A 922,746-nucleotide genomic window follows, 5' to 3' on the forward strand; every position below is an offset into this window, starting at 1 on the left:
CAGACCGACGATTTCATTGATCCGTTACAGGACAGCGTTGATCTGCTGATCCGAATCGGCGTGATGGCAGATTCCACCCTGCAGGCCCGCACGCTCGGACAGCAGAACTTCCGTCTCGCCGCCAGCCCTGCCTATCTTGCCCGTACAGGCACACCACAAACGCCGGAAGAGTTAGCCGCTCACAGCTGCCTGGTGTTTAAAGGATTTGCCGGTTCCCAACGCTGGTACTTCCGCCAGCCGGAACAGGAATGGCGTTCGTACAGCCTGCGCGGCGTCCTGACCAGTAACAATGCGGAAACCCTGACAAAGGCAGCCGTGGATGGCATGGGGCTGGTGGTATTCCCCACCTGGTTAATCGGCGACGCCCTGCGCGACGGGCGGCTGGTCAGCGTGCTGGAAGATCATCAGGTATCCACCTCGCCCGAGCCGCAGACCATATCCGCGCTGTACCCCAATGCACGAAAAGCCTCGATCAAAGTGCGGGCGGTGATTGATTTTCTGGTGGAGAAGTTTGGCAGCCCGGCATACTGGGAGTGAGGCGTTGCACTCGGGCTCTTTCGATGAGTCCGGGAATATTTCGGTTTCTCAGGTGCGGCGATCACTTAACTCACCGCGCCGAAACCGACCAGAGGGGAAAGGCTTTTCCCCTCTGAACTCCCCTCGCTTTTTTCAACACGCGCTCTGCCTGCTGGCTATGTTTCAGGTATCACCGCGACAGGCTGGAAATCTTGCCGCTGCGCGGTGCCTTCTCTCGGTCCTGAAGCCTTAGGTCTTCAGGCCGCTCCGTTCAGCAAGATTTCTGAATCGCCCGCAGGATCTTAAATTCAAGAACAAAATAGATTTATCTTTTAGAAAAAGTTGATTGGCGTGCTCAACATTCAGCTGAACAAAGCGGCTTCGGGACCTATGGCTTCAGGCCGCTCCGTTCAGCAAGATTTCTGAATCGCCCGCAGGATCTTAAATTTAAATTCAAAATCGCTCTGCTTTTCAGGGAAAATAAACAGCAAGGTTGTGCAGTATAAGCCTGCGGCCGCTTTCAAAAATCACGCCGGAGGAGAGGTGGAAAACCGCGCGTTTTTTTACGCGGGTTGTAACCCGAACGGAGGGCACCGCGCAGCGGCGGGATTTTGCGACTATCACTTCATCATCTGAAACATAGCCAGCGAGCGGAGCGCGCAGTTTAAGAGCCCGGAATTCTAAAGGTATCACCGCGACAGGCTGCAAATCTTGCCGCTGCGCGGTGCCTTCTCCCGGTCCTGAAGCCTGAGGTCTTCAGGCCACTCCTTTCAGCAAGATTTCTGAATCGCCCGCAAGATCTTAAATTCAAGAACAGAACAGATTTATCTTTTAGAAAAAGTTGATTGGCGTGCTCAAAATTCAGCTGAACGGAGCGGCTTCGAGACCTATGGCTCGAAGACCGAGAGAAGGCATTGCGAAGCACCTGAATTTACGCCACTCACTGATGCATCAGAACATGTCCATCGTCCCAGCGAAGCGCGCAGTAAAAAGAGCCCGGGATTCTTAAGGGTGGCGGCGATAAGCCACCCTTAAGGCCGGTGTGGGTGGCAACCCACGGTGTTGACCTTAAAGCTTAAAGCTTAATGCTAAAAGCTAAAAGCCCCCCAACACCATCCCCACATGCGCTATCCCATCTTCATCATAAATGTCGGTATTCGCCACAAACCCCAGCCGGCCGTAAAACCCTTGTAAATGCGCCTGTGCGGAAATCACCACGCGCGCACCCGGCCAGTGTTTATCGCAGGCTGCCAGTGCCTGTTCCATCAGCTGATACCCCAGCTTCAGGCCGCGGGCTGACGGGGCGACAATCACCCGCCCGATCGCCACGTCATCGGCATGGCGCAGGATCCGCGCGTAGGCGGCAGGTTTTCCTTCCAGCCAGGCGACGATATGCCGGTTTTCACCGGCCAGATCCTGCCCGTCGATATCCTGATAAACACAGTTTTGTTCCACGATAAAAACTTCCGTTCTCAGCGCCAGAATGGCGTAAAGCTGCGCTGCGTTCAGGTCGCTGTGATGATAATCCTGCCAGTGAAGCGATGATGAGTCGGTCATGAAGAAGTGCCCTGCCTGTTTCTGAAAGCCAAAAAAAAGAGATATTCCTGAGAATATCTCTTTTTAACACAGATTTTACAGCCAAATTATCAGGCGGTTTTTTTCATCGGCTCGGTGCGAACCGGTGTGTCGCCTGCGGTGTAATACTCCGCGGTGCTGCGCGGCAGGGACTGACGGCCACGGATTTTATCGGCAATTTTTTCGGCGATCATGATGGTTGTCGCGTTCAGGTTGCCGGTAATGATCTGCGGCATGATGGACGCATCCACCACGCGCAGGCTTTCGATGCCGTGAACGCGCCCTTCGCCGTCCACGACCGCCATCTCATCGCTGCCCATTTTACAGGTACACGACGGATGGAAGGCGGTTTCCGCATGTTCGCGGATAAACGCATCCAGTTCTTCGTCAGTCTGCACGTTCTCGCCCGGACTGATTTCCCGGCCACGGTATTTATCCAGCGCGGGCTGATTCATGATTTCACGGGTGATGCGGATGGCATCGCGGAACTCATGCCAGTCCTGCTCTGTCGACATGTAGTTGAACAGAATGCTCGGGTGCTGGCGCGGATCTTTTGATTTCACCTGCACGCGGCCACGGCTTGGTGAGCGCATGGAACCGACGTGTGCCTGGAAACCGTGCTCTTTCACCGCGTTGCTGCCGTTGTAATTGATCGCCACCGGCAGGAAATGATACTGAATATTCGGCCAGGTAAATTCTTCACGGCTGCGGATAAAACCGCCCGCTTCAAACTGATTGCTGGCCCCCACGCCGGTGCCTTTAAACAGCCACTCTGCCCCAATCGCGGGCTGGTTATGCATCTGCAATGCCGGGTACAAAGACACCGGCTGGGTGCAGCTGTATTGCAGGTACATCTCCAGGTGATCCTGGAGATTTTCGCCGACACCCGGCAGATCATGCACCAGCGGGATCTCCAGACGGTTCAGCAGTTCAGCCGCGCCGACGCCGGAACGTTGCAGGATTTGCGGTGACGCAATCGCACCGCTGCACAGCAGCACTTCGCGTTTCGCGTTTGCCGTTTTCGCGTTGTAATCGTCGCCTTTGAAATAGCTGACGCCCACGGCGCGCTTGCCGTCGAACAGAATTCTGTCGGTCAGCGCGTGCGTCACAATGGTCAGATTGGCACGCGGTTTGGCCTGATCCAGATAGCCACGGGCAGTGCTGGCGCGGCGGCCTTTTGGCGTCACGGTACGGTCCATCGGGCCGAAACCTTCCTGTTTGTAGCCGTTCAGATCGTCAGTGCGGGAATAGCCCGCCTGCGCACCGGCTTCGATCATCGCTGCAAACAACGGATTGTTGCCATTTTTTGGCGTCGCGACGCTGACCGGCCCTTCACCGCCGTGGAAATCGTTCGGGCCGATATCACGGGTTTCCGCTTTACGGAAATACGGCAGGCAGTCCAGATAACTCCAGTCTTCCAGACCCGGCGCTTTCGCCCAGTTGTCGAAATCCATCGCGTTACCGCGGATGTAGCACATGCCGTTAATCAGCGATGAGCCGCCCAGACCTTTACCGCGCCCGCATTCCATACGGCGGTTGTTCATGTGCGGTTCCGGGTCAGTTTCATACGCCCAGTTGTAACGACGCCCCTGCAGCGGGAACGCCAGCGCCGCAGGCATCTGCGTGCGGAAATCCAGACGGTAATCCGGGCCACCGGCTTCGAGTAACAGCACGCTCACGCTGCTGTCTTCGGTCAGGCGGGTGGCGAGTACGTTGCCAGCGGAACCGGCACCGATAATGATGTAATCGTAATCCATTAAAATCTCCTCTGTTGCGGCGGATTAAAAGACTGAGCTGAATTCGCCCAGTTCGACCTGCACGGATTTGATTTGGGTGTAATGCTCAAGCGTGGTGATGCCATTTTCGCGCCCGACGCCGGAATGTTTATAGCCACCCACCGGCATTTCTGCGGCGGATTCGCCCCAGGTGTTGATCCAGCAAATCCCGGCTTCGAGTTTGTGGATCACGCGGTGCGCGCGGTTGAGATCCTGCGTCACCAGTCCGGCCGCCAGACCGTATTCGGTATCATTGGCGCGGCGGATCACTTCTTCTTCGCTTTCATAGGTCAGGATGCTCATCACCGGCCCGAAGATCTCTTCACGGACGATCAGCATGTCATCGCGGCAGTCGGTAAAGACCGTCGGCGCAACGTAAGCGCCTTTGGCGTATTCCCCGCCGGTCATGCGCTCACCGCCGGTCAGCAGCGTCGCGCCTTCCTGTTTGCCGCTTTCGATGTAACGCAGCACGGATTCCATGTGCGCAAAGCTCACCAGCGGGCCGAAGTTGACGTTTTCGTCAGTCGGATCGCCCGCACGGATGCGTTTCACGCGCTCCAGTATTTTGGCTTCAAAGGCTTTATGTAACGTTTTTGGCACAAACACCCGGGTGCCGTTGGTGCACACCTGGCCTGAGCTGTAGAAGTTCGCCATCATCGCGATGTCAGCGGCTTTATCGAGATCCGCATCGTCAAAGATGATCAGCGGCGACTTGCCGCCCAGTTCCATGGTCACTTCTTTCAGCGTGGAAGCCGAGGCGCTGGCCATGACTTTTTTGCCGGTTTTGATGCCGCCGGTGAACGAGACTTTAGCGATATCCGGATGATCGGTTAACGCCTGCCCGACGCTGGCCGCACCTGTCACCACGCTGAACACGCCATCCGGCACGCCCGCTTCGCTGTAAATTTCGGCCAGTTTCAGGGCGGTCAGTGAGGTATTTTCGCTCGGTTTAAACACCATCGCGTTACCCGCTGCCAGCGCCGGAGCGGATTTCCACAGCGCTATCTGAATCGGGTAGTTCCAGGCACCGATCCCGGCGACCACGCCCAGCGGCTCGCGGCGGGTGTAGACGAAGGAAGAATCGCGCAGCGGAATTTGCTGGCCTTCAATCGCCGGGATCAGGCCTGCGTAATACTCAAGCACATCCGCGCCGGTCACGATATCGACGGCCAGCGTTTCAGACAGCGGTTTACCGGTGTCGGCGGTTTCGATGGCCGCCAGTTCGTCGTTACGCTCACGCAGAATGTCCACGGCGCGGCGCAAGATGCGCGAGCGGCTCATGGCGGTCATCGCTGCCCAGACTTTCTGGCCTTTCTGCGCGGATTTCACCGCCAGATCGACATCTTCCTGCGTGGCGGATGGCAGGGTCGCAATCACCTCGCCGTTGGCCGGGTTCACTGCATCAAAGGTTTCATCACCGGTGCTGTCCTGAAAACGCCCGTTGATATAAAGTTTTTGCTTGCCGTAGCGGGACATACATCTCTCCTCGGTCTGTGCGGTCTGAAAGTTTTCTGCTGTGCTCAGGTGAGCTGTGATTCAATGTGGCGGCGGGTGATTTGCATCGCCTCGGCGCGGTTGAACTCTTTACCGCTGAGTGCGCCGCGCAGCCACAGGCCATCAATCAGTGCGGCAGTGCTTTGCGCCGCAAGACGCGCCTCTTTTTTCGGCAGAAAACGTCTGAATTCAGAACATAAATTTGAATAGAGCCGGCGGCTGTTGACCTGTTGCAGCCGGTACAACTGCGGGTGATGCATACTGCTCGCCCAGAAGGCCAGCCAGGTTTTCATCGCCGCGCTGTTGGTCTGACTGTCGTCAAAATTGGCTTCTGCAATTGCATGCAGCCGCGCCGTCGGTGCGGTATCCGTCAGCTGCGATAACCGCAACTGCACCCCTTCCCCCAGATGACTGAGCAAATAACGCATGGTCGCTTCCAGCAGCCCATTCTTGTCACGAAAGTAGTGACTGATGATGCCGTTGGAGACGCCAGCCCGGCGGGCGATTTGCGAAATCGAGGCATCATGCATGCCGACTTCGTTCACCGCTGCCAGGGTTGCCTCAATCAATTGCTGCCGTCTTATGGGCTGCATTCCTACTTTGGGCATGGTTCCGGCTCCTGAAAATGAGCGGGTTGAAACGCGCTTAAAAAACCTTTTTTTTACGCTGTCGCTCAACCTTGTTAACGCTCTGACGTCACCTATTTAACTTTTTTTTGATTGAACGTTCAATTAAAAATGCATATATTTTATTACCAATACGTTAGTAATTTGTATGAATTTTGAGATGAAGTAGCGTCTATTTTATTGAAAATTAGAAAGTAATTAACACATCAGGGGAAAACATGGCGACTGCCGATACGACAGAAAAACATGCTGAGAAACCTCGGGACCAGCTGAACAAGGTGGTGTTCTTCACCTCCGCCGGTCTGATTTTAGCCTTCACATTAATGACCATTTTCTTCACCGATTTTTCCGGAAAATGGATAAGCCTGACCCTTAACTGGGTATCCGCCACCTTCGGCTGGTATTACATGCTGGCAGCGACGCTGTACATCGTGTTTGTAGTGTTCATTGCCTGCTCGCGCTTCGGCTCGATCAAACTCGGTCCTGAACAATCCAAACCCGAATTCAGCATGATGAGCTGGGCGGCCATGCTGTTTGCCGCCGGGATCGGTATCGACCTGATGTTCTTCTCGGTCGCCGAACCGGTGACGCAATACATGCTGCCGCCCGAAGGCAACGGGCAAACGCTGGAAGCCGCGCGGCAGGCAATGACCTGGACGCTGTTCCACTACGGCCTGACTGGCTGGGCGATGTACGCGCTGATGGGGATTGCGCTCGGCTATTTCAGCTACCGCTATAACCTGCCGCTGACCATCCGTTCGGCGCTGTACCCCATTTTCGGCAAACGCATTAACGGGCCTATCGGCCACAGCGTGGATATCGCTGCCGTGGTCGGCACCATTTTTGGTATCGCCACCACGCTCGGTATCGGCGTGGTTCAGCTGAATTACGGGCTGAAAGTGCTGTTCCAGATCCCGGAAAACCTGACCGTTCAGGCGGCACTGATCCTGCTTTCGGTGATTATGGCGACGGTGTCGGTGACCTCCGGTGTGAACAAAGGCATCCGTATTCTGTCGGAACTCAACGTGCTGCTGGCGCTGGGGCTGATTCTGTTCCTGCTGTTCTTCGGCAATACCGAATTCCTGCTTAATGCGCTGGTGCTCAATATCGGCGATTACATCAACCGCTTTATGGGCATGACGCTCAACACCTTTGCCTTTGACCGCCCGACCGAATGGATGAACAGCTGGACCTTGTTCTTCTGGGCCTGGTGGGTGGCCTGGTCGCCGTTTGTCGGCCTGTTCCTGGCGCGTATTTCGCGCGGGCGCACCATCCGTCAGTTCGTGCTCGGCACGTTGATCATACCGTTTGTCTTCACCCTGCTGTGGCTGTCGATTTTCGGTAACAGCGCGTTGTACCAGATCCTGCATGGCAATCTGGATTTCGCCAACGAAGTGATTGCACACCCTGAGCGCGGCGTTTACAGCCTGCTGGCGCAGTATCCGGGCTTTACCCTGAGTGCTTCTGTCGCCACCATCACCGGCCTGCTGTTTTATGTCACGTCGGCGGATTCCGGCTCGCTGGTGCTGGGGAATTTCACCTCAAAACTGGCTGACATTAACAACGATGCCCCTAACTGGCTGCGGATCTTCTGGTCGGTCACCATCGGCGTGCTGACGCTGGGCATGCTGATGACCGACGGGGTTTCGGCGCTGCAAAACACCACGGTGATCATGGGGCTGCCGTTCAGTTTTGTGATCTTCTTCATCATGGCCGGCTTGTATAAATCACTGCGTCTGGAGGATTACCGCCGCGCCAGCAGCCAGCAGACAATGGCTCCGCTGCCCGCAACCAGTGACGCCGCGCTGAACTGGAAACAGCGTCTGTCACGGGTGATGAATTATCCGGGCACGCGCCATACCCAGAAAATGATGGATAACGTGTGCCGCCCTGCGATGCAGGAAGTGGCGCAGGAACTGGAACTGCGCGGGGCAAAAGTGACCTTTAACGAGCACGAGCCTCAGGAAGACGAGAAAATCGGGCCGCTGGAATTGCAGGTCGCGCTGGGCGAAGAGCAAAACTTTGTCTATCAGATCTGGCCGGTGCGCTATGCGGTTCCCGCCTTTACCTATCGCGCACGCGCCGGTAAATCGCATTATTACCGTCTGGAAACCTTCCTGCTGGAAGGCACGCAGGGTAATGACCTGATGGACTTCACCAAACATCAGGTGATCAATGACATTCTTGATCAGTACGAACGTCATCTGAATTTCCTGCACATCAACCGTGAAGCGCCGGGTAACACCCTCACCTTCCCGGAACAACCGGTATAATCTGAGCTCACAAAAAACCCGCGCAATGCGGGTTTTTTTATACACGTCAGAACATCCGCCACGTCAGCGAAGAAACGGCAGCACTTTCTCCAGCAACAGTTGCGGTTGTTCTTCAGCAAGATAATGCCCGCACGGCAACGCCTCTCCCTGAACGTCTTCCGCCACCTTTGCCCATTCCTCCAGCGGCGCAAAACAGGTGCCGACAGTGCCTTTTTCGCCCCACAGGATCAACAGCGGACAACGCACTTTGCGGGATGCATTCCGGTCAATCTGATCGTGTTGCAGGTCTACCGCAGCAGAAGCCCGATAGTCCTCGCAAATTCCGCGCGCCGTCCCATCAAGTTGCAGACAACGCAAATAATCTGCGTAAGCTTCGTCGGTGAAAGGTTGCATACCGGCGCTGCGGCTGCCCATTACGCTGCGCAGGTAGAGATCAGGATCTGCCCGGATAAGGGTTTCCGGCAGCGGTGCCGGGCGGATCAGAAAGAACCAGTGCCAGTAAGCGCGCGCAAAGGCCTCGCTGGTTTGCTGATACATCGCAAGCGTCGGCGCGATGTCCATCAGCACCATCCGCTTCACTGCCTGCGGGTGGTCGAGCGCCAGCCGATGTGCGACCCGCGCTCCGCGGTCGTGGGCGATCACGCTGAACTGGCTGAAACCGAGCGCGGCCATCAGCTCGAGCTGATCCTGCGCCATTTCGCGATTGCTGTAGCGCAGATGCTCCGCGTCCGGTTCGGGTTTACCGCTGTCGCCGTAACCGCGTAAATCAGCCAGCACCACGGTGAACTGAGAAGTGAGGTGCGGCGCGACGCTATGCCAGATCGCCTGAGTTTGCGGGTGTCCGTGCAGCAATAACAGCGGCTCGCCCTGCCCGGCGATGCGGTAGGCAATCTCCGTTCCGCTGACCGCCATCCGGCCTTGGGTAAAATGTTCAAACATGGGTTTTCTCCTTTTTTACCCATCTTAGCCGCTGGCCGGTCAGCAACAAGGCCACAAATGAAGATCGCCGGTTTACGATCTGTGTTTTGACGCACCACACTCAGGCCGTTGCCCGATAACCGCGAAGTTGCGACGCTGGCATTATCCGTTACGTTTATCAGGGCAATAAAATGAAGCCAAAAACGCTGTATGAAAAACATATCGACAGCCACAGCGTCCGCGCGCTGGATGATAAAGGCCACGTGTTGCTTTACATCGACCGGCAGGTGATTAACGAATACACCAGCCCGCAGGCGTTCAGCGGTTTGCGCGAGGCGAACCGTCGCGTCTGGCGGCCTGAAACCTCGCTGGCGGTGGTCGATCACGTTAACCCGACGACGCCGTTACGCACCCGCCAGATGCCGGATGCCGGGGGGGCGCGTCAGGTGTCCTATCTGGCAGAAAACTGCGCCGAATTTGGCATCGAGCTGTTTGATATTCTCGATAAGCGTCAGGGCATCGAACATGTGGTGGCACCGGAACAGGGCTTTATTTTGCCCGGCATGGTGATTGCCGCCGGAGACAGCCACACCACTACCTACGGCGCGTTAGGCGCGTTTGGTTTTGGTATCGGCACGTCCGAAATTGAGCACCTGCTGGCCACGCAAACGCTGGTCTATAAACGCCTGAAAACGATGCGCGTCACCGTCAGCGGTGAACTGAAAACCGGCATCACCGCCAAAGACGTGGTGATGGCGCTGGTGGCAAAAATCGGCGCGGCGGGCGCGACCGGTTATGCCATCGAATTCTGCGGTCAGGGCATCGACATGCTGAGCGTGGAAGGCCGCATGACGATATGCAATATGGCCGTTGAAGCCGGGGCGCGCGGGGCGTTTATGGCTCCCGACGACAAAGTGTTTGATTACCTGAAAGACAAGCCGCGTGCGCCGAAAGGCCAGCAATGGACGGACGCCGTGAATGTCTGGCGTGAATTGCACAGCGATGCGGACGCCGTATTTGACCGCGAAGTTGAACTGAGCGCCGCAGAAATTGCGCCGATGGTCAGCTGGGGCACCAGCCCCGATCAGGCGCAGGCGATTCACGGCCAGGTACCGGACCCGCTGGCAGAATCAGATGCCTCACGCCGCAAGGATTTACAGCGTGCGTTGCAGTACATGGGGCTGCGCGCCGGTCAGGCGCTGAACAGTATTCGCATCAGCCATGCGTTTATCGGTTCCTGCACTAACGCGCGCATCGAGGATTTACGCGCTGCCGCCGAAGTGGTTCGCGGTAAAACCGTCGCACCGACCGTACGCGCAATGATCGTGCCCGGCTCCAGCCAGGTGCGCGCGCAGGCTGAGCAGGAAGGTCTGGCAGACATATTTATTCAGGCCGGTTTCGAATGGCGTCAATCAGGGTGCTCGATGTGTCTGGCGATGAACGACGACGTGCTCGCCCCCGGCGACCGCTGCGCATCCAGCACAAACCGTAATTTTGAAGGCCGCCAGGGCGCGGGCGCACGTACCCACCTGATGAGCCCGGCGATGGTGGCAGCGGCGGCCATTTGCGGCCATCTGACCGATGTCCGCGACCTGTAAGGAGAAATCATGGAAGCATTTAACGTACTGACCGGTATTGCCGCGCCGTTGCCTGCGGCGAACGTAGATACCGATGTGATCATGCCGAAACAGTTTCTCAAGGGCATCGACCGCAACGGGCTGGATCGCGGGGTGTTTTTCGATTTGCGTTTCCTGGCGGACGGCTCGCCCGATCCGGCGTTTATCCTCAATCAGCCTGAGTGGCAGAATGCCAAATTCTTACTGGTCGGGCCAAATTTTGGCTGCGGCTCCAGCCGTGAACATGCGGTATGGGGGCTGAAACAGCTCGGGATCCGGGCGCTGATCGGCACGACGTTTGCGGGGATTTTCTTCGATAACTGTCAGCGCAACGGCGTGCTGACGGTACAGCTGGATCCCAAGCAGTGGGCGCAGATTGCGCAGGAAGTGGTTCACGGCGACAAAAACAAAATTACCCTGGATCTGCCGGCGCAACGGATTGGCCTGCAAAACGGTGAAGTGATTGATTTTGCAATCGATGAGCTGAGTAAGGTTTCGCTGCTCAACGGGCTGGATGCTATCGGCACCACACTGCAATACGGCGATGAAATCCGTGAGTTTCAGCAAGGGCATTTGCAGCGCAATCCGTGGCTGGCGTAACGCTTGACCACGAAACCGGCGTCAGCCCAGTAACTGGCTGAAACGCTGATGCAGAAACTCAACGCACACCCGCAATTTTGCCGAGTCCGCCAGCCGCGTGGGATATACCGCCCAGACGCTGGCGGGCTGGGAGAATTGCGGTAACACCTGCACAAGCTCGCCCCGCGCAATGTAAGGCTGCACGTCCCACTGCGAGCGCAAAATGATGCCGTGGTGCCGGAGCGCCCACTGCAACACCACTTCGCCACTGTTAGACGACAGCGCCCCTTTCACCCTGACCCGGTGCTCCTCGCCTTCTGCGGTCAGCGACCAGAGTCCGAAAGGATTGTCGCGCTCTTTGAGCACCAGACACTGATGCTGTGCGAGCGCTTCCGGCGAATCCGGCTCGCCGTGGGCGGCCAGATACTCCGGGGATGCGCAGAGGATCCGCTGATGCTCTGCCAGTTTTTTACCGATGTGCTGCTCCGGAATGTCATCGCCCACCAGAATTTCCAGATCAATACCTTCTGCAACCAGATCGACCACGCGGTCAAACAGATCAAGGCGGAGATTCAGTTGCGGATAACGCTCGGCCAGCTCGGCCACTGCCGGCGCCACATGGCAGCGTCCGAAACCGAACGAGCTGCAGATATGCACGTTGCCGCGCGCTTCACTGCGCGAATCCGACAGGTCGCCGATGAAGTGATCAAACGTATCGAGGATTTGCAGTGCCCAGCGCTGCGTGCGTTCACCGTCTTCGGTCAGCCGTACGCCGCGGGTCGAACGGTGCAGCAAACGGCAATTCAGCGACTCTTCGAGGATCTGAATGCGTTTGCTGACATAGGCCGGAGACTGCCCGAGCTCCGTGGCGGCGGCGGCAAAACTCTGCTTATTCACGACCGCCAGAAAAACCCGTAAGTCTTCGGCCAGTGGCAAACGCGCACGTTCGCTGGTCATGATTACAGACCGAAGACCGGCTGGTTCAGTTTTTCCGCCCTGTGCACATCGCTGGTTTTCACACCCGCGATCTGCATTTTTTCCTCGGCTTCTTCAATGTCTTCATTATCGATTTCCAGTGATTCCTGATCCTGCCCTTCCTGGGGCGTCAGCGCCAGTTCGACCATGATGGGAAAGTGATCTGAGCCCATGAATCCGAGGCGTTGCAGGCTGATGAGCGTGAAATGTTTACTGTGGAAAACGTGATCCAGCGGCCAGCGCAGGAACGGATAACTGGCGTGGAAGGTGTTGTACATGCCACGGCCACGACGCGGGTCGAGCAGACCGCTGACTTTCATGAACAGGCGCGTGGTGCGTGACCATGCGACGTCGTTCAGGTCGCCGGTCACAATGGTCGGATAGGTCGCTTTGGCCGCGGTGTGCCCGACGGCGATAAGCTCACCGTCGCGGTCAGTGGATTCATCGGCTTCGGTCGGGCTTGGCGGCATCGGGTGCAGGCAGTGCAGCACGACCTGTTCCCCGGAGGCCAGTTCGGCGCGAAAATGCATCGACGGAATATCGTCGGCCACCAGATACTGAATCTGCGCGTCGTGAAGCGGCAGCCGCGAGTAAACGTGCATGCCGTAGAGATTATCCAGCGGGCAGCGCAGGCTGTGCGGATAATCTGGCTCAAGCGGTGCCATCTGATCTTCCCACCACTGATCCGTTTCCAGCAGCACCACGATATCGGGCTTATTTTGCTGGATAAGGCTCAGTAATTTACCGGCCTGACGGTTGGTGGTCAGGACGTTGCTGTTAATAATTTTGATGCGGGAATGCCCGTTCGGCGCGACTTTTTTGACCTGCACCGGATGCAGACGCGTATAGGGCAAAATCCACCAGCTCTGATAGAGCATGCAGGCCACCGTCAGCACGATGGTGATGGTCGAGAGCACGCCGCCAAACGGCAGAATGTACAGCTCAGTCAGCAGGAAAAGTAAGCATAAAGACGCCATTTGCAGGCGGGGGAAATCCCATACCCGCACCCACCAGTGTTGATTGCGGGAGAGGGGCAGCAGCGTCAGAAGGGTCATTATGACCGTCAGTACGCAAACTGTAATTCGAAGTGCTTCCATCGGTCATCAGCCCTGATAAAAAAATAGCAGAAGAGAATACTCTCAATACCTTGTTAAGCGATTGTGACTTAAAAAACGAGGAACGACCAGAAGGATGTCGCCACCTTTTCTGGTTGAAGAAAAAGATGGCGACGTCGGGCGAGGGTTATTTTGCCGGTGCGGCCTTATCGGCTACGTGGCACCAGTTATGCTGCTGGACAATCCCGCCGTCCGGAGACGTGTAGCCGATACAGCCGAGCAGGGTGTCATACAGTTTTTCATGGAAAGCAGGCTTCTTCTGCGCAGCCATTTTTTGCAGCTGTTCGAAACCGGCTCTGTTCTGATCGTTGGCGAGGAATTTGTCCGACGCCCAGACCATAATCGGCACGGTACGCTGCTCAGGTGGCGCGTGATCCCGCGGTGTGCCGTGGAAGTGCATACTTTTCGAAATCGACTCGCCGTGATCGGATGCGTAGAACACGATGGCGTTTTTATCGCGCAACTGGTCAAACACCTGCGACAGGAAATAATCGGTATACAGCAGTGAGTTGTCGTAGGCGTTGATCATCTCCTGGGTAGAACAGGAATCGTCAATGCCCATGCATTCCGGCTGATATTTGGCGAATGAACGCGGATAGCGGTCGGAATAGAGATAATGCGACCCTTTGGTGTGCAGGATGATCAGATGTTTACCGTTCGGATGGTTATTCAGCGAATCTTTCATTTCATCGATCAGCAACATGTCATCGACCGGCTTACCGGCGTTGCGCTTCTCAGAAGCAATGTTTTCACGCAGGGAATAATCGTCGGCGCGGGTTTTGTTGTAGAACCAGGCTTCACTTTGCATGGAATACAACTCCGAGCTCCAGCCTTTGCTTTTCAGCACGGAGAACACGTTGGCTTCCTTGAGCGTGCGCTGCGGCGCTTCAGACGCCCCGCCCTCGCGCACAAACATACAGCGCAGGGAAAGCTTGGTGGCGGTGTCGCAGGAATAGCCCTGCAAGGCCACAAGATTCTTCTCTTTATCGAGATTCGGCGTGTTATCACGATCGTAGCCATACAGCCCCATGTGATCGCGACGTGCACTTTCACCAATCACAAACACCACGTACATGTCTTTGGCATCTGCCGGTTCGTTATAGGTGAAATGTTTGGCCGGATCGAACAGGTTTTTGGTGTCTTCCGCCTGGCTGTAGCTGCTGTAGACATACAGCCCCAGCGCCGAAAGCCAGTTGGACGGCGAATAAGTACCCGCCACCACGCCGCCGTAGCTTGCCATCATGCGGTTATTCACCAGATCATGACGATCCTGCACTTTGCCCATCATTTGCAGCGGCAGGTAACAGAGCAAACCGGAGACGACCAGCAGAACGAGTTTCACTGCCAGTTTTTTCAGGGTGGTTTCTCTGAATGCCGCGCCGGGCATGGTGCTCAGCCACAACAGCAGTACCGGGATCAGGCTGACCAGCACCGTCCAGGCGATGAAATGGGTTCCGATGGATTCTTTCGATAAATCAATGGAATCTGACGCCAGTGCCGCCGCCAAAATACCGTAACCGATATCGACGTTGAACAGGATCATGTAGTAGCTGGCCGCGGCGGAAGAGATCACCACCACGCTCATCAGAATGCGGAAGACCGTTTTCCCGGTAAACGACAGCAGCACACACAGGAAATAGACCAGCGCAAAGGCGGCCAGCATTTCAACGGCGATCGACAACGCATTGTCATAGTGCAACTGGGAGTAACGTCGGAAGAAAATCGGAAGGTTAAGCAGGATCCCAAGATAAAGCGCAATGAACAGAAAAATGCTCTGTTGCGAAAGTAATCGTAATTTTTGCATTGGTAATAAATGGCTCTTTGGTGAGTCTGTTTACGTCATGTTGACCGCTCGTACCGGAGGATTGAAAACACTCCTTAGGACTATTCAGACTCCGGGCCGCGTATTTTCGTTCAAATTCATTCGTTTCTTCCAATGTGATAATGTAACAGGATTAACGAAACCTTTATCTTTCAGTGAGATAATGCTGATAATTTTCTTACACCTGCTGCCCGTTTCTTACGTTTATTGAGAAACTACTGAGAAAGCTTGTGCTCTTCGCGCGGGAAAGTGAGCGTGAAGCGGGTTTCCCCCTGCGCGGAACTCACCACCCGAACGCTGCCCTGATGCAGCGCCATAATGGCCTGCACGATGGACAACCCCAGCCCGCTGGAGCTGCCGCCTTCGCTGCGCGAAGCATCGGCGCGATAGAAACGGTCAAACAGTTTGCCGAGTTTTTCAGGCGGGATCGGGTCACCCTGGCTTATCACATGGATATCCATGCCTTTCCCATGAGACTCTGCGCGCACGCAGATTGCCGTTCCCTGATGCGCATAGCGCACGGCATTGGCGACAAGATTACTGAGCGCACGCTGGAACAAAATGGCATCGGCGTAAACAATCCCCTCCCCTGCGCTGTGCAACGTCATCTCGCGCTCTTCCGCCAGTCCTTCGAAATACTCCTGAATACGGGTCATTTCCGCCGACACATCAATACTGGTGAGGGTCAGCACCGAACGCGCATCGGTGGCGCGCGCCAGGAACAGGATGTTTTCCACCATGCGCGAAATACGCTCCAGTTCTTCCATGTTGTTCGCCAGCAGCGTTTCATATTCCTCGGTGCTGCGCGGCTGATACAGCGCCACCTGACAATGCCCCATCAGCGCGCCCACCGGCGTGCGGATCTCATGCGCCAGATCGGCGGAGAACTGCGTCAGACGCTGATAACCTTCCGCCAGCCTTTCCAGCATGTCGTTAAAGGAATAGATCAACTGCTGCAATTCCTGCGGCGCATTTTCACTGCTCAGACGGGTGGATAAACTGGCCGGATGAATTTTCGTTGCCTCCTGCGCCATCTGCCGCAGCGGGCGCAGCCCCCGGCGGATGACGCCATAGCCCAGCGCGGCAATCAGAAAATAGGCAAACAGCACTGCGCCGGTTATCTGCCAGCGGAACGTTGACAGCATCCGCGCTTCGCCGGTCATAAAGTGCGCCGCGGTGATCTCCACCGTGCTGCCATCCTGCATTCTGACGGCGGCACGGGCAAAGCGCACCGGCGTGCCGTCGGGCGCAGAGAGGCTATGCACGGTGCCAAGGGTTAACGGCTGGCCGTCCGGCACCGGTGCCACTGCCGGTAACTGTAAACGCGAGGGATTGACGTTAATCAGCGCAGGCTGCCCGCTGAGGCGGAAGGTCAGAATATCGCGCTCGTTGCCGAGCATATTTTCGAACAGGCCGGGGTTGTGGCTGAGCTGTGACAGCGGAAATTCGCTCGCCAGCAAATGACGGAAATACTGCACGCGGCCGCTGACCTGATAATCGGCGCGGCGCACCAGCTCTTTTTCCAGCGAATAATAGAGGTACACCCCGACGGCGCTCACCACCAGAGAGGCTAACAGTGCAAACAGCAGCGTGGCCCGCAGCGTCAGGGACATCGCGCGTTGTGGTGTTGATTTCGCAGCAAATTCAGTCATGGCGCACTTCGCAGACATAGCCGATGCCGCGCACGGTATGGATCAGTTTGACCTCAAAGGCGCGGTCGATTTTGGCGCGCAGGCGTTTGATGGCCACATCCACCACGTTGGTGTCGCTGTCAAAATTCATATCCCACACCTGAGACGCGATCATGGTGCGCGACAGCACTTCGCCTTCGCGGCGCATCAGCAAATGCAGCAGCATAAATTCTTTGTTGGTCAGCGCGATGGTCTGATCCTGACGGGTGACGCGACGGCGAAGCAGATCGAGATTGAGATCGGCGACGCTGTAGATATCCGGCTCACGGGCGGCGGGACGGCGCAGCAGCGTGCGAATACGCAGCACCAGTTCGGTGAAGGAGAAAGGTTTGATGAGGTAATCGTCTGCGCCCAACTCCAGACCGTGAATACGATCCTGCACTTCGTCGCGTGCGGTCAGGAACAGCACCGGCACGTCGCTTTTTTTACGCAGCACTTCCATCACCTGCCAGCCATCAAGCCCCGGCAGCATGACGTCAAGGATCACCGCGTCGTAACCGTCCTCGAGCGCCAGAAACAGCCCGTCTGCGCCGTTACGCGCCAGATCCACGCTGTAACCCGCTTCGGTCAGCCCTTTTTTCAGGTAATCGCCTGTGCTGACATCATCTTCTATCACCAGTATCCGCATTCAGGCCCTCAGCGCCGCATGACCATTCACCCAAAGAATGATTCCTGGGAAGTTTATCAGTTTCGTCAGACACCTTTGATGACAATTTTGTCATCAACTTGTCATCTGCCAATCCCGGTTTATCGTCCACTCTTAATGAAGTCATTCCTCACTGCCTCGTGCAGTGATACCTCTACCTGAATGAAAATACGTAAGAAACTGGAGAGTTAAACATGAACACACCAACACGTCTGGCCGGTCTGTTACTCGGTTCATTGCTGATGTGCAGCGGCATGACATCTGCCTTTGCTGCGGACAACGTCATCAAACCTACGCGCGGAACCATTGAATCCGTTAATGATTCCTCCATGCAGATCACCACCCGTCAGGGCGATAAGCTGGACGTTAAACTGACCGATCAGACCAAAATCAACGCGGTGACGAAAGGCCAGATCAGCGACATCAAAGCGGACAGCTTCATCGGTACCGCGGCCGTTCCACAGGCCAACGGCACCCTGAAAGCGCTGGAAGTGCACGTCTTCGCGCCAAGCCTGCGCGGCAGCGGCGAAGGGTTCAACCCGTTTGAATCCGCCGATGGCAAAATCAATACCATGACTAACGGTACCGTCGGCAAACTGGTGAACACCAATGGCCGCACGCTGACCGTGAAATATCATGACGCAGAAAAAACGGTTGTAGTGCCTGACGATGTGCCGGTGGTTCTGCTGGCGCCGGGCGACCGCAGCCTGCTGAAACCTGGGACTAAAATCGTACTGTTTGCGATGAAAGACGATAAAGGCGCACTGGTTGCCCGTGGTATCGCCGCCGGTAAAGATGGCGTCGCACCGCCGATGTAACCCTTTAGCACGCTGCTCCGGCGGGCCGTGTCTGTCAGCCGGAGTAAGTTGTTTTTGAAGAACTGCGCAGGGTGAATCCTCCCTCATTCATGTTGCGCAGTTTCTCATTACGCAGGAGTTTATCCGTGAAATCTCAACCCTCCCCGCTGCGTACCTCCTCTGCACAAAGTGCCTCCCCGCCGCCCTCTTTGCCGAAAAAAAAGCGTATTCATCCCTGGCCGGTTCGCCTGTGCCACTGGATTAATCTTTTCGCGATGATCGGCATGGTGATGAGCGGCTGGGGAATTTATAACGCCGACCCGATTTTTTCTTTTACCTTTCCGCAAAGCACCACCCTCGGCGGCTGGCTGGGTGGCAACATTGCCTGGCATCTGGCGGTGATGTGGCTGATGGCGGCCAACGCCCTGTTTTATGTGCTGTGGGGGCTGTTCACCGGCCATTTCAGGCGTGACTTTTTCCCGTTCAGCCCACGTTCTGTCTGGCGGGATACGGTCCGTGCCGTGACGTTCAGGCTGCCGCACAAACTCGGCCAGTACAACGCGGTGCAAAAGCTGATGTACGTCGGCGTGCTGCTGCTCGGCCTGCTGCTGGTGCTCTCAGGGTTGTCTATCTGGAAACCGGTTCAGTTCAGCGGCCTGGTGTGGCTGTTTGGCGGTTTTGATATCGCCCGTTATGTCCATTTCTTTGCCATGAGCGGCGTGATGCTGTTCGTGGTGGTTCACGTGGTGATGGTGTTGCTGGTGCCGAAAACGTTCGTTGCCATGATCACCGGTGGCAAAAAAATCAGTACGCAGGAGAACACGGATGAGTGAAAAATCAGACCGGCCAAAAATCATTGTTGAGCCCGACCAGCGCAAACAGCTGGTGAATATTCAGCGCCGTCTGTTGCTGCGTTCCGGCCTGACGCTGGGCGCGGTATCGATGCTGACCGGCTGTAATTTGCAGGACGGCGATCAGGTCGACAAAGTGCTGTGGGCGATGTCGCGCTGGAACGATCGGGTTCAGGGCTGGCTGTTCAGCGGTCAGAAACTGGCGCAAACCTACCGCGAAGATCAGATAACCACGCCGTTCCGCTTCAATGCTTTTTATCCGGAATACAACGTTCCGGAGATAGACATCCCCAATTACCGGCTGGAAGTCTCCGGACTGGTGCAGAAAAAAGCGCCGTGGACGCTGGAACAATTGCAGCGCCTGCCGCAGGAAAGCCAGATCACCCGTCTGATTTGCATTGAAGGCTGGAGCGCCATCGGCCAGTGGAAAGGCGTGCCGCTGAAAACCTTCCTGCAACATATCGGGGCGGATCTCACCGCCAAATATGTCGGGTTTAAATGCGATGACCGCTACTATTCCAGCATTGATATGGCGACGGCGCTGCATCCGCAGACCATTCTGGCTCTGGATTTTGGCGGTAAACCGCTGCCGCCGGATTTCGGTTACCCGTTACGCCTGCGCATGCCGACCAAACTGGGCTTTAAAAATGCCAAACACATCGGCGCGATTTTTGTCACCAATGAATATCCGGGCGGATACTGGGAAGATCAGGGCTACAACTGGTTTAGCGGGATTTAAGTCTCAATAAACGCCCTCACCCCGGCTGGAAAAAAGGCATAAAAAAACCGCTCAATGAGCGGTTTTTGTTTTCGCGGGAGGGTAACGGCAAAGCGTTACGCTGCGGCGAAGAATTAGAAGCTGTAACCTACGCCAGCGATCCAGGTGCCAACATCAACACTGCGGATACGGGACTGTTCGTAAGAAACGTCCAGAGCAACGTTCTGGATTGGGTTGAACTGCAGACCAGCGCCGTAAGATACGCCGTAGTCGCTGTTGTCAAATTTCTGACGGTTTGCAGTAGATGCTGCGTTGTCGTTCTGCTGGAATTTACCGTAGCCCACACCTACAACACCGTAGATGGAAACCCAGTCAGCCAGACGGTAAGCAGGACCCGCAGTCAGACCGTAGTATTGTGCTTTACGGTAGTCACCAGAAGACGGAGTGCTGTCGTCTTCAATGTAGGTGAAAGAACCGATAACGCCCAGTGGGTTGTTATCTTGTTCCCAACGGTATTTCAAGTTGAAGCCGTTTGCTTTGTTAGCAACGCCTTGCATATCACCCTGAGCGTAACCAGCGGTTACGGTGCTGGTGTCAGCGAATGCGCTTGTTGAAACGCCCAGTGCTACTACGCAAGCTAATGCGGAAAGACATGCAATTTTTTTCATAAACCACCTCAAAATGGGAAACCAAAGTAACCTTCACGTTTGAAAATATAACAAAAACCAGCGTGAAACTCTGCCTGAATATAGATGTCCAAAGGACTCTATCGTGTAACATAAAGTTTCCAACACGCTATATCTTATTAATTTTACTGTGATTTTCGTCACTAAAACTATAAGAAAAACTTATTGAACTTTTTAAGATTAGCAGATAATTCCTAAAGTTTTGGACGAAAAATCGACATTTTTTCGCAACATTTTCGGCTTTTTAAATTTTTTTTCGGAAAATCCGCTGCCGAAAAAAATTTTTTTCACTGATTTTTTCTTCCCTCATTTCCCTCTACACTGACGGTGCTTTACCTTTCTTTTCAAAACTATAAATCCCAAGATAATCGTTAAAACGGATCACCTCCTAAGGCGCTATGGATGACACAGTCAGGAAAAAAAATGCAGGCCGCCGTGCCCGCAGAAGAACACAACAACAGCCCGCCGGTGCCGGCATTACCTAAGAAAGCCTCACCTCTGGTCGCCATCCTGCTGCTGCTCATCGCCATGCTTTCCTTACAGGGCGGCGCGTCACTGGCGAAAACGCTGTTCCCGGTCGTCGGCCCGCAGGGCGTAACGGCGCTGCGTCTCGGGCTGGGTTCCATTCTGCTGCTGATCTATTTCCGACCGTGGCGCTTTAAAATGCGCGGCGGTAATTTTCGCGCACTGCTGATGTACGGGCTTGCGCTGGGTTGTATGAACTACAGCTTCTATCTGGCGCTGCGCACCGTGCCGCTCGGGATTGCCGTTGCGCTCGAGTTCACCGGGCCGCTGGCGGTGGCGATGTTCTCTTCCCGCCGCCCGGTGGATTTTGTCTGGGTGGCGCTGGCCGTGACCGGATTACTGTTTTTGCTGCCGCTCGGACAAAGTGCCGGTGGCGTTGATCTCAAAGGGGCGTGCTTTGCGCTGATCGCCGGTGCCTGCTGGGCTGTCTATATTCTTGCCGGGCAGCGTGCAGGCAGCAGCTACGGGCCGGGGACGGCCGCGATGGGCTCGGTTATCGCCGCCCTGATCTTCTTCCCGATTGGCATCGCGCAGGCGCACACCTCTATTTTCAGCTGGGAAATCTTGCCGCTCGGCTTGCTGATCGCCCTGCTCACCTCTGCCATCCCTTATTCGCTGGAAATGATGGCGCTGACCAAGCTGCCCGCCAAAACCTTCGGCACGCTGATGAGCATGGAACCGGCCATGGCCGCGCTTTCCGGGATTATCTTCCTGGGCGAGTTCCTGACGGCGTTACAGTGGCTGGGGCTGGCGGCGATTATCGCGGCTTCTGCCGGTTCAACGCTGACGATCCAGCGTAAAACCAAAATCGAAACGGTGGATGTGCCCGGAAATAATCCGTCGGGGAAATAATCTCTGCGTTATTCCAATAAAAAACCACGCCAATGTGCGTGGTTTTTTATTGATAATCAATGTGTTGAAAATAACGTTCATTTATTTCACTTTTTTTCATCTTTTCCTGCATCCAAAAGCGGGGTGTCGTTCGTATGTATAGATGTGAGGCAAGACCTTACCTACTCAACTTACGAAGGACTACATCATGAAAACATTAATCCGTACCGCTATCTGTGCTTCGCTGCTGCTGAGCACCGCGTCAATGGCTGCAATGATGTCTCAAAACACCACCATGGTGGGTGGCGCTGAAATGTATCCGTCCAAAAATATCGTAGAGAATGCCCTGAACTCCAAAGACCACACCACGCTGGTTGCCGCCGTGAAAGCTGCCGGCCTGGTGGATACGTTGCAGGGTAAAGGTCCGTTCACCGTGTTTGCCCCGACCAATGCCGCGTTTGCTAAATTGCCGGCGGGCACCGTCGAGAATCTGGTGAAACCTGAAAACAAAGCCACACTCACCAGCATCCTCACCTACCACGTGGTGGCCGGTAAATATGAAATGAAAGATCTGGAAAAACTGCTGAAAAAAGGGAACGGCACCGCGGAACTGAAAACCGTTAACGGCCAGCCACTGTGGATCCTCAACAACGGCCCGCACAATATTCAGCTGAAAGACGGCAAAGGGAATATCGCCAATATCAGTACCTATGACGTTCAACAGAAAAACGGTGTAATCGACGTGGTCGATACCGTACTGATGCCTAAATAATACCGGCTGCCCCTTCATACTTCGCGTTGCAGAGGCGTCCGCAGAACGCTGTGATCAGCTTCTGCCCAAGCGCTGCAACACGAATTATTTTGGGGACTATACTGAGAGCTGGATTTCCTTATGAAACAGTATCTCAGAAAGTCAGGATGGGCGAATGCATGACCCTTTATTGAAAAATACGACACCAGAGAAAGCGCTGGAAGTTCAGCGTGAACTGATGAGCGCCATGGCCAGTGGCGACCGTCAGGCATTCGAGCAACTCTACCGTCTGACTTCCCCGAGACTTTTTGCCGTGGCATTACGCATGTTGCGACGACACGCCTGGGCAGAGGAAGTTTTGCACGACAGCTACATCACCGCGTGGAACCGGGCGGCGTCTTATAACCCCGCCCTCAGTTCCCCGATGACCTGGCTCACCCACATTGTCCGCAACCGCGCCATCGACTGGATGCGTGGCAGCGATAACCAGACAGACGAACTGGACGACAGCGTGGCGGACCGTTACGTCGAAGAAAGTGATGAACCCCTGCAAAGATTGCAACAAGACAGCGATGCCAAAGTGCTGGCGAACTGTCTGGCGCACCTTCCCGCCGAACAACGACAAAGCCTGATCCTTGCCTATTATCAGGGTCTGTCTCACGGCGAGGTTTCATCTCATCTACAACAACCTCTGGGGACGATAAAAAGCTGGATCCGTCGCGCCCTGGATCACTTAAAGAGCTGCGTGGGACTATGAAAAGCAGAAGCCATTATCATGCTGCCCTCGCCGCTGAATATGCGCTCGGCACGTTGCGCGGCGCAGCAAAAATTCAATTCGAGCAAAAAATGCGGGAAGACCCTGAACTGGCGGCCGAAGTGGCGCGCTGGCAGGAAGCCTTCACACAACTGGATAACCAGATCATCCCGGTGATCCCACCCGCTTCGGTGTGGAAGCGCATTCAGCATAACCTTGCGCTGCAACCTGCAAAACGCACCGCTCCCGCCAAAACGCCGCTGCGCGGTTATCTTGGCTGGGCACTGGCCGCCGGGCTGGCGGCACTGCTGCTGATCCCGCGTCTGCTGGTACAACCGGGCGTGCCTATGCCGGTGGCGATCCTCGCCAGCAGTGAAGGCGCTCCCGGCGGGCAATGGGTGGTGAGCGCGGATGCCAGCACGCGCAGCCTGATGCTGACCCCGCTCAATGCGCAGCGCGTGGCGGATGACCGCAGCCTGGAACTCTGGGCCATCCCGCCGGGCGGCAAACCGCGTTCGCTGGGCTTACTCAATACCCGGCAACCCACTCAGCTGGCGCTGGCGGCAAAAATGCCGGATCCGGGTTACACGCTTGCGATCAGTGTTGAACCACGCGGCGGCTCTCCTACCGGGCAACCGACCGGTGCCGTGCTGTACAGCGGTGCGCTGACGCTGTGAAACGCGTATTCAGCAGGCAGTGAAACCTCTTAATAATCAACGGCGGGAAATATTTCCCCCGTTGATTATTCTCACCGGAAAATAGTGTTAAATTGGCAATCATTCTCAGGCGAGAATATTTATCATTCTCTGTTTTTGCTGTCATAAATATAGACACAACATGTCATGTTACATTCAGGAATAATTCAACATCCCGGTTGACCCACTATTTACGTGAATTCAGGAACATTCCTATCCACCTTAAAAATCAACATGATAAATTAATAAACATCGTCTGGCAGGCAATATATGGCACACGCTATCGGAACGATAGGAACGACTTTCCTGCAAAACTGAAATTTATTGCTATACTGGATCCAGTTACGAGATATATGCATTAACTAATAAGTAAATCTAACAAGGAGATATAAATATGAGTACCGCTAAACTGGTCAAAACGAAATCTTCTGAACTTATCTATACACGCAACGATTTAGATGAAAACGTTAAACTGAGCACCATCAAAGTGCTGAACCGCCTGGTGGCGGAATACATCGATCTGTCGCTGATCATCAAGCAGGCACACTGGAACATGCGTGGCGCAAACTTCATCGCCGTGCACGAAATGCTTGATGGATTCCGTACCGCAGTTATCGATCACCAGGACACCATCGCAGAACGTGTGGTGCAGTTAGGTGGCGTTGCGCTGGGTACCGTGCAAGTGGTTAACGATAAAACCCCACTGAAAAGCTACCCGACTAACATCCATACCGTGCAGGAACACCTGAAAGCGCTGGCAGATCGTTTTGCCGTTGTCGCCAACGACACGCGTAAAGCCATCGGCGAAGTGGAAGACGAAGACACCGCAGATATCTTTACCGCCGCATCACGCGATTTGGATAAATTCCTGTGGTTCATCGAATCTAATATCGAGTAATCAGGACTCGGTAACCGCAGCCTGATTAAGGCTGCGGCTAATCATCGGATCAATGCAAAAAATATGGCCAGTGGCGTAAGCGACTGGCCTTTTCTATTTTCATCCCCCTCCCCTCCCCTCCCGATACCTCGTTTTGCACTGAAATCCCTGACTCATAACGTTTTTTGTAAGAACTTTGAATAATAACTTATATGAATAGTTTCCACATAAACTAATTCAGAACTAATTAGTCCTGAAACCGGTACCAGTAGCCGACTGATAAATAAGAGTTTTATTAGATGTGTCAGAAAGCTCTTAGATCAATAGGTGTGATGAATGTTTAAAGCCAAATTAATAGACCAAAGCAATTTTACATGAATGCGATATGACCTGTAACTTGCTGAAATATTTAGTCGTAACCTTTACTTTTTTGTGAATTTAGGCATTGAAATAAAACACTGAAAGTTAAGAGAATTCTTACAATGGACGTTCACTCCGGCATGGCCCCTCCAATAGTAACTTATGGAAAAGTGACAGTCCTTCTGCGGCTACCTCACTGAGGTGAAATACAACGCCGTTTCCCACAATCTGACCCTGATTTCAGCACATTGGTAGCCATAAGCCAGGGGCGGTAGCGTGGAAAATCGAATAAAAACTGGACAAAACAGATGGCACGTAGTGGCTTGGAAGTACAAAAAGCGGCCGTTAAAGCGCTTTTTTTAAGAGAGATTAAGACCCGTTTTGGTAAGTACCGGTTGGGGTACCTGTGGGCAGCGCTGGAGACGGTAACTTGAAATGAATTCTTGAATATAAACCAGATATAGTTTTGCAAGATGTAATATTGAATAAAAAACCCGCAGAAGCATAATATTAATATAAGTTAATTTTTGATTTGTGTTAATGATTTTTATAGGATAATTATGGCAAGAAATGGTTTTGAAGTTCAAAAAGCTGCAATAAGTGCACTTTTCCTCCGCGAACTTAAAACAAGATTTGGCAAATATCAATTAGGTTACTTTTGGGCGTTTTTAGAACCAGCAGCGCATATGATAATAATGTTATCAATTTTTGGTTTTATAATGCATCGGACAATGCCTGGAATTTCATTTCCAGTGTTTTTGCTAAATGGCATCATTCCTTATTTCATTTTTTCAAACATATCTACTAGGTCGATTAATGCAATTGAAGCAAATCAAGGGTTATTTAATTACAGACCAGTAAAACCAATAGATACCATTATCGCAAGGGCCATCTTAGAAACAGCAATCTATACAGTCGTTTATATAATATTAATGGTAGTCATTGCACTTCTTGGTGAAGATTACACCGTTAGCAATATAATAAAATTATTTGCAACTTGGGTGTTATTAGTGGTTATGTCATGTGGAATGGGAATGATATTCATGGTAGTTGGAGATATGTTTCCAGAAACAGAGAAATTCCTTCCAATTTTCTTAAAGCCTTTATATTTTATATCTTGCATTATGTTCCCACTGCATTCAATTCCAAAAGATTATTGGCCTTACCTTCTTTGGAACCCGATTGTTCATATTGTTGAATTAAGCAGAGAGTCAGTTGTTGTGGGCTATGAAGCTGAAGGTGTAAGCATAACATATTTATTTATGAGTACCTTGGTTGTGCTTTTCACTGGGCTAATTTTATATAGAAGCAGAGAAAAAGCGATGCTTACATCATGATCAAAATTCAGAATTTGACAAAGTCTTATTCAACACCGAAAGGAAGACATTACGTTTTTAAAAATTTAAACGTTGATATTCCGAGTAATAAAAGTGTTGCTTTGCTTGGCCGTAATGGAGCGGGTAAATCGACCCTATTAAGGATGATTGGTGGTATTGATCGACCTGATAGTGGCAAAATCTCCACAGATAAGACTATATCATGGCCTGTGGGCTTATCCGGTGGCTTTCAAGGAAGTTTGACTGGCCGTGAAAATGTAAAATTCGTTGCCAGATTATATGCAAAAAGAAATGAGCTTCAGGAAAAAGTAGCCTACGTTGAAGAATTTTCTGAGCTTGGAAAATATTTTGACATGCCAATAAAAACATATTCTTCAGGTATGAAAGCTCGTTTGGGATTTGGTCTCAGCATGGCGTTCAAATTCGATTATTATATTGTGGATGAGGTTACAGCTGTTGGAGACGCAAGTTTTAAAAAAAAATGCTCGGATATCTTTAAACATCGACATCAAAACTCGAGTTTTATAATGGTTTCTCATAGTTTGAATTCTCTAAAAGAATTTTGTGATGTGGCAATATATTTATCTCATGATAATAATGCGTATTTTTTTAATTCCGTTTCTGATGCAATAAATTTATATACTGAAGAAGTAGAGTTAAAAAATAAAGTTTGAAAAATGTAATTAACAGATAAGCAAGGCTGTTCGAATAAAAACAACACAGCATAATCACAAGTGAGACAAGTATGAGCATAATAATCAACCATGTAATGTCGTCAGATATAGCTAGCGGTATATTTTCAGATTTATTAAATTATTATAAAAAATATTGTCATGAAGACATTAAAATAATTGAAACTTCGCAACCTATAGATAACGCTGATATATATCATTATCATCGCCCACACTTGGAAAAAAAATTAAAAGAAAACTCTGTAGTAACAGTCCACCACGATTTAAATGATGTTGATAAATGGCTCCACTACGACAAGTTTCATGAGCGCTATGTTGAATCAAAAACAGTTTTTTGTCTTAACACTACGCAACAAAGAATATTAAGTGACAATGGCATCAAGCATACTGAGTTAATTCCTCATGGATACAATACAGAGATATTTCATGACGTGGCAGAGCCGAAAATAATATCCGGCAAGATTAACATTGGTATACTGTCAAAGAGATATGGCCGCAAAGTTAAAGGAGAAGCTTATTTACTTGAATTATTTAAGAGGCTTGACTCTGATAGATATAAATTTACAGTAGTTGGAGAGGACAGAAGCATTACAGCCTATAAAGCGGCGGAGTTTGGATTCGAAACATTATGCTTTGAAAGATTGCCCTATTTTTGTTATGGAGACTTATATCGGCAACTTAATTTTCTCCTTGTAACCAGTTTATATGAAGGTGGTCCCGCTAATATCCCTGAAGCTATCTCGTCTGCTACACCTATAATTTCAAATCCTATTGGCATGTCGAATGATTATATAAAAAATGGCATTAACGGAATAATTCTTACAGGTGATGTTGATAGCGATGCAACCGCAATCGATTATTTTTCCACCAATGAAAATTATGGGATAATGTCTAAAAACGCGTGGGGGACTCGAAGAAATATTTTGTCATGGCAAGAAGTCATGAATAAAACATCTTATTTATATAAAAACTTAATTAAAGAATTATAAAATGAAAAATATTAGCATTTTGTTTCCCGACAGCATTCACTTCCATTCCAGAAATTTTAAAAGCTTATTTGATTTTATCGAAAGACATAAAATCGCTCATACATTTATAAAAGAGAGGAACGATTGGGTATCGGCATATGGTAACTATAGTAATTACACTGCTGAACTGTCAGTATATTATGAACAACTTAAAGAACTAACAAATAAGGAATTATTCGAATTTAGCATTAGAGGAATTAATTTATTTAGAATATGCCGTGATGAAGCATTATCATTCTTTTTGCCTAATGACGATTTCAGGAATGATTTAAAAGAATTCGTTCAAAATGACATATTAATATCTCTAATGAGGAACATTGACAACACTACTCTATTATTAAATATGGCTGCAGCTTGGTCATGGATAGAATTTTGGAATCATAAACTAGAAAATAATAAAAATCATACTTATGCTTGTGTATTTTCTGGCGCTCAAATATATAACAGAGCATTACTAGAAACTCTTAAAACCCACCCAACTACACCTCTTGTGCTTGAGCACTTCTTTACTGGAAATGAATATTATATAGAAGAGAAATACGAACCAATACCTAACAACTCAAATCTAAAAAATAAAAATGTTTATAAAAATATAATAATATCTGAAACTGGTTTTGATCTTAATAGAACTAAAACGAAAGCTATAAATAAAGTATTGCTAGCTAGAAATAAAAATGTCACTCAACCTAATGGTGGTAAGTTGATTGATACTCAAAATAAAAAAGTTTTTACTATTATAGGGCAAGTAGTAAATGACTTCTCAATTATCAGTACAGCGAAAAAATACTTATCTACCATTGATTTTTATATTGAACTAATAGATAAACTTTTAGTGGATACCAATAATTTTGTAGTTTTCAAGTCACATCCTTGGGAGCGGCATAAAAACAATGTGCATATTCCTTTAACTTTTGAAAAAATACAAAATTATATTAACACCCTCCCTGAAGAAAAGTCTTCGCGGATATATATTACAGAGGAATTCAACTTATCAGATCTGATAAGGCAGTCAGATCACATAATTACATTATGTTCACAATCCGCAATAGAGGCAGCGTTCTTGGGTATAAAACCCATTCAAATGGGAAATGCTTTTTATGGGGAAAAAGGATTTACTTACGATTATAGTTTAATTGATGATTTTATATCGGATTTAAATTCAAAAAAAATAAGAAAATACCTTACAATAAGTGAATATTCAAATCTAGAAATTTTCCTTATTAAAACATTAGAAAAAAGTTTAGTTTCAGTACATAAATCTGGCATTCTCGCTCTCGAGAGAAAATTGAAGTTACCTTCTTATATTTCGTTAGTTAAGCAAGTAAATGTTGTTAAGAAAAGCAATGTAAAAAAAGTGGCTGAGATTAAACTCAATGATAAGCCAGTTGAAGTTACGATTCATAATGAAGAACAAACTATTCCAGAAGTTATTGTTATCGAGCCGTCTATTTCAATAAAATCCGTCAGTCGTAAAAAATTTGTTAAATTCACAAAAAATCCTAAGCGATTTTTCCAAGATTCACGGCATAAAATTTTCAATTTTATTGGCAAATCATTTTTTAGATAGAGATATATCTTATGGAATTAAGCATGACTTATGAGTCAATCGACATTAGAAATTTTAGAGATGCTTATTTTGAAAATCTCAACTCCTACTTACTTGACGGTAAAAAGAAGATTTCATCTTCAAGAATCCCAAACTTCGGAATCGATGATGGAGAATATAATATTGAAGAATTATCCAAAATATTCACACCTACTTATGAAACGCATGAAGTCATAATCTGTAAGCTTCAAAATTGTTCGATTGGACCCAGACCCGAGGGCTTCCCAAGATATTGGCCAATATTGTTCAAAAACAGATACTTATGGAATTTCATTAACAACTCAGCTAAGGATGCTTTAGTAGACCAAGGTGTGATCACGCTCAACGACAACAAAATAGAGATAGTAGAGAATCAAAAATCCATAAAAATATGTGGTTCTTGTGTTTGGTTGCATTTATTTGAGAATTTAGATCATCTCTATAGAGAATCCCTTCCCGCTATTTCTGCAATTAAAGAAATATATGGTTCTTTAGACGGTTTTACTTTCGTCACTCCTTATATGTCTGAGGTCTACATTGAAATATTAGAACTAATTGGCATCAATAGAAAGGACATAGTCCAGACAGGAAATTGTTGGTTGGAATTTGAATCTTTGATAATCACAAGCTTCCCAAGTTTTGGACACCTTCATACACCTAGTATATATTATACGAAAATATGTGATGAACTAATTAAATCCGTTTCCTCGTCACCGGCAATTCAAAAACCAAAAAAAATATTTGTATCTAGAAAAAATGCCAAAGTTCGACGTTTGGAAAATGAAAGCTGTCTCTATGATTACTTAGCAGAAAACGAATATTTCATATGTGATCCAGGTGATTATACAATTGAACAACAAATATCTTTATTTTCTGAGGCGGAAATAGTTGTTGGTTCACATGGTATGGGTATAAACAATGTTGTCTTCTCTAAAAAAATAAAATATCTAATCGAAATAATGCCAACCACTTGGAATCGTGTGAGTTACTTTAGAACGACACAACTGAGGGACTCAAATTATGCTTGTTATTGGATAAAACCCAATGAAAATAATATGCTATGTATAAATAAAGAAAAATTCATTACCTTCCTTGAACAAACACTCTCATCGCCATCCCCTACTAAAATTTAATTTGAGTGGCCAAATCTCTCATATTTACAGATATGGTCACCGTTCTTCAGTTACTACTAGAATGAACATTCTTTCTAAAAAATATTATATTAACCTCTAACAATGGGTATGATAATTGATTCTGACACCAGATTTTAACCTTTTAACAGTTAATAATGATAACTGGGAGTAGATTATCTTTCAAAATGTAAGTAAAAAATAACATTACTCCCCTTAGAAATAACTTAAAATACAAGCTCCAGAACTATCATCGTCCAAGCGAACCTAGTATTAAATAATTTCTTTTCATCAAAAGATTATTCATTAGTATAGCCCACGCCTAATTCCATATTTTTTAAAAATGGAATTATAAGGCATACTATTATGCGCAACATGCTGGGGTTTGTTAGCACAATAAATTACTGCATTGATTTGAGTATTTATAAGTAAATATATTCTGAATTTATTAAAAAGTTTACTATCAGGTCTAAATTCAGAGGTCCAGAACTGGTTCAGATGTCCCTGATAGGTAATACCTTTGATGTCATACAGCGCCCTCCCCATCACTTTCAGCGGCTTATTATGAATAAGCGCAGATATCCCGGCAGTGCTGTTAATCGTGACCACGGCTTTCGAATGGGTCAGTAGTTCAGGCATCGGCAGGTCGTGGACGTAAATCACGCGGTTATTGATGCCGTATTTTTTACCGAGCTGGCGGATAAGCGGCCCGTATAAGCGGTGCCCCCTGTCCATCGGGTGGTGTTTAATCACCAGAAACTCGGTCGACGGCGCTTTCTTGGCGAAGGAATGCATCACTTCATTGATGTAATCGCGCACGTCGTTATACGGGCTGTGGTTGCGGATCTGGCTATCGTTGTAGACCTGCAAAATCGCCAGGAAGTAGCGCTGATCCAGGTCCGTCTGAAGTTGCTGCAACACATTGCGCTGACGGAAGGCATACACCTTTTTGCGCCAGGCAGCACGGGTCCAGCAGCGCGCCTCATACCACGGCGAGAAGGATTTGTGATGGCGGTATTTCGGGAAATCATGGCGAGCGCCCCAGCCGACCAGATAGTACGTTATCGCATGACGAACGCGCTGCCAGGCCGAAGGTTTGAGCTGCTCGATGTCCGGCATAGTCATTGGTGGCAGGTTGCGGTAAAACTCCGCCTCGCGCGGCACACTGGAATAGGCATTCACGCCGTTCTGTTCCAGCGTGATGTAGTGCGGGCGCAGATAGCCCTCCTCAAATGCGAGGAAGCGCACACCTTTGGCCTGTGCCCAACGCTTAGCTGCCTGATGCAACGGACGACAATCCCCGAAACACACAATGGTGTCGAAGTCGTAATCCTGCCACGTCTCTTTCAGCCAGGTCGGAAACTCTTTCGGGGTCTGCTGAAACAAGCGGTATTCACGTTTACGCGAATATCGCCTGTCGCCGCCGTTGAAAACGACGTTCACCGCTTCCCGCCCCAGAGACTCAAGCCACTGTGCCAGATCGCTGAAGAAAGGCCCCATCGGCCCCTGTAACAGCAGATATTTTTTTCCAGAAAGTAATGTAGTAAGCGCCTTACTGTCCATTTTCGTCCACGCTACAAACTTTGAGTGAATAACTGAATCTACGGGTTAAATATGACCCGGATCAGCATGAGCATTTTCTTGTAATAACGGGCTATATTGTCCGTTTTAGTTTTAATCATCTGCAATTCAGCCCTTTGCGTTGCAGCAAGAAGTTCAACCGCCTGCTCCGCTAAAATGGGCTCCCGACTGTGCGGGTGGATATACGACGGGTAGGCAATCAGCGCCTGATAAACCACATCGTCTAACGTGAGGCGGCGCGTACGGCGTGAACACCTGTATTCATCCTGCGTCAGCCCCCATCCGGCATAAAAAGGCATGCCGTAACACACCACTTTTTTCCCGTGCAATAAGGCTTCAAATCCCGACAACGAGGTCAGCGTATGCAGCTCGTCGGCGGCCTGAATGCATTGAATAATGTCGGCGTCTAATGCCTGACTGTCTGCCCAGCGGCTGACATCTTCGGCGGGGATCTGCCCCTGCCGGTTCCCCACCAGAACATCCGGGTGGGGTTTATAAATGATGTATGCATCCGGATGGCGTTCGCGCACAGCCCGTAACAGCCCGCCGTTGGTGCAAACCGACAGCGTGCCGGTCAGGATCGAGGCGTCATCTTCCACCTGCCCCGGAACCAGAATCACCGTCTTTCCGGCTGCGTCGGCGGGCAGCGTGAACGCTGCGCCGAGGTTATATTTACTGACTTTGCTGGCGACCAGCCGGTGACGCAGCGCGGCGGCGCGTTGCTGCTGATACGCCGTCAGGTGGCTGTGGCTGAGCAGATGTTCCAGATCGCTCGGGCGCGTGGCATCGTAGTAGATGCCCGTTTTATCCAGCACCAGCGAAAGCGGCGGATGCAGATCTGAGCCCAGCCCGGCGGATCGCAGAAAACCGTCTTCCATACGCCACTGCGGCAGCTGATGTTGCACGGCGGCACTTTGCCAGCGAGCCTCACCTTTGATGCCCCACACCACGCAGGCAGACTCACCGGCGAAGCGCTTACTGAAATTCACCTTGTTGCCGGTGGTGCGCAGAAACGGCGTCAAAATCGTGCGCTTCCACAGCGTCAGCCCCGGCGACCATAAACGTCCTGCGCGTTGCTGGTGATGCTGTCGTTGCATCAGCAGCCAGCTGAGGACGTCAAACAATGTGCCGCGTTTGCCGTCTGCCGGATTGATATACCGCGTGTAGCGCAGGCAGGCCGCGCTGAACAAATCTTCCAGAGTGGCACTGCCGCGTCGCACGCTGAGGGATGCCGACTGCGCGTGGCGGTCGTCGGTCAGCCCCCATCCTGCGTACCACGGCTGACCAAATACGCTGACCGGCTTACCGGCCATCAGCGCTTCAAAACCGTAATTCGACGTCACCACATAAACGCGGCTCACCCGGCGCAGCAGCGACTGCGGGCTGACATCCATCGCCAGCAGTCTGATGCGCGGGTTCTGCTTCGCCAGTTGCGCTATCTGGCTGAAATAGCCAGATTTCTTTCCCTGAAGCACGTCCGGATGAATTTTCACCCAAATCTCCGCTTCCGGGTTCTCCGCCATTGCGGCCTGTAACATGCTGTCGAACTGTTCCGCCCCGGCGTTGCCGTACACCACGGCCATATCACCAAAGGTCTGATCCACCACCAGCACCGCACCCTGCGGCGGTGACGTGAGCGTGCACGCCGGTGCCTGGTTGTATTTCGATAAATCACCGCTGACGATCATCTGCATCGCCTGGCGCGCATCGTCATGCAGTAACTGATTCTCTTCGTGCTGATGAATCAGCCCTTCAAGCGAACTGGGGCGCGAAGCGTCGTAATACATGCCTTCGCTGTCCAGCACCATGGAGAGCGGCGGCGATCCGGTCACCCCTAACCCCAGCGAGCGGATAAAACCGTCTTCGAGGCGCAGCACCGGCAGGCCTTTTTTCTCTGCCAGCGCCACCGCTTTGGTGCCGCTCGGGCGATAGCCCCAGACAGCAATCCGCGTGATGTCATCCGGCAGCGGCCGCACCAGCGACACCTTGCAGCAAGGCTCGCCGAGAAACGCCGTCAGATGCGGGATCCGGAAGATCCCGCCAGAAAAAATCCCCAGCATTACAGGGTCAGCACCACTTTCGCGGCCACGGCCAGCTGGTAAAGAATGGTCGAAATGCCACGGGTGACTTCGATGTTCTTCGACTCATACTTCGGCAGCACCATCAGCTCGTCGCCCGGTTGCAGTGTTTTGACGTCTTCTGCATTCACCGCTTCGCCGTTTTGTCTGATCAGGATGACTTTCGAATTGCCGGATTTTTGGGTAAAGCCACCGACTTTCTCGATGTAATCTTCCGGGCTGAGGCCTTTCTGCCAGCTCACCGCATTCGGGAACAGCACTTCGCCGTGGATCATGACCAGCGAGGTTTTCTCCGGAATATTGATGACGTCGCCATCTTCCAGGATCACCTGATTAAGGTTGTCTTCGCTGAGCACCACTTCGCCTTTCGGCACCACCTGACGCGCTTTATTGACAAAGCGGCTGACCAGCTGGGCTTCCTGAGTACGCAGACGGGCCTCTTCCTGAGTCGAAGACTGCGCGGAAAGTGAAGCTTCTTCGAGTTTCTGCAATGTCAGATCCAGCATCTCTTTCTGACGCAGGGCGACAGAACGGCGGTACAGCTGGATAGCGTTAATCTGCGACATGCTGTTAGTACGAATTTTTGGCAACAGCTGGCTCATGGTTGCGCCGTAAGGCAGCACCACCGCGTGCTCGCCGGAATGCGCACCTTCGATGCGAACCTGAATCGTACCGGCGTAGCGGTCCGAACTGATGATCAGCTTGTCGCCGTCCTGCAATGACCGGCCCGGTGCCGAGCTCAGGGGGTAATACTCGCTGCGCTTCATGCTGCCCTGCTGGCGGATAATGGTCATGTGCGTCGCGCCCGGTTTCGGACGAGCCCAGCTCAGGGCTTCGCTGACCGGGATCGTGCTGTCACGAAATTCAAAGTCATAGCTGTTGAAGACGTCGCCATCCACGCTGAAGGTATGCTGACGCGGCCCGACCACGATGGTGTCGCCATCAGAGAACTGCGAGAGGCGCAGATCGCCGTTGAGCAGGAAGTCATACAGGTTGATGCGTGAACGCACGCGATCGTTGTGCTTGACCACGATATCCACGTAGCTGCCGCGCTCGGTATCCACGCCACCGGCTTTGCTCAGGTACGAGAGCAGCGAGTCAGAGGCTACGCCGCCGTAAAGGCCAGGGTTGGTGACATAACCGGTCACAAACACTTTCACCGGCTGCGCCTGCAACAGCGAGGCGTACACATTCACGTTTGCCTGATAAACCTGTTTCACTTTGGTGGTGATCACGCTGTTCAGCTGGCTGTTCGAAATCCCTGCCACTTTCAGCGGGCCGACGTTAGGCAGGAAGATATTGCCTTTCGGATCGACGGTCAGCGCGCCATCAAAGTTGAACGCGCCCCACAGGCGGATCTGCACCTGATCGCCCAGCCCGATAATGTAGTTCGGGTTGAAACCGATGCTGGCTCCATTATCTGCAGCCGCTCCGGAAGTGAACAATTGTGCACCAAACATACGGCTCATAACGGCGGGTACCGATGGTGAAGTCGTATTATCGAAACCCGAATCAGAATTATTTTGTTGGGTTTGACCTGTCAAAAATGTAGGTAATGGTGCCGCCCCCGTCATCGCAGGATCCGCATTAATACCCAACGCATATGCCTGTGAGAACTGGCAGGCCAGCAAAATTAAAACGCTTTTAAATAGTTTCATAACGAGCTCAGTAAGCAGTCTCTAATGGCAGAAATGATAAATTCTGACGTCGCAATATTAGTCTTTATGATCATCGATAATTGCCAGCAATAATTTGGCGGTTCCGAATAACAAACAGCAAACCAACAGCCAACTGGCAATCAAATAAGGTATATTTGGGAACTTAGTTTCTTGTGGTAATTGCGGCGAACTGATTACCGACAGTACTTTGAGTTTTCGCGCCGCTTCGACGCGGGTCTTTTCGATCGAGGTTAGCGTAAGTTTGTACAGATCCGTATCGAACTGAACCTTTGCCTTAATTTCTTCAAAATCTGCAGCCATACTATTGAGTTTATGGCCATCCGGGGCGGTAATTTTACTTTTCTCAAGTGTTATCTGATTACCGAGAGATGAGATGGCATTCTTAGCACTTATTACTTGTGGAGCATCTTCACGTAAGTAAGTAAGAAGATTACGTAATTCAGCTTCCATTTGAATTTTCTGGCCTTCCATAGTATTAACCAGTGTCACCGCAGCCACAGCCTGTGCTTCAGGATCTAAAATATCGTTCTGATTTTGGTATGCAAGTAATTGGCTCTTACTTGTATTCAACCGTGCCCTTGCCTCGAGCATCTCATTTTCTGCAAACAGCTGTTGGTCACGCGCTATTTTGTGCGAGATTTCATTGATGAATCGTTCAGATTCTTTCAACACTGTTTTGTTAAATTTTTCAGCGAATTCTGGGGTAAAGCCTTGAGTTCCGATCGTTAACAAACCTGCTTTATCGTCATACGTGACCGAGATACGGTCTCGATAATAATTAAGAAACTTCTCGCTACTCGCATCTTCTGAAAGATGATAGAAAAAATCTAATCCGCTCTGTCCGAATACAGAGTGAAAATTCAGCTGCTTATCCAAAATAGACAACATATCAGGAGAATTAATGTACTCCTTCAGATACATGGCATCCTGAGCAGTATTTGGACTGGCTGCACCCAGAAGCAGACCGACATTTAAACTCGTTCCGCTGATGTCATTGGAGCTTTTAATAGCAACAGTAGATTCGCTTATATATCGCGGACGGCTGAATATCACTAAATAGATGATCAACAATGTCATCGGCAAACCGATGATGAGTTTGCCTAAGTTACGATTAATCGCAGCCATGCTTAACCATGGTGATCGACGAACCCGGGCAATGTGTTCGCCGGGCCATGCAGACTTCAGTTTTTCAATAAACATTTCTTATCATCATGACAAATCGCACGTTTTTAACATCGTGCTTTATTAAAAGTACCGTGATCCTGCGTGTCTTTCCCCTGCAACCAGATCACGGTGCGCAATGTTTTCAGTCGAAAATACGAACCAGACCCGCAACGTTGTTTTCTTTATCTGTCACCAGCAGCACGGAAACGCGGTGCTTTTGCATCAGCGTTTCGGCATCGGTGATCATCATGTCCGCCGGTAACGTCAGCGGCGAACGGGTCATCATGTCTGCAGCACAGGCACTCTCGAGCTGGGTGCTTTTTTCCATGTACCGGCGTAAATCCCCGTCAGTAATGATGCCCGTCAGTTGCTGTTGCTGATTGTTCACCGCCACCATGCCCTGACACCCGCAGGTGATGGCAGAAATCACCTGACGGAATCCGGTATCTTCACGCACGGTCGGCACAACCGGCAGCATCACATCTGACACGCGGGTGAGCAGACGGCGGCCGAGAGAACCTCCCGGATGGTAACGGGCGAAATCGGTAGGCAGGAATTTACGCTGACGGATCAACGCCACAGCCAGCGCGTCGCCAATTGCCATGGTCAGCGTGGTCGAGGTGGTCGGTGCCAGATTGTTCGGGCAGCTTTCGCTTTCCATCATCAGTTCCAGCGTGGCGTCGGCGTGTTTTGCCAGCGTCGACGCGTTGTGATTGGTGATCGCAATAATGCGATTACCGAACTGACGCAGTGACGGAATTAATTTCAGGATTTCATCCGTTTCCCCGCTGGCTGAAATGAGGATCAGCAAGTCGTACGGGGTGATCATGCCGAGATCGCCATGAAAGGCTTCGGCGGGATGAATAAAGAAGCTTGGTGTACCGGTGGAAGCCAGCGTCGCGGAGATCTTTCTGCCCACGTGGCCGGATTTGCCCATACCGGACAAAATGACGTGGCCCTGGCATTCAATGATAAGCCGGAGGGCTGTCTGATATTGCCCGCTGTCGAGATGCGAAGAAAGGTGATGCAGCGCATCAGCCTGTTCAGAAAGCGTACTGCGCACTGAGTCAATCAGACCGGGTTGTACAGACGCGCCCGTGGTGCCGCCAATTACCTGATTATCTGCCACATTAATGCCCTGATTGGGGTAAGACACACTCAGACGCCACGGCCAAAGTGGTTACTCATTATGGTTAGCCGATCAAGTAAAATGTGCCCTGAAGAAGTCCATTTCATGGTCTGGCCGGTCGCTACTGCGTCGCAGTATGAGAAATTGAATGAGGAGTGACCGGAAATCAGCGCCGGTAAAGTCAATTTTCAGCGGGCTGAAAAAGTTACACATTAGCGAAAAAATATACAAATTCACGCGAACTATAAACAATCGAAACACATTCATTCAATTGATGCATTTTTTAACATACAGCACGATATAACACAAACTGTATCGGAGTTTTCTTATCAAAATCCCGACTATACTCAGTGAAGGCTAAGACACATCATGTTTTCAATAGATTGTTATATAACAAATAGTTATTTGTATATGACAAAGACAGAGGCGGCGAAGAATCAATCAACATGGATTATTCTTAATCATAAAGACAGACATATTGTGAGGTTTTATGGCAAGCGGATGGGCGCAAGATGGCGCAGTACAAGATCAGATAGATTCCACGGTGAATGATGCCGTTGATCGCGCACGTCAGTCACTCGGCCAGGGTGAAAGTGCGGAGTTCTGCCACGAGTGTGGTGAACCTATTCCACTGGCACGCAGAAAGGCGCTTAAGGGCGTGCAATATTGTGTCACCTGCCAGGCCGCGCTGGATAAAAAACAGCAGGATCACGCCGGGTATAATCGTCGCGGCAGTAAAGACAGTCAGCTTCGTTAACGCCTCCTCCTCCCTCCTCTTTTATGCTTATGACCCATTGCACCATTATGGTTCAATAAAAGTCATTTCGCAGGTGAATATCCGGTTCCTCCTCTTTACATCTGCTTCAAAATTGAGCACAGGTTTTGTTTTCGTTCCGCAAAAGTTAGAGCGAGTTATCATTTGCGCGGCGTAGTTGTTAATTAATGATTGTTTAAAAGACAACATCTGGTTAATGATAAAGCGCTGCACCACGAGAGAACATTGCAAAGTGTAACAATGCACCATCACAGTGCGCCCCATGTTAAATTTTTTGCTTGAACGGTTCAGCACGCCGTTAAGCCATTGAATTTTAGCATGCATGAACTTTGGCATGAATATTGCAGTGAAGCGTCGTAACATAAGATCGTTCCCATAATATGTACAAAGGAAATTCACTGATGAAGTCACTCTTAAAAGTTTCCCTGGCCGCGTTGACTCTGGCCTTTGCCGTAAGCTCACACGCAGCAGACAAAAAACTGATCGTTGCTACTGACACAGCGTTTGTCCCGTTTGAATTCAAACAAGGTGACAAATACGTCGGCTTCGATATCGACCTGTGGGACGCGGTCGCCAAAGAGATGAAAGTCTCTTATGAACTGAAACCAATGGACTTCGGCGGCATCATCCCTGCCCTGCAAACACACAACATCGATCTGGCGCTGGCGGGTATCACCATCACGCCTGAGCGCAAGAAAGCCATCGACTTCTCTGACGGCTATTACAACAGCGGTCTGATGGTCATGGTCAAAAGCAACAATGACGCCATCAAAAGCGTGGCTGATCTGAAAGGCAAAACCGTGGCAGTGAAAAGCGGCACCAGCTCCGTGGATTACATGAAAGCCAACGTACAGACCAAAGATCTGCGTCAGTTCCCGAACATCGACAGCGCTTACATGGAACTGGGTACAGGCCGTGCGGATGCGGTAATGCATGACACCCCGAACATCCTGTACTTCATCAAAACGGCCGGTAAAGGTCAATTCAAAGCGGTTGGCGATTCACTGGCTGGCCAGCAATACGGTATCGCTTTCCCTCAGGGCAGCGAACTGCGTGAGAAAGCCAACGCCGCGCTGAAAACCATCAAAGAGAATGGTACCTACGCCGCCATCTATAAAAAATGGTTCGATACCGAACCTAAATAAGCGTTGTTCATTTAAGTCGTTCCCTTTTAGAGAAAGCTGACTTGATATTATGCGCCTGCCGGGATTTATTCCGCGCAGGCGCAGTAAGTTGTTTGACCAGGAGATAATCCATGCAGTTTGACTGGAGCGTAATTTGGCCCGCTCTGCCTATCCTGCTCGAAGGCGCCAAGATGACATTGTGGATCTCGGTCCTCGGTCTGGTTGGCGGTCTGATTATTGGTGTGATTGCGGGTTTTGCCCGCGCGTTTGGTGGCTGGATTAGCAGCAACGTCGCACTGGTATTTATCGAGCTCATTCGCGGTACGCCTATTGTCGTACAGGTAATGTTCATTTACTTCGCCCTGCCGATGATGGTTCCCGATCTGCGTATCGACCCGTTCAGCGCGGCGGTGGTGACCATCATCATTAACTCCGGTGCCTATATCGCTGAAATTACGCGTGGCGCGGTGTTGTCTATCCACAATGGTTTTCGCGAAGCCGGTCTGGCGCTGGGTCTGTCCCGTCGTGCGACCCTGCGTTACATCATCATGCCGCTGGCGCTGCGCCGCATGTTGCCACCGCTGGGTAACCAGTGGATCGTGAGTATCAAAGATACGTCACTGTTTATCGTCATCGGTGTCGCCGAGCTGACCCGTCAGGGCCAGGAAATCATCGCCGGTAACTTCCGCGCCATGGAAATCTGGAGTGCGGTTGCCGTTATCTATCTGATCATTACGCTGGCTCTGAGCTTTGTTCTGCGCCGCTTAGAACGCAAACTGAAAATTATATGATTGAATTCAAGAACGTCTCAAAACACTTTGGCAAAACCCAGGTGCTCCACGACATCGATCTGAACATTTCTCAGGGTGAAGTGGTGGTGATTATCGGGCCGTCCGGCTCCGGCAAATCTACCTTGCTGCGCTGCATCAATAAGCTGGAAGAGATCACCTCCGGCGATTTGATCGTTGATGGCCTGAAAGTGAATGACCCGAAAGTCGATGAACGCCTGATCCGTCAGGAAGCCGGCATGGTGTTCCAGCAGTTCTATCTGTTCCCGCACATGACCGCGCTGGAAAACGTGGCCTTCGGCCCGATCCGCGTACGTGGCGCGTCGAAAGAAGAAGCCAATAAACTGGCGAAAGAACTGCTGGCGAAAGTCGGTCTGTCCGAGCGCGCGCATCACTACCCTTCCGAGCTCTCCGGTGGTCAGCAACAGCGTGTGGCGATTGCCCGTGCGCTGGCGGTCAAACCTAAACTGATGCTGTTTGATGAGCCGACCTCTGCGCTCGATCCGGAACTGCGTCATGAAGTGCTGACCGTGATGAAGCAACTGGCTGACGAAGGCATGACGATGGTCATCGTGACTCACGAAGTCGGCTTCGCCGAAAAAGTGGCATCACGTCTGATCTTCATCGATAAAGGCCGTATTGCGGAAGACGGGAAACCCGCCGATCTGGTTAATAACCCGCCGAGCGAACGTCTGCGCGAGTTCCTGCAACACGTTTCCTGATGCCAAAGGCCGCGGCAAGCGCGGCTTTTAACGCTGACCGGAATGATGTCGGTTTCTCAGGTGCGCTGATCACTTAACGCGCTGCGCCAAACCGCCCGAAGGGGAAAAGCTTTTCCCCTTTTGGATTTTCCCTCGCTTTTTTACTCCGCGCTGTCGCTTGCTGGCTATGTCCCACTCAACCGCCTATGGCACGTCACCCCACAACGTTTTGCCACAAATTATCTACAATACGGTCACTCTTGTTTTACCCTTAGGGCTGCCACACCCCCATTAACCGCCATTTTGAGAGAGGAACAATGCCGCATAACGACAGGACTCCGTTGGCTCACCGCATCCAGACACATCTATTTTCGGTTTTGCTGTTTATCACCCTCGCCATGTTCAGCGCTTTCAGCCACGCGGCTGAGGAGAAACCCGCTGCGGCAGATCAGCAAAAAGCCTCATACGCCGCACTGGCCGATATTCTTCAGGATGATAAAGCCCGCGCCGAACTGATTACCCATCTGCGTGACGCTGCCCGCACAGCACCGCAGGCAGCTAAAACGGCCAGCGAAAATACGCCACCGCAGGCCGAACAGTTGTCGCTGATTGATCAACTGGTCGATACCACCCAGCAGACAGCATCCGGGATCATGAAGCGCGTTCAGACGCTGAAAGACACCATCAATTCAGGGCCGGAACGCCACTTTAATCCGGCCCGCTTCTTCCCGGCGGTGGGTTATTTTCTGCTGACCGTGGCAGTGACTTTTGCTTTCTTCCACCTGATCCGCCGGTTAATCGGGCCGCTCTATCTGCGCCTTGGCCGCTGGGGAAATCATGCGCGGATGCGGGAAACGCACTGGTACAAGTTGCCCGCCAGCATCCTGGGGGCGTTCGCCGTCGATCTGGGTATTTTGCTGCTGACTGTCGCTGCCGGTAATCTGTTTGCGCAATACGTCAACGGCGGCAGCCCGCTGATCGCCCGGTTGCAGGCACTATTTCTCAGCGCGTTCGCGGTAATAGAATTCTTTAAAGCGGTTTTGCGCCTGATTTTTTCCCCCGGTTTCAGCTACCTGCGCCCTTTCCCGCTGGCAGACGTGACCGCCCGTTACTGGAACACCCGTCTGGCGTGGGTCAGCGGTCTGATCGGCTATGCGCTGATGGTGGGCGTGCCGGTCGTCGCCACACAAATCAATTACACCACCGCCGCCGTGGTCAATTTTGTGGTAATGCTGGCGCTGACGGTTTACGCCAGCTGGCTGATCCTGCATAACCGCCGCACCATCCACCATGAATTTAACCAGCTGGCTGAACGGTCAATGGCGTTCTTCAGCGTCATCCTGCGCGCGCTCGGCCACGTCTGGCATTTGCTGGCCGTCAGTTATTTCGTCGTGCTGTTCTTCCTCTCACAGTTTGATTTTGCCGGCAGCCTGCGGTTTATGATGGCGGCGACCATCAAAAGTCTGGTGATCATCGGACTTGGCGCGCTGATCTCCGGCCTGCTCTCGCGCTGGATCAGCCGCCGGATCACCCTGCCTGATGACGTCAACCGCCGTTATCCGCTGCTGCAAAAGCGGATTAACTCTTACATTCCGGCAGGTCTGAAAATCATCCGCGTGCTGGTGGTTCTGAGCGTGACGCTCTCACTGCTTGATGCCTGGCAGATTTTCAATCTGAATAAATGGTTTATGACAGAAACCGGCGAGAAGGTGATAAGCGGGCTGGGCCACATGCTGTTTATTCTGTGCTTTGCCATTGTCGCCTGGACGCTGCTGGCGAGCGTGATTGAGCACCGGCTGGCGCAGGAACTCAGCAACGGTGCGCGTCCCAGCGCCCGTGAGCGCACGCTGCTGACGCTGTTTCGCAACGTGCTGGCTATCGTGATTTGTACTATCACCATTATGATCATGCTGTCGCAGGTCGGGCTGAACATCGCGCCGCTGCTGGCCGGTGCGGGTGCGCTCGGTCTGGCAGTCAGCTTTGGTGCCCAGACGCTGGTCAAAGATGTGATCACCGGTATTTTCATCCAGTTCGAAAACGGCATGAATACCGGGGAATACGTCACGGTGATGGGAATCAGTGGCACCGTCGAGCGCATGACGATCCGCTCGATTGGCCTGCGCGACATTTACGGCGTCTATCACATCGTGCCCTATTCTTCGATCACCACGCTTTCAAATTATGAACGCGAGTTTGGGGTGTATCGCGCCAGCTACAACGTCAGCCGCGAGGAAGATGTGGATGCGGCCAACGCCGTGCTGCGCAAAGCGGTCGAAGCCCTGCAACAGGATGAGGCCATCAAACCGCTGCTGCTCGGCGAGCCAACCTACCAGGGCGTGGTGGGACTAGGAGATCAGTTCTTCACCCTGCGGGTGCTGGTGCGCACCAAAGCGCTGGAACAATGGACGGTGCAGTACGCGCTTGACCGGCTGGTGAAGAATCACTTTGCTGAGGCGGGGATCGAAATGCCTAAGCAGGCAGTACAGATTTATAACGGCGACGTACCGCAGCCTGGGATCAATGCGGGTATCGCGCCATAGTGGCTTGAATAATGACCGGAAATATTTTGGGTTTGTAATTGCAGCGATCCCTGGCCTTTCGCGCCGAAACGGGACAAGGGATCGCTGTGACTCAGGAACCGGCATTTCCCAAAAATGGCAAAATCGGTCCGGCTCCCGGCTTTACTGTCTGGTCCGCTCCCCCGCGATCACCGAAAACTCCGCCATCATCCGCACCAGATCCTGCATCCCCAGATTAACCTGATTGATAACTTCGCCTGCGTTACGGCTGAGTGTGACGCCGCCGCCTGCGCGGTTGACGCAGTTACCCATGCCGTCAATGGCCGCCATGACGCCTTCGCGAATGTGTTGCGTCAGCTGGTCAATCTCAACCGCGGCTTTGCGGGACTGATCGGCAAGCGAGCGCACTTCACCGGCGACCACGGCAAATCCCCTGCCCTGTTCACCGGCGTGCGCGGCTTCGATGGTGGCGTTGATCGCCAGTAAATTGGTCTGGGAGGAGATACGGCGAATGGTATCGACCATTTCACCAATGCGTTCTGATGTCTGGCCGAGCTGGCCGATGATGTCTGAGGTCCGGCGCGCTAACGCCTCCACTTCCTGCATGTCTTTGACCGCCTGCTGGACGATAGTGACACCCTCGGCGGCGGTTTTATCGGTGGTCAGCGACAACGCGTGAACGTGCGTCATCATGCTTTCCTGCTGCCGCTGCTGGTCCATCTGGCAGGTAATGTCCTGAGCGATTTTAACCACTTTAAGCACTTTGCCGTCGTCATCCATCACCGGGTTGTAACTCGCTTCCAGCCAGATACTCTGCCCCCGGCCATTCATGCGCTCAAAACGCCCCAGAATAAATTCGCCGTTTTTCAGGCGCTGCCAGTGATTACGGTATTCATGGGAATCACGATAGTGTGGTAAACAAAACATACCGTGGGAATGGCCCTGAATCTGCTGAAGGGAATACCCCATGACTTTCAGAAAGTTATTGTTTGCAGAAATGACGTGACCGTCAGGGGTAAAGGTGATGAGCGCCATCGAACGTTCGAGCGCCTGATAAATACCGTGATGTTCGTGAGATTCATTCACCCGTTCAGAGACGTCACTGGCAATTTTAATTATTTCAGTGACTTTACCTTGTTTATTTCTCACCGGTACATAGGTCGCTTCAAGCCAGAGAATGCTGCCATTCTTATGCACCCGTTTAATATTCCCGCTGATGGATTTCCCTTGCCGTAAACCTTCCCAGTGCAAACGATAGGCATCGCTGACGACAAACTCCGGCGTACAAAACATCCGGTGTGGCTGGCCTACGACTTCCTGTCTGCTGTAGCCCATGCCCTTAAGAAACAGATCGTTCACCTCAAGCACCACGCCGTCTGGCGTGAAAGCTATCATCGGAACCGCCTGCTGGATCGCAGAGAATTTTTCACGCCATGCCGTACTAAACTGATGAGAAAATAATTGCATAGGACAGACACCCTGTGGCTGATAACGTGAATTAATGCGTGACCGCAATTAATTGAAATAAACACGTGCTACATCCCGCGGGTTATTAGCGTTAAAACCAATAAACAGCGAAACCGTAGTCTGACCCCTGGGTGGGTTGCAGGCAGGAAAACACAATCAACAATGCTGTGATAAACAAATAAGGCAAATAATGATTACAGTGAAAACGAATAAGCTTTTTTTATAGTGAATTAAGCATAATTTAATCCACTCAAAAAGAAAGGGGACGACCGGACTATTTTTCCAGCGTGCGCATCAACAGATGAACACGCTGGAATCATTCATTTCACGACGTGATCAGACTGACCAGCGTTTAATTGCCCAGCTTTTTTGCTGTGATGGCGTCAGGAAAGTCCAGGCCACGAAGCGGCTGATTTTGTTTCCGTGCACCATTTCGATGGTGCGAATGTCGGTTGCACCTTCTTCGTTTAACGCGTCATACAGCAGCGGCAAGGTGGTTTTTTTGGACACCAGCACGGTGTACCAGAAACAGTTCTGCGCTTTGCCCGCACTCTCTTCGGCCATGTGAACCACAAAGGCTTCTTCGCCGCCTTCGCACCACAGTTCGTTGTGCTGACCACCAAAGTTCAGTTCGGTCGTGCCACGGCGATCTAACCCCAGATTCTGGCGTTTACGCTGGCTGCCCGAGGCCGCATCGGCCGCTGACGCATGGAAAGGCGGATTACACAGCACGGCGTCATAGCGTTCGTCGTGGCGGATAATGGTATCGAGAATACGCTGCGGTTTGGCCTGCAGACGGAAACGCACCTGATTGGTCAGTTGCGGGTTGGTGGCAACGATTTTCTTAGCTGCCGCCATGGAAACCGGGTCGATCTCACTGGCAGTAAAACGCCAGCCGTATTCGCGCAGGCCGATAATCGGGTAAATACAGTTCGCGCCAACGCCGATATCCAGCACGGAAATGTCTTTACCCTGCGGAATGTTGCCGTTGTTGCTGCTGGCCAGCAAATCCGCCAGATGGTGCACGTAATCCGCACGGCCAGGGATCGGCGGGCAGAGATAATCTGCCGGAATATCCCAGTTAGCAATCTGATAGCAGTCATGCAGCAAGGCACGGTTCAGCGCTTTTACCGCCTGAGCATTGGCGAAATCTACCGACAAATCGCCCCACTTGTTTTCCGTAACGAACGGCGCCAGTTCGGGGTTATTGGCAATCAGGGCCGGGAAATCATAGCGGCTGCGATGACGATTTCGCGGGTGAAGACCGCTTTTTTCCTGAGGGAAGACTTTCTTTTTTTCCACCTGAGTGACTCTCCGAAAAGGTGTGCGCGACGCATACAACATGCGCGGGGACGCTGGATGTTCATGAATTGGCGCACAAGATACCACAAACCGTCGCCGCCTGCCGGATGCTCACTGGCCGGGGCACATAAAAACCGTCACTTCCCGCCTAAAATGGGTAATCTGGCATTCAAAATTGAAATCAATATGTTGACCAAGGAATATCATGAACGCTGATGATCGCTACTATTACGAACCCGCTGCTGGTCACGGCCTGCCGCACGACCCGCTGAATGCCATCGTCGGCCCGCGTCCGATTGGCTGGATTTCCTCACGCAATGCGGCGGGCCAGCGTAACCTCGCGCCCTACAGCTTCTTCAACTGTTTTAATTATCGTCCACCGATCATTGGTTTCGCCAGCAGCGGCTGGAAAGACAGCGTGGCAAACATTGTCGAAACTGGCGAATTTGTCTGGAACCTGACGACGCGCGCGCTGGCAGTGCAAATGAATGAAAGTTCGGCCTCGCTGGAACGCGGTAACGATGAGTTTACGTTTGCCGGTCTGACGCCGCAGCCGGGCAACATCGTCGCCGCCGATCGCGTGCTGGAAAGCCCGGTGAACTTTGAGTGCAAACTGACGCAATGCATCCAGCTGAAAACGGCCACCGGCGGGGATATTGATACCTGGCTGGTGCTCGGTGAAGTGGTGGCTGTGCATATCGCGAAACATTTACTGGTGGAGGGCGTTTACCAGACCGCCCTCGCCGAGCCGGTGTTACGTGCCGGGGGGCCTTCCGCCTATTACGGCATTTCTGAAGCGCTGCGTTTCGATTTAACCCGCCCCGACGCCCGCTGACCGACACAAAAAAACCGCCGCCGGAATTCTGCCCGGCGGCGGTTTTTTTTATGTCTGAAGCTGAACGGCCCGGATTATCTGACCGGGTAGTTCTGTTCCACGAAATCTGCAAAATCCTGACACATGGCATCATCACCGTCTGCGCTGTCAGCCAGAATGCGCTTGCCGTCGATCACCCGGATATGCACATTGAGATCGAAATCCGCTTCCGGCTGTTCGCGTGTTGAGGCCAGTTCAATGGTGTGTTGCGCATCCTGCCACGCCGCATCGATGGTCTGATTACACGCCTGCGCCAGATACGCCGGATTGAATCCCTCACCGGTCAGGCTGCGTAACGTATCGTCATGGCTGACGCTGTTGCCCGGCGTCCAGTAATGCTTCGCCAGATCCGGGCCGATGGCCGGGTTATCGGTGAGGTAGCCGTCGCGTTTAAGGAAGAACGCGCGCGTTTGCTCAACGGCCATCATCGCCAGCAGATATCCCTGATAAGAACAGGCTGATTCCATCGACAGCAGATGCGGGATAGCCAGCGTCGGACGCGGGCTGCCGGTCACGCCCAGAATGTGGGTTTCGATATCACGCGCCAGCGCGATCATCGCCTCCGGCGTGCGTTTTTCATCAGGCCACTGATAGAGCTGCCATTCGAAATACGGGACCAGCAGGATATGGCGCTCATTGAACGAGCGCATCGGCTGACGGGCTTCGATGGTGGCGCGGATCAGTTCGTCAGGAACCGATTCTCCGGCGGCGTTTTTCGCGTAGCGTTTCAGCCAGTCCGCGTCATCAAGCAGGCTGTCGCAAAACATTGACTGGGTTTCGGCATAGGCCATCGACGTCGGCGGGAATTCCTGCGAGAAGCACGGCGCATTCTGGCGGATATTGGCGAAATGCGCTGCGTGGCCGCCTTCGTGGAACAGCGTATTCAGGCCACCTGCCCCGCTGCCCACCTGATCGGGTTTCGCCAGACTGGTGAAGTTGATCACCGCAGGCACCCATTGACCGTTGTCGAAAAATGGCGGAACCGGGCCATGCATAAAACCGTTTTCGTATTTGCCTTCGCGCACCAGCAGATCCAGTTGCATATCCGCGCCGTTAAAACCGATATTCAGACGCTTAAAGCTGTCGATCCAGCGGCGCAGGGAATCGGCAAACGGGAAGTAAGGGTCGAGCTGGCGGGTGACATCACCGGCGCTGGCAAAACGGATATTCCATGGCAGCAGTGCGGCATCGCCTTCGCGCGCGACCAGCTCATTCAGGCTGCGCGTGTTGCTTTCACGGGTTTGTTCTTCGAAACGATCGAGGATGGCGAATAACTGTTCCGGCGTCATGCGCTCGGTTTTATTCACTTTATAATCGAAATAATTGCGGTAACCGAGCTGGCGGGCGAAGCGGTTGCGCAGGCCAATCAGCTCCGGCAGGCCGTTGTGCAGCAGCCACTCTTCCAGTTCCCGCAGCGCATTTTGCGAACTGCGGCGATAGGTTTCGTTTTCATTGTTCGCCTGATTGGTCAGCAGCTCACCCAGCGATGCACTGACGCGCTCGCCTTTGCTGTTGATGTGCGTCATCCGGTACTGCTTACGTTTACCAAACAGCACGGATTCAGCCTGAATGATTTCATCGAGCAGCGCCTGCGCTTTGGGATCTTCAATCACGTTGCAGTCGAAGAAACTCAGCCAGCCGCGCAGGCCGTGGAGCAGTGCTTCGCCGTCCTGATCGCGTTTTTGAGTATCGAGCTGTGCGATTAACTCGCGTAATTCTGCCGGGCGGGAAGGTTCGGCGATAAAACGTTTGTAGGCGGTTTCAGCGGCGGAGAAAGCCGCGGAGACATTGTCATCACCGATGCCCATATAGTTTTGCCAGAACAAATTTTCTTTGTCCTGATGCACTTTAAGGTAATCGCGGTTGAGGGCGTTAAAGTAGTCCTGAGCCTGTTTCATGCAATCTTCTCTGCTGAAAGTTAACGAGATTATGCATTGAGTGTATGTTCAGACAGCGGTTCTGTCGATATGGCAAAACCGCTCATCACTGCCAGGCAACCAGGGAGGGGATCAGTTTTTCTTCACGAACTCGGATTTGAGTTTCATCTGACCAAAACCGTCAATTTTGCAGTCGATGTTGTGGTCGCCTTCAACCAGACGGATGCCTTTCACTTTGGTGCCGATCTTCAGCATGGAAGAGCTGCCCTTCACTTTCAGGTCTTTGATCACCGTAACAGAATCACCGTCTGCCAGCAGATTGCCGTTGGCATCGATCACTTTCAGGACGTCATCTTCCCCGGCTGCATCAGCGCTCATGGACCACACATGTCCACATTCAGGGCAATTGAGCATTTCACCGTCCTGCCAGGTGAATTCAGAGTGACACGTCGGGCAAGCCGGTAAAGTTTCCATTGTTAAATCTCCATAAAAGTTTATAAAAAAACCAATAAAATCATGAAATAGATTTCGTAGTTCCTCTATTTTAGCCTTTAACCACACTATTGAACAGGGTAAGAGGGGTTTTGTGGCGCTGAGATGAATATAAACGCAGGATTTACAGCGTGATGCGGGGGTGTTTTTTTAATGCCTCCCCTGCGAAGAGGGAGGCCGGGACGGGGGATAAAAGACGAAATGAATGTTCAGGCAGGCTTTAACGCCTGATTTTGCGCTTAATCCCCCCCTTCACTGGGAAGGGCGTTAAAACACCTGTTCCACAATCATTCTGGCTTCGGGCATATCGGCACACACCCCTGCGGCCACCAGACAACATGCCATTTGGGTGAGGAGTGCCTGCGGGATAGCGCGTTCGCCCTTCAGACATTGCTGAATGTAGTTCACGGTAGTGTCGACGTCTTTGGACGCGGGCAGATCCGCGGCAAAAATCTCTTCTTTTTCTGCCAGAACACTCAGCTCACCCCCGGCGATAAAGTGGGTCTGCGGGAACCGCTGCGGATTGGCATAGACTTCGCCTTCCGTGCCCTGGGTCAGCAAGGCGCGCCCGTCGATCTGGCGGAAGAAGGAAGAGACGCGCTGGATATATTCCGGGTGTGAAACGCTCGATAAGCGCAACGCATCCTGCCCGTTGAAAGGCGTAATTAGCTTCGCCAGCGTGTGGCTGCTGTTACGCACGCCCATCTGCCAGCGCAGTGAAAGCTGTTTGTCGATGGGCGGGCACAGCACTGAAACCGGGATGAACACCGGAGCGGAACCGGCGTCGAGCTGCTGCTGTGCCTGCGCCTGGGTGTGTGCCGCCTCAATGCCCAGCGAACGGAAAATCTCAGCGCTGGTGATGCGGGTCGGATCTTCATCAACGCCGTGCACTACCACAGGCAAACCAAGACGGCTGAGTAACATCGCCAGCAACGGCGTGAGATTCGCCTGTTTGCGCGCGCCGTTATAGGTTGGGATCACCACCGGCAGAGGGCGATCAGCGGGCGCCTGAAGGCGCATCACGCGCTCTTCCATAGCCTGATAAAAGCCGAGCATCTCCTCTTCCGCTTCGCCTTTAATACGAAACGCAATCAGCAGCGCGCCGAGCTGTAAATCCGGCACATCACCGGCCAGGATCTCGCGGTAAAGCGCAAGCGACTGCTCACGGTCCAGATCGCGGGCGTGATTTTTTCCGCGCCCCACTTCTTTAATGAGTTTGGTGTAATCCATCGTAGCGTTACCTTCTCGGTGTAATGACTTTTCTTCAGGAATAATTATCGCCGGCGGGTGCGGCGGCGAACCGGATCTTTCTTTGCCGTTTTCAGAATATCAGGACGTTTCACTGATCCGGGCGCAGGCATTTCGCGGTGTTCAATCGGGAACACCGGCAACGCCGCCAGCAGGCGCGCACCGTAACTTTTGGTCAGCAAACGCTGGTCATAAATGACGATTTCGCCGGTGCATTCATGGCTGCGGATAAGCCGTCCAACCTGTTGGATCAGGTTAAACGACGCGCTCGGCAGGCTTTGCACTTCGAACGGATAGCGCTTAAGCGTTTTCAGCCATTCGCCTTCGGTGAGGATCACCGGGCTGTCGACCGGCGGAAACGCAATTTTATGGATATGCACCTGCGTCAGCAGCTCACCTTTCAGATCCAGCCCTTCGGCGAACGATTGCAGACCAATCAGCACGCTGGTGGTGCCCGCTGAAACACGTTTACGGTGCTCTTCCACCAGCCGGTAGCGCGGCTGATCGCCCTGCACCAGCAGCATCAGACGCAAATCCGGCAGCAGCGAGACAAACTGTTGCATCGCGCGGTTGCTGGCGAACAGCACCAGCTGGCCGGTGTGTTGCCCTTTCGCCAGTTCGCTGCGGAAAAAATCGGCCATCTCCTGCAAATGCGCCGCTTCGTTCGCCATCAGCGGCTCGAGGGTCATCTGCGGGATCACCAGTTTGCCCTGCGAAACGTGGTTAAACGGCGAATCCAGGCTGACAAAGCGGTCACCGGCTTTTTCGCTCAGGCCGCTCATCTCCTGCAAACGGGAGAAACTGTTCAGCGAACGCAGCGTGGCGGAGGTGATTACGACGTGCGGCACTTTGCGCCACAGCATTTTTTCCAGCTGATCGCTCACGCGGATCCCCGCGCAGTGGAACACCAGATGCGTCTGGTTATCGAAATACGTCCGCGTCACCCATTTGCTGATCGGCGCGTTCGAGGCTTTATCCAGCGCCGCCAGCCGCCACAGCTTGCTCATGGTTTCCAGATAACTTTGCATCCGGCTCATGTGCAGGATCGCGCGGTGCAGACGCATAATGTCGTGCTTGCCGGTCTTCTCACTGAGATCGTTGACCATGTATTCCGCCAGACTGCGAAGCCCGTCGGTCAGTTTAAACAGGCGACTGCACTGTTCGGTCAGTTCCGGCGGCAAGGCGCCGAGTTCAAAACGGTGCTCCGCTTCCGGGGTGTCCGGCGGCAGATACTGACTGACCGATTGTTCGATAAGTAGCAGCAGCTCGCGCATCTCGGCGCAGTGATTGTGCAGGCGCTCGGCGTTGGTCAGCGGCGGAGGATTTTTCGGCGTAAACAGCGACAGACATTGCTCAATCTGGCGCACAAAATTGTCCAGTTGCAGGCTGTTCCACATGGCCGTGATTTCAGCATCAACTTCCAGCGCATCGCGCGCCACTTCCGGCAGGTGATGCCCTTCATCGAGCACCAGCAGCAGATCTTTCGCCGGTGGCAGCACCGATTCCGACTCCAGCGCGGCCATCACTAAAGCGTGGTTGGTGACCACCACATCCGCACTTTCAATCTCTTTGCGCGCCACGAAATACGGGCATTCGCGAAAATAATGGCAGTTACGGCTCAGGCAGTTGGCTTTATCGGTGCTGATTTTGATCCACAAAGGATCGTCGATGGTTTTCTTGTAGTGGTCGCGCAGTCCGTCCCACTCATAGCGCGAGAGCGCGGTTTCCAGCGTTTTCGCCAGTTTCTGCTCTTCGCCGCTGGAGGGCGCCAGTTCGTCACCCAGAAATAACCCGAGATCGCCCTGCGCGTTTTCGTTGCTCATCGCCGCCAGATTGCGCGGGCACACATAACGCCCGCGGCCAAATGCGCCGGTAAATTTGAGGTCAGGAATAATTTTTTTCAGCAGCGGTAAATCTTTGCTGTAAATCTGATCCTGCAACGCGACGTTGGCCGTGCTGACAATCAGCGGTTTTTCTTCTTCGCGGCTGACGGCAATACCGGGGATGAGATAGGACAGCGTTTTCCCGACGCCGGTCGGCGCCTCAATGGCCAGATGCCGCGCTGAGTCACCCGAGAACGCCTTCGCCACCTCTGCAATCATCTGACGTTGCGGAGCGCGGGGAATGAAATCCGGGATTTGCTCTTGCAGGGCTTTGTACCACTGGCTGATCTGATTTTTTACTGCGGGGGAAAGCGCCATGCATCTCTTTTTGTTGGGGGTCAGGACCGAAGTGTGGCGGCTATTGTCCCACAGACCGGCTGATGGCGCAGCCCGAAATCAGGGTGACTGCACAAATTTACGTCAGTCATTTATTAAATAAAGTAAAAGTTCATTTTCAATTGTCATAAATTGATCACATATCTAAGGTAAAAAACCCTCGCTGAGAAAATTCCGAGCACACACGGAATGCATAGCAAAAATGATGAATAGCGTCTTTCCACAAGACTTCATATAAAGCTTTCCAACCAAAGCTTTTAATAAAGAATGCAGGGTAAAAATTCATGAAACGTAATATTCTGGCACTTTTAATTCCTGGTTTATTGATTGCATCAGGCGCGCACGCAGCAGAAGTTTATAATAAAGACGGCAACAAACTTGACCTGTACGGTAAAGTAAAAGGTCTGCATTATTTCTCTGATGCTCCCGGCAATGACGGCGACCAGAGTTATGTGCGTTTCGGTTTTAAAGGTCAGACACAAATTAACGATCTGATCACCGGTTACGGTCAGTGGGAATATAACGTTCAGGCTAACCACGCCGAATCCGACAGCAAATCCCCAAGCACCACCGGCACCAAAACCCGTCTGGGCTTTGCCGGTCTGAAATTTGGTCAGTACGGTTCATTCGACTACGGTCGTAACTACGGCGCACTGTACGACGTCGAAGCCTGGACCGATATGTTCCCTGAGTTCGGTGGCGATGGTTACACCAAAGCAGACCGCTTCATGACGGGCCGTACCAACGGCGTGGCGACCTACCGTAACCGCGGCTTCTTCGGTCTGGTGGATGGCCTGAACGTGGCGTTACAGTACCAGGGCAAAAACGAAAACGACGGTCGCAGCAGCAGCACAGCAAACGGCGACGGTTATGCACTTTCTACCACTTACGCACTGGGTGACACCGGCGTGAGCGTTGGCGGTGCCTACGCGTCTTCTGACCGCACCATCGGCCAGAGCACCTCCGCTTACGGCAAAGGTGATAAAGCTGACGCATGGACCGGCGGCATGAAATATGACGCTAACGGGGTTTATTTAGCAGCGATGTATGCTGAAACCCGTAATATGATTGCCATTACCGTTCCGGCAGGTATTGCAAGCGCACCGGCTGGCAGCGGCTTTGCCAATAAAACACAAACTGTTGAAGCGGTCGCGCAATATCAGTTCGACTTCGGCCTGCGCCCTTCTCTGGGTTATGTGCAGACCAAAGGGAAAGATATTGAAGGCATCGGCGACGTTGACCTGGTTAAATATTTCGACGTGGGCGCCACCTATTATTTCAACAAAAATATGTCAGCCTATGTTGATTATAAAATCAACCAGCTGGATGACGACAATAAACTGGGTCTGAATAACGACGACGTTACTGCCGTTGGCCTGGTTTATCAGTTCTGATTTAAGTCAAATACCACCTCATTGTTATTATTCTCTGTCTTGATTTTTTTCGGCCGGACTCACCCTCCGGCCTTTTTTGTTTTTGTCCTTTTTCGTGCCATCTCGCGTAATTTGCCTTTTCCTCTTTCGCAGCCCGCTGAATCTGCTAAAGTTTCAGGGAATTTTACGAATGAGAACTTCTCTTAACAAAAACAGGGATACCCAATGAATAAAGTTTCGCTTTGTACCACCAGTGCATTGATTATGCTGGCCCTGAGCGGCTGTGCGCAGCAAAAGAACGATGCCCAGCAAACGCTGAACGATCAGTCCGTGATGGCGCTGAACTGGTTCCAGCAATCCGGTGAATATCAGGCACTGACCTATCAGGCATTCAACGCGGCTAAAATGGCCTTTGATCAGGCGCAGCCGCTGGCGGGTCAGAAGAAAGCCGTGGTGGTGGATCTGGATGAAACCATGCTCGATAACAGCGCTTACAGCGCGTGGCAGGTCAAAGCGAACAAGCCATTCGACAGCAAAACCTGGTCACAGTGGACCGCCGCACGTCAGGCGACCGCCATTCCGGGCGCAGTGGAATTTGCTAATTACGTCAATTCGCACGGCGGCACGATGTTCTATGTCTCCAACCGTAAAACCAGCGAATACGCTGCCACGCTGGACAACATGAACCGTCTGGGCTTCTCCGGCGCGAATGATAAAACCATGTTGCTGAGCTCCGACACCTCAAACAAACAGGTGCGTTTCGATTCCATTAAAGCTGCGGGTTACCACATCGTCTTGTTCGTCGGTGACAACCTGAACGATTTCGGTGCCGCGACCTACCATAAAGGCAACGAACAGCGCCGCGCTTTTGTGAATCAGAACCATCAGCAGTTCGGCACCCAATACATCGTGCTGCCAAACCCGCTGTACGGCGACTGGGAAAGTGGTCTGGCGAAGGATTACAACAAGTTAACGCCGGAGCAGAAACTGTCCGTGCGTGATCAGAATTTGAAAGCGTGGAACGGTAAGTAACAGCGGGCAGAAAGCGGTGAAATTTTCAGCGACTCAATGGCTGTGATGTCGCGGCTTTCTGTACCCTGACCGGCACGAGAGGGAACCTCTTCCCTCTCGTGGCACTCTCCTGCATGTCGGCTGCGCGGGTCAGTCGCCCCGACTCACCCTCTCAGCACCGTCGGTCAGAAACTGTAGTCAACCGCCGCAAAATACCTTCTTCCGTCTTCGTTATAGCTGTAATCATCGCGGTTCAAATCTTTATCCCCGAGGTTCAGCACACCTGCGCGCAGTTTCACGGCTTTATTGACCTGATAGGAACCGCCGGTGTTCCAGACGGTATATCCGCCCGGCGTGGCGTTTCCGTCGGTGACGGTGCGGCTTTTGCCTTTATAGTTGGCGGAAATATAGAAGCTCCAGTCCTCCAGCGGTTTCCAGTCCAGCGTCGCATTCGACGTGTGGAACGGTAACTCGGACAACGGTTTGTTGCCGCCGTTGCTCAGATCACGGGCGTCGTTATAGGTGTAGTTCAGCTTCAGGTTCAGCACGTCAGTGACCGGTAGGCTAAGCTCCGTTTCCAGGCCACGGATGCGCGCTTTATTGACGTTGTAGTAGCGGAAAATCGGGTTACCGCTGGCGTCGAAGCCGACGAAGTTCTGATACGTCTGTGCCAGATTGCGGTTCGCGGTGCGGATAACCGTGATCATGTCGTCGATGTCGTTCTGGAACACCGTCGCGCTGGCATTCACATCTTCCAGCCACCCTTCTTCACCGGCGTAATACAGACCGAATTCGACGCTTTCGCTGGTTTCTGCTTTCAGATCTTTGCTGCCCACCACATTGCAGCTGCCACGGCAGGACGCACTTTGCCAATCCGGGCTGAGTTGCAGCAACGAAGGCGCTTTAAAGGCCGATGCCCAGCCGCCTTTCACCGTCACGGTGTCGGTGGCGTTGTAGACCAGATACGCACGCGGGCTCCAGTTGACGCCGTAGTTCTGGTGATCATCCATGCGCACGCCGCCGGTCAGCGCCAGGTTTTCAAAAATACGCCACTCGTCCTCGAGGAACAGCGCATATTGATTGGCCTGCGTGCTGCCGCCGTTTTGCATGTTCACGCCGTCTTCGAGTTTGTCGTTGCGATATTCACCGCCGAAAGTCAGCAACTGGTTGTAATCGCCCAGCGGGATCACGACTTTGCCGTCGAGAGAGTTGTTTTTCGAGGTAATGGTTTCGGCGTTTTTATTCTCAATGTTTTCGCCGTAGAAACGCAGTTCGGTATTCGCCAGCCCCCAGCGGCCATTGTGGCCGAGCGAGTAGTTTTCACGTTCGATGCGGTTCTTATCCAGCGTGTCGGAATCGCGATCCTGACGATCGAGGCCGTAACCGAAGGTGATGTCCTGATCTTTGTCCGGGGTCAGGGAGAACTCGACGTTGGCGTTGCGCGAGGTATAGCCCTCAATGCGCGGCTGGCCGGTGCTGCCGCTGGAGGAGCTGGCCTGATCTTTTTCACGTTTACCCAGCGCACCGTAAACTTTCACCCCTAGCAGGTCATCAACAAGCGGGCCGCTGGCGAAGAAGTTGCCGTTGCCGCTGTCGCCGCGATCGCGATGTTCCTGCACGGTGGTATCGGCGCTCAGCGTCCCGTGCCAGGCTTTGCCGACTTTACGGGTGATGATGTTGACCACGCCGCCCAGCGCGTCGGAGCCGTAAAGCGAGGACATCGGGCCACGCACCACTTCGATACGCTCGATGGATTCAGCGGGGATCCAGCTCAAATCGAAATCGTTATGACGGAAGACGGCGTTGCGGGAGTTCACGCGTTTGCCGTCCACCAGAATCAGGGTATAACCGCTGCTCAGACCACGGATGCTGACGCCCTGACGGTTGTCACTTTCGTTAGTGATCTGCACGCCCGGTACGTCTTTCAGCACGTCTTTGAGGTTTTGAACCGGTTTCTTTTGCAGGTCTTCGCGGGTGATCACGCTGATACTTGCGGGGGCGTCTTTGAGGTTTTGCTCGACGGCGGAGGCGGTCACCACCATCTGGTCTTCCCGTTCTTTTACGTCGGTCGTCTCTTCTGCCATCACCGGAAACGCGGCGGCAAACAGCTGTGCGAATAACCCGGCTTTCAGTGCCGGTGTAAATTTAACCTTAACCATTTCTTCTCTCCATGAGGATAAAACAACCCCGGCACTGCGGGACGTTGTATTTTTTTCCATCAAACCGTCAAAAAAAGTGCGAACGGAATCGCCCGGTTTATCAGGATTTTCTTTTATGTTTCAGGCTCACAATGTGAAAGGCGGACGCCGCTACGTTGGCTGCGTCCGTTTTTACTACGTCATGTATTTAAATCGAGGGGTCGCCAACCAGTCCGTCGATGAGGATTTGCGGCGTTCCCTGCGAGCAGCGTTCAATACGTCCGCGCACGCCGTAAACGCGCGCCAGACTGTCAGCGGTGATCACCGCTTCGGGTTCACCATCGGCGATCAGATGCCCGTCTTTGAGCATCAGCACACGATCGCCGTGGCGCAGCGCGATGTTGATGTCATGCACCACCACCACGGTCACAATATTGCGTTTTTGCGTTTCCTTACGCACCAGATCCATAACGTGGAACTGATAATTAAGGTCGAGCGCGCTGAGCGGTTCGTCGAGCAGTAACAAAGAGGGCTGACGAATCAGTGACTGCGCCAGACCCACCAGCTGTTTCTGACCACCGGAAAGCTGATCGAGATAGCTGAGCGCCAGATGTTCGATGCCCAGCTGACGCAGCAGCGTCATCACCTTATCAGTGCCATCGGTCACTTTGCTTTTGCCGCCGGACGCGCGCTGCGCCACGATAATCGACTCGAGCACATGCAGATGCACACCGGCAGGCAGGGTTTGCGGCAGATAGACCACCTGCTCGGCACGGCGCGCAAACGGCATCGGCATCAGATCGTGGCCGTCGAGCATCAGTTGCCCTTCCGCCCGGTTCAGCCCGGCCAGCGAGCGCAGCAGGGTGGATTTCCCGCTGCCGTTTGGCCCGAGCAACACGGTAATTTTCCCACGCGGCAGCATCGGCACGTTGAGATGGCGGATCACCGGGCGCTTCGGATACCCCGCGTTAAAATCGCGGATTTGCAGCCCCTGCGTGGCGGCATTGAGAAATTCTTCAGGACGCGTTTCCAGCATGGCAGACATCAGACGTTCCCCCGGTGACGAAGAATAATACTCAGGAAGAACGGCACGCCGACCAGCGAGGTCACGATACCCACAGGAATGATCACGCCCGGCACCAGATTTTTCGAGGCAACCGACGCCATCGACAGCACCAGCGCACCGATCAGCGCACTGGCCGGCAGGTAGAAGCGGTGATCTTCACCAAACATAAGACGGGCAATGTGCGGCGCAACCAGACCGATAAAGCCAATCGGGCCGACAAACGCCACCGCCAGCGCAGAAAGGATGCTGATACGCAGCAGGGTGCCGAGGCGCAGACGGCGCACGTCGATACCAAAACTGACCGCACGGTCTTCACCCAGACGCAGCGCCGTCAGCTTCCACGCACTCATCATTGACCACGGCAGCAGGATCAGAAACGCAAACATCATCACGCCGAGTTTCACCCAGGATGCCCGCGCCAGGCTGCCCATCGTCCAGAAAACCAGCCCCTGTAAGGTGTCTTCGGTCGCAATGAACTGCATCAGCGACACCAGTGCGTTAAAGGTAAAGACCAGCGCGATACCGAACAGCACCACGCCGGAGCTGGCGACGCGCGTCCAGCGGGTGATGCCGTCAAGCATCAGCGCAGCCAGCAGGGCAAAAATGAAAGCGTTGGCGGAGATAAACCACTGATCCGGCACCCCCGGAATACCGATGCCCAGCACAATCGCCAGCGCGGCACCGAAGGCCGCCGCAGACGACACGCCGAGCGTAAACGGGCTTGCCAGCGGGTTATTAAGGATGGTCTGCATTTCCGCCCCGGCAAGGCCAAGGGACATACCGACGGCGATCGCCATCAGCGCATACGGCAGGCGGATATCCCAGACGATCACCCGTGTACCGGGATCGGCCGCGGCCGCATCAAACAGCGTTTTCCACAGCGTGGAGAGTGACAACCCCGAAGGCCCCATAATGAAATCAATCACCAGTGAGACGAGGATCGCCAACACCAGGATCAGCATAATCAACAAACGGCGGCGTACAATATTTTGGTATTGCCCCATGACGCTGTGCCCGGCTGTGTTCTCTGCCGTCAGCGCGGGTTCGGTAGTTGCACTCATGTTTCGCTTCAATCTCATTAACGTAAAAACTTACAGCAGGATAACTTACTTCCCGCTTTCCGGTTTAACTGCATCCGTCCAGTAGGTCCCCGTTGGCTCAACGGCGAGGAACTGCTTATAAAGCTGATTCTGCGTCTGCTGCGGATCGAGATCCGCAAATTTCTGCGGGTAGAAGGCTTTGGCAAATACCTGTACCGCCAGCACGTTATACGGCGAATTGTAATAGTTGTGCCAGATGCCGAAACTGCGCCCTTCTTCCACGGCTTTCAGCGTGCTGATGCCTTTACGCTGCAACAGCGGTACCATGCTGGCGCGCGCCTGCTCCGGCGTGGTCTGCGCACCGAGCACCAGACCGGTCGGTGCCGGATCGCCTGCTTTGGCCGGTTTGCCGCCGCCGCTTATCAGATACACATCAGGCTGTGAGGCGATCACTTTTTCCAGATTCACCAGCCCCAGCGGCCCCGGCAGCAACGGTTTGGAAATGTTTACGCCACCCGCCTGATCGATAAAATCACCCATATTGCCCTTTCCGGCAGACCGGCAGCATTCATCGGCGGTAGACGCACGCAGTTCGATGAAGACTTTCGGTTTGTCCTGTTCAGGGATGTGTTGGGTGATGTCGGTAACGCGTTTGATGTTGTCCTGATAGAACCTGATGTAGTCCTGCGCCTGCTTTTCGCGGTTCAGCACTTTGCCCAGCAATTCCATGCTCGGCAGGGTATTTTTCAGCGGTGAGGTGCGAAAATCAACAAAGACCACCGGCACACCGGCTTTCTGTAACTGAGTGACCAGTGCGCTTTCTTTGCCCGGACCATGCCCCGACAAACCAAAGATCGCCACCTGCGGATTCAGCGTCAGCACTTTTTCCGGGCTGATGCTGTCGGCGCTGGTGTTACCAATCAGCGGGATGTTGTCGATTTGCGGGAATTTAGCCTGATAGGTGGCATAGGTTTGCGGATCCAGCTTACGGAAATCTCCCTGCCAGCCGACAATGCGGTCGAAAGGCTTCTGGCCTTCCAGCAGAGAAACGGCAAAGAACAACCGCCCTTCTCCGAGAACCACGCGCTGAACATCATCCGGCACGGTGACGGTTCGCCCGGCAATATCGGTCACGGTGACCGCCTGTGCGCCTGTGCTCATGACACCCATCGCCAGTGCAAAAAGACCGCCTGCAACGCGGGCACTCACCCATTTCTGCTGATAATTCATCTTCTTCCGATTCCTTTACGTTTCCCTGAAGAGGCGCTAACAATAAAAGAAATGATAACGATTATCAATGCAGTTTACACAACCTATCAAGCCTACCTATAGTTGCTGCGAAACGAAACAATGCTGAGGTAACAAAGCATTACGTGATGTGGCGAGGGGGGCGCGTTAAGCGGCATAAAAAAAGCGGAGCCTGAGCTCCGCTTCAATCACCGCAGGAAAGAGGTGAATATCACTTCGCGTCTTTGCGCGGTGGCTCGACGTATTTCGGGAATTCCATCTCGCTGTATTTCACCACTTTGGTGCCTTTAGTCAGCTTATAACCCAACCAGATGATGAGGAACAGCGGCAGCCCGATGTAGGTGGCGGCAACGCCGTACCAGTCGATGGTGTCTTTCAGGAATGCCTGATAGTTCTGGCCGAGAGTAATAATCAGACACAACACAAAGGCGAATACCGGTCCGAACGGGAAGAAGCCGGAGAGATACGGCAGATCTTTCAGATCACGTCCCTGCGACACATAACCCCGACGGAAACGATAATGGCTGATGGCGATACCCAGCCAGGCAATAAAGCCGGTCATCCCCGAGGTATTCAGCAGCCACAGGTAAACGGTCTGATTACCAAACATCGAGCTGAGGAAGCACAACGCGGCCACGATGGTGGTGGCATACAGCGCGTTGCGCGGCACGCCGCCTTTGGACAATTTAGCAAATATGCGCGGCGCTTTGCCTTCGCTGGCCAGCGTGAACAGCATACGGGTTGACGCATACATGCCTGAGTTACCGGCGGAGAGCACGGCGGTCAGGATCACGGCGTTCATCACCGCCGCTGCCGACAGCAGACCGGCATTACGGAATACCAGCGTGAACGGGCTGACGGAAATATCGCCCACTTCATTGCGCAGCAGATTCGGGTCGGTGTAAGGAATGATCAGGCTGATCACCAGAATCGCCAGAATATAGAACAGCAGAATGCGCCAGAAGACCTGACGAACCGCGCGTGGAATATTCTTGGCAGGATTTTCAGACTCGCCCGCCGCCACGCCGATAAGCTCAGTTCCCTGGAAGGAGAAACCGACGATCATCGCCACGCCTATCATCGAGGCAAATCCACCGGCAAACGGCGCATCGCCGATGGCCCAGTTGTGCCAGCCCGCCGTTTCGCCACCACGCATGATACCGGTGATCATCAACACGCCGACGGCGATAAAGATGATGACCGTGACCACTTTGATCAGCGAGAACCAGTATTCGGCTTCACCGAAACCGCGCACCGAGATGTAGTTCAGCAGGAAGATCAGGCTGAGGAACAAGGCGCTCCAGATCCAGCCCGGCGTGTCCGGGAACCAGTAGTTCATCACCAGCTGCGAGGCCACGAGGTCTACGGCGATGGTCACCGCCCAGTTGTACCAGTAGTTCCAGCCCAGTGCGAAACCGAACCCTTCTTCTACATAGCGGGAGCCGTAGGTGGAGAATGAGCCTGAGACGGGCATAAACGCCGCCAGCTCGCCGAGGCTGGTCATCAGGAAGTACACCATGATGCCGATTAACGCGTAGGAGAGCAGTGCGCCGCCCGGGCCTGCCTGCGAAACCGTCGCGCCGGAGGCAACGAATAACCCTGTACCAATCGAGCCGCCAATGGCGATCATCGTTAAGTGACGTGCCTTCAGCTCGCGACGCAGTGTAGGTGCTACCTGCGTAGTTTTTGTAGGTTGTTGAGCCATTTTTTCCCTATATCCGCTCGTCATTATAAAATTTAAGCGCGGATTGTAGCAAAACCTGCTGCTCTGAATAGCAGGAACGACCTGTTATAAGACACCTTCATAACAGGCCGCAGATCATTAGCGAAAGACCGTTATTGCGATTCCCGGCAATACGTTAAAAACCGCGATAACGCGCTGGAAATATGCTTCTGCCGGTGGTGGATCAGGTAAAGTTTGCGCACCAACGGCCCGACCGGCAGCGGAATTTCCACCAGCGTCCCGCTGCTGAGTTGCTCTGCAATCACCCGCCGCGAGAGGCAGCTGATGCCGATACCGTGGCGCACGGCATGTTTGATCGCTTCGGAATTGCCCAGTTCCATCACCAGATTAAAATCCGGCAGTTGCGGCAGCAGCAGGTGATCCAGCACTTCACGCGTACCGGAACCGCGTTCACGTAAAATCCACGGCTCACGCGCCAGCGCATCCAGCGTCACCGGATGCGTTGCCAGCGGATTCTCCGGCGCAACAAACACCACCAGTTCATCGTCCAGCCACGGCTGGGTGATCAGTTCCGGCATCTGGCACGGGCCTTCGATAAGCCCCAGATCGACACGGAAATCCGCCACGGCGTTGATCACATCATTGGTATTGCCGACGTTGAGTTCGAGCGGCGTCGCCGGGAAGTCCAGACGATATTCCGCCAGCATCGCCGGCAGCATGTAGTTACCGATGGTGCTGCTGGCCCCGATGCGCAATGACCCGTTGTCATGGTTGAACAGGCGCTCGATTTCGCCCGCCTGTTCCAGCAACGCCAGCGCCTTCGGATAGAGCAGGCGGCCATGTTCGTTAATCACCAGTCGCTTACCGACGCGGTCAAATAACTGTACGCCCAGCTGGTTTTCGATATCGGCCAGCGAGGCGCTGACGGCAGATTGTGAAAGTGAAAGCACAACCGATGCCTGTGTGGTCGAGCCGCTTTTCAGCACCTCGGCAAACACTTCAAGTTGTCGCAATGTAATGTGCATAAATGTCCCGCTCTTCTCACGCGCCTGACAACGCGCTTGCTTTATTCAGTATAGACCGTCGGTCAGCCCGCCCTGTTCGTCTGCCTTTCTTATACCAGTTTTAGCGATAGGTTATAAAGTTATAATCAATTTCATTTTTATATAAGGGCGGCGTAGCCTTGTCTCATCACGCCTCAACGAGGAAAGGACGATGAACAAAATCCAGACGCTTACCCCCCATTTCCCGAAGCCCGGCATTGAGAAACACACCCGGCTTAACCGCCTGTTACCCGGCCTGGCGCTGACCGGCGCTATCACCGCCCTGTCGGTCTGGCTGAGCGATTTCCCCGCCCTGAGCCATCTTGGCCTGAGCGCGCTGACCCTGGCGATTGTCATTGGCATGGTGATTGGCAATACGCTGTACCCGGCGGCGAAACCCTGGTGTGAAGAGGGGGTGACGCTGGCGAAACAGCGCCTGCTGCGCCTCGGCATCATCCTCTACGGCCTGCGGCTGACCTTCGCGCAAATCGCCGACGTCGGGGCGACCGGGATTGTGATCGACGCCCTGATGCTGTGCTCCACCTTTGCCCTCGCCTGCTGGCTGGGACAGCGGGTATTTAAATTAGACCGCGATACGTCGATGTTGATCGGCGCGGGCAGCAGTATTTGTGGTGCCGCCGCCGTGATGGCGACGGAGCCGGTGCTGAACGCCAAAGCGGAAAAAGTGACGGTCGCCGTCGCCACCGTGGTCATTTTCGGCACCGCGGCTATCTTTCTGTATCCGTGGTTGTGGCAGCTTAACGCGCACTATCACTGGCTGAATGTCACGGCATCGCAGTTCGGTATTTACACCGGTTCAACGGTGCATGAAGTGGCACAGGTGGTCGCCGCCGGTCAGGGCGTCAGCCCGGAAGCTGAAAACGCCGCCGTGATCGCCAAAATGATCCGCGTGATGATGCTGGCCCCTTTCCTGCTGCTGCTCTCCGGCTGGAAATCCCGCAGTGCGGTGCAACAAGGCGGCCAGAACCCTGGCATGCGTAACATCACCATTCCGTGGTTCGCGCTGCTGTTTATTCTGGTGGCGGCGTTTAACTCACTGGATATATTGCCGCACAGCTGGATCCCGGCACTGATTACGCTCGACACGGTTTTACTGGCCATGGCGATGGCGGCACTCGGTCTGACCACGCACCTGAGCGCACTGCGTCAGGCGGGGCTGAAACCGATGCTGCTGGCCGCGATACTGTTCATCTGGCTGATTGTTGGTGGCGCGGGCATTAACCAGCTGGTGCATCATCTTTTTGCGCAGATGTGACGGCTTTTACACTTCAGTGCTGCGCCTCCTTCGCCAAGGCGCTATCATCCTTTCATTAACGCGATGAATAACTGAGGAGCAAAAATGAAGTTTGTGGGAGCACACGTAAGTGCGGCGGGCGGTGTTGATCAGGCCGTACTGAGGGCGCACGAGCTGGAAGCCACGGCTTTTGCGCTTTTCACCAAGAATCAGCGTCAGTGGAAAGCCGCACCTTTGCCGGAAGACGTGATCGAAAAATTCAAAGCGGCCTGTCAGAAATACGGTTACCAGAGCAATCAGATTTTGCCGCACGACAGTTATCTGATTAATCTCGGCCATCCGGTGACCGACGCGCTGGAGAAATCCCGCGAGGCGTTCCTCGACGAACTGCAACGTTGTGAACAGCTGGGGCTGTCGCTGCTGAACTTCCATCCGGGCAGCCACCTGATGCAAATCGACGAAGACAAATGCCTCGAACGCATTTCCGAGTCGCTGAACATTGCGCTGTCGCAGACTGAGGGCGTCACGGCGGTCATCGAAAACACCGCCGGTCAGGGCAGCAATCTGGGCTTTCGCTTTGAGCATCTGGCAAAAATCATTGAAGGCGTGGAAGACAAAAACCGCGTTGGCGTCTGCATCGACACCTGCCACGCCTTCGCGGCGGGTTACGATCTGCGCACCGTGGAAGCGTGTGAAAACACCTTTAAACATTTCAGCGATGTGGTCGGATTTGAGTACCTGCGCGGCATGCACCTCAACGATGCCAAAAGTGAATTCAACAGCCGCGTTGACCGCCATCACAGCCTGGGCGAAGGCAACATCGGCAAAACGGTGTTCGGCTGGATCATGCGCGACCCGCGTTTCGACGGCATCCCGATGATCCTTGAAACGGTGGAACCGGAGATCTGGGGCGAGGAAATCGCCTGGCTGAAAGCGCAGGAAACCGCAGAGAGGGATGAGGCGGCGGCCTGATTCCGCTTTGGAAAGCGCTAAAACCAATTCAAGGTCGTGGGCATCGGGTTATGGTTCTTACGCTTAAAACCAATTCAAGGTCGTGGGCGTCGGCCCACACCGACCAGAGGGAGAATAAACCTTCTCCCTCTGGACTCCCGCGTTTTTTAAAACACGTGATCCGCGCGCTGGCTATGTTTCAGAAACTCCGGCTATTGCCGCAAACGCCGCCGCTGCGCGGTCCTCTCATTTCAGGTTCGGACCCGCTCGGAAAAACACCCTCGCGGTTTCTCACCGTTCATTCGACGTCGTTTTGAGCGCGGCCAAAGGCTATGTAAAACAAATGTTTTTCTCCTCCCACTGCAATGTGGAAGGAGGAAAGCAGAATCAAACACATCGTTTCGACTTTAAAAATGCCATTGGCCGCGCTCAAAAATCACGCCGAAGGGAGAGGTGGAAAACCGCGCGTATTTTTGCGCGGGTTGTAACCCGACCGGAGGGTACCGCACAGCGGCGGGATTTTGCGGCAATAGCCTGAGCCGCTGGAATATAGCCTGCCAGCGGTAGCGCGCAGTGAAAGAGCCTGGGATTCTTAAGGGGGGCGGCGATAAGCCCCCCTTAAGGCCCGTTTGGGCGGCGAGCCCAAGGTCTTGACCTTAAGGCCCGTTTGGGCGGCGAGCCCAAGGTTTTGACCTTAAAGCCGAAATGGGCACCAACCCACAATCCCATCTGTTTAGAACTTTTCTCTCTTACTTATCCCATTTAATCCCTTGCTTAATCCCCGCGATATGTTAAAAATTTGCAATCAAAAAGCATCTGGACGGCTAAACGTCTAAGCATCCTCCCGGACATCTGAAAAGGCACCCCTAGCGTGAGATCCTCTATTCTCGAGATGCGTAATATCTCGATTTCATTTGCGGGTTTCCCCGCCCTGCGCCAGGTCGATTTCACGCTGGAAGGCGGATCCGTCCATGCATTGGTCGGCGCAAACGGAGCGGGTAAATCGACACTGATGGCCGTGCTTTCCGGCACGCACGACCATTATTCCGGGCAGATCAGCATTGACGGTGAAGCCGTTAACCTGCGCCTGCCGCATCACGCCCGCGAGCACGGCATTCATCTGGTACAACAGGAAGTGGACGTCGCGCTGGTGCCGACGCTGAATGTCGCGGAAAACATCATGCTCGACCGCCTTTCCGAGCCGGGCCATCTGCACAACTGGCCGCAGCTTTACCGTCAGGCGCAGTTGCTGACTGAGCAGCTCGGGCTGAACATCAGCCTGCGCGCGCGTATCGAAAGCTGCACGCTGGCGGAGAAACAGCTGATTTTGCTGGCGCGGGCGTTATCGCATAAATGCCGCTTCCTGATCCTTGATGAACCCACCGCCCCGCTCGATCAGGCGGAAAGCGCGCGGCTGTTTGCGCTGGTGCGCAAGCTGAAAGCCGCCGGTATGGCGATTGTGTTTATTTCCCACCGCATCCATGAACTGCGCGATATCTGTGACCGCATGACAGTGCTGCGCGACGGGCGTCTGGTCAGTGATGACAGCATGGACGGCCTGAGCAATGAGCACATTATTGAGAAAATGATCGGCCATCAGCTCGACGATATTTATCCGCCGCGCCGCCCGCCGCACAGCGGTGAAACGCTGCTGCATATCCACGGCATGCACGATAAAGACAAACTGCGGGATATTTCGCTGCGCCTGCATCGTGGCGAAATTCTCGGGATCGCCGGGCTGGCCGGTGCCGGTAAAACCGAACTGTGCAAGGCGCTGTTTGGCGCGACGCCGAGTCAGGTGGAAAGCGGTGAACTGAACGGCAAACCCTGGAAACCGAAAGAACCGCATCTGTCCGTGGAACAGGGGCTGGCGCTGGTGCCGGAAGAACGGCGCAAGGAAGGCATTTTCATTGATGAAGATATTCCGATGAACCTGAGCGTCACCGCCGACGACAGCTTCTCACGCTGGAGTATTTTCAACCGGCAACACGCGTTGTCGTGGGCAAAAGACATTATCAGCCGCTTGGGCATTCGCGCTTCCGGGCCAATGCAAAAGCTGGCACGGCTTTCCGGTGGCAACCAGCAAAAGGTGGCGATCGGGAAATGGCTGCGCAGTGAGAGTCAGGTGTTGATCTTTGACGAACCGACCAAAGGCGTAGACATCAAGGCCAAAACGGACGTGTTCAGGCTGATCGACGGCCTGGCGCAACAGGGAAAAGGCATCATTTATGCTTCCGGTGAGTTCGCCGAACTGGTCGGTTTATGCGACCGCATTCTGGTGTTGTGGGACGGCCGCATTGTGGCCGAACTCGATGCCGCCAACGTCGACGAAGAAACCTTATTAACCTATTCAACCGGAGGAACACCCGCGTGAACAAAGCCGTGGTGAGTAAAGAAAACCTGCCCGACGCCCGCCAGCCGTGGCGTCATCAGCTGTTTGAATTTTTATATAAATGGGGCATGTTGCTGACCGTGGTTTTGCTGATCGCCGGTTTTGGCATCGCCTCGGACAACTTCCTCGAACCGTCCAACATCATTAATATTCTGCGCTCCATCGCCATCGTGACGGTGATTGCGATCGGCGTGTCGATTTCTCTGGCAGTCGGCGGTTTCGATTTGTCGGTCGGTTCAACCGCCTCCCTCGCCAATGCGCTGGTGATCTCGATGTTCGTCTGGCACGGTTTCGGCACCACCGAAGCCATTCTGATCACGCTGGCGCTGTGTACGCTGGTCGGCCTGTTCAACGCCTTCCTGATCGTCATCCTCAAAATCCCTGACATGCTCGCCACCCTCGCCAGCCTGTTTGTGATCCAGGGTGCTGCGATGACCTACAGCTACGGCGGTTCAATCACCGAAAACATGGTCCTGCCCAGCGGCGACATGGCCGAAGGCACGGTACCTGCTGTGTTCAGCCTGCTCGGCCAGGTGCCGGTGATTGTGATCGTGATGGCAGTGGTGACGGTGGCGGTACAACTGTTTATGTCGCTGACCAAACATGGGCGCCGCATGTACGCCATCGGCGGTAACCCGCTGGCCGCACGTCTGGCGGGGATCCGCACCGCGCGCTACCGCGTCATCGCTTATGTGATTTCCTCCGTGCTGGCGGGCGCTGGCGGGATCCTGCTGGCATCACGTATCGGCTCTTCGCAGGTCAACGCCGGGGGCGGCTACCTGATGGACGCCGTCGCCGCCGCCTACATCGGTTTCTCGCTGGCCGGTTCCGGCAAGCCGAATGCACTGGGCACCTTGCTGGGCGCGGTGATTTTAGGCGTGCTGTCGAACGGGCTGGTGATGCTGTCGGTGCCGTATTACGCGATGGATATCATCAAAGGTCTGGTTCTGGCCGTGGCGCTGGCGCTGACGTACATACAGAAGCGTTAAACGCTTTTGCACGTGCTCCACACCTTGAATTGATCAAGCCCGGCCAATGGCAGTTTATTCAGATCTGAAAAGATGAGGTTACGCTTTAAAAGCCTCTGGCCGCGCGGATCACCTGTTTTGAAAAACGCGGGCGCCCGGAGGGAGAAGGTTTATTCTCCCTCTGGTCGGTGTGGGCCGACGCCCGCGCCCTGCTCCTTACCTCTCCCTCAATGATTCCTTCACCTTATTCAATGGTTTAATCAGATAATCCAGCACGCTTTTCTGGCCGGTTTTGATGTCCACGTTCGCCACCATCCCCGGCACAATCGGGAACTGGCGGCCTGCTTTGTTGGTCAGGAAGGCTTTGTCGGTGCGGACATAGACGCGGTAATAATACTGATCGCGCTTCACTTCATCCTGCAAGGTGTCCGGCGAAACGCCTTCGACTTTGCCCTCCAGATCGCCATAAATCGACGAATCGTAGGCGGAAATTTTTACCGTTGCCGGTAAACCGGGGCGGATGTAGGCGATGTCACGCGGGTTGATGCGGGTTTCAATCAGCAACTGATCTTCAATCGGTACGATTTCCATCAGTTTGCCGCCAGGCTGTAACACGCCGCCAACGGTGGACACCTGAATATCTTTGACGATGCCGTGCACCGGCGAATACAGCTCGGAGCGGGTGACCTGATCTTCTTTACCGGCCATCACCTGCGTTTCGGCATCGAGATCGGCGTTGTTTTTCACCTGCTCTTCACGGGCACGCACCGCGTACTGATTTGTCGCATCGTCGATTTTCCCGCGCAGTTCGCTGGCCTGACGCTTGAGGCGGATCACTTCCACCTGCCCCGCCGCGCCTTTGGAAACCAACGGCTGGGTCATATTGATTTCGTCGTTCACCAGTTTCAGCGACTGCTGAAGGTTACTGACCGTCTCATCGCGGTTCTGTTTGCGAGATAAATACAGCTGCCGCTCACGGGCCACCAGCTCCGGTGATTTCATGGTTTCCGGGCTGAATTTCAGCGGCGCGCCGGTCAGTTCTGCGCTCAGGCGTTCAGATGAGGCGCGCAGTGTCCGCACGCGGGAGGCCGCCTCGCCAAAGTTTGACTGCGAACGGGTTGGGTCGAGCCGCGCCAGCAACTGCCCGCGGTTCACCACCGATCCTTCCTGCACCATCAGCTTCAAAATCACCCCGCCGTCGAGCGAATCAATTTGCTGCGCTTTGCTCGACGGCGTCACTTTGCCGGTGCCGACCGTCACTTCATCCAGCACCGCGAAGCGCGCCCAGACGATAAAAATCAGCAGGCTGGCAAGCGACGCCCAGATAATCCACGAGACTTTGCGACCTTCGGCTTCCAGTTCATCATGCAATGTTAAGTGTGCCATGCGGGATCCTCAGCAGCTCAGGCTGCGCCTTGTCGGTTATCGGTGGCTGCCGCAACGGCAGGTGCGGGGGTATTGCCGGCGGCGGTCGCCAGAATTTTATCGCGCGGCCCGTCGGCCACCACGCGCCCGTTGTCCATCACCACGATTCTGTCCACCAGCTTGAGCAGCGCCGGACGGTGCGTAACCACGATGAGCGTCCTTCCTACCAGCCAGGTGTGCAGCTGGCGGATCACGTACTCTTCCAGCTGTTCGTCCATGGAGGCGGTCGGTTCATCCATCAGCACCACCTGCGGATTGCGCAGGATCATCCGGCTCAGCATCACCATTTGCCGCTGGCCGCCGGACAGCCCGCGCCCGCCTTCATTAATGATTTTATCGAGGCTGGAGGCGTCGGCCTGCACCATCGACAACGCACCGCTGATGCGCAGCGCCTGCAACATCTCCTGATCGGTGGCATGCGGATACCCCAGCATCAGGTTCTGACGCAGCGTGCCGAAGAACAGCCGCGAGTCCTGCGACAGGTAGCCGAGCTGACGGCGGATATCTGCCGGTTCGACTTTGCTCATGTCTACGCCGTCGATGAGTATTTTGCCCTGCGACGGGCTGGCCTGGCCGGAGAGCAGCTTCAGCAGCGTGGATTTCCCCGCGCCGACTTTGCCGAGGATCGCCACCCGCTCGCCCGGCTTGATCTCCAGCTGGCCGATGCCGAGCACGTTCGGCGCATTTTCTTTGTCGTAGGTGTATTGCAGATTGCGCACGTTGAAGTGACCGCTGAGCGTCGGGCAGTGCGACAGCTCGGCATCCGCCGGGCGATCCACCGGTTTTTTCAGCAGTTCATCCAGCCCGTGCATGGCGCTTTTGGCGTGCTGCCAGCGGGAGAACACCATGGTCAGCTGCATCAGCGGTGCGATGGTGCGCGAGGACAACATGCTGCTCGCCACCAGCGTACCGGTCGTGATATCGCCGCTGAGCACCAGATACACGCCGAACACCAGCATGCCGCCGTAAGTCAGTTGCTGCACGGTGGAAGCCCAGCCGGTCAGCCGTGCGCCCCACACCCGTTGCTTCATGCCGACCGCCGCGCTCACTTCATGGGTCTGTTCCCACTGACGCTGAAAATAGGCTTCGGCCTGCAAGGCTTTGATGTCTTCGATGCCTTCGATGGTTTCCACCAGCACCGCGTTGCGCAGCGCACTTTCGCGCATGCCTTCTTTCGCCAGTTTCGCCATCGGCCACTGGATCAGAATGCCGGGAATGACAATCAGCGGGATCGCCAGCAGCGGGATGATCACCAGCGGGCCGCCGATGAAAAACATAATGCCGAGGAACAGCAGCACGAAGGGCATGTCTGCCGCCGCGCTGATGGTGGTGGAGGTCAGCAGTTCGCGTACCTGATCGATTTCGCGCAGCTGAGAGATAAAGGAACCGGTGGATTTTGGGCGGTCATCGTTTTTGATGTTCATCGCCCGCACAAAGAACAGCGAGGAGACTTTTAAATCGACCTTCTTGCCCATTAAATCAGACACCAGCGTACGCATCAGGCGGATGACATATTCCAGCCCCGCCGCCAGCACCACGCCGAAAAACAGTACCCACAGCGTCGGGTAAGATTGCGCCGGGATCACGCGGTCGTAGACCTGCATGGAGAACAAAATCCCGGCCAGCGCCAGCACGTTGCCGAGAATAGAAGCCAGCGAGATTTCGGCGATTTTGCGCCCCGAGCCACGGAAGTTGGCCCAGAACCAGTGTTTTTTGTGCGGCTGAACAAACTGGTCGATGCGCTGGTCGCGGCCACGCGGTGCCACGCCGACTAAAAATACCGGGCCGCTGCTTTGTTCCAGCATCGTCGCCAGTTCCGCCGAACGCAGTAAATCCCCGCCGTCGCTCAGCCAGTAATCGACCGTGCCGTCGTCATGCAGATTTTCCAGTACCGCGATACCGCCCTGCGCCAGCGTCACCACGGCGGGCAGCACTTCCTGGCGCCAGCGCACCTGATTCCAGCTGACCATGCCCACCTGCAACCCCATCAGGCCGCTGAGGCGGTCGAGCTGGCGGCGCAGGGGCTGATGTTCGAACCAGCGCATTTGCTGGCGAAGATAAAGCGGATCGGCTGGCTTACCGAATGATTCGGCCACGCGCCCCATGGCGCTTATCCAGACGTCGATCGACAAAGGTGTTGCTGCTTCATTGCTCATTTCAACCTCGGTATCGAATGCTTCTGGCTAACTCCCGACGGCCCCGGATGTCAGAGGGTCGGAATGGTGTCACCTGTTTGTTTCTGACGATCGATGCCCAGCATATCGACCAGATTGTCCACGGCGGCGGCGTAGCGCACGGTGGCGTCCCAGCCGTCGTAGAGCGCGCCAATGCGCGACGTATCCGCCTGAAACACGTCCTGTTCGACGCTGAGTAAATCGTTCAGGCTGCGTTTGCTGAGTTTGTATTCGTCCTGATACACGCTGCGGGTGTGCGTCGCGCTGGCAAACTGTTCCTCGCCCGCCACGTTGCGCTGCTGCCCGCCGATCATGTCGGCATAGGCCGTTGAGGCTTTCTGGTTGATGTCCAGCTTGGCTTTTTCCACTTCGGCCTGCGCCGCCTGCCGCTGGCCTTCCGCCGCCTGCACTTTGGCGCTGACCGCGCCGCCCTGATACACCGGCGCATCCACCGCCAGTTGCACCTGATCGTCCCAGTAAGACCCGCCGCCGCCGGTGTTTTCGTAGCGCGTGCGCCCTGCCTGAACTTTCAGCGTCGGCCAGTGCTGCGCCTCGGTCTGATTGACTTCTTCGATCGCCGCCTGCTGTTTGGCCTGCGCCGCGCGCACCAGCGTGCTGTTTTCGTAGGGGATTTTGTCGAGTGTGACTTTCTGATCGAGCAGGCTTTGAGGGAGATCCGGTAAGTTGTCGGCAACCACGCCGGTGAGCACCGTCAGCTGTGCCTGCGCGGAACGTTGCTGGGCGCGGTATTGTTCGACGGTCGCCCGCATGCCCGCAATGCGGGTTTCAGCCTGCAAAACGTCAGACTGCGAGCTCAGCCCGGCATCGGCGCGCAGTCTGGCGGTGTCCCGCACGCGCTCAAGAGAGGCGATGTTGTCACGGGCCGCGACGCTGAGCGCCTGATAACGTTTCACCGAGAGATAGGCCTGCATGGTGCTCAGCGCCACGTCGGTCATCGTGCTGTAAAGGGAATAGCGGTAGGCGTCAGACAGATGTTCCTGCTGACTGATGCTGCCGCCGGTGCGGCCAAAATCGTAGAGCAGCTGGCTGAGTTGCACGCCGGCTGACGCGTTGTTGCTCAGGCTGCCCGCCGAGTCAGTCTGATGCGACTTTCCCGCCGTGCCCTGTAATGAAATCTGCGGATACCAGGCGCTTTTCGCCTCATCCAGATTGCCTTTCCCCACGCGGATTTGCGCCGATGCTTCTGAAATCTGCGGGTTTCGCGCAAACGCCCGCAAGATAGCATCCCGTAATGTCATGCTGGCGCGCATCTCCTCGGTTGGCGCCGCTTTCCAGTTAAATTCCGGCTGTTTGTCTGCCGCGATGACCCCGTAATTCCCTGTTAAACCCGTCAGACACAAGGTGCCCAACATGACGGCGAGACGCCGTGTCACTGTTTTTTTCTTCATTACCGACACCACTTAATTACGCCGATTTATAATTTTGGGTACAGCTCCCTGTCCGCTGAAGGAGAGGGTTGGGGTGGGGAATTCATGGCACCGCAGTCGCCAGTAAAACCCCACTCCCGCCGCCCCCTTTGCCGGGGGCGGCGGACAGACATTAACTCTGTTGTACGTGCAGACCGTGTTGCACCAGAACGTCCCCCAGGGTGTTCGAGGCATCCATTGATGCGTTGTGGTAAACGTCGAACGTCAGGCCATCCACCGTGCGTTGCCCGGTTTCACTCCATGCGCCGTCCGTGCCCATTTGCAGATTCACCAGACTGCCCTCACCGCCTTTAATCACCACTTCATCGGACGGATTGTCTTTCACATTCAGCGCTTCATGCAGATTCAGCGAGATGCTGTTGGTGCCGGAATTACCCAGATCGAAGATGTCGATATGCTCGACTTTCAGCCCGAGCAGCGTCAGATCCAGATGCTGATTGGTGCCTGCCAGCAGCAAGGTATCGATACCGGTTCCGCCGTCGATCAGACCGAAGTCCAGCGTGTGAACCGAGATGGTGTCGTCACCCGCGCCGCCGATGGCCACGCCGTCAGTTGCCGTCAGGTCGATGGTCACGCCGCCAATGGAGAACACTGTGTCCGCGTGCGCGGTGGTGTCGGCCGTGGCGGTATCGTGCGTGGTCGTCGTTGAGGCACTGGTGTCCGTCGCTGCCAGCGGAGCAGTCAGCGTGCTGGTGGCGTGCGTAACTGAGGTATCCGTGGTGGTGCTGGTATCGGTGGTGTGAACCGCCGCCAGCGTATGGGTATCGTCCACTGCCTGCGACGTTGCCATCAGCGTTACAGGTTCAGCCGGCAATGTAGAACCGACCGTCAGCCCGACGTGCGCATCGAACCCGTTACCGGCCGCATCGACCGCTTTCAGATCAATCACCGCCCCGAGCAACGCGGCGAGCAACCCGGTCAGCCCGTAACTGCTCAGTAAGGCACTGCTGAACTTAACGGTCCACGAACCGTCCGCCTGCACGGTCCCCGCCAGCGTATTGCCCAGCAGCGTGACGCTGACCAGCCCCCCTTGCGCGATGTTGCGGCTGGTGCCGCTCAGGGTCAGACCCTGACCACCGAGAATGCCGCCCACCACACCGAGCGTCAGCCCGAGCAGTGGATTGAGCGCCACCAGCGGCAGTGCGTGTGTCAGCACGCTCAGCGGGTTAGAGATGATGGCGGTGTTGCCCACGGTATCTGCCACCGACACAGAAACCTGCGTCGAGCCATCCGCCAGCCCTTTCAGCTCTGCCGAGGTAAACGGCACACTCCACGCGCCGTTAGTGATGGTGCCGGTGTGCGTCACGCCACCAATACTGACCGACACCGTGCCGTTGAGCAGGTTGGAGGTCCCGGTAATGTTGGTGTTAGCGCCCGCTTCCGCGGCGTTCAGATAGCCGTCACCGCCAAACAGTGAGCCGAGCGACAGCGTTGGCAGAGTGTGAATGCCGACCGTTGCCGATGCGCTTCCGCTGGTGGAATGACCGGCGGCGTTGGTGATGGAAGCACCGACATTCAGCGTGCCGTCGAGCAGACTCGCCAGCGTCAGTTGCGGAACCGCGACGCTGAAGGTGCCATCCGCTTTCACCAGCGCCGTCAGGGTATTGCCGCCGACGTTCAGGGTCACGGTTGAGCCCTGCGCGTTGGTGGTGGTACCGCTGATGGTTTGCGTCAGCAGCGCATCCGCCGCGTTCAGCAGGCCATCGCCAAACAGCGGGTTAAGCGTAATGGTTGGCAGAGACTGCGATACCACGTTCAGCAGATTGGTGACCGACGCCGTATTACCGGAGCCATCCACCAGGCTGGCGATGACCGACTGTGAACCATTGAGAATGGCGCCCAGATCGGTCACCGGCACCGTCACGCTGAACACGCCGCCGACGCCCACATTGGCAAGGTAGTTTTTGCCGTTCAGGGAAATCTGCACCTGCGTACCCTGCGCAACGTTGGTCGCGATACCGCTGATGGTCTGGCCGGTCAGCAGGTCAACCACGTTCAGCACGCCATCGCCAAAGACCGGATTAAGAATAATCGAGGGCAGATTGTGGATACCGACGTTCAGCCCCAGGGTATTCGACGCCGTGTTGCCCACTTCATCGGTCACGGTGGTGACGATGGTCAGATTGCCGTCCAGCAATCCGGCCAGCTGAAGCGGTGTCAGTGCAGCAGAGAACTTGCCGTCACTGCCCACGGTGGCCGTCAGGTTAATCAGGCCGCCGCCGACGTTAATGTTGACCGTTTCGCCAACATGCCCGTTAGTGACCGTACCGCTGATGGTTTGCGTCAGCAGGGCTTCCGCCGCGTTCAGGATGCCATCTGCACCGAAAACAGGATCCAGCACAATTTTCGGTACGGCGTTGATGATGGAAGTGAGCGTACTGCTGCTGGTGCTGGTATTACCGCCGCTGTCAGTGACAGAAACCACCACAGGGAAGGTGCCGTCGCCCAGCGCTGTCAGATCACCCGGTTGCAGGGTGATGCTGAATGCGCCGGTACCGTCGGTCGCGCCGAGGAAGGTTTTCCCGCCCAGCGTGACCTGAACCTGCGTACCCGCAGTCACGCCGCTGACTGTCCCGCCAATCACCTGCGTGGTCAGCGCATCCGCTGCGTTCAGCAAGCCATCGCCCAGTACCGAGGTAAGGTTAATGACCGGTTTCACCAGATCCAGCACCGCATTGGCCACTGCAGAACCGACGTTACCCGCGGCATCCGCCACGGTGACGCTGACTGCCGCGGTCGTGCCACTGAGCAAGCCGAGCACGGACGGCGGAACGGTGACCAGGAAATGCCCCGTTGCATCCACTACGCCATCAATGGTTTGTGTACCGACCTGCACCGCGATGGCCGTACCCGCCGCCACATTCGAGACGGTACCGCTGATGGTCTGATTGACCAGCAGATCGGCGATATTCAGCACGCCGTCGCCAAACACGGTATTGAGCACCACTTCCGGCAGATTGTGGATGGCAATCCCCACCGGAATAGTGCTGGTCGACGTGTTGCCTGCCGGGTCTTTCAGGGTAATGCCCAGACTCAGGTTGCCATCCAGCAATGCCGCCAGATCGCCCGGCTGGATCTGAATATTCCAGGTCCCCGCCGTCACGGTAGTGTTGTAGGTTTTGCCGCCAAGCGTCACGGTCACCTGAGTACCGTCAACCGCTGTCGCGACGCCGCCGATGGTTTGCGCCAGCAGTGCTTCCGTGGCATTCAGCAGACCGTTGCCACCAAACAGAGGATCCAGCGTGCCCAGCACCGGCAGCGTTTTAATCACGTCCAGATTCAGCACGGATGCGGTCACGTTGCCTGCGGCATCGGTGAGGTTGAGGTTCAGCACCTGCTGACCGTCACCCAGCGCACCGAGCAATGCCGCCGGAATGTTCAGTGACCACACACCGTTCGCCCCGACAATTGCCGACAGCGGCGTGCCGTTGATGACAGTCGACACCACAGACCCCACGCCCGCACCAATCGCCGTGCCGCTGATGGTTTGCGCCACCTGCGATTCCGCCAGATTGAGGAAGCCATCCGTCAGCCCCAGACCGCTGGTGACGTTGAGCGCGAGCAGTTTGTTGAAGAAGATATCCAGACCGGTACTGACGCTGGTGGTGTTACCCGCCTGATCCGTTACCGTCGCCGCCAGCGTCAGGGTGCCGTCGTTAAGCAGCAGCAACTGCGCTGGCGTCAGGTTGAGCGACCATGCCCCGCCCGGCTGAATAACGGCCGTACCGATGGAGGCACCGCCCAGTGTGACGTTCACCGTCTGACCGTCTGCCCCGCTGGACGTGCCGCCCACCAGTACGTTGAGCAGCGATTCCGCCAGATTAATGACGTTATTCCCGGCCACCACATCCAGCGCCAGCAACGGCGCAGAAGTATCAACGGTGATCGGATGCGGTGCTGCACTACCCGTATTCCCCGCTGCATCTGTCAGCGTTGCGGTAATGACGTTAACTCCGCCTGTAGCCGTTTGTGGCAATGCCTGCAGATCGGCTGCCGGTACGCTGACTGACCAGATGCCGCCATCCTGCACGACTGCCGTGTAGTTTTTACCGTTGAGCGTGACAGTCACCACACTGCCCACGTCGTTATTGTTGTTGTCAACCACCGTACCTGAAATGGTTTGAGCCGATTTCGATTCGGTCGCGTTAAGTGTGTCATTGACGGCAAAGGCGCCGATCGTCAGCACTGGCGCGGTGAGATCTACCAGCACGTTGCTTGTCGCACTGGTCGGTGGAATTAAGGTAGTCGCGGTAATAACCGTGGTTCCGCCATCGGCAAAGTCACTGGCGGGTACTGCAACTGACCAGACACCGCCGGTCACAGTTGCAATATGCGGATCTCCCCCGACGGTAACGGTGACCAAAGTGTTATCCAGGACATTGAGCACCTTACCAGACACCGTAATAGTCGTCGGGCTGCCATCCGCTACGTTGAGAATATTATCACCGGTCACCGGATCGATGGTCAGCGTTGGGGTCACTGGCGGTGTCAGATCAACAGTAATCGCCTGAGGCGCCAGCAGATTTGCTGTGTTACCTGCCAGGTCATTTACCGTTGCGGTGATCGTGTCTGCGCTGTCCAGCGTTGCCAGTTCCGCAGGGGTAAAGGTGGCACTCCAGGTGCCATCGCCCTGTACGGTTGCCTGATGGCTGATGCCGCCGACTGAAACCGTTACCTGCTGTCCGGCCTGCACATTCACTGTCGAACCGGTGATGGTTTGCGGATTCTGACTTTCAGCGTAGGTCAGATCGAAACCGGCACCGGCGAATGACGTGACGGCCACGGCTGGAAGCAGCGTGACAGCAATGCCGACGTCAGCCGAGGCTGAACCGGTATTACCGCCACCGTCCGTCACCGTGACAGAGATTTGCTGTGCGCCCTGCGGCAGATCGGCGATTTCACCCGCCGTCACAGAAACTGTCCAGTTACCGTTCGCATCCACCGTCGCGCCCGGAATAGGGATCCCCCCGACAAGAACGACCACGCTTTGCCCGGTGCCCGTCACTCCCGTCGTCCCGCTAAGGACAATTGGCGTGGTGGCAGCCGCGGCGGCTTCGGCGGCACTCAGATAACCATCACCAAACGGCGTGTTGATGGTGACATCCGGTGCGGTGAGGTAGCTGGTAAACGGCAGCGTCGCTGGCGTGCTGTTGCCTGCGGCATCGGTCACTGTCACGTTAATATCATGCGCGCCACTGCCCAGAGAATTCAGGACGCCCGCAGGCAGACTGACCGTCCAGTCACCTGTGGTCGGATCGACGGTGGCGGTATAGGTGGTGCCGCCGACATCGATGGTTAATTTAACGTTCTGGTTGTCGCCGGTGATGCCGGTGTTACCGGTGATGACATTCACACCCGCGGCTTCGGCGATATTCAGACTACCGTCAAGGAAAGGCTCATTGATAACAGGTACCGGCCCGGACAGATGCGACGTAAAGCTGATGGTGGCTTCGTTATGGTTACCAACAGAATCGGTCGCCGTGACGGTAATATCATGCAGCGCGGTCGTCTCCCCCAGCGATGCCAGCTGAACTGGGGTGAGGTTCAGGGTCCAGTTTCCGGTATCCGGATCCACGATTGCCGTAAACGGACTGTCGGTCATGCCCGCGATCGCCACACTGACGGTTTGTCCTGTGCCCGTTACGCCGGTGGAACCGGTGAGCGTCTGGCCGCCAACAGCCGCAGATTCGGCAATGTTCAGCGTGCCGTCACCGAATGGCAGATCAATCGTCGGTTGCGGAATGTTATTGATCCGCACATCAACCGATGCCGTCAGAGGCGAGGTGTTGCCCGCACTGTCGGTCACGGTCACCACGACCGGCCATGTGCCATCCTGCAAGCCCAGCAACTGTGCTGGCGTCAGGGTAACCGTCCAGGTTCCGGCAGCAGAATCCACTACCACCGGCACTGCGTTACCGTTAATGACCACAGTGACGGTTTGACCCGGCGAGGTGATCCCGGTAGTACCGGTAATGATTTGTCCCGCCGGATTTGACGCTTCATCCAGATTCAGAATGCCGTCACCGAATGGCACGTTAATGCCAGCCACTGGCAGAACCTGCGTCACCGACGTGAAATCAAGGGTACCGGACGCACTGGTATTCCCCGCGCTGTCGGTGGCGGTCACGCTGATGGTGTGCGTGTCATCCGTCAGCCCCTGAAGCACGCCGGAAGGCACGGTCGCCGTCCAGGTGCCGTCATTGGCGACGGTGGCCAGCACCGGCGTGCCATCGACAGTGACCAGAACGGTCTGACCCGCACCGGTAATGCCGGTTGAACCGGTGATCAGCTGATTACCTGCCGCTTCGGCGGCGTTAAGAACGCCATCCACAAACGGCGTATTGATGGTCGGTAACGGCAGCGGAGACAGTTCGATATCCAGACTGGCGCTGGAAGACGCCGGGTTACCGGCAACATCCTGTGCCGTCACGGTCACCTGTACGATACCGGTGGTCAGCCCGTTGAGCAGCCCCGGCGCCACGATCGCCGTCCAGCCAAGTCCGTCAGGGTTCACCGTACCGGAAATCGGATCGGCCAGCCCCGGCACCGTCACCAGCACAGCCGTTCCCGGCGCCAGACCTGAGCTGCTTCCGCTCAGGTTGAAACCGTTGGCCGCTTCACTGATATTCAGGATCCCGTCACCGGCAATCACGCCAATCGTCAGCGTTGGTAACGCGTGCGAGGAGAGCGTGAAATCAGCCGACGTGGTGAGGTTATTCCCGGCCGCATCGGTCACGCTGACATCGATGGTTTTCGTGCCATCGGTGGTGATGGCCTGCACATCCACGCCCGGAATGGTCAGATTCCAGACACCCGTGCCGTCTGCGGTGGTGGTGTAGTCTTTGCCGTTAAGGGTGACAGTCACGGTCAGGTTTGGATCCGTGGTTCCGCTGACCGGAATGCCCAGCGCCGCTTCTGCCAGGTTGATGATGTCATCACCGCCGGTATCCACCGTCACGGTCAGGAGCGGTGCGACGGTATCAACCGCCACATCATGCGTTGCCGTGGCGACGTTTTGCGCCACGTCATTCGCGGTGGCAGTAAAGGTGTTATTGCCCGCCGGCATCGCCTGAACCTCAGCCGCCGTCATCGGGAAGCTCCAGGTGCCATTGGCCTGCACGGTGGCAGTAAACGTCGCCGTATAGGCTTCGCCGGTGATAACCACGGTGACCGTGCCGCCCACAGGGACGTGGGTGGAGGTACCGCTGACGGTCATCCCCTGATTGTGCTCAACGATATTGATGTAGTCATCGCCGGAAATCGCGTTGATGGTCAGCGTTGGCAGGTCGCCAGGCTGAGCGATCACCGTGGCGTTGTGAGTGGCAGACGCCGGGTTGCCGCTCACATCGGTACTTGTCGCCGTCACGGTCACCGGTCCGTCAGACAAGGTAGCCAGATCCGCAAACGGAACGGTAGCCGTCCAGGTGCCATCTGCACCCACGAGGGCGTTGTAGTCATTACCGTTAAAGGTCACGACCACCGTCTGCCCTTCTTCAAGATTCGTGGAGGTCCCGGTGATCGGAATATCCGCGCCTTTTTCTGCCGCGTTAATGTAATCATCGCCCGACACGGACGTGATGGTCAGCGTTGGCAAATCAGCCGCCGCCGCATCGACGCTGAAGCTGTGATTGCCTGTGGTGATGTTACCGGCCGCATCGGTGATAGACGCTGACAGCGTGTACGTGGTGTCGGCCAGCGCCTGCACCACCGAACTTGGCAGCGTGAAGCTCCAGGTGCCGTCCGGCTGGACGACGGCGGTGTAAGTCACATTGTTGAAATTGAGCACCACGGAAACGGTTTGTCCGGCATCCGGGATGTCAGATGTGCCGCTGATCACCACCGGCTGCAAGGTTTCGGCTGCATTAATGATGTTGTCGATCGCCACCGGATCGAAGTTCAGCACCGGCGGCGTGTAGTCCACGGTGATTGCACTGTTAACTGTGCCCTCATTACCCGCGCTGTCGGTGGCTGTCACCACGATGTTTTGCGGGCCTTCCGTTATCGCCTGCAAATCAGCCGCACTGATGTTTACCGTCCAGATCCCGGTCGCATCGACAGTCGCCGCATGATCCACACCGCCGATATTCACGACGACGGTCTGACCTGCGCCCGTCACGCCGGTGGTACCGGTGAGGGTCTGATCGGCGCCCGCTTCCAGCTGATTGAGGAAGGTATTGCCAAACGGCGTTTCGATGGTCGGCACCGGGACGTTCTGCGTCGCGAGCTCAATATTAACCGGCGGCAGCGTGGTGGTGTTGCCCGCGGCATCGGTCAGTTGAACCGTCAGCGGATAGCTGCCGTCAGCCGCACCGTCCAGCGTATTGGCAGGAATGGTGGTGCTCCAGCTCCCGTCCGGCTGTACTTCTGCAGTATAAGTCTGTCCGTTGAAGGTCAGGGTCACGGTCTGCCCGGCTTCCGCTGCATCCGTGTTTCCGCTCAGGGTGATCGGCGCGCCCGCTTCGGCGGCGTTGATCACGTTGTCCGTCGCGATCGCATTAATCGTCAGCGGAGGCGGTGTGAAATCGACATTCACAGAACCGGTAATGGAGCCCTGGTTACCTGCGGCGTCGGTGACGTTAACCACCACCGGCGTCGGGCCTTCCGTTACGCCCGTTAAAGTGCCTGCCGGAACGGTGACAGTCCAGGTGCCGTCTGTCGCAACGGTACCGGTCAGGGGGATGCCGTCAATGATCACGGTCACCGTCTGGCCGTCGCCGGTCAGCCCGGTAGAACCGGTCAGAGTCTGTGCGGCAGCCGCTTCATCAGTGCCTAACTGACCATCGCCGAACGGCGGGTTCAGGGTAGGTACCGGCGGTTGGGTGTAAATACCAATATCCTGCTGCGTGGTCACGGTACCCAGATCGGTAGACACCGTGGTCGCAATCACATGGCTGGTGCCATCGGCCAGACTGGTAAGGTCATTCGCCGGGATCGGCACGGTCCAGTTGCCCTGCGCGTCGGTCGTGGTGGTGTACGTTTTCCCACCCAGACTGACCGTGACGATCGTGCCCTGCGGCACATTGGACGTCGAACCGCTGATGTTCACACCCGCCGCGGCTTCCGTCACGTTGATATTGTTGTCACCGGCGATGGTATCAATGGAAATACCGCCGAGCGCTGAGTTGACGGTAAACGCATCGCTGCCCTGCGCCGGGTTTCCGGCCACATCCGTCACGGTGGCGTTGATCGTCGCCGGACCGTCGCCGAGTGTTTGCAAATCAACCGCCGGAACAGAAACGCTCCATGCGCCGCTGGCCTGCACGGTTGCGCTGTACTGAAGTGTGCCGATAGTGATGAGAACGGTTTGTCCCGCTTCCACATTCGTGGTGGTGCCGCTGAGGATTTGCGCTGTCTGCTGCTCCGCGCCATCAAGCGTGTTGTCGCCTGCAAACGTCGAGACAGTCAGGGTCGGCAGTAAAGCCGGATCCGCTTTTACGGTGACCGGTGCGGTCGCGGTGCCTGCGTTGCCCGCGGCATCAGTGACGGTGGCGGTCAGGGTGTACGTTCCGTTCGCCACATTCGCCAGTGCATCGGCCGGAATGTTAACGGTCCATGCGCCGCCTGCGCCCACGGTACCGCTGTAGGTATGCCCGCCAAGCTCGATGGTGACGGTATCGCCCGTCTCACCCGCGCCCGCCGTACCGCTGACCGGAATAATCGCCCCGGCTTCGGCGGCATTGATGGTGCCATCGCCTGCAACCGGGGTGGTGATGGTGACAACGGGCGCAATGGTATCAACCGATACCGGCACAGATATGTTGCTGGTGTTGCCTGCCGCATCCGTGACCGCAACCTGCACGGCGGTCGGGCCTTGTCCGACGGCAGTGAGTGCCGATGACGGCACAGACACCGAGAACGAACCGTCGGCGGCGACAACGGCGGCGTAATCCTGGCCGCCAAAGGTCACCACAGCGGTCTGGCCGCTGCCGGAAACGCCGGTATTCCCGGTCAGTGTCTGGCTGACACCCGCTTCGGCGCCATTGAGAATGCTGTCGCCAAATGGCGTGTCGAGTGTGGCGTTTGGCAGATTGTGAATGATGACATTCAGCACATCGCTGCCGGTGACCGGTTGCCCGACGGCATCGGTGGCACTGACAGTGATGGTGTGTTGACCGTCACTCAGGGTAGCGAGATCTGCCGCAGAAACCTGCGCGCTCCAGCCGCCGCCCACGCCGACCGTCGCGGTGTACGTTTTGCCGTTGAGGATAATCGTCACGATGCCGTTGACCGGCACGTTGACGGAGGTCCCGCTGATGGTGACGCCCGCTGCCGCTTCCTGAGCATTCAGCTGGTTATCGCCGGTGACCGGATTCACAGACAGACCGCTAAGCGTGTTATCCACGGTGAACGATTCACTGCCGGTGGCCGGATTTCCGGCCTTATCCAGCACCGCGACATCAATTTGTAATGTGCCGTTGGTCAGTGCGCCCAGCGCTGAAGACGGAATGCTGACGCTCCAGCTGCCATCCGCCTGCACGGTCGCGTTGTACACCACGTTATTCAGGGTGATATTGACGACCTGCCCGGCTTCAACATGCGTCGTCGTCCCGCTGAGGGTCTGAGCCGTTTGCTGCTCTGCACCATCAAGAATATTGTCGCCCGCAAAGGCGTTCAGGGTGATGGTCGGCGCTAAGGCCGGATCGGCTGCCAGCTGAACATTGGACGTAATGGTGGTGCTGTTACCGGCTGCGTCAGAAAGCTGTACGGTCACCGGATATTGTCCGTCCGTCACGCCTGCCAGAGCGCCTGCCGGAATGGTCACCGTCCACTGCCCGTTTACCGCCACGATGCCGGTGTAAGGCTGGCCGTTAATCGTTACGGTCACGGTGTTACCGGCTTCAGAAATCGACGCGGTGCCGGTTACGTTAATATCAGCCGCCGCTTCGGCGCTGTTGATGTAACCGTCGCCGGAAACCGGATTGAGGGTCAGGGTTGGCGCGGTGAAATCGACGGTGGCGGAACCGCTGAGCGTCGCGGTGTTGCCCGCGCTGTCAGTCACATTCACCACAATCGCATTATTGCCTGCCGGTAATGCCTGCAAATCAGCAGACGGCAGGCTGACCGACCAAACGCCGGCGCCATCCACCGTGGCGTTATAGGTATGCCCGCCAAGGGTGACGGTGACGGTCTGCCCGTCACCGGTTTTGCCGGTGGTGCCGCTCAGCGTTTCAGCCGTTGCCGCTTCGGTAATATTCAGATAACCGTCACCAAACGGCGTGTTAAGGGTGGGCACAGGAGCCTGATTATCCAGGCCAACAGAGATGCTGTTATTCAGCGTGGAGCCATCCAGCGCCTGCACGCTGGCAGAAAGTGGCAGGCCAGCAGGGTCAGCACCCAGTGATTGCAAATCAGCGGATGACAGCGCCAGTGACCATTTACCGTCTGGCTGAACCAGCGCAAGGCGGATCAGCGAACCGAAAGTCACCGTCACCAGCGCAAACGGCGCGACGCCAAGCGTGGTCCCGGTGATCAAAATACCGTCATTGGTTTCAGTGACGTTGATGACGTTATCGCCGGTCACCGGATCGATGGCGATACCGTTCTGCGAGGCATCCACGGTAAAGGTGTCAGTGCCCGGCGCGGCTTCGTTACCGGCTTTATCAGAAACAGTCGCGGTGATGGTTTGCGGACCGTCACCCAGCACAATCATATCTGCCGCCGGAACAATCACGCTCCAGTTGCCGCTGGCACCCACGGTCGCCGTATAGGTGTGGCCGTTCAGGGTGATGGTGACAATTTGTCCGGCTTCAACGCGCGTGGTGGTACCACTTAACGTTTGAGCGGTCTGGCGCTCAGCACCATCGACAATATTATCCGACGCGAAGGTATTCACCGTGATGAGCGGCGGGAGGGTCGGATCAGAAGCGACGTGAAGGGTGCTGGTATTGGTGATGGCGTTCCCCGCCGCATCCGTCAGTGTCGCGGTGACCACGACGTCCTGATTAAGATTGTTCAGCGAACCCGCCGGAATGTTTACGCTCCAGCTGCCATCCGGCTGAACAATGGCGCCCGTATAATCAACGCCGTTAATGGTGACGACCACCGGACGACCGGCTTCGGATACCGACGCCGTACCGGTCAGGGTCATTTGCGTGGCAGCTTCCGCCACGCTGATGTAACCGTCGCCTTCCAGCGGATTGACCGTCAGGGTTGGCGCGACGGTATCCACGCTCACCGGCGTGGTGAGGGTATTGTTGTTACCCGCCGGATCGGTCACGGTGACCACGATATTATTGCTGCCCTGCGGCAGGGTGCCGAGCAGGGATGGCGGAACCGTGACCGTGAAGGTGCCGTCAGAGGCGACGGTGCCGGTAATTTGCTGGCCGCCAATCGTCACCGTGACGGTCTGGCCCTCGCCTGTCAGACCGGTATTCCCGGTCAGTGTCTGGCTGGTGGCAGATTCAGCGCCATTAAGCGTGTTGTCACCGCCAAAAGCAGGATCCAATGTTGGCGGAACGCCGTGGATCGCCACAGTCAGATCCGTGGTCTGACTGATAGGGTTGCCCTGAGCATCAACCAGGCTGACGGTCACCGTGGTTGAACCGTCGGTCAGCCCCTGCAACTGGGCAGGAGAAATACTCAGGCTCCATCCGCCATCCGCGTTGGTGGTGGTGCGATATTCCTCACCACCCAGCGTCACGGTAATTTGCGTACCGGCAGGCACATTGGAGGTGGTGCCGGTGATCACCAGCGCACTCTGTGCTTCCGTCGCATTCAGCTGTCCGTCGCCCGAAATCGGGTTAACGGTCAATATACCGGCGTTGTCGTTTACCGAGAATTCAGCCGGAGTGGTGGTCTGGTTGCCCGCGGCATCCGTCAGGGAAGCGGTCAGCGTGTAATCGCCATTGGCCAGAGCAGAAACGGCATTGGCCGGAATGGTCACCGACCAGCTGCCGTCCGCGCCCACAATGGCGTTGTAATCGACGCCGCTGAGGGTGACGACCAGCGTGCGCCCGGCTTCAGACACTGAAGCGGTACCGGTGACCGTCAGCGGTTGCTGATGTTCCACGGCATCCAGAATGTTGTCATTGGCGATAGGGTCAAGCGATACCACCGGCGGCGTTCTGTCGACCACCACGGTGACGCCCTGAGTAACGGAATTGCCATCCGTGCCGGTGACGGTCACCGAAATCACATAGGTGCCATCCGCCAGATTTTGCAGATCGACCGACGGCAGGTTGATGTCCCATTTGCCGTCTGCGCCGACGGTACTGGTGTAGGATTTGCCATTGATGGTGAGGGTGATGGTCTGGCCAGCGGCCACGTTGCCTGTGGTACCGGAGAAAATTTGCGCGATGCGCGCTTCCGTCGCATTGAGGATGTTATCGCCCGTGAAGGCGCTCAGCGACAATGTGGCTGCCTGACCGGTGTTACCGCCGCCGTTGTTTCCACCCCCGGTATCGCCGCCACCTGTGTTTCCACCGCCGGTATTACTGCCACCGTCGCTGCCGCCGTTATTGCTGCTGCTACCCCCGCCGCCGCCACCACCGCCACCTGCGGCAATCGCGATACCGGCACCGAGCGCAACCACGCCCAGAATGGCGCCTAAAACAGCGGGGTCAAAGTTGGAAGAGTCGAGGACCAGGGCACCGACGTCAGGAATGGTTTCATAGGCAGGGACGATCGGGACCGCGCCTGCGGTCGCGCCGGTATCGACAAAGGCCGCGTGTTCGATAGGATGCACGCCATCATCGAAAATCAGCTCGCTGTGATGGCCCTTGCCATCGGTATCGAAGAAGCTGTGATAACGGACCGTGCGGCCATCTTTCATGTGGATGACAAGATCGTTCCCGACGCGCTCGTAGCTTGCGACCGCGTCACGCGTCGCATGCACGCGTACTATGCTGATTTGATTGAGGGTTACGTCCTGGCTGGCGTTTGAAACCTGGGAGATCACCGCACCATTTGTACGAGAAAGAACATCAATAACAACGCTACCGTTCTGAGCCATGTTGTACCCCTGTCTGCATCCAGTTGTTGCTCATATCCGCCACGAACCACCCCTCCCGTCACAGGGAAGAGCGATTGGCGAACATGAAGACCATTGAAGTAATGGATTAACTTCCAACTGGTGATGAGTGGTACACAGACTGCAAAACGTACAAATAATGATAATAGTGATGCTTTTTATGTGTTTCTGTTTGGTGATTCCGTCATTTTTATCCCGGAAACTCCATAAGTTATATGCATGATTTGAGTTAAGTGTATTAAAAAAATGTTATCGTAAAGATAAAAATTATTCATCAAATGGATATGAAATATAATTTTTGACGGATGTGAAAATCTGGCCTAGCGAGGGATTATTCTGTTAATTTATTGAATTAACATGATTTTATGGGAGATTTACAAAAAAGTAAGCGCGATCATTGTCAAGAAAATCAACCATAAAGAGATAAAAAAAACCATCAAAACGGCTTACCAGTTTTGTGGGAACACATCGTTTTTTTTGAGCTTAATGCATTGAGTACAAAAATAATTAAGACTACGTGCAATCACTGAAACTTATCGTTTCTGATAAACTGTGCGGTCTGTTTAATCTCAGGTGTTTTTTCATGAAGGAAAAGACTCATCATCATGTCAGGTAAATATTTATCGCTGACCTCAACCAATATCACGAGATTCTTTTGGTTGTTCATTTTGCTGCTGGCACTGGGGCTGGGTCTTTACGGGTATAACTACACCAATGCTTATCTGAATGACAAACTGCGCACGGTGCAAACCACCGCCGACCAGTTGCAAAAACGTATCGATAAGTATCGCTACATGACCTATCAGATTTACGACAATTTCACCGGCCAGCCGCTGCCGCCGGACGCCGTGTCTGCACAGGAAATTCGTCTGCGTCAGGACATGTTCTACGTGTCCAAACCGCGCAAGAAAACTGATGCCCTGATTTTCGGCACTCATGACAGCTCCACGCTGGATCTGACCCTGAAAATATCCGCCTTCCTGGATGAACAGTGGGGCGCGAAAACGCTGCCTTATTCGCTGTATTATCTGAACGGCCAGGATAACAGCATGGTGCTGATCACGACGGTGGCGCTCGAGGAACAGGATTCCCGTCTTAAAGAAAACTATTTCACCAGCACGCTGCAATCGCGACGCGCTGAAATGCTGCAACAGGCGAATACGCTGGACGAACGCGAAAGCTATTCCGGTCTGCGTAAATCCCGGCAGAGCAGCGACTACAGCTTCTCCCTGCGTACCACCTTCAATAACCCCGGCCATCTGGCTACGGTCATCGCGTTTGATATACCGATGAGCGATTTGATCCCGCTGAACATGGCGCGGGACAACTTCCAGCTCAATGGCAGCACGGCCGCCGTCAATGAAGGTGATCCGAGCGACGACAACGCCACCAGCAGCATCACCCTGCAGGGCTGGTCGCTGGTGTTTAACGTGCCGCTCAGCAACTCGCCGCTGTCGCTGACTTACCACGTGCCGCTGTTTAGCCTGGTGGTTGATCTGTCGAGAAACAACTTCTGGCTGATCCTCATCAATCTGTTCCTGATCGCACTGGCGATGACCAGCATTTACTTCATCCGCCATCAGTACATCCGCCCGAGTGAAAATATGGCGGCGCAGTTGCACATGCAGCAGGCGCTGAACCAGGAAATCATATCCGGGCTGCCGCTTGGCTTGCTGGTCTACAATTTCAGCAACCACAGCGTGATCCTCAGTAATAAGATTGCCGACCAGCTTCTGCCGCATCTCAGCCTGAATAAAATTGCCAATATGGCCGAGCAACACAACGGCTCGATTCAGGCCACCGTCAATAATGAGGTGTATGAGATCCGCATGATCCGCAGCCAGATTTCGCCGGAAACCTATCTGTTCCTGCTGCACGATCAGGACAAAGAAGTGATGGTGAACCGCACGCTGCAACAGGCTAAGCGTGAGTTCGAGAAGAACCTGCAGGCGCGCAAACTGATGTTGCACAATTTAGGCATCGAACTGAATCAGCCGTTGCAGGAACTGAACGGACTGGTCGAGTCGTTAGTGGCGGTTGAAGAACCGCGCGAGCGCCAGATGCTTGAGGGCAAATTGCAGGTCGAATCGCGCAATGCGCTGACGCTGGTGGACAACATCACCCTGCTGACGCGGCTGGAAACGCAGGACTGGCAGCCAGCCAGTCAGTCGTATGTGTTATCCGCGATGGTCGATGAACTGCTGCTCGAGGCCCTGCCCCGCTTAAGTCAGAAAGGGCTCGGGTTGCTGAATCATTTCCATATCGCGCCTGAAACCACCTTTGTCGGTGATATGCAGGCCGTGAAAAAAATCCTGTCGCTGCTGCTCGATTACGCCATCGTCACGACGTCCCTCGGCAAGGTCACGCTGACCAGCGAACAGGACGAAGATCGCCCGGATCAGCTGGTGTTTCACATAACTGACACCGGCAGCGGAATTTCGAAGGAAGAATTGAGCAATCTGAATTATCCTTTCCTGAGTCAGACGTTAGTTGATCGCTTTAATCACGGCTCCGGCCTGACGTTCTTCCTGTGTAATCAGCTGTGTAAGAAGCTCGGCGGTCAGCTGGAGATTCGCAGTAAGCTGAATATCGGCACACGTTATACCGTGCGCGTCAAACAGCGCCCGGAAGCGCAGGAAATTGAAGCGGAACACGAGAAACTGTTGACGGATGTGACGGCGCTGCTGGACATCACGTCTGACGAAGTGCGCGGGATCGTCACGCGGACCATGAACGCCTATGGCGCCGTGTGTATTGTGGCTGACGAACGCCAGCTGACGCGGGAATATGACGTGCTGCTGACGGATAACCCGCAAAACAGTGACAAATTTACGCTGCTGCTGACCGACGATGAGTCCGGTTTTCAGTCGCTTGAAAAGCATTATATTCGCGTCAATTACAACATCAGCAGTGCGCTGATCGACGCAACCCTACTGTTAATTGAGCAGCAATTTGCTGTGCCTGATGACAGTGTTTCATCCGAAGAAACCGGTGAAGACTCTCTCGACCATTATGAAAATCAGCTAAAATCAAGCGATTACTATCAGCTTTTTGTCGAGACAGTACCGGAAGATCTTGAGAAACTGTATAATGAAAACCAACGTCGTGATTTCACATCACTTTCCCAAACTGCACACCGCCTTAAGGGAGTGTTCGCTATGCTGAACCTGACCCCAGGCAAGCAATTGTGTGAAGAGTTAGAAAAGTACATCGCAGATGGCGATGCATTACAGATTACTGAAACCATCAATCTTATTGATTCTTTTGTCTCCAGACTGCTGCAGCAAGGTAGCTAATCACATGAATACTATGAACGTAATTATTGCTGATGATCATCCTATCGTCCTTTTTGGTATTCGTAAGTCACTTGAACAAATCGAATGGGTGAACGTCGTTGGCGAGTTTGAAGACTCGACTGCACTGGTAAACAGCTTAAGCAAACTTGATGCGCACGTGCTGATCACTGACCTTTCCATGCCGGGCGATAAATTCGGCGACGGCATCACGCTGATTAAGTACATCAAGCGTCACTATCCTCAGTTGTCGATCATTGTTCTGACCATGAACAACAACCCGGCAATCCTGAGCTCGGTGTTGGATCTGGACATTGAAGGGATTGTTCTTAAGCAAGGCGCGCCGACGGATCTGCCTAAAGCGCTGGCCGCACTGCAAAAAGGCAAGAAGTTTACGCCGGACAGCGTGGCAAAATTGCTGGAAAAAATCAGTGCCAACGGTTACGGCGACAAACGCCTGTCTCCGAAAGAAAGCGAAGTTCTGCGTCTGTTTGCAGAAGGCTTCCTGGTCACTGAAATTGCTAAGAAACTGAACCGCAGCATCAAAACCATCAGCAGCCAGAAGAAATCAGCGATGATGAAACTGGGTGTGGAAAACGATATTGCGCTGCTGAACTACCTGTCTTCAATCAGCTCCATGCCGATCGACAAAGACTAGTTTTCAGGCTTTCAGCGACAACACTGACAGCAAAAAAAAAGGCACCTTTCCGGTGCCTTTTCTTATGGTTTTTTTACGACTCAGCTTTCCTGTACAGGCCGCGCTTTGCGCACCCGATCGCTGTAATAACTGAGCGTATCGCGCAGCGTTTCCAGCGTCACCGGCTTCGACAGGCAGTTATCCATTCCCGCTTCCAGACACCGCTGACGCTGCTCAGCCAGCGCATTGGCCGTCACGCCGATGACCGGCAGCGTATGCCCCAGCTCGCGCAGTTTTTGCGTCAGGCCGTAACCATCGAGACGCGGCATGTTCACGTCGCTGAGCACGATATCAATCTCATGTGCCCGCATCGCATCCAGCGCATCGACCCCGTCGTTGGCGGTCACCACGATATAGCCCATGGTGCCCAGCTGATCGGCGAGCAGACGGCGGTTGATCGGATGGTCATCCACCACCAGCAGCCGGATGTCGCTGTAGTCCTGCGCCACGGCATTGTCAGCCGCCGGTGCCTGTAATCCGCCCTCTTCCCCGGCCGCCTCAATCTGATAAATCCGGTTAAGCAGCAAGGCGATTTCAAGCGGTGTCGAAGTGCCGTGTACCCAATACCCTGGCCGGGTTTCCACTGGCGGCCCGACATGGTCTATCGAGAATTCAATCTGCGCGCGCAAGGTGCCCATGTGAATAAACGGCGTATCGGTGATCAGCACGTCTTCCGCGCCGGTCTGCTGCTCAGGTTCGTAACGCTGAATGTTCGCGCCGTGATAGCGCAGCAATTGCATCAGGTAGCTTTCGAGGTAGGCGTTGCGCACATCCAGCAGGACGGTTTTATCCTGCCAGTGATCCAGCGGCGCTTCGGACGGGAATACCGCGCTGTACAGCGGGATTCTTACCGTGAAGGAGCTGCCCAGACCCGGCTCGGATTCGACATCAATATCGCCATCCATCAGGTTGATCAGTTTTTCACAAATCGCCAGCCCCAAACCGGTGCCCTGGAAATGACGCTGCACGCCGGTCCCCACCTGGAAGAAGGGATCGAACAGGCGGGTAATTTCCCGTTCCGGAATGCCGACGCCGGTGTCGCGCACCTGGAATTCAAGATAATTACCGCAGGTTCTGACGTTGAGAACAATGCAGCCGGTATCGGTGAATTTGATGGCGTTATTGAGGATGTTGGAGATGACCTGCTGCAAACGCACCGGATCGCCGTTAAACGACAGCGGCACGTTATGCTCGATAAAGCAGTACAGCCCGAGGCGCTTTTTCACCACCAGCGGCAGATAGTTACCGGCGATATGGGTGATCACTTCCCGGCAGGAGAACTCCTGAGGCTCGATTTTCAGCTGCTCGGACTCAATTTTGGAGAAGTCGAGAATGTCGCTGATGATTTTCAGCAACAGCGCCGAGGAGTTGTTCATCGCCGTCACCAGGCGGTCAACACCCTGCGGCAGCCCCTGCGTTTGCAATAAATCCAGGTTACCAATGATACCGTACAACGGCGTGCGCAATTCGTGGCTGACCGTCGCCAGGAACATGGATTTGGACTGGCTGGCCTGCTCGGCGGCGTTCGCCATTTCCTGCAACGACTCTTCCATTCTCACGCGCGCACTGACGTCAATCAGCACGCAGATCGCCACATCTTCGTTACGGTAGCGGGAATGGACAAAGCTCAGCTGGATATTGTTGTTGTTTTTAGTGATGACATCGACGAAGTTCACCTGCTGATCGCAGATGATGCGCGTAATGCGCTGTCGGTCTTCCTGCGTCAACATGCTGATGTAATTGTGCGCCAGCTCGTTACTCAGAATGTTCACGCCGTCGCTGATGCGCAGAATCGAAATCCCCACCGGCGCCGACGCGACAATTTTATGATTGAACTGCTCGTGCTCTTCCAGCCGGAACGCATTCTGTTCGGCGGGTAAAAACATCTTGCGCTCGAACACCCACGCCAGAATGAACAGCAACAGGCCAGAGAAGATATTCAGCAGCACGGCGTTGAATATCATGATCTTGAACCGTTCGATCACAATATTGAACGGCATGGAATACACCACGCTCAGTGAGGACGGCGACAGCGGCTTTTTGTAGATCAGGTCTTTGTAGCCGTTCATGTAGCCGAAGTAGGAGCTTTCCTGCGGGTAATTGCCCAGCGCGGCGGTATAGCGGTCACCTTCGGACAGGCTCAGCAGAGGCTGATCGTTCTCATCCAGCAGCGTCACGCCGGTATGTTGCGCGCTCGGCGTGACCAGATCTTCGAGACGCAGATTCTGCTGGATGCCCATCAGCGCTTCCAGCTTATTACCGACAAAAATCGGTGTCAGAACATACAGATAACCGGATTCTTTATTACTGGACTGCGACACCCAGTACAGACTGTTTTCTTTATCCTGATTCTTGCCGTTACGGTATTGCAGGATTTTTTCATGCAGGGATTTCAGCTGATCCTGACTTTCCCGTTCAAAAGGCTCGCTGCTGATACCGAAATCCACCAGACACAGATTCTCACCGCCGATAAAGAACACGCGGTTGAGATCGTAGGCATCGGAAAAGTTGTCTTTCCAGTAGTGGATCATATTGCCGAGCGACGCCAGCGAATTGCGGTAACTGCCATTGAGCTGTGAGCAGTCAGACTCAGGGAAAAGCGAAAGGTAGGACGGCGGCGTATTCTTGGTACTGATCATCCCGTTGATGATGTCGAGGCCGTTCATTGAATCGCTCAGTCGCTTTTCCGCCATGAACTTAATGCTGCGCATCACGTCATTGGAATTTTTGATATAGCTCTGCGCCAGATCGTAATTGAGGTTGTCCTCATCACGGATCTCCGACTCTTTGTTGTGGAAGATATTCAGCACATAAAAGGTGGTCAGCAGCACACCCAAAGTCCACAACATAAGCGCCAGCACCCGGAACAGGTAGCGGGAGATCCTCAGCGTTGTACGAAACGAAGCAAGATATTTCAAGGAGTAACCATCGGTGTAACGGCTCGGTGAGCGGAATGTGAATCAGAATACACTATTGGAGGACTTTCTAAAAAATCCGAAATAAATAAAAAAGGCATAACACGTTGCCATGTTATGCCTTTCTGACCACTGACTACGAAAACTTATTCTTCTTCGTCGTCAGCAGGCTGTTCGTCTTCACTTTCTGCTTCGTCTGGCAGATCGGCTGCTTGCGCCGCTTCCAGTTCGCCTGCTTCGGTGGCAACGCCATCCAGCTCTTCGTCTTCAACCGGTTCTGCAACACGTTGCAGGCCTACCACGTGCTCTTGTTCAGCGGTACGGATCAGCGTAACACCCTGGGTATTACGGCCAACGGTACTCACTTCAGAAACGCGTGTACGAACCAGCGTGCCGGCATCGGTGATCATCATGATCTGATCGGCTTCATCAACCTGGATCGCGCCGACAACCGGACCGTTACGCTCGCTCACTTTGATCGAGATAACGCCCTGTGTTGCACGGGATTTGGTTGGGTATTCAGCAGATTCAGTACGTTTACCGAAACCATTCTGCGTGACGGTCAGGATGCACCCTTCGCCGCGAGGAATGATAAGCGACACAACGCTGTCGCCTTCGCCCAGACGGATACCGCGAACACCGGTCGCCGTACGGCCCATCGAACGTACCGCTTCTTCAGAGAAGCGCACCACTTTACCGGCCGCAGAGAACAGCATGACTTCGTTTTTACCGTCGGTCAGGTCAACACCAATCAGCTCATCACCCTCGTTGAGGTTGATGGCGATGATGCCAGCGCTGCGCGGGCGGCTGAAATCGGTCAGTGCGGTTTTCTTCACGGTACCGCTGGCTGTTGCCATGAACACATGACGGCCTTCTTCGTACTCGCGTACTGGCAGAATGGCGGTGATACGTTCGTTCGGCTCGAGCGGTAACAGGTTGACGATAGGACGACCACGGGCACCGCGGCTGGCTTCCGGCAACTGATAGACTTTCATCCAGTACAGACGACCACGGCTTGAGAACATCAGAATGGTGTCATGGGTATTGGCGACCAGCAGACGGTCGATGAAGTCTTCTTCTTTAATACGGGCTGCTGATTTACCTTTACCGCCGCGACGCTGCGCTTCGTAATCGGTCAGTGGCTGATATTTCACATAACCCTGATGCGACAAGGTAACCACAACGTCTTCCTGGTTGATCAGGTCTTCGATGTTGATGTCAGATGAGTTCGCCGTAATTTCAGTGCGACGCGGATCATTGTACTGATCGCGGATCGCTTCCAGCTCTTCGCGAATGACTTCCATCAGACGGTCAGGGTTGGACAGGATGTACATCAGCTCGGCAATTTGCACCAGCAGCTCTTTGTATTCATCCAGCAGTTTTTCGTGCTCAAGACCGGTCAGTTTCTGCAGACGCAGATCCAGAATCGCTTGCGCCTGTTGTTCCGTCAGGAAGTATTTCCCCTCGTGAATACCAAACTCAGGCTCCAGCCACTCAGGACGGGCTGCGTCGTCACCGGCGCTGGCCAGCATCGCCGCCACGTTACCCAGATCCCATGAACGCGCAATCAGGCCCGCTTTCGCTTCAGCCGGAGATTGTGCAGCACGGATCAGTTCAATGATCGGATCGATGTTTGCCAGGGCGATAGCCAGTGCTTCAAGGATATGAGCACGGTCGCGGGCTTTACGCAGTTCAAAGATGGTACGGCGCGTCACCACTTCACGGCGGTGGCGAACAAACGCAGACAGAATCTCTTTCAGACCCAAAATTTTCGGCTGACCACGGTGTAATGCCACCATGTTGATACCGAAAGAGGTCTGCAACTGAGTCAGCGAGTAAAGGTTATTCAGAACCACTTCACCCACGGCGTCACGTTTGATTTCAATGACAATACGCATGCCGTCTTTATCAGACTCATCGCGCAGCGCACTGATGCCTTCAACACGTTTTTCTTTCACCAGCTCGGCGATCTTTTCGATCAGACGGGCTTTGTTCACCTGATACGGGATCTCGTGAACAATGATGGTTTCGCGACCGGTTTTGGCGTCCGCTTCCACTTCTGCGCGGGCACGGATGGAAATTTTGCCACGGCCGGTGCGGTAAGCTTCTTCAATGCCGCGACGGCCATTAATGATTGCCGCTGTTGGGAAATCTGGCCCGGGGATGTGTTCCATCAGCCCTTCAATGCTGATGTTTTCATCATCGATGAACGCCAGACAGCCGTTGATCACCTCGGTGAGGTTATGCGGCGGAATGTTGGTCGCCATACCGACTGCGATACCTGACGAGCCGTTCACCAGCAGGTTAGGAATACGGGTTGGCATGACCGCCGGGATCTGCTCGGTGCCATCGTAGTTTGGCACGAAATCGACGGTGTCTTTTTCTAAGTCAGCCAGCAATTCGTGAGCAATTTTCGACATGCGAATTTCGGTATAACGCATGGCAGCTGCGGAGTCGCCATCCACTGAACCGAAGTTACCCTGCCCGTCCACCAGCATGTAGCGAAGTGAGAAAGGCTGAGCCATACGAACGATGGTGTCATAAACTGCGGTATCACCGTGTGGGTGATATTTACCGATAACGTCACCGACCACACGGGCCGATTTTTTATACGCTTTATTCCAGTCGTTACCGAGGACGTTCATTGCGAAAAGTACGCGGCGGTGTACCGGTTTTAAACCATCACGCACATCTGGTAGCGCACGTCCGACAATAACGGACATCGCATAATCCAAATAAGAGTTTTTCAGCTCTTCTTCGATGTTAATCGGTGTGATTTCTCTGGCAAGGTCGCTCATGGAGCTGCTATCCCTCTACTGATTATTCATGGCCGCTGCCCACGTAGGCATATATAGCGCAAAGGTGTAAAACTATACCACAAACCAGCGAAACGTGGAAAACAACCGCCCCCTTTTGGCGAGTATTATCCAACGTCTTTCAAACCTTTGCGCAAAGCACCGCATTTCGTATAAAGATTCGCCAGAACCACAAAACTGAACCAAAGCAGACGAAATAGGTATAATCGGTTTTATCGAGATATAAGGAGTCCATCACGCTCATGACAAACACCGCATCCACACCCGCCTCTGCTGCCCCACAGAATATCGACCACGAAGAGATCGCCAAGTTTGAGGCGGTTGCCTCACGCTGGTGGGATCTGGAAGGCGAATTCAAACCGCTGCACCGTATCAATCCGCTGCGCCTGAATTACATTCTGGAGCGTGCCGACGGCCTGTTCGGGAAGAACGTGCTCGACGTCGGCTGCGGCGGCGGCATTCTGAGTGAAAGCATGGCCATCGCCGGCGCGAAAGTCACCGGTCTGGACATGGGCGGCGAACCGTTACAGGTCGCACGTTTGCATGCGCTGGAAAGCGGCGTGAAAGTCGATTACGTGCAGGAAACTGTCGAAGCCCACGCTGATGCACATCCTCAGCAATACGACGTGGTGACGTGCATGGAAATGCTGGAACACGTTCCCGATCCGGCTTCTGTGGTTGCCGCCTGCGCGCGTCTGGTGAAACCGGGCGGCCATGTGTTCTTCTCCACCATCAACCGCAATAACAAAGCCTGGCTGATGGCGATTTTTGGCGCAGAATATGTGCTGAAAATGGTGCCAAAGGGCACGCACGACATTAAAAAATTCATCAAGCCTTCTGAATTACTGGGCATGATCGATCGCACGTCGCTGTCCGAACGTCACATTATGGGTCTGCATTACAACCCGCTGACCGATCATTTCAAACTCGGGCCGAACGTTGATGTGAATTACATGATCCACACCCAGTCGGAAGAGAGCGCCAGCCTCTGACCTGCCGGAAATGACGCCGACGTCAAGCCCGGAAAATGTGTTCCGGGCGAGATTAAGTGCAATTCTGACCGCGCTTAGCGTGATGGGTTTTACTTAAACCTTAGTTTTTAGGGCGTTGGTGACGTCGGCGACGCAACATGATTTTTTAGAATAGTTATCCAGATCAATATAGCGTTTTTTTCTAACGTTTAATAAACCGGCAGTCGATCACTTTTCGCAAAAATATAAGAAAATCGTATCGAAGATATTGACAGGTTTGTCGCGCCAGCAATGACGGACTCCTCAGACGCAGACCAGAAATTTCTCCCCAAGTTATCCACAAATCTGACGATTTTGTTCACTTGCCAAAGGACGGTTCAGTCACTATCTTGTCATCAGAAAATAACAAACCCACAATATATTGTGTTTATATCCTGACCAGCACACTAGAATCGAGTCGTGCTGCCGCGCCGTTTCTGGCGGCCAGGTCGGACCCTTTATAAACCTTTGAGGTATCGTCCCGAATGAACCAAAGTCTGCTTGTAACTAAACGTGATGGCCGCACTGAACGCATCAATCTTGATAAAATCCACCGTGTCATTGACTGGGCTGCGGAAGGTCTTCAAAACGTATCAGTTTCTCAAGTAGAACTTCGTTCACACATCCAGTTCTATGACGGGATCAAAACCGCTGATATTCATGAAACCATTATCAAAGCGGCTGCGGATCTGATCTCCAAAGATGCCCCGGATTATCAATATCTGGCTGCGCGTCTGGCGATTTTCCATCTGCGTAAAAAAGCCTACGGTCAGTTTGAACCACCAAAACTGATCGACCAGGTGACCCGCATGGTTGAAATGGGTAAATACGACAAACATCTGCTGGAAGACTACACGGCTGAAGAGTTCGAGCAGATGGACAGTTTTATTGACCACTGGCGCGACATGAATTTCTCTTACGCTGCGGTTAAACAGCTGGAAGGGAAATATCTGGCGCAGAACCGCGTATCGGGCGATATCTACGAGAGCGCGCAGTTCCTCTACATTCTGGTCGCGGCCTGCCTGTTCTCCGGCTACCCGCGCGAAACCCGTCTGGATTACATCAAACGTTTCTACGACGCGATTTCGACCTTCAAAATTTCTCTGCCTACGCCGATCATGTCTGGCGTGCGCACCCCAACCCGTCAGTTCAGCTCATGCGTTCTGATCGAATGTGGCGACAGTCTGGACTCGATTAACGCGACTTCCAGCGCCATCGTGAAATACGTTTCTCAGCGTGCCGGTATCGGCATCAACGCCGGTCGCATCCGTGCGCTGGGCAGCCCGATCCGTGGCGGCGAAGCGTTCCACACCGGTTGTATCCCGTTCTATAAGCATTTCCAGACCGCGGTGAAATCCTGTTCTCAGGGCGGCGTTCGTGGCGGCGCAGCGACGCTGTTCTACCCGATGTGGCATCTGGAAGTGGAAAGCCTGCTGGTGCTGAAAAACAACCGTGGTGTTGAAGGCAACCGCGTCCGTCATATGGACTACGGCGTACAGATCAACAAACTGATGTATCAGCGTCTGGTGAAAGGCGGCGACATCACCCTGTTCAGCCCGTCTGACGTGCCTGGCCTCTACGATGCCTTCTTTGCCGATCAGGACGAGTTCGAGCGTCTGTATGAGAAATACGAGCAGGACGCCAGCATCCGTAAGCAGAAAGTAAAAGCGGTTGAGCTGTTCTCCCTGATGATGCAGGAACGTGCGTCTACCGGCCGTATCTACATCCAGCACGTTGACCACTGCAACACCCACAGCCCGTTTGACCCGGCAATCGCTCCGGTTCGCCAGTCCAACCTGTGTCTGGAAATCGCGCTGCCAACCAAACCGCTGGATGATGTGAACGACGAAAACGGCGAAATTGCGCTGTGTACGTTGTCTGCTTTCAACCTCGGCGCTATCGAAAGCCTCGACGATCTGGAAGAGCTGGCGGTGCTGGCGGTTCGTGCGCTCGACGCCCTGCTCGATTATCAGGATTACCCGATCAAAGCCGCAAAACGTGGCGCGATGGGCCGTCGTACCCTGGGTATTGGCGTGATTAACTACGCGTACTATCTGGCGAAAAACGGCGTGCGTTATTCTGACGGCAGTGCAAACAACCTGACGCACAGAACTTTCGAAGCCATTCAGTATTACCTGCTGAAAGCGTCCAATGAACTGGCGAAAGAGCAAGGTGCATGCCAGTGGTTCAACGAAACCACCTATTCTCAGGGCGTGATGCCCGTGGATACTTACAAGAAAGATCTGGACGCGATTTGCAGCGAACCTCTGCATCTGAACTGGGATAAACTGCGCGAAGACATCAAAACGCACGGCCTGCGTAACTCTACGCTGTCCGCGCTGATGCCTTCAGAAACGTCGTCGCAGATCTCCAACGCCACTAACGGCATCGAGCCACCGCGCGGCCACATCAGCATCAAAGCGTCGAAAGACGGGATCCTGCGTCAGGTTGTGCCGGAGTATGAGCGTCTGAAAGATCAGTACGAACTGCTGTGGGATATGCCAAACAATGACGGTTACCTACAACTGGTTGGCGTGATGCAAAAATTCATCGACCAGGCGATTTCGTCTAACACCAACTATGACCCGTCGCGCTTCCCGAACAGCAAAGTGCCGATGAAACAATTGTTGAAAGACTTGCTGACAGCCTACAAATTTGGCGTGAAAACTCTGTACTATCAGAACACCCGTGACGGTGCGGATGATGTGCAGGAAGACATGAAAGCCGAGGTAGCTGACGACTGCGAAAGCGGTGCCTGCAAAATCTAATCCTTTGTTTTAAATTACTATATTATTTGAAACCCCCGTCAGGGGGTTTTTGCCGAGAATGTCGAGGAAGTTATGGCCTACAGTACTTTTTCCCAGAATAAAAACGATCAGCTTCTTGAGCCAATGTTTTTTGGCCAGTCGGTTAACGTTGCCCGTTTCGACCAGCAGAAGCATGAAATCTTTGAAAAACTGATCGAAAAGCAGCTGTCCTTCTTCTGGCGTCCGGAAGAGATTGACGTGTCCCGCGACCGTATCGATTTTCAGGCACTCCCGGACCACGAAAAACACATCTTCCTCAGTAACCTGAAATACCAGACGCTGCTTGATTCCATCCAGGGCCGCAGCCCGAACGTGGCGTTGTTACCGCTGATCTCTATTCCGGAACTGGAAACCTGGGTCGAAACCTGGGCGTTTTCAGAAACGATTCACTCACGTTCTTACACGCACATCATCCGTAACATCGTCAACGATCCGGCGATTGTGTTTGACGACATCGTGACCAACGAAGAGATCCTCAAGCGTGCGAAAGACATTTCCGGTTATTACGACACGCTGATCGAAATGACCAGTTACTACCATCTGCTGGGTGAAGGTACGCATACCGTCAACGGCAAAACGGTGGTGGTGAATCTGCGCGAGCTGAAGAAAAAACTCTACATCTGCCTGATGAGCGTCAATGCGCTGGAAGCGGTGCGTTTCTATGTCAGCTTCGCCTGTTCCTTTGCGTTCGCTGAACGTGAACTGATGGAAGGCAACGCGAAAATCATCAAGATGATCGCCCGTGACGAAGCGCTGCATCTGACCGGCACTCAGCACGCGCTGAACCTGCTGCGCTCAGGCCAGGACGATCCTGAAATGGTTGAAATCGCCAAAGAATGTGAGCAGGAATGCCACGATCTGTTTGTACTGGCGGCACAGCAGGAAAAAGACTGGGCGGAATATCTGTTCAAAGACGGTTCAATGATCGGCCTGAACAAAGACATTCTGTGTCAGTACGTGGAATACATCACAAATATCCGCATGCAGGCCGTTGGCCTGACCGCACCGTTCAAAACCCGCTCGAACCCAATCCCGTGGATCAACGCCTGGCTGGTGTCTGATAACGTGCAGGTTGCGCCACAGGAAGTGGAAGTCAGCTCCTATCTGGTCGGCCAGATCGACTCTGAAGTGCATGCCGACGACCTGAGTGATTTCGAGCTGTAAATGACAGACAGAACCATCACACTTTCAGCCGGTGGCCCCCCGCTGGTGTGCGAAAGCCGCCATCGCAATCTGCTGGAAGTGTTTGAACACAACAACGTCGACGTCGAATACCAGTGCCGGGAAGGTTATTGCGGATCATGCCGGGTCAAACTGGTGAGCGGTGCGGTGGAATACAGTGAAAAACCCTTAGCGTTCATCTCTGACGGCGAGATTTTGCCGTGTTGCTGTATGCCGGTCGGGGATATTGAGATTGAGTTTTAGTGGGTTTCGGCCCACAGCCCGATGTTGCGAACTGCTTTAACAACCACTTCAAAATCAACTTCAACGTCAAGGTCGTGGGCGTCGGCCCACACCGACCAGAGGGAGAATAAACCTTCTCCCTCTGGACTCCCGCGTTTTTTAAAACACGTGATCCGCGCGCTGGCTATGTTTCAGGTATCACTGCGACAGGCTGGAAATCTTGCCGCTGCGCGGTGCCTTCATTTCGGGATTGCAGCCTTAGGTCTGCAACCTCTCATTCAGCAAGATTTCTGAATCGCCCGCACGATCTTAAATTCAACAGCAGAAAATTTTTCATCTTTTAAAAAGTCGATTGGCGTGATCAAAAATGGCACCGAATGAACGGTTCAAGACCTGAGGCTCGAAGCCTGAAATGAGGGTATCGCGTAGCGATGACATTTTGCGCCACTTATATTCAGCAAGATTTCTGAATCGCCCGCACGATCTTAGATTCAACAGCAGACAGTTTTTCATCTTTTAAAAAAGTCGATTGGCGTGATCAAAAATGGCACCGAATGCACGGTTCAAGACCTGAGGCTCGAAGCCTGAAATGAGGGTATCGCGTAGCGATGACATTTTGCGCCACTTATATTCAGCAAGATTTCTGAATCGCCCGCACGATCTTAGATTCAACAGCAGACAGTTTTTCATCTTTTAAAAAAGTCGATTGGCGTGATTAAAAATGGCACCGAATGAACGGTTAGAGACCTGAGGCTCGAAGCCTGAAATGAGGGTATCGCGCAGCGATGACATTTTGCGCCACTTATTGTAGCCACGAAACATGTCCGTCGTGCCTGCGACAGCGCGCAGTTAAAAGAGCCCGGGGGTCTTGGGGGCGGCGGCGACAGGCCGCCCCCAAGTCGGTGTGGGCCGACGCCCACGGTCTTGATCTTAAGGCCGGTTTGGGCGGCAGCCCAAGGTGTTGACCTTGAATGATAACTAGACTTTCTCGACTCGGTCGAGCCACGGATAATCCGCCACCGGCTCCCACCCGTTCAGGTAACGCCTGAGAAGATCCATCGCCACCATCGCCATCGTCTCCTGCCGTAATGCCAGACCGTGACGCGTTGCGGTATAGCGGATAGTCAGGCCACTGGTGCCCGACGGCGTATGCAATGCCAGACTGAGTTGGTCGCCCGACAGCGCGCCGACAGCCAATGCCAGTTGCGCGCCCGTGGTTTCGGCCAGGGTTTGCGCGCGCGCCAGCAGGCATTCAAGAGATTTATCCGGCGAAGCCTCGTTGCCCTGCGGCAATAACTCCCCGTTTGCCAGCGGCACGCCCGCGCTTTGCAGACGCCAGTTCAGCAGGCCACCGGTAAAACTTTCACTGACCGCAAGACGCAGATTTTGCGTCAGCAGACGTTCTGCCAGGCGATCCGGCAAACTGCCGAAACCTTCGAAAATCGTACTCTCCCCGGCAACTTCGCGTACCCGCTCGAAAATCTGATGCATCAAAGCTTCCTGCGAACGCGGTCCGGTGACTTTCAGTTCAATGATCGGCGACGACGAACGGTACCCCATCACCACGCCTTCCGGCATATCAATTTTATCCAGCTCGGTCGCCAGATCGCTTTCACCGCGGCCAAATGTCGTCAGGCGCAAACACAGCGGCGCTTCCAGCGCGGGGAATTGCTGATGTAAACGCGGAACGATTTGCTGTTCCACCATGACTTTGAATTCAGAAGGTACGCCCGGCGTGAAGAAAATCTGGCAGCGGTTGAGCTTAACGCGAAAACCGCAGGCGGTGCCGACCGGATTATCCAGCAGCTCGGCATTGGCAGGGATTTGCGCCTGTTTGCGGTTAGATTCCGCCATCGGGCGGCCACGTTCGTTGAAGAAAGCCTGCATGGTGGCGATCCACCCGGCATCTTCCACCAGCTCCACGCCACAGGCTTTAGCGGCGGCCAGCGCGCTCAGATCGTCCGTGGTCGGGCCTAACCCGCCGTTTACGATCAACACATCGGCGATATGGCTGCGCTCTTTCATCACGCTGACCAGTTCATCCAGGCTGTCGCCTACCGTCTCACGGCTGGTCATTGGCAGACCCTGATCAAACAGATAGCTGGCGAGCCACGCGGCGTTTGAATCCACGATCTGACCGTGAAGCACTTCCTCGCCGGTACTGAGCATTTCAACCCTAAGCATCACTTTCTCCTCTCGTTTTGTCCTTCCACTGTAGAAAGGCTGACGCAGAAACACAATCGCTCAGGCACAAAGTGATCGCGCAGACGAAAAAAAAAGCCTGCTAAGCAGGCTTTCTGATTCAGAACGGGATTTAGAAATTGACTGCGCCACCCACGTACGCGCCGTCGGCAACGATGTTATCGCGGTTGCCATCTTTACCATCCAGCGCCATGTAGCGGTAACCCACGCTCACGGTCACTAATGGAATCGCCGTCAGACGCACGCCCGCATTGGCTTCTTTGTAGTTACCAATGCCGCTGGACAGGGAGTCCGGAGAATAATAGTAGTCACCGTAAAGGGTGAACAGTTTCGCGATTGGCAACTGTAAACCGCCGCCCACAGCCGCTGCGTACCCTTCGTCGCCGTCTTTCGGATTGGTGTACAGACCTTTACCGCCAACGGTTGCCATGAACGGGCCCAGCGGAATGTTGTAACCCAGGCCAAGACCTGCCACATCACCATCATCATCGTTGTGGGTGTAATCGCCGCTCAGCGCCAGACCAGGCGACGTGGTGCCGAAACCGACGCCCAGATGGGTATAGTGCTCACCCACTTCGCCGTTCACGCTGATCGCACTGGCAGACGTTGCCGTCAGCAGCATGCCAAGGGCTGCGCCCGCTACAATAATTTTTTTCATCATCATTCCTGACATTCATATAACAGTGGGGAAATATTTAGTGCGCAGTCTAAATTAATTTGCCGAAAGGTGACATCTTTCAGAACGTTAAAAATCCCTTAGCGTGCAAATAAAATGTAAAGAAACGCATATATATTCGTTATTTATATTGCCCTAATCAGAATAATAAGCCTCACCTATTTGCCCATGATCAACGAATGGGTACACACTAGCCGTTAAGGTAAATTGTCCCAGGGACAGGGACCCACCTGCCTGGATGCACAGGATTTGCCGTTAAATGTGATCATTGATCATGCACGTCACACCCGATCTACGCGATACAAGGAAATTATGGTTATGGAAAAGAAAGGACTGACCACCGCTGCCGGAGCGCCCGTTGTCGATAATAACAATGTCATTACCGCAGGCCGTCGCGGCCCGTTACTGCTGCAGGATGTCTGGTTTTTGGAAAAGCTGGCGCATTTTGACCGCGAAGTGATCCCCGAGCGTCGCATGCACGCTAAAGGATCCGGCGCTTATGGCGTCTTCACCGTTACGCACGATATTACGAAGTACACCCGCGCCAGTCTGTTTTCAGAAATCGGCAAGCAAACCGAGATGTTTATCCGCTTCTCCACCGTTGCCGGTGAACGCGGCGCGGCGGATGCAGAACGTGATATCCGCGGCTTCTCGATGAAGTTTTACACCGAGCAAGGTAACTGGGATTTAGTCGGCAACAATACACCGATTTTTTACCTGCGCGACCCGCTGAAATTCCCCGATCTCAATCACGTGGTAAAACGCGATCCGCGCACTAACCTGCGCAATCCTGCTTACAAGTGGGACTTTTTCTCTCATCTTCCTGAATCGCTGCATCAGCTGACTATCGACGTCAGTGACCGTGGTCTGCCAACGTCATACCGTCATATCCACGGTTTCGGTAGCCATGCCTTCAGCTTTATCAATGCTGAAAATGAGCGCTTCTGGGTGAAATTCCACTTCCGCAGCCAGCAGGGCATTCAAAACCTGATGGATGACGAGGCTGAAAAACTGGTCGGAACCGATCGCGAAAGCGCACAGCGTGATCTGTATGAAGCAATTGAACGCGGTGATTTCCCACGCTGGAAGCTCTTCGTGCAAATCATGCCGGAAGCGGAAGCCTCACAACTGCCTTACAACCCGTTTGACCTGACCAAAGTCTGGTTGCACGGTGATTATCCGCTGATTGAAGTGGGTGAGTTCGAGCTGAACCGTAATCCTGAAAACTACTTTGCAGAAGTCGAACAAGTTGCCATGAGCCCGGCTAACGTCGTTCCCGGCATCGGTTTTTCTCCTGACCGCATGTTGCAGGGCCGTCTGTTCTCGTATGGCGACGCACACCGCTACCGCCTGGGTGTGAACCATCATCAGATCCCGGTGAACGCCCCGAAATGCCCGTTCCATAATTATCACCGCGACGGTGCCATGCGCGTGGACGGCAACAGCGGCAACGGCGTGACCTATGAGCCAAACAGCGCCGGTCTGTTCCAGGAGCAACCTGATTTCAGCGAACCGCCACTGAGCATTGAAGGTGCAGCCGATCACTGGAATCATCGTGAAGATGATGATTACTTCACTCAGCCGCGTTTGCTGTTCAACCTGCTGTCTGAAGCAGAGCACCAGCGTATGTTTGCGCGTATCGCGGGCGAACTGAAACATGCCTCGCAGGAAACACAGGCACGCCAGGTTGCACTGTTCTATAAAGTCGACCCGGCTTATGGAGCAGGGGTTGAGAAGGCACTGAAAGACTGATTTTTTGCCATCATCAATGACAAGGGCCGCAATGTGCGGCCCTTTTTGTTTATGCGCTCAGCGTTTCCAGCCATTGCCTGACGCTGGCACGTGAGATTTTTATCCCGCCCTGCGCGAGGGCTGCGGGGAGTGCGTGATACGCCACCGGCAGTTGAAAACGGGGCACCTGACGGCTCAGCCACAGATTGAGTTCGTCATACGGCAAACTGTCCTGTGCATCGAGGATCGCCACCGGACGATGACCAAATTGCGCATCTTCAACCGGCACCACAAACGCCTGGGACACCTGCGGGTGACTGACCAGCACTTTCTCGATATCTTCCGGCTGGATCCCTTCCCCGCCGCTGAAAAACAAATTATCCAGCCGTCCGGCGATATGCAGCTCATCCCCGCTCCACATGCCGCGGTCACGGGTATGAAACCAGCCGTCACTGCCGGTCAGCGGGGTTAACTGACCGTTTCTCCAGTAACCGCTGGCCAGACTGTCAGCGCGGATCAGCACTTCCTCACCGGCGATACTGACCTCTTTTCCGGCCAGCACTTGTCCGACGCCCGCTGAGCCTTCTGCGCGTTTGGCCGTCACGGTGGATGCGGTTTCCGTCATGCCATATCCGCACCAGCAACGAATGCCCAGACGTTCGGCCTGTTCGGTTAATTCCGGCGGAATTTGCGCGCCGCCGAGCAGGACATGTTGCAGTTTTGCGGGCACTGAAGGCTGTCTGAGTAAGCGCCAGAGCTGAGTCGGCACCAGCGAGGCGTGGCTGCATTCTGCCAGCGCAGCTTCCAGCGGTTGCCCTTCGGCCAGCACCAGCGTGGCCCCCGCCGTCAGCCAGCGCCAGATAATGCCTTGCCCGGAAACGTGAAACAGCGGCAGTGAAAGCAGCCAGCTGTCATTGCGGGTGAAAGGGATCAGGTTCAGTACGCCCGCCGCGCTGGCAAGATGCGCGGCTGCGGTGTGCGCGGCGGCCTTCGGCAAGCCGCTGGAACCGGATGTCAGCGTCAGTGTGGCGAGACGTTGTGGCTGCCACTGTGCAGCCTGGCCGCAATACGCGTTTTGCAGGGTCAGCGCCGCCATAGGCAGTGGCAACGGCGATTGCGCCAGATCCAGCACAAATCCGATATCGAGCTGCGGCAGTAATGCTTCGCATAACGCCTGCGGCAGTTGCGGATTAAGCGGCAACAGACGCGCGCCGGTTTGCAGCAACGCCAGATAACTGAGTACCGCATCCAGCGTATTTTTACTGCGCAGCACCACGCCGGTGCCCTCGCCGACGCCCTGCTGAATAAATCCGGCAGCCAGCGTATCCACGCGGTGCTGCAAATCACGCCAGCACCAGGTGATATCACCGGCTTTCAGCGCCACGGCAAAAGGCGACAGGTTTGCCCTTTCACGCCACGGCCAGTCTTTGATCATTTGCTCTGCCACACATTCTCCAGATCAGACACATCGGTCAGCGGTAATTCAGAGCCGGGCCAGCGGCGAACCAGTTGTGCCTGCATGAGATCCAGCGTATCCAGCCCCGGAATGGCGTCCGGCGTCAGCCACTGGGCAATACGCGCCAGTTGCGTCAGACCAAGACTTGATTCGATCGAGGAACTGATCACCGCCTCAAGCCCGACGGCATGCGCCTGAGCGATCAGCTGACGGCAGCGCATCAGGCTGCCGGTGAGCGTGGGTTTGATGATGATCGCGGCCAGCCCCGGCTCTGCCTGCACGGTAAAACCGGCTTCGCGCACGCTTTCATCCCAGGCAATGGCAATGCCGGTCGCCTGAGCAAATGCGCGGGATTGCTCCCTGGTCTGGCAGGGTTCTTCAATAAAAGTAATGCGTGACCGCAGTTCAGGTGCGACGTGACCGGCGAACCCTTCGGATTTGGCCTGCGTCCAGCTGCGGTTAGCATCGAGACGCAAATGCAGATCCGGCAGGGCTTCCAGCAGCATACTGACGTTCAGCCCGTCGCCGACCGACTCGTATAAACCGACTTTTACCTTCGCCACTTTCCGGCCATGAGCGTCACCGGGCAGCGCGCCGAGACGCGCATACAATTCATTCGGATCGCCGTGGCACAGTGGCGCACAGCGCGTACTCAGCACGGGCGGTAATTCGCCGCGAAGTTCGGCATCGGCGCAGCTCAGGCCGAAGGCAACAGAAGGCAAGGCGCTGAACGCCGAGGCAACCGCTGCCAGTGATGCACCCTGCATCCACTGACTCAGACCGTGCTGCACCGCCTCCTGCGCCTGCGACAAATCTTCCGCACTGAATCCCGGCAGCGGTGCGATTTCACCCCAGCCGGTTTTTTCGTCCTGCCACAATGACACCAGCAGCCCGTCGCGGGTTTTCAGTCGCTGATTGCGTAACACCACGCCCGCGTCCATAGGCAGGCTGTACCGGTACACCGTGGCGCGGCGCATTATGGATTCCGCTTAAATTTGCTGAAGTCCGGCTGGCGTTTTTCTACAAACGCGTTGCGACCTTCCTGACCTTCATCGGTCATGTAGAACAGCATGGTGGCGTTCCCCGCCAGTTCCTGCAAACCGGCCTGACCGTCGCAGTCGGCGTTGAGTGCGGCTTTCAGACAACGCAGCGCCATCGGGCTGTTTTCCAGCATTTCACGACACCAGCGCACGGTTTCTTTTTCCAGATCCGCCAGCGGCACAACGGTGTTGACCAGCCCCATATCCAGCGCCGCAGCCGCATCGTACTGACGGCACAGGAACCAGATTTCACGGGCTTTTTTCTGACCGACAATACGCGCCATATAGGACGCGCCCCAGCCGCCGTCAAACGAACCGACTTTCGGGCCGGTCTGGCCGAAGATGGCGTTATCCGCCGCAATGGTCAGATCGCACATCATATGCAGTACGTGACCACCGCCGATGGAATAGCCGGCCACCATCGCCACCACAGGTTTCGGACAGGTGCGGATCTGGCGCTGGAAATCCAGCACGTTCAGATGATGTACGCCGCTGGCATCCTGATAGCCGCCGTAGTCACCACGCACTTTCTGATCGCCGCCTGCGCAGAATGCTTTATCCCCTTCGCCGGTCAGCACGATCACGCCAATGCCTTCGTCATACCGGGCATCGTCCAGCGCGCGGATCATTTCTTTCACGGTCAGCGGGCGGAAAGCATTACGCACCTGAGGACGGTTTATGGTGATTTTGGCGATACCGTCGGTGGATTTGTGATAGCGGATATCTTCAAAATCACCGGTGCAATCACGCCATTCAACCGGCGCGTACAATTCTTTTTCATCAGGATAAATCATGCTCAACGTCCTTTAAGACAGGTGAAGTAATGAATGCCAGCGCCTGACGGGCAAATTCCGCCGGATTGTCACGATGGGCGTTATGCCCGGCATTGGCAACTGTGCGCAGTTCGAAACCCGACTGCTGCGCGAGAGTAATAAATTTGGTGTCCGCGCTGCCGCACAACCACGCCAGCGGCAGGGAAAGCTGATGCAGCTTCAAACGCAAATCGGGCTGCACCGCCAATGAGGTGGCGGCCAGCATGGCAGCGACGGCGTGAGGAGAGTTTGCTTCGCGCAGCAGGATCAGTTTCTGACGCTGCGCATCGGTCAGGCTGTCAAATACCGGCTGGCGATACCAGCCGGTGAGCGCCTGTTTCCAGGGCAACTGCACAAAACGCGTTGCCCATTGCTGATCGTGGTGACGGCGCTGCGCGCGCGCGGCCTGGCAGGTTAGCCCCGGGTGAGCGCCCTCAACCAGCACGCCTTGCAGCCCGCGGGCGTCGCCCTGACAGGCGTGATACAGGCTGATGCGCCCGCCGAGGGAATAGCCAATCAGCCAGTAGCGGGTAATACCCTGCCCGTGCAAGGTATCGGTTAACAGCTGGCTGACATCTGCAAATCCGGCGGCCGTTAACGACGCGGAACGCCCGTGCCCCGGCAAATCCACCAGCAGACAAGGCCAGCCGGAAAGCTCAGCGAACAAGGGTTGCCAGTCATCGGCACTGCCCAGCAGGCCGTGCAGAAAAACCAGCCAAGGCCGCCCTTTCACGTCGGCATTGAGGCGCGTACAGGCCAGCGTCATGACTGACTGACCTCGCTGACCAGCGCGCGCAGAGCGTGCGCGCCATCGGTGTCATTAACCTTCAGCTCCACCAGTTTTACACTGCCATGTTGCCAGCATTGCGTGACCGCGTCGTACAGTTCGGGCATGGAGGTCGGGCTGGCGTAATCGAGTCCAAACATCGCGGCAGCGTGGCGGAAATCGACGTTTTGCGGCATGCAGTAAAAGCGCTGGCGCTCCGCCTCTGGCGTAGGCAGCAGCGAGAAAATCTGCCCGCCGTTGTTGTTCACCACGATGATGACCGTTGGCGCAGAGCACTGACGCATCAGCGCAAGCGCATTCAAATCGTAAAGTGCGGAGATGTCGCCGAGCAGCACCAGCGTCGGTTTGCAGGTGGCGCGCTGCACCCCTGCGGCAGTGGAAAGCAGGCCATCGATGCCGCTGGCACCGCGATTCGCGAAAACAGGGTATCCGCAAGGGAGTTGTGCAAAAGCATCGACCAGCCGGACGATCAGGCTGTTACCGAGAAACAGCTGTCCGTGTTCCGGCAACAAAGACGGTAATTGCCAGGCGGCGACCGCTTCGCCGAAGGTGCCTGCGAGGCGCAGCTCGACGGCATGACGCGCGCGCGCGGCGCATTCGTCAAGCTCAGGCGCCCAGTCCGGCTGATGTTGCGCCGGATGCAGGGCGAGCCACGTCTCAATATTGGCCTGAATACGCCGGCCACGGTGTTGCGCGGGATCTTGCCGGCCAGGCAAAGGATCGACCAGCCAGTACTCTTCCGGCTGACACGCCGCCTGCCATTGCAACAAGCGTTTGCCGGTCAGGCCGCCACCAAACTGCACCACCAGTTGCGCGCGTCCCAGCAGTTTTTCCGCCTGCGCAGATGCCAGCCACAAATCGGCGCATGGCAAAGGGTTGCCGGTCGCGGCCTGTACATCGCTGAGCAACGGCCAGCCGAGCTGGTCGGCCCATTGCGCCAGCAGTTCACTTTCACAGGCAGAAAGGCGACTGGCGATGATCACGCCGCGTTTTTGCCGCCACGAGAACCAGTCAGGCTGCGCAGGAGCATACTGAACCGGCGCAAAACTCAGCCACGGCTGATGGCTCTGCCACCAGTCGCCAAGCTGTTGCATCCAGTCCTGATGTTCGCCGTTGTCCTCGCCGTACAGCGGTTCAGCAAACGGGCAGTTAATGTGAACCGCGCCATGCGTTTGCTGCGCCAGAGCGTTATCCAGCGCCGAAACCAGCCAGCGCGCGCTGATTTCCGGCGTCGGGCGCGGTAAATCCAGCGTCTGCACCGGGTGGCTGGCAAACATGCCGGTCTGGCGTATGGCCTGATTGGCTCCACAGTCGATAAGCTCAGGCGGGCGATCGGCCGTCAGCAAAATGAGTTTTTCGCCGGTCAGCCCGGCCTCGATCAGCGCCGGATAGAGATTCGCCACCGCCGTACCCGAGGTGACGATCACCGCAACCGGTTTTCCGCTGGCTTTCGCCAGCCCGAGTGCCAGATGGCCGAGGCCGCGTTCATCAAAATGGGTGTGACAGATCAGGTGCGGATGCGCGGCCGCCGCAAGTGTCAGCGGCGTGGAACGGGAGCCCGGCGCGATGCAGACGTGCTGCACCTGATGTCGGGTCACTGACTCAAGAATCAGCGTCGCCCAGCGGCGGTTAAAAACGGCAACAGACATGATCAGCTTACTCCGGCAAAGGATTATCCGGCCTGAACGGCAGGCGTGTAGTGTTCTTCCAGCAAAGTCCGCAATCCTGCGGCTTTGTTTTCGATCTCCTGCCACTCCTGTGCAGCATCTGAACCGGCGACAATACCTGCGCCAGCGTAGAGTTCCAGATGATGTCCTTTGACGGCTGCCGAGCGCAGCGCCACGGTAAACTCACTTTGTTCTGTGCTCAGATAACCGGCCGAACCGGCGTACCACTCCCGGTCAAAAGGTTCATGCCCGGCGATAAACTCCCGTGCAGCCTGGCGCGGTAATCCGGCGACGGCCGCGGTCGGTTGCAGACGTTGCAGACACCCCGCGTCATCTGCGCCGGTGAGTTCACCGTGAATGCTGCGACGTAAATGCTGCACTTTGCGCAGCCGCAGGATCTCCGCAGGCATCACATCCAGAGAGTGCGCCCCGCCCTGCAAACGCTGGCAGATATCATCAACCACCAGCAGGTTTTCGCGCTGATTTTTGCCATCGTTGAGCAGCCATTCGCCAAGTTCGCGGGCTTTCTGAAGATCAGGATGATTGGCGACCGTTCCGGCCAGCGCCTCGGTGAACAGCTCGGTGTGATCGCGCAGGAACAGGCGTTCGGGGCTTGAACCGAGAAATGCCTGCTGCGGCGTGAATGCCAGCATAAAGTGGTAACAGTGGTGATTCACCGCACGGCTGGCGGCGAGAAAGGCACAGGCATTGAGTGGCTGGCTGAGGGTTAAGGTGGTTTTGCGTGCCAGCACGACTTTGTCAAACTGCTGCTGCTCAATGCCTTTCAGCGCACGGTTAATGAGCTGGTTCCACTGTGGTTCGGCGGGCAGATGCTGATGCTGGACGACGCGGGACATAATGGGCGGTAAAGCATGGCTGGCGACCAGCGAACGCAGGAATAACCGCGTGCGACGCGCCTCTTCCAGCAACGATACAGCGCTGAACAGCGTGCAGCGCAGCCAGTACGTCGTGCCGCTGCGGCAAAGTTCGATGCGAGGTAAAAACAGCGCATTAGCTGCGCGCCCGCCTGCATCCGCGCCGTTGAAGGCATTCAGCCCCCAGATGTGCAGATCGGGAATATCACGGTGCTGGCGGATAAAGGCCTGCGCCTGTTGCATATCGCCAAAGGCATACGCATCGCCACACACGGCCGCTTCGTCATGACCGTCTCGCTGTTGCCAGTAGAATTTCGGGTAGCAGGGTTGCGCCGACAGCCATTCGAGCAGGCCGGTGTCAGGCTGTTTTTGCAGGGAATAACTGAACTGCCGGATACCCGCAGCGTCAGGCCATTCGCCTGCAAGCGTTGCATCAAGCTGGTCAATGATTGCTGATATCTGTTTCACCGCTACCTCGGGCCATACCGGATGTTTTGTGACGGGCAGAAATACCCTTCTGGATCAAAAAACGGGTTGGATCAATTACGGATGAATTATGAGGCGTTACGAAAAATGAAAATATGCGACAGATCAAGCTGTAGTGAGAGCTATAAGCTACGAAGGAGTATAGGAGGAGAAAAAAGGATTATCAAAGCGGCAGAACGCGCAAAAGCGGAGGAAATGAGGGCAGCCTGATGGCTGCCCTGCGGATTACCGGAGACTTAGCGGCGCAGCAACAGGCCGACAACTAAACCTACTGCAGCACCGACACCCACACCGTGCCACGGATTTTCGCGCACATAGCTGTCGGTTTGCTCGGCAACATCACGTGCTTTGCGACAGTAGGAACGGGCTTTCGGATCAAGGCGGTTTTTGATGTCCTTCAGCGCGTATTCTGCGCGGGACTTGATTTCAACGTACTTTTCGTCAGCTTTATCACCGGAAGACTTCAGCACTTCTTCCAGCGTTTCAGTCAGCATGCGTAAATCGTCATCTAACGAATTCTGCTGTGATTCAAATTGGTCAGCCATGGATATCTCCTTATGATGTGATCATTCACTTGTCATTAACCGTAGCGCAGATCGGGATGAAATGCCTGTGAGATTTCACATAAACTTCCGTAAAAACGGGGTTTTAAGAACCTTCCGACCCTTTGGTCTGAGTAAACGCGGGCGTTTTTCTCGCGGCCAGTTGCTGTTTCTCACGCTGTTTTGCCAGCCATAATCCGCTGTTTTTCATCGCGTAACCGAAAACCAGTCCAACAAGCAAAGAGACGACCACCAGACGCCAGTTCCCCTGAGCGGCAAAGGTCGCGCAGGCGCCGATAAAGGTGCCGGGCACAAACGCCAGCCACTGCTGACGCGCCTGAATACACATCAGGAAGGCCACAACGCCGGTCAGCATATAACCCAGAATGCTCCACTCAGGTCGCATGGCGCTGCCCGCCATGATAACCACCGCCCAGAAGACGCCACTCATACAGGTCAGCGTGCTGATAACCAGCCCGCGCAGGCCGCCTTGCGGGCAAGCGAAGTACGCCGTACAGCCGAGGAAACCCGCCCAGCCGATGAGTCCCAGACTGATGGCTACCCAGCCCCAGACACCGGAGAGGATGCCGGTGGTGATCGCGATCATCACTAAAACATTCATGGTCTAAAACCTGCGCAATGTTGAACAAGCGCGCAGTTTACTCATTGATGGCAAGAATGGAATGGGCAAGATCACATTTCCAATGTAATTTTATGTTGAACGTACATATAAATGTGACTCAGATCGCAAAATGAGCCACTTTTGCTCTTTACTCCTTCACTCCTGACCACGTCATGGCGCATCCGGGATAGATGTGATGGGAATATTTCGCCTGATAAAAGTCATGAAGATAATTAATCATGATTTTTACTTCTCTCTTTTTATTGATGATGGTTTTGTTAGGCATTGTTATTTCACCCGCACGACGTCCTGTTTATATAATTCATCCGGCTTCATATGAAAACACCCGTCAATTTTAATAAGCGGCATGTATAAAAGAATGCTGCTTATTACCTCTGAATTAATATACCGGAGTTGTAAAGATGACTATTATTACACGTGAGAAAACACTTTATACCTTGCAGGATCCTACCTGGCTGAAAAAAGCCGGCATCGATAAAGGTATTAACCACGACCGTCAGCATATTGACCTGATCCTCGCCGCTGGCGACACGCTGACGGTTCAGCAAACGAACCCCAAGTTCACCGCCCCTCTGACGCTCTGGTTACTAAACACTGACTCGGAGACAGAAAAATCCTTCTCCGTCACCAGCAAAGCTACCGATATCTCGTTCACGACCACTTCCGTCCCCTTCATCACCACGCCCTATACGTCTTCAGCAGAATTACCGGTGGTAAAATTCAGTTTCTCTTCAACCGCCAAACCTCTGCCTGTCTATAATTTAAATGATAACGAACGCGCCTTCTTCCAATTATGGGACGGACACGATGCAGAGTTTGCTTTAATTCATTCTCAATATATTCAGATCCTGGTTCCCAAGAGTGATAAAGCAAAAATGAAAAACACCGGGACAGCGGATAATTTGAATGGGATAATTAATAATTATACCCAAATCTTTGAATTCTATAATTCCCTTATGGGGATCAGCGTTGATGCAACCGTCGCCACGGATAAAAATATCCCTAACCGCTATTTTGCTAAAGCAGATCTGAACGGTCCCGGCGGGGCTTACTACGGTACAAACTGGACGGCGGAATCAAGTTCCAACATCGCAGGGTATTGGCTCGCCGCCATGATCGATAACTGGGGAGCATTACATGAAATCGGGCATGGGTATGAAGGCAAATTTGTCTCGGATCCCCAATTTTCTACCCACGAAGTCTGGAACAACATTTTTGCCGCCAGTTTCCAAAACCTGGTGTTAGGTGATCTGGTTTACAAGAAAGGCTGGTTATACAACTACGGTAAAGAGGCCGCCGTTCTCGCGACCATTCAAAAAAACCTCAAAGATAACAAATCTGTCGCAAGCTGGGATCTGCGTTCCAAACTGTTCTTCATGATGCAGTTGAAAGACCGTGGGGGTGACAACGCCTTCACCCATTTCTACAAAAATTACCGGGTCATCAGCAATCAAAGCGGCTTTGTGGCCTCTGACTATCTGGTGCTGGATTTATTGTCTGACAGTTACCTTCAAATTGGCGGAGTGGATGTCACCCCTTATATCTATCGTGCGGGTGCAACACTCTCGGATAAACAACGCGAAATCAATCTGTTTAATGACGGTGAACCGGCTTATCCCCTTTCAGAACTGGTCAGCAGCACTGACGCTGCTACCCTCAGAACCAGCCTGAATCTGCCTTCGGTATTGTCTCTGGTCACCGCGACAGAGCTTGCGTCCACGTCATTAAAAGGCGATCTGACCATTGTGTTGAACATTGAGGATTCAACCCAAATCAGCGGAGAAAGCGCATTTCTGCTGAGCGAAGATGCCAGCCAGCCGTTGCTGTCCATCCCGATTTCCGATGACAAGCTGACGCTGTCACAACTGCCGATAGGTGCCTACAAATTGCAGCTTCCTACTGGCAAAAGTAAGAAGTATTACGTCAATGGTCATTACGCCATCGTTAAAAATGGCAGCAATACCCAGACAGCAACTTATGAAACTAAGCTCGGTGCATTACTGGCAAACCAGTCTTTCAACTTCCTGGGGCTTTCGGATTCTTTGTTCTGCACCCTAAAAATCGATCATACCAGGCAAACCATCAGGGTGGATGTGAACAACACTTCCCCGCATTCTTACTTCGTTAATCAGGCCTATGCCAAAATTGAAATTTACGATCTGGCAGGCAACATTGTTTACAACCGCACCATCAATGGTGATAAGACGACCACATCGCACGATGTCATTGCGTTTGAACCGAACTATCGCATCAACATTTTCCACGCCGAAGTCACTAATCGTCTCAAGCTGAGCCCTTATATCGCGGGTGTGGTGAATACCAAATCGTCCAATAACAGTTTTATTGTCACACCGGCCGGTCTGGTCAACGTCGCGGTAGAGAACGATCCCTTTGTGTCTCTGGCTGCCAGTATCAGTAAGCAGGCTGAGATCATCAGAGCGACTCCTGCCATGCTGGCGGCGAAATTTGCCTCCGCGAAAGACGACATTTACATGGCGATTGCGCTGTTCCCAAGCCCGCAAAAAGAGCAATTGCTGGAAGACTACAAAGACGTTATTCCTTCAAATGACAGCGTTGTTCCCGAACCCGTGATTCAGCCGAATGGATTCACGCTCAATCTTCAGGGAAATGCGGAGGGTTCTGAGTTTACTTATGAAGCGACGGTGACGGCTAACGGCTGTGAAGCGGGGGCCAGCAAAACGCTGATTGCCGCCGATGGGAAAAACCCTTCATTGCAGGTGACCGTCTCTGATGAAAACGGCAAAGCACTGTTTAAATATGTTCATCAAAATCCTTAATCCCTTAGTCGTGCAATAAAAAAAGCCGCTCAGATGAGCGGCTTTGTTGTTCATAACAGTGTCGGTCAGAGCATAGGTTGCGCCATCTGTACCAGCGTAATCAGCGGTTGCGGATAGATACCCAGCAACAACACCAGAATCGCGGAAATCAGCACAACCACACCACCTGCCGTCAGCGCCCAGTTGTTCGGGGTATCACGCACCAGTGTTTCCGGTGCACTCAGATACAGGCTGACAGTGACGCGCAGATAGTAGTAAAGGCCAATCGCAGATCCCACCACCACGGCTCCGGTCAGCCACCACAGATGCGCGGTCACACCGGTCGCAATCACGTAGAACTTACCGATAAAGCCCAGCGTCATCGGAATACCGGCCAGTGACAGCATCATCACCGTCATTACCGCAGACAGAATCGGCTTATGCCAGAACAGACCACGGTAGGAGAACAGTGATTCTGCATCCGGGCCTTTGTACGGGCTGGACATCAGGCTGACCACACCGAACGCGCCGAGGCTGCTGAACAGGTACCCGGCCAGATAAACACCGACAGTTTCCATCGACAGCTGATGCGTTTGTACTGCAATCAGCGCCACCAGCAGATAACCGAGGTGGGCGATGGAGGAGTAGCCGAGCAGACGTTTAATGTTGCTCTGGCTGATGGCCATCACGTTACCGACCAGAATCGAGCAGAAGGCAATAATGCCCAGCACGATGCGGATCGCTTCGCTGTCAGCCACCGGCGCGTAGAGGAACAAACGCATCACGACTGCAAAGATAGCGATCTTGCTGGCGGTTGCCAGGAAGGTCGATACCGGTGCTGGCGCGCCCTGATACACATCCGGCGTCCACAGGTGGAAAGGCACCAGCGACAGCTTGAAGCCCAGGCCGACAATCATCATACCCAGACCAGCCAGCAACAGCGGCTGGTGTAGCATCACGCCGTCGCCCAGATTTTTGCCCAGTGACGCGAAGGACAAATCACCAGACTGTGCGTACAGCAGCGCCATACCAAACAGCAGGAAAGAGGACGCAGCCGCGGAGAGCAGCATGTATTTGATGGCCGCTTCGAGAGAGCGTTTCTGACGATAGGCGTAACCAATCAGGCCGAACAATGGCAGCGAGATCAGTTCGATTCCGAGGAACATTGACGCCAGATGGTTAGAGCACGCCAGCAGAATGCCGCCCATTGCCGCGATGAGAACTAAGAGATAGAACTCTTCGCGGTTGTCCGGATAGCCGGCCAGCCATGGGTAAGCAAAGGTGCTGGTTGCCAGACTCGCCAGCAACACCAGACCGATGTAGAACATCGAGTAGCCGTCAACGCGCAGCAGCGGCGTAACGTCCTGTGGCCCGACCTGCGCGACATAGTAGAGGGAAAGTAAGGCAACGTTCAGCCCGATGACTGTCAGTGTGGCATTGAGAAAATGGTCGCGTCGCCACGCAATGGACAGCATCACCACCACCACCGTCAATCCGACGATCATCAGCGGTAATAGTGCGATCAGATTTTGAAGTGTAAATGTCATGGCGAGTTACGGCCTTGTCGTTGAAATAGTGGAAACTGATGACCCATACCAGTGCTGAATGTTGGTCATCGCTGCACTTGAGGTATCCAGAATGGGCTGCGGGAAGAAGCCCAGCGCCACCAGCAATACCACCAGTAACAGAATGATCGACAGTTCGCGTGCGGTCATGCCCGGCAACGGCTGGTCAGACTTTCCTTTACCGTAGTAAGCGCGCTGCATCATCGCCAGAGAATACACTGAGGCAAACACCAGACCGAAGGTCGAGATGACAGTAATCACCGGCACAACCGGGAAGCTGCCAAACAGGATCATGATTTCACCCACGAAGTTACCGGTACCCGGCATCCCTAAGGTCGCCACTGCAAAGAACAGCGACAACGCTGGCAGGTATTTAATTCGGCCCCACAATCCGCCCATCTGGCGCATATCGCGGGTATGCAGACGTTCGTAAAGCTGACCACAGATGATGAACATACCGGCTGCGGACAGACCGTGTGCAATCATCTGAATCACTGCGCCCTGGTACGCCAGCTGGCTGCCGGTGTAGATAGCGATCAGTACGAAGCCCATGTGCGAAACAGAGGTATACGCAATCAGACGCTTAATGTCGGTCTGCGCGAATGCCATCCATGCGCCGTAGAAGATACCAATCACGCCCAGCCACATGGCGATCGGGGCAAACTCGTGTGATGCATTCGGGAACAATGGCAGACAGAAACGCAACATCCCGTAGGCAGCGGTTTTCAGCAAGATACCGGCTAAGTCAACGGAACCTGCAGTCGGCGCCTGACTGTGCGCATCCGGCAACCAGCCATGCAACGGCACTACTGGCATTTTCACCGCAAACGCGATAAAGAAGCCGAGCATCAGCAGATATTCAACACCGTTCGACATAGGTGTTTTCAGCAAGTCTGCGTAGTTGAATGTCCACACGCCGGTGGCGCTGTAATGCACAAACACCAGACCGAGGATGGCAATCAACATCACCAGACCGCTGGACTGCGTGTAGATGAAGAACTTGGTTGCTGCGCTGATACGCGTTTTACCGTCTGACGCTTTGTGACCCCACAGAGCAATCAGGAAGTACATCGGCACCAACATCATTTCCCAGAAGAAGAAGAACAGGAACAAGTCGATGGCGAGGAACACGCCGATTACGCCGCCGAGGATCCACAACAGGTTCAGGTGGAAGAAACCCTGATACTTCTGGATTTCACGCCACGAACAGAGGATCGCCAGTACGCCGAGCAAACCGGTCAGCACGACCATCAGCAAGGACAAACCGTCCAGCGCCAGATGGAAGCTGATACCAAAACGAGGGATCCACGGCACCGAGAATTCGGATTGCCACTGTGGAATACCCGCAGGTGATGTTAATGAGTATCCTCCCTGCAACCACAATTGCACGGAAAGAGCCAGCGTCAGCCCCATCGCAATCAACGCGATCCAGCGCGGTACTTTGCTCCCAAAGCGCTCAGTCTGCCAGCACAGCAGCCCGCCGATAAAGGGGATAAATATTAGCCAAGGTAATAGCATGGCGTGTCGTTCCCTTCTTTTATGCCCGTAGGCTATTTCACTTGCCGGCCGTCAGACAGACAAACCGGCATTGATAATCACACCCGTAAGACAGGCTTAAATCACCAGCAGCAGCGCAAGAACAACCACTGCACCCAGCCCCATTGACGCGACGTACCAGCGGACCATACCGTTCTCGCTCAGCGTCAGACCGCGATTCCCCAGACGGGTAAAGATCGCAGGCAGATTCATCATCGAGTTCAGCGGGTCACGTTGCAGGAGTTTCGCGATAGCCAGATACGGTTTCACGAAAATCATGTTGTACAGCCAGTCGAAGCCCCAGGCGTGGAACCACCAGGTCGTGAAGAAACGACCCGGTGCGCTTTTCGCGATGCTGTTTACCAGCGAGCGTTTACCCAGATACAGGGCCGCCGCCAGCAGAATACCGGCAATCGCAATCACGCCTGACGTGATTTCCAGGGTCAGCACGCTGCCATGCGCCAGCTCAGTGGTTTCCGGCAGAACGCCTTTCAGAGGCGGAACAATCATCGCGCCAATGAAGGTGGACAGAACCAGTAACACCAGCAGCGGCAGGTGATGAGTGATGCCTTTACCCGCATGGGCCTTAATTTTTTCTTCGCCATGGAAGACGATGAAGATCATGCGGAAGGTGTACAGCGAGGTCATAAACGCACCCACCAGACCCGCGACCATCAGATTGAGATGACCGTTAGCCAGCGCACCGGCAAGGATTTCATCTTTACTGAAGAAGCCCGCGGTAATGATTGGCAAGGCTGACAACGCCGCGCCGCCGACCAGGAAGCAGACATACACCAGCGGAATGGATTTACGCAATCCACCCATTTTGAAGATGTTCTGCTCGTGGTGGCAGGCCAAAATGACCGAACCGGAAGAAAGGAACAGGAGTGCTTTGAAGAACGCATGCGTCATCAGGTGGAAGATTGCTGCATCCCACGCCTGTACGCCCAGCGCCAGGAACATGTAACCAATCTGGCTCATGGTCGAGTAAGCAAGAACACGTTTGATGTCGGTTTGCACCAGTGCCGCAAAACCTGCCAGCACCAGCGTTACCGCACCAATAATGCCCACCAGATGCAGAACCTCAGGCGCCATCAGGAACAGGCCGTGGGTACGTGCAATCAGGTAAACACCGGCGGTAACCATGGTTGCGGCGTGGATAAGCGCGGAAACCGGTGTCGGACCGGCCATGGCGTCTGCCAGCCAGGTCTGAAGCGGAAGCTGTGCGGATTTACCCACTGCGCCACCCAGTAACATCAGGGTTGCCCAGGTGATTGCCGTGTCGCCTACCGCCAGTTTCTGCGGTGCCAGCACCATCAGTTCACGGATATTCAGCGTACCCAGCTCGCGGTACAAAATGAACAGCGCAAATGCCAGGAACACGTCGCCGACACGGGTCACAATGAACGCTTTCATCGCTGCCGCGCCGTTGGCCGGGTTGGTGTAGTAGAAACCGATCAACAGGTAGCTGCAAAGACCCACGCCTTCCCAGCCGAGGTACATCAGCAACAGGTTATCTGCCAGGACCAAAACGACCATGCTGGCGATAAACAGGTTGGTGTACGCGAAGAAGCGGGAGTAACCCTCTTCACCACGCATGTACCAGGACGCGAACATGTGGATGAAGAAGCCGACGCCGGTGACCACAGACAGCATGGTCATTGACAGGCCGTCGAGGATCAGCGTTGCGGAGATATTGAAATCGCCGACCTGCATCCAGTTCCACAGTGTCTGACTAAAGACGTCAACGCCTGCCGCTTTCTGGCTAAGGAAGTTGATGCCAACGTAGACAGTGGTCAGCGCTGCCAGACCAATCGACCCCACGCCAATGGTAGCAGACGTATTTTCAGACCAGCGACCGCGTGAGAAGGCCAGTAACAGGAAGCCAATCAGCGGGAACAGAATTGTTAAATATAATAAGTTCATCCGCGCATCTCACTGACAGTATCAATATTCAGAGTGTGGCGACGGCGATAGAGTTGCAGCAGCAACGCCAGACCAATACTGGCCTCCGCCGCAGCCAGGCTGATCGCCAGGATGTACATCACCTGTCCGTCTGCCTGACCCCAATAGCTTCCAGCCACAATGAACGCCAGCGCCGCTGCGTTGATCATCACTTCCAGACTGATCAGCATAAACAGCAGGTTACGACGGACAATCAGCCCGGTCAGCCCCAACACAAAGAGAATCGCGGCCAGGATCAGGCCATGTTGTAGAGGGATCATGCTCTCTCCTCCGTTTTTCGTTTCGCCATTTCCGTCGTGGCCGGTGCGTCACCAAAGACTTCACCCGCTTTATGTTCACGACCGATGTGGAACGCCACGACCAGACCGGCCAGCAGCAGCATTGACGCCAGTTCCACGGCCAGAACGTAAGGACCAAACAGCGCGATGCCGACGGCTTTCGCGTCAACCATCTCGCCTTTGATGCCGTGGTCGTGCAGACCAAGAATTGATGCGATCATCACGCCCAGCAGAACAACTGCCAGAATCGAAGGACCGATCCAGGTCGAAGGTTGCAACCATGCGCGTTCCTGCTCCTGGACGTTGCCAAGGTTCAGCATCATCACCACGAACACGAACAGCACCATGATGGCCCCGGCGTAAACAATGATCTCCAGCGCACCGGCGAAGTACGCGCCGAGCGAGAAGAACACCGCAGCAATCGCCAGCAAAGAGACGATCAGATACAGCAGTGCATGTACCGGGTTGGTATGCGTGATAACACGCAATGTCGCCAACACGGCCACCAGGGCTGCAATATAAAATGCAAATTCCATGCTTGCGGCTCCTTAGGGCAACAGACCTTTGACGTTGATCGGTTTGGCTTCGTTTTCCGCATCGCCTTTCGGCTTGCCGTCAACGGCCATACCGGACATCCGGTAGAAGTTATATTCCGGATATTTACCCGGTCCAGAGATCAACAAATCTTCTTTTTCGTACACCAGATCCTGGCGTTTGAATTCACCCATTTCGAAGTCCGGCGTCAGCTGGATAGCTGTTGTCGGGCACGCTTCTTCACACAGGCCGCAGAAAATGCAGCGTGAGAAGTTGATGCGGAAGAACTCCGGGTACCAGCGACCGTCTTTATGCTCTGCTTTTTGCAGAGAAATACAGCCTACCGGACAGGCTACCGCACACAGGTTACAGGCAACGCAGCGCTCTTCACCGTCGGGATCGCGCGTCAGCACGATACGACCACGGTAACGCGGAGGTGGATTGACCGGCACTTCCGGGTACATCTGGGTTTCGCGCTTGGCGAAGGCATGCATGCCTATCATCCACAAGCTGCGAACCTGGGTCCCGAACCCGACCACTATGTCTTTCAATGTCATGGTTTCATCACCCCTTATTGCGCGTTGTACAAGATGACCGCAGCGGTCGCCAGCAGATTAAGCAAGGTCAATGGCAGGCAAACTTTCCAGCCAAATGACATCACCTGGTCGTAGCGGGGACGCGGTAAAGCAGCACGGATCAAAATGAACATCACCATGAAGAACGCCGTTTTCAGTGCAAACCAGATCACCGGATACAGGAACGGACCCTGCCAGCCACCGAAGAACAAGGTCACGATCAGCGCAGAAACCGTCACGATACCGATATATTCCCCCACGAAGAACAGACCGAATTTCATACCGGAATATTCAATGTGGTAACCATCGGCCAGTTCTTGCTCGGCTTCCGGCTGGTCAAACGGGTGACGGTGACAGACAGCGACACCGGCGATGGCAAAGGTCACAAAACCGAAGAACTGCGGAATGATATTCCACATGTGCGACTGAGAAATGACGATGTCCTGCAGATTGAAGGAACCGGCCTGAGCCACAACGCCCATCAGTGATAAACCGAGGAACACTTCGTAGCTCAGTGTCTGGGCAGACGCACGCATCGCACCCAGCAGCGAGTATTTGTTGTTACTGGACCAGCCAGCGAACAACACGGCATAGACGGTCAGACCGGCCATCATCAGGAAGAACAAAATACCGATGTTCAGATCTGCGGCGAACCAAGTCGGACTGACCGGAACAATCGCAAAGGAGATCAGCAGGGACGTAAACGCAATCATCGGGGCCAGCGTAAAGATGGCTTTGTCGGTGAATTTAGGTACCCAGTCTTCCTTGAAGAACATCTTGATCATGTCAGCAACCAACTGCAGGGAACCGCCCCAGCCGACACGGTTTGGTCCGTAGCGGTTCTGGAACAGGCCGAGCAGGCGACGCTCGCCGAAGCTCATGAAAGCCCCGCAGGTCACGACGATCAGCAGGATCACGATAGCTTTCAGGACGGCGATCAGCGTGTCGATTACGACAGGTGTAAACCAGCTCATTGTGCAGCCTCCCGCAGATTTTCAACCGTAGCGCCAACCAGAATCGGCGGAATACCCGGCAAGCCCAGCGGTAAACCAAGCTGACCCTGATTCAGGGTTTCACTCAGGCGAACTGGCAATTTCAGTGTCTGACCGGCACAGGTGAATTCCACCTGAGAACCTGCATTCACGCCTAGCTGCGCGGCATCGGCCGGGTTAACCATCACATAAGGCGCTGGCATACGTTGCTGAATGACGGAAGAACGCTGGGTCATCTCTTCACTGCCGAACAGGTGGTAGTAAGGCGCGACACGCCAGTTACCCACTGTGGTGGTGAATGCAGCAGGGATAGTGGTGAAGTAGTCGAGACTCCCCTCCCCCGCTTCGATGAGACGCACACCCGGATCACCGTGGCGCAGACTGCCGCCAACTTCGCTCTGGAATTTGTTCCAGGCTTGCGGTGAGTTCCAGCCAGGTGCCCAGGCAAAAGGTACCTGATTGCGGTTGGCTGTCGGGCTGTTGTTCCCTTCCATCGAGAAGGCAAACATGGTGTCTTTATCTTGCGGCTGACGCGGTTCGTGCACGCTGATGTTCGCGCGCATTGCAGTACGTCCACTGGAGCGGTTCGGAGAACGCGCCAGTTTCTGACCACGAATGCGGAAGCTGGCATTTGGCGCAGCTTCAACCATACCTTTCAGCTGCGGCAATGCCTCGACGCAGGCTTCGATCACGTGATCGAGCTGAGTCCAGTCAACGTGGCGGCTGTTGACGGTTGAATGCAGCGAGTGCATCCAGCGCCAGCTTTCCAGCATGGAAACGGTGGTGTCGTAGTAAGCCGGATCGTAGACCTGGAAGAAGCGCTGAGCGCGGCCTTCCTGATTCACCAGCGTACCGTCGCTTTCGGCAAAACTCGCCGCAGGCAGGATCAGACTGGCTTTATCCATGATGCGCGTGCGCTGATGGTCAACAACCACCAGGTTTTGCACACTGGCAAGCGCCGCATCCACCTTCGCTTCAGGAGCCTGACGATAAAGGTCATTTTCCATCACAATGGCGCTGTCTGCGCCGCCGCTGGCCAGCAACTCAAGCGCATCATCCAGCGTACCGCCGCCAATCATGGACAGGCCGATGCTGTTTGCCGCAGAAGCCACGAAAGTGATACCGACATCACTGCCCGCCACTTTCAATGCTTTGGCGATGTTCGCTGCCGCTTCAATGATCGCATCAGAACCGGCGTTAGAACCGGTAATGATCAGAGGCTTACGGGCACCGGTCAGCGCCTGCACGATCACGTCGATTTTTTTGTTCAGACCATCAGCCAGATCGCTGACCGCTGGCGCTGAATTGTCCAGCGCATGGGCAATTGCAAAGCCGAAACGGGCCTGCTCATCGACCGGCGCACGGTAATTGTACGCTGCGATATCGTCGAGTTTGGTGTTGTCTACGTTGGTAATAAACAGCGGATGTTTGGCGTGCTGACCGATGTTTTGCACCGCCGCAATCTGCCAGTCAGCAACACGCTGAGCGGCGGCCATTGCACGGGCTTTACCTTTAACAGCCTGACGGACAGACAGAGCGATACGGGCACCGGTCTGAGTCAGATCTTCGCCCAGCACCAGCACGGCATCGTACTCTTCGATTTCACGCAATGCTGGCGTATGTACACCGCTGTTGCGCAGAACGTTGAGCATCAGTTGCAGACGACCCTGCTCTGCGGCGTTGATCCCGGTGTAGAAGTTTTCGGCTCCCACCAGTTCACGCAGGGCAAAGTTGCTTTCCAGGCTAGCGCGTGGAGAACCGATACCGATGGTTTTCTTCGCCTGACGGATGATGTCTGCCGCGCCCTGCATCGCCTGTTCAGCGTTCAGTTCGATCCAGTCGTTGCCACGCAGTTGTAATGGCTTCTTAGGACGATCTTTCAGGTTCACGTAGCCATAGCCGAAACGGCCACGGTCGCAGAGGAAGTAGTGGTTTACGGTACCGTTATAACGGTTTTCGATACGACGCAGTTCGCCATAACGCTCACCCGGGCTGGTGTTACAGCCAACAGAACATTGCTGACAGATGCTTGGCGCAAACTGCATGTCCCATTTACGGTTATAGCGTTCGGAGTGCGTTTTATCGGTGAATACGCCGGTCGGACACACTTCTACCAGGTTACCGGAGAACTCGCTTTCCAGCGGGCCATCTTCCGGACGACCGAAATAGACGTTGTCGTGCGCGCCATATACACCCAGATCTGTGCCGTCAGCGTAATCCTTGTAGTAACGGACACAGCGATAACAGGCGATACAGCGGTTCATTTCGTGAGAGATGAACGGGCCGAGATCCTGATTGTTATGGGTACGCTTGGTGAAACGGTAACGGCGCATACTGTGGCCGGTCATGACTGTCATATCCTGCAGGTGACAGTTACCGCCCTCCTCACACACCGGACAGTCGTGCGGATGGTTGGTCATCAACCATTCCACAACGCTCTCGCGAAACTCTTTCGCTTCGCCGTCGTCGATGGAAATGAAGGTGCCATCAGACGCTGGTGTCATACATGACATCACCAGACGACCGCGCGTGTCTTCCGCGTTTTGGTATTGCTTAACCGCACATTGGCGGCAAGCGCCGACGCTTCCCAGCGCCGGATGCCAGCAAAAATAAGGAATATCGAGGCCGAGAGAGAGGCAAGCCTGTAACAGGTTGTCCGCTCCGTCTACATCGTATTCTTTGCCGTCTACATGAATCGTAGCCATAGTCAGCATGCTTCCACGTGGCCCACCTGACGGCGGGCGTTAATCAAAAATTCTTGCCGGGTTGGCGTCTATCACTCGACAGCGCGTCCCTTGTATTGGGATTTCGCGCACAGCGGGCTCACGTCCGCTGCCTGTTGCCTTCACTACCAGCGCTGTTTCAGCAGATTGTTTGGCTGAATACCGCCAATCGCCCGCGCATTGCTGTAATGCTGTTTGGCGATACCCGCCTCAAACTCTTCCCGGAAATATTTAATCGCACTCTGTAATGGCTCCACGGCACCCGGCGCGTGTGCGCAGAAGGTTTTGCCCGGACCAAGCTGGCGGCAAAGCTGTTCGAGAGTTTCAATGTCTCCCGGCTGCCCTTCACCACGTTCCAGCGCGCGCAGGATCTTCACACTCCATGGCAAACCGTCGCGGCACGGCGTACACCAGCCACAAGATTCACGGGCGAAGAACTCTTCCAGATTTCGTACCAGCGGAACCATGCCAATTTCATGATCGACTGCCATCGCCAACGCAGTACCCAGACGGCTACCGGCTTTACCGATGCTGGCGAAATCCATAGGCAGATCCAGGTGATCGGCAGTCAGGAAGTCAGTCCCTGCGCCGCCCGGTTGCCAGGCTTTGAATTTCAGGCCATCACGCATACCACCGGCATAATCTTCAAGAATTTCACGTGCAGTCGTACCAAACGGCAGTTCCCAAACGCCCGGATTTTTCACCCGACCGGAGAAGCCCATCAGTTTGGTGCCTGCATCTTCGCTTTTGCCCGCAGACATCCCTTTGTACCAATCCACGCCGTGCTCAAGAATGGCAGGCACGTTACACAGGGTTTCGACGTTGTTCACACAGGTCGGTTTACCCCATGCACCGGCAGAGGCCGGGAACGGTGGTTTGGAACGCGGGTTAGCGCGGCGGCCTTCCAGCGAGTTAATCAGTGCTGTCTCTTCACCGCAGATGTAGCGGCCCGCACCGGTATGCACGATCAGTTCGAAATCAAAACCGGTACCGAGGATATTTTTACCCAGCAGACCCGCTTCAGTGGCTTCAGCAATCGCGCGACGCAGGTTCACGGCGGCTTCGATATATTCGCCACGCAGGAAGATGTAGCCACGGTAAGATTTCAGCGCAAACGCGGAAATCAGCATGCCTTCCACCAGCAGGTGTGGCATTTGTTCCATCAGCATGCGGTCTTTGTAAGTACCGGGTTCCATCTCATCAGCGTTACACAGCAGATAGCGGATGTTCATGCTTTCGTCTTTTGGCATCAGGCTCCACTTCAAACCGGTGGAGAAACCTGCCCCGCCGCGCCCTTTCAGGCCAGCGTCTTTTACCAGGTTGACGATCTCTTCCTGCGCCATGCTTTTGAGCGCCTTTTCTGCGCCGACGTAACCGTTTTTGCTGCGGTATTCGTCGATCCAGACCGGCTGCTCATCGTCACGCATACGCCATGTCAGCGGATGCATTTCCGGCGTGCGTTCAATATGTCTTGGCGTATAACCGTTGATTGTCATACATAGCGCTCCAGTAGCTGGCCGATGGCTTCTGGTGTCAGGCGGCTGTGCGTGTCCTCGTCGATCATCATCGACGGGCCTTTGTCACAGTTACCGAGACAACAGGTCGGCAGCAGAGTAAAGCGACCGTCTTGCGTCGTTTCACCCGGCTTGATGTGCAACTGTTGTTCCAGCGCAGCCTGGATCCCCTGATAACCGGTGATGTGGCACACCACGCTGTCACAGTAACGGATCACATGGCGGCCAACCGGCTGGCGGAAGATCTGGCTGTAAAACGTCGCCACACCTTCAACGTCACTGGCCGGAATGCCCAGAACATCGGAGATCGCGTAGATAGCGCCGTCTGGCACCCAGCCACGCGCTTTTTGCACGATCTTCAACGCTTCGATAGAAGCCGCGCGGGCATCTTCGTAGTGATGTTTCTCGTGTTCAATCGCTTCGCATTCAGCATCGCTCAGCTCAAACACCGGCGTGATCACCGGCTCGCTGACGTTGATGAACTGAACCTCTGAGTTTTTATTGATATCTGTCATCGTTAGCGGTCCACATCTGACATTACAAAATCGATACTGCCCAGATACACGATCAGGTCGGATACCAGGCTGCCACGGATTACGGACGGGATCTGCTGCAAATGCGGGAAACTTGGCGTACGGACTCGTGTGCGGTAGCTCATGGTGCTGCCGTCACTGGTCAGGTAGTAGCTGTTGATCCCTTTGGTGGCTTCCACCATCTGGAAAGATTCTTGCGCAGGCATGATCGGCCCCCACGACACTTGCAGGAAGTGCGTGATCAGGGTTTCGATATGTTGCAGGGTGCGCTCTTTCGGTGGCGGCGTGGTCAGCGGATGATCCGCCTTGAACGGGCCTTCAGGCATGTTTTTGTAGCACTGTTCCAGAATGCGCAGGCTTTGGCGAAGCTCTTCCACTTTCAGCATTACACGGGAATAGCAGTCGCTGACGCCGTCGCCGACCGGCACTTCAAAGTCAAAGTTTTCGTAACCGGAATACGGACGCCATTTACGCACGTCGAAGTCGATGCCGGTGGCACGCAGGCCAGCGCCGGTGGTGCCCCACGCCAGCGCGTCATCCGCGTTGTACGCAGCTACGCCTTTGGAACGGCCAATCAGAATCGTGTTTTTCAGCGCCGCTTTGACGTAGGAATCCAGTCGGGCTGGCATCCAGTCAAGGAATTCACGCAGCAGACGATCCCAGCCTTTCGGCAGATCATGCGCAACGCCACCGATACGGAACCAGGCCGGGTGCATACGGAAACCAGTGATCGCTTCCACCAGATCGTAGATTTTCTGACGATCAGTAAAGGCGAAGAACACTGGCGTCATCGCGCCCACGTCCTGAATAAACGTAGAGATGTACAGCAGGTGGCTGTTGATGCGGAACAGTTCAGACAACATCACGCGAATGGTGTTGACGCGATCCGGCGTGACGATACCGGCAAGTTTTTCAACGGCCAGCACGTAAGGCATTTCGTTAACGCAACCGCCGAGATATTCAATACGGTCAGTGTAAGGAATGTAGCTGTGCCATGACTGGCGCTCGCCCATTTTTTCAGCACCACGGTGGTGGTAACCGACATCCGGTACACAGTCGACAATCTCTTCGCCATCAAGCTGCAGGATGATGCGGAACGCACCGTGTGATGACGGGTGGTTTGGACCGAGGTTAAGGAACATAAAGTCCTCATTTTCGGTGCCACGCTTCATGCCCCAGTCTTCCGGCTTGAAGGTCAGCGCTTCCATCTCGAGCTCTTCTTTTTGCTTGGTCAGCTCATAAGGATCGAACTCGGTGGCACGCGCCGGATAATCTTTACGCAACGGATGTCCTTCCCAGGTCTGCGGCATCATGATGCGCGTCAGGTGCGGGTGGCCATCGAAGGTAATACCAAACATTTCCCAGGTTTCACGCTCGTACCAGTTGGCGTTCGGGAACACCTTGGTCAAGGTCGGAACATGGAGATCGTTTTCCGCTAACGCCACCTTGATCATGATGTCGCGGTTACGCTCGACGGAGATCAGGTGATAGAAAACGGAAAAATCCGCGGCCGGTAAACCGTCGCGGTGAGTACGTAAACGCTCATCAACGCCATGCAAGTCGAACAGCATGACATAAGGTTTTGGCTGTTTTCGTAGAAAGGTAATCGCTTCCAGTACCTGTTCACGCTTGAACCACACCACGGGAATTCCGGTACGGGTCGGCTGAACAGTAAAGGCCTCAGGCCCAAAACGGTTACGCAACTCGCCAATAACCGGATCATCAAGATGATCACGGGTATGCCATGCTGGCAGGGCGGTATTTTGCGTCGTCAAATCTGTCATAATTTTTTTCACCACACTAAATGGTCATTTATGCCGTAAGGGGGATATGCATACACCACCCCTCAGGGTTGACTCTCAGATCGCAGTGTTAAATCTCGTCCGGCGAACGCAGATTTGTCACGGCTATGCGTTCAGCACGTTTACGCTCTTTTTCAGACTGCATATTCGCGCGGTAAACACCCTGATCGCCGACGACCCATGACAATGGGCGGCGTTCTTTACCGATAGATTCCTGCAGCAGCAACAGCGCCTGCATGTAAGCCTCAGGACGCGGCGGGCACCCCGGGATATACACATCGACAGGCAGGAATTTATCCACACCCTGCACGACGGAATAAATATCGTACATACCGCCGGAGTTCGCACAGGCACCCATCGAAATCACCCATTTCGGCTCGAGCATCTGGTCATACAAACGTTGGATCACCGGGGCCATTTTGGTGAAGCAGGTGCCTGCCACGACCATGAAGTCGGCCTGACGCGGCGATGCACGCAGAACTTCTGCACCAAAACGCGCGACGTCATGCACCGCAGTGAATGACGTCACCATTTCGACGTAGCAGCAGGAAAGGCCGAAGTTGTACGGCCAGAGGGAGTTTTTGCGTCCCCAGTTCACCATGCCGTGCATTGATTCCTGAAGGTTTCCCATGAAAACGCTGCGTTTAACCTGCTCCTGGAGTGGATCGCCGACCACCTCCTGATTCTGCAGGGGGTAACGGTCGTTCTCACCGTCCGGGTCTACGCGGGTGAGCGTATAGTCCATCTTATTGCCTCGCTATGACTTACTACTGAGGGTGACTGTTGGTATTAATCGCCGGGCTTGGTTTAACAGGTCCTTTCGAACGTGTTGGCGTCCAGTCCAGCGCGCCAATCCGCACCAGATAAAACAAACCAGCCAGCAGTACCAAAATGAAAATGGTGGCTTCGACGAAACCGGTCCAACCGCTTTCACGGATAGAAGTTGACCATGCATACAGATACAAGGCTTCAACGTCGAAAATAACGAAAAACATCGCGACCAGATAGAATTTGGCGGAGAGACGCAGGCGGGCTGAGCCCACGGATGCGATACCAGACTCATAAGGGGTATTTTTGTAACGCGCTCTGGCTCTCCCGCCGAGGAACGCGGCGCCCAGTAACATCAGGCAGCAAAGCCCCATTGCGACGATAAGATAAACGGCGAACGCCCAGTGTTGAGCGATGACTTCAGTGGCTGTTGACATACTCATTGCTTACTCATCAAAAGTGGCGCTTTGGCATCTGCTCTATGGGTTCGGCAGTTTGCGCACCACATCGATTCAAGGGAAGGATTAATAACCACACAGTTCACGACTCAACAAAGGATTAAGCCAGTGATTTGTTGTGGGCTTTTTACCCTTTTCTATAACCTTTTGTCAACTTTGACAAAAGTATCTCCACATTAGTTTACATGCTTATCATTTAATTAACATTACATGCGACAACACTTAAGCTAAATCGTGTCAGTTAAAAAGGGTGATAAAGCATGAGCCTGTGACGGGAGTTATGACATCTTTGTTGCTTTGCTATTGTCGCAGGAATAGACAACGCTTCCACTCTCTTATTAGGGTTATTTTTTTGATCCAGGTCAGAGTTCTGTCAATTTCGACAGAAAAAAAGCCGCACTTTTAACAAGTTTTGTTGAATAACAGAAAACAACAAGTCAATGGCGAGAAAAAATCACTGATTTTCCCACGCGAAAAAAAAGCCTATTTTTGCGTGATTTAGTAGGGTGATAATGAAGACCAGAAACAGTCAGGACGGGGAACAAGCAGCATTAAGAGAGGAAAAAACAAGTTTGGCGTGAGATTTTAAATAAAACACCCAAAAAGAGAGGTTTTACTACCCGAAAGGAGTAGATGCCTTTACCCCCGCCCTGCTGTATCCGGGCGGGAGGTAAAAAGAGGCGATAATCTTAACTTTTTGAATCAGCCAGCAGTTCATGATCGTCATCCACTACAGGCCGGGGACCGTAAGCGCTGAGAGAATAAGGATCATTGCCCTGTTCAACCGCGTTGAAAATGGCCATCGCCAGTTCATTGTTACAGTTGGCATTTTTATACAGTACATATTGCGTGTCAGGCAGACGCGGCAGACCATCCTGTTCACCCAGAACGCGCAGTTCAGGGCTCATCATTTCAATAGGTCTTGCGGTCACGCCCAACCCGGCGCGAACGGCGGCGCGTATAGCCGACAATGTCGATGCCACGTAAGCGATACGCCACGGAATACCGGCCTGATTCAGGTATTCTGTCGCCATCTGGCGGTACGGGCTTGGCTCATCAAGTACCACGAGCGGCACACTGTCACCGGATGGATACGCGAAATCTGCCGCGCAGTACCAGAGCGTAGGTGACGTCCGCAGAATGATATGAGGATGTTCTGTGCCCGTCATCGTAGTGATGGCCAGATCGATCTCTTCACTTTCCAGCATCGATAACATAAACGGACTGCGTTTTACCCGTACATCGATTGACAGTTTCGGGTACACAGACGTCACGCGACTGAGCAGAAAAGGCAAAATGGTATCGGCGGTATCATCGGATGCACCGATGGTAATTCCGCCCTGAACATTGCTGTACATCAAAGAGGTGCAGGCTTCATCGTTAAAACGAAGAATTTTGCGTGCATACCCCAATAACTGAATGCCGTGTTCAGTTAATAATTTATTGCGTCCGTGCCTGGCAAACAGTTCTTTTCCAACGAGTTGTTCAAGACGTTGCATTTGTTGACTGACTGCCGACTGAGTACGACACACAGCAGCAGCTGCTGCAGCGAACGTATTCAAATCCGCAACAGCTACAAATGTCCTCAACAGGTCAAGATCGAGATTGAGGATTGGACGATTTGCATTTGTCATAGTTTTTCTTCGCTTTATAGAATCTAATAACAAGCTACCCTGATGCTGCGTCAAAGTATCAGCATCCGCAGAATACCAGATATGTCAGGTACTCACTCATTAGATAAGCAAAATTGAGAAATATTTGTGCCTGAAAAATTTCATAGAAGCAGTTTTCATCTCCTCAGATGCCGTGAAAAATCTCCACACAAAAGTTAAATGATTAGCCAGGCTTAATTAATAAGAATAAACCATTTTCGCCTGCTCCACTCACCTATTTTCTTTGCGCTTTTCCTGCCCACACCTGAGGTTGAAGCCTGTCAGCAAGCCGGATACATAAGTTAAATTTACCGTTCAGATAAGTTGTAAGACAATATAATTCAACAAATTCATTAGCTCACGCTGATATCAAACTGATGACTAAAAAATCAGTTTAGCGGCCATTAAGATATTTTCATAATCGCCCGTTATTATTTGTGCTGATTTTATTAAATATACGTAAAGGGTGCCCTTGTAAAACCCATGAAAATAGTGACCTCTCCAAAATTTTCTTATGATCATTCATCCAGCAGTTATTATTAATCATTAGATAAATAAAACTAATTCACCTTGCCCCCGTGCCGCCGCACGGAGAATTCCTGCTATTTTTTTTCAGATTTTGTCGAGGTTAGGTAAGTTTTAATGATGTTGTCTGCAAAACTGCGGAAACAAAAGGATGGCTTTAACACTGTCAGACAGTCAAAACAGGGAATTTTTAGATTAAAAAACCCGCATTGGTAAAATATAAAACTACACATTGCTCTTTATGCAAATTATTAAACCAACCAAAATCCACAACATGACCAGAAACCCCCACCCCCTGCGATTTTCCTGCTGTTTTACACCAAAAGGGCGCGCAGCCCTTCTCATGCACTCTTTGGGGGAGTAAATTGTCCGCTTCGCACTGTTCTACGGCGATTAACGCCAGGGAAGAACAGGCTTTACTGCAAAAGGCTCACATTTACATGTCCCCGATTGAAAAATCCCGCAAACTGGACAACGTCTGCTACGACATTCGCGGCCCGGTGCTCAAAGAAGCAAAACGTCTGGAAGAAGAAGGTAACAAAGTCCTCAAACTGAACATCGGCAACCCCGCGCCTTTCGGTTTTGATGCACCTGATGAAATTCTGCTCGACGTCATTCGCAACCTGCCTACAGCGCAAGGGTACTGTGACTCCAAAGGTCTGTTCTCAGCACGTAAAGCCATCATGCAGCACTATCAGGCGCGCGACATGCGTGACATGACAGTGGAAGACATTTATATCGGTAACGGCGTGTCGGAACTGATTGTTCAGTCGATGCAGGCGTTACTGAATACCGGTGATGAAATGCTTGTGCCTGCACCGGATTACCCGTTATGGACGGCGGCGGTGTCGCTTTCTGGCGGGAATGCGGTGCATTACATGTGTGATGAAGGCGCTGACTGGTTCCCGGATATCGCCGATATCCGCGACAAAATCACCCCGCGCACCCGCGGTATTGTGATCATCAACCCGAACAACCCGACAGGCGCGGTTTACAGCAGAGAGTTGCTGATGCAGATTGTGGATATCGCCCGCGAACACAATCTGATCATCTTTGCTGATGAGATTTACGACAAGATTTTGTATGACGAAGCCCAGCACATTTCTATTGCGTCGCTGGCGCCAGATCTGCTGACCGTGACGTTCAACGGGCTGTCTAAAACCTACCGTGTGGCCGGTTTCCGCCAGGGTTGGATGGTACTCAACGGACCGAAGAAACATGCCAAAGGCTACATTGAAGGGCTGGAAATGCTGGCCTCGATGCGTCTTTGTGCCAACGTGCCGATGCAGCATGCTATTCAGACGGCTCTCGGCGGTTACCAGAGCATTAATGAATTCATTCAACCGGGCGGCCGTCTGGTGCAGCAGCGCGACAGCGCGTGGGAACTGATTAATCAGATCCCCGGCGTATCATGCGTGAAACCGAAAGGTGCGCTGTATATGTTCCCGCGTATTGATGCCAAGCGTTTTAACATTCATGACGATCAGAAACTGGTACTGGATTTGCTGTTGCAGCAAAAAGTCCTGCTGGTTCAGGGGTCAGCATTCAACTGGCCGTACCCGGATCACGTCCGTATCGTGACGCTGCCACGCGTTGATGAGCTGGAAATGGCGATCAGCAAACTGGGCCGGTTCCTCGAAACTTACCGCCAGTAATTCGTGCGGGCGCAGATTTCTGCGCCCTGTTTTATCTTTCTGATCACACTTGCCGATTTCCGCCACACTCCGCACAATGGATACTCATTTGCCGTTATTAATGAGAGTGCCATGAATCAGAGCCATTTCTTCGCCCACCTTTCCCGCCTGAAACTGATTAGCCGCTGGCCGCTGATGCGCAACGTGCGTACCGAAAATGTGTCGGAACACAGTTTGCAGGTCGCCTTCGTGGCTCACGCGTTGGCCGTGATTAAAAACCGCAAATTTGATGGCAACCTGAATGTGGAACGCGTTGCCCTGCTCGCCATGTATCACGATGCCAGCGAAGTGCTGACCGGCGACATGCCTACGCCCATCAAGTATTACAATCCGCAAATCGCCCACGAGTACAAAAAAATCGAGAAAATCGCCCAGCAAAAACTGATTGAGATGCTGCCGGAAGATTTGCAGGAAGATTTTCGTCCGCTGATCGATGAACATTATTACAGCGAAGACGAAAAACTGACGGTCAAACAGGCAGATGCGTTATGCGCCTATCTGAAATGTCTCGAGGAGCTCTCGGCGGGCAATAACGAATTCACCCTGGCTAAAGCGCGTCTGGAAAAAACGCTGGCGAATCGGAAAAGCCCGGAGATGGACTACTTTATGGAAATCTTTGTGCCGAGCTTCAGCCTGTCACTGGATGAAATCAGCCTCGATTCGCCGCTCTGACCGCAACCAAATACAGCGCGGCCAGGGTCAGAACGGAAAGAGAACCGGCACCAGGAACACGCTGACGACCATCACCAGCAAGGTGAACGGCACGCCGATACGCAGAAAGTCGCCGAAGCGGTAATTCCCCGGCACCATCACCAGCGTATTCACCGGGGATGATACTGGCGTCATAAACGCTGCCGAGGCGGCTATCGCGATAATCATTGTGAAAGGGTACGGCGACACGCCCATCTGATGGGCCGCCGCGATGGCAATCGGTGCCATTAACACCGCTGTGGCGGTATTGGAAATAAACAGCCCGATACTCGCGCAGAGAACAAATAAACTCAGCAGCATCATGTACGGCCCATATCCCCCGCTGACTTTCATCAGGCCTTCGACGATCAACGCCACGCCGCCTGTTTTTTGCAGCGCCAGCGCAAACGGCATCATCCCGATAATCAGCAGCAAGCTCGGCCAGTGAATCGCTTTGTACGCACCGTCCATGGTGATGCAACGGAATTTACCCATCAGCAGACAGGCAATAATCGCCGCAATGGCGTTCGGCACATCGTCGGTCAGCATCAGTGCGACCATGAGCGCCAGGCAAAACAGCGCGTGCGGTGCCTGACTGAGCGCGGGGGCGACTTCATCCACCTCGGCGGGCAGACTGAGGACAATAAAATCGTGCATCTGCTGCTGAAGCTGTCGGATCAGCTTCCAGTCCCCTATCACCAGTAACATGTCGCCCAGCTGGAGTTCCTCATCCACCAGTTTACCCGGCAGCGCTTCCCCATGACGGCGGATCCCCACCACGTTCAGCCCGTAAGCAGAACGGAAAGCGACTTCGCGCAGGGTTTTACCCAATAATTCGGAATCAGGAATTAAAGAGACTTCTGCCATTCCGACGTCGCGGGACTGTTCAGAAAAATATTCACCGCGCAGCACCATCGGTTCAAGCATTTCATCGGCACACATTTGTCTGACTGAGATGTCAGGATCTGTCATGTCCAGCAGCAGTACGTCTCGCGCGCACAGCCCGGTGCTCCCCGTGGCGCTGACCATCACCCGGCGGAACTTACGCCAGCGCTCAATACCCACCACATTCGCACCGTAGCGGGAGCGCAGGTGGAGATCGTCCAGTGTCCGGCCAACCAGCGGTGAGCCGGGGCGGATCGTCATCCTGCGCGCACGACCGTTTAACTGATAATCGCGGATCAAGTCCCGGAAAGTCCGGCGCTTCCAGTGTTGTTTATCCTGCGAGGTGTCCTGCGCTGACAACCAGCGGCGGGCAATCAGCATGTACCCGACCCCCATGATCAGCACCACCAGCCCCACCGGCGTGACGCCGAAGAAGCCAAAACCGTCGAATCCTTCACGCAGCAACTCGCTGTTCACCACCATGTTCGGCGGCGTGGCAACCAGCGTCATCATGCCGCTGATAAGACCGGCAAAACTGAGGGGCATCATCAGCCGTGCCGGTGAGGTTTTCATGCGCGCGGAAACACTGATCACAACCGGAATGAAAATCGCCACCACGCCGGTCGAACTCATAAAAGCACCAAGACCAGCGACCGTCAGCATCAGTAAAATCAGCATCCGGGTTTCACTCTGACCGGCCACTTTCATCAGCCAGTCACCGACCTGATACGCCACGCCGGTCCTCACCAGACCGTGGCCCACCACAAACAAGGCAGCGATCAAAATCACGTTCGGATCGCTAAATCCGGCCAGAGCTTCATTGAGGGTGAGCGTACCGCTCATCACAAAAGCAATGATGACCAGCAAAGCGACAATGTCCATGCGCAGCGTATTGCGCGCAAACAACACCATCGCGGCCAGCAGCAGTACCACAACCCAGATTAATTCACCGGTCAAAACACACTCCCTTTGCGTTAAGATTGAGAGGCAGGAACGTGGTAAGAATGGCATAAAAAAACCCCGCCGGAGCGAGGTCTATATCAAGTAAAATGTCGAAACTGTGCTTTTTCAGGCTTAGCGCAAACTTACCGTCACGCCCTGCTCGTTGCTTTCCACCAGCAGAACTTCCAGCGTCGTCAGCTCAAAATCTACATTTTCGATCCCCGGCGTATCGTCCGGTGCATTCACAGCGATCACTTTACATCCGGCGGCAAGCCCTGCCATTACGCCTGCAGCGGCATCTTCCACCACAACACACTCTTCCGGCGCCAGACCTAAACGTTCTGCACCCAGCAAATAGGCATCCGGCTGCGGTTTGCCATGCTTAACCTGTTCCGCAGTGATGAACACTTCCGGCGCAGGCAAGTGTGCTGCTGCATGGCGCGCACTGGCGACAGGCATAGAACCGGAGGTCACAATGGCCCACGGAATATTTTGACGGTTGAGTTCGCTCAGCAGTAAATGTGCGCCCGGCAACGCCGAGACGCCTTCGGTGTCAGTGGCTTCGATTTTTTCCAGCTTCAGAAACTCTTGCTGAATCGTCTCTTCTGTTTCACCTTGCATAAAATGACGTAAAGAGGTGATCGCCTGTTTGCCATGAATAAAGGCCAGAACATCCTGCGGGCTGACTCCCCAACTGAGCGCCCAGTTAACCCATGCACGCTCAACTGCCGGTAATGAATCCACTAACGTTCCATCAAGGTCGAACAAGAAACCTTTACACTCCACAGGCAATTCCTCTTTAGTTAATTCCAGTCAGGCATTAATAATTTGCGCTATCTCTACAGCGCTCAGATGATACTGACGCGGGCATGATTGCCAGACCGCCAGCATACGCTGGTATTTATCCCACATTTTGGTCTGCGAGTTAAACCCGTGAGTCCCGGCGTCGAAGTCAGTGTACCGCCCTTCGGTGTTCACCATAAAGCGCACATAGCTTAAATAGCGGGATTCGGTGGCCGCATCGAAGCCGAGGAAATCTATACGACGGCGATCCAGCCCCTGAGTGTCTTTCAGATTGGTCCATGACACCTGCATCGCATGATGCATTTCCATAATGTTAATCACTGTGCGACAGGTTTCTTCCGGTAACTCACCGAAATCTCTGTCCAGCTCACGCATTTGCAAACCGAAACCGCGTTCGATCACCGTTTGCAAACGGCGGTAGCGTTCCGCGTTATCGGGATCAAGCATGGTCATCATTTTGTATTGATTCGACAAGATCAGGCGTTGCGCGTTAGTCATTTCCATCGTGAAAATCCTCATGTCTGCATAATGAGCAAAGCATGGCATAGCGCAAACTTCTGCGAAATCGCAAGCACACCATTCTTTGATTTGAATCCGGATCTCATGTGAAATAATCACCGGAGGAGAAGTTCCTCCGGTCAAAATGCGGTGCAGTGAAGCTTAGCAATAATGAAGATGATGCGAAAAGCGCTGGAAAAAGGCTTACAAATCGTCGAGGAAGGTTTTGTCGAGTTGTTTGAACGCACGCTTGAGGACATCGGCCAGCGCCTGATAGGTCGGCGTCCCTTCGACCGGCGCAAGCGCCTGTCCCGATTCAGCGAGTTTATTACGCACATCGTGGAACCAGCTCAGCAGCGTCGGCGGCAACGGCGTCAGTGAACGGCGGCCAAGCCACCACAACCCTTGCATAGGCAAGCTGCAGGCAAATATCGCCGTCGCAACGGCCGGCCCGAGTTGTCCGCCCAGCGCGATTTGCCAGGTCAGCGTGAAGATCGCCACCGGCGGCATGAAGCGGACAGCAAAACGGGTGGCGGTTGAAATCCGGTTCTCGGGGAACACAGGAGCCAGGCGCTTATCAGACGGCCATGTTTTCATATAATGCTGCCCACGCTGGAAAACCTGGAACCAGCTTACAGAGCCTGTTGGCTTACTCGTCATAATTGCACCTCAACTTCACGTGTAATAATTAAAAAATAGTTGTGAAACATAAACTGGAGTTTACCACGATAAAATATATTTTGTTTTTGCTGAAACGTGCCGGTATCCTGTCGCAGCATTTAAAGCCATATCACTAAGCATAGTGCCTCGGGCCGAGGTGTTTTGTAATTAGTAATTGCATTTTTTGTTAGTGTTTTCACTAATAGATAACATTCTAAAGACGCATAACAGAGACATTTTGTGTACTGCGCCCCCATTTTTTTGCTATTCGCGGGCACAGAAAAAACCAGCGTCCTGCGATTCTTTAGCTTTTTCATTATCATGCCTGTTTTGGCTCTCTGGCATGATGTTAATCATAATTGTCACCGCCATTATGCGCTACGCTTGATGTCAGACTGACGATTTATTAACCACGTGTATTGTTTTTTTCCTTAAACAGCACCAACAATAAATAGGTACTTCCATGTCGAGTAAGCTTGTACTGGTTCTTAACTGTGGTAGTTCTTCCCTTAAGTTCGCAATCATTGATGCTGTGAACGGCGAAGAGCACATTTCAGGTTTAGCCGAATGTTTCCACCTGCCGGAAGCGCGCATTAAGTGGAAAATGGACGGTGGCAAAGAAGAAGCCGCGTTGGGTGCGGGTGCCGCACACAGCGAAGCGCTGAAATTCATCGTGAACAACATCCTGAGCCAAAAACCTGAACTGTCTGCAGAGCTGGTTGCAATCGGCCACCGCATCGTTCATGGCGGCGAAAAGCTGACCAAGTCCATGCTGATCAACGATGCTGTTATCGAAGGTATCAAAGAATCTATCCCGTTTGCACCGCTGCATAACCCGGCTCACCTGATCGGTATCGACGAAGCGCTGAAATCCTTCCCTAAACTGGCTGACAAGAACGTGGCTGTTTTCGACACCGCCTTCCATCAGACCATGCCAGAAGAATCTTACCTTTACGCACTGCCGTACAGCCTGTACCGCGATCATCACGTACGTCGTTACGGCGCACACGGCACCAGCCACTTCTATGTGACTCAGGAAGCCGCGAAAATGCTGAACAAACCGGTGGAAGAAGTGAATCTGATCACTTGCCACCTGGGTAACGGCGGTTCCGTCAGCGCAATCCGTAACGGTAAATGCGTTGATACTTCCATGGGTCTGACCCCGCTGGAAGGTCTGGTAATGGGCACCCGCAGCGGTGACATCGACCCGGCAATCATCTTCCACCTGCACGATTCTCTGGGCATGAGCGTTGATCAAATCAACAAAATGCTGACCAAAGAATCTGGCCTGCTGGGTCTGACTGAAGTCACCAGCGACTGCCGTTATGTTGAAGATAACTACACCACTAAAGCGGATGCTAAACGTGCGATGGACGTATTCTGCCACCGTCTGGCGAAATACATCGGTAGCTACGCCTCACTGATGGAAGGCCGTCTGGACGCTGTCGTCTTCACCGGCGGTATCGGCGAAAACGCAGCAATGGTGCGTGAATTGTCTCTGGCTAAACTGGGCCTGCTGGGCTTTGAAGTTGACCACGAACGCAACCTCGCGGCTCGTTTCGGTAAATCCGGTGCCATCAACAAAGAAGGCACCCGTACCGCCCTGGTTATCCCAACCAATGAAGAGCTGGTTATTGCACAAGACGCTGCGCGTCTGACCGCATAATTCGATTCAACACTGCCAGCTTTCGCTGGCAGTGATTTTTCACTCAAAGGCAAACGCCGCCCGTTTGGACGCACCGCGCAGGATAATCATCGCGCTCATGCTGATCATTATCCCCTCTGCACAAACCTGCGACCGTCTCTGCCTGGCAACCGTTAAAGAGGTTTAGCCGTGTCCCGTACAATTATGTTGATCCCCACAGGTACCAGCGTTGGTCTGACCAGCGTCAGCCTCGGTGTGATCCGTGCCATGGAACAAAAAGGCGTCAGCCTGAGCATCTTCAAACCCATCGCGCAACCACGTGCCGGCGGTGATGCACCCGATCAAACCACCACCATCATTCGTGCCAACTCCTCCGTGACTGCAGCGGAACCGCTGAAGATGAGCCACGTTGAAGCGCTGCTGAGTTCAAACCAGCAGGACGTGCTGATGGAAGAAATCATCGCCCGTTATCACGAAAATACCAAAGATGCGGAAGTGGTGCTGGTTGAAGGTTTAGTCCCTACCCGTAAACACCAGTTTGCGAATGCGCTGAACTATGAAATCGCCAAAACCCTGAACGCAGAAATCGTCTTCGTTCTGGCACTGGGTAACGATTCTCCGGCGCAGTTAAAAGAACGTATCGAACTGGCCCGCTCCAGCTTCGGCGGCAGCAAAAACAAAAACATCACCGGCGTCATCATCAACAAACTGAATGCGCCGGTTGACGATCAGGGACGCACACGTCCTGACCTGTCTGAAATCTTCGATGACTCCAATAAAGCCAGCGTCGCTAATATCGATCCGACTCAGCTGTTCGCGAACAGCCCGCTGCCGGTGCTGGGCTGCATTCCATGGAGCTTCGAGCTGATTGCCACCCGCGCAATCGACATGGCTAAGCACCTGAACGCCCGCATCATCAACGAAGGCGACGTGCAAACCCGCCGCGTGAAATCCGTGACCTTCTGCGCACGCAGCATTCCTCACATGCTCGAGCACTTCCGCCCTGGTTCCCTGCTGGTTACCTCCGCAGACCGTCCGGACGTTCTGGTTTCAGCCTGTCTGGCGGCGATGAATGGCGTTGAAATCGGCGCAATCCTGCTGACCGGCGGTTACGAAATCGACGAGCGCATCAACAGCCTGTGCGCGCGTGCTTTCCAGACTGGCCTGCCTGTCTTCATGGTAGACACCAACACCTGGCAGACCTCCCTCAGCCTGCAAAGCTTCAATCTGGAAGTCCCTGCGGACGACCATCAGCGCGTTGAGAAACTGCAACAGTATGTCGCTTCTCACATCAACGCTGACTGGATTGAATCACTGAGCGCGCATTCTGAGCGTTCACGTCGTCTGTCTCCGCCAGCGTTCCGCTACCAGCTGACCGAACTGGCCCGTAAAGCCGGTAAACGTATCGTTCTGCCGGAAGGCGACGAGCCACGCACCGTTAAAGCGGCGGCACTGTGTGCTGAACGCGGTATCGCGGAATGTGTGCTGCTGGGTAACCCGGAAGAGATTAAGCGCGTTGCTGCGGCGCAGGGCGTGGTGCTGGGTAAAGGCATCGAGATTGTGGATCCGGTCGTTGTGCGTGAAGAATACGTCGCACGTCTGGTTGAGCTGCGTAAAAGCAAAGGCATGACAGAAGTGGTTGCGCGTGAACAACTGGAAGACAACGTGGTTCTGGGCACCCTGATGCTGGAACAAGGTAACGTTGACGGTCTGGTTTCCGGTGCTGTCCACACCACCGCAAACACTATCCGCCCACCGTTACAGTTGATCAAAACTGCACCGGGTAGCTCACTGGTTTCTTCTGTGTTCTTCATGCTGCTGCCTGACCAGGTTCTGGTTTACGGCGACTGTGCGATCAACCCGGACCCAACGGCTGAACAGCTGTCTGAAATCGCGATCCAGTCTGCGGATTCCGCTGCGGCGTTCGGTATCGAACCACGCGTTGCGATGATCTCTTACTCCACCGGTAACTCCGGTGCGGGTAGCGATGTTGAGAAAGTGCGTGAAGCGACCCGTCTGGCGCAGGAAAAACGCCCTGACCTGATCATCGATGGCCCGCTGCAGTACGATGCTGCCATCATGGCTGACGTTGCGCTGTCTAAAGCACCAAACTCGCCAGTAGCGGGTAAGGCGACCGTGTTCATCTTCCCTGACCTGAATACCGGTAACACCACGTACAAAGCGGTACAACGTTCTGCGGATCTGGTTTCTATCGGGCCGATGTTGCAGGGCATGCGTAAACCGGTCAACGATCTGTCCCGTGGCGCTCTGGTAGACGATATCGTCTACACCGTTGCTCTGACAGCGATTCAGTCTGCTCAGGCAGAAACTGCGGTTCCGGCTAAATAAGCCAACCCCTCTGAAGGCAAAACGCCGGGCTTTATGTCCGGCGTTTTTTTTGGCTCATTTTTGCGGGTCGCCAGCCGCTCAGAGCAATGTTTTAGCCGCTTCAAGTATATGCTCAGCGGTCAGGCCATATTCCTGCTGTAAAAACTCCTGCGTCCCCACCTGCCCGTAACGTTCTTTCACGCCCACACGCCGCATAGGTACCGGCTGATTTTCTACCAGCACTTCCGCCACCGCCGATCCCAGCCCGTTATGAATACTGTGATTTTCACAGGTGATGATTTTACCGGTTTTCGCGGCATATTTTATGATGACGTCTTTATCAATCGGCTTGAGGGTAAACATGTCGATCACCGCCGCACTGACACCTTCACGTTCCAGCATCTGCGCCGCTTTCAGCGCTTCGGCGACCATAATTCCGTTGGCGATAAGCGTGATGTCGCTTCCGTCCCGCAGCACGTTTGCTTTGCCGATGGTGAACGTTGAGCCTTCCTGATAAATCTGAGTCGCCTGTTTACGGATGGTGCGCACCCAGTAAAATCCCTTAAGATCCATCAGTTGCAGCAAAATATTGCGGAACATCACGGCGTCGGTGACCTCCATCACCACGGAATTTGCCAGCCCGCGCACAATGCCCATGTCTTCGAAGGACATGTGCGTGCCGCCGTTGTGACAGGCGCTGACACCGGCATCGGACGCAATGATTTTGACGTTATTCTTCTGATAATCCAGTGACATAAACAACTGATCAAAACAGCGGCGGCTGGCGAACGCGGTAAAAGTATGCACAAAGGGGACGCGCCCCGTCAGCGATAAACCCGCCGCCACGCCGATAACGTTGGCTTCCATGATGCCGCAGTTAATCACGTGTGACGGGTGATCTTTGTGCACGCCATCCATCGCCATAGAACTCATCAGATCCGCTTCCAGCGCAATGATCGGCGTATTTTCAACAATCTTTTCGCGCACGGTATTGGCGTAAACTTTACGCATTTCCACGGCGTCTTTTTGTAATTCCAGAGAGACTTCAAACATGGGCGGCCTCCAGCTCAGCGATTGCGTGTTCAATTTCCAGTTTCACCTCCGGCGTTAAACGCAGATGATGCGAGTTCGCCAGTTGCTCGAGATACTTCACGCCCTGCCCTTTAATGCTGTCGAGGATCACCACCAGCGGACGCTGCCCGCCCTCACGCACCGGCGTCACCGCATCGCGGATTGCCACAACGTCATCGCCTTTAATTGTCTGCATATCAAAACCAAAAGCACTGAATTTCCCGGCCAGATCGAAAGGTTTAATGACTTCGTCCAGCGTGCCGTCGAGCTGCTGTTTGTTGTAATCGATGAACAACGTGAGGTTATGCAGATTGTGGTGAGCAATAAACTGGAAGGCTTCCCAGCACTGACCTTCATTCAGCTCACCGTCGCCCAGAATGCAGAAGACACGGTTAGCCCGCCCCGCCAGCCTGTGCGAGAGCGCCATACCTGCGGCGATGGACACGCCCTGCCCGAGGGAACCGGTCGTGGCATCCACGCCGGTAGTGCGCAGACGGTCGGGGTGGCTCGGCAGGCGCGTACCGTTCTCATTCAAGGTTTTCAGCTGGCTGACCGGGAAATAGCCTTTCAGCGCCAGCGTGGCATACAACGCCGGGCCTGCATGCCCCTTGGAGAGCACGAAATAATCGCGATCCTGCCAGTCCGGTTTTTTCGGGTCGATGCGCATCACATCGCCGTACAATACTGCCAGCGTTTCCACCACTGACATGCTGCCGCCATAGTGTCCGAAGCCCAGACCGGTCAGCATTTTCAGCGTCTCGATGCGGATTTGGCGCGCCAGATCATGAACCTCATGGATATCTTTCATCTTGCAGGGTCCTTATTTTAGTGAGCACTTATCCAGACCTGTTATTTCTAACAGGCCTGAACCGTGATCCCCGGTGGGTGATAAGAGACTGAGTGTGTGGCTGAATTACTCTTCGCTGACCGCTTTCTCAGCCGCAGGTTTTTTGCCGAGATAGTTGTAAGCAACCAGAACCGCGAAGATGCCGACAATCAGCGCCATGATGCCTTCTTTAGACATGAAGCGAGCCAGATTGCCCAGCAGGATACCGATGACGCCAAAGTCGGCATCTGAGAAGGTGGCGTTTGCGAAGCCCAGCGCGCCGAGCACCGGCAGCAGCAGAACCGGCAGGAAGGTGATCAGCACGCCGTTAGCAAACGCGCCGACCATCGCACCGCGCCGACCGCCGGTCGCGTTGCCGAAGACACCCGCCGTCGCACCGGTGAAGAAGTGCGGCACCACGCCCGGCAGGATCAGCACCAGATGCATCTGGCCTAACAGGAACAAACCGACCAGACCGCCGAGGAAGCTGAACAGGAAGCCAATCAGCACGGCATTCGGTGCGTACGGGTAGACCACCGGGCAGTCCAGCGCGGGACGTGCGTTGGGCACCAGTTTCTCGGAGAAGCCAACGAATGCCGGTACGATTTCCGCCAGAATAAGACGCACACCTTGCAGGATGATGAACACGCCCGCCGCGAAAGTGATCGCCATGATGATGGCGTACACCAGATAGTTTTGGCCTGCGCTATAGGTGGCTTCGACAAACACCTGCCCGGCGAACACCGCCATAATCAGGTAAATAATGATCATGGTGAGTGAAATAGAAATGGAGCTGTCGCGCAGGAAGCTGAGGTTTTTCGGCAGATTCATTTCTTCGGTAGAGCGTGACCCTTTACCGACTTTGCTGCCGATCCAGCCAGACAGCACGTAACCGATGGTGCCGAAATGGCCGAAGGCCACATCGTCGCTGCCGGTGATCTTACGCATATAACGTTGTGCCAGCGCCGGGAAAAACGCCATGATCAGGCCGAGCGTCAGGGAGCCGGTGAACACCAGTGAAACGCCTTCAAAACCGGCAACGGTCAGGATGACGCTGATCATACAGGCCATATAGAACGTGTGATGTCCGGTCAGGAACACGTATTTCAGACGGGTAAAGCGCGCCACGATCAGGTTTGCCACCATACCGAACGCCATAATTAAGGCGGTCGGCGCACCGAATTTCTCCAGCGCGATGGAAACAATCGCTTCGTTATTAGGAATAATACCCTGGATATTAAAGGCGTGTTCGAACATACCGCCTAAAGGATTTAATGAGCCGACTAATACTGTTGCACCACCGCCTAAAACTAAAAAGCCCAGTATTGTTTTGACTGTACCTTTTACCACATCAGAAAAGTTTTTCTTTTGCGCCACCAAACCGATTAAGGCGATGAGCCCCACCAGAACAGATGGTACTTTTAATATATCAACCACAAACTTGAGCGTTTCCTGGATAAACATATCCACCTCGGATGTATATTGTTTTTTATTGTAGGGTCAGTCCGTGTCGGTCTGGCTCAGGACACCGGATGCTTTTCAAAATGTGCGACCAGCTTGGTTTCCAGCTCGTTGATATCCACAATATTCGTGATGACAACCAGCTGATTGTCCGGGATATTGGCGCTGGCGGCGATGTCTTTCGCCATCACGAACAGGTCTGCCTCGCCGGGAATGGCTGAAGATAAATCAGAGTGTTCAACATCCGCCTGAATATTTAATTTTTTCAGCACTTTTTTAATGTTCATTTCGACCATAAAGCTGCTGCCTAAACCGGAACCGCAAATCGCCATAATCTTCATGTTATTTACCTGTGTTTTAAAAGTTTGTAGGGTTACGCATCAGAATGATTTCTGATGTCAGTACACATTAATGCATCCGTTGTGCGTTAAGATTATTCCGTTATTTAATCGTAAAACGGTCAGAATTTCGCAATGACATCCTGAATTGTTTTTATATCTTTTGCCTGATGTATTTTCTGCATATCTTCGTCGCTGGAAAATAATTCAGCCAGTTCGGAGATTAATTCAATATGACTGTGCTTATCGGGTGCCGATAACATGACGACGGTATAAACAGGGTCATTGTCCTCAGAATTAAATGTCACTCCCTGAGGCAGCGTGAGCAGCGACAATCCTAACCCCTTCGCGCCCTCTTCCGGTCTGGCATGCGGCATCGCAATACCCGGTGCCAGAACAAAATACGGCCCTAACTTTTCCCGCTGGGCAAAAATCGCCGTCAGATATTCCGGGGTAATCGTGCCGTCTTTCAACAAAGGCTCAGCGCTGACTTGCACCGCCTGCCGCCAGTCCGTGATATCCGTTCTGATCTGAATCCTGTCAGAGGTCAGCCAATCATTCAGCATAGGTGTGGCTCCGGTTTTGATGTGTTAATGGCTGGTGTGCCTCTTTCCCCCAAACCACACCAACGCCCTGACTCTACGCACCGGTAGCGTTAACATCTGTGATACATCTCACAAAGATAGCGCTACCAAGCGTCTATCATTACGTTCTGTGATAGCGCTATCAAAAATAGTCCCCTGCCGGTACCACTGCGCCGCAGTTCACACAAATAACGGTATACTTTGTCCGGAAATGACCGATAATTTACCCAATTCCGCCGTGGATCCTTCGGGTATCGCCCTGCTGCGGCTTGCTTTTTTCGCTATATCTTCGGGTGCAGGAGTCAGGATTGTGCATGTCCATTAACAAGAAAAGGCGCAGTACAGGGAGAGTGACGCTGGCTGATGTGGCGCAGCTTGCAGGCGTGGGCAGCATGACCGTTTCCCGCGCACTGCGTACCCCGGAACAAGTCTCCGATAAGCTGCGTGAAAAGATCGAAGAGGCCGTCAGCCAGCTGGGTTATTTACCCAATCAGGCGGCCAGTTCACTGGCTTCTGCGTCATCAAATACTGTCGCCATGATTGTGCCAAGTCTGTCGGAACCGGGCTGCGCTGAGATGTTTGCCGGGCTTCAGAAAGTGCTGCAACCTGCCGGTTACCAGATCATGCTGGCCGAATCCCAGCACCGCATTGAGCGGGAAGAAAAATTGCTGGAAACACTGCTCTCTTACAATCTGGCGGCGGCCATATTGCTCTCTGTCGAGCATTCGGCCAACGTTCGCCAGTGGCTGGATAATCTGACCATCCCGGTGCTGGAAATCGGTGCGCTGACGGACTCTCCCATTGATATGAATATCGGGATTGATTACGTCGAGGCGATGTTTCAGCTCACTCAGACCGTGGTGGCGAAGGGATATCAAAACATCGGTATGCTGTGCGCCAATCAGGAACAGTGGATTTTCCAGCAACATTTGCAAGGCTGGCGAAAGGCCATGCTGAAAGCGCATATGTCGCCGCATCGGGTGATCAACGCGGCCGAGCCCGCCAGCTTTTCCACCGGCGCTCAGCAGTTGCCTGAGTTTCTGCTGGCCTGGCCGGAAATCGACGCGCTGGTGTGCGTCTCAGACGATCTGGCCTGCGGAGCGCTGTACGAATGCCAGCGCCGGCGTATCAAAGTGCCGGACGATCTGGCGGTCGTGGGATTTGGCAACTCGGACGTCAGTAAAGTCTGCCAGCCGCCGCTGACCACTATCGCCATTCCGCATAGGGAAATTGGTACGCGTGCGGCCCAGGCCTTGCTGGCGAGGATCCATGATGAAGAGTGGGAAGAGGTGACGATCGCCTCGTCATTGTGTAAGCGGGAGAGCTGCTAAATTCACGACAACAAAAAGCCGCAGGCGACATCAGTACGCGTGCGGCGGGTTTTCCAGGCTCAATGTTTAAGAGGCTGAGGCTTAGATCGGGGTGCTTTCGTTATCCGGCTCATCATCCGCTTTGGCAGATTCATCACTCAGCAAGTCACGGGTTAACGGCTTACCATGCTCTTTCTCGTTATTACGCGTCATCCAAAGTGACAGCGCTTTAAGCGAGTCCGGCGTAAATTCGTCGCATCGTGCGGTGATCTCTTCCGGCGTCATCCAGCGTACAGAATCAATTTCTTCTTCCTGCAAGGCGAACGGGCCGTGGGATACGCAACTAAACAACGCGCCCCACACGCGGCATTTGTTCTCTTCTTCGAAGTAGAACTGACCATGTTCGGCAAAGGGTACACCGGCGATCCCTAACTCTTCTTCCGCTTCACGGCGGGCTGAATCAAGAATATTTTCGCCACTCTGCACCACGCCACCTGCCGTTGCATCCAGCCACCCGGGATAAAAGTCTTTGGTTTCGGTACGACGCTGAACCAAAATATTGCCCATTCCGTCATGCACCACGATATAGCTGGCACGGTGGCGCAGGACCTGAGCACGCATTTGTTGTCGGCTGGCCTGGGCAATGACCTCGTTATCTTCGTTGACGATATCAACCCATTCTTCCGTACTGATGTTTTGCTCTTGTTCTGACATCCGCTGAAACCTTCTGTTTTAAGCGCTGGTCTGTGCGCAATGGGTCTGTGCGCAGTAATGGGTGCAACACGTCGATAATGTCCGGAGATTCTATCTGGGTCTGCCACATGGCTTCAATAGCAATGGATGCGTTGGTGACAGGTAAAAGTTATGTTACCCCACAAACTTCGCCATAAGACAACTCTGACAAAGGTCCGGCGCAGGCAAGTATTCACAACCATTATGATACCCTACCCAATCATTTTAAAAACTGTGATTATCAACCGCGCACTGGCGGATTTCATTAAGTGATTAACATAACGCAGGAGGCAATATGATTGATCTTTATTACGCGCCCACACCCAACGGTCATAAGATTTCTCTTTTTCTGGAGGAAGCCGGTCTGGCCTACCGTCTTCATCGCATTGATATCAGCGCAGGCGATCAGTTCAAACCCGAGTTTCTCGCCATTTCCCCCAACAATAAGATCCCGGCGATTGTCGACAGTCAGCCGGTAGACAGCGGCGCGCCCATCGGTGTGTTCGAGTCCGGGGCCATTTTGCAGTATCTGGCTGAGAAAACGGGAAAATTACTCAGTAAGGAATTGCGCGAACGCACTACGACGCTGGAGTGGCTGACCTGGCAGGTGGCCGGAATGGGCCCGATGCTCGGGCAAAATCATCACTTCACGCACTACGCCCCGCAGCCTGTACCTTACGCCATCGAACGCTATCAGCAGGAAACCAAACGTCTTTACGGCGTGCTGAATACCCAGCTGACTAAAAATGCCTATATCGCCGGGGATACCTACAGCATTGCTGATATCGCCGCTTATCCGTGGGTGGTAGCGCATGAGCGCCAGCGCATTGATTTGGCGGAGTATCCGGCGGTGCGAAACTGGTTTGAACGCGTTAAAGCCCGTCCTTCCACGCAAAAAGCCTACGCCCTCGCCGATCCCCTGCACATCAACCACCACTGACAGCGCTGTCCCCGGTGTCTGCCGGGGGTTCTGCTGAACACATTCCGCTGTAAATAATTTCCATTAACTGTGCTCCATATCGCGCGCTAAAGGCGGCGACTCAACTATGATTAATGACAGTTCATTCGCATATTCAGACAGTTAAGGAACCTGATATGAAAATCCTGATCACCGGCGCTACCGGGCTCATTGGCCGAAGGCTTACCGGGCGACTTGTTGAGCAATCTCATCAGATTACCGTACTTACCCGTGCGCCTGAACGCGCAGCGAAAGTGCTGGGCTCACAGGTTCAGCTGTGGGAAACGCTTGACGGCAAAACGTCACTGGATGGATTTGATGCGGTGATCAATCTTGCGGGAGAGCCGATTGCGGACAAACGCTGGACGAAAGATCACAAAGCGTTGCTGTGTGAAAGCCGCTGGCAGTTAACTGAGAAACTGGCGCAGCTGATTAACGCCAGCCAGACGCCGCCCCAGGTCTTTATTTCAGGTTCAGCAGTGGGTTATTACGGCGATCAGGGGCAGGCCCTGGTGCCGGAAGACGAGCCGCCAAACAAGCAATTTACCTGGCAGCTATGCGCACGCTGGGAAGCACTGGCGATGACGGCTGAAAGCCCGCGCACCCGCGTGTGCCTGTTGCGCACCGGCATTGTGCTGGCAGAAAAAGGCGGCGCGCTGGCAAAAATCGTATTGCCTTTCCGCGCCGGACTCGGCGGCCCTTTGGGTGACGGCCAGCAATACATGCCGTGGATCCATATCGACGATATGGTCGATGGCATCATTTTCCTGATGATGCACGAAACCCTCAGCGGACCGTTCAATATGGTGGCGCCTTATCCCGCACGCAACGAACAGTTCAGCGCTCTACTCGGTGAGGTTCTGCATCGCCCGGCGTTTATGCGGGCACCTGCCCCCGTCATACGTTTGCTGATGGGCGAGTCAGCCATACTGGTACTGGGCGGCCAGCGTGCCGTGCCCCGCAGGCTGGAAGCGGCCGGCTTTGAGTTTACACATCAGGAATTGAAGGAAGCGCTGGAGGATTTGCTTAAGTGAAGGGGCTTGCAGGCCCCTGCTCAGCCGGAGCGAGAATGTTTCGGTTGAGCAGCGGGACAATTGCGTTGTACTGACGCTTTTTAAAAACAGATCGAGAATGTTTCGGTTTCTCAACGACTGCGATCACTTCTCTTTCAGTGCCGAAACCGCCCAAAGGAGGAAAGTGCTTTTCCTCCTTTGGATTCCTCCTCGCTTTTTCAACAAGCGCTTCGCTTGCGGGCTTTGTTTCAGGTATCACCGCGACAGGCTGGACATCTTGCCGCTTCGCGGTGCCTTCTCTCGGTCCTGGAGCCTTTGGTCTCCAGGTCGCTCCGTTCAGCAAGATGTCTGAATCGCCCGCCCAATCTTAAATTCAAAAGCAGAGTGGTTTTCTCTTTAGGCAGTGTTCATTGGTGCCCTTTAAAGGGCACCAAGGCCCGGTATTGCCTTATTCCTTCACATCCACCTGATAAAACACATGTTTGCCAAAGGGATCAATCTCATAGCCACTCACTTCTTTGCGAACGGGCTCGAAGATGGTCGAGTGTGCAATCATCACTGCTGGCGCCTGGTCGTGCATCATTTGCTGCGCCTGCTCGTAAAGTGCGACACGTTTGGCATGATCTGTGGTTTCTTTGGCTTCGGTGATCAACTGGTCGAAAGGTGCATAACACCATTTCGCAGAGTTAGAACCGCCCTTCGCTGCGTTACAGGTAAATAACGGGCCAAAGAAGTTATCCGGATCGCCATTGGCTGTCGTCCAGCCCATCAGCGCGGCCATGTGTTCACCGTTACGGATACGGGTCTGGTATTCACCCCACTCAAAACTGACGATGTGTGCTTTCACGCCAATTTTTGCCCAGTCCGCCTGAATCATTTCTGCCATACGACGGGCATTCGGGTTATACGGGCGTTGTACCGGCATCGCCCACAGATCGATATCAAAACCGTTTGGCATACCTGCTTCGGCCAGTAATGCTTTGGCTTTCTCCGGCGAATAATCGTAATCCACTACCTTGTCGTTATATCCCCAGACACCGGTTGGCAGCAGCGTTTTCGCTGCGGTGCCGGTGCCACGGAATACCGCTTCAATGATTTGTGGCTTGTTGATCGCCATGCTCAGCGCCTGACGCACCTTCACATTGTCCAGCGGTGGCTTCTGCGTATTAAAAGACAGGAACCCGGTATTCAGACCCGATTTACTCATCAGATTGATGTCTTTGTTGGCGCGCATCCGGTCGAGATCTGCCGGGTTCGGGAACGGCATCACCTGACACTCATTTTTTTCCAGTTTTGCGAGACGCATCGAGGCATCCGGGGTGATGGTATACACCAGACGGTCAATTTTAGATTTACCCTGCCAGTATTCCGGGAAGGCTTTGTACAGCAAACGCGTGTCTTTCTGATACTGAACCAGCTCGAACGGCCCCGTACCGACCGGATTCAGATCGAGTTTCTCCGGAGTACCGGCTTTGAGCATCTGATCGGCATATTCTGCCGAGAGGATAGACGCGAAATACCAGGCCAGATCGGCAACAAATGGCGCTTCGGGGCGGGTCAGGTTGAAGCGAACGGTGTAATCATCCACTTTATCAATGCTGCCGATCAGATCGCCCAGCTTCAGGCTGTCGAAGTTCAGATAAGTGCCGCCGGACACCTTGTGATACGGGTTGTTTTCATCTTTCTGCCGCATGAACGAGAAGATGACGTCATCCGCGTTGAAATCACGGCTGGGTTTAAACAGTTTGCTGCTCTGGAATTTCACGCCTTTACGCAGGTGGAAAGTGTAGGTTTTACCGTCCGGGCTGACGTCCCAGCTTTCTGCCAGGCTCGGCACCAGTTCAGTGGTGCCGGTTTTGAAATCAACCAGACGGTTATAAATCGGCACAGCGCTGGCATCGACGGAAGTGCCCGATGTGTAAAGCTGCGGGTTAAATTGTTCCGGCGAACCTTCTGAACAATACACCAGCGTTTTTGCCGAAACGCCGCCCGTGATCGCTAACGCCAGTAACCCTGTGCTTATTTTTAAAATGTTGTGTTTCATTTTTTCCCTTTTTTCCCTGTCCGGAGAGTGTTTAAAACTTCTTCATCATGGAACCCAAAGCAAAAACAGATTAACATCTGAATAACAACTAGTAATACTTTGTTATATATGAAAATCTTATAACAAGTAAACCCATTGGCGATCATTCAGAGGTCAAGATGTCGACAACAATCGCAAAACAGCTTACCGAACGTTTCTACCGCTATCTCTCCGTGACGTCACAAAGTGACGCCAGCGTGAACACCTTACCGAGCACGCCGGGCCAGCATGACATGGCGCGGTTACTGGCTGAGGAGCTGCATCAGCTCGGTTTAGAAAACATTCAGATTGATGAATGTGCGACCGTCACCGCGGTCAAACCCGGCACTAAAACCGGCGGGCCGCGCATAGGTTTTATCACCCACATTGATACCGTCGATGTGGGCCTGAGCGCGGATATTCATCCGCAAACGCTGCGCTTCACCGGCGATGACCTGTGCCTGAACAAAGAAAAAGATATCTGGCTGCGCCCTGCTGAGCGCCCGGAAATCCTGGCGTATCAGGGTGAAGAAATCATCTTCAGCGACGGTACCAGCGTGCTGGGCGCAGATAATAAAGCCGCCGTGACGGTGGTCATGACCATGCTGGAGAATCTGAACGCGTCGCAGGAGTATGGCGATATCGTGGTGGCGTTTGTGCCGGATGAAGAAATCGGGCTGCGCGGTGCGAAAGCGCTGGATCTTGCCCGCTTTGACGTGGATTTTGCGTACACCATTGACTGCTGTGAACTGGGTGAAGTGGTGTATGAAAACTTCAACGCGGCAGCCGTGGAAATCGACTTTACCGGTGTGACGGCGCATCCGATGTCAGCCAAGGGTGTGCTGGTAAATCCGTTACTGATGGCGCAGGATTTCATCAGTCACTTTGACCGTGCAGAAACGCCGGAAAATACCGAAGGCCGCGAAGGCTACGTCTGGTTCAACGGCATGAGCGCTTCCCAGCAGGGTGCGCGGCTCCATGCTTCCATCCGTGATTTCGACAGCGCCAGTTTTGCGGCCCGTAAGCAGAAAATTCAGGATGTCGCGAAACAGATCGCAGCTCAGTATCCGACGGCAAAAGTCTCGGTGGATATCAGCGATACCTACAGCAATATCAGCAGCGCGATCGGCGAAGACCGCCGGGCGATCGATCTGATTTTTGCCGGGCTGAAAGAGATCGGCGTCGAGCCGAAAGTGATCCCGATGCGCGGCGGCACCGACGGCGCAGCGCTGTCAGCCAAAGGTTTGCTGACACCGAACTACTTCACCGGCGCACATAATTTCCATTCGAAGTTTGAGTTCCTGCCGGTGAATTCGTTTGTGAAATCCTACGAACTGACTGTACAGCTGTGCCTGCTGGCAGCGAAAGGTTAATCCTGTCATCCAGCGTTCCCCTCATGAGAGGGGAACGCTGCGTAACGATATTACTTCAGCGCACCTGACAGAAACTGTTGCAGACGGGCACTTTTCGGGCTGCCGAAGACGTCGGCAGGGTTGCCCTGTTCTTCAATCACGCCCTGATGCAGAAAAATCACATGGCTGGACACGTGGCGGGCAAACTCCATTTCATGCGTGACGACCACCATGGTTTTCCCCTCTTCCGCCAGTTTCTGCATGATGCGCAGCACTTCACCGACCAGCTCAGGGTCGAGCGCGGAAGTGGGCTCATCAAACAACAGCACTTCGGGTTCCATTGCCAGTGCACGGGCGATAGAGACACGCTGTTGCTGACCACCGGACAAGTTCACCGGGTATTTACCCTGCGCACGCGCATCGATGCCGACTTTATCGAGGTATTTCACCGCACGCTCGCGCGCTTCGGCTTTGCTCAGCCCCAGCACCTGTACCGGCGCCTCCATGACGTTTTCAAGCACCGTCATGTGGCTCCACAGATTGAAATGCTGAAACACCATCGTCAGTTTGGTACGCAGCAGTTGCAGCTGTTTTTTGTCGAACACTTTCAGTTGCCCGTCGGTGTCGCGCACCATGCGGATATCCTGATTGCTGACGCTGATTGACCCTTCGCTCGGCTTTTCCAGGAAGTTAATGCAGCGCAAAAATGTACTTTTCCCTGAACCTGATGAACCAATAATACTGATCACATCTCCCGCATTGGCGGAGAGCGACACGCCTTTGAGCACCTCATGGTCGCCGTAGCGTTTGTGGAGATCGAGAACGGCTAATTTGTTTTCTGACATAACGTTTCCCGCAATGGTGTCGATAGTTGGCTTTTTTAATGAGCAGACTGGGGCTTCACATGCGCCAGCCAGCGTTTTTCCGCCTTACGGAACAGACCAATCAGAACAAAAGAAACACAAAGATAAATCACCGCCGCGATCCCGAAGGCGTAAAACGGCTGATACGTCGCCGAATTAATATCGCGGGCAATTTTCAGCACATCCGGCACGGTGGCGGTAAACGCCAGGGCGGTGGAGTGCAGCATCAGAATGACTTCGTTACTGTAAGCCGGCAGCGCCGTGCGTAACGCCGAAGGCAAAATAATGCAGGTATAGAGTTTAAAACGCGAAAATCCGTAGGCGTTCGCGGCTTCGATTTCACCGTGAGGCACTGACCGGATGGCACCGGCAAATATCTCAGTGGTGTACGCACAGGTGTTGAGCGTCAGCGCCAGGATCGTGCAGTTCAGACCGCTGCGAAAGAACGCATTCAGGAAGTCCGTGCCGCGCACGATCTCCAGGCTGTACATGCCGGAGTAGAACACCAGCAGTTGCACATACAGCGGAGTGCCACGAAAAATGTAGGTGTATAACCAGATCGGATAGCGGATTAATTTATTAGACGACACGCGCCCGACGGCCATGGGCACCGCCAGCAATCCGCCGATCACCACGGAGCTGATCAGTAACCACAGGGTGATCGCCAGCCCGGTGAAACGGTAGCCATCGCTGTACAGCAGCGACCAGCCATATTGTTGGAGGATTTCGATCATAGCTCAGCCCTCTTCACACCCAGCGAATAACGGCGTTCAAGCCATAACAGCACGCCGTTCGACAGCGTGGTAAAGACCAAATACACCACACCCGCCACAATCGCAAAATAGAACGGCTGATAGGTGCCCTTTCCTGCCAGCTGCGTTGCTTTCACCACATCATTCAGGCCGAGCAGTGACACCAGCGCGGTGGCTTTTAAAATCACCTGCCAGTTGTTACCGATACCAGGCAACGCGAAACGCATCATGGCCGGGAAGAGGATACGGCGGAAAATTTGTGAGCCGGTGAAACCATAAGCGGTGGCCGCTTCAATCTGCCCGCGGGGAACGGCCATAAACGCGCCGCGAAATGTCTCGGTGAAATACGCACCATAGATAAAACCGAGTGTGATGATACCGGCGCTCATCGGGTCGATATCAATTTGCGTCATCCCGAGAGATTCGGTGACGCTGTTGAGTGCAATCTGCAAGCCGTAAAAAATCAATAACATCAACACCAGATCAGGTACGCCGCGGATAAGCGTGGTGTAACACCCAAAGAAACCAGAAATAACCCGGCTTTTTGACAGCTTCCCACCCGCCCCGATAAGCCCTATCACCAGCGCTAAAACAACTGACGAAATCGCCAGTTCCAGTGTCACCAACGTGCCCTGGATGATTACCTGGGAATACCCATACAGCATGGTTTTTTCCTGTCTGAAAGGATCCCGGCGCGGCCAGAAAACGGCGCGCGTCAGAACCTCAGGGAGCAGCGCACCGCCCCCTGTGGCACATCACACAGCGCGCAATTAGCCGCCGTATACGTCAAAGTCGAAGTATTTCTTCGCCAGCTTGTCGTAAGTACCGTCTTTACGCATGCTGTCAAACGCCTTGTTCAGCGCGGCTTTCAGATCCGTATCGGTCTTACGCAGACCCATGCCGGTACCCACGCCGAAGAATTTATCGTCTTTAACAGACGGACCCGCGAACGCGTATTCTTTACCTGCAGACTGTTTCAGGAAGCCTTCGCTGCCTGCCACTTCGTCCTGGAACGCGGCATCAAGACGGCCAGAAGCCAGATCCGCATAAATCAGATCCTGGTTCTGGTAGGCCACAACGTTGATGCCTTTTGGCTGCCACATGGCGTTGGCATAGGCTTCCTGGGTGGAACCCTGCAATACACCGACGTTTTTGCCTTTCAGCGCGTCCAGTTCAGGCAGAACTTTAGAGCCTTTAGGCGCGATCAGACGGGCGTTGGCGGCGTACAATTTCTCTGTGAAATCAATTTCCTGCTGGCGTTTTTCAGTGATGGACAATGAGGAAATGATCGCATCAATTTTTTTGGCTTTCAGGGAAGGGATCAGTGCGTCGAAATCACTTTCGACATACGTGCATTTAATTGCAGCGCGTTTACACATTTCGTTAGCGAGATCGATATCAAAACCTACCAGCTTGCCGCTGGAATCCTTTGATTCAAATGGGGCATACGTCGGATCAGTACCGATATTAATTGCTTTAGGTGCGGCAGCGAACGCACTACCTGCGCTGGCTAAGACCAAAACCAGCGGAAGAACCTTGAACAACTTTTTCATACATTAGCCTCAGTGATTATTCATCTGTTGTGGTTGCGTGTGCGTGAATGAACGTCTTTTTATAGTTTGCTGAACGATGCAAATGGCTTTTTTGCCAGATTCTCTCATGCACGTTTCGTGCCGTTTCTTAGCGAGGGCAAATTCCCCGTTAAGAGAGTGAAAACCGGTCAAAAAATCATCAGGAATATGAAAGTATTCAGAGGTCTGAGGAAAGGATAGCGTAAGCGCCCGTTAACAATGCACCAGAATGAATCAAATTGTGATCAGCGTTGGTGCATTGTTAGTGAAATGCTAGAAATAAGTGCGTACAGGGGGGAGAAAACTCAGTGGCTGCCCTGCCATCGAACAAACAGGTCTTCCGGCAACTCAATATCGAACTGATCGATGACGCGGTTAACGGTCTGATCGATGATATCTTCCACCGACGTCGGGCGATGATAGAACGCCGGAACCGGCGGCATGATGATGGCTCCGAGCTCAGCGGCCTGAGTCATCAGGCGCAGGTGGCCAAGATGCAGCGGCGTTTCGCGGACACAGAGCACCAGACGGCGGCTTTCTTTAAGCACCACGTCTGCTGCGCGGGTCAGTAATCCGTCGGTATAGCTGTTCACGATGCCGGACAAGGTTTTGATCGAACAGGGTAAAATCACCATTCCGGCGGTTTTAAAGGATCCGGAAGAAATACTGGCGGCGATATCGCGGGAATCATGAACCACATCGGCCATGGCCTGCACGTCGCGCAGCGTCAGATCGGTTTCCAGAGTCAGCGTCTGCCGTGCGGCATTACTCATCACCAGATGGGTTTCGACATCCGGTACGCTTTTTAACACCTGCAACAGCCGGACACCGTAAATTGCGCCGCTGGCGCCTGAAATACCGACAATAAGTCGTTTCATGAACACTGCCTTAGAAGAATGAACCCGGACGGTGCTAATACTGACATACATTCAGGCATAAAAAAACGCGCCCGACCTGTGTGTTCACAGGAGGGGCGCGCTTTATATCATGTCAGCAACGCGCTTATCAGCCTTCGTTGTGCATCTCGAGGTTTTCAGCTTCCTGCTGACCACGTAACGCCTGAGCGTCGTCGTTGCGCAGGGCTTCGAGGTATTCCAGGTAATTCTGGTCAACGTCTTTCGTGACGTAAATACCGTCGAATACTGAACACTCAAATTTCTCGATATCGCTGTTGTCTTCTTTCACTGCGGCGATCAAATCGCTCAGGTCCTGGAAGATCAACGCATCGGCACCGATGATTTGGTTGATTTCGCTGACTTCACGGCCATGCGCAATCAGTTCGTTGGCACTTGGCATATCGATGCCGTAGACGTTCGGGAAACGAATTTCCGGTGCCGCTGAAGCCAGATACACACGTCTTGCCCCCGCTTCACGCGCCATCTCAACGATTTGCTGAGACGTGGTGCCGCGCACGATGGAGTCATCCACCAGCAACACGTTCTTATCACGAAACTCAGCGCGGTTAGCATTAAGTTTGCGACGCACAGATTTACGACGTTCCTGCTGACCCGGCATGATAAATGTACGGCCAACATAACGGTTTTTCACAAAACCCTGACGGTACGGTTTATCCAGGATGCGCGCAATTTCCAGCGCGATATCACATGAGGTTTCCGGGATAGGGATCACCACGTCGATATCCAGATCTTCCCATTCACGGGCAATCTTCGCGCCCAGCTTTTCACCCATACGAACACGGGCGCTGTAGACGGAAATTTTGTCAATGAACGAATCAGGACGTGCGAAATACACGTACTCGAACAGGCACGGATTGTACTGCGGATTCTCAGCACACATGCGGGTAAACAGCTGGCCTTTTTCGGTGATGTACACCGCTTCGCCCGGCGCCACATCACGCAGGAACTCAAAGCCCAGTGTATCTAACGCCACGCTCTCAGACGCCACCATGTACTCATTGCGGCCATCTTCCAACGTACGTTTGCCGATCACCAGCGGGCGGATGCCATGCGGGTCACGGAAAGCTAACATGCCGTGACCGATGATCATCGCCACGCAGGCATAAGCACCACGGATTTTCAGGTTCACCGCCGACACGGCAGCGAAAATGTTGTCAGCTTCGAGCGGATAATGCTGGAAACGATCCAGCTCGCTGGCCAGGATATTCAGCAGGACTTCAGAATCAGAAGTCGTGTTGACATGGCGACGCTGGCCTTCGAACAGATTGCTTCTCAGTTCATGGGCATTGGTCAGGTTACCGTTATGGGCCAGGGTGATGCCGAACGGAGAGTTGACGTAAAAAGGTTGAGCTTCTGAAGCGCTGGAACTGCCAGCCGTTGGGTAGCGAACATGGCCGATGCCCATGTTGCCTTGCAAGCGTTGCATATGGCGGGCTTCGAAAACATCCTTCACCAGGCCATTCGCTTTCCGTAAACGGAAGTTATTATTGGCATCAATGGTGACGATGCCTGCGGCATCCTGCCCACGGTGTTGTAACACCGTTAACGCGTCATAAATCGACTGGTTTACCGGCATGAAACCGGCGATACCGACAATACCGCACATGTTGTCTTTTCCTCTTCAGCGCTGCCAAAACTAAAGATGTTTTGGCAAGAAACTCGACGTGCTCTGCAGGTAGTCAAAGAACCACCTGATGATATAACTGAACTGTGGGATCAACTGGGATTGCTTCCAGTCTTCACTTTGTGAGAAGCCGGTAAAAGTATCCAGGAAGAACAGCATCGCGGAGACAATCAACACCCCGCGCAGCGCGCCGAAGCACACACCTAACACCCTGTCTGTGCCGGACAATCCGGTTCTTTCCACCAGCGAACCAATCACATAGTTGACAATTGCACCTACGATCAACGTCGCGATGAACAAGATGGCAATTGCGATCCCGTTTCGAACTAACTCATCTTCGAAACGCGTGAAGTAGATGGCGAGGTAAGGGTAATAATGACTGGCAACGAAGAAGGCGCAAGCCCAGGTTACCAGTGATAAAGCCTCACGAACAAAGCCACGAATCAAACTGACTAATGCAGAAAATCCGATAACCGCAATGATGACGTAATCAATCCAGACCATTAACTATTCCAGTGTCTAATCCAGTCACGTCTACCCCGGCATCCAAATCGCTGCGAATTCTAACAGAAAAAGAAAACGTTTGCGTAGGGGAAATCTGCCGGTCAGACAAATTAATAATAGCGATTAAAAAAACCTCAATCGCAGCATAACCCTATAAAAACCCAACCTGAGGATCTTATAGAAAAAGGGCACAAATCGCTTGTGCCCTCCCTGGTATTTTTTATGTTTTATCAGTTCCCTCCCCGGCAAAGGGGAGGAGTAACGTCAGTGTGCAGAGTAAGCCCGAACCTGGCCGCCTAATCCGCTGAGCTGTTGCAACTGCGGCAACGAGGCTTCGAGCTTCTGCCTGGAGGCATCCGGCCCGACGTAGAGGCGCGTTATCTGCCCCTGTACCGGCGTTGACGGAACCGTGTAGGCACGGAAACCGGAGAGTCGCAGATTCGCCACGATCTCATTGGCTTTGGCGGCATTTTTCAACGCCCCCAGCTGCACAACATACGACTGCCCCGCCGGCGCTTTTTCTTCCTGCGCCGGCTTCGGCTGTTCTGCGGCTTTCGGTTGCTCTGCCGGTTTAGGCTGTTCAACCGGTTTCTGTTTGACGACAGGCGGTGCTTCGACCATCGGTTTAGGCTCGATCGTCTTAGGCTTCTGAACCACTGGCTTTTGCTCAACCGGTTTCTGCTTCGCAGGTTCGGTACGCGTTGGTTGCACCGTTTTTTTCTGCTCTGGCAGCGTCGTTGCAGGTGGCGTTTCTACCGTGGTATTCCCCGGTGCCACCGCGCCACGATTGGCCGCCGTGGTATTGGTCGCGGAATTGTCAGATTCCGGTGCGCCATGCATCGACTGATCTGCGCCTTCAGGCGCCTGAGCAGGCAGCGACTGCGTCACCGGCGGTACCGAATCCTGCTCCTCGACATCACCCGCTTTTGGCACCAATGGGATCGACGCAAATTCGTCTTCGTAATGTTTTTTCTTGCCGTCGAGTAATCCGGGCAAAATGATGACGCCCAGCGCCACCAGAATGACCGTACCGACCAGGCGATTTTGAAACTTACTTGCCACTGGTTTTCCCCGTATCTAAAGCATCCATTACGTGAGCGACGGTATGAAACGAACCGCAGACGATCACAATATCCTGAGGAGCCGCCTCCTGCATGGCCTGCTTCCAGGCTGACTCCACATCCGTAAACTGACGCGCCGCGGGCAGATGCGCCGTCAGTTCTTCAGCGCTGGCACCGCGCGGGCCTTCAAGCGGCGCGCAATACCATTCATCCACCTGCGGGGACAGACACGCCAGCGTACCGGCAATATCTTTATCTGACAACATGCCGACGACGGCCCGTACTTTCCCGCCATGGCGTGGCTGTTCAGCCAAACGCCCGGCCAGATAGGCAGCAGCGTGTGGGTTATGCGCCACGTCGAGGATCAGGCGCGGTGATTCGCTCACGGTCTGGAATCGCCCCGGCAGCGCCGCACGCGTCAGGCCACTGCGCAACGCCTCAGGCGGGATCTCCAGCGGCGAATAATGCAGGGCTGCCAGTGCCGTCGCCGCGTTGGCTAAGGGAACGTTTGGCAACGGCAGAGCCTCCAGAACGGTGGTTTCCGCCCCTTCCTGCAACGCCGCCCAGCGCCAGCTGTCAGAACCAGCGGTAAAATGCCACTGGCTGTCACGACGGAAGAGATCGGCATTTTTTTCCTGCGCCACATCCGCAATCGACTGCGGCATATCCGGCTCACCGACCACCGCCGGTTTGCCCGAACGGAAAATACCGGCCTTTTCGCGGCCAATGCTTTCGCGGTCTGACCCCAGCCAGTCCGTGTGATCCAGCGCGATGCTGGTCACCACGGCAACCGTGGCATCAACAATATTGGTGGCATCCAGACGACCGCCCAGCCCGACTTCGAGGATCACCACATCCAGCTTAGCCTGCTTAAACAGCTGCAAAGCAGATAAAGTGCCGTACTCGAAATAGGTCAGAGAGATATCGCCGCGCCCGGCTTCAAGCTGCGCGAAAGAGGCGCAGTGTGCCGCTTCGGGTAACTCGTCGCCCTGAATACGCACGCGCTCGGTGTATCGCACCAGATGAGGAGAACTGTAAACGCCGACACGGTAACCCGCCGCCATCAGAATCGATTCCAGCGTGGCGCAGGTGGTGCCTTTGCCATTGGTACCGGCCACGGTAAAGACCAGCGGCGCAGGTGTCAGTAAATCGAGTTGGGTGGCGACTGCGCTGACGCGGCTAAGGCCGAGTTCAATCGCCTGAGAATGGAGATGTTCGAGATAATAAAGCCACGTGGCCAAAGGCGACGTGGCTTGAGGGATAAGTTGATTTTGCATGAGCCCCGTTCAACCTGCATTAGGTTCACTTCGACACTACATCACCAGACTGTGACAGCAGGCAATGCCCTCTTTTTCAGATACTGCTGAAAGAGTAAAAGCACGGCCTGCCAGTCCTGAGCGATAACAGCTTGACGGCGACAGCTTGGGCGGCACAACGATGAGTGGCCGCCCTGAACAACTGACCGGCTTTTACTCTGATCGATCAGGCATCCTGATGATTGTCAGCGGCAGAGCCGTTGACCGCAGCCGGCACCTCAGCCACACGTGGCTCAGGTTGTCCGGTGAGCTTCGCCAGAACGCTGCCCAACTTGGCACGCAGATCCGGGCGACGGACGATCATATCGATCGCGCCTTTATCAATCAGGAATTCACTGCGCTGGAAACCAGCAGGCAGTTTTTCACGTACGGTCTGCTCGATAACGCGCGGGCCGGCAAAACCAATCAGGGCTTTTGGCTCAGCCACGTTGATATCACCCAGCATCGCCAGGCTGGCAGAAACGCCGCCCATGGTCGGGTCAGTCAGCACAGAAATGTACGGCAAGCCGCGTTCCTGCAATTTCGCCAACGCCGCACTGGTTTTCGCCATCTGCATCAGCGACATCAGCGCTTCCTGCATACGTGCGCCGCCACTGGCTGAGAAACACACCAGCGGGCAGTTATCTTCCATGGCCTGTTCAACGGCACGGACGAAACGAGCCCCGACCACTGACGCCATGGAACCGCCCATGAACGCAAACTCAAACGACGCCACTACGATCGGCATACCAAACAGCGTGCCTTTCATAACAACCATCGCGTCTTTTTCGTTGGTTTCTTTTTGTGCAGCAACCAGACGATCTTTGTATTTTTTGGAATCTTTAAACTTCAGAACATCTTTAGGCTCAAGCTCGCTACCTAATTCAACCTCACTGCCCTCGTCCATGAAAGTGGACAGACGCATACGCGCAGACATACGCATATGGTGGTCGCACTTAGGGCAAACCATGAGGTTGCGCTCGAGCTCGGCGCGGTAAAGTACCTGTCCGCAGCTGTCACATTTAGTCCAGACGCCCTCAGGAATGCTTGCCTTACGGGTTTGCGAGTCAGTGCTCTTACTAAGAATTCGTTCAATCCAGCTCATCGATAACCTTTCTGTTTGAACCCGGCCAAAGCCAGTCCGCTGTTCATGCAGTAACAAGTCCCCTGAAACCTACCCAAAAATGTCTGTGTCCGGCGTGATAAAAAACCTCACACGCCGCATCACAGAAGGGTTGTTCGCAGGAACAGACCATAAATTGTCGCTCATTAAACCATAACAGCCAGAGACTGTGGATAAAAAACTGGTGAGTCTGCGGGTTTAATGACCGTCAATATCCTGTTAATTGATAAAAATTGTCACGGGATCACCCCTGATGACGTTTCTCTTTCGCCGCTGCGCGTTTGTGCCGCCAGATTTCAATCACACCCGGCAGGATGGAAACCACAATGATGCCGACGATCAGTAATTTCAGATTTTCCTGAACGATCGGAAGATCGCCGAAAAGGTATCCAGCATAGGTAAACAGCAGCACCCAAACTAACGCACCAATCACGTTATACGCAGCGAAATGACGATAAGACATATGCCCCATGCCCGCGACAAACGGCGCAAATGTCCGGACGATCGGCACGAAGCGCGCCAGAATAATCGTTTTGCCGCCATGTTTCTCGTAAAACTTATGCGTCTTGTCCAAATAACTGCGACGGAAAATTTTCGAATCCGGGTTACTGAACAGCCGCTCACCGAACACCCGCCCGATCGTATAGTTCACCGCATCGCCCACAATGGCAGCAATCGCCATCAGGAACACCATCAGATGGACGTTAAGGTCATTGCCCGGCAACGCGGCAAGCGCGCCTGCGACAAACAGTAATGAATCGCCCGGCAGGAAAGGTGTCACCACCAGGCCGGTTTCACAGAACAGGATCAGGAACAAAATCCCGTACACCCAGGCGCCATACTGCGCGACCAGCTCCGCTAAATGCACATCAATATGTAGAATAAAATCGATCACAAACTGAATGAAACCCATTTGATTTCCGTCCTTTTTTACACCATCAATGGTTCTTAATCTTCTAAGAACAGCGGCCCCATATTGACCTGGGGTAATGCAAATTTCTCGGGGTAATCCACAGAAACCAGATACAAACCTTCGGCTTTTCCGGTCGCCGCGGCCAGATTGCGATCTTTCGCCGCCAGCAGCTCTGCCATCCAGCTCACCGGCTGATTCCCCGCACCAATTTCCACCAGACTGCCGACAATATTGCGCACCATATGATGCACAAACGCGTTCGCCTTGATGTCCACCACGACATAATTACCGTGGCGTGTGACATTCAGGTGCACCATGTAGCGCCACGGCGTACGCGACTGACACTGCGACGCGCGAAACGACGTGAAGTCGTTCTCACCCAGCAACGCCTGACCGGCGAACTGCATTTTTTCCACGTCGAGCGGCATGTGAACGTGCGTCACACCGGTATGCAAAATCGCCGAACGGTAGCGATGATTGTAGATAACATAACGATAACGGCGGGCGGTGGCGCTGAAACGGGCGTGAAAATCTTCCCCGACGTTGGCACACCAGCGTACCGCAATGTCTTTCGGCAGGTGCGTGTTCACGCCCATTGTCCAGGCTGCATCGTTACGCATCACCGGCGTATCGAAATGGACCACCTGACCGGTGGCGCTGACGCCCGCATCGGTACGCCCCGCGCAAAACACCACAATCGGCGAATCGGCCACACGGCTCAGCGATCTCTCCAGACATTCCTGAACGCTGGCGGCTCCCTGCTGACGCTGCCAGCCGAAATATGCGCTGCCGTTGTACTCAATACCTAACGCAATGCGCCCCACTACCGGGGCCGCACTGACGTCAGAAATAACCTCGTCGGACATAATCAGTACCAGTACTCATTGATCAGTTTTTCTGCGGTTTCCACCGCCATCAGGGCACCGCCGAAACGCACGTTATCCGCCACTGACCAGAATTGCAGTAATTCAGGCACGCCATAGTCATTACGCAGACAGCCAATGCTCAGATTGGCATTACCGGACGCATCACTGACCTGGGTCGGGAAATCGTTTTCATCGCTCAGGGAAATATCGTCGATACGTTCAAGTTCCGCGCGCGCTTCGTCTGCAGAGAGCGGGCGCAAACCTTCCAGATGCACTACCTGCGCGTGACCGTAAAACACCGGCGATTGCACGCAGCTGACAGAAATAGGCAAACCGTCGTCCTGCAAGACCTTACGCACCTGATCCACCAGACGACGTTCCTGTAACACGCTGCCTTCTGCATCACTCACCAGCGGCAACAGGTTAAACGCCAGTTGCTTACTGAAGATGCCTTCCTCTGCCGGAATACCGTTCAGCAGGCGCGCACTTTGCCCGGCTAAATCATCCACCGCCGCTTTACCCAGCGCAGACACGGAGAGCAGTGACGTCACATGCAGACGCGATAAACCGGCCTGTTCGGTCAGCGGTTTGATGGCGGTCAGCAACTGACTGGTCAGGCTGTCAGCCACGGCCACAATATTACGGTTGCGGTAATGGGACAGCGCGTCCGGGTTCACGCCCGGCACCACCAGAGGAATGTCGTTTTCCAGCGAGAACAGGCCGCTGCTGTCGATAACCAGACATCCCTGATTCGCCGCTTCTTCAGCGTACAGTGCCGAGGCTTCGCTGCCCGCGACAAAAAACGCCAGCTGAACCTGCGACCAGTCGAATTCAGACGCCAGCTGCACGCGCAGGCTTTTGCCATTGAAACGCACGGTCTGACCGGCGCTGCGCTCACTGGCCAGCGGGAAGAGCTCACCAACCGGGAACTGACGTTCAGCCAATAATTCCAGTAACGCATCACCGACTGCGCCCGTTGCGCCAAGCAGCGCAATATTCCAGCCATCAGACATGTTGGTTTTCTCCAGAAATAAAAGTGCAAAATACAAAGGGGCGATGAATGATCACCGCCCTGCTTTCGAAATCGTTATCAGATTACTGTATGTGAAAAAGCTTAAGGCCGCGTTAAGCCTCAGCCCGGCTGCGTGGTAAAGCCCAGCTTTTTCAGCATCTCCGCGGTGGCCGGATCGTCACATATCACCCGTAAAGATGACCACTCGCGACGCTCTTCATAGAACTTACGCAGTTTGTCGAATTCCCCCGCTTTTCCGGCGACACGGCGCAAAGGCCGGTCATCGCGGCGCACATCATACACTAAGTGAATAAGACGCAGCAGTTTGGCTTCACTCAGTGCACCGCGCAGCGTGACTTCAGCAAATTCTGGCGGCGGTAACAGCGAGGCCAGCGCCACGGTTTGCGGCTGACCGATAAACTGACTGAATGCCTCAAACACCTGCGTGGTGCCGCGCGCCTTGCCTTCCAGGCTATAGCCTGCAATATGTGCCGTGCCGATAGCCACTTTTTCAAGCAGCGCCAGCGATAAATCAGGCTCCGGCTCCCAGACGTCGAGCACGGCGGTCAGCTTTTTCGTGCCGTTCAGCGCATCGAGCAGCGCGGCGTTATCCACCACTTCGCCACGACAGGCGTTGATCAAAATACGGTCAGCCGGCAGGCGGGCCAGCAGATCGGCATCCACCAGATGATAGGTCGCGTAAGGGCCGGACGGGTTGAGCGGCGTGTGGAAGGTCAGAATGTCGGCGTCGGTGACCAGTTTTTCCAGAGGCCAGAATTCCCCTTCATCACCGCGATCGGCACGCGGGGGGTCGCATAACAGGGTGCGGACACCCAGCGCTTCCAGACGGGCATTAAGGCGTGAACCGACGTTACCCACGCCGATAATCCCGACGGTTTTATCGCGCAGCTGGAAACCATCGCGCTCTGCGAGGATCAGCAGTGAGGAGAACACGTATTCAACCACCGCAATGGCATTACAGCCCGGAGCGGCTGAGAAACCGATGCCCTGCGCAGCCAGCCAGGCATCATCAACGTGATCGGTCCCCGCGGTGGCTGTACCGACAAATTTCACCGGCTTGCCCGTCAGTAAACTTTCGTTCACCTTGGTCACCGAACGCACCATCAGCGCATCGGCATCGTTGAGCGCATCCTGCGGAACAGGACGGCCGGGAACAGCCTGCACAGTGCCCAGCCGGCTGAACAGCTCAACGGCATACGGCATATTTTCATCAACCAGGATTTTCACGTTTGACTCCGGCAACACGGCCTAAAGAAAGAATAGAAAATTAAGAAGACAGGGATTTTGCCACGTTCGTGGCGTTGATCCCAACTTTCAGGGCACAACTTTACCTGTCGTTACGAAAACGCTGCGGGGTGGTGCCGGAAATTTGCTGGAACATGGTGATGAACGCCGAAGACGAGCTGTATCCCACATCGTGAGCAACGTCCTGCACATTTTTTCCCTGCTCAAGTAACGAGATAGCGTGTAAAAAACGCAACCGCTGACGCCATTGGGCAAAACTCATCCCCAGTTCCTGCTGGCAGCGGCGCGACAGCGTCCGTTCGGTGGTGTAAATCTTTGCCGCCCATTGCGCCAGCGGCGTGCTGTCAGCCGGATTCTTTTCCAGTGCGCTCAACACCTGCGACAACAATTTGTCTTCCGACGTCGGCAGATAGGTGTTTTGCCGGGGTGCCAGGCTGATTTGATCCAGCAACACGCGGCACATACGCAGGTCTGTCTCCGTCTCCGGTTCCGTGAGTTTTCGCGAAAAACAGTCATCGGCAATTGCATTAAAAATCGCAGTGGGCGTTAACAGACAGGGGGCAGACGGCAGATTTTGGTCCAGTTCGGGAGCGATATCGATGGCGCAAAATCGCGTCGTTTTGCGGTTATAACTCGAGTGCTCGGTGCCCGCCGGTAACCAGATGGCAAATTCGCGCGGCGCCAGATAGCGCTGCCCGGCCACCAGCATGGCAAGCACACCGGATTTGACGCAGATAATCTGGCTCCACGGATGCGAATGGCGCACATACTCCGAGTTGCCTGCCACGACTTCGCCGCGAAACAGCAGCGTGGTCGGCATTTTCTCCGGCAACGGCGGATAGTAACGTGGAAGTGGTGATGTGCGCTGAGCCGTGCCGCGTGGTGATGCCATAAAAGCCTTTTGTCTGTGACGGAAATCGCGCGCCAGCAGGTTGTCTGAATTACGCGAAGGGTTGTCTGATTATCGTTATATATAACAAATAAGACAATCGTACACTGGCGCAACGATTTACATAGGGATGATTTGTCATGAATGTACTTTTTCCGCTGATGGCCGTGTTGATCTGGTCACTCAATGCCGTGGTCAGCAAGGCTTCCGCGACCGCCATTGATCCTGCTGCCATTTCTTTTTACCGCTGGTTGCTGGCGCTGCTGACACTGACACCTTTTGTCTTGCCCGGCCTGCTGCGTAACTTTCAGGCGGTGAAACAATACTGGTGGAAACTGCTGATCCTCGGCCTGCTGGGGATGGTGCTTTATCAAAGCCTGGCCTATTACGCCGCACACAGCGTCAGTGCGTTGTTCATGGGGATACTGAACTCGCTGATCCCGCTGCTGACCGTGGTGATCAGTCTGTTCCTGCTGAGCGTGGTGCCCACTGTCGGTATCGCGCTGGGCTGCATCATTTCTTTCGCCGGTCTGGTGTGGCTGGTCAGTGCGGGCGATCCGGCGCAACTGCTGCAACATGGGATTGGCAAAGGCGAGCTGATGATGTTTTGCGCCTCGGCGGCCTACGCACTGTATGGCGTGCTGACCAAACGCTGGGCGATCCCGCTGCCTAACTGGCAATCGCTGTATGCGCAGATTGTTTTTGGCGTGTTACTGCTGCTGCCCAACTTCCTGCTGGCAAACGACGTCAGCCTGACAGTGCACAACATTCCGCTGGTGCTTTTTGCGGGGATTCCGGCCTCAATCATGGCGCCCTTTTTGTGGATCCAGGGCGTTATCCGCCTCGGCGCCAACAAAGCGTCCATTTTCATGAACCTGTCGCCGATTTTCACTGCCATTATCGCGGTGCTGTTCCTGCATGAGCATTTGCAGAGTTACCACATTATCGGCGGCGGCATTACGCTGGCCGGGGTGGTGATCGCCCAGCGGCTGCGCAAACCGCTGTTTGGCGGCGCCTGCCCTCCCGCAGAGAAATAACGCCACTGAACGTCACTGCTCTACGCGAGAATCAGCAGAGCAGTGACTGATTTTTCGCTTTCGCGCCCCGCCAGACGTTTTTAACGCCCGTTTTGATAAATAATATTTCTAAGAATAGTCATCAGCCTGCCATTCACGGTGTCGATTAATAAACTTTGCAGGTATGATGAGGCGCTTCTGCGCTCTTGCGCCGCGCTTTTACTTTTCTTCCAGGTTCAGGCGACGTTTTAATTTCCAGCGAAGGACGGTGATATGCAACCTTTGAGCGGCCCGGGCATGCCGGTTGGCGACAACAGAACACAGCCTCAGGGTCAGACCGTTCCTGCTCAATCGGGTGGCGAACTGCCATTAACCCCGGCGCAGCGAACCACGCTGGAAAAGCTGATCGTAAAGCTGATGGCGCTGACGCCGATTAAATCTGCGGAGATCTGGGCCAACCTGCGCCACGACCTCGCTTTGCCGCACGACGCAGAGATCACCTCGTCGCAATTTCCTCAGGCGCAGACACTGCTGCAGGGAAAACTGACGCAGGCACAGGACAGCCACGCTTCGCGCCAGCTGATGCTGCAACTGACCGAGCTGCTGCCGCAGGGCAACAATCGTCAGGCAGTCAGCGATTTCATCCGTCAAAGTTTTGGCCACACCGTGCTCAGCCAGCTGACCCACCCGCAGTTGCAACAGGTGCTGGATCTCATTCAGACACGCCAGATGAATATTCCGCAGCCGCAGCAAACACCGGTCACCGATCGTCCCTTGCTGCCTGCCGAACACAATAACCTGCAGCAACTGGTCACCCGTCTCAGTGCGGCCACTGGTGAAGCGCCGGTGAAAGTGTGGCAGGAGCTGTTCAATCTGGTGGGCGTGAAAGTCGGCGATGCCATACCGGCGAAACACTTCCAGCTGCTGAGCCAGTTTATGCAGGTGAAAGCCTCACTGAGTCAGCAAACGACGCCACCGACGCTGACGACCCTGCTGAGCGTGCTTAAACAACCCGCCACAACGCAGGAAATTCGCCAGCTCACCGAATACGTGGAAAACCGCTTCAACGCGACGTTATCATCGCCCCTCACGCCGGTGCAGGTGAATGACCTGATTGGCGTACTGTTCAGCCAGCGCGTGGATCGCACGCCGCGCAGTGAAGAGATTGATGATCACTTCACTACCACGACGCGCACCGATCCCCAGCCGATCATGAATCCGCTGGTCGCGATGTTGCCGCCTTCCATGCAGGCGCTCGGCGGCAAGCCGCTGCTGTTTATCGCCTTTGTGGTGATTGTGCTTTTACTCTGGGCGCTGTTTTAAGCCCGCTTCGCTCCTGAACCTGCAAGGGTTCAGCACTCAGGCGCAGCCGCAATCTTGCGGGGCGACGTGACGGGAATAGTCTCCCCGCTCCTCGCCCATTGCCAGCGGATGCCGGTCGCGGATCCAGAAATCCAGCCCGCCAATCATCTCTTTTACCCGAAATCCGAGCTTAGCCAGCTTGTACGCGCCCTGTGTAGAACCGTTACAGCCAATCCCGTCACAATAAGTCACATACACCACCTCTTTACTGAGGGCAGCCGTGCTCTCAGCGGTCATCAGTTTATGTGGAAAACTCACCGCCCCCGGCACGTGCCCGCGTACATAATATTCAGCAGAACGGGTATCAATAACCACAATACCGGTGACGCCATTTTGCAAATCTGCGGCCACATCGGCTGCGTCGGTGTAAAAACTCAGTTTTGACAGCAAATATGCAGCGCTGACTTCCGGTGACGGTGGCTCAAAAGCCAGAACATACGATGAATGCGACATATCTTCTCCTGTGAGATTTTCTTTGTTAAAAGCCGTTCCATCATCACCAATTTTGGTCTTATTATTGATGCCAATTTCAGCCATATGATAAGACCCATTATGCCCAAAACGGATCGGCCTTCCGCCTTGATCACTTTGTTCGGAGATACCGCTGAGCGGGGTCATGCAGCGCCTGCCGGGCTGCGCGACCGCCTGTGTGCCGCACTGCGCAGCGCCATTCACAGCGGTGCGCTGATTGCCGGGGAGAGATTACCGTCATCCCGCCTGCTGGCCGCTGATCTGAACCTGTCCCGCATCACCGTGGAAGCGGCGTATGCCCAGACAGAAGCGGAAGGTTATCTGTATCGTCAAACGGGAAAAGGCACCTTTGTCAGCGCATCCCTTCCCCGCCCCGCAGCACCGCGCAAACAGGCCGTTATTGCCGTAAGCCCTCCGAGACTGTCTGCACGTGGACAAACCATTTTGGCCACCGGCGGGTGCCGCGATCCGCAATTCCCGCTGGCTTTTGCCGCCGGTTCGCCCGATCTGCGCGCATTCCCGCTCAAAACCTGGAAACAGCTGACCGCCAGGCAATTGCGCGTTCACGGCGAGCGTCTGCTGGGTTATGGCGATCCGCAGGGCTATTTACCCTTACGCGAAGCCATCGCCAGCTATCTGCAACAATCGCGCGGCGTGGTGTGTTCGGCAGAACAGATCCTGATAACCACCAGTTCGCAGCAGGCGCTGCAATTACTGGCGATGCTGCTTATCGACCCGGCCGATTGTGTCTGGCTGGAACAGCCCGGTTATCCCGGTGCACGCAACGCGTTTGCCAGTGCGGGCGCGGATATTTGTGCCGTTGCGGTTGACGGTGAAGGGATCGCGCCGGCGGCGAATTTACCCGTGCCGCGCCTGATGTATCTGACACCGTCACATCACTACCCGACCGGCGTCAGCCTCAGTTTGCCGCGCCGCCTGCATCTGCTTGACTACGCAAAGCGTCACGGCAGCTGGATCATTGAGGACGACTACAACAGCGAGCTGCATTACGACGGACGCCCTCTTCCGGCCATGCAGGGACTGGATAAACATCAGCAGGTCATTTATCTCGGCACGTTTTCAAAGGTTTTATTCCCTTCTTTGCGGCTGGCCTACGCCGTGCTGCCGCCAGCCCTCGTCGCGCCAATGGTCACGATGCGCACGGTGAATGACGGACACTCTTCACAGCTGATGCAGGCGGTGACCGCTGAATTCATGCAAACCGGGCATTTCGCCGCCCACCTGCGTTTTTCCCGCCAGCTGTACCACAGCCGTCGTGATCATCTGCTTGAACACATTAAGCAAAAAATCAGCTGGCTGACACCGCAGGTCGCCGCTGGCGGTTTACAGCTTGCTGCCCGCCTTCCTGCTGGTCAGGAGTCACACCTGAGCACGCTTGCTACACACGCAGGGGTGGAAACACCCCGCCTGTCGCCGTTATTTATGGATGTGCCAGGCTCTGCCGCCCGGCATCAGGATGGCTGGTTGCTGGGATTCTCCGCACTGACGCCTGCGGAAATCACGGCAGCCGTCAACCGGCTGGCGTCAATCAACGTTGCCGTTACTTCGCCAGCAGCGGCAGCAGCCACCACCCCGCCAGCCCGCTGAACAGCAGGAACGGGAAAGAGTAGTAATGAAACCTGAGCCAGATCTTTTTGTCATTCGCCATACGCAGGGCAATCAGATTGGCAAGCGAACCTATTGCCAGCCCGAAGCCTCCCGCGTTAACGGCGTAAGCCAGCAGCGGGCCGGACGGCAGATAGTTGATCATCAGGATCGTCGCAGGCACGTTGCTGATCACCTGTGAAAGCCCGATGCTCAGCAGATAATGTCCGTAATCGGGCAAACTGTGGATGTGAGTAAACGCGGGCTGCAAAGCATTCAGCCCGACCAGCAAACGCACATCAATAAACATCACGATAAACACCAGAATCAGCGGCCAGTCGATGCGCAGCAGAACGTTGCGTGCCAGCAACAGGAAGCACGCAATCACGGCCAGTAAACCGTAAAGTGCCAGCCCCAGATCCACACAGGCGATGAACACCACATACAGCACTGCGCAGCTGAAAAGCAGCCGTTTACGGAAAGGATATCCCTGATTACTTTCAAGCTTTTTCAGGCTGTGCGACGGAAAACAAAACCACGTCACCAGCAACAATGCAGCCAGCGTCACCAGCGCCAGCGGCGCCATCTGCCCGATAAAATGCAAAAATGACTGCCCGGACTTATTCCACAACAGGATGTTTTGCGGATTGCCGATAGGCGTGAGCAGGGATCCGGCATTCACCGCCAGCGCTTCGAAAATGATCAGCCGGGTCACCGGCAGCGATGTCAGTTTTTTTAGCGTAATCGTCAGCGGTATCACGATGAACAGCGCAACGTCATTGGTCATAAACGTTGAAAGCACCGCCGCCGCCATCACCAGAAACAGGGCCAGCCACCGCTCATTGTCGATGGCGTTAATCATCTTTCGGCCCACAAAATCAAAATAGCCGCTGACCTCCACGCCCTTGGTCAGCATCAGTAAACCGAGCAACGTGACGATGGTGTTCCAGTCAACAAACTGCGGAAACTGAGTGATTTTCTCCGGCTGGAACACGGTCAGAATGACGCCAAGCAGAATTAACAGATGCAAAAATCTGTCACGTAAAAAAGGTTTAACGACTGTGCCGAACGCTGCTATCAACATGGTTATTCTTCGCTGAACAAGATGCGCTGACGTTACCCGAAGAAATTCTCTCCTGCCAGCGCAAAAATGATTTCTCCGGGATGTCGCGCAAAAAAAACGAGGCTCATACAGAGCCTCGTCATCGGGTTGCGGCGTATCCCGCAATACTTTTATCTCATACCACTTTCCGCTTGCCGGTGAAAAAACAGACGCTACTCTTTCAGCACCCAGATGTGGTACTGGCCGTCTTTGAACTCTGCCCCTTCGAGTTCTTTTTCGAAGCCGGGGAATTTCTCGCCCCATTGCGCGATGCTGCGGATATAACTCAGCCACGGGTCGTTTTTGGCACCGAAACTTTCACCCGGCATGACGATAGGGATCCCCGGTGGATAAGGGATCACGCCGACCGCGGAGACGCGACCGGCCAGCTTGTCGAGGGTCAGATGCTCACAGCGCCCGGCCATATGGTCCTGAAACGCAGCGCGCGGCAGTTTGACCGGTGTCGGGATTTTGCCGAAAGCGTCGGATTGCAGTTTGTCCATCTGGCTGGTTTTCATGTAGGCGAACATCTCGTCGCAGAGATCTTTCAGCCCCATACCGGCATAGCGCGCGGCGTTGGAGGAGGCCAGATCCGGCAGGCACAGCGTCAGCGGGCTGTTGTCGTCGTAATGCTGTTTGAACTCCAGCAGAACGTTGATCAGTGTGCCCCACTTGCCTTTGGTCACGCCGACCGAAAACAGACACAGCACCATAAAATCGGTGGTGCGCGAAGGGACAATGCCGTGCTGAGAAAGGAATGCCGTCACCATCGCCGCAGGGATGCCGTTTTCCAGCATCTTGCCGTCGTCGCCCATACCCGGCGCCAGAATACCGGCTTTGATCGGGTCGAGCATGCACCAGTCGTCGTCGAGCTGATCAAAACCGTGCCAGCTTTCGCCCGGTCTGAGCACCCAGCAAGACGGGTCTGTCGTCAGTTGTTCTTTGGAGGCATTAATGAACGGAATTTTTTTACCGGTTTTCACATCCAGCACGTCCGGCGCATTCCACGGCGAGAAGAACCATTCGCCCTGAGCGGAGAACGCTGCATGAACTTTTGCCAGCGCCATGCGGAAATCGACCGCTTCGTTGATCACTTCCTGAGTCAGCGATTCGCCCTGCTTGCCGTCCATCATCGCCGCGCCCACTTCATTGGCGGCAATAATGGCGTACAACGGCGACGTGGTGGCCTGCAACATGTAGGACTCGTTGAAGCGCGAATGCTCTACCGGTTTTTTACCGTTACGGATGTGGATGTAAGAAGCCTGAGAAAGCGCGGCCAGCAGTTTGTGGGTGGAGTGCGTGGCGAAAACCGTCGGGCCTTCAGGGTCGTGATCGGCCGGATTACCGCGCATGGCGTAACGATCGCGGTAGAACGGATTAAAGCGCGCATAGGCATACCAGGCTTCATCGAAGTGAATATTATCGACGCTCTTCGCCAGTAAATCCTGCGCCTGTTTGGCGTTGTAGCACATGCCGTCGTAAGTACAGTTGGTGACGACGGCATAAACCGGTTTCGGATCTGAGGCGAGTTTTTTCAGCGGATGTTCATCCATTTTCTGCTGGATGGACTCGGCCATAAACTGCGATTTGGGGATCGGCCCGATGATGCCAAAGCGGTTGCGCGTCGGGATGAAAAAGACCGGTATACCGCCGGTCATTACCAGCCCCTGCTCGATCGACTTATGGCAGTTGCGGTCACACAGCGCGAACTGACCATCGCCTACCACCGCCGTCATGATCGCGCGGTTAGAGCCCGATGTGCCGTTAAGCACCGAGTAGCTCTGGTGCGAGCCGAAGACCCGTGCGGCGTAGGTTTCAGATTCTTTAATCGGACCGCTGTGATCGAGTAACGAACCCAGCGCACCGCGCTCGATACCGGTATCGGTGCGGAACAGGTTTTCACCAAAGAAATCGAGAAACTCGCGCCCTACCGCTGTTTTGGTAAAGGCGACACCGCCCTGATGACCGGGTGCCGCCCACGAATATTCCGGAGAATATTTGGTGTAGTGAAACAATGCTTTGGTGAACGGCGGCAACAGCTGGTCATAATATTTATCGATCAGGGCAACGGAGCGCGCCGCGATAAACTCTGCGGTGTCCTCGTGCATCCAGACAAATTCGTTGACCATTTTCATGGTATCGAGGGTCAGGGTGTCGATACAGGAGTGCTCCGCCATCAGCAGCACCGGCACGCCTTTGTTGCGGCGGCGGATCTCCTGCAGCAGCGCAAACGCCTGACTGTGCGAAACATCGTCGTTGCCGCCGGAGGTCCAGTCGACAAACACGCAGCAGATAGAGGCATCAGACGTGATGGTCGCGATGCCGTCTTCAAAAGTGACGGCGGGGATCACCGTCAGGTTGGTGTCTTCCAGCGCTTCGATAAGTTCGCGCACGGCGCGGCCGTTCGCGGTATTAACCTCGGAAATATTGCTGTCAACCACCAGCACTTTACGTTTTTTATGGCGACTTAAATCGATCATAACCTTTCCTTTCCTCTTGAATTTCAAAATGTCAGGGAGCTAAAAACGGTCAGTCCAGTTCAAGCGGTTTGCCCAACGGATACGGGTTTTTATGACGACGGTTATAGTTGAAGCTGTACAGCGCGGTAATCACCATCAGCGCGATGAATGACCACATCACCTCTTCCGCGCCGGAGCCGACCACGGCCCATACGCAATACACAAAGGCGATCAGCGTAATAAAGCTGTACATTCCGGTGCGGTTGCCCAGATGACCATGCCCGACCAGCATCAGCGCGGCGCAGGTATACAGATACGGCACTAACGTGAAAATGACGGAAACCGAGGAAACCAGGGCGAACTGTTCCGTGGCATCCGGAGAAATGGTCGATACCTGGAAGATAGTCATCAGGATACCGAGCACGATAAGACCTTTGACCGGTACCCCCTCTTTGTTGACCTTGGCAAATATCGGCGGGAACAATCCGTCATCGGCGGCGGCTTTTGCGGTCTGGCTGGCAAGTAACGTCCAGCCACCGAGTGAGCCCAGACACCCCGCAGCGGCGCAGAAGGTGACGATGGCCCCTGCCGTTTCGCCCATTGCCATCCTTGCGGCATCACCGAACGGCGACGTGGAGAGGCGCAGCGCCGCATTCGGGATCATGCCCATGATCGCGGTGGTCGAGAGCACGTAACAGACCGCAGCAATCAGCACGCCGCCGATGGTGGCAATCGGCACGTTGCGTTTCGGGTTTTTCACCACCGCCGCGGCGACCGAGGCGCTCTCTACGCCGATAAATGACCACAGCGTCACGCTCAGGGTGCTTTGAATCGCGCCAAAGGTGCTTTTTCCACTGACGTTCCAGGCCTCCATGTAAGTATCACTTTTGAACCAGAACCAGCCAAAAATGGCGATCGCCAGAATCGGGATCAGCGCCAGCACCGTCGCGACGGCCTGAACACGGGTGATCATCTTCGCACCGACAATGTTGAGAATGACGAACAACCACAGCACGGCAACGCAGGTGAAGGTCAGAACCAGCGGCTCTTTTAAAATAGGGAAGAAGTAGCTGAGATAACCAACGCCGATCACCACCATCGCGATGTTACCGACCCAGCACGCCAGCCAGTAAAGCAGGTTGGTTTGATAACCCAGATAGGGGCCAAATGCCCTGCGCGCATAGGCGTAGGAGCCCCCTGCACTGTCATCAAGCGATGACATTTTGGCGTACACCATCGACAGCGCCAGCGCGCCAATAATCGTCACCAGCCAGCCATATATCGCTACCCCGCCAGTGGACGCCAGGTTGGCCGGCAGGAGGAAAACTCCCGAGCCCATGATATTCCCGGACACCATCAGGGTGACCGGAATTAACCCCACTTTGTGATCATCTGATTCAATAGCCATGAACAAACCCCTACATAAAGTAATGCATTAATTTACAAAGGAAATATTGAATAAAACAAAGACATTCTTCGGACTTTTCTGATGCAAGAATAAGACTAGTAGAGTTTTTGGCGGGCGTAATAAATAGCGCGATAATTTAAATAAATGGTTAATTATCACAAATATAAAAATCAGTTTTATCAGAGTGATAAATGAAAATGAGAAAATAAAATTCAGAGGAAGGAGAGTAATGCCGGTGGTGCATCGCATCAGCACCACCGGAAAATTTAAGATTAGTTCAGGTTACGGGTGCGGTACACCCTGCGCTCAGAGGTTGCCCAGCGGGCGATATCAATCAGCAGGAAAATGACCAGGCTGACGCCCATCACCGGCAATGAAATCGCAAGCCCCAGGGTGATCAAAAAGAGTGGGCATTGCAGGCTGAAAGGCACCGATTTCCAGGTTTGCATCAGCGTGATCACCGGGTTTACCCCGCCGCTGCTCACGTTTCTGCGCAACCACCACAGGCGATATCCCCAGGCAATCATCACGCAAAGCCCGGTACCAAACACCGCCAGAATTACCTGATTCCACAGGCCAAACAGAATACCCATATGGGCGTCCACGCCCCAGCGGGTCAGTTTCGCCAGCAAAGGGAAATCGGCAAAACGGACGTGATCGACAATCCGCAGGGAGGTCGGATCGACAGAAACGGCATCCACCTGCGTCGGCCAGCTGCGATCGACTTCGGTCACCGTCCAGGCTTTACCGGGGGTATAGGCCGGGCGGATTTCAATTTTATTCGCCCCGATCCCTGACGCCCGCGCGGCCTGAACGACAGTATCAAAGGTATCGGGGGTGACCGGCACGGTTTCAGGTTTCTCGTGCATCACATGACCAGACATCTCCATGCCCGGCATATCCGCCATGGTGGCGTGATGCTCAGCGTGCTCGTCAGCAGGCGCGGCCGGCGCGTCAGCCTCTAAGGCCGTGTTCACCGCCGGCGTCAGCCAGCCCATGTGCGCGCGCAGCACGCCAATATTATCCCCCGCCCACTGCGACCAGGTCAGACCCGTGGCCGAGAAAAACAGCAAACCGGCCATCAGCGCCAGCCCCAGCGTGCTGTGCCAGCGACGGCTGCGCTCCTGCTTCGCCACTTTTTCGCTCAGTTTTCGGGGCGAGCGGCGCTTCGGGCGGCCTGTCAGCCACAGGATTATGCCGCCGATTGCCGCAACCCATAGCCAGGAAGCCGCAAGCTCACTGTAAAACCGTCCGGCATCGCCCAGCAGCAGGCCGCGATGTAAATCATCCAGCCAGGTGCGAAACGGTAAAATCCCGCTGGTGCCGTACACCGTCATATCGCCTTTTACCGCCAGGGTGGCGGGGTCGATAAAGATGGCGCGGCTTTTGGAAGCACCCAGTTGCGGATCGGAGAACATCACCCGCGTGGTATCGCCCTCATGAGGCGCAGGGCGGACGGCGTAAATTTTCGGATCCGGACCTGCCACCTTCACGGCAGCATCAATTTGTTGCGACAGCGGCTGCGCTTCCCCCTGAGAAGAGGTGAACAGCGCATCGGCGTAGAGGTAGTTTTCAAACTGCGGCGTGAGGACATACAGCGTACCGGTCAGAGCGGCGACAAAAATAAACGGGCCGACGAACAGGCCGATATAAAAGTGTATGCGCTTGAGCAGCGCAAGAGATGCGGCTTTGACCGTCATTTTTTGAGAAACAGCAGGCTGGCTCATCAATCAGATTTCCTGAATTTTCCATAGCAAACACACAACGGTTACGCGGGTTAAGCGCCGTTATGTCGATAATTTTCATGTGAAGAGAAAAAGCTAAAGAAAATGAGGAGGCGCGCGGGGCTGAGAATCAGTGAAGAACAGCGAAGGAAAGAGACGTTGTATTACTGAACGCGAAGGCGCGCGGCCGGAATAAGCCCGCGACCACAGCATCGGCATGGCCTGTAAGTCGAGCATCGGCAGATGCACCAGCAACACGCAATAACCGCAGGCGGCATCGCTCATGTCACCGAACATCATCCTTTTCGCGATATCTTTCGGCGCAGACTGACAGGATAGCTTCTGACAATGTTCCGGCGAGTCATGGTGGTCAGGCATCATCATGCCAGCCATCTCACCCTCTGGCATGTCCATGTCGGACATCACCATTCCTGGCATCATTGTGTGCTGCGCACCCTCAACCGCCTGTGATTTGGAAATCACCGGAGCAATAAACAACATCAGGATCGCCAGGATCCCAAGCCAGGCCGGGAAGCGCAGATGTCGATGATTGATGTGTCGGAGTGAGAGCATTATGTCAACAAAGTGAAAATAAGAAGCGGCGAAATTGTACCTGAATTGTTGAGGGATAACAGGAGGGATAAACAACAGACGTAAAAAAGCCCGTGTTAAACGGGCTTTTATTAGTGCTTAACGACAGGAATTATTTGTCGTTTTTCATCTTGCGCATAACCAGCGTGGCGTTAGTGCCGCCGAAACCGAAGCTGTTGGACATCACGGTCGTCAGCTCGCGCTGAGTTGGCTTAGTGATGATGTCCATGCCTTCCGCTTTCTCATCGAGGTCTTCGATGTTGATGCTTGGCGCGATGAAGCCGTGCTCGGCCATCAGCAGGGTGTAAATCGCTTCCTGAACGCCTGCGGCACCCAGAGAGTGACCGGTCATGGCTTTGGTGGAAGAAAGCGCTGGCGTTTTATCGCCGAACACTTCACGGATCGCACCCAGCTCTTTCACGTCGCCGACCGGAGTAGAAGTCCCGTGCACGTTAACGTAATCGATAGGCGTATCCACGCCGTTCATTGCCATTTTCATGCAACGCACAGCGCCTTCACCGGATGGAGCCACCATGTCTGCGCCGTCAGAGGTTGCGCCGTAGCCAACGATTTCTGCGTAGATGTGCGCGCCACGGGCCAGAGCGTGTTCCAACTCTTCCACGACAACCATACCGCCGCCGCCTGCGATAACAAAACCGTCACGGTTCTGATCGTAAGTACGGGAGGCTTTTTCAGGGGTTTCGTTGTAACGGGTAGACAGCGCGCCCATTGCATCGAATTCACAGGCCATTTCCCAGCACAGCTCTTCGCCGCCACCGGCAAAGACCACGTCCTGTTTGCCAAGCTGAATCATTTCTAACGCGTTACCAATGCAGTGAGCAGAGGTTGCGCAGGCAGAACTGATGGAGTAGTTCACGCCACGGATTTTGAACGGGGTCGCCAGACACGCTGAAACACCGGACGCCATCGCTTTGGTCACCATGTAAGGGCCAACGCCTTTCAGGCCTTTGGCACGCATACCGTCGGAACCCGCAACCTGGTTGCGCGGAGAGCCGCCGCCGGAACCGGCGATAAGGCCGGTGCGGTCGTTGGACACCATTTCAGGGGTCAGACCGGAATCTTCAATCGCCTGTTGCATGGAAAGATAAGCGTAGATCGAGGCATCACTCATGAAACGCACAATCTTACGATCGATAAGGCCTGCGGTGTCTAATTTGACATCACCCCAGACGTGACTACGCATGCCGGCATCTTTCAGCTCTTGCGAGAAGGTGATCCCAGAGCGACCCTCTTGCAGAGATGCAAGAACTTCCTGCTTGTTGTTACCGATGCTCGAGATGATACCCAGGCCAGTAATCACTGCACGTTTCATTTAATACCTCTTGTACTATTCACCATTCGGGATTTCGTCACGCACTCTAGCGTACAGTTGTACGCCGAACAAGTCCGATCAGCAATTCCTTGTGTAAATCGTGGTAAATTTGCGCGGGGTCAAACGCAGGCGTAAACTCCGGCATCGCCTTGAACTGAGAGAGTTTCACGTGAGCCATAACCCGATCACACCCGCTGAATTAAGCTGGAACGAACAGGGTACACCTGTTTCCCGACATTTTGATGACGTCTACTTTTCCAATCAGGACGGCTTACTGGAAACACGCCATGTCTTCCTGAATGGCAATCATTTTCCGGCACGTTTTGCCGATCACCCGCGCCCGCTTTGCATCATTGCGGAAACCGGATTCGGTACCGGACTGAATTTCCTGACGTTGTGGCAGACCTTCGAGGCGTTCCACTCTGAAAACCCTGAGGCCACCCTGCAACGGCTGCATTTCATCAGCTACGAAAAATTTCCGCTGTCCGCCCGCGACCTTATCGCTGCCCATGCACAATGGCCGGAACTGGCCGACTACTCCGCCGAACTCTGCGAACAATGGCCGATGCCCTTTGCCGGATGCCACCGTTTGCTGCTGGCCGGTGGGCGTATCACGCTCGACCTGTGGTTCGGTGACGTGACTACCCTGCTTCCGGCATGTGACACCAGTATGAATCAGCAGGTCGATGCCTGGTTCCTCGACGGCTTTGCGCCCTCAAAAAACCCGGACATGTGGACACCTGAGCTCTTCAACGCCATGGCAAAAATGACCCGTCCGCAAGGAACCTTTGCCACTTTCACCGTCGCGGGCATAGTCCGCCGTGGCCTGCAGGAAGCCGGTTTTGACATCAGTAAAGTGCCGGGCTTCGGTGAAAAGCGCCATATGTTATCCGGTGTTTTACCGGCAGAAATTGATGTTCCTCATCCTGCCCCGTGGTATTTACGTCCTGCGGCGAAAAATGCCACAGAGTTTGCAGTTTTAGGCGGCGGCGTTGCCAGCGCCGTGCTTTCACTGGCACTTTTGCGCCGTGGCTATGCGGTCACGCTGTACTGCGCCGATGAAAAACCGGCGCTCGGGGCCTCCGGCAACCGTCAGGGCGCGGTTTATCCGTTGCTTAATGGCCGTGGCGATACGCTGGAAAACTTTTTCGCCCAGGCCTTCACCTTTGCCCGTCGTCAGTACGCGCAGCTTGAAACGCTGGATGTGCCTTTCGACCACGGCTGGAGCGGCGTGACGCAGCTCGGTTATGACGAAAAAAGCCAGGGCAAAATTGACGGCATACTCAAAGGCGGCTGGCCGGAAGAACTGGCAAAAGGGCTGAGTGAAGAAGACGTGGAAGCGTTGTGCGGATTACCGTGCGGCAGCGGCGGCGTGACCTATCCGCTCGGCGCGTGGCTGTGCCCGGCTGAACTGACCGCGTCGCTGATTTCTCTTGCCGAAACCCAGGGCTTAACGGTGCATTATTGCCAGCGCGCGACCGCATTAGAATTTGACGCCGGTTCGCAATGGGCGCTGACCTTTGCTGACGGCCATGTCGCCCGACATCAGGGTGTTGTTCTTGCGAACGGCGCAGACATTACTGATTTCAGTCAGACAGAAAAACTGCCGGTGTATGCCGTCAGCGGCCAGGTGTCGCATATTCCGACCACACCGGCGCTGAGCAAACTGACGCAGGTGTTGTGTTATGACGGCTACATGACGCCGGTCAGCCCGCAGAATCAGCACCATTGCATTGGTGCAAGCTATCACCGCGCCGACAAATGCACGGATTACCGTGACGGCGATCAGCAGGAAAACCGCCAGCGTCTCATCAGGTGTCTGCCGGATCAGCAATGGCCGCATGACGTGGATGTCAGTGAAGGCGAAGCGCGAAACGGCGTGCGCTGCGCGACCCGTGACCATCTGCCGATGATCGGCTCGGTGGCTGATTATGATGCGCTGCTGGAGAGTTATCAGACGTTAGATCTCGACATTAAACGCCACCGCCCGGTAGCGCCTGCGCCGGTGTATGAAAATCTGTTTCTGTTTGGTGCGCTCGGTTCACGCGGGCTTAGTTCTGCGCCGCTCGGGGCAGAAATACTGGCGGCGCAGATTGCCGGTGAACCGCTGCCGCTCGACAGCGAAACGCTGGCGGCCCTCAATCCAAACCGCATGTGGGTCAGAAAATTACTGAAAGGCCGTCCGGTGGAATCACACTAAGCAGGTTTTCAGACCTGACTTTGGGTAAAAAAAAAGCGCAGCCGGTTCACCCTGGCTGCGCTTTTTTTACTGAAAGGGGATTATTGTGGCAAGGAAGCCTGATAGAGATTTTCCCACATGCCCTGAACCAGGGCCTGATCGCGCGGCGATAATTCACCGGCGCGGATAGCCTTGTCCAGTCCGTCCTGAACACGAATTTTCAGCGCTTCGGCGGTGTGTTCACCGTTCTCTTCCGCTTCTGCTACCGCGACCGTCAGATGGCCCCGCAGATAGCCACTGGCAAACAGTTCGTCGTCGCTGGCGCTTTCGACCATGTCGTCAATCAGCGTTAAAATCCGCGTTTCAAATTCTGCGATCATTACTCTTCCTCTCGTGTCCGGTATTGAGTCTTTTATTCGATCGGCTGCAACGCAGGGAAGTCTGCAGGCGTCAAAGGGGCGGTATTGTAAAACGATTGTAACGCTTTAATAAAGCGCGAAGGTCTTTCCGGAATGCCCTGCTCCAGCATACGCAGCACTTCTGCACGCACTTTATTCTGGAAACCGACGCGGTCAGGCTCGCAATCGCCGCTCAGGTTGTCGCAACTGACGTTAAACGCAAAACCCGCTGCCGCGCAGAACAACCATTCATAGGATTGCGGTTTGATTTCGACTTTTTCAAACTCGCTCTGCGTCTGGGCATCACGACCGTCCGGGCAGTACCAGTAACCGAAATCCACCAGTTTGTGGCGCTCAGCACCCGCGACGCACCAGTGAGAGATTTCATGCATTCCGCTGGCGTAATAACCGTGGGCAAAAACGATGCGGTTAAACGGCTCCTGCTCATCCGCAGGCAGATAGATCGGCTCGTCATCGCCTTTAATCAGGCGCACGTTAAATTCCTCAAAGAAGCAGGAATCAAAAATGTCGATCAATTGATGATAGTTATGTGTTGCAGTCGAATCAGACATAATTGCTGTGAAACTCGTTAAAGTAAGATCAGGGGCGACAATATACCCCTGATTGAATGGCGTATTTCATGACTTCGGGCAAGCATTCTGCTGCTGGTAAAATTATAAATGCAGACTTAGCCAGTGCATGATTTCGGTACCGTGATTGTCGTAAATCAGCTTGCAACTCATCACCACGGACACGGTCACTACCATCGGGCGGATCATCTTCTGCCCTTTGCTCAGCACCATCCGCGCACCAAGACGCGCACCGATAAACTGCCCGGCCATCATCACAAATCCCAGCACCCACACCACTTTGCCACCGAGTATGAAGAACAGCAGGCCGCCGAAGTTGGAGGTGAAATTCAGGACTTTTGCGTGTGCCGTGGCTTTAGCGAGGTTAAACCCACATAAAGTCACAAAACCCAGCGCGTAGAACGAGCCCGCACCGGGGCCGAAAAATCCATCATAAAAACCGACACAACCGCCGCCGACCAGCGCATACGGCAACGCATTCAGGCGTCTGGCGCGATCGCTTTCGCCCAGGCGGGGCGTCAGCAGGAAATACAACCCAATGCAGATAATCAGCAGAGGCAGAATCTGACGCAGCATGTCGGCGCGCAGATGCTGAATCAGGATCGCACCAATCACCGAACCGACAAAGGTGCAGGCGATATTGAGCTTTTGATCGTTGAGATCCACCACCCCGCGCCGCACAAAATAGAGGCTGGCGGAAAAAGATCCGCCAATGGATGACAGCTTGTTGGTGGCAATGGCCTGCGCGGGGGAAACCCCCGCCGCCAGCAGTGCGGGCAGGCTGATAAGCCCGCCGCCCCCGGCAATGGAATCAATGAAACCGGCAAACAGTGCAACGAAAAATAAGACGATTAATACCCACGGTGCAACGATCAGCCAGTCCATTCATTTCACTCAGCAAGATGAAGTCAAAATCGTACAGGCCAGTTAAAGCTGACCAACATGTTTATCCAGCAGCGCCTGACAGGTTGGCGGCAACGGAGGCGGCTCGCTTTTCACTGAAGTGCCACTTCCCGGTTTTGGCGGCAGGAACCAGCTTTGCAGCTCAGCGCCACAGCCATCTCCCGGAGGAGGTGGTGCCTGATTGTCGCATTCCAGGCTTCCGGCCGGGCAGCTCAGGCGCACATGCATATGCGCACGATGGCCGAACCACGGACGCACTTTGTGCAGCCATTCACGATCGGTTCCCGCATCGAGGCAAAGCTGTTGCTTGATCGCCGGGTTGACGAAAATGCGTACCACCTCTTTATCCTGCGCGGCCATCTTGATCAGCGTTTCGATCCGCGGCTGCCACTGGGCTGGCACAACGGATTTACCGTTAGCACTGACCAGATCGATAGGCTGCGGCTTGAGCAGCATCTGTTCGCTCCAGCGCTGACGCGGCAGTTGCAGCCAGATATCGACATCCAGCCCGGACTGATGGCTGGCGTGACCGCTGCTGAAACGTCCGCCCGCGGGCATCGCCATATCACCGACCAGCATGGTGCCCAGGCCTTTTTCACGCGCCTGAGTCCCCAGACGGGTGATAAACGCCAGCAAATCCGGCTGCCCGAAATAGCGGCGCTGATCGATTCGCATCACCTGATAATCCGGTGAATTGAGCGGCAGTGGCTGCGCACCAATCTGACATCCGTTGGCGTAGCTGCCTATGGCCTGAGGTGCGCCGGAAATCGGCTGGGTAATTTTCTGCCACGGCGTTGCCGCCAGAGCAGGCGCGCAAAGCGCGAGCACCAGAAGACTGGCGCAGGCGGCTTTCAACGCAGGAACAGGGCGTAAAAGTTTCATCGAAGGGTTACCAGCGTGGCACGGTGGAATGAACGTCGCCGTTCTGAGCGCGCTGACGCAGTAAGTGATCCATCAGCACAATCGCCATCATCGCTTCCGCAATGGGTACAGCACGGATGCCGACGCACGGATCATGACGCCCTTTGGTGATCATCTCGACCTGCTCGCCTTCACGGTTGATGGTGCGCCCCGGAACGGTGATGCTGGACGTAGGTTTCAGCGCCAGATGGGCAACCACCGGCTGGCCGCTGCTGATCCCGCCGAGAATACCGCCCGCATGATTGCTTTCGAAACCGGTCGGCGTAATTTCGTCACGGTTTTCGCTGCCGCGTTTGTTAACCACGGCAAACCCATCGCCAATTTCCACGCCTTTCACCGCGTTGATGCTCATCAGCGCATGCGCCAGATCCGCATCCAGACGGTCAAACACCGGCTCGCCCAGGCCGACCGGTACGTGATCTGCCACAACGGTAATTTTGGCACCGATGGAATCGCCTTCTTTTTTCAGCGCGCGCATCAGTTCGTCCAGTGCTTCGAGCTTACTTTCATCCGGGCAGAAGAACGGGTTGGTTTCGACCAGATCCCAGTCTTTCAGTTCGCAGGTGATATCGCCCATCTGGGACATATACCCGCGCACCTTCACGCCGAATTTTTCCAGCAGATACTTCTTCGCCACGGCACCTGCGGCCACGCGCATTGCGGTTTCGCGGGCAGAAGAACGGCCACCGCCACGATAATCGCGCACGCCGTATTTTTGTTCGTAGGTGTAATCCGCATGTCCCGGACGGAACACGTCCTTGATGGCGCTGTAATCCTGCGAGCGCTGATCGGTATTCTGGATGATCAGGCCGATGCTGGTGCCGGTGGTCACGCCTTCGAACACGCCGGATAAAATTTTCACTTCATCGGCTTCGCGGCGCTGCGTGGTGTAGCGCGAGGTGCCAGGGCGACGCCTGTCGAGATCGTGTTGCAGATCTGCTTCGGTCAGCGCAATACCAGGCGGCACGCCGTCAATAATACAGCCCAGTGCCACACCGTGGGATTCGCCAAACGTGGTGACGCGGAAAAACTGCCCAATACTGTTCCCTGCCATCACGGCTCCTTACCATTATGTTGATGTTTGATGCTGAAATGACCGGCGAAAGGCCGGTCATGAGAAGTCATTAGTCACGGTAGCCGGTGAAGTATTCGGCGCATTCAACGAGCTGCTGTTTGGTCAGCATAAAGACACCATCACCGCCGTTTTCAAACTCCAGCCAGGTGAACGGGATCTCAGGATATTGTTCCATCAGATGTACCATGCTGTTTCCTACTTCACAAATCAGCACGCCGTTGTCCGTCAGGTAATCCGGCGCACAGGCGAGAATACGACGGGTCAGTTTCAGGCCGTCAGTGCCGGAAGCCAGGCCGAGCACAGGTTCGTGGCGGTATTCCTGTGGCAAATCAGACATGTCTTCTTCATCCACATACGGCGGATTAGTGACGATCAGGTCGTATTGCAGCGGCGGTAATTCGCGGAACAGATCAGAACGGATCGGCGTGACCCAGTTCTCGATACCGTGCGTATCAATATTGCGTTCAGCCACGGCCAGCGCATCGGCAGAGATATCCACCGCATCCACTTCGGTTTCCGGAAACGCGTAGGCACAGGCGATAGCAATACAGCCGCTGCCGGTGCACATATCAAGAATATGCTCAGGTTTCTCGTGCAGAATGCCGGAGAAGCGGTGTGTAATCAGCTCACCAATCGGCGAGCGTGGCACCAGAACGCGCTCATCGACATAAAATTCCATGTCACAGAACCAGGCTTTGTTGGTCAGGTAAGCCACCGGCACACGTTCATTAACGCGGCGGATCACGCGCTCCACGATGCGGTGACGCTCACTGGAGGTCAGACGCGCAGTGTGCATATCTTCAGGGATATCCAGCGGCAAAAACACGCTCGGTAACACCAGTTGCACGGCTTCGTCCCACGGGTTATCGGTGCCGTGACCGTAATAGACATTGGCTGCGTTCAGGCGGCTGACGGTCCAGCGCAACATATCCTGAATGGTATGCAGTTCACTGACAGCTTCGTCGACGAAAATTTTGTCCAATTTTATTCTCCAGGCATGCACGGGTTTTTAACAGACGTTTAACCCATAATTTGCCGCATAGTTTGCCACGAAGCCCGCCACAAATCAGCAGCTAGTCAACGCACTTGCGCGATGTCTCGAAGAATTTAACCCTGAGTTTTCTTTAAACCACAGGTCGCCCGCAGGTACACTGTCGGTATTGTGCGAAAAAGACGACCCGAAAATGAAGAAAAAGCACCTGCTGAGCCCGGAAGAAGCCGCGATATTTCGCGAGGCCGTTCCCGGCGTCAAGCGCCTGAAAAATGACACGATTACCCATCCGCCGCGGCGAAAAAAAGTGACGCAAATGTCGCCTCAAAAGCTGCTGCAGGAGCAGGTGGACGCAAGCTATTATTTTTCTGATGAATTCCAGCCGATGTTGCAGGAAGAGGGTCCGGTACGTCATGTCCGGCCTGATGTCAGCCATTTTGAATTGAAAAAATTACGCCGCGGGGATTATTCCCCGGAACTGTTTCTCGATTTGCACGGGTTAACGCAAATGGAAGCCAAGCAGGAATTGGGCGCGCTGATTGCCGCCTGTCGCCGCGAACACGTCCATTGTGCCTGCGTGATGCACGGGCACGGCAAGCATATTCTCAAGCAGCAAACGCCGCTGTGGCTGGCGCAACATCCTGACGTCGAGGCATTTCATCAGGCGCCGAAAGAGTTCGGCGGCACCGCCTCGCTGCTGGTGCTGATTGAGCTGGATGACAAAATCAGCTAACCCCGGCTGGCGAAACACAGAAAGCAGAAAGGCACAGCGCGTTCACACGGCTGTGCCTTTCTTTTGTTTACTTTTCCATCCCGGAAAATTAAACCTTCGCCATCACCTGGCACGGACTAAATTGCCACTCGAAAGTGCCCTGCCCGGTTTCACCATTCAGTTCCACACTGGCCATCGCGGAAGTGGCAAACATTGGCGGGCACAGACCCGGACACAGTTCCGCGACCAGATAGCCCACCAGCGGCAAGTGAGACACTACCAGCACGGCATTCACACCGGTCAGCGCCAGATGTTGCAACTCGCTGGCCACCAGTGCGGGATCGCCGCCCGGCGTCAGTTCTTTCAGCGTATCGATTTCAACGTTGTCTGGCAGCGCCAGACTCAGCCGCACTTTTTCAAGCGTCTGCTGCGCACGCAGATACGGACTGACCAGAACGCGATCAATTTTGACGCCACGGCCATTGAGCCAGGCTGCCATATGTACTGATTCGTCACATCCGCATTCGCTTAACGGGCGAACCGAGTCGCTTGCAGCTTCAAGAACCGCATCACCGTGACGCATAATAACAACTTGCATATTGCACCGCTTTTGTTAACAAAAATAGCGCTATACAGAAACGCTTTGCGTGCTGTATCACCCATTGCCCAGCGTTTTTTCATCGTCGTTTCACAACAAAAAAGCTGAAAGGCAGTACATCCACTTAACCCGCCTGGCCACATGCTTTGCATGGTCAGCATCAGCGGTCGGGCATTTTGCCTGAAAGTTCACGTAAAGAAAACGCTGTTTTTTACACCAACCCTTACCGCATGTAAACTATTCAGGCTAATTTTTAACCACTCGGGTTGTAGATCAATCGTTTGGGTTTGTTCTTGTACAAAACCGACCTCCCCATAAAAAAGATCCCGCAGGCTTAAGTATGGCTGCAAGCAGGATCTGTTCCACACTCTCGCGAAATACATCGTCACACAGTGACGGAGGTCACACTGCGTCGGCAATTTCCTTCGCCTCGCCTTTCGGATAGAAAAGCCCGCCGTTCGCCGCGCGAAGCATCAGGCCTTCGCACGGCGTAAAGTGTTCACCGTAACGCTGCGCCAGTTGCTCCAGGGTTTTCACCACGTTTGCCGCCCCCAGCGTATCAATGTAGCGGAACGGCCCGCCGCGAAACGGTGGGAAACCGATGCCAAATACCGCGCCCAAATCGCCATCACGCGCGCTGCGGATCACCTTTTCATCCAGACACCGCACCGCCTCATTGAGCATCAGCATCACACAACGTTGGGCGATTTCCGTCTCCGGCTGCTGCACTTTCGGGGTGACGTTGAGCAGCCGATAGACGGCAGGATCGACCTGTTTTTTCTTAGCCATGCGCCCTTTCTGGGCATAAAGATAGAAGCCTTTGCCGTTTTTACGCCCTTTGCGATCGTCTTTGAGCACCGCATCAAAACCGGCGGGCGCAGCAAATCGTTCGCCAAACGCATCCACCAGAATCGGGCTGATTTTAGTGCCGACGTCGATCCCTACTTCATCAAGCAACTGCACCGGCCCGACCGGGAAACCAAAGCTGACCAGCGCTTTGTCGATGTGATCGATGGGTTCGCCAGCCAGAACACAGCGCGCCGCTTCGTTGATGTAAGGCGCCAAAATGCGGTTAACGTAGAACCCGGCACTGTCACCCACCACAATGGCTGTTTTTCCCTGTTTCTTCGCAAGCGATACCGTTGTGGAAATCGTCTGCGCACTGGTGCCGGCATGGGGGATCACTTCCACCAGCGGCATTTTATCCACCGGGCTGAAATAGTGCAGACCAATCACCTGTTCAGGTCTGTCCGCCTGAGCGGCTATCTGATGAATAGGTAAAGAAGAGGTGTTTGAAGCAAAAATAGTGTGCGGAGCGGCATTTTTCTCAATCTCGGCCACCATGCCCTGTTTCAGCGCCAGATCTTCGAAGACGGCTTCAACCACCAGATCTACCTGCGCAAAGCCGCTGTAATCGGTGGTGCCTGAAATCAGCATCATCTGGCGTTGCTGTTCATTGCGCGTCAGTCTGCGGCTGCGCACTTTTTTCTCCAGCAAATCCCAGCTGTATTTCAGCGCATGGCGGATACCCTCGACATTGATGTCTTTGATACGCACCGGCAGCCCGGCGCGGGTGGCCGTAACGTTAGCGATACCCCCGCCCATCAGCCCGCCGCCAAGAATGCCGACACGGCGAAGCGGCAGCGGTTGGGCGTCCGCACCTGTTTCTTTTTTCAGCGCCGTGGACGCAAAGAATAAGCTGCGCAGCGCAGCGGATTCAGGCGTCATCACCAGTTCGCCAAAGGCGTTTGCTTCCGCCTGATAACCGTTACCGCTGCCCTGATCCAGACCGGTTTTCACCACATCGATGATTTTTTCGGTGGCCGGATAATTGCCGTGAGTTTTGGCGCGCGTCTGTTTGCGCACAAAATGGAACAGCACACTTTTCCCCAGCGGTCCGCCCGCCAGTCTTGCCTGCCACGGCAGCACAGGGCGCGCCCTGCGGCCTTTGGCTACGCGTTCCAGCGCCGTTTGCAGCAAGATCGAATAGGGTACGGCGTCATCCACCAGCCCCAGTTTCAATGCCTGTTTCGCCCGCAGGCTTCGGCCGGTGAGCATCAGTTCCAGCGCTTTCGGCGCACCGATTAAACGCGGCAGGCGCTGCGTACCGCCGGAGCCTGGCAACAGGCCAAGTTGCACTTCCGGCAGGCCGAGCTGAGTTTTATCATCCAGCGAACAAATGCGGGCATGGCAGGCCAGCGCCAGTTCCAGACCGCCGCCGAGGCAGGCACCGTGAATGGCGGCCACTACCGGCACGGAGAATGAGGCAATCTGCGACATCACCGTCTGGCCTTTCAGCGCAAGCTGACTGGCCTCTGCGGCGGTTTTGCAGCCGGCAATCATGGTGATATCGGCACCGGCGATAAAAGAATCGGGTTTGCCGGAAATCAGCACCAGCCCCTTCAGATTCGGATACTGCTGCGCTTTATGCAGAATAGAGGAGATTTGCTCAGCAAATTCAGCCTTTAAGGTATTCACTTTTTCACCGGGAACATCAATGGTGATGATGCCGATATGTTCGTTGGTAAACATCAGTGAAAACGCGGAATCCGGCGCTGTGATTGAGTTTTCCATGCTGTCTTTCATTGTGCCGCCTCCAGGATCATCGCCGCGCCTAAACCCCCGGCGGCGCAGGCCGTCGTCAGGCCGTATTTTCCGCCACGGCGGCGTAATTCATGCAGTGTCTGGGTGATCATGCGCGCGCCGGTGGCGGCAAACGGATGCCCGTAAGCCAGCGAACCGCCAAGCACATTGAACTTATCCCAGTCGATTTCCCCCACCGCTTCGCTGCGTCCCAGTTTTTCACGGGCAAACTGCTCGCTGCCCAGCATTTTGATGTTCGCCAGCGTCTGTGCCGCAAAAGCTTCATGCATGTCGATCAGATCGAGATCGGCAAACGTCAGCCCCGCCCGGTCAAGGGCAATCGGCGTGGCGTACGCCGGGCCGAGGAGCATATCTTCCCAGACATCGATGGCGGCAAAGGCAAAACTTTTCAGATAGCCGAGCGGCTGCAGGCCAAGCTCACGGGCGCGGGACTCGCTCATCATCAGCACCGCGGCGGCGCCGTCCGTCAGCGGCGTGCTGGTGGCGGCGGTGACGGTGCCATGTTTGCGGTCAAACGCCGGACGCAGTTTGGCATATTGCCCGATCTCTGAATTGAGGCGGATATTGTTGTCTTTTTGCAGCACCTCGCGGTACGGCGGGATCTGCGCGGCCATCACCTGACTGTTCAGGTAGCCCTGTTCCCAGGCCAGCGCCGCCAGCGTGTGGGAACGGTGCGCCAGTTCGTCCTGCTGCTGACGAGTAATGCCGTGGCTTTTCGCCATCTGCTCGGCGGTGTCGCCCATGCGCAGGCCGGTCGAATACTCCGCAACCGCCGGAGGCACCGGCATAAGGTCACGCAGTTTGAGTTTACTGAACAGCGACAAACGCTGTGACAGTGTGCGGGCTTTGTTGACGTCAACCAGCGTGCGGGCGAGACGTTTACTGACGCCAATGGGCAGCACCGAGGAAGAATCCGCGCCCCCGGCGATGCCGACGCTGACCGTTCCGCTGAGAATGCTTTCAGCCACATTCGCCACCGCCTGAAAACTGGTGGCACAGGCGCGCGAGACGCTGTAAGCATCGGTCGAGACATTCATGCCGGTGCCGAGCACAATTTCGCGCGCAATGTTCGGCGCTTCCGGCATTTGTACCACCTGTCCGAACACCAGCTGATCGATAACTTTCGGGTCAATCCCACTTTTCGCCAGCAATGCGCTGACCACCATTTTGCCCAAATCCACGGCGGGGATGCCGTGGTAGGCGGTGGCCTGTTTCGCGAATGGCGTGCGTAAACCATCGACAATCGCAATGCGATCGCCTTCACGCGTTACCAGTGGAATGACCTTGTTCATACATGCTCCTGAGTAAATAGGGTCTAAGAGGTCTGACCTGATAACTCAGTTTTAACCATGTATTTACATTTGGCAAAGCGAAAGCGGCCGAAGTGCGAGCAACAGCAAATTTTTCTGAAATTAGAATGAGAAGGAAAGCAGGCGGGAAAGGATGACGGACAAAAAAATACCGCTGCGGGCGGGCAGCGGCATGTGAAATGCTCAGGTGGGATTATCTTAAAGCCAGCTGGAAGATCATGGTTTCAGCCTGGCAGCTAAAAGTGAAATCGATATTCAGCTCAACGCCACCGTCCACTTTTTCCATGCGGCTGGTGATCTCGCAGGGTTCAGATTCGACACCGCGCGCACGTTCGGTCAGGGATTGCAGCATCTCTTTGGCCTGGGCTTCGTTTTCGAAAACGTGGCTGTAAGAAGCGGTGCAATCGGTGTTGTCCATGATAGTGCCCACATCAACACAACAGCAGGCTGCCGTTTCTTCTGCGCCGTATTTGTTGATGGAGTGCAGAGGTTGGGTGGATTTAGAGGACATGGTTACGTCAGACATAATTTTCTCCCCGGCATCAACGGCAACGTCCACCGTCTGGCCTTTTGCGAATTTAAGATTTATTTTCCTTTCGTATTTTACGCCACCCTCTCCCGCTTCGACTAGCACTTACTTTTTATGTGTGTTTATCGTGCTTCAGATCACAAAATGGTGAAGAACAGATTAAATTTAAGTCAGGTTTCTCAGTTTAACGTTTCTGAATTGAACTTTTAATGTTGGTTTTTTGTTAAGTGGATCCGATTTCTTGCATCAAATAAGAAATATCAATGAAACATGATTGCAACTACACCACAGGTCAGACCTATACTTCGCTCACTGGTCTGATTTGTCAGACTGATAACGGACCCTACAATCCCGCGCTCATTGTTACTCGATGTAACATTGTTTGATAAAAAACATAAAATTGAGGTTTTGGTCATGAACCAGAAAAACCTGTTTAAAAGATCAGCTCTGGCAGCTGCAGTGGCAATTGTTTCTTCCAACGTTTATGCAGCAGGTTTTCAGCTCAACGAATATACCGCTGCGGGTTTAGGTCGTTCCTTCTCTGGTGAAGGCGCGATTGCAGACACCGCGGCGTCCGGTAGCCGCAACCCGGCGACCATGACGATGTTTGATCGTCCGGCATTTTCCATCGGTGCGGTTTACGTTGACCCGGATGTCAGCGTGACGGGCAAATCCCCGGTCACCGGTGCCAGCACCGATGCAGGTAACATTGCGCCGAACCAGTGGGTGCCGAATATTCACTTTATTATGCCGCTGAATGAACAGTGGGCAGTGGGTGCGTCGGCGACGTCTAACTACGGTCTGGCGACCGAGTTTAACGATAATTACCCGGCGGGCCCGATCGGTGGCGAAACCGATCTGATGACCATCAATAATAACTTAAGCGTCGCTTATCGTTTCAACGAGAACTTCAGCTTCGGCGTGGGCTTTGATGCCGTTTATGCGAAAGCAAAAATTCGTCGTACCGCCGGTGAACTCGCTCCGCTGGCGACCCGTGGTCTGATTTCTGAAGATACCGAAGCGGCCAAGCTGAAAGGCAACGAATGGGGCTACGGCTGGAACGCCGGTATTCTGTATGAAGTCGATGACAACAACCGCTACGCCTTCACTTACCGTTCAGAAGTGAAAATTGATTTCGACGGAGAATACCGTAACGGCATTCCACGCGCACTGGGCGGCACAGGTGGTCAAACCGTGCCTGGCTCCCTGACCCTGAACCTGCCGGAAATGTGGGAAGTGTCAGGTTATAACCGCGTTGCGCCAAAATGGGCCGTTCACTACAGCCTGGCTTACACCAGCTGGAGCCAGTTCCAGGAGCTGAAAGCCACCGGTTCTAACGGCCAGACCCTGTTCCAGAAAGACGAAGGCTATCACGATGCTTACCGCATCGCGCTGGGTACCACCTATTACTACGACGAAAACTGGACCTTCCGTACCGGTGTGGCATTCGATGACAGCCCGGTTCCGGCGGATAACCGCACCATTTCGATTCCGGATCAGGACCGCTTCTGGGTCTCTGCGGGGACCACGTACGCATTCACCAAAGATGCCTCAGTGGATGTCGGCGTTTCTTATATGCATGGCCAGACCGTCAACATCAGCGAGCAGGTGTCTGCCAACGCGCCTAAATATGAATTCCAGGCGAAAGGGACGGCCATGTTGTACGGCGCGAACTTTAACTACAGCTTCTGATGAGTTGAGTGTGATGCCTGAAATGAAAAAAGCGCCGAAAGGCGCTTTTTTTATGGCGACGAAACGGTTATTCCGAATCGATATCTTTCAGGTCACCCTGAATCAATGCCGCATTCGGGTTTTCCTGCGGCGTCAGCTGACCGCCTCTCGCCAGGAAGTCGTGACGCTGGAAGTAAGCTTCACGGATCATCAGGTAAGGATCAGAAGAGTTACGAATGATGCCATCAGAATCCAGCAATTCAGCACGGGTTTCGACGCCTTCCAGCACCCATTTACCGGCTGACATCCAGAACGTCAGATAGCTGAGCATCGGATAGAGATCATCGACTAAATCGCCCCCCTCGTCACGCAGGGTCGCGCTGCCATAACCTGGCAGGACGGCGTACGGGCCGTAACCGACACCATAATGTCCCAGCGTGCTGCCAAAGCCCTGCGCCTCTTCACGCGCCAGTTTCGGGTTCGCCATTCCTGCCACGTCAATCAGACCGCCCATCCCTAACAAGGTGTTCAGGAAGAAGCGGTTGAAGTGGATCGCCGCGCGGTACGGATCGCCTTTGAGCAAGGAGTTCACCATGCTGGCCGGTTCGTCGAGGTTGCTGAGGAAGTTACTGGTGCCGTTACGCGCCGGTTGCGGCACATAATCACGCCACGCCACGGCAACAGGCCGCACCAGATACGGATCCATATAGTTATAGTTGAAGTCGAACATGACCCGGTTGAAACCTTCCAGCGGATCAGAACGTCCCTGCTGTTCGCTGTCAGAGGATCCGGACGTGCCGGCACAACCGACCAGTAAAACGGTCGCAAACGCCAGCCCAGTCAGGCGTAAGTTCATGGATATCTCCCTGTTATTGATCTTCGGCTCTCTGATTACGGAACCTGCTGATTAATTTCAATGCTGACCTGACCGTTTCCGGCAAAATCTGTCAGCGGACTGTCGCCGTACCAGTCACCCGAAGCTGGCGTCGCCAGACCATTCTGTGAAATACGAACGCGTACTTTTAATTGATGCAGCGAAGAAAGCAAGCGTTCCGGCATCATCGCATTACTGTCGTCCACGGTGATCGCCAGCGGGAAGCGGCTCAGGGGCAGTTTTTTCACTGCCACCGGCACCGGGCTGCTGCCGTCGGTCACCGAAATAAAGACCGTGCCATCCTGCGGCAGTGTCTGCTGAGCCGCGGCAGAAAGGCTGACGCTGACGGCCAGTTTTGCCTGATCGGCACCAGACTTTTGTTTCGCCTGTTCGATACTGGCACGCACCATCTCAAGGCGCTTGTCACCGGCGGGCAGAATTTTCAGCATAACTTCCCACGCGCCAATCGCTTGCGGGTAGTGCCCCTGTTCAAATTCATTATAGGCCAGCAGGCTTAATACACGCAGGTCACCCTGAGATTTTTCCAGCATACCGCGCAGGAGATTTCCCCCGGTAAGGTTATCCTGCGGATCGGAAGAGCGGGTTAACACTTCGGCATACCCGAGTTTTACCGCCACATCATCCGGCGCAAGGGCATATGCATGGGCGTAAGCCTGCGTCGCCGTTGCGCCATTATTGAGCGCCATACCAACGCGGCCAAGCATCACCCAGTCCTGCACATTTTTCGGATCGTCCTGTAACTCAGTGCGCAAGCCTAATCCTAAATCCTGCACATCCATAATGGTCAGCGGTGTGCCGCGATCGTCTGCGATGCGGTGACGCAAATCTGGCATACGCTGCATCACCTGATTCCACGCACTCACCTGCCCAAGACCACCGGCGTAGAGATACACTCCCAGCGTGATGATCACCAGCAACAGTGCGCCCGGTACCAGCGTCCAGCGCGCGATCGGCTGCGACGCCGCCGGTGCCTGACCGGCCGGAATATCGGTCAGCAGATTTTCCTGTAATTCCTGAATATGCGCCGGACGTTCATCCACCACGCCCTGCGCTTCGTCTTCTTCCAGCTCACTTAAACGGTGATGATAAAACGCTTTGTTCAGCGCATCGCGCGTGGTGTGCTCGCGGCGGTCGCCGCGCAGAACCGGCACGATAAACAGCGCCAGCGCGATAACCAGCATCACCAAAATACACAGCCAAAAAATACTCATGATCCTTTCCTGTCGCTGTCTTTAAGTAACTGCGCCAGGCGCTGTCTCTCTTGTTCAGGCATCTGTTGTGCGGCGGTTCTGCTGCTCACCGGGCCACGGCGGGCGCGCATGAAAATCATTGCGCCGCCGATGAGCACCACCAGCACCGGTCCCAGCCACAAAATCAGGGTCGATGGCGTGACCGGCGGTTCGTACGTGACGAAATTGCCATAGCGCGCCACCATGTAGGCGACGATTTGCTGGCGATCTTGCCCCTCTTTCAGCAACTGAAAGACTTTGGTGCGCATGTCAGCGGCGATGATCGAATCTGACGCGGCGATGTTGGTGTTCTGGCATTTCGGGCAGCGCAGTTGTGCCGTGATGTCGCGATACGCCTGTTCCTGCTCCGGCGAGGCAAACTGGTAGGTGTCGATGGCGGCAAACGCGCTGACGCTCAGCATCAGGCCGAGCACTAACGCCGGCAGTGACGAAAGCATTTTCATGCGCCACCTCCGTACTTTTTGTACAGCGGCAAGACTTCGGCCTGCCAGACTTTCTCATTTAAGTCACCGGCATGGCGATAGCGGATGATGCCCTGACCGTCGATCAGGAAGGTTTCCGGTGCGCCGTAAACGCCGAGATCTAAGCCTAACATGCCGTCGCCGTCGTACAGGCTCAGCATGTAAGGATTGCCCAGCGTATTCAGCCAGTTTACCGCTTTCTGCCGGTTGTCTTTGTAATTGAGCCCGACCACACGCACGCCGGTGGCGGCAAGCCGGTTCAGATAATCATGTTCAGCCCGGCAGGTCGGGCACCAGGTCGCCCAGACGTTGAGCAGCATCGGTTTGCCGTCGCGCAGTACCGACTGATCGTAGGTTTTCCCGGCCTCGGCCAGCGATTCCAGCGTAAACACCGGCACAGGTTTGCCGATAAGCGCAGATTCCAGCAGGGTCGGGTCATCGCCGTTGGCATTGCGGGTCAGCTGCACCAGAAAAGCCGCCGCCAGCGCCAGGAACAAGAACAGCGGAATAAAGAGGAGTTTACGGTTCATGCGTCTTCAGCCTCCGCCAGACCTTGTTTTTTGAGTTTTTTACTCATGCGGTATCGCGGATCCAAAATACACATCACGCCACCGGCTGCCATAAACAGACCACCCAGCCATATCCAGCGGACAAAAGGTTTGTAGTACAAACGCACCGCCCACGAACCGTCGTCCATCTCTTCACCCAGCGCGGCGTAAAGGTCGCGCGCCAGATTGCCGTCAATGGCCGCTTCGGTCATCATGCTGCGCGCCACGCTGTAGAAGCGTTTTTCAGCATGCAGCGTGGTGATTTTTTTGCCGTTCTGCGTGACGTCAATATTCGCCTCACCGCCGGTATAGTTCGGACCGGTAATATCGCGAACGTCGCGGAAGATAAAGTGATAGTCATGAATATCCACGGTATCCCCGGCTTTCATGCGCACATCACGCTCAACGCTGTAATTCTGGCTGAACGCGATGCCGATCACTGTCACCGCCACGCCCAGATGGCCGAGCACCATGCCCCAGTGGCTGCGGGAAAGTTTGGTCAGGCCGCGCCAGAACGAGTGGCGATGCGTGGCGCGTTCGTGCAATTCCATCAGGGTAAGCACAATCACCCACACGGCCATCAGCATGCCGACCACGGTCATGCCGACGATCTTGTCCTGCAACAACCAAGGCAGAAGAATCGACAAGACCAGCGTGACCAACAGCGCCACGCCCAGACGACGCCACAGTTTGCTCGGCTCATCACGACGCCAGCGCACCAGCGGCCCGATGCCCAGCAGCAGCGCCAGCGGCGCCATCAGCCAGGTAAACATCGTATTGAAGAAGGGTTCGCCGATAGAAATACTGCCCATACCCAGTTGTTTATGGATAAGTGGCAACAGCGTGCCGAGCAGCACCACCAGCATCGCCGCCACCAGCAGGACGTTATTGCTGAGCAAATACGTTTCGCGCGAATGCAGTTCGTGACGGCTCGGCGCACGCACCGAATTACCTTTGATGGCGTACAGCAGCAGCGAACCGCCAATCACAATCACCAGATAAGCCAGAATAAACATGCCGCGCGCCGGATCTGAGGCGAACGAGTGAACCGACACCAGCACGCCGGAGCGCACCAGGAATGTCCCGAGCAGACACAGTGAGAAGGCGGTGATCGCCAGCAGCACGGTCCAGGCTTTGAACGTCCCGCGTTTTTCCGTGACGGCGAGCGAGTGGATCAGCGCCGTCCCTGCCAGCCACGGCATAAAGGAGGCGTTTTCAACCGGATCCCAGAACCACCAGCCGCCCCAGCCTAATTCGTAATACGCCCACGCCGATCCGAGCACGATACCGATCGTCAAAAATACCCATGCGGCCTGCGTCCACGGACGTGACCAGCGCGCCCACGCGGTATCCAGGCGCCCTGCCATCAGCGAAGCAATCGCGAAAGCAAATGCCACGGAGAAACCGACATATCCCATGTACAGCAACGGCGGATGGAAAATCAGGCCGATATCCTGCAACACCGGATTGAGGTCACTGCCGTCCACCGGGAAATTCGGCAATGAGCGGATAAACGGGTTAGACGTCAGCAGGATAAACAGCAGGAAGCCGCCGGTGATCATGCCCATCACGGCCAGCACGCGCGCGATGGCATCCTGCGGCATCTGACGGCTGAACAATGCCACCGCCAGCGTCCAGCAACTGAGCAACAACACCCACAACAGCAGGGAACCTTCGTGCGCGCCCCAGGTGGCCGCCACACGGTAATACACCGGAAGATGGGTGTTGGAATTGTTCGCGACATAGGCGACGGTGAAATCATTCACCACAAACGCATGGACCAGAATAATGAATGCCAGCGTGATGCAGGCAAACATCCCGTAAGCCAGCGGGCGAGCCATCGCCATCATGCGGCTGTCCTGGCGTGCCGCGCCCCACTGCGGATAAATACTCAGTAACACCGCCAGACCTAACGCCAGACAAAGTGCAAATGTTCCCAGTTCCGGCATCATGAGCGGTCGTTTCCTTTCTCGTTACCCACATAGGCCGAAGCAGGCCCTTTATGATTTTCTTTCATGGCGTCGGCGACTTCCGGCGGCACATAGTTTTCATCGTGTTTCGCCAGAACCTGAATGGCATTCACCACGTTTCCCGGTTCCATCACGCCCTGCGCCACCACGCCCTGCCCTTCACGGAACAGGTCGGGCAGAATACCGTTGTAAGTCACCGCAATCGCCCCGCGCGCATCATAAATTTTAAAACTTACCTGCAAACTTTTCGGGTCACGTTTTACCGAACCGGGCATCACCATGCCGCCGATGCGCAACCGCTGGCCGACTTCCGGCATTTCGTGGTTTTCCCCTTTGCCCTGCAAAATTTCACCCGGCGTATAGAACAAATCAATATTGGAGCGCAGCGCGTACATCACCAGCGTGATGCTCAGGCCAAGGCCGATCAGCACCAGCAGCGCCAGCGTCATGCGCTTTTTACGACGTGGATTCACAATAACTTCTCCGGGGAGGTGTCCGGTTCCAGCGCTGACGTCTGTGCGCCAGGCTGTTTTTTAGACTGAGACTGAATAATGCGTTTTTCGCGGGCCTGACGGCGGCGGACCTCATTGAGGATCTGGCGGTGCTGCACGAAAGTGTGCGCCACCAGCGCAATCAGGGAAATCAGCGTGGCGGCAACGGACAGCCAGACATAAAACGCATAGCCGCCCATCGCAAAGAAATCATGCCAGCTTGAGAATGCAGGGCTCATCCGCGACGCTCCTTATTCAGCAGGCCAGCCACCCACGGACGCAGACGCTCCTGAACCAGGATCAGGTTACGTAAACGCATCAGCGTCAGGGTAATAAAGAAGAACAGATAACCGAAGATCGCCCAGCGCAGCGGGTAGCGCATACTCGGGTCGATGGTTTGCTGCATATTGGTCGACCCCTGATGCAGGGTGTTCCACCATTGCACGGAATAATGAATGATCGGGATATTCACCACGCCGACCAGCACCAGAATACCGGCCGCACGCCCCGCCAGACGGCGATCGTCGAACGCGTTGTAGAGCGCAATCACGCCAAGATAGAGGAACAGTAACACCAGCTCGGACGTCAGACGCGCGTCCCATACCCACCAGGTGCCCCACATCGGTTTGCCCCAGGCAGAGCCGGTGACCAGTGCAATGAACGTGAAAACAGCTCCCACCGGTGCCATGGCAGCCACGGCCAGATCGGACATTTTCATCTGCCACACCAGCCCGATAAAGGCGGCGATAGCCATGCCGCTGTAAATTCCCATCGACCAGATGGCCGCCGGGACATGAATATACATAATCCGGTAACTGTTACCTTGCTGATAATCCGGCGGCGCGTAGCCAAAACCCCATACCCAGCCGATCAGCAGGCAGGCAATGCCAAGCAGCCCGAGCCACGGAATGAACCGGCCACAGACGTGGTAAAGCCGTTCAGGCCTTGCGAGTTGATGTAACCATTTCCACATTGTTATCGTTGCTCACTCTAAAATGTCACTGTGCGGGTTGCCGTGGAGCCTCATCGGGCTCTTGCGCGGTCAGACAGCGGTCTTCCGCACTTACTTAGCAATCTCTCTATTTTTGATCATAGAGAAATGTGATGTTAGTCAAAGGTTGCGTTTTTTCTTCTGTATTGTAACGACAGGTAAAATAATTCCACTTCACGCGGCGCGCAGACACAACTGTCAGTGGACGCTCACTCTCAGCGCTGCCGCCGTGGCGAAAGGCGCTAACGTCGCACTGCCCGCCAGCATCGCGCCGAGGATAGCCAGATAACCGTCGATCGGCATCGACATCGACGCCGCATCAATCGCGCCGGTGGAAAATATCAGTACCGGAATATACAGCGGCAGCACCAGCAGGCTGAGCAGCACGCCGCCTTTGCGCAGCCCGACGGTGAGCGCCACGCCAATCGCGCCGATAAAACTCAGCGTCGGCGTGCCCAGTAACAGGGTCAGCGCCACCGCTTTCCAGGTTTCAAAATCCAGCGAAAGCAGTAAAGCAATCAGCGGTGACAGGAGCAGTAAAGGCAGACCGGTCACCACCCAGTGAGCACATACTTTCCCTACAACCGTGAGCGCCAGCGGCGAAGGCAGTAACAGCAGTTGCTCGAGCGTGCCATCGAGATAGTCATCACGGAACAACCTTTCCAGCGCCAGAAGCGAAGACAACAGCGCCGCGACCCAGACAATACCGGGTGCTATCCGCGCCAGCAGCTTAGGCTCCGGGCCAATGCCTAGCGGAAACAGAGTGATCACAATCAGGAAAAACCACAGCGGGTTGATAATTTCGGCGCTTTTGCGAAAGGCAATTTTCAGTTCACGTCGCAGGACTTTAGTAAACATTCCGTCTCATTTCTCCAGGCGTCACGCCAGCTCTTCGCTGGTCAGACGGAGTTTTCGCACGTCACGGCTCACGCCCTGCAAATCCTGATGCGTGGTCAGCAGCACCATACCGCCCTGCTCTGCGTGTTGTTCAAACAGATTAATCAGCGTGGCAACGCCTTGTTTATCAATGGCGGTCAGCGGTTCATCAAGGATCCACAACGGCGCGGTGCTCAGCCATAAACGCGCCAGGGCAACACGGCGCTGCTGTCCGGCGGACATTTGCGCCACTGTCACATCCTCGTACCCCAGCAGCCCGACATTGTCTAATGCCTGATAAATCGCATCGGCATCGGCTTCAGCCTTTCCGGACGGGCAGTTAACAGACAGATAAAAGGCAAGGTTTTCAAACGCAGTAAGCACTGACTTTACGCCAGGCTGGTGGCCGAGATACAGCAGCTGCTGATGAAAAACGTCGCGCTGACGGCGGGTATTCACGCCCTGCCAGCGAACTTCACCGGCGTCCGCAGAGGAAAGCCCGGCAAGAATGCGCATTAAGCTGGTTTTACCGGCGCCGTTGCGCCCCTCAATCTGCACGATTTCACCCGGTTCGAGGGTGAAACTTAAGCCGCTGAACAAGGTTCGCTCATCGCGAACACAACTCAGATTAAGGGCTTCAAACATGAGGATATCTCTTATTTTTCACAAGTACGCATCATATCACAGGCGTCAGAGGCGACGCAGCGCAAGGTGCCACAGTTTACATGGCTGAAAACCCTGAAATCCAGCACACAATCCACAAATTGTCCCATAAGGTTCATGGGTTAATGCTTTGTAACTTTTATGTATATTTGCTCATAAACGCGTTGTCTCGCCTATGCTTATCCCTGAACACATTTTAAAGCCGCCTTGCGGCACACCGAAGGAATCACCATGCAACAAGAGCACAAAAAACAGGAAAGCAGTGACGTCGACAGCGACGAGCACGCACAGGGCAAAGAGATCGAAACCGGCGAGGACAATTTGCCGTCCAAAGCCGCAGCGGTACACGAAGTTATCCGCATGGAAGGTGAGAAAGAGCTGGAGCGCGACGGGCAGGCTTTATTGTGGTCAGCCATCGCCGCCGGGCTTTCCATCAGCGCGTCATTAATGGCGAAAGGCATTCTGCACGCACGCCTGCCGGATTCCCCGGAACGGTTCTTCATCGAGAACATCGGTTATACCGTCGGGTTCATTATTGTGATCATGGCGCGCCAGCAGCTGTTCACTGAAAACACCGTGACGGCGGTTTTACCGGTGATGCAAAAACTGACCGGCAAAAATATCCTGTTGCTGCTGCGGTTATGGGGCCTGGTGCTGGGCGGCAACATCCTCGGCGGCGGGATTGCGGCGCTGGCGTTCCATCTGGTGCCGTTCTTCGATACCACCACTGACGAAGCCTTCCGCACCATCAGTCTGGAGATCATGGAGAAAGGCCCGGAAGCCATGTTTGTCGGCGGAATGGTGTCCGGCTGGCTGATTGCCACGATGGTGTGGATGATCCCGTCAGCCGGTGCCGCCAAACTCTGGGTGATCATGCTGATGACTTACATGGTGGCGATAGGCGACCTGACGCACATCGTGGTCGGTTCGGTGGAGGTTCTCTACCTGGTGTTCTCCGGCGCGATCCCCTGGTATGAATTCATCTGGCCGTTCGCCCTGCCAACGCTCGCGGGGAACATCGCCGGTGGCACCTTTATCTTCGCACTGATAAGCCACGCGCAGATCCGTAACGACATGAGTAACCAGAAGAAAGCCAAAGCCAAAAAAGAGGAACAGGAAGCCGCGAAGAAAGAGGCCGCGAAGCCGTAAACGTCAGTAAAACCGCCGCAACTGGCGAGGAAACGACCAAACGGCAGGCTAACGCCTTATTATTGAGAGAAAAACGGGTATACTACGCAGGCGCTTTCCACAGGCGCCCGTGTCTCCTTAGTTAAACGGATATAACAAGCCCCTCCTAAGGGCTAGTTACAGGTTCGATTCCTGTAGGGGACACCATTTTTAGTTCTCGTACCATCCCATCGCATACAACCCTGGTATTTTCCCTGCCTGATAAAATTCATATGTCCCTTCTGGACGGCAAAATGAATCTACAAAAATCTTTGGTAGCTATCCAACTCAGGGTATAAAGAAAAACCGAGGTGATTAAGAATAATGAATTCGAAAATTGCTTAACTCAATAACCCCTTCAGATCATAAATAGTAAATCTATAAAACTATTAATCGGGTAATTAATCCCTCATTAAGAGAAAAGACAACGCACTAACCTTTCGACACGGCTCAGAAACGCGTTATTGTGAAACTGGCTCTCATCAAACTGAGACGAAGTTTTTAGCGCAACGGTGCTATAACGGCAAATATTGCTCATCACAAAAATGAGTATCAAGGCGTGATCATGCTTTTGAGGTGCTCACTTCTTATTACCTCCTCCCCCACTACCCCTGTTCTTGTACTGAATCCGCTTTACTTCAAAAAATCATGATAGAAACACGATCAAATTATTGATTTTTTCTGAATGAGTGGTGCATTCTGACTGCATGCTTTTGCATTAAAAAATGAGTATTTTTTAATAACCTCAAGACCTTTGCTGGCGGGCTATGAGCATGCATATGCATTAAAAGTGATGTAAAAGCGGGCTCGCGTGGCGGGGATAGCATTGCGCGCAAGCACGCTGAGTAATTAATTTTAGAAAAGCAAACCCTTACTTGTTGGCCTAGCAGTGCGCCAAGTGGCTCATTGATGATAGTAGTAATGAAGTTTTAAACCATTTTACAGGAGTTCAGTCTTATGCTTCAAAGACAACATTACATGGAAAAAATTACGAATAAACTCGCTATTCTTGCCCATGAAGTAGAGTTGAAGACATGTCTGAATCTTACTGATATCAATATCCATGCTGAATTTTTCTTTTGTGATTTACTCAATCTAATCTATGGATTCGAATTAATTAATGCCAATACAATCACGTCAAACGCCAAAGCAATTGACTTAGTGGATTTTAATAAAAGAATAGCAGTCCAAGTTACATCAACGTCGGACTTTCAAAAAATCAAACATACGATAGATGGTTTTGTTTTAAGTGAAAATGCAAATAAAATAGACCGTTTGAAAATCTTGATACTTACTAAAAAGAAAAAATACAAAGCATTAACTTATGGTGATAGTTTCAAGATCCAAATAAAAGATGACGTATGGGATTATACAGATTTAATTAAAACTATTTCCGCCCTTCCTCCAGAGAAGATTAAAAATATTTACGATTATTTAGAAAGCCAACTCCCTGAAATAAAAAACAATAAGGCACCAAAAGAAGTTTCGACTATTTTAGGTATGATTAAAATACTAAGCACTGAAGATCACCCAATGAGTGGCAATGGTTTCCTAGATGAGCCAGACCCGCACAAAAAAATAAATACCCGATTCTCAGCATATGCTGATTATCTACTTGGCATATACGTTTCATTAATTAGCACTTATGCTGGGATTTTAGCTGAAATTAGCTCTCAGAGTGACGCAGGAATATTAAACTTAAATAAAATAGCTGTTTACTTGAAAAGATTCAGTGACTCGACTCTAAATGAATGTGATGGTGATCCCGTAAAAGCTCTTAACAAAATGACCGATTATTACGCCGCAAAACTAATAGCTGACGGCATTGACTATGATGATTCGGCAATACAATATTATTTAATTGACAATATGATTAGATGTAATGTTTTCCCTAATAAGGCATCACTACCATGCTAAAAATATTCTCCAAAGATGAAGACATAGGGAAATCCGCGCCAATAGTAGGTGCGGAGATATTAAAAATATTACATAAACAGAATGTAATCAGTATATTTTCTTTAGCCAAGGAACTTAGGAAAAGAAAATTAATTGGCGTGCGCTCAATTTATTATGGTATGATATTCTTATATGTTCTAGACTTGATAGAATTTAACGAACCTTATTTGGCTTTAAAAAATGATAAAAATTAACAAGCTATATAGTGAACCATTCTCCTTTGAGCCGGTTGAGTTTAAATCTGGAATTAATCTTATTCTCGGAGAGAAGGATATTACATCCAACAAAACAAATGGTGTTGGGAAATCATTGTTAATAGAATTTATAAACTTCACTCTAATGAAAGATTTTAAGCGTAGCCGATTAGCAAAAATACCAACAAAAGACTTCTCTCATGAAATAAAAATATGCTTAGACTTCAATATTGATAATAATAATATAATTTGCAAGAGAAGTATTATTGAGGAGAGCAGCCCTACCCTTTATGTTAATGGTATCAAAAAAACATTCTCTTCAATTGAAGATGCAACGAAATTCCTTACATTATTAATGTTCAAAAATGATAAGATAAGCGTTCATCCTTCCTTCAGAAGTATGCTTGGCCCATTAATAAGAGATGAAAGATCTGAATTTAAATCCATCATTGATTGTTATGATACAAAATCAAGAGTTCCTGCTGACTACACACCACACTTATATCTTTTCGGAATAAACATAAATTTATACCGCGAAATAAAAGGGTTACAAAAAACCATTTTAGATTTATCTACCGCTAAAAAGAAATTAAAAGAAGATATTGAAAGCATTACTGGGAAAAAGCTTGCTAATGCAAGAGCTGAAGTAAATGACCTAGATTTTCAGTTAAAGAAGATTAAAAAAGAAATGGATATGCTTGAGGGTGATAAAACCTTTGACATGATCAGGGATGAGGTTTCCTCGTATGAAGACCAATTAGATGTGCTCCGTAATAAGAGAACCATCATCAAAGCTGAGATAAATAAAATAAACCTATTGGTCGGTGACAATTATATTGATGATAGAGAAGTTATCGAGCTTTATAATAACTTGAGAGCTGGCCTTGGTGATAATATTGGAAAAGAACTAAGTGAAGTTATTAGATTCAAAAGAAAAATAGATGATTTCCAAAGAACACTCATTGACTCCAGAAAAGAAACATTATCATTAGAAATAGAAGAGTTAGACTTATATATTTCAGAGATAGTAAAGAACTTACATTCAAAAACATCTATCCTCAAACAGTCTGGTCAACTTAGGAATATTAAGGTTTTATTTTTAGCCTATGAAAAAAAACTAGAAGAACTATCCCAACTTTCTATGTTTATAAAAAAATATGATGATTACGAATTAAAAAGCAAAGTTAGTAAAGCTGAGAAGTCTTCTAAAACGCTAGAGTTAGATCTATCAATTTCAAATCAAAAAAGTACCATATCAGAATTTCAAGAGACGATTTTTTCAATACATGAATATGTAATGGAAAATAGAAAGTGTTCTTTTGATATATCTGTAAGCGATAAAAAGGAAGTCCTAAATTTCGATTTAAGGATTTTTGATGATGGTAGCCATAGTAATGAAAGAGAAAAAGTATTCTTTTACGACATTGCGTTATTGTTAACACACGATACCTTTATTCGCCATCCTAAAATTTTAATTCACGATAATATTTTCGATGTAGATCATGATACTTTAATTAAAAGCCTGAATTATCTATCTGAGAAATCTAGCTGCTTAGAAGATGTGCAATATATTTTAACTTTAAATAGCGATAAAATAAGTGCGATTGATAAAGATGATTTAAAACTCGACATCGACTTACATAGACGTGCAACGTTAACTAAAAGCAACAGATTCTTAGGCAGATCTTACCAAGAGAAATAGTATGGACAGCAGTATATTTTTCCAAAAGTGCTTGTTTTACATTTACTAGATCATGGGCACAAAAATGGGTATAAAACACCAAGTAAAAAACATAAATCAATATAAAACAGTATGTTAATAAATAATTCAACTCCTGTAGGAACACCATCCATCCCTTCAAATCCTGTTCATCTTGCTCCAAAAAATATATCCCCCCTTCTCCTTATGCACGTTCTTTAGACGCTCAACTACTGTTCAAATATCAGCATTGTTTATGTGGTTTTCAGGTGTATTCTCGTCGCAAATAATTACAACCCATACAGCAACGACAGGGATGCAGTGCCATCATGCGCTTACTCGGATTTGTTCTTTTTGCGATCACGCTTTTATTCAATACTGCAACGGCAAAGCAGCATACGCAGTCTCCGCCTCAGGATAATGAACTTGTCGAGCAAGGGGATTACACCAACTCTGACGGGCAGGAAATTCACCGTCCGGCGCACACAAAATCGGGTAACGCGCCCGATGGCGCATCGGCTCAGTGCAGGGATGGCACCTACAGTTTCAGTACGCATAGACGGGGGACTTGTTCCAGACACGGGGGTGTCGCTGCCTGGCTTAACTGACAGCAATCTCCACAAATTCCCAGTTTTGAGATCTCACGCAAACTTTCCTGCAAAAAATTTGTTTTACTTACACATGTTAAAAAATGTTACGGAAATGAGTTCGTAATGAAATCTAAGATGTAAGTAAGGAAACTTTGATGAAGACTTTGACTACTTTTTGCCTCGCCAGCCTGTTTTCTGTCAATGCATTCGCCCTCACCGGCAACGATGCGACCACCAAACCAGACCTTTACTATCTGAAAAATGATCAGGCGATCAACAGCCTGACGCTTCTCCCGCCGCCACCTGCCGTTGGCAGCATCGCGTTTCTCAACGATCAGGCCATGTATGAACAAGGCCGGTTGCTGCGTTCAACCGAGCGCGGCAAACAGGCTGCTGAAGACGCTAACCTGAGCGGCGGCGGCGTGGCGAATGCCTTCTCCGGTGCGTTTGGCTCGCCGATCACAGCCAAAGATACGCCTGAATTGCACAAGCTTTTGACCAATATGATTGAAGATGCCGGCGATCTGGCGACCCGCTCAGCCAAAGAGAAGTACATGCGCATTCGTCCGTTTGCGTTCTACGGCGTGCCGACCTGTAACACCACCGAGCAAGATAAGCTGTCGAAGAACGGATCCTATCCTTCCGGCCACACCTCTATCGGCTGGGCGACCGCGCTGGTACTGACTGAAATCAACCCGCAACGTCAGGATCAAATCCTTCAGCGCGGTTATGATCTGGGCCAGAGCCGTGTGATCTGCGGATACCACTGGCAGAGCGATGTCGATGCCGCCCGCATCGTCGGCTCCGCGGTGGTCGCCACGCTTCACACCAACGACGCCTTCCAGCAGCAGTTGAAGAAAGCCAAAGAAGAGTTTGCGAAACAACATAAATAAAGCGGCATCATGATGTGACGCTTTGGTCAGACAGGCGCGGTTCAGCGCCTGCCTGACACCTCAACCGCCTGTCACCACCCCGGCACCGCGCCACCGTTAAAGATTTTCTCTGCCGCCTTCGCCACTTCTGGCGACTGGTAAGAATTCAGAAACTCCTTCACGTTCTGCGCCTCTTTATTGTCTTCCCGCGCGACCAGAATATTGACGTAGGGAGAGTTTTTATCTTCGATAAACACGCTGTCATGCACCGGCGAGAGTCCGGTTTGCTGAATGTAGGTGGTGCTGATGATCGCCACGTCAACTTTCGGGTCGTCCAGTACGCGCGGTAACTGCGCACCTTCCAGCTGCATAATGTTCAGGTGATGCGGGTTTGCAGTGATATCCAGCGCCGTCGGCAGCAGGCCGGTTCCCTCTTTGAGGGTGATCAGTTTTTCTTTTTGCAGCAGCAACAGCGCACGCCCGAGATTGGTCGGATCATTCGGGATCGCGACCGTCGCGCCTTCGCTGAGTTGATCAACGGTTTTAATTTTCTTTGAATAACCGGCCATCGGGAAAACGAAGGTATTACCGACGGCGACCAGATGATAGTTATGCGCTTTATTGTCCTGTTCAAGGAACGGGCGATGCTGGAAGACGTTCGCATCCAGATCGCCATGCTCGGTGGCATCGTTCGGCAGTAGCGAACCGCTGAAACCGACCAGCTCGACCTCCAGACCGTATTTCTCTTTGGCGACTTTTTTAGCCACTTCCGCCACATCCTGCTCGGCGCCGTTAATCACCCCCACCTTAATATGTTTCGCATCACTGCTTTTTTGGTCACAGCCTGCCAGCAGTAAACCCGCCAGCAAAACCAGGGCTCCGGCCCGAAAATGAGAGGTTGTCAGTTTCACTCTTTATCCTTAAAAAATAAGCGCTAATGTGCAAAGACACTGACTATAACAGGAGGACCGACGGTGATTAAAAAACCAAAAAAGTATCGATAAGAAGAAAAAAGTATAAACACAGAACAGCGGCCGGCAGGGGTATCCAGACGTTTTACTTATACCTGTCAAAAACAGTTTGCCTTCGGGCCCTGTTTACGCAAAAAGTAGTGATTTGGCACCCTCTGCGGAGCAGTAAGAATGGAAATTATTGAAGCGGATGAACAACATGTTCCCGCGATGCAAAAAATTTATGCCTGGCACGTCTTTCACGGAACGGCGTCGTTCGAGACTCAGCCGCCTGAGCAAAGTGAAATATCCGCCCGTCTGAAAAAAATCAAAGAGGCCGGTCTGCTGTGGCTGGTGGTGCTGCATGAAGGGGAAGTGAAAGGATTTTGCTATCTTGGCCGTTACCGCGAGCGTTTCGCTTACCGGTTCACGCTGGAAGATTCTATTTATATTGATCCCGGTTTTCAGAAACGGGGAGCGGGTAAAGCGCTGCTTCGCCGCGCCATCGACTGGGCGGAAACTCACGGCTTTCGTCAGTTGATTGGAAACGTCGGCGACAGCGACAATACCGCGTCGATCAACCTGCATCTCGCGGCCGGTTTTCAGATAAAAGGGACCCTGCACTCGGTGGGTTTCAAGCATGGCCGCTGGCTGGATACCGTATTTATGCAGCGCGCACTGGGAGACGGAAATCAGACCCTGCCCGCGCAGTAGCCGTGAGCGGGCAGCCGCGCTGCCCGCCTTTTCACGCTACCCCGTCACTTCACTGTGTAGCACTTTTCCCCTGGCCCCTGCGCCCCAGACTTCACTGTACTCATAGCCGGTCAGGTCTTTGATCACTTTCTGGCACTCCGGCGTGCAGTCTGCAAGATCGCCGCCCAGTTTCAGACGCGCCACCTCTTTGATCAGCGTTTTGTGGGTGTCACGTGTCAGTTTAAATTTGAATGTCATGTAAAAACTGACGGCCAGCAGTGCGGCGGTGGCGAATATCATCAGCCCGATAATCGCATGCAGCGCGCTGACCGGTTGCATACCCTGCCCTTTGACGAAACCGCTCTCCTGCAACACGATGCCGATCAGCATGATTGCCAGCGCCACGGTGCTTTTGCGGGTCAGTACCATCACACCGGCGAATATCCCTTCGCGACGTTTTTTGGTGACGATTTCATCCACGTCGGGAATAAAGCTGTAGATATTCCACGGAATGTAATACAGCCCGGCGCGGGCAAAACCGAACACCGCGAACACTGCCGAGAACAGCAAAACAGACACCGTCATTTCGGTGATATACACATAGAACAGGAATGCCAGCACGCAGAAAATAATGCCGTAAGCCAGCCGTAATGCGCCGGAAGGTGACATATTGATTTTTTCCAGCAGCATCATAAAAATAAAGGTGGAAGGCACGGAGGCTAATGCCGCAACGGTTAAATACCCCGATACCGCCGACGCACTCAGATGTAATCCGTACACCACGTAATAAGTAAAGACGGCACCAAATACATCCAGCGCGGTAAAAGAGAAAATATAGATAATAATATGCTGGCGGAACATACGTATTTTAAAGGAGGAAAGAAGATCCAGCGCCAGGCTTTTTAAATGGTGCAGCAATCCGCCGCTGTTTGCGCCCAGCGGTTCCGGCTCAAACTCTTCCCGCACGTCTTTGGCTTCCCAGGTACACATCCAGGTGGTAAACACCGCGACGCAGAAAATACAGGCGAAAATAATACCGGTATACGTGTACGTCATCGGATTATCTTTACCGGTGAATTGCATAATCACACCGGGGATCGACACCGCCAGCAGGCCACCGAGCTGGGAGCAGATCATACGTACGCCAGACAGGCGGGTGCGTTCGCTGAAGCGGTTGGTCATTTCAGAAGAGAGCGTCTCCCACGGCACCAGCACCATGGCCGAAAGCAACTCGATAGACAGATAGGTGCCGAGATAATACCAGTAGCTCATGTCGGTTACCCAGACCAGCGCATACAGGAACATCAGCGGGGAACTGATCAGCAGGAAAAACCGGCGGCGGCCAAACTTTTTCCCAAGCCAGGTGTTGGCGAAATTATCGGTGATGTAGCCCATAATCGGACTTAATATGGCGTCGATGACGCGGGCAATGGCGAATATTGACCCGGCCTCTAATACGGATAATCCACAATAGGTCGTATAAAAGAATAAAAGCCAGGTACCAATAACGGCGAATGCACCGCCACCAAATAAATCCGTCACGCCATAACCTATGGCCGTGCCGTAACCGACTCTGCGTTCAGTAGGCTTCATTTTTATTATCCTGTGAATGTAGGGTTATTATTAATATTATTTATTCAAGCGTGATCCATTGTCTTAATTGTGAGGAACGATAAATCGCCTCAACCATCTTGAGGGAAATATCGGCCTCATCCAGAGAGGTATAATTGTCATCTTCAAGGTTTCTGTTCTCGAAAGACCGGACAGAGTGCGTGAAATTATTAATGGCCTGACGATGGCTATCGCCCCAGTAACTTTTCCCCTGCCCTGCCGGGCTGTGATCGCTGACCAGCAGCGTTTTATTTTCTCCTGAGATCAGCCACAGCGCGTTGTGGTGCAGTTGCAGCAGCCCGTTTTCACAGTGGATTTCCAGCAGCAACGGGGAATCGGTGCTGTGACAGTTGCTGGCATAAAACAGCCCGCGTGCACCATTCGCCAGTATCAGGCTGGCCATGGCGGTGTCTTCGTTCTCGGTCACCTCTCCCAGAAAATGGCTGTCCACTACACCTTTTATCGCCCGAACGCCGCCGCCAAACCATTGCATCAGATCCAGTGTGTGGATCGCCTGATTGATCAGCAGACTGCCGCCTTCGGTCGCGAAATGCCCGCGCCACGGGCTCTGGCTGTAGTAGGTTCCGCCGCGTGACCAGGTCAGCACGGCTTTAATGCTCAGCATTTTGCCCAGCGCGCCGCTTGCCAGCAGCGCGTGGATTTTCTGGCTCGACGGGTTAAGCCGGTTCTGATAACACACCCCGAGCAGCCTTCCCGAGTCGGTCAGCGCTTTTTTAACCGCCTTGATTTCGCCGGGATTGAGTACCGCCGGTTTCTCGGTAAACACGTGTTTTCCCGCCGCCAGTGCGGCGAGAATGGCTTCCTGATGCAGATAATGCGGCAGGCAAATATGCACCACGTCAATGTGCGGATCGCGCAGCATTTCGGCGTAATCGGCGTAAAACGCACACTGATACTGCTGCGCCAGCGCCTGGCCTTTTTCAACATCGCATTCGGCAATGGCCTGTAAACGGCTGGCCGGATTTTGCAGGATCGCCCCGGCATGGCAGGTGTGAATGGCCCCGCAACCGATGATGGCCGCATTAATGGTTTTCATGACGCGCCTCCGGATTACACCGATTGTCCCGCCTGATTTGCCAGCATCTGCGCCCGCACGCACAACTCGGCGGCTTTAAACGCATGCTCCTGGGTCATGGCGTTTTCGGTGCGATTCAGGCAATCGAGAATCAGCTGGCCGAAGAACGGGAAGCCCACTTTTCCTGACACCGGATAGCGGAACTCGCCCTGCTGATTCACCAGATACACCACATCCTGCTCGCCGCGCGTGATATCGACATATTTGCGCATCTCGATGTAGCCTTCGGTACCCAGCAGCGTCAGACGCCCGTCGCCCCAGGTGCTCAGCCCGTCTGGCGTGAACCAGTCGCAGCGGAAATAACCGCGTGCGCCATTGTCGCCTTCCAGCATCGCGTCGCCGAAATCTTCAAAACGCGGGGATGCCGGATGGTTAAAATTCATCGCCTGCGCGGCGACCACGCGGGCGTTGCGGTTGCCGGTGTAAAACAGGAACTGTTCGATCTGATGGCTGCCGATATCACACAGAATGCCGCCGAATTTTTCCCGTTCGTAAAACCAGTCCGGTCGGCCCTCGCCTTCGCGGTGTGGCCCGGTGCCCAGCGTCTGGATAACCCGCCCGATCGCCCCTTCCTGCACCAGTTGTCCGGCGAAAACCGCACTCTCAACGTGCAGCCGCTCGCTGTAATAAACCGCATATTTTCGCCCGGTGGCGGCCACTTTGGCTTTCGCCGCGGCCAGTTGTTCCAGCGTGGTCAGCGGTGCTTTATCGGTGAAATAATCTTTACCGGCCTCCATCACTTTCAGCCCAAGGGCGCAGCGTTCAGAAGGCACGCCCGCGCCCGCCACCAGCTGAACTTCTCTGTCGGCGAGGATCGTTTCCAACGAATCTGCCACCGCCACCTGCGGATACTGGCTGACAAATTTTTGCACCTTTTCCGGATCCGGATCGTAAACCCATTTCAGGCTGGCACCGGCTTCAATCAGCCCGTTACACATGCCGTAAATATGCCCGTGATCCAGCGCCGCCGCCGCGATCACAAACTCGCCCGGCTTCACCACCGGCTGCGGTTTCCCGACCGGCGCATAGTTCATACCGTCTTGAATGCTCATCTTCAGGCTCCTTTATCCATGTTTTTGCCCAGAGGGATCGCCTCTTCATTGGCGAAGTTTTCCACCGAGGCGGATTTCTCATAAAAGTGCGGTGCCAGCGACACCAGTCCGCCGGTCTGATAGAAAGGATCCGACGGCAAAATCGGCAGCGTCACAATGCTGCGGGTAATGGCGGATTTATAAATCGCGGCAATCAGCTCCAGTGAGCGTTTGCCCTGCACGCCGTCGACCAGCGGTGCGGTTTCGGTTTCCAGCGCAGTGAGGAAATTGTCGATCTGACCGGTGTGCAGCGTGTACGTCAGCGCAGGAATGGACTGATAAATGTCATCAAGACGGTTTTCCCGCGCCGTATCACGTGCTTCGACAGGGAAACCGTTAGGTGCAGAAATGCTGGCGAAAGTGTCCCACGGCGCCGAGATCCGCGCGCGCTCGCCCTGGATCACCATCTTCTGATCTTCGCCGTGATGCACCACCGAGGCGGTCAGCTGGGTCAGCGCACCGGAGTCATATTTGAAAATCGCCGCCGAGAGATCTTCCACTTCGGCATTGTCGTGCGCGGCATTGGTGATCATCGAGACCACTTCCGACGGGAAACCCAGCATCCACTGAATCGCATCGATATGGTGAACAGCGTGATTGAGCGTGCAACCACCCGCCTCTTTTTCCCAGGTGCCGCGCCACCACAAATCGTAATACGAGTGGCCGCGCCACCAGAAAGAGTCCACCTGCGCATGGCAGACTTTGCCCGCTTCGCCGGAATCGATGACTTTTTTCAGCCGCCAGAACGCATCGGTAAAGCGGTTCTGGGCAATGATCGACAACGTTTTGCCGCTCGCCTGCGCAGCGCTTATCATCGCATCGCATTCCTGTAATGATGCCGCCATCGGCTTTTCACACAGCACATGCTTGCCCGCGGTCAGCGCATCAATTGAAATTTGCGCATGGACATACGGCGGCGTACAGATGTCAAAAACGTCAATGTCCGGGTCGCCGAGAATATCCTGATGGCTGGCATAGACTTTGGCCTCTGTCAGGCCGTAATGCCGTTTCTTCTCTTCGGCTTTCTCAGGATAAATATCCACCAGCGCGACAATCTGACAACGGTCAGCAAACTGCAAATATCCCTGAATATGGTTATGTGAAATATTACCGGTACCAACGATCGCTATTTTCAGCATTATTTTATTCCTGATTTCAGACTGATGGGCAGCCGTCACCTTGCTGATTTAATGACTGATTTTACGTGTTTCGTCATTTCATCTGGCGCGGATAAATACTTAAAATCTGCTGCAACACTTATTGCTGAGAGAATAGTAATGGCATTTTTTTCCAACAATCGGTATTTGTGACAGGAATTGCAGCGCGGCATTTCGGATTTGCTATGATGATGAATAGCTGATGAATTACAAACAGTTACACGTGGTAATAAGTCCATAAGCTAATGAGGCGTTGATCACAAAATGACAGGAAAATTAAAAATCAGGCAAATAGCCGAGTTAACAGGGCTTTCTCCCAGCACTGTTTCCCGGGTATTAGCTGGCAAAGCGAATGTCAGCCCGCAGGCAAAAGAAAAAGTATTTACCCATGCCAGAAATATGGGTATTTTGCGCGACATTCCCGCCAGCCGCCTGTTAATGAATACTCTGTTAATTTGCGCGCCACCGGCTGCATTCTCTCCCCATGAAGATCTCTATTATTATGAAGCCATTCAGGAAATAACGGCGGAGGTCAGCCGTTTCGACATTCACGTGCGAAAATGCGCGCTGACGGTGAATGATCCGGATATCGCCGGTTTCATGCAGGCGCTCAGCCAGTCGGATGTGGATGGCATTATTATTATCGGCATTGATGATGTGATGCTGTACCGGCTGGCGGCGGAATCCAATAAACCGGTGGTGATGATCAACGCGAAAGACAGCGAAATGCGCCTCGACTGTGTTTCCGCCGATCACTATTCCATCGGCTACAGTGCGGCACATTATTTATTCCAGAAGGGGCACAGGCCGGTATTGCTGTTCACCGATCTGCGACGGGAAACCATGATGCAGCGTCTGGACGGTTTCAAACGCGCCTGTCTTGAACATCACATTGCTTTTGATGAAGCCACTCATCTGCTGATCAATAAAGGTAACGGCAAGGAACAGGCGCGGGAAAGCATTGATAAATACCTGCGCGAACACAAACGGGAAACGCTGCCCTCGGCGATTGTCTGCGGCAGTACGCCGATTGCCCACGCCACGCTGGAAGCGCTGACCGCAATGGGCATCCGGGTTCCGGAAGATATTTCACTGATGAGCATGGATTTCGCCCATGAGATGAAAACCGCGACGCCGATGAATTTCACCTCGATGCTTCTGCCCTGCCGCGAGCTCGGCACGGAGGCGGTGTATATTCTGCAAAGCCGCTTAATGCGCGCCACCAGTGCCAAATTTAATCTGCTGTTGCAGGGAAAAATCCACAGCGGCCAGTCGGTAGCCGATGTGAAATGGAAGCGTAAAGGCTTGTATCCGCAGCCGGTTGGGTTATGAGAGATTGCGGTGTAACATGTCGCCATTACAGTGACTTAATCTCCCGGCGTCTTGTTGCCGCTGCCTCACCGGAAACTTCATGAACAAACTCACCGCTTCCGTTTCAGAATCCATTACCCGCGATTTAGCGCTGCGTATTATTCGTGGTGAGCTGGCCGTTGGCATGCCGATTGCGGGAGAAAATGAGCTGGCGCAGCAGTACGAGGCGTCGCGCACGTCGGTTCGCAACGCGCTTCAGGTGCTGGGGGCAAAAGGCATGTTACTGATCCAGGCCAAGCGCCGCAGTATCGTCACGCCGCGCGAGCAGTGGAGTTTTCTGGATGCCGACGTGCTCTCATGGCTGGAAGACGTCGGGATTGAATCCGAACTGGTTGAGCAACTGATGCTCACGCGCCTGATTTTCGAACCGGACGTCGCGGCCATGGCGGCGCTCAATGCCAACGGAAACGATCTCGCCGCCATCGAAAATGCGCTGCACGCCATGCAATCCGGGCAGCAAAAGGGTTCTGCCGCCCAGTTTGAACAGGGCGATCTGGCTTTCCATACGGCGGTGCTCAAAGCCTGCCATAACCCGTTCCTCTCTTCCGTCGGCAGCGCGCTGTCTGCGGCGATGCTGCTCTCTTTTAAGCAAACCCTCGAAGAGGATCTCACTCTGACGCAGGATGCCGTACAGCAGCACCGGGATCTGTTCGAAGCCATTCGCCTCAAGCAGGTCGACGAGGCGCGCCAGTGCATGCGTCACATCTTACTCAGCGCCGCGCACAAACATATCTGGCGTGAGATCCCCGAAAAGTATCAGCACTTCTTTTAACGCTTTTCCCGCCTGATTCGCTAACTTCCGATCTCCCTCACAGTAATAAGGTTATTTCTCACCCATCATTCTTGTCATACAAGATTTATATTGTTGTAACTCAAGAATGAGAGCGCCATGCACAAACACTGGATTGCCATTGACTGGGGAACCTCGAATTTTCGGGCGTTCCTGATGAAGGATTCCCTCTGTGTTGCCACGACTCACGCCCCCTGCGGCCTGCTTAACGTACCCGACCGGCAGTTTGCGGCGGCGTTGCAGCCTCTGATTCAGCCGTGGCTGGACAAGTACCCCACGCTGCCGCTGCTGATGGCGGGAATGGTCGGCTCACAGCAAGGCTGGCTGGAAGTGCCTTACGTCGCCCTGCCCGCCGGAGGTGAGCAGCTCGCCGCGCAGGTCGCCACGGTGAACACGCCATGGGGAAGCCCGTGCCAGATAATTGCGGGCGTCAGCGGCCCAAACGCGTTCGGCCTGCCCGACGTGATGCGCGGAGAGGAAGTCCAGCTGACCGGGCTGGCGGCACTGCATCCGCAGGCGCAGCACTGTGTGATTTTACCGGGTACGCACAGCAAACATGCCTTCCTGCTGAACGGCCAGATCCGGCATTTCAGCACCTTTATGACCGGCGAAATCTACGCCGTGATGCTCAACCATTCGCTGCTGGGCCGGGATTTGCCTGAGCCGTCAGACGATGCCAGCGCCTTTGCGCTTGGCGTCAGTCATGCACCCGCAGCGCCGTTTCTCAGCAATGCGCTGTTCTCGGCGCGCACCCTGCGGCTCGACGGCACGCTGCCTCCCGCAGACGTTGCCAGCTACCTCTCCGGTTTACTCATTGGCGCAGAGCTGCTGGCCCTGCCGGAAACGCAGGCGTGGATCGTCGGTTCCCCGGCGTTAACCGAACGCTACACCCGCGCTGCCAGCCAGATGGGCATCAGCCTGCAACCGGCTGACGGCAATGACTGTTTCATTGAAGGCATGGCCGCTATCTGCCGCAGCCTGAACGGAGAACGCACATGAATGCACTGAATTTTTCCACCCGCTGGCAGCAATGCCGGTTGCCGCTGATTGCCATTTTACGGGGTGTGACGCCCGCCGAAGCCGAAGGCGTGGCGCGTACCCTGCTGGAATGCGGATTTACCTGGCTGGAAGTGCCGCTTAACAGCCCGCAACCGCTGGTGTCGATCGCCATCATGGCGAAAACCGTCGGTGATAACGGTTTTGTCGGCGCGGGTACCGTGCTCAGCGAACGTCAGGTACATCAGGTGGCGGAAGCCGGGGGTCAGCTGATTATCTCCCCGAACCCCGATCTTTCAGTTATCCGCGCCACCTGTGCGCTCGGTTTAGTCAGCCTGCCGGGCGTCGCCACGCCGGGCGAAGCCTTTGCCGCGCTCAATGCCGGTGCCAGCGCCCTGAAGCTGTTTCCGGCGGAGATGATCACCCCGGCCATCACCAAAGCAATGCTGGTGGTATTGCCGGAAAAAACCCTGTGCCTGCCGGTCGGCGGGATCAGCGCCGATGCCGCACAAATGCACATGTATCTGCAATCTGGCGCACGCGGTTTCGGGCTGGGTGGTGGCCTCTATCAGCCGGGCATTTCCCTGACCGCACTGCGCGAACGCGCGCTGGCTTATCAGGCGGCGTGGCATCAGGCGCATGAAGCGCTGCTGAGCCGTAAAACCACCTGACCGCGGGCCACTCTGCTTTCCCTACACATCCCTGTAAAAACATAAAATGACCTCCGAGGTTTCGTATGACGACACATGCAATTCCACACTCTGTTCCCCGCACCAACCGGCAAACGTTGCTGGTGTGTTTTTTAGCCGCGCTGGCCGGTCTGCTGTTCGGGCTGGATATGGGCGTGATCGCGGGCGCGTTACCGTTTCTGGCACAGGAATTCGGGCTGAGCAGCCATCAGCAGGAAATGGTGGTCAGCGTCATGATGGTCGGCGCGGCGCTGGGCGCGCTGTGCAGCGGCCCGATGTGTACCCGTATCGGACGTAAAAAAACGCTGCTGATTGGCGCGGCGCTTTTTGTCGCAGGGTCGGTCGGTTGCGCCTTCGCCCCCGATTTGCAGACTCTGATCGTCTCGCGTTTCCTGCTCGGCGCGGCGGTCGGCGTCGCCTCGTTCGTCGCACCGCTGTATCTGTCTGAAATCGCGCCGGAACATATCCGTGGCAGCATGATTTCCATGTATCAGCTGATGATCACCATCGGGATCCTGGTGGCGTTTCTCTCCGACACGGCCTTCAGCCAAAGCGGCAACTGGCGCTGGATGCTGGGCATCATCACCTTTCCGGCGCTGGTGCTGTTTGCCGGGGTTCTCACCCTGCCGGAAAGCCCGCGCTGGCTGATGATGAAAAACAAACATGCGCTGGCGCAGAAAGTGTTGCTGCTGTTGCGCTCCAGCGAAAGGGAAGCGCACACCGAGCTGGACGCCATCCGCGAAAGCGTGAAGGTAAGCCAGCGCGGCTGGCAGCTGTTTCGTGCCAGCAGTCATTTTCGCCGCTCCACCTGCCTCGGCGTGTTATTGCAGTTCATGCAGCAGTTCACCGGCATGACCGTCATCATGTATTACGCACCGAAAATCTTTGCCATTGCCGGTTTTGCCTCCACCCAACAGCAGATGTGGGGCACGGTGATCGCCGGTTTAACCAACGTGCTGGCGACGTTCATTGCGATCGGTCTGGTGGACCGCTGGGGACGCAAGCCGATCCTCAAACTCGGTTTCAGCGTGATGGCGATTTGCATGGCGTTACTGGGTTACATGTTCTTCATCGGCATCACCAGCCCGGTGCAGCAATACACCGCCGTCATCCTGTTGCTGATTTTCATCACCGGTTTTGCCATGAGCGCCGGGCCGCTGATCTGGGTGTTGTGTTCAGAGATCCAGCCGCTGGCCGGGCGCGATTTCGGCGTGACCTGCTCCACCATGGCGAACTGGATCGCCAACACCATTATCGGCGCGACCTTCCTGACGCTTATCGACTCGGTGGGCAGCGCGGGCACCTTCTGGCTCTACGCCGTGCTGAACGTCCTGTGCATCATTCTCACCCTGCTTTTCGTGCCTGAAACCAAAAACATCTCGCTGGAAAATATCGAGAAAAACCTGATGTCCGGCCTGCCTCTGAGAAGTATCGGCAGCTCTCTTTACTAACCCCGTTTTCCCCTTCCTGACGGCGGGGGAAATGAAGAGATCAGAACCTATGGCGATTATTCATTCTGAAAACAGAGCTGACGCGGTGTACAGCAAAATCACCCGTCGCCTGATCCCGTTTTTAATTCTGTGCTACTTCTTCGCTTATCTGGATCGCGTCAATATCGGTTTTGCCAAACTGCATATGCAGGATGCGCTGAACTTCAGCGACACGGTGTACGGGCTGGGTGCCGGTATCTTTTTCATCGGCTATTTCCTGTTTGAACTGCCGAGCAACCTGATGATGCAACGCTACGGCCCGCGCTTCTGGATAGCGCGGATCATGATCAGCTGGGCGGTGCTGTCAGCGGCGATGATCTTTGTGACCACGCCGATGCAATTCTATGTGCTGCGCTTCCTGCTCGGCGTGGCCGAAGCCGGTTTCTTCCCCGGTATCGTCTTTTATCTCACGCTGTGGTTTCCGTCGTGGCGCTCGGCACGCACGCTCGGCCTGTTCATTTTGGTCACGCCGCTGTCCACCATCATTGGCAGCCCGCTGTCCGGTTTGATTTTGAAAACCTTTGAGGGCGTCGATGGCCTGCACAACTGGCAATGGCTGTTTGTGGTGGAAGCGATCCCCTCTTTCCTGCTGGCTTTTGTGGTACTGAAATATCTTGATAACGACGTCAACGCCGCCCGCTGGTTAAGTGCGCAAGAGAAACAGATTGTCGCTGAGGATCTGGAAACAGACCGTCAGCGCAGCCTGATAGCCAACGCCGGTAAACCGCCGCAAAGCCTGAAAATGATGTTTAAAAATGGCTACGTCTGGCTGCTGGCGCTGATTTTCTTCAGCTTTAACATCGGTTACTACGGCATTAATTTCTGGCTGCCGTCGATCATCAAAACCTCCGGCGTGACCGATGATTTTCACATCGGCCTGCTCGCCGCCCTGCCTTACGTGTCCGGCGCCGTGTTTATGGTGTGGAACAGCCGCCACTCAGATTTACGCCGTGAACGCCGCTGGCATATCGCCATTCCCGCCATTATCGGTGCGGTCGGCCTGAGCCTGAGCGCCTATTGCAGCGGCTCAACGGTATGGATGATGGCATGGATTTGCTTAGCCATGTCCGGCACGCTGGCGCTTATCCCCACCTACATCAGCCTGCCCGGCACGCTGCTTTCCGGCACCGCGGCGGCGGCCGGTATCGCGCTGGTCAACTCGGTCGGCAACCTGGCCGGATTCTTCGGCCCGACCGTTCTCGGCTGGCTGAAAGACAACACCGGCAGCACCAACATGGGCCTGTATATTCTCGCCGCCTTCCTGCTGCTGTGTGCGCCATTGATATTTTTGTTACCAGCACGGCTGGTTAATCCCCGTCGCAGCCCTGAACCAGCGGCTGAAAGCGGCGTTGAATCATCATTAAAAAGAGGCAGTGTATGAGCGGATGCAGTAACGGATGTGGAACCTGTGGTGACCACTTTAACCCGGTGTTAAGCGGAGACGACGGCGCACTGAAACGCGCGCTGTACAAGTCGATGGGGCATACCGATGAGCAACTGCGCCGTCCGGTGATCGCCGTGGTGAACAGCTACACCAACGCCACCGCCGGTCATGTGAACCTCAATGAGCTGACCGCCGAAGTCCTCAAAGGCATTGACGAAGCCGGTGGCGTCGGCATGGTATTTGGCACCATTGCGCCGTGCGACGGCATCGCCGAAGGCCATCTGGGCATGCGTTACATTCTGGCCGCCCGCGAAGTGATCGCAAGCTCCATCGAAGTGATGATGCGCGCCCACCGTTTCGACGGCATGGTGATGCTCGGCTCGTGCGACAAAATCGTGCCCGCCATGCTGATGGCGGCGGCACGTCTGGATATTCCGGCGATTCTGGTCAACGGCGGGCCGATGTATCCGGCGCGCTATCACGGCAAAGACTGGGACGGCAACATCGTGACCGAAGCCATCGGCTGGAAAAAGCGCGGTGAAATCGACGAGGCAGAATTCCGTCACATCGAAGATATCGCCGAGCCCGGCCCCGGCTCCTGCACCATGTACGGCACCGCCAATACCATGTGCTGCATCGCCGAAGTGATGGGCATGAGTTTACCCGGCAGCAGCACCCTGCCCGCCATTTCGCCACAGCGCCGGGAATGCGCCTTCCGCACCGGTCAGACGGCGGTAGATCTGGTGAAACGCGGCGTGAATGCGCGCCAGATCATCACGCCGGACGCTATCCGCAACGCCATGATTTACCTGCTGGCGACCGGCGGCTCCACCAACGCCATCCTGCATTTACAGGCCATTCATTACGAAGCCGAATACGGCCATCTGCCGCTGTCGGATTTCGACAAACTCAGCCATCACGTGCCGCTGGTCGCCGCGCTGTATCCGGCGTCAGAGCACGACATGATCGACTTCTGGGAAGCCGGTGGCGTGACGGCGGTCGAGAAAGAAATCAGCGCGCTGATGCATCTGGATGCACTGACCGTCAGCGGCCAGACCAAGCGCCAGTGGCTGGAAACGCAGCCTGAAACTTCGCGCCCGGAAGTCATTCATACGCTGGCGATCCCGGTGCGCAATGAAGCCGGTGTGGCGGTGCTGCATGGCAATCTCTCGCCGCTCGGCTGCGTGGTGAAACCGGCGGCCGTGCCGGAAGACCTGATGATCTTCAGCGGCCCGGCGGTGGTGTTTAACAGCGAACAGGAATCGGTGGACGCCATTCTTTCCGGCGACATCCCGCCGGGCAGTGCGCTGGTGCTGCGTTACGAAGGGCCGAAAGGCGGGCCGGGAATGCCGGAAATGTACAAGCCGATGAAATGCCTCGAAGGCATGGGGCTGTCTGACAGCTGCGCGCTGATCACCGACGGGCGCTTCTCCGGCTCCAACCGCGGGCTGTTTGTCGGCCATATTTCGCCGGAGGCCAGCGACGGCGGCGATCTGGCGCTGGTCGAAAACGGCGACATCATCACCATCAATATTCCGACCCGCGAGCTGACGCTTAACGTCAGCGCAGACGTACTGGCCGTGCGCCGCCAACACTGGGTGCCGGTCGAAAAACAGGTGCCACGCGGCTTCCTGCGTTTATACCGCCGCTGGGCATTACCGGCCGCACAGGGCGCGGTCTTAGCCGACCGTGACGAGGTGTAATGATGTATTCATCTTCACAGATTTGCGGCGTCAATCCGATTGCCGCGCTGCCTTTCACCGCGCAGGGCGAACCGGATTACGCGAGCGTTGACCGCCTGCTTGGCCACCTTGCCGACACCGGCATTCAGGGGCTGACGCTGTTTGGTATTGCCAGCGAATTCCCCAAACTCGAGGACAGCGAACGGCTGCGGCTCGCCGATCAGTTTATTTCCACGCTGAGCGGCAGCGGCATTTTCCGCGCCCTGTCCGTCACCGATCACAGCACCGAAGTGGCGGTGAAACGGGCGCGGGATTATCAGAAACGCGGTGCCGATGCCCTGATGCTGCTGCCGCCGTTTTTCCTGCAACCGGATAACGCCGCGATTTCGCACCACATTTTCTCGGTGTTGGAAGCCGTGGAGATCCCGGTCATGGTGCAGTACGCGCCAGGTGAAACCGGTTTGTCGATTACGCCGGAGAAGCTCAGCGAGGTGGCCAGACGCTACCCGCACGCGGTGTTTAAAATCGAATGCAATCCGCCGGTGGATTACACCCGTGAGTTTCTGCAACGCGCGCCGCAGGCCAGCGTGCTTAACGGTTACGCCGGTTTATACATGCCGGAGATGCTCAGCGCGGGCGGCAAAGGCGTGATGCCAGGCTGTTCGTTCAGCGAGATTTACGTGCAGATTTACCGTTTGTGGCAGGCAGGCGAACACGATCAGGCGCGGGCACTGCACGCCCGGCTTTTACCGTGGATCCGCCGCTGGATGACCCACTGTGAATACATCATTCAGGTGGAGAAAACTATTTTGCACAAACGCGGGATCATCGCCACCGACTACTGCCGCCATCCGGGCTGGACACTGACGGCAGAAGACCATCAGTCGATCGACACCTTCATCAGCACTTTTTCCCTTTAATGTTGCGGAGTTCTTATGACTACCACGCTTACATTCCCGCGCGTTGTGATCGTCACCGGTGCCAGTCAGGGCATCGGTCACGCCATCGCACGCACCTTCCTGCATCACGGTGACATCGTGATTGGTTGCGCATTTTCTTCTGCGGATAACGCCCCGCACGCCATGAAATTGCAGGCGCAGTTCCCGGAGCAATTCTTTTATTATTCCGTCGATATCACCAAAACGGACGCCATCGCGAATTTCATCAGAGAGGTAGAAACACGCTTTGGTCGGCTGGATGTGCTGGTGTCGAATGCCGGTAAAAACGTTTTCAAAGGCATCGACTGCGAACCGGAAGACTGGCATCACAATCTGGATCTCAACCTGCGTTCGCACTGGTATATCGCCAAATGCTGCCGCGCATTGCTGGAAAAATCCAAAGGCGTGATCCTGATCATGACCTCGAATCACGCGTTTTCCACCATGCCCGGCTGCGCGCCCTACAACATCACCAAACGCGCCCTGCTTTCGCTGGTGCAAAGCCTGACCATCGAATGGGGCCCGGCGATCCGCACGGTAGGGATCGCACCCGGTTTTATTGATACGGCGGGCAACCAGCTGTGGTTTGACGCCCATGAAGACGGCGAAGCCTCCCGCGAGGAAACCATCAGGAAACACCCGGTCGGGCGCATCGGTACGTCAGAAGAAGTGGGCGAATTGTGCCTGTATTTGGCCAGTCAGGCTGCCGGGTTTATCGCCGGTACCACCATCGTCATGGACGGCGGGCGCAGCGCATTAATGCAGGATTAAGCCTTGTGCGTGCCCTGCATCCGGCAGGGCACATTCTCAGCGTCGCGCTTTTTCATCTCCTGCTAGACTTCTCTGTCCTAACCTAAAAAAAGATGCGGAGATTTCAATGTCAGAACAGTATCAGCCACCGAAAGTCTGGACCTGGAATAAAGACGAAGTCAGTAAATTCTCGAACATCAACCGCCCGGTAGCGGGCCCGACTCATGAAAAAACATTGCCGGTCGGCAGGCATCCGTTGCAGCTCTATTCCCTCGGTACGCCGAACGGCCAGAAAGTGACTATTCTGCTGGAAGAGTTACTGGCGCTGGGCATCAGCGGCGCAGAGTACGATGCGTTTATCATCCGCATCAACGAAGGCGATCAGTTCTCCAGCGGCTTTGTAGACGTCAACCCGAACTCGAAAATCCCGGCGCTGCTGGATAACTCCACCACCCCGCCGATCCGCGTGTTTGAATCCGGCAACATCCTGCTGTATCTGGCAGAGAAGTTCGGCAAGTTCCTGCCAAAAGACCTCGCCGGACGCACCGAAACCCTGAACTGGTTGTTCTGGCTGCAAGGCTCCGCGCCGTATCTGGGCGGCGGTTTCGGCCACTTCTACCATTACGCACCGGTCAAAATCGAATACGCCATTAACCGCTTTACGATGGAAGCCAAACGCCAGCTCGACGTGTTAGACCGCCAGCTGGCGGAGCACCGTTTTATTGCCGGTGAAGAGTACACCATTGCCGATATCGCCATTTTCACCTGGTACGGCAGTCTGGCGCAGGGCGGGCTGTATGAGTCTGCTGAGTTCCTCGACATTCAGTCCTACAAGCACTTCCAGCGCTGGGCCGAAGAAGTCGCCAGCCGTCCGGCGGTGAAACGCGGGCGCATTGTCAACCGCACCTGGGGCGATGAGCAGCTGGAAGAACGTCATGATGCATCAGATTTCGACGGCGTTCTGAAATCCTGACCGGCGTCTGACACGTAAAAAAAGGGCGGGATTTTGCGATCCCGCCCTTTTCTTTTACGCACGTGCTGTCAGGCGCTTTCTTTCTGCGGATCAAGATACTTTTTAAACCAGGCCAGGGTTCTTTCCCACGCCAGATCCGCTGCCGCTTTGTCATAACGCGGCGTCGAATCATTATGGAACCCGTGATTTACGCCGGGATAGACATACCCTTCATAGACCTTGTTATTGGCTTTGAGCGCGGCTTCATACGCGGGCCAGCCTTCGGTGATCGGCTTATCCAGCTCGGCGTAATGCAGCAGCAACGGCGCTTTGATACGTGCCACGTCTTCTGCTTTCGGCTGACGCCCGTAAAAAGGCACCGCCGCCGCCAGTTCGGGATAGGCCACCGCCGAGGCATTCGCCACCCCGCCGCCGTAACAGAAACCGGTGATGCCGACTTTGCCGGTGGCCGTATCGTGGTGCATCAGAAATTCGATGGCGGCGAAGAAATCATTCATCAGCTTGGTCGGATCAACGCCTTTTTGCAGCTCGCGTCCCTTTTCATCGTTACCGGGATAACCGCCCACCGAGCTGAGGCCATCCGGTGCCAGCGCGATGTATCCGGCTTTCGCCACGCGGCGCGCCACGTCTTCGATGTAGGGATTCAGCCCGCGATTTTCATGCACCACCACCACGCCCGGCACCTTGCCGGTGGCTTTTGCCGGACGCACCAGATACCCGCGCACGCTGCCGTGCCCCTGCGGCGACGGATACTGAATATATTCCGCCACAATGTCCGGATCGGTGAATTCGACCTGCTCGGCATAGGCATAATTCGGTGTCATCAGCGTGGTGAGCGCCGCTGCCGATAATCCGCCGACCACAAATTTCGCCGAGAGATCGAGAAACTCCCGTTTGGTCATCTTGCCATGCACGTAGAAATCAAAGTATTCGAGGAGTTCAGGGGGAAAATCTTTGGCCGTCATTCGCGTCATCTTGAGGCTCCGTTCAGTGCAAAAGAAGCCTGAATAATGACCTGATTCTGGCGATTTTGTAAACCAATTGTGAAATACCAGGCGAATCCGGGCGCCTTACGCGCCCCCTTTGCGCACCGGAAATGGTAGACTGCGGGGTAAAAAAGGGGAGCGTAATGGGTAATCATCAAAGGAAAGCAGCCAACATACATTTCGTTGAGTGGAACTCAGAATACGAAAGGATGATGACGTCTGCCCTCAAAAAAGACTTTAACGTCAGTGAGATTTATCGCGTCAAACAGCATTTCAAGTCTGTGCAAAATCTCCTGCCTGGAAACACGCTCAGGCGCTGCCATGCCAGATGGCAAAGTGCGATAAAATTTCGGCATGTCGCTGATAACGATGTGATCATTTGCAATGGTTACAGCGCGTTCCTGTTGCTGGATCTGATTGCGCCGCTGCGTTGTAAAAAGATCCTCGTTTTGCGTGACGCCGTGTCGGCACTGACCTCTAAGCGCCGCCGCCTGAAATTGCTTTCCGACAATGAAAACTATCTGGACAGAGTGAAACCTGTTTTTGACGTTATCTACAGTTTCGACCCGGAAGATTGCCTGAAATATCAACTTGCCTATGTCGATCAGTTTTTACCCTTCACCCGCAACGACATCGCGGCGTGGCGGGCTGAACCGGCCAACGCCCCGTCTGCGCACTCATGCTTTTATGTCGGTGGCTATGATGATGACCGGGCCAACCTGATTAACCAACTGGCGCCGTTGTTGCAGGAAAATCAGTGCCAGCCGGATTTTTATCTGGTGGGCGGTGATGCGGAAAACCCCCATTATCCGGCCTTCTGCATCAATCAAAAACTCAGTTATCAGCAAAATATTGAAAAACTCAAAGGTTCCACCGTCGTGCTCGAAATCAATAAGCCCGGCCAACGCGGATTAACGCTGCGCGCGCTCGAAGCGATGGCATTCAACAAAAAGCTGATAACCAATAATGCCTCGATAAAAGATCATGCTTTTTATCATCCCGACAAAATCTTTATCTGGGGAGAAGACGACCACGACGCCATTGCCCGCTTTCTTTCCTCAGCGCATCAGGAAACCGATCTGGCATTGCTGGAGAAGTATTGCGCTGACGGCATGCTGAAAACCCTGGCCGGAACGGCAGCAGAATAAAGACAGTGCGGGACAACGTAACCATTCAGTTAAAGGAGACACCATGAACACATCACTCGCAGGGCTCAGTAAAGAAGAAATGGACAAAGTGAGTGCCGGGCTCGCGGCCGGAACTGTCGCGGTGCGCGAGCGTAATAATCTGCCGGTGAATGCCGATGAAGTGGAAATGGAGCAGCCGGAACATCTGCGCGCCTATTTTCGCGAGCGTCTGGAACATTACCGCCAGCAGCCAGCGAAAAAGTGATCCGCGCGGCTCAGCCCGCGTGCGCAAAGAAAGCGATAATCGCCTCTTTCAGGTGCCTCGCCGCCTCGCCGGGCAGCGTCTCGCTCTGATGGAGGCTGATGCCCACATCCCCCGCCGCAGGCAGTTCGCTCAGGCAATGTAACGACGCAGGCAGACCGAAACCGGTACGCAACGTCACCCCCAGCCCCGCCGAGGTTGCCGCCCAAATTCCGCTCAGACTGCGGCTGGTAAAGGCGATCCGCCAGGGAATTCCGGCGCGATCCAGCGCCGCGGTTGCCGCACTGCGCATCAGGCATGGCGCTTCAAACACCAGCAGCGGCAGCGGTTCACCGGAGGCCAACATTTCGCTGACGGGGAAATTCGCCGTGCCAATCCAGCGCAAAGGCACCCGCCCCAGCGACTGGCTCGACGGGAAAAGCAGCGTCTCTTCGGCCTGCCAGCACAGCGCCAGATCGAACTCATTGTGCCGGATCCCCTCAAGCAACTGCCGGTTACGGGTAATGCTGGCCGAAATCTGCACCTGCGGATGCGTGCGGGTAAATTGCCCGAGAATGGCCGGTAACAGGATTTCGCCGAAATCTTCCTGCATGCCCACGCTGAGGCTGCCACCCGGCACGCCCGCCCGCAGCGCCGCGCTGGCGTCGTCGTTCAGGCTGAGGATCCGTCGCGCATAGCTCAGCATCACTTCGCCGCGTTCGGTCAAAATCAGGTGTCGTCCGGATTTCTGCACCAGATCCGTCCCCGCCTGTTGCTCCAGCTTTTTCAGCTGCGCGCTGACGGCGGAGGTCGAACGCCCCAGCCGGTCGGCGGCCAGCACAAAACTTCCCAGCTCAATGCCGGTCACAAAACTGCGCAACGCCTCTGAATCAAAAGTCACTGGCCTTTTTGACACGCTAACCATCCCGTATTTATGAAGTAATGCTGCTGATATTTTCGATATTCAGGATAATCATAACGCCTTATGCTCCTTTTCACACCGACAAACACGGAGCCTGATATGAGCACAACGCCCCCTTCCCTGCGCCCGCCTGAAAACATGGCGCGCCTGACGCCAAAACTGGCAGAACTGACCGAACAGGTCCTGTTTGGCGATCTCTGGCACAGAGACGAACTTTCCCCGCGTGACCGCAGCCTGATCACCGTGGCCGCGCTGATTGCCCTGAACCGCAGTGAACAACTGCCCTTCCATCTGGATCTGGCCGTTAAAAACGGTGTCGGCCACGCCGAGCTGGCAGAAGTGATCACCCATCTGGCGTTTTATGCCGGATGGCCCGCCGCCGCGTCAGCCCTGACCCGCTTCGCCGCTCTCAACGATCAGTAACCGGAGGATCTGACAATGCCTTTCAGCCGAATTTCTTTACCCGCTCACCGTGCCGATGCCTGGCAGGACGCCATTTCTGCCATTTTACAGGAGACCCTGGTCGATCATTTCTCTGTCCCCAAAGAGGATTGTTTTCAGCTATTCGAACCCGCCAGCCGCGGCCAGCGGGTGATCAACCCGACCTATTTAGCCGGAGAAAATGACCGGCGCTCGGACGATTTTTTGCTGTTTCACATCACCGCAGGCAAACCGCGCAACGGTTATCAGAAACAGCAGCTGTTCCGTCATCTGGCCGATAAATTACATGCCGCGCTGGGCATTTCTGCGGCAGATGTGATGGTGGTGGTAACTTTTACCCAGCCGGAAGACTGGTCATTCAGCCACGGAGAGATGTTTCAGCTGGCAGGAAAATAACCGCAGCCACGCAGAAAAGGCTGCCCGAAGGCAGCCTGAGATACAGTCAGCGTAAAATTATGCCTGCAGAATCACATCAGCCATTGGCGGGATGTAACCGTAATCGTACTCACCGACCACAAACGTCTGTTCGCCTTTGAGCTTGATTTTCACGGTCGGCGCTTCCGTGCCGCCGATGCGGTAATCCAGACCGGTGGTGGCTTTGTCGACCGGGACACTGTCGATAAACGACGTGACCAGACCGTTAGGCATCACATAGTGGGAATAGGTCTGGTAAGGCTGTGAAGGCGGGTTACCCAGCACCAGGCCGGAGCCGTTCAGCGGCACATACGGGCCGAACAGTGCGTCACTGACAAAACCGTAAACCCCGTCCGGACCGGTCACCCCTTCGCCATAGGTGAATTTATGGCTGATGGTGAACAGGTAATATTTCCCGTCCTGGAACACAAAGTGCGGGCGTTCTGTCTGATCGTTTACCCCGACCGCCGTCAGCAACGGGGGCAGCAATGTCCAGCTGTCGCCGTTTTCATCTGCCGCTTGCGCGATACCGATGCACGCCGTCTGATAGCGTGAATTGCCCACGTCTTCATAGCCCGGCGGCACATCACCGATTTCATCCGGCCCGACCACGTGGGAACCGCGATCGCCCGCCACATTCCCTTCAAACAACATATACAGCTTGCCGCTTTTCGGGTCGCGGAACGGGAACGGGTCGCGAAAGCCCCAGTAAGGGTTTTGGGTTTCGGTCTGATAGATTTTCCCGTCGGCGTCAAACAGCGGTTTCACCGTAGTAAAATCTGCCACCTCAACACCCTGCTGAGTGGTGATCACGCGTCCGCGGACTTTTACAATCGTCGCACCCGGTGTGACCGCCGTATAATATAAATCCACTTCCCCTTTATTATTTAATAATACCGGTGAACCCGCCCATTCGCGCACTGTAGGAGAAACACCTTCAGCCATTACGCGGCCACCAAATACCCAGTCTTTTCCGGTTGCGGAATACCAGTAGCAGATTTTGGCGCGGCCATGTCGGTTATTCCAGTCGAGGGTAATATCATAATTGCCATTGGCATCAATATTTGCCGGATCATGGGGCTGACGGTCTGCCGTCAGGGTAAAGATGACTGACCAGCCATCGACCGACAGCACGTTACCGTCAATGTCACGCAGCGGCATGGTGTCCCAGATAAAGACCTCATCACTCATGACCGGGAAGTCACCGCTGACGCGTGGTTGCGTTGTGGTCGGGTCATTTTCATTCACTTTCAGGGCGTCGGCACGGGTCCAGATACTCGGTTTTTTCGCCGCCTGTTCCTGTAAGCCTTTTTCGATTACGTTACTCATAAACCACCTCATCATTATAAAATTCAAAAGATTCAAATTAATTAATTTGCCGGTTTCGCTGCGCTCGATAATATTTATTCACGAAGCGTTGCCGACAGAGTTAATACTGAACCCTGAGGATTTTCTGATAAAGCAGTTGGCGTCCGGTGGCGGCTCACAGGACGTACAAATAATTAACCCGTGGATTTAAAATAAAAAACCCTGAGGCGCAGTCAGGGTTTTTTATCGGTATTTACATGATTAGGATATTTATTATCTGGCGGCAATACCCAGTTTTTTCATCCGTGATAATAACGTGGTGCGCTTTAGCCCGAGGCGCTGTGCGGCACCACGCGGCCCGGCCACCACGCCATTGGTTTCTTTCAGCACGGCCAGGATACGTTCACGTTCATCCTGATCGCTGAGTTGCGCCACCGCGTCCGTCTTCACCTGTGGCGCGACCACGGGCAAGGTGGTCAGCGGGTAATTCAGCTCGGGAAGTTGCAGATCTAACACCGTGCCGCGCGTCAGCAGCACCGCGCGTTCAATGACATTTTCCAGCTCACGCACATTACCCGGCCACGGCATACGGCTCAGCAGGCGCAAGGTTTCCGCCGGAATACTGTCGATGGTGCGTTTCATGCGTTTAGCGATTTTATAAGTGAGGAATTTCACCAGTTGCGGAATATCTTCCGGGCGCTCGCGCAGCGGCGGAATAATGATCGGAAAAACGTTCAGCCGGTAAAACAGATCGCTGCGAAATTCTTTGTCAGCCACCATCTGCTGCAAATCCCGGTTGGTGGCGGCGATCATCCGCACGTTGACCGAAATCAGTTTGTTACCGCCTACCCGTTCAAACTCCTGTTCCTGGAGGATGCGCAAAAGTTTAGGTTGCAGCTCGAGAGGGATTTCTCCGACCTCATCCAGAAACAGCGTACCTTTATCCGCCAGTTCGAAGCGCCCCATCCGTTGTGCGGTCGCGCCGGTAAAAGAGCCTTTTTCATGGCCGAATAAATCACTTTCCATCAGCCCGGCGGGCATGGCCGCACAGTTCATTTTCACCATACGCTGATCACGGCGATCGCCGAGATTGTGAATCGCTCTGGCGATAAGCTCTTTACCGGTGCCGGTTTCACCGAGGATAAGCACCGAGCAGTCACTTTTCGCGACGATTTCCACCTGTTTCAGCACCGCTGACATACTCGAACTGCGCCCGACAATATCGCTGAAATCCGGGTTATTGCTGTTGATCTGCTCGGTGAGATACAGATTTTCGTGCTGCAGTTTTTCTTTCAGGCTTTTGATTTCCTGATAGGCCAGCGCGTTGTCTACCGCGATGGCGATACGTTCTGCTATTTGTTGCAGCAGACGCAGATTTGCAGAATTAAAATTGTCCGGCTGGCACTGCGCCAGTTTCAGTACGCCCAGCGTTTTATGGCCGAAACGCAGCGGCAGAATACACAGCGTTTTGGTCTGCTCCCGCCATAGCAAATGGAACAGCGTGCTTTCTTCGCTTTCCCGCTCTGCGTCTGGCCGCACGTTAGTCAGCAGCATCTCGCCGCTTTTCATCACCTGCTGTTCAAGGGTGCCCTCCAGCGCCATCCGTGATTGTTCACGTTCCGCCACGTGCGCCTGCACGTAATGCGTGGCATAGACGCTGGCCGGTTCCGTCTCTTTTTCGGCATCGCATAACACTATGCTGATGGCGTTGATGTGAAAGAAATGGTGGATGGTTTTGGCGATTTCGCCGGTCAGTTCATCGAGATCCAGCTTGGACAGCACCGCGTTGGTGATATCCACCAGAATGCGAAAATCGTCACGTTCATGACGCAGCAGGGAGTGCTGAAACTGTGCATTTTCACGCAACCGGATCTGTTCGACGGCGATGGCGGCCAGCATACAGAGTTCATGCAGACCCGCGTTGTCTTCCTCGCTGAACGGACGATCGTGCTGGCGGGTAAACTCGCAGCCGCCGAGCAGGCCGGTTGAGGCCAGCAGCGGCACCAGACAATAATCGGTAAACGGCGGATAGAGATTCAGCGCAGCCAGTTGCGGATAGCGCAGGTTCAGCGCTTCGCTGCGCCACACCTGCGTTTTAGGGTTGTTCAGCAGGCCGTGCACCGGCCCGGTGGCTAACAGGGTTTCATCTTCATAACTGACCGGCTGATGGTGCGGATCGATACCGTAAAAACTGACGCGATCGCTGTTGCTGTCAAACAGCACCAGCGTCACCGCTTCGGCGATACCGGCACTCTGAACCACCTGCGTCAGGGTTTCCAGCAGTGAGACCATGGTCTGTTGCAGCAACAGCGTGCGCGTCAGTTCCAGTAACCCTTTATGTTTTGTGATGCTCATTGTTGCACTCTGCATAGCGTTAGCTCTGGATACCTGTTCTTTCAGTTGCATAACTGGGTTGCAAAAATTTCTCCGAAGGGGCAGACCAAAAGTCTACCCCTTTCATGGCAGGCCACTCCCTGCCGAGATCAACAAATGCGGGGTAACGGCTCCGCATGGGGCAACATCAGCTGGCGGACGACGCCCAGCGCACCCCGTAAACAGACCTGCGGATGTTCCGTCACCTCGCCAATGCTCCGGGCATCGATGCCCAGAGGATGGCTGTGCAGGATCTCCAGCACCGCCTTTTCCACCTGCGGGGACACCACCAGCACCAGTTTGCCTTCGTTGGCAAAATTTAGCGGCTCCAGCCCCAGCAGCTCGCAAATACCGCGCACCGCCGGTTTCACCGGCAGGGCATCTTCGTCGATGCAGATCCCGAAACCGCTGGCCTCGCAAAACTCATGCAAAATGGCATTGACCCCGCCGCGGGTGGCATCCCGCAGTGCGTGGACACCGGCCAGCGCACGCAGCGGCGCAATCATCGGGGCCAGCACCGCGCAGTCACTTTCCACCCCGAGATCCATACCGAGCTGTTCCCGCAGATTCAGGATCGCCGCACCGTGATCGCCGAGCGTGCCGCTGACAATCACTTTGTCTCCGGCCTCGAGGGTTTTCGCCGCCCACTTCACTGAGGTGGGGATCACGCCAATCCCGGCGGTATTGATAAAGATTTTGTCCGCCGCGCCGCGCTGCACCACTTTGGTGTCGCCGGTCACGATGGCAATGCCCGCATCGCGGGCGGTCTTCGCCATTGCGCCGACGATTTTCTGCAAATCCGCAAGCGGCAACCCCTCTTCGAGAATGAATCCGCAGGAGAGATAAGCCGGTGTTGCGCCGCTGACGGCCAGATCGTTCGCCGTGCCGCACACCGCCAGCTTGCCAATGTTGCCGCCGGGAAAGAAAATCGGGTCGATAACGTAGCTGTCAGTGGTGAATGCCAGCCGGTCGCCCTGACGGGTGAGATCGGCCAGGTTCAGCCGCGCGCCGTCTTCACATTCGTTAAGCCAGGGGTTATCAAATGCGGCGCGAAACGTCCGTTCGATCATCTGCTGCATCGCCCGTCCGCCGCTGCCGTGCGCCATGGTCACCACGTCATTACGGTTACTCATCCTGCCACCTTCTGTCGTTGATGCGTCTGCACGCGTTGCGTTTCCTGATGCCGGTACTGATACCACGCGGCGCAGGCCCCTTCAGACGACACCATCAGCGCACCGAATGCGTTATGCGGCGTGCAACCGGTGCCAAACAGCGGGCACTGATGCGGCTTGCAGCGTCCGGTCAGCACTTCGCCGCAGCGTGCACGCGGATCGTCGGCGACCGACTGCGCCTGCGGGTTAAAGCGCCGCTCGGCATCGAATGCCGCGTAGCCTGCCGTCAGCGAAATACCGGAATTTTCTATCAGCCCCAGACCGCGCCATTCGCTGCTGCCCGACAGCACAAACACCTCGCGCATGGCGTCCTGTGCCAGCAGGTTACCCTCTTCCGGCACCACGCGGCGGTACTGGTTTTCAGTTTTACACGATGCCTCGCAAACTTGTTCCACCAGCATCAGAACGCTTTGCAGCATATCCAGCGGTTCAAATCCGCTGATCACCAGCGGTTTACCAAATTGCGTATTGATAAAGTGATACGGCGCCGTGCCGATCACCATGCTGACGTGGCCGGGCGCGAGGAACGCATCGATGCGCACGTCGTCTTGTTGCAGCAGGCTGCGCAAGGTGGGGATCAGGCTGATGTGCTGGCAGAACACGCTGAAGTTCATCAGACCTTCACGCCGCGCCTGTTGCAGCGTTACGGCGGTCACCGGCAGCGTGGTTTCAAAACCAAGGGCGAAAAACACCACCTGACGCGCCGGGTTTTCCCGCGCCAGTTTCAGGGCATCGAGCGGCGAATAGACCACGCGCACGTCTGCGCCGCGTTCGCGGGCCTGTAACAGCGAACCCTGTTTACCCGGCACGCGCAGCGCATCGCCGAAGGTGCAGAAAATAACTTCAGGGTGCGCGGCGATTTCACAGCAGGCGTCGATGCGCCCCATCGGCAATACGCAGACCGGACACCCCGGCCCGTGGATAAACTCAAGCTGCGGTGGCAGCAGTTTATCCAGCCCGAATTTGAAAATAGCGTGGGTGTGGCCGCCGCAGACTTCCATAATCTGCATCGGTTTTGCGGCGCTGTAAGGCAGTTGCGCCGCCCGCTGATGCAGCCGTTCGATCAGCGTTTTGGCAAGTTTAGGATCGCGGAATTCATCGACAAATCGCATTATCTGACCTCCTCTCTGCCGAGGAACAGCGCGACGTCGGCTTCCACTTCCTCCATGGCGTGCAGCGCCGCCAGCGTTTCCTGCGCCTCCTGTTCGTCGAGTTTGCTCAGCGCGAAACCGACGTGGATCAATACCCAGCAGCCGATCAGCGCCTGCCGGTTCTCACCGCCGACCAGCGCGATATTCACCTCGCGGCGCATTCCGCACACCTGCGCCCAGGCGTGGTCGGGTTGCTGATCGTGCAGGGCAACGATTTGCCCCGGAATGCCTATGCACATCGCTGTTGCTCCAGCCACGCCAGCCAACGCGCCATCCCCTCACCGGTGGTCGCGGAGAGCTGAATCACCTCAATGTCCGGGTTCACCTGGCGCGCATTGGCAATGCAAACCTCAACGTCAAACGTCACGTAAGGCAGCAGATCTATTTTATTGAGGATCATCAGCCGGGAAGCGGCAAACATATGCGGATATTTCAGCGGTTTGTCTTCGCCTTCGGTGACAGAAAGCACCGCCACTTTATGACGCTCGCCGAGATCGAAACTGGCGGGGCACACCAGATTCCCGACGTTTTCGATAAACAGCAGGCTGCCGTTTTCAGGTGCCAGCTGGTGTACCGCGTCGTGCACCATTTGCGCGTCGAGATGGCAGCCTTTACCGGTATTCACCTGAATCGCCGGCACCCCGGTGGCGCGAATGCGGTCAGCATCATTGGTGGTTTGCTGATCGCCTTCCACCACCGCGCAGCTCACCTGCGATGCCAGACGGGTCAGCGTGCTGGTCAGCAACGTCGTTTTGCCGGATCCGGGGCTGGACACCAGATTCAGCGCCAGGATCGACGCACTGGCAAAGTGCTCGCGGTTATGCGCCGCAATGTGATTATTCTTCGCCAGCACGTCCATTTCGATATCAATCAGGCGGCGCGGCGCAAACGGCATGCCGTGGGAATGATCATCATGAGAGTGGAAGTGTGGCGACGCGTCGTGAGGGTGCTGATGGGAATGTTGATGGAGATGTTCACTGCTGACGCCTTCAATCCGAAGTTCGCCACTGGCACAACCGCAGGTACTGCACATAATTTTCTCCCGGGGCAAAACGCGCCCGTTATTCGATTTCAATACGTTTTAATTTCATGCCGTCGTCAGCAACAACGCGGACATGACGGCCGCCGCACTGCGGGCAAAGCAGTACGCCGGGGCTGAGCAGGCGGATGTCGAGCTGACAATCGTGGCACCAGCACTCTGCTGCAGGCGTCGCGAGATGCAGCTCGCAGCCTTCGGCCAGCGTTTCGCGGCAGGCCAGTTCAAAACAGAATGTCAGCGCGTCAGGCTCGACGCAGGAAAATGCCCCCACTTCCATCCACACGGCGGTGATCCGGCGGGCATTATTTTGCCGGGCAAATTGCTGCATTAATTCGACGGCATTCTGGCACAGGGTTATTTCGTGCATCGCGTCCGCTCTTTTAAAAATGATGACAGTGCGCTGCAATATTAATGCCAGAGTGTATTCATGAGCTGATAAGGAAATATTTCCGCCGGTCTGTCAGGCAGCGGGCCGCCCCCGTCATATATGTCGAAATAAGGTGTCATCGACATGTCATTTATTTTCCCTTCCGCATCCCTGTTAATACGAAAAATATCCAACAACCTGAATTTAAAGCAGTTAAAAGAAAAATTCCGCAACTGGCACGCTTTATGCCAATACAGCCCTATGCGCCGTATTTTCGTCGTCATCTGACATTTCGAAATGGCACCCTTACAGAACTCAACAACGGGTAACCACCATGAGCACTCTCAGCGAACTGACCACTAAAGCGGATTACATTGCCAGCAAAAATAATCAGCTGAAATCACACTGGCACACCTATCAGAACAGCCTGATTCAGGCGATCACCACAACAAATAAGAAAATAAATCATGAGTTTACCTGTAGCGAAGAGCAGGACATTCGCTTCACGCTGTTTAACCATTTCTCGGTCAGCATTCATCTGAGCGATGACTTTTACAGTCAGGACGTGATTTACAGCCTGAACATGGCACCGGCCAGCGAAGAACCGGAATTTAAAGCGTTTGCCCACGCCAGACTGAGCGAAGACGGCCATCTCGACGATGTGGTGGATATCCGTGACAAACATGCGGTACAGGAACATTACCTGAATAAGATTTCCGCTATTTATCAGTGCCTGTTCGATTCCCTGCATAACAATCAGGCCGTTTTGCCGCAATTAGAAAAATTGCTGATTCAGGAAAAATAATCCTGCGGAATTCATTTTCACGGCATGGCGAAAATAAATACCCCCTCGCTGAACTGCCGTTTCTTTAATGGGATTAATTCCGACATAAGTGTCGAAATGTCATTTTTAGTGCCGATTTCGTCATCTTTGACGAAATAGAAAGGAGAGGTCATGAGCGTTAAAACGGCCATGAATCAATATGTGATAGCCGACCCGAAACGTTGTATCGGCTGCAATACCTGTATGGCCAGCTGCTCGCAGGAACATCAGCGCCACGGCTTACAGTCTGCTCCCCGTTTGCAGGTGATGCGTAACCGTCTGGATTCCGCGCCGGTCATGTGTCACCAGTGTGAAGATGCCCCCTGCGCGCAGGTGTGCCCGGTGAATGCCATCACCCGCGAAAATGACGCCATTCATCTGAATGAAAGTGTGTGCGTCAGCTGCAAACTGTGCGGTATCGCCTGTCCGTTTGGCGCGATCACCTTTTCCGGCAGTACGCCCGTGGACATTCCGCGCGACTGCAACACATGGAAAGCACAGCCCGCCCCGCGCGCACCCCGTGCGGTCAGCCCGTTTCTTGACTGCGTTCCCGGCATTCGTGCCGTGGCGGTGAAATGCGATTTGTGCAGCTTCAGCCCGCAAGGCCCGGCGTGCATCACCTCCTGCCCGACGCAGGCGATCACGCTGGTGACCGCCGGTCTGTCCGCCCGCGCCAGCCAGCAAAAACGCCTGAACGCCATGACCGTTTTCCCCGCCGATCTCCCGGTCGATTTAACCACCTTCACCGCACCTGACGCGGAGACAAAATCATGACGTCTTTATTGGCTTTGACTCCGGCGTCCCTGCTGGCGCTGGCGCTGATGCTCTGGTTACTGAGCGGTGTCCTGAGTTGGCTGGTGGCCATTTTTGCACGCCTGAGCAGCCTGATTTCCGGCCTCGGTGGCATGCTGGCCTCCCTCGCCGCCATGACGGCGGCGTTGCAGATAGTGCACGGCGGCCCTGCGCAGGCGATCACGCTGCCGCTGCTGCATTTCGCGGCGGAGTTCAGCGCGCTGAACGGCCTGCTGCTGCTGGCGATGTCCGTTCCGGCGCTGTTTTGCAGCCTGTATGCCTGCGCATGGCTCAACGCGGTGAATTCACGCACGCGCGCACGCACCGGGCTGTTATGCAATCTGCTGCTGGCCGCACTGGCCGCCGCGTCAGTGTCTGCCAATGCCGTTCAGCTGATTCTGATGATGGAGCTGGCGGCGCTGTGCGCCTATTTCCTGATCGTACAGAGCGACGATGTGAAAAGCCGTCGCGCCGGTCTGAATCAGTTTCTCTCGGGCCGCCTCGGCACGCTGTGCCTGATCCTGGCCTTTGCCCTGCTGCATCACACCAGCGGCAGCGTCAATTTTGAGGTGCTGCGCCAGGCAACGTTGACGCCGGGCATTAAATCGGCGGCGTTCCTGCTGGCGCTGGCGGGTTTCGGGCTGTACGCCGGGATTATCCCGCTGCACGCCTGGGTGCCGCAGTCACATTCCAGCGCGCCCGCTCACGCCGCCGCGCTGTTCTCCGCCGCGCTGATGAAAATCGGCATTATCGGCATCGTAAAAGTCGGTCTGGATCTGCTGGGCGCACCGCCACTCTGGTGGGGCCTGATGGTGTTGCTTCTGGCGATCCTGACCGCATTTATTGGCGGGCTGTACGCGCTGATGGAACATGATCTCCGCCGTCTGCTGGCTTATCACACGCTGGAAAACGTCGGGATTATCCTGCTCGGCGTGGGGGGCGCGATGGTGGGCGTGGCGCTGGATCTGCCGGTGCTGGCGTCGCTTGCGCTGCTGGCCGGGCTGTTCCATCTGTTCAATCACGGCCTGTTCAAAACCGCGCTGTTCCTCGGTGCCGGTGAAATCGAAATGCAGACCGGCATCAGGGATATGGAAAAACTCGGCGGTATTGCGCGGCTGATGCCGTGGACCGCCGTGGCCGTGCTGATTGCCCTGATGTCGATGGCGGCACTGCCGCCGCTCAACGGCTTTGCCAGCGAATGGCTGCTGTATCAGTCGCTGTTCCAGCTGAGCGCCAGCAAGGTGTTTATCGCGCGTCTGCTCGGGCCGCTGCTGGCGGTCGGTCTGGCGCTGACCGGGGCACTGGCGCTGATGTGTATTGCCAAAGTTTTCGGCGTCACCTTCCTTGGCGCACCGCGCAGTCAGGCGGCGGCGGATGCCACACCCGCCCCGCTGGCGATGACGCTCGGCAGTCTCTTACCGGCGCTGCTGTGCATTCTGTCTGGCGTCGCCTCCCCGTGGATCATTCCGCACTTTTCCGGCGTGGCCGCTTCCGTGCTGAATACGCCGCTCATGCCGTTTGCCCGAAACGGTGCGGCGGTGTCCGGCACCTCCGCCGTCTGTGCCCCGATGATTGCCCTGCTGCTTCTGGCGATGCCGTTACTGCCGTGGCTGATTGCCAGCCTGTTACGCGGAGCGCGTCTGCCGAACCGTGTGCGCGGCGACGCCTGGGCGTGCGGTTACGGGCATTCCGCTGAGATGGTGGTCACCGCCACCGGTTTTGCCCAGCCGCTGCGCGTGATGTTTGCGCCGTTGTATCGCCTGCGCCTGCGCGCCACGCCTGCCGCGCTGGTGGCTGCCCTGCACCGGGGCTGGCTCGGGGCGTTCTGCCGTCGCCTGGCTTTCATCGAACTGGCCGTGTTGCTGGTTGTGGCTTTTGCCTGAGGAACTGAAGATGAATTTTCCCGTTTTGTTAAACACCGCCCTGTGGCCGCTGGCGCTGATCCAGGCGGTGGCCCTGCTGGCTGTCGCGCCGCTGTTTGCCGGTTTCAGCCGCGTGATGCGCGCCCGGATGCACAACCGGCAAGGGCCGGGCGTGTTACAGGAATATCGCGATATCGCCAAATTACTGACACGCCAGAGCGTGGCACCGGCGGCATCGGGCGCGGCGTTTCGCAGTATGCCGTATCTGCTGACCGGCGGATTGCTGGTCATCGCCACCGCCCTGCCAGCGGTGACGCTGGCATCACCGCTGGGAGCGGCGGGCGATCTGATCACCGTCATTTATCTTTTCGCCATCGTGCGCTTCGTGTTCGCCATCGCCGGGCTGGATACCGGCAGCCCGTTCACCGGCATGGGTGCCAGCCGCGAGGCGGTACTCGGCGTGCTGGTCGAGCCGATTCTGCTGCTCGGCCTGTGGGTCGCGGCGCTGGTGGCCGGTTCCACGTCACTCGGCGCGATTGCTGCCCGCGTGCTGCACTGGCCGGTGTCGTCTTCGTTAACGCTGATTCTGGCCGCGCTGGCCTGCGCTTTTGCCACCTATATCGAAATGGGCAAGCTGCCGTTTGATATGGCCGAAGCCGAGCAGGAATTGCAGGAAGGCCCGCTCACCGAATACTCCGGCGCGGCGCTCGGCGTACTGAAACTGGGGATCAGTCTGAAGCAGCTGGTGGTGTTGCAACTGTTTCTCGGTCTGTTTTTCCCGTTCGGTCTGGCAGAACACCTCACGCCAGTGACGTTGCTGATGGCGGTGATCGTCTGCCTGCTGAAACTGCTGGTTGCCGTTTTTCTGGTGGCACTGATTGAAAACAGCGTCGCCCGTCTGCGCTTTCTTAAAACCTCCCGCACCACCTGGGCGGGCTTCGGGCTGGCGTTTCTGGCGCTGGTGTCCTGGCTGGTCGCAGGCTGACCTGACATTTTTCGTGTCCCGCTGCGGCGGGAAGAGGCTTTGTAATGAGTGATTTCAATACCGCGTTAAACCAAAATCCGGTGGGTAAGCATTATCTGGCGGCGCTGGCGAAGCAGTTTCCTTCGGCAATTTTAGGCAGCGAATGGCAGACCGATACGCAGGCCACCGTGACCATCAAACTCAATGCCCTGCCGGAAGTGGTCGAGTGGTTGTATTACCAGCAGGGCGGATGGCTTTCGGTTTTATTCGGCAATGACGAGCGCACGCTGTGCGGCAACTATGCGCTGTACTACGTGCTGTCGATGGAACAGGGCGTGAAATGCTGGATCACCGTGCGCGCCGAAGTGGATCCCGTCTCGCTGGAATTTCCTTCCGTAACGCCCCGCGTACCGGCAGCCGTCTGGGGCGAGCGCGAAGTGCGCGACATGTACGGCCTGCGTCCGGTGGGTTTGCCGGATGAGCGCCGCCTGGTGCTGCCCGATGACTGGCCTGACGATTTATATCCGCTGCGCAAAGACGCCATGGATTACCGCCAGCGGCCTGCGCCGACCACAGATGAAGAAACCTATCCGTTTATTTCTGAGGCCAAAGAAGGCAGCAAAATTGTGCCGATCGGCCCGCTGCACGTCACCTCTGACGAACCCGGACATTTTCGTCTGTTCGTCGATGGCGAAGACATTATCGATGCCGATTACCGCCTGTTTTACGTGCATCGCGGCATGGAAAAACTGGCCGAAACCCGCATGGGTTACAACGAAGTGACGTTCCTGTCAGACCGCGTTTGCGGCATTTGCGGCTTTACGCACAGCGTCGCCTACACCTCGTCGGTGGAAAATGCGATGGGGATCGTCGTGCCGGAACGGGCGCAGATGATCCGCTCGATTCTGCTGGAAGTGGAACGCCTGCACAGCCATCTGCTGAACCTCGGTCTGGCCTGTCATTTCGTCGGTTTTGACTCCGGCTTTATGCAGTTCTTCCGCGTGCGCGAGCAGTCCATGAAGATGGCGGAAATCCTCACCGGCGCACGGAAAACCTACGGCATGAACCTGATTGGCGGCATGCGTCGCGACATTTTAAAAGACGACATGATCGCTACCATTGCGCTGGCGGGCAGCATGCGCCGTGATCTCAACGAGCTGGTGGATATTCTGCTCAGCACGCCGAATACCGAACAGCGCAGCGTCGGCGTCGGCATTCTGGATCCGCAGGTGGCGCGTGATTTCAGCAACGTCGGCCCGATGGTGCGCGGCAGCGGCCATCGCCGCGATATGCGTCAGGATCACCCCTACGCCGGTTACGCCAAACTGCCGTTTGAGCTGTGCAGCGAAACCGGTAACGACGTCTATTCCCGCCTGAAAGTGCGCATCCACGAAGTTTTCAATTCCCTGAATATGATCGAGTTTGGCCTGCAAAGCCTGCCGGGCGGCCCGCTGGCCGTGGAAGGTTTTACCTATATTCCGCACCGCTTTGCGCTGGGTTTTGCCGAAGCACCGCGCGGCGACGACATTCACTGGAGCATGACCGGCGATAACCAGAAGCTGTTCCGCTGGCGCTGCCGGGCGGCCACTTACGCCAACTGGCCGACGCTGCGCTACATGCTGCGCGGCAATACGGTGTCCGATGCGCCGCTGATCATCGGCAGTCTCGATCCCTGCTATTCCTGCACTGACCGCATGACGGTGGTCGATGTGCGTAAGAAAACGACCATTGTCGTGCCTTACAAAGAGATCGAACGTTACGGCATCGAACGCAAAAATTCGCCGCTTTAAGGAGCCGCTCACTCATGCTGAAACTGATAAAAAAAGTGCTGAAAACCGGCACGGCGACGGTGGCCTATCCGTTTAAACCGCTGGATCTGGCACCGAACTTTCGGGGTAAACCGCAGTACACCGCGCAGCAGTGCATCGCCTGCGGCGCCTGCGCCAACGCCTGTCCGTCCAACGCGCTGACCATGACCACGGCAGAAGACGGCGAAACGATCCGCTGGCAGTTGTTTTTAGGGCGCTGCATTTTCTGCGCCCGCTGCGAGGAGGTCTGCCCGGCGGCGGCCATTACGCTCTCACAGGAATTTGAACTGGCGGTGTGGCGCAAAGAAGATCTGTTCGAAACGGCAGATTTCCCCGTCTGCCACTGCCGTGAATGTGGCAAAGCCTATGCCGTGCAAAAGGAAATCGACTTTGCACTCAGCCTGTTACAGGAAAACGGCGCGCTGAGCGAGCGGCAAATCGCCGACCGGCGCATCCAGTATGAAACCTGTCCGGAGTGCAAAAAAATGCACTGTCTTTCTTCCACCGACCGCATTGATATCGGCCGACATATGACCACGGAGGCGCAGTCATGAGCCAGACGCTGATCGGCCCGCGTGACGAACATGGCCTGCCGGTGCCCGTCACCCTTGATGAAAGCATCGCCAAACTGAAATCCACCCTGCTCACCAGTATCCGCCGCTCTGCCTACGTCTACCGCGTGGACTGCGGCGGCTGCAACGGCTGTGAAATCGAGATTTTCGCCGCGATCTCCCCGCTGTTTGATGCCGAACGTTTTGGGATCAAAGTGGTGCCCTCACCGCGTCATGCCGACATTTTACTGTTTACCGGTGCCGTCACCCGCGCCATGCGCGTGCCTGCGCTGCGTGCCTGGGATTCTGCCCCTGATCCTAAAATCAGTATTTCCTACGGGGCCTGCGGCAACAGCGGCGGCATTTTCCACGACCTTTATTGTGTCTGGGGCGGCACTGACAAGATCGTGCCGGTGGATGTGTACATTCCCGGCTGCCCGCCCACGCCTGCCGCCACCATTTATGGTTTTGCGATGGCGCTTGGCCTGCTGGATCAAAAAATCAAAGGCCAGCAACACGACGAGGCTGCCCGCGAACCGGCGGCATTATTGCATCCCGACCTGCCGCAACCGCTGCGCGTATTGCTCGATCGCGAAGCCCGCCGCATGGCCGGTTACCGCTATGGCCGCCAGATTGCCGATCGCTTTATGGAGCTGGTCGCCGCGCCCGGCCTGCAACCGGCAGAACAGCGCATCTCGGCCTACCTGGATGAACAAGGGGATATGCGGCTCAACGAAATCGTCGGCAACCTGCAACAGATTTACCAGCAGGTGCTGCGCGGGGAGGTACGCCTGTGATGACCTCCGCCAACGATAACCGTTATGCCCGGCATCAGACCCCGGCGGGCATCACGCCCGAAAAGAACAAAGTGATTTTCTATTCGCTGAGCAGCAAGTTCGTCGATGAGAAGCGCGCGCAGAAACGCAGCTCGCAAAAAGTGCAGGAAGTCATTTATTACAGTCTGGCGATCGGCCATCACCTTGGGGTCATCGACTGCCTGAAATCCCGCCTCGAATGCCCGCTTGATGATTATCGCCGGTGGATAGACCTTCTGCCGGAGAACGGCGAGGCGCACCGGAAACTGGCCGGAGTACAACGCTTCGGCGAGATCAATATCGACAGCACACACACGCACTGCCTGGCGCTGGCGCTGCGCGCGGCCCGCCAGCAGATGACCCCGCAGCAACAGGGCTGGAGCGATGCGCTGATCGCCCTGCTCCAGCAAATCGAAAACGACCCCGCCATGTACCTGATGGTCAGGAGATACGATGCCTGATTTACCTTCCCGCTACGCGCTGCTGTGCGTCGGCAACAGCATGATGGGTGACGATGGCGCAGGCCCGCGGCTGGCCGAACTGTGCGCAGAACGGCCACTGCCCGGCTGGACCGTCGTGGACGGCGGTGCCGCGCCGGAAAACGATATCGGTTTTTTACGCGAACTGCGCCCGCAGCATCTGGTGATTGTCGATGCCACCGACATGGGGCTGGCGCCCGGCGAAATGCGCATCATCAATGAAGAGGACATCGGTGAGATGTTCGTGATGACCACCCACAACCTGCCGCTGACGTTTCTGATTCAGCAACTGCGTGACGATATCCCGGACATCACGTTTGTTGGCATCCAGCCGGATGTGGTGGCGTTTTACTACCCGATGAGCGCGGTGGTGGAACAGGCGGTCAGGCATCTGCATCAGCGGCTGCCGGCACTGGAAACCGGCTTAGGTATCGCGCTTTATGCTGCCGGGGACGCCTGACATCGGCTATCGACACATCTGTCGAGGCGGTGACGAAGCGGGCATGACGTCAGCGCCCTGTTTCGTCACTGTCAACATTCACTTCGCTAACGCGTTGAATCAAAAGCGTAAAAATTAACCCTCTGAACTGGCACGGTTTATGTATAGCCAGAGCAGCAATGTCGTCAGGCCGGTGTCATCCGGCTTCATAAGAAAATCCGGAATCAGGAGAGTTGAAGATGAACCGGTTTATTATCGCCGACCCTAAAAAATGTATCGGCTGCCGTACCTGTGAAATTGCCTGCGTCATGGCTCACAGTGAATCGCAGGATATCTCGCTGCTTAACGCCGCCACCTTTGCGCCGCGTTTGCACGTGATCAAGGGCGTTAATCTGAGCACCGCCGTCATGTGCCGCCAGTGTGAAGACGCGCCCTGCGCCAATGTATGCCCGAACGGCGCTATCAGCCGCGTCGGCGACCGCGTTCAGGTGATGCAGGAGCGCTGCATCGGTTGTAAAACCTGTGTCGTTGCCTGTCCGTACGGCGCGATGGAAGTGGTCACCAAACCGATTTTCCGCCAGAACGGCGCGGCCATGACCGCCACCTCTGACAAAGCCGAAGCGCATAAATGCGATTTGTGCCACGCCCGTGCCGGTGGCCCGGCCTGTATGGAAATTTGCCCGACGAAGGCGCTGTACGCCATCGACCGCAATCACTTACAGGAAATGAACGCAGAAAAACGCCGCCGCGCTGCGCTCGATAGCACCTCCCCCCTGCTGTTTTAACCTCGGATAGAGGAAGGAAGATCATGAATAAAGTCACCACTGTCTGCCCATACTGTGGGGCGGGATGCAAAATGAATCTGGTTGTGGATAACGGTAAAATTATCCGCGCAGAAGCAGCCAATGGCGTGACCAATCAGGGCGAACTGTGCCTGAAAGGCTATTACGGCTGGGATTTTCTCAATGACACTAAACTGCTGACACCGCGCCTGACACAGCCGCTGATCCGCCGCCAGAAGGGCGGAAAATTCGAAGCGGTCAGCTGGGATGAAGCCATCCGTTACACCGCGCAGCGTCTGAAAGAGATCAAACAAAAACATGGCCCGCGTTCGATCATGCACACCGGTTCTTCCCGCGGAACCGGCAATGAAACCAACTATGTGATGCAGAAATTCGCCCGTGCGGTGATCGGCACGAACAACGTCGACTGCTGCGCCCGCGTGTGTCACGGCCCGTCGGTTGCCGGTTTACAGGCCACCCTCGGCAACGGCGCGATGAGCAATTCCATCGGCGATATTGAGAATTCCAAATGCCTGCTGGTGATCGGCTATAACTGTGCCGATTCACACCCGATCGTTGCCCGCAGGGTGATCAAAGCCAAAGAGAAAGGCGCGCAGATCATTGTGTGCGATCCGCGTCGTATCGAAACCGCGCGCATCGCCGATCAGCATCTGCAAATCAAAAACGGCTGCAACATGGCGCTGGTGAATGCGTTTGCCCATGTGCTGATCGAAGAAAATTTGTATGACCACGACTACGTCGCCAAATACACCGAAGGCTTCGAGGAGTACCGCAAAAACGTCGCGGATTATTCGCCGGAAAAAGTCGCCGAACAGACCGGCGTCAGTGCACAGCAAATCCGTCAGGCAATGCGCACGTACGCCGCCGCGCCGTCTGCCACCATCATGTGGGGCATGGGCGTCACGCAGTTTGGTCAGGCAGTGGATGTGGTGAAAGGGTTGGCCGGGCTGGCATTGCTGACCGGGAACCTTGGCCGGGCAAACGTCGGCGTCGGGCCGGTGCGCGGTCAGAATAATGTGCAGGGGGCCTGCGATATGGGCGTGCTGCCAAACGAATTCCCCGGCTATCAGTCAGTGACTGATGCCAAAGTCCGCGCAAAATTCGCCGATGCCTGGGGTATCGACGTGAATCAGATGGATGCACAAATCGGCCACCGCATCACCGAGATCCCCCATCTGGCGCTGGAAGGACAGGTAAAAGCCTATTACATCATGGGTGAAGATCCGTTGCAGACCGAAGCCGATTTAAGCCTGGTGCGTAAGGGCTTCGAAGCGCTGGAGTTTGTGGTCGTGCAGGACATCTTCATGACCAAAACCGCCGAGCAGGCCGATGTGATCCTGCCGGCCACCTCCTGGGGTGAGCACGGCGGCGTATTCTCCTGCGCCGACCGCGGTTTCCAGCGTTTCGAGAAAGCCATCGAACCGAAATACAACGTCAAGCGTGACTGGGAAATCATCAGCCTGCTGGCAACGGAACTGGGCTATCCGATGCATTACAACGATAACCAGGAAATCTGGGACGAAATGCGCGAGCTGTGCCCGCTGTTTTACGGCGCAACCTACGAAAAAATGGGCACGCTCGGGCATATCCAGTGGCCGTGCACCACGCTGGAAAGTCCGGGGACTCAGTACCTTTATCAGGACAATCATTTCGACACGCCAACCGGCAAAGGCCAGCTTTTCGCTGCACCGTGGCGCGCCCCGGCTGAAGTGCCGGACGGCGAGTATCCGCTGGTGTTGTGTACCGTGCGCGAAGTCGGCCACTACTCCTGCCGTTCGATGACCGGTAACTGCGCCGCCCTGCAAACGCTGGCCGACGAGCCGGGCTTTGTGCAGATGCATCCGCAGGATGCGCAGGCGCTGGGGATCCGCGATCAGCAACTGGTCTGGGTCGCCTCCCGCCGTGGCAAAGTCATTTCCCGCGCCAACTTTAACGAGCGTATCAATATTGGCGCGGTGTACATGACCTATCAGTGGTGGATCGGTGCCTGTAATGAGCTGACGCAGGAAAATCTGGATCCGATCTCAAAAACGCCGGAAACCAAATACTGTGCGGTCAACGTGGAAAACATCGCCGATCAGCGCTGGGCGGAAGACTATGCACAGCAAAGCTACAGCGACATGAAAGCACGTCTGCGCCGTGCCGTTGAAGATGTGATCCCGGTGGTTGAAGTTTAGGTTAATGGAGATCCGCACCTCAAAGTGTGAGGTGTCGTTTTGCTCTCTCCCCTGCAAAGGGGAGGGGTCGGGAGGGGGTATGAATGACAACGCGGGTTCCGCCGTGGCCATGAATCCCTCCTCCCCGCCATTTAAAAAGGGTTTTTATGTCTGGCTTACTCATTCGCATCAGTGGCAAAGTCCAGGGCGTCGGTTTCCGGCCTTTTATCTGGCAACTGGCTGACCGTTTACAACTTCGCGGTGAAGTCTGTAACGACAGCGCGGGAGTGGAAATCAGACTGCTGAAACCGGTCAATATCGACATTTTTGTCGAACAGTTACAACGCCACTGCCCGCCGCTGGCGCGCATTGACAGCATTACGCTGGGTCCTTTCGACTGGCAGGATCCGCCACACAGTTTCACGATCACCGGCAGTCGCAAAAGTCAGATGGACACTCAGGTGGTGCCGGATGCCGCGACCTGCCCGGCCTGTCTGAAGGATATTCAGCAGCCCGGCGATCGTCGCTTCGGCTATGCCTTCACCAACTGCACCCACTGCGGCCCGCGCTTTACGTTGATCCGTTCAATGCCCTACGACCGCCCTTCCACCAGCATGGCGGAATTTACGCTGTGCCCTGCGTGTTTACAGGAATATCACAACCCCGCCGACCGGCGATTTCATGCGCAACCGGTCGCCTGCCCTCACTGCGGGCCGGGGCTCAGCGCCACCGGACAAAATGGTGAGGTGCTGGCACAGGATCAGGCGGCCATCGCGCAAGCCGTGATTGCGCTGCGGGCCGGTAACATTGTCGCCATCAAAGGGCTGGGCGGTTTTCATCTGGCCTGTGACGCCACGCAGCAGGCCGCCGTGATGCGGCTGCGGGCACGAAAACATCGTCCGACAAAACCGCTGGCCGTCATGCTGCCGGACATCCGCTGGCTGGCGCGCTGCACGGATGACCCGGCGTCGCCCGCGCTGCGGGAAGTGTTGCAGTCCCCCGCCGCGCCCATCGTGCTGACGCAGAAAAAAAACCGTTCTGTGCTGTGTGAGGCCATCGCCCCCGATTTAGATGAGGTCGGTCTGATGCTGCCGTTTACGCCGCTGCATCATTTACTGATGCAGGCATACCCGACACCGCTGGTCATGACCTCGGGAAATGCGGCGGGTTGCGCACCGGCGTTATCCAACACCGACGCGCTGCGCCAGCTCGACGGCATTGCCGATTTGTGGCTGCTGCACAACCGTGAAATCGTCCAGCGTGCCGATGATTCACTGGTACGCCTGACCCCGCAGGGCACTGAAATACTGCGTCGTGCCAGGGGTTATGTACCGGACGCCCTGCCATTGCCGCCGGGTTTTCTGGTGCAACCGACGTTGCTTGCGCTCGGGGGCGATCTGAAAAATACGTTTTGTCTGGTCCGCGGCGGGCAGGCGATACTCAGCGCGCACTTTGGTTCGCTGGCGCACCGCGATATTGCCCTGCAACAGCAGCAGGCGATTGAACATTTCCAGCATCTTTATGCCTGTACGCCCGTGACCCTCGCCCGCGATGCGCATCCCGCTTATGTCAGCCATGTTCAGGCGGACAAGCCCGGCACGCGGGTGGTGGATGTATTGCATCATCATGCCCACATCGCCGCCTGTCTGGCGGAACACCGCTGGCCGCTGGAAGGCGGAAACGTCATCGGGCTGGTGCTGGATGGTCTGGGATACGGTCAGAAAGGCCAGCTGTGGGGCGGCGAATGCCTGCTGGTGAACTATCGCCGGTGCGAACACCTGGGCGGATTACCGCCGGTGGCTCTGCCGGGCGGCGACCGCGCCGCACGTGAACCCTGGCGAAATCTTCTGGCGCAGTGGATGGCGTTTGTGCCGGGCTGGCAGCACCTTCCTGAAGCGCAAACGTTGCTTACTCAGCCATGGCAGCCGCTGTCAAAAGCGATTGTGGCGGGCATCAATTCCCCGCTGGCCTCCTCCTGCGGGCGTTTATTCGATGCCGTGGCAGCCGCGACCGGCTGCGCGCCGGAAAGTCTGAGCTGGGAAGGTGAGGCCGCCTGCCGTCTGGAAGCGCTGGCACATCAGGCGTACGGCGTAAAACACCCTGTCACCCTGCCGCTCATTCACGCCGCTGACGGCACCTTTCTGGATTTGGCCGTTTTCTGGCAGCAATGGCTCGGCTGGCAGGCGACACCTGCCGAACGCGCGTTCGCTTTTCATGACGCACTGGCACAAGGTTTTGCTGCCCTTGCCCGCTATTACTGCGCGAAAAACGGCACCCGCACTGTCGCGCTGAGCGGCGGCGTGCTGCATAACCGGCTGCTGCGCCAGCTTTTACATCAGGCTTTATCGCCACTGCACGTTCTGTTGCCGCGGGAGTATCCGGCTGGTGACGGCGGGCTGGCTCTGGGTCAGGCGGTTGTCGCCTGCGCCCGTCTTCAGTCTGTTTCTGGTTTCAATCTGAATTAACAATAAGGATCCCCATGATTAACCGCGATTTTTTCCATACGCATCGCCGCGCCTTCTGGCTTTTTATCGGCCTGATTGCCGTCAATCTTCTGGCGTGGGGCTGGGCGCTGGCGGCGTTTCGTCACAATGCCGCGCTGATTGCAGCAGCGCTGCTGGCGTACGGTTACGGGTTGCGCCATGCGGTGGATGCTGACCATATCGCGGCCATCGATAACGTCACCCGCAAACTGATGCAGCAGGGTCAGCGGCCGGTGGCCGTCGGGGCTTTTTTCTCGCTGGGGCATTCGAGCATTGTGGTGCTGGCCTGCGTGGCGATTGCGGCCACCTCGCTGGTCTTTGGCAATAAAATCGGCTGGCTGCACGATTACGGCAGCACCCTCGGCACGCTGGTTTCTGCCCTGTTTTTACTGATGATGGCGCTGCTGAATGCGCTGATCCTGCGCGATGTTTACCGCCGTTTTCAGAAAGTAAAACGCGGTCAGACCTTCACCGGTAAAGAGGAACTGCATCAGGTTCAGGGCGGCGTGATGAGCCGGTTGTTCAGCTTCGCTTTCAATATGGTGAATAAAAGCTGGCAGATGTATCTGGTGGGATTTCTGTTCGGGCTGGGTTTCGACACCGCCACGGAGATCGGCCTGCTGGGCATCTCGGCGGCGGGTGCCTCTTCCGGGATGTCGGTGTGGAGCATTATGGTGTTTCCGGCGCTGTTCGCCAGCGGCATGGCGCTGATTGATTCACTGGATAATTTTGTGATGGTTGGCGCGTATGGCTGGGCGTTCGATAAGCCGGTTCGCAAGCTCTATTACAACATGACCATTACCGCCACGAGCGTCTTCATTGCGCTGTTTATCGGCGGGCTGGAAGCGCTGGGGCTGATGGCCGACAAGCTGAATCTGCACGGCGGATTGTGGCGGGTAGTGGAACATCTCAACGACAACATGGGCAGCGTCGGTTACGCCGCGGTAGCAATTTTCATCCTGTTCTGGGGCATTTCGGCGCTGAATTATCGCCGTAAAGGCTATGACTCCCTGACGGTCTGAAACCCCGGTTCCTGCGGTTACGCATCACCCGGCAAGGTTATCTGCTTTTCCAGACGCAGCGTACCGCCGTCTGTCACCGTGATCATGATTTGCGTTTTACTGCCCGGCTGCACGGCAAAGCGCATCTGCCCGAGCGGCTGCGGCTGATTGGCAGAAAGATTGACGTTGCTGCTCTGACGGCTGGTGCTGTTGCCCGCGCTGCCTTGTTGCGAAACGGACACCGCCACCTGGCAGGCGCAGGCTTTGGTGAGGCTGACCATCGGGGTGATGACGTAATTCTGCGCCTCATTATGCGTATCAAACCAAAGCTGATTGGACATGACGGCGGCGATCAGGAGTAAATGCATAGCCTTTATTCTCCGGGTTCAGTCGAAAAAAAACAGGGCTAGTGCCCTGTTCTGCTTTGCTCCTCCCCTTCGCAGGGGAGGAATGGTTAATCAGTTTTGACTGGCGTAGGCCAGGTTAGCTGTACCAAGCTGGGTGATGCTGGTCAGAGAACCGTTTGCGCCCTGTGAAGCCTGCGCGTAGTTGCCTGAACCGTTTTGAGAAACAAGCACTTTACTGCCGTTAGCGGATTGCGACACGTTAGCCGTGTTGTATTCGCCTTTCTGCGCCACACTGATCAGGCTGCCGTCGCCAGTCTGATTCGTGCCAGAGGTGTTTCTGAACCCGTCCTGATTTACCGCAGTCAGCGATTTCTGCGCACCGGTTTGAGTGGCATTCGCCAGGTTAGCAGTACCCTGCTGGTAAATCTGAATTTCAGAATTCCACTGGGTTGCCGTGAATGTCGGCACTGTTGATGGAGGTGTAGAAGGACCACCACCACCGCCGCCGCCACCATGATTTTGACCCGTTGCAAATGCACTGCCACTAACGACTAAAGCGGAGACTGCCACAATTTTCCAAAGTTTCATGATGCTACCCCATTGGTTTAATATCGGATGTCATAAGAACGTATGTTTTTTAATGCTGTGTCACTCTAATCGCCATTCCTGACGAGTTTTGCACGACGCCGCTACTCTGGTTCGTTCCATTCTGGCGTATCTCAGTCACACTCCGGCCTTTTTGCAGAATGTAAGCTGTGTTACCAAAATTCTGTTGCGTAATGGATGAATTCCCGCCACCGGTTTGCGATATATAGGCAAAGTTATCGCTGCCGCTTTGAGAAATATCCGCATTATTTCCATTACCTCTTTGTTTTATCAGCGCAGTATTTTCTGAGCCAGACTGCCGGATAACGCTCGTGCTGCCGTTACCTGTTTGATTGCTGTAGGCCATATTGCTACTGCCATTCTGATAAATCGCCGATGTATTCCCTGATGAATTTCCCGCACCTGCATAATAGATTTCAGCGCTGCCGGCACTTATCTCCGGAAAAGCCATATCATATTGTTGTGCGTTAACGACCCAGGATGCTGAAAGTAATGCCAGGGTCAGTAAAGTCTTTTTCATTTCGTCACCCTGTATTAAATCCGGAGAACAATTTCTTGCTGACCGGCTTTATTGCTGTTGACGAATTGATTATGGAGTTTAAGAAAAATAAGGAACTCACCCGCACGTCGTATTTTAATTTCCGGCTTCATCAAAAAGTATGAGTTGCCCCTTCTCATGCGGATTGACCAGTACATTCTGGTTAAAGGTCAATACGGCTAATCTGGTGCATGGCATTAATCCTAAAGTAACGGGAAAGAGTCATTTCATTAATCACACAAATGCAACTATTCTTAATGACTCGGGAACGTTCCCTTCGACAATAAAGCGATCTGCCGCACATTTCCGTTGCTTATAATTAGGCGAAAAACGCCGCCACACCGCCATTCCTGCCACTTCCTATACCTTTCCATAGGGTTCTGACCCCTGCCACCTAAGTTAAATCGATTATTAGAGCGGGTGGTATTTGAGTTATTAAAGCAGAATGATGAAGTGTATTGCAGAATTCGGAGAATATTTTCGGAGAGGGAATGATTAAAATCGCTGGGTTAACAACGGCAAACGTTAAGATTATGTAAACCCCGTTACTTTAATTTTATTGAACAGGATTTACATTGCGCATGGCAATACATTAGGAAAACTTTATACATTTTACGTTACATTTTGAAACACAAATAGGCCTTGCGTAAGAGAGGCCAAACGCTAAATTGAGTCAGTACCGCACATGAAACGACCTGAAAATATTATGTGCACCAGGTTGTGTTTATTTTCTCTTTTTAGATATACACAGCAAACATACAGCTATAGATTTAGCAAAATAAGTTAACGGCCTCATTATTGCCTTTCTTTAATCCGGCAACAGAAGGCCGTGGCTATAATAATCAAGGCAGGGTTTGATTATGCTTAATGAAGCGGCGATCAATAATAATATTCTTTTATTAGTGACGAAACCGTCATTACAGGCCAGTGCTTTATTGCAGCAATTAAAACAGCAACTTTGTGTCAGTACCCGACTCCATAACATTCATAAGTCCTTAGAGGATCAATATCTTCATCAGACATTAATTCTCTTCGACATGATGGAGGCAGATCGCCGCACCATTGAGCAGTGGCAATCCGCATTACACCATTATCACGACAGCGTGAAACTGTTGTTACTCAATACGCCTGACGAATACCATTTTCGTGAAATAGAAACCTGGCCGCGGATAAGCGCCGTGTTTTATCTCTCAGCCGATGAAAGCAATCTGGTGGAAGGGATCAAAAGCGTGATCCGTGGCGAATGCTATTTCTCGCAGGGCTTTGCCAGCTACCTGATCAATCAGTCGGGATCCTTTCGCCATCTTCACTCACAAGACACCGGACTGACCCATCGCGAGAAAGAGATCCTCAATAAATTACGTGTGGGGGCGTCGAACACGGAAATTGCGCGGCTGTTGTTTATCAGCGAAAACACCGTCAAGACGCATCTTTATAATTTATTTAGAAAAATCTCGGTAAAAAACCGTACTCAGGCGGCGTCCTGGGCCAACGATAATCTCAAGCGCTGACATCATGAGACTTTACAGCAAGACCTTGTGGCTGTGGCTGGCATTGCTTTGCGGCGCCTGCCTGCATGTTCATGCAGCGGAAATTAAAGATCCCGGCCTGGTCATCGATCACACGGTGACCTCCGTCGGCCATGATTTTTATCGCGGTTTTACCGATAAGTGGGACCGCAACTACCCGGAAACCATCACCATTTCAGAAAGGCCCAGCGCACGCTGGGGCAGCTGGATCAGCGTCAAAATAGGCCAGGACACGCTCTACCAGACGCTGTTGTTCCCAAATCGTCGCAATTTTAATAAGGACGTCGACACCGCCATAGATGGCGTCACCGAGGCGCTATCACGTCGCCAGTTAGACAAGGCGTTACTTGGCACCGGGGATCTTGCCCATGATGAATTTTAATGCACAGCCTCTTTTAAGGAGAGCATCGTGAATATTCCAGTCTCAGTCCCCCGCTCGGTGATGCTGCTGGCGTTACTGACGGCGTCCCCGCTTTCCTGGGGCGGCAGTATGGTCTTTCAGTTTGTTAACCCGAACTTCGGCGGCAACCCGAACAATGGCTCGTTTCTGCTCAATGAGGCGCAGGCGCAAAACTCGTATAAAGATCCGGACAGCTATGACTTTGGAACGTCCGGCACCTCGGCGCTGGATAACTTCACTGCCTCGATTCAGTCGCAACTGCTGGGCACCCTGATGGGCAACATCAATCAGGGTAAACCCGGCAGGCTGGTGACGCAGGACTTTATTGTGGATATCCAGAATACCGACGGGCAGCTGGTGATGAATGTCACCGACCGTCAGACCGGCAAAGTGTCCACCATTCAGGTTCAGGGTTTGTCAGCAACGACTAACTGATTCCGACGAACAAAATCCCCAAAAAATTCGATACGAAATCGAAATAAGAAGGGAAAAAACGGGAATGAGATCATGCGCAATTATTTATTACTCATCGCAGTTTTTGTGTTGAGCGGGTGCCTGACAGCAGCACCTAAAGAAGCCGCCAGACCGACATTATTACCGCGTGCGCCGAGCTACACCGACCTGACCCATCTGCCGCCTCCGCAGGGGCGGATATTTGTGTCGGTGTACAACATTCAGGATGAAACCGGTCAGTTCAAGCCGTACCCGGCCAGTAACTTCTCGACGGCGGTGCCGCAGAGCGCCACGGCGATGCTGGTGTCCGCGCTGAAAGATTCGAAATGGTTTATACCGCTGGAACGTCAGGGGCTGCAAAACCTGCTCAACGAACGCAAAATTATTCGCGCCGCGCAGGAAAATGGCAGCGTCGCCATCAACAACCAGCGGCCGCTCTCCTCGCTGGTGGCGGCGAATGTCCTGATTGAAGGCTCGATTATCGGCTATGAAAGCAATGTGAAATCAGGCGGGATCGGTGCGCGTTACTTCGGTATCGGCGCCAGCACGCAGTACCAGTTGGACCAGATAGCCGTGAACCTGCGTGCTGTCGACGTCAATACCGGGGAAGTTCTGTCGTCAGTGAATACCAGTAAGACGATATTGTCGTACGAAGTGCAGGCCGGGGTGTTCCGCTTTATCGACTATCAGCGTCTGCTGGAAGGCGAACTGGGCTATACCACCAACGAGCCCGTCATGCTGTGCCTGATGTCGGCCATTGAATCCGGGGTAATTTATCTGGTCAATGACGGTATCGACCGCAATCTGTGGCAGTTGCAGAATCCGTCGGATATCAATTCACCGATACTTCAACGCTACAAAAACACTATTGTCCCTGCCGAATCCTGATGAGAGGCAGTTGGCGAAGGGAAGTGGCGGGTTGAGGCCGCTTCCCTTCTTTTTTTAGGACCAACCTCAGGTTTTGTTCTCCTGAATTTTCACGCCTTGCTGGTAATTATTAACGCGCTTTTTATCTTCAAGATTAAAATCGGGATCAAGATAAATGCTCAGCCGTTTGATCAGCAACGCGTCAAATTCAAACACCGTACAAAAATGATGACGCCCCGCCTGAGACGTTGGCCAGCGGTCACCGTTTTGCATCACCCCGCGCATCTGCCCTTCCAGCACCAGGGTGTCGCCGTCGCACAGAAAGCGAAATGCGTCCTGAATGTGCTGGATTTTGTCGATCTCCAGCGCAAAACGTTTTCCCAGTTCTCCCAGTGAGGATTTGCCCTGCGCGGTGCCAAACTTAGGAAAGAACAGTTCGACGTCTTCCGTAAAAAGATCTAATAAGGAAGCATCGGCCTGATCCAGTTTGGCGTAAAAAGTCTTCACAACGTCAATGCGCTTTTCTTTCAATGGTTGTTCTGTCATTTTCCACCTCGAAATCACTCCCTCAGCCTCAAGCCTAGTGACTGTCGCTGAATTTGCCAGTTATGTGGCCGGGCTCACAAAAGCCAAACGCCGCCAGTTCAAAGAGATTTCTGCACTCTGCGGCGTAACCCATTACACTTGCAGGATTGTTTACGTTCATTTCCCCTTACATTTTGGAGAGTCACGGATGTCTCAGTTCACTCGCGCAGGCAGCGTTATGCCGCCTGTTCCGACTTCCGCCCGGGCGGTCATCATCGCCATTTGCGTGTTGCAGGGACTGCTGCTGTATTTCTTCCTCTCGCACCCTGCGTCTCCCGCGCTCGAATCCCTGAGCCATAATATTTACGGCCAGACTATGGCATTTACATTACCGGTCCTGATTTCGTTATCGGTCGTGCACCTGAATTCTCGCCGTTTCTGGGGCGGCATAGCCGTGCTGACGTTGCTGCTGGCGGGGATGGCGGCGTGGCTGAAAAGCAACATGACCGGCGCGCCCTCGGAGGCGGTGCTGTTTCCTTTCTGTCAGTCTTTGGTTCTGCTGGTTTACTTTGTGCTGCCGTGGTTGCAGGTGCAGTCTTTCCCGCCGGATACCCGTTACCGCTACGCAAATCTGGCGGCGTGCTATTCGCAAAATACGCTGTGCCTGATGCTCACCGTGCTGCTGATGTTGCTGACCCTGGGCGTGATGGCGCTGTGTGCGGCATTGTTCAGGCTGATTGGCATTGAGTATTTCCACACGCTGTTCTTCGATACGCCGCTGTTTATGTGGCTGGTTTACGGGCTGCTGCTGGGCATCAGTATCGTCACCTGCCGCACCCAGCCGTCGCTGATGAACACCACCAAAAACATTATTCGTTTTATTCTGAAAGGCTTACTGCCGCTGGTGGCGTTTGTGGCGCTGCTGTTCCTGTGCGCCCTGCCGTTCACCGGGCTGAAGGCGCTGTCCGATGCCTGGTCTGCGGCCAGCCTGCTGACCATCATGGCGATGAGTGTGCTGGTGCTGGTGAACGTGGTGCGCGAAGCGGATAACGCCTCGAAGCCGTATCCGCGTTTCATCCGTCTGCTGGTCAATGCGGCCATTCTGCTGCTGCCAGTGTATGCCGCGCTGGCGATGTACGCGACCGGTTTACGTATTGCGCAGTACGGCTGGACGCCGCAGCGTCTGTGGGCTGTGCTGACCATCGGGGTGACGCTGGTGGCCTCGTTGTGCTACAGCCTTTCGGTGATCGACAAACGTCCGGACTGGCTGCCGCGCATCACCCAGTTAAACAAACCGCTCTCGCTGCTGGTGGTTTTGCTGGTGATCGCCGTTAACAGCCCGCTGCTCGACCCGTACCGTATCAGCGTGAACAATCAGATTGCCCGTTTAGACCAGGGTAAAACGCAGGCGAAAGATCTCGATCTGCATATGCTGCGTTTCGATACCGGCCGCCGGGGCAACGACGCGCTGAAGGCGTTGCAGCAAAATCCGGCGTTCGTGGCCGATCCCCATCTGCTGGTGCTGTTGAAAAACACCCTTTCACAGACGTCGCGCTGGGGTTCTTATGACGTGGAAGATGCCGCGCAGGCAGCTAAAGACTACCGTGCAGAAAATGCGAAGAAGATGATCCAGCTGGCGAAGGGATCGGTTCAGCCTGAGGATGCCTGGTGGAACAGCCTGCCTGAGCTGGAAAAATACCGCAGTACGCTGCGCGATTGCCTCAGCCTGCAAGGCGTGTGCATCGTCAACACCCTTGAACTGAACAACGACAAACAGAAAGAAGTTTTCCTGTGTAATACCCTGGATCCGAAATCGGTTAATTGCCGGGTGTACGCCAGAAAGGCAGGGAAATGGACTGAAGCCGGTGAGCTGTATCTGTATGAGGAAAAAAACAGAGAAGAGATCATTCAGGCTTTGCGTAACGGGGAGGTCAAACCGGTAGCGCGCAGAGAGTCAGACGTGCAGATTAAGGGCAAACGGCGGGTGATTCATTACAACAATGATAGTGAGCAGTAAGTGTCACATCCTGAATGACGCGTCGTGAATAGCCCGCGTCTTTGTCCTTCACCGGCAGGCCACAGCGCCTGCCGGTTTAACATCATATCAACGCAACCTGTTACGGCGTGACGGTCGGATCCTGCTCCACGGGCGGTTCACCCGCTGTTTTCTTCGGCGGCAGCAAACCGTCGGCGCGGAACATCGCTTTGATCCCACGAACCGCCTGACGAATACGATCCTGATTTTCGATCAGCGCGAAACGCACGTGCGTATCACCGTAATCGCCAAAACCAATCCCCGGAGAGACGCAGACTTTAGCATCGGCCAGCAGACGTTTGGCGAACTCCAGCGAGCCTAAATGGGCGTAAGCCGGAGGAATTTTCGCCCAGACGTACATGGAAGCCTTCGGATTTTCCACCATCCAGCCCGCTTCATGCAGGCCGCGCACCAGAACGTTACGGCGCTGGCGGTATTGCTCGGCGATGTCTTTCACACATTGCTGATCGCCTTCGAGTGCCGCGATGGCTGCGACCTGCAACGGCGTGAAGGTGCCGTAATCGTGATAGCTTTTGATGCGCGCTAACGCGCTGACCAGTTCCGGGTTACCGACCATAAAGCCGATGCGCCAGCCCGCCATGTTGTAGCTTTTTGACAGCGTGAAGAATTCCACTGCGATGTCTTTTGCGCCCGGCACCTGCATGATTGACGGCGCTTTCCAGCCGTCATACACGATATCGGCATACGCCAGATCGTGGATCACCAGCACGTCATATTGTTTTGCCAGGGCCACCACGCGTTCGAAGAAATCCAGTTCCACGCACTGCGCCGTCGGATTGGACGGGAAGCCGAGGATCATCATTTTCGGGCGCGGAATGGTTTCGCGGATGGCTTTTTCCAGCTCAGCGAAGAAATCCACACCTTCGGTCAGCGGCACGGAACGCACCTGCGCACCGGCGATCACTGCGCCATAAATGTGGATGGGATAACTTGGGTTGGGCACCAGAACGGTGTCGCCGTGATCGAGCGTCGCCAGCATCAGATGCGCCAGCCCTTCTTTCGAGCCGATAGTGACGATAGCTTCACTTTCCGGATCAATCTCGACCTGATAGCGATCGGCATACCAGCGGGAAATCGCCCGGCGCAGACGCGGAATACCGCGTGACGTCGAATAGCCGTGGGTGTCTTCGCGCTGCGCCACCTGCACCAGTTTTTCAACGATGTGCGGCGGCGTCGGGCCGTCGGGGTTGCCCATACTGAAATCAATGATGTCTTCGCCGCGATGGCGCGCCGCCATTTTCAGCTCAGCGGTGATATTGAAAACATAAGGGGGAAGACGATCAATACGTGAAAAACGACGTGGTGAACTGGAATCAGCCATAATTTCCTCGAGGATACGTAAGCGCCCGGACCGTCCGAGCGACGCTGGCCGCATTGCGGCCTTCCACGAACATAACGCAGACTCAAAAAACTGTCGAGAGTGTGAACGCTCTTTTTTAGCGTTGCCCGGTTCTCAGCGTGGATCGTGCTTCAGCAACCCCAGCAGCCAGTCGTTCTTCCATTCATCGCCAATGCGATAACTGTCGCGCAACAGACCTTCCATCTGAAAACCACATTTCTCCAGTACGCGGCGTGAGGCGTCGTTGCCTTCGAGCACATTGGCTTGCAGCCGGTGAAAATCACAGTGGTCGAAAGCAAAATTCAGCACTTCACGCAGGGATTCCACCGCGTAGCCTTTGCCCTGATGCTCAGGTGCCAGAATAAATCCGACTTCCGCCTGCTGATAAGGCCGCCAGTCAGGGAAGAATCCGGTCAGCCCCACCGCTGCACCGGTCTGTTTTTCACGGATCAGCAGACACAACCAGAAATCGCTGTAACGATCCCAGTTACCGAGCCGTTGTTCAAAGCGACTGTGGATCTGAGCGGGGGTATCAAGGTTGCCAATAAAACGCATGACGTCAGGATCCTGATACAACCGCAGGAAAAAAGCCCAGTCATCGGCCTGGAGCGGTTGCATGTGAAGCCTTGCGGTCGAAAGCGAAATCATCATCCGAACTCCTTTGCTGTCAGCAAATTATCCCTGTTTTTATTGTGCCATGACAGGCTGAACGCCGTCTGTCTGGTGGTCAATTACGGGTGTTTTACATATAATAAACCACGATTTAATTTAGCGTGATTATACAATGTCGCGCAGAGAACCTGCCATGCAACACATGTTCGATATGCTGCTGGCGGTCTTTGACCGCGCGGCACTGATGCTGATCTGCCTGTTCTTCCTCACGCGTACCCCGCTGTTCCGCAAACTGCTGCACAAAGAAAATGAAAACCATACGGCACTGGAACTGACCGCCGTGACGGCGATTTTCTCGTTGTTTGCCATTTTCGGTACGCTTTCGGGGATCAACGTGGAAGGGTCGCTCATCAACGTGCGAACCATTGCCATCATGTCCGGCGGGATCCTTTTCGGCCCGTGGGTCGGCATTATCACTGGCGTGATCTCCGGCACTCACCGCTTTTTGATCGACATCCACGGCCCGACGTCCCTTCCCTGTCTGATCACCAGTATTACCGCCGGTTTTCTCTCGGGCTATATCAATAAAAAAGTCAAAAAAGCGCTGCACTGGAAAGTCGGCATTCTGGCGGGGATGCTGTGCGAAACCCTGACGATGGTGCTGATCCTGCTGATGGCGCGGCCTTTTTCGCTCGGGCTGGATATCGTGATGAATATCGCCGCACCGCTGATCCTCGGGGCCAGTTCTATCGGCCTGATTGTCTTGCTGGTGCAAAGCGTCGAGGATGAAAAAGAGGTGATTGCCGCCCGGCAGGCGCGGCTGGCACTGGATATTGCCAATAAAACGCTCCCCTATTTTCGAAATATTAATGCAGAATCCCTGGCCAGCATTTGCAGCATTATCCGTGATGATATCGATGCCGATGCGGTCGCCATCACCGATAACAAAAATATTCTGGCCTACGTCGGCGTGGGGGCAGAAGAATACAATATTGGCCATGAAACGCTCAGTGAGATGACCAAAGCCACGCTGGAAAGCGGTGAAATTACGGTGAAAAACAACGACGAAATGCACCGCACGCCGCAAATTCACTCGCTGATAATTATCCCGCTGTGGGAAAAGGGCGAAGTCACCGGCTCGCTGAAAATCTATTATTGCGATCCGCACCGCATCACCTATTCGCTGAAAGTGATGGCGATCGGCCTGTCGCAAATTATGTCTACCCAGATGGAAGTGTCGCGCACCGAGCAGCTGCGCGAAATGGCCAACAAAGCGGAAATGCGGGCATTGCAAAGCAAGATAAACCCGCACTTTCTGTTTAATGCCCTCAATGCCATTTCCTCTTCGATCCGCGCCCGCCCTGACGTGGCGCGCCAGCTGGTGATCAATCTCTCCCGTTATTTGCGCTACAACCTGGAACTGAACGACGAGCTGATCGATCTGCGCAAAGAGTTGCATCAGGTGCAGGATTATATCGCCATCGAACAGGCCCGCTTTGGCAGTAAACTGACGGTGATCTACGATATTGATGATGACATTTCGGTAAAAATCCCCAGCCTGCTCATTCAGCCGCTGGTGGAAAATGCCATCGTGCATGGGATCCAAAAGTGCAGCGGTAAAGGCGTGGTGGTGATTTCAGTGAAGCACCATGCCAACGGCGTGTGGGTTTCGGTGAAAGATACCGGCCACGGCATTAATCAGGAAACTATCGATCGTGTGGCACGCAATGAAATGCCCGGCAATAAAATCGGCCTGCTGAATGTGCATCATCGCGTGTCTTTACTGTATGGTCAGGGGCTGGTGATCCGCCGCCTTGAACCCGGCACAGATATTTCGTTTTTGATCACACAATCCCCGGCAAAAATCACGGCAGCCCCCGAGAGCACTATAGCCTGACCATGTTGAGGGAATTTCTCTGCTTTATTTCTGTCGCCCGCTTTTCGGGCGCTCGCACCGGGGGATAATTCCGTGAAAGCTATTATCGTCGAAGATGAAGTTCTGGCTCAGGAAGAGCTGAGTTATCTCATTAATACGCACAGCAGCATCAAAATTGAAGCCACATTTGATGACGGGCTGGACGTGCTTAAATATCTGCAAACCCATGAAGTGGATGCTATTTTTCTGGATATCAGCATCCCTTCGCTGGACGGCGTATTACTGGCGCAAAACATCAGTAAGTTCGCGCATAAGCCTTACATCGTGTTCATTACGGCCTATAAAGAACACGCCGCTGAAGCCTTTGAAATCGAGGCTTTTGATTACATTCTCAAGCCGTATCATGAGTCACGCATTGTCACCATGCTGCAAAAGCTGGAGTCGCACTTTACGAGGGATAAGCAAAGCGGCAGTAAACCTGAAGATGTCCATCCGGCGCAGGGCAGCGCTAACCGCGTCAGCCACAGCATTAATCTGATCAAAGATGAGCGGATTATCGTGACCGACATCAACGATATCTACTACGCCGCCGCGCAGGAAAAGGTGACGCAGGTGTATACCCGCAAAGAAGAGTTCACCATGCCGATGAACATCACCGAACTCTGCAACCGCCTGCCGGAAGAACATTTTTTCCGCTGCCATCGTTCGTATTGCGTGAACCTGTCAAAGATCCGTGAGATCGTGCCGTGGTTTAACAACACCTATATTTTGCGGTTGAGTGATTTGGATTTTGAAGTGCCGGTAAGCCGGAGCAAGGTGAAAGAATTCAGACAGTTAATGCGGTTTTAATGACTCCCCCTTTACAGGGGGAGCTGTTTTTAGATCGTCATACCCATCGACTGACGCAAATACGCGCCTGCGCCAAGCAATCCTGGCTGATCGTGTGTGATCAGGAATACCGGGATATCCATCAGGTAATCTTTAAAGCGGCCTTTATCTTCAAACGCGGCACGAAAACCTGACGCTTTGAAGAATTCCAGGAAGCGCGGAACGATGCCACCTGCAATATAGACCCCGCCAAATGTGCCCATGTTCAGCGCCAGATTCCCGCCGAACCGCCCCATGATCACGCAAAACAGCGACAGCGCGCGGCGGCAGTCTACGTTTTCATCCGATAACGCCAGCTCGGTGACGTCTTTCGGTTTGAAGCTCTCCGGCACGCGGTTATCAGATTTCACGATCGCGCGGTACAGATTGACCAGCCCCGGCCCCGAGAGAATGCGTTCGGCAGACACGTGACCCATTTCAGTACGCAACTGCTCAAGAATGATGTCTTCTTCTTCGCTGTTAGGTGCGAAATCCACATGTCCGCCTTCGCCCGGCAGGCTCAGCCACTGTTTGTTGGCATGGATCAGGTGAGCCACACCGAGGCCGGTGCCCGCACCGTAAATCACTGCCGGTTTACCATCCAGCGCTTTCTTACCGCCGAACTGCAACAGATCAGCCTCTTTGAGCATCGGGATCGCCATAGAAACGGCGGTGAAATCATTGATCACTTCCAGATGCTGCAGGCCGAGACTTTGTTTCATTTCGGCAATGGAGAACGCCCAGGTGTGGTTAGTCATCGCCACCCAGTCGCCGGTGATCGGGCAGGCGATCGCAATACAGGCATCTTCAACCTCCTGATGCTGCTGCGCGAGATACTCACGTACCGCGGCTTCGAGGCTGTCGTAATCCAGCCCGGAAAAGGTCTGAGACTGTGAAATCTCGCCGCTGTCTAAGGCGCACAGCGCCAGACGACAGTTGGTGCCCCCGACATCGCCCACCAGGGAGTATTTAGTCATGTTATTCTCCGCAAAAGTAAATTCGTTATACTGCGCATCCACGCCAGAAATGCTGTGCTCATGAGTACGCTGCCAGACACCCTGATGTAAGGGATGGTCATCAATAAAAGCGACTGGCGAATGCCTGCAATGGGGCAGAGCTGACAGATTCGTGTGGGCAAAATAGCGGTAATTGCTATACGCTGCAATGCAGTTTTGTACCAACGCACATTTATGCGGCATGTCACACAAAATAATGTCGGCCACCCGCAAACTGACCTTGCTGATATTCATCTAAGCTATCAGGGCAATCAAAATTATATAATAAGGAAATCATTGCATGTTTCATCCTCGCGCCAGAATCATGCTGGCTTTTGCCCTGCCCGCAATCGTTATTGGTGTCATGTCGAGCCTGATCCTGGTTTTGGTCATGATGATGTCAGGTGCGCTGCAAAACCTGCTGTGGCAGTACATTCCTGACGTTCTGCACGTCAATACCCAGTCAGCCACCTGGACACTGTTCATGCTGACGCTGACCGGGATTGGTGTCGGGGCGTTGATCAAGTATATGCCAGGCCACGCCGGGCCGGATCCGGCGACAGAATCGCTGATTGGCGCCCCGGTGGCGGTCAATGCGCTGCCGGGACTGGCACTGGCGCTGATGGTCGGGCTGGCGGGTGGCGTCAGCCTCGGGCCGGAACATCCGATCACGGTGATCAATATCGCGCTGGTCGTCGCGCTGGGTTCGCGTCTGTTGCCGAAAGTGCCGACCACCGACTGGGTTATTCTGGCCGCCGCTGGCACTATCGGCGCGCTGTTCGGCACGCCGGTGGCGGCGGCGCTGATTTTTTCGCAAACCCTCGGTACCAATAAAGATGTGCCTTTGTGGGATCGCCTGTTCGCACCTTTGCTCGCCGCCGGTGCGGGCGCGCTGACGACCGATCAGTTCTTCCAGCCAGATTTTTCACTCAGCATTCCGTCGTATGACAGCTCCCGCCTGATTGATATTTTTAGCGGTTCAGTGGTGGTGCTGATTGCCATTGCGCTGGGGATGATTGCCGTGTGGCTGTTCCCGCATCTGCACCGGATGTTTTACAGCATTCATGATCCGATTATCCGGCTTGGGGTTGGCGGGTTTGTTCTGGGATTGCTGGCGCTTATCGGCGGGGAAATCACGCTGTTCAAAGGGCTGGATGAAATGAAGGAGCTTGCCCACTCGAACCAGCTTTTTGAGATGGGGCCGCTGCTGGCGATCACCCTGACCAAACTCGCGGCGCTCGTGGTGGCGGCTGCCTGCGGTTTTCGCGGCGGGCGGATCTTCCCGGCGGTGTTCGTCGGCGTTTCGCTGGGGCTGATGCTGCACCAGTATGCGCCTGACGTACCGGCGGCGGTGACCGTATCCTGCGCCGTGATGGGAATGGTTCTGGTGGTCACGCGCGACGGCTGGCTCAGTTTGTTTATGGCCGCCGCCGTGGTGCCGGGGCTGAAATTGCTGCCGCTGCTGTGCATTGTGATGCTGCCAGCCTGGCTGATGCTGGCAGGAAAACCGCTGATGCAGGTGGCTAAACAGCGGCTGGGGCGTCAGGATCCGGAAAAAGATTAATCCTGCGTTAAGGCAAACTCCGCCGCCGCCAGCGCATGAATGGCGGTGGTGTCGAAGACCGCGACGCGCGCGTCTTCCGCGCCCACCAGCAGGGTGATTTCCGTGCAGCCCAAAATAATGCCTTCAACGCCCTGCTGTTCTAATTTGCCAATAATCCGGCGATATTCCTCGCGGGAATCATCCTTAATGATGCCCAGACACAGCTCGTCATAAATGATGCGATGAACGATCGCGCGGTCAGCGTCATCCGGCGTCACCACGTCAATCTGATGTTTTTCCTGCAAACGCCCGCGATAGAAATCCTGCTCCATGGTGAAACGTGTGCCGAGCAGCCCGATTTTACGCAGCCCCTGCCCTTTAATTTTTTCTGCGGTGGCGTCCGCGATATGCAGAAGCGGCAAACCGCCGATGCGTTCGATATCACCGGCCACTTTGTGCATGGTGTTGGTACAGACCACAATCACTTCCGCCCCTGCGCGCGCCAGAGAACGGGCGGCATTGCCGAGGATTTCCCCCGCCTGCTGCCAGTCGCCGGCCATTTGCAGTTTTTCGATCTCATAGAAATCGACGCTGTAAAGGAACAGTTTGGCCGAATGTAATCCGCCGAGCTGCTGTTTTACGTGTTCGTTGATCATGCGGTAGTACGGCACCGTGGATTCCCAGCTCATGCCACCAATCAGCCCTAACGTCTTCATTTTCGCCCCTGAGGTTACGTGTTGAGCAAAACCATAACTGACAAAAAGCCCGCAGACAAAGAAAATGTCTGCGGGCTTTTTCGGGCATTCAGCGAGGTGGAATCAGTGTTTAGCGGCGCAACGCTCTGCCGCCAGACGGCGGTTCATCCAGCGCTGACGCAGGGTGTCGTAAATCCAGTTGTAGGCGACGGTATACGGCAGGAAGAACAGGAAGAACCCGACTTCCAGCATGAAGGCATCCAGCAGTCCGATACCCAGCCACAGCGCGGCAATCGGCAGACCAATCATGATAAATCCACCTTCAAAGCCCAGCGCATGCGCCACGCGGATTTTAAATGTCCGCACCACACGGGATACAGGCCAGAACCGGTCAAAAATGCTGTTATAAACGATGTTCCATACCATCGCCGTGGTAGACAGCATAATGGCCAGTGCGCCCATTTCCCAGACCGGTTTGTTGAGTAGCCACGCCGCCGCAGGGGCTGAAATCAGCACCGCCAGCGTTTCAAAGCCAACCGCATGAAAAATGCGCTCGCCGAACGTTTTCTGAGAGATATTCCGTGTTTGCTTAGACATAAAAACCTGCCTGATTCCTGAAATTAAAAAGGGGTGACGGTTGTCACCAGGCAGGCATTATCATTATAAAATGAGATAGGTAAAAGATAGAAAGTATTGATAAAATCGATAGATCGCCGTTCAAAGAGACTCACGGAGCCCGACTATGCGTTATTCACCCGAAGCCCTGATGGCCTTTGTGGAGGCCGCCGACGCGGGGTCTTTTTCCGCTGCCGCCCGTAAACTGCGTAAAAGTCAGTCCACCGTCAGCACCGCCATTGCCAATCTGGAAGTGGATTTGGGCGTCACGCTGTTTGATCGCCAGAGCCGACATCCGGTGCTGACGCCTGCCGGGCAGCGCGTGCTGAGCCATGTTCAGGCCATTCTTGCGGCCAGTGAGCGTCTCGATGAACTGGCCGTCCGGTTATCCACTCAGGTGGAAACGCGGCTGACGTTTGTGCTTTCCGATACTTATCAGCCGACACACCACGAAGCGCTGCTGCGCCGGTTTGAGCGCCGCTATCCCGATATCGAATTTGAGTGTCAGATAGCGGAAGATCAGGACGTGATCGATCTGTTGCAGTCCGGCCGGGCGCATATCGGCATGGTGGAAGTGCAGGATCACTATCCGCCGGATATTGGTGTGGCGCGTCTTCCGGAGCAAACGGATATGTCGATTTTTTGCAGTAAAGCACATCCGCTGGCGAGTATTTCCTCTCTGCAACCCGAACAGTTACACACCTTCCGCCAGCTGTGTCTGCAACCTTACAGCCGCCGGGAAATGCCACGGGCGCAGGGGCAGATCTGGTCTGCGCCGAGTTACCTGATGCTGCTGGAAATGGCAGAGCAAGGGTTTGGCTGGGCCACACTTCCTCACTGGCTGGTGAAGCAGTTCGGGCATGACAAGCTGGTCAGCCTGCCGCTGCGGGGCTGGCCGAAGAGAATTTCGGTGGATGCGGTGTGGAGTAAAAATAATCAGCCCGGCCCGGCGGGAAGCTGGTTCATCGACCAGCTGATTGACCCGCCACCGCCGGACGCTGATTTACTCCCCTGAATTGCGTTTCGCCAGAGATCGGGTGACGGAATCGAGTAACGCGGGAATATCCATTTTAGGCAAAATCACTTCAATCCAGGCCATCCGCCGTTTGGCGCTGGCCTGTTCTATCGCCTCTTTCAACGCCTGCGGCGAATCCGCGCGCGCGCTGAACACTTCTTTGCCGCCAAACGCCGCCGGGAACTGCGTCCAGTTCCATTGCGCAATATCGTTATAGCGCTGAGTCTCACCGTGGATCGCCCTTTCCACGGTGTAACCCTGATTATTAATGACGAAAATCACCGGCGGCAAACCATAGCGGATCGCCGCACCCAGGCCCTGAAGGGTCAGCTGCGCAGAACCGTCGCCGATCAGCAAGACTACGCGGCGATCAGGTGCGGCGATCTGCACGCCAAATGCGGCGGGCAGCGTAAAGCCGATTGAGCCCCACAAAGGCTGGACCACGAACTGGCAATCCTGCGGCAAGTTCAGCGCCGCCGCGCCAAAACAGGCGGTGCCCTGTTCCGCCACCAGCACGTCGCCGGGTTGCAGAAAGGCCTGAATTTGTTGCCAGAAGGCATATTGATCCAGGCTGTCATCCGCAGGCTGCGGAAGTGTGGTGCGTTTAACCGGGTAAGGCGTCCATTGTTCGGCCAGTTCCGCCGTCAGGCGATGCAACACGCTGACGGTTTTTTCCAGCGGAAGCTGGTGGAATATCTGATTGCCGACGCGGGCGGAAAATGGCTGGAGATCGATACATTTTTCGGCAGGGAGTTGCTGGGTAAAACCGGCAGTGATGGTGTCGGTAAATTTCACGCCGATGCTAATCACCACGTCAGCGCCCTCAATGGCCTCTTTGGTCGAGGCGGCGCTGGCGGCACCGGAATACGTCCCGGCAAAATTCGGCTGCTGCTCGTTGAACAATCCTTTGCCCATCAGCAGCGTGGAGTGCGCCAGCGGCACTTCCTCCATCCATTGCTCCAGCGCCGCCTTCACGCCAAAGCGTTCCGCCAGAAAATCGGCCAGCAGGGAAACGCGTCCGGCGCTGCGCAGTCTGGCATCGGCTGCCGCCACAAAGGCTTCGAGAGACGAGGCGGAAAACGCCGGTTGCCGCGCAGGAATCGCATGGGCGCGGGTACTGACGGGCAAGGCGGCCACGTCACTCGGCAGTAAGAGGTAGCCGGGACGCGAGGAATAGATGACGTCTTCAATGACGCGGTCAATTTCGGCCAGCGCATTTTCCGGCGTCAGTGACGCCTGCGCCACACTCACCGGCTGCGACATGCGCATGAAATGGCTGAAATCGCCATCGCCCAGGGTGTGATGGAGTAATTCGCCTTTGCGCTGTGCTGAGAGGGGCGGAGCGCCGACGATATGGATAACCGGCACATATTCGGCATAACTGCCCGCAATACCGTTCAGCGCACTGAGTTCACCGACGCCAAAGGTGGTCAGCAGCGCGGCGATACCTTTGGTGCGCGCGTACCCATCAGCACCATAGGCGGCATTGAGTTCGTTGGTACAACCGATCCAGGTAATTTGCTGATGGCTGATGACGCTGTCGAGGAATTTCAGGTTGTAATCGCCCGGCACGCCAAACAGCTCCGAGATCCCGCTAAATGATAAGCGGTCTAAGAGATAGTCCCCTACGGTATAGATATTATCCATGACGATCCTCTGTTAAATAGAAAGTAAACAGTTAATCCCACTAGCGTAAGTATTACGCCAAACCGGGGAATAGGATATTTTTTATTCGAAAAAAGACGTGGCAACGCAGAGTTACAGTGCTGCACTGCAATCTCGCACGGGCAGCCCCTGAACAGTAAAAGTAATAGCGGGAGGGAATAGTCCTGTTTTTCAACGGTAACGCGCCGTAAGGATTGTTCTGGTTGTGATCGTGGTAGCTGGAATTGTTAGTGAAAGCGCATACACTAAAAGGGTTTTTATCTGATTCCTTACACGACACCTACCTCAAACAATAAAGGTTCCTATGCCGTATCTTGCTAGTTCAAACCGTTACGAAAAGATGGAATATCGTCGCTGCGGCCAAAGCGGCCTGAAACTGCCTGCCGTTTCTCTCGGCCTGTGGCATAACTTCGGCGATAACGCGCATTTTGAGAATGGCCGCAATCTTATCCGCCATGCTTTTGACCACGGGATCACCCACTTCGACCTCGCAAACAACTACGGGCCGCCTCCGGGCTCGGCAGAACAGCATTTTGGCCGTATTTTGCAGGAAGATTTGCTGCCTTATCGCGACGAACTGATTATCTCCTCCAAAGCCGGTTACACCATGTGGGACGGCCCGTACGGAGACTGGGGTTCGAAAAAATATCTGGTCGCCAGCCTGAACCAGAGCCTGAAACGCATGGGGCTGGACTACGTCGATGTCTTCTATCATCACCGCCCGGATCCTGATACGCCGCTGGAAGAAACCATGGCCGCGCTGGATTTGATCGTGCGCCAGGGTAAGGCGTTGTATGTCGGGTTATCGAATTATCCGGCTGACCGCGCCAAAGCGGCATTCGACATTCTCAAACAGCTGGGAACGCCGTGCCTGATCCATCAGCCGAAATATTCCATGTTCGAGCGCTGGGTTGTAGCCGATTTGCTCGATACGCTGGCAGATAACGGCGTCGGCTCCATCGCCTTCTCACCGCTCGCCGGTGGCGTGCTGACTGACCGCTATCTGGCAGGTATTCCGGAGGATTCCCGCGCCGCCAGCGGCAGTAAATTCCTCACCACCGATCAGCTGACCGAAGAAAAGCTGGCGAAAGTCCGTAAGCTGAATGACATCGCGCAGGCCCGTGGACAAAAACTGTCGCAGATGGCGCTGGCGTGGGTGTTGCGCGGCGACCGCGTGACGTCAGTGCTGATTGGCGCCAGTAAAACCAGCCAGATTGACGATGCGGTGGGCATGGTGGCAAACCGCCACTTTACTCAGGAAGAGCTGACTGCCATAGAAGCGATTTTAGTGTAAGCGTTTACCCTGACGGTGAAAAAACATCCCTTTATGGAGGCTGAGTAAGGATTCCGTTAAGGGTGGGTAAATCAATCAAAACAGGATTGCCCCCATAGAATAGCGGGTGCCTTCACCTTATAACTGTCAGCATAAATTATAAGGAATCTGGGGGCATCATGATTAAGCCTTTACTGTTCGGTACATTATTGTTCGCATTGCTTCCTGCCGCAGCGCCCGCTGTGCAGGCCAGCAGCTTTAGCCTGAGCACGCCTGGGCTTTCAATCAATATCGGTGACCGCGACCGTCGTGGTTATTACTGGGATGGGTATGACTGGCGTGATGCGGGCTGGTGGAACAATCACCGCGGGCGTTACTACGGTGAACGCAGCCATCGCGGCTATTACTGGGATGGCGGCCGCTGGCGGGACCGCGGCTGGTGGGATAACCGCTCTCATCATCGTCCGTCTCCGCCGCGCTATTACGGGCGTCCGCATTATGATCATCCTGGCCGCGGGCCAGATCGGGGTCATGGTCACGACAGAGGTCGCGGCCCGGACCGCGGACATGGTGACCACCGGGGTCATGGCGATCACCGCCACTAATCCGCGAAGATCACAGATAAAAAAAACGGGACAGTTTGCGCTGTCCCGTTTTTTTTGCGGCGATGCAGTGATTATTTCAGCATGCCGAACAGCAGATAGAGATTCAGGCTGACAACAATCAGGACGATCACCCGCCCTGCCCACTGCACGGTTTTGGTGTTGGTCATCTCACCCATCAGATGGCGGTTACCGGTAAATGCCAGCAGCGGCAACAGCGCCAGCGCAATCCCGAAACTCAGCAAGACCTGGCTCATTACCAGAATGCGCGTCGCATCCAGCCCCATCAGAATCACAATAAAGGAAGGCATCATGGTGACAACGCGACGCACCCAGATCGGAATGTAGAACTTCACGAAGCCCTGCATCACCACCTGCCCCGCCAGGGTACCCACTACCGTTGAAGACAAACCGGCAGCCACCAGGCTCAGGCCAAAAGTGGTAGCAGCGGCATGGCCGAGTAACGGTTGCAGTGTCAGATAAGCCTGATCCAGCTCGCTGATACCGCTGTGGCCGCTGAAGTGGAACGCGGCAGCGGCGGTCGCCATCATCGCCAGATTCACAAAACCGGCGATGGTCATGGCGATCCCGACATCCAGCTTAGTGGCAGAGTAACGCTGTTCTTTCGATGCCTTACCGGCCCGCTGGGTCAGTGAGGAGTGTAAATAGATGACGTGCGGCATGATGGTTGCGCCAAGCACACCGGCAGCCAGATAAACAGAATCACTGGTGGGCAGAGAAGGGATCAGCATCCCTTTGCCGAGCGCCAGCATGCTGGGCTGCGAGAAGAAGAGTTCGACGATATACGCCGCAGCCACAAACAGCAGCAAACCGGCAATCACCAGCTCAAGCGGTTTTTGTCCACGCTTTTGCAGACCGAGGATAATAAAGGTGGCAATGCCGGTAAGCACCGCGCCCTGCAACAGCGACACGCCGAGCAGTAATTTGAAACCGATCGCCGCACCGATGAATTCCGCCAGATCGGTCGCCATGGCGATAATTTCAGCCTGCACCCAGTAAGCCCAGACGGCCGGACGCGGAAAACGATCGCGGATATGTTCAGCCAGGTTTTTGCCAGTGGCGATACCCAGTTTGGCAGAAAGAAGCTGGATCAACATCGCCATGACGTTAGCCCAGACCACGACCCACAGCAGCTGGTAACCGTAAGAAGCCCCGGCCTGGATGTTTGTCGCAAAGTTACCCGGATCGATGTAACCGATGGCGGCAATAAAGGCCGGTCCCATCAGCGAAAATTTCATCTTTCTGGATGCGCGGCCTGAAGATTCGGTCCGGCTGTTAAACATAATGGATTAACCCCTACAATTATTACGCTTACACAAATATCGTCTAAATGATAATGATTATCAAGTGCATTTAGAAAAATTTGAGCGATGATTCTGATAGGCAGTAAGCGACGACGTGATAACTGTGTGGTTATTCGCCCGCCCGGCTTTCTCAATCCGGGCGCGCGCGCTTTCCTAAAACAGAGGCTGTTTGACCAGATTTAGAACGCATTACGGCACATGATAAAGCTAGCACAAGAAAGCAAATTGTGCCTATTTTTCTTAACATCTTGATTTTTTGTGTGGTGGAATGGGATTTGTTGCAATTCATGTCTGCAATTTCTATATTTGCAAGCGACTTCACGTTTTAAATGTACGCGTTACATAGAATGTCCGTCGAAATATAGCCTGCCTCTAATTTGGAGCACCCATGTCTAACATTTTGCACTTTGTATTAGCGTTGGCCGTTGTCGCAGTACTCGCTTTACTGGTGAGCCGTGATCGTAAAAGCATCCGTTTACGTTTCATCGTTCAGCTGTTAGTGATCGAAGTCCTTTTAGCCTATTTCTTCCTGAACTCATCTATTGGTTTAGGTTTTGTGAAAGGCTTCTCAGATATGTTTGAGAAATTATTAGGATTCGCTGCGGAAGGAACCGGCTTCGTATTTGGGGGCATGAGCGATAAGGGATTAGCGTTCTTCTTCTTGAAAGTCTTGTGTCCGATCGTGTTTATTTCCGCACTGATCGGTATTTTGCAACACATTCGCGTACTGCCTTTCGTCATCCGTATCATCGGTACGGTACTGTCGAAAATTAATGGCATGGGAAAACTGGAATCTTTCAACGCCATCAGTTCCCTGATTTTGGGTCAGTCAGAAAACTTTATCGCGTATAAAGATATTCTGGGCAAGATGTCTGAAAAACGTATGTACACCATGGCCGCTACGGCAATGTCGACTGTTTCTATGTCGATTGTGGGTGCATATATGACCATGCTGGAACCGCGTTTCGTCGTGGCTGCGCTGGTGCTCAACATGTTCAGTACCTTTATCGTACTGTCTCTTATCAACCCTTACAGAGTTGATTCGGAAGAAGACCTGCAGATCGGTAACACGCACCAGGGTCAGAGCTTCTTTGAAATGCTGGGTGAATATATCCTCGCCGGCTTCAAAGTGGCGATCATCGTTGCAGCCATGTTGATTGGTTTCATCGCACTGATTTCCTGCCTGAATGCGCTGTTCGACGTGGTATTCGGTATCACCTTCCAGGGCGTGCTGGGTTATGTCTTCTATCCGTTTGCATGGATGATGGGCGTTCCAAGCCATGAAGCCTTGCAGGTGGGCAGCATGATGGCAACCAAACTGGTTTCCAACGAGTTCGTGGCGATGCTGGATCTGCAGAAAGTGGCGGCTGAATTGTCACCACGCAGCGTCGGTATCCTGTCCGTGTTCCTGGTATCCTTCGCTAACTTCTCCTCGATTGGTATCGTGGCAGGGGCTATCAAAGGCCTGAACGAACATCAGGGCAACGTGGTTTCACGCTTCGGCCTGAAATTGCTGTACGGCTCAACGCTGGTCAGCGTGTTGTCTGCTTCTATCGCGGGTCTGGTACTGGCGTAAGTAAGCAAACGATTGAACGACAAAGAAACCCGCTTCGGCGGGTTTTTTTATGGCTGCAATTTGGTGCTGCAAAACAGGAAGGAAAAATGACAAAGTGCAGAAAGCAAAAAACCCGCCGAAGCGGGTTTCTTTAATATTTGGTGGAGATAAGCGGGATCGAACCGCTGACCTCTTGCATGCCATGCAAGCGCTCTCCCAGCTGAGCTATACCCCCACACGAGGTCGTACACATTTACTTTTGGTTTCCTCTGGAAGGAAACAGCCAACTTACTCTGGAAAGGAAGTTGGTGGAGATAAGCGGGATCGAACCGCTGACCTCTTGCATGCCATGCAAGCGCTCTCCCAGCTGAGCTATACCCCCAATTCAAACCAGTAAAAACCGGTGAACGGGGCGCATCATATGAAACCGTGTCTACCCTGTCAACGGCTAAATCGGTTTCTGCAATCAAGCGCTGAAAAAGCCGCCAAATACCCCATTTCGCAGGGAAATCCGCCCTGCCCTTAAACAAATTTTTAACAGGATGCGTTGTTTTACGATCGTCCCTCCAGCCCGCATTTTCACTAGCTTTATGATCGGCCAACACATTTTATTAACAAGCAGGTTTGAATGATTAATGAAATGTTAGCAGACTATTAAAATCGTCTTGTTTTGAGATAACTCTCAGAATAGACTGCTCGCGCAATAATCATAATCCATTACGACGAGCAATCTCATGTCCTTGTATTCACCTAAAGAAATCGCATCCATCGCTGTCTCGGCAGGCGTGACGAAAAGTCATTCCTCCGTGTTGAATTTGTTAATTTTGGGTTTCCTGGCGGGCGCATTCATCGCCACCGGCTTCCTGCTGGATCTGCATGTAATAGGGACGTTACCTGCATCCTGGGGCTCTTTCAGCAACTTACTGGGCGCCGCTGTATTCCCGGTAGGCATCATTCTGACTGTGTTAGCAGGGGGAGAACTGCTGACCGGTAACATGATGACCTTACCTATTGCCTGGTTCGCACGTCAGATCAGTCTGTTTGCCGTATTGCGTAACTGGTTCTGGGTCACGCTGGCCAACCTGTTAGGTAGCCTGGCGGTCGCGTACTTCTTCGGCCACGTGTTAGGGCTGACGGAAGGCGCATTCCTCAGCAAAACCGTCGCCACTGCCACCGCAAAAGTGAACGCTGACTTTATGCATGCCTTCATTTCAGGGATTGGCTGCAACTGGCTGGTGTGTCTGGCGATCTGGCTGGCATTCGCCAGTAAAGACGTCGGCGGCAAAGTGATCGGCATGTGGTTCCCGGTCATGGCATTCGTGGCAATCGGGTTCCAGCACGTGGTGGCGAACATGTTCATCGTGCCTGCGGCAATCTTTGCCGGCGCACTGAGCTGGTCCCAGTACTTCCCGAACTTCGTTGCCGTATTCCTCGGTAACGCCGTGGGCGGTGCAGGCTTTGTCGGTCTGATGTACTTCCTGGCTTATCGCCCGACGGTAGCGACACCGGCGACCGAACAACGTTAATTCAGGCGTTTTTCACGCGTCGGATTTATAAATAGAAAAAAGCCAGCCGGTTTCCCGCGCTGGCTTTTTTTATGACGAGCAGCTGTGATTACTGAGCTTGTGTTTCGCGCTCAGCAATAAAGGCTAACGCCATGTCGATACGTGCCAGCACACGGCTCTGGCCGATAGCGTGGACGGTTACGTCAACACCCGGTGACTGGCCTGCGCCTGTCACGGCGACACGCAGCGGCATACCGACTTTACCCATTCCGACTTCCAGCTCATCTGCCGTGCCCTGAATGGCATGGTGAATGTTTTCAGCCGTCCAGTCAGTGATGGCAGCCAGTTTCGCACGCACCACTTCCAGCGGCTGACGTGCCACCGGACGCAGGTGTTTCTTCGCTGCATCGGCATCAAACTCTGCAAAATCTTCGTAGAAGTAACGGCAAGATTCCGCCATCTCTTTCAGCGTCTTGCAGCGCTCACCCAGCAGGGTCACGATCTCAAACAGCTGCGGTCCGTTACGGGTTTCGATGCCAGCCTGCTCTACGTGCCACAGCAGATGGGTCGCCACGTACTGCGGATCCATCGCGTTGATGTAATGATGGTTTAGCCATTGCAGTTTTTCAGTGTTAAACGCGCTGGCAGATTTGCTGACGTTTTCCAGTGAGAACAGCGCTTTCATTTCGTCGCGGCTGAAGATTTCCTGATCACCGTGGGACCAGCCCAGACGCACCAGATAGTTCAGCAGCGCTTCAGGCAGATAACCATCGTCACGATACTGCATCACACCGACCGCACCGTGGCGTTTGGACAGTTTTTTACCGTCGTCACCCAGAATCATAGAAACGTGAGCATAAACCGGGACAGGCGCGCCCAGCGCTTTCAGGATGTTGATCTGACGCGGGGTGTTATTGATATGGTCTTCGCCACGGATAACGTGGGTGATTTCCATATCCCAGTCATCGACCACGACGCAGAAGTTATAAGTAGGAGAACCATCGGTACGGCGAATGATCAGATCATCGAGCTCATCATTGCTGAATTCGATCGGGCCACGGATCTGGTCATCAAAGATGACGGAACCTTCCTGAGGGTTACGAAAACGCACAACACACGGCTCATCAGCGGCGTGATGTTCATGGCTGTCACGGCAGCGGCCGTCATAACGCGGCTTTTCGTTATTCGCCATCTGGTGTTCACGCAGCGCTTCCAGACGCTCTTTAGAGCAATAGCATTTATACGCAGTACCGTTTTCCAGCATTTCGTCGATCACGCCGTTATAGCGGTCAAAACGTTTGGTCTGGAAATACGGGCCTTCATCCCAGTCCAGATTCAGCCAGTTCATGCCATCCATAATCGCGTCGATAGCTTCCTGAGTGGAACGCTCGAGATCGGTGTCTTCGATACGCAGCACAAACTCACCGCCAAGGTTGCGGGCAAAGAGCCAGGAATACAGTGCGGTACGGGCGCCGCCGACGTGCAGATAGCCGGTCGGGCTTGGGGCAAAACGGGTTTTGATTTTCATCCGGGTGCAACCTTAATCACGCAACGCCAAGAAACGCTGCTCTTAATTAACAAAAAGTGGCTGACATTCTACCACTCTGCCCTGATTCCTCAACGCTGATACAGGGTAAGGTCACCGGTTTAAGACCATGAATGCGTAAAGAATCGACTACGCGGGCGAGAAAGACGTCATGTTGTCTAAAAATAAGCCGAACGATCATTTTTGTTTTTAAAAAGCGTTGACGTAATTTCAAGTATCCCTATAATGCGACTCCATCACGACGGGGGCGATTAGCTCAGTTGGTAGAGCATCTCCTTTACACGGAGGGGGTCGGCGGTTCGAACCCGTCATCGCCCACCACTCTTAGAGTGGACGCGTTGTGATAGTAAGCAGGAATGAGAAATGGGCGATTAGCTCAGTTGGTAGAGCATCTCCTTTACACGGAGGGGGTCGGCGGTTCGAACCCGTCATCGCCCACCATTTCTCAGCAGTTTCTGACTTACGTTGTGGAGTACCCAGAAGTGGGCGATTAGCTCAGTTGGTAGAGCATCTCCTTTACACGGAGGGGGTCGGCGGTTCGAACCCGTCATCGCCCACCACTTCTGCGGGCCGTTAGCTCAGTTGGTAGAGCAGTTGACTTTTAATCAATTGGTCGCTGGTTCGAATCCAGCACGGCCCACCAATTCAGAGAAAAGCGCCTTTAGGCGCTTTTTTCGTTTCTGTACTCCGGAACTTAAACCGTGATGGAGGCGAACCAGCCGCTGGTTCGAGCCGAGCGCAGCGAGACGACAACGCGACAGCGTTGCCCGCAGGGTGAGGCCGGAGGCCGAATCAATCCAGCACGGCCCACCAATTCAGAGAAAAGCGCCTTCAGGCGCTTTTTTCGTTTCTGAACTCCGAAACTTAAACCGTGATGGAGGCGAACCAGCCGCTGGTTCTATTTTTTCCCTCCTCTACTCCAGCTTAAACATCGGCACGACTTTGTTGTGCAGCGCCGGGTTATCGCTCTCATCCTTCAGATTTACCCCCGACAATTTTCGCTGGAATGATTGTTCGAGCAGCCACGCCAGCTTAAAAGCTGCCTGCGGATAGTTCAGCCCTTCCGGACGCACGTTCGAAATACAATTTCTTTCTGATTCCAGCCTTTTGGTGTGCGGCCCCCAGGTCATGTAAATCCCCAGACTGTCCGGCGAGGATAAACCGGGGCGTTCACCAATCAGAATCGCCACCGCCTTCGCATTCATCGCCTGGGCAATATCATCGCCCAGCGCCACGCGCGACTGATGCGCCAGCACCACCGGTCCTAATGTCAGTTCCAGCGTGTTTAAATAAGGCAGCAATGCACGAATAAGCGGAACGGCCTGACGGTGCACCGCCTTTGAAGACAAACCGTCTGCCACAATCAGAACAACATCTGACGGCTTCACATTGAGGCTTTGCAGCGACTGACGGCTTTCTTCCGAAAGTTTACGCCCCAGATCGGGGCGGCACAGATAGGTGGCTCTGTCCGGTGCGGCGCTGGCGACGGTGAGCGTTTTCAGCCCGAGTTGCTGAAGTTCGGTTTCCAGCGATTCACTGTCAAAGGGTTGATGCACAGCGTCACGCGCCTGGGCGTGAGCTAAACCGAAACGCAGCAGTTCTTGTGTGGGTAAGCTTGAGCCGGTGCGCCCCAGTGCAATACGTGCGGCGGTAAACTGACGCAGCGTTTCCCACGGATTGTTGTGCACCAGCTGGATTTCCCCCGGTGCTTTCTCATTATGTGTCACAGGCTTCCCTCAGCTTAACTGCGGCAACTGACGCAGCAACGGATGCGACGCGCGGGCATCCTGCAAAATGCCCTGCGGATCGATGATGTTCATTTTCTCCAGCCAGACTGCAAATTCCGGCGCATGTTTCAGCCCCAGCAGTTCGCGGATATAGAGTGCATCGTGGAAAGAGGTGCTCTGATAATTGAGCATGATGTCGTCCGCGCCCGGTACGCCAATCAGGAATGTCAGCCCGGCGGTCCCCAGCAGCGTCAGCAGCGTGTCCATATCGTCCTGATCGGCTTCGGCGTGGTTGGTGTAACACACATCGCAGCCCAGCGGCACACCCAGCAGTTTTCCGCAAAAATGGTCCTCCAGCCCGGCACGAATGATTTGCTTGCCGTCATACAGATACTCCGGCCCGATAAAGCCGACCACCGTATTGATCAGCAGCGGTGAAAAACGCCGCGCGATGGCATAAGCCCGTGCCTCGCAGGTTTGCTGATCCATGCCGAAATGCGCATTGGCAGACAAACAGCTGCCCTGCCCGGTTTCGAAATACATCACGTTGTCGCCAAGCGTGCCGCGTTTCAGGCTGAGTGCCGCCTGTTGCGCTTCTTCCAGCAAAGCGAGATCGATACCAAAACCACTGTTAGCCGCTTGCGTACCCGCAATCGACTGAAACACCAGATCGACCGGCGCACCACGTTCCACCAGCTTGATGGTGTTGGTGACGTGTGTCAGCACGCAGGATTGCGTGGGAATCTCAAAGCGCGTGATGATGTCGTCGAGCATGTAATTGAGATTTTCCAGCAGCGGTAAACTGTCGCTGGCCGGATTGATGCCGATCACCGCATCGCCGGAACCGTACAGCAGGCCGTCGAGCATACTGGCGGCAATACCCTGTAAATTATCGGTCGGATGGTTCGGTTGCAGGCGCACGCTCATGTGTCCTGGCAGCCCGATGGTATTGCGAAACTGGGTGATCACGCGGCATTTTTTAGCGACCAGAATCAGATCCTGATTACGCATCAGTTTACTGACCGCCGCCGCCATTTCCGGGGTGATCCCCCAGGCGACCGCCGCCAGCACCGCGCTGTCGGTTTTTTCACTCAGCAGCCAGTCACGAAAATCGCCAACGGTGAGGTGTGAAATCGCGGCAAACGCCGCGACATCATGAGTATCAACAATCAGCCGCGTGACTTCGTCCTCTTCATAAGGCACCAGCAATTGTTGCAGGAAGGTTTTCAGCGGCACCTCGGCCAGTGCCATCTTCGCCGCCATGCGCTCTTCTGCGCTGGCCGCCGCCACTTCGGCAAGATAATCCCCCGATCGTGCGGGGGATGCTTTTGCCATCAGCTCGCGTAAATCTTTAAACCGGTAGCTGCGGTGGCTCAATGTGGTCTGAAACATAACGCTCCTTAGCGAACCGGGTTATTTGCCGATTTTGGCCGATGCCGGTCGCAATCCACGTAACTGCGGGTCTTCCGCTGCGTCACGGCGTGCCTGATGGGTGAGAAGGAACCAGGCGTAAGCCAGCAACATCATGGCGGCGAAGATTAAAAACAGCAGCGTGTTGTAATAGATCATAGCCCCCAGACAGACCACCGCCAGCACCAGTGCCAGCGCCGGAGCGAAAGGATAGAGCGGCGCACGAAACGGACGGATCAGGTTCGGCTCGCTGCGGCGAAGTTTAAACAGGGCTGCCATCGAAATGATATACATCACAATCGCCCCAAACACTGACATGGTGACGATATTTGCGGTCAAGGGCTGGCCGCCAATCACAATCAGAGAATCCGAGAAAATTGCCGCAATGCCCACCACGCCACCGGCAATAATGCCCAGATGCGGAGTCTGAAAACGGGCGTTCACCGTCGCCAGCCGTTTCGGTAAATACCCCGCGCGCGCCAGCGCAAAAATCTGGCGGGAATACCCCATAATGATGCCGTGGAATGACGCGATAAGCCCAAACAGCCCCAGCCACACCAGCATGTGCAGCCAGCCGCTGTCACTGCCGACAATCAGTTTCATCGCCTGCGGTAACGGGTCATTAATATTGGACAGCTTCGTCCAGTCGCCCACACCACCCGCAAACAGCATCACGCCGAGCGCCAGCACGGTGAGCGTCAGGATCCCGCCGATAAAGGCTTTCGGAATGGTTCGCTGCGGATCTTTCGCTTCTTCAGCGGCCATTGATGCGCCCTCAATGGCAAGAAAAAACCAGATCGCAAAAGGGATCGCTGCAAAAATACCGGAGAACGCCGCCGGGCTGAACGTATCGCTGCCCGCCCAGCCGCCGTGCATAAAGTTCGACATTTCAAAGCCAGGTGCCACCACGCCCATAAACACCAGCAATTCGAAAATCGCCAGCAGCGTGACCAGTAACTCGAAGGTTGCGGCAATGCTCACGCCAAGAATGTTGAGCACCATAAAGACGATATAGGCGCCAACCGCCACCCATTTGGGTTCGGTGGCAGGAAACTGTACGTTGAGATAGGCACCGATCGCCATCGCGATGGCGGGCGGCGCGAAGACGAACTCCACCAGCGTGGCGAATCCGGCGACAAATCCCCCGGTGGGGCCGAAGGCGCGGTAAGCGTAGGCAAAAGGCCCGCCGGCATGAGGAATGGAGGTGGTGAGTTCGGTAAAACTAAAGATAAAGGCGCAATACATCGCGGCAATCACCAGTGCGGTGATGAGAAAACCCAGAGTTCCTGCCTGAGCCCAGCCGTAACTCCAGCCAAAATACTCGCCGGAAATAACCAATCCGACGGCGATGCCCCAGAGTTTAAAACTGCCCAGCGTCCGCTTTAAAACGGGAGTGACTTTCGTGGTTTGCATGTGTGATCCCCTGCCCGGTGATAACTCAATTTTTGTTGGAAGCGAAAATGCCGCAGTGCTGCCCGGTCTTTCTGCCCACATCCGATCCTGCAAAGGCTGTACCACTTAAGCCATCCCGCGCCGAAGCGGCCTGACACCTTTCAGCCCGCCGTTTTGCTTCATTTTGGCGCGCCGGTGTGGCCGTAAAATCCGAAACGGTGCGTTGGAGTGCTGTCATGTAATCCGGCTACAATGGAGCGCCCCCTTCCGGAGACTGACGCGTGAAAGAGATGGAACAACGAATTATCACCTGGCTCGCAGAAGAGCCACTGCACCTGCGGGCGCTGACCGAGGTGCGTAAACTGGGGCTTAACGATGCCTGGCTGGCGGCTGGTTTTGTACGCAATCTGGTGTGGGATCGTCTGCACGGTTACGATCAGGCGACACCGCTCAACGACATCGATGTGGTGTATTTCAGTCCAGAGAATTGTTCGTCGCTGGAGGATCAACGCCTGGAACAGCGACTGCTACAGTCCTCACCCGACCTGCCCTGGTCTGTGAAGAATCAGGCGCGGATGCATCAGCGGCACGGGCACGCGCCATATACTTCCAGCGCACAGGCCATCAGTTACTGGGTTGAAGTGGAAACGGCGATTGGCGCACGGATGAACCCTGCCGGGCAGATCGAGCTCAATGCGCCACTCGGGCTTGAGGCCCTTTTTACGTTCACTATCACGCCCAATCCGCGTCATGCCATCCCTGCTGTCTTTGCCGAACGCATCAGCAGCAAAGGCTGGCTGACACGGTGGCCGGAACTTGTCGTGCAAGCGCCGCGCTGACACAGTAAGAAATCTGCGAAAACAATAAAGCCCTGCTCAGCGCCGCCGATAACGCTTAAGCACCCTTACGTGCAAAAAATTATCCACACTAAGCGAGGCTATTATGAGCACAATCAGTGCCACCGGCAGTTCGGTGAGTTCGTCCTCCAGCAGCGATGCGGGCAGCAGCAGCCAGATTGCGCAGCTGACAAAACAGATTCAGAAACTGACCGAGCAGGTCAAAAGTCTGAGCAGTTCAGGCGGCGATAAGGAACAGGTAAAACAACAGCAGGAACTGTTACAGCAACAAATCGAAATGCTGCAACAGCAAATTGCGGAGATCCAACAGCAGCAGGCCGATAAAGCTCTCGAGCAGGTACAAAAAGCCGAAGAAGCGTCTGAAATCAAAAAAGAAGAAGGCGTCAATAAGCCAACTGACACCAATGCCATTGATATCTACGTGTAACCGACGTTAGTCAGAAACAGCCAGCATGGTGTCAGGGTTTGAACATGCCCTGCTGGCTGCGTTTTTCACTCAGCAGTAAAGCCTGGTCTTTTACTACCTGCCAGATGGCCTGCGCGGCGGGAGACAGCGAGCGGTTTTTGCGTTTTGCCAGCATCAGCACGCGGTTAATTTCCGGCTCGAGCGGCCGGATAGCCAGCCTGCTCCCCTGTGGCACCGGCAGCGCCAGCGCCGGAAATACGCTGATGCCAATGCCTGCCTCCACCATCGGGAACAGCGTCGCGGTATGGCCGATCTCCTGAACGATTTCCGCCTTTACGCCCTGTGACTTCAGCGCTTTATCAATCAGCACGCGGCTGCCTGAAGCGTAATCCTGTAAGACCAGCTTGCAGCCGTTTAAGGCTTTCCACTTGATGGCGCTCTGGCTGGCAAACGGATGATCTTCAGGACACATCAACAAAAATGGCTCATTGAGTACCGGTTCGCAGTCGAGATCCGTACTGGCACCGGGGTCGATCACAATACCGAAATCCACTTCCGCATTACGTACGCTGTTGAGCACCAGTTGCTGCGCCTGATCGCGGAGTAAAATACGAATGTCGGGATAAAGCTGTTCGCCGCTGGCGATGCACTGAGGCATCAGTTGTGCGGAAATGGTCTGGCTGGATGCAATCCGCACGCGACCATTGTGCTGAGTGCCGAAACTTCGCGTATCAAGCAGCATCGCGTGCAACTCATCGAGCAGAGGCTCGGCACGGTTTGCGAGACGCCGCCCGGCATCGGTCAGCGCCACTTCCCGCGTGGTGCGATCCAGCAGCCGCACGCCCATCTCCCCTTCCAGCTCTTTCATGCTGTGACTGACTGCCGACTGGCTCAGGCCGATGGCTTCCCCTGCCCGGCTGAAGCTGCCATAGCGGGAAACGGCGACGAAAACGCGTAGCTGCCGGAGAGAATAATTCATGAATTTTCCGCATTAATGGATTAAATAAATCAATTTTTTAATTGTAACCCACAGGCTCAGAATAGCGGAACGATATGACCTCTTTCTGAGACACCACAATGCGTTTCTTACCCGACCGTTTCACCCTTACGTTGATCGCCACCGTGTTGCTAGCGACATTTCTCCCGGCAAGCGGCATGTTTGTCGCCTTTTTCAATAACCTGACGATTATCGCCATCGGCCTGCTGTTCTTTATGCACGGTGCCAAGCTGTCGCGTGAGGCGATATTTCAGGGCAGTAATAACTGGCGGCTGCATCTGTGGGTGATGTTCAGCACCTTTATCCTGTTCCCGGTGCTCGGTCTGCTGTTTCAGTGGTGGCATCCGGTAGACGTCAGCCCGCAGATTTACAGCGGTTTCGTTTATCTGTGCATTCTGCCTGCCACCGTGCAATCAGCGATCGCGTTCACCTCACTGGCTGGCGGTAACGTGGCAGCGGCGGTGTGCAGCGCCTCGGCATCAAGCCTGCTGGGGATTTTCGTTTCACCGTTGCTGGTGAGCCTGCTGATGCATGTGCAGGGCACCACCGGTAACGGGCTTGAGCAGGTCGGCCACATCGTGTTGCAACTGCTGGTACCCTTTATCGCCGGGCATTTGTTGCGCCCGCTGATTGGCGGGTTTGTTGAACGTCACCGTAAGATGATTGGCAAAACTGACCAGACCTCCATCCTGCTGGTGGTGTATACCGCCTTCAGTGAGGCGGTCACTCAGGGGATCTGGCATCAGGTCGGCATCGGTTCACTGCTGTTTATCGTGGTGTTCAGTGTGGTGCTGCTGGCCTTCATTCTGGTGATAAATACTTACATGGCACGCTGGATGGGATTCAGCAAACCGGATGAAATCACCATTGTGTTCTGCGGTTCGAAAAAAAGCCTGGCGAACGGGATCCCGATGGCCAACATTCTGTTCCCGGTCAGCGCGATTGGCATGATGGTGTTGCCTCTGATGATTTTCCATCAGGTTCAGCTGATGACCTGTGCGGTACTGGCGAAGAGATATCAGAAAAAACAGCAGGACATGGCGCAGAAGTCAGCGCAGATTACGGCATCGTAGAAACAACAAAGGCGCTGAAATCAGCGCCTTTGTTCATTTATTTCCTGACCTCAGTCGTCAGTTCCACCCAGACCCGGCCCGTTACGGCGCAGCGGGTTAATCAGACTTTGCAGCCCTTCGCTTTTGATTGTCAGCGTCAGTTGCATCAGCTCACCGAGTTTTCCCTGCGGAAATTCGTCTTTGCGGGCGAACCACAGCAAATATTCTTCCGGTAAGTCGATCAGCACCCGTCCGGCATATTTACCGAACGGCATCACCATATTGGCAATCTGGATCAGATCTTCTTTTTCCATCGCTTATTCACCCAGCAGGCGGATCATCTCCGCTTCATCGATAACCGCGATCCCAAGCTCCTGCGCTTTCGCAAGCTTGGATCCCGCCGCTTCACCGGCAATCACCAGATCGGTTTTCTTCGATACGCTGCCGGAGACTTTCGCGCCCAGCGCCGTCAGACGATCTTTGGCTTCATCACGGGAGAGGATCGAAAGCGATCCGGTCAGCACCACGGTTTTACCGGCGAAAGGACTGTCGATCTCTTCCGGTACGATCACCTGTACTTCCGGCCAGTGAATGTTGATTTCCGGGCTGAGCAGCTCGTCGATCACCTGCTGGTTATGCTCTTCCGACAGGAAATTCACCACGTGTTTCGCCACCACGTCACCGACATCCGGAACGGTTTTCAGGGATTCGATATCCGCCGCTTTCAGCGCTTCCACTGAGCCATAATGTGCAGCCAGATTGGACGCCGTCGCTTCGCCGACTTCGCGGATACCGAGCGCATACAGGAAACGCGCCAGCGTGGTTTCTTTGGCTTTCTCCAGCGCGCTGACCACATTCTGCGCGGATTTCGGCCCCATGCGATCCAGGCCGGTAAGTTTGCCCGCGGTCAGACGGAACAGATCCGCCGGATTTTTGACGTACTCTTTTTCCACCAGCTGATCGATAATTTTATCGCCCATGCCGTCAACGTCCAGCGCGCGGCGGGAAACGAAATGTTTCAGCGCCTCTTTGCGCTGTGCGCCACAGATAAGCCCGCCGGTACAACGGGCAACGGCTTCGCCTTCCACACGTTCAACGTCTGAATGACAGACCGGGCAGTGCGCCGGAAATACCACTTCGCGGGCATTTTCAGGGCGCTCTTCCATCACCACGCCAACAACCTGCGGGATGACATCACCGGCACGGCGAACGATAACTGTATCGCCAATGCGCAGGCCCAGACGCTCAATTTCATCGGCATTGTGCAGCGTCGCATTACTGACCATAACGCCCGCCACCAGCACCGGTTCCAGGCGCGCCACCGGCGTAATCGCACCGGTCCGGCCAACCTGGAATTCGACGTCTTTCACCAGCGTGATTTGCTCCTGCGCGGGGAATTTGAACGCCGTCGCCCAGCGCGGCGCACGCGCCACAAAGCCCAGCGTTTCCTGAATATCCAGTGAATCAATTTTGACAACGACGCCATCGATATCAAAGCCCAGCGCAGGGCGGTCAGCTTCGACCTGACGGTAAAACGCCACCACTTCGTCGCTGCCGGTGCAGACACGCACGCGATCGCTGACCGGCAGGCCCCAGGCTTTCAGCTGTTGCAGGCGTTCATAATGGCTGCGGGGTAATTCACCGCCGTCCAGCACACCTATGCCGTAGCAGAGAAACGTCAGAGGGCGTTTGGCCGTAATGCGCGGATCAAGCTGGCGCAGGGATCCCGCCGCCGCGTTACGCGGATTGGCGAACACCTTACCGCCGGTGCGACGCGCTTCTTCGTTCATCGCTTCAAAACCCGGTTGCGGCATAAACACTTCACCGCGCACTTCGAGACGCGCAGGAATATTGTCACCGTGCAGACGTAGCGGGATGGCGCGGATAGTGCGCACGTTGGCGGTGATGTTCTCGCCCGTGGTGCCGTCGCCGCGCGTGGCCGCCTGCACCAGTTCACCGTTCTCATACAACAGACTGACCGCCAGCCCGTCGAGTTTCAGTTCACAGCAGAAGGTCAGCGGTTCAGCCGTTTTCAGCCGATCCTGAACGCGCTTATAAAATGCCAGATAGCTCTCTTCATCGAAGACGTTATCCAGAGAAAGCATCGGTACCTGATGTTTAACCTGCCCGAATTCAGAAAGCGGCGCGGCACCGACGCGCTGCGTCGGTGAATCGGCGGTGACCAGATCAGGGTATGCCGTTTCCAGCTCGCGCAGTTCGCGCATCAGACGATCGTATTCGGCATCAGGCACTTCAGGGGCATCAAGAACGTGATACTGATATTCGTGATGGCGCAGCTGAGTGCGTAATTGGTGGATTTGTTCTTCGATAGTGGCCATGACTCACCGTGGAGATAAAAAACCCCCGCAAGCGGGGGTCAGGAGATAGGGGATGTCACAACCGCCTGAGTCAGGCAGTCGCCTCGAGGACCTCACGGATCCGCGCTTTATAGGTTTCGAGCTTCTGCGGCGTAATCATACGACGCTCATCGTCAAGCACCATCGCACCGACATCATCGGCAATGCGCTGGGCAGACTGCAACAGCAGTTTGAAGTTCTGATGCGCATCGCCAAAGCAAGGCACCATCATGAACAACGTAATTCCTGGTGTGGAGAAGTCGGACATATTGTCAGGGTCGAATGAACCCGGTTTGACCATATTTGCCAGACTGAACAACACCGGACCACTGCCCGCAGGGCTGACGTGACGATGGAAAATATTCATGGCACCAAACTGGAAGCCCGACTGAAGCACGCTGTTCAGCAACACTTCGCCGCCGATAACGCCGCCCTGATGTGCAGCAACGTGCAGCACCAGAACCGTCTCTTTCAGCTTCGCTTTTTCTGCCGGTGCATCTGGCTCAGCAGGCGCAAAAGCTGACGACTGAGGCTCTGCCTTCGCCGCAGGGGCTGCATCCGCATGAATCTCCTGCGGAGGAACCGGTGCCTGCGTTCTCACTGGTGCTGAAGGCGCAAAATCGACCGCAGGTTCGCGGCGGGATGCGACGTCAGGCTCAGCGGCAGAATAACCACTTAACAGCGGATCTTCCTGAACAGCAGTGTGTTGAGGCTGCGCGGGTTGCGGTTGACGAGCAGCAGGGGCTGGCGCTGGCTGCACAGGCTGAACCTGTGGCTGACGTGGCGGTGCAGCCTGTTCTGGCTCATCATACTGACCAAAAGTCGGTTCATCCTGAGGATAAGCAGGACGCACGCGCACTTCCCCCACTCCATCGACAAAATCGTCCGACGGAGACTGGTCCCGTTCTTTTTTCATTCGTTTAGCTGGACGATCACGAAACAGCGAAGAGCGTTCTTTACGGCTGGTCCACAAACCGTGCAATAACAACGCTATTATGGCGATCGCGCCAACAACGATTAATATCAGACGCAAATCCTGCATCATTGCTATCTCTGTTGTTCTAATTCATTGCCACCACGGCAAACATTCACATGTTTAACTCTATTTGCCCACGTAGATAAGTGCAAGTCTGGACTCTACTTTCTGCTAATAAACATGGTAGTCGCACCTTTTTTTGCTGTTTTTTCCGCCAATACGCGGCTAGCCAGTGGAAAATCATACCGATATGATAGTCCATGTCATTCAACTCAGAGAGAAAATTTCATCCATGACTTCATCACCAGGCGCCGGACAACACAATGGCGTGCATTATTTCAAACAGGGCTGGACGCTCATTTCCTTACCAGGGATCCGACGTTTTGTGATTTTGCCCCTCGCCGTCAACGTGATTTTGATGGGCGGAGCCTTCTGGTGGCTGTTCAGCAAACTGGGAGAATGGATCCCGGCGATGATGAGCCGCATTCCCGGCTGGCTCAGCTGGCTGGATTATCTGATCTGGCCGGTGGCGGTGATTTCCGTGGTGCTGGTGTTCAGCTATTTCTTCAGCACCCTGGCCAACCTGATTGCCGCGCCCTTCAGCGGCCTGCTTTCCGAACAACTTGAAGCGCGCCTGACCGGCAAAGCCCCACCGGATACCGGCATCTGGGACATCATGAAAGATCTGCCACGCATCATGAAACGCGAATGGCAGAAGCTGGCGTATTACCTGCCGCGTGCTTTGCTGCTTTTCGCACTGTATTTCATTCCGGTGATAGGTCAGACCGCGGCACCGGTGCTTTGGTTCCTGTTCAGCGCCTGGATGGTGGTGATCCAATACTGTGACTATCCTTTTGATAATCATAAAGTCAGTTTTGCCGATATGCGGCGGTCGCTCGGTAAAAACAAGATCGACAACATGCAGTTTGGCGCGCTGGTCAGCCTGTTTACCATGATACCGGTGCTGAATCTGGTGATCCTGCCGGTTGCCGTGTGCGGTGCGACGGCGATGTGGTGCGATCGTTACCGGGATCTGTATGTCCGAAACAACCGCGACGTCAATCCGACGCGTGGCTGAGCCGCGTCAGCACTTGTTTTAACAGCCTTTTATTTCAACAGCCGCCCTGCGCGGCTGTTCGCTTCACTTGACTTTTGCGCTTCAAACTTATTTCTTAATAACCTATCGATATACCAAATACCAAAAGCTTACTTCACTCGAAAAGCCGTTCGCGTATGCTTTTCTGATTCCCACTAATTTCAGAGTGTTGAAAGCTTCACACCGTGGATATTTCATACAGTTAAAGGACGGGTTATGAGCAAGATCTATGAAGACAATTCATTAACAATCGGCCATACGCCACTGGTTCGCCTGAACCGTATCGGTAATGGACGTATCCTGGCTAAGGTCGAGTCGCGTAACCCGAGCTTCAGTGTGAAGTGCCGTATCGGTGCCAACATGATTTGGGACGCCGAAAAACGCGGGATTTTGACCAAAGATATCGAACTGGTTGAACCTACCAGCGGCAACACGGGTATCGCTCTCGCATACGTCGCCGCCGCGCGCGGCTACAAACTGACGCTGACCATGCCTGAAACCATGAGCGTGGAACGCCGCAAGTTGCTCAAAGCCCTCGGTGCCAATCTGGTGCTGACCGAAGGCGCAAAAGGCATGAAAGGGGCGATCGCCAAAGCGGAAGAAATTCAGGCCAGCGATCCGCAGCGTTATCTGATCCTTCAGCAGTTCAGCAACCCGGCGAACCCGGCCATTCACGAACAAACCACCGGTCCTGAAATCTGGGAAGACACCGACGGCGACGTGGATGTACTGATTGCTGGCGTCGGCACTGGCGGTACCATCACCGGAACGGGCCGTTATCTGAAAAGCAAAAAAAGCAGCGTGACGCTGGTGGCCGTGGAGCCAACCGATTCCCCTGTTATCACCCAGACGCTTAACGGCGAAGAAGTGAAACCAGGCCCGCACAAAATCCAGGGCATTGGTGCAGGTTTTATTCCGGGAAATCTGGATTTAGAACTGCTGGACCGTGTGACGCTGATCACAAATGATGAATCCATTCAGATGGCACGCCGCCTGATGGAAGAAGAAGGGATTCTGGCCGGTATTTCTTCCGGTGCAGCCGTCGCCGCCGCAGTGAAATTATCTGAAGAAGCCGACTTTGCCGACAAAACTATCGTGGTGATTTTACCGTCTTCCGGTGAGCGCTATCTGAGTACCGCCTTATTTGCAGATTTGTTCACTGAAAAAGAATTGCAACAATAATGCCACATCCTTGAAATCGATTAAAAAAGCACCTTAACGGGTGCTTTTTTGTGGGCTGCGTCAAACTTTACACCACTCTGCCATTGATTTTACCCGCCAGGTTTAGTATTTAACCGGACAATTATTTCGGTGCGCGAAATTAATCGCTTCCACCCCGCCTCCCGCTGAATCGATTTACCGATTTGTTACAAGGGGGAAAAAGACGGCATAATGGGGTGATAACAGGAAAGCCTAGATCTAGGGCAAAGAGTTTTATCGCAGAGTGCGCTATTTTCTCTTTTCTGTTGCATCAGAACCTGCCCCTGAACCATAGTCAGGCGCGAATCTCTCAGGCCAAAGTGAAGCCAGTACGCTAAACTTTAGCTCCACAACATTACTTTAATAAGTTGGGGAAACAACAATGTTCCAGCAAGAAGTTACTATCACTGCACCTAATGGTCTGCACACTCGCCCGGCGGCACAATTCGTGAAAGAAGCGAAAGGTTTCACTTCTGACATCACCGTGACTTCAAACGGTAAAAGCGCCAGCGCTAAAAGTCTGTTTAAACTGCAAACTTTGGGCCTGACCCAAGGTACCGTTGTGACCCTCTCAGCTGAAGGTGAAGACGAGCAGAAAGCCGTTGAACACTTGGTAAAACTGATGGCAGAGCTCGAGTAACAACAGCCGCTCTTATATAGTTTAAACCAGTCAAGAGAAAGGTAGGGTTATGATTTCAGGCATTTTAGTATCTCCCGGTATCGCTTTCGGCAAAGCACTTCTGTTGAAAGAAGATGAAATTGTCATCAACCGGAAAAAAATCTCTCCCGATCACGTTGATCAGGAAGTTGAACGTTTCCTTACTGGCCGTGCGAAAGCATCTGCCCAGCTGGAAGTGATCAAGACCAAAGCCGGTGAGACCTTCGGTGAAGAGAAAGAAGCCATCTTCGAAGGCCACATCATGTTGTTGGAAGACGAAGAGCTTGAGCAGGAAATCATAGCCCTCATCAAAGACGAGCACGCTTCTGCTGACGCAGCGGCTTACTCGGTGATTGAAGGCCAGGCAAAAGCCCTGGAAGAGCTTGATGATGAATACCTGAAAGAACGTGCGGCTGACGTGCGTGACATCGGTAAACGTCTTCTGCGCAACATTCTGGACATGGCGATTGTCGATCTGAGCTCCATCCAGGACGAAGTGATTCTGGTTGCTACCGATCTGACGCCGTCAGAAACAGCACAGCTGAACCTGAACAAGGTGCTCGGCTTTATTACTGATTTAGGTGGCCGTACATCTCACACCTCTATCATGGCCCGCTCACTGGAACTGCCTGCTATCGTAGGCACCAGCGACGTGACCAAAAAAGTCAAAAACGATGACTATCTGATCCTTGATGCCGTGAACAATAAAATCTATGTCAACCCGACGGCGGATATTATTGACCAGCTGAAAGCGGTTCAGAACCAGTACATCTCTGAAAAAGACGAACTGACCAAGCTGAAAGATCTGCCTGCGATTACGCTGGACGGTCATCAGGTTGAAGTCTGTGCCAACATCGGTACCGTGCGCGACGTCGCCGGTGCAGAGCGCAATGGCGCTGAAGGTGTCGGCCTGTATCGTACCGAATTCCTGTTCATGGACCGTGACAGCCTGCCTACCGAAGAAGAGCAATTCCAGGCCTATAAAGCCGTTGCTGAAGCGATGGGTTCACAAGCTGTTATCGTACGTACCATGGACATCGGCGGTGATAAAGACCTGCCGTACATGAACCTGCCAAAAGAAGAAAACCCGTTCCTGGGCTGGCGTGCAATCCGTATCTGTCTGGACCGTAAAGAAATTCTTCACGACCAGCTGAAAGGTATTCTGCGTGCTTCTGCGTTCGGTAAACTGCGCATCATGTTCCCGATGATCATTTCTGTTGAAGAAGTGCGTGAACTGAAAGCAGAACTCGAAATGCTGAAAGTCCAGCTGCGCGAGAAAGGCCAGGCGTTCGATGAAACTATCGAAGTTGGCGTGATGGTAGAAACACCGGCCGCGGCCGTGATTGCTCACCATCTGGCAAAAGAAGTCGATTTCTTCAGTATTGGTACAAACGACCTCACCCAGTATACTTTGGCTGTGGATCGCGGTAACGAGCTGATCTCTCATCTTTACAACCCAATGTCTCCGTCTGTACTTGGCTTAATCAAGCAAGTTATTGACGCATCTCATGCTGCCGGTAAATGGACAGGGATGTGCGGCGAGCTAGCCGGTGACGAACGTGCTACACTTCTTCTATTGGGCATGGGGTTAGATGAGTTCAGCATGAGTGCTATCTCTATCCCACGCATCAAGAAAATTATTCGCAATACAAACTTCGAAGATGTGAAAGCGCTGGCAGATGAGGCTCTGGCTCAACCTACGGCGCAAGAGTTGATGAACCTGGTCAACAAGTTCATTGAAGAAAAAACACTCTGCTAATTGCGCGATGCTGTAAAGCTGCCCAAATTAATGCTTAGGAGAAGATCATGGGTTTGTTCGATAAACTGAAATCATTGGTTTCTGATGATAAAAAAGACGTTGGCACTATTGAAATCGTAGCGCCAATTTCTGGTGAAATTGTCAACATTGAAGATGTGCCAGACGTTGTTTTCGCTGAGAAAATCGTCGGCGACGGTATTGCTATCAAACCAACTGGCAACAAAATGGTTGCTCCGGTTGACGGCACTATCGGTAAAATCTTTGAAACTAACCATGCTTTTTCAATCGAATCCGACAGTGGCATCGAACTGTTTGTTCACTTCGGTATCGATACGGTGGAACTGAAAGGCGAAGGCTTCAAACGCATCGCTGAAGAAGGCCAACGTGTGAAGAAAGGTGATTTGATTATCGAGTTTGATCTGGCTCTTCTGGAAGAGAAAGCGAAGTCTACCCTGACTCCGGTTGTTATCTCTAACATGGACGAGATCAAAGAGCTGATTAAACTGACTGGTAGCGTGACAGTGGGCGAAACCCCAATTATCCGCATCAAGAAGTAAGTCGCTTAGCGATAAGAAAGAAAAACGGCGCTCAGGCGCCGTTTTTTTATGTCTGCAATACTGCAATGTAGCGGGACGTTCCCGCCAGCAAACCGCCGTTTCAGATCTTCCAGTGCGGCACCTGCAGGCTGATCACCAGCCCGTGAGGGTGCGCATTACGCGCATCAACCTTCCCTTCGTGGGCAACCATCACCTTGCGGGTGATCGCCAGCCCCAGCCCGTAGCCTTTGCCTGAAAGCGGCGACTTCACGCGCACGAACGGGTCAAAAATACTCGACAGCTTATCTTCTTCCACGCCCGGCCCCTGATCGGCCACTTCAATCTGCAAATACTCTTCGAGATGCGCCAGAGAAACCGTGATGGTTTGCCCCCGCGCCGAAAAACGAAGCGCGTTACGCACCACATTATCGACCGCGCGACGCATCAGCTCCGCATTTCCTTTGACCGTGTAATCCGCGCTGTCCGGCGTCTCAGGCGACATCACGATCTCCACGCCCGGCAGCTGCGCTTCATAACGCGCATCATTGACCACGGCCTCTACCAGCCCGTACAGGTCGAAATACTCTTCATCAGGGATTTCACTGCTTTCTGTGCGCGATAACGCCAGCAGTTCGCCGATCATCTTATCCAGGCGCCCTGCTTCGTGTTCGATACGGCTCAGCGATGTTTCTACGTTGGAAGGATTTTGCCGCGCCAGCCCGATCGCCAGTTGCAAACGCGCCAGCGGAGAACGCAGCTCGTGCGACACATCATGCAGCAGTTCTTCACGCGCTTTGACCAGCACCTGCAAACGTTCGGCCATGGCATCGAAATCACGCGCCACTTCGGAAAGCTCATCGTGGCGTTTTCCCATACTGGAGAACAGACGCACCGAGAGATCGCCCTGCGCCACCCGACCAAAGGCTTTACGCATTTGCAGCATCGGCCGCGTCAGGTTCCAGGCCAGCACGGCGCTGAACAGCAACCCGCCCAGACCGCCGAGCCACAACAGCGGCGGGGGCATATTCAGTAAATCCCGGTGGCGCTGCGGCCGGTATTCGTGCATCAATCCCTGCACATCATAACGCAGGCGATAGCCCTGCCCGTTCGGCCCCTGCACGAATTCCACCACTTCGTGAGGGATTTTCCCCGGCTCTAAATCCTCCACGGTGTCGCCCTGCGCAGGCAGCAGCGAAGGTGTCACCGAAAACAACTGGCGATCGCTCTCCGGCCAGTTCGCCATCATATTATTCAGTGCAGGCATTCCGCCGGTGTGCAGTGTGGAGACAGCCGAATTGATTTGCAGTTTGACAAAGCGCCGGGCGATACCACTTTCCGGCGGCTCATGCGGGTTATAAAAGGCGAAAACCACCCAAAGGCCCTGGGTGATGGCAACGAAGGTAAACCAAAATCCTAAAAGGATTTTCCAGAACAGCCTTCCGCGCATACGTTTATCGGATCCGGTAACCAATGCTGCGCACCGTCTCAATAGTCAAAATGTCGCCACCGTCCAGTGAACCGAGTTTCTGACGGATATTACTGATGTGCACGTCGATGCTGCGATCATAAGCTTCACGCGGGCGCCCCAGACCTTTTTCCGACAATTCATCTTTTGACACCACACGTTCCGGGGAACGTAACAGCAGTTCGAGAAGATTGAACTCAGAGGCCGTCAGGTCGAAAGACACGCCGCGCCATTCACTGCTGCGGGTGGCAGGGTTGAGCGTCAGATCACCGTAGTTGACCGAAGAGGAATCAGAGTGCGATTCCTGCTGTTCTTCCACACGACGCAACACCGCACGCAGACGGGCCACCAGTTCGCGCGGATAGCACGGTTTTGGCATGTAATCATCGGCGCCCATTTCCAGGCCGATCACGCGATCAATGTTATCGCCCTTGGCGGTCAGCATGATGATCGGCAGACGGCTGTTCTTGCGCACCTGACGCAGCACATCGATACCGCTCATGTCCGGTAACATGATGTCGAGGATCATCGCGGTGTATTCGCCAGACATTGCGCCTTCCACACCCGCTTTACCGGTCAGAACCAGAGAGGCATCAAAGCCTTCGGCAATCAGGTATTCACTGAGCATGGTGCCCAGTTCAAGATCGTCATCGACTAACAAAATTTTCATTATTTTTCCGCCTGACTAAAATTTTGGTCATTTTTACCACTAAGCCTGCAATTCGCAGCCGCTTTTACTCTAATTTTACATTCATCAGCTGAATATAGAATCAGACATCAAAAACGCCAGTAGATAAATACCGGTCGCCACGATCGCAGATGATGGCAACGACTACGCTGCCCGGCTGGCTTTTTGCCACGCGCAACGCGCCTGCCACGGCACCGCCGGAGCTGACGCCGCAGAAAAGCCCTTCTTCACGTGCCAGAGCCCGCATAGTCTCTTCTGCCTCTGTCTGGCCCATATCCATTACGTCATCAACCAGATCAGGTTTGAAAATGCCCGGCATATATTCAGCGGGCCAGCGGCGGATACCCGGAATGCTGCTGCCCTCGGACGGTTGCAGCCCGACAATCGTGACGGCGGCACTCTGGCTGCGCAGATAGCGGCTGACGCCGGTGATGGTGCCGGTGGTGCCCATGCTGGAAACAAAATGCGTCACACGCCCGTGAGTCTGCTGCCAGATTTCAGGGCCGGTGGTGGTGAAGTGCGCGAGGGGATTGTCGGGATTATTGAACTGATCCAGCACTTTCCCCTGCCCCTGCTTCTCCATCTCCAGGGCGAGGTCCCGTGCGCCTTCCATGCCCTGCGCCCGGCTGACCAGCAGCAACTCAGCGCCGTAAGCGCGCATAGAGGCCTGGCGCTCAAGACTCATGTTTTCCGGCATCAGCAATTTCAGTTTGTAGCCTTTAAGTGCGGAAATCATCGCCAGTGCAATACCGGTGTTGCCGCTGGTGGCTTCAATCAGCGTATCGCCGGGGCGGATTTCACCACGCTTTTCTGCCTGCTCAATCATAAACAGTGCTGCGCGGTCTTTGACTGAGCCGGCAGGATTATTGCCTTCCAGTTTGACCCAAATCTCGCTATCCAGCCCGGCAGTCAGCCGCTGTAATCTGACCAGAGGGGTATTACCGATATAGTGTTCGAGCGTGCTCACTGTGCTTGCCTTATCTTGCGGATATGAAAAAAGAGCGGTTATAAACCACTCTTTAAAATCTGTAATAGAAGGAAATTAACAGCAGGGAGAATGATTGGCAAACAGTTGTACGGCCAGATCAGCGATTTTGAAATGGCGTGTTAACTGGCGTTGAGAATTTTTTCCAGCGCATAACGCTTGCCGCGGCTGACTATTCTGAAGTTATTAAAAACTTTGTCACCGGGTTGAGCGAAGATCAGTTTATTGCCTTTTTTAACGCCAATTTTCATTCTGCCTGCTTTTCCTGAAACCAGCACAATTCTCGGCAGTGGCGGAGGCTGAATTTTGGCGGGAGCGGCTGGCTGGGTTTCATTCGCCGGGGCGACTGTAAAGCCTGATGAACCCGATTTTCCTGAGAATAACAGCGTTGCCGGGTTGATAAGCTTTCCGTTATAGCTTAATTCGAAATGCAGATGCGGGCCGGTCGTCCGCCCCGATGCGCCGGAAAGCGCAATAATATCGCCCTTCGACACTTTTTGCCGGGCATGCACCTTAATGCTGCTCAGATGCAAATACTTACTGACCCAGCCGTTTTTATGGGTAATCACCAGATATCGCCCGGAAATCGGATCGCCAGCCACCTGTGTCACGGTTCCATCCTGAACGGACGCCACTTTGCTGAACATCGGAGCCTGAAAATCCGTGCCGTGATGCTCAGCATAGCGCGCCGTGACCGGGTGGAAACGCCGCCCGAACCCGGAAGTCACCTGCATAGGGATCAGTAAAGGAGGGGCGAGTGAAATTTGTCTGCTGACATGCTGGGCTGAAGCCGGTTTAAGCTTATGCCCTTTCGGGCCCGCCACCGCCCACTGCGAACAAATCAACACGCCCCAAAGGCACCCTTTCCACAATGTCATCAGGGGACAATGCAGATATGGAAAAGGATCAAACCCGCCAGAGCAATCGCCGGGCCGAAGGGAATATACTTATTCTCCTGGGTAAACGGGCTGTCAGAAACATGCAGGATTTTCTCGTAATATCCCCATGCCGCCAGATAGAAAAATCCGCCGACGACAGAAGAAATTAAAATTAATTCCGGCAATAAATCTAATCCTAACCAGGCGGATACCGCCGCATAGAGTTTTACATCGCCGTTACCCAGCCCATCATGACCGCGGAATTTTTTATATAACGTCATCACACCGTACATCACCGCCCAGGCGGTAATAACGCCCAGCACAGACTGCTGCGGTTTCACCGGGATGATATCAAGCACGGAAGCCAGCACTCCGCCCCATAACAACATAAAGACCAGTGAGTCGGGCAGAAGCATACTTTTGAGATCTATCATCGCCAGCGTATATAAAATACAAAAGAAACCCATACAGAAGACGAACTCACTCACGCTGATACGCGGAACCAGGTGCAATGCCATTAATGTAAACCAGATACCCACAATCGCTTCCGATATCGGATACTGGACGGAAATACCGGTTCCGCAGAACCGGCATTTCCCTTTAAGCCATAGCCAGCTGAATACAGGAATATTATCGCGTTTCAATATTGGCTTATCACATTCCGGGCAATGGGAAGGGGGCCACCAGAGGTTAAATACGCCGGTGGTGGTCTCTTCCTCATAGTGTGCAAGAACCATCAGCGGCAGCCGATAAATCACCACATTGAGGAAACTCCCAATCACTAACCCCACGATCAAGGCAAATATCGGGTAACTTGAAAACAAAATAAATTCAGCCATACTATTTCCAGTGCTATAAGTTCTTATGATTAATTACAAGTAGTATTTTTCCCGGTAAAGTGGTGTTTTAAATATTTTATTTCAACATCAGTATTTTCAAAAACTTTATCTAATTTACCTAAATCGCTCCAATATACAGGATTAGTTTTATCCCATTTAGAAAAATCTGAGCCGCGGGAGGTTATAACGATCTCATCAACAGTGCGTAAATCTATAGTTGAAAAATCTGGGAAAGTTTTTAGGGGATGCCACGGGGTGCCCCCACCGGACTGTCCTTTACCCGGGTAACGATCAAAGATACCACCCGAAGTAGGCGTCAACGCAATGACCTCTCCAAGATAACCTTTCCCAACCCCAGGCTCAGGTGCCCAGAAGTCGAACGAGAAACTTAGTTGTGATGATCCAGGAACAGTGTCTTGTTGCTCGTCTAAATAATACGAGCTAGGGGTATTTAACACCGCAGCACCATAGGAGGGGTTTCCAGTAATATAGAGTCGTTTATAGCTTCTTAGAGGCATTCTCACCGTGACTTTACTTGAATTCCCGGTGATATCAGCCTTGCCATTAGGTAGATAAGCTGTCATTACTTTAGCTTCAGTCCCATAAATTCGCTTAAACATCTCACCAAATGATCCGAAGGCGTCCATCTTTGAATTTTCGCCAACTCTGACTGGCATAAATGCATTGTTATTTTGAGTTCTAAACCCGCCAATTGCACCCCAATCAACATAGTTTTTATTGCCATTTGCTGCCGCATACTCTGCATCAGGATATTTTTTATCCTCCCATGGGTAAACGTTCCGATCATTTTCTACACGGATATAATTTCCTCTATAAGGACGGCTATCATCTACCATATAAAAAATATTATAAGCCATTGCAAACCCATGACCGGGTTTATACTCTTCAGTCTCATTTATAAAGGTGATCGCAAAAGATTCATAAGGACTTGCGCATTCACTAATAGCCCCTCCTGCTGGCGTGATGTAGGTAAAACTTCCGCCTTTTTCAGTGGTTGCAGGATCTGTCTTTGCTGAGTACGCCATACCTGAAGTACTTATACCTATTAGCGCAGAGATAACAACTGCCAGCGTTTTTTTCTTACTAAGACGTCTGTTGATTTTCATAATAAATATCCTTATAAAATTATTAATATTGCGACATTTTAGAAATTGCGTCTGTCAGCGCATACAACGACAGAAACACCCAAATCACACAACCACCCAGAATTAATGTTGAAAGCGCTTTTAACAGCCCCGAAACCTTGACAATATACTCCTGAATTTTCACCCTCGACTTGTCAGATACCGCAGTCAATACATCATTAAAAGAAGGTAAGCTCGAATACAGTGTAATATTGAGTAGTTCTTCTGCACCGAACAGGCCGGTGTTTAATGAGTCACCGTAGTTTTCCCCCGAGGTCATTTTCAATAGCATGGTATCCACATGGGACTTTAACCAGCGGTTAGCGTTAAGTGCCAGTATGTTGAGGCTGTCATTAATCGGAATGTTATTTTTCAACATTCTGGCAAGGTTGTTCAGAAAAACAGATGCCGATATTTGCTTAAATGTTGAAAAGGGCATGATTTTATCGAGGTATCTGTTTCTCAAGTCACCGGTGAAATTAGCCATCATAAAGCGCATCAAAAAAAACACACCGACAAAACCCAAAATAATAAAAAGCCATAACCCGTGAAATAACGCCGTACCAAAATTAAACAACCGCTGCGTTATCACCGGCCAGTGCTCAATAGGCACGACATCGGCAAAAGCAGGAAACACCTTGAGCGCATAACCGGTAATTACGCCCAGCGCCAATACCATCATAATTATAGGAAAGGTCACGGCTGATATCAGTTTTTTCATTAACAAATCATTGTACTCAATAATATTCACCAACGTCATAAATCCGTCAGCTAACCCGCCACTGCGCTCGGAGGCATGAATAATACTCAGTTCATCGCGCGGTACAAGATCCTGAAACACCGAAGCAATCGAAATACCGCCCTTCATTTTCGAAATTAAAAACTGGAGTTTGATACCAAATGATTTCCCGAGTAACAACTGGCTTTCCACCTGAAGTTTTAACAGTGACTCATAAAGGGGCAAGTCCGCGTTAATCATATCAGAGCAGAACTGGTATAAATAAAGACGATGCTTTTTACTAAATTTTCTCAAGGATCACCTCCAGGCTTTCACTTTCAAGCTCACCGAACTCCATTTCAAACCAGGAAGCGCAGACTTTACCTGCAAGCACTTTCGCCATGACTTTTTCTTTAATTTCGAAACCTTCTGAAAGCGAAGCTTTTCTTTTACGCTTTTCACGCCAGATTGTATAAACTCTTAACCACTCCTGCTTCGCAATGGCTTCAAGTTCTTCATAGCCTGGGCGCATATATTCAAGAACCAGCTGACGCCCGGAAATACCGGTATGATTACATCGTACACACCCATCATTACTGCGCGAAAAAACATTAAAATGGCGATCAAGAAGAATCATCTCGCGGCTGACTTTACAGTGCTCACAGATTACCGGAACCAGTTTCTGACACTGCAAGCCTGCAACAAAACCTGGCGTCGAGAGCTTATCGCTGGTAATCCCTAACGCGGATAAACGTTGCAATAAGGAAACAATATTCCCTGCATGTACGGTGGTAAAACAGTAGTGTCCGCTTTCTACAGCACCGGCAAGTGCGTTAGCGGAAATGGTGTCGCGTATTTCCCCGACCATCAATACATCAGGGTCGCGACGCAATGCGGATTTTATCGCCAGATGAAAACCGCCGCCTTCAGCATTCAGCACTGAGCTTTGCTTGGCGCCATAAATCTGATACTCAACCGGATCCTCGACGGTAAGAAAACAACCACGGTCGTCATACCGGTTAATTTGCAGCCACTCCATTAAATTCTTCAGCGTGGTTGACTTACCTGAACCGGTCGTCCCTGCAATAATATAAGCACCGTAAGGATTGCTCAGAATTTTTTTGAGGTCAGTCAACTCCTCGTTATTAACACCTAATTTATCCAAGCTGGCGATGGCGCCCTTTTGTATACCCGAAGGGATAATACGTAATACCGCATGGTAACAACCCGCCGTTTCACCGAAAATGGGGAAATGAGCATAGCGGAAACGGTAGTTTTTATTCGCCAGTGTATACAAAATATTTGCGCTTTGCGGTATAGCCCGGTTCCAGGTGGTATCTTTGGTACTGGCCTCCACATTATATAAAACGAAGACCAGCTCATCGCATCTGTCAGATTTCATCTGGGTGAAGACGCTCAAAACGCCATTTATTCTGAATTCTACCTGAGCAATATTATCGTTACGGGTAATATGCAGGTCGCTTGCGCCTAAATTAACAGCGTTCAGTAACAACTTCTCCAGTGAGTTTTGAATATCACTGTTATCAATAAGTGTCAGCTTTCTACGGTTAACCGACGTTTGCTCAAGGACAATAAAGTAATCGTCCTCACTGATGATAGCGACGCCGCACACATCACATTCATAGAACGTTTTAAGCTGATAAAGATCACTATCAAGTGTGGCGAGTTTTTCAAGTAAAGTTGAACGCGTGAGTAAATATTCCCCATCCTGACTCTCAGCAGTAATGAGATCTTCTGCATACTCAGTAAAACGCCATTCACCATTGAGAATAGCGTCATTATCCAAATAAATAACACCTAAACTCACTTAGTGATTTCCCTCACAGTTGGCATCCCTCGTCCGGAATTGGAAACGATAAACTGATGCCCTTCCTGGGTAAATTTCTCGTTCAGCCTGACCATTTTAACGCCATCACCAGAGGACACAGCCACCCGTGACACGCCTGCAATTTCAGAAACCAGCACGACTTTTGGCAATGTCACAGCTTCTACAGTTTCAACAGGTTGAACATCGGGCTGAACGGACTCCGGAGCACGCACCGGCTCAACGGATATAGGTTCGTTATCCTCTTTCAACTTATTTATTTCGCTGCGTATTTTTTCGAGCTCAAGCTCATTCGATAATTCCCTCTTTTGTGCATCGAAGGTAATATCATTCTGCATCATCTGAATAATATGTTCCTGTACAGGCGTTGGGATACTTTCAGCCGTATTCGCAGGTTCTGCCGGATTCACCGAAGATTCAGCAGCAAAAATTTGAAATGAAACTGGGTTTAACACCAGCAGTAAAGAAAAGTTAACTTCCAGTTTTGCATACAAAGTCTCCTGAAATGCTGACAGTGCCCAATTTAATTTCGATATTTTTAACAAGAAAATCGTCACGGAATGCCTGACCGTCAAAAATGCTGATCAAATGAGAGATACTATTATCTTTAGTTTCCATCTTCCATGAACCAAAAAGTAAACCGTAATATTTCCCCCTGACACCAAGTTCTTTTTCAATTTCAATGACGCTTGATGCTGGAGGTGCTACAATTTCAAAAACCCCTGGAATTATTCCGGAAGAATTTAAAGAATAGATATAATTAAGCATTCTCCCACATTCAGCCACGTTGACATCTTCGTTAGCTTTATATTTATCGAGCAAAACATTACTGTTTAACTTGGAAGGTATATCTGAAAAACTAACTTCTTTTTCTGAAAAACTACCTGAAAAATCGCTTCCCCAAAACTCTTTATTTTGAAGACTAAAAACATGACCTTGATGAATGGCATAGTTGAATGTACAACCAGAAGTTGTACAATTCACAGAATTTTCGTCGTACCCAGATAGGCTGAGTTTCGTCCTGCTTTTATATATTTCAAAAAGCAAAAGATCAAGGCGTTCAATACTCCCTCCAGATAAATTACTATCATAGAAACTCGCAACTTGTAATATATTATCCTGAATAGCCTGTTCTTTTCTTTTGAGTTCTTCCTCATGCTGTTTATGAGGCGTATAAATCAGGTAATACCACCCGGCAGCGCCCCCTGATAAAACAAGAACGATGAGCGCGATGACAATCCCCATGGTTTTACTGGGTTTTCTGCTGTTCTTCCAAAAATACAGTCCGCTTTTCATAAAACCTTATTCCAGCAACATGTTAAGTATAAATATAACTGTAATGAGCAATAATGAACCCGCAAGACCGACACCGAGAGCAAAGAGTCGTTTCTTCTTTTGCGTATTAATTCTTTTCTGATGACATTTTTCCGCAACAGCGTCAATCCACTGCTGGCTCAGTTCGTTCACTTTCAGATGTGAATATTCACTTTCTTTCATCTGTTGAATAAGGGTGTCGAAGAAGCCCGTTTTTACCACCCGGTCACTACCACTCAGGATCCGGTCATCAGTAATAATAAGAAAGTAGATTTCATCATCCGCCAGTGGCCCGCGTATATAATAAACCCCATCACCGAATTCATTCTTTACATAAATAGCAAAAGGTTCAAGATCTGAGAACTTCTTATCTGAATAACCTTTAAGAAGACCGCCATTATTCGTGGTATAAACTAACTGACTCTGCGTTTTGCGAAGTTTACTCAACCACTGTTGATAACTTTTACTGTTTGTAACAGTATCAACCGGTTCCCAGATGAGACCGGTTAAAAGATTATTATCATGCAGATGCTTTATCATCATAACTCACTTAGCCGACGTCGGAGCCCGGTAATAATCAATGCCGACGACCGTCACCACGGTGACCGAGTCTTCAGAATTAGTGGCATCCGCCCCCAACATCACGTAGCTATGGCCATCATTCGATTCCTGGGCCTCATATTTCCCGACCATCAGCATCGTGCCTGCAGAAACCATCGTGGTGTTGAACATTTCTGTTGTTGTCGTATTAGGCAACTGAACTAAATCAAACGTATCGATGCCATTTAAATAGCGTTTGGTAAAACCGCTGGTGACTTCGATGCGGCCATCATTTTGAACACGTGGCGTAATAATGAAACTCGTCCCGGTGATGATCTCTGAGGTCTCAATGGAGGTATCTTCAGTCGAGGTCAAATCGTTAGTGGTCAGCGTTCTACCGGAGACATAATGCTGAGTTTGGGTCATATTCAACGGGATCGGAATACCATTGCGCGTGACAAATGACCCGCTCTGAATAACTTTATTACCCGTAATTTCATACAGCGCATTCATCTGGGCACTCACATTCAGGGTGTGATCAGAGCCAGCATAGAAGTTACGGCCAAACGACATACCACCATCCATATTCGTCAGAATCTTATTGCTGTCGATATTGAACGTCGTCCCGCCCTCTTTATATTTCATGGTGGCGCCGGCACTCAACTGCTTCATTTTTGTTTTGTCTAAGGTATAGATTTTATACGTTACAACGAATTGTTTATTATTATCAGATTGATATTTCTTCAATACTTCGTTCAATGTATTGTATTCCGAAGGACGCCCTGCAAATGTTAATATTGAAGCATCCTTAAATACTGTGTAAACACCGCTGGATACATATTTCTCAGCCATATCATCAATATCGTCCCAGTAGGATGACTCAAACTTTGTCTCACTTTTACCTTTCAAACCCCCACCTGATGTTGATGAGTTTCCTGAAAGATCGAGGCCGGATTCTGATATGGTGTCTTCACCATAAAAATCCATCTTGATAATATAAGAACCATAGAGGTCTAATTTAAGAACGTTATTATCATCAAGAACAGTATTTACATCATACAGTGCTGCGATGTAACGCATAAACTCTTCAAAACTGCCGGAGAAATTCACGCTGCGAGTATCTTTTTTCGGGTCGCTTGTCTCATCCGTTTTGGCTGTACCCGTACCTGGCACTGAATAATTCAGACGAAAACTGATCCCTGTTTGCTCTGCAACCGCATTCATCAGAGTATCCAGATCCATCTGTTCATAGGACTGGATACTTACGTGTTTAGCCAGTAACTCTTGAGTTTTAGGGTTGTAATTAACTTCTTTTCCCAGGAAAGCTGTATCAAACTTTTGATAAGGACGGGTCTTCACATCATCCGTAGTAGTGATTTTGTCGTCTTTATTCTCTGTTAATTTTGCCACATCATATTTATCATCAATATTTGTACAACCCTGAATCGAAAGCAGCAAGGTTAGAAAGATGAATTTATTCTTCACAAGATTATTTTGCATATTATTGCTCATCAACCAGGAGTACATTATTTTTTTGATAAAACTTGATTACCAAACCATAATTTTCAGAAGCGAAAAGCTTACCTAATTCACCCAGCACTTCATCCTGAGTTTTACCGGTAAACGAAATCGTACTGTAGATTATATAATCTTTGGCACTGTTCCAGAGCATTTTATAGCCTGAATCCTTTGCCCATTCATTCAGCCCCTGACTAAGAAGCATATTTTCATGAAGCACCAATACCCGTGCGGAAGCGGCTGCTGGTGTGCCCGAATTTAACGGCCCTGAGGCCATGGGCTGTACCGGAGTCACCAGCGTTTTGGGAGCCTGCTGTGGTGTTTTATTATCAAATTCAGACGACGTTAAAATAGATCCATAAACCCCGTTGTCACCATTACCTCCTGATCCGCTAAAGGGATTATGTTTTTGTGCATCAGAACTTCCTTCTGCAAATACACCGCCAGAGACAAACAGCAGCATCAGAAAACAACAAAAGTTCCGTTGTTTCTTTTTCAAGTTCCCTTTGTTCATAATTCCCTCTGAATATCTAATTTCTGATATTAATGGACATGGCTAAGTACCATTTATCATTTTCTATTGCGGTATGGTGCTGCACCATGAAGTCAGCACGACCGAAACCGAGGTCGAGTTAATCAGATTAACTCCCAATCCAGTCGCGTTATCGTAAACAGCTGACGTTGAACTTACCGTCCAGTCAGTATCTTTACTGTTTAAATTCACCTGTAAAGCTACCCCGGCTAAACGGCCAACCGCACCAAGATGTGTTCGGTTTTGCGCAACATTCGCAAAATCACTCTCTTGACTCTGATTATTGATGTCGAACCCGACATCCGCAGCCACAGAGGAAATAGCAGCCACCAGACGCGGATACATTTCTCTGCCTCCGGGAGCAACAGGGCATTTCTGGACATTGACCTTCATCGTGCCGGGTTCTGTGCTCACATTGCCGATGTAAGTGTTATCTTTTTTGCCATTAGTAAAATCGTTACCAAATGCCCGGTATTCGACAACAGGAATAGTCAGTAATTCAGGTTGGCCTTTGGCATCAAGGTTGCCGGTATTCTCGACGATAATATTGGCCATGAGTGTACCGGTAACTGTTTGATTATTTTTTTCCGTGGTTAAACGCATCACCTGATCATCCTTATTGACCCCTTGCCCGTCAGCCACAGAGAGACAAGGCAAACTTTTGCTGCTTTTTGAATCCCAGCACAGCCCTGGTGTATGCGACGTACTGCCGGTACCGCTGTAAATAGAGAGTTTGTCAGCGTCTTCTGCCGCAATACAGGGGCCGGTCATCTGTGAATTAATATTCCAGCACTGTTTATCTACGCCAACCGAACCGTCAGATTTAGTATTCTTGCCGATGCCCATTTCAAAGCTAAATCTGATCGCATACTCTTCATTTTTTGAATTCGTCAGATCGGCTGTATGGCTGACAACAGAGCCAAATTCAATCACACTGGTGGTATTATTTTGTTTAAGTAAAATCACCTGCCATGACTTGTTTGAACTGCCTGTTGAACGCCGTAATAATGCGGCTTGCTTATAACTAATTTTATAGTGTGAAAGCGCCTGATCAAATGCAGGTTTTAATTTTTCGAAATGCAGCTCTTCACCTTTTGCATCAGGGATATATCTTACAACGAAATCCACCCGGTTAATGGCCAGGGGTTCTGTTGTGCTCCCAACAAGGTCAATCCTGTCGAATTGCATTTTCCCTTTTAAGGCTATATCAGGTAATTTGCAGAGAATATAATCATCATCAAAATTTCTTTTTACCTGACCATTTGTGGGGTCATTACCGCTCCCATCACATTTTTTATTTGTAAAATATTGTCGTTTTGAATCTTTACCACTCCAGGAAAGATAATCATCCGTCTGCATCTGATCTAATAAATCGCTGTTTTTTACACGCTTATCAAAAACATCTGCATAAGCAGCTATCGCACCTTGCCCTCTAATATATAAAGGGTTTATTTCTGGCGTCGTGGAGTTGTCCAACGCTACCTCGTCTTCATTTACAAACTTGAGTAATCCGTACATCTCTTGTACAAGAGCATTTGCATTTATTTCATTCCTGAGTTCTTCTGCCTGTTTTTTCTTATAACTGGCTAACATCACTAACATCATTCCGATTAATGCTAAAACAATGATAACTTCCAAAAGTGAAAAACCTGAATTTCTCTTTTGCACGTGATCGCAGCCTTTTATTAAAAGCCCCCCCTGAATAGGAGAGGGCTAAAGTTAAATTATTTACTGCCTAAGACAACGGCGTTGCTGCTATTAGCAGCACAAGTCTGGGATGCAGCGTCTGCAGAGATCTGAACCATACCTGTGGCCGGATCAAGACTACGTAAAACACCTTGCGGTGCACCTTTTGTACCAGTAACTGTTACAGGTGCATCCAGAGCCGCAGGAACTGTTGGCAATGCACCTGCAGCGGCAATAGCCACCCCTACGTAGTCCCAAGAGTTACCAACCTGTAGCAGAAGACTACGACATTGTCCTTCGTCAAGCCCATTCACTGCCAAAATAAAGCCTTTAGTATCAGCAGCACCGGCAGCTGCAGTCAGTTTAGTACCCCGCATATAGAAATAATCGCCAGAGATGCCGTTCTTGATCTCAGGTTCGCTAACTTGACCGAGGTTTACTAAGACCGCAGCCATTGCACCAGTTGAACCTTTCTGGCCAGCAAGAGAAGATGGGACTAAACCGATGACTGTACCAGCAGCAGCTGGATACACACCTGCATCTTTATAAGCATTACCAGCAGCAACACGCACCGTGTTCGTATTATCCACCAAATCGGTAATGTCCTGGCTATCGAATGCACGCTGCGCAAGAATAACGACTGCAGCTGCCATTGTACCAATGATGCCCAGTACGATAATGACTTCCAGTAAGCTCATACCGCGTTGCTTTTTAAGCTCAGCGTAACGGTTAGCCTTTGTCTTTAATTTATTAACAAAATTATTCATCATATTTTCCATAATATAAGAGATTATTTCTTTTCTCAGATTCGCTGAGTGAATTCTTTTGTGTAAATTCACAGAGAATACTGAGTTCTTGGGTTTACAACTTACTACACTACATAACACATATCAGCACTGATATTTTATGTTATTCAACAGGACGTAGACCTATCCAAATAGAGTTCCACTGCGACACTGCCTTTGAATTAAACAAATAATTCTGACATGTGTGATAGCAGTGAAATATATAAATTATGTATATTTAAAGCATCATTGCGTTAAATACTGTTCAATTCAACCGAACGTTTTTGCATGCTATGAAATACGGAGTTTTTTACTCTTGCGCAGACGAGTTGTAACTTTGCATCCAGTTCCAGGCTCAGGATTTCTTTGGCGTCTTTATTGACATTGTTACCCTGTGATCTATACGTTGCATAGTTTTTATTAATTTCTGCAAACTGTTTTGCATATAAATCATAGCCAACTGGGTCAAGATCCCCCAAGGCTTCAAATTCTTTCAAGCATGCTTTATTACTTGGGCCAGTCTGTTGTTGCACCGGCAGCACTTTGTTAGTGCATCCTGTTACAACAACCATTAGCAGTAATAAAAAAGATGATTTCCATATTATTCGCATAGTAATCCCTAATAAAAAAATACCTACTCCGCATAATAAACATGCAAAAATAAAATATAAGAATGCGCTGATTTGCAAGTCAGGGCATTCTATTCAATAAGAATTATCACCGCAACAATATTTTTATATTCTTTTAAATGATCTAAAAGATCGCACACATATAAAAATTAGATTAATTGGATGATTTGTTTTTAAAAACACTTTTCTCAAAGGGACTTAATTAATAACAAGATAACCGGTCACTCAAAAAACTTATAACGTCATGAAAAAAAAGAGAAATAGTCCTACATAAAAAATGCGGCCAGGGTGTTGGGGGAGTTAAAGTATTTAAATTTACATGAAAAATAGAATTATCGACTCAAAGAGTTAAGTAAAAAACAAGGCAACCTGCAAAAATGGCATTCGAGAATTAAATAGAAAAATCATGAATCATCATTATTTACTATTTATTATTCCCTCGTTAATTACTGCTTATAAAGTAACCTGTTACATGAAAGATTAATGATTCTCTGTTGTTTTAAAAAGTCACCACCTCATTTCGCAATGCAATGATAAGGCGCCGGTGTGCGTTTACGTGGCTTTATTCGGGGAGACAGACGGATGAAAGGTGTTCACAAAAAAAGATATCGGGAACCTCAAAGCAGCCTGATGCTGCTTTGAGATGGGCTGTCGGGAATGTGTATTCAGGCAGATTTCGCCAGTGCCACGGCTTGCAGCGGCTGATCGCCAGCATACAGGCGGCCATTCAGCCCGCCGACGTAGAAGCGGTCGCCACGCTCAGGGGTGTGGCTGCCATGCGTTTCAGAAAGCACAACAGCAAGCGGTTCATCATGCCAGCCCTCGGCCTGAACGATGAGTTGCCAGAAATGACCGCGCGGGCTGACTTCCAGCACTTTTACCGGCAAAGGGCAACGCGCCGAACTTTGCGGCGTGATCTCCATTTCCCAGGGGCGCAGGAATAAATCCACCGCGCCCTGATGCAGTGGCGGGTTCTCCAGTGGCCAGTGATGTGCGCCGACATACAGCTGTGAGCCTCGAATTTCGCCGCCGATTTTATTCACTTCACCCATGAATTCCAGCACGAAGCGGGTCGCCGGTTCGCGCCAGATTTCCTGCGGTGCGCCCACCTGTTCGATATTCCCCTGGCTCATCACCACCACGCGGTCAGCGACTTCCATCGCTTCTTCCTGATCGTGCGTCACGAACACGCTGGTGAATTTCAGTTCTTCATGCAACTGACGCAGCCAGCGGCGCAGCTCTTTACGCACCTGCGCATCCAGCGCCCCAAAAGGTTCATCCAGTAGCAGAATTTGCGGTTCCACCGCCAGCGCACGGGCCAGTGCCACACGCTGTTTCTGACCACCGGAAAGCTGGGCCGGATAGCGGTTTGCCAGATGGCCTAACTGCACCATTTCCAGCAATTTGGTGACTTTCTGTTTGATTGCCTCAGCGTTCGGACGCTCGCGGCGTGGCAGCACCGTCAGGCCAAACGCAATGTTGTCGAACACCGTCATATGGCGGAACAGCGCGTAATGCTGGAACACGAAACCGACTTGTCGGTCGCGGGCGTGCAGCCGGGTTACGTCTTTACCGTGAAAGCTCATGTGCCCGGCGCTCTGGTTTTCCAGCCCGGCGATAATGCGCAGCAACGTGGTTTTACCTGAGCCGGAAGGCCCGAGCAGCGCGACCATCTCTCCGGAAGCAATATCGAGCGAGATATCATTGAGCACTTTCGTGCGGCCAAAATATTTGTTGATACCGTTAATTTCAATGCTCATGACTTTCCTCCCGCTCAAGACGGTCGTTGTGACGCTTCAGACGCCATTGCAGGCCGCTTTTCAGAAACAGTGTGACGATGGCCATCAGGGTTAACAGCGCAGCGGCAGTAAACGCGCCAGCGGTGTTGTAGTCCTGATGCAGTAATTCGACTTGTAAAGGCAGCGTGTAGGTTTCGCCACGTATAGAACCGGAAACGACAGAAACTGCCCCGAATTCCCCAATCGCGCGGGCGTTGGTCAGCACCACGCCGTACAGCAATGCCCAGCGGATATTCGGCAAGGTCACGCGGCGGAACATCTGCCAGCCGGAAGCCCCCAGCAGAACGGCCGCTTCATCTTCGTGGCTGCCCTGACTCAGCATCACCGGCACCAGCTCGCGAATCACAAACGGACAGGTGACGAACACTGTGACCATCACCATACCCGGCCAGGCGAACATAAATTGAATGTTGTGCGCATCCAGCCAGCCACCGAGCGGGCCGTTGGTGCCGTAGAACAGTAAATACAGCAGACCGGCAACCACCGGAGACACGGCGAACGGGATGTCAATCAGCGTCAGCAACAGCTGACGGCCTGGAAAATTAAAGCGCGCCACCAGCCACGCCAGCAGCGTGCCGAAAATCAGGTTCACCGGCACGGTAATCAGCGCCATCAGCACTGTCAGCCAGATGGAGTGCAACATGTCGGAATCCGACAGATTCTTCCACACAGCCGCGATACCGTCGGAAAACGCCAGCACAAAAATGCTGATCATCGGGATCACCAGCAGCAGGATACATATCAGCACCCCAGTGCCGATAAGCGCCCACTTCACCCAGTCGACGGGCTGGCGGGCAGCCCCTGCAAAATCCGGAACATCAGACATTATTGGCCTCCCAGACGACGGCCATAACGGCTCTGTAGGGTGTTAATGGCGAACAGCAACACCAGCGATGCCGCAAGGATAACCGACGCAATCGCGCTGGCTGCCGGATAGTCAAATTCCTGCAAGCGGATGAAAATCATCAGTGACGTCACTTCCGTTTTCCACGCAATGTTACCGGCGATGAAAATGACCGCGCCGAATTCACCGAGGCTGCGGGTGAAAGACAAGGCGGTCCCCGCCATCAGCGAAGGCATCACTTCGGGCAACACCACACGACGGAAACTCTGCCAGCGCGATGCGCCCAGCGTTTCGGCCGCTTCTTCATATTCCGGGCCTAACTCTTCCAGCACCGGCTGCACGGTTCGCACCACAAACGGGATGCTGGTGAAGGCCATCGCCACCGCAATCCCGATCCAGGTGTACGAGACTTTGATATCAAAATGCGCCAGCCACTGACCGTAAAAACCGGTGGTGGAAAACAGTCCTGCCAGCGTCAGCCCTGCCACCGCAGTCGGCAACGCAAAGGGTAAATCCATCAGGCCGTCGATCAGGCTTTTCCCTGGAAACTCATAACGGGTGAGGATCCACGCCATCAGCATGCCGAAAACGCAGTTGAAAAGGCTCGCCACGCCCGCGGCCAGCAGCGTGACTTTGTAGGCCGCCACGACCTGACCGTTGGTGATCACATCCCAGTATTGTGACAGCGTCATTTGTGACAACTGCATCACCAGCGCGCTCAGCGGCAGAAGCAGCACCAGACACACGAACAGCAAACTGCTGCCGAGGCTCAGGGTAAATCCGGGTAGTACGCGTTTGCTCGACAACAACATTACTTGTGACCTTGCTCTAACAGTTTATCCAGCTCACCGCCGGTACCAAAATGGGTGTCCATAACCTGTTTCCAGCTGCCAAATTGATCTTCAACGTTGAAGAGTTTGGTGTCCGGGAACTGATCTTTCGCCGCCGCCATGGCCGTTTTGTCATACACACGGTAGTTAAAACTGGTGATAATTTTCTGTGCCTGCGGGCTCCACAGATAATTCAGATAATCTTTGGCGGCTTTCTCCGTGCCATTTTTCTCGACGTTTTTATCGACCCAGGCCACCGGGAACTCTGCCAGTATGTCCACCGGCGGAACAATCACTTCGTACTGATCGTCGCCGTACTGTTTGCGGATATTGTTCACTTCAGATTCGAAGCTGATCAGCACATCACCCAAACCGCGCTCGACAAAAGTCGTGGTCGCGCCACGGCCTCCGGTATCAAAGACCTGCACGTTCTTCAGAAAGCTGGCCATTTTGGTGCGGGTCTGCGCGGTGTCTTTTTTATCTTCAAGATTGAACGCGCCCCACGCCGCCAGATAGGTATAACGGCCGTTGCCGGAGGTTTTCGGGTTCGGGAAAATCAGGCTCACACCCGGACGGGTTAAGTCGTCCCAGCTGTGAATATTCTTGGGATTGCCCTTGCGCACCAGAAACGCCATGGTGGAATAGAACGGCGAGCTGTTGTTCGGCAACCGGGTTTGCCAGTCGGCAGGGATCAGATTTCCGCGATCGTGCAGGATCTGCACATCGGTTACCTGGTTGTAAGTGACCACATCGGCTTTCAGCCCCTGCAAAATCGCCAGTGCCTGCTTTGATGAGCCGGCATGAGACTGTTTGATCTCGAGTTTGTCGCCATTATTTTGATCGGCCCACTGCTGCTGGAACGGCGGGTTCAGCGCTGCAAAAAGTTCACGGGAAACGTCATACGAGCTGTTGAGCAATTCGGTTGCGGATGCCGCCCCGCTGGCCAGCAACAATGCCGCCACAGATCCTTTCAGCACATTGCCTGTCAATCCGGTAGTTTTCATGCTTAGCCTTAGGTGAGTGAACCGATATGCGACGCTGATAAATGCCGCTCAATATCACACAGTGTATTTATAACTGAGGGTCAGGCTGTAACGGTTTTATATACCATTTGGTGATTTTCAAGCATGAAAAGCTATAAGGCATTAACAAACGCGGGGGAAATTGCAGGAGGGGGGAAACAGCGCGTCCAAAGCGGAGCGCGCCGGAAAAGCTTAAAGCGCTAAAAGACGGGTCAGGGACGGCGCGAAATAATAGCTGCCAGTGACCGGGCGGGTGAAGCGCAACATGGCGTCGCGTTTGCCGTCCAGATCGCCAAACATGCTCAGCAGTTGTTTCTCAATGTTCCACAAACGCGCGCAATAGCTGATGAAGTACAAGCCATGCTCGCCGCTGGCGGTGCCGTAAGGCAGGCTCTGACGCAAGATTTTCAGGCCCTTGCCCTCTTCTTTCAGATCAACACGGCTGACGTGTGAGGTTTCCGGACGGGTTTCTGAATCCAGCTCTTCATCCGTGTCTTTGGTGCGGCCAATCACCTCTTCCTGCTGCTGCACGGAGAAGCGCTCCCACTGCACCAGATTATGTTTCCAGCGCTGGACCATCACGTAGCTGCCACCGGCATCGACACTGCCTTCAGGAATAATCGCTACCTGGGCGCGGGCTTCGGCTTTCGGGTTTTCGGTGCCATCAACAAAACCGCTGAGATCGCGCTCTTCGATTCCACGGAAACCGTGCGTTTCTTCTTCCACCACGATGGATTGGCCAAAGGCTTTCAGAGCCGCCTGCGCAACGGCAAAATTCACGTCATGGCGCAAAGACTGAATGTGCAACAGCATATCGCGCTGCGTGGCCGGGGCCAGCCCTTTACCCAATGGCACGAACGCTTTCAGCTCGTCCGCACCCTGATTGCCCGACAGATCGCGCCAGACGTCGTGACCAAAAGCCACCACCGCGCCAAGATGTTCATGGGGGAACTCCTGCTGCATCTCTTCGAGTGCAGCGACAAATGTCCGGCAGCCCTGCCGGAGCGCATCCAGGTCGCCCTGAGCTTTCGCTTCAATATAAATGGCGAAACGGCAATGTTCGGGCAAAATGCCGCTCTGAACCTGAGTCATGATCTTATCCTCGTTAATTTGACCGGCGATATCATACCGGATGTCAACAAAAATGCCTTGCGCGAAGGCAAGGCATTACGTCGTTTTTAAACGAAGACAGAAGCGGTTTACGTGCTTACTGCGCGGCAGTTGCCTGAGCAGGATCCGCCCGCCAGATGATTTTGCTGACTTTCCAGTCTTTCAGCGAATCGTCCGATGGCATCAGTGAATCCGGACCGTGCCAGATCCCGCTGAACACGTAAGTCACGTGAGCACTTTGCGGGGCTTTGCACTCGATACTCTGCGCATCGTCACCTTCGCCTTTCACACAGACATCAAAGGCTTTGGTATACAGATCGCTAAAGGAAGTGCCTATTTTAACGCCCCATTCGCTTTCGACTTTGGCGTCTGTCACATCAACCCGCCGCACAGTGCCTTTCGGCTCGCCGCTGATCGACATTTTCACGTCTTTGCCATCCATCGCCTGGAAGAAACTGAGCATTTTACCGTTGCTCATCGACATACCACTGCGCAGCGTGTAATCCCCGTCCAGCGCCTCTTTGATCGCATCTTCAGTCAGCGGCGTGCTGGCGGTGATATCACCGACACCTTTTTCAGACACCGTCAGGCTGCTGCCGAACCAGTTCAGAGGATTCATGGATGACCAGGAAATGCCCGGCATCGACATATTCGATATCGACGAACAGCCCGTGAGGATCAAAGGAAGCGCCAGCAACATCGGGCGAACCCGTAAGCGAACAGTCATTCAGTGTACTCCTTGGCTCCCCGTTTCCGTTGGCCGGTGCGGCCTGACGGACAAACCGGCAGCATAATGAGGGATAATTAACTTTTATACAGCCTGCGGCTGCTTTTAGCGTTCAGCGCCAGTTCGAGTGCTTTCTTTCCGAAAAAGTTCAATGACGTCACGCCAGACGGCGCGCCGCATCAAAACAGGCTCGCAGACGACGGCTCAGCAGCCAGTAGGCCAGCGCGGCGGCGTCGAGCAACGCCAGCGCAATATCCACGCCGGAAATCAGATCGTTACTTTGCCAAAGCCCGAGCGCCTGCAAAGCAAACGTCACAAACATGCCCGCCAGCAACAGCCAGTAACCCGCCTGCCAGATGCGCGGCCATAAATGACGGCGACCGCTGAGCAGAAACACCAGCGCCGGGGGCAGCCCCAGCAACATACCGGACCAGAAACTCTGACGATCGGGATAAAAAAGGGACAGTAAATCATTGCCCTGCTGCCGCGATGCACCCGCCATGACAAACAACAGCCAGGTTCGCGCCTGTAACATCAAAATCGTCCAAAACCACAGCGGCAGGCGCAACATTCCGTGGTCGTTATAATCATCCGGGTTCATAAAAGAGGACAACGTTCCTGCGAATTAAGTGAAATTAAACAATAATCAGAGCATCTTAAGAAACCGTTAAGAACAGTCTGCTTTACTGTACCTCAACGCGGCAACACATCGCAAAGATGCCATAGTTGCTGACACACACCAGAAAAGTTAATTAAGGAAGACCTATTATGATGAAGAAAATCACTCTGGCAGCCCTCATCGCACTGAGTTCAGCGTCCGTTTATGCCCAGCAAACCGGCGGTTTTAACGGCCCTTCCGCTCAGGAAGCGCAAACCCAGCCAGCGGCACAGGGCGGCTTTACCGGCACCACCGCACTGAGCACCGTAAAAGATGCTCAAACCATGAAAGACGATCAATGGATTATGCTGGAAGGTTTTATCGATCAGCGTATCGACCATGATAAATACATTTTCCGCGACAACACCGGTACCCTCAATGTAGAAATTGACGGCAAACGCTGGCAGGGACAGAACGTGTCACCAAAAGACAAAATCCGCATTGAAGGTAAAGTCGATAAAGACTGGAACTCAGTGGAAGTGGACGTCAAAAGCGTAAAAGTGATCAAGTAATCACACCCGGCGTTTAAACGTAAAAAGCCCCGACGGCCATCGCCTGTCGGGGCTTTTTTAATTTATGCAGACCCGGCTTAATATTCCTGATCTTCGATAAGCCGTTTACCCAGCAGCAGCGTATCTGAAATCTCGTAGCCGAGTTTTTCATACATGCTGACCACCGCGTCATTTTCAGCACGCACCATTAAATTGATTTTTGGGCAGCCACGGGCAATCAGTTTCTTTTCCAGCCGGTTCACCAGCGCATTAGCAATCCCGCGCCCGCGATAATCCGGGTGTACGCCAAGATAGCCCACCGAACCACGATGGCCGTCATAGCCCCCCATCAGCGTGCCGACCACTTCCCCGCCGACTTCGGCCACCAGGAAAAACTCCGGGCTGTGGTTAATCTTGCGCTCAATATCCAGTTCCGGATCATTCCACGGACGCAGCAGATCACAGCGCTCCCACAAGGTCAGTACTTCTTCGAAATCTTCTTGCCGGTATACGCGAATTTCCATCACTGTCGCCACTGTTGTGTTAATAAGGGGAAAGAGGTTTCTATAATTATCGCGTGATCTGCTTGATACGCAACATCAAAATCAAAAATCGTGCATTTTATAAGCGTTTTTTCTCTGGCCGTTTGTGAGCACGTCAGTTCATGAATCATTAATTTGAGATATATTTGTCCGGCAATATATTAATTCGCGACACAAAATTCATAAACAGTAATAGTTCTCAGATCGAAACTATAAAAAAGATACTCTATAACATAGGGCATTCTGCTTTTTTTATGACGGTAATGGACTGATGTTAAACCCCCTGAACAAATTTCTGCATTTCCAGCCTCTGCCCGCTTCCGCTACCCGTCGCCAGCTCCTGTTATCCGGCCTGGGTTTAGCCATTGCCGCCTTTGGTTCCCGTTCTGCCAGCGCAGCGCAGCAGGAACACATCACCAAATCTGCTCCGGCGCCGAAACCGCCGGGTTCGAAAAAGCTGGTGATGATCGACCCTGGCCACGGCGGGATCGATTCCGGTGCCGTCGGCCATGAAGGATCGGAAGAGAAACATGTGGTGCTGGAGATTGCCAACTATGTGCGCGAAATCCTTGGCGCGCAGAGCCATATTGAGGTCAGGCTGACGCGAGATTCCGACCACTTTATCCCGCTGTATCAGCGTGTTGAGCTGGCGCATCAGCATCAGGCCGATCTGTTCGTTTCAATTCACGCCGATGGTTACACCAGCCCGAGCGCTTCCGGCGCGTCAGTGTTTGCACTTTCTAACCGGGGTGCCAGCAGCGCGATGGCGCGATACATGTCCAAAAAAGAGAACGACGCCGATTTGGTCGCCGGGGCGAAATATGCCAAAGAAGACAACAATTACCTGCAGCAGGTGCTGTTTGACCTGGTGCAAACCGACACCATCAAAAACAGCCTGACACTCGGCCACCATGTGCTCGACAGAATCCGCCCTATTCACCATTTACACAGTCAGCAGACGGAGCAGGCCGCTTTTGCCGTGCTGAAATCGCCGTCGATTCCCTCGATTTTGGTAGAAACGTCTTTCATCACCAACCATCAGGAAGAGCAACTGCTGAGCACCACCGCGTTTCGTAAAGAGATTGCACAGGCGATTTCGCAGGGGATCATCAACTTCTTCAGCTATTTCGATGCCAATGAGCGTAAACCACGATAATCTTCATTCTTCAGGCTGCACATGCCCTGGCGGCTCTGACTCCTGCGAATTACGGACAGTGCCGCCTTCCTGCAACTCGAATGATTTTGGGTATATAATAGCGTCCACTTTTCTCTCATTCAGCGCCCGCAAGGCGCTGAATGTCTTTTCAGTCAACGTCTGCGAGTTTGCCTGTGAGCCAATCGATTCCCGACATTCAGCAAGTTAAAACCTTCCTGCTTTCACTGCAGGAGCACATCACTCAGCAACTGGCTGCCGCCGACGGTCAGGGCCAGTTCGCCGAAGATCAGTGGGTGCGTGAAGAAGGCGGCGGCGGCCAGAGCCGGGTGTTAACGAATGGCGCAGTCTTCGAACAGGCTGGCGTTAATTTTTCCCACGTCTCCGGCGCCATGCTCCCCGCTTCCGCCACCGCGCACCGCCCCGAGCTCGCAGGGCGCAGCTTTCAGGCGATGGGCGTTTCTCTGGTGATTCATCCGCTGAATCCTTATGTCCCGACCAGCCACGCGAACGTGCGTTTCTTCATTGCCGAAAAAGCCGGTGAAGCCCCGGTATGGTGGTTCGGCGGCGGGTTTGACCTCACCCCTTATTACGGATTTGAAGAAGACGCCCGCCACTGGCATCTCACGGCGCAACAGCTGTGCCAGCCATTTGGTGACGACGTCTATCCGAAATACAAAAAATGGTGCGACGACTACTTCTTTATTAAACACCGCAATGAGGCGCGCGGCATCGGCGGCCTGTTCTTTGACGACCTCAATACCCCGGATTTCGCCACCAGCTTTGACTTTATGCAGGCTGTGGGCAACGGTTTCACCGACGCTTATCTGCCCATTGTTGAAAAGCGCAAATTGCTGCCGTGGGGCGAACGTGAGCGCCAGTTCCAGCTCTATCGCCGTGGCCGCTATGTCGAATTCAATCTGGTGTGGGATCGCGGAACGCTGTTTGGCCTGCAAACCGGTGGCCGTACGGAGTCGATTCTGATGTCAATGCCGCCGCTGGTCCGCTGGGAATACGGCTATCAGCCTGAAGCCGGCAGCCCGGAAGCGGCGCTGTACAGTGATTTCCTGCCGCCACGCGACTGGCTGAATCTGCACGCTGATCTTACGGGGAGCGACACTGATGCAAATCTGGGTTGATGCCGATGCCTGTCCGAATGTCATCAAGGACGTCCTGTTCCGTGCCGCCGAACGAACCGGCATGATGGTGACGTTAGTGGCTAACCAAATCATCCGCACGCCGCCGTCAAAATTCCTGCGCACCCTGCGCGTTGAGGCGGGCTTTGACGTGGCGGATAACGAAATTGTGAAGCGCACTGAGCCGGGAGATTTAGTGATCACCGCCGACATCCCGCTGGCCGCCGAAGTCATCGAGAAAGGCGGCGTGGCGCTCAACCCGCGCGGCGAGCGCTACACCACCGAAACCATTAAAGAGCGCCTGAATATGCGTGATTTTATGGACACCATGCGCGCCAGCGGCGTGCAAACCGGCGGACCGCCCGCGCTCAATCAGCGCGACCGCCAGCAATTCGCCAATGAACTGGATAAGTGGCTGCAACAAGCTAAAAAATAATCCGGTCAGGCAAAACGACGTATCCCTACACTTTAAAGGAATAAAACATGGTCAAAAAGATCATCCTGGATTGCGATCCGGGGCATGACGATGCCATTGCCATGCTGCTGGCACACGGTAATCCGGAAATCGAACTGCTGGCAGTCACCACCGTAGTCGGTAACCAGACGCTGGAAAAAGTCACCCGTAACGCCCTTGCCGTGGCGCGGGTGATTAACCTGACCGGCGTGCCCTTTGCCGCAGGTGCCACTCGTCCGCTGGTGCGTCAGGTGGAAATCGCCGACGAAATCCACGGCGATTCTGGTCTGGATGGCCCGGTATTGCCGGAAGCGGCCATCACGCTGGAACCCGTTCACGCCATCGATCTGATCATTGATTTGATCATGTCGCATCCGCCAAAAACCATCACGCTGGTGCCTACCGGCGGCCTGACCAACATCGCCATGGCGGTACGCAAAGAACCGCGCATTGCTGAACGCGTCAAAGAAGTCGTGCTGATGGGCGGCGGTTATCACGTCGGTAACTGGAGTGCCGTCGCGGAGTTCAACATCAAAATCGACCCGGAAGCCGCGCATATCGTCTTCAACGAGAAATGGCCGCTGACCATGGTCGGACTGGATCTCACTCATCAGGCGCTGGCAACGCCGGAAGTCGCGGCGCGTATCGCCGCCGTCGGCACGCAACCGGCAAAATTTGTGGGCGAGCTGCTCGATTTCTTCGGATTAAGTTACAAAGATCGTCAGGGGTTTGATTCCCCGCCGGTTCATGACCCCTGCGCCGTCGCTTACGTCATTGATCCGAACGTAATGACCGTACGCAAAGTGCCGGTGGATATTGAACTGACCGGCACATTGACGCTTGGCATGACAGTGGCTGATTTCCGCGCCCCGCCGCCGCCGGACTGCCATACACAAGTGGCGGTAAAATTGGATCATCAGCGTTTCTGGGATCTGATCGTCGATGCGCTCGAACGCATCGGCGAAGTCAAATACTGAGGCCGCGGGCAGACGTCACGGGCATCCTGCTGATGCCCGTTTTCGTCAGGATCCCCGCGTTATAAAGGTTCGGTTTGCGCCTCTACCACGGCCAGCGCCACCATATTCACAATACGGCGTACCGAGGCAATGGGCGTGAGAATGTGCACCGGTTTTGATACCCCCATCAGCACCGGCCCGACGGTCACCCCTTCCGAACTGGACACCCGCAACAGGTTGTAGCTGATGCGGGCTGATTCCATATTCGGCATGATCAAAATATTGGCCGCCCCTTTCAGCGGGCTGTCCGGCATGATGTCCTGACGAATGCTTTCCACCAGCGCAGCGTCACCGTGCATCTCACCATCGATTTCGAGATCCGGCTCGCGCGCGTTTACCAGCTCCAGCGTCCTGCGCATTTTAAGCGCCGCCGGGCTGTCCGACGTGCCGAAACTGGAATGGGATAACAGCGCCACTTTCGGCTCGATACCAAAACGCCGCACCGTTTCTGCCGCCATCAGGGTAATTTCCGCCAGCTGTTCTGCGGTCGGGTCATCATTGACATAGGTATCCGCAATAAAGGTATTGCCGCTCGGCAACAGCAAGGCATTCATTGCTCCGGCAACGTGGGTGCCTTCGCGAAAACCAAACACCTTTTCCACGATATCGTAATGTTCATGGTAGGTACCGACCGTGCCGCAAATCATCGCATCAGCTTCACCGCGCAGCAGCATAATCGCCGCAATAAGGGTCGGATTGCCGATCACCGCCCGCCGGGCCTGCTCCTGCGAGACGCCGCGTCGTTTCATGCGGTCATAGTATTCACGCCAATACTCGTTAAAACGCGGATCGGATTCGTTATTGACCACTTCGAAATCTTTGCCCGCTTCGAGTTGCAGACCGAGTTTCTTGATGCGCATTTCAATCACGCTCGGTCGCCCGACCAGAATCGGTTTCGCCAGCCCGAGAGTGATCAGTTCCTGCGTGGCCTGCAAAACGCGCTCCTCTTCACCTTCGGCCATGACCACCCGCTTCGCTTCTTTTTTGGCCTGCGAGAAAATCGGTTTCATAAACAAATTGGTTTTATAAACGAACTCCGAAAGCTTCTCGACGTAGGCATCGAAATCCAGAATGGGCCGCGTGGCGACACCAGAATCCATCGCCGCCTTAGCCACCGCCGGGGCAATTTTCACGATCAATCGCGGATCAAAAGGCTTAGGAATGATGTAGTCAGGGCCGAACGACAGCTCCTCTTCACCGTAGGCCGAAGCCACTACATCGCTTTGCTCGGCCATTGCCAGATCGGCGATCGCATGCACACAGGCCAGCTTCATTTCTTCATTGATGGTCGTTGCGCCAACGTCCAGCGCCCCGCGAAAAATAAACGGGAAACACAGAACATTGTTCACCTGATTAGGGTAGTCAGACCGGCCGGTGCAGATAATGGCATCAGGGCGGACGGCCTTTGCCAGCGGCGGCAAAATCTCCGGTTCCGGATTAGCGAGCGCCAGGATCAGCGGATCTTTTGCCATGGTTTTCACCATGTCCTGCGTCAGCACACCAGGCCCGGAACAACCGAGGAAAATATCCGCTTGCGGGATAGCGTCCGCCAGCGTGCGCTGGCCGTTGTCTTCGATGGCATACACCGCTTTGGTTTCAGCCATGTTCTCTTCACGGCCTTGATAAATCACGCCGCGGGAATCACAGGCCGTAATGTTGTGGCGCTTCAGCCCCAGCGCCACCAGTAAATTCAGACAGGCAATAGCCGATGCTCCTGCACCCGACACCACCAGCCGTACATCTGAAATATTTTTCCCGACCACGCGCAAACCATTCAGAACAGCGGCGGTACAGATGATCGCGGTGCCATGCTGATCGTCGTGGAACACCGGAATATTCATGCGCTCGCGCAGTTTCTTCTCGATGTAAAAACACTCCGGCGCTTTGATATCTTCAAGATTGATGCCGCCAAACGTTGGCTCCAGCGCGGCAATGACGTCGATTAACCGGTCGGGATCCAACTCATCCACTTCGATATCAAACACATCTATACCAGCGAATTTTTTAAATAATACGCCCTTGCCTTCCATCACAGGTTTACCCGCCAGCGCACCAATATTGCCGAGGCCAAGCACCGCCGTGCCGTTAGAAATCACGGCCACCAGATTTCCCTTAGCCGTGTATTTGTATGCCGCCAGCGGATCTTTTTGAATTTCGAGACAAGGCGCGGCCACGCCCGGCGAGTACGCCAGCGCCAGATCCCGCTGTGTGGCGAGCGGTTTTGTCGGGGAAACCTGAATCTTTCCGGGCACCGGGAATTCGTGGAAATCGAGCGCACTTTGCTTGAGTTGTTCGTCCATCGTAGGGTCCTTTTCTGTTTCTTATTTTTTTCAGGGGTACAGAGCAAGGGAAGCCGCAACATCCGGTTTTCCCGCACAACAGTATAGATAACCTGCCACGACACAGGCCGAAGCACGACCAAAAGTTGTGCGTTACATTGATTACTTTTCGTTCGCGGAAGACGTCTCGCAAAATTCAACTAAGCTTAAGGTTCCCCCTTGCGCAACTCAGGTTGAAAGCTCAGCCTTGCGTAGGCTTTTGCTTTTTCATTGCTCTGACCCATTACAACAATCAGAAAAAGCGTATTCATATTGTTAACAGAATGATGCAGGGTAGACCCCCTGTGAAAAAGAGTCGCACGACCTGTTGCTGTATCGTTTTTTAGCTAAGGAGATGTAGAGATGAACCAGTTAGACGCCCTCAAAAAGCTAACTACCGTGGTTGCCGACAGCGGTGACATTGAATCTATCCGTCATTTCGAACCGCAGGATGCCACCACCAATCCATCCTTAATCCTGAAAGCCGCCGACCTCCCGCAGTATCAGAATTTGATCAAAGACGCGGTGGACTACGCCCGCAAACAAGGTGGCAGCAAAGAAGATCAGGTGATCAACGCCACGGACAAACTGGCGGTCAATATCGGTGTCGAAATCCTCAAAAGCGTGCCCGGTCGCATCTCGACAGAAGTGGATGCGCGTATGTCTTTTGACAGCGAAAAATGCCTCGCGAAAGCCCGCAAACTCATCGGCTTATATCAGGAACAGGGGATCGATAAATCCCGTATTCTGATCAAACTGGCCTCTACGTGGGAAGGCATTAAGGCCGCCGAAGAACTGGAAAAAGAAGGCATCAACTGTAACCTGACGCTGTTGTTCTCCTTTGCTCAGGCACGCGCCTGCGCCGAAGCCGGTGTCTACCTGATTTCTCCGTTCGTTGGCCGCATTTATGACTGGTACAAAGCCAAAGATCCTGACGCCACCTATGACGTAGAAAAAGATCCGGGCGTGAAATCTGTCCGTGAGATCTACACATACTACAAATCACACGGCTACGAGACGGTGATCATGGGTGCCAGCTTCCGTAAAGTTGAACAAATTCTGGCACTGGCGGGCTGCGACCGCCTGACCATTTCACCGGCCCTGCTGGAAGAGCTGAAAGCCAGCGAGGCACCGGTGGAACGTAAGCTGCAAGCGTCATCGCAGGGCAGCAAACAGCCTGCACCGCTGACTCAGGCAGAATTCCTCTGGGAGCATCATCAGGACGCCATGGCCGTTGAGAAACTGGCTGAAGGTATCCGCCTGTTCGCCGTCGATCAGCAGAAACTCGAAGACATGCTTTCTGCTCAACTGTAATTCCACTCACTGTTATTTCAATGGCCGTTGACCTGTTCAGCGGCCATTCACCGGAGAAAAATATGCCTTCTCGTAGAGAACTCGCGAACGCTATCCGTGCGTTAAGCATGGATGCGGTGCAGAAAGCCAATTCCGGCCACCCAGGCGCTCCCATGGGGATGGCGGATATCGCCGAAGTGTTGTGGCGCGATTACATGAATCACAACCCGACCAACCCGCACTGGGCAGACCGCGATCGCTTCGTGCTGTCCAACGGTCACGGCTCCATGCTGATATACAGCCTGCTGCACCTCACCGGTTATGATCTGCCGATGAAAGAGCTGGAGAATTTCCGCCAGCTGCACTCCAAAACACCGGGCCACCCGGAATATGGCTATACGCCGGGCGTTGAAACGACCACCGGCCCGTTGGGTCAGGGCATCGCCAATGCCGTGGGTTTTGCGATTGCAGAACGCACGCTGGCCGCACAGTTCAACCGTGAAAACCACGACATTGTTAACCATCACACTTATGCCTTTATGGGCGACGGTTGCATGATGGAAGGGATTTCCCACGAAGCCTGCTCGCTGGCTGGCACCATGAAACTCGGTAAACTGACCGCGTTTTATGATGACAACGGCATTTCTATCGACGGCCATGTTGAAGGCTGGTTCACCGATGACACGGCCAAACGTTTCGAAGCCTACGGCTGGCACGTGATCCGCGGTGTCGATGGTCAGAATGCTGACGCCATCAAAGCAGCCATCGAAGAATCCCACAAAGTGACCGACAGACCTTCCCTGTTACTGTGCAAAACAGTCATCGGTTTTGGTTCACCTAATAAAGCCGGTACGCATGATGCGCACGGTGCTGCGCTGGGTGTGGATGAAGTGGCTGCCACCCGTAAAGCGCTGGGCTGGAACTACCCTGCCTTTGAAATTCCGCAGGATATTTATGCTGCCTGGGATGCCAAAGAAGCGGGTAAAGCGAAAGAAAAAGCCTGGGATGAAAAGTTCGCCGCCTATGCCAGTGCTTACCCTGATCTGGCGAAAGAATTCAAACGTCGCGTGAACGGTGAGCTGCCTGAAAACTGGGAAGCTGACGCACAGAAATTCATTGAAGGTTTGCAGGCCGCCCCGGCCAATATTGCCAGCCGTAAAGCTTCACAAAATACGCTGGAAGCATTCGGTAAAATCTTACCTGAATTCCTCGGCGGCTCCGCTGACCTTGCCCCAAGCAACCTGACCATGTGGTCCGGCTCGAAATCCCTGGGCGATGATCTGGCCGGTAACTACATTCACTACGGCGTACGTGAGTTCGGCATGACGGCAATCTCCAACGGCATCGCGCTGCACGGCGGTTTCCTGCCTTATTCAGCCACTTTCCTGATGTTCGTTGAGTACGCCCGTAATGCGGTACGAATGGCATCGCTGATGAAGATCCGCAACGTGTTCGTTTACACCCATGATTCCATCGGTCTGGGCGAAGACGGCCCGACGCACCAGCCGGTCGAGCAAATGGCCAGCCTGCGCGTCACCCCCAACATGAGTCTGTGGCGTCCGGCCGATCAGGTCGAGTCGGCGATTGCGTGGAAATATGCCATCGAGCGTAACGACGGCCCGGCTGCACTGATTTTCTCCCGTCAGAACTTGACCCAGCAACCGCGTACACAGGAGCAACTGGCTAACGTGGCGCGCGGCGGTTATGTGCTGAAAGATTGCCAGGGCACACCTGACGTCATCCTGATTGCCACCGGCTCTGAAGTGGGTATCACGGTTGAAGCCGCAGACAAGCTTGCCGCAGCAGGCACGAAAGTGCGCGTGGTTTCCATGCCGTCCACTGACGTGTATGACAAACAGGACACGGCATACCGCGAATCGGTGCTGCCAAATGAAGTCACGGCACGCCTGGCGGTTGAAGCAGGTATTGCGGATTACTGGTACAAATACGTCGGCCTTAATGGCGGCGTGGTTGGCATGACCAGCTTCGGCGAATCAGCCCCTGCTGAACAGTTGTTCAAAGAGTTCGGCTTTACGGTCGATAACGTTGTCGCGAAAGCACAGGCGTTACTGAAATAAAATCAGGCCGTTTTTATTCCCTCTCCGTGAAAAGAGAGGGAATAATTCATACTAAAAATCTCAAAACATGACCCCTTCCTGCTTGATGAAAGTCGCCCGCTCCGGTAAAGTCCCGCCCCTTCTTTGGCATGGGGAACAGTAATGTTTATTGGATTTGACTACGGTACAGCGAATTGCTCCGTTGCGGTGATGCGCGACAATAACGCCCACCTGCTGGCGTTAGAAAATAACGATCCTTATTTACCCTCCATGCTGTGTGCACCATCGCGTGAAGCGGTCAGCGAATGGCTGAACCGTCACGGACAGGTGCCGACAGGCAGTGATGAAAATCTGGCGCTGCTGCGCCGCAGTGTCAGTTTTAACCGTGAGGAAGATATTCCGGTTAACGCCAACAGCGTTCACTTTGGTTTGCAGGCGCTGGCAACGTATATGGAAGATCCGGAAGAGGTTTATTTTGTCCGCTCTCCGAAATCCTTCCTTGGCGCAAACGGCCTGAAACCACAGCAAATTGCACTGTTCGAAGATCTGGTCTGCGCCATGATGTTCCACATCAAGCGTCAGGCAGAATCTATCCTGCAAGAGACGATTCATCAGACCGTCATTGGCCGGCCAATTAACTTCCAGGGCATGGGCGGAGATGACGCAAACCGTCAGGCGCAGGGTATTTTGCAACGCGCCGCAGAACGTGCCGGTTTCCGTGATATCGCTTTCCAGTTTGAGCCGGTCGCTGCCGGTCTGGATTTTGAAGCCACGCTGACTGAAGAGAAAACGGTGCTGGTCGTCGATATCGGCGGCGGAACCACGGACTGCTCGGTGTTGCTGATGGGCCCGCAATGGCGTGATAAAGCAGAACGCCAGAACAGCCTGCTCGGCCACAGCGGTTGCCGCGTTGGCGGTAACGATCTGGATATTATGACGGCGTTCAAACAACTGACGCCTCAGTTCGGCATGGGCAGCGAAACCCAAAAAGGCACGGCGATCCCTGCGCTGCCTTACTGGAATGCGGTAGCGACAAATGATGTCCCGGCGCAGCTGGATTTTTACAGCGTCGCCAATGGCCGCATGTTGCGTGACTTGATCCGTGACGCCGCGCAGCCGGAGCTGATTAAGCGCCTGCTGAAAGTCCAGCAACAGCGCCTGAGCTATCGTCTGGTGCGTGCGGCGGAAGAGAGCAAGATAGCGCTTTCACAACGCGAGAACGTCACGGCCGCCATGGACTTCATCGAATCCGGTCTGGCAGAAACCATCAGCCAGCAGCAACTGAGCGAAGCCATTGCACAGCCGCTGGAGCGCATTCAGGAACAGGTCAATCTCGCGCTGGCAAGCAGCGAAATAAAACCGGACGTGATTTATCTGACCGGTGGCAGTGCGCGTTCTCCGCTTCTGCGCGCGGCATTGCAGGCGCAGTTGCCGGGTATTCCGCTGGTGGGTGGCAATGATTTCGGCTCGGTGACCGCCGGTCTGGCTCGCTGGGCACAAACGCTGTTCCGTTAATCGCTGAACGCCAGATGTAAAAAAACCGCCTGAGACATCCGGGCGGTTTTTTTTATTTCTGAGATGGCAAATTTACCAGGCGCTGGCGTCATTCAGCGTCTGAATATCTGCATCATCCAGTTTCAGCGTTGCGGCCTGCGCCAGTTCGTTCAGCTGCTGCAAGGATGTCGCGCTGACGATCGGGGAAGTGATGGAGGGGCGGGCAATCTGCCATGCCAGCGCGACCTGGCCAGGCTGCGCACCGTGCTTTTCAGCGACCTGATCCAGCCCCCGTAGCACCTTCAGACCGCGTTCATCGAGATAACGCGCGATCACACTTTCACCGCGCAGACTTTTACTGGCGTCAGCCTGAGTGCGGTATTTCCCGGTCAGGAAGCCAGCGGCCAGCCCGTAAAAGTTAATGACGCCCAGACCGTTGTCCGTCACGACCTTTTCCAGCGCTTCTTCATACACTTTGCGGTCATACAGGTTGTACAAGGGTTGCAGCGTTTCATACCGCGCCAGACCGTTCTCCTTGCTGACTTTCAGCGCCTCGGCCAGACGCGGCGCGCTGTAGTTCGACGCGCCAACGGCACGCACTTTGCCTTCTTTAATCAGCGCATCAAACGCGGCCATGGTTTCAGCCAGCGGCGTATCGGCATCATCATCATGCGACTGGTAGAGATCGATATAGTCCGTTTGCAGCCGTCTGAGCGAAGCTTCCACCGCGTCTTTAATGTAGCGGGGGGACAGGCCCACTTTGCCCTCTCCCATGGGTTTACCGACTTTAGTCGCCAGAACGATCTGATCGCGTTTACCGGTTTTCTTCAGCCAGTTGCCGATGATCGTTTCGGACTCGCCGCCCTGATTGCCCTCGACCCAGGCGGAATAGACGTCGGCGGTGTCGATAAAGTTCAGGTTGTGATCCAGCAAGGCATCGAGCAGGCTGAATGAGGCCGTCTGATCGACCGTCCAGCCAAACACGTTGCCACCAAAAGTCAGTACCGGTACCTGGATACCTGAACGGCCTAATTCTCTTTTACTCATCACTCACTCCTCTAAACGGTCAGGGTAGATTTTCTTCGCGTGCGAACGATTTGTGATTCAGGGTTTACCTTAGCATTCTGATATAAAATGGGTGGCTGAAAGTCCGACCTTTTTGTCATAAGTCATGTCCAAATCGTTGGGAGAAATGAGGGGGACTCTCCTTAATTCCTCCATTTTCTGCCGGAGCAATCTGGCTACACTGTAGGTCTGGCCTGATGACCCTCTGCAAGCCGCGACAATGATTGTGCTGATGCGATAACCCGATGAAATCTGAAAACACTGACACCGTACTGCCCTCCGCCCCCCTGCCGCCCTCTGTGCGCTGGCAGTTGTGGATCGTCGCCTTTGGCTTCTTCATGCAGGCACTCGATACCACCATTGTTAACACCGCGCTGCCGTCGATGGCCCACAGCCTGGGTGAAAACCCATTGCACATGCACTCGGTGGTGGTCGCGTATGTCCTGACCGTGGCCGTGATGCTGCCCGCCAGTGGCTGGCTGGCAGACAAAGTCGGCGTTAAGTGGGTTTTCTTTTCGGCCATCGTCCTGTTCACCTTAGGTTCGCTGCTGTGTGCGCAGTCCGACAGCCTGCGCGAACTGGTGATGTCCCGCGTGGTGCAGGGCGTTGGCGGCGCGATGATGGTGCCGGTGGGCAGACTGACGGTGCTAAAAATCGTGCCGCGCAGTGAATATATGGCGGCCATGACCATGGTGACGCTGCCGGGTCAGGTCGGCCCTCTGCTCGGCCCGGCGCTGGGCGGTTTTCTGGTGCAGTACGCCAGCTGGCACTGGATATTTTTGATTAACCTGCCGGTGGGCATCGCCGGATGTATCGCAACACTCATGATCATGCCGAACTACAAAATGCAGACCCGCCGCTTTGATATCAGCGGGTTTGTGATGCTCGCCGTGTGCATGGCCACCCTGACGCTGGCGCTCGACGGCAGCCGTGGCCTCGGGCTGACCCCGCCGGAACTGCTGCTGCTGACCGTCGTCGGCTTTGGCGCGCTGGGCATTTACTGGCTGCACGCCCGCGGTAATTTATCCGCCCTGTTTTCCCTGCGCCTTTTCCATACGCCGACCTTTAAAATCGGCCTGACCGGCAGTTTTCTTGGCCGCATCGGCAGCGGGATGCTGCCGTTTATGACCCCCGTTTTTCTGCAACTCGGCATGGGCTTCACGCCGTTTCATGCCGGGCTGATGATGATCCCGATGGTGCTCGGCAGTATGGGCATGAAACGGGTGGTCGTCCGGCTGGTGAATCAGCTCGGCTACCGTCATGCGCTGGTCATCGCCACCCTGCTGCTGGCGATGATTACGCTTATCTTCCCGCTCGTGGCGATTTACGGCGCGGTGTGGATGATTCCCGTGGTGCTGTTTTTCCAGGGAATGGTGAACTCACTGCGCTTCTCGTCGATGAACACGCTGACGCTGAAAGATCTGCCGCCGCGCCTTGCCAGCAGCGGTAACAGTTTGCTGTCTATGATCATGCAACTGTCAATGAGCCTCGGCGTCAGCGTCGCGGGGATACTCATCGGCCTGTTTGCTCATCAGCAGGTCAGCGTCGGCAGCAGCGCAATGCACACCGCATTTTTGTATTGCTACATGTCGATGGCGCTGGTGATTGCCCTGCCCGCCTGGGTCTTCTCACGCGTGCCGCTGGATGCGCAGAAAAATGCCCTTATTGACCGTCGTCGCGCTGCGGCCGGTTCTCCCGATCCAATGAGAAAATCATGAAACCAGGTATCACCGCAAAACTGTTCATGGCCATATTCTGCACCTGTGCGCTGGTGCTTATTACCATGAACTGGGGCGTGCGAATGAGCTTCGAGCGCGGCTTTATCGATTACATTCGTCAGAGCAACGAACAGCGCGTCGAGTTGCTGGCAGACACTTTACAGGAGCAGTACCGGCAGCACGGCAACTGGGAGTTTCTGGAAAAAAATGACCGGCTGATTTATCAGCTCATGCGTTCATTTGAACAAAACAGCAGCCCGAAAATGCCGCCACAGGGATGGCGCACTAAATTCTGGATCCTCGACAGTAACGATCGTCGCATCGGCGGTTACGATCAGCCGGTTCCGCATGATCTGCAGGGGCCGCGCCGCGTAATGACGGTCAACGGCGTGGTGATAGGTTCGGTGATTTCTACCCCGGCTGAACGCCTGACCCGTGATGCCGATATTAACTTCGAGCGCCAGCAAAGCCGCACCAGCTGGATGATTGTCGCCTTCACCGCCTTGCTGGCTGCTGCCGTGACCTGGCTTTTATCCCGTGGAATGCTCGCGCCGGTAAAACGGCTGGTCAACGGCACCCATCAGCTTGCGGCGGGGAATTTCAGCACGCGGGTGGAAGTTGACAGCGAGGATGAGCTGGGCAAACTGGCGCAGGATTTCAACCAGCTGGCGATGACGCTGGAAAAAAATGAACAGATGCGGCGGGCATTTATGGCTGATATCTCCCACGAACTGCGCACCCCGCTGGCGGTGCTGCGCGGCGAGCTGGAAGCCATGCAGGACGGCGTGCGTAAAATGACCCTCGGCTCGCTGGAGTCGCTGCAATCCGAGGTGTCGATCCTGACCAAACTGGTGGATGATTTGCATCAGCTTTCCCTTTCTGATGCCGGCGCACTGGCTTATCGCAAAGTCGATACCGATGTCGTGCATCTGGTCCAGCTGGCAGAGGCCGGTTCGCGCGATCGTTTCCACAGCAAACAGTTAACCCTGACCAGCACGCTGCCGGAGCGCGCCGAGGTGTTCGGCGATCCGCAGCGTCTTTCTCAGCTTTTCAATAATCTGATGGAAAACAGCCTGCGCTATACTGACCCCAATGGCGGGCTGGAAATCCTGGGTGAAATCCGTGAGAAATCGCTGTGTCTGACCTTTCAGGACAGCGCCCCCGGCATCAGTGATGAACAGCTGACGCGCATTTTTGAACGCTTTTACCGCACCGAAGGCTCGCGCAATCGCGCCAGCGGTGGCTCAGGTTTAGGCCTGGCGATCTGCCAGAATATCGTCGAAGCACACGGCGGGCAGATAAGCGCCAGCCACTCTCCCGCAGGCGGCGTGCGTGTCACGGTCGTCCTGCCGCTTTCTGTTCCACATGGACCGAGAAACTGATGAACGATTCTGTAATGTCCGGCCTTGCGCCGTTAAAAATTATGATCGTGGAAGATGAGCCGAAACTCGCTCAGTTGCTGATCGACTATCTCGAGGCCGCAGGTTACGCCACGCAGTGGCTGGCGGACGGCCACGATGTGATCGCCCAGGTCAAGGCCCATCCACCCGCGCTGATTTTGCTGGATCTGATGTTGCCGGGCAGCAGTGGTCTGTCTATCTGCCGCGATATTCGCCAGTTTTCTGACGTGCCCGTCATGATGGTCACGGCGAAAACCGAGGAAATTGACCGCCTGCTGGGGCTGGAAATTGGCGCAGATGATTATATCTGCAAGCCTTACAGCCCGCGTGAAGTGGTAGCGCGTGTAAAAGTGATCCTGCGACGCTGCGTGCGGCCTGAGGAAACGTTCACGAAAAGCCACGGGCTGCACATTGATGAGGCGCGTTTTCAGGCGTCATTCCAGGGGCATGAACTGGAGCTGACGCCGGCGGAGTTCCGGCTGCTGAAGACGCTTTCGGTGAAACCGGGCTACGTGTTTACCCGCGAAGTGCTGCTGAATAATCTCTACGATGATTATCGCGTGGTGACGGACCGCACCATCGACAGTCACATCAAAAATCTCCGCCGTAAGCTGGAATCCCTTGATGGGGAAAAAGCCTTTATCCGCGCGGTTTACGGCGTCGGTTATCGCTGGGAAGCGGAGCCCTGCCACCTCGCCTGATGCGCTCCGGGCCGGCATTTCAGTTTTGTAAAGTTACTGAAAGTCTGTCGGCCGGTTCACATTTCATGCCATAACTTCCTCTTATTGCCGCGAAACATTCTTCTTTAACTACACTTATCTCAGGAAAATCACCCCCCTCTTGCTGGAGATAACCTTTATGGCAACTGGTCACTATGATCTGAAAAAAGCGAAGAATGGACAGTTTCACTTTAACCTGAAGGCCGGGAACGGAGAGATTATTCTCACCAGTGAAATGTATGCCAGTAAAGCATCGGCGGAAAACGGCATCACCTCGGTACAAAACAATGCCCCGCATGAAGAGCAGTACGAAGTGAAACCGTCAAAAGACGGTCAGTTTTACTTCGTACTGAAAGCCAAAAACCATCAGGTAATTGGCGTGAGCGAAATGTACACGACCGAAAGTGCAGCAAAAAAAGGCGTGCAGTCGGTGGTTAAAAACGGGAGTACCACGGATATCCGTGATCTGACCCAGCAAACTGCCTGATCGCCCTTTTCCTGAGGTTGTCACGTTCCTGCGGCAACCTCAGTCGCCAAAAATTGATCTGACCCCGTAAAACCCCAAATACCCACACTAACCGGCTGCTTTTGATCAACTCAGACGTTACAATTCTGGCCTTTCGTCGCCCCACATACGGGACGGCCCTGACTTGTGATCAGACTGAGATTGACTATGTTGACCCCCGATTCTTTTGTTCCTGAACTGCTTTCCCCTGCCGGTTCCCTCAAAAACATGCGCTACGCTTTCGCCTATGGCGCAGATGCGGTCTATGCCGGACAGCCGCGCTACAGCCTGCGCGTGCGTAATAACGAATTTAACCATCAGAATCTGCAAACCGGCATCGACGAAGCCCATGCGCTGGGTAAAAAGTTCTACGTGGTGGTCAACATCGCCCCGCACAATGCCAAGCTGAAAACCTTTCTGCGTGACCTGCAACCGGTGATCGACATGGGGCCGGACGCGCTGATCATGTCCGATCCGGGGCTGATCATGATGGTGCGCGAAGCCTTCCCGCAGATGGATATTCATCTCTCGGTGCAGGCTAACGCGGTGAACTGGGCGACGGTGAAGTTCTGGAAGCAAATGGGGCTGACGCGGGTCATTTTATCGCGTGAACTGTCACTGGAAGAGATCGCTGAAATCCGCACCCAGGTGCCGGACATGGAAATCGAAATTTTCGTTCACGGCGCGCTGTGTATGGCGTATTCCGGCCGCTGCCTGCTTTCCGGTTACATCAACAAACGCGACCCGAATCAGGGAACCTGCACCAACGCCTGTCGCTGGGAATATAAGGTTCAGGAAGGCAAAGAGAACGATATCGGCAGTATCGTGCATCAGCATGAACCCATCCCGGTACAACAGGTGGATGCCGTAGAACCGACGCTGGGCGTCGGCCAGCCAACGGACAAAGTCTTCATGCTGGAAGAAGCGATGCGTCCTGGCGAATATATGAGTGCGTTCGAAGATGAACACGGCACCTACATTATGAACTCAAAAGATCTGCGCGCTATTCAGCACGTTGAAACCCTGACCCGGATGGGCGTGCACTCTCTGAAAATCGAAGGCCGCACCAAATCTTTCTATTATTGTGCCCGCACCGCGCAGGTTTACCGCCGCGCCATTGATGACGCCGTTGCCGGAAAACCCTTCGACCCGACGCTGCTCTCTACGCTGGAAGGCCTGGCGCATCGCGGCTATACCGAAGGTTTTCTGCGCCGCCATACGCACGACGCACAGCAAAACTATGAATACGGATTCTCGGTCAGCGACCGTCAGCAATTCGTCGGTGAATTCACCGGCAACCGCGTCGATGGCTGGGCGGAAATCGATGTGAAGAATAAATTCAGCGTCGGTGACAGCGTGGAAATGATGACGCCGCAGGGCAACATCCAGTTCAAACTGGAGGCCCTGCGCAACAAAAAAGGGCAGCCGACCAACGTGGCGCCAGGCAACGGGCACATTGTGTATGCAGCGCTGCCGGAGGATGTCAGCCTGGAATTCGCTATCTTGTTGCGCAATCTGGAAGAAACCGATACGCGCAATCCGCACGCGAAATAAGGCTTTTGTTGAAAACAAGAAACTGATCACATCTATTTCTTGCCGGGCTGGATAATATGCATTCGCAATTTACTTCGAATGCAAAATAAAGCACCGGACTACACTAGGAACCACCTCCTTGGCCAGCTCAATCTCCCTTGAGCTGGCTTTTCTTTTGGTAATCAATCCCCTCTGAATGTTCGCGCTCCTGTCTCATTATTTTTTCTTTCCTTTCTATTAATAAATAAAATTGACGCCTAAATAATAGTTTTAATAAATATATATAATTTCAACCATTTCATTTATGAATGAGGTTTTCGATCATTTATCTGATAGCCAAGTATGCGCTTAATCATTTATGGTAGTTATAGAAAGAAACGAGGAGCATACATGACCACAGCACTGTTGATTTTGAATGGAAAAGGCGCAGGCAATGAAGAGCTGCGTGAGGCCGTCGGTGCTCTGCGCAAAGAAGGGATCGAACTGTTTGTCCGCGTGACCTGGGAATACGGCGATGCCTTTCGTTACGTCGCAGAAGCTGTCGCCCTTGGGTGTGACACGGTGATCGCAGGTGGCGGCGATGGCACCATCAACGAAGTCGCCGGCGCACTGGCGCAACTTGAAGGCCCGCGTCCGATCCTGGGCATTGTGCCACTCGGCACTGCCAATGATTTTGCGACCGCTTGTAATATTCCGCTGGCGCCCGAACAGGCATTATTGCTGGCGATCAAAGGCCGTGCAGAAGCCATCGATCTGGCTCAGGTGAATGATAAACATTTCTTCATCAATATGGCGACGGGCGGTTTTGGTACGCGCATCACCACCGAAACGCCGGAAAAACTCAAAGCAGCACTCGGCGGCGTCTCGTACTTCATTCACGGACTTTTACGTCTGGATACGCTGAAGGCTGACCGCTGCGAGATCAAAGGCCCGGATTTCAGCTGGGAAGGCGACGCCCTGGTCATCGGCATTGGTAATGGCCGTCAGGCCGGTGGCGGGCAGCAGATTTGCCCGGAAGCGCTGATCAACGATGGCCTGCTGCAACTGCGTCTGCTGACGTCAGAAGAACTTCTGCCGTCTTTCCTTCGCAGCCTGCTCAACAACGAAGAAAACAAAAATATCGTCTCCGCCCATCTGCCGTGGCTGGAAATCACTGCCCCCCATGACATGACCTTCAATCTGGATGGCGAACCGCTGACCGGGAAACATTTTCGCATTGAAGTTCTGCCCGAAGTCATCGAGTGCCGGTTACCACCCCATTGCGAGTTGCTCGGCTAACCTCTCCCCTCCTGTCATTTGTTCATTCTCTGTACTGTGATCTGCCTTACAGTACAGAGGAAATCCGTCCCTGTTTTTGTGATCCCTCCTGTTAAATCCCGATAAATATACTTGTATGGTAGCTGTGCATTACCTAGGTTTACATTGCCTATGCCGCTGAAGGTCCACGGATGAAGTTCTGCGGGCATTATTATTCGTGTCTTTTCATGACTTTTATTTATCTCAATTTTATTGGATACAGAGGCATCATGATTAATCATCATAAAGAAAGACCGATATCGCTTAAAAATATGCTGGCGTACGGCGGAGGTGATTTCTTCGGCGGCGGATGTTTTGCGGTATTGGGTTTGTGGATAATGTTTTTCTATACCACTTATGCCGGATTAAGCCCCGCAGAGGCGGGAGCCGTTATTGCGACAGCACGTCTGCTGGACGCTTTTTTTGATCCACTGATGGGATATGTCACTGATAATTTCTACCGTAACCCGCTGGGTAAAAAATACGGACGCAGGGGATTCTTCTTCTTATTCGGCGCACCGTTAATTATGGTGACTTACATTATTATGTGGGTCAGCGGTATGGGGTTCTGGTATTACCTGGTCACGTATATTTTATTCTATGCTGCCTATACGCTGGCCATTGTGCCGTATGAAACGCTGGCAGCAGAAATGACCTCCAGCTTTAAAATGCGCACCAAACTCACGGGCGTCAGAATGTTCTTTTCTACCGGCGCGGCAATATTAGCGGCATGGTTACCGGGGCGGATTATTGCGTATCTCGGAGATGACTCTTCTTCTTCTTTTCTGATTATGGGTGCCATTTTTGGCGTGCTGTTTGCCGTGGTGATCCTGCTGTTGTACTTCTACACCTGGGAGCGCCCTATCCCTGTGGATGTTTCTGCGCCTAAGCTCTCTTTTCGACGGGACATGAAACACCTGTTTAAATCCCTGGTTTCCACCATGAAAGTGCGGACTTTCCGCCAGCATGTGGGCATGTATCTGGGGGGCTATGTCGCGCTCGACGTGCTCGGTGCGGTGCTCGCTTATTACATCATTTTTGTTCTCGGGCAGAATGCGGTATCAGCCTCCAACGCCATGACATTAATGACGCTGGTACAGTTTGTGTGTGTCGCGCTGTTTATTTTTCTCTGTATGAAATGGGGAAATGGTGCATCGTACAGAATTGCTCAACTGTTTATGTTAGCCAGTGTCGGCTTATTCATCGCCATTCATCTTCTGCAATTGCCTTATAATATGGCGCTGATTTATGTGTCCGTTATTCTCATGGGCGTCGGGCGTTCCGGCACCAGCTATGTTTGCTGGAATATCTACAGCTTTATTCCTGATGTGGATGAAATGCTCACGGGTAAACGTCGCGAAGGTATATTCGCCGGGGTAATGACCTTCGTGCGCAAGGCTGTTCAGGCAGTGGCGTTATTCAGCGTCGGGCTGTTATTACAGCATTATGGATTTACCCCAAAAAGCAGTACTCAACCTGCCGAAGCTGTTTATGGTATTACGCTGGTGTTCGGTGCCGGTTCAGTTATTTTCCTGCTGATCGGTTTATACAGTTCAATGAAATTCAAGCTTACCCGCCATAATCATGTCTTGCTGGTTAATGAAATCGAGCGCCTCAAAGCCGGTGGCAGTAAATATGACGTCACGCCTGAAACCCGTTTAATCGCCGAACAACTGACCGGCTGGCCTTACGAAAAATGCTGGGGTGATAATAATATTCTTAGTCAAACCGACATCATTTCTTCCCCGACTTCCCCTGAACTCTCAACCGGAGCCGACCATGCAAAGAATTGAATTCAGCCTGATGCAACAGACAATTCAGCGCGCCCTGCTTAATGCCGGGCTGGATGATGAAAGTGCGCGGGTTTGCGCCCGTATCCATACCGAATCCAGCTGCGATGGCATTGCCTCACACGGCCTGAACCGGGTGGCGCGCTTTGTGGATTATGTCAAAAAGGGCTGGATTGATATTCATGCCAAACCGGAACTTGAAAAATCACTGGGGGCCATCGCCATTTACAACGGACATCAGGGGATCGGCATCACCAATGCCCTGTTCGCCGTTGAAAAAGCCGCAGAGATGGCGAAGGAATATGGCGTCGGCATTGTGGCACTGAAAAACAGCACCCACTGGATGCGCGGCGGAAGTTATGGCTGGCACGCAGCCGAACATGGCATGGCCGCGATATGCTGGACGAATACTGAATCCTGCATGCCTGCCTGGGGCGGTAAAAATACCCGCGTCGGCAACAACCCGTTCGTGATGGCGGTGCCCCGCGCCAAAGGCCCGATCGTGCTGGATATGGCGATGTCACAGTATTCCTACGGCAAATTACAGGTTACCCGGCTGAAAAACGAAAAACTGCCTTTCCCCGGCGGCTACGATAAAGAGGGAAATCTTACCGACGATCCGGGCCCGATCGAAGCCTCAATGCGTATTTTGCCCACCGGTTACTGGAAAGGTTCCGGTCTGGCGATTGTGCTGGATGCCATGGCCGCACTGTTGTCAGCCGGATCCCCCACCAATGAGATCGACAAAATAGGCAAAGGCAGCTGCACCGGCGCCAGTCAGATCTTCATGGTGTTCGATCCGCAACAACTCGGTGGCGCTGAGTTCACCGAACGCATGGCCGACAGCGTGGCAGATTACGTGAATGGATCCGATCCCGCCGAAAACAGCCGCGATGTGCGGTATCCGGGGCAAACGGCGGCATCAAACCGCCGTGAAAACCTCAGCCAGGGGATCCCGGTGGATGATGCGGTATGGGAGGAAGTGATGCGGCTGGCGCAATAGAAGCACCCGAAGCCTCCCACCGCGGAGGCTTTTTTATTGGCACCCGCAGCCGGTTTCCCGCCTCTCGTCATATTCACTTTTCCGCAACAAAGTGTGATCCTCCCCGGCAAAAAACGATAAACATACTTGTATGGTAGTTGTCATATGGCGTATTTATAGCCAAAGAAAATGCATCTTACTTTACTGCAGAAGGTCATAACCGATGAAAATCGTGAATGCTGAAGTCTTTGTTACTTGTCCGGGGCGCAACTTTGTTACGTTGAAGATCACTACCGACAGCGGGCTGACCGGGATCGGTGATGCCACGCTGAATGGCCGCGAACTGCCGGTGGCGTCCTACCTGAAAGATCATGTTTGCCCGCAACTGATCGGGCGTGACGCGCATCAGATCGAAGATATCTGGCAGTTCTTCTACAAAGGCGCGTACTGGCGTCGTGGCCCGGTCACTATGTCGGCGATTTCTGCCGTGGACACCGCGCTGTGGGACATCAAGGCCAAAGCCGCCAATATGCCGCTGTATCAACTGCTCGGTGGCGCATCGCGCACCGGCGTCATGGTTTACTGCCACACCACCGGCCATTCGGTGGATGAAGTGCTTGATGACTACGCTAAACACAAAGAGCTGGGCTTCAAGGCGATCCGCGCGCAATGCGGCGTACCGGGCATGAAAACCACCTACGGCATGGCGAAAGGCAAAGGGCTGGCCTACGAACCGGCCACCAAAGGCAACTGGCCGGAGGAACAGCTGTGGTCAACGGAGAAATACCTCGATTTCACACCAAAACTGTTTGAAGCCGTGCGTAACAAATTCGGCTTCGACGAACACCTGCTGCACGACATGCACCACCGCCTGACGCCAATCGAAGCGGCGCGCTTTGGTAAAAGCATTGAAGACTATCGTCTGTTCTGGATGGAGGATCCGACCCCGGCGGAAAATCAGGAATGCTTCCGTTTGATCCGCCAGCATACGGTGACGCCAATCGCGGTAGGGGAAGTGTTCAACAGCATCTGGGATTGCAAACAGCTGATCGAAGAGCAACTGATCGACTATATCCGCACCACCATTACCCACGCGGGCGGCATCACCGGCATGCGCCGCATTGCTGATTTCGCCTCGCTGTATCAGGTGCGTACCGGCTCGCACGGCCCTTCCGACCTCTCACCCGTTTGTATGGCGGCGGCGCTGCACTTCGACCTGTGGGTGCCAAACTTTGGCGTGCAGGAATATATGGGTTACTCCGAGCAAATGCTGGAAGTCTTCCCGCATAACTGGACGTTCGATAACGGCTACATGCACCCTGGCGAAAAACCGGGTCTGGGCATCGAGTTCGACGAAAAGCTGGCAGCGAAATATCCGTATGAACCGGCCTATCTGCCGGTGGCCCGTCTGGAAGACGGTACGTTGTGGAACTGGTAAGGGAGCGAATAATGAACAGTGTCGTTATACAAGAACCAGGAAAACTGGTGATCGAGCAACGTGCCTTGCCGGTACCTGCCGCCGGTGAGGTACGAGTTCGGGTCAGTTACGCAGGGATTTGCGGTTCGGATGTGCACATTTATCACGGGCATAATCCGTTCGCAAAATACCCACGGGTGATCGGCCATGAGTTCTTCGGGCACATCGACAGCGTCGGAGAAGGCGTAGACACCTCGCGTATCGGCGAGCGCGTGGTTGTTGATCCGGTGGTCAGCTGCGGCCATTGTTATCCCTGCTCCATTGGCCGCCCGAACGTGTGCACCGAATTGCAGGTGATCGGCGTCCACCGTGACGGGGGTTTCAGTGATTATGCCTGCGCACCGGCGAAAAATGCCTACGTGGTGCCTGCGGCCATTCCGGACAAACTCGCCAGCATGGTCGAACCCTTTACTATCGCGGCCAATATCACCGCCTTTCTCAAACCGACACCGCAGGACACCGCGCTGGTGTACGGTGCCGGTCCGATGGGGCTGACGGTGATTCAGGTACTGAAAGGCGTCTACGGCGTGCAGAAAGTGATTGTCACCGATCGCATTGAAGAACGTCTTCAGATGGCACAGGAAAGCGGCGCGGACTGGACCATCAACAATGCAGAACGCAGCGTAGCCGACGTGCTCGCCGCAGAAGGTGTGCGCCCGACGCTTATCGTGGATGCCGCCTGCCATCCGGCGATCTTGCAGGAAGCCATTCTGCTGGCGTCTCCGGCAGCACGCATCGGCATGATGGGTTTCTCCGGCGAACCGAGTTCGGTGACGCAGCAAAGTATTACCAGCAAAGAGATTTCGTTGTTCTCTTCACGCCTGAACAGCCACCGGTTCCCGCAGGTGATTGAATGGATTGAGCAAGGGAAGATCGCCCCGGAAAAGCTGGTGACCCACTGGATGCCCGCCAGCGAAGTCGAAGCCGCGCTGACGCTGTTTGAGAAAGATCAGCGTTCGTGCTGCAAGGTTCTGCTGGCATTCTGATCACGGAGATATCTGACGATTTGGCTTTAACGGGAGGAGAATTCAATCCTCCCGTCTGTTGTACCTCATATTCTACTTATAAAAACGTAACACTATTAAAACAACACTACGTGGAGCATCTATGTTTAAGAATCTACGCTGGATAATCGTATTCCTGCTGTTTATGGTTTACATGATCAATTATCTCGACCGCGTTGCGCTGTCGATAACGGTCCCGATGATAGAAAAAGAACTGGCCATCAATCCTGAACAGTTCGGCATGATATTTGGCAGCTTCTTCTTTGGTTACGCGATATTTAACTTCCTTGGCGGTCTGGCTGTCGATAAATTTGGCCCGACCATCGTCATGGGGTTAGCCGTCGGGTTATGGTCACTGTTTTGTGGCATGACCGCTATCGCCACCGGCTTTTATTCCATGCTTATTCTGCGGGTATTATTTGGCATGGCCGAAGGCCCGATCTGTGCCTCGGCAAATAAGATGATCAACGGCTGGTTCCCGAAGAAAAAGGCGGCGACCGCCATGGGTCTGCTCAGCGCCGGTTCGCCCCTCGGCGGCGCTGTGGCCGGGCCTATTGTCGGGTATCTGGCAATCTCCTTTGGCTGGCGTCCGGCGTTTATGGTCATTGCCGCGATTGGTATTGTGTGGATGGTGATCTGGTTCTTTACGGTGGCCGATAATCCGCTGAAAAGTAAGCGCGTGTCCCAGGAAGAATTACGTTTAATTGATGCAATGAAGAATGAAAATATCAGCGAAGAGGAAGATCTGGCACAGGCTGCGCATGGGCTGGGGTATTATTTAAAACAACCGATTATTCTGGTCACTGCCTTCGCATTCTTCTGCTACAACTATATTTTGTTCTTCTTCCTCAGCTGGTTCCCGGCTTATCTGGTGCAGGCGCATGGCCTGAATATTAAAGAGATGAGCCTGACAACGGTTATTCCGTGGATTGTCGGCTTCGTCGGACTGGCACTGGGCGGTTATATTTCAGATAAGATCTTCAATATTACCGGCCGCTTATTGCTGTCGCGTAAAATTATATTGGTGGTCAGCCTGTTAGCCGCTGCCATTTGCGTCGCCCTCGCCGGTATCGTCACCAGCGTGGTGCCTGCGGTGGTGCTGATGTCAGTGTCTATTTTCTTCCTGTATACCACCGGGGCAATTTACTGGGCGATTATTCAGGACGTGGTACATAAATCCCGCGTCGGCGGCACCAGCGGATTCATTCATCTGGTCGGCAGCGTGTCCGGCATCATCGGGCCCGTGGTCACCGGATTTATTGTCCAGAATACCGGTCGTTTTGACAGCGCCTTTATTCTCGCAGGCGGCGTCGCCGCGCTGGGGGCAATTCTGGTGTTCTTCGTGATCAAACCGCCTAAACAGTCCGCCGAGACAACACTCTCTCACAGCTAAATCAGTGAAAGGATATTCAAAACCCGGCCACCTGCGCCGGGTTTATTTTTTGGAGGCGGGTTCAGCCTTTTCTACACTTCATCAATCCACACCCGCATCTCCCCTTCCCCACGGTTCGCCCAGGCAAAATACGGCACAAAGGTCATGGTTTGCGGCAAGGTTGCTTCCTCTGGCGGATTGTAGCGGTACAACGGCTGCTGCCCGGCCTGCACCGACGGGCGTCGCTCGCCCTGCGTTTGCAGCAATGTTTTACCCGCGAACAGTCCGCTGCCAGAAATCAGGCGGAACGGCGCATCGTGCGGCAAACGAATGTTATGCAGTTCACTGCCGTTATCCGCCTGTTCCAGGCAATACACCAGTGGCCCGCGCTGCACGGCGACTTTTCCGGCGACGTGGCGCAGCAGTGCGTTACCTTTCACGCGGGTGACCGGCATCGGTAAGGTCATTTCAATGCGATCGCCTTTCTGCCATTCCCTGGTCAGACGCAAATACCCGCGCTGCGTCAGGCTGGTCAGTTCAAGCGGATGACCATTGATGGCGACCTGCGGGCTGGCGCACCAGTCAGGTAAACGCAGCGCCAGCGTGGCTTCCAGCGGTTCACCGGTATCAACGTCAATCGTTACGTTTTCAGCCCACGGGTAGCCGCCGGACTGTTTCAGCCGTAGCGGTTTTCCGCCGATTTCCGCCTCCACATCGCTGCCGATATACAGATTGATATCCACACCGTCCGGGCGCCGGGTATAAATGTAATGGCCGAGTGACGCCAGCAGCCGCGCAATATTGGGCGGGCAGCAGGCGCAGCCGAACCAGCGCTGACGCACCGGTTTTACGTGATCATAAATATGGTTGAACGGGATGCTTTTCGGGTGCACTTCCAGCGGATTCACATAGAAGAAATGTTTACCGTCGAGCGCCATACCGGCCAGCACGGTGTTGTAAAGCGCACGTTCCATCACGTCGCTGTAACGGCTGTCGGCCTCCATCTGCAACATGCGGTTGGCAAACATCATCAGGCCAATCGAGGCGCAGGTTTCGGTATAGGCCGTGTCATTGGGTAAATCGTAATCCGAGGAAAACGCTTCTCCGCTGCTTTGCGAACCAATCGCACCGGTGATGTACATCTGCCTTTGCGTCATGTTTTCCCATAAGCGCTGGCAGGTTTCGCGTTTTTCCTGATCCTGACTCAGCCTCGCCAGGTGCGCGACACCGGCGTACAGATAAACGAACCGCACCGCATGGCCGACCGCCGTGGTCTGTAGTGCTATCGGCAGATGCGCCTGCGTGTAGGCTTTATCCTTAACCATCCACGCCGGGCCGTAGTTATTCCAGTGCGATGTTTTGCCGCGTTTTTCATATTCGATATCGTAAAAATGCGGCTGCGCCCCGCGCTGCTCAACGAAATACCTTGTCAGTTCGAGATAACGGGTTTCGGCGGTTTGCTCATACAAACGCATCAGCGCCAGTTCAATTTCAGGGTGGCCGGGATAGCCGTGTAATTGCTTTTCGCCCGGCCCGAAGACATCGGCAATGTGATCAGCCAGTTTGCAGACGATCTCCAGCAAACGGGTTTTGCCCGTAGCCTGCGCATAAGCCACACCCGCTTCGATCAGATGTCCGGCGCAGTAAAGCTCGTGACATTCCGCCAGATTGGTCCAGCGGTGTTGCGGCTCTTTGACGGTGAAATAGGTGTTGAGATACCCGTCGGGCTGCTGCACCGCGCCGACCAGTTCGATCACCTGATCGGCGGTTTCCTCCAGCGCCGGGTCCGGTGTTTTCGCCAGCAAATAACCCACCGCTTCCAGCCATTTGGCAACGTCGCTGTCCTGAAAAACCATGCCGTAAAACTCACCGTCACTTTGCCCGGCGGCAATGCGGAAGTTTTCTATCGCGTGGCTCGGTTCGGCATCGGCAACCTCATCATTGAGCGCCTTCCACTGATACGGCACCACCACATCTTTCACCAGACGCTGATACTCCCGCCAGAACGCGTCGGAGACATTCACCTTGTGCAAAGGCACTTCTAAAGATTCAACCGGAGAAAAAGACATACAACCTCCTGAACAGTTATCAACATTAAACGTTTGCCGCCAGCTCGCGGGACATGCGGGTCAGCAATGTGTTATTGAGCTTGCAGAACATCAGCGTCCCGGCCAGCAGTAAATGCATCGCCGCAGGCAACAGCGTTTCCAGCAGCGTGATCCCGCCAAGGGATGCCGCGGTCTGGTGCCCGGCACCGGCCTGATAAGACACCCAAATAAAGACCAGACTGATGATCCCGGCGCTGGAGGCCCAGGCCAGTTTGATAAAGAAAAGATTGAAGGCGAAGTTCATGCCGGAAGAGCGGATACCGTTTTTCCAGTGTCCGTAGTCATCGGCAAACGCCATGATGGAAAAGTGCAGCGGCAGCGTGAAGCCGAGGATCACACAATGTACGAAGATAATGCCAAGCCACAGCGTCTGGAATTGTTCACCCACCGGCACAAACCACAACAGCAGGGAAAACACCGCCAGCACCAGATTGGTGATCAGGTAGAGACGCACGCTGTCGATAAATTTGGTCAGCTGATTGACGATGATCGCGCCGAGAATTGACGCCAGCGTCACCATGCCGAAGAACATCGACGCGTACCCTGCGCCGCCTTTCAGCACGTAGGTGATGAAATACATATAGCCGCCACCGCGCAGGTTGAACACGTTGATCAGCAGGAATGACATGAGGAGAACCAGCAGCAACTGGTCGTTTTTCAGCATTCCGCGGATGTGCTCTTTAATGCTGAACTGCCCCAGCAGCGCCAGCGGCAGACGCTCGCGAACCGTGAAGAAGCACCACAGGAACATCACCACCGCCACCGAGCACAGCAAGCCGACGCCCTGCTGATACCCCCGCGCAGCATCACCTTTGCCGAAGAGTTGCACCAGCCACGGCAGCCCGACGGAAACCATAAATCCGGCCACACCGCACAAAACAAAGCGCCATGACTGGCAGGAAATCACCTCCCGGTGATCGGTGGTCATGGTGTTAATCAGCGCGCAATACGGCACGTTGATGGCCGTGTATGACACCGAAAGCAGGAAGTAAGTGAAGAAGGCGTACGCGATTTTGGCATCACCGCTCAGGCCGGGCACCGTGAAGGTGAGAAAACCGACTACGCCAATCGGCAACGCTATCCACAACTGCCATGGACGAAAGCGCCCCCAGCGGCTTTGGGTGCGGTCAGCCAGAATGCCCATCAGCGGATCGGAAATCGCATCAATCACCCGCAGGGAAATAAACAATGTGCCGACAATCGCCGGTGTCAGCCCGAAGACATCGGTATAAAAGAAGGTCAGAAAACTGGTGATCAGACAGGTTATTATCGTGCCACCGGCGTCACCTAATCCGTAACCGATTTTCTCACTGACGGAGAGTTTAGCGTTAACAGAAATTATTTTCCCCTCAACGCTTACCGGCGCAGAACCGGTATTAACTGAAACTGTTGGCATTATTTTTCCTCGCTTTTATATCGTTATTTATAAGCTGTAGGAACACAATGAATAAGGCTAATTTTTCGCATCAGCCCTGAGATGAAATAAGGTACGCCATAAATCTGGCATAGAGATTTCATGCCAACAAGAGGAGGATAAAGTAGTTAAACGGGACAATTCCGACTCACGAACAGAATCTGTGAAGCAGATCAAAACCTCTTAACGCCCGGCGGGTAGCGCGTGTTTCTTATGCTACTGTCAATCTACACCTGCCTGATGAGCGCCTGAAAATGCCTGAAATGCTTGCGTTTCCCGTTAATTACCCGGTAAAAGTGCAAAACGGCGGTCTGTTTATTTCACGGGGGATTGGCACACATCCGACCCGACGCCTGAGTTCGCACGAGTTAATTTATGTCGTGCGGGGTTCGCTGTCTTTGCAGGAAGAAAATAACCGTTTTGATTTACACGCAGGCGAAAGTTTATTGTTATTTCCAGGGCGTGAACATAAAGGGATCACAACATTCGATCCCGATTTAAAATTTTACTGGCTGCATTTCGATATTGTGAAAGATAGCGCAATAATGGAAATACAACCAAACAGTCCCTCTTTACAGCTGAATATTCCACAGCACTGTAAAGTCAGAGACAGCGAAACCCTGTTAACGCTGTTCAGATTATTTTTATATGAACAGGAACGCGGAGGTAACTCTCTCGAGCTGTTTCTGATATTGCTGTTACAGGAAGTCTCGCGTGCCTGGCCGGAGAATGTCGAACCGGGCGGCCCCGGCGTGGCACTGGCTTATAAAGCCCGCCAGCTCATCACGACACAGTTTCACATGCCGCTGGGGGCTTCGGAACTGGCGGAACGGCTGCACTGCAACGCGGATTATCTCGGACGGGTTTTCCGCCTGACTTTCCAGATGACGCTGACCGAAGCATTGCATAAACAACGTGTTGCCGCCGCCGAGAAACTGTTGCTGGCGAATACCGGCAATGTGGCGGATGTGGCCCGCCTCACCGGGTTTAATGACGTGGCGTATTTTCGACGAGTGTTTCGCAAACTGCTGGGGATCACGCCAGCGGCGTATAAAAAGCTCTATTGCCGTGAGCACATTAATTCGGATTAGCTTTGATGAAATAAGCCAAATATCTGTGAAAACCTTGCGCTAACAATCTCAAAATCCTGAGAAAACTCATGTTAGTATTATGGACTCCCGATTCTGAAGACAACTTTTGCCCATGACAGACGCCTTTGAATTTCTCAGCAATGTACCGGTTAATCAGCAGATTTACCGTACCTTGCGTCAGGACATCGTCACCTGCGCCATTGCGCCGGGGGCATTCCTGTCGGAGAAAGAGATTTCCACACGCTTTAACGTGTCCCGCCAGCCGGTGCGCGAAGCCTTTATCAAACTGGCGGAAGCCGGACTGGTGCAGGTACTGCCACAGCGCGGCACCTATGTGATGAAAATTTCCTCCAAGCGGGTAGCTGACGGCCGTTTCATTCGTGAAGCCGTCGAAACCGCCGTGGTGCGCCGTGCGGCGATGGTCGCCACCGGGAAAGATCTGGCATTGCTGGAACACAATCTTGAACGCCAGACGCTGGCCGCCAAAAGCCAGCAAACGCAGGAATTCCTGCTGCTTGACGATGATTTCCACCGCACCATCGCGCAAATCATTGACTGCCGTCTGGCGTGGGAAACCGTCGAACACATCAAAGCCACCATGGACCGCGTGCGGTTCCTGACGCTCAGTAAAGTCTCCCCGCCGGAGAATCTGATTGCACAGCATTATGCGATTTTCGATGGTCTGAAAGCACATGACCCGGATGCAGCGGAAAAAGCCATCCGCATTCATTTGCAGGAAATGATTTCCACTATCACGCCCATTGCCGAACAGAACAGTGACTGGTTTGATGCCGAGTGAGTTTGTCTTCCCGCGTGGTAAAACGATGCCAACGCGGGAGATAATTTTCACTTCAGGGCAATTTGTTCCAGTCTTTTGAAGGGCGGTAGCAGGCTTCTCGCGGGCCAAGCAGCACACCTCCCCCTTCAAAACCTTCAACATCTTTTTGACCTTCATATTTTTCATCGCAGGATCTTAAAAATCCGACAACGAGTTCCACAAGTTCTGTCTGCCGAGGCGTTAAATTAACCGGTTTTTCCTTGTCTCGCTTCATGTGCTGCTCCTGATAAGTCAGATAAAAATTCTCTGTCTGAAATGATGAATTCATTCTTCAAACGTTGATATTAAATAAATCCATATTTATATATTCACGTAATAAATAGTAAGTGGATTCGCACTCCATCTCTTGCGAAACTTGCGACAGGGGCGCTGCGGAGATATAAAAACGCATTACATCATCATTAACAACATCTTTAATTACAAATCTCACCCTTTCTTTCTTTAATATACCCAGCTCATTAAGAACCTCAGCGTAAATCACCATAAGACAAAGGCTGTAATACAGCATATTCCTTTTCAAAGGATGCCCTGCTGTCTTGCGATAAAAATTCTCCAGTGCATTGAGCTCCAGTTCTTCTGATAAGCACCGGCACGAGGTTAACAGGAACGCGGCCCGCTCCTGCTGCAGGTTATTGAGACAAAACACATAAGCGGCCTGCTCCATACCTGAATTCTGCGGCTTATTTTTCCGATACTCGTTAAACAGCCATTTCCAGTTAAGCTGGTGTTTTTCAGGTTGTCGTAAATTACGCCTCGCCCGACGCTGCTGCCAGATAATATCACTGCGACGAATACACTTTATAATAAGAGAGACATCTAACTTACTGAAGACGGCATTCATTATTGTGACCGTCTCATTAATCACCCTTTCATGTAACGTCATCCTTTCCATTTTATTCCCACAGGTTGCATGTTATTTCGCAAGAATAATCCTCAATCCGGGAATAACAATCATGATGCGTTTTTTTTACGAGACGTCTCGTAAAATTTCATCAGACCCTGGGTCTGTAAGGCGAAGGTTTTCTTTCCATCCCGCTGTCTGCGGCGTTCAATTTTTGCGGGTTAGCGCCAAAATCTGTATGACAACTTAGTGTAAGCTGTAAACCACATCAATATCGTGGATACCTTTATGCCAGCCGCAGCCCCCCTGAAAAAAAGCTATTACAGTGCCGAACAGTCACTCTCCCTCGCCCAACTGGATGAAGAAAAGATCAGCCAGATTGCACGCGATCTGGACGTGGCCGAAAGCGAGAAAGAGCATTATCTCACCGGCTGGATGGGCCAGAACAGTGTGGTGCTGGTAAGAAATTATCAGGATAAACGTGGCACCGCGAACGGCCTGGTGATGTCGCGGGGTAACCGTTACAAACTGACCGTGCAGGCCATCACTTTTCGCATTCCCAAAGTGCTGCTGTGGGTGACTTTCCGCCGCACGCCTCGCACCATGACCGTCATTGCCTATAACAAACTGGGCGAACAGGCGACCGGCCTGCAACAGTTTATGCATGTGCAGGATCCTGAGCTGAAAGAGCGCCTCGAAAACGACTGGCGCGAGCTGAATGATTATCTTGGTATGGCCTGCTGGCAGATGGACAATAACCGCCCGTTATGGCGTCAGCTGCATGAAGAGATCACCCCGCAGGCACTGTGGCTGCTGGCAGATTCATCGTGGTTCAGCGGCAAAAAACTGCAAAAAGATGGCGAACTGGAAGGCCTGTGGCTGCATGAGCAGTTTATTGGCCGACGCAGCGGCGAACACGCGGCGCTGGTTCTTTCATGGAAAGATGAAGAGAATCAGGACATCGCCAGTTATCTTTATGAGCGGATTTCTGTCAGCCAGATCCGGGTGATGCTGCGCCCGCGTAAAGACGAGAAATTCTACCCGCTGAATCCGTTTGATGCCGTGCATTTACAGCGGGCGCTGATGATGTTTCATCAGGCAGAACAGGCACTGGAAAAATCGCAGCGCAGCGCCTGACTGCCCTTCACTATCGCCTTACCACCAGCGATGGAAATGATGCACCGGCCCGATACCCTGCCCGACATCCAGCGAGTCGGCCTGTATCAGCGCCTGTTGCAGATAGGCTTTGGCTTCGCGCACAGTGTCTGCCCAGCCGCTGTGGCGCGGGCGCAGTGCCGCCAGGGCGGCTGACAACGTACAGCCGGTGCCATGAGTATGGCGGGTGTTCACCCTCGGCGCAGTGAAACGCTCACGCGTATCCCGCATAAACAACCAGTCCGGACTCTCTTCGTCGCTAAGATGCCCTCCCTTCATCAACACCGCGCCACACCCCATCGCCAGTAAAGCTTCGCCCTGCTCACGCATTTCCGCTTCACTGGTGGCGATGGCGCATTCAAGCAACGCTGCTGCTTCGGGCAGGTTTGGGGTGATGATCGAAACCTGAGGCAAAAGCAGCCGCCGCAACGCCTCGACCGCTTCCGGCTGCAATAAAGGATCGCCGCTTTTCGCCAGCATCACGGTATCGAGCACCACAAACGGCGGCTGATAATGGCCAAGCCGCTCCGCCACCGTTTCCACAATCTGACTGTTTGCCAGCATGCCAATTTTAGCGGTATCGATACGCACATCGCTGAGGACGGAATCAAGCTGCGCCGCCACAAACTCCGGTGAGATGTAACAGACCGACTGAACGCCACGGGTATTTTGCGCCACCAGCGCCGTGATCACGCTGGTGCCATAAGCGGCGAGGGCGGAGAAAGTTTTCAAATCCGCCTGAATGCCCGCGCCGCCGCTCGGGTCAGTGCCGGCAATGGTCAGCGCATTAATGCGTTTCATGACAGCCCTCCCCGTTCAGCCATGTTTCGTTCAATAAATACAGATTATCGAGGAACGCTGGCGTAAAGCTGCCCGGCCCGTAGGCTGTCGCACAAGCCCGCTCACCGGCACATGACATGACGCGACACGCCGCCGCGACGTTGTCCAGCCGGTCGCCCGGTAATGCCGAAAATGCCGCTACCACGGCAGATAATGCACAGCCGGTACCGACCACGCGGGTCATCATCGGATGCCCGCCCGGCACAGCCCAATGGCGTTTGCCGTCAGTGATGTAATCCGTTTCGCCGGTCACAGCCACTATCGCCCCGGTTTGCTGCGCCAGTTGCTGTGCGGCAGGCAGAGCAGAAAGCGAATCGTCGCCGCTGTCAACGCCGCGGCCTGACGCGCTCAGGCCACTGAGGGCACGGATTTCAGACGCATTGCCACGAATGGCGGCGGGTTTTAACGGCAGGATACCGAGGCAAAATTCGGTTCGCCAGCTCAGGCCACCGACCGCGACGGGATCTAACACCCAGGGTTTCCCGGCCTGATTTGCGGCATGAATCGCCGCCAGCATCGCGTTAGCGTGGGGATGTGTGAGCGTGCCGACGTTCACCAGTAAGGCATCGGCAATGGCGCTGAACTGCGCCGCTTCATCGGGATCGACCACCATCGCCGGAGAAGCACCCAGCGCCAGCAGGACATTGGCAGTAAAAGATTGCACCACATCGTTGGTCAGGCAATGGACCAGCGGTGAGGCATGGCGGAGTTGATGTAAAGAACCGGCGGCAGTAGCACCGGGAAATACGGAAGGTCGGACGTTCATAAGTCTCCCAACCGGCTTTCAGGAAGGCGGCATCGGGAGAGATACCTGACTTCCCTACGCTGGCATAATCCAGATCAGGTAATACGGGTAAAATCTCAGCCGTTCTTTTGCAAGCGCGGCACCCCGAGTCAAGGGAGCATTATTGGTGTGGACGGCGGGAAGATCAATCAGCAATTGATACAAAAAAGCCCTGTCCATTGACAGGGCTGATGAAACAATCGCGATTTACAGCGTAGCCGGTACGTCGCCAGTCATGCCTTCGCTGCGCGCCTGCCACAACGTTATCCAGCGCAGAACAGATGCCACCATAATCACCGCGCCGAGGGCGACCATGATGATTGAGATGGTGCCGTTGAACAGGTTGAAACCTTTGGCCGCAGAATTGAAATACACATGAGCGACCATCCAGTACGCCGCATAGTTGACCGTGACATAGAGATAGGCCAGCGGGATCAGGCAGGTCAGCATGTAGCGGCGTTTGTCCGCCAGACGCAAGATAATGGTCGCGCCGATCATCAGGCCAATCGAGGCCATCAGCTGGTTTGAAACGCCAAACAACGCCCAGACGGAGTTGATGTCGCCCGAGTTAAGAAGGTATCCCCACAGCAGGCAGGCGACGATGCTGCACGCCACTGCGCCCGGCCACCAGTCAGTACGTTTGAGCGGCGACCACAGATCGCCGAAGAAATCCTGTAACAGATAGCGCGCCACGCGGGTCCCGGAATCCACGGCCGTCAGGATAAATACCGCCTCGAACATCACCACAAACTGGAAGAAGTACGAAGACAAATGGCTGAACCACGGGATGCGGGTAAAGATATCCGCCATGCCGACTGCCAGCGTCACAGCCCCGCCGGTACGGCCACTGAGATCCAGACCAATTTCCTGGCTGAGTGTCGGCAGATTCACCACCTGCATCCCCAGACCGGCAAAAACCTCGGGCGCCGAGTTGATCGCAAAGTAATCCGCCGGATGCAGCGCGGTCGCGGCAATCAGCGCCATCACGCCGACCACGCATTCCGCTAACATCGCACCAAAACCGACCGGTAAGATGTCGCTCCATTTATCGATTTGCTTCGGCGTCGTGCCGGAACCGATAAATGCGTGGAAGCCGGAGATCGCGCCACAGGCGATAGTGATTGAGATAAACGGCCAGACCGGCCCGGCCAGCACAGGGCCGCCACCGTGGATAAACGGTGTGATCGCCGGAAACTGGATCTCGGGGTTAATGAACACCACCCCGACGATGAGCGCCCCGAACACGCCGATTTTCATGAAGCTGGAGAGATAACCGCGCGGTGTCAGCAACATCCACACCGGCAATGCGGTCGCGAAGAATGCGTAGACCGGCAACACCAGGCTGACCGTCGAAGCACGCAGGCTCAGCCATTCCCCAAACGCCGAGGCCTGAATGTACGGCCCGATCACCACGCAGGCCATGATGGCAATAATCCCCACCCATGAAGCGGCTTTCATACTACCGGTCAGACGTTCCCACAGGCCAACGCAAATCGCCACCGGGATGGTCATGAAGACGGCAAACGTCCCCCACGGATTACGCTCAAGAGCGTGGACAACCACCATCGATAAACCGGCCATGGTGATAGTGATGATAAATAACATCGCCAGCCCCGTGCACCAGCCTGCCACCGGGCCAAGCTCTCGCTTAGCGACCTCGGATAACGATTTCCCTCTGTGTTTCATGGAGGCAAACAGCACGACGGTATCATGCACCGCGCCGCCGACCACACAGCCGATCAGCAGCCATAACATGCCGGGCAGATAACCGTATTGCGCGGCCAGCACCGGGCCGACCAGTGGCCCCGCCGCCGCGATGGCCGCGAAGTGGCTGCCAAAGTTCACCCATTTTTTGGTCGGGACGTAGTCTTTCCCGTCTTCCAGTAAATGCGACGGAGTGACCTGAGCATCATCGGCTTTCAGCACTTTACGGACGAAAAACACCCCGTAAAGCCGGTAACAGATTGTCAGAATACACAAAGTCGCGATGACAAAAGTCAGTGCGTGTTGCATCTTGTTGTTCTCCGGATAAGGAATAATCCGGCGCAACGTAACAAAGTGCCGATGAAAGCGCTCCGGCTGTTGGCGTGAGCGGCGTAATAGCGATTTAAACGGTTAAAACGCCAGAGTGAACGGTGCGGGTTACAGGCCCAGCCGGGACTTCAGGGCTTTCAGGTAGCGACGACTGACCGGTACCCGTACCTCATTTTTCATCACCAGCTCTGCCTGCCCGCAGTCATCAAAACGGATTTCGCGCAGATGCTGCATATTAATCAAATACTGCCGGTGGCAACGCAGCAACGGCGTGCGACTTTCCAGCGTGCGCAGCGTCAGCTCTGTAAAGCATTCACTGCCGTCGGCGCGGTTCACGAATACGCCGCTGACCCGTGAGCAGACAAAAATCACCTCATCTGTGGAGAGCAGATAAATACGGTTCTGCCCGCAGCAGGGGATCAGGGACAGATCCGGTTCCCCCGCCATCAGCGCACTGACATTTTGCGCAGGAAGATGCTGTCGCAGGCGATGAAGGGTTTTCTCCAGCCGTGACGCCTGAACCGGTTTGAGCAGATAATCGAACGCATTCTCTTCGAACGCCTGCAGCGCATACTCATCGTATGCGGTGAGAAAGACGATATGAGGCATGCGCTCGGGGTCGATCATACCGACCAGTTCCAGACCGCTGATGCGCGGCATATGTATATCCAGAAACACCACGTCAGGTCGCAGCCGGTTGATCGCGCCAAGGGCTTCCACCGCATTTTCACATTCGCCGGCCACGATGACGTCAGCGACCGGCTGCAACAGCACGCACAGGTTTTCACGCGCCAGCGGCTCGTCATCAACAATCAATATTTTCAGCATGTCGGCTCCTGGCTGGCAAACGTAAAATGACGCGGGTGAACCGTTCCGGCTCGCATTCAACCTGTAACCCGAACTCGTCGCCGTAGCGCCCGCGCAGACGGCGATCGACCAGGCTCATCCCAAGCCCGTTACCGTTCGCCGACGGCGCATACAGCCCGGCGTTATCTTCCACGGTGAGCACCAGACACTCTCCCTGCCCGATGGCAGAAAGACGAAGCTGCCCGATACCGAGCAACTGCGATGTCCCGTGTTTGATGGCGTTTTCCACCAGCGGTTGCAGGGTAAAAGCAGGTAAACAGAGCTGTTGCAGTGCCTCGGGGAAATCAAAGGTGACATTCAGACGGTCACTGAACCGCGCTCGTTCGATATGCAGATAGGCTTGCACATGCTCGATTTCGTCGGCCAGCGTCACCACTTCCTGCGGGCGTTTGAGGTTTTTGCGAAAAAACGTAGAAAGATGCTGTACCAGTTCACTGGCCTGCTGGCTGTCGCGACGGATCACCGCCACCAGGGTATTCAGCGCGTTAAACAGAAAGTGAGGATTCACCTGCGCGTGCAGCAGTTTAATTTCCGACTGGATCAGTAACTGTTTGTGCCGTTCGTACTGTCCGGCAAGGATCTGCGCCGACAGCAGGCTGGCGATGCCTTCGCCCAGCGTACGGTTGATCGAGCTGAACAGCCGGTTGCGCGCTTCATACAGTTTGATCGTGCCGATCACTTCCTGATTTTCACCGCGCAGCGGGATCACCAGCGTCGAGCCAAGCTTACACGACGGGCTTTGCGTGCACTGATAGGCCACCTCATTACCGTCGGCATAAACCACCTCGTTATGTTCGATGGCGCGGTGCGAATGTTCGGACAATATCGGCGATCCCGGCAAATGGTGATCGTCGCCGATCCCGACAAACGCCAGCAGCTTCTCACGATCGGTAATCGCCACCGCGCCGATATCCAGCTCCTGATAAATGATCTGCGCCACCCGTGCGGTATTCTCCTGATTAAATCCCTGACGCAGCACGCCTTCGGTACACGCGGCGATATTAAGCGCGCGGGCGCTGAACGCCGTGGTGTAACGTTCAAACATCGCCCGCCGGTCGAGCAGAATGCGCATAAACATGGCCGCGCCGATGGTATTGGTCACCATCATCGGCGTGGCGATGCTTTTGACCAGCCGCAGCGCTTCGTCAAAAGGACGCGCAACCATCAAAATGATCGCCATTTGCAGCACTTCAGCAAACAGCGTGACGCCCGCGACGGTCAGCGGATTAAACAGCCGGTCAATACGTCCCCGCCGCATCAGCACACGATGCACTATGCCGCCGAGCAATCCCTCGATAACCGTCGAAATCATGCAACTCAGCGCTGTCATGCCCCCCAGCGAATACCGGTGTAACCCGCCCGTCAGACCGACCAGAACACCGACGACCGGCCCGCCGAGTAAACCGCCCAGCACCGCGCCGATAGCCCGGGTATTGGCGATAGAATCCTGAATATGCAGACCAAAATAAGTGCCCATAATGCAGAACATCGAGAACATGAAATAACACAGCAATTTGTGCGGAAGCCGCACGGTGACGTGCATCAGCGGGATAAACAGAGGAGTTTTGCTGAGTAAATACGCAATGACTAAATAGACGCACATTTGCTGCAACAGCAACAAAACCAAATTGAACTCATACATAGTCGCTGGCAGTATCGTTAAGTGAGTTGCGTACCATACGCACAAATAACCCCACAGTCTTTGAGGAGTCTCACTCTTTGGTATCACCACTTCACATCCGGGCTTACGAAGAAGCCGATCGTCCTTTTTTACGCACGCTGTATCTGGCCGCACGCAAAGATACCTGGACGTGGCTGACAGAGGTTGACTACAAGCTGGAAGATTTTGACCGTGCGGTGATCGGCGAGACGATACTTGTCGCGGAGCGCGATGGGCATTTACTCGGGTTTGCCTCGATTTTTACCCAGGAAAACTTTCTGCATAACCTGTTTATCGACCCGCAATTTCAGGGGACCGGCGCCGGCAGCGCCTTACTTCGCGCCGCTGAAAAAACCTTTACCCGCACCGGTTCGCTGAAATGTTTGGTAAAGAGTCAAAAATCGGTCGCATTTTATTTATCAAAAGGCTGGGACATCGTCGCCACGGGGGATAGCCCTAAAGGCGAGTACTATCTCTTTCATTCACCAAATAAATGAGACGAGCGTGATCAATCATGCGCCCCTCTCACAAATATCAATACTCTGTTCTTCATCAATTTTTCTTTGTTGTTAAGAGGTTAAATTCCCCAGCGGTGCTATACATACTTTGTCTTCCTTAAAAATTTCGAGGGTTCGAATGAAAAAAATAAAGCTGCTGCAGATTGCTCTTGTGACCGGTACGATGTTTTTAGCGGGCTGTACAAGCCATGTTACGCAGACTGAAAAATTCTCAGGCTTCCTGGGGGATTATTCGGGCCTCAAGGAAGTGAAAACCGCCTCAGGAAATCCGGTTCTGCGCTGGATCGATCCTTCGTTTAAGAAAGAGAATTACTCCTACCTTAAATACGAACCGATTAAATTCTATCCTGAGCCTCAGCCTACTGAGCAAATCAGTAAAGAGACACTTCAGGGTGCTCTGGATTATGCCAACAGCCGCATGAAAACTGCGCTGTCTGAGCGTCTGCCGCTGACCGATCACGCGGGGCCACGTACTTTGATCTTCAAAGGTGCCATTACCGGTGTGAATACTTCGGCAGAAGGTTTGCAGTTCTATGAAGTTATTCCGGTGGCGCTGGTGATTGCAGGTACCGAAACGGCCACCGGCCATCGTACCCGTGATACCGAAGTGTACTTTGAAGGCGAGCTGATCGATGCCAGCACCGGTAAAGCGGTGATAAAAGTTGTTCGTAAAGGATTCGGCAAACAGGTTTCCAACGATAAACAAAAAGTGACGGCAAACGATCTGAAAAGCGTCGTCGACAGCATGGCGAACGACACCCGGTTGTTCAACGAATAACGCCCACATGTGGCATGACAACAAGGCGGCCTGAGGGCTGCCTTTTTTGTTTTATTTTTTTCGACTTTCATTTTTGATATCAAATAGTGATATCATAAAAATTTGGCGGCAATCACTTTCGAAGGATCGATAAATTATGAAGATGCTAAATGCCGCACACCTGAAAACGTTACATCTTATTTTTGCCTTACCCACCCCCTCAATGCTCGAATGGCGAAAAATAGAGGTTTTATTTATCGCTTTAGGTGCCAAAGTCAGTGAAGGCAAAGGTTCGCGGGTACGCTTTGAAATTAATCAGGTTGTTGCTTCATTTCACCGGCCACACTCGGAAAAAGAAGCGAAAATTTATCAGGTACGGGATGCCAGAACATTCCTTGAAGCGACAGGAGTAAAACCATGAGTACCATGACCTATCAGGGATATGCAGCCAGGATAGAATATAGCGACGAGGATCAGTGTCTGATCGGGCACATCGCGGGTATTCAGGACGTAATAGGTTTCCATGCAGATAACGTCTCAGACCTCAGGGCTGTTTTTGAAGAAGCCGTTGACGACTATCTCAGTTATTGTGCTGAGCAAGGTCGCGCTCCTCAACGTCCCGCAAGCGGTAAAATCAGCCTGAGGATTCAGCCTGAAGTCCATGCTGCTATCAATATTGCAGCAGAGATCTCCGGTAAAAGTGTCAATCAATGGATTAACGATATGTTGATTCAGGCAGTTCACGGTTAGAAAAATGTACCCGGAATGAGGCAGCCCGTTGGTTGCCTCATTTCAAATTGATTGCGCGATAATTTTCCGCACACTCAATCTCCTCGCACCCATGCCGCAGTTCCGCCGTTATCCGCGCCTGACGCTCAACTCAGACACCGCGCCAGAGAAGAATGGGTTTGCGGCGCACAGAAAATAAAACTCTGAGAGGATTTCACCCATAAAAAAACGCCAGCGGATCTTGCGATCGCACTGGCGTTTTTACGGGTTTCAGGCTTCAGCTATTGCTAAAACTTATTCCCACTCAATCGTCGCTGGTGGTTTACCCGAGATGTCGTAAACAACGCGGGAAATGCCGTCAACTTCGTTGATGATGCGGTTGGAGCAGCGGCCGAGGAAATCGTACGGCAGGTGCGCCCAGTGCGCGGTCATGAAGTCGATGGTTTCCACTGCGCGCAGGGAAACGACCCAGTCGTATTTACGGCCATCGCCCATCACGCCAACGGAGCGGACTGGCAGGAAAACGGTGAAGGCCTGGCTGACTTTGTTGTACAGATCGGCTTTGTGCAGTTCTTCGATGAAGATAGCATCAGCACGACGCAACAGGTCGCAGTACTCTTTCTTCACTTCGCCCAGCACGCGAACGCCCAGACCTGGCCCCGGGAACGGGTGACGGAAAAGCATGTCGTATGGCAGGCCGAGTTCCAGACCGATTTTACGCACTTCGTCTTTGAACAGCTCTTTCAGCGGCTCAACCAGACCCAGTTTCATTTCTTTTGGCAGACCGCCCACGTTGTGGTGGGATTTGATCACGTGCGCTTTGCCGGTGGCAGAGGCCGCAGATTCGATCACGTCAGGGTAGATCGTGCCCTGCGCCAGCCATTTCACCGCATCCTGCTTGCAGGCTTCTTCATCGAACACTTCAACAAAGACGCGGCCAATGATTTTACGTTTGGCTTCAGGTTCATCAACGCCTGCCAGCGCAGACAGGAAACGCTCTTCGGCAGCGACGTGAACGATGTTCAGGCCGAAACGGTCACCGAACATTTCCAGAACCTGATCGGCTTCGTTAAGACGCAGCAGGCCGTTATCCACAAATACGCAGGTCAGACGGTCGCCAATCGCGCGGTGCAGCAGCATCGCGGTCACGGAGGAGTCAACGCCGCCAGACAGGCCGAGGATCACGTGATCGTCGCCAATCTGCACGCGCAGACGCTCAACCGCGTCTTCGATGATTTTCGCTGGCGTCCACAGGGCTTCGCACTCGCAGATGTCCATGATGAAACGTTCGAGCATACGCAGGCCCTGACGGGTGTGCGTCACCTCCGGGTGGAACTGCACACCGTAGAAGCGTTTTTCTTCGTTCGCCATAATGGCAAACGGGCAAGTCTCAGTGCTGGCAACGGTCACGAAACCGGACGGGATGGCCGTCACTTTGTCGCCGTGGCTCATCCAGACGTCGAGCAGCGGTTTGTTGTTCTCGCTCAGAGCGTCCTGAATGTCGCGGATTAACGCGCTTTCAGTCTGAACTTCAACCTGCGCGTAACCAAATTCGCGCTCGTTAGAGCCTTCAACATGGCCGCCTAACTGCATTGCCATGGTTTGCATGCCGTAGCAGACGCCCAGAACCGGCACACCGGCTTCGAAGACGTAATCAGGGGCGCGCGGGCTGTCATGCTCGGTGGTACTTTCCGGGCCGCCGGACAGGATGATCCCGTTCGGGTTGAATTCGCGGATTTGGGCTTCGGTTACGTCCCAGGCCCAGAGTTCGCAATAGACACCCAGTTCACGCACGCGGCGCGCAACAAGTTGGGTATACTGGGAGCCGAAATCGAGGATCAGGATACGGTGCTTGTGAATATTTTCGCTCATGAGGGGGCGTTTTCCAGAAAGCAATAAAAGCGTTAAAACAACAGGTTAAATTTTCTGACAATCTTAAAAGCAGACAGCGAGCCTTAAGCTCGCTGTCTTTCGGGTCAGGAACCCATGCGGTAGTTCGGTGACTCTTTGGTAATGGTCACGTCATGTACGTGGCTTTCCTGGATCCCTGCACCGCTGATGCGGACAAACTCAGCCTTGGTGCGCAGGTCGTCGATGGTAGCACAACCGGTCAGCCCCATACAGGAGCGCAGACCGCCCATTTGCTGGTGGATGATTTCTTTCAGACGGCCTTTATAGGCCACGCGACCTTCGATACCTTCCGGTACCAGTTTGTCAGCGGCGTTGTCCGTCTGGAAGTAACGGTCAGAAGAGCCTTTGGACATCGCGCCCAGAGAACCCATACCACGGTAAGACTTGTATGAACGGCCCTGATACAGCTCGATTTCGCCCGGCGATTCTTCAGTCCCTGCCAGCATCCCGCCAACCATCACGCAGCTTGCGCCAGCCGCGATAGCTTTAGCGATGTCGCCGGAGAAGCGGATACCGCCGTCAGCGATAACAGGAATGCCTGTGCCTTCCAGCGCTTCAACCGCGTCAGAAACGGCGGTGATTTGCGGAACACCCACGCCGGTCACGATACGGGTAGTACAGATGGAGCCAGGACCGATACCGACTTTCACCGCGCTCACGCCCGCTTTCGCCAGTGCCAGAGCACCTGCGCCAGTTGCGACGTTACCGCCAATGATTTGCAGATCAGGGTATTTAGTGCGGGTTGCGCGGATACGTTCCAGAACGCCTTCGGAGTGGCCGTGAGAGGAGTCAATCAGCAGAACGTCAACACCGGCCGCGACCAGCGCATCGATACGCTCTTCGTTGCCCGCACCGGCGCCAACCGCAGCACCGACGCGCAGGCTGCCCTGCTCATCTTTACAGGCGTTCGGTTTACGTTCGGCTTTCTGGAAGTCTTTTACGGTGATCATACCGAGCAGATGGAATTGCGCGTCAACCACCAGCGCTTTCTCTACGCGTTTTTCGTGCATTTTCTGCAGCACGACTTCGCGGGCTTCGCCTTCTTTGACGGTGACCAGACGCTCTTTCGGCGTCATGACTGCCGTCACAGGCTGTTCCAGATCGGTCACGAAGCGCACGTCACGACCGGTAATAATACCGACCAGTTCGTTTTCTTCCGTCACAACCGGATAACCGGCAAAACCGTTAATTTCAGTGAGTGCTTTAACCTGACGCAGAGTGGTCGAAGGTGTGACGGTTTTAGGGTCAGCAACAACGCCGCTTTCATGCTTCTTCACGCGACGGACTTCTTCCGCCTGACGCTCAATAGACATGTTCTTGTGGATGAATCCGAGGCCGCCTTCCTGCGCCAGAGCAATCGCCAGATTCGCTTCAGTCACGGTATCCATGGCTGCGGACAGCATAGGGATATTCAGACGGATTTTAGCGGTCAGTTGAGTACCGAGATCGGCAGTATTGGGCAGAACTGTGGAGTGGGCTGGAACAAGGAGAACGTCGTCGAACGTTAGTGCTTCTTTTGCGATACGTAGCATGGGCAATATCTCACCAAGGTGGATGCGGAAAAGATAAAATATTGCAGCGGGAGTATACAGGTGAGTAGGCATTCCGACCAGAACTATTTCAAAAACTTCTTGATTACCTTTTGCGGGCATGTAGTATCGTTCGATTAAGTCTCTGTTTTTGAATTTGATCTGGATCACATGTCACTACCTTCTTCGCCTCCTATTTTTACCGTAAGCCGCCTGAATCAGACGGTCCGACAGTTGCTGGAAAACGAAATGGGTCAGGTCTGGCTCTCCGGTGAGATTTCAAACTTCTCTCAGCCGTCCTCCGGCCACTGGTATTTCACGCTCAAAGATGACCGCGCTCAGGTCAAATGCGCGATGTTTCGCAACACCAATCGCCGCACGACGTTCCGCCCGCAAAACGGTCAGCAGGTTCTGGTCCGCGCGACCATAACCTTGTACGAACCGCGCGGCGATTATCAGCTGATTGCCGAAAGCATGCAGGAAGCCGGTGACGGTCTGTTGCAGCAGAAATTCGATCTGCTGAAACAGCAACTGGCCGCCGAAGGTCTGTTTGATGCGCAGTTTAAACAGCCGCTGCCCTCACCTGCCAAATGCGTCGGTGTGATCACGTCCGCCAGCGGTGCTGCGCTGCATGACGTCTTACATGTCTTAAAGCGTCGTGACCCGTCATTACCCGTTATTATCTATCCGACCTCCGTTCAGGGCGTGGATGCGCCGGGGCAAATCGTCCGTGCCATTCAGCTGGCGAATGCCCGTGAAGAAGTGGATATCCTGATTGTCGGGCGCGGCGGCGGTTCGCTGGAAGATTTGTGGAGCTTTAATGATGAGCGCGTGGCACGGGCGATTTTCGCCAGCCGCATTCCGATCGTCAGCGCAGTCGGCCACGAAACCGATGTCACCATTGCCGATTTTGTCGCTGATTTACGCGCGCCGACGCCGTCTGCCGCCGCCGAACTGATCAGCCGCAATCAGCTGGAATTGCTGCGACAGATCCAGTCACAGCAGCAGCGCCTTGAAATGGCGATGGATTATTATCTCGCGCAGCTCACTCAGCGTTTCACGCGTCTGAATCATCGTCTGCAACAACAGCATCCGCATTTACGTCTGGCGCGCCAGCAAACGGCACTGTTCAAACTGCGCCGCCGTCTTGATGAAGCCATGCAAAATCAGCTGCGCCAGATGCTGCGCCGCACCGACCGTTTACAGCAACGCCTGACGCAGCAGCAGCCGCAACCTCGTATTCACCGCGCCCAGCAACGGGTCCAGCAATTACAGTACCGCTTGCAGCAGGCGATGTCCGCGCAACTGGGCGAACATCGCGAGCGCTTCGGCAAGGCCTGTGCACAACTGGAGGGCGTCAGCCCGCTGGCAACGCTGGCACGCGGTTATAGCGTGACCACCACGCCACAAGGCGCGTTACTCAAGAAAACCACCCAGACCGCACCGGGCGATACGCTAAAAACACGTCTGGCCGATGGCTGGATTGAAAGTGAAGTGAAATCGATTGTGGTGGAGAAGAAGGCGCGGAAACGGGCGGTCAAATAAACGTGGGGTTTAAAACCTCCTCCCCTTTTCAGAGGAGGAGTTTGAAATACTTAAAGATTATAGCCAGTTGTCTTCACACCGTTCACCCACACCTCACGCGCTTCGCCTGCCGGCAGCACAATGTTGAGGGTTTTCCACGCCGGTTTGAATTCCCCGCGCTGAGTGATTGTGATATCGATGCGCTGCGTGTCACTGACAATATTCCAGTTCAGCCACAGCGCCTGATTTTGCTGCCAGCGGTGGCTCTCGCCATCATCTTCAAACAGCATTCCCGCTGAGGTCAGTTCACCCGGTGCCGGATAAACGTGCAACTTGCGCTCCAGGTCTTTATGGCTGTCAACGTGGGCCAGCCGTGCGGATTGCGGCAATGCGGCGCCAGCGCGGACCAGCAGCGGCAGGCGCTCAAGCGGTGCATCCAGGGTGATTGTCTGGCCGCCTGCAAACCATTCCCCGGTGTAAAAATCACACCAGCCGATGCCGTTATCCGGCAGATAAACCTGACGTTCACGCTGACCTTCATCCACCACGCTGGCGACCAGCAAATCCTGCCCCATCAGGAAATCATCGGTTTCCGCGAAGGTGTTTTTGTCGTGCTCGTGGTCGAGGAATGTCGGGCGCAGCATCGGCTCATCGTCGGCATGAGCCTGCCACAACAAGGTGTAGAAATACGGCAGCAGACGGTAGCGCAGACGTATCGCGTCGCGGATAAGCGGCGTCACCTGCGGGTACATCCACGGCTCATTCACCGTGTGATCGTCATTCCAGGAGTGAATGGTAAAACGCGGATGCATCACGCCGTTTTGCACCCAGCGTACAAACAGTTCGGCATCGGGCTTATCGCCAGAGAAGCCGCCGACGTCGTGGCCGACGTTGTACAAACCGGACAAACTCATGCCAATGCCCATGCGCGTGTTGTAACGCAGCGTCTGCCAGCTGGTGCGGTTGTCGCCGCTCCACGTCTGCACGTAACGTTGCATTCCCGCACAGCCAGAACGTGAAATCAGATACGGACGGGTTTCCGGCGCGAAACTTTGCTGCGCTTCAAACGACGCACGCATCATCAGCAGCGGCATTACCGGGCGGATATGTTTAATGGCGATGGACTTACCGAAACCGTGACAACGCGCATCGTTGTCCCAGACTTCGTATTCGTTGTTGTCGTTCCAGGTTGAGCCGATGCCTTTTTCCAGCAACTGCTGCGTCACCCCTTTTTGCCACCAGCGCACCGCGGCCGGGTGGGTGAAATCGAGATGCGATCCTTCGTCGTCCCAGAAAACAGAACGTTCCGGCACATTGCTCTCGCTGTCACGAATGAACAATCCCTGCTCCGCCACCTGCCCGTATTGCGGGTGATCCTGCAACAGACAAGGTTTGATGTTGGCCGCCAGACGAATACCCGCATCAAGAAATGCCTGCGACATCACTTCAGGCTGCGGCACTTTGTCGTAGTTCCAGTTGAAGACATAACGCTTGTTGCCAATCGAGGTATAACCCGATGAAAGCTGGAAGGAATCGCAGGGAATGTCATGTTGCTGACACAGCGTGATGAATTTCATCAGTTGCTGCTGGGCGTCCGGCGCGTCGGTGTAGTACATGGTCGAGCCACTGTAACCAAGGCTCCATTTCGGGCCAAAGGTGGTTTTACCGGTCAGCTTCACCAGTTTTTTGGTGACATCCAGCGCGGTCGGGCCGATAAACAGGTAGTAATCCAGATCCCCGGCCTCGGCGCTGAAACGGCGGTATGGCAGATGGTAGTTATCCAGCTCATTGCCAAGATCAAGCCAGACATTGCTAAGATTGTCGTAGAACAAGCCGAAACTGATGTCGTTACGACGGGTCATAGTAAACGGAATATGTTTGTATAACGGATCGGTGCTGGCGGCGTTGTAACCCATCGCATCCAGATTGCGCATTTCAAAACGACGCCCGCTGCGGTTAAGATCCCCGGCTTTTTCGCCCAGCCCGTACACGCCATCCTGTGCTTCACGCAACTGATAGTGCGCCGAGGCATCGCCTTTCACCGACAGCATATACGCGCCGGTTTTTCGATCGCTGACCAGCGGTAACCAGACGCCCGCCTCATTTTTATGTTCCCACTCCAGCCACAAAGACTGATGCACGGTGACACGTAACATTTCGGTGGTCAGCGTCAGGGTATTTTCGCCGTGCGTAAGTTGATAACCCGGCAACGTAAAACCTTCATTGCTCAGACGATCGCGCCCTTCCCAAGGCACATCATTTTGCGGCGCAATGCTCCAGGTGCGGTCCAGTGCCAGTTCGCCATTGCGCTGAATAAAGACACGGATTAACCCCTGCTCCAGCACCCTCAGACAAAACAGATGCTTACCTTCGACACGCAAATCCACGCCTGCGTCATGATGTCCGGCCAGCTCCCAGTGTTTCAACGTCTTCATACATGCTCCCTTTTTGCCGGATTGCGGCGTTCAGCGATCAGCGCAATCAGGAATATTGCCCCAATCAAATCAAAGAATCCCATTGCGATAAACAGCGGATTGAAACCAATCGTGTCGGCAACTGCGCCGATCAGCAGTGAAAACAGGAAGCTGGCGATCCACGCGGAGGAACCGCGCATGCCGTTGACGGTCGCTACCTGATTTTTGTCGAACGTCTCTACCACCACGGCGCTCAGCATGCAGGAGATCACCTGGTGCCCGAAGCCACCGATGGAGATCAGCGCAATCGCCGCGTAAGGACTTTGGGTGAGTGCAACCAGGGCCAGAGACAGCATCATGAAAGCGCCGGTCACGGAGCTGGCAACGATGGAGTTAATGCGCGTGCAGCCAAATACTTTGCGGTAGAGCGTGGTGAGATAACCGCTGGCGATACTGCCCAGATCGGCGGCCAGGAAGGGTAACCAGGCGAACATCACGATGTGTTTCAAATCCATCCCGCGTTCGTTGGCGAGATACAGCGGCACCCAGAAACTGAACACGGCCCATGCCGGTTCGGCCAGAAATGCCGGAATGGCGATCCCGTAGAACTTTTTGTTTTTGCAGACGATTTTCAGCGACTTAAGGAACGGCAAACGCGTTTGCTGCGGCTCGTTATCAGAGCGGATCAGCGCCAGTTCGTCTTTGCTCAGGTTCGGATGGGTTTCCGGTGAATGATAAAATTTCCACCACAGCAACACCCACAGCATTGAGAGCACACCGCAAAACAGAAACGCACCACGCCAGCCAAAAGACAGGTGCGCCACCAGAATAATGGGCGGCGCCAGCATCGCGCCTATCGAGAAGCCTACGCCAGCCCAGCCGGCAGCAACCGGCCGCTCTTTACGCGGGAACCAGTCGGAAATCGCTTTGGCGTTGGCCGGGGTGGCCGCCGCTTCGGCGCTGCCCATGAAGAAACGCAAAATCGCCAGCTGGATCCAGCTTCCTGCCCCGGCATGCAGCATACACACCACCGCCCAGACGGAAGCGCAGATCAGGAAGCCAAGCTTCAGACCGATCACGTCAATCAGCCAGCCGCACAGGGGCTGGAAAATGGTGTACGCCGCCTGAAACGCAGCGACGATGTAGGAATATTGTTCGGTGGTCATGTTCAGGCTGGTTTTAAGTTCCGCAGCCAGTAAACCCAGAGAGTTACGGGTGATGTAGTTGACGGTCACACCCAGCAGGAACAGCGCCAGCATCCACCAGCGCAAGGCTTTTATTTTTCGACGTCCGATAACGGCCGTATTTTCGGTGTTGATTTGAATTGTCATGTCCGTTCTCCCACCCGTCGGCCTGGCCGCAGATGATGTGTTATGTGAGGTACTTTTGCAGAGTAGGCAGGCGGATTTGTGAGTGGAACGTGATTTTTTGCAAAAGCTTTCACGCTATAACTGCGTAGCGAAATCAGAGCGGATAAAAGCTTATGGATGAGCGGGCTTCTCAGATGAAAAATTTTGCATGAGCGATTTTGAAGGAGATCACAGTTTGAAAGGAAAGTTAAATATCCAGCAAATTGCCGACCAGACAGGGCTCTCAATCAGCACCGTTTCACGGGTTCTGGCCGGAAAAAATAACACCAGCAGCAAAGCACGCGAACGCGTGCTCGAATGTGCGAAATCACAGGGCGTTTTTAACGGGCTTTCAACCGGTCGCCTGATGCTCAACAACATCATGATTTTCGCCCCGGCCCGTGCTTTCGATGTGCGCAGCGATATTTTTTATTACAAAGTGGTTCAGGGGATCCTGGCGGCGACGGCTCACCATGAAGTGCGGGTGCGCTATTGCGCGATGGAAGAAGAAAATGCCAACGCGGCGTTGTTTATCGCCAAAATGACCGACCCGCTGACCGAAGCGGCCTTGCTGGTCGGTATCGACGATCCGCATATTCATCTGCTGGCGGCGGAAATGGGTAAACCCTGCGTGCTGGTGAACTGTCATGACCGGCACATGCGCCATGACAGCGTCAGCCCTGATCATCAGAGCATGGGGGATTTTGCCTGTGACTACCTGTTTTCACAGGGCCATCAGCACATCGTCACGCTGCAATGCCTGCGCCGACATACCATGGAACTGCGTCTGAGCGGCATCAAACAGGCCTTCACCCGCCACCATCAGACCTTCAGCGACAACCATCATCTGATCAACACATCAGGTTTTGGCGCGCAGGAAAGCGAACAGGCGTTACTCGAATATCTGGACGCTTTACCCATCGGGCAACCCTTGCCGACAGCGATTCTGGCCGGGGGAGATTACATGGCGTCCGGCGTGGTGGCTGCGTTGAGTAAAAAAGGGATTTCGGTACCCGGTGATATCAGTGTGCTCAGCACCGACGGGTTTAATCTGGCGGAGATCCATGACGTTCTGCTCACTGCGGTGCACGTGCCGCGTGATGAACTGGGAACCGAGGCTATCGCGCTGTTACAGCGCCGTATGTTGCGCCCTGACGCGCCTTATACCAGCCAGCTGTTACAAGGGAAGCTGGTGGTGAGAGAATCGGTACGCAAGGCGTCTGGTCGCGCGGTCATTCCCCGTCCGCATCATCTTTATGATCAACCTGTTTTATGACCGGGATATTGTGTGACCCGCAGGCGGACAGATAAATCTCATCTTTCACGGGCAGGTTGTCGCGCGGTTCTATACTGAAAAGTGACGACTAAACATTAGCCGCTTTTCAGTATCAGACTGTCCGAACACCTTTCTTTCACCTCCGGGTGACCCTTGATAAGGAGATTCACCATGAATCACAGTTCCGCGAAACGTTACAACAGCGTCATCCCACCTTATATGCTCAACCGCATTATTGAACACGGCTCAGAACTTCAGCGCAGATGTGCAAAACAGACGCTGGTGCATGTTAATACCCTGATGGCCCAGCCTTACGCCAAACCGCAAAAGACGGTGACGGCCAAAGCGGGTCTGGTTGAGCGCGATATTTACGACGCCAAAAACACCACCCGCCTGCCGGGCGAATCCGTGCGAAAAGAAGGCCAGGCGAGTAACGGCGATGTCTCGGTGGATGAAGCCTATGATTATCTCGGCGTAACCTATGATTTCTTCTGGCAGGCGTATCAGCGAAACTCTCTCGACAATAAAGGACTGGCATTGCTCGGCACCGTTCATTACGACAAGGGCTATCAAAATGCCTTCTGGAACGGTCAGCAAATGGTATTTGGCGACGGTGACGGGGAAATATTTAACCGCTTCACCATTGCTATCGACGTGGTTGGCCATGAACTTTCCCACGGTGTGACTGAAACAGAAGCAGGCCTGGAATATAACGGGCAATCCGGCGCGCTGAACGAATCGATGTCGGATGTGTTTGGCTCGCTGGTGAAACAGTTCCATCTGAAGCAGACTGCCGATAAAGCCGACTGGATCATTGGTGAAGGATTACTGGCAAAAGGCATTCACGGCACGGGCCTGCGGTCGATGTCGCATCCCGGTACTGCGTATGATGATCCGCTGCTCGGCAAAGATCCGCAGCCTGCCGACATGAGCGGCTACGTTAACACCCGCGACGATAACGGCGGTGTGCACATCAATTCAGGTATCCCTAACCGCGCATTTTATCTGGCGGCGACGACACTTGGCGGTAACGCGTGGGAACGCGCCGGTTATGTCTGGTATGACACGATCTGCGATAAGTCCCTGCCCAAAGATGCAGACTTTGTGACTTTTGCCCAACTGACGGTTCAGCATGCGGAAAAACGGTTTGACGCTTCTGTCGCTCAGGCGGTTCGTGAGGCCTGGGAGCAGGTTGGAGTGATGTAAATGAAACCTTTAGATTCGCTGGAAAGTAATGCGGTGATTGAGATTTACCGCGAAGGTGGCATCGCGTTTATCCCCAAACTCAGCGGGCCGCGCAGGGTCGAGCTTGCAGGAATGAGCGATGACAAACGGCAGCAAATTTGCCAGCTCATCAACCAGGCCATGCCCTTCGCTCAGGAAAAAGAAAACGCCGGTCGCGGTGACCAGCGTTATTTCCGTATTGAGATTTACGTCGAATCGGCCGAGCATTCTGCCAGTCTGGTGGTGATTATTCCCGAAACCGAAGCCCCGGAAGCACTGGTGAATTTATGGAAACAGGCTCAGCCCGATGATCATCCCTCTGAATAAGGCGAATACGTAAGCAGCACCCGTTTTTTAGATACCATTCCGTGCCCGTTTTGGCAGAAATAGTCGACCGCGCCGCAGGCTTTCAGCTCCTGCAACGGTTGCTGACAATCCGGGCATAACGCCGTTTGATTATATTCTGTGCCGCAGGCGTCGCAGCGAAAGTGACCGCTCACCCAACTCATTGGCTGCTCACAAACCGGACAATATGCTTCCATCATGCCTCTCCTTTAAATGACCCCGAGCGTCCGTAATAAATACAGGCCCAGCGCGGTAGTAAAAAATGATCCCAACGTCGTGACCGCAATAATGTTCGCCGCCAGCGTGGCATTTCCGCCCATGGCGCGGGTCATTACGTAGCTGCCTGCGGCCGTGGGCGTGCAGGAAAAAAGAAAAATGACGCCAAGCGCCGCGCCGCGAAAACCAAAAGCCCATGCGCCCAGCGTCATCAGCGCAGGCACAAATACCACACGCGAGGCGGATGACCAGGCGGCCACATTCGAACTGCGAAACATCGCACGCCAGTCAAGGCTGGCACCGGCGCACAGCATCGCCAGCGGCAGCGCCATGCCGGAGATGAACGCGCCGGTACTGGCGAGCGTTGCCGGCATCGGCAGATGGCTGTGCTGGAATGCCAGCCCCAGCACCAGGCCAATAATCAGCGGATTGGTCAGGATACCGTGCAACACAGGCCGCATTCCGATGCGCTTACCCTGCCCGCCCTGCAAACTGCGGGTCAATGTAATCACCGACAGCACGTTGAACAAGATCACCGTCACTGCCAGATACATCGAGCCGAGCGCAATGCCTTCACTGCCAAAGGCCAGCGACGCATAGGCCAGCCCTGCGATGCCGGTATTCGCACGAAATCCACCCTGCACAAAAATGCCGCGCTCACGCGGATCTTTCACCAGCTTTAGCGCAACCAGCTCCAGCAGCAGGAAAGACACCACTGTCGCCACGCCACCATAAATCGCCAGCGGCAGGTTAGAACCCGAAGAATCATGCCCTTGCGCCACACTGAAAAAGAGCAGACAAGGTAACGCGATATTGAAAACAAGCCGGCTGGCTTTCTCATTAAAACTGTCGTCCATCAGGCCGGTACGGCGTAAAACCATGCCTAACAATAAAATCAGTAAATTTGGCACCGTCACGCCAAATGCAAAACTCCAGGTCTGCCAAAACATCCAGCCAGTTCCTTGCGAAAAGTGGGGCAAAAAAATGGGGTACATTTTCATGCACCCCATCAGTTTAGGATTTGTTTTTCAGATGCTGCAGAAGGCGTCGACGTTTACGCTGCTGGTGTGGTGACAGCGTGTTTTTCTTGCCTTCATACGGGTTCTCACCCTCTTTAAACTGGATGCGGATAGGCGTTCCCATCACTTTCAATGAACGGCGGAAATAGTTCATCAGATAGCGTTTGTAGGAGTCAGCCAGATCTTTCACCTGGTTACCGTGGATAACCACGATCGGCGGGTTATACCCCCCGGCGTGAGCATATTTCAACTTCACACGACGGCCATTAACCAGCGGTGGCTGATGATCGTCCGCCGCCATCTGCATGATACGGGTCAGCATGGAAGTGCTCACTCGCGTGGTCGCGCAGGTGTAGGCTTCGATCACTGACTCAAACAGATTGCCCACGCCGCTGCCGTGCAGGGCCGAGATGAAGTGGATTCGGGCGAAGTCGACAAAGCCAAGGCGCAGATCCAGCTGGTCTTTCACCTGTGCACGCGCATCTTCACTCATGCCATCCCATTTGTTCACCACAATCAGCAGTGAGCGCCCACTATTGAGGATGAACCCCAGCAGTGAAAGGTCCTGATCGGAAATGCCGTCGCGGGCATCAATCACCAGCATCACGACGTTCGCGTCTTCAATCGCTTTCAGGGTTTTGATGACGGAGAATTTCTCAACGGTTTCAGTAACTTTACCGCGCTTACGCACGCCGGCAGTATCGATCAGAACGTATTCACGCTCGTCACGCACCATCGGAATATAAATACTGTCACGGGTGGTCCCCGGCATGTCGTAAACCACGACACGCTCTTCCCCCAGAATACGGTTAGTCAGTGTGGACTTACCTACGTTAGGACGCCCGACAATAGCCAATTTGATTGGCAGGGACTGCGGATCAAAGTCGTCTTCTTCGTCTTCCGGGATTTCATCACCGGTCGCTTCTTGTTCTGCCCAGTAAGCGGCGTTAGCCTCTTCTTCCGTCAGTTCGACTTCTTCCGGCTTTTCACCGACAAACGGGATCAGCACGTGTTCAATCAGCTGCGCAACACCACGGCCATGAGAAGCCGCGATCGGGTAGACTTCGCCTAAACCCAGTGAGTAGAAATCGCCGACGGCGCTGTCCGGGTCAATACCGTCGGTTTTGTTCGCGACCAGGAAAGTGGATTTTTCACGGCTGCGAAGATGTTGGGCAATGCCCTGATCGGCAGGCATCAGGCCCGCGCGCGCATCGACCATGAAAAGCACGATGTCCGCTTCTTCGATTGCCAGCAATGACTGGCCAGCCATGCGGGTTTCAACGCCATCTTCGGTACCGTCGATACCGCCGGTATCCACGATGATGAATTCATTACCCTCAATCTCAGCACGACCATACTTGCGGTCACGCGTTAGCCCCGGGAAATCCGCAACCAGCGCGTCGCGCGTCTTGGTCAAACGGTTAAATAAAGTGGATTTACCCACATTCGGGCGCCCAACAAGCGCAACGACAGGTATCATTTTGAAGCCTCAGTGTTTTTATTTATAGCTAAACGCAAATAGTCTGCAGCCCTTCACTTCTGGACAAACAGCTATAATTCAATTTGTTACAGCGCAATTAGATCGAAAAATTGCACGGTTTTCAGAATACGAAACGGCCCCTGAGCAATTCAGGAGCCGTTTTTAAGCCCGCGATCAAACGATCTCAGGGCCAGACGCCGGGCGCGATATTAGCGGGTGAAGGAGTAAACTTCGCCACCTTTCGCCTGCACGACCAGCTTGTCACTTGCCACAATCGGCGCACTCAGGAAGCCATCGCTGTCGACTTTCTGCTGAGCAACGAAACGACCATCTGTGGTATTGATCCAGTGCAGGTAACCTTCGGAATCACCCACCACGATATACCCATTATACAGCACTGGCGCGGTGAGATTACGGTGCAACAGATCACTTTGACGCCACAGGCTAACGCCGCCTTGCGTATCAAGCGCCATTACACGGTCATCCTGATCGACCATGTAGATACGGCCGCTGTCGACGATGATGTCATTGACGGAACCCACATCACGTTTCCACATGACCTGACCTGAACGCAGATCCATAGCCACCAGATTACCGTTGTAAGCCAGCGCATAAACGACGCCATCAACGATAACCGGCGTAGTATCCACGTCACTCAGACGATCGATTTCAGTCGTCCCGGTGGTTTGTGAAATACGTTGCTGCCAGATCAACTGACCTTCTTTCATCAGCACTGCGCTGACACGGCCGTTATCACCGCCGACAATCGCTGCGCCAAACGCCACTGCCGGGGCTGACTCGCCGCGCAGGGACAGGGTTGGCATATCGAGGTTAGCAGTCCACTGCACGGTACCGTCAGATTCGCTCAGCCCCTGCAACATCCCGTTTCCGGTATGTACCAGCACTAAGCCATCGCTGACCACAGGCCGGGACAGTGCTTCGCCCGCCACTTTGGTCTGCCATGCCACTGTACCGTCTTCGGTATTCAGCGCATAAACAACCGCTTTTTCACTGCCGACATACACATGGCCGCCAGAAACAGTCAGACCGCCGGACAGTTGTGCTGAACGGTTGCTGGAGAAGAAACCTGTTTTTTCAGACAGGTTGACACTCCACTTTTCTTTACCGCTGTCAGCATCCAGTGCTTTCACGATGCCAAAACGATCGGCTGCGTAAATGGTGCTGTCCTGCCAGGCCGGACGCAGGTGGGAGTAGAAATCGCCTACGCCGTCGCCTACGGATTTGCTCCAGACCTGAGTCGGAGTAAATTGATTTTCAACTTTTGGCAGCGGGGACATTTTGACAACATCTTCTTCGCTGTTAAACAATGAACAGCCACTCAGCAGGGCAACAGAAACCCATCCTACCAAGAGTGTTTTACGCAATTGCATCGGGGTTCCCCTTAGCTGGCTAAGTTGTTCAATTTCATACGCAGCATCGTTTGCAGCGTTTGAGAGGGTTTAGATTCCAGACCTTTGCTGAAGGCTTCACGAGCCCCTTTCGCATCGCCTTTTGCGAGCAGAACATCACCGCGGATGCCTTGCTGCATTGCTGTCCAGCCTTCACCCTTCACGCCATCTAACGTTTTGAGTGCATCATCAAATTTGCCTTGCTGCATCTGGACACGTGCCAGACGTAAGTTCACCAGCGAGCGTAAATTGTCTTCTTTGGCCTGACTTTGCCCCTGAAGAAGCTGCTTCTCAGCATTCGCGAAATCTTTGATTTCGACAAAGTGATCGGCCAGTTGCAGAGCGGCAAACACACCGTAGTTATTGTCATTGCTCTGACCAAACTTTTCCAGCTCAGCCACGCCTTGCGGATTTTTGCTGGTCAGCGCCTGATTCGCTTTCTGGAAAGACGCAGAAGCTTCCGTCAAAGCGGAATCCTGATGGCTCTGCCAGACACGCCAGCCGCCCAGGGCGACAATACCCAGAACAACGCCGATGGCCAGCGCTTTACCGTTCTCGGCAAAGAAGCGACGTACAGCATCAACCTGTTCATTCTCAGTGGTATAGACTTCCACAGTGTCCTTCTCCTTAACCCAACATCGAGGCCAGACGCACAGCAACATCACTCTGCGTCAGCGTTTCTTGCGTTCCAGTCTGCAGGTTTTTGATCACAACCTGCTGGTTAGCGACTTCATCTTCGCCTAATACCAGGGCAACTCGCGCACCCCATTTATCTGCACGGGCGAATTGCTTCTTAAAGTTTCCGCCACCGTAGTTAGTCATCACTTTCAGCTCCGGCAGCGCATCACGCAGTGTCTCAGCCAGTTTAATGGCTGCACCTTGCGTTCCTGCTCCCGAAGAAATGACGTAAGCATCTACCGTCGCAGGGGCTTTGAAGTCCGGGTTTACGGCCTGAACCAGTAACACCAGACGCTCCAGACCCATCGCAAAACCGACAGCAGGGGTTGCTCGCCCGCCTAATTGTTCAACCAGCCCGTCGTAACGGCCACCGGCACAAACAGTACCTTGTGCGCCAAGGCTGCTGGTTACCCATTCGAACACGGTGCGGTTGTAATAATCCAGACCGCGCACAAGTCGCTGATTAACCGTATATGGGATACCAGACTGCTCTAAAAGTTCACACAGACCTGCAAAGTGTTCTCTTGATTCTTCATCAAGATAGTCACCCAGTTGCGGAGCATCATTCAATAATGCCTGGATATCCGGATTTTTGGAGTCCAGAACGCGCAGCGGGTTGCTGTACATGCGACGTTTGCAGTCTTCATCCAGCTTGTCTTTATGCTGCTCCAGGAAAGCCACCAGCGCATCGCGATAGCTGGCGCGGGCTTCCAGTGAACCGATTGAGTTCAGTTCAAGCGTCACGTGTTCAGAAATGCCCAGCGCACGCCACCAGCGCGCACTCAGCAGGATCAGCTCCGCGTCGATGTCCGGGCCCTGCAGGCCAAAGACTTCCACACCTAACTGATTAAACTGACGATAGCGGCCTTTTTGCGGGCGCTCGTAGCGGAACATCGGGCCGATGTACCACAGACGTTGTTCCTGATTGTACAGCAGACCATGTTCGATACCGGCGCGCACACAGCCCGCCGTACCTTCAGGGCGCAGCGTCAGGCTTTCACCGTTGCGATCCTCAAAGGTATACATTTCTTTTTCCACGACATCGGTCACTTCGCCGATCGCGCGTTTAAACAATGGGGTCTGCTCTACAATCGGCATACGGATTTCGCTGTAGCCGTAACCACTGAGTACCTGTTTCAAAGTACCTTCGATACGCTGCCACAGCGCAGTGTCTTCCGGCAGGTAGTCGTTCATGCCGCGAATGGCCTGGATATTCTTTGCCACGTCAGTTCTCTATCGTTTTATAAAAAATGAACCCGATTATAGGGGGTTTGTGTCCTGCGGTTCAACGCACAACGCCGTCACCCCTGTCGGGTTCAATATAATGCAGATGTACTCTGACACCCGCAACCGATGTTACTTTTCAAGATGATTGATAACGATACGTTTACTCTCATCCATAATCGCCGCTTTAGCACGGATCTTCGCTTCTAACTGGTCGATCATCTGTTCGTTGTCAAAACGATCTCTCTGACGTACGCCGTCTTCATAGAAGCCACTTTTATTATGGCCTCCGGTGACGCCGATCGTGGACACCAGCGCTTCGCCCGGTCCATTCACCACACAACCAATGATGGAAACATCCATCGGGGTGATCAGATCTTCCAGACGCTGCTCTAACGCGTTAACCGTGCCGATGACATCAAATTCCTGACGCGAGCAGGTCGGACAGGCAATAAAGTTGATGCCACGCGAGCGAATGCGAAGTGACTTCAGAATATCAAAGCCTACCTTCACTTCTTCGACAGGGTCGGCAGCCAGCGAGATGCGCAGCGTATCGCCAATGCCTTCGGACAGCAAAAGACCGAGGCCGATGGCCGATTTCACGGAACCGGCGCGTAAACCGCCCGCTTCAGTGATGCCAAGATGCAAAGGCTGATCGATACGCTTCGCCAGCAGACGATAAGACTCAACGGCAAGAAACACGTCTGAGGCTTTAACGCTCACTTTGAACTGATCAAAGTTGAGGCGATCGAGAATATCAACATGGCGCATCGCCGATTCCAGCAGCGCTTCCGGCGTAGGTTCGCCGAATTTTTCCTGGATATCTTTCTCCAGAGAGCCGCCATTCACGCCGATACGAATAGGAATATTGTAATGACGGGCGCAATCCACCACCGAGCGAATGCGGGATTCATTACCAATGTTACCTGGATTAATACGCAGGCAATCAACGCCGTATTCGGCTACTTTGAGCGCGATACGGTAATCAAAATGGATGTCAGCGACCAGCGGGACATTAACCTGCTGCTTGATGAGCTTGAACGCCTCAGCGGCATCCATGGTAGGCACGGAAACGCGAACAATATCGACACCGACACGTTCCAGCGATTTGATCTGCGCGACCGTCGCCGCGACATCTGTGGTGCGGGTGTTGGTCATCGATTGCACAGCAATCGGTGCTCCGTCACCTACAGGCACCTTGCCGACATAAATCCGGGTTGATTTGCGACGGGTAATGGGTGCTTGGTTATGCATTACTTCACTCTCCATCGTTGCAATCGTCCGACAAGCTGCCGATTACTCGGCAGCGATAGTCAGGCGCGCAACACGGCTTGATTTTACGAAACGACTTAAATCAACCGGCTTGCCCTGGAATTGAATATCCACTGCACCCGGTGCACCGATTTTCAGCTTATAAGGTGCAGTTCCCTTCACGCTCAGGGTTTCGCCGCCTTTTTTGATGCCGCTGAACAGGGTCTTACCTGACGCGTCATCGATCTGTAACCAGCAGTCAGCTTTGAATGTCAAAGCGACAGCTTGTGGATCCGCACCTGCCGCAGCAGTTTGTGCATCACCGGTTGGCAGACCATTCTCAGCCGTGGCTGGCTGGCTGGTGGATACTGCAGCAGGTGATTGTGCTGCAGGCGTTCCGGCGGTAGCCGGTGCGCTGTTATCCGTTGGCGTTGACGTGGTGTTCAACGGAATTGAGTTCTGTGCCTGTGGTGCCCCGGCCGCTGCGTCAGGCGCAGAAGAGGAGTCTTCTGTCGTCGGTGCAGAATTGGCGTTGTCACCACCGCCCAGAGGAATAGTTTGCCCCTGGCCGTTATCCTGATTCAGTTGAGCCGTTGACTGATCGGCCATTGTCGCGATTTCTTCCTGCTGCGCCTGATGGTTTTGCCACCACCATGCACCGGTCAGGCCAATCACAACAAACACGATCAACCAGGTAAAGCCCATCAGCCAGCCATCGCGTTTTTTACGAGACTTGCCGAGAGAAAAACCCTGCATTGAAGCGACTTTCGGCACTTTGATGGGGGCTTGCTTACCGATCAGATCTAACAGTTCTTCTTCCGGGATATGAACCAGTTTGGCGTAAGAACGAAGATAGCCACGCAGGAAAGTCGGAGCGAGATCGCCCGGCGTCGTTTCTTCTTCGATTTGGCGAATCGTTGAGACTTTCAGACACAGGCGTTCTGCAACGGCCTGATGGCTTAGCCCTAACTCTTCACGTGCCTGACACAGGCGTTGGCCTGCGGTCAGTTTAACTTTATTTTCTTGGGAGGCTTCAGTATTCATTAGCTAAGAACTGCTGGTACTGTTGGGATTGTGGATAACTACGCGCAAGCTGCTTACCGTAGCGTTGAACGCTGTCCGGATTGCCCGCTAACGCAGCGAATCGAATTTGTAACATAATGCTGTCAGCCGTGGCTGGCAGAACATGCTGGTATACATCCAGTAGAAGTTTTGCCTGAGCGCGATTCCCTTCTCCAAATTCTTTGGTTGCCTCTGTCAGCAAGGGTGCGCCTTTATCGGGATCGATTTTTAATGCCCGGCTCAGTAACACTCGCGCTTCCTCATTCTGATTTGCCTTCAGAAAACAGTAGCCTGCATTTTCGAGACTGTCAGCAACCTGACCGTAATCAGGCGCATTAGCTGCGGCGCTAAACTGCTGTTGTGCCGGTACATACTGCCCTAAACTACACAAAAACGCACCGTAATTATTAAACACGGTCCCATTTTGCGGCGCCAGCTTCAGCGCTTGCTGGTAGCGACTTTGCGCAGCTTTTTGATCGCCGGTTTTTTGCTCGTAAAGCGCCATGCCCAGCTGAGTGCGATAATCGTCAGGCGCGCTGTCCGCGGCTTTCTGCAAATTCTGTTTCGCCGCGTCCATATTTCCCTGGGAAAGATACGCCATTCCCAGTTCAAGACGCGTCTGTGAGGCACCGGTAGCTGACTGCGTCTCCTTCGGAGAGCTTGAGCACCCGGCGAGCAAAGAAGCGGCTAAACCCACCGCCATCAGCACCTTCACACTGCCTTGCATTGTCATGCTTAATTCCCTTTATTCCGCCACCGACAATAAACAAACGGGCTGTGAAATGGTATCTGCACAGCCCGAACGCACCTACACACAATTCTGACGACTAAACGGCTTTAACGGAAATCTGCTGCTCAGCTGCCATTTTTTTCTTCAACGTACGCTTGGTACGGTCGATCACATCACCGGCAAGCTGACCACAAGCGGCATCAATATCGTCGCCGCGGGTTTTACGCACGATGACGGTAAAACCGTATTCCATCAGCACTTTAGAGAAGCGATCAATCCGGCTGTTTGAGCTGCGGCCATACGGCGCGCCAGGGAACGGGTTCCACGGAATGAGGTTGATTTTGCACGGCGTATTTTTCAAACGCTCAGCCAGCTCATGCGCATGCTCAGTACCGTCGTTAATGTGGTCAAGCATCACGTATTCGATAGTTACACGGCCCTGGTTAGCATTGGATTTGCTGATGTAGCGTTCAACAGCGGCCAGGAACGTATCGATGTTGTACTTGCGGTTAATTGGCACGATCTCGTCGCGGATAGTGTCATTTGGCGCATGCAGGGAGATGGCCAGCGCAACGTCAATCATGTCGCCCAGCTTATCCAGCGCAGGAACCACACCGGACGTAGACAAGGTCACGCGGCGTTTAGACAGACCAAAACCGAAGTCATCCAGCATGATTTCCATGGCCGGCACCACGTTATTCAGATTCAGCAAGGGTTCGCCCATCCCCATCATCACTACGTTGGTGATAGGACGGGTACCGGTAACTTTCGCAGCACCGATGATTTTAGCCGCACGCCACACCTGACCGATGATTTCGGACACACGCAGGTTACGGTTGAAACCCTGCTGAGCGGTAGAACAGAAGGTACATTCCAGCGCGCAGCCAACCTGAGAGGAAACGCAGAGCGTCGCACGATCGCCATCCGGGATATACACAGTTTCGACCAGCTGGCCGCCTACCTGAATCGCCCATTTGATGGTGCCATCGGTAGAACGTTGTTCGGAAGCGACTTCCGGCGCACGGATTTCAGCCACACGCGCCAGTTTGTCACGCAGCGGTTTGTTGATATCGGTCATTTGCTCGAAATCATCGCTGCAATAGTGATACATCCACTTCATGACCTGATCAGCACGGAACGGTTTCTCGCCCATGTTGATAAAGAACTCACGCATTTGTTTGCGGTTGAGGTCAAGAAGGTTAATTTTTGCGGCAGCAGGAGCAACAGTTTTCACTTCCTCTGCAGAGATTGGGAAGGTTTCAGACACGTTTTGCTCGGGAGTTGTAGATTCTAACATAATGAAATATGGCCTCGTTGTTACACGTTATGGCGCCAGGGAAGTGCAGAGCCTGACCTTTTGCTGCCTGTCAGCGGCATTCAGGTGGCCTGCAATAAATTGCGCCCCGAAGAGGCTGGCTCATTCGGGGCGCAACATTGTACAAATTTTAGGGCAGAGTTGCCATGTTTGGAAGGTGACCAGGGCAAATTCTTGTGAATATGCGGCGCATCTTCCAATCAGGCTTCGCCCAAAATCTTAACGCGGGCAGATTTCGCTTTCGTCGAAGAAGTAAGCGATTTCGCGTTGTGCAGATTCTACAGCATCAGAACCGTGAACAGCGTTAGCGGTGAAGCTGTCCGCAAAGTCTGCACGCAGAGTACCGGCCAGTGCATTTTCCGGGTTAGTTGCACCCATGATGTCACGGTTACGCTGAACTGCGTTTTCGCCTTCCAGAACCTGAACCATGATCGGGCCAGAGGTCATGAACTCAACCAGACCGTCGAAGAACGGACGACCTTTGTGCTCAGCGTAAAAGCCTTCAGCCTGCTCTTTGGTCAGTTTCAGCATTTTAGAAGCAATGATGGTGAAACCTGCACGTTCGAAACGTGCGTAGATTGCGCCGATGTCATTGTTTGCAACGGAGTTTGGCTTGATGATGGAGAAAGTACGTTGGATAGTCATGAAAAACCTCTGGCTGACTTTTATAGGTAGGGCCGGTTAATTTAATGTTATACCTGCCGTAAAATGGCGGTGATTATAGGGAGCGAAGTTAAAATTGCCTACCCGAATCACAACATTTAATTAAAAAAATGCGGCATTGATTCACGATCAAGCACAAACACCCCATTTCCCTTAAACAAAGCAGGGGCAATAAAGGGTTTTGCGCCCCGTTTACCTTATCGTTTTATGCCTGCCCGGACGACGGGATGATGTTACGCAACCAGCTTCCCCATTTGCGCTGATAGAAAGGCTGGGTGTGGCTGATCAGATAATGGCTGATCCCGCGCTCTTTTTCGCAAACGATACAGAAATCAACCGGACGGTCATCGGGAGACGTTTCGGCAGCCACATTGCCGGCTTCACGGATCAGCGCATCGATTTCCTGTTCATCACCGTCAGCTTCTACACCGATCAGCAGGTTAGGTTGATCATCCACGGTTTTGTCATGGATAAGGGCCATAAACGCCCGGCGCACCGGTTTTTTCTGAGTAAACAGCGTGGTCAGCGCGTCGATCATCGCCGAGGGATACTCCTCCGGCTGGCCAATCAGCAGCTGGCTTTCTTTATCCAGCACCAGTTCTGAAGGCGCATTCAACCCGCCGTTGCTCAGCAGCAGCGTCACTTCGCTTGGGTAGAATTCTTTGCCGTATTCAGACTTCGGATTCAGAAATAATTCTTCCCCTTGTGTCATTTCAAACAACACGCGGGCAGGCAGCGCGACAAAAGCCTGCTCATCAGGGCTTTCGCCGGCACTGGCTTTTTCCAGAACGTCTACAGAGGAAAAGAAAGGAATGATTGAGCTGCCGTCCTGCTTTTCCCAGTGCAAAATATTCAGTTCACTGCCAGCGGTGATCGCCACACTGCCCTGCTTTTCAGCGTCATCCTGCCCTGCGTCACCCAGCACAAAAACCGTGGATTCCAGCAGCGTTTGATAGAACGCCGGGCGCCAGGCAGCCGCGGTGACAGACAGGCGGAGCAGGCGCTCGAGCTCGTTTTCACCGTCTGTTGCCGCTGCGCCGGCAGGGAGATGATCGTGTGGGACACTCATGATTCTTGACTCCGGTAATGGTATGAAACGGGGCGCCGTTAAGCGCCCCGTTGTGCTTCTTGCCATGCTGTCTTTATTTATTTGGCTTTTGCTAACAATAAGTTGGCAACGGTCCGCACACCCAGGCCGGTCGCGCCCGCAGACCACTGATCCGCCGCGCTTTTACGGTAAGTGGCGGAGCAGTCGATGTGCAGCCAGCCTTTCTTATATTCAGTGACGAAATGAGACAGGAAAGCTGCCGCCGTGCTTGCACCCGCGGTATGAGAAGGGCCCGCGATATTATTCAGTTCAGCAAAATTGGACGGCAAATGTGCGCGATGGAACTCTTCCAGCGGCAAACGCCAGAACGGTTCGTGTTCGGCTTTCGCGCTTTCCAGCAGTTCGGCAGCCAGCGCATCGTCAAAGCTGAACAGCGCATGATAATCATTGCCCAGCGCCGTTTTCGCAGCGCCGGTAAGCGTTGCCGCATCAATCAGCAGTTCAGGATTCTGAGCAGATGCGTCGATAAGCCCATCCGCCAGAACCAGACGGCCTTCGGCATCGGTGTTCATGACTTCAACGGTTTTGCCGTTGCGGTAGCGAATAATGTCGCCCAGTTTCAATGCGTTGCCGCTAACCATGTTGTCGGCGCAGCACAGGTACAGTTTCACACGTTTGTTCAGGCCATTGGCCGCGGCCAGTGCCAGAGCGCCGGTCAAGGTGGCTGCGCCGCCCATATCGGCTTTCATCGAGTCCATGGAAGCGCTTGGCTTGAGGCTGTAGCCGCCGGTGTCAAAGGTGATACCTTTGCCGACCAGACAGGCGTAAACCGGTGCTTCAGCATCGCCGCTCGGGTTGTAATCAAGTGCCAGCAATACCGGTGGACGATCAGAACCCCGGCCAACAATGTGCAGCCCCTGATAATTCTGCTGACGCAGATCGTCACCTTTGGTAATGCGGTAGCTGACTTTATCGTTGCCGAATTCGCACATCAGATCCACAGCGCGGGTCGCCAGTTGCTCAGGTGACAACTCTTCCGCCGGAGTATTGATGGTGTTACGTACCCAGTCGATGATTTTCAGGCGTTGTTTCAGTGTTGTGGCGTCATCTTCTGATAATTCAGCCCACTCAACGTTGCGCGCGCCTTTCGGGCCGCGGAAGCCTTGCCAGAACGCCCAGCTGTTTTCGAGATCCCAGCCTTCACCGGCCAGCTTAACGTTTTTAACGCCCTGACCATCGATACGGCGCGCTGCACGTGAGATTGCCGTCAGCGCGTCGCCGCCATTCAAATGAATGGTCATGCCCGCTGAATCGGTACTCAAAGTGGCTTTTTCGCCCCAGCGTGCATCGGCAGGCTGAGTGGAAAGGAAAACGTGCATGGCTTCATTGGTCGTTACTTCGGAACTCATAACAGCACTCCTGATTGTTTTTATCTTCAATGATGACAGGTAAATCGCCCTTTCACGGGGAGGCACTTCATTTCGTATAAACCGGGGGTAACTCACGCAGGAGGGTGACTGATTTCACCACCAGCGCGATGGCATAATCGATTTCTTCTTCGGTTGTCCAGCGTCCCAGCGAGAAGCGGATCGAACCGTGTGCCAGTTCTTCACTCAATCCTATGGCACGTAAAACGTAGGAAGGTTCAAGGCTTGCAGAGGTACAGGCTGAGCCAGATGAAACGGCAAGATCTTTCAGTGCCATGATCAGAGATTCACCTTCCACGTTGGCAAAACTGACGTTCAGGATATTGGGTGCCGCGTGCTGCCCTGAACCATTGAGGTGCACCTGCTCCAGTTTCTGAATACCTTTCCACAACCGGTCGCGAAGTACAGTCAGACGCGCCACTTCAGCGGGCATTTCTTCTTTGGCGATGCGATAGGCTTCGCCCATGCCGACAATCTGATGCACCGGTAACGTCCCGGAACGCATACCGCGTTCGTGACCGCCACCGTGGATTTGGGCTTCGATGCGGACTTTCGGTTTACGGCGTACATACAGCGCACCAATGCCTTTTGGCCCATAGATTTTATGCGCTGAAAACGACATCAGATCCACCGGCAACTCGCTGAGATCGATGGAGATTTTACCCACGCTCTGCGTCGCATCCACGTGAAACACAATACCCCGACTGCGGCACAGTTCGCCGATGGTCGCAATATCCTGAATCACACCGATTTCGTTGTTCACCTGCATCACCGACACCAGAATCGTATCCGGGCGCAGCGCGGCTTCAATGGCAGCGGCGGTGATAATACCGTCGCTGCGCGGTGCAAGAAAGGTGACCTCAAACCCTTCACTTTCCAGCTGAAGGCAGGTATCGAGCACGGCTTTGTGTTCAGTCTGGCTGGTAATGATGTGTTTGCCTTTTTCTCGCTGTGCGTGAGCCGCGCCTTTGATCGCAAGATTGTCTGATTCTGTCGCGCCTGACGTGAAGACAATCTCACGCGGGTCGGCGTTAATCAGCTCGGCAATCTGGTTACGCGCCACATCTACCGCCTCTTCCGCCTGCCAGCCAAAGCGGTGCGAGCGGGAAGCCGGATTGCCGAAAGTACCGTCCAGTGTCAGACACTGCATCATTTTCCCGGCCACGCGCGGATCGACCGGCGTCGTGGCTGAGTAATCGAGATAAATAGGTAATTTCATGGCAGGCAAGCTCCGGACTGCGCGTTCGACAGCAAACGAAAGAATTAAAAAACGACAACCAGTTTAAAACGGCTTCACGGATTCTTAAAAGGGAAATGACGTTTTGCGGGCACTTATCGGTAAGAATTGGCTTTTGAAAAGCAAAAGCCCGCGGGAATATGCATTTCCGCGGGCTTTTTAAAGCGGTTATCAATGTGGATTAAGCGATCAGGCTCTTAAATTGACATTGATGGTTTCCATCTGGCGGCCGTTAGGCTGACGACGAACTTCACCGTTCTGACGGTCGGCCACTTCCAGGATTTCCTGATTGTTGACCAGTTCAGCCAGCGTAATGTTGTTGAGGAAGCCGCTGATGCGCTCGCTCAGATCACGCCATAAGGTGTGCGTCAGGCAGCGTTCGCCATTCTGGCACCCTTCTTTACCCTGACAACGGGTAGCGTCAACCGATTCGTCGACGGCAGTAATCACTGCGCCCACGGCGATATCAGCTGAATCTTTACCTAACAGATAACCACCGCCGGGACCACGAACACTGGCAACCAGACCGTTTTTACGCAAACGTGAGAACAGCTGTTCCAGATACGAAAGAGAGATGCCCTGGCGCTCAGAAATGTCAGCCAGTGGTACCGGTCCTTCCTGTGAATGCAGCGCTACGTCAAGCATAGCGGTCACGGCATAACGGCCTTTGGATGTCAGTCTCATAGCATGATTACCTGTGTTGAAGAACTTAAAAAGTACAATGGGTCGCAATATGCAAACGAGTCTGCCATTCCCGAGTAAAACAGTCAACTATTTAACCTAGTAATTTACTCAAGTATTATAGAGCGGTCAGAGCGGAGGATAAGAGAAGGGATTAACAGGCTGATAAATAAACATAAAGTCGTCTTTATTATCAGCCTGAAGGGCTTATTCTTTGTCGTTCTTAGTCTTTTCAATCGACGTCAGGATGCCGCGCAGGATGTTTAATTCCTGAGATTCAGGGCGCGCACGGGTGAATAATCGACGTAATTTACTCATCACCTGCCCCGGATGTGCCTGGCGAATAAAGCCAGTTTCCAGCAGCGTATGTTCCAGATGCTGATAGAAACGTTCGAGGTCATCTACCAGCGGATACGGTGACTCTTCGTATTCCACCTGCGGTTTGGCAGCTTCCAGCAAGGCGAGGTGCGCGACGCGAACTTCATAGGCAATAATCTGCACGGCCATGGCCAGATTCAGCGAGCTGTATTCCGGATTCGCCGGGATGCAGACATGGTAATTACACTTTTGCAGTTCTTCGTTGGTCAGCCCCACGCGCTCACGGCCAAACACCAGTGCGACCGGTGCGGTTTGTGCCGCAGCCGCGCTGTGCTCGCCGCATTCACGCGGATCCAGCATCGGCCACGGCAGCGTACGCGAACGCGCACTGGTGCCGATCACCAGGCTGCAACCCGCCAGGGCTTCGTCCAGCGTATCAACGATCCTGGCGTTACCGATCACGTCACTGGCACCGGCAGACAACGAGATGGCCTGAGAGTCAGGTTTCACCAGCGGATTCACCAGATAAAGGCTGGATAATCCCATGGTTTTCATGGCACGGGCGGTAGAGCCCATATTGCCGGTGTGGGAGGTTTCAACTAATACAATACGGATATTGGGCAGCATACAAACTCTGAGCGTGGCGGAAAATCACAACAGCCTATCACAACGGTAGTTAATTTTCAGAACCCCTGCTATACTGCGCGCCGTTTCCCGTATTCCCGTTCTTTAACATCCTAGTTGGAAGATATCCATGCATCCGATGCTCACCATCGCCGTGCGCGCTGCGCGCAAGGCCGGTAACCTGATTGCCAAACATTACGAAACGCCAGATTCTGTAGAAGCGACTCAAAAAGGTACCAATGATTTTGTTACCAATGTAGACCGCGAAGCAGAACACATGATTATCGACGTCATTCGCAAATCCTATCCAAAACACACCATCATCAGTGAAGAGTGTGGCGAGCTGGAAGGCGAAGACAAAGATGTACAATGGATTATCGACCCGCTGGATGGCACCACCAACTTCGTTAAACGCTTCCCACATTTCGCTGTTTCTATCGCCGTGCGCATCAAAGGCCGCACTGAAGTTGCGGTAGTTTACGATCCAATGCGTAACGAACTGTTCACCGCGACCCGTGGTCAGGGCGCACAGCTGAACGGTTACCGTCTGCGCGGCACTAACGCGAAAGATCTCGACGGCACCATTCTGGCGACCGGCTTCCCGTTCAAAGCAAAACAACACGCAAACAGCTACATCAATGTGATTGGCAAACTGTTCACTGAGTGCGCAGATTTCCGTCGCACCGGTTCTGCTGCGCTGGATCTGGCGTATGTGGCCGCTGGCCGCGTTGACGGTTTCTTTGAAATTGCCCTGAAGCCTTGGGATTTCGCCGGTGGCGAACTGCTGGTGCGTGAATCAGGCGGCGTGGTCACTGACTTCGTTGGTGGTCACAACCATTACTCTTCTGGCAACATCGTTGCCGGTAACCCGCGCGTTGTTAAAGGTATTCTCAATACCATGCGTGAAGAACTGAGCGAAGCGCTGAAGCGTTAATTCCGCTGCCGGTCAGTTAAAAAAAACGGACGTCCCATCGGGCGTCCGTTTTTTTATGCCTGCCGTTTACCCCCTGAAGGGACCACCGGTTATCGGGGAGACATCACCGCCACCGGTGCTGTAGAGCAACATGCCCGCCACCAGCAGCACAATCCCGCCGGTCAGCGCCAGCAGCGACCAGGTGATCCGCTGCCAGGCCGCAGGCGTCCGGGTGGCGCTCAGTTTTACGGCCAGCGCACGGCTGTAAAACACCAGCACGCCGATAAGCGATACGGTCAGGGACGTTCCGACAGCCATGGTGATCGCCGAGATCACGCCCCAGCTGTAAACACCGATAACTTTCGCGAACAGCAACACCATGATCGCGCCGGAACAGGGCCGCAGTCCCATCGCCAGTACAATGGCCACCTGCGTGCGTAAATCTCCGCCCGCCTGAAGCTGCTGATCGCTGGGGACATGCTGATGTCCGCAACCGCAATGCTCATCATGAATGTGCGTTTCGTTTCCCAGCGGCGAAAGACGGCGGATGTGCATTGCCGGTGCCGGGCGCAAACTTTTGATCGTCTGCCACACGCGTTTTAGCGCGCGCCAGCAGAGCAAAAGCCCCAGCAGCATCACCAGAATAAAGCTCCCCCGCTCCATCCAGAAACTGCTCTGATGCAGCTGACGCGAAGAGAGTTGCAGCACGCCAAGCACTACGCTGACCAGCAAAATTGCCACCAGCCCCTGCACGATCGCCGACGCAAAAGTCAGTTTCAGGCTGCTTTTAAGCCGTGAGGAGTGCGTCGCCAGGTAAGTGGTGATGACGATTTTCCCGTGCCCCGGTCCGATGGCGTGGATCACCCCGTAAACAAGGCTGAAGCCTGCCAGCGTCATGCCCGACTGCATCGGATTTTCTTTCACCTGACGCAGCAGACCGGCCAGTTCCTGATGCAGTTCCCGCTGCCAGATAATGCTGCTCAGCAAAATGCGCGGCCAGTAGTGCATCAGCAGCACACCGCCGCCCGCCAGCAAAATGAGGAAAATGGCCAGCGGCCAGAGATCACGCCATAAGAGAGTTTTCGACGGCGTTGAGATTAATGACATTCCAGCGTGACCTTTTGTGCAAATTGCTGCCCGAGATCCATATCTTCCGGCGGGGCATCGGCCTTATCGAGAGACAGCGCGTAGTTTTGCAGTGAAGCATCCGGTTTCGGCGTAAACAGCGCCAGCGTGCAGCGCTTTTCAAGCGACGGAGGCAGATGCAGCGCAGCGTTGTCTTTATAGGTCATATCGACAAAGTACGAGGGATCGAACGTTGAAAACTCCATGGGTTTGCCCTCCAGCAGTTGCGGTTTTGCCAGCGGCAGAACGAATTCCAACACCGCCTGATCGCCCTTGCGGGAAAGCTGATATTCGCTGGGTAAATCCAGATATTTCACCGGTTTTCCTTCACGGTAGAAATTGGTGAAGTAGTGCTGGCTGAGCACCCGCGCCATCACTTCGGCGGCGAGTTTCTTCCAGATATCGGAACCCGGTTTGGCGTTCTGCGCGTCATACAGCAAATCTGCTGAGGTGATTTCATCCATCGTCCAGACCATTTTCAGCCCGGTCAGCGAGGTTTCATTCGCCACCAGCGTCGTCTGCATATCGATAAAACTGTGCGGGTGCGCCAGCACCGTTGCGGGCAGGCAGAACAGCGCAGTGCCCAGCCATTTGGCATAACGGGAGAAAGGCCGGTTCCGGGCCTGGTGTAACGTCATTTCCATATCAGGCGCCATTATATTGTTACTAAGTAACAGTATTTTGCTGTGCATTTAGGCGGTCGTCAAAAATATCTGTGATCTGAGTTGTAAGCCGGAGTAAAACCCGCCAGCCATGCCCTGCCGCGGGCAGGCGGTTTGCTATGCTTGACTAATAATTTCATGTGGCACCATTACAGAAGGTGATATGACTCTGGAAACACAACCCACTCCTGCGCTTTCCGCTTCGCAACGTCGCTGCCACGTGTTGCTGATGCTGTACGCGCCGCTGACGGCTGTGCAACTGGAAATCATCAGTGAAATCAACCGTGTTGACCTGCGCACCACCTGGGACGATCTGGCAGAAGTGACCTGCGAAATTCAGCGGATCCATCATCTGGATGTCATGCAATACAGTGAAAAAGAGTGCCGCATTGAAGGCGATACGCTTGCCCAGCGCTTATGTTTGTTTCACGGTTTGCGCCGCACATTACGTATTTCCCCCGATTTCGTGCCCCGCTATTTTCTTCCCTGGTTACACATTGCTTTCGAAAGTCAGCCCTGCCCGAAGGCGGCGCTGAGGACTGACATTCTGGGAATGATGATTGAAGACTGCTCCTCGCTGCTGCCAAAAGGGCTGAGCGAGCACGACGGCAAGCTGATGCGCATCTGCCTTCAATATTGTTTATGGCAGAACGGCGCATGGAAAAACGCCCCCTCCTCCGGGCTGCGTTTCACCGAACAACAGCGTCGCTGGTTGCGTGAGAAAGCCGAATACACGGCAGCGCGCGAGCTGTTTATGCAGCTGCAAACGCTGAGTAACGGTCTGCTGGATGACGGTGAGTGCGAATTTTTCACGCTAATGTTGCGGATGTTGAAAACCCACAGTTATCAGAGCTCAGGCTCTACCGAAGATCAGCGTTTACTGCTGCACATCGAAAGTCTGGTGGGACGTTTTCAGGAAGTCGCCGGAATGAAATTCAGCAGCTACGAAGGGCTGGTCGGTCAGCTGTTCGCGCATCTCGGGCCGGCGATCGAACGCTGTCATTTCGGCATTGGTATCGACAATTTAATGCAGGAAGAAGTGAACCGCATGTATCCGCGCCTGGTGCGGACAACGCGCGAAGCGCTGGAAGGCTTTGAGCACGAATATCTGATCCAGCTTTCCGAAGATGAAATCGGGCTGGTGGCAATCACGTTCGGCGCATGGCTGATGCAGGGAAATGCCTTGCAGGAAAAACAAATTCTGCTGCTGACCCACGACAATCCGCAGCTGGAAGAAGCGGTCGAGCAGCAAATCCGTGAAGCAACGCTGCTGCCGCTGAACATCAAATATCAGACGCTGACGGATTTCTACAAATTTGGTGCGCCGAGCGGCGTGGCGATGATTGTCACCCCCTACGCCACCCGCAGCACCGATGCCGATCCGCTGGTGATCCACACCCAACTGCCACTGGCGAAAGAGCAGCGAAAACGTATCCGCTCGCTGCTCGAGGCGCCTTAGCGCGTTGCCGGTGCTGACGGCGCGACCTGCGGACGCAGGAAAATCGCCGGTACCGCCAGCAGTGCCATCACCCAGAACAGGCCCGCGTGGAGATGTTCGAACAGGAAGCCGGACACCATGGTCATCACCGCCACGCCGCCCCCCATCGCCAGTGCGGAATACACCGATTGCAGGCGAATGACCTGATCACGCGGACGCGCCGCGATAAAGCGCATGCCCGCCAGATGACACACCGTGAAGGTGCCGCAGTGCAAGATCTGAACCACGATAAGCCACGGCAGCGCGGTGAACGCCCCCATCATTGCCCAGCGCACCACGCCACAGACGGCGGAAAGCAGCAGTAAATCACGCGCCGACCAGCGGCTGAACAGCTGTTTGCTGAAGGTGAAGACCAGCACTTCCGCCACCACACCCAGCGACCAGAGATAACCAATGGTCGTGGAAGAATACCCGACATCCTGCCAGTAAATGGCGCTGAAACCGTAGTACGCCGCATGTGCACCCTGCAACAGCGTGACGCACAGCAGGAAGCGCCACACCGGCTTTTCGCCCAGCAACGCTTTCCAGGAGATGGTCGGTGCACCGCTTTGACGCGGTTCGCCCACCGGTTTCACACTCGGACGCAGCAACATTCCCAGCAGCATGGCCGCCACACCTGCGGTCAGTGTGTAGAGGATCGCGTTATGCCCGTACACTTCAACCAGCTTGCCGGTCAGCGCTGAACCAATCACAAACGCAATGGAACCCCAGACGCGTACCTTGCCGTAATCCATATTGATCTGACGTTGCAGTGTGCCCGCCATCGCATCGGTCAGCGGTACCAGCGGGCCAAAGAACAGACTGAAACCGGCGATGTTGATCATCAGCCACGCCCAGCCATTGCCAAACCAGAAGCCAACCGCGAAGGCCAGCGTAAGCAGCGCCAGAATGCGCAGCCCGGTGACCAGATGAGAGGGATCTTTAATTGATGGGGAGATGATCAGCGTGCCAAGGAATCGCGCCACTAACCCGGCGCCGAGCAGCAGGCCAATATTTTCGGATGAAATGCCCTCGCCCTTGAGCCACAACCCCCAGAAGGGAAGAAAAATACCGTAACTGAAAAAATAGGTGAAATAACTGAGTGCCAGCCAGCGTGTGGAACGCAATTCCATAGATCCTCCGGTGTGAGGCCAATACTTTGACAGAGCTCACAATCGCTAGCAATCCGCAAACCTCTTCATCACAAAAGAATGTCTGCCAGCTCACAAATTCTGATTCATAGGTATAAAAAAACCCGCCGGAGCGGGTTTTAGCAGCTTTACGGCTTCACGAATATTACGCGTAAACCGGGAAGCGTGCGCAGATATCAAGGACTTTGTTTTTCACGCGTTCGATAGTGGCTTCGTCGTTCACGTTGTCCAGCACGTCACAGATCCAGCCAGCCAGTTCACGCGCTTCAGCTTCTTTAAAGCCGCGACGGGTAATAGCCGGAGTACCGATACGCACGCCAGAAGTCACAAACGGGCTCTTCGGATCGTTAGGTACGCTGTTTTTGTTCACGGTGATGTTAGCGCGACCCAGTGCAGCATCGGCTTCTTTACCGGTCAGGTTTTTCTCAACCAGATCCATCAGGAACAGGTGATTGTGCGTGCCGCCGGACACCACTTTATAGCCGCGTTCCAGAACCACAGCCACCATCGCCTGGGCATTTTTAGCCACTTGCTGCTGGTAAACTTTAAACTCAGGTTCCATCGCTTCTTTCAGTGCGACCGCTTTACCGGCAATCACGTGCATCAGCGGGCCGCCCTGGCCACCAGGGAATACCGCGGAGTTCAGTTTTTTGTAGAACTCTTCGTCGCCGCCTTTCGCCAGAATCAGACCGCCGCGTGGGCCAGCCAGCGTTTTGTGCGTGGTGGTGGTGACGATGTGCGCGTGTGGAACCGGGTTAGGGTAAACGCCCGCCGCAATCAGACCGGCAACGTGTGCCATATCAACGAAGAAGTATGCGCCCACGCTGTCTGCGATTTCACGCATTTTTGCCCAGTCAACGATACCGGAGAAAGCTGAGAAGCCGCCGATGATCATTTTTGGTTTGTGCAGTTCGGCCTGACGTTTTACGTCGTCATAGTCGATGTCGCCGCTTTCGTCGATGCCGTAAGGCACCACGTTGTACAGTTTGCCGGACAGGTTAACCGGTGAACCGTGAGTCAGGTGACCACCATGGCCGAGGTTCATCCCCAGAATGGTGTCGCCTGGTTGCAGCAGTGCGGTATACACCGCGAAGTTTGCCTGTGAGCCGGAATGTGGCTGAACGTTGGCGAAATCTGCACCGAACAATTCTTTTGCACGGTCGATAGCCAGTTGTTCAACGATGTCGACGTACTCACAACCACCGTAATAACGTTTGCCCGGGTAGCCTTCGGCATATTTGTTGGTCAGTTGCGAACCCTGAGCCTGCATGACACGCGGGCTGGTGTAGTTTTCTGACGCAATCAGCTCGATATGTTCTTCCTGACGAACAACTTCTTTTTCCATTGCTGCCCACAGCTCAGCATCATAATCGGCAATGTTCATTTCACGCTTTAACATCCGCATCTCCTGACTCAACAAACTAAAAATAAACGCCCCTCGGGGTTCTGCGCCACAGTGTAAATGTTTAAGCGGCCTTCGGATAGGGTCAGTTTAAGGTTTTTAGGCAAACGATTGGCTCCAGATACAGCAAGGCTTTGATCTAAGAACCCCTGCCCGGAATCAAGGGATAAATATTCATCTGAACATGTCTATATTTCAGCTTTGTGACCTGGGCACCTGACGTAAAGCCCTTACCCCTTTAGTGGGTGTTTACAAAAATTGTGGGTTTATATAAGATGCATTTAAAATGCATGTTTAATGAAATCGACGAAGACACGGAGTTCACTATGCTTGATTCAGCCACTATCGCGACCGTTAAATCCACTATTCCATTACTGGCGGCAACCGGCCCGAAACTGACCGCACACTTCTACGACCGCATGTTCGAACACAATCCCGAACTCAAAGACATCTTCAATATGAGCAACCAGCGCAACGGCGATCAGCGTCAGGCGCTGTTTGATGCCATCTGCGCTTACGCAGCCAATATCGAGAATCTGGCGGCGCTGCTGCCCGCGGTGGAACGCATCGCGCAAAAACACACCAGTTTCACCATTCAGCCTGAGCAATACAACATTGTCGGCGCACACCTGCTGGCAACGCTGGATGAAATGTTCAGTCCGGGTCAGGAAGTGCTGGATGCCTGGGGCAAAGCCTATGGCGTACTGGCGAACGTGTTTATCAACCGTGAAGCGGAGATTTATCAGGACAGCGCAGAAAAAACCGGTGGCTGGCGTGGCACGCGTGAATTCCGCATCGCCGAAAAACAGCCGCAGAGCGAACTGATCACGTCCTTCCTGCTCGAACCTGTCGATGGCAAACCGGTCGCTGACTTTCAGCCGGGGCAGTATCTGGCGGTGTATATCCGCGACGCGTCACTGGAAAATCAGGAAATCCGTCAGTATTCCCTGACGCAGGCACCGAACGGCAAAACCTACCGGATTGCGGTGAAACGCGAAGGGGAAGGCGCCGTGTCTAACTTCCTGCATAATTTTGCGCTGCCGGGCGACATCATCCATCTGGCGGCCCCGCACGGCGATTTCTTTATGGATATCAGCGATACCACGCCGGTTGCGCTGATTTCTGCCGGTGTCGGTCAGACGCCGATGTTAGGCATGCTCAACACGCTGGCAGCGCGCGGACATCACGCGCCGGTGCAGTGGCTGCACGCGGCTGAAAACGGTGCGGTACATGCGTTTGCCTCAGAGGTAAAAGGCGCACAGAAAAACCTGCCGCAGCTGGAAAGCCATGTCTGGTATAACCAGCCACAGGCGAATGATTTACCGGGTGAGGATTATCAGTATGAAGGGCTGATGAATCTGAGCAGCGTCAGTACACAGCTGAGCGCTCCGGCGATGCATTTCTACCTGTGCGGCCCGGTCGGTTTTATGCAGTTTGCGGCGAAACAGCTGCTGGCGATGAACATCCGTGAAGCCAACATTCATTACGAATGCTTCGGCCCGCATAAAGTGATTTAAAGCAGACAGACCAGAAATGCAAAAAGGCTGATGAGATATCAGCCTTTTCGTTTTTCGCCGCAACCGGGAATTAAATGGCTTCTTCGTCCTGCTCGCCGGTACGGATACGCACGACGCGCGCCACGTCGAACACAAAGATTTTACCGTCGCCGATTTTACCGGTCTGCGCAGTGGTCATGATGGTTTCCACGCAGGTATCCACGATGTCATCCGCCACGACAATTTCTATTTTTACTTTTGGCAGGAAATCGACCATGTATTCCGCACCACGGTACAGCTCGGTGTGACCTTTCTGACGGCCAAACCCTTTCACTTCGGTCACGGTCATCCCGGTAATCCCGACTTCTGCCAGCGCTTCACGGACGTCGTCGAGTTTGAATGGCTTGATAATCGCATCAATCTTTTTCATGGCGGACCCTTATAATCATTCGTTTGCTCTCCGCCTTCCTGAGCGGCAGCATGGTTCACAGTCTGGCTTCGGGTGCGCGCGGCACGCGAAGGCGCTAAAGGTATCATAGTTCAGCGGCAGGAATGTACCTCAAGCCTCTGAAAGTAAATTCCCGTTACTCTTTAAAATCGGTGGCTTCCAGCTCGTGGCGGGACAGCAACTTATAAAACTCGGTGCGGTTACGTCCGGCAATGCGTGCCGCCTGAGTGACGTTGCCTTTCGTGATTTGCAAAAGCTTACGCAGATAATTCAGTTCGAACTGGTTACGCGCATCCGCAAAGGTGGGCAGCGCGGTGTTTTCACCTTCCAGCGCCTGCCGGACCAGCGCTTCGCTGATCACCGGCGCCGAGGTCAGCGCCACGCATTGTTCGATCACGTTGACCAGCTGACGCACATTGCCCGGCCAGCTGGCCGCCATCAGGCCTTTCAGCGCATCGGTGGAAAAACTGCGCACAAAAGGTTTGTGCCGCAGTGCAGAAATGCGCAGCAAATGGTTGGCGAGCAGCGGGATATCCTCCGCCCTTTCACTCAGCGTCGGTAATTTCAACCCCACGACGTTCAGCCGGTAGAACAAGTCTTCGCGAAACTCGCCCTTCTCCATCGCTTTCGGCAAATCCCGGTGCGTGGCGGAAATGATCCGCACATCCACGTCAATATCGTGATTGCTGCCCAGCGGGCGCACCTTGCGTTCCTGCAACACGCGCAGCAATTTCACCTGCAATGACAACGGCATGTCGCCGATTTCATCGAGAAATAATGTCCCGCCGGTGGCGGCCTGGAATAACCCTTCACGGCTGCTCACCGCGCCGGTAAAGGCCCCTTTGGCATGACCAAACAGTTCTGATTCCAGCAACTGCTCCGGCAGTGCGCCACAGTTTATGGCAATAAAGGCTTTCTTACCGCGCGGGCTGGCCCCGTGGATAGCCTGCGCCAGCACTTCTTTACCGGTGCCGCTCTGGCCGTTGATCAGCACACTGACGTCAGACTGCGCGACCATATTGGCCTGCTCGAGCAGACGCAGCATGATCGGGCTGCGTGTGACGATTGCCTCACGCCAGCTTTCGTCAACCGACGGGCTGGACTGCGCCAGTGCTTCATCAATGGCTTTATACAACGCATCGCGGTCAACCGGCTTGGTCAGGAATCCAAAGACGCCCTGCTGGGTGGCGGCGACCGCATCGGGGATCGAGCCGTGCGCGGTGAGAATGATCACCGGCATGCCAGGCTGAAATTTTTGGATCTCGGCGAACAGCGCCATGCCGTCCATTTCATCCATGCGTAAATCGCTCAGCACCAGGTCAATACGTTCGCGGTGCAGGACGCGCAGCGCCTCAGCTCCGCTTTCCGCGGTGGTGACACGAAAACCTTCGCTGGTCAGGCGCATCCCCAGCAGTTTTAACAGGCTGGGATCGTCATCAACCAGCAATAAACTGGCGGCTTTGCGTAGCGTCATTTTGCGTTCAGCCCTTTTGGCGGCGTGTAGGTTTCAGCCGGTTTGACAGAGGAGTCAGCGTTAGATTTTGCCGGTGTGGCCGGATCGTTATCCGGTAAATCACCCTGAATTTGTTTGCGCGAGGAGAGCTGACGTTCGATATCGGTCAGGTTCTCCAGTTTACGGCGCGTATCCGCCAGGCTGTCTTCCAGCACCTGTTGCTGAGCGGTCATCGCCTGAAGTTTTTCCTGGCCGACCGCCTGCTGGCGAAGGTTGCGGGCTTTTTCATCCCCCAGCGTCACCTGCAGATTCTGGCGCTCACGCCACAACTGCACCAGCGGACGGATCGAGCCGGGCATCTGCCCGCGATACTGGCTGACTTTATTTAATAACGCGCGGCGCTGGGTTTGATCCGGATCGGCACCGGATAACAGAATGCTTTGTTTGAAGACCTGATCCCAGCGGGTGGCGGGGATCTGCTGCGCCTGAAAACGCGCCTGCGCATCATTCATGCGATCGGCACAATCCATCGCACGCAGCCAGTAAAGGGAATTGGTCAGCGCATCGTCATCGTCCAGCGCCCACAGGGTTTCACAGGGCGCAATACGAAAATCGGTGACTTTACTCTCCGGAACGATCTGATCGGAGACTTGCTGATAATAGCGGTTATCGGCGGTGTGCGGCACACAGCCCATCAGCACCAGCGGCGCGCCGAGTAAAAATATCCGGCGGCTCAGCACGCTGCGCACGCGCGCAGCGGCACATTTCAACAGTGAGGTTAATGCGCTCATAGGGCGCACCAGCCAGCAAATATCATCATTATTAATTCTTCTCAGCCGTCAGGGGCAATTCGATACGGAAACAAACGTCCGCATCCTCAACGGCAACCAGTTGCAGCTCTCCATGCATGCGGCGAATACAGTCCTGAGCAATGCTTAATCCCAGACCGCTGCCTTTTACAGCCCCTTTTCTCTGCTGGCTACCCTGATAAAAAGGTTCAAAAATCATCGCACGTTCGGCATCGGGGATCGGCGCGCCGGAGTTCGCCACTTCGATAATCACCCGCCCTTCTCCCGGCCTGCTGCGGACCCAAATAGTACCGGATTCAGCCCCGTAGTGCACCGCATTGGAGTAGAGATTATCCAGCACGCGACGCAGCAACGTCGGCTCAGCCAGACACTGTGGCGCATCGATGTGGACTTCGCTGCGAATTTTCTTCGCACGCGCAGGAAGAGAGTTCGCCGCGACCACGTCGGCCACCAGCGCATTAAGATCAACCGCCACGCTGAGCGTCGGTGCATCGGCCAGTTTACGGTTGTAATCGAGCAGTTGTTCGATCAGCGTTTGCAAATGGCGGCTGCTGTTATTGAGGATCGCCACCACTTCTTTTTGATCCGGCGTTAAAGGCCCGGCGACTTCATCGGCCAGCAGTTCGGTGCCTTCGCGCATACTGGCGAGGGGCGTTTTCAGCTCATGAGAAATATGGCGGAGGAATTCATGACGCTGCGATTCCAGCCAGGCCAGACGCTCGCTCAGCCAGACGATGCGTTGTACCAGTGACCGGATTTCCCGCGGGCCTTTGAAGCGTGTGACATCCCCCAGATTTCGCCCCTCGCCCAGCCGGTTGATCATGCGCTCAACGCCCTTAACCGGACCGATGATCATGCGGGTAAACAGCAGCACCAGCGCACCACTAAGCAGGAAAAGAACCAGCGCCTGCCAGCCGAAAAACTGGCCACGTTCGGCGATAGCTCGCTGCAACTGCTGGCCGCGTGAAAAGACCACTTCACGGGTGGCCTGAACCATTTCGGCATTCGTGCGGGAGAAGTTTTCCAGGCGTGCAGAAGAGTCAGCATCCGGGGCGTTATTGTGGCAGGTCAGCGTAGTGAGCTGGGTCAGTAACGTGCGCAGCGTCTGGTAATAACGTAAATCCGGCAGCACCGAAGCATGGGCATCCAGCATCTGGGAATATTGTTTATGTTGATTCTGATAAAGGCGGGAAAGAGTGGGATCGTCGAGGACGCAATACTGACGGTAACTGCGCTCCATCTCCAGCGCGATGCTGGACATCGCTTCGCTGCGGCGGGCGTCGCTCAGCGTGGTGCGGTTAATGCGCGCTGCCTGACGGCTGAGCTGATCGAGGCTGTCATAGGCCTGATAGGCCAGCACCAGTAAAGGCAGCAGCACCAGCAGGAAAGCCATCAATACCAGCTGACGTAACGAGCCGGGGAATAAACGTCCTCTTTTCAACGCATTCATCTCATTTTCAACAGATGACGTCATGCTAGCTGACAACGGTTTGAACAGCCAGTGCGACAGCAAAGCAACAGGGGTTTAGCGCGAAAGGGGTGAAACAGGACGTTTTCAGAGGGAGGTATTGCTGAACGCCTTTTGCAGGCGTTCAGCAAACCGGAAGAGGTGGTGCCTCACTCAACGTGTCGTTCGATGCTTGATAACGTGCTTGCGCAACGATTATCGGTCTGGTGAACGATAGGCACCGTTTCTTTGGCGTCATTCGGGCATTATGAGCATATCAACGCTTTCGCGTGAGCCAATCATAATCAGGTGAATGAGCAACTGACAGGATACTAGCACAATGCATGCCAACATTAAAATAACATTTTTATAGCATTGAATAGGCTACGTTTTATTTTTTCAGCACGTGATTTACGCGGGGCAAAGCCCGAATAAGCCGTTGAAAAAACAGTCACAGTGTCGCCATTGCCCAACAAAAACCTGCCTGATAATTAAATCACTTTAAAAACAGCAGTATAAATGTCGTTAAATGACGACAGGCCTTTACCGGTTTGTCGTCATTTTATGACACAGACGCATTAATGATTGAAAGCAGCCCGCTTGTTCAGTTGTTTATGGCTGTACATCGCCTGATCGGAGTCCGCCAGCAGGCTGTGAACGGAGTCATGTTTATGCGGGTTATATTCGATCTGCCCGACGCTGAATTTAATGTTGTATCCGCGCTGTTCCTGAAGATTCCATCCGACCACGGCTTCGTGCAGGCGCTGCATGATTTCAGTGGCTTCGAGATGGCTGACGTTGGTGAGCAGCGCGACAAACTCATCCCCGCCGAGCCGCCCCACCACGTCCGTTTCGCGCAATAATCCGCTGAGAATGCCGGCGAAAACGGTCAGCGCGCGGTCACCTTCGGCGTGCCCGAATTTATCGTTAATCTCTTTAAAATCATTCAAATCGAAGAAGAGCATCGTGGCGGGTAATCCCAAACGCTGACAGGCATTCAGCGTTTGCTGCGCTTGCACTTCGAAACCACGACGATTAGCCACCAGCGTCAGTTCATCCATGGTCGCCATTTGCAACGCCCCGATTTCCTGCTCGGCCATTCTGGCTAAATCGCGCAGCAACTGACGCTCATCGGCGTCCATATCGCGCGGCTTGACGTCAATCAGGCACAAGGTGCCGAGTGAACTGCCGTTTGGTACTACCAGCGGGCAAATGGGGTAAGAAATAACACGCAATATCCAATTAATGCTCACTAAAACCGAGCGAATTTGGAACCGGCACCGGCTGTTCGCAGTCTATCGGATTATCGGCTTTCGCCGGATCGCACTGGGTGGCCTGCTGCGGGATAAAGATATGATCCAGAATCGCACGCGCCGTCGGCCCGGCAATCACGCCATCGCCGCCGCCGTTTTCAAGGATCAGCGCCATCACCACGGACGGATGTTTGTACGGAGCAAAAGCGGTGTAGAAGATATGATCACGCAACCGTACCGGCGTCATTTTGGCGTTATAAGTCTGGTTCTCACGCAGGCTGAACACCTGAGATGTCCCGGATTTCGCCGCTATCTGATAAGGCGCCGTATGGAAAAGTTTGTAGCCGGTGCCGTTTGGCAGATTCGCCATGCCGAACATACCGTTTTTGACGATCCCCCAGATCGGAGATTTCGGATCGGCAATTTGCTGCGTCGGCGGCATCTTATACGGCGTAATCACTTTGCCACTTTTTGACGAGTACAGCAGATGCGGCGTCTCCAGCTTGCCGTTATTCACCAGCGCACTCAATGCACGCACCATCTGAATAGGCGTCGCCACCCAGTAGCCCTGCCCGATGCCCACAGAAACCGTATCGCCCTGATACCAGCCCTTCTTGTGCACCTTCAACTTCCATTCACGGCTTGGCAACACGCCGTTGTACTGCTCATCCAGATCGATGCCGGTGGATTTACCGTAACCGAATTTACTCAGCCAGGTATGAATGCGGTCGATGCCCATTTCAAACGCCACCTGATAGAAGAAGGTATCCGCAGATTCCTCGATAGCTTTGGTGACGTTGAGCATCCCGTGGCCGGTTTTCAGCCAGTCACGGTAATGGCGCTGGGTGCCCGGCAGCGTCCAGGTCGGCGCACCGAAGAAGGTGGTCTGCGGGGTGATCACGCCTTCAAACAACGCCGACGTCGCCATGAAAGGTTTTACCGTCGAGGCCGGTGGATAAAGCCCCTGGGTCACGCGGTTAATCAGCGGCAGATCCGGGTTTTTCAGCAGCGCACTGTATTGCTTGCTGGAGATGCCGTTCACGAACGGATTCGGATCGTAACTCGGGCTGGATACCATCGCCTTGATCCCGCCGTCACGGGGATCCATTACCACCACCGCCGCCCGCTGGCCTTTGAGCACTTTCTCGATGTATTGCTGCAAGCCGAGATCTAAGGTCAGGTAGATATTTTGCCCGGCCTGTGGCGGCACTTCTTTCAGCAAACGCACCACATGCCCGTGGTTATCCACTTCCACTTCCTGATAACCGGTACGGCCATGCAAAATATTTTCGTAATACTTTTCAACGCCCTGCTTACCAATATCATGATCTGCGGCGTAGTTTTCTGACAAGCCTTCAGCGTCGAGACGTTTTTCATCTTTATCATTAATTTTCGACACATACCCGACCACGTGTGCCAGTTCGGCGCCATACGGATAGCGGCGCTGCTGATAGGTACTGATCGAGACGCCGGGAAATTTGAACTGGTTGACGGAGAAGCGGGCGACTTCGATATCGGTCAGCGCCAGTTTTAGCGGGATTTGTGCAAAGCGACGTCCGTGGATCATCGCATCATGAAAGCTGTCGAGATCGTCCTGCGTTAGATCGACAATCGGCTTAAGCGCGTTCAGCGTGGCCTGTAAATCCGGGACTTTTCCGGGGATCATCTGCAACTGATATAACGTGATATTTTGCGCCAGGATGACGCCATTGCGATCCATGATAAGCCCGCGGCTTGGGGCGATCGGCAACATTTTAATGTCATTCTGATTCGATCGGGTCTGGTAAAAATCGTGCATCTCCACCTGTAAATGATACAGATTCAGCACCAGAACGGCGGACAACAGAAACACGACCATAAAAGCAATCACGGCGCGGCGGACGAAAAGGACGGACTCGGCGGTGTGGTCGCGAATTTCGTCGTTAAGTAAGGCCATAAGCGGGCAAATACCTTTATTGTCTGCTTCTTAAAGCGGGCGAAATAAAAAAGAGTGGGGTCTGGAAAAGTGCGCAAGGATAGCCCGTAGAGAAACAGGCGACTATAAGAAGTGTGCTAATGAAGTAGCAGGAGTGTTTCTATTTATTAACGAAAAGGATATTGCGCGATGATGGCCTGACGACTTCGAGTTAACACAAGGCAAGGGCTCGAAACAGGCCATCCGTCAGCGGGCGGTGTTAAGCTTACAATCGCCGTAAACGTAACCCTCGGTTTGTGTCGCCACCACAAAGCTGTCTTTTGTGTGGATATACATCAGGTTATCCTGAGCGCCCGCTTTCATCGGCTGATTATCCTTACCGATAATATCGGTCAGTTCCGGGCTGGTGATAAGCTTGCTGCCGTCCGGCGAAAAACTGAACGTATTGCCCGCATCATAAACTGCTGCATTTTTATTGACGACTTCCGACACATCGCTGCCATCTTCTGCCTGGGTATGATGCGTTAAAACACATTGATACTGCGTAACAGCCGATGCAGAAAATGACGCCAGCGCCAACATCACCGCTACACAACCTCCTAACCTGACCATCAGAAAAATCCCTAAAATGAGTAAGAGCGCCATGCTATCACTTGCCCGCCCGGTGGGAAGGGCTTGCCAAAAATACTCACAAGTCGAATGTATTAAGCCAAATTACTTCTTAAAAATAATGTCTGGAATGACAGCCCGTCCGATCACTCGTTTTTTATACAGTCATTGAGAAAAATCCTGCTTATAATCCGCAGATTGCACTTATGCCGTTAAGAAAGGATTGAGATGAAATCTTTCAAAGTACCCGGTGCGGACTTTTATCTGCGTTTCCACGAATTGTCAGGGCTGGGCGTGCCGCTGGTGTTTTTACACGGCCTGGGGTGTGCGGCTTCCTGCGACTTTCCCCGCGTGGCGACCGATGCCTCACTGCGACCACGCCGCTCTCTCCTGCTTGATTTTGCCGGTTCAGGCTACAGCGATAAACCTGATGATTTCAGTTACAGCCTGCAATCCCACGCTGATTGCGTCATTGCCTGGCTGGAAAGCCTTGGCGTACCGCAGGTGAATTTGATCGGCCACAGCATGGGCGGCAGCATTGCGATTATGGTGGCGGTGCAGCGGCCAGATCTTATTCAGCGGCTGATCGTCGCCGAACCCAATCTGGATGCGGGAGGCGGCGTGTTTAGCCGTTCGGTCGCTGAATATACGGAAGAAGAGTATCTGCGCAGCGGGCACGCGCGTCTGATTGACGTCGCGGTTCGCGGCAATAATCACATCTGGGCGGGCTGTATGGGGATTGCCTCACCCAGAGCGATTCACCGTCAGGCCGTCGGGCTGGTGGAAGGCGAAGCAGTGTCGTGGCGCGAACAGCTTTACCAGCTAAGCATGCCGGCAACCGTACTGTTTGGTGAGTTTTCACTCCCGGAGCCGGATGTCGCCGTGCTGCCGCAGCACGGCATTCATACCGCGATCGTCCCGCAGGCCGGTCATTCCATGATGTGGGAAAACCCGACCGGCGTGGCGGCTGCAATCAATGCCGCACTGAATGCCGAAGTGTTGTAGGTCAAAAGGAAAACGTGGTGATGTCTTCCTGGTGCTTAAGAAGGTGCGCAAACTGACTGACCTGTTGGGGCTCAGGAACAGAGCGCAATTGCAGTGCCAGATTAATGTTTTCCAGTATTGCCGCGTTTTCAACCATCGCATCGTCCGTTGTCAGCCGCCCTTGCCTCACCATCCAGTCCGCCACATCCTTCCAGCGCCAGAGTGGGGAATTACCTTTGAGCCGCTGGACAGGATTCGGGAAATTACGCGGCCCTCTTGCGCCATCTTTCAATAACGCGACCGATTGCCGGGTCAGACCGGCCAGCCCGGCAATATCGCTGAGTCCGACTAATGCCGAATCGACCGACTCAACGCGGGCATTCAGACCCGCTGATTCAATGTCACGGATCGCGGTCATGATTGCGCTGGCGAAAGAAGCACTGTCCCGGTCAAATTCCAGATATACCGAGGTGCCATAAAAAGCGATCAGAGCATCGTCGCAACCGCTCGCAAAAAGCGCATCTTCGAGATTTTCCGTATCCGACGTCACCCCGGAAAGTGTCAGCGTGAAGTTATAAAGTGGCAAAGAACCTCCTTATTCAGGTATGACAAAAAGGCGGTTTCCCGCCCTGGTGTTATGTCTCATCAATCAAGCAATGATCTACTTTCCTGATAATTTGTGCAGCATGGTTTTCCGGATTACGGGGAGTGGACCAGATGCTCATCATATGTTCACGATGAGCAGAAATTCCGCACCGGATCCGACCAAAGCAGTGAGAACTGCCGCCGCCAGCGACAAAATGCCAGCCTTTAGATATCGCATATTCAATGGCCGCGTGAATATGTTTATTAGGGTGTGCCTTCATTGGCCTCCTGTTGCTGTAGTATATCAATCCGTTGACACACGTCAACGACCACGTGCATACGTCCTCATGCACGCCGGAAGTGTAACCTCGCAACAGGGACTAAAACCTTGAAAAAATGACATCGTCAAAAATAAATGCGGCCGCCCGTTTTGCGCAGAAAAGAACCTTCCGTAATCATGCTGATCGCTCCCACGTCACAAAAAAGCCTTCGGGACAAAATGTGGCATCGTTCATGAAAAAACTAATCGCCGGATTAGTGATCCAGATCAACTAAAACCCGCGCCCCGCAAGGGCTGCAGAGGCGTTTTAAGTCCAATTTTGAGGCGTTTTTGGCCCGAAAATGGCGACTCATACCGCCAGCAATGCATTTCATTCCGCAACTCATGCATCTCACGCCGCAAATGAACCGCATATATACGCGAGGATTATCATAGCCACAGTTAATTGAATCTACTTCGCTCGGGAGAACCCATTATGAGTGACAAATCTGGCATGCCGAACTACAACCGTACCCGCTGGCTGACTCTGGCCGGTACCATTCTGACTCAACTTGCGCTGGGTTCTGTGTATACCTGGAGCCTGTTCAACGGTCAGCTTTCTGAAAAACTGGGCGAACCGGTCAGCCGCATCGCGCTGACCTTCGGGATCCTCAGCCTGTGTCTGGCGCTCTCCTCTTCCGTGGCCGGCAAACTTCAGGAGCGTTTCGGTGTGCGTAACGTCACCATCGCCGCAGGCGTGCTGATGGCAGCCGGGTTCTTCCTGACTGCTCATTCCGATAACGTGATCATGTTGTACATCAGCGCCGGTGTGCTGGTCGGTCTGGCGGATGGTGCGGGTTATTTGCTGACGCTGTCTAACTGCGTGAAATGGTTCCCTGAGCGTAAGGGGATGATTTCCGCCTGCGCTATCGGCGCCTACGGTCTGGGCAGCCTGCTGTTCAAATTTGTCTGCGGCCACCTGCTGGCGACGGAAGGTCTGCAAAACACCTTTATGATCTGGGGTGGCGTTGCGATGGTGATGGTGATTTCCGGTGCGCTGATGATGAAAGATGCGCCGAAACAAGAAACAGCCGACGTGACCCGCGAAGAAAACTCGCTTAACGATAACAGCAAGGACAGCCGTGAATTTACGCTGGCAGAAGCCGTTCGCGCACCGCAATACTGGATGCTGGCGCTGATGTTCCTGACGGCCTGCATGAGTGGTTTGTATGTGATTGGCGTAGCGAAAGATATCGGGCAGAGCCTGGTAAAACTGGATGCGCTGACTGCCGCGAATGCCGTCACCGTGATTGCGATTGCCAACCTGAGTGGCCGTCTGGTGCTGGGTGTGCTGTCTGACAAAATGCAGCGTATCCGCGTTATCTCCATCGCACAGGTCGTATCTCTGGCCGGTATGAGCATGATGCTGTTCACCCACATGAACGAAACCATGTTCTTTATCTCTGTGGCCTGCGTGGCCTTCAGCTTCGGCGGTACCATCACCGTGTATCCGTCACTGGTCAGCGACTTCTTCGGGCTGAACAACATGACCAAAAATTACGGTCTGCTTTATCTGGGCTTTGGTATCGGCAGCATCTTCGCTTCGCTGGTGGCTTCCCTGTTCGGCGGCTTCGCGGTGACCTTCAGCATCATCACCGCATTATTGATCGTATCATTGGTTCTTTCTGCCACGATTCGCTTACCGAATAAATCAGAAGCAGGTCATAATACGCTCCAGCACGTGTAAGGCAGCACTTGAGCGCAGAATAAATGATGAACGGGAGCGTAATTCGCTCCCGTTTCTTATGAGTAAAGCATATCCGTTCAGTGACTGACTCACACAAATCTTATGACCAAATGTGAATACACCGGACACCCGTAAATGAAACGCACTACCCTCGCTCTTTTCAGCCTGATGCTCAGCCTCACCGCATTTAATAGCTTTGCCGTCGCTTACCCTTCCAGCGCGCAGGAAGTTGCCGCCGAACTGAGCCGCAAAGCCAGCGAAAGCAGCACCCAGCCCGCAACATCTCTTGATGCCAGCGCCCACAGCAAACTGACCTCCGCAGGCGACTACCTGAATTAAGGCAGAAAAATCAGCGCACCAGCGTGGCGCGCTTGCCGTCGAACTTCCATCCCTGTATCAGATATTGCATGGCGATCGCATCATCGCGGTCTTTTTGCGTCAGGTTATTGTAGCGCTGATGGGCAATGCCGACGGCATCCATATCCAGCTCCACACCCAGCCCCGGCAGATCGTTCAGCGCCAGTTTTCCGTCTTTGATTTGCAGCGGATTTTTAGTCAGATGCTGTCCTTCCTGCCAGATCCAGTGCGTATCAAACGGCGTAATCTCCCCCGGCGCTGCCGCACCGAGATGCGCCAGCATCGCCAGCGATACGTCGAAATGATTATTCGAGTGACAACCGAGCGTCAGTCCCCACGCATTGCATAACGTCCCGATGGTATTTGCCCCGCGCATCGACCAGTAATGGGGATCGGCCAGCGGGATATCTATCGCGTTCAGTTGCAGCGCATGGCTCATCTGCCGCCAGTCATTGGCAATCATATTGGTGGCGACCGGCAAACCGGTAGCGCGCCTGAATTCCGCCAGCGTTTCCCGCCCGGAAAAACCCTGCTCCGCGCCGCACGGATCTTCAACGTAAGACAAAATTCCGTGCATGCCTTTGCACAGCGAAATCGCCTGATCCAGCGACCACGAGGCGTTCGGGTCAACGGTTATCCGCGCCTGCGGGAAGCGCTGTTTCAGCGCCCTGACCGTGTCGATTTCGATTTCTCCCGCCTGAACGCCGCCTTTGAGTTTGAAATCCCTGAAACCGTATTTGTCCTGCGCGGCCTCAGCCAGTTGCACAACTTTCTCGTGCGTCATGGCTTCCTGATGCCGCAGGTGATACCACGGGTGTTGCCCCGCCTGCGCTTTCCCTTCCAGATAGGCTAAATCTGTTTTCTGCCGATCGGCGATATAAAACAGATACCCCAGCACCGGCACTTCATCACGCTGTTTGCCGGGGCCGAGCAGCTGGGCCACGGGTTGGCCGAGATGTTGCCCCATCAGATCCAGCAGCGCCGTTTCCAGCACCGCCACGGCATTGTGATGCCGCTCGAGATCCCATGGCCGGAAGCCCGGCAGAACCGGGGCAGGCCGGGTGTGCTCGTCAAGATCGCGTTTGTGCAAATCACTGACCAGCTGATTCATTTTGCCAATTTCCTGGCCGACGATATGCGGGATCGCGTCGTTAAGGATTTTCAGCACCACTCCCGTCGCGGGCGATTCCCCCACACCGGTATGCCCGACGCTGTCTTTGAGCACCAGAAGAATACGGGTGAAATAGCAATGGTGGGCACCGGCGATGTTCAGCAGCATGCTGTCGTGACCGGCAACCGGGATGACCTGCATTTCGACAATTGTTGGCGTATCAGACATGGCGTTTTTGCTCCAGTCCCTGCGGGGCGTGATAGTCAGGTTGAGTTGGCGTGCGGTGAGTTTTGGTGAAGAACAGCGTGATAGCGGCAAACACGGAAATGCCGCTGAGGATATACAACCCCGACGTCGTGCTGCCGGTAGTTTGTTGCAGATAACCAAAGACCGCCGGTGCGAAGAATCCGCCCAGATTACCCAGCGAATTGATCAACGCTATGCCCGGCGCAACGATGGAAGACGGCAACTGACTTTGCGGGATAGGCCAGAACAATACCGCACTGGATTTGGTGCCGACACACACCACGCACAGCGCAAACAGACCAAACCACGGGCCACCGAGGGTACACAAACAGGTGCCGATGGCGGCAACAATCAGCGCCAGCGCCAGAATGGTTTCACGATTGCCGCGGAAACGGTCACTGACACGCCCGAGAATATTGATAGCGATAATGGCGCAAATCCACGGCACGGAGTTGAGCAAACCGATCTGTAACGGCGACAGGCCCGGGATCCGGCCAATAATTTCCGGCTGCCAGAACACCAGCGTGTAACCGGTCATGCACATCACGAAAAACAGAAAACAGAGGTAGGCCATTTTACCGTCAGTGATCAACTTCCAGCGTGACTGGCCCTGAGTGTTCACATCACGCGAACTGGCCTCTTCGGTCAGCGCGGTGCTCAGCGCCTCTTTCTCCGCGGCGGTCAGCCATTTGGCTTCTTCCGGTTTGGAAACCAGGAAGAATGCCGCCACGATCCCGACCAGCACCGACAGCGCACCTTCAATAAACAGCACCCACTGCCAGCCCGGCAATCCCATGAAATCATGCAGTTCCAGCAATCCGCCGGTCACAGGGCCGGATAACAAGTACGCCGCCGCCGATCCGGTCAGGATCAGCGCCGTGGCGCGTCCGCGGTACACGTTCGGTACCCATTTACGAAAATAGAACAGGATCCCAGGGAAGAAACCGGCTTCAGCCACGCCCAGTAAAAAGCGCAGCACGTAAAACTGCATCGGCGTCGTCACAAAGCCCATGGCAAAAACCACGGCGCCCCAGGTGATCATAATGCGGGTCAGCCAGACGCGTGCGCCGTACTTGTCCATCAGCATATTGCTGGGGATTTCGAACAGCGCGTAACCGACAAAGAACAAACCCGCGCCAAAACCGAAGGCGGCGGTGCTGATGCCGACGTCCGTTTCCAGACTGTGTTTGATGAATCCGACATTGGTGCGATCAATCTGGTTAATGATCAGCATCAGGATGAGCATCGGAATGGTGCGGACAAAGAATTTGCGGTTTGCACTTCTTACCGCTTTATTTTCATGACCGTTCATGAGGTTCCCTTAGCGTTGAAATAATGAGCAACTGCAACACTCATTAAAAAGCGAACGGGATGAATTGCCATTGTGCACTCGCCCAATGTTTGATCGTCAGCAAAGACAGCCGCGGTGGATTAATTCATATTATCAATGAATTGAGTGATGTGCATAAGCACAGTCAATTTTAAAAGAGGGAATGACCTTTTGGGAGGATTAGCGAGGAGCTTCACAATTTCCGGTTAAATTTCTTCCGATCAACGGCTTAAAATCAAAGTATGTCATTATTCCTATGATTTACAGGTTTGTTATAATCAGGCGTTGAAATCGATGACCGGGGCACGCCGTCCCGGCACAAGGAGCGTGAAATGAAAGCAACAGCTTTTTGGTTAATGATGGCAGGCGGTTCCGTAGCGATTGGCTACGTGATGGCGCTGATGATGGAGATTTTGTAACGCCCGTTGCAGAACACTATTTTTCGATGAGGACATACCTATGGCTTTTTACAGCCCCAAACGCATCATCCTCTACACCGCCGCAGCCATCGTGTTGCTGGTTATCATTGGTCTGGTGACTTATTTTGGCGTCGGGCACATGGCGCTGTAACGCTTTCTCCCCTGCCCTGAGAAAGGAAACGTGGTGATACATCAGGTATCGCCACATAATGCCTGCAACAAAACCCCGTATGAACATCACACTCACTGAGAGAAAAACATGACTTACAAGGGATTAATGGTTGTTGCAGTGGTCATTCTGCTGGCCAGCATAGGTTCAGAATCATTGATACAGAAGGGAATTGCGTTAGCGGATGCGAAAATCGACCAGGTCATTGGTTATTACGCAGACAAATAAGGCTTACATCTGCTGGAGTAACCTTACCCGGTGATGACAAAACCATACACAGCGTTTGGTATCTTAAATCCATCAAATGTTGTGTGATGTCCCTGTGTAATACCCCTGTAGAACCCTGTTATTTTGCCCGCCGCGTGCGGGCTTTTTTTTGCCCGAAGCATGACGAAAGGGATGTCACTGACGTCAATGATGGCGGCTAACGCAGAGCCAGCCAAAGGAGAAAGGGGATTTGCCGGTGCTTTCCCGGCCGTCATATTATGGCGTAAGCGTCCATCGTACACTCCAACATTACGCAGCCTGAGCATGGCCTGGTCACAACAGAAAAAACGACTGACATATTTATTTATCGTTGATTAACGCAAAATCCGATAAATAAAGAAAACCGGCTTTTCTGTTGTGGCTCCCGAAATAATTCTGGAAGCTTATAAATAATAAACCCCGGCCTTGGCCAGGGTTTATTTTTGTGGTTCAGCATGTCGATATTGAAACAATGATTCCTGTCTGCTCCGGGTTTACCCCATCTTCGCTATTGCAGGTGATTTGCCTTCAATATCAGGCGACATTACAGAACGACAACGTTACCCGCTGAAGGGCCTTTCTGGCCTTGTTCGATGGTGAACTCAACGTTCTGACCTTCGTCCAGGGTTTTGAAATCATTGCTCTGGATTGCAGAGAAGTGTACGAACACGTCTTTGCTGCCGTCTGCAGGAGAAATGAAACCGAAACCTTTACCAGCGTCAAACCATTTTACTAAACCAGTCATTTTATTAGACATAGGAAATACCTTCTTCGTTTTTATTTTATGATGCCATAGGGCAATATAGGTCTGTTTTTATTTGAAATACTTATGGATGCATCAGAGAAGGAAATTCGTCGGAGAAAGGATTTGCTATATCACTTGAACCAGGAACTGCTTTACTAAAATGTCTTACATAAATAGGTCTTAACCACAAACCGTTGACGCTATTTACACACAGCAGGATTTATTAAGCAAGCCTTTATTTCATCGCATTTCAATTGATGCGGATTATATTTCCGCGGCAAATAACCCGCAGGCCACGAAGGGCGGTGGCTGTAGCCCGAAAATAAAAGAATAAAACCTGCCGGTTAAAACAGGTTTTAAGACGATTCCTCAGGCTCACTTCGCGTTCTTCAGCGTGCAGATGCCCGGCGGACGCACTCGGCGCGGCGTCCGTCTACCCGTTTTGCAAACCACGCCGTGGTCAGCGTGCGGGTAATTTTTGGACTTTCCAGCGTAATCCCCGGCAGGATTTCGCGCGGCTGACGCTTGCCGGTGGTTTTATCTGCCAGCGCAAACACCTGCTTGTACAGCTTCGTGTCCTCAAACTCAGGCTGATCCCCCTTCTCCAGCGCCTTGCGGATGGCAGACTGGCTGAGATCCAGACGTTTGCTTAGCGTGCGCACCGCCAGCTCCGTGCTGCCCGGTTTATCGGTGCCGTAATTGATCAGATCCCCGTCCAGCGCCAGCGGAATGCCCGAGGCCTTACTGACCGCACTCTGGAACGCCGCATTGCGGCTGGCGTACCAGCCCGCATTGAAATCGGCAAAACGGTAAAGCGGCTGAGAATAATTCGCCGGGTAGCCCAGCAAATGCTTCACGCCGAAATAGACACCGCCGCGACGGCTGAACACCTCATTACGAATGGAGCCATCGACTTTATACGGATAGCCTTTGGCATTTTGCTCAGCAAACGCAATGCTGACCTGCATCGGCCCGCCGGTATGCACCGGATTCAGATTGCCAAACAACTTCTGCCCCATCGGCACCATATTGATAAAATCATCGAAAATCGCGCTGAGTTGTTTTTCGGTTTTCACCTTATCCAGCCGCTCGCTGTAAGACTTGCCGTCAGGAGATTTCAACAACAACGCGGTGTGCACCAGGAAATTCGGCACGTGAACCGCGTCAGCGCGGCGGTCGATTTCTTTCCACGCAATTTTTCCGAGCCCCGGCACCGGCGCGTCCGCGTTGAAATTGGATTCCTGCTGCGCCACGGCCAGCACGGAGCAAATATTGTCGGTCGTTGCCGGGATGCCCTGCGCTGAAAATGCCGCCGTGATGTCCGTTGCCCAGCCTTTCTTATCCGGGGCGCCGGAAGGCATAAGCCGAACGATATCCGCCCTGGTGTCCTGCGGGTTTTTCAGCGGCGCCTCTTCTTTCTTATTCGAGGTACACCCGGCGAGGATCATTATTGCCAGCAGGCCGAGCGTGCGGGGAACTAAAAATGGCTTATCGTTCAAAGTCATACATTTCCTGAAGAGGCAGTTATCCGTTAACTCAGGGACGTTAACCAAGATAAGCGCGGCTTTCTAGTTAAAATTTCATCTTTTTACGCTAAGGTTAATCTTCTGAATATGGAGCAAAAGGAGCAAGGAATCCATGCATTACGCCACCAAAACCTCTCACTTTCACCGCGCATTTCTGATGCCTTTTATGCTGCTGATGATGATTTTTGCCGTCAGCGGCTGCGGCGACAAAGAACCCGCACAGCGCAAAGCGTTTATGGATTTCCTCCAGTCGCGCATTCTGGATAAACAGGTGCTGGCCGTCCCGCAACTGACGGAAGAAGAGAAAAAACAGTTCGGTGAATACAGCAAAGATTACGCGATCATCACCGGCTTCCATCACCAGATGAATACCGAGCTGAACTCCTCACTGGTGCCGGTATTTGCCGGAATGAACAGCGTGAACAGCGTCAACGCGCTGGTCGAGCAACGCGATGATTTAAAGAAAATGGCCGACAGCAGCCTGAACTGGAAAGAAAAAATCATCACGCTGAGAACGCAGGCCGATACCCAGCACAGTGCGCTGAAACAGCCGGATGACCTGAAAAAGCTTTACGATCAGGCCTACGATAAAACCGTGGTGAAACCTTCTGAAATCACTGAACAGGTGTTTGATTTACTGCCGAAGGTGCTGAATCTCATCGTGGAAAAAGCCGACTTCATCAAAAGCCAGGGCAAAAACGTCACCATTACCGGTAACCGCCTGCAGTTTTCTACCCAAAAACAGCTCGATAAATACAACGCGATTCAGCAGCAGCTGGTGCCGCTCAATGCGCAACTGATGGAATACAGCCGCCAGATGCAGCAAATGGTACGCTAAACCCGCATTCGTGCACCCTGACCGCCGAAAGGCGGTTTTTTCATGGCGACGCTTTTGTTATGGTGTGCGGCAATTAACTAAGGAGACACCTATGAGTGACGAAATTCTTGCCAAACGTGTGGATCAGCTTGAACGCGTAAACCGTGAACTTCTGGTTCAAATTTCCGCCATGCGTCTGCTGTTCGGCAGCGTGGGTAACGTGCTGAACGCCAGCCAGGAAAATGCTTTCACCGTCGCCGTGAATCAGGCGCTGGAAGCCAACCGTGCAGACGTCGCCAATCAGACCGATCTGGATGAGGCCTCACGCAAATTCCGCGAAGACGTCTTCAAATGCACCGAATCTCTGTTGCCGGGAAGCCGTTAATTCCCCATGCACAGTCAGGGCTCAACGCAAACTTGGGCCTTTTGATTTTCCCCCACGCTTCTCCGCCCGCTTAGTTGGGACACATCAGCGCCAGTTCAGGGCTTTCCGGAAATACCCGTTCGCTGAGAAAATCGATTAACACCCGCAACTTTGGCGTCATATAGCCGCCCGATGGCCATAAAATGAAGAAGTCTGCACTGCGTTTAACGTACTGATCCAGCACCGTCACCAGCTGTCCACATGCCAATTCCTTACGGATGCTAAAATCCGGCAAACACGCAATACCCAACCCCTGCAAAGCAAAACACTGGCGCGTTTCGATGTTATTGCAAACCATCGATACCGGCAGCGTCAGATCCTGATGCGCAGGGAATGGCCACTGCTCGAGCTTTCCGCTGTTGGGAAACCGGAAATGCAGACAACGGTGATTCAGCAAGTCCTGCGGTTCGCCCGGCACGCCGTGCGCGGCAAAATAGGCCGGAGCGCCGACCAGCAGATGATGAAATGTGCCGAGTTTTCGCATCGAAAGCCGTGAATCGGCCATCTGCCCGGTACGCACCACGGCATCAAACCCTTCTTCCACCACATCAACGATACGATCGGTAAAATCTAAATCCAGTTCGATGTCAGGATAGCGGCGCATAAATTCCCCCAGCACCGGCAACAACAGCGTACTCACCTGCGGCAAACTCAGACGCAGCCTGCCACGAGGACTTTCTGACAACTGAGATAACTCACTTTCCGCCGCTTCAAGCTCGGCGACAATCCGGCGGCTGCGCTCAAGAAACAGCGCACCTTCCGCCGTGAGCGTGACGCTGCGCGTGCTGCGGTGAAACAGGCGGACGTTCAGCTTGGTTTCCATCCGGGCGATGCTTTTACCCACCGCCGACGCCGATACCCCTAATATCCTCCCGGCGGCCACGAAGCTTCGGGTTTCAGCAACGTGCACAAACACATTAAGGCTACTCAGACTTTCCACTGCCACCTCCGATTACGGACAACAGAGTCCGCATACACTGGAAATGTACCCTACTTTTTCCGCACTGAGGAATTCTCTATCGTGATTTCACCTTTTCCGTCACTGAGAGACTCCATGAATTCCACTGCACTGAAATCCCCCCTGCCGCTTTCGGCTTTACTGGCGATGGCGATGACCGGTTTCATCGGGATCATGACTGAAACCCTGCCCGCCGGTTTATTGCCCCAAATTTCTGCCGGCCTTGATATTTCGCAGGCGATGGCCGGGCAGCTGATCACGCTTTATGCCGCCGGATCTCTGATGGCGGTGATCCCGCTTGCGGCGATGACGCGCGGCTGGAACCGCCGCACCGCGTTACTGACCGCGATCCTCGGTTTTCTGGTGTTTAACACCATCACGACAATATCGACAAACTTCATGCTGACGCTGTTTGCCCGCTGGATGGCCGGTGCCGCGGCAGGTCTGGCGTGGGGATTACTGGCGGGCTATGCACGGCGTATGGTGCCGGTGCACCAGCAGGGACGAGCGCTATCGGTGGCCATGCTGGGCGCACCGGTGGCGCTGTCGATTGGCGTACCGCTGGGGACGTGGATGGGCACCCTGCTCGGCTGGCGGACGGCATTCGGGGTCATGTCCGCCCTCACGCTGCTGCTGGTGGTGTGGGTGATGCGTAAAGTGCCGGATTATCCGGGGCAGGCTGCCGGGGAACAGCAGTCGCTGCGCCATGTCATAATGATGCCCGGCGTGCGCAGCATACTGGCCGTGATCCTTCTGTGGATGCTGACGCACAACCTGCTTTACACCTATATCGTGCCGTTCCTGAAACTCTCCGGTCTGGCCGGACGGGCTGATCAGATCCTGCTGGTGTTCGGCATTGGCGCGCTGGCGGGAATTGGCATCACCGGCATGCTGGTGGATAAACGTCTCAGGCACACCCTGCTGACCAGCCTGGCGCTGTTCGCCCTGATTTCTGTAGGGCTGGCGCTGGACAGCCATTCCCCGTTCATGGTCACGCTGTGCGTTCTGGTCTGGGGGCTGACGTTCGGTGGCGCGGCAACGTTACTGCAAACCGCCATCGCGGATGCCACCGGAGAACAGGGCGATATCGCGCAATCGCTGGTGGTCGTGTCATGGAACCTGGCGATTGCCGGTGGCGGTTTATCGGGTGGCATTCTGCTCAACACAACCGGTATTGATGTTTTCCCGTGGGTAATGGTTCTGCTGCTGCTGGCCGGTCTGGGCATCGCGTGGCGCGCACGGCAACACGGCTTTAAACCGGGCAGCCGGCATGCACTCATTTGCGCGGATCCGCTCACGAAGGGATAGGATCAAAGTTTCACTTTGTCTGAAAGGGTATAATTTCCTAAACCCTTTCAGAACCAAATGCCTGAAAGTTCCTCAGACGCAGCTCTTTCTGATAGAGTAAAAAACAGGCAATGCAAAGACGATGAGACGATGGAAGCCCATAAAAAAGCCGCTATAATTTTGACTGTACTCACCCTGACAACCTTACTACTGGTGGCTTTTGAGTGGCTCGCCGACCAGTCAGTTCCCGAATTAAAGGAACACGTGGTCCACTACATTGACCGGCAAATCACCAGTTAACACGGGCTCAATACAGGGAGGCTCCGATGGTCACAAAAAGGATGATGAGTAAACACTGGAAGATGGTCGTCGTGCTGTTGTGCATTTGCGGCGGCCTGCTGTTACTCCGCTGGGCGGCCATGATTTGGGGTTGAGCTTTTATTGTTAGCGATACTATTTTGAGTTAAGTTGACGCCCATATGAAGACCCCCAAACCACGCCGCCCTCACGGGCGATGGACCTATTACATTATGTACGAAGACATTCTCTGGCCCTGCCCGGTTCGCTGGGAGTGGGAGAATGGCTATGGCGGCTGGCTGCCGTTTTACTATTCCCCGACGCTTGAGTTTGTTGCCGGTGACCCGCTGAAAGCGACCAAAGTGCCCGCTTCCAAAACGCGGGCAGCGGTCAAAACCCTCAAAACACCGCAATACGAATACTGATCACACCGTTTCGATCAATCCGCTGGCTCTCAGCACCCTGCGCTGTACCGCTTCCGGCAGCACCGCATTGACACCTCCGACACACCCCAGACTGAACCAGTGACGCGCACGGGTGATCCCGGTGTAAATCAGCTCCCGCGTGAGGATCGGGCTGAGATTCTCCGGCAACAGCAACGCGGTGTGGGTAAATTCAGAACCCTGCGATTTGTGCACCGTCATGGCGAATACGGTTTCCACCGCCTGTAACCGGCCAGGCATCACCCAGCGGATACTTTGCGTACCGTCTCCGGACAAAAATGCCACGCGCATCCCCCATACCGTCGTCCCCTCCGCCAGCGTTTGCGGGTAAGGCAACGTAATGCCGATGTCGCCGTTCATCAGCCGCTGGCCGTAATCGTTGCGCGTCACCAGCACCGGACGCCCCGGATACCAGCCCACCGACGCCGGGATCAGTTTCTCTTTATACAGTAATTCCGCAATGCGCAGATTCAACCCTTCAACGCCCCAGCGCCCGCCGCGTAAAGCACACAACAACTGAAACTGACTGTAGGCCAGCAACACTTTTGTGGCCCAGCGGTTGAAGGATTCCGGCGGTTCATCCACAGCCGGTCGCTCATTATTCACCACCGTCAGATAATGCCGATAACCGGCTGGCGGCGAAATGCCCTCGCGGCTTTCTGTCGCAGGAAACTGCCCCGCCGCACCGTTGATCACCCAGTCGCGCAACGCCGCATCATCGTCGGCACTCAATGTCAGCTGCGCCAGGTCAGCGTAGCCGTGCTTCCAGACCTGTTTAAGGGCTTTCACATCCCCGTCGTTTACCGCTTCCGCCAACTGACCGATACCGCTTTGCGCATCAAAACGGTAGCTGTGGCGCAGCATCACCACGGCCTGATCGATCGCCGTACCTTGCGGATCCACCAGCGCATCGGGGATCTGCTCGCCGGTCACGCTTTGCAGCCAGTCACGGGTTTGCGGCAGATAATGGCCACCCCTGGCGCGCTGACAGAGTTCACTGAGCAACGCGCCCGCTTCCACCGACGCCAGCTGATCTTTATCACCGAGCAGGATCAGGCGTGCGCTCTCCGGCAACGCCGCCAGCAGTGCCGCCATCATTTCCAGATCGACCATCGAGGCTTCATCCACCACCAGCACGTCCAGCATCAGCGGATTGCCCTGATGATGGCGGAAATGCCGCGTGTCCGGGCGGCTGCCCAGCAAGCGGTGCAACGTCACCACTTCCGTATTAATGCTTTCACGCACCGCCTCGCCGTTGCCGAGCCCGCCGAGTTCCAGCTTCGAAACCGCCCCCGCAATCGACTCATTCAGCCGTGCCGCCGCTTTACCGGTCGGGGCGGCCAGCCGGATACGCATCGGCTGGCCCCGGTCTTCCAGTGCCAGCGTTTGCAGCAACGCCAGAAGGCGGACGACGGTGGTGGTTTTGCCGGTGCCGGGGCCGCCGGTGATAATGCTGAATGCACTTCCCGCCGCCAGCGCACAGGCCAGTTTCTGCCAGTTAACGTGCCCGGCATTGCGCTTCGCCGGGAACAGCGCGTCCAGCGCAGTGCGCAGGGAGTCCACCGGCAACGCCTGCGGCTGACTGCGCGCCAGCCGTTGTTCAATCGCTCCGCGCACGTTCTGTTCGTACTGCCAGTAGCGGCGCAGATATAACCGGTGGCCGGCCAGCACCAGCGGCGTATTGCCCGCACCGTTGCCGACCAGTTGCGGCTGCACCAGCGCATCCATCCATTGACGGAGCGTGAGATTATCCAGCACCGCTGAGGGGCGGATCACCGCGCCGTCGGCGTGATCGCCATCCGGCGGCAGGGAAAGTGAAAAGGCGCTGTCCGCCAGCGTGGCCTGTAAATCCAGACAAACGTGGCCGCGTCCGAGCTGATAGCTGGTCAGCGCGGTGGCCAGCAATAACAGCGGATGCGCATCGGGCACCTGTTTCGCCAGAAACGTCACCAGCGCACGATCCAGCTCACGCAGCCAGCCGCATGCCACCCAGCTTGCCAGCAGGTGCGCGATATCTTCATGGCTGTTGATTTTCATGCGCTTTTCTCCTGATTGCCACTAAACAGCATGTCGAGTTCTTCCATTAACGCTTTATCCGGCCGCTGAACGCAGACCCCGTTGCCCGGCGCATGGCTGCCGCGCAGGAAGACATACACCGCACCGCCGATGTGCCGGTCGTAGTCGTAATCCGGCAGACGTGATTTCAGCAAACGATGCAGGGCGAAAAGGTACAGCGTGAATTGCAGATCGTAGCGGTGATCCCGCATCGACTGCGTCATGGCCGTCTGGTCATAGCCGCTGGCATCAGCGCCCAGCCAGTTTGATTTGTAATCCAGCACGTAATAACGCCCGTCGTGTTCGAACACCAGATCGATAAAGCCCTTCAGCATGCCGTTAAGATCTTCCGCCAGCAGTGGCGCGCGTTCTGCCCCGCCGAGCGTGTAGTGCTGAACCAGTTTGTCCAGGCGACGGGTCGGTACCTGCGTCAGGGAGAACCAGAACTCCATCTCCACCTGATACGGCGGCAAACCGGCCAGCGTAAACGCCCCACCATCGGGCAGCGGTAAAGGCTGCGTCAGCAGCGCGGTCAGCCAGCCGGTCAGCGCGGGGATCCATTTCTCCCAGCCGCGGCTCTGACAGCGACGGCCAATCTGATCGGCGATTTTCTCCGGTTCAGCCGCCAGCGCAGCAAAGCCTTCATCCCCCGCCCACTCCAGTAAACCATGCAGGAAATTACCCGGCGCCGGGCCGCGCGGAAACGCATACAAATCCGCGCCGGTCATCGGCTGCGATAATGCGTCTGTCAGTCGCAGATCGGCCAGCCCGAGGCTTTCGGAGATCTTATTTTCAAAATAGGTGTCCTGTGCGGCGCTTTCGGCCTGCGCCTGCGGCTCGTGTGTTACCCCGTCTGAGACGATATAGGTTCCGGCAGGTGCGATTTGCAGACCCGAGAAACTCGACACCCACCAGCGCGGTGCTTTCTGCGTCCGCAACGGCGGGCGCGGCCCCAGCGCAGGCAGCGCCTGCTGCGCACGAAACACGGCACCGTCAGGGACCGGCAGCGGCCATGCGCGCAGAGTGTCGGTTTCCAGCGCCTGCAAACGGCCCGGCAACGCGGCAGCATCGATCGCCTCGCCGCCGTTAAAAAGATAACCCGGCGCGCTCTTTTCAAACTCTTTCAGCGGTGCCATGCCCAGCCACAGCGCGTAACGCGAGCGGGTCAGCGCCACGTAAAACTTACGCAGATCTTCCCCCAGCCGTTCACGGTCAGCCAGCGCCAGCTCGTCTTCACTGGCGCTTAACGCCACTTCCAGTTCGCCTTCCGGCGTATGCCATTTGAGCGGTGAATCCTGTTTTTTCACCGCGCGGAATGCGCAGGCAAACGGCAGGAAGACCAGCGGATATTCCAGACCTTTGGATTTATGCACCGTCACCACTTTCACCAGTTCGGCATCACTTTCCAGACGCAATTTACGTGCGTCGCCGCCCTGATGTTCATCCTGACACTGCTCCGCCAGATAGCGGATCAGCGCATGTTCGCCGTCGAGCTGCACACTCGCCTGTTGCAGCAGTTCTGAAAGATGCAGCAAATCGGTCAGCGCCCGCTCATCACCGCGCCCGAGCAGGCGGCGCGGCACGTCGAACTCCCACATCAGGCGGCGCAGCATCGGTAAAATGCCCTGTTTGCGCCAGCAGGTACGGTACTCCTGAAACTGCCGGACATAGCGTTCCCACTCATTTTCATCCTGATTCAGACGATCCAGCGCTTCCCAACTGAGATTGAGCGAAGGCGTCCCCAGGGCGGCACGCAGCAGACGATCGTTTTCCGGCGCGGCACAGGCCGCCAGCCAGAACTGCAATTCGCCTGCCTGCGCGCTCTGGAAAATCGATTCTTTATCTGACAGATAGACGCTGCGCACGCCGCGTTTGGACAGCGCCATGCGGATCGCCGCGGCCTCACGGCCGGTATTCACCAGCACCGCGATATCGCCGGGCATGACCGGTTTCAGCGGTTCTCCGGGGTGGCCGAAACCGGCGGTGCCCTGTTGCCCGAGACGCAGTAAACGGACAATTTCTGTCGCACAGCCGTCAGACATCAGCTGAACGTACTGAAGTTTCGGCAACGCTTCCGCCTGATCTTCCGGATACCACAGCGTCATGGCAGCAGCTTCGGCGTCGTCAATCACCAGCGTATCGGCGCGTCCTTTGGCTTCCACAGACAGGAACGGCACCTGATTGTCATCACCACGACGGAACAGAAAAGCGCCCTCGCCGGATGCCCGGGATTCCGCCAGCTGGAACACTTCGTTCACGGCCGCGACCATGGCGCGGGTGGAACGGAAGTTGGTCGCCAGCGTGTAGTGACGTCCGCCGGTATCGCGGCGCGCCCGCAGATAGGTGTAAATATCGGCCCCGCGAAACGCATAAATCGCCTGTTTCGGATCGCCGATCAGGATCAGCCCCTGCTCCGGTACATTTTTTGCCACCCGGTAAACGGTATCGAAAATACGGTATTGCAGCGGATCAGTGTCCTGAAATTCGTCGATCATCGCCACCGGGAACTGGGTGCGAATGATCTCCGCCAGCCGTTCACCGTTATCGCTGTGCAGCGCGGCGTCGAGGCGGGTCAGTAAATCGTTGAAGCCCATCTGCGCACGCTTTTGCTGCTCGGCGTCAAAGCGGTTTTCTATCCAGCGGCAGGCGTGTTTCAGCAAACCGCTGCGCGCATCAGGCAAACTCTCGAGACGCGCTTTCAGGGTTTCCATCGCGGTCAGCGCCGGGTGCGCAGGTGGCTCGCCCTGTTTCCAGCACTCTGCCAGGCCTTCCGGCGTCAGGCGTTCCCAGCCGGTTTTCAGATCCGGCATCACTTCATCGGTGGTGGCCCAGGTATAAAGTTTTTCCAGCCACGGCGTGAAATAACGCGCCTGAATTTTACGGCCATCGACCACTTTCGCCGCCACCGCGCCCTCGAGGATCGTGCGCAGCTCCTGCGTCCATTGTGCCCAGCCCTGTTTCAGCGCCGCCAGCTCGTCGGCTTTCTGCTGACTGACCGTTTCGCACACCTGCGCAGGCGGTTCATCCGATCCCAGTTCGTCGGCATAGTCCAGCAGTGGCATCACGCTCTGGTGTAACGCTTCCGGCGTGCGCCACCAGCCGCGCAGGGTGCGGATGTCCGGCTCCGGCAGCGCGAAATAGAAGCTGCGCCAGTAGTCGCGCACCACGTCCATCAGCAATTCGCTCTGATCGGTTTCCAGTGTCTGCGTAAAAAGGCTGTCGCTGTCGAACGCGTGTTCGCCGAGCATCCGGTTACACCAGCCATGGATGGTGGAAACCGCCGATTCATCCATCCATTCGGCCGCCAGTTGCAATTTACGGGCACAGCCCGGCCATTGCTCCGGCGTATATTCCGCACGCAGTGTTAAGAGAAATTCGTCGCCCGATGACGGCTCATGCGGATCTTCCTGAAAGCACACCGCCGCTTTGGACAGACGTTCACGAATACGATCCCGCAGCTCTTTGGTGGCCGCATCGGTGAAGGTCACCACCAGAATGTCGGGCGGCGTCAGCGGGCGGCTGAAGGCGTTATCGCCACCGTGCCCGAGCACCAGCCGCACGTACAGCGCGGCGATGGTGAAGGTTTTCCCGGTACCGGCGCTGGCTTCAATCAGGCGGCTGCCGGTCAGCGGGAAATTCAGCACATTGAGGGCCGATGGCAGGGTGCGATCCGTCATTCCTTTCCTCCTTTCTTACTGCGAGAAAGATGATTTTTCAGCGGAGCCAGAAGGCGATCCGCAAGCACGGCGAATTCGCCGTCGGACCACAATGTGGCAAAATCAGGCCACGCGCGGGCCAGATAAGGGTTGCTGTCGCGCTCACCGAATTTTTTGTTAGCCGGATCGTGATTTTCATAGGCGTCACGGGCGGCAAACCAGGCATCGCTGTCCGGCGCGCTCTGTTCATTGCCGTCTTTTTTCAGCCAGACGAAGGCGGTTTTCACCGCCAGCGGCAGCGGACGTAACTGCCCCTGCTGCCATGTCTCCACCAGTGTTTGCCACAGCGCTTCGGCCTGTGAAATCTCCAGCGGCGGCAGTTCAGCGGTGCCGTTTTTGCTGACAATAATGCTGTGCATCGGCTGCCCGTCGAGGTGCCCGGCCAGATGAGCGATCCAGTACGGCAGCAGTTTGTCGAAGCGGTAGCTGCGCTCTTTGGTCATCAGGCCGCCACTTTCCAGCACCACGCGCGCCCGTTCACCGCCCTCACTGGCGCGCAGATCGCCCAGCCAGTCGGAGAAACTGACGCCGCCGGTATCAACGCTCAGCGATTCATTGCCGAGAGCCTGCGGCCACGCGTCGAGCACCTGCTGATAGCTGGCAAACAGCTGATCCATCGGCTCCGCCAGATCTTCACTCAGCACTCTGGCAAATTCGCCCGGTGCCAGCTCGCCGCGCCGTTCGATGCGTTCAAGCTGCTGCCGCAAAACATCCTGCCGCGAAACCCCGGCTTCCAGCGCCCATTTCTGCGCGCGGATCAGTTCATCCTGTAATCGCCAGTTTTCCAGCGCGTTCACATCGAAGGGTTCCTGATCTTCGCTGCCCGGATCTTCCTGCTCAAAATAGATATTCAGCCGCTGGCGGAAGAAGCTGCGCACCGGATCCGACAGAAAATCCGACAGCTGGCGCAGCGTCAGCGCCCCTTCCTGTTCAACAGGTTGCAGCGGTTGTGCAGCAACATCAGCGGCTTCCGCTTCCAGCCCGGCACGCCATTCGTGGGCATAACTGAACAGTGCGCTGTCTTTAACAAAATAGTCGCGGTTGAACGGCTGAAGACGATGTTCAACGGTCAGCGCAGGCAGCACCTCGTCGCCGCTGCTGAGCGTCCAGCCTGCCGCCAGATGGTCACGCAGTTGCGCCACCAGCACCGACGGCGGGCGCTCGGTGTTGTCATGAATGCTGCGCCCCACCCAGCTGATGTGTAAGCGTTCGCGGGCAGAAAGCAGCGCTTCGAGGAACAGGTAGCGGTCATCTTCCCGACGTGAACGGTCACCGGGGCGGTAATCGCGTCCCATCAGATCGAAATCCATCGGCACGCGGTTACGCGGATAATCGCCGTCGTTCATGCCGAGCAGGTAAACGTGGCGGAACGGAATGGCGCGCATCGGCATCAGCGTGGCAAAGGTCACCGCACCGCCGAAGAACGGCTGCGTCAGGCCGGACTGGTCAAACTGCGCCAGCCAGTGATCGCGCACCACAGAAAGCGGCAGTTCGGCCTGTAAATCAACGCTTTCACAGGCTTCCAGCCAGGTGTCCAGTTCGGTGTGCAGACGGACTAAAATGAAGCCGTCCTCTCCCTCGTCGTCCTGTGCAAAATACTGTGAAAGGATCGCGCGCAGACGCTCACCCCAGACCTGCGGCGCGGCGGGCTCACGCAGCTGACGCCAGGTTTCATCAAGGCAACTCAGCAGATGCGACAACGGCCCGATCAGCGCCGCGTCCAGCCCGCCGATTTCATCCAGCGGCTCGATATTCCCCCAGGCTTCGCCGCTGCCCACTGCGTAGCCCAGCAGCATCCGTTGCAGGCCAAAGAACCAGCTGTTTTGCTCCGGCGATAACGGCAGTTCGAGGCTCTGACGCTGTTCGGCGTGCAGCCCCCAGCGCACGTTGGCGGCGCGTATCCAGCGGTGCAACAGCGGCAGTTGTTCTTCTTCGATGGCAAAGCGCTGACGCACCGACGGCACATCGAGTAAATCCAGCAAATCACTGACGGCAAACCGCGACTGCGGCAAATTCAGCAGGCGCTCCAGCGCGCCGAGCAGAGAATTATTCTGGCGCGGCCCCTGATCGGCGACGGTGAACGGAATGTAGCGCGGGTCGCTGCGCGCGGTCAGGCCGAACACCGCCTGAATATGCGGCGCGTAGCCGTTGATGTCCGGCACCATCACAATAATATCGCGCGGTCTGAGCGTCGGATCTGCCGCCAGCGCGGCCAGCAGACGGTCATGCAGCACTTCCACTTCGCGCTGGGCGCTGTGGGTAATGTAGAAGCGCAGAGAGTCGTCCTGCGCATTCAGCGGCGGCCAGTATCCTTTGGTTTCAGCCAGCGGGCGCAGTTGCAAAATATCTTCCTGCAACTGGTGCAGCAACGTGTCGGTGCCGTTAGAGGTAAAGAGATCAATACGCGGGATCACCGGCGCCAGTTGCGAGGCATAGGATTCGTGGTTGTCATATTCATTGAGCAGGCCGATATAATCGCGCCCCTGCTTGCCCCACGCTGCCAGCAGCGGATGGGCATGCTGATGAAGCTCATCATCGTTCATTACCGGCGGCATACCCGGCTTGCGCTGCTGACGCATCCGTTCGGCGCGCAGCAGATCTTTATCGGCGATGATATCGCTCCAGTCGTGCTCGCACGGGTTATGCACGCACATAAAAATGTGCGTCCAGCGGCCAAGCACCGCCAGCACTTCGAGAGACTGCTGTGGCAGTGAAGAGATGCCGAAAACGACCAGGCGCGCAGGCAGACCGGCCGGGCGCTGATGTTCAGAAAGCGTTTGGGCGTGGTGCAGAAAACGCTGATGCAGCGCGGCGCGACTGGTATTACGCTGATTTTCAGGAACATCCGCCAGCAGTGCACGCCACAGTTGAGGCTGCCACAGCAGGTTTTCCGGTAAAGGATCGCTGCCCTTGCGGCTGGTACGCAGAACGTCCAGTCCGTTGCCCCAGTCCTCCAGCCAGTCGGCGCGATACACCTGATACTGATCGAACAAATCGGCCAGACGCTGTGCCAGCTGATGCAGTTTGCGCATGTCGCCGTCGTCTTTTAAGAAACGCGCCAGCGGTGCAAACACCGGTTCGGTGAGCAATTGCGGTAACAGCCGGATCAGCCGCCAGGTGAGCAATGGCCGGTCGAACGGTGAAGATTCCGGCACCTGCTCTTTGCCGAGCACGGCGCGGTACACCTGCCAGAAAAAACGCGCCGGAAGTTTGATGTCCAGCGCCGCCGCAATGCCGCAGCCGCCGTCATCCGCATCGCGCGCCAGCGCCAGTTTCAGCCACTGGTTGATGCCATTGCTCTGCACCAGAATCACTTCATTTTCCAGCGGCGAAAGCGGATGCGCCGCCATCCACGTGATCAGCACGTCCCTCAGGGCTTCTGAGTGATTGCCGTGTAACACCATCAAACCTGAATTCACGCCCGCATCCCTTATTATCGCTGGTTTAAGGGAGAGATTTTGCGTTGATTTGGAAAGGATTGAAAGGAAAAGAGGCCGGGATTGCAGGCACCGTCATCCTGTCAGAGGGAGACGTTAATGATGACTCCCCTGATAATTTCATTAGCCAATAAATTAGTTTTTAATTAAATTCATTTCAGTAACATTCAGCTATCTAATAATTTTCTGTTTATCAGCGGTAAAAATCTCATTTTTTAGAAGATTCAGAAAACAGCTTTTGTGTCGTGAAAAGTAAACTGTTATAAAGACGCGTTAGTTATTTACCGCATAACAAATACAAGTGAATCAGTTAATAAAAATATTTACAGTGAATATTAGAATTATCTATAGTGGTGTTTTCTTGTAAGCATTATTGGCTCTCGCCGCTATACCTGCTGAAAGGTGCGGAAAAACAAACAGTAAAAACAATTCTTTACACTTTAAAAACAGCAAGTGCATCATGAAAAAACGTAAAAAATCCAGACAATTTCTGTGCGGTCGCCAGAAATTACAGGGTCTGAAAGACATCTGTGATTTATTATTTACACTATCAATACCACTCAGCATGTATATTTGTATTTCAGCTGTCATGACAGGTAAGAAAAATATTTTATCGGAAAATGCCACGTCACTTTTAGAATTCCCCGGCAGGTGCAGTTCGAAATATCTTCCGTCGAATAACCGGGTTATTCCATTGTGAATTGAATCGCCAGAACGGCGTTTAGCATTATCTGATTTTCACGAGCAACACCCTGCATCTCAACCAGGGTGGGCAATTGCTGGCCGGCAGAAACTGGAGCTGACGGCCAGCCCCCACAGCATGGAAGAGGTGCTTAGCGCGCGACTTAACCGCGCGCCGCTTTAATCATCCCGTCCAGCCATTCCTGATGGCCGTTGATCATCGGATTCGGCCGCGTCACTGCGAGATCGCGTGCCGGTTTTCCATTCTGCGTTTCCTGGGTCAGGATGCGTACGCGGCCACCGGAAAGTTCTTCGATAAGCCACGCGTGATGCACGTCAAGACGGGTATCGGCGTCGCCTTCTGCCCAGCCGTGCCACGCCATGCGCGCGGGCTGGCCGTTGGCCGGCGGGACGTATTCATTCACCTGCGCTTCCACCGGAAAGCCGAAGGTGCTGAAGCGAAAACGAGCGCCGTCGCTCAGCCCCGGTCCGCTGCCGTCGTGAAACGCAATATCCGACGCGTTGCTGTAATACTCCGGCCAGGCGGCGGTGTTATCGAGTTGTGCCCAGAGTTGTTCAACAGTCAGGCCGGTGATGATCATTTCGTTAGACGCGAAGTTATCGGCTTCGCCGGGGAGGTAGCCTTGCGGCCAGTTGATCGCATTCATGTGTGATTCCTTTATGTCCGGGAAACAGCCCGCAGGCTGGTGTCCACAAAGAATACGCACCGCTGAGATATTACGGAAATCATGGCTTGTAATAGTCAGCATGGCTTATTTTTATATCTGGAAGGCAGATAAAAAAACAGGCAGAAGAAGACTTCTGCCTGCCGACAATGACGCTGATGTCAATCAGCGATCAGTTAATGCTGTAACGCTCAAGCCAGTGCGCGTAAGGCGCAGGCAACACCCATGACGGATTGTCTTCGCCCAGCTCTTTCGCCAGCGCATACGGATAATGCGGGTTGGCGAGCATCGCGCGGCCAATCATCACCAGATCCATATCTTCTTCGCTGATGCAGCGCTCGGCGATTTGCGCCGAAGCCACGCCCCATGAGCTGGCCACCGGCAATCCGGCTTCTGCACGCACGCGGCGCGACACCGGCGCGAGGAAACCGGCACCCCACGGGATTTGCGCTTCCCAGGTGGAGAAACCGACGCTGACGTTCAGCATATCCAGCCCTTTCTCACGCAGAATGCGGGTCAGTTCGATAGATTCCGCCAGGGTTTCTTCGTCGCGGCCATCGTATTCAATCACGCCGAAACGCGCGGTGATAGGCAGGTTTTTCGGCCAGACGGCGTTAACGGCGTCGAAAGTCTCAATCAGGAAACGGCTGCGACCGGCGAAATCACCGCCGTATTCGTCGGTGCGGGTGTTGGAATGCACGGAGAAGAAACTTTGCGCCAGATAGCCGTGGGCAAAATGCAGTTCCAGCCATTCAAAACCGGCATCGCGCGCACGTTTTGCCGCGGCCACAAAATCCGCCATCACGCGCTGGATATCGGCTTTGGTCATCTCTTTCGGCACTTTTGGCAGATGTTTGCCAAATGCAACGGCGGAAGGCGCAATCGTCGCCCAGCCGCGCGGATCGCCTTCGGCAATATGGTCGTCCCCTTCCCACGGCAGATTGGCGCTGGCTTTACGGCCTGCGTGACCGATCTGGATCCCCGGTACTGCGCCTGCGGCTTTGATGGATGTTGCGATTTTCGCCAGTTCAGCGGCCTGTTCATCGTTCCAGATCCCCAGGCACCCTGGGGTGATGCGGCCTTCAGGTGACACCGCCGTCGCTTCAACAATGACCAGGCTTGCGCCGCCGCGGGCGAGGGTCGCGTAATGCACCTGATGCCAGTCGTTCGGCACGCCATCAGTGGCGGAATACTGGCACATCGGCGGAACGGCGATACGGTTTTTTAAGGTGACGTCTTTCAATGTAAAAGGCGTGAAAAGTGCAGACATATATTTTCCTCGAAGGATGGGATCATTCAGCAACCAGCGTGCCGTCAAAGAGCTATAAGCAGAAGTCTGAAAATATTATAGTGCCTATCATATTTCGTTATAACTCAATCGGTGCCCTGCCCATGCGCAATCTGAAAAGTCTCGATCTGAATCTGCTAAAGACGTTCGATGCACTGCTCGACGAGCGCAGCGTGACCCGCGCCGCTGAGCGTCTTTCCCTGACGCAGCCTGCCGTGAGCAGCATGTTGACGCGTCTGCGCGAAAGCTTTGATGACCCTTTATTTGTCCGTGCGCGCTACGGCATTGTGCCGACCGAACGTGCGCTGGCGCTGGCAAAACCGGTGAAACGGGTGATGGCGGAAATTGACGCGCTGTTGCAGCCGGAAGCCTTTGTTCCCGCCGAATGCGAGATGACGTTTACGCTGGCCGCCACGGATTACGCGCTGAGCGTGATTATCGTGCCGTTCTTTTCTCTGTTGCGGCAACGGGCGCCGGGCATTCATCTGTCGGTTCAGCGGGCGGAGGCGTCGAACATTCAGGAGCGGCTGGAACGCGGTGAGGTCGATCTCGCTCTGCTGACACCGGAAACCACGCCGCCCGACCTGCATATCCGCCATTTGTACGATGAGCGTTATGTTTGCACGCTGCGCAAAGGCCACCCGGCGCTGGACAAGGGAACGATTTCCCTCGGGACGTTTTGTCATTACGACCATGCGCTGGTGTCGCTGAGCGGCGAAAATTTTGCCGGAGTGACGGATACCGCGCTCCGGGCGCTCGGCAAAAAACGCAATGTGGTGTTGTCGGTCAACAGTTTTCTGGTGCTGCCGCCGGTGTTGCAGACCACGGATCTGATCGCCGTGGTGCCGGAACGGCTGGTACGAGATGCCGCAGGGCTGGAAGTGATGCCGCCGCCACTGGACATTCCCGGCTTTACCAAAGTCGCCGCATGGCACGAACGCTCGCATCTCTCTCCCGCGCACCAGTGGCTGAGGCAGCAACTGGCGCAGGTCTGTAGCGGGCAGTAGGATCGTGCTATTTTCAGGGCGTTACCGGCTTTTAAACATTCTCTTAAAGGGTCTGAACCATGGAAAAATTACCTGCTATCACCATCACTTACTGTTCCCAGTGCAACTGGATGCTGCGCGCCGCGTGGATGGCGCAGGAACTGCTGAATTCGTTCAGCAGCGATCTGGCGTCGGTAACGCTGGTCCCCGGCACCGGCGGCATTTACGAGATCAAAGTCGATGACGAGATTATCTGGGAGCGTAAACGTGACGGCGGTTTCCCGGATGCGGCGCCGCTCAAGCAACGCGTGCGCGACATCTGCTTCCCGGAGCGTTCACTCGGGCATGTGGATAAGAAGAAAATTGAACAGGATGGCGAGGCGTAATTCATCGGGAAGGGAAAAGGCAGGAAATGTATCCTGCCCGTTAAGCACGACTCAGGCTTTGCGTGACACGTGTTCCGCCGCTGCACGGTTGGCTTTCGCGACAGCATCGGCCAGCGTATCCCCGTTCAGAAGTGAGGTGCACAACATGCCCATAAAGCAGTCACCCGCACCGTGGGTACTGACCAGCGTGATTTTTTCGGCGGGCAGCGACTGGCTGGGGTTGCCCGCTTCGCTCCAGGCAACGCCGTGTTCGCCCGCGGTGACCACCACGGCCGGATAGTGCTGACTGAGCCACTGCGCGGCTTCGCAGGCGCCGGCTAAATCATTCACCACGATGCCGCTCAGATCGCGGGCCTCAACGCCGTTGACCACCAGCAAATCCACCGCAGCCCGCATCCCGGCGCACAGTTCACGCGCCGGAGCAGCATTCAGGCAGACGCGCACGCCGCGCCGCTTCGCCTCTCTCGCCGCGTTCAGGTTGACCGCTTCCGGCACTTCATTTTGCAGCAGCAACATGTCCACCTGCTGCCACAGTACATCATGGCTGAACTGCGCCGGGTCGATCAGGTTGTTGGCGTTGGACACCACCACCGCGCCGTAATCGCCTTCGGCATCCATCAGCGCAACGCTCATGCCGGACGGGACGGCGTCCGTGACCGCGATACCCGCCGTATCAACGCCGTGCTCATGAAGTACGCCGCGCAGGAATTCTCCCTGCGTATCCGTACCAACCGCACCGGCAAAACTGACCTGTGCGCCCGCTTTCGCGGCAGAAACGGCCTGATTGCCGCCCTTACCGCCGAATTTGTACGAACAGCCGCTGCCGATCACCGTCTCGCCTTTTTCAGGGCGGTGATGCGCGTGGATCACGATGTCGTAATGGAGGCTGCCCGTGACTAAAATTTTACCCATTCTAGTATTCCCGAAGGTCCTGAACCGCCTGCTGGGTTTTCATCAGGTTCTTTTCCGCTGTCTTCAGATCCTTCTGTGCGATCGCCACGAATAAGGCATCCAGAATATTTAACTGGGCGATGCGCGACGCGGCGTTTTCCCCGAGCAAGTGCGATCCCTGAGAGGTTGAATTGAGAACCACATGCGCATTGCGCGCAATAGGCGACTCGGCATAATTGGTGATGGCGATAACTTTGGCACCGTTGCGCGCCGCCAGTTTGATCGGATCATTCACCGCGCGGGTCGCGCCGGAATGACTGATCGCCACCACCGCATCATCGTCCGATAAGACGGCGGCTGACATCAGCATAATATGAGCATCATCGTAGACCGTCGTTTTGATTCCTATTTTCAGGAGCTTGTGCGACAAATCTCGTGCCACGGCGGCAGAACCGCCAACGGCATATAAATCGATGTGCCTGGCTTTAAAAAGAATGTCAGCGGCACGGTTAAATTCAGAAATATCGACAATCGATAATGTTTCTTCGATGGCCTGAATAGAGGTTCTGAATACTTTTTCAAGTAATTGCTCCGACGAATCTCCCGGTTCAATTTCAGCATGTAAATTTGCCACTTCAGAATAGTTGTAATAAATTAAACTGCTTCTAAAATCTCTGAACCCTGAAAAGTTTAATTTTTTCGTCAGTTTTACAACCATCGCCTCAGACACATTATTTTCCAGCGCAATTTCTTTTAAAGACGTGTGCTCGGTAAAATCGGTTTTAGACGTAATTGATTCGACGACTTTTCTTTCCAGTGGTGTCAGATGTGGCAATTTCATACGAATTTGAGCACCAATAGCTCGCGGATCCTGATTCATTACTTGCCTCGTGTCGCCCGGTCAATCAACATCGCTATGATAATTATAAGGCCAGTAGCAAGCAATTGATAAAACGCCTGAATATTCAGAAGTGTCAGGCCATTACGTAATGAACCCAAAATAACCGCGCCAATCAGCGTACCGATCACACTGCCTTTGCCGCCCATCAGCGAAGCCCCGCCAATGGCCGCCGCGGCTATGGCGTCAAGCTCCCACAAATTCCCCATCGTCGGCTCGGCAGCGCCCAGCCGGCCAATCAGGATAAGCGAAGCCAGCGAGGCTAACACGCCGGAGATCACAAACACCGTCACCTTGGTTCTTTTGACCGGCACACCGGCCACGCGCGCCGCTTCTTCGTTACCGCCCACCGCCAGAATGTATTCGCCGAGCGGGGTTTTATTCATCACCACCCACAAAATAGCGGCGATGGCGATGACGATAACAATCGGTGCCGGAACGCCGAAGACCGTGCTGTTGATGACGGTGCGAAACTCCATCGGAATGCCGAAAATCGGGTTGCCGTTGGTGAAAATCAGCGCCAGGGCGCGGAATAACGACAGGCCGCCGAGGGTGACGATGAAAGGCTGCAAACCGGCGTAGGCCACTAACATCCCGCTGAACACGCCGCACAATGCGCCGACGCCGAGCGTCGCCATAATGGCCAGCGGAATGGGCACGCCGGACACCATCAGCGTCGCACCGAGCACCGCAGAAAGCGCCGCGGTTGGCCCGACGGAGAGATCGATACCGCCGGAAATAATCACCAGCGTCATTCCCAGCGCAATAATGCCGTTGATGGAAGACTGCTGCAAAATATTCAATAAATTAGGCACGGTAAAAAATACCGGCGATAAAAAAGAGAAGGTGATCACAATGATTAATAAACCAATCAGCGTTCCGGCATCGCGTACGTTGAATTTAAATAATGCCGAAGAAAAAACCTTGGGCTGAACATTACCTTGAGTCGTCATAATAATGGCCTTCAATAAATAGGGAGGTGACAGACTTTATCAACACTTAATTCAGATCGCTTATCGCATAACGGGCAATATTTTCTTCCGTGATCTCGTCGCCGTTAAGTTCTTTTGTGATTTTCCCTTCACGCATCACCAGGACTCTGTCCGAAATCCGCATAATTTCCGGCATTTCAGAGGAGACAACCACAATGGCTTTTCCCTGCTGCGCCAGTTTTTCGATCAAATTATAAATTTCAGACTTGGCACCAATATCAATTCCCCGTGTTGGCTCGTCAAAAAGAAACACTTTATTATCTGCGGCCACCCAACGTCCGATAATCACTTTTTGCTGATTACCGCCACTGAGCGTACCGATAGGTTTTTCAATATTCAGCGGACGCAGGCGCAGATCGGTCATGACCTCCAGCGCGGTCTGATCCAGCTGATGTCTTTTCAGCAATCCGAAACGGGTGAAACGCCCCATTGACGGCAATGCCATGTTCATTTTCACCGCGCGTTCTTTGATGATGCCTTCTTTTTTACGATCTTCCGGCACCAGTCCGATCCCGGCGCGTATCGCGGCGCTGACGCTGTGATTTTTAACGGCAACGCCTTCGACCTCAATACTGCCGCCGGTTTTCGCGTCGATCCCGGCGATCAGTTTGAGCAACTCGGTACGCCCTGACCCGACCAGCCCGGCGATACCCAGCACTTCCCCCGCCTTGACGCTGAAACTCGCCGACCGCACCGCGCTGTCGCGGCTGAGCCCCTCGACGCGCAGCACTTCACGTTGCGTCGCGTGCGAATGATGCTGCACTTTTTCGATTTTGCGCCCGACCATTTTGGTGACGATGGTTTCTTCCGTTTCATCGCAGATATTCACCACGCCGACCTGTTTGCCATCTCGTAAAATCGTCGCGCGGTCGCAGACTTTGAAGATTTCGTTCATTTTGTGGGAGACGTAAATCAGCGCCACGTTCATTGATTTCAGATCCGAAATCAGTTCAGCCAGTCGCTCGAATTCAGTGGGCGTCAGGCTGGAAGTCGGCTCGTCCATCGCAATGATTTTGGCTTCATCCAGCAGCGCGCGGCCAATTTCGACAATCTGCTGCTGCGACACTTTCAGGTTTTTGATCGGCTCATCCGGATCGATGCTCGGATCAAGACGGCGCAGGATCGACACCGCCCTTTTGTACTGCGCCTGCTTATCGACAAACAGCCCTTTGAACCGCGTTAATGGCCGCCCGAGGAACATATTCTGGGCCACGGAGAGTTCAGGAACGTGCTGCAACTCCTGATGGATCATCGCGATACCGGCATGGCGGGCGGAAAGCGGGTTCTTCATCTGAATCACCTGCCCGTCTACCAGGATCTCGCCGGAATCTGCCGCACGCACGCCTGACAGAATATTCAGCAACGTCGATTTCCCCGCACCGTTTTCACCGATCAGCGCGTGAACTTCACCCGGCCTGACCGAGAAATCGACATTCTGCACCGCCGCCACGCCGCTGTAGCTTTTGCTGATGCCACGCATCGTCAAACTGTACTGTTCCATAAACTCTCCCGACCCGTTTTCAGACGCCTGACTTATTTTTGCTGTGCCAGCAGCTGGCGCAGTTTGATGTTGTCTTTGGTAGAGAAGGCATCAACGTTGTCTTTGGTGATTAACGCCTGCGGCGTAGACACCACGCGGGAAATTTTCTGGCCGCTGATAAGGCGCAACACCACTTCCATCGCCACCTGACCGGTCAGCACCGGGAAGCTGTCCACGGTACCGGTCAGCTCGCCGCGTTTAATCGACGCATAGGCATCAGAAATCCCGTCGGTGCCAAATACCGCGACCTGTTTGGATTTTCCGGCAGCGGCCACCGCCTCGACCACCCCGAGCGCCATGCCGTCATTGTTGGCGTAGAAACCAATTAAATCAGGATGTTGTTGCAAAATGGTCGCGGCAGCGTTGTAGGCATTCTCGCGGCTCCAGTTGGCTGGCACGCTGGCCACCACGGTGAATTTTCCGCCGGGCTGAAGGGTTTCTTTAAAGCCGCGCGTACGCTGAGCGGCGGCGTATACGCCAGGCTGCCCTTCGATGACGGCCACTTTCCCGCCTTGCGGATGTTGTTTGATAAACCAGTTGGCGACGCGAACGCCGTTATCCTTTTGCACATTACCGACGTAATGTTCCGCATTAGGCATAACCGCATCGTTGACGTTAACCACCGCGATGCCTTTGCTTTTGGCGGATTCATACGCCGGTTGCAGGTTGGCATCGGTTTGCGGAGAAACCAGCAGGCCGTTGAAGCCCTGCGAGATCAGCGTTTCAGCGATAGACAGCTGACCGAGCTGATCGTCTTCGTTAGCGGCGGCCTGATATTCGACGGTAAACCCGTATTGCTTCGCCGCGTTTTTGTAGCCTTCGCCCAGCGAGCGCCAGTATTCGTTGGTCAGCGTTTTAGACACACCGCCAATTTTGAGGTTTTTATCTACCGCCGGCATCGGGCCGTATTTAACGCCGAGCTGCGTCCAGTCAGTGCGATCGGGCTCGGTGTCGGACTGTAACGGCGCTAAATCTGCGGCGTAAACGCTGGTGCAAAGCAGTGTAGAGGTGAGTACAGACAGTAAGAGTTTTTTCATTATCTGACCTTCGGTTGTTATTTTTATGGTTGTCACAGCGAAGCGCTGTGGCGGGTACTTTTGCTTTCCGGCTGGTTTTGATTCAATTAATCTTTTACTGCGCCAGCATCACGTCGTTGACGATCTGCTGTGAGGCAACGGCGTCCTGCCTGCTGATGGCGTCATTCAGCGCCGGATTGTTTTCGAGTTTTTCGCACAGTTTCAGTAAACGGATCACCGTGGCGATATTGGTTTCCGCTTCGCGTACCGGATCCAGACCGCTGGCGTCCGGGAAGGTATCGAAGTAATACGCGCCTTTATAACCGTCGCGTTTCATTTGCAGCAGAAACTCCAGCGTGGCGCGCGGGTTGACCGAGCCGACCATCAGGCCGTCGTCGCGTTTTCCCCAGCCGTCGTTGAGATCAAGCCCCAGCAGGCGTGAACGGCGTGCCACCATGGCGGCCGCAAATGCCGGAATTTCGTTGGCAAATAACACGTGTGCGAAATCCAGCGTAATGCCTAAGTTCTTGCAACCCGCCTCTTCAACGGCCAGCAGGCAGGTCGTGGCATTCGGGAAAATGCTGTAAGCCCGCGGTTCGTTGGGTTTGTACTCAATGCTGACGTCAATGTCCGGGGCATATTCCGCCACTTCGCGCACCGCGCCGACCGCGTCTTCCCACATTTTTTTGTAATCGGCCTGGAAGCAGTAATCAAAACCGTCCTGCCCCATCCACAACGTCATGATGCTGGCACCGAATTCGCGCCCGGCGTCGATGCCGCGTTTGGTGAGTTCAATCGCCTGACGGCGGATCTTAGGGTCCGGGTGGGTGAATGCGCCGATTTTGAATTGCGGAGCATCCCAGCGCATCTGCATCCCGTTAACCGCCAGCCCGACTTCCTCGATTTTCTGACGCATCGTCTTGATATCATCGGTCATATGCTGCGGATAGTTGAGGTCCAGATGCGTCAATCCTTTAACCGTAGCTGCACGTTCGATCATTTGCAGCACTGAAGGTTTGCCTTTCAGTTCCGGCCAGTAAAGATAAGCCCCCGAGGCAAACGAGTTCAGACGTGTGGCAAATTTAAGTTCTGACATGGGGTGTCCTTTAAAATCGATTCGTAATGTACTTTCCTGCTTCACATTATTTCGTAAAGTAGTGCATTACTATCATCAGGCGAAAAAAGCCGCAAGATCCCCTGCCGGATTTGTGATCAGTTTTGAGAGGTGATTCACGAAATAGATGAACAATATGGCTTCGGCATACGCGGACAGGGAATGACTCTGAATACGGCAGCTTTCCCCGCTGAAATAGCAGGAAGGTGATGCTGCGCCCTACAAACGCCCGTTTTTTGTGACCTGCTTCAAGTTTCTCCGTTTACTGTCGATACCCAGATCTTAAGATTCCTTTCAGGGAAATGCCCATGCTTAAGACCCTTCGTTCGCGCATCATCGTGGCCTGCATCTCGATTGTGATTTGCTCGCTGGCTATCAATACGTTCCTCAGTTACACCGTCGCCAATAAATACAACAGTCAGGCGACAGACAGCACGCTGAACGCGCTGACATCAAGCCATACGCAAGGGATCAGCGAATGGGTCAGCGCCAAAACGCAGATGATTGTTTCACTGCAACCCGTGGCGCTGACGGCGGATCCGATACCGGTAATGAAGCAGATCGCAACGGCGGGAAACTTCGCCAACGTTTACGTCGGCTATGCCAATAAAACCGCCAAATTCTCCGATCCGACCGGCGTACCCGCCGATTACGATCCGACAGGCCGCCCCTGGTACAAACAGGCCGAAAGCGCCGGACGTCCGGTGGTCACCCCGCCGTACATCGATGCGGGCACCGGCAATCTGGTGGTGACTTTCGCGGTGCCGGTGATGGAAAACGGCGCGCTGAAGGCGATTGTGGCGGGGGACGTTTCCATGGACAGCGTGGTCAATAACGTCAATACCATTCACCCGACGCCGGAAAGCTTCGGCATGCTGGTGGACAGTGCCGGCACGATCATCGCGCATCCCGATGCAAAACTGGCGCTGAAACCCTTCACTTCTCTGGCGGAAGGCGTGGACCTGCCACGGCTGTTTGCCGCCAGCGCGCCGTCGGATATTCTCATGCACAAGGCGGTAAAACGCGTCCGCGCCCTGCCGGTTGCAGGTACGGACTGGTTTACGCTGGTCATTGAAGACAAGAAAGAATCGACGGCGGGCATGCGATCCCTGCTGACCTCCTCGGTGATTGCGCTGATGGTGATTGTGCTGCTGTCGGCGGCGGTTATTGGCCTTATCATCACCAAAGCGTTTCGTCGCCTGTCTGCCGTGCGCGATACGCTCAACGCCATCAGCTCCGGCGAAGACGATCTGACGCAGCGCTTACCCACCGACGGGCATGACGAAGTCACGCAAATTGCTCATGCGTTTAATACCTTCGTCGATAAGCTCAGCAAGGTGATGGCTGAAATCCGCACCACCAGCGAATCGGTGAAAGTGGCGGCGGATGAAATTGCGGCCGGAAATAACGATCTGTCCGGCAGAACGGAATCCGCAGCGGCCAGCCTGCAACAGACGGCGGCGTCACTTGAGCAAATCACCGCGACCGTCTCACAGTCCGCCAGTTCGGCCAGACAGGCCAGCGAGACGGCGAAATCGGCATCGGAAGCGGCGTCACGCGGTGACATCGTGGTGAACAAAGTCATGACGACAATGGAGAGCATTGAAAGCGCATCATCGAAAATCGGTGACATCACCGGGGTTATCGACGGCATCGCTTTCCAGACCAATATTCTGGCGCTCAACGCGGCGGTGGAAGCCGCACGGGCAGGCGAACAGGGGCGCGGTTTTGCCGTGGTCGCCAGTGAAGTGCGCAGCCTGGCACAGCGCAGCGCGCAGGCAGCGAAAGAGATCAAAGGGCTGATCGAATCCACCGTCAGCAGCGTGGCGTCCGGTTCTGCGCAGGTTCGTCTGGCAAGCAGCAGCATGAGCGAGATTGTCAGCAACGTGTCTAACGTCAGCAGCGTGATGCTCGACATCACCCATGCCTCCGAAGAACAGATGCAAAGTATTCACGAGATTAATCGCGCCATCACACAGCTGGACGGCATGGTGCAGCAGAACGCCGCGATGGTTCAGGAATCTGCCGGTGCCGCCTCAGCCTTGCAGCAACAGGCAACCGGACTGGCGGTCGCGGTCGGGCATTTCAGGGTCTGATCATCCCGCCTGACTGAAACGTTCATCACCGCCCCCGGACCTCATCCTCCGGGGGCTTTCCTTCTGCGCACTCCTCAGGTTATTCCCGCCGGCCTCAGATTTGGGTTATGTCTGTTTTATGCTAGGATTATGTCAGGAATATATAAAAACAGCGTCTAACCTTTGAGGAATAAGGAATGAAGTACCCCATTGAGTTTCGATGGACTCAAAAACATGAGGATTATTGTTTACGACATAAGGTCCATCTTAAATTCCCGGAAATGGTGGAAGGGATATATAAAAAGAGAAATATATTCCTTTTTAAAAAAGGGGAGAAAATAAAATTTAACGCGGATGTTTGGGTCGAAGAATATGCCGCCATGCCGCGGAAAAGTTTCTGTTCGATGGGCGCCTATTCCTACGCGTGCAGTAAATTACCTAATAACCTCACCACCGGGCGATTTTGCAGCCTGGCGGCAGGCGTGCGGATTATGGGGCCACAACATCCCATACACCGGTTTACGACCAGTCCGCTGACGTACCATGATTTCTTCTCGAAGGTGGCGCAGGAGCAATTCGGGGAAACGCTGAACATTGCGGGGTTCGACTATATGCCGCCCGCGACGGTATTAGGTCATGATGTCTGGGTGGGTGAACACGCCGTATTAAAAGGCGGCATCACTATCGGTAATGGCGCCATCGTTGCGGCCAATGCAGTGGTCACCGGCGATGTACCGCCTTACGCCATCGTCGGCGGTATTCCGGCTAAGATTATTAAATACCGCTTTGCGCCAGACATCATCGAGCGCCTTCAGGCAATGGAATGGTGGGATTATAAAATTACCGATCTGCCGGATGTCACCCAGTCCGATGACATTCTTTATTTCATCCAACAGATGGAAGAAAAAATAGCCCGTGGTGAAATAAGTAAACATCAGTATAAAATCATGAATATCGCGCAGGAACTGGCGAGGCTATAAAAACAGCAAGACTTTCATTACTTCAGTTTCAGACCTGTCAACAAAGCCGGTGATTTTTAATCCCTCAATCCCGGCTTCTCAACATCATTTTGCGTACGTTAAAAGCCCGGCCAATAGCCTTACCGAAGGGGTTGCCCGTTCTCATTAACCGGCAACCGGCTTCAGGCTTTAAGTTCCCGTTCCACCAGAGTCGTCAGCACGCTGATGCCCAGAGGAATGATGTCATCGTTAAAATCATAACGCGGGCTGTGCAGCGAAGCGGAAGGCGTGTCGCCATCGGCGCCCAGCCAGAAGTAGGCGCCCGGACAGGCTTCGAGCAAATAAGCAAAATCTTCAGCGGCCATCGACGGGGCATTGTTGAAATGCACCTGAGTAATGCCCGGCGTGTTTTCAGCCGCATCACGTAAAATCACCGCCTGCGCCGGATGGTTTTGCGTGACAGGATAACCAAACTCCCAGCGCACCTCACCTTTCACCCCGTACGGCTGCGGCACGGCGTTGACGTATTCTTCGATCAACCGCCAGCAGGTTTCGCGCGTCGCGCGGCTCAGGCAGCGCAGCGTGCCGGACATGTGCAATGTTTCGGGAATGACGTTGATGGCTTCGCCCGCCTGAAGCTGCGTCAGGCTGATCACCGTCTGTTCCAGCGGCGACAGACGACGTGAAATCAGACTTTGCAGTGAGAGGATAAGCTGAGCGCCCGCCACCACCGGATCGGCCCCCAGTTCAGGCATCGCCGCGTGACAGCCTTTTCCGGTCAGCGTGATGTAGAAGTTATCCTGCGAGGCCATCATCGGTCCCTGACTGACCGCGACTTCCCCGACCGGCAATCCCGGCCAGTTGTGCAGCGCGTAAACCGCCTGCATCGGAAAACGTTCAAACAGCCCTTCTTTCACCATCATCTCACCGCCGCCGACGTTCTCTTCCGCGGGCTGAAAAATGAAATGTACGGTGCCGCGAAAATGCCGGTTTTCACTCAAATGGCGCGCCGCACCGAGCAAAATAGCGGTATGACCATCGTGGCCGCAGGCGTGCATCAGACCGGGGTTTTGCGAGATGTGTTCGAAATCGTTCAGTTCCTGAATCGGCAAGGCATCGATGTCAGCACGCAAACCAATGGACGGGCCGTCGCCGTTGCGCAGCGTCGCCACAATGCCGGTTTCGGCAATTCCGGTGTGCACATCAAGGCCGAACGACAGCAACAATTCGCTGATGATTTTCGACGTGCTGTACTCTTTCAGACCAAGCTCCGGGCGGGTATGGAAATCCCTGCGCCAGATTTTCGCCTGTTCAATAATTTCTGGGGAAATGACTGCCATAGATCCTCTGTACTGACCTGAATTCATGCCGTTGAGATTCGCTCATCAGCCATTTGCTGGTTCAAAGTATCACATTCGCGGGCGAACGCAGAAAGGTGAAATTCGGCCCTTCATAGAACTCGCGCCCTGAGAGAATTTTAGTGCATTAACCGCAGGATAAATGCCGGATTGGGGTAGACGTGTCAGCCGCAAACATAGACCATAAGCCATCAATAATGGTTACCGGGGCTCCAATGAACGACTCGCCGCACCCCGTGCGTAAGCACCCCATGAAACTCAGCACCTCCGTCAGCCTGATGTTAAGCGCCGTGATTATTTCCGTGCTGCTGGTCGTGCATCTGCTGTATTTCGTTCAGGTCAGCGACACCGCGCGCGATGGTGTGAAAGATAAGGCGCTGGCCGTGGCCCGCACGCTGGCGGATGTGCCCGAAATCAGGCACGCCCTCACCCTGCCGCCGGACAGCGGAATCATTCAGCCCATCGCCAGTGCGGTGCAAAAAAGAAACGACCTGCTGTTTGTGGTGGTCACCAATATGGACGGCATCCGTTATTCACACCCCAATCCGGACGTGATTAATCACCATTTTATCGGTAACGACATCGATCCGGCGTTGCTGGGCAAAGAGAATGTCTCCATCAATAAAGGCACGCTGGACAAAGCGTTGCGGATATTTACGCCCGTCTTTGATGATAATCATCACCAGATTGGCGTCGTGGCGATCGGTATCTCGCTGGTAAAAGTGACCGAGCAGGTTGATAAAAGTCGCTGGAGTATTCTGTGGACGGTGCTGTTCGGCATGATGGTCGGCGCACTGGGCACCTGGATTTTAGTGAAAATGCTCAAGCGTATTTTGTTCGGGCTTGAGCCTTACGAGATTTCGACGCTCTTTGAGCAGCGTCAGGCGATGTTGCAGTCGATCAAAGAAGGCGTGATCGCCATCGATGATCGTGCGCAGGTGACCCTGATCAATCAGGAAGCCCGGCAGATGTTTCTGGAAACCGGCACGGAGATCAACCCCCGCCCTGAGCACAATCAGCCGCCGCAACCGCTTATCGCCACGCTTTGCGATGTGATGCGAAGCGGGATTGCCCGCCGCGATGAAGAGATCAATTTTAAAGGCCGTTTTCTGCTGAGCAACACGGTTCCCGTGCGCAGCAATGACGTTATTATTGGCGCCATCTGTACTTTCAGGGATAAGACCGAGGTCAGCCAGTTGATGCAGCGCCTGAGCGGCATGGTAAACTACGCCGATTCGCTGCGTGAACGCTCACACGAATTCATGAATAAGCTGCATGTTATTCTCGGGCTGCTGCACATGAAAAGTTACACGCAACTTGAAGATTACATTCTCAAAACGGCCAATAACTATCAGGCGGAAATTGGCTCCTTACTGTTGAAAATCAAATCACCGGTGATTGCGGGTTTCCTGTTAAGTAAGATTAACCGCGCTTCGGATACGCGCCATCTGCTGACGCTGAGTGATGACAGCTTTTTACCCGATAACACCAATGAGAATCAGGTCGCGGCGCTTATCACCGTGCTGGGTAATTTGATTGAAAATGCGCTGGATGCCCTTGCCGGGCAGGCCGATGGCGAAGTCAGCGTGTTACTGCATTATCAGAATGGCTGGCTGGCCTGCGTGGTCAGCGACGATGGCCCCGGTATCCCGCCAGAAAAACTGGAGGCCATTTTTGAAAAAGGATTCTCGTCGAAAGGCGAAGAGCGCGGCGTCGGGTTATTCCTGGCAAAACAACAATTAGAAAACCTTGGCGGAACGATTGCCGTTGAGTCTGAACCCGACGTTTATACTCAATTTTTTGTTCAACTTCCGTGGGATGGTGAGAGGAAAACTGCATGATCAATGTGCTGGTAGTCGATGATGACGCAATGGTCGCAGAGCTCAATCGCTGCTACGTGGGCCAGATCGCCGGGTTTACGTGCTGCGGAACAGCCTCGACGTTACAGCAGGCCAAAGAGATGGTACTCAACAGCCAGTTGCCGATCGACCTGATCCTGCTGGATGTGTATATGCAGCAGGATAACGGGTTAGATCTGCTGCCGGAGCTGAGAAATGCCCGACGCCCGGTGGATGTGATTGTCATTTCTTCCGCCGCCGACGCGAAGACCATCAAGAAATCGCTGAACTACGGCGTGGTGGATTACCTGATTAAGCCGTTCCAGTTCTCCCGCTTTGAAGAGGCGCTGACCGGCTGGCAGCAGAAGAAAGCGCTGATGGATAATCAGCAATATTACGAGCAGTCGGACGTTGACCGGTTAATTCACGGCAACAACCCGGCGACGGCGGACACCAAAAAACTGCCAAAAGGTTTAACGCCGCAAACGCTGCGCACCCTGTGTCTGTGGATTGATGCCCATCCTGATACGGAATTCTCAACGGATGAGCTGGCGCACTCGGTGAACATTTCGCGCGTTTCCTGCCGTAAATATCTCATCTGGCTGGCGGACAGCCATATTTTGTTCACCAGCATTCACTACGGGGTGACAGGCCGGCCGGTGTACCGCTACCGGCTGCAGGCGGAACACTATTCGTTGTTAAAACAATACTGTCAGTAAAGGGTGCGGAAACTGTTATCCAGCAGCGTGAAGGTAAACTGACGCTGTGAAGAGAAAATCACCTGCTGATCTTTGGTGACAAAAATGGCCTCGATCTGCGGAATATTTTTCAGGCAGGCGAGGCTTTTTTCGACGCCCATGCCGTACAGCAGCGTGGTGTAGATGTCGCCGTCGATCGAATCATCCGAAATGACGGTCACACTGAGCAGTTCGTTATCCAGCGGATAGCCGGTTTTAGGATCGAGGATGTGATGGTAGCGCTGCCCCTCAGATTCAAAATAACGTTCGTAAATACCGGACGTCACCACTGATTTGCCCTTCACGTTAATCACACCAATCAGCGCATCAGGCGTTGAAAATGGCTTTTTTAGCCCTATCGCCCAGGCCCCTTCGGCACCCGCGCCCAGCGTCTGCACATTCCCCCCCAGATTGATCAGCGCATCCGTGACCTTTTCCTGACGCAGATAATCTCTCACGACGTCGGCGATATACCCCTTGGCAATCGCCCCGAGGTCAATTTCCATTCCGGCTTTCTGCAAAAAAACTGAGCGTGAGGGTTCATCGAGAATGACGTCATCCGGATCGGTCAGCGCAAGCAGCGCCTGCAGATCGCTGGCGTCAGGCACGCTGTGGCCGCTGAAGCCGATTTTCCAGCGTTTCACCAGCGGGCCGATGGTGAAGTTGAAACTGCTTTCCGGCAGCTGGCTGACCGCTTTGGCGCAACGGATCAAATCAAACACCGGCGCGCTGACCACCACCGCATGGCTGCCCGCCGCGTGGTTGATTGCCATGACGTCGGAATCGCGGCGGTTAACCGTGAAGATATTTTCCTGCTGTTTAATAAGGCGGAAAACGCGCGACGCCAGCCCCTCGTTATGATCAAACAGCTTGAGAAGAATGGGTGAGCCCATCAAAACAGCGGAATAAGCATAAATACGGGTGTCTGGCGTCATAGAAAATACCTGAACTGAAGGGGGAAACCTGCGCCGCAGCGAACGACGCAGGAGGATACCGTTACCGCATCGCATGTCTGGCGGCATTACGTCCCGCCAGAATACCGAAGATGATGATATCTGCAACGGCATTCCCGCCGATGCGGTTAGCACCGTGGATGCCGCCCGCCACTTCACCGGCCGCAAACGCGCCGCTGATCACCTGCTCCTGAGTATCCAGCACGCTGGTGTCGGTGTTGATCGTCACGCCGCCCATGGTGTGATGAACGCCCGGTGCGATGCGGATCGCGTAGAACGGCCCCTGATTGATCGGGTGGCGCAACGCGGTTTTACGACCAAATTCCACATCGTCTTGCTTATCAACGGCCACATTGTAGCTTTCCAGCGTGGCGAGCAACGCGTGATGATCCATCTCCAGTTTGGCTGCCAGCTCGCGCGGGTTTTCAGCGCTGATAACAAAACCGCGCGCGATGTATTCATCGGCCGCTTTATTGTTCAGGCGGATTTGCTCATCAAACACCACATAAGCGAATTTCTCCGGCAGGCCGATAATGTTGGCGGACACTTTGTCACGGGTTTCCATCTCATTGAAGAAACGCTTGCCCGCCTGGCTCACCAGAATCGCACCGCCGCCGCGGATCGCCTCAGAGATCAGATAAGAGGTGGTTTGCTCAACGGTCGGGTGGATCTGAATTTCGCCCATATCCACGGTACCCGCACCGATTTTCTGCAAAATCGCGATGCCGCTGCCGGTCGCGCCTTTGTGGTTAGTGGTCACGAAACCCTCCAGCTCAGGACGGTATTTCACCACCATTTCGCTGTTGGCACTGAAACCACCGGTCGCCACAATCACGCTTTTGGCATTAATGACCAGCACTTCATTGTCGTCGTTGAGCAGATCCACACCCTGCACCGCGCCGTCGTGGTAACGGATTTCAGTCACTGAAGTATCCAGCATCACGTCGATGTTGCGTTGGTTGAGGTTCTTCACCAGACCGCTGATCAGGAAGCCGCCGACGGCGCTGCGATCGGCCGGACGGTGCGTGCGGTCGATGCTCATGCCGCCGGTGATGGTGATATCGCTCAGCTCAATGTTGTGCTCTGCCAGCCAGTCGACCGCCTGCGGGGCGCGCTCGACGAACTCTTTCAGCAGCACGGTGTTGTTTCTGAACTGGCCGCCTTTGAGGGTTTCCTGATAGAACAATTCTTTGCTGTCTTCAATGCCTTTGAGTTTTTGATAGCGCGTGTCAGCGGCGTTCATACCCACCGACGCTTTAATGGTGTTGCCGCCGATAGTGGACATTTTTTCCACGATCAGAACCCTGGCACCTTCGTCACACGCCTGAATCGCCGCCGCCAGACCGGCACCGCCGCTGCCGACGACAACCACATCGTAACTTTGTGGTTCAGACAAGCTGCCGCCCTCTTCCAGCAGCTGTGCTTTGCAGGATTTGGCGATCGCTTTGGAGACCGCTTTTTTCACCGCTTCACTCTGTTCCGTCGCGCCGGTGACCGCATCAACGTGCGGGCTGTTGGCGTCGAGGATCCGGGTGCGGATGACGTCGAAGCTGGTGGTAAATTCTACGTCGATATCACCGGCGGCCTGCAGTTCGATATCGGCGATGCGATCCGTTTCCAGACTGACGTTAATCGCCAGTTCGTTAAGCGGATCTTGTACTTTTTCACTGAATACGCCGGCTTTGAATTTTTTAGACGTCATGCTCATGTCGCGGATCATCGCGTCAACCAGTGAGAAACGCCACAGCGGCTCAGGAATGGTCAGTGCTTCGCGTTGCGTGCTGTCGATGAACAGCTCGAGTTTCTGGTCAGCCGCAATCCGGTCAGTCCAGTCGGGATAGGCAATGCAGGCTTTGCCGATGGCGATCATATCGTAGCCATGTTCCATCGCCCGTTCAGCATCGGCTTTATTCACGATACCGCCCACACCCATTACCGGAATTTTCGCCAAACGGTCTGAACGCATCGCGACGTATTTGTCGATGAGCGGCGTCGGATCGGTGGTATCGACGATAGAAGGACGCAGTGAATAGCCCAGCGAGAAGTGCAGATAATCCAGCCCGCGTGCCGCCAGCTGTTCCAGCAAATACATCGTATCGGCAAAGCGGATGCCCGGCTCTTCAAGCTCTTCCGGCGAGAAACGGTAGCCGATGATGAAGGAAGAATCGGCGTGTTTTTTCGCCATACTGTGCGTGATATCGAGGATCGCCAGCGGGAAACGAGCGCGATTTTCACGGCTTCCGCCCCACTGATCGTCACGCTGGTTGGAGTTAGGTGAGAAGAACTGCTGGATCAGGTAAGTGTTAGCGCCGTGGATTTCCACACCGTCAAAACCGGCTTCAATCGCCCGGCGAACGCCTTCACCGAATTTGGTGATCATCGCGTCCACTTCAGCGGCGGTCAGCGCGACCGGCGTTGCTGCGCCGTCACGGGGCGCAGCCAGTGCGCTTGGCGCTACCGGTGTCTGGCCGCCAATCAGCTTCGGCTCGCTCATGCGGCCGCCGTGATAAATTTGCAGCACCGCTTTGGAACCCTGAGATTTTACGGCTGCGGCGATTTTTGCCAGACCATCGATTTTGCTGTCGTTGTCGATGCCAATCGCACCGGGGAATGCCAGGCCTTTGTCATCAATAAAGCAGCACTCGACGATCACTGTACCGATGCTGCCGGCGCGGGCGCGGTAATACTCCACCAGTTCGCTGGTGACGGTGCCGTCATAAAAGCCGGTACAGGTGGTCATGGGTGCCATCAGCACGCGGTTTTTCAGGACGGTGCCATTTGGCAGAGTGAACGGACTTAATAATTGCGAATTATGGCTCATAATATTCAGCTCCAAACTTTAAAATGTTTAATAATCTGTGAATTCGTTATCGGATTTATTTTATTAATTTTATTTACGCCCGATGTCATAGGAGTAATATAACGATATCTTTAGTTTCAAAAGGTGTAACGTTAGTTTATTAACTATTTACCCATGAATAGAATGCAGCCATTATTAAATTAATGTTAACCATGTTATTAAACGATCACATTAATTTAAATTACGAGCTCTTTTGCCTTTAATTAAAGGCGTAAACATTACATTTGCAGGGCGATATCAGGCTTCAACGTACGGCACGCCGGGACTGGGACTGATGGATTCGTGCTATCGGAAGGGGCAGGTAAAAGGCAAATTGACTACTCCTATTTTCACCCGGTGCAGAAGATCAAAATAACCCTGCTCAGCAGCAGAAATAAACGCCATAAAAATAACGCCAGCATCCATTCTCATTCTCTTTTCTTAAATTTACACAGCTCCGTACTTTCTTGATCGAGATCAACAGTAATAAATGGAGAAAACGCATTATATAAACATTTCCTCCCTCTTACGGGGAATAAGTAATACCTAACTCAAATAACAATAATGGAGCAGTTCGCATGCCACCATTAAATAACTAAAGAAACTTGAGTAACTAAAAAAAGCATAATCATCTTACCTATGTATCAGCAAACCTATTCTCAACTACTTGTAGACAAATAAAATGACAGATATTTCAAAAACTACGGTTACACCGCAGGCGAACAAAGCGGCGGGTGGCAAAAAAAACCGCCTGCTTCTGATGTTTTTGCCTGTGCTGGTTGCAGTGTTGTTGTTACTCACGCCAGTCCCTGACGGTTTAGAGCCCCATGCCTGGCATTTCTTTGCCATCTTTGTCGGCGTCATCGTCGGTCTGATCTTCGAACCTTTACCCGGTGCCGTAATCGGCCTCACCGGCGTGGTGGTTATCGCGTTGTTCAGCCAGTGGTTGCTGTTCAGCCCGGCGGAACTCGCCGATCCGAAATTCAAAATGGCGTCGCAGTCCTTTAAATGGGCCGTCAGCGGTTTCGGTAACTCAACGGTATGGTTAATCTTCGGCGCATTCATGTTTGCCGCAGGCTACGATAAAACCCAGTTTGGCCGCCGTCTGGCGCTGATTCTGGTGAAATATCTTGGCCGCCGCAGCCTGACGCTGGGCTACGCCATCACCTTTGCCGATCTTTTGCTGGCCCCTTTCACTCCGTCAAACACCGCACGAAGCGGCGGCACGATCTACCCGATCATCGCCAACCTGCCGCCGCTGTACGGTTCCAAACCGAATGATCCGAGCGCGCGTAAAATCGGCTCCTATCTGATGTGGGTGGCAATCACCGCAGCCTGTATCACCAGCTCCATGTTCCTGTCTGCACTGGCACCTAACCTGCTGGCGCTAGGTATTGTGAACAGCATCACCGGCATCAATATCTCCTGGGGAACGTGGTTCTTCGCCTTCCTGCCGGTGGGTTTGCTGCTGCTGCTGACCATGCCGCTGCTCGCTTACTGGTTCTATCCGCCGGAAGTGAAAATCAATGATGAAGTCCCGCGTTGGGCCACCGCAGAACTGGCGAAACTGGGCAGAATGTCTCGCCACGAGATCCTGCTGCTGGTCTTCGTATGCTGCGCATTAGCTATGTGGATTTTTGCCGCCAGCTTCATTGAACCGGCCATGGCGGCGCTGCTGGTCGTGGTGCTGATGTTGTGGACCGGCGTGCTGAACTGGAACGATATCACCAGCAATAAACCTGCCTGGAACACCTTCGCCTGGTTCGCCACGCTGGTGGCACTGGCTGATGGCTTGTCCCGCACCGGCTTCATCGCCTGGCTGGGTAAAGAAGGCGCGGCCACCATGGGCGGTATCTCTCCCGGAACCGCGACTATCGTGCTGCTGCTGGCGTTCTATCTGCTGCACTACCTGTTTGCCAGCACCACGGCACACACCACTGCCCTGTTGCCAGCCATGCTGACCATTGGTGCCGCCATTCCGGGCATCAACATGCAAGTGTTCTGTCTGCTGATGGTGACGTCTCTGGGTATCATGGGGATCATCACACCGTACGGCACCGGCCCGAGCCCGATTTACTACGGCAGCGGCTATCTGCCAACCAAAGATTACTGGCGTCTGGGCACCATCTTTGGTGCCATCTTCCTGGCGGCACTGCTGCTCATCGGCTATCCGTGGATGATGATGATGTTCTGACAGGGGCGATAACCCCTCTACAAAGCATTAACAGTACATTTACTGGAAGAAAACATATAAACCCCGTTGCCAGCCTGTGTATAAGGCTGGCAACATAGAGAAAGCATAAAAACGTCGCCCGAATTACCCCTGATTCACCCGAAACGAGAAGTCCTGCTAGTGGCGGCAATAACGGAAAAAGTGAGAAAACAATGTCGAACAAACCCTTCCATTATCAAGATCCCTTCCCCGTTACCAAAGACACAACCGAATATTACCTGCTGACCAAAGATCACGTTTCTGTGAGCAACTTTGACGGCGAAGAGATTTTAAAAGTGGAACCCGAAGCACTGACGTTGCTGGCGCAACACGCTTTCCATGATGCGTCATTCATGCTGCGCCCGGCGCACCAGAAACAGGTGGCCTCCATTCTTCATGATGCGGAATCCAGCGAAAACGACAAATACGTGGCGCTGCAATTCCTGAGAAACTCTGAGATCGCGGCGAAAGGCATTTTGCCTACCTGCCAGGATACCGGCACCGCGATCATCATGGGTAAAAAAGGTCAGCGCGTCTGGACCGGCGGCGGCGACGAAGCCAGCCTGTCAAAAGGCGTCTACAACACTTTCATCGAAGACAACCTGCGCTACTCGCAGAATGCCGCGCTGGATATGTATAAAGAAGTGAACACCGGGACCAATCTGCCTGCGCAAATCGACCTCTACAGCGTGGATGGCGATGAGTACAAGTTCCTGTGTATCGCCAAAGGCGGCGGTTCCGCCAACAAAACTTATCTGTATCAGGAAACCAAAGCGCTGATCACACCGGCGAAACTGAAAGGTTATCTGGTCGAAAAAATGCGTACGCTGGGGACAGCGGCCTGCCCGCCATACCATATCGCGTTTGTGATCGGCGGAACCTCCGCTGAAGCGACGCTGAAAACCGTGAAACTGGCCTCAACGCATTATTACGACGGCCTGCCAACCGAAGGTAACGAACACGGTCAGGCATTCCGCGACGTGAATCTGGAACAGGAACTGCTGGTCGAAGCCAACAATCTTGGCCTGGGCGCACAGTTCGGTGGCAAATACTTTGCGCACGACATCCGCGTGGTGCGTCTGCCACGTCACGGCGCGTCCTGCCCGGTCGGCATGGGCGTTTCCTGCTCCGCAGACCGTAACATCAAAGCCAAAATCAACCGTGACGGCATCTGGATCGAAAAACTGGAAGACAACCCAGGCCAGTACATCCCTGAAGCGTTGCGTCAGCAGGGCGAAGCGGGTGTGGTGAAGGTAGATCTGAACCGTCCGATGCCTGAAATCCTCGCGCAGCTTTCTGAGCATCCGGTGTCTACCCGCCTGTCACTGAGCGGCACGATTATCGTCGGGCGCGATATTGCTCACGCCAAACTGAAAGAGCGTCTGGATAACGGCGAAGGTTTGCCGCAGTACATCAAAGATCACCCGATTTATTACGCAGGCCCGGCAAAAACCCCGGAAGGTTATGCCTCCGGTTCCCTCGGCCCGACCACCGCTGGCCGTATGGATTCCTACGTCGATCTTCTGCAATCCAACGGCGGCAGCATGATCATGCTGGCGAAAGGCAACCGCAGCAAACAGGTGACCGACGCGTGTCAAAAACACGGCGGCTTCTATCTGGGCAGCATCGGCGGCCCGGCTGCGGTTCTGGCGCAGCAAAGCATTAAGAGCCTGGAATGCGTGGAATACCCTGAGTTAGGGATGGAAGCCATCTGGAAAATCGAAGTGGAAAACTTCCCGGCATTCATTCTGGTGGATGACAAAGGCAACGATTTCTTCGAACAAATTCACGCAAGTACCTGCGCGAAGTGTGTGAAGTAAAAATTCCGTCTTTGAAATAAACAAAAGGCCTGCCGGAAACGGCGGGCCTTTTTTATGCGATATATTCCGCTGACGCTACACATTGAAGACGCGAACCCAATGAAAAATTACTTATGATCCCGGCGATATAAATCCCACTCGTCGAGGCGTTCGCCGCCCGGCAATACGCAATCTGCACGCGCGCCCTGCGCCGTTTGTACGCTCACCGACGTCCCGCCTTTTTGCTGACAATACACTGCCGCAGGATTCGCCATACCGATAGTTGGACGTTTCACCGGTGCCGGGTGAGACACTGCGCAACCTGCCAGCAAAGATGCCATCAGCAGGACAAAGAGTTTGTTCATAAAGACCTTCCTGGAAACGTAATTAAAAACGCAGGGGCATTTTAATCGCTTTCCGGCAAGGGTGCATTCAGATCAGTCGCCGCAAAAGTTACCTCATCTCACAAACCGGCAGCCCGTTAATGGCTATGATGAGAGTGTCTTTACGGCATCATTAATGAGGGAGGGTGATATGGAAAGGTACCAAAATAGGGGAGGAAATTCAGGTATCGTCGCGTTCACCATAACGGAAGATTCAGTGACTCTGAAGTTTAAAGATGGCTGGCATTATATCTATAATTCCATCCGCCCCGGACAGGCAGACGTGGACGTGATGAAGGCGATGGCGAAAACGGGCAGCGGACTTCATGGCTTTATCAATCGCAAGATCCGCAATAATTATTTCCACAAGTACCATTGAGAAATGATAAAGACAGAAATCAGAGAAGCTAAATGAATGAAGCGTTTGATAATATGGGATTTTATAACAGAAATGGTGCCGACTACCGGAATCGAACTGGTGACCTACTGATTACAAGTCAGTTGCTCTACCTACTGAGCTAAGTCGGCATTTTGGAGTGTTACCGGGGAACTACGGGGTGCTAAATTAGTGAAATCTGATGCCGCCGTCAAGCCCCTGACAGTGCGTTTGCTGGTTTTCTCATCACTCTGCGCAATTTTATGAATTTGCACCGGTTTCATGAACAAAAATCCACCGGTGCAGCCGCTTTACGGACGCACTAAATCATCGCCGTAACCAATCCATTTGTAGGTCGTCAGGGCTTCTAACCCCATCGGGCCGCGGGCGTGCAGTTTTTGCGTACTGACCGCCACTTCTGCGCCTAAACCGAACTGCCCGCCGTCGGTGAAACGGGTGCTGGCGTTGACGTAAACCGCCGAGGAATCGACTTCTCGCACGAAACGATCTGCGCTGCTGATGGAACGGGTGAGGATCGCATCGGAATGCTCGGTGCCGTAGGTGCGGATATGCGCCACGGCGGCATCCAGATCGGCCACGATCGTTACGTTCAGATCCAGCGACAGCCATTCGTCCTGATAATCTTCTTCGGTCACCGCCAGCACTTTCGCCGGGCCATTTTGCAGATACGGCATCGCGGATTCACTGGCGTGCAGCGTAACCCCTGCGCGGTGCATTTTGTCGCTCAGTTCCGGCAGGAAACGGGCAGCAATCGCCTGATGCACCAGCACGGTTTCCAGGCTGTTACAGGCGCTCGGACGCTGCACTTTCGCACTTTCAATGACAGTCAGCGCTTTATCGAAATCAACGCTTTCATCCACAAACGTATGGCAGACACCAATGCCGCCGGTGATCACCGGAATGGTGGACTGCTCGCGGCACAGTTTATGCAGCGCCGCGCCACCGCGAGGGATCAACATGTCGACGTATTTATCCAGACGCAGCAGTTCCGCCACCAGCGCGCGATCCGGGCTTTCGATCGCCTGAACCGCGGCTTTCGGCAGCCCGCACTCTTCCAGCGCCTGCTGAATGACTTTTACCGTCGCCTGATTGGTGTGGTGCGTCTCTTTTCCGCCGCGCAGGATCACCGCATTACCGGTTTTCAGGCACAGGCTGGCGACGTCGATGGTGACGTTCGGGCGCGCTTCATAAATCACGCCAATCACGCCAAGCGGCACACGGCGTCGCTCAAGGCGCAAACCGCTGTCCTGCTGTGAACCATCCATCACCTGCCCCACCGGATCGCTCAGGCGGCAGACGTCACGCACATCGCTGGCGATTGCCGATAAGCGGGCAGGCGTCAGCAACAGGCGATCTAATAACGCTTCACTCATGCCGCTTTCGCGGGCAGAGGACATATCAAGTTCATTGGCAAGAATGATGCTCTGGCTGTTGGCCTCAAGCATGTCGGCCATCAGCATCAGTGCGCGGTTTTTCTGCACAGTGCTGAGGGTGGAAAGCTGCCAGGACGCGGCTTTGGCGGCCTTGCCCATCTCGTTAAGCATGGAAAACTCCTTAACTGACAATCATGTCGTCACGGTGCACGGCAACCGGGCCGTACTCGTAACCGAGAATATCGCTGATCTGCTGCGAGTGGTGACCGGCAATCATGCGCATCGCATCGCTGTTATAGCGGCTGACGCCGTGCGCCAGATCGCGCCCGTTCAGATTACGGATGCGGATCACTTCACCACGGGAGAAATCACCCTTCACTTCGCGGATGCCTTTAGGCAGCAACGAACTGCCGCGCTCCATCATGGCAGAAACCGCGCCGTCATCGATGGTGATTTCACCGGCGGGCGGTGCGCCAAAGATCCAGCGTTTACGGTTCTCCAGCGGCGTCTCCATGGCGTGGAAACGCGTGCCAACGGAAACGCCCTTGATCACATCGGCGATCACGCCCGGCAGATTACCGGCGGCAATAATGGTATCGACCCCCGCACGGCAGGCGACGTCAGCGGCCTGTAATTTGGTGGCCATACCGCCGGTGCCCAGGCCGGAAACGCTGTCACCGGCAATGCCGCGCAGCGCATCGTCAATGGTGGTGATTTCACGGATAAGTTCCGCTTCGGGATTGGTGCGCGGATCGGCGGTAAACAGGCCGCGCTGATCGGTCAGCAACAGCAGTTTATCGGCACCGGCCAGGATCGCCGCCAGCGCAGACAAATTATCGTTATCGCCGACTTTGATTTCCGCCGTCGCCACCGCATCGTTCTCATTAATAACCGGAACAATATGGTTATCGAGCAGCGCATTCATGGTGTCGCGGGCGTTGAGAAAACGCTCCCGGTCTTCCAGATCCGCACGGGTTAACAGCATCTGACCAATATGGATGCCGTAAATAGAAAACAATTGCTCCCAGAGCTGGATTAAACGGCTTTGCCCGACGGCAGCCAGCAGCTGTTTGGAAGCAATGGTGGCGGGGAGTTCGGGGTAGCCAAGGTGTTCGCGCCCGGCGGCAATGGCGCCCGACGTCACAATCACAATCCGATGCCCTGCCGCATGTTGCTGCGCGCACTGGCGAACAAGCTCAACAATGTGAGCCCGGTTGAGGCGGCGGGATCCGCCAGTGAGCACGCTTGTGCCCAGTTTTACAACCAGTGTTTGGCTGCCACTCATAGTCTTTCTGCCGTTATTGAAGTGAAAATAAGATTGAAGAAATCAGCTTTCTGATGTCTTTGTAACAGGAGAGAAGCGTTATGCCAACCGGCATAACGCTATAATAGCAGCATTCATGATGGGAATGGGTAGTACGCAAGGCTGTGAAAGGTCAGGCGGAAAGCTTCACCGGTTCTTCGCTGAAATCATCAGCAGGTTCCAGTTTGAGAGACATCTCTTCAATCATCTTATTGAGGTTTTTGTGGAACCCCTTAAGCGTTGTCTCAAGCTTCTCGCGAACTTCAGCATCCTTAATGTTTTGTGCTTTCCAGTTGCCGTCTTTGTCGAACAAACCGAACTGATAAACATAGGTAAAACGTTCGGCTTCAGCTTGTAACTCAATCCACCAGCCCCAGAATTCACGCTTCTCTGGCGCGGGTTTCACGTTCACACAGACAGCTAAGCAGTCAAAGAAAAAGCGGTCGTTTTCGCATTTCCCTTCTCTAATGTACGGCCCCAATGTACCGAAACGTTTCATTAGCCTGCTTTTAGGATGACCACTTGGTAACGTCATAGTACAACCTCCATATAAAGACGATCCTTTTTAGCAAAACGTTAAGAATTAGCAACCATTAAGTTATCGCATTCTCTTTTGCAACCACTCACAAATCTCATGTAATGCGCGATCAAAATGGGCATAAAGCGGCTCACTTTGGATCGCCAAAATCTTGCCATCGGCGGAAGAGTCCGCAATCAGCCTCGCTTCGCTCTTCGGACTGAACACATCATTCTCCCAATAAGCGGCCAGCATTGGCGTCGGCGTTCTGCGCCCCAGCAAGCCCTGCATTTTCAGAGAATAACGATTAAGTTCTGTTTTAAGCGCAGAGTCGGACGCGCTGGACATGCCAATGCGGCTGGCGAGCACGTCCATGTACATATCCGGCACCTGCTCCTGACATTTGGGATCACTGAGCAGCGAATGGACCAGCGCCCCCAAGGTGGCAACCGCGCGCACGCGGCGCGGCTCAAGATAAGCCAGCCGCACGGCAACGTTGGCACCAAAGCGATAACCCAGCAGGCTGACACGACCGGCATCGACCCAGGGCACATCTGACAGCTGCTGCAACACCTGCTGATGCAGGAAGCTGGTGTCCTGCGTCAGTTTCCACTTAGAGGAAAAACCGATCGACGGCATGTCGATGGTCAGCATCGCAATGCCCATCGGCGCAAGATACGTGCGGAACAGACGCTGATGGTCACTTTGCAACGTATCCAGACCGCCGCACACCATAACCGTCGGGAACGGTGCCTGCCCTTCGTTCGGCAGATGCAGAAAACCGGTGATCGGCGCCCCGCCGGGAATAGAAAAATCCAGCTCTTTTAACGTGTAAGGCGAATGTTCAGAAGATTTCTCGAAGGCTTTGTTGGCGAGCGCTTCAGCCTGTTCGGCCAGCGTATCGCCTTTCAGATGCGGATAACCGGCAATGCTGTAAAGGTTAGCGGCGTTCAGCCAGTATTCGCTGGCGAGATCAGGATCCTGCTCTTCAGCGGCTTTTTTCTGCCAGATCATCGCCTGATTCGACCATTCATAAATCCAGTTGCCATTGCGATAGCCAATAACGGTATCCAGCAACAACGGATCGCTGTGCTCGGCTGTAGACACCGCAATGCGCGACAGCACTTCCTCCACTTCGAGCGGATCCACGCCGCGCCACATCCACATCAGACGGTTGATTGTCCGGTACCAGCAATTGACCGTATCCCCTTCCAGCGCGGAATGCATTGGAGGGTGGGCATTATGGTGATGAACGCGATGAACCAGCGTCGACGTTTCCGGGTATTTGAAGGAAGGTTTAAACAGCTTTTCCGTGAGATTGACTGGCGCCATGATGCATGATCCTCCGTTAGCAAGCAGTTGGTCGCCCGCAAGCCACCATTTCAGAACGGGATTATAACGTGTTAAAGGTGCGACAAGACAGGAGTGAGGTCAAGCAAGAGGGATTTCAAGGCAACCAAAGCAAAACGCCCGGCAATGAGCCAGGCGTTTAAAGCGTACCCCACGCGCCGAAAGCGCGAAGGATGACGAGTGTTATTTTCCGACCAGAGGAGGAACGAACACCACGCCCATATCCCACGGCTGTTCGATCCAGGTGTTCTGCGGGATGTCTACCACGTAGTCATCAACCAGCGGTGCGCCAGCCGGTTTGGCGAAGATCGTGATGAAATGCGCTTTCGGGTACATTTCGCGGATCGCTTTCGCGGTGCCGCCGGTATCAACCAGATCGTCGATCACGATGAAGCCTTCACCGTCGCCTTCTGCGCGTTTCAGCACCTGCATTTCGCGCTGATTATCATGGTCGTAGCTGGAGATACACACGGTATCCACATGGCGGATGCACAGCTCGCGAGCCAGCAACGCTGCAGGAACCAGGCCACCACGGCTGACTGCAATAATGCCTTTCCATTGTTCTGCCGGCAGCAGGCGTTTCGCCATTGTGCGGGCGTGGATTTGCAGCATGTCCCAGGTTACAACGTATTTTTCGCTCATAAAGGTGTCCCAGCCAGTGAATTGACGGCTTCTGAAATTTATTGGGGGGGAAAAAGGTTGCGCGAGATTATAGTGAGTCCGGCTCACAAAAACCAGCGATTATCTGGTTGCATCCGTCGCAACGCCGCGGATTTTATCCCGGCGCACGCGCACAGCTTCGGATTAAGTGATATTCTGTCAGGCCACTCGCCACAACGTCTGGCGGGGATTATTTAACCCTAAACCTACAGCATCTCAATCAGTTCCCCTGCAAATGGAGCCTGACTGAGCTGACTGTCACAGGAGACTTATAGTGTCTGAACTGTCTCAGCTTTCGCCACAACCGTTGTGGGATATTTTTGCCAAAGTATGTTCGATTCCACACCCTTCTTATCATGAAGAAGCGCTGGCAAAACACATCGTTGAATGGGCACAGGAAAAAGGTATCCACGCTGAGCGTGATGAAGTGGGTAATATCTTGCTGCGCAAACCGGCCACTAAAGGCATGGAAAATCGCAAAGCGGTTGCCCTGCAGGCACACCTCGACATGGTGCCGCAGAAGAACAACGATACCGTTCACGATTTCACTAAAGATCCCATTCAGCCGTTCATTGAAGACGGTTGGGTAAAAGCACGCGGCACGACGCTGGGTGCGGACAACGGCATCGGTCTGGCGTCTGCGCTGGCGGTTCTGGCTGATGAAAGCGTCGAACACGGCCCGCTGGAAGTGTTGCTGACCATGACCGAAGAAACAGGCATGGCGGGTGCATTTGGCCTGCAACCGGGCTGGTTACAGTCTGAAATCCTGATCAACACCGATTCAGAAACCGAAGGCGAAATCTACATGGGTTGCGCAGGCGGGATTGATTTTACCGCCACACTGCCACTCAGCCGCGAAGCGGTACCTGCTGGTTTCACCACGCTGAAAGTGACGCTGAAAGGCCTGAAAGGCGGCCACTCCGGCGCTGATATCCATCTTGGCCTGGGCAATGCCAGCAAACTTCTGGCGCGTTTCCTGGCAGACAACGCCGACACACTGGGCCTGCGCCTGCTGGATTTCACCGGCGGTACGCTGCGCAACGCCATTCCGCGCGAAGCCATTGCAACGCTTTCCATTGCAACGGATAAAACCGATGCGCTGAAGGCGGCCGCAGAGGAATTCCTGGCGACGATTCAGTTTGAACTGTCCGCGGTTGAGAAGAAAATCGCACTGGTTGTTGAAGCGGCTGAAAGCAACGCGAAAGCACTGACTGCTGAAACTCAGGGCAAATTCCTCGCACTGCTGAATGCCACACCAAACGGTGTGATCCGCATGAGCGATGACGTGAAAGGCGTGGTTGAAACCTCCCTGAACGTCGGCGTTGTTACCATGAAAGACGATGAAGTGGCGATCAACAGCCTGATCCGTTCTCTTATCGACAGCGGTAAAGAGTACGTGGTCAGCATGCTGAACTCACTGAGCGCGCTGTCTGGCGCGAAAAGTCTGGCGAAAGGCAGCTACCCTGGCTGGAAACCCGAGCCAAGCTCGCCGGTGATGACGCTGGTGCGTGAAACCTACGAAACACTGTTCAGCAAAACGCCAAACATCATGGTGATCCACGCCGGTCTGGAATGCGGTCTGTTCAAAAAACCGTACCCGGACATGGACATGGTTTCCATCGGGCCTACCATCACCGGGCCACACTCGCCGGATGAGCAGGTTGAAATTGAAAGCGTTGAACTGTACTGGAAACTGCTGACCGCCCTGCTGAAAGCGATTCCTGAGCGCGGTTAATACCCGATCCCCGAAATCATCCGGGCTGTATCAGGGTGGCAACTGAGTAAATCCCCGGTCACCTGCACAAGCAGGTGACCGGCGTTTGCGAAGGCAGCCCACGCAGAGACAGCTTGAAGGATGACGGGGATCATTCCCAGGGAAGCAGAAGCTGACGCTCTATCTGCGGATCCTGCAACGTCACATGCAATCCCACCAGCCTGACGCCCCGTCCGCCTCGCCGTTGTTCCCAGGCTTCCCGTGCGACTTTCAGTAAATCGTCTTTATTGAGTACCGGCCAGACGTGTTCCTGCGTGGTCTGCTGGAAATCATGGAATTTAAGTTTCACGCCCTGTCGGGCGATGCGCAGACTCGGGCTGACTTTGCTCAGGCGCGTATGTAATTCCGGGTACAGCCGTTCGATCAGCGCCACGCACTCTTCCCAGCTGTGAATATCTTCGGCCAGCGTGCGCTCGACGCCGACGGATTTACGCAGCCGCTCGGGGGAAATCTCACGTTCGTCAATGCCCTGACTGCGCTCCCACAGCACGCGGCCAAACTTTCCGAAACCTTTAAGCAAGGCTGCCAGATCATACCGCTGCACGTCGCCACAGGTGTTCAGGCCGTGCTCCTGCAAACGCTGTGCGGTGACTTTGCCGACGCCAGGAATTTTACTCAGCGGTAAATTCTGCAAAAACGCATCGACTTTATCCGGCGTAATCACAAACTGTCCGTTGGGTTTATTCAGATCAGAGGCTATTTTTGCCAGAAACTTAATGGGCGCGATACCCGCCGAGGCGGTCAGATTGATTTCATCGGAGATCGCCTGGCGGATTTGTGCAGCAATCAGCGTGGCGGATCCGTTGCACTGCGTGGCGTCGGAGACGTCGAGATAAGCTTCGTCGAGTGACAGGGGTTCAATCAGCGGAGTGTAACGCGCAAAGATTTCACGGATATGGTTTGAGGCTTCTTTATAAGCCTCCATTCTGCCGGGGATCACTTTCAGATGCGGACAGAGTTTCAGCGCCATACCGGTGGGCATTGCGCTGTGCACACCGAATTTTCGCGCAGGATAATTGGCGGTGCTGATCACACCGCGGCGATCGCGGCTGCCGCCGATGGCGATAGGAATGTCGCGCAGGGAAGGATCATCGCGCATCTCGACGGCCGCGAAAAAGCAGTCCATATCCACGTGAATGATTTTACGCATAGCCCTCCCCTGATAACTGTATAAGTATACAGTGAGCCGATGCAATTTCAAACACAGAAAATGGCGGTAAATTTGGGTTAATTAATCACCAATAATGGCAAGCGCCAGTAATTAACAAACCGAAACTCATTATTCAATATTTGATGATTGCTAAAATATTAATCAGTATTAATATGGCAACGTTTCAGACAGGTTGTAGATAAGAAATCAATCAGTGGCGGTCTTAAAGATGGTTCCATCTTTAGACAAAACATCAGAATTATTACCAAGCAGGATTTAGAATGATCAGAATCGCGCTGTTCCTTGCGATGCTCCTCAGTTTGCCTTTATTTACAGCAAATTACGCCGTGGCCAGTGAACCTGTCCCGGTCAATGCTGCGCTTAAAAAGCAGTTGTTAGGCGCGCCAGTTTATATCCAGATTTTCAAACAAGAACGTAAACTCGAATTGTATGCTCAGCTCGACGGCGAATTTCGTCTGATCGGCAGCTATGGCATCTGCGATTTTTCCGGCGGTTTGGGGAATAAACGTCGTGAAGGCGATTTCAAAAGCCCGGAAGGTTTTTATAACGTGGATATCCACCACCTGAAACCAGACAGCCGCTTTTATCGTGCTATCAACATCGGCTTCCCGAATGCCTATGATATCTCACAGGGTTACTCAGGTAAGTACCTGATGATCCACGGTAACTGTAAATCCATTGGGTGTTATGCAATGACTGACGGTTACATGGATGAGATCTTCACCTATGTTCAGGCAGCGTTCCAGTTCGGGCAGCGTAATTTGCAAATCAGCATTTACCCGTTCCGTATGACCGATGCCAACATGACCGCGCACAAAAACTCAAGCTACATCAACTTCTGGCGTCAGCTTCAGCCTGGCTATGCGTACTTTGAGAAACACCATCAGGCGCCCAACGTGGTGGTGACTGACGGTAAATATGAAGTGCTCCAGCCGCTGTCTAATACCCCGCTCTCCTCACAGCTGGCGTTCACCCAGGTGAAATAACGCGAACTCGCCTGGGGCAATTTTGTTCCAGGTTTCGTTTGCGGTCAGCGGTTGCGTGGCAATCACGGTGACGACATCATCAGGTGTCGTCTGCTGCTGAAAATCAATTTCCACATCCTGATCCAACAACGTTGCCTTGCCAAACGGCGCGCGGCGCGTGATCCAGTGCAAATTTGTCGAACAATAGGCCATCACAAAATGCCCGTCCGACAGCAGCATATTAAACACCCCTTTTTCGCGTAACTCATTGGCCAGCGACGCAATGTAGCGGAACACTGGCGGCCAGCTTGCCGGGCGACGCGGATAACGTTGAGTGAGTTTGTGCAGCAGCCAGCAAAAAGCGTATTCGCTGTCAGTCTGGCCTATCGGGCGCAGTGTGCCGGTATCGAGCTGGCGGTAACCGCGCAGTTGACCGTTGTGCGCGTAGGTCCAGTTGCGTCCCCACAGTTCCCGGGTAAACGGATGGGTATTTTCCAGCGCCACTTCGCCACGGTTTGCCTGACGAATATGGGAAATCACCGCGCAGGATTTGATCGGGTATTCCTGAACCAGGCGGGCGATGGGCGAATTAAAACTCGGCAGCGGATCTTTAAAAGTACGGCAGCCATTCCCCTCATAGAAGGTAATGCCCCAGCCGTCTTTATGCGGGCCAGTCCCGCCACCGCGCTGCACCAGTCCACTGAAACTAAAACAAATATCAGTAGGAACGTTAGCGCTCATCCCGAGCAATTCACACATCACCAGCCTCCTTTACTGCAAAGGGCTTATGCCTTCGCCATCTCTTTTTCGATCAGAAGAATCAAAATGTGAATAACTTTAATGTGGATTTCCTGCACACGGTCAGCGAAGCCGAAGTGTGGAACGCGGATTTCCACGTCAGCAGATCCGTCCATCTTGCCGCCGTCTTTACCGGTCAGGGTAATGACTTTCATGCCTTTGGCACGCGCAGCTTCAATAGCTTTGATGACGTTTGCAGAATTCCCGGACGTGGAGATGCCCAGCAGAACGTCGCCCTTCTGACCAACCGCTTCCAGATAACGAGAGAAAATATACTCATACCCGAAATCGTTACCCACGCAGGAAATGTGGCTGACGTCAGAAATCGCAATCGCCGGGTAGCCCGGACGGTTCTCACGGTAGCGGCCGGTCAGTTCTTCCGCAAAATGCATGGCATCGCAGTGTGAACCGCCGTTGCCGCAGGAAATCACTTTCCCGCCCGCTTTGAATGAATCCGCCAGCAGCACTGCTGCACGTTGAATAGACTCAATATTTGCCGGATCGCTGATGAATTTATTCAGCGTTTCAGCAGCTTCGTTCAGTTCAGTACGGATAATATCCTGGTACATAGCAGCCTCTTTTATGTCCATTTGCAGCCGTTGAAACACAGCCGATAGCAATAAAACTTTCCGCTGTGCAGTGTAACGGATCGGCGGATCGGCGAGAAGCAATGAAGCGGTAATGATTCCGATAGTTTCCATTTTTGACGCTTCGTGCGGCCGGATTGTGAGCTGTGTTGTAATTAGTATGTAAACACATTGATAAAGAAATGAGCATGAACTAAAACCATTGTATCCCTACAACAGGTCAGACCTCCTACTACTCAGGAGCATTACTATGATGGTTCTCAGCATTGTTGCATTTGTCGTTATCCTTGGTGCGCTGTTTTATCACCGCGTCAACCTCACCCTTAGCAGCCTGATTTTACTGGCGTTCACCGCCGTGATGGGTGCGATCAATCTGTGGACGCTGTGGCTGTTAGTGCCACTGGCGATCCTGTTGCTGCCACTGAACATCCCGGCCCTGCGCCGTTCATTCTTCTCCGGCCCGGCCCTTCGCACCTTCCGCAAAGTCATGCCAGCCATGTCACGCACGGAAAAAGAAGCGATTGAAGCCGGTACCACCTGGTGGGAAGGCGACCTGTTTGGCGGCAAGCCGGACTGGAAAAAGCTGCAGGATTATCCTGAGCAGCGCCTGACCGAAGAAGAACAGCGCTTTATCGACGGCCCGGTGGAAGAAGCCTGCCGCATGGCGAATGATTTTGAGATCACTCACGAACTGGCTGATTTGCCGCCGGAGCTGTGGGCGTATCTGAAAGAGCACCGCTTCTTTGCGATGATCATTAAGAAAGAGTACGGCGGCCTCGAATTCTCGGCTTACGCTCAGGCTCGTGTTTTACAGAAACTGGCCGGTGTGTCAGGGATCCTGGCAATCACCGTCGGCGTACCAAACTCCCTCGGTCCGGGCGAATTGCTGCAACATTACGGAACCGAAGAGCAAAAAGATCACTATCTGCCGCGTCTGGCCGAAGGTCTGGAAATTCCGTGTTTCGCACTGACCAGCCCCGAAGCGGGTTCTGATGCCGGCGCAATCCCGGATTTCGGTATTGTGTGTAAAGGCCAGTGGCAGGGCAAAGAAGTGCTCGGTATGCGCCTGACCTGGAACAAGCGTTACATCACGCTGGCACCTATCGCCACCGTGCTCGGTCTGGCATTCAAACTGAAAGACCCCGATCATCTGCTCGGCAACGAAACTGATTTAGGCATCACCTGTGCGCTGATCCCAACGGATACCCAGGGTGTGGAAATCGGCCACCGTCACTTCCCGCTGAACGTGCCTTTCCAGAACGGTCCGACGCGGGGTAACGACATTTTTGTCCCGATCGACTACATCATTGGCGGCCCGAAAATGGCCGGTCAGGGCTGGCGTATGCTGGTGGAATGCTTGTCCGTGGGCCGTGGCATCACGCTGCCGTCAAACTCCACCGGCAGCCTGAAATCTCTGGCGATGGCGACCGGCGCTTATGCCTATATCCGCCGTCAGTTCAAACTGCCGATCGGTAAAATGGAAGGCATCGAAGAGCCGCTGGCACGCATCGCGGGGAACGCTTATGTCATGGACGCGGCGGCGACGCTTATCACCAACGGCATTATGCTGGGTGAAAAACCGGCGGTGCTGTCGGCGATTGTGAAATATCACTGTACGCACCGCGGTCAGCGCGCCGTAATGGATGCGATGGATATCACCGGCGGTAAAGGCATCATGCTCGGTAAAAGCAACTTTGTTGCCCGCACCTATCAGGGCGCGCCGATTGCCATCACCGTGGAAGGGGCCAACATCCTCACCCGCAGTATGATCATCTTTGGTCAGGGCGCGATCCGCTGCCATCCTTACGTGCTGCGTGAAATGGCGGCAGCGGAGAAAAATGATCTGGTCGATTTCGACCGGGCGCTGTTCGGCCATCTCGGCCACGTCGGCGGCAACACCGTGCGCAGTTTCTGGCTCGGCCTGACCGGCGGGCGCACCAGCGATACGCCGGTGAACGATGTCACCGCCCGCTACTATCAGCACATTAACCGCCTGAGTGCCAATCTGGCGCTGCTGGCCGATGTGTCAATGGGTGTTCTGGGCGGCAGCCTGAAACGTCGCGAACGCATTTCCGCCCGTCTCGGTGATATCCTCAGCCAGATGTATCTGGCGACAGCCACGCTGAAACGTTTTGATGAAGAAGGCTGTCACGAGGCCGATTTACCGCTGGTCCACTGGGGTGTTCAGGACTGTCTGCATCAGGCGGAAGTGGCGATTGACGATCTGCTGCGTAACTTCCCCAACCGTTTCATCGCAGGCGTCATGCGTCTGGTGGTGTTCCCGCTGGGTGGCGCTCACGCTGCACCGTCCGACCAGCTGGATCACGAACTGGCGCGGATTCTGCAAGTGCCTTCCGCCACCCGCAGCCGTATTGGTCGCGGTCAGTATCTGACGCCAAGCGAGCACAACCCGGTCGGTCTGCTGGAACAGGCGTTGCAGGATATTCTGGCCGCCGAACCGGTTCACAAACGTCTGTGTGAGGCGATGGGTAAAAAACTGCCGTTCACCCGCCTGGATATTCTGGCGCAAAAAGGTCTGGATGCCGGGCACCTGAGTGCTGACGATGCGCGCATTCTCAGCCGTGCGGAAGAAAGCCGTCTGCGTTCGATTAACGTTGATGAATTTGAACCGCACGAACTGGCCGCACATCAGCCAAAGGAAGAGGCAAAAACGCTAAAAAAGGATGAAGCGAAACCGCGTCATACTGAAGCCGCCTGATCCTCTTTTCTGACCAATAAAAAAGCCTGAGTGCAAAACACTCAGGCTTTTTCTTTTGTATTGCCGAAGTAAGACCGGAAATCAGAAGAAGTATTTGAAGCGCACGCGCCCGCCGTAACGTTGCTCGCTGTCGTCGTCATTGGAATAGGTTTTATCCCCATCCAGCATCGACATATACGCCCCGAGATAGACGTTAAAGTTCTGCATATTCATCACGTTCGGGATCAGGTAGCTGGCATGAATGGTATGAATATCATAGCTGCCCGGCTCATTGAACCAGTCGTCATCGTAGTCAGACGCACGCACGCCATCCATGCTGAAGTCTTCGATTTTGTTATGCGCGTAGATGTAGCCCAGTTCGAAACGTTTCCACAACGCATTCGCGCCGACCGTGAAATCTTTTTCGTCGCTGGCATCCATGTACGCCGTGCTGAGGTTTGCCACGATGCCATTTTCAGGGTCCGCTTTCTGGCCGTTCCAGGTCATGGTCATGCCGTAACCGTTACGTTTAGACTGATCGATGGTTTCGCCCTGATCATTCTTGTAACCGTACGCATTGTTCACCACGTTGGTTTCCGCCGCCGCCGCCACCGAGAACGCCTCCCCTTTCCAGGCAATCACAGGGCGCAGATACGCCACGTTTTTATCCTGTTCCAGTTTGTTACCGTGGTAGTTTTGCTCGGCGAACAGCGAGGTCCCGTCTTCGAGCAAGGTATTGAGCTCGAAATACCAGTTGCCGATATTTTTATTCAGCAGGATGTTACCGCCGCTGTCGCTGCGTCCGCGCCCTTCTTTCATCATATACACATAGCCGTAGCCATCGGCATACAGGTCGTTGGCCGTATTACCGGAGTACTCGATGAAGGTATCCTGATTAAGCGGGAACATATCGTAAGCTTCGAACCGGCCAATTTTGGCCATCCAGTCTTTCTCTTCACCGAAGAAGAACGCGGCATCATCAAGGGTCATTGACCCGTTGAGGTCGGCGGTCGGCTGAACAGAGAATCCGGAGAACTGGCCGTTATCATTTCGGCGATAACCATCAAGGCCGATCAGTAAACGCCCGTTCACATCCCAGCGCTCATTGGTGCCTGGCCGCCAGTTTTTATTATCACTGGTGCGTATTGATGTTAATTGTCCGCTGCGGCTGGCGCCGTCGACGTTAAATTCCACATCGCCGTATAATTTCAAATTATCGAAACCATTCAGTGTTAATAATTTGTCTTTCGATATTCCTTCGGTTTTCACTTCTACCGGATTGGCTTCTTTCACGCTGGCTATTTCCTGCCCGCGCTGCACATCCTGTTTTTTCAACTGTTGGATCTGTTTCTCTGCCGTATCTGCCCGTGCTTCAGCCTGCTGGAGACGCTGTTCAAGCAGTGCCATACGCGCTTCCAGACTGGAGGGAGCCCCCGAAGCAAACGCGGAACCCGACACCGCAAGACCCATCAAAAGAGCAATCGGCTTAATTTTTCTCATGTGTTGATGTCCTTTTCTTATACCCAGATTAACATTCAGCGTTGAATTAAATTCAGCTGTATTATTTTTTTAAAATATAAGCCAGTGGAGGTTTGGCGAGGACTGAAGATAATAGGCAGAGGAATGGACTGTCAAAAAACAAACCGGTGAAACGTGAAGTTGAACTGTAATAACGAAATTTCATTCCTGTAAAACCAATAAACGTAAAACGGGGCGCTTTTATTAAAAGCGCCCCGTTTAATATGTCATTTAAATAAATACATTTAATTTATTTATCAGCTGAATTCGTTAATGCTCAGCTTTTTTTAGGACGGACTCTGGCCGTCAGGCCTTTCAGAAAGTAACGCAACACCTGATCACCGCACGGGCGGTAGTTCTTGTGGCCTTCTTTGCGGAAGAATGCGCTCAGTTCGCCTTCGGAGACTTTAAAATCTGCCGCCGTCAGCACGGCGATCATGTCTTCGGTTTTCAGCTCAAACGCCACACGCAGTTTTTTCAGCATGATGTTATTGGTCAGGCGTTTTTCAACTTCCGGTGCCGGGAAGCGATCGTCTTTACCGCGTCTGAAGGTGATCAGGCCGTTAAGGAAGTTCGCCATCACTTCATCAGGCACTTCCATGTAACCTTCTTCATCTTCTTTTTTCAGATAACGGGACATCACTTCAGGGCTGACCGGCGTGCCGGTTGTCTTGAGGATCTCGATCAGCTGGCCTTCGCTCATATCCAGCATGTAGCGGACACTGCGTAAGACGTGGTTATGCATCATAATTCTGTATTCCTGTTAAAAGTAAACCGAGGAAATGCCACCGGGTTTACCCCTACGCACCTCGAAGGCGGGCATTATACAAGAAACTCACAGGATTAGCTGAACTGACGTATCCGTGCAATAAGTGACTCCACGTCGCTGATTTGGTGTGCAGTGAGGATCAGTTTTTGGCCGAGGCTCAGCGCATGGCGCTGACAATCGGCGCGCATCTCTGCATCTTTAATGGTATCGAGATCCGCCACGTGCGCCAGCCCGATGGTGCGGCGGATAAGCTCCGCGCCGCAATATCCCACGGCATCGTGCCAGACATCTTGCAGGTAGATTTCCGCATAACCCGGTTCCGCCAGCGTCGGATCCTGAGATTTTTCACGCGCCAGTTGCAGGAAGCGTTCGGAAAAACTCAGCCACAGCTCGCGCACATCTTTCAGGCGCTGTTCACGGCCATCCGCCGCTTCGCGCACGCCCAAAAGCCCCGGCAGACCGCAGTAATTGAGCAGTAAATTGCCGATAGCCGAACCCGGATCAAATCCCAGCGGGCCGTAATAACCAAATTCTGCATCGATGGCTTTGAGTTTACCTTCAGCCACGAAAATCGAACCACTGTGAATATCCCCGTGCAGCAGCGCTTCGGCTTTCGTCAGGAACCGGTGTTTCAGCGCGGCCACGGCCAGCCGCAACGGTTTATCAGCGCGCAGCGCGGTCACTTCTGGCAGCAGCAGCGGATCCACATTATTGCGTTCATGATCGACGTACGGATCGGTGAAAAACAGATCTTCGGTGATCTGACAGAGTTCAGGGTTAGTAAAGCGCGAGACTTCGGCTTTCTTGGTTTGCGCATTCTGGTAGAAATCGGAGGTGTGAAACAGCGTCTGTGCCAGATACTCGCCCAGCTGGCTGGCGGCCTGCGGGTAGTCGTTCCCCTGCACCAGTTCGCTGCGCCAGATCTGATGATCCGACAGATCTTCCTGCACCATCACCGCCAGTTCCGCGTCGTGATGCAGCACTTTGACCGTATGTTGCGGGCAATACTGACCGTGAATAATCAGGGTTTCGGCTTCGATGCGCGCGCGATCTAACGTCAGTGGCCAGGACTCGCCCACGCAGCGCACATAAGGCAGCGCCTGTTTGACAATCACCCGGCTTTTCCCCGTCGTATCACGGATCTTGAACACCAGGTTCAGGTTTCCGTCACCGATTTCATCGGCGGTGACCAGGGAGTGTGGATCCGCCACGCCGCCGAACTGGCGGGCATATTCAACGGCATCTGCGGCGGTAAACGTGTAGTAGCGCGACATCCTGACCTCTCGAATTCTTTTTTCAGCCTTAAAAGCGTTTAGACGTCTATACATCTATAAAACATGTTGGCAGAATAAGTAATCAGATGCAACTGGGCAACAAGGATTTAACCGACCATGCAAAGTCTCACAACCACCAGTTTACGAATTCGCGAAAATCAGCTGTGGATCCTCGATCAGCAGGCCCTGCCCCAGCGCGCTGACTGGCGTGAATGTCGCGACGTCAGCGAGCTGGTGGATCACATCCGCACCCTGCGCGTGCGCGGTGCGCCACTGATTGGCTTGTCCGCCAGCCTGCTGCTGGCCTTGCTGGCCGAAGAGGGAATGTCTCAGGATGCCCTCCATGATTCACTGGAAACTCTGCGCGCCTCGCGCCCGACGGCGGTTAACCTGATGAACAATCTCGACCGCATGAAAGCCGCATTGCATCAATCTGATTACGTGAAAGCGTTAGCGGAAGAAGCCCTGCGTCTGGTGGAAGAAGACCGGGCACTGTGCGACAGCATTGCGGATCACGGTGCCGCGCTGGTCAAGCCCGGCAGCCGCCTGCTGACGCATTGCAACACCGGCGGGCTGGCAACGGCGGGCGTCGGCACGGCGATTGGCGTTATCCGCCGCGCGCACGGGCTGGGCAATGTGCAACAGGTGTGGGTGGATGAAACCCGACCGCTGTTACAGGGCGGGCGCCTGACGGCCTGGGAGCTCGGCGAACTGGGCATTCCTTACCAGCTGATTTGCGATTCAATGGCCGCCAGCCTGATGGCACAAAAACGCGTGGATGCCATCTGGGTCGGTGCTGACCGTATTGCCGCCAACGGCGATGTCGCCAACAAAATTGGCACTTACAGTCTGGCAGTGCTGGCGAAATACCACGGCATTCCGTTCTATGTCGCCGCGCCGCACACCACCCACGATCCGCACTGCCCGAACGGTGCCGCGATCCCCATCGAGCAGCGCGCAGCGAGTGAAGTGACCGGCGTTTCCGGCAGTTTTGGTGCCGTGCAATGGGCACCGGATGACGCGCAGGTTTACAACCCGGCGTTTGATGTCACTCCGGCTGAACTGATCAGCGGATGGGTGCTGGATGTCGGTGTGGTGACGCCGGTTCAGGTGCGGGATGGGATATTGACTCAGGCGCTGAAGTAGCAAGTGCTTGCTTTGCTCTTCCCCCGTCCAGGGGAAGAGCATGAAAAAACCCGCAACCGCCTGTCGCCGTGAAGTGTTAAACCACCGCCATCCCCATTCTTTCCCGTGCTTCCTCATACGTCGGCATCGATGCCGCCGCGCCTGCCCGTTCCACACAAACAGACGCATAGGCAGAAGCAAATTGTGCCGCTTCGCGAAGGGTGACACCGGCGGCAAGCTGCGAAGCCAGCGCACCGTTAAAGGCGTCGCCTGCGCCGGTGGTATCAACCGGGGTGGCCGGACAGGCGTGGATAATCTGCGTGTCGCCGTTCACCGAAAGCAGCGCGCCCTGCGTGCCCAGGGTGATGATCAGCGCCTGTATGCCTTTGGCGTGCAGCGCGTGAGCGGCGCGTTCAGCGGAAGGAATATCGCAGACGTCGATGCCGGTGAGCAGCGTGCATTCCGTGGCGTTTGGCGTGAGTAAATCCACCTGCGCCAGCAGATGGTCGGACACCGGCTGGAACGGCGCGGGGTTGAGGATAATGTAGGTGCCGTTGTCTTTCGCGATGCCGATCAGTTTTTCAATCGCAGGCAGATTGTTTTCGAGCTGAGTCAGCAGGATATCGGCGGCAGCCACCGCCGGGCGGCACTGTTCCACTTCTTCGTCGGTGACCGTCAGGTTTGCGCCCGGATCGACGGCAATCATGTTTTCGGCATCAGCGCCGGCGACATAAATCAGCGCGTTGCCGGTCGGGCATTCGCTGGTGGAAAACAGCGTGACGGCGTCGAAACCGGCGCTGTCGAGGTGGCGGCGGGCAAACATGCCGAAATCATCGCGCCCCACTTTGCCGATGTAATGCACCCGCGCACCGGCGCGCAGCGCGGCGACCGCCTGGTTTGCGCCCTTGCCGCCCGCCCCCATCATGCTGTTGCGGGCAATCAGGGATTCGCCCGGTTTGGGGAAACGCGCCATGCCGGCGACGATATCGAGGTTGAAAGAACCAAATACGCATACCTTGCCTTTGTTCATGCCTCTCTCCTGAAGGAAAATGTTCCGGCAGCCAGAGCTGGCTGCGGCGGAAAAACGCGCTGTGCGGCTAAACACGCGCCACGGCAGCCCGTCTCGTCGGTCACGGCGCTGAAATGAATCGTGAGATCGTTGGCCGGATACGGACTGCGTAAATGGCTGCGTAACTGCCGTTCGAGTTCGGCCAGCGGGAAGTTCTCCATCGCCAGCACGCCGCCGCCCAGCACTAAATAACCGGGATCCAGAATGTTCATTTCGCTGGCGACAGTGCGCGCCAGCCGTGCCACAAATTCGGTTAAATCCACATGCCCGGCGTGACGCACAAACAGCTCGGCGAACGGCGTCTGTGGCGCGTGTTGCCGCGCCCAGCCGGTCAGCCAGTTACCGGAAGTGAGCGTCTCGACGCAGCCGGTTTTACCGCAGGGGCAGAGTAGCGGATTCCCCGCCAGCGGAATGTGCCCCAGCTCCCCGGCACCGCCGTGCGCGCCGTGGTAAAAATCCCCGTTGATCCACAAACTGTTGCCAAGACCCGTGCCGAGATACAGCCCGACGGCGACATCCGGCAGCGCGCCGTGCTGCGTTAAATCCCACCACATCAGATGGTTAACGTCTTTGTCCATCGCCACCGGCAGATGCAAACGTTGTGAGAGCAGCGCCGCCACCGGCTGGTTATCCAGCGCGGAAACAAACGGCAGCGACAACACGGTCTGGCGGTCGCGGGACAATACCCCCGGCAGCCCGAGCATCACCTGCGCCACCTGATGATGCGGATCCTGCTCCTGCAAATACGCCGTGATCAGGTTTTCCAGCCCCTGTAACGGGTCAGTCTGCCCCGCCCAGCGTTGGGTCGGGGTTTTGTGGTAGCCGCGAAAATTTTGCTGGCTGTCCATCAGCATTAAACGGGTATTGGTGCCCCCGACATCCACTCCAAGAAAGTGCGGCATACGGCTCTCCTGCCCTCAGGCTGCGTGACGCGCCTGACGCATCTGATCGAGCATTTTGTCCCAGGCAATATCCAGATCGCTGTCCAGCGTGAACAGGCCGGAACTGCCGACGATCAGCACTTCCGCCCCCGCGCTCATCAGATCCTGATAGGTGCGAAGATTGCAGGATCCGTCGATTTCGATCAGGTAGCGGTAACCTTTTTGCTGTTTGAGATCGCGAAGTTGCGCGATTTTCCCGAGCATTTCAGGGATGAACGGCTGACCGGCATAGCCCGGATCCACGGTCATCACGGTGATTTTATCCAGCAGATGAATGTAGTGCTGGATGTACTCCACCGGCGTCGCGGGGTTGAGCACCACGCCGACTTTTTTCCCCAGCGAGCGGATCTGATTGATGATGCGGAACGCGTCGCGATTAATGGTTTCGGCGTGCGGGCAGATAAAATCGGCACCGGCAAGGGCAATCGGCTCGATAAAGTCAGCCGGGTTTTCCACCATCATATGCACGTCCAGAACCAGCGGCGTGTGCGGGCGGATCTGCTCGATAAAGAACGGCGACAGCGTGATATTTTTGACGTAATGGCCGTCCATGATGTCGATGTGCAGCATGTCGGCGCGGCGGTTCAGCACTTCGAGTTGCTGTTTGATGTCGATCAGGCTCATGCACATCAGCGACGGAGAAATTTTGTATTCCATGATGTTTTCCTAAGTCAGAGGCAATGTTAAAAGAGTGTTTAAGGTTGAGCCGCCCGCGCTTTGGCAGCGCTCATTCGCCCCGCCCTTTTTTGCAGAAAACGGCTGCGGAAGAATTTCAGCGCCAGCACCACAATCAGTACCGCGCCCCACATCGCCAGGCTGAAATGCGGGCTGACGTTCATCAGGTTCAGGCCGGTGGAAATCACCTGCAGGACAATCAGCGAGAGCACCACGCCCGCCACTTTGCCGAATCCGCCGTTGGGATCTGTGCCGCCGAGAATGATGGCGAGCACCGTCAGCAACAGATAGGAATCGCCGTAGCCCATGCGCGCCGAGTTAAAGCGCGCCATCATGATCAGCCCGGCAATTACGCATAACATGCTGGAAATCACGTAGATGGCGATCAGCACGCGGTGGGTATTCACGCCGCTGAAATGGGTGGCGTTGATGTTGCTGCCGCTCATGTAGATGTATTTACCGAGGCGGGTGCGTTCTAAAAACACCGCGACGAAGGCCGCCGTCAGCAGGAAGATAATCAGCGGCACCGGCACGCCGAGCAGGGTTTCCGCGCCGATAAAGCGCACCATATCCGGCATGCCGCTAATCGCCGCGCCGCGTGAAAGGTAGATGCCGACGCCGTTCACCATGGTCATGGTCGCCAGCGTCACCAGAATCGGATGTGCGCCGACATAGGCCACCAGCGCGCCGGTCAGCATGCCAATCACCAGCGCCAGAATCATTGCGCCGACCAGCGCCAGTGTCAGCCACACCGCCTGCATCGCCATGCTGGCATCCGGCGGCAGCCAGGTGAGAAACACCCACGCCATCAGCAGGCTGGTCAGGTTCGCGGTGGCGATAATGCACAGGTTCAGGCCACCGCTGAGGATCGGGATAAACATCGCCAGCGTCAGTAAACCGAGTTCCGGTAACTGGAAGGCGACGCTCATAAAGGTGGCGTCACTGAAGAAGCGCCCCGGCATCGCCAGGCTGAAACCGATGATCACCACCAGCAATAACAGCGATAACCCGAGCGTAGTGTTGTCGACTTTCAGCTTGCCGATTTTCAGGCGAGGCCGCGCATCGGGCTTCGCTTTAAGACTCACATTTCTGCTTTTTGCGAACATAGCGGTTTTCCTCAGGCGAAGCCGACTTCGGTTTCTTTGCGTTTCTTATAATGGGTGACGGTGATGGCCGCGACGATCACCACGCCGATGACGATATTCATGAAGTAACTCGACACACCGATCAGGTTGAGGCCGTTTTTCAGCACGCCAATCAGGAACACGCCCATCAGGGTGCCGACCACGCTGCCTTTGCCGCCGTTGAGGCTGGCGCCGCCGAGTACCGCCGCGGCCAGCACATCCAGCTCGCCGCCGACCAGCGCATTCGGCACCACTTCACCGACGCGATACACCTGCACCAGCCCGCCAATCGCCGCCATCGCGCCGAGATAACCGTAAGCAAACAGATGCAGTAACCCGACGCGGATACCGATTCGGCGCGCAGATTCCTGATCACCGCCGACCGCAAACAGCTGGCGTCCGAGATGGGTTTTGTTGAGCAGGACCCAGCTCAGCCCGGCCACCGCCAGCATCACCAGTACCGGCAAACCAATCTGATAATGCTGCTCGCCGACGCTGAACGGCAGCACGCGGATCGGCGTGGTCAGCCAGTCCGGCAGTTCGTACAAGCTGGTGCCGTTGGTCAGCCACATCAGCATGCCAAACAGCAGCGACTGCATACTGATGGTGACGATGATCGACACGATGCGCAGGCAGTAGATCAGAATGGCGTTGATCATCCCGAGCACCGTGCCGATGGCGACCGCCAGTAAAATGCTGCCGGTCGGGCTGCTCAGGCCGTAGTGGATCGCAAGCGTAGCGATGGTGTACTGCACGACCGACGCCACGGCGGCGAACGAAATATCAATGCCGCCGGTGACCAGCACCACAAACAGGCCGAGGGCGAAAATGCCGCTGACGGCGTAGCTTTCGGTCAGGTCCAGCAGGTTCTGCAAGGTCAGAAACTGGTTGGTCAGTAAGGAAAAGGTGACAATAACCACCAGCAAAACCCAGGCTAAATAACCTTCGTTGCTGGACGGGCGTAACCGGCTGAGCTTAAGCATTGACCGCCTCCGCAAGTTGTTGCTGGGTGATCGCGCCCGGCAGATATTCACCAACCACCGTGCCTTCACTGAAATGCAGCACGCGGTCGCAGTTGAAATAGACTTCCGGCACTTCGTCGGAAATCAGCAGGATAGAAATCCCCTCTTCTGCCAGCTGGTGGATCAGCTGATAAATGCTGGCTTTTGCACCGACATCGACGCCGACCGTTGGCGAATCGAGGATCAGGATTTTCGGCTGCGTCAGCACCCATTTCGCGAGCACGATCTTTTGCTGATTGCCGCCGGAAAGCGTGGAGATCGCCTGATCAGGGTTAGCGACTTTGACGCCGAGTTTTTCGATCCACTGCTGGATGATCTTGTTTTTGCTGTATTCGTCGATCAGGTGAAAACGGCTGCGCAGCTGATCCATGATCGCCAGCACGGTGTTGTCGCCGACCGACTGTTGCTGGATCAGACCGAGCGTCAGGCGATCTTCCGAGACATAGCCGACGCCGGCTTTGATCGCGTCTTCATGGCTGCGAAAACGTACCGGTTTGCTGTCGAGGTAGATTTTGCCGCTGTCCGGTTTGGTCATGCCAAACAGGCTGAGCGCCAGTTCGGTGCGGCCCGAACCGAGCAGGCCGCACAGGCCGAGCACTTCTCCGGCGTGCAGTTTGAAACTGACGTCGTGGTACTGGCCCGCGCGGCTGAGTTTGTCGGCTTCCAGCATGATGCGTTCGTCATTCATGTTGGCGGCTTTCAGGCGGTAATCGAGTTTCAGGCCGGTCATCAGTTCGGTCAGGCGTTCGCTGCTGACTTCGGACGCGGGGAAGGTGCCGACTTTTTTGCCGTCACGGATCACCGTCACGCTGTCGGAAATCTCCAGCACTTCATCGAGGCGATGGCTGACAAACACCACGCTGATGCCTTTGCTTTTCAGGTAATGCACGGTGCGCAGCAGCTGATTCACTTCGGTGCGGGTCAGCGAGGCGGTCGGTTCATCCATAATCACTAAGCGCGCATCGGCCACCAGCGCGCGGCAAATCGCCACCTGCTGACGCTGGGCAATCGGCAGCGCCGAGACTTTGCTGTCGAGATCCAGCGTGTAGTTCAGCTCAGTCAGAATGCGCTGTGCGGTTTCCCGCAGACGGGAGGGACGGTACCAGCCCATCAGCCCTTGCAGGTTGTGGTCAAACGCGATGTTCTCGAACACGCTGAGATTGGGGAACAGCGACAGATCCTGATAAATCACCTGCACGCCAAACTGCCGTGCCTGATCCGGTGACAGTTTGCTGAAACGCTGGCTGCCCTGCGAGGCCGAGGTGAGCGTGATCTGGCAACCGTTGTCCGGCTGGTAAACCCCCGAGATCACTTTGATCAACGTACTTTTCCCGCAGCCGTTGGTGCCCGCCAGGCAGTGAACTTCGCCCTGCATCAGCCGCAGGGAAATGTCGTTGAGCGCACGCTGTCCGCCAAAGGTTACCGACAGATTTTGCACATCAATCAGCGGCGCGTGGTCTGTTTGAATGATCTCGGAGATAGCCATGATTACAGCCCCATTTTGACCAGTTTCGGCAGGTTGGCTTTGTCCAGGCTTTCGGTTTCGTTGCCCAGAATGGTGCGCGTTGCCTCGTCGACTTTCACTTTGCCCATGCCTTCAATGGTCATGCCGTCAGTGATTTTTTCGCCTTTTTCCAGCTTCTCGGCGATGCGCACGAAGACTTCACCGGCGACCATCGGGTTCCAGATAAAGCCGCCCTTGATCGCGCCGGCTTTCACCAGACTTGCGCCCTGACCCGGACTGAACGGCCCGAACACACAGATGTCGTCCGTTTTGCCACGGTTAAGCACCGCGCGGCCTGCGCCAATCGGGCCTTGTGAGCCGATCGCCAGAATGCCTTTCAGGTTGGCGTCTTTGGACATCAGATCGTTGGTGGTGCGGATGCTGTCATCGAGCGATTCACCGACGCCGAATTTGTCACCGACCAGATGCATATCCGGATAGTGTTCTTTCTGGTAATTGATGGCGGCATCGGCCCATTTCTGATGCAACGGCACGGTCAGACTGCCGACGTATACCGCGTAATCGCCCTTCTCTTTCATGCACTGCGCCAGCGCGACCATGTGAGTAATGCCGTGCTGCGTGGCATCGACCATTTCGAAATCCCAGTCGGCGTATTTCTGATCCGGCGATTCATGCACGATGACTTTGATCCCGGCGTCGTGGGCGCGTTTCAGCACCGGCTCCAGCACGCGGGCGTCGTTCGGCACCACGCCGATCACATCCACTTTCTGCGCGATCAGATCTTCAATCGCACGCACCTGCAATGCCGGATCCGCGCTGGTCGGCCCGACCTGCCACGCGTCGATCCCGCGTTTGGCCGCTTCGCTTTTGATCCCGGCTTCCATCGCGTTGAACCAGGCGTTACCGCCCACTTTCACGACCACGCCCATGCGGATTTTGTCGGCGGCGTGCGCAGACAGGGACAACATGGCTGTGGCGAACAGGCAGGCAAGAACGGATTTCTTGATCATGTTTACTCTCCTGGTAGGTCAGTTATGTGCCGCAGCTGACGCGCCGTTGCGGCTGTTTTAGTTTTTTTCTGTAGGGGTGACGGAGAAACTTCAATCACGTTAACGTTGCTCCAGGCCAGTTCCTGGCGGAATTCTTCATCCTCCAGATGGTCTGTTATCAGTGTGTCGATTTCCCGGTAGTGGCAGATCCGCGCAAAAGAGCGGCGGCCGAATTTGCTGGCGTCAGCCAGCAAAATTTTATGCTCGGAGGACAACAGCATTTGCTGTTTCAGCCGCGCGTGATGCTCGTTACTTTCACGGATCCCGCCTTCGTGGCTGATGCCGTGACAGGAGAAAAACAGCTTGTTGATGACGAACTCTTTCAGCATTTGTTCGGCCAGCACGCCGACGAAATCTTCATACTTCGCCGAATATTCGCCACCCAGCCCGATCACCCGCACATTGGCTTTCACCGCCAGCGTCTGAATGATGTGCACCGAGTTGGTCAGCACCACCAGCTGAATGTCGGGCAACTGGCGCGCCAGAAACCAGCTGCTGGAACTGCTGTCGAGCAGCAGACAATCGCCGGGATTGATCAGCTGTAACGCCCGTTTGGCGATGCGCGTTTTGCTGTCCGGTGACTGATTACTGCGGTCCCGAAAGGATTCGCCCTGCTCGATCTGCGAAGGCACATAGGTTTTTTCGCCCGCCGAATGCTCCATAAACACCGCGCCGCCGTGGCTGCGTAACAACACGCCGCGCTTTTCCAGCAGCGCCAGATCCCGCCGCGCCGTTTCCAGCGAGATGCGGCATAACTGCGCCACTTCCTGCACCAGAATGCGTCCGCGCTGGCTGAGAATTTCGGTGATATAACGATGTCGCTCTACTGGCAGCATGTGGTGATTCCTCTTTCCCGATGTCAAATAGGATACGCAGCCGGATGCTCACGGAATGCGCAGTGCCTCAAAGGCGACCGTGCGCATTTTTTGCCACAATCGTCTTGTGATAGTTGTCACGAAAAGGTGAGAAAAGATGAAATGTTAAAGTTTGGATCTGTGGCGGGAACGGCATTAAATCGTCATTTGCGTTGCAACAAGACAGCAACAGATTTGCAAACGGTCACAATTCCTCGCGCTTACCGCTGACCGTTAATGACCGTTTGTGTGGAGTTGACCGTTTCAGCGATCAGTGGATAAAAACGCTGGCGCTGCGCCGGAAATTCGCTGTTTCACAAGATCAACAAACGCGCCTTTAATAGACGCGCCGGGTGCGGCAAGGGAGGTGGGTTTACGCGGGTTTAAGCGGGGTAAAACAGATGAAAAACGGGGAGCGATCCCCGTTTTCTGTTATCTGCCGCCTGCCAGCTCGAGAAAGCTGCCGGTGACGTAGGAGGCTGAATCTGACAGCAGCCAGGAAATGGCCTGAGCGACTTCTTCCGGCTGGCCGCCGCGCTGCATCGGCAGATTGGCTTTCACCCGATCCACCCGCCCCGGCTCGCCGCCGCTGGCGTGCATGTCAGTGTAGATAAGCCCTGGCCGCACGCCGTTAACGCGAATACCGTACGCCGCCACTTCCAGCGCCAGACCGGTGGTCAGGGTATCCACCGCGCCTTTCGACGCGGCGTAATCCACATATTCGCCCGGCGCGCCCAGACGGGAAGCGGCGGAGGAGACATTGACAATCGCCCCGCCATTTCCGCCATGACGGTGCGACATGATTTTCACCGCCTCACGGCAGCACAGGAAATAACCGGTCACGTTGGTAGACAGCACTTTGTTGATACGTTCGGCGGAGAGATTTTCAAGGGTTGTCTGCTGGAACAAAATCCCGGCGTTATTCACCAGCGCGCTAACCGGCCCGAGTTCAGCGTTCAGACGTCTGAACATCGCCACAACCTGTTCTTCGTCGGCAATATCGGCTTTCAGGGCGATGGCTTTACCACCAGCCTGAAGGATGTCATCGACGACAGACTGCGCGGCGATGTCGTTATTAACGTAATTCACACCGACGGCGTAACCCTGCTGCGCAAGGAGAAGCGCCGTTGCGCGACCAATACCGCGGCTGGCACCGGTGACGAGGGCGATTTTCATAAGGAGGCTCCATCAGGGAAGTGAGGAAAGTGACGGCGCGGGCCGACGCCCACGCCCTTGCTACGGGCCTTAAACTTTCTTAAAGGCGAAAAAGCTTATTCCCCCAGCCGCGGATAGGCATCCGCAATCTTATCCCCGGTGAAGTGCGCCACCCAGCCTTCCTGATTATCGAATACACGGATCGCGGTGAAAGAAGGCGACCCGCCCATATCAAACCAGTGGCGGGTATTGGCCGGCACCGAAATCAGATCGTTTTTCTCGCACAGGATCTGAAAAATCTTCCCGTTCAGGTGCAGACAAAACAGCCCTGCGCCTTCCACGAAGAAACGCACTTCGTCTTCCCCGTGGGTATGCTCGGAGAGAAATTTGGTGCGCAGCACGTCGCGCTGTTCGTGGTCCGGGCGCATGCTGATCACGTCCCAGCTCTGATAGCCCTTCTCGGCCACCAGTTTGTCGATTTCATGCTGATACGCGGCAATCACGTCCTGCGGCTGCGGGTTCTCGCCCAAATCGCGATCGGCCTGCCAGCGTTCAAAACGCACATCAATTTTACTCAGTTCGGCGGCGATGGCCTCGCCGTCACGGCTTTCCCAGACGGGTGCCGAAGGATCCTGGTCACTAAAAATCGTCAATGCACTCATGGTCAACCCTCTTATAAGAATGTTTCTAAGGCTATCTGATCAAAACGATTTACTTGCAGGTGATCGCTGAGCTCGTCAGCGTCATCGCGGATCAGCTGACAGGTGTGCCAGCCCGCTAAGCGCGCGGCGTCCAGTTCCTGACGGATGTCCGATAAAAACAGCAGATCCTGCGGCGGCAATATCAGCTGTTCGGCGATGTTCTGATACGACTCCGTTTCACGCTTGGCACCCACGCGGGTATCGAAATATCCGCTGAACAGCGGCGTTAAATCCCCCGCATCGCTGTAGCCAAACAGTAATTTTTGCGCGTCCACCGAACCGGACGAATACACGCACAGTTGCAGGCCTTCGGCTTTCCACGCTTCCAGCTGCGGCGCGACGTCGTCATAAAGATGTCCGCGAAAATCACCGTTCTCATAACCGGTCCGCCAGATGATGCCCTGCAACACTTTCAGCGACGTCGATTTCACGTCGTTATCCATGTAAGTGAAAAGCTGCTCGATCAGCGCTTCGACGCTGGCCTGTGGCCGGTCGATTTCAGCGCGCAGGGCGTTCAGCGCGCCCGCGACGTCCGGCTGCTCATGCTCATGACGCAGGAATTCGGCGAGGCGCTGACGGGCATAAGGGAATAACACCTGATGCACAAAGCGGATATCCGTGGTGGTACCTTCAATATCAGTGACGATGGCGCGGATCATTTAGCCTCCAGCAGACGACGTTGCAGTTCACACTGGAATAAGAATTCCAGCCCTTCCAGGTGGCGGCGCGCTTCGGCCACATCTTTGCCCCAGCAGGTCAGCCCGTGGCCGCGCAGCAGAAAACCATACTGCAACGGCGCGTGCTCTGCCGACGCCATGATCTTCTGCGCCAGCGCAGGAATATCCTGGCTGTTGTCGAAGATCGGGATCACCACCTGATCAAGGTGCGAGGTCTGGCCGCTGAGCGATTTCTGCATCTCATAGCCTTCCAGCACCAGCGCGCCGCTGCGCTCAACCCGCGACAACACGGTCGAGTTCACCGAATGGGTATGCAGCACCGCACCTGTTTCAGGATAGCGGGAATACAGCATCGTGTGCAGACCGGTTTCCGCAGACGGACGGCGGCCGCCGGGTGCCAGCCCGCTTTCCAGTTCCACCAGCAGGAAATCCTCTGCGGTGAGCGATCCTTTGTCTTTTCCTGATTCGGTGATCAGGCAATGTGCATCGCCTTCACGGATCGACATATTGCCGCCCGTCGCCAGGCTCCAGCCCTTCTGACCAATCCAGTGACAGGCCGCCAGCAGCGCGCCCAGTTGCAAATTCTCTGTCATCGTATTCCTGAAAAGCTGTGCGTTGAGGGACGGAGTTCGGGATGAAAATGGCGATATCTATGATTTATAGCGATATACACAATGTGTTGCCGCTTAGACCAAATTGGCATTTAGCCATCTAAGCGTCTCGATTGCCAAATATTAACATCGTGTTATATTGTGAGCAACATCGCTATCTGCACCGGTCCAGGAGTATTGACCCGCCATGAGCACAGCCGCACTGATCCCCGAAAGTAAACTTCCTGCCCTGGGCACCACGATTTTCACCCAAATGAGTGCCCTGGCGCAGAAACACAATGCGATTAACCTGTCGCAGGGTTTTCCTGATTTCGATGGCCCGCAATATCTCAGAGATCGTCTGGCGTATCACGTCAGTCAGGGCGCGAACCAGTACGCGCCGATGACCGGCACCGCGCCGCTGCGCGAAGCGATTGCCGCGAAAACCGAACAGATTTACGGCTATGCCCCGGATGCCAACACCGACATCACCATCACGGCGGGCGCGACAGAGTCGCTGTATATCGCCATCACCGCGCTGGTGTCGAAAGGTGACGAAGTGATCGCCTTTGATCCGAGCTATGACTGTTATGCCCCGGCGGTAGAGCTGGCGGGCGGCGTGATGAAACGCATTCAGTTGCAGCCGCCGGAATTCAACGTGAACTGGGCGGAATTCGCCGATCAGATAACCGACCGCACCAAACTTGTGATCATCAATACGCCGCACAACCCGTCGGCCACCGTCTGGCGCCACAGCGACGTTGAGCAGCTCTGGCAGACCATTGCGGATAAACACATTTTTGTGCTGAGCGATGAAGTGTATGAGCACATCTGCTTTGCAGCGGAAGGCCACGCCAGCGTGCTGCGTCATCCCGAGTTACGTCAGCGCGCCATCGCGGTGTCGTCATTCGGCAAAACCTATCACATGACCGGCTGGCGCGTGGGCTATTGCATCGCACCGGCGGTCATCAGCGCGGAACTGCGCAAGGTTCACCAGTATCTGACCTTCTCCATCACCACGCCGGTGCAGCTGGCGCTGGCGGATATGCTGCGGGAAGCGCCGGAACACTGGCAGGAATTACCGGCCTTTTATCAGGCCAAACGCGACCGTCTGGCGCAGGGGCTGGCGAACAGCCGCCTGAAAGTGTTACCGGGCCAGGGCACCTATTTCCTGCTGGTCGATTACAGTGACGTGTCCGATTTAGACGACGTTGCCTTCTGCCACTGGCTGACTGAACATGCGGGCGTGGCGGCGATTCCGATGTCGGTATTCTGCGCCGCCCCTTTCCCACATAAACTGATCCGGCTGTGCTTTGCCAAACAGGAAGCCACGCTGGACGCTGCCGCGGAGCGCCTGTGTCAACTTTAAAACTGTCCGTACTGCAACAGCCGCTGGTGTGGCTGGACGGCGAGGCCAACCTCGCGCATTTCGATGGCCTGCTCGGTGCGCTGACCGGCCGCGACCTGATTGTTCTTCCTGAAATGTTCACCACCGGTTTCGCCATGCAGGCGCCGGGCAGCGCGTTGCCGCAGTCGCGTGTGGTGCAATGGCTGCAACAGTGGGCGCAACAACTGAACGCCATGATTGGCGGCAGCGTCGCGCTGAGTACAACAGAAGGTGCCGTCAACCGTTTCCTGCTGGTTGAACCTCAGGGGAAAGTGCATTTTTATGACAAGCGCCATCTGTTCCGCATGGCCGGTGAACACCATTATTATGTGCCGGGTAAACGCCGTGAAATCGTCGAATGGCGCGGCTGGCGGATCCTGCCGCAGGTTTGTTACGACCTGCGTTTCCCGGTCGCCTCGCGCAATAATCAGGATTATGACCTGGCGCTTTACGTCGCCAACTGGCCGGCACGCCGCAGCCACCACTGGCAGACGCTGCTTACCGCCCGCGCGATTGAAAATCAGGCTTACGTGGCCGGATGTAACCGCGTCGGTGATGACGATAACGGCCATCATTACAGCGGTGACAGCCTGATCATTTCTCCGCAGGGTGAAGAACTCGCGCGGGCCGAGCCGGGCTCCGCGATGATTATTGACGCCGAACTGTCGCTGGAAGCATTGCAGGATTACCGGGAAGCCTTCCCCGCCTGGCGCGATGCCGACACGTTTTTGCTGCACGAGTGATCGGCCAGAAACGCAGCCTTTCGTCAGGGAAAGCTCGCGTCAGTCACGCCGGGGCTGTTTGATAAAACGAAAAAACCGCCTGTGAAATGACCAGGCGGCCAACGATTGAGTGCGGCGGACAGACATTACACGGTCGGTAAACCGGCCTCCAGCGCGTCGATCAACCCCTGATCCACGACCTGTTGCGGGTGAACCTTGATTTCCGAGCTGTATAACGGCGGCAGTTTCTGACAATACGCATCCAGTTCGGTTTGCGCGATGGTCGGCACACCATACTGGAAGGAATTCGGATTCTCCTCAGGCAATGCACCTTCCATGGTTGAACCGTAGGCACCAAGTTCAATCAGGCTATGTGATGACTCGTCCGGACCATGCGAAAACACAAAAGTGCCGTATTTAGGATGGCCGAGGTAAGGCAATACTTTTTCGTCGCCGAGAGAATCCCGCAGGTTATAACGCAGTTGTGCATAATTGCGCGTCACCAGTAAAAACGCCGTCTGAATCAATGAAGCTTTTTCGTTACCGGACAAACACAACAGCAAATTACCGAAGTAATCGAGGAATGCGACCGAGTTGCCTTTACCGCCCTGAGCAATATCCGTATTCGCCGCTTCAATCAGGAAAGGAGCCAGCCCGGCATCCGGTGCGCCACGTGAGGGGGCGGTATATTGTAAAGCGTCAGGATAAATAGCCTGCAACGCCACAACGATCGGATCATCGGTCGGTAATTCTTTGATATCTTTCAACTGATCCGGCGGTAAATCTGAGTTGATGCTGGCTTTCACCTGCGTCAGGGTGGCGTCAAAAATAGACTCACACAGCGCCAGCGTCTGCACATCAATCACATCTTGCGTAAAGAACTCCGCCACCGGCGCAGAACTTGCCGGACGGGAAAAACAGTTATCCCCGTTCACGGCCGGATAACTGAATGTCTCCTGCGCCACCAGAGCCAGATCGTCAGAGAGCGAGGGGAAATCCGCCAGAGTGTCGTAATTGATACCGGAATAAGTATCGAACGCCGCAGAAATCACGTTAAAGCCGCCGGTAATAATCGAACCGGTACACATGCAGCAGGGATCCAGCGAGGTCACAATAGTAATCTCGGACGGAGGTGGCAGCTCAACCCCCTGGGCAATTTGCGCGTAATACCAGTCGATCAGTTGTCTTTCACCGTGAGCAGTAGGATCGTTGGTCTTATTATTCATGACGACGTTATTATGAATCGCATTCAGCACTTTTCCTGTGCCATCGAGCATTACACCGCCGACGCTGAAAGTATTCTGGCAATAGGCCAGCATGGCCTGATTTGCCGCAGCGGCGGCGGCCGCTTCGACAGAGACATACGTGACGTCTTTCACTACGCCCGCTTTTAATGCCGTTTTATTTGATGAATTACAATTGCAATTACACATAGTAAATCCTTCCATTAGATTAAGTGCATAAATTGAGGATCATTAATTCGCGAAACGTCATTGAATAAATACGCCGGAATTAAAGAGGCTTTATCGTGGCAAATTAATCTTTAATTAAATAATGGAAGCTGTTGTGCCAGCGGTGGCACCGGGGGTATTAAATAAAAAGGAGAGTATTTCAGAATTGTTTTATTTTAATCATAATCTTCATGAATATTGAAAATTTTATTTACGGACTGGATAAATAAATTACAGGGCGTAATAATATTGCGCGGTTCAGGTCATCAGCAACCGTTCTGACTTTCTATTTTTATGAGGCGTCTCAATACCAAAGAAGAAAGGCATATTCCGGCGCCTGCCCGCAGGGTAAACGCCGGAGTAAACCTATCTGTTATATCGCGCCGATAAAGTCTGCTTTACCGATATTCACGCCCAGGTGGCGCAGAATGTTGTAGGCGGTGGTGATGTGGAAATAGAAGTTCGGCACGGCAAACGCGGTGACGTAGCTGTGCGCGGTGAATTTCAGTTCGTGATTTTTGCCTTTCACCACGATCTCACGGGATTCATCGCCTTCCAGTTTTGCGACATCCACGCTTTCGATAAACCGCAGCGTTTTAGCAATACGCTCCTGTAACTGGGCAAACGTCACTTCGTTGTCTTCCATCGCAGGGGCGGCTGTGCCTGACAGGCGGGCGATCGCGCCTTTTGACATATCACTGGTGATTTGCACCTGACGCGCCAGCGGATACATGTCATCGGCCAGGCGGGTATTGAGCACCTCTTCTTCCGATTTTCCGTTTTCCTTTGCCCATGCCGCGCCCTTTTCCAGCAGGGCTGAAAGATTCTGTAAACCACGAACAAACTGTGCGGCCGTACTGCCATAAAGCGATGCTGACATGATGCTTCCTCTGTGAATGATGGGTTAGAACAACTGGCGCTACCTTAGCGCGTTACGGTCTGAACAACGCGACGTTTTATAGCAGTGGAGTGTGACGCAAATCCGGTTTACGGCATTCGCCGCTCTTTTTGTCAGCGCATGTAAACAGGCCCCTGTGTGGATCAATTCTTGCATTCACTACCCCCGCAAAAACATCTGACAGAGGACCACTGATGACCATCACCTTTATTGCACACACCACGCCCGAGCCTGCGTTGTACGGCGCGATGGCAGCGATACTTGCTGAATTGCGCGCGTTGCCGCTGTGTCACTTCCCCGTCAGTCATGATGCGCAACGTTACCCGAATGCCCGCCAGCACGTGACGGCGCAGGGGCATGCGCTGACCAGCGGGCTGGTATGGCTCGAGCGCCTGACCGGGCGCGGTGCGGGTGCCGAATCCAGCCTGGAATCACTGATTTATCGGGCACTTAAGGAAGATATCGTGGTGCCACTGCGTGAACCGTTATCCGCAGAACTGGCCGCGCAACTCGCTGAACAGGGCATTGAAATCGAATCATTAACCGTGGTGCGCCATCAGGATAAATTCCAGCTGGAAGACGTCACCACCGGCAAAATTCGCAGTAACGGCTGGGGGCGTGATGCCTTTGGCCGCTGGGCTTTAGGCTCCGTTTCACAACCGGTCATGCGGGCAGGAAAAACCTTGCGCGTGGCACTGGTGGGGGATATTGCCGGGCAGCGCGACAGCTATCCGGCGATGCTCGCTGCACTGGGAGACGCCGCCGATGCACTGGCAATGAACATCGACGTCGTCTGGGTGACGCCAACGCTGCTGGGCAGCCAGCTGGATTCCACGCTGTTTGATGTGGACGGTATTATTCTGCCGGGCATGACGCTGACCCACACTGACTGTCAGGCCGGGCAACTGGCGACCGCCACCTGGGCGCTGGAGAATCAGACGCCGGTGCTGGGCATCAATCAGGGGATGCATCAGATGGTGACCGCGCTCGGGCAGAAAGTGCTCGGACAGGAGCGCGTGGTGATGCACGGCCCCTCGCCGCTCGGCAGCCTGCAAACCGGCCTGCCGCTGGCTGAACATACGCAGCCGCGTCTGGGGAATCATCCGGTGTTCAGCCGCAGCGGCAGCCTGCTGGCGAATAAAATGGGCGAGGAGTTTACGCTGCGCTACAACCAGCGCCGCTACCTGAATCCGCAATTACTGGCGGAACTGGAAAGCGCGGGGCTGTGCGTTTCTGGTTATGACGAAAGCGGGGAACAGGCGCAGGCGGTTGAGCTGAGCAACCATGCCTGTTTTATCGGGATCCAGGGTCAGCCGGAGCTGATGTCACGCCGCGAGCGCCCGCATCCGCTGCTGATGACCTTCCTGCAACAGGTTCGCCAGAGCAACCGCCAGCACGACGTCAGCCACGATGCGCTGACCAAAAGCGTGCGCTTAAAACAACCGCACCTGCTGATGGGCTGATGGGCTGATGGAGCCTCGGGTCTAACTGCCGCGATAGGTCGAGTAAGAATACGGGCTGATCAACAGCGGCAGATGGTAATGATCCTGACTGCCGTCGAGCATCACATCAATAATGGCCGAGTGATACAGCGTCGCGCGGCCGGTCGCGGCGAAATACGCGCCGATATCCGCACACAGCCGGTAATGCCCGGAGGCGACAGGTTCCGGCGTTAATTTCGCGGCGCGGCCATCGGCATCGGTTTGGGTTTCGCTGATGAGCGTCACGTTGCGTCCGTCAACGCTTTCCAGCCAGACGCGCACGTTGGCCGCAGGCTGCCCTGAAGAGGTATCGAGAATGTGGGTGGTGACTTTCGTTTTAGAAACCGTGGTCATTATTGGAAAATCTCCTTTAAACGCAGCAGGGTAATTTCTTTGAGTTGTTGCGCCGTTTCCTGATCTTCAGCGTCCGGCGAATTTTCAAGACGGCGTTGCAGATTATGCAGAATGTCTTCAGAACTGCGCCCTTTGGCGCGGATCAGAAACACCCGTCCGAAACGTTGTTCATAACGCAGGTTCCCTTCGTGCAGCGCATCGATGACCGCCTGCTGGCTGATATTGAGCGTCGCCTGTTCGCCACGGGAAAGCTGCGCTTCCTTGCTGGCACCGCTGGCACGCTCGCCAATGCGCGGGTGCGCCGACAGTGCGCGGGCGATGTCATCCGGCTGCCAATGCTGACAGGCTGCTTCGGCGCATTGCATCAGGCGTTGCGTTGAAGAATAAGGCCGCGCGTCAGTGAGTTGCGTCGCCCAGGACGGAATATTCACCAGCGGGCGCAGCAGCGCAACGGCTTCGAATTCAGACAGCGCGTTAAACTCATCCAGCGTCATAAATGCCCTTCTTTAAAACTCAGCACGGTGTTGATATACGCCTGCACCGCATAAGCCACGTCGCCGGTGGTGACGGATTCATCGGGATGATGGCTGATACCGTCTTTACAGCGCACAAACAGCATGCCGACCGGCCAGCATTCGGCGATAGCAATGGCGTCATGCCCCGCACCGCTTGGCAGCGACATCGCCTGCCCCTGTAAGTGTAAAACACTTTGATTAAGACGATGCTGCAAACCGGCGTCGCAGGCGGTGGCGCGGATGCCGTAAAACTGTTCGGCAGCGAAGGTCAGCCCGCGGCGCGCCGCGATATCCCGGCCTTTCGCCAGCAACGTTTCCAGTAAAGCGGATAAATCCTCATCACGGGGGCCGCGCACATCCAGCGACAGTTTCACCTGCCCCGCAATGACGTTGACCGCGCCCGGCAGGCATTCCAGCGTACCGACGGTCGCCACCAGATTGCGGCCGGTGGCGGTGGTGATGCTTTCAATCGCCAGCGTCCATTCGGCGGCGGCAGTCAGAGCGTCCTGACGCTGCCCCATCGGCACGGTGCCGGCATGGCCGGCATGACCGGTAAATTCACAATTCAGACGACGCGCGCCGTTAATCGCCGTGACCACACCGAGCGGCACATTGGCCGTTTGCAGGCACGGGCCCTGCTCGATATGCAGTTCCAGATACGCGCAAAAATCGCTGACCGCACGCTGTGACGCGCCGATTTTCAGCGGATCCAGCCCGGCGTTGTGCATCGCCTGTGCCACCGTGATGCCCTGCGCATCCTCGCGTTCCAGCCACTGGGCGGGCCAGGTACCGGTCAGCCCGCGGCTGCCCAGCAGCGTGATGCCAAAACGCGTTCCTTCCTCATCGCAGAAGCCGACAATTTCCACCGCCATCGGCAAACGGATGGCGTTCTGATGCAAATGCGCCACCACTTCCAGCGCGGTCAGCACGCCGAGCGGGCCGTCGTAACGCCCCGCGTTGCGCACGCTGTCAAGATGTGAACCGAGCAGCAGAGCAGGTGCTGACGCATCAAGCCCTTCATAGCGCCCGCAAATATTGCCGACGCTGTCCTGCCAGACGCGCATACCGGCCAGCGCCATCCACTCCCCCACCAGACGGTTGGCCTGCAAATGTTCTGCCGAGAGATACACGCGGGTCAGTTGCCCCGGTGTTTCACTGATGGCGGCCAGTGCGTCGCAGCGCGCCATCACCCGTTCAGCGGCCAGTTTTGCGCTGCCGGAAACCGCAGCCAGCGTAAAGGCTTCTGCCATTACTGACCTCCTGCGTAGTGATCCCACGCAGCCTGCGCCCCTGCGCCGTATTTCGACGCAAAGCCCAGACGGTTAAGCACCGCTTCCAGCGCCACCAGCGTCTGCAACACGCAGTCTTTACGGGCGTTATAGCCCATGGTGCCGATACGCCAGATTTTCCCGGCCAGCGGGCCAAATGAGGTGCCGATTTCGATACTGAAATCGTTAAGCATCATCTGACGCACCTGTTCGCCATGCACGCCCTGCGGAATGACCACGCCGAGCACGTTGTTCATGCGGTTATTCAGGTCACCGAACACCTCCAGCCCCATGCCCTGAATACCGGCCAGCAGCGCGCCGCCGTGCAGTTTGTGACGGGCGATGCCGGTATCCAGCCCTTCTTCCAGAATGATGCGTGCGCATTCGCGCGAGGCGAACAGCATACTGGTGGCTTCGGTATGGTGGTTCAGACGCTCCGGCCCCCAGTAATCCATGATCATGCCCAGATCGAAATAGTTGGAGTAGATCATCTCTTCGTCGCCGTCGGCATGGTCAGCGGTACGGATACCTTCCTCCACGCATTTACGGCGGCGGATTTGTTCTTCAAAGCGCGGACTGATGGTCACCGGTGAGCTGCCGGACGGGCCGCCGAGGCATTTTTGCAAGCCGGCTGACACGGCGTCTAAACCCCAGGCGTCGGTTTCCAGCGGGTTGCCGCAGAATGACGCCGTGGCGTCTGAATAGAACAGCACGCCGTGGCGGCGGCAGATGTCGCCCAGCTGTTCCAGCGGCTGCAACATGGTGGTCGACGTATCGCCCTGCACGGTCAGCAGCCAGCGGGGTTTCACCGATTTAATCGCATCTTCGATTTGCTGCGGATCAAACACTTCACCCCACGGCACTTCGACGGTGTGCACGTCGGCACGGCAGCGGCGGGCAATTTCACACAGCAGATGTCCGAAACGGCCAAACACCGGCACCAGCACTTTGTCGCCCGGACGGATACCGGAAAGCAGCACGGCTTCGATACCGGCGCGCGAGGTGCCGTCGATCAGGAACGTCCACTGGTTTTCGGTTTTATACAGCGCACGGTACAGCGCCATGACTTCGTTCATGTAACCGGTCATCACCGGATCATATTGCCCGACCAGCTGGCTCGTCATCGCCCGCAACACGCGCGGATCGGCATTGATCGGCCCCGGCCCCATCAGCAGACGGGTCGGCGGGTTGATTTGTCCGGGAGAGATGAAATCTGACATAGTGGATCCTTTAATTTCTTTAAGAACTGATACCCAATAGATTTCAATGTGCAGCAAGGCGGCAATTGAACGAATCCCCGTTCACTTTGCTCACTCAGTGACCGGGGTGAGAGAAAGCAGCCAATGCCGCTTCATACTGAAAGAGGCAGCGTCTCTTCATTTAAGCCGCGTACGGAGGCGATAAACTGTTTCAGCTCGGGGGTTTGCGGATTGGCAAACAGCGCCCGGCTTTCGCCCTGTTCCCACACGGTGCCCTGATGCATAAACACCACGCGGTCGCCCACTTCACGGGCAAAATTCATTTCGTGCGTCACCAGCACCAGCGTCATGCCCTCTTTCGCCAGCTGCTCGAGCACTTTCAATACTTCGCCGACTAATTCCGGATCCAGCGCCGAAGTGATTTCATCACACAGCAGCACTTTCGGGTTCATCGCCAGCGCACGGGCAATCGCCACACGTTGCTGCTGGCCGCCGGACAGGTTCGACGGGTAATAATCCATGCGATCCGCCAGACCGACTTTCGCCAGCATCTGCGCCGCCAGTTCGCGGCATTCAGCGGCGGATTTTTTCAGCACGCGGCGCGGGGCCAGCATGACGTTTTCCAGCGCGGTCATGTGCGGGAAAAGATTGAAACTCTGGAACACCATGCCGACGGAACGGCTGATATCTCGCGCCTGCGAATCGCGGTCGGTGATGGTCATGCCGCCCAGCTTGATGCTGCCTTCCTGATAGCCTTCCAGCCCGTTTATGCAGCGCAACAGCGTGCTTTTCCCGGAGCCGCTGCGGCCAATGATGGAGATCACTTCACCGCTGTCGATATCCAGATCCACACCTTTCAGTACGTGGTTCTGGCCGTAAAATTTTTGAACCTGATTAATTGTGATCAACGGCATTACTGTTTATCTCCACGCAACGATTTCTCTAAATGCTGGCTGTAACGCGACAGCGGGTAGCACATCAGGAAGTAGCCGAGCGCCACGAGTCCGAACACTTTGAAGGGTTCGAAGGTGACGTTGTTGAGCATCGTGCCCGCTTTGGTCAGCTCGACAAAACCAATAATCGACGCCAGCGCCGTGCCTTTCACCACCTGAACGGAAAACCCGACGGTCGGTGCAATGGCAATCCGCAGCGCCTGCGGGGTGATCACCCGCCATAATGTCTGGCCGAAATTCAGGCCGAGGCAGCGCGACGCTTCCCACTGGCCTTTCGGTAACGCGGCAATGCTGCCACTCCAGATATCCACCAGATACGCGCTGGTGTAGAGGGTCAGCGCCAGCGCGGCGGCTGTCCACGGGCTGACGTTGATGCCAAACAGCCCGAGGCCAAAGAATGCCAGGAAGAGCTGCATCAGCAGCGGTGTGCCCTGGAAAAGCTCGGAATATAAGCGCACAAAACGCGACGGCCAGCGGCGTTTGGTCAGGCGCATCAGCAGCAGCGGTAACGTGACCAGCGTGCCGCCGACAAACGCGGTCAGCGACAGCAACAGCGTCCAGCGCGCCGCCAGCAACAGATTGCGCACAATGTCCCAGTCAGTGAAGGTCATCATCAGTTTTCACTCCCAAAGAAGCGGCGTCCGGCCAGCAGCAACAGCTGACGCATCGCGACCGACAGCATTAAATAGAACAGCGTGGTGACCAGATACACTTCGAAACTGAGGAAAGTACGCGACTGAATTAAGTTGGCCGCAAACGTCAGTTCTTCATAGGACACCTGCGATACCACGGACGATCCGAGCATCACGATAATGCACTGGCTGACCAGCGACGGATAAATACGTTTCAGCGACGGCGGCAGCACGATGCGCAGAAAAGTCTGGCTGCGCGTTAATCCGAGCACGCGCCCCGCTTCCCACTGGCCTTTCGGCGTCACCTGAATACCGGCGCGGATGATTTCCGTGCTGTACGCGCCAAGATTAATCAGCATCGCCAGCAGTGCCGCCTCACCGGCGGTCATTTTCAGACCGATGGCGGGCAGACCAAAGACAATGAAAAACAGCTGCACCACAAACGGCGTATTACGGATGGCTTCGACATACACGCCCCACACCGCCCGCAGGGTTTTATGGTTGCCGCAGCGAATGGCCGCGCCGCAGATACCGATCGCGACACCGCCAATCGTTGCCATCACCGTCAGCTCAATGGTGGTCCATAAGCCGGCCAACAGCTCCGGCATATAAGGCCACAGCGCGCTAAAGTTAAGCTGATAGGTCATGAAAGATCTCCGTGAAAACGTGGATTACGCGCCGATGGACGCCGGAAGCGGAGCCTTCATCCATTTTTCGGACAGCGCGTTGAGCGTCTTGTCTTTCACGCCTTCGGCAATCAGTTCATTCACTTTGTCTTTCAGCGCCGGTTCGTCTTTACGCAGGCCAACGAAGCACGGCGAATCTTTCAGCATCACTTTCGACTCTGGCGCTTTGGCCGGGTTCATACGCGCAATTGCCGCCACCACCAGGTTACCGGTAGCAATGTATTCCACCTGACCGGACAGGTACGCCGACAGCGTGGTGTTGTTATCTTCGTAGCGCTGAATTTTGGCGTCTTTCGGTGCCACATCGGTCAGCGCCAGATCTTCCACCGCGCCACGGGTCACGCCGATGGTTTTGCCGGACAGTGCTTTCAGATCCGCCAGTTTGTCGCCTTTGGCACCAAATACGCCGAGGAAGAACGGCGCGTAGGCGTTGCTGAAATCGATCACTTTTTCACGCTCGGCGTTTTTACCGAGGCTGGAAATCACCAGATCCACTTTATCGGTTTGCAGATAAGGCACGCGGTTGGCGCTGGTCACCGGCACCAGTTGCAACTTAAGTTTCATTTTATCGGCCAGGTATTGCGCCATATCGATGTCATAACCTTCAGGTTGCAGATCTTTTCCCACCGAACCAAACGGCGGGAAATCCTGAGGCACGGCCACGCGCAGCACGCCGCGTTTCTGAATATCCTGCAACTGATCGGCCATCGCGCCGGATGCCTGAAGCACCAGCATTGCAGCACCTGCCCACGCCAACAGCCGTTTGTTCATGTTCATAGATTATCTCCGGTGAAAGGTTTTTGGAACGATAGATTCTTATAAACATGACTCTGCAACGAATGTGCCAAAAACGTTTCAGCGGAAAAATTGTGCGCTAAGTCACGGTACGACAAGGGATCAGACGAATACGGAGGTATTCAGAAGCGTTTTTTTTGCCCTGTATCAGGGCAAAAAGAATGAAAAACGGAAAAGCAGGATGCACTGAAATTGTGCGAAAGCACCAGAAAAGCGCTCAGTGTGTTCTGTAAACGGGAATCAGCGCTGCTCCAGCTCATCCAGATCGGTATACAGATCGCTAATCTGATGAATGCGCTGACGGCCCGAGGCCAGGGTATCGTGCAGTAACGCATTGCTGAGAAGATTCGCCAGACTCATGGCGGAGGAATAGCTGTCAAACGCCGAGACGCTGTCGAGCGGTGCGGCCAGATGCCAGGCGGCCAGCGGGATAAGCGTCTGCGCCTGCGGCTCGCAAATCAGCAGCACCGGCACGCCCAGCGACTGCAACTGCGTGAGAATCGCTTTCGCCATACGCGGCCTGCGGCGGAAAGCGACAAAAATCACCACGTCCTGCGCGGTGAGATCCACCAGTTCTTCCGCCAGCGTTTGCCCTGGTTGCGGCATCATCATCACCCCTGCGCGCACCTGAATCAGCTGCTGGCGCAGGTGCAGCGCCACCGGATAGCTGTTGCGAAAGCCCAGCAGACGCACCTGCCGCGCCTGACTGAGGGCGGTGATCAGCGCGCCAAACTGAGCGCCGTCGATCTGGTTAATCCACTGGGTCAGATTGGCCATTTCCTGCTTATAGTGGCGCGATAACAGGGTGTTGCCCTGCACCGCGTCGCGGCTGTCGGTCAGCGGCATCCCGCTCTGGCGCAGGGTGCGCATTTCATCGCGCATATCGCGATAACTCGGGTAGCCGAGACGCTTAAACAGGCGGCTGACCGTGGCCTTCGACACGCCGCTAAGCCGCGCCAGCTCGGCGCTGTTGTAGCTCATCAGATCATCGATACTGGCAAATATAAAGTCGGCGACGCGCTGTTCCTGCGGCGTCAGCTCTGCGTAATGATCCCGCAGACGCTCATCAATTTGTTTCATCTCACCGCCTCTGTAACCAATGTTTCAGCACCTATCATGGCATGCACTATGCTTGCCAATGCAAGCGAAATTATGCAGGAAAGCGTGAGAAATCTGCCGATGTGGAACACCTCTTGCTTAACGTTATCCCTACGCGCCCAAAACCCTGCAAACACGGGCAGCATAAAAAAGCGTCTCAAAAAGGACATCGCATGATTAACAGTAACAGCGCACCGCTCGGTATGGCGGTGACGCCTCATCACCTGGCAAGCCAGAGTGCGCTTGCGGTATTACGTGAAGGCGGCAATGCCATTGAAGCCATGGTCGCCGCCGCTGCCACGATTGCCGTGGTGTATCCGCACATGAACGGGCTCGGCGGTGACGGTTTCTGGCTGATTGTGCCACCGCAGGGCAATCCGGTGGCCATCGACGCCAGCGGTGCCGCCGGATCGCTGGCATCGATCGGGTTCTACGCCGGTGAAACGCATATTCCGCATCGAGGCCCGAAATCTGCCCTGACCGTCGCGGGCACCGTCGGCGGCTGGCAGGAAGCGCTGAACATTTCCGCTGAATTTGGCGGCGAGCAAAAACCCCTGTCGCGCCTGCTGCGCGATGCCATTCGCTATGCGGCCGACGGCATACCGGTCACCGCCTCTCAGGAAGCCGCCACCCGCGCCAAACAACACGAACTGAAAGACATCCGCTCATTTACCGACGTCTTTCTGCCAAACGGCGAAGTGCCGCGCGCCGGCAACCGCTTTACCCAGCCGCAGCTGGCGCAGACGCTCTCCATGTTGTGCGAAGACGGACTGGGCAGTTTTTACCGTGGCGAACTGGCCGACAGCATGGCCGCCGACATGGAAAAACTGGGTATGCCGGTCACCCGTGCCGATCTCGCGGCGTATAAGCCACAGCGCCGCGTGCCGCTGCGCCTCAAACACAGCAAAGGCGAAATCTACAACCTGACACCGCCGACGCAGGGGCTGGTTTCACTGGCGATCCTCGGCCTGACTGACCGTCTGCCGCTGGAAGGCATGGACGAAAGCGCCACCATTCACAGCATCGTCGAGGCCACCAAACTGGCGTTCGGCCTGCGCGATCGTTTCATCACCGACCCGCGCATGATGACGCAGGACGCCCAGAGCCTGCTGGATCCGCAGTATCTCGATGCTCTCGCGACCCGCATCAAACCCCACAGCGCCGCCGACTGGGGCAAAGGTAAAGGCCCCGGCGATACCGTCTGGATGGGCGTGATGGACAGCAGCGGGCTGGCGGTGTCGTTTATCCAGAGCATCTATCACGAGTTTGGCAGCGGTGTCGTGCTGCCGGAAAGCGGCGTGCTGTGGCAAAACCGCGGCGCCTCTTTCAGCCTCGACCCCGATCATCTGCTGGCGCTGGCGCCGGGCAAACAACCGTTCCACACGCTGAACCCCGCCGCGGCACGTTTATACGATGGCCGCACGCTGGTGTATGGCTCGATGGGCGGCGACGGACAACCGCAAACGCAGGCGGCGGTGTTTATCCGCCACGTGGTGCAGGGGCAATCCTTACAACAGGCGATCAGCGGGCCGCGCTGGCTGCTGGGCCGGACCTGGGGCGAAAGTTCGGATTCCCTGAAACTGGAAGGCCGCTTCGACTATCAGACACAGGCCGGGCTGAGGCAGCGCGGTCACGACGTCGAATTATTACCGGATTTCAGCGAAGCCGTCGGCCATGCTGGGGCGATTGTGCGCCACACCAACGGCATGTTTGAAGGTGCCTCCGACCCGCGCAGCAACGGCAGCGCCGCCGGATTTTAATCAGAGTTCGCTCATAAGAATGGATAAGGAAGCAACATGAAAACGCCCCCCGCAGCGACCGACTGGGCCGCTTATGTCCGTCAGATGGAGTCCGTTCTGGCGCTGGATCTCGACGACGCGCGTCGTCAGGAATTGCTGATACAATTCAGCCGCATTGCGCAGATGGCGCAACCGCTGATGGATTTACCGCTCGATTCGCGTCTGGAAATCGCCGGGGTGTATCGCGCATGAAATCGTTCGATCATTTTACTATCAGCCAGCTGCACCAGGCCCTCGCGCGGGGCGAGCTTTCCGCCACGGAAATCGCCACCGCGACGCTCAGTGCCGTCGAACAGGCCAATCCTGTCATCAACGCGTATACGCATATCACCCGCGAACGCATGTTGAGTGAAGCCGCAAAAGTGGATAAAACCCGTGCCAGCGGCGCAACCTTATCGCCGCTGGCCGGCATTCCTTACGCGGTGAAAAACCTGCTGGACGTGGCCGGTGAGGTGACGCTGGCAGGTGCGAGCCTCAACAGCAGCAACGCCGCCGCACGTCATGATGCGTGGACAGTTTCACGCCTCGCCGCACAGGGCGCGATGCTTTCCGGCATGCTGAACATGGATGCGTACGCCTACGGTTTCACCACGGAAAACAGCCATTACGGCGCGACGCGCAACCCGCGCGATCTGACCCGTGTCGCGGGCGGATCGTCCGGCGGTTCTGCCGCCGCGGTGGCCGCCGGTCTGGTGCATTTCACGCTGGGCAGCGACACCAACGGCTCGATCCGCGTGCCCGCCTCCCTGAGCGGCATTCTCGGCCTGAAACCTACCTTCGGGCGGATCTCGCGCAGCGGCAGCCAGCCGTTTGTCGCCAGCCTCGATCATCTTGGCCCGATGGCGCGATGCAGCGAGGATTTATCACAGGTGTATGACGCCATTCAGGGCACCGATCCGCAGGATCATTTTCAGGCAGACAAACCCAACACCGAGACGTTCTCTCAGTTAAAACGCGGTCAGCAAGGTTTACGCACCGCGGTTCTCGGCGGCTATTTCTCCACCTGGTGCGACGGTCATGCCAAAGACGCGGTGCGTCAGATAGCCCGGGCGCTGGAGGCGCAGGAAGAAATTGATATGCCGCAGGCTGAACTGGCCCGTTCCGCCGCGTTCATCATCAGTGCCTCGGAAGGGGGCAATCAGTATTTGCCAAAACTGCGCAGCATTGCGCAGCAGTTTGAACCGCTTTCCCGCGAGCGTTTGCTGGCCGGGGCGATGATCCCGGCGGCCTGGTACGTGCAGGCGCAGCGTTTCCGTCATCAGTTTCAGCAACAGGTGTTGCCATTGTTTGACCATTGGGACATCTTGATTGCGCCAGCCACGCCGTGTCCGGCGACGTTAATCGGTCAGGAGACGATTCACATCAACGGTCAGGATCTGCCAACGCGCGCCAGCATGGGTATGCTGACACAGCCGGTTTCGTTCCTTGGTCTGCCGGTGGTGACCGTTCCCGTGACGACGGCAACAGGCCTGCCGATAGGATTACAACTGATTGCACCGCCGTGGCGGGAAGACCTGTGCCTGCGTGCTGCGTGGGCGCTGGAGCAACAGGGCATCGTGAACGTCAGCAGTTCTCCGGTGATGTATACCTGAATTAACAGGCCACCGTTTTCCAGGGTAAAGAGAGTAAACATGAAAACTGACAATATTGACCGCCCGGCGATCCTCGCCGAAATGAACGCGGCATTTTATCGTTATGAGCAGGCGCTGATCACCAATGACACTGCGGTTCTCGACGAGCTGTTCTGGCACGATCCGCGCACCGTGCGCTACGGCGCAGGGGAAAATCTTTACGGCATCGACTCCATCCGCGCGTTTCGCGCCGCCCGCCCGGCGCAGGGTCTGGATCGCGAACTGATCAACACCACCATCACCACCTTTGGCGATGACATGGCGGTCGCCAGCACCGAATTTCGCCGCGAAGGGACCGACCGTGTCGGGCGTCAGCAGCAAACCTGGGTGAAGATGGCGAGTGGATGGAAGATTGTGGCAGCCCATGTGAGTCTGATGGTTTGACCGAATCAATGGGCGGTTCAGCTTTGGAAAGCTGAGGAAACTGTTTCCGGTTTCACCGGGATCAAAAAGCGTTGTGAAAGTTTCGGTTTCTCAATTGCGGTGATCACTTGTCGCGCTGCGCCGAAACCGCCCAAAAGGGGCCAGGACGGGCCCCTCTTGGATCTCCCGCGTCTTTTTACTGCGCGCTCCGCGGGTACGACGGACATGTTCCGGTAGATCCGTGAGTGGCGCAAAATATTGCCGCTGCGCGGTTCCTTCTCTCGGTCTTCGAGCCTCTGGTCTCGAAGCCGCTCCGTTCAGCAAAATTTTTAATCGCGCCAATTCACTCTCTAAAAACAGAGAGATTTAAACTCCAATTTGAATTTGAATTTAAGATCGTGCGGGCGATTCAGAAATCTTGCCGAACGGAGCGGCCTGAAGACCTAAGGCTTCAGGACCGAGAGAGGGCACCGCGCAGCGGCAAGATTTCCAGCCTGTCGCTGCGGCAGCTGAAACATAGCCAGCGAGCGACAGCGCGCAGTGAAAGAGCCCGGGATTCTTAAGAGGTGCGGCGATAGGCGCCCCTTAAGGCCAGTTTAGGTGGCAACCCAAAGTTTTGAATTTGAAATTGAATGTCGAGATTAAACACCGAAATGTTTAACCCAGTGATCCGCTATTTCCTGCCGCTTACAAACCCAAACGCGTTCATGCGATTCCACGTAATCCAGAAACCGCTGCAAAGCCCTGAACCGCCCCGGTCGGCCAAGTATCCGGCAGTGCATCCCGATCGACATCATTTTGGGTGAGGTTTCACCCTCTTCATACAGCACGTCAAACGTGTCTTTCAGGTAGGTATAAAACTGTTCGCCGGTGTTGAAACCCTGCGGGGAGGCAAAGCGCATGTCATTGGTTTCCAGCGTGTACGGGATCACCAGATGCTGTTTTGTCTCACCATTTTCCAGTTTTACCGGCGTCCAGAACGGCAGGTCATCGCCATAGTAATCGCTGTCATACTGGAATCCGCCCGATTCGGCCACCAGCTGGCGGGTGTTCGGGCTGTCGCGGCCTGTGTACCAGCCGGACGGCGCTTTGCCGAATAAATCGCGCAGCACGGTGACGGCTTTTTGCATGTGCTGCGCCTCTTCGGCTTTGCTCATGTCCTGATAGTGGATCCAGCGCCAGCCGTGGCTGACGACATCGTAATCCGCCGCTTTGATGGCATTGACGATTTCCGGGTTACGCGCCAGCGCCATCGCCACGCCGAAAACGGTCAGCGGCAGGCCGCGTTTTTGAAACTCATTGTGGATGCGCCAGAAACCGGCGCGGGAGCCGTATTCGTACAGCGAATCCATCGACATATGCCGGGCAGGGAAACTGGCAGCACCGATGATATCAGACAGAAATTGCTCGGAACCGGCGTCGCCATGCAACACGTTGTTCTCTGCGCCCTCTTCATAATTAAGGACAAACTGCACAGCGATGCGGGCGTTGCCCGGCCAGTTGGCGTGCGGCGGGCGTCCGGCATAGCCGATCAGGTCACGCGGATACGCGTCGGTAAAACCGTGCTCAACATCAGACATAGTGATCTCTCAGATTCAGTCCGGCAAATCGACCAGACAGGGGTTTTTCCAGCGGATAATCCAGATCGCCGTGTTTACTGGTGGTCAGGCGCAATGCGGCCAGTGACTCCACCATTTTGACTGCCGCGCTGACGCCGTCGATCACCGGAATGTTCAGCTCCAGCGTCAGTTCCTGCGCCAGATCGGCCATGCCGCCGCAACCGAGCACGATCGCCCCGCTGCCGTCGGATTTTTTCGCCGCGATACACTGCTCACGCACTTTTTCCTGCGCCAGACCGCTGCCGTCTTCCAGCGATAACACCGGCAGATCGATGGCGTGCAGCGCCGCGCAGTGGCGTTCAAAACCGTACTGATGCAGCAAATGCCGGGCGATGGTCAGCGTGCGCGGCAGGGTCGTCACGATGGAAAACCGTGTCGCCAGCATGGTCGCCAGGTGCATCGCCGCCTCCGCAATACCCACCACCGGCCCGCGTGCCAGCTCGCGCGCGGCCAGTAATCCGGGGTCGCCAAAACAGGCAATAATGTGCCCGTCAGCACCGGCATCCCGCCCCGCCTTCACCTGTTGTAAAACGCCCAGCGTGGCAATCGCCTCATCAAAATGCCCTTCTATGGACGGTGCCCCCTCTTCAGGGCAGACGGCCAGAATCTGTGTCTCCGGCGCGGCCACCGAGCGGGCTGTTTGCGCCATCACTGCGGTCATCGCCTGGCTGGTGTTCGGGTTGATCAGTTGTATACAAAGCGCACGCGACATCAGCGTTTCTCCTCATTGTTGGCTGTCCGTTGCGAGGAAAAGATCTGCGCGAAATCCGGCATTAGCCCCTTGTTCTGCTCAAAACGCAGGCTGGAAACAATGCTGTCAAAATGCTGCGCCATGCTCGCGGTCAGCGCGGTGACATCGCGTTTTTTCAGCAAGTCGAGAAGATCGTCGTGATCGTGACAGCGGCATCCCTGCTGCCACGGCGCGCCCCAGGCGGCAATGGCGAGGGAAGACCGCAGCGTCAGCTGGGAGACAGATTCGGTCAGCACTTTATTGCCGGAAATAGCCTGCAGCTGGACATGAAAGGCGGCAGAAAGGCGGATTGCGGCCTCACCATTACGTTCTTCGTGGGCACGCTTTTCTTCCTGCACCAGCTTTTTCATGGCCACCAGATGGGTGGACTGACAGCGGGCGATCACCAGCGGCAGGTTGGCGCATTCGAGAATTTTCCGGGTGGCGAAAACATCGCGGGATTCTTCAGCGTCCGGCGTGGTGACGTGCGCACCACGCTTGGGCAATAACGTCACCAGTTGCACTGCGGCAAGGCGTTGCAACACACGGCGAATGCCGGTGCGGCTGACGGAAAACACGTCCGCCAGTGCTTCTTCCGGCAATTTACTGCCCGGTAACAGCTGATGTTCGACGATCGATTTCACCAGCGCGTTATAAATATGGTCGTCCTTATCCTCGGTAAAATAGGCCGTATTCAGCCCGTTCCAACTGGTCATTGCCGTTACTCCGTATACCGTTCGTGTATTAATCGTATACATGAAATAGATTTTTTGTATACAAAAAGTGAAATTTGGCCTGATTCATGCAGTGCTCCTGTGACTGCTTTCATCTTTTGGCAGCCGGAGATCCGGCTTCCGACTTTCACATGTTGTTTATGACAGGAGCACGATTTATGCCAAATCAGGAAATCACCTCCGCCACGGCGTCTTCTGAACAGAGCGCCGGGATCATCAAGCCTTATTACAGCCCGCGGCTGTGCAATGATGATTTAGCGCCAACGCGTCACCAAAACTGGAGCTGGTACAACATCTTTTCTTTCTGGATGTCCGATGTGCACAGCATGGGAGGCTATGTGGTGGCGGCGAGTTTCTTCACACTCGGGCTGACCAGCTGGCAGGTGCTGCTGTGTTTGTTATGCGGGATTTGTATTGTGCAGATTTGCGCCAATCTGGTGGCGAAACCGAGCCAGCAGGCCGGTGTGCCATACGCGGTGATTTGCCGTCAGGCGTTTGGCGTATTCGGGGCAAACATTCCGGCGGTGATCCGCGGGCTGATAGCCTTCGCCTGGTACGGCATTCAGACCTATCTGGCCGCCAGCGCGCTGATGCTGGTATTGCTGAAGTTTTTCCCGTCAATCACTCCGCTGACCGTGCCGCACTGGCTGGGGCTGTCGGCGCTGGGCTGGATCTGTTTTGGCATTATGTGGGTGTTACAGGCAATGGTGTTCTGGCACGGCATGAGCGCGATCAAACGCTTCATCGACGTGGCGGGCCCGGCAGTGTATGTCGTCATGCTGATGCTCGCGGGCTGGATTTTGTATAAAACCGGCCTGAGCAATATCTCTTTCACGCTGTCGACTAAAACGCTGACCGTCGGCCAGCAGGGCTGGGAAATGCTGACGGCCACCGCGCTGGTGGTGTCTTACTTCTCCGGCCCGCTGCTGAACTTCGGCGACTTCTCGCGTTATGGCAAAAGTATGAGCGAAATCCGTCGCGGTAACCGCTGGGGCCTGCCGTTTAACTTCCTGCTGTTCTCCATTGTGACCGTGGTTATCGTGTCAGGGACACAATCTCTGTTCGGCCAGATGATCACCGATCCTATCGAAACGGTCAGCCGCGTCGGTAACAGCGTGGCCGTAGCGCTCGGCCTGCTGACGATGATCATCGCTACCATCGGGATCAATATCGTTGCGAACTTTGTCTCGCCGGCTTTCGATTTCTCTAACTGCTCGCCGCAAAAAATCAGCTTCCGCACCGGCGGGATGATCGCGGCCGTCGGCTCTGTTCTGCTGACGCCGTGGAACCTGTTCCAGTCACCGGAACTGATTCACTACACGCTGGACGTGCTGGGCGCGTTTATCGGGCCACTGTTCGGGATTTTGCTGGTGGATTATTACCTGATCAAACGCGGCCAGATGGATGTCAATGCGCTGTTCAACGCCACACCTTCCGGACGTTACTGGTACCGCAACGGCTTTAACCCGAAAGCGATCGCGGCGCTGGTGCCTGCTGTGGTGATTGGTTTGGTCATCAGCTTTACACCGGGCCTGCATCAGGTGGCGAACTTTAGCTGGTTCATTGGCGCGCTGTTGTCCGGTGGCTGTTACCGGTTTATTGCACGTCACGATCGTGTAAGCAGCCATGAACTGGGCTATCTGAAAGCCGAAGCGGAATAAACAGAACAGAGAAGGAAGGAAAATGCCAGGACGGCAGAAACGACGAAGCCCTGAGTGATTTCTCACTCAGGGCTTCTGAATAGTGGCGGAACGGACGGGGCTCGAACCCGCGACCCCCTGCGTGACAGGCAGGTATTCTAACCAACTGAACTACCGCTCCGCGTTTTGTTCTGGTTAAGAACGGAGCGGATAGTAAGGAATCCCCGCGACGCCGTCAATGCTTTTCCTCTCGTTTTCAAACAACTGCACAGTTTTTCTGCATCCTGCATATTTTCAGTGCAACCGCCTGAAAAATTCGGCTCAGGAACGCCACAAACAACTGCCGCCTTTTTTCATTACCAGATCAAGACGCTCTTCATGCCACGCCAGCTCCTGCTCGCTGGCGTTGATCACTTTGAGGCCGGACGCCGGACGCGCGATCCGCTGGATCCCCTGCCCGTCCGCACCGGTGTTTTGCTCACCTTCGTGGGTAAACTTGATGCTGGTCTGGCCGCCGGTCATCATCAGATACACTTCGGCCAGGATTTCGGAGTCAAGCAGTGCGCCGTGCAGCGTACGTTTGCTGTTGTCGATCAGGTAGCGATCGCTCAGGGCATCGAGGTTATTACGTTTGCCGGGAAACAGCTTACGCGCCATCGCCAGACTGTCGGTGATTTTACAGAACGTCTCGGTTTTCGGCAGATTACGGCCCAGCATGTCGAACTCGTAATCCATAAAGCCGATATCGAACGTCGCGTTATGGATGACCAGTTCGCCGCCACGAATGTATTCGATAAAGTCGTCCGCGACCTCGGCAAACGTCGGTTTATCGGCGAGGAATTCATCGCTGATGCCGTGAACGCCAAAGGCTTCCGGGTCGATCAGGCGATCGGGCTTGAGATAAACGTGAAAATTGCGGCCGGTCAGGCGGCGGTTCACCACCTCAACGGCACCGATTTCAATAATCCGGTGCCCTTCGTAATGGACGCCGAGTTTGTTCATACCGGTGGTTTCGGTATCGAGAACAATCTGTCTGGTAGGAGAAGAAATCATATTGCAGTGCTCGCAGCGCTCGTTTATGTCAGACTTGGCTTTTACATTTGATGGAAGAGTCTACCAGAGATGACCAAACAGGTAGAAATTTTCACCGACGGCTCCTGCCTGGGTAATCCCGGCCCCGGCGGTTTCGGTGCGATTTTACGCTATAAGCAGCATGAAAAAGAGTTCAGCGCCGGTTTCCGGCTGACCACCAATAACCGCATGGAAATGATGGCGGCAATTGTGGCACTGGAAGCCTTGTCCACGCCGTGCGAAGTCACGCTGAGCACCGACAGCCAGTATGTGCGCCAGGGCATTACCACCTGGATCCATAACTGGAAAAAACGCGGCTGGAAAACAGCGGACAAAAAGCCGGTGAAAAACGTCGATTTGTGGAAGCGTCTCGACGCCGCCATTCAGACACATCAGCTGAACTGGATGTGGGTGAAAGGCCACGCCGGTCATCCGGAAAACGAACGCTGTGACGTGCTGGCAAAAGAAGCGGCGGGCAATCCGACGCTGGAAGATGTCGGTTATCAGGCCGAGAATTAACGCCGCAGGAACCACACCCTGTCCCCGCCGCCCCTCATCAGAGGGACGGTGTAGAACTTTAGTCCCGATGTTCTTCCCGGTAACTTTTCGTTGCCCCCACCGCCTGGGGTATTTTTTGTTTCTGCGCGGGCACTTTTTTCGCCATCGGCGTCAGCGGGAAAGTCCGCTTGCGCGCAATAATCAGCGTCATACAGCCCAGCGCGGGCAGATGCGTACTCAGCAGTTTCCCCCCGTTTTTCCTCCACGGCAGCACATGAAAACGCCGGTGAACCATCACTTCGTAATTCAGTAAAGACAGCCAGTCAAGTAACCGCATTTGGGTGAACAGGCGGCTGCTGTAGGGCTGACGTTTGCGAAAGAACGGCATCAGTTTGCCCAGCCCCAGCAGGCTCAGGGGATTGAAGCTGCTTAACACTATCCAGCCATCATCAATCAGCACGCGATCCACTTCACGCAATATGCGGTGCGGGTCCTCGGCGTAGGCCAGCGTATGGCTGAGCAGGCAGGCATCGACAGATTTTGCGGCGAACGGCAGAGAGTAAGGGTCGCCTCTGACGTGCATCCCTTCGCCCTGCGAGGCGAAATTGACCTGATGCGAAATAGGACAGGCTTCGGCATTGAGTTCGGCACTTAATGCGCCGATTTTCAGCAGGTGAAAACCGTACAGTTTTCCCCACCAGGGTTGCAGTTGTTGCTCAAGCGCGGCACGGTAGTAGTCGCCGCACGGGATTTCATCCCATGAAGCCGGAGCAACAATGTTCTTACGGGCGCGGGCGGGTCGCATATTTTATTATCTTCTTTCAAGCAGTTGCCAAAGAGAGGTTGCCATGAATCTTATCAGTATTCCTGCGTTACAGGACAATTACATTTGGTTGCTGGATGACCAGAAAGGGCATTGTCTGATCGTCGATCCGGGTGAAGCGGCGCCGGTATTGGCCGCGTTAAAATCGCACAATTTAACCCCTGATGCGATCCTTCTCACCCACCATCATCATGACCATGTGGGGGGAGTAAACGAGATTTGCAGCCATTTTCCTGCTCTGAAAGTGTACGGACCTCACGAAACTGAGAACAAATTTAGTCAGATTAGTCTTAAAAACGGTGACAAATTGGAAATTGGCGGTCTGGAATGGCAAATCTTTGCTACCCCCGGGCACACTCTTGGTCATATTTCATACTATAGCGCACCTTATCTATTCTGCGGAGACACGATGTTTTCAGCCGGATGCGGCCGTTTGTTCGAAGGGACCCCCGAACAAATGTACCAGTCGTTTCAACGGTTAGCCGCACTGCCTGACGAAACATTCGTCTGTGCCGCGCATGAATATACTCTCTCAAATCTTAAGTTTGCGCGGTCCATTTTGCCCGAGGATCATGATATTCATTCTCATGAGCACAAAGTGCAACAAATGCGCGAAAAGGGACAATCTTCCCTGCCTTCTACCCTCGGTCTTGAACGGAAAATTAACCTATTTTTACGATGTGATGATCTTGATTTACAAAACAAATTAAACCTTAACGATCCCTTAAAACCCGCCTGGCACGTTTTCGCCCATTTAAGGGCTCTCAAGGATAGCTTCTGAACCCAAAGGTTGTGTTTTTCTTCTTAGCAAAGTATTATCGCTCGTCTTTTAAGCAACTATGACACACACATGAAGGCATATGCGATCCTAATAATCGCCTCCATGTTGCTCACCGGTTGCCAGGCGTCCAGGCAGGGCGCGAAGGTACCCGAGCAACATGCACAGAGTTTGTCTTCAGCAAGTCAAAGTGAAGAAGCAGGACAGTTCACAGGTGATGGCCGAGCGGCCTCTGGGGGATGGTTGGATGGAAACGACGCCGCCTCTCAGCAAAACCTGTGGAACTTCATTGGCGACGAGCTGAAGATGAAGGTTCCGGATAACCCCCGGATCCGCGAGCAAAGAGTTAAATATTTAAAACATAAGAGCTATCTCCACGATGTAACATTACGGGCAGAGCCGTACATGTACTGGATCACCGAGCAGATTAAGAAACGTAAGATGCCGATGGAACTGGTACTGCTACCCATAGTGGAGAGCGCTTTTGACCCCAAAGCAACCTCATCAGCTAACGCTGCTGGGTTGTGGCAGATTGTGCCGCAGACGGGTCGCAACTATGGTCTGAAACAAAACCAGTGGTATGACGGACGCCGCGATGTTGTGGCTTCGACGACTGCTGCGCTTGATATGATGCAACGCCTGAACAAGATGTTTGGCGGCGACTGGTTACTGACCGTGGCTGCGTATAACAGTGGTGAAGGCCGCGTGATGCAAGCGGTGAAAGCGAATAAAGCAAAAGGTCGACCTACGGATTTCTGGTCTTTGGCACTGCCGCGTGAAACATCGATTTATGTTCCGAAGATGTTAGCGCTGAGTGACCTCTTAAAGAACAGCAAGAAGTATGGCATCAACCTGCCGAAACCGAGTGAAGACCGTGCTCTGGCGCGTGTTGAAGTCGGACAGCAAATGCAATTAACGCAGGCCGCTGAAATGTCAGGTATGTCACTGACCAAGCTGAAGTCGTTTAACACTGGCTACAAGAAGAATGTGACCGCGCCGAATGGCCCGCATTACATTGTTCTGCCGAAGGCGCATGCCGACCAGTTAAAGGATTCTCTGGCTGATGGCGATATCGCCGCAGTGCAGCAAACCCAACTGGCCAGCAACACTCCGTCAGGGGCAAAACAGTACAAGGTTCGCTCCGGCGATAGCTTGTCTGGTATTGCAGCCCGACTGAATGTGAAAACCCGTGATCTACAGCGTTGGAACAATTTGCGCTCAGCAGGCGCGTTAAAAGTTGGGCAAACACTGCAGGTGGCGGATAACAGCGTCAGCGATACCAGCGTAAATGGTGGCAGCATCACTTATCAGGTACGTAAAGGCGATTCGTTGTCGAGCATTGCCAGGCGTCACGGCGTGAACATCAAAGATGTCATGCGCTGGAACGCGTCAGCAGACAACCTTCAGCCAGGCAAAAAGCTAACGCTGTTTGTTAGCAACAAAATGAGCCCGGAAACCTGACAGGTTTGGACCATAAAAAAGCACCCTGAACATTCCGGGTGCTTTTTTTATCCAAAATTTGGGAAGGGCTTTTTTACTGCACCAGAGGTTTACCGGCCAAAAACTCTACGCGCAGCGGATTATGGTCAGACGCACGGGTTTCCATGACGGAAGCGTGAGTCACGCTCAGGTCGCGATAGAAGATGAAATCGAGCGGTCTGCCAAAGGCGCGTTTACGGTAATCCGCCGGGAAACGCACTTCTTCCAGATGAATATTTCCCGCAAAACCAAACAGCGCGTTGATACGCTGTTTGCTCCAGGCATTGAAATCCCCCGCCATGATCACCGGCCCTTTATGATTCGCAATCTGCTCACCAATCGGGTCAAGTTGCTTGCTGTAAACGTCGATCCCAATACTGAAATTGACCGCATGAATGTTTACAACCATCAGCAGACGGCCATCCAGTAACGGATAGACGGTGACTAATGCCGATTTTGCCAGCCTGAGCAGCGGCTCACGCTCACGCAGAGGGCAACAATAGACCGGGTGTGCCGCAGACAGTGTCATCACGCCAGAGGGGTGCTGAGGCAGCATAAACGCAGGCACCTGATCGGCAGCCAGATAGTTGGACGTGGCATAACGGATCAGTTCCGGCGTGGTTTGCGCTTCCTGAAGTAACACCAGTTGCGCATCTTTGCCGAAATCACGCAGGACTGACAACCAGTCAGCCCGCTGCTGTTTGAAGATATTCCACACCATGACGCGCAAAATATTCGAGTTAGGAAGTGCGGCACCCGGCGGCAAATCTGGCCCCAAATGTGCGAGGGCGCCTGGGAAAATTTGCTCAGCGGGCTGACCTGCCACATATCTCATTGCATATGTTTTTTTTCGCACGCTAATCGCCTGTTCACTCATTCAATGATGCTATGTGAGAGATCATCTCTCAACGAAAGTTCAGTATACGCCCGCAGGCGCTCAGGCCAAATCTGTTTACAAGGGTATACAACCCGCCTGTTCCCCTAAAGGCTAGCATAAAAAAAGCCCCGCCCATTACCGGACCTGATTCGATGGCGGCGTTGATCTGCTTGTGCTTAAATGACAGAAATAACCAAAATATCAGATGATTTATGCTGGAGTAACATCAATGCGAGCCAGTTCTGAAGAGTTGATGACCTTTGTGACCGTGGTGGAAAGTGGCAGTTTTAGCCGTGCGGCGGAACAGCTTGGGCAGGATAATTCAGTCGTCAGCCGGACGCTGAAACGGCTGGAGCAAAAGCTTGGGATCACCCTGCTCAACCGTACTACGCGCCAGATCAGCCTGACACATGAAGGCGAACGGTATTTTGTTCGCGTGCAGAAAATCCTGCATGACATGGCTGCCGCCGAAGACGACTTACTGGAAAACCGTGACGATCCGCAGGGGTTGCTGCGCGTAGATGCCGCCACGCCGGTGATCCTGCACGTCATTACCCCGCTGGTGGCTGAATTCACCGAACGCTTTCCGAAGATGTCGCTGGCGCTGTTTTCTTCCGAGAGCAACATCAATCTGATCGACCACAAAGTTGATGTGGCGATCCGCGTCGGTGAGCTTGAGGATTCAAGCCTGCGCGCCCGCAAACTGATGCTCAGCTACCGCAGCGTGCTGGCCTCGCCGGAATACCTGAAAAAATGGGGAACGCCGCAAAGCGTCGACGCGTTACTGAAGCACCGTTGTCTGGGGTTTAACGAAGTGGTCGCGCTGAACAAATGGCCGCTGCTGTGCGCCGATGGCCAGCAACTGACGATCACCCCGTTTATCAGTTCCGGCAGCGGCGAAACGCTGCGCAGGCTGTGTTTGCAGGGCAACGGTATCGCCTGTCTGTCGGATTTCATGACCGATGAAGATGTGCAGCGCGGGGATTTAGTCAAACTGCTGGTGCCGGATGTCATGCGCATCGCGATGCCACTGCACGCGGTGTATTACAGCGACCAGCGGGTCAGTACCCGGATTCGGAGTTTCATTGATTTTTTAAGCGAGAAGCTCGGGGATTCTGACAGGAAATAATTCGCGATGAGGTGATGCCGGTTTCGCGGAAATGTCGGTTCATCGGCTCCCGGCATCAAAGGATGTCCAGACGCGCTGACGCTGAGAAATAAGCATTCCGCTGGCGGGTTCAAACCGGTATTCCTCCGGCGCCCCGGCGCCTTGCGGAACGGCCACCGCGCTCATCACCGTGCCACGACTTGCACACCATAACCGGCTGCCGGTCGCTGGCTGCGAGGTAAAACGTCTTGCGGCGGGGTCGAGACGGAGGCGGTCCATTTGCCAGACGCTTGCGCCCTGCTGTTTCAGCCACGCCTCACGTAAACACCAGAGCTGCCAGAAGGCAGTCTGCGGATCGGTCTGCTCCACCATCCACCGGAATTCGCCAGCGCTGAAGGCCGCCTGCGCGATAGCCAGATAACGCGGGCGCGCGCGCATCTGCTCGACGTCGCATCCGGTTTGTCCGGCGTCGCACAGTACCAGTTGCAGACAGTTTTTACTGTGGCTGAGGGAAAAATGCGGCAGGGAGGGATCGACAAACGACGGTTTACCCGTGGCGGAAATCTGCATAGCGGGCAGCATTTCACAGCCTTTAAAAGCCCACAGCGCTTGCGCCAGCAGCGCCCTTCCCGCAAGCCATTGCTGCCTGCGGGCGGGGTTCATGCTTTCACTTCGCGCGAGAAGGTCTGCGGGCAAACGCGACAGCGGGAAGCGGTCGTTCAGCTGTGCCGTCACGAAATACGCAGACATCATCAGTTATGGCCAGCGACGGAAAACCAGCGACGTATTAATGCCGCCAAACGCGAAGTTATTCGACTGAATAAACTCGGTCTGAATATGACGCGATTCGCCCATGATGTAGTCCAGTTCGCCGCACAGCGGATCCGGCTGCGTCAGGTTGATGGTTGGAACAAAGCGGTCTTCGCGCATCATTTCCAGCGACATCCAGGCTTCCAGCGCGCCACAGGCGCCGAGCGTATGGCCGAAGTAACTTTTCAGCGACGAAATCGGCGTTCTGTCGCCAAAGACCGCCGCCGTCGCCTGACTTTCCGCGATATCCCCGCGATCGGTCGCCGTGCCATGCGCACTGATGTAGCCAATCTCCGCCGCAGAAATACCGGCGTTTTTCAGCGCTTTTTCAATGCAAATTTGCATGGTGGATTGCTGCGGCTGAGTGATGTGCGCAGCGTCACAGTTGGTGGCGAACCCGACGATCTCGGCATAAATTTTCGCACCCCGCGCGCTGGCGTGTTCGAGGGATTCAAGGATCAGCGCGCCAGCGCCTTCGCCAATCACCAGCCCGTCACGCTGCGCATCGAACGGACGAGGAGATAATTCAGGGCGATCGTTTTGCTGGCTGGTAGCGAACAACGTGTCAAAAACCGCGGCTTCCGACGGGCATAACTCTTCCGCGCCGCCCGCCACCATCACGGTCTGGTAGCCGTGTTTGATCGCTTCATACGCATAGCCGATGCCCTGGCTGCCCGATGTGCAGGCACTGGACGTCGGGATCACCCGCCCTTTCAGACCAAAGAACAGACCGGCATTCACTGCCGTGGTGTGCGGCATCATCTGCACGTACGTGGTGCCGGTGATGTTGTTGGTGTGCTTTTCCGTCAGCATGGTGGCGAATTCGCTGACCGGCCCGGTACTGCCGGTGGAAGACCCAAAGGCAATGCCAGTTTCGCCGTTGGTCAGGATCGGATCATCAAGTAAACCCGCCTGTTCCAGGGCCAGTTCCACCGCGCGGGTGGACAGCAGCGAGACGCGCCCCATTGAACGGATACGCTTGCGGGTGTAATGCGCCGGGATAACAAAGTCATCCACCGGCGCACCAAGATGCGTATTCAGCCCCTGATAAATCAGCCATTCGTCCATGTGGCGAACCGCGTTACGCCCCTGCTGCAGACGGGCGCTGACGTCGTGCCAGTGATTACCGAACGCCGTAATTCCTTTCATGCCGGTGACGACTACACGGTGTGTCATACCATGCCTCCGTTGATGGAAATCACCTGACGGGTAACATAGCCGGCGATATCTGACATCAGATAGCTCGCCAGGCCCGCCACTTCATCGGCGTTGCCCATACGTTTGAGCGGGATCATGCTCATCGCCGCGTCGAACGCCGGTTTTTCCATCTCCAGCATGCCTGTATCGATAAGCCCCGGCGCAATACAGTTCACGGTGATTTTGCGTTTTGCCAGCTCCAGCGACAGCGCCTTACAGGCACCGATAATGCCCGCTTTGGCCGCACTGTAATTGACCTGCCCGCGGTTACCGGTGATACCCGAAACAGAGGACAGCGCAATAATCCGCCCGCCCTGACGCAGCCCGATCATCGGCATAACGCAGGGATGTAACACGTTATAGAAACTGTCGAGATTGGTATGGATCACGCCATCCCAGTCTTCATCGGTGAGTGCCGGAAACGCCGCATCGCGGGTAATCCCGGCGTTATTAACCACGCCGTAATACGCGCCGTGCGCCTCAATATCACGCTCAATCGCCTCGCGGCACTGCGCACGGTGGCTGATATCAAATTGCACAATACGGCCACTGCCGCCGAATCCGGCGATCTGCTGCAAAGTATCTTCAGCCCCTGTTTTATCGCTGTGGTAGTGAATCGCTACCTCAAAACCGTCTTTCGCCAGCCGGATGGCAATGGCTTTACCGATCCCTTTACTGGCACCGGTGACTAATACTGAACGCGTCATGCCTGCATCCCCTGAGTTAATTTTATTATTTCGTCCTTGTCTGGCTGATAAGTATTCAGCCGTCCCTGTGCAACCTGTAGGTTGTCTTGTTCACCCTTAATACTGATAACACCTTCAAAACTCGCGATTTTTTCATCGCGTAATACCATCGATACTCTGATTAATAATTCACTGCCCGCCGCGAATTCCGGGACGGCGCATTTAAGACCACGTCCGCCCAGCAGCATGCCTAATTGTGGCGGCTCGCCAGATTGTGCGCCATGCCAGCCGCTCCACACGCCGATCGTCTGCGCAATCAGCTCGAGGGAATACCACGCAGGCAACGCACCGTCCGCATTAAGAAAGGGGGCCAGTACGCTGTCCTGGCTCACCACAACGCTGCACAACGCGGTGTCGCGGGTCACGTCAATCACGTTTTCCAGCAATACCATCGGCTCAGCGTGAGGTAAAAAATCCGCCGCATTTTGATAACTCATGACGGCCTCCCGATCAGAATGCTGGCATTGTTGCCGCCAAAGGCAAAAGAGTTAGACAGGATCACCGGTCTGGCGAGCGGTTGCCCGGTCGTGGCCAGCCAGATATCCGGCAGGCTGACATCGCGCGAAATCTGTGAAAAATCCTGATGCGGCAGATGAAGAGCCTGCGTCAGGATCAGCCAGCTGAGCGCGGCTTCCGTCGCGCCAGCGGCACCCAGCGTATGGCCGGTAAGATGCTTGGTCGAACTGCACGGCGTGCTGTTGCCAAACAGACGATGTATGACAGCGGCCTCCACCTGATCGTTGAGCGGCGTCGCCGTACCGTGAGCGTTGATGTAACCCACGTCGCTCGCGGTCAGCCCGGCCATTTTCAGCGCCATCGTGATCGCCCTTTCCGCCCCGAGCCCTTCCGGATGTGGCGCAGACATGTGCCACGCATCGGAAGATTCTCCGACGCCGAGCAGTGCGACCTCTGCCGGTTCGCGGGTCAGTAAAATCAGCGCGGAGGCTTCACCGATATTGATGCCGTCGCGCCCCTGTCCGAACGGGGCGCACCGCCCATGCGATAACGATTCCAGACTGTTAAAGCCGTTCACGGGCATGCGGCAAAGGCTGTCAGCACCGCCGACAATGGCCGCGTCCACCAGCCCGGCTTCGATCAGTCGCTTGCCGCTGATGATCGCCCGCGCACTGGAGGAACACGCGGTAGACAACGTGTACGCAGGGCCGCTCAGATCCAGCAATTCAGCCATAAACTGCGACGGATCGCCAAGCTCCTGCTGGCGGTAATCGAAGCCCGGCGGGAATTCACCGTGCTGATGTAAATAGCGCACGGCCTCTTCGCCCTCAGCAATGCCAGAGGTGCTGGTGCCCATGATCACCGCAACGCGATCTTTGCCGTACTGCGCGATCGCCGCGCTGACCTGAGATTCGATCGGCGCCAGCGCGGCCAGCAACAGCTGATTATTCCGGCTGCGGTGCGCCATCAGATCACCCGGGATCGCCGGCAGATCGCCCGTGACGGTGCCAAGCCAGACCGGACGGTTTTCCGTCAACCAGCCTTCCTGCAATGACATGCCAGGCGCAGTGCCCGCCGTGAGGTTTTGTGCGATCTGTACAAGATCGTTGCCCAGCGCGTTCACCATGCCCACGGCCGAAAAGTAAATCATGTTAGCCACCGACGTTCTGGATAGTTATCTGGTAATGAAAAGCCTGCTGGGTGATCGACACTGGCTGGCGGGTCGCGCCTTTCGGCAGATAGTCGATGCGGGTGATCGTCGCCCCGTGGTTATCCAGCAACGTGCGGCGAAGCGGTTGATCGTCCAGCCGCCAGCCCGCAGGAAGCAGCGGCTGCCAGCGTTCGACCGGCCAGTAGCTCAGCATGATATCGGCCAGAACCTGATTTGCAGGAGGTAAACCGTCAATTTTTATGGCCTGCTCGGTGTGGATCCCTTGTTGATCGTAGACCACTTTGAACAGACGGATCCCCAGCGGAGAGAGCCCGGCCAGTTGCAGCGATTTGCCATCGGCATTAAGTAAGACCAGCAGCGACTGCTGTTTGCCCTTCACGGTGGCCGTCAGCAACTGTTGCTGACTCACCGGCTTTTCCAGCAGCGGCGAGGGTAATTTCACCTGAACGCCGGGTTTCAGCCAGGCTTGCGGCAGCGTGCTGGCCGGAGGCTGCGTGGCACAACCGCCGAGGCTAAGCACCAGCCAGGCCAGAAGTGGCAACGTGAATCGACTCATTTTCTACGTCCTCGTTTTTTAACCGGCAGAGTCAGCGGTGAGAGCAGGAAGGCCGTCAGAATGCCAAAACTCAGCACGATGCCAAAACTGCTGATCGCCTGCGTGGCGCTGAATACCAGCATCCCGAAGGTCAGCAGCGTCGTCACCACCGCCATGAATACCGCAAACATCGAGGTGGTCGGTGTGCCGCGCGGATTGGTGAAAAACAGCGTGTAGTTAATGCCAATGCCCAGCACCAGGATCAACGCCAGCAAAGAAAACAGATTGAGATTATGCCCGCTGTAGCCGAGCGCCGCGATGCCCGTCGCCAGTGATAAAACAGTCGGCACCAGACAAATCAGCCCGTGCGGCAGGCGGAAACGCCAGAGATACATGACGGCAATCACTGCCACGGCCAGCGCCAGAAGGCCGGTCAGATAAACCCGGTATTGGGAAAAGAGATCGCTGAACTCGGTTTTACGGTCAATCCAGCCCGCGCCCGGCGAGGAATCCGCCAGCGCTGCCATCGCGGCGCTGTCGTGAACGCCACTGACAGGAATGAGTGTCGCGCTGCTCCCGTCCGGCAGGGACAACCATAATAACCGCCAGCCCTGACTGATGACGCTGTTAAGCCACATCGGAACATCGACCGTTTGCGGACGTAAATCGGGCACAGAAACGCGGATGCCCGCCTGCTCTAACTGAGCCACAATCTGCGGCGCACGCTGCCTGAGCAAGGTTAAATCGCGCTGCTGCTGTGCCTGGGAGGGCAACCCGAGCATCCGGTAGCCGTCAATCACGCCGCCCGTTTTTGCCTGCGCCAGCTTTGGCCGTAACGCTTCGAGGCGTTGCAGCGTTTGCTCGGCATTTTCGCCATACACCACCAGCCATTTCTGATCGTTAGTTTGCCCGGTCAGCGCGGCAATCTGCTGTTCCTGCTGCTGTAACGCGGCGGGCAGCGATTGTAAATCAGCAATATCATCATTGATTTTAAGCTGAGCTATTCCGCCCGCTGCCACCAGTAAAATCAGGACGGGTAAGCCGATGCGCACCGCTTTCTGGCTGCGCCACGCCAGCAACCAGCGGAAAATCAGGGCAAGCCCCGGTGTCGGCCCTACCGGCAGGCGTTTTGATAAATACGGATACCAGCACATCACCGTTATACAGGCGGCGCTCAGCCCGGCCGCGGCGAATACCGCCAGCTGTTGCAGGCCCGGAAAGGGCGCGATCAGCAGCATCAGATAGGCGGCCACCGTGGTCAGCAGGGCCATGGATAATGCCGGGAACAGTTTTTTCAGGCTGTCCAGCGGCGTGGTCGTGTCGCCGTGAACCCGCCGCTCGGTGAGGAAATAAAGGGTGTAGTCAGCGGAGATCCCGACAATGCTGGTACTCAGCACCAGCGTCATTATGTGAATTTCGCCAAATACCCATAAGGTAAAAACGGTGCCGGATAATGCGCCAATGGCGATAGAAAGCAGACTGAGCAACAACGGCAGCACCGAGCGGAACATCACTAAAATCAGTACGAATACGCCGATCACCGACGCCGCACCAATGGTGGAAAGATCGCGTTCAGCCTGCTGGCTGGCATAGTTGCTGTAGAAAATTGTGCCGCGCGCCAGCACTTTCGCCCCCGGCCAGCGGGTTTCAAAGGCCTGTTTCACCGCATTCAGGCTGGCGACCGTCTGCCTGCCGGTGGTGATGTCATACGAAGAGGCTTTCAGCTCAGCGTGCACTAAATACCAGCTACGCCCCTGCTTATCACGGGCCATCAGCCAGCCCTGATCGAGCGTCATGCCGCTGCTGTTTTGCTGCTGCGCCATCTGGGACGCGCGGACCAGCAACAGCGGGTCGTGAGTCAGTTCTTTTCCACTGACGCCGGCAAACGCCGAGTAGAGCTGACCGAGGATCCACTGGCTTTGCGCCTCCGCCCCGGTTGTCAGCCGCTGGCGGGTCGCATCATCAAGCAAAGCGTTACGGTGTTGAAAAAAGAACGTGCCCCACTCCTGCTGGCGTTGAGCATCCATCGGCCCTTCCACCTGACTCAGTTCAGGCAACGCCCGCAGCTGTTTCAGCCAGTCGTCAAGCGGCGCAATGCCTGCGCCCTGCGGCGGGCTGACCAGCCACATCAGCTGACGATCGAGGCGCTGCGTGAAACCTTTTACAAACACCTGCGGAACGGTGGTGTTCTGCTGTTGCGGCAGGAGCGCCAGCACGCTGCTGTTAATCTGACTGCGCGGCAGCAGCCAGAACAAGGCGGCGACCAGCAAGGCGATGATCAGCAGCCAGCCTAGTGCGAGGCGACGATGAAATTCAGGACGCAAAATGGCGTTTCTCGGCGTCAGTCAGCTGGGCTGGCGCCGTTTGCTGGTTGAAGAAGCGGATATGCGTGGCGTCGCCCTGCATGTCATTAATATCGATATTGTTCAGGTAAGTTTCGCCATGCAGCGTGATGCTGCGGAAAAGACGGTTAAGCGGTGAGACTTTCGGCGTCAGGACAAGCGTCCAGGCGCCCTTGCCCTGATCGGTGAAACCGAGCGTGAAATTCTGCTCCAGCACGCGGCGATCGGCATGAAACAAGGCGCTCAGCAGCGAGTTGAACTGAAACATCTGCGGGTTGCTTTGCGCGGTGACGACCTGCGGATCCTGCCCCGCCATGATCTGCACCATGCGATTTTCGGTCAGTAATAACGTCAGGCTGAACGGTTTCTCCTGCTGCCACCACAGCCCTTGCTGCTGGGCGATCACCAGATTTCCGCTGGAATTCAGCGGTTGCGCCATGCCGCTGATGGTCCGCTGCTGGGCAAACTCGGCTCTGAGTACCGGCACCTGACTAAAACGCTGCTGTAACTCTTCCAGCGTGACGGCCTGAGCTGCCACGCTGAACACCGCCAGCAGGATAAATAACAGTGATCTCACAGGCTGACTCCCGTTTTATCGAACAACACCTGTGGCGAGACAAAGCACATCTCTTTGGTGGTGGCATCCACCGCCACCTGCAAGGTGTAACCGGTGGTGGTGCGCTTACCGGTTTCGATGTCGAAAATCTGATAGCCGATCCGCAGACGGTTTTCGATCTCCTCCAGCTGTGCGCGCACTTCAATGCGTTGCTCGAAGACAACCGGCGCAATGTATTTCAGGCGGGTATCGACAATTGGCCAGACGTAGCCTGACGCCAGCATCTGACGGTAACCGTAATCAAACTGCTTCAGCAATTGCTCGCGCGCGACTTCCAGATAACGGAAATAGTTGCCATGCCACACCACGCCCATCGAATCAGCGTCGTGAAAAGGCACGGTGATTTCCACGCGGGTGGAAAATCGCGGATCGTTAAATTTTGGGTCAAGTTTGGACGTCATATCAGTCAGGTTTCCCTTCAGGGGCGTCATCCGCTGGATGCTGCCAGAAATCATAAAAATTGAACCAGTCATGAGGCGCCAGCAGGCTGTAATGCTCAAGACGAGCGGCGTAACGATCGACTGCGTCCTGCAACGCGGGCAGGCGCTGAGCGCGCGGCAGGATCAGCGGGTCGGCAAAATTTTCACAGTAAATGTGCAGCTGCCGTTGCTGCATGATGCCAAACATCAGCATCACCGGCGCACGCAGCGCTGCCGCCAGAATAAAAGGCCCCTGCGGAAACGCGGCCGGCTTGCCAAGAAAATCACTCCAGATCACGCGGGCGTGTTCACCGCGCTGATGGCTGCTGGCAGAGGTACGATCGCCGACGATCGCCACCCATTCTCCTGCATCGAGCTTTTCCTGCAACAGCATCGCCGTATCCGGCCCCATCTTGCTCACCTGAATCAGGTTCACCACCGCCTGCGGATTGATCTCTTTCATCACCTGATTAAAGCGCTCGGCATTATCGGTGAAAACCAGCGCATTGACGATGATCCGGTGGTTGAGCGCACCCAATGCGCGGCAGGATTCGATATCGCCCAGATGCGAGGCCAGAATAAGCGTTCCACGCCCCGACGCGATGTGTGCCTCGCAAACCTCAGGATTGACCAGCACGGCGTCGGTCAGGGTTTTATCGCCCTGCCAGCTCGCCAGCTTGCTCAGCAAGGATTCACCAAAACGCATGAAATGACGGAACGTGCCGGTGGGATAAGGCAGAGTCAGGTTTCGCTGCGCGGCGGTGTGGCGGATACGGTCAAGGTAACGGGCTGATGCCCTGCGCTGAGTCTGGCCGGTCAGCCAGAAATACGCGATTACCGGGTAAAGCAGCAGACGAAACGCGCGGTATCCCAGCAGGCGATACACCTTCATCATCAGGCGAATGCCCCACAGCCCCTGACGTTCAGGCGTGGCTGACCAGTGCTGACCGGCAGGCAGATTTTGTCGCTGGCGCAGTAAAAAGCCCACGCGCGGCAACATGCCAAAGAACAGCCGGGTGTGCATCCATGAAATCTTGATGTTGTCTTTTACGGCATCGAAATGCGAAAGGCCGTCAGCCGGATAGGTCACCTTCGTCGGCAGGAAGCGGCTGCGGGTGCCTTGCCAGTAAAGGCGCACCATAATCTCGGTGTCGAAATCCATCCGCTGCCCGAGGGCATGACTGTCCATCAGCGCCAGACAGGGTTTGAGAGGGTAAACACGAAAACCACACATGCTGTCTTTGAGAGAAAACGACAAGGTTTCGACCCACACCCAAAAATGCGTGATGTAACGGCCATACAATCGCGATTTAGGCACGCTGTCATCGTAAACCGGCTGACCGGAGATAAGACAATCCGGATGGCGGCGGGCTTCGTCCAGCATGGCGGGAACGTCTGACAGCTGATGCTGACCGTCGGCATCAACCTGAATGGCGTGAGTGAAACCTTTTTCGGCTGCCAGCCGCAACGCCTTCATGACCGCCATCCCTTTGCCCTGATTCGACGGCAAACGCGTCAGACTCATCCACGGCATCACGGCAGCCAGCCGTTGAAGCTCATCGGCAGTCGCCGCATCACTGCCGTCATCGACGACGAGGCAGGTCAAACCCAAAGGCCGGAGATTTTCCAGCACGCATGCCATCATTGCGCCGTGGTTGTAGCACGGAATAATCAGGCAGGGAGAAAAAGCCTCGTGCTGATTCATGGACATAAGCTGATTTTCCCGCTGCTGGCGACCACGTCGCCCAGACTGTATCGGAAAACCAGCCGGTGTTTTTCTTTCAGCCAGTCAATCTGCACCCTGACGGTTTCACCGGGCAACAGAGGCCGCTGGAATTTCACCACTTCCATACCGGAAAACCTGTTGTCCAGCCCGAAACCGGCACTGGCGTATTCCATCACCCAGTTTATCTGCGTGACGCCCGGCAAAATCGGCGAGGAGGGAAAATGACCTTTGAACCAGAATAAATCTGCCGGAAGCCGTAATTCGAGGATCAGGCTGCTGTCGCTGATTTGTTGCTGACTGAGCACTTCAGGCATCTTCATAAAAACATTTCCTGTAATTCAGCCGCAGCGCGCTTGCCTTGCTGGTTGAGAGGGATGGCCGGGACAATGCGCCAGTAACGCGGCAGAGACACCGGCGACAACCAGTCACGCAGCGCTTGCCGAAGTTGACCGATAAAAGGGTTGTGCCCCTGCGCCCTGTATTGTTGGTCACCCGCTGGGCTCAGAACCAGCACCGCCGCGATGCAAACTCTGCCCTGCTTTTCTATGGTCATGATACAGGCTTCGGACACCTCTTCCAGTGCGCACAGGCGTTGCTCTATTTCACTGAGCGAGATTCGCTGCTCGGCAATTTTCACAATCCGATCCTTGCGTCCCAGCAAATGGAAATGCCGCTGGTCTGGCAGAATGTCGACCTCATCACTGAGAATCATGCCTTCAGGTTGCGGGATTAGCGGGGACATCAGTGCAACGTGGCCATCCAGACGGTGTTCGAAAGCGATGTCGCTGAACAGCGTCCAGGGCTCATCAGACTGGCGATGGGCGATCACCCCCGTTTCTGTCGTCCCGTAAATCTCCAGCGGAAAGCAACCACAGGTTGTCGCAGTTAATTGCGCACCCTGACGGGACAGCGGACCTCCGGCAGAAAAGACGCTCCGCAGGCTGGCCGGTTCCAGCGCAGGGTCCAGTCGTTTAAGAAACGCCGGGCTGCTGGTCAGCACTAAAGTGCGGACGCGGGAAAGCGTCACCAACTGCTCATGGTATTCGACACTTTTCACATAAAAAGGCAGACCCAGCGTCAGGGGCAACATGAAGGCAAAAGTCAGCCCATACATATGATGCGGGGCAACGGTCGCCGCAAAATAACTTCCCCGGAGATCGTCACCCCAAAGCGCAGCAAGCCACCGGCTTTCACATTCGAGAGAGGAAACCAGTTTAATAATTTTTTGTGGTTTGCCGGTTGAGCCTGAGGTAAATAAAATCAGCGATGCATTTTCCGGCCATGCCGGTAATGATGAAAAGTAGGGGCTGGCATCACAGGGAAAAGTCAGTGTCGGGCAGCCGGGTGACAGCGGGCGATCGGTGATCAGCGCGTCGAACTCTTCCAGCTGCTCTGCAAGGACGGCCTGACGAAAATGGCCGGGCAACACCGGCATTCTTCCACTGTAAATCACCGCCAGCAAAGCAACGGCGAAGGCGTAATTGTCTTGCAGGCAAATCGCCCAGCGCTGATGTGGGGTGACGGTTATCTGACTGATGAGTGAGAGCACATCGTGGCGTAACTCATCCTGCCGCCATGACCGGGTTTCGCTCCAGGCAACCAGATGATCATCGGCTCTCTGTGCACTCAGCCACTGGCCCATTGGGAGCGTCATAACCGTTGCAGACGCTTTCTGACTATCCATTCAATACCCATCAATAAGCCGATTAGCAGATAACTTATCCCGCCGTTATACAGCGCCCAAAGAGCCACATCTCCTTTAAGGCAGGTATATAAAGCGAGAAAACCGTTACACACAAAAAAGAGGCACCAGACTTGCGTGACGCGCCGGGTATAAATGACACCTGCAGGGGATAAATCCGGTTCACTGAGTCTGGCCAGGCGCTCAACAACAGATTGCCGCGCGCGTAATGAACTGAAAAACAGAATAAACAGCAAAGTATTTACCGCAACCGGGTAATACAGCAGCAAGGATGTTTCACGTAACAGCGCACTGATCGCCACCAGAACAATGCCCGCCGCAGCAATCGCTTTTCCAAAGAAGGTAAGCTGGCTGAGCTTACCGCGAAAAGTCAGCAGGCGCAGAATAAAAACCAGCCCCAGTAACGGGGCAAGAATGCCGATCCCCCAGGTTTTTAAACCGCTCCATACCGCTACGGGATAGGCAACTATCGCCACGATCGTTACCCAGCGGATAATCGTGGCGACCCTGTTACGGGCTTCAGACACGGCGATTACTGCGCAGGCGTGTTAAGTAATTCATCAATGGCATCCACAACATCCTGAACGGTGCGCACCGATTTAAACATTTCAGGTTTAATCTTTCGTCCGGTGGTCTTCTGCAAATGAACAACCAAATCCACAGCATCAATGCTGTCTAATTCCAGATCTTCATATAATTTTGCATCTGGTTTGATATCACTTTCATCCACTTCAAACAGCTTGATTAATAACTCGCTAATTTGATTGTAAATTTCTTGCTTCTGCATAGGAATCTCTTTAACCACGCTGCACTGATATAAACCGGGCGAGGGTTTCAACAGAATAAAAATGCTCACGCATTTCCTGACTTTCTGCCGAAAGGGTCACGCCGTATTGCTTTTTGAAAGCCAAACCTAATTCAAGGGCATCAATAGAGTCTAGTCCTAAACCATCACCGAAAAGTGGCGCCTCAGTCTCTATCTCATCAGGCGTCATACCCTCAAGATTGAGGGTGGTGATGATAAGTTCTTTTATCTCGTGGCTTAATGGATCCATGACTTATTTCTCGTTATTTTGAATATTGCTGCGCATCAGCTCGGTGCGTAAATGCTGTGTCAGGCGTCTTGCTGCCAACGCTGGCGAAAGATCATGGTCATCCATAAAATCGATAACGTTAACTTTATCGGCAACCGTAATAATAAATTGAGGTTTGATCCGCGGAATTTGATACCACTTCCCCTGCTTGGTCAGCATCGGAGGCTGACAGGAGATATGGACAATCCGCACATCACAACCCGCCCTCACCGCAATATTTGCGGCCCCGCGTTGCAAGGTCATTTCCTGGCCTGGCAAAGAGCGCGTGCCTTCCGGGAAAATCAACAGGGTTCCACCGGCTTGCAAGCGGGCTTCACAGGCCAGCAGTAAAGTTTCCGAACCGGCATTCACCAGATACCCCGCCGCTTTGATCACGCCGCGCAAAAACGGGTTCTGTAATAAAGCCTGCTTGACGATGCAATCACAGCGCGGCATTCGCGACGCAAGGATCACATAGTCGAGAAGGCTTGGATGGTTAGCCACGACCAGACAGCCAGTATCCTGCTTAAACTTCTCATCACCGACGAAGCAAAAATCCATCACTCCAAATAGCCGTAATCCACCCAGAAAAAAACGGAAGCTGTTACGGATACTGTTTAGCGTCATACGGTGCAAAGTTTCAGGCTGACGAATGACGAGCCGCAACAGGTTAAACCATATGATTGAAAGCAGCAGTCCGCCGATTCCGAAAAGCGCAAAAAAGAGGCCTGTTACCCCCCATCGCCACACCCGGTTCACAAGACAAAACGCATCATAGGGCAACCCAGAGACTCTTCTCACAAATTATGCTTCCAGTGCCAGCGTCGGCCATTATTCATATCAACATAAAAGGAAGGAGACGAAGTGAGATAACCGCGCAAGAATTGCAGACTCTGAGGAACGTTCTGCACACAGTCATTGCCCGTGGAAAGTATGTCACTACATTGCCAGCCATCACCAGCGGCTAATAATATTCCTACAGCATAAGGTAAAAACTCAGAATTTACCGATTTGTCATAAATAGCAGGTATTTCACCGTCAAAGTCGATCAACATGACACGCTCTGCCCCGCCAGCCAGCATTGATTGCGCTTCGATTATTCCTTGCTGAAAACTATTGCCGCCTGCCGCTAATGACGTCACAGGCAGCGGGTTTTTACTGATAATGGTCAGCCAGCCAGCGGCAGTATTATGCACTGACATTGAGAATTCAGTCGGCGAGGTAGGGAGATCGTCGGCCAGGGCATTCAGAATTCGCCCTGAGCGCTCAAGCTCACCATGACGGCTGGTAAAAATAGCCGCATCGATATCATGCGCAGCGAGTAACGAAAGGCCCGTTTCAACGGCAAATCGACTTCCGATACTCATACGCCGTGCAGCCATCATCGGGATCTGCGTTGTCTTGGGATGTTCACCGGAAAAGTGAACAATATCAGACTGATTAGCCCACTGGATCCAATGTTCACAACTGTCTTTTCCCGGAGCGAGAGCCTGCCAGTGAAGTATATCCAGTGAGAATTTCATGGTGACTTATCTTAATAAATTTGCCGGGTTAAGATTCTATGACATTTGACTGAGGATGGCATCTGCAATCTATGAGATCGTCATCGCTAAATTTATTTCGCTTTATATTTTATAACGTACGGAATATTAGCATTTAATATCAGTTTTAATAAACTGAGCATGTTCATTAATATAGAAAATACCCACGGGTATTTCTCAAACAAAACATAAACGAGATTGGTTATTATTCTTTTAGTGTTTATTAGCCAAAACTGATATTAAATTTCACTTAACTCCCGCATCAGATAAATCGCAGAGGTTAACTTAATAAACGTTTAAGGTCAGTATTGGTTAAAAAGCGCATACGAGCTTAAAATTTCCGAGCAAAATGCGCACAACCTGCTGAAAGCAGACGCAAAAAAACCCTGAATCTTTCGATTCAGGGTCTATGCAATAAGTGGCGGAACGGACGGGGCTCGAACCCGCGACCCCCTGCGTGACAGGCAGGTATTCTAACCAACTGAACTACCGCTCCACCGGTTCTTTCACACCCATCAGAAATCGTCTGATGCGCGTTTGTTCCTGTTATTTTCCTTGTCAGGGGAAAAGGAACTAATTTGATGCCTGGCAGTTCCCTACTCTCGCATGGGGAGACCCCACACTACCATCGGCGCTACGGCGTTTCACTTCTGAGTTCGGCATGGGGTCAGGTGGGACCACCGCGCTAGTGCCGCCAGGCAAATTCTGTTTCATCCATAACGCGCACCTTAAGTCAGGCTTGCACTACGAACCAATCTCGGAACATTCAGCTGAAAATCTACTTCAGAGCCACTCTAAAACACCTTTGGTGTTGTAAGGTTAAGCCTCTCGGGTCATTAGTACTGGTTAGCTCAATGCATCGCTGCACTTACACACCCAGCCTATCAACGTCTTAGTCTTAAACGTCCCTTCAGGTGGCTTAAAGCCACAGGGAAGACTCATCTCGAGGCAAGTTTCGCGCTTAGATGCTTTCAGCGCTTATCTTTTCCGCATTTAGCTACCGGGCAATGCCATTGGCATGACAACCCGAACACCAGTGATGCGTCCACTCCGGTCCTCTCGTACTAGGAGCAGCCCCTCTCAATCTTCCAACGCCCACGGCAGATAGGGACCGAACTGTCTCACGACGTTCTAAACCCAGCTCGCGTACCACTTTAAACGGCGAACAGCCGTACCCTTGGGACCTACTTCAGCCCCAGGATGTGATGAGCCGACATCGAGGTGCCAAACACCGCCGTCGATATGAACTCTTGGGCGGTATCAGCCTGTTATCCCCGGAGTACCTTTTATCCGTTGAGCGATGGCCCTTCCATTCAGAACCACCGGATCACTATGACCTACTTTCGTACCTGCTCGAGCCGTCACTCTCGCAGTCAAGCTAGCTTATGCCATTGCACTAACCTCACGATGTCCGACCGTGATTAGCTAACCTTCGTGCTCCTCCGTTACTCTTTAGGAGGAGACCGCCCCAGTCAAACTACCCACCAGACACTGTCCTCACCCCAGATTATGGGGCCGAGTTAGAACATCAAACATTAAAGGGTGGTATTTCAAGGTTGGCTCCACGCAGACTGGCGTCCACGCTTCAAAGCCTCCCACCTATCCTACACATCAAGGCTCAATGTTCAGTGTCAAGCTATAGTAAAGGTTCACGGGGTCTTTCCGTCTTGCCGCGGGTACACTGCATCTTCACAGCGAGTTCAATTTCACTGAGTCTCGGGTGGAGACAGCCTGGCCATCATTACGCCATTCGTGCAGGTCGGAACTTACCCGACAAGGAATTTCGCTACCTTAGGACCGTTATAGTTACGGCCGCCGTTTACCGGGGCTTCGATCAAGAGCTTCGCATTGCTGCTAACCCCATCAATTAACCTTCCGGCACCGGGCAGGCGTCACACCGTATACGTCCACTTTCGTGTTTGCACAGTGCTGTGTTTTTATTAAACAGTTGCAGCCAGCTGGTATCTGCGACTGGCTTCAGCTCCGGGAGCAAGTCCCTTCACCTACGCGCCAGCGTGCCTTCTCCCGAAGTTACGGCACCATTTTGCCTAGTTCCTTCACCCGAGTTCTCTCAAGCGCCTGAGTATTCTCTACCTGACCACCTGTGTCGGTTTGGGGTACGATTTCGTGTTACCTGGAGCTTAGAGGCTTTTCCTGGAAGCATGGCATCAACTACTTCACCACCGTAGTGGCTCGTTATCACGCCTCAGGGTTAGTATGTAACCGGATTTACCAAGTCACACCCCCTACACGCTTGAACCGGGACAACCGTCGCCCGGCTAGCCTAGCCTTCTCCGTCCCCCCTTCGCAGTAACACCAAGTGCTGGAATATTAACCAGCTTCCCATCGACTACGCTTTTCAGCCTCGCCTTAGGGGTCGACTCACCCTGCCCCGATTAACGTTGGACAGGAACCCTTGGTCTTCCGGCGTGCGGGTTTTTCACCCGCATTATCGTTACTTATGTCAGCATTCGCACTTCTGATACCTCCAGCAACCCTCACAGGTCACCTTCGACGGCTTACAGAACGCTCCCCTACCCAACAACGCCTAAGCGTCGCTGCCGCAGCTTCGGTGCATGGTTTAGCCCCGTTACATCTTCCGCGCAGGCCGACTCGACCAGTGAGCTATTACGCTTTCTTTAAATGATGGCTGCTTCTAAGCCAACATCCTGGCTGTCTATGCCTTCCCACATCGTTTCCCACTTAACCATGACTTTGGGACCTTAGCTGGCGGTCTGGGTTGTTTCCCTCTTCACGACGGACGTTAGCACCCGCCGTGTGTCTCCCGTGATAACATTCTTCGGTATTCGTAGTTTGCATCGAGTTGGTAAGCCGGGATGGCCCCCTAGTCGAAACAGTGCTCTACCCCCGAAGATGAGTTCACGAGGCGCTACCTAAATAGCTTTCGGGGAGAACCAGCTATCTCCCGGTTTGATTGGCCTTTCACCCCCAGCCACAAGTCATCCGCTAATTTTTCAACATTAGTCGGTTCGGTCCTCCAGTTAGTGTTACCCAACCTTCAACCTGCCCATGGCTAGATCACCGGGTTTCGGGTCTATACCTTGCAACTTGACGCCCAGTTAAGACTCGGTTTCCCTACGGCTCCCCTATTCGGTTAACCTTGCTACAAAATATAAGTCGCTGACCCATTATACAAAAGGTACGCAGTCACCCAACAAAGTAGGCTCCCACTGCTTGTACGTACACGGTTTCAGGTTCTATTTCACTCCCCTCGCCGGGGTTCTTTTCGCCTTTCCCTCACGGTACTGGTTCACTATCGGTCAGTCAGGAGTATTTAGCCTTGGAGGATGGTCCCCCCATATTCAGACAGGATGTCACGTGTCCCGCCCTACTCATCGAACTCACAATGCATGCATTTTTGTGTACGGGACTATCACCCTATACTGTGCGACTTTCCAGACGCTTCCACTAACACATACGCTGATGTTGGTTCTGGGCTCTTCCCCGTTCGCTCGCCGCTACTGGGGGAATCTCGGTTGATTTCTTTTCCTCGGGGTACTTAGATGTTTCAGTTCCCCCGGTTCGCCTTGCATGGCTATGTATTCACCATGCAATAGTGTGTCGAAACACACTGGGTTTCCCCATTCGGGTATCGTCGGTTATAACGGTTCATATCACCTTACCGACGCTTTTCGCAGATTAGCACGCCCTTCATCGCCTCTGACTGCCTAGGCATCCACCGTGTACGCTTAGTCGCTTAACCTCACAACCCGAAGGTGTCTTAAAGACATCGTCGCGCTGCGATTATTTGAGAGACTCTGTTACAGACTAACCCACCACTCAGTACTTCTACGGAGAGTGATGTTCAGCTGTAAACTTTCAATTTTCAGCTTGTTCCAGATTGTTAAAGAGCAAAATACTTCGCAGCATACTGTTACCAATATACTCTGAAGTATTATTTAGGGGCTGTACGGTAATGGTGGAGCTAAGCGGGATCGAACCGCTGACCTCCTGCGTGCAAGGCAGGCGCTCTCCCAGCTGAGCTATAGCCCCATACAGTCACTTACAGATACCTTAATTACTCATCGTTCAGATGAGTCAGCCAATTACTTTCTCATCAAGGCGGAGTCATGCGAAGTTTGCTTGTGCAAACGAGACATGGCGACAACGAAGAGGAGGAAGGAATTGGTAGGCCTGAGTGGACTTGAACCACCGACCTCACCCTTATCAGGGGTGCGCTCTAACCACCTGAGCTACAAGCCTATTAAGGTATTTCTGCTCGTTACTTTCTATCAGACAATCTGTGTGGACACTGCACAATGCGTATCTTTAGGTAAGGAGGTGATCCAACCGCAGGTTCCCCTACGGTTACCTTGTTACGACTTCACCCCAGTCATGAATCACAAAGTGGTAAGCGCCCTCCCGAAGGTTAAGCTACCTACTTCTTTTGCAACCCACTCCCATGGTGTGACGGGCGGTGTGTACAAGGCCCGGGAACGTATTCACCGTAGCATTCTGATCTACGATTACTAGCGATTCCGACTTCATGGAGTCGAGTTGCAGACTCCAATCCGGACTACGACATACTTTATGAGGTCCGCTTGCTCTCGCGAGTTTGCTTCTCTTTGTATATGCCATTGTAGCACGTGTGTAGCCCTACTCGTAAGGGCCATGATGACTTGACGTCATCCCCACCTTCCTCCGGTTTATCACCGGCAGTCTCCTTTGAGTTCCCACCATTATGTGCTGGCAACAAAGGATAAGGGTTGCGCTCGTTGCGGGACTTAACCCAACATTTCACAACACGAGCTGACGACAGCCATGCAGCACCTGTCTCAGAGTTCCCGAAGGCACTAAGCTATCTCTAGCGAATTCTCTGGATGTCAAGAGTAGGTAAGGTTCTTCGCGTTGCATCGAATTAAACCACATGCTCCACCGCTTGTGCGGGCCCCCGTCAATTCATTTGAGTTTTAACCTTGCGGCCGTACTCCCCAGGCGGTCGACTTAACGCGTTAGCTCCGGAAGCCACGCCTCAAGGGCACAACCTCCAAGTCGACATCGTTTACAGCGTGGACTACCAGGGTATCTAATCCTGTTTGCTCCCCACGCTTTCGCACCTGAGCGTCAGTCTTTGTCCAGGGGGCCGCCTTCGCCACCGGTATTCCTCCAGATCTCTACGCATTTCACCGCTACACCTGGAATTCTACCCCCCTCTACAAGACTCTAGCTTGCCAGTTTCAAATGCAGTTCCCAAGTTAAGCTCGGGGATTTCACATCTGACTTAACAAACCGCCTGCGTGCGCTTTACGCCCAGTAATTCCGATTAACGCTTGCACCCTCCGTATTACCGCGGCTGCTGGCACGGAGTTAGCCGGTGCTTCTTCTGCGAGTAACGTCAATGTACAGTGCTATTAACACTGAACCCTTCCTCCTCGCTGAAAGTGCTTTACAACCCTAAGGCCTTCTTCACACACGCGGCATGGCTGCATCAGGCTTGCGCCCATTGTGCAATATTCCCCACTGCTGCCTCCCGTAGGAGTCTGGACCGTGTCTCAGTTCCAGTGTGGCTGGTCATCCTCTCAGACCAGCTAGGGATCGTCGCCTAGGTGAGCCATTACCCCACCTACTAGCTAATCCCATCTGGGCACATCCGATGGCGTGAGGCCCGAAGGTCCCCCACTTTGCTCTTGCGAGGTCATGCGGTATTAGCTACCGTTTCCAGTAGTTATCCCCCTCCATCAGGCAGTTTCCCAGACATTACTCACCCGTCCGCCGCTCGTCACCCAGAGAGCAAGCTCTCCCGTGCTACCGCTCGACTTGCATGTGTTAGGCCTGCCGCCAGCGTTCAATCTGAGCCATGATCAAACTCTTCAATTAAAAGTTCGATTTGCTTAAACAAGTTAAGCGGTGCTCAAAAATTAACTTTCGTAATAATTCAACTAAATGAATTACTGCTTGGTCACTCTTTAAGACTTGATATTTTTTGCCACCGAGGTGGCTGATATCGTCTTGTGAGTGCCCACACAGATTGTCTGATAAATTGTTAAAGAGCAGTGAGTTACGCGCTTTCGCTTGCTAACTCGAGGTGGCGTATATTACGCTTTCCTCATTCAGTGTCAACCGTTTATTTCATCCGGTCATCACTGCTTTTAATCTTTCCAACCCGGTTACTTCGTGATGTTGTTCACGTTGTTCCCTGTCGATGGAGCGGCATTATAGGGAGTTCGATTTGAATGGCAAGCGAATAAATACAGTTTTATTTCGTTTGCCGTTTTTTTATCCAAAGACCCTTATTTCTGCGCTTTTGCTATAAAGGAAGGCAATGCAGCAAGGCTTTCCAATACAGCGTCTGCTGCACTTTCACTTTCTGGTGTAACGGGCTTACCGGTACGAACCAAAATCTTAGTGCCCACGCCTGCAGCAGCGGCTGCCTGCATATCCTCAAGCTTGTCGCCGATCATATAAGAAGAAGCCATATCGATATTCAGCTCTTCCCGGGCAGTTAAGAACATCCCCGGTAATGGCTTACGGCAGTCGCAAACCTGCGTAAACTCTTTAACGGAACCTTCCGGGTGATGCGGGCAGAAATAGATCCCATCAAGGTCGACACCGCGGTCGGCCAGTGACCAGTCCATCCACTCCGTCAGTGTCATAAACTGTTCTTCAGTGAACTTGCCGCGTGCAATACCCGATTGATTAGTGACGAGTACGAGCAAGAAGCCCATTTCCTTAAGTTTAAGACACGCATCGATGACACCGTCGATAAACTGGAAGTCATCGATTTCATGAACATAGCCGTGATCGACATTCAACGTGCCATCACGGTCGAGAAAGATTGCTGAAACAGGTTGTGCCACGAATTTGCTCCTGATGGCTGATTAACGGCGCCAGTATCGCATGTTTTACGGGTCAGTGAGAATGTTAACCTGGTTGACTTAGACGTCTAGACGCCTTAGCATCCACGACATGCTACGGGCTTATCCCCGCAGAGTTAATTTCACCACGTCACGTCAAAAAGACAGAATAAAAAATAATATGATTAAACTTTCAAACATCACCAAGGTTTTCCAGCAGGGTTCGCGCCAAATCGTCGCGCTCTCTGACGTGAGTCTTCACGTCCCTGCAGGACAAATATACGGCGTGATCGGCTCATCTGGCGCGGGTAAAAGCACATTAATCCGTTGCGTCAATTTGCTGGAGCGTCCGACCGAAGGCAAGGTACTGGTCGATGGCCAGGATCTGATGTCCTTCTCAGAGAAAGCACTGACCCGTGCGCGCCGCCAGATTGGCATGATTTTTCAGCACTTTAATCTGTTGTCGTCACGTACCGTTTTTGGCAATGTTGCACTGCCACTGGAACTGGACAATTTGTCTTCAGCGGACATCAAAAAGCGCGTCTCTGAGCTGCTGAGTCTGGTGGGTCTGGAAGATAAGCATGACGCCTACCCGGCCAATCTTTCCGGTGGGCAAAAACAACGTGTCGCCATTGCCCGTGCGCTGGCCAGCAATCCCAAAGTGTTACTGTGTGATGAAGCAACAAGTGCTCTGGACCCGGCGACGACCCGCGCCATCCTGGAACTGCTGAAAGACATTAACCGCCGTCTGGGTTTAACCATCCTGCTGATTACCCATGAGATGGATGTCGTGAAACGCATTTGCGACCAGGTTGCAGTGATAAGCGATGGCAAACTGATCGAGCAGGACAAGGTGAGCGAAATGTTCTCCCACCCTAAAACTCCGCTGGCTCAACAATTCATTCAATCAACGCTCCATCTGGATATCCCGGAAGATTACGCGGTACGCATGGTGCCGGAACCTGAAGCTGATCGTGTCCCGCTGTTACGGCTGGAATTTACCGGCCAGTCGGTCGACGCACCGCTGCTTTCAGAAGCAGTTCGTCGCTTTGACATTAACAATAATATTATCAGTGCTCAGATGGATTATGCCGGCGGTGTGAAGTTCGGGATTATGCTGACAGAAATGCACGGTTCAGAAGAAAACACTCAGGCGGCGATTCAGTTCCTGCATGAGAATCAGGTGAAAGTAGAGGTACTCGGTTATGTCTGAGGCAATGATGTGGTTAATGGGGCGGGGTATCTGGGAAACGGTCATCATGACACTCACCTCCGGCTTCTTTGGGTTTGTACTCGGGCTACCATTTGGCGTGCTGCTGTATGTCACCCGTCCGGGACAAATTGCTGAGAATAAGAACGTCTATCGCGTGATGTCTGCACTGGTTAACATTTTCCGTTCTATTCCTTTTATTATCTTGCTGGTCTGGATGATTCCGTTCACTCGTATGATTGTCGGCACCTCGATCGGTTTACAGGCTGCCATTGTGCCGCTGACCGTGGGCGCCGCTCCCTTTATTGCCCGTATGGTTGAGAACGCATTGCTGGAAATTCCAAGCGGTCTGGTTGAAGCCTCCCGCGCGATGGGCGCCACACCGATGCAAATCATCCGTAAAATTCTGTTGCCGGAAGCCTTGCCGGGTCTGGTTAACGCGGCCACTATTACTCTGATCACCCTGGTTGGTTATTCTGCGATGGGCGGTGCTGTGGGTGCCGGTGGTCTGGGACAAATTGGTTATCAGTACGGTTATATCGGTTATGACGCCACTGTCATGAATACGGTATTGGTCCTGTTAGTGGTTTTGGTGTATTTAATTCAATTCTGTGGCGACCGCATCGTAAAAGCAGTCACGCATAAATAACGAAAAAACAGCTGTAAAACATAACCCTGTGTATATTTTTATCCGCTTATTGAGGAAAGGAAATGTCTAATAAATTCAAATCCATTGCCGTTGTTGGCGCGCTTCTGGGATCGCTGGCTTTGGTTGGCTGCGGGCCAAAAGAGCAGGATCCAAACCACATCAAAGTGGGTGTGATTGTCGGTTCTGAGCAGCAGGTTGCTGAAGTGGCACAAAAAGTTGCTAAAGAAAAATACGGTCTGGATGTTGAACTGGTGACATTCAACGATTACGTCCTGCCGAACGAAGCCCTGAGCAAAGGCGATATCGACGTTAATGCCTTCCAGCACAAACCTTACCTTGATCAGCAGATCAAAGACCGCGGCTACAAACTGGTTCCCGTCGGTAACAGCTTTGTCTACCCAATCGCGGGCTATTCCAAAAAAATCAAATCTGTTGATGAACTGAAAGAAGGCGATCAGGTTGCCCTGCCAAATGATCCGACCAACCTTGGCCGTTCATTACTGCTGCTGCAAAAACAAGGTCTGATTAAACTGAAAGACGGCGTTGGCCTGCTGCCGACCGTTCTTGATGTGACTGAGAACCCTAAAAACCTGAAACTGGTTGAACTGGAAGCACCACAGCTGCCACGTTCACTGGATGATGCAAAAATCGCACTGGCCGTTATCAACACGACTTACGCCAGCCAGATCGGTCTGACACCAGAAAAAGACGGCATCTTCGTAGAAGACAAAAACTCACCGTACGTAAACCTGATCGTTGCGCGTGAAGATAACAAAGACGCTGAAAACGTGAAGAAATTCGTTCAGGCTTACCAGTCTGATGAAGTGAACGCTGCGGCGAACAAAATCTTCAACGGCGGCGCCGTCAAAGGCTGGTAAATACCGGCAGTGATGAATGCCATATTTATCTGCCATTCATCATGTAAAGACTCTTTTCAGAAATAAGTACAAGGCGGGCATATGCCCGCCTTGTTATTTCCTCAATACCTTGCTTCAATAACGCCACATTCATTCCTGTAAACATATTAAAAAGCAGAGGATTTACCATGCGTGCTTTACCTCTCTGTTTGTCGGCACTTTTGCTGGCGGGTTGTTCCCTGACTCAACACACACAGCCAACACCCATTGCACCTGTTGTTAAAGAAGAGCCAAAACCCGTCAAACCAAAACCGGCTCCAGTTCGTCCGGCCCCTGTGAAACTGTATAAAGATGCAGAAGCACTGGTCGGCACACCGTTCCGCGATTTAGGCGAAGTCTCTGGAGAATCTTGCCAGGCGGACCAGAATGATTCGCCTCCGAGCCTGGCCACAGCACGTAAAAGAATGCTGACCCGCGCTTCGTACATGAAGGCGAACGCCGTGTTGTTACATCAGTGCCAAATTCTCGGTGGCGTTCCAGGTTGCTTCCAGCAAGCGATTTGTCAGGGCTCTGCGTTGAACGTCACCTTTAAATGACCTCATTTTCTTTTGAGCAAATAGGGACAATTCATTCACCCTACAAAGAGAAATTTGCAGTCCCACGCCAGCCTGGTTTGATCCAGGATGGCGGCGGTGAGTTACACCTTCACGCGCCGTATAACCAGCCTGAAGCGGTTCGCGGGCTGGAAGAGTTCAGCCATCTTTGGGTGATGTTTGTGTTTCATCAGACAATGGATGGCGGCTGGCGTCCGACGGTCCGCCCGCCTCGCCTTGGTGGCAATACGCGCACCGGCGTATTTGCGACACGTTCTACCTTTCGTCCGAATCCGCTGGGAATGTCGCTCGTTGAGCTCAAAGGGATCCACTGCCAGGGGCAACATGTCATTTTGCAACTTGGCAGTCTGGATTTGGTGGATGGCACCCCTGTTGTCGATATCAAGCCCTACCTGCCCTTTGCAGAAAGCCATCCAGAAGCCCGTGCGGGATTTGCTCAGCACGCGCCGCAAGCGGATATGCCGGTGGAATTTTCACCGCTGGCTGAAAAGCAGCTGGCAGATAATGTGCGTAAGTATCCCCATCTGCGTCGTTTCATCACTCAGGTTTTGGGCCAGGATCCTCGCCCGGCCTACCGCAAGGGTGAAGCAGCTGAACGGGATTACGCCGTTCGCCTGCTCGAGTTTAATGTCCGCTGGCGGGTTGTGGGCTCGGTGAATCAGGTATTGTCTCTCGGCAACGACTAAATTTCCTCTGCGTCTCTTTTGACAACAGCAACTCGCTGGTAAACTAAACCACTTTTTTACGTTTTGGCTGCCTGTGGCAGCCTGATTGCAATTTGCAGTGCTAACGGAATCAACACATCATGCGTACTACTCAATATCTGCTCTCTACTCTGAAAGAGACGCCAGCCGACGCGGAAGTCATCAGCCATCAGCTGATGCTGCGTGCGGGGATGATCCGCAAACTGGCTTCCGGCCTGTATACCTGGCTGCCAACCGGCCTGCGTGTTCTGCGTAAAGTTGAAAACATCGTGCGCGAAGAAATGAATAACGCGAACGCCATTGAGGTATCGATGCCGGTGGTTCAGCCCGCCGATTTGTGGCAGGAGAGCGGACGTTGGGAACAATACGGCCCGGAATTGTTGCGCTTTGTTGACCGTGGCGATCGTCCTTTTGTTCTGGGTCCAACCCACGAAGAAGTTATTACCGATCTGATCCGCAATGAAATCAGCTCATACAAACAGTTGCCGCTGAACTTCTTCCAGATCCAGACCAAATTCCGTGACGAAGTTCGTCCGCGCTTTGGCGTGATGCGCTCGCGTGAATTCCTGATGAAAGATGCCTACTCGTTCCATACAACGCAGGAATCTCTGCAGGAAACGTATGATGCGATGTACGCAGCCTACAGCAAGATCTTCAACCGTATGGGTCTGGATTTCCGCGCTGTTCTGGCAGATACCGGTTCTATCGGCGGCAGCGCATCTCATGAGTTCCAGGTACTGGCGCAAAGCGGCGAAGATGACGTGGTGTTCTCTGACTCCTCTGATTTTGCAGCCAATATTGAGTTCGCGGAAGCGCTGGCACCCGCAGCAGCACGCCAGGCGGCCACGGAAGAGATGCGTATTGTTGAAACGCCAAATGCCAAAACCATCGCTGAACTGACAGAACAGTTCCAGGTTCCGGTTGAGAAAACCGTGAAAACCCTGATGGTTCACGCAACAGCTGAGAGCGGGCACAAACTGATTGCCTTGCTGATCCGCGGCGATCACGAACTGAACGAAATCAAAGCCGAAAAACTGCCACAGGTTGCCACACCGCTGACTTTCGCTACCGAAGCTGAAATTCGCGAAATCGTTTCTGCCGGACCGGGTTCACTCGGCCCGGTTAACCTGCCAATGCCTGTGGTCGCAGACCGCACCGTTGCTGCGATGAGTGATTTCAGCGCAGGCGCAAATATCGATGGTAAACATTATTTCGGCATTAACTGGGATCGCGATACCGCGCTGCCAGAAGTGGCAGATCTGCGTAATGTGGTTGCAGGCGATCCAAGCCCGGATGGTCAGGGTACGCTGGTGATTAAACGCGGTATTGAAGTCGGCCATATTTTCCAGCTGGGCACCAAGTATTCAGAAGCGATGAATGCGACAGTTCAGGGCGAAGATGGACGTAATCAGGTGATGACCATGGGATGTTACGGTATCGGTGTGACCCGTGTGGTGGCAGCGGCTATCGAACAGAACCACGACGATCGCGGTATCATCTGGCCAGACGCCATCGCGCCATTCCAGGTTGCTATCCTGCCAATGAACATGCACAAATCTTTCCGTGTGAAAGATGCGGCAGAAGCGTTATACGCAGAGCTGCGCTCACACGGCATTGATGTGATCCTTGACGATCGTAAAGAGCGTCCGGGCGTCATGTTTGCTGATATGGAACTGATCGGTGTTCCGCATCAGGTGGTGATTGGCGATCGTAATCTGGACGCTGAAGAGCTGGAATACAAAAACCGTCGCACAGGCGAAAAACAAATGATCAAGCAAAGCGACATCGTTGCCTCTCTGCTGAGCCAAATCCCGCGTTAAGGATCTGACGCAGATCGTTCATGCATAAAAATGCCCGCATTGTGCGGGCATTTTCTTTTTCGGAGCAGACTCAAAGGCGGATGCTTAAGGGCAGGCCCTGGTCACATCAAACTTTACGTTTTTATCCGCCACGACCGCCTTGTGCATCTGCCCCTCTTCCATCGACGGTTCCGTCATGAAATGCCCGTCCATCGACACAAACACCAGCTGATTGGGTGACTGGCGTGCGGCAAGATACCCTTCTTCCAGCGATTTGTTGGCTGACATCGGGAACACTTTACCGGTCGCACAGTCTTTGAAGGAAGCCGCGTCAGCACTGTACTGCATCATGCCGGTCAGCGTCATTGGCGTCTTCGGTAAACTCTGCTGAGTCGGTTTCAGCGTGTAATTGAGCGAAGACACAATCGGCGCGCCACTCGTATCGAGCATTTCGAGATTTTCATCTTTCGGATGGAAATAGCGTTTTTCACCCTTCGCATCGGTCAGGACCAGTTTATCCGCGGTTCTCGCCCAGTTGCCGTAACTGGCAAATGTTTGATTGCCGTCTTTGGTGTCCTGATAAACTTCCTGCAAAATGTACGTACCATCTTGTTGCAGGAACAATGAAGTCTCCAGCCCGCCGCAATCAGCGCAAGGCAGAACACCGCTGTAACTTTGCTGCATTGCCTGCAACGGTTTTTCCTGATTATAGGCGGCGGTATGGCAGCCGAACAGTGATAACGCCCCGAGCGCAAGCACCGCTGTAATAATGATTTTTTTCACAGTCACTCCCCTACTGCTTTTTCTTCTTAGTACCGCGATAAAGATTGTCCTGCGGCACGATGTCGGGCTAAAGAACTTTGCCCCGTAATGCTTTGGTCGCCCCTTTGCGCACTTTACTCTCTACCCGACGAATTTTAGACCCGCGGGTCGGCTTGGTTGCACGACGCGGTTTTTCGACCACCATCGCCTGTGCAATCAGGGAACTCAGCCGGGCCACTGCCGCTTCACGGTTTTGTTCCTGGCTCCGGTATTCCTGCGCCTTAATAACAACCCAACCATCAGCCGTCACCGAGTGATGATTAAACGCCAGCAGCCGCTCTTTATAGTAGTCTGGCAAACTTGATGCCTTAATATCAAAGCGTAAATGTATTGCCGTTGACGTTTTATTGACGTTCTGACCACCGTTACCCTGAGCCCGGATCGCGGTTAATTCTATTTCACTGTCTGGAATTTCCAGTTTACCCGAAAGGATGAACACGCTGATTACCTTGCTTCTTTTACGACAGACTCTTTCCATTCCGAAAAATGAATTTCTAAATTACTCTGAGCATCGGAAAGCCAAATAGTTCCGTCCTGTAAAGTCGCCTGTAAATCCATGGTTCTGCTGCCGAAAGCCGTGAGCTGAGTCAGCATTTCATCGTCAATATAACGGATGCGAAGATTCTCAAAACCTCTGACTTTCCCTTCAATTTGTGACCACCAGACCCTTGCAGCCCGCTCACCATAAGCGTAAAGCACCACTTCACGCGACTGGTTGCACGCCCTTTTCAGACGCTTCTCATCCGGTAAACCTAATTCAACCCACAACTCGATTCCGTTGTGATCATTTTTACGCCAGATTTCTGGTTCATCTTCGGCGCTTAATCCGCGCGTAAAGGTCAGCCGCTCATCGGCATGGTAAATCCACGCGAGCAAACGCAGCATCATACGTTGTTCTGTTTCTGAGGGATGCTGGGCCAGTGTCAGGTTGGCGTCGTGAAAGAAATTGCGATCCATATCAGCGATATTGATCACTGCTTTATAAATAGTTGCTTTTAACGCCATGGGAAACCTCTTGATGATAGACGCACAGTGTACTTGAAAGCGTCACGTCGCGACCAGTTTAACCCCGCAGGTCATCCTGAATAACCGTTTCAGCGCAAACGATAAACCTTTATAGGTTGGCTAATAACTGAGACTCTCCTGTGCTATAGTCGATAAATACTGAGAGCTTATCTTTCTGCGCTTTCCTCAGAGGGATACGCTTTTAAGGGAGAACCTATGCAGCAATACTGTGAGTTGGTACGCCGTAAATATTCAGAGATTGCCAGTGGCGATCTGGGATATGTGCCCGATGCGTTGGGCTGTGTATTGAAAGCATTGGACGAAGTGGCAGCAAACGCTGACCTTCCGTCCTCCGTTAGGGACCAGGCGGCCTATGCCGCCGCTAACTTATTGGTGAGCGATTATGTCAATGAATGATGAGTACCAACCCATCAATTGCGATGACTACGATAATCTCGAGCTCGCCTGCCAGAGTCACCTGGTGTTGACACTGAAGCTGCGCAGCGGAGAAGTCGTTGAGGCGAAGGCCAATGACCTGTTGATGCGTAAGAAAGTTGAATATCTGGTGGCCGAGGTGAACGGCGAGCAGCGCGATCTGCGTCTGGATTACATCGAGAGCTTTAGCCATCCGGAAATTGGCACCGTGGTGGTCAGCGCAGAATAGCGCAACTTTCCATCGGCCAAACTAACGGGCAATCTCAGGATTGCCCGTTTGCATTTCTGATACCCGACTATTTCAGCGGCGTCAGGCTTGCATAGTAAGCTGCCAAATCATTGATGTCCTGATCCGAAAGTGATGCCGTAAAGGCCTGCATCACCCCCGCTTGCCCGCCGCTGCGTTCGCCTTTCTTATAAGCATGTAACGACAGGGCCAGATAATCCGCATTTTGCCCGGCCAGATTCGGGTAGACAGGATTAGCCGCTTTGCCTTTTGCGCCGTGGCAAGCCGCACAGCTTGCCGATTTAGCCTGCCCATCAGCACTGTTTCCCAGCGCGCTATTTTCGTTAGCGGCTACAGAAAAACTCACCAGCACCAGCGCCAAAACGCCCGCAACTACACGCATCACCACTCCCACGGGCAGAATTTCCGCCTAACTTGTTGATCTTAAATTTTATTTGGCAGCGGACCAGACGATCCGCCACTGCGCATCATGATTGCCGGCGACCGCCTGACGGGTGATAAACCAGCCCGGTGCGGCGATCAACTGCTCATTATAATAAATGAGGGGAATACGCTCGCGCTGCCAGGGCGGTACGCCTAACTCTGACCACAATTTTTTCGCCTGACGCGCACGGTCACGCCCGACTTTTTCTATATTGCCCTGCGCCTGAAATCTCACTGAGACACTCTCTCCTGCCCGCGGCTGGCGACACATGAACGTTTCACCCGCCCCGGCAACATCGGGATCGACCGCTAAAAACCCCAGACCGTCCGGCAGGGTTAATGTCTGCGCCGTGTCCCAGCTGAGTATAAGCTCTTTCAGCGGCTGGAATTCGGGCAATAAATAGAGGCGCTGGCGGAAACGGCGAACCGTCGAAATGCCCAACCTTAACTGCGCCTGCGCATCTTCGCGGCTCAGCGCCACTTCATCCCAAACTCTTTTCAGCTGTTCCCGTGAAGGCATTTTCGCGCCCTGTCCGGCCAGCCAGCGGCGCAATAAAGCAGAACGTCTTGCCTCTGAAAAGCCAAGCATTCCCTCAACGCAAAGGCTGCCCTGCGCATCTGTTAACGCTCTAAGGGACTCACTTAACAGTTCATCGAGCAAGGATTCCTGTTCGGCGCACAGTGCCGCGCTGCGTGCGGTGGCCTGTGCAAAGTGCGGCCATCGGTGGTACAGCAACGGAAGGACATCGAGACGCAGGAAGTTACGGTCAAAACGCGCATCCTGATTACTGTCATCCTCGATCCAGCTCAGCTGATTCTGCCGGGCATAATCTTCAAGTTGCTCACGGCTGAGTTCCAGCAGAGGCCTTAACAGCCGGTGCTGAGATACCATGCAGTCTGCACTCATCGCCGATAAACCGGCGGGGCCGCTGCCGCGCTTTAGCGCCAGCATCAAAGTTTCGCATTGATCGTTAAGATGCTGCGCCGTGAGCAGAACTTCATCTTCCGTCAGATTGTCTGAAAATGCCTGATAACGCGCCGTTCTCGCTGCGGCTTCAATACCGCCATCCTGTGCATTCACCTGCACGTAAATGACTGAAAACGCGATGTGATGCCGGGCGCAAACCGTCTGGCAATGGGCCACCCAGCTGTCGGCCAGCGGGCTTAAGCCATGATGAATATGCAATGCGCGCAGTTGAAGATCCGGCAGGTTTTCGCGCAGCTCTGCCAGTGCGGCCAGGAGCACTGTGGAATCAAGCCCGCCACTGAACGCGACACAAAGCTTTCGCGCACTGCCAATTTTATCCCGCAGATGCTCAGGCAGGGAAAACCTCGCCAGACGTGAATTCATAACGTTACCGGGATTCGTACAGTTCTAACGGCAAGCCGTCGGGGTCGGCGAAAAAGGTAAACTGCTTGCCTGTGTAAGGGTCAATACGTACCGGTTCACAGTTTACGCCAGCCTGAGTCAATGCAGCGATGGCCTGCGCGATATCATCAACGCTGAACGCCAGATGGCGCAACCCGCAGGCCTCCGGGTGGCTCGGACGCGCCGGCGGATGAGGAAAGCTAAACAGTTCGATGGTGTACTGGCCGTTAAGTGCCAGATCGGCTTTCCACGAGTCACGCTCTTCCCGATAAAACTCTTCTACCAGCGTGAAGCCCAGAATGTCGCAATAGAAGCTTTTGCTGGTCTGATAATCGGAACCAATGATCGCGATATGATGAATTTGTCGAAGGTTAAGCATGGATGATGTCCTGTAGATTCCTGGTGTGCACGTTACTCAGCGTATCCGGAGACGTCAATAAAAAGCCCTCATAATGAGGGCTGTCATTACTGCGCGTCGGGGAGCTTCAGCACTTTCACCAGATAGCGACCGTCTTCGGTGAGACGTGCGCCATGAATATCGGTTTCAAAGCCAGGGTAACGTTCCCCTATCGAGCAAAGCATGATCAGGAAATCGAGCACCGCGCGGCTTTCTTCCGTAATCATCTCACCGGGCATCACCACGGGCACTCCAGGCGGATAAGGCAGGATCATGTTAGCCGAGACTTTGCCGATCAGTTCGTCGAGGTCGCATTCCTCCACATGTCCGCGCACCTGATGTTGGAACATTTCATACGGCGTCATTTTCATTTCTGGCAGCGTATCAAATGCGTCCAGCATCAGGCGCGGCAGATCATGTCGGAGGATAAGCTTGTGGATCCCCTGCGCGAGATCCTGGATCCGCATATGACGGTAGAAATCCGGATCTTCCGCGTACAGATCGGGGAGCATATTTTTAACGCGAAGATTAAGATCATAACTGCGTTTGAAATCGGTCAGACCACGCATCACGCTCATGGATTTGGTCTTATCAATGCCAATGCTGAACAGGAAAAGTAAATTGTACGGACCGGTTTTTTCGACCACCACGCCGCGCTCATCAAGGAACTTGGCCACCAGCGCCGCCGGGATCCCTTCCTGTTCCAGTTTGCCCATTTCATCCATGCCGGGCGTAAGGATCGTGACCTTGATCGGATCCAGATACATATGATCGGTATCTGCGTTCGCAAAGCCATGCCAGTTATTATCTGGATTCAGCGGCCAGCATTCGGCTTCATCAATATGCTCCGGCTGCCAGATATCGAAGAACCAGCCATCGGTTTCCTCGCGCAGTCGTTGGATCTCTTTGCGAAAATGTAACGCACGCTCAACCGAGCGGTTGATCAGGCGGCGTCCGGGATTTCCGCGCAGCATCGCCGCTGCGGTTTCTGCCGAGGCAACGATGCCGTAGTTCGGTGATGTGGTGGTGTGCATCATGTAGGCTTCATTAAAGGTGCTTTCGTTATAATCGCCTTTAATGTGGATCATTGACGCCTGAGAGAAAGCGGCCAGTAACTTGTGCGTAGACTGAGTTTCATAGATGACTTTTCCGGGAATTCGCTCACCACTCATCCCGCTTTTCCCTGCGTAAATCGGATGGAAATTGGTATATGGCACCCAGGCAGAATCAAAATGAATCGACGGCACATCCAGCGTATTTTTGATGTAATCAGTGTTGTACAGCAGCCCATCATAGGTGGAGTTGGTAATGACCGCATGTACCGGCCAGGTCGCATTGTCCGTCCGGGCGATTTTCTCTTCGATACTTTCCCGGGTGAATTCACGCTTGGGAATGCCGCCGAGAATGCCGTAGGCATTACGGTGAGGACGCAAATAGATCGGCACGACATTGGTCATCATCATCAGATGTGCCAGCGATTTATGGCAGTTTCGGTCAATCAGCACCGTGCTGCCCGCTGGCGCGGCGTACATGCCGACAATTTTATTGGCCGTCGAAGTGCCGTTGGTCACGATATAACTTTGTTCGGAACCAAACGTGCGTGCGATATATTCTTCGGCCTCCAGATGCGGGCCGGTATGATCGAGCAACGATCCCAGTTCGGTCACCGAAATGGATACGTCTGCTTTCAGCGTTTTGGCACCAAAGAAATCATAAAATAGTGTCCCGACCGGGCTTTTCAGAAACGCCGTGCCCGCCATGTGTCCCGGCGTACAAAAGGTGTACTTCCCTTCTTCCACGTATTTAAACAGCGCTTTGGTCAGCGGTGGCGTGATCGTATCGATATATTCGTCCGTGTACTGGCGGATCCGTTTGGCAATATCCTCTGCGGCGGTCAGCGCGTACTCGAAGAAATACAGAACCATCCGCATCTCATTCACATCAACATCCAGCGTTGAGTGAGTATTGATGAAAGCGTACAAGGGCAGGTATTCGTTCAGTTCATTAATTTCTGTACACAACTCTTCGCTATGCTCGTCCCAGTCAAAAATCGCCCCGCAAATGCGGGCATTATTTTCGATGAGTTTCAGTAAGTCAGCGCGATCCCGCGGATAAATAACCTGGAACCCGAGAAGCGTCAGGGCGCTATCCAGTTCGCGGATTGGCTCTTCTTTATAGTAAGCCCCTTCCGGGCGCATGACAGCGATAATATTCATCTGACAAATCCTTCTTTTATTGGTATCTCATATATTTATAGAAACACGGTTAGCGCCAGGTGTGTACCCTTTCGCGACTATTTCTGACAGACGGAAGGAAAATTCAGAATCCCGGAACGATGTGGGAGGGATTTGCGGCAATAAAAAAGGCCATGCAGTTGCATGGCCTTTTCATAAGCGGTTGCTGGATCAGCAGTAGCCGTAAGTCATCAGACGCTGATAACGACGGTTACGCAATTCTTCAGTGCTCAGCACATCCAAATCACTCAGGTCAGCTTCCAGTTGGGCGCGCAATGAGGCCGCCATCGCTTCAACGTTACGATGAGCACCGCCCAGAGGTTCAGGGATCACCGAGTCGATAAGCTTCAGTTCTTTCAAACGTGGTGCAACGATACCCATCGCTTCTGCTGCCAGAGGTGCTTTATCCGCACTCTTCCACAGAATTGAGGCACAGCCTTCCGGTGAGATCACCGAATAGGTGCTGTATTGCAGCATGTTAACTTTATCACCCACGCCGATTGCCAGTGCGCCACCGGAACCACCTTCACCGATAACGGTACAGATAACCGGCACATTCAGACGTGACATCTCACGCAGGTTACGGGCGATCGCTTCAGACTGGCCGCGCTCTTCAGCACCCACGCCTGGGTATGCGCCCGGGGTGTCGATGAAGGTAATAATAGGCAGTTTGAAACGTTCTGCCATTTCCATCAGGCGTAACGCTTTGCGATATCCTTCCGGAGCAGGCATACCGAAGTTACGACGGACTTTCTCTTTTGTTTCACGGCCTTTCTGATGACCAATGATCATCACAGCACGTTCACCCAAACGAGCAATCCCGCCAACGATAGCTTTATCGTCAGCAAATGCACGATCACCAGCCAGTTCATCAAAATCAGTGAAGATATGTTTGATGTAATCCAGCGTATAAGGGCGACGAGGATGGCGTGCCAGTTGGGCAATCTGCCAGGCACCCAGATCAGAGAAAATCTTACGGGTCAGTTCAACGCTTTTCTCGCGCAAGCGTGCAACTTCTTCGTCCAGATTAATATCCAATTTTTCGTCTTGACGGCTGACTGCAGTCAGCGAGTCAATTTTCGCTTCGAGTTCCGCAATCGGCTGTTCAAAATCAAGAAAATTCAGACTCATAGCATTCCTATTTTAGTCAAATTCCAGTTCCACCTGCTCACTACCGACCAGGCCTCGCAAATCCAGCAACAGTTTGTCCGTTGGCGTAACACGCCATGACGCCCCGAATCGAAGCCGGGCTCTTGCGTTTTCTCGTTGGTAATACAGATGCACTGGTATCGTCCCCGATCGATGAGGTTCCAACGATTGGCGGAGACGGTTCAAAAGCTGGTCATCAATTTGCCTGTCAGTCAGCGAGATAGCAAGACCGCGAGCATATTTTTCCCGTGCTTCACTGATGTCCATAATATCGCGGGCCATCATTTTAAGCCCGCCGCTGAAGTCATCAAAGCTGACCTGTCCTGTGGCGATAAGGATACGGTCTTTTTCCAACAAATGCTGGAATTTTTCCAACGCTTCGGTGAACAACATGACTTCCAGACGACCAGAGCGGTCGTCTAACGTACAGATCCCAATGCGATTACCGCGTTTGGTGACCATTACCCGTGCAGCGAGAACCAGTCCCACTGCAACCGTCATTTTACCCCGATCCGTCGGGTGCATATCTTTCAAACGCTGGCCGCCGCCATAACGTTCGATTTCTTTCAGATACTGGGTGATCGGATGACCTGTAAGGTACAACCCCAGCGTTTCGCGTTCACCGTCCAGTACCGTTTGTTCCGGCCAGCGCATGACGTTGGCGTAGGATTTCTCCACCTGTTCCGGCGCTTCCGCCAGAACGCCGAACATATCTACCTGACCAATAGCTTCAGCCTTGGCGTGCTGATCGGCAGCTTTCAGGGCATCCGGCAAAGAGCTCATCAATGCGGCACGGTGCGGACCTAAACGGTCAAACGCACCGGACATGATCAGCTTTTCGAGAATACGTTTGTTGAGCTTTTTCACATCCGCGCGGGCGCACAGATCAAACAGCTCTTTGAAATAACCGCCCTCGTTACGTGCCTCAATGATGGCTTCAATCGGGCCTTCACCTACGCCTTTGATCGCGCCGATGCCGTAAACGATTTCACCTTCTTCATTGACGTGGAAATGATACTGACCGCTGTTGATATCCGGTGGCAGAATTTTCAGCCCCATACGCCAGCATTCATCCACCAGGCCAACCACTTTCTCGGTGTTATCCATATCGGCAGTCATCACCGCCGCCATAAATTCAGCAGGATAATGCGCTTTCAGCCACAGCGTCTGGTAAGACACCAGTGCATAAGCGGCGGAGTGGGACTTGTTAAACCCATAACCGGCGAATTTCTCTACCAGATCGAAGATTTTAATCGCCAGTTCGCCATCGATACCGCGTGCTTTGGCACCATCTTCAAAACCGCCGCGCTGTTTTGCCATCTCGACCGGGTTTTTCTTACCCATCGCACGACGCAGCATGTCCGCGCCGCCCAGCGAATAGCCCGCCAGAACCTGCGCAATCTGCATGACCTGTTCCTGATACAAGATGATGCCGTACGTCGGCTCCAGTACCGGTTTCAGAGATTCGTGCTGCCATTGGATATCCGGATAGGACAACTCTTCGCGACCGTGTTTACGGTCAATAAAGTTATCTACCATGCCGGACTGCAACGGCCCCGGACGGAACAATGCCACCAGCGCGATCATGTCTTCGAAGCTGTCGGGTTTCAGGCGTTTGATCAAATCTTTCATGCCGCGGGATTCAAGCTGGAAAACCGCTGTGGTTTCCGAGCGCTGCAGCATGTCGAAACTTTTCTTGTCATCCAGCGGGATCGCGGCGATATCCAGCGGCGGTTCGCCCGCTTTTGCACGACGGGCGTTAATCATGCCCAGCGCCCAGTCGATGATGGTGAGCGTACGCAATCCGAGGAAGTCGAACTTCACCAGACCGGCATATTCCACGTCGTTTTTGTCGAACTGCGTCACCGGGTGATTACCTTCAGCATCGCAATATAACGGCGCAAAATCGGTAATCTTGGTCGGCGCTATCACGACACCGCCGGCGTGTTTACCGGCGTTACGGGTGACGCCTTCAAGCTGGCGCGCCATGTCGATCAGAGACTTAACTTCTTCATCCGCTTCGTAAATTTCTGGTAATTGCGGTTCTGCGGCAAAGGCTTTTTCCAGCGTCATGCCGGGATCAGGCGGGACCAGTTTGGAAATACGATCAACAAATCCGTAAGGGTGGCCCAGTACGCGGCCTACGTCGCGAATAACGGCTTTGGCAGCCATGGTACCGAAAGTGATAATCTGAGAAACCGCTTCGCGGCCATACATTTCAGCCACATGGTCGATGACCTGATCACGCTTTTCCATGCAAAAATCGACGTCAAAGTCGGGCATGGAAACACGTTCAGGGTTAAGAAAACGTTCGAAAAGCAGATCGAATTCAAGCGGATCCAGATCGGTAATTTTGAGCGCATAGGCCACCAGTGAACCTGCACCGGAACCACGGCCAGGGCCTACCGGTACGTCGTTATCCTTGGACCACTGGATGAACTCCATTACGATCAGGAAGTAACCGGGAAAGCCCATCTGGTTGATAACTTTGAGCTCGATATCCAGACGTTCATCATATTCAGGGCGTCGTTGCGCGCGCACGTCGGGATCCGGAAACAGAAACTCAAGACGTTCTTCCAGCCCGATTTTAGATCTATCGACCAGAAAATCTTCAGTCGTCATCTCTCCGGTCGGAAACTGCGGCAGGAAGTATTCGCCAAGACGAATGGTGACGTTACAACGTTTGGCAATCTCAACGCTGTTTTGCAGAGCTTCCGGGATATCTTCAAACAACTCGCACATTTCATCTTCACTGCGCATGTATTGCTGAGCAGTGTAATTGCGCGGACGCTTGGGATCGTCGAGCGTAAAACCGTCGTGAATAGCCACGCGGATCTCATGGGCGTCAAAATCCGATGCCACCATGAAACGTACGTCGTTCGTTGCCACCACCGGTAAACCGCGTTCGGTTGCCAGCGCGACGGCAGCGTGCAGATAGTTTTCTTCTTCAGCCCGGCCGGTACGGATCAGTTCGAGGTAGTAGCGGTCGGGAAAATATTGCTGATAAAAATCCAGACAGAGCTCGACTTGTAAATCGTTACCTCGCATCAGGAATTTACCGACATCTCCCATTTTCGCGCCGGAGATTAGGATCAACCCCTCATTCAGTTCTGCCAGCCATTCGCGATCAACTATCGGCCCGGCCGCGCCATAGCCACGCTGATAGGCGCGGGAAATCAACAGCGTGAGGTTCTGATATCCCTGATTGTTCATTGCCAGAACGGTCAGTTGCGCCAGTTCGTCACCAAGGATCTCGCTTTGAATGTTCAGATCGGCACCGATGATCGGTTTCACGCCAGCACCGTGCGCGGCACCGTAGAATTTGACCAGGCCGCACAGGTTGGTGAAGTCAGTGATCCCCAGAGCAGGCATACCGAGTGACGCCGCGCATTTCACCAGCGGACCCACTTTCGCGAGGCCATCCACCATGGAATAGTCGCTATGTACACGCAGATGAATAAAACGAGGTTCGGCCATATCCAGAGTCCAGAAATGAGTGAGTGTAGAGTGTGTATTTCCCGCTAAGGCAGGAAAGGAACAAGATGACGCGTTACGCCAATCCGAGTGCGCGCTTCACCGGGGCGAAGCTGCGACGGTGATGCGCAGTCGCACCAAGCCGGGCAAGGCTTTCGAGATGCACCGGCGTCGGATAGCCTTTGTGTTTCGCAAAACCATATTCAGGGAACTGAAGATCCAGTTCAACCATTTCACGATCGCGGGTGACCTTTGCCAGGATGGATGCGGCACTGATTTCGGCCACTTTGCTGTCACCTTTCACCACGGCCTGAGAGGCCATCGGAAGAACCGGACAGCGGTTGCCATCAATCAATACCATGTCGGGCGTGATAGCCAACCCGGCAACGGCTCTTTGCATCGCCAGCATGGTGGCGTGCAGAATATTGATTTCATCGATTTCATGCGGTTCAGCGCGGCCAAGACTCCAGGCAAGCGCCTTTTCTTTAATTTCGATATACAGCGCTTCGCGCCGTTTTTCACTGAGTTTTTTTGAATCAGCCAGGCCCTTGATAGGGTTAGCCGGATCGAGAATAACCGCTGCAGTCACCACGGCGCCCACTAACGGGCCACGCCCGACTTCATCCACACCGGCGATACACACGGCCTGTGGATAGATAAAGATGTCACTCATCGGCGTGCCAGCTCCATCACAGCCTGAGCAGCCTGCTCATCGGCATTCCGGCGAATGCTTTCATGCAATTCCAGGAAGGTACTCTGCAATTCGTGACTTTTCTCACCACCGGCCAGCAACGGCAATAACGCAGCGGAAAGTTTGTCCGGAACGCATTCGGTTTGCAGCAACTCGGTGACGATTTCCCGTCTTGCAAGCAAGTTTGGCAAGGAAACGTACGGCGTTTTTACCAGGCGTTCAGCGAGCCAGAAGGTGAAAGGCTTCATGCGATAGCCGACAACCATCGGGCATTTCGCCAGCATACATTCCAGCGCAGCCGTTCCTGAAGCCAGCAATGCTGCATCGCTGGCAATCATGGCCTCGCGACCTTTGCCGTCCAGCAAATGCGCGGGAAGGTCTGGCGCAATCTCCGCTTTGATACGTTCAAACTGCTCGCGACGTTTTGCATTCACCAGCGGCACAACAATGTGGAGATCCGGGTAAGTCTGTCGCAATTGCAGCGCTGTTTTCAGGAAATCAGCACTGAGCATTTCAACTTCCGCATGACGACTTCCTGGCAGTAACGCCAGACAATGCACATCATCAGGGATCCCCAAAGACAGGCGCGCAGCCTGTTTGTCAGGATGCAGCGGCATGGCATCAGCCATCGTGTGACCGATGAAACGGCAGGGAACGTTGAATTTGTCATAAAACGCTTTTTCGAAAGGCAGAAACGCCAGGACTAAATCGGTGGCTTTTCCTATTTTGAAAACGCGTTTTTGTCGCCAGGCCCAGACAGACGGGCTGACATAATGGATCGTGCGGATACCGCGTTGTTTCAGACGCCCTTCAAGCGTGATGTTAAAATCAGGGGCATCAATGCCCACGAAGACATCCGGCTTAAGTTCGCTGAAACGTTGGGTCAAATCTTTGCGGATTTTCAACAGGCGTGGCAGACGCTCTAACACTTCCACCACGCCCATTACCGCCAGTTCTTCCATTTCGTACCAGGCTTCACACCCTTCCGCCTGCATCAGCGGACCTGCGACGCCGACAAAGCGGGCATCCGGATGGTGCTTTTTCAGGGCTCGAATCAGCCCGGCGCCAAGAATGTCACCGGACGTTTCACCGGCCACCAGGCCAATTGTAAGAACAGGCTTTTGCATTGTTTTCCGTAGGGCAGATCAGCGGATTATGCCGCGCGTTGAGCGGCTGAAGAAATCACTGAAAGGTTTGGCTTTCGGGAATTCAGCCGCAATCGCAGCGATTTCCGGCTGAGCTTCTTCCAGAGTTTTGCCACTGCGATACAGTAATTTATAGGCATTACGAATAGCGTGCAGGTCTGCTTTCTCAAAACCACGTCGCTTAAGCCCTTCGATATTAATACCAAAAGGTGTCGCGTGGTTACCCTGCGCAATCACGAACGGAGGCACATCCTGGGCTACGCCAGAGCATCCGCCAACCATGACGTGCGCACCGATGATGCAGAATTGATGCACTGCGGTCATACCGCCAATGATAGCGAAATCGTCGATCTCTACGTGACCGCCAAGCGTCGCATTATTCGCCAGAATACAGCGATTACCAATGACGCAATCGTGGGCAATATGCGCATTCACCATCAACAGGTTATCGCTACCCACTTTTGTCAGACTACCGCCCTGAACGGTTCCACGATGAATGGTCACGCTCTCACGAATATTGTTGCGATCGCCGACCTCAACGCGTGTTGGTTCACCTGCATATTTCAGATCCTGGTTAATTTCACCAATGGAAACGAACTGGAAAATGCGGTTATCGCGACCAATTTTGGTCACGCCATTAAGAACTACGTGTGATTTAAGCTCAGTACCTTCGCCGATCTCCACCTGGGAACCGACATAACAGAAAGGACCGATATGAACACCAGCACCGATAACGGCACCTTCTTCAACAATAGCGCTTGGATGTATAAAGGCGGTTTTGTCTATCATGTATTAAGACTCCCGGCGACGGGCGCACATCATTGATGCCTCGCAAGCAATCTCACCATCTACTTTCGCGACACCTTTAAAACGAGCAACACCACGACGCTCTTTAATGAATTCAACTTCCAGAATCATCTGGTCACCCGGCAACACCGGACGTTTGAAGCGTGCATCATCAATTGCTGCAAAATAATACAGTTCGCCCGGTTCCAGTTTTCCAACGCTTTTAAACGCAAGAATACCGGTAGCCTGTGCCATGGCTTCCAGAATCAGTACACCTGGAAAAATCGGCTTGCCTGGGAAGTGCCCCTGGAAAAACGGTTCATTAAAGGAAACGTTTTTCACTGCGCGCAAAAATTTCCCTTTTTCAAAATCCAACACGCGGTCAACCAACAAGAACGGGTAACGGTGTGGCAGTAAATCCAGTATCTCTTCAATACGCAGAGTATGAGTGTCAGTAGTCAAAATACTCTTCCTGTCTATAAAAACTGATGGCATCAAAAACACGGCCTGCCAGACCCCAAAAAAAGGTCATCAGGCAGGCCGCAAATAGGAACGAATGCCGCAGGTTCACTCACTGAGTGAACACAAAGCAGCACCGTAAATGGTAATTAGTCTTTTTCGATTTTACGCTCGACAGCTTTCAAGCGCTTATTCATCTCGTCAATATTCATTACCAGTGCAGCCGTCTTACGCCAAACTTTATTCGGTTGTAACGGAATACCGGAGGAGTATACCCCAGGTTCAGTGATTGGTCGCATTACCATTCCCATTCCTGTCACAACGGCCTGGTCACAAATCTCCATGTGACCATTGATAACACTGGCTCCGCCAATCTGGCAGTAACGACCAATTTTCAGACTACCGGCCATAATCACACCGCCGGCCACGGCCGTATTGTCTCCAATCACGACGTTGTGTGCAATCTGGCATTGGTTATCAATGATGACACCGTTGCTGATAATCGTGTCATCAAGCGCACCGCGGTCGATGGTGGTACAGGCACCAATCTCAACACGATCGCCGATAATCACGGTGCCAAGTTGTGGGATTTTAATCCAGTTGCCGCGTTCATTCGCGTAACCAAAACCGTCCGCACCGATGACAGTGCCAGACTGAATCAGGCACTGCTCACCAATTTCAACGCGGTGATAAATAGAAACATTGGCCCAGATCCGGGTTCCTGCGCCTATTTTAGCTTCTTTACCGATAAAGCAGCCCGCGCCGACGATAACGTTATCGCCCAACACTACGCCAGATTCGATGACTGCATTTGCGCCAACCGAGACATTCTTACCCAAAGAAGCACTGTCAGAAATTACCGCGCTCGCAGCAATATCCTGTGCCGGTGCCGGGGTGGTATCCAGCAGTTGCGCCATACGCGCATAGGTCAGGTAAGGGTTTTTAACCACTAATGCCGCTGTAGGGCAAAATGGCAGATCCGCTTCCGTCAACACTACGGCACCTGCTTTGCAGGAGGCCAACTGTTCACGGTAGCGGCTGTTTGATAAAAACGTGATTTGCTCAGAGTGTGCGGAATGCATTGAAGCAACGCCGGTGATGGCAATTTCGCCATCACCGTGCAATTGTGCATCCAACTGCTGTGCGAGATCAGCCAGTCGAATTGAAGACATGTTTATTTAACCTGTTTCAGCACATCAGCAGTAATATCTTTGTCATTGCTTGCATACGCGATTGCGTTTGCATCGATAACAACATCATAACCTTCTTTGCTTGCAACAGATTTCACAGCATCCTGGATACGGCTCAGGATTTTGTTACGCTCTTCGCCCTGACGACGACGGTTGTCTTGCTCGAACTGCTGCGCTTTAGCGGAGAACGCTTCACGCTGAGCCATCACGTCTTTTTCAAGTTTAGAACGATCGCTGGCTTTCATGGTCGAGCCATCGCGTTGCAGACGTTGCATTTTAGTTTGCAGATCACGTTCCTGAGATTGCAAATCAGTTGCACGGCTTTTGAACTCGTTTTCGAGTTGTTTGGCCACAGCTTCACGTGCTGGCATCTGTTGGAAAATGCTAGCGACGTTAACGATAGCAATTTTGTCAGCAGCCTGAACGCTAGCTGAAGAAGCCATAACTAAACCGAGGCCTGCGGCATATAACCACTTTTTCACTATAAACTCCTTCCATCACCCGTTTGTGCCATCTGGCACAGTAAATTACACAAAACACCTGACGCAATAACAATACACGGGCCGAAACCCGTGTATCAAATTCAGCATCAGGTCATTGCGATTCTGCTGAATAAGCGCTTTTCAGACAGAGAGTTACCAGGTTTTGCCGATATTAAACTGGAACTGCTCTGCTTTGTCGCCTTCGTATTTCTTAACAGGTTGTGCGTATGAGAAGACCAATGGCCCCAGAGGAGACATCCACTGCAACGCAAGACCGGAAGAAACACGAATATTGCCTGGTTTACTGTAATCAGGAACACCGGCAGCCATAGTCTGCGGCGTGTTTTCCCAACCTGTATCCCAGACAGTACCGCTATCCACGAACAGAGAAGTACGCAATGAGTTAGCGTATTTTTCGCTAACAAACGGAGTTGGAACAATCAGTTCGGCACTCAGTACTGCCATTGCATTACCACCCACCGCATCGTCCGAATTATCAATCGGACAACCGCTGTACGAGGTATTAGCTGTAGTACATTTGTAATAGGCTGCTTTTGGACCAATGGTGTTCGACTGGAAACCACGAACGCTGCTTGAGCCACCGGCATAGAAGTTGTCGTAGAACGGCACTTCTTTACCACCAAGACCATCGGCATAACCTGCGCGAGCACGGCCCATCAGCACCCAATCACGATCCTGATTCAGCGGCATGTAGCTGGTTGAATCGAAAGTGATTTTATAATATTCGTTATCGGAACCTGGAACGGTAACTTTGCCGTTCAGGCTGGCTTTTGTCCCTGAAGTCGGGAAGTAGCCACGGTCGAGGTTGTTATAACCCCAGCCAAGGTTCACGAAGAAGTCATCAGCACTGAAATCGGCATCAGCATTATCGCTGGTGGTGACCGCAGGTTTCAGGCCCACAGAGTTCAGATAACGGAACATGGCGATCTGTGGTTCCATATTGGACAGATCGTTGTGTACGTAATCCAGCCCCAGACGCAATGAGTTGTTCTCATTGATTGGGAAACCAAGGTTACCGCCAATACCATAACTTCTGTTGGTATAGTCAGACAGATCCGCGTTATCCGCTTTAAAGTCGTTATAGAAGATACGACCACCCAGACTCACACCATCGACGGTGAAGTAAGGGTCAGTGATCGTGAATTCTGCGTAAGTCTGATAATCATTTTTGGTACCGCTGATGCCTACGGAGTTACCCGTACCCAGCCAGTTGTCCTGCTGGACACCAACCTGGAAGCTGACACCACTTTCTGTACCGTAGCCCACACCAAAGTTGAAAGTACCGGTGTTACGTTCTTTCACTTTATAGACCACATCAACCTGATCCGGAGTACCAGGTACACGTTGCGTATCCACATCCACAGTTTCGAAGTAACCCAGACGGTTCAGACGTTCTTTACCTTTGTCGACCAGATCGTTGCCTAACCAGGCACCTTCCATCTGACGCATTTCACGGCGCAGTACGCTGTCTTTACTGGTGTCATTGCCTTCAAAACGGATATGACGCACATAGAAACGGTTACCTGCATCAACGTTGATATGCAGTTTAACGGTCTTATCGGCATCATTGATTTCTGGCTGTGTATTCACCCGTGGGTAGGCATAGCCGTAACGACCCAACATCTGCTTGATGTCGTTTTCCATCTTGGTGACTTTAGCGCCGTTATACAGCTCGCCTTTATCAATTTTAGTCAGGCTTTGCACTTCTGCTGAGTGACCGGCCATGCTGCCAGTCACTTCAACGCCAGAAAGTTTATATTGCTCGCCTTCTGTAATGTTCAGCGTGATGTAAATGCCTTTCTTGTCCGGCGTCAGGCTGACCTGAGTCGAATCAATGTTGAAACGGGCATAGCCGCGATCCAGATAGAAGCTGCGCAGGGTTTCAAGGTCACCCGCCAGTTTCTGTTTCTGATATTTACGATCGCCTACCACGTTCCACCATGGCACTTCATCGCGAAGCTGGAAGTGTGAAATCAGTTCATCAGTACTGAAGGCATGGTTACCTACGATGTTGATCTGCTGAATTTTGGCAGAAACACCTTCGGTAAAGACCAGTTTCAGATCGACACGGTTACGGGGCAAAGGGGTAACAACCGCTTTTACCGACGCACTGTATTTACCGACGCTGTAATAGAAGTCTTCCAGACCTTTCTCGATGCTGCTGATTGTTGTACGGTCAAGCGCTTCGCCAACACGGACGCCAGAGGCCTCCAGGTTTTGTTTCAGCATGTCATCTTTAACCGATTTGTTACCGGAGAAAGTGATGCTGGCAATAGTTGGACGTTCTTTAACCTGAACAATCAGAGAATCGCCATCGCGCAGGACGCGAACGTCCTCAAAGTTGCCAGTGGCAAACAATGCACGAATGGTATTACTGATGTCATCGTCAGTAACCGTATCACCGACGCGAACCGGCATATTGAGTAACGCCGCACCGACGGCAACTCGCTGCAGGCCTTCGAAATGAATATCTTTCACTACGAAACCGTCTGCACCGTATACGGTGGCGCTGCCAAACAGCAGCGACGCTATGAGCAACTTTTTGATCGCCATCGTTGTTATGCGTTCTTCCTAACCTAATCTCCAGCCTTAAAGACGGGAGAAATCATTGAAAAGTGCAAGCCCCATAACCAGGAACAGCAATACTGCACCGACCTGATAGCTGAAGTTTTGAACTCGCTCGGAAACTGGACCACCTTTTAGTTTCTCTATTGCCAGAAAAACCAAGTGTCCACCATCTAATATCGGTAATGGGAACAGGTTTACGATACCGAGATTGACGCTGATAAGCGCCAAAAACGTCAGGTACGACACTAAACCATACTCCGCTGACATCCCTGCGCCCTGTGCTATAGAGATTGGGCCGCTCAGATTGTTCAGCTTTACATCACCGGTAAACAACTTGCCCAGCATGTTTACCGTCAGCTTCATCAGTTGCCAGGTTTTTGCACCGGCCTCATAAAAAGCGACAAACGGACCATATTGGCGAACTGTTTTGTACTCTTCAGGTAACGGTATGACTTTGGGAACCACCCCAGCAAAACCTTGTACGATACCTTTACCTACTGTCCGACTTTCCGGTGTCAGGGTTAACTCAAGAGTCTCACCATTACGCTCAATGTTCAGCGCCATAGGCTTGCCCGGATTATCGCGCACCTGCAACGTAAAATTACGCCAGCCCGACAAAACCTGACCGTCAACTTTAACGATCCGATCGCCCGCTTGCAAACCTGCTTTTTGAGCAGCAGAACCCGCTTGTACTTCAGCTAAAACGGGCTCCACCTGTGGACCACGCGGAATGATACCCAACGCAACCACAGGATCTTGCGTTTCAGGATCAAATGTCCATTCACGCAAATCGACGACTTTTTCAATTACCGTTGATGAACCTAACTCGGCGACCCCGAGCGTCATTTGGCTACTGCCAATTTCACCCATCAACGACAAACGAATTGAATCCCAATCAGGCGTTTCGATACCGCCAATAGACTTTAGTTCCATACCGGGTAAAACTTTGGCTTGCGCAGCAATAGATTGCGGCGTGATTTCAGCCACAACCGGGCGTACCGAGGGTACGCCAATAACGAAGATGACCCAGTAGGCGAAAACAGCAAAAATAAAGTTGGCAATCGGGCCCGCGCTAATAATAGCAGCACGCTGCCACACCGTCTTGCTGTTGAAAGTAAGATGCTTAAGCTCAGGTGGAACCGTCTCCAGACGCTCATCGAGCATTTTGACGTATCCACCGAGGGGGATGATAGCAAGCACATATTCTGTTCCACGGCGATCGGTGCGGCGCCACAGTGCGCGCCCAAAACCGACAGAGAAGCGCTCAACACGCACCCCGCAGCGACGAGCAACCCAGAAATGGCCGAACTCGTGCACGGTGATAAGCACCCCCAATGCAACGATAAAGGCGGCCAGGCTCCAGAGTATGTTCATCATATGTCCAACTATTCCTTAGAAAACTTCACCATCTCAGCGACGGATTAATACACTAACAGCATCAGACAGGCAAATACAGGAACGGCGGCAGTCAGGCTGTCGATGCGATCCAATATTCCACCGTGCCCGGGAATCATATGACCACTGTCTTTGATTCCAGCTTCGCGTTTGAACATGCTCTCCGTCAGATCGCCGAGTACAGAAGCCAGCGCAGCGACTACGGAACAAATGAGTAATACAGACGGCTGAACACTCAACGGTGCATAACGACCAAACAACCAGGCAATCAGAGCACACGTCAGCAGCCCGCCGAAGAAACCTTCCCAGGTTTTTCCGGGAGAGACTTTAGGCGCCAGTTTGTGTTTACCGAACAACTTCCCAAACAGGTAAGCCCCGGAATCTGCGCCCCAGACGAGTAGCATCACATACAACAGCCACCAGGCGCCAGTGTGCGGATTCTCTGCATAGCCATACTGGCGCAGCGCAACCATGCCCCAGAAGAACGGCACAATCGTCAGAACACCGAACAAAACACGCAGCACGCGTGAATTACGCCAGAATGCGGCGGACGCAGGATAGCCCACGACTAACACCAGAGCGACACACCACCAGGCAAGCGCAGCCCATAACGATCCACTCACCTGCGGCAACTGCACGCTGTGATGATAGGCCGGAATGCTCAGTAGCATGACTGCCAGCAGAAAACCACACAGGATAGCCAGCCAGATCCGCTGATTACGCGTTCCCAGACCCGCTAATTGCCCCCACTCCCACGCCGCCAACATGCACACGACCAGCGTGACAATGGCAAAACCTACCGGTGGTAACAAAAAGAGTGCTGCAATAACAATCGGTATTAAAATCAGAGCTGTGATAATGCGATACTTCAGCAAATGTTCTCCCTAGGACGCATTGGCGCCGATAGGTGTAGTCCCTCCAAAGCGGCGCTCGCGTTGTGCAAAAGCATTGAGCGCATCTTCAAAGGTATTTTCATCAAAATCAGGCCAGAGGACATCCGTAAAGTAAAACTCCGCATAGGCAATTTGCCACAGCAAGAAGTTACTGATTCGATGTTCCCCACCGGTTCTGATCACCAAATCGACTGGTGCCAGTTCGCTCATACAGACGGCTGAATCCAGCATGTCTTCTGTTATTTGCTCTGCCCGCAGCGCACCGGCTTCAACCTGACCTGCCAGTGCCTTAACGCCCTGAATAATATCCCATCGTCCGCCATAGTTCGCAGCGATGTTTAGCGTAAGACCGTCGTTATTTTGTGTAAGTGTTTCTGAACGACGAATGCGTTCCTGCAGACGAGCACTAAAGCGACTGACATCGCCAATAATCCGCAACCTGACATTGTGTTTATGCAGGCTTTTAACTTCACTGTCGAGTGCACGAACAAACAGTTCCATTAACGCGGCGACTTCCTGAGCCGGGCGATTCCAGTTTTCACTACTAAAGGCATAAAGCGTAAGAGCATCTAAATGATGGTTGGCAGCAAAACTCACGGCTTTACGCACTGATTTTACGCCCGCTTTATGACCAAAGACCCTCATTTTACCCTGACGTTTTGCCCAACGACCGTTGCCGTCCATAATAATGGCAACATGGCGCGGCTGAGCGCAAGACGTATCAGACATCTGTTGATTTTCGAGGGACATAACGCGTACTCATTTCCTTTTATCAGAACACGACGGCTTTTTAGCTGGCGTTGTACATCAAACGCTGGCGCTGTAACACGCGCAAAAAAGCCGTGTCTCCCTTGCGGGCACGGCTACACTGACAGCTTACCGATTCCACTTACGGGATCCAGACACTAAAAACCTGAATCCACTGTCAGCGTGGCGCAGACTATACCATTTCAATGTGATGCTAACAAACTGCTGCATAAGCACTAAAATTAGCGTCAGACCGCAAATGTGCGAAGTTTCTGCCTGGCTAAAGCCCGCGATTGCCTGTCGATATCCAGAACTTCATCCACCGAGCCCGGCTCAGCACTTACCAGCTGTTCCATGACCTCCCGGTTAACCGATGCAATATCAGTGAAACGGATCTCGCCGTTTAGGAATGCAGCAACAGAAATTTCATTGGCGGCGTTCAACGCAGTTGTCGCTGCCTGCCCGGTATTACTGGCTTCGATAGCCAGTTGCAGACAAGGGTAGCGTGTATAATCCGGCTCAGAGAAGGTCAGTGCCCCCATCTTGCAGAAATCCAACGCTTCCACTCCTGCAGCAACCCGTCGAGGATAAGCCATCGCATGTGCGATTGGCGTGCGCATATCCGGAGAGCCCAGTTGTGCCAGCACACTGCCATCGCGATAACGCACCATTGAGTGGATGACCGATTGAGGATGGATGATCACTTCCATCTCCGCAGCCGACGCATTAAACAGCCAGCGGGCCTCGATGTACTCCAGCCCCTTATTCATCATGGTGGCGGAATCGACTGAAATTTTGCGCCCCATAGACCAGTTAGGATGCGCGCAGGCCTGATCCGGCGTCACATCATTAAATTGGTTCAAAGGTAGCTCACGGAACGGTCCACCTGACCCCGTCAGAATAATGCGGGAGATGCCGTTTTCTTCGAGTGAAGCATAGCCAAGTTGCTGTTGCACAGCTTCAGGCAAACTTTGGAAAATCGCGTTATGTTCACTGTCGATAGGAAGGAGTTGAGACTGGCTCTGCCGGACGGCATCCATGAAAATACGACCACAGGTGACCAGCGACTCTTTGTTCGCCAGAAGGACCTGCTTACCGGCACGCACTGCGGCGAGCGTCGGCAAAAGCCCTGCGGCTCCGACAATGGCTGACATGACCTGATCAACATCATCCAGCGCGGCCAGTTCGATTGCCGCCTTTTCGCCAGAAAGCACTTCTGTGGTGACGCCCTGTTCAGTCAGGATGTTGCGCAGTGCGCGGGCTGACGTTTCATCGGCCATTGACGCATAAGCTGGACGAAACTCCAGACATTGCTGCGCCATCACGTCCACATTACATCCTGCTACCAGGGCTTTCACCGCAAAGGCGTCGGGATTAGACCGGACAACGGAAAGCGTGCTGGTGCCGACAGAACCTGTCGAACCAAGAATAGTCATTTGTTTCATGAAAATGCCCGGGGTAACGCCATTAATTCAGAATAGTGCACAGTCTGAAACCTCTTATCCGGCTTGTCCATGAGATTGTGGAAACAGATAAAAGATCTGAGGCCTGTAAAAAATAAAGCGCCGCATTTGCGACGCTTTATCGGAGAAAACGAGCGAGTCTGATTAGAACTCCATCAACTCGGTTTCTTTCTCACTCAACGCAACGTCGATTTTCTTGATGAAGATATCAGTCAGTTTCTGGATATCGTCCTGGGAACGACGATCTTCATCCTCACTGATTTCTTTATCTTTCAGAAGCGCTTTGGTTTTGTCGTTAGCGTCACGGCGGACGTTACGCACAGAAACACGGCCCTGCTCTGCTTCACCACGCACGACTTTGATCAGGTCTTTACGACGCTCTTCGGTCAGTGCTGGCAATGGAACGCGAATAGTCGCGCCCGCAGAAGAAGGGTTCAGACCCAAATCAGATGTCATGATCGCCTTTTCAACAGCAGCGCTGATAGAACGGTCAAAGACGGAGATAGCAAGGGTACGGGAATCTTCAACCGTTACCTGAGCCAACTGGCGCAGTGGCGTTGCAGAACCGTAGTATTCGACCATGATGCCGTCAAGAATACCCGGAGAAGCGCGACCGGTACGAATTTTGCTGATATGGGTTTTGAATGCTTCTACGCATTTGTCCATACGAATTTCAGCGTCTTTTTTAATGTCGTTAATCACGATGTGAACCCTTGAGAGCTGGTTACCTGGCAGACCATACTCAGTATAGTCCGTGAATACTTATGCCAGCACAGGCTGGCTGAACACAATGTTCAATGGCGAAGGATCACTCAGCGTTAGAAATCAGCGTCCCTTCATTTTCACCCATCACCACGCGGCGCAGTGCGCCAGGTTTGTTCATGTTGAATACACGAATTGGCAGATTGTGATCGCGGGCTAACGTAAACGCCGCCAGATCCATCACTTTCAATTCCTGCTCCAGCACTTCCTGATAGGTCAATGTCTCATACAGCGTTGCTTCCGGGTTTTTGACCGGATCAGCAGAATATACGCCGTCGACTTTGGTGGCTTTTAATACCACATCGGCTTCGATTTCGATACCACGCAGGCACGCTGCAGAATCGGTGGTAAAGAATGGATTGCCTGTCCCCGCGGAGAAAATCACCACGCGGTTATGACGCAGCAGGCTGATGGCTTCAGCCCAGCTGTAATTATCACAAACACCGTTCAAAGGAATTGCAGACATCAGACGCGCGTTAACATAAGCACGGTGTAATGCATCACGCATTGCCAGGCCGTTCATGACAGTCGCCAGCATACCCATATGGTCGCCTACAACACGGTTCATGCCCGCCTGCGCCAGACCCGCGCCACGGAATAAGTTACCGCCGCCGATCACAACGCCTACCTGAATGCCGAGTTCGACCAGCTCTTTCACTTCCTGAGCCATACGATCTAATACACTCGCGTCGATACCAAAACCTTCACTGCCCTGCAGGGCTTCGCCACTGAGTTTGAGCAGGATACGCTGATAAACGGGTTTCGCATTGGTAGCCATGGTGTCTGTCCTAGAAGCAATGTGTCTTAATGAGAATTCAATCTTTACATCATAGCGTTGTTACCGGATGTTCTACAGTACATCGCACAATGTCATTGGAATTTGGGGCTGGATAAAACGGAACCGCCAACATGCAGCGGTTCCGTTTTATTGTGCATCAGGTACTGATTAAGACTGTTTGGTCATCGCTGCAACTTCAGCAGCAAAGTCAGTCTCAACTTTCTCAATGCCTTCACCCACTTCGAAGCGGATGAAGTTGATAACGTCGGCGTTATGCTCTTTCAGCATCTGACCAACAGTTTTGCTTGGGTCGATAACGAAAGGCTGGCCAGTCAGAGAAACTTCGCCGGTGAATTTCTTCATGCGGCCTTCAACCATTTTCTCTGCGATTTCTTTTGGCTTGCCAGACTGCATCGCGATGTCCAGCTGAACCTGGTACTCTTTTTCTACCACTTCAGCAGACACGTCTTCTGGCTTAACGAATTCTGGTTTGCTTGCTGCAACGTGCATAGCCAGCTGTTTAACCAGATCTTCGTCAGCGCCTTTAGCAGAAACCAGAACACCGATACGAGCACCGTGCAGGTAGCTACCCAGCACATCGCCTTCCAGAGAAGAAACGCGACGAATGTTGATGTTCTCACCGATTTTAGCAACCAGCTGAATACGCTCTTCTTCGAACTGTGTTTTCAACACTTCGACGTCAGTGATTTTGCCTGCAACAGCAGCATCCAACACTTTGTCAGCAAATGCCTGGAAACCGGCATCTTTAGCAACGAAGTCAGTCTGGCAGTTAACTTCCAGAATCACACCGTAGTTGCCTTCGATTTTGGTTTTGATCACGCCGTCAGCAGCTACGTTGCCTGCTTTTTTCGCCGCTTTGATCGCGCCAGATTTACGCATGTTTTCAATTGACAGCTCGATGTCGCCGTTAGCTTCAACCAGAGCTTTCTTACAATCCATCATGCCAGCGCCAGTACGTTCGCGCAGTTCTTTTACCAGGGCAGCGGTAATATCAGCCATTGTATTTTCCTCGATTATCTCAGTGCAAAAAGGCTTTTTGCGGTGAGATATTTCTCGCATTTAAGATAAGCAAAGGGGGCCAATAAAGGCCCCCTAACCAACATATTTCAATACCTGGTTAATAAGGGCTCTGCTGAGCTTGCCTTATTATTCAGCTTCTACGAAGCTTTCTTCTGCCTGAACAGCCAGATCTTGCGAACGGCCTTCACGGACAGTGGCAGCAACAGCGCTCAGGTACAGATTTACTGCACGGATTGCGTCATCGTTACCAGGGATAACAAAGTCAACGCCATCCGGATCGGAGTTGGTATCAACAATGGAGAATACCGGGATACCCAGGTTGTTAGCTTCTTTGATAGCGATGTGTTCGTGATCAGCGTCAACAACGAACAGTGCGTCAGGAAGACCACCCATATCCTTGATACCACCCAGGCTGTTTTCCAGCTTAGCCAGTTCGCGAGTACGCATCAGCGCCTCTTTCTTGGTCAGCTTCTCGAAAGTGCCGTCCTGAGACTGAATTTCCAGGTCTTTCAAACGTTTGATGGACTGACGAACAGTTTTCCAGTTAGTCAGCATGCCGCCCAACCAGCGATGGTTCACGAAGAACTGGTCGCAGTTGTGTGCAGCGTCTTTTACCGCTTCGCTTGCTGCGCGTTTAGTACCAACGAACAGGATCTTGCCTTTACGGGCAGAGATCTTCTGCAACTCAGCCAGAGCTTCGTTGAACATTGGAACAGTTTTCTCAAGGTTGATGATGTGAACCTTGTTACGAGCGCCGAAGATGAATGGCTTCATTTTCGGGTTCCAGTAACGGGTTTGGTGACCGAAGTGAACACCGGCCTTGAGCATGTCGCGCATGGAAACAGTTGCCATGATAAAACCTCTATTAAGTAGTCGGGGTTATGCCTCCACGTATCCCATACAACCGACCCTGCAGAACGAATTCTCAAGGCACCCCGGCGTATGTGTCGATACGTGTGTGTTATTACTTACGTTAATAAGTACACATATGAGTGAATTTGGCTTTAATCCCCCGGAGTCTGGGACCCAGAGCGGATTGCCGGCGCGTTTTATACCACAAATAACGGTCGGGCAGCAACTTTTGTTCAGCGGGTTCCGCACCGGGAAATGATAGTTTGGCAGCTAATATCAGGGCTGATACCATAAGCCACAGCTAATTATTGACGACAACGGTGTAGAAATACAGCACACCGGATGTACAAACCAGCAGGATGACTCATGGCCATTTCAATCAAAACCCCTGAAGATATCGAAAAAATGCGCGTCGCTGGCCGTCTGGCTGCCGAAGTGCTGGAAATCATCGAGCCTTACGTCATACCTGGCGTCAGCACCGGTGAATTGGATCGCATTTGCTCCGATCACATCGTAAACAAACAGCATGCCATTTCTGCCTGCCTCGACTATCACGGCTTCCCTAAGTCGGTGTGTATCTCGATTAACGAAGTCGTTTGTCACGGTATCCCAAGTGACGACAAAATCCTGAAAGACGGCGATATCGTCAACATCGACGTCACGGTGATTAAAGAGGGTTTCCACGGCGATACTTCGAAGATGTTCATCGTGGGGAAACCAACCATTCTCGGTGAGCGCCTTTGCCGCGTAACGCAGGAGAGCCTGTATCTGGCGCTGCGTCTGATCAAGCCGGGTATCCGTTTGCGGACGTTAGGCAAAGAGATTCAGAAATTCGTGGAAGCTGAAAAATTCTCCGTAGTCCGTGAATATTGTGGTCACGGTATTGGCGAAGGCTTCCACGAAGAACCTCAGGTTCTGCACTACGATGCCGACGACAGCGGCGTAGTGTTGCAAGCCGGTATGGCTTTTACCGTTGAGCCGATGGTTAACGCTGGTGATTTCCGTATCCGCACCATGAAAGATGGCTGGACTGTAAAAACTAAAGATCGCAGCTTGTCGGCTCAGTACGAGCATACTATTGTGGTGACTGATAACGGTTGTGAAATTATGACGCTGCGTAAGGATGACACCATCCCGGCTATCCTGACGCACGACTAACAGTGACCCGCTCGGCGCAGAGGGTATAAATCTGTCAATCAAACCGGCGAAAGCCGGTTTTTTTTATCTTAAACGTGTAGGAATGGGCTGCGCTTCTATGACTGAAAACTTCTCTGCTGAAAAGAGCCTGCAACCAGAATTAATGCAGAACCCCCCTTGCTCCTGCCCGCCACAGCCCGTTTCCCCCTCCGTTTATCCGGACGACGAGTTAAACCGTCAGAGCCTCAAACAACATATGGAACAGTTTCAGGGCTGGCTGGCGGACGCTTTTAATGCCGGGCTGCGCGCCGAGGAACTGGTGGATGCGCGAGCGCATTACATCGACCAGCTCCTGCAACGCCTGTGGACATTCTACGGTTTCGATAATATCCCGGAGACGGCGATGGTTGCCGTTGGCGGTTATGGCCGCGGAGAACTGCATCCGCTGTCCGATATCGACGTGCTGGTACTGAGCCAAAAGCGCCTCAACGATGAGCAGGCGCAGCGCATCGGAGAGCTGATTACCCTGTTGTGGGATCTGAAACTGGAAGTCGGTCACAGCGTCCGCACGCTGGAAGAATGCCTGCTGGAAGGGCTTGCAGACCTTACCGTCGCAACAAACCTGATTGAATCACGCCTCATTTGCGGGGATGTTGCGCTGTTTCTCAGTATGCAAAAACACATTTTCAGTGATGGTTTCTGGCCTTCCCCCAACTTCTTTCGTGCCAAAATTGAAGAACAAAACGAGCGCCATTTGCGCTATCACGGCACCAGCTACAATCTGGAACCGGATATCAAAAGCAGCCCAGGCGGCCTGCGCGATATCCATACCATTCTGTGGGTTGCACGCCGTCACTTCGGCGCAACGTCGCTGGATGAAATGGTCGCTTTTGGATTTCTGACGAAAGCCGAACGCAACGAGCTGCTGGAGTGCCAGAGTTTCCTGTGGCGTATCCGCTTTGCCCTGCACCTGGTGTTGCCGCGTTATGACAACCGCCTGCTTTTCGACAGACAGCTTAACGTCGCTCAGCTCCTGCAATATCAGGGCGAAGGCAATCAGCCTGTCGAACGGATGATGAAAGATTTCTATCGCATGACCCGCCGGGTGGGCGAGCTGAATCAAATGTTACTGCAGCTGTTCGATGAAGCGATTCTCGCGATAGGCCCGAACGAGAAACCGCGTCCGCTGGATGAGCATTTCCAGCTGCGAGGGGATCTGATCGATCTGCGCGACGACTCTTTGTTTGAACGTCAGCCGGAAACGCTCATCGGTATGTTCCATCTGATGGTCCGTCATCGCGAAATCAAAGGGATTTACTCCACCACCGTGCGCCTTTTGCGCCATGCACGCCGTCATCTGAAAGAACCGCTTTGTATGATCCCTCAGGCGCGGGAAATGTTTATGTCGATCCTTCGCCATCCGGGCGCTGTCTCGCGCGCACTGGTGCCGATGCACCGGCACAGCGTGTTGTGGGCGTACATGCCGCAATGGGGACAAATTGTCGGCCAGATGCAGTTCGATTTATTCCATGCCTACACGGTGGATGAACATACGATCCGCGTTCTGCAGAAAATCGAAAGCTTTGCGCATGAAGAAACTCGCCCTAAACATCCTTTGTGCGTGGAATTGTATCCGCGCCTTCCGCAGCCCGAATTGCTGCTGATGGCTGCGCTTTTCCACGATATCGCCAAAGGTCGCGGTGGCGATCACTCGATTCTTGGCGCGCAGGATGTGCTGGAATTCGCTGAGCTGCACGGGCTGAACTCGCGGGAAACGCAGCTGGTTTCGTGGCTGGTTCGCTGTCATTTACTGATGTCCGTCACGGCGCAGCGCCGTGATATTCAGGATCCCAACGAGATCCAGCAGTTCGCAGCAGAAATGCAAACCGAAGTCCGTCTCCGTTATCTGGTGAGCCTGACCGTTGCCGATATCTGCGCCACGAATGAAACGTTGTGGAACAGCTGGAAGCAGAGCCTGATACGCGAACTGTATTTCGCGACCGAAAAACAATTGCGGCGGGGAATGCAAAATACGCCGGATCTGCGGGAACGCGTACGCCATCACCGCCTGCAGGCGCTGGCCTTGTTGCGTATGGACAATATTGATGAAGAAGCTTTGCACCGGATCTGGAGTCGCTGTCGTGCGGATTACTTCCTGCGCCATTCTCCCAATCAGCTGGCGTGGCATGCCCGGCACCTGCTGGAACATGATTCCACTAAACCGCTGGTGCTGGTCAGCCGTCAGGCTACCCGCGGCGGAACAGAAATCTTTATCTGGAGCCCGGACCGTCCATATCTGTTCGCAACCGTTGCCGGAGAGCTGGATCGCCGCAATCTGAGCATTCATGACGCACAGATTTTCACCAACCGCGACGGCATGGCAATGGATACCTTTATTGTGCTCGAACCGGACGGCAGCCCGCTTGCGCAGGATCGTCACGAGGCGATCCGCTATGCGCTTGAACAGTCAATGACACAGGCATATCAGCCGCCGCGGGCAAGACGCCCGTCGCCAAAACTTCGCCATTTCAGTGTGCAGACCGACGTCAGTTTTCTGCCGACGCACACCGATCGCCGCACATATATGGAACTGGTGGCGCTGGATCAACCCGGCCTGCTGGCCCGTGTCGGCGAAGTTTTCTCTGATTTAGGTTTATCGCTGCACGGTGCAAGAATTTCGACCATCGGCGAACGGGTGGAAGACTTATTTATTTTGGCGAACTCAGAACGTCGTGCCCTTGATAAGCCGACGCGCAAGGAAATCACACGCCGATTAACCGAGGCACTCAACCCAGCCGACAAAATGTGATACAAGTACGGTTGTCTATTTAACATCACTTCAGGAAAGAGAACAGGATGCAGCAACTACAAACCGTTATTGAACAAGCCTTCGAGCGCCGTGCAGACATTACCCCGGCAAACGTAGACAGCGTAACGCGCGACGCCATCACTCAGGTCATTAACAAAATCGACAGCGGCGAACTGCGCGTGGCTGAAAAGATTAATGGCGAATGGGTAACGCATCAGTGGCTGAAGAAAGCGGTACTGCTCTCTTTCAGAATCAATGACAACCAGGTGATGGAAGGCGGTGAAAGCCGTTACTTCGACAAAGTCCCTATGAAATTCGCCGATTATGATGAAGCGCGTTTCCAGCGTGAAGGTTTCCGCGTAGTGCCACCAGCCGCAGTGCGCAAAGGCGCGTTCATCGCACGCAATACTGTGCTGATGCCGTCTTACGTCAACATTGGTGCTTATGTAGATGAAGGCACCATGGTAGATACCTGGGCGACCGTCGGTTCTTGTGCGCAAATCGGTAAAAATGTTCACCTTTCCGGCGGCGTCGGCATCGGTGGCGTTCTGGAGCCTCTGCAGGCTAACCCGACCATTATCGAAGATAACTGCTTTATCGGTGCCCGTTCAGAGATCGTTGAAGGCGTGATCGTTGAAGAAGGCTCCGTGATTTCGATGGGCGTTTACATCGGCCAGAGCACCAAAATTTACGACCGCGAAACCGGCGAAGTGCATTACGGCCGCGTGCCAGCGGGCTCTGTTGTCGTCTCCGGTAACCTGCCTTCTAAAGATGGCAGCTACAGCCTGTACTGCGCAGTCATCGTGAAGAAAGTCGATGCTAAAACGCTGGGCAAAACCGGTCTGAATGAGTTATTACGTAACATCGACTAAACTGAGAAATAGCGGGTTAAGTTTTGTGTTTACAACGATACCCGCTATTTTTTTATCTTCTTGATAGCAAATTGTGTCATTAATCAACGATTCGAACCGCCGTTCGGTTCATCATGATGTTTAAATATTCTCCTAACCGAAGGTAGCGCTATGTATGACAATCTGAAAAGCCTGGGCATTAATAATCCCGACGATATTGATCGTTACAGCCTGCGTCAGGAGGCTAATAACGACATCCTGAAGATTTATTTCCGCCGTGATAAAGGTGAATTCTTCGCTAAAAGCGTGAAATTTAAATATCCGCGCCAGCGTAAAACCATCGTTGCCGATAATGCAGGGCAGGGTTATAAAGAAATTCATGAAATCAGCCCGAATCTGCGTTATGTCATTGATGAGTTAGATCAAATCTGTCAGCGCGACCAGGTGGAAGTTGACCTGAAACGTAAAATTTTGGATGATTTACGTCATCTGGAATCCGTAGTGGCCAATAAAATTACCGAGATTGAATCCGATCTGGAAAAACTGACCAGCGGTCGTTAACGCGGTTAATGTCTGGCATTATTTCGCCATTCAGAAATGCAAAAGGTCAGGTGAATTACCTGACCTTTTTAATATATATGCAGAAGTGCGCCTTATTTAAGCAGCGACGCCCACTTCTCTACCCATGGAATAGCCACCGTTTCCGGCTCCGGATTTTCCATGGCATCAATTTCCAGCAAATCGCCAATACGCGCAGCGCCCTGCTCCTGCAATAAATCATCCAGCTTGTGCCCGCCGCCGCAAAAATGATCGTAACTGCTGTCACCCAGCGCAATCAGACCGTAACGCAGCTCAGGCTGGTATCCGACAGTATCCCGGATGGCCACATACAGCGGCGCAATGCTGTCAGGCAAATCGCCCTGCCCGGTCGTCGACGTCACAACCAGAACGAAATGATGACGATAGTACTGCCAGGCTTCCAGCGATCCTTCCTCGAACAGCTTTACCTCATGCCCCTGACTTTTGAGCACGGTTTCCGCTTCTTCCGCAACCAGTAACGAATTGCCGTACACCGTACCGACAAAAATTCCGACTTCTGCCATGGCTTCACTCCTGTGTCATTCGACGATTTCGTCCGTAGAACTTAAATTTGTTCACTATCCTGACCGCAAGCGGGGGTAACTTCAACCCTTTCAAGTTCAGGGATTTTTCCCTGCCAGCCGAACTGTTCGACCACACTTTGCCAGCGGTTATCCCAGCGAGCCTGTAAAGACAGCAGCTCACCCGTAACCGGATGCGGCAGCGTCATGTGGCTGGCGTGCAGCATCAAACCGGAACAACCGAAATGCTCCGTCATACCACGGTTTTGCTTCAAATCGCCATGCGCGCTGTCCCCGATAATAGGATGGCGCAGATGCGACATATGCCGACGCAACTGATGCTTACGGCCAGTCTCGGGTTTGAGCTCTACCAGGCTGTAGCGGGCAGTATCGTAACGGCCAATGGCGACCGGCATCTCAGCCTGTGCTACCACGCGATAATGGCTGACGGCTGACTGCGGCGCTTTATCGGGGTTAGCAAACTTATCGGCAATTTTGTCCAGCTCTTCGGTCAGTGCGTAATCGACCGTTCCGTCCTCGCTGACATAACCGCGAACCACCGCGTGATACACCTTATTCATCTGGTGATTCTCAAGCTGCTGGGACAGCAACCTTGCCACGTCGCTGGATAACGCCATCAGCAAAACGCCTGAAGTCGGTTTATCCAGCCGGTGAACGGTAAACACATGCTGACCAATCTGATCACGCAATGTCTGCATCACAAACACTGTTTCATGTTGGTCAAGCCAACTGCGATGAACCAGCATGCCCGCAGGTTTATTCACTGCGACCAGATGTTCGTCCTGATACAAAATTTCCAGCATGTCAGTCTTCTATATTCAGCAAGTCATCGAGACGCTGCAACTGACTCAACAACAGGGTTGCTTCAGGCATCGCCACTTCAAAATAAGGAGTGATAGCAAAGCGGGTAGGCATTGGCGATCCGGCAGCCAGTAACGCATACATACGGGGAACCAGCACCCATTGCAGCCACTGTTCAGCAGACATCGTATCGACCGAGAACGGTTCTTTACTCTCAAAAGCTTCCGCATCAGGAGGCGTGGCGTGCCAGAGTTTATCGTCACGCATTACCTGTTCAATATCTTCTAAAATCTGACGAACCTGTTTTTCTATATTCATGAGTCGCTCTCTTCATTCATGGCCCCGGCCAGCGTCCGTTCGGGGGCGCAAAGCATAACATTGAAGACCTTTTGCCCCAACTTTCTGCATCCGGCTGCGTTAATCCCTTCAACCATACGTTTTTCGTGGTAGCGAAAGATGCCCGATACGGGCAAACTACCGCCACTTTTTTCTCTCAAGATGTGTATCCATGTCTGCTCAACACACTCAAAAAACACACGCAACACCCGCAAAAGCCATGCTGGCCTCGGTAACAGGCTACGCCATGGACGGCTTTGATCTGCTCATCCTCGGCTTCATGCTCCCGGCAATTTCCAGCGAATTTGGCCTGACGGCCTCCCAAAGCGGTTCACTGGTGACCTGGACGCTGATTGGCGCCGTGCTCGGTGGCGTAATTTTCGGGCCGATCAGCGATCGTTTTGGCCGCATACGCGTCCTGACCTTTACGATACTGATGTTCTCAGTATTTACCGGTTTATGCGCCTTCGCACAGGGTTACTGGGATTTACTGATTTATCGCACATTGGCCGGTATCGGACTTGGCGGTGAGTTTGGAATTGGCATGGCGCTGATTGCCGAAGCTTGGCCGGCAGAAAAACGTAACCGGGCATCGGCCTACGTCGGTATGGGCTGGCAGCTCGGTGTACTGCTCGCGGCATTCCTCACTCCGCTGCTGCTCGGCATCATTGGCTGGCGCGGAATGTTTCTGGTCGGCCTGCTGCCAGCGTTGGCCTCCTTCCTTATCCGCCGCACCATGGGCGAACCTGAAGCCTTTGTCAAAAGTGCGTCAACTGATAACGACGGTTCATTGTTCAGCCGCATCAAATTGCTGTTTCGCGATAAAGCCACGACCAAAGCCAGCATCGGTATTTTCATTCTGTGCTCGGTGCAAAATTTTGGTTATTACGGCCTGATGATCTGGATGCCGAGTTATCTGTCCAAAAACTTTGGCTTCTCGCTGACTAAATCCGGTTTGTGGACGGCGGTAACCATTATCGGCATGACCTTCGGCATCTGGCTGTTTGGCGTATTGTCTGACCGCTTCCCGCGCTGGAAAATTTTCCTGATATATCAGGTGGGTGCCGTAATCATGGTCGTCTGTTACGCGCAGTTATCCGATCCAACACTGATGTTGTTTGCAGGCGCGCTTATGGGCATGTTCGTCAATGGCATGATTGGGGGGTACGGCGGATTAATTTCAGACCTCTATCCGGTTCGCGTCAGGGCGACGGCACAAAATCTGTTGTTCAACATGGGGCGCGGCGTGGGAGGTTTTGGTCCGCTGGTGATCGGTATGCTGGTCGCGCAAGTGTCCTTCACAGCCGCCATTACGTTACTGGCGGCTATCTACCTGCTGGATATCTTCGCAACGCTGTTCCTGCTGCCGAAAAAGCAGGGTCAGGATGATGTTCTGGGCGCGATTGGCTAGCCTTTGTCGCTAAGAGGCGCGCCGTGAACTTCGGGGCGCCGTTCAGTGTTTAGAAAAATCTCAGGGTTCAGACAAAAAGTTGGGGGCACTGTTTACACAGTGCCCCCGGTTCGTTTTATAGCAATCCAGCTACCTAAGTGCTCCCTGCTCAATCCCTGAAAACTTTTCCTGCGGTTATCCTAACCGGCTGTCCTTTGCATCGTCCAACTTTCATCCTGACGGTTTATCCTAAGTCATCCCGACTTGCATCCTGGTCATCTGTGACCCGCTCAGCTTCCTTTGTGAGCTCTCTTCTCCGTCCTGGAGGTGTCCCTGGTTTCTTCCTGAAACATCCTGGCATAATCCGATGCCGTCCTGACTCTTCCTGAGCCGTCCCCTGCTTTATGAATCAGCCATCATCCTGATGTTCCGATTCATGCTTCCTTTCTGCCCGACTAGAATCGTTGATTTTGCCCTCTCAGGCAATAAGGGCTGTAAGCCAAAAGAGAAACGGGTAAGCCATCTCACAGGCCTGAAAACACTTAAGTCATTCATTAAAAAGAAATTTAACAAGAATAACGGCGAGAGGATAAGTCAAATTAGCGAGATCTCTTACAGTCTTTGTGAGAGATCTCTCACACGCATGTGAGCCATTTAAGCTCTGCGGGAAAATGTTTTTCTGAATAACGGCATCAGGCGGGATAAACAGGGGTCAGCATTGTAAGGAATTCAGATAGCGATGGCGAGAGTATCGTTCTTTTTTTGCTGCCGAACTGCTCCAGAATAACATTCCCCGTCACATTACACAGCGATACGAGATCCAACTCAGAATCGGTCGTCGCCAGAAACACGCTCGGCGTCAGCTTAAGGCGCTTTTGCGTCACCAGATGGCCTATCAGATTTTCCTGCAAACGGGTGAAATCCTCCGGGCTCCAGACCTGTAACAGCGTCAGCGTATTACCCTGCCATTGCGCTGTCATATCACCAGCAAACTGCGTGGTATAAAACACGTGCGCTTCATGGCGTAGCTGTAACTCCATCGCCCGTTCAACGTTTTGCAACGTGTCATCAGGGCTGAAAATCTGAGTCAGCCAAAACACCTTGTCTTCATCGGTTTTCACGATACAAGGTGATTCCACACCCAATAATGCTTCACTTGATGGCGGCATCCCGGTTTCCCGCTGCCAGAGATCGACATAACGCTGAGTAAATTCACGCAATGCTACAGAAACTTCAGACTCCATAATTCTCTCATCTTCAGGTAAGGCTGGGTTAAACTAGTCACTATTCCCTATTGTACCGATCTCTTAGCAAGGTGACAGCATGTCCTCTTATCAGGATAACCCCGCACTGGCGCAACTGACGCTGGGCAAAAGCACGGCTTACGTCGATCACTACGACGCCTCCTTATTACAAGCCGTTCCCCGCAGTATGAACCGTGAACCCCTGGGTTTATTTCCGGATAATCTGCCTTTTCATGGCGCAGATATCTGGACGCTGTATGAACTGTCCTGGCTCAATGCAAAAGGATTACCTCAGGTCGCTGTGGGTGAAATCAGCCTGAAGGCCGACAGTCAAAATCTGATCGAATCCAAAAGCTTTAAACTTTACCTCAACAGCTTCAACCAGACCGTATTCCCGGACTGGCAGACAGTACAGGAAACGTTAACACATGATTTAAGCGCCTGCGCTGAAGGTGAGGTGACGGTAAGCGTCAGTCGCTTGTCAGAAATAGAAGGGTCGCCCGTCGGGCATTTCGCAGGCGATTGCATCGACGATCAGGATATTGAAATCGACAGCTACGAATTCAATGCCGGCTATCTTGCAGATGCTGCGGGCGAAGAGTTCGTCGAAGAGTCACTGGTCAGCCACCTGCTCAAATCAAACTGTCTGATCACCCATCAGCCCGACTGGGGTTCAGTGCAGATCCAATACCGTGGCCCGAAAATCGACCGCGAAGCCCTGCTGCGCTACCTGGTGTCATTCCGTCATCACAACGAATTTCACGAACAATGCGTGGAGCGAATTTTTAACGACATTCTGCATTTTTGTCAGCCAGAGAAGCTCGCGGTGTATGCCCGTTACACCCGCCGCGGTGGTCTGGACATCAATCCATGGCGATCTAACTTCCCGTTTGAACCGGTAACAGCAAGACTCGTCAGGCAATAATGCGAGGCATTGCTCAAGATTTGCGCTAACGCTCTGTGAGTATTGGTAAAAGCCTGGTGACAAGGTTACTGTTAAATCAGAAAGAGATTACGGGGCAAAACAGTACCGGTAATCCTTTCTGCTAACAGACAATTGTTTTTGTTTGCTCACGCTTTGCGACGCAAAAAACATGATCCGAAAAATCATGCATCGCGCCCGGCAGGCAGAAAGAATCACTGCACCCTTAGGTGTCAAGGAGCAACTTTGATTACTCACATCAGCCCGCTGGGCTCAATGGATTTGTTGTCGCAGTTGGAAGTCGACATGCTCAAGCGCACGGCGAGCAGCGACTTATATCGTCTTTTCAGAAATTGCTCACTGGCCGTACTCAACAGCGGCAGCCAGACCGACAGCAGCAAAGAACTCCTCGAACGTTACGAAAGTTTTGATATCAATGTGCTGCGCAGAGAGCGCGGCGTAAAACTTGAGCTGGTAAACCCGCCGGAAGATGCCTTTGTCGATGGCCGGATTATCCGCTCATTACAGGCCAACCTGTTCGCTGTTTTACGTGACATTCTGTTTGTGAATGCGCAAATCTCTAATAATCCGCGCTTTGAGAACTTCAACGACAACGATTCCGCACACCTGACCAATATGGTGTTCTCCATCTTACGTAATGCCCGCGCACTCCATCTGGATGAAGATCCGAACATGGTAGTGTGCTGGGGCGGGCACTCAATCAATGAGATTGAATACCAGTACGCCCGCAACGTCGGCAGCCAGCTTGGTTTACGTGAACTGAACATCTGCACCGGCTGCGGTCCGGGGGCAATGGAAGCGCCGATGAAAGGTGCGGCCGTCGGCCACGCGCAGCAACGTTACAAAGCCGGTCGTTTTATCGGAATGACCGAACCGTCGATCATTGCCGCAGAACCGCCTAATCCCCTGGTCAATGAACTGATCATCATGCCGGATATCGAAAAACGGCTGGAAGCTTTCGTGCGTATTGCCCACGGTATTATCATTTTCCCTGGCGGCGTCGGCACGGCGGAAGAACTGCTCTATTTACTGGGCATATTGATGGATCCGCAAAACAGCGATCAGGTGTTACCGCTGATTCTGACCGGCCCGAAAGAGAGTGCAGACTACTTCCACGTACTGGATGCGTTCATCAAAGAAACGCTGGGCGAAGAAGCATCTAAGTTCTATACCATCATTGTTGACGATCCGACCGAAGTGGCACGCCAGATGAAACGGGCTATGCCGCTGGTCAAGGAAAACCGTCGTAACAGCGGTGATGCTTACAGCTTTAACTGGTCGATTCGTATTGCACCCGACTTACAGCATCCGTTCGAACCAAGCCATGAAAATATGGCTAACCTGAATCTTTATCCAAACCAACCCCCACAGGAGCTGGCTGCTGCACTGCGCCGCGCCTTCTCCGGGATTGTGGCCGGTAACGTCAAAGAGTTTGGCATCCACGCCATTGAACAGTACGGACGCTTTAAGCTGCACGGTGATCCGGCACTGATGAAGAAAATGGACAGTTTGTTGCAAGGTTTTGTCGCTCAGCACCGCATGAAATTACCGGGCAGCGCGTACATTCCGTGCTACGAGATTTGTGCATAGAAATGGATACCCAAACACCTTCGGATGCCCGGCACATGTCCCGGTAAGTTTGAAGAATAAGGGTTTTTCAGGGCGACGCGATGTCGCCCTGATTATTATGGAGTTTGTCGATGGCAATACATCTGCTGATTATTGATGCCCTGAATCTTATCCGTCGCATTCATGCGGTTCAGGGTTCGCCCTGCCTGATTACCTGTCAGAATGCGATCGCGCAGCTGATTCAGCATACCCGGCCGACGCACGCGGTAGCCGTTTTCGATGAAGACGATCGCGCTGACAGCTGGCGCCATCAGTGTCTGCCAGATTACAAAGCAGGACGCTCACCGATGCCGGACAATTTGTTTGCAGAAATGCCCAGTCTGAAGGCCGGTTTTGAAGCTCACGGGATCGCCTGCTGGCATTCAGCCGGCAACGAAGCTGACGATCTCGCGGCGACGCTGACGGAAAAAGTCGCCTCCGGCGGTCATCAGGTCACCATCGTCTCAACGGATAAAGGGTATTGCCAGTTGCTGGCCGCTAACGTTCAGATCCGCGATTATTTCCAAAAACGCTGGCTTGATTTGCCGTTCGTGCAGGAAACATTCGGCGTATTACCGCACCAGCTTACAGACTACTGGGGGCTGGCGGGGATCAGCAGCAGTAAAATCCCTGGCGTACCCGGTATTGGTCCAAAAACGGCCGTGACTCTGCTGGCTCAGGCCGGTTCACTGGACGCGCTGTATGACAATCTGAGTGCGGTGCCGGAAAAGTGGCAGTCAAAATTGCGGGAGCATCGGGATCTGGCATACGCCTGCAAACGGGTGTCTGCGCTGCAAACTGATATCGCTCTCGACGGGAATTTACAGCAGTTGCGCTTGCCGTAAGTCTGCCAAAGAAAAAAGGCGCTTCCCGAAGAAAGCGCCTTTTCGCATCATATCAAACGCCATTCAGCGTAAATCAACGATCGCGTTCATCACGACGGCCACCGATGGCTGACCAGAAGCGACGAATATGCACCGTTACCTCTTCCCGGTCATGGTAGAGCTGTTTGGCGAAGATCTCCGCATTAATGCCATTTTCTTTCAGACGTTCATCAATTCGCGCGAGGATGTTAGACACTTCTTCGTAACGCTTTTTCATCGGCAATTTCAGGTTGAAAATCGTCTCGCGGCACCAGCCGTTAACCAGCCAGTCGCACATCAGCGCAGCCACTTTCGCCGGTTTTTCTACCATGTCACACACCAGCCAGTAGTTTTTGGTACTGGTGGACTTGTAGCGGAAGCCATCTTCACGCAAGTGAATAACCTGACCGGTTTCCATCAGGCTTGGCGCCATCGGGCCGTTATCAATGGCGGTAACCATCATGCTGCGTTGTACCAGCTGATAGGTCCAGCCGCCCGGGCAGGCACCCAAATCTACCGCATACATCCCGCTCGCCAGACGCTCTTCCCATTCATCAGCAGGAATGAACACATGGAATGCTTCTTCCAGCTTCAGCGTGGAACGGCTTGGTGCTTCTGACGGAAACTTAAGACGCGGGATCCCCATGTAATACGGGGAATTGTTATTACTGTAGGAATAGCCAACGTAGCAGCAACCTGATGCAATGAAGAAGACGTGCACGACAGGACGCAGCGGATTTTCACGTTTTCCCAGCACGCGGCGTTCGCGCATCGCGGTACGTAATGGCACTGTCAGTTTGCGACAGAACTTGGTGAGTTCTTTACTTTCATTGGTATCCGGCACTTCTACACGCAGTTCACCACCGTTGGTCACCACGTTTTGTACCATGCCCACGATCGGCGAAACGCGATCTTCCGGCGGCAGATCTTTCAGCAACTCGCCGACGACGATCAGCTGACGAGCAAAGATCAGTTCGCGGAATGGCAGCTCTTTCGCCAGACGATCAGCATCATCAGGCTGATAGCATTCAAACAACACATACCCGCTGTTTTCTTTTACGCGGGCAAAACCGAAGATTTCCATCTTCGCAGCTTTGTCTGTGATTTCTGCTGCGCATTCTTTTTCAAAACCCTGACGGCAGTAGAGGGCAACTTTATTCATGGCGTTCGGCCTTTTTCTTCAGACGCAATGCGCCTATCAACATCAAAATCCAACCGACCAGAAACAAGGTACCGCCAATCGGAGTCACAAAAGCAAATAAACGGAGGTGCGACAGCGCCAGACAGTAAAGGCTGCCACTGAATAACACGGTTCCCAGCGCCAGGAAGGCACTGCTCCAGTAGAACCACACATTACGCTGACGCTGCATGGCAACGCCTAAAATCATCACCGCCAGCGTGTGAATACTTTGGTAGGTCAGCCCGGTGTGGATCCAGGCCATTTCGGCCTCTCCCAGCGACTGGCTCAGCACGTGCGCGCCAAAAGCACCAAACGCCACGTAGATAAAACCGCTTATCGCGGCAAAAATCAGCATTGAACGACTGGTCATTATACGTTACCCGTTATCGTTTTTTAATGATGAAAACGTCTACTCATCCGTCTCATCAGTACGTTCATGGTCATCGGTTTCTGTATTTCAGGTTTCAGGCCTGATCAAACCGAAAGCGCAGTTTTTCCTGCTCACTGGCGGCACGCGCGAGGATCCACTGACGAAAGGCGGCTATTTTACCCAGTTCTGCCTGACTGTCATGACAAACCAGATAAAAAGCGTTTTTACTGACTAAAACTTCATTAAAAGGACACACCAGACGGCCAGCTTCAATCTCGGTTTGCGCCATCACGTTATTCACCAGTGCAATCCCCTGCCCGTGAACCGCGGCCTGAACAACCATCGCACTGTGGCTGAAAATCGGCCCCTGCTGAACATTCACCTGCTGCAGGCCAAGCTGCTTGGTGTAGGCCAGCCAGTCACGGCGCGAGGCATCATGCAGCAGCGTGTGGTGACCGAGATCTGCCGGTTCTTTCAGCAAATTATCGCCCATCAATAAGGAAGGAGAACAAACGGGAATTAAATACTCGGCGTATAAACGCTCTGCACGCAGCCCCGGCCAGTTACCTCGGCCATGGAAAATCGCCACGTCCACATCATCGGACAATTTGTCCTCTTCGCGGTCTACGGCCTGAATGCGTACATCGATACCCGGATAAGCTGAGTTAAAGCCAGACAATCTTGGCACCAGCCATTGAATCGCAAAGCTTGGCGGCAAACTGACGGTCAGTGCGCCTTTTGCACTGCGGGCCTGAAGTTTGCGTGTCGCTTCGTTAAGAGACGAGAATATCTCTTTAATATCGAGGTAATAGCTCTGCCCTTCTTCGGTCAGTAACAAAGAGCGATTTCGGCGACGAAACAGTTTTAGCCCCAAAAAGTCCTCAAGTGACTTGATCTGGTGGCTAACAGCAGCCTGTGTGACAAACAATTCCTCCGCCGCTTTAGTAAAACTAAGGTGACGCGCTGCGGCGTCAAACACGCGCAGTGAATTCAGAGGGGGTAAACGTTTTGACATAAATAAGAGACTTCTTATGTGGCGGTCAGCGGAACCCCTGTCAGGGGGTTCAGATATTAGTTTTTTTAATCCGAGACATTATAATTTGTCCGTTGAGGATGTACAGGCAAAAACCTATAGTGGCGCCACTTCCTGAGCCGGAACGAAAAGTAGATTGGTATGAGGATGCTGAAATACTTTTGGCTTGTGGTTGTGATGTTGTGTTTGCAATTGTCCGGCAATCCGGACACGTAGCTTGAATGCTACAAACTTTTCACTTCCTGTACATTACCCTGTCTGTCCAAAGTGATTTTTTAGCACCGCATTTTGCGGTGCTTTTTTTTGCCCGAATTTTGGGATGCCTGCCAATGAGCGCCCTTCATATGTGACAAAACCGGCTACGTCGCATACGTATCCGGTTTTGTCGTGAGGCGCAGTGAGGTTACCCGAAGGTGGTGTCACGCAAGGGATTATTTCCCTTCGGCCATTTCTTTCACTTCAGATTTATTGATCTGCTGCTTGTTGCCATACGCATCGGTATAACTGATCATACCGGTATCACTGTCAGTGCTTGGTTTGCCTTCAGCAACGATTGTACGGCCATCGTTGGTGTGCATCACGTAGTTGCTTGAACAGGCGGCAAGTGTTGTGGTCAGCAGTGCGGCTGAAATTACGGCGACGATCTTTTTCATTGTAGACTCCTTGCAGATTAAAATGCTTTCAATTCCCGGGAAGCCCCCAGGCTAATTTGTCTAGTGTTCGTAATTCAGCATAACAAACCTCTGATATATTTCCAGGTAACCATTCCTAAAATGAATAGGTGGTTTGCATTAGCTCAAAGTTTGTACTCTTTACCCTGAAGCCGAAGGATATAACCTCGCATGACCGACTTTAACGCCGCTGATTTCCGGCGACACTTCCCCGCCCTGTCGCAGGGGCAGTGCTACCTCGACAGTGCAGCCACGGCGCTCAAACCGCAGGCCGTGATTGACGCCACTGTGAATTTTTATTCACAGGAGGGCGCGACAGTCCACCGCAGTCAGCACCGTGCGGCACAAACGCTGACAGATGCCTACGAACAGGCACGCGTACAGGTGGCTGACTGGATCCATGCGCCGCGCGCAGAGAACATTGTCTGGACACGCGGCACCACCGAGTCAGTCAATCTTGTCGCGCAAAGTTATCTGCGCCCGCGGTTGCAGGCCGGAGATGAGATTATTGTCAGTCAGGCCGAGCATCACGCGAATCTGATCCCCTGGCTGATGCTGGCAGAACAGTGTCAGGCGCGGGTTATCACGTTGCCGGTAGACGAGCGCGGTATGGCAGATATCAGCCAGCTTCCCGCCCTGCTGAATACCCGCACGCGTCTGCTGGCGATCACACAAATGTCGAACGTCACCGGCGGTATGCCCGATCTTTCACTCGCCATTAAACTGGCACACGCCAACGGCACGCCGGTTCTGGTGGATGGCGCACAGGGCGTTGTACATTGCCCGCCGGACGTACAGCAACTTGATATCGACTTCTATGCTTTTTCCGGCCACAAGCTGTATGGCCCGACGGGGATTGGCGTGTTGTACGGTAAAACAGAATTGCTCGACAGCATGGCGCCCTGGCACGGCGGCGGAAAAATGCTGACCCACGCGACAATGACCGGCTTTACGCCGCAGACGGTGCCCCATCGCTTTGAAGCAGGTACCCCCAACATTGCCGGCGTGATCGGCATGGCCGCTGCGCTGACCTGGCTGAAAACCCGAGATGTGCAGGCTGGCGAGAAACATGCGCAAAACCTGGCGGCAATGGCGGAGAAACAGTTGTCACAGATTGAAGGTTTTCGCAGTTTCCGCACACAGGACGCTTCGCTGCTTGCATTTGATATTGCCGGCGTGCATCACAGCGACCTGGTCACCTTACTCGCGGAGCAAGGCATTGCGCTGCGCGCCGGGCAACACTGCGCGCAGCCACTGATGGACGCTCTGGGCGTAAAAGGAACCCTGCGCGCCTCATTCGCGCCCTATAATAATGAAGAAGATGTCGCACGCCTGGTCGGGGCGGTAAAATATGCGATGAGCCTGCTGGCTGATTAATCACATTTCTGAGACATACGCTTTTTAAGGATCACAATGCTCGCGCCACACCCTTTTGGACAGGAAATTACCGAAGCTTCGCTGACAGAAAAATTTGCTTCATTTCGTCAGTGGGAGGACCGCTATCGCCAGTTAATTCTGCTGGCGAAATCTCTGCCACCGCTGGAGGCATCATTGAAGGTACCGGAGAATGAGCTGTCGGGATGTGAAAATAGGGTCTGGCTGGGAGCGGAAAAATCAGAAAATGGAACAATGCATTTTTACGGGGACAGCGAGGGACGGATCGTCAAAGGTTTGCTGGCAGTGCTGCTGACCGCTGTAGAAGGCAAAACGCCAGACGAGATCCTGAGTCGGGATCCGCTGGCGTTATTCGATGTGCTGGGCCTGAGGGAGCAACTGAGCACCAGCCGCTCCAGCGGGCTGAATGCGCTGGCTGAAGGTGTTTTACATCTCGCCCGTCAGGCAGCCTGAGCCTGACGCTGCTGTTTTGCCATCATCTTCTTAAGAACATGAGAAACCGCGACAAAACCAAACGTGGCGGTGACCATCGTCGCCGCACCAAAACCTGAAGCGCAGTCCATACGTTTCGGGCCTTCTGCCGTCGCGCGCGATGCGCAGACTGAACCATCCGCCTGCGGGTACATCAGCGGTTCGCTGGAAAATACACAGTCAATCCCAAGCTTACCTTTACTGTTCTTCACCACGTTGAAATCGTTTTTCAGTCGCTCACGCAGTTTGGCTGCCAGCGGATCCTGTATGGTTTTCGCCAGATCCACGACGGCGATCTGCGTCGGATCGATTTGTCCGCCCGCCCCGCCGGTGGTCACGACCGGGATCTTAAAACGACGACAGTATGCCAGCAGCGCGGCTTTTGGCCGCACGCTGTCAATGGCATCAATCACGTAGCTAAATCCCATGTTGAGCATTTCAGCAACATTGTCCGGCGTAATAAAATCATCGATACAGGTCACTTTGCATTCCGGATTTATCGCCAGAATGCGCTGGGCCATTACTTCGGTTTTCGCCTGCCCGACATTTTCCCGCAGAGCGTGGATCTGCCTGTTGGTATTGGTCACGCACACATCATCCATATCAATGAGCGTAATGGCGCCAATTCCCGTACGGGCCAACGCTTCGGCAGCCCAGGAACCCACTCCGCCGATACCAATCACGCAGACATGTGCCTGCGAGAATAACGCCAGTGCCTGCTGACCATAAAGACGTGCAGTGCCGCCAAAGCGTTGCTGGTAGGCGTCGGAATATGTTGCTGTCATGACCTTCTGAACCTCAATACGTGTCGAAACTTAATTTGGCTGAGCATAGGCTGTGAACAGCGGTTTGCCATTTTGCGCTGATTTTAACACCCAGACGCGGCCATAGTGGTTATAAAATCCTGCTGAGTGTCCGGCATCGGTACCAATCCCCTGATACATATCGAAATGTTGCCCTTTAATGGCACCGCCGACGTCCAGCGCAACCATCAGACGCATATGGTATTTACCGGTAAACTTACCTTTATCATTCAGCTCCGGCACCTCCGCCAGCAGCGTGGTTCCTGCCGGGATCAGCGAGCGGTCAGACGCCACGGATGCTTTGGCAATCAGCGGCACACCGCTTGCGCCACGAACAGGGGCAAAAGGTTCAGGTTTAAAGAACACAAATGAGGGATTCTGCTCCAGCAACTCACGGACTTCAGCGGCACTGTGCGTATCCGCCCACTGGCGGATCGCCTGCATCGACATATTCTCACGCGCGACTTCGCCACGATCAATCAGCACCTTACCGATACTGCGATAAGCGTGACCATTTTTCCCGGCATAACCAAAGAACATGTACGGACGCCCGTCGCCGTAATCCACATAGCCGCTGCCCTGCACTTCCATCATGAAGTTATCCATCAGGGAGTTAGTCCAGGCCACTACGTAATTTTCACTCAGTGCACCTGAGTAAATCGAGGCGCGATCAGGCAGACGTCCACGTTTAGGCGGCATACGGTACAACGGATACTGGAATTCACCCTGACGCGTGTAACGCGCCTGTACCACCGGCGTATAATAGCCGGTCAGTTGCACGTTACCGAAGTTATCAGCCCCTTCCATCTGATAAGCGCTGATGCCGTACTGGCTCAGGTTACGGGTATCAGCACCTGAACGCAGCCATTGCTGGACGGCCTGGAAAGTGGGGTTATTTCTGCCATATAAGGAAGAAGAGGCAATTTGTACCGCGGCGACCTGATTGGAGTAATCCAGGGCATTGACGGGTTTGCCTGTCGCATTCGGCTCATTGACGTATTCAAGCGCGTTATCCAGCCGCCCGTCTTTATACTGCTGACCCCGGTCGGTCGGGCGCGAGGAACAACCTGCAAGCACCGCAACAACCAAACCACCCAGCAGAAATTTACTCCAACGTCCTTTCATTATTGCCGCGCTCTCTTACTTTCATGGGAATTGACTGGCGAAACGATAACAAACGGCCTATCAGAAAGGAATTGCAATAGCCGAAAAAAGTGCCCTCGGCCAAATTGGGAAGCAATAGAGGAATTTATGCCTAAAAAGTCAGCAACCAGGTGGTTTATTTGAATAAATCCAAATAAAGGGTTGCGCGAAATCTCATGGGGAGTATAGTTCGCCTCCATCGGACGCGGGGTGGAGCAGCCTGGTAGCTCGTCGGGCTCATAACCCGAAGGTCGTCGGTTCAAATCCGGCCCCCGCAACCAATTCGATTCGCAGGCAATAAAATGCCCGATTGAATTGAACGATGAAGTAAAGAAGTAAGAAGTGCTACGGACGCGGGGTGGAGCAGCCTGGTAGCTCGTCGGGCTCATAACCCGAAGGTCGTCGGTTCAAATCCGGCCCCCGCAACCAATTCGAGACTTATGCTTATTACGCTGAGTTCGAATAATGTGAAGAAGTAAATGCAGTATTAAGTAGTGACGGACGCGGGGTGGAGCAGCCTGGTAGCTCGTCGGGCTCATAACCCGAAGGTCGTCGGTTCAAATCCGGCCCCCGCAACCAACTACTAAAACAATCAGTCAGACGTAAACATCAGGCACCTTAACGGGTGTTTTTTTGTATCTGAAGATTGAGTTAACAGCGCACCAGCCCCGACATTTTTCCTCGCATTATCCTTAATATCCAATTCATTGCAGGCACTCAGCCATTGGCGAAATGCGCCTTAATCCCCTCCAGTATTGATTCTGCAACCTGCTGCTGAAAATGCGCGGTGCGCAGTTTTTTCTCTTCATTGATGTTACTGATAAACGCAGTTTCCACCAGAATCGATGGAATATCTGGCGCTTTCAGTACCGCAAAACCGGCCTGATCCACTTTGTTTTTATGCAGCGGGTTAATCTTGCCCATTCGTGTCAGTACTTCTTTGCCAAATTTCAGGCTGTCGTTGATTGTCGCGGTCTGCACCAAATCGAACATCGTATGGTCGAGATACTTATCGCCACTTTTACTGACACCCCCTATCTGATCGGATTCATTCTGAGTCTGCGCCAGAAAACGTGCTGCTGAGCTGGTCGCGCCCTTGGTCGACAGAGCAAAAACGGATGAACCTTTGGCGGCACGGCTGGTAAAAGCATCAGCATGGATGGAAATAAACAAATCAGCCCGCAACTTTCGCGCCTTGGCGACCCGCACTTTCAGCGGAATAAACACGTCTTCATTACGGGTCATGTAGGCTTTCATGTTCTTTTCACGGGCGATCAGTTTTTGTAAACGACGTGCGATCTGTAAGACAACGTCTTTTTCACGGGTCTTATACTTGCCGATTGCGCCGGGGTCTTCACCGCCATGACCGGGATCCAACATAATGACCAGAGGGCGGCTGTGCCCTGCCTGCCCGTCTTTCGCCGTTTCCGGCGGCAATGTTCTGGCCACGTCCCCGCGGTTGTAATCTTCCAGTAATGCCAGCAGCGGATCATCTTCAGCGCTGACCGCCCCCTCTTCAGGGTACAAATCAACCACCAGACGATTGTGGAACTCTGCGACCGGTTTGAGTGTAAACACATGGGGATTGATGGGGCGCCTGAGCTCAAGCACCATGCGTACCGTTTGGGCATCAAACTGCCCTACCCGCGCCTGGCGAATGTACGGGTCGGTTTGCTGAACTTTTTCGCCCAAACCTTTGAGCACACTATTCAGTTGTACACCTTCAATATCCACAACCACACGCGCAGGTGAACTCAGCAGAAACTGCTTATACTTCAGAGGAGTGCTGGATTCCAGAGTGATGCGGGTGTATGTCGAGGAAGGCCATATGCGCACGGCGATAACCTGTGAACTGGCGGCAAACCCCACTTTACTCACACTGAGCATCCAGGAAGCCGCTACGGTCTGAAGAAGTCGTCGTCTTCCGGGGTTGTGGTTATCGTCAGTCATGCAATCTCAAACAGGTTACAAAAATCAAAAGTGATGATAAAAAACTCAGTTTGGGAATTTTAACTAATCCTTCCCTGCATGTCATTCCTTAACATTATTTTGATAAATCAATTTGTTGAGTGTTTGTAATCGTTGTTAATAGAAAAACAGAGATTTCTTACTTGCCACACAGCCTCAAAAGAATAAAAATACAAAAATTACGAATAAAAATTCAAATGAGGTTTTGCCGTGAAGGAACGTAGCACTGAATTGGTCCAGGGATTTCGCCACTCCGTTCCCTACATAAATGCTCACCGTGGCAAAACATTCGTTGTCATGCTCGGTGGTGAAGCCATTGAACATGAGAACTTCAGCAACATCGTCAATGATATCGGGCTGTTACATAGCTTAGGTATCCGGCTGGTGGTGGTGTATGGTGCCCGTCCGCAAATCGATGAGAATCTGGCAGAGCATCACTGCGAGCCGATTTATCATAAAAATATTCGTGTTACCGATGCCCGTACACTCGAGCTGGTGAAGCAGGCTGCGGGGTTGTTACAGCTGGATATCACCGCCCGCCTGTCGATGAGCCTGAATAATACTCCGCTGCAGGGTGCGCACATCAATGTTGTTTCCGGTAACTTTATTATCGCGCAACCCCTGGGCGTAGATGACGGTATCGACTATTGCCACAGTGGCCGTATCCGTCGCATCGATGAAGAGGCCGTTCACCGCCAGCTCGACAGCAATGCCATCGTGCTGATGGGGCCGGTAGCCGTATCCGTTACCGGAGAAAGTTTTAACCTGACGTCTGAAGAAGTGGCGACGCAACTGGCCATCAAGCTGAAAGCCGAAAAGATGATCGGTTTCTGCTCGTCGCAGGGCGTGATTAATGAGGAAGGGAATATCATTTCTGAGTTGTTCCCGAACGATGCGCAGCAACGCATTGATAAGATGGAAGCCAGCGGCGATTACCTTTCGGGAACAGTGCGTTTCCTGCGTGGCGCGGTTAAAGCCTGCCGCAGCGGTGTGCGTCGCAGCCACCTGATCAGCTATCAGGAAGACGGTGCGCTGATTCAGGAACTGTTCTCGCGTGACGGTATCGGTACCCAAATTGTGATGGAGAGTGCGGAGCAGGTACGCCGTGCAACGATCAACGATATCGGCGGGATCCTCGAGCTTATCCGCCCGCTTGAACAACAAGGTATTTTGGTTCGTCGCTCCCGCGAGCAGCTAGAGATGGAAATCGATAAATTCACGATTATTGAAAGGGATAACCTGACCATTGCCTGTGCGGCGCTGTATCCGTTCCACGATGAAGGTATCGGGGAAATGGCCTGCGTGGCAGTTCATCCTGATTACCGCAGTTCGTCACGCGGTGAAATGTTGTTGCAGCGGGTGGCCAGTCAGGCAAAACAAATGGGGCTGAACCGCCTGTTCGTGCTGACGACCCGCAGCATTCACTGGTTCCAGGAACGCGGCTTCAAACCGGCTGAAGTTGATGTTCTGCCGATTCAAAAGCAGGAAATGTACAACTATCAGCGCCGGTCGAAGATCTTAATTTCCGAACTGTAAGCGCTCTGGTGCACATACTAAAAAGGGCGCAAATGCGCCCTTTTTAGTTTCCCCGCTCACTAATCTCACATTAATGTGAAGTCTGAGATTTCAGGGTTTGCTGCAGTGTCGAGGTGTCGGCATAGGTTTTGAACCCTTCCGGCGCCGCATACTGCGGCGTCTTACTGTCATTGCCGGAAACTTGCGACAACATCGCCAGTCCGTCCTGTTTAATCACTGCCTGATGGAAGTAGTCCGCCAGCTGCGTCTGCGTCAGCCCCGCAATGACTCGAATGACGTTGGTGCGCGTATCAAACTGCGCATTCCCACGGCTGAAATCATTGCCCAGGCGGTCTGACTCTTCATCCAGCGTTTGCGGACGCTGCTGCATTTCATTCACCAGACCCTGTTTGTACTGAACAAACTCGGCATCTTTCATTTCCCGCAAACGCTTCTCAGCCTGTGGGTAAAAGGCCAGGTACCGCTGATACAAATAGTCCGGTTGCTTACTGTTACTTTGCAGCAGGAAACCAATACCCCACTGTTTGCCAACAGGAATGGGGAAGGCGAACACCGCGTAACCCAGTTGCTCCTGGGTGCGCAGCTGGCTATAGAACCATGGCTGGATGATTTGCCCGAGCAATGCGCTGTAGCCCATGCTCTGAATTTCATCATAACCTGTTGGCACATACACGGCGGCCAGCGCCGAGTCAGAACTGCTGCCCGTCCGCTGAATATTGGCTTTCAACGGCTCCGTGACGACGGCCTGCGTTCCACGCCACCACTGTGTGCCGTGCGCCCCCAGCTTCTGCATAATCTGCAGGGACATGGCTTTCACCTGATCCCCGGTCATATTCCCCACCACCATGATCTCAACGGCGGCGTGGTGAATAAGTTGCTCACGGTAAGCGTTCACATCTTCCAGTGTGATACCCGCAACCAGTTTCTCCCGTTCTGAACGTTCGGTGTAAGGTACCCGCGACAATAACTGAACCGGCTGCAGCGCCAGTTCGAAAGCTTTACCTTTATCCGCCGATGCCAGACGTTCCAGATACCACGATTTCGCCTGATCCAGCTGTTCCTGCGTCGGTTTAAAATCAGGGTAACTCTCCACCAGCGTAGCCAGCAGATCTGGCAGACATTCGGTGAAACCGCTGGCGGTAAACTGCAGTCCATTATCCGGCGACGTCCCAAAACTCAGCCCGCCGATAGAAGCCTGATAACTCAGCTGATCAAATGCCACACCGGTCAGATAGTCAGTCAGGCCGTAAAGTACCTGGTTTTTCGCCGTACTTAACGCCTGCTCATTGCGAAAAGAAACCGTCACATTGGCTTTGGGCTCATCGGCAAAGTAGCGGCTTGGCATATAGAAAACGCGCAGGCCTTTATCTTCAATCAGAAGTTCAGGTTTGGTGGCCGTGGCGTTTTTAGTCACCAGCGCCAGCGAGTCGGGAATATAAGGGTTCAGCTCAGGCAGAGAAAGTCTGATGTCCTTCCCCAGCGCTTTCCATTGTTCATAGGTTTGCGGTGGGACTTTATCAACCTGATAAGGCGCATTCACAAAATAGGCAACTTTGTTGTGCGGCTCGTTGGGACTGATAATCCAGTAACGCGCATTCTGTGGGGTCATTTCATCCAGACGCGATTCAATCGCTTTAGGATCATATTGATCCGTCAGATAAGGCGAATCCAGAACGTGTTCAACCGGTACGCGCAGCATGGTATCCACCAGCCATTCAACGTAGTCCATATCACGCGTCAGCGCGGGATACCGGAAATCAAGCGCCATCACATGCGCGATTTCATCGAAATAGCTTTTGTTAATGCCCTGCCCGCGCATCTCCTGGAGATAACTGAAAATGGCGGCAATCACTCTGTCGCGCTCAGCCAGACCTTTGTCCGTCAGGGATACCGAAATGTTAAATACGCCCTGATTGCGGTTAACCATCGGGTCTGCCCCCGCACTGATACCGTCGGAGTAACCTTGCTTTTGTAACCAGTCAGATAATGTATTCAGACTGCGGTTTCCGATCAGATAGCTGATATAGGTATCTGTCTTACTGCGAAACGCTGCGCTGTTGTTATCAATGGCAAACTCTACGCGCAATTCTTTGCGGGGCTGTGCCGGAACAAAATGGATATATTCACCTTTTTGCTCGTCAGTTAATGTGGGAACGGTAATCGGTGGTACCGCAGCATGATGATTGGCAATACTCCCGAAGGTATTCCCGGCCAGCTCAGCCAGCTCCGGCAACGGCTTATTACTGTAAATCACACCGACCATCAGATTCGCCGAATAGTAACGGTGATAAAATTCCGTCAGTTTCTCGTGCAGATTGCTGCCTGGTTTGTCTTTCAGAGTATCCAGATTCCCGCCGGAATAACGGGAGCCGGGATGCGCGGGATTTAGGGTTTCAGCCCGCACCTGGGCCATACGCATTCCATCTCGCGAGCGCGCCATGGTCAGCTCAGCATTCACCGCGTTACGCTCGCGATCGCCGTTGGCAGGATCCAGTAAAGGTTCACCGATAGCATCGGCAAGGCGATCTACCGCTTCCGGCAGGGCATCATTTTCAACTTCCAGATAAAAGGCTGTGCGGTAGGAAGCCGTGCTGCCATTGTGGCTGCCGCCGTGTTTTTTGAGGAATTCAGAAAGGCTTTCAGGCTGAGGATATTTTTTTGAGCCCATCAGCAACATGTGTTCGGTGTAGTGAGCCAGACCTAACTGTGAATCCGGGTCTTCCAGCGAACCTACGGGGATAGCCAGAGCGGCAAGTGACTTGGGCGCTTCAGGATCAGAAACCAGCAAAACCGTCATATCATTGGCCAGCTTTATCGCCTGATACTGACGCGGGTCGTTCTGACTTTTATTGATAGCTTGTGCATAAGGCTGCCAACCGGCAGCGCTTGAAACAACAGGGGCCCAAAAGGTCAATAACAACAGTAACCCTGAAATTCGGGTAACCTGTTTTAACATTGCCACTCTCCCTCAATCAAATAAACATGCCACGTGGGCAAAAATAACGGTTCACCAACTGATGAACCTCAACCTGCTGTTTTATGCCGTTGAGTCTGATAAGACCCCGCGGATGCAGGATAGTTGTCACAATCTCAGTACCGTGATGTGCATTCTGGCGTAATGTCACAGTTTGCGACCTGTCGCGATATTACACGCCCGCTTAATTCCTCGGTCTTAAACCACTCTATGCAGTTGGGCTGCTATTGCAAGCGGCTTGGCGGTATTTTTCCCGCTTAGCCGGCGGGGTTCCCCGTGCCAGGCTCACAAAGTAAACGTTGTAAACGTGCCTGATAATGTGTGGGAGTCAGGATCACCACGTTAATCCGCTGGCAGTGTTGTCCCACGGGAAAGACCGACAACTGATACTCCCAGCCTTTAATTTGCGGTTCAGTCACGTTTCCGGTGGCCGAATAGGCTTCTAACTGTGAGTGAGCCTCCGACCACGCCTGCTGCACCTGCCACTGACGCATAAAGCCATGACTCAGTGACTGAAAATAATTAAGCAATCCCAGAACAGATACCGAAAGCAGCAGCGCGGCGATCAGCGCTTCCGGCAGGCTAAAACCCTGCTGATTCTTCTCAGCCTTATTCATTGCAAAACTGCTCATCAGCTTCCGGGCAGAAATCCAGCCAGCCTTGTCTGAGGGGTGAAAAAGCCAGTGAACCGTCCGCTTGTTTTTGCATGCTGACCTGTTGATAAAGCCTCACAGGTTCCCCACCTTGGGCCAATACACCTTCCCCGCGAACCACAAAAACGTCAATTCTCAGCGAAGGACGTACACATGCCCGCCCGGATCCGGTGCCAACAACGACTGCCGGGACATCCTGACATTGCCACTTAACATCACTGAACGCCTTCCAGGGCTGGCTGACTCCCCAGCTTAATGACGATGCGGCATTTTCCCAGGCGATCACATAACGGTGCTGGTTTGAGGTCAGCGCCAGTCCGGCAGAAAGCTGTTGCTGTAAAGCATTAAGGGCAATGATCCCCAACCCCATCATCACCATGATGCTTAAAATCATGGCACTGCCCTGCTGGCGATCAGGATGATTTTTCGCTGTGTTCTTTTCCAATGAGTTCACAGAGAATGCCCTGCAATCTGAGCGTCAACCTGCCGGTGAATAAGCGGGTTTTTACTCCAGTGGGCGTCAATTTGCAGAGAAAACAAGTTTCCTGAATGCAGACCAGAACTTTCAGTTACGACAAATTTCGTGACGGTGACTTCCGCCGGATCGAGTAATTTCTCCCACCCTGTACTGCCGCACGACTCTGTGCCACGCTGCATTTCAATCCCTCCCTGTCGCAGGCGATAACCAAAATACTCTGATTCCGCGGTGCCCGGCTTTTCCCAGCGCCCGTTGCGATTCAGGTCATAGATGACGATGATGCAGGAACCCGCGGGCTCACCGGACGCATTGCCGATGATGACTGTTTTGCCCTGACAGATACCATTACAAAACCCGGCGCGCCGCACATCTTTTTCGATGGTAAAAGCGGTCTGATGCAGTAACTCCTCAAGCTGATAATGTCTCCCCAGGCTTTGGCTGCGCTGGCGCATCAGCGGATAAATTTGCGCAGCACTGAGCATGAGCATACTGCCGACACCCATCGCCATCATCACTTCCGGCAGGGTGAATCCGTTGTCACGATGATGAATCACTGGCATACACCGATGCCCAGTACAGGCTGATTCTCGCTGCAGATACGCAGCCGCCCTCTGGCTGAGAGCACCACGCGCAAACTTCCGGCGGTATTTTTTAACGTCAGATGCCCTGCCAGGGCGGCATTACGCAGCCCGTAAAAGCCCATCGATTTATCAGTAAAATCGAGCAATTCTATATCCGCTTCGCCGACAGCAAATACTCTGCCACTGGCTGCATGGCAGTCGGCCGGGCGCAGCCCTGCACCCACGCAGCCGGCGGTTCCACCGATGGCCCACAACACGGCGGAGCGATTGTAACTGTTGGCTTCGGCCTGCAGGCCATAGAGATATAAACGTAACTGCTGAGCCTGTTGCTCAAGCTTTAACGCCTGCTGGTAACCTCGCCAGCTGTGCAATCCCCAAAGAGTGCACATTGCCACCAGCGCAACGACGACCATCATTTCTATCAGCGACATCCCCTGCTCCCCTGAACGTTCGTTTTTTTTCATGCGGTCAGGGTAAGCATTTAAATTTTCGGTGCCACAGGCAAAAAACCTTTCTCCGCGATGCCTTCAGAAGAAAATGTGCAACAAAGCACCCTAAACAAAAATGTTGAGGGACATCTCGCAGAAACAATAGTCAGGGAGAAATAGCGGTGGGAATCGTCAGAAAAAAGCGTAAAAAGTGGCGCAACAGGAAGGCGGTACGTCAGAGAGATCGCTGCCTGACGCGGGGCCAGGCAGCAGACGATCAGATAGCGACAGGTGCTTTGATTGCAGGATGCGGGTCGTATCCTTCGATTTCGAAATCGTCGAAGTTGTAATCAAACAGGGAGGCAGGTTTGCGTTTAATAATCAGTGTCGGCATTGCGCGAGGTTCACGGCTCAGTTGCAGATGCGTCTGTTCCATGTGGTTGTTGTAGAGATGGGTGTCACCACCGGTCCAGACAAAATCACCGACTTCAAGATCGCACTGTTGCGCCATCATATGTACCAGCAGCGCATAGCTGGCGATGTTAAACGGCAGGCCGAGGAAGATATCGCAAGAGCGCTGATACAGCTGGCAGGACAATTTACCGTTCGCCACGTAGAACTGGAAGAAGGCATGGCAAGGCGCCAGCGCCATCTGATCCAGCTCGCCCACATTCCACGCCGATACGATGATACGACGGGAATCAGGGTCGCTTTTCAGCTGATTGATAACATTCGTCAACTGGTCAATCTGCTTACCGTCGGCAGCGCCCCAGGCACGCCATTGCTTGCCATACACCGGGCCGAGATCGCCGTTTTCATCGGCCCATTCGTCCCAAATGCTGACGTTGTTTTCACGCAGATAGGCGATATTCGTTTCACCTTTCAGGAACCACAGGAGTTCATGAATGATCGAGCGCAAATGACAGCGTTTGGTGGTGACCAGCGGAAAACCTTCCTGCAAGTTGAAACGCATCTGATGACCGAAAATCGACAATGTGCCGGTACCCGTACGGTCGGCTTTAGGTGTGCCTTCATCGAGCACTTTCTGCATTAAATCCAGATACTGTTTCATGTTACCTCACGACAATTGTTTCTGCGGACGACGATATGCCCAGACCATCATAATCAAGCCGATGGCAACCATCGGGATGGACAGAACCTGACCCATGCTGATGACGCCGTCGAACAACCCAAGCTGCGCATCCGGCTGGCGGAAGTACTCAACGATAATGCGGAATAAGCCATAACCGATCAGGAATAAACCGGATACCGCACCTATCGGGCGTGATTTGCGGATAAAGACATTCAGGATGATAAACAGCACGACACCTTCGAGCAGCAATTCATACAGCTGAGAAGGATGACGCGGCAGCACACCGTACTGGTTCAGCAGCGGCTGCCATTTAGGATCCGCAGCGGCAATGGCGATATCTTCCTGACGGGAACCCGGGAAAAGCATTGCCCATGGCACATCGGTGGTCACACGCCCCCACAGCTCGCCGTTGATAAAGTTGCCAAGGCGACCGGCACCCAGACCAAACGGGATCAGTGGCGCAATGAAATCTGCAACCTGGAAGAAATTACGTTTAGTCCGGCGGGCGAAGACCAGCATCACAACGATCACACCAAGCAGACCGCCGTGGAAGGACATCCCGCCGTCCCACACTTTGAACAGATAGAGCGGATTGTCGAGGAACAGAGGCAAATTGTAGAAAAATACGTAGCCAATACGGCCGCCAAGAAATACGCCAAGGAAACCGGCATACAGCAGATTTTCAACTTCGTCTTTTGTCCAGCCACTGCCCGGTTTGTTCGCACGGCGCACGGCCAGCCACATTGCGAAGACAAACCCGACCAGATACATCAGTCCGTACCAGTGAAGGGATACCGGTCCGATAGAGAAAATCACCGGATCAAACTGGGGAAACGCCAGATAGCTGTTGCTCATCTATCACCACAAATTGTTTATTGTTTTAGCCCGGTTAGGGGTCAGCAGGAGGCGAATAGTAGCATAAGCCGGAGGTTTTCCGTGGCTACGCCGGGGGAAAAGTTCTGTAAAAAATCGTCTCAGTTTGCCCGGCCTGAGATGCGGGCTTAAACGACGCGACAGGAAATGCCGCGTCAGAAGGTTATTTACCGCCGCGAATCAGTCCGCCTAAACCGCGTCGTTCCATAAATGCCGCCGTCATGTGGCGTACATCCGTGGTGAAATGGGCCTGTAAAACCCGGCCAGCCAGTTCTTCGGCATCCGCTAAATCGATGCGGCGCAGCAAGTATTTCACGCGAGCGACACTGCGCCCGTTCATGCTGAGATTACGGTAGCCCATGCCGGTCAGCAGCAAGGCGCCCATCGGATCACCGGCCATTTCACCACACAGGCTGACGTCGAGCCCGATGGCTTCTGCACTGGTGATGATTTGTTTGAGCACGCGAAGCATCGCCGGATGCAGGCTGTCATAGAGCCCTGCAACGCGGGTGTTGTTGCGATCGACGGCCAGCAGGTATTGCGTTAAATCGTTGGTACCGACAGAGATGAACTCCACTCTTCCGGCCAGCGCAGGCAACATAAAGATCATCGAGGGCACTTCAATCATCACGCCGATACGCGTGCGTGGCAGTTCGTAGCCGAGTTGCTCCTGCACTTCACGACCGGCGCGATCGATAAGCCTGCGCGCTTCATCAATTTCTTCCAGGCTGGTGACCATGGGCAGCAAAATACCAAGATTACCGGTCGCCGCATTGGCTCGCAGCATCGCGCGAACCTGGATCAGGAAGATTTCAGGTTGATCGAGCGTAATGCGGATACCACGCCAGCCCAGACACGGATTTTCTTCGCTGATCGGCATATAGGGCAGCTGTTTATCAGAGCCGATATCCAGCGTTCGCAGCGTCACAGGCTTTTGCGGGAACAGCTGCAACATGCCCTGATACTGCGCCACCTGCTCCTCTTCAGAAGGGAAACCGCTTTGCAGCATGAAAGGAATTTCGGTGCGGTAAAGCCCGACGCCGTCAACGCGGCTGCCAAACAACTTTTCATGATCGGCGCTCAGACCGGCATTGAGCATCACATGCACTCTTTCGCCACTTTTCAGCGCCGCTGGCTGGTCAACGTCGTCTTCCGCACGCTGGCTCAGTTCCATTTCTTCGCTGATAAGCCGCTTATACTCTGCGACCAGTACCGGTTCAGGGTCGATCAGCAGTTCGCCGCGATAGCCATCGACAATCAGCTGACGCTGGCTAAGCAGCGCGGGCTGAATATCTGCGCCCATAATGGTCGGCACGCCCATTGCGCGCACCAGAATGGCGGCATGAGAGTTGGCCGCACCGTCGCGTACCACTACGCCAGCCAGCCGGTCCTGAGGGACTTCGGCTAACAGTGTGGCGGTCAGTTCGTCGGCCACCAGAATGAAGCGTTCAGGCCACTGAGTATTGCCCTGAATTGAATCGTCGAGATGGAAAACCAGACGCTGCCCGAGCGCACGTAAATCACTGCCGCGTTCACGCAGGTAGGTATCCTGCAGGCTGGCAAACTGCGCCGCAAACTCCTCAACCACCTTTTTTACTGCCCATTCGGCCACTGCGCCCTGATCGATCTGAGCAAACAGTTCACGTTTCAGGCGGGCATCATTGAGCAGGTGGGAGTAGAGATCGAAAATCGCGGCACTTTCTTTTTGTGCGCTGGCGGTAAAGCGTTTACTGAAACGGCGGAACTCGGCACCGGCATCTTCCAGCGCGCGGGTCAGCCGCTCACGTTCACGTACCGTATCCAGCGTGGATGCCATATAGACATGTTCGAGGGAAGGCTGCGAACTGTCCTGCCAGCCGATACCAATCGCCACACCCGGCGAAGCCGCCAGCGCACGAACGCGCGTCTGGCGAAAACGGCCATAAAGCACATTCAGCTGCGCCTGCGAAAGGATCGCCGCCAGCTGAGTTGCCAGTGTGACTAAAAATGACTCTTCACTTTCATCGAACTGGCGGTGTTCACGCTGTTGAATAACCAGCACGCCCAGCAGCTGTCGACGGTGAATGATCGGCACACCTAAAAAGGATCGGAAAAGATCTTCTTTTACGGCAGGAATATATTTAAAGCTTGGATGACTCTGTGCGTCGGCAAGGTTGATAGGTTCAGCCAGGCGGCCAACCAGACCCACGATCCCCTGATCAAACGCAAGCGTAACCGTGCGCCCGCGAGGTTTTTTCAAACCTCGCGTCGCCATCAGGTAATAACAACGCCGGTCATTATCTGCGAGATAAACAGAACACACTTCAGTGTCCATCGCCAGGCAGGTTTCATTGACCAGAACGTCCAGCGCATCATTCAGGCTGGCCGCCATTGCTACCTTTTCAACAATTTCTCGCAAACGCGTGAGCATCTCTTCGCGACTTAGCCTCTTTTACGACGATAAGCGGGCGATGTCTTGGGAAGGGAGATTTCCTGCATCGGCATAATGGTTGTCGAAAACTCTTTCATCACACGACGATAAACATCGCGTTTGAATGACACCACCTGACGAACCGGATACCAGAAACTCACCCAACGCCAGCCATCAAATTCAGGCGTGCTGCTGCGCTGCATATTGATATCAGCATCGTTACACATCAGTTGCAGCAAGAACCATTTTTGCTTTTGGCCGATACAAACCGGCTTTGTGTCCCAACGCACCAAACGTTTTGGCAATTTATATCGTAACCAGTTGCGGGTCGAAGCCAGAATACGCACATCTTTACGGCTCAGACCTACCTCTTCAAACAGCTCGCGGTACATTGCCTGCTCAGCGGTTTCACCGGGGTTAATACCTCCCTGAGGAAACTGCCAGGAGTGCTGACCGTATCGTCTGGCCCATAACACCTGACCCTGCTTGTCACAGATTACGATACCAACATTCGGGCGGTAGCCATCATCATCGATCACCGGACTACCTCAATAGCTTAAAATCATAGATGTTGTGATTGTTTCACACTACCAACAGGCGGTAAACCACTGGTTAGCGCTGATCCGCACGAATAAAAATGGGATAACTTTCACTTAACAGCAAAGTTATAAACAGATTCTGTTCGACGCCCGCGATTTTATTCACTTTTTCTGTGGATAGATGTGTGCAGAACTTAAGAGTAAGCAGGGTAAAACTCTCGTGAACTTATCCCCAGCCTCAAAATTAACATTTATAAAATCGTTAATAAGCATTGAGTTATAGCGTAAAAATGAGGTTATCACGGGACTAAAAAAGTGAGGCAAGTCACATTCGAACATGATCTGGCGAAAGATCCACCAATGACGTTTTTATCCACAGCGATCGTCTAAAAGTTGACGTTACCTGCTCTGAAATTGCATAAAACCCGGTCCGTCAAGCCTGTAAATCGAACCAGTGATCGAATTTACCCAGGGTTATCCAAGAAATCTGTGGATAAGTAGGGGGAAGATCCTGTTCATTGTCGCCTTCAACAGGTGGTCAACCTGAAAACGGCTTGTGATAAACCGGTCAGAAGGGTAAAAAAAATCAAATTAAATCATGCTATTATTCGGCCATCCCACGGGTATAACTTTTTATGCACTGCATTACGCAGGGTGAGTATAAAATTTAACCTAATTTCATGAGTGTTGTTTTTTATGTCTATTCCTTTACCTGCAACTGAACCGCCACGTCACGAAGATGCGTTGCTGCATCGCGCGCAGTCGCTCGCCGGGCATACGCTGGGTGAGCTGGCAACCCGTGCCGGATTGCCGATACCGGCAAACCTTAAGCGTGAAAAAGGCTGGGTGGGTATGCTGCTGGAAGTGTATCTCGGCGCGAGTGCCGGCAGTAAGCCGGAGCAGGATTTTGCTGATATCGGCATCGAGCTGAAAACGATCCCCATTGATTCTCAGGGAAAGCCGCTGGAAACCACGTTTGTCTGCGTTGCCCCTCTGACCGGCAACAGCGGTGTGACCTGGGAGAGCAGCCACGTCCGCCACAAACTGGCGCGGGTATTGTGGATCCCGGTGGAAGGGGAACGTCAGATCCCGCTGGCCGAACGCCACATCGGCGCGCCTCTGCTGTGGCAACCCACGCAGGAAGAGGATGAGCAACTGCGTCAGGACTGGGAAGAATTAATGGATTTGATCGTACTGGGCAAAGTCGAAAGCATCACGGCGCGCCACGGAGAATTCCTGCAACTGCGCCCGAAAGCGGCAAACAGCAAAGCGTTAACCGAGGCCATCGGTGAATTTGGCCAGCCCATTATGACCCTGCCACGCGGCTTTTATCTGAAGAAGCGTTTTACCGCAGCGCTGCTGGCGCATCATTTCCAGCTCTGAATCATCATTTTAAAAATACCGGCACCTTTTATGTCACTTTTAAAAGCCTTTGCTACGCTAGAATGTGATTCTGTCTGGAGTGTATAAAGTTCGGCTTTGTCACACTTCACGTTCACTACTACGTCGCGTACATAAAAGGAATGACAACAATGATGAAGAAAGCGTTGATGATGACCAGTGCTGCTCTGCTGGTATTCGGGCTTGCAGGCTGCGCCAGTGACTATGTAATTTCCACCAAGGACGGCAGCATGATCCTGACCGACGGCAAACCGGAGCTGGATAAATCCACCGGTCTGCTCAGTTATACCGATGAGCAAGGCAACGAACGTCAGATCAATAACGACAATGTCAGCCAGGTCATGAAGCGTTAAGCACATTCTGTTCCCCGCAACACAAAGAGCCAGTTTTTGCTGGCTCTTTTGCTGTCAGCCCCTTTCCGCCCGCGTTACCGGCACTCTCTGCTACTTCCCCCTTCTGCCAGCCTTGTATATAGTCAGTTAAGGCATTTTTTTCTCCGCCTGACATTCTCAGAAGAAAGGAAGACCGGCAATGCAATATCACCGTATACCCCACAGTTCTTTAGAAGTGAGCTTACTGGGTCTTGGCACCATGACTTTTGGTGAACAAAACAGCGAAGCCGACGCCCATCAGCAACTCGATTACGCCGTCGCCGCGGGCATCAATCTGATTGATACCGCAGAGATGTACCCTGTTCCGCCACGCCCGGAAACGCAGGGTCTGACGGAAAGCTATATCGGCAGCTGGCTGAAAGCCCGTGGTAACCGCGAAAAAATCATTCTGGCGAGCAAAGTCTCCGGCCCTTCCCGCGGCAGCGACAACGCGATCCGCCCGGCGCAGATGCTGGATCGTAAAAATATCCGCGCAGCGCTGGATGCCAGCCTGAAACGTCTGAACACTGATTACCTCGATCTCTACCAGTTGCACTGGCCACAACGTCAGGCCAATTTCTTCGGCAAACTGGGTTATCAGTACACCGAAGAGCAGTCTCCGGTCACGTTGCTGGAAACGCTCGAAGCGCTGAATGAACAGGTTCGCGCCGGTAAAATCCGCTACATCGGTGTTTCCAACGAAACGCCATGGGGTGTGATGCGTTATCTGCAACTGGCGGAAAAACACGATCTGCCGCGTATTGTTTCCATTCAAAACCCGTACAGCCTGCTGAACCGCAGTTTCGAAATCGGTCTGGCGGAAATCAGCCAGTACGAAGGGGTCGAGCTGCTGGCGTATTCCAGCCTGGCGTTCGGTACCCTGAGCGGAAAATACCTTAACGGCGCAAAACCGGCCAACGCGCGTAATACGTTGTTCAGCCGTTTCACCCGTTACTCTTCACCGCAGGCCGAAGGCGCGGTAGCGGAATACGTGGCACTGGCCAAAAAACACAATCTGGATCCTTCTCAGATGGCGCTGGCCTTTGTGCGTCAGCAACCTTTTGTTGCCAGCACCCTGCTGGGCGCAACCACGCTGGAACAGCTGAAGATCAATATCGACAGCCAGGAGTTAACGCTGGATGCTGACATCATGGGCGAACTGGAAAATATCCATAAGCGCTTCACGATCCCTGCACCTTAACGCCGGATCTCAGCCATTAAAAAAGGGCGCTCAGCGCCCTTTTGTTTTTTGAGATGACAAACAAGCCTCAGGCGTGACGTCGTTTTTGCATAATCTGCCAGATCCACAGCGCGGTGATCGCCAGCGCGAAGACCACACCGAAACCAATACCGATCGCCACCACCGGCGCTCCTGCCATCACCACCAGCGAATACAGGCCGAGCATCAGTAACATGGCGGTATTTTCGCCCAGATTTTGCACCGCAATGGCATTACCGGCACCGACGGAAGCCTTACCGCGATGCTGCAACAACGCATTCAATGGCACCACAAAGAAGCCACCGAGAACACCGACCACGATCAGCACGATGTAAGAACTCAGCATACTGGTTTGCAGTGCAAAGACGACCACGGCGACACCGATCGCCACGCCTGCAGGCAGACAGCGTTTCACCGTTTCCAGGCGAATCAATTTCGCGGCCGCACCGGCACCGAACACAATCCCGATCGCCACCATCGCGTTGAGCAGCGTCGGCGTTTTATTATCGGTAATGCCCAGCGCCACCGGCACCCACAGCACCAGCAGGAAGCGCAGCGTCACGCCCGCGCCCCAAAACAGACTGGTTCCCACCAGCGAGAAACGGGTTTCACCGTCGCGCCACAACGTGGTGCAGGCAGCGAAAAATGTCCGCGTCATTTTTACCGGATGCCAGGACTGCCCGGCGCGCGCCGGCGTCAGTTTCGGGATAAACCAGTTCGCCGCCACTGCCGCGCCATAGGCCAGCACACAGATCCCCAGCGCCGCCAGGATATTCCAGTCCGCCAGCGCACCGCCCGCCACAGAACCCAGCAAGATAGCGGCGATGGTAGACGCCTCCATCAGACCGTTGGCTTTTACCAGCTGTTCGCCACTGGCGATTTCACCCAGAATGCCGTACTTGGCCGGCGAATACGCGGCGGCCCCAATACCGACCAGCGTATAGCCGAGGAAAGGATTCAGACCGGCACAGATAACCGCCGCGCCGCCCAGTTTCAGCAGGTTAGCCACCATCATTACCCGCCCTTTGGAGAAGCTGTCGGCGAACTGCCCGACAAATGGCGCGAGAATGATGTAGGTGGCGACGAAGGCCATCTGTAAAACAGGCTGGCTCCAGTCGGGATAAAGCTGCTGTTTGATCAACGCCAGCGCGGCAAACAACAACGCGTTATCGCCGAAAGCAGAGAGGAACTGCGCCACGATCACCGCCGTCATGCTTTTGGACATCAGCGGCGAGGCCGCCGCTAAAGGTTTACTCATGCCTCAGTCTCCGGTTTTTCTGCCATTTCGCGCAGGGTGACAAAATCAGGTTTACCGCTGCCGAGTAACGGCAGGGCTTTTACCACACGAATATCACGCGGCACGGTAAGTTCCGGCAGCCCCAGTTCACGGGCAGCTTTACTCAGTGCATCACGACGTAATTGTGGGTCTGTGGTGAACAGCACCAGCGCCTCGCCTTTACTGCTGTCACTGCGCGACGTCGCGGCGTGTTGCGCATCCGCAGACGCCTTGATCGCCAGCTGTTCCACGCTTTCCAGTGAAACCATTTCGCCTGCCAGTTTGGCGAAGCGTTTTACGCGCCCACGAATGGCGCAGAAGCCTTTTTCATCCAGCGTGACGATATCACCGGTGTCATACCAGCCAGCCTGCATTTCACCTTCGGCATTTTCAGCCTGCGGGGTTTCCAGTACGCCCGGATTTTCAACGCGCAGATAGCCTTTCATGATGTTCGGGCCGCGCAGTTGCAGCCGTCCGCCCTCTTCAATGCCCGGCACGTTAATCAGGCGCGCGTCCATTCCCGGTAAAATCTTCCCGACAGTGTTCACTTTGGTCGCCATCGGCACGTTAATCGCCACCACCGGCGCACACTCGGTCACGCCGTAGCCTTCCAGAATGCGGATACCAAATTTGTCCTGCCAGATTTCCTTAGTGCTTTCCGCCAGTTTCTCCGCGCCCGCCACCACGTAACGCAGGCGTGCAAAATCATAAGGATGGGCAAAGCGGGCGTAGTTGCCGAGGAAGGTCGACGTACCAAACAGCACGGTGCAGTTCTGGTCGTAAACCAGTTCCGGCACGATGCGGTAATGCAGCGGGCTGGGATAGAGGAACACGCGGGCACCGGTCAGCAGCGGTGTTAACAGACCGACAGTCAGGCCAAATGCGTGGAACAACGGCAGCGACGACATAAAGCGGTCACGCGGCGTAAAGTCTGCCACGGTACGGATTTGCTCGACGTTCGCCAGCAGGCTGGCGTGTGAATGCACCACGCCTTTCGGGTTGCCTTCAGAGCCGGACGTGAACAACACCAGCGCGGCATCATCGGCTTTTTGCGGCAGCATGGCGCGGCGAGGGAAAATCAGATGGAACAGGATCCACAGCTTATCTTGCGTGGTGACCGTGTCTTTTAAATCTTCCAGATACACCCAGTTCGCTTCCGGCACATTCTCGGGAAGATGCGTCAGTTTGCCTTTTTCCAGAAACTGACGGGAAGTGACGATGGTTTTGATCTGCGCCGCTTTCATTGCGCTTTGCAGGCCTTTCGCCCCGGCGGTGTAGTTAAGCAGCGCCGGAATACGGTTGCGCATAGAGGCACCGAACAGCGCCGCCGCCATGATGGTGGCATTCGGCAGCAGCATGCCGACGTGTTCCCCTTCACGGGTGAAACGTTGCAGGATCCGGCTGACGCCGAGGGATTTTTTCAGCAGCCCCTGATAGGTATCTTCTTTAAACGCGATATCGGCGATGCAGGGTTTGCGGCGGCCATAACGGGTTTGCGCGGACAGCAGCGCTTCATACAGCGTTTCCGGTTCGCGGGTGGCCATGCGCGCCTGCATCATGATCTTATGCAATTGCTCTCCGGCCAGCACGCGGCGGTCGCGTGAACGCGGCGCATCCGGCATCGGGATAGTCTGCGGCGGTAACACGTTGATGGTGATTTTCGGGAACCAGCGAATCTTAAAGCTTCCGAACAGGCGACCAAACGGCGTGTATTCGGCGCCATCAATACGCACAGGGATCACCGTCGCCTGAGACTTCGCCGCCACAAAGGCCGCGCCGTCGTAAATTTTCATCAATGATCCGGTGACCGTAATACGCCCTTCCGGAAATACCACCACCGGACGCCCCTTCTCGACCTGGCGGATCAGATGCTTGATCGCCATCGGTTTGGTCGGGTCGAGCGGTATAAAGTCAACGTACGGCTTCAGCCAGCGCATATACCAGGTGTCGGTAATATTGGAATAGACGGCGAAAACCGGCTTCACCGGCAGGAAAAGCACCAGCAGCATGCCATCAATAAAAGAAACATGGTTGGGGGTGAGCAATAAACGCGGGTAATCAAATGAGGATGTGGCCGGCGTCACAGTGACCCGAAACGCGATGCGGAACAGCCATCTGAACGCAGCGAAAAGAAAGTTATACATGTGTGCCATCTCCTTATGTGTCATCCCTGATCCTGAAAGAAAAAGGTTGGGGAAACAGCATACTATAAGCCGCAGAATAATGACGACAGTCAGCAGTGAGTTTAGGAGGAGGATGAGTAAGTGGGGACCGGAGGCAAAAAAAAACCTACGCATCTGCGTAGGTTGGTGCAAATCTAATCGGTATCAACATGCAGAGCACGTTGATGATTCACCAATCAATACCTCTGGGACGTTCAATCTAGCTGGTTTGTGGTAATCACAGCCAGCGGGCAATCGAAACATAATTCCGCAAAGTGTAACGAGTGGTGAAAATGTCCCCGGTTTTAATCATTTAGTGCGCACTGCGTGACTTCCACCAGACAACTCATGGCATTCGGACCCTGCGTAAGACGTGAAGTGCCGATATCCAGCGTCAGCACATTCGGGTTACCCGCCTGCTCGGTCTCCTGCCATTTGCCGCCAAAGCCAGGGTTAAACCAGGCGCCCGTCGACATCAGCACCACACCGCGCGTTATGCCATCGTTAAACGTCACTCCGGCCAGACAACTGCCGCGGGCATTATGCACTTTTACGCGATCGCCCTCATTCAGCTGGCGGCTGACGGCATCCTCCGGGTGCATAAACAGCGTTTCTTTACCGGCCGTTTTATTGGACTGCGCCAGCGGAGACTGATCGAGCTGGCTGTGCAGACGATCTTTCGGCTGAATGGAAATCAGGTGCAGCGGCCACTCTTTGGCTGTTTCAGCGCCCAGCCATTCTACCGGCGGCTGCCATTCAGGGTGTGGCGCGAAATCTGCGTAACCGTAACCGGCGATCGTTTCCGAGAACAGTTCGATTTTTCCGCTGTGCGTGCCGAGGGGATTTGCACGCGGACTTTTGCGGAACTCCTCGAAGAACACAAAATCTTTTTCCGGCATCGGCAGTTCGACAAAACCGCGCTCCCAGAACGTTTCAAAGTCCGGCCATTCCACGCCGGTGCCTTTTTGCGCTTCGCCGCACTGACGGTAAATATGGCGCAGCCACTGATCTTCATTACGCCCCTGCGTAAACTGTTCGCGATAACCGAGTCGGTCAGCGATGTCTGCAAAAATATCAAAATCGTTACGCGCCTGATGCTGAGGCGCAATCGCCTGATGCATCGCCAGCACGAAGCGGTCCCTCGAAGAACCGCCGATATCGTTGCGCTCAAGCGACGTCGTGGCAGGCAGCACGATGTCCGCCATCTGCGCGGCAGGCGTCCAGACGTTATCCTGTACGATTATGGTGTCCGGTTTCTGCCAGCCTTCGACCAGCCGGTTAAGCTGCTGATGATGGTGGAACGGATTTCCGCCCGCCCAGTGCACCAGATGGATATCAGGATAATGCTGCGTTTCGCCCTGGAATTCATACGGTTGCCCCGGATTGAGCAACATGTCGCTGATACGGGCGACCGGGATCGACAGGCCGGACGGATTTGGCCCTGCGCTGACGGCTGGCCCCGGCGTGTCATAACGCGGATTCCCGACGCTGTTCATCGAACCGTGACCAAACGAGAAACCGCCGCCCGGTAAACCCACCTGGCCGAGCATCGCGGAAATAGCGATCATCATCCAGTAAGGTTGCTCACCGCGATGAGCACGCTGCACGGAATACGAACAGGTAATAAAGCTGCGCACACCAATCAACTCATCGGCCAGACGCGCAATGCGCTCCGCCGGAATACCGGTAATGTGGCTCGCCCAAGCAGGGTCTTTCGCGATGCCATCCGAATCGCCGCGCAGATAGGCGGCAAGTTGCGGATAACCGACGCAGTGACTGGCGAGAAACGCATCGTCCTGCGCCTCTTTGCGCTGAATTTCAAACGCGATCGCCATCATCAGCGCCGCATCGGTATTAGGGCGGATCGGGATCCACTCAGCATTGAGGAACGCCGGGCAATCGTCGCGCATCGGGCTGATATTAATGACGCGGGTGCCCTTCTTCGCCAGCTGCTCCAGCGCCGGTTTCAGCGTATGTTCTACTGCGCCGCCTGACGCCACCTGCGCATTTTTCAGCGCAAGGCCCCCGAAGGCCAGCAGGATTTCTGCGTGTTCAACCACGCTCGGCCATGAAGTCACCCGGCCGGTCAGCGGTGTAAAAGTGCCGATGACATAAGGCAGGAAAAACTGCGCCGAGCCCCAGCTGTAGTTGCCAAGCTGATCCACGCCACCGCCGCCGGTGAAATAAAAACGACGCACCAGCGATCGGGCATGATGCAAACGCCCGGCGGAGGACCAGCCGTAAGAGCCGTTGAAAATGCCGGAAGCGCCATAGCGGTCGCGCACACGCCGGTTTTCTTCCGCCACCAGATCCAGCGCCAGATCCCAGTCCACTTCGACAAAATCTTCCCGGCCACGCAGCGAGCGATCGCTGTTTTCGCGTTTTTGCAGCCACGAGCGACGCACAGCCGGTTTACGGATGCGCTTGTCGGAATAAACCAGCGGCACAATAGAATCCAGTAAAGGCGAGGGATCGGCATCCGCTTTATAAGGTTCACAGCGGATCAAGCGGCCATCTTCCACCACGGCGGTGTACGCGCCCCAGTGAGCCAGTTGCGGATAGCGTTTTATCGACATAATTTCTATTTTTCTCAGCGCAGATGAATGACCTTAAAAATACCATTCAGGACGCTGGCAGTTCAAAGAACAAATAATCTTAATAAAATGCATTTCCGCCCTATCGCACTGGGATTTCCGTTAATCACAACGATCTTTTTCTATTACATCGCCCTTACATCTAAAAGTTGCGATCAGCCTCCTTGCAGCGACCGGTCTTTTCCGCAAAACTGGTCAGTGTAAACGATTACCCTCACGGAATAGCGGAAGTGTTATGGCAACGATTAAGGATGTAGCAAAACTGGCAGGCGTATCGGTTGCGACCGTTTCACGCGTGATTAACCATTCTCCGAAAGCCAGCGAAAGCTCGCGGGATGCGGTTCAGAGCGCCATGCAACACCTGCAATATCATCCGAATGCCAATGCGCGCGCCCTGGCTCAACAGGCGACCGAAACATTGGGGCTTATCGTGGCAGACGTTTCTGACCCGTTCTTCGGCGCGATGGTCAAAGCGGTGGAACAGGTGGCCTACGCCACCGGCAATTTTCTGCTGATTGGTAACGGTTATCACAACGTCGAAAAAGAGCGTCAGGCCATTGAACAGTTGATCCGCCACCGCTGTGCCGCGTTAGTGGTGCACGCCAAAATGCTGCCCGAGGATGAACTGACCAGCCTGATGCAACAGATCCCCGGTATGGTGCTGATTAACCGTACGCTGCCGGGCTTCGAGCAGCGCTGTATTGCCCTTGATGACCGTTACGGTTCCTGGCTGGCAACCCGCCATCTGATTCAGGCCGGGCATAAACGCATCGCGATTTTGTGTTCTGACCACGGCATTTCCGACGCCAGCGATCGCCTGCAGGGGTATATCGACGCCCTGACGGAGAATAATATTCCGGTGGATGACAAGCTGATCGCCTACGCCGAACCCGATGAAATCGGCGGTGAAAAAGCCATGGCGGATTTACTCGGTTTGGGAAAAGGATTTACCGCGGTGACCTGCTATAACGATTCGATGGCCGCCGGTGCGTTATCGGTGTTAAGCGATAACAGCATTGATGTACCGGGAGAAATTTCACTGATTGGGTTTGATGATGTGCTGATTTCACGCTATCTGCGTCCGCGTCTGACTACCGTGCGTTATCCGGTGGTGGCGATGGCGAATCAGGCGGCGCAGCTGGCGTTAGCGCTGGCCAATGGCACGCCGTTACCGGAAACCACCCACATGTTCAGCCCGACGCTGGTGCGCCGACACTCGGTGAGCAACCCGGCAGGCAACTAAAGAAATTGGCGAAACAGATGCACCGGTTTATCAGGATAATCCAGCGCATCGCCAATATACTGCCAGCCAAAACGCTCGTAATAGCCGGTAAATTCAGCGTACAAGTACACTTCACGAAAGCCGCTGCGGCGGCTCTGTTCCAGAACGAATGCCTGCAACTGATGCCCCAGCCCCTGTGACCGGAACTCTTCATCGACGTACAGCGCCGCCAGCCACGGGGTCAGATCCTGGCGGCTGATCAGATCACAGCGCCACAGCCCCACCGTTGCCGCCAGCGTCTCGCCTGCCAGCGCAATATACGTTTGCGGCAGATCCGCGCCGCTCAGGCTGCTTTGCACTACGCTTGCAAAAAAATCCCGACTGTTCTCGCTGCCGAAAGCCTGCCATAACCAGTCCGTCACCTGTTCTTTGAATTCAGGCCGGTCGCTGAGGTTAATGATCTTCATGGCACTCAAACCATTTTACCCTGAAAAATCGGCACGGATTCAAACAGATAACCGTCAAACTCCGGCGCATCGACATCCGACAATTCCATCAGCGTATTTTTCACGTTTTCCATGTGCTGCCACATCGCCTGGTACGAGCCCATCACGTCGCGACGTCGCAGTGCCGCCAAAATATTCTGATGATCAGCCAGCCACTTCAGGCGATAACCGCGCGTGGCGATGTGGCTGTGTAACTGTTTCCACAACGGGCTGGAGTCACGGTGCATCCAGATGTTTTTGACCGAATCGAGCAACATCTGATTTTGCGTCGCCCCGGCAATCAGCAGGTGAAACAGCCGGTCATTGTCGCCGCTCTCATCGTTGGCAACGATAGCGGTTTGCTCCTGCTCCAGCGTACGGCGCAGATTTTCGATATCAGATTTGGTCGCCATTTTGGCGGCAAACGCGGCGATATTGCTTTCGAGCAACTGCCGCGCCTGCAGGATTTCAAAGGGGCCGATCTGCCCCTGATACATCAGTTCGTCTTCGCCTTCTTCCTGAGAAGGAATGCGGATCACGTACACGCCGGAACCCTGACGGATATCCACCGTGCCTTCCAGTTCCAGCATCAGTAAGGCTTCGCGCACAATCGTCCGGCTGACGCCGTAGGTTTCCGCCATGTTGCGTTCCGGCGGCAGGCGGGATCCCACAGCAAAATGCCCTTGCTTGATTTGCTCGCGCAGGTCATGCCCGATTTCCTGATACTGCTTTCTGTCCTGCGAAACCACACCCTTTTCCACACAATCACCCTGATGCATAAACCAAAAAAGACCGGATGTTACTGTATCAGAGATAACGCCTGATCCAGCACTTTTGCACCGTTTAACGTGCCGTAAGCCACCATGTCGATCACTGCAATCGGGATACCCTGTTCATCAGTCAGCTTCTTATTTTCCGCCAGTTTGAATCTCACCTGCGGCCCTAACAACACCACCTGAATATCCCGGCCATAGGCCTCCAGCTCATCTCGCAGGTTATTTTCCGGGATGGCGTAGATTTTAAATTCCAGGCCACGGGCCGCGGCTTCTTTTTCCATTTTGGTGACCACAAGCGAGGTAGACATGCCTGCTGAACACGCTAATACGATACGTTTCATAGTATTTCCTTAGGTTATTTATCTTCGTCATCCAGCGTCAAAGACAACACGCCATTGTCACTGAGGGATTTAAACCAGCGGGACGATTTTTTCTGATGGCGGTTACGGTTGTCATCAAGATCAATTTCAATCAACCCGTAGCGATTTTTAAACGCATTCATCGGCGAGACATTATCGGTAAATGCCCACAGCATATATCCCTGACAATTTGCGCCGTCTTCCCGCGCTTTTAACGTCCAGTAAAGATGCTCGGCGATAAATTCGATCCGATAATCGTCCTGAATTTCGCCGGAAATTGCGTCGCGGAACTGCCCTTCGTTTTCGATACCCATGCCGTTTTCAGCCACAAACCACGAAATATTGCCGTATTCGGTTTTAATGCGCATCGCCATGTCATACACCACGCGCGGATAAATTTCCCAGCCACGGGATTTATTCATCCTCCGGCCCGGCAATTCAAAATGCTCGTAATAATACGCCGGATGGAATGGCGTCTCTTTATTCCATTCGCGGGAGGGGGCTTTTACCCGGTGCGGGTAATACAAATTAATCCCCACTTCATCGACGGTGTTATTGCGAATTACCGTCAGCTCAGCCTGTGAATAATCAAAATGCACGCCGTGCTTTTCCAGTAATGCCAGCAGTTCCTGCGGGTATTCCCCTTTAATCATCGGATCTAAAAATACGCGGTTATAAAATAAATCGTATATGCGTGCCGCCTGCTGGTCGTGCGCCGCGGTTGAACGGGCGTAAGTCACTTCCGGATTTAAAATCACCCCGACGGTGCCTGAGGCGTTATAACCTTTGCGGTAAAACAGCTCGACCACTTTGGCGGTCGCCAGCACTTTGTGGTGGTTCCACTGCATCCATTTTGCGGTGTTTTGCTCGAACGGCCAGCGGATTGCATCCAGATACACGCGGGTCTGCACCACCACCGGTTCGTTAAACGTAAACCAGCGGCTGACTTTATGGGCGTAACGCTCAAACACCTTTTCCGCATACAACACAAACAGTTCGACAACTTTCTTTGAACTCCATCCGTCATATTTTTCAATCAGATACGCCGGAAGTTCGTAGTGTTCGAGGCAAAGCATGGGCTCGATACCGTTGCGTTTCATCTCATCGAGCAGGTCGTCGATGTAAGCGGCGTACGCTTCATCGACGGTGCCCAGCTCATAGTCGGTGAGAAAGCGCGACCAGTTGATCGAGGTGCGGTAGTGGCTCAGCCCGCTGGCTTTCATCAGCGCCACGTCTTCTTTATAACGGTTGATGAAATCCGTGGCTTTCGCCGGGCCGTAGCCGTTGTGCCAGACGTGACGGCTGTTTTTGTACCAGAGATCCAGATACGAATCCTGCCCGTCTTTCTTGCCGCTCCAGCCCTCGGTCTGCCACGCGGAAGCCGCGGCGCCGAGGATAAATCCTTCAGGAATGGCGATGGTAACCTTGCTCATAACAGTCCTCTTTGTCCGGATGAATTGACTCAGGCCGTCGCCGCCTGTTTTTGCTGCATCGCTTCAAGCTGTGCCTGTTCGGCGCGGCGGGAAGCCACTTTCACGAACGGCAGATAAATCAGCACCGACACCACAATGCAACCGGCCTGCGTGATCACAGCCCCCATCGAACCGGCGGTAGAAAGCCAGGCGTTGATGATAGGCGGCGTAGTCCACGGCACCATGACAACCGCGCGTCCGGCAAAACCGAGGCTGGTGGCAAAATAACCGATGGTCCCGGTGATGAGCGGCGTGATGATGAACGGGATCGCCAGAATCGGGTTAAGCATGATGGGCATACCGAAAATTACCGGTTCATTGATGTTAAAGACGCTTGGCCCGAGTGACAGCTTGGAGATTTCGCGCATCTCTTTACGACGCGTGGCGAGCATGACGGCCAGCAACAAACCGATGGTGCAACCGGAACCCCCGATGCTCATGTACACATCCCAGAACGGCATGGTGATGATGTTCGGCACTTCATGACCCTGCTCGAAGGCCGTCATGTTGACCATGATCGCGCCCAGCAACAGGGGTTCGCGGATAGGCTTGATCATCTGATTGCCGTGAATACCGATCACCCAGAACAGTTGCGCCACAAACATCAGCAGCAGAATGCCCGGCAGGCTTTGCATCACCGACTCCAGCGGACGCTGGATCACCTGATACACCGCATCGTACAAATACATGCCGGTGACCTGATGGAACACAAAACCGAAGGTGGCAATGATCACCACGGTAATAATGGCCGGAATTAATGCGGAGAATGACGCCGAGACATTCGGCGGCACGCTTTCCGGCATCTTAATTCGCAGGCCGCTGTAGCTTTCGAGCTTGGAATAAATTTCTACTGAGAGGATGGCAATAAACATGCCGAGGAACAGACTTTTCGTATCGGAGAATTGTTTGGCCAGTACATCTTTCACTTCCTGCATCTGACCATTGACCATCATATCGACAGTGGTCGGCGTCACGGCAATAAAACAAATGACCGCCAGCAGGCCGGGAAATAATGATCGCGAGCCGTTAATTCTTCCTAATTCAATACCGATCAGGAAGACGGCACCAATGGTCAGGAAACTCAGCGTGGCGTAGTTAATGCTGCTCATAATCGGTTTGAGCGTCGCCAGCCATGACAACATTTCAAAGTGAGCCAATCCGTTTTTCGGATCCATCACCATGTTAGAAATTAATACGGAGAATGCCCCTACAATAATAACGGGCATTAATGTGATAAAAGCAGCTTTGATAGCCATAATGTATCTGTAGCTATTAAAGGTATTGGCGAATCCCCCGAGAGAATCGATAAAACGGTCTTTAAATGACATGACACCACCTCTTTTAATTTTGTTTCACGCTTTGCAGGTGTTTGTTTCGCATTGACCTTTTATGCATCTGAAAGAAAAGGTGTCGCGCGAAGTAGAGCCAGATTCCGTTTCTGAGAGTGATCCTGTCGGCCACATGTCGGCGTTATTTCATCAATAATGCGAAATGTGGCATGCCAAAAAATAGCTGAATGAGAATTAATTTCTGTGACATTGTTCTCACATGTGAATATTGGAATTCCAATATGATGAATTCACCCTTTTCTGGTATACCAATTTGGAGTTTTCGATGGAATTCGATCTGGAACAAACGGTGATGGAGTTATTGATCAACGCCGGAGAAGCACGATCTAACGCGATGATGGCGATTCAGCACGCACGTAAAAAAGAGTGGGAACAGGCTGATGCCATGCTGAAAGCCTCAGACGATGCGGCGCGTATCGCGCACAAAGTGCAGACGCAGCTGATTGGTCTGGATGAAGGCGTGGGCAAAATTCCGGTGAACCTGATCATGGTGCATTCGCAGGATCACCTGATGACCGCCATGCTGTGCCGTGAACTGGCCGAAGAGATCGTGTTACTGCGAAAAGAGATGTTTGATAAGTAATGAGTTTATCACTCAGGAATTCCCCTGAATCCTTTGAGTGGCATCAGGGCGGCAACACAATGAAACCCCGGTCACATACACAAGTATGTGACCGGGGTTCGTGAAAGGCAGCCAACGCAGAGTCAGCGCGAAGGATGGCGGGGATTACAGTTCTAAGGCGATCAGCTCTTCTACCGTCTGACGACGACGAATCAACCGCGGTACGCCATGTTCAAACAACACTTCCGGCAGCAGCGGGCGGGTGTTGTAGTTGGATGACATGGATGCGCCGTACGCCCCGGTGTCATGGAACACCAGATAATCACCGATTTGCACCGGCGGCAGCGGGAAGGTTTCCACTCCGCCGCCTGCCTGCTGGGTGAACACGTCGCCGGATTCACACAACGGCCCGGCGATCACAGCATCAGTCAGCGGCTGTCCGCTCACATCGCGACCATCTGCCGGTAACAGCGAAATATGGTGATAGCTGCCGTACATTGCCGGGCGCATCAGGTCGTTAAAGCCTGCGTCGCACAGCACAAAGTGACGGCTGCCCATGTCTTTCACTGCGCGGATTTGCGCCACCAGCACGCCGGATTCCGCCACCAGGAAACGCCCCGGTTCGATTTCCAGTTTAACGTCATGCCCCAGATGCGCGGCGATTTGCTCACGCGCACGGTTCCACAGGCCATAGTAGTGGCCGGTATCAATGGATTCTTCTTCAAAATGATACGGGATCGACAGACCGCCACCGGCTGAAATCGCTTCAATATCTTGTCCGGTTTCAATCACCTGACTGACCATCGCATCGCACACCTGCTCCAGATGACCGTAATCCACACCGGAACCGATATGCATATGAATACCCACCAGTTTCAGGCCGTACCGGCTGATTTCTGCCATTGCCTGTGGCAAATCGGCATACCAGATCCCGTGTTTGCTGTTTTCGCCGCCGGTATTGGTTTTCTGGCTGTGACCGTGACCGAAGCCCGGATTCACGCGCAGCCACACCGGATGCCCGGCTTTGTGCTGACCAATCTGGCTGAGCATGTCGATGGAACCGGCGTTCACCGGAATATCCAGCGCCGTCACGCGCTCCAGCGTCGGCTGATCCAGCACGTCGGCGGTAAAGACTATCTCACTGTCTTCACGGCCCGGAATAAAACCGGCCACCAGCGCACGTTCAATTTCACCCAGTGAAACGGAATCGACTTTCACGCCCTGCTCGCGCATCAGACGCAAAATATGAATATTGGAACAGGCTTTTTGTGCAAAACGGATGACGTCGAACTGACGCAACTGCGCGATGCGCGCTTTGATGATCTCAGCGTCATACGCCCACACAGGGCAGCCAAATTGTTGCGGCAGAGCCAGTAAATTCGCGGCATTAAGCGCGGTAGACAGGTCGTTCAGGGCGCGTGGCATAAGATTTTCCGTCAGGTGAATTCAGTCATATTTCCCTCAGTATGCCGCGTGACTGACCGGCGATAAAATATCTATTTCAGGCCAGTCTATTCATTTATGATATGGGCTGTTCCTTCGCTCACCGGATAAACCCATGCCTGCGATTTCCCTGCGCCATATCGAAATTTTTCATGCGGTCATGACCACCGGCAATCTGACCGAAGCCGCCGCGTTGCTCAATACCTCGCAGCCGACGGTCAGCCGCGAGCTCGCGCGCTGCGAAAAGCTGCTGAATTTGCAATTGTTCGAGCGATTGCGCGGGCGTTTATACCCGACGGTGCAAGGGTTGCGGCTGTTTGAGGAAGTGCAGCGATCGTATTACGGGCTGGACAGAATCGTCAGCGCGGCGGAAGGCATCCGTCAGTTTGAGCAGGCGCAACTCTCTATCGCCTGCCTGCCGGTGTTCAGCCAGTCGCTGCTGCCTGCGGTGTGTAAGCCATTTCTCGACCGCTACCCCGACGTGAGTTTCAACATCGTGCCGCAGGAATCGCCGCTGCTGGAAGAGTGGCTGTCGGCGCAGCGTCATGATTTAGGACTGACGGAAAACATCCAGACGCCCGCCGGAACCGAGCGCCAGACGCTGCTCACGCTGAACGAGGTGTGCGTACTGCCGTCCGGGCATCCGCTGGCGGAAAAATCACGTCTTACACCCCAGGATTTCAGCGGCCTGAATTTTATCAGCCTGTCGGCCACCGACAGTTACCGCCATCTGCTCGACACTTTATTTACGGAACAACAGGTTTCGCGGCGGCTGGTGATGGAAACTCACAGCGCCGCGTCGGTGTGCAGCATGGTGCGTGAAGGCGCGGGCGTTTCCATCGTTAACCCGCTGACTGCGCTGGACTATTCTGCTAAAAACAGCGAAAACGGCGTCGTATTACGGGAGTTCAGCATCGCCGTGCCGTTCACCGTCAGCCTGATCCGCCCGCTGCACCGCCCCGCTTCCGCGCTGGTCACCACGTTTATTGAACACTGCCATCAGCAGGCACAACGTTTTGCCGGACACCTTGAGGCCGCGCTGATGCACTGACTTGTAAATGATAATCATTATCCATAACATGCGGACAGCATCCCGCTATGGAAAATGAGGATCACCATGAACAAGTTTTTACTTCTGGCCATTCTGGCTCTGACCGCCTGCTCCACCGCCCCGCGCCACACCGCCAAACCGCTGACGGCGCCGGGCGGCACCATCACTGATTTGCACACCGGCGCAACCCTTTCTCCGTCTGAGTTGCTCAGCAAACTGGCTGCTCAACCCCGCGTTATCGTCGGTGAAAAACACGACAATCCCTCACATCATCAGATTGAAAACTGGCTGGTACAGAGCCTGCCGGCTGTGCGTCCGCAAGGCAGCGTGCTGATGGAAATGCTGACACCGGATCAGCAGCCGAAAGTGGATCAGGTGAAAGCCTGGCTGCAAACCGGGCCGGACGCCCGCCCTGCGCATGTCGCAGAACTGATTAACTGGCAAAAAAGCTGGGACTGGTCGATGTACGGCGATGTGGTGATGAACGCCATGAAAGCGCCGTATCCGCTGCTTTCTGCCAATCTGGATCGCAGTGAAATCATGGCGTTCTATGAAAATCCGCAGTTCCCGGCCGGTGCCCGTTCGGCGGATCCGGCTGTACGAAACGCCATCAGCGACACTATCCGTACCTCTCATCAGCAAAATATCGGTGCAGAACAGCTGCACGCCATGCTGGCGATCCAGCAGCAGCGCGACCGTCGCATGGCCGAGCGTCTTCTGGCCGCGCCCGCCCCGGCTTTGCTGATCGCTGGCGGTTATCACGCAGGCAAAAGTATCGGCGTGCCGGTGCATGTGAAAGATCTCGATGCGACGGCGTCCGTCACTGTACTTCTTCTGGCGGAAACGGGCGTGACGGTCGATAAATCTCAGGCCGATTTCGTGTGGATAACCCCGGCAGCAGCCGCTAAACCCGCCGCGAAATGACCCTTAAGTTATTGTGCTCACTGAATTAAAAATGTGGAGACTGTGAAAGTTTCTTGTAAAGAGCCATTACAAATGATTACTATTATCAAATAATATTGAATCTCATTATCATTTTAATGGACTAAATGACCACTCACTTTCTTACCGGTACACCGGTCGCTGCGGCGTTTGTTTTGCGCCCTCAGCGCCGCATTATCGGGCTGATATTGTCCCTGACAGCACACGGCGCGCTGGCCGCCTGGTTATTGTGGTCAGCGCCCGTGCCGCCGCCGTACGAGCTGCCGCCACCCGCCGTGATGGTGACGCTTTCTGCCAGCGTCGAAAATAATCAAACCACCAAACCGCTGCCCGTCGGCCTTCAGCAGGCGGTGGATTCGGCTGCGTCCAGCAAGCAGGAAACAACGCCGCAGTTGCAGAAAAACATCACGCCGCCGGTAAATGAAAGCGCGGAAATCAAACTGGTTCAGCAACGTAAAAAACCGCAAGAACAGCCCAAACGCCGCAAACCGGTACAAAAAACGCAGGAACGCCAGCAGGATCCCACCCGCGCTTCCGCCGCCAGCGCGGCTGCCCCGCCGGTCACGGCGGCGGTTTCCGATAAAATTGCCGCACCGATGAACAGCGATTCCTCGCAGACCCGCGACGCCAAAGTGACCTGGGAAACACGGGTGAAAGTGCAGCTTAACCGCCTGAAAAAATATCCGCCGGACGCCATTTCGCGCCACCGCACCGGCGTCGCGCTGGTGGCTTTTGTCGTCGATCAACGCGGCGAAGTGATCAGCAGCCGGTTAGTGAAATCATCCGGCACGATGTCGATGGACGCCGAAGCGCTGGCGGTTCTACAACGCGCCAGCCCGCTGCCGCAACCGCCGGGCGAGATGCTGAAAGCCGGTCAGGTGCCGGTGACGATGCCACTGGAATTTACCCTGAGCGGCGCGAACAGCCGCAAGTCTTAACGGAATATTATGACTCTTTCACGATTGATGACGCTGCTGACGGCGGGAACGCTCTTTGTCTGTACCACCCCCTCAGCGCAGCCCGTGCCGCCGGTTGCCGAAAAGCATCCGCAAATTTTGCAGATGGCCGGTGAAAGCCGGACGGACGATTATTACTGGCTGCGCGATGACAGCCGTCAGAACCCGAAAGTCTTGAATTATCTGCGTGCCGAAAATCAGTACAGCGCCCGGATGATGTCCGGCTGGGCAGCATTAACGGAAACCTTGTATCAGGAAATGCGCGCCCGCCAGGGGGAGCACACCGAATCTGTGCCGTATGAACTGCACGGTTATCGTTATCAGCAGCGTTATCTGCCCGGCAAAGATTATGCGCAATATTTGCGTCAGCCGGTCAGCGGCAATGCGGTCTGGCAGACGCTGGTGGACGCCAGCCAGCGCGCCGCCGGTCACCGGTATTATCAGTTTGGCGGGCTGGAAATCAGCACCGACAATCAGCAGATGGCCGTCGCCGAAGACACCCAGGGACGCCGCCAGTACAGCATCAGTCTGCGCAATCTTAATACCGGCGTCTGGCAAAATGATGTGCTGCAAAACACCTCGGGAAATATGCAGTGGTCGGCGGACGGTCAGTATCTGTTTTATATCCGCAATCATCCGCAAACGCTGATGCCGTATCAGGTTTTCCGTCATAAGACGGGCACGCCGGTTTCTCAGGATGCGCTGGTGTATGAAGAAAAGGACGGCGGTTTTTACCTCGGCCTTTCGCGCACGGCCTCAGACGATTATCTGATGATCGTCAGCAGCGGTAATACGTCTTCCGACGTGCGGCTGATCCCGGCCGGTGAACCGCTGGCTGCGCCGCAGCTATTCGCAGCGCGTCGTCCGGGCGTGGAATATTATCTGGACCATTATCGCGGTCAGTTTTACATCCGCTCCAGTCTGCACAGTCCGCATTTTGGATTGTATGCAACGCCGTCAGCGGGTTCGCCCTGGCAGACACTGGTCGCGCCGGATGATCAGCGGGATCTGGAAAACTTTGCCCTGTTCCGCCATCAGCTGGTGCTGCAAGTCCGCAGTCAGGGGCGCGTTCGGCTGGAAATGATCGGCTGGAAAACCGGACAGACGCGCAACGTGACGTTTGACGAAGACAGTTACATGGCGTGGCTCGGTTCAAATCCCACGCCGGACACCGACAAATTGCGCTACGGCTATTCCTCCATGACCACCCCGACGCGGATTTATGAATGGGACATGTCCACTGGCACCCGCACGCTGTTGCAGCAGAAACCGGTGGAAGGCGTGGATCCGGCACATTACGCCAGCCAGCGGGTGATGATCACCGCGCGCGACGGCGTACAGGTGCCGGTTTCGCTGGTGTACCGAAAATCGCTGTTCCGCAAAGGCCAGAATCCGCTGCTGGCTTACGGCTATGGCGCGTACGGCATGAGTATGGATCCGGCGTTTGGCGCCAGCCGCATCAGCCTGTTAGACCGCGGATTTGTCTTTGCCCTGATCCACGTGCGCGGCGGCGGTGAACTGGGTCAGCAATGGTATCAGCAGGGAAAACTGGAGAATAAAGCCAATACTTTCAATGATTTTATTGATGCTACTCAGGCGCTGGCGCAACAAGGCTTCGGCCAGCCGGGACATTTATATGCCATGGGCGGCAGCGCGGGCGGCCTGCTGATGGGTGCGGTCATCAATCAGCAACCGGGCTTGTTTCACGCCGTGGTCGCGCAGGTGCCGTTTGTCGATGTGCTGACCACAATGTCAGATCCGACGCTGCCGCTGACCGAAGGCGAATATGAGGAATGGGGAAATCCGGCTGAGCCTGCCGCGTATCAGCGCATTAAATCTTACAGCCCGTATGACAACGTGCATGCGACGGCGTATCCCAACCTGCTGGTTACCGGCGGATTATTCGATTCGCAGGTGCCGTACTGGGAACCGGCCAAATGGGTCGCGCGTTTACGTACCCTGAATCAGGGATCGTCAGTGATTTTACTGACCACCGAGATGGCGGCCGGTCATGGCGGAAAATCAGGTCGCCTTAACCGGCTTAGAAATACCGCGCAGGAATACAGTTTCATTATTCAGATGGACCAAAATAATAATAACCGTAACACCCATTGGTAATTAATTAGAAAGCAACGCTGAGCAATAACAATTAGAAAATAAAGCCTCCTGAGGGAATATGAAAAATAACATTTTAACCGGCATGCTTAGTGCCGGTTTAGTGCTGGCTGCACCGCTTGCATTTGCTGACACCACAGAAACAGAAAGTAATAAAGAATCGGTCACTTTCAGTCCGCTGAAAGTCTCGGCGGATAAACTCAGCAGTGAACATGAAGCGATGGCGAAACCCGGCGCATTCAGCTCACGCGGGGAAAATACCAATCTGCAATCCACCGATTCTGTATTACGCAGTATGCCGGGCACGTTCACGCAAATTGACCCCAGCCAGGGCACGGTAGACGTCAATATTCGTGGCATGTCCGGCTTTGGTCGCGTCAACACCATGATCGACGGCGTGACGCAAAACTTCTACGGTTCTTCGGTGCCGGGCGGTATTTCGCATGGCTCCACCAGCAGCGCATCGGGCGCGTTAATCGACCCGAACTTCCTGGTGGGCATTGATGTCTCGCGCGGCACCAGCGCCGGTTCAGCGGGCGTCAACGCCCTGGCGGGCAGCGCTAACCTGCGCACTATTGGCGTGGATGACGTGATTTTTTCCGGCAATCCGTTTGGCATCCGCACCCGTTTCTCGGCGGGCAATAACGGCATTGGCGAAAGCGGCATGGTCGCCGTCGCCGGTAAAACCGATGCGTTCACCGACACCGGCAGTTTCGGGATTATGACGGCCATCAGCGGCAGCGCCATCGACGCCCAGTTTAAAAATGGCGACGGCCAGAGCAGCAGCGATTTCGGCTACGAAAAAAGTTATCGCCAGAATCCGAAATCCCAGTTAGTTAAAGTGGATATTAAGCCCGATGAATTTAACAGTGTCGAATTATCCGGCAGACATTACGGGAATAAATTTACCCAGCGTGATATCACCAGCGATGACTTCTATGTGAAATATCATTACGCGCCGTTCTCCGAGCTGATTGATTTTAATTTAATGCTCAGCACCAGCCGCGGAAATCAGAAATACAATAACAACACCTTGTATACGTTTTATAATACAGATGCCAGCAATCAGTCGGATGCTGTCGATATCAATAATACCTCGCGCTTTGCGTTTGCCGGAGTCGATACCGCCTGGAGTTACGGCAGTAAAATCATGCGCAATAAGTACGATAAAAATATCAACAGCAATGCCTGGTCTGAAGATAATCCCGACGCCGGTCAGCAGTCGATTGAGAACAATACCTTCCAGCCTTCCGGCAAACAGGACGTTTACAGCCTGTACACCGGGCTGGAGCTGAAAAAAGGCATCTGGAAAGGTAACGTTGATCTCAACTACAGCTATTACGATCTCAGCGGTTACAAACCCGCGTGCGATCCGCGCGTCACCTGCTTCCCGCAGGGCGGTCAGACTATCAGCCTGACCGAAGACGGCTTTAACCCGTCGGTGATGCTCTCGGCGGAAATCCGTCCGTGGTTCGAACCCTTCGTCAGTTACAGCAAATCCATGCGCGGCCCGAACGTGCAGGAAGTGTTTTTCTCTAACTCCGGCGGCGCCTCGATGAACCCGTTCCTCAAAGGCGAACGTGCGGAAACCTATCAGATCGGTTTTAACTCCACGGCGGGTAACCTGTTGTTTGAAGAGGATTCCTTCCGCCTGAAAGCCCTGTATTACACCAGTAAAATCAAGAATTACATCTACAGTGATTCCTTTATGGTGTGCCGCAACGGGCGTAAATGTAGCATCGGCGAGAACCTGCAAAACGACTGGGAAGATCAGAGCGAAGACTATGCCGACAACATGTACATTTACGTCAATTCCCTGTCACCGGTGCGCACGCACGGCGTGGAAATTGAGGCGGAATATGATACCGGTTGGGCCTTCACCCGGCTCTCTTTCAGCAAGGAACACACCAATCAGCCCACGTCGATTGCCACCGGTTCGTTTGGCGTCGGCAACATCAATGAATTGCCGGAGATGTTTTTCACCGTCGATACCGGCGTGCGCTTCCTTGATGAAAGCCTGACCGTCGGAACACTGGTGAAATACACCGGCAAAACCCGCCGCACCTCGCCGGATCAGAATTTCAATGAGACGACCGGTGCGCTGGAAAATGAAGAGATGCCCAACATTCCGACCATTATCGACCTCTACAGCACCTACGAATTTAACCGTAATCTGATGCTGAAATTCTCCGTGCAGAACCTGATGGATAAGGATTATTCAGAAGCACTGAATAAACTGAATTCGATGTATGGCCAGAACGATCCGGGCACGGCGGTAAATACGGCGCGCGGCAGAACTTATCTGGTGGGCGGCGAAGTCCGTTTCTGATAAGCCACTGACCGGTCAAAGCAGAAATAAAAAAGGCCACGCAGGCGTCATTGTGCGTGGCCTTTCCACTGGTCATTGGCTGATATTCGTTTGCTGAATTACGCCGCTGCTTTCACCGCTTTCTTCGCCGCACGACGGAAAGTAATGACGCACAGCACGAAGCCGATTGCGCCCAGTCCGCCCGCCGCCAGAGGCACAGAGCTCAGCCCCATTCCGCGTTCAATAACCGCACCGCCAACCCACGCCCCCAGCGCGTTCCCGACGTTAAACGCCGCAATGTTCAGCGTGGAAACCAGATTCGGCGCGTTTTTGCCGTAAGTCACCACGTTAACCTGCAACGCAGGCACCGCAGCAAAGTTCACCATCGCCCAGATAAACAGCGTAATTTCCGCCGCCACCAGATGAACGCTGGTGAAGCTGAACAGCACGGAAAACACCGCGATCAGCAGGAAAGTGGTGGTCAGCGAAACACCCAGACGCCAGTCCGCCAGGCGCCCGCCCACCACGTTACCGATGGTCAGACCGAGGCCGATCAACAGCAGCGTCCAGCTGACGCCGTGCTCAGAGACACCGGTAATTTCGGTGAGGATCGGCGCGATATAGGTAAACAGCGCGAACATTGCCGCCGCAAAGAAAATGGTGATCGACAGCGACAGCCATAACCCCAGGCTGCCCAGCGCACGGATTTCCTTACGCAGATCGGTCGGTTCTTCTTCTTTCTTATCCGGCAGATTTTTATACAGCGCAAACAGGGATGCCACGCCAATCACCGCGACGACCCAGAACGTTGAGCGCCAGCCGAACACTTGTCCGAGGGCGGTACCGAGCGGAACGCCCAGCACGTTAGCCAGCGTCAGGCCGGTGAACATCAGCGCAACGGCCGACGCACGGCGGTTCGGCGCGACCAGACTGGCTGCCACCACGGCACCAATCCCGAAGAATGCGCCATGACACAGCGCCGTGATCACACGCGCCAGCATCAGGAAACCGTAGCTGTAGGACAGCGCGCACATCACGTTGCCAATAATAAAGATGCTCATCAGCAGCAGCAGGGTGTTCTTACGCGGCAGTTTTGCCGTCAGCACGGCCATGATTGGCGCGCCTATGGCAACGCCCAGCGCATATCCACTGATCAGCCAACCGGCAGAAGGAATACTGACATGCAGATCACCCGCCACATTGGGGAGCAGCCCCATAATGACGAATTCAGTGGTACCGATGGCAAACGCGCTGAGCGCCAGTGCCAGGAGTGCGACAGGCATAAAAACTCCGGAAATTTTTTAGTGATGAGTAAAGGCGCCGGTATGACACCGGACTGGCTTAAATACCACGTTGATCACACTTTTGACCAGACGCAGTCTGTGCCCTTACTGCCTGAAAAATGGCCGGAACCCTGATTAATCTTTACATAACAATACATTGCGGATAATGCGCTGGCTGCGAAAAAGGAACCGATTCCAGTCTTTATCTTCCCCGGCTGGCTCCGTGTTTTTCATCGGTCAGCGACAGCCAGCGCGGATGGCCTTTAAACCACTCCACCAGAAAATCGAGCAGCGCACGCAACGCGGAGGGCATTTGCCTGCGTGAGGTGTAAATGGCATAAATCCCCATTTCCTGCGGCTGCCATTCCGGCAGCAGTAACACCAGCTGGCCCGCGGCGATAAGCGGTGCCGCCGAGTAATAAGGCTGCATCACGATGCCCGCCCCTTCCACCGCGCCGGTCAGCAGCACCAGCGATTCATTGGCGCTCAGATTGCCGCTGACCGGCACCGAGATTTTTTCCCCCTGATGCTCAAACTGCCACAGACTTTTGCCAAACCAGGTGTACGTCAGGCAATTGTGAACCGCCAGATCCTGCGGATGCTGCGGTGTGCCCTGCGCGGCCAGATACGCCGGAGACGCGCACACCACCGACGGACAGAGCGCCAGTGGCCGGGCGATCAGATTGGGATCGAGATCGTTGGTGATACGCAGTGCCAGATCGATCCGATCTTCGACCAGATTGATCGCCCGGCTTTCCAGCTGAAGATCGATGCTCACCTGCGGATGCCGGCGTAAAAATTCGCTGACCGCAATCACCACCGCGCCCTGCCCGAAAGACTGCGAGCAACTCAGGCGTAGCAAACCGCGCAGCGCTTCATTGCCGGTATCGGCCACGCTGCCCATTTCCGCCGCGACTGACAGCATCTTCCGGCAGCGCGCCAGCGTGTTTTCCCCTGCATCGGTCAGGCTGAGTTTTCGGGTGGAACGGTGCAGCAGGCGCGCCCCCGACCACTTCTCCATCTCCGAAAGATAGCGGGTCACCATCGCCCGCGACATATTCAGCGATTCGGCAGCACTGACCATGCTCCCGCGTTCAACGATGGCAACAAACACTTGTGCAGCGGTAATTCTGTCCATGATTCGTCCGGTTTATGCAACAAACAGTTGCACATTATCCGGTTTTTCCCGCGGATTATGCAACGTACAGTAGATACTTACTGAATGTGATTATTTATGTCTCTGAGGAAAACCCATGCAACTGAAACATCTGACGCTGATTGCCGCCCTTCTCGGCAGCTCCCTTTCCGCTCACGCCGCCAGCGCGCTGAAAATGGACGTGTACAACCCTGGTGAAAAAAGTATTTTCCCGGTGTCCTCTGAAATCATCACCGGCGAAAAAGACGCGGTGTTGATCGACGCCCAGTTCCAGCGCAATGACGCAGAGAAGCTGGTAGAGATGATCAAAGCCACCGGCAAAACACTGACCACCGTGTACATCAGCCAGTCCGATCCGGATTTCTACTTCGGGTTGGACGTGATCCATGCTGCGTTCCCGCAGGCCAAAATCATCGCCACGCAGGCGACCATCGATCAGATCAACGCCAGCAAAGACGGCAAAGTCGCTTTCTGGGGGCCGCAGCTTAAAGAAAACGCGCCAAAATCTGTCGTGGTTCCCGAGCCGCTGAAGGGCACTACGTTTGAACTGGAAGGCCATAAATTTGAAGTTCAGGGCGTGGACAAAGAACGGACGTTTGTCTGGATCCCTTCGCTGAAAGCAGTGGTTGGCGGCGTACTGGTGAATGGTGACAACATGCACATCTGGACGGCGGATACTCAGACGGCGAAATCCCGTAAGCAGTGGGTGGAAGCCCTCGATGAAATCGCCGCCCTGAAGCCGCAAATCGTCGTGCCGGGGCATTTCCTGCCAGGCGCAGCGCACACCGTGGAAGCCGTGAAATTTACCCGCGATTACCTGCTGACGCTGGAAAAAGAATTACCTAAAGCCAAAGATTCTGCCGCGCTTATCGCTGCGATGAAAAAACATTATCCACAGCTGAAAGATGATTCGTCATTACAGCTGAGTGCGAAAGTATTGAAAGGTGAAATGAAGTGGCCTTAATAAATGTAAACATTGAATAATTAATATCCCCTGTTCTTCAAAAGCGATCCTGAAGATAACCGCTTCGGTCCCTGTGTGGTGGACCCTCAGGCATAGCAAAGAGGCGATTTGCTCCTCCCCTGCAAAGGGGAGGCGTTAAAAAAGCGCCTCAGATCTGCCCGTACACCTTCTCAGATCTACGGCGTCACCCGCACAAACTCTCCTTCGGCCCGGACGTTGTGGCCGAAACCGCAATCCCCGGTGGTATGCAGTTTGACGTTTTCTTGCCCGAACGCCATATCGACATCGCAATTGCCGTCGCCGGCGGCCACATCGTCGGTTTCATGATAAACCGCGTGATTATCCTTAATGGCAGTGACCACGGAGAATTCACCGATATTCGGGCCGTAGTACAACGACATCTGCCCCATGTACTGGCCGGAGAAATCGATTCTGAACTGTGCTTCTTCCGCTTTTACGTCCACCAGATTCCAGCTGCCATAACCGGCATATTGCCAGTATTCGCCCGCCGCGCTTTCAGGTTGCGGCAGCGCATCCAGTTTGGGCTGAATCTGACTGAGGTTGTACTGTGATTTTTTGTCAGCGGGCGCCAGCATCAGCCAGGCTTTGGCTTTGCGATAATTCCCCTGCCGGATATAGGTCAGCGCAATATTGTTATACGCCGTCGCAATCTGATCCTGCGGCTTCTGGCAGAACTCGCTCCAGGCGACCTGATTGCGGAAAATGTCCCGCGCTTTCGCGAATTCACCCTGCTGATACGCGACTTTCCCGGCAGAGGCGTAAATCCCCGCCTTCACGCAATCAGCATTAATGTCCGGTTCATCAATCTGAGCAAGCGCCTGAACGCTGGTAAAACATCCTGCCACCAGCAGAAAATTCACTGCGACTTTCATCAAACATCCTTCTACTTTTGTGGTCTACAGAGCTTCGTGCTGGAAAAACATCCTTACAAGTGCTTTATTGCCCTATCGCGCTAAGGCACTCATTCTGGGATGATTAGGCTTCACAACATATCGAACACACATGGCAATTATGACTAAAAAACCTGGGAAATCGGCGCAATGGGGCGCCGTCTGGCAGTTGATTAAGCCGTACTGGCGCTCAGAAGAAAAGTGGCGTGCCTGGGGCATGTTAACCACTATCATCATTCTTTCACTTGCAGGCGTTTACATCAGCGTTCAGTTCAACGAATGGAACCGCGTGTTTTATGACGCCCTGCAAAACAGAAACTATCCGGTTTTCAAAGCCCAGCTGTTTAAATTCACCTGGCTTGCGTTACTCAGTATCGTCATTGCGGTCTACCGGATCTATCTGACGCAAGGCCTGCAAATGAACTGGCGGCGCTGGATGACCGAAGAGTATATGGATAAGTGGCTGGCCAATCACGCCTATTATTACACGGAGTACCAGCATCAGGTGGATAACCCCGATCAGCGTATTTCAGATGATCTGAATGCCCTGACCAGCGGCACCCTTTCTCTGGTCCTCGGGTTGTTGTCGAGCGTTGTGACGCTGTTCTCTTTCGTCTTTATTCTGTGGTCCATCAGTGGCCCGCTCCACTTTGCCATCGCCTCGCATGAATTCACCATTCCTGGCTACATGGTGTGGTTTGCGATTTTGTATGCAGCCGTCGGTTCCGCCCTCATCTGGTATGTGGGTAAACCTTTGGTGCGTTTAGGCTTTAATCAGGAATGGTTTGAGGCAAACTTCCGTTTCGGGCTGATCCGTATTCGCGAAAACAGTGACGCTATCGCGCTGTATCACGGCGAAAAAAATGAACACGATCAGCTCACCGGCAAATTTGATTCGATCAAAACCAACTGGTGGTCGATCATGCGCGTAACCCGCCGCCTGAACATTGCCTCCAATTTCTATGCCCAGTTTGCCAACATCTTCCCGATTCTGGTGGCATCGCCGCGCTATTTCTCCGGTGCGATCCAGATGGGTGCGCTGATGCAGATTGCCTCCGCGTTCGGCCAGGTTCAGGACGCCTTATCCTGGTTCATCAACGCCTTTGACAATTTGGCGAGCTGGAAAGCCACGGTGAACCGTCTTGCCGGTTTCAACGCAGCGATTGATCAGGTGAATGCCCAGCCGCGCGGGATCAAGGTCGGTGAAAGCACGCAACATGCGCTGCAGCTCGACAATCTGACGCTGAATCTGCCGGATGGCAATCCGCTGTTCTGCAACGTTTCTGCCGCAATGCAACCCGGTGAACGCGTGCTGATTGCCGGGCCGTCCGGCTGCGGTAAATCGACGCTGCTTCGCGCCATCGCCGGTATCTGGCCTTACGGTTCCGGCAATATTGCGCTGGCGCAGGGCAAGCGTTATCTGTTCCTGCCGCAGCGCAGCTACATTCCCATTGGGACGCTGAGGGATGCGCTGAGTTATCCGGATGCCAGCCGCGAATATTCGGATGAGCGTCTGCAACAGGTCCTCACGCAGTGCCGCCTGCCGCATCTGGCCACGGTCGATCATCTTGATGATTATGCTAACTGGAGCCAGCGCCTGTCGCCGGGTGAGCAACAGCGTCTTTCGTTTGCCCGCGCCCTGCTGATCAAACCGGATACGCTGTTCCTTGATGAAGCCACCAGCGCGATGGATGAAGAAACCGAACATCAGGTTTACGCCTTGCTGCTGAGCGAACTGCCGGAAACCTCGGTGGTCAGCGTCGCGCACCGCAATACGGTCGCGAAATATCATCAGCACTGCTGGCGGTTTAAAAAACAGGAAAACGGTCCGTGCGGATTCACGTCCAGCGCCCTGTTACCTGAATAATTGATCCGTCACGCCTGACGTTTCAAGGTATCTGAACGCATAAAGGTTGCTGATAACAGCAACCTTTTTTTGCTTTCATAACCCCGTTTAGCGCACAAAACCAGCAACGCGGTTTGTTCAAATGTATACCCCGCTATACAATTATTATTACCAACTTTTCTTACGTGTCCGGGGGTTTGATGAAAATTGATAAGAATTCGTTCACGCCGCTTTATTTGCAAATTGAGCAGCAACTGACCGAAAAAATCAGCGCAGGCGATATCAAACCTGGTGACCCGATCCCGACGGAAGCCGCGCTGTGTGAGATCTACGGCGTGTCGCGAATGACGGCGCGTAAAGCGGTGGATTATCTGGTGCGTCAGGGAAGAGTGGCGCGTTTTCGCGGGCGCGGCACCTTTGTGGTCGAGCCGCCACAACAGCAGAAAATCATTCTGCCCCTCGACCGGCATCTCACCGCCAGCGAAGTGGCGCAGGAAAATAACCAACAGATTGAAAATCAGGTGCTGGAATTTCGCCGCATTCCCGCAAGCGAAGAGGTGGCCCGCGAGCTGAACGTGCCTTCAGGCACCGACGTGTATTTCATGATCCGTCTGCGCCTGCTGGGGGACGAGCCCTTCGTGTATGAGCAGTGCTGGATGCTGTGCGACCGCTTCCCGGACATCACCCGTGCCGCCATGACCTCGTCGAAATATGCCTATATCCGCTCGAAAGGCTTTCAGCCCTCAGGCAGCACCAAGCATATTTCCGCCGAATTGCCCTCCAACGAGATCCGCCTCGCGCTGAACCTGTCACGGGATCAGCCCGTCCTGCACTCGCACGCGGTGGTGTCTTTCACCGACGGCTCACTGTTTGAAGTCTCCGACGTGTATTACAACCAGAAAAACTACAGCTTCAGCGTCCATGCCAAAGTCAAAATTTAAGCGATGCCGGACAGCTCGGCTTTCACCAGATTCGCAACCTGTTCGACCTGCGGCCCGTAAATCACATGTATGTCGGTATCGGTGATCCGCTTCACCCCTGCCGCACCGGTTTTCATCAATGTGCCATCCTGTACCTGCGACATATCCTTCACTTTCACCCGCAAACGGGTGAAACAGCAATCGACCGCGGTAATATTCCCTTCACCGCCCAGCCCGATAATAATGTTTTTGGTTTTTTCACCTGTGCCCTGAGCCGGTTTCGCCCGTTCCTCCGCGTCGTTTTCATCTTCACGCCCCGGCGTTTTTACCTGCATCCGTAAGATGACCCAACGGAAGCTGAAGTAATAAACCGGCGCGTAGATCATCCCGAGGATCAGCGGATACCACCAGTGCGTCCGGCTGCCGCCGAGCACGCCGAAGATCAGAAAATCGATCGCCCCGCCCTGTACGTTACCGATCATCACATGCAGCATTTGCATCAGCACGAATGACAGGCCGGTCAGCACCGCGTGCAGGACATACAGCACCGGCGAGACGAAAATAAAACAGAATTCCAGCGGTTCGGTGATGCCGGTGGTAAACGAGGCCAGTCCGCCTGCCAGCATCAGCGCTTTCACCCGGCCTTTATGTTCCGGGCGGGCACAGTGATACATCGCCAGCGCTGCTGCCGGTAACCCGAACATCATCACCGGAATTTTGCCCTGCGCCAGGAACCGCGTCGCCTGCTGCGTGACCGCGTCAGAAATCATCCCCGGATTTGCCAGCGCGGCGTTGAAGATATTCAGCGCACCGACGATGCTTTGATTATCCACCGTGGTCACCCCGCCGATCGGCGTAAAGCGCACGGTTTCGTTGATGATGTGATGGAGCCCGGTTGGGATCAGCAAGCGTTCAGAGGTGGCATAGATAAAGGTGCCGGCTTCGCCGGTACGCCCGATGAGCTCCCCAACCCACTGGATCCCTTGCGCTATCGTCGGCCAAATAAGCGACATCAGCACACCGACGATCGGCAGCACCAGAATAGTGACGATCGGCACAAAACGTCGTCCGCCGAAGAAGGCGATCGCCGTCGGCAACACGATGGTATAAAAGCGGTTATGCAGCCACATGGTGATTAAGCCGACCAGTACCCCGCCCAGCACGCTCATGTTGTAAGTAAAAATCCCCAGCGTGTTGGTGAATTCGGCGGCGTAGATCATCGCATCGGTTTCGGTCATTCCTCTGGCGGTCAGCTTCGCGATGCTGATTGTTTCCGGTGTGATATTTTGCGCCAGCAGACTGTAATTAACCCCCACGTGCAACCCGACAAAGCCGATCACTGCGGAAAAGGCCGCCGTGGCCTTCTCTGCATTGGCCAGTCCCATCGCGGTTGCGACGGCAAAGAACAGCGGCAGGTTTGCAAACAGCGCCCCCGATACCTGCCGGATAAACCCGATCACCAGCTGCAATGTTTTCATCTGGGTGAAGGTTTCACCGGTCACCGACGGGTTCTGCAACGCCGCGGCCAGCCCGAGAAAAATCCCGGCGGCGGCGATCACCGAGATAGGCGTCATCAGGGCTTTACCCAGATCGTGGATCTTGCTGCCAAGTTTCATCATCTGTATCCCCTCTGTTCACTGGCGAAAAAATGCGCTTTCATTGAGTTAAGTCATAGAATGTATAGTTGTATAGACATAGAGGCCAGCTTTATGAAAGGGATCACAGTTTTACGGGGAGACGACAACGGTTGTAAATCTGTTTGTTATTTAAGAAGGCTCGCCGGAGCTGCTCTTATGAGTCCCCCGTCTGCCTTTGTGCTCGTCAAAATCTCATCCTGATTATTTTGCGCCCGCCGTCACTCTTCGTAAGTCGCTCTTTATGTTAAAATTGTTAAAACATTGAGACATTTTTAAGCGCATGACCTTTGCCGCGCGGCTTCCGTGCGGGTTGATGAAGTACATTTTAAGGAAACAATATGGGTATCACTCGTCGTGATTTTTTAAACGGTGTGGCGATCACAGTCACTGCCGGAATGACTCCGTTTGAGGCGCTGAAGGCGTCGCCGCAAACGGCGGCTCAGACGTTGTATTACCCGCCTTCCCTGACCGGGTTACGCGGGAATCATCAGGGTTCTTACGAGGCGGCGCACATTCTCGGGCGCGAAGGCAAAAAGGTCGATCCGTCCAGTTTACCGGTGGAAGATGAATTCGATCTGGTCGTCGTCGGTGCCGGGATCAGCGGTCTGGCGGCCGCGTGTTTCTGGCAGGAAAAACACGGAAAGCAGCAGCGCATTTTGTTGCTGGATAACCATGATGATTTTGGCGGGCACGCCAAGCGTAATGAATTCCATGTCGAGGATAAAACCCTGCTCGGCTATGGCGGCAGTGAATCCTTCCAGTCGCCACGCACCAACTTCAGCCCGGTGGCGATGGGTCTGCTGAAAACGCTCAATGTCGATATTGAAACCATGGCGAAAGACTTCGACACCACGTTTTACCCGGATCTGCATCTCAGCCGTGGCGTGTACTTTGACCGCAAAAACTTCGGCGTCGATAAAATTGTCAGCGGTGATCCTGGCCGGGCGGTGGCCGATGACATTCCGCCAGATCGCCTCAACGGGCGCGATATCCGCGATTTCATCAGCGATTTCCCGCTGCCCGAATCCGACCGTGCGGCTCTAATCGCCCTGCATACCGAACCCAAAGATTATCTGCAGGGGATGAGTCAGGAAGAGAAAGTCGCGTGGGTGGACGGCCACAGCTACACGCAGTTCCTGCGCGAGAAAGTCGGGCTGAGCGAAATGGCGATCCGCTATTTTCAGCAGCGCACCAATGATTTTCAGGCGGTGGGCATTGATGCCACCTCGTGCAGTGATGCCCGCATCTGCGCCCTGCCGGGGCTGGAAAATATGGGATTGCCGCCGCTGGATGCCGAATCGCTGGAAGATCTCGATCAGCCGTACATTTTCCACTTCCCGGACGGTAACGCCGGGTTAGCGCGCCTGATGGTGCGTCACCTGATCCCACAGGTCGCGCCGGGCAATACCATGGAAGATATCGTGCTGGCGAAATTCGATTACAGCCAGCTGGATCGCGACGGGCAACCGGTGCGCCTGCGCCTGAACAGCACCGGTATGCACGTCGCCAACATTGAGCATGAAGGCAAACCGGCGGTGGACGTGACCTACATGACCGGCTCGCAGTTGCACCGCGTCCGTGCCGGTCAGGCGGTGATGGCCGGGTACAATATGATGATCCCGTATCTGGTCCCGGAAATTGCCGACGCGCAAAAAGCCGCGCTGAAAGAGAATGTTAAAGCGCCGCTGGTGTACACCAAAGTGGTGATCCGCAACTGGCAGCCGTTTATCAAACTGGGCGTCCACGAAATTTACTCCCCCGGCGCGCCATACAGCCGCGTGAAGCTCGATTACCCGGTGGACATGGGCGGTTATCAGCATCCGCGCGACCCTAATCAGCCCATTGGCCTGCACATGGTGTATGTGCCCACTCTGCCCGGCAGCGGCCTCAGCCCGCGCGAGCAGTCACGCAAAGGTCGTGCGCTGTTACTCGGCACCTCCTTCGACGCGCACGAAAAAATGATCCGCGATCAGCTACAGGGCATGTTGGGTGAAGCCGGTTTTGACCATCAGCGCGACATCATGGCGATCACCGTTAACCGCTGGTCGCACGGCTATTCCTACTTCCTCAGCGGAATGTTCGATGACGAAGAACAGTCGCAGAAAACCATCCAGCTCGCCCGTCAGCCGGTCGGGCGTATCACCATTGCCAACTCAGATTCCGACTGGAGCCCGTACGCCAACTCGGCGGTGGACCAGGCGTGGCGCGCAGTGAACGAACTGACGGCGATGAAAAAGGTGAATGCATGAAACAGCTGATGATTTTCGCCACACTGATGGCAACGGCGGGCTCTGCCATGGCGATGTCCGAGGGAGAATATGTCGCTAAATCAGCCGATTGTGCGGCCTGCCACACCTCGTCGCAGGGCGCGGATCTCGCCGGTGGCGTGCGTTTCGCGACGCCGCTGGGAGAGATTTACTCAACCAATATCACCCCGGATGTGAAAAATGGCATCGGCGGCTACAGCTTTGAAGCGTTCGACAAAGCGATGCGCGAGGGGATTGCCAAAGACGGTCATCCGCTGTACCCGGCAATGCCATACACCTCTTACGTCAAAATGAGCGACAAGGATATGCGCGCGCTGTATGACTACCTGATGAAAGAGGTGAAGCCGCAGGCGGTTGCCAATCGCGATAACGACATCAGCTGGCCGATGTCGATCCGCTGGCCGCTACACGTGTGGAACAGCATTTTTCTGGAAGAAGGCGAATATAAACCTCAGGCCGATCAGAGCGCGCAATGGAACCGGGGCGCCTATCTGGTACAGGGCGCCGGACACTGCGGAGCCTGTCACACGCCGCGCGGCTGGGCGCAGCAGGAAAAAGCCGTCGATCAGCAAAGCACCGCGTTTCTCAGCGGCGGCGAACTGGATGGCTGGTCCGCCCCTTCATTGCGCGGCCTGAAGATCAGCCAGCCGGAGCTGGTGACCTTGCTGAAAACCGGTCGCAACGCGCATGACGCCGTCAGCGGGCCGATGGGCGAGGTGATCACCAACAGCACACAGTTTATGACGGAGGAAGATCTCAACAGCATGGCGGTGTATTTGCTGAGCCTGAAGTCAGATGCACAGGGGAAAACGGGGAAACTGGCGGCAGTCACTTCCGGCGGGCAGCAGACGTTTATGCGTTATTGCTCGACCTGTCACGGCGTGAAGGGCGACGGGAATGCTTCTGCGATTCCGGCGCTGGCGGGCAATCTGACGGTAAACGCGGATAATCCGCAAACCCTGCTGCGTGTGATTTTGAACGGCGGCCAGACGCCGGTTACCGCCGCGCACATGTCCAACACCATGCCAGGCTACGGCTGGACGCTGACCGACCAGCAGACCGCAGAGTTAACCAACACCCTGCGCGCCAGCTGGGGAAATCAGGCCCGCGAAGTGACCGCCGGTGATGTGGCTAAGGCGCGTAAAGCAGGGAAGTAACTGGAAAAGCTCCTTCGGAAGGAAGGAGCTTTTTAGCGCATTCGTCTATCTGTTTTTCATCCACACAGGTTACGCTTATTCATTGTCCCGCCCACATCACCGTTTTCCGGTTCTTTAATAAGAGAACGTCTCTGCTCAGAAACCTGATAAATCAGCCTGTGATGCAGAGATCATTCAAATTCTCCTATTTCCCCACATCCCCGTTCCATCCACCGCCCAGGGCGGCGATCAGCTTCACGCTGGTGACCATCTGTGTGCTGACCAGTGATAAAACGCTTTGCTGCTGAGTCAGGCTGGTGTTTTCGGTGCTGGCGACGTCGAGATAATCGATCATCCCGGCTTCATACTGGTTGTAGGTGACGCGGGCGGATTCTTTGGCGGAATCGGCGGCGTTCTGGCGGGCAATCAGTTCGTTATCCAGCGTATGCAGTTCCACCAGATAATCTTCCACTTCCTGCATCGCGGTTAACACACTCTGGCGATAACCGGCCACGTCGGCGTCATACGCGGCTTCGGCCTGGGCAACTTTGCCACGGGTGGAACCGAAATCCAGCACGGTCTGGCTCAGTTCAGGGCCCAAAGACCAGACGCGGTTTGGCAGTGAGAACAGGTTGTGGAACGCGGAGCTGGCGAACCCGCCGCTGGCGCTTAACGTCAGATCCGGGTAATACGCGGCGGTGGCGACACCGACCGCGGCATTGGACGAGGCCATGGTGCGCTCGGCGGCAGCAATATCCGGGCGACGTTGCAACAGTTGCGAAGGCAGCGCATCAGGCACCTGCGGCAGCGTCAGTTTGACATCGCGCGCGGCGAGGCTGAACTGCGCAGGCGGTTTTCCGATCAGCACGGCGATGGCGTGTTCCAGCTGGGCACGTTGCCATTGCAGGTCGAGCGCCGAGGCTTTGGTGCTTTCCAGCTGCGTTTGCGCCTGTGCCAGCGTGGCCCGTGAGGTGTTGCCACCGGCATATTGATTCTGAATCACCGTCAGGTAACGCTGATAGGCGTCGATGCTACGCTGGTACAGCGCGATTTGCTGATCCATCACGCGCAGCTGGAAGTAATCCTGCGCCAGTTCGGACTGCGCGCTGAGCGTGGCATCGGCCAGATCGGCCTTGCTGGCCTGCGCGCTGGCATCCTGTTCTTCCGCTGAGCGGCGCAGCTTGCCCCACAAATCCAGTTCCCAGCTGGCGCTCAGTTCTGCCGACTGTTTTTTGGTGACGGACGAAGAGGTTCCGCTGCGGGTGCTGCCTGCGCTGGCGTCTACTGACGGATAGAGATCTGAACGCGCCTGGGTGACTAACGCCTGCGCCTGACGGTACTGCGCAGCGTACTGCGCCACGTTCTGGTTGGAAATCTGCACCTGACTCAGTAATGACGACAGCTCAGGATCCTGATAGACCGTCCACCAGTCGCCTTTGCTCTGGTTATCTTTCGGGATTGCCGCCGTCCAGCCTTTGGCTTCTTTAAACGCCGTGGGCATCGCAACGTCTGGCCGCTGGTAATCCGGCCCGACGGTACAGGCGCTGACAAGTATCGCCAGCGCCAGTGGAACAAGACGGAACGCCATAGAACGTGGTTTTTGCAGAGTCATCAGATTCGCTTCAGGGTTATTCGTTTTAACGTTAAGGGAGTGATGTTCAGTCATGTGAACGGGCCTCCGGCGGCGTTGTGTGCGGGCGCAGGCGAGCCCATAAACGGTGCGTGGCGCGACTGGCGCGATCCATATACAGATAGACCACCGGCGTGGTGAATAACGTCAGGATCTGGCTCAGTGCCAGCCCGCCCGCGATCGCCAGCCCCAGCGGGCTGCGCAGATCGGCATCACCGCCGCTGCCGAGCGCCAGTGGCAGCGCACCGAAGAACGCGGCCAGCGTGGTCATCAGGATCGGGCGAAAACGCATCAGACAGGCCTGAGTGATCGCCTGCTGCGGCGTGAGGCCGAGCCGTCGTTCGGCGTCGAGGGCAAAGTCGATCATCATGATCGCATTCTTCTTCACAATGCCGATCAACAGCAGGATCCCGATCAGGGCGATCACCGTCAGTTGCGTGCCGGTCATCAGCATCAGCAGCAGCGCCCCCAGCCCGGCAGACGGCAGCGTGGAGAGAATGGTCAGCGGGTGAATATAGCTTTCATACAGCACGCCGAGCACGATATACACGGCGGCCAGCGCGGCGAGGATCAGCCACGGCATCGATTTACTCAGGGCTTCAAATGCCTGCGCGGTACCGGCATAACTGCCCTGAATGGTGTCCGGTAAACCGATTTTCGCCATCGCGGTTTTCAGCGCGGCCTGTGCCTGTTCCAGCGCGTAACCATCGGCCAGATTGAAGGCGATGGTGGTGGTCGCCGTTTGCCCCTGATGCGCCACCGACAGCGGCGCGTTGGCACCGCTGAAAGAGGTAAACGCCGAAAGCGGGATCTGCTTACCGGCATCGGTCACCACATACAGCTGATTAAGCACATCGGGATTGCCGGTGTAATCCGAGGTCAGATTCATCACCACGTGATACTGGTTCAGCGTTTTGTAGATCGTCGCGATCTGCCGCTGGCTGAAGGCATTATTGAGCAGCGTGTCGATCATTTTAACGTTCACGCCGAGCTGCGTGGCGCGATCGCGATCGATGTTAAGCATCACTTCCTGCCCGCCGGTCTGCGAATCGGAATCCACGCCGGTCAGCTCCGGTAAAGCGGCCAGCGCGGCTTTCACTTTCGGCGCCCATTCGCGCAACAGGGAAAGATCGTCCGCCTGTAAGCTGTACTGATATTGGGCATTCGCGCTGCGCCCGCCGATATGCAAATCCTGTGCAGCCATCAGGAACAGCTGCGAGCCCGGCACTTTGGCCGTCGCCATCATCAGACGGTTGGCGACCTGATTGGCGTTGGCGGTGCGCTTGTCGAAATCCTTCAGGCGCACGAAGAAGGTCGCGGTATTACGCGATCCAAATCCGCCGCTGCCCGCCGAGCTCATCACCGCCTCGACCGCCGGATCATCCTGAATGATCTTGCTGTATTTCAGCACCTGCGGCTGGATCGACTGGAACGACGTGTTTTGATCCGCACGCAGCATCCCCATCAGCATGCCGGTGTCCTGATCCGGGAAGAAGCCCTTTTCCACCACGGTGTAGAGATAAAAGTTGAGCAACACCGTCAGGAACAGCCCGACCAGCGTGATCAGCTGATGGCGCATTATCCAGCCGAGCGCTGCCGAATAGGCAGCCAGCAAATTATTCAGCCCGCGTTCGATCATGCGGTAAATACGTGGCTGACGTTTTTCCACCGGCGGTTTACGTTTCAGGAAACGTGCGCACAGCATAGGCGTCAGGCTGAGTGACACCAGCATGGAGATAATCAGCGACACGCTGAGCGTCACCGCGAATTCGCGGAACAGACGCCCGACGATGCTGCCCATCAGCAGGATCGGAATAAAGACGGCGATAAGCGACAGCGTCATCGACAGCACGGTGAAACTGACTTCCTGCGCGCCTTTGATCGCCGCACGCACCGGCCCCATGCCTTCTTCGATGTGCCGCGTGATGTTTTCGAGTACCACAATGGCGTCATCGACCACAAAACCGGTGGCGATAATCAGCGCCATCAGCGAGAGGTTATCCAGACTGTAGCCGAGCAAATACATCACCGCGCAGGTGCCGATCAACGAAACCGGCAGCGCCAGCGCGGGGATCAGCACCGCACGCCAGTTACGCAGGAACACAAACACCACCGCGATCACCAGCAGCGTGGCTTCCAGCAGGGTCATTTCGGTATCGCGCAGGGAGGCCGACACGTTCGGCGAGCGGTCGAGCGCCAGGTTGAGCTGTACATCGCCCGGCAGACTTTCTTTCATCAGCGGCAGTGCCGCTTTAATCGCCTCGATGGTTTCCAGCATGTTGGCGCCAGCCTGACGGGTCACACCAATCATCACCGACGGCGTACTGTTGTAATAGCCGACGTTGTATTTGTCTTCCACCGAATCGTAAACGTTGGCCACGTCGCTGAGACGGATCGCCGCCCCGTTGATGTAGGTGATGATCAGCGTTTTATACTGCGCCGCGGTGCTTTGCTGGCCGTTGCCTTCAATCATCCACGACTGGTTCGAGCCTTGCAGTAAGCCTTTCGGCAGGTTACTGGTGCTGTTGGCGATCGCCGAACGGATGGTGTCGAGAGAAATGCCGTAGGAGGTGACGGCTTCCGGACGTAAATCAATGCGCACGCCCGGCAGTGCGGAGCCGACCAGGGAAACCTGCCCGACGCCGTTCACCTGCGCGATTTTCTGTTGCAGCTGGCTGGAAGCGATGTCGTAAAGTTCGCCTTTGCTGCGGGTAGCAGACGTCAGCGCCAGCATGATGATTGGCGCATCCGACGGGTTGGCTTTACGGTAGGTCGGCAGCGACGGCATGCTGCTCGGCAGCAGCGCACGGGACGCGTTGATCGCCGCCTGCACGTCGCGCGCCGCGCCGTTGATGTCGCGATCTAAATCGAATTGCAAAATAACGCTGGTGGAGCTTTGCGAGCTGCGCGAGGTCATTTCGCTCACCCCGGCGATTTGCCCGAGCGCCCTTTCCAGCGGCGTGGCGACGGTTGCCGCCATGGTTTCAGGGCTGGCCCCCGGCAGGCTGGCGCTGACCAGAATGGTCGGGAAATCCACCTGCGGCAGCGGTGCGACCGGCAGCAAACGGTAACCGAGCAAACCGAGCAGCAGGACAGCCAGCGTCAGAAGCAGGGTCGCCACCGGACGCAGAATGAAGAAGCGCGAGATGTTCATCAGTGCTCCGTCCGCTGCGCAGCCCGACGGTGGCGCGGATTAAAGCGGTGCGACAGATTATCGAACATCAGATAAATCACCGGCGTGGAGAACAGCGTCAGGATCTGGCTGAAGATCAACCCGCCGACGATCACCAGCCCCAGCGGCTGGCGCAGTTCAGCGCCGGATCCGCTCGCCAGCATCAGCGGCAATGCGCCAAGCAGCGCCGCCATGGTGGTCATCATGATCGGTCGAAAACGCAGTAAACAGGCCTGGTGGATCGCCTCACGCGGCGATAATCCCTGCTTGTTCTCCGCTTCCAGCGCAAAGTCGATCATCATAATGGCGTTCTTTTTCACGATGCCGATCAACAGGATCACCCCGATCAGTGCAATCAGGCTGAACTCCGTTCCGGCAAAGATCAGTGACAGCAGCGCGCCCACCGCCGCTGAAGGCAGCGTGGAGAGAATGGTCACAGGATGAATAAAACTCTCATACAGAATGCCGAGCACCACGTACATGGTCATCAGCGCGGCGAGGATCAGCCACAGCGTATTGCCGGTGGCGCTTTCGAACGAGGCCGCCGCCCCCTGATAGCGCAACGTAATACTGTCTGGCATGGCGATATCGGCAACGGTGGTTTTGATCGCCTGTTGCGCCTGCTCCAGCGAATAGCCGTCATTGAGGTTAAACGACACGGTCACCGCCGGGAACTGATTCAGGCGTGCCTGCAACAGCGCGCCGGTGCGCATGTGGATTTTGGCGATCGACGTCAGTTTGACCATGCCGTTGGTTGAACTGCTGGTGCTGGTGGAGGTAGTTGAACTGCCGGACGCCGTGGTCGTTGAGGACGCGGCGTTGCTGTTGGTGGTCGCCGTGCTTCCCGCCGAGGTGCTGACGTTGCTCGCCAGATAGATGTCATCAAACGAGGCCGGTGACTGCTGGAACTGTGGCGCCACTTCCAGTACCACGCGGTACTGGTTCGCCTGGGTAAAGATGGTAGACACCAGACGCTGGCCGAACGCGTTGTACAACGCGGTATCGACGTCCGACGCGGTGATGCCGTAACGGGCGGCGGCATCGCGATCCAGCTCGACGTAGGCGATCTGCCCCTGATTTTGCAGGTTGCTGACCGCGTCGCTGAACTCCGGCTGCTGACTGAGTTTTTCCAGCAGTTTCGGCGTCCATTCCACCAGATTTTCGCTGTCGGAATCATCCAGCGTGAACTGGTACTGGCTCGGCGTCACCTGATCGTCCACCGTCAGATCCTGCGAGGCTTGCAGATACAGATCGATGCCCGGCACACCGGCGGTTTCCTGTCGCAGACGCTCGATAATCGCGGGCGCACGTTCGCTGCGCTGGTCAAAAGATTTCAGGCTTATCTGCAAACGGCCACTGTTCAGGCTGGTGTTATTGCCATCCACGCCGATGGTGGATGCAACGCTTTCCACGTCCGGATCTTTCAAAATGGCGGCAGCGAGCAATTGCTGACGGCGCCCCATTTCACTGAAGGAAACATCCTGCGACGCCTGGGTGATGCCCTGGATCATCCCGGTGTCCTGCGACGGGAAGAAGCCTTTCGGCACAATCACATACAGCAGCGCGGTGAACACCAACGTGGCGGCGGCGACCAGTAATGTGATCCGCTGGTGATTGAGCACCACGATCAGCATCCGGTCATAACCGGCGATCATTTTGTCGAAGAACTCACCGCCTTTACGGTAGAACTTGCTCTGTTTTTCTTCCGGCGTGTGGCGCAGTAAATAGGCGCACAGCATCGGGGTGAGCGTCAGCGAAACGACCATCGACACCAATATCGACACCGCCAGGGTAATGGCAAACTCGCGGAATAAACGCCCGACCACGTCGCCCATAAACAGCAGCGGGATAAGCACCGCGATCAGCGAGAACGTCAGGGAAATAATGGTGAAACCGATTTGCTTCGAGCCTTTCAGCGCCGCCTGCATCGGGGTTTCCCCCTCTTCCAGCCGTCGCGAAATGTTTTCCACCACCACAATGGCGTCATCAATAACAAAGCCGGTGGCGATGGTCAGCGCCATCAGCGAAAGGTTGTTCAGACTGAAACCACACAGATACATCACGCCGAACGTGCCGATAAGCGACAGCGGCACCGCCACGCTTGGGATAAGCGTCGCCGCGACGTTGCGCAGGAACAGGAAAGTGACCATCACCACCAGCGCGATCGACAGCAGCAGCTCGAACTGCACGTCACTTATCGAGGCGCGAATGGTCTGGGTACGGTCTGAGAGAATACTGACTTTGACTGATTCCGGCAGCGCGGCCTGCAACTTCGGTAACTGAGCCTTGATGGCATCCACGACCTGGATCACGTTGGCACCCGGCTGGCGCTGAACGCTGATAATGATCGCCGGTTCTTTATTGGCCCACGCCGACAGGTACTGGTTTTCCGGGGCTTCGGACAGCGTGGCGATATCACGTAATCGCAGCGCTGCGCCGTTTTCGTAAGTGACAATCAGGTTGGCGTATTCCGCCGCCGTACGCAGCTGATCGTTGGCATCAATGGTGATCGAGTGATGCGGGCCGTCGAAACCGCCTTTCGATCCGTTGACGTTACTGTTGCCGATCAGCGTGTTAATGGTTTCGAGCGTCAGATTGTGTGCGGCCAGCTTGCGCGGATCGACCTGAACGCGGATCGCAGGCTGATGTCCGCCCGCCAGCGTCACCATGCCGACGCCGGAGATTTGCGACAATTTCAGCGCCACGCGGGTGTTCACCAGATCCTGCACTTTGGTCAGCGGCAGTGATTCGGAGGTCACGGCCAGCGTCAGCACGGCGGCATCCGCCGGGTTAACCTTTTTGTAGGTTGGCGGATTCGGTAAATCATTCGGCAGCAGGCTGTCGGCGGCGTTGATCGCGGCCTGCACTTCCTGCTCGGCGACGTCGAGCGAGAGATCCAGCGAGAATTTCAGCGTGATGATCGACGAGCCGCTGGCGCTGGTGGAATACATCTGGCTTAAGCCGGCCATCTGCCCGAGCTGACGCTCCAGCGGCGCGGTAATGCCGGACGCCATCACATCCGGGCTGGCACCCGGATAGAGGGTGGTGACCTGAATGGTCGGGTAATCAACCTGCGGCAGCGCGGAGGTCGAGAGCATGTTGTAGGCAAAAATGCCCGACAACAGCACGGCGACCATCAGCAGAATGGTGGCGACAGGCCGCTGGATAAAGAGGCGTGAAGGATTCATTTCGGCCCGCTGTCTTTACCGGTCGTGGCTTTATCAACGCCTGCGCCCTGTTCGCGCGCTTTCGACGAACCGGCGGCGGCGGCGTCTTCGGTATTGGCGGTCACAATTTGCACTTTCGCGCCGTTGGTCAGGCGGTCAATCCCGGTGGTGACCACCTGCTCGCCCGGCTTCACGCCGGATAAAATGGCAACCTGATTGTCACCAAAGTCCGGGCCGGATTTCACGGCGCGCCGTTCGATGGTGTTATCTGCTTTGATCACGTAAACGAAATCGCCGTCGCTGCTCAGTTGCACCGCCGCCGCAGGAACTACCGTGGCGTCTTTGAGCGTGGACACCTGCAGGCGGGCGTTCACAAACTGGTTCGGATACAGTTTTTCATCCGCATTGTTAAACAGCGCTTTCAGCTTAATGCTGCCGGTGCTGGAATCAATTTCGTTACTGATAAATTGCAGTTTGCCCTGATCCAGCACCTCGCTGCCGTCCTGATTGAAGGCCGTGGTCGGCAACTGATTGCCGCCGCGTAAGGCTTTGAGCAGGGTTTGCAGATTGCTCTGCGGCACGCTGAACGTGACGGCAATCGGCTGAGTCTGGGTGATCGTCACAATGCCGGTGGTGGAACTGCTGGTGACCATGTTGCCCGGATCGACCAGACGCAAGCCCACGTGGCCGCTGACCGGCGCGGTGATTTTGGCAAATTCGAGGTTCAGTTTGGCGGCGTCAATTTGCGCCTGATCGGCTTTCATCGCCCCGGCGTACTGCCCGGCGGTGGCAATCTGGCTTTCAAGATCCTGACGGGCTAAGGAGTCCTGCGCATAGAGTTTGCGGTAACGCGCCAGCGTCAGCTCGGCACTTCTCGACAGCGCCTGATTTTGCGCCAGCGAGCCCTGATACTGCTCGAGGGTCGCCTGATAGCTGCGCGGATCAATCTGCGCCAGCAACTGCCCCTGCTCCACTTTTTGCCCTTCGGTGAAATACACCTTCATCAGCTGACCATCGACCCGGCTGGTGACCGTCACCGTGGCGTTCGCCACCACCGTACCCAGCGCACGTAAATAGACCGGCACATCCGCCTGGGTGGCTTTTCCCGCCTGCACCGGCGTGTCCATGCCCATCATCATCTGGCCGCGCATGGCGCGCATACCGCCACGCCCCGCGCCTTTTTTCCCGGCCGGGTCAGAGGAGCCCTGATGGAAAGCAAAGAACCAGACCAGGATCGCCGCAACGATGATGGCAATGATAACCCACACAAATGTGCGTTTTTTGGAACGAGATGAGGCAGTCGGCAGCATAAATTTCTTGATTTCGCAGTATTGATGAGGAGAAAACAGCTGAAAAATGACCTTCAACCAGAGTTTTTTATTATTCGTCAAAAAGCCATTATCCCTGAAAAACGCGGTTGGCTGTTTTTAGGACAACGTAAAGATTTTGTGAGTAATTAAGAATGAGTATTTCAATCAACCGGATGAATTATACCTGCTAATTTATCCTTTTGAGGCAGGTAATGTTAAGGACTAAATGAGAATGAATGTTGAAGAAGACGACAGAAAATTATCAGGAACTGTCAGCGAAGGCCGGAATTTTGTCAGGAAAACGCCGGTTTGGCCCAAAAAACACCTGCGCATATCCCCCGAAGGGTTTAAAAAACCAGAGCTAAATCCTGAAAATTGCATCTATTGATAATTTATATTGTTTGAGCTACGCCCCCCTTGATATGGTTAATTTTCTGGTTGTTATTCATCTTCATACTCATGGCTGGAGCTCATGCATACTAAATTTCAATCCAGACCGGTTATCGGTGTCACACTCGACAGCGAGGAAGCCGGTGGTTACGCCGATTTCCCGTGGTACGCCCTGCGCCAGAACTACATGGAGAGTCTGGCAGCGCTGGGCGCAGTGCCGCTGGCCTTGCCACATCACGCCGATCTGGCGGATGAATATCTCGCGCTTTGCGACGGGATTGTCGTCACCGGCGGCGCGTTTGATGTTCCCCCTGAGCTGTTCAACGAACAGCAAAACAGCGATCAGGTGCGCCTGAAACCGGCCCGCACCCGGTTCGAACAAGCTATCGTGAAAGGCGCCATGCAGCGCAATCTGCCCCTTCTGGGCATCTGCGGCGGTCAGCAACTGCTGGCCGTATTAACCGGCGGCACGCTGCATCAGCACATTCCCGACGCACTCCCCGACGCCCTTGAACACAGCACCACCGTGGACACCGAAAATGCCGGTGGCAAAAAGCGCGCCCGTCATCCGGTGCAGATCGCCGAAGGGTCGCTGCTGAGCCGCTGTGTTGAAAGCACGCATTATGAGGTCAACAGCTCGCATCACCAGGCCGTGAAATCTGTCGGGCCAGGCTGCATCGTCAACGCGTACGCGCCGGACGGGGTGATCGAAGGCATTGAATGCGAAGGCTATGATTTCTGTCTCGGCGTGCAGTGGCACCCTGAATATCAGCAACATCAGCAGGATACACAATTGCTGAAGGCGCTGGTGTCGGCGGCCTCGCGCTATAAACACTCCATGCGCAGTTCTGCACGGGCAATGACCGACGCCATGACGCGCAAAGGTAAAGAAGAGGCATGAATCAGGCGGTGCTGAAAGCGCAGACTCTGCAGAGGCTGCGTGACCTGAATATTGACCCGCAGGTGATCGCGCACCGCACGCTGCCCTACTTCGAAGAGGTAAGTGAGCACTTACTGGTGGACGCAGAAATGAATGCGGACACCGGTAAGGTTTACCGCCTGATATCCCCCGCTGCTCAGGCATGGCGCGCCATGCAACAGCAGGCAGCCGCTGACGGCGTGGGCATTTATCTGGTCTCGGCGTACCGCAGCCTGGCGTATCAGGCAGAGCTTATCCGCGCCAAACAGCAAGCCGGCATTACCCCGCAAGATTTCTTCACGTCTCTGGCACCGCCCGGATGCAGCGAGCATCACACCGGCCGTGCCGTGGACATCAATACGCCCGGCTGCGACGAAGTGACCGGCGTGTTTGGCGAAACCGGCGCGTTTGTCTGGTTACAGGCCAATGCCGCCCGCTTCGGTTTTGTGATGTCCTTCCCGCTGAATAATCCGTGGGGATTCATCTGCGAACCCTGGCACTGGTGCTGGCACCCTTGATGGCGCTGTTTGACGTCGTCAGGTGATCTGCCTCTCACTTTCCGCCATGAAAATTGTCCCTCAAACATTTATCTGTTAGGCCAGTTTTCTGTTCCATTTTTAGAACAAATAAAACACACTATGCGTTCAAAAGGCTTCCTGTTGCAGAGAGCCTGGTCTTTACACCTTCTAATAAGTTATCAATTTCAATGCAATCAGATACCGTTTCGCGCAGGACAGCATGGCTTCGCGTTGTGATGCTGGCGATCGCCGCCTTTATCTTCAATACCACCGAATTTGTGCCGGTCGGATTACTTTCCGACATCGCCGCCAGTTTCAATATGAAGACGGCGCAGGTCGGCCTGATGCTCACCATCTACGCCTGGGTGGTGGCGCTGATGTCGCTGCCGCTGATGCTGCTGACCCGGCAGGTTGAGCGAAAACGCTTGCTGATCTTTATATTTAGCCTGTTTATCGTCAGCCACGTGTTATCGGTGGTGGCCTGGGATTTCTGGAGCCTCGTCGCCTCCCGCGTCGGTATCGCCCTTTCCCACGCGATTTTCTGGTCGATTACCGCCTCGCTGGCCATTCGCGTCGCCCCTCCGGGTAAAAAAACGCAGGCGCTCAGTATGTTAGCCACCGGTACGGCGCTGGCGATGGTGCTGGGCTTGCCGCTCGGGCGCATCATTGGTCAGTATCTCGGCTGGCGTACCACCTTTATGAGCATCGGCGTGGTTGCGCTGCTGACGCTGATTTGCCTGATCAAACTGCTGCCACCGCTGCCAAGCGAACATACCGGTTCACTGAAAAGTGTGCCGATGCTGTTCCGCCGCCCGGCGCTGGTCGGCATGTATGTTCTGACTGCATTGATAGTGACCGCTCACTACACGGCCTACAGCTACATCGAGCCGTTTATTCAGACCGTCGCCAATATGGGTGAAAACTTCACCACCTTCCTGCTGCTGATTTTTGGTGGCGCGGGTATCTTTGGCAGCATCATTTTCAGCATGTTCGGCAACCGCTTCCCGGCAGCGATGCTCAGCGGCCCGATCCTGATGGTGACGCTCAGTATGTTGCTGTTGTTTGTGGCGGTGATGAACCCGATCAGCATTTCTGTGTTGTGCGTGGTGTGGGGGCTGGCCATGATGATTATCGGCCTGGCCTTGCAGGTGCGCGTACTGGCGCTGGCGTCCGACGCCACCGACGTGTCGATGTCCCTGCTGTCGGGTATCTACAATATCGGCATCGGCGCGGGCGCGCTGTTAGGCAATCAGGTGAGTTTGCATCTGGAAATGAGCAACGTCGGTTACGCCGGTGGCGTGCTGGGATGTATCGCGTTTGTCTGGTGCCTGACGATTTTCCGGCGCTATCCGCAGTTAAAAACGACCAGCTGATCGCCCGCCGTTGAAGTAAAAATGCTCACTGTGCCGCCCTGGCGCAGTGAGCATCACAGTGATTACTCAGTGACAAAACGTGAAACGGAACCCGCCAGGCTTTGCGCCTGATCGCGTAAGGCATTGGCTGCGGCAGAAGACTCTTCCACCAGCGCGGCGTTTTGCTGAGTCACGTTGTCCATTTCGACAATCGCTTCCCCCACCTGCGAAATACCCCGGTTCTGTTCATCCGACGCCTGAGCAATTTCATTCAGGATTTCAGTGACATTGCCGACAGACGTCACGATGTCATGCATGGTGGCACCGGCCTGCTCGACCAGCTCAGACCCGGCGCTGATGCGCTCGACGGATTCGCCAATCAGTTCATCAATCTCTTTCGCCGCCTGTGCGCTGCGCTGCGCGAGGCTTCTCACTTCGCTGGCAACCACCGCAAAACCCCGCCCCTGTTCACCGGCACGCGCCGCTTCTACCGCAGCGTTCAGCGCCAGAATGTTGGTCTGGAAGGCAATGCTGTTGATAACCGTGGTGATCTCCGCAATCTTGCCGGAACTGGCGGTGATCTCATTCATGGTTTTCACCACATGATTAACCAGTTTGCCGCCCTTGTTCGCCGTTTCAGACGTGGCGCGCGCCAGCTGGCTGGAGTGATGAATATTGTCGACGTTCTGCTTCACCGTGGCGGTTAACTGCTCCATGCTGGCCGCCGTTTCTTCCAGCGCCGCAGCCTGCTCTTCGGTACGCGCAGACAAATCATTGTTTCCCGCCGCGATTTCGGCCGAAGCATGGCTGACCTGCGACACACCGCTGCGAATATCCCCGATAATGCGGCGAAGATCGTCGTTCATCTCGCCCACCGCCTGCATCAGCTCACCCAGTTCATCGCGGCGCGATGTATGCAGATCCGCTCTGAGATCGCCACGGGCAATCTGCTGGGCCACGCGTAATGTCGCGGACAACGGCGTGGTGATCTGACGGGTGATGATGAACGCGGTAGCCATGCTCAGCAAAATGGCAGCCACAGTGATCAGCGACATCCATAAAATTGCCTGATTGATATCTGAATGCGTGGCTTTCAGCTCTTCCTGAAACAGCGAACTGCTCGCCGTTGTCAGCACCGCGCCCGATTTCGCCAGCTCTTTAGTCGCCTGCTCTTCCGCAAGATAAGACGCCAGATACGCCTGCGCGCTTTCCTGTTTACCGGTCACTGAACGCTCAACCTCGGTCAGTGCATTCACATCTGCCGCGCTGAGTTGCGGTTTGATGGCGTCCATAAGTTGAATCGATTCAGCGATGAATCCGACTAATGCCTGCTGGGCCTCTTCGGTATTTTGCAACTCAAGCAGTTTAACGCGTACGGCCACCCCGGTGAGGTGTTTACTGATTTCATTCAGCGCATTGGCGGTGCCCACGGTGGCAGGATCCTGAGTGTAAGACTGCGCCAGACGCGTGACGTCAGCTTCTTCTCGGGTCAGCACCAGCGCCCCGACAATGCTTTCACGCTTGCGGGTTTCGCTGACCGTTTCCGCACGCTTTTCGCGATAACCCTGCATCGCGCCCGGCAACGTTTGCAGCATCTGCAACTGTTCGCCACGCCACGGGTAGGTCTGCAAACTGGCGATCTTTTCGTCTACCCGTTTTAAGCTCTCTTCATTGGCGGCGATAAACTTTTCGTCATGCGTTTTGACGTACTGCATCCGCGCATCTCTTGCCAGAGCAAACTGATCGGTAATGGCTTTCAGCTGGCTGATTTTCTCCGCACGAACGGAGATATCATTAAGGTTTTTAATGCCACACACCGCTACCGCGACGCTGAGCAACAAAACAAGCCCGAAACCCAGTGCGAGTTTCTTCCCTACCCTGACGTTTTCAAAACTATTTAGTAACCTTTTCATAACAAATGACTCTCCATTATTGTTTAAATATGCAGGTGTTACGCAATGCCTTTGCGTTATCGGCAGGAAAGGAGAATTAATTAATGATCGTTATAATGATTAGGAGAAATATCACCTTATGTAACTATATAAAGTGCAACAGGTGAGAAAGTGTCATGTAAAGGGCAGAGGATTTAGGTTAAAGAAGAATTTTTGATGTGACTGACCCGCGCGATAACGGGTCAACAGAGGGACGTGGTTTTCGCGGCGCGCCGTTTAGCGCAGCAGTTTCAGATTTCCGGTCAGGGATTTAATCCATTTTTCCGGCCCCACCAGCCCCAAACCGTCGATGATTTCATCATGCAAATCGCGCAGCGGGAAAAGGTTCTCGTAGTCGGCAAACGCATGCAGCGCCCTGGCAAAAGCCGGGAAGGCCACCACCCCGCGCTCGCCCTGCGCATCCAGCGCCTTAAACATCAGCGCTTTAATGTGATCCGGCGTTCCCTGCAATACCGGCACCGGGTATTTTGAGCTGACATCGATGGTCGCGCCCTTCGCATCCGTCAGGGCATTGCCCGCCAGCATCGGGAATTTCGCAGCCAGCCCTATACCGATTGCCCCCGCCGTGTTCGCCAGTAATCCCGGCGGAAGTTCAGGATTGAGGATAATCGCAAGCCGGATGGTGTCTGTCATTTTTGAGCCCTTTTCGTTTTCAGCGTTAACACCAAGCATAACGATCTGGCGCTGAAAGGTGCTTTCTTTTATCGGCAGAAAATGCCCTAATCTGGTTAACTTTTTCCCGAAAAACCGTATAACAGGCAGATTATGTCACCATCTGAAATTTTACCGGCAGACCTTCGCATTCTTAAGCAACTTCAGCAAAGCGGGAGGATGACCAATCAGGAGCTGGCAGAAAAAGTCGGCATGGCCGCGTCACCCTGCTGGCGACGCGTGAAGCAACTGGAAGAGAGCGGCGTGATCGCCGGTTATCAGGCAAAGATTGACCGTAAAGCCGTCGGCCTCGGGCTGCTGGCCTTTATCCGGGTAAAAATCGACAGTCACAGTGAGGAAGATGCGCAGCGGTTCGAGCAGCAGGTCGGCGCGCTGCCGTCGGTGATTGCCTGCTATGCGATTGCCGGAGATGCCGATTTTCTGTTGCAGGTGGCCGCAAAAGATCTCGACAGTTTTTCCACTTTCGCGATGGAAGTGGTGCGGCGCTTACCGGGGATTAAAGAAATGCAGACATCCTTCGTGTTAAGGGAAGTGAAACCGCTGGATGTCTTGCCGCTGTAAAAAATATCCCGCAATGGAAGCACGGCGCTTCCATTGCGGATAACGGACCTCTGGGGGCATTAACACGGCACATTGATAAATATGTAGCCATTATTATTCACAGGGTGAATATCTATTAATGCCATTCCATCGCCCGGTATTTTTAAACAGCCATAAACTGATAAATAATAATAATGTATTTAGCGGAAAGACTGACCATCGACCAGTGAATGCTGCCCCGCGGAATATCTTGATTCATTCCGCTCCTGATCTACCTGTAATTTCCCTATCCTGACCGTATTAAGAGAACAGCTGTCTCCGTGGTGACTGTAATATCCTTCACCACAAAGTCCCGCTAATCCCCTGGATGACCACTTTTCCATTTTTAATCGCCAGAGTTTGTCGAAATCCTCCAGCCGGCAGACAATTTTAGTCCAGGGGTCGCAGACCAGCGTATTTTCCAGTAACAGCCTGGAGTACCCTGCTGGCCGGGTACCGATCAGCACGAAGGCGTGATCGACTGGCGCGGGCAGGTAAACCCTCATGATTTGCACTTCCGTTTTGGCAGCGCTGTCCAGGCGCTGGGCCCTGTCTAACAGGTAATAATAAGCAAGAATGGCGTTTTCACCGCAGTTACCCGCATGGGGGATTCTGTTGATGTAATCATGCTCAAGCTTGTTCGCGGTTTCCCGTGGCGCTAATTTCAGCGCGCGCAAGGCACGAATATTCTTTGTTCTTATTTCATCCGCTTCTGCCGTATGCAAACTCCAGCGCTTAGGATCTTTAGGCATCATCTGGCTCACCATCCGTTTATCGGTGTAAATTTTATTGGTGGCCTTAAGGGGTAATCTTGAACGTGCATACTTCACAGCGGCTAATAAATGAGGCATTAACGCCTTTTCAAACTTCTTATCCATTTCAACTCAATCCTTTTACTATTAATAATCATCCGCTATAAGTTTCACCATAATGAAAGTTTATCTGCCGCGCCTGTTATTCACGCCTGTGAATAACAACAATACACTTGATGAATATATAATTTGATATTCATACAAATTAATTGGCACGTTGCGAAAGAAATGGCCTGAATTATATATAATAATCCTGACCACTCAATAACTCGTTATTCATTTAGACGATGATTATTTTTAATAATAAAAGAACGCGTTAATTTTCCGGCATTTATAACAGTGCCCGTGATAATTATCTGAAAAGGATAATGGACGTTATTTGTGCGTTTTGCGTGTTTTCGGTGTCTCCGGTTTCACCGGTGCCTCCGCCGGGGTTTTCACCGAGATGACCGGCAACGGCCCGTAATCCACTTCGGTTTGATCGAGGCGGGAAATGATGTCTGCCGTGATGTCCGCGTTATCATCCCGGGAGATCACCGTCTGGCTGTCGATCACCAGCCGCAGTTTTTTCTCCTGTCTGTAGGCATCGACCACCTTGGTTATGGCGTTCAGGCTGACCTGTCGTGCCGCATTCTTTTCAGCCCGCCACTGATTGTTCAGCGTATCGGCATCGGCATCCCGACTTTTTTGCTGCCCGGCAGCGGGAAGGCGCGCATATTTCGAACTGGCATCGTCATACACGTTAAGCAGCAATGCCTGCACCTGCTTATCATGTTCGGCCTCCTGTTTGCCTGCCTGAGAATCCCTCAGTACCTGCGCAATATTCACCACGGCAATATCGTTGGCAGGTGCCTCTTTTTGATCGCATCCCGCCAGGCTGCTGACCGCGAGGGTGGCGGCGATAATCAGTAACGTTTGTTGTTTCATTTTAGTATTCTCAGATTCACCCTTCGCTGAAATTGAAGGGCATACATTATTTAAAGTTTGCTTTAACACCGACGATGGCCCGCGTGTCGCTGTAGCCTTCGTCACCGATTTGCTGGGCGACATCCACCCACAGATTCACGGTGTCGTTCAGTTTTGCTTCCACACCGGTTTTGAGCTCCCCGACGTTACGCGCGCCCGCCTCTTTCACGTTCACGCCGTCAAGGCTTGCGCCAAAATCATGGGTGTTATGCAGCCAGTTCACTTCCACAAAAGGCTCGAAGACCCGATCCTTTCCGTCCTGACTTTTTGCATCCATGCTTTTGATAAAGGCACGCATACCCAGACGAAGCTGGAGATTACCGTCGCCGGTTGATTGCACGTGGGTGCCGTTGGCTTCCTGATGATCGTCTGCTTTCACTCCCATCCACGTCAGTTGTGCCTGCGGCTGTAAGTAGTAGCTTTCGTGCTCGTTCTTTTCACCGGTTTTCCAGGTGTAACCGCTCTCGACGGACGCCGTAACACCGCCGGAGCGGTAGCTTTCCGAACCGACGTCTTTCGTCGATACGCCATTATCAAACCGGTTGTACAACGCCCAGCTGTCGACATAGCCACCGGTCTTCTCGTCGTTGTTTTCAAACCAGGTGCCGTAGATGCCCGCGCTATAGCCGTGAACCGAGCCATCCGCGCTGTAACCGGTGCGATGGTTTCGGGTGTTACTGTGCTGGCTGGCATAGCCGCCCATCACCCCAAAGTGATAACGATCTTCGCCGCTGCGGCTCCACTGAGCGATATCCCCGCCCAGTTGCGCGACATAACGGTTTGCCTGGGTGTTGTTCTGGCCGCTGTCGTCATGAGATCGCTGATGCCCACCGATCTGGCGCAGCCACAGGCTGGTGACTTTTTCCTCTCCGGTGAAAGGATCGACGTAATGGGTTTCGCCAAGACGATCGTGCAGCGTCATGCTGAACATGTTGTTGGCGGCGGCCAGATTGCTGGCGTAGGCTTTGGCTTCCGGGCGGATATTCGCGGCCGGCTGAAGACTTGCTGCGTTATCCGCCGCGTCGCCTCCGCTGAACGGGGTATCGCCACCTGCGGCATTGTCAGCGTTATCCGGCACTTCCCCGTTGTTGGTCAGATACCAGTTACCGCCTTTTTTCACCAGATCGTAGTCGTAAGCGCCCGCCACAATGCGGCCCTGTTTGGTGAACTCGCCGTCAGAACTGCCGCCCACGGAGATGATTTCGATGCCGTTAATCGCAGAGGCCCCGTGGCCGCCCGCATTGCTCACTGACACCCTGGTGGTGCCGCGCGTGCTTCCCTCTATCACTATTTTGTCGGTCAGAGAGTCGTCATCGCCCAGCTGAGTGTTAAGGCGCAGCGTGCCGCCGTTGCCGGTGTAGTCGCCTTTCACCTGCAGGATATTGCCCGCAGTCGATGTGCCCGGCTGGCTGAGAGTGATGAAACCGCTGTTAGTCAGGTTGTTGCCGACCGTGAAGGTCTGAGGATCGCCTGTCAGCGGGGAAGAGAGATCGCCCAGGCTGAACGCGCCCGCGTTGTTCACATCCCCGGCGGTACCGCCGAAGCCACCGAAAGCGGCACCCTGCGCCACATTGACGGTATCCGAGGCGAGCAGGACGTTCGTCGCGCTGTCGCCCAGTTGCAGGCCGCCGCCGGTGATGTCCGTGTGGCCGGTGTACTGCGCAGAAGCCCTGGTCAGCGCCACCAGACCCGCGCCGTTTTTATGCAGATCGCCGCTGCCGGTGATGTTGTTAGCCATCACGCCCTGCGCACCGTTCAGCGACAGGAGGCCGCTGTTGAAGATATCTCCGCTGCCGATGCCGCTCGTCTCATTGATCGCCACTTCGGCACCCTGACGGAGGGTGGTCGACGCCGTCATGCCTGCATTGGCGGTGCTGACCGTCAGAATGCCGTTGTTTACGATCAGTTCACCGGCGCCGGTCAGCGCCCCGCTGACGGTGCCGCCATTGAGCGTCGTCAGGCTGCCGCCGTTGAAATCCGTGACCGCACCGGCGTCGGTATTGAGCCTGCCGGCAGTCTGCGAGTAACCGTTCAGATCCACCCTGGCGTCGCCAGCCTGACGCAGTTCGCTGGTGTTGCCGAGAATATTGTCGCTTTCCGCCCGCAACGTACCGCTGTGCACAAACGTCACGCCGGTATAATCATTGCGCATGTTGGAGAGCGAGACAGTGTGGCCGGATCCTGCGGCAATCGTCAGGTCACCGCCGCCGGTCACGCGGGCTGCGAGGTCAGCACTGGCACCGCTCGCGCCGTTAGCGTTGATCACCAGCGCATCCGCACCCGACGTCACCAGGTTCAGTTTTTTCAGACCGTAGTTGATATACAGACCGTCGTCGGACGCACCGGACGTCAGCCCAAAATCAAAGGTCGCGTTGGCGGCCACCTGCCCTTTTTGAATGACATCTGAATAGGTCGGATCGCTCATGGTGGTGCCGTCTGCTTTCAGCAGATCCAGATTAGAGCCGTAGCCGCTGACCGTGCCAAGGCTGCCGGCCAGTTTCAGGATCGGATTGGCGTCATCCTGCATCGTTAACGCCAGCGTGTCAGGTGGCAATGCCCGCGCGTTCATCACGTCATTGGTTAACACCTTCACCACGCCTCTTCCGCCGATATTCAAATCGTTGCTGGTCATCAGGAAAGCTTCCGACCGGCTGCGTCCCAGAGTATCGGTATCGACGTTCATCATGCCGCCATCAAAAGACAGGCTGCCGATCTGCTGCAACCCTTTCGAGACAACCGTTATGCTGGCGTTGCCCAGACCCAGGGTGGCATCGGACAGCGCCTGATTGTTTTGCGTGGTGGTGCCATCCAGAACAAACTGGCTGTGAGTCAATTCAACCTTTCCGGTAAAACGGTCTGTCGCATTGTTGGCGGTAAAGGCAAAGGCATTGGCATCACTGCCCAAATCCACGGTCACCAGACCGGTGCCGGCCAGATGGCTGGCAAAATTCATGGCCTTGTCGTCAGTGATGATGAGCTGGCTGGTGCTGTCAATATTCCAGGCGGAGCCGGCAGCCGTTAAATCGAGCGATGCATGGTCGAGAGTAAAGCGGGAACGGTCAGCCAGATACACATTCTCTATCCCCTTGATTTTTGATGAATCCGGGAGGGTATAGACCGAATGATTCAGGTTCAGCGCATCGTTGCCCTGCCCGCCATCCAGCACGTCGAACAAGGTGGCGTTTTCGTTCGCGGTAATGTCTTGCAGGTTGAACTGATCATCGCCGGTGCCGGTGGTAAAGACGGAGGCCGCCTGACTGCCATGCGCCAGCGTCACGGTATTGTTACCCTCCAGCAGGTTGACGGCGCCCGAGAGGCTGCCGCCCGCGGCGTTAGTAAAGTCTACCGCCTGCTTGTCAATGTTCATGACCACGCCGTTTGCCGCACGGGAGAGGATACTTCCGCTGTTGCTGAAGGCCGTGGTGTGGCCGTTATTGATATCCACCATCTGAGCCGCCGACGCGGAAATGATGTTCCCGGACTGCTCGACGCGCGGCGTGCCACCATTCACCACCAGCGCGGATCCTCCGGCGACATCGTTAACATGAATACTGACCCCGGATTTGATGTTGCCGGAGGTATTGGTGGTCATGCCGCTGCCGTCAGCGCTGTTGATATTGATCACCAGCCCCTGCGATTTGGACATGTCGTAATCTGCCGCCGACGCGGATCCATCGGCATTTTCCAGCAGAAGACCGGTGCCCGTCCCGTTGACGTTAATGGTGCCACTGTTGGTCTGTGCCAGAGAGGCGGCCGTGCGCACACCCGCGCCTCGTCCCACGTTGAGAGTGGTATTGAGCAGCTGAATGCCGCTGATTTCAGCTTTGTTTTCGATGCCGTTTCCGAAACCTGACGCCGCCATATTGATGGTGGCGCCGTTGACGATCAGACCAACCGCACCGGTATCGAGCAGAATACCGTGCGCCGTGCCTGCCGCGTTGGTCGAGCCGGAACCGCTGAGCGCCAGCGACGCGCCGTCAGACAACCGATATGCCGCCGTGCCGTTTATGGCGGTGGTCGCGCCGGTATTATTCACCACGGAATTCGCGCCGATGATATCGACCGCCGTGCCGCTCACCGTAATTTTGCTGTCGTTATTCATGCTGCCGCCGTTGATTTCAACGCCGACGCTGTCCGCCGCAGTGAGGGTCACGATACCGTGGTGATTAAGCGTACCGCCGGTCGCGACTTTATATCCCATTGCACCCGCGGCCACGCCGCCGGAGGTGCGCAGGGTGGCATAGCTGTCGAGCACCGAGGCGCCCGTCGTGTCCGTGTCGCCATAAATGGTGGTCGACGCGCCCTGAACGCTGCCGGCAAGGGAACCGACACCGGTCAGATCAATATCCGTTGTGGCGTCAATTTTGCCATAGGCACCGCCTTCGACCCTGACCGCCGTGGCATCCCGGCCGCTGGCAATCAGATTCATGCCGGTGGCGTCGATGCTGCTGTCTTTTCCTGTCGCCAGAAGGATAGTGCTGTTCTGGCCGCTGCCCGTTAAGGTTGCGCCGAGGGAGCCGTAACTCGCGCCACCGTCGATGCGGTAGAGCGTGGAATCCTGCGTCGAGACATCCTGAAAGGAGTTCTGCACGCTGACGGCAGAACCTTTACCGTAGATAAGGAAGCCGGTCTGTTTGACCCCGCTCATAAATCTCACGCCGTCGCCATCGACATCAACCGCGCCGCCGTCTTTGACATACACACCAATCGCGCCGTTACCGGTCAGTTTTACTGCCCCGGTCACCGTCGCCACCGCACCTTGCCCCTGAGACTGAATACCGTAGTTCGCCGTTTTGGTGGCGGCATCCACCCCTTCCGTCACAAAGATGGTGCCGCTGTTGGTCGCATGGCTGCCGGCCCGCACGTTGAGCCCGACGCCATTAATCCCCATCATATTGATGGTGCCGCTGTTGTTGACCTGGGTGGCACCGCCGGTCACATCCATCGCGATACTTTGCGCCACCGGTTTGCCACCGATAGCGTTATAGGAAAGGTTAATCATGCCCTTCTGATCGACCACAGCATCCGCGCCGCTCGCCAGAATGGCGGTTGCGCCCTGCGTTTTCCCTCCCAGATTGATCATGCCACCCACCGCATTCTCAAATGTGCCGTGATCACTCACCGACACGGCAATGGCGCCGGGATTGATGATGCTGGTGGCTTTGGCGGAGTCGGACAAGGAGGTTTGTGCGCTGCGCCCGACATAGATAAGGCCCGCATTGGTGAGCGTGCTGTTTCCGCCCACCATGGCACCGATATCCTCATAGCCACGCACCCCCACGGGTTGATCGATCGTCGCCAGATTAATATTGCCGTTATTGCGGGCGTTGCTGCTGCCATCGAGTATCAGACCGACACTTCGGCTATGCGACCCCTGCGGCGCGATATTGATGACCCCGTCATTGACGACCGACGCATCCACGGCGTAAATCCCCACCCCCGAACCGTACTGGGTGTTAGTCTCGCCGAGCACCGCACCGGCAGCCAGATCATCGTTAACATAGATGACGCCGCTGCTGGCATTGTGAACTGACGCACCGGAGGCGGCACTGATCACATTCGAACCAGGGTTGGAGAGATTACGCAGGGTGCTGAGCGTCCCGCTGTTGTCCAGTTTCGCCCCCTGCTCAACGTAGATCAGACTCGCATCGGATTCCGTCAGCTGCAGATTGGCATCATGGCTTAAATTGACCTGGGCAAAGCTTCCGGACGCTTTGATATAGGCCACGCTGGTAGCGCTGACACTGGCGTTCACCGGGTCTCCGGGCGTGGTCACATCAAGCTGGCGGATAGAGATCGTTGGTGTGACGCCTAACGCGATTTGACCATCATAATCATCAGGATCCAGACGCCCGTCTTCTACCGCTTCGATCAACGCGGTGTTATAGGCTTTGAAGCTATCGAGGGTGTTAATTGAGAAGTGACCAATTTTGCTGTTCACTTCTCCGGCGTAGGTGGAAATTAAGACATCACCGGTGACCGACGTATTGACGTTTTTATGATTGCCGAGACTGACAAGGGTTTTGGCGTTGTAATTCAGCGTTCCGCCGTTATCTACAGAAAATACCGCCGAGTTGACCTTGTTCGGATCACTGCTCTTCATGATCAGATTCACCCGATTGGCACTGTTTTTCATCCAGTTAGCATCGGAAGACCCGACATCCACATCCAGTTTTCCTCCCGAGGCCACGCTGTAAATCGCCTTATCGAGATACTGGCCGCCAGCGCCAACGTCATGGGAATAGGCGTAGGTCGTATTCAGCTTCCCGGCTGTTATGGAGTTATTGTCATAAGCGTTAATGGTCGTTTTGTTGTGCGTAATGGCGTCGGTGTAAGTCACAACGTTCGTCTTGCCGCCTAAATGCACACTGTCGCAGTCCACATACTCAGCACCTTCGCCGATCAACCCCCGGTCACGCGCCTGAGACAGCGTCATCGAGGTGTAGCCTATGTCCCCTTTTTTCAGTCCGGCAAACCCTTTGCCTCCGCCCTGAACAAGATCAACACTGCCGTAAAAGATCGTGGTAGCGCTTTTGGGATCGGTATCTGCAACGTCCCAGTCACCCGCCAGAGAGTAAGGTGACGCTATCAGCCCGCCACACAACAATGCCGTTTTCCAGGCTTTGGCAATTTTAGAGACTTTTGTTTTTTTCTTTCCGCCCGCCAGCTCATTGGTAACCACCCAATCCTGCGCAGCTTCGCTCCAGACGATTTTATAAGACTTGTTCATACACTTTTCCTGCGGATCACAAACGACTGTATTAGTTGTTCACCTCATTGACATCACTGATCCAGGTCATTCGCAAAAAGGATTTAAAGTATGTCAGCACGTAGGTTCAACATTTGAAATGGCAGGTCAAAATAGCTCAATTTATATTCACGGAAAAGAAAGAGTGTTATTAACCGGCCTTATTCAGCGTGTGAAAAAAAAGACGTTTTGCGGCATTAATTTGTAAAAAAACATCACACCTGATAATTAAAAAAATCATCGCAACTGGAATTCCAATCAGTTGATATGAAATAAAAAAACTTCCCGAACACAGGTTATAAACTCATCAGGATTACGCAGTAACAACGGGAGCAGGCGCCGCTGACACCCTGAAAAATTGATTTATATCAGGTTTAAATAAGATATTTTAAATCATTAAAATCAATAAATTACAGCATTAGGATAAATAGTAACTTAATATGAATAGCCATAAAACGCTGTCATACAGACAGGAAAAAAGCACCTCCCTGATAATACACAGCGCGTGAGAAGCACATCTATAAAAGCTGCGTTACATAATAATCATCTTAAGGCGCACTAAATGTATAATAATTTAACGCAACACAGGAGGAGAAACAGGGAGCAGAGAGGAATGATTCATTGATAATTTATATATTACTTTTATTTATATTAGCGAAAGATATTAATTGCACCGATTTTATTTCTCGCCGACGTTTTCCTGGCGGTATTTAACGCGACGCAATGACAGGCAAATACACAGGCTTTGCACATTTACCTGCCACTGTCAGAAATCAGGCATTCATGATTCTGGATAAAAAAGCCTGATGGATCCAGCGCGGGGTTGCCCACATGAATACCGCGTTTAGTTTATTGCCAAACCCCGCCACCACGCTTATCCGTCCCGCGTCCAGCGCACGGATACCGGCGCGGACCACCGGAGGCGTTTGCATCATGGTCATACGCATTAGCGGCGTGACTTTCTGCTGAGCAACGCTTGCGAAGCCCGTGTCAGTCAGTCCGGGGCACAGGGTCGTTACCGTCACATTGTCCCGCCGGAATTCCCGGTGTAACGCTTCCCCAAGACGCAGCACATAGGCTTTAGCCGCTGAATACACCGCAAAATGCTCAACCCCCTGAAAGGCTAAAATACTCGCAACCTGTAAGATCTTACCCTGCTTACGCTTTCTCATGTCCTCGCCGAACAGGCGTGTCATCAGCGTCAGGCTGGTGATGTCGAGCTGGATCATCGACAAAATAACCTCCGCCGGGCTGTCCAGAAATGCTCCCTGAAGACCGTGCCCGGCATTATTAATGAGGATATCGATGACGACGCCTTGTGCAGCAAGGCGCTGGTGAAGCTCAGTGACTGCCTGAATGTCTGACAGATCGACCTGTTCAACCTGCACCTCAATGGTGTATTCCTGCCGCAACGAGGCCGCCAGTTCTTCGAGCCGGTCCAGCCGGCGCGCGACCAACACCAGCCGGTGGCCGAGCCTGGCATATTGTCTGGCAAACTCTTCGCCAAAGCCGCTGGAGGCACCGGTAATCAGCACTGCAGAATGTGTTTGAGTCATAAGTTGTTCTCTGATGAGTGTCATTTATCGTTGGCGGGCTGTGCATCGCCGCAGCACGTTTGGCGCGGTGTTCAATGAGGCGCATTAATAATGATAATCATCATCTAAAGTGTCAACTCATTTTGATTACAATCATCATCAATAATAATTACATCGCCCACAAACAGAGTGACGCCCCATTCATGAATTCAGTTCATAGTGCCTATCCTGCCGGGCGCCATTATCTGCGCCCGTAAACCCGCTACTATGCCTGCTTCTCTTACTGTCCCGATGGATAACCATGACCCCTTCACAGGCGCTATCGCCGCCCGCTGCCGGAAAAACGACCGGCCTTTCACTGGTGTTAATTCTCAGCGCGTTAATGGCGATCACCTCCTTATCCACCGACATCTATCTGCCTGCGATGCCGGTGATGGCAACAGATTTACAGGGTGACGCGGAGTTAACGATCACCGGCTTTTTGATTGGCTTTTGCATTGCCCAGTTGGTCTGGGGGCCGGTGAGTGACCACTTTGGCCGACGCCTGCCCTTGTTCTTGGGCATGGTGTTGTTTATTGCGGGATCGGTGGGATGCGCACTGTCGACGGACATCGTGCAGATCGTTTTCTGGCGAGTCTTTCAGGCGCTGGGAGCCTGCACTGGCCCCATGCTGGCGCGGGCAATGATCCGCGATTTGTTCAGTCGCACACGTGCTGCACAAATGCTCTCAACGCTGATGATCATCATGGCGGTTGCGCCCATTGCCGGGCCGCTTATCGGCGGCCAGATGATTAAAGTCACCTCATGGCACACCATCTTCTGGCTGCTGGCGATAATCGGCGTGCTGATGCTGGGCTCGCTGTTCTGGCTTGAGGAAACATTGCCTGCCGAAAAACGAGTGAAAGCCTCCTTGTCCGGCGCGTTTGCGAACTATGCCATCTTGCTGAGAAACGCCAGTTTTATGCGTTTCACGCTTTGTCTGACCTTCTACTACGTCGCCGCTTATGCGTTTATCACCGGCTCTCCGTTCGTGTACATCCGTTATTTCGGCGTTGATCCGCAGCATTACGGCTGGCTGTTTGCGGTGAATATCATCGGGCTGATGGCCGTCAGCGTGGTGAACCGCCGCCTGGTACATCGTTATCCGCTGGAGTCGTTGCTCAGATTTGCCGTGTTAGCCGCCACCCTCGCGGCCGTTATCCTTGCCGCAGCGACCGGTTTTGGCTTCGGCGGAATTGGTCTGATTGTTGTGGCAGTATTTGTGTTCTTTTCCATGAACGGCATTATTGCCGCCACTTCGACGGCCTGTGCGCTGGACGCGGTGCCGAACGTCGCGGGCTCCGCGTCGGCCCTGATGGGCTCGCTGCAATATGGCAGCGGCATTATTTCATCCCTTTTACTGGCCCTGCTCAGCGATGGCACCCCCTGGACGATGGGCTGGATAATGGCCGTCTTTACGCTGGCCAGTGCAGGTATGGCGCTGACCACCAGGGTTAAGCGGGCCGGATAACGTGGCAGCTTTGCCGCTCTTCTTTCATTTCTCCTTCCGTTCCTTTATGGGATATATTGAGGGCACTTTCGTAAAATGACCTCTTGATTACAGGCAATGTCGGCAATGGCTCTGATCCCAAAAAACTACTCGCGGCTGGAAAGCGGCTACCGCGAGAAAGCACTAAAAATCTATCCATGGGTATGCGGGCGCTGCTCCCGCGAGTTTGTGTATTCAAACCTGCGCGAGTTAACGGTTCACCATATCGATCACGATCACAACAATAACCCGGCAGATGGCAGCAACTGGGAGTTGTTGTGTCTGTACTGCCACGACAACGAACACTCCAAGTACACCGAAGCCGATCTGTACGGCACAAACGTGGTGGCGGGTGAAGACGCGCAAAATGATGTTGAGGCAGCCACTTACAGTCCGTTTGCGGATTTAAAGTCGATGCTCAATAAGAAGAAATAATGTGGGCAATGCCCGTTTCTGGCACCTACCTGACGTCGTTCAGGTAGGTGCCAGGTTGCGGTCAGCGCATCGCGGTGTGAGAAAAAATAAGCATATTCCTTCCCCTCGTGATATTAACTGCGACCTTCGCATGGAGAAATTTCTCAGCCAAAGAGCTATAAACCTGACAGGTTCGTTACAGGGCTAAAACGAGGGATTTTATCTTTTCAGCCTTTTCAAAGTGATCCAGTTTCATCTCCATAATCCACCAATGTGCCACTTCCATCAGCAGTTCCGGTTCATCATTTTTATTCGCAAAAAATGCATAGAATGACAGCCCTACATGGCTGCCCTTCGCCACGATTTTTGCCTCGCAGATTCTGATGATTTTTTCCTTCATTTCTGCCCGCACGTTCTCCCCTTTTATAGGCTGTTGATCTGACTCTCTTCAAAACACTATCAATCTGATGCCCGGCTAAAACTTTTTTTTGAAAAAATTAAGTTATCCGCCTAAACAATATTGTTACCGGACAATACCTTTTTTATACGTAATATGGAAATGAATACATTAAACTTTATTGCGTTACGCCTGAGACTGATGTAGCAAAATAGCATATGGAGAGAATAAAAAACATACTGAGTGAAAATGATTAACCCTCCGACAGAATATGTCCATTTTAATGGGGTTGATGTAATTTTCGCCCAGGAAAACAAGGCGCCCGCGCCCGCAATAAAACCTATAATAAACATAAGTATGATTATCCAGATGACATTCTTTTTTATTGTCACTTCATGATCATGGTATTTATAAAAACCTTCAAAAACAAACAGGGACTTACAGAATTTTTTATGCTTCGCAGGATTTAAAATGTAATACTTCAATATATGAACATTCAGCATGTAATTGCCGGACATTTTATATTCTGATAACTTGAGTTCCTGTTTATATTTCTCCAGAATTTCTTCTTCATCCCCACACTCTGTAAGATAGGTGATAGCTTCCGCTTTCTTCTCATAAGATAATGAAAAAAAAGTATCGAAGATAAATAATTTTTTCAAATAAGGCAGTGCGGGTATAAATATTTTCCAGACACCGGCTATAGATGTGATTTCCATACTTCCATCCCTTGTTCAGTTTCCCTTGAAAATCCAACATATCAAAACAAACTATCCGTTTGCGAACATTTATCTCTAGAGCATTATTTTATAGCACACTCAAACAGCGCCTTCACATAAGTCTCCTGCCACACCCAACCCACTTCACACTCCGTTAACGGCCATATTGATGAATACAACTAATTAACCCTATCTCATTACCCCACCTAATAAAATAAATGACTCTGCGTTATGCTTTTCCGACACAATCGCCGGAGGATAACGTCATGCAAACAGTCACACTGAACAATGGTATTGAAATGCCCCTGCTGGGCTTTGGTGTATTTCAGATGACGGATGCCGCCGAATGCGAGCGTGCGGTTATTGATGCTGTCGAAACAGGTTATCGCCTGATTGATACCGCGGCGTCCTATCAGAATGAAACTCAGGTCGGCAATGCGCTTAAGCACAGTGGGATCGCCCGTGATGAACTCTTTGTCACCACGAAACTCTGGTTACAGGATACCCATTACGAAGGGGCAAAAGCCCAGTTCGAACGTTCGCTGAACCGCCTGCAGCTCGACTATGTCGATCTGTATCTTATTCATCAGCCCTACGGTGATGTTCATGGGGCGTGGCGGGCCATGGAAGAACTGCAGCAGGCAGGCAAGATCCGCGCTATCGGTGTGAGTAATTTCCAACCCGACAGACTGGCCGATCTTGTGGCATTTAATAAGGTCATCCCCGCGGTGAATCAGATTGAAGTGAACCCTTTCAACCAGCAACTGCACGCCGCACCCTGGATGCAAAGCCGGGGTATCCAGCCTGAAGCCTGGGCGCCCTTTGCAGAAGGGAAAAATGGCTTGTTCCAGCATCCCGTCCTGGCTGAGTTGGGTAAAAAGTATGGCAAAAGCGTTGGTCAGATAGTCCTGCGTTGGATCTTCCAGCGCGGCATCGTTTCACTGGCAAAATCCGTGCGTAAAGCGCGTATGGAAGAAAACATCACTGTGCTCGATTTTGAGCTTAATGCTGAAGACATGCTGCGAATTACCGCTCTCGATACCGCAACCAGCGCCTTCTTCTCGCATCGCGATCCGGCCAGGGTCGAATGGCTGACGGGCCGTAAACTCGACGTTTAAATCGCGATCAAAACCGCGGCATACATTCCTTTGCAGCTCGTCACATTACGTCAATAAGCCAGACATTCCTGCCTGGCTTATTGATTACCGGTTAATGCACTTTTTTATTATCGACAAAGATATGGTGCATTGAGCGGGCACGCGGATGAATAAAGAAATGCCCTTCTGGCGCTGAATCACTGCTGACGGGTTTTAGCGTGATATTACTGCGCTTCGCACGCTTATCATGCAGGGCATAAATAATGAACGGAATGGACAGCACGATCAGGAAGCATACGACCAGCAGGCCAGCGTAAAGAGTGTTCGCTTCGCTGCCTGGCAGACCTGTCGGTGGACAGAATGACACCACAAAGGCAACCAGTGATGCCATCAGACCCACGACCGCAACGGTCAGTTTCACCGCTTTGCCACCGGGTATATTGAAAGTACGTTTGTTTGCTGACTGCTTACGCACGAGGTTGATATAACCGAGGAACAGCAGGAAATAGCTGCACAGATAAATCACCACGGTCAGTGCCAGTGCAATCAGGAAAGACATATTATTGCCGCCCCCGGTATTGGTCAGAACAATCAGCGCCACAGAGGTGATAATTAACTGGGAAATCACCAGAACAACAGGCACGCCGTTCTTATTCATTTTTGCGAAACTGGCAGGCAGGATCCCTTTTTGCGCTGTCACCAGCATTCCGCGGGAAGGCCCGACAATCCAGGCGGCGATTTCCGCCAGCACACCTAACAATAACAGTGCAGCAATGCCGCGGATCGCCCACTCAAAACCGCTACCCAGGTGATTGATCAGCACGCTGAAGGTCTGCATGACACCAGCCGAAAGGTTAATGTCGTCATGCGGGATCACCGCAGCAATAGACAGACCGCCCACAGAACTCAGGCAAATGGCCGCAAACATCAGCAGCAGCATGGCGAGCGGATAGTCGCGCCCCGGATTCTTCATCTCGTTGACGTGGGTCGCGGACGCTTCAACACCCATGTAACTCAGGATAAAGGCCACAAACACCACCAGGGTTCCCATCTGAGTAAAGTCCGGGAAGAAGGTCGACACGCTCATGTCGATGGCTACCGGCGCACCGGAATGAAGATAGCTGATCGCCAAGACAACCAGGATTGCCGCAGGAAGCAGGATGCCGGCAAAGAAGCCGATTTTAGCAATGCGCGCTGTATTTTTGGTGCCGCCAAACTGCGTTAAAGCAAGACCCCAGAGGATCACCAGCGCGGCCACCGTTTTCACTATCGGATCGCTGTTCAACGCCGGCCATTTGAGGATGTAAGAGAGCGCGCCCAGTACAAAATAGAGCATCGGGATAAACCCTATCGCGATTTGCAAATAGCCGAACGAAATAGCCGCAAACCCCCATTTTTCACCCAGCGTTTTAGAAACCCAGGTGAAAACGCCCCCCTCCTGCCACCCTTCTACCGTCGCCATTTCCGCCGCACAAAGACCGACGGGAATAAACCACAGCAGACCGCCCAACAGCAGAAAGAAAATAAGGGAAAAACCCGAGGTAGCAAACGTGGGATATTCATAAACGGCCATCACCATCGACGCCGTGATAGCAAAAAAGCCCAACAACGATAATTGTTTAGGTGCGGCGCTTTTTACTGTGCTCGCCATAACTGATCTCCTGAAGGAAGCGCAGAGTCTTCTCAGTAAGTTTTAATCTGAAATTTAGGGGGGTGACTTTCGGGTCACCCCGGAACAAGAGAGGTCACGCGTTTATGCGTGATTAAAGCCGCCCGTGCGTGATGCGCTGGAAGGCTGGCTGAGCGGGTGACTCATGAAATCATTCAGCGCACGTTTCATATCTTCAATGAGCAGGCAGCCGAGGTCGTAGCTCACACCGTGACGGACCAGAATGCGCTGAATCACCAAATCTTCACGGTGGGACGGCATGGAGTAAGCCGGCACCTGCCAGCCACGCACGCGGAGTTTCTCAGCCAGATCGTAGAGCGTATAACCGCCAAGGTAAGCGCCCTCTTTCAGCGTCCAGGCCAGTGCAGGGATACCTTTTTGGCTGTCGCCATCGAAAATGATCTCAAACGGCCCGAGCTTGCCGATTTCCGCTGCCAGATGCTGAGCCGTGGCGTAGCAGGCATTATGGATTTTGGCGTAACCCTCACGCCCCAGGCGCAGGAAGTTGTAGTACTGGGCAACGATCTGCCCGCCCGGTCGTGAAAAGTTAAGCGCAAAGGTCGGCATGTTGCCGCCCAGATAGTTAACATTGAAAATCAGCTCTTCAGGCAAGTCTGCCACCTCACGCCACACGACCCAGCCTGCGCCAAGCGGGGCCAGACCGAATTTATGGCCTGATGCATTGATGGATTTAACCCGCGGCAGCCGGAAATCCCACTCCAGTTCCGGCGCACAAAATGGCGCCAGAAAACCGCCGCTGGCACCGTCGATATGCATGGGAATATCCTGCCCGGTCTGCAGCTGCAGCTGATCAAGCGCATCGCTCACCGCTTTTACCGGCTCGTACTGGCAGGTAAATGTCACGCCAAGCGTAGGGATCACCCCGATGGTGTTTTCATCCACACGCTTTAACACCTCTTCCGGACACATGATCAGACGATCGCCTTCCAGAGGAATTTCACGCAATTCGACGTCAAAATAGCGGGCAAATTTGTGCCAGCAAATTTGTACCGGGCCGCAAATCAGGTTGGGTTTATCCGCTGACAAACCTTGTGCTGCGCGTTTCTTACGCCACTGCCACTTCAGCGCTAACCCGCCCAGCATCGCCGCTTCTGAAGAGCCAATCGTCGAGCAGCCCAGCGTGGTGTCCGGCGTTGGCGAATTCCACAGGTCGGCCAGCATTCGCACGCAGCGCGCTTCTATTTCCGCCGTCTGCGGATATTCATCTTTATCGATCATATTTTTGTCGATGGACAAATCCATCAGCTCACGGATTTCATCATCCACCCAGGTCTGACAAAAAGTCGCAAGGTTCTGACGTGAATTACCATCCAGGAGTAATTCATCACGGATCGCATTGAATATATTGCGCGGTTCGTGTTCTTCGTTTGGGAAAGAGGAGGACGGTAATGATGATGCTAAATCTGCTGACGCGTAGACATCATCTTTACTGTTATATCGTGAACCGTTTATATCATCACTCATGGCATTAACCTTTTATCAGAGTCAAATAATTTAAAAAATAGAATGTATAATCCGCGCCGGGAAATAATGAAACGTGAGCCTGACCGACGGAATTTAAATTGAAAGTGCTATGCAATAAATTTTATAAGCCTGCCGGGGATAAAGATATCAGAGCAACAGGGCGTTATTGTACGCTCAAGAGTACAGTTGTAATCCTGGAGCGACATTATCAGGATCGCTGATTTAGAAAATGTATAAGTGCATATTCCCATGTTAGCCCTGCGCTGCAATGACGGAGCTATCTGGATATAGTCAGCAGTTTCTTCGAAAGGTAGCTTTTCAGTTTATGAGGGTTAATGACATTCATGCGCCTGACGCCATTCCCTTCGCAAACTCTGCCGGATGTTTCAGGAGGCAACCCGGCTGACCGGTTGGACAAGGTGGGTTTACACGCCATGCTGGCAGGGATGAACGCCTCTGACGCACAGGCAGAATAGATAATCGCTGGCATCGCAATGACAGCGAAGACAAAGAGCAGAATCTTTCTCACGAGGGATTACTCCTGATTGATAATTTTAGATAAAGCGTCTTTTGGGGAGATTGATATTCGCGGTCAGATGTCAGCCTGGCATTCGCTTCGACAAAATTTCTCTGAATTTAACCGAGAGTGTTCATTCCAGAGCGTTAACAAATACCTCTTGATTCTTATTGTCCGACTTAACTGTCTGCTAAAGGTAATCATATCGTTTAAGGAATCTGCCACTTCTCTGGAAAACCTTTTTTGTCGCTGAGCCTGAATAAGCCATCGCAGTAAAAAGAGATCTTCTTGTGCCGCATTTTTGGAGGGAGACTGGGTATTATTGATATGAAGTGCGACCAGAGCACACCATGAAAGATGCGCGACGTTTTCATTCAGGTTATTCATTTTTAGATGCCTGGACTAAGAGAAATGACAGGGTAATCACTGGTTCGATGAACACGTTCCAAACCGTTTCATTAATTTATTGTTTTTATACACTCAATGAAATCAGATACAGTCCTGCACACTATCATCTGAATCTTACGCATGTCATCCTTCTCTTAATAAGGATGACGTACGTAAGTTATTTCTCTCATCATTGAATTGCCATTCTTATTATCACCAGTAAAAATAAAATCTATTCTGTACATGTTTTTTACATTCTCTTAAATCAACAGGATTTTATTATGAAAAGATTATTATTAGCGAGCCTGATGGCAACGATGGTGACGGCATCTCCGGTATGGGCCGATACCCCCCCTGTCTCAGCGCAAACTGATACACCTGCCAGTCATCTGGTCAAAAAAGAAGCCAGTGATGTTCTTAATATGGCCGCACAGGGGTTTGATGCGGTGCGCGATATTCAAATTGCCAGAGTGGCCATTTTCCAGGGTCAGCCTGATGCGGCCAAACAATTAACACGAGACGCGGCTAATTTGCTCTCCGATGCCAGCACCGACTGGAGCAAGTTCACAAAAATGGACGCCGGCGCCAAAATGATTAACGACCAGTACATTATCGTTAATTCTAACTTCGCGATTTCTGAGAACTTTATTGCCTCTCCCGAAAAAGAAGCCGCCATTAAAAAAGCGAATGAGAAAGTCGCCAAGGGTGACCCTAAAGGCGCTATCGACACGCTGCGTTTAGCGGGTATGAGCGTTTTGCAAAATCAATACCTGATGCCGTTAAAACAAACACGGGAAGCCGTTTCCGAAGCCAGTAAATTACTCGACTCAGGAAAATACTACGAAGCAAATTTAGTCTTAAAAGGTGCTGAGGATGGCATTATTGTTGATAGCGAATTGCTGGATCTAGACCGCTAATTATCAACGTGCTCAGCTTATCTGTCTGGCAGAGTTGCAGGCTCTGCCGGACAAATAATGGCGATCTCTTCACTGACCTTGTGCAAAATACGGCTGATTTTCGTCAGCACCGTCAGGCAAAATTGCGTCGTGAGCTCAGTTTTATCCATCATTTCTATCGGGGAAAGAATATCTTTCAGTTCTTTTATTTCGAGAAGTTGACCGGCACCGTGCAGACGATGCACGGCCTGTTTGAATCGGCCAAAGTCTTCTTTCACGACGGCCTGCTCAGCTTCAGCGAGATCTTTCCTGGCTTCAAAATAGAAAACCTCAATCAGCTCATTAAGCCGTTCTTTTTGCCCGCCGGTATTACGATGCAGAACGTCGATATTGAGATGGGAAACCGGCAATGTCACCGCGTGGTTCCCCGTAATCTTATTAAGTTCATGGGTCAGCGTTCGTAACGAAACGGGTTTAAACAGGCAGAGATTCATGCCGTTTTGCAGGCATTTCTCCCGTGTTTTCTCCTGAGCATTTGCTGTCAGGCCCCAAATCTGGAGCGTCGGATAGGTTTTTCTTAAATCACCCGAGAGCGTAATTCCATCTTTTCCCGGCATATTAATGTCGGTAATTAATAAGTCGTAATGTGCTTTGCCGATCATTTGCTCTGCTTCGTCACCGTTGCAGGCTTCATCCACCTCATAACCGATATTTTGTAGCTGCCTTTTAAGCAGCAGCCGGTTAGTCGGATGATCGTCTGCAATAAGAACTGACAACGGCGCACGAGATAACGACTCACGCTGAGGTGTAGATAAGTCAATTTGCTGAGGAGGACATATTTCTACCGGCAGATTAAGAGTCAGTGTCGTTCCATACCCCGGCTGACTTTCCATCGTCAGTGTGCCCTGCATTAATGAAACGAGATCTTTGCATATCGTCAGCCCTAACCCCGAACCGGTTTGCATCCGCCCCTGCTCGGCTTGAGAATAACGCTGGAAGAGGGTCGCCTTTTCATCCGCTGAAATACCGCACCCCGTATCACTGACGATGATCTGAAGGCCGGTTTGATAATCGTTAAACATATACTGATGTACGCACACGTCTATTTTTCCCTGAACAGTAAATTTCAGAGCGTTACTGATCAGATTATTCATAATCTGCCTGAGCGCCTGCGGGTCAATCAGCATTTGCACATCGTCCGGCATCGTATTTTTGTAGTGTAAAGACAGATTTTTTTTCTGCGCAATTCCCTCAAATGAACGACATATCTCAAGCATCAGCTTGTTAACGTAGGTTCTCTGGTAATGAATTTGATAATTACCTGACGCCACTTTATCAACATCAAGTATTTCGCCGATCAGCCCCAGTAAAGATTGCGCGGTGGTATATACCTGCTCTATGGCCTCTTTATGCTGCAAAGCATCTAATGCCTGACGATTCATTAATTCTAAAAAACCGACAATAGAGCTGACGGGGGTTCTCAATTCGTGGCTCATACTGGCGAGAAACTGACTTTTCGCCTCGGTGGCAAGAATCGCCTTATTTTTTTCCTCTTCAAGAGCCCGGGAAAGACGCTCTTTAAGCTGTAACTGAATTTCCAGCTGACGCTGCGACTCTTTACGCTTACGGACTTCACTCTGCAAATAAAATCCCCACACCAGACTGCTGGCAATCAGGGTCACGGCAAACGCGATAACAAGGTAAAACTGCTTGCTATAAAGATTCCAGGTTTGAATCTGAACTTTAGGCATTTTTGACCATTTTTCAGTCAGCTGCAAAATCTCCCGCGGTGGAATGGACACCAGCGCTTTATCCAAAATGGACTTTAATTCAGGATCGGTTTTTGACAAGGCAAAGCTGATCGGTGCCAGCGGCATATCCGAAAGGCGTAAATAGTTCAGATCCGAGGGGTAATAATGGTCGATGATATAGCGTGCGGATAACTCAGTCGTCACCGTGGCATCAACGTCACCTTTATTCACCATACTCATGGCGATACTGGTATTTTCAACCACCATCCATTTGATATGGGGATACTTCTCCTTGAGTTGGTCGGTTAAGGTGAAGTGAGGCGGTATGGCGATCTGATTAACAGTCTTAAGTGTAAGATCCACTGGCAGTTTAACTTTCGTCACCACGACAAAAGGAAGTTTCATAAACGGGTCGCTGAATGCGATACGCCCCCCTCTTTCATTGCTGTAGGTGGCGGCAGGAATGAGATCCCATTCCCCTTTCATCATCTTCATGACCATTTCAGAATTTGAATTAGCAAATACAGGTTCAAACTCCAGGCCAGTTTGTATCTGAATTAAATTAAGAATGTCCCCCATGATGCCACGGATTTCATTCTCATCATTAGTGATGGTAAACGGTGGATAATAAGGATTAATCAGTACGCGTAGTTTTTTATGTCTCTTGAGCCATAAACGCTCCCGGCCAGAGAGCGAAAGCGGCTTATTTAAAAATGAGAGATTTCCCCTTTCAAGCCAGTTTTGAGTCACCTGCATGTTGGTTTCATTAGTGATGGCATCAATGAAGTTATTGATGATATTGCGCAATATCACCTGCTCAGCGTTAAGAATGAAATGATTCTTAAGGTCTGATCGCATAAAATAACGCATAACTGATAACGACTGAGGGAAGTATTTGGAAAGATAATTACTGGTGGTGATATTATTGCCGATAAAATAAACGTTTTCATTTTCCACGACGGATGACATGGCCAGGTAGTCATTATCATAAAAATTAATTTTCGCATTAGGAAAATCACTCCTGATGGTATCGACAGACGGGCAAGAATCCGAGCAGGCAATGGTGACTATTTTGTCGGTTGCTAAAGGTTGCATTGTGTTTTTTATCGACGTCACCAGAGTCGGATAGGTTCTGACTAACGCTGCGGTATGCAACAAATTGGCAGAGTCATTCATTTTTCGCGTCAAAGGCGTCAGCAGCATATCGACGTTATTTTTGCTAAGCCCATCCAGAGCTTCTTTCTCATTCTTATACTGAGTGATGGTAATTTTCACCCCCAGACTTTTCTGCATTAATGCCAGATAGTCAGCATTGATTCCTCTGTAGTAGTGATCGACACTGTTATAAACAACGGGAGAAATTTCCGGAAGCCATGTGCCAATAACCAGACTTTTTCTCTGCGCCATCCAGCGGGTTTCATCTTTGCTTAATTTGACTTTTTCAAAATTGTTAACAAAGCTGTTTTTAATTTCAATATTTTTTACAGTTGCCGCATTGACGGGGAAAAAGAGAATGAGCAATAAAAAAGTCAGAACCCTCATGGCATTACCCCAGTTTATTTCGCTGAGCAAAGCTGAAAAGGTCCATCAATGAATTACAGTTTAACTTTTCCAGCAAACGTCTTTTATAGGTACACACCGTTTTATTGCTGATATTCATTTTGCTGGCGATATTAGTGTAATCTATGCCATTAATGATATATCGGAACACTTTTATTTCCTGCATGGAAAGTGATTCCAGCTTATCCTGCTCCGAGGACGTTTCACCGAAAAATCGATTAAGCGTAAAAGGAAAATAACCATATCCATTTTTAGCCGCTTCTATTGCCGCTATAATATTGTTCAACCCCTCTTTTTTACTGACAAATCCGTTTGCACCAAACTCAGCACTGCGCTGTCCGTAAAACACTTCATTCTTAGCAGAAATAACGATGACAGTGCCCGCATAACGACGTTTGCGTAATTGCTCGAGCACCTCGATACCGCTGATAGTAGGAATATCCACGTCAATGATAACAAGATCTGGTTTGAGGGTTTCGACCTTATTGACGACATGGCCGCCGTCATCCAACTCGGCGAGAAGTGTAATCCCGTTAGCATCGAGTAAGTTTTTTATCGCTATACGTGCCAGAGGGTGGTCGTCTACGATGATGGCTTTCATTTTTAAATGATAATCCTTTATTTAACACAAAAATAAAAAACACACATTCCTCACATTCACATGAGGAAAGGTATTTATTTGATCAGATGTATATAGCGGCAGATATTATCTGAAATGATAATGCCTTTGATATTAAAGGCACTGCATCCATTGCTTAAAATATAGAGTAACATGTTATTTCAATAAGAATATAAACGCACAGTAAATGAGAAAGTACTTTGAAGACTGGGTTATATAAAGCACCTGTTCTTGCCAGGTTTAAATATTGTTAATTTTTAATCAATGAATTATTACAAACATTGATTACAGACGTAGGAAAAATTGTACAAAGAATAAGACTCATTCTTCTATAAACCCCCTCTCCTTTTATTATCTAATAATGACACAACTGGCTACTGAAAAAATCCTGTTATCAGGCAGTTAAGCTCATTATTGAGTGCCGCCCCTCCTTTGACATGGATGAAAGACATAGCCAAATACATGGAAAATTAAGAATTCATTGTGAGAAATAATCAGGTGAAAACAGACCAGAAGAAAAAATTAATGCTAATGGCAGTGATTATCGCCATCGTCATAATCTCTTTCGTCAGCATAACATATTGGTATTTAGTACTAAAAAATGAGCAAACCACAGATGATGCCTATGTAGCAGGAAACGTGAATCCCGTGTCGGCTCTCATTAATGGCAGCGTCATTACGGTGAATCACACCAACACTGAATTAGTTAATGAAGGCGACGTCCTGGCCGTGCTCGATAACACCGATGCACAACTCGCTTACCAGAAATCTAAAAGCAATCTGGCTTTTGTGGTCAGGCAGATACAGCAGCTCACCTTACAGAACGGGCAGCTTAAGGCAGACGTTACGCAGGCAAAGATTGCTTACGACCAGGCAGTAACCGACTTTGCGCGACAGAACGGGCTAAGCCGTGATGCATTGATTGCAAAAATGGCGCTGGAGCATTACCGCAATAAAGTGTCCTCTCAGAAAGCGGCGTTAGATGCGGCCACGCAGCAGTATAAAGCCAGTCAGGCTTTGCTTCTGGATACGCCGGTGAATAAGCAACCTCAGGTTCTGCAAGCCGCCGATGCCGTTCGTGAAGCATGGATTACCCTGCAGCGCACGGTGATTCGCAGCCCGGTGACTGGCTATATCGCAGAACGCAATGTTCAGGTGGGCCAAACCGTTTCCGCAGGCCAAACACTGATGTCAGTGATCCCACTTGATCAAATGTGGGTTAATGCAAACTTTAAGGAAACGCAGTTAAACGGTGTCTCCTTAGGCCAAAAAGTCACGCTTATTAGTGATATATACGGCAAGAAAGTGCCTTATGAAGGCCATGTTGCAGGGATAAATATGGGCACCGGAGGAAGCTTCTCGCTGCTGCCTGCGCAAAATGCCACCGGGAACTGGATTAAAGTCGTTCAACGCGTGCCTGTTCGTGTGGCGCTTGATCCCGCGCAGTTGCGTAAACATCCATTACGTATCGGGCTCTCCACCACGGCGACGCTGTATTCTGACGACGCGGTGAGCATGGGAGAAAACACCCTCTCTGACCACGTTATCCGCACACCGGCCTTAAACAGTACGGCGCTGGTTGTGAATACACAGGAAATTGAACATGACATCGCCGAGATTATTGCCCGGAATGGAGCTCAATAATGGAGTGTTCAGCAGGCGTTCCGGCGCCACTTAAAGGAAGCACATTAATTCTGGTTACTATTGCACTGGCAATGGCAACCTTTATGCAGATGCTCGATTCAACCATCACGAATGTGGCGATACAAACTATCTCAGGATCGTTGGGCGCATCTTCCGATGAAGGCACCTGGGTCATTACCTCGTTTGGCGTTGCCAACGCTATTTCAATTCCTGTCACCGGACGACTCGCGTTACGTTTAGGTGAAAGATGGCTTTTTTTACTGTCGGTAACGTTGTTTTTTATTACATCCTTTTGTTGCGGGATCTCTTCCAGTCTCAATATGCTGATTTTCTTTCGTGTCATTCAAGGGCTGGTGGCCGGGCCGCTTATTCCGCTGTCGCAAAGTTTGCTTCTGCGCAATTATCCTCCGGAAAAACGCACCTACGCGTTAGCGATATGGTCAATGACCGTCATTATTGCCCCTATTTTTGGGCCTATTCTCGGCGGCTATATTTGCGACAATTACCATTGGGGATGGATCTTCTTTATCAATATACCTATGGGTATCGCTGTTGTAATACTTTGTTCTTTTTTACTGAAAGGTCGGGAAACGGCGACTGAGCCGGTCAAACTTAATCTGGTCGGACTTAGCTTGCTTGTCCTGGGCGTTGGTTCTCTGCAAATTATGCTGGATAAAGGCAAGGATTTAGATTGGTTTAACTCGTCAACAATCGTTACGCTCACTCTCATTTCAGTTGTCACGCTGGTGTTGTTGGTGGTCCACGAAGTGAAAAATAAAAATCCGATCGTCGATTTCAGCTTATTTAAATCGCGTAATTTTAGCATCGGCGTTTTATGTATTGTCTGCGCGTACCTGATTTATTCCGGGGCTATTGTTTTAATGCCCCAACTTTTGCAAAGTGTTTTTGGTTACACCTCCGTGTGGGCAGGTTTGGCCTATGCACCTATCGGCTTAATGCCACTGATTATTGCGCCTCTGATCGGTCGCTATAGCAACAGCATTGATATGCGGGTTCTGGTGACCTTCAGTTTTTCTGTTTATTTCGTTTGCTATTACTGGCGCGCTGTTACGTTCACGCCGACCATTGGTTTCACCTCCATTGTCTTGCCGCAGTTGATACAGGGGTTCGCGGTAGCGTGTTTCTTTCTGCCCTTAACCACGATATCTCTGGCAGGGCTCTCTTACGACAAGCTGGCGAGTGCCACAAGCCTGAGCAATTTTTTCCGCACCCTGTCTGGCTCAGTGGGCACCTCGCTGACAATGACATTATGGAGCCGGCGTGAGTCAGTTCATCACGCTCAACTTACGGAGAATATTAACCCGGCCAATCCCGTGTTTGAGCACTATTTTAGTGGCTTAAAATCGCTGGGGTTAACGACCTCGCAGGCACTGGAATATATTAACCAGCTAATTACACAACAATCACTGCTGATTTCCGCGAATGAAATATTTTATCTTTCGTCGTTTATTTTTCTTTTTCTTACATTACTGGTTTGGTTTTCCAAACCGCTCAATAGCACAGTGCCTGATTCCGGGGGCTGACCCGATTTTCAACGTAAAAATCACTTTTAATGAATTTTTCATTTATCAGCGACCAATCCTGCGATTTCATATGATGATGTACGCTATTTATATACATTGGATCGCCAGAGGTGATCTGAAATTTTTCGGCACTTTCTTCATACCGTTATTTATTGCGGCTGCTGATATTTAACCACCTGGAAACGCAGACACCGGCGGTCAGGGTCGGAGGTGATTCCCGTCGGCCATCTGACCCTGCGTAATCTGAATATCACCGGCAGCCGCAAGACGCTGCAAACATGAAGCTTGCAGGTGAAGAACAAGGCATTGCTGTTTCGCTGCCTGATTCGGAACAAACCGAGTTTTTCAGAATGTTTTGATATAACCCGTCAGCCCTTTGTAATTCATTGCTTTTCCCGACCAGGATTTACAGAAAATTAGGATTTTCTGACACACTCTTTTTCTTTCTCAGGACTAACATTCATCGGGTGTGAGTCGCTACTTTTGGAAGGAATCTATGAACGTTAAGTCTCTGGTTTTGGGGTTGTGTCTGATCGCGGGGCAAGCGGGTTACGCGGCTGCGGACAGCTGCCAGGCAAATATCTTTGGTGGGCAGGATTGTCAGTATGACAACGGACTGACATCGAGCAGTCAGTCGAATATTTTTGGCGGACAAGATGTGCGTTACAGCGATGGTCGGACATCCTCCAGCCAGGCCAATATTTTCGGTGGTCAGGATGTGCGAAACAGCGATGGCAGCACATCTACCAGCCAGTCCAATATCTTTGGTGGTCAAGATGTACGGAACAGTGATGGCAGCACATCCACCAGCCAGTCCAATATCTTTGGCGGCCAGGACGTGAGGTACAGCGACGGACGCAGCTCAACGAGTCATTCGAATATATTCGATGGACAGGATACCCGGAATTACTGATGTGTTTCCGGGTCGTAATAACGGCCCGGTCAGATCACAGCAGGATGAACGCCGACCGCCCGACCAATGGCGTCCACGGGCACGAAAGCGTCGTAGAGAAATACGAATTTGAGCACTCAAGATTGCATGCAAAACCATGCACTTTATGCATGCAGAGCGACTTTGTTGAATAAATCGGATTTAGATAAAAGCTCCTCCTGCTCCTGACTTCCTAAGGCAACCCGTACACTTTCTGGCACCCCTGCACGCGTCCTTTTGTTCAAGGCTCGGATCATGTCCATAGCTTCACCGACCTGCACATCATAATCCCGCAACGTAAGATCCCCACCGAACGCCGGTTATAAGCCGTGTGCTATTACCAGTAAGCATTGCTTCCCGTAAGGCGTTGGCTCGCCACCGCACGATTTCTGTTGGCATACACCACCAGTCAGTAACCGGCGCATTTTCGCGGCGGGATCAGTACCATGATTTTCTTGCACCTTAGCCCGCCATGGCACAGTGATGTGTCACAAGCCCCATCGGCGCAGACGCCCCTGATTTTCCTGTGCGTCTGACGTATAGCTCCGGGAAGGTCAATGCATAAGTCACATTGTTCAGCGACAGGTCAGCGCAGATGAGTTCCGGCGTCTGCCGCCAGGTGCGGTTTCCGACAGACGCGACGCTTTTCCTGACCGTGTTTTCTCACCTTCCACTCATCCTCACCGAATACCTTTAAGCCACTGGAGTCGATAACCAGGTGTGCAATTTCACCGCCAGTGGTTTTTTTGTAAGGGATATTGACTTGGACCGCCTGCTGACGCAGGAATAATCCAGGCTGCGGAACGGGAACTTCATTAAGGTAAAAATGTGGTCAATGATACCCTGCTCGGCGCGCGGCGAAAGACGCGTTTAAGCATCAAAACGGGGGGAATGACCAGCTCAGAATAACGTTACGAGCGGCCCCGGAAAGAAGGTTTGGGTTGGTCGTACCAGTCAGTAAGGGCCTGCTCATCCAGCCAGAATGCCAGTGAACCCCGATTGACAAGAGCCTTGCTGTAAACGTTCCAGCTGGTGATTTTGAACTTTTTTGCCAGGAGATATCGCTACAAGGCCAGGGATGTAGTGATCTGGTCCTGATTGCGACCAAAAGCTCGATTTATTCAACAAAGCCACTCATATTAATTAACGAGACAACTCTATTTCCCTGAAAAAATTCCTATCTCCTCATGTTTTTCAGATAACTACTCATTTATGACTCCCGCGATATAACCCCCTTTACATACGAATTATCCTATAAATAACTCCCCCTCTTTCCTAATCGGACATTATATAACGCCTCTTCTTTCTCTAATTTCTAAAAAAATCACGTTACCCTCTTCTACTTATTTTATTTTTGAGTACACTCTCCAAAAATTTTTGGCCAATACCCTGGCTCAACCTCGGGACCTTTGAGGTTTTAACCTGTTGCAACGAAACAATGGCACAGCGATGGCTTGTGTAGAGAATGTTGCATTCAGGTTATGCGTTGTAAGAAAGGGAATTAAATAATATTCATTCAGGAATATATTCCTGAATGAATATTATTTTCCCATCAACAACTTATCCCCGTTCAAATGGACTTGTAACAATCCCCTTTATTTTAAAGGGCGGTAAGGACTACCTTGAATTCTATAACAATAATAAATAATCGCGGCCAATGGATCGCGTTAATATTATTTTTGACACCTTTTTCCTATGCCGCTGATTTACCTCAGCCTGGGCAGGAACTGATCCATCAGCAGGAAAACCAGCGGGCACGTGAAGCCGCTCTGGCACCGCCAACGCCGGACGTGCGTCTGTCGCCGCCGTCTTCCTCTTTTGGCAAATTGCAGTTCCCGCAGGAAACTCCGTGCTTCCCGATCCACCACATTGAGCTGCAAAACCGCAGCGCTTTCCCGCACTGGCTGCCTTTACAGCCGATTGCCGATCAGGCAGTCGGTCACTGCCTCGGGGGGAAGGGCATCAATCTGGTGATGAGTACGCTGCAAAACCGCCTGGTGGATCACGGTTATGTCACCAGCCGCGTGCTGGCACCGCAGCAGGATCTCAAATCCGGCAACCTGATGCTGACGCTGGTGCCCGGCATCATCCGCCAGGTCAAGCTTGCGCCCGGCAGTGATCACCACGTCACCCTCTACAGCGCCTTCCCGGCCCATGACGGCAACCTGCTGGATTTACGTGATATCGAACAGGGGCTGGAAAACCTGCAGCGCGTGCCAACCGTGCAGGCCAGCATGGAAATCGTACCGGGCAATAAACCTGGGGAAAGCGATATTGCGCTGAAATGGAACCAGTCGCGCTTATGGCGGGTCGGGGCATCGCTGGATGACTCCGGCACCCGCAGTACTGGCCGCTATCAGGGTGGCGTGACGGCATATGGCGATAACCTGCTGAGCCTGAGCGATACCCTGTATCTGTCTGCGGGCACCGCATTGCAACCGCACAGTGACAAAAACACCCATAACTACACCGGCCAGTACTCCCTGCCGTTTGGTTATTGGGCTGCCAGCATGACCGCCAGCAGCAACAGTTATTACCAGACCGTGGCGGGCCTCACTAGTGATTATCGCTACAGCGGCGACAGCAACAATCTTGATTTTCAGCTGAGCCGTGTGCTGCACCGCAGCGGTAGCCAGAAAACCACCTTCACCTATGACGTGCTGGCGCGTGAATCGAAGAACTTCATCAATGACACAGAAATCGATGCCCAGCGCCGTCGCACGTCAGCCTGGAAAGTCGGCCTGCAACACCGCCACTATATTGCCGATGCCACGCTGGATGCAGGGATAAGTTATCAGCGCGGCACCCGCTGGTTTGGTGCGATGCCAGCACCGGAAGAGTCTTACGGAGATGCAACGGCGCTGAGCAAAATCATTCAGATGAATGCCCAGCTCAATTTGCCTTTTGCCTTAGCGTCACAACAGTTCCAGTACAACGTGCAATACCAGCGGCAGATGAGTAACACCCCGCTGACGCCACAGGACCAGTTTGCCATTGGCAGCCGCTGGACGGTGCGGGGCTTTGATGGCGAACGCACGCTCAACGCCGACAACGGCTGGACGGTGCGTAACGAACTGGCCTGGCAGACGCCGCTGCCAAATCAGCAACTCTATCTTGGCGTGGATTACGGCGCCGTCAGTGGTCACGGCAGCGAATATCTGGTGGGTAACCACCTGGCCGGTGGCGCAATAGGCACCCGCGGCGCGTTATTGGGCGTTAATTACGACCTGTTCGCCGGTATTCCGCTGTCCAAACCGGACGGTTTCGCCACCGACCCGGTGTCGCTGGGCTTTAACCTGAACTGGCAGTACTGAAACATGACCCACACCCCACAGATTGTTGGGGACCCTTTGTTAGCAAGGAAGCTGCCATGAACAAGCATCTCTATCGGATTATTTTTAATAAAACACGCGGCCTGTTGATGGTGGTGGCCGAAATCGCCAAAGCCCATAACGGGGGAGGCGCACGCGAGGCTGTGCCAAATCAGCGCACCTGCCAGCGTATCAGCCGCCTCTCCAGCCTGAGTTTTAGCCTGTTACTGGCGCTGGGTTGCGTCAGTCTGAACGTACAGGCGGGAATCGTTGCCGACGGCAGTGCGCCGGGCAACCAGCAGCCGACTGTTATCGGCAGCGCCAATGGCACCCCGCAGGTCAATATTCAGACGCCTGGTGCAGGCGGGGTTTCACACAATAAATTCAGCCAGTTCGATGTAGATAACCAGGGCGTTATTCTCAATAACTCGCACAACAATACTTCCACCCAGTTGGGCGGCATGGTTACCGGCAACCCGTGGCTGGCCAAAAAAGAAGCCACCGTTATTCTCAACGAAGTCAATTCACGCAACCCCAGCCAGCTAAATGGCTATATCGAAGTGGCGGGTAAAAAAGCCCAGGTGGTGATTGCCAACCCGTCTGGCATCACCTGTGACGGCTGTGGGTTTATCAACGCCAATCGCGCCACGCTGACCACCGGACAGACGCAGCTCAATAACGGGCAAATCACCGGTTATGACATCGGTCAGGGCAATATCACCGTGCAGGGCCGGGGCATGGACAGCAGCAGGCAGGACAGTACCGACTTGATTGCCCGCGCGGTCAATATCAACGCCGGAATTTGGGCCAATGACCTGAAAGTCACTGCCGGACGTAATCACGTTGATGCCGACCATCAAAGCATCCGCGCCAGCGCAGCCGATGGCAGTACGCGCCCGGCACTGGCCATTGACGTTTCGCAGCTTGGCGGCATGTACGCCGGTAAAATCCGCCTGATAGGTACGCAAGGCGGCGTTGGCGTGCGCAACGCAGGCAATATCGGCACCTCGGCAGGCAGCGTGGTGGTGACCGCTGAGGGTCGTATTGAGAACAGCGGCACGATCAACAGCGCGCAGGATTTGGCGGTCACCGCTCAGGGGGATATCCAAAACAGCGGCAATGTGTACGCCGCTGGCAACGCCACGGTAGCCGCCTCCGACGCGTTGACCCACAGCGGCATTATTGCCAGTGCCAGTCAGACCCGCGTCAGTGCGGCGTCCATTAATGCCAGCCAGCAGAGTGTTTTGGCCGCCGGCATGAATGATCAGGGCCAGTTTGGCAGCACCGGGGATTTAACTCTCAGCAGTCAGGGGATGTTAAGCGCCCACGGGCAGAATCTGGCTCCGGGGCAACTGAATATTCAGGGTACGGCGGTCGACCTGAGCGACAGCCAGACTTCTGGCCAATATATCCAGGTTACGGCATCCGCTGGCGACCTTTCCACCGCCCGCGCCAGCGTGTCGGCGACGCAAACGCTCAGCCTGACGACGCCCGGTCAGTTAAATAACACTGGCGGCAAACTGGCGGGCGATAAACTCAACCTGACGGCTCGCCAGCTGGTCAATCGGCAAGGCACCGTCCAGCAACTGGGCACCAGCGACCTGACGCTGTCGCATCAGGCCAGTATCGATAACAGCGGCGGGACGATTGCCAGCAACAGCGTCAACCTGACCTTTAACACCGACATTTTCGACAACACTCAGGGGCTGATACTGCACGCGGGTGACGGGCAACTGATCCTCGACGCCGGGCAGTTTAACGATGCTCAGGGCACCCTGACCAGCAACGGCGCGCTCAATTTACGCGCAAATACGCTGACGCTGGACAACGCCAGCACCCAGGCCCGGCAAATCACGGTCAATGCGGGAACGCTCTCCAACCGTGCCGGTAGCCTGGCGCAAAGCGGCCACGGCGCGATGACAGTCACGGTGACGGGCGCACTGGATAACAGCGGCGGCAGTATGGCCAGTAATGGCGCGCTGGCGGTGCAGGCCGCGCAGGTCACTAACGCGCAGGGAAAACTGCTGGCCGCCGCCGACAGCACCTTTAGCCTGACCAGCAATGGCGGGTTGAACAACCAGCAGGGCCAGGTCGCGGGCGGGAACCTCGGGGTGAATACCGGTACGCAGGCGATCAATAATCTGCAGGGCGTGTTTGCGGCCACAAGTCAGCTTGCGATACAAAGCGGCAGCCTGAACAATGACGGCGGCCTGTTGCAATCCGGGGGCGCCCTCTCCCTCAATACGCACGGCGCGGCGTTAAGTAACCGCAACAGCGGGGATAATGGCGGCATACTCAGCCAGGGGAACCTGCTGATCAGCAGTGGCGCACTGGACAACAGTTCAGGCGTACTGGTCGGTGGAAGTACCAGCCAGTTGTCGACCGCCGCGCTGAATAATCAGCAAGGCCAGCTGATAAGTCAGGGTGCCTTAACCCTGACCTCGCAGGCGCTGAACAATCAGGCCGGGCTGGTACAGTCCGGCGATACGCTGGCACTCAATACGCAGGGCCAGACCCTGACCAATACTGACAGCGGCGACGCGGGCGGTATTCTTAGCCAGGGGGCGATGACGCTCACTACCGGCAACCTGAATAACCAAAACGGTTTTATTCTCGGGCAGGCTGTCACCGCCAACCTTCATGCCGATACGCTCAATAACCTTTCTGGCACCTTTGCCAGTCGTGGCGCGCTAACTCTCGACAGCGGCGCAATCAACAACGATGGCGGATTGTTGCAGTCAGCGGCGGCGCTCACCATCGACACCCACGGCGAGGCTATCAGCAACCGCAACAGCGGCGATCGGGGTGGCATTCTCAGTCAGGGCACCCTGACGGTGCGCGCGGGTCATCTTGATAACCAGTCCGGCGTGCTGATGGGCAACCAGAACAGCGCCCTGACACTGGCGCAGGTCAATAACCAGCACGGCATACTCGGCAGCCAACAGGGCAACCTTTCGCTGACTACGCAGGCCTTTGACAACACCGCGGGCCTGATACAATCCGGCCAGTCGCTGATGCTCGATACTCAGGGCCAGCGCCTGACTAACACTGCGAGCGGCCAGACCGGCGGCCTGTTCAGTCTGGGCGACCTGACGCTCAATGCAGGTGATGTCGATAACCAGTCAGGCGTTATCGTTAGCCAGCAATCGGCCAATATCAGCACGCAGACGCTCAATAATCAGAACGGCAAACTGGCCAGCGGCGGCGACCTCACCCTGCTGACGCAGGCAGTCAATAACACCGGCGGCCTGATGCAGTCGCAGGGAGCAATGAGTCTCGATACTCACGGGCAGTCGCTCAACAATACTTACAGCGGCGAGAGCGGCGGTATCAGCAGCCAGGGCAATCTGACACTGACCACCGGCCAGTTCGACAATACGCAGGGCTTTATTGCCAGCAATGCCCAGGCGGCTATCACCAGCGGTGAGTTTATCAACCAGAACGGCCTGCTCGGCAGCCGTCTGGATCTGACCTTATCCACCGCCGCGCTGACCAACCAACAGGGCACCTTACAGGCCGGGCAAACTCTGGCGCTGGACACCCACGGGCAGCAACTGGATAACCAGAACAACGGGCTGATAAGCGCTGGCAATACTCTGCAACTGCTGACCGGGGCGCTGCTTAATCAGAGTGGCCAGTTGCAAAGTCGTGAAAGCCTGAGTATCAATACACAGGGCCAGTTACTGGATAACCAGAACGGGCTGATGCTCTCGGGCGACAGTTTACACATTGACAGTGGTGAGCTGAATAATAGCCGCGGGCAGTTGCAGGCGGTGGGTGCACTGACGCTCAATGCCTGGAATGCCACCCTCACCAACCTGTCCGGGCTTATCCGCTCCGGCGCCGGCGTGGTCATCAACAGCGTCCAGCTGATTAACCGTCAGACGCAAGGTACGGATGAAGGGATTGAAGGTCAGTCGGTGCACATCAGCGCCGCAGCGGTCGATAACAATCAGGGCGTGATGCGCAGTGATGATGCGCTGGTAGTGACTACCGGCTCACTGGATAACACCGGCGGTCTGGCCTCCTCCGGCAACCGGTTAAACATCAGTGGTAACGGGCTGGCACTGACCAACACCGGCGGCACGCTGATTGCCGGTAACGTGTTTGACCTGATGGCGGATTCTCTGACCGGCGACGGCAATGTGCTGTCGCAAGGAGATATGCAACTTGCACTCAATCAGAATTTCGTTAATCAGGGCCAGGTGGTTGCCAATGGCGATTTGACCTTCACCCTTAACCAGCAACTCACCAATAACAGCCTGATAAAAGCCGGTGGTGTGCTGGATATGCATGCCAGCCAACTGACCAATAACGCTCCGGCGGAAATTAGCGCTGGGGCAACTCACCTCTCTGTTGATAACGACCTGATCAACCGCGGGCTGATCGACGGCGGGTTGACCCATATCGACGCCGCGACGCTGACCAATATCGGCAGCGGGCGGATTTACGGCGACCATATCGCGATTAAGAGTGACACCCTGAATAACCTGGCCGAAAGCGGCACGGCGGCCACTATTGCTGCCCGCGAACAGCTGGATATCGGTGCGCAGACCATCAACAACCTCGACCACGGGCTGATTTACAGCGCGGATTCGCTGGCGATTGGCGGTGCGCTGGACGATAACCTTAACGCTACCGGTCAGGCCGGAATACTCAATAACCACAGTTCGACGGTGGAATCCGCCGGGGACATGTGGCTGAACATTGCCCAGATTAACAACGTCAATGACCATCTGGTGACCGCTACGGTTATCACCGAAAAATCGGCGCACCATGAAGCTGCCCTTTCCAGTTCGCCGAACCGCTTTGACTGGGCCGACATCAATACCTCTACCAGTAACAAATACGGCGTACACAAGGCCATCATGCTGGACGGCACCAGCGGTAACACCTTCTATGAATACCAGTATGACCGCACGGTGACCGAGACCCAGGTTATCGAGAGTGATCCGGGGCAGATCATCGCGGGCGGTAATCTGGCTATTAACAGCAATACGGTCAATAACCTCGACAGCCGCATCGTCGCAGGCGGATTGCTCTCCGGTGTGATTGGCTATCTGAATAACGTCGCCACTCAGGGTGAGAAAATCACTACTGACATCGGTACTCAGACCCGCTGGTATGCCAAGAAGACCAAACACAGCTTCGGTGGCACCACCACCTCACAGGGCAAGGATAAAAGCAATTATGCCCCTGCCCCGGTGATACAGACCATCGACCTGAAAACCTTGGCCTATCAGGGCAATACCAATGTCAGCGGCGGCGGCACCCCCATTGCCGGTCGCAATACCACTGCCCTGACCGGTGATATCGCAGGCGCCGGTGATACGCGCGGGTTGAGCAATATCGATGCGGCCACGCTTCGCTCACAGGATAGCGCCGGGGGACTGTGGCAACCGGGTATTATCCCGCTCGACACTCCGCTGGTGCTGCCAGCCGGTCAGACTTTCCACGTCGATTTACCGACGGTGAACGGGATAACTCCGGTTATCCGTATGGTCAGCCCGAATACCCGACTGCCAGATAACGGCCTGTTCCAGCTGCACCCGGAGAGCACGGCGTCGTATCTGGTAGAGACCGATCCGCGCTTCACTAACCAGAAGAAGTGGCTGGGCAGTGACTATATGCAGAACGCCTTTACCACCAACAATGACAACGTGCTGAAACGCCTGGGGGACGGCTACTACGAGCAGCAGCTGATACGTCAGCAGATTATCAGCCTCACCGGTCAGCGTTATCTGGACGGTTATGGCAACGATGAAGATCAGTTCAAAGCGCTGATGGACAACGGCATCGCCTTTGGTCAGCAGTACCACCTGACGCCCGGTGTAGCACTGAGCCCGGTGCAGATGGCGTTACTGACCGGCGACATGGTGTGGCTGGTCGCACAGACGGTGACGTTGCCGGATGGCAGCACCGAGCAGGTACTGGTGCCGCAGCTGTATGCCAAAGTGCAACAAGGGGATGTGGACGGCAGCGGCGCCCTGCTCGCCGGTAAGCAGGTCGCCCTGAGTGTCGGCTATGACCTGACCAACAGCGGCACCATCGCCGGACGTGAAGTGACCCAGCTGACGGCGGATAATCTGACCAACAGCGGCTTAATCAGCGGCGACCGGGTCAATCTGATGGCGCGTACCGACCTGACTAACCTCGGCGGCACCTTACAGGCCAAAGACAGCCTGGTGGCTATCGCCGGGCGCGACCTGACCAGCAGCAGCACACTGCGCGGCACCGACGCCAACCGCTACCTTGACCGGGTGGCAGGCATCTATGTGCAAAACGACAACGGCCAACTGGGCCTTCAGGCCATCAATAACCTGAACCTGACGGCGACCGACATCAGCAATGCCGGTAAAAACAGCCAGACCACGCTGATTGCCGGTAACGATATCAATCTCAACACCCTGACCACCACCCACAGCGAAAACGGCAGTTGGGGCAAAGGCAATGACCGCAGCGTGACGCAGAGCACCGATGTCGGCACGCAGATTAACAGCGCTGGCGCCATTGCTTTGCAGGCGGGCCACGACCTTAACGCCCGCGCGGCGACGGTCAATGCCGCAGACGCCCTCACGGCAATCGCAGGCCATGATATCAACCTGACCAGCGGCAACGACAGCTACCATGTCACCGAGAACAGCCGTCAAAGCAGCAAAGGGATAGTGTCGGGCCAGACCATTACCACGCACGACGAAGTGCAAAGCCAGAGCGCAATCGGCAGCAATTTCGGCGGCGATAAGGTGACGATGCAGGCCGGGCATGACCTGTTAGTGCAAGGCAGCAGCGTGGCGGGCACTCACGATGTCACGCTGGCGGCGGGCAACAACCTGACCGTCACCACCGCTGATGAAACGCGTCAGGAGAACCATCAATATCAGGAGAAGAATACCGGCCTCTCCGGCACAGGAGGCATTGGTTTCAGCTACGGTCAGCAGAGCCTGAAAACCACCGACGACGGCGTCACGCATTCCAGCGCCGGCAGCACGGTGGGCAGCGTCAACGGCAACACCACGCTGAGTGCGGGCAACAACCTGACGGTCAAAGGTTCGGACGTGCTGGCCGCGAAGGACATCAATCTGAGCGGCAGCGAAGTGAATATTCTGGCGGCAGATAACCAGAGTTCGCAGACGCACACCGTGGAGCAAAAACAGAGCGGGCTGACGCTGGCGCTGTCCGGCACGGTCGGCAGCGCGATTAACACGGCGGTCTCGGGCGCCAACGACGCCAGCAAGCAAAGCAGCGACAGGCTCGCGGCCCTTGATGGCATGAAGGCGGCGCTCAGCGGCGCGCAGGCGTATCAGGGTAAATCTCTGGCTGAAGCGGACGGCAGCGAAGGCAGCATGATAGGCGTCAATCTCTCCTACGGCAGCCAGTCGTCGAAATCCACGCAGACCCAGACCAGTAACCAGAGCCAGGGCAGCACGGTGACGGCAGGCAATAACCTGAATATTCGGGCGACCGGCACCGACATTAACGTTCAGGGCAGCCAGTTGCAGGCCGGGAAAGACATCGGGCTGATAGCTAACCGCGACGTGAATCTGTGGTCGGGCGTCAATACTTCAGTACTCGACGGTTCGAACGAGAGCCACGGCGGTTCGATGGGCGTCGGATTCAACTTCGGTCAGGGCGCGAACGGGTTATCCATCAACGCCAGCGGCAACAAAGGCAAAGGCAGTGAAACCGGCAACGGCACCAGCCATACCGAAACCACCGTCAACGCCGGAAACAACCTGAACATTGTCAGCGGCCGCGACACCACGCTGACCGGTGCACAGGTCAGCGGTGAAAAAGTGACGATGGACGTGGCCCGTAACCTGACCCTCACCAGCGAACAGGACACCGACAACTACGACTCGAAGCAGCAAAACGCCAGCGCCGGCGGCAGTATCAGTATGGGCGGCGGCAGCGCCTCGGTGAATCTGAGCAAAGATAAGATGCACAGCACCTACGAGAGCGTGCAGGAGCAGACGGGGATTTTTGCCGGCAAAGGCGGCTTTGACATCACCGTCGGCGACCACACCCAGCTTAACGGCGCGGTTATCGGCTCGACCGGGGATGCCAGCATGAATAAGCTCGACACCGGCACGCTGGGGTTCAGCGATATCAAAAACAGCGCCGAGTATGAAGTCGAGCACCAGAGCGTGGGCGTCAGCACCGGTGGCGACATCGGCGGCCAGTTCGCAGGCAATATGGTCAACGGCCTGCTGGTGGGCGTCAACGGCAGCGGCAGCGACAGCTCGACCACCAAATCCGCTATCTCCGGTGGCACCATTATTGTCCGTGACAAAGACAACCAGACGCAGGATGTAAACGACCTGAGCCGCGACGTCGAGCACGCCAACCAGACCCTCTCCCCTATCTTCGATAAAGAGAAAGAGCAGCAGCGGTTGCAGGAAGCGCAAAAGATTGGGGAGATCGGGAGTCAGGCGATGGATATCGCCAGAACGCAGGGGGACCTGAACGGACTGAGCGAGGCGAAAAAAACTCATCCTGAAATGTCCGCTGACGAGCTGCGCAAGACCGATGTCTACAAAGCCGAAATGGCGAAATACGGCACCGGTAGCGCCATCCAGCAGGGACTTCAGGCGGCGACGGCGGCGGTACAGGGTTTAGCCGGCGGTGACTTGGCGAAAGCCATTGCGGGCGGAAGTGCGCCTTATCTTGCTGAAGTGATCCATAATATGACCACCGATCCAGTGACTGGTCAGGTGAACAAAGAAGCCAACCTGATGGCGCACGCCGTCGTCGGCGCGGTAGTTGCGCAAATCAACGGCAACGGCGCGTTAGCGGGCGCATCCGGTGCGGCCGTGGGTGAATTTATCGCGCAGCAGCTTTATCCGAATATCAAGCGTGAAGATTTAACCGAAGAGCAGCGGCAGACTATCTCCTCGTTGTCGACGCTGGCGGCGGGCCTTGCGGGCGGGTTGACGGGCGACAGTTCGGCGGATGCTGTAGCGGGGGGCCAGGCAGGGAAGAACGCGCTCGAAAACAACAGCCTTTTATTACCAAGGCCAGTTCCAGTACCCGTTCCGGGGCTGCCATTGAGCCCTGGCGATAAAGTGGTTCAGGACGCCAACAATAAGATGGCATCGGAGCTGGATAAAGCTCTGAAAGGGTCAGGAACCGAGGAAGATACACCGCCAATTACTGACGGCCAGTCAATCGTTGACGGGCGTGATGAGGCAGCTAAATCCCGCGATCCGAATGTGGCGAAGGATCTGACTGATACGGAGAAAGCCGAACTGGGTGGAACGGGTTCGGGAACGCCGGGCGGTTGGGGACCTGAGGATGAAGAGAAGGCTCGGAATAGTGAATCTTCTGTTAATCCCGAAAATCGAACGGAGTATGAAAAATATGTCGATTCTCTACGTGCATCAATGGAAAAGCCAAATGTTCAGGATGAGAATCTTGGTAATATAATCGACGATCTCTATCGGCCAAACGCTAAGATCGGAAGTGGAAGCACTGCTGATGCGGTCAGATACGAAATAGCCACAGGAGAAAAAGTCGGTGGAAGAGGACATGTTGAGAAAGCGGAAACTTATTCAAAAGCCTTACAGGACTGGTTGAATAAAAACCCACAGGCTTCTACAAGTGATAAGGCTGCTGCGGAGAACGTTCTGAAAGACATGCAAAATGCTCTTAAGGGTAAATAATGACAAAGTTAATAGATGATTATGTAGGCGTATTTACTCAGCGATCAGATCATATAAAAAATGCAGTTAATCGATGCGTAGAATATTGGTTGCCTGAACAAGCACCGTTAATCTTACTGTTTTCCACTATAGGTAAGGTACTTGTAAAGCAGCTTGATGCGCTTAACGATGATGAGAAAACGTTCTTATTCCAACATATTGAAGATGGTATGTGTTCAAATGAAGATGAGTTAGCCAGTGCCGTAGCGACTGGTTTAGTTGAATCTCTAGTGACTGCATCGGATGGAAATGATGAATTATGGAAAGATATCGAGCAGCATCTAGGAAGCGAATCTAATAAGCATGCTATTGCTTGGAAAAACTTCGGACAATAAATAATAAACCCGCCCTCAGTGGCGGGATTTTACTTTATAGCCTCAGCCGTTCAGCTCAGCCCTGATAACCAGACACCCATCCTCAGCCGTAATACTCACCGGCTGCCCGGTACTAAACCCTATCTCTTCCAGCCACTTACCTTTAATCGTCAGCTGCGGGCAGGGGTTGAGCCTGCCGCTGTTGGGGCGATAACCGACGGTGTAACGGCGTGCTTGGGGTGTGGCGGGTTCTGACTTATGATGTTGCTCATCCATTGTAACTACTCCTATTAGTTGCGGTGGTGACGGCGCAGAGTCAGTCCAAAGGGCCGAGTAATACCGGCGGTGATCAGATTGCGGATCAGTACCCGACGAACACGGGTGGAAATCAGCAGGTTGACCCGAGCATCAGTCATACTGGTAACAATCAGCCGTCAGATCAGGGGGCAACGAATACCGGTAATGTTGATGGCGCACCGGATGTGGGCGGGAATACCACGACCACGCCGATTGCAGAGCAGAGTCCGGATGATTTAGCTTATCTTGCGTTGAAAGGTAAAGAGGCTCAAGAAGCGGCTAAGAACTTAGGTTTTGGACAACGAATCCCACCGCAAAAAGCACCATTTAATTCACATGGGCAACCCGTATATTTTGATGGGAAAAATTACATATCTCCTGATGTTGATAGCCATAACGTAACAAATGGCTGGAAAATGTTTGATCGCAAAGGAGAAAGGATGGGTACTTACGACAGTAATTTAGACAGGATTAAGGACTGATTTATGTTTGGTATATTTACTGAAGACACACCAGTGGCAATAGAAGATGAACTGATTCTTCCTGCAGAAATTATTATTGATGATTTTAAAGAAAAAATAAATATTCCAGTAAGTTACTGGGGTTTAAATGATTATAAACAAAGTTGGCTCAAGTCACTTGAGAGCGGCCTTGCTAATAAAGATCATGCAGTGTTAGCTGCTTCAATGTATGAACCTAGTTGCACAAATTTCGTTTTTATCTGGGTTTTGTATTTTTCTAATGAAGATGTGTTCATACAGAATAAAGTATTATTCCTAGATGAACATCCATATTTTGACGTTGAAAATATTAATAATTTTATAAATCAACGTATTACTCACAATGAAGATGGTATGAAAATCTCGGAGTGGAATACGGATCTAGATAGTGTTCTGCATTTTTACAATAGCCTAAAAAAATAACAAGAATCCCGGCCAAGTCGCCGGGATTTTACTTTTTAGCCCCAAGTATAAATGGACTCCTAATGAAAATTCTCTATCCGGTTGGATGGAGAGTGTTTGGGAAATAAATGGTATTGTCTTTATGCTCATGGGATATTTTGATGAAAAAGACTGTGAGCTTGTAGCCTTAGGTCGACAGGGTGTATTAAAAAATTATTTTCTAACTCAACAATGATAGTAATTTCACATGGTGGAAATTTATTATGTGATACACCTCGGACCTGGACGGCAGCAACAAAGGCAAAGGTTCGAAGAGCGGCAGCGGCCTCACGCATACCGAAACCACCGTCAACACCGGAAACAATAAAGCCGAAATGGCGAAATACGGCACCGGTATATAAATATGACACCTGACAGTGAGTTTAGTTATTACAGTGCGGCAGTCGCAGCGGGTGCAGGTTATCTGGCACCAGGCTACAAGATTGGAGGTAATACCCTGATTAATATGAGCGGTGCATTTATGACGGATGGACCAGATTTGTCGGCACAAGGCGGCGCTATAGCGGGTTCACTGGCCGGGGGATACTTTGGGAAGTATGCGCCAGTTTTAGTGGGTAAATTTGGAACCGAATTACCAAGCTTTGCTTATGATATCAGTGGTTCATATATTTTTGAATATGGAAATGATGCTACTAAAACGTTAATAAAAAAGATTGAGGATAAATGATGGCCATAATAAAAAAAGTCAATTATTTAATGTTGCTTATATACTCAATGGCATTTTTCTCGGTACTTGGCATTGGATATAGAACTATCGTTGCTCTTATATCTCTATGGACCATTGGTGAATTTGCTTATGATTGGCATCAAGTCGTTATTGGATTGAAGATGGCTGTTGTAGCTAGTTTTGCAGTCACTTTAGCCGCATTCATCTTCAACAAAATAGACGAATACAATGCTCGCAAAAAGCCATCATCAGCCCCTGATAAATGATCTGTTGGAAACTGAAAATCCCGGCCTTCGAGCCGGGATTATTACTTTTATGTCCTTAAAATCCCGTTCCTTCGTCGCCGTATAATGATGATCCCCGGCGCGGTAACGACATCAACGTGTACCGCCTCGGTAATGCCAATCTCTGTCAGCCAGTCGCCGCTAATCACCAGTTGGCCGTCGTCTTGTACCCAGTCAGCGCCCAATGCGGGGTTATGCTGACTGGCTTCATAGAAACCTTCCAAGGTGGCGTTGTCGTGAATTACAGTGATATACAGAGCAGGGTATTTATGTTGCAAGGCAACTCCTGTACCTGCCGTAAAACTGCTGCGGGCTAAGGCGCTACCGGTAAAGGTGAGTTCCGGGAACCGATCTTCGATAAAGAGAAAGAGCAGGAGCGGTTGCAGGAAGCGCAAAAGATTGGGGAGATAGGGAGTCAGGTGATGGATATCGCCAGGACGCAGGGCAGATAGAAGCGACCAAAGCGGCAAACGACAAGATGAAAGGCGTCACGCCAGAACAGCTTCAGACCGCCAAAGAAGACTGGCAGAAAGCCAATCCGGGTAAAGTGCAGACATCTCACGATATCAATAATCAGGCTTACACGACGTTCTATAGTAAGGCGTTTACCGATTCAGGCTACTGCACCGGCGGTAAATACCAGATGGCCGCACAGACCGCAACAGCCGCTATTCAGGGGCTGGCGGGTGGCGACCTGGCGAAGGCAATTGCGGGCGGCAGCGCGCCATATCTGGCGAATGTCATTGCTAATACGACGGACGATGGTCCTGAACGCCTGATGGCACATGCGGTGGTTAACGCCGTGCTGGCAAGTGTACAAGGCAACAGCGCCCTCGCGGGAGCCACAGGTGCCGTGACCGCCGAAGTGATGGCAGGCATTGCAAAAGATATGTACGGCAAACCGGTCAGCGAGCTTTGCGAAGACCAGAAACAAACCATCAGCGCGCTAAGCCCACTGGCAGCAGGCCTTGCCGGCGGATTAACGGGTAACAGTTCAGCCGACGCAATGGCCGGAGCACAGGCCGGGAAGACAACGACAGAGAATAATGCGCTTGGTTTTGAGCTGCCGTCAGGCATGACCAGCTATGGACAGGGGGTATCGAGCCTGGTACAGAATATGGAAGCCCAGGGTAAATCATCGGAAGAAATCGATGCAGCAGCGAGTCGGTATGCCAAAGGGAGTTTGCCGGAAGGGGCGAATATTTCGAAGGTAATTGTGGAAGGATATCAGGATGCCGCGATGATAGCCGCATTTGCTTATCTGTCGCCCACTATCGCCATCGGAAAAGGGGTTGCCGGGGCAGTTATCGGTGGCGGTGCTAATTCGGCCTTCCAGTACCTGAATATGTCCCCGAACGGTGAGTTCAGTTATTACGGAGCGGCAGTGCCGGCAGGTGCGGGCTATCTGGCACCGGGATATAAGATTGGTGGAAACACGCTTATCAATATGGGCGGTGCATTTATGACAGACGGGCCAGATTTATCGGCGCAGCGTGGGGCGATAGCGGGATCGTTGTTTGGCGGGGGCGTTGGGAAATATGCGCCAAGTTTGCTTGCGCCATATGCAGGTAGCGCTTCCGGCGTTTTAGGTGATATAGGTGGCGCATTAACTTTTGAATCAATAAATGATAGAGCGAAACAAATATTGAAAAGTGAGGAAAAGAAATAGTGAAGAGAAAAATGACATTGCGAATATCTCTTTTATTGTTGCTTTATCTTTGTGCTGCTTTCTTTATTCTAGGTGTGGCAGCGAGAGTTATCACAGGTGTTGTGTATTCTGGACAAATATATTTGCATCCTGGAGAGCTTATTAAAGCAGCAAAAATGAGCTTTATTGGGGGGCTATTGGGAACACTCGCTGCATTAATCTTTAACAAAATCGACGAATACAACGCCCGTAAAAATAAAAAAGATCCTACCGATCCCCCTGATAACCCGTAGTCTTCAAATCACCCCGGTCAGTGCCGGGGTGCCTTTATCTTGCCCCTACCACACCGCCATCTCGGCCCGGAAGATCAACACGCCGTCCTGTGCGGTGATGGTCACCGGCTGACCGGCATTAAACCCCAGTTCGACCAGCCAGCGCCCCTTGAGGGTCAGTTGCGGCAGCGGGTTGGGCCTGCCGCCTGGGGCGATAACCCACGGTGTAACGCCGGGCTTGGGGGGTGGCGGGTTCTGCGGTAAGCTCGCGCTCAGTCATGATCAACTCCTGTTTAGTTGCTTATGGTTAGCGGGGCTGAGGTGTTCGAGCACGTCAGCCCAGCGTTAGTATTAACTCTCTTCTTTCGTTGTCTGCGATACTCGGGCCCTCGCCCCGGCGACCTGGTTCTTGATAATCATTGCATCCAGCAACTCACGGATCACATCCTGTTCATGCTGCGGCATCTGTGAAATCGTCTCAAACTGGTAACGCAGTTGCTCGCTGGGGCCACGTCAGTGAATTTATCGCGCAGCAGCTTTACCCGAATATTAAGCGTGAAGACTTAACCGAAGAGCAGCGGCAAACTATCAGCGCGTTAGGCACGATGGCCGCCGGACTGGCGGGCGGGTTGACTGGCAACAGTTCGGCGGATGCTGTAGTGGGGCCCCAGGCTGGGAAGAACGCGCTCGAAAACAACAGCCTTTTATTACCAAGGCCAGTTCCAGTACCCGTTCCGGGGCAGCCATTGAGCCCTGGCGATAAAGTGGTTCAGGACGCCAACAATAAGATGGCATCGGAGCTGGATAAAGCTCTGAAAGGGTCAGGAACCGAGGAAGATACACCGCCAATTACTGACGGCCAGTCATTCGTTGACGGGCGTGATGAGGCAGCTAAATCCCGCGATCCGAATGTGGCGAAGGATCTGACTGATGCGGTGAAAGCCGAGGTTGTTGGAACAGGTTCGGGAACAGGTACTCAGCCTCCGCCAGAAAATGATCCTAAACAGCAAAGCGAACAGCCTGCTGAAAATCTTAATCAGAAGCAAGAAAATGGTCGGTATTGGGATCATATGTAGGAAATGCAAAATACTCTGAGGGGATTAGGGAACCACGCAGATACGTTGAAAAACGTAAATAACCCTGAAGCACAAGCAGCATATGGTAGAGCAACCGATGCTATTAATAAAATCGAATCAGCCCTGAAAGGACATGGAATATGATTACTTTCCGTAAACTGATAGGAAACATCAATATAGCCAAAGAGCCGAGTCAACAATCTTCGCTTGAACAATGGTTCGAGCGTGTCATTGATGTACCTATTGAAGATTTAACAGTGGAAGATCTCTGCCGTGCTATACGTCAGGAAGTGTGTATTGATCAGTTAATGCCAAAAGTGTTGGATGTTCTGACGGAGGATCCGCTGGCTGGGGAATATTATGATGGTGAGCTTATAGCTGCTTTATCGACGATAAAAGGTGGTGATCTAAAAGAGCAGAAAAGTAGTTTTATACAAATAAAACAAGTTATAAACCAACTTGACTCTTCTGATGTTAATTATGACTTGAAAAAAGAAATATTAAAAATCAATCAAATAAAAATATAAGAAACCTCGCCTTTATTGGCGGGATTTTACTTTATATGTCAGTCGTTTACTCTTCAGCCGTCAGCCGGATGATCAGTTGCCCCGGCTGCGTGATCACATCAAGCTTCTGCCCGGTGGTAAAACCGAACTGCCCGAGCCAGCGCCCCTTGAGGGTGATCTGCGGATACGGGTCGGGTTGCCCGTATTAGGGCGGTAACCCACAATACTCTGCTGTGCTTAATGCTCTTTAACATTGCTAGATAATAGCTCGGCGGGATGCAGGCGTATGAGGCTTCCGAGCTTGGTGAAACGGGTTCAGGAACGCCGAGCGGTTGGGGACCTGAGGATGAAGAGAAGGCTCGGAATAGTGAAAAATAACAACTGTTGACGATCTAAAGTCTTCATCGTCAAAAGGACAGGAAACAACAGGGAGATCAAAACTCTTTGAAAGAACGGGCGGCAGTGATACGGCTAATAAAGAATTTGATTCATTAACCCCTATATAAATCAAAGATATTCCGGGCGGGCGAGTCGGGAAACTACCTGATGGTCGGACAGTTATTGTAAGAGAACGTAGCACTGATGGTAGACCAACATTAGAAATCCAATCGGGTAAGAATAGAATTAAATTTAGATATGATGAGTGATGATATATGACTGAAAAATTAGTGAATATTGTCTGCAATGAACATTGCTTGCAGCACAACCAATTAGCCGATTTTAGATATTTATCTGGAACCCTTGAGCTGGTTTTAGCCTCAAGTCATGCAAATAAAACTAACAAAATTCGCGTTGTATTTGACTGGGTACATTCTTTTCGGGTCATTGATGAAGGTGATTTGTTAAAAATGCAAGATGAGCTGAACGGCAAGATGATGACAGGGATCTATACAGTAGAAGGATCTCACTATTTATCATGGTTTAACGAGCAAAGCGCCAATATCCATGATGAGGGCTCTATCGTTCATTACCTCATAGTTACAGGCGACGACGTTATTGATGTTCTGTCTTCAGTTAGTCCAACAATATCATCTTGTTGATAGATAAGGATCCCGCCTCTGTTGGCGGGATTTTACTTTATACGTCAGCTGATTACGCTTCAGTCACCAGCCGGATGATCAGTTGCCCCGGTTGCGTGATCACCTCAAGCTTCTGCCCCGTAGTAAAACCGAGCTGCCCGAGCCAGCGTCCCTTGAGGGTGATCTGCGGATACGGGTCGGGTTGCCCGTGGTTAGGGCGGTAACCCACAATACTCTGGCGTGCTTGGGGTGTGGCGGGTTCTGACGTAGAATCGTGTTCAGTCATAATCAACTCCTGTTATGTTCGTAATACGAAAACCGGTCAGGTAGATGACTTTAAATTTAAATAGGTAGAGAAAATGTTGGTTTTGTGCAATTCAGCATCAGCAAAAAATCTCCCCGTTAACGCAAGAGTTATGGGCGAAACTGACGAGACACAATTTAATCCTTTGGAAATAGGTGTGAAGTACAAGGTTTATGGTGTCATGTTTTATCCGACCCGAACTGACTTACTACTCTGTCCCGAAGGTAGCAATCCCATGTGGGTGCCTTCAAATCTTTTTGAAGTATTGGATAATGAATTGCCAGGTAATTGGGGGTGCGTCATTGCAGAAAAAACAGACGGATACTTTGATTTATATGAAAGCTTTGGGGGTTAATGCAATATGTGGTTACCTCCAATTAGTTCGGTCATATCAACATTACATTGGTATTCTTGAAAGAGAACCTGAAGAATTGCAAAAGTTTTATGAATATAAGCTAAGTTGTTGAATAAATCCCGGCCCAATTCCCGGGCTTTTACTTTATAGCCTCAGAGGCTCAGGAAGCGGCTAAGAACTTAGGTTTTGGACAACGAATCCCACCGCAAAAAAGCGCTATTTGACTCACACGGTCAGTCGGTATATTACAACGGAAAAAATTATATTAGCCCCGATGTTGACAGCCATAATGTGACGAATGGTTGGAAGATGTTCAATAGTAAAGGTAAGCGTATTGGCACTTACGACAGTGATCTGAACTGGATTAAGGATTGATTATATGTTTGGTATATTCCCCGAAGATACACCCGTGATAATGGAAAATGAGCCGGTTTTTCCTGCTGAAATTATCATTGATGATTTTAATGAAAAACTAAATATCCCAATAAGTTACTGGGGTTTAAGTGATTATAAACAAAGTTGGCTCAAGTCACTTGAGAGCGGCCTTGCTAATAAAGATCATGCCGTGCTAGCTGTTTCAATGTATGAGCCAGGGCAAAGTAATTTTATTTTTGTATGGGTGATATATTTTGAAGAGAAAAATGCTTACTTACAAAACAGAATTCTTTTTTTGGATGAACATCCGAATTTCATGCCGGATAAGATAAATGAATTTATAGAGCCTCGGACTACCCATAATGAAGATGGTATGAAAATTTCGGAGTGGAATACGGATCTAGATAGTGTTCGGTATTTTTACAATAGCCTAAAAAAATAACAAGAATTCCGGCCATGATGAATATTGCGCGGACGCAAGGCGACCTGAATGGGCTGAGTGAAGTTAAAAAGGCGCATCCTGACATGACCGCCGACCAACTGCGCCAGACTGATGCTTACAAAGCAGAGATGGCGAAATACGGCACCGGCAGTAGCTTGCAACAGGGACTACAGGCCGCTACGGGGAGCAGATCAAAACTATACGCGATCATATACACATCAGATACTGGCTTTCAAGGGATGTGCTCGGACGCAAGAGGACAATAAAATGGATAATACATTTGATTTTATTGGTTTTTTGGGATGATTACGGAAGGTCTGGGAAATGATTCTGGAGCGGGTGAAGGGAATCGAACCCTCGTATGCAGCTTGGGAAGCTGCCGTTCTACCATTGAACTACACCCGCATCGGTGTGCGAGGGGCATTATAACCGGTTACAGCGGCGGAGCAAGGCGTGATTGCGGATAAGCGCTGGAGTTTTAAGCAGTTAGCGTGTGGCGTGATCTGCAACATAAAAAAGGGCGCCGGAGCGCCCTTTTGTTGTTTCTGAGGAAACTTATTTCTGTGTCTGCGGACGCATTGCCGGGAACAGGATAACGTCGCGGATGGTGTGGCTGTTGGTGAACAGCATAACCATACGGTCGATACCAATACCCAAACCGGCAGTCGGTGGCAGGCCGTGTTCCAGCGCTGTCACGTAGTCTTCGTCGAAGAACATCGCTTCGTCGTCGCCTGCGTCTTTCGCAGAAACCTGGTCAGCAAAGCGCTGTGCCTGGTCTTCAGCATCGTTCAGCTCGGAGAAACCGTTACCGATTTCACGGCCACCGATGAAGAATTCGAAACGGTCAGTGATTTCAGGGTTGTCGTCATTACGGCGCGCCAGCGGAGAAACTTCTGCCGGGTACTCGGTAATGAAGGTTGGCTGAATCAGCTGCGCTTCTGCGGTTTCTTCGAAGATCTCAGTCACGATACGGCCCAGACCCCAGCTCTTCTCGATTTTGATACCGATAGATTCTGCGATAGCGGTCGCTTTAGCCAGATCGTCGAGATCGGCAACGTTGGTTTCCGGACGGTATTTGCAGATCGCTTCACGCATGGTCAGCTTGGCGAACGGCTTGCCGAAATCGAAAGTCTGCTCACCGTACTGCACAACGCTGCTGCCCAGAACCGATTCGGTCAGCGTGCGGAACAGGGATTCGGTCAGAACGATCAGATCTTTGTAATCCGCGTACGCCATGTAGAGTTCCATCATGGTGAACTCTGGGTTGTGACGCGGAGAAACGCCTTCGTTACGGAAGTTACGGTTGATTTCGAATACGCGATCGAAGCCACCCACCACCAGACGTTTCAGATACAGTTCCGGCGCGATACGCAGGTACATGTCGATATCGAGGGCATTGTGGTGCGTGATGAACGGACGTGCCGCTGCACCGCCAGGGATCACCTGCATCATCGGGGTTTCGACTTCCATGAAGCCGTTTTCCACCATGAAGCTGCGGATACCCGACATGATCTGAGAACGGATCTTGAAGGTTTTACGGGAATCATCGTTGGCGATCAGGTCGAGATAACGCTGACGGTAACGCGCTTCCTGATCCTGCAAGCCGTGGAATTTGTCGGGCAGCGGGCGCAGTGCTTTGGTCAGCAGACGCAGTTCAGAACAGTGGATCGACAGTTCGCCGGTCTTGGTTTTGAACAGTTTACCGGTCGCACCCAGGATATCGCCCAGATCCCATTTCTTGAACTGCTCGTTGTAGATGCCTTCTGCCAGATCGTCACGCGCAACGTAAAGCTGAATACGGCCACCCACATCTTGCAGGGTCACGAAAGATGCCTTGCCCATGATGCGACGGGTCATCATACGGCCACCGACGGTAACGCTGATGTCTAAGGCTTCCAGCTCTTCGTTGGTCTTTTCGCCGTATTTCGCGTGCAGTTCATCGGAAATGCTGTCACGACGGAAATCGTTAGGGAACGCATTGCCGGATTCGCGCAGCAAAGCCAGCTTCTCACGACGCGCCTTAAGCTCGTTGTTAAGATCGGGTACGTTTTCTGTTGGCTGCTGTTGAGCAGGCGATTGTTGTTCAGACATGTTGGTTCCTTATAACCCGGCTTTCAAACTGGCTTCGATGAATTTATCCAGGTCGCCATCCAACACGGCCTGCGTATTTCGTGTTTCGACGCCTGTACGCAAATCTTTGATACGAGCATCATCCAGCACGTAAGAACGAATCTGGCTGCCCCAGCCGATGTCAGACTTGTTGTCTTCCAACTGCTGTTTATCCGCATTTTTCTTCTGCATCTCATACTCATAAAGCTTCGCTTTCATCTGCTTCATGGCCTGATCTTTGTTTTTATGCTGGGAGCGGTCGTTCTGACACTGGGTCACAATGTTGGTCGGAAGGTGGGTAATACGTACCGCAGATTCCGTTTTGTTGACGTGCTGACCACCCGCACCTGACGCGCGGTATACGTCGATACGCAGGTCGGCCGGGTTGATTTCGATAGCGATGTCATCGTCCACTTCCGGATAAACAAACGCGGAACTGAAAGAGGTATGACGACGGCCGCCGGAGTCAAACGGGCTTTTACGTACCAGGCGATGCACGCCAGTTTCGGTACGCAACCAGCCAAACGCATAGTCACCGATGATCTTGATGGTGGCGGATTTCAGGCCTGCGACTTCGCCGTCAGACTCTTCAATCACTTCCGTTTTGAAACCTTTGGCTTCGGCCCAGCGTAAATACATACGCAGCAGCATGCTCGCCCAGTCCTGCGCTTCCGTACCACCGGAACCGGCCTGAATGTCGAGGTAGCAACTTGCGCTGTCGTATTCACCGGAGAACATGCGGCGGAATTCCAGCTGCTCCAGTTTGGCGGTCAGTACATCGAGTTCGGCAACCGTTTCGTTGAAAGTGTCTTCATCGTCGGCTTCAACAGCCAGTTCGAGCAGGCCGGTCACGTCTTCCGCGCCCTGCAACAACTCATCGATGGTTTCCACGATAGCTTCCAGAGCGGAACGTTCTTTACCCAGCGCCTGTGCGCGTTCAGGTTCGTTCCAGACGTCCGGCTGTTCCAGCTCGGCGTTTACTTCTTCGAGGCGTTCTTTCTTGGCATCATAGTCAAAGATACCCCCGAAGAACGACTGTCCGTTCGGACAGGTCCTGAATGCGGTTTTTAACCGGATTAATTTCAAACATAATTTTTTCGCGTCTTACGTTAGATTCGGAGTTGGCCCAATGCCATTCGAACCGCCGATTCTAACGGAATTAGCGGTCTTTTTATAGCAACGAGCCGTTTTTTTGCAGGGTTTATTCCGTACGCAAAAGGCTTATTTCGGCCACAAATGTTGAATGATCAACTGAACGCTGCGATTTCCACGGAATTCGTTGATATCCAGCCGGTATGCCAGTTGCACTTCACGGATGCTGCTGTCGGGCCAGAAGGTCGGATCGATGTTAAACGCAATGCCGTCAAGCAGCGGGCCGCCGCCGAGGGGTTCAATCATCAGTTTCAGATGACGCTCTTTCAGAAGCTTTTGTTGCAGGATTCGGAAAGTGCCGTCGAACGTCGGTTCAGGGAATGACTGCCCCCAGGGGCCGCCGTCACGCAGCATTTCAGCGGTATCCAGCGTCAGTTCCTGCGCGGCCAGTTCGCCATCGGACCACACCACGCCTTCCAGATGCGAAGGATCCAGCCATTCGCCGACAAGTTCGGCGAATTTGTCGCGAAACTCGTCGAATTTGCTCTCTTCCAGCGATAAGCCTGCGGCCATCGCGTGCCCGCCGAATTTCATCATCAGGCCCGGATTGAGCGTATCAAGCCGTTCCAGCGCATCGCGCATATGCAAACCGGCAATCGAACGGCCTGAGCCTTTCAGAATACCTTCACCTGCCGGCGCAAACGCAATCACCGGGCGGTTAAAACGTTCTTTCAGGCGAGATGCCAGAATACCGACCACGCCCTGATGCCATTCAGGGTGGTACATCGCCAGCCCGTACGGCAGCGCCTCGGTGCCCTGCTCCAGTTTGTCGCACAGCGCCAGCGCTTCCACCTGCATGCCCTGCTCTATTTCACGACGGGTCTGGTTAAGCGCATCTAAATCACTCGCCAGCGCGCGTGCCTGGCCGATATCTTCGGTGAGCAGCAACGCCACACCCACTGACATATCGTCAAGACGCCCGGCGGCGTTAAGCCGTGGCCCCAGAGCAAAACCTAGATCACTCGCCCCCAGCGTGCGTGCTTCACGACCGGCCACTTCCAGCAACGCGCGGATGCCGGGGCGACATTTGCCCGCACGGATGCGGTTCAACCCCTGATACACCATGATGCGGTTATTGGCATCGAGCGGCACCACGTCTGCCACGGTACCGAGCGCCACCAGATCCAGATGTTCCGCCAGATTGGGCGGCGTCAGGCCGGTTTTCTCGAACCAGCCGCTGTCGCGTAACGCACTGCGCAGCGCCAGCATCAGATAAAACGCCACACCGACACCCGCCAGCGATTTGGAAGGAAAAGCACATCCGTGCAGATTCGGGTTAATGATCGCTTCGGCATCCGGCAAGGTATCGCCCGGCAGGTGGTGATCGGTGACCAGCACCTGAATGCCCTTCTCGTGGGCAAGCATAACGCCTGCATGAGAAGAGATGCCGTTATCCACGGTCAGAATCAGCTCAGCGCCGCGCGCCGCCGCCTGCTCCACCACTTCCGGGCTGAGGCCGTAACCGTCTTCGAAACGGTTTGGCACCAGAAAATCGAGATTGCCACAGCCCATACTGCGCAGGGAAAGCAGCGCCAGCGCGGTGCTGGTGGCACCATCGGCGTCGAAATCGCCGACGATGATAATGCGCAGCCGCTCCGTCAGAGCTTTTTGCAACAGTCTGACCGCGTCATCAATGCCATCAAGTTGCTGATAAGGCAGCATGCCACGCACGCTGCGCTCCAGTTCCTGGCTGTCTTTCACGCCACGCGAGAGGTATAACCGGCGTAATAACGGGGAGAGTTCAGCGGGAAGTTCCACGCCGGTCGCGGCCTCACGGCGGCGAAGTTGAGTCTTAAGGGTCACGAAAAATCAGCCACCGGTTTTATGTGAAAGAGCACGCTTGTCGAGCGCGGCGGCCAGTTCTTTTGGCGGCTGATAACCCGGGATCAGGGAACCATCTTCCAGCACGATCGCCGGCGTGCCGGTCACGCCAAACTGCACGCCCAGCTCATAATGTTTCGCGATATCACTGGTTTTACAGGTTGCCGGAGTAATGTCATCACCGCGCATTGCCGCATCAAAGGTGGTATTACGGTCACCGGTGCACCAGATCGACTGCATGTCTTTCTCGGTTTTAGAATCCAGCCCCTGACGCGGGAACGCCAGATAACGCACGGTAATACCAAGATCGTTATAGCCTTGCATCTGCTGATGCAATTTGTGGCAGTAACCGCAGGTGATGTCGGTAAACACTGTGATTACGTGTTTTTCGTTTTTAGCTTTGTAGATGATCATTTCGTTTTTCAACGCATCCAGCTTTTTCACCAGCGTTTTGTTGGTCACGTTGACAGGCTGAGCCCCGCTGACGTCATACATCGGCCCCTGCAATACGTGTTTTCCGTCATCAGTGATGTAAATTACGCCGCCGCTGGTGGAAACCGCGCTCAGGCCGGTGACCGGAGTGGGCTGAATATCCGCCTGACTCATGCCCAGTTTATTCAGCGTTGCTTTGATTGCTGCATCATCAGCCTGCACCGCGGAGCTCATACACGCGGCAATAAAAGTGAGCAGCATTAAACCTTTTTTCATCATTTCGTCCTTTTTCCCGGCCAGTCAGGCGCGGGGATGATGTTGTTGATGTAGCTGTTTGAGTCGTTCAGTCGCTACATGCGTATAAATTTGAGTGGTCGATAAGTCACTGTGACCTAACAACATTTGCACCACGCGCAGATCCGCGCCATGGTTCAGTAAATGAGTGGCAAAAGCGTGGCGTAACACGTGGGGGGATAACCGCTCTGCATCAATACCCGCAAGGATCGCATAGTGTTTGATGCGATGCCAGAATGTCTGCCGGGTCATTTTCTGCGCGCGGTTACTCGGAAACACGATATCGAGCGATTGCCCGTTCAGCAGCCAGGGCCTTCCGTGCTCGAAATAATTCTCCAGCCAGTAGACCGCTTCTTCTCCCATCGGCACCAGACGCTCTTTGTTCCCTTTACCGATCACCCTCACCACGCCCTGACGCAAACTGATGTCGCTGAGCGTCAGCCCGACCAGCTCGGAAACACGCAAACCGGTGGCATACAACAACTCGAGCATGGCTTTGTCACGCAGCTCAAGCGGTACATCGACGCTTGGCGACGCGAGCAGTGTACTCACCTGCGCTTCGCTGAGATCTTTTGGCAGACGCTGTGGCAATTTGGGTGAGGAGAGCAACGCGGTAGGATCATCCTGACGAACGGATTCGCGGTTCATGTATTGAAACAGTCGTCGCATCGCGCTGAGCAGCCGCGCTGAACTGGTGGCTTTGTAGCCGCCCTCGACCCGTTCAGCGAGGAACAATTGCAAATCTTCGGCGCTGACGTGCAGCAGATCCGTGTTGTGGTGATGCAGCCAGCCGGTCAGGGATTTCAGATCCTGACGGTAAGATGCCAGCGTATTTTCTGCGAGATTGCGCTCAATCCACAGCGTATCAAGAAACTGTTCCATCAGGTTCTGATCGGCCTGATTCACCGCCTGATCAGACGGCTCAGGGTTATCCCCCTGACGGGTCACATTATCCTGGTTTGGCATCCTGATTCCTTTTGTGCAAGTACAGGCCGCGCAATGGGCGTGTGATGACATTATGCCTTTCATTAAGAGGAAACGCCGCCCAAATCTGCCCGTCCCTTCATCACGGTGGTTGCCTGCGAATGGGCAGCCATGATGCAAAAATAGTGCTTTTGGGTATACACTGCTAACCATTCGAATTCTTTTGACGTTATGGCAACAAGTATGAAGATTGGTCTTTTCTACGGCTCCAGCACCTGTTACACCGAAATGGCCGCGGAGAAAATTCGCGATATTTTGGGCGAAGATCTGGTTGATTTGCACAACCTCAAAGATGTCGATCCGGAAAAAATGGAAGACTACAGCGTCCTGATCCTCGGCATCCCGACATGGGATTTCGGTGAGATCCAGGAAGACTGGGAAGCCGTCTGGAATCAACTGCCGACGCTTAAACTGCGAGGCAAAATCGTAGCGATGTATGGCATGGGCGACCAGCTCGGTTACAGTGAATGGTTCCTCGATGCACTCGGCATGTTGTACCACCAGCTGGTGCCAATGGGCGTGAAGTTCATCGGTTTCTGGCCGACGGAAGGTTTTGAGTTCACCAGCCCGAAACCGCTGAGTGCGGACGGTAAACATTTTGTCGGGCTGGCGCTCGATGATGTGAATCAGTTCGATCTCACCGACGAACGCCTGCAACAGTGGTGCGAGCAAATCCTGCTGGAAATGGATGCCCTGCTGTAACCCTTCCGGCACTTCGCGTCTGACGCCGCCCTCAGCCCTGCTCTTTCGGGTTCGGTGGGCGGCAGTTAAGTAATATCTGGCGTAAACGCCGCCACTCTTCCACGCTCATACTGTCCGATGCCAGCCATAAACGGTGTCGTGAACTGCGCATCGCCTGCGCCAGACCCCCTTTACGTTTTTCACGCCGCAAAGACAGCAACGCGCCGTGGCTTATCATCCACACCGGATGTTTGAGCTGCCATTCCTGGCCTCGCCAAATCAGGCGTCGCTCATCGAGCAGAATCACCTCGCCGGTGCGTGCAGTGATGCGCCGCTGACTGCGGATACATTCAAAAAGCATCAGCAAAAGCAACGTTATCCATGCGGGCCAGTAGCCTGGCGGCCAGGGTGCCAGCAAAATCAGCAACATCACTGCGCCGTAAATGCCCAGTGAAATCAACTGACTGCGCCAGGACACCCTTAAATCACATCGCCACAGGGCCACGGTCTTTATTTCGGGTCTGAATGAGAGCCACCATGCGTTGTAATTCAGCGTCCTGAGGTGCGCCGTGATTCATCAGCCAGTTAAATAAATCGGGATCATCGTTGGTCAGGAGACGGGCAAACAGGGCTTTATCTGTCTCATCCAGACCGTCATATTCGTACTCAAAGAACGGCATGATAGAGATATCCAGCTCGCGCATTCCGCGACGGCAGGCCCAGTGGATCTGTGATCGATTATTGATATCCAGTTGGTTTTTGCTTTCCATAACGAGACTCTTTTGTAGGGACGAAAAGGGAATTTTTTCGATTCTAACAGCCGCTTGGCATGTGAAGTAACTTTTCAGTGCCTTGTTTTGTCAATCTACGTGATGTGCCGTAAAACCTGATGCAAACCTGTCGCATGTTTTACATTCTCCGGAAGGCATCCCGTAAAAGGCACCAATAACTGTTTTAAAAGGTGATGGCCTCTTTTACCATGAGGCATCAGTCACATTTCATAGACCGGGATAAGAAAATGACTCACGAATTTCCGTTTCCACCGCAAAAACCTTCTGCGTCCTCCCACCTGCCGCTGACCCTCATTTCGCTGGAAGACTGGGCAATGGTCACCATGAGCGGTGCGGATACGATGAAATATCTGCAAGGTCAGGTCACTGCCGACGTCGATGCGCTGGCCGCCGATGACCATGTGCTGTGCGCGCATTGCGATGCTAAAGGCAAAATGTGGAGTAACCTGCGGCTGTTCAAACGCGGCGACGGTATGGCTTATCTCGAACGCCGTAACCTGCGCGATACTCAATTAGCTGAAATCAAAAAGTATGCGGTCTTTTCTAAGATCACCTTTACCGCCGATGACGATGTGGTGCTGCTGGGCGTGGCAGGTTTTCAGGCCAGCGCAGCGCTGACCGGATTGTTCTCAACGCTGCCGACCGCTGAACAGCCGGTGGTGCAACAGGATGAAACGACACTGCTGCATTTCTCGTTGCCCGCCGAACGTTATCTGATTATCACCAGCCCGGAAAAAGCCCGGCAGGTGGCAGAGGAACTGGGAGAACAGGCGCAGCGTAATGACAGCCAGCAGTGGCTGGCACTGGATATCGAAGCGGGATTCCCGGTGATTGACAGCGCCAACGCGGTGCAGTTTATTCCGCAGGCGACTAACATTCAGGCGCTGGACGGCATCAGCTTTACCAAAGGCTGCTACGCCGGTCAGGAAATGGTGGCGCGCGCGAAATACCGCGGTGCCAACAAACGTGCGCTGTTCTGGTTGTCAGGCAAGGCCAGCAAAGTGCCCGCTCCTGCAGACGATCTTGAAATGCAACTCGGCGAAAACTGGCGTCGTACCGGCACGGTGTTGGCAGCCGTACAACTTAACGACGGCACCGTCTGGGTTCAGGCCGTGCTGAATAACGATCTGGAAGCCGATGCAAAACTGCGTGTCCGTGAAGATGTGACCAGCCACCTGGCCATTCAGCCGCTGCCGTATTCGCTGGAAGAAAAGAAATAAGGTCATCACTTCTTAACCGCCTTCATCGTCGACATGAAGGCGGTTAAACAGCATGCGGTGCCGGGTCATCCGGTGTGATGCTGCCCTTTATGTTTGAGCAGATCAACATACGCCTGATCCACCAGTTCCTGACGATCAATCCCCAGCCGTTCCAGTAAGTCTTCCGCTATCGCAATGCCCTGCTCCGGCGTTTCTTCATCTGCCAGCACCACTTCGAACTCGAGATAATCACCCAGACCTTTTACCCGGTCGAGATGCAGACGGGTTTGCCCGGTCATAAACAGCGTACGTTGCTTGATCACGCGGCCAGCCGCGCCATAGGCCAGCGTCAGGGTTTCACGCAGGCCGTGAGGATCCTGAGTTTCTGTGAGCGTGTAAAAACTGGTTTTCGGGCCCGCCTGATCCGGGCGCTGATAAAAAATCAGTTCACCGCGATCCGGTGCCAGTGTGCGTAATTTGAGACGTCCGTGCGGGCAGATAAAAAAGGTGTCGTCCTGATCGATAATGTCCGGCAGCCCGTCACTTATCAGCGCCAGCTTTTCATACAACGCTGAAAAATCATCTACCTTTGCTTTGATTTCAATGTTTCTGGCCATCGTTGACTCCTTAAAAGGTCATGCTTTTTGGGCTGATTTCATCAATATCTCATGCCCCTACAATGACATTCTGCCCGGCAGGCGCAAATTCTTTGTCACACCTTCACGTATTTCTTTCCATTAGCAGATAAACTCGCAGCATCGGGTGTTGCATGCACCTTTACATCACGCCAGAAAAGGCCGGAGGCCAGAGTCCAGAATGATATGGATTATGCTTGCTGCAATTGTTGTGGTTTTTATTGTGGGTTATTGGTTCATGACGGCAGACACCCGTAAAGCGAATGATTCACTCGCCAGTCTGTTGAAAATTAAACCGGTTTATATCGATTCTATGCTGCTGGAAATGGGCAAACGACAGAGTCAGATGTTTATCCGCTCCATAAGCGGTGGCTATGCGGAAGAGATCCGCAAGGCCGCCTACGTCGTGTTCATCTATCACACGTTTATCAAAGATGCGTCGGCTGAAAATATTGTCCGCTGGCGAAATATTCTGGTGCGTGCGCACCTGCCCCCGCAGCTGAGCAGTGAACACGCCGAGCTGGCGCTGTTTTACTTCGCCGAACTGGATATCGAACCCTTCGAGCTGGCGCAATTTCGTCGCGACTATAACGAAACCTATAATCAAATCCATCTGGTTTAGATGCAAAAAAGCCGCTGAGTCAGCGGCTTTTTCTCATCAGATTGAACTGACTGCTTATCTGAACACGTTATCCAGATAACTCGCCAAAATCTGGCGTGAACTGAAACCGTGGCAAATGCCGTAGTAGGTTTCGTTGTCGCTGGACACATCCAGCGGGAAATTCTTGTAGGCATCGCTGCTGCGAAAAGATGCCGTTGGCTCGGCAAAACGCTCGCTGCGTTCTTTCATCGCCGGGTGTATTACCAGGGCAGTCCGGCCAAACCGCGCTTCCCGGTTCACATACACATAGAACTCGCCACGGCGATAACCGTATGCTTTATCATCAATATAATCGCGCTCAAATCCTGATGTTTCTAAAACGCGTGCCACTTCATCTGGCCGTAAATACATGGTTGCTCCTCGCTTCTTTAACCGCAAGGCGACCTTACCGCAATAACTCTGCCAGACAATGCCTTTATCCCCAATTTTGGCGCATTTAGGATTTATCTAAACACATCAAAAAAGCTAACGGGACGATGTTTGCCGTGATGTTTGCAGCCAGAGTTTCAGGGTCAGCAGCCAGGCGATCACCACCATGAAAGCCGCCGCCAGATAAATAGAAGGGGTACCCAGATGCGCAATCATCAGTCCGGCTACCGGCCCGGTGATCCCAAGCCCGAGATCAAGAAATGCGGAATACAGCCCGAGCGCCGTTCCCTGATTCTGCGGGGGAACTTGTTTCACAGCTTCCACGCCCAGAGCAGGGAAAATCAGCGAGAAGCCGGAGCCGGTAAGAAATGCCCCCAGCTGTACCGTGACAGGATCGGTTCCCAGCCAAATCATCAGCAAGCCTGCGATTTCTACAACAAACGACACCAGCGACACGCGCAAACCGCCGAACCGGTTGATCATATTGCCGAACACCAGCCGCGCACCCACGAAACCGAGGCTGAATAAAGTGAGTGTAAACGCCGCCCCGCTCCAGCCCTTATCGGCATAATAGAGCGTGATAAAGGTGGCGATCACCCCGAAACCGATGGTGCCAAAGCCCAGACCCAGACCGTACAACCCGATCCGTCCGATCACCGATCTGAACGCGATCCGTTTACCGGCGGTGACTGAAATCGCCGCTTTGCGACAGGCGACCAGCGCGGCAATCACAACGGCAACAACAATCAGCACCGCCACGCCAGGCAGCCCAAAGCCGTGATTGAGCATCACGCCCAGCGGTGCGCCGACAGCCATTGCGCCGTAGGTGGCAACGCCGTTCCAGGAAATCACCCGCGCGGTGTGCATCGGGCCGACCGCGCCGATCCCCCACAGGGTGGTGCCGGTGCTGCCGAAGCTTTCCCCGACGCCGAGGAAAATACGGGCGACGCAGAGCAGCAGCAGGCTGGCCAGCGGAACGTGCGCAAACATAAATGCCAGCATGTAGAAAACGCCGCTGAGCCCGCAGCAAATGAGGCCAAAAATGACCACCCGTTTTGGGCCGAGCTGATCGGCATAACGTCCGGCATGCGGGCGGCTTATCAGGGTGGAGAAATACTGAACGCTGATAATCAGCCCGGCCAGAACCGAGTTATAACCGAGCGTGTTGTGTACGAACCCCGGCAATACGGCCAGCGGCAGGCCAATCGTCAGATAGACCACAAAGGTGAATAACATAAACGACAAAATGCGTTTATTGAGCTGAAGATTGGCGCGAAGCGTACTTAAAGACATGAGCAAAACCGGATGTGAATACTGAGACTGGGATCAACAGTATAAACAGGTTTTCGCGGCTAAACGGGGGTAAAAATGTTATTGGCTGTAACGTCATCGTCACTTGCAGAAAAATCTGATCCGCGTCACGCAAGTCCGCGCCACGCCTGACTTTTCCGACCAGCCTCATGGCCTGTTCACCCCTGCAAATACAGGCATTTGTTCTCGTGGAACCCGCTGATGCAGGATTTTGGTCTATGCTTTAAGTATCAGTTTTAAACACAGTAAAAAACTGAAAAAAATCGTTCAACAAGGAGAGGCCGAATGTTTAAGAAAACAGATAAAGTAGAAAAAAGCATTGATCAGGATGTGACCTTACTGGCTGACACGCTGGATGAAGTTCTTCAGTCTGCCGGGAACAAATCCAAGGATGAGTTGGATAAGCTACGCAGCAAAGCCCAGGGCGTTTTACGTGATACACGTGCACGCTTTAACGGCGATAAAATCAGCAAGCATGCCCGTGATGCTGCCGCTCAGGCCAATGATTATGTGAAAGATAATCCGTGGTATGGCGTCGGTGCCGGTGCAGCAGTCGGTATTGTGATCGGTGTCCTGTTAGGACGTCGCTAGTCACTGAAAGGGCAATTTAAGGTGTCTCACTCCTGTGTCGGGATGGTTGAAACACAGACACCAGCGCGGCTTCCCTCATTGCTGCGCGATTGCTAAAAAGACGACGGAGCCTCCGGGCTCCGTTTTCTATTTTCAGGCACCAGCAAAAGCCACGGCCAGCCGCGTAACCCACTGCTTTGCCTGCTCCGCTGAACAGATGTTTGGAAACCCCATCAGTAACCCGTTTGGCCGAAGGGCATCGCCCCGTTCGCGGCGTAACACCTGCCAGTCGGACAACGCCTGTATTGCCAGCCCCTGCTCCCGTGCAGCGCGCGCGATCGCCGCATCATCCAGATGCGGGCTGAGTGTGGCGCAAAGCTGGATCCCCCCGGCCTGCTGATTCACCCGCAGGATGTCCGGCGAAAACGTCGCCGTCAGGGCCTGTTCCAGGAAGCCGCGCCGCTCTGCATACAGCTGACGCATCCGTTTCAGGTGCCGGTAAAAATGTCCCTGTTCGATAAATTCCGCAATGCTGTTTTGTATCAGCGGCGGCGTGCCGCAAATGCGCAACGGGCAATACGCCTCGATCTTTTCCACCAGACTTTCAGGCACCACCAGATAACCGCAGCGCAGCGCCGGGAACATCACTTTGCTGAACGTCCCCGCATAAATCACACGCCCCTGCGTATCCAGGCTTTTCAGCGACGGCAGCGGCTGGCCGTGATAACGGAACTCGCTGTCGTAGTCATCTTCGATAATCCACGCCTGCTGTTTCGCCGCCCAGTCGAGCAGCGCCATGCGCCGCGCTAAACTCATGGTCACGCCGGTCGGGCTTTGATGCGCGGGTGTCACCACGGCGAAACGCGCATGGGGGTGCTGCGCCACCGCCTGCGGCACATTCATGCCTTCCTCATCGACATTCACCGCCATCGGCACCGCCCCGGCTGCGCGGAAAAATGCCTGCGTCACCGGATACCCCGGATCCTCCAGCCATACGCCATCGCCCGGCTTTAACAGGCTGCCGATGACCAGATCCAGCAGCGGTGCATATCCGGCGCAAATAAAAATCTGTTCCGGACGGCAGGTGAAACCCCGGGAAAGCTGCAAATAACGGGCGACGGAATGGCGTAAACCGTCGGTACCGGCCAGCGGCGGATGGCCTAAATCGTTCATGCTGGTGTGACGGATTTGCCTTGAAACAATGCGCGACCAGATTGCACGGGGAAACGCATCCAGCGCCGGAAGGCCGAGCTGAAAAGGCAGCGAAGACACGGATGGCAGCATCGGGTTAATGGGTTTGGGCACGGCGTTTTTTCTCACCGGCGAGGGCGCGGGGGCGGATAAGCTCTGCGGCGCGCTGACCACCGTTCCGGCCTGTCCGCGGCTTTGCAGAAATCCTTCTGCCGTCAGCAGGCCATAGGCATTTTCAACGGTGGCGCGCGCCACGCCGAGTTCACTGGCCAGCGCCCGCACCGACGGCACGCGGCTGTCGCGTTTAAGTTGCCCTGTCATGATCGCCTGTTTTACCCGCTGATAAATTTGCCGGTAAAGCGGTTCTTTGTGTCGGGGATCGAGCTGAAAGGCAAGGCTGAAACGGCTCATTCATGACCTGCTTAAATAGACATTTTATGGCCCTGTAGTGTAGACCATGTACAGCGTAAAGTGGCGTTCATTGAGACGCGCCGTGCGTCACTGTTTACACCAAAATCCCAGAGGAAATCATCATGACCGCACTTCGCCTGCCTTACTATTCCCTGTCTTCTTCCGTGATGGAACCCATGAAAGCGGCGCTCGGTGCGCTGGAAAATGGTCCGCTGGATAACGTGATCATCGAGCTGGCATTTCTGCGGGTTTCGCAAATTAACGGCTGCGCCTACTGCCTGGATATGCATGCCAAAGCATTGCGCAAAATGGATGTCGCGCAGACCAAACTGGATCAGCTGGCGGGCTGGCAGGTCAGCCATGCGTATTCAGAGCGTGAACGTGCGGCGCTGGCGTGGGCGGAATCCCTGACGCTCGTGGCAGCAACCGGCGCACCGGATGAGGCATTTGCGCCACTGAAAGCACAGTTCAGCGACGTGGAAATCTCAGAACTGACATTTGCTGTTGGTCTGATGAATGCGTTTAACCGCCTCGCCGTCGGCATGCGCCAGTAACTTTTTGAAAGTGTACTGTTTATTTTTTGAACATATTCTAGCGCCGCGTTGCGCAACAAATCGGGTCAAAAAAAGTTTTCTCTCTCCAGCCCGCTGCCTGCGGGCTTTGTCATTTATGCAATAAGCATTTTTGAAATATCTACATATTGTGTGGTTGAATATTTTAATCACCACATCTAGTATTCTATCCATCGGGACGCCATGAAGGCACCGACTCTCGCGTCTTTCCCCCGGCTGAAGCAGCCGCACAGCGGGAAGGCAAAAATTGTCTCTGATTTCTTACCAAATGGAAATACGAATCATGAGCATTATTATTTACAGTAAACCAGACTGTGTCCAGTGCAATGCGACTTACCGTGCATTAGATAAACATGGCATTGCCTATGAAGTGATCGATTTAACTCAGGACGATCAGGCGCTCGGCCAGGTTCGCGCCATGGGTTATCAGCAGGTTCCGGTGATTGTCGCCGGTGACGATCACTGGTCCGGTTTCCGTCCGGACAAAATCAGCGCCCTGCGCCAGCTTCAGAACGCGTTCTGAGGGCCGGCGGATGAATCCGTTGGTCTATTTTTCCAGCAGTTCAGAAAACACCCATCGCTTCGTCGGCAGAACAGGATTGCCGGCGATCCGCATCCCGATAGATCGCCAGCCTGAAAAATTGCGTGTCGACTTACCGTACATTTTAGTGGTGCCGAGCTACGGCGGCGGATCGGCCAAAGGCGCGGTACCGACACAAGTGATCCGTTTTCTGAACGATGAACACAACCGTTCACTCATCCGCGGCGTTATCGCCGCCGGGAATACCAATTTCGGCGCAGCGTATTGCATTGCCGGTGACATCATCGCCCAGAAGTGTCAGGTGCCTTACCTGTATCGCTTTGAATTACTGGGTACGCCGGAAGACGTTGCAAAGGTTACACAGGGAGTTACTGAATTTTGGCAACGACAGAAATGAATCTCACCGAGGCGGACACCTCCAGCCCGGACTATCACGCGCTCAACGCCATGCTCAATCTGTTCGATGCCGAAGGTCGCATCCAGTTCGATAAAGACCGGCTGGCGGCGCGTCAGTATTTTCTGCAACACGTGAATCAAAACACCGTGTTTTTCCATAATCTGGCAGAGAAGTTGCGCTATCTGGTGGAAGAAGGTTATTACGAAGCCGCGGTGCTGGATCAGTACGCATTTGACGATATTAAAGCGTTGTTCAAACAGGCTTACGCCAAAAAATTCCGCTTCCAGACCTTTCTGGGCGCATTCAAGTATTACACCAGCTACACGCTGAAAACGTTCGACGGCAAGCGTTACCTCGAGCGTTATGAAGATCGCGTGTGCATGGTGGCGCTGACGCTGGCGCGCGGCGACATTCAGCTCGCCGGTCATTTTGTCGATGAGATCATTTCCGGCCGCTTCCAGCCCGCAACGCCGACGTTCCTCAACTGCGGCAAAAAACAGCGCGGCGAGCTGGTGTCCTGTTTCCTGTTGCGTATCGAAGACAACATGGAATCTATCGGGCGTTCGGTAAACTCGGCGTTGCAATTGTCCAAACGCGGCGGCGGTGTGGCGTTTATGCTGACCAACATCCGCGAAGTGGGCGCGCCGATTAAGCGCATCGAAAACCAGTCTTCCGGCGTCATTCCGATCATGAAAATGCTGGAAGATGCGTTCTCTTACGCTAACCAGCTGGGGGCACGTCAGGGCGCGGGCGCGGTCTATCTGAACGCCCATCACCCGGACATTTTGCGTTTCCTCGATACCAAACGTGAAAACGCCGACGAAAAAATCCGCATTAAAACGCTCTCGCTGGGCGTGGTCATTCCGGACATCACTTTCGAACTGGCGAAGAACAACGAAGATATGTACCTGTTCTCGCCGTATCACGTCGAAAAAGTGTATGGCGTGCCGATGTCTGAAATCAGCATCAGCGAGAAATACCGCGAGATGGTGAATGACAAGCGCATTCACAAAAGCAAAATCAACGCGCGTGAATTCTTCCAGGTGCTGGCGGAAATTCAGTTTGAATCTGGCTATCCGTACATGATGTTTGAAGACACGGTCAACCGTGCCAATCCGATCAAAGGTCGCATCAACATGAGCAACCTGTGTTCGGAGATTTTGCAGGTGAATTCACCGACCATCTACGGCGAAGACCTCTCCTATCAGGAAATCGGTAAAGATATCTCCTGTAATCTCGGCTCGTTGAATATCGCCTCGGCGATGGATTCACCGGATTTCGGCAACACGGTGGAAATGGCCGTGCGTGCGCTGACCGCCGTGTCGGACATGAGCAACATCCGCTCGGTGCCGTCTATCGATCAGGGAAATCAGGATTCACACGCCATCGGCCTGGGTCAGATGAATTTGCACGGTTATCTGTGCCGTGAGCGTATTTATTACGGCTCGGAAGAAGGTCTGGATTTCACCAATATCTATTTCTGCGCCGTGGCTTTCCATGCGATCCGCGCGTCGAACCAGATCGCCATTGAGCGCCAGCAGTCGTTTAAAGGTTTCAACGATTCCACCTACGCCAGCGGCACCTATTTCGACAAATATGTCGATGACGCGCAGGCCAAAAAATGGCAGCCGAAAACGGACCGCGTGCGCGAACTGTTTGCCAACGCCGGAATTGCCCTTCCGACCACCGCAGACTGGGCGGCGCTGAAAGCTTCCGTGATGCAGCATGGGCTGTATAACCAGAATTTACAGGCGGTGCCGCCGACCGGCTCTATTTCTTACATCAATAATTCGACGTCGAGTATTCACCCGATTGTGTCCCGCGTGGAAATCCGCAAAGAGGGCAAGATTGGCCGTGTCTATTATCCGGCGGCGTTTATGACCAACGACAATCTGGATTACTACCAGGATGCCTACGACATCGGGCCGGAAAAAATTATCGATACCTATGCCGAAGCCACGCAGCACGTCGATCAGGGGCTGTCGCTGACGCTGTTCTTCCGCGATACCGCCACCACGCGCGACATCAACAAAGCGCAGATTTACGCCTGGCGCAAAGGCATCAAAACCATTTATTACATTCGGCTGCGTCAGATGGCGCTGGCAGGCACTGAAGTTCAGGGCTGCGTTTCCTGTACGCTGTAACCGATTGAAAGGACGATAAAATGAGTGCAGTAAAACAATTGTTAGTACCGCAGCCAGTCAGCAAAGCCATCAACTGGAACAAAATCCAGGACGATAAAGATCTGGAAGTGTGGAACCGTCTGACCTCCAACTTCTGGCTGCCGGAAAAGCTGCCGCTGTCGAACGATATTCCGTCCTGGGCGACGCTGAGCGCGCAGGAAAAGCAGCTGACCATCCGCGTGTTTACCGGCCTGACGCTGCTGGATACCGTGCAAAACGTGGTCGGCGCGCCGACGCTGATGAAAGATGCGGTGACGCCACACGAAGAGGCGGTTTACTCGAATATCTGCTTTATGGAAGCGGTGCATGCGCGTTCTTACAGCTCGATTTTCTCGACGCTGTGCGCCACCGTGGACGTGGATGAGGCCTACCGCTGGAGCGAAGAAAACGTCGCGCTGCAAAATAAAGCGGCGATCATTTTGTCGTATTACGACGGCGAAGATCCGCTGATGAAGAAAGTCGCCAGCGTGTTCCTCGAATCCTTCCTGTTTTATTCCGGTTTCTATCTGCCGATGTACTGGTCGAGCCGCGCCAAACTGACCAACACTGCCGATCTGATCCGTCTGATCATCCGCGATGAAGCCGTTCACGGTTACTACATCGGCTATAAATTCCAGAAAGCGCTGGCGCTGGAAAGCGAAGAGCGTCAGCGTCAGATCAAAGAGCAGGCGTTTGATCTGATTCAGGATCTGTACGACAACGAGATCCGCTACACCGAAGAACTGTACGACGGCGTCGGCTGGAGCGAGGATGTGAAGAAATTTCTGCATTACAACGCCAATAAAGCGCTGATGAACCTCGGCTACGAAGCCCTGTTCCCGGCCAGCATGGCGGATGTGAATCCGGCGATCCTTTCCGCATTGTCGCCTAACGCCGACGAAAACCACGATTTCTTCTCCGGATCCGGCTCTTCCTATGTGATCGGCAAAGCCGTTAACACCGAAGATGAGGACTGGGATTTCTGATGTCTTCGCCCTCCCCTTCATTGCGGAGGGCTGACATAAACCCCGCTTTCTGCTGTTGCCGTTATTTTTCTGAGCGTTAGTATAGAAACAGTGTTTCAAAACCCTACACGATCAGAAAAAGGAAACATCATGCCTTATACGGCCTCCCCCTCCCGCTATGAAACCATGCAATTTCGCCGCTGCGGTCAGAGCGGTTTAAAACTCCCCGCCCTTTCGCTCGGCCTGTGGCATAGCTTCGGCCACGTCAGCCCGCTGGAATCACAACGCGCCTTGCTGCAAAAAGCCTTCGATTTAGGCATTACCCATTTCGATTTAGCCAATAACTATGGCCCGCCTCCGGGTTCCGCCGAAGAGAATTTTGGGCGTTTGCTCAAACAGGATTTTGCCCCTTATCGCGATGAGCTGATCATCTCGACCAAAGCCGGATACGACATGTGGCCGGGGCCTTACGGTGCGGGCGGTTCACGCAAATATCTGCTGGCGAGCCTCGACCAGAGCCTGCAACGCATGGGGCTGGATTACGTTGATATCTTCTATTCGCACCGTGTGGATGAAGAAACACCGATGGAAGAAACCGCTGCCGCGCTGGCGTATGCGGTGCAAAGTGGCAAAGCGCTGTATGTCGGGATTTCGTCTTATTCACCGGAACGCACGCAGAAAATGGCGGAGCTGTTACGTGAGCTGAAAGTACCGCTGCTTATTCATCAGCCGTCTTACAATTTGCTCAACCGCTGGGTCGATAAGAGCGGTTTGCTGGATACGCTGGAGCAAAACGGCGCGGGCTGTATCGCGTTTACGCCGCTGGCGCAGGGCCTGCTGACCGGTAAATATCTCAACGGGATCCCGGACGGGTCGCGGATGCAGGTGGAAGGGAATAAAGTGCGCGGGCTGAATGCCAATATGCTCAGCGAAGCCAATCTGAAAAGTCTGCAACTGCTCAATGAGATGGCGCAGCAGCGCGGCCAGACCATGGCGCAGATGGCGCTGAGCTGGTTACTGAAAGACGAACGTGTGACGTCGGTGCTGATCGGGGCCAGCCGCCCTGAGCAACTGGATGAAAACGTGAAAGCGCTGGAAAATCTGCGTTTCACAACTGAAGAGTTAACGGCGATAGATAAGCATGTGGCGGACGGGCAACTGAATCTGTGGCAGGCATCTTCCGATAAATAAGATGGCAAAAAAAAGTGCCCTTAATTAAACACCCGATACAGGGTCATTTAATTAGGGGCACTTAGCTTTCATTTAAAACATTATTAACAACGGGTGCTGCTGATTATTTCACGCTTTCAGCGGGTTCTTTAGCAGGCTGAGCGGTTGCCGGTGCAGCTTCTTTATGAGAAATAGTCGGCACTTCACCAAATTTGATTTTCACATCTTTCAGTTTGGCCACCAGATCCGCCGTCACATCCAGATCTTTTGAATAACTCATTGCACTTTGCACAGGCATGATTGCATCAATTTTATGCGCTTCACGGTATTGCTCCGTGACCGTTTTCACTTCTGCTACTACAGCATTACGCGCAGCCATTTGTTGAGCCTGCCATTGTGCATTCAGTACGTTAGCATCAGCCTGACGGGCCTGAGGAACTTTATCCTGTGGCAGCGTTTTATAATTCTCTTCCACTAATTTGGCGCCGTCCTGCAGGCTCTGATGCACCTGTTCCAGATGCGTTTTTTCCTGAGCTGCCAGGCCTGAGTCGATCATGATTTGCTCAATATTTGCGAATTTCATATTTTTGTCTCCGGTAGATTTATAATCACATCCTGCAAGCATGGAGCCTGCAATAACAATAACAGCGAGCATTCCTGCAATACTTCGGGTTGAAACTGACTTCATAAAATATCCTAAACAAGTGAGATAGTGACGAACCGCTAAATAATTCTCTGCTAAAAATAGTCGTATTTCAATTTAGAAATACTTATTTCATCATTTACGAAATATAAATCGAAACCATAAATATCCCGCAATTTTAACTTTTATGGTTATTTATAAAGCGTTATGCGGTGAGTTCTAAACGGCGAGCCGTTTCGTAATGGTCTACCCAATACTGATTATCCAGTGAAGAAATAGTGACGCCTTCAATTTTGGAAGCATGAATAAATTGATCTTCACCGATGTATACGCCAACGTGGCGATCCCCCGGCGTGGTTTTGAAAAACACTAAATCGCCGGGTTTAAGATTATTTTTACTGACTGCCCGGCCATTCCTGATTTGTTCAAACGTGGTGCGCGGTAATTTTTTGTGCAGTGAATCATTAAAGATATGCTGCATCAGCGCGGAGCAATCCACCCCCTGGTGTGTGGTGCCGCCCCAGTGATACTGAGTGCCTTTCCAGTTTGAATATTCAGATAACAACGCCGATTTAATGTTTTTTGACCGGCCTGTATTTCCGTCATAAACGGCGGATTCTTTTATATTGAAAAGTTCATTGTCGGCAAACTGATGGTTACCGATCGCCCTGAATTCACCTGGCAAATCAAATGCAAAAGAATTCATGCTGACTAATAAAGGAGAAGAAATTAATAATGCAGAGATAAATGTTTTAAAACGAAACATGTGAGAGATCTTTTCTGAAAAATATTATTCTTCCTTACCTGTAAACCAGCAAACGGGGCGGGTGACTCGTCGTTGAGTGCGCAAATAATAAACGACAGGTGAAAAATAACCAGCCGAAAAACAGTCCATAATAGGACTCACCGAAATTATCCTATGAAACAACGCCCTCCCGCAGGAGGGCGCGGAGAAAGGCTCAGGAGAAAAACTTCGCCAGCACGAAAAGCCCGACGGAAACGTTGATCGCCCCGCCGATACGCGTGGCAATTTGCGCGAACGGCATCAGCGTCATGCGGTTACCGGACGTGAGGATCGCCACATCGCCGGTGCCACCCTGCCCGCTCTGGCAGCAGGAAACGATCGCCACATCGATCGGGTGCATACCGATTTTCTTGCCGACGTAAAAACCGGTCGCCACCAGCGCCACCACCGTGGTGACGATCACCAGCAGGTTTTGCACGGTAAAAGCGTCGATCAGCTCCTGCCACGGGGTGATCGCCACGCCGACCGCGAACAGCACCGGGTAAGTCACGGCGGTGCGGAAGAATTTATAAACCGCCATCGATCCGTGCTGAATGGTCGGAGAAATCCCGTTCGCCAGCTTCACCACCACTGCCGCAAATAACATGCCGACCGGCGCGGGCAGGCCGATCCACTTCTGTCCAAGCATGCCCACCATGTACAACAAGATCGCCAGCAGCGCACCGCAGGCCAGCGCATTCACACCCGGATTGCCCTCAAACTCGTCGGTGCCGCTGCCCATCTGGCCTTTTTTAGAAGGCATCAGTTGGCCTTCGCCGGTCAGATGCGGATACCGTTTGCCGATCTGATTAAGTACGCCAGCCAGCACGATCGCCGTCAGGCTGCCCAGCATGACGATCGGCAGAATACGGCCCAGCGCCACGCCTTGCTCCATATGCAATAGCGTGGCGTAACCCATCGACAGCGGGATCGCCCCTTCGCCCACCCCACCGGCCATGATCGGCAGGATCAGGAAGAAGAAAGTTTGCACCGGCGGTAACCCTAACGCCGTACCCACGGCCATCCCGGCAAGCATCCCAACAATTTCACCGCACAGCATCGGCACAAATATGCGCATAAACCCCTGGATCAGCACCTGACGGTTCATGCTCATGATGCTGCCGACGATAATGCAGCAAATGTAGAGATAGAGAATGTTGGTGGATTTGTAGAATTTCACCGTGGAATCCACCACGACGTCCGGCAGCAGGCCGTAATGCACCATCGCTGAAGGTATAAAGGTGGCGCAGATCGCCGCCGCGCCCAGTTTTCCCACCACCGGCAGGCGTTTGCCAAACTCGCCGCAGGCAAATCCGAAGAAGGCCAGCGTGGCCACCATCACGACGATATCGCTCGGCAGTTTGCCATTGAGGCAATCGAGCAGGATAAGCACCCCCGCCAGCAGGAAGAAAGGCAGCGGAATAATCCCTATCTTGTAGTTATCCAAAATATGCCACCATTTTTGTCTGGCGGAGGCTGTGGATTTTTTGGTGTCTTCTTTAACAACAATGTAGGAATCGTCGGTTGTGCTCATGACATCGCCCTTTTCTTATCGTGACTTTTTATTGAGAGTGCCAGCATAAAAAACAGGGCGTCAGGGCGGATGTGAGTTTGTTCAAATTAAACCCGCAGGGATTAAGGTTGTTATGGTTTTTATGGTGTTAATGCGACGGCATTTATAAGGATTATCAGATTAGTAGTAAAAACCCATATTAACCCTGTAGTTACTGCGTGAAATAAAGACGAATTTAATTGCCCGTTCACAACTCTGCCGTTGCCCGATGACGATGGCATTTGTGCCGTGATAGGGTTATTCGATGTGTGGCTTTTGATTTTCCCCGTGGCAGGTGACTTTCTCCGTGGCAGGTTGTATGAAACGCAGATTACCTTTTCAGGTAAAACTCTTCTTATCTCTGGTGTTATTTTCGTGCCTGCTGTTAGCGCTGCTGGGCGCGATTTTATTTCACGTGATCGACCGGCAACTGCATCACGATCTCGGCCAGCGGGCACGGGTTCAGGCCAGTGAAATCGCGCTGATGCCGGGGCTGGCGCAGAAAGTCGCCGATCGCGACGTGGCGGGCATTGCCCGGTTAATTCAGCCGCTGCGTGATCAAAGCGATGCCAGTTATATCGTCATTGGCGACGTGCGCGAGCGACATCTTTATCATTCCGAATCGCCGGAGCGAATAGATCTGCCGATGATTGGCGGGGATAACGCAGAAGTGCTGGCCGGCAAAACCATTATTTCGGTGCGTCAGGGCGGGATTGGCGTGTCATTACGCAGCAAGGCGCCGATCCTGAATGCCAGTAAACAGGTGATCGGCATTGTTTCCGTCGGTTATCTGACGTCTTACATCGACAATATCAATGGCCGCCGTCTGGCGCAGGCCGGTTTATACGGCATGCTGCTTTTACTGCTGCTGTTTATTTTTTCGTGGGTGTTTACCCGCAATGTAAAAAAACAGATGTTCTGGCTGGAACCCAAAGATATTGCGCTGCTGGTGCGCCAGCAAAAAGCCTTACTGGAAGCCATGTATGAAGGTGTATTTGCAATTGACGGCCAGAAGCAGCTGATTTTAATTAACCGCGCGGCAAGAGAACTGCTGGATATTCGTCAGCCCGAAAACCAGCTGCTCGGCAAACCGCTGGATGAGGTGCTTGAAACGCCGCCGACATTCTTTACCCAAAGCGGTGTCGCGGAAGATAACCCCGCCAGCAGCAGCCGCCACGATCAGATTACCGTGCTTAATCAGCGACAGGTGATTGTTAACCGCGTTCCGATTGAGCTGGAGCCCGGCAAAGAGAGCGGATGGGTATTCAGCTTTCGCGATAAAAATGACATTAATACGCTGAGCAGCCAGCTAAGCCAGGTGAAACGCTATGCGGATAACCTGCGCATCATGCGTCATGAACAGCTGAACTGGACCGCGACGCTGGCCGGTTTGCTGCAAATGCAGCGCTACGACGATGCGATGCGCTACATTCAGGCGCAGTCCGAAGGCGCGCAGGCCGTGCTGGATTTTGTGTCGGCGCGCTTTACGTCGCCTGCGCTGTGCGGCCTGCTGCTGGGGAAATACGTCAGCGCGCGGGAAAAAGGCGTCGAGCTGGCGTTCGATCCGGCCTGTCAGTTACTGCGCATTCCGGCGGCCATCAGTGAAACCGAGCTGATGTCGGTTATCGGTAATCTGCTGGACAACGCCGTGGACGCCACCCTCAACGCCGGGACAGCGGCTGTGCCGGTGGAGCTGTACATTTCCGACAGAAACCACGAACTGCTGATTGAGGTGGCCGATCGCGGCGGCGGCGTGGACGATGCCCTCAAGCCGCATCTGTTCGAACAGGGCGTCACCACCAAGCCGCTGAGCGGCGATGAGATGACCGGTGCAGAACATGGCATCGGTCTGTATCTGGTGGCGAGTTACGTCCGTCAGGCGGGCGGCAGCATCGAAATCTCAGACAATACGCCGCAGGGTACGATTTTTTCAGTGTTTATCCCGACGACGTCGGATGCTTCAACAGGAAAGAAACATGAATAACAGCAGCGCACTCGATGTCGTGATTGTGGAAGATGAACCGCACCTTGCTGGTCTGCACCGCGATTTTATCGAACAAAATTTCAATCTGCGCGTGGTCGGCCTGGCCTCGACGCTTGAGCAGGCGCGTACGCAGCTGAGATTGCATCAGCCACGGTTGATCCTGCTGGATAACTATTTGCCCGACGGCCAGGGCGTGGATCTGATTGACAGCCCGTTACTGAAAAGCTTCGACTGCTCGGTGATTTTCATTACCGCCGCCAGCGATATGCAAACCTGTAGCCAGGCCATGCGCAGCGGCGCGTTCGATTACATCATCAAACCGGTGTCTTTCCATCGCCTGCGCAGCTCGCTTGAACGTTTTATGCAGCTGGTACAAACGCTGCGCCATGTCAAAGTGGTCGATCAGCGTGCGCTGGACCGGTTGTTCAACCTGCCCGCCAGCGACACGCCGCCCGCCCCTTCCGCGAAAGGCATCGAGCCCAATACGCTGGAACTGGTTCAGCGGGTATTTAACGCAAGGCCGGAGGTCAGTTGGTCTGTTGAACAGGTGGTGGAAGAGGTCGGGATCAGCAAAACCACCGGCCGCCGTTATCTGGAATATTGCGTGGAAATGGGCTTTATCGGCGTCGAGATGCAGTATGGAAATATCGGCCACCCGAGGCGGCTGTATCGCAAAATAGCAGACCCGGAAAAATCCGCATCCTGAGGACGAATTTCGGCTGTTTTTCCTGACCAATTTCCCCCGCACCGCCGGCCTCATCGCCGGCGAATTTCCCGCCTCCCCCACTGCTTCAGACGATAATTTCACAACGCATGTCGCTTTCAGACAACCGGTAAATTCACGCCTTTCACATAAATCTGAAATCTCTATTTACACCTGTCAATACGCACCGGTTGAGCGGCATTAATTTGATATAAATCACGCAATTATTTCACCCTAAAACCCCACAAAAACAAAAGATATTAAAACCAATAAAATCAATTACTTAAATATATTAAAAGCAAAAATGCACTGCCGTTAAATTAGCGGCTAACCCCCCGTTATCGTACTGGGTAATGTGTCATTAATTGTCAATGCGGATTTACCGTAATTAAACACTGCAAATACAGATAAATAGGTAACCAGGAACACAATCATGAATATTCCTCGGAAACATTGAGACTTGTCTCAGAATGTCGATGTGTTAGGGTATAACGCGTTCACTATTTCGTTACAGGTAAGATCCTATACGGTCCAACAGAAAAACTAGACATCGAGCCGATACGGCTATTTATATCCAAGGAATGCACATTGCATGGCAATTAAAATCGAAGTAAAGAATCTTTATAAGGTATTTGGCGAAAACCCGGATCGCGCTTTCAAGATGATCGACGCAGGCAAGGGTAAAGAAGAAATTTTTGAGAAAACCGGTCTGTCACTTGGCGTTAAAGATGCCAGTCTGGCCATTGAAGAAGGCGAGATTTTCGTCATCATGGGGTTATCCGGTTCCGGTAAGTCCACCATGGTACGCCTTCTCAATCGTCTGATAGAGCCCACCCGCGGCGAAGTGCTGATCGACGGCGAAGACATCGCTAAAATCTCAGAAGCAAAACTGCGCCAGGTGCGCCGAAGCAAAATCAGTATGGTGTTTCAGTCCTTTGCGCTGATGCCACACCTGACCGTGTTGAATAACACCGCGTTCGGGATGGAGCTCGCCGGTCTGCCGGTGGAAGAGCGTAATGCCAAAGCGCTGGATGCGCTGCGTCAGGTCGGGCTGGAAAACTATGCTAATTCTTATCCTGATGAACTGTCCGGCGGTATGCGTCAGCGTGTGGGCTTGGCCCGCGCCATGGCCAATAACCCCGACATTCTGCTGATGGATGAGGCCTTCTCGGCGCTTGACCCGTTAATCCGTACCGAAATGCAGGATGAGCTGGTGAAGCTTCAGGCTCAGCATCAGCGCACCATCGTGTTTATTTCTCATGACTTAGATGAAGCCATGCGCATCGGCGATCGCATCGCTATTATGCAGGGCGGCGAAGTGGTACAGGTCGGCACACCGGAAGACATTCTGAATAACCCGGCCAACGACTATGTCCGTACCTTCTTCCGCGGCGTGGATATCAGTCAGGTATTCAGTGCCAAAGACATTGCGCGCCGTCGTGGCGCACTCATTCGTAAAACTCCCGGTTTTGGTCCCCGTGCCGCGCTTAAGCTGCTGGAAGATGAAGACCGCGAATATGGTTATGTGCTTGAACGTGGACAGAAATTCATCGGCGTTGTGTCGATCGAATCCCTGAAAACCGCGCTGAAAGCTAATCAGCCGCTGGAAAGCGCCCTGCTGGAATCTCCGGCACCGGTGCAGGCAGACATGCCGCTCAGCGAACTGATTTCTCTGGTCGCCGCTGCGCCTTGCGCCGTGCCGGTGGTCAATGAGGACAATAACTATATCGGTATTATTTCCAAAGCCATGCTGCTTCAGGCGCTGGACAAAGAAGGGGGTAACGAATGAGCACTTCACATATCACGAACTCAGTCACTCAGCACGCTCAGGCCGCACAGGCTCAGGCGCTGGATCCGTCCATCGATCCGTGGAGTGCCGATAACGCCAGCGGCGGTGTGGCGCCACAAGCTGACGCCGCCACTTCTGCTGCGCCAGCCGATGCGGGCAGCAGCGATCCCTGGGGCGGCGGCAGCGATGCCGCTACCAGCGCGCCGGATACCACGCACCACGCCGCAGCACAGGCCAATGACTGGCTGAGCGTTGCACCCGAACAGCATCAGCATTTTTCTATTCTCGATCCGTTCCACAGTACGCTGATCCCGCTCGACCATTGGGTGACGGAAGGGATCGACTGGCTGGTCACGAATTTCCGTCCGGTATTCCAGGGGATCCGCGTGCCGGTCGACTTCGTCCTGAGCGGCTTCCAGCACGGTCTGGAAACGCTGCCTGCACCGATTGCGATCTTAGTGTTTGCGCTGATCGCCTGGCAGATGGCGGGGTTAGGCATGGGTGCCGCCACGCTGGTGTCTCTGGTCCTGATCGGCGCGATCGGTGCCTGGTCACAGGCAATGGTGACGCTGGCGCTGGTTCTGACGTCGCTGTTCTTCTGTATTCTGATAGGCCTTCCGCTCGGAATATGGCTGGCGCGCAGTCAGCGGGCGGCGAAAATTATCAGGCCGCTGCTTGATGCCATGCAAACCACACCGGCGTTCGTGTATCTGGTGCCGATCGTGATGTTGTTTGGTATCGGTAACGTGCCGGGCGTGGTCGTGACGATCATCTTTGCCCTGCCGCCGGTGGTGCGTCTGACCATTCTGGGTATCAATCAGGTGCCGGAAGATCTGATCGAAGCCGCCAAGTCGTTTGGTTCCAGCCCGCGCCAGTTGCTGTTCAAAGTACAGCTGCCGCTGGCCATGCCGACCATCATGGCCGGTATTAACCAGACGCTGATGCTGGCGCTGTCGATGGTGGTTATCGCCTCGATGATCGCCGTGGGCGGTCTGGGTCAGATGGTCTTGCGCGGTATTGGCCGTCTGGACATGGGTCTGGCCTCAGTCGGGGGTGCGGGTATCGTTATCCTCGCCATCATCCTCGACCGTCTGACGCAGTCCATGGGTCGCGACAGCCGCAGTAAAGGCGGTCACCGCTGGTTCACCCGCGGTCCTGTCGGCCTGGTGATGAAGCCATTCGCCAAAAAAGCCTGATTCAGGCACTGCACTTCTCCCGGCGGTTCGCCGCCGGGAACTCTCAAAGCGAAAAAACGCAGTCCACTCTTACGTATTCACCAGCAAGAATAAGGGTTCACCATGCGCACAACTCAGAATAAAACACCGATCAAAACACTCATCCTCGCATTAGCAGTGGCGACACCTGCCGCTTTCGCTGCCGATTTACCGGGTAAAGGCGTGGTCGTCAAACCGTTGCAAAGCACCATCGCGGAAGAAACATTCCAGACCGAACTGGTCAACCGCGCGCTGGAAAAACTCGGTTATGACGTTCAGCAAACCGGCGAAGTGGATTACAACGTCGCCTACACCGCGATTGCCAGCGGCGATTCTACCTATATGGCCGTGAACTGGGAGCCGCTGCAAAAAGACATGTACACCGCAGCCGGTGGCGACCAGAAGTTCTACCGTCAGGGCACTTACATCAAGGGCGCGGCGCAGGGTTATCTGATCGACAAGAAAACCGCTGACAAATACAACATTCATGATTTATCGCAGCTGAAAGATCCGAAACTCGCCAAACTGTTTGACGCCGACGGAGACGGAAAAGCCGATATGGCCGGTTGTAATCCGGGCTGGGTGTGCGGCGCGGTAGTGAATACGCAAATCAAAGCCTATGGCCTGAGCGATACCGTGACGCAAAACGAGGGCAACTATTCGGCCATTATCGCCGACACGCTGACCCGCTATAAATCCGGCAAGCCGGTGCTGTATTTCACCTGGACACCGTACTGGGTGAGCAACGAACTGAAACCCGGCAAAGACGTGGTCTGGCTGACCGTGCCGTTCTCGGCCACACCGGGCTCACAGAAAGACATGGATACCACGCTGCCTAACGGCAAAAACTACGGTTTCCCGGTCAATAACGAGCACATTGTCGCGAACAAAGCCTGGGCTGAGAAAAACCCGGCAGCAGCAAAACTGTTCGCCATCATGCAACTGCCACTGAGCGACGTGAATGCACAGAACCTGCGGATGCATGAAGGGGAATCCTCTTCAGCCGACATTCAGCAACACGTTGACGGCTGGATCAAAGCGCATCAGGCCACTTTCGACGGCTGGATCAAAGAAGCCGCCGCTGCCGCAAAATAATGAATAACAACAATCCGAGGAATTTATGAAGAAGACAGGAATCTGGGCGGTTGCCGCTCTTACCACGCTCGCCACTGCCACCACTTTCGCCGCCGATCTGCCGGGTAAAGGCATCAGCGTCACACCGGTTCAGAGCACCATCAGCGAAGAGTCTTTTCAGACAGAGCTGGTCAGCAAAGCACTGGAAAAACTGGGCTATGACGTTCAGCCAACCCGTGAGGTCGATTACAACGTCGGCTACACCACGCTGGCTGCGGGTGATGCAACGTTCACCGCCGTTAACTGGTCACCCTTGCATGATGAAATGTACAAAGCCGCCGGTGGCGACAAAGTCTTTTACCGCGAAGGGACATACGTAACCGGCGCGGCACAGGGCTGGCTTATCGATAAGAAAACCGCCGAGAAATATCACATCACCAATATCGAACAGCTGAAAGATCCGAAACTGGCCAAACTGTTTGATACCAACGGTGACGGCAAAGCCGATCTGACCGGTTGTACGCCGGGCTGGGGTTGTGAAGCTGCGCTCAATGAGCAGCTGAAAGCCTATGGTCTGGAAAATACCGTGACGCACAATCAGGGTAACTACTCTGCGATGATTGCCGACACCATCACGCGTTACAAAGAAGGTAAACCCATCTTCTATTACACCTGGACGCCGTACTGGGTGAGCAACGTGCTGATCCCAGGTAAAGACGTACTGTGGATGCAGGTACCGTTCTCCGTGGTGCCGGGCGATAAAAACGCCGATACCAAACTGCCAAACGGTAAAAACTATGGTTTCCCGGTGAGCACCATGCACATCGTGGCGAACAAAGCCTGGGCTGAGAAAAACCCGGCGGCTGCAAAACTGTTTGCCATCATGAAACTGCCACTGAAAGACATCAATGCGCAGAATGCCGCGATGCACGCCGGTAAAAATTCCGATGCTGACATCTCCGCGCAGACGGATGGCTGGATCAAAGCCCACCAGGAACAGTTCGACGGCTGGGTAAAAGAAGCGGCTGCCGCCGCGAAATAAGCCAGTAACGAACGCAGGAACAGCAACGGGCGGGGAGAAATCTCCGCCCGTTTTTATGTACGATAAAACCTCTATTACAAAACCAGATAGTTGCCATTAAAACTATTCATTGGTTTAATATTTTTAGCATAACGATAATCGTCGCTCGCATTTCCCTGCTCCTTCAATAAGATCCGTTTATTCTCACTATGAAAAAAACTACAACACATTCTCCACTCAGCCCGGCGCTGATCATTCTGATGGCGATTGCCACCGGGCTTGCCGTCGCCAGTAACTATTACCCGCAGCCGCTGCTGGAAACCATTGCCCGCGCGTTCAGCCTGTCGGTCAATCAGGCCGGTTTTATCGTCACCGTCGCGCAACTCGGTTATGCCTGCGGGCTGATGTTTATCGTGCCGCTGGGCGATATGTTTGAACGTCGCGGCCTGATTGTGCTGATGACACTGCTTTCCGCCGCCGGATTACTGATTACCGCCATGGCACCGACGCTGACCATAATGTTAGTGGGCACCGCGCTGACCGGGCTGTTTTCCGTGGTCGCACAGATTCTGGTGCCACTGGCAGCCACGCTGGCGGAGCCGGAACGTCGCGGAAAAGTGGTCGGGCTGATTATGTCAGGCCTGCTGCTGGGCATTTTGCTGGCGCGAACCGTCGCGGGTGCTTTGGCGTCACTGGGCGGCTGGCGTACGGTGTATTGGGTCGCGAGTGCGCTGATGATCGTCATGGCGCTGGTGCTGTGGCGCAAACTGCCGAAACATGAGCAGAAAACCGATCTGAATTATCCGCAACTGCTGAAATCTATTTTCTCGCTGTTCATTCACACACCGGTACTGCGTACCCGTGCGCTGGTGGGCATGTTCTGCTTCGCTAACTTCAGCATTTTGTGGACCTCGATGGCGTTCCTGCTGGCCGGCCCGGCGTATCACTATTCCGAAGGGGTGATCGGCCTGTTTGGTCTGGTGGGTGCGGCCGGTGCGCTGGCGGCAACCCGTGCGGGCAATCTTGCCGATAAAGGCAAAGCGCATCTGACCACCACCGCCGGGTTAATCCTGCTGCTGCTGTCGTGGGCGGCGATTGCTTACGGTGAGCATTCGGTTATCTCGCTGATTATCGGCATCATCGTTTTGGACCTTTCGGTTCAGGGCGTACACATCACCAACCAAAGTGTTATCTATAAAACCATGCCCGAAGCACGTAACCGCCTCACGGCAGGTTATATGACCACTTACTTTATCGGTGGCGCGGTCGGCTCGCTGGTGTCGGCTTCGGCCTATCAGGCTGCGGGCTGGTATGGCGTTTCCCTCGCGGGCACGCTGATGTGCGTACTGAATCTGCTGGTCTGGTGGCAGGGACATAAATACAAACTCGCCTGATTATCGGGGCGGTTAAAATAGAATCAGGAGGGAATCATCACCCCTCCTGATTAGCTTGCGAATAATCATTGCTGAAATTTATTTGTACCAAAGGGTGTTAACAATACTTACAGTCTGGTAATGTTTGCGTCATGAATTATTCGCCGGCCACACTCCGGTTTCACAATGTTTTATACATCCATGCAAACCAATCCTGATCCCGCCCGCGTTTCCACCTTCCGGCAAGGTGTGACTGACAGCCTGCCCGTAGTGATCGGTTATCTGCCCATCGCTTTTGCTTTCGGCCTCAGCGCCGTCAAACTTGGCTTCACCCCTGCTGAAAGTCTGTTGTTCTCCGTGCTTATCTACGCAGGCGCCAGCCAGTTTGTGATTACCGCGCTGCTCAGCGCCGGAATGTCTTTATGGGTTTGCGCCCTGACGGTCATGGCGATGGATGTCAGACACGTCCTGTACGGCCCCTCTTTGCGTAACCGTCTGGTGGGAAAACTCAATGGCAGGAAAACCGCGCTCTGGGCGTTCGGCCTGACCGATGAAGTGTTCGCCGCCGCCACCACCAAACTTATTCGCGATAAACGCAGCTGGAGCGAGGACTGGATGTGTGGCATTGCGCTCTCGTCCTGGCTTTCCTGGGTTTTCGGCACCGCCATCGGCGCGCTGTTTGGCAACGGTCCGCTGGAAAATTTTCCCGCCGTTGAGGCTGCGCTCGGGTTTATGTTGCCTGCGCTGTTCCTGAGTTTTCTGCTCGCGGCGTTCAAGCGCCAGCAAAGCATGGTGTTTGTTGCCTCGCTGGCCGGCGCTCTGAGCGGGTTGATGTTCTGGTCAATTCCCGCCGCCATTGGCTGCGGGCTCGCGGCCGGTTGCCTGGCCGCCCTGCTGCAACGGCCCCAGGCGACATCTGCGACGGAGGTCATCTCCGATGAGCACTGACGTTATTCTGGTGTGTCTGCTGGTGGGCGTGGTCAATTACCTGTTCCGGTATTTGCCCCTGCGCATCGGCGCGCGGCGAACCTCAGGTGGCCTGAAAAGCGGCCCGCTCTCCCGCGTGCTCGACAGCATTGGTATCGCCTCGATTTGTGCGTTGCTGGTGGTTTCAGGCGCGCCGGACGTAATGCGTGACCCGCAAAGACTGCTGCCGTCACTGGCCGGTTTCACGCTGCTGACGCTGATTTTCTGGCGCACAAAAAGCATCATTATTGCCACGCTGACTGGCGCCGTGGCGTACGGCCTGGTGTTCAAGGTGATGCTGATGGCGGTGTGAAACCCGCTATTTTTTTACGCTCTGGCAACACGTAATCAAAGTTTGTTGAATGCTTTAAACATCGAATAATTCACCGGGGTTATGAATCACACTAATTGCTAAAGAATTGGTGATTCATAACATTGATATTATTAATTACCATCGTTACTATGTCATCTGTAACTAATGAGGCTTCTCATATGGACAGTTCGTTCTCGCCAATTGAAAAAATGTTAAATTTCCGGGCTAAAAAGCAAAAAGATTTCCCTTATCAGGAAATTTTGCTGACCCGTCTTTGTATGCACATGCAAAGTAAGTTGCTGGAAAATCGCAACAAAATGCTGAAAGCGCAAGGGATCAACGAAACCCTGTTTATGGCGTTACTGACGCTTGATGCGCAGGAAAGCCACAGCATTCAGCCTTCTGAGCTGAGTTCTGCACTAGGGTCTTCCCGTACCAACGCCACGCGCATTGCGGATGAGCTGGAAAAGCGTGGATGGATCGAACGCCGTGAAAGCGACAACGACCGCCGTTGCCTGCACTTGCACCTGACCGCTGATGGCGAAGCCTTTATTCAGAAGTTACTGCCGCCTCAACACAAGAGCCTGCATTTCCTCTGGTCGACCTTAGACGCAGATGAACAGAAGCAGTTAGAAACCCTGACGCGCAAACTGTTAACTCGCCTTGATCAGATGGATGCGACAGCACTGCAACAATTCTAAATTTCTGTTCAGGTAAACCACACATGTCACTCCAAGCTCGCTGGAGGCTTACGCCGCTGTTTGCCGTTTTGATTTTGGCCGGCTGCGCCTCCAGTAATAGTATTGCTCCTCAGTCGTCGCTGCTGGATACGCAACAGCTTCATCTGCAGCAGGCAAAGGTCAGCTCCCTGACCCTCGGCCCACAGTGGTGGCGCAGTCTTAATGACCCGCAACTCGATGCCCTGATGACCACAACGTTGCAAAACTCGCCGTCGTTACGTCAGGCGGCAGCGCGCGTGCGCGAAGCGCAGAGTGTGATGGGCGAAGCGGATGCGGCCAATGGCCCTTATCTGGATTTGAATGGATCGACGCGACGTGAACGTGTGGCTAAAAACACCATTCCGCCGTTTCTGACCAGCTACCCTGAAGCGCCTATCTATGACAGCAGCAACAGCCTCGGCCTGAATCTGAGCTATGAGTTTGACTGGTGGGGAAAATACCGCAATCAGGTGAATGCCGCGAAAGCACAGGTGGATTCCGCCCGTGCTGAACAGGCGCAAGCCGCTCTGACGCTGACCAGTTCGGTGGCGTCAGCCTATTATCAGTTGCAGGCCAATCTGGCCCTTCAGGACGTTCTGCAACATCAGGTAGATAACAACCAGCGTCTGGCCGATCTGCGTAAAGCGCAGTATCAGGCGGGCGTATATGGCATTGAGATCCCGCAACAGACGCAGGCACAGGCCGACAGCGCGAAGCAACAAATCATCACGCTGAAGTCGCAAACCGAGCAACTGCGCCATGAGTTATCGGCACTGGCCGGTCGTGGCCCCGACGCCATGAACGGGCTGCACGCCGTGGCACTGCCATCCCCTGACGCGCTGGCACCCCAAGGTGAGCTGACTCTCGATTTGCTGGGTAAACGCCCTGACATCGCCGCACAGCGCGATCTGGTCGAATCCTATTCCCAGCGTGTCAGCGCCGCGAAAAAAGAGTTCTATCCAAGCCTTTCCATCAGCGCCTTCGGCGGTCTGACGACCACCAACTACGGAGGCACCAGCCCGAATCTTCTGGAAGCCGCCAGCAAAGCCTGGAATATCACGCCAGCGATTTCGCTGCCGATTTTCCACGCCGGTGCGCTGCGCGCCAAACTGGGCGAAGAGTCCGCGTTATATGACCAGTCCGTTGAGTCGTATAACCAGACCATCCTGAACGCCATCCAGCAAACTGCGGATGCCATCACTGTCTCGAAAAGCAGCGTTGAACAATTGCAGCAGGCTTCTTCTGCCGCGAAATCGCTGGAAGAGGTGTATCGCGTTTCGGATGCAAGATACAACGCTGGCATCATCGGACGGGATGAGCTGTTGACCAGCCAGTCAGCGCTTCTGCAACAACAGCAGGCGCAACTTAATGCCAGCAGTCAGGTGATGCAGGCAAAAATCAGTCTTATCCGTGCGCTCGGGGGTGGCTATCAGGCCCCGGCTGCGGATCAAAAATCATAATAATTACACAGACTCAGCGTGGAGAAGACCATGAGCGCAAATGCCGAAACTCAGGCAGCAACGCCGCAAGCTCCGAGAAATAAGAAAAAAACGCGCAAAACCGCGATGCTCTTGTTGACCGGGATTTTCATTATTATCGCCATCGCCTACCTGTTTTACTGGCTGCTGGTGTTACGTCATTTCGAGTCGACCGACGACTCCTATGTCGCCGGTAATCAGGTGCAGATTATGGCGCAGGTGTCGGGAAGCGTGACCGACGTGAATTTCGACAGCACCGACTTTGTGAAAAAAGGCGACGTGCTGGTGACGATCGATCCGACCGATGCGGAGCAGGCTTTCGAGCGCTCTAAAACGGCGCTGGCCAACAGCGTGCGCCAGACGCATCAGCTGATCATCAACGGTAAGCAGTATCAGGCCAATATCGCCCTGCGCCAGACCCAGTTGCAACAGGCGCAGACTGACCTCAAGCGTCGCGTGGTGCTGGGAAATGTCGATGCGATTGGCCGTGAGGAACTGCAACACGCCCGTGATGCCGTGGATACCGCGAAAGCACAATACGATGTCGCCGTTCAGCAATACAACGCCAATCAGGCGATGATTCTGGATACGCCGGTCGATAAGCAGCCGCAGGTTTTACAAGCTGCCGCGCAGGTACGTGATGCCTGGCTCGCCTTGCAACGCACCAAAGTGCGCAGCCCGATTGACGGTTTCGTCTCCCGCCGTGCGGTACAGATTGGTCAGCAGATCAACTCTTCCACTGCGCTGATGGCGGTAGTACCGGCTCATCACATCTGGGTGGATGCCAACTTTAAAGAAACACAGTTAGCCAATATGCGTATCGGCCAGGCCGCGACCGTGGTCAGCGATATGTACGGTGATGACGTGAAATATCACGGCAAAGTGGTGGGGATGGACATGGGTACCGGCGGCGCGTTCTCGCTGTTACCTGCGCAAAATGCCACCGGCAACTGGATCAAAGTGGTCCAGCGTTTACCGGTGCGTATCGAGCTTAACGATCAGGAAGTGAAAGAACATCCGCTGCGTATTGGTTTGTCGGCGCTGGTCACGGTCGATACGCAAAACCGTGATGGTCTGGTGCTGGCGAATAAAGTGCGTACTGAACCGCTGTATCAGACAACGGCCCTGACGCTGGATCTGGCACCGGTTAACGCCATCATTGCTGACGTTATTCATGCCAATGCAGGCTAACATTCCCGGAGGCCGCTGTGGCAAATAAACCGCTGGTAGGCGCACCGCTGGCCTGGATGACGGTGGCTTTGTCGATGGCCACGTTCATGCAGGTGCTGGACTCGACGATCGCCAACGTGGCGATCCCGACCATTGCCGGGAATCTGGGTGCCTCAAACTCGCAGGGCACCTGGGTGATCACCTCCTTCGGGGTGGCTAACGCCATCTCGATCCCGATCACCGGCTGGCTGGCAAAACGCATTGGCGAAGTAAAACTGTTCCTCTGGTCTACGGTGCTGTTTGCGATTGCCTCCTGGCTGTGCGGCATGTCCAACAGCCTGGAAATGCTGATCTTCTTCCGTGTGGTGCAGGGCGTGGTGGCAGGTCCACTGATCCCCCTCTCGCAAAGTCTGTTACTGAATAACTATCCGCCGGCCAAGCGAAGTACCGCGCTCGCGCTCTGGTCAATGACGGTGATCGTCGCCCCGATTTGCGGGCCGATCCTCGGCGGGTACATCAGTGATAACTACCACTGGGGCTGGATCTTCTTCATTAACGTGCCGATCGGCGCCGCCGTGGTGTTCCTGACGCTGAAAACGCTGAAGGGCCGCGAAACGGCAACGCAGATCAGACCGATCGACAGTGTGGGGTTAGTGCTGCTGGTGCTGGGCATTGGCGCATTGCAGGTGATGCTCGACCGGGGTAAAGAACTCGACTGGTTTAACTCGACGGAAATTATCGTGCTGGCGGTCGTGGCGGTGGTCGCGCTCTGCTTCCTTGTCGTGTGGGAGCTGACCGATGACCACCCGATTGTCGATCTGTCGCTGTTTAAATCGCGAAACTTTACCATCGGCGTGCTGTGTATCAGCCTGGCCTACATGCTTTACTTCGGCGCGATTGTTCTGCTGCCGCAGTTGTTGCAGGAGGTATACGGCTACACCGCCACCTGGGCAGGTCTGGCGTCCGCACCGGTGGGGATTTTGCCGGTCCTGATGTCGCCTATCATCGGACGTTTTGCACACCGGCTGGATATGCGAAAGCTGGTGACGTTCAGCTTTATCATGTATGCCTACTGCTTCTTCTGGCGTGCGTACACGTTCGAACCGGGGATGGATTTTGGGGCATCTGCGTGGCCGCAGTTTATTCAGGGCTTCGCCGTCGGCTGCTTCTTTATGCCGCTGACCACCATTATTCTGTCCGGCTTACCGCCGGAACGCATGGCGGCGGCCTCAAGTTTGTCGAACTTTATCCGTACGCTGGCAGGTTCGATTGGTACGTCGATCACCACCACCATGTGGTCAAACCGGGAATCACTGCACCACGCGCAGTTAACGGAAAACATCACGCCGTTTAATCCGGCGGCGACGCAGACCTATCAGCAGCTCGAAGGCATGGGCATGAGCCATCAGCAGGCTTCAGGCTGGATAGCGCGGGAAATCACAAATCAGGGGCTCATTATCTCTGCCAATGAGATTTTCTGGTTATCCGGCGGCGCATTCCTGGTGCTGCTGGTTCTGATCTGGTTCGCCCGCCCGCCGTTTACCAGTGGCGGCGGAGCGGGTGGCGCTCACTGATTCAGGCAATCCCTGAATGACGCAAAGCAAAACGGACGCATTACGCGTCCGTTTTTTTATGGCTCAAACCGGGCGATTATGCCTGGTTCTGACGCCACCATTCCGCCAGCAGAATACCGGTCGCCACGGAGACGTTCAGGCTTTCTACTTTGCCGGTACCGCCGATAGACACGCTCAGGTCACCCTGCTGCCATGCGCTGTCGGACAAACCGTCGCTCTCTTCACCCAGCACCAGCACCATTTTGGCCGGCAGCTCAGCTTTACCGAGCGCTGTACCTTTATGGCTGGAGGTGGTGACGATGGTGTAACCCGCTTTACGGAAGGTCGCCAGCACATCAAGGAAGTTATCCGCGTTGATGGCTTTCACGTGTTCCGCACCGCCTTCAGCAGTACGAACTGCCGCACCGGATTCCAGCTGTGCCGGATCCTGAACCAGCATCCCGTTGATACCAAAATGCGCACAAGAACGCATGATACCGCCGAGGTTGTGCGGGTTGCCGACGTTTTCCAGCGCCAGCACGCAGTCTTTCGCGCGGGCAGTTTGCAGATAAGTTTCCGCATCCAGACCCTGACGTTTTTTGATCAGGAAACACACGCCGCCGTGGTGTTCAGTGCCGGACGCTTTCGCCAGCTCTTCATCTTCAACCACATGATAGGCTTTGCGGTTGGCTGCCATCCAGCGCAGCGCTTCACGGAAACGCGGGGTGACGGATTGCACAAACCACGCACGCACGATAGCGTCCGGACGGCTGGCAAACAGCGCCTGACAGGCATTTTCGCCATACACGCGGGTTTCTTCCTGGCGCTGACGACGCAGCTGCTCAGGATCGATAAAGCTTTTACCGCTGATGCCGCCGTGATCCGGTACGGACTCATCAGCCGGTGCACGTGAGACGGTTTTCCACGGCGAAGAATACGGACCCTCATCATCACGGGCCGGACGGCGTGGGCGATCGTCGCCACGTCGTGTATCTGCGCCGCGTGAATCACCACGCGAATCGCTGCTGCGACGCTCATTGCGGCGGGCATCGTCTGGACGGGAACCCTGGCGAGGATTATCGCCCGGACGTCCTCTGTTATTGGAAGGACGTTTATCGTTATTGCGGTTATCGCCGTCGTCGTCACTACGGACGAACATCACTTTGACTTTGCCGTTCTTGCCACTGAATGAATCGTTCATTTTTCTCTCCACCTACGCGCAGGGCGCGAAGATTACCTGATGTCTGTGGGCTAAGCCACATGCTTTGGACCAAAAGCTTAAAACTATCGTATTCATTGAATAAACCGCGTTGTTAACAGAATGCTGCACCCTCATACTTACAACATCCAAGTAACATATCAGCCATCTTTAGCGCCGGATCCGGTAAGGTTGATACCGTTCTCACGTTAAGCAATGTAGAGGCTATTTTATGAATACGATTTGCACATCATGTCAGGCCACCAACCGCCTGCCAGAGGATCGTATCGACGACGGCGCAAAATGCGGCCGCTGCGGTCATTCACTTTTTGAAGGCGATGTGGTTCACGCTACTGCTGCCACGCTGGATAAATACCTGCAGGATGACCTGCCGGTTGTTATCGATTTCTGGGCACCATGGTGTGGCCCATGTGTTAACTTCGCGCCGATCTTTGAAGATGTGGCTCAGGAACGCGCCGGTAAAATCCGCTTCATTAAGGTGAATACTGAAGCAGAACCTGAACTGAGCGCGCGGTTCCGAATCCGCAGCATTCCCACCATTATGGTATTTAATGAAGGCAAAATGGTCGATATGTTAAGCGGCGCGATGCCTAAAGCCCCGTTCAATAACTGGCTTAATGAATCATTGTAACGCATAAGCCGTTATAAAGCCCTGCCGATGGCCCGCCTCTGTGCGGGCTTTTTTCTCTTTACATCACGCCGGTAACGGATCTGCTTGCCAGCCCCGGAAGGGTGATTAGAATAGCCGTTTTTCGCCTACCGGAATGCTTATGTCAGACAACGCCGTCCTTCGCCTGCGTGCACAGCGCCTTGCCAAATCCACCCGCCCTTTTCTTGCCCGCGGGTCACGGGCGATTCGCTGTCAGTCATGCCTGTTACCTGAACGCCACTGCATCTGCGCCGAACGCGAAATTTATCAGGCCACCAGCCGTTTTTGTCTGGTGATGTTCGACACTGAGCCGATGAAGCCCAGCAATACCGGACGGTTGATCGCTGACGTTTTACCCGATACCCAGGCATTTATGTGGTCGCGTACGGAAACGGATCCGGCGCTGCTCGAAGCGATTGCCGACCCCGAACGCCAGGCGTATGTGGTTTTTCCGGCCTCTTTCGCCGAACCGCCGCGCCAGGTGTTTACCGACATTCCGGCCGGCAGCAAACCTCCGCTGTTTATCATGCTCGACGGCACCTGGAACGAAGCCCGCAAGATGTTTCGCAAAAGCCCGTACCTGGATAATCTGCCGGTATTTTCCCTTGATGTAAGCGCCAGCTCCGGCTACATACTGCGTGAAGCGTCGCGCCCGGAACTGCATTGTACGGTAGAAGTGGCGGCAGCTTTGCTGGAAAAAGCCGGTGATATTGAGGCTTCGGCTGGCCTGTCGCGCCACTTTACTCATTTCCGCACCCAGTATCTGGCCGGAAAACCCCACCATCCGGTGCATCAGCTCACAGCAAAGAATGAAGAAAGCCTCTAGAATCATGTGAACATGATGAACCGGAGATGCCATGAGTCAGCGCGGACTGGAAGCCTTATTACGACCTGAATCTATCGCGGTAGTGGGTGCCAGCAATAAGCCGGGCCGCGCCGGATATCTGATGATGCGCAATCTGCTCGACAGCGGATTCAACGGCCCGGTGCTGCCGGTCACGCCCGCTTATCGCGCGGTGTGCGGCGTACTCACGTGGCGGGATGTCGCCAGCCTGCCGATGTCGCCCGATCTCGCCATTCTCTGTACCCACGCTGACCGCAATCTCGCCCTGCTTGAACAGCTTGGCGAACGCGGCTGTAAGACGGTCATTGTACTTTCGTCTTTGCCACGGCAATTCGCAGAACTGAAATCCTGCGCGCAGCGCTTTTCCATGCGCCTGCTCGGACCCAACAGCCTCGGTATTCTCGCGCCATGGCAAAAGCTGAATGCCAGCTTTTCACCGGTGCCTATCCTGCCCGGTAAACTGGCATTTATTTCGCAATCGGCGGCGGTTGCCAATACCATTCTCGACTGGGCACAGCAGCGTGCTGTCGGCTTCTCCTATTTCATTTCGCTTGGCGACAGTCTGGATATCGACGTCGACGATCTGCTTGATTTCCTCGCCCGCGACAGTAAAACCAGCGCCATCCTTCTTTATCTTGAACATATCAGCGATGCCCGCCGTTTTCTTTCAGCCTCGCGCAGCGCCTCACGCAATAAACCTATTTTGGTGATCAAAAGCGGCCGCAGCGCTCAGGCTCAGACACTGCTCAACAGCCCGCTGAGTCTGGATGCCGCCTACGATGCAGCTATCCAGCGGGCCGGTTTATTGCGCGTTCAGGATACCCATGAACTGTTTTCCGCCGTTGAAACGCTGAGCCATATGCGTCCGCTAAAAGGTGAGCGCTTACTTATCATCAGTAACGGCGCCGCCCCTGCAGCGATGGCGCTTGACCAACTGCTGTTACGCAACGGGAAGCTGGCGAAGCTCGGCGAAGAAACCGTCCGGAGGCTGAGCGCCGTGCTGCCTCAAACGATTACGGCCTCAAACCCACTGGATTTGCATGATGATGCGACGCCGTTGCTCTATCAGTCAGTGATGACGGCGTTGCTCGACAGCACTGATTTCGATGCTGTGCTGGTGATCCACGCGCCGAGTGCCGCAGCACATGGCACGGTGACCGCCAGCCATCTCATCGACGCGGTTCGTCAGCATTCGCGCGGTAAATACATCACACTGCTGACCAACTGGTGCGGAGAATTCTCCTCGCAGGAAGCGCGCAAACTGTTTACCGAGGCCGGGATCCCCACGTACCGTACGCCGGAAGGCACGGTCACCGCGTTTATGCATATGGTTGAATACCGGCGTAACCAGAAGCAGCTGAAAGAAACACCAGCGCTGCCCGCGGATCTTGAACAGAATACCGATCAGGCGCATCAGCTGATTGCCCAAACGCTGGCAGAAGGCACCACGCAACTCGATACACATGAAGTTCGCGCGATTCTGCAAGCCTACGGAATGAATGTACTGCCCACGTGGATCGCCAGCGACAGCGCCGAAGCGGTGAATATCGCCAGCCAGGTCGGTTATCCGGTGGCATTGAAATTACGCTCACCTGACATTCCGCATAACTCGGAAGTTCAGGGGGTGATGTTGTATCTGCGAACCGCCAGTGAAGTGGAACAGGCAGCCAATGCCATTTTTGACCGCGCCAGACAGGCGTTCCCGCAGGCCAGAATTCAGGGTCTGCTGGTACAAACCATGGCGAGCAGACCGGGCTCTCAGGAATTACGCGTGGTGGTCGAACAGGATCCGGTCTTCGGCCCGCTGATCATGCTGGCTGAAGGCGGCTCAGACTGGCAGCCAGAGCGGCAAGCGGTAGTTGCCCTGCCGCCACTGAACATGACGCTGGCGCGCTATCAGGTGGTTCAGGCACTGAAGAGCGGCAAAATCCGCGGCCGCAATGCCCTGCACCCTCTCGATGTTCCGGCACTGAGCCAGTTGCTGGTGAATGTGTCGAACCTGATTATCGATTGCCCGGAGATCGAACGGCTGGATATTCACCCGTTGCTGGTTTCCGGCAGTGAACTCAGCTTGCTTGATGTTTCAATGCAATTGTCGGCACACCCGGCTGACAGGTCATCACGTCTGGCAATCCGCCCTTATCCCCGCGAGCTTGAAGAGCTTGTCATCCTTAAAGATGGCTCGCAGGCGCTGTTCCGCCCTATCCTTCCTGAAGATGAACCGCTGCTAAAAGCGTTTATCCTCAAAGTGACGAAAGAAGATCTCTATTACCGCTACTTCAGTGAAATCAATGAATTCACTCATGAAGATTTGGCAAACATGACGCAAATCGATTATGACCGTGAAATGGCCTTCGTTGCCATCCGAACCACCGACGACCAAAATGAAATTATTGGCGTCACGCGCGCGGTGTCAGATCCGGACAATATTGATGCTGAATTCTCGGTCTTAGTTCGTTCGGATCTTAAAGGCCTGGGGCTGGGACGCAGGCTTCTCGATAAGATGATCAACTACGCCGCAGAGCACGGTCTGCAACGCCTTACGGGTATCACCATGCCAAATAATCAGGGCATGATCACCCTGGCCAGAAAGCTTGGATTCGACGTAGACATTCAGATCCAGGACGGCATTGTGAACCTGTCATTAACGCTGGAAAAGCGGGGAATAACACCGCAGAAAAGCGTGAGCCGAAGCCATGAACAGGCAAAAGATGCGCACATCAGACAGGACTAATGGTATTATCGACCGATTGTGCGGTTACCACTGTCTGCTTGTGCCGCGAAAGCCATTACATGAAGAGAGAAGAAGCGCACTGTGATGTTGTCAAAATTCAAACGTAATAAACATCAACAACACCTTGCTCAGCTGCCCAAACTCCCCCAAACGGTTGATGCTGTAGAAACGCTCTACTGCCCAGCAGATTTCCGTAAGACGCTGCTCAACGCAATTGCCAACGCAACCCAACGGATCTATCTGGTCGCTCTCTATTTAGAGAACGATGACGGCGGACGTGACGTATTGTCGGCACTCTATGCCGCTAAACAGCAACGACCTGAGCTTGAGATTTGTGTGCTGGTTGACTGGCACCGTGCTCAGCGCGGGCGTATTGGCGCAGCGGCTGCTGACACCAATGCGGACTGGTATTGCCGTATGGCTAAAGAACATCCTGAATGTTCCGTTCCGGTGTACGGCGTTCCGGTCAATACGCGTGAAGCGTTGGGTGTCCTGCATCTGAAAGGTTTTGTGATAGACGATCAGGTGATCTACAGCGGTGCCAGCCTCAATGATGTTTATCTGCATCGCCATGAGAAATATCGCTACGATCGTTATCAGCTTCTGACCAACGCACCGCTGGCAAATACCATGATCGACTTTATGAAGAAGTCGATCATTACTGCCGCAGCCGTTCAGCGCCTCGATCGGGAGGATCGTCCGAAAAGCATTGAGATCAAGAACGAAACACGTCAGTTTCGTCAAAATCTGCGCTCCAGCGGATATCACTTCAAAGACAGTGCCGGTAATGATGAACTGGCGGTGACGCCCATCGTCGGCCTGGGTAAACAAAACGAGCTGAACCGGACTATTCATCATCTGATGGCCAGTACCGATCATAAGCTGACGCTTTGTACGCCTTATTTCAATATGCCCGCGATGCTGGCACGCAATATTATTCATCTGTTGCGCCGGGGTAAGCAGGTCGAAATTATTGTCGGTGATAAAACGGCAAATGATTTTTATATTCCACAGGATCAGCCGTTTAAGATCATCGGTGCGCTGCCTTATTTGTACGAAATTAACCTGCGCCGATTCCTGAGCCGTTTGCAGCGTTTTGTCGACAGCGGACAGCTCATTGTGCGGTTATGGAAAGATGGCGATAACAGTTATCACCTCAAAGGCATGTGGGTCGATGACCGCTGGCAGTTAATTACCGGCAACAATCTCAATCCACGCGCATGGCGTTTAGATCTTGAGAATGCGATTCTGATCCACGATCCACATAAAGAGATGGCCTCGCAGCGTCAGAAAGAGCTGGATGAAATTCGTCAGCACACGCAGGTTGTCTCTCATTATATGGAACTGGAAAGCATTCCAAATTATCCGGTCAAAGTGCGTAAGCTTATTCGCCGTCTGCGGCGGATACGGATCGACAGATTAATCAGCCGAATTCTCTAATTGGCTATACTGAAAGCCTGATCATAGTGATCGGGCTTTTTTATATCTGGAATAACACTCGATGACCTACCCACTCCCTCATTCCCTCAAATACTCTTTTGTCGCCCTGATATTATGCAGCAGTGGCTGTACGCATTACGCAAACGATCCATGGACCGGTAAGGATAAAGCTGAGCACTTTGTTGGTTCAGCGGTATTAGCTGCAGCAGGAACCGCTTATGGAGATAATCAGGAATGGAGTGAGGCTCGCAGCCGGTCATTTGGGTTACTCTTTTCGGTCAGCCTGGGTGCAGCGAAAGAATTTTATGACAGCCGTGATGGTGGCAGTGGCTGGAGCTGGAAGGATTTCACCTGGGATATTGCCGGTGCAGCCGTCGGGTACAGTACTTATCAGTTAATCCGTCATTGATACCCATTCTTATATTCTGGATTTCCTTTCCTATTCTCGTCAATCCTGAGCGAAAAACATGTGGATACTCAATAAACATCACCCTTTCTGCTCAAATTTCACACAGCAAAAAGCCCTGTACGTCAGTACAGGGCTTTCCACTTATTTGATGCCTGGCAGTTCCCTACTCTCGCATGGGGAGACCCCACACTACCATCGGCGCTACGGCGTTTCACTTCTGAGTTCGGCATGGGGTCAGGTGGGACCACCGCGCTACTGCCGCCAGGCAAATTCTGTTTTATCCATACCGCGCACCTTAAATCAGGCTTGCACTATGAACCAATCTCGGAACATTCAGCTGAAAATCTACTTCAGAGCCACTCTAAAACACCTTTGGTGTTGTAAGGTTAAGCCTCTCGGGTCATTAGTACTGGTTAGCTCAATGCATCGCTGCACTTACACACCCAGCCTATCAACGTCTTAGTCTTAAACGTCCCTTCAGGTGGCTTAAAGCCACAGGGAAGACTCATCTCGAGGCAAGTTTCGCGCTTAGATGCTTTCAGCGCTTATCTTTTCCGCATTTAGCTACCGGGCAATGCCATTGGCATGACAACCCGAACACCAGTGATGCGTCCACTCCGGTCCTCTCGTACTAGGAGCAGCCCCTCTCAATCTTCCAACGCCCACGGCAGATAGGGACCGAACTGTCTCACGACGTTCTAAACCCAGCTCGCGTACCACTTTAAACGGCGAACAGCCGTACCCTTGGGACCTACTTCAGCCCCAGGATGTGATGAGCCGACATCGAGGTGCCAAACACCGCCGTCGATATGAACTCTTGGGCGGTATCAGCCTGTTATCCCCGGAGTACCTTTTATCCGTTGAGCGATGGCCCTTCCATTCAGAACCACCGGATCACTATGACCTACTTTCGTACCTGCTCGAGCCGTCACTCTCGCAGTCAAGCTAGCTTATGCCATTGCACTAACCTCACGATGTCCGACCGTGATTAGCTAACCTTCGTGCTCCTCCGTTACTCTTTAGGAGGAGACCGCCCCAGTCAAACTACCCACCAGACACTGTCCTCACCCCGGATCACGGGGCCGAGTTAGAACATCAAACATTAAAGGGTGGTATTTCAAGGTTGGCTCCACGCAGACTGGCGTCCACGCTTCAAAGCCTCCCACCTATCCTACACATCAAGGCTCAATGTTCAGTGTCAAGCTATAGTAAAGGTTCACGGGGTCTTTCCGTCTTGCCGCGGGTACACTGCATCTTCACAGCGAGTTCAATTTCACTGAGTCTCGGGTGGAGACAGCCTGGCCATCATTACGCCATTCGTGCAGGTCGGAACTTACCCGACAAGGAATTTCGCTACCTTAGGACCGTTATAGTTACGGCCGCCGTTTACCGGGGCTTCGATCAAGAGCTTCGCATTGCTGCTAACCCCATCAATTAACCTTCCGGCACCGGGCAGGCGTCACACCGTATACGTCCACTTTCGTGTTTGCACAGTGCTGTGTTTTTATTAAACAGTTGCAGCCAGCTGGTATCTGCGACTGGCTTCAGCTCCGGGAGCAAGTCCCTTCACCTACGCGCCAGCGTGCCTTCTCCCGAAGTTACGGCACCATTTTGCCTAGTTCCTTCACCCGAGTTCTCTCAAGCGCCTGAGTATTCTCTACCTGACCACCTGTGTCGGTTTGGGGTACGATTTCGTGTTACCTGGAGCTTAGAGGCTTTTCCTGGAAGCATGGCATCAACTACTTCACCACCGTAGTGGCTCGTTATCACGCCTCAGGGTTAATATGTAACCGGATTTACCAAGTCACACCCCCTACACGCTTGAACCGGGACAACCGTCGCCCGGCTAGCCTAGCCTTCTCCGTCCCCCCTTCGCAGTAACACCAAGTGCTGGAATATTAACCAGCTTCCCATCGACTACGCTTTTCAGCCTCGCCTTAGGGGTCGACTCACCCTGCCCCGATTAACGTTGGACAGGAACCCTTGGTCTTCCGGCGTGCGGGTTTTTCACCCGCATTATCGTTACTTATGTCAGCATTCGCACTTCTGATACCTCCAGCAACCCTCACAGGTCACCTTCGACGGCTTACAGAACGCTCCCCTACCCAACAACGCCTAAGCGTCGCTGCCGCAGCTTCGGTGCATGGTTTAGCCCCGTTACATCTTCCGCGCAGGCCGACTCGACCAGTGAGCTATTACGCTTTCTTTAAATGATGGCTGCTTCTAAGCCAACATCCTGGCTGTCTATGCCTTCCCACATCGTTTCCCACTTAACCATGACTTTGGGACCTTAGCTGGCGGTCTGGGTTGTTTCCCTCTTCACGACGGACGTTAGCACCCGCCGTGTGTCTCCCGTGATAACATTCTTCGGTATTCGTAGTTTGCATCGAGTTGGTAAGCCGGGATGGCCCCCTAGTCGAAACAGTGCTCTACCCCCGAAGATGAGTTCACGAGGCGCTACCTAAATAGCTTTCGGGGAGAACCAGCTATCTCCCGGTTTGATTGGCCTTTCACCCCCAGCCACAAGTCATCCGCTAATTTTTCAACATTAGTCGGTTCGGTCCTCCAGTTAGTGTTACCCAACCTTCAACCTGCCCATGGCTAGATCACCGGGTTTCGGGTCTATACCTTGCAACTTGACGCCCAGTTAAGACTCGGTTTCCCTACGGCTCCCCTATACGGTTAACCTTGCTACAAAATATAAGTCGCTGACCCATTATACAAAAGGTACGCAGTCACCCAACAAAGTAGGCTCCCACTGCTTGTACGTACACGGTTTCAGGTTCTATTTCACTCCCCTCGCCGGGGTTCTTTTCGCCTTTCCCTCACGGTACTGGTTCACTATCGGTCAGTCAGGAGTATTTAGCCTTGGAGGATGGTCCCCCCATATTCAGACAGGATGTCACGTGTCCCGCCCTACTCATCGAACTCACAATGCATGCATTTTTGTGTACGGGACTATCACCCTATACTGTGCGACTTTCCAGACGCTTCCACTAACACATACGCTGATGTTGGTTCTGGGCTCTTCCCCGTTCGCTCGCCGCTACTGGGGGAATCTCGGTTGATTTCTTTTCCTCGGGGTACTTAGATGTTTCAGTTCCCCCGGTTCGCCTTGCATGGCTATGTATTCACCATGCAATAGTGTGTCGAAACACACTGGGTTTCCCCATTCGGGTATCGTCGGTTATAACGGTTCATATCACCTTACCGACGCTTTTCGCAGATTAGCACGCCCTTCATCGCCTCTGACTGCCTAGGCATCCACCGTGTACGCTTAGTCGCTTAACCTCACAACCCGAAGGTGTCTTAAAGACATCATCGCGCTGCGATTATTTGAGAGACTCTGTTACAGACTAATCCACCACTCAGCACTTCTACGGAGAGTGATGTTCAGCTGTAAACTTTCAATTTTCAGCTTGTTCCAGATTGTTAAAGAGCAATATCTTAAACACGACTCGTTAAAGTCATCTTTAAGATATTCGGTGATAATGTCTTTCACACATTATCGGAGTGGCGTCCCCAAGGGGATTCGAACCCCTGTTACAGCCGTGAAAGGGCAGTGTCCTAGGCCTCTAGACGATGGGGACACGAAAAATCCGCACCAGACCACGCCGTGGTTTGGCACTTTTCGCATCAGCGTAAGGTTGCCCTTACCGCATCAACAGGTGCTCTTGCTCATTAATTTCATCAGACAATCTGTGTGGACACTGCACAATGCGTATCTTTAGGTAAGGAGGTGATCCAACCGCAGGTTCCCCTACGGTTACCTTGTTACGACTTCACCCCAGTCATGAATCACAAAGTGGTAAGCGCCCTCCCGAAGGTTAAGCTACCTACTTCTTTTGCAACCCACTCCCATGGTGTGACGGGCGGTGTGTACAAGGCCCGGGAACGTATTCACCGTAGCATTCTGATCTACGATTACTAGCGATTCCGACTTCATGGAGTCGAGTTGCAGACTCCAATCCGGACTACGACATACTTTATGAGGTCCGCTTGCTCTCGCGAGTTTGCTTCTCTTTGTATATGCCATTGTAGCACGTGTGTAGCCCTACTCGTAAGGGCCATGATGACTTGACGTCATCCCCACCTTCCTCCGGTTTATCACCGGCAGTCTCCTTTGAGTTCCCACCATTATGTGCTGGCAACAAAGGATAAGGGTTGCGCTCGTTGCGGGACTTAACCCAACATTTCACAACACGAGCTGACGACAGCCATGCAGCACCTGTCTCAGAGTTCCCGAAGGCACTAAGCTATCTCTAGCGAATTCTCTGGATGTCAAGAGTAGGTAAGGTTCTTCGCGTTGCATCGAATTAAACCACATGCTCCACCGCTTGTGCGGGCCCCCGTCAATTCATTTGAGTTTTAACCTTGCGGCCGTACTCCCCAGGCGGTCGACTTAACGCGTTAGCTCCGGAAGCCACGCCTCAAGGGCACAACCTCCAAGTCGACATCGTTTACAGCGTGGACTACCAGGGTATCTAATCCTGTTTGCTCCCCACGCTTTCGCACCTGAGCGTCAGTCTTTGTCCAGGGGGCCGCCTTCGCCACCGGTATTCCTCCAGATCTCTACGCATTTCACCGCTACACCTGGAATTCTACCCCCCTCTACAAGACTCTAGCTTGCCAGTTTCAAATGCAGTTCCCAAGTTAAGCTCGGGGATTTCACATCTGACTTAACAAACCGCCTGCGTGCGCTTTACGCCCAGTAATTCCGATTAACGCTTGCACCCTCCGTATTACCGCGGCTGCTGGCACGGAGTTAGCCGGTGCTTCTTCTGCGAGTAACGTCAATGTACAGTGCTATTAACACTGAACCCTTCCTCCTCGCTGAAAGTGCTTTACAACCCTAAGGCCTTCTTCACACACGCGGCATGGCTGCATCAGGCTTGCGCCCATTGTGCAATATTCCCCACTGCTGCCTCCCGTAGGAGTCTGGACCGTGTCTCAGTTCCAGTGTGGCTGGTCATCCTCTCAGACCAGCTAGGGATCGTCGCCTAGGTGAGCCATTACCCCACCTACTAGCTAATCCCATCTGGGCACATCCGATGGCGTGAGGCCCGAAGGTCCCCCACTTTGCTCTTGCGAGGTCATGCGGTATTAGCTACCGTTTCCAGTAGTTATCCCCCTCCATCAGGCAGTTTCCCAGACATTACTCACCCGTCCGCCGCTCGTCACCCAGAGAGCAAGCTCTCCTGTGCTACCGCTCGACTTGCATGTGTTAGGCCTGCCGCCAGCGTTCAATCTGAGCCATGATCAAACTCTTCAATTAAAAGTTCGATTTGCTTAAACACGTTAAGCGGTGCTCAAAAATTAACTTTCGTAGTACTCTTATAAGTGAACAAGTCACCTAAATGAATTACTGCTTGGTCACTCTTTAAGACTTGATATTTTTTGCCACCGAAGTGGCTGATATCGTCTTGTGAGTGCCCACACAGATTGTCTGATAAATTGTTAAAGAGCAGTGAGTTACGCGCTTTCGCTTGCTAACTCGAGGTGGCGTATATTACGCTTTCCTCATTCAGTGTCAACCGTTTATTTCATCCGGTCATCACTGCTTTTAATCTTTCCGACCCGGTTACTTCATGATGTTGTTCACGTTGTTCCCTGTCGATGGAGCGGCATTATAGGGAGTTCTGAGCAGGCCGCAAGGGTTTATTGAAAATACTTTTCCGACCGTTCACAAATAAAGCAAATGGATTAATAACGTTCAAAATACGCATAAAAAACGGGCTCCAAATTACTTTGGAGCCCGTTTTGACCTCTACAGCCTTCGATTACTGCCTTGCGACGATATGATCATTTTCCACATCAACAATAATAGGCTTACCTGGAATCAGCTTACCCGACAAGATTTGCTGGGCAAGCGGGTTCTCAATTTGCTGCTGGATGGCACGTTTCAATGGGCGTGCACCGTATACCGGATCAAATCCGGTATTCCCGAGCAACTCCAGGGCCGCATCTGTCAGCGTTGCTGAGTAGCCGTGTTCTTCGAGACGTTTGTACAAACGCTCCAGCTGGATTTTCGCGATATTTTTGATATGCGCATGAGCCAGCGGATGGAATACCACGACTTCATCTATACGGTTAATGAATTCCGGACGGAAGCTGTGAGTGACAACTTCCATTACCGACTCTTTCATCTGCGCATAGGTGGCCTCACCAAAGTGCTGCTGAATGATGTCAGAACCCAGGTTAGAGGTCATGATCACAACGGTATTACGGAAATCGACCGTTCTGCCCTGTCCGTCAGTTAAACGTCCGTCATCCAGCACCTGTAATAAGATGTTGAACACATCCGGATGCGCCTTCTCTACTTCATCTAATAAGATGACAGAGTAAGGACGACGACGAACCGCTTCAGTCAGGTAACCCCCCTCCTCATAACCGACATAACCCGGAGGCGCACCGACCAGACGTGAAACGGAGTGTTTCTCCATAAACTCTGACATATCGATGCGGACCATCGCGTCATCACTGTTAAACAGGAATGTCGCCAGCGCTTTACACAGCTCTGTTTTACCCACACCGGTCGGGCCGAGGAACAGGAATGACCCGATCGGACGGTTTGGATCCGACAAACCTGCGCGACTACGACGGATAGCATTCGATACCGCTTCAACCGCTTCGTTCTGACCGATCACCCGGCTGTGCAGTTCCGCTTCCATACGCAGCAGTTTTTCGCGTTCACCTTCCAGCATCCGGGCGACAGGGATCCCAGTCCAGCGTGCCAGCACGTCCGCAATTTCCACATCAGTGACGCGGTTACGCAGCAGCTTCATGCTTTTGCCTTCGGCCTGAGTCGCTGCAGCCAGCTGTTTTTCCAGCTCAGGTATTTTGCCGTACTGCAATTCAGACATCCGACCCAAATCGCCAACGCGGCGTGCCTGCTCAAGCGTGATCTTAGCCTGCTCCAGCTCAGCTTTAATATTCTGCGTCCCGGTCAATGAGGCTTTCTCAGCTTTCCACTCTTCTTCCAGCTCAGAGTATTCACGCTCTTTCTGGTTAAGCTCCGTTTCCAGCATCTCCAGGCGTTTCACGCTGGCATCATCAGACTCTTTCTTCAGCGCCTGTTGTTCCAGCTTGAGCTGAATAATACGGCGTTCGAGCCTGTCCAGAGACTCTGGCTTTGAGTCCATCTGCATACGGATGCTGGATGCAGCCTCATCTATAAGGTCAATGGCTTTATCGGGCAACTGACGATCCGAAATGTAGCGATGCGAAAGCGTAGCCGCCGCGACAATTGCCGGGTCAGTAATCTGAACATGATGATGCAACTCATAGCGTTCTTTCAGACCACGCAAAATAGCGATGGTGTCTTCAACAGAAGGCTCGGCAACAAACACTTTCTGGAAACGACGCTCTAACGCCGCGTCCTTCTCTATATACTGACGATATTCATTTAAGGTTGTCGCACCGACGCAGTGAAGTTCACCGCGCGCCAGTGCAGGTTTGAGCATGTTGCCGGCATCCATCGCACCGTCGGCCTTACCTGCGCCTACCATCGTGTGCAATTCATCGATGAACAGAATGACGTTACCTTCCTGTTTTGCCAGATCGCTCAACAGGCCTTTCAGACGTTCTTCGAATTCACCGCGATATTTCGCCCCGGCCACCAGCGCACCCATGTCTAATGACAGTACGCGTTTGTTTTTCAGCCCTTCAGGCACTTCACCATTAATGATGCGCTGCGCCAGACCTTCGGCAATCGCCGTTTTACCTACACCCGGCTCACCAATCAGAACCGGGTTATTTTTGGTACGACGCTGCAGGACCTGAATGGTCCGGCGAATTTCTTCATCACGACCGATGACCGGATCCAGTTTGCCTTGCTCGGCACGTTCGGTCAGATCGATAGTGAATTTTTTCAATGCCTGACGTTGGTCTTCGGCATTCTGATCATCCACTTTCTCACCCCCACGCATTTGATCGATAGCCGCAGTCATTTTCTCGGCCGTTGCGCCGCAAGCTTTTAACATATCTGTTAATGAGCCGCGGTCTTTCATAACAGCCAGAACAAAGAGTTCTGACGAAATAAACGTATCGGCACGTTGCTGTGCCAATTTGTCACAAAGGTTTAAAACACGTACCAGTTCATGCGAGGGCTGAACATCCCCGCCTGTACCTTCAACTTGCGGCAAACGCCCCAAAGCCTGATCAACCTCCGTGCGCAGTTTCTGGGTATCAACCCCAGCAGCTGTTAATAAAGGGCGCACGGTTCCGCCTTCCTGCGTGAGCAAAGCGCTCATCAGGTGGACAGGTTCGATAAATTGATTGTCGCGCCCGAGCGCGAGAGACTGAGCATCCGCGAGGGCAAGCTGGAATTTACTTGTAAGACGATCCAGACGCATAACACCTCCAATACTGAACAAAATTGCTACTGGAGAATAGATGAGGTCAACCCTGACGTTTTCAAGGTTATCTTGTCAGTATATTAATTGGACTATCGGGATGGGTGGTGAAGGGTGCTGATTTGAAGGGTTATACCCGCCAAATCAGACTGGCCTGACGTCCGGTGATCCCGTCGCGTCGATAAGAGTAAAATTGGGTGTTGTCAGACACAGTGCAATACTCACCGCCGTAGATGGCGGTGACGCCCGCACTTTGCAAGCGCAGCCGTGCGAGTTGGTAAATGTCGGCCATGAATTTGGCACCTGCCGGTGTAAAAGCCGCTGATGCAGCAGAGTCTGCAGCAACAAAGGCTTCACGCACTTCGCCACCCACTTCAAAATGAGCAGGACCGATCGCCGGCCCCATCCAGGCCATAATCTGTTCAGGTGCGGCTTCAAATTGCGCAACCGTGTTTTCCAGCACACCCGCACACAATCCGCGCCAGCCAGCATGTGCAGCCGCGACTTCATCACCCGAGCGGCTGCAAAACAGCACAGGCAAACAATCTGCCGTCATCGCAGCGCAAACTACGCCTGGTTCGCAAGTATAGGCAGCATCAGCAATAAGGGTGGGTAGTACGGGAGTGTGTGAAGTAAGACGAACAACATCGGTGCCATGTATCTGCTCCAGCCAGTGCGGTGCAGCAGGTAAACCGCCGAGCGCGATCAGGCGCTGCCGGTTGGCCGAGACGAACTCTGGCTCATCCCCGACATGGCTGCCGAGGTTGAGCGAACCGTAAGGAGGCAAACTGATGCCTCCTTCACGGGTTGTCGCACATGACCGAACCGAAGGGGGTTGCGGCCACTGAGGCAGAATAAGCGCACTCATTACCAGTTCATCTGATCCTTGAACTCTTCGGTATCCGCTTTCAGCGCCGTAATCAGGTCAACCATATCCTGAGGAAGTGGCGCATGCCATTCCATCTGAATACCGGTTACCGGATGGTAAAGGCGCAGCATTGTCGCGTGAAGAGCCTGACGATCGAATCCGCGCAGCATATTGATAAAGGACTCGGAAGCCCCTTTTGGCAAACGCGGACGGCCACCGTACAGCTGGTCACCCAGCAGAGGATGGTTGATGTGCGCCATATGCACACGGATCTGGTGAGTACGGCCAGATTCCAGACGCAAACGCAAACGCGTATGGGCGCGGAAATGTTCCATGATGCGATAGTGCGTAGTCGCCGGTTTGCCGGTTGGATGCACCGCCATATGCGTGCGTTTGGTGGAATGGCGCGCAATCGGCTCATTCACTGTGCCGCCTGCCGTCATTGTACCAATCGCCACGGCTTCATATTCACGGGTGATTTCGCGGGCCTGAAGAGCAACAACCAAGTGAGTTTGCGCAGGGACTGACTTCGCCACTACCATCAAACCGGTGGTATCTTTATCAAGACGGTGAACGATGCCGCAACGTGGAACATCTATAATCGCAGGGTAGTAATGCAGTAAAGCATTCAGTACCGTGCCGTCTGGATTCCCTGCGCCCGGATGAACAACCAGATCGCGGGGTTTATTGATGACTAAAATATCGTTATCTTCATAGACGATATCTAAAGGGATATCTTGTGGCAGCCAACGCGCTTCTTCTTCAATTTGCGCATCGATTGCGATAGCCTCGCCACCCAACACTTTTTCTTTTGGTTTGGTCACTTTTTTGCCATTGACCGTAACCCTGTCTTCAAGGATCCAATCTTTTATGCGAGATCTTGAATAATCAGGGAACAATTCGGCCAAAGCCTGATCTAACCGTTGACCGAGTTGAGATTCGGCCACCGTTGCGGTGAGTTGTACTTGTTGTGCCATATGCAGCTTCTTGGTTAACGTTGGGTTTTCACGGCGATGCCGTTTAAAATAATGTGCTATTGTAGCTGGTCTTTGTCGGGAGCTTAACGGACAGTCTCCCAGAATAACACCTGAGGATAATCAAAACGTCATGACGCGTGTGAAATATCTGGTGGCAGCAGCCACGTTGAGCCTGGCGCTGGTCGGTTGCTCCAGTTCCAAAGAAACGGTTCCCGATAACCCGCCTAACGTCCTTTATGCCACTGCCCAGCAAAAGCTGCAGGACGGTAACTTTAAAGGGGCGATTGCGCAATTAGAAGCGTTGGATAACCGCTATCCATTTGGACCTTACTCGCAGCAAGTTCAGTTAGATCTGATTTATGCCTATTACAAGTCTGCTGACTTGCCAATGGCTCAGGCCTCTATTGATCGCTTTATGCGTCTGAATCCAACCCATCCAAATATCGACTACGTCATGTATATGCGTGGTTTAACGGATATGGCGCTGGATGACAGTGCACTGCAAGGATTCTTCGGTGTTGATCGTTCTGACCGCGATCCGCAGCATGCACGCGCGGCATTCCGTGATTTCAGCCAGCTTATCCACGCATATCCAAACAGCCAGTACGCAACTGATGCGACTAAACGTTTGGTATTCCTGAAAGAGCGTCTGGCGAAATACGAGCTGTCAGTGGTGCAATACTACACTAAACGCGGTGCTTACGTCGCTGTCGTTAACCGTGTAGAGCAAATGCTGAAAGATTATCCGGATACTCAGGCAACGCACGACGCGCTGCCGTTGATGGAAAGTGCCTATCGCGAACTGCAGCTGAACAACCAGGCTGATAAAGTTGCGAAAATTATTGCCGCCAACAGCGCTGCATAATTTCAAATGTCCGAACACAAAAACGGTAGCTCTGGCTGCCGTTTTTTTTTGGGATTTTTTTAAGGCACGAACTGAAGGGATTAAAAAACAAGCAGAAAATGATGGGAGTGAAGATCAGGAAAAGCGCACTGATCTTATCAATCATGCTTCATCCGCTGACAAGTCTCAAGACCTTTCCCGCCATTCATTACCCTGAGTCACAGAATCATCACCATTGACAAAAAGTGACAAAAAACCACGACACAGGGGACGCAATTCACAAAAAAGGCTGGTATGTTGGATTCATCGGAGACGGAAAGAAGAGAGGTAAATTATATGACAGTCAACATTACCAGCAAGCAAATGGACATCACTGCCGCTATTCGTGACCACATCGAAGGCCGTCTGAAAAAACTGGAAAAATGGCAAACTCAGTTAATTAACCCGCACATTGTTCTGTCGAAAGAACCACAGGGATTTGTCGCCGTTGCGACCATCAGTACGCCAAACGGCCAGCTGATCGCCAGTGCGACCCACGATGATATGTATGCCGCGATTAACGAGATGACAGCCAAGCTTGAACGTCAGCTCAACAAAGCGCAGCACAAAGGTGAAGCCCGCCGTGCCGAGTCCGGTGTGAAGGAATTGAACCTTGAACCGGTGGAGGAAGAAGAGGAATAACCGGCTTAACAACATGTCTGTGAACAACGCGCTCCTGGAGCGCGTTTTTTGTGTCCAAAGGAAATCTTATTGACACAGGGAAAACCCAGCGGTTACTTTAAGACTCTGCTCAAACTTATGGAAACAATGTATACATGAATACCCGTCTGTTTTTCTTCGCATTCTTTTTTACCTTCCCCTAATTGGGAGGCGTTTCGTCGCGAAAGAATGAATGCGAAGACGAACAATAAAGCCTCCTGAAAAGGGGGCTTTTTTTATGCCTGCGTTTTACACATTTTGCTGAAAGAAAGAACATCTAAAAGGGTAACAACATGACCGAGAACTCATTGCTGGCACTGCGCGAACGCATCAGCGCATTAGATCTGAAACTGCTGGCCCTGCTGGCAGAGCGACGCACAATGGCGATAGAAGTCGCGCAATCTAAAATGCACTCTCACCGCCCTATCCGCGATAAAGAACGTGAAGCAGAACTGATTAACACTCTGATTCAGGAAGGAAAAAAACAAGGGCTGGACGGACATTACATCACCCGCGTTTATCAGCTGATCATTGAAGATTCTGTGCTGACGCAGCAGGCGCTATTGCAGCAACATCTGAATAAAACCCCTTCTGATTCCGCCCGTGTAGCCTTCCTCGGCCCTAAAGGATCCTACTCCCATCTTGCAGCACGTCAGTTCGCCGCCCGTCATTTCGATCAATTCATCGAATGTGGCTGCCAGAAATTCCAGGATATCTTTTCTCAGGTCGAAACCGGCCAGGCCGATTACGCCGTGTTGCCGATCGAAAACACCAGTTCCGGCTCAATCAACGACGTTTACGATTTGCTGCAACACACCAGCCTTTCGATTGTGGGTGAACTGACTAACCCAATCAATCACTGCGTGCTGGTAGCGACCGACACTGACTTGTCGCAAATCCAGACCGTTTACAGCCATCCGCAGCCGTTCCAGCAATGCAGCCAGTTCATTAACCGCTTCCCGCACTGGAAAATTGAATATTGCGAAAGCACTGCAGCGGCAATGGAAAAGGTGGCGGCCGCCAATTCTCCACACGTTGCCGCGCTCGGCAGCGAAGCGGGTGGTGCGTTGTATCAGTTACAGGTTCTGGAACATAACCTGGCTAATCAGCAGGAAAATATTACCCGATTCATCGTGCTGGCCCGCAAAGCGATTGAAGTGACAGATCAGGTTCCGGCCAAAACCACGCTCATCATGGCGACCGGGCAACAGGCGGGTGCGCTGGTGAACGCGTTGCTGGTGCTGCGTGAACAAGGCATCATCATGACCAAGCTGGAGTCACGCCCGATCAACGGCAATCCGTGGGAAGAGATGTTTTACATTGATGTACAGGCCAACCTGCGTTCAGACGAGATGAAAAAAGCGCTGAAGGATCTGGCGCCGATCACCCGCTCGTTGAAAGTGCTCGGCTGTTATCCAAGCGAAAACGTCGTCTCCGTCGATCTGTAATTACGCAAATAAAAAGGGCGCTGCACGGATGCAACGCCCTTTTCTTTCATCATGGATAACTTACTTGCGGTTGTCGTTTGCTTGTCTCAGCAATGCACCACTTTCCTTGAGGAAACGCGGGGCATAATCGCCAAACCAGTTTTCAACCTTTCTGAATTTATCGATAAATGCTTGTTTATCGCCATTTTCCAGCAACGCTAACGCATCACCAAAACGCTGGTAGTAACGTTTTATCAGCGCCAGATTGCTTTCTGACGACATAATAATATCCGCATACAGTTGCGGATCCTGCGCAAACAGCCTTCCGACCATAGCCAGTTCGAGACGATAAATCGGCGAAGACAGCGCCAGCAACTGCTCAATCTGAACATTCTCTTCGGAAAGATGCAGGCCGTACGCAAAGGTCGCAAAGTGCCGTAATGCCTGAATAAAGGCCATGTTCTGATCGTGTTCGACGGCGCTTATCTTGTGCAAACGCGCGCCCCAAACCTGCAACTGCTCCAGTAACCACTGGTACGCCTGCGGTTCGCGACCATCGCAATACACGACAACCTGTTTTGCCAGACTGCTGACATCCGGGCCGAACATCGGGTGCAGGCCCAGCACCGGGCCTTCGTGCACCGCCAGCATCGCCTGTAACGGGCGGTTTTTCACTGATGCCAGGTCCACCAGAATACAGTCATCAGGCAACTTCGGCAGACGGGCAATGACCTGTTCCGTCAAATGGATCGGCACACTGACAATCACCATACCGGCATCGGCAAGCAGCGTGTCTGCCTGCGGCCAGTCTTCCTGCTCAAGGATTTTGACCTGATAACCCGACAACTCCAGCAACCGGGTAAATAACCGCCCCATCTGACCGCCACCGCCGATAATCACCACCGGGCGCAGTTCAGGATGCAGCGTTTTAAAACCTTTGTCGTTTTCGCTTGAATAGGACTCACGCATCACACGGCGCAATACATCTTCGATCAGATCGGGCGGAACGCCCAGGTTCTGCGCCTCCTGACGACGTGAAGCCAGCATCGCTGCTTCACGTTCAGGCACATAGATCGGCAAACCATAACGGCTTTTGACTTCCCCGACTTCTGCCACCAGCGCCAGACGCCGTGATAAGAGATCCAACAACGCTTTATCTACGTCGTCGATCTGATCGCGCAACGCGTTAAGTTCTGCCACCATAAAAACTTACTCTCCTGCGATTCGTGCCGCCAGCGCGTCGCCCAGTTCCTGATGCATGGTGCGCAGCAGGGTTTCCGTGGTTTCCCAGTTAATGCAGGCGTCCGTGACAGACACGCCGTATTTCATTTCTGAGCGCGGTTGTTCAGACGACTGGCTGCCTTCATTGAGATGGCTTTCCAGCATCAGTCCCGTAATAGAGCGGTTGCCTGCTTTAATCTGATCAATCACTGACTGAGCCACAACAGGCTGACGACGATAGTCTTTGTTTGAGTTGCCGTGACTGCAATCTATCATCAAGGAAGGATGGAGTCCCGCGTCGCTCATCTGTTTTTCACAAGCCTTAACGTCCTGCTCGCTGTAGTTTGGCGTCTTACCACCGCGCAAAATCACATGCCCATCAGGGTTACCCTGCGTTTGCAGCAGACAAACCTGCCCGGCCTGATTGATCCCCACAAAACGGTGCGCCATTTCTGCCGCACGCATAGCGTTAATCGCCGTACCCAGGCTGCCGTCAGTGCCATTTTTGAAACCTACCGGCATGGATAAACCCGATGCCATTTCACGGTGGGTCTGAGATTCCGTGGTACGCGCACCAATTGCCGACCAGCTGAACAGGTCGCCTAAGTATTGCGGGCTGTTAGGATCCAGTGCTTCAGTCGCCAGCGGCAAGCCCATGCCGACCAGTTGCAGCAGCAGGTTACGCGCAATGTGCAAACCCGCTTCCACATCAAAAGTGCCGTCCATGTGCGGATCGTTGATAAGCCCTTTCCAGCCCACGGTGGTACGCGGTTTTTCGAAGTAAACGCGCATCACGATGTACAGGCGATCGCTTAATTCAGCCGCAAGCGTTTTCAGATGGCGCGCATAGTCCAGCGCAGCATCCAGATCGTGAATAGAGCATGGGCCACAGACCACCAGCAGTCGAGGATCACGACCATGCACGATATCCGCGATAGTTTTACGGGCTTCTGCAATGCTGGTTTCATCACTCACGCTCAACGGAAAACGGTTTTTCAGCTCTTCCGGCGTGATAAGAATTTGTTCAGCAGTGATATGGACATTATTCAGGGCATCTTTTTGCATGATAGTGATTCGCTATTCAGGAAAATGGGCAGCCACTCAGGCATCTGCGGACAACATTAACACAGCGCGTAAAGTTATCAAGCCTTAGTTGTAAACTTAAGGTTACCAATTACCGGATATAAAACGCATAATGGAAATTAAAGTTTACATTATGTCGATTAGTGACAAAGAGAGTGTACCGCCAGCATTACATGGCATTATTGCTTAACAGGGAAGTCGCAACGAATGAGGGTAAAAAGAGAAGGATAGCGGCGGGAATAACACCGGCCACCTGCGGCAGCCGGGAGAAACGATTACAGGTTACGATCCAGAGTGATAAAGACCTGTCCAAGCGCAGAGACGTCATCAACGCTGCACTCAAAATGGCTGTCCTGACGCGTGACTTTCAGGCGGTTGCCGGGAATTCGCGCCACGTCATAAACGTCGACATCACCGTCGATATCCAGCAACCAGCGGCCATTGCCCGGATGGGTGCTGCCCATATCGATAATCCACGAGTCGTTGCCTTTAACAATATAAGCCGGCTCAGCCAGGGAATCGTCCAGCAAGGAAGAGTCGGCGGTCCACAGACCTTCATCCTCCAGCGCCCCGCCTCGCAATCTCAACTTTTTAAGCTGCCGGACACCTTGCGTTGCCCCGGCACCTGTAACGGCGGGATCCTGCATCGTGCCCTTACCCGTTGCCAGCCAGCGCAACGAAACACCCGTATCCAGCGCACAGGCCACGACCACATCACCGGGGAAATAATCTCTTCTCACCCAGGTACTTATCGTACCAGACGACAAACCATACAGATCACCCAACTCTTTCTGCATGCTAAAGCCATACGCCTGAAGCATGCGCGACAGTACGGCTTTTCCTCCTTCGAGTTCATCTAATTGCATCTGGCGAAAACCCCTGGGCTTGTAAATACCAACTTGACAACTCGCAAATGCAAGTCTAGATTGTTTATGTAATATACCGAACCCCGTCATGATACCAAATTTACGGCGTGGGGGGAGGATCAGTAAGAAATCTCGCCATAACGTTAAAGACAGTCAATGAGGAGTCGCGATGTTTTTAGGAACAGAGCAACAGCGCCAGACGGGCTTACGTCACATTGCCCATCTGAAAGACACCCATTTCTCTGACAAGAGAAATAAGGTCGAAAACATATTTGATAATGCCCCTGATAAATGGAAAACCACATTGTGTTTTCATGCCGGTCTTAAACGCCGCCATGTTCATCTTCCGTATGCCGAAATGACGTCCGATGAACAATTAAAAATAATTCAGGCTTTATTATCACTACGTCATTTTTCATCATTATTAAGAGGAGATTTTTACTGATGGCAGACTGGATAGATGAATCACAAGAACACCAGCTCAGGTTACTGGAAGAACAGATTGCAAAGGTAACCCAAACACGGCACGGCGCATCAGCCCTCCTCTGTGAAGACTGTGACACGCCCATCCCGGAACAGCGACGAAGCGCAATTTACGGTGTCCGGCGTTGTATTGAATGTCAGGAAATTAATGAAATTAAAAGCAGGAATTATCGCCCGATATAATTAATTCATCGTCTGTTATTTCAATAAAGTTTTATCCTGAAATATTCATTTTCGGGAGCGGCATTCTATTACTATTAAGACGGAATTAACGCCATGCCTGATAATATAAGAGCAAGGATTTCCCCTGCCTCACCTCCTGCCATTAATGGCACAACGGATAAACCCTTTCAGGGTTTATGGTGGTGGAATGCGCCGCGACCGGCGATGACGTGCCCTCTCGAAAAACCGCTGACACGGGATTTCTGCCAGCGCCAGCAGGCTGCACTTTCACTTATCGCCACCCTGCCGCGCTGCCTGCGCACGCCGTTACAGCAGCGTTATCAGTTTTTGCTTAACACCAAAGGCGTCCGTCCCGCCTTCCACTTTCTGATGACGGTGTTCATGCAGCGTCTCTGGCCACGCATACAGCGGGTTAACGAACGCCATCAGTATTCGCGATACATCTCGCAAAAGCATCTTGCCGCAGAAGAGACGTTTAACCGTTTACCTGATTTGAATGACAACAGCCTGAAACGTCTGGCGAATCAGCTGGCGATTGCCATGCAGGATGCCTGTGAGTATCAGTGTGAAAAGTGGCTGAAAAGCCGCCCCGCAGAACCGGACATTCTGCTGAGAGACAGCACACAAAATGAAATTTATGGTCACCTTGCCGCGATGGCGCGCGCCTGTCGCGTTCAGCCGCTTTACTGGCGCGCCTTTAAAAATGGCCGGTTAACAGCCCATACCGCCGTCGCCAGCATGTTACGTCTGGTCAGCGGCGACTGGTGGGAGAAACAATTACGTGCACAGCAGCGTCTTTGGCGGGAAGCCCTGATGATCGCCTGTGGTTACGTGAGCCGTGCCACGTCGCCTTACGCCAGCAAAAATGCCATTCGCGATGTGGTATCACGTCGTCTGTCGGCGCTGAATTATCTTCGGCAGTGCGATATCGAAAATATCCAGTCGGGAGAAAAGCTGAGTCTGCTGGACACGGTTTTAGCCAGTATTTCCAATCCAAAACTGCGCCGCATGGAGCTCATGACCCTGATTGCCGGCGTCGAGGACGTTGCGGATCAGCAACAGGATCGCGGGCTGTTCATTACCCTGACCACGCCTTCAAAATATCATCCGATGAAAACCACCGGCCCGCACTCTGCCCCGCAGTTTAACCATAAATGGGATGCACAGGCGTTTACGCCGAAAGATGCGCAGCGTTATCTGGTCGCTGTCTGGGCGAAAATCCGCACCACGTTCAAAGACCGAAATCTGAAGGTCTACGGCGTACGGGTCGTGGAACCCCACCACGACGGCACGCCGCACTGGCACATGATGCTGTTTACGCCACCGGCGCAGCAGCAAAAAGTCATCGACGTCATGCGCAAATACGCCCTTGAGGAAGACGCGCAGGAGCCGGGAGCCGACGTGTCGCGTTTCAATTGCAAGCCGCTCAACCGTGGAGGTGCGGCAGGATACATTGCCAAATATGTGGCTAAAAATATCGACGGTTACGCGCTGGAAGGTGAAACCGATTTTGATTCGGGTCGTCCGCTGACTGACGTCGCCACTTCCGTCACAGCCTGGGCATCCACATGGCGGATCCCGCAGTTTCACGCCATTGGGATCCCCTCCGTAGGCGCATACCGTGAGTGTCGCCGCATCCGCCATATCAGCCTTGCCTGCCAGTTTGATACGCGGGTCGAAGCCGTACGCTGCGCGGCTGATAGCGGTGACTATGCCGCTTACATTCATGCGCAGGGCGGCATCCATATCGGGCGAAAAGATCACACCGTACGGGTCGCCCGCCAGCAGACCGATGAACTGAACGTCTATGGCGAACCCCAAAATAAAGTCGTGGGTATCTACGCCCCGCATCTTGGTGCTTCGCACATTTTTCCCACTCACACGGAACGCTGGCGAGTCGTCCGCCGCCGGTCCTCTTCACCTGAAAGATCACAGGCAATCCCGGCATTGTGCCCGCCTTGGAGTTCTGTCAATAACTGTGGATCGCTGGCTTCGCCCTTAAAGCTGTTATCTATACAAAATCCGAGCCAATAAAAATTAATCCATAAATTCAATGAATTATATTTTTTAAAATGCGCAGAGTGTTGACGTATTAACTCAATTAAAGAATACTGTATATAAACACAGTATCTGGCGAGGGGAGAAAATGGAAAACCTGACTAAACAACAGCTAACGTTGTCCAGGATACAACTGATCGCAGACATTTCGCAGACGGCGCAGTGCAATCCAAAAGAATTTCTGGTCGTGATGTCACTGATATCGGAACTGGCCAGCCAGGCTCTGACGGACGAACATCAGGATGCACTCTTCTATAACGGGAGCACTGACGACGCCCACTGATCGCCAGAGATTACGGGCGGTGTTTGTCACATACCCGGCGCTTACCCTTCCCCTTTCAGGCCGGACTAAGCGCCCCGCCATTTTCGTCCATCCCCCTTTCTTGTTGTGCCAATAGTTTCACAACCCCCTTACGTTGCCGCCTTCCTCTCTCTTGCGCAGACTGAAATCACCTTCTGACGATTTCATTCACCCGCGGAGAACCCCCATGAAACTTTACGCAGAACAGGGCGACACAGTGGATTCCATGTGCTGGCGTTATTACGGCCGAACCGCTGTTGTTGTCGAGAAAGTCTATGCGGCGAACAAAGGCATTGCCGATCTGGGCGCATTGTTACCCCACGGCACCGCCATCGACATGCCAGATGTCGCGGAGCAACCCCAGCAGGAAATACTCAAATTATGGGACTGAATACCGAACGCATCAGCTCAGCCTGCGCATATTTCATCGCCACGTCACTGACCTGGCTGGCGGGTATCACCTCGCAGGACATTGCCTTTCTGATTGGATCCGCCGTCGGTATCGGCACCTTTTTAGTTAACTGGTACTACCGGCGCAAAAGCTTTCAGCTGCTGGCACGCAACGGTCTGAACAAAGACACCTATGAAAACCTCAACTCTTAAACGCTGCAGCGCCGCGGTCGTGTTAGGGCTGATGGCGGCACTGCCAGGCTACACGTCATTACAAGTTTCGGAAGAAGGTTTACGGCTGATCACCGATTTTGAAGGCTGTCAGCTGCAACCCTATCAGTGCAGCGCTGGCGTATGGACCAGCGGTATCGGCCACACGGCAGGAGTGAAGCCGGCACGGGAGATAACCGAACATCAGGCCGCTGAAAACCTGCTGGCAGATATTCAGCGAACCGAGCGCGCCCTCAAAAAATGCATGCCGGGCGTGATGCCGCAGCCGGTTTTTGATGCCGTGGTGTCATTCAGCTTTAACGTCGGCACCGGAGCTGCGTGTCAGTCAACACTGGCGTTTTTCATCAACAAGCAACAATGGCAACAAGCCTGTGACCAGCTGCCACGATGGGTTTTCGTCAACGGTGACCGCAACCGGGGTCTGGAACGCAGGCGAAACGCCGAACGAGCTCTCTGCCTGAAAGGAGTCTGAATGCGCATATTACTGGTCATTCTGACCGCCATGATTTTGCTGATCGTCATCCTGCTGCTTTCCAATCGCTCGTTACAGCACGATCTCAACCACGCCGCTCAGCAACGCGACGCGCTGGCGGTTTCACTGCAACAGCGTGAGCAGACGATCACTGCGCTGAACCAACAAATGCGCCAGCGCGAGCAGGCTGAACTGGCATTACGCGAAGACCTGAGTTCCACCCGGCAAATAATGCAAACCCGCGAACAGCAAAGACAAAGGAGCCTTCATGTTAATGCGCAAAACCGTCAGTGGGCTGACAGCGGGCTGCCTGCTGATATTAGCCGGTTGCACCAGCGCCCCGCCTTCAGCTCCGCCAGCGATTATTTACGTTGGCTGTCCGGCGGTCAGCGCCTGCCCGATTCCGGCCAGCCAACCCGTCACTAACCAGGATCTGAGCGCCGACATTCTTCAGCTGGAATCTGCGCTGATGGACTGCGGCTTACAAATTGAAGCCATCAAAAAGTGTCAGGAGGCACAACATGCAAAAACCGATTCAGTTGCAACAACGGCTGATTGAACAGATCCCGCTGCTTGCAGCCGCACCTGAAAAACTGGTGCTTGCCACCGGCCCCGGCAAGGTGGTCGCCACATCAGCGCCGTCGCTTTCTTTTGAATACCGCTATCCGCTGACGCTGACCTTTACAGACGACGCACTCAGCGAAACCCTGGTTGATCTGGCCGTGGTCACCGTTCTCGACTGGTTGCAGGTTAATCAGCCTGAAATTCTTGGCAACGCCCTGCACCGGCTGAATGATTTCACGTTCACTCAGCAGGCGGGCAGCCTGGTGCTGACGCTGCAACTGACCGAGCGCGTGCAGGTTTCCGATACAGGTGATGTTCGCACCATCACTCACCTGCCTGAACCGCCGCTGCCGGAAAACGTGGCGCTGCCGCGTCAGGTTTATCTTAACGGAGAACTGATCAGCAGCTGGACAGTGTGACCCGATAAACCTTGTTGTGTCAGCCGCGGCCGAACGGCCATCGGTTGTCGCTCAACCCCCTGAAACGGCATCCTTTATCCCATGAATACGACTCTTCAACTCAACGACATAATGCGGCTGGCTGCCGCGTCAGGTTTATCTTAACGGAGAACTGATCATCAGCTGGACAGTGTGACCCGATAAACCTTGTTGTGTCAGCCGCGGCCGAACGGCCATCGGTTGTCGCTCAACCCCCTGAAACGGCATCCTTTATCCCATGAATACGACTCTTCAACTCAACGACATAATGCGGCTGATTGGCAATCTGGTGCGCATCGGTAACGTCTCAGAACTGGATCTGGCTAACGCCCGCTGCCGCGTCGCGACGGGCAGCAACGTGACGGCCTGGCTGCCGTGGATGACGCACCGCGCAGGCCGCACGCGCAGCTGGTGGGCGCCCTCTCTCGGCGAACAGGTGTTGCTGCTCTCGATGGGCGGCGAACTGAATACGGCATTCGTCTTACCGGCTGTTTTTTCGGATGCCTCGCCCGCACCTTCGGCTTCGGCGGATGCCCTTCATCTGGCCTTTCCGGACGGCGCCATTTTTGAATACGAACCGGCAAACGGCGCGCTGAAAGTCACCGGCGTCAAAACGGCGGTGATCAATGCATCGCAGAACGTGGAGGTCACAGCACCGGAAATCCGCTGCACCGCCAGTACGCGCATCACCCTGGATACGCCGGAAGTGGTTTGCACCAGCAAGCTGACCACCGGCTCACTCGAGGTCAAACAAGGCGGCACGCTGACCGGCAATGTAATTCACAGCGGCGGCAGCCTGACATCCAACGGCATTATTGTGCACACCCACCGCCACAGCGGCGTCCAGACCGGCGGTGGCCAGACAGGAGGCCCGCAATGAGCAAACCAAAATACCTGGGAATGGACAGAAACAGCGGCACAGCGATTGAAGATCTCGACCATATCCGCCAGTCCGTGAGCGACATTTTGACTACACCGGTGGGTTCCCGTGTGATGCGCCGCCATTACGGCTCGCTGCTTTCTGAACTGATTGACCAGCCGCAAAACGGCGCATTGCGGCTGCAAATGACCGCAATTTGCTACACCGCGCTGTTGCAGTGGGAGCCCCGCATCTCACTGAATGCCATCACTTTCGACTCCGATTACACCGGCAAGATGGTGGTGGAACTGACCGGAAGCCGTACCGATACGGCGACGGATTTCTCCCTGAACATTCCTGTGAGCTGACACTTATGGCAACGATCGATTTGAGCCAGTTACCGGCCCCCGATGTGGTCGAACAACTGGATTATGAAAGCCTGCTTGAAGAACGTAAAACGACGCTGATCTCCCTCTACCCGGCCGACCAGCAGGAAGCTATCAGCCGCACGCTGACACTGGAATCCGAACCGCTGGTCAAGCTGTTGCAGGAGAACGCCTACCGCGAACTGATCCTGCGCCAGCGCGTCAACGAATCCGCAAGGGCGGTGATGGTGGCGTACGCGACGGGCAGTGATTTGGATCAGCTGGCGGCGAACAATGGCGTACAGCGACTGGTACTGAAGCCTGCGGATAACACCAAAGTTCCACCCGTCCCGGCGGTCATGGAAAGTGATGCCGACTTCCGAACGCGCATCCCGCAGGCCTTTGAAGGAATGAGCGTCGCCGGTCCTTCCGGCTCTTACGAATTCCACGGCCTGTCAGCCGATGGGCGGGTAGCGGATATTTCGGTTATCAGCCCGTCCCCCGCGAATGTCACCATTTCCGTGCTGTCACGCGAAGCCAATGGCATCGCTCCGGAAGATTTATTGGCCAAGGTGCGCATCGCATTAAACGACGAAAATGTTAGGCCAATAGCCGACCGGGTTCTGGTTCAGTCGGCCAGCGTGGTGCCGTATGAAATTGACGCCACGCTATACCTGTATCCGGGGCCTGAGTCTGAACCTATCACCCTCGCAGCCGAAGAAAAGCTGAAATCTTATATCAGCGATCAGCACCGCCTCGGACGTGACATTCGGCTATCTGCCATCTATGCCGCATTGCACGTAGAAGGCGTCCAGCGTGTGGAACTTGCTAAACCCGCCGCAGATATTGTGCTCGACAGTACACAAGCTTCTTATTGTACAAACTACGTCATTACCGTCGGAGGCTCCGATGAGTAAGAGGTTGCTACCCAGTGGTTCCTCCGCGCTGGAACTGGCAGCCGCGGAAGCCTGCGCTGAACTGGCCCGTGTAAATGTTCCGCTGAAAACGTTATGGGATCCGCAAACCTGCCCGGCCAACTTTTTGCCCTATCTGGCATGGGCGCTGTCTGTCGACCGATGGGACAGTGAATGGCCTACGACGACAAAGCGCAGCGTGATTCAGTCCGCCTGGTTCATCCATCAGCACAAAGGCACCATCAGCGCTATCAAACGTGTGGTCGAGCCACTGGGTTATGTCATTAAGGTCACCGAATGGTGGGAAACCGATGATCCACCGGGCACTTTCAAACTCGATATCGGCGTTCTCGATTCCGGTATTGATGAAGCTATGTACGAAGAAATGGAACGCCTGATTGATGATGCGAAGCCTGCCAGCCGCCACCTAATCGGGCTGACTATTACCCAGGATATTCCCGGCACCGTTTATCTGGCCGCGGCAATGCATGACGCAGAAATACTCACTGTTTATCCGGACTGATAAGGAATCTTATGAGCAAATTTAAATCCGTCGTCACTACCCTCGGGCAGGCGCGCATCGCGTCAGCCATCGAAAGTGGAAAAGACGTGAATATTACCCAGCTGGCCGTCGGTGACGGTAATGGCAGCGCGACTGAACCCTCTGTGGGGCAGACGGCACTGGTCCATGAAACCTACCGCCTGAAGCTGAATTCCATCAAAATCGATAATAAAAATGCCAACTGGATTATTGCTGAAGCCATTATTCCGGCAGAAATCGGCGGTTTCTGGATGCGTGAAATGGGGTTGTTTTCCGCAGAAGGTGAACTGATTGCCGTCAGTAATATGGCCGACAGCTATAAACCTACGCTCGAAGAAGGTTCCGGCCGGACACAAACCCTGCGCATGGTGTTAACCGTCACAGATACCGAGGCGGTCAGCCTGACCATTGATGACACACTGATTATTGCGACCGAAGAATACGTTAATAATTTGCTGGCAGAACACGAAGCCTCACGGCGTCACCCCGACGGCACGCTGAGCGCGAAAGGTTTTGTTCAACTGAGCAACGCGGTGGACAGCACCAGTGAAATTCTGGCAGCAACGCCGAAGGCAGTAAAAACGTCTTACGACCTGGCGAAATCTGCGAATGATAATGCTAACGGGCGCTTACCCGCAGGCGGAACTGCTGTTGCAGCGGCCAAGCTGGCGACGGCAAGAAAAATAGCAGGAGTGGCATTTGATGGGACGGCGGATATCTCGCTGAATGCATCTAACATTGGACTCGGAAATGTAGGTAATTACCAGGCTGTCCAGGCTGGCGGTGGATTAAATTACGTGGAAAATCACAGAATTTATATTGACTGGGGTAAAGGCGATAAACTTTATGCGACCGTGGATAATGTCAGTCAGGGTGTTATTTATACGGGGAAAAATCCACCGACTCCTGGGGAAGTAGGTGCCTATCCGTCTTCAGGAGGAAATGTATCCGGTTATGTAAATGCACAATTCTTAGGTGCAAATGGATTGCCGAATCCAGGTTTAGGGCAAGGCACATATATTGGCTGGAATGAAAGTAATGGGCAGGGTGAGTCAAATTTTGTAAATAATAAAGGCGGTGGTTCTGGAGGATTTAATTTTAGAATAGTCAATTACCAAAACAGCGTACAAACAGGAAATGTATCTATCTCAGGTAATGGCGGTCTTAATACTTCAGGCTTACTTCAGGAAAATGGTCAGCGAGTTTTTACTCCGGTTAACCCGCAGCCCGTTGCTCGTAATACAGCTGGCTTTGGTCAAAGTGGATGGTGGCGGTGCGGTGATACAGGGATGATTTTCCAGTGGGGTTTTGTCAATAAAGGCAGCCGTGGTTGGCTCACAGTTAACTACCCTATCGCATTCCCAAGTGCATGCGCAAATGTACAAGTCACAGTCCTTAATGGAGGTAGTGGCGTGTTTTCAGATAACTTTGGAACAGCGCAGATCATCAATAATATAGGTTTCACCTGCGGGCAAGATAGCGGCGGCAGTTACTGGACAGCCATTGGCTGGTAAGGAGATGAGATGAATAATTATTTTTACAGTCCGGCTACCAATGGCTTCTATGCTGAAGAACTTCGGGATATCTATGAAAGTGCCGGAAGCTGGCCAGCAGATGCCCTTGCCGTTAGCCAAGAGGTTTATAACGAATTTCAGACCGAACCTTCACCTGATGGGAAAATGAGATCAAGCGGTCCAAATGGAATTCCTACTTGGGTAGATATTCCCGCACCTACAAAGGAACAAATTATTTTTGAAGCTAAAAATAAATTAACTTTGCTAATGACCAATGCGACATTGGCTATTTCCCCTTTACAGGATGCGATCGATATCGGTACTGCAACACAAGATGAACTGACACTTCTCAAAGACTGGAAAACCTACCGTGTCGCTCTGAACCGCCTGGATCTTTCAACCGCCCCTGACATCACCTGGCCCGAAATTCCGGCCTGACTTAAGCCCCTCCGGGGGCTTTTTTATTATCTAATCCCCCCTCTGTTGTGCCACCGCCCCCACGCCCCTGATCAAATGCGCTTTTTGTTGTGAACCGGCATCCTTGCTTCACCACCCACAACAGAGAGAGTCACCCTGATGGCTGATTATCATCACGGCGTACGTGTCGTTGAAATCAACGACGGCACCCGCGTTATTTCTACCGTTTCCACCGCAATTATCGGCATGGTTTGTACCGCAGAAGATGCGGATGCCACTGTATTTCCTCTCAACATGCCAGTTCTTATCACTGACGTTCTGGCGGCCAGCGGGAAAGCCGGGACCAGCGGGACGTTGCGCGCTGCGCTTCTGGCGATTGCTGACCAGTGTAAACCTGTCACCGTCGTGGTACGTGTTGCCACTGGCGATGACGAGGCCGCGACCACCAGCAATATCATTGGCGGTTCTGATGCCAATGGCCGTTACACCGGCATGAAGGCACTGCTTTCTGCGCAGGCAGAACTGGGCGTGAAACCGCGTATTCTGGGCGTCCCTGGGCTGGATAATCAGGCTGTCGCAACCGCGCTGGCAGCCGTTTGCCAGCAGCTGCGTGCCTTCGGTTATATCAGCGCTTACGGCGCAAAAACGCTTTCCGATGCAATCAAATACCGCGACAACTTCAGCCAGCGTGAACTGATGCTGATCTGGCCGGATTTTGTGAACTGGAATACAGCGACCAGCCAGTCTGATATTGCTTACGCCACTGCACGCGCTTTGGGCTTGCGCGCCAAAATCGACCAGGAAACCGGCTGGCATAAAACCCTGTCAAACGTGGGTGTGAACGGCGTGACTGGTCTGTCGGCCAGCGTGTTCTGGGATTTGCAGGCCAGTGGTACCGATGCAGACCTGCTGAACCAGGCGGGTGTGACGACGCTGGTGCGCAAAGACGGTTTCCGTTTCTGGGGCAACCGTACCTGCAGCGACGATTCACTGTTCATTTTCGAAAACTACACCCGTACCGCGCAAGTGCTGGCAGACACCATGGCCGAAGCGCATATGTGGGCGGTCGATAAACCGATGACCCCGACGCTGGTACGCGACATGATCGACGGCATCAAAGCCAAAATGCGTGAAATGAAATCAGCGGGTTACATCATTGACGGCGACTGCTGGTACGACGAAGCCGCAAACACAGCGGAAACACTGAAAGCCGGCAAATTGTATATCGACTACGACTACACCCCGGTTCCTCCGCTGGAAGACCTGACCTTGCGCCAGCGCATCACCGACTCTTATCTGGTGAACTTTGCCGCGTCCATCAACAGTTAAGGAGACAATGACTCATGGCACTTCCTAAAAAATTAAAATACCTGAACCTGTTCAACGACGGGAACAGCTACCTCGGGCTGGTTTCCTCACTCACCCTGCCGAAACTGACCCGCAAGCTGGAAAACTATCGCGGCGGCGGCATGAGCGGTTCAGTCGCGGTGGATTTCGGTCTGGATGACGATGCACTGACGCTGGAATGGTCTATCGGCGGTCTGGATGAACTGGTTCTGCAACAATGGGGCAGCGTTTCCGATATCCCGCTGCGCTTTGCCGGTTCCCTGCAACGCGACGATACCGGTGATGTGTCAGCGGTCGAAGTGATGATGCGCGGCCGTCACAAGGAGTTTGATTTTGGTGAATATAAGCAAGGTGAAGACACCGAAACCAAAGTCACCACCCAGTGCACCTACTTCAAACTGACTATCGACGGCAAGCAGCTGATTGAGATCGACACCGTCAATATGGTGGAAATCGTCAATGGCGTTGACCGCCTGGCGCAACACCGCACCGCGCTCGGCCTGTAATTCCCCCTCCCAGAGCCGGCAGACATTGCCGGCTTCACTTGTGCTTAAACAGGAAAACGCATGAGCCAGACTGACAACAACAACACCGTGATTCTGGATGTGCCGCTAAAACGTGGTGACACCGACATTACTGAAATTCAGGTGACCAAACCGACGGCAGGCAGCCTGCGTGGCATCGGGCTTGCCGCGCTGGCGAATGCCGACGTCGATGCGCTGATCACGCTTTTGCCCCGCATCACTTATCCCAACCTGACCAAAGAAGAGTGCTCACGCCTCGAGCTTCCGGACCTGATTGCGCTGGCAGGCAAGGTGATTGGTTTTTTATCACCGAAACCGGCGGAGTAACGCTCTCCCCCCGCCTCACCGTGGATGATCTGATGGCTGACATCGCGGTGATTTTCCACTGGCCGCCGTCCGAAATGGACGGCATGTCGCTCACCGATCTGTTGAGCTGGCGCTATAAGGCATTGCAACGCAGCGGAGTAAAAACAGATGAGTAATGTCGAACAATTACCCACGACGTTGGGGAAAATAAATAAACAGCTGAAATCGCTGAAAGCGGCCACGGCGAACGCCTGGCAGACGTTTACCACGCTGCCGAAGAAAAGCTTATACAACGCGATGTCAGAAGACATCAGCGACGTTATCTGGGAACTCAGATCTTTAGATAATCAGTCACGCCCGCTGGCGCATTTCCTGAAACCGCATGTTGAGCTGTCGGCGGGAGATCCGGAGTCAGTTAAACCCGTCAAACCGGTTAATCCATACGCGTCCGAACTCAGGAGCGCGGAAAGTATTTCGGCTGGGCACCGGGCCGTTATTGAGCAGAAAGGCATGGAACCTGGCGAGCAGTTTACACATCGCGAGGAAATTATCGGGCAACTGAAATCGGCCAGCTCAGACGCCATCAGCTTCGCCCTGCCTCAGCTGGAACTGGCAAAAAACCTTCTCAACCCCGGCGCGGATCTGCAAGTCAGCCTTTCTGAGCTTCAGTCGGTGCTGGGCCTGCAAAAAGAAGATCCGCGCGTTGCGGCGTTGCGTCAGCAAAGTCTGTCGATGGCGACATCAGGTCATTCACCGGCGGACGTGGTGGCCGCGCAGAAAAAGTTAGCGGATAGCGGGCTCGATGCCACTCAGGTTCTGGCACAGACGCCGGGGGAACTCAACGGTTCAACGCCGGCGGCACAAACGGCCATCACCGTAAAAGGCGACAACCTGGATGGCGACATAACCAAACTCTTTGCCACCTGGGACACGCTGCGCATCAATCTCTTCGAAGGGCAAAGTGCGGCGCTGCGCGAACTCACACAAACCGCCACTCAATGGCTGACCACGCTCAATACCTGGGTCACCGATAATCCTCAACTGGTCAACGCGCTGCTCGGCATGGCGCTGGGGATCACCGGAGTGATTGGCGGGCTGGGTTCGCTCGGCATGGCCATCGCCCCGGTACTCAGCGGCGTCAACATGATGATGGCTGGCGCCGGATTGCTGGGCACCGTCTTCACCAGCACCGGTGGCGTGATCGCTGCCGCATTTACCGCTATCGGATTGCCGCTATTGCCGGTCATCGCGTTGATTGCAGGGATCGGGATTGCGGTGGTGAAACTCTGGGAGCCGATCAGCGCCTTCGTCAGCGGAATGATTGCCGGATTCAGTTCAGTCATGGGGCCGTTAAGTAATGCCTTTGCCCCCTTTAAATTGGCCCTCGGCTGGATTACCGATCTTCTGGCACCCATTAAATTCACTCAGGACGAACTGCGTGGCTACACCGATATCGGCAAATTGGTCGGGGCAGCCATCGGTGAAATTTTCGTGACGCTGAATAAAGCCGTGTCTCAAATCGGTGAAGTATTTAACTGGGCGCGTAAAAGTGTCGATTCCGTGCTTAACATTTTCAGCAGCGACACTGACGAACAGACAGAAGCTCAAAATCCGCCTGCTGCATTTAATCCCGCTTTATCGGCGACGGGCGGCACACTCAGCCTGTATCAACCGGCCAAAGCCAGCGTGGCGAATAGCCTGACGGATAATCGGACCACCACGATGAATGTCAGCTTCACTGCCACACCGGAAACGGATTACCAGCAAATTCAGAGCTTTATTACCCGGACGCTCAACGAGCGCGACTGGAATAACGAAAATGCGCAACACAGTGTGTTTGATAATGGAGGGTTCTACTCATGATGATGTCGCTGGGCTTATTTGTATTCAAATTAAGCTCCCTGCCCTATCAGAATATTAACCATCAGGTGAATTACAACTGGGGCGAAAATGCTCGTTTTGGTCAGCGGGCGGTTTCACAGTTTCTCGGTTTGGGTCAGGAGAAGTTGACGCTGAAGGGCCAGCTGTTACCGGAGCTCACCGGGGGAGCGCGTTATCTACAGGCATTGCAAGGTATGGCGGACTCGGGCCGTGCGTGGCCTCTTATTGAAGGTACCGGCACCATTTATGGCATGTTTATCATTGAGAGTCTGGTCAAGGACAGCGGCGAATTTAATACCCGCGGTCAGGCGCGCACTATTACTTTTACCCTCAACTTAAAACGCGTCGATGAATCCCAGGCGGCAATGTTTGGCGATCTCCTCGCTCAGGCCGAGGGGTTGTATAACAAGGCGAGTTCGGCAGTCAGCAGTGTTATCGCAGGAGTCTAAACCATGCTTACGGATCTTCAGTTGCCTGCCGGCGCACGCATCGCCCCGGTGTTTACCCTAAAGATAAAAAATAAGGTCCTGGAAGAGAATATCACTGAGCGGGTGATCAATCTGACGGTGACTGATTACAGTGGCTTTGCTGCAGACACCCTGACGCTGACGTTTGACGACGGCGACCGGCAGCTGGAGATGCCCGCGAGAGGTACCGTTTTGCACCTGCATATGGGGTGGTCTAAACAGGCTTTATACGATTGTGGTTATTTTACGGTGGACACCGTCACCCATTCCGGAAGCCCTGACAGGATCGCCGTCACTGCACGCAGCGCAGATTTTCGTGGCTCATTTGAAACCAAGCGGAGTCAGTCTTATGACGACTATACGCTGGGCGCGATCGTCAGAATTATCGCGAGCCGCAATAATTTTCCTCTGCCGGTTATCGATCAGGATCTCGATAATATTCCGATCCCGCATATTGATCAGACGGATGAAAACGATGGCTACTTTCTCACACGACTGGCGCAAAACTACGGAGCCCAGGCCACGGTCAAAAATGGCTCGATCCTGTTTTTTAAACCTTTTACTGGCCGGACAGCATCCGGGCAGGCGTTGCCATGGAACACGCTGGTGCGCAGCGATGGTGATTCCCACACGTTTAAACTGGTTGATACGCTGGCCTATGAGAGCGTAAAAGCCCAGTGGCATGATGTGAAGAAAGCAGCAACGACGAGCGTAGCGCTGAAACGGTCATCAACTCAGACTTCAAACTCGCAAAAACAACATCCTGCATCGGTAACGCCGTCAGCTGAATTGAATACGCCGGCCAAAGAGGAGACAAAAAGCTATATCGCAGGGTCAGGTAATAAAGTTCTGCTGCTGACGACCCTGTATCCCGATGAACAATCTGCCAGGCGTGCAGCGGATTCTGTCTTCAATCGAATCCAGACAGAATCTTCAACTTTCAGCATAAAACTGGCGCTGGGGCGCGCCGATCTCAGCGCACAAATGCCGGTGACCGTGCAGGGTTTCAAGGATGTTATAGACCGCCAGCGGTGGGTGATTAACTCTGTCGTGCATAATCTCAATGAGAAAGGATTCACCACCACCTTGAATTTGAAGGTTTACACCGCGGATATTACTTATCAGTCTTCCACATCAGCATTATAAACTTGCTTTTGCGAGTTTATAGATTCATAATCACCTCATCGCCTAACTGTCATGCCGGAGGTTTTTATGATGCATTGCCCGCTTTGTGGAAAAGTTGCCCACACACGTTCAAGCCGTTATCTGAGTGAATCAACCAAAGAACGGTATCATCAGTGTCAGAATATTCAGTGCAGTTGCACGTTTGCCACACATGAGTCCGTCGCCAGGGTTATCTCTAAACCCGGCGGAAACCAGCCATCTGCGGCATAGTCAATTTTTCGTCACTGATGCAAAAAAAAGGGGTTAGCCGATGGCTAACCCCTTGTTCTATATTAACTAGTAGATGTCGCGTTAGCGATACCTTAGTTAAGACGCTCTTTGATACGAGCTGACTTACCAGTACGCTCACGCAGGTAGTACAGTTTAGCTTTACGAACGGCACCACGACGTTTAACAGCAATGCTGTCGATTACTGGGGAGTGAGTCTGGAATACACGCTCAACACCTTCGCCGTTAGAAATTTTGCGAACAGTGAATGCAGAGTGCAGACCGCGGTTACGAATAGCGATAACCACGCCCTCGAATGCCTGCAGACGCTTTTTAGAACCTTCAACGACCCATACCTTAACTTCCACGGAATCACCCGGACGGAATGCAGGTACGTCTTGCTTCATCTGCTCTTGTTCGATTTGTTTAATGATATTGCTCATAATATGTCTCTTACCCTAGGTAAACTGATATATCGGGAAGGCCTGGCAACGTGCTCAAGCGGTCCCTTCATAGTTTTGTTAACTAAGTCGATGTTCCTTTTGGAACTCTCTCAGTAACACCTCTTGCTCGTCAGTCAGAGCTAGGTTTTCCAGAAGTTCAGGTCTTCTAAGCCAGGTTCGACCCAGCGACTGTTTCAGGCGCCAGCGACGTATATCAGCATGATTTCCCGACAGTAAAACCGACGGTACCTCCATGCCTTCCAGCACTTCAGGGCGGGTATAGTGGGGGCAATCGAGCAATCCGTCAGCGAAAGAATCTTCTTCTGCTGAAGCCTGACGACCCAGAACGCCCGGTATAAAGCGGGAAACTGAATCAATCAGAGTCATTGCCGGCAACTCACCACCGCTGAGAACATAATCACCAATTGACCATTCTTCATCAATTTCGGTTTTGATTACGCGCTCATCAATCCCTTCATAACGACCACAAACCAGAATAATTTTCTGGTGGGCCGCCAGTTCGCAAACACCGGTTTGATCCAGTTTGCGACCCTGAGGTGAAAGATAAATCACTTTCACACCTTCGCCTGCCGCTGCTTTTGCTGCATGAATCGCTTCCCGCAAGGGTTGCACCATCATCAGCATGCCGGGACCACCGCCGTAAGGGCGCTCATCCACGGTACGATGTCGGTCGTATGCGAAGTCACGAGGACTCCAGCAATTTACGCTCAACAGGCCATTCTTAACTGCCCGGCCAGTTACCCCGTAATCCGTAATTGCGCGGAACATTTCAGGAAACAGGCTAATTATACCGATCCACATAGCCTACCCCTTCCAAATGTTTGACCGCTCAACCAGACGTTGTTTACATCAGTAAACACTACGGAGGTCAAAAACCAGGATCCCAATCTACTTCAACAGTGCGAGTAGCGAGATCGACTTTCTTGATAACCTGCCCATCGAGGAACGGAATTAACCGCTCCTTGAGTCCGAAGGCATCTTTCAGGTTGGCTTTCACTACCATGACATCGTTAGAACCGGTTTCCATCATATCGATGATTTTGCCCAGCTCGTAACCGGAAGTCGTCACTACCTGGCAACCAAAAAGGTCTTTCCAGTAATAGTCACCGTCTTCCAGTATAGGTAGTTGCTTTGAATCGACGACAATTTCGCAATTAGTCAGAAGATTCGCAGCATCCCGATCATCAACGCCTTTGACTTTGATAATCAGATCCTGAGTGTGGCGTTTCCAGCCTTCCAGCTCGATAACCTGCCACTTACCGGCACGCTGGATAAACCAGGGCTGGTATTCGAAGATGCTTTCAGCGTCTTCGGTGGATGAAAACACTCTGAGCCAACCACGAATGCCGTATGTTGAACCCATTTTGCCGAGAACTAACGGCTCAGCGGGTACCACTGGATTGGATTGCTTGCTCATTGCCACCACCGCGACAGATTAAGCTGCTTTCTTAGCGTCTTTGATCAGCGCAGAAACGCGATCAGAAACGGTTGCACCCAGATCTACCCAATGGGCAACACGATCCAGGTCCAGACGCAGAGCTTCAGCCTGGCCAGAAGCCAATGGGTTGAAGAAACCTACGCGTTCGATGAAACGACCGTCACGAGCGTTGCGGCTGTCGGTCACTACTACTTGATAAAACGGACGCTTTTTTGCGCCGCCACGTGCTAAACGAATTGTTACCATAACATCCTCTTTAGTTAATAAAACAACCAGACCCCATCGGGGAACGGGGTCTGGTTGCAATATAAAAAGCCCCAAAATTTTACTCATTTTGGCGCAAAAAGCAATCGAAAGCGTAGATTGCCTCCGTCGCTATTTGCCTGAGCACATTTGGGGCCGTTTATGTGGCTGATAAATAGCCAGTGTTGTCGATTAGCGGCCTGGGAAACCTGGTGGCATCATACCCTTCATGCCACGCATCATTTTCGCCATACCGCCATTCTTCATTTTCTTCATCATGCGCTGCATATCGTCAAACTGCTTGAGTAAGCGGTTAACATCCTGCACCTGCATGCCGGAACCCAGCGCGATACGACGCTTGCGGGAACCTTTAATAATTTCGGGCTTAGCGCGCTCTTTCATCGTCATCGAATTGATGATCGCTTCCATTCGCACCAGTACCTTATCGTCCATCTGAGATTTGACGTTGTCTGGCAGTTGGCCAACACCCGGCAATTTACTCATCATACTCGCCATACCGCCCATATTGCGCATTTGCTTGAGCTGATCGAGGAAGTCGGTCAGATCGAAACCGTCGCCCTTCTTGAGCTTGTTGGCCAGTTTTTCAGCCTGTGCGCGGTCGACTTTACTCTCAATGTCTTCGATAAGAGAGAGAACGTCGCCCATACCCAAAATACGTGAAGCGATACGATCAGGGTGGAACGGCTCAAGGGCATCGTTTTTTTCACCCATACCCAGGAATTTAATCGGCTTGCCGGTGATGTGGCGAATCGACAACGCGGCACCACCGCGCGCGTCACCATCCACTTTCGTCAGGATCACACCGGTAAGTGGCAGCGCTTCGTTAAAGGCTTTTGCCGTATTTGCGGCATCCTGACCGGTCATGGCATCGACAACAAACAGGGTTTCAACCGGATTAATCGCGGCGTGAACCTGTTTGATTTCGTCCATCATCGCTTCGTCAACGTGTAAACGACCCGCGGTATCGACAATCAGGACATCATAAAATTTCAGTTTGGCTTGCTGAAGCGCACGGCGAACGATATCGACCGGTTTTTCCTGTACATCTGACGGAAAGAAATCCACTTCAACTTGCTGCGCCAGGGTTTCAAGCTGTTTGATTGCCGCAGGGCGATACACGTCAGCAGACACCACCAGCACTTTTTTCTTTTTCTTCTCTTTCAGGAATTTCGCCAGTTTACCGACGCTGGTCGTTTTACCGGCACCTTGTAAACCTGCCATCAGCACGACAGCCGGTGGCTGTGCCGCTAAATTGAGCTCGGTATTCGCCTCGCCCATCGCGTTTTCCAGCTCTTTCTGGACAATTTTGACGAATTCCTGACCCGGTGTAAGACTTTTATTGACCTCATGGCCAACAGCACTCTCTTTCACCCGGTTGATGAAGTCACGAACGACTGGCAGCGCAACGTCAGCTTCCAGTAACGCCATGCGAACTTCACGCAACGTCTCTTTGATATTTTCTTCGGTCAGCCGCCCGCGGCCGCTGATATTGCGCAGTGTGCGCGACAATCGATCGCTTAAATTCTCAAACATCGTCTCTTGCTCAACGTAATGACAGGCCGCTTTTGCGACGTAATTGCGGGATTATAACACGAAGCGAGGACGATCTCTGCTTTGGTATCTCAGATAGGTTGGAGCGTGACGCGGGTAACGTTATACTGCGATTCTCATTCACTTTTCGATGCCATTGAAACGCTATGTCAGTTTTCGCTCTCGTCGCCATGTTGGCCTATCTGTTCAGCCTCGCACTGATCATTCCGAGCATCATCCGGAAGAACAGCGCATACCGACGTCTGGCACTGATTTCCGTGGTCGTCGCGCTGGTCTGCCATGCGGTCGCCCTGCAACAGCGTATTTTCGATGTCAGCACCGGCCAGAACCTGAGCCTGGTGAATATTGGTTCCGTCGTGAGTTTAATTATTGGCACGGTGATGACCATTGTCGCCTCGCGCAACCGCGGCTGGTTTGTTCTGCCTATTGTGTATAGTTTTTCGCTGATCAATCTGGCGTTCGTCACCTTCCTGCCGGGCGAGTTCATTACGCATCTTGAGGAAAGTAAAGGTTTACTGGTCCATATTGGCCTGGCGCTTTTCTCCTATGCGACACTGATGATTGCCGCGCTATATGCACTGCAGCTGGCATGGCTTGATTATCAGCTGAAGAATAAACGTCTGACATTTACCGCTGATATGCCGCCGCTGATGAGCATCGAGCGGAAACTTTTTCACATCACCCAGATTGGCGTCATTTTACTGACGCTGACGCTGTGCACCGGATTGCTGTATCTGAATAACCTGTTCAGCCCGGAAAATATCGATAAGGCCGTTTTGTCGATACTCGCATGGTTCGTTTATATCGTCCTGCTTTGGGGCCATTATCACGAAGGCTGGCGTGGCCGCCGCGTGGTATGGTTCAGCATGGCGGGCGCCATCCTGCTCACTCTCGCCTATTTTGGCAGCCGCCTGATCCAGCAAATCATGGTTCATTAATTAAAAGGAATACCCGTTGGAGCACGTCTCGACAACAACCCTGATCATCACACTGATCATCATGGTGGTGGTTTCGGCTTATTTTTCAGCCTCCGAAACCGGTATGATGACACTCAACCGTTACCGGTTACGTCACCTTGCCAAACAAGGTAACCGGGGTGCGCGTCGCGTCGAAAAGCTGTTAAAACGCCCGGATCAGCTTATAAGCCTCGTACTTATCGGCAACAACCTGGTCAACATCCTTGCTTCCGCTCTGGCAACCATTGTGGGCATCCGTTTGTATGGCGATGCCGGTGTGGCCATTGCGACCGGCGTGCTGACCTTCGTGGTGCTGCTGTTTGCTGAAGTGCTGCCGAAAACCTTCGCCGCGCTTAACCCGGAACGCATCGCTTTTCCAAGCAGTCTGTTGTTGCGTCCTCTGCAGACCATCATGATGCCGTTAGTGTGGATCCTGAACAACCTTTCACGTCTGCTGATGAGAATGTGCGGTGTCAAAACCAACACCAGCCTCAGCGATGCGATGAGTAAAGAAGAGCTGAGAACCATCGTGAATGAATCGCGCTCGAACATCTCCCGTCGCAATCAGGACATGCTGCTTTCAGTGCTGGATCTTGAGAAAGTCACGGTCGATGACATCATGGTGCCGCGCAATGAGATCGTCGGGATTGATATTAACGATGACTGGAAATCGATCATCCGCCAGCTGACGCACTCACCGCATGGCCGCATTATGCTTTACCGGGATTCACTCGACGATGCCATCGGCATGCTGCGCCTGCGTGAAGCTTATCGCCTGATGACGGAGCGGAAAGAGTTCACCAAAGAAAATCTGCTGCGCGCTGCCGATGAGATTTACTACATACCCGAAGGTACACCGCTCAATATTCAACTGGTGAAATTCCAGCGTAATAAGAAGAAAGTCGGGATTGTGGTCGATGAATATGGCGATATTCAGGGGCTGGTCACCGTCGAAGATATTCTTGAAGAGATTGTCGGTGATTTCACGACGTCGATGTCACCGACGCTGGCCGAAGAAGTGACGCCGCAAAGCGATGGTTCCGTGGTGATTGAAGGCAGTGCCAACGTTCGCGAGCTGAACAAAGCCTTTAACTGGACGCTGCCTGCCGACGGGCCGAGAACCATGAATGGTATGTTACTGGAGGTGCTGGAAGAGATCCCTAAAATCGGTACCAACTTACGCATTGAAGATTATGAAGTCGAAATTCTGGATGTGCAGGACAACATGATCAAACAAGTGCAGGTCCGTCCGTTGCATCCTTTACAGACCAGTGTAAACCAGCACTAACCCACTCAAATTCCAGACATAAAAAAGACGCGAATTTCGCGTCTTTTTTGCTTCCGCTGAACGAACTAGATGTGCAGTTCAGACAGTTTTTCTTTCGGCAGAGCCAGATCGTCATTACGGTTCACGACAACATCGTGATCGAGAATGTGCTGCGCGATTTCCTGCGCTTCTTTGAGAGAATGCATCTCGTAGGTACCGCACTGGTATTCGTTCAGCTCAGGGATCTGACGTTGTTCTTTTACTTTCAGAACATCCGCCATCGCCGCTTTCCAGGAATCAGCAACCAATTGCTCTTCAGGCACACCGATCAGGCTCATGTAGAAGCCGGTACGGCAACCCATCGGAGAAATATCGATGATCTCAACGCCATTTCCGTTCAGGTGATTACGCATGAAGCCTGCAAACAGGTGCTCCAGCGTGTGAATACCACGCTCTGGCATCACTTCAATGTTCGGGCGGCAAAAACGCAGGTCGAACACAGTGATGGTATCCCCGTGTGGGGTTTTCATGGTTTTTGCGACGCGAACAGCAGGTGCTGCCATACGGGTATGGTCTACGGTAAAGCTATCCAACAGTGGCATATCGTCACCTCTCCAAAATAAATTAAATTTTTTTACGAAATCAGGAAACCTTTTCCCAGCATGCAGGTCTTAATTAGTGAAAGACGCGCATTTGTTATCATCATCCCTGTAAACAGAGATGTTTATTTGGCCACATTAATTGTGGCCTTTTTCTTTTCTACTCTTCGGTACCGCCCGCGTGAGCGGCCAGATAGTCTTCTAAGCTTAGCTTGTCACCGGCTTCCATGTCGCGCTGACGTTGCCAGGAACCGTCCTGTTCTGCCAGTAACGCGCTTTCATCCAACACTTCCAGCGGTTCACTGATCAGCATCTGACGATATTTCTCGGCCAGTTCCAGTCCTAAATTACCCACGCCCTGCTGTTTCAATTCTTTCAGGATACGCGCGGAATAAGTCAGTTCCGGATCATCGAACGCCGCAACCAACTCTTTGCATACGTCCTGATAGAGATGGTCGCCATTTTGGCTATCCATCACCTGCGCGACCCGGTTTAAATCAGCGAACAAATCTTTGCCCACCTGAGCCAGCGGCTTACGGTCATCATTGCAGCCGATACCGATGGTCTGTCCGGGTTTACGCCCTTCAAGGATCACACGGTTCCAGTTTTGGCGCGTGCAAAGCAGCTCGTCGCTACTCATTTCCGGGGCATCGGCCAGGGCACACCATACCAAAAACAGATCGAGGAAACGCGCCTGCGTCGCATCAATACCGACCGGAGAGAACGGGTTAACGTCCAGCGATCGCACTTCAATGTACTCAATCCCGCTGCGCATCAGCGCATCAGAAGGTGTTTCACCTGATTTGGTGACGCGTTTAGGACGGATAGGCGCATAAAGCTCGTTCTCAATCTGTAACACATTCGTGTTCAGTTGCAGATACTTACCGTCTTTTTTCACACCCATCTCTGCATATTCTGCAGAAGGTGTGCGAATCGCTTTTTTAACGCCTTTAACGTAAGTCTCGAGATCGTTAAAGGTGATGCCCAGATTACTCTGCGATTTATTGGTATATCCTAAATCACTCAGGCGCAGCGACGTCGCATAGGGCAGATAACATAAGCCGCCCTCGGTATATTCGAAAGGCAGATCGGTTTTACGACCTTTAAGGAATGACGAACAGATCGCCGGCGATGCGCCAAACAGATACGGAATCACCCAGCCAAAACGGTAATAGTTACGGATCAGCTTAAAATAACCGGCTGAAATCGCTTCTTTACCGCTTTCGGTATCGGTCACGCCCAGACGCTCCTGCCAGAAGGACAGCGGCAGCGAGAAATTATAGTGAATGCCGGAAATCACCTGCATCAGCGCGCCATAACGATTTTTCAGGCCTTCGCGATACAATGTTTTCATGCGTCCTACGTTGGATGAACCGTACTGCGCCAGTTCAATATCCTGGCCGGAATCAATAAAACACGGCATGCTGAACGGCCACATGCGCTCTTCGCCGAGCTCACGGGCCACGTGACGATGAATGTCACGCAAAAATGCCATCAGATGATCAATATTGTCATCGACGGGGGTAATAAATTCTAATAAGGCTTCGGCAAAATCGGTGGTGATCCAGCGATGCGTCAGTGCCGCACCAAGAGATTCCGGATGGCCGGTTTTCGCTAATGAACCATCGGGATTAACACGCAGCGTTTCACGCTCAATACCGCGACGAATACCTTTTAATGCCTGAGGATGGGCTTCCAGCCAGGAAAGCGCCTGTGATACATCCGGGATCAAATTGACCTCCCGCTCTCTGAACTCATTGATTTGCAAGCAAAGCGTGTCTGCATAGATGTGACCATAATTGATGACTGATGCCAATCTAACTGAACCATGAAAGCCCCTGTAGCGTTACCACCGTAATAAAAACGTAACGCACTGCTTTTCCAATCAACATGAAAAAGACCACTGAGCCCCACGGCATTCGCAGCCAACCTGCTAATACGCATAACACATCACCAATCACCGGTAACCAGCTCAGCAACAAGGCGGCCGGTCCAAAGCGTTTCAGCCAGCCTTCAGCAACCTGTAGCCCACGTTGAGGCTTAAGCTGCGGCAAGAAACGTCCGATGATGACGTTGGTTATGCCACCTAAGGTATTGCCAACAGATGCAGACAAAACCAGTGCCGCCGGCATTGCACTGCCAGCTGACAATAAAGCCACTAATAATACTTCTGAGTTGCCTGGTAACAACGTGGCACTTAAAAAGCTACTGCCAAATAAGGACGCCAGCGCTACGGCGCTACTCACAACGTACGCACATCCACAAAAGCCATATTGGCGCGTTTCGCCGCCTCAATACCAAAATCGGCGTCTTCGAACACAACGCATTTTTCAGGAGGCACGCCGATGAGTTCAGCGCAGCGCAAAAATGTATCTGGTGCGGGTTTATGGTTCTGCACGTCATTCGCGCCGACGATGGCATCAAAGCAATCGCGTAACCCCAAATGACGCAACAGAGCATCCGCCATCCAGTGTTCACTGCCCGTTCCTACAGCCATCGGACGTCGACCACGGTAGGCCTTAACGACATCAATCAGAGGCAGCGGACGAACGGTATCGAGTAACATTTCCTGTACCGCGGCGGTTTTCTCAGCGGCAAGAAGATGAGGGTCCATCTCAACATGATTACTGTCGATAACAAACTTGGCGATGCGCCATGTCGGGGAACCATTCAGGGCAACCATGGATTCGACATCGTACTGCATACTGTATTTGGTTAATACCTGATGCCATGCCTTACGGTGCGTAGGCTCGGTATCCAATATGGTGCCATCCATATCAAATATTAGCCCTTCGTATCGATCGTACATCGAATGCTCCATGCTCACGAAAAAAACGGGAAAACTACTTTATCGCAAAGTCTGCCGAAAGTCGCATTTTGTCCGTTCACAGAGCACATCCGAACACGTTGAAAAAATCAGGGAAATGAAGTGGAAAACGCAGAGATGAAACGCAGAAAGCAAAAAACCCGCCGAAGCGGGTTTCTCTGACAGGCGACACCCAGGAAGATATTGGCAAGGGCTTGCCCTGCAGGCCGTTGCTAAAGCAACGTTATCTTTCTTCGTGCTACCTTCATGCCGGAGGACCTTATGTGAAAATGGTCGCTGCAACATGTTTGGAATATGGTGCACCCAGGAAGATTCGAACTTCCGACCGCTCGGTTCGTAGCCGAGTACTCTATCCAGCTGAGCTATGGGTGCAAAGTGTGGTTACTACAGATTTTATTCGATGCGGGAAAAGCAGAGATAAAGAATGGTGCACCCAGGAAGATTCGAACTTCCGACCGCTCGGTTCGTAGCCGAGTACTCTATCCAGCTGAGCTATGGGTGCATTTTGATTCTTACTGCAGATTTTACCCAACCATTTTTCCGTACTACATCAGCGTTAGCTTCTGCCCATCACGCTCATTTGATTGCAAATCAACATACGCTTTGGAAAGTATGGTGCACCCAGGAAGATTCGAACTTCCGACCGCTCGGTTCGTAGCCGAGTACTCTATCCAGCTGAGCTATGGGTGCATTTTAAATGGCGGTGAGGCGGGGATTCGAACCCCGGATGCAGCTTTTGACCGCATACTCCCTTAGCAGGGGAGCGCCTTCAGCCTCTCGGCCACCTCACCATACGCCTCTTGCGAGTGTGCTGACTAACTTTGTTCAAGCTCATCGGCACTGCGTGGCGCACATATTACTTTCTGGCCCTTATAAGTCAAACCCTTTTTTCCACACAATCACTCGTTTGGACATTTCACGCGCAACCTGCACAGTTTGAAGGCAAAAAAGAGGGCAAAACGCATAAAAACCACGTTCTTTTTTACGCAAAGGGGATCACAGAGCAGCGCTCGTAAAGAATGAAACAGATAAAAATACAGAGAAAGTCAGGCAGGAAAATCAGAAATACGCAGAAAAGAGGATCAGCGCCTCGCCGTCAGCGAGACGCCTCGTAAATCAGTAACTCGTCTGTTGAGATTTTTCAGCCTGAATACGCTGATAGATCTCTTCACGGTGAACGGAAACCTCTTTTGGCGCATTCACACCAATACGTACCTGATTACCTTTAACACCTAAAACGGTAACAGTAACCTCATCGCCAATCATGAGGGTTTCACCAACTCGGCGAGTTAGAATCAGCATTCTTTGCTCCTTGAATAATTAAAAGAGTCGGGTCTCTCAGTTTCCCGGCCATTATCGATCATAAGCGGGTAAAACGTAAGCCATGACCCTTACATTAACTGTAAGCGGCCTGCAACTTCAGCCATGAGTACTTTTAGTTTAGCTGAAATCAACGTTGTCGCGACCTTGCCGCGAAGCCTACCCCACCATTAAGACTGAAAACGCCATATTGCACAATACATTATGGCGCTTTCCAGGTTAGCGATTTATTTCTTCTTACAGCTTGGATTCCACCCAGGCTTCTACGGTAGCCAGGGCTGCCGGTAAAGCCTGAACATCGCTTCCCCCTGCTTGTGCCATGTCAGGACGACCACCGCCCTTGCCGCCCACCTGCTGGGCAACAGAAGCAATCAGATCCCCCGCTTTGACACGGTCAGTCAGATCTTTTGTGACACCGGCAATCAGGCTGACTTTATCGTCAGCGATGGTTGCCAGAACAATGATCACTGAACCTAACTGGTTTTTCAGATCATCAACCATCGTACGCAGAATTTTAGGCTCTACATTATCCAGTTGACGAACTAACAGCTTAACGCCTTTCACTTCTTTGGTCTGGCCCGACAGAGATGCGCTTTCCTGCGCAGCCTGCTGGCCTTTCACTTGCTGAAGTTCTTTTTCCAGCACGCGCGAACGTTCGATCAGGGATCGGATCTTATCCGTAATACTGTTGACATCACCTTTTACCAGATGTGCGACATCTTGCAGCAAATCACTTTGCTGATGCAGTGCATTGATCGCATTCTCACCCGTGATCCCTTCGATACGACGAATGCCTGCCGCAGTACCCGATTCGCTCTGGATACGGAACAGGCCAATATCGCCGGTACGGCTGGCGTGAGTTCCGCCACACAGTTCTGTGGAGAAATCGCCCATGCTCAAGACACGGACGCTGTCTTCGTATTTTTCACCAAACAGTGCCATTGCACCTTTTGCTTTGGCTTCGTCCAAATCCATGATGGTGGTCTGGATAGGCAGATTACGACGAATTTGCGCATTCACCAGATCTTCAACCTGACGAATTTCTTCAGGCTTCATGGCTTCAAAATGTGAGAAGTCGAAACGCAGATAGTTATCGTTAACCAGTGACCCTTTCTGTGCGACGTGTTTACCCAGCACCTGACGCAATGCTGCGTGCAGTAAGTGAGTGGCTGAGTGGTTCAGACGGATACGGTCACGACGAGCCACATCCACTTCAGCGTCAACGCTGTCGCCAACGCTAAGCTTACCGGCATTCAGGGAACCCTGATGACCAATCGCTTTGCCGTATTTCTGGGTATCGGAAACAGAGAAGACACCAGCTGACGTTTTCAGGATGCCTTTATCCCCCACCTGTCCACCGGATTCACCATAAAATGGCGTGTCATCCAGCACCACGATGGCATTATCACCCGCCTGAATCTCGTTCACTGACTGACCGTCGATAAACAATGCCACCACTTTGGAATGGCGTTGCAGATGTTCGTATCCGGAGAACTGAGTCACACCGTCCACACGAACCATGCTGTTGTAGTCTGCGCTGAAACCGCTGGACTCACGAGCACGGCGACGCTGAACTTCCATCGCTTTCTCAAAACCGGCTTCATCGACTTTCAGATTACGCTCGCGGCAAACATCGGCAGTCAGATCCAGCGGGAAACCGAAGGTGTCGTACAGACGGAAAGCAATTTCACCGTCCAGGGTGTCACCCGTCATTGCGGACAGTTCATCGTCCAGCAATGCCAGACCACGTTCCAGCGTGCGGGCAAACTGCTCTTCTTCAGTTTTCAGCAATTGTTCAACCATTGCCTGCTGTTCTTTCAGTTCCGCAGCCGCCGGGCCCATCACGTCGATCAGTGGGGCAACCAGTTTGAAGAAGAAAGTATCTTTGGCGCCCAGCATGTTGCCGTGACGGATCGCACGACGAATGATACGACGCAGCACATAGCCACGGTTTTCATTCGATGGGATCACACCGTCAGCGATCAGGAATGCGCACGAACGAATATGGTCGGCGATAACACGCAGGGATTTGCTGGTCAGATCGGTAGCGCCGGTCACTTCTGCCACGGCGGCGATCAGTTTCTGGAATAAATCGATGTCATAGTTTGAGTTCACATGCTGCATAACAGCGGTGATGCGCTCAAGCCCCATCCCGGTATCTACGGACGGTTTTGGCAATGGCAGCATCGTGCCGTCAGACTGACGGTTGAACTGCATGAACACGATGTTCCAGATTTCGATATAACGGTCGCCATCTTCTTCGGCTGAACCCGGAGGACCACCCCAGATGTGATCGCCATGATCAAAGAATATTTCAGTACAAGGGCCGCAAGGGCCGGTGTCGCCCATTTGCCAGAAGTTGTCAGAGGCGAAAGCACCACCTTTATTATCGCCAATGCGGATAATACGTTCTTTAGGAACGCCAACTTCTTTTTCCCAGATTTCAAAGGCTTCGTCATCTGTCTCATAGACAGTGACCCACAATTTTTCTTTCGGCAGGTTGAACCAGTTTTCGCCGGTCAGTAATTCCCAGGCGTAGTTGATTGCATCATGCTTGAAGTAATCACCGAAGCTGAAGTTGCCCAGCATTTCGAAGAAAGTGTGATGACGAGCGGTATAACCGACGTTTTCGAGATCGTTGTGTTTACCGCCCGCGCGTACGCAGCGTTGAGACGTGGTGGCACGGCTGTAATCGCGTTTATCCAGACCGAGGAAAACGTCTTTGAATTGGTTCATCCCGGCATTGGTAAACAACAGTGTCGGATCGTTTGTCGGGACAAGCGAACTGCTTGAAACAACGTTGTGTCCCTTGCTCTGGAAGAAATCGAGAAACGCTTGACGGATCTCAGCGGTGCTCTTGCTCATAAATATCCCGGAATCATGCTGGAAGAACGGCTCTTGAGCCGGATCACGCTGCATACGGCAGCAATCTGTACAGCTCACGAACGAAAAAGTGCGGATAAGATAAAATTTCTGCGCGGGGAAGTAAAATCCCGTATGCGGTCAATCGTCAAAATCGCGATAAATAGACTGTATTTCTTCCTGAAAGAAGCCGCGATAGAGTAAATAACGCAGAACTTTTGATTTTTCTTTCCAGTCTGTAGGTAAATTCTCACCAAATTTTCTGACCGCAATCTCACGCGCCAGAATGCACCAGTCGACCTCAGTATTCTCCAGAGCCGTGGTAATGATTTCTTTATCGACACCTTTTTGCATTAATTCTGAACGGATACGCTGAGCGCCATAACCTTTGTTACTGCGCCCTGAAATATACCGGTCGGCAAATTTGGCATCATCCAGCCACTGGTGCTGATAGCAATAGTCGATAACGGCCTGAACATGCTCTTCAGGGATCTCCTCAGGTACCGGACGTGGCTCCGGTTTAGCTCTTACGATGTCTTCTTCGGCGAACTCATTTTGCGCCTGCTTCTTACGCGATGACCAACTGCTTTTCTTATTCTGCGGTTTAACAAAAGGCATCGGGGGAATGAGCAACTTGCGGCGCAATTCTGTTTCACCATGATCGCGCTGAGCAAGCAGACGCATGGCACGGCTAATCAGTGTGTTGATTTTGGCTGCATCGCCGTCTTTTTTCTGTGGTTCAAACAGGCCAGAATCACTGTTTTGCGCGACTTCTTCGAGCAGCTTTTTCAGATCGATGGTTTTTTCATTTGGTGTTTTTTCACCAGGCATAAGGTTTCCCCTGATATGCAAAATGCCAGTCTGGAAACCAGACTGGCATTTTAGCGACTTTTGAAGATGACGGGCAAAACCCAATCATTCAAATGTCTTTGTCAGACAACCACGAAATTAAAACTCTTCGCTGGTTTCCATATCGTCGTCTGCGACTTCTGCAGTCGTAGCAGCGGTCAGTTCACCCGTGCCACTCAGCAGCATGTCACGCAGTTTTTTATCCAGTTCAGCGGCAATTTTCGGATTTTCTTTCAGATAGTTACAGGAGTTAGATTTACCCTGACCAATCTTTTCACCGTTGTAGCTGTACCATGCGCCCGCTTTCTCGACCAGTTTGTGCTTAACGCCCAGGTCAATCAGTTCGCCATTAATGTTGATACCTTCGCCGTATAAAATCTGGAATTCAGCTTGTTTGAACGGTGCAGCAATTTTGTTCTTCACGACTTTGACGCGCGTTTCACTGCCTACTACCACATCGCCTTCTTTGATAGCGCCGATACGACGGATATCAAGACGGACAGAAGCGTAGAATTTCAGAGCGTTACCGCCGGTGGTGGTTTCCGGGTTACCGAACATCACACCGATTTTCATACGGATCTGGTTGATGAAGATCAGCAGAGTGTTGGCGTTTTTCAGGTTGCCTGCGAGTTTACGCATTGCCTGGCTCATCATACGTGCCGCGAGGCCCATGTGAGAGTCACCGATTTCACCTTCGATTTCTGCTTTAGGTGTCAGTGCCGCAACGGAGTCAACGATGATAACGTCAACAGCGCCTGAACGGGTCAGCGCGTCACAAATCTCAAGAGCCTGTTCGCCGGTATCCGGCTGAGAACACAGCAGATTGTCGATATCCACGCCCAATTTTTTAGCGTAGATCGGATCCAGTGCATGTTCCGCATCGATGAAGGCACAGGTTTTGCCTTCGCGCTGTGCAGCGGCAATAACCTGAAGGGTCAGCGTTGTTTTACCGGAAGATTCCGGTCCGTAAATCTCAACGATACGGCCCATCGGCAAACCGCCAGCGCCCAATGCAATATCCAGGGACAAAGAGCCGGTAGAGATCGTTTCAACGTCCATGGAGCGATCTTCACCCAGACGCATGATGGAGCCTTTACCGAATTGCTTTTCAATCTGGCCCAGTGCTGCAGCTAACGCTTTTTGCTTGTTCTCATCAATAGCCATTTCTACTCCTCGTCTGATGCAGGGGAACATCCCGCCCACATCACTGAATATAATTTATGAACAGGTAATTGGCAGTAATTATACTGTATGCTCATACAGTATCAAGCCTAATTTTGCAGAAACTCAAACAATGCTGTTTGTAGCGAAAAAACAGCAGCTTGCAAACGTACAGCGTCGCGATCGCCAGAAAACTGCTGTTTTGCCGCCACGATCCGGCCATCTTTACCGGCAAAACCAAACCACACTGTGCCGACCGGTTTTTCCTGCGAGCCACCATCAGGCCCGGCAATACCGCTGACTGCCAGAGCGATATCCGCTCCCGCAGCATGCAACACACCCTGCGCCATTTCGCGCACGACCTGTTCACTTACGGCGCCATACTGTTCGAGCGTACTCTCGGAAACCCCCAGCAGTTCGTGCTTGGCAGCGTTGCTGTAAGTCACAAACCCGCGGTCAAACCAGGCAGAGCTGCCGGCAATGTCGGTAATGGCTTTAGCAATCCATCCCCCGGTGCACGATTCTGCACAGGTGATCCACAGGCCTTGTGCTTTCAGCTCGGCACCTATTTCTGCACTCAATTCATGCAAGCGATCTTCTTTCATATCCTCTCCCGGCGGGTCATCAGAATCTGTCCTGATGTTAGCACTTCTCTTTTGCTCTGCGAGTTCTGACGCTGCTTTTTGCGCGATGTATTCAGAATCAGAATTAAACGCAAAAACTAAGGCCGCACCGGGCGGCCTTCAGATGATAAAAACGGGCATTAGCGCGCTGCTTTCACCGCAACGCCCAGCTGCCACACCGCCATCGCATAATGCACGCTATGGTTGTAACGGGTGATGGTGTAGAAGTTAGGCAACCCGTACCAGTACTGGTAATTGGTGCCCATATCAAGGCGTAGCAGACTCGCTTCCTGATAGTTGCCGAGCGAGCCTAACGGGCTGAGTCCGGCCGCTTTCAATGTAAACAGCGGATATTTGGTTTTGAAACCATTCTCTAACAGGGGTGCCTGACCGGCTGCGGGAACCGCAATCGGTGCGCCTTTCGTCCAGCCATGTGCTTTAAAGTAATTAGCCACGCTGCCGATGGCGTCGACGGGATCCCACAGATTCGCGTGTCCGTCGCCGTTAAAGTCCACGGCGTAGTCTCTGTAGGAGGATGGCATAAACTGTCCATACCCCATCGCGCCTGCGAAGGAACCCCGCAGACTCAGCGGATCGTCACCTTCACGACGCGACATCAGCAGGAAGGTTTCCAGCTCACCGGAGAAGTATTCAGCCCGGCGCGGATACGCAAAGGAAAGTGTCGCCAGCGCATCAATAATGCGTGTTTTACCCATCACGCGGCCCCAGCGGGTTTCAACGCCGATAATACCGACAATGATTTCCGGTGGAACGCCGTAAATCTGCTCAGCGCGTTGCAGCGCATCCTGATATTGGTTCCAGAAAACCACACCATTCTGGACGTTATCCGGTGTAATGAATTTACTCCGATAACGGTTCCATGCTCCGTTCGGTACGGTCGATGGCCCGCCGGAAGGCGCCTGCTGATCCATCAGTCTCAGCACAAAACCCAGACGTTTGGTTTGCGCCAGCACGTCATGCAACTGCTGACGGTCGAATCCGTGTTCACGGACCATTTTATCAACAAACTGATTCATGGCCGGATCGTAAGCAAAGTCACCGTTCTGAACGGCACCGGTATGTTCAGCCTGCAACAGAAAACCGCCGCTGGGTGCCGTATTGGCACTCGCATTTCTTCCGTCAGAGAAAGGGTTGCGCGGGCCGTCAGGCTGAGCCGGAGGCTTATGACTGCTACATGCAGAAAGTGTAAAAACCAGGGGAAGAATGACTGCCAGGAGGCGCATCGGATGTCCGTAACCATGCAATAAAAGAGGTGACGACATGTTAGAGCATTATCAGAGCCGAAAAAACTGAAAATCAACGTCTTTACATGGATGCCGGATATTCACGTTTACCGTAAATTGCGTGACGTTACGCATCTTCAGTAAGCAACGTGGTTTTTTACCTCCACTCACGTTAGGATCCGTTGTAAAGTCGTTGCATCAGGCGCTGCGAGCCAACAGGATGAATAAAAATTGAATGAAATCAATAAAAAGCATAACACAATGAGCGGACTGGAAGCCCACACCCCGATGATGCAGCAATACCTGCGTCTTAAAGCAGAGAACCCGGAAGTTTTGCTGTTTTACCGTATGGGCGACTTTTACGAACTGTTTTATGACGATGCAAAACGTGCGTCACAGCTGATGGATATTTCGCTGACCAAACGCGGATCCTCTGCCGGTGAGCCGATCCCTATGGCGGGTGTGCCTTATCACGCGGTAGAAGGCTATCTGGCGAAACTGGTGCAGCTGGGTGAATCCGTCGCTATCGCAGAACAAATTGGCGATCCGGCACTAAGCAAAGGGCCGGTTGACCGAAAAGTAGTGCGCATCGTCACACCGGGTACGGTCAGTGATGAAGCATTACTCAGCGAGCGCCACGATAACCTGCTGGCGGCCATCTGGCAGGACGGGCGCGGTTTCGGCTATGCAACGCTGGACATCAGCTCCGGGCGTTTTCGCGTCGCCCAGCCGGACGATCTGGAAACAATGGCTGCTGAGTTACAACGCACCAATCCGGCAGAATTGCTCTATCCGGAAAGCTTTGAAGCCATGTCGCTTATTTCTTCCCGCCGCGGCCTGCGCCGTCGTCCTATGTGGGAGTTTGAGCTGGAAACGGCTAAGCAGCAGCTGAATCTGCAATTCGGTACCCGCGATTTGAGCGGTTTTGGCGTCGAGCAGGCGTCTCAGGCTCTGCGCGCTGCCGGTTGTCTGCTGCAGTATGTAAAAGATACCCAGCGCACCGCCCTGCCCCACATTCGCGGTGTGACCATGGAGCGCCAGCAGGATGGCATCATTATGGATGCGGCCACGCGCCGAAATCTTGAACTGACGCAAAACCTGGCCGGTGGGGTGGAGAACACCCTCGCAGCGGTGCTGGATCAGGCCGTGACGCCGATGGGCAGCCGTATGCTCAAACGCTGGATCCACATGCCGAGCCGCGACATCCGGCTGCTGACAAACCGTCAGCAGACCATCAGTGCGTTGCAGGATATCACGGCGGACTTACAGCCCGTTCTGCGTCAGGTCGGCGATCTGGAACGTATTCTGGCACGTCTCGCCCTGCGCAGCGCACGTCCGCGCGATCTGGCCCGTATGCGACACGCTCTGCAGCAGTTGCCGGAAATTCGGGCAATCTTGCAGGAAACTCACGCTCAGCATGTTCAGACGCTGGTGGAGCAAACCGGAGACTTCACTGAACTGGTGGAACTGCTGGAACGCGCAGTGATCGAAAGTCCTCCGGTGCTGGTTCGTGATGGTGGCGTGATTGCACCGGGCTACAATGCTGAACTGGACGAATGGCGTGCGCTGGCCGACGGGGCAACAGATTATCTCGATCGCCTCGAAATCCGCGAACGCGAAAAACTGGGGCTGGATACGCTGAAGGTCGGTTTTAATGGCGTTCACGGTTATTACATTCAGGTAAGCCGGGGTCAGAGCCATCTTGTGCCGATCCACTATGTCCGCCGCCAGACGTTAAAAAATGCCGAACGCTACATCATTCCTGAACTGAAAGAGTACGAAGATAAAGTTCTCACGTCTAAAGGCAAAGCACTGTCGCTGGAAAAAGCGCTGTACGAAGAGCTTTTTGATCTGCTGATGCCGCATCTGTTTGCTTTACAGCAAAGTGCCGGTGCGCTGGCTGAGCTGGACGTACTGAGCAATCTGGCGGAACGTGCCTATACGCTGAATTACGCCTGTCCGACCATGAGCGAGAAACCGGGGATCAACATCACCGGCGGACGTCACCCTGTCGTTGAACAGGTGCTCAGTGAACCCTTTATCTCCAACCCGCTGAACATGTCTCCGGCGCGACGTATGCTGATCATCACCGGCCCCAACATGGGCGGTAAAAGTACCTACATGCGTCAGGCGGCGCTGATCGTTCTGATGGCACATATTGGCAGCTACGTCCCCGCCGAGTCGGCAACGATTGGCCCTGTCGATCGCATCTTCACCCGCGTGGGGGCTGCGGACGATCTGGCGTCAGGCCGTTCAACCTTCATGGTGGAAATGACCGAAACGGCTAATATCCTGCATAACGCCACTGAAAACAGTCTTGTGCTGATGGATGAAATCGGGCGCGGTACCTCTACTTACGACGGCCTGTCATTGGCCTGGGCATGTGCCGAGAATCTGGCCAGTCGCATAAAAGCCATGACGCTGTTCGCCACCCATTACTTCGAGCTGACCACGCTGCCGGAAAAAATGGAAGGCACGGTGAATGTTCATCTGGATGCCATCGAACATGGCGATACCATTGCCTTTATGCACAGCGTGCAGGACGGTGCGGCAAGTAAAAGCTATGGCCTGGCCGTAGCCGCACTGGCCGGTGTCCCGCGCGATGTGATTAAGCGTGCACGCCAAAAACTGAAAGAGCTGGAAACGTTATCTAATAACGCCGCCGCCAGCAAAGTGGATGGCCCGCAACTGACGCTGCTGACGGAGGAAGTCTCACCGGCAGTTGAAGCGCTGGAAGCCCTTGATGTGGATTCGTTATCACCACGGCAGGCGCTGGAATGGATTTATCGTTTGAAAGAGTTGGTGTAGAACCGGCAGAACGCCAATGAAATGACAGAAATAAAAAACGGCGGAGATTAACCCGCCGTTTTTTTGATGCAAAATCTGATGCTGTATTGCCTAAAAAGTAAATGATTCGCCGAACGAATTACTCACGGAACAAAGCTTCGATGCTCAGCCCCTGTCCCTGCAAAATCTCACGCAGGCGACGCAAACCTTCTACCTGAATCTGACGAACACGTTCACGTGTCAGGCCAATTTCGCGACCTACATCTTCCAGCGTCGCAGCTTCATAACCTAACAGGCCGAAACGACGCGCCAGCACTTCACGCTGTTTTGCATTCAACTCGAATAACCACTTCACGATACTCTGTTTCATATCGTCGTCTTGCGTGGTGTCTTCCGGGCCGTTGTCTTTCTCATCCGCCAGAATGTCTAACAGCGCTTTCTCCGAGTCACCACCCAACGGGGTATCAACAGAGGTAATACGCTCATTCAGGCGCAACATACGGCTGACGTCATGTACCGGCTTGTCGAGTTGCTCTGCAATCTCTTCAGCGCTCGGCTCATGGTCAAGTTTATGCGCAAGTTCACGTGCAGTACGCAGGTAAACGTTCAGTTCCTTCACGATGTGAATCGGCAAACGAATGGTACGGGTTTGATTCATGATCGCCCGTTCAATGGTCTGACGTATCCACCATGTCGCATAGGTAGAAAAACGGAATCCACGCTCAGGGTCAAATTTTTCAACCGCACGGATCAGACCCAGGTTACCTTCCTCGATCAAATCCAGCAGTGCCAGACCGCGATTGCTGTAGCGGCGGGCAATTTTAACCACCAAACGCAGGTTACTTTCAATCATACGGCGACGCGAAGGAACATCTCCACGCAGCGCACGTCTTGCAAAATAAACTTCCTCTTCTGCCGTAAGCAGAGGGGAATAACCGATCTCACCAAGGTACAGTTGAGTTGCGTCCAGCACTCGTTGGCTTACAGTCTGCGACAACAACTCTTCTTCAGCGTCGTTATCGGCAGTCTCTTCGACTGTGGCTTTCTCGTCAAAGGCTTCAGCGCTGTTCTCATCGAAATCTACATCATCATGTAACTCGTTAACTTTCAGCGTATTCTGACTCATAAGCTGCTCCTACCCGTGGTCCCGAGGGCAGAATTTAAGACTCTGCCCGAGTTATCGCTGCGGAAGATAACGCAGCGGGTTTACGGATTTCCCCTTGTAACGAATTTCAAAATGCAATCTTACTGAACTGGTTCCGGTGCTACCCATAGTCGCTATTTTTTGTCCCGCCTGCACTTCTTGTTGTTCCCGGACCAGCATTGTATCGTTATGTGCATAGGCGCTCAGGTAATCATCATTGTGTTTGATGATGATTAGATTACCGTAACCGCGAAGAGCATTGCCTGCGTACACTACACGCCCCGAGGCGGTGGCGACGACAGACTGTCCGCGCGAACCTGCAATATCGATCCCCTTATTTCCCCCTTCAGAAGCAGAGAAATTATCGATAATTTTCCCGTCGGTCGGCCATTTCCATGTGGAAACCGGACCGCCATTATTTGCTGGAGTGGCGACGGGAGTGCTGGCTACGGCAACAGGTGTGGTTGTGGTAACTGCACCTGATGAAGGCAACATCTTACCTACATTCTGTTTACCAGAAGATTCAGAATACGTGGTAGTTGGTTGAGATGCAACCACAGAACCTGTGAGCATTCCGCCTGTCGGCACTTTAGGAACACCGCCAGAAGTTGCGTCTGTAGCGGCTAAAGTTCCCCCCGTGCTGGCAGCAGAAGAGACGTTATTTATCTGGATATTTTGGCCAACTTCCAGGCTGTATGGCGCGGCGATATTGTTACGCGCAGCAAGGTCCCGGAAGTCGTTGCCGGTGATCCAGGCGATGTAAAAAAGGGTGTCGCCACGCTTCACCTGATACGTGCTGCCACTGTAGCTGCCTTTAGGGATAGCGTTGTAGCTACGGTTGTACACAATGCGTCCACCGGGGGCGACCGCAGGAGCATTTGGCGTCGCTGAATTCGGAGTATTCTGACTACCACCGCCGCCGCCATTGACACTACTGATGGGTGCGGATGTGGTTGAATTGTTCGAACATCCCGCCATCCAGGCACTGATAAACGTACAGACCGCAATGCGGCTTAGTGTTTTTATTGGGCTTCCCGTGCTCATATTTCCCCCGTTACGGCAATCTCAGAATAACGCTTTAACCTCGCACACCGCGCCAGATGGCGCTTCTCGTATCATGTCATACCGTGCGGGCAGGCAACACGCCCACTCAGGTTAATTCCTGAATGCGCCGTGCCATAAAAAACTGTAGTGGATGCTATCAACATAGCCAGTACAGCACCATATAACAGTTGTATTTAAATTTTAAGGGGTTAGTCCTGCCGGATGTCTGAATCAGGCCAGTTCGCCTTTCACCAGCGGGACAAAGCGAACAGCTTCAATCGTCTCGGCAGTGAACTCATCACCGCGGCGGGTGATACGTTGCAGGATCTGATTCTCTTCGCCGACAGGCAGAATCATCACCCCGCCGTCATCGAGTTGTTTCAGCAGGTCTTGGGGAATTTCAGGAGGAGCAGCGGTGACAATGATGGCGTCGAACGGCCCACGCGAAGGCCAGCCCAGCCAGCCATCTCCGTGACGCGTTGAGACATTATGCAAATCAAGTTGCTTGAGGCGTCTTTTGGCCTGCCACTGCAACCCTTTAATCCGTTCAACCGAAAAGACATGCTCTACCAGATGGGCCAGAATCGCGGTCTGATAACCGGAGCCGGTGCCTATCTCAAGCACCCTCGAAGAAGGCTCAAGGCGCAGCAGTTCAGTCATTCTCGCCACGGTATAAGGCTGGGAGATGGTCTGGCCGGAGCCAATCGGCAGCGCTGTATTTTCATAGGCTTTATGCTGGAACGCCTCATCCACAAAGCGCTCACGCGGCACCGCCTCAATGGCATGCAGCAGTTTCTCATCATGAATGCCCTGCTGCCGCAACTGTTCCAGCAGGTTATACATTGGCTTATTCACCATTCGCGCTCACCCCGGCTCTTTCCAACCATGAGACTACGACATCCTGAGCCGCATAGGCGGTTAAATCTACCTGAAGAGGCGTGACTGAAACGTAACCTTGTGCAACAGCAGCAAAATCTGTGTCAGCGGCGACATCAAACTTATCGCCCGGCGGACCAATCCAGTACATATCCTGCCCGCGGGGATCCTGCTGACAAAATACCTTTTCGGCCGGATGTCGGCTACCACATCGGGTCACGCGGATGCCTTTGATCTCGGATAAAGGCAGATCAGGCACGTTAATATTCAGAATTTTGCCAGTACGTAATGGCTCGCGGGCCAGCGCCCTGAGAATGCGACAGGTGATGATAGCGGCGGTGTCATAATGCTGATGTCCGTCGAGTGATACCGCCAGCGCAGGAAAGCCCAGATGGCGCCCTTCCATGGCCGCCGCCACCGTACCGGAGTAGATCACGTCATCGCCAAGATTTGGCCCGGCATTAATACCCGATACCACGATGTCCGGACGCGGACGCATCAGGGTGTTCACACCGAGATACACGCAATCGGTGGGCGTGCCGTTAATCACGGCGGTATCGCCGTTGGGATAGGACTGAATGCGTAACGGGCCGTCCAGCGTCAGCGCATTGGATGCGCCGCTGCGGTTACGGTCAGGGGCCACCAGCTTCACATCAGCAAACTCACGCAGCGCGGACGCCAGCGCCTGAATGCCGGGAGCCAGAATACCGTCGTCGTTACTCAGTAATATCCGCATTGCTTTCATCCAGATTCATCAGCTCGCGCACGACGCTCGTGGCGTAACTGCCGGCCGGTAGCCAGAATTTGAGTTCCAGAGTGACGTCATCCCAGCGCTGCCAGTTCAGATGCAAAGGGAACAGCATGATGGCGCGACGTGCAGGCTCGACTCTTTCGCGTTTAAGTAACGACAGTAAATCAGCCTGTTCACTCAGGCAAGCCAGCTCAAATTTTTCAGCGTCTTCCAGCGTACCCAGCGGGCCATCTCCGGGCAAAGGCGCCGTCACCAGCAGCTCTGCGTTTTCCACGCGCGGTTGAATGGAGTCGAACTCGTCGGCCTTCGCGACAAACCAGCTGCCGCGACCGCTAAGTTGTAACGCATCGCCAGGCATTGCCTGACGAACGGTGTTATCAGCCAGTCGCTGACTGGCAATAATGTTGAACAAGGCACTGCGGCTGGCTGAAAGATAGAAACTGCGTTTGGCACGTTCTTTTGGCCGGGCTTCGTTAGTCGCCCAGCGTTTCGCCTGCACCAGATTATTGCCGCCGCGACCAAAGCGCTGAGTACCGAAATAGTTCGGCACGCCGCATTGGGTAATTTTTTCCAGACGCGCTTCAACATCGGCGATATCACTTATCTGACGAAGCACCAGCGTAAACGCGTTGCCTTTCAGTGTACCAATTCGCATCTTTTTACGATGGCGTGAGGCGCGGATCACTTCGCAACCTTCTAGATTGAACTGACTTAAATCAGGATCGGCTTTGCCCGGCAAATGCAGGCAAAACCACTGTTCAGTGACTGCATGACGATCTTTCAAACCGGCATAGCTGACATCACGCGGATGCACTTTGGCAAAACGCGCCAGCTGTTCGGCAACAAACTGTGTATTACAGCCGTTTTTGCGGATCCGCACTAACAGATGTTCACCCTCGTCGTCCGGCTCAAAGCCCAGATCTTCTTCGACAATAAAGTCTTCCGGATTGGCTTTCATCTGGCCGGTGGCGACGGGCTCGCCCAGTAACCAGGTGAGACGGGACATATCTATCATGCGGTAATCTTCCACAACATCATTCCTTAATCAGCAGGGCAACGGCTTCGCAGGCGATACCTTCGCCACGGCCGGTAAAGCCCAGCTGTTCGGTGGTGGTCGCTTTCACGTTCACATCATCCATGTGGCACTGTAAATCTTCGGCAAGAAATACACGCATCTGCGGGATATGCGGTGCCATTTTAGGTGCCTGAGCAATGAGGGTGATATCCAGATTGCCCAGCTTGTAACCTTTTGCACGGATGCGGCGGTAAGCCTCGCGCAGCAGCTCGCGGCTGTCCGCGCCTTTATAAGCCGGGTCGGTGTCCGGGAACAATTTACCGATATCCCCCAGCGCAGCGGCGCCGAGCAGGGCATCAGTGGCGGCATGCAATGCAACATCGCCGTCGGAATGTGCCAGCAAACCTTGCGGATAAGGAATACGCACACCGCCGATCACCAGCGGGCCTTCGCCGCCAAACTTATGAACATCAAAACCGTGACCGATACGCATTATGCGTTCTCCTCGTGGGATATGCGGGTTAAAAAGAATTCAGCCAGCGCCAGATCTTCCGGCCTGGTGACTTTAATATTATCGGCCCGCGCCGGGATCAACACAGGATGATAACCACAATATTCCATTGCAGAAGCTTCATCTGTGACCACGGCACCTTCATTCAGCGCACGGCGCAGGCAGATTTTCAGTAATTCGAGAGGGAAAAATTGTGGCGTCAGCGCATGCCAGAGATCTTGCCGGTCAACAGTATGGGCAATGGCCTGCCTGCCGGTTTCACCGCGTTTCATGGTATCGCGCACCGGTGCGGCGAGGATCCCGCCGGTTTTACTGGTTGCTGAGATCGCCAGCAGATTTTTCAGATCATCCGGGTGCAAACACGGGCGGGCAGCATCATGCACTAAAACCCAGCCGTGGGAACCCGCCGCATCAAGACCTGCCATCACAGATTCTGCACGCTCGCCGCCGCCGGTCACCACCTGAATCCGGGGGTCGCAGGCAACAGGCAACTGCGCAAACTGAGTGTCATGCGGGCTAAGCGCCACGATCACCTTAGCGACCTGGTCGTTGTGCAATAAAGCGCGGATCGAATGTTCTATCAGCGTTTTACCGCCGATAGAAAGGTATTGCTTAGGGCATTCTGCCTGCATACGGCTGCCGATCCCGGCAGCAGGTAAAACGGCAATGACCTTCGGAAGGGAAACTGCGGTGTGGCTCATGGCTATGGATTCGAATTATTTTGCGAAACATTGCTGCCCGGAGCACGTTTATTGTCTGGCACCAGACGATAGAAAGTCTCGCCGGGTTTTAACATGCCCAGTTCGTTGCGTGCGCGTTCTTCAATCGCTTCCTGACCGCCGTTTAAATCGTCGATTTCTGCGAAAAGTTGATCGTTACGTGATTTCAGTTTGCCGTTGTTGGCTTGTTGCACTTCAACGTCATCGTTTACACGAACGTAATCATGAATACCATTCTTGCCCAGCCACAGCGAATACTGTAACCAGCCAAGTAAAATCAGTAACAGCAGTGTGAGTTTGCCCATCCCCGCCCCCTAAAAAAGCCGGGCAATCATCCCACAACTTTCCTTCTGACTCCACTATGGCGGGATAAATGCCGGTGAGAATCAGACTTACACACGCAATTATGGGTGAGAATGACACAATGGCTTACATCGTGGAAAAGAATTGCCGGGAAAATCGCCAGTAAAACGCCGCAAAAAAGGATCCTCACAGGACCCGGTTTGTACTCTTTATTGCTGTCACTAGGCGGTCATTGCTGTTACCAGCCGGATAAAAATGAGAAAACGGTCCAGAACATTCCAATCACGCAAATACCGGTGGCTGCGGGTGTAATGAGCCATCCGCCGCGAAAAAGCATACTGAAAGCGATACCGATAAGTACCGACACCGGCATCAGTGCCAGAAAGAAAGGCCAGGTATAGAGGAGGAAAAACAGAGTGTTGGAGCCATATACCCAAAAAGGGATCGCCAGCGCCAGCCAGTAACAAACGAAACCGATAAATCCACCCTGCATGGAGTAAGAGGGATCTTCGTTTTCTGCGCCGTCTGAGGTCTGCGCTAACCGGGGTACCGGGGCGTTGTCTCCCCTGATACGATCAACCCAGATCCGGCTGACCAGTCTGCTGAATAAAGCCTGCATAGATGATCCCTGTGTTCAGTGTAAACCGGCACGCTCTCTGGCGTTTGGCCGGCAACATTCAGGGATTGATAATACCGCGACGGCGCATCACATCTAATAATTGGGGAACCAAATGTGTTACCAATTGTTCACCTTCAAGATGCACATCCGGCGCTTCTGGCGGCTGATATTCTGAATCGATACCGGTGAAGTTTTTCAACTCACCGGCACGCGCTTTTTTATACAACCCTTTCGGATCACGCGCTTCGCAGACGGCCAGCGGCGTATCAACAAACACTTCGATAAACTGCCCGTCTTCCAGCAACTCGCGCACCATGTCACGCTCGGCACGATGCGGCGAGATAAAGGCGGTAAGCACCACCTGCCCGGCATCCACCATCAGTTTGGCGACTTCACCCACACGGCGGATGTTTTCACGGCGATCGTCATCGGTAAAACCCAGATCGCGGCAAAGCCCGTGGCGCACATTGTCACCATCGAGCAAATAGGTGCTGACGCCAAGGGCATGGAGCGCCTGCTCCAGCGCCCCGGCCACCGTGGATTTCCCCGAACCTGAAAGCCCGGTAAACCACAAGACCGCCCCGCGATGACCGTGCTGTTTTTCACGATCCGCACGCGTAACGGCGTGCGGATGCCAGACAACATTGTCATCTTTCAGTGAAAGGCTATCCGGTGACGCCATCTTATTTGCCACCCAGCAGGTCGCGGGCGCCCCAGTGCGGGAAGTGGCGGCGAACCAGGCTGTTCAGCTCCAGCTCAAATGCGCTGTATTTATCGGACTCCTGATAAACCTGTTCAAGCGCTTCACGTACCAGACCGGCACCGACAGTCACATTGGTCAGGCGGTCGATGAAAATGATGCCTCCGGTGACCGCATTGCTCTGATAATTATCCAGCACCAGCGGTTCATCAAAGGCCAGTTCCACCAGACCAATACCGTTGAGCGGCAGTGTTTCCACAACGCGCTGTGTCAGAGAATTGATCTCGACCTGATAGTCGATATTTTCTACACGTGCGCGGGCTTTCTTACCGCCCACTTTGATGTCGTAACTCTGGCCGACGCTCAGCGGCTGCTCCGCCATCCAGACCACGTCAACTTTGGCATTCTGTACTGACTTCACGGTTTCATTCGCATCCACCAGCATATCGCCACGGCTGATATCCCGCTCATCGGCCAGCACCAGCGTAATGGCTTCGCCCGCCCAGGCTTCCTGCAAATCACCGTCGAAAGTGACGATACGCGCCACGGTTGATTCCACACCGGAGGGCAGCACTTTCACTTTCTGCCCGACGCGAATGGAACCGGATGCCAGCGTACCGGCATACCCGCGGAAATCGAGGTTAGGACGGTTTACATACTGCACCGGGAAACGCATCGGTTGCTGTTCGCGGATATTGATGATGTTGACGGTTTCCAGCACATCGAGCAGCGTCGGGCCGGTGTACCAGCTCATTTTGTCGCTTGGCGTGGCAACGTTGTCGCCTTCCAGTGCGGAAAGTGGCACAAACTTGATATCCAGATCGGTCGGTAACTGCTGAGCGAAATCCAGATAATCTTGTTTAAATTGTTCGAATACGCTCTCGCTGTACTCCACCAGATCCATTTTATTCACGGCCACAACCAGATGGCGGATCCCGAGCAACGTGGCGATGAAGCTGTGGCGACGGGTTTGATCCAGCACGCCTTTACGGGCGTCGATCAGCAGGATAGCCAGATCGCAGGTCGAGGCACCTGTAGCCATGTTACGCGTATACTGCTCATGCCCCGGCGTATCAGCGATGATGAACTTACGTTTCTCGGTGGAGAAGTAACGGTACGCGACATCGATAGTGATGCCCTGCTCGCGTTCAGCCTGTAAGCCGTCCACCAGCAATGCCAGATCGATTTTCTCGCCCTGCGTCCCGTGACGCTTACTGTCGTTATGCAGCGACGACAGCTGATCTTCGTAAATCTGACGGGTGTCGTGCAGCAGTCGCCCGATCAGCGTACTTTTGCCATCATCGACGCTGCCGCAGGTCAGGAAGCGCAGCAGGCTTTTGTGTTGCTGAGCGTGCAGGTAAGCTTCGACACCGCCCTGCTCCGCGATTTGTTGTGCAATTGCGTTATTCATTAGCTGCGGCTCCTCAGAAGTACCCTTGACGCTTTTTCATTTCCATCGAACCGGCCTGATCGCGGTCAATGGCGCGTCCTTGTCGTTCACTGGTCGTTGATACCAACATCTCTTCGATTATCTCCGGCAGCGTTTGCGCTTCAGATTCAACGGCACCGGTCAGCGGCCAGCAGCCCAGCGTACGGAAACGCACCATCTTCTTCTCAATCACTTCGCCCGGTTGCAGATCAATACGGTCGTCATCCACCATCAGCAGCATACCGTCGCGCTCCAGTACCGGACGCGGCGCGGCCAGATACAGGGGAACAATCTCGATGTTTTCCAGATAGATGTACTGCCAGATATCCAGCTCAGTCCAGTTGGAGAGCGGGAAAACGCGAATGCTTTCGCCTTTGTTAATCTGGCCGTTGTAGTTGTGCCACAGCTCAGGGCGCTGGTTTTTAGGATCCCAGCGGTGGAAACGGTCACGGAAGGAGTAGATACGCTCTTTGGCACGGGATTTCTCTTCGTCACGGCGCGCGCCGCCGAAAGCCGCATCAAAGCCGTGTTTACTCAGTGCCTGTTTCAACCCTTCGGTTTTCATGATGTCAGTATGTTTGGCGCTGCCGTGGACAAACGGATTGATGCCCATTGCCACGCCTTCCGGATTTTTATGCACAATCAGTTCAAAGCCGTAATTCTTTGCCGTGCGGTCACGGAAATCGTACATTTCGCGGAATTTCCAGCCGGTATCCACATGCAATAATGGGAACGGCAGCGTGCCGGGGAAGAAGGCTTTGCGTGCCAGATGCAGCATGACCGAGGAATCTTTCCCGATGGAATACATCATCACCGGGTTGGCGAATTCAGCAGCCACTTCACGGATGATATGGATACTCTCCGCTTCCAGTTGCCGCAAATGAGTCAGTCGTTTTTCGTCCATAACAGATCCTTTAAGCCAAATTCACAACCGACGGGCGTTGAGTGCCGTCAGTCTCAGGATGATGCCCAAACCACGCCAGTTGCTGATGAAGTGCGACCACTTCACCAATCACCAGCAACGCCGGTGTCGGCGCCTGTTGAGCCAGATGTTCAAGATTATCGAGCGTGCCGGTCAGCACCTGCTGATCCGCACGCGTTCCCCGTCCGATCACCGCGACGGGTGTAGTCGCTGCGCGTCCATGAGCAATCAGTTGCTGGCTGATTTCAGCCGCTTTGAGCGTGCCCATGTAAATCGCCACGGTCTGTTTGTCTTTGGCGAGGGTTTCCCACTGCACGCCGTCGTCTTCCGGGCGGCAATGCCCGGTCACGAAAACCACGCTCTGCGCATGATCACGATGGGTCAGCGGGATCCCGGCATAGGCCGTGGCGCCTGCGGCGGCTGTCACGCCGGGTACCACCTGGAATGGAATCCCCGCCGCCTGCACCGCCTGTAATTCTTCGCCGCCGCGCCCGAAAATAAACGGGTCACCGCCTTTAAGGCGTACGACTTTTTTCCCCTGCTGCGCCAGTTCGACCAGCAGACGATTGGTTTCTTCCTGCGCGACAGAATGGCTGCCCGCACGTTTACCGACACAAATTTTGTCAGCATCACGACGGACTAAATCCAGCACTTCTTCGCTGACCAGATGGTCGTAAAGCACCACGTCGGCCTGCTGCATCACCTGCAACCCGCGAAGGGTGAGTAATCCTGCATCACCCGGCCCTGCGCCGACCAGCGTGACATTTCCGCTCTGCGAGATGTCTTCCGCGTTTTCCAGCTGCTGTTGCAGCGCCTGCTCCGCTTCTGCGAGCTTTCCCGCAGAAGCGAGGCTGGCAAAACGTCCGGCAAACGCCTGTTCCCAGAAACGCCGGCGGGCACGCATCGAAGTAAACTGCGTTTTCACATTCTCACGCCAGCGACCGGCAATATCGGCCATTTGCCCCAGGCTGGTGGGCAGTAAGGTTTCCAGCTTCTCTCGCAGCATTCTGGCGAGCACCGGTGCTTTACCGCTGGAGGAAATCGCGACAACAATCGGCGAGCGATCGACAATCGAGGGGAAAATAAAGGAGCACTTCGGCTGGTCGTCGACCACATTCGCCAGCACGTGGCGCTGATTGGCCTGCTCAAACACTTCCGCGTTCAGCGCCGCATCGTCGGTGGCTGCAATCACCAGAAACACATCATCAAGCTGTTCCGGCAGAAAAGCCTGCGCCAGCCAGCTGACTTCCGCGACCTGTCTGCGTTGTTCCAGCTCAGAGGAAAGTGCCTGCGCGACTATCCGGACTTGCGCGCCCGCACGCAGGAGAAGATCGATTTTGCGAGCAGCGACTTCGCCCCCTCCCACCACCAGTACCGGGCGTTGTTTGAGGTCGGCAAATATTGGTAGATAGTCCACAAAAGCCTTAATTGATAACCAGAATGAATATCCCGACTATACGTGCAGGCAATAATTGATCTGAAATGACGAAAAGGAATGATTAGTTCCAGAATGGAATAAGGGGAACCTCTTCAGGCCTCGAGCCGCCTAGATCTTCGGGAATAGATACCGTAGTACGAGACTGTATAAATCCCATCAAATCCTAGCGTTTTGGGTAAAATGTGGATCATTTTTGAGGGGGAAACACGGCTCCAAGGGTCTGAGTACTCTGAACAATAGTCGATCACCAACTGAGGCCTTACCACACAAGGTATTACTAATTTAAGGTGTAATTGAAGTCCCTCTGACCTGCTCCCCGCGCATGAGCTTAAAATGAAGTTAGTAAGGTCCGCTATGAGCGAAGAGCGGACCTCCAAAGAAGGTTATTTAATAAGAGTATTACTCAATAACCTTGCTGATATTATCTTGTAACCATCCTTCCACTTCTTTTTGAATGTGTTGGGCTGCAGTGTTAGCTGCATCTTTTGTATTAATATTGACCTTGATATTTCTCCATTTATTGCATAATGGACTGAAATACTCTCCCCAGCTCTGTCTTTTTAGGAACTCATAAGAAAAGCTTATCATAACATCCTTATTTGAATAGAATGGGACCACATAAATACATATGGGATCAACTATTTCAAATAAAGGTTCAAAAGATATTCTCAGAATCCTATTTCCCAAGGGGTGACTGTATTGGAAACCATTTGCAAATCTTTTTTCTTTAGTTACTTTTTCTAATTTATATTCAAACTCATCATCAAGCCCACCTAACATTCCAAATCGTTCCAACATGGACGAATAACCTGGCTTTGGTTTTTTAGGTAAAGCTTTATATTCTTCTATCTCATATTTTTCTGTATCATAAGTCACAGTTGCGAAATAGTTTTTTTCTTTGTTTTTCTCAAGCCATTCCCCCAGTTTTGTTTTATTTGGAATGCTGTAACTTGAAACCGAATCATCAACTGTAATTGTATATAGTTTTTTTAAATCTTCATTCCAAGACGATAAACTTGAGTTGAAATCTTTGATAAAGCAAGATAACGTTTCCTCATTGAAACAAATTTCTTTAGATTTTTTTGATACCAGATCGTAAACATTAAGGATTGGCTGGATATTTTCTTCTAATGGTAGCAAACTCTTACCACCGTCATTGCCTTTTATCTCATCATCTGAAGTGATGCCGAAGGCTTTATAAATCAATTGATGCGTATCATTTGAAACCGAACCAAATTTTTCTAGGTTACTCGATTGAGTAACAAAAATAGGTGAGGAACTGCCAGAGTTAGCAAAATCATCAGCAACCGCATCCATTATTTCTCTATAGCGCACATCTCCTTCTTTATCAAGCAAAGAAGTTAGAATGCTTTCTGTAAAGCGGCTGATTTCTGTTCCCGCGTATGATACTTCATCATCTCTGGAAGAAAACCAGAAATAAATATCGTTCAGGCCATATTTTTTTGCTGACTTTCTTAAGTTTTGCTCTGCGTTAGACTCGCTTTTTATATATTGAGTCCCGCTAAAACAAGCGTCAACTATCTTTACGCATAACTTTGGAGATATGGACTTCATCCACTCATCTAGTTCTGAATTTCGTAAACCTGTCGTTTCTCTTTTTTTACTGTCAAAATCCGAAGGCAAGTAGAAAAAATCATCTTCAAATCTTTCGCCATGTCCACTAAAGTAAAATATAAACTCTGAAACGTCCTTATCTTTGTGCTTTCCTATGAAGTCAGCAATATTCCTTTTTATTAACGCACCCGGCTCATTATTGTTTAAATAGAGTATTTCGTCAAATTCCTTAACGTTTTCTAAAACATCCTTGAATATTTTAGCATCATTTTTGCAGGCTTTAAGATCATCGTAAAGATCAATTTTATATTTTTCAACACCAATAACAATACCGAGATTCATCAGTTTTCCTCATTTACTATCATCTTAAACTTTAACCGATTTTGAACTTAACTATACTAGTCAAATTTTAGCAAGCATATCATGCAGTTTTCTTAATTTTACTTCAAAATTACTTTTTCATTTATTTAAAAATTTGCTGTGCTACGCAAGAAACCAACATAATGTGATCTTAGTAACGTCCGTTCTTGGCACAAAGCTGACCTGCGCGCTGCACGATCCGCTTTGAGCGAAGTGAAATATTTGCTGGCACTCGAAGCGCGACACTCGCCCTTACTTAGGCCATAAAAAGCTTGTCGAATGTCTCAGGGCGTGAAGCGGACATACCTGATATCAAGAAGGCCGATTGATTCGCGAAAAACGTGTATTTAAACCATTATGCGGTTCATCAACGTTTTTGCTGTGACTGCTTAAATACTATCGGCACCCGCTAATGTTCACTCTGACATTGCAATTTGTACAATTCTGCCTAATTTACTATTAATCACATATAATGTAGTAGCCTTGTATGTGAAGGGAAACTACTTTGGAGTCTTCTGTATTAAATCGTTAAGTCTTTTTATTCCTTCACGGAGATTTTGGTCACCTTCATCAGTTTTTAATTTAGCAACTAAAAAATTAGCTTCTTCTAAATTTTCTAAATCTGATGAGCTTATAGTTCCTTTATGTATGGTATTTAATGTATTGTACATTAATGCATATGCAAGCGGACTAGGATCGCCCTCCGGTTCAATGCTTATTAAATCTTTCGCTTTTTGCATGGCAAGATGACAATAGTATGTCATTTCTGTTTCTGTTTCTGTTTCTGTTTCTGTTTCTGTTTCTGTTTCTGTTTCTGTTTCTGTTTCTGATGCGATGATATCTTTCATAAATAAAGCTGCACACATTTCAAGGTAAGTGTTAACTAATTCTCTTGTGTATTTTTTGGGGTTATCTTTCACTTGTCCCTCAAGAGTTAATATTAAACTTTTTAAGTTGTTACTTGCTTCATAAGCATCACCAGATCTTAATAAAATATTAGCTTTACTTGATAAATACCTTGAATTTAATTCCACTTGAAATGCTTGGTTTACACCTGAGGTAGGTAAGCCGCTTTTAAGTTTATCTGCTTCTTTTATTGCATTGAGCGCTTCTGTTGTTAAATCCAAGGATTGATAAGTGACACTTAAATTTACGTAGTTTTTAATGAGACTATCCGTTAGTGGGTTTCTAGATAATTGCTCAAAATCACTATACATGGCATATAGATCCCGATACCAGTGCAGAGAGCGTTCAAGAAACTCTTTAGCCTCCTCTAGCTCATTCCTAGAGTAGTGTATTGTACCTAAGTTATGTAAAAAATCTGGTATCAGAGGTGTTATTGATCGGTCGTCATTATCAATTAAATAGCCGCATAAATTAAGACCTGATTTAAATAGTATTTCAGCCTCATCAATATAGTTAGAGCAATAATATAAGCTCCCAATCGTCTCAAAGCAAAATGCAAGTTTTGATAATAATTTCGGATGGTTATCACTAAGATCTTCGCAAATTTTTAAAGTTTCTCCTCCAAAAACACATGCTTGCTTCTCATCGCCACTGATAAATAGTAAATTAACTCGAAGTAAGCGAGAATCGATATTCCCCTTAAGACTGTTCAAAACAGCATCATGAGCATCGATAATTTCTTCGAGTTGAGAATTTAGTTCGAATTCGTTTAAGGCTTCAAGGGCTCCATTTATGTCACCCTTTAGAAACAAACTTAATCCTTCATTGTATAGGCTAGTGTATTGGTCTGGTTGGAATTGAGCCAATTTACTGATTAAACTTTTAATTTGCAATTCAAGATTGTTTTTCTCATCAACCAATCTAGTAATTTTTACTTCATTGTTTTCTCTTTCGGCCTTTAAAACGGCCATGCTCATACTGGCGACATCTTCTTTATCGGAAATAATTGACTTTAGTCTCTCAATTTCTTCGCTTATCTCTTGATACCGAGGAATAGATAAGTAAAATATTTTAAGTTCCGCTGGCGAAGCAGCAACAAGCCTCCTGACTTTCACAAGTTGTTCCCATTTCTCTTTTTCTTTTTTTATTTGTTCGCCAGTTAAACTGTTAGTAAGTCCTGTCCCTCGATGAGCGAGATCGTGGTCGTTAGGGCATAAAACAGCCAAGTTTTCATATGAATTATCTTGAGATACCTCATATTTGATAATGTGATGAATAATGTAACTATCACTTTTTGCTCCAGTACAGCAACAACAAGTGAAGTTGTTATTTTCCAATAGCTTTTGAATGATCTCTGAAGATATAGGTTGCCGACTTAAATACTGTTTAATTATTTCTATCTCGTTATCATCTAACATGTAATTTTGCTTCAACAATGTCTTTGACAAGGCTCTGAAAGATGAAGCGGATAACGCTAAGCATTCATACTTTGAGGCCAAGTCACTTGGGACACCATATTTAATATAAGTTCTGGCTAATTCTCTCATTGTCACCCCAGTTGTTTGTATCTTGTAAAATTAAAGTCAATGTAATAATATATGAAGATAACAAACCCTTCATCTTCTTTATGAATGATTATAATTTAACTTTAAAATCATGAAAATCTATAGAGAGTATGTGAGGCGGGCTGAACGTATTGCCTCTCAATTTTAGGCGATAGGATTCATGGTTGAGGATGAAGCGTTCCACCGTGCATATGGCTTGATTCTAAACGACATATCATATTGAGCGCCTAACAACATCCCCATTGCACTGTGACAACTAATGGTGTTCCTCTCATTTTCCAAGATGAATATACTGTTCTTACAGTTTCGATGAGACAGGACTCAGGCGTCTGAAGGAAAAAAGAGCAAAGTCCGCTCTTGGCACATAACTGACAGCCCTTATAGATGTGACGATAATAGCGATCACCAAATGCACGGGACTACTCAAATCAGTTTTATTTAACCAGTTTTAATTGGTGGTCATTCTGGTGGTCTTGACAGGGAGAGTTTTCAGGTTTGGCTTTAATATTAGCCAGTTACTGGCAAAAGCGATCCCAGTCAGAGGAGCCAAATTAGAAAAGCCCGCTTAAGGAAACTTAAGCGGGCTTTTTGCTTTTCATGCCCGGCTACTGAAGAAACCCTCGCCGCTGAACAATGCAGCCGAATGTCTGTCCAGTTTATTACCGGTGCAGGCGTAACATGCTTGTGAAAGTCGATAATGCGGAGATAAGGCACGCCAGCCCAAAGACATAGACGCCAAACTGCGCGCTCGCGTGCCCCGTCAATCCGTTCAAAAGTGCAATCACCATTGCCACCAACGCCGCACCAATAGATTGTCCGGCAGTTCTGGCGGTCGACAATACCCCCGAGGCCGTTACTGTTCGATTCCCTGCGACATTGGAAAACATCTCTTTGTTGTTCGGCGGCAAGAAGAGTCCATAACCCACCCCACACACCGCCACACGCCAAAGAAAATCATTCACCGTCGCCGCTTCCGGCAGCAGAGCCAGAGACCCTAAACCCAGGCAGAAAATCATCACGCCGACCGTCGATATCTGAGTAGGATTTAAACGGTTGGACAACCTGCCAGCGACCGGGGCACAGATTGCAACGGCAATTGGCCACGGTGTAAAGATGAACGCCGATTCCAGGACAGAATAGTGATAGGCATGCTGCAGTACAAAGGGCAAACCGACCAGCGCCATCCCCTGAGCCACAAACATTGAGACAGAAGAGATCACCGCGAAGCTATATCTCCGGGAACGAAATATATCGAGAGGCAGCAGCGGGTTCTTTGAACGCGTCTGCGCTTTAAGAAAGATGGCGATCAGCGCCACCGATGCGACGCCACAAAGTATCAGTATGCGGCTGTCCCAGCGTCCGATTTGATCAACAGCCATGACCATCAGCCCTAAGGCGGCGGCGGAAGTGATAGCGCCTCCCCAATCGAAGCCTTTTTCCCTCTCGTTATCGACGCCCAAAGAGATAAGCGAGAACACAATGGCAAGTACGCCCAACGGGATATTGATATAGAACAACCAGGGCCAGTCAAGATAAGAGATGATCAGGCCACCTAACGCAGGACCAATGGCCGTACCCACCGCAAATGCCAGCGCATTCAGCCCTAAAATGGTTCCCAACGCATTCGGCGGAAAGATAACGCGGTAGAGACCCAACCCGACACTGATCATCACCGCATAACTCACCCCCTGAAGGACTCGCATGGCCACCAGCATGCCAAAGGTCGAGGAGAGGCTGCAACCCAGCGATGCCAGCGTAAACAACACCATGCCCGCCGTGTAGAAGCGCCGCTCCCCTATCCTTGAACCCAGCGATGCACAGATCAACATCGTTGCAGCGCTGGCAACCTGATAGCCGTTGGTCACCCAGATGACAGAGGCCGAATCCACCTGTAATGCTTCGGAAATAGTGGGTAAGGAGATATTGACGATGGAACTGTCCAGCGCCGCCATTATCACACCAATCAAAATGGCCGCAGCTGCCATATAGCGCCTTGGGGCCTCAAATCCTTGTTCTAAGGTACTGCTGCTTACCAACGACATATCCTTAACATCCTATATTGAATGGGAATCACGCACAGAGGCTTTCAGTCTCGGCACTCGGCCCTTCGAGGTAGGTCAGCAGACCCAGCATCAACACTTCTTCGGGGCTGGCTACAACGGGAGAACGCGGTGCTTTCCAGGGTTGTTTGCTGCCGTTGATCCGGATACTTCTCAGGAAACAATAGGTCGTGAGGACATAGAACCGGTTTCGCATACTTTCCCCCATCAGCGGCAGCAGACCTGAAATACCGCCTAACTCCGGGATCTCGCTGAGGATGCTGCCGTAGTCTGGCTTCGCCAGCACAAACATCAGTGCATCAGTCATGGGGACCATTTTGACGGCATCTTTCACTTCGGCCGCCAGTTCATGCCAAAACGAAAAGGCAAATCGGGAGAAGCCGAAAAGCGGGTCAAGCCCCCTGACCGAAAAATCAGGGTCGATGAAGCGGGTCTGAGCGTGTTCCTCGTTATAAAGCACATTGCCAAAATGAAAATTGAAATGGGCTTTTTCTACCGATCTGAACTCTTCGGTTCTGGCCAGTTCCAGAGATTTTTCGAAAACCTCCCTTGCCGTTATGCAAAATCGCGCGCCATTAAGCAGAATAGGTTTATCAAACAGCTCGTGTGCAAAACGCGTACCTTCCCACTCTTCCAATAATCTGGCGGGCATATCATGGGTCATCGTCGACGGCGCCTCTGACTCCAGGCCGATGGCTTTCTGCACGCTTTCCAGTGCATTTCTCACGATCATCCGGCGTTCAGCCAGCGACCGCTGGTCGTCGAACACGATGTTGCACAAAGGCAGGGAATCCATCTTTTCGAGAATATAAAATTGCCGCCCGGCAGCCAGCCCGTCGTGTAATACCGGAACCATCAGTTCCGGATAGATATCGTGCAACGCGCGTATCTGATCCACTTCTGCTTTCAGCTTGCCATTGAACATTTCGGACATGGCTGTCTTCACGACGAAGCCTGAACTCAAGAAATCGACTGTGTGTGAGCTTGTCATTTTTCAATCCCCTGGAAAGTGGCAACGGGCAGGCCAAGCGCGATGCTGCGCGCAACGGCACGAACAACAGCGCTATAGCCGACGGTGTTGTTAACAAACGACTGGATAATGATTTCACTCAAATTCTGGCTTGCCAGATAGGCAGGACGGAGAATGAGCAGATGATTCTTGTCTGAGAGAATCGTTGAGCACCTGCGTTCGTAAGCATACGCACGGCTCCCTAAAGGGCTTCGGGATGCCTTAACAACATGAGGATGTGTTTCGCTCACTCGCTCAATCGCCTCCTCAATGAGCCCCCTGTTCAACGCGCCGTCATCCTTTACGATAAAACGGTTTATCTGATATCCCGGCGCATGTACCGGTGCACGTAATGAAACGGTATTCACTAACGGTGCCCAGGGCATCACTTTGTCCTGACTCATGGCGATTTGTGAGAAGCTCGGACGGAGGTTGTCGCGCGCATCCTGAAGGCGGCCTTCGAAGGATCGGGTACCGAGTACACCGTTAGGCGTATCTGGATGGACGATATCGGTTTCAACCGACACGATATGCGAGGCATTGCAATTGATGGATCTCAGTGCGTCGGCCAATACGCGCAGCGAGGCATGCATCCCATTCGTCTGACACGACCCGAGACAATACATGCCAGAATCGACCACCTGACGCTGTATCGTGCCAATATCATCGCGGGTAAGATCTTCCAGGCAGCCATAGATACTCGGCAGTTCATTGGCCTCTGCCACGCCCAGCACTACATCGGCAAGTTCTTGCATGTTACGGGCGACAGGGCTGTTCTTGTCCATGTCCAGTTTGCTGGTCGCGATAAAACCAATGTCGAAGCGACCCGTTTGCGGAGGAAGTTCTTTGGCAAGATCGCCGAAGAAAAAGTGCACCTCACGCCCGTCGATGTTGAGGGTGTTGCCATCGATAATGTTGATCTGAGACTGGATGCCGGGATGCGCCATCGCCAGACGGGCAACGATGCCATCAATCGGACCCAGTTCAGGATAATGTTTATCTAAAGAAGGCGCATTCGTGACCACAGTTTGAATCGCAAAACCATCCTTCGCCGGATCATTTTGAATCAGCAGGTTTGCGCCGATCTCCGCTCCACAACCCACCAGTATTGCTTTTTTCATTTCACTACCTCGCGCTCAAGGAATAACTGAAAGTGTTTTAGATGCGGCCTAGTCCCAGGAAAACATTCTCAGGAGGTCGGTAACGGACATGGCATCCAGTTTCGATTCACTAATCAGGGTTTCGGCCAGAATATGGGACCGGTCACCCAGCGGGCTGTCCGAAAGATTCAGATGGAATTTGGTGAGCAGCGCCTCGAAACACTCGTCACGACGACGGACATGTCCGAGCGGATATTCGATGGTTTCAGAGAGTTCCTCCGTCATTCCATGACATTTCAGAAAGAGCGCATTCGGAATGGCGCGCTTTTCTGCGTCGTAGTAGCTCTCTGTAAAGGAAGGACGTTCAGTGCAGGTAATCTTCAATCGCAGGGCATCCAGCAAAGGATCGCTGGCGAGCGGCTCGTGGAAATCCTTAATCGTCAGGTTTCCGGTTTGAAGCCCTACCGCAACCATGTACTGGAGACAGTGATCGCGATCGGCGGAGTTATTCAGCGGCCCTGATTTATCAATGATCTGAATCGCCGGACGCGTTGTCTCCACCCGCACGTACTCGATGCTTTCTGGAGAGAAACCGGCGGCAAGTATCCGTTGACGAAGATTAATGGCCGCTTCTACCGCAGTCTGGGCATGGTATTCAGCAGGGTTGGGGACTTTGAACAAGATATTCTTAATGACAAAATCTGACAGGTTACGCGACAGATTAAAGGGTTTGCCTCTCAAAACCGCATCATCGAATCCCCACCGACTCACCGTCAGCGCAGTGGGATAACCCATTTCGCCACTTTGCGCGAACAGCGCCAGTTGCAGGCCACGCGCCGTCGCGTCACCAGCGGCCCAGGACTTACGCGTTCCCGCATTGGGCGCATGCCGGTAGGTTCGAAGAGAATGGCCGTCGATAATCGCGTTGGAAAGTGCACTTAATGCCTGGTCTTTTGACAAACCGAGCAGTTGAGCAGAGGCGATCGCTGAAGCCACCTTAACCAATACAACGTGATCAATACCCAGCGCATTAAAACAGTTCGACAGACACAGCACGCCATGGATCTCATAGGCGCGAATCATCGTGTTCAACACTGCCGTCATGTCAGTCGCTGGCTTATCCGCGGCTGCCAGACTCTGCCATGCTGCGGCCGCCAGGATAGCGCCCAGATTATCGGACGGATGCCCCCACTCTTGCGCAAGCCATGTGTCATTGAACTCCAGCCAGCGGATCATCGAACCGATATGAAAGGCCGCTTCGACAGGTCCTAGTCTTAGCCCGGTACCGGCAACCGGCACACCGTCCCGGCTCTTGCTGAACTGAGCAGCGCCCATCAGTTTCATACAGTCATGATCGGTAGACGCGGCAATCGCGCAACCTATCGAATCCAAAAGGCAAAAACGGGCCAGTTGTAAAGTCTCATTATCGAAAGTTGCTTGCTCATAGGCATAGTCAACCAGCTGAACCATTAGCTCATCAAACTCTGCGTGCGCCATATTTCATCCCATAACCAAAAAATGAATTATCGAAATACAAGTCATGGAGACCCAGTAATATATAAATGCAGAAAATAGATATGGATAACGAATTGATTTATATGGAAATAATTCGCCATCACAAATCTAATCCTAATTGGCATGGCAATAAAATACCAACGAATAAAATCGAGGGATTCATCGAAAATATTGATGCCGTAACAATATTCCTATTGAAAATAATGTGCTGGTCAGGGAAATGAGCTACTGAGAGGAAGTGTAAGCAGAGTCTGTTGTTATAATTCACAATTCAGAATTAATGTCTGTTTGAAGAGTAATAATACTGACCCGCCCTTAACGTGGCCAAAAAGTGATCGGACCTGCATATCCAGGGGGGTTAAAACATAGTGACAAACTTATTAATACAGAATATAAATAATTGTTGTGACGGTGAACTAATTTTTAGCATGAGGTCTCAAATGAAGCTAAGTGAACTTCTTGCGTTCGTGACAGTCGTGGAGACAGGGAACATAACCCAGGCAGCCGAACGTCTTAATCGAGTGCAGTCGAGTATTTCCCACCGAATCAGGAGCCTGGAGGATAACCTGGATGTCACCCTATTAGATCGAAAAAACGATGGATGCTCACTGACTGCGCAAGGCCAGATACTTTATGACTACGCGCTTAAAATATTGAACCTTGCAGATGATTGTAAAAACAACATTTCCCACTCTAAAAGTAGTCAACTTAATATACGTATTGGCATTATAGAATGTTTGCCACCCTATATTGTCACTTCACTGATCGATTTAGGACATGATTTGGGTTGGAACATAGATATTTCAATTGGAAATACCATAAGCTTACTCAGCGCTTTTGATCAAAACGAGTTTGATGCGGTCATCATCGGCGCAGGTTTTTCAAATACCCAACATGCACGTTCCATATTACTCTCCAGTGAACTGGTCATTATCACTGAGAAAGATTACCCAACAATAAAAGATATCTCGAGTCTGGATGGGGAAGTTTTTTTGCTTAGCAGCAAGAAATGTGCAACCACTACCCGCAACTATAATGTTCTTTTCAGTGAAGGACATATCACCCCTAAGCGCGTAGTCGAATGCGGATCCTATCCCGTGCTGTTCTCGAGCATTGCTGCGGGAAAAGGCGTGTCGTTAGTATTACGTTGTTCGATCAGCGGCGAAGTGCAAAACAAGATAAAAATTCACGAACTCTGTGGCCAGTTCAATGACTTCAAAATAGAACTTGTTTACCGTACCGATTCACCTTACCTGGATAGCACTAAATTCAGAGGCATAATGACCTCCGTTTTTCAGGATCCCCGACTGCACAATATCGGTTATTAACTCTTTCGGCGTAAACAGGAACAAATTCCCTATCTTATTGATGGCCACTCATCAAACAGAGGTTGAGAGCATACCTCTGGCGTATGCCCTCCCACTCAAAATATGCTAAATCTTTCGGAATAAACGCTTTTTGATAAAGAGAGAATCAATTCCCTGCCAAAGATTATGCCGGCTTACGCAGAATCAAAAACCCTTTCTTTCTGCACTTTTCCAGGATTAACTTCATCATTGGCACTTCAAAGTACTTATACAAGAATGATGCAAATGAGACGGTGAGAACTAACGCAACGACGAGAAGCATAATACCTTCCGGTAAACTGAATTTTCTCCCGGCGGTGAGATTGAGGAAATAGAAGAGCACTAAAAAATGAACCATATAAAATGCATAAGATATCTCTCCTAACCACACAGACGTTTTAGCGTTCAGCATTGTATTTCGGTTTTTTAAATCATCACCCGCAATCGAAATAATTAATAAACAGACAGGAATAATGAAAACTACACTCATACTGAATTGGTACGGGATGTACATGGATCCGATGTAAGTCACGGCAAGCAGGGCAAGCGAAGCCGTTTTCGTCAGAATGAGTGCTCGTCCGTTCATCAACAACCGTGCTGCAAACATACCGGCCAGAAACTCAAAGATGCGTGATGGAGGAAAAATATACGAAATCCAAAAGTGCTGCTGTGAAATAGGAAATGCCCCCATCATCGTGTTTGGCTCAACCCAAAGATAAATATACGTCTGAACCAATAAGGATGCCGCGGTAACGATTGTGAATCCAGGTAAATCGAATTTTTTAGGTATTGCCTTCATGACTCTAAAAAGAAAGGGAAAAGAGAGATAAAACATTGCCTCTATGCAAAGAGACCAGCTGGGTCTGTTACCTACAAAAAAATAGTGAACATCATCAACCCAGGTATTCAATAGCAGAAGATTTGATGTCCATAGTTTATATTGATATATGCTGATGGCACCAATAATGAACGCCATTACCAGGGTCAGACAGTGGGTGGGATAAATCTTTGCAAACCGTCGCAGGTAAAAATCACCCACGGTGTCGTTATCTTTCGCGGACCACACCATAATAAATCCGCTGAGTATGAAGAAATATGAAACACCCAGCCAACCCGCTTTACCCATGATAACAGTGAAAATATGCTGAACAGTGGGATCTGAAAATGGAGCGAGATCACTGGCCAGCGATGAGTGAAATAAAAATACTAAAAAAGCAGCCCAGAATCTGCTTCCCGTAAGCGATGGTAATTTTGGCGGTGGCGGTAATTTATCTGTCGTGATTGACTGACGACTCTCTACTTCATTTACGTCACCGTGAATAGCATCAAGACTTATTTCTCTCTTTATTGCAGGATTCATTGCGTTCCCCCTGAGGATAGGATTTTATGCCGGAAAATTTATTCAGTTGTATAGCGACAATGTTACACAGGAAAAAATTAATAACGGCAAGGCAACGTCAGTGGGTCTGGTATATCGCCAAAAATGCCACGTTGCGTTGCCGGTCAGGAAATAAATTCATTTCAGAGCAGAACGTCATACCTACAGTTGTTAACTATTCGATATCGACGATCCCATATCCCGATTTACGCTTTTCAATATAACCAAATCCTTGCTCACCAAAATGCATACCACCGACCAGGATCTTGTCCAGGCTAACCCTCTCAAGCAGGTGAGTACGTGTCTCTGCCGCCAGTTGAGGATCATAGTCAAAGGCAATGGCAACCTCCGGTTTAAGCAGTTGAATATGAGGGAAATGAACAATATCACCCCAAATCAACAGACTGCTTTTGCTGCCCTCAATCCGGTACCCCGTATGCCCCGGCGTGTGACCTTTCAGCGGGATGGCAAAAACGCCGGGAAATATCTCGCCATTGTCGACCAGGCGAAGACTTTTCTGATACTTTTTAAATATGCTCCGCGCTAACAGGAAATTACCTTTTATCCGGTCACTGACGGCAGCGAAATTTTCATCGTCTTCCAGATAATTAAATTCATCGCCATTGATGATCAATTCGGCATTCGAAAATACAGCTTCACCTTCTGCACTTAATAAACCGCCAATATGGTCTGGATGTGCGTGGGTGAGAAGAACGGCGTCAATATCGTCAGGTTGTATATCCAGCCTGGCGAGATTGGCAATCAGCCTGCCTCCCCATCCCTTAACACCACCTGCCCCGCTATCAATAAGAATATTTTTTCCTTTCCTGCGTATTAAGAAGGTATTGATATGCACCGCATTGAGTTCACTGACTTGTGCGCTGCGCTGAATTTCCTCGCACTCTTGTTCATCCACATTTGAAAGCATTCCGAAGCCGACCTGCAAATATCCATCGCTCACCGCTATGACCTCTGTATCGCCGAGATCTCTGGTTGGAAAATTGGCATTCATAATCTGTTCCTTAGTTCTTTGCATAAATATTACTCGCGTCAAAAGAGAAACAACGAATTCTCGCTGTGACTCCTGTCTTCTCCTTAATTAATAAATCCACCTGATGCATGAATTCATCCAGCACGGACACCGTTCGGAAAACTTCCTGCCTGAGCCTGGCTTCAAAGTAGACCGGCGTGCCAAAACCTATCTCTGCGGTGAGAACGCTGATGTGAATATTATTTTCTTTCGCTTTCAGTATCTCTTTGGCGAGAAGGGCTAAAGCGGTTGAAAATTCCGCAAAAGAATCTGCATCTAACCGATGGCTTGCAGACGTATAGAGCGTAATGCTGGGCATTTTACATCGACTCCTTCGAATGAATAATTAACCCGTTGGCGGTTTATACTGCTCTGGCAGAGACTAACCTCATGCTTTTTATGATATCCGGATTAACCACCGTGCCTATTTCAGGCTCCCCCTGGCGGAGCTTATCAATTAACTCAATGCCACGCGTGACTTGCCCAAAAGCCGTGTATTTTTGGTCTAAATACCCTGCTCTGGCGGAGGTGATAAAAAACTGATGGCTGGCGCTGTGTGGATGCCGTGATCTGGCCATGCCGACTGTACCTCGCTCGAAAGGCAGAGGATTAAATTCTGCGGTCAGCGCCGGTAATCTCATGTAATCCAGCCCTGTCTCTTTTATCGGATCACCCGTTTGCGCCATAAAACCCTCAATGACCCGGCTAAACGGCATGCCATCGTAAAATTTGGCCTGCACCAGAGATTTTATGCGTTCAACATGCCGGGGGGCTAAATCGGAAAATAAACGGATGGTGACGGTTCCCCCCTTCAGTTCCATCTCGAGGAGATCGCCCTTCTGATCCATTAACCCTTTTAATGCGGCAGGAAGCATTAAAGCACCTGCGCACAGGCTCAGGCTTGCGCCAATAAACAACCGACGATTCATAAGATTCACTCCGAGTGTTAATGCGTATCCTTCTTCTCAATAAACGAGACGATTTCATCAGTAAGCGCCTCGGGTTGCTCAAAATTCGGTAAATGCGCTGCGTCGGGCAGGGTATGCAATTCTGCATGACGCTTTTCGGCCAGCCGTTGCGCGTAGTCCGGGGGCGTAAGTTGATCCTCGCTCCCTCTCACCACAACAGCCCTTACCCCCGGAATAGTCATATCGGTGAGATCGGTATCGGCGATGGCATAAGAGCAACCCGCGAAGGCTTCAACGGTTGTCCGGCGCAGCATCTGCTTCATCCCGTCTGCGTAAGGCGAGTCGATAAATTTCGGTGTCACCCATTTGCTTAAAATTCCCATCTCCAGATGTTCGACACCGTGGTGGAATACATCTTCAGCCCTGGCTCGCCAGAGCGAAGGCGGGGCGGCATTCACAAGTGCAGTATCAATAATAATCATTCCCTTAACTCGTTTGGGTATCTTAAATCCAATCCATTGCGCTATTGTCCCGCCGATTGACACCCCTGCCACATAGAACTCATTGATTTGAAGATGATCCAGCGCCGCCACGACATCGTCTGCCAAATCTGACATTGAAAATGGCAGAGCGTCGACTGCGCTTAATCCATGCCCGCGAATGTCCAGGCGAACAACGCGATAACGTTCACTCAGACGCGGCATTTGCAAATCCCAAAGGTGCAAATCCGTCCCCAAAGAATGAAGAAGCACCACCGTAGTTGCATTTTTTTGACCCTGCACATCGACGTGCTGAGTTAATTTAAGTGGCCGAATAAACATTTAATACTCCATATTATTTTTTCAATTTCATGGAAATAAGTGTTCTCGTTATAATGCTAAATATTCAACACGATACTCACGTTGCTATTATTAAAGTAATTCTCATCTTTGCTCTAACGGATAATTTCGATGTCACTATCGAAATTATAGATACGAGGCGGATCGGCCAATCGATCGTCGAAGAGAGACTATTTCTTCCGCTCGCCTTTGTAAGCGCAAATTATCCCACGCGGATCTCCTGCTGCGGCATATCGTTAGCCCAATGACGTATTAGACATCTATACGGCTGTCTATTAGGATCGCACCACCAGGGATAACGATATGACTCACCCATGAAAATTAAACATTTACCTCTTGATCAAAATATCAATGGCTGGGCCGCGCTGCGGGGTATTACGCCACGTCATCCCGGCTTGCACGGTAAGGTTACGGCTGACTGGCTGGTGATTGGCGCCGGGTTTGCGGGGCTGGTATTTGCACGGCGAATTGCCGAACTTCGTCCGCACGAAGACGTGGTGGTGCTTGAAGCGCTGGATGTTGCGGATAATGCCTCGGCGCGTAATTCGGGATTTGTAATCGATTTGCCTCATACCGTCGGCAGCACGTCGGCTGAGCTGGAGCAGGCGCATACTTATCGCCGCCTTTTACAGTACGGACTTCAACATCTGAAAGACACCGTCGATCAGCATGGGATCGCGTGCGACTGGCACACAGCAGACAAACACGTGACGCTGAAGGTCTGCTGAGAGCGAGGAGTGGACATACCACCACATCATGCATTTGTGCCAAAAGTAACTTTTGTTATTTGTAGTCTCTAAGTGCCAGCCGGAGATGATGAGCGATAAAGTCGGCTTTAAGAGTACTATAGAGAGGAATATTATCCTCACTTGCCAGTGCTGCAGCATGCTTTATCTCAGCATACTCATCAGCTTCTTTCTTGTTTTTTCTCAAATAATCGCGGAACGCCAGATGTTTTACTATTTGAGGATTGCCTACGCCAAAAGCATGAACGTGATGACTACGGTGCTCTTCTCCTTTAGTGAAATATCTTCGATTTGGAATTCCATTTTCACCACGAACGCAGTATCCGGCACGCTCCATTGCAAAGTTTAATTTATCCAGCTCATCCAGATCATATACCTCCAGCAATATATCTATGATTGGTTTTGCTGATAGCCCCGGTATAGACGTACTGCCAATATGATGAACCTGTGAAATTACCTTCCCCAGCGTGTTCTGTAATAAGCCCCTTTCAGCCTCATATCGGGTATGCCATTGCTCTTCATACTCCACAACAATGATCCTACGCATTTTTTACTCCGGTTAACTTCTTTGAGGTTTTACTAAACCATCATTTATGTTGATAGCATGATTTGATGTCCGCTTTTGGCACACAGCAGACAAAACACCTGACGCTGAAGGTCTGACGAGAGCGAGGAGCCGACCTTTCATTCATGGCGGCTATATGTTTTCATTGTGTTAAATACAACATTCTCGAAGCGCCTTGACTGGCAATACAGTAGAGCGTCAATGACTATCAAAAATCTATGGATCTAAACCTTCTTGGGTTTATGCCAGCACTACTCCCTGTTGCACTGTCCCCCGGAGCAAGTTTCACTCTTGTTATGAGCGGTGCTCTGGCAGGCGGTCACAAAGGGCTGTTCAGGACTCTTGCCGGAACAGCTTTGGGCATTTATACCCATGCAGTTCTCATAGGGTTTGGTATTACCGCTGTGCTCATATCTTCTCCAGCAATTTTTGCTGTGTTGAAATTGTTCGGAACTGCCTATCTGCTCTGGTTAGGAGCGATGCTTATACGCAACGGCATAAGGGCAAACCCAGAAGGGTTTGCTGATACGAAGCATTCGGTGACTTTAAGAGAGGCCTGGATAGCGAATGTTTTGAATCCTAAAGCCATCATTTTCTATCTGACAGTCGTTTCGCAGTTCGCAGGGGCACAGGGAGGTGTTTGCAACTATCTGACACTGGCATCAGTACATGTAGTCGTTATGAGCGTTTGGCTTTACGCTGTTAGCCAAACACTGATCTTTTCAGTAAAAAAAACCAACCCATTTATGCTCAAAAAATACGTCAACATTGCGGGCGGGATGTTGCTAATTGCTTTTTCTCTGCACAGCCTGATCCCGTAATTCATCACCTATAGCGACAACGTCCGCTCTTGGCCGATTTCTGCTTGTCACGACCGACAGCTATGGCCGACTGTCGCCGGTCAAGCCAGCGGCCTTGTCGCTATTTAGGAGCCATTTGGTGTGGAGTGCAAGAATTTACCGCCTTTAGCTTCAACTACCGAGCGAACGGCCCCGGCGTATGATTTCGAGCCGATAAATGCAAGTTGTAATTTAGGAAGCATAGTTGATGTGTTACTTAAAGCTGCAATGGCTGAGTTAGCTGCAAAAGAACTATTAGTTACTAAATGGAATATAGAGCGCCAGGCGGCGCTCGGTCTTGCGGGATTTTTCTCTGCCTGAATATTTTTCATGACCCTTTCGCCTATGGCGGTCGCGACAAAAAGAGCGATTTCGGATTTGGGAAATTGTCTATTGGCTCACACAATCGCATACTATCCGCCCTGTAAGACCGCCACGCGCGGCCTGCTGCTTTGATTGCCTTCCGGTCACCCTGACCAATTTACAAGGATTTTTGGCTATGTTTTCTTTCTTACGCATGAAGCTGTCGCTGCTGGCTTTAGGCCTGAGCTGCGCCGGTATGGGCCATGCGCTGGCGGCCACTGCGCCGCTTCCCCCGATGGGCAAAATTGCCAGTCAGCAAATTCGTCATATCGCCACCTATTTTCCGGGGCGGATGGCAGGCAGTCCGGCGGAGCTAATCGCCGCCGAATATCTGAATCAGCAATTTACTAAATTCGGTTACCAGAGCAATCTGCGCGGTTTCGATACCCGTTATCTCTACACCAGTAACGATGGCAAGCAGGACTGGCACACCCTTCATGCCACATCGGTGATCGCCGCGCGCGCCGGTGAAGTGCCACAGCAAATCATTGTGATGGCCCATTTCGACACCTATATGCCGCAAAGTGACGCCGATACCAATCACAACCTTGGCGGCCTGACGTTGCAGGGTGTCGATGACAATGCGTCCGGCATCGGCGTGATGATGGAGCTGGCCGAGCGGATGGAAGCCATCCCGACGCATTACAGCCTGCGTTTTGTCGCGCTGAGTGCCGAAGAAACCGGGGCGAAAGGCGCAGAAGACTTTATTAAGCGGATGAGTGCCGAAGAGAAGAAAAATACGCTGCTGGTGATCAATCTGGATTCACTGATCACCGGCGATAAGTTGTATTTCAACAGCGGGGTGAACACCTCGGCGGCGGTGGCTAAACTGACCCGCGTGCGGGCAATTAATATTGCCCACAGTCTGGGGATCCCGGCGGAAAGTCATGCAGGGGCACATTGCTGTGAAGGTTTACAGGCGCTGGACGATGCGCGTCTGCCGCTGCTGAATGTCACTGCCACCAATTACGCGCTGGGTAAAAAAGACGGCGTCCAGCAACGGGCGATCAGCAGCCATTTCCCGCTGGGCACTGCACGGTATCAGAGCCAGTTTGATAATCTGCAATATCTCGACAGCGTGTTACCTGGGCGCATCGACAAGCGCGCCAGAGACAGTGTGAAAGTATTGTTCCCGCTGCTGAAAGCGCTGGCGAAACCGGCAAAACACGCCTGACTTTTTACTGGCCGTGCAATTGAAAACGGACGCCATAAGCGTCCGTTTTTTTATTGGGAAAGATGCAGCGAAAGATTATTCGTGCAGGCCGCATTCACGTTTCAGACCAAAGAAGCGCGTGTCTTCTTCCTTCATCCCTTCTTCCCACTTTTTCGTGGTATGGGTGTCACCCACGGAAAGATAGCCCTGATCCCAGAGCGGGTGATAACTCAGACCGTTGTCTTTCAGATATTGGAAAATCTGACGATTGTCCCAGTCGATAATCGGCAGGAGCTTAAACACCCCGCGCTGAACGGCCAGCACCGGCAGATGCGCACGGCTGCCAGACTGCTCACGGCGCAGACCAGCGAACCAGGTCTGCACGCCGAGTTGCTGAATCGCACGGTTCATCGGCTCAACTTTGTTGATCTGATTGTACTGTTCGATCCCTTCTACGCCCTGCTCCCAAAGCTTACCGTAGCGCGCTTCCTGCCACGCGGCTGACTGTTCTGCGCGGAACACCTGCAGATTCAGGTTCAGCTGTTCAGTGAGCGTATCGATGAACTGATAAGTTTCCGGAAACAGATAACCGGTATCGGTAAGGATCACCGGAATATCGGATTTCTGCTGAGTCACCAGATGCAGACAAACTGCCGCCTGAATGCCGAAACTGGAGGAAAGCGCGAATTCGCCGGGCATGTTTTCCAGCGCCCATTGCACACGCTCCTGTGCCGACAGCTTTTCGAGGCTGACGTTAATTTCCGCCAGCGCCATCGCCTGCCCGGATTTCGGTAACTCATTCAATTGCGCAAGACTGAGTAAACTCATAGCGTCTCCGATAAGTCGTCGTACTTAATCGTAAAAATCACGAGCCGGATCGAGCACCGGCCTGATGATGCCTGCGCGGATCACAAAGTCGCCGAAGCCTTCGTTTGTTTCGCGCTCTTTTGCCCAGCGACCCACCAGCTCATCGATGATGCTCAGGATCTCTGTATCAGAAATATTTTCGCGGTACATACGCGGAATGCGCGTACCCGCACGGTTGCCGCCAAGATGCAGGTTGTAGCGGTTCATCGCTTTGCCGACTAAACCGATCTCAGCCAGCAATGCACGCCCGCAACCGTTAGGGCACCCGGTGACGCGCAGAACGATATGTTCATCGCCTACGCCGTGGCCATGCATGATATCTTCGACTTTGGTCACAAATTCCGGCAGGAAGCGTTCTGCTTCTGCCATCGCCAGCGGACAGGTCGGATAAGACACGCAGGCCATCGAGTTTTTGCGCTGCTCGGTGACACCGTCGTCGATCAGGCCGTGATTACGCGCCAGCGTTTCGATCGCGTCTTTGTCTTTTTCCGAAACACCCGCCACGATCAGGTTCTGGTTAGCAGTAAGCCTGAAATCGCCTTTATGGATCTTAGCAATTTCTGCCAGACCGGTTTTCAGCGGCTTGCCCGGATAATCGAGAATACGGCCATTTTCGATAAACAGCGTCAGGTGCCATTGTTTGTCGATGCCTTTAACCCAACCGATGCGATCGCCGCGACCGGTGAATTCATAAGGGCGGATATCCGCAAACTGAATCCCGGCGCGTTTTTCAACTTCGGCTTTGAATACCGGCACACCCACGCGTTCCAGGGTGTATTTGGTTTTGGCGTTTTTACGGTTAGTACGGTTACCCCAGTCGCGCTGCGTGGTGACCACCGCTTCGGCCACGGCCAGCGTATTCTCCAGCGGAATAAAGCCCAGCTCGCTGGCGGTGCGCGCGTATGTGGCTTTATCGCCGTGTGCGATAGAAAGCCCGCCGCCGACCAGCACGTTGAAGCCGACCAGTTTGCCGTTGTCGGCAATTGCCACGAAGTTCAGATCGTTAGCGTGAAGATCCACATCATTTTGCGGCGGGATCACCACGGTGGTTTTGAATTTACGCGGTAAATAGGTTGCGCCGAGGATCGGCTCTTCGTCGGTAGTTTCGACTTTTTCCTGATCCAGCCACACTTCGGCGTAAGCCCGAGTGCGCGGCAGCAGGTGTTCGGAGATTTTCTTCGCCCACTGATACGCTTCCTGATGCAGTTCTGACTCCACCGGATTCGACGTACACAACACGTTACGGTTAACGTCGTTGGCGGTCGCCAGCGCATCCAGACCCAGCTTGTTCAGCAGCTGATGCACGGGTTTGACGTTCGGCTTAAGAATGCCGTGGAACTGGAATGTCTGACGGTTCGTGATACGGATGCTGCCGTAAATCGTGCTGTCATCGGCGAATTTGTCGATGCCCAGCCACTGCGCAGGCGTCATCACCCCGCCCGGCAAACGGCAGCGCAGCATCATGGCATGACGCGGCTCCAGTTTTTGCTCGGCACGTTCGGCACGGATATCACGGTCATCCTGCTGATACATGCCGTGGAAACGGATTAACAGGAAGTTGTCACCGTTAAAACCGCCAGTCAGGCCGTCTTTTAAATCTTCTGTGATGGTTCCGCGCAGGAAATTGCTTTCCTTTTTCAGGCGCTCGGCGTCAGCCAGCGGGGCGTCGACGATTAACGGGCCCGGACCGGGATTGAGTTCACTCCACAACTTATTGCTCATAAGGTTTTCGCTCATTGCTCAAATTCGTTAATACACGTCGCGCTGATAACGGCGATCCAGGCGCAGCTCACTGAGGTATTCGTCGGCGGTTTCCAGATCCATCACGCCATATTCTGCGATGATCTCCAGTAACGCCTGCTCGACGTCCTTCGCCATACGGTTAGCGTCACCACAGACATACACGTGCGCGCCTTCCTGCAACCATTGCCAGACTTCCGCACCTTGCTCGCGCAGTTTGTCCTGTACGTAAACTTTTTCAGCCTGATCGCGTGACCATGCCAGAGAGATATGGGTCAGCAGGCCGTCTTTCACGTAACGCTGCCATTCCACCTGATAAAGGAAATCGTCGGTAAAGTGCGGGTTACCAAAGAACAGCCAGTTTTTGCCAGTGGCGCCATCGTTATCACGCTGCTGAATAAAGGCGCGGAACGGCGCGATGCCGGTACCCGGACCAATCATAATGACCGGCGTTTCAGGATTGGCTGGCAGGCGGAAGTTGTCGTTGTGCTCGATAAACACTTTCAGTTCGCCATCTTCTTCCAGACGATCCGCCAGATAACCGGATGCACCGCCAGAACGCGGACGGCCATCGATATCGTAGCGCACCACGCCAACGGTAATATGGACTTCAGATTCGGTTTCCGCCTGCGAAGAGGCAATGGAATAGAGGCGCGGCGTCAGCGGACGCAGTAAATCCACCAGCTGTTGAGCATCCAGCTCAGTCGGCGCGCGGCGCACCATATCGACGAACGGCACGGTCTGTGCGTAGTGCTGAAGCGCAGATTTGTCCGCCAGTAAACCGGTCAGTTGTTCATCACGACACAGACCGGCGTATTTCTCAATGATAGGCGTGGTGTTCTGGGTCAGTTCAATGTGGTGTTGCAGGGCTTCTGAAAGCGACAGTTTTTTATCATTCACTTCAACGGTTTCATCGCCTTTCAGCCACAACAGCTCGACGATTTCCTGCACCAGCTGCGGATCGTTTTCAAACCAGATGCCCAGCGCATCGCCTGGCTGGTAGCGCAAACCGGAATCACCCAGATCAATTTCCAGATGACGGACGTCTTTATCAGAATCCCGACCGGTAATTTTCTGGTTTACCGCGAGGGTCGCCGTCAGCGGCAACTCTTTAGTGTAAGGGCTGCTGTCGACCTGATTCACACTGCCCGCCAGCGTCGGCGCAGGCTGTGCAGAAACGTCAGCCGGTACGCGTTGTTTCAATACATCGACTATGCGCTTGCGCCACTCCTGCGCCACGTCTTTGTACTCAACGTCGGCATCCACGCGGTCTAACAACCGCTCTGCGCCCAGCTCCCCCAGGCGGGTATCAAAGTCTTTACCGGCCTGACAGAAGAATTCGTAAGACGTATCGCCCAGTGCAAACACCGCAAAGGCGGTATCTTTCATTTGCGGCGCTTTTTTGGATTGCAGGAATTTATGCAGCGCGACGGCTTCTTCCGCCTGCTCGCCTTCGCCTTGCGTGGAGGCCACGATCAGCAGCAGTTTTTCCTGTCCAATTTGCTTGAATTTGTAGTCACCGGCGTTCACCAGATTGACGTTCAGCTTCGCGGCGATCAAATCGTCACGCAGTTGCTCAGCAACGCGGCGGGCATTGCCGGTTTGCGATGCGGAGATCAAGGTGATCGACGCCGCTGCCGGGGCGGAAACCGGCGCAGAAACCACGTCAGGTTGCTGGTTTACCCTTCCCCAGAAATAACCGGAGAGCCAGGCCATCTGAGTGGGTGAGAAGTCACCCGTCGCCGATTGAAGGCGGGTCATTTGCTCGGGGGTCAGCGGGAGCAGTGAATTTGGAGGAGCCTGAGTCGTCATCGCGGTACGAATTCCCTTATGCAGAAGCCAGTCATCAATCCGGCCTTTTACGCTTTTGGCGCCCTTTGCGGTTCAACGAGCGCGCAGGAAAGACCTTTATTGTTTGTAAGGTTAACGAGGCGGATGATAACAATTAAAGAAGTGATGGAAATAATAAATAACCAAAAGGACTAAGAGCATTTAGAGGTAAGTTCTAGCGGAAAAACTGGTAAGTGAAGATTTTTATCGCACTGAAATCGCTAAAAAAATTCCCGCACACTTTTCAGGTACTCAGCAAAGTGCCGGATAGATAAAGAAAAACCCCGCCAAAGCGGGGTGATGAATTTTTCTCATTAACCACACATCAGAGATGGAAGGCGTTGTGCTGCTCGAACCAGGCAAACTGTCCGGCGGCGAAAACCGACATCTTACTGCCGCTGTGCCCGACGTCAGAGAGATCAACAAAGTGCCAGTTAAATGGCGTGTTATTTTGCTCAGCCCGTTGCTGGGAAGTCGTGAAATAGCTCTCGGCACGATCCAGACGGTTGGCACCCTGCGCCATGGCCTGCTTGGATTTACGCAACAGATGATTTTCCGGATCGTCATCTTCTGCACCCACAGCAATCAGCACCGGTTTGGCGAAGTAATCGTCCAGTTGCTGCTGACTGACCGCGACCGGTGCCTCACGCAGGCCGTAGGGCCAGCGCTGATCGGTATCGGGCAGAGTCCACCACCCTGCCGCCGCGCACACCGCCGCTTTGACATTTGGCTGCGGTAACAACGTCAGCATTCGGTGTACAAACTGGCAGCCCGCACTGTTGCCAAACAGATAGTATTGCTTCTGGCTGGTCACACCCTGCTTTTGCAGCGTGGTAAAAATGTTGTCGACAATACTGAATGCCCACTGGGATTTCGGCTGGCGGTGGTGGGTTTTGCTGTCCACCAGATTACCGAGGTTGTAACCCCCAGCACCCGGAAAATCCTGCTCGCTGAAATGCGGCACCACAACCCGCAAATGATACTGATCGGCCACGGTCATCCAGTCATTACGATACGTGGCCGCATTGCGATCGACACCAGTCATGACCATCACGACAGGCGTGGTTTCGTCTGCACCGGCGGGCTGATAGGTAAATACTTCCAGCGTCTTTTTGCTTTGCGCCAGAGGAATATGCATCACGCCAGCGCCCGGCGGAAACGTCACTGACACTTTCGCCGCCACCGGCGCTTTCACCTCGGGGTGAACGGTTTTCGCCACCGCGGGCGCAGGAACCTGTTCGGGCGAGGCGGTTTGTGCCTGAACGCCAGCAGAGATAAACAGCGCCAGGACAGCGCAACGAAGCACAGTAATCATTCACTATCTCAACAGGTTAGTTTCTACCGGCTCACTGTATGCCAGTAACGCTGGCAGTGTAAAGGCAGTAAAAGTCATGATTTGGTGAAGAAAAGCGCAGTGAAGTCATGGCACGCAGGGCGGTATTCCGGTACTATGCCGCGTTTTTTCGAGCAACGAGACTGCCTCATGACCACCACATTATTTAAAGATTTTCAGTTCGAAGCCGCCCACCATTTGCCGCATGTGCCTGCCGGACATAAATGCGGACGGTTGCACGGCCACTCTTTCACCGTGCGTTTAGAAATCACCGGTGAAGTGGATCCGTATACCGGCTGGGTAATGGATTTCGCCGATCTGAAAGCCGCGTTCAATCCAACGCTGGAACGTCTCGATCACTACAATCTGAACGATATTCCGGGATTAGAAAACCCGACCAGCGAAGTGCTGGCCGCGTGGATCTGGAACGAGATGAAACCGAAGTTACCTTTACTCAGCGCCGTGCGAGTGAAAGAAACCTGCACTGCGGGCTGCGTTTACCGCGGCGAATAAACATCGCACGTTATGCGATGTTTAAGTATTTGTGCGTCTGCATCGACAGCCGCCAGTTCCTTGCAATGCAGGTCGCGATGCAAAGTCTGGTGGCTTCTTCTTTTTGGCTGATCGGTTGCAGGGCGATAATTCGCGCTTTGCTGTCAGTCAGTGTTTCCAGCAACGTATCCAGAGCGTCGATATCACGCTGACGCGCCACCGGATGTTTCACTTCATCAGCACGTTTCAGTGCCTGCGGCAGAATGTCATAGCCTCCGCGCATATTCACTTTTGGCGAAACGGTCACCCAGGTATTCACCGAACAACGCACTTCATGCGTACCGCTGGTTTCAATCTGGCAGCTGAACCCGTTCTTCTCCAGCAGCATCGTCAATGGCATCAGATCATAAATACACGGCTCGCCGCCGGTGATCACGATATGGCGTGCGGTGTAGCCTTGCTGCACAATGATGTCCAGCAACTGCTCGGAGGTCGCATTGCCCCATGCATCGCTCTCTTCCGTTTTGACCAGAATGCGCTGCATATCGACTTCCCGATCGGCAATTTTATCCCAGGTGTGTTTGGTGTCGCACCAGCTGCACCCCACCGGACAGCCTTGCAGGCGTACAAAAATCGCCGGCACGCCGGTAAAATAACCTTCCCCTTGCAGGGTTTCGAACATCTCATTTATCGGGTACTGCATCTTTTTCTCAGTCATCTCTAAAAAATCAGCGCGCATTATCACAGATAAGACCTGTGGGACCAAACCTGAGCTGTAAATGAGTATGGCAGATTTCTGTTGCGGGACCTTTCAGGCATAAAAAAACCCGCCGAAGCGGGTTTTTAGAAAGAGTTTACAGGGCAGTAATTACTGGCCTTTCACTTCTTTCAGACCGTTGAACGGTGCAGGTGTGCCTTGTGCAGCCAGCGCTTCTTCGATACGGATCAGCTGGTTGTATTTAGCTACACGGTCAGAACGGCTCATAGAACCTGTTTTGATCTGGCCGGCAGCAGTACCCACAGCCAGGTCAGCGATGGTTGCATCTTCAGTTTCGCCTGAACGGTGAGAGATAACGGCAGTGTAGCCCGCGTCTTTCGCCATTTTGATCGCAGCCAGAGTTTCGGTCAGTGAACCGATCTGGTTGAATTTGATCAGGATGGAGTTAACGATGCCTTTATCGATACCTTCTTTCAGGATCTTGGTGTTGGTAACGAACAGGTCGTCGCCCACCAGCTGGATTTTGTCGCCCAGCACTTTAGTCTGGTATGCGAAACCATCCCAGTCAGATTCGTCCAGACCGTCTTCGATAGAAACGATTGGGTATTGTTTGGTCAGGTCTTCCAGGAAGTGAGTGAACTCTTCAGAAGTGAAGGCTTTGTTGCCTTCGCCAGCCAGAACGTATTTGCCATCTTTGTAGAATTCAGATGCTGCGCAGTCCATCGCCAGAGTGATGTCTTTGCCCAGTTCGTAGCCTGCTGCTTTAACCGCTTCCGCGATCACAGACAGTGCTTCTGCGTTAGAACCCAGGTTTGGCGCATAGCCACCTTCGTCACCAACAGCAGTACCCATGCCTTTAGATTTCAGAACTTTAGCCAGGGTGTGGAAAACTTCAGAACCCATACGGATGGCTTCTTTCAGCGTTTTCGCGCCAACAGGCTGGATCATGAACTCTTGAATATCAACGTTGTTATCAGCGTGTTCGCCGCCGTTGATGATGTTCATCATAGGCAGTGGCATAGAATATTTGCCTGGGGTGCCGTTCAGTTCTGCGATATGAGCGTACAGTGGCAGACCTTTAGAGGCAGCCGCCGCTTTAGCAGCAGCCAGGGAAACAGCCAGAATCGCGTTAGCACCGAACTGAGATTTGTTCTCAGTACCGTCAAGATCGATCATGATCTTGTCGATGTTAGCCTGGTCTTTCGCGTCTTTACCCATTACTGCCTGAGCAATTGGACCGTTAACAGCAGCAACGGCTTTCAGTACGCCTTTGCCCAGGAAACGGGATTTGTCACCGTCACGCAGTTCCAGCGCTTCGCGGGAACCAGTAGAAGCACCAGATGGTGCAGCAGCCAGACCAACGAAACCGCCTTCCAGATGAACTTCAGCTTCTACGGTCGGGTTACCACGGGAGTCGATGATTTCACGACCGATGACTTTAACGATTTTGGACATTAGGATTTCCTCAGTACAAGTTAACTAAAGCTTCGGACAAGTGATCCCAGGCAGTCTGCCCCGCACCACTTCCCCGGTATTTTATTTTACCTGACGCTTCTGATACTCACCGGCAGCCTTCACGAAGCCTGCAAACAGCGGATGACCATCACGCGGCGTAGACGTAAATTCTGGATGGAACTGGCAAGCCACAAACCATGGATGATTTGGCAGCTCGATGATTTCCACCAGTTGCTTATCGCCAGAGCGACCGGCTACGCGTAAACCTGCGGCTTCGATAGGTTTGAGCAGCATATTGTTTACTTCGTAACGGTGACGATGACGTTCAACTATTGTCGGTTCGCCGTACATCTCACGAACCAGGCTGCCATCGCTCAGGTGACATTGCTGCCCGCCAACGCGCATGGTGCCGCCTAAATCACTGTCTTCGGTACGTACTTCAACGTTACCGTCTTCATCTCGCCATTCGGTGATCAGCGCCACCACAGGGAATTTACAGTCTGGCACAAATTCAGTGGAGTTGGCATTTTCCATACCCACCACATTGCGGGCGAACTCCATCAGTGCCACCTGCATACCCAGACAAATGCCCAGATAAGGAATGTTGTTTTCACGCGCATAACGGGCGGTGGCCACTTTGCCTTCAACACCACGGTAGCCGAAGCCACCTGGGATAAGGATAGCGTCCAGGCCTTTGAGCACTTCAACACCACGGGTTTCGACATCCTGAGAGTCGATAAGTTTAATGTTCACGGTGAGACGATTTTTCAGGCCGCCGTGTTTGAGCGCTTCAATCACAGACTTATAGGCGTCTGGCAGCTCAATATACTTACCGACCATCCCGATAGTGACTTCACCACCCGGGTTCGCTTCTTCGTAAACCACCTGCTCCCACTCGGAAAGATTCGCTTCCGGCGCATTCAGGTTAAAACGCTTACAAATATAGTCGTCCAGACCCTGAGATTTCAAGAGGGCCGGGATTTTATAAATGGAATCAACATCTTTAAGAGAAATAACCGCTTTTTCTGGCACGTTACAGAACAGAGCGATTTTCGCACGTTCGTTCGCAGGCACTGCGCGATCGGAACGGCAAATCAGCACGTCAGGCTGGATCCCGATGGACAGCAGCTCTTTGACGGAGTGCTGAGTCGGTTTGGTTTTGACTTCACCGGCAGCCGCCATGTACGGCACCAGCGTCAGATGCATATACAGCGTGTGCTCACGGCCCACGTCAACGGCCATCTGACGAATCGCTTCCAGGAACGGCAGGGATTCGATATCACCCACGGTACCGCCGATTTCCACCAGCACCACATCATGGCCTTCGCCGCCTTCGATGATGCGTTCTTTGATGTTATTGGTGATGTGCGGGATAACCTGAATGGTCGCGCCGAGATAGTCGCCGCGGCGCTCTTTGCGCAGCACGTCGGAATAAATACGGCCAGTGGTGAAGTTGTTACGACGGGTCATTTTGGTACGAATGAAGCGCTCGTAGTGACCAAGGTCCAGATCCGTTTCAGCGCCATCTTCGGTAACGAAGACTTCGCCGTGTTGGGTCGGGCTCATGGTACCGGGATCCACGTTGATATACGGGTCCAGTTTCATCATAGTCACGTTGAGGCCACGGGCTTCGAGAATAGCCGCCAGAGAGGCTGCGGCAATGCCTTTACCCAGAGAGGATACGACCCCGCCGGTCACAAAAATATAATTAGTTGTCATGCTGAACCTGAGAGGTTAGGTTTAAAGATGATGGAGTAACCAAGACGGGAAAACAGTATACCGGAACCTTGTGTGCGCCACAAATAAACGTTTTGCTGCCCATCATCGTTTTCCTCAGCGTCAGTTCAGAAGAGTTAATCCTGCAGGTCACATTCTCTCAGTCTTTCAAAAACAACCAGTTAGCGATTAAAATTGTGTGGTGACTCTCATCCATCCGTAAAACATCTTAGATTTCAGTTTGTTGTACTTTAATGCTCTCAGATCAGGCTTTTATCTGCCGAATGCCGTTGAGCTTAACCGTTTCAGCAACGGCAGATCTTGTCGCCGATCAAAGTCAGAGCACAGGTTTTACCGCTTCACCCTGCTTTACCTGCTGCCACGCGGCTTCCATCTGCTCTAAGGTCGCGTCTTCCATGCTCAGCCCCTGCTCGCGGATGATGTTTTCAACCTGACGGAAACGACGCTCGAACTTACGGTTAGCGGCTTGCAGCGCATCTTCTGCCTTGTGACCCAAATGGCGGGAAAGGTTAACCGTCGCGAACAGCAAATCGCCGATTTCCTCACCGAGTTTTTCTTCGTCGATCACCGCCTGGCGCGCTTCAAACATCACTTCATCGATTTCTTCATAGACTTTATCCAGCACCGGGCCGAGCGTGGTCCAGTCGAAGCCCACGTTTGAGCAACGCTTCTGAATTTTGTGCGCTTTCATCAGCGCAGGCAGTGCGGATGGAATATCGTCGAGCGCCGAATGCAGTGATTTGTCCGCCCGCTCCAGCGCCTTGCGCGCTTCCCATTTCACCAGAACGTCTTTGCTGCTGGCGTCTTTTGACCATGCAGCCTCGCCACCAAAGATTTGCGGATGACGGCGCTCGAGTTTATCCGAGATTGCGTTGCAGATATCGTCGAAGCCAAACAACCCCTGCTCGCTGCCCATTTGGGCGTAAAACACCACCTGAAACAGCAAATCGCCCAGTTCATCACGCACATCGTCATAATCCTTACGCGCGATGGCATCCAGCACTTCGTAAGTTTCTTCCAGCGTATACGGGGCGATAGTCTCGAAGGTTTGTTCTTTATCCCACGGGCAACCTGCCGCCGGGTCGCGCAGGGTTTTCATGATGGTGAGTAAGCGTTGCAGGGGTGATTCGGTCATGAGATCTGTCCGTTTTAAAAAGGGGTATGCCAAAGCAGGAATGAAAAAGGCCCGACGGGCGGGCCTTTACGTTTATACGATCAGTTGCCGTGCAGGCGTTTGGCGTCGATGACATCCGGCAGTTGGTTCAGTTTGGCGATCACGCGCCCCAGAACCTGCGGATTGTAGATCTCGATATCCATGTCGATGGTCGCCAGTTGCTGTTTGGTATCACTGCGGCTGGCGACGCCGAGCACGTTCACCTTCTCGTTGGCAAGAATGGTGGTGATGTCACGCAGCAGGCCGCTGCGATCGTTCGCCACGACACGCACAACCAGAGAATAGCCGCTGGAGTAGCTTTCGCCCCAGACGGCGTCAACCACGCGCTCAGGGGCGTTCAGACGCAAATCTTCCAGCTGATCACAATCGGCGCGGTGGATAGAAATCCCCCGTCCCTGCGTGATGTAGCCGACGATTTCGTCGCCCGGAATCGGCTGGCAGCAGCGCGCAATGTGGTGCATCAGATTGCCCACGCCTTCCACCACCACGCGTCCGTTATCTTTACTGCCGTTACGCTGTGGAGCCGGTGTGGTTTTCTGCGTCAGCTGACGCATCGCCTCTTTATCCAGCTCTTCCGCACTCGGCTTTTTCAGCTGCGATTGCAAGAAGTTGACCATCTGGTTGATGCGGATATCGCCGTTGCCAATGGCGGCCAGCACTTCGTCCAGCGAGTTGACGTTATAGCGCGGCAGCAGCAGTTTCTCGGCATCTTTGATGCTGATATCCATACGATCCAGTTCGTCGTCGAGGATCTGCTTACCGGCAATAATATTTTTGTCGCGATCCTGTTTACGGAACCAGTTTTGGATCTTCGACCGCCCGCGGCTGGTCGTCACGTAACCGAGGCTCGGGTTCAGCCAGTCACGGCTTGGGTTCGCATGCTTCTGGGTGATGATTTCAATCTGATCGCCCATTTGCAACTGATAGGTAAACGGCACAATGCGCCCGCCGATTTTTGCCCCGATACAGCGGTGCCCGACATCACTGTGGATGTGATACGCAAAATCGAGCGGCGTGGAGCCCATTGGCAGGTCGATGACATCGCCTTTTGGCGTAAACACGTAAACGCGATCATCAAAGACCTGGCTGCGAACTTCGTCGAGCATTTCGCCCGAATCAGCCATCTCTTCCTGCCACGCGATAAGTTTACGCAGCCACGCAATGCGGCCTTCGTAGCCACCGCTGCGACCACCCACCACGGCGGTGCCTTCTTTGTATTTCCAGTGCGCCGCGACGCCCAGTTCGGCATCTTCATGCATCTGACGGGTACGGATTTGCACTTCCAGCGTTTTACCGCGCGGCCCTAACACCACGGTGTGAATCGACTGATAACCGTTCGGTTTCGGGTTGGCGACGTAATCGTCGAACTCATCCGGCAGATGGCGGAAATGGGTGTGCACAATCCCTAACGCGGCGTAGCAATCCTGTAAACGTTCCACCACGATGCGCACGGCGCGCACGTCGAACAGTTCGTCAAAGGACAGGGATTTTTTCTGCATCTTGCGCCAGATGCTGTAGATGTGTTTCGGCCGGCCATAGACATCAACTTTGATGCCTTCTTCGCCCATCGCATTTTTCACGGTGGACACAAAATCATCGATGTACTGTTCACGGTCGATTCGACGCTCATGCAACAGTTTGGCAATGCGTTTGTATTCATCAGGATGCAGATAGCGGAAGCAGAAATCTTCCAGCTCCCATTTGAGCTGGCCGATACCGAGGCGATTAGCCAGCGGCGCATAGATGTTGGTACATTCTTTTGCCGCCAGTACGCGCTCTTCTTCCGGCGCGTCTTTCACTTCACGCAGATGCGCAATACGTTCGGCAAGTTTCAGCACCACGCAGCGGAAATCTTCCACCATCGCCAGCAGCATACGGCGGACGTTGTCCACCTGCTCGGAGGCCATGGAGTCATTTTGCGTGGCTTTCAGCTGGCGGATGGCATCCATATCACGCACGCCGTGCACCAGATCGGTAATGCCTTTACCGAACTGCTCCGTCAGCGTGTTTTCATCAATGATGCCATCATCGACCAGCGGGAACAGCAGCGCGGCACGCATACTGTCGTTGTCCATACTGAGGGTCGAGAGGATTTCTACCATCTCAAGACCGCGCCACAATAAGAGCGACGCGTCCGGATGGCCCTGCGTTTGCTGCTCGCAGTAGCGCCAGGTTTCGGCTAAACGGTCACATGACTGCTGGCTGGACAGCCCCAAACTGTTAATCCAGTCGTCGAGCGCAAACTCGCCAGCCGTGTTCAGATGTGCACTTCTTACCGCAACCATACCCTCTCCCTACGTGTCTGACACAACCCCGGTGTCAGATGGGTTGATAAACAGAGCCATCGATTCAAGGTGCCCGGTGTGCGGAAACATATCCAGCATACGAACCTGAGCCAACCGATAACCCGCCTCCAACAAAATTTTACTGTCCCGAGCCAATGTCGTGGGATTACAGGACACATACACCACGCGCTGCGGAGCAAGCTTTACGATATGCGCCATCACGCCCGCCGCACCACCCCGTGCAGGATCCAGCAAGACTTTATTGAAGCCTTGTGCCGCCCAGGGTTGCTGACTGACGTCGTCCTCCAGATTTTCGTGGAAGAATGACGCATTTTCTAATCCGTTATTTCGGGCATTATCTTGCCCATTCGCCACCAGTGTAGCAACACCTTCAACTCCGACAACCCGCTTAGCTCTTTTTGCCAGCGGAAGGGTGAAATTTCCCATGCCGCAAAACAAATCCAGCACGCGATCTTCTGGCGTTAGCGTCAGCCATTCCAGCGCCTGTGCCACCATTTGCTGGTTCACGGCGTCATTAACCTGAATAAAATCACGCGGGCCGAAAGTCAGGTTAAGACCATCAATCTGATACGTTGGTGCGTCGCCGTGCAAACGCTCCAGCGTCTCGCTGTCAGGTGCCAGAAACAGCGTTAACTGATGGTGCTGTGCAAACGCGGTAAGACGCGCGCGATCCGCCTCGCTGAGCGGATCCAGATGGCGCAGCACCAGCAGCGCGCCGTTATCGGCCAGCACCATTTCCAGATGTCCCAGCCGCTTCGCCGCCGTCAGTGACGCCAGACATTCCTGCACCGGCACCAGCAGTTGCTCAAGCTCCGGACGCAGTACCGGACAGCGGGTGATCGCCACCAGATCGTTTGATCCTTCCTGACGAAAACCCATCACCAGCGGTCCGTTTCCCGGTTTTCGCCCTGGCTTCGCGCCGGCGATTTGTAATCCGAGACGCGCACGGCGCCGGTAACCGTATTGCGGACCGGCGATCACCGGTTGCTCTTCGGGCTGAATACCGGTTTCCCGGGAGATCAGCCGTAACAGCGAGGCGGATTTGCTGCGCTGCTGTAATGCTTCACTGGCGTGCTGTTGCTGGCATCCTCCGCAGACAGAATAGTGCGGACACGCCGGTTTTACCCGGTCGGCGCTGGTGGTCAGCAAACGTTTCAGTCGCCCTTTGGCGTACTTACTTTTATCTTCTGTTAAAATCACTTCCGCCTGCTCGCCGGGCAATACGCCACTAACAAACACGGCTTTACCGTTATGACGCGCAACACCCTGCCCGAAAGCATCAAGATCGGTGGCGGTCACAGTTATCGTTTGCCGGGTCGTCACACGGCGGTTCGGAGAGTAGAATTGAGCCATTATTGTCGATTGCACGCTGGTTTATTAAGCTTACTTTAGGTAATTCTCCCACATTGGAACCTCATGACCAAATATAGCCTTCGCGCACGGATGATGATCCTGATTCTGGCACCGACATTAATGATCGGTTTGCTGCTCAGCACCTTCTTTGTGGTTCACCGATACAACGAGTTGCAGAATCAGCTGATCGACGCCGGAGCCAGTATTATTGAACCCCTGGCCGTCGCGAGCGAATACGGAATGACGTTCCGGGAGCGTGAACCGGTGAAGCGCCTTATCAGCCGTCTGCACCGCAATCATTCAGACATTGTCCGCAGCATCAGCGTTTTTGATGGCGACAATAAGTTGTTCGCCAGCTCCAATTCCCTGCATGAAGGCAGCCCGCTGCAGGTCAAAAGCGTAAAAGATATCCCTCGCGAACTGACCCAGGCACGTTTCGGGGATTCGCTGATCCTGCGCACCCCGGTTCAGGCGGAGAATCATACCGAGGCGGATGATGACTCGTTCAGTTCGTCTCCTGAGCATACCCTGGGTTATATCGCCGTTGAGTTAGATCTCAGCTCGGTCCGGCTGGCGCAATATCAGGAGGCCTTTGTCTCGACCATGCTGTTATTGCTGTGTCTGGGCATTGCCACACTGTTCGCTTATCGCCTGATGCGCGACGTCACCGGACCTATCCGAAACATGGTCAACACCGTTGACCGCATCCGCCGCGGGCAACTCGACAGCCGTGTGGAAGGCAACATGCCCGGCGAACTGAGTATGCTAAAAAACGGCATCAACTCGATGGCGATGTCGCTGACGGCGTACCACGAAGAAGTGCAGCAGAATATCGATCAGGCCACGTCCGATCTGCGGGAAACGCTTGAGCAGATGGAAATCCAGAACGTCGAACTGGATCTGGCGAAAAAGCGCGCTCAGGAAGCGGCGCGTATCAAATCTGAATTCCTCGCCAACATGTCTCATGAGCTGCGTACCCCGCTCAACGGCGTGATTGGTTTCACCCGCCAGACGCTCAAAACTCCGCTGTCGCCAACGCAGGCTGATTATCTGCAAACCATTGAACGTTCAGCAAATAACCTGCTGACCATCATCAATGACGTTCTGGACTTCTCTAAGCTGGAAGCCGGTAAACTGGTGCTGGAGCACATTCCTTTCTCACTGCATGAGATGCTCGATGAAGTGGTGATCCTGCTGGCACATACCGCGCACGACAAAGGCCTCGAACTGACGCTCAACGTGCACAACAACGTGCCAGAAAACGTGCTGGGCGACCCGATGCGAATGCAGCAAGTTGTCACTAACTTGCTGGGAAATGCGATTAAGTTCACTGAATCCGGCAACATCGACATCAATGTCGAGCTGCGTTCGCAGAACAATTTGCAGGTCGAGCTGGAGGTGCAGATCCACGACACCGGCATCGGGATTTCAGAGCGGCAGCAATCGCAACTTTTCCAGGCTTTCCGTCAGGCCGATGCCAGCATTTCGCGCCGCCACGGCGGCACCGGATTAGGTCTGGTGATCACCCAGCGTCTGGTCAAAGAGATGGGCGGCGACATCAGCTTCTACAGCCAGATCAACCGCGGTTCAACTTTCTGGTTCCACGTCACGCTCGAGCTGAATGAAAACCGCCATGTGACGCCGGTTTCCATGAGTTCCCTCGAGGGTAAACGTCTGGCCTATGTGGAAGCCAACCCGGCCGCCGCCAAGGCTACGATGGAAATTTTGCAGGCGACACCGCTTGAGGTCACGCATCGCACCTCGCTTGCCGCACTGCCGGACAACTACTACGACATGATGCTGTGCAGCATTCCGGTCAAACCAGAACAGACGCTGGCAGATTATGACGACCGGTTAAAACGCGTGCTGAGCATGACGCGGCACCTGCTGCTGGCGCTGCCAAGTCAGTTCCAGGTTGAGGCTGAAGAGCTCAAACGCCGCGGAGTGCAGGCGTGCCTGATCAAACCGATGTCCAGCATCCGCCTGCTGCCATTGTTGTTGAAAGAGCAACAACCTGCAGTGAGGATCCTCGGTTCAGATGAGACTAAAGCGGCACGACTGCCGCTCACGGCAATGGCGGTGGATGATAATCCGGCCAACCTCAAACTGATTGGTGCGCTGCTGGAAGAGCTGGTCGAAACCACCGTGCTGTGTCACAGCGGTGAAGAAGCGATTGAAGTGGCTCGTCACACTGATCTGGACATCATTTTGATGGACATCCAGATGCCGGATATAGATGGCATTCGTGCCAGCGAAATCATTCATCAGATGGCGCGCCACGCCAGCACGCCGGTAGTGGCGGTCACCGCCCACTCATTGAGCGGTGAACGTGAACAGCTTCTCAAACTGGGTATGGACGATTATCTGGCGAAACCTATCGACGAAGGCATGTTGAAAAACGTCCTGTCGCGCCATTACTCTCATCAGAATCAGCAGGATTCTCCGCTGCAAACGCAGGAAGATCTCGCGCCAAACAACACGCTCGACTGGCAACTGGCGTTAAGCCAGTCCGCCAATAAAGTTGCACTGGCGCAGGATTTACTGCAAATGCTGGTGGAATTCCTGCCACAGGTCGCCGTGCGTGTGGATGCCGTCGCCAGAGGTGAAACCGACGACGATATCCTCGCGCTCATCCATAAACTGCACGGCAGTTGCAGCTACAGCGGCGTCCCGCGCCTGAAACAGCTGTGCTATTACATCGAACAGCAACTGCGTCAGGGCGTTGGTGTGGAAACTCTGGAACCGGAATGGTTTGAATTGCTTGATGAGATTGAGAATGTGAAACGGGCTGCGGTGGCGTATTTACCGAGGTAGGTGAAGGGTTAAACGTTTCATACAAAACGCCCGGCAATGTCCGGGCGTTTTTACAGGTAGTCAACGTCTGTCAAAACCAGGTCGTCACTGCGCCGGTCACGTCCCACTGTTCATTCACCAGCAACAGCTGACGCCATTTGTCGAATGTCAGACAGGGGTGACAAATGTCGAACACCAGCATGTCACCGACTTTCAAATCGGCATTTTCAGGGATCGACATGAACGCATGCTGATCCATCATCGCATAAACCTTCCAGTCTTCCGGTGCTGGTACGACGGTGGTATAGCCTGACTGTGTTGCACTGCGGGGACGGAAATGACCGGCGGCCTTCGGGTATCCGGCGTCGTAGCCGGCGTCACGTTTGCCGAAAGCGATAATCGCCCGGCCCGGCTCCGGCAATGACTGCACGGCCGCCCAGACCTGCAAAGCAGGCTGTAAGCTGCTGTTCATTTCCCGTGCCACCGGATTACTGGTTTGCATTCTTTCCAGTGCAGCCTGATAGGCGCCGACGTCGTGCGTGACGTAACAACCAGAACGCAAAATCACATCCAGCTGATACCGTTTATCGCAGTCCAGATAGCGGCTCTCACGCGTTAACTCCTCCGCCACCACATCAAACCAGGCGGAACCTGCACCGGTTAATATCACCTGTTGTTCGGCGAATTCACCTGCCTGCGCCAGCGCTTCAGTACGCGCGACGACGTGGCGCAGAAATGCACGGATCGCCGCTTCGTCGTTGCTGACACCTTCATACAGCTCGACACCGATCAGCGCCAGAGACTGCGGCCAGCGTTTGACCGCGGCCAGCACTTCTGCTTCCTGTTCTGCGGTACGGATACCGGTACGCCCGCCCTGAATACCGTATTCAAACATCATGCGTAACGTCAGTTGCTGGCTGGCGAAGTAATGGCCGAGGGCATCAACGTTGTCGGCAGAATCCACCACACAGGAAAATTCGAAATCAGGATCCTCTCGCAGCAATCCGGCAATTATCGCCATATTGCCTTTGCCAATCAGCTGGTTCGCCATGATGACTTTGCGCACGCCATGCTTAAAAGCGGCATTAACCTGCGGCGCGGTCGCCAGCGTGATGCCCCACGCGCCAAATTCCAGCTGCATCTTATACAGCTCCGGGCTCATGGTGGTTTTGCCGTGTGGCGCGAGTTTTAACTGATAACGCTGAATAAATTCACGCATCCACGAAAGATTGTGTTCGATTCTCTCCTCGAGCAGCACTGCCACCGGCAGGCTGACGTCCTCGCGCAGGATATTCCAGCCTTGCTGGCGAATATCGCCCATGCAGGCATCCGCGCTGAGTGGCCCTAAACCTTTAGTGTGTGTATTGACCGGTTGCTTCGAAAAATCAATCTCTGACATGGCTACGTTCCCGTTGCGATTTGATTCTAAAAACTAACGTAAAATCGTCGGGAATAAAACACAAAAACCGGCGCAGGCTGGGCCTGAACACCGGTTTTTTAATGACGCATTGTTGCTGATTTTTTACTGTAAATAAGCTTTCAGAGCTTTTGCGATAACTTAATGGTCGCGGCAATATTGCGTGCTGATTTACGCAGATTATCAGCGGCATTTTTCAGCGCATCTTCCAGCGTACACACACTGTAGAGCACGCTGAAAACCGCATCCAGCCCGTGTGCATACACCACATCAACATCTTTCGTCAGGCTGCCCGCAATGCCGATCACCGGTTTGTTATAACGCTTGGCGACCCGCGCCACGCCGATCGGCACCTTGCCGTTGATGCTCTGGCTGTCGATTCGTCCTTCACCGGTGATCACAAGCGTGGCATCTTTCACTAACGCATCCAGCCCCAGCGCATCAGTGACGATCTCGATGCCCTGACGCAATTCCGCGCCGCAGAATCCGTACAGTGCTGCGCCCATACCGCCGGCCGCGCCTGCGCCGGGAACGTGCTCAACATCGATACCCAAATCCTGTTTGATCACGCTGGCGTAATGATGCAGATAACCGTCGAGTTGCTCGATCATCTCAGGCGTTGCGCCTTTTTGCGGGCCAAAGATGGCAGACGCACCGTCTTTGCCGGTCAGCGGATTGGTCACGTCACACGCCACTTCAAAGCGACATTTTTTGATCCGCGGATCCAGCCCGCTGATATCAATGTGATGCAGTTTCTCCAGCTCACCGCCGCCCTGGCCGATCGGTTTACCCTCCTGAGTCAGTAACTTCGCGCCCAGCGCCTGCATCATGCCAGCCCCGCCGTCATTGGTGGCGCTGCCGCCGATACCGATGATGCAGTGTTTGACGCCATGGTCGAGTGCCGAATGGATCAGTTCGCCTGTGCCATAAGAAGTGGTTTTAAGGGGATTACGCTGCGCCGCCGGGACACTTTCCAGCCCGCTGGCGGCCGCCATTTCGATAAAGGCGATTTTCTCGTCGCCGGAAAGCCCGAAGAACGCGTCGAGCGGTGTGCCCAGCGGGCCGGTAACATTCACTTTTACGATGCGTCCGCCGGTCGCCGCGACCATGGCTTCTACCGTTCCCTCACCGCCGTCGGCCACCGGCAATTTAATGTATTCCGCCTCAGGAAAAATCTCACGAAATCCGCTTTCGATGGCCTTCGCCACATCCAATGCAGACAAACTTTCTTTGTATGAATCCGGTGCGATCACTATTTTCATAAAGTCATTACCTTCATAACTGCACGCGCCGTTGTGGAATAGCGTCCTGTCAGTTTTGCTTTCTGCCGGAAGGGCAACGCGGCACGATTCACGTACATCTGGCCGCGCGGCCACCTCTGACTAACGGGTAACTTCAACCTTCGCTAAGTTTTCATAATAGCGTGCAATGGCGCTATGGTCAGATTGCCCGTGACCATCCGCTTTCAGAGCCTGCATCATTTCCATGACCAGCGAGGTCAGAGGCAGTTGCGCACCCACGCCATGAGAGGTGTCGAGTGCATTGGCTAAATCTTTGATGTGCAAATCAATACGGAAGCCCGGTTTGAAATTGCGATCCATCACCATCGGCGCTTTCGCTTCCAGAACGGTACTGCCTGCCAGTCCACCCCGGATGGCCTGGAATACCAGATTAGGATCGACGCCCGCTTTGGTGGCCAGCACCAGTGCTTCTGACATTGCCGCAATGTTGAGCGCAACAATGACCTGGTTTGCCAGCTTAGTGACGTTACCCGCGCCGATGTCGCCGGTATGCACCACAGATCCCGCCATCGACTTCATGATGTCATAGCAATGATCGAACACGGCTTTATCACCGCCAACCATCACCGACATGGTGCCGTCGATGGCTTTTGGTTCGCCGCCGGAGACGGGTGCATCCAGCATCGCAATTTGTTTCGCTGCCAGCGCTTCGCTGATTTCACGGCTGGCCAGCGGTGCGATGGAACTCATGTCGATGAAAATCGTCCCGGGACGCGCGCCTTCGATCAGGCCATTTTCGCCCAGCGCCACGTCTTTCACCTGAGGCGAATTTGGCAGCATAGTAATGATCACGTCAGACTGTTCAGCGACCGCTTTCGGCGTGTCAGCGGCGGTGGCACCCAGCGCAACAATTTCGCCCACGGTATCAAGATTGCGGTCCATGACCACCAGTTCATACCCTGCTTTGAGCAAGTTTTTGCTCATAGGCTTGCCCATGATGCCTAAACCAATAAAGCCAATTTTCATTCGAATGTCCTCTGATTATTGATGTGATGAGATCACTTAGTGAAGCGATCACACAGCGCCTGCGTTCCTGCGCGATAAATACCCAGGTCGCTGCCAACGGCCACAAAGGTCGCGCCCCATTCCATGTAGCGGCGCGCATCGGCTTCGACCGGCGCCAGAATGCCGCTGGATTTTCCGTGGGCTTTTGCGCGTTCAAAAATGTGACGAATGGCAGCCTGTACTTCCGGATGACCGGCATTGCCGAGGTGCCCCATGCCAGCGGCCAGATCGCTTGGCCCGACAAATATGCCGTCAATGCCGTCGGTTGCGGCAATCGCATCGAGGTTATCAACGCCCTGCTGGCTCTCGATTTGCACCATCACCGTGATGTTGTCGTTAATGCTGGTGAAGTAGTCCGGCACCGTGCCAAACATGTTGCTGCGATGCGAAACGGATACGCCGCGGATCCCTGCCGGCGGATAGCGCGTGGAGGCGACGGCACGTTCGGCTTGCTCCTGCGTCTCAACAAACGGGATCAGGAAATTGTAGAAACCGATATCGAGCAGACGTTTAATCACCACCGGCTCGTTGAATGGCGGTCGCACGACCGGCGCGCTTTTGCTGCCTTTAAGCGCCATCAGCTGGGGAACAAAAGTGCTGATGTCATTGGGTGCGTGTTCCCCGTCGAGCAACAGCCAGTCAAATCCTGCGACACCCAACACTTCTGTGGCAATCGGGTTGCACAATGCGGCCCAGCATCCGATCAGCGTTTTGCCTTGCAGTAAGTCCTGACGGAACCGGTTTGGAATCATTGGATTACTCATAGTTGACCTCGTTATAGGGCGGGCGCGGGAGTTCCCGTCTGCCCGCCATCGCAATTTACTGTTTCTTAAGTTCGAGACGCTTGATTTCACCGACGACCAGCAGGTAACACAGCATCGCCATCAGGGCGGAACAGCCGACGAAAATCAGAGCCATGTTGAAAGAATGCAACCCTTTAACGATATAGCCGATAACCAGCGGGGTAACGATTGACGCGACGTTGCCAAAGACGTTGAAGATACCGCCGCACAGGCCAATCACTTCTTTCGGCGCGGTATCTGCAATCACCGGCCAGCCCAGCGCACCGAAGCCTTTACCGAAGAACGCCAGCGCCATCAGGGTAACGACCAGGGTATTGTTATCGGTGTAGTTACATAAAATGATGCTGGTGGCTAACAGCATACCCAGCACAATCGGAATTTTACGCGCCACGGTCAGGGAGAAACCACGTTTGAGCAGGTAGTCGGAGAACACGCCGCCGAGTACGCCACCGGCAAAGCCGCACAACGCCGGAATGGCCGCAATCATCCCCACTTTGAGGATAGACATGCCCTTTTCCTGAACCAGATAAATCGGGAACCAGGTCAGGAAGAACCACGTAATACTGTTAATAAAGTATTGGCCGAAGAAGATCCCAAGCATCATGCGGTTGCTCAGCATCTGGCGCACATAGCTCCATTTCGGGCCACTTTTCGCGCCGTCGGCTTTCTTGTGGTCGATGTCGACCACCGCGCCGCCTTCTTTAATAAATTCCAGCTCGCTTTTCGATATGCCAGGGTGTTCCGGCGGGTTGTGGATAAATTTGATCCATACCAGCGTCAGTACAAAACCAATCACCCCCATCACGATAAAGACATGTTCCCAGCCCCAGGCGTAGGTCAGCCAGCCGAGCAGCGGAGAGAACAGCGCGAGCGAGAAATACTGAGCGGAGTTAAAAATCGCCGAAGCCGTTCCGCGTTCTTTCGTCGGGAACCAGGCCGCCACGATACGGGCGTTGGCCGGGAAGGAAGGCGCTTCGGAGAAACCGAGCATAAAGCGCAGTATGAACAACGTCAGCGCGCCGTACGCCAGCGGGAACCAGCCCACAAAACCTTGTAACAGTGTGAACAGTGACCAGAAAAACAGGCTGTAGGTGTAGACTTTTTTGGAACCGAATTTGTCCAGCAGCCAGCCGCCAGGCAACTGCATGATCAGATATGCCCAGCCAAACGCCGCGAAGATTTGCCCCATATCAGCGGCATCCAGGCCCAGCTCACGCGCGACCTCGGTACCGGCAATGGAAAGCGTTGCACGGTCGGCATAATTGACCGCCGTGATAAGAAATATAATCAGCAAAATATAATAGCGAATATGTGTTCGCGTCTTACTTTGCGCCAGCACTCGGGACTGGGATTGAACGCTCATGGTGACCCTCATTTTACTATTACGGAATCATTCGCAGAGAAATTACAGTTATCGAAATAACGTTTTTACTTTTCGCCTGCGGTTTTCCTTTATATGAGACAGACATTTCATAATTCTTTATTTATGTCTGAAATTTACCTGTATTGCTTTGAACGCTACCTTCAGAGGGCCAACACAGTATAAAAAACGATGCCTCAAATAACACTGTGCATTCGCACAAGAATACGCCGGTTGAAAACGACTATTCTTTTGCATTCACACATCATTGTGGGAGGATAATCACAGTTCACGCGGCGGCTGAAGCCGCACAGATCAAAGGGTGATATTCATCACATTTATTCTGTCACCTGCCACACAGAATGACGTTCAGCGGGTGAAAAGCTGGTCAGTTGCACAATGAGGTTCCCGGACAGCTGTTTTATAATGGATGCATACCCTGTATTGCCGAAAAGACAAAACGCAACATTTGTACGCTACGAATTCAGAGAATTAACCGAAGGTTCTTTTTTCGGGATGTTTAATAAACGCGGAGACAGTTATGTCACGTAATAAAGATAAAGAGCATGCAACCGACGCACTTTTCATTAAAGTTCATGAAAACGATAACGTTGCCATTATTGTGAATGATAACGGCTTAAAAGCCGGCACCCGATTTTCAAATGGTCTGGAATTAATTGAGCATATTCCTCAGGGCCATAAAGTTGCTTTACAAACCATTGCCAAAGGCGGCGATATTATTCGTTATGGTGAAGTGATTGGTTATGCCGTGCGGGAAATCGCCCAGGGCGGCTGGATCGACGAATCCCTGGTCGAACTGCCCGTCGCCCCTGAACTGAACAGCCTGCCGCTGGCTACCCGGGTTCCCCCTGCGTTGCCGCCACTGGAAGGCTTCACGTTTGAAGGCTACCGCAACGAAGACGGCAGCGTAGGCACTAAAAATCTGCTCGGCATTACCACCAGCGTTCACTGTGTGGCGGGGGTGGTGGATTACGTAGTAAAAATCATCGAGCGTGATTTACTGCCCAAATTCCCTAACGTCGATGGCGTGGTGGCGCTGAATCATCTGTACGGATGTGGCGTGGCGATCAACGCACCGGCAGCGGTCGTCCCGATCCGCACCATTCACAATCTGGCACTGAACCCGAACTTTGGCGGCGAAGTCATGGTGGTCGGCTTAGGTTGTGAGAAATTACAACCTGAACGCCTGCTGGAAGGCACGCCGGACGTGCAGGCCATTTCCCTCGACGACACCCATATCGTCCGTTTGCAGGATGAGCAGCACGTCGGCTTCCAGTCAATGGTTGACGATATCCTGACCGTCGCGCAGTTCCATCTGGAACGGCTGAACCGTCGTCAGCGCGAAACCTGTCCGGCCTCTGACCTGGTGGTCGGCATGCAGTGTGGCGGCAGCGACGCATTCTCCGGCGTGACTGCCAATCCTGCCGTGGGCTTCGCCTCGGATCTGCTGGTTCGTTGCGGCGGCACGGTGATGTTCTCTGAAGTGACGGAAGTGCGCGATGCGATCCACCTGCTGACTCCGCGCGCTGCTGACGTCAGCGTCGGTAAACGCCTGCTGGAAGAGATGGCCTGGTACGATAATTATCTGTCCCTCGGACAAACCGACCGCAGCGCCAACCCGTCGCCGGGCAACAAGAAAGGCGGACTGGCTAACGTGGTGGAAAAAGCTCTCGGTTCGATTGCGAAATCGGGCACCAGCGCAATTTCAGAAGTACTGTCTCCGGGGCAACGTCCGACCAAAAAAGGCCTGATTTTCGCTGCGACGCCAGCCAGTGATTTCGTCTGCGGAACGCAGCAACTGGCCTCGGGCATCACTGTGCAGGTCTTTACCACCGGGCGCGGCACGCCGTACGGCCTGCTGGCGGTACCGGTGATAAAAATGGCTACCCGCACCACGCTGGCGAACCGCTGGCATGACCTGATGGACATCAACGCCGGTACGATCGCCACCGGCGACGCCACCATCGAAGACGTCGGCTGGGAGCTGTTCCACTTTATTCTGGACATCGCCAGCGGTCGTAAAAAAACCTGGTCCGATACATGGGGTATTCACAATGCGCTGGCGGTATTTAACCCGGCGCCGGTGACCTGATCTGCCACATCACCAAAGCAAAAGGCCAGCAATGCTGGCCTTTTTTATGCTTCGGATCTGAAGGATAACTTACTGAGCCGCTGCTGCGCCCGTCTGTTCTGCACCTACCAGCCCGACTTTCAGATAACCGGCTTTACGCAGGTTATCCATTACATTCATCAGCGTTTCGTAGTCCACCGTCTTATCTGCACGGAAGAAAATCGTACTCTGCTTATTGCCCTGAGTACGCTGATCGAGCATGGCAGTCAGGTTGTCGCTATTTACCGGGCTGTCGCCGAGGAACAGCTGTTTGTCCGATTTCACCGTCAGGAAGATCGGTTTCTCAGGACGCGGCTGCGCTTTCGCCGTGGAAGCCGGTAAATCTACCCGCACATCTACGGTGGCCAGTGGCGCGGCGACCATGAAGATGATCAGCAGAACCAACATAACGTCGATAAAAGGCGTGACGTTGATGTCATGCATTTCACCACTTTCGTCGATATCGTCGTTTAACCGAATAGCCATAATCTGTTCTTATCCTACGCGTAACTGACCTGTCTGACCGCGCGGCGCATCGCCTTCGCTGGCAGCCAAATCCAAATCACGGCCCTGTAACAGGATAATCTGCGCCGCCACGTCGCCAACCTGATGACGATAGGAAGTGATGGTACGGGCGAAAATGTTGTAGATAACCACCGCAGGGATCGCAGCAACCAGACCCACCGCAGTCGCCAGCAGGGCTTCTGCAATACCGGGGGCCACAACGGCAAGGTTAGTGGTCTGGGTTTGGGCGATACCAATGAAACTGTTCATGATGCCCCACACGGTACCAAACAGACCGACGAACGGAGAGATCGCGCCGATAGTGGCGAGGATCCCATTGCCCCGGCCCATGTGACGCCCGGCAGCACCCACACGACGCTCCAGACGGAAACCGGTACGTTCTTTAATGCCGTTGTTGTCGGTGGAACCGGCAGACAGCTCGAGTTCATTTTGCGCATCGCGGATCATTTGTGCGCTGATGCTGCTGGCGGCGAAACTCTCAGCCTGCTCGGCAGCTTCGTCCAGCGTACGCACGGAAGACAACGCATCAAATTCACGGCGCATACGGCGTTTAGCGCTGAACACTTCGGAGCCTTTGCTGAACAGCAAAGCCCAGGTGACAACGGACGCCAGCAGCAGGCCGATCATGACAGTTTTCACCACCACGTCAGCATGATGGTACATGCCTAACACGGACAGATCGGTAGGGATGACGGGAGCTTCCACGGGTGCGGATTGCATTACCGGCGCGGGCGCGGTGTCTGCCGCAGCAGGTGCCGGTTGCGTGGTTTCAGAAGTGACAGCATTCGCCGCCGGCGTCGCAGGTGCAGCCATTGCGTTACCGCTCAGGCCAACCACCAACATTAACGACATCAATACTGAGGTCGTTTTTTTCATCTTATTGCGAGCCGTTTTCACGCGTCGCCTCCAGCCAGAATCAGTGTATATGGGTTAAATAACGCCGAATTGTATCAAATAAAAAGACCTAATTGATAGTCGTTCTCATTATTATTTACATTGTCCCGCCTGCTGACGCGGGTGTCCTTGACGGATGACAAGGTTTTGAGTCTTTGGTCAATACTTCGACAGTTATACACGGGTCACACTTTTGCAAAAAATCCCGCAGTAAATCAATCGCCTGAACATAATTATCAAAGGCAAAACAATGTTTTAAATATTAAGTAACAGCATTTTACATTTGTTATTAATTTGTGATAACGCTCAAATACCCGGCAGTTATAAATAAGGTAAGGTCTATGTACCGGGAAAGAGCACACACCGGAATTCCCTGTATCCGTTTAATTTATAAGACAATTTATAAGATTCGCATGAGGTTCCGTCAGCGCACGGCGCGCCAGACCGGTTCATTTTCGCTGTAACTTTTCATTCCCTTACTGAATTCCCCTGGAGACAAACTGATGAAAATGCAAAAAGCACTTCTCAGCCTTTGCCTGAGTTCCGCGACCCTGTTATTCACTTCCGGCCTGTCAGCACAAACGTTGAAAGCCGCCGACGTGCATCCGCAAGGTTACCCGAACGTCGTTGCCGTCCAGCATATGGGCGAAAAGTTGCAAAAACAAACAGACGGACGCCTTGAAATCAAAACCTTCCCCGGCGGTGTGCTGGGCGACGAAAAGCAGGAAATTGAACAGGCACAGCTCGGTGCCTTGGATATTATTCGCGTATCAATGACCCCGGTGGCGTCAATCCTGCCCGAAATCAACGTGTTCACCCTGCCCTACATTTTCCGCGATGAAGATCACATGCACAAAGTGCTCGACGGTCAGATTGGCAAAGAGATCGGCGATAAAATTACCAATAACCCGAACTCCCGGCTGGTATTTCTCGGCTGGATGGACGGCGGGACCCGCAATCTGATCACCAAAGAACCGGTCGTCAAACCGGAAGACTTGAAAGGCATGAAGATCCGCGTTCAGGGCAGCCCGATTGCGCTGGCAACGCTGAAAGCCATGGGAGCAAACCCGGTGGCTATGGGCGTCAGTGAAGTGTTCAGCGGTATGCAAACCGGGGTTATCGACGGCACGGAAAACAATCCGCCAACCTTCGTCGCGCACAACTACCTGCCGGTGGTGAAAAACTACACCTACAGCCGTCATTTCATTATTCCTGAGCTGTTCCTGTACTCAAAAGTGAAATGGGACAAGCTGAAACCGGAAGATCAGCAATTAATCCTGAAACTGTCGAAAGAAGCCCAGGATGAGCAGCGTGAACTGTGGAAAGCCTATAACGAAAAAGCCCTGGCCACCATGAAAGCGGGCGGCGTGAAATTCTACGACATCGATCCGGCGGCCTATGTTCAGGCCACCCAGTCCGTTCGCGATGAGTTCGGTAAAGACCATAAAGATCTGATGCAGCAAATCGCTGACGTTCAGTAACCACTGTCTCTGACACGGGCAGCTCCTGCTGCCCTTTTCCGACACTCACCGGGGGAGACTTTATGATTTCCGGATATCACACCCTGATGGACATTCTTTACCGCGCCGCAATGTGGCTTGCCGGGATTGCATTATTACTGATGGTCGCGGTGATCCCCATCGGGATATTCGCCCGCTACGTCATGAACAGCGCACTGTCGTGGCCTGAGCCGGTTGCCATCATGTGTATGGTGACGTTCACCTTTATCGGCGCGGCCGTGAGTTATCGTGCGGGTTCTCACATCGTGGTGGCGATGGTCACCGACCGTCTGCCTCCTGCCCTGAAAAAGTTCTCGGCGCTGCTGTCAGATCTGATGATGCTGGCGATCAGCATCTTCATTTTCTGGTACAGCCTGCATCTGTGCAGCGAACTGTGGCTCCAGCCGGTGGCGGAATTCCCGCTGCTGACCGCCGGAGAAACCTATTTACCGCTGCCCGTGGGCTCTGCCCTGACGATCTTATTCATCATTGAGCAGATCATTGCCGGGCCGCAGCATCAGCGCCCTGTTGTGATGCTGGGAAATTCCGACGCCTGACCCGGAGAGACTTATGGATGCACTCATTTTACTGTTAACGCTGGGGGTGATGCTGGCGATCGGCGTGCCGGTGGCTTACGCCGTTGGCCTCAGCGCGCTGGCCGGTGCCTGGTGGATCGATCTGCCGCTTGAAGCACTGATGATCCAGCTGACCAACGGCGTGAATAAGTTTTCACTGCTGGCGATCCCGTTCTTTATTCTGGCCGGCGCGATCATGGCTGAAGGAGGCATTGCCCGCCGGCTGGTGAGTTTTGCCTATATCTTTGTCGGGTTCATTCGCGGCGGTCTGTCGCTGGTGAACATTGTCGCCTCAACCTTTTTCGGTGCGATCTCCGGCTCATCGGTGGCGGATACCGCGTCGATTGGTTCGGTGATGATCCCGGAAATGGAGAAGAAAGGTTATCCGCGCGATTTTGCCGCTGCGGTCACGGCCAGCGGCTCGGTGCAGGCGATCCTTACGCCGCCGAGTCATAACTCGGTCATTTACTCGCTCGCCACGGGCGGTACGGTGTCGATCGCCGCACTGTTCATCGCCGGTATTTTGCCCGGTTTACTGCTCAGCCTGACCCTGATGGTGATGTGCGTCGTCTTTGCGCATCAGCGCGGTTATCCGAAAGGTGAACGCGTGCCGTTTCGTCAGGCACTGAAGATTTTCATCGATACGCTGTGGGGCCTGATGACCGTCGTCATCATCATGGGCGGAATTCTCAGCGGGATTTTCACCGCCACGGAATCTGCCGCCATCGCCTGTCTGTGGTCATTTTTCGTCACGATGTTCATTTACCGCGATTACAAATGGAGTGAACTGCCGAAACTGATGTACCGCACGGTGAAAACCGTCAGTATCGTCATGATCCTGATTGGCTTCGCGGCCAGCTTTGGCGCCGTGATGACCTACATGCAATTGCCGATGCGCATCACCGAGTTCTTCACCTCGATCTCCGACAACAAGTACGTGATCCTCATGTGGATCAACATCATGCTGTTGCTGATCGGTACGCTGATGGACATGGCGCCGATCATTCTGATCCTGACGCCGGTCCTGCTGCCGGTGGTGTTATCACTGGGCATCGATCCGGTTCATTTTGGCATGATCATGCTGGTGAATCTGGGGATCGGGCTTATCACCCCTCCGGTCGGGTCGGTGCTGTTTGTCGCCAGCGCGGTCAGTAAACAGAGCATTGAGAAAGTCGTCAAAGCCATGCTGCCGTTCTATTGCGTGTTGTTCCTGGTGCTGATGCTGGTGACCTATATTCCTTCGATTTCGCTGTTCCTCCCCAAATTGTTCGGCGTCTACACCGGATAAAACCTCTGCCAGGCCCGTCATTTCTGACGGGCCTTTCCTTGTATAAAAGATTGGCTGAAATTTTCTCATTCAACCGGCAAAAACCTGATCCTGTGATTTCATCATGTTAAGTTAATGAGATATCAGCGGATGCCAGAGAGCATCGCTCTACCAAACAGGGTGAAACACGGATTATGTCGTCGAAGAAAATCGAAACCGCGCTGATAAGCGCCGGACGGGACAAGAAGTTCACGCAAGGTTCGGTCAATGCCGTCATTCAGCGCGCCTCCTCGCTGGTGTTTAACACCGTGGCGGATAAAAAACACGCCACCGCCAACCGCGCTAACGGAGAATTGTTTTACGGTCGTCGTGGCACCCTGACGCATTTCTCGCTGCAGGAAGCGATGGTCGAACTGGAAGGCGGCGCGGGCTGCGCGCTTTATCCCTGCGGCGCCGCGGCGGTCAGTAATGCGGTATTGTCATTTGTCAGCACCGGCGACCACATTCTGGTGGCCGGTTCCTCTTATGAACCGACGCAAGATTTCTGCGAAAAAGTGCTGAAAAAACTCGGCGTTTCCACCACCTATTTCCCGTCCGATATCGGCGCAGATCTCGGTTCTCTGATGCAACCTGACACCCAGGTCGTGTTTCTCGAATCACCCGGCTCTATCACGATGGAAGTGCCCGATATCCCGGCCATGGTGGCGTCCGTGCGCGCGGTGAACCCTGATGTTGTCATCATGATCGACAATACCTGGGCGGCGGGCATTTTGTTTAAGGCGCTGGAGTTTGACATCGATATTTCGATTCAGGCCGGTACCAAATATATCGTCGGGCATTCCGATGCGATGATAGGCACGGCCGTTTCCAATGCCCGATGCTGGGAACAGTTGCGCGAGCATTCTTATCTGATGGGGCAGATGGTCGATGCCGATACGGCCTACGTCGCCAGCCGGGGGTTGCGCACCATGGGCATCCGCCTCAGGCAACATGAGGAAAGCAGCCTTCGTATCGCGCAGTGGCTGGCAGAGCGTCCGGAAGTGGCGGTAGTCAACCATCCTGCCCTGCCAGGCAGTAAAGGTCATGAATTCTGGAAACGCGATTTCACCGGCAGCTGCGGTTTGTTCTCGTTCGTGCTCAAACAGCGCCTGAGCACGCAGCAGCTTTCCGATTACCTCGATCACTTTGAACACTTCAGTATGGCCTACTCCTGGGGCGGATTTGAATCGCTGGTGTTAGCCAATCAGCCGGAAGAAATTCAGGCGATCCGTCCGGCTGAAACCGTTGATTTCACCGGTACGCTGGTGCGGCTGCACATCGGGCTGGAGCATTGTGATGATTTGATCGCCGATCTGACCCTGGCGTTTGAACGAATCGGCGCTGCCTGAGCCTCAGGGATTGCGACGTACCGCGCAGATCGTTAAGGTATCTGTCGGATTTTCATTCGCAAAATGAGAATAATCTGTAAGCTCTTCCTGTACCCGGTGAACACTACCGGGGCAGGCGATCTTTTTTTTGAAGTGATCTCAGATCAACGTCTCCGGGCGGGATCCGCGGTACACTGGCAAGTGACAGCGATTGTTACGAAAAGCACACGACAGCAACAGGAAAGAATATGGCAGTGATTTGCGACATTTTTCATGCACTCTGGCGGCATGATTTTACTATGCTCGCCGACCCCAATCTCCTTTGGGTCATTTATGCTGTCCTGTTCACCACGCTATTTCTTGAAAATGGTTTGCTTCCTGCTTCCTTCCTGCCCGGCGACAGCCTGCTGCTGCTGACCGGCGCGCTTATCGCCAAAGGGGTGATGAGCTTTTTCCCGACGCTGATTATTCTTGTGATTGCCGCCAGCCTCGGCTGCTGGCTGAGTTACATACAGGGGCGCTGGCTTGGGCATACCCGCGTGGTCAGGGGCTGGCTGCTGCAGCTTCCGGCGCATTATCATCAGCGCGCCCACCGGATGTTCACTCAGCACGGATTAATGGCGCTGCTGGTAGGCCGTTTTCTGGCTTTCGTGCGCACTCTGCTGCCGACGATGGCGGGGATTTCCGGCCTGAATAACGCCCGTTTCCAGTTCTTTAACTGGCTGAGCGCTATTCTGTGGGTAGGCGCTGTGATCACACTGGGATTCGCCATGAGCCACATTCCGCTGGTTAAACGTCATGAAGATCAGGTCATGGCCGGGCTGATGATTTTACCGGTGGTGTTGCTGGTCATTGGCCTTGCGGGCGGCGTCGTGGTGCTGTGGAAAAACCGCAAAGCCCACGCATGATCGCCACGGATCGCCCGGTCAGAATACGGCTTTAAAGGAGGCATCGGCGCTGGCCGATGCGCCAAACGTACTTTCCCTCAGGCGCGCAATCTCGTCGCTTGGGGTCACCCCAAAATAACGCTTAAACTCCCGGCTGAACTGCGACGCACTTTCGTACCCCACCTGCAGGGCCGCTGAGCTGGCCTTTAGTCCGTCGTAAATCATCATCATGCGCGCTTTATGCAAACGATAGGTTTTCAGATATTGCAGCGGTGACGTGCTGGTGACCGCTTTAAAGTTGTGATGAAACGCCGACACGCTCATGTTCACTTCACTCGCCAGAATTTCCACGCTGAGATTATCTGCGTACTGAGCCTCAATGCGGCGCAGGGATTTGGTGATCTGACTGAAATGCGTGTGACGGTTGACCAGCGCCTGCAATGCCCCGCCATTCTCGCTGGTAAGGATGAAGAACAGAATTTCGCGGATAATCTTCGGCCCCAGCACGCGGGCGTGCAACGGCTTATCCATCACATCCAGAAGACGTTCGGTGGCACACAGAATATCGTCATCAAGAATACCGGAGTTTATCCCGGTGGAAGACTCCCGCTGGCTGGCCATCGCTTCATCACCCATGTCCATCAGCAGATCCTGCAACATCGTGTTATCGATGCTGATTTGTATACCGGCCATTGGCTGATCCGGGCTGCCAAAGGTTTCGCATTCGAACGGCAGCGGCACCGTCAGCATCAGATAATTATGCGGATCGTAGGAGAAGGTTTTCTTACCGAGATAACCGACTTTGCGCCCCTGAAACAGGATCACCACGCCAGGGTTATAGAGCACCGGCTGCCTTGCATGGTACTGCGTGGTGTACATCAGCGTGACCTGCGGTACCGCAGATTTACTGAGTATTTTGTCCCCGCTGAGCTGCGCAACGCGTGCTGACATGCGGGCACATAAGCTGTCCACATTTTCCATAATTCCTGCTCTCCGCCTTCGATAAACCGGCATCAATAGTGCCATATTCCCCCCGGTTTCTACAGAGACAAGCAGAAACAGGCAAGCCTTAAGCAGGAATGAGCATCTTCCGCGCGACGATTTGGCCTTACAGTAAAAACGGTCCGGCTGGCTTTACGTTGAAAATAAAATCAGTAGCTTGCTCAGCAAGATGCTGTTTCGTTAACTAGACTTAGTCACAGGCTAAAGCCCCATCCCTCTCTGTGCCCGCGCATTTTGCGGGCACTCTGCTCATTAAGGAGAAACTCATGGCAACGCAACCCATCATAAAACTTCACGATGGCAACCTGATGCCTCAGTTAGGACTTGGCGTATGGAAAGCCAGTAATCAGGAAGCCAGTGCCGCGGTGAAAACCGCCATTGAAACCGGCTATCGCCACATCGATACCGCCGCCATTTATAAGAATGAGGAAGGCGTAGGCGAAGCCCTTGCCGCCCGTCTCGTTCCTCGTGAAGAGCTGTTCATCACCACCAAACTGTGGAATGACGATCAGCTGAACGCACCTGAAGCGCTGGAAACCAGCCTCAAAAAACTGCAAACAGATTACGTTGATCTGTATCTGATTCACTGGCCGCAACCGCAACAAGGCCACTATGTGGAAGCCTGGAAAGCGCTGCTCAAGCTCAAAGAACAAGGTCTGGCGAAGAGCGTCGGCGTGTGTAACTTCCCTCTCGAGCATTTACAGAAACTGAAAGATGAAACCGGTATTTTCCCGGTTGTTAACCAGATTGAGCTGCACCCGCTGATGCAACAGCGTCAGCTGCATGCGTGGAACGCAACGCACAATATTGCGACCGAATCCTGGAGCCCGCTGGCACAGGGCGGTGAAGGCGTATTTGATCAACCCCTGATTCAAAAACTGGCGGAGAAGTACGACAAAACGCCAGCGCAGATCGTGATCCGCTGGCATCTGGATAACGGGCTGATTGTGATCCCTAAATCCGTGACGCCAAAACGCATCCGTGAAAACTTCGACGTGTTTGATTTTAAACTGGAGAAGGAAGAGCTGGCGGAAGTCACCAAGCTCGACAAGAGCCAGCGTCTTGGGCCTGATCCGAAAAACGATCTGTAAACCAGTCGTTTAACGTCATAAAACAAAAACCCGCCGCGGCGGGTTTTTTATCGGGCAAAAAGCCGTTACATCGACGGCTGAACCAGCATATTTCCGGCGGAACCCCGGTCGGCCAGTTCCAGCGCCCCGCTGCGATACACAAACGGGAAATGCTCGTACGACGGCTGGTTGAAATACACCAGCAGCTCCACATCGCCATCGACCCACACCGTATCTTTAAAGCCGGCGTCTTCCACCAGCGGCGCAGCGCCGTTGACGCTTTTCACCAGGAAAGACACCCCTTCGGCATGGAACGATTGCGGCATATCCGCATGGATTGTCCAGCGCTCCCACGTCCCCTGCTGGGCCGTGAGGTCAATCCGGTTAATATCCCAGGTCGCGCCATTTACACCCGGCTGACTGTCGCCGAGGCGCAGGTCGCGGGTGCGGATCACGTTGCCGGAAAGGATTTGATCCGCCAGCAAGCGCATCGGCAGATTATCTGTCACCAGCGGCAGCAGGCCGGTCGGCTTGAGCGTCAGCACCAGCGTGGAAACCAGAATGCTCGACGGTTCAAACAACCCACGTAAACGCTCCATCACGCCCGCAGCTTCACCGGCGGTAATCGACACTTCTTCACCCTGCGACATATCCACCAGCACTTCGCGGCGTTCACCTGGCGCCAGCGATAAACGCTGCACGGTCATCGGTGCAGGCAGGAACCCGAGATCCGAGGCGACCACGTGGAACGGGCGGCCATCACTCATGTTCAGTTCGTAACGGCGGGCATTTGAGGCATTGAGTAAACGCAGACGCACCCAGCCGCGTGAAACTTCCACGAACGGACTTTGCACGCCATTCACCAGCATGGTATCGCCGAAGAATCCGCCGGAAGCTGGGGTGTCGTACTGCGGCACGCCAAAACTGTCCAGGCGTTTGTCCTGAATGATCAGCGGGAAATCATCCACACCGTAATGATTCGGCAACGGCAGATTTTTACTGATTTCGTCTTCGACAATCCACATTCCCGCCAGTCCGTTATAGACATGCGGTGCCATGCGGTTGGGGGTGTTGGCGTGATACCAGCAGGTCGCAGCGGGCTGGCGGATAGGCAATACCGGCGACCAGTCAACGCCCGGCGACATCATGCGTGCGCCGCCACCGGTGAGCGTACCCGGTTCGAGCAAACCGCTGATGGTCATCGACACCGGTTCTGCCAGACGGTTGCTGTAAATCAGCTTAACGTCATCACCACTGTGCACTTTCACCGTCGGCCCGAGATACATGCCGTTAATCCCCCAGACCGGGGCTTTGGCACCGCCCAGAAACGACCAGTGGGCTGACTGCAAAGTGAGAAACAGGGGTTGTCCACGACGCGATTCAAGCAGCGGCGGAACGGGCAGGGCCGGTTGCGAACCACTCGCTTCTGCTTTAAATGGCAGAGCACCTGCGGCAAGTGCCACGCCGGAGGCTTGCAGGAACGAGCGACGACTGAGTGACATATCTTCTCCATGAAAACATAAGTAAGCCCCGTCGCCATCAATGGCAGCGGGTGTGGTAGGTAGTGAATTTTATTTCTTATCTGCGGCTTCGCGTTGCGCCACTTCGGCGTCCAGCTCGGCGATTTTATCCGCCATCAGCTTGTGGCAGTGCTCAGACAACTCGCGCAAACGGTCTTTCGTATAGCCGGTAGTATCGACAGGCGGCAGCATTTCAACAATGACGTGGCCGTTGTACCAGCGGTTGAGTTTGACCTTGCCATTGGTGTTCGACACACAAATCGGCACGATCGGCACACCGGCGGAAATCGCGGCATGGAAAGCACCGGTTTTGAACGGCATCAGGCCGCGTCCCCGGCTGCGTGTCCCTTCCGGGAACATCCAGATCGACAGATCTTTTTTCTTAATCTGATTCACAACCTGCGAAATCGTGCCGTGGGCTTTCGCGCGGTTATTACGGTCAATCAGCAGGTTGCCGGTAAGCCAGTACAGCTGACCAAAGAAAGGGATCCAGACCAGGCTTTTTTTGCCCACGGTCACGGTGCCCGGCATCACAACCGATGACGCGGTCACCATGTCGTAATTGTTTTGATGGTTGGCGATATAAATACATTTACCGTTATTTGGCGCTTGTGCGGGAATACGCTTTTCGACGGTCAGGCCGAAAACGGGGGCCAGATGGCCAAATAACTTACCAAACGTCGCCACATGCTTCGGATTACGCGGGCTGAACAGACAATAAATACAGCCAAAAATACTCACCAGGATCGAGTAAATCACCACGATTATCAGTCGTAAAATAAATAACATAACATCCTCTTAAAACTACAGCCGAAGCCGGTAAGAAACCTTTGCAGTTCAGATCCCGTGCGCTGAGCTATTCTCAAGCCTGATTCAACGCTATACAACGGTTTTGTTTATACAAATGTAAAATCTTTGCACTGCACAACAGTCTCAAACAATAGCTGAACTCTACAACGTAGACAGGGCACAAATGTGCCCTGTCAGTGCCATGAAGCCCGCGCGTTATTCTTCGCTGTCGCCACCTTTGCTGCGAACCGGCGCATCCACTTCGACGCGATCGATTCGTTGCAGGCCACGTGGCAGAAGGGTTCCCTTGCGCCCGCGTTCAGCGCGGAATTTCTGCAAATCTTCAGGACGCAGCACCAGTTTGCGTTTTCCGACGTGCAACGTGATCGACGTCTGCGGTGGCAACACCAGCAACCAGGCGAGTTTGTCTTCGCCGGAAGCGGCCTGCGCCGATGGGATTGAAACAATTTTGTTACCCTTGCCCTTCGACAACTGCGGCAAATCAGCCACCGGGAATAACAGCATGCGCCCCGCCGCCGTCACGGACAGCAGCATGTCGTCTGCGCCATTAAGCTCGATTGGCGCAAAGGCTTTGGCGTTGTCCGGCAGAGTAATCATCGCTTTACCGGCACGGTTACGCGCCACTAAATCGTTGAAGGTACAGACAAAACCGTAGCCCGCATCGGAGGCCATCAGCAGTTTCTGATCGTCTTGCGCCATCAGGACGTGTTCGATGGTGGCGCCCGGCGGCGGTGTCAGCTTACCGGTCAGCGGCTCACCCTGCCCTCGAGCGGAAGGCAGTGTCATTGGATCGAGTGCATAGCTGCGCCCGGTGGAGTCGATAAACACCACCGGCTGATTGGTCTTGCCTCTGGCGGCAGCGCGGAAGCTGTCACCGGCTTTGTAACTCAGCCCGGCGGCGTCAATGTCGTGGCCTTTGGCGCTGCGTACCCAACCCGATTCAGACAAGACGATAGTCACCGGCTCTGACGGCAGGATGTCGTGCTCGCTCATCGCCTTGGCTTCTTCGCGTTCCGTTATTGGCGAACGGCGTTCATCACCAAAGGATTCGGCATCAGCCTGAATTTCTTTGCGGATCAGCGTGCTGAGTTTGCGTTCAGAGCCCAGAAGCGCCTGCAGCTGATCGCGTTCTTTCGCCAGCTCGTCCTGCTCACCCCGAATTTTGGTTTCTTCGAGTTTTGCCAGGTGGCGTAATTTCAGCTCAAGGATGGCTTCAGCCTGCGTATCCGACAGTTCGAAACGTTGCATCAACACCGGTTTGGGTTCGTCTTCGGTACGGATGATGTGAATAACTTCATCAATATTCAGGAACGCCGTCAGTAAACCTTCAAGGATATGCAGGCGCTTAAGCACCTTATCCAGACGGAAATTCAGGCGGCGGCGCACGGTATCACGGCGGTAGGCCAGCCATTCGGTCAGAATTTCCACCAGTCCTTTCACTTGCGGACGATGATCCAGGCCGATCATATTCATGTTAATGCGGTAACTGCGTTCCAGATCGGTGGTGGCGAACAGGTGATTCATGACCTGATCGAGATCGATACGGTTGGAACGCGGCACCACCACCAGGCGGGTCGGGTTTTCGTGATCAGATTCGTCACGAAGATCTTCGACCATCGGCAGTTTTTTAGCCCGCATCTGGCTGGCGATTTGCTCCAGCACTTTCGCGCCAGACACCTGATGCGGCAACGCGGTGATCACCGCACTGCCGTCTTCTTTATGCCAGACCGCACGCATGCGCACCGAGCCTTTGCCCGATTCGTACATTTTGCGGATTTCGCTGCGCGGCGTAATGATTTCGGCTTCGGTCGGGAAATCCGGACCCTGCACAAATTCCAGCAGATCATCCAGCGAGCTGCCCGGTTTTTCCAGCAGCGCCACTGCCGCGGCCGCCACTTCCCGGATGTTGTGCGGCGGAATGTCCGTCGCCATCCCCACGGCAATGCCGGTGGTGCCGTTCAGCAAAATGTTCGGCAGACGCGCAGGCAGCATTTTCGGCTCCTGCATGGTGCCGTCAAAGTTCGGGACATAATCCACCGTACCCTGACCCAGCTCACGCAGCAGCACTTCTGCATATTTAGACAGACGTGATTCGGTATAACGCATCGCCGCGAAGGATTTCGGGTCATCCGGCGCACCCCAGTTACCCTGCCCGTCAACCAGCGGATAACGGTAGGAGAACGGCTGAGCCATCAGCACCATCGCTTCATAACAGGCGCTGTCGCCGTGCGGATGGTATTTACCCAGCACGTCACCCACCGTACGGGCGGATTTTTTAAATTTGGCGTTATTACTCAGGCCCAGCTCGGACATCGCGTAAATAATACGGCGTTGCACCGGCTTCAGGCCGTCACCGATAAACGGCAGCGCGCGGTCCATGATGACGTACATGGAATAGTTGAGATAGGCGTTCTCAGTAAACGTGTGCAGTGCTAAACGCTCTGTTCCGTCATGAGTCATTTCGCTCATTGATGTTTAATCCTCAGACCCGTGGCGTTATCGTTTTGGAAATTAAGGAAGCTTGCCGCGCGGGCACGCAAAGGCACCCGCCGCGAGGCAATGATGTCCGCGATAGTACATCATCTGCCGTATTGCTGTCACAGTTGCTGTGTTTATGCGTTGTTTTTAAGCAATTACCGGACAGGCATCGCGCTCATTTGTCAGCTAAATCGGTCAATTATTGCATCTGCGTCAATAGTCTTGTGCGCAATATCACATTTTTTCGCGATACAGGGTTGGGTACACTGTGTGGTAACAGCCTGAAGGCCAGAATTCAATTTAAGGAAAACTCCATGAGCAACATCCTGATCATCAATGCCGGTAAAACCTTTGCCCACTCAAAAGGCGCGCTGAACAACAGCCTGACCGACGTCGCCACCAGCTTTCTGCGCGATAAAGGCCATGACGTGCGCGTCACTGTGCTGGAAGAGGGTTACGACGTGCAAACCGAAATCGAAAGCTATCTGTGGGCCGACGCCATCATTTATCAGCAACCGGGCTGGTGGATGGGCATGCCGTGGACGCTGAAAAAATACATCGATGAAGTCTTCACCGAAGGCCACGGTAAACTGTACGCCAGCGATGGCCGTACCCGTTCTGATGCCGCGAAAAAATACGGTTCCGGCGGCCTGTTACAGGGCAAATGCTACATGCTTTCCGTCACCTGGAACGCACCGCTGGAAGCGTTCGAAGATAAAGAACAGTTCTTCCACGGCGTGGGCGTTGACGGCGTGTATCTGGCGCAGCATAAAGCCAACCAGTTCATCGGCCTGGATACCCTGCCGACGTTCATGTGTAACGATGTGATCAAGCAACCTGACGTCGAGGGTGATTTCGCCCGTTATCGTGCACACCTTGAAAATGTGTTCGGTCAGGCCTAAGGTAAAAAGTCATTCGTGTAATGAGGTAGTTATGATCACTGTTATCGCCGAAATCAAAGTAAAACCGGGCCGTCGCGAGTCGGTTATGGAAAAGATTACCGCGCTGTTGCCCAGCGTTCTCGAAGAGAAAGGCTGCCATCGCTATGAGCCTTACATTGATTTCAACGGCCAGATCCCATGGCGTAAAACCGTACCTGATTCCATTTTCATGCTGGAAGACTGGGAAAGCCTGGCGCATCTTGAAGCGCATCAGCAGGCAGCGCACATGGATAAACACCGCGAAAACATTAAAGCCGACGTGCTGGATGTAGTGATCCATATTATCGAAAAAGCGTAATCGTAAGATCTGCGCGGATCAGAAAACAAAAATGCCGGAGCTGCAAAGCGTCCGGCATTTTTTTTGGAACATGCTGAGGGATCAGACGTCCAGTTCGGCTGTATCGCCTTTTTCCTGCAACCAGTTACGGCGATCTTCCGACCGTTTTTTCGCCAGCAGCATATCCATCATGCGCAGCGTCTGGTCGATATCATTTTCGTCGATGGTCAGCTGAACCAGACGACGGGTATTCGGATCGAGCGTGGTTTCACGCAACTGCAACGGGTTCATCTCACCCAGCCCTTTAAAGCGCTGTACGTTCGGTTTGCCTTTTTTGCGTTTCAGCTGATCCAGCACACCCTCTTTTTCCTGCTCGTCCAGCGCATAGAACACTTCTTTGCCCAGATCGATACGATAAAGAGGCGGCATGGCGACATACACGTGACCGCCGCGAACCAGTGAACGGAAATGGCGGACAAACAGCGCGCAAAGCAGTGTGGCGATGTGTAAACCGTCGGAGTCCGCATCCGCAAGAATACAGACTTTGCCGTAGCGCAGTTGTGAGAGGTCTTCACTGTCGGGATCAATACCGATCGCCACGGAAATATCGTGCACTTCCTGAGACGCCAGCACTTCGTCAGAAGAGACTTCCCACGTATTTAAGATCTTACCTTTGAGCGGCATGATCGCCTGGTATTCGCGATCGCGCGCCTGTTTGGCAGAACCGCCTGCGGAATCCCCTTCCACCAGGAACAGTTCGGTCATGTTCAGGTCTTGCGACGTACAGTCTGCCAGTTTGCCCGGCAGCGCAGGGCCGCTGGTGAGTTTCTTACGCACCACTTTTTTCGCGGCACGCAAACGACGCTGCGCACTGGAAATACACAGTTCCGCCAGCTGTTCTGCTGCATGCACGTTCTGATTCAGCCACAGGCTGAAAGCATCTTTCACCACACCGGAAACGAATGCTGCGCACTGGCGCGAGGAGAGACGCTCTTTGGTCTGACCGGCGAATTGCGGATCCTGCATTTTTACCGACAGCACATAGGCACAGCGCTCCCAGATATCTTCCGCCGAGAGTTTGACGCCGCGCGGCAAAATATTGCGGAATTCGCAAAACTCACGCATTGCATCCAGCAGGCCCTGACGCAGTCCGTTAACATGCGTCCCGCCCTGCATCGTGGGGATCAGGTTAACGTAGCTTTCCGTCAGCAGCTCGCCGCCTTCAGGCAGCCACAGCAGCGCCCAGTCTACCGCTTCGATATCACCGGCAAAGGCTCCGACAAAGGCTTTTTCAGGCAACGTGATCAGGCCGTTTACCGCTTCCATCAGGTAGTCGGTCAGCCCGTCTTCGTAACACCAGCGTTGCTCGGTGTTATTCACCTTGTCTTTGAAAATGATTTCAACGCCAGGGCACAGTACGGCTTTGGCTTTCAGCAAATGGCTGAGGCGGCTGACCGAAAAACGCGGGCTGTCGAAGAAACTGACGTCTGGCCAGAAATGTACGCTGGTGCCGGTATTGCGTTTGCCGCAGGTACCGGTAACGTGCAAATCCTGCACTTTATCGCCATTTTCGAACGCCATCTCATACACTTCGCCGCCGCGTTTTACCGCCACTTCGACACGTTTAGATAAGGCGTTCACCACTGAGATCCCCACGCCATGCAGGCCGCCGGAGAACTGGTAGTTTTTGTTGGAGAATTTACCGCCTGCGTGCAGACGGCAGAAAATCAGTTCGACTGCCGGCACGCCCTCTTCGGCGTGGATATCCACCGGCATGCCGCGGCCATCATCGATGACTTCCAGCGACTGGTCTTCATGAAGGATCACTTCGATGCGTTTGGCGTGGCCGGCTAATGCCTCATCCACGCTGTTATCAATAACTTCCTGGCCGAGGTGGTTTGGCCGGGTGGTATCAGTGTACATGCCCGGACGGCGGCGCACCGGTTCGAGTCCGCTGAGGACCTCTATGGAATCCGCGTTATAAGTAGATTGGCTCATCGTTGATTATTCGTGGCTCATAGGTTTGTGGGCTAACGATACAGTATGTGGGCGGGAGGAAAGCACTGGCAGCGCGCAGACGCCAAAAATCCGGGGAAAACGTCACCCTGCGATATTAGTCTGCGGCCAGTTCGAGGAAATCGACAATCGGCGAAAAATAGCGTTCAAAGCCGACAAATGCATGATTTCCCTCGGGTTCGACCGTCTGGCGACAGGTGGTGTAATAGGCCACAGCCTGACGGTAATCGAGAACTTCATCGCCCGTTTGCTGTAATAACCAGAGTAAATCCGGTGACTCCAGCGGTTCGATCTGCATCACTTTCAGATCGTAAACGTGGCGTGACTCTAACACATATTGTTGGCCGGTGTAGGGGTTCTCATTTTGCCCAAGAAAGTCGATCAGCAGCTCATAAGGCTTCACCGCCGGGTTCACCACCACCGCGGGGACGGCAAAACACTGCGACAACCAGGTCGCGTAATAGCCGCCGAGGGAGGAGCCGACAATGCCCAGTTTTTTACCGGCATGTTGAATCACCAGTGTTTCCAGTTGTTCTGCCGCTTCGGACGGATACGGCGGAAGCTGGGGGATCACCATCTCGATGGCCGGATGATGTTCCGCCAGCCAGTTTTTCATTAACGTGGCTTTCGCGGAATTAGGCGAACTGTTAAACCCGTGCAGATACAAAAGGGTATTCATTCGTAGCCGTCCGATTCCGTATCGGGATGAAACTCTGTGGATTCGAGACGAAATACCTGCGTCTCAACGCGACCATCCGGATACAAATCCAGATAACGCCAGCCCGGTGCAACGGTATCAATCGTAAAATTGGTGCAGTGAGGTTTGAACTGTACGCAGGTTGATGGCGTGGCGTACAAGCGACGGCCATACCAGTCGAGATCCAGTTCCTGATGAATATGCCCGCACAGCAGCGTATTCACTTTCGGGTAGTTCACCAGCGTATTGGCCAGCATGTGCGCGTTGCGCAGGCTGTGCTGATCGAGCCAGGTACACCCGGAGGGCAACGGATGATGATGCAGCATCAGCAGGGTGTAGCGGTCAGGCCAGGCCTGCAGGCAGCGCTCCATCCACTCCAGCTGATATTCGCTCAGCTCGCCGTGAGGCACGCCAAATACCTGAGTATCAAGCAGAATGATTTGCCAGTGTTCGCCAACCAGCACGTGCTTCGACGGGATGATCCCGGCTTCGCGCAGGGTGTCAAACATCGCTGGCTGGAAATCATGATTTCCCGGAAGCCAGACACAAGGCGCAGGCAGTTCACTGATGCCACGGCAAAATTGCTGGTATGCCGCCACCGACTGATCCTGAGCCAAATCCCCCGTCGCGGCGATGATATCGACTTCACGCTGCTGCGCCTTTATAGCGTCCAGCACCGCGCGATAGCTGTTAAACGTATTCACGCCCAACAACGTTTCATCTTCACCGGCAAAAAGATGGGTATCTGTAATCTGTAGAACTCTGACTTTGGCCCCATTTACCAAAGGCAGTTTAAACAGGCTTTCCAAATCGTTTCCCTTGTTATTGAAGTCTGTCTAACAAACCGGAATTGCCATCGCTCCGTGCGCAAGGCAATAACGCAGCCAGTCCGCAAGAAACTGGTTAATTTGATGCTTTTCATCACGCTGATGCAACTTTTTATTAGGATAATCATAACGTGCTTTGAAGCGGAAAATCTGCTGACTTGCACACACTTCAGCCACCATCGCATCATGATAAAGCCGAACCGTCAGCGACGGCAGACTCCAGTAACTGACCGCAGGTGCCGTTTGTTTTATCTCCACCAGAGACGTATAGCGTGTCGATTCGAGGATCGTCAGACGATACTTGGCGCTACTTACCTGATATGTCACTGTTTCGCCGGGCTCATCGGTGCGCGGCATTAAACGTCGCAATTGTGCGAAATTGGTTTCACACAATCTCATCATTTCAGGGAAATCAGGGGTATAGCGCTTAATCATTCGTTGGCCCACTCTTTTCTCAGGGATTCATAGTGCAGTTGCAGCCATTGCAGAGCAATCACTGATGCCGCATTGTCTATCGCTCCTTCTTCCACCCAGCGGTAAGCCTGCTCGCGGCTGACGACGTGTACCCGGATGTCTTCATTCTCTGCTTCCAGACCGTGAATTCCTTCTGCCGTTGTGGCGTCGACTTCACCGACCATAATGGAAAGACGTTCGCTGGTCCCGCCGGGGCTGGCTAAATAATTCAGCACCGGTTTGCAACGCTTCACCACAATGTTCGCTTCTTCCAGCGCTTCACGGCGGGCGACTTCTTCTACCGTTTCGCCCTCTTCAATGATACCGGCGACCATCTCCAGAAGCCATGGTGTATCACTGGAATCAATACATGGTATGCGGATCTGCTCGATCAACACCACCTCATCGCGTGACGGATCATAAGGTAATAACACCGCGGCATGCCCGCGTTCAAAAACCTCACGCACAACCTCGCCACTCATTTCGCCATTAAACAAACGATGGCGAAACCGATATGCAATAATAGAAAAAAAACCTTTATATCGTGGCTCACGTGCAATAATTTCTACATCATCTTTGCCGAAACTTACCGGTGAACCTTTAAATGAAGACATGGAGCGTTCTCCTTTAATGCCTCATAAAGGTAATTTATCGCCTTTTGAGGTCAATTTGATGAAAATGCGTTAATAATAATCAAGGTTGTTTGTGATAGATTTAGGCTCATTCCGCGGGTAAGGCACGTTAAGCCAACCTACCCGCTAGCCTGTCTCTGCTAGAATCCGCGTCTATTCGATTATTTGACTGCGTCACCATACATAACAACATTGCTGCACAACAAGGAATGCAAATGAAGAAACTGCTCCCCCTTCTCATCGGACTCAGCCTGGGCGGCTTTAGTACGATAAGCCAGGCCGAAAACCTGATGCAGGTCTATCAGCAGGCCAGGACGAGTAACCCCGACCTGCGTAAATCAGCTGCTGACCGGGATGCCGCATTCGAAAAAATTAACGAAAGCCGCAGTCCTTTATTACCGCAACTCGGTTTGGGTGCGGATTATGGTTATACCAATGGTTACCGCGATGCGAATGGCGTAAACAGCAATGTTGGCAGCGCCAGCCTGCAATTAACGCAGACCCTTTTTGATATGTCAAAATGGCGCGCCCTGACGTTGCAGGAAAAAACTGCCGGTATTCAGGATGTGTCTTATCAGACGGATCAACAATCTTTGATCCTTAATTCTGCGACGGCCTATTTTAATGTATTGAGTGCGATCGATTCACTCTCTTATACCGAAGCGCAGAAACAGGCTATTTACCGTCAGTTAGATCAAACCACTCAGCGTTTTAACGTGGGTCTGGTTGCCATCACTGACGTGCAGAACGCCCGTTCACAATACGACACCGTGCTGGCGAATGAAGTTACCGCACGCAACAACCTGGATAATGCGCTGGAATCCCTGCGTCAGGTGACCGGGACTTATTACCCGCAGCTGTCTTCTCTCAACGTTGACAATTTCAACACCACGCGCCCGCAACCGGTCGCCACGCTGTTGAAAGAAGCCGAAAGCCGTAACCTGAGCTTGCTGTCAGCACGTCTGTCACAAGATCTGGCTCGCGAGCAAATCCGTTATGCTGAAACCGGTCATATGCCAACGGTGGATCTGACCGCCTCTACCGGCATCAGCAACACCAAATACAACGGCGACAAAACCGGTGGCGCTTCAAGCTATCAGGATGCCGACGCTGGCCAGAATAAAATTGGCCTGAGCTTCTCTCTGCCACTGTACAGCGGCGGTTCTGTCACATCTCAGGTGAAACAGGCTCAGTACAACTTCGTGGGTGCAAGCGAACAGCTTGAAAGCGCACACCGTAGCGTGGTTCAAACCGTTCGTTCCTCCTTCAACAACATCTCTGCCTCTATCAGCAGCATCAACGCTTATAAACAAGCCGTTGTTTCTGCTCAGAGTTCTTTAGATGCAATGGAAGCCGGTTACCAGGTCGGTACCCGAACTATCGTTGATGTGCTCGATGCCACCACCACGCTGTACAACGCCAAGCAACAGCTTTCCAGCGCGCGTTATACCTATCTGATTAACCAGCTGAACATCAAGTCAGCGCTGGGTACACTGAACGAAAGTGACCTGCTGGCACTTAATGGTGCGCTGGGTAAACCGGTACCTACGGCGCCGGATCAGGTTGCGCCTGAAACGCCAAATCAGGATGCGGCGGCTGACGGCTATAACAGTGACGGCACGCAGGCAACTGCACCGCGCACTGAAAGAGCCAGCGCGACCACCACAGCGCCAGTTGCGCAGAAAAGCAGAAATCCTTTCCAAAACTGAGTCTGAAAGACACCGTTTTGTAGAGCGAAATCCCCTGAGGCAGCCTGAAAAGGCTGCTTTTTTTTGTCTCTGTCACGTCCCTCTGTAAAGTCTGGTAACAATTGGCTTTCGCTGCTTTAACAATAACCCGCTTTCCCCTATCCTTAAACCCTACTGGGAAAGGGCGAAAAAGCCCTGTGAATGGGATAAGAACGATGAAACGGACACAACACGTCAACCTGGCAACCTTCCGAAAATCCTGGCGCAGCTCTCGAATGACGCCTGTCGCACTGGCTGTCAGCGCCGTATTTATGCTGTCTGGCTGTGAAAAAACCGACGAAACGGTTTCTTTGTATCAGAACGCGGATGACTGCTCTAAAGCGAATCCGTCCGGCAGCGCGCAGTGTGTCGCAGCTTATGATGCCGCGAAAAAAGACGCCGAAAAAACCGCCCCGAAATACGCCAGCCGCGAAGACTGTATCGCCGAATTCGGCGAAGGTCAGTGCACACAAACGCCGGCACAGGCCGGTGTGGCTTCCGCCGAAGGCCAGAGCAGTGGCAGCATGTGGATGCCACTGATGGCAGGCTACATGATGGGCCGCATGATGAGTGGCGGAGCGTATGCACAGCAGCCACTCTTCAGTTCTAAAAATCCGGCAAGCCCGGCGAACGGTAAATTCGTTGATGCGACCGGTAAAAATTACGGTCCTGCAACGGCTGGCGGCCGAACCATGAACGTGCCTAAAACCGCGATGGCGCCGAAACCAGCCGTGACTAAAACCATCACCCGTGGCGGTTTTGGTGAAAGCGTAGCAAAACAGACATCGATGCAACGTAGCTCAACCGCCGCTCCGCGCAGCGCTGGCCGCAGCATGGGTGGCTAAGGCACAGATGAAACGTTTACCTGTGACCGAGCGCCCGGACTGGCGCGAAAAAGCCACCGAGTTTGGCTTCAATTTTCACACCATGTATGGCGAACCTTACTGGTGTGAAGATGCCTATTATCAGTTCACGCTGGCGCAAATCGAAGAGATTGAAGATGCCACCGCTGACATTCATCAGATGTGTTTGAAAGTGGTCGAACGCGTGGTGGGCGACGATGCGCTGATGGCGAAGTTTCAGATCCCAAAACACGTCTGGGAATTTGTTCGCCATTCCTGGCGGACGAATCAGCCTTCGCTGTATTCGCGTCTGGATCTGGCCTATGACGGCATCAATCCGCCTAAGCTCCTGGAAAATAACGCCGATACGCCAACGTCCTTGTACGAGGCAGCGTTCTTTCAGTGGCTTTGGCTTGAAGATCAGATCGCGGCGGGCAATTTGCCGCAGGACGCGGATCAGTACAACAGTCTGCAGGATAAACTGATCGCACGGTTTGCCGAGCTGAAAAATCAGCATGGTTTCTCACTCTTACACATCGCCTGCTGTCAGGACACGGAAGAAGATCGCGGCACGGTGCAATATCTGCAGGATTGTGCGCTGGAAGCGGAACTGGCGAGCGAGTTTCTGTATATCGAAGAGATCGGTCTGGGCGAGCGCGGGCAATTTACCGATCCGCAGGATCAGGTGATTTCCAATCTGTTTAAGCTTTATCCGTGGGAATTTATGTTCCGCGAGATCTTCGCTACCAAGCTGGAAGATGCCGGTGTACGCTGGCTGGAACCCGCCTGGAAAGCCATTCTTTCCAACAAAGCATTACTGCCGTTGCTGTGGGAAATGTTCCCGGATCACCCGAATCTGTTACCGGCGTATTTTGCCGAAGACCCGCATCCTGAACTGGATCACTACGTGGTGAAACCGCTGTTTTCACGCGAAGGGGCTAATATCAAGGTCATCGAGAAAGGTCAGGAAGTGGCCCGTGTCGAGGGGCCGTATGGCGCGGAAGGGATGATTGTGCAGCAGTTCCACCCGCTGCCGGTGTTTGAAGGCAGTTACACATTGATCGGCAGCTGGCTGGTCAACGATCAGCCTTGTGGGATCGGCATCCGTGAAGATAAAGCGCTGATCACACAGGATCTGTCACGTTTCTATCCGCATACCATCGTCGGATAAAAAAACTAAAAAGGGATAATGTGATCTTTCATTATCCCTTTTATTCACCGAATTAACCTGCCTGAACGGACAACATCGACAACGATCCCATGACGATCCCGTCGGTTGGCTGCGTGATCGGCTCCTCACCGTTCCATGCCCCTAAAATATATAACAATGGCAAATAGTGATCCGGTGACGGATTCGATAACGCTCCCCCTTCATGATCCATAAAGTTCACCAGAGGATGATCCTTCGCCTCACCCTTCCAGCTCAGATTATCTTTCACAAAGTTCTCGAAAGAAGTCGCCCACGGATAAGGCTCGCCCTTTCCGTCCCATTTCACCATGCGCAGATTATGGACCACGTTCCCGCTGGCGACGATCATCACCCCTTCGTCACGCAGAACCGCAAGTTTTTTACCCAGCTCATAGTGATATTCCGGCGGTTGGGTTCCGTCGATACTCAACTGGATCACCGGAATATCTGCCTGCGGATACATCTTGATCAACACACCCCAGGTTCCGTGGTCGAAGCCCCATTCACTGGTATCAGACAGAACATTTATCGGGCTGAGCAATTCCTGGACACGTTTTGCCAGTGCCGGGGAGCCAGGTGCTGGATAACGTTTGTCGAACAGCGCCTGCGGAAAACCACCGAAATCGTGAATAGTGCGCGGGTTTTCCATTGCCGTCACGGCGGTCCCGCGGGTAAACCAGTGTGCAGATACCGCCAGAATCGCCTTTGGTTTCGGCAGTGATTCGCCCAGCGCATGCCAGGCACGGGTATACGTATTATCTTCCAGCACGTTCATCGGGCTGCCGTGACCTAAGAAAAGTGCGGGCATACGTTGAGTCGTCATCATGAATTCCTTACCGCAAATGAAAGAGAGCGGGCGGTGAACCACCTTCCGCGTAATGCCAATACGGTACTCTTTTTGACTGGCGGTGACAGCCGGATAACGGTGAAGGAGATGTTCAATAAATTTGAAGGGAAAAACCAAAGGTGATGCGCAGACATGACGTTAAAAAAGGCGGTAAAGACAAAATTCGGGAATAAAAAGCAAAAAGGCCGCATAAGCGGCCTTCGAACGGGAATAACGCTCTGTCAGCTTGCCTGACGGGTCTGCGCCTGACGATACTCCACCAGGTCCGCGATCGTAACAACGGGCATATTATGTTGTTTCGCAAAGACAATGGCTTCAGGCGCATGCGCCATGCTGCCGTCATCGTTGGTCAGCTCACACAGCACGCCGAAAGGTTTAAGCCCGGCCAGTGTCACCAGATCGATAGACGCTTCGGTATGGCCGCCACGGGTCAGCACACCGCCAGCCTGCGCGCGCAGCGGGAAGATATGCCCCGGGCGGCTCAGGTCGGAAGGTTTCGCGCCATCTTTGATGGCGGTGCGAATGGTGGTGATGCGGTCAGCGGCAGAAACACCGGTCGTCACGCCTTCAGCTGCTTCAATGGTCACGGTAAAAGGTGTCTGGAACTGGCTGGAGTTGTTCTCCACCATCATCGGCAGATCGAGCTTTTTACGGCTGTCTTCGTTCATGGTGAGGCACACAATCCCGCTGCCGTGACGAATGGTCAACGCCATTTGCGCAACGGTCATGTTTTCAGCGGCAAAGATTAAATCGCCTTCGTTTTCACGATCTTCGTCATCCAGTACCATCACACCAACGCCGTTACGAATAGCGTCAATAGCACGCTCAACGCGTTCAGCGGGTGTACCGAATTCGGAAAGTAGGGTCTGATTCATGGTAAAAATAACCTCATGTTCTGTATGTGGATTACCAGAATCAGGGCGTCTTGAGGAGGCTAGCTGCAGCGGCCTGATGGCGTGCTACAGTTATAAAAAATAACGCAGCGGACAAAGCTTGTCCGGCTTGAATCGTTACTCTCTCCCATCCGGACTTTAACCGTCGGCCCCGGAATTACACCGGATCTGCTGACCTCTAACCCCGAAGGATTGAGCGCTCGCGGGCTTCCACGTGGAAGGATTTATGGCCTTCCGGTACGCTGTGGTTTACCGCCGGTGGGGACTTTCACCCCGCCCTGAGAATAAGCAAACCAACTATAACGCCAATAAATGACCAGAGCAATCCTGCGGTTTGGCCAATTAGTGCCCCGAAAGGTTTATAGAAACGTCATCAGCGATTACACTAGTCAAAAGCATCTCCTTCGAGAAAAGGAAATAATATGATTGACCCGAAAAAAATTGAACAAATCGCCCGCCAGGTTCACGAATCCCTGCCAAAAGGGTTCCGTGAGTTTGGTGAGGATGCCGAAAAGAAAATCCGCCAGGTATTGCAGGCACAGTTCAGCCGCATGGATTTAGTCAATCGCGAAGAGTTTGACGTACAGACGCAGGTTCTGCTGCGCACCCGCGAAAAACTGGCTGTGCTGGAGCAACGTCTGGCCGCGCTGGAAGCGAAACTGGCGGACGCAGAAAAACCACAAGATCCGGTCTGATTTTCAGTAAGCCAGAAATGACCGAGGCCTGCACAGCAGGCCTTTTGCTTTTATCGCACTCAGAAATTATCGGGTGTGAAGCACGGTTTTCGCGCGGGGCAGCAGCAGCCACAGCGCGGCAAATATGATCAACGCATACGAGGCTTTCCAGCCCACCATCGCCAGCAATCCGCAACACAGCACCGCGCCAAGCCGCGCCATCCAGATCGAACGCCCTTTCAGGATCCGCGAGCCCGCCAGCATGCACAATAAATAGATCAGGATGAAGATCCCGTTGGCATAAGTGATCAGCGCATCGAGCGGCAAATGGAGCCAGTAAATCAGCAAGGTAAACAGCACGCAGCAGCCGACCACCAGATTGAGTGCCGCCACCGGCACGCGCTGAGCCGAAAGTTGTGCCAGCTTGCTCTGCGGTTTCAGTTGCGCCTGTGACCACACCAGCCGGGCGAAGCTTTGAGTATAAATATTGACGCTGGCAAAGCACGCCAGATAGCCAATAATACAGGCCACCCACAACGCTTTCTGCCCGAACAATTGCACCACGATGCCCGGTAATGACGCGCCCGCTTCCCGCCCCTCACCCCAGGCGTGGAATTTCAGCACCGCCACGGTACACCCCCAGTAGACCGCACCGGCGACCAGCATACCGATGAGTAACGCGCGCGGAAAATCGCGTTCCGGATGACGAAACTCCGTCGCCAGATGGGCAAAAGCTTCCAGGCCGACGAAGCACCAGAACATCACGGCCAGCGCGTCAAACAGGTTCGATGGCGAGATATCGTGAATGGCGGGCAGCGGAATTTGCGGCAATGAAATATCACCTTTCCACCAGATCGCAACAACCAGCGCGATCACCAGCGCTGCAATCAGCGTCTGAATATTGGCGCTGGAACCGGCGCTGCGCGTGCCGAGGAACCAGATGACCAGCAGTGTGCCAAGCTGGACAAGCAGCAGATTTTCACTGCTCCAGCCAAATGCTGCCTGCCAGAAGCCAGCGGCGATGTGCAGCGCGGCAGGCAAACCGACCGGGATCACTGACAAAAAGAGCCAGCCGGTGACCCTCGCCATGTGCGGTCCAAAGGCTTTGCCAACGAAATGTGCCGCACCGCCTGCGCTGGGGAAGTGTCGTCCGAGCGCGGCAAAACCAATGGCAATGGGAAACACCAGCAGGATCAGCACCGGCCATGCCCACAGGCTGTCGTTTTGCGCCAGCTGTGCCGCCAGCGCGGGCACGGCGAAAACACCGGTACCGAGTAACGAGGTGGAAAGCAACCCGACGCCCTGCGCCAGACTTAATTCCTGTTTTAATCCGCTCACAACTGAGTCATTTCCTTTTTGGCGTCTGTAATTCAAAAGCTAAAAAAAAGGGCTTATCAGATAAGCCCTTCGGTCAGCGTGTCGAAGACAGGATCACTCCTGTGATTTGATCTGATTAATGATTTTGGTGGTCGATAATCCGTCTTCAAAATTCAGCACGCGGACTTCGCCGCCGTTAGCCCAGACTTCTTCACTGCCGGCAATCTGCTCCGGTTTATAATCGCCGCCTTTGACCAGCAGATCCGGCAAGATCCCGGCGATCAAACGCTGTGGGGTGTCTTCTTCAAACGCCACAACCCAGTCCACTGCGCCCAGCGCACCCAGCACGATCATGCGGTTTTGCAGCGCATTCACCGGACGGGTTTCCCCTTTCAGACGTTTGGTGGACGCATCGCTGTTCACCGCGACGATCAGACGATCGCCCAGCTTGCGCGCGTTCGCCAGATAGGAAACGTGGCCGGCATGCAGGATGTCAAAAATGCCGTTGGTCATCACCACTTTCTCGCCGCGCTGACGCGCCATGGCCACAGCGGCTTTCAGTTGCTCTTCAGTCATCACGCCGAAACCGACGTCAGAACGGCCACCGATAGCATTTTCCAGTTCGACCGGAGATACAGTTGATGTACCGAGTTTACCCACCACCACGCCCGCCGCGGCGTTAGCCAGGAAACAGGATTCTTCCAGCGTATTGCCTGCCGCCAGCGCCGCAGCCAGCGTACCAATGACGGTGTCACCGGCGCCGGTCACGTCATACACTTCCTGCGCCTGCGTAGGCATATGGAAAGGTGCTTTGCCCGGCTGCAACAACGTCATACCGTGCTCAGACCGCGTGACCAGTAATGCGGAAAGCTCGAAACTGGCGATAAGTTGCATACCGCGCGTGACGATTTCTTCTTCGTTTTTGCAGCGACCGACGACCGCTTCAAATTCAGACAGGTTTGGCGTCAGCAGCGTGGCACCGCGATAACGCTCAAAATCAGATCCTTTAGGATCGACCAGTACCGGCACACCGGCTTTTCGCGCCAGCTGAATCATCTTCTGCACTTCTGTCAGTGCGCCTTTGGCATAATCTGACAGCACCAGCGCGCCGCTTTCCGGCAAGGCCTGTTCGATTTTAGTCAGCATCGGTTGCAGATCGACGCCTTCAAAACCTTCTTCAAAGTCGAGGCGGATCAGTTGCTGGTTGCGCGACAAAATACGCAGTTTGGTAATGGTCGGGTGCGTCGGTAAGGCGACAAAATCGCAGTGAACCTTCACTTCTGCCAGACGCTCGCCCAGGGCGCGCGCCGCATCGTCCACACCGGTCAGGCCGATCAGACGCGAAGAGGCACCCAGGGATGAGATGTTCATCGCCACGTTAGCCGCGCCGCCGGGACGTTCTTCGATGGTATTCACCTTCACGACCGGTACCGGCGCTTCCGGTGAGATTCGGTTGGTCGGGCCATACCAGTAGCGGTCTAACATTACATCACCGACCACCAGCACACCGGCACGGTGAAAATCAGGCAAAGTCACTTTCATCCCAAGACTCCAAAACAGGTAAAACCAAACAGAGAAAAATAGTGCGCCGGATAATATCACAAGCACCTATTCCCCCACTAAAAACCCTCAGCCGAGCCATTTCGCCCAGCTGGCGCGGATTTGCTCACGTTCTGTCGCAAAACTGCCTGCGGCGACTTTGCTGCCGTGTTCCTGCAGCGCGAGGTGATGGATTTCATCGCGCAGCGTGACGTAAGCCTGCGTCAGATTTCGCGCTTCGTCTTCAGGCATGATGTCATTTTGCGCCATCAGTTCGAAAATGCGGACGTTATCCGACCAGCGTGTCAGTTTCGGCTTCTCATGTGCAAAGCGTAAGACCAGATATTGTGCAATGAATTCAATATCGGTGATGCCACCCGGATCGGCTTTCAGATCAAATTCAGCGGACTTTTTACTGCCGAGGTGGGCATACATTTTTTCCCGCATCTCGCGGACTTCTTTTCGCAGCCCCTCCCCCTCACGCTCGCGGCAGAGAATATCGTGACGCGTGGCGTTGAACTGCTGCGCCAGCTGCGGATCGCCGTACACCACCCGCGCGCGCACCAGCGCCTGATGTTCCCAGGTCCAGGCTTCACTGGCCTGATAATCGGCAAAAGCTTCGATGGTGCTGACCAGCATGCCGGAAGCACCGGAAGGACGCAGTCGCGGATCGACTTCATAGAGAATGCCGGAGGCGGTACGCGTGCTGAATAAATGCATAATGCGTTGCGCCAGACGCAGGTAAAACTGACGTCCGTCGATGCTGCGCTCGCCGTCAGTCATCACTTCTGGCGCGCAATCAAGCAGGAAGACCAGATCCAAATCTGAGCTGTAACCCAGCTCCCAGCCGCCCAGTTTTCCATACCCGACCACGGCAAAACCGCGCCCTTCGCGCTGCTGAAGGTGCGCCGGCTGGCCATATTTTACGACCATCTGATCCCATGCCTGCTGCACAACCACGTCCAGAATGGCTTCGGCCAGATAGGTTAAATGGTCGCTCACTTTCATGACCGGCAGTGCGCCGGAAATATCACCGGCGGCGATGCGCAGATGTTGTGCCTGCTTGAACTGCCGGACGGCTTCCAGCTGTTGCTCTTCGTCTTCCGTCGGCACACGCATCAGGTACTGACGCAATTCATCACGGTACGCGCCGGGCTCAATCGGATGATACAGGGTGCGGGAATCGAGCAGTTCATCGAGCAACAGCGGGTGTCGCGCCAGCTGTGAGGCAACCATCGGTGAGGCGGCGCACAGCCGGATCAGCTGTTTGAGTGCGCCGGGATATTCCACCAGCAGTTCTATATAGGTCGTGCGCGTGACGATGTTCAGCAGCAATTGCATCAGACGTTGCAGGGTGACATCGGCATTTTTATAGGTACACACCTGCGCCAGTAAACGCGGCATCAGCAAATCAAGCTGATCTCGTCCACGCGGTCCGATGGTCCTTTTATCGACATCACGACGGAATTCGGCAATCTGCTGCAGGATATGACGTTGAGCATTGTCATCCAGCAGCGGCACCCACGGCGCCAGCTCGGAAGGCTCCAGCGTATCGATCCACAAACTGCTGAATTGCGACTGCTGCTGATCGTCGTCGACGTCCGGTGTGTCATCACCAATCAGATCATTAAATACCGCCCGCACGGCCTGCATGTGAGCATTCACGGCATCAAGAAGCTGCGGCCAGTCCGGATAATTCATTCCCCAGGCCAGACGCGCCTGATTCAGTTCATCCGCGGGCAGAGTCTGGGTTTGTTCGTCGGCGATCGCCTGCAAAAGGTTTTCCAGACGACGCAGGAACAAATAGCTGCCGCGCAGTTGCAGAACCTGCTCAACGGGCAGCAGTCCAAGTTTTTCCAGCGCCTGCAAGGTCGGCAGCAGGGCACGTTGTTGCAGGGCCGGTTCACGCCCGCCACGGATCAGCTGGAAAACCTGCACGATAAATTCGATTTCGCGGATACCACCGGCACCCAGCTTAATATTATCTTTCAGACCACGGCGACGTACTTCGCGGGCGATCATCCCTTTCATGTTGCGCAGGGACTGGATCACGCTGAAGTCGATATAACGACGGAACACGAACGGCTTTAGCATCTTGCGCAGTTCCTGGCTGCTGCTGTCCTCCGCGCCGCCCATCAGACGCGCTTTGACCATCGCGTACCGCTCCCAGTCACGTCCTTGTTCCTGGTAGTAATCTTCCAGCGCAGAAAAACTCATCACCAGCGGCCCGCTTTCACCAAACGGACGCAGGCGCATGTCGACCCGGTATACAAAACCGTCGATGGTCGGCTGATCCAGCGCTTTAATCAGGCGCTGCCCGAGACGCACAAAAAACTGCGAATTTTCCAGCTCACGGCGACCACCGCGGGTCTGGCCGTTTTCCGGATACGCAAAAATCAAATCGATATCCGAAGAGAAATTCAGCTCACCGCCACCCAGTTTCCCCATGCCGAGGATCAGCATTCGCTGCGGTTCCCCCGCCGCATTCACCGGCGTACCAAACTCACGGCAACAGGCGTCATACAGCCAGTCGCGGGCGCTGACGATCAATAACTCCGCAAGCTCGCTCAGCTGTTGCAGCGTGTCTTTCGCTTCGCTGGTTTGGGCCGCCTGTGACCAGGCAATGCGGGTGAGTATCCGGCGGCGAAACAGGCGCAGCGCCTTCATTAAACCGGCTTCATCACTGACGCCGGTTAGCGAGGCTTCCAGCCACTGGCGGTAAAACTGCCATTCCTGCGACTGCGGCGGATTTTGTTCGATTTCATGCCACCACTGAGGAAACGCCAGCAGGCTGTCCGTCACGAACTGACTGCTGGCCAGCACCGCCAGCGCAGCGTCGTCGGGAATAGGCAGATGTTCAGGATGTTCACGCCATTGCTCAAGCAAACTCCGGGCGTGGCTTTGCAAAACAGGGGAAAGTGGCAACATGAAATCAGATTCCTTGCAAAAAAAAGCCCGGGCAATGAGCCCAGGCTTATCAGTCAATTAACGTGGCTGGCCGTTTAGCCAGAAGGCATCCATCATCAACGCCTGCGAACGGGCAGAATCCTCCAGCGCCAGTTGCTTCTGGATAATCGCCTGTTGCAGCTCGGTCCAGCCCGCCAGATACGCGGCAACGTCACGCTCAGGGTAGGCACCTGACAGCAAATGGAAGGTGATGATCTGACGCTTCAGGCGTGCCAGCTGGTCGCGGTAACCTTCTTCGGTCAGCGGTTGTGCAAAGGCTTCTTTCAGGTCGGCAGCGGTACGGCCAAGCATGATGTCGGAGAAGCGTTTGAAAGAACCTTCGAGCTTCTTCGCTGATTTATCATCGATAAACGGCGTCCAGCCCGACATTGTCAGCCATGAGGTGAGCACTAACTTACATTTCAGATAGGCAGCGCTGAAGCAGACTTCCTGCGCATCGGCGGATTTCTGTTCCAGCACCGGCACCAGGTCAGTCAGCAAGGTGCGCAGCTCAGCAGAAGCCTTACGCGGCACCAGCCCGCCAAACAGCACCAGAATCTGACGCACAGTCTCTACGGCCTGCAACACTGCCGGACGCGCCAGTTTATCGCCGCGCGCCCACAGTTCTTCGTGATACTGCCAGTGGTCAAGCGCCAGCTCGAACATGCCCGCCATCGCCTGTTCCACGGTGGCTTTCGGTTTGGCCTGGAAAACCGGCAACGGTTTGATTTCACGTACCGGATTGCCTTTCGCCAGATGGTAACCGCGCGCAGCTTTGCTGAACCCACCCTGACGTAAACCGCCGTGCTCAGCGATTTCTGCGGCCAGCGCCAGTAAATCTGCGGTGTTACCTTTTTTCAGCTCAAGTTCGATTTCAGACAGCGGCTCAGACAATTCACCCGCCACCACCTCGCCCAAATCAAGACCCAGTTCGATCTCGCTTTCGCCGTAAGTGATCACCCACTTCTCACGGGTGAAATCCGTGCGGAATAACGGTGCCAGCGCTTTTTGCAGCGCCGCTACCTTGCAGCCTTCCGGCCAGATATCTTTCGGGAATGCGCTGAGCTTAAGCACCGGCTTTTTCAGCTCAACGTTATACTCCGGCCGCTGGTGTAAACCGCCCACCACTTTGCCGCCGGTTTTAAGGGTCATTTCATACTGATCGTCGAAACCGCGGATACGCAAGCCAATGTCGTGCGAACGTAAATAGTTTTCCGCAGTCTCAAAATAGATGTTGGTGAGTTTCGAAGGCGCGGTGTGCTCAGTGGTAAAACGAGCAAGTTGCGCGGGTAACTCGGCAATGGTGGCCGGGGTGGCGATAAATTTTAATTCTATTTCTACGGTCATAAGGGTCTTCACACCGATTCTTTGCTGCCAAAAGGGATAAATGCGTCTGTCCAATTCTACCATAAGCACTGCGCGCAAGCCGCATGTTGCGGGATTGTAAGATAGTTCTCATTCCGGTTTATGCATTGCGTCGTCACACTGTTGCCCTTACTATCGGTCACCAAATTAATGCGATCGCTAATAACTGCGGTTGCCAGAAGACGTATCCTGATAAGACGGATCCACACTTCACGTTCCCTAAATTCACAAAGAAACGATGAAATAATGCATAAATTACGCCTGATTGGTTTCGCTTTGCTTGGCTTAAGCATCACTTGGGGCGCTCATGCCGATGAGAAGCGCTACATTTCCGACGATTTGATTACTTATATCCACAGTGGTCCGGGTAATCAGTATCGCATTGTTGGCACGCTGAATGCCGGTGATGAAGTCACCTTACGCAGCGTCAATGACAGCACTAAGTACGGTGAAATCATTGACTCAAAAGGGAAAACCGCCTGGATCCCTCTCGATCAGTTAAGCAATCTGCCGAGCATCCGTACCCGTGTACCTGATCTTGAAAATCAGGTAAAAACGCTGACGGACAAGCTGACGAATATCGATTCCAGCTGGAACCAGCGTACTGCGGAAATGCAGAGCAAAGTGGCCTCCAGTGACAGCATTATCAACGCCCTGAAGAAAGAAAATCAGGAGTTGAAAAACCAGAAGATCATCGCCGAGAAGAAAGTTAACGCGGTAAATGTTCAGCTCGACGACAAGCAACGCACCATCATTTTACAGTGGTTCATGTACGGTGGCGGTGTGGCGGGCGTCGGTTTGGTTCTGGGTCTGCTGTTGCCGCACCTGATCCCGCGCCGCAAGAAAAAAGATCGCTGGATGAGCTGACAGGCTAACGCCTTTACAGGTTCCTGTTCAGAGTTAACGCTAAGGCACTTCGGTGCCTTTTCTTGTTTCCATTATCCGGTAAACAAACAGCAGTTACCGGCGATGATGAAGACCAGGTTTGCTATGATAACGTCAGAGTCCCTTCTTTATTTCAGCGCCGAGATGTGCTGAATTGACCTTACTTCAGGAGTTATCGCGTGGAGATTTACCTGGTTGGCGGCGCAGTCCGAGACAGTTTATTAAACCTGCCTGTGTCTGAACACGATTGGGTGGTCGTCGGCGCTACGCCTGAATACATGCTGGAAAACGGTTATCAGCAGGTCGGTAAAGATTTTCCGGTCTTCCTGCATCCGGTCAGCCGCGATGAATACGCGCTGGCGAGAACGGAACGGAAATCAGGTGCCGGTTACAACGGATTTACCTGTTACGCCGCGCCGGACGTGACGCTGGAACAGGATCTGATGCGTCGGGATCTGACCATCAATGCCATCGCCAAAAGCAAAGAAGGCGAACTTATCGATCCTTACCACGGCCAGCGTGATATCGGGCTGCGCCTGTTGCGCCACGTTTCCGACGCTTTCGGCGAAGATCCGCTGCGTGTTCTGCGCGTTGCCCGCTTTGCCGCGCGCTTTGCGCATTTAGGTTTTACGGTTGCCCCGGAAACCCGCACGCTGATGCAGCAGATGGCAGAAAGCGGTGAACTGGAAGCCCTGACGCCTGAACGTGTGTGGAAGGAGACGGAGAAGGCGTTGCAGACGCAGGATCCGCAGGTGTATTTCCAGGTGCTGCGCGACTGCGGCGCCCTGAAAGTCCTGTTCCCGGAAATTGACGCGCTGTTTGGCGTACCCGCGCCGGAGAAATGGCACCCGGAAATCGATACCGGCATACATACCCTGATGACGCTGAAAATAGCCAGCCAGCTGACGCCAGATGTTGATGTGCGTTTTTCGGCGCTTTGCCATGATTTGGGCAAGGCCCTGACCCCGCCGCAATTCTGGCCAGCCCATCACGGCCACGGCCCGGCAGGCGTGAAACTGGTGGAGAACCTCTGCCAGCGGCTGAAAATCCCGACGCATATTCGTGATCTGGCGAAGCTGGTGGCAGAGTTCCACGATCTCATCCATACCGTGAATAAATTGCGCCCGGAAACCCTGTTAAAACTGTTTGATACCATCGATGTCTGGCGTAAACCGCAGCGTCTTGAGCAAATGATCATGACCAGTGAAGCCGATGCCCGCGGACGCACAACCTTTGAAAACAATCCCTATCCGCAGGGGGATTACCTGCGTGAAGCCTTTAACATCGCGAGCAGTATTTCGAATAAAGAAGTGCTCGATGACGGTTTTCAGGGGATAGAAATCCGCGATGAGCTGAAAAAGCGACGGACGCAGATTCTGGCACAATGGAAAGCCGCGCAGGAACCCGCAATCTGATCTTCCGTTGTGGCGGAAAACCCATGAAAAAAAGCCCCGGACATTGTCACGGGGCTTTTTTATATTCGCTGAAATCAGGCAATAAAGACGAAGTAAACCGCCAGTGCCACGAAGAAGCGGTAGATCGCAAACGGAATAAACGAGATACGCTTGATCACGGCCAGGAAGGTTTTGATCGCAAACAGCGCAACGATAAACGCCGTCACAAAGCCAGTGGCGAACATCGGCAAATCGGCCATGCTCAGGAAACCATAGCTTTTATACACATCCAGCACCGTGGCGCCCAGCATCATCGGCACGGCCAACAGGAAGGAGAATTCGGACGAGGCAAAACGGCTGACGCCGAGTAACATCCCGCCACCAATGGTCGCTCCCGAACGGGAGAACCCCGGCCACAATGCCAGACACTGGAACACACCGATCAAAAATGCCTGTGCGTAAGTCATGTCATCCAGCCCTTCAGCGCGCGGCTTCTTCGGCTTGAACAGTTCGGCGGCAATCAGTAAAAAGCCCCCGACGACCAGCGCATACATCACATTTTTAGGTTCAAACAACGATTTGATCTGCGAGTGCAACAACAACCCCAGCACTGTCGCCGGGATCATGCCCAGAAGGATATGCAGCAGATTCAGACGGCGGGTTCCTGTGCCTTCGTGAACCGGTGGCTTACCAAAGTGCAGACCAATCATGCCGAACAGGCGACGCCAGAACATCACCACCACCGCCAGAATAGAACCCAGCTGGATGATCACTTCGAATGATTTCGCTTTATCCCCGGTGAACCCTAAAAGATTACCCACAATGATCATATGCCCGGTGGAGGAAACCGGTAAAAATTCGGTCAGCCCTTCCACCACTCCCATAATAACGGCAACCAGCAAAGAATGACTTTCAGCAATCATTAGCTTACCCAACCCCATCAGATACCCGCTTGCGGGAAAATATGCTGCACAGCAGACAATAAAAAAGCGACATCGTACTGAGCCGCTTCAATCAGCAGAGGCCTGTGAACCGGCATCTACTTTTAACGCTTCTTTATGACAATCAATAGACAAGCAGTTTCTGATTTCTATCCATCACCGGAATTAAAAACGTTGGCCGCGCTCGATGATCACCCCGACGTTCGCCGCCTGCGCTACTGCGCCGGGCTTGCTGAGTTTGATCCGCACCCACGGAGAATTAAATCGTTGCAGAAGCAGCGTCGCCACTTCTTCTGCGACACGTTCCACCAGAGCAAAGTTTTGCGAGGAAACATGCGCGATCACGGCTTCACTGACATCCGCGTAGCTTAAACAGTCATTCACATCATCGCTGGAAGCCGACTTGCGGTTATCCCACGCCATTTCGATATCGAACACCAGTTTCTGTTTAATGGTCTGTTCCCAATCGTAGGCACCAATAGTAGTGATTACATTTAGTTGCTCAATAAATACGATATCCATCACGCGTTTCTCTGTTTTTAGCCAAGCCGGATACCACTTCCAGCAGAAAATGCGTATTATCCATGGATGTTGCGATTAAAACGACCCTTATTAGACGGAACGGCTTTATGAGTGCTACCGCGCTTGGAATGATTATTTTCGCCTACCTTTGCGGCTCGATTTCCAGTGCGATTCTGGTCTGCCGGGTAGCCCGTTTGCCTGATCCACGCACCGCAGGATCCTGTAATCCCGGCGCGACAAATGTGTTGCGTCTGGGCGGACGCCTGGCTGCCGCTGCCGTCCTGATCTTCGACGTGCTCAAGGGTATGCTTCCCGTCTGGCTTGCCTACAGTTTCCACATTCCACCGATGTATCTTGGCCTGACGGCCATTGCGGCCTGCCTCGGCCACATTTACCCGGTCTTCTTCCGCTTTAAAGGCGGCAAGGGCGTGGCGACGGCCTTCGGTGCTATCGCCCCTATCGGCTGGGACCTGACCGGCCTGATGACCGGTACATGGCTGCTGACAGTATTGCTGAGCGGTTACTCGTCACTTGGCGCCATCGTGAGCGCGCTGATTGCACCGTTTTATGTCTGGTGGTTTAAACCCGAATTCACCTTCCCGGTGGCCATGCTTTCATGTCTGATTCTGTTGCGCCATCACGACAATATTCAGCGCCTGTGGCGTGGTCAGGAAGGGAAAATCTGGGATAAGCTGAAAAAGAAACGTAAAGCGGCGAAAGGCAATAAAGACGAATAACCCCGCATTGCAGACATAAAAAAAACGACCTCATGTGGGTCGTTTTTTTATGGGTTTATACCTCTGTACCGCCTGAGTTTGACAGCTTAGGTTGGCTCAGACGGGCGGTAATTCAGCCAAAGGCCAGCGCGGGCGAACCGTTACGCCCAGGTCTGGCGTTGCACCGGTTTTCAACCGAACCATACCCGCATAGGCGATCATCGCGCCGTTATCGGTACAAAATTCAGGGCGGGCATAGAAAACTTCGCCACCGCGTTTGGTCATCATCTCGGCTAATTTTGCGCGCAGCGTACGGTTTGCACTGACACCCCCGGCCATGACCAGCCGTTTAAAACCGGTCTGTTCCAGCGCGCGTTTACATTTAATCGCCAGCGTATCCACGACGGCATCTTCGAAAGCACGCGCGATATCCGCATGCGTTTGCGCATCGCTGTCATTGCCGCGAATGGTATTCGCCGCAAAAGTTTTCAGGCCCGAGAAACTGAAATCCAGTCCGGGACGATCGGTCATCGGACGCGGGAACGTAAATCGCCCAGCTACGCCTTCGGAGGCCATTTTCGACAAAAGCGGGCCGCCGGGATAATCCAGACCTAACAATTTTGCCGTTTTATCAAACGCTTCGCCTGCCGCATCATCAATGGATTCGCCCAGCAACGTGTATTCGCCGATCCCTGTGACGCTGATTAACTGCGTATGACCGCCAGACACCAGCAGCGCAACGAACGGAAAGTCAGGGGGATTATCTTCCAGCATTGGCGCCAGCAGATGGCCTTCCATGTGATGGACGGGCACTGCGGGCACATTCCAGGCGAATGCCAGAGAGCGGCCAATGGTCGCCCCTACCAGCAACGCGCCGACCAGGCCAGGACCTGCGGTATACGCGACACCATCAATATCCTGTGCGGTCAGCCCGGCTTCTTTGAGCGCAGCCTGAATCAGAGGTATTGTTTTACGGACGTGATCTCGCGAGGCCAGTTCTGGCACGACGCCGCCGTAATCTGCATGCAGTTTTACCTGACTATACAATTGGTTAGCTAACAAACCGGCTTCGCTGTCATAAACTGCAATTCCGGTTTCATCGCAGGACGTTTCAATACCCAGTACTCGCATCACTCTTTCCGTCATAGTTTCAGGCTAACTTGCGGCGCGCAGTTTAGCACACAAGCACCTGCGGGCGCTGCATCCGCGTGGTCATTCCTGCCAGTTACTTCCCCCCTCAGTATCAATCATCGTTACGGCCAATTAATGTCGAGCAATTTGGGTTGATTGGTATATAATCGGCGCCCGACGCAAAAGCGAGCGCACAATGTTGCAGAAGGGTTGCAGAAAGCACCCGTTTCAATTTGCCGTTATGCTTTACAAGGCGACGCGAATTGGAGTAAAATTCCGCACCATTTTGAAATGTGCTGGTACAACATCAGCAAACAAACCGATTTTATCGAGGTGAGAGGCACATGCCTGTAATTAAAGTACGTGAAAACGAGCCGTTCGACGTAGCTCTGCGTCGCTTCAAACGTTCCTGCGAAAAAGCAGGTGTATTAGCCGAAGTTCGTCGTCGTGAGTTCTATGAAAAACCGACTACTGAACGTAAACGCGCTAAAGCATCTGCAGTAAAACGCCACGCCAAGAAACTGGCTCGCGAAAACGCACGTCGCACTCGTCTGTATTAATCTTCGGGGGTAACCCCAATCGCGTGATTTGCAATATTAAGAACGCGCAGACTGCGTAGTAGCATACGAAGGCCGTGCTTTCCGAAAGGGATGCGCGGCTTGTTCTCGTTTATAGGCTAGTGAGTAAGGGGCTTATGGCTGGGAGAATTCCGCGCGTATTTATCAATGACTTGCTGGCCCGCATCGATATCGTCGATTTGATCGACGCCCGAGTAAAGCTCAAGAAACAGGGTAAAAACTATCACGCGTGCTGCCCTTTCCACCATGAGAAAACACCCTCATTTACCGTAAATGGCGATAAGCAGTTTTATCACTGTTTCGGCTGTGGTGCCCACGGCAATGCCGTCGATTTCCTGATGAACTATGACAGACTTGAGTTTGTCGAAAGCATTGAGGAACTGGCGACAATGCAAGGTTTGGAAGTGCCGTATGAAGCAGGCACGGGTCCAAGCCAGATGGAACGCCACCAGCGTCAAAGCCTCTACCAGTTGATGACCCCGCTCAGCGAGTTCTATCAACAGTCGCTTAAACAACCTGCAGGTGCACCCGCGAGGGAATATCTTGCCCAACGTGGTTTAAGTGCAGACGTCATCCAACATTTTGCCATCGGTTTCGCCCCGCCGGGTTGGGACAACGCCTTAAAGCGTTTTGGTAAAAATGCCGATGACAAAGCATCACTGATTGACGCCGGTATGTTGGTCACCAATGACAACGGACGCAGCTATGATCGCTTCCGCGAACGGGTCATGTTCCCGATCCGCGATAAGCGTGGCCGCGTGATTGCATTTGGTGGCAGGGTTTTGGGTGACGGTACCCCGAAATACCTCAACTCACCGGAAACTGAAATTTTCCATAAAGGCCGCCAGCTCTATGGCCTTTATGAAGCGCAATTGAAACACCCGACCCCGACGCGTTTGCTGGTGGTTGAAGGGTATATGGACGTCGTGGCACTGGCGCAGTTCGGCATTGATTATGCCGTCGCATCACTGGGGACATCCACCACGGCCGACCATATTCAGCTGATGTTCCGCAGTACGGATACCGTCGTTTGCTGTTATGACGGTGACCGTGCAGGGCGTGAAGCCGCGTGGCGTGCGCTGGAAACAGCGTTGCCGTATCTCAACGATGGGCGTCAGCTGCGGTTTATGTTTTTACCCGACGGCGAAGATCCGGACACTCTGGTGCGCAAAGAAGGTAAAGACGCGTTCGAACAACGAATGGAACAGGCGATGCCGCTGTCGACATTCCTGTTTGATTCGCTGATGCCGCAGGTCGATTTGAGCAGCCCTGACGGGCGGACCAAATTGAGTATGCTGGCATTGCCGCTGATCCGTCAGGTACCCGGTGAAACATTGCGCATGTATTTGCGTCAGCAGTTAGGGAACAAGCTCGGCATTTTGGATGACAGTCAGCTCGAAAAGCTGATGCCCAAACAGGCCGAGAATGGCAATAGCTATCAGGCGCCCCAGCTAAAACGCACAACCATGCGTATACTTATAGGGTTACTGGTACAAAATCCACAACTGGCTACACTTATACCCTCGCTGCAAGGTTTGGAACAAGCGAAGCAACCTGGACTGGATTTGTTCAGCGAGTTAGTCAGCACTTGCTTAGCCCAACCGGGGCTGACAACCGGCCAGTTACTGGAACTTTATCGCGACAATAAGTTCTACCAACAGCTTGAAACTCTGGCGACATGGAACCACATGATCGTAGAGGACATGGTCGAAGAAGAATTTCGTGCCACGCTCGCCAGCCTGTATGACTCAATTTTAGAGCAACGGCTTGAAACCTTGATAGCAAAAGCCAGGACGCACGGCCTGAGCCCGGAGGAACGCACAGAAGTCAGTTCCCTGAATCAGGTATTAGCGAGAAAGAACTAAAAATTAGAACATATCGGTAGCGCGTGAGGCGCTATCTCAGAACACGGCTTAAGTGCCGATTAAAAGCGGGGCATGGCCCTGCGCAGAGCCGCCCTGGTGGGCCGCGGCACAATAAACGCCCCTAACGTTATTGTTGGCGATATCACCCGACCGACACGAACCCAAATACTCTGAAGTGTGGATACCGTCTTATGGAGCAAAACCCGCAGTCACAGCTTAAGCTACTTGTCACCCGTGGTAAGGAGCAAGGCTATCTGACCTTTGCTGAGGTCAATGACCATCTGCCGGAAGATATCGTCGACTCCGATCAGATCGAAGACATCATCCAGATGATTAACGACATGGGCATCCAGGTTCTTGAAGAAGCGCCGGACGCCGATGATTTGATGCTGGCCGAAAACCGCCCTGATACCGATGAAGATGCTGCAGAAGCCGCGGCACAGGTACTTTCAAGCGTTGAATCCGAAATTGGTCGTACTACCGATCCTGTGCGTATGTACATGCGCGAAATGGGTACCGTTGAACTTCTGACCCGTGAAGGCGAAATCGACATCGCCAAACGTATCGAAGACGGTATCAATCAGGTGCAGTGCTCCGTTGCTGAATACCCTGAAGCTATCACCTATTTGTTAGAACAATATGACCGTGTGGAAGCAGGTGAAGCTCGTCTGTCTGATCTGATCACCGGTTTTGTTGATCCTAACGCTGAAGAAGAAATCGCGCCGACCGCCACTCACGTAGGTTCTGAACTGACCACCGAAGAGCAGAACGACAACGACGACGATGAAGAAGATGACGACGATGCTGAAGACGACAACAGCATCGATCCTGAACTGGCGCGCCAGAAGTTCACCGATCTGCGTGAGCAACACGAAGCGACCCGTGCCGTTATCAAGAAAAATGGCCGTAACCACAAAAGCGCTGCTGAAGAAATTCTGAAGCTGTCCGATGTGTTTAAACAGTTCCGTCTGGTGCCTAAACAGTTCGATTTCCTGGTCAACAGCATGCGTTCCATGATGGATCGCGTCCGTACTCAGGAACGTCTGATCATGAAGGTGTGCGTTGAACAGTGCAAAATGCCGAAGAAAAACTTCGTCAATCTGTTCGCCGGTAACGAAACCAGCGATACCTGGTTTGATGCGGCTCTGGCAATGGGTAAACCATGGTCTGAGAAGCTGAAAGAAGTCACCGAAGACGTGCAGCGCGGCCTGATGAAACTGCGTCAGATCGAAGAAGAAACGGGCCTGACGATTGAACAGGTCAAAGACATTAACCGTCGCATGTCGATCGGCGAAGCGAAAGCCCGCCGCGCCAAGAAAGAGATGGTTGAAGCAAACTTACGTCTGGTTATTTCTATCGCGAAGAAATATACCAACCGTGGTCTGCAGTTCCTTGATCTGATTCAGGAAGGTAACATCGGCCTGATGAAAGCCGTTGATAAGTTTGAATATCGCCGTGGTTATAAGTTCTCAACTTATGCGACCTGGTGGATCCGTCAGGCTATCACCCGCTCCATCGCCGACCAGGCGCGTACCATCCGTATCCCGGTGCATATGATTGAGACGATCAACAAACTCAACCGTATCTCCCGCCAGATGCTGCAAGAGATGGGCCGTGAGCCGACGCCGGAAGAGCTGGCTGAACGTATGCTGATGCCGGAAGACAAAATCCGCAAAGTGCTGAAAATTGCGAAAGAGCCAATTTCCATGGAAACGCCAATCGGCGACGATGAAGATTCGCATCTGGGTGATTTCATCGAGGATACCACCCTCGAGCTGCCACTGGATTCTGCCACGTCTGAAAGCCTGCGTTCTGCAACGCACGACGTACTGGCTGGCCTGACCGCACGTGAAGCGAAAGTTCTGCGTATGCGTTTCGGTATCGATATGAACACTGACCACACGCTTGAAGAAGTGGGCAAACAGTTCGACGTAACCCGTGAACGTATCCGTCAGATCGAAGCGAAAGCGTTGCGTAAACTGCGCCACCCAAGCCGCTCTGAAGTGCTGCGCAGCTTCCTGGACGACTAGTCGTCCTCAGGCTGACAGCCATTAAAAAGCCCCGCCCTCCTCTGGAAGTGGCGGGGCTTTTTTATTCTGTCTATCTGACGTCTCAGGCGTTCAGTGCGTCATACAATTCTTTGTAAGACGCGACCAGGCTGTCGAGTGTCGCACGATTCAGCCCGCTGGGATTAGGCAGCACCCAGACCTCTGTGTCACCGATTTTCAGAGCCTGACGACCCCAGTTCACCTTGCTGATACCAAACGCTTTACTGAAAGCCTGCTTGCCCAGCACCGCCAGCGCCCGCGGCTGATAGCGTTCAATCTTCTCTGTCAGTGCCGCCCCGCCTTCCCGCAGCTCATCGCGCACCAGTTCAGTCGCTTCCACTGTAGGGCGCTCTACCAGCATGGTGATACCACAGCCGGTATCCAGCAGATGCTGCTCTTCTTCAGGTTTAAGAAGACGCACAGTAAACCCGGCCTGATGGATAACTTTCCAGAAGCGGTTATTGGCATTAGCAAAATGATAACCGTGGTGCGCCGTCGACAGACCAGGATTGATACCGCAAAAAACCACGGTCAGATCCTTATCAATAATATCAGTAATCATAATCTTGCCCTGAAACGTATTTGCAGTGATTATCGATAAAATAGTTAACGATCACAATATGCTGCAACTGCGCACAAAACGCGCATACACACCGAACACATATAGACCTCTGAGCAAAGTTTACCGTATAATCCCGCACCTCGGCCCTTTAGCTCAGTTGGTTAGAGCACGCGACTCATAATCGCTTGGTCGCTGGTTCAAGTCCAGCAAGGGCCACCAAATTTTAGCTTTAGAATCATATAATTAAGCCACTTCTCGCGAAGTGGCTTTTTTGTTAGCTAAATTCATTGCCCCAAAAGTGACGCCCTAAAATCAGAGCACACCCTGCGCCAGCATCGCGTCCGCCACTTTGACGAAGCCTGCGATATTTGCGCCACGCACATACTGCGTCTGCCGGCCTTCGCCGCCGTACTCGACGCACGACTGATGAATATCCAGCATGATGTGACGTAAACGCGCATCCACTTCTTCGGCTTTCCAGCTCAGACGCGCGGCGTTCTGTGCCATCTCCAGCCCGGACGTCGCCACGCCGCCGGCGTTCGCCGCTTTGCCCGGCGCGAACAACACGCCCGCGTCGGTGAACAAGTCGGTCGCTTCAATGGTGGTCGGCATGTTCGCGCCTTCGGCTACCGCTTTCACGCCATTGGCAATCAGCACGCGTGCCGCTGCGGCATCCAGTTCATTTTGCGTGGCGCACGGCAGCGCGATATCCACCGGCACATTCCACGGTTGCTGGCCTTCGAGATACGTCAGCCCGAGCTTTTGTGCGTAATCGGCTACGCGGCCATCGCGGCTGGCTTTGATTTCCGTCAGCAGCGCCAGTTTTTCAGGGGTGAAACCGGCTTCATCGACCACGGTGCCGTTGGAATCGGATGCAGTGATCACCCGCGCGCCCAGTGACATGGCTTTTTCAATTGCATATTGCGCGACGTTACCGGAACCGGATACCGCTACGCGCATGCCTTCAAAATCCAGACCGTGACGTTTAAGCATCGATTCAGTGAAATAAATCAGGCCGTAACCGGTGGCTTCCGGGCGGATCAGACTGCCACCGAACGACAAGCCTTTGCCGGTGAACACGCTGGCCGTATTGTTGGAGAGCTTTTTCATCATCCCCGCCATATACCCGACCTCACGCCCGCCGACGCCGATATCGCCCGCAGGCACATCGGTGTCCGGCCCGAGATGACGATACAGTTCAAGCATCAGCGCCTGACAGAAACGCATGATCTCGCCTTCGCTTTTGCCTTTCGGGTTGAAATCACTGCCGCCCTTCCCGCCACCCATCGGCAACGTGGTCAGCGCATTTTTGAAAGTCTGTTCAAAGCCCAGGAATTTGAGAATCGATAAATTAACCGACGGATGGAAACGCATTCCGCCTTTGTACGGGCCGATGGCCGAGCTGAACTGCACGCGCCAGCCACGGTTCACCTGCACCTGATTTTTGTCATCCACCCACGCAATGCGAAACTGAATGACACGCTCCGGCTCCACCAGACGCTCCATTAAAGCCGAACGGCGGTATTGCGGATGTTGTTCGAGGAAAGGCCACAGCGTAGTCATGACTTCGCGTACGGCCTGGGAGAATTCGACCTGATGCGGGTCGCGTTGCTGGACTGAGGATAAGAACTGTTCGAGGGATTGAATCTGATCCATTAATGTAGAACTCCGTCTGTAAGTGATGTTGTCTTTTTTATTTACTGCTTATTTTTTGACTATGCATCGACTGACAAGCGGACTTCAAGCAATTTATTTCCCGATAAAAACCTTACGATTTACGACCTTCCAGTTTTAATAACAATGCCTTGTTATCCAGCCCGCCTGCAAAGCCGGTTAACTTACCGGAAGCGCCAATCACACGGTGGCAAGGCGCCACAATAGAAATGGGGTTGCGGCCATTGGCGGCACCGACGGCGCGAACCGCTTTAGGGCGGCCGATACGCCGGGCAATATCGCTATAACTGCGCGTCTCGCCAAACGGGATTTCCAGCAACGCTGCCCAGACTTCTTTCTGGAATACGGTGCCGGTAAAATCGAGCTCCAGCTCAAAACGCGTGCGTTCGCCGGCGAAATATTCGTTCAGCTGTTGCTCGGTTTTCAGCAGGATGGGAAACGCCGGGTCTTCGGTCATCTCACCCAGAGGCACGCGTCCGTCGATTTCACATTCCCACAAAATAGCCGTCAGTTTGTCGCCTTTCGCCGCCAGGGTCAGCAACCCGACCGGTGACGCCATTCGCTTGAATCTGTATTCCATCAGTCCCTTCCTCTGCGAGTTTTACGCCCCACACTTTACCGGAAAGGCAGGAACTGACGAAAATTATTTCAGGCCCAGCTGGGTGCGAAGTTCTGTTTTTGCCGCATCGAATTCCGTTTTGAAATCCGGCTGCTCTTCCATTTTTTGTGCGATCAACGCAGCACCGGTGCGGCTCATGACGGTATCAGAACGGTAATGGAAACCGGCCACCAGACGGTTTTCCGCGTAACCGGCCGCACGGGTAAACAGCGCGTTGCGTTTTTCCGGCACCATTTCGCCCAGCACCGTCGCCATCAGATACCCTACCGTCGAATGGCCGGAAGGCCATGAACCGGATTTGGATTTTTTCAGCAGCGGATGGATTTGTTCATCGAGCATGTACGGGCGCGGGCGGTTGAAGGCTTTCTTGGCGTGGTCGTCCACCACGTCTTCGGTCGCGATAATCCGGTCAAACAGCGCGGCGGTTTTCGGCAGTTTCGCGGCGTCAAAATCCGGCCCCATCACATCGGCAAAACGCCAGACGTTTTCTTCAGCATCGGCAATCGCCGCTTTTTCCTGCTCCGGCGTGCGGGTGGCCTGAATCTCAAGCAATTCTTTCAGTTCCGCTTTGGTCTTTGCCGAATCATCCGCCGGCGGCGCAGGCAGATATTTGGTCAGATCCAGTTCCTGAGCCGTGATAAAGGGTTTGGCTTCGTCAGCAGCCTGAACGGCAAAGGTGGAACCGAGGGTGAAAAGCAGCAGAGCAATGAGGGACTTACGCACGGTGAAACTCCTGATAGTAGTGTGAATATCAGGAGAGTAGAGAAGGAATGTGACGGTTAAATGACAGGCATCAGCTCAGTAATCCCAGTTTGCCGGTCAGCTTGCGGACCCCTTTTTTATTTCCGGCCAGCGCGATCCCCAGCAGTTGCAGGCTTTCTGTCGGCACCGCTGAAACCGCCTCACGAAAGGCTGCGTAGTCGGTGGTTTGCTGCCCTTCGACCGGGAAAATAATGCCGTCCATTTCATCGTCATTGAGCAGATGCTGATGCAGTTGCGTCAGTTGTTCAGCATCGGCCACTAACACGCTGATACCGATCGGGATCAGCCCCGGATGCTCGCGGTTATCGGCATCAATCAGCGGCGCGCCCACCAGCGACGGATGGCGTTGTCCGAGCGTCAGCGCCAGTACTGCTGCGGCATTGGCGGCATGTCCGGCGGCCAGTTGCTGGTTGATGACGATCACGCAGCGTTCAGGCAGCGAAGGTAAAAGGGTGGCAGGCGTATTCATTATGACAGGCTCCGTTTCAGTTGAAATCTGAGCTTAACCCGTCACTTTTTCTCAATCTGGAAGATTTGTGCACAGACGCCGGTAATGTGCCGGCGTGAGCTGATAGGCGCGGCGAAACCAGCGCCCGAGATGACTTTGATCGGCAAACCCTAAATCGGCTGCGACGGCTGCTGGCGTACGCCCGAGCGCCAGCCCTTCCCGCGCACGGGTAAGTTTCAGCTGAATAAGGTAGGCGTGCGGCGGTAAACCGAATTCAGCTTTAAACGCACGGCTGACCACAAAACGGCTTTCACAGGTCGCCGCCGCCAGTTGCTCAAGGCCAATGTCTTCATGCAGATGCGCATGCAGATAGTCGCGCGCCTGATGCGCCACGCGTGACCACGGCGCTTCGCCCTGCAAACGCGGCGGCTGCCAGGTGAGATGCCCGCCCAGCGCGCTGAGTAATCCGTCGAGCGCGGTCTGACGCACAATGCGCAGCTCTTTGCCGTGCAACGCCTGAAACGCCAGCGAGGTCGCCTGCGCCAGCTGCGGATCCTGCGCTAAGGTATTTTCGAAACTCGGATCACCGGCAGATGAAAGGGAATCGCGTCGTGCCGCCAGTTCGCGGCTCAGCCATTGCGGATCGAGATATAACATCTGATAAGTAAAACCGCCGGGCTGCACGGCATCACCATCGTGGATTTCGCCCGGCTCGAGCATAAAGACTTTCCCCGGCAGGCTCTGATGTTTCTGACGACGACAGCTGAACTGCTGCAATCCGTATTGGGTCACGCCGACTAAATAGCTGTCATGCCAGTGAGGATCGTACGCATGGCCTTCGAAATGGGCGTGGATCGTCTCGATCCCGCTGTCTTTATCTTTCGATAAATCGACCCAGTTTGCAGACGCCATAAATCCCCCGCTGATTGAATTAACAACAGGGTAACAAACAGGTGGGGGAAAGAGAAAGGGAGAGATGTTGCGCCTCTCCCTTCACAGGGGGAGGCGCTGAAAAACTCAGTGCTTCACGCTTTCAATAAAGGTTTTACGGGCGGTTTTTGAACCCAGGCGTTCGGCTTCGTCCAGCAGTTTCAGGGCTTTATCGACATCCCCTGCTTTCACCGCTTTCCTGATCGCGTCGTTGAAGTAAGTTTCTGAATCGGTGAGCATTGGCTCAGACGGTTTGGCCGGGGCTGGTGCAGGTGCCGGAGCTTGTGTGCTGCCGACAACCACCGGCGCTGCCGCCGCAGGGGCGGAAGACGGGAAGATCTGACCAATCATCACGTTACCGGTTTTCTGCTCGGCGGTAACTTTCAGGCTCAGCGTGCCGGTTGGTGTATGACGGGCAATCGGATCCGGGATATCCGGTACCGCGTTACCCACGCCAGCGGCAAAGGCTTTGGCCGGGTTGACCATCTGCGTGGTCGCTGCCAGATCCTGACGGGTGGTGTACACCAGCAGATAAATTTGTTTCTGACCCAGGGCTGGCGTCAGTTTCAGCGTGCCTTCCAGACGGTCGCTGGAGACGATCCCCGGTTTCTGATACGGGAAATAGCTGGAAGGATAAAAGGCCGCCGGACGCATCTGTTCATCCAGCACCAGAACATTTGGCGCATACAGCGTTTTCCCGGTCGCGATACTGGTCAGCGTGATCTCAAGCGAGCCACGGTCGGCAGGCAATGCGAATGCCCCGACGGCGCCCTGAATTTGCCCCTGATTAATCTGTACGCTGGTCGTCCCTAGCGTCACATCCTGCGTCACTGGCGGAACCAGCGGCGTCCATGAAAGGTTGCGTAAGGTCTGGCTGGAAATCGCCGGAGCGGTATTCGCATCATTCTGCGCGGCATTCACCACCGCAGGGGCAGCAGCCAGCAGGCTCAGCGACAGACACAGTGACAGCAGATTCTTTTTCATTGTTGTTTCCTTTGAAATCACCATGAAGGCTGGCGGTCATCAGCGATAATCCGCCAGCCAGCACATCTTCTTTACTGCGATTTTTTTTAAAGCTTACATTGCCATTTTTCCAAACTCTTTCGGGTTGCCGGAAGGAGGCAAGCGTCCAAGTCCCCGGGAGCGTAGACCACTACGTGACCGGGGCGAGGACGCGCAGCCAACGCATCGGCAGCGCGAAGGAGGAAGGAAAAATTTACCACCAGATTTCCATCTGGGCGCCGAATGTCACTTCATCGTCATTACCACGGCTGAAGGTACGGGTGCTGGTGTCGTTCATGGCTAAGCCATTGTTTGAACCGCTGTCGGTGTCGTAGCCCCATTTTTCATCCCAGTTTGCATAGGTTGCAAACACACGGATGGCCGGACGTGACCAGATGCTGTCGCCAGCCTGCCACTGTTGTGCGAGGGTGACTTTATACTGACCGTTGCGATCGCTGGTACGCTGAGACTTCACGTTGTCGTAACCGACTTCCAGCAAGGTGCTCATGATCGGGGTCCATTTGTACATCGGACGAACACCGACGGTATACCAGGTGGTGCCGTTGTTGTTATCGCGGTCAACGTCCTGATACATCGCCACATACATCAGGCTCCAGGTGTCGTTGAAGTCGATAGCACCGTGGTCGAGAACGCGGATCATGCTGCCGTTGTTGTCGATGGCCGCACCGTTAGAGTGGCCGTTTGCTGCGCCCTGGCCCGGATCGGTCATGGAATCAGAGGCGTATTGCAGGACGAATTTGTTGTAGCCGTTATAGATGCTCTGCGTGTGTTCCGCAGTCACCAGGAAGCCGTCTTTGGTGGCATTGTCAGCGAAGGAATAACCGTCACGCGCATTGGCACGACCGTAATCCACACCTAACTCCAGCACGCCGCCCGGGTTAGTTTGCAGGCCTGCCAGACGAACGTCGAACACGTCGTTGGAGGTTGGCACTTCGTTGCGCTGATCGGCGATATAGCCGTAGGAGCCGCCGCTTTCGGTGTTACGGGTAGCTGCCAGAGACAGTTTACCGAAGCCCAGATCCACATCTTCCAGACCCGCACCAGGACCTGAAATATCCCAGTAGTAGAAGTCGATCATGTGAACGTCATGACGTTGGTAGAAACGCTTACCGGCCCAGATGGTGGAACCCGGCAGCCATTCGATCAGGTTCTTACCCTTCACGTTGGCTTCGCGGAAAGCCGGATCGGTTGACTCCCAGTCGTTTTGCTGTGATACGGAATACGCCACGTTGGTGTCGAAGTAGAAGCTCTTATCCCCTTCTTTCCAGACTTCCTGGCCGAGTTTTAACTCTGCGTACGTCTCACATTCGTTACCGAGACGATATTTGCTGTCTGCGCCTGTCGCTTTAAAACATTGCTGCTCGCCACCGCTGCCGGTCCAGCCAATACCCGAACGGGCATAACCGGTGAAATCAACCGCCATTGCTTGTGTAGAAAGGATGCCAGCAGCCACTGCCAGCGCCAGGGAAGAACTACGCATTGTGATCATCATTTTCTCCTGTAGGGGATCGCGTGCTTTCAAACACCAGGTTCGGGGTGTAACCGGCGACAGGCTGTTCCGTCTTCGCGGAACAGATGGCAGCGGTGTGGCGGCAAACCGATGGCGAATGTTGCACCTTCTTCTACCAGCACCACGTCGTTCTGGCGGTACACCAGGTTCTGACGAATTGCCGGAATTTGGATGTGGATCTGTGTTTCGTTACCCAGTTGCTCGACGACCTGCACTTCGCCGGAAAGCGTCACTTCAGCGACGTCGCTTGGCAGAAGATGTTCAGGACGGATACCCAGTGACAGGTTGCTGCCGACTTTCACGTCGGTGCCTTCGACGGGCAGCCAGACTTGCTGGCGGTTTGGCAACTCGACCTGCACGCGCGCAGGCTCAGTACCGGTGACTTTCACCGGCAGGAAATTCATTTTTGGGGAGCCGATAAAACCGGCGACAAAACGGTTGGCAGGATAGTGATACAGCTCGAGCGGTTTACCGACCTGCGCGATATGTCCGGCATCGAGCACCACGATTTTATCGGCCAGCGTCATCGCTTCGACCTGATCGTGAGTCACGTAAATCATGGTGCGTTTCAGGCGCTTATGCAGGCGTGAAATCTCAATACGCATTTGCACACGCAGCGCGGCATCTAAGTTGGAAAGTGGCTCATCGAGCAGGAATACGGTCGGTTCAGCCACCAGCGTACGGCCAATCGCCACGCGCTGACGTTGTCCGCCGGAAAGGGCTTTCGGACGCCGGTCGAGCAGGTGCGCCAGCTGCAACACTTCGGACACCTGATTCACCCGCTGAGTGATCTCTGCTTTTTTCGTCCCGGCCAGCTTCAGGCCGAAAGACATGTTTTCTGCCACCGACAGATGCGGATAAAGCGCATAAGACTGAAACACCATGCCAATGCCGCGTTCGGCAGGGGGCACTTCGTTCATGCGTTTATCGCCAATCTTCAGTTCGCCGGACGTAATGTCTTCCAGACCGGCAATCATGCGCAGGAGGGTTGATTTGCCACAGCCGGACGGCCCGACAAACACCACAAACTCGCCTTCTTCTATTTCCAGATTGATGTCGCTGGAAATCACGGTGTCGCCAAAGGCTTTGTACACGCTGTTAAGGGAAACGCTCGCCATCCTGAACTCCTGTACTTGCTGCCAGCGATGAAACTCAATGCAACGAAGAGTGAAGGAATAGCGGCTAAGCGTAATCATCCGTAACAAAGTTTTTCATGGGGGAGGAGCAGGGAGGATGACGCTTTCGCGCAACCGGATGAAAGTTCACAGCAAAAATCAAATTCGTGATCTGAATGGCAAAAAACGAAGCATATTTTTGAGTGATGAACCACATAACGCCTGAGAGTGTCGGCGGGATCACATTCTGAGAGCCGGGGGCGTAGACGGGGGGATGATGAAGCGCTGCCGGGTTGAATCCACACTGGCGGCGTACCCTGAATTTTCCGTCTAAGACGTTAAAAAAACCGACTACAAAAGGATTGGATTATGACCCTCAGCATTAAGGCTCCTTTCATCAAGAAAGTCGTGAAACACACACTGGCACTCTCGGCGCTGGCTACGCTGGTGCTGTCATCTTCCGCCTTCGCTAAAATAGAAGAAGGGAAGCTGGTCATCTGGATCAACGGTGACAAGGGCTATAATGGCCTGGCGGAAGTCGGTAAGAAATTCGAAAAAGACACCGGCATTAAAGTCACGGTAGAACATCCGGACAAGCTGGAAGAGAAATACCCGCAAGTCGCGGCGACCGGCGGCGGCCCTGACATCATCTTCTGGGCGCATGACCGTTTTGGCGGCTACGCACAGTCCGGCCTGCTGGCTGAAATCAGCCCGGACCAAACCTTCAAAGACAAACTGTTCCCGTTTACCTGGGATGCCGTTACCTTCAACGGCAAGCTGATCGGCTACCCGGTCGCAGTGGAAGCGCTGTCACTGATTTACAACAAAGACATCATTAAAGAAGCGCCGAAAACCTGGGAAGAGATCCCGGCGCTGGATAAAGAGCTGCGCGCCAAAGGCAAGAGCGCCATCATGTGGAACCTGCAGGAACCGTACTTTACCTGGCCCATCATCGCGGCTGACGGCGGTTATGCGTTCAAGTATGAAAACGGCAAATACAACATCAAAGATACCGGCGTGAATAACGCAGGTTCGCAGGCTGGCCTGCAATTCATCATCGATCTGGTGAAAAACAAACACATCAACGCCGATACCGATTATTCCATCGCCGAAGCCGCCTTCAACAAAGGCCAGACCGCGATGACCATCGACGGCCCGTGGGCGTGGTCAAACCTCGACAAGAGCAAAATCAACTACGGCGTAACGCTCTTGCCAACCTTCCACGGCAAGCCGTCTAAACCGTTCGTCGGCGTGCTGACGGCCGGTATCAACGCCGCCAGTCCGAACAAAGAACTGGCGAAAGAGTTCCTGGAAAACTACCTGATCACCGACGAAGGTCTGGCTGTCGTGAACAAGGACAAACCACTGGGTGCCGTGGCGCTGAAGTCTTATCAGGAACAACTGGAAAAAGACCCGCGCATTGCCGCCACCATGGCTAACTCGCAGAACGGCGAAATCATGCCGAACATCCCGCAGATGAGCGCCTTCTGGTATGCAGAACGCAGCGCAATCATCAACGCGGTGAATGGCCGTCAGACCGTTCCGCAAGCGCTGAAAGACGTAGAAACACGCATTACCAAGTAATGCCAAAGCATTAGCTCAATGAACGGTGCGCAGCCTTCGGGTTGCGCACCGCCACCACAAGGATTGTCCTTATGCCAGTAGCCAAAAAAAGACCGTTGGGCAATGCGTTCAAGTGGCTGGTCATCGCCCTGCTCGCCTGCTTATCCGGTTATCTGATCGTGCTGATGTATGCGCAGGGCGAAACCCTTTTTGCCGTTCTGGCGCTGATTCTCTCCAGCCTCGGCCTGTATATTTATGGCAACCGCCGCGCCTACTCGTGGCGCTACGTCTACCCCGGCCTGGCCGGGATGTCGTTATTTGTGCTGTTCCCGCTGGTTTGCACCATCGCGATTGCCTTCACCAACTACAGCAGTACCAACCAGCTGACCTTTGAGCGCGCGCAGTCGGTGCTGATGGGCCGTGAATTCCAGGGCGGAAAAGCACTCAATTTCGCGCTCTACCCTGCCGGTGACAAATGGCAGCTGGCACTGACTTTGGCAGATAACAGCGAGACGCTGGTTTCTCCGCCTTTTGCCTTTAACGCCTCCGCGCCGCAAACGCTGGAGATGCTGCCGCAGACCGCCCCTTCCGCTGAAAAAGCCGGGCTGCGGGTGGTGACGCAAAACCGCCTGGCGCTGGGCCAGATTTTGGCGAAATTACCCGACGGAGAAACGCTGCGCATGAGCTCCCTGCGCCAGTTCTCCGGCACGCAGTCGTTGTACAAACGGGGTGAAGATGGGAAAGAGCTGACCAACGTACAAACCGGCACCATTTACCGTCCGAACATGGACACCGGTTTCTATCAGGCAGTGAACGCTCAGGGTGAATGGCAGGCAGAAAAACTCAGCCCCGGCTTTACCGTCGGCATCGGCTGGGGCAACTTCCTGCGCGTATTGCATGACGAAGGGATCCAGAAACCCTTCCTGTCGATTTTCGTCTGGACCGTGGTGTTTGCCCTGCTGACCGTGGTGCTGACGGTGGCTGTCGGCATGGTGCTGGCCTGCGTGGTGCAGTGGGAAGAGCTGAAAGGTAAAGCGGCGTACCGCATCCTGTTGATCCTGCCTTACGCCGTTCCCGCGTTCATCTCGATTCTGATTTTCAAAGGGTTATTCAACCAGAGTTTTGGTGAGATCAACCTGATGCTCAGCGCGCTTTTTGGCATCAAACCGGCATGGTTCAGCGACCCGTGGACCGCCAAAAGCATGATCATTATCGTCAACACCTGGCTCGGTTATCCGTACATGATGATCCTGTGTATGGGCCTGCTGAAAGCCATTCCCGACGATCTTTACGAAGCCTCGGCGATGGACGGCGCGACGCCGATGCAGAACTTCTTCCGCATCACGCTGCCTTTGCTCATCAAACCGCTGACGCCGCTGATGATTGCCAGCTTTGCCTTTAACTTTAATAACTTCGTGCTGATTCAGTTACTGACCAACGGCGGACCGGACATGCTCGGCACCACCACGCCAGCGGGCCATACCGATTTGCTGGTCAGTTACACCTATCGCATCGCCTTCGAAGGCGGCGGCGGGCAGGACTTCGGGCTGGCGGCGGCGATTGCCACGCTGATCTTCCTGCTGGTCGGTGCGCTGGCTATCGTGAACCTGAAAGCCTCACGCATGAAATTCGACTAAGGAGAAACAGACAATGCCCATGGTTAAACCTAAGTCGCAGAAAGTCAGATTGCTGGTGACGCATCTTTTGCTGCTGTGCTTTCTGGCGCTGATCTTGTTCCCGCTGCTGATGGTGTTCGCCATCTCGCTGCGGCCGGGTAACTTCGCCACCGGCAGCCTGATCCCGGATCAGGTGTCGTGGGATCACTGGAAACTGGCGCTCGGTATCGCCGTCACTAACAGCGACGGCAGCATCACGCCGCCGCCGTTCCCGGTGATGCTGTGGCTGTGGAACTCGATCAAAATCGCCGTGATTACCGCGATCGGGATCGTCGCCCTTTCCACCACCTGCGCCTACGCGTTTGCCCGCATGAAATTCCGCGGTAAAAGTTCGCTGCTCAAGGGAATGTTGATCTTCCAGATGTTCCCGGCGGTACTGTCGCTGGTGGCGTTATACGCCCTGTTCGACCGCCTCGGCGTGTACGTGCCGTTCCTCGGCCTGAACACCCACGGCGGCGTCATTTTCGCGTACATGGGCGGCATCGCGCTGCACGTCTGGACCATCAAAGGCTATTTCGAAACCATCGACGGCTCGCTGGAAGAAGCCGCCGCGCTGGACGGCGCCACCCCGTGGCAGGCTTTCCGTCTGGTGCTGCTGCCGCTGTCGGTACCGATTCTGGCGGTGGTCTTTATTCTGTCGTTCATCGCGGCCATCACCGAAGTACCGGTGGCGTCGTTACTGCTGCGTGACGTCAACAGCTACACCCTGGCAGTCGGGATGCAGCAATACCTGAACCCGCAAAACTACCTGTGGGGCGATTTCGCGGCGGCAGCCATATTGTCCGCCATCCCGATTACGGCAGTGTTCCTGATTGCCCAACGCTGGCTTGTCGGCGGCTTAACGGCAGGCGGGGTGAAAGGTTAACGTAAGGCTAATGCGCTTGTTCCACTTGTAAGATTCCCTGTGTCTTGGGCGGCTGAATAAGCCGCCTTTTTTTATGTTTGCAGATATCGTTGATGTAAAACTCCTGAAAATAAGCAGACCTGTTCCGGGGCTGGCTTCTTTTTACCAGTACTGGGGATTTATTTATGACGAGCATGGGGATATGAAAGTTAACAAATCGCACTTGTTAAATAAATTACGCCATTTAGGTCAGCGAGGTGGAGTGCATGATTTTGAGTGGCCTGACGCGGGGCTTAGCTGAACCGGTATAGGAAATGCATTATTTAAACAGTAGAGTGTTCAAAAATCACACTAAAGGAATAGTTATGAGAACAATTGATGAGATTTTAAAAACGTTACCCCCTGAAATAGTGGCTAATTATCATAGAAATAAAGAGCAACGCCGCATCGTTGGCGACATGATGTTTACCATCCTCGATCCCTGCGACATTCTGGTGGGCATTCTTGCTCAAGGCGAAGAAACAGCAACGCATTCTTCCTGTTAGGCCATACGTAAAAAAGCCCCTTGCGGGGCTTTCTTGATCCTTCTCTCAACTTCAGCTCACCGACACTTTCCGGCGGCGTTTATCGAGGTCTTTGATCAGCTTATTCACCTGCTCGTCGGCAAACATCTCTTCGAGCGTGTGGGAAAGCTTGCGACGCCAGTTCGGGTATTCGTCGCTGGTGCCGGGTACGTTGACCGGTGCGTCCATGTCCAGCCAGTCTTCCGGTTGCAGGCCGAGCAGGGCACAGGCGCTGTCGGCGACGTAGCGTTGCAGGCCACGGTTAAGCACCGGGGTCATCTCCATCAGCGCGGCTTTACGCCCGGTTTTCTTCGGGATGCAGTCGTAATGATGCAGCCCGTCGAGCAGACCCTGACGCGCACGGGCGCGGTCGGCGTACAGCTCTTCTAAAACTGCGTCATCGCGGTACAACCCCAGGGTTTTGCCCAGCGCCAGATCATCGCTTTGCCAGTATCCGCGCAGCGTCGGCAGGTCGTGTGTGGTGATGGTTGCCATCGCCTGCACCGGATACGACTGCGGCGCGCGGAAGTTGTTTTCCTCATCGCGCTCGAAATACAGCACTTTGTAGGAATAGACGCCGCTTTCACGCAGCTTACTGACGATCTCCACCGGTACCGTGCCCAGATCTTCGCCGATCACCATGCAGCGGTGACGCTGGCTTTCCAGCGCTAAAATCGCCAGCAGATCGTCCACCGGATATTGCACGTACGCGCCTTTATCCGCCGTTTCACCGGCCGGGATCCACCACAGGCGCAGCAACGTCATCACGTGATCGATACGCAATGCGCCGCAGCTGGTCATGTTGGAACGCAGCAGATCGATAAACGGCTGATAGCCGCGCCTGACCATCACGTGAGGATCCATCGGACGCAGATCCCAGTTCTGACCGAGCGGGCCGAGAATATCCGGCGGTGCGCCGACCGAGGCTTTCAGACAATAGAGTTCGCCATCACCCCAGGTTTCGGATCCGCCTTCGACGACGCCGACCGCCAGGTCGCGGTACAACCCCATCGGCATATCCTGCTGCTGGCTGGTGTGATAACAACGGGCGAACTGGGTTTCCGCCAGCCATTGCAGCCACAGATAAAACTCCACATCTTGCGCATGTTGTTCGCAAAATGCCCGCACGGCTGGCCCGCGTGCATTGTGATATTTCTCCGGCCAGCGGTTCCAGCCCAGGGCCACATCGGTTTCTTTCGCCAGATGCTCGTACAGCGCATCAAACGCCGCCTGAAGATACAGACTTTCACCACCCTGTTTGACGAAATTCGCCAGGGATTTCACCTGCGGATCCTGCGTTTTCCGGCCAAGAAAATGGGCGTACGCCAGCCGTAAACCTTCCAGTTTCAGCGGCATCACACCGGCGTAATCGACCCAGTCATTGGCGCGAACGGCCTGCAAACGTTGCTGCGTCAGCGGCTGATGCCACCACTGCTGCGCGGCGTCGCTCAGCCTGAAATCGTCCACTGCGCCGACGTCGATATAAATGACGTTCAGCCAGCGGCGGGACGACGGGCTGTACGGGCTGGCCGCCACCGGATTGGCCGGATACAGTGCGTGGATCGGGTTCAGGCCGACAAACGCCCCGCCGCGTTCAGCGACGTTTTTCAGTAAGACGTTAAGATCGCCGAAATCGCCGATACCCCAGTTATTTTCCGAACGCAGCGTATAAAGCTGCACGCAGGCGCCCCACAGTTTTTTACCGGCCAGCAAAGCGTCCGGTTCGTAACAGCGTTTCGGCGCCACAATAACCCGGCAATCCCACTGCTGTGCGTCCTGCGTCAGCGTCAGCTGGTGATAACCGGTGGGAATTTTCCCCGGCAGCGCCAGCGTCATTTTTCCGCTCACGCGCCCGTGAGAAGTGGCTCCGCTTTCCAGGCGCAGCGTCCAGCCGTATTCACCGTCTCCCCCCACCGGCAACGCCAGACGGCTGCCGGTGACGAACACTTTCACCAACGGCACCGGCGTGACGGCCGGGTGGCGTTCTGCCACCCAGCCCATCGCCGATAACAGCTCGCGCTTGGTTTCAGCGGCAATCGCCTGCTGCTTGCCGTGCGCGTTAATAAAACCAGAGGAAATTCCCGCCTCCCTGGCGGCCTGCTCCAGTGCTTTGTTCTCCATGCGGGCTCCTTATCGCTTCGCCTGCCAGATCCGCTGCTGATAATCGCGGATCGAGCGGTCGGAACTGAACATCCCTACGCGGGCTGTGTTGAGAATGGTTTTACGCGTCCATTCCTGCTGATCGCGATACAGGGCATCGATTTTTTGCTGCGCCGCGCAGTAATCCGCGAAATCGGCCAGCACCAGATAAGGATCGCCGCCGCCGAGCAAACTGTCGAGCATCAGGCTGAACGCCTGTTTGTCGCCCTCGCTGAAGAAGCCGTTTTCCAGTTCTTTGAGGATCTTATCCAGATGCTTGTCTTTCTTGCGGATCTTCAGCGGATCGTAGCCTTTTGCCTGCAGTGCTTTGACCTGATCAACGGTATTCCCGAAGATGAAGATATTGTCTTCGCCGACTTCTTCGGCAATTTCGACGTTCGCGCCGTCGAGCGTACCGACGGTCAGTGCGCCGTTCAGCGCCAGCTTCATGTTGCCGGTGCCGGAGGCTTCTTTCCCGGCAGTAGATATTTGCTCGGAAACATCGGCGGCCGGGATCATCAGTTCAGCCACGGAGACGCGGTAATCCGGGATAAACACCACTTTGATGCGATCACGCACCAGCGGATCGTTATTCACTTTTTCCGCCACTTTATTGATGGCGTAAATGATGTTTTTCGCCAGGTAATAACCCGGTGCCGCTTTCGCGCCGAACAGGAACACACGCGGCACCATGTCCATTTCCGGGTTATCGCGCAGCTGGCGGTACAGCGACAGAATGTGCAGCAGGTTCAGATGCTGGCGTTTGTATTCGTGCAGGCGTTTGATCTGCACATCGAAAATCGCGTCAGGGTTGAGCGTCAGCCCCATGACGTTTTTCACGTAATCCGCCAGTTTGATTTTGTTCTGGCGCTTAATATCCTGATAACGCTGGCGGAATTTTTTATCGTCGGCGAAACCTTCCAGCCCTTTCAGGGCATCGAGATCGTTCACCCACTCGGTTTTCAGCGTCTCATCAATCAGCGATGACAGCGCCGGATTACACTGTTTCAGCCAGCGACGCGGCGTGATGCCGTTGGTGACATTGTGGAATTTGTTCGGCCACAGCTGGTGATATTCCGGGAACAGGTCCTTGACCACCAGTTCAGAATGCAGCGCCGCCACGCCGTTCACCGCAAAACCGCTGACCACGCACAGGTTCGCCATGCGCACTTGTTTGTTCTGGTGAACAGACAGTTTTTCCCAGACGGCTTTATCGCCCGGCCACTGTTTTTCGACCACTTTTTTGAAGCGGGCGTTGATGGCTTTGATCAGCGAGAAGTGGCGCGGCAGCAGGCTGCGGACCAGTTTTTCATCCCAGCATTCCAGCGCTTCCGGCATCAGCGTGTGATTGGTGTAGGCGAAAGTCTGGCTGGTGATCGCCCAGGCGGCGTCCCAGTCCAGCTGGTGTTCGTCGAGCAAAATACGCAGCAGCTCCGGAATAGCGATGGTCGGATGCGTGTCGTTGAGCTGGATGACTTCGAATTTCGGCAGATCCTGAATTTTGCGCCCCAGGAAATGATGGCGGCGCAGGATGTCGGCGACCGAACAGGCACACTGGAAATACTGCTGCATCAGGCGCAGGCGTTTACCGGCATCGTGGTTGTCATTCGGATACAGCACTTTGGTGAGCTTCGCGGCATCAATGCCTTTTTGCTCCGCTTTCAGAAATTCACCGTCGTTGAACAGGGTCAGATCAAACGGATGTACGTCAGTCGCCTGCCACAAACGCAGCGGCTGGGTGACGCCATTTTTGTAACCGACCACCGGCAGATCCCAGGCTTCACCGCGCAGGGTAAACGCCGGATGCCATTGTTCTTCGCCCTTTTCGTTCTTGGTCAGCTTGCCGCCAAAGGCGACATCAACCGACAGTGAGCTGTTGTGGCTGAACCACGGGTAACTTTCCCGGTGCCAGTTGTCCGGCGCTTCCTGTTGTTTGCCTTCGCTGAACGACTGGCGGAATAACCCGTACTGATAATTCAGGCCGTAGCCGGTCGCCGGTTGCCCGACGGTCGCCATTGAATCGAGGAAACAGGCCG

General features: G+C 53.6%; 803 protein-coding genes, 22 tRNA genes, 6 rRNA genes, 1 other RNA gene, 3 pseudogenes, 2 riboswitches and 1 other annotated feature (2 of these 838 only partly in view). Of the genes and pseudogenes, 336 read left to right on the forward strand and 499 right to left on the reverse strand.

What is annotated here, in order from left to right:
• Nucleotides 1-537: the 3' portion of a LysR family transcriptional regulator gene (locus ABSH60_RS02790; RefSeq protein WP_122095602.1), read on the forward strand. It extends 393 nt beyond the left edge of the window; 537 of the gene's 930 nt are visible here — the last part of the coding sequence; the start codon falls outside the window, past its left edge; its stop codon occupies nucleotides 535-537.
• A 1,074-nt stretch (nucleotides 538-1,611) separates the two neighbouring features.
• On the opposite strand, the gene ABSH60_RS02795 is transcribed toward ABSH60_RS02790, so the two are convergent.
• The 4 genes from ABSH60_RS02795 to betI form a co-directional block, all read right to left on the reverse strand.
• Nucleotides 1,612-2,073 carry a GNAT family N-acetyltransferase gene (locus tag ABSH60_RS02795; protein WP_183847678.1) on the reverse strand — a complete coding sequence of 154 codons (462 nt, stop codon included), beginning with the start codon at nucleotides 2,071-2,073 and terminating at the stop codon, nucleotides 1,612-1,614.
• Nucleotides 2,074-2,162: 89 nt separating this feature from the next.
• Nucleotides 2,163-3,848, reverse strand: coding sequence for a choline dehydrogenase (betA, locus tag ABSH60_RS02800; protein ID WP_183847680.1), 1,686 nt, complete (start codon nucleotides 3,846-3,848; stop codon nucleotides 2,163-2,165).
• A 24-nt stretch (nucleotides 3,849-3,872) separates the two neighbouring features.
• On the reverse strand, nucleotides 3,873-5,342 hold the full coding sequence (betB, locus tag ABSH60_RS02805) for a betaine-aldehyde dehydrogenase (protein WP_136377498.1): 1,470 nt from the start codon (nucleotides 5,340-5,342) through the stop codon (nucleotides 3,873-3,875).
• Between the two features lie 44 nt (nucleotides 5,343-5,386).
• Nucleotides 5,387-5,968 carry a transcriptional regulator BetI gene (gene betI, locus ABSH60_RS02810; protein WP_122094679.1) on the reverse strand — a complete coding sequence of 194 codons (582 nt, stop codon included), beginning with the start codon at nucleotides 5,966-5,968 and terminating at the stop codon, nucleotides 5,387-5,389.
• A 236-nt stretch (nucleotides 5,969-6,204) separates the two neighbouring features.
• On the opposite strand from betI, the gene ABSH60_RS02815 reads away from it, so the two are divergent.
• Nucleotides 6,205-8,259, forward strand: a complete 2,055-nt coding sequence (locus tag ABSH60_RS02815; protein WP_122094677.1) for a choline transporter — start codon at nucleotides 6,205-6,207, stop codon at nucleotides 8,257-8,259.
• Nucleotides 8,260-8,322: 63 nt separating this feature from the next.
• Here the strand turns inward: ABSH60_RS02815 and ABSH60_RS02820 are convergent, their stop codons facing one another.
• A complete protein-coding gene (locus ABSH60_RS02820) occupies nucleotides 8,323-9,198 on the reverse strand; it encodes an alpha/beta fold hydrolase (RefSeq protein ID WP_390972599.1) in 876 nt (291 codons plus the stop codon).
• 170 nt (nucleotides 9,199-9,368) lie between these two features.
• On the opposite strand from ABSH60_RS02820, the gene leuC reads away from it, so the two are divergent.
• Both leuC and leuD read left to right on the forward strand, forming a co-directional pair.
• Entirely contained in the window at nucleotides 9,369-10,775 is a 1,407-nt protein-coding gene (leuC, locus tag ABSH60_RS02825; protein WP_056769137.1) for a 3-isopropylmalate dehydratase large subunit, read from the forward strand.
• A 9-nt stretch (nucleotides 10,776-10,784) separates the two neighbouring features.
• Nucleotides 10,785-11,393, forward strand: coding sequence for a 3-isopropylmalate dehydratase small subunit (gene leuD, locus ABSH60_RS02830; RefSeq protein WP_390972601.1), 609 nt, complete (start codon nucleotides 10,785-10,787; stop codon nucleotides 11,391-11,393).
• A 21-nt stretch (nucleotides 11,394-11,414) separates the two neighbouring features.
• Here leuD and ABSH60_RS02835 read toward each other — a convergent pair whose 3' ends face one another.
• The 5 genes from ABSH60_RS02835 to ABSH60_RS02855 all read right to left on the reverse strand — a co-directional run bounded on the left by ABSH60_RS02835 (nucleotide 11,415) and on the right by ABSH60_RS02855 (nucleotide 17,603).
• Nucleotides 11,415-12,329: a LysR substrate-binding domain-containing protein gene (locus tag ABSH60_RS02835; RefSeq protein WP_183847691.1), complete on the reverse strand. Its 915-nt coding sequence runs from the start codon at nucleotides 12,327-12,329 to the stop codon at nucleotides 11,415-11,417.
• A gap of 2 nt (nucleotides 12,330-12,331) precedes the next feature.
• Entirely contained in the window at nucleotides 12,332-13,444 is a 1,113-nt protein-coding gene (locus ABSH60_RS02840; RefSeq protein ID WP_390972603.1) for an endonuclease/exonuclease/phosphatase family protein, read from the reverse strand.
• A 145-nt stretch (nucleotides 13,445-13,589) separates the two neighbouring features.
• Nucleotides 13,590-15,266, reverse strand: a complete 1,677-nt coding sequence (gene eptB, locus ABSH60_RS02845; protein ID WP_183847693.1) for a kdo(2)-lipid A phosphoethanolamine 7''-transferase — start codon at nucleotides 15,264-15,266, stop codon at nucleotides 13,590-13,592.
• A 233-nt stretch (nucleotides 15,267-15,499) separates the two neighbouring features.
• Complete coding sequence (locus ABSH60_RS02850) at nucleotides 15,500-16,936, reverse strand: heavy metal sensor histidine kinase (RefSeq protein ID WP_390972605.1); 1,437 nt, start codon at nucleotides 16,934-16,936, stop codon at nucleotides 15,500-15,502.
• Complete coding sequence (locus ABSH60_RS02855) at nucleotides 16,929-17,603, reverse strand: heavy metal response regulator transcription factor (protein WP_056769126.1); 675 nt, start codon at nucleotides 17,601-17,603, stop codon at nucleotides 16,929-16,931. The genes ABSH60_RS02850 and ABSH60_RS02855 overlap by 8 nt, the downstream gene beginning before the upstream one ends.
• A 212-nt stretch (nucleotides 17,604-17,815) precedes the next feature.
• On the opposite strand from ABSH60_RS02855, the gene ABSH60_RS02860 reads away from it, so the two are divergent.
• The 3 genes from ABSH60_RS02860 (at nucleotide 17,816) to ABSH60_RS02870 (ending at nucleotide 20,008) form a co-directional block, all read left to right on the forward strand.
• Complete coding sequence (locus ABSH60_RS02860) at nucleotides 17,816-18,439, forward strand: hypothetical protein (protein WP_056769125.1); 624 nt, start codon at nucleotides 17,816-17,818, stop codon at nucleotides 18,437-18,439.
• A gap of 146 nt (nucleotides 18,440-18,585) precedes the next feature.
• Nucleotides 18,586-19,251 carry a cytochrome b/b6 domain-containing protein gene (locus tag ABSH60_RS02865; RefSeq protein ID WP_082465684.1) on the forward strand — a complete coding sequence of 222 codons (666 nt, stop codon included), beginning with the start codon at nucleotides 18,586-18,588 and terminating at the stop codon, nucleotides 19,249-19,251.
• The gene (locus tag ABSH60_RS02870; RefSeq protein WP_056769123.1) at nucleotides 19,244-20,008 is read left to right on the forward strand and encodes a molybdopterin-dependent oxidoreductase; all 765 of its coding nucleotides are present in this window, start codon (nucleotides 19,244-19,246) and stop codon (nucleotides 20,006-20,008) included. The genes ABSH60_RS02865 and ABSH60_RS02870 overlap by 8 nt, the downstream gene beginning before the upstream one ends.
• A gap of 113 nt (nucleotides 20,009-20,121) precedes the next feature.
• Here the strand turns inward: ABSH60_RS02870 and ompX are convergent, their stop codons facing one another.
• Nucleotides 20,122-20,655, reverse strand: a complete 534-nt coding sequence (ompX, locus tag ABSH60_RS02875) for an outer membrane protein OmpX (protein WP_056769121.1) — start codon at nucleotides 20,653-20,655, stop codon at nucleotides 20,122-20,124.
• A 486-nt stretch (nucleotides 20,656-21,141) separates the two neighbouring features.
• Between ompX and rhtA the strand changes: the two genes are divergently transcribed.
• The 10 genes from rhtA (at nucleotide 21,142) to ABSH60_RS02925 (ending at nucleotide 31,241) form a co-directional block, all read left to right on the forward strand.
• Nucleotides 21,142-22,050 (forward strand): threonine/homoserine exporter RhtA, encoded by a 909-nt coding sequence (rhtA, locus tag ABSH60_RS02880; RefSeq protein WP_390975664.1) that lies wholly within the window; start codon nucleotides 21,142-21,144, stop codon nucleotides 22,048-22,050.
• A 187-nt stretch (nucleotides 22,051-22,237) separates the two neighbouring features.
• Nucleotides 22,238-22,801: a fasciclin domain-containing protein gene (locus ABSH60_RS02885; protein ID WP_056769118.1), complete on the forward strand. Its 564-nt coding sequence runs from the start codon at nucleotides 22,238-22,240 to the stop codon at nucleotides 22,799-22,801.
• 154 nt (nucleotides 22,802-22,955) lie between these two features.
• A complete protein-coding gene (locus ABSH60_RS02890) occupies nucleotides 22,956-23,537 on the forward strand; it encodes an RNA polymerase sigma factor (protein ID WP_056769116.1) in 582 nt (193 codons plus the stop codon).
• Nucleotides 23,534-24,211, forward strand: a complete 678-nt coding sequence (locus tag ABSH60_RS02895) for an anti-sigma factor domain-containing protein (RefSeq protein WP_390972609.1) — start codon at nucleotides 23,534-23,536, stop codon at nucleotides 24,209-24,211. Before ABSH60_RS02890 ends, ABSH60_RS02895 begins: the two co-directional genes overlap by 4 nt.
• A gap of 412 nt (nucleotides 24,212-24,623) precedes the next feature.
• Nucleotides 24,624-25,127, forward strand: coding sequence for a DNA starvation/stationary phase protection protein Dps (dps, locus tag ABSH60_RS02900; RefSeq protein WP_056769114.1), 504 nt, complete (start codon nucleotides 24,624-24,626; stop codon nucleotides 25,125-25,127).
• An 899-nt stretch (nucleotides 25,128-26,026) separates the two neighbouring features.
• Nucleotides 26,027-26,803: an ABC transporter permease gene (locus tag ABSH60_RS02905; protein WP_390972611.1), complete on the forward strand. Its 777-nt coding sequence runs from the start codon at nucleotides 26,027-26,029 to the stop codon at nucleotides 26,801-26,803.
• Nucleotides 26,800-27,477 carry an ABC transporter ATP-binding protein gene (locus ABSH60_RS02910; RefSeq protein WP_183847699.1) on the forward strand — a complete coding sequence of 226 codons (678 nt, stop codon included), beginning with the start codon at nucleotides 26,800-26,802 and terminating at the stop codon, nucleotides 27,475-27,477. Before ABSH60_RS02905 ends, ABSH60_RS02910 begins: the two co-directional genes overlap by 4 nt.
• 71 nt (nucleotides 27,478-27,548) lie before the next feature.
• On the forward strand, nucleotides 27,549-28,484 hold the full coding sequence (locus ABSH60_RS02915) for a glycosyltransferase (RefSeq protein WP_390972613.1): 936 nt from the start codon (nucleotides 27,549-27,551) through the stop codon (nucleotides 28,482-28,484).
• 1 nt (nucleotide 28,485) lies between these two features.
• Entirely contained in the window at nucleotides 28,486-30,090 is a 1,605-nt protein-coding gene (locus ABSH60_RS02920; protein ID WP_390972615.1) for a capsular biosynthesis protein, read from the forward strand.
• A gap of 23 nt (nucleotides 30,091-30,113) precedes the next feature.
• Nucleotides 30,114-31,241: a glycosyltransferase family 61 protein gene (locus ABSH60_RS02925; protein ID WP_260307286.1), complete on the forward strand. Its 1,128-nt coding sequence runs from the start codon at nucleotides 30,114-30,116 to the stop codon at nucleotides 31,239-31,241.
• Nucleotides 31,242-31,544: 303 nt separating this feature from the next.
• On the opposite strand, the gene ABSH60_RS02930 is transcribed toward ABSH60_RS02925, so the two are convergent.
• From ABSH60_RS02930 to ABSH60_RS02950, 5 genes are all read right to left on the reverse strand, one after another.
• A complete protein-coding gene (locus tag ABSH60_RS02930) occupies nucleotides 31,545-32,801 on the reverse strand; it encodes a capsular biosynthesis protein (protein ID WP_183847707.1) in 1,257 nt (418 codons plus the stop codon).
• Between the two features lie 38 nt (nucleotides 32,802-32,839).
• Nucleotides 32,840-34,879 carry a capsular polysaccharide biosynthesis protein gene (locus tag ABSH60_RS02935; RefSeq protein ID WP_390972617.1) on the reverse strand — a complete coding sequence of 680 codons (2,040 nt, stop codon included), beginning with the start codon at nucleotides 34,877-34,879 and terminating at the stop codon, nucleotides 32,840-32,842.
• Entirely contained in the window at nucleotides 34,879-36,555 is a 1,677-nt protein-coding gene (locus ABSH60_RS02940; RefSeq protein WP_390972619.1) for a polysaccharide biosynthesis/export family protein, read from the reverse strand. The genes ABSH60_RS02935 and ABSH60_RS02940 overlap by 1 nt, the downstream gene beginning before the upstream one ends.
• A 57-nt stretch (nucleotides 36,556-36,612) precedes the next feature.
• A complete protein-coding gene (locus tag ABSH60_RS02945; RefSeq protein ID WP_390972621.1) occupies nucleotides 36,613-37,776 on the reverse strand; it encodes a capsule biosynthesis protein in 1,164 nt (387 codons plus the stop codon).
• Between the two features lie 106 nt (nucleotides 37,777-37,882).
• A complete protein-coding gene (locus tag ABSH60_RS02950) occupies nucleotides 37,883-38,851 on the reverse strand; it encodes an SIS domain-containing protein (protein WP_056782373.1) in 969 nt (322 codons plus the stop codon).
• A 508-nt stretch (nucleotides 38,852-39,359) separates the two neighbouring features.
• Here ABSH60_RS02950 and ABSH60_RS02955 point away from each other — a divergent pair.
• The gene (locus ABSH60_RS02955) at nucleotides 39,360-39,626 is read left to right on the forward strand and encodes a DksA/TraR family C4-type zinc finger protein (RefSeq protein ID WP_056782354.1); all 267 of its coding nucleotides are present in this window, start codon (nucleotides 39,360-39,362) and stop codon (nucleotides 39,624-39,626) included.
• A 45-nt stretch (nucleotides 39,627-39,671) separates the two neighbouring features.
• On the opposite strand, the gene ABSH60_RS02960 is transcribed toward ABSH60_RS02955, so the two are convergent.
• Nucleotides 39,672-39,980: a hypothetical protein gene (locus tag ABSH60_RS02960; RefSeq protein WP_217203218.1), complete on the reverse strand. Its 309-nt coding sequence runs from the start codon at nucleotides 39,978-39,980 to the stop codon at nucleotides 39,672-39,674.
• 65 nt (nucleotides 39,981-40,045) lie between these two features.
• Here ABSH60_RS02960 and glnH point away from each other — a divergent pair, with 65 nt between their 5' ends.
• The 4 genes from glnH (at nucleotide 40,046) to ybiO (ending at nucleotide 44,797) form a co-directional block, all read left to right on the forward strand.
• On the forward strand, nucleotides 40,046-40,789 hold the full coding sequence (gene glnH, locus ABSH60_RS02965) for a glutamine ABC transporter substrate-binding protein GlnH (RefSeq protein WP_056782352.1): 744 nt from the start codon (nucleotides 40,046-40,048) through the stop codon (nucleotides 40,787-40,789).
• Between the two features lie 110 nt (nucleotides 40,790-40,899).
• Nucleotides 40,900-41,559: a glutamine ABC transporter permease GlnP gene (gene glnP / locus ABSH60_RS02970; RefSeq protein WP_390972624.1), complete on the forward strand. Its 660-nt coding sequence runs from the start codon at nucleotides 40,900-40,902 to the stop codon at nucleotides 41,557-41,559.
• Nucleotides 41,556-42,278 (forward strand): glutamine ABC transporter ATP-binding protein GlnQ, encoded by a 723-nt coding sequence (gene glnQ / locus ABSH60_RS02975; protein ID WP_056782351.1) that lies wholly within the window; start codon nucleotides 41,556-41,558, stop codon nucleotides 42,276-42,278. Before glnP ends, glnQ begins: the two co-directional genes overlap by 4 nt.
• A 320-nt stretch (nucleotides 42,279-42,598) precedes the next feature.
• Nucleotides 42,599-44,797, forward strand: coding sequence for a mechanosensitive channel protein (gene ybiO, locus ABSH60_RS02980; RefSeq protein ID WP_240993863.1), 2,199 nt, complete (start codon nucleotides 42,599-42,601; stop codon nucleotides 44,795-44,797).
• A 141-nt stretch (nucleotides 44,798-44,938) separates the two neighbouring features.
• Here the strand turns inward: ybiO and ABSH60_RS02985 are convergent, their stop codons facing one another.
• Nucleotides 44,939-46,243, reverse strand: coding sequence for a PAS domain S-box protein (locus tag ABSH60_RS02985; protein WP_390972626.1), 1,305 nt, complete (start codon nucleotides 46,241-46,243; stop codon nucleotides 44,939-44,941).
• Nucleotides 46,244-46,579: 336 nt separating this feature from the next.
• Entirely contained in the window at nucleotides 46,580-47,545 is a 966-nt protein-coding gene (gene rlmF / locus ABSH60_RS02990; protein WP_122094636.1) for a 23S rRNA (adenine(1618)-N(6))-methyltransferase RlmF, read from the reverse strand.
• A 205-nt stretch (nucleotides 47,546-47,750) separates the two neighbouring features.
• On the opposite strand from rlmF, the gene ABSH60_RS02995 reads away from it, so the two are divergent.
• On the forward strand, nucleotides 47,751-48,380 hold the full coding sequence (locus ABSH60_RS02995; RefSeq protein WP_122094634.1) for a flavin reductase family protein: 630 nt from the start codon (nucleotides 47,751-47,753) through the stop codon (nucleotides 48,378-48,380).
• 74 nt (nucleotides 48,381-48,454) lie between these two features.
• Here ABSH60_RS02995 and ABSH60_RS03000 read toward each other — a convergent pair whose 3' ends face one another.
• From ABSH60_RS03000 to dinG, 4 genes are all read right to left on the reverse strand, one after another.
• Nucleotides 48,455-50,317: a M3 family metallopeptidase gene (locus tag ABSH60_RS03000; RefSeq protein WP_390972628.1), complete on the reverse strand. Its 1,863-nt coding sequence runs from the start codon at nucleotides 50,315-50,317 to the stop codon at nucleotides 48,455-48,457.
• A 111-nt stretch (nucleotides 50,318-50,428) separates the two neighbouring features.
• A complete protein-coding gene (locus ABSH60_RS03005) occupies nucleotides 50,429-50,770 on the reverse strand; it encodes a zinc ribbon domain-containing protein YjdM (RefSeq protein WP_390972630.1) in 342 nt (113 codons plus the stop codon).
• A gap of 285 nt (nucleotides 50,771-51,055) precedes the next feature.
• The gene (gene ybiB / locus ABSH60_RS03010; protein WP_390972632.1) at nucleotides 51,056-52,018 is read right to left on the reverse strand and encodes a DNA-binding protein YbiB; all 963 of its coding nucleotides are present in this window, start codon (nucleotides 52,016-52,018) and stop codon (nucleotides 51,056-51,058) included.
• A 44-nt stretch (nucleotides 52,019-52,062) separates the two neighbouring features.
• Complete coding sequence (gene dinG, locus ABSH60_RS03015) at nucleotides 52,063-54,237, reverse strand: ATP-dependent DNA helicase DinG (RefSeq protein ID WP_056782344.1); 2,175 nt, start codon at nucleotides 54,235-54,237, stop codon at nucleotides 52,063-52,065.
• Between the two features lie 302 nt (nucleotides 54,238-54,539).
• Between dinG and ompC the strand changes: the two genes are divergently transcribed.
• Together ompC and ABSH60_RS03025 are read left to right on the forward strand one after the other, a co-directional pair.
• Nucleotides 54,540-55,649 carry a porin OmpC gene (ompC, locus tag ABSH60_RS03020; RefSeq protein ID WP_217203208.1) on the forward strand — a complete coding sequence of 370 codons (1,110 nt, stop codon included), beginning with the start codon at nucleotides 54,540-54,542 and terminating at the stop codon, nucleotides 55,647-55,649.
• A gap of 204 nt (nucleotides 55,650-55,853) precedes the next feature.
• Nucleotides 55,854-56,660 carry a 5'-nucleotidase, lipoprotein e(P4) family gene (locus ABSH60_RS03025; protein ID WP_056782339.1) on the forward strand — a complete coding sequence of 269 codons (807 nt, stop codon included), beginning with the start codon at nucleotides 55,854-55,856 and terminating at the stop codon, nucleotides 56,658-56,660.
• Between the two features lie 164 nt (nucleotides 56,661-56,824).
• On the opposite strand, the gene cirA is transcribed toward ABSH60_RS03025, so the two are convergent.
• From cirA to yieE, 6 genes are all read right to left on the reverse strand, one after another.
• Nucleotides 56,825-58,798: a catecholate siderophore receptor CirA gene (gene cirA / locus ABSH60_RS03030; RefSeq protein ID WP_183847723.1), complete on the reverse strand. Its 1,974-nt coding sequence runs from the start codon at nucleotides 58,796-58,798 to the stop codon at nucleotides 56,825-56,827.
• Nucleotides 58,799-58,985: 187 nt separating this feature from the next.
• Entirely contained in the window at nucleotides 58,986-59,822 is an 837-nt protein-coding gene (locus ABSH60_RS03035) for an ABC transporter ATP-binding protein (RefSeq protein WP_056782335.1), read from the reverse strand.
• Entirely contained in the window at nucleotides 59,822-60,904 is a 1,083-nt protein-coding gene (locus ABSH60_RS03040; protein WP_390972635.1) for an iron chelate uptake ABC transporter family permease subunit, read from the reverse strand. The genes ABSH60_RS03035 and ABSH60_RS03040 overlap by 1 nt, the downstream gene beginning before the upstream one ends.
• A 45-nt stretch (nucleotides 60,905-60,949) precedes the next feature.
• A complete protein-coding gene (locus ABSH60_RS03045; RefSeq protein WP_390972637.1) occupies nucleotides 60,950-62,113 on the reverse strand; it encodes an ABC transporter substrate-binding protein in 1,164 nt (387 codons plus the stop codon).
• Between the two features lie 229 nt (nucleotides 62,114-62,342).
• The gene (locus tag ABSH60_RS03050; RefSeq protein ID WP_217203202.1) at nucleotides 62,343-63,836 is read right to left on the reverse strand and encodes an amino acid permease; all 1,494 of its coding nucleotides are present in this window, start codon (nucleotides 63,834-63,836) and stop codon (nucleotides 62,343-62,345) included.
• A 131-nt stretch (nucleotides 63,837-63,967) separates the two neighbouring features.
• Nucleotides 63,968-64,840: a DNA-binding transcriptional regulator YeiE gene (yieE, locus tag ABSH60_RS03055; RefSeq protein WP_056782324.1), complete on the reverse strand. Its 873-nt coding sequence runs from the start codon at nucleotides 64,838-64,840 to the stop codon at nucleotides 63,968-63,970.
• Nucleotides 64,841-65,030: 190 nt separating this feature from the next.
• On the opposite strand from yieE, the gene ABSH60_RS03060 reads away from it, so the two are divergent.
• The 4 genes from ABSH60_RS03060 to ABSH60_RS03075 all read left to right on the forward strand — a co-directional run bounded on the left by ABSH60_RS03060 (nucleotide 65,031) and on the right by ABSH60_RS03075 (nucleotide 70,445).
• A complete protein-coding gene (locus ABSH60_RS03060; protein WP_390972640.1) occupies nucleotides 65,031-66,134 on the forward strand; it encodes a YeiH family putative sulfate export transporter in 1,104 nt (367 codons plus the stop codon).
• Nucleotides 66,135-66,218: 84 nt separating this feature from the next.
• Entirely contained in the window at nucleotides 66,219-67,085 is an 867-nt protein-coding gene (gene nfo / locus ABSH60_RS03065) for a deoxyribonuclease IV (RefSeq protein ID WP_390972642.1), read from the forward strand.
• 871 nt (nucleotides 67,086-67,956) lie between these two features.
• Nucleotides 67,957-69,438 carry an ATP-binding cassette domain-containing protein gene (locus ABSH60_RS03070; RefSeq protein WP_390975666.1) on the forward strand — a complete coding sequence of 494 codons (1,482 nt, stop codon included), beginning with the start codon at nucleotides 67,957-67,959 and terminating at the stop codon, nucleotides 69,436-69,438.
• An 11-nt stretch (nucleotides 69,439-69,449) separates the two neighbouring features.
• A complete protein-coding gene (locus ABSH60_RS03075; protein WP_056782371.1) occupies nucleotides 69,450-70,445 on the forward strand; it encodes an ABC transporter permease in 996 nt (331 codons plus the stop codon).
• Between the two features lie 195 nt (nucleotides 70,446-70,640).
• Here ABSH60_RS03075 and ABSH60_RS03080 read toward each other — a convergent pair whose 3' ends face one another.
• The 4 genes from ABSH60_RS03080 to ABSH60_RS03095 all read right to left on the reverse strand — a co-directional run bounded on the left by ABSH60_RS03080 (nucleotide 70,641) and on the right by ABSH60_RS03095 (nucleotide 89,422).
• The gene (locus ABSH60_RS03080; protein ID WP_390972644.1) at nucleotides 70,641-71,810 is read right to left on the reverse strand and encodes an HlyD family efflux transporter periplasmic adaptor subunit; all 1,170 of its coding nucleotides are present in this window, start codon (nucleotides 71,808-71,810) and stop codon (nucleotides 70,641-70,643) included.
• A gap of 17 nt (nucleotides 71,811-71,827) precedes the next feature.
• A complete protein-coding gene (locus ABSH60_RS03085; RefSeq protein ID WP_217203196.1) occupies nucleotides 71,828-74,005 on the reverse strand; it encodes a type I secretion system permease/ATPase in 2,178 nt (725 codons plus the stop codon).
• 50 nt (nucleotides 74,006-74,055) lie between these two features.
• Nucleotides 74,056-75,432 (reverse strand): TolC family outer membrane protein, encoded by a 1,377-nt coding sequence (locus ABSH60_RS03090; protein ID WP_183847735.1) that lies wholly within the window; start codon nucleotides 75,430-75,432, stop codon nucleotides 74,056-74,058.
• A gap of 151 nt (nucleotides 75,433-75,583) precedes the next feature.
• Nucleotides 75,584-89,422, reverse strand: a complete 13,839-nt coding sequence (locus tag ABSH60_RS03095; RefSeq protein ID WP_390972646.1) for an Ig-like domain-containing protein — start codon at nucleotides 89,420-89,422, stop codon at nucleotides 75,584-75,586.
• 623 nt (nucleotides 89,423-90,045) lie between these two features.
• Here ABSH60_RS03095 and rcsD point away from each other — a divergent pair.
• On the forward strand, nucleotides 90,046-92,736 hold the full coding sequence (gene rcsD / locus ABSH60_RS03100) for a phosphotransferase RcsD (protein ID WP_390972648.1): 2,691 nt from the start codon (nucleotides 90,046-90,048) through the stop codon (nucleotides 92,734-92,736).
• A gap of 4 nt (nucleotides 92,737-92,740) precedes the next feature.
• A complete protein-coding gene (gene rcsB / locus ABSH60_RS03105; RefSeq protein WP_056782307.1) occupies nucleotides 92,741-93,391 on the forward strand; it encodes a response regulator transcription factor RcsB in 651 nt (216 codons plus the stop codon).
• Between the two features lie 80 nt (nucleotides 93,392-93,471).
• Here the strand turns inward: rcsB and rcsC are convergent, their stop codons facing one another.
• Both rcsC and gyrA read right to left on the reverse strand, forming a co-directional pair.
• Nucleotides 93,472-96,348: a two-component system sensor histidine kinase RcsC gene (rcsC, locus tag ABSH60_RS03110; RefSeq protein ID WP_390972650.1), complete on the reverse strand. Its 2,877-nt coding sequence runs from the start codon at nucleotides 96,346-96,348 to the stop codon at nucleotides 93,472-93,474.
• Nucleotides 96,349-96,491: 143 nt separating this feature from the next.
• Nucleotides 96,492-99,143 carry a DNA topoisomerase (ATP-hydrolyzing) subunit A gene (gene gyrA, locus ABSH60_RS03115; RefSeq protein ID WP_056782304.1) on the reverse strand — a complete coding sequence of 884 codons (2,652 nt, stop codon included), beginning with the start codon at nucleotides 99,141-99,143 and terminating at the stop codon, nucleotides 96,492-96,494.
• A gap of 260 nt (nucleotides 99,144-99,403) precedes the next feature.
• On the opposite strand from gyrA, the gene ubiG reads away from it, so the two are divergent.
• The 4 genes from ubiG (at nucleotide 99,404) to yfaE (ending at nucleotide 104,403) form a co-directional block, all read left to right on the forward strand.
• Nucleotides 99,404-100,153 (forward strand): bifunctional 2-polyprenyl-6-hydroxyphenol methylase/3-demethylubiquinol 3-O-methyltransferase UbiG, encoded by a 750-nt coding sequence (gene ubiG, locus ABSH60_RS03120; protein ID WP_390972652.1) that lies wholly within the window; start codon nucleotides 99,404-99,406, stop codon nucleotides 100,151-100,153.
• Nucleotides 100,154-100,656: 503 nt separating this feature from the next.
• Nucleotides 100,657-102,939: a class 1a ribonucleoside-diphosphate reductase subunit alpha gene (nrdA, locus tag ABSH60_RS03125; protein WP_056782300.1), complete on the forward strand. Its 2,283-nt coding sequence runs from the start codon at nucleotides 100,657-100,659 to the stop codon at nucleotides 102,937-102,939.
• Between the two features lie 72 nt (nucleotides 102,940-103,011).
• Nucleotides 103,012-104,142: a class Ia ribonucleoside-diphosphate reductase subunit beta gene (gene nrdB, locus ABSH60_RS03130; RefSeq protein ID WP_056782298.1), complete on the forward strand. Its 1,131-nt coding sequence runs from the start codon at nucleotides 103,012-103,014 to the stop codon at nucleotides 104,140-104,142.
• Complete coding sequence (gene yfaE / locus ABSH60_RS03135) at nucleotides 104,143-104,403, forward strand: class I ribonucleotide reductase maintenance protein YfaE (RefSeq protein WP_056782296.1); 261 nt, start codon at nucleotides 104,143-104,145, stop codon at nucleotides 104,401-104,403. It begins immediately after the preceding gene.
• Nucleotides 104,404-105,360: 957 nt separating this feature from the next.
• Here the strand turns inward: yfaE and ABSH60_RS03140 are convergent.
• Complete coding sequence (locus ABSH60_RS03140; RefSeq protein WP_056782291.1) at nucleotides 105,361-106,566, reverse strand: nicotinamide mononucleotide deamidase-related protein YfaY; 1,206 nt, start codon at nucleotides 106,564-106,566, stop codon at nucleotides 105,361-105,363.
• A gap of 130 nt (nucleotides 106,567-106,696) precedes the next feature.
• Nucleotides 106,697-107,242 (reverse strand): YfaZ family outer membrane protein, encoded by a 546-nt coding sequence (locus tag ABSH60_RS03145; RefSeq protein WP_056782289.1) that lies wholly within the window; start codon nucleotides 107,240-107,242, stop codon nucleotides 106,697-106,699.
• A 336-nt stretch (nucleotides 107,243-107,578) separates the two neighbouring features.
• On the opposite strand from ABSH60_RS03145, the gene ABSH60_RS03150 reads away from it, so the two are divergent.
• A complete protein-coding gene (locus ABSH60_RS03150) occupies nucleotides 107,579-109,012 on the forward strand; it encodes a catalase (protein ID WP_056782287.1) in 1,434 nt (477 codons plus the stop codon).
• A gap of 49 nt (nucleotides 109,013-109,061) precedes the next feature.
• On the opposite strand, the gene menE is transcribed toward ABSH60_RS03150, so the two are convergent.
• The 8 genes from menE to ABSH60_RS03190 form a co-directional block, all read right to left on the reverse strand.
• A complete protein-coding gene (gene menE, locus ABSH60_RS03155; protein WP_390972656.1) occupies nucleotides 109,062-110,438 on the reverse strand; it encodes an o-succinylbenzoate--CoA ligase in 1,377 nt (458 codons plus the stop codon).
• Nucleotides 110,423-111,424, reverse strand: a complete 1,002-nt coding sequence (gene menC / locus ABSH60_RS03160) for an o-succinylbenzoate synthase (protein ID WP_390972658.1) — start codon at nucleotides 111,422-111,424, stop codon at nucleotides 110,423-110,425. Before menC ends, menE begins: the two co-directional genes overlap by 16 nt.
• A complete protein-coding gene (gene menB, locus ABSH60_RS03165; protein WP_056782282.1) occupies nucleotides 111,424-112,281 on the reverse strand; it encodes a 1,4-dihydroxy-2-naphthoyl-CoA synthase in 858 nt (285 codons plus the stop codon). Before menB ends, menC begins: the two co-directional genes overlap by 1 nt.
• Nucleotides 112,268-113,065, reverse strand: a complete 798-nt coding sequence (gene menH / locus ABSH60_RS03170) for a 2-succinyl-6-hydroxy-2,4-cyclohexadiene-1-carboxylate synthase (protein WP_390972660.1) — start codon at nucleotides 113,063-113,065, stop codon at nucleotides 112,268-112,270. The genes menB and menH overlap by 14 nt, the downstream gene beginning before the upstream one ends.
• Nucleotides 113,062-114,735 (reverse strand): 2-succinyl-5-enolpyruvyl-6-hydroxy-3-cyclohexene-1-carboxylic-acid synthase, encoded by a 1,674-nt coding sequence (gene menD, locus ABSH60_RS03175; RefSeq protein WP_390972662.1) that lies wholly within the window; start codon nucleotides 114,733-114,735, stop codon nucleotides 113,062-113,064. Before menD ends, menH begins: the two co-directional genes overlap by 4 nt.
• A 23-nt stretch (nucleotides 114,736-114,758) precedes the next feature.
• Nucleotides 114,759-116,096, reverse strand: coding sequence for an isochorismate synthase MenF (menF, locus tag ABSH60_RS03180; protein WP_390972664.1), 1,338 nt, complete (start codon nucleotides 116,094-116,096; stop codon nucleotides 114,759-114,761).
• Nucleotides 116,097-116,350: 254 nt separating this feature from the next.
• Nucleotides 116,351-116,659 (reverse strand): DUF883 family protein, encoded by a 309-nt coding sequence (locus ABSH60_RS03185; RefSeq protein ID WP_056782270.1) that lies wholly within the window; start codon nucleotides 116,657-116,659, stop codon nucleotides 116,351-116,353.
• A 103-nt stretch (nucleotides 116,660-116,762) separates the two neighbouring features.
• Nucleotides 116,763-117,278, reverse strand: a complete 516-nt coding sequence (locus tag ABSH60_RS03190; protein ID WP_390972666.1) for a DUF1097 family protein — start codon at nucleotides 117,276-117,278, stop codon at nucleotides 116,763-116,765.
• A gap of 422 nt (nucleotides 117,279-117,700) precedes the next feature.
• Here ABSH60_RS03190 and ABSH60_RS03195 point away from each other — a divergent pair, with 422 nt between their 5' ends.
• Nucleotides 117,701-120,097, forward strand: coding sequence for a putative mucin/carbohydrate-binding domain-containing protein (locus ABSH60_RS03195; protein ID WP_390972668.1), 2,397 nt, complete (start codon nucleotides 117,701-117,703; stop codon nucleotides 120,095-120,097).
• Nucleotides 120,098-120,162: 65 nt separating this feature from the next.
• On the opposite strand, the gene nuoN is transcribed toward ABSH60_RS03195, so the two are convergent.
• From nuoN to lrhA, 14 genes are all read right to left on the reverse strand, one after another.
• The gene (gene nuoN / locus ABSH60_RS03200; protein ID WP_056782262.1) at nucleotides 120,163-121,623 is read right to left on the reverse strand and encodes an NADH-quinone oxidoreductase subunit NuoN; all 1,461 of its coding nucleotides are present in this window, start codon (nucleotides 121,621-121,623) and stop codon (nucleotides 120,163-120,165) included.
• Between the two features lie 6 nt (nucleotides 121,624-121,629).
• Entirely contained in the window at nucleotides 121,630-123,159 is a 1,530-nt protein-coding gene (gene nuoM / locus ABSH60_RS03205) for an NADH-quinone oxidoreductase subunit M (RefSeq protein WP_056782259.1), read from the reverse strand.
• A 96-nt stretch (nucleotides 123,160-123,255) separates the two neighbouring features.
• Complete coding sequence (nuoL, locus tag ABSH60_RS03210) at nucleotides 123,256-125,103, reverse strand: NADH-quinone oxidoreductase subunit L (protein WP_122097549.1); 1,848 nt, start codon at nucleotides 125,101-125,103, stop codon at nucleotides 123,256-123,258.
• The gene (gene nuoK / locus ABSH60_RS03215) at nucleotides 125,100-125,402 is read right to left on the reverse strand and encodes an NADH-quinone oxidoreductase subunit NuoK (RefSeq protein ID WP_056782255.1); all 303 of its coding nucleotides are present in this window, start codon (nucleotides 125,400-125,402) and stop codon (nucleotides 125,100-125,102) included. Before nuoK ends, nuoL begins: the two co-directional genes overlap by 4 nt.
• A complete protein-coding gene (gene nuoJ, locus ABSH60_RS03220; protein WP_122097548.1) occupies nucleotides 125,399-125,956 on the reverse strand; it encodes an NADH-quinone oxidoreductase subunit J in 558 nt (185 codons plus the stop codon). Before nuoJ ends, nuoK begins: the two co-directional genes overlap by 4 nt.
• A 12-nt stretch (nucleotides 125,957-125,968) precedes the next feature.
• Nucleotides 125,969-126,511 carry an NADH-quinone oxidoreductase subunit NuoI gene (nuoI, locus tag ABSH60_RS03225; protein ID WP_056782251.1) on the reverse strand — a complete coding sequence of 181 codons (543 nt, stop codon included), beginning with the start codon at nucleotides 126,509-126,511 and terminating at the stop codon, nucleotides 125,969-125,971.
• A gap of 14 nt (nucleotides 126,512-126,525) precedes the next feature.
• Nucleotides 126,526-127,503, reverse strand: coding sequence for an NADH-quinone oxidoreductase subunit NuoH (gene nuoH, locus ABSH60_RS03230; protein ID WP_056782249.1), 978 nt, complete (start codon nucleotides 127,501-127,503; stop codon nucleotides 126,526-126,528).
• The gene (gene nuoG, locus ABSH60_RS03235; protein ID WP_390972672.1) at nucleotides 127,500-130,226 is read right to left on the reverse strand and encodes an NADH-quinone oxidoreductase subunit NuoG; all 2,727 of its coding nucleotides are present in this window, start codon (nucleotides 130,224-130,226) and stop codon (nucleotides 127,500-127,502) included. The genes nuoH and nuoG overlap by 4 nt, the downstream gene beginning before the upstream one ends.
• A gap of 143 nt (nucleotides 130,227-130,369) precedes the next feature.
• Nucleotides 130,370-131,740, reverse strand: a complete 1,371-nt coding sequence (gene nuoF / locus ABSH60_RS03240) for an NADH-quinone oxidoreductase subunit NuoF (protein WP_056782245.1) — start codon at nucleotides 131,738-131,740, stop codon at nucleotides 130,370-130,372.
• Nucleotides 131,737-132,273: an NADH-quinone oxidoreductase subunit NuoE gene (nuoE, locus tag ABSH60_RS03245; RefSeq protein WP_390972674.1), complete on the reverse strand. Its 537-nt coding sequence runs from the start codon at nucleotides 132,271-132,273 to the stop codon at nucleotides 131,737-131,739. The genes nuoF and nuoE overlap by 4 nt, the downstream gene beginning before the upstream one ends.
• A gap of 2 nt (nucleotides 132,274-132,275) precedes the next feature.
• Nucleotides 132,276-134,075: an NADH-quinone oxidoreductase subunit C/D gene (gene nuoC / locus ABSH60_RS03250; RefSeq protein ID WP_056782243.1), complete on the reverse strand. Its 1,800-nt coding sequence runs from the start codon at nucleotides 134,073-134,075 to the stop codon at nucleotides 132,276-132,278.
• Nucleotides 134,076-134,163: 88 nt separating this feature from the next.
• Nucleotides 134,164-134,838 (reverse strand): NADH-quinone oxidoreductase subunit NuoB, encoded by a 675-nt coding sequence (locus ABSH60_RS03255; RefSeq protein ID WP_390972676.1) that lies wholly within the window; start codon nucleotides 134,836-134,838, stop codon nucleotides 134,164-134,166.
• Between the two features lie 22 nt (nucleotides 134,839-134,860).
• Nucleotides 134,861-135,304: an NADH-quinone oxidoreductase subunit A gene (locus ABSH60_RS03260; RefSeq protein WP_072158212.1), complete on the reverse strand. Its 444-nt coding sequence runs from the start codon at nucleotides 135,302-135,304 to the stop codon at nucleotides 134,861-134,863.
• Between the two features lie 704 nt (nucleotides 135,305-136,008).
• Nucleotides 136,009-136,953 (reverse strand): transcriptional regulator LrhA, encoded by a 945-nt coding sequence (gene lrhA, locus ABSH60_RS03265; RefSeq protein WP_056782235.1) that lies wholly within the window; start codon nucleotides 136,951-136,953, stop codon nucleotides 136,009-136,011.
• A gap of 983 nt (nucleotides 136,954-137,936) precedes the next feature.
• On the opposite strand from lrhA, the gene ABSH60_RS03270 reads away from it, so the two are divergent.
• Both ABSH60_RS03270 and yfbR read left to right on the forward strand, forming a co-directional pair.
• Nucleotides 137,937-139,151, forward strand: a complete 1,215-nt coding sequence (locus ABSH60_RS03270; RefSeq protein ID WP_390972678.1) for an aminotransferase class I/II-fold pyridoxal phosphate-dependent enzyme — start codon at nucleotides 137,937-137,939, stop codon at nucleotides 139,149-139,151.
• 111 nt (nucleotides 139,152-139,262) lie between these two features.
• A complete protein-coding gene (gene yfbR / locus ABSH60_RS03275) occupies nucleotides 139,263-139,862 on the forward strand; it encodes a 5'-deoxynucleotidase (RefSeq protein WP_056782229.1) in 600 nt (199 codons plus the stop codon).
• A 27-nt stretch (nucleotides 139,863-139,889) separates the two neighbouring features.
• Here the strand turns inward: yfbR and ABSH60_RS03280 are convergent, their stop codons facing one another.
• The 4 genes from ABSH60_RS03280 to yfbV form a co-directional block, all read right to left on the reverse strand.
• Nucleotides 139,890-141,722, reverse strand: coding sequence for an SLC13 family permease (locus ABSH60_RS03280; RefSeq protein ID WP_390972680.1), 1,833 nt, complete (start codon nucleotides 141,720-141,722; stop codon nucleotides 139,890-139,892).
• A 117-nt stretch (nucleotides 141,723-141,839) separates the two neighbouring features.
• A complete protein-coding gene (locus ABSH60_RS03285) occupies nucleotides 141,840-142,493 on the reverse strand; it encodes a sugar phosphatase (RefSeq protein WP_122097544.1) in 654 nt (217 codons plus the stop codon).
• A 27-nt stretch (nucleotides 142,494-142,520) separates the two neighbouring features.
• A complete protein-coding gene (locus ABSH60_RS03290; protein ID WP_056782224.1) occupies nucleotides 142,521-143,015 on the reverse strand; it encodes a YfbU family protein in 495 nt (164 codons plus the stop codon).
• A 198-nt stretch (nucleotides 143,016-143,213) separates the two neighbouring features.
• Complete coding sequence (gene yfbV, locus ABSH60_RS03295) at nucleotides 143,214-143,669, reverse strand: terminus macrodomain insulation protein YfbV (protein ID WP_056782222.1); 456 nt, start codon at nucleotides 143,667-143,669, stop codon at nucleotides 143,214-143,216.
• 463 nt (nucleotides 143,670-144,132) lie between these two features.
• On the opposite strand from yfbV, the gene ackA reads away from it, so the two are divergent.
• Nucleotides 144,133-145,335: an acetate kinase gene (gene ackA / locus ABSH60_RS03300; RefSeq protein ID WP_217203174.1), complete on the forward strand. Its 1,203-nt coding sequence runs from the start codon at nucleotides 144,133-144,135 to the stop codon at nucleotides 145,333-145,335.
• Nucleotides 145,336-145,518: 183 nt separating this feature from the next.
• Nucleotides 145,519-147,663, forward strand: a complete 2,145-nt coding sequence (gene pta / locus ABSH60_RS03305) for a phosphate acetyltransferase (RefSeq protein ID WP_056782218.1) — start codon at nucleotides 145,519-145,521, stop codon at nucleotides 147,661-147,663.
• Nucleotides 147,664-147,741: 78 nt separating this feature from the next.
• Here the strand turns inward: pta and ABSH60_RS03310 are convergent, their stop codons facing one another.
• From ABSH60_RS03310 to ABSH60_RS03330, 5 genes are all read right to left on the reverse strand, one after another.
• Nucleotides 147,742-148,695 carry a transketolase family protein gene (locus tag ABSH60_RS03310; protein ID WP_056782214.1) on the reverse strand — a complete coding sequence of 318 codons (954 nt, stop codon included), beginning with the start codon at nucleotides 148,693-148,695 and terminating at the stop codon, nucleotides 147,742-147,744.
• Nucleotides 148,688-149,521 carry a 1-deoxy-D-xylulose-5-phosphate synthase N-terminal domain-containing protein gene (locus tag ABSH60_RS03315; protein ID WP_390972683.1) on the reverse strand — a complete coding sequence of 278 codons (834 nt, stop codon included), beginning with the start codon at nucleotides 149,519-149,521 and terminating at the stop codon, nucleotides 148,688-148,690. Before ABSH60_RS03315 ends, ABSH60_RS03310 begins: the two co-directional genes overlap by 8 nt.
• A gap of 105 nt (nucleotides 149,522-149,626) precedes the next feature.
• Nucleotides 149,627-151,003 (reverse strand): PTS ascorbate transporter subunit IIC, encoded by a 1,377-nt coding sequence (locus ABSH60_RS03320; RefSeq protein WP_056782209.1) that lies wholly within the window; start codon nucleotides 151,001-151,003, stop codon nucleotides 149,627-149,629.
• A gap of 56 nt (nucleotides 151,004-151,059) precedes the next feature.
• Nucleotides 151,060-151,341: a PTS sugar transporter subunit IIB gene (locus ABSH60_RS03325; protein WP_056782206.1), complete on the reverse strand. Its 282-nt coding sequence runs from the start codon at nucleotides 151,339-151,341 to the stop codon at nucleotides 151,060-151,062.
• A 119-nt stretch (nucleotides 151,342-151,460) separates the two neighbouring features.
• Nucleotides 151,461-151,904 (reverse strand): PTS sugar transporter subunit IIA, encoded by a 444-nt coding sequence (locus ABSH60_RS03330; RefSeq protein WP_136376804.1) that lies wholly within the window; start codon nucleotides 151,902-151,904, stop codon nucleotides 151,461-151,463.
• 332 nt (nucleotides 151,905-152,236) lie between these two features.
• On the opposite strand from ABSH60_RS03330, the gene ABSH60_RS03335 reads away from it, so the two are divergent.
• Nucleotides 152,237-153,253 (forward strand): substrate-binding domain-containing protein, encoded by a 1,017-nt coding sequence (locus ABSH60_RS03335; protein WP_390972685.1) that lies wholly within the window; start codon nucleotides 152,237-152,239, stop codon nucleotides 153,251-153,253.
• Between the two features lie 81 nt (nucleotides 153,254-153,334).
• On the opposite strand, the gene yfcD is transcribed toward ABSH60_RS03335, so the two are convergent.
• A complete protein-coding gene (gene yfcD, locus ABSH60_RS03340) occupies nucleotides 153,335-153,946 on the reverse strand; it encodes an NUDIX hydrolase YfcD (RefSeq protein WP_056782198.1) in 612 nt (203 codons plus the stop codon).
• 313 nt (nucleotides 153,947-154,259) lie between these two features.
• Here yfcD and ABSH60_RS03345 point away from each other — a divergent pair, with 313 nt between their 5' ends.
• Together ABSH60_RS03345 and ABSH60_RS03350 are read left to right on the forward strand one after the other, a co-directional pair.
• Nucleotides 154,260-154,904, forward strand: coding sequence for a glutathione binding-like protein (locus ABSH60_RS03345; RefSeq protein ID WP_122097537.1), 645 nt, complete (start codon nucleotides 154,260-154,262; stop codon nucleotides 154,902-154,904).
• A gap of 155 nt (nucleotides 154,905-155,059) precedes the next feature.
• Nucleotides 155,060-155,956 (forward strand): TIGR01777 family oxidoreductase, encoded by an 897-nt coding sequence (locus ABSH60_RS03350; protein ID WP_390972687.1) that lies wholly within the window; start codon nucleotides 155,060-155,062, stop codon nucleotides 155,954-155,956.
• Between the two features lie 427 nt (nucleotides 155,957-156,383).
• On the opposite strand, the gene ABSH60_RS03355 is transcribed toward ABSH60_RS03350, so the two are convergent.
• Nucleotides 156,384-157,979 (reverse strand): ABC transporter substrate-binding protein, encoded by a 1,596-nt coding sequence (locus ABSH60_RS03355; RefSeq protein WP_136376803.1) that lies wholly within the window; start codon nucleotides 157,977-157,979, stop codon nucleotides 156,384-156,386.
• A gap of 158 nt (nucleotides 157,980-158,137) precedes the next feature.
• Between ABSH60_RS03355 and pepT the strand changes: the two genes are divergently transcribed.
• Entirely contained in the window at nucleotides 158,138-159,370 is a 1,233-nt protein-coding gene (gene pepT, locus ABSH60_RS03360) for a peptidase T (RefSeq protein WP_390972689.1), read from the forward strand.
• Nucleotides 159,371-159,420: 50 nt separating this feature from the next.
• Here the strand turns inward: pepT and hisP are convergent, their stop codons facing one another.
• The 15 genes from hisP to ABSH60_RS03435 form a co-directional block, all read right to left on the reverse strand.
• Nucleotides 159,421-160,194, reverse strand: coding sequence for a histidine ABC transporter ATP-binding protein HisP (gene hisP / locus ABSH60_RS03365; protein ID WP_056782185.1), 774 nt, complete (start codon nucleotides 160,192-160,194; stop codon nucleotides 159,421-159,423).
• Between the two features lie 35 nt (nucleotides 160,195-160,229).
• Nucleotides 160,230-160,946: an ABC transporter permease gene (locus ABSH60_RS03370; protein ID WP_056782183.1), complete on the reverse strand. Its 717-nt coding sequence runs from the start codon at nucleotides 160,944-160,946 to the stop codon at nucleotides 160,230-160,232.
• Nucleotides 160,943-161,629, reverse strand: coding sequence for a histidine ABC transporter permease HisQ (locus ABSH60_RS03375; protein WP_056782180.1), 687 nt, complete (start codon nucleotides 161,627-161,629; stop codon nucleotides 160,943-160,945). Before ABSH60_RS03375 ends, ABSH60_RS03370 begins: the two co-directional genes overlap by 4 nt.
• A 105-nt stretch (nucleotides 161,630-161,734) precedes the next feature.
• Complete coding sequence (gene argT / locus ABSH60_RS03380) at nucleotides 161,735-162,517, reverse strand: lysine/arginine/ornithine ABC transporter substrate-binding protein ArgT (protein WP_056782177.1); 783 nt, start codon at nucleotides 162,515-162,517, stop codon at nucleotides 161,735-161,737.
• 323 nt (nucleotides 162,518-162,840) lie between these two features.
• The gene (locus ABSH60_RS03385; protein ID WP_390972692.1) at nucleotides 162,841-163,413 is read right to left on the reverse strand and encodes a UbiX family flavin prenyltransferase; all 573 of its coding nucleotides are present in this window, start codon (nucleotides 163,411-163,413) and stop codon (nucleotides 162,841-162,843) included.
• Nucleotides 163,414-163,540: 127 nt separating this feature from the next.
• Nucleotides 163,541-165,058, reverse strand: a complete 1,518-nt coding sequence (gene purF, locus ABSH60_RS03390; protein ID WP_056782171.1) for an amidophosphoribosyltransferase — start codon at nucleotides 165,056-165,058, stop codon at nucleotides 163,541-163,543.
• Nucleotides 165,059-165,088: 30 nt separating this feature from the next.
• Entirely contained in the window at nucleotides 165,089-165,580 is a 492-nt protein-coding gene (cvpA, locus tag ABSH60_RS03395) for a colicin V production protein (RefSeq protein WP_034791821.1), read from the reverse strand.
• A 264-nt stretch (nucleotides 165,581-165,844) separates the two neighbouring features.
• Nucleotides 165,845-166,642: a cell division protein DedD gene (gene dedD, locus ABSH60_RS03400; RefSeq protein WP_056782168.1), complete on the reverse strand. Its 798-nt coding sequence runs from the start codon at nucleotides 166,640-166,642 to the stop codon at nucleotides 165,845-165,847.
• Nucleotides 166,632-167,918 carry a bifunctional tetrahydrofolate synthase/dihydrofolate synthase gene (gene folC, locus ABSH60_RS03405; RefSeq protein ID WP_390972694.1) on the reverse strand — a complete coding sequence of 429 codons (1,287 nt, stop codon included), beginning with the start codon at nucleotides 167,916-167,918 and terminating at the stop codon, nucleotides 166,632-166,634. The genes dedD and folC overlap by 11 nt, the downstream gene beginning before the upstream one ends.
• Before the next feature lie 205 nt (nucleotides 167,919-168,123).
• A complete protein-coding gene (accD, locus tag ABSH60_RS03410; protein WP_390972696.1) occupies nucleotides 168,124-169,041 on the reverse strand; it encodes an acetyl-CoA carboxylase, carboxyltransferase subunit beta in 918 nt (305 codons plus the stop codon).
• A gap of 262 nt (nucleotides 169,042-169,303) precedes the next feature.
• On the reverse strand, nucleotides 169,304-169,972 hold the full coding sequence (locus ABSH60_RS03415) for a DedA family protein (RefSeq protein ID WP_217204534.1): 669 nt from the start codon (nucleotides 169,970-169,972) through the stop codon (nucleotides 169,304-169,306).
• Between the two features lie 35 nt (nucleotides 169,973-170,007).
• Nucleotides 170,008-170,838 carry a tRNA pseudouridine(38-40) synthase TruA gene (truA, locus tag ABSH60_RS03420; RefSeq protein WP_390972698.1) on the reverse strand — a complete coding sequence of 277 codons (831 nt, stop codon included), beginning with the start codon at nucleotides 170,836-170,838 and terminating at the stop codon, nucleotides 170,008-170,010.
• A gap of 2 nt (nucleotides 170,839-170,840) precedes the next feature.
• The gene (locus ABSH60_RS03425) at nucleotides 170,841-171,851 is read right to left on the reverse strand and encodes an aspartate-semialdehyde dehydrogenase (RefSeq protein WP_390972700.1); all 1,011 of its coding nucleotides are present in this window, start codon (nucleotides 171,849-171,851) and stop codon (nucleotides 170,841-170,843) included.
• Nucleotides 171,852-171,970: 119 nt separating this feature from the next.
• Nucleotides 171,971-173,098: a 4-phosphoerythronate dehydrogenase PdxB gene (pdxB, locus tag ABSH60_RS03430; protein WP_390972701.1), complete on the reverse strand. Its 1,128-nt coding sequence runs from the start codon at nucleotides 173,096-173,098 to the stop codon at nucleotides 171,971-171,973.
• Nucleotides 173,099-173,198: 100 nt separating this feature from the next.
• Nucleotides 173,199-174,008 carry a helix-turn-helix domain-containing protein gene (locus tag ABSH60_RS03435; protein ID WP_072158209.1) on the reverse strand — a complete coding sequence of 270 codons (810 nt, stop codon included), beginning with the start codon at nucleotides 174,006-174,008 and terminating at the stop codon, nucleotides 173,199-173,201.
• Nucleotides 174,009-174,145: 137 nt separating this feature from the next.
• Between ABSH60_RS03435 and ABSH60_RS03440 the strand changes: the two genes are divergently transcribed.
• Together ABSH60_RS03440 and flk are read left to right on the forward strand one after the other, a co-directional pair.
• On the forward strand, nucleotides 174,146-175,042 hold the full coding sequence (locus ABSH60_RS03440) for an EamA family transporter (RefSeq protein WP_390972703.1): 897 nt from the start codon (nucleotides 174,146-174,148) through the stop codon (nucleotides 175,040-175,042).
• 252 nt (nucleotides 175,043-175,294) lie between these two features.
• On the forward strand, nucleotides 175,295-176,344 hold the full coding sequence (gene flk, locus ABSH60_RS03445) for a flagella biosynthesis regulator Flk (protein ID WP_122097525.1): 1,050 nt from the start codon (nucleotides 175,295-175,297) through the stop codon (nucleotides 176,342-176,344).
• Between the two features lie 36 nt (nucleotides 176,345-176,380).
• On the opposite strand, the gene ABSH60_RS03450 is transcribed toward flk, so the two are convergent.
• Nucleotides 176,381-176,836, reverse strand: coding sequence for a rhodanese-like domain-containing protein (locus ABSH60_RS03450; protein ID WP_390972705.1), 456 nt, complete (start codon nucleotides 176,834-176,836; stop codon nucleotides 176,381-176,383).
• 84 nt (nucleotides 176,837-176,920) lie between these two features.
• On the opposite strand from ABSH60_RS03450, the gene ABSH60_RS03455 reads away from it, so the two are divergent.
• Nucleotides 176,921-178,462: an aminotransferase class I/II-fold pyridoxal phosphate-dependent enzyme gene (locus ABSH60_RS03455; RefSeq protein ID WP_390975669.1), complete on the forward strand. Its 1,542-nt coding sequence runs from the start codon at nucleotides 176,921-176,923 to the stop codon at nucleotides 178,460-178,462.
• Here the strand turns inward: ABSH60_RS03455 and ABSH60_RS03460 are convergent.
• The 6 genes from ABSH60_RS03460 to fabB form a co-directional block, all read right to left on the reverse strand.
• On the reverse strand, nucleotides 178,416-179,543 hold the full coding sequence (locus ABSH60_RS03460) for an SLC13 family permease (RefSeq protein WP_390972706.1): 1,128 nt from the start codon (nucleotides 179,541-179,543) through the stop codon (nucleotides 178,416-178,418). The genes ABSH60_RS03455 and ABSH60_RS03460 overlap by 47 nt on opposite strands.
• A gap of 191 nt (nucleotides 179,544-179,734) precedes the next feature.
• Nucleotides 179,735-182,041, reverse strand: coding sequence for an Orn/Lys/Arg decarboxylase N-terminal domain-containing protein (locus tag ABSH60_RS03465; protein WP_056782141.1), 2,307 nt, complete (start codon nucleotides 182,039-182,041; stop codon nucleotides 179,735-179,737).
• 49 nt (nucleotides 182,042-182,090) lie between these two features.
• On the reverse strand, nucleotides 182,091-183,428 hold the full coding sequence (gene adiC / locus ABSH60_RS03470; RefSeq protein ID WP_056782139.1) for an arginine/agmatine antiporter: 1,338 nt from the start codon (nucleotides 183,426-183,428) through the stop codon (nucleotides 182,091-182,093).
• A 272-nt stretch (nucleotides 183,429-183,700) separates the two neighbouring features.
• Nucleotides 183,701-185,155 (reverse strand): PepSY domain-containing protein, encoded by a 1,455-nt coding sequence (locus ABSH60_RS03475; protein WP_390972709.1) that lies wholly within the window; start codon nucleotides 185,153-185,155, stop codon nucleotides 183,701-183,703.
• A gap of 93 nt (nucleotides 185,156-185,248) precedes the next feature.
• The gene (locus ABSH60_RS03480; protein WP_056782133.1) at nucleotides 185,249-185,725 is read right to left on the reverse strand and encodes a DUF2946 domain-containing protein; all 477 of its coding nucleotides are present in this window, start codon (nucleotides 185,723-185,725) and stop codon (nucleotides 185,249-185,251) included.
• A gap of 130 nt (nucleotides 185,726-185,855) precedes the next feature.
• Nucleotides 185,856-187,076 carry a beta-ketoacyl-ACP synthase I gene (gene fabB, locus ABSH60_RS03485; protein ID WP_056782131.1) on the reverse strand — a complete coding sequence of 407 codons (1,221 nt, stop codon included), beginning with the start codon at nucleotides 187,074-187,076 and terminating at the stop codon, nucleotides 185,856-185,858.
• A 169-nt stretch (nucleotides 187,077-187,245) separates the two neighbouring features.
• Here fabB and mnmC point away from each other — a divergent pair, with 169 nt between their 5' ends.
• Nucleotides 187,246-189,276, forward strand: a complete 2,031-nt coding sequence (gene mnmC, locus ABSH60_RS03490; protein WP_390972711.1) for a bifunctional tRNA (5-methylaminomethyl-2-thiouridine)(34)-methyltransferase MnmD/FAD-dependent 5-carboxymethylaminomethyl-2-thiouridine(34) oxidoreductase MnmC — start codon at nucleotides 187,246-187,248, stop codon at nucleotides 189,274-189,276.
• A gap of 80 nt (nucleotides 189,277-189,356) precedes the next feature.
• Here the strand turns inward: mnmC and ABSH60_RS03495 are convergent, their stop codons facing one another.
• From ABSH60_RS03495 to prmB, 6 genes are all read right to left on the reverse strand, one after another.
• A complete protein-coding gene (locus ABSH60_RS03495; protein ID WP_056782127.1) occupies nucleotides 189,357-189,635 on the reverse strand; it encodes a YfcL family protein in 279 nt (92 codons plus the stop codon).
• Between the two features lie 32 nt (nucleotides 189,636-189,667).
• Nucleotides 189,668-190,225 carry an elongation factor P hydroxylase gene (locus ABSH60_RS03500; RefSeq protein WP_056782125.1) on the reverse strand — a complete coding sequence of 186 codons (558 nt, stop codon included), beginning with the start codon at nucleotides 190,223-190,225 and terminating at the stop codon, nucleotides 189,668-189,670.
• A gap of 102 nt (nucleotides 190,226-190,327) precedes the next feature.
• On the reverse strand, nucleotides 190,328-191,128 hold the full coding sequence (locus ABSH60_RS03505) for a sulfite exporter TauE/SafE family protein (RefSeq protein ID WP_056782123.1): 801 nt from the start codon (nucleotides 191,126-191,128) through the stop codon (nucleotides 190,328-190,330).
• A 42-nt stretch (nucleotides 191,129-191,170) separates the two neighbouring features.
• Nucleotides 191,171-192,028 (reverse strand): penicillin-insensitive murein endopeptidase, encoded by an 858-nt coding sequence (mepA, locus tag ABSH60_RS03510; RefSeq protein ID WP_390972713.1) that lies wholly within the window; start codon nucleotides 192,026-192,028, stop codon nucleotides 191,171-191,173.
• 7 nt (nucleotides 192,029-192,035) lie between these two features.
• Nucleotides 192,036-193,121: a chorismate synthase gene (gene aroC / locus ABSH60_RS03515; RefSeq protein ID WP_056782117.1), complete on the reverse strand. Its 1,086-nt coding sequence runs from the start codon at nucleotides 193,119-193,121 to the stop codon at nucleotides 192,036-192,038.
• A 70-nt stretch (nucleotides 193,122-193,191) separates the two neighbouring features.
• Nucleotides 193,192-194,124: a 50S ribosomal protein L3 N(5)-glutamine methyltransferase gene (prmB, locus tag ABSH60_RS03520; RefSeq protein ID WP_056782114.1), complete on the reverse strand. Its 933-nt coding sequence runs from the start codon at nucleotides 194,122-194,124 to the stop codon at nucleotides 193,192-193,194.
• A 202-nt stretch (nucleotides 194,125-194,326) separates the two neighbouring features.
• Between prmB and smrB the strand changes: the two genes are divergently transcribed.
• Nucleotides 194,327-194,866: an endonuclease SmrB gene (smrB, locus tag ABSH60_RS03525; RefSeq protein WP_056782366.1), complete on the forward strand. Its 540-nt coding sequence runs from the start codon at nucleotides 194,327-194,329 to the stop codon at nucleotides 194,864-194,866.
• An 88-nt stretch (nucleotides 194,867-194,954) separates the two neighbouring features.
• Here smrB and sixA read toward each other — a convergent pair whose 3' ends face one another.
• The 4 genes from sixA to ABSH60_RS03545 all read right to left on the reverse strand — a co-directional run bounded on the left by sixA (nucleotide 194,955) and on the right by ABSH60_RS03545 (nucleotide 199,883).
• The gene (gene sixA / locus ABSH60_RS03530) at nucleotides 194,955-195,443 is read right to left on the reverse strand and encodes a phosphohistidine phosphatase SixA (RefSeq protein ID WP_056782111.1); all 489 of its coding nucleotides are present in this window, start codon (nucleotides 195,441-195,443) and stop codon (nucleotides 194,955-194,957) included.
• A 402-nt stretch (nucleotides 195,444-195,845) separates the two neighbouring features.
• Nucleotides 195,846-198,029 carry a fatty acid oxidation complex subunit alpha FadJ gene (gene fadJ, locus ABSH60_RS03535; protein WP_390972717.1) on the reverse strand — a complete coding sequence of 728 codons (2,184 nt, stop codon included), beginning with the start codon at nucleotides 198,027-198,029 and terminating at the stop codon, nucleotides 195,846-195,848.
• Nucleotides 198,026-199,339 carry an acetyl-CoA C-acyltransferase FadI gene (gene fadI / locus ABSH60_RS03540; protein WP_390972719.1) on the reverse strand — a complete coding sequence of 438 codons (1,314 nt, stop codon included), beginning with the start codon at nucleotides 199,337-199,339 and terminating at the stop codon, nucleotides 198,026-198,028. The genes fadJ and fadI overlap by 4 nt, the downstream gene beginning before the upstream one ends.
• 211 nt (nucleotides 199,340-199,550) lie before the next feature.
• Nucleotides 199,551-199,883: a DUF406 family protein gene (locus tag ABSH60_RS03545; RefSeq protein WP_390972720.1), complete on the reverse strand. Its 333-nt coding sequence runs from the start codon at nucleotides 199,881-199,883 to the stop codon at nucleotides 199,551-199,553.
• 417 nt (nucleotides 199,884-200,300) lie between these two features.
• Here ABSH60_RS03545 and fadL point away from each other — a divergent pair, with 417 nt between their 5' ends.
• Nucleotides 200,301-201,578: a long-chain fatty acid transporter FadL gene (fadL, locus tag ABSH60_RS03550; RefSeq protein ID WP_056782104.1), complete on the forward strand. Its 1,278-nt coding sequence runs from the start codon at nucleotides 200,301-200,303 to the stop codon at nucleotides 201,576-201,578.
• Between the two features lie 67 nt (nucleotides 201,579-201,645).
• Here fadL and mlaA read toward each other — a convergent pair whose 3' ends face one another.
• The 10 genes from mlaA to ccmA form a co-directional block, all read right to left on the reverse strand.
• Nucleotides 201,646-202,413: a phospholipid-binding lipoprotein MlaA gene (gene mlaA / locus ABSH60_RS03555; RefSeq protein WP_056782103.1), complete on the reverse strand. Its 768-nt coding sequence runs from the start codon at nucleotides 202,411-202,413 to the stop codon at nucleotides 201,646-201,648.
• A 35-nt stretch (nucleotides 202,414-202,448) separates the two neighbouring features.
• Nucleotides 202,449-203,663: a c-type cytochrome biogenesis protein CcmI gene (ccmI, locus tag ABSH60_RS03560; RefSeq protein ID WP_390972723.1), complete on the reverse strand. Its 1,215-nt coding sequence runs from the start codon at nucleotides 203,661-203,663 to the stop codon at nucleotides 202,449-202,451.
• A complete protein-coding gene (locus tag ABSH60_RS03565) occupies nucleotides 203,660-204,145 on the reverse strand; it encodes a cytochrome c-type biogenesis protein (protein WP_056782097.1) in 486 nt (161 codons plus the stop codon). The genes ccmI and ABSH60_RS03565 overlap by 4 nt, the downstream gene beginning before the upstream one ends.
• On the reverse strand, nucleotides 204,142-204,693 hold the full coding sequence (locus ABSH60_RS03570; protein WP_056782095.1) for a DsbE family thiol:disulfide interchange protein: 552 nt from the start codon (nucleotides 204,691-204,693) through the stop codon (nucleotides 204,142-204,144). The genes ABSH60_RS03565 and ABSH60_RS03570 overlap by 4 nt, the downstream gene beginning before the upstream one ends.
• Nucleotides 204,690-206,663, reverse strand: coding sequence for a heme lyase CcmF/NrfE family subunit (locus ABSH60_RS03575; RefSeq protein ID WP_056782093.1), 1,974 nt, complete (start codon nucleotides 206,661-206,663; stop codon nucleotides 204,690-204,692). Before ABSH60_RS03575 ends, ABSH60_RS03570 begins: the two co-directional genes overlap by 4 nt.
• Nucleotides 206,660-207,154, reverse strand: a complete 495-nt coding sequence (ccmE, locus tag ABSH60_RS03580; RefSeq protein ID WP_056782091.1) for a cytochrome c maturation protein CcmE — start codon at nucleotides 207,152-207,154, stop codon at nucleotides 206,660-206,662. Before ccmE ends, ABSH60_RS03575 begins: the two co-directional genes overlap by 4 nt.
• Nucleotides 207,151-207,411: a heme exporter protein CcmD gene (ccmD, locus tag ABSH60_RS03585; protein ID WP_056782089.1), complete on the reverse strand. Its 261-nt coding sequence runs from the start codon at nucleotides 207,409-207,411 to the stop codon at nucleotides 207,151-207,153. Before ccmD ends, ccmE begins: the two co-directional genes overlap by 4 nt.
• Nucleotides 207,408-208,145 (reverse strand): heme ABC transporter permease, encoded by a 738-nt coding sequence (locus ABSH60_RS03590; protein ID WP_056782087.1) that lies wholly within the window; start codon nucleotides 208,143-208,145, stop codon nucleotides 207,408-207,410. Before ABSH60_RS03590 ends, ccmD begins: the two co-directional genes overlap by 4 nt.
• A gap of 216 nt (nucleotides 208,146-208,361) precedes the next feature.
• A complete protein-coding gene (gene ccmB / locus ABSH60_RS03595; RefSeq protein WP_056782086.1) occupies nucleotides 208,362-209,021 on the reverse strand; it encodes a heme exporter protein CcmB in 660 nt (219 codons plus the stop codon).
• 21 nt (nucleotides 209,022-209,042) lie between these two features.
• A complete protein-coding gene (gene ccmA, locus ABSH60_RS03600; protein WP_390972727.1) occupies nucleotides 209,043-209,684 on the reverse strand; it encodes a cytochrome c biogenesis heme-transporting ATPase CcmA in 642 nt (213 codons plus the stop codon).
• A 249-nt stretch (nucleotides 209,685-209,933) separates the two neighbouring features.
• Here ccmA and ABSH60_RS03605 point away from each other — a divergent pair, with 249 nt between their 5' ends.
• The 7 genes from ABSH60_RS03605 to phoC all read left to right on the forward strand — a co-directional run bounded on the left by ABSH60_RS03605 (nucleotide 209,934) and on the right by phoC (nucleotide 216,201).
• Nucleotides 209,934-210,851, forward strand: coding sequence for a formate/nitrite transporter family protein (locus ABSH60_RS03605; protein WP_390972729.1), 918 nt, complete (start codon nucleotides 209,934-209,936; stop codon nucleotides 210,849-210,851).
• Nucleotides 210,852-210,962: 111 nt separating this feature from the next.
• A tRNA-Arg gene (locus tag ABSH60_RS03610) sits at nucleotides 210,963-211,037 on the forward strand.
• Nucleotides 211,038-211,847: 810 nt separating this feature from the next.
• On the forward strand, nucleotides 211,848-212,786 hold the full coding sequence (locus ABSH60_RS03615; protein ID WP_390972730.1) for an SMEK domain-containing protein: 939 nt from the start codon (nucleotides 211,848-211,850) through the stop codon (nucleotides 212,784-212,786).
• Nucleotides 212,780-213,019 carry a hypothetical protein gene (locus ABSH60_RS03620; protein WP_390972732.1) on the forward strand — a complete coding sequence of 80 codons (240 nt, stop codon included), beginning with the start codon at nucleotides 212,780-212,782 and terminating at the stop codon, nucleotides 213,017-213,019. Before ABSH60_RS03615 ends, ABSH60_RS03620 begins: the two co-directional genes overlap by 7 nt.
• Nucleotides 213,006-214,721: a DUF2326 domain-containing protein gene (locus ABSH60_RS03625; protein ID WP_390972734.1), complete on the forward strand. Its 1,716-nt coding sequence runs from the start codon at nucleotides 213,006-213,008 to the stop codon at nucleotides 214,719-214,721. The genes ABSH60_RS03620 and ABSH60_RS03625 overlap by 14 nt, the downstream gene beginning before the upstream one ends.
• A gap of 326 nt (nucleotides 214,722-215,047) precedes the next feature.
• Nucleotides 215,048-215,326 (forward strand): DUF3761 domain-containing protein, encoded by a 279-nt coding sequence (locus tag ABSH60_RS03630; protein WP_072158082.1) that lies wholly within the window; start codon nucleotides 215,048-215,050, stop codon nucleotides 215,324-215,326.
• 137 nt (nucleotides 215,327-215,463) lie between these two features.
• Entirely contained in the window at nucleotides 215,464-216,201 is a 738-nt protein-coding gene (gene phoC / locus ABSH60_RS03635) for an acid phosphatase PhoC (RefSeq protein ID WP_056774350.1), read from the forward strand.
• A gap of 71 nt (nucleotides 216,202-216,272) precedes the next feature.
• Here phoC and nlpA read toward each other — a convergent pair whose 3' ends face one another.
• Nucleotides 216,273-217,091 (reverse strand): lipoprotein NlpA, encoded by an 819-nt coding sequence (gene nlpA / locus ABSH60_RS03640; protein WP_056774346.1) that lies wholly within the window; start codon nucleotides 217,089-217,091, stop codon nucleotides 216,273-216,275.
• 231 nt (nucleotides 217,092-217,322) lie between these two features.
• Here nlpA and ABSH60_RS03645 point away from each other — a divergent pair, with 231 nt between their 5' ends.
• Nucleotides 217,323-217,844, forward strand: coding sequence for a GNAT family N-acetyltransferase (locus ABSH60_RS03645; protein WP_390972737.1), 522 nt, complete (start codon nucleotides 217,323-217,325; stop codon nucleotides 217,842-217,844).
• Nucleotides 217,845-217,880: 36 nt separating this feature from the next.
• Here ABSH60_RS03645 and ABSH60_RS03650 read toward each other — a convergent pair whose 3' ends face one another.
• From ABSH60_RS03650 to ABSH60_RS03665, 4 genes are read right to left on the reverse strand one after another with little or no spacing between them, the layout of a single operon-like run.
• Entirely contained in the window at nucleotides 217,881-219,416 is a 1,536-nt protein-coding gene (locus ABSH60_RS03650) for an MFS transporter (protein WP_390972739.1), read from the reverse strand.
• Between the two features lie 40 nt (nucleotides 219,417-219,456).
• Nucleotides 219,457-220,491, reverse strand: coding sequence for a Gfo/Idh/MocA family protein (locus ABSH60_RS03655; RefSeq protein WP_122097511.1), 1,035 nt, complete (start codon nucleotides 220,489-220,491; stop codon nucleotides 219,457-219,459).
• A 14-nt stretch (nucleotides 220,492-220,505) separates the two neighbouring features.
• Entirely contained in the window at nucleotides 220,506-221,582 is a 1,077-nt protein-coding gene (locus ABSH60_RS03660; protein ID WP_122097510.1) for a Gfo/Idh/MocA family protein, read from the reverse strand.
• Between the two features lie 2 nt (nucleotides 221,583-221,584).
• Nucleotides 221,585-222,760 carry a Gfo/Idh/MocA family oxidoreductase gene (locus ABSH60_RS03665; RefSeq protein ID WP_390972741.1) on the reverse strand — a complete coding sequence of 392 codons (1,176 nt, stop codon included), beginning with the start codon at nucleotides 222,758-222,760 and terminating at the stop codon, nucleotides 221,585-221,587.
• 282 nt (nucleotides 222,761-223,042) lie between these two features.
• On the opposite strand from ABSH60_RS03665, the gene ABSH60_RS03670 reads away from it, so the two are divergent.
• The 10 genes from ABSH60_RS03670 (at nucleotide 223,043) to yghU (ending at nucleotide 233,841) form a co-directional block, all read left to right on the forward strand.
• Complete coding sequence (locus tag ABSH60_RS03670) at nucleotides 223,043-224,110, forward strand: LacI family DNA-binding transcriptional regulator (protein ID WP_056774321.1); 1,068 nt, start codon at nucleotides 223,043-223,045, stop codon at nucleotides 224,108-224,110.
• Between the two features lie 79 nt (nucleotides 224,111-224,189).
• Nucleotides 224,190-224,921, forward strand: a complete 732-nt coding sequence (locus ABSH60_RS03675; RefSeq protein WP_056774317.1) for a FadR/GntR family transcriptional regulator — start codon at nucleotides 224,190-224,192, stop codon at nucleotides 224,919-224,921.
• 117 nt (nucleotides 224,922-225,038) lie between these two features.
• Nucleotides 225,039-225,938, forward strand: a complete 900-nt coding sequence (locus ABSH60_RS03680; protein WP_390972744.1) for a 2-dehydro-3-deoxygalactonokinase — start codon at nucleotides 225,039-225,041, stop codon at nucleotides 225,936-225,938.
• A complete protein-coding gene (locus tag ABSH60_RS03685; protein WP_390972746.1) occupies nucleotides 225,935-226,606 on the forward strand; it encodes a 2-dehydro-3-deoxy-6-phosphogalactonate aldolase in 672 nt (223 codons plus the stop codon). Before ABSH60_RS03680 ends, ABSH60_RS03685 begins: the two co-directional genes overlap by 4 nt.
• Nucleotides 226,607-226,671: 65 nt before the next feature.
• Complete coding sequence (locus tag ABSH60_RS03690) at nucleotides 226,672-228,075, forward strand: sugar porter family MFS transporter (RefSeq protein WP_390972747.1); 1,404 nt, start codon at nucleotides 226,672-226,674, stop codon at nucleotides 228,073-228,075.
• 31 nt (nucleotides 228,076-228,106) lie between these two features.
• On the forward strand, nucleotides 228,107-229,495 hold the full coding sequence (locus ABSH60_RS03695) for an MFS transporter (RefSeq protein ID WP_390972749.1): 1,389 nt from the start codon (nucleotides 228,107-228,109) through the stop codon (nucleotides 229,493-229,495).
• Nucleotides 229,492-231,201, forward strand: a complete 1,710-nt coding sequence (ilvD, locus tag ABSH60_RS03700; protein ID WP_183847833.1) for a dihydroxy-acid dehydratase — start codon at nucleotides 229,492-229,494, stop codon at nucleotides 231,199-231,201. The genes ABSH60_RS03695 and ilvD overlap by 4 nt, the downstream gene beginning before the upstream one ends.
• A 2-nt stretch (nucleotides 231,202-231,203) precedes the next feature.
• Complete coding sequence (locus ABSH60_RS03705) at nucleotides 231,204-232,100, forward strand: dihydrodipicolinate synthase family protein (protein ID WP_183847835.1); 897 nt, start codon at nucleotides 231,204-231,206, stop codon at nucleotides 232,098-232,100.
• A 15-nt stretch (nucleotides 232,101-232,115) separates the two neighbouring features.
• Nucleotides 232,116-232,889 (forward strand): SDR family oxidoreductase, encoded by a 774-nt coding sequence (locus ABSH60_RS03710; protein WP_390972751.1) that lies wholly within the window; start codon nucleotides 232,116-232,118, stop codon nucleotides 232,887-232,889.
• A gap of 106 nt (nucleotides 232,890-232,995) precedes the next feature.
• Entirely contained in the window at nucleotides 232,996-233,841 is an 846-nt protein-coding gene (gene yghU / locus ABSH60_RS03715; RefSeq protein ID WP_136375690.1) for a glutathione-dependent disulfide-bond oxidoreductase, read from the forward strand.
• Nucleotides 233,842-233,909: 68 nt separating this feature from the next.
• Here yghU and yghX read toward each other — a convergent pair whose 3' ends face one another.
• On the reverse strand, nucleotides 233,910-234,815 hold the full coding sequence (gene yghX, locus ABSH60_RS03720) for a YghX family hydrolase (RefSeq protein WP_390972754.1): 906 nt from the start codon (nucleotides 234,813-234,815) through the stop codon (nucleotides 233,910-233,912).
• A gap of 221 nt (nucleotides 234,816-235,036) precedes the next feature.
• Here yghX and ABSH60_RS03725 point away from each other — a divergent pair, with 221 nt between their 5' ends.
• Nucleotides 235,037-235,975: a hypothetical protein gene (locus ABSH60_RS03725; RefSeq protein WP_390972756.1), complete on the forward strand. Its 939-nt coding sequence runs from the start codon at nucleotides 235,037-235,039 to the stop codon at nucleotides 235,973-235,975.
• A 43-nt stretch (nucleotides 235,976-236,018) separates the two neighbouring features.
• Nucleotides 236,019-236,219, forward strand: coding sequence for a DNA polymerase III subunit theta (locus ABSH60_RS03730; RefSeq protein WP_056774278.1), 201 nt, complete (start codon nucleotides 236,019-236,021; stop codon nucleotides 236,217-236,219).
• Nucleotides 236,220-236,229: 10 nt separating this feature from the next.
• On the opposite strand, the gene ABSH60_RS03735 is transcribed toward ABSH60_RS03730, so the two are convergent.
• Nucleotides 236,230-237,111: a LysR substrate-binding domain-containing protein gene (locus tag ABSH60_RS03735; protein ID WP_390972758.1), complete on the reverse strand. Its 882-nt coding sequence runs from the start codon at nucleotides 237,109-237,111 to the stop codon at nucleotides 236,230-236,232.
• A 105-nt stretch (nucleotides 237,112-237,216) separates the two neighbouring features.
• Here ABSH60_RS03735 and ABSH60_RS03740 point away from each other — a divergent pair, with 105 nt between their 5' ends.
• Nucleotides 237,217-237,540, forward strand: coding sequence for a carboxymuconolactone decarboxylase family protein (locus ABSH60_RS03740; RefSeq protein WP_056774275.1), 324 nt, complete (start codon nucleotides 237,217-237,219; stop codon nucleotides 237,538-237,540).
• Between the two features lie 15 nt (nucleotides 237,541-237,555).
• Nucleotides 237,556-237,954 carry a tautomerase family protein gene (locus tag ABSH60_RS03745; protein ID WP_136375694.1) on the forward strand — a complete coding sequence of 133 codons (399 nt, stop codon included), beginning with the start codon at nucleotides 237,556-237,558 and terminating at the stop codon, nucleotides 237,952-237,954.
• Between the two features lie 57 nt (nucleotides 237,955-238,011).
• Here the strand turns inward: ABSH60_RS03745 and ABSH60_RS03750 are convergent, their stop codons facing one another.
• From ABSH60_RS03750 to hypA, 7 genes are all read right to left on the reverse strand, one after another.
• Complete coding sequence (locus ABSH60_RS03750) at nucleotides 238,012-239,301, reverse strand: glycoside hydrolase family 68 protein (RefSeq protein WP_136375695.1); 1,290 nt, start codon at nucleotides 239,299-239,301, stop codon at nucleotides 238,012-238,014.
• A 252-nt stretch (nucleotides 239,302-239,553) separates the two neighbouring features.
• Entirely contained in the window at nucleotides 239,554-241,635 is a 2,082-nt protein-coding gene (gene flhA, locus ABSH60_RS03755) for a formate hydrogenlyase transcriptional activator FlhA (RefSeq protein WP_235533422.1), read from the reverse strand.
• A 128-nt stretch (nucleotides 241,636-241,763) separates the two neighbouring features.
• Complete coding sequence (hypE, locus tag ABSH60_RS03760; protein WP_390972761.1) at nucleotides 241,764-242,786, reverse strand: hydrogenase expression/formation protein HypE; 1,023 nt, start codon at nucleotides 242,784-242,786, stop codon at nucleotides 241,764-241,766.
• Nucleotides 242,783-243,937: a hydrogenase formation protein HypD gene (gene hypD / locus ABSH60_RS03765; protein WP_390972763.1), complete on the reverse strand. Its 1,155-nt coding sequence runs from the start codon at nucleotides 243,935-243,937 to the stop codon at nucleotides 242,783-242,785. Before hypD ends, hypE begins: the two co-directional genes overlap by 4 nt.
• Nucleotides 243,937-244,215, reverse strand: a complete 279-nt coding sequence (locus ABSH60_RS03770; RefSeq protein ID WP_390972765.1) for a HypC/HybG/HupF family hydrogenase formation chaperone — start codon at nucleotides 244,213-244,215, stop codon at nucleotides 243,937-243,939. Before ABSH60_RS03770 ends, hypD begins: the two co-directional genes overlap by 1 nt.
• Nucleotides 244,206-245,009, reverse strand: coding sequence for a hydrogenase nickel incorporation protein HypB (gene hypB / locus ABSH60_RS03775; RefSeq protein WP_390972767.1), 804 nt, complete (start codon nucleotides 245,007-245,009; stop codon nucleotides 244,206-244,208). Before hypB ends, ABSH60_RS03770 begins: the two co-directional genes overlap by 10 nt.
• Nucleotides 245,010-245,037: 28 nt before the next feature.
• On the reverse strand, nucleotides 245,038-245,382 hold the full coding sequence (gene hypA / locus ABSH60_RS03780; RefSeq protein WP_390972768.1) for a hydrogenase maturation nickel metallochaperone HypA: 345 nt from the start codon (nucleotides 245,380-245,382) through the stop codon (nucleotides 245,038-245,040).
• 334 nt (nucleotides 245,383-245,716) lie between these two features.
• On the opposite strand from hypA, the gene ABSH60_RS03785 reads away from it, so the two are divergent.
• The 13 genes from ABSH60_RS03785 (at nucleotide 245,717) to ABSH60_RS03845 (ending at nucleotide 260,379) form a co-directional block, all read left to right on the forward strand.
• Nucleotides 245,717-246,187, forward strand: coding sequence for a formate hydrogenlyase regulator HycA (locus ABSH60_RS03785; RefSeq protein WP_136375700.1), 471 nt, complete (start codon nucleotides 245,717-245,719; stop codon nucleotides 246,185-246,187).
• Between the two features lie 168 nt (nucleotides 246,188-246,355).
• Nucleotides 246,356-246,979 carry a 4Fe-4S binding protein gene (locus ABSH60_RS03790; protein ID WP_390975671.1) on the forward strand — a complete coding sequence of 208 codons (624 nt, stop codon included), beginning with the start codon at nucleotides 246,356-246,358 and terminating at the stop codon, nucleotides 246,977-246,979.
• The gene (locus tag ABSH60_RS03795) at nucleotides 246,976-248,880 is read left to right on the forward strand and encodes a proton-conducting transporter membrane subunit (protein ID WP_390972770.1); all 1,905 of its coding nucleotides are present in this window, start codon (nucleotides 246,976-246,978) and stop codon (nucleotides 248,878-248,880) included. The genes ABSH60_RS03790 and ABSH60_RS03795 overlap by 4 nt, the downstream gene beginning before the upstream one ends.
• Nucleotides 248,881-248,890: 10 nt before the next feature.
• Nucleotides 248,891-249,844: an NADH-quinone oxidoreductase subunit H gene (locus ABSH60_RS03800; RefSeq protein WP_390972772.1), complete on the forward strand. Its 954-nt coding sequence runs from the start codon at nucleotides 248,891-248,893 to the stop codon at nucleotides 249,842-249,844.
• A gap of 44 nt (nucleotides 249,845-249,888) precedes the next feature.
• Nucleotides 249,889-251,613 carry an NADH-quinone oxidoreductase subunit C gene (locus ABSH60_RS03805; protein WP_056774229.1) on the forward strand — a complete coding sequence of 575 codons (1,725 nt, stop codon included), beginning with the start codon at nucleotides 249,889-249,891 and terminating at the stop codon, nucleotides 251,611-251,613.
• A gap of 14 nt (nucleotides 251,614-251,627) precedes the next feature.
• Nucleotides 251,628-252,185 carry a formate hydrogenlyase complex iron-sulfur subunit gene (locus ABSH60_RS03810; RefSeq protein ID WP_390972774.1) on the forward strand — a complete coding sequence of 186 codons (558 nt, stop codon included), beginning with the start codon at nucleotides 251,628-251,630 and terminating at the stop codon, nucleotides 252,183-252,185.
• Entirely contained in the window at nucleotides 252,182-252,979 is a 798-nt protein-coding gene (locus tag ABSH60_RS03815) for an NADH-quinone oxidoreductase subunit B family protein (RefSeq protein ID WP_183847861.1), read from the forward strand. Before ABSH60_RS03810 ends, ABSH60_RS03815 begins: the two co-directional genes overlap by 4 nt.
• Entirely contained in the window at nucleotides 252,979-253,458 is a 480-nt protein-coding gene (locus tag ABSH60_RS03820) for a formate hydrogenlyase maturation protein HycH (protein ID WP_390975673.1), read from the forward strand. Before ABSH60_RS03815 ends, ABSH60_RS03820 begins: the two co-directional genes overlap by 1 nt.
• Nucleotides 253,451-253,936 (forward strand): hydrogenase maturation peptidase HycI, encoded by a 486-nt coding sequence (hycI, locus tag ABSH60_RS03825; RefSeq protein ID WP_390972776.1) that lies wholly within the window; start codon nucleotides 253,451-253,453, stop codon nucleotides 253,934-253,936. The genes ABSH60_RS03820 and hycI overlap by 8 nt, the downstream gene beginning before the upstream one ends.
• Nucleotides 253,937-254,154: 218 nt before the next feature.
• Nucleotides 254,155-254,700 carry an electron transport protein HydN gene (gene hydN, locus ABSH60_RS03830; protein WP_056774212.1) on the forward strand — a complete coding sequence of 182 codons (546 nt, stop codon included), beginning with the start codon at nucleotides 254,155-254,157 and terminating at the stop codon, nucleotides 254,698-254,700.
• Nucleotides 254,701-254,723: 23 nt separating this feature from the next.
• Nucleotides 254,724-256,895: a formate dehydrogenase subunit alpha gene (fdhF, locus tag ABSH60_RS03835; protein ID WP_390972778.1), complete on the forward strand. Its 2,172-nt coding sequence runs from the start codon at nucleotides 254,724-254,726 to the stop codon at nucleotides 256,893-256,895.
• 146 nt (nucleotides 256,896-257,041) lie between these two features.
• Nucleotides 257,042-259,339 carry a carbamoyltransferase HypF gene (hypF, locus tag ABSH60_RS03840; protein ID WP_390972780.1) on the forward strand — a complete coding sequence of 766 codons (2,298 nt, stop codon included), beginning with the start codon at nucleotides 257,042-257,044 and terminating at the stop codon, nucleotides 259,337-259,339.
• Between the two features lie 14 nt (nucleotides 259,340-259,353).
• Complete coding sequence (locus tag ABSH60_RS03845; RefSeq protein WP_136375434.1) at nucleotides 259,354-260,379, forward strand: HoxN/HupN/NixA family nickel/cobalt transporter; 1,026 nt, start codon at nucleotides 259,354-259,356, stop codon at nucleotides 260,377-260,379.
• A 17-nt stretch (nucleotides 260,380-260,396) separates the two neighbouring features.
• Here ABSH60_RS03845 and csgC read toward each other — a convergent pair whose 3' ends face one another.
• The 3 genes from csgC to ABSH60_RS03860 all read right to left on the reverse strand — a co-directional run bounded on the left by csgC (nucleotide 260,397) and on the right by ABSH60_RS03860 (nucleotide 261,831).
• Complete coding sequence (gene csgC, locus ABSH60_RS03850; protein ID WP_056774196.1) at nucleotides 260,397-260,726, reverse strand: curli assembly chaperone CsgC; 330 nt, start codon at nucleotides 260,724-260,726, stop codon at nucleotides 260,397-260,399.
• A gap of 90 nt (nucleotides 260,727-260,816) precedes the next feature.
• Nucleotides 260,817-261,293: a curli major subunit CsgA gene (csgA, locus tag ABSH60_RS03855; protein WP_056774191.1), complete on the reverse strand. Its 477-nt coding sequence runs from the start codon at nucleotides 261,291-261,293 to the stop codon at nucleotides 260,817-260,819.
• A 49-nt stretch (nucleotides 261,294-261,342) separates the two neighbouring features.
• Nucleotides 261,343-261,831 (reverse strand): curlin, encoded by a 489-nt coding sequence (locus ABSH60_RS03860; RefSeq protein WP_122097480.1) that lies wholly within the window; start codon nucleotides 261,829-261,831, stop codon nucleotides 261,343-261,345.
• An 878-nt stretch (nucleotides 261,832-262,709) separates the two neighbouring features.
• Between ABSH60_RS03860 and csgD the strand changes: the two genes are divergently transcribed.
• From csgD to csgG, 4 genes are all read left to right on the forward strand, one after another.
• Complete coding sequence (gene csgD, locus ABSH60_RS03865; RefSeq protein ID WP_390972783.1) at nucleotides 262,710-263,360, forward strand: biofilm master transcriptional regulator CsgD; 651 nt, start codon at nucleotides 262,710-262,712, stop codon at nucleotides 263,358-263,360.
• A 4-nt stretch (nucleotides 263,361-263,364) separates the two neighbouring features.
• Nucleotides 263,365-263,760 (forward strand): curli production assembly/transport protein CsgE, encoded by a 396-nt coding sequence (gene csgE / locus ABSH60_RS03870; RefSeq protein WP_056774379.1) that lies wholly within the window; start codon nucleotides 263,365-263,367, stop codon nucleotides 263,758-263,760.
• Between the two features lie 60 nt (nucleotides 263,761-263,820).
• A complete protein-coding gene (csgF, locus tag ABSH60_RS03875; RefSeq protein ID WP_056774376.1) occupies nucleotides 263,821-264,213 on the forward strand; it encodes a curli production assembly/transport protein CsgF in 393 nt (130 codons plus the stop codon).
• Nucleotides 264,214-264,285: 72 nt separating this feature from the next.
• Nucleotides 264,286-265,119, forward strand: coding sequence for a curli production assembly/transport protein CsgG (csgG, locus tag ABSH60_RS03880; RefSeq protein WP_056774181.1), 834 nt, complete (start codon nucleotides 264,286-264,288; stop codon nucleotides 265,117-265,119).
• Nucleotides 265,120-265,185: 66 nt separating this feature from the next.
• Here the strand turns inward: csgG and ABSH60_RS03885 are convergent, their stop codons facing one another.
• The gene (locus ABSH60_RS03885) at nucleotides 265,186-265,644 is read right to left on the reverse strand and encodes a nuclear transport factor 2 family protein (RefSeq protein WP_390972786.1); all 459 of its coding nucleotides are present in this window, start codon (nucleotides 265,642-265,644) and stop codon (nucleotides 265,186-265,188) included.
• A gap of 187 nt (nucleotides 265,645-265,831) precedes the next feature.
• On the opposite strand from ABSH60_RS03885, the gene ABSH60_RS03890 reads away from it, so the two are divergent.
• Nucleotides 265,832-267,640 carry a DUF4153 domain-containing protein gene (locus ABSH60_RS03890; protein ID WP_390972788.1) on the forward strand — a complete coding sequence of 603 codons (1,809 nt, stop codon included), beginning with the start codon at nucleotides 265,832-265,834 and terminating at the stop codon, nucleotides 267,638-267,640.
• A gap of 100 nt (nucleotides 267,641-267,740) precedes the next feature.
• Here ABSH60_RS03890 and alaC read toward each other — a convergent pair whose 3' ends face one another.
• Nucleotides 267,741-269,000, reverse strand: coding sequence for an alanine transaminase (gene alaC / locus ABSH60_RS03895; RefSeq protein ID WP_122097476.1), 1,260 nt, complete (start codon nucleotides 268,998-269,000; stop codon nucleotides 267,741-267,743).
• 132 nt (nucleotides 269,001-269,132) lie between these two features.
• A complete protein-coding gene (locus ABSH60_RS03900; RefSeq protein ID WP_056774372.1) occupies nucleotides 269,133-269,666 on the reverse strand; it encodes a GNAT family N-acetyltransferase in 534 nt (177 codons plus the stop codon).
• Between the two features lie 157 nt (nucleotides 269,667-269,823).
• Between ABSH60_RS03900 and ABSH60_RS03905 the strand changes: the two genes are divergently transcribed.
• Nucleotides 269,824-271,527: a sensor histidine kinase gene (locus tag ABSH60_RS03905; protein ID WP_217204578.1), complete on the forward strand. Its 1,704-nt coding sequence runs from the start codon at nucleotides 269,824-269,826 to the stop codon at nucleotides 271,525-271,527.
• Nucleotides 271,528-271,599: 72 nt separating this feature from the next.
• Nucleotides 271,600-272,355 (forward strand): LytTR family transcriptional regulator DNA-binding domain-containing protein, encoded by a 756-nt coding sequence (locus ABSH60_RS03910; protein ID WP_390972790.1) that lies wholly within the window; start codon nucleotides 271,600-271,602, stop codon nucleotides 272,353-272,355.
• A gap of 29 nt (nucleotides 272,356-272,384) precedes the next feature.
• Here ABSH60_RS03910 and glk read toward each other — a convergent pair whose 3' ends face one another.
• Nucleotides 272,385-273,350, reverse strand: a complete 966-nt coding sequence (glk, locus tag ABSH60_RS03915; RefSeq protein WP_056774369.1) for a glucokinase — start codon at nucleotides 273,348-273,350, stop codon at nucleotides 272,385-272,387.
• A gap of 319 nt (nucleotides 273,351-273,669) precedes the next feature.
• Here glk and ABSH60_RS03920 point away from each other — a divergent pair, with 319 nt between their 5' ends.
• Nucleotides 273,670-274,932: an ion channel protein gene (locus ABSH60_RS03920; protein WP_056774160.1), complete on the forward strand. Its 1,263-nt coding sequence runs from the start codon at nucleotides 273,670-273,672 to the stop codon at nucleotides 274,930-274,932.
• On the opposite strand, the gene ABSH60_RS03925 is transcribed toward ABSH60_RS03920, so the two are convergent.
• Complete coding sequence (locus ABSH60_RS03925; RefSeq protein WP_056774157.1) at nucleotides 274,929-275,627, reverse strand: aspartate/glutamate racemase family protein; 699 nt, start codon at nucleotides 275,625-275,627, stop codon at nucleotides 274,929-274,931. The two genes, ABSH60_RS03920 and ABSH60_RS03925, sit on opposite strands and share 4 nt — an antisense overlap.
• 102 nt (nucleotides 275,628-275,729) lie before the next feature.
• Nucleotides 275,730-276,203 carry a multidrug/biocide efflux PACE transporter gene (locus tag ABSH60_RS03930; protein WP_056774153.1) on the reverse strand — a complete coding sequence of 158 codons (474 nt, stop codon included), beginning with the start codon at nucleotides 276,201-276,203 and terminating at the stop codon, nucleotides 275,730-275,732.
• A gap of 145 nt (nucleotides 276,204-276,348) precedes the next feature.
• Here ABSH60_RS03930 and ABSH60_RS03935 point away from each other — a divergent pair, with 145 nt between their 5' ends.
• A complete protein-coding gene (locus tag ABSH60_RS03935; protein WP_390972793.1) occupies nucleotides 276,349-277,236 on the forward strand; it encodes a LysR substrate-binding domain-containing protein in 888 nt (295 codons plus the stop codon).
• On the opposite strand, the gene ABSH60_RS03940 is transcribed toward ABSH60_RS03935, so the two are convergent.
• Nucleotides 277,225-278,883, reverse strand: coding sequence for a thiamine pyrophosphate-binding protein (locus tag ABSH60_RS03940; protein ID WP_390972795.1), 1,659 nt, complete (start codon nucleotides 278,881-278,883; stop codon nucleotides 277,225-277,227). The two genes, ABSH60_RS03935 and ABSH60_RS03940, sit on opposite strands and share 12 nt — an antisense overlap.
• A gap of 322 nt (nucleotides 278,884-279,205) precedes the next feature.
• Between ABSH60_RS03940 and mgrA (ABSH60_RS03945) the strand changes: the two genes are divergently transcribed.
• Nucleotides 279,206-280,195, forward strand: a complete 990-nt coding sequence (gene mgrA, locus ABSH60_RS03945; protein WP_390972796.1) for an L-glyceraldehyde 3-phosphate reductase — start codon at nucleotides 279,206-279,208, stop codon at nucleotides 280,193-280,195.
• A 158-nt stretch (nucleotides 280,196-280,353) separates the two neighbouring features.
• Entirely contained in the window at nucleotides 280,354-280,779 is a 426-nt protein-coding gene (locus ABSH60_RS03950; protein WP_390972798.1) for a DUF2502 domain-containing protein, read from the forward strand.
• Between the two features lie 71 nt (nucleotides 280,780-280,850).
• Here the strand turns inward: ABSH60_RS03950 and ABSH60_RS03955 are convergent, their stop codons facing one another.
• Entirely contained in the window at nucleotides 280,851-282,080 is a 1,230-nt protein-coding gene (locus ABSH60_RS03955) for an Nramp family divalent metal transporter (protein WP_056774135.1), read from the reverse strand.
• Between the two features lie 409 nt (nucleotides 282,081-282,489).
• Here ABSH60_RS03955 and ABSH60_RS03960 point away from each other — a divergent pair, with 409 nt between their 5' ends.
• The gene (locus ABSH60_RS03960; RefSeq protein WP_056774132.1) at nucleotides 282,490-283,677 is read left to right on the forward strand and encodes a NupC/NupG family nucleoside CNT transporter; all 1,188 of its coding nucleotides are present in this window, start codon (nucleotides 282,490-282,492) and stop codon (nucleotides 283,675-283,677) included.
• A gap of 138 nt (nucleotides 283,678-283,815) precedes the next feature.
• On the opposite strand, the gene ABSH60_RS03965 is transcribed toward ABSH60_RS03960, so the two are convergent.
• Both ABSH60_RS03965 and ABSH60_RS03970 read right to left on the reverse strand, forming a co-directional pair.
• Nucleotides 283,816-283,891: transfer RNA gene (locus ABSH60_RS03965), tRNA-Ala, on the reverse strand.
• Nucleotides 283,892-283,962: 71 nt separating this feature from the next.
• A tRNA-Ala gene (locus tag ABSH60_RS03970) sits at nucleotides 283,963-284,038 on the reverse strand.
• Nucleotides 284,039-284,390: 352 nt separating this feature from the next.
• On the opposite strand from ABSH60_RS03970, the gene ABSH60_RS03975 reads away from it, so the two are divergent.
• Nucleotides 284,391-285,182, forward strand: a complete 792-nt coding sequence (locus ABSH60_RS03975) for a formate/nitrite transporter family protein (RefSeq protein WP_056774127.1) — start codon at nucleotides 284,391-284,393, stop codon at nucleotides 285,180-285,182.
• Between the two features lie 88 nt (nucleotides 285,183-285,270).
• Here ABSH60_RS03975 and gltX read toward each other — a convergent pair whose 3' ends face one another.
• Nucleotides 285,271-286,689 carry a glutamate--tRNA ligase gene (gene gltX / locus ABSH60_RS03980; RefSeq protein ID WP_056774124.1) on the reverse strand — a complete coding sequence of 473 codons (1,419 nt, stop codon included), beginning with the start codon at nucleotides 286,687-286,689 and terminating at the stop codon, nucleotides 285,271-285,273.
• Nucleotides 286,690-286,952: 263 nt separating this feature from the next.
• On the opposite strand from gltX, the gene ABSH60_RS03985 reads away from it, so the two are divergent.
• From ABSH60_RS03985 to ABSH60_RS04005, 5 genes are all read left to right on the forward strand, one after another.
• A tRNA-Val gene (locus ABSH60_RS03985) sits at nucleotides 286,953-287,028 on the forward strand.
• 44 nt (nucleotides 287,029-287,072) lie between these two features.
• Nucleotides 287,073-287,148: transfer RNA gene (locus ABSH60_RS03990), tRNA-Val, on the forward strand.
• Nucleotides 287,149-287,191: 43 nt separating this feature from the next.
• Nucleotides 287,192-287,267: transfer RNA gene (locus ABSH60_RS03995), tRNA-Val, on the forward strand.
• 7 nt (nucleotides 287,268-287,274) lie between these two features.
• A tRNA-Lys gene (locus ABSH60_RS04000) sits at nucleotides 287,275-287,350 on the forward strand.
• A gap of 44 nt (nucleotides 287,351-287,394) precedes the next feature.
• Nucleotides 287,395-287,520: non-coding RNA, RtT sRNA (locus tag ABSH60_RS04005), on the forward strand.
• Between the two features lie 101 nt (nucleotides 287,521-287,621).
• On the opposite strand, the gene eutC is transcribed toward ABSH60_RS04005, so the two are convergent.
• Genes eutC through eat form a run of 3 tightly spaced genes read right to left on the reverse strand, consistent with a single transcriptional unit; the run spans nucleotide 287,622 to nucleotide 291,257 of the window.
• Nucleotides 287,622-288,434: an ethanolamine ammonia-lyase subunit EutC gene (gene eutC / locus ABSH60_RS04010; protein ID WP_390972801.1), complete on the reverse strand. Its 813-nt coding sequence runs from the start codon at nucleotides 288,432-288,434 to the stop codon at nucleotides 287,622-287,624.
• 9 nt (nucleotides 288,435-288,443) lie between these two features.
• Nucleotides 288,444-289,826: an ethanolamine ammonia-lyase subunit EutB gene (locus ABSH60_RS04015; RefSeq protein WP_136376021.1), complete on the reverse strand. Its 1,383-nt coding sequence runs from the start codon at nucleotides 289,824-289,826 to the stop codon at nucleotides 288,444-288,446.
• Between the two features lie 21 nt (nucleotides 289,827-289,847).
• A complete protein-coding gene (gene eat / locus ABSH60_RS04020) occupies nucleotides 289,848-291,257 on the reverse strand; it encodes an ethanolamine permease (RefSeq protein ID WP_390972803.1) in 1,410 nt (469 codons plus the stop codon).
• Between the two features lie 269 nt (nucleotides 291,258-291,526).
• Here eat and ABSH60_RS04025 point away from each other — a divergent pair, with 269 nt between their 5' ends.
• Together ABSH60_RS04025 and ABSH60_RS04030 are read left to right on the forward strand one after the other, a co-directional pair.
• Entirely contained in the window at nucleotides 291,527-292,075 is a 549-nt protein-coding gene (locus ABSH60_RS04025) for a nucleotidyltransferase family protein (RefSeq protein ID WP_390975676.1), read from the forward strand.
• Nucleotides 292,076-292,178: 103 nt separating this feature from the next.
• Nucleotides 292,179-292,520 (forward strand): FlxA-like family protein, encoded by a 342-nt coding sequence (locus ABSH60_RS04030; protein ID WP_183847884.1) that lies wholly within the window; start codon nucleotides 292,179-292,181, stop codon nucleotides 292,518-292,520.
• Between the two features lie 31 nt (nucleotides 292,521-292,551).
• Here ABSH60_RS04030 and ABSH60_RS04035 read toward each other — a convergent pair whose 3' ends face one another.
• Nucleotides 292,552-293,478, reverse strand: coding sequence for a LysR family transcriptional regulator (locus ABSH60_RS04035; RefSeq protein WP_122097468.1), 927 nt, complete (start codon nucleotides 293,476-293,478; stop codon nucleotides 292,552-292,554).
• Between the two features lie 98 nt (nucleotides 293,479-293,576).
• Here ABSH60_RS04035 and ABSH60_RS04040 point away from each other — a divergent pair, with 98 nt between their 5' ends.
• Complete coding sequence (locus ABSH60_RS04040; protein WP_390972806.1) at nucleotides 293,577-294,569, forward strand: bile acid:sodium symporter; 993 nt, start codon at nucleotides 293,577-293,579, stop codon at nucleotides 294,567-294,569.
• Between the two features lie 50 nt (nucleotides 294,570-294,619).
• Here the strand turns inward: ABSH60_RS04040 and ABSH60_RS04045 are convergent, their stop codons facing one another.
• From ABSH60_RS04045 to zipA, 3 genes are all read right to left on the reverse strand, one after another.
• Nucleotides 294,620-294,862, reverse strand: coding sequence for a DUF3820 family protein (locus tag ABSH60_RS04045; protein WP_056774102.1), 243 nt, complete (start codon nucleotides 294,860-294,862; stop codon nucleotides 294,620-294,622).
• Between the two features lie 3 nt (nucleotides 294,863-294,865).
• Nucleotides 294,866-296,887: an NAD-dependent DNA ligase LigA gene (gene ligA, locus ABSH60_RS04050; protein WP_056774099.1), complete on the reverse strand. Its 2,022-nt coding sequence runs from the start codon at nucleotides 296,885-296,887 to the stop codon at nucleotides 294,866-294,868.
• A 70-nt stretch (nucleotides 296,888-296,957) separates the two neighbouring features.
• On the reverse strand, nucleotides 296,958-297,950 hold the full coding sequence (gene zipA, locus ABSH60_RS04055) for a cell division protein ZipA (RefSeq protein WP_122097465.1): 993 nt from the start codon (nucleotides 297,948-297,950) through the stop codon (nucleotides 296,958-296,960).
• Between the two features lie 223 nt (nucleotides 297,951-298,173).
• Here zipA and cysZ point away from each other — a divergent pair, with 223 nt between their 5' ends.
• The 5 genes from cysZ to crr all read left to right on the forward strand — a co-directional run bounded on the left by cysZ (nucleotide 298,174) and on the right by crr (nucleotide 303,151).
• Nucleotides 298,174-298,959, forward strand: a complete 786-nt coding sequence (gene cysZ, locus ABSH60_RS04060) for a sulfate transporter CysZ (RefSeq protein WP_136376017.1) — start codon at nucleotides 298,174-298,176, stop codon at nucleotides 298,957-298,959.
• Nucleotides 298,960-299,193: 234 nt separating this feature from the next.
• On the forward strand, nucleotides 299,194-300,159 hold the full coding sequence (cysK, locus tag ABSH60_RS04065; protein WP_056774087.1) for a cysteine synthase A: 966 nt from the start codon (nucleotides 299,194-299,196) through the stop codon (nucleotides 300,157-300,159).
• Between the two features lie 400 nt (nucleotides 300,160-300,559).
• Nucleotides 300,560-300,817 carry a phosphocarrier protein Hpr gene (gene ptsH, locus ABSH60_RS04070; protein WP_003038086.1) on the forward strand — a complete coding sequence of 86 codons (258 nt, stop codon included), beginning with the start codon at nucleotides 300,560-300,562 and terminating at the stop codon, nucleotides 300,815-300,817.
• A gap of 49 nt (nucleotides 300,818-300,866) precedes the next feature.
• Nucleotides 300,867-302,594, forward strand: coding sequence for a phosphoenolpyruvate-protein phosphotransferase PtsI (gene ptsI / locus ABSH60_RS04075; protein ID WP_390972810.1), 1,728 nt, complete (start codon nucleotides 300,867-300,869; stop codon nucleotides 302,592-302,594).
• Between the two features lie 47 nt (nucleotides 302,595-302,641).
• Complete coding sequence (gene crr, locus ABSH60_RS04080; RefSeq protein ID WP_056774079.1) at nucleotides 302,642-303,151, forward strand: PTS glucose transporter subunit IIA; 510 nt, start codon at nucleotides 302,642-302,644, stop codon at nucleotides 303,149-303,151.
• Nucleotides 303,152-303,251: 100 nt separating this feature from the next.
• Here crr and ABSH60_RS04085 read toward each other — a convergent pair whose 3' ends face one another.
• The 23 genes from ABSH60_RS04085 to ABSH60_RS04195 form a co-directional block, all read right to left on the reverse strand.
• The gene (locus ABSH60_RS04085) at nucleotides 303,252-304,577 is read right to left on the reverse strand and encodes an ATP-binding protein (protein ID WP_056774076.1); all 1,326 of its coding nucleotides are present in this window, start codon (nucleotides 304,575-304,577) and stop codon (nucleotides 303,252-303,254) included.
• A 4-nt stretch (nucleotides 304,578-304,581) separates the two neighbouring features.
• Nucleotides 304,582-305,265: a response regulator transcription factor gene (locus tag ABSH60_RS04090; protein ID WP_056774073.1), complete on the reverse strand. Its 684-nt coding sequence runs from the start codon at nucleotides 305,263-305,265 to the stop codon at nucleotides 304,582-304,584.
• Nucleotides 305,266-305,365: 100 nt separating this feature from the next.
• A complete protein-coding gene (cysM, locus tag ABSH60_RS04095) occupies nucleotides 305,366-306,250 on the reverse strand; it encodes a cysteine synthase CysM (RefSeq protein WP_217204584.1) in 885 nt (294 codons plus the stop codon).
• A 140-nt stretch (nucleotides 306,251-306,390) separates the two neighbouring features.
• Nucleotides 306,391-307,116 carry a M23 family metallopeptidase gene (locus ABSH60_RS04100; protein ID WP_217204585.1) on the reverse strand — a complete coding sequence of 242 codons (726 nt, stop codon included), beginning with the start codon at nucleotides 307,114-307,116 and terminating at the stop codon, nucleotides 306,391-306,393.
• Nucleotides 307,117-307,145: 29 nt separating this feature from the next.
• Nucleotides 307,146-307,985, reverse strand: coding sequence for an A24 family peptidase (locus ABSH60_RS04105; protein ID WP_217204586.1), 840 nt, complete (start codon nucleotides 307,983-307,985; stop codon nucleotides 307,146-307,148).
• A 29-nt stretch (nucleotides 307,986-308,014) separates the two neighbouring features.
• Nucleotides 308,015-309,112: a hypothetical protein gene (locus ABSH60_RS04110; protein WP_217204587.1), complete on the reverse strand. Its 1,098-nt coding sequence runs from the start codon at nucleotides 309,110-309,112 to the stop codon at nucleotides 308,015-308,017.
• A gap of 22 nt (nucleotides 309,113-309,134) precedes the next feature.
• Nucleotides 309,135-310,163 (reverse strand): type II secretion system F family protein, encoded by a 1,029-nt coding sequence (locus ABSH60_RS04115; RefSeq protein WP_217204588.1) that lies wholly within the window; start codon nucleotides 310,161-310,163, stop codon nucleotides 309,135-309,137.
• On the reverse strand, nucleotides 310,150-311,676 hold the full coding sequence (locus tag ABSH60_RS04120) for an ATPase, T2SS/T4P/T4SS family (protein ID WP_338019873.1): 1,527 nt from the start codon (nucleotides 311,674-311,676) through the stop codon (nucleotides 310,150-310,152). Before ABSH60_RS04120 ends, ABSH60_RS04115 begins: the two co-directional genes overlap by 14 nt.
• A complete protein-coding gene (locus tag ABSH60_RS04125; protein WP_390972814.1) occupies nucleotides 311,673-312,188 on the reverse strand; it encodes a hypothetical protein in 516 nt (171 codons plus the stop codon). The genes ABSH60_RS04120 and ABSH60_RS04125 overlap by 4 nt, the downstream gene beginning before the upstream one ends.
• Nucleotides 312,166-312,990 (reverse strand): hypothetical protein, encoded by an 825-nt coding sequence (locus ABSH60_RS04130; protein WP_390972816.1) that lies wholly within the window; start codon nucleotides 312,988-312,990, stop codon nucleotides 312,166-312,168. The genes ABSH60_RS04125 and ABSH60_RS04130 overlap by 23 nt, the downstream gene beginning before the upstream one ends.
• Before the next feature lie 6 nt (nucleotides 312,991-312,996).
• Complete coding sequence (locus ABSH60_RS04135; protein WP_390972818.1) at nucleotides 312,997-313,548, reverse strand: hypothetical protein; 552 nt, start codon at nucleotides 313,546-313,548, stop codon at nucleotides 312,997-312,999.
• A 6-nt stretch (nucleotides 313,549-313,554) separates the two neighbouring features.
• The gene (locus ABSH60_RS04140) at nucleotides 313,555-315,048 is read right to left on the reverse strand and encodes a type II and III secretion system protein (protein WP_156362053.1); all 1,494 of its coding nucleotides are present in this window, start codon (nucleotides 315,046-315,048) and stop codon (nucleotides 313,555-313,557) included.
• Nucleotide 315,049: 1 nt separating this feature from the next.
• Nucleotides 315,050-315,580 carry a TcpQ domain-containing protein gene (locus ABSH60_RS04145; protein ID WP_235533489.1) on the reverse strand — a complete coding sequence of 177 codons (531 nt, stop codon included), beginning with the start codon at nucleotides 315,578-315,580 and terminating at the stop codon, nucleotides 315,050-315,052.
• A 63-nt stretch (nucleotides 315,581-315,643) separates the two neighbouring features.
• A complete protein-coding gene (locus tag ABSH60_RS04150) occupies nucleotides 315,644-317,266 on the reverse strand; it encodes a type II secretion system protein (protein WP_217204592.1) in 1,623 nt (540 codons plus the stop codon).
• A gap of 56 nt (nucleotides 317,267-317,322) precedes the next feature.
• Nucleotides 317,323-318,123 carry a type IV pilus major pilin gene (locus ABSH60_RS04155; RefSeq protein ID WP_338019876.1) on the reverse strand — a complete coding sequence of 267 codons (801 nt, stop codon included), beginning with the start codon at nucleotides 318,121-318,123 and terminating at the stop codon, nucleotides 317,323-317,325.
• A gap of 200 nt (nucleotides 318,124-318,323) precedes the next feature.
• Complete coding sequence (locus ABSH60_RS04160; RefSeq protein WP_390972821.1) at nucleotides 318,324-318,758, reverse strand: hypothetical protein; 435 nt, start codon at nucleotides 318,756-318,758, stop codon at nucleotides 318,324-318,326.
• 605 nt (nucleotides 318,759-319,363) lie between these two features.
• Entirely contained in the window at nucleotides 319,364-320,458 is a 1,095-nt protein-coding gene (gene cysA, locus ABSH60_RS04165; RefSeq protein ID WP_390972823.1) for a sulfate/thiosulfate ABC transporter ATP-binding protein CysA, read from the reverse strand.
• On the reverse strand, nucleotides 320,448-321,323 hold the full coding sequence (gene cysW / locus ABSH60_RS04170; RefSeq protein ID WP_122097450.1) for a sulfate/thiosulfate ABC transporter permease CysW: 876 nt from the start codon (nucleotides 321,321-321,323) through the stop codon (nucleotides 320,448-320,450). The genes cysA and cysW overlap by 11 nt, the downstream gene beginning before the upstream one ends.
• On the reverse strand, nucleotides 321,323-322,153 hold the full coding sequence (gene cysT / locus ABSH60_RS04175; RefSeq protein ID WP_056781124.1) for a sulfate/thiosulfate ABC transporter permease CysT: 831 nt from the start codon (nucleotides 322,151-322,153) through the stop codon (nucleotides 321,323-321,325). The genes cysW and cysT overlap by 1 nt, the downstream gene beginning before the upstream one ends.
• Nucleotides 322,153-323,175 (reverse strand): thiosulfate ABC transporter substrate-binding protein CysP, encoded by a 1,023-nt coding sequence (gene cysP / locus ABSH60_RS04180; RefSeq protein WP_390972826.1) that lies wholly within the window; start codon nucleotides 323,173-323,175, stop codon nucleotides 322,153-322,155. The genes cysT and cysP overlap by 1 nt, the downstream gene beginning before the upstream one ends.
• A 210-nt stretch (nucleotides 323,176-323,385) precedes the next feature.
• Nucleotides 323,386-324,285, reverse strand: coding sequence for a Dyp-type peroxidase (locus tag ABSH60_RS04185; protein WP_390972827.1), 900 nt, complete (start codon nucleotides 324,283-324,285; stop codon nucleotides 323,386-323,388).
• 115 nt (nucleotides 324,286-324,400) lie between these two features.
• Nucleotides 324,401-325,030: an RpoE-regulated lipoprotein gene (locus ABSH60_RS04190; protein ID WP_136377195.1), complete on the reverse strand. Its 630-nt coding sequence runs from the start codon at nucleotides 325,028-325,030 to the stop codon at nucleotides 324,401-324,403.
• Nucleotides 325,031-325,187: 157 nt separating this feature from the next.
• A complete protein-coding gene (locus tag ABSH60_RS04195; RefSeq protein WP_122097446.1) occupies nucleotides 325,188-325,631 on the reverse strand; it encodes a DUF2919 domain-containing protein in 444 nt (147 codons plus the stop codon).
• A 170-nt stretch (nucleotides 325,632-325,801) separates the two neighbouring features.
• Here ABSH60_RS04195 and ABSH60_RS04200 point away from each other — a divergent pair, with 170 nt between their 5' ends.
• Entirely contained in the window at nucleotides 325,802-326,200 is a 399-nt protein-coding gene (locus tag ABSH60_RS04200; protein WP_056781648.1) for a YgiW/YdeI family stress tolerance OB fold protein, read from the forward strand.
• Nucleotides 326,201-326,277: 77 nt separating this feature from the next.
• Here the strand turns inward: ABSH60_RS04200 and ABSH60_RS04205 are convergent, their stop codons facing one another.
• On the reverse strand, nucleotides 326,278-326,703 hold the full coding sequence (locus ABSH60_RS04205) for a GNAT family acetyltransferase (RefSeq protein WP_056781138.1): 426 nt from the start codon (nucleotides 326,701-326,703) through the stop codon (nucleotides 326,278-326,280).
• Nucleotides 326,704-326,992: 289 nt separating this feature from the next.
• Between ABSH60_RS04205 and amiA the strand changes: the two genes are divergently transcribed.
• The 4 genes from amiA to ABSH60_RS04225 all read left to right on the forward strand — a co-directional run bounded on the left by amiA (nucleotide 326,993) and on the right by ABSH60_RS04225 (nucleotide 330,441).
• Nucleotides 326,993-327,877 (forward strand): N-acetylmuramoyl-L-alanine amidase AmiA, encoded by an 885-nt coding sequence (gene amiA / locus ABSH60_RS04210; RefSeq protein ID WP_056781140.1) that lies wholly within the window; start codon nucleotides 326,993-326,995, stop codon nucleotides 327,875-327,877.
• 140 nt (nucleotides 327,878-328,017) lie between these two features.
• Complete coding sequence (hemF, locus tag ABSH60_RS04215; protein ID WP_217204598.1) at nucleotides 328,018-329,013, forward strand: oxygen-dependent coproporphyrinogen oxidase; 996 nt, start codon at nucleotides 328,018-328,020, stop codon at nucleotides 329,011-329,013.
• Nucleotides 328,997-329,446, forward strand: coding sequence for a YaiI/YqxD family protein (locus ABSH60_RS04220; protein ID WP_056781148.1), 450 nt, complete (start codon nucleotides 328,997-328,999; stop codon nucleotides 329,444-329,446). Before hemF ends, ABSH60_RS04220 begins: the two co-directional genes overlap by 17 nt.
• Nucleotides 329,447-329,493: 47 nt before the next feature.
• Complete coding sequence (locus tag ABSH60_RS04225) at nucleotides 329,494-330,441, forward strand: nucleoside hydrolase (protein WP_056781151.1); 948 nt, start codon at nucleotides 329,494-329,496, stop codon at nucleotides 330,439-330,441.
• A 59-nt stretch (nucleotides 330,442-330,500) separates the two neighbouring features.
• Here the strand turns inward: ABSH60_RS04225 and maeB are convergent, their stop codons facing one another.
• A complete protein-coding gene (maeB, locus tag ABSH60_RS04230) occupies nucleotides 330,501-332,780 on the reverse strand; it encodes an NADP-dependent oxaloacetate-decarboxylating malate dehydrogenase (RefSeq protein ID WP_056781154.1) in 2,280 nt (759 codons plus the stop codon).
• Between the two features lie 381 nt (nucleotides 332,781-333,161).
• Here maeB and tal point away from each other — a divergent pair, with 381 nt between their 5' ends.
• From tal to yegD, 3 genes are all read left to right on the forward strand, one after another.
• Nucleotides 333,162-334,112 (forward strand): transaldolase, encoded by a 951-nt coding sequence (gene tal / locus ABSH60_RS04235; RefSeq protein ID WP_136374777.1) that lies wholly within the window; start codon nucleotides 333,162-333,164, stop codon nucleotides 334,110-334,112.
• A gap of 62 nt (nucleotides 334,113-334,174) precedes the next feature.
• A complete protein-coding gene (gene tkt / locus ABSH60_RS04240; protein WP_390972829.1) occupies nucleotides 334,175-336,169 on the forward strand; it encodes a transketolase in 1,995 nt (664 codons plus the stop codon).
• 141 nt (nucleotides 336,170-336,310) lie between these two features.
• Entirely contained in the window at nucleotides 336,311-337,663 is a 1,353-nt protein-coding gene (gene yegD / locus ABSH60_RS04245) for a molecular chaperone (protein WP_390972831.1), read from the forward strand.
• Nucleotides 337,664-337,735: 72 nt separating this feature from the next.
• Here yegD and ABSH60_RS04250 read toward each other — a convergent pair whose 3' ends face one another.
• Nucleotides 337,736-338,689, reverse strand: a complete 954-nt coding sequence (locus ABSH60_RS04250) for an aldo/keto reductase (RefSeq protein WP_136374774.1) — start codon at nucleotides 338,687-338,689, stop codon at nucleotides 337,736-337,738.
• A gap of 263 nt (nucleotides 338,690-338,952) precedes the next feature.
• On the opposite strand from ABSH60_RS04250, the gene mdtD reads away from it, so the two are divergent.
• From mdtD to ABSH60_RS04305, 11 genes are all read left to right on the forward strand, one after another.
• Nucleotides 338,953-340,425, forward strand: a complete 1,473-nt coding sequence (gene mdtD, locus ABSH60_RS04255) for a multidrug transporter subunit MdtD (protein WP_390972833.1) — start codon at nucleotides 338,953-338,955, stop codon at nucleotides 340,423-340,425.
• A complete protein-coding gene (gene baeS / locus ABSH60_RS04260; RefSeq protein WP_390972835.1) occupies nucleotides 340,422-341,807 on the forward strand; it encodes a two-component system sensor histidine kinase BaeS in 1,386 nt (461 codons plus the stop codon). The genes mdtD and baeS overlap by 4 nt, the downstream gene beginning before the upstream one ends.
• Entirely contained in the window at nucleotides 341,807-342,526 is a 720-nt protein-coding gene (gene baeR, locus ABSH60_RS04265) for a two-component system response regulator BaeR (protein ID WP_390972837.1), read from the forward strand. The genes baeS and baeR overlap by 1 nt, the downstream gene beginning before the upstream one ends.
• A gap of 157 nt (nucleotides 342,527-342,683) precedes the next feature.
• Entirely contained in the window at nucleotides 342,684-343,031 is a 348-nt protein-coding gene (locus ABSH60_RS04270) for a YegP family protein (protein WP_122097438.1), read from the forward strand.
• A 186-nt stretch (nucleotides 343,032-343,217) separates the two neighbouring features.
• Nucleotides 343,218-344,603 carry a tRNA 5-hydroxyuridine modification protein YegQ gene (gene yegQ / locus ABSH60_RS04275; RefSeq protein WP_390972839.1) on the forward strand — a complete coding sequence of 462 codons (1,386 nt, stop codon included), beginning with the start codon at nucleotides 343,218-343,220 and terminating at the stop codon, nucleotides 344,601-344,603.
• 369 nt (nucleotides 344,604-344,972) lie between these two features.
• Nucleotides 344,973-345,860 (forward strand): lipid kinase YegS, encoded by an 888-nt coding sequence (gene yegS / locus ABSH60_RS04280; protein ID WP_390972841.1) that lies wholly within the window; start codon nucleotides 344,973-344,975, stop codon nucleotides 345,858-345,860.
• A 248-nt stretch (nucleotides 345,861-346,108) separates the two neighbouring features.
• Complete coding sequence (locus ABSH60_RS04285; protein WP_390972843.1) at nucleotides 346,109-347,671, forward strand: MFS transporter; 1,563 nt, start codon at nucleotides 346,109-346,111, stop codon at nucleotides 347,669-347,671.
• A complete protein-coding gene (yiaK, locus tag ABSH60_RS04290) occupies nucleotides 347,658-348,671 on the forward strand; it encodes a 3-dehydro-L-gulonate 2-dehydrogenase (RefSeq protein ID WP_390972845.1) in 1,014 nt (337 codons plus the stop codon). The genes ABSH60_RS04285 and yiaK overlap by 14 nt, the downstream gene beginning before the upstream one ends.
• Nucleotides 348,672-348,873: 202 nt before the next feature.
• Nucleotides 348,874-350,088, forward strand: coding sequence for a D-mannonate dehydratase ManD (gene manD / locus ABSH60_RS04295; RefSeq protein ID WP_056781191.1), 1,215 nt, complete (start codon nucleotides 348,874-348,876; stop codon nucleotides 350,086-350,088).
• An 11-nt stretch (nucleotides 350,089-350,099) separates the two neighbouring features.
• On the forward strand, nucleotides 350,100-351,113 hold the full coding sequence (locus ABSH60_RS04300) for a Zn-dependent oxidoreductase (RefSeq protein ID WP_183847933.1): 1,014 nt from the start codon (nucleotides 350,100-350,102) through the stop codon (nucleotides 351,111-351,113).
• A 121-nt stretch (nucleotides 351,114-351,234) separates the two neighbouring features.
• Complete coding sequence (locus ABSH60_RS04305; RefSeq protein ID WP_390972847.1) at nucleotides 351,235-352,524, forward strand: MFS transporter; 1,290 nt, start codon at nucleotides 351,235-351,237, stop codon at nucleotides 352,522-352,524.
• Between the two features lie 71 nt (nucleotides 352,525-352,595).
• On the opposite strand, the gene ABSH60_RS04310 is transcribed toward ABSH60_RS04305, so the two are convergent.
• Nucleotides 352,596-354,572 carry a beta-L-arabinofuranosidase domain-containing protein gene (locus tag ABSH60_RS04310; RefSeq protein ID WP_390972849.1) on the reverse strand — a complete coding sequence of 659 codons (1,977 nt, stop codon included), beginning with the start codon at nucleotides 354,570-354,572 and terminating at the stop codon, nucleotides 352,596-352,598.
• Between the two features lie 25 nt (nucleotides 354,573-354,597).
• Nucleotides 354,598-356,007: a glycoside-pentoside-hexuronide (GPH):cation symporter gene (locus tag ABSH60_RS04315; RefSeq protein WP_390972851.1), complete on the reverse strand. Its 1,410-nt coding sequence runs from the start codon at nucleotides 356,005-356,007 to the stop codon at nucleotides 354,598-354,600.
• A gap of 281 nt (nucleotides 356,008-356,288) precedes the next feature.
• Between ABSH60_RS04315 and ABSH60_RS04320 the strand changes: the two genes are divergently transcribed.
• The gene (locus ABSH60_RS04320) at nucleotides 356,289-357,116 is read left to right on the forward strand and encodes a helix-turn-helix domain-containing protein (RefSeq protein WP_390975678.1); all 828 of its coding nucleotides are present in this window, start codon (nucleotides 356,289-356,291) and stop codon (nucleotides 357,114-357,116) included.
• A gap of 112 nt (nucleotides 357,117-357,228) precedes the next feature.
• Entirely contained in the window at nucleotides 357,229-357,915 is a 687-nt protein-coding gene (locus ABSH60_RS04325) for a GntR family transcriptional regulator (protein ID WP_056781211.1), read from the forward strand.
• A 52-nt stretch (nucleotides 357,916-357,967) separates the two neighbouring features.
• Here the strand turns inward: ABSH60_RS04325 and ABSH60_RS04330 are convergent, their stop codons facing one another.
• Both ABSH60_RS04330 and ABSH60_RS04335 read right to left on the reverse strand, forming a co-directional pair.
• On the reverse strand, nucleotides 357,968-358,168 hold the full coding sequence (locus ABSH60_RS04330) for a hypothetical protein (RefSeq protein WP_122097430.1): 201 nt from the start codon (nucleotides 358,166-358,168) through the stop codon (nucleotides 357,968-357,970).
• Nucleotides 358,169-358,225: 57 nt separating this feature from the next.
• Nucleotides 358,226-358,846 (reverse strand): hypothetical protein, encoded by a 621-nt coding sequence (locus tag ABSH60_RS04335; RefSeq protein WP_390972853.1) that lies wholly within the window; start codon nucleotides 358,844-358,846, stop codon nucleotides 358,226-358,228.
• A 237-nt stretch (nucleotides 358,847-359,083) separates the two neighbouring features.
• On the opposite strand from ABSH60_RS04335, the gene ABSH60_RS04340 reads away from it, so the two are divergent.
• Nucleotides 359,084-359,932, forward strand: a complete 849-nt coding sequence (locus ABSH60_RS04340) for a hypothetical protein (protein WP_056781222.1) — start codon at nucleotides 359,084-359,086, stop codon at nucleotides 359,930-359,932.
• Nucleotides 359,933-359,950: 18 nt separating this feature from the next.
• On the opposite strand, the gene thiD is transcribed toward ABSH60_RS04340, so the two are convergent.
• The 5 genes from thiD to ABSH60_RS04365 form a co-directional block, all read right to left on the reverse strand.
• Entirely contained in the window at nucleotides 359,951-360,751 is an 801-nt protein-coding gene (gene thiD, locus ABSH60_RS04345) for a bifunctional hydroxymethylpyrimidine kinase/phosphomethylpyrimidine kinase (protein ID WP_136374766.1), read from the reverse strand.
• Nucleotides 360,738-361,556, reverse strand: coding sequence for a hydroxyethylthiazole kinase (thiM, locus tag ABSH60_RS04350; RefSeq protein ID WP_390972856.1), 819 nt, complete (start codon nucleotides 361,554-361,556; stop codon nucleotides 360,738-360,740). The genes thiD and thiM overlap by 14 nt, the downstream gene beginning before the upstream one ends.
• Before the next feature lie 34 nt (nucleotides 361,557-361,590).
• Nucleotides 361,591-361,692, reverse strand: a riboswitch (TPP riboswitch).
• 89 nt (nucleotides 361,693-361,781) lie between these two features.
• On the reverse strand, nucleotides 361,782-363,587 hold the full coding sequence (locus ABSH60_RS04355; protein ID WP_390972858.1) for a carbon starvation CstA family protein: 1,806 nt from the start codon (nucleotides 363,585-363,587) through the stop codon (nucleotides 361,782-361,784).
• Nucleotides 363,588-363,716: 129 nt separating this feature from the next.
• The gene (btsR, locus tag ABSH60_RS04360; protein ID WP_390972860.1) at nucleotides 363,717-364,436 is read right to left on the reverse strand and encodes a two-component system response regulator BtsR; all 720 of its coding nucleotides are present in this window, start codon (nucleotides 364,434-364,436) and stop codon (nucleotides 363,717-363,719) included.
• Nucleotides 364,414-366,117 carry a sensor histidine kinase gene (locus tag ABSH60_RS04365; protein WP_136377295.1) on the reverse strand — a complete coding sequence of 568 codons (1,704 nt, stop codon included), beginning with the start codon at nucleotides 366,115-366,117 and terminating at the stop codon, nucleotides 364,414-364,416. Before ABSH60_RS04365 ends, btsR begins: the two co-directional genes overlap by 23 nt.
• A gap of 77 nt (nucleotides 366,118-366,194) precedes the next feature.
• Here ABSH60_RS04365 and ABSH60_RS04370 point away from each other — a divergent pair, with 77 nt between their 5' ends.
• The 4 genes from ABSH60_RS04370 (at nucleotide 366,195) to ABSH60_RS04385 (ending at nucleotide 368,160) form a co-directional block, all read left to right on the forward strand.
• A complete protein-coding gene (locus tag ABSH60_RS04370) occupies nucleotides 366,195-366,632 on the forward strand; it encodes a GNAT family N-acetyltransferase (RefSeq protein ID WP_183847949.1) in 438 nt (145 codons plus the stop codon).
• 139 nt (nucleotides 366,633-366,771) lie between these two features.
• Nucleotides 366,772-367,431, forward strand: coding sequence for a DUF3313 family protein (locus tag ABSH60_RS04375; protein ID WP_390972863.1), 660 nt, complete (start codon nucleotides 366,772-366,774; stop codon nucleotides 367,429-367,431).
• Nucleotides 367,432-367,567: 136 nt separating this feature from the next.
• Nucleotides 367,568-367,831, forward strand: coding sequence for a type II toxin-antitoxin system HicA family toxin (locus tag ABSH60_RS04380; RefSeq protein ID WP_390972865.1), 264 nt, complete (start codon nucleotides 367,568-367,570; stop codon nucleotides 367,829-367,831).
• Nucleotides 367,828-368,160: a type II toxin-antitoxin system HicB family antitoxin gene (locus tag ABSH60_RS04385; RefSeq protein WP_122097420.1), complete on the forward strand. Its 333-nt coding sequence runs from the start codon at nucleotides 367,828-367,830 to the stop codon at nucleotides 368,158-368,160. The genes ABSH60_RS04380 and ABSH60_RS04385 overlap by 4 nt, the downstream gene beginning before the upstream one ends.
• A gap of 273 nt (nucleotides 368,161-368,433) precedes the next feature.
• Here the strand turns inward: ABSH60_RS04385 and guaA are convergent, their stop codons facing one another.
• Both guaA and guaB read right to left on the reverse strand, forming a co-directional pair.
• Nucleotides 368,434-370,011 (reverse strand): glutamine-hydrolyzing GMP synthase, encoded by a 1,578-nt coding sequence (gene guaA, locus ABSH60_RS04390; protein WP_056781247.1) that lies wholly within the window; start codon nucleotides 370,009-370,011, stop codon nucleotides 368,434-368,436.
• 104 nt (nucleotides 370,012-370,115) lie between these two features.
• Nucleotides 370,116-371,582 carry an IMP dehydrogenase gene (guaB, locus tag ABSH60_RS04395; RefSeq protein ID WP_390972867.1) on the reverse strand — a complete coding sequence of 489 codons (1,467 nt, stop codon included), beginning with the start codon at nucleotides 371,580-371,582 and terminating at the stop codon, nucleotides 370,116-370,118.
• A 168-nt stretch (nucleotides 371,583-371,750) separates the two neighbouring features.
• Here guaB and xseA point away from each other — a divergent pair, with 168 nt between their 5' ends.
• The gene (gene xseA / locus ABSH60_RS04400; RefSeq protein ID WP_390972869.1) at nucleotides 371,751-373,124 is read left to right on the forward strand and encodes an exodeoxyribonuclease VII large subunit; all 1,374 of its coding nucleotides are present in this window, start codon (nucleotides 371,751-371,753) and stop codon (nucleotides 373,122-373,124) included.
• Nucleotides 373,125-373,174: 50 nt separating this feature from the next.
• On the opposite strand, the gene ABSH60_RS04405 is transcribed toward xseA, so the two are convergent.
• Nucleotides 373,175-375,538 carry a TIM-barrel domain-containing protein gene (locus ABSH60_RS04405; RefSeq protein ID WP_390972871.1) on the reverse strand — a complete coding sequence of 788 codons (2,364 nt, stop codon included), beginning with the start codon at nucleotides 375,536-375,538 and terminating at the stop codon, nucleotides 373,175-373,177.
• Complete coding sequence (locus tag ABSH60_RS04410; RefSeq protein WP_056781257.1) at nucleotides 375,535-376,848, reverse strand: MFS transporter; 1,314 nt, start codon at nucleotides 376,846-376,848, stop codon at nucleotides 375,535-375,537. The genes ABSH60_RS04405 and ABSH60_RS04410 overlap by 4 nt, the downstream gene beginning before the upstream one ends.
• A 214-nt stretch (nucleotides 376,849-377,062) precedes the next feature.
• Between ABSH60_RS04410 and ABSH60_RS04415 the strand changes: the two genes are divergently transcribed.
• The 3 genes from ABSH60_RS04415 (at nucleotide 377,063) to ABSH60_RS04425 (ending at nucleotide 379,693) form a co-directional block, all read left to right on the forward strand.
• Nucleotides 377,063-378,142 carry a substrate-binding domain-containing protein gene (locus tag ABSH60_RS04415; RefSeq protein ID WP_390972873.1) on the forward strand — a complete coding sequence of 360 codons (1,080 nt, stop codon included), beginning with the start codon at nucleotides 377,063-377,065 and terminating at the stop codon, nucleotides 378,140-378,142.
• 171 nt (nucleotides 378,143-378,313) lie between these two features.
• On the forward strand, nucleotides 378,314-379,348 hold the full coding sequence (locus ABSH60_RS04420; protein ID WP_390972875.1) for a M4 family metallopeptidase: 1,035 nt from the start codon (nucleotides 378,314-378,316) through the stop codon (nucleotides 379,346-379,348).
• A complete protein-coding gene (locus ABSH60_RS04425) occupies nucleotides 379,349-379,693 on the forward strand; it encodes a protealysin inhibitor emfourin (RefSeq protein WP_122097415.1) in 345 nt (114 codons plus the stop codon).
• Here ABSH60_RS04425 and ABSH60_RS04430 read toward each other — a convergent pair.
• The 16 genes from ABSH60_RS04430 to trmJ form a co-directional block, all read right to left on the reverse strand.
• Nucleotides 379,678-379,908, reverse strand: coding sequence for a zinc-ribbon domain-containing protein (locus tag ABSH60_RS04430; protein ID WP_390975680.1), 231 nt, complete (start codon nucleotides 379,906-379,908; stop codon nucleotides 379,678-379,680). The genes ABSH60_RS04425 and ABSH60_RS04430 overlap by 16 nt on opposite strands.
• Nucleotides 379,909-379,920: 12 nt before the next feature.
• Nucleotides 379,921-380,877, reverse strand: coding sequence for an AEC family transporter (locus ABSH60_RS04435; protein WP_056781265.1), 957 nt, complete (start codon nucleotides 380,875-380,877; stop codon nucleotides 379,921-379,923).
• A gap of 64 nt (nucleotides 380,878-380,941) precedes the next feature.
• A complete protein-coding gene (gene der, locus ABSH60_RS04440; RefSeq protein WP_122097413.1) occupies nucleotides 380,942-382,426 on the reverse strand; it encodes a ribosome biogenesis GTPase Der in 1,485 nt (494 codons plus the stop codon).
• A gap of 209 nt (nucleotides 382,427-382,635) precedes the next feature.
• Nucleotides 382,636-383,817: an outer membrane protein assembly factor BamB gene (bamB, locus tag ABSH60_RS04445; RefSeq protein WP_056781269.1), complete on the reverse strand. Its 1,182-nt coding sequence runs from the start codon at nucleotides 383,815-383,817 to the stop codon at nucleotides 382,636-382,638.
• Nucleotides 383,818-383,828: 11 nt separating this feature from the next.
• Nucleotides 383,829-384,449: a YfgM family protein gene (locus ABSH60_RS04450; RefSeq protein ID WP_056781272.1), complete on the reverse strand. Its 621-nt coding sequence runs from the start codon at nucleotides 384,447-384,449 to the stop codon at nucleotides 383,829-383,831.
• A 13-nt stretch (nucleotides 384,450-384,462) separates the two neighbouring features.
• Complete coding sequence (gene hisS, locus ABSH60_RS04455) at nucleotides 384,463-385,737, reverse strand: histidine--tRNA ligase (RefSeq protein WP_390972879.1); 1,275 nt, start codon at nucleotides 385,735-385,737, stop codon at nucleotides 384,463-384,465.
• Nucleotides 385,738-385,869: 132 nt separating this feature from the next.
• Complete coding sequence (ispG, locus tag ABSH60_RS04460; protein ID WP_056781278.1) at nucleotides 385,870-386,991, reverse strand: flavodoxin-dependent (E)-4-hydroxy-3-methylbut-2-enyl-diphosphate synthase; 1,122 nt, start codon at nucleotides 386,989-386,991, stop codon at nucleotides 385,870-385,872.
• Nucleotides 386,992-387,033: 42 nt separating this feature from the next.
• On the reverse strand, nucleotides 387,034-388,032 hold the full coding sequence (gene rodZ, locus ABSH60_RS04465; RefSeq protein WP_390972881.1) for a cytoskeleton protein RodZ: 999 nt from the start codon (nucleotides 388,030-388,032) through the stop codon (nucleotides 387,034-387,036).
• On the reverse strand, nucleotides 388,022-388,783 hold the full coding sequence (gene pilW / locus ABSH60_RS04470) for a type IV pilus biogenesis/stability protein PilW (protein ID WP_390972883.1): 762 nt from the start codon (nucleotides 388,781-388,783) through the stop codon (nucleotides 388,022-388,024). The genes rodZ and pilW overlap by 11 nt, the downstream gene beginning before the upstream one ends.
• 94 nt (nucleotides 388,784-388,877) lie before the next feature.
• The gene (locus ABSH60_RS04475; RefSeq protein WP_056781288.1) at nucleotides 388,878-390,077 is read right to left on the reverse strand and encodes a bifunctional tRNA (adenosine(37)-C2)-methyltransferase TrmG/ribosomal RNA large subunit methyltransferase RlmN; all 1,200 of its coding nucleotides are present in this window, start codon (nucleotides 390,075-390,077) and stop codon (nucleotides 388,878-388,880) included.
• Nucleotides 390,078-390,314: 237 nt separating this feature from the next.
• The gene (gene ndk, locus ABSH60_RS04480; protein ID WP_056781291.1) at nucleotides 390,315-390,740 is read right to left on the reverse strand and encodes a nucleoside-diphosphate kinase; all 426 of its coding nucleotides are present in this window, start codon (nucleotides 390,738-390,740) and stop codon (nucleotides 390,315-390,317) included.
• 223 nt (nucleotides 390,741-390,963) lie between these two features.
• Nucleotides 390,964-391,827 (reverse strand): enhanced serine sensitivity protein SseB, encoded by an 864-nt coding sequence (sseB, locus tag ABSH60_RS04485; protein WP_056781294.1) that lies wholly within the window; start codon nucleotides 391,825-391,827, stop codon nucleotides 390,964-390,966.
• 77 nt (nucleotides 391,828-391,904) lie between these two features.
• Nucleotides 391,905-393,215 (reverse strand): aminopeptidase PepB, encoded by a 1,311-nt coding sequence (gene pepB / locus ABSH60_RS04490; protein ID WP_056781298.1) that lies wholly within the window; start codon nucleotides 393,213-393,215, stop codon nucleotides 391,905-391,907.
• Nucleotides 393,216-393,282: 67 nt separating this feature from the next.
• Entirely contained in the window at nucleotides 393,283-394,452 is a 1,170-nt protein-coding gene (locus ABSH60_RS04495) for an IscS subfamily cysteine desulfurase (protein ID WP_390972886.1), read from the reverse strand.
• Between the two features lie 207 nt (nucleotides 394,453-394,659).
• On the reverse strand, nucleotides 394,660-395,154 hold the full coding sequence (gene iscR, locus ABSH60_RS04500; RefSeq protein WP_056781306.1) for a Fe-S cluster assembly transcriptional regulator IscR: 495 nt from the start codon (nucleotides 395,152-395,154) through the stop codon (nucleotides 394,660-394,662).
• A gap of 204 nt (nucleotides 395,155-395,358) precedes the next feature.
• Nucleotides 395,359-396,096: a tRNA (cytosine(32)/uridine(32)-2'-O)-methyltransferase TrmJ gene (gene trmJ, locus ABSH60_RS04505; protein ID WP_056781309.1), complete on the reverse strand. Its 738-nt coding sequence runs from the start codon at nucleotides 396,094-396,096 to the stop codon at nucleotides 395,359-395,361.
• A gap of 127 nt (nucleotides 396,097-396,223) precedes the next feature.
• Here trmJ and suhB point away from each other — a divergent pair, with 127 nt between their 5' ends.
• The gene (suhB, locus tag ABSH60_RS04510; RefSeq protein WP_056781311.1) at nucleotides 396,224-397,027 is read left to right on the forward strand and encodes an inositol-1-monophosphatase; all 804 of its coding nucleotides are present in this window, start codon (nucleotides 396,224-396,226) and stop codon (nucleotides 397,025-397,027) included.
• Between the two features lie 66 nt (nucleotides 397,028-397,093).
• Here suhB and ABSH60_RS04515 read toward each other — a convergent pair whose 3' ends face one another.
• A complete protein-coding gene (locus ABSH60_RS04515; protein WP_390972889.1) occupies nucleotides 397,094-398,113 on the reverse strand; it encodes a nickel/cobalt transporter in 1,020 nt (339 codons plus the stop codon).
• Nucleotides 398,104-398,655: a DUF1007 family protein gene (locus ABSH60_RS04520; RefSeq protein ID WP_390975682.1), complete on the reverse strand. Its 552-nt coding sequence runs from the start codon at nucleotides 398,653-398,655 to the stop codon at nucleotides 398,104-398,106. Before ABSH60_RS04520 ends, ABSH60_RS04515 begins: the two co-directional genes overlap by 10 nt.
• 301 nt (nucleotides 398,656-398,956) lie before the next feature.
• Here ABSH60_RS04520 and csiE point away from each other — a divergent pair, with 301 nt between their 5' ends.
• Nucleotides 398,957-400,252, forward strand: coding sequence for a stationary phase inducible protein CsiE (csiE, locus tag ABSH60_RS04525; RefSeq protein ID WP_056781317.1), 1,296 nt, complete (start codon nucleotides 398,957-398,959; stop codon nucleotides 400,250-400,252).
• Here the strand turns inward: csiE and ABSH60_RS04530 are convergent.
• Nucleotides 400,249-401,403 carry a 3-phenylpropionate MFS transporter gene (locus ABSH60_RS04530; RefSeq protein WP_056781322.1) on the reverse strand — a complete coding sequence of 385 codons (1,155 nt, stop codon included), beginning with the start codon at nucleotides 401,401-401,403 and terminating at the stop codon, nucleotides 400,249-400,251. The two genes, csiE and ABSH60_RS04530, sit on opposite strands and share 4 nt — an antisense overlap.
• 163 nt (nucleotides 401,404-401,566) lie before the next feature.
• Complete coding sequence (gene glyA / locus ABSH60_RS04535; RefSeq protein ID WP_056781325.1) at nucleotides 401,567-402,820, reverse strand: serine hydroxymethyltransferase; 1,254 nt, start codon at nucleotides 402,818-402,820, stop codon at nucleotides 401,567-401,569.
• Nucleotides 402,821-403,098: 278 nt separating this feature from the next.
• Between glyA and hmpA the strand changes: the two genes are divergently transcribed.
• A complete protein-coding gene (gene hmpA / locus ABSH60_RS04540; protein WP_390972892.1) occupies nucleotides 403,099-404,340 on the forward strand; it encodes an NO-inducible flavohemoprotein in 1,242 nt (413 codons plus the stop codon).
• 70 nt (nucleotides 404,341-404,410) lie between these two features.
• Here hmpA and glnB read toward each other — a convergent pair whose 3' ends face one another.
• From glnB to ABSH60_RS04575, 7 genes are all read right to left on the reverse strand, one after another.
• Nucleotides 404,411-404,749, reverse strand: coding sequence for a nitrogen regulatory protein P-II (glnB, locus tag ABSH60_RS04545; protein WP_013574351.1), 339 nt, complete (start codon nucleotides 404,747-404,749; stop codon nucleotides 404,411-404,413).
• A 154-nt stretch (nucleotides 404,750-404,903) separates the two neighbouring features.
• Entirely contained in the window at nucleotides 404,904-406,241 is a 1,338-nt protein-coding gene (gene glrR, locus ABSH60_RS04550; protein ID WP_122097407.1) for a two-component system response regulator GlrR, read from the reverse strand.
• Nucleotides 406,238-407,011, reverse strand: a complete 774-nt coding sequence (gene qseG, locus ABSH60_RS04555; RefSeq protein ID WP_136375086.1) for a two-component system QseEF-associated lipoprotein QseG — start codon at nucleotides 407,009-407,011, stop codon at nucleotides 406,238-406,240. Before qseG ends, glrR begins: the two co-directional genes overlap by 4 nt.
• A gap of 31 nt (nucleotides 407,012-407,042) precedes the next feature.
• A complete protein-coding gene (locus tag ABSH60_RS04560; RefSeq protein ID WP_056781659.1) occupies nucleotides 407,043-408,479 on the reverse strand; it encodes a HAMP domain-containing sensor histidine kinase in 1,437 nt (478 codons plus the stop codon).
• A 575-nt stretch (nucleotides 408,480-409,054) separates the two neighbouring features.
• Nucleotides 409,055-409,711, reverse strand: a complete 657-nt coding sequence (locus tag ABSH60_RS04565; protein WP_390972895.1) for a diguanylate cyclase domain-containing protein — start codon at nucleotides 409,709-409,711, stop codon at nucleotides 409,055-409,057.
• Between the two features lie 7 nt (nucleotides 409,712-409,718).
• Nucleotides 409,719-411,665 carry a penicillin-binding protein 2 gene (mrdA, locus tag ABSH60_RS04570; protein ID WP_390972897.1) on the reverse strand — a complete coding sequence of 649 codons (1,947 nt, stop codon included), beginning with the start codon at nucleotides 411,663-411,665 and terminating at the stop codon, nucleotides 409,719-409,721.
• Nucleotides 411,666-411,890: 225 nt separating this feature from the next.
• Nucleotides 411,891-412,256 carry a hypothetical protein gene (locus ABSH60_RS04575; RefSeq protein WP_056781661.1) on the reverse strand — a complete coding sequence of 122 codons (366 nt, stop codon included), beginning with the start codon at nucleotides 412,254-412,256 and terminating at the stop codon, nucleotides 411,891-411,893.
• A 225-nt stretch (nucleotides 412,257-412,481) separates the two neighbouring features.
• On the opposite strand from ABSH60_RS04575, the gene ABSH60_RS04580 reads away from it, so the two are divergent.
• A complete protein-coding gene (locus ABSH60_RS04580) occupies nucleotides 412,482-413,258 on the forward strand; it encodes an alpha/beta fold hydrolase (protein WP_390972899.1) in 777 nt (258 codons plus the stop codon).
• 1 nt (nucleotide 413,259) lies between these two features.
• Here the strand turns inward: ABSH60_RS04580 and ABSH60_RS04585 are convergent, their stop codons facing one another.
• Together ABSH60_RS04585 and ABSH60_RS04590 are read right to left on the reverse strand one after the other, a co-directional pair.
• Entirely contained in the window at nucleotides 413,260-413,823 is a 564-nt protein-coding gene (locus ABSH60_RS04585; RefSeq protein WP_390972901.1) for a helix-turn-helix transcriptional regulator, read from the reverse strand.
• A gap of 49 nt (nucleotides 413,824-413,872) precedes the next feature.
• The gene (locus ABSH60_RS04590) at nucleotides 413,873-414,103 is read right to left on the reverse strand and encodes a hypothetical protein (RefSeq protein ID WP_390972903.1); all 231 of its coding nucleotides are present in this window, start codon (nucleotides 414,101-414,103) and stop codon (nucleotides 413,873-413,875) included.
• A 474-nt stretch (nucleotides 414,104-414,577) separates the two neighbouring features.
• Between ABSH60_RS04590 and ABSH60_RS04595 the strand changes: the two genes are divergently transcribed.
• On the forward strand, nucleotides 414,578-415,828 hold the full coding sequence (locus ABSH60_RS04595; protein WP_056781348.1) for an OFA family MFS transporter: 1,251 nt from the start codon (nucleotides 414,578-414,580) through the stop codon (nucleotides 415,826-415,828).
• A gap of 135 nt (nucleotides 415,829-415,963) precedes the next feature.
• Nucleotides 415,964-416,167 (forward strand): hypothetical protein, encoded by a 204-nt coding sequence (locus tag ABSH60_RS04600; protein ID WP_390972905.1) that lies wholly within the window; start codon nucleotides 415,964-415,966, stop codon nucleotides 416,165-416,167.
• A gap of 10 nt (nucleotides 416,168-416,177) precedes the next feature.
• Here ABSH60_RS04600 and ABSH60_RS04605 read toward each other — a convergent pair whose 3' ends face one another.
• Complete coding sequence (locus ABSH60_RS04605) at nucleotides 416,178-417,524, reverse strand: enolase C-terminal domain-like protein (RefSeq protein ID WP_390972907.1); 1,347 nt, start codon at nucleotides 417,522-417,524, stop codon at nucleotides 416,178-416,180.
• Entirely contained in the window at nucleotides 417,517-418,854 is a 1,338-nt protein-coding gene (locus ABSH60_RS04610) for an MFS transporter (protein ID WP_136375093.1), read from the reverse strand. The genes ABSH60_RS04605 and ABSH60_RS04610 overlap by 8 nt, the downstream gene beginning before the upstream one ends.
• A 696-nt stretch (nucleotides 418,855-419,550) precedes the next feature.
• On the opposite strand from ABSH60_RS04610, the gene ABSH60_RS04615 reads away from it, so the two are divergent.
• Complete coding sequence (locus ABSH60_RS04615) at nucleotides 419,551-419,688, forward strand: hypothetical protein (RefSeq protein ID WP_162997923.1); 138 nt, start codon at nucleotides 419,551-419,553, stop codon at nucleotides 419,686-419,688.
• 562 nt (nucleotides 419,689-420,250) lie between these two features.
• Here the strand turns inward: ABSH60_RS04615 and cspA are convergent.
• Nucleotides 420,251-420,463 carry an RNA chaperone/antiterminator CspA gene (gene cspA, locus ABSH60_RS04620; protein WP_056781364.1) on the reverse strand — a complete coding sequence of 71 codons (213 nt, stop codon included), beginning with the start codon at nucleotides 420,461-420,463 and terminating at the stop codon, nucleotides 420,251-420,253.
• Nucleotides 420,464-420,840: 377 nt separating this feature from the next.
• Nucleotides 420,841-421,956 (reverse strand): DUF1615 domain-containing protein, encoded by a 1,116-nt coding sequence (locus ABSH60_RS04625; protein ID WP_136375094.1) that lies wholly within the window; start codon nucleotides 421,954-421,956, stop codon nucleotides 420,841-420,843.
• Between the two features lie 133 nt (nucleotides 421,957-422,089).
• Here ABSH60_RS04625 and ABSH60_RS04630 point away from each other — a divergent pair, with 133 nt between their 5' ends.
• Nucleotides 422,090-422,815, forward strand: coding sequence for a DUF3053 family protein (locus ABSH60_RS04630; RefSeq protein WP_390972910.1), 726 nt, complete (start codon nucleotides 422,090-422,092; stop codon nucleotides 422,813-422,815).
• A 91-nt stretch (nucleotides 422,816-422,906) separates the two neighbouring features.
• A complete protein-coding gene (locus ABSH60_RS04635; protein WP_056781372.1) occupies nucleotides 422,907-423,179 on the forward strand; it encodes a hypothetical protein in 273 nt (90 codons plus the stop codon).
• 70 nt (nucleotides 423,180-423,249) lie between these two features.
• Here ABSH60_RS04635 and ABSH60_RS04640 read toward each other — a convergent pair whose 3' ends face one another.
• Nucleotides 423,250-424,158 carry a LysR substrate-binding domain-containing protein gene (locus tag ABSH60_RS04640; RefSeq protein ID WP_390972912.1) on the reverse strand — a complete coding sequence of 303 codons (909 nt, stop codon included), beginning with the start codon at nucleotides 424,156-424,158 and terminating at the stop codon, nucleotides 423,250-423,252.
• Between the two features lie 114 nt (nucleotides 424,159-424,272).
• Between ABSH60_RS04640 and ABSH60_RS04645 the strand changes: the two genes are divergently transcribed.
• From ABSH60_RS04645 to ABSH60_RS04655, 3 genes are all read left to right on the forward strand, one after another.
• Nucleotides 424,273-425,484, forward strand: coding sequence for an MFS transporter (locus ABSH60_RS04645; RefSeq protein ID WP_122097398.1), 1,212 nt, complete (start codon nucleotides 424,273-424,275; stop codon nucleotides 425,482-425,484).
• A 305-nt stretch (nucleotides 425,485-425,789) separates the two neighbouring features.
• Nucleotides 425,790-425,897 (forward strand): small membrane protein YniD, encoded by a 108-nt coding sequence (gene yniD / locus ABSH60_RS04650; protein ID WP_112164783.1) that lies wholly within the window; start codon nucleotides 425,790-425,792, stop codon nucleotides 425,895-425,897.
• Nucleotides 425,898-425,942: 45 nt separating this feature from the next.
• Entirely contained in the window at nucleotides 425,943-426,185 is a 243-nt protein-coding gene (locus tag ABSH60_RS04655) for a hypothetical protein (RefSeq protein WP_136375097.1), read from the forward strand.
• Here the strand turns inward: ABSH60_RS04655 and recD are convergent, their stop codons facing one another.
• The 5 genes from recD to ABSH60_RS04680 all read right to left on the reverse strand — a co-directional run bounded on the left by recD (nucleotide 426,186) and on the right by ABSH60_RS04680 (nucleotide 438,048).
• Nucleotides 426,186-428,240: an exodeoxyribonuclease V subunit alpha gene (gene recD, locus ABSH60_RS04660; protein ID WP_390972915.1), complete on the reverse strand. Its 2,055-nt coding sequence runs from the start codon at nucleotides 428,238-428,240 to the stop codon at nucleotides 426,186-426,188. It lies immediately after the preceding gene.
• Nucleotides 428,237-431,935 (reverse strand): exodeoxyribonuclease V subunit beta, encoded by a 3,699-nt coding sequence (gene recB / locus ABSH60_RS04665; protein ID WP_390972917.1) that lies wholly within the window; start codon nucleotides 431,933-431,935, stop codon nucleotides 428,237-428,239. The genes recD and recB overlap by 4 nt, the downstream gene beginning before the upstream one ends.
• On the reverse strand, nucleotides 431,932-435,378 hold the full coding sequence (gene recC / locus ABSH60_RS04670; RefSeq protein ID WP_390975684.1) for an exodeoxyribonuclease V subunit gamma: 3,447 nt from the start codon (nucleotides 435,376-435,378) through the stop codon (nucleotides 431,932-431,934). The genes recB and recC overlap by 4 nt, the downstream gene beginning before the upstream one ends.
• Before the next feature lie 878 nt (nucleotides 435,379-436,256).
• The gene (locus tag ABSH60_RS04675; protein WP_183848001.1) at nucleotides 436,257-436,760 is read right to left on the reverse strand and encodes an SRPBCC domain-containing protein; all 504 of its coding nucleotides are present in this window, start codon (nucleotides 436,758-436,760) and stop codon (nucleotides 436,257-436,259) included.
• Between the two features lie 190 nt (nucleotides 436,761-436,950).
• Entirely contained in the window at nucleotides 436,951-438,048 is a 1,098-nt protein-coding gene (locus ABSH60_RS04680; RefSeq protein WP_056781401.1) for an NADH:flavin oxidoreductase/NADH oxidase, read from the reverse strand.
• A gap of 122 nt (nucleotides 438,049-438,170) precedes the next feature.
• Between ABSH60_RS04680 and ABSH60_RS04685 the strand changes: the two genes are divergently transcribed.
• Both ABSH60_RS04685 and ABSH60_RS04690 read left to right on the forward strand, forming a co-directional pair.
• Nucleotides 438,171-439,073, forward strand: coding sequence for a LysR family transcriptional regulator (locus tag ABSH60_RS04685; RefSeq protein WP_056781667.1), 903 nt, complete (start codon nucleotides 438,171-438,173; stop codon nucleotides 439,071-439,073).
• A 59-nt stretch (nucleotides 439,074-439,132) separates the two neighbouring features.
• Entirely contained in the window at nucleotides 439,133-439,438 is a 306-nt protein-coding gene (locus ABSH60_RS04690; RefSeq protein WP_056781404.1) for a SelT/SelW/SelH family protein, read from the forward strand.
• A gap of 51 nt (nucleotides 439,439-439,489) precedes the next feature.
• Here ABSH60_RS04690 and ABSH60_RS04695 read toward each other — a convergent pair whose 3' ends face one another.
• From ABSH60_RS04695 to ABSH60_RS04720, 6 genes are all read right to left on the reverse strand, one after another.
• A complete protein-coding gene (locus tag ABSH60_RS04695) occupies nucleotides 439,490-440,350 on the reverse strand; it encodes a PfkB family carbohydrate kinase (protein WP_390972920.1) in 861 nt (286 codons plus the stop codon).
• Between the two features lies 1 nt (nucleotide 440,351).
• Nucleotides 440,352-441,209, reverse strand: coding sequence for a MurR/RpiR family transcriptional regulator (locus ABSH60_RS04700; protein WP_056781410.1), 858 nt, complete (start codon nucleotides 441,207-441,209; stop codon nucleotides 440,352-440,354).
• Nucleotides 441,209-442,180 (reverse strand): ABC transporter permease, encoded by a 972-nt coding sequence (locus ABSH60_RS04705; RefSeq protein ID WP_056781414.1) that lies wholly within the window; start codon nucleotides 442,178-442,180, stop codon nucleotides 441,209-441,211. Before ABSH60_RS04705 ends, ABSH60_RS04700 begins: the two co-directional genes overlap by 1 nt.
• A gap of 46 nt (nucleotides 442,181-442,226) precedes the next feature.
• Nucleotides 442,227-443,720: an ATP-binding cassette domain-containing protein gene (locus ABSH60_RS04710; RefSeq protein WP_390972923.1), complete on the reverse strand. Its 1,494-nt coding sequence runs from the start codon at nucleotides 443,718-443,720 to the stop codon at nucleotides 442,227-442,229.
• A 32-nt stretch (nucleotides 443,721-443,752) separates the two neighbouring features.
• Nucleotides 443,753-444,796: a substrate-binding domain-containing protein gene (locus ABSH60_RS04715; RefSeq protein ID WP_056781419.1), complete on the reverse strand. Its 1,044-nt coding sequence runs from the start codon at nucleotides 444,794-444,796 to the stop codon at nucleotides 443,753-443,755.
• Nucleotides 444,797-444,890: 94 nt separating this feature from the next.
• Nucleotides 444,891-445,871 carry a TIM barrel protein gene (locus ABSH60_RS04720; RefSeq protein ID WP_122097389.1) on the reverse strand — a complete coding sequence of 327 codons (981 nt, stop codon included), beginning with the start codon at nucleotides 445,869-445,871 and terminating at the stop codon, nucleotides 444,891-444,893.
• Nucleotides 445,872-446,197: 326 nt separating this feature from the next.
• Here ABSH60_RS04720 and ABSH60_RS04725 point away from each other — a divergent pair, with 326 nt between their 5' ends.
• On the forward strand, nucleotides 446,198-447,985 hold the full coding sequence (locus ABSH60_RS04725; protein WP_390972925.1) for a methyl-accepting chemotaxis protein: 1,788 nt from the start codon (nucleotides 446,198-446,200) through the stop codon (nucleotides 447,983-447,985).
• A 176-nt stretch (nucleotides 447,986-448,161) separates the two neighbouring features.
• Nucleotides 448,162-448,944 carry a CatB-related O-acetyltransferase gene (locus ABSH60_RS04730; RefSeq protein ID WP_056781426.1) on the forward strand — a complete coding sequence of 261 codons (783 nt, stop codon included), beginning with the start codon at nucleotides 448,162-448,164 and terminating at the stop codon, nucleotides 448,942-448,944.
• Between the two features lie 161 nt (nucleotides 448,945-449,105).
• Here ABSH60_RS04730 and ABSH60_RS04735 read toward each other — a convergent pair whose 3' ends face one another.
• Entirely contained in the window at nucleotides 449,106-450,263 is a 1,158-nt protein-coding gene (locus tag ABSH60_RS04735; RefSeq protein WP_390972927.1) for an amidohydrolase, read from the reverse strand.
• 233 nt (nucleotides 450,264-450,496) lie between these two features.
• Here ABSH60_RS04735 and ABSH60_RS04740 point away from each other — a divergent pair, with 233 nt between their 5' ends.
• Nucleotides 450,497-452,122, forward strand: a complete 1,626-nt coding sequence (locus ABSH60_RS04740; RefSeq protein ID WP_390972929.1) for a DcuS/MalK family sensor histidine kinase — start codon at nucleotides 450,497-450,499, stop codon at nucleotides 452,120-452,122.
• Complete coding sequence (gene dcuR, locus ABSH60_RS04745; protein ID WP_122097384.1) at nucleotides 452,119-452,838, forward strand: two-component system response regulator DcuR; 720 nt, start codon at nucleotides 452,119-452,121, stop codon at nucleotides 452,836-452,838. The genes ABSH60_RS04740 and dcuR overlap by 4 nt, the downstream gene beginning before the upstream one ends.
• Here the strand turns inward: dcuR and ABSH60_RS04750 are convergent.
• Nucleotides 452,832-453,791 (reverse strand): FAD:protein FMN transferase, encoded by a 960-nt coding sequence (locus tag ABSH60_RS04750; RefSeq protein ID WP_390972931.1) that lies wholly within the window; start codon nucleotides 453,789-453,791, stop codon nucleotides 452,832-452,834. The two genes, dcuR and ABSH60_RS04750, sit on opposite strands and share 7 nt — an antisense overlap.
• 61 nt (nucleotides 453,792-453,852) lie before the next feature.
• Nucleotides 453,853-456,630: a flavocytochrome c gene (locus tag ABSH60_RS04755; RefSeq protein WP_390972933.1), complete on the reverse strand. Its 2,778-nt coding sequence runs from the start codon at nucleotides 456,628-456,630 to the stop codon at nucleotides 453,853-453,855.
• A 700-nt stretch (nucleotides 456,631-457,330) separates the two neighbouring features.
• On the opposite strand from ABSH60_RS04755, the gene ABSH60_RS04760 reads away from it, so the two are divergent.
• Both ABSH60_RS04760 and fumA read left to right on the forward strand, forming a co-directional pair.
• Nucleotides 457,331-458,842: an anion permease gene (locus ABSH60_RS04760; protein ID WP_056781442.1), complete on the forward strand. Its 1,512-nt coding sequence runs from the start codon at nucleotides 457,331-457,333 to the stop codon at nucleotides 458,840-458,842.
• A 191-nt stretch (nucleotides 458,843-459,033) separates the two neighbouring features.
• Nucleotides 459,034-460,680 carry a class I fumarate hydratase FumA gene (gene fumA, locus ABSH60_RS04765; protein WP_056781447.1) on the forward strand — a complete coding sequence of 549 codons (1,647 nt, stop codon included), beginning with the start codon at nucleotides 459,034-459,036 and terminating at the stop codon, nucleotides 460,678-460,680.
• Nucleotides 460,681-460,787: 107 nt separating this feature from the next.
• Here fumA and ABSH60_RS04770 read toward each other — a convergent pair whose 3' ends face one another.
• The gene (locus ABSH60_RS04770; RefSeq protein WP_056781450.1) at nucleotides 460,788-461,024 is read right to left on the reverse strand and encodes a DUF333 domain-containing protein; all 237 of its coding nucleotides are present in this window, start codon (nucleotides 461,022-461,024) and stop codon (nucleotides 460,788-460,790) included.
• Between the two features lie 169 nt (nucleotides 461,025-461,193).
• On the opposite strand from ABSH60_RS04770, the gene ABSH60_RS04775 reads away from it, so the two are divergent.
• On the forward strand, nucleotides 461,194-461,421 hold the full coding sequence (locus tag ABSH60_RS04775; protein ID WP_056781452.1) for a hypothetical protein: 228 nt from the start codon (nucleotides 461,194-461,196) through the stop codon (nucleotides 461,419-461,421).
• A 73-nt stretch (nucleotides 461,422-461,494) separates the two neighbouring features.
• Here the strand turns inward: ABSH60_RS04775 and ABSH60_RS04780 are convergent.
• From ABSH60_RS04780 to gpt, 6 genes are all read right to left on the reverse strand, one after another.
• Nucleotides 461,495-461,570: transfer RNA gene (locus tag ABSH60_RS04780), tRNA-Thr, on the reverse strand.
• 159 nt (nucleotides 461,571-461,729) lie between these two features.
• Nucleotides 461,730-462,983, reverse strand: a complete 1,254-nt coding sequence (proA, locus tag ABSH60_RS04785) for a glutamate-5-semialdehyde dehydrogenase (protein WP_122097382.1) — start codon at nucleotides 462,981-462,983, stop codon at nucleotides 461,730-461,732.
• A 10-nt stretch (nucleotides 462,984-462,993) separates the two neighbouring features.
• A complete protein-coding gene (proB, locus tag ABSH60_RS04790; protein ID WP_390972937.1) occupies nucleotides 462,994-464,097 on the reverse strand; it encodes a glutamate 5-kinase in 1,104 nt (367 codons plus the stop codon).
• A 151-nt stretch (nucleotides 464,098-464,248) separates the two neighbouring features.
• Complete coding sequence (gene crl / locus ABSH60_RS04795) at nucleotides 464,249-464,650, reverse strand: sigma factor-binding protein Crl (RefSeq protein ID WP_183848027.1); 402 nt, start codon at nucleotides 464,648-464,650, stop codon at nucleotides 464,249-464,251.
• A gap of 63 nt (nucleotides 464,651-464,713) precedes the next feature.
• Nucleotides 464,714-465,964, reverse strand: coding sequence for an esterase FrsA (gene frsA / locus ABSH60_RS04800; RefSeq protein WP_390972939.1), 1,251 nt, complete (start codon nucleotides 465,962-465,964; stop codon nucleotides 464,714-464,716).
• 201 nt (nucleotides 465,965-466,165) lie between these two features.
• Nucleotides 466,166-466,624 (reverse strand): xanthine phosphoribosyltransferase, encoded by a 459-nt coding sequence (gene gpt / locus ABSH60_RS04805; RefSeq protein ID WP_056781475.1) that lies wholly within the window; start codon nucleotides 466,622-466,624, stop codon nucleotides 466,166-466,168.
• A 292-nt stretch (nucleotides 466,625-466,916) separates the two neighbouring features.
• Between gpt and pepD the strand changes: the two genes are divergently transcribed.
• Nucleotides 466,917-468,377: a beta-Ala-His dipeptidase gene (pepD, locus tag ABSH60_RS04810; protein ID WP_056781478.1), complete on the forward strand. Its 1,461-nt coding sequence runs from the start codon at nucleotides 466,917-466,919 to the stop codon at nucleotides 468,375-468,377.
• A 130-nt stretch (nucleotides 468,378-468,507) separates the two neighbouring features.
• Here the strand turns inward: pepD and dinB are convergent, their stop codons facing one another.
• Nucleotides 468,508-469,566: a DNA polymerase IV gene (dinB, locus tag ABSH60_RS04815; protein WP_122097379.1), complete on the reverse strand. Its 1,059-nt coding sequence runs from the start codon at nucleotides 469,564-469,566 to the stop codon at nucleotides 468,508-468,510.
• Between the two features lie 281 nt (nucleotides 469,567-469,847).
• Here dinB and dpaA point away from each other — a divergent pair, with 281 nt between their 5' ends.
• Nucleotides 469,848-470,573, forward strand: a complete 726-nt coding sequence (gene dpaA, locus ABSH60_RS04820; RefSeq protein WP_217204645.1) for a peptidoglycan meso-diaminopimelic acid protein amidase — start codon at nucleotides 469,848-469,850, stop codon at nucleotides 470,571-470,573.
• On the opposite strand, the gene ABSH60_RS04825 is transcribed toward dpaA, so the two are convergent.
• Together ABSH60_RS04825 and lpcA are read right to left on the reverse strand one after the other, a co-directional pair.
• Nucleotides 470,544-471,311, reverse strand: coding sequence for a class II glutamine amidotransferase (locus tag ABSH60_RS04825; protein WP_056781487.1), 768 nt, complete (start codon nucleotides 471,309-471,311; stop codon nucleotides 470,544-470,546). The two genes, dpaA and ABSH60_RS04825, sit on opposite strands and share 30 nt — an antisense overlap.
• A gap of 26 nt (nucleotides 471,312-471,337) precedes the next feature.
• Nucleotides 471,338-471,919, reverse strand: coding sequence for a D-sedoheptulose 7-phosphate isomerase (gene lpcA, locus ABSH60_RS04830; protein ID WP_056781669.1), 582 nt, complete (start codon nucleotides 471,917-471,919; stop codon nucleotides 471,338-471,340).
• 268 nt (nucleotides 471,920-472,187) lie between these two features.
• Here lpcA and fadE point away from each other — a divergent pair, with 268 nt between their 5' ends.
• On the forward strand, nucleotides 472,188-474,656 hold the full coding sequence (fadE, locus tag ABSH60_RS04835) for an acyl-CoA dehydrogenase FadE (RefSeq protein ID WP_390972942.1): 2,469 nt from the start codon (nucleotides 472,188-472,190) through the stop codon (nucleotides 474,654-474,656).
• Between the two features lie 81 nt (nucleotides 474,657-474,737).
• On the opposite strand, the gene ABSH60_RS04840 is transcribed toward fadE, so the two are convergent.
• The 3 genes from ABSH60_RS04840 to mtnK all read right to left on the reverse strand — a co-directional run bounded on the left by ABSH60_RS04840 (nucleotide 474,738) and on the right by mtnK (nucleotide 478,196).
• Nucleotides 474,738-476,135 carry a carbohydrate porin gene (locus ABSH60_RS04840; RefSeq protein WP_390972944.1) on the reverse strand — a complete coding sequence of 466 codons (1,398 nt, stop codon included), beginning with the start codon at nucleotides 476,133-476,135 and terminating at the stop codon, nucleotides 474,738-474,740.
• Between the two features lie 295 nt (nucleotides 476,136-476,430).
• Complete coding sequence (locus ABSH60_RS04845) at nucleotides 476,431-476,901, reverse strand: DUF1456 family protein (RefSeq protein ID WP_056781497.1); 471 nt, start codon at nucleotides 476,899-476,901, stop codon at nucleotides 476,431-476,433.
• Nucleotides 476,902-476,996: 95 nt separating this feature from the next.
• A complete protein-coding gene (gene mtnK / locus ABSH60_RS04850) occupies nucleotides 476,997-478,196 on the reverse strand; it encodes an S-methyl-5-thioribose kinase (RefSeq protein WP_122097375.1) in 1,200 nt (399 codons plus the stop codon).
• Nucleotides 478,197-478,313: 117 nt separating this feature from the next.
• Here mtnK and mtnA point away from each other — a divergent pair, with 117 nt between their 5' ends.
• Nucleotides 478,314-479,342, forward strand: a complete 1,029-nt coding sequence (gene mtnA / locus ABSH60_RS04855) for an S-methyl-5-thioribose-1-phosphate isomerase (RefSeq protein WP_390972946.1) — start codon at nucleotides 478,314-478,316, stop codon at nucleotides 479,340-479,342.
• A 76-nt stretch (nucleotides 479,343-479,418) separates the two neighbouring features.
• Here the strand turns inward: mtnA and rbsK are convergent, their stop codons facing one another.
• The 12 genes from rbsK to ABSH60_RS04915 form a co-directional block, all read right to left on the reverse strand.
• The gene (gene rbsK / locus ABSH60_RS04860) at nucleotides 479,419-480,351 is read right to left on the reverse strand and encodes a ribokinase (protein ID WP_122097373.1); all 933 of its coding nucleotides are present in this window, start codon (nucleotides 480,349-480,351) and stop codon (nucleotides 479,419-479,421) included.
• Nucleotides 480,348-481,292: an allose kinase gene (gene alsK / locus ABSH60_RS04865; protein WP_390972949.1), complete on the reverse strand. Its 945-nt coding sequence runs from the start codon at nucleotides 481,290-481,292 to the stop codon at nucleotides 480,348-480,350. The genes rbsK and alsK overlap by 4 nt, the downstream gene beginning before the upstream one ends.
• 15 nt (nucleotides 481,293-481,307) lie before the next feature.
• Complete coding sequence (gene alsE, locus ABSH60_RS04870; protein ID WP_390972951.1) at nucleotides 481,308-481,988, reverse strand: D-allulose 6-phosphate 3-epimerase; 681 nt, start codon at nucleotides 481,986-481,988, stop codon at nucleotides 481,308-481,310.
• Nucleotides 481,989-482,026: 38 nt separating this feature from the next.
• Nucleotides 482,027-483,112, reverse strand: a complete 1,086-nt coding sequence (locus ABSH60_RS04875) for an ABC transporter permease (protein WP_390972953.1) — start codon at nucleotides 483,110-483,112, stop codon at nucleotides 482,027-482,029.
• A gap of 11 nt (nucleotides 483,113-483,123) precedes the next feature.
• Nucleotides 483,124-484,113, reverse strand: coding sequence for an ABC transporter permease (locus tag ABSH60_RS04880; protein ID WP_390972955.1), 990 nt, complete (start codon nucleotides 484,111-484,113; stop codon nucleotides 483,124-483,126).
• Nucleotides 484,106-485,638 (reverse strand): ATP-binding cassette domain-containing protein, encoded by a 1,533-nt coding sequence (locus tag ABSH60_RS04885; protein ID WP_390972957.1) that lies wholly within the window; start codon nucleotides 485,636-485,638, stop codon nucleotides 484,106-484,108. Before ABSH60_RS04885 ends, ABSH60_RS04880 begins: the two co-directional genes overlap by 8 nt.
• Nucleotides 485,639-485,640: 2 nt before the next feature.
• Nucleotides 485,641-486,627, reverse strand: coding sequence for a substrate-binding domain-containing protein (locus ABSH60_RS04890; RefSeq protein ID WP_221298082.1), 987 nt, complete (start codon nucleotides 486,625-486,627; stop codon nucleotides 485,641-485,643).
• A gap of 2 nt (nucleotides 486,628-486,629) precedes the next feature.
• Nucleotides 486,630-487,502, reverse strand: a complete 873-nt coding sequence (locus ABSH60_RS04895; protein ID WP_056781519.1) for a DeoR/GlpR family DNA-binding transcription regulator — start codon at nucleotides 487,500-487,502, stop codon at nucleotides 486,630-486,632.
• Nucleotides 487,503-487,952: 450 nt separating this feature from the next.
• The gene (locus ABSH60_RS04900) at nucleotides 487,953-488,696 is read right to left on the reverse strand and encodes an SDR family oxidoreductase (protein ID WP_390972959.1); all 744 of its coding nucleotides are present in this window, start codon (nucleotides 488,694-488,696) and stop codon (nucleotides 487,953-487,955) included.
• A 95-nt stretch (nucleotides 488,697-488,791) separates the two neighbouring features.
• The gene (locus ABSH60_RS04905) at nucleotides 488,792-489,337 is read right to left on the reverse strand and encodes an acireductone dioxygenase (protein ID WP_056781525.1); all 546 of its coding nucleotides are present in this window, start codon (nucleotides 489,335-489,337) and stop codon (nucleotides 488,792-488,794) included.
• An 11-nt stretch (nucleotides 489,338-489,348) separates the two neighbouring features.
• Nucleotides 489,349-490,035, reverse strand: a complete 687-nt coding sequence (mtnC, locus tag ABSH60_RS04910) for an acireductone synthase (protein ID WP_056781528.1) — start codon at nucleotides 490,033-490,035, stop codon at nucleotides 489,349-489,351.
• On the reverse strand, nucleotides 490,032-490,646 hold the full coding sequence (locus ABSH60_RS04915; RefSeq protein WP_390972961.1) for a methylthioribulose 1-phosphate dehydratase: 615 nt from the start codon (nucleotides 490,644-490,646) through the stop codon (nucleotides 490,032-490,034). The genes mtnC and ABSH60_RS04915 overlap by 4 nt, the downstream gene beginning before the upstream one ends.
• Nucleotides 490,647-490,851: 205 nt before the next feature.
• Between ABSH60_RS04915 and ABSH60_RS04920 the strand changes: the two genes are divergently transcribed.
• Both ABSH60_RS04920 and ABSH60_RS04925 read left to right on the forward strand, forming a co-directional pair.
• On the forward strand, nucleotides 490,852-492,012 hold the full coding sequence (locus ABSH60_RS04920) for a methionine aminotransferase (RefSeq protein WP_390972963.1): 1,161 nt from the start codon (nucleotides 490,852-490,854) through the stop codon (nucleotides 492,010-492,012).
• Nucleotides 492,000-492,773: an amidohydrolase gene (locus tag ABSH60_RS04925; protein WP_390972965.1), complete on the forward strand. Its 774-nt coding sequence runs from the start codon at nucleotides 492,000-492,002 to the stop codon at nucleotides 492,771-492,773. Before ABSH60_RS04920 ends, ABSH60_RS04925 begins: the two co-directional genes overlap by 13 nt.
• A gap of 125 nt (nucleotides 492,774-492,898) precedes the next feature.
• Here the strand turns inward: ABSH60_RS04925 and ABSH60_RS04930 are convergent, their stop codons facing one another.
• Together ABSH60_RS04930 and ABSH60_RS04935 are read right to left on the reverse strand one after the other, a co-directional pair.
• Complete coding sequence (locus ABSH60_RS04930) at nucleotides 492,899-494,185, reverse strand: nucleoside deaminase (RefSeq protein WP_390972966.1); 1,287 nt, start codon at nucleotides 494,183-494,185, stop codon at nucleotides 492,899-492,901.
• Nucleotides 494,186-494,576: 391 nt separating this feature from the next.
• On the reverse strand, nucleotides 494,577-495,083 hold the full coding sequence (locus tag ABSH60_RS04935) for a DUF1993 family protein (protein ID WP_056781537.1): 507 nt from the start codon (nucleotides 495,081-495,083) through the stop codon (nucleotides 494,577-494,579).
• 212 nt (nucleotides 495,084-495,295) lie between these two features.
• On the opposite strand from ABSH60_RS04935, the gene ABSH60_RS04940 reads away from it, so the two are divergent.
• A complete protein-coding gene (locus ABSH60_RS04940) occupies nucleotides 495,296-496,564 on the forward strand; it encodes a glutamine amidotransferase (protein ID WP_122097362.1) in 1,269 nt (422 codons plus the stop codon).
• 21 nt (nucleotides 496,565-496,585) lie between these two features.
• On the opposite strand, the gene uraH is transcribed toward ABSH60_RS04940, so the two are convergent.
• The 9 genes from uraH to ABSH60_RS04985 form a co-directional block, all read right to left on the reverse strand.
• Nucleotides 496,586-496,936 carry a hydroxyisourate hydrolase gene (uraH, locus tag ABSH60_RS04945; RefSeq protein WP_390972968.1) on the reverse strand — a complete coding sequence of 117 codons (351 nt, stop codon included), beginning with the start codon at nucleotides 496,934-496,936 and terminating at the stop codon, nucleotides 496,586-496,588.
• A complete protein-coding gene (uraD, locus tag ABSH60_RS04950) occupies nucleotides 496,936-497,430 on the reverse strand; it encodes a 2-oxo-4-hydroxy-4-carboxy-5-ureidoimidazoline decarboxylase (RefSeq protein ID WP_183848047.1) in 495 nt (164 codons plus the stop codon). Before uraD ends, uraH begins: the two co-directional genes overlap by 1 nt.
• Nucleotides 497,427-498,701 (reverse strand): allantoate amidohydrolase, encoded by a 1,275-nt coding sequence (gene hpxK / locus ABSH60_RS04955; RefSeq protein ID WP_056781552.1) that lies wholly within the window; start codon nucleotides 498,699-498,701, stop codon nucleotides 497,427-497,429. The genes uraD and hpxK overlap by 4 nt, the downstream gene beginning before the upstream one ends.
• Nucleotides 498,701-499,939 (reverse strand): aminotransferase class V-fold PLP-dependent enzyme, encoded by a 1,239-nt coding sequence (locus tag ABSH60_RS04960; RefSeq protein ID WP_390972971.1) that lies wholly within the window; start codon nucleotides 499,937-499,939, stop codon nucleotides 498,701-498,703. The genes hpxK and ABSH60_RS04960 overlap by 1 nt, the downstream gene beginning before the upstream one ends.
• A 131-nt stretch (nucleotides 499,940-500,070) precedes the next feature.
• Entirely contained in the window at nucleotides 500,071-500,832 is a 762-nt protein-coding gene (locus tag ABSH60_RS04965; RefSeq protein ID WP_056781559.1) for an amino acid ABC transporter ATP-binding protein, read from the reverse strand.
• A complete protein-coding gene (locus tag ABSH60_RS04970) occupies nucleotides 500,832-501,482 on the reverse strand; it encodes an amino acid ABC transporter permease (RefSeq protein ID WP_122097357.1) in 651 nt (216 codons plus the stop codon). The genes ABSH60_RS04965 and ABSH60_RS04970 overlap by 1 nt, the downstream gene beginning before the upstream one ends.
• Before the next feature lie 2 nt (nucleotides 501,483-501,484).
• A complete protein-coding gene (locus ABSH60_RS04975; protein WP_056781565.1) occupies nucleotides 501,485-502,150 on the reverse strand; it encodes an amino acid ABC transporter permease in 666 nt (221 codons plus the stop codon).
• Between the two features lie 24 nt (nucleotides 502,151-502,174).
• The gene (locus ABSH60_RS04980; protein ID WP_056781677.1) at nucleotides 502,175-502,960 is read right to left on the reverse strand and encodes a transporter substrate-binding domain-containing protein; all 786 of its coding nucleotides are present in this window, start codon (nucleotides 502,958-502,960) and stop codon (nucleotides 502,175-502,177) included.
• Nucleotides 502,961-503,224: 264 nt separating this feature from the next.
• Entirely contained in the window at nucleotides 503,225-504,064 is an 840-nt protein-coding gene (locus ABSH60_RS04985; RefSeq protein ID WP_056781567.1) for a MurR/RpiR family transcriptional regulator, read from the reverse strand.
• Nucleotides 504,065-504,255: 191 nt separating this feature from the next.
• On the opposite strand from ABSH60_RS04985, the gene ABSH60_RS04990 reads away from it, so the two are divergent.
• The 4 genes from ABSH60_RS04990 to hpxZ are packed head-to-tail and all read left to right on the forward strand — an operon-like array spanning nucleotide 504,256 to nucleotide 507,896.
• Nucleotides 504,256-505,842: a gamma-glutamyltransferase gene (locus ABSH60_RS04990; protein ID WP_390972973.1), complete on the forward strand. Its 1,587-nt coding sequence runs from the start codon at nucleotides 504,256-504,258 to the stop codon at nucleotides 505,840-505,842.
• A 36-nt stretch (nucleotides 505,843-505,878) separates the two neighbouring features.
• Nucleotides 505,879-506,073 carry an oxalurate catabolism protein HpxX gene (gene hpxX / locus ABSH60_RS04995; RefSeq protein WP_056781572.1) on the forward strand — a complete coding sequence of 65 codons (195 nt, stop codon included), beginning with the start codon at nucleotides 505,879-505,881 and terminating at the stop codon, nucleotides 506,071-506,073.
• Nucleotides 506,070-507,473: an AtzE family amidohydrolase gene (locus ABSH60_RS05000; RefSeq protein ID WP_056781575.1), complete on the forward strand. Its 1,404-nt coding sequence runs from the start codon at nucleotides 506,070-506,072 to the stop codon at nucleotides 507,471-507,473. Before hpxX ends, ABSH60_RS05000 begins: the two co-directional genes overlap by 4 nt.
• A gap of 39 nt (nucleotides 507,474-507,512) precedes the next feature.
• Nucleotides 507,513-507,896 carry an oxalurate catabolism protein HpxZ gene (gene hpxZ, locus ABSH60_RS05005; protein WP_056781578.1) on the forward strand — a complete coding sequence of 128 codons (384 nt, stop codon included), beginning with the start codon at nucleotides 507,513-507,515 and terminating at the stop codon, nucleotides 507,894-507,896.
• A 620-nt stretch (nucleotides 507,897-508,516) separates the two neighbouring features.
• On the opposite strand, the gene puuE is transcribed toward hpxZ, so the two are convergent.
• From puuE to ABSH60_RS05020, 3 genes are read right to left on the reverse strand one after another with little or no spacing between them, the layout of a single operon-like run.
• Nucleotides 508,517-509,455, reverse strand: a complete 939-nt coding sequence (gene puuE, locus ABSH60_RS05010; protein ID WP_056781581.1) for an allantoinase PuuE — start codon at nucleotides 509,453-509,455, stop codon at nucleotides 508,517-508,519.
• Complete coding sequence (locus ABSH60_RS05015; protein WP_122097354.1) at nucleotides 509,448-510,206, reverse strand: aspartate/glutamate racemase family protein; 759 nt, start codon at nucleotides 510,204-510,206, stop codon at nucleotides 509,448-509,450. Before ABSH60_RS05015 ends, puuE begins: the two co-directional genes overlap by 8 nt.
• Entirely contained in the window at nucleotides 510,206-510,940 is a 735-nt protein-coding gene (locus ABSH60_RS05020; RefSeq protein WP_390972976.1) for an FCD domain-containing protein, read from the reverse strand. Before ABSH60_RS05020 ends, ABSH60_RS05015 begins: the two co-directional genes overlap by 1 nt.
• A 176-nt stretch (nucleotides 510,941-511,116) precedes the next feature.
• Between ABSH60_RS05020 and ABSH60_RS05025 the strand changes: the two genes are divergently transcribed.
• Nucleotides 511,117-512,619 carry a cytosine permease gene (locus ABSH60_RS05025; RefSeq protein ID WP_390972978.1) on the forward strand — a complete coding sequence of 501 codons (1,503 nt, stop codon included), beginning with the start codon at nucleotides 511,117-511,119 and terminating at the stop codon, nucleotides 512,617-512,619.
• An 83-nt stretch (nucleotides 512,620-512,702) separates the two neighbouring features.
• On the opposite strand, the gene ABSH60_RS05030 is transcribed toward ABSH60_RS05025, so the two are convergent.
• Together ABSH60_RS05030 and dnaQ are read right to left on the reverse strand one after the other, a co-directional pair.
• Nucleotides 512,703-512,779 (reverse strand) — tRNA-Asp (locus ABSH60_RS05030).
• A gap of 140 nt (nucleotides 512,780-512,919) precedes the next feature.
• Nucleotides 512,920-513,651, reverse strand: coding sequence for a DNA polymerase III subunit epsilon (dnaQ, locus tag ABSH60_RS05035; RefSeq protein ID WP_390972980.1), 732 nt, complete (start codon nucleotides 513,649-513,651; stop codon nucleotides 512,920-512,922).
• A 69-nt stretch (nucleotides 513,652-513,720) separates the two neighbouring features.
• Here dnaQ and rnhA point away from each other — a divergent pair, with 69 nt between their 5' ends.
• A complete protein-coding gene (gene rnhA / locus ABSH60_RS05040) occupies nucleotides 513,721-514,188 on the forward strand; it encodes a ribonuclease HI (protein WP_056781594.1) in 468 nt (155 codons plus the stop codon).
• A 58-nt stretch (nucleotides 514,189-514,246) separates the two neighbouring features.
• Here rnhA and ABSH60_RS05045 read toward each other — a convergent pair whose 3' ends face one another.
• A complete protein-coding gene (locus ABSH60_RS05045; RefSeq protein ID WP_122097352.1) occupies nucleotides 514,247-514,972 on the reverse strand; it encodes a class I SAM-dependent methyltransferase in 726 nt (241 codons plus the stop codon).
• Nucleotides 514,973-515,015: 43 nt separating this feature from the next.
• Here ABSH60_RS05045 and gloB point away from each other — a divergent pair, with 43 nt between their 5' ends.
• Both gloB and mltD read left to right on the forward strand, forming a co-directional pair.
• Nucleotides 515,016-515,771: a hydroxyacylglutathione hydrolase gene (gene gloB, locus ABSH60_RS05050; protein ID WP_056781599.1), complete on the forward strand. Its 756-nt coding sequence runs from the start codon at nucleotides 515,016-515,018 to the stop codon at nucleotides 515,769-515,771.
• 69 nt (nucleotides 515,772-515,840) lie between these two features.
• On the forward strand, nucleotides 515,841-517,229 hold the full coding sequence (mltD, locus tag ABSH60_RS05055) for a murein transglycosylase D (protein ID WP_056781602.1): 1,389 nt from the start codon (nucleotides 515,841-515,843) through the stop codon (nucleotides 517,227-517,229).
• 73 nt (nucleotides 517,230-517,302) lie between these two features.
• On the opposite strand, the gene ABSH60_RS05060 is transcribed toward mltD, so the two are convergent.
• Nucleotides 517,303-518,103: an endonuclease/exonuclease/phosphatase family protein gene (locus tag ABSH60_RS05060; protein ID WP_072158198.1), complete on the reverse strand. Its 801-nt coding sequence runs from the start codon at nucleotides 518,101-518,103 to the stop codon at nucleotides 517,303-517,305.
• A 250-nt stretch (nucleotides 518,104-518,353) separates the two neighbouring features.
• Between ABSH60_RS05060 and yafC the strand changes: the two genes are divergently transcribed.
• A complete protein-coding gene (gene yafC / locus ABSH60_RS05065; RefSeq protein ID WP_056781607.1) occupies nucleotides 518,354-519,253 on the forward strand; it encodes a DNA-binding transcriptional regulator YafC in 900 nt (299 codons plus the stop codon).
• A 39-nt stretch (nucleotides 519,254-519,292) separates the two neighbouring features.
• Here yafC and ABSH60_RS05070 read toward each other — a convergent pair whose 3' ends face one another.
• The 24 genes from ABSH60_RS05070 to gmhB form a co-directional block, all read right to left on the reverse strand.
• Nucleotides 519,293-519,985 (reverse strand): 4'-phosphopantetheinyl transferase superfamily protein, encoded by a 693-nt coding sequence (locus tag ABSH60_RS05070; RefSeq protein WP_390972984.1) that lies wholly within the window; start codon nucleotides 519,983-519,985, stop codon nucleotides 519,293-519,295.
• A gap of 3 nt (nucleotides 519,986-519,988) precedes the next feature.
• Nucleotides 519,989-521,218: a beta-ketoacyl-ACP synthase gene (locus ABSH60_RS05075; RefSeq protein ID WP_390972986.1), complete on the reverse strand. Its 1,230-nt coding sequence runs from the start codon at nucleotides 521,216-521,218 to the stop codon at nucleotides 519,989-519,991.
• Nucleotides 521,215-521,946, reverse strand: a complete 732-nt coding sequence (locus ABSH60_RS05080; protein ID WP_056781613.1) for a 3-ketoacyl-ACP reductase FabG2 — start codon at nucleotides 521,944-521,946, stop codon at nucleotides 521,215-521,217. Before ABSH60_RS05080 ends, ABSH60_RS05075 begins: the two co-directional genes overlap by 4 nt.
• Entirely contained in the window at nucleotides 521,943-522,422 is a 480-nt protein-coding gene (locus ABSH60_RS05085) for a hypothetical protein (RefSeq protein WP_056781615.1), read from the reverse strand. Before ABSH60_RS05085 ends, ABSH60_RS05080 begins: the two co-directional genes overlap by 4 nt.
• The gene (locus ABSH60_RS05090; RefSeq protein WP_390972988.1) at nucleotides 522,419-523,591 is read right to left on the reverse strand and encodes a beta-ketoacyl-ACP synthase; all 1,173 of its coding nucleotides are present in this window, start codon (nucleotides 523,589-523,591) and stop codon (nucleotides 522,419-522,421) included. Before ABSH60_RS05090 ends, ABSH60_RS05085 begins: the two co-directional genes overlap by 4 nt.
• Before the next feature lies 1 nt (nucleotide 523,592).
• A complete protein-coding gene (locus tag ABSH60_RS05095) occupies nucleotides 523,593-524,168 on the reverse strand; it encodes a DUF3261 domain-containing protein (RefSeq protein ID WP_056781621.1) in 576 nt (191 codons plus the stop codon).
• Nucleotides 524,165-526,471 (reverse strand): MMPL family transporter, encoded by a 2,307-nt coding sequence (locus tag ABSH60_RS05100; protein WP_390972990.1) that lies wholly within the window; start codon nucleotides 526,469-526,471, stop codon nucleotides 524,165-524,167. Before ABSH60_RS05100 ends, ABSH60_RS05095 begins: the two co-directional genes overlap by 4 nt.
• Nucleotides 526,461-527,066 carry an outer membrane lipoprotein carrier protein LolA gene (locus tag ABSH60_RS05105; protein WP_122097345.1) on the reverse strand — a complete coding sequence of 202 codons (606 nt, stop codon included), beginning with the start codon at nucleotides 527,064-527,066 and terminating at the stop codon, nucleotides 526,461-526,463. Before ABSH60_RS05105 ends, ABSH60_RS05100 begins: the two co-directional genes overlap by 11 nt.
• On the reverse strand, nucleotides 527,063-527,506 hold the full coding sequence (locus ABSH60_RS05110; RefSeq protein WP_056781629.1) for a thioesterase family protein: 444 nt from the start codon (nucleotides 527,504-527,506) through the stop codon (nucleotides 527,063-527,065). Before ABSH60_RS05110 ends, ABSH60_RS05105 begins: the two co-directional genes overlap by 4 nt.
• Nucleotide 527,507: 1 nt before the next feature.
• Nucleotides 527,508-529,229 (reverse strand): glycosyltransferase, encoded by a 1,722-nt coding sequence (locus ABSH60_RS05115; protein WP_390975687.1) that lies wholly within the window; start codon nucleotides 529,227-529,229, stop codon nucleotides 527,508-527,510.
• Nucleotides 529,226-529,570 carry a 3-hydroxyacyl-ACP dehydratase FabZ family protein gene (locus tag ABSH60_RS05120; protein ID WP_390972992.1) on the reverse strand — a complete coding sequence of 115 codons (345 nt, stop codon included), beginning with the start codon at nucleotides 529,568-529,570 and terminating at the stop codon, nucleotides 529,226-529,228. The genes ABSH60_RS05115 and ABSH60_RS05120 overlap by 4 nt, the downstream gene beginning before the upstream one ends.
• Nucleotides 529,567-530,904 (reverse strand): AMP-binding protein, encoded by a 1,338-nt coding sequence (locus ABSH60_RS05125; RefSeq protein WP_390972994.1) that lies wholly within the window; start codon nucleotides 530,902-530,904, stop codon nucleotides 529,567-529,569. The genes ABSH60_RS05120 and ABSH60_RS05125 overlap by 4 nt, the downstream gene beginning before the upstream one ends.
• Nucleotides 530,901-531,479 (reverse strand): hypothetical protein, encoded by a 579-nt coding sequence (locus ABSH60_RS05130; protein ID WP_390972996.1) that lies wholly within the window; start codon nucleotides 531,477-531,479, stop codon nucleotides 530,901-530,903. Before ABSH60_RS05130 ends, ABSH60_RS05125 begins: the two co-directional genes overlap by 4 nt.
• Before the next feature lie 5 nt (nucleotides 531,480-531,484).
• Entirely contained in the window at nucleotides 531,485-531,739 is a 255-nt protein-coding gene (locus ABSH60_RS05135; RefSeq protein WP_122097331.1) for an acyl carrier protein, read from the reverse strand.
• Nucleotides 531,740-531,749: 10 nt separating this feature from the next.
• A complete protein-coding gene (locus ABSH60_RS05140; RefSeq protein WP_056781640.1) occupies nucleotides 531,750-532,007 on the reverse strand; it encodes a phosphopantetheine-binding protein in 258 nt (85 codons plus the stop codon).
• 3 nt (nucleotides 532,008-532,010) lie between these two features.
• Nucleotides 532,011-532,826 (reverse strand): 1-acyl-sn-glycerol-3-phosphate acyltransferase, encoded by an 816-nt coding sequence (locus ABSH60_RS05145; RefSeq protein ID WP_390972998.1) that lies wholly within the window; start codon nucleotides 532,824-532,826, stop codon nucleotides 532,011-532,013.
• Nucleotides 532,823-533,548: a beta-ketoacyl synthase chain length factor gene (locus ABSH60_RS05150; RefSeq protein WP_390973000.1), complete on the reverse strand. Its 726-nt coding sequence runs from the start codon at nucleotides 533,546-533,548 to the stop codon at nucleotides 532,823-532,825. Before ABSH60_RS05150 ends, ABSH60_RS05145 begins: the two co-directional genes overlap by 4 nt.
• Nucleotides 533,549-533,985: 437 nt before the next feature.
• Nucleotides 533,986-534,062: transfer RNA gene (locus tag ABSH60_RS05155), tRNA-Asp, on the reverse strand.
• 87 nt (nucleotides 534,063-534,149) lie between these two features.
• Nucleotides 534,150-534,265 (reverse strand): 5S ribosomal RNA (gene rrf / locus ABSH60_RS05160).
• A 116-nt stretch (nucleotides 534,266-534,381) separates the two neighbouring features.
• Nucleotides 534,382-537,290, reverse strand: a 23S ribosomal RNA gene (locus tag ABSH60_RS05165).
• Between the two features lie 214 nt (nucleotides 537,291-537,504).
• Nucleotides 537,505-537,580 (reverse strand) — tRNA-Ala (locus tag ABSH60_RS05170).
• Between the two features lie 133 nt (nucleotides 537,581-537,713).
• A tRNA-Ile gene (locus tag ABSH60_RS05175) sits at nucleotides 537,714-537,790 on the reverse strand.
• 71 nt (nucleotides 537,791-537,861) lie between these two features.
• Nucleotides 537,862-539,404, reverse strand: a 16S ribosomal RNA gene (locus ABSH60_RS05180).
• Together the 16S, 23S and 5S rRNA genes with 3 tRNA genes alongside form the textbook arrangement of a ribosomal RNA operon.
• Before the next feature lie 413 nt (nucleotides 539,405-539,817).
• A complete protein-coding gene (gene gmhB, locus ABSH60_RS05185; RefSeq protein WP_136377186.1) occupies nucleotides 539,818-540,384 on the reverse strand; it encodes a D-glycero-beta-D-manno-heptose 1,7-bisphosphate 7-phosphatase in 567 nt (188 codons plus the stop codon).
• A 178-nt stretch (nucleotides 540,385-540,562) separates the two neighbouring features.
• Here gmhB and metN point away from each other — a divergent pair, with 178 nt between their 5' ends.
• From metN to ABSH60_RS05200, 3 genes are all read left to right on the forward strand, one after another.
• Nucleotides 540,563-541,594, forward strand: coding sequence for a methionine ABC transporter ATP-binding protein MetN (gene metN, locus ABSH60_RS05190; protein WP_056781684.1), 1,032 nt, complete (start codon nucleotides 540,563-540,565; stop codon nucleotides 541,592-541,594).
• Complete coding sequence (locus ABSH60_RS05195) at nucleotides 541,587-542,240, forward strand: methionine ABC transporter permease MetI (RefSeq protein WP_015696115.1); 654 nt, start codon at nucleotides 541,587-541,589, stop codon at nucleotides 542,238-542,240. Before metN ends, ABSH60_RS05195 begins: the two co-directional genes overlap by 8 nt.
• Nucleotides 542,241-542,302: 62 nt before the next feature.
• Nucleotides 542,303-543,118, forward strand: coding sequence for a MetQ/NlpA family lipoprotein (locus ABSH60_RS05200; protein WP_056781686.1), 816 nt, complete (start codon nucleotides 542,303-542,305; stop codon nucleotides 543,116-543,118).
• Nucleotides 543,119-543,143: 25 nt separating this feature from the next.
• On the opposite strand, the gene ABSH60_RS05205 is transcribed toward ABSH60_RS05200, so the two are convergent.
• Nucleotides 543,144-543,287 carry a hypothetical protein gene (locus tag ABSH60_RS05205; RefSeq protein ID WP_156362057.1) on the reverse strand — a complete coding sequence of 48 codons (144 nt, stop codon included), beginning with the start codon at nucleotides 543,285-543,287 and terminating at the stop codon, nucleotides 543,144-543,146.
• Here ABSH60_RS05205 and rcsF point away from each other — a divergent pair.
• The 3 genes from rcsF to proS all read left to right on the forward strand — a co-directional run bounded on the left by rcsF (nucleotide 543,286) and on the right by proS (nucleotide 546,235).
• On the forward strand, nucleotides 543,286-543,693 hold the full coding sequence (rcsF, locus tag ABSH60_RS05210; protein ID WP_056781689.1) for an Rcs stress response system protein RcsF: 408 nt from the start codon (nucleotides 543,286-543,288) through the stop codon (nucleotides 543,691-543,693). The genes ABSH60_RS05205 and rcsF overlap by 2 nt on opposite strands.
• Nucleotides 543,690-544,397 carry a tRNA (N6-threonylcarbamoyladenosine(37)-N6)-methyltransferase TrmO gene (gene tsaA, locus ABSH60_RS05215; RefSeq protein WP_390973003.1) on the forward strand — a complete coding sequence of 236 codons (708 nt, stop codon included), beginning with the start codon at nucleotides 543,690-543,692 and terminating at the stop codon, nucleotides 544,395-544,397. Before rcsF ends, tsaA begins: the two co-directional genes overlap by 4 nt.
• 119 nt (nucleotides 544,398-544,516) lie before the next feature.
• Nucleotides 544,517-546,235 (forward strand): proline--tRNA ligase, encoded by a 1,719-nt coding sequence (proS, locus tag ABSH60_RS05220; protein ID WP_390973005.1) that lies wholly within the window; start codon nucleotides 544,517-544,519, stop codon nucleotides 546,233-546,235.
• An 84-nt stretch (nucleotides 546,236-546,319) separates the two neighbouring features.
• On the opposite strand, the gene nlpE is transcribed toward proS, so the two are convergent.
• The 3 genes from nlpE to ABSH60_RS05235 form a co-directional block, all read right to left on the reverse strand.
• Nucleotides 546,320-546,997: an envelope stress response activation lipoprotein NlpE gene (nlpE, locus tag ABSH60_RS05225; RefSeq protein ID WP_122097569.1), complete on the reverse strand. Its 678-nt coding sequence runs from the start codon at nucleotides 546,995-546,997 to the stop codon at nucleotides 546,320-546,322.
• Nucleotides 546,998-547,064: 67 nt separating this feature from the next.
• Nucleotides 547,065-547,514: an alternative ribosome rescue aminoacyl-tRNA hydrolase ArfB gene (gene arfB / locus ABSH60_RS05230; protein ID WP_221298277.1), complete on the reverse strand. Its 450-nt coding sequence runs from the start codon at nucleotides 547,512-547,514 to the stop codon at nucleotides 547,065-547,067.
• The gene (locus ABSH60_RS05235) at nucleotides 547,481-548,041 is read right to left on the reverse strand and encodes a YaeQ family protein (protein ID WP_056781698.1); all 561 of its coding nucleotides are present in this window, start codon (nucleotides 548,039-548,041) and stop codon (nucleotides 547,481-547,483) included. The genes arfB and ABSH60_RS05235 overlap by 34 nt, the downstream gene beginning before the upstream one ends.
• Nucleotides 548,042-548,257: 216 nt before the next feature.
• On the opposite strand from ABSH60_RS05235, the gene ABSH60_RS05240 reads away from it, so the two are divergent.
• Both ABSH60_RS05240 and rof read left to right on the forward strand, forming a co-directional pair.
• Nucleotides 548,258-548,458 carry a YaeP family protein gene (locus ABSH60_RS05240; protein ID WP_056781700.1) on the forward strand — a complete coding sequence of 67 codons (201 nt, stop codon included), beginning with the start codon at nucleotides 548,258-548,260 and terminating at the stop codon, nucleotides 548,456-548,458.
• Nucleotides 548,445-548,705, forward strand: a complete 261-nt coding sequence (rof, locus tag ABSH60_RS05245; protein WP_056781703.1) for a Rho-binding antiterminator — start codon at nucleotides 548,445-548,447, stop codon at nucleotides 548,703-548,705. The genes ABSH60_RS05240 and rof overlap by 14 nt, the downstream gene beginning before the upstream one ends.
• Nucleotides 548,706-548,772: 67 nt before the next feature.
• Here the strand turns inward: rof and ABSH60_RS05250 are convergent, their stop codons facing one another.
• The 21 genes from ABSH60_RS05250 to rpsB all read right to left on the reverse strand — a co-directional run bounded on the left by ABSH60_RS05250 (nucleotide 548,773) and on the right by rpsB (nucleotide 573,042).
• Nucleotides 548,773-549,105, reverse strand: coding sequence for a cytochrome c (locus tag ABSH60_RS05250; RefSeq protein WP_056781705.1), 333 nt, complete (start codon nucleotides 549,103-549,105; stop codon nucleotides 548,773-548,775).
• A gap of 48 nt (nucleotides 549,106-549,153) precedes the next feature.
• Nucleotides 549,154-550,497: a tRNA lysidine(34) synthetase TilS gene (gene tilS, locus ABSH60_RS05255; protein WP_390973008.1), complete on the reverse strand. Its 1,344-nt coding sequence runs from the start codon at nucleotides 550,495-550,497 to the stop codon at nucleotides 549,154-549,156.
• A 4-nt stretch (nucleotides 550,498-550,501) separates the two neighbouring features.
• Nucleotides 550,502-550,894 carry a VOC family protein gene (locus ABSH60_RS05260; protein WP_183850307.1) on the reverse strand — a complete coding sequence of 131 codons (393 nt, stop codon included), beginning with the start codon at nucleotides 550,892-550,894 and terminating at the stop codon, nucleotides 550,502-550,504.
• An 86-nt stretch (nucleotides 550,895-550,980) separates the two neighbouring features.
• Entirely contained in the window at nucleotides 550,981-553,128 is a 2,148-nt protein-coding gene (locus tag ABSH60_RS05265) for a lysine decarboxylase LdcC (protein WP_390973010.1), read from the reverse strand.
• Between the two features lie 189 nt (nucleotides 553,129-553,317).
• Nucleotides 553,318-554,277, reverse strand: coding sequence for an acetyl-CoA carboxylase carboxyl transferase subunit alpha (accA, locus tag ABSH60_RS05270; RefSeq protein ID WP_056781713.1), 960 nt, complete (start codon nucleotides 554,275-554,277; stop codon nucleotides 553,318-553,320).
• A gap of 12 nt (nucleotides 554,278-554,289) precedes the next feature.
• A complete protein-coding gene (gene dnaE / locus ABSH60_RS05275) occupies nucleotides 554,290-557,772 on the reverse strand; it encodes a DNA polymerase III subunit alpha (RefSeq protein ID WP_056781716.1) in 3,483 nt (1,160 codons plus the stop codon).
• Nucleotides 557,773-557,845: 73 nt separating this feature from the next.
• Nucleotides 557,846-558,442, reverse strand: coding sequence for a ribonuclease HII (rnhB, locus tag ABSH60_RS05280; protein ID WP_056781719.1), 597 nt, complete (start codon nucleotides 558,440-558,442; stop codon nucleotides 557,846-557,848).
• Nucleotides 558,439-559,587: a lipid-A-disaccharide synthase gene (lpxB, locus tag ABSH60_RS05285; RefSeq protein WP_056781722.1), complete on the reverse strand. Its 1,149-nt coding sequence runs from the start codon at nucleotides 559,585-559,587 to the stop codon at nucleotides 558,439-558,441. The genes rnhB and lpxB overlap by 4 nt, the downstream gene beginning before the upstream one ends.
• A gap of 18 nt (nucleotides 559,588-559,605) precedes the next feature.
• Nucleotides 559,606-560,394 (reverse strand): acyl-ACP--UDP-N-acetylglucosamine O-acyltransferase, encoded by a 789-nt coding sequence (lpxA, locus tag ABSH60_RS05290; RefSeq protein ID WP_056781724.1) that lies wholly within the window; start codon nucleotides 560,392-560,394, stop codon nucleotides 559,606-559,608.
• A gap of 3 nt (nucleotides 560,395-560,397) precedes the next feature.
• Nucleotides 560,398-560,853 carry a 3-hydroxyacyl-ACP dehydratase FabZ gene (gene fabZ / locus ABSH60_RS05295; RefSeq protein ID WP_034792780.1) on the reverse strand — a complete coding sequence of 152 codons (456 nt, stop codon included), beginning with the start codon at nucleotides 560,851-560,853 and terminating at the stop codon, nucleotides 560,398-560,400.
• Nucleotides 560,854-560,999: 146 nt separating this feature from the next.
• Entirely contained in the window at nucleotides 561,000-562,022 is a 1,023-nt protein-coding gene (gene lpxD, locus ABSH60_RS05300; RefSeq protein ID WP_056781726.1) for a UDP-3-O-(3-hydroxymyristoyl)glucosamine N-acyltransferase, read from the reverse strand.
• A 2-nt stretch (nucleotides 562,023-562,024) separates the two neighbouring features.
• A complete protein-coding gene (gene skp, locus ABSH60_RS05305) occupies nucleotides 562,025-562,522 on the reverse strand; it encodes a molecular chaperone Skp (protein WP_056781728.1) in 498 nt (165 codons plus the stop codon).
• A 153-nt stretch (nucleotides 562,523-562,675) separates the two neighbouring features.
• Nucleotides 562,676-565,096 (reverse strand): outer membrane protein assembly factor BamA, encoded by a 2,421-nt coding sequence (gene bamA, locus ABSH60_RS05310; RefSeq protein ID WP_056781730.1) that lies wholly within the window; start codon nucleotides 565,094-565,096, stop codon nucleotides 562,676-562,678.
• 36 nt (nucleotides 565,097-565,132) lie between these two features.
• Entirely contained in the window at nucleotides 565,133-566,488 is a 1,356-nt protein-coding gene (gene rseP / locus ABSH60_RS05315) for a sigma E protease regulator RseP (RefSeq protein ID WP_122096990.1), read from the reverse strand.
• Between the two features lie 44 nt (nucleotides 566,489-566,532).
• A complete protein-coding gene (gene cdsA, locus ABSH60_RS05320; protein WP_056781733.1) occupies nucleotides 566,533-567,381 on the reverse strand; it encodes a phosphatidate cytidylyltransferase in 849 nt (282 codons plus the stop codon).
• 9 nt (nucleotides 567,382-567,390) lie between these two features.
• On the reverse strand, nucleotides 567,391-568,149 hold the full coding sequence (gene ispU / locus ABSH60_RS05325) for a (2E,6E)-farnesyl-diphosphate-specific ditrans,polycis-undecaprenyl-diphosphate synthase (protein ID WP_056781735.1): 759 nt from the start codon (nucleotides 568,147-568,149) through the stop codon (nucleotides 567,391-567,393).
• Between the two features lie 245 nt (nucleotides 568,150-568,394).
• Complete coding sequence (gene ispC / locus ABSH60_RS05330; RefSeq protein ID WP_390973015.1) at nucleotides 568,395-569,591, reverse strand: 1-deoxy-D-xylulose-5-phosphate reductoisomerase; 1,197 nt, start codon at nucleotides 569,589-569,591, stop codon at nucleotides 568,395-568,397.
• Nucleotides 569,592-569,753: 162 nt separating this feature from the next.
• The gene (frr, locus tag ABSH60_RS05335; RefSeq protein WP_056781740.1) at nucleotides 569,754-570,311 is read right to left on the reverse strand and encodes a ribosome recycling factor; all 558 of its coding nucleotides are present in this window, start codon (nucleotides 570,309-570,311) and stop codon (nucleotides 569,754-569,756) included.
• Between the two features lie 106 nt (nucleotides 570,312-570,417).
• Complete coding sequence (pyrH, locus tag ABSH60_RS05340) at nucleotides 570,418-571,149, reverse strand: UMP kinase (protein ID WP_056781743.1); 732 nt, start codon at nucleotides 571,147-571,149, stop codon at nucleotides 570,418-570,420.
• Nucleotides 571,150-571,317: 168 nt separating this feature from the next.
• Nucleotides 571,318-572,169 (reverse strand): translation elongation factor Ts, encoded by an 852-nt coding sequence (gene tsf / locus ABSH60_RS05345; protein ID WP_056781746.1) that lies wholly within the window; start codon nucleotides 572,167-572,169, stop codon nucleotides 571,318-571,320.
• A 147-nt stretch (nucleotides 572,170-572,316) separates the two neighbouring features.
• Nucleotides 572,317-573,042: a 30S ribosomal protein S2 gene (gene rpsB, locus ABSH60_RS05350; RefSeq protein WP_056781750.1), complete on the reverse strand. Its 726-nt coding sequence runs from the start codon at nucleotides 573,040-573,042 to the stop codon at nucleotides 572,317-572,319.
• 366 nt (nucleotides 573,043-573,408) lie between these two features.
• Between rpsB and map the strand changes: the two genes are divergently transcribed.
• The 4 genes from map to ABSH60_RS05370 all read left to right on the forward strand — a co-directional run bounded on the left by map (nucleotide 573,409) and on the right by ABSH60_RS05370 (nucleotide 578,400).
• The gene (gene map, locus ABSH60_RS05355; protein ID WP_056781752.1) at nucleotides 573,409-574,200 is read left to right on the forward strand and encodes a type I methionyl aminopeptidase; all 792 of its coding nucleotides are present in this window, start codon (nucleotides 573,409-573,411) and stop codon (nucleotides 574,198-574,200) included.
• Nucleotides 574,201-574,342: 142 nt separating this feature from the next.
• On the forward strand, nucleotides 574,343-576,988 hold the full coding sequence (gene glnD, locus ABSH60_RS05360; RefSeq protein WP_390975689.1) for a bifunctional uridylyltransferase/uridylyl-removing protein GlnD: 2,646 nt from the start codon (nucleotides 574,343-574,345) through the stop codon (nucleotides 576,986-576,988).
• A 47-nt stretch (nucleotides 576,989-577,035) separates the two neighbouring features.
• Nucleotides 577,036-577,860, forward strand: coding sequence for a 2,3,4,5-tetrahydropyridine-2,6-dicarboxylate N-succinyltransferase (gene dapD, locus ABSH60_RS05365; protein WP_056781755.1), 825 nt, complete (start codon nucleotides 577,036-577,038; stop codon nucleotides 577,858-577,860).
• 150 nt (nucleotides 577,861-578,010) lie between these two features.
• Nucleotides 578,011-578,400 carry a DUF3461 family protein gene (locus ABSH60_RS05370; RefSeq protein ID WP_056781756.1) on the forward strand — a complete coding sequence of 130 codons (390 nt, stop codon included), beginning with the start codon at nucleotides 578,011-578,013 and terminating at the stop codon, nucleotides 578,398-578,400.
• Nucleotides 578,401-578,492: 92 nt separating this feature from the next.
• Here ABSH60_RS05370 and ABSH60_RS05375 read toward each other — a convergent pair whose 3' ends face one another.
• From ABSH60_RS05375 to ABSH60_RS05385, 3 genes are read right to left on the reverse strand one after another with little or no spacing between them, the layout of a single operon-like run.
• Complete coding sequence (locus ABSH60_RS05375) at nucleotides 578,493-578,942, reverse strand: flavodoxin (RefSeq protein WP_390973018.1); 450 nt, start codon at nucleotides 578,940-578,942, stop codon at nucleotides 578,493-578,495.
• 41 nt (nucleotides 578,943-578,983) lie between these two features.
• Nucleotides 578,984-579,763 (reverse strand): tRNA pseudouridine(65) synthase TruC, encoded by a 780-nt coding sequence (gene truC / locus ABSH60_RS05380; protein ID WP_122096993.1) that lies wholly within the window; start codon nucleotides 579,761-579,763, stop codon nucleotides 578,984-578,986.
• A gap of 1 nt (nucleotide 579,764) precedes the next feature.
• The gene (locus ABSH60_RS05385; RefSeq protein ID WP_390973020.1) at nucleotides 579,765-580,079 is read right to left on the reverse strand and encodes a YqcC family protein; all 315 of its coding nucleotides are present in this window, start codon (nucleotides 580,077-580,079) and stop codon (nucleotides 579,765-579,767) included.
• Between the two features lie 190 nt (nucleotides 580,080-580,269).
• Between ABSH60_RS05385 and ABSH60_RS05390 the strand changes: the two genes are divergently transcribed.
• Nucleotides 580,270-581,508, forward strand: a complete 1,239-nt coding sequence (locus ABSH60_RS05390; protein WP_390973022.1) for an MFS transporter — start codon at nucleotides 580,270-580,272, stop codon at nucleotides 581,506-581,508.
• A gap of 671 nt (nucleotides 581,509-582,179) precedes the next feature.
• Here the strand turns inward: ABSH60_RS05390 and syd are convergent.
• Entirely contained in the window at nucleotides 582,180-582,731 is a 552-nt protein-coding gene (syd, locus tag ABSH60_RS05395) for a SecY-interacting protein (RefSeq protein WP_056781767.1), read from the reverse strand.
• Between the two features lie 79 nt (nucleotides 582,732-582,810).
• On the opposite strand from syd, the gene queF reads away from it, so the two are divergent.
• The 3 genes from queF (at nucleotide 582,811) to xni (ending at nucleotide 586,127) form a co-directional block, all read left to right on the forward strand.
• Nucleotides 582,811-583,656, forward strand: a complete 846-nt coding sequence (gene queF, locus ABSH60_RS05400) for an NADPH-dependent 7-cyano-7-deazaguanine reductase QueF (protein WP_390973024.1) — start codon at nucleotides 582,811-582,813, stop codon at nucleotides 583,654-583,656.
• A gap of 243 nt (nucleotides 583,657-583,899) precedes the next feature.
• Entirely contained in the window at nucleotides 583,900-585,264 is a 1,365-nt protein-coding gene (ppnN, locus tag ABSH60_RS05405) for a nucleotide 5'-monophosphate nucleosidase PpnN (RefSeq protein WP_122096996.1), read from the forward strand.
• A gap of 110 nt (nucleotides 585,265-585,374) precedes the next feature.
• Nucleotides 585,375-586,127, forward strand: a complete 753-nt coding sequence (gene xni / locus ABSH60_RS05410) for a flap endonuclease Xni (protein WP_390973026.1) — start codon at nucleotides 585,375-585,377, stop codon at nucleotides 586,125-586,127.
• Nucleotides 586,128-586,200: 73 nt separating this feature from the next.
• On the opposite strand, the gene rlmM is transcribed toward xni, so the two are convergent.
• The 4 genes from rlmM to ABSH60_RS05430 form a co-directional block, all read right to left on the reverse strand.
• Nucleotides 586,201-587,307 carry a 23S rRNA (cytidine(2498)-2'-O)-methyltransferase RlmM gene (gene rlmM, locus ABSH60_RS05415; RefSeq protein WP_056781775.1) on the reverse strand — a complete coding sequence of 369 codons (1,107 nt, stop codon included), beginning with the start codon at nucleotides 587,305-587,307 and terminating at the stop codon, nucleotides 586,201-586,203.
• The gene (locus ABSH60_RS05420; protein ID WP_056781778.1) at nucleotides 587,300-587,695 is read right to left on the reverse strand and encodes a DUF423 domain-containing protein; all 396 of its coding nucleotides are present in this window, start codon (nucleotides 587,693-587,695) and stop codon (nucleotides 587,300-587,302) included. Before ABSH60_RS05420 ends, rlmM begins: the two co-directional genes overlap by 8 nt.
• A gap of 94 nt (nucleotides 587,696-587,789) precedes the next feature.
• Nucleotides 587,790-588,710 (reverse strand): transcriptional regulator GcvA, encoded by a 921-nt coding sequence (locus ABSH60_RS05425; protein ID WP_056781779.1) that lies wholly within the window; start codon nucleotides 588,708-588,710, stop codon nucleotides 587,790-587,792.
• Between the two features lie 449 nt (nucleotides 588,711-589,159).
• Nucleotides 589,160-589,381 carry a YgdI/YgdR family lipoprotein gene (locus ABSH60_RS05430; RefSeq protein ID WP_056781782.1) on the reverse strand — a complete coding sequence of 74 codons (222 nt, stop codon included), beginning with the start codon at nucleotides 589,379-589,381 and terminating at the stop codon, nucleotides 589,160-589,162.
• 189 nt (nucleotides 589,382-589,570) lie between these two features.
• On the opposite strand from ABSH60_RS05430, the gene csdA reads away from it, so the two are divergent.
• Together csdA and csdE are read left to right on the forward strand one after the other, a co-directional pair.
• The gene (gene csdA / locus ABSH60_RS05435) at nucleotides 589,571-590,776 is read left to right on the forward strand and encodes a cysteine desulfurase CsdA (RefSeq protein ID WP_390973029.1); all 1,206 of its coding nucleotides are present in this window, start codon (nucleotides 589,571-589,573) and stop codon (nucleotides 590,774-590,776) included.
• A 36-nt stretch (nucleotides 590,777-590,812) separates the two neighbouring features.
• Nucleotides 590,813-591,247, forward strand: a complete 435-nt coding sequence (gene csdE, locus ABSH60_RS05440; protein ID WP_056781786.1) for a cysteine desulfurase sulfur acceptor subunit CsdE — start codon at nucleotides 590,813-590,815, stop codon at nucleotides 591,245-591,247.
• On the opposite strand, the gene tcdA is transcribed toward csdE, so the two are convergent.
• On the reverse strand, nucleotides 591,235-592,050 hold the full coding sequence (tcdA, locus tag ABSH60_RS05445; RefSeq protein ID WP_390973031.1) for a tRNA cyclic N6-threonylcarbamoyladenosine(37) synthase TcdA: 816 nt from the start codon (nucleotides 592,048-592,050) through the stop codon (nucleotides 591,235-591,237). The genes csdE and tcdA overlap by 13 nt on opposite strands.
• 30 nt (nucleotides 592,051-592,080) lie before the next feature.
• The gene (gene mltA / locus ABSH60_RS05450; RefSeq protein ID WP_056781790.1) at nucleotides 592,081-593,193 is read right to left on the reverse strand and encodes a murein transglycosylase A; all 1,113 of its coding nucleotides are present in this window, start codon (nucleotides 593,191-593,193) and stop codon (nucleotides 592,081-592,083) included.
• 222 nt (nucleotides 593,194-593,415) lie between these two features.
• On the opposite strand from mltA, the gene ABSH60_RS05455 reads away from it, so the two are divergent.
• The 3 genes from ABSH60_RS05455 (at nucleotide 593,416) to ABSH60_RS05465 (ending at nucleotide 593,790) form a co-directional block, all read left to right on the forward strand.
• Nucleotides 593,416-593,492: transfer RNA gene (locus ABSH60_RS05455), tRNA-Met, on the forward strand.
• 71 nt (nucleotides 593,493-593,563) lie between these two features.
• A tRNA-Met gene (locus tag ABSH60_RS05460) sits at nucleotides 593,564-593,640 on the forward strand.
• Between the two features lie 73 nt (nucleotides 593,641-593,713).
• Nucleotides 593,714-593,790: transfer RNA gene (locus ABSH60_RS05465), tRNA-Met, on the forward strand.
• Nucleotides 593,791-593,928: 138 nt separating this feature from the next.
• On the opposite strand, the gene amiC is transcribed toward ABSH60_RS05465, so the two are convergent.
• Nucleotides 593,929-595,161 (reverse strand): N-acetylmuramoyl-L-alanine amidase AmiC, encoded by a 1,233-nt coding sequence (gene amiC / locus ABSH60_RS05470; RefSeq protein WP_390973034.1) that lies wholly within the window; start codon nucleotides 595,159-595,161, stop codon nucleotides 593,929-593,931.
• 228 nt (nucleotides 595,162-595,389) lie between these two features.
• Between amiC and argA the strand changes: the two genes are divergently transcribed.
• The gene (gene argA / locus ABSH60_RS05475; RefSeq protein ID WP_056781792.1) at nucleotides 595,390-596,715 is read left to right on the forward strand and encodes an amino-acid N-acetyltransferase; all 1,326 of its coding nucleotides are present in this window, start codon (nucleotides 595,390-595,392) and stop codon (nucleotides 596,713-596,715) included.
• 70 nt (nucleotides 596,716-596,785) lie between these two features.
• Here argA and ptrA read toward each other — a convergent pair whose 3' ends face one another.
• From ptrA to rppH, 9 genes are all read right to left on the reverse strand, one after another.
• Entirely contained in the window at nucleotides 596,786-599,671 is a 2,886-nt protein-coding gene (gene ptrA, locus ABSH60_RS05480; RefSeq protein ID WP_390973036.1) for a pitrilysin, read from the reverse strand.
• A 275-nt stretch (nucleotides 599,672-599,946) separates the two neighbouring features.
• On the reverse strand, nucleotides 599,947-600,321 hold the full coding sequence (locus ABSH60_RS05485; RefSeq protein ID WP_390973038.1) for a prepilin-type N-terminal cleavage/methylation domain-containing protein: 375 nt from the start codon (nucleotides 600,319-600,321) through the stop codon (nucleotides 599,947-599,949).
• Nucleotides 600,299-600,736 (reverse strand): YgdB family protein, encoded by a 438-nt coding sequence (locus ABSH60_RS05490; RefSeq protein WP_183850337.1) that lies wholly within the window; start codon nucleotides 600,734-600,736, stop codon nucleotides 600,299-600,301. Before ABSH60_RS05490 ends, ABSH60_RS05485 begins: the two co-directional genes overlap by 23 nt.
• 56 nt (nucleotides 600,737-600,792) lie before the next feature.
• A complete protein-coding gene (locus tag ABSH60_RS05495; protein ID WP_390973040.1) occupies nucleotides 600,793-601,380 on the reverse strand; it encodes a prepilin peptidase-dependent protein in 588 nt (195 codons plus the stop codon).
• Nucleotides 601,371-601,865, reverse strand: coding sequence for a prepilin peptidase-dependent protein (locus tag ABSH60_RS05500; RefSeq protein WP_390973042.1), 495 nt, complete (start codon nucleotides 601,863-601,865; stop codon nucleotides 601,371-601,373). Before ABSH60_RS05500 ends, ABSH60_RS05495 begins: the two co-directional genes overlap by 10 nt.
• Before the next feature lie 241 nt (nucleotides 601,866-602,106).
• A complete protein-coding gene (gene thyA / locus ABSH60_RS05505) occupies nucleotides 602,107-602,901 on the reverse strand; it encodes a thymidylate synthase (RefSeq protein ID WP_056781802.1) in 795 nt (264 codons plus the stop codon).
• Between the two features lie 6 nt (nucleotides 602,902-602,907).
• Nucleotides 602,908-603,777, reverse strand: a complete 870-nt coding sequence (gene lgt, locus ABSH60_RS05510; protein WP_217203825.1) for a prolipoprotein diacylglyceryl transferase — start codon at nucleotides 603,775-603,777, stop codon at nucleotides 602,908-602,910.
• 181 nt (nucleotides 603,778-603,958) lie between these two features.
• The gene (gene ptsP, locus ABSH60_RS05515) at nucleotides 603,959-606,205 is read right to left on the reverse strand and encodes a phosphoenolpyruvate--protein phosphotransferase (RefSeq protein ID WP_390973045.1); all 2,247 of its coding nucleotides are present in this window, start codon (nucleotides 606,203-606,205) and stop codon (nucleotides 603,959-603,961) included.
• A gap of 11 nt (nucleotides 606,206-606,216) precedes the next feature.
• Nucleotides 606,217-606,744: an RNA pyrophosphohydrolase gene (gene rppH / locus ABSH60_RS05520; RefSeq protein WP_056781808.1), complete on the reverse strand. Its 528-nt coding sequence runs from the start codon at nucleotides 606,742-606,744 to the stop codon at nucleotides 606,217-606,219.
• Between the two features lie 696 nt (nucleotides 606,745-607,440).
• Here rppH and mutH point away from each other — a divergent pair.
• From mutH to ABSH60_RS05535, 3 genes are all read left to right on the forward strand, one after another.
• Nucleotides 607,441-608,127, forward strand: a complete 687-nt coding sequence (gene mutH / locus ABSH60_RS05525; protein WP_390973047.1) for a DNA mismatch repair endonuclease MutH — start codon at nucleotides 607,441-607,443, stop codon at nucleotides 608,125-608,127.
• Between the two features lie 152 nt (nucleotides 608,128-608,279).
• On the forward strand, nucleotides 608,280-608,498 hold the full coding sequence (locus ABSH60_RS05530) for a YgdI/YgdR family lipoprotein (RefSeq protein ID WP_056782032.1): 219 nt from the start codon (nucleotides 608,280-608,282) through the stop codon (nucleotides 608,496-608,498).
• Nucleotides 608,499-608,676: 178 nt separating this feature from the next.
• Entirely contained in the window at nucleotides 608,677-609,717 is a 1,041-nt protein-coding gene (locus ABSH60_RS05535; protein WP_056781813.1) for an NADP(H)-dependent aldo-keto reductase, read from the forward strand.
• 67 nt (nucleotides 609,718-609,784) lie between these two features.
• Here ABSH60_RS05535 and lplT read toward each other — a convergent pair whose 3' ends face one another.
• From lplT to ABSH60_RS05550, 3 genes are all read right to left on the reverse strand, one after another.
• Nucleotides 609,785-610,993, reverse strand: coding sequence for a lysophospholipid transporter LplT (gene lplT, locus ABSH60_RS05540; RefSeq protein WP_122097007.1), 1,209 nt, complete (start codon nucleotides 610,991-610,993; stop codon nucleotides 609,785-609,787).
• Complete coding sequence (gene aas, locus ABSH60_RS05545; protein WP_390973050.1) at nucleotides 610,990-613,155, reverse strand: bifunctional acyl-ACP--phospholipid O-acyltransferase/long-chain-fatty-acid--ACP ligase; 2,166 nt, start codon at nucleotides 613,153-613,155, stop codon at nucleotides 610,990-610,992. The genes lplT and aas overlap by 4 nt, the downstream gene beginning before the upstream one ends.
• 323 nt (nucleotides 613,156-613,478) lie before the next feature.
• Nucleotides 613,479-615,749: a molybdopterin-dependent oxidoreductase gene (locus tag ABSH60_RS05550; protein WP_217203829.1), complete on the reverse strand. Its 2,271-nt coding sequence runs from the start codon at nucleotides 615,747-615,749 to the stop codon at nucleotides 613,479-613,481.
• Between the two features lie 253 nt (nucleotides 615,750-616,002).
• Here ABSH60_RS05550 and galR point away from each other — a divergent pair, with 253 nt between their 5' ends.
• On the forward strand, nucleotides 616,003-617,010 hold the full coding sequence (gene galR, locus ABSH60_RS05555; protein WP_390973052.1) for an HTH-type transcriptional regulator GalR: 1,008 nt from the start codon (nucleotides 616,003-616,005) through the stop codon (nucleotides 617,008-617,010).
• Here galR and ABSH60_RS05560 read toward each other — a convergent pair.
• From ABSH60_RS05560 to ABSH60_RS05580, 5 genes are read right to left on the reverse strand one after another with little or no spacing between them, the layout of a single operon-like run.
• A complete protein-coding gene (locus ABSH60_RS05560; protein WP_390973054.1) occupies nucleotides 617,007-617,456 on the reverse strand; it encodes a GNAT family N-acetyltransferase in 450 nt (149 codons plus the stop codon). The two genes, galR and ABSH60_RS05560, sit on opposite strands and share 4 nt — an antisense overlap.
• A gap of 5 nt (nucleotides 617,457-617,461) precedes the next feature.
• Nucleotides 617,462-618,235, reverse strand: a complete 774-nt coding sequence (locus ABSH60_RS05565; RefSeq protein WP_056781826.1) for an FCD domain-containing protein — start codon at nucleotides 618,233-618,235, stop codon at nucleotides 617,462-617,464.
• 38 nt (nucleotides 618,236-618,273) lie between these two features.
• Entirely contained in the window at nucleotides 618,274-618,591 is a 318-nt protein-coding gene (locus ABSH60_RS05570) for a PTS sugar transporter subunit IIB (RefSeq protein ID WP_056781828.1), read from the reverse strand.
• Nucleotides 618,592-618,605: 14 nt separating this feature from the next.
• Nucleotides 618,606-620,042 (reverse strand): family 1 glycosylhydrolase, encoded by a 1,437-nt coding sequence (locus ABSH60_RS05575; RefSeq protein ID WP_390973057.1) that lies wholly within the window; start codon nucleotides 620,040-620,042, stop codon nucleotides 618,606-618,608.
• A gap of 29 nt (nucleotides 620,043-620,071) precedes the next feature.
• On the reverse strand, nucleotides 620,072-621,409 hold the full coding sequence (locus ABSH60_RS05580; RefSeq protein WP_056781833.1) for a PTS sugar transporter subunit IIC: 1,338 nt from the start codon (nucleotides 621,407-621,409) through the stop codon (nucleotides 620,072-620,074).
• Nucleotides 621,410-621,695: 286 nt separating this feature from the next.
• Here ABSH60_RS05580 and ABSH60_RS05585 point away from each other — a divergent pair, with 286 nt between their 5' ends.
• The gene (locus ABSH60_RS05585; protein WP_056781835.1) at nucleotides 621,696-622,013 is read left to right on the forward strand and encodes a PTS lactose/cellobiose transporter subunit IIA; all 318 of its coding nucleotides are present in this window, start codon (nucleotides 621,696-621,698) and stop codon (nucleotides 622,011-622,013) included.
• Nucleotides 622,014-622,157: 144 nt separating this feature from the next.
• Here ABSH60_RS05585 and lysA read toward each other — a convergent pair whose 3' ends face one another.
• Complete coding sequence (gene lysA / locus ABSH60_RS05590) at nucleotides 622,158-623,417, reverse strand: diaminopimelate decarboxylase (RefSeq protein WP_122097013.1); 1,260 nt, start codon at nucleotides 623,415-623,417, stop codon at nucleotides 622,158-622,160.
• Nucleotides 623,418-623,550: 133 nt separating this feature from the next.
• On the opposite strand from lysA, the gene ABSH60_RS05595 reads away from it, so the two are divergent.
• The 5 genes from ABSH60_RS05595 (at nucleotide 623,551) to ABSH60_RS05615 (ending at nucleotide 630,828) form a co-directional block, all read left to right on the forward strand.
• The gene (locus tag ABSH60_RS05595) at nucleotides 623,551-624,486 is read left to right on the forward strand and encodes a LysR family transcriptional regulator (protein WP_390973060.1); all 936 of its coding nucleotides are present in this window, start codon (nucleotides 623,551-623,553) and stop codon (nucleotides 624,484-624,486) included.
• 66 nt (nucleotides 624,487-624,552) lie between these two features.
• Nucleotides 624,553-625,410, forward strand: coding sequence for a ChaN family lipoprotein (locus ABSH60_RS05600; RefSeq protein WP_390973062.1), 858 nt, complete (start codon nucleotides 624,553-624,555; stop codon nucleotides 625,408-625,410).
• A 125-nt stretch (nucleotides 625,411-625,535) separates the two neighbouring features.
• Entirely contained in the window at nucleotides 625,536-626,366 is an 831-nt protein-coding gene (locus ABSH60_RS05605; protein ID WP_056781844.1) for a TonB family protein, read from the forward strand.
• A gap of 27 nt (nucleotides 626,367-626,393) precedes the next feature.
• Nucleotides 626,394-628,502, forward strand: coding sequence for a prolyl oligopeptidase family serine peptidase (locus tag ABSH60_RS05610; RefSeq protein ID WP_390975691.1), 2,109 nt, complete (start codon nucleotides 626,394-626,396; stop codon nucleotides 628,500-628,502).
• Nucleotides 628,503-628,560: 58 nt separating this feature from the next.
• Nucleotides 628,561-630,828 carry a TonB-dependent receptor domain-containing protein gene (locus ABSH60_RS05615; RefSeq protein ID WP_390973064.1) on the forward strand — a complete coding sequence of 756 codons (2,268 nt, stop codon included), beginning with the start codon at nucleotides 628,561-628,563 and terminating at the stop codon, nucleotides 630,826-630,828.
• 98 nt (nucleotides 630,829-630,926) lie between these two features.
• On the opposite strand, the gene ABSH60_RS05620 is transcribed toward ABSH60_RS05615, so the two are convergent.
• Together ABSH60_RS05620 and ABSH60_RS05625 are read right to left on the reverse strand one after the other, a co-directional pair.
• Nucleotides 630,927-632,090, reverse strand: coding sequence for an MFS transporter (locus ABSH60_RS05620; RefSeq protein WP_390973066.1), 1,164 nt, complete (start codon nucleotides 632,088-632,090; stop codon nucleotides 630,927-630,929).
• 202 nt (nucleotides 632,091-632,292) lie between these two features.
• Entirely contained in the window at nucleotides 632,293-633,228 is a 936-nt protein-coding gene (locus ABSH60_RS05625) for a LysR family transcriptional regulator (RefSeq protein WP_183850249.1), read from the reverse strand.
• 115 nt (nucleotides 633,229-633,343) lie between these two features.
• Here ABSH60_RS05625 and ABSH60_RS05630 point away from each other — a divergent pair, with 115 nt between their 5' ends.
• Complete coding sequence (locus tag ABSH60_RS05630) at nucleotides 633,344-634,210, forward strand: MBL fold metallo-hydrolase (protein WP_390973068.1); 867 nt, start codon at nucleotides 633,344-633,346, stop codon at nucleotides 634,208-634,210.
• Nucleotides 634,211-634,386: 176 nt separating this feature from the next.
• Here ABSH60_RS05630 and ABSH60_RS05635 read toward each other — a convergent pair whose 3' ends face one another.
• Entirely contained in the window at nucleotides 634,387-635,103 is a 717-nt protein-coding gene (locus tag ABSH60_RS05635) for a tetratricopeptide repeat protein (RefSeq protein ID WP_390973070.1), read from the reverse strand.
• Nucleotides 635,104-635,233: 130 nt separating this feature from the next.
• Here ABSH60_RS05635 and ABSH60_RS05640 point away from each other — a divergent pair, with 130 nt between their 5' ends.
• Together ABSH60_RS05640 and ABSH60_RS05645 are read left to right on the forward strand one after the other, a co-directional pair.
• Nucleotides 635,234-636,988, forward strand: a complete 1,755-nt coding sequence (locus tag ABSH60_RS05640; RefSeq protein WP_056781866.1) for an ABC transporter ATP-binding protein/permease — start codon at nucleotides 635,234-635,236, stop codon at nucleotides 636,986-636,988.
• 179 nt (nucleotides 636,989-637,167) lie between these two features.
• Entirely contained in the window at nucleotides 637,168-637,908 is a 741-nt protein-coding gene (locus tag ABSH60_RS05645) for a GntR family transcriptional regulator (RefSeq protein WP_056781868.1), read from the forward strand.
• Here the strand turns inward: ABSH60_RS05645 and ABSH60_RS05650 are convergent.
• On the reverse strand, nucleotides 637,905-639,506 hold the full coding sequence (locus tag ABSH60_RS05650) for a PTS transporter subunit EIIC (protein ID WP_136376149.1): 1,602 nt from the start codon (nucleotides 639,504-639,506) through the stop codon (nucleotides 637,905-637,907). The genes ABSH60_RS05645 and ABSH60_RS05650 overlap by 4 nt on opposite strands.
• 356 nt (nucleotides 639,507-639,862) lie before the next feature.
• On the opposite strand from ABSH60_RS05650, the gene ABSH60_RS05655 reads away from it, so the two are divergent.
• Both ABSH60_RS05655 and ABSH60_RS05660 read left to right on the forward strand, forming a co-directional pair.
• Complete coding sequence (locus ABSH60_RS05655) at nucleotides 639,863-641,773, forward strand: NAD(P)-binding protein (RefSeq protein WP_390973073.1); 1,911 nt, start codon at nucleotides 639,863-639,865, stop codon at nucleotides 641,771-641,773.
• Nucleotides 641,770-642,948 (forward strand): c-type cytochrome, encoded by a 1,179-nt coding sequence (locus ABSH60_RS05660; RefSeq protein WP_390973075.1) that lies wholly within the window; start codon nucleotides 641,770-641,772, stop codon nucleotides 642,946-642,948. The genes ABSH60_RS05655 and ABSH60_RS05660 overlap by 4 nt, the downstream gene beginning before the upstream one ends.
• A gap of 184 nt (nucleotides 642,949-643,132) precedes the next feature.
• Here ABSH60_RS05660 and ABSH60_RS05665 read toward each other — a convergent pair whose 3' ends face one another.
• The 4 genes from ABSH60_RS05665 to ABSH60_RS05680 all read right to left on the reverse strand — a co-directional run bounded on the left by ABSH60_RS05665 (nucleotide 643,133) and on the right by ABSH60_RS05680 (nucleotide 652,206).
• Nucleotides 643,133-644,515: an efflux transporter outer membrane subunit gene (locus ABSH60_RS05665; protein ID WP_390975693.1), complete on the reverse strand. Its 1,383-nt coding sequence runs from the start codon at nucleotides 644,513-644,515 to the stop codon at nucleotides 643,133-643,135.
• Between the two features lie 70 nt (nucleotides 644,516-644,585).
• Entirely contained in the window at nucleotides 644,586-647,711 is a 3,126-nt protein-coding gene (locus ABSH60_RS05670) for an efflux RND transporter permease subunit (RefSeq protein ID WP_056781883.1), read from the reverse strand.
• Nucleotides 647,711-650,917: an efflux RND transporter permease subunit gene (locus ABSH60_RS05675; protein WP_056781886.1), complete on the reverse strand. Its 3,207-nt coding sequence runs from the start codon at nucleotides 650,915-650,917 to the stop codon at nucleotides 647,711-647,713. The genes ABSH60_RS05670 and ABSH60_RS05675 overlap by 1 nt, the downstream gene beginning before the upstream one ends.
• A complete protein-coding gene (locus ABSH60_RS05680) occupies nucleotides 650,914-652,206 on the reverse strand; it encodes an MdtA/MuxA family multidrug efflux RND transporter periplasmic adaptor subunit (RefSeq protein WP_056782040.1) in 1,293 nt (430 codons plus the stop codon). The genes ABSH60_RS05675 and ABSH60_RS05680 overlap by 4 nt, the downstream gene beginning before the upstream one ends.
• A gap of 232 nt (nucleotides 652,207-652,438) precedes the next feature.
• Here ABSH60_RS05680 and ABSH60_RS05685 point away from each other — a divergent pair, with 232 nt between their 5' ends.
• From ABSH60_RS05685 to ABSH60_RS05700, 4 genes are all read left to right on the forward strand, one after another.
• Nucleotides 652,439-652,594: a hypothetical protein gene (locus ABSH60_RS05685; protein ID WP_390973078.1), complete on the forward strand. Its 156-nt coding sequence runs from the start codon at nucleotides 652,439-652,441 to the stop codon at nucleotides 652,592-652,594.
• Nucleotides 652,595-652,678: 84 nt separating this feature from the next.
• A complete protein-coding gene (locus ABSH60_RS05690) occupies nucleotides 652,679-653,497 on the forward strand; it encodes a gamma-glutamyl-gamma-aminobutyrate hydrolase family protein (protein ID WP_390973080.1) in 819 nt (272 codons plus the stop codon).
• Complete coding sequence (locus ABSH60_RS05695) at nucleotides 653,494-654,033, forward strand: D-alanyl-D-alanine carboxypeptidase family protein (RefSeq protein WP_390973082.1); 540 nt, start codon at nucleotides 653,494-653,496, stop codon at nucleotides 654,031-654,033. Before ABSH60_RS05690 ends, ABSH60_RS05695 begins: the two co-directional genes overlap by 4 nt.
• Before the next feature lie 188 nt (nucleotides 654,034-654,221).
• A complete protein-coding gene (locus ABSH60_RS05700; RefSeq protein WP_056781892.1) occupies nucleotides 654,222-655,406 on the forward strand; it encodes a sugar transporter in 1,185 nt (394 codons plus the stop codon).
• Nucleotides 655,407-655,468: 62 nt separating this feature from the next.
• On the opposite strand, the gene ABSH60_RS05705 is transcribed toward ABSH60_RS05700, so the two are convergent.
• The gene (locus ABSH60_RS05705; protein WP_390973084.1) at nucleotides 655,469-657,298 is read right to left on the reverse strand and encodes a methyl-accepting chemotaxis protein; all 1,830 of its coding nucleotides are present in this window, start codon (nucleotides 657,296-657,298) and stop codon (nucleotides 655,469-655,471) included.
• Between the two features lie 255 nt (nucleotides 657,299-657,553).
• A complete protein-coding gene (locus ABSH60_RS05710) occupies nucleotides 657,554-657,970 on the reverse strand; it encodes a DUF2000 family protein (protein WP_390973086.1) in 417 nt (138 codons plus the stop codon).
• A gap of 132 nt (nucleotides 657,971-658,102) precedes the next feature.
• Between ABSH60_RS05710 and ABSH60_RS05715 the strand changes: the two genes are divergently transcribed.
• Entirely contained in the window at nucleotides 658,103-658,570 is a 468-nt protein-coding gene (locus ABSH60_RS05715; protein WP_390973087.1) for an Lrp/AsnC ligand binding domain-containing protein, read from the forward strand.
• Between the two features lie 179 nt (nucleotides 658,571-658,749).
• Here the strand turns inward: ABSH60_RS05715 and ABSH60_RS05720 are convergent, their stop codons facing one another.
• The 4 genes from ABSH60_RS05720 to ABSH60_RS05735 all read right to left on the reverse strand — a co-directional run bounded on the left by ABSH60_RS05720 (nucleotide 658,750) and on the right by ABSH60_RS05735 (nucleotide 668,670).
• The gene (locus ABSH60_RS05720; protein WP_056781897.1) at nucleotides 658,750-659,466 is read right to left on the reverse strand and encodes a hypothetical protein; all 717 of its coding nucleotides are present in this window, start codon (nucleotides 659,464-659,466) and stop codon (nucleotides 658,750-658,752) included.
• A 309-nt stretch (nucleotides 659,467-659,775) separates the two neighbouring features.
• The gene (locus ABSH60_RS05725; protein ID WP_390973089.1) at nucleotides 659,776-660,327 is read right to left on the reverse strand and encodes an OmpH family outer membrane protein; all 552 of its coding nucleotides are present in this window, start codon (nucleotides 660,325-660,327) and stop codon (nucleotides 659,776-659,778) included.
• Nucleotides 660,328-660,373: 46 nt separating this feature from the next.
• Nucleotides 660,374-667,096: an autotransporter outer membrane beta-barrel domain-containing protein gene (locus tag ABSH60_RS05730; protein WP_390973091.1), complete on the reverse strand. Its 6,723-nt coding sequence runs from the start codon at nucleotides 667,094-667,096 to the stop codon at nucleotides 660,374-660,376.
• Nucleotides 667,097-667,887: 791 nt separating this feature from the next.
• The gene (locus ABSH60_RS05735; RefSeq protein ID WP_390973093.1) at nucleotides 667,888-668,670 is read right to left on the reverse strand and encodes an SDR family NAD(P)-dependent oxidoreductase; all 783 of its coding nucleotides are present in this window, start codon (nucleotides 668,668-668,670) and stop codon (nucleotides 667,888-667,890) included.
• 280 nt (nucleotides 668,671-668,950) lie between these two features.
• Between ABSH60_RS05735 and ABSH60_RS05740 the strand changes: the two genes are divergently transcribed.
• Together ABSH60_RS05740 and yajD are read left to right on the forward strand one after the other, a co-directional pair.
• Nucleotides 668,951-670,159, forward strand: coding sequence for a Bcr/CflA family efflux MFS transporter (locus tag ABSH60_RS05740; protein ID WP_390973095.1), 1,209 nt, complete (start codon nucleotides 668,951-668,953; stop codon nucleotides 670,157-670,159).
• 105 nt (nucleotides 670,160-670,264) lie between these two features.
• Nucleotides 670,265-670,612 (forward strand): HNH nuclease YajD, encoded by a 348-nt coding sequence (gene yajD / locus ABSH60_RS05745; protein WP_056781907.1) that lies wholly within the window; start codon nucleotides 670,265-670,267, stop codon nucleotides 670,610-670,612.
• A 175-nt stretch (nucleotides 670,613-670,787) separates the two neighbouring features.
• Here the strand turns inward: yajD and ABSH60_RS05750 are convergent, their stop codons facing one another.
• On the reverse strand, nucleotides 670,788-671,003 hold the full coding sequence (locus ABSH60_RS05750; RefSeq protein ID WP_056781909.1) for a DUF6500 family protein: 216 nt from the start codon (nucleotides 671,001-671,003) through the stop codon (nucleotides 670,788-670,790).
• A 98-nt stretch (nucleotides 671,004-671,101) separates the two neighbouring features.
• Nucleotides 671,102-671,707 carry a hypothetical protein gene (locus ABSH60_RS05755; RefSeq protein WP_390973098.1) on the reverse strand — a complete coding sequence of 202 codons (606 nt, stop codon included), beginning with the start codon at nucleotides 671,705-671,707 and terminating at the stop codon, nucleotides 671,102-671,104.
• 266 nt (nucleotides 671,708-671,973) lie between these two features.
• On the opposite strand from ABSH60_RS05755, the gene ABSH60_RS05760 reads away from it, so the two are divergent.
• On the forward strand, nucleotides 671,974-672,825 hold the full coding sequence (locus ABSH60_RS05760) for an aldo/keto reductase (protein ID WP_390973100.1): 852 nt from the start codon (nucleotides 671,974-671,976) through the stop codon (nucleotides 672,823-672,825).
• Nucleotides 672,826-672,916: 91 nt separating this feature from the next.
• Here the strand turns inward: ABSH60_RS05760 and gadC are convergent, their stop codons facing one another.
• Together gadC and ABSH60_RS05770 are read right to left on the reverse strand one after the other, a co-directional pair.
• Complete coding sequence (gene gadC / locus ABSH60_RS05765) at nucleotides 672,917-674,455, reverse strand: glutamate:gamma-aminobutyrate antiporter (protein ID WP_056781916.1); 1,539 nt, start codon at nucleotides 674,453-674,455, stop codon at nucleotides 672,917-672,919.
• A 102-nt stretch (nucleotides 674,456-674,557) separates the two neighbouring features.
• The gene (locus ABSH60_RS05770; RefSeq protein ID WP_390973102.1) at nucleotides 674,558-675,958 is read right to left on the reverse strand and encodes a glutamate decarboxylase; all 1,401 of its coding nucleotides are present in this window, start codon (nucleotides 675,956-675,958) and stop codon (nucleotides 674,558-674,560) included.
• Nucleotides 675,959-676,293: 335 nt separating this feature from the next.
• Here ABSH60_RS05770 and ABSH60_RS05775 point away from each other — a divergent pair, with 335 nt between their 5' ends.
• Nucleotides 676,294-676,434 carry a hypothetical protein gene (locus ABSH60_RS05775; RefSeq protein WP_162997918.1) on the forward strand — a complete coding sequence of 47 codons (141 nt, stop codon included), beginning with the start codon at nucleotides 676,294-676,296 and terminating at the stop codon, nucleotides 676,432-676,434.
• Between the two features lie 116 nt (nucleotides 676,435-676,550).
• Here ABSH60_RS05775 and ABSH60_RS05780 read toward each other — a convergent pair whose 3' ends face one another.
• Nucleotides 676,551-676,862: a DUF2913 family protein gene (locus ABSH60_RS05780; protein WP_390973104.1), complete on the reverse strand. Its 312-nt coding sequence runs from the start codon at nucleotides 676,860-676,862 to the stop codon at nucleotides 676,551-676,553.
• A gap of 281 nt (nucleotides 676,863-677,143) precedes the next feature.
• On the opposite strand from ABSH60_RS05780, the gene ABSH60_RS05785 reads away from it, so the two are divergent.
• On the forward strand, nucleotides 677,144-677,779 hold the full coding sequence (locus ABSH60_RS05785) for a YfdX family protein (RefSeq protein WP_390973106.1): 636 nt from the start codon (nucleotides 677,144-677,146) through the stop codon (nucleotides 677,777-677,779).
• A gap of 17 nt (nucleotides 677,780-677,796) precedes the next feature.
• On the opposite strand, the gene ABSH60_RS05790 is transcribed toward ABSH60_RS05785, so the two are convergent.
• Both ABSH60_RS05790 and evgA read right to left on the reverse strand, forming a co-directional pair.
• Nucleotides 677,797-681,051 carry a response regulator gene (locus tag ABSH60_RS05790; protein WP_390973108.1) on the reverse strand — a complete coding sequence of 1,085 codons (3,255 nt, stop codon included), beginning with the start codon at nucleotides 681,049-681,051 and terminating at the stop codon, nucleotides 677,797-677,799.
• A 4-nt stretch (nucleotides 681,052-681,055) separates the two neighbouring features.
• Nucleotides 681,056-681,670 (reverse strand): acid-sensing system DNA-binding response regulator EvgA, encoded by a 615-nt coding sequence (gene evgA, locus ABSH60_RS05795; protein WP_056781923.1) that lies wholly within the window; start codon nucleotides 681,668-681,670, stop codon nucleotides 681,056-681,058.
• A gap of 543 nt (nucleotides 681,671-682,213) precedes the next feature.
• Between evgA and ABSH60_RS05800 the strand changes: the two genes are divergently transcribed.
• The 3 genes from ABSH60_RS05800 (at nucleotide 682,214) to ABSH60_RS05810 (ending at nucleotide 685,789) form a co-directional block, all read left to right on the forward strand.
• Nucleotides 682,214-683,332, forward strand: a complete 1,119-nt coding sequence (locus tag ABSH60_RS05800; protein ID WP_390975695.1) for an HlyD family efflux transporter periplasmic adaptor subunit — start codon at nucleotides 682,214-682,216, stop codon at nucleotides 683,330-683,332.
• Nucleotides 683,332-684,876 carry a DHA2 family efflux MFS transporter permease subunit gene (locus ABSH60_RS05805; protein WP_390973110.1) on the forward strand — a complete coding sequence of 515 codons (1,545 nt, stop codon included), beginning with the start codon at nucleotides 683,332-683,334 and terminating at the stop codon, nucleotides 684,874-684,876. Before ABSH60_RS05800 ends, ABSH60_RS05805 begins: the two co-directional genes overlap by 1 nt.
• Before the next feature lie 496 nt (nucleotides 684,877-685,372).
• Nucleotides 685,373-685,789 carry a hypothetical protein gene (locus tag ABSH60_RS05810; protein WP_390973112.1) on the forward strand — a complete coding sequence of 139 codons (417 nt, stop codon included), beginning with the start codon at nucleotides 685,373-685,375 and terminating at the stop codon, nucleotides 685,787-685,789.
• A 143-nt stretch (nucleotides 685,790-685,932) separates the two neighbouring features.
• Here ABSH60_RS05810 and ABSH60_RS05815 read toward each other — a convergent pair.
• Nucleotides 685,933-686,862: pseudogene (locus ABSH60_RS05815) on the reverse strand (IS5 family transposase).
• A gap of 624 nt (nucleotides 686,863-687,486) precedes the next feature.
• On the opposite strand from ABSH60_RS05815, the gene ABSH60_RS05820 reads away from it, so the two are divergent.
• The 3 genes from ABSH60_RS05820 to ABSH60_RS05830 are packed head-to-tail and all read left to right on the forward strand — an operon-like array spanning nucleotide 687,487 to nucleotide 699,151.
• Nucleotides 687,487-689,121: a ShlB/FhaC/HecB family hemolysin secretion/activation protein gene (locus tag ABSH60_RS05820; protein ID WP_390973114.1), complete on the forward strand. Its 1,635-nt coding sequence runs from the start codon at nucleotides 687,487-687,489 to the stop codon at nucleotides 689,119-689,121.
• 56 nt (nucleotides 689,122-689,177) lie between these two features.
• On the forward strand, nucleotides 689,178-698,777 hold the full coding sequence (locus ABSH60_RS05825; protein WP_390973116.1) for a hemagglutinin repeat-containing protein: 9,600 nt from the start codon (nucleotides 689,178-689,180) through the stop codon (nucleotides 698,775-698,777).
• Nucleotides 698,777-699,151, forward strand: a complete 375-nt coding sequence (locus ABSH60_RS05830; protein ID WP_390973118.1) for a hypothetical protein — start codon at nucleotides 698,777-698,779, stop codon at nucleotides 699,149-699,151. The genes ABSH60_RS05825 and ABSH60_RS05830 overlap by 1 nt, the downstream gene beginning before the upstream one ends.
• Before the next feature lie 42 nt (nucleotides 699,152-699,193).
• On the opposite strand, the gene ABSH60_RS05835 is transcribed toward ABSH60_RS05830, so the two are convergent.
• The gene (locus ABSH60_RS05835) at nucleotides 699,194-699,406 is read right to left on the reverse strand and encodes a SymE family type I addiction module toxin (RefSeq protein WP_390973120.1); all 213 of its coding nucleotides are present in this window, start codon (nucleotides 699,404-699,406) and stop codon (nucleotides 699,194-699,196) included.
• A gap of 26 nt (nucleotides 699,407-699,432) precedes the next feature.
• On the opposite strand from ABSH60_RS05835, the gene ABSH60_RS05840 reads away from it, so the two are divergent.
• From ABSH60_RS05840 to ABSH60_RS05855, 4 genes are all read left to right on the forward strand, one after another.
• A complete protein-coding gene (locus ABSH60_RS05840) occupies nucleotides 699,433-699,909 on the forward strand; it encodes a toxin C-terminal domain-containing protein (RefSeq protein ID WP_390973122.1) in 477 nt (158 codons plus the stop codon).
• Nucleotides 699,910-699,912: 3 nt separating this feature from the next.
• On the forward strand, nucleotides 699,913-700,350 hold the full coding sequence (locus ABSH60_RS05845; RefSeq protein WP_390973124.1) for a hypothetical protein: 438 nt from the start codon (nucleotides 699,913-699,915) through the stop codon (nucleotides 700,348-700,350).
• Nucleotides 700,351-700,732: 382 nt separating this feature from the next.
• A complete protein-coding gene (locus tag ABSH60_RS05850) occupies nucleotides 700,733-701,056 on the forward strand; it encodes a hypothetical protein (RefSeq protein WP_390973126.1) in 324 nt (107 codons plus the stop codon).
• Nucleotides 701,056-701,322 carry a hypothetical protein gene (locus ABSH60_RS05855; protein ID WP_390973128.1) on the forward strand — a complete coding sequence of 89 codons (267 nt, stop codon included), beginning with the start codon at nucleotides 701,056-701,058 and terminating at the stop codon, nucleotides 701,320-701,322. Before ABSH60_RS05850 ends, ABSH60_RS05855 begins: the two co-directional genes overlap by 1 nt.
• A gap of 47 nt (nucleotides 701,323-701,369) precedes the next feature.
• On the opposite strand, the gene ABSH60_RS05860 is transcribed toward ABSH60_RS05855, so the two are convergent.
• Nucleotides 701,370-701,618 carry a hypothetical protein gene (locus ABSH60_RS05860; RefSeq protein ID WP_390973130.1) on the reverse strand — a complete coding sequence of 83 codons (249 nt, stop codon included), beginning with the start codon at nucleotides 701,616-701,618 and terminating at the stop codon, nucleotides 701,370-701,372.
• 69 nt (nucleotides 701,619-701,687) lie between these two features.
• Here ABSH60_RS05860 and ABSH60_RS05865 point away from each other — a divergent pair.
• Nucleotides 701,688-703,009, forward strand: a pseudogene (locus ABSH60_RS05865) (VENN motif pre-toxin domain-containing protein); the annotation flags it as partial.
• Nucleotides 703,009-703,281, forward strand: a complete 273-nt coding sequence (locus ABSH60_RS05870) for a hypothetical protein (protein ID WP_390973132.1) — start codon at nucleotides 703,009-703,011, stop codon at nucleotides 703,279-703,281. The pseudogene ABSH60_RS05865 and the gene ABSH60_RS05870, both read left to right, overlap by 1 nt.
• Nucleotides 703,282-703,326: 45 nt before the next feature.
• Here the strand turns inward: ABSH60_RS05870 and ABSH60_RS05875 are convergent.
• Nucleotides 703,327-703,540: pseudogene (locus ABSH60_RS05875) on the reverse strand (SymE family type I addiction module toxin).
• A gap of 187 nt (nucleotides 703,541-703,727) precedes the next feature.
• Here ABSH60_RS05875 and ABSH60_RS05880 point away from each other — a divergent pair.
• Together ABSH60_RS05880 and ABSH60_RS05885 are read left to right on the forward strand one after the other, a co-directional pair.
• Nucleotides 703,728-704,336 carry a VENN motif pre-toxin domain-containing protein gene (locus ABSH60_RS05880; protein ID WP_390973134.1) on the forward strand — a complete coding sequence of 203 codons (609 nt, stop codon included), beginning with the start codon at nucleotides 703,728-703,730 and terminating at the stop codon, nucleotides 704,334-704,336.
• Nucleotides 704,337-704,476: 140 nt separating this feature from the next.
• Nucleotides 704,477-704,863 (forward strand): contact-dependent growth inhibition system immunity protein, encoded by a 387-nt coding sequence (locus tag ABSH60_RS05885; protein WP_390973136.1) that lies wholly within the window; start codon nucleotides 704,477-704,479, stop codon nucleotides 704,861-704,863.
• Between the two features lie 46 nt (nucleotides 704,864-704,909).
• On the opposite strand, the gene ABSH60_RS05890 is transcribed toward ABSH60_RS05885, so the two are convergent.
• On the reverse strand, nucleotides 704,910-705,020 hold the full coding sequence (locus tag ABSH60_RS05890; RefSeq protein ID WP_390975697.1) for a SymE family type I addiction module toxin: 111 nt from the start codon (nucleotides 705,018-705,020) through the stop codon (nucleotides 704,910-704,912).
• Nucleotides 705,021-705,495: 475 nt separating this feature from the next.
• On the opposite strand from ABSH60_RS05890, the gene ABSH60_RS05895 reads away from it, so the two are divergent.
• Complete coding sequence (locus ABSH60_RS05895; protein ID WP_390973138.1) at nucleotides 705,496-705,882, forward strand: hypothetical protein; 387 nt, start codon at nucleotides 705,496-705,498, stop codon at nucleotides 705,880-705,882.
• 52 nt (nucleotides 705,883-705,934) lie between these two features.
• On the opposite strand, the gene ABSH60_RS05900 is transcribed toward ABSH60_RS05895, so the two are convergent.
• Nucleotides 705,935-706,147 carry a SymE family type I addiction module toxin gene (locus tag ABSH60_RS05900; protein ID WP_390973140.1) on the reverse strand — a complete coding sequence of 71 codons (213 nt, stop codon included), beginning with the start codon at nucleotides 706,145-706,147 and terminating at the stop codon, nucleotides 705,935-705,937.
• 130 nt (nucleotides 706,148-706,277) lie between these two features.
• Here ABSH60_RS05900 and ABSH60_RS05905 point away from each other — a divergent pair, with 130 nt between their 5' ends.
• From ABSH60_RS05905 to ABSH60_RS05920, 4 genes are all read left to right on the forward strand, one after another.
• The gene (locus ABSH60_RS05905; RefSeq protein ID WP_390973142.1) at nucleotides 706,278-706,520 is read left to right on the forward strand and encodes a hypothetical protein; all 243 of its coding nucleotides are present in this window, start codon (nucleotides 706,278-706,280) and stop codon (nucleotides 706,518-706,520) included.
• A gap of 186 nt (nucleotides 706,521-706,706) precedes the next feature.
• Entirely contained in the window at nucleotides 706,707-706,895 is a 189-nt protein-coding gene (locus tag ABSH60_RS05910) for a toxin C-terminal domain-containing protein (protein WP_390973144.1), read from the forward strand.
• Between the two features lie 4 nt (nucleotides 706,896-706,899).
• Nucleotides 706,900-707,337 carry a hypothetical protein gene (locus tag ABSH60_RS05915; protein WP_390973146.1) on the forward strand — a complete coding sequence of 146 codons (438 nt, stop codon included), beginning with the start codon at nucleotides 706,900-706,902 and terminating at the stop codon, nucleotides 707,335-707,337.
• A 14-nt stretch (nucleotides 707,338-707,351) separates the two neighbouring features.
• Complete coding sequence (locus ABSH60_RS05920) at nucleotides 707,352-707,603, forward strand: hypothetical protein (RefSeq protein ID WP_390973148.1); 252 nt, start codon at nucleotides 707,352-707,354, stop codon at nucleotides 707,601-707,603.
• A gap of 65 nt (nucleotides 707,604-707,668) precedes the next feature.
• On the opposite strand, the gene ABSH60_RS05925 is transcribed toward ABSH60_RS05920, so the two are convergent.
• The 6 genes from ABSH60_RS05925 to xerD form a co-directional block, all read right to left on the reverse strand.
• A tRNA-Gly gene (locus tag ABSH60_RS05925) sits at nucleotides 707,669-707,742 on the reverse strand.
• Nucleotides 707,743-707,892: 150 nt separating this feature from the next.
• Complete coding sequence (gene lysS / locus ABSH60_RS05930; protein ID WP_056781950.1) at nucleotides 707,893-709,428, reverse strand: lysine--tRNA ligase; 1,536 nt, start codon at nucleotides 709,426-709,428, stop codon at nucleotides 707,893-707,895.
• Between the two features lie 9 nt (nucleotides 709,429-709,437).
• A protein-coding gene (prfB, locus tag ABSH60_RS05935; RefSeq protein ID WP_122097049.1) for a peptide chain release factor 2 occupies nucleotides 709,438-710,536 on the reverse strand; the annotation gives its coding sequence in 2 pieces (ribosomal slippage) (nucleotides 709,438-710,460 and nucleotides 710,462-710,536; 1,098 coding nt in all).
• A gap of 131 nt (nucleotides 710,537-710,667) precedes the next feature.
• Nucleotides 710,668-712,401 carry a single-stranded-DNA-specific exonuclease RecJ gene (gene recJ / locus ABSH60_RS05940; RefSeq protein WP_390973150.1) on the reverse strand — a complete coding sequence of 578 codons (1,734 nt, stop codon included), beginning with the start codon at nucleotides 712,399-712,401 and terminating at the stop codon, nucleotides 710,668-710,670.
• A 6-nt stretch (nucleotides 712,402-712,407) separates the two neighbouring features.
• The gene (gene dsbC, locus ABSH60_RS05945; protein WP_056781954.1) at nucleotides 712,408-713,127 is read right to left on the reverse strand and encodes a bifunctional protein-disulfide isomerase/oxidoreductase DsbC; all 720 of its coding nucleotides are present in this window, start codon (nucleotides 713,125-713,127) and stop codon (nucleotides 712,408-712,410) included.
• A 24-nt stretch (nucleotides 713,128-713,151) separates the two neighbouring features.
• On the reverse strand, nucleotides 713,152-714,111 hold the full coding sequence (gene xerD, locus ABSH60_RS05950; RefSeq protein WP_390973152.1) for a site-specific tyrosine recombinase XerD: 960 nt from the start codon (nucleotides 714,109-714,111) through the stop codon (nucleotides 713,152-713,154).
• 201 nt (nucleotides 714,112-714,312) lie between these two features.
• Between xerD and fldB the strand changes: the two genes are divergently transcribed.
• Entirely contained in the window at nucleotides 714,313-714,831 is a 519-nt protein-coding gene (gene fldB / locus ABSH60_RS05955) for a flavodoxin FldB (protein ID WP_056781956.1), read from the forward strand.
• Nucleotides 714,832-714,862: 31 nt separating this feature from the next.
• On the opposite strand, the gene ABSH60_RS05960 is transcribed toward fldB, so the two are convergent.
• A complete protein-coding gene (locus ABSH60_RS05960) occupies nucleotides 714,863-715,315 on the reverse strand; it encodes a protein YgfX (RefSeq protein ID WP_390973154.1) in 453 nt (150 codons plus the stop codon).
• The gene (gene sdhE, locus ABSH60_RS05965; RefSeq protein ID WP_056782048.1) at nucleotides 715,296-715,562 is read right to left on the reverse strand and encodes an FAD assembly factor SdhE; all 267 of its coding nucleotides are present in this window, start codon (nucleotides 715,560-715,562) and stop codon (nucleotides 715,296-715,298) included. Before sdhE ends, ABSH60_RS05960 begins: the two co-directional genes overlap by 20 nt.
• Before the next feature lie 266 nt (nucleotides 715,563-715,828).
• Between sdhE and ygfZ the strand changes: the two genes are divergently transcribed.
• A complete protein-coding gene (gene ygfZ / locus ABSH60_RS05970) occupies nucleotides 715,829-716,821 on the forward strand; it encodes a tRNA-modifying protein YgfZ (RefSeq protein ID WP_056781961.1) in 993 nt (330 codons plus the stop codon).
• Nucleotides 716,822-716,886: 65 nt separating this feature from the next.
• On the opposite strand, the gene ABSH60_RS05975 is transcribed toward ygfZ, so the two are convergent.
• Nucleotides 716,887-717,417 carry a class IV adenylate cyclase gene (locus ABSH60_RS05975; protein WP_056781963.1) on the reverse strand — a complete coding sequence of 177 codons (531 nt, stop codon included), beginning with the start codon at nucleotides 717,415-717,417 and terminating at the stop codon, nucleotides 716,887-716,889.
• Nucleotides 717,418-717,616: 199 nt separating this feature from the next.
• On the opposite strand from ABSH60_RS05975, the gene ABSH60_RS05980 reads away from it, so the two are divergent.
• Nucleotides 717,617-718,057, forward strand: coding sequence for a DUF1198 domain-containing protein (locus ABSH60_RS05980; protein WP_056781965.1), 441 nt, complete (start codon nucleotides 717,617-717,619; stop codon nucleotides 718,055-718,057).
• 54 nt (nucleotides 718,058-718,111) lie between these two features.
• Here ABSH60_RS05980 and ABSH60_RS05985 read toward each other — a convergent pair whose 3' ends face one another.
• On the reverse strand, nucleotides 718,112-718,447 hold the full coding sequence (locus ABSH60_RS05985; protein WP_056781967.1) for a DUF2002 family protein: 336 nt from the start codon (nucleotides 718,445-718,447) through the stop codon (nucleotides 718,112-718,114).
• 114 nt (nucleotides 718,448-718,561) lie between these two features.
• On the reverse strand, nucleotides 718,562-719,758 hold the full coding sequence (locus tag ABSH60_RS05990) for an MFS transporter (RefSeq protein WP_056781970.1): 1,197 nt from the start codon (nucleotides 719,756-719,758) through the stop codon (nucleotides 718,562-718,564).
• Nucleotides 719,759-720,061: 303 nt separating this feature from the next.
• Between ABSH60_RS05990 and ABSH60_RS05995 the strand changes: the two genes are divergently transcribed.
• The gene (locus tag ABSH60_RS05995) at nucleotides 720,062-720,367 is read left to right on the forward strand and encodes a YqjD family protein (protein WP_056781972.1); all 306 of its coding nucleotides are present in this window, start codon (nucleotides 720,062-720,064) and stop codon (nucleotides 720,365-720,367) included.
• A gap of 132 nt (nucleotides 720,368-720,499) precedes the next feature.
• Here ABSH60_RS05995 and ABSH60_RS06000 read toward each other — a convergent pair whose 3' ends face one another.
• Complete coding sequence (locus ABSH60_RS06000) at nucleotides 720,500-721,948, reverse strand: aminotransferase class I/II-fold pyridoxal phosphate-dependent enzyme (RefSeq protein ID WP_390973157.1); 1,449 nt, start codon at nucleotides 721,946-721,948, stop codon at nucleotides 720,500-720,502.
• Between the two features lie 122 nt (nucleotides 721,949-722,070).
• On the opposite strand from ABSH60_RS06000, the gene ABSH60_RS06005 reads away from it, so the two are divergent.
• From ABSH60_RS06005 to mgrA (ABSH60_RS06030), 6 genes are all read left to right on the forward strand, one after another.
• On the forward strand, nucleotides 722,071-722,502 hold the full coding sequence (locus tag ABSH60_RS06005) for a carboxymuconolactone decarboxylase family protein (RefSeq protein ID WP_056781976.1): 432 nt from the start codon (nucleotides 722,071-722,073) through the stop codon (nucleotides 722,500-722,502).
• A 301-nt stretch (nucleotides 722,503-722,803) separates the two neighbouring features.
• On the forward strand, nucleotides 722,804-723,043 hold the full coding sequence (gene nrdH / locus ABSH60_RS06010; RefSeq protein WP_056781978.1) for a glutaredoxin-like protein NrdH: 240 nt from the start codon (nucleotides 722,804-722,806) through the stop codon (nucleotides 723,041-723,043).
• A 10-nt stretch (nucleotides 723,044-723,053) separates the two neighbouring features.
• On the forward strand, nucleotides 723,054-723,458 hold the full coding sequence (nrdI, locus tag ABSH60_RS06015; protein WP_056781980.1) for a class Ib ribonucleoside-diphosphate reductase assembly flavoprotein NrdI: 405 nt from the start codon (nucleotides 723,054-723,056) through the stop codon (nucleotides 723,456-723,458).
• On the forward strand, nucleotides 723,440-725,602 hold the full coding sequence (gene nrdE, locus ABSH60_RS06020; RefSeq protein WP_390973160.1) for a class 1b ribonucleoside-diphosphate reductase subunit alpha: 2,163 nt from the start codon (nucleotides 723,440-723,442) through the stop codon (nucleotides 725,600-725,602). Before nrdI ends, nrdE begins: the two co-directional genes overlap by 19 nt.
• A 20-nt stretch (nucleotides 725,603-725,622) precedes the next feature.
• A complete protein-coding gene (nrdF, locus tag ABSH60_RS06025) occupies nucleotides 725,623-726,606 on the forward strand; it encodes a class 1b ribonucleoside-diphosphate reductase subunit beta (RefSeq protein ID WP_056781984.1) in 984 nt (327 codons plus the stop codon).
• Between the two features lie 129 nt (nucleotides 726,607-726,735).
• Entirely contained in the window at nucleotides 726,736-727,776 is a 1,041-nt protein-coding gene (gene mgrA / locus ABSH60_RS06030; protein WP_390973162.1) for an L-glyceraldehyde 3-phosphate reductase, read from the forward strand.
• A gap of 103 nt (nucleotides 727,777-727,879) precedes the next feature.
• Here the strand turns inward: mgrA (ABSH60_RS06030) and ABSH60_RS06035 are convergent, their stop codons facing one another.
• The 3 genes from ABSH60_RS06035 to ABSH60_RS06045 all read right to left on the reverse strand — a co-directional run bounded on the left by ABSH60_RS06035 (nucleotide 727,880) and on the right by ABSH60_RS06045 (nucleotide 730,716).
• Nucleotides 727,880-728,338 (reverse strand): hypothetical protein, encoded by a 459-nt coding sequence (locus tag ABSH60_RS06035; RefSeq protein ID WP_136374640.1) that lies wholly within the window; start codon nucleotides 728,336-728,338, stop codon nucleotides 727,880-727,882.
• 265 nt (nucleotides 728,339-728,603) lie between these two features.
• On the reverse strand, nucleotides 728,604-729,164 hold the full coding sequence (locus tag ABSH60_RS06040; RefSeq protein WP_056781989.1) for an NlpC/P60 family protein: 561 nt from the start codon (nucleotides 729,162-729,164) through the stop codon (nucleotides 728,604-728,606).
• Nucleotides 729,165-729,357: 193 nt separating this feature from the next.
• Nucleotides 729,358-730,716: a 2-hydroxycarboxylate transporter family protein gene (locus ABSH60_RS06045; RefSeq protein WP_122097060.1), complete on the reverse strand. Its 1,359-nt coding sequence runs from the start codon at nucleotides 730,714-730,716 to the stop codon at nucleotides 729,358-729,360.
• 337 nt (nucleotides 730,717-731,053) lie between these two features.
• Between ABSH60_RS06045 and ABSH60_RS06050 the strand changes: the two genes are divergently transcribed.
• From ABSH60_RS06050 to emrB, 13 genes are all read left to right on the forward strand, one after another.
• Entirely contained in the window at nucleotides 731,054-732,718 is a 1,665-nt protein-coding gene (locus ABSH60_RS06050; protein WP_136377427.1) for a sensor histidine kinase, read from the forward strand.
• Complete coding sequence (locus ABSH60_RS06055; protein WP_056781995.1) at nucleotides 732,711-733,424, forward strand: response regulator; 714 nt, start codon at nucleotides 732,711-732,713, stop codon at nucleotides 733,422-733,424. Before ABSH60_RS06050 ends, ABSH60_RS06055 begins: the two co-directional genes overlap by 8 nt.
• A gap of 589 nt (nucleotides 733,425-734,013) precedes the next feature.
• On the forward strand, nucleotides 734,014-735,210 hold the full coding sequence (gene proV / locus ABSH60_RS06060; protein WP_056781996.1) for a glycine betaine/L-proline ABC transporter ATP-binding protein ProV: 1,197 nt from the start codon (nucleotides 734,014-734,016) through the stop codon (nucleotides 735,208-735,210).
• Nucleotides 735,207-736,406 carry a glycine betaine/L-proline ABC transporter permease ProW gene (proW, locus tag ABSH60_RS06065; protein ID WP_122097062.1) on the forward strand — a complete coding sequence of 400 codons (1,200 nt, stop codon included), beginning with the start codon at nucleotides 735,207-735,209 and terminating at the stop codon, nucleotides 736,404-736,406. Before proV ends, proW begins: the two co-directional genes overlap by 4 nt.
• 102 nt (nucleotides 736,407-736,508) lie before the next feature.
• On the forward strand, nucleotides 736,509-737,519 hold the full coding sequence (gene proX / locus ABSH60_RS06070) for a glycine betaine/L-proline ABC transporter substrate-binding protein ProX (RefSeq protein ID WP_056782000.1): 1,011 nt from the start codon (nucleotides 736,509-736,511) through the stop codon (nucleotides 737,517-737,519).
• Nucleotides 737,520-737,544: 25 nt separating this feature from the next.
• Nucleotides 737,545-738,540: a glycine betaine/L-proline ABC transporter substrate-binding protein ProX gene (proX, locus tag ABSH60_RS06075; protein ID WP_056782002.1), complete on the forward strand. Its 996-nt coding sequence runs from the start codon at nucleotides 737,545-737,547 to the stop codon at nucleotides 738,538-738,540.
• A 188-nt stretch (nucleotides 738,541-738,728) separates the two neighbouring features.
• The gene (locus ABSH60_RS06080) at nucleotides 738,729-739,913 is read left to right on the forward strand and encodes an MFS transporter (RefSeq protein WP_390973166.1); all 1,185 of its coding nucleotides are present in this window, start codon (nucleotides 738,729-738,731) and stop codon (nucleotides 739,911-739,913) included.
• 165 nt (nucleotides 739,914-740,078) lie between these two features.
• A complete protein-coding gene (locus ABSH60_RS06085; protein ID WP_371414336.1) occupies nucleotides 740,079-740,840 on the forward strand; it encodes an AzlC family ABC transporter permease in 762 nt (253 codons plus the stop codon).
• Nucleotides 740,830-741,171 (forward strand): L-valine transporter subunit YgaH, encoded by a 342-nt coding sequence (gene ygaH, locus ABSH60_RS06090; protein ID WP_183850168.1) that lies wholly within the window; start codon nucleotides 740,830-740,832, stop codon nucleotides 741,169-741,171. The genes ABSH60_RS06085 and ygaH overlap by 11 nt, the downstream gene beginning before the upstream one ends.
• A 179-nt stretch (nucleotides 741,172-741,350) precedes the next feature.
• Entirely contained in the window at nucleotides 741,351-741,872 is a 522-nt protein-coding gene (gene mprA / locus ABSH60_RS06095) for a transcriptional repressor MprA (RefSeq protein ID WP_056782008.1), read from the forward strand.
• Nucleotides 741,873-741,895: 23 nt separating this feature from the next.
• Nucleotides 741,896-743,350, forward strand: coding sequence for an efflux transporter outer membrane subunit (locus tag ABSH60_RS06100; protein WP_122097065.1), 1,455 nt, complete (start codon nucleotides 741,896-741,898; stop codon nucleotides 743,348-743,350).
• Nucleotides 743,351-743,380: 30 nt separating this feature from the next.
• On the forward strand, nucleotides 743,381-744,559 hold the full coding sequence (gene emrA, locus ABSH60_RS06105; RefSeq protein WP_056782012.1) for a multidrug efflux MFS transporter periplasmic adaptor subunit EmrA: 1,179 nt from the start codon (nucleotides 743,381-743,383) through the stop codon (nucleotides 744,557-744,559).
• 17 nt (nucleotides 744,560-744,576) lie between these two features.
• Entirely contained in the window at nucleotides 744,577-746,112 is a 1,536-nt protein-coding gene (gene emrB, locus ABSH60_RS06110; protein WP_072158203.1) for a multidrug efflux MFS transporter permease subunit EmrB, read from the forward strand.
• Between the two features lie 76 nt (nucleotides 746,113-746,188).
• Here emrB and ABSH60_RS06115 read toward each other — a convergent pair whose 3' ends face one another.
• A complete protein-coding gene (locus ABSH60_RS06115; RefSeq protein ID WP_056782013.1) occupies nucleotides 746,189-747,292 on the reverse strand; it encodes a tRNA/rRNA methyltransferase in 1,104 nt (367 codons plus the stop codon).
• A gap of 229 nt (nucleotides 747,293-747,521) precedes the next feature.
• Here ABSH60_RS06115 and trxC point away from each other — a divergent pair, with 229 nt between their 5' ends.
• The 5 genes from trxC to ABSH60_RS06140 all read left to right on the forward strand — a co-directional run bounded on the left by trxC (nucleotide 747,522) and on the right by ABSH60_RS06140 (nucleotide 753,386).
• A complete protein-coding gene (gene trxC, locus ABSH60_RS06120; protein ID WP_122097066.1) occupies nucleotides 747,522-747,941 on the forward strand; it encodes a thioredoxin TrxC in 420 nt (139 codons plus the stop codon).
• A gap of 139 nt (nucleotides 747,942-748,080) precedes the next feature.
• Nucleotides 748,081-748,785, forward strand: a complete 705-nt coding sequence (locus ABSH60_RS06125; RefSeq protein ID WP_390973170.1) for a DTW domain-containing protein — start codon at nucleotides 748,081-748,083, stop codon at nucleotides 748,783-748,785.
• A 31-nt stretch (nucleotides 748,786-748,816) separates the two neighbouring features.
• Nucleotides 748,817-751,537, forward strand: coding sequence for a GNAT family N-acetyltransferase (locus ABSH60_RS06130; protein ID WP_390973172.1), 2,721 nt, complete (start codon nucleotides 748,817-748,819; stop codon nucleotides 751,535-751,537).
• Between the two features lie 87 nt (nucleotides 751,538-751,624).
• On the forward strand, nucleotides 751,625-752,977 hold the full coding sequence (gene pssA / locus ABSH60_RS06135) for a CDP-diacylglycerol--serine O-phosphatidyltransferase (RefSeq protein ID WP_235533500.1): 1,353 nt from the start codon (nucleotides 751,625-751,627) through the stop codon (nucleotides 752,975-752,977).
• Between the two features lie 61 nt (nucleotides 752,978-753,038).
• Complete coding sequence (locus tag ABSH60_RS06140; RefSeq protein ID WP_390973174.1) at nucleotides 753,039-753,386, forward strand: YfiM family lipoprotein; 348 nt, start codon at nucleotides 753,039-753,041, stop codon at nucleotides 753,384-753,386.
• A 150-nt stretch (nucleotides 753,387-753,536) separates the two neighbouring features.
• Here ABSH60_RS06140 and rrf (ABSH60_RS06145) read toward each other — a convergent pair.
• The 7 genes from rrf (ABSH60_RS06145) to rluD all read right to left on the reverse strand — a co-directional run bounded on the left by rrf (ABSH60_RS06145) (nucleotide 753,537) and on the right by rluD (nucleotide 763,585).
• Nucleotides 753,537-753,652: ribosomal RNA gene (gene rrf / locus ABSH60_RS06145) — 5S ribosomal RNA — on the reverse strand.
• A 116-nt stretch (nucleotides 753,653-753,768) separates the two neighbouring features.
• A 23S ribosomal RNA gene (locus tag ABSH60_RS06150) occupies nucleotides 753,769-756,677 on the reverse strand.
• Between the two features lie 223 nt (nucleotides 756,678-756,900).
• A tRNA-Glu gene (locus ABSH60_RS06155) sits at nucleotides 756,901-756,976 on the reverse strand.
• A 142-nt stretch (nucleotides 756,977-757,118) separates the two neighbouring features.
• A 16S ribosomal RNA gene (locus tag ABSH60_RS06160) occupies nucleotides 757,119-758,661 on the reverse strand.
• A gap of 505 nt (nucleotides 758,662-759,166) precedes the next feature.
• On the reverse strand, nucleotides 759,167-761,740 hold the full coding sequence (gene clpB / locus ABSH60_RS06165) for an ATP-dependent chaperone ClpB (protein ID WP_390973176.1): 2,574 nt from the start codon (nucleotides 761,738-761,740) through the stop codon (nucleotides 759,167-759,169).
• Between the two features lie 130 nt (nucleotides 761,741-761,870).
• Entirely contained in the window at nucleotides 761,871-762,608 is a 738-nt protein-coding gene (yfiH, locus tag ABSH60_RS06170; RefSeq protein ID WP_390973178.1) for a purine nucleoside phosphorylase YfiH, read from the reverse strand.
• On the reverse strand, nucleotides 762,608-763,585 hold the full coding sequence (gene rluD / locus ABSH60_RS06175; RefSeq protein ID WP_122096176.1) for a 23S rRNA pseudouridine(1911/1915/1917) synthase RluD: 978 nt from the start codon (nucleotides 763,583-763,585) through the stop codon (nucleotides 762,608-762,610). The genes yfiH and rluD overlap by 1 nt, the downstream gene beginning before the upstream one ends.
• A 130-nt stretch (nucleotides 763,586-763,715) precedes the next feature.
• Here rluD and bamD point away from each other — a divergent pair, with 130 nt between their 5' ends.
• From bamD to pheA, 4 genes are all read left to right on the forward strand, one after another.
• Complete coding sequence (gene bamD, locus ABSH60_RS06180) at nucleotides 763,716-764,450, forward strand: outer membrane protein assembly factor BamD (RefSeq protein WP_056772705.1); 735 nt, start codon at nucleotides 763,716-763,718, stop codon at nucleotides 764,448-764,450.
• A 315-nt stretch (nucleotides 764,451-764,765) separates the two neighbouring features.
• Nucleotides 764,766-765,110, forward strand: a complete 345-nt coding sequence (raiA, locus tag ABSH60_RS06185) for a ribosome-associated translation inhibitor RaiA (protein ID WP_056772708.1) — start codon at nucleotides 764,766-764,768, stop codon at nucleotides 765,108-765,110.
• Nucleotides 765,111-765,243: 133 nt separating this feature from the next.
• Nucleotides 765,244-765,368 (forward strand) — a sequence feature (Phe leader region).
• On the forward strand, nucleotides 765,245-765,292 hold the full coding sequence (locus ABSH60_RS06190) for a hypothetical protein (RefSeq protein ID WP_369794779.1): 48 nt from the start codon (nucleotides 765,245-765,247) through the stop codon (nucleotides 765,290-765,292). It overlaps the preceding feature by 48 nt.
• A 53-nt stretch (nucleotides 765,369-765,421) precedes the next feature.
• Entirely contained in the window at nucleotides 765,422-766,576 is a 1,155-nt protein-coding gene (gene pheA / locus ABSH60_RS06195) for a bifunctional chorismate mutase/prephenate dehydratase (protein WP_056772712.1), read from the forward strand.
• Nucleotides 766,577-766,636: 60 nt separating this feature from the next.
• Here the strand turns inward: pheA and tyrA are convergent, their stop codons facing one another.
• The 3 genes from tyrA to ABSH60_RS06210 all read right to left on the reverse strand — a co-directional run bounded on the left by tyrA (nucleotide 766,637) and on the right by ABSH60_RS06210 (nucleotide 769,725).
• On the reverse strand, nucleotides 766,637-767,758 hold the full coding sequence (gene tyrA, locus ABSH60_RS06200; protein WP_136376212.1) for a bifunctional chorismate mutase/prephenate dehydrogenase: 1,122 nt from the start codon (nucleotides 767,756-767,758) through the stop codon (nucleotides 766,637-766,639).
• Between the two features lie 6 nt (nucleotides 767,759-767,764).
• A complete protein-coding gene (locus ABSH60_RS06205; RefSeq protein ID WP_056772717.1) occupies nucleotides 767,765-768,841 on the reverse strand; it encodes a 3-deoxy-7-phosphoheptulonate synthase in 1,077 nt (358 codons plus the stop codon).
• Nucleotides 768,842-769,134: 293 nt separating this feature from the next.
• Nucleotides 769,135-769,725 carry a helix-turn-helix domain-containing protein gene (locus ABSH60_RS06210; protein ID WP_390973181.1) on the reverse strand — a complete coding sequence of 197 codons (591 nt, stop codon included), beginning with the start codon at nucleotides 769,723-769,725 and terminating at the stop codon, nucleotides 769,135-769,137.
• A gap of 169 nt (nucleotides 769,726-769,894) precedes the next feature.
• Here ABSH60_RS06210 and ABSH60_RS06215 point away from each other — a divergent pair, with 169 nt between their 5' ends.
• The 24 genes from ABSH60_RS06215 to ABSH60_RS06330 all read left to right on the forward strand — a co-directional run bounded on the left by ABSH60_RS06215 (nucleotide 769,895) and on the right by ABSH60_RS06330 (nucleotide 785,374).
• Nucleotides 769,895-770,170, forward strand: a complete 276-nt coding sequence (locus ABSH60_RS06215; protein WP_183850141.1) for a DUF5347 family protein — start codon at nucleotides 769,895-769,897, stop codon at nucleotides 770,168-770,170.
• A complete protein-coding gene (locus ABSH60_RS06220; protein ID WP_183850139.1) occupies nucleotides 770,170-770,391 on the forward strand; it encodes a TraR/DksA family transcriptional regulator in 222 nt (73 codons plus the stop codon). Before ABSH60_RS06215 ends, ABSH60_RS06220 begins: the two co-directional genes overlap by 1 nt.
• A 93-nt stretch (nucleotides 770,392-770,484) precedes the next feature.
• A complete protein-coding gene (locus tag ABSH60_RS06225) occupies nucleotides 770,485-772,425 on the forward strand; it encodes a replication endonuclease (RefSeq protein WP_390973184.1) in 1,941 nt (646 codons plus the stop codon).
• Nucleotides 772,426-772,537: 112 nt separating this feature from the next.
• Complete coding sequence (locus tag ABSH60_RS06230; RefSeq protein WP_056772726.1) at nucleotides 772,538-772,732, forward strand: hypothetical protein; 195 nt, start codon at nucleotides 772,538-772,540, stop codon at nucleotides 772,730-772,732.
• Nucleotides 772,733-772,937: 205 nt separating this feature from the next.
• Nucleotides 772,938-773,141: a tail protein X gene (locus ABSH60_RS06235; protein ID WP_056772730.1), complete on the forward strand. Its 204-nt coding sequence runs from the start codon at nucleotides 772,938-772,940 to the stop codon at nucleotides 773,139-773,141.
• A complete protein-coding gene (locus tag ABSH60_RS06240) occupies nucleotides 773,132-773,353 on the forward strand; it encodes an HP1 family phage holin (RefSeq protein WP_056772733.1) in 222 nt (73 codons plus the stop codon). The genes ABSH60_RS06235 and ABSH60_RS06240 overlap by 10 nt, the downstream gene beginning before the upstream one ends.
• Nucleotides 773,334-773,843: a lysozyme gene (locus tag ABSH60_RS06245; protein WP_056772737.1), complete on the forward strand. Its 510-nt coding sequence runs from the start codon at nucleotides 773,334-773,336 to the stop codon at nucleotides 773,841-773,843. The genes ABSH60_RS06240 and ABSH60_RS06245 overlap by 20 nt, the downstream gene beginning before the upstream one ends.
• Nucleotides 773,844-774,269 (forward strand): Rz-like lysis system protein LysB, encoded by a 426-nt coding sequence (gene lysB / locus ABSH60_RS06250; RefSeq protein ID WP_390973186.1) that lies wholly within the window; start codon nucleotides 773,844-773,846, stop codon nucleotides 774,267-774,269.
• On the forward strand, nucleotides 774,160-774,402 hold the full coding sequence (gene lysC, locus ABSH60_RS06255; RefSeq protein WP_390975701.1) for an Rz1-like lysis system protein LysC: 243 nt from the start codon (nucleotides 774,160-774,162) through the stop codon (nucleotides 774,400-774,402). Before lysB ends, lysC begins: the two co-directional genes overlap by 110 nt.
• Nucleotides 774,365-774,826: a phage tail protein gene (locus tag ABSH60_RS06260; RefSeq protein ID WP_122096169.1), complete on the forward strand. Its 462-nt coding sequence runs from the start codon at nucleotides 774,365-774,367 to the stop codon at nucleotides 774,824-774,826. The genes lysC and ABSH60_RS06260 overlap by 38 nt, the downstream gene beginning before the upstream one ends.
• Before the next feature lie 256 nt (nucleotides 774,827-775,082).
• Nucleotides 775,083-775,724, forward strand: a complete 642-nt coding sequence (locus tag ABSH60_RS06265; RefSeq protein WP_390973188.1) for a phage baseplate assembly protein V — start codon at nucleotides 775,083-775,085, stop codon at nucleotides 775,722-775,724.
• A complete protein-coding gene (locus tag ABSH60_RS06270) occupies nucleotides 775,721-776,071 on the forward strand; it encodes a GPW/gp25 family protein (RefSeq protein ID WP_056772748.1) in 351 nt (116 codons plus the stop codon). The genes ABSH60_RS06265 and ABSH60_RS06270 overlap by 4 nt, the downstream gene beginning before the upstream one ends.
• A gap of 5 nt (nucleotides 776,072-776,076) precedes the next feature.
• A complete protein-coding gene (locus ABSH60_RS06275) occupies nucleotides 776,077-776,985 on the forward strand; it encodes a baseplate J/gp47 family protein (RefSeq protein WP_390973190.1) in 909 nt (302 codons plus the stop codon).
• Complete coding sequence (locus ABSH60_RS06280) at nucleotides 776,978-777,505, forward strand: phage tail protein I (protein ID WP_390973192.1); 528 nt, start codon at nucleotides 776,978-776,980, stop codon at nucleotides 777,503-777,505. Before ABSH60_RS06275 ends, ABSH60_RS06280 begins: the two co-directional genes overlap by 8 nt.
• Nucleotides 777,506-777,516: 11 nt before the next feature.
• Nucleotides 777,517-779,037, forward strand: coding sequence for a phage tail protein (locus ABSH60_RS06285; protein WP_390973194.1), 1,521 nt, complete (start codon nucleotides 777,517-777,519; stop codon nucleotides 779,035-779,037).
• A 9-nt stretch (nucleotides 779,038-779,046) separates the two neighbouring features.
• Nucleotides 779,047-779,475 (forward strand): tail fiber assembly protein, encoded by a 429-nt coding sequence (locus tag ABSH60_RS06290; protein WP_390973196.1) that lies wholly within the window; start codon nucleotides 779,047-779,049, stop codon nucleotides 779,473-779,475.
• Nucleotides 779,476-779,613: 138 nt separating this feature from the next.
• The gene (locus ABSH60_RS06295) at nucleotides 779,614-780,783 is read left to right on the forward strand and encodes a phage tail sheath protein (protein ID WP_056772759.1); all 1,170 of its coding nucleotides are present in this window, start codon (nucleotides 779,614-779,616) and stop codon (nucleotides 780,781-780,783) included.
• Between the two features lie 14 nt (nucleotides 780,784-780,797).
• Entirely contained in the window at nucleotides 780,798-781,307 is a 510-nt protein-coding gene (locus tag ABSH60_RS06300) for a phage major tail tube protein (RefSeq protein ID WP_056772763.1), read from the forward strand.
• 60 nt (nucleotides 781,308-781,367) lie between these two features.
• The gene (locus ABSH60_RS06305; RefSeq protein ID WP_056772765.1) at nucleotides 781,368-781,652 is read left to right on the forward strand and encodes a phage tail assembly protein; all 285 of its coding nucleotides are present in this window, start codon (nucleotides 781,368-781,370) and stop codon (nucleotides 781,650-781,652) included.
• A gap of 32 nt (nucleotides 781,653-781,684) precedes the next feature.
• The gene (locus ABSH60_RS06310; protein WP_200930282.1) at nucleotides 781,685-781,807 is read left to right on the forward strand and encodes a GpE family phage tail protein; all 123 of its coding nucleotides are present in this window, start codon (nucleotides 781,685-781,687) and stop codon (nucleotides 781,805-781,807) included.
• Complete coding sequence (locus ABSH60_RS06315; protein ID WP_390973199.1) at nucleotides 781,800-783,494, forward strand: phage tail tape measure protein; 1,695 nt, start codon at nucleotides 781,800-781,802, stop codon at nucleotides 783,492-783,494. Before ABSH60_RS06310 ends, ABSH60_RS06315 begins: the two co-directional genes overlap by 8 nt.
• Nucleotides 783,491-783,961, forward strand: coding sequence for a phage tail protein (locus ABSH60_RS06320; RefSeq protein WP_390973201.1), 471 nt, complete (start codon nucleotides 783,491-783,493; stop codon nucleotides 783,959-783,961). Before ABSH60_RS06315 ends, ABSH60_RS06320 begins: the two co-directional genes overlap by 4 nt.
• Before the next feature lie 3 nt (nucleotides 783,962-783,964).
• On the forward strand, nucleotides 783,965-785,125 hold the full coding sequence (locus ABSH60_RS06325; protein WP_390973203.1) for a contractile injection system protein, VgrG/Pvc8 family: 1,161 nt from the start codon (nucleotides 783,965-783,967) through the stop codon (nucleotides 785,123-785,125).
• Nucleotides 785,126-785,191: 66 nt separating this feature from the next.
• Nucleotides 785,192-785,374: an ogr/Delta-like zinc finger family protein gene (locus ABSH60_RS06330; protein ID WP_072158068.1), complete on the forward strand. Its 183-nt coding sequence runs from the start codon at nucleotides 785,192-785,194 to the stop codon at nucleotides 785,372-785,374.
• 92 nt (nucleotides 785,375-785,466) lie between these two features.
• On the opposite strand, the gene rplS is transcribed toward ABSH60_RS06330, so the two are convergent.
• From rplS to ffh, 5 genes are all read right to left on the reverse strand, one after another.
• Complete coding sequence (gene rplS / locus ABSH60_RS06335) at nucleotides 785,467-785,814, reverse strand: 50S ribosomal protein L19 (RefSeq protein WP_056772777.1); 348 nt, start codon at nucleotides 785,812-785,814, stop codon at nucleotides 785,467-785,469.
• 78 nt (nucleotides 785,815-785,892) lie between these two features.
• On the reverse strand, nucleotides 785,893-786,636 hold the full coding sequence (gene trmD / locus ABSH60_RS06340) for a tRNA (guanosine(37)-N1)-methyltransferase TrmD (RefSeq protein ID WP_056772780.1): 744 nt from the start codon (nucleotides 786,634-786,636) through the stop codon (nucleotides 785,893-785,895).
• 67 nt (nucleotides 786,637-786,703) lie between these two features.
• Nucleotides 786,704-787,252 carry a ribosome maturation factor RimM gene (gene rimM / locus ABSH60_RS06345; RefSeq protein ID WP_390973206.1) on the reverse strand — a complete coding sequence of 183 codons (549 nt, stop codon included), beginning with the start codon at nucleotides 787,250-787,252 and terminating at the stop codon, nucleotides 786,704-786,706.
• Between the two features lie 18 nt (nucleotides 787,253-787,270).
• Nucleotides 787,271-787,519 (reverse strand): 30S ribosomal protein S16, encoded by a 249-nt coding sequence (rpsP, locus tag ABSH60_RS06350; RefSeq protein ID WP_056772785.1) that lies wholly within the window; start codon nucleotides 787,517-787,519, stop codon nucleotides 787,271-787,273.
• A gap of 189 nt (nucleotides 787,520-787,708) precedes the next feature.
• Nucleotides 787,709-789,070 carry a signal recognition particle protein gene (gene ffh / locus ABSH60_RS06355; protein WP_056772787.1) on the reverse strand — a complete coding sequence of 454 codons (1,362 nt, stop codon included), beginning with the start codon at nucleotides 789,068-789,070 and terminating at the stop codon, nucleotides 787,709-787,711.
• Between the two features lie 164 nt (nucleotides 789,071-789,234).
• Here ffh and ABSH60_RS06360 point away from each other — a divergent pair, with 164 nt between their 5' ends.
• Together ABSH60_RS06360 and ABSH60_RS06365 are read left to right on the forward strand one after the other, a co-directional pair.
• Complete coding sequence (locus ABSH60_RS06360) at nucleotides 789,235-790,026, forward strand: inner membrane protein YpjD (RefSeq protein WP_056772789.1); 792 nt, start codon at nucleotides 789,235-789,237, stop codon at nucleotides 790,024-790,026.
• A 16-nt stretch (nucleotides 790,027-790,042) separates the two neighbouring features.
• Nucleotides 790,043-791,332, forward strand: coding sequence for a CNNM domain-containing protein (locus ABSH60_RS06365; RefSeq protein WP_390973208.1), 1,290 nt, complete (start codon nucleotides 790,043-790,045; stop codon nucleotides 791,330-791,332).
• A 65-nt stretch (nucleotides 791,333-791,397) separates the two neighbouring features.
• On the opposite strand, the gene luxS is transcribed toward ABSH60_RS06365, so the two are convergent.
• The 14 genes from luxS to mltB all read right to left on the reverse strand — a co-directional run bounded on the left by luxS (nucleotide 791,398) and on the right by mltB (nucleotide 802,796).
• Nucleotides 791,398-791,913 (reverse strand): S-ribosylhomocysteine lyase, encoded by a 516-nt coding sequence (gene luxS / locus ABSH60_RS06370; RefSeq protein WP_056772793.1) that lies wholly within the window; start codon nucleotides 791,911-791,913, stop codon nucleotides 791,398-791,400.
• 157 nt (nucleotides 791,914-792,070) lie between these two features.
• Nucleotides 792,071-793,642 carry a glutamate--cysteine ligase gene (gshA, locus tag ABSH60_RS06375; RefSeq protein WP_056772794.1) on the reverse strand — a complete coding sequence of 524 codons (1,572 nt, stop codon included), beginning with the start codon at nucleotides 793,640-793,642 and terminating at the stop codon, nucleotides 792,071-792,073.
• A gap of 85 nt (nucleotides 793,643-793,727) precedes the next feature.
• Entirely contained in the window at nucleotides 793,728-794,156 is a 429-nt protein-coding gene (locus ABSH60_RS06380) for a YqaA family protein (RefSeq protein ID WP_056772797.1), read from the reverse strand.
• Complete coding sequence (yqaB, locus tag ABSH60_RS06385; RefSeq protein ID WP_056772800.1) at nucleotides 794,153-794,719, reverse strand: fructose-1-phosphate/6-phosphogluconate phosphatase; 567 nt, start codon at nucleotides 794,717-794,719, stop codon at nucleotides 794,153-794,155. The genes ABSH60_RS06380 and yqaB overlap by 4 nt, the downstream gene beginning before the upstream one ends.
• 313 nt (nucleotides 794,720-795,032) lie before the next feature.
• Nucleotides 795,033-795,109: transfer RNA gene (locus tag ABSH60_RS06390), tRNA-Arg, on the reverse strand.
• A gap of 53 nt (nucleotides 795,110-795,162) precedes the next feature.
• Nucleotides 795,163-795,239: transfer RNA gene (locus ABSH60_RS06395), tRNA-Arg, on the reverse strand.
• A gap of 111 nt (nucleotides 795,240-795,350) precedes the next feature.
• Nucleotides 795,351-795,427: transfer RNA gene (locus tag ABSH60_RS06400), tRNA-Arg, on the reverse strand.
• A gap of 8 nt (nucleotides 795,428-795,435) precedes the next feature.
• Nucleotides 795,436-795,528: transfer RNA gene (locus ABSH60_RS06405), tRNA-Ser, on the reverse strand.
• Nucleotides 795,529-795,853: 325 nt separating this feature from the next.
• Nucleotides 795,854-796,039: a carbon storage regulator CsrA gene (gene csrA / locus ABSH60_RS06410; protein WP_013574027.1), complete on the reverse strand. Its 186-nt coding sequence runs from the start codon at nucleotides 796,037-796,039 to the stop codon at nucleotides 795,854-795,856.
• Nucleotides 796,040-796,294: 255 nt separating this feature from the next.
• Nucleotides 796,295-798,922 (reverse strand): alanine--tRNA ligase, encoded by a 2,628-nt coding sequence (gene alaS / locus ABSH60_RS06415; RefSeq protein WP_390973211.1) that lies wholly within the window; start codon nucleotides 798,920-798,922, stop codon nucleotides 796,295-796,297.
• A 138-nt stretch (nucleotides 798,923-799,060) separates the two neighbouring features.
• Nucleotides 799,061-799,627 carry a recombination regulator RecX gene (gene recX, locus ABSH60_RS06420; RefSeq protein WP_056773067.1) on the reverse strand — a complete coding sequence of 189 codons (567 nt, stop codon included), beginning with the start codon at nucleotides 799,625-799,627 and terminating at the stop codon, nucleotides 799,061-799,063.
• 240 nt (nucleotides 799,628-799,867) lie between these two features.
• Entirely contained in the window at nucleotides 799,868-800,932 is a 1,065-nt protein-coding gene (recA, locus tag ABSH60_RS06425; protein WP_056772804.1) for a recombinase RecA, read from the reverse strand.
• Between the two features lie 107 nt (nucleotides 800,933-801,039).
• A complete protein-coding gene (pncC, locus tag ABSH60_RS06430) occupies nucleotides 801,040-801,534 on the reverse strand; it encodes a nicotinamide-nucleotide amidase (RefSeq protein ID WP_390973213.1) in 495 nt (164 codons plus the stop codon).
• Nucleotides 801,535-801,692: 158 nt separating this feature from the next.
• Nucleotides 801,693-802,796, reverse strand: coding sequence for a lytic murein transglycosylase B (gene mltB, locus ABSH60_RS06435; RefSeq protein WP_056772808.1), 1,104 nt, complete (start codon nucleotides 802,794-802,796; stop codon nucleotides 801,693-801,695).
• Nucleotides 802,797-803,057: 261 nt separating this feature from the next.
• Here mltB and mutS point away from each other — a divergent pair, with 261 nt between their 5' ends.
• Nucleotides 803,058-805,604, forward strand: coding sequence for a DNA mismatch repair protein MutS (gene mutS, locus ABSH60_RS06440; protein WP_390973215.1), 2,547 nt, complete (start codon nucleotides 803,058-803,060; stop codon nucleotides 805,602-805,604).
• Between the two features lie 118 nt (nucleotides 805,605-805,722).
• Here mutS and rpoS read toward each other — a convergent pair whose 3' ends face one another.
• The 19 genes from rpoS to ABSH60_RS06535 all read right to left on the reverse strand — a co-directional run bounded on the left by rpoS (nucleotide 805,723) and on the right by ABSH60_RS06535 (nucleotide 827,126).
• On the reverse strand, nucleotides 805,723-806,709 hold the full coding sequence (gene rpoS, locus ABSH60_RS06445; protein WP_056772811.1) for an RNA polymerase sigma factor RpoS: 987 nt from the start codon (nucleotides 806,707-806,709) through the stop codon (nucleotides 805,723-805,725).
• A gap of 51 nt (nucleotides 806,710-806,760) precedes the next feature.
• Nucleotides 806,761-807,771, reverse strand: coding sequence for a murein hydrolase activator NlpD (gene nlpD / locus ABSH60_RS06450; RefSeq protein ID WP_122096431.1), 1,011 nt, complete (start codon nucleotides 807,769-807,771; stop codon nucleotides 806,761-806,763).
• Nucleotides 807,772-808,002: 231 nt separating this feature from the next.
• A complete protein-coding gene (locus tag ABSH60_RS06455; RefSeq protein ID WP_056772817.1) occupies nucleotides 808,003-808,629 on the reverse strand; it encodes a protein-L-isoaspartate(D-aspartate) O-methyltransferase in 627 nt (208 codons plus the stop codon).
• Nucleotides 808,619-809,383: a 5'/3'-nucleotidase SurE gene (gene surE / locus ABSH60_RS06460; RefSeq protein WP_122096432.1), complete on the reverse strand. Its 765-nt coding sequence runs from the start codon at nucleotides 809,381-809,383 to the stop codon at nucleotides 808,619-808,621. The genes ABSH60_RS06455 and surE overlap by 11 nt, the downstream gene beginning before the upstream one ends.
• Nucleotides 809,364-810,410, reverse strand: coding sequence for a tRNA pseudouridine(13) synthase TruD (truD, locus tag ABSH60_RS06465; protein ID WP_390975703.1), 1,047 nt, complete (start codon nucleotides 810,408-810,410; stop codon nucleotides 809,364-809,366). The genes surE and truD overlap by 20 nt, the downstream gene beginning before the upstream one ends.
• Nucleotides 810,411-810,432: 22 nt before the next feature.
• Nucleotides 810,433-810,906: a 2-C-methyl-D-erythritol 2,4-cyclodiphosphate synthase gene (ispF, locus tag ABSH60_RS06470; protein ID WP_136377443.1), complete on the reverse strand. Its 474-nt coding sequence runs from the start codon at nucleotides 810,904-810,906 to the stop codon at nucleotides 810,433-810,435.
• On the reverse strand, nucleotides 810,906-811,625 hold the full coding sequence (gene ispD / locus ABSH60_RS06475) for a 2-C-methyl-D-erythritol 4-phosphate cytidylyltransferase (protein ID WP_390973219.1): 720 nt from the start codon (nucleotides 811,623-811,625) through the stop codon (nucleotides 810,906-810,908). Before ispD ends, ispF begins: the two co-directional genes overlap by 1 nt.
• Before the next feature lie 2 nt (nucleotides 811,626-811,627).
• Nucleotides 811,628-811,948 carry a cell division protein FtsB gene (ftsB, locus tag ABSH60_RS06480; RefSeq protein ID WP_056772828.1) on the reverse strand — a complete coding sequence of 107 codons (321 nt, stop codon included), beginning with the start codon at nucleotides 811,946-811,948 and terminating at the stop codon, nucleotides 811,628-811,630.
• Nucleotides 811,949-812,184: 236 nt separating this feature from the next.
• The gene (locus ABSH60_RS06485; RefSeq protein ID WP_082465706.1) at nucleotides 812,185-812,565 is read right to left on the reverse strand and encodes a DUF3561 family protein; all 381 of its coding nucleotides are present in this window, start codon (nucleotides 812,563-812,565) and stop codon (nucleotides 812,185-812,187) included.
• Nucleotides 812,566-812,623: 58 nt separating this feature from the next.
• On the reverse strand, nucleotides 812,624-813,247 hold the full coding sequence (gene cysC / locus ABSH60_RS06490; protein ID WP_056772831.1) for an adenylyl-sulfate kinase: 624 nt from the start codon (nucleotides 813,245-813,247) through the stop codon (nucleotides 812,624-812,626).
• Between the two features lies 1 nt (nucleotide 813,248).
• A complete protein-coding gene (gene cysN, locus ABSH60_RS06495) occupies nucleotides 813,249-814,676 on the reverse strand; it encodes a sulfate adenylyltransferase subunit CysN (protein ID WP_056772832.1) in 1,428 nt (475 codons plus the stop codon).
• A 13-nt stretch (nucleotides 814,677-814,689) separates the two neighbouring features.
• Nucleotides 814,690-815,598: a sulfate adenylyltransferase subunit CysD gene (cysD, locus tag ABSH60_RS06500; protein WP_056772835.1), complete on the reverse strand. Its 909-nt coding sequence runs from the start codon at nucleotides 815,596-815,598 to the stop codon at nucleotides 814,690-814,692.
• Nucleotides 815,599-815,608: 10 nt separating this feature from the next.
• Nucleotides 815,609-817,033, reverse strand: coding sequence for a siroheme synthase CysG (gene cysG / locus ABSH60_RS06505; RefSeq protein WP_390973222.1), 1,425 nt, complete (start codon nucleotides 817,031-817,033; stop codon nucleotides 815,609-815,611).
• 420 nt (nucleotides 817,034-817,453) lie between these two features.
• On the reverse strand, nucleotides 817,454-818,971 hold the full coding sequence (locus ABSH60_RS06510; protein ID WP_390973224.1) for a caspase family protein: 1,518 nt from the start codon (nucleotides 818,969-818,971) through the stop codon (nucleotides 817,454-817,456).
• Nucleotides 818,972-819,489: 518 nt separating this feature from the next.
• Nucleotides 819,490-821,442, reverse strand: coding sequence for a tetratricopeptide repeat protein (locus ABSH60_RS06515; protein ID WP_390973226.1), 1,953 nt, complete (start codon nucleotides 821,440-821,442; stop codon nucleotides 819,490-819,492).
• A 677-nt stretch (nucleotides 821,443-822,119) separates the two neighbouring features.
• Nucleotides 822,120-823,502 carry a DHA2 family efflux MFS transporter permease subunit gene (locus ABSH60_RS06520; RefSeq protein ID WP_390973228.1) on the reverse strand — a complete coding sequence of 461 codons (1,383 nt, stop codon included), beginning with the start codon at nucleotides 823,500-823,502 and terminating at the stop codon, nucleotides 822,120-822,122.
• A gap of 28 nt (nucleotides 823,503-823,530) precedes the next feature.
• Entirely contained in the window at nucleotides 823,531-824,511 is a 981-nt protein-coding gene (locus ABSH60_RS06525; RefSeq protein ID WP_122096435.1) for a hypothetical protein, read from the reverse strand.
• Nucleotides 824,508-825,650, reverse strand: a complete 1,143-nt coding sequence (locus ABSH60_RS06530) for a hypothetical protein (RefSeq protein WP_122096436.1) — start codon at nucleotides 825,648-825,650, stop codon at nucleotides 824,508-824,510. Before ABSH60_RS06530 ends, ABSH60_RS06525 begins: the two co-directional genes overlap by 4 nt.
• Nucleotides 825,651-825,698: 48 nt before the next feature.
• Nucleotides 825,699-827,126, reverse strand: a complete 1,428-nt coding sequence (locus ABSH60_RS06535; protein ID WP_122096437.1) for a bifunctional 2-methylcitrate dehydratase/aconitate hydratase — start codon at nucleotides 827,124-827,126, stop codon at nucleotides 825,699-825,701.
• Nucleotides 827,127-827,206: 80 nt separating this feature from the next.
• Between ABSH60_RS06535 and ABSH60_RS06540 the strand changes: the two genes are divergently transcribed.
• Both ABSH60_RS06540 and ABSH60_RS06545 read left to right on the forward strand, forming a co-directional pair.
• A complete protein-coding gene (locus tag ABSH60_RS06540; protein ID WP_390973231.1) occupies nucleotides 827,207-827,368 on the forward strand; it encodes a hypothetical protein in 162 nt (53 codons plus the stop codon).
• Nucleotides 827,369-827,584: 216 nt separating this feature from the next.
• Nucleotides 827,585-828,472, forward strand: coding sequence for a LysR family transcriptional regulator (locus tag ABSH60_RS06545; RefSeq protein WP_136375270.1), 888 nt, complete (start codon nucleotides 827,585-827,587; stop codon nucleotides 828,470-828,472).
• A 163-nt stretch (nucleotides 828,473-828,635) separates the two neighbouring features.
• On the opposite strand, the gene ABSH60_RS06550 is transcribed toward ABSH60_RS06545, so the two are convergent.
• The 5 genes from ABSH60_RS06550 to ABSH60_RS06570 all read right to left on the reverse strand — a co-directional run bounded on the left by ABSH60_RS06550 (nucleotide 828,636) and on the right by ABSH60_RS06570 (nucleotide 832,627).
• Nucleotides 828,636-829,850 carry an acyltransferase family protein gene (locus ABSH60_RS06550; protein WP_390973233.1) on the reverse strand — a complete coding sequence of 405 codons (1,215 nt, stop codon included), beginning with the start codon at nucleotides 829,848-829,850 and terminating at the stop codon, nucleotides 828,636-828,638.
• Nucleotides 829,851-830,043: 193 nt separating this feature from the next.
• Nucleotides 830,044-830,880: an MBL fold metallo-hydrolase gene (locus ABSH60_RS06555; protein WP_136375272.1), complete on the reverse strand. Its 837-nt coding sequence runs from the start codon at nucleotides 830,878-830,880 to the stop codon at nucleotides 830,044-830,046.
• A gap of 10 nt (nucleotides 830,881-830,890) precedes the next feature.
• Nucleotides 830,891-831,217, reverse strand: coding sequence for a hypothetical protein (locus ABSH60_RS06560; RefSeq protein ID WP_217202696.1), 327 nt, complete (start codon nucleotides 831,215-831,217; stop codon nucleotides 830,891-830,893).
• Nucleotides 831,218-831,260: 43 nt separating this feature from the next.
• Nucleotides 831,261-831,827 carry a peptidylprolyl isomerase gene (locus ABSH60_RS06565; protein WP_390973236.1) on the reverse strand — a complete coding sequence of 189 codons (567 nt, stop codon included), beginning with the start codon at nucleotides 831,825-831,827 and terminating at the stop codon, nucleotides 831,261-831,263.
• A gap of 17 nt (nucleotides 831,828-831,844) precedes the next feature.
• On the reverse strand, nucleotides 831,845-832,627 hold the full coding sequence (locus ABSH60_RS06570; RefSeq protein ID WP_122096442.1) for an alpha/beta fold hydrolase: 783 nt from the start codon (nucleotides 832,625-832,627) through the stop codon (nucleotides 831,845-831,847).
• Between the two features lie 332 nt (nucleotides 832,628-832,959).
• Here ABSH60_RS06570 and ABSH60_RS06575 point away from each other — a divergent pair, with 332 nt between their 5' ends.
• Nucleotides 832,960-833,373, forward strand: coding sequence for an FAD-dependent oxidoreductase (locus tag ABSH60_RS06575; protein ID WP_238485023.1), 414 nt, complete (start codon nucleotides 832,960-832,962; stop codon nucleotides 833,371-833,373).
• A gap of 55 nt (nucleotides 833,374-833,428) precedes the next feature.
• Here ABSH60_RS06575 and ABSH60_RS06580 read toward each other — a convergent pair whose 3' ends face one another.
• Entirely contained in the window at nucleotides 833,429-833,938 is a 510-nt protein-coding gene (locus ABSH60_RS06580) for a GrpB family protein (protein WP_013578386.1), read from the reverse strand.
• Between the two features lie 236 nt (nucleotides 833,939-834,174).
• On the opposite strand from ABSH60_RS06580, the gene ABSH60_RS06585 reads away from it, so the two are divergent.
• Nucleotides 834,175-834,777: a LysE family transporter gene (locus ABSH60_RS06585; RefSeq protein WP_390973238.1), complete on the forward strand. Its 603-nt coding sequence runs from the start codon at nucleotides 834,175-834,177 to the stop codon at nucleotides 834,775-834,777.
• Between the two features lie 104 nt (nucleotides 834,778-834,881).
• On the opposite strand, the gene ABSH60_RS06590 is transcribed toward ABSH60_RS06585, so the two are convergent.
• Entirely contained in the window at nucleotides 834,882-835,127 is a 246-nt protein-coding gene (locus ABSH60_RS06590) for a hypothetical protein (RefSeq protein WP_390973240.1), read from the reverse strand.
• A 167-nt stretch (nucleotides 835,128-835,294) separates the two neighbouring features.
• On the opposite strand from ABSH60_RS06590, the gene ABSH60_RS06595 reads away from it, so the two are divergent.
• Entirely contained in the window at nucleotides 835,295-836,332 is a 1,038-nt protein-coding gene (locus ABSH60_RS06595) for an aminopeptidase (protein WP_122096445.1), read from the forward strand.
• A gap of 75 nt (nucleotides 836,333-836,407) precedes the next feature.
• On the opposite strand, the gene ABSH60_RS06600 is transcribed toward ABSH60_RS06595, so the two are convergent.
• The 4 genes from ABSH60_RS06600 to ABSH60_RS06615 form a co-directional block, all read right to left on the reverse strand.
• The gene (locus tag ABSH60_RS06600; RefSeq protein WP_390973242.1) at nucleotides 836,408-837,139 is read right to left on the reverse strand and encodes a phosphoadenylyl-sulfate reductase; all 732 of its coding nucleotides are present in this window, start codon (nucleotides 837,137-837,139) and stop codon (nucleotides 836,408-836,410) included.
• A 24-nt stretch (nucleotides 837,140-837,163) separates the two neighbouring features.
• Nucleotides 837,164-838,900 carry an assimilatory sulfite reductase (NADPH) hemoprotein subunit gene (gene cysI / locus ABSH60_RS06605; protein WP_390973244.1) on the reverse strand — a complete coding sequence of 579 codons (1,737 nt, stop codon included), beginning with the start codon at nucleotides 838,898-838,900 and terminating at the stop codon, nucleotides 837,164-837,166.
• A 27-nt stretch (nucleotides 838,901-838,927) separates the two neighbouring features.
• Nucleotides 838,928-840,730 carry an NADPH-dependent assimilatory sulfite reductase flavoprotein subunit gene (gene cysJ / locus ABSH60_RS06610; RefSeq protein WP_390973246.1) on the reverse strand — a complete coding sequence of 601 codons (1,803 nt, stop codon included), beginning with the start codon at nucleotides 840,728-840,730 and terminating at the stop codon, nucleotides 838,928-838,930.
• A 343-nt stretch (nucleotides 840,731-841,073) separates the two neighbouring features.
• Complete coding sequence (locus ABSH60_RS06615; protein ID WP_390973248.1) at nucleotides 841,074-842,063, reverse strand: alpha/beta hydrolase-fold protein; 990 nt, start codon at nucleotides 842,061-842,063, stop codon at nucleotides 841,074-841,076.
• 168 nt (nucleotides 842,064-842,231) lie between these two features.
• Between ABSH60_RS06615 and queD the strand changes: the two genes are divergently transcribed.
• Nucleotides 842,232-842,594, forward strand: coding sequence for a 6-carboxytetrahydropterin synthase QueD (gene queD / locus ABSH60_RS06620; RefSeq protein ID WP_056772857.1), 363 nt, complete (start codon nucleotides 842,232-842,234; stop codon nucleotides 842,592-842,594).
• 10 nt (nucleotides 842,595-842,604) lie between these two features.
• Here queD and queE read toward each other — a convergent pair whose 3' ends face one another.
• The 6 genes from queE to rlmD form a co-directional block, all read right to left on the reverse strand.
• A complete protein-coding gene (gene queE / locus ABSH60_RS06625; protein WP_056773084.1) occupies nucleotides 842,605-843,276 on the reverse strand; it encodes a 7-carboxy-7-deazaguanine synthase QueE in 672 nt (223 codons plus the stop codon).
• Between the two features lie 165 nt (nucleotides 843,277-843,441).
• Nucleotides 843,442-844,746 carry a phosphopyruvate hydratase gene (eno, locus tag ABSH60_RS06630; RefSeq protein ID WP_056772870.1) on the reverse strand — a complete coding sequence of 435 codons (1,305 nt, stop codon included), beginning with the start codon at nucleotides 844,744-844,746 and terminating at the stop codon, nucleotides 843,442-843,444.
• 81 nt (nucleotides 844,747-844,827) lie between these two features.
• Nucleotides 844,828-846,465, reverse strand: coding sequence for a glutamine hydrolyzing CTP synthase (gene pyrG, locus ABSH60_RS06635; RefSeq protein WP_056772874.1), 1,638 nt, complete (start codon nucleotides 846,463-846,465; stop codon nucleotides 844,828-844,830).
• Nucleotides 846,466-846,799: 334 nt separating this feature from the next.
• Nucleotides 846,800-847,618, reverse strand: coding sequence for a nucleoside triphosphate pyrophosphohydrolase (gene mazG, locus ABSH60_RS06640; RefSeq protein ID WP_390973250.1), 819 nt, complete (start codon nucleotides 847,616-847,618; stop codon nucleotides 846,800-846,802).
• A gap of 80 nt (nucleotides 847,619-847,698) precedes the next feature.
• A complete protein-coding gene (relA, locus tag ABSH60_RS06645; protein ID WP_056772881.1) occupies nucleotides 847,699-849,942 on the reverse strand; it encodes a GTP diphosphokinase in 2,244 nt (747 codons plus the stop codon).
• Between the two features lie 9 nt (nucleotides 849,943-849,951).
• Nucleotides 849,952-851,316 carry a 23S rRNA (uracil(1939)-C(5))-methyltransferase RlmD gene (gene rlmD, locus ABSH60_RS06650; protein ID WP_390973253.1) on the reverse strand — a complete coding sequence of 455 codons (1,365 nt, stop codon included), beginning with the start codon at nucleotides 851,314-851,316 and terminating at the stop codon, nucleotides 849,952-849,954.
• A gap of 63 nt (nucleotides 851,317-851,379) precedes the next feature.
• On the opposite strand from rlmD, the gene barA reads away from it, so the two are divergent.
• Nucleotides 851,380-854,130 carry a two-component sensor histidine kinase BarA gene (gene barA, locus ABSH60_RS06655; protein ID WP_122096451.1) on the forward strand — a complete coding sequence of 917 codons (2,751 nt, stop codon included), beginning with the start codon at nucleotides 851,380-851,382 and terminating at the stop codon, nucleotides 854,128-854,130.
• Nucleotides 854,131-854,200: 70 nt separating this feature from the next.
• Here the strand turns inward: barA and ABSH60_RS06660 are convergent, their stop codons facing one another.
• The 5 genes from ABSH60_RS06660 to ABSH60_RS06680 form a co-directional block, all read right to left on the reverse strand.
• A complete protein-coding gene (locus ABSH60_RS06660; protein ID WP_390973255.1) occupies nucleotides 854,201-855,508 on the reverse strand; it encodes an alanine racemase in 1,308 nt (435 codons plus the stop codon).
• 140 nt (nucleotides 855,509-855,648) lie between these two features.
• On the reverse strand, nucleotides 855,649-856,788 hold the full coding sequence (locus tag ABSH60_RS06665; protein WP_183850099.1) for a glycerate kinase: 1,140 nt from the start codon (nucleotides 856,786-856,788) through the stop codon (nucleotides 855,649-855,651).
• Between the two features lie 120 nt (nucleotides 856,789-856,908).
• On the reverse strand, nucleotides 856,909-857,799 hold the full coding sequence (gene garR / locus ABSH60_RS06670; protein ID WP_183850157.1) for a 2-hydroxy-3-oxopropionate reductase: 891 nt from the start codon (nucleotides 857,797-857,799) through the stop codon (nucleotides 856,909-856,911).
• A 26-nt stretch (nucleotides 857,800-857,825) separates the two neighbouring features.
• Nucleotides 857,826-858,596 (reverse strand): 2-dehydro-3-deoxyglucarate aldolase, encoded by a 771-nt coding sequence (gene garL / locus ABSH60_RS06675; protein WP_122096455.1) that lies wholly within the window; start codon nucleotides 858,594-858,596, stop codon nucleotides 857,826-857,828.
• A 55-nt stretch (nucleotides 858,597-858,651) separates the two neighbouring features.
• Nucleotides 858,652-859,998, reverse strand: a complete 1,347-nt coding sequence (locus ABSH60_RS06680; RefSeq protein ID WP_122096456.1) for an MFS transporter — start codon at nucleotides 859,996-859,998, stop codon at nucleotides 858,652-858,654.
• 538 nt (nucleotides 859,999-860,536) lie between these two features.
• On the opposite strand from ABSH60_RS06680, the gene garD reads away from it, so the two are divergent.
• The gene (gene garD / locus ABSH60_RS06685; RefSeq protein ID WP_056772910.1) at nucleotides 860,537-862,108 is read left to right on the forward strand and encodes a galactarate dehydratase; all 1,572 of its coding nucleotides are present in this window, start codon (nucleotides 860,537-860,539) and stop codon (nucleotides 862,106-862,108) included.
• 69 nt (nucleotides 862,109-862,177) lie between these two features.
• Here the strand turns inward: garD and exbD are convergent, their stop codons facing one another.
• Both exbD and exbB read right to left on the reverse strand, forming a co-directional pair.
• Nucleotides 862,178-862,612, reverse strand: coding sequence for a TonB system transport protein ExbD (exbD, locus tag ABSH60_RS06690; RefSeq protein WP_122096457.1), 435 nt, complete (start codon nucleotides 862,610-862,612; stop codon nucleotides 862,178-862,180).
• Between the two features lie 9 nt (nucleotides 862,613-862,621).
• On the reverse strand, nucleotides 862,622-863,527 hold the full coding sequence (exbB, locus tag ABSH60_RS06695) for a tol-pal system-associated acyl-CoA thioesterase (RefSeq protein WP_390975706.1): 906 nt from the start codon (nucleotides 863,525-863,527) through the stop codon (nucleotides 862,622-862,624).
• 521 nt (nucleotides 863,528-864,048) lie between these two features.
• Between exbB and ABSH60_RS06700 the strand changes: the two genes are divergently transcribed.
• The 5 genes from ABSH60_RS06700 (at nucleotide 864,049) to ABSH60_RS06720 (ending at nucleotide 869,161) form a co-directional block, all read left to right on the forward strand.
• Nucleotides 864,049-865,026: a TRAP transporter substrate-binding protein gene (locus tag ABSH60_RS06700; RefSeq protein WP_056772916.1), complete on the forward strand. Its 978-nt coding sequence runs from the start codon at nucleotides 864,049-864,051 to the stop codon at nucleotides 865,024-865,026.
• 62 nt (nucleotides 865,027-865,088) lie between these two features.
• Complete coding sequence (locus tag ABSH60_RS06705; protein WP_136375494.1) at nucleotides 865,089-865,601, forward strand: TRAP transporter small permease; 513 nt, start codon at nucleotides 865,089-865,091, stop codon at nucleotides 865,599-865,601.
• A gap of 13 nt (nucleotides 865,602-865,614) precedes the next feature.
• Nucleotides 865,615-866,907 (forward strand): TRAP transporter large permease, encoded by a 1,293-nt coding sequence (locus ABSH60_RS06710; RefSeq protein ID WP_122096459.1) that lies wholly within the window; start codon nucleotides 865,615-865,617, stop codon nucleotides 866,905-866,907.
• A gap of 173 nt (nucleotides 866,908-867,080) precedes the next feature.
• Nucleotides 867,081-868,274 (forward strand): cystathionine beta-lyase, encoded by a 1,194-nt coding sequence (gene metC / locus ABSH60_RS06715; RefSeq protein WP_390973260.1) that lies wholly within the window; start codon nucleotides 867,081-867,083, stop codon nucleotides 868,272-868,274.
• A gap of 227 nt (nucleotides 868,275-868,501) precedes the next feature.
• A complete protein-coding gene (locus tag ABSH60_RS06720) occupies nucleotides 868,502-869,161 on the forward strand; it encodes a DedA family protein (protein WP_056772927.1) in 660 nt (219 codons plus the stop codon).
• 18 nt (nucleotides 869,162-869,179) lie between these two features.
• Here ABSH60_RS06720 and ABSH60_RS06725 read toward each other — a convergent pair whose 3' ends face one another.
• Complete coding sequence (locus ABSH60_RS06725) at nucleotides 869,180-870,121, reverse strand: AraC family transcriptional regulator (protein WP_056772930.1); 942 nt, start codon at nucleotides 870,119-870,121, stop codon at nucleotides 869,180-869,182.
• A gap of 287 nt (nucleotides 870,122-870,408) precedes the next feature.
• Between ABSH60_RS06725 and dkgA the strand changes: the two genes are divergently transcribed.
• On the forward strand, nucleotides 870,409-871,233 hold the full coding sequence (gene dkgA / locus ABSH60_RS06730; RefSeq protein ID WP_217203693.1) for a 2,5-didehydrogluconate reductase DkgA: 825 nt from the start codon (nucleotides 870,409-870,411) through the stop codon (nucleotides 871,231-871,233).
• Between the two features lie 65 nt (nucleotides 871,234-871,298).
• Here dkgA and ftsP read toward each other — a convergent pair whose 3' ends face one another.
• The 3 genes from ftsP to parC form a co-directional block, all read right to left on the reverse strand.
• Nucleotides 871,299-872,714 (reverse strand): cell division protein FtsP, encoded by a 1,416-nt coding sequence (gene ftsP, locus ABSH60_RS06735; RefSeq protein ID WP_056772937.1) that lies wholly within the window; start codon nucleotides 872,712-872,714, stop codon nucleotides 871,299-871,301.
• A gap of 69 nt (nucleotides 872,715-872,783) precedes the next feature.
• Nucleotides 872,784-873,521, reverse strand: coding sequence for a 1-acylglycerol-3-phosphate O-acyltransferase (locus tag ABSH60_RS06740; RefSeq protein ID WP_183850091.1), 738 nt, complete (start codon nucleotides 873,519-873,521; stop codon nucleotides 872,784-872,786).
• Between the two features lie 216 nt (nucleotides 873,522-873,737).
• On the reverse strand, nucleotides 873,738-876,011 hold the full coding sequence (parC, locus tag ABSH60_RS06745; protein ID WP_056772944.1) for a DNA topoisomerase IV subunit A: 2,274 nt from the start codon (nucleotides 876,009-876,011) through the stop codon (nucleotides 873,738-873,740).
• Between the two features lie 323 nt (nucleotides 876,012-876,334).
• Between parC and ABSH60_RS06750 the strand changes: the two genes are divergently transcribed.
• Together ABSH60_RS06750 and ABSH60_RS06755 are read left to right on the forward strand one after the other, a co-directional pair.
• Nucleotides 876,335-876,922 (forward strand): NAD(P)H-dependent oxidoreductase, encoded by a 588-nt coding sequence (locus tag ABSH60_RS06750; protein WP_056772948.1) that lies wholly within the window; start codon nucleotides 876,335-876,337, stop codon nucleotides 876,920-876,922.
• Between the two features lie 31 nt (nucleotides 876,923-876,953).
• Entirely contained in the window at nucleotides 876,954-877,259 is a 306-nt protein-coding gene (locus ABSH60_RS06755; RefSeq protein ID WP_056772951.1) for a putative quinol monooxygenase, read from the forward strand.
• A gap of 81 nt (nucleotides 877,260-877,340) precedes the next feature.
• On the opposite strand, the gene parE is transcribed toward ABSH60_RS06755, so the two are convergent.
• The 5 genes from parE to nudF form a co-directional block, all read right to left on the reverse strand.
• Nucleotides 877,341-879,236, reverse strand: coding sequence for a DNA topoisomerase IV subunit B (parE, locus tag ABSH60_RS06760; protein WP_056772954.1), 1,896 nt, complete (start codon nucleotides 879,234-879,236; stop codon nucleotides 877,341-877,343).
• Nucleotides 879,237-879,351: 115 nt separating this feature from the next.
• Entirely contained in the window at nucleotides 879,352-879,933 is a 582-nt protein-coding gene (gene yqiA, locus ABSH60_RS06765) for an esterase YqiA (protein ID WP_122096465.1), read from the reverse strand.
• The gene (gene cpdA / locus ABSH60_RS06770; protein ID WP_122096466.1) at nucleotides 879,930-880,760 is read right to left on the reverse strand and encodes a 3',5'-cyclic-AMP phosphodiesterase; all 831 of its coding nucleotides are present in this window, start codon (nucleotides 880,758-880,760) and stop codon (nucleotides 879,930-879,932) included. The genes yqiA and cpdA overlap by 4 nt, the downstream gene beginning before the upstream one ends.
• Nucleotides 880,761-880,787: 27 nt before the next feature.
• A complete protein-coding gene (locus tag ABSH60_RS06775; protein WP_072158072.1) occupies nucleotides 880,788-881,210 on the reverse strand; it encodes a DUF1249 family protein in 423 nt (140 codons plus the stop codon).
• Nucleotides 881,210-881,845 carry an ADP-ribose diphosphatase gene (gene nudF, locus ABSH60_RS06780; protein ID WP_056772968.1) on the reverse strand — a complete coding sequence of 212 codons (636 nt, stop codon included), beginning with the start codon at nucleotides 881,843-881,845 and terminating at the stop codon, nucleotides 881,210-881,212. The genes ABSH60_RS06775 and nudF overlap by 1 nt, the downstream gene beginning before the upstream one ends.
• A 233-nt stretch (nucleotides 881,846-882,078) precedes the next feature.
• Between nudF and tolC the strand changes: the two genes are divergently transcribed.
• The 3 genes from tolC (at nucleotide 882,079) to ABSH60_RS06795 (ending at nucleotide 885,603) form a co-directional block, all read left to right on the forward strand.
• On the forward strand, nucleotides 882,079-883,572 hold the full coding sequence (tolC, locus tag ABSH60_RS06785) for an outer membrane channel protein TolC (RefSeq protein ID WP_056772971.1): 1,494 nt from the start codon (nucleotides 882,079-882,081) through the stop codon (nucleotides 883,570-883,572).
• 194 nt (nucleotides 883,573-883,766) lie between these two features.
• Nucleotides 883,767-884,435 carry a DUF1190 family protein gene (locus ABSH60_RS06790; RefSeq protein WP_136374724.1) on the forward strand — a complete coding sequence of 223 codons (669 nt, stop codon included), beginning with the start codon at nucleotides 883,767-883,769 and terminating at the stop codon, nucleotides 884,433-884,435.
• Between the two features lie 7 nt (nucleotides 884,436-884,442).
• Nucleotides 884,443-885,603, forward strand: a complete 1,161-nt coding sequence (locus ABSH60_RS06795; protein WP_390973266.1) for a glutathionylspermidine synthase family protein — start codon at nucleotides 884,443-884,445, stop codon at nucleotides 885,601-885,603.
• Between the two features lie 52 nt (nucleotides 885,604-885,655).
• Here the strand turns inward: ABSH60_RS06795 and ygiD are convergent, their stop codons facing one another.
• Nucleotides 885,656-886,444: a 4,5-DOPA dioxygenase extradiol gene (ygiD, locus tag ABSH60_RS06800; RefSeq protein WP_136374729.1), complete on the reverse strand. Its 789-nt coding sequence runs from the start codon at nucleotides 886,442-886,444 to the stop codon at nucleotides 885,656-885,658.
• Between the two features lie 245 nt (nucleotides 886,445-886,689).
• Nucleotides 886,690-887,343 carry a 3,4-dihydroxy-2-butanone-4-phosphate synthase gene (gene ribB, locus ABSH60_RS06805; protein WP_056772983.1) on the reverse strand — a complete coding sequence of 218 codons (654 nt, stop codon included), beginning with the start codon at nucleotides 887,341-887,343 and terminating at the stop codon, nucleotides 886,690-886,692.
• Nucleotides 887,344-887,476: 133 nt separating this feature from the next.
• Nucleotides 887,477-887,651, reverse strand: a riboswitch (FMN riboswitch).
• A gap of 132 nt (nucleotides 887,652-887,783) precedes the next feature.
• Between ribB and ABSH60_RS06810 the strand changes: the two genes are divergently transcribed.
• Nucleotides 887,784-888,056 (forward strand): accessory factor UbiK family protein, encoded by a 273-nt coding sequence (locus ABSH60_RS06810; protein ID WP_390973268.1) that lies wholly within the window; start codon nucleotides 887,784-887,786, stop codon nucleotides 888,054-888,056.
• A 66-nt stretch (nucleotides 888,057-888,122) separates the two neighbouring features.
• On the opposite strand, the gene yjeH is transcribed toward ABSH60_RS06810, so the two are convergent.
• The 4 genes from yjeH to ABSH60_RS06830 form a co-directional block, all read right to left on the reverse strand.
• A complete protein-coding gene (gene yjeH, locus ABSH60_RS06815; protein ID WP_390973270.1) occupies nucleotides 888,123-889,373 on the reverse strand; it encodes an L-methionine/branched-chain amino acid transporter in 1,251 nt (416 codons plus the stop codon).
• A gap of 93 nt (nucleotides 889,374-889,466) precedes the next feature.
• A complete protein-coding gene (gene hldE / locus ABSH60_RS06820) occupies nucleotides 889,467-890,894 on the reverse strand; it encodes a bifunctional D-glycero-beta-D-manno-heptose-7-phosphate kinase/D-glycero-beta-D-manno-heptose 1-phosphate adenylyltransferase HldE (RefSeq protein WP_056772995.1) in 1,428 nt (475 codons plus the stop codon).
• A gap of 87 nt (nucleotides 890,895-890,981) precedes the next feature.
• Nucleotides 890,982-893,819 carry a bifunctional [glutamate--ammonia ligase]-adenylyl-L-tyrosine phosphorylase/[glutamate--ammonia-ligase] adenylyltransferase gene (gene glnE, locus ABSH60_RS06825; RefSeq protein ID WP_390973272.1) on the reverse strand — a complete coding sequence of 946 codons (2,838 nt, stop codon included), beginning with the start codon at nucleotides 893,817-893,819 and terminating at the stop codon, nucleotides 890,982-890,984.
• 57 nt (nucleotides 893,820-893,876) lie between these two features.
• Entirely contained in the window at nucleotides 893,877-895,184 is a 1,308-nt protein-coding gene (locus ABSH60_RS06830; RefSeq protein ID WP_390973274.1) for a CYTH domain-containing protein, read from the reverse strand.
• A 264-nt stretch (nucleotides 895,185-895,448) separates the two neighbouring features.
• Between ABSH60_RS06830 and ABSH60_RS06835 the strand changes: the two genes are divergently transcribed.
• Together ABSH60_RS06835 and ABSH60_RS06840 are read left to right on the forward strand one after the other, a co-directional pair.
• The gene (locus ABSH60_RS06835) at nucleotides 895,449-896,069 is read left to right on the forward strand and encodes a TIGR04211 family SH3 domain-containing protein (RefSeq protein WP_056773002.1); all 621 of its coding nucleotides are present in this window, start codon (nucleotides 895,449-895,451) and stop codon (nucleotides 896,067-896,069) included.
• Nucleotides 896,070-896,266: 197 nt separating this feature from the next.
• Entirely contained in the window at nucleotides 896,267-897,502 is a 1,236-nt protein-coding gene (locus ABSH60_RS06840) for a multifunctional CCA addition/repair protein (protein ID WP_390973276.1), read from the forward strand.
• A gap of 74 nt (nucleotides 897,503-897,576) precedes the next feature.
• Here the strand turns inward: ABSH60_RS06840 and bacA are convergent, their stop codons facing one another.
• Both bacA and folB read right to left on the reverse strand, forming a co-directional pair.
• Nucleotides 897,577-898,404 carry an undecaprenyl-diphosphate phosphatase gene (gene bacA / locus ABSH60_RS06845; protein ID WP_390973278.1) on the reverse strand — a complete coding sequence of 276 codons (828 nt, stop codon included), beginning with the start codon at nucleotides 898,402-898,404 and terminating at the stop codon, nucleotides 897,577-897,579.
• Between the two features lie 183 nt (nucleotides 898,405-898,587).
• A complete protein-coding gene (gene folB / locus ABSH60_RS06850) occupies nucleotides 898,588-898,944 on the reverse strand; it encodes a bifunctional dihydroneopterin aldolase/7,8-dihydroneopterin epimerase (RefSeq protein ID WP_056773007.1) in 357 nt (118 codons plus the stop codon).
• Nucleotides 898,945-899,051: 107 nt separating this feature from the next.
• On the opposite strand from folB, the gene plsY reads away from it, so the two are divergent.
• Nucleotides 899,052-899,681, forward strand: coding sequence for a glycerol-3-phosphate 1-O-acyltransferase PlsY (gene plsY, locus ABSH60_RS06855; protein WP_390973280.1), 630 nt, complete (start codon nucleotides 899,052-899,054; stop codon nucleotides 899,679-899,681).
• Between the two features lie 96 nt (nucleotides 899,682-899,777).
• On the opposite strand, the gene tsaD is transcribed toward plsY, so the two are convergent.
• Nucleotides 899,778-900,791: a tRNA (adenosine(37)-N6)-threonylcarbamoyltransferase complex transferase subunit TsaD gene (gene tsaD / locus ABSH60_RS06860; RefSeq protein ID WP_122096474.1), complete on the reverse strand. Its 1,014-nt coding sequence runs from the start codon at nucleotides 900,789-900,791 to the stop codon at nucleotides 899,778-899,780.
• Nucleotides 900,792-901,135: 344 nt separating this feature from the next.
• Here tsaD and rpsU point away from each other — a divergent pair, with 344 nt between their 5' ends.
• The 3 genes from rpsU to rpoD all read left to right on the forward strand — a co-directional run bounded on the left by rpsU (nucleotide 901,136) and on the right by rpoD (nucleotide 905,264).
• Nucleotides 901,136-901,351, forward strand: a complete 216-nt coding sequence (gene rpsU, locus ABSH60_RS06865; protein ID WP_001144069.1) for a 30S ribosomal protein S21 — start codon at nucleotides 901,136-901,138, stop codon at nucleotides 901,349-901,351.
• Between the two features lie 134 nt (nucleotides 901,352-901,485).
• On the forward strand, nucleotides 901,486-903,234 hold the full coding sequence (dnaG, locus tag ABSH60_RS06870; protein ID WP_056773016.1) for a DNA primase: 1,749 nt from the start codon (nucleotides 901,486-901,488) through the stop codon (nucleotides 903,232-903,234).
• Nucleotides 903,235-903,425: 191 nt separating this feature from the next.
• Entirely contained in the window at nucleotides 903,426-905,264 is a 1,839-nt protein-coding gene (gene rpoD / locus ABSH60_RS06875; RefSeq protein ID WP_056773019.1) for an RNA polymerase sigma factor RpoD, read from the forward strand.
• An 82-nt stretch (nucleotides 905,265-905,346) separates the two neighbouring features.
• On the opposite strand, the gene mug is transcribed toward rpoD, so the two are convergent.
• On the reverse strand, nucleotides 905,347-905,844 hold the full coding sequence (gene mug / locus ABSH60_RS06880; protein WP_390973298.1) for a G/U mismatch-specific DNA glycosylase: 498 nt from the start codon (nucleotides 905,842-905,844) through the stop codon (nucleotides 905,347-905,349).
• A gap of 142 nt (nucleotides 905,845-905,986) precedes the next feature.
• Between mug and ABSH60_RS06885 the strand changes: the two genes are divergently transcribed.
• Nucleotides 905,987-906,063, forward strand: a tRNA-Ile gene (locus tag ABSH60_RS06885).
• Nucleotides 906,064-906,156: 93 nt separating this feature from the next.
• Here ABSH60_RS06885 and gdhA read toward each other — a convergent pair.
• The 8 genes from gdhA to malK form a co-directional block, all read right to left on the reverse strand.
• The gene (gdhA, locus tag ABSH60_RS06890) at nucleotides 906,157-907,500 is read right to left on the reverse strand and encodes an NADP-specific glutamate dehydrogenase (protein WP_390973300.1); all 1,344 of its coding nucleotides are present in this window, start codon (nucleotides 907,498-907,500) and stop codon (nucleotides 906,157-906,159) included.
• A 112-nt stretch (nucleotides 907,501-907,612) separates the two neighbouring features.
• Nucleotides 907,613-908,098 (reverse strand): methylated-DNA--[protein]-cysteine S-methyltransferase, encoded by a 486-nt coding sequence (locus ABSH60_RS06895; RefSeq protein WP_390973302.1) that lies wholly within the window; start codon nucleotides 908,096-908,098, stop codon nucleotides 907,613-907,615.
• A 63-nt stretch (nucleotides 908,099-908,161) separates the two neighbouring features.
• On the reverse strand, nucleotides 908,162-908,860 hold the full coding sequence (locus ABSH60_RS06900) for a phosphatase PAP2 family protein (protein ID WP_056782377.1): 699 nt from the start codon (nucleotides 908,858-908,860) through the stop codon (nucleotides 908,162-908,164).
• A gap of 70 nt (nucleotides 908,861-908,930) precedes the next feature.
• Complete coding sequence (locus ABSH60_RS06905; RefSeq protein ID WP_390973304.1) at nucleotides 908,931-909,368, reverse strand: DUF2000 family protein; 438 nt, start codon at nucleotides 909,366-909,368, stop codon at nucleotides 908,931-908,933.
• 51 nt (nucleotides 909,369-909,419) lie between these two features.
• Complete coding sequence (locus ABSH60_RS06910) at nucleotides 909,420-910,259, reverse strand: AraC family transcriptional regulator (protein WP_056782379.1); 840 nt, start codon at nucleotides 910,257-910,259, stop codon at nucleotides 909,420-909,422.
• 105 nt (nucleotides 910,260-910,364) lie between these two features.
• Nucleotides 910,365-911,261: a maltose operon protein MalM gene (malM, locus tag ABSH60_RS06915; RefSeq protein WP_056782380.1), complete on the reverse strand. Its 897-nt coding sequence runs from the start codon at nucleotides 911,259-911,261 to the stop codon at nucleotides 910,365-910,367.
• A 232-nt stretch (nucleotides 911,262-911,493) separates the two neighbouring features.
• Nucleotides 911,494-912,792, reverse strand: a complete 1,299-nt coding sequence (locus tag ABSH60_RS06920; RefSeq protein WP_162997873.1) for a maltoporin — start codon at nucleotides 912,790-912,792, stop codon at nucleotides 911,494-911,496.
• A gap of 26 nt (nucleotides 912,793-912,818) precedes the next feature.
• Nucleotides 912,819-913,928 (reverse strand): maltose/maltodextrin ABC transporter ATP-binding protein MalK, encoded by a 1,110-nt coding sequence (malK, locus tag ABSH60_RS06925; protein WP_056782382.1) that lies wholly within the window; start codon nucleotides 913,926-913,928, stop codon nucleotides 912,819-912,821.
• A gap of 366 nt (nucleotides 913,929-914,294) precedes the next feature.
• Here malK and malE point away from each other — a divergent pair, with 366 nt between their 5' ends.
• The 5 genes from malE to ABSH60_RS06950 all read left to right on the forward strand — a co-directional run bounded on the left by malE (nucleotide 914,295) and on the right by ABSH60_RS06950 (nucleotide 918,553).
• Nucleotides 914,295-915,509, forward strand: a complete 1,215-nt coding sequence (gene malE / locus ABSH60_RS06930; RefSeq protein WP_056782383.1) for a maltose/maltodextrin ABC transporter substrate-binding protein MalE — start codon at nucleotides 914,295-914,297, stop codon at nucleotides 915,507-915,509.
• A gap of 71 nt (nucleotides 915,510-915,580) precedes the next feature.
• Nucleotides 915,581-917,125 carry a maltose ABC transporter permease MalF gene (malF, locus tag ABSH60_RS06935; RefSeq protein ID WP_390973307.1) on the forward strand — a complete coding sequence of 515 codons (1,545 nt, stop codon included), beginning with the start codon at nucleotides 915,581-915,583 and terminating at the stop codon, nucleotides 917,123-917,125.
• A gap of 13 nt (nucleotides 917,126-917,138) precedes the next feature.
• Complete coding sequence (malG, locus tag ABSH60_RS06940; RefSeq protein ID WP_056782385.1) at nucleotides 917,139-918,029, forward strand: maltose ABC transporter permease MalG; 891 nt, start codon at nucleotides 917,139-917,141, stop codon at nucleotides 918,027-918,029.
• A gap of 73 nt (nucleotides 918,030-918,102) precedes the next feature.
• Nucleotides 918,103-918,309 carry a hypothetical protein gene (locus ABSH60_RS06945; protein ID WP_390973309.1) on the forward strand — a complete coding sequence of 69 codons (207 nt, stop codon included), beginning with the start codon at nucleotides 918,103-918,105 and terminating at the stop codon, nucleotides 918,307-918,309.
• 64 nt (nucleotides 918,310-918,373) lie between these two features.
• Complete coding sequence (locus tag ABSH60_RS06950; protein WP_122096248.1) at nucleotides 918,374-918,553, forward strand: hypothetical protein; 180 nt, start codon at nucleotides 918,374-918,376, stop codon at nucleotides 918,551-918,553.
• A gap of 51 nt (nucleotides 918,554-918,604) precedes the next feature.
• On the opposite strand, the gene malQ is transcribed toward ABSH60_RS06950, so the two are convergent.
• Together malQ and malP are read right to left on the reverse strand one after the other, a co-directional pair.
• Complete coding sequence (gene malQ / locus ABSH60_RS06955) at nucleotides 918,605-920,692, reverse strand: 4-alpha-glucanotransferase (protein WP_056782386.1); 2,088 nt, start codon at nucleotides 920,690-920,692, stop codon at nucleotides 918,605-918,607.
• 9 nt (nucleotides 920,693-920,701) lie between these two features.
• On the reverse strand, nucleotides 920,702-922,746 hold the 3' portion of the coding sequence (gene malP, locus ABSH60_RS06960) for a maltodextrin phosphorylase (protein WP_390973311.1). It continues 358 nt past the right edge of the window; the window shows 2,045 of its 2,403 coding nt (coding positions 359-2,403); the start codon falls outside the window, past its right edge; the stop codon is at nucleotides 920,702-920,704.

The sequence above is a fragment of the Rahnella sp. R3(2024) genome, assembly GCF_042920125.1.
GTDB lineage: Bacteria > Pseudomonadota > Gammaproteobacteria > Enterobacterales > Enterobacteriaceae > Rahnella > Rahnella rivi.

Excerpts from the sequence above, each read along its gene's own strand:
- ABSH60_RS02795 (WP_183847678.1), bottom strand. The coding sequence starts at position 2,073 with ATGACCGACTCATCATCGCTTCACTGGCAGGATTATCATCACAGCGAC.
- betA (WP_183847680.1), bottom strand. The coding sequence starts at position 3,848 with ATGGATTACGATTACATCATTATCGGTGCCGGTTCCGCTGGCAACGTA.
- betB (WP_136377498.1), bottom strand. The coding sequence starts at position 5,342 with ATGTCCCGCTACGGCAAGCAAAAACTTTATATCAACGGGCGTTTTCAG.
- betI (WP_122094679.1), bottom strand. The coding sequence starts at position 5,968 with ATGCCCAAAGTAGGAATGCAGCCCATAAGACGGCAGCAATTGATTGAG.
- ABSH60_RS02815 (WP_122094677.1), top strand. The coding sequence starts at position 6,205 with ATGGCGACTGCCGATACGACAGAAAAACATGCTGAGAAACCTCGGGAC.
- ABSH60_RS02820 (WP_390972599.1), bottom strand. The coding sequence starts at position 9,198 with ATGTTTGAACATTTTACCCAAGGCCGGATGGCGGTCAGCGGAACGGAG.
- leuC (WP_056769137.1), top strand. The coding sequence starts at position 9,369 with ATGAAGCCAAAAACGCTGTATGAAAAACATATCGACAGCCACAGCGTC.
- leuD (WP_390972601.1), top strand. The coding sequence starts at position 10,785 with ATGGAAGCATTTAACGTACTGACCGGTATTGCCGCGCCGTTGCCTGCG.
- ABSH60_RS02835 (WP_183847691.1), bottom strand. The coding sequence starts at position 12,329 with ATGACCAGCGAACGTGCGCGTTTGCCACTGGCCGAAGACTTACGGGTT.
- ABSH60_RS02840 (WP_390972603.1), bottom strand. The coding sequence starts at position 13,444 with ATGGAAGCACTTCGAATTACAGTTTGCGTACTGACGGTCATAATGACC.
- eptB (WP_183847693.1), bottom strand. The coding sequence starts at position 15,266 with ATGCAAAAATTACGATTACTTTCGCAACAGAGCATTTTTCTGTTCATT.
- ABSH60_RS02850 (WP_390972605.1), bottom strand. The coding sequence starts at position 16,936 with ATGACTGAATTTGCTGCGAAATCAACACCACAACGCGCGATGTCCCTG.
- ABSH60_RS02855 (WP_056769126.1), bottom strand. The coding sequence starts at position 17,603 with ATGCGGATACTGGTGATAGAAGATGATGTCAGCACAGGCGATTACCTG.
- ABSH60_RS02860 (WP_056769125.1), top strand. The coding sequence starts at position 17,816 with ATGAACACACCAACACGTCTGGCCGGTCTGTTACTCGGTTCATTGCTG.
- ABSH60_RS02870 (WP_056769123.1), top strand. The coding sequence starts at position 19,244 with ATGAGTGAAAAATCAGACCGGCCAAAAATCATTGTTGAGCCCGACCAG.
- ompX (WP_056769121.1), bottom strand. The coding sequence starts at position 20,655 with ATGAAAAAAATTGCATGTCTTTCCGCATTAGCTTGCGTAGTAGCACTG.
- ABSH60_RS02885 (WP_056769118.1), top strand. The coding sequence starts at position 22,238 with ATGAAAACATTAATCCGTACCGCTATCTGTGCTTCGCTGCTGCTGAGC.
- ABSH60_RS02890 (WP_056769116.1), top strand. The coding sequence starts at position 22,956 with ATGCATGACCCTTTATTGAAAAATACGACACCAGAGAAAGCGCTGGAA.
- ABSH60_RS02895 (WP_390972609.1), top strand. The coding sequence starts at position 23,534 with ATGAAAAGCAGAAGCCATTATCATGCTGCCCTCGCCGCTGAATATGCG.
- dps (WP_056769114.1), top strand. The coding sequence starts at position 24,624 with ATGAGTACCGCTAAACTGGTCAAAACGAAATCTTCTGAACTTATCTAT.
- ABSH60_RS02905 (WP_390972611.1), top strand. The coding sequence starts at position 26,027 with ATGGCAAGAAATGGTTTTGAAGTTCAAAAAGCTGCAATAAGTGCACTT.
- ABSH60_RS02910 (WP_183847699.1), top strand. The coding sequence starts at position 26,800 with ATGATCAAAATTCAGAATTTGACAAAGTCTTATTCAACACCGAAAGGA.
- ABSH60_RS02915 (WP_390972613.1), top strand. The coding sequence starts at position 27,549 with ATGAGCATAATAATCAACCATGTAATGTCGTCAGATATAGCTAGCGGT.
- ABSH60_RS02920 (WP_390972615.1), top strand. The coding sequence starts at position 28,486 with ATGAAAAATATTAGCATTTTGTTTCCCGACAGCATTCACTTCCATTCC.
- ABSH60_RS02925 (WP_260307286.1), top strand. The coding sequence starts at position 30,114 with ATGACTTATGAGTCAATCGACATTAGAAATTTTAGAGATGCTTATTTT.
- ABSH60_RS02930 (WP_183847707.1), bottom strand. The coding sequence starts at position 32,801 with ATGGACAGTAAGGCGCTTACTACATTACTTTCTGGAAAAAAATATCTG.
- ABSH60_RS02935 (WP_390972617.1), bottom strand. The coding sequence starts at position 34,879 with ATGCTGGGGATTTTTTCTGGCGGGATCTTCCGGATCCCGCATCTGACG.
- ABSH60_RS02940 (WP_390972619.1), bottom strand. The coding sequence starts at position 36,555 with ATGAAACTATTTAAAAGCGTTTTAATTTTGCTGGCCTGCCAGTTCTCA.
- ABSH60_RS02945 (WP_390972621.1), bottom strand. The coding sequence starts at position 37,776 with ATGTTTATTGAAAAACTGAAGTCTGCATGGCCCGGCGAACACATTGCC.
- ABSH60_RS02955 (WP_056782354.1), top strand. The coding sequence starts at position 39,360 with ATGGCAAGCGGATGGGCGCAAGATGGCGCAGTACAAGATCAGATAGAT.
- ABSH60_RS02960 (WP_217203218.1), bottom strand. The coding sequence starts at position 39,980 with ATGCCAAAGTTCATGCATGCTAAAATTCAATGGCTTAACGGCGTGCTG.
- glnH (WP_056782352.1), top strand. The coding sequence starts at position 40,046 with ATGAAGTCACTCTTAAAAGTTTCCCTGGCCGCGTTGACTCTGGCCTTT.
- glnP (WP_390972624.1), top strand. The coding sequence starts at position 40,900 with ATGCAGTTTGACTGGAGCGTAATTTGGCCCGCTCTGCCTATCCTGCTC.
- glnQ (WP_056782351.1), top strand. The coding sequence starts at position 41,556 with ATGATTGAATTCAAGAACGTCTCAAAACACTTTGGCAAAACCCAGGTG.
- ABSH60_RS02985 (WP_390972626.1), bottom strand. The coding sequence starts at position 46,243 with ATGCAATTATTTTCTCATCAGTTTAGTACGGCATGGCGTGAAAAATTC.
- ABSH60_RS02995 (WP_122094634.1), top strand. The coding sequence starts at position 47,751 with ATGAACGCTGATGATCGCTACTATTACGAACCCGCTGCTGGTCACGGC.
- ABSH60_RS03000 (WP_390972628.1), bottom strand. The coding sequence starts at position 50,317 with ATGAAACAGGCTCAGGACTACTTTAACGCCCTCAACCGCGATTACCTT.
- ABSH60_RS03005 (WP_390972630.1), bottom strand. The coding sequence starts at position 50,770 with ATGGAAACTTTACCGGCTTGCCCGACGTGTCACTCTGAATTCACCTGG.
- ybiB (WP_390972632.1), bottom strand. The coding sequence starts at position 52,018 with ATGGATTACACCAAACTCATTAAAGAAGTGGGGCGCGGAAAAAATCAC.
- dinG (WP_056782344.1), bottom strand. The coding sequence starts at position 54,237 with ATGGCGCTTTCCCCCGCAGTAAAAAATCAGATCAGCCAGTGGTACAAA.
- ompC (WP_217203208.1), top strand. The coding sequence starts at position 54,540 with ATGAAACGTAATATTCTGGCACTTTTAATTCCTGGTTTATTGATTGCA.
- ABSH60_RS03025 (WP_056782339.1), top strand. The coding sequence starts at position 55,854 with ATGAATAAAGTTTCGCTTTGTACCACCAGTGCATTGATTATGCTGGCC.
- cirA (WP_183847723.1), bottom strand. The coding sequence starts at position 58,798 with ATGGTTAAGGTTAAATTTACACCGGCACTGAAAGCCGGGTTATTCGCA.
- ABSH60_RS03035 (WP_056782335.1), bottom strand. The coding sequence starts at position 59,822 with ATGTCTGCCATGCTGGAAACGCGTCCTGAAGAATTTCTCAATGCCGCC.
- ABSH60_RS03040 (WP_390972635.1), bottom strand. The coding sequence starts at position 60,904 with ATGAGTGCAACTACCGAACCCGCGCTGACGGCAGAGAACACAGCCGGG.
- ABSH60_RS03045 (WP_390972637.1), bottom strand. The coding sequence starts at position 62,113 with ATGAATTATCAGCAGAAATGGGTGAGTGCCCGCGTTGCAGGCGGTCTT.
- ABSH60_RS03050 (WP_217203202.1), bottom strand. The coding sequence starts at position 63,836 with ATGGCTCAACAACCTACAAAAACTACGCAGGTAGCACCTACACTGCGT.
- yieE (WP_056782324.1), bottom strand. The coding sequence starts at position 64,840 with ATGCACATTACATTGCGACAACTTGAAGTGTTTGCCGAGGTGCTGAAA.
- ABSH60_RS03060 (WP_390972640.1), top strand. The coding sequence starts at position 65,031 with ATGAACAAAATCCAGACGCTTACCCCCCATTTCCCGAAGCCCGGCATT.
- nfo (WP_390972642.1), top strand. The coding sequence starts at position 66,219 with ATGAAGTTTGTGGGAGCACACGTAAGTGCGGCGGGCGGTGTTGATCAG.
- ABSH60_RS03070 (WP_390975666.1), top strand. The coding sequence starts at position 67,957 with ATGCGTAATATCTCGATTTCATTTGCGGGTTTCCCCGCCCTGCGCCAG.
- ABSH60_RS03080 (WP_390972644.1), bottom strand. The coding sequence starts at position 71,810 with ATGGCACACTTAACATTGCATGATGAACTGGAAGCCGAAGGTCGCAAA.
- ABSH60_RS03085 (WP_217203196.1), bottom strand. The coding sequence starts at position 74,005 with ATGAGCAATGAAGCAGCAACACCTTTGTCGATCGACGTCTGGATAAGC.
- ABSH60_RS03090 (WP_183847735.1), bottom strand. The coding sequence starts at position 75,432 with ATGAAGAAAAAAACAGTGACACGGCGTCTCGCCGTCATGTTGGGCACC.
- ABSH60_RS03095 (WP_390972646.1), bottom strand. The coding sequence starts at position 89,422 with ATGGCTCAGAACGGTAGCGTTGTTATTGATGTTCTTTCTCGTACAAAT.
- rcsD (WP_390972648.1), top strand. The coding sequence starts at position 90,046 with ATGTCAGGTAAATATTTATCGCTGACCTCAACCAATATCACGAGATTC.
- rcsB (WP_056782307.1), top strand. The coding sequence starts at position 92,741 with ATGAATACTATGAACGTAATTATTGCTGATGATCATCCTATCGTCCTT.
- gyrA (WP_056782304.1), bottom strand. The coding sequence starts at position 99,143 with ATGAGCGACCTTGCCAGAGAAATCACACCGATTAACATCGAAGAAGAG.
- ubiG (WP_390972652.1), top strand. The coding sequence starts at position 99,404 with ATGACAAACACCGCATCCACACCCGCCTCTGCTGCCCCACAGAATATC.
- nrdA (WP_056782300.1), top strand. The coding sequence starts at position 100,657 with ATGAACCAAAGTCTGCTTGTAACTAAACGTGATGGCCGCACTGAACGC.
- nrdB (WP_056782298.1), top strand. The coding sequence starts at position 103,012 with ATGGCCTACAGTACTTTTTCCCAGAATAAAAACGATCAGCTTCTTGAG.
- yfaE (WP_056782296.1), top strand. The coding sequence starts at position 104,143 with ATGACAGACAGAACCATCACACTTTCAGCCGGTGGCCCCCCGCTGGTG.
- ABSH60_RS03140 (WP_056782291.1), bottom strand. The coding sequence starts at position 106,566 with ATGCTTAGGGTTGAAATGCTCAGTACCGGCGAGGAAGTGCTTCACGGT.
- ABSH60_RS03145 (WP_056782289.1), bottom strand. The coding sequence starts at position 107,242 with ATGAAAAAAATTATTGTAGCGGGCGCAGCCCTTGGCATGCTGCTGACG.
- ABSH60_RS03150 (WP_056782287.1), top strand. The coding sequence starts at position 107,579 with ATGGAAAAGAAAGGACTGACCACCGCTGCCGGAGCGCCCGTTGTCGAT.
- menC (WP_390972658.1), bottom strand. The coding sequence starts at position 111,424 with ATGCGCCGCGCCACGGTGTACCGGTACAGCCTGCCTATGGACGCGGGC.
- menB (WP_056782282.1), bottom strand. The coding sequence starts at position 112,281 with ATGATTTATCCTGATGAAAAAGAATTGTACGCGCCGGTTGAATGGCGT.
- menH (WP_390972660.1), bottom strand. The coding sequence starts at position 113,065 with ATGACGCTGGCCTGTACGCGCCTCAATGCCGACGTGAAAGGGCGGCCT.
- menD (WP_390972662.1), bottom strand. The coding sequence starts at position 114,735 with ATGTCTGTTGCCGTTTTTAACCGCCGCTGGGCGACGCTGATTCTTGAG.
- ABSH60_RS03185 (WP_056782270.1), bottom strand. The coding sequence starts at position 116,659 with ATGGCTGACCAATTTGAATCACAGCAGAATTCGTTAGATGACGATTTA.
- ABSH60_RS03190 (WP_390972666.1), bottom strand. The coding sequence starts at position 117,278 with ATGAATGTTTTAGTGATGATCGCGATCACCACCGGCATCCTCTCCGGT.
- ABSH60_RS03195 (WP_390972668.1), top strand. The coding sequence starts at position 117,701 with ATGACTATTATTACACGTGAGAAAACACTTTATACCTTGCAGGATCCT.
- nuoN (WP_056782262.1), bottom strand. The coding sequence starts at position 121,623 with ATGACATTTACACTTCAAAATCTGATCGCACTATTACCGCTGATGATC.
- nuoM (WP_056782259.1), bottom strand. The coding sequence starts at position 123,159 with ATGCTATTACCTTGGCTAATATTTATCCCCTTTATCGGCGGGCTGCTG.
- nuoL (WP_122097549.1), bottom strand. The coding sequence starts at position 125,103 with ATGAACTTATTATATTTAACAATTCTGTTCCCGCTGATTGGCTTCCTG.
- nuoK (WP_056782255.1), bottom strand. The coding sequence starts at position 125,402 with ATGATCCCTCTACAACATGGCCTGATCCTGGCCGCGATTCTCTTTGTG.
- nuoJ (WP_122097548.1), bottom strand. The coding sequence starts at position 125,956 with ATGGAATTTGCATTTTATATTGCAGCCCTGGTGGCCGTGTTGGCGACA.
- nuoI (WP_056782251.1), bottom strand. The coding sequence starts at position 126,511 with ATGACATTGAAAGACATAGTGGTCGGGTTCGGGACCCAGGTTCGCAGC.
- nuoH (WP_056782249.1), bottom strand. The coding sequence starts at position 127,503 with ATGAGCTGGTTTACACCTGTCGTAATCGACACGCTGATCGCCGTCCTG.
- nuoG (WP_390972672.1), bottom strand. The coding sequence starts at position 130,226 with ATGGCTACGATTCATGTAGACGGCAAAGAATACGATGTAGACGGAGCG.
- nuoF (WP_056782245.1), bottom strand. The coding sequence starts at position 131,740 with ATGACAATCAACGGTTATACGCCAAGACATATTGAACGCACGCCGGAA.
- nuoE (WP_390972674.1), bottom strand. The coding sequence starts at position 132,273 with ATGACAGATATCAATAAAAACTCAGAGGTTCAGTTCATCAACGTCAGC.
- nuoC (WP_056782243.1), bottom strand. The coding sequence starts at position 134,075 with ATGACAGATTTGACGACGCAAAATACCGCCCTGCCAGCATGGCATACC.
- ABSH60_RS03255 (WP_390972676.1), bottom strand. The coding sequence starts at position 134,838 with ATGGACTATACGCTCACCCGCGTAGACCCGGACGGTGAGAACGACCGT.
- ABSH60_RS03260 (WP_072158212.1), bottom strand. The coding sequence starts at position 135,304 with ATGAGTATGTCAACAGCCACTGAAGTCATCGCTCAACACTGGGCGTTC.
- lrhA (WP_056782235.1), bottom strand. The coding sequence starts at position 136,953 with ATGACAAATGCAAATCGTCCAATCCTCAATCTCGATCTTGACCTGTTG.
- ABSH60_RS03270 (WP_390972678.1), top strand. The coding sequence starts at position 137,937 with ATGTCCCCGATTGAAAAATCCCGCAAACTGGACAACGTCTGCTACGAC.
- yfbR (WP_056782229.1), top strand. The coding sequence starts at position 139,263 with ATGAATCAGAGCCATTTCTTCGCCCACCTTTCCCGCCTGAAACTGATT.
- ABSH60_RS03290 (WP_056782224.1), bottom strand. The coding sequence starts at position 143,015 with ATGGAAATGACTAACGCGCAACGCCTGATCTTGTCGAATCAATACAAA.
- yfbV (WP_056782222.1), bottom strand. The coding sequence starts at position 143,669 with ATGACGAGTAAGCCAACAGGCTCTGTAAGCTGGTTCCAGGTTTTCCAG.
- ackA (WP_217203174.1), top strand. The coding sequence starts at position 144,133 with ATGTCGAGTAAGCTTGTACTGGTTCTTAACTGTGGTAGTTCTTCCCTT.
- pta (WP_056782218.1), top strand. The coding sequence starts at position 145,519 with ATGTTGATCCCCACAGGTACCAGCGTTGGTCTGACCAGCGTCAGCCTC.
- ABSH60_RS03310 (WP_056782214.1), bottom strand. The coding sequence starts at position 148,695 with ATGTTTGAAGTCTCTCTGGAATTACAAAAAGACGCCGTGGAAATGCGT.
- ABSH60_RS03315 (WP_390972683.1), bottom strand. The coding sequence starts at position 149,521 with ATGAAAGATATCCATGAGGTTCATGATCTGGCGCGCCAAATCCGCATC.
- ABSH60_RS03320 (WP_056782209.1), bottom strand. The coding sequence starts at position 151,003 with ATGTTTATCCAGGAAACGCTCAAGTTTGTGGTTGATATATTAAAAGTA.
- ABSH60_RS03325 (WP_056782206.1), bottom strand. The coding sequence starts at position 151,341 with ATGAAGATTATGGCGATTTGCGGTTCCGGTTTAGGCAGCAGCTTTATG.
- ABSH60_RS03330 (WP_136376804.1), bottom strand. The coding sequence starts at position 151,904 with ATGCTGAATGATTGGCTGACCTCTGACAGGATTCAGATCAGAACGGAT.
- ABSH60_RS03335 (WP_390972685.1), top strand. The coding sequence starts at position 152,237 with ATGTCCATTAACAAGAAAAGGCGCAGTACAGGGAGAGTGACGCTGGCT.
- yfcD (WP_056782198.1), bottom strand. The coding sequence starts at position 153,946 with ATGTCAGAACAAGAGCAAAACATCAGTACGGAAGAATGGGTTGATATC.
- ABSH60_RS03345 (WP_122097537.1), top strand. The coding sequence starts at position 154,260 with ATGATTGATCTTTATTACGCGCCCACACCCAACGGTCATAAGATTTCT.
- ABSH60_RS03350 (WP_390972687.1), top strand. The coding sequence starts at position 155,060 with ATGAAAATCCTGATCACCGGCGCTACCGGGCTCATTGGCCGAAGGCTT.
- ABSH60_RS03355 (WP_136376803.1), bottom strand. The coding sequence starts at position 157,979 with ATGAAACACAACATTTTAAAAATAAGCACAGGGTTACTGGCGTTAGCG.
- pepT (WP_390972689.1), top strand. The coding sequence starts at position 158,138 with ATGTCGACAACAATCGCAAAACAGCTTACCGAACGTTTCTACCGCTAT.
- hisP (WP_056782185.1), bottom strand. The coding sequence starts at position 160,194 with ATGTCAGAAAACAAATTAGCCGTTCTCGATCTCCACAAACGCTACGGC.
- ABSH60_RS03370 (WP_056782183.1), bottom strand. The coding sequence starts at position 160,946 with ATGATCGAAATCCTCCAACAATATGGCTGGTCGCTGCTGTACAGCGAT.
- ABSH60_RS03375 (WP_056782180.1), bottom strand. The coding sequence starts at position 161,629 with ATGCTGTATGGGTATTCCCAGGTAATCATCCAGGGCACGTTGGTGACA.
- argT (WP_056782177.1), bottom strand. The coding sequence starts at position 162,517 with ATGAAAAAGTTGTTCAAGGTTCTTCCGCTGGTTTTGGTCTTAGCCAGC.
- ABSH60_RS03385 (WP_390972692.1), bottom strand. The coding sequence starts at position 163,413 with ATGAAACGACTTATTGTCGGTATTTCAGGCGCCAGCGGCGCAATTTAC.
- purF (WP_056782171.1), bottom strand. The coding sequence starts at position 165,058 with ATGTGCGGTATTGTCGGTATCGCCGGTTTCATGCCGGTAAACCAGTCG.
- cvpA (WP_034791821.1), bottom strand. The coding sequence starts at position 165,580 with ATGGTCTGGATTGATTACGTCATCATTGCGGTTATCGGATTTTCTGCA.
- folC (WP_390972694.1), bottom strand. The coding sequence starts at position 167,918 with ATGCAAAATCAACTTATCCCTCAAGCCACGTCGCCTTTGGCCACGTGG.
- accD (WP_390972696.1), bottom strand. The coding sequence starts at position 169,041 with ATGAGCTGGATTGAACGAATTCTTAGTAAGAGCACTGACTCGCAAACC.
- ABSH60_RS03415 (WP_217204534.1), bottom strand. The coding sequence starts at position 169,972 with ATGGGTTTCATTCAGTTTGTGATCGATTTTATTCTACATATTGATGTG.
- truA (WP_390972698.1), bottom strand. The coding sequence starts at position 170,838 with ATGTCCGACGAGGTTATTTCTGACGTCAGTGCGGCCCCGGTAGTGGGG.
- ABSH60_RS03425 (WP_390972700.1), bottom strand. The coding sequence starts at position 171,851 with ATGTCTGATGGCTGGAATATTGCGCTGCTTGGCGCAACGGGCGCAGTC.
- ABSH60_RS03435 (WP_072158209.1), bottom strand. The coding sequence starts at position 174,008 with ATGGCATCACCACGCGGCACGGCTCAGCGCACATCACCACTTCCACGT.
- ABSH60_RS03440 (WP_390972703.1), top strand. The coding sequence starts at position 174,146 with ATGAATGTACTTTTTCCGCTGATGGCCGTGTTGATCTGGTCACTCAAT.
- flk (WP_122097525.1), top strand. The coding sequence starts at position 175,295 with ATGCAACCTTTGAGCGGCCCGGGCATGCCGGTTGGCGACAACAGAACA.
- ABSH60_RS03450 (WP_390972705.1), bottom strand. The coding sequence starts at position 176,836 with ATGTCGCATTCATCGTATGTTCTGGCTTTTGAGCCACCGTCACCGGAA.
- ABSH60_RS03455 (WP_390975669.1), top strand. The coding sequence starts at position 176,921 with ATGATAAGACCCATTATGCCCAAAACGGATCGGCCTTCCGCCTTGATC.
- ABSH60_RS03460 (WP_390972706.1), bottom strand. The coding sequence starts at position 179,543 with ATGTTGATAGCAGCGTTCGGCACAGTCGTTAAACCTTTTTTACGTGAC.
- ABSH60_RS03465 (WP_056782141.1), bottom strand. The coding sequence starts at position 182,041 with ATGATCGATTTAAGTCGCCATAAAAAACGTAAAGTGCTGGTGGTTGAC.
- adiC (WP_056782139.1), bottom strand. The coding sequence starts at position 183,428 with ATGGCTATTGAATCAGATGATCACAAAGTGGGGTTAATTCCGGTCACC.
- ABSH60_RS03475 (WP_390972709.1), bottom strand. The coding sequence starts at position 185,155 with ATGAGCCAGCCTGCTGTTTCTCAAAAAATGACGGTCAAAGCCGCATCT.
- ABSH60_RS03480 (WP_056782133.1), bottom strand. The coding sequence starts at position 185,725 with ATGCTCTCACTCCGACACATCAATCATCGACATCTGCGCTTCCCGGCC.
- fabB (WP_056782131.1), bottom strand. The coding sequence starts at position 187,076 with ATGAAACGTGCAGTGATTACTGGCCTGGGTATCATCTCGAGCATCGGT.
- ABSH60_RS03495 (WP_056782127.1), bottom strand. The coding sequence starts at position 189,635 with ATGATCGCAGAATTTGAAACGCGGATTTTAACGCTGATTGACGACATG.
- ABSH60_RS03500 (WP_056782125.1), bottom strand. The coding sequence starts at position 190,225 with ATGTCTGATTCGACTGCAACACATAACTATCATCAATTGATCGACATT.
- ABSH60_RS03505 (WP_056782123.1), bottom strand. The coding sequence starts at position 191,128 with ATGGACTGGCTGATCGTTGCACCGTGGGTATTAATCGTCTTATTTTTC.
- mepA (WP_390972713.1), bottom strand. The coding sequence starts at position 192,028 with ATGAAACTTTTACGCCCTGTTCCTGCGTTGAAAGCCGCCTGCGCCAGT.
- aroC (WP_056782117.1), bottom strand. The coding sequence starts at position 193,121 with ATGGCAGGGAACAGTATTGGGCAGTTTTTCCGCGTCACCACGTTTGGC.
- smrB (WP_056782366.1), top strand. The coding sequence starts at position 194,327 with ATGAAGAAAAAGCACCTGCTGAGCCCGGAAGAAGCCGCGATATTTCGC.
- sixA (WP_056782111.1), bottom strand. The coding sequence starts at position 195,443 with ATGCAAGTTGTTATTATGCGTCACGGTGATGCGGTTCTTGAAGCTGCA.
- fadJ (WP_390972717.1), bottom strand. The coding sequence starts at position 198,029 with ATGAAAGACAGCATGGAAAACTCAATCACAGCGCCGGATTCCGCGTTT.
- fadI (WP_390972719.1), bottom strand. The coding sequence starts at position 199,339 with ATGAACAAGGTCATTCCACTGGTAACGCGTGAAGGCGATCGCATTGCG.
- ABSH60_RS03545 (WP_390972720.1), bottom strand. The coding sequence starts at position 199,883 with ATGTCTGACGTAACCATGTCCTCTAAATCCACCCAACCTCTGCACTCC.
- fadL (WP_056782104.1), top strand. The coding sequence starts at position 200,301 with ATGAACCAGAAAAACCTGTTTAAAAGATCAGCTCTGGCAGCTGCAGTG.
- mlaA (WP_056782103.1), bottom strand. The coding sequence starts at position 202,413 with ATGAACTTACGCCTGACTGGGCTGGCGTTTGCGACCGTTTTACTGGTC.
- ccmI (WP_390972723.1), bottom strand. The coding sequence starts at position 203,663 with ATGAGTATTTTTTGGCTGTGTATTTTGGTGATGCTGGTTATCGCGCTG.
- ABSH60_RS03565 (WP_056782097.1), bottom strand. The coding sequence starts at position 204,145 with ATGAAAATGCTTTCGTCACTGCCGGCGTTAGTGCTCGGCCTGATGCTG.
- ABSH60_RS03570 (WP_056782095.1), bottom strand. The coding sequence starts at position 204,693 with ATGAACCGTAAACTCCTCTTTATTCCGCTGTTCTTGTTCCTGGCGCTG.
- ABSH60_RS03575 (WP_056782093.1), bottom strand. The coding sequence starts at position 206,663 with ATGATGCCGGAACTGGGAACATTTGCACTTTGTCTGGCGTTAGGTCTG.
- ccmD (WP_056782089.1), bottom strand. The coding sequence starts at position 207,411 with ATGAGCCCTGCATTCTCAAGCTGGCATGATTTCTTTGCGATGGGCGGC.
- ABSH60_RS03590 (WP_056782087.1), bottom strand. The coding sequence starts at position 208,145 with ATGTGGAAATGGTTACATCAACTCGCAAGGCCTGAACGGCTTTACCAC.
- ccmB (WP_056782086.1), bottom strand. The coding sequence starts at position 209,021 with ATGTTTACTAAAGTCCTGCGACGTGAACTGAAAATTGCCTTTCGCAAA.
- ccmA (WP_390972727.1), bottom strand. The coding sequence starts at position 209,684 with ATGTTTGAAGCCCTTAATCTGAGTTGTGTTCGCGATGAGCGAACCTTG.
- ABSH60_RS03605 (WP_390972729.1), top strand. The coding sequence starts at position 209,934 with ATGCAACAAGAGCACAAAAAACAGGAAAGCAGTGACGTCGACAGCGAC.
- ABSH60_RS03615 (WP_390972730.1), top strand. The coding sequence starts at position 211,848 with ATGGAAAAAATTACGAATAAACTCGCTATTCTTGCCCATGAAGTAGAG.
- ABSH60_RS03620 (WP_390972732.1), top strand. The coding sequence starts at position 212,780 with ATGCTAAAAATATTCTCCAAAGATGAAGACATAGGGAAATCCGCGCCA.
- ABSH60_RS03625 (WP_390972734.1), top strand. The coding sequence starts at position 213,006 with ATGATAAAAATTAACAAGCTATATAGTGAACCATTCTCCTTTGAGCCG.
- ABSH60_RS03630 (WP_072158082.1), top strand. The coding sequence starts at position 215,048 with ATGCGCTTACTCGGATTTGTTCTTTTTGCGATCACGCTTTTATTCAAT.
- phoC (WP_056774350.1), top strand. The coding sequence starts at position 215,464 with ATGAAGACTTTGACTACTTTTTGCCTCGCCAGCCTGTTTTCTGTCAAT.
- ABSH60_RS03645 (WP_390972737.1), top strand. The coding sequence starts at position 217,323 with ATGGAAATTATTGAAGCGGATGAACAACATGTTCCCGCGATGCAAAAA.
- ABSH60_RS03650 (WP_390972739.1), bottom strand. The coding sequence starts at position 219,416 with ATGAAGCCTACTGAACGCAGAGTCGGTTACGGCACGGCCATAGGTTAT.
- ABSH60_RS03655 (WP_122097511.1), bottom strand. The coding sequence starts at position 220,491 with ATGAAAACCATTAATGCGGCCATCATCGGTTGCGGGGCCATTCACACC.
- ABSH60_RS03660 (WP_122097510.1), bottom strand. The coding sequence starts at position 221,582 with ATGAGCATTCAAGACGGTATGAACTATGCGCCGGTCGGGAAACCGCAG.
- ABSH60_RS03665 (WP_390972741.1), bottom strand. The coding sequence starts at position 222,760 with ATGCTGAAAATAGCGATCGTTGGTACCGGTAATATTTCACATAACCAT.
- ABSH60_RS03670 (WP_056774321.1), top strand. The coding sequence starts at position 223,043 with ATGACAGGAAAATTAAAAATCAGGCAAATAGCCGAGTTAACAGGGCTT.
- ABSH60_RS03675 (WP_056774317.1), top strand. The coding sequence starts at position 224,190 with ATGAACAAACTCACCGCTTCCGTTTCAGAATCCATTACCCGCGATTTA.
- ABSH60_RS03680 (WP_390972744.1), top strand. The coding sequence starts at position 225,039 with ATGCACAAACACTGGATTGCCATTGACTGGGGAACCTCGAATTTTCGG.
- ABSH60_RS03685 (WP_390972746.1), top strand. The coding sequence starts at position 225,935 with ATGAATGCACTGAATTTTTCCACCCGCTGGCAGCAATGCCGGTTGCCG.
- ABSH60_RS03690 (WP_390972747.1), top strand. The coding sequence starts at position 226,672 with ATGACGACACATGCAATTCCACACTCTGTTCCCCGCACCAACCGGCAA.
- ABSH60_RS03695 (WP_390972749.1), top strand. The coding sequence starts at position 228,107 with ATGAAGAGATCAGAACCTATGGCGATTATTCATTCTGAAAACAGAGCT.
- ilvD (WP_183847833.1), top strand. The coding sequence starts at position 229,492 with ATGAGCGGATGCAGTAACGGATGTGGAACCTGTGGTGACCACTTTAAC.
- ABSH60_RS03705 (WP_183847835.1), top strand. The coding sequence starts at position 231,204 with ATGTATTCATCTTCACAGATTTGCGGCGTCAATCCGATTGCCGCGCTG.
- ABSH60_RS03710 (WP_390972751.1), top strand. The coding sequence starts at position 232,116 with ATGACTACCACGCTTACATTCCCGCGCGTTGTGATCGTCACCGGTGCC.
- yghU (WP_136375690.1), top strand. The coding sequence starts at position 232,996 with ATGTCAGAACAGTATCAGCCACCGAAAGTCTGGACCTGGAATAAAGAC.
- yghX (WP_390972754.1), bottom strand. The coding sequence starts at position 234,815 with ATGACGCGAATGACGGCCAAAGATTTTCCCCCTGAACTCCTCGAATAC.
- ABSH60_RS03725 (WP_390972756.1), top strand. The coding sequence starts at position 235,037 with ATGATGACGTCTGCCCTCAAAAAAGACTTTAACGTCAGTGAGATTTAT.
- ABSH60_RS03730 (WP_056774278.1), top strand. The coding sequence starts at position 236,019 with ATGAACACATCACTCGCAGGGCTCAGTAAAGAAGAAATGGACAAAGTG.
- ABSH60_RS03740 (WP_056774275.1), top strand. The coding sequence starts at position 237,217 with ATGAGCACAACGCCCCCTTCCCTGCGCCCGCCTGAAAACATGGCGCGC.
- ABSH60_RS03745 (WP_136375694.1), top strand. The coding sequence starts at position 237,556 with ATGCCTTTCAGCCGAATTTCTTTACCCGCTCACCGTGCCGATGCCTGG.
- ABSH60_RS03750 (WP_136375695.1), bottom strand. The coding sequence starts at position 239,301 with ATGAGTAACGTAATCGAAAAAGGCTTACAGGAACAGGCGGCGAAAAAA.
- flhA (WP_235533422.1), bottom strand. The coding sequence starts at position 241,635 with ATGAGCATCACAAAACATAAAGGGTTACTGGAACTGACGCGCACGCTG.
- hypE (WP_390972761.1), bottom strand. The coding sequence starts at position 242,786 with ATGAGTAACCGTAATGACGTGGTGACCATGGCGCACGGCAGCGGCGGA.
- hypD (WP_390972763.1), bottom strand. The coding sequence starts at position 243,937 with ATGCGATTTGTCGATGAATTCCGCGATCCTAAACTTGCCAAAACGCTG.
- ABSH60_RS03770 (WP_390972765.1), bottom strand. The coding sequence starts at position 244,215 with ATGTGCATAGGCATTCCGGGGCAAATCGTTGCCCTGCACGATCAGCAA.
- hypB (WP_390972767.1), bottom strand. The coding sequence starts at position 245,009 with ATGTGCAGTACCTGCGGTTGTGCCAGTGGCGAACTTCGGATTGAAGGC.
- hypA (WP_390972768.1), bottom strand. The coding sequence starts at position 245,382 with ATGCACGAAATAACCCTGTGCCAGAATGCCGTCGAATTAATGCAGCAA.
- ABSH60_RS03785 (WP_136375700.1), top strand. The coding sequence starts at position 245,717 with ATGAGCACTCTCAGCGAACTGACCACTAAAGCGGATTACATTGCCAGC.
- ABSH60_RS03790 (WP_390975671.1), top strand. The coding sequence starts at position 246,356 with ATGAATCAATATGTGATAGCCGACCCGAAACGTTGTATCGGCTGCAAT.
- ABSH60_RS03795 (WP_390972770.1), top strand. The coding sequence starts at position 246,976 with ATGACGTCTTTATTGGCTTTGACTCCGGCGTCCCTGCTGGCGCTGGCG.
- ABSH60_RS03800 (WP_390972772.1), top strand. The coding sequence starts at position 248,891 with ATGAATTTTCCCGTTTTGTTAAACACCGCCCTGTGGCCGCTGGCGCTG.
- ABSH60_RS03805 (WP_056774229.1), top strand. The coding sequence starts at position 249,889 with ATGAGTGATTTCAATACCGCGTTAAACCAAAATCCGGTGGGTAAGCAT.
- ABSH60_RS03810 (WP_390972774.1), top strand. The coding sequence starts at position 251,628 with ATGCTGAAACTGATAAAAAAAGTGCTGAAAACCGGCACGGCGACGGTG.
- ABSH60_RS03815 (WP_183847861.1), top strand. The coding sequence starts at position 252,182 with ATGAGCCAGACGCTGATCGGCCCGCGTGACGAACATGGCCTGCCGGTG.
- ABSH60_RS03820 (WP_390975673.1), top strand. The coding sequence starts at position 252,979 with ATGACCTCCGCCAACGATAACCGTTATGCCCGGCATCAGACCCCGGCG.
- hycI (WP_390972776.1), top strand. The coding sequence starts at position 253,451 with ATGCCTGATTTACCTTCCCGCTACGCGCTGCTGTGCGTCGGCAACAGC.
- hydN (WP_056774212.1), top strand. The coding sequence starts at position 254,155 with ATGAACCGGTTTATTATCGCCGACCCTAAAAAATGTATCGGCTGCCGT.
- fdhF (WP_390972778.1), top strand. The coding sequence starts at position 254,724 with ATGAATAAAGTCACCACTGTCTGCCCATACTGTGGGGCGGGATGCAAA.
- hypF (WP_390972780.1), top strand. The coding sequence starts at position 257,042 with ATGTCTGGCTTACTCATTCGCATCAGTGGCAAAGTCCAGGGCGTCGGT.
- ABSH60_RS03845 (WP_136375434.1), top strand. The coding sequence starts at position 259,354 with ATGATTAACCGCGATTTTTTCCATACGCATCGCCGCGCCTTCTGGCTT.
- csgC (WP_056774196.1), bottom strand. The coding sequence starts at position 260,726 with ATGCATTTACTCCTGATCGCCGCCGTCATGTCCAATCAGCTTTGGTTT.
- csgA (WP_056774191.1), bottom strand. The coding sequence starts at position 261,293 with ATGAAACTTTGGAAAATTGTGGCAGTCTCCGCTTTAGTCGTTAGTGGC.
- ABSH60_RS03860 (WP_122097480.1), bottom strand. The coding sequence starts at position 261,831 with ATGAAAAAGACTTTACTGACCCTGGCATTACTTTCAGCATCCTGGGTC.
- csgD (WP_390972783.1), top strand. The coding sequence starts at position 262,710 with ATGCTTAATGAAGCGGCGATCAATAATAATATTCTTTTATTAGTGACG.
- csgE (WP_056774379.1), top strand. The coding sequence starts at position 263,365 with ATGAGACTTTACAGCAAGACCTTGTGGCTGTGGCTGGCATTGCTTTGC.
- csgF (WP_056774376.1), top strand. The coding sequence starts at position 263,821 with ATGCTGCTGGCGTTACTGACGGCGTCCCCGCTTTCCTGGGGCGGCAGT.
- csgG (WP_056774181.1), top strand. The coding sequence starts at position 264,286 with ATGCGCAATTATTTATTACTCATCGCAGTTTTTGTGTTGAGCGGGTGC.
- ABSH60_RS03885 (WP_390972786.1), bottom strand. The coding sequence starts at position 265,644 with ATGACAGAACAACCATTGAAAGAAAAGCGCATTGACGTTGTGAAGACT.
- ABSH60_RS03890 (WP_390972788.1), top strand. The coding sequence starts at position 265,832 with ATGTCTCAGTTCACTCGCGCAGGCAGCGTTATGCCGCCTGTTCCGACT.
- alaC (WP_122097476.1), bottom strand. The coding sequence starts at position 269,000 with ATGGCTGATTCCAGTTCACCACGTCGTTTTTCACGTATTGATCGTCTT.
- ABSH60_RS03900 (WP_056774372.1), bottom strand. The coding sequence starts at position 269,666 with ATGATTTCGCTTTCGACCGCAAGGCTTCACATGCAACCGCTCCAGGCC.
- ABSH60_RS03905 (WP_217204578.1), top strand. The coding sequence starts at position 269,824 with ATGCAACACATGTTCGATATGCTGCTGGCGGTCTTTGACCGCGCGGCA.
- glk (WP_056774369.1), bottom strand. The coding sequence starts at position 273,350 with ATGACTAAATACTCCCTGGTGGGCGATGTCGGGGGCACCAACTGTCGT.
- ABSH60_RS03920 (WP_056774160.1), top strand. The coding sequence starts at position 273,670 with ATGTTTCATCCTCGCGCCAGAATCATGCTGGCTTTTGCCCTGCCCGCA.
- ABSH60_RS03925 (WP_056774157.1), bottom strand. The coding sequence starts at position 275,627 with ATGAAGACGTTAGGGCTGATTGGTGGCATGAGCTGGGAATCCACGGTG.
- ABSH60_RS03930 (WP_056774153.1), bottom strand. The coding sequence starts at position 276,203 with ATGTCTAAGCAAACACGGAATATCTCTCAGAAAACGTTCGGCGAGCGC.
- ABSH60_RS03935 (WP_390972793.1), top strand. The coding sequence starts at position 276,349 with ATGCGTTATTCACCCGAAGCCCTGATGGCCTTTGTGGAGGCCGCCGAC.
- ABSH60_RS03940 (WP_390972795.1), bottom strand. The coding sequence starts at position 278,883 with ATGGATAATATCTATACCGTAGGGGACTATCTCTTAGACCGCTTATCA.
- mgrA (WP_390972796.1), top strand. The coding sequence starts at position 279,206 with ATGCCGTATCTTGCTAGTTCAAACCGTTACGAAAAGATGGAATATCGT.
- ABSH60_RS03950 (WP_390972798.1), top strand. The coding sequence starts at position 280,354 with ATGATTAAGCCTTTACTGTTCGGTACATTATTGTTCGCATTGCTTCCT.
- ABSH60_RS03955 (WP_056774135.1), bottom strand. The coding sequence starts at position 282,080 with ATGTTTAACAGCCGGACCGAATCTTCAGGCCGCGCATCCAGAAAGATG.
- ABSH60_RS03960 (WP_056774132.1), top strand. The coding sequence starts at position 282,490 with ATGTCTAACATTTTGCACTTTGTATTAGCGTTGGCCGTTGTCGCAGTA.
- ABSH60_RS03975 (WP_056774127.1), top strand. The coding sequence starts at position 284,391 with ATGTCCTTGTATTCACCTAAAGAAATCGCATCCATCGCTGTCTCGGCA.
- gltX (WP_056774124.1), bottom strand. The coding sequence starts at position 286,689 with ATGAAAATCAAAACCCGTTTTGCCCCAAGCCCGACCGGCTATCTGCAC.
- ABSH60_RS04015 (WP_136376021.1), bottom strand. The coding sequence starts at position 289,826 with ATGTTTCAGACCACATTGAGCCACCGCAGCTACCGGTTTAAAGATTTA.
- eat (WP_390972803.1), bottom strand. The coding sequence starts at position 291,257 with ATGCAAACCACGAAAGTCACTCCCGTTTTAAAGCGGACGCTGGGCAGT.
- ABSH60_RS04025 (WP_390975676.1), top strand. The coding sequence starts at position 291,527 with ATGGAACAACGAATTATCACCTGGCTCGCAGAAGAGCCACTGCACCTG.
- ABSH60_RS04030 (WP_183847884.1), top strand. The coding sequence starts at position 292,179 with ATGAGCACAATCAGTGCCACCGGCAGTTCGGTGAGTTCGTCCTCCAGC.
- ABSH60_RS04035 (WP_122097468.1), bottom strand. The coding sequence starts at position 293,478 with ATGAATTATTCTCTCCGGCAGCTACGCGTTTTCGTCGCCGTTTCCCGC.
- ABSH60_RS04040 (WP_390972806.1), top strand. The coding sequence starts at position 293,577 with ATGCGTTTCTTACCCGACCGTTTCACCCTTACGTTGATCGCCACCGTG.
- ABSH60_RS04045 (WP_056774102.1), bottom strand. The coding sequence starts at position 294,862 with ATGGAAAAAGAAGATCTGATCCAGATTGCCAATATGGTGATGCCGTTC.
- ligA (WP_056774099.1), bottom strand. The coding sequence starts at position 296,887 with ATGGCCACTATCGAAGAACAAATCCACCAATTACGCACTCAGCTGCGC.
- zipA (WP_122097465.1), bottom strand. The coding sequence starts at position 297,950 with ATGATGCAGGATTTGCGTCTGATATTAATCGTTGTTGGCGCGATCGCC.
- cysZ (WP_136376017.1), top strand. The coding sequence starts at position 298,174 with ATGACTTCATCACCAGGCGCCGGACAACACAATGGCGTGCATTATTTC.
- cysK (WP_056774087.1), top strand. The coding sequence starts at position 299,194 with ATGAGCAAGATCTATGAAGACAATTCATTAACAATCGGCCATACGCCA.
- ptsH (WP_003038086.1), top strand. The coding sequence starts at position 300,560 with ATGTTCCAGCAAGAAGTTACTATCACTGCACCTAATGGTCTGCACACT.
- ptsI (WP_390972810.1), top strand. The coding sequence starts at position 300,867 with ATGATTTCAGGCATTTTAGTATCTCCCGGTATCGCTTTCGGCAAAGCA.
- crr (WP_056774079.1), top strand. The coding sequence starts at position 302,642 with ATGGGTTTGTTCGATAAACTGAAATCATTGGTTTCTGATGATAAAAAA.
- ABSH60_RS04085 (WP_056774076.1), bottom strand. The coding sequence starts at position 304,577 with ATGCGCGGAAGGCTGTTCTGGAAAATCCTTTTAGGATTTTGGTTTACC.
- ABSH60_RS04090 (WP_056774073.1), bottom strand. The coding sequence starts at position 305,265 with ATGAAAATTTTGTTAGTCGATGACGATCTTGAACTGGGCACCATGCTC.
- ABSH60_RS04105 (WP_217204586.1), bottom strand. The coding sequence starts at position 307,985 with ATGGCTGAATTTATTTTGTTTTCAAGTTACCCGATATTTGCCTTGATC.
- ABSH60_RS04110 (WP_217204587.1), bottom strand. The coding sequence starts at position 309,112 with ATGAAAATCAACAGACGTCTTAGTAAGAAAAAAACGCTGGCAGTTGTT.
- ABSH60_RS04130 (WP_390972816.1), bottom strand. The coding sequence starts at position 312,990 with ATGAAAAGCGGACTGTATTTTTGGAAGAACAGCAGAAAACCCAGTAAA.
- ABSH60_RS04135 (WP_390972818.1), bottom strand. The coding sequence starts at position 313,548 with ATGATAAAGCATCTGCATGATAATAATCTTTTAACCGGTCTCATCTGG.
- ABSH60_RS04140 (WP_156362053.1), bottom strand. The coding sequence starts at position 315,048 with ATGCAAAATAATCTTGTGAAGAATAAATTCATCTTTCTAACCTTGCTG.
- ABSH60_RS04145 (WP_235533489.1), bottom strand. The coding sequence starts at position 315,580 with ATGAACAAAGGGAACTTGAAAAAGAAACAACGGAACTTTTGTTGTTTT.
- cysA (WP_390972823.1), bottom strand. The coding sequence starts at position 320,458 with ATGAGCATTGAAATTAACGGTATCAACAAATATTTTGGCCGCACGAAA.
- cysW (WP_122097450.1), bottom strand. The coding sequence starts at position 321,323 with ATGTCTGATGTTCCGGATTTTGCAGGGGCTGCCCGCCAGCCCGTCGAC.
- cysT (WP_056781124.1), bottom strand. The coding sequence starts at position 322,153 with ATGTTGTTGTCGAGCAAACGCGTACTACCCGGATTTACCCTGAGCCTC.
- cysP (WP_390972826.1), bottom strand. The coding sequence starts at position 323,175 with ATGAAAACTACCGGATTGACAGGCAATGTGCTGAAAGGATCTGTGGCG.
- ABSH60_RS04185 (WP_390972827.1), bottom strand. The coding sequence starts at position 324,285 with ATGACTCAGGTTCAGAGCGGCATTTTGCCCGAACATTGCCGTTTCGCC.
- ABSH60_RS04190 (WP_136377195.1), bottom strand. The coding sequence starts at position 325,030 with ATGACTGTTCGCTTACGGGTTCGCCCGATGTTGCTGGCGCTTCCTTTG.
- ABSH60_RS04195 (WP_122097446.1), bottom strand. The coding sequence starts at position 325,631 with ATGAACCCGGATGATTATAACGACCACGGAATGTTGCGCCTGCCGCTG.
- ABSH60_RS04200 (WP_056781648.1), top strand. The coding sequence starts at position 325,802 with ATGAAGAAAATCACTCTGGCAGCCCTCATCGCACTGAGTTCAGCGTCC.
- ABSH60_RS04205 (WP_056781138.1), bottom strand. The coding sequence starts at position 326,703 with ATGGAAATTCGCGTATACCGGCAAGAAGATTTCGAAGAAGTACTGACC.
- amiA (WP_056781140.1), top strand. The coding sequence starts at position 326,993 with ATGTTAAACCCCCTGAACAAATTTCTGCATTTCCAGCCTCTGCCCGCT.
- hemF (WP_217204598.1), top strand. The coding sequence starts at position 328,018 with ATGTCTTTTCAGTCAACGTCTGCGAGTTTGCCTGTGAGCCAATCGATT.
- ABSH60_RS04220 (WP_056781148.1), top strand. The coding sequence starts at position 328,997 with ATGCAAATCTGGGTTGATGCCGATGCCTGTCCGAATGTCATCAAGGAC.
- ABSH60_RS04225 (WP_056781151.1), top strand. The coding sequence starts at position 329,494 with ATGGTCAAAAAGATCATCCTGGATTGCGATCCGGGGCATGACGATGCC.
- maeB (WP_056781154.1), bottom strand. The coding sequence starts at position 332,780 with ATGGACGAACAACTCAAGCAAAGTGCGCTCGATTTCCACGAATTCCCG.
- tal (WP_136374777.1), top strand. The coding sequence starts at position 333,162 with ATGAACCAGTTAGACGCCCTCAAAAAGCTAACTACCGTGGTTGCCGAC.
- tkt (WP_390972829.1), top strand. The coding sequence starts at position 334,175 with ATGCCTTCTCGTAGAGAACTCGCGAACGCTATCCGTGCGTTAAGCATG.
- yegD (WP_390972831.1), top strand. The coding sequence starts at position 336,311 with ATGTTTATTGGATTTGACTACGGTACAGCGAATTGCTCCGTTGCGGTG.
- ABSH60_RS04250 (WP_136374774.1), bottom strand. The coding sequence starts at position 338,689 with ATGAGTAAAAGAGAATTAGGCCGTTCAGGTATCCAGGTACCGGTACTG.
- mdtD (WP_390972833.1), top strand. The coding sequence starts at position 338,953 with ATGAAATCTGAAAACACTGACACCGTACTGCCCTCCGCCCCCCTGCCG.
- baeS (WP_390972835.1), top strand. The coding sequence starts at position 340,422 with ATGAAACCAGGTATCACCGCAAAACTGTTCATGGCCATATTCTGCACC.
- baeR (WP_390972837.1), top strand. The coding sequence starts at position 341,807 with ATGAACGATTCTGTAATGTCCGGCCTTGCGCCGTTAAAAATTATGATC.
- ABSH60_RS04270 (WP_122097438.1), top strand. The coding sequence starts at position 342,684 with ATGGCAACTGGTCACTATGATCTGAAAAAAGCGAAGAATGGACAGTTT.
- yegQ (WP_390972839.1), top strand. The coding sequence starts at position 343,218 with ATGTTGACCCCCGATTCTTTTGTTCCTGAACTGCTTTCCCCTGCCGGT.
- yegS (WP_390972841.1), top strand. The coding sequence starts at position 344,973 with ATGACCACAGCACTGTTGATTTTGAATGGAAAAGGCGCAGGCAATGAA.
- ABSH60_RS04285 (WP_390972843.1), top strand. The coding sequence starts at position 346,109 with ATGATTAATCATCATAAAGAAAGACCGATATCGCTTAAAAATATGCTG.
- yiaK (WP_390972845.1), top strand. The coding sequence starts at position 347,658 with ATGCAAAGAATTGAATTCAGCCTGATGCAACAGACAATTCAGCGCGCC.
- manD (WP_056781191.1), top strand. The coding sequence starts at position 348,874 with ATGAAAATCGTGAATGCTGAAGTCTTTGTTACTTGTCCGGGGCGCAAC.
- ABSH60_RS04300 (WP_183847933.1), top strand. The coding sequence starts at position 350,100 with ATGAACAGTGTCGTTATACAAGAACCAGGAAAACTGGTGATCGAGCAA.
- ABSH60_RS04305 (WP_390972847.1), top strand. The coding sequence starts at position 351,235 with ATGTTTAAGAATCTACGCTGGATAATCGTATTCCTGCTGTTTATGGTT.
- ABSH60_RS04310 (WP_390972849.1), bottom strand. The coding sequence starts at position 354,572 with ATGTCTTTTTCTCCGGTTGAATCTTTAGAAGTGCCTTTGCACAAGGTG.
- ABSH60_RS04315 (WP_390972851.1), bottom strand. The coding sequence starts at position 356,007 with ATGCCAACAGTTTCAGTTAATACCGGTTCTGCGCCGGTAAGCGTTGAG.
- ABSH60_RS04320 (WP_390975678.1), top strand. The coding sequence starts at position 356,289 with ATGCTTGCGTTTCCCGTTAATTACCCGGTAAAAGTGCAAAACGGCGGT.
- ABSH60_RS04325 (WP_056781211.1), top strand. The coding sequence starts at position 357,229 with ATGACAGACGCCTTTGAATTTCTCAGCAATGTACCGGTTAATCAGCAG.
- ABSH60_RS04330 (WP_122097430.1), bottom strand. The coding sequence starts at position 358,168 with ATGAAGCGAGACAAGGAAAAACCGGTTAATTTAACGCCTCGGCAGACA.
- ABSH60_RS04335 (WP_390972853.1), bottom strand. The coding sequence starts at position 358,846 with ATGGAAAGGATGACGTTACATGAAAGGGTGATTAATGAGACGGTCACA.
- ABSH60_RS04340 (WP_056781222.1), top strand. The coding sequence starts at position 359,084 with ATGCCAGCCGCAGCCCCCCTGAAAAAAAGCTATTACAGTGCCGAACAG.
- thiD (WP_136374766.1), bottom strand. The coding sequence starts at position 360,751 with ATGAAACGCATTAATGCGCTGACCATTGCCGGCACTGACCCGAGCGGC.
- thiM (WP_390972856.1), bottom strand. The coding sequence starts at position 361,556 with ATGAACGTCCGACCTTCCGTATTTCCCGGTGCTACTGCCGCCGGTTCT.
- ABSH60_RS04355 (WP_390972858.1), bottom strand. The coding sequence starts at position 363,587 with ATGCAACACGCACTGACTTTTGTCATCGCGACTTTGTGTATTCTGACA.
- btsR (WP_390972860.1), bottom strand. The coding sequence starts at position 364,436 with ATGCTGAAAATATTGATTGTTGATGACGAGCCGCTGGCGCGTGAAAAC.
- ABSH60_RS04365 (WP_136377295.1), bottom strand. The coding sequence starts at position 366,117 with ATGTATGAGTTCAATTTGGTTTTGTTGCTGTTGCAGCAAATGTGCGTC.
- ABSH60_RS04375 (WP_390972863.1), top strand. The coding sequence starts at position 366,772 with ATGAAAAAAATAAAGCTGCTGCAGATTGCTCTTGTGACCGGTACGATG.
- ABSH60_RS04380 (WP_390972865.1), top strand. The coding sequence starts at position 367,568 with ATGAAGATGCTAAATGCCGCACACCTGAAAACGTTACATCTTATTTTT.
- ABSH60_RS04385 (WP_122097420.1), top strand. The coding sequence starts at position 367,828 with ATGAGTACCATGACCTATCAGGGATATGCAGCCAGGATAGAATATAGC.
- guaA (WP_056781247.1), bottom strand. The coding sequence starts at position 370,011 with ATGAGCGAAAATATTCACAAGCACCGTATCCTGATCCTCGATTTCGGC.
- guaB (WP_390972867.1), bottom strand. The coding sequence starts at position 371,582 with ATGCTACGTATCGCAAAAGAAGCACTAACGTTCGACGACGTTCTCCTT.
- xseA (WP_390972869.1), top strand. The coding sequence starts at position 371,751 with ATGTCACTACCTTCTTCGCCTCCTATTTTTACCGTAAGCCGCCTGAAT.
- ABSH60_RS04405 (WP_390972871.1), bottom strand. The coding sequence starts at position 375,538 with ATGAAGACGTTGAAACACTGGGAGCTGGCCGGACATCATGACGCAGGC.
- ABSH60_RS04410 (WP_056781257.1), bottom strand. The coding sequence starts at position 376,848 with ATGACAATTCAAATCAACACCGAAAATACGGCCGTTATCGGACGTCGA.
- ABSH60_RS04420 (WP_390972875.1), top strand. The coding sequence starts at position 378,314 with ATGAATCACAGTTCCGCGAAACGTTACAACAGCGTCATCCCACCTTAT.
- ABSH60_RS04425 (WP_122097415.1), top strand. The coding sequence starts at position 379,349 with ATGAAACCTTTAGATTCGCTGGAAAGTAATGCGGTGATTGAGATTTAC.
- ABSH60_RS04430 (WP_390975680.1), bottom strand. The coding sequence starts at position 379,908 with ATGGAAGCATATTGTCCGGTTTGTGAGCAGCCAATGAGTTGGGTGAGC.
- ABSH60_RS04435 (WP_056781265.1), bottom strand. The coding sequence starts at position 380,877 with ATGTTTTGGCAGACCTGGAGTTTTGCATTTGGCGTGACGGTGCCAAAT.
- der (WP_122097413.1), bottom strand. The coding sequence starts at position 382,426 with ATGATACCTGTCGTTGCGCTTGTTGGGCGCCCGAATGTGGGTAAATCC.
- bamB (WP_056781269.1), bottom strand. The coding sequence starts at position 383,817 with ATGCAATTGCGTAAAACACTCTTGGTAGGATGGGTTTCTGTTGCCCTG.
- ispG (WP_056781278.1), bottom strand. The coding sequence starts at position 386,991 with ATGCATAACCAAGCACCCATTACCCGTCGCAAATCAACCCGGATTTAT.
- rodZ (WP_390972881.1), bottom strand. The coding sequence starts at position 388,032 with ATGAATACTGAAGCCTCCCAAGAAAATAAAGTTAAACTGACCGCAGGC.
- pilW (WP_390972883.1), bottom strand. The coding sequence starts at position 388,783 with ATGACAATGCAAGGCAGTGTGAAGGTGCTGATGGCGGTGGGTTTAGCC.
- ABSH60_RS04475 (WP_056781288.1), bottom strand. The coding sequence starts at position 390,077 with ATGTTAGAATCTACAACTCCCGAGCAAAACGTGTCTGAAACCTTCCCA.
- ndk (WP_056781291.1), bottom strand. The coding sequence starts at position 390,740 with ATGACTATCCAACGTACTTTCTCCATCATCAAGCCAAACTCCGTTGCA.
- sseB (WP_056781294.1), bottom strand. The coding sequence starts at position 391,827 with ATGAGTGTCCCACACGATCATCTCCCTGCCGGCGCAGCGGCAACAGAC.
- pepB (WP_056781298.1), bottom strand. The coding sequence starts at position 393,215 with ATGAGTTCCGAAGTAACGACCAATGAAGCCATGCACGTTTTCCTTTCC.
- ABSH60_RS04495 (WP_390972886.1), bottom strand. The coding sequence starts at position 394,452 with ATGAAATTACCTATTTATCTCGATTACTCAGCCACGACGCCGGTCGAT.
- iscR (WP_056781306.1), bottom strand. The coding sequence starts at position 395,154 with ATGAGACTGACATCCAAAGGCCGTTATGCCGTGACCGCTATGCTTGAC.
- trmJ (WP_056781309.1), bottom strand. The coding sequence starts at position 396,096 with ATGCTGCCCAATATCCGTATTGTATTAGTTGAAACCTCCCACACCGGC.
- suhB (WP_056781311.1), top strand. The coding sequence starts at position 396,224 with ATGCATCCGATGCTCACCATCGCCGTGCGCGCTGCGCGCAAGGCCGGT.
- ABSH60_RS04515 (WP_390972889.1), bottom strand. The coding sequence starts at position 398,113 with ATGTCATTAATCTCAACGCCGTCGAAAACTCTCTTATGGCGTGATCTC.
- ABSH60_RS04520 (WP_390975682.1), bottom strand. The coding sequence starts at position 398,655 with ATGCAGACGACGCTGGTGGCGAATGAAACCTCGCTGACCGGGCTGAAA.
- csiE (WP_056781317.1), top strand. The coding sequence starts at position 398,957 with ATGACTCTGGAAACACAACCCACTCCTGCGCTTTCCGCTTCGCAACGT.
- ABSH60_RS04530 (WP_056781322.1), bottom strand. The coding sequence starts at position 401,403 with ATGGAATTGCGTTCCACACGCTGGCTGGCACTCAGTTATTTCACCTAT.
- glyA (WP_056781325.1), bottom strand. The coding sequence starts at position 402,820 with ATGTTAAAGCGTGAAATGAACATTGCCGATTATGATGCTGAGCTGTGG.
- hmpA (WP_390972892.1), top strand. The coding sequence starts at position 403,099 with ATGCATTTAAAATGCATGTTTAATGAAATCGACGAAGACACGGAGTTC.
- glnB (WP_013574351.1), bottom strand. The coding sequence starts at position 404,749 with ATGAAAAAGATTGATGCGATTATCAAGCCATTCAAACTCGACGACGTC.
- glrR (WP_122097407.1), bottom strand. The coding sequence starts at position 406,241 with ATGACGCTACGCAAAGCCGCCAGTTTATTGCTGGTTGATGACGATCCC.
- qseG (WP_136375086.1), bottom strand. The coding sequence starts at position 407,011 with ATGAGCGCATTAACCTCACTGTTGAAATGTGCCGCTGCGCGCGTGCGC.
- ABSH60_RS04560 (WP_056781659.1), bottom strand. The coding sequence starts at position 408,479 with ATGAATGCGTTGAAAAGAGGACGTTTATTCCCCGGCTCGTTACGTCAG.
- mrdA (WP_390972897.1), bottom strand. The coding sequence starts at position 411,665 with ATGGCCTTACTTAACGACGAAATTCGCGACCACACCGCCGAGTCCGTC.
- ABSH60_RS04575 (WP_056781661.1), bottom strand. The coding sequence starts at position 412,256 with ATGGTCAGGTTAGGAGGTTGTGTAGCGGTGATGTTGGCGCTGGCGTCA.
- ABSH60_RS04580 (WP_390972899.1), top strand. The coding sequence starts at position 412,482 with ATGAAATCTTTCAAAGTACCCGGTGCGGACTTTTATCTGCGTTTCCAC.
- ABSH60_RS04590 (WP_390972903.1), bottom strand. The coding sequence starts at position 414,103 with ATGAAGGCACACCCTAATAAACATATTCACGCGGCCATTGAATATGCG.
- ABSH60_RS04595 (WP_056781348.1), top strand. The coding sequence starts at position 414,578 with ATGAGTGACAAATCTGGCATGCCGAACTACAACCGTACCCGCTGGCTG.
- ABSH60_RS04600 (WP_390972905.1), top strand. The coding sequence starts at position 415,964 with ATGAAACGCACTACCCTCGCTCTTTTCAGCCTGATGCTCAGCCTCACC.
- ABSH60_RS04605 (WP_390972907.1), bottom strand. The coding sequence starts at position 417,524 with ATGTCTGATACGCCAACAATTGTCGAAATGCAGGTCATCCCGGTTGCC.
- ABSH60_RS04610 (WP_136375093.1), bottom strand. The coding sequence starts at position 418,854 with ATGAACGGTCATGAAAATAAAGCGGTAAGAAGTGCAAACCGCAAATTC.
- ABSH60_RS04615 (WP_162997923.1), top strand. The coding sequence starts at position 419,551 with ATGACTTACAAGGGATTAATGGTTGTTGCAGTGGTCATTCTGCTGGCC.
- cspA (WP_056781364.1), bottom strand. The coding sequence starts at position 420,463 with ATGTCTAATAAAATGACTGGTTTAGTAAAATGGTTTGACGCTGGTAAA.
- ABSH60_RS04625 (WP_136375094.1), bottom strand. The coding sequence starts at position 421,956 with ATGACTTTGAACGATAAGCCATTTTTAGTTCCCCGCACGCTCGGCCTG.
- ABSH60_RS04630 (WP_390972910.1), top strand. The coding sequence starts at position 422,090 with ATGCATTACGCCACCAAAACCTCTCACTTTCACCGCGCATTTCTGATG.
- ABSH60_RS04635 (WP_056781372.1), top strand. The coding sequence starts at position 422,907 with ATGAGTGACGAAATTCTTGCCAAACGTGTGGATCAGCTTGAACGCGTA.
- ABSH60_RS04645 (WP_122097398.1), top strand. The coding sequence starts at position 424,273 with ATGAATTCCACTGCACTGAAATCCCCCCTGCCGCTTTCGGCTTTACTG.
- yniD (WP_112164783.1), top strand. The coding sequence starts at position 425,790 with ATGGTCACAAAAAGGATGATGAGTAAACACTGGAAGATGGTCGTCGTG.
- ABSH60_RS04655 (WP_136375097.1), top strand. The coding sequence starts at position 425,943 with ATGAAGACCCCCAAACCACGCCGCCCTCACGGGCGATGGACCTATTAC.
- recD (WP_390972915.1), bottom strand. The coding sequence starts at position 428,240 with ATGAAAATCAACAGCCATGAAGATATCGCGCACCTGCTGGCAAGCTGG.
- recB (WP_390972917.1), bottom strand. The coding sequence starts at position 431,935 with ATGACGGATCGCACCCTGCCATCGGCCCTCAATGTGCTGAATTTCCCG.
- recC (WP_390975684.1), bottom strand. The coding sequence starts at position 435,378 with ATGGTGTTACACGGCAATCACTCAGAAGCCCTGAGGGACGTGCTGATC.
- ABSH60_RS04675 (WP_183848001.1), bottom strand. The coding sequence starts at position 436,760 with ATGAATGCGATCAACTGGCCGCAAGGCTACCTCCCCGGCGAAGCCGAT.
- ABSH60_RS04680 (WP_056781401.1), bottom strand. The coding sequence starts at position 438,048 with ATGTCTGCACTTTTCACGCCTTTTACATTGAAAGACGTCACCTTAAAA.
- ABSH60_RS04685 (WP_056781667.1), top strand. The coding sequence starts at position 438,171 with ATGCGCAATCTGAAAAGTCTCGATCTGAATCTGCTAAAGACGTTCGAT.
- ABSH60_RS04690 (WP_056781404.1), top strand. The coding sequence starts at position 439,133 with ATGGAAAAATTACCTGCTATCACCATCACTTACTGTTCCCAGTGCAAC.
- ABSH60_RS04695 (WP_390972920.1), bottom strand. The coding sequence starts at position 440,350 with ATGGGTAAAATTTTAGTCACGGGCAGCCTCCATTACGACATCGTGATC.
- ABSH60_RS04700 (WP_056781410.1), bottom strand. The coding sequence starts at position 441,209 with ATGAATCAGGATCCGCGAGCTATTGGTGCTCAAATTCGTATGAAATTG.
- ABSH60_RS04705 (WP_056781414.1), bottom strand. The coding sequence starts at position 442,180 with ATGACGACTCAAGGTAATGTTCAGCCCAAGGTTTTTTCTTCGGCATTA.
- ABSH60_RS04710 (WP_390972923.1), bottom strand. The coding sequence starts at position 443,720 with ATGGAACAGTACAGTTTGACGATGCGTGGCATCAGCAAAAGCTACAGC.
- ABSH60_RS04715 (WP_056781419.1), bottom strand. The coding sequence starts at position 444,796 with ATGAAAAAACTCTTACTGTCTGTACTCACCTCTACACTGCTTTGCACC.
- ABSH60_RS04720 (WP_122097389.1), bottom strand. The coding sequence starts at position 445,871 with ATGTCAGAACTTAAATTTGCCACACGTCTGAACTCGTTTGCCTCGGGG.
- ABSH60_RS04725 (WP_390972925.1), top strand. The coding sequence starts at position 446,198 with ATGCTTAAGACCCTTCGTTCGCGCATCATCGTGGCCTGCATCTCGATT.
- ABSH60_RS04730 (WP_056781426.1), top strand. The coding sequence starts at position 448,162 with ATGAAGTACCCCATTGAGTTTCGATGGACTCAAAAACATGAGGATTAT.
- ABSH60_RS04735 (WP_390972927.1), bottom strand. The coding sequence starts at position 450,263 with ATGGCAGTCATTTCCCCAGAAATTATTGAACAGGCGAAAATCTGGCGC.
- ABSH60_RS04740 (WP_390972929.1), top strand. The coding sequence starts at position 450,497 with ATGAACGACTCGCCGCACCCCGTGCGTAAGCACCCCATGAAACTCAGC.
- dcuR (WP_122097384.1), top strand. The coding sequence starts at position 452,119 with ATGATCAATGTGCTGGTAGTCGATGATGACGCAATGGTCGCAGAGCTC.
- ABSH60_RS04750 (WP_390972931.1), bottom strand. The coding sequence starts at position 453,791 with ATGACGCCAGACACCCGTATTTATGCTTATTCCGCTGTTTTGATGGGC.
- ABSH60_RS04755 (WP_390972933.1), bottom strand. The coding sequence starts at position 456,630 with ATGAGCCATAATTCGCAATTATTAAGTCCGTTCACTCTGCCAAATGGC.
- ABSH60_RS04760 (WP_056781442.1), top strand. The coding sequence starts at position 457,331 with ATGACAGATATTTCAAAAACTACGGTTACACCGCAGGCGAACAAAGCG.
- fumA (WP_056781447.1), top strand. The coding sequence starts at position 459,034 with ATGTCGAACAAACCCTTCCATTATCAAGATCCCTTCCCCGTTACCAAA.
- ABSH60_RS04770 (WP_056781450.1), bottom strand. The coding sequence starts at position 461,024 with ATGAACAAACTCTTTGTCCTGCTGATGGCATCTTTGCTGGCAGGTTGC.
- ABSH60_RS04775 (WP_056781452.1), top strand. The coding sequence starts at position 461,194 with ATGGAAAGGTACCAAAATAGGGGAGGAAATTCAGGTATCGTCGCGTTC.
- proA (WP_122097382.1), bottom strand. The coding sequence starts at position 462,983 with ATGCTTAACGAGATGGGCAAGGCCGCCAAAGCCGCGTCCTGGCAGCTT.
- proB (WP_390972937.1), bottom strand. The coding sequence starts at position 464,097 with ATGAGTGGCAGCCAAACACTGGTTGTAAAACTGGGCACAAGCGTGCTC.
- crl (WP_183848027.1), bottom strand. The coding sequence starts at position 464,650 with ATGACGTTACCAAGTGGTCATCCTAAAAGCAGGCTAATGAAACGTTTC.
- frsA (WP_390972939.1), bottom strand. The coding sequence starts at position 465,964 with ATGGCGCCAGTCAATCTCACGGAAAAGCTGTTTAAACCTTCCTTCAAA.
- gpt (WP_056781475.1), bottom strand. The coding sequence starts at position 466,624 with ATGAGCGAAAAATACGTTGTAACCTGGGACATGCTGCAAATCCACGCC.
- dinB (WP_122097379.1), bottom strand. The coding sequence starts at position 469,566 with ATGCGTAAAATCATTCACGTGGATATGGACTGCTTTTTCGCGGCCGTC.
- dpaA (WP_217204645.1), top strand. The coding sequence starts at position 469,848 with ATGATCAGAATCGCGCTGTTCCTTGCGATGCTCCTCAGTTTGCCTTTA.
- ABSH60_RS04825 (WP_056781487.1), bottom strand. The coding sequence starts at position 471,311 with ATGTGTGAATTGCTCGGGATGAGCGCTAACGTTCCTACTGATATTTGT.
- lpcA (WP_056781669.1), bottom strand. The coding sequence starts at position 471,919 with ATGTACCAGGATATTATCCGTACTGAACTGAACGAAGCTGCTGAAACG.
- fadE (WP_390972942.1), top strand. The coding sequence starts at position 472,188 with ATGATGGTTCTCAGCATTGTTGCATTTGTCGTTATCCTTGGTGCGCTG.
- ABSH60_RS04840 (WP_390972944.1), bottom strand. The coding sequence starts at position 476,135 with ATGAGAAAAATTAAGCCGATTGCTCTTTTGATGGGTCTTGCGGTGTCG.
- ABSH60_RS04845 (WP_056781497.1), bottom strand. The coding sequence starts at position 476,901 with ATGATGCATAACCACGTCTTACGCAGTGTCCGCTACATGCTGGATATG.
- mtnK (WP_122097375.1), bottom strand. The coding sequence starts at position 478,196 with ATGTCGCGCTACTACACGTTTACCGCCGCAGATGCCGTTGAATATGCC.
- mtnA (WP_390972946.1), top strand. The coding sequence starts at position 478,314 with ATGCAAAGTCTCACAACCACCAGTTTACGAATTCGCGAAAATCAGCTG.
- rbsK (WP_122097373.1), bottom strand. The coding sequence starts at position 480,351 with ATGAACAAAGGCAAGGTATGCGTATTTGGTTCTTTCAACCTCGATATC.
- alsK (WP_390972949.1), bottom strand. The coding sequence starts at position 481,292 with ATGCCGCACTTTCTTGGAGTGGATGTCGGGGGCACCAATACCCGTTTA.
- alsE (WP_390972951.1), bottom strand. The coding sequence starts at position 481,988 with ATGGAATACAAAATTTCTCCGTCGCTGATGTGCATGAGCCTGATCGAC.
- ABSH60_RS04875 (WP_390972953.1), bottom strand. The coding sequence starts at position 483,112 with ATGTTCGCAAAAAGCAGAAATGTGAGTCTTAAAGCGAAGCCCGATGCG.
- ABSH60_RS04880 (WP_390972955.1), bottom strand. The coding sequence starts at position 484,113 with ATGCTTAAGCTCAGCCGGTTACGCCCGTCCAGCAACGAAGGTTATTTA.
- ABSH60_RS04885 (WP_390972957.1), bottom strand. The coding sequence starts at position 485,638 with ATGGCTATCTCCGAGATCATTCAAACAGACCACGCGCCGCTGATTGAT.
- ABSH60_RS04890 (WP_221298082.1), bottom strand. The coding sequence starts at position 486,627 with ATGATCAAGAAATCCGTTCTTGCCTGCCTGTTCGCCACAGCCATGTTG.
- ABSH60_RS04895 (WP_056781519.1), bottom strand. The coding sequence starts at position 487,502 with ATGCTGCCAGTAGAGCGACATCGTTATATCACCGAAATTCTCAGCCAG.
- ABSH60_RS04900 (WP_390972959.1), bottom strand. The coding sequence starts at position 488,696 with ATGAAAATCGCCCTCGTCACCGGTGCCAGCCGCGGTATTGGTCGCGCA.
- ABSH60_RS04905 (WP_056781525.1), bottom strand. The coding sequence starts at position 489,337 with ATGAGTGCATTGACGATTTTTAGTGACCAGGATCCTTCGGCACCCGTC.
- mtnC (WP_056781528.1), bottom strand. The coding sequence starts at position 490,035 with ATGATCCGCGCCATCGTCACTGATATTGAAGGTACCACCACGGATATC.
- ABSH60_RS04915 (WP_390972961.1), bottom strand. The coding sequence starts at position 490,646 with ATGACAGAGAATTTGCAACTGGGCGCGCTGCTGGCGGCCTGTCACTGG.
- ABSH60_RS04920 (WP_390972963.1), top strand. The coding sequence starts at position 490,852 with ATGAGCACAGCCGCACTGATCCCCGAAAGTAAACTTCCTGCCCTGGGC.
- ABSH60_RS04930 (WP_390972966.1), bottom strand. The coding sequence starts at position 494,185 with ATGTGTAATTGCAATTGTAATTCATCAAATAAAACGGCATTAAAAGCG.
- ABSH60_RS04935 (WP_056781537.1), bottom strand. The coding sequence starts at position 495,083 with ATGTCAGCATCGCTTTATGGCAGTACGGCCGCACAGTTTGTTCGTGGT.
- ABSH60_RS04940 (WP_122097362.1), top strand. The coding sequence starts at position 495,296 with ATGACCATCACCTTTATTGCACACACCACGCCCGAGCCTGCGTTGTAC.
- uraH (WP_390972968.1), bottom strand. The coding sequence starts at position 496,936 with ATGACCACGGTTTCTAAAACGAAAGTCACCACCCACATTCTCGATACC.
- uraD (WP_183848047.1), bottom strand. The coding sequence starts at position 497,430 with ATGACGCTGGATGAGTTTAACGCGCTGTCTGAATTCGAAGCCGTTGCG.
- hpxK (WP_056781552.1), bottom strand. The coding sequence starts at position 498,701 with ATGGCAGAAGCCTTTACGCTGGCTGCGGTTTCCGGCAGCGCAAAACTG.
- ABSH60_RS04960 (WP_390972971.1), bottom strand. The coding sequence starts at position 499,939 with ATGTCAGATTTCATCTCTCCCGGACAAATCAACCCGCCGACCCGTCTG.
- ABSH60_RS04965 (WP_056781559.1), bottom strand. The coding sequence starts at position 500,832 with ATGCCGTTGATCACAATTAATCAGGTTCAAAAATTTTACGGCCAGAAC.
- ABSH60_RS04970 (WP_122097357.1), bottom strand. The coding sequence starts at position 501,482 with ATGACCTTCACTGACTGGGACATTGTGCGCAATCTGTTGCTGGCGGCG.
- ABSH60_RS04975 (WP_056781565.1), bottom strand. The coding sequence starts at position 502,150 with ATGACCTATCAGCTTAACTTTAGCGCGCTGTGGCCTTATATGCCGGAG.
- ABSH60_RS04980 (WP_056781677.1), bottom strand. The coding sequence starts at position 502,960 with ATGAACAAACGGCTGTTGGCGTGGGCAGGTGCTGCAATGCTGGTGCTT.
- ABSH60_RS04985 (WP_056781567.1), bottom strand. The coding sequence starts at position 504,064 with ATGAAACAAATTGATGAGCGTCTGCGGGATCATTACGCAGAGCTGACG.
- ABSH60_RS04990 (WP_390972973.1), top strand. The coding sequence starts at position 504,256 with ATGATTAACAGTAACAGCGCACCGCTCGGTATGGCGGTGACGCCTCAT.
- hpxX (WP_056781572.1), top strand. The coding sequence starts at position 505,879 with ATGAAAACGCCCCCCGCAGCGACCGACTGGGCCGCTTATGTCCGTCAG.
- ABSH60_RS05000 (WP_056781575.1), top strand. The coding sequence starts at position 506,070 with ATGAAATCGTTCGATCATTTTACTATCAGCCAGCTGCACCAGGCCCTC.
- hpxZ (WP_056781578.1), top strand. The coding sequence starts at position 507,513 with ATGAAAACTGACAATATTGACCGCCCGGCGATCCTCGCCGAAATGAAC.
- puuE (WP_056781581.1), bottom strand. The coding sequence starts at position 509,455 with ATGTCTGATGTTGAGCACGGTTTTACCGACGCGTATCCGCGTGACCTG.
- ABSH60_RS05015 (WP_122097354.1), bottom strand. The coding sequence starts at position 510,206 with ATGTCGCGTGCGCTTTGTATACAACTGATCAACCCGAACACCAGCCAG.
- ABSH60_RS05020 (WP_390972976.1), bottom strand. The coding sequence starts at position 510,940 with ATGACCAGTTGGAACGGGCTGAATACGGCCTATTTTACCGAGGATAAG.
- ABSH60_RS05025 (WP_390972978.1), top strand. The coding sequence starts at position 511,117 with ATGCCAAATCAGGAAATCACCTCCGCCACGGCGTCTTCTGAACAGAGC.
- dnaQ (WP_390972980.1), bottom strand. The coding sequence starts at position 513,651 with ATGATTTCTTCTCCTACCAGACAGATTGTTCTCGATACCGAAACCACC.
- rnhA (WP_056781594.1), top strand. The coding sequence starts at position 513,721 with ATGACCAAACAGGTAGAAATTTTCACCGACGGCTCCTGCCTGGGTAAT.
- ABSH60_RS05045 (WP_122097352.1), bottom strand. The coding sequence starts at position 514,972 with ATGCGACCCGCCCGCGCCCGTAAGAACATTGTTGCTCCGGCTTCATGG.
- gloB (WP_056781599.1), top strand. The coding sequence starts at position 515,016 with ATGAATCTTATCAGTATTCCTGCGTTACAGGACAATTACATTTGGTTG.
- mltD (WP_056781602.1), top strand. The coding sequence starts at position 515,841 with ATGAAGGCATATGCGATCCTAATAATCGCCTCCATGTTGCTCACCGGT.
- yafC (WP_056781607.1), top strand. The coding sequence starts at position 518,354 with ATGCGAGCCAGTTCTGAAGAGTTGATGACCTTTGTGACCGTGGTGGAA.
- ABSH60_RS05070 (WP_390972984.1), bottom strand. The coding sequence starts at position 519,985 with ATGATGTCTGCGTATTTCGTGACGGCACAGCTGAACGACCGCTTCCCG.
- ABSH60_RS05075 (WP_390972986.1), bottom strand. The coding sequence starts at position 521,218 with ATGACACACCGTGTAGTCGTCACCGGCATGAAAGGAATTACGGCGTTC.
- ABSH60_RS05080 (WP_056781613.1), bottom strand. The coding sequence starts at position 521,946 with ATGACGCGTTCAGTATTAGTCACCGGTGCCAGTAAAGGGATCGGTAAA.
- ABSH60_RS05085 (WP_056781615.1), bottom strand. The coding sequence starts at position 522,422 with ATGAGTTATCAAAATGCGGCGGATTTTTTACCTCACGCTGAGCCGATG.
- ABSH60_RS05090 (WP_390972988.1), bottom strand. The coding sequence starts at position 523,591 with ATGATTTACTTTTCGGCCGTGGGCATGGTGAACGCGCTGGGCAACGAT.
- ABSH60_RS05095 (WP_056781621.1), bottom strand. The coding sequence starts at position 524,168 with ATGAGTCGATTCACGTTGCCACTTCTGGCCTGGCTGGTGCTTAGCCTC.
- ABSH60_RS05110 (WP_056781629.1), bottom strand. The coding sequence starts at position 527,506 with ATGACGTCCAAACTTGACCCAAAATTTAACGATCCGCGATTTTCCACC.
- ABSH60_RS05115 (WP_390975687.1), bottom strand. The coding sequence starts at position 529,229 with ATGAATCAGCACGAGGCTTTTTCTCCCTGCCTGATTATTCCGTGCTAC.
- ABSH60_RS05120 (WP_390972992.1), bottom strand. The coding sequence starts at position 529,570 with ATGAAGATGCCTGAAGTGCTCAGTCAGCAACAAATCAGCGACAGCAGC.
- ABSH60_RS05125 (WP_390972994.1), bottom strand. The coding sequence starts at position 530,904 with ATGACGCTCCCAATGGGCCAGTGGCTGAGTGCACAGAGAGCCGATGAT.
- ABSH60_RS05135 (WP_122097331.1), bottom strand. The coding sequence starts at position 531,739 with ATGCAGAAGCAAGAAATTTACAATCAAATTAGCGAGTTATTAATCAAG.
- ABSH60_RS05140 (WP_056781640.1), bottom strand. The coding sequence starts at position 532,007 with ATGGATCCATTAAGCCACGAGATAAAAGAACTTATCATCACCACCCTC.
- ABSH60_RS05150 (WP_390973000.1), bottom strand. The coding sequence starts at position 533,548 with ATGAAATTCTCACTGGATATACTTCACTGGCAGGCTCTCGCTCCGGGA.
- metN (WP_056781684.1), top strand. The coding sequence starts at position 540,563 with ATGATTAAACTTTCAAACATCACCAAGGTTTTCCAGCAGGGTTCGCGC.
- ABSH60_RS05195 (WP_015696115.1), top strand. The coding sequence starts at position 541,587 with ATGTCTGAGGCAATGATGTGGTTAATGGGGCGGGGTATCTGGGAAACG.
- ABSH60_RS05200 (WP_056781686.1), top strand. The coding sequence starts at position 542,303 with ATGTCTAATAAATTCAAATCCATTGCCGTTGTTGGCGCGCTTCTGGGA.
- rcsF (WP_056781689.1), top strand. The coding sequence starts at position 543,286 with ATGCGTGCTTTACCTCTCTGTTTGTCGGCACTTTTGCTGGCGGGTTGT.
- ABSH60_RS05205 (WP_156362057.1), bottom strand. The coding sequence starts at position 543,287 with ATGGTAAATCCTCTGCTTTTTAATATGTTTACAGGAATGAATGTGGCG.
- tsaA (WP_390973003.1), top strand. The coding sequence starts at position 543,690 with ATGACCTCATTTTCTTTTGAGCAAATAGGGACAATTCATTCACCCTAC.
- proS (WP_390973005.1), top strand. The coding sequence starts at position 544,517 with ATGCGTACTACTCAATATCTGCTCTCTACTCTGAAAGAGACGCCAGCC.
- arfB (WP_221298277.1), bottom strand. The coding sequence starts at position 547,514 with ATGGAAAGAGTCTGTCGTAAAAGAAGCAAGGTAATCAGCGTGTTCATC.
- ABSH60_RS05235 (WP_056781698.1), bottom strand. The coding sequence starts at position 548,041 with ATGGCGTTAAAAGCAACTATTTATAAAGCAGTGATCAATATCGCTGAT.
- ABSH60_RS05240 (WP_056781700.1), top strand. The coding sequence starts at position 548,258 with ATGCAGCAATACTGTGAGTTGGTACGCCGTAAATATTCAGAGATTGCC.
- rof (WP_056781703.1), top strand. The coding sequence starts at position 548,445 with ATGTCAATGAATGATGAGTACCAACCCATCAATTGCGATGACTACGAT.
- ABSH60_RS05250 (WP_056781705.1), bottom strand. The coding sequence starts at position 549,105 with ATGCGTGTAGTTGCGGGCGTTTTGGCGCTGGTGCTGGTGAGTTTTTCT.
- tilS (WP_390973008.1), bottom strand. The coding sequence starts at position 550,497 with ATGAATTCACGTCTGGCGAGGTTTTCCCTGCCTGAGCATCTGCGGGAT.
- ABSH60_RS05260 (WP_183850307.1), bottom strand. The coding sequence starts at position 550,894 with ATGCTTAACCTTCGACAAATTCATCATATCGCGATCATTGGTTCCGAT.
- ABSH60_RS05265 (WP_390973010.1), bottom strand. The coding sequence starts at position 553,128 with ATGAATATTATCGCTGTCATGCGCCCGGAAGGGGCTTACTATAAAGAA.
- accA (WP_056781713.1), bottom strand. The coding sequence starts at position 554,277 with ATGAGTCTGAATTTTCTTGATTTTGAACAGCCGATTGCGGAACTCGAA.
- dnaE (WP_056781716.1), bottom strand. The coding sequence starts at position 557,772 with ATGGCCGAACCTCGTTTTATTCATCTGCGTGTACATAGCGACTATTCC.
- rnhB (WP_056781719.1), bottom strand. The coding sequence starts at position 558,442 with ATGAGTGACATCTTTATCTATCCACAGGCCGTGTGTATCGCCGGTGTG.
- lpxB (WP_056781722.1), bottom strand. The coding sequence starts at position 559,587 with ATGCAAAAGCCTGTTCTTACAATTGGCCTGGTGGCCGGTGAAACGTCC.
- lpxA (WP_056781724.1), bottom strand. The coding sequence starts at position 560,394 with ATGATAGACAAAACCGCCTTTATACATCCAAGCGCTATTGTTGAAGAA.
- lpxD (WP_056781726.1), bottom strand. The coding sequence starts at position 562,022 with ATGTCTTCAATTCGACTGGCTGATCTCGCACAGCAGTTGGATGCACAA.
- bamA (WP_056781730.1), bottom strand. The coding sequence starts at position 565,096 with ATGGCGATCAAAAAGTTGCTCATAGCGTCGCTGCTGTTTGGCAGCGCC.
- rseP (WP_122096990.1), bottom strand. The coding sequence starts at position 566,488 with ATGATGAACATACTCTGGAGCCTGGCCGCCTTTATCGTTGCATTGGGG.
- ispU (WP_056781735.1), bottom strand. The coding sequence starts at position 568,149 with ATGTCCCTCGAAAATCAACAGATGTCTGATACGTCTTGCGCTCAGCCG.
- ispC (WP_390973015.1), bottom strand. The coding sequence starts at position 569,591 with ATGAAACAAATGACTATTCTTGGTTCGACAGGTTCTGTCGGCACCAGC.
- pyrH (WP_056781743.1), bottom strand. The coding sequence starts at position 571,149 with ATGGCTACCAATGCGAAACCCGTTTATCAGCGTATCCTGCTCAAACTC.
- tsf (WP_056781746.1), bottom strand. The coding sequence starts at position 572,169 with ATGGCTGATATTACCGCTGCCCTGGTAAAAGAACTGCGCGAACGTACT.
- rpsB (WP_056781750.1), bottom strand. The coding sequence starts at position 573,042 with ATGGCAACTGTTTCCATGCGCGACATGCTCAAGGCCGGTGTTCACTTC.
- map (WP_056781752.1), top strand. The coding sequence starts at position 573,409 with ATGGCCATTTCAATCAAAACCCCTGAAGATATCGAAAAAATGCGCGTC.
- glnD (WP_390975689.1), top strand. The coding sequence starts at position 574,343 with ATGCAGAACCCCCCTTGCTCCTGCCCGCCACAGCCCGTTTCCCCCTCC.
- dapD (WP_056781755.1), top strand. The coding sequence starts at position 577,036 with ATGCAGCAACTACAAACCGTTATTGAACAAGCCTTCGAGCGCCGTGCA.
- ABSH60_RS05370 (WP_056781756.1), top strand. The coding sequence starts at position 578,011 with ATGTATGACAATCTGAAAAGCCTGGGCATTAATAATCCCGACGATATT.
- ABSH60_RS05375 (WP_390973018.1), bottom strand. The coding sequence starts at position 578,942 with ATGGCAGAAGTCGGAATTTTTGTCGGTACGGTGTACGGCAATTCGTTA.
- truC (WP_122096993.1), bottom strand. The coding sequence starts at position 579,763 with ATGCTGGAAATTTTGTATCAGGACGAACATCTGGTCGCAGTGAATAAA.
- ABSH60_RS05385 (WP_390973020.1), bottom strand. The coding sequence starts at position 580,079 with ATGAATATAGAAAAACAGGTTCGTCAGATTTTAGAAGATATTGAACAG.
- ABSH60_RS05390 (WP_390973022.1), top strand. The coding sequence starts at position 580,270 with ATGTCTGCTCAACACACTCAAAAAACACACGCAACACCCGCAAAAGCC.
- syd (WP_056781767.1), bottom strand. The coding sequence starts at position 582,731 with ATGGAGTCTGAAGTTTCTGTAGCATTGCGTGAATTTACTCAGCGTTAT.
- queF (WP_390973024.1), top strand. The coding sequence starts at position 582,811 with ATGTCCTCTTATCAGGATAACCCCGCACTGGCGCAACTGACGCTGGGC.
- xni (WP_390973026.1), top strand. The coding sequence starts at position 585,375 with ATGGCAATACATCTGCTGATTATTGATGCCCTGAATCTTATCCGTCGC.
- rlmM (WP_056781775.1), bottom strand. The coding sequence starts at position 587,307 with ATGAATAAAGTTGCCCTCTACTGCCGTCAGGGTTTTGAAAAAGAATGC.
- ABSH60_RS05420 (WP_056781778.1), bottom strand. The coding sequence starts at position 587,695 with ATGACCAGTCGTTCAATGCTGATTTTTGCCGCGATAAGCGGTTTTATC.
- ABSH60_RS05425 (WP_056781779.1), bottom strand. The coding sequence starts at position 588,710 with ATGTCAAAACGTTTACCCCCTCTGAATTCACTGCGCGTGTTTGACGCC.
- ABSH60_RS05430 (WP_056781782.1), bottom strand. The coding sequence starts at position 589,381 with ATGAAAAAGATCGTCGCCGTAATTTCAGCCGCACTGCTGACCACAACA.
- csdA (WP_390973029.1), top strand. The coding sequence starts at position 589,571 with ATGACCGACTTTAACGCCGCTGATTTCCGGCGACACTTCCCCGCCCTG.
- csdE (WP_056781786.1), top strand. The coding sequence starts at position 590,813 with ATGCTCGCGCCACACCCTTTTGGACAGGAAATTACCGAAGCTTCGCTG.
- tcdA (WP_390973031.1), bottom strand. The coding sequence starts at position 592,050 with ATGACAGCAACATATTCCGACGCCTACCAGCAACGCTTTGGCGGCACT.
- mltA (WP_056781790.1), bottom strand. The coding sequence starts at position 593,193 with ATGAAAGGACGTTGGAGTAAATTTCTGCTGGGTGGTTTGGTTGTTGCG.
- amiC (WP_390973034.1), bottom strand. The coding sequence starts at position 595,161 with ATGACTGACGATAACCACAACCCCGGAAGACGACGACTTCTTCAGACC.
- ptrA (WP_390973036.1), bottom strand. The coding sequence starts at position 599,671 with ATGTTAAAACAGGTTACCCGAATTTCAGGGTTACTGTTGTTATTGACC.
- ABSH60_RS05485 (WP_390973038.1), bottom strand. The coding sequence starts at position 600,321 with ATGAGCAGTTTTGCAATGAATAAGGCTGAGAAGAATCAGCAGGGTTTT.
- ABSH60_RS05490 (WP_183850337.1), bottom strand. The coding sequence starts at position 600,736 with ATGATTTTAAGCATCATGGTGATGATGGGGTTGGGGATCATTGCCCTT.
- ABSH60_RS05495 (WP_390973040.1), bottom strand. The coding sequence starts at position 601,380 with ATGCCAGTGATTCATCATCGTGACAACGGATTCACCCTGCCGGAAGTG.
- ABSH60_RS05500 (WP_390973042.1), bottom strand. The coding sequence starts at position 601,865 with ATGAAAAAAAACGAACGTTCAGGGGAGCAGGGGATGTCGCTGATAGAA.
- thyA (WP_056781802.1), bottom strand. The coding sequence starts at position 602,901 with ATGAAACAGTATCTGGATTTAATGCAGAAAGTGCTCGATGAAGGCACA.
- lgt (WP_217203825.1), bottom strand. The coding sequence starts at position 603,777 with ATGAGCAACAGCTATCTGGCGTTTCCCCAGTTTGATCCGGTGATTTTC.
- ptsP (WP_390973045.1), bottom strand. The coding sequence starts at position 606,205 with ATGCTCACGCGTTTGCGAGAAATTGTTGAAAAGGTAGCAATGGCGGCC.
- mutH (WP_390973047.1), top strand. The coding sequence starts at position 607,441 with ATGTCTATTCCTTTACCTGCAACTGAACCGCCACGTCACGAAGATGCG.
- ABSH60_RS05530 (WP_056782032.1), top strand. The coding sequence starts at position 608,280 with ATGAAGAAAGCGTTGATGATGACCAGTGCTGCTCTGCTGGTATTCGGG.
- ABSH60_RS05535 (WP_056781813.1), top strand. The coding sequence starts at position 608,677 with ATGCAATATCACCGTATACCCCACAGTTCTTTAGAAGTGAGCTTACTG.
- lplT (WP_122097007.1), bottom strand. The coding sequence starts at position 610,993 with ATGAGTAAACCTTTAGCGGCGGCCTCGCCGCTGATGTCCAAAAGCATG.
- aas (WP_390973050.1), bottom strand. The coding sequence starts at position 613,155 with ATGTATAACTTTCTTTTCGCTGCGTTCAGATGGCTGTTCCGCATCGCG.
- ABSH60_RS05550 (WP_217203829.1), bottom strand. The coding sequence starts at position 615,749 with ATGTCGATAAAACGCTATCCGCAACTGGCTCACTGGGGCGCGTACACC.
- galR (WP_390973052.1), top strand. The coding sequence starts at position 616,003 with ATGGCAACGATTAAGGATGTAGCAAAACTGGCAGGCGTATCGGTTGCG.
- ABSH60_RS05560 (WP_390973054.1), bottom strand. The coding sequence starts at position 617,456 with ATGAAGATCATTAACCTCAGCGACCGGCCTGAATTCAAAGAACAGGTG.
- ABSH60_RS05570 (WP_056781828.1), bottom strand. The coding sequence starts at position 618,591 with ATGAAACGTATCGTATTAGCGTGTTCAGCAGGCATGTCTACCTCGCTT.
- ABSH60_RS05575 (WP_390973057.1), bottom strand. The coding sequence starts at position 620,042 with ATGAGCAAGGTTACCATCGCCATTCCTGAAGGATTTATCCTCGGCGCC.
- ABSH60_RS05580 (WP_056781833.1), bottom strand. The coding sequence starts at position 621,409 with ATGTCATTTAAAGACCGTTTTATCGATTCTCTCGGGGGATTCGCCAAT.
- ABSH60_RS05585 (WP_056781835.1), top strand. The coding sequence starts at position 621,696 with ATGGAATTCGATCTGGAACAAACGGTGATGGAGTTATTGATCAACGCC.
- lysA (WP_122097013.1), bottom strand. The coding sequence starts at position 623,417 with ATGCCACGCGCCCTGAACGACCTGTCTACCGCGCTTAATGCCGCGAAT.
- ABSH60_RS05595 (WP_390973060.1), top strand. The coding sequence starts at position 623,551 with ATGCCTGCGATTTCCCTGCGCCATATCGAAATTTTTCATGCGGTCATG.
- ABSH60_RS05600 (WP_390973062.1), top strand. The coding sequence starts at position 624,553 with ATGAACAAGTTTTTACTTCTGGCCATTCTGGCTCTGACCGCCTGCTCC.
- ABSH60_RS05605 (WP_056781844.1), top strand. The coding sequence starts at position 625,536 with ATGACCACTCACTTTCTTACCGGTACACCGGTCGCTGCGGCGTTTGTT.
- ABSH60_RS05610 (WP_390975691.1), top strand. The coding sequence starts at position 626,394 with ATGACGCTGCTGACGGCGGGAACGCTCTTTGTCTGTACCACCCCCTCA.
- ABSH60_RS05615 (WP_390973064.1), top strand. The coding sequence starts at position 628,561 with ATGAAAAATAACATTTTAACCGGCATGCTTAGTGCCGGTTTAGTGCTG.
- ABSH60_RS05620 (WP_390973066.1), bottom strand. The coding sequence starts at position 632,090 with ATGCCTGTCGCACTCCTGGCACTGGCGCTCAGCGCGTTTGCCATCGGT.
- ABSH60_RS05625 (WP_183850249.1), bottom strand. The coding sequence starts at position 633,228 with ATGGACAGAATTACCGCTGCACAAGTGTTTGTTGCCATCGTTGAACGC.
- ABSH60_RS05630 (WP_390973068.1), top strand. The coding sequence starts at position 633,344 with ATGCAACTGAAACATCTGACGCTGATTGCCGCCCTTCTCGGCAGCTCC.
- ABSH60_RS05635 (WP_390973070.1), bottom strand. The coding sequence starts at position 635,103 with ATGAAAGTCGCAGTGAATTTTCTGCTGGTGGCAGGATGTTTTACCAGC.
- ABSH60_RS05640 (WP_056781866.1), top strand. The coding sequence starts at position 635,234 with ATGGCAATTATGACTAAAAAACCTGGGAAATCGGCGCAATGGGGCGCC.
- ABSH60_RS05645 (WP_056781868.1), top strand. The coding sequence starts at position 637,168 with ATGAAAATTGATAAGAATTCGTTCACGCCGCTTTATTTGCAAATTGAG.
- ABSH60_RS05650 (WP_136376149.1), bottom strand. The coding sequence starts at position 639,506 with ATGATGAAACTTGGCAGCAAGATCCACGATCTGGGTAAAGCCCTGATG.
- ABSH60_RS05655 (WP_390973073.1), top strand. The coding sequence starts at position 639,863 with ATGGGTATCACTCGTCGTGATTTTTTAAACGGTGTGGCGATCACAGTC.
- ABSH60_RS05660 (WP_390973075.1), top strand. The coding sequence starts at position 641,770 with ATGAAACAGCTGATGATTTTCGCCACACTGATGGCAACGGCGGGCTCT.
- ABSH60_RS05665 (WP_390975693.1), bottom strand. The coding sequence starts at position 644,515 with ATGGCGTTCCGTCTTGTTCCACTGGCGCTGGCGATACTTGTCAGCGCC.
- ABSH60_RS05670 (WP_056781883.1), bottom strand. The coding sequence starts at position 647,711 with ATGAACATCTCGCGCTTCTTCATTCTGCGTCCGGTGGCGACCCTGCTT.
- ABSH60_RS05675 (WP_056781886.1), bottom strand. The coding sequence starts at position 650,917 with ATGAATCCTTCACGCCTCTTTATCCAGCGGCCTGTCGCCACCATTCTG.
- ABSH60_RS05680 (WP_056782040.1), bottom strand. The coding sequence starts at position 652,206 with ATGCTGCCGACTGCCTCATCTCGTTCCAAAAAACGCACATTTGTGTGG.
- ABSH60_RS05685 (WP_390973078.1), top strand. The coding sequence starts at position 652,439 with ATGAATGTTGAAGAAGACGACAGAAAATTATCAGGAACTGTCAGCGAA.
- ABSH60_RS05690 (WP_390973080.1), top strand. The coding sequence starts at position 652,679 with ATGCATACTAAATTTCAATCCAGACCGGTTATCGGTGTCACACTCGAC.
- ABSH60_RS05695 (WP_390973082.1), top strand. The coding sequence starts at position 653,494 with ATGAATCAGGCGGTGCTGAAAGCGCAGACTCTGCAGAGGCTGCGTGAC.
- ABSH60_RS05700 (WP_056781892.1), top strand. The coding sequence starts at position 654,222 with ATGCAATCAGATACCGTTTCGCGCAGGACAGCATGGCTTCGCGTTGTG.
- ABSH60_RS05705 (WP_390973084.1), bottom strand. The coding sequence starts at position 657,298 with ATGAAAAGGTTACTAAATAGTTTTGAAAACGTCAGGGTAGGGAAGAAA.
- ABSH60_RS05710 (WP_390973086.1), bottom strand. The coding sequence starts at position 657,970 with ATGACAGACACCATCCGGCTTGCGATTATCCTCAATCCTGAACTTCCG.
- ABSH60_RS05715 (WP_390973087.1), top strand. The coding sequence starts at position 658,103 with ATGTCACCATCTGAAATTTTACCGGCAGACCTTCGCATTCTTAAGCAA.
- ABSH60_RS05720 (WP_056781897.1), bottom strand. The coding sequence starts at position 659,466 with ATGGATAAGAAGTTTGAAAAGGCGTTAATGCCTCATTTATTAGCCGCT.
- ABSH60_RS05725 (WP_390973089.1), bottom strand. The coding sequence starts at position 660,327 with ATGAAACAACAAACGTTACTGATTATCGCCGCCACCCTCGCGGTCAGC.
- ABSH60_RS05730 (WP_390973091.1), bottom strand. The coding sequence starts at position 667,096 with ATGAACAAGTCTTATAAAATCGTCTGGAGCGAAGCTGCGCAGGATTGG.
- ABSH60_RS05735 (WP_390973093.1), bottom strand. The coding sequence starts at position 668,670 with ATGACTCAAACACATTCTGCAGTGCTGATTACCGGTGCCTCCAGCGGC.
- ABSH60_RS05740 (WP_390973095.1), top strand. The coding sequence starts at position 668,951 with ATGACCCCTTCACAGGCGCTATCGCCGCCCGCTGCCGGAAAAACGACC.
- yajD (WP_056781907.1), top strand. The coding sequence starts at position 670,265 with ATGGCTCTGATCCCAAAAAACTACTCGCGGCTGGAAAGCGGCTACCGC.
- ABSH60_RS05755 (WP_390973098.1), bottom strand. The coding sequence starts at position 671,707 with ATGGAAATCACATCTATAGCCGGTGTCTGGAAAATATTTATACCCGCA.
- ABSH60_RS05760 (WP_390973100.1), top strand. The coding sequence starts at position 671,974 with ATGCAAACAGTCACACTGAACAATGGTATTGAAATGCCCCTGCTGGGC.
- gadC (WP_056781916.1), bottom strand. The coding sequence starts at position 674,455 with ATGGCGAGCACAGTAAAAAGCGCCGCACCTAAACAATTATCGTTGTTG.
- ABSH60_RS05770 (WP_390973102.1), bottom strand. The coding sequence starts at position 675,958 with ATGAGTGATGATATAAACGGTTCACGATATAACAGTAAAGATGATGTC.
- ABSH60_RS05775 (WP_162997918.1), top strand. The coding sequence starts at position 676,294 with ATGACATTCATGCGCCTGACGCCATTCCCTTCGCAAACTCTGCCGGAT.
- ABSH60_RS05780 (WP_390973104.1), bottom strand. The coding sequence starts at position 676,862 with ATGAATAACCTGAATGAAAACGTCGCGCATCTTTCATGGTGTGCTCTG.
- ABSH60_RS05785 (WP_390973106.1), top strand. The coding sequence starts at position 677,144 with ATGAAAAGATTATTATTAGCGAGCCTGATGGCAACGATGGTGACGGCA.
- ABSH60_RS05790 (WP_390973108.1), bottom strand. The coding sequence starts at position 681,051 with ATGAGGGTTCTGACTTTTTTATTGCTCATTCTCTTTTTCCCCGTCAAT.
- evgA (WP_056781923.1), bottom strand. The coding sequence starts at position 681,670 with ATGAAAGCCATCATCGTAGACGACCACCCTCTGGCACGTATAGCGATA.
- ABSH60_RS05800 (WP_390975695.1), top strand. The coding sequence starts at position 682,214 with ATGCTAATGGCAGTGATTATCGCCATCGTCATAATCTCTTTCGTCAGC.
- ABSH60_RS05805 (WP_390973110.1), top strand. The coding sequence starts at position 683,332 with ATGGAGTGTTCAGCAGGCGTTCCGGCGCCACTTAAAGGAAGCACATTA.
- ABSH60_RS05810 (WP_390973112.1), top strand. The coding sequence starts at position 685,373 with ATGAACGTTAAGTCTCTGGTTTTGGGGTTGTGTCTGATCGCGGGGCAA.
- ABSH60_RS05825 (WP_390973116.1), top strand. The coding sequence starts at position 689,178 with ATGAACAAGCATCTCTATCGGATTATTTTTAATAAAACACGCGGCCTG.
- ABSH60_RS05830 (WP_390973118.1), top strand. The coding sequence starts at position 698,777 with ATGACAAAGTTAATAGATGATTATGTAGGCGTATTTACTCAGCGATCA.
- ABSH60_RS05835 (WP_390973120.1), bottom strand. The coding sequence starts at position 699,406 with ATGGATGAGCAACATCATAAGTCAGAACCCGCCACACCCCAAGCACGC.
- ABSH60_RS05845 (WP_390973124.1), top strand. The coding sequence starts at position 699,913 with ATGTTTGGTATATTTACTGAAGACACACCAGTGGCAATAGAAGATGAA.
- ABSH60_RS05850 (WP_390973126.1), top strand. The coding sequence starts at position 700,733 with ATGACACCTGACAGTGAGTTTAGTTATTACAGTGCGGCAGTCGCAGCG.
- ABSH60_RS05855 (WP_390973128.1), top strand. The coding sequence starts at position 701,056 with ATGGCCATAATAAAAAAAGTCAATTATTTAATGTTGCTTATATACTCA.
- ABSH60_RS05885 (WP_390973136.1), top strand. The coding sequence starts at position 704,477 with ATGATTACTTTCCGTAAACTGATAGGAAACATCAATATAGCCAAAGAG.
- ABSH60_RS05895 (WP_390973138.1), top strand. The coding sequence starts at position 705,496 with ATGACTGAAAAATTAGTGAATATTGTCTGCAATGAACATTGCTTGCAG.
- ABSH60_RS05900 (WP_390973140.1), bottom strand. The coding sequence starts at position 706,147 with ATGACTGAACACGATTCTACGTCAGAACCCGCCACACCCCAAGCACGC.
- ABSH60_RS05905 (WP_390973142.1), top strand. The coding sequence starts at position 706,278 with ATGGGCGAAACTGACGAGACACAATTTAATCCTTTGGAAATAGGTGTG.
- ABSH60_RS05915 (WP_390973146.1), top strand. The coding sequence starts at position 706,900 with ATGTTTGGTATATTCCCCGAAGATACACCCGTGATAATGGAAAATGAG.
- ABSH60_RS05920 (WP_390973148.1), top strand. The coding sequence starts at position 707,352 with ATGATGAATATTGCGCGGACGCAAGGCGACCTGAATGGGCTGAGTGAA.
- lysS (WP_056781950.1), bottom strand. The coding sequence starts at position 709,428 with ATGTCTGAACAACAATCGCCTGCTCAACAGCAGCCAACAGAAAACGTA.
- dsbC (WP_056781954.1), bottom strand. The coding sequence starts at position 713,127 with ATGAAAAAAGGTTTAATGCTGCTCACTTTTATTGCCGCGTGTATGAGC.
- xerD (WP_390973152.1), bottom strand. The coding sequence starts at position 714,111 with ATGCCAAACCAGGATAATGTGACCCGTCAGGGGGATAACCCTGAGCCG.
- fldB (WP_056781956.1), top strand. The coding sequence starts at position 714,313 with ATGAAGATTGGTCTTTTCTACGGCTCCAGCACCTGTTACACCGAAATG.
- ygfZ (WP_056781961.1), top strand. The coding sequence starts at position 715,829 with ATGACTCACGAATTTCCGTTTCCACCGCAAAAACCTTCTGCGTCCTCC.
- ABSH60_RS05975 (WP_056781963.1), bottom strand. The coding sequence starts at position 717,417 with ATGGCCAGAAACATTGAAATCAAAGCAAAGGTAGATGATTTTTCAGCG.
- ABSH60_RS05980 (WP_056781965.1), top strand. The coding sequence starts at position 717,617 with ATGATATGGATTATGCTTGCTGCAATTGTTGTGGTTTTTATTGTGGGT.
- ABSH60_RS05985 (WP_056781967.1), bottom strand. The coding sequence starts at position 718,447 with ATGTATTTACGGCCAGATGAAGTGGCACGCGTTTTAGAAACATCAGGA.
- ABSH60_RS05990 (WP_056781970.1), bottom strand. The coding sequence starts at position 719,758 with ATGTCTTTAAGTACGCTTCGCGCCAATCTTCAGCTCAATAAACGCATT.
- ABSH60_RS05995 (WP_056781972.1), top strand. The coding sequence starts at position 720,062 with ATGTTTAAGAAAACAGATAAAGTAGAAAAAAGCATTGATCAGGATGTG.
- ABSH60_RS06000 (WP_390973157.1), bottom strand. The coding sequence starts at position 721,948 with ATGAGCCGTTTCAGCCTTGCCTTTCAGCTCGATCCCCGACACAAAGAA.
- ABSH60_RS06005 (WP_056781976.1), top strand. The coding sequence starts at position 722,071 with ATGACCGCACTTCGCCTGCCTTACTATTCCCTGTCTTCTTCCGTGATG.
- nrdH (WP_056781978.1), top strand. The coding sequence starts at position 722,804 with ATGAGCATTATTATTTACAGTAAACCAGACTGTGTCCAGTGCAATGCG.
- nrdI (WP_056781980.1), top strand. The coding sequence starts at position 723,054 with ATGAATCCGTTGGTCTATTTTTCCAGCAGTTCAGAAAACACCCATCGC.
- nrdF (WP_056781984.1), top strand. The coding sequence starts at position 725,623 with ATGAGTGCAGTAAAACAATTGTTAGTACCGCAGCCAGTCAGCAAAGCC.
- mgrA (WP_390973162.1), top strand. The coding sequence starts at position 726,736 with ATGCCTTATACGGCCTCCCCCTCCCGCTATGAAACCATGCAATTTCGC.
- ABSH60_RS06035 (WP_136374640.1), bottom strand. The coding sequence starts at position 728,338 with ATGAAATTCGCAAATATTGAGCAAATCATGATCGACTCAGGCCTGGCA.
- ABSH60_RS06040 (WP_056781989.1), bottom strand. The coding sequence starts at position 729,164 with ATGTTTCGTTTTAAAACATTTATCTCTGCATTATTAATTTCTTCTCCT.
- ABSH60_RS06045 (WP_122097060.1), bottom strand. The coding sequence starts at position 730,716 with ATGAGCACAACCGACGATTCCTACATTGTTGTTAAAGAAGACACCAAA.
- ABSH60_RS06050 (WP_136377427.1), top strand. The coding sequence starts at position 731,054 with ATGAAACGCAGATTACCTTTTCAGGTAAAACTCTTCTTATCTCTGGTG.
- ABSH60_RS06055 (WP_056781995.1), top strand. The coding sequence starts at position 732,711 with ATGAATAACAGCAGCGCACTCGATGTCGTGATTGTGGAAGATGAACCG.
- proV (WP_056781996.1), top strand. The coding sequence starts at position 734,014 with ATGGCAATTAAAATCGAAGTAAAGAATCTTTATAAGGTATTTGGCGAA.
- proW (WP_122097062.1), top strand. The coding sequence starts at position 735,207 with ATGAGCACTTCACATATCACGAACTCAGTCACTCAGCACGCTCAGGCC.
- proX (WP_056782000.1), top strand. The coding sequence starts at position 736,509 with ATGCGCACAACTCAGAATAAAACACCGATCAAAACACTCATCCTCGCA.
- proX (WP_056782002.1), top strand. The coding sequence starts at position 737,545 with ATGAAGAAGACAGGAATCTGGGCGGTTGCCGCTCTTACCACGCTCGCC.
- ABSH60_RS06080 (WP_390973166.1), top strand. The coding sequence starts at position 738,729 with ATGAAAAAAACTACAACACATTCTCCACTCAGCCCGGCGCTGATCATT.
- ABSH60_RS06085 (WP_371414336.1), top strand. The coding sequence starts at position 740,079 with ATGTTTTATACATCCATGCAAACCAATCCTGATCCCGCCCGCGTTTCC.
- ygaH (WP_183850168.1), top strand. The coding sequence starts at position 740,830 with ATGAGCACTGACGTTATTCTGGTGTGTCTGCTGGTGGGCGTGGTCAAT.
- mprA (WP_056782008.1), top strand. The coding sequence starts at position 741,351 with ATGGACAGTTCGTTCTCGCCAATTGAAAAAATGTTAAATTTCCGGGCT.
- ABSH60_RS06100 (WP_122097065.1), top strand. The coding sequence starts at position 741,896 with ATGTCACTCCAAGCTCGCTGGAGGCTTACGCCGCTGTTTGCCGTTTTG.
- emrA (WP_056782012.1), top strand. The coding sequence starts at position 743,381 with ATGAGCGCAAATGCCGAAACTCAGGCAGCAACGCCGCAAGCTCCGAGA.
- ABSH60_RS06115 (WP_056782013.1), bottom strand. The coding sequence starts at position 747,292 with ATGAACGATTCATTCAGTGGCAAGAACGGCAAAGTCAAAGTGATGTTC.
- trxC (WP_122097066.1), top strand. The coding sequence starts at position 747,522 with ATGAATACGATTTGCACATCATGTCAGGCCACCAACCGCCTGCCAGAG.
- ABSH60_RS06125 (WP_390973170.1), top strand. The coding sequence starts at position 748,081 with ATGTCAGACAACGCCGTCCTTCGCCTGCGTGCACAGCGCCTTGCCAAA.
- ABSH60_RS06130 (WP_390973172.1), top strand. The coding sequence starts at position 748,817 with ATGAGTCAGCGCGGACTGGAAGCCTTATTACGACCTGAATCTATCGCG.
- ABSH60_RS06140 (WP_390973174.1), top strand. The coding sequence starts at position 753,039 with ATGACCTACCCACTCCCTCATTCCCTCAAATACTCTTTTGTCGCCCTG.
- clpB (WP_390973176.1), bottom strand. The coding sequence starts at position 761,740 with ATGCGTCTGGATCGTCTTACAAGTAAATTCCAGCTTGCCCTCGCGGAT.
- yfiH (WP_390973178.1), bottom strand. The coding sequence starts at position 762,608 with ATGAGTGCGCTTATTCTGCCTCAGTGGCCGCAACCCCCTTCGGTTCGG.
- rluD (WP_122096176.1), bottom strand. The coding sequence starts at position 763,585 with ATGGCACAACAAGTACAACTCACCGCAACGGTGGCCGAATCTCAACTC.
- bamD (WP_056772705.1), top strand. The coding sequence starts at position 763,716 with ATGACGCGTGTGAAATATCTGGTGGCAGCAGCCACGTTGAGCCTGGCG.
- raiA (WP_056772708.1), top strand. The coding sequence starts at position 764,766 with ATGACAGTCAACATTACCAGCAAGCAAATGGACATCACTGCCGCTATT.
- pheA (WP_056772712.1), top strand. The coding sequence starts at position 765,422 with ATGACCGAGAACTCATTGCTGGCACTGCGCGAACGCATCAGCGCATTA.
- tyrA (WP_136376212.1), bottom strand. The coding sequence starts at position 767,758 with ATGGTGGCAGAACTTAACGCGTTGCGCGATCAGATCGACGACGTAGAT.
- ABSH60_RS06205 (WP_056772717.1), bottom strand. The coding sequence starts at position 768,841 with ATGCAAAAAGATGCCCTGAATAATGTCCATATCACTGCTGAACAAATT.
- ABSH60_RS06210 (WP_390973181.1), bottom strand. The coding sequence starts at position 769,725 with ATGCAATTAGATGAACTCGAAGGAGGAAAAGCCGTACTGTCGCGCATG.
- ABSH60_RS06215 (WP_183850141.1), top strand. The coding sequence starts at position 769,895 with ATGTTTTTAGGAACAGAGCAACAGCGCCAGACGGGCTTACGTCACATT.
- ABSH60_RS06220 (WP_183850139.1), top strand. The coding sequence starts at position 770,170 with ATGGCAGACTGGATAGATGAATCACAAGAACACCAGCTCAGGTTACTG.
- ABSH60_RS06225 (WP_390973184.1), top strand. The coding sequence starts at position 770,485 with ATGCCTGATAATATAAGAGCAAGGATTTCCCCTGCCTCACCTCCTGCC.
- ABSH60_RS06230 (WP_056772726.1), top strand. The coding sequence starts at position 772,538 with ATGGAAAACCTGACTAAACAACAGCTAACGTTGTCCAGGATACAACTG.
- ABSH60_RS06235 (WP_056772730.1), top strand. The coding sequence starts at position 772,938 with ATGAAACTTTACGCAGAACAGGGCGACACAGTGGATTCCATGTGCTGG.
- ABSH60_RS06240 (WP_056772733.1), top strand. The coding sequence starts at position 773,132 with ATGGGACTGAATACCGAACGCATCAGCTCAGCCTGCGCATATTTCATC.
- ABSH60_RS06245 (WP_056772737.1), top strand. The coding sequence starts at position 773,334 with ATGAAAACCTCAACTCTTAAACGCTGCAGCGCCGCGGTCGTGTTAGGG.
- lysB (WP_390973186.1), top strand. The coding sequence starts at position 773,844 with ATGCGCATATTACTGGTCATTCTGACCGCCATGATTTTGCTGATCGTC.
- ABSH60_RS06260 (WP_122096169.1), top strand. The coding sequence starts at position 774,365 with ATGCAAAAACCGATTCAGTTGCAACAACGGCTGATTGAACAGATCCCG.
- ABSH60_RS06265 (WP_390973188.1), top strand. The coding sequence starts at position 775,083 with ATGAATACGACTCTTCAACTCAACGACATAATGCGGCTGATTGGCAAT.
- ABSH60_RS06270 (WP_056772748.1), top strand. The coding sequence starts at position 775,721 with ATGAGCAAACCAAAATACCTGGGAATGGACAGAAACAGCGGCACAGCG.
- ABSH60_RS06275 (WP_390973190.1), top strand. The coding sequence starts at position 776,077 with ATGGCAACGATCGATTTGAGCCAGTTACCGGCCCCCGATGTGGTCGAA.
- ABSH60_RS06280 (WP_390973192.1), top strand. The coding sequence starts at position 776,978 with ATGAGTAAGAGGTTGCTACCCAGTGGTTCCTCCGCGCTGGAACTGGCA.
- ABSH60_RS06285 (WP_390973194.1), top strand. The coding sequence starts at position 777,517 with ATGAGCAAATTTAAATCCGTCGTCACTACCCTCGGGCAGGCGCGCATC.
- ABSH60_RS06290 (WP_390973196.1), top strand. The coding sequence starts at position 779,047 with ATGAATAATTATTTTTACAGTCCGGCTACCAATGGCTTCTATGCTGAA.
- ABSH60_RS06295 (WP_056772759.1), top strand. The coding sequence starts at position 779,614 with ATGGCTGATTATCATCACGGCGTACGTGTCGTTGAAATCAACGACGGC.
- ABSH60_RS06300 (WP_056772763.1), top strand. The coding sequence starts at position 780,798 with ATGGCACTTCCTAAAAAATTAAAATACCTGAACCTGTTCAACGACGGG.
- ABSH60_RS06305 (WP_056772765.1), top strand. The coding sequence starts at position 781,368 with ATGAGCCAGACTGACAACAACAACACCGTGATTCTGGATGTGCCGCTA.
- ABSH60_RS06310 (WP_200930282.1), top strand. The coding sequence starts at position 781,685 with ATGGCTGACATCGCGGTGATTTTCCACTGGCCGCCGTCCGAAATGGAC.
- ABSH60_RS06315 (WP_390973199.1), top strand. The coding sequence starts at position 781,800 with ATGAGTAATGTCGAACAATTACCCACGACGTTGGGGAAAATAAATAAA.
- ABSH60_RS06320 (WP_390973201.1), top strand. The coding sequence starts at position 783,491 with ATGATGATGTCGCTGGGCTTATTTGTATTCAAATTAAGCTCCCTGCCC.
- ABSH60_RS06325 (WP_390973203.1), top strand. The coding sequence starts at position 783,965 with ATGCTTACGGATCTTCAGTTGCCTGCCGGCGCACGCATCGCCCCGGTG.
- ABSH60_RS06330 (WP_072158068.1), top strand. The coding sequence starts at position 785,192 with ATGATGCATTGCCCGCTTTGTGGAAAAGTTGCCCACACACGTTCAAGC.
- rplS (WP_056772777.1), bottom strand. The coding sequence starts at position 785,814 with ATGAGCAATATCATTAAACAAATCGAACAAGAGCAGATGAAGCAAGAC.
- trmD (WP_056772780.1), bottom strand. The coding sequence starts at position 786,636 with ATGTGGATCGGTATAATTAGCCTGTTTCCTGAAATGTTCCGCGCAATT.
- rimM (WP_390973206.1), bottom strand. The coding sequence starts at position 787,252 with ATGAGCAAGCAATCCAATCCAGTGGTACCCGCTGAGCCGTTAGTTCTC.
- rpsP (WP_056772785.1), bottom strand. The coding sequence starts at position 787,519 with ATGGTAACAATTCGTTTAGCACGTGGCGGCGCAAAAAAGCGTCCGTTT.
- ffh (WP_056772787.1), bottom strand. The coding sequence starts at position 789,070 with ATGTTTGAGAATTTAAGCGATCGATTGTCGCGCACACTGCGCAATATC.
- ABSH60_RS06360 (WP_056772789.1), top strand. The coding sequence starts at position 789,235 with ATGTCAGTTTTCGCTCTCGTCGCCATGTTGGCCTATCTGTTCAGCCTC.
- luxS (WP_056772793.1), bottom strand. The coding sequence starts at position 791,913 with ATGCCACTGTTGGATAGCTTTACCGTAGACCATACCCGTATGGCAGCA.
- yqaB (WP_056772800.1), bottom strand. The coding sequence starts at position 794,719 with ATGTACGATCGATACGAAGGGCTAATATTTGATATGGATGGCACCATA.
- csrA (WP_013574027.1), bottom strand. The coding sequence starts at position 796,039 with ATGCTGATTCTAACTCGCCGAGTTGGTGAAACCCTCATGATTGGCGAT.
- alaS (WP_390973211.1), bottom strand. The coding sequence starts at position 798,922 with ATGAGCAAGAGCACCGCTGAGATCCGTCAAGCGTTTCTCGATTTCTTC.
- recA (WP_056772804.1), bottom strand. The coding sequence starts at position 800,932 with ATGGCTATTGATGAGAACAAGCAAAAAGCGTTAGCTGCAGCACTGGGC.
- pncC (WP_390973213.1), bottom strand. The coding sequence starts at position 801,534 with ATGAAAGAAGATCGCTTGCATGAATTGAGTGCAGAAATAGGTGCCGAG.
- mltB (WP_056772808.1), bottom strand. The coding sequence starts at position 802,796 with ATGCGCCTCCTGGCAGTCATTCTTCCCCTGGTTTTTACACTTTCTGCA.
- mutS (WP_390973215.1), top strand. The coding sequence starts at position 803,058 with ATGAGCGGACTGGAAGCCCACACCCCGATGATGCAGCAATACCTGCGT.
- rpoS (WP_056772811.1), bottom strand. The coding sequence starts at position 806,709 with ATGAGTCAGAATACGCTGAAAGTTAACGAGTTACATGATGATGTAGAT.
- nlpD (WP_122096431.1), bottom strand. The coding sequence starts at position 807,771 with ATGAGCACGGGAAGCCCAATAAAAACACTAAGCCGCATTGCGGTCTGT.
- ABSH60_RS06455 (WP_056772817.1), bottom strand. The coding sequence starts at position 808,629 with ATGGTGAATAAGCCAATGTATAACCTGCTGGAACAGTTGCGGCAGCAG.
- surE (WP_122096432.1), bottom strand. The coding sequence starts at position 809,383 with ATGCGGATATTACTGAGTAACGACGACGGTATTCTGGCTCCCGGCATT.
- ispF (WP_136377443.1), bottom strand. The coding sequence starts at position 810,906 with ATGCGTATCGGTCACGGTTTTGATGTTCATAAGTTTGGCGGCGAAGGC.
- ispD (WP_390973219.1), bottom strand. The coding sequence starts at position 811,625 with ATGAGCCACACCGCAGTTTCCCTTCCGAAGGTCATTGCCGTTTTACCT.
- ftsB (WP_056772828.1), bottom strand. The coding sequence starts at position 811,948 with ATGGGCAAACTCACACTGCTGTTACTGATTTTACTTGGCTGGTTACAG.
- ABSH60_RS06485 (WP_082465706.1), bottom strand. The coding sequence starts at position 812,565 with ATGCAGGCTTTATTCAGCAGACTGGTCAGCCGGATCTGGGTTGATCGT.
- cysC (WP_056772831.1), bottom strand. The coding sequence starts at position 813,247 with ATGGCGTCACCGGATAGCCTTTCACTGAAAGATGACAATGTTGTCTGG.
- cysN (WP_056772832.1), bottom strand. The coding sequence starts at position 814,676 with ATGAATAACGCAATTGCACAACAAATCGCGGAGCAGGGCGGTGTCGAA.
- cysD (WP_056772835.1), bottom strand. The coding sequence starts at position 815,598 with ATGGACGAAAAACGACTGACTCATTTGCGGCAACTGGAAGCGGAGAGT.
- ABSH60_RS06510 (WP_390973224.1), bottom strand. The coding sequence starts at position 818,971 with ATGAATCTCGGTATTGTTATTGGTGTTGAAAAATATAAAATTGATCTT.
- ABSH60_RS06515 (WP_390973226.1), bottom strand. The coding sequence starts at position 821,442 with ATGAGAGAATTAGCCAGAACTTATATTAAATATGGTGTCCCAAGTGAC.
- ABSH60_RS06520 (WP_390973228.1), bottom strand. The coding sequence starts at position 823,502 with ATGTCGTTGGTAAGCAGCAGTACCTTAGAACAAGGATTTGAGGCCCCA.
- ABSH60_RS06525 (WP_122096435.1), bottom strand. The coding sequence starts at position 824,511 with ATGACAAGCTCACACACAGTCGATTTCTTGAGTTCAGGCTTCGTCGTG.
- ABSH60_RS06530 (WP_122096436.1), bottom strand. The coding sequence starts at position 825,650 with ATGAAAAAAGCAATACTGGTGGGTTGTGGAGCGGAGATCGGCGCAAAC.
- ABSH60_RS06535 (WP_122096437.1), bottom strand. The coding sequence starts at position 827,126 with ATGGCGCACGCAGAGTTTGATGAGCTAATGGTTCAGCTGGTTGACTAT.
- ABSH60_RS06540 (WP_390973231.1), top strand. The coding sequence starts at position 827,207 with ATGGATAACGAATTGATTTATATGGAAATAATTCGCCATCACAAATCT.
- ABSH60_RS06545 (WP_136375270.1), top strand. The coding sequence starts at position 827,585 with ATGAAGCTAAGTGAACTTCTTGCGTTCGTGACAGTCGTGGAGACAGGG.
- ABSH60_RS06550 (WP_390973233.1), bottom strand. The coding sequence starts at position 829,850 with ATGAATCCTGCAATAAAGAGAGAAATAAGTCTTGATGCTATTCACGGT.
- ABSH60_RS06555 (WP_136375272.1), bottom strand. The coding sequence starts at position 830,880 with ATGAATGCCAATTTTCCAACCAGAGATCTCGGCGATACAGAGGTCATA.
- ABSH60_RS06560 (WP_217202696.1), bottom strand. The coding sequence starts at position 831,217 with ATGCCCAGCATTACGCTCTATACGTCTGCAAGCCATCGGTTAGATGCA.
- ABSH60_RS06565 (WP_390973236.1), bottom strand. The coding sequence starts at position 831,827 with ATGAATCGTCGGTTGTTTATTGGCGCAAGCCTGAGCCTGTGCGCAGGT.
- ABSH60_RS06570 (WP_122096442.1), bottom strand. The coding sequence starts at position 832,627 with ATGTTTATTCGGCCACTTAAATTAACTCAGCACGTCGATGTGCAGGGT.
- ABSH60_RS06575 (WP_238485023.1), top strand. The coding sequence starts at position 832,960 with ATGAAAATTAAACATTTACCTCTTGATCAAAATATCAATGGCTGGGCC.
- ABSH60_RS06580 (WP_013578386.1), bottom strand. The coding sequence starts at position 833,938 with ATGCGTAGGATCATTGTTGTGGAGTATGAAGAGCAATGGCATACCCGA.
- ABSH60_RS06585 (WP_390973238.1), top strand. The coding sequence starts at position 834,175 with ATGGATCTAAACCTTCTTGGGTTTATGCCAGCACTACTCCCTGTTGCA.
- ABSH60_RS06590 (WP_390973240.1), bottom strand. The coding sequence starts at position 835,127 with ATGAAAAATATTCAGGCAGAGAAAAATCCCGCAAGACCGAGCGCCGCC.
- ABSH60_RS06595 (WP_122096445.1), top strand. The coding sequence starts at position 835,295 with ATGTTTTCTTTCTTACGCATGAAGCTGTCGCTGCTGGCTTTAGGCCTG.
- ABSH60_RS06600 (WP_390973242.1), bottom strand. The coding sequence starts at position 837,139 with ATGAGTTTACTCAGTCTTGCGCAATTGAATGAGTTACCGAAATCCGGG.
- cysI (WP_390973244.1), bottom strand. The coding sequence starts at position 838,900 with ATGAGCAATAAGTTGTGGAGTGAACTCAATCCCGGTCCGGGCCCGTTA.
- cysJ (WP_390973246.1), bottom strand. The coding sequence starts at position 840,730 with ATGACGACTCAGGCTCCTCCAAATTCACTGCTCCCGCTGACCCCCGAG.
- ABSH60_RS06615 (WP_390973248.1), bottom strand. The coding sequence starts at position 842,063 with ATGATTACTGTGCTTCGTTGCGCTGTCCTGGCGCTGTTTATCTCTGCT.
- queD (WP_056772857.1), top strand. The coding sequence starts at position 842,232 with ATGACCACCACATTATTTAAAGATTTTCAGTTCGAAGCCGCCCACCAT.
- queE (WP_056773084.1), bottom strand. The coding sequence starts at position 843,276 with ATGCAGTACCCGATAAATGAGATGTTCGAAACCCTGCAAGGGGAAGGT.
- eno (WP_056772870.1), bottom strand. The coding sequence starts at position 844,746 with ATGTCCAAAATCGTTAAAGTCATCGGTCGTGAAATCATCGACTCCCGT.
- pyrG (WP_056772874.1), bottom strand. The coding sequence starts at position 846,465 with ATGACAACTAATTATATTTTTGTGACCGGCGGGGTCGTATCCTCTCTG.
- mazG (WP_390973250.1), bottom strand. The coding sequence starts at position 847,618 with ATGACCGAATCACCCCTGCAACGCTTACTCACCATCATGAAAACCCTG.
- relA (WP_056772881.1), bottom strand. The coding sequence starts at position 849,942 with ATGGTTGCGGTAAGAAGTGCACATCTGAACACGGCTGGCGAGTTTGCG.
- rlmD (WP_390973253.1), bottom strand. The coding sequence starts at position 851,316 with ATGGCTCAATTCTACTCTCCGAACCGCCGTGTGACGACCCGGCAAACG.
- barA (WP_122096451.1), top strand. The coding sequence starts at position 851,380 with ATGACCAAATATAGCCTTCGCGCACGGATGATGATCCTGATTCTGGCA.
- ABSH60_RS06660 (WP_390973255.1), bottom strand. The coding sequence starts at position 855,508 with ATGTCAGAGATTGATTTTTCGAAGCAACCGGTCAATACACACACTAAA.
- ABSH60_RS06665 (WP_183850099.1), bottom strand. The coding sequence starts at position 856,788 with ATGAAAATAGTGATCGCACCGGATTCATACAAAGAAAGTTTGTCTGCA.
- garL (WP_122096455.1), bottom strand. The coding sequence starts at position 858,596 with ATGAGTAATCCAATGATTCCAAACCGGTTCCGTCAGGACTTACTGCAA.
- ABSH60_RS06680 (WP_122096456.1), bottom strand. The coding sequence starts at position 859,998 with ATGAGCGTTCAATCCCAGTCCCGAGTGCTGGCGCAAAGTAAGACGCGA.
- garD (WP_056772910.1), top strand. The coding sequence starts at position 860,537 with ATGTCACGTAATAAAGATAAAGAGCATGCAACCGACGCACTTTTCATT.
- exbD (WP_122096457.1), bottom strand. The coding sequence starts at position 862,612 with ATGGCTATTCGGTTAAACGACGATATCGACGAAAGTGGTGAAATGCAT.
- exbB (WP_390975706.1), bottom strand. The coding sequence starts at position 863,527 with ATGAAAAAAACGACCTCAGTATTGATGTCGTTAATGTTGGTGGTTGGC.
- ABSH60_RS06700 (WP_056772916.1), top strand. The coding sequence starts at position 864,049 with ATGAAAATGCAAAAAGCACTTCTCAGCCTTTGCCTGAGTTCCGCGACC.
- ABSH60_RS06705 (WP_136375494.1), top strand. The coding sequence starts at position 865,089 with ATGATTTCCGGATATCACACCCTGATGGACATTCTTTACCGCGCCGCA.
- ABSH60_RS06710 (WP_122096459.1), top strand. The coding sequence starts at position 865,615 with ATGGATGCACTCATTTTACTGTTAACGCTGGGGGTGATGCTGGCGATC.
- metC (WP_390973260.1), top strand. The coding sequence starts at position 867,081 with ATGTCGTCGAAGAAAATCGAAACCGCGCTGATAAGCGCCGGACGGGAC.
- ABSH60_RS06720 (WP_056772927.1), top strand. The coding sequence starts at position 868,502 with ATGGCAGTGATTTGCGACATTTTTCATGCACTCTGGCGGCATGATTTT.
- ABSH60_RS06725 (WP_056772930.1), bottom strand. The coding sequence starts at position 870,121 with ATGGAAAATGTGGACAGCTTATGTGCCCGCATGTCAGCACGCGTTGCG.
- dkgA (WP_217203693.1), top strand. The coding sequence starts at position 870,409 with ATGGCAACGCAACCCATCATAAAACTTCACGATGGCAACCTGATGCCT.
- ftsP (WP_056772937.1), bottom strand. The coding sequence starts at position 872,714 with ATGTCACTCAGTCGTCGCTCGTTCCTGCAAGCCTCCGGCGTGGCACTT.
- ABSH60_RS06740 (WP_183850091.1), bottom strand. The coding sequence starts at position 873,521 with ATGTTATTTATTTTACGACTGATAATCGTGGTGATTTACTCGATCCTG.
- parC (WP_056772944.1), bottom strand. The coding sequence starts at position 876,011 with ATGAGCGAAATGACTCATGACGGAACAGAGCGTTTAGCACTGCACACG.
- ABSH60_RS06750 (WP_056772948.1), top strand. The coding sequence starts at position 876,335 with ATGAGCAACATCCTGATCATCAATGCCGGTAAAACCTTTGCCCACTCA.
- ABSH60_RS06755 (WP_056772951.1), top strand. The coding sequence starts at position 876,954 with ATGATCACTGTTATCGCCGAAATCAAAGTAAAACCGGGCCGTCGCGAG.
- parE (WP_056772954.1), bottom strand. The coding sequence starts at position 879,236 with ATGAGCCAATCTACTTATAACGCGGATTCCATAGAGGTCCTCAGCGGA.
- yqiA (WP_122096465.1), bottom strand. The coding sequence starts at position 879,933 with ATGAATACCCTTTTGTATCTGCACGGGTTTAACAGTTCGCCTAATTCC.
- nudF (WP_056772968.1), bottom strand. The coding sequence starts at position 881,845 with ATGTCTTCATTTAAAGGTTCACCGGTAAGTTTCGGCAAAGATGATGTA.
- tolC (WP_056772971.1), top strand. The coding sequence starts at position 882,079 with ATGAAGAAACTGCTCCCCCTTCTCATCGGACTCAGCCTGGGCGGCTTT.
- ABSH60_RS06790 (WP_136374724.1), top strand. The coding sequence starts at position 883,767 with ATGAAACGGACACAACACGTCAACCTGGCAACCTTCCGAAAATCCTGG.
- ABSH60_RS06795 (WP_390973266.1), top strand. The coding sequence starts at position 884,443 with ATGAAACGTTTACCTGTGACCGAGCGCCCGGACTGGCGCGAAAAAGCC.
- ygiD (WP_136374729.1), bottom strand. The coding sequence starts at position 886,444 with ATGACGACTCAACGTATGCCCGCACTTTTCTTAGGTCACGGCAGCCCG.
- ribB (WP_056772983.1), bottom strand. The coding sequence starts at position 887,343 with ATGAATCAGACCCTACTTTCCGAATTCGGTACACCCGCTGAACGCGTT.
- ABSH60_RS06810 (WP_390973268.1), top strand. The coding sequence starts at position 887,784 with ATGATTGACCCGAAAAAAATTGAACAAATCGCCCGCCAGGTTCACGAA.
- hldE (WP_056772995.1), bottom strand. The coding sequence starts at position 890,894 with ATGAAAGTGACTTTGCCTGATTTTCACCGTGCCGGTGTGCTGGTGGTC.
- glnE (WP_390973272.1), bottom strand. The coding sequence starts at position 893,819 with ATGTTGCCACTTTCCCCTGTTTTGCAAAGCCACGCCCGGAGTTTGCTT.
- ABSH60_RS06830 (WP_390973274.1), bottom strand. The coding sequence starts at position 895,184 with ATGACCGTAGAAATAGAATTAAAATTTATCGCCACCCCGGCCACCATT.
- ABSH60_RS06835 (WP_056773002.1), top strand. The coding sequence starts at position 895,449 with ATGCATAAATTACGCCTGATTGGTTTCGCTTTGCTTGGCTTAAGCATC.
- bacA (WP_390973278.1), bottom strand. The coding sequence starts at position 898,404 with ATGATTGCTGAAAGTCATTCTTTGCTGGTTGCCGTTATTATGGGAGTG.
- folB (WP_056773007.1), bottom strand. The coding sequence starts at position 898,944 with ATGGATATCGTATTTATTGAGCAACTAAATGTAATCACTACTATTGGT.
- plsY (WP_390973280.1), top strand. The coding sequence starts at position 899,052 with ATGAGTGCTACCGCGCTTGGAATGATTATTTTCGCCTACCTTTGCGGC.
- tsaD (WP_122096474.1), bottom strand. The coding sequence starts at position 900,791 with ATGCGAGTACTGGGTATTGAAACGTCCTGCGATGAAACCGGAATTGCA.
- rpsU (WP_001144069.1), top strand. The coding sequence starts at position 901,136 with ATGCCTGTAATTAAAGTACGTGAAAACGAGCCGTTCGACGTAGCTCTG.
- dnaG (WP_056773016.1), top strand. The coding sequence starts at position 901,486 with ATGGCTGGGAGAATTCCGCGCGTATTTATCAATGACTTGCTGGCCCGC.
- rpoD (WP_056773019.1), top strand. The coding sequence starts at position 903,426 with ATGGAGCAAAACCCGCAGTCACAGCTTAAGCTACTTGTCACCCGTGGT.
- mug (WP_390973298.1), bottom strand. The coding sequence starts at position 905,844 with ATGATTACTGATATTATTGATAAGGATCTGACCGTGGTTTTTTGCGGT.
- gdhA (WP_390973300.1), bottom strand. The coding sequence starts at position 907,500 with ATGGATCAGATTCAATCCCTCGAACAGTTCTTATCCTCAGTCCAGCAA.
- ABSH60_RS06895 (WP_390973302.1), bottom strand. The coding sequence starts at position 908,098 with ATGGAATACAGATTCAAGCGAATGGCGTCACCGGTCGGGTTGCTGACC.
- ABSH60_RS06905 (WP_390973304.1), bottom strand. The coding sequence starts at position 909,368 with ATGAATACGCCTGCCACCCTTTTACCTTCGCTGCCTGAACGCTGCGTG.
- ABSH60_RS06910 (WP_056782379.1), bottom strand. The coding sequence starts at position 910,259 with ATGGCGTCTGCAAACTGGGTCGATTTATCGAAAGATAAAGACAGCGGG.
- malM (WP_056782380.1), bottom strand. The coding sequence starts at position 911,261 with ATGAAAAAGAATCTGCTGTCACTGTGTCTGTCGCTGAGCCTGCTGGCT.
- ABSH60_RS06920 (WP_162997873.1), bottom strand. The coding sequence starts at position 912,792 with ATGATGATCACAATGCGTAGTTCTTCCCTGGCGCTGGCAGTGGCTGCT.
- malK (WP_056782382.1), bottom strand. The coding sequence starts at position 913,928 with ATGGCGAGCGTTTCCCTTAACAGCGTGTACAAAGCCTTTGGCGACACC.
- malE (WP_056782383.1), top strand. The coding sequence starts at position 914,295 with ATGACCCTCAGCATTAAGGCTCCTTTCATCAAGAAAGTCGTGAAACAC.
- malF (WP_390973307.1), top strand. The coding sequence starts at position 915,581 with ATGCCAGTAGCCAAAAAAAGACCGTTGGGCAATGCGTTCAAGTGGCTG.
- malG (WP_056782385.1), top strand. The coding sequence starts at position 917,139 with ATGCCCATGGTTAAACCTAAGTCGCAGAAAGTCAGATTGCTGGTGACG.
- ABSH60_RS06945 (WP_390973309.1), top strand. The coding sequence starts at position 918,103 with ATGTTTGCAGATATCGTTGATGTAAAACTCCTGAAAATAAGCAGACCT.
- ABSH60_RS06950 (WP_122096248.1), top strand. The coding sequence starts at position 918,374 with ATGAGAACAATTGATGAGATTTTAAAAACGTTACCCCCTGAAATAGTG.
- malQ (WP_056782386.1), bottom strand. The coding sequence starts at position 920,692 with ATGGAGAACAAAGCACTGGAGCAGGCCGCCAGGGAGGCGGGAATTTCC.